Origin of the sequence: Actinoplanes octamycinicus, assembly GCF_014205225.1 — a bacterium.
Lineage (GTDB): Bacteria > Actinomycetota > Actinomycetes > Mycobacteriales > Micromonosporaceae > Actinoplanes > Actinoplanes octamycinicus.
Genome location: NZ_JACHNB010000001.1, coordinates 9,380,333 through 10,277,926 on the forward strand (window position 1 = coordinate 9,380,333; position 897,594 = coordinate 10,277,926).

At 72.8% G+C, this 897,594-nt stretch carries 753 protein-coding genes, 3 tRNA genes, 6 rRNA genes, 10 pseudogenes and 1 riboswitch; of the genes and pseudogenes, 334 read left to right on the top strand and 438 right to left on the bottom strand.

All coding sequences use genetic code 11. From position 1 onward, the window contains the following. The first annotated feature begins 213 nt into the window (after positions 1 to 213). Positions 214 to 2,109: a caspase family protein gene (locus BJY16_RS42510; protein WP_185045345.1), complete on the top strand. Its 1,896-nt coding sequence runs from the start codon at positions 214 to 216 to the stop codon at positions 2,107 to 2,109. After that, positions 2,106 to 4,016, top strand: coding sequence for a hypothetical protein (locus tag BJY16_RS42515; RefSeq protein WP_185045347.1), 1,911 nt, complete (start codon positions 2,106 to 2,108; stop codon positions 4,014 to 4,016). Before BJY16_RS42510 ends, BJY16_RS42515 begins: the two co-directional genes overlap by 4 nt. A 23-nt stretch (positions 4,017 to 4,039) precedes the next feature. On the opposite strand, the gene BJY16_RS42520 is transcribed toward BJY16_RS42515, so the two are convergent. Together BJY16_RS42520 and BJY16_RS48845 are read right to left on the bottom strand one after the other, a co-directional pair. After that, the gene (locus BJY16_RS42520) at positions 4,040 to 6,019 is read right to left on the bottom strand and encodes a hypothetical protein (RefSeq protein ID WP_185045348.1); all 1,980 of its coding nucleotides are present in this window, start codon (positions 6,017 to 6,019) and stop codon (positions 4,040 to 4,042) included. A gap of 9 nt (positions 6,020 to 6,028) precedes the next feature. Beyond that, positions 6,029 to 8,671 (bottom strand): CHAT domain-containing protein, encoded by a 2,643-nt coding sequence (locus tag BJY16_RS48845; protein ID WP_185045350.1) that lies wholly within the window; start codon positions 8,669 to 8,671, stop codon positions 6,029 to 6,031. A 126-nt stretch (positions 8,672 to 8,797) separates the two neighbouring features. On the opposite strand from BJY16_RS48845, the gene BJY16_RS42530 reads away from it, so the two are divergent. The 9 genes from BJY16_RS42530 to BJY16_RS42570 all read left to right on the top strand — a co-directional run bounded on the left by BJY16_RS42530 (position 8,798) and on the right by BJY16_RS42570 (position 20,567). Continuing rightward, positions 8,798 to 9,148 (top strand): hypothetical protein, encoded by a 351-nt coding sequence (locus BJY16_RS42530; protein ID WP_185045351.1) that lies wholly within the window; start codon positions 8,798 to 8,800, stop codon positions 9,146 to 9,148. Then, complete coding sequence (locus BJY16_RS42535) at positions 9,145 to 10,536, top strand: protein kinase family protein (RefSeq protein ID WP_185045353.1); 1,392 nt, start codon at positions 9,145 to 9,147, stop codon at positions 10,534 to 10,536. The genes BJY16_RS42530 and BJY16_RS42535 overlap by 4 nt, the downstream gene beginning before the upstream one ends. Positions 10,537 to 10,559: 23 nt before the next feature. Continuing rightward, complete coding sequence (locus BJY16_RS42540; RefSeq protein ID WP_185045355.1) at positions 10,560 to 11,237, top strand: vWA domain-containing protein; 678 nt, start codon at positions 10,560 to 10,562, stop codon at positions 11,235 to 11,237. A gap of 10 nt (positions 11,238 to 11,247) precedes the next feature. Beyond that, a complete protein-coding gene (locus BJY16_RS42545) occupies positions 11,248 to 12,348 on the top strand; it encodes a protein phosphatase 2C domain-containing protein (protein ID WP_185045357.1) in 1,101 nt (366 codons plus the stop codon). Beyond that, on the top strand, positions 12,338 to 13,495 hold the full coding sequence (locus BJY16_RS42550; RefSeq protein WP_185045359.1) for a hypothetical protein: 1,158 nt from the start codon (positions 12,338 to 12,340) through the stop codon (positions 13,493 to 13,495). The genes BJY16_RS42545 and BJY16_RS42550 overlap by 11 nt, the downstream gene beginning before the upstream one ends. Positions 13,496 to 13,577: 82 nt before the next feature. Beyond that, the gene (locus BJY16_RS42555) at positions 13,578 to 14,384 is read left to right on the top strand and encodes an SAM-dependent methyltransferase (RefSeq protein ID WP_185045361.1); all 807 of its coding nucleotides are present in this window, start codon (positions 13,578 to 13,580) and stop codon (positions 14,382 to 14,384) included. Beyond that, positions 14,381 to 16,405 carry a putative bifunctional diguanylate cyclase/phosphodiesterase gene (locus tag BJY16_RS42560; RefSeq protein WP_185045363.1) on the top strand — a complete coding sequence of 675 codons (2,025 nt, stop codon included), beginning with the start codon at positions 14,381 to 14,383 and terminating at the stop codon, positions 16,403 to 16,405. The genes BJY16_RS42555 and BJY16_RS42560 overlap by 4 nt, the downstream gene beginning before the upstream one ends. A gap of 123 nt (positions 16,406 to 16,528) precedes the next feature. Further along, entirely contained in the window at positions 16,529 to 19,984 is a 3,456-nt protein-coding gene (locus BJY16_RS42565; protein ID WP_185045365.1) for an SCO7613 C-terminal domain-containing membrane protein, read from the top strand. Positions 19,985 to 20,129: 145 nt separating this feature from the next. Beyond that, positions 20,130 to 20,567 (top strand): hypothetical protein, encoded by a 438-nt coding sequence (locus tag BJY16_RS42570; protein WP_185045367.1) that lies wholly within the window; start codon positions 20,130 to 20,132, stop codon positions 20,565 to 20,567. Here the strand turns inward: BJY16_RS42570 and BJY16_RS42575 are convergent. The 4 genes from BJY16_RS42575 to BJY16_RS42590 all read right to left on the bottom strand — a co-directional run bounded on the left by BJY16_RS42575 (position 20,561) and on the right by BJY16_RS42590 (position 23,300). Beyond that, complete coding sequence (locus BJY16_RS42575; protein WP_185045368.1) at positions 20,561 to 21,370, bottom strand: nucleotidyltransferase domain-containing protein; 810 nt, start codon at positions 21,368 to 21,370, stop codon at positions 20,561 to 20,563. The genes BJY16_RS42570 and BJY16_RS42575 overlap by 7 nt on opposite strands. Positions 21,371 to 21,373: 3 nt before the next feature. Further along, a complete protein-coding gene (locus BJY16_RS42580; protein WP_185045370.1) occupies positions 21,374 to 21,826 on the bottom strand; it encodes an Asp23/Gls24 family envelope stress response protein in 453 nt (150 codons plus the stop codon). Positions 21,827 to 22,071: 245 nt separating this feature from the next. Beyond that, positions 22,072 to 22,773: a hypothetical protein gene (locus tag BJY16_RS42585; RefSeq protein WP_185045372.1), complete on the bottom strand. Its 702-nt coding sequence runs from the start codon at positions 22,771 to 22,773 to the stop codon at positions 22,072 to 22,074. Continuing rightward, positions 22,770 to 23,300 carry an RNA polymerase sigma factor gene (locus tag BJY16_RS42590; RefSeq protein WP_185045374.1) on the bottom strand — a complete coding sequence of 177 codons (531 nt, stop codon included), beginning with the start codon at positions 23,298 to 23,300 and terminating at the stop codon, positions 22,770 to 22,772. The genes BJY16_RS42585 and BJY16_RS42590 overlap by 4 nt, the downstream gene beginning before the upstream one ends. 176 nt (positions 23,301 to 23,476) lie before the next feature. Between BJY16_RS42590 and BJY16_RS42595 the strand changes: the two genes are divergently transcribed. Beyond that, positions 23,477 to 23,893 carry an SHOCT domain-containing protein gene (locus tag BJY16_RS42595; RefSeq protein WP_185045375.1) on the top strand — a complete coding sequence of 139 codons (417 nt, stop codon included), beginning with the start codon at positions 23,477 to 23,479 and terminating at the stop codon, positions 23,891 to 23,893. A gap of 118 nt (positions 23,894 to 24,011) precedes the next feature. Further along, positions 24,012 to 24,365, top strand: coding sequence for a nucleotide pyrophosphohydrolase (locus BJY16_RS42600; protein WP_185045377.1), 354 nt, complete (start codon positions 24,012 to 24,014; stop codon positions 24,363 to 24,365). Here BJY16_RS42600 and selB read toward each other — a convergent pair. The 3 genes from selB to BJY16_RS42620 form a co-directional block, all read right to left on the bottom strand. After that, the gene (gene selB, locus BJY16_RS48105; protein ID WP_239176691.1) at positions 24,352 to 26,640 is read right to left on the bottom strand and encodes a selenocysteine-specific translation elongation factor; all 2,289 of its coding nucleotides are present in this window, start codon (positions 26,638 to 26,640) and stop codon (positions 24,352 to 24,354) included. The genes BJY16_RS42600 and selB overlap by 14 nt on opposite strands. Before the next feature lie 2 nt (positions 26,641 to 26,642). Further along, positions 26,643 to 27,926, bottom strand: a complete 1,284-nt coding sequence (gene selA / locus BJY16_RS42615; protein ID WP_185045379.1) for an L-seryl-tRNA(Sec) selenium transferase — start codon at positions 27,924 to 27,926, stop codon at positions 26,643 to 26,645. A 37-nt stretch (positions 27,927 to 27,963) separates the two neighbouring features. Then, positions 27,964 to 28,059, bottom strand: a tRNA-Sec gene (locus BJY16_RS42620). Between the two features lie 60 nt (positions 28,060 to 28,119). Here BJY16_RS42620 and selD point away from each other — a divergent pair. Further along, positions 28,120 to 29,133, top strand: coding sequence for a selenide, water dikinase SelD (selD, locus tag BJY16_RS42625; protein WP_185045381.1), 1,014 nt, complete (start codon positions 28,120 to 28,122; stop codon positions 29,131 to 29,133). Positions 29,134 to 29,198: 65 nt separating this feature from the next. Here selD and BJY16_RS42630 read toward each other — a convergent pair whose 3' ends face one another. The 6 genes and pseudogenes from BJY16_RS42630 to BJY16_RS42655 form a co-directional block, all read right to left on the bottom strand. Further along, entirely contained in the window at positions 29,199 to 29,747 is a 549-nt protein-coding gene (locus tag BJY16_RS42630; protein ID WP_185045383.1) for a hypothetical protein, read from the bottom strand. Positions 29,748 to 29,788: 41 nt separating this feature from the next. Beyond that, positions 29,789 to 31,966, bottom strand: a complete 2,178-nt coding sequence (locus tag BJY16_RS42635; RefSeq protein WP_185045384.1) for a tetratricopeptide repeat protein — start codon at positions 31,964 to 31,966, stop codon at positions 29,789 to 29,791. Between the two features lie 255 nt (positions 31,967 to 32,221). Then, entirely contained in the window at positions 32,222 to 33,118 is an 897-nt protein-coding gene (gene nrfD, locus BJY16_RS42640; RefSeq protein WP_203758824.1) for an NrfD/PsrC family molybdoenzyme membrane anchor subunit, read from the bottom strand. Continuing rightward, positions 33,115 to 33,963, bottom strand: coding sequence for a 4Fe-4S dicluster domain-containing protein (locus BJY16_RS42645; protein ID WP_185045385.1), 849 nt, complete (start codon positions 33,961 to 33,963; stop codon positions 33,115 to 33,117). Before BJY16_RS42645 ends, nrfD begins: the two co-directional genes overlap by 4 nt. 12 nt (positions 33,964 to 33,975) lie before the next feature. Then, positions 33,976 to 37,152 (bottom strand): annotated as a pseudogene (gene fdh, locus BJY16_RS42650) (formate dehydrogenase); the annotation flags it as partial. 111 nt (positions 37,153 to 37,263) lie between these two features. Beyond that, positions 37,264 to 38,199 carry a hypothetical protein gene (locus tag BJY16_RS42655; protein ID WP_185045387.1) on the bottom strand — a complete coding sequence of 312 codons (936 nt, stop codon included), beginning with the start codon at positions 38,197 to 38,199 and terminating at the stop codon, positions 37,264 to 37,266. 433 nt (positions 38,200 to 38,632) lie between these two features. Between BJY16_RS42655 and BJY16_RS42660 the strand changes: the two genes are divergently transcribed. The 10 genes from BJY16_RS42660 (at position 38,633) to BJY16_RS42705 (ending at position 49,455) form a co-directional block, all read left to right on the top strand. Beyond that, positions 38,633 to 40,438 (top strand): hypothetical protein, encoded by a 1,806-nt coding sequence (locus BJY16_RS42660; protein WP_185045388.1) that lies wholly within the window; start codon positions 38,633 to 38,635, stop codon positions 40,436 to 40,438. A gap of 331 nt (positions 40,439 to 40,769) precedes the next feature. Next, positions 40,770 to 41,153 carry a YbaB/EbfC family nucleoid-associated protein gene (locus BJY16_RS42665; RefSeq protein ID WP_185045389.1) on the top strand — a complete coding sequence of 128 codons (384 nt, stop codon included), beginning with the start codon at positions 40,770 to 40,772 and terminating at the stop codon, positions 41,151 to 41,153. A 20-nt stretch (positions 41,154 to 41,173) separates the two neighbouring features. Beyond that, complete coding sequence (locus tag BJY16_RS42670; protein ID WP_239176693.1) at positions 41,174 to 41,470, top strand: type VII secretion target; 297 nt, start codon at positions 41,174 to 41,176, stop codon at positions 41,468 to 41,470. Between the two features lie 272 nt (positions 41,471 to 41,742). Beyond that, a complete protein-coding gene (locus BJY16_RS42675) occupies positions 41,743 to 42,369 on the top strand; it encodes a WXG100-like domain-containing protein (protein ID WP_239176695.1) in 627 nt (208 codons plus the stop codon). Between the two features lie 7 nt (positions 42,370 to 42,376). Next, complete coding sequence (locus BJY16_RS42680) at positions 42,377 to 43,009, top strand: CdiA C-terminal domain-containing protein (protein ID WP_185045391.1); 633 nt, start codon at positions 42,377 to 42,379, stop codon at positions 43,007 to 43,009. Between the two features lie 36 nt (positions 43,010 to 43,045). Next, a complete protein-coding gene (locus BJY16_RS42685) occupies positions 43,046 to 43,507 on the top strand; it encodes a SitI3 family protein (RefSeq protein ID WP_185045392.1) in 462 nt (153 codons plus the stop codon). Positions 43,508 to 43,593: 86 nt separating this feature from the next. Next, the gene (locus tag BJY16_RS42690; RefSeq protein ID WP_185045393.1) at positions 43,594 to 45,297 is read left to right on the top strand and encodes a DEAD/DEAH box helicase; all 1,704 of its coding nucleotides are present in this window, start codon (positions 43,594 to 43,596) and stop codon (positions 45,295 to 45,297) included. Between the two features lie 270 nt (positions 45,298 to 45,567). Continuing rightward, on the top strand, positions 45,568 to 46,344 hold the full coding sequence (locus BJY16_RS42695) for an NUDIX hydrolase (RefSeq protein ID WP_185045394.1): 777 nt from the start codon (positions 45,568 to 45,570) through the stop codon (positions 46,342 to 46,344). Then, positions 46,334 to 47,476: a 5'-methylthioadenosine/S-adenosylhomocysteine nucleosidase family protein gene (locus BJY16_RS42700; RefSeq protein ID WP_185045395.1), complete on the top strand. Its 1,143-nt coding sequence runs from the start codon at positions 46,334 to 46,336 to the stop codon at positions 47,474 to 47,476. Before BJY16_RS42695 ends, BJY16_RS42700 begins: the two co-directional genes overlap by 11 nt. Next, positions 47,473 to 49,455 carry a phage holin family protein gene (locus BJY16_RS42705; RefSeq protein WP_185045396.1) on the top strand — a complete coding sequence of 661 codons (1,983 nt, stop codon included), beginning with the start codon at positions 47,473 to 47,475 and terminating at the stop codon, positions 49,453 to 49,455. Before BJY16_RS42700 ends, BJY16_RS42705 begins: the two co-directional genes overlap by 4 nt. A 75-nt stretch (positions 49,456 to 49,530) precedes the next feature. Here the strand turns inward: BJY16_RS42705 and BJY16_RS42710 are convergent, their stop codons facing one another. Then, the gene (locus BJY16_RS42710; protein ID WP_185045397.1) at positions 49,531 to 50,445 is read right to left on the bottom strand and encodes a DUF5995 family protein; all 915 of its coding nucleotides are present in this window, start codon (positions 50,443 to 50,445) and stop codon (positions 49,531 to 49,533) included. Between the two features lie 139 nt (positions 50,446 to 50,584). Here BJY16_RS42710 and BJY16_RS42715 point away from each other — a divergent pair, with 139 nt between their 5' ends. Beyond that, positions 50,585 to 51,418: a hypothetical protein gene (locus BJY16_RS42715; protein ID WP_185045398.1), complete on the top strand. Its 834-nt coding sequence runs from the start codon at positions 50,585 to 50,587 to the stop codon at positions 51,416 to 51,418. A gap of 2 nt (positions 51,419 to 51,420) precedes the next feature. Here the strand turns inward: BJY16_RS42715 and BJY16_RS42720 are convergent, their stop codons facing one another. After that, positions 51,421 to 52,671 carry a sensor histidine kinase gene (locus BJY16_RS42720; protein WP_203758828.1) on the bottom strand — a complete coding sequence of 417 codons (1,251 nt, stop codon included), beginning with the start codon at positions 52,669 to 52,671 and terminating at the stop codon, positions 51,421 to 51,423. 69 nt (positions 52,672 to 52,740) lie between these two features. Between BJY16_RS42720 and BJY16_RS42725 the strand changes: the two genes are divergently transcribed. Next, positions 52,741 to 53,376 (top strand): response regulator transcription factor, encoded by a 636-nt coding sequence (locus BJY16_RS42725; RefSeq protein ID WP_185045400.1) that lies wholly within the window; start codon positions 52,741 to 52,743, stop codon positions 53,374 to 53,376. Between the two features lie 7 nt (positions 53,377 to 53,383). Here BJY16_RS42725 and BJY16_RS42730 read toward each other — a convergent pair whose 3' ends face one another. The 3 genes from BJY16_RS42730 to BJY16_RS42740 form a co-directional block, all read right to left on the bottom strand. Continuing rightward, positions 53,384 to 53,644: a hypothetical protein gene (locus tag BJY16_RS42730; protein ID WP_185045401.1), complete on the bottom strand. Its 261-nt coding sequence runs from the start codon at positions 53,642 to 53,644 to the stop codon at positions 53,384 to 53,386. Between the two features lie 114 nt (positions 53,645 to 53,758). Continuing rightward, entirely contained in the window at positions 53,759 to 56,371 is a 2,613-nt protein-coding gene (locus BJY16_RS42735) for a winged helix-turn-helix domain-containing protein (RefSeq protein WP_185045402.1), read from the bottom strand. Positions 56,372 to 56,517: 146 nt separating this feature from the next. After that, positions 56,518 to 56,874 carry a helix-turn-helix domain-containing protein gene (locus BJY16_RS42740; protein WP_185045403.1) on the bottom strand — a complete coding sequence of 119 codons (357 nt, stop codon included), beginning with the start codon at positions 56,872 to 56,874 and terminating at the stop codon, positions 56,518 to 56,520. Between the two features lie 164 nt (positions 56,875 to 57,038). Between BJY16_RS42740 and BJY16_RS42745 the strand changes: the two genes are divergently transcribed. The 4 genes from BJY16_RS42745 to BJY16_RS42760 are packed head-to-tail and all read left to right on the top strand — an operon-like array spanning position 57,039 to position 59,324. After that, positions 57,039 to 57,755 (top strand): hypothetical protein, encoded by a 717-nt coding sequence (locus tag BJY16_RS42745; protein WP_185045404.1) that lies wholly within the window; start codon positions 57,039 to 57,041, stop codon positions 57,753 to 57,755. Positions 57,756 to 57,773: 18 nt separating this feature from the next. Then, positions 57,774 to 58,091, top strand: a complete 318-nt coding sequence (locus BJY16_RS42750) for a hypothetical protein (RefSeq protein WP_185045405.1) — start codon at positions 57,774 to 57,776, stop codon at positions 58,089 to 58,091. Continuing rightward, on the top strand, positions 58,084 to 58,827 hold the full coding sequence (locus tag BJY16_RS42755; RefSeq protein ID WP_185045406.1) for a WXG100 family type VII secretion target: 744 nt from the start codon (positions 58,084 to 58,086) through the stop codon (positions 58,825 to 58,827). The genes BJY16_RS42750 and BJY16_RS42755 overlap by 8 nt, the downstream gene beginning before the upstream one ends. A gap of 17 nt (positions 58,828 to 58,844) precedes the next feature. Continuing rightward, entirely contained in the window at positions 58,845 to 59,324 is a 480-nt protein-coding gene (locus tag BJY16_RS42760) for a hypothetical protein (protein WP_185045407.1), read from the top strand. A 45-nt stretch (positions 59,325 to 59,369) separates the two neighbouring features. On the opposite strand, the gene BJY16_RS42765 is transcribed toward BJY16_RS42760, so the two are convergent. Both BJY16_RS42765 and BJY16_RS48850 read right to left on the bottom strand, forming a co-directional pair. Further along, positions 59,370 to 60,407, bottom strand: coding sequence for a peptidoglycan-binding protein (locus tag BJY16_RS42765; RefSeq protein WP_185045408.1), 1,038 nt, complete (start codon positions 60,405 to 60,407; stop codon positions 59,370 to 59,372). Between the two features lie 10 nt (positions 60,408 to 60,417). Next, positions 60,418 to 61,203, bottom strand: a complete 786-nt coding sequence (locus BJY16_RS48850) for a peptidoglycan-binding domain-containing protein (RefSeq protein ID WP_185045409.1) — start codon at positions 61,201 to 61,203, stop codon at positions 60,418 to 60,420. A 151-nt stretch (positions 61,204 to 61,354) separates the two neighbouring features. Between BJY16_RS48850 and BJY16_RS42775 the strand changes: the two genes are divergently transcribed. Both BJY16_RS42775 and BJY16_RS42780 read left to right on the top strand, forming a co-directional pair. Next, complete coding sequence (locus tag BJY16_RS42775) at positions 61,355 to 62,014, top strand: SRPBCC family protein (protein ID WP_185045410.1); 660 nt, start codon at positions 61,355 to 61,357, stop codon at positions 62,012 to 62,014. Continuing rightward, complete coding sequence (locus BJY16_RS42780) at positions 62,011 to 62,679, top strand: DUF4166 domain-containing protein (protein WP_185045411.1); 669 nt, start codon at positions 62,011 to 62,013, stop codon at positions 62,677 to 62,679. The genes BJY16_RS42775 and BJY16_RS42780 overlap by 4 nt, the downstream gene beginning before the upstream one ends. A 1,430-nt stretch (positions 62,680 to 64,109) precedes the next feature. On the opposite strand, the gene BJY16_RS42785 is transcribed toward BJY16_RS42780, so the two are convergent. After that, complete coding sequence (locus tag BJY16_RS42785) at positions 64,110 to 64,649, bottom strand: GNAT family N-acetyltransferase (RefSeq protein WP_185045412.1); 540 nt, start codon at positions 64,647 to 64,649, stop codon at positions 64,110 to 64,112. 42 nt (positions 64,650 to 64,691) lie between these two features. Here BJY16_RS42785 and BJY16_RS42790 point away from each other — a divergent pair, with 42 nt between their 5' ends. From BJY16_RS42790 to BJY16_RS42800, 3 genes are all read left to right on the top strand, one after another. Next, entirely contained in the window at positions 64,692 to 65,516 is an 825-nt protein-coding gene (locus BJY16_RS42790; RefSeq protein WP_185045413.1) for a LacI family DNA-binding transcriptional regulator, read from the top strand. 247 nt (positions 65,517 to 65,763) lie between these two features. Further along, the gene (locus BJY16_RS42795; protein WP_185045414.1) at positions 65,764 to 66,327 is read left to right on the top strand and encodes a hemerythrin domain-containing protein; all 564 of its coding nucleotides are present in this window, start codon (positions 65,764 to 65,766) and stop codon (positions 66,325 to 66,327) included. A 44-nt stretch (positions 66,328 to 66,371) separates the two neighbouring features. Continuing rightward, positions 66,372 to 67,961, top strand: a complete 1,590-nt coding sequence (locus tag BJY16_RS42800) for an MFS transporter (RefSeq protein ID WP_185045415.1) — start codon at positions 66,372 to 66,374, stop codon at positions 67,959 to 67,961. Positions 67,962 to 67,964: 3 nt separating this feature from the next. Here BJY16_RS42800 and BJY16_RS42805 read toward each other — a convergent pair whose 3' ends face one another. Together BJY16_RS42805 and BJY16_RS42810 are read right to left on the bottom strand one after the other, a co-directional pair. Then, positions 67,965 to 68,441 (bottom strand): phosphatase domain-containing protein, encoded by a 477-nt coding sequence (locus BJY16_RS42805; RefSeq protein WP_185045416.1) that lies wholly within the window; start codon positions 68,439 to 68,441, stop codon positions 67,965 to 67,967. 28 nt (positions 68,442 to 68,469) lie between these two features. Next, entirely contained in the window at positions 68,470 to 69,927 is a 1,458-nt protein-coding gene (locus BJY16_RS42810) for a peptide MFS transporter (protein WP_185045417.1), read from the bottom strand. A 205-nt stretch (positions 69,928 to 70,132) separates the two neighbouring features. On the opposite strand from BJY16_RS42810, the gene BJY16_RS42815 reads away from it, so the two are divergent. The 8 genes from BJY16_RS42815 (at position 70,133) to BJY16_RS42850 (ending at position 81,429) form a co-directional block, all read left to right on the top strand. Further along, complete coding sequence (locus tag BJY16_RS42815) at positions 70,133 to 70,912, top strand: phytanoyl-CoA dioxygenase (protein WP_203759303.1); 780 nt, start codon at positions 70,133 to 70,135, stop codon at positions 70,910 to 70,912. A gap of 255 nt (positions 70,913 to 71,167) precedes the next feature. Then, positions 71,168 to 72,013, top strand: a complete 846-nt coding sequence (locus BJY16_RS42820) for a macro domain-containing protein (protein WP_239177952.1) — start codon at positions 71,168 to 71,170, stop codon at positions 72,011 to 72,013. Between the two features lie 33 nt (positions 72,014 to 72,046). Next, the gene (locus BJY16_RS42825) at positions 72,047 to 72,784 is read left to right on the top strand and encodes a Crp/Fnr family transcriptional regulator (protein ID WP_239177947.1); all 738 of its coding nucleotides are present in this window, start codon (positions 72,047 to 72,049) and stop codon (positions 72,782 to 72,784) included. Positions 72,785 to 73,066: 282 nt separating this feature from the next. Continuing rightward, on the top strand, positions 73,067 to 75,865 hold the full coding sequence (locus BJY16_RS42830; RefSeq protein WP_185045420.1) for an AAA family ATPase: 2,799 nt from the start codon (positions 73,067 to 73,069) through the stop codon (positions 75,863 to 75,865). A gap of 92 nt (positions 75,866 to 75,957) precedes the next feature. Further along, positions 75,958 to 77,388 (top strand): FAD-dependent monooxygenase, encoded by a 1,431-nt coding sequence (locus BJY16_RS42835; protein WP_185045421.1) that lies wholly within the window; start codon positions 75,958 to 75,960, stop codon positions 77,386 to 77,388. 75 nt (positions 77,389 to 77,463) lie between these two features. Next, positions 77,464 to 78,072: a hypothetical protein gene (locus BJY16_RS42840; RefSeq protein WP_185045422.1), complete on the top strand. Its 609-nt coding sequence runs from the start codon at positions 77,464 to 77,466 to the stop codon at positions 78,070 to 78,072. 1 nt (position 78,073) lies between these two features. Beyond that, complete coding sequence (locus tag BJY16_RS42845; RefSeq protein WP_185045423.1) at positions 78,074 to 80,668, top strand: CHAT domain-containing protein; 2,595 nt, start codon at positions 78,074 to 78,076, stop codon at positions 80,666 to 80,668. Beyond that, positions 80,665 to 81,429, top strand: coding sequence for a hypothetical protein (locus BJY16_RS42850; protein ID WP_185045424.1), 765 nt, complete (start codon positions 80,665 to 80,667; stop codon positions 81,427 to 81,429). The genes BJY16_RS42845 and BJY16_RS42850 overlap by 4 nt, the downstream gene beginning before the upstream one ends. Here the strand turns inward: BJY16_RS42850 and BJY16_RS42855 are convergent. From BJY16_RS42855 to BJY16_RS42875, 5 genes are all read right to left on the bottom strand, one after another. Then, positions 81,417 to 82,520 carry a serine hydrolase domain-containing protein gene (locus tag BJY16_RS42855; protein ID WP_239177946.1) on the bottom strand — a complete coding sequence of 368 codons (1,104 nt, stop codon included), beginning with the start codon at positions 82,518 to 82,520 and terminating at the stop codon, positions 81,417 to 81,419. The two genes, BJY16_RS42850 and BJY16_RS42855, sit on opposite strands and share 13 nt — an antisense overlap. Before the next feature lie 126 nt (positions 82,521 to 82,646). Then, on the bottom strand, positions 82,647 to 83,309 hold the full coding sequence (locus BJY16_RS42860; RefSeq protein ID WP_239177945.1) for a response regulator transcription factor: 663 nt from the start codon (positions 83,307 to 83,309) through the stop codon (positions 82,647 to 82,649). Further along, positions 83,306 to 84,643: a sensor histidine kinase gene (locus tag BJY16_RS42865; RefSeq protein ID WP_239177944.1), complete on the bottom strand. Its 1,338-nt coding sequence runs from the start codon at positions 84,641 to 84,643 to the stop codon at positions 83,306 to 83,308. Before BJY16_RS42865 ends, BJY16_RS42860 begins: the two co-directional genes overlap by 4 nt. A gap of 55 nt (positions 84,644 to 84,698) precedes the next feature. Then, positions 84,699 to 86,864 (bottom strand): CATRA conflict system CASPASE/TPR repeat-associated protein, encoded by a 2,166-nt coding sequence (locus tag BJY16_RS48855; protein WP_185045425.1) that lies wholly within the window; start codon positions 86,862 to 86,864, stop codon positions 84,699 to 84,701. Next, the gene (locus tag BJY16_RS42875) at positions 86,842 to 87,201 is read right to left on the bottom strand and encodes a CATRA system-associated protein (protein WP_185045426.1); all 360 of its coding nucleotides are present in this window, start codon (positions 87,199 to 87,201) and stop codon (positions 86,842 to 86,844) included. The genes BJY16_RS48855 and BJY16_RS42875 overlap by 23 nt, the downstream gene beginning before the upstream one ends. An 87-nt stretch (positions 87,202 to 87,288) precedes the next feature. Here BJY16_RS42875 and BJY16_RS42880 point away from each other — a divergent pair, with 87 nt between their 5' ends. Continuing rightward, the gene (locus BJY16_RS42880) at positions 87,289 to 87,846 is read left to right on the top strand and encodes a TIR domain-containing protein (protein ID WP_185045427.1); all 558 of its coding nucleotides are present in this window, start codon (positions 87,289 to 87,291) and stop codon (positions 87,844 to 87,846) included. Here BJY16_RS42880 and BJY16_RS42885 read toward each other — a convergent pair. From BJY16_RS42885 to BJY16_RS42910, 6 genes are read right to left on the bottom strand one after another with little or no spacing between them, the layout of a single operon-like run. Continuing rightward, the gene (locus BJY16_RS42885; RefSeq protein WP_185045428.1) at positions 87,827 to 90,310 is read right to left on the bottom strand and encodes a CHAT domain-containing protein; all 2,484 of its coding nucleotides are present in this window, start codon (positions 90,308 to 90,310) and stop codon (positions 87,827 to 87,829) included. The two genes, BJY16_RS42880 and BJY16_RS42885, sit on opposite strands and share 20 nt — an antisense overlap. Before the next feature lie 10 nt (positions 90,311 to 90,320). After that, complete coding sequence (locus BJY16_RS42890) at positions 90,321 to 91,298, bottom strand: hypothetical protein (RefSeq protein ID WP_185045429.1); 978 nt, start codon at positions 91,296 to 91,298, stop codon at positions 90,321 to 90,323. After that, positions 91,298 to 92,023 carry a hypothetical protein gene (locus BJY16_RS42895; RefSeq protein WP_185045430.1) on the bottom strand — a complete coding sequence of 242 codons (726 nt, stop codon included), beginning with the start codon at positions 92,021 to 92,023 and terminating at the stop codon, positions 91,298 to 91,300. The genes BJY16_RS42890 and BJY16_RS42895 overlap by 1 nt, the downstream gene beginning before the upstream one ends. A 13-nt stretch (positions 92,024 to 92,036) precedes the next feature. After that, entirely contained in the window at positions 92,037 to 92,729 is a 693-nt protein-coding gene (locus BJY16_RS42900; RefSeq protein ID WP_185045431.1) for a vWA domain-containing protein, read from the bottom strand. 15 nt (positions 92,730 to 92,744) lie between these two features. Next, positions 92,745 to 93,836 (bottom strand): protein kinase domain-containing protein, encoded by a 1,092-nt coding sequence (locus BJY16_RS42905; protein ID WP_185045432.1) that lies wholly within the window; start codon positions 93,834 to 93,836, stop codon positions 92,745 to 92,747. Next, positions 93,833 to 94,885 (bottom strand): PP2C family protein-serine/threonine phosphatase, encoded by a 1,053-nt coding sequence (locus BJY16_RS42910; protein ID WP_185045433.1) that lies wholly within the window; start codon positions 94,883 to 94,885, stop codon positions 93,833 to 93,835. Before BJY16_RS42910 ends, BJY16_RS42905 begins: the two co-directional genes overlap by 4 nt. A gap of 278 nt (positions 94,886 to 95,163) precedes the next feature. On the opposite strand from BJY16_RS42910, the gene BJY16_RS42915 reads away from it, so the two are divergent. Then, positions 95,164 to 96,057: a hypothetical protein gene (locus BJY16_RS42915; protein WP_185045434.1), complete on the top strand. Its 894-nt coding sequence runs from the start codon at positions 95,164 to 95,166 to the stop codon at positions 96,055 to 96,057. A gap of 191 nt (positions 96,058 to 96,248) precedes the next feature. Further along, the gene (locus BJY16_RS42920; RefSeq protein ID WP_185045435.1) at positions 96,249 to 97,766 is read left to right on the top strand and encodes a glycoside hydrolase family 30 protein; all 1,518 of its coding nucleotides are present in this window, start codon (positions 96,249 to 96,251) and stop codon (positions 97,764 to 97,766) included. Here BJY16_RS42920 and BJY16_RS42925 read toward each other — a convergent pair. Beyond that, the gene (locus tag BJY16_RS42925; RefSeq protein WP_185045436.1) at positions 97,763 to 98,455 is read right to left on the bottom strand and encodes a GAP family protein; all 693 of its coding nucleotides are present in this window, start codon (positions 98,453 to 98,455) and stop codon (positions 97,763 to 97,765) included. The genes BJY16_RS42920 and BJY16_RS42925 overlap by 4 nt on opposite strands. Before the next feature lie 115 nt (positions 98,456 to 98,570). Between BJY16_RS42925 and BJY16_RS48860 the strand changes: the two genes are divergently transcribed. Together BJY16_RS48860 and BJY16_RS42935 are read left to right on the top strand one after the other, a co-directional pair. Continuing rightward, a complete protein-coding gene (locus BJY16_RS48860) occupies positions 98,571 to 99,740 on the top strand; it encodes a sensor histidine kinase (protein WP_185045437.1) in 1,170 nt (389 codons plus the stop codon). A 106-nt stretch (positions 99,741 to 99,846) separates the two neighbouring features. Continuing rightward, on the top strand, positions 99,847 to 100,488 hold the full coding sequence (locus tag BJY16_RS42935) for a response regulator (protein WP_185045438.1): 642 nt from the start codon (positions 99,847 to 99,849) through the stop codon (positions 100,486 to 100,488). A 3-nt stretch (positions 100,489 to 100,491) separates the two neighbouring features. On the opposite strand, the gene BJY16_RS42940 is transcribed toward BJY16_RS42935, so the two are convergent. Further along, the gene (locus tag BJY16_RS42940) at positions 100,492 to 101,952 is read right to left on the bottom strand and encodes a S8 family serine peptidase (protein WP_185045439.1); all 1,461 of its coding nucleotides are present in this window, start codon (positions 101,950 to 101,952) and stop codon (positions 100,492 to 100,494) included. A gap of 47 nt (positions 101,953 to 101,999) precedes the next feature. Next, positions 102,000 to 102,893: a DMT family transporter gene (locus BJY16_RS42945; RefSeq protein ID WP_185045440.1), complete on the bottom strand. Its 894-nt coding sequence runs from the start codon at positions 102,891 to 102,893 to the stop codon at positions 102,000 to 102,002. Between the two features lie 52 nt (positions 102,894 to 102,945). Between BJY16_RS42945 and BJY16_RS42950 the strand changes: the two genes are divergently transcribed. After that, positions 102,946 to 103,524 carry a GNAT family N-acetyltransferase gene (locus BJY16_RS42950; RefSeq protein WP_376698059.1) on the top strand — a complete coding sequence of 193 codons (579 nt, stop codon included), beginning with the start codon at positions 102,946 to 102,948 and terminating at the stop codon, positions 103,522 to 103,524. Positions 103,525 to 103,542: 18 nt separating this feature from the next. Here the strand turns inward: BJY16_RS42950 and BJY16_RS42955 are convergent, their stop codons facing one another. Further along, on the bottom strand, positions 103,543 to 104,865 hold the full coding sequence (locus BJY16_RS42955; RefSeq protein ID WP_185045442.1) for a serine hydrolase domain-containing protein: 1,323 nt from the start codon (positions 104,863 to 104,865) through the stop codon (positions 103,543 to 103,545). 74 nt (positions 104,866 to 104,939) lie between these two features. Here BJY16_RS42955 and BJY16_RS42960 point away from each other — a divergent pair, with 74 nt between their 5' ends. Further along, positions 104,940 to 105,593: a TetR/AcrR family transcriptional regulator gene (locus BJY16_RS42960; protein WP_185045443.1), complete on the top strand. Its 654-nt coding sequence runs from the start codon at positions 104,940 to 104,942 to the stop codon at positions 105,591 to 105,593. A gap of 51 nt (positions 105,594 to 105,644) precedes the next feature. Next, the gene (locus BJY16_RS42965) at positions 105,645 to 106,820 is read left to right on the top strand and encodes a glycoside hydrolase family 130 protein (RefSeq protein WP_203759299.1); all 1,176 of its coding nucleotides are present in this window, start codon (positions 105,645 to 105,647) and stop codon (positions 106,818 to 106,820) included. A 51-nt stretch (positions 106,821 to 106,871) separates the two neighbouring features. Here BJY16_RS42965 and BJY16_RS42970 read toward each other — a convergent pair whose 3' ends face one another. The 4 genes from BJY16_RS42970 to BJY16_RS42985 form a co-directional block, all read right to left on the bottom strand. Beyond that, complete coding sequence (locus tag BJY16_RS42970; RefSeq protein ID WP_185045444.1) at positions 106,872 to 108,443, bottom strand: GMC oxidoreductase; 1,572 nt, start codon at positions 108,441 to 108,443, stop codon at positions 106,872 to 106,874. A 1-nt stretch (position 108,444) separates the two neighbouring features. After that, positions 108,445 to 110,046, bottom strand: coding sequence for a 3-oxosteroid 1-dehydrogenase (kstD, locus tag BJY16_RS42975; RefSeq protein WP_239177949.1), 1,602 nt, complete (start codon positions 110,044 to 110,046; stop codon positions 108,445 to 108,447). A 141-nt stretch (positions 110,047 to 110,187) separates the two neighbouring features. Continuing rightward, entirely contained in the window at positions 110,188 to 111,210 is a 1,023-nt protein-coding gene (locus BJY16_RS42980) for an LLM class F420-dependent oxidoreductase (protein ID WP_185045446.1), read from the bottom strand. 1 nt (position 111,211) lies between these two features. Beyond that, entirely contained in the window at positions 111,212 to 112,300 is a 1,089-nt protein-coding gene (locus BJY16_RS42985) for a Zn-dependent alcohol dehydrogenase (RefSeq protein WP_185045447.1), read from the bottom strand. Positions 112,301 to 112,394: 94 nt separating this feature from the next. On the opposite strand from BJY16_RS42985, the gene BJY16_RS42990 reads away from it, so the two are divergent. The 4 genes from BJY16_RS42990 to BJY16_RS43005 are packed head-to-tail and all read left to right on the top strand — an operon-like array spanning position 112,395 to position 115,186. After that, a complete protein-coding gene (locus BJY16_RS42990; RefSeq protein WP_185045448.1) occupies positions 112,395 to 113,000 on the top strand; it encodes a TetR/AcrR family transcriptional regulator in 606 nt (201 codons plus the stop codon). A gap of 38 nt (positions 113,001 to 113,038) precedes the next feature. After that, complete coding sequence (locus BJY16_RS42995; protein ID WP_185045449.1) at positions 113,039 to 113,791, top strand: glucose 1-dehydrogenase; 753 nt, start codon at positions 113,039 to 113,041, stop codon at positions 113,789 to 113,791. Position 113,792: 1 nt separating this feature from the next. Further along, the gene (locus BJY16_RS43000) at positions 113,793 to 114,710 is read left to right on the top strand and encodes an SDR family NAD(P)-dependent oxidoreductase (RefSeq protein ID WP_185045450.1); all 918 of its coding nucleotides are present in this window, start codon (positions 113,793 to 113,795) and stop codon (positions 114,708 to 114,710) included. Further along, positions 114,707 to 115,186 carry a pyridoxamine 5'-phosphate oxidase family protein gene (locus BJY16_RS43005; RefSeq protein ID WP_185045451.1) on the top strand — a complete coding sequence of 160 codons (480 nt, stop codon included), beginning with the start codon at positions 114,707 to 114,709 and terminating at the stop codon, positions 115,184 to 115,186. The genes BJY16_RS43000 and BJY16_RS43005 overlap by 4 nt, the downstream gene beginning before the upstream one ends. A 9-nt stretch (positions 115,187 to 115,195) precedes the next feature. On the opposite strand, the gene BJY16_RS43010 is transcribed toward BJY16_RS43005, so the two are convergent. Beyond that, complete coding sequence (locus BJY16_RS43010) at positions 115,196 to 115,423, bottom strand: hypothetical protein (protein ID WP_185045452.1); 228 nt, start codon at positions 115,421 to 115,423, stop codon at positions 115,196 to 115,198. 94 nt (positions 115,424 to 115,517) lie between these two features. On the opposite strand from BJY16_RS43010, the gene BJY16_RS43015 reads away from it, so the two are divergent. From BJY16_RS43015 to BJY16_RS43025, 3 genes are read left to right on the top strand one after another with little or no spacing between them, the layout of a single operon-like run. Beyond that, positions 115,518 to 116,177, top strand: coding sequence for a type 1 glutamine amidotransferase domain-containing protein (locus BJY16_RS43015; protein WP_185045453.1), 660 nt, complete (start codon positions 115,518 to 115,520; stop codon positions 116,175 to 116,177). Next, positions 116,174 to 116,800 carry a TetR/AcrR family transcriptional regulator gene (locus BJY16_RS43020; RefSeq protein ID WP_185045454.1) on the top strand — a complete coding sequence of 209 codons (627 nt, stop codon included), beginning with the start codon at positions 116,174 to 116,176 and terminating at the stop codon, positions 116,798 to 116,800. The genes BJY16_RS43015 and BJY16_RS43020 overlap by 4 nt, the downstream gene beginning before the upstream one ends. Further along, positions 116,797 to 117,183 (top strand): TfoX/Sxy family protein, encoded by a 387-nt coding sequence (locus BJY16_RS43025; RefSeq protein ID WP_185045455.1) that lies wholly within the window; start codon positions 116,797 to 116,799, stop codon positions 117,181 to 117,183. Before BJY16_RS43020 ends, BJY16_RS43025 begins: the two co-directional genes overlap by 4 nt. Before the next feature lie 65 nt (positions 117,184 to 117,248). On the opposite strand, the gene BJY16_RS43030 is transcribed toward BJY16_RS43025, so the two are convergent. The 3 genes from BJY16_RS43030 to BJY16_RS43040 form a co-directional block, all read right to left on the bottom strand. Next, on the bottom strand, positions 117,249 to 117,614 hold the full coding sequence (locus BJY16_RS43030) for a hypothetical protein (RefSeq protein WP_185045456.1): 366 nt from the start codon (positions 117,612 to 117,614) through the stop codon (positions 117,249 to 117,251). A 41-nt stretch (positions 117,615 to 117,655) separates the two neighbouring features. Beyond that, positions 117,656 to 119,164, bottom strand: a complete 1,509-nt coding sequence (locus BJY16_RS43035; protein WP_185045457.1) for an aldehyde dehydrogenase family protein — start codon at positions 119,162 to 119,164, stop codon at positions 117,656 to 117,658. A 96-nt stretch (positions 119,165 to 119,260) separates the two neighbouring features. Further along, positions 119,261 to 119,968, bottom strand: coding sequence for an SDR family oxidoreductase (locus BJY16_RS43040; RefSeq protein ID WP_185045458.1), 708 nt, complete (start codon positions 119,966 to 119,968; stop codon positions 119,261 to 119,263). 46 nt (positions 119,969 to 120,014) lie between these two features. On the opposite strand from BJY16_RS43040, the gene BJY16_RS43045 reads away from it, so the two are divergent. The 5 genes from BJY16_RS43045 to BJY16_RS43065 all read left to right on the top strand — a co-directional run bounded on the left by BJY16_RS43045 (position 120,015) and on the right by BJY16_RS43065 (position 123,875). Then, a complete protein-coding gene (locus BJY16_RS43045) occupies positions 120,015 to 120,740 on the top strand; it encodes an enoyl-CoA hydratase family protein (protein ID WP_185045459.1) in 726 nt (241 codons plus the stop codon). Next, entirely contained in the window at positions 120,737 to 121,564 is an 828-nt protein-coding gene (locus BJY16_RS43050) for a CoA transferase subunit A (protein ID WP_185045460.1), read from the top strand. The genes BJY16_RS43045 and BJY16_RS43050 overlap by 4 nt, the downstream gene beginning before the upstream one ends. Further along, on the top strand, positions 121,561 to 122,235 hold the full coding sequence (locus tag BJY16_RS43055; protein WP_185045461.1) for a CoA-transferase subunit beta: 675 nt from the start codon (positions 121,561 to 121,563) through the stop codon (positions 122,233 to 122,235). The genes BJY16_RS43050 and BJY16_RS43055 overlap by 4 nt, the downstream gene beginning before the upstream one ends. After that, complete coding sequence (locus BJY16_RS43060; protein ID WP_185045462.1) at positions 122,232 to 123,251, top strand: NAD(P)H-dependent flavin oxidoreductase; 1,020 nt, start codon at positions 122,232 to 122,234, stop codon at positions 123,249 to 123,251. Before BJY16_RS43055 ends, BJY16_RS43060 begins: the two co-directional genes overlap by 4 nt. A gap of 111 nt (positions 123,252 to 123,362) precedes the next feature. Next, positions 123,363 to 123,875 (top strand): hypothetical protein, encoded by a 513-nt coding sequence (locus BJY16_RS43065; protein WP_185045463.1) that lies wholly within the window; start codon positions 123,363 to 123,365, stop codon positions 123,873 to 123,875. A gap of 91 nt (positions 123,876 to 123,966) precedes the next feature. Here BJY16_RS43065 and BJY16_RS43070 read toward each other — a convergent pair whose 3' ends face one another. Then, the gene (locus BJY16_RS43070; protein ID WP_239177943.1) at positions 123,967 to 124,563 is read right to left on the bottom strand and encodes a TetR/AcrR family transcriptional regulator; all 597 of its coding nucleotides are present in this window, start codon (positions 124,561 to 124,563) and stop codon (positions 123,967 to 123,969) included. A gap of 64 nt (positions 124,564 to 124,627) precedes the next feature. On the opposite strand from BJY16_RS43070, the gene BJY16_RS43075 reads away from it, so the two are divergent. Next, positions 124,628 to 125,620, top strand: a complete 993-nt coding sequence (locus BJY16_RS43075; protein ID WP_185045465.1) for an aldo/keto reductase — start codon at positions 124,628 to 124,630, stop codon at positions 125,618 to 125,620. A gap of 76 nt (positions 125,621 to 125,696) precedes the next feature. Here the strand turns inward: BJY16_RS43075 and BJY16_RS43080 are convergent, their stop codons facing one another. Both BJY16_RS43080 and BJY16_RS48865 read right to left on the bottom strand, forming a co-directional pair. Next, positions 125,697 to 126,161 (bottom strand): hypothetical protein, encoded by a 465-nt coding sequence (locus BJY16_RS43080; RefSeq protein WP_185045466.1) that lies wholly within the window; start codon positions 126,159 to 126,161, stop codon positions 125,697 to 125,699. 35 nt (positions 126,162 to 126,196) lie between these two features. Beyond that, a complete protein-coding gene (locus BJY16_RS48865; protein WP_185045467.1) occupies positions 126,197 to 127,066 on the bottom strand; it encodes an AraC family transcriptional regulator in 870 nt (289 codons plus the stop codon). Positions 127,067 to 127,192: 126 nt separating this feature from the next. On the opposite strand from BJY16_RS48865, the gene BJY16_RS43090 reads away from it, so the two are divergent. The 5 genes from BJY16_RS43090 (at position 127,193) to BJY16_RS43110 (ending at position 133,007) form a co-directional block, all read left to right on the top strand. Then, positions 127,193 to 127,738 carry a carboxymuconolactone decarboxylase family protein gene (locus tag BJY16_RS43090; protein ID WP_185045468.1) on the top strand — a complete coding sequence of 182 codons (546 nt, stop codon included), beginning with the start codon at positions 127,193 to 127,195 and terminating at the stop codon, positions 127,736 to 127,738. A gap of 71 nt (positions 127,739 to 127,809) precedes the next feature. Next, positions 127,810 to 128,028 (top strand): hypothetical protein, encoded by a 219-nt coding sequence (locus BJY16_RS43095; protein WP_185045469.1) that lies wholly within the window; start codon positions 127,810 to 127,812, stop codon positions 128,026 to 128,028. A 379-nt stretch (positions 128,029 to 128,407) separates the two neighbouring features. Beyond that, positions 128,408 to 130,051 (top strand): glycosyltransferase family 2 protein, encoded by a 1,644-nt coding sequence (locus BJY16_RS43100; protein ID WP_185045470.1) that lies wholly within the window; start codon positions 128,408 to 128,410, stop codon positions 130,049 to 130,051. A gap of 65 nt (positions 130,052 to 130,116) precedes the next feature. Beyond that, a complete protein-coding gene (locus BJY16_RS43105; RefSeq protein WP_185045471.1) occupies positions 130,117 to 130,893 on the top strand; it encodes a biotin/lipoyl attachment domain-containing protein in 777 nt (258 codons plus the stop codon). Continuing rightward, complete coding sequence (locus BJY16_RS43110) at positions 130,890 to 133,007, top strand: glycosyl hydrolase (protein WP_185045472.1); 2,118 nt, start codon at positions 130,890 to 130,892, stop codon at positions 133,005 to 133,007. The genes BJY16_RS43105 and BJY16_RS43110 overlap by 4 nt, the downstream gene beginning before the upstream one ends. Before the next feature lie 132 nt (positions 133,008 to 133,139). Here the strand turns inward: BJY16_RS43110 and BJY16_RS43115 are convergent, their stop codons facing one another. Beyond that, entirely contained in the window at positions 133,140 to 134,264 is a 1,125-nt protein-coding gene (locus tag BJY16_RS43115) for an acetyl-CoA C-acetyltransferase (RefSeq protein WP_185045473.1), read from the bottom strand. A gap of 67 nt (positions 134,265 to 134,331) precedes the next feature. On the opposite strand from BJY16_RS43115, the gene BJY16_RS43120 reads away from it, so the two are divergent. From BJY16_RS43120 to BJY16_RS43130, 3 genes are read left to right on the top strand one after another with little or no spacing between them, the layout of a single operon-like run. Then, positions 134,332 to 135,492: an acyl-CoA dehydrogenase family protein gene (locus BJY16_RS43120; protein WP_185045474.1), complete on the top strand. Its 1,161-nt coding sequence runs from the start codon at positions 134,332 to 134,334 to the stop codon at positions 135,490 to 135,492. Positions 135,493 to 135,535: 43 nt separating this feature from the next. After that, positions 135,536 to 136,330 carry an acyl-CoA dehydrogenase family protein gene (locus BJY16_RS43125; RefSeq protein WP_185045475.1) on the top strand — a complete coding sequence of 265 codons (795 nt, stop codon included), beginning with the start codon at positions 135,536 to 135,538 and terminating at the stop codon, positions 136,328 to 136,330. Further along, complete coding sequence (locus tag BJY16_RS43130) at positions 136,327 to 137,199, top strand: TIGR03619 family F420-dependent LLM class oxidoreductase (RefSeq protein WP_185045476.1); 873 nt, start codon at positions 136,327 to 136,329, stop codon at positions 137,197 to 137,199. The genes BJY16_RS43125 and BJY16_RS43130 overlap by 4 nt, the downstream gene beginning before the upstream one ends. Here BJY16_RS43130 and BJY16_RS43135 read toward each other — a convergent pair. The 3 genes from BJY16_RS43135 to BJY16_RS43145 are packed head-to-tail and all read right to left on the bottom strand — an operon-like array spanning position 137,183 to position 140,230. After that, on the bottom strand, positions 137,183 to 138,286 hold the full coding sequence (locus BJY16_RS43135) for a sulfotransferase family protein (RefSeq protein ID WP_185045477.1): 1,104 nt from the start codon (positions 138,284 to 138,286) through the stop codon (positions 137,183 to 137,185). The two genes, BJY16_RS43130 and BJY16_RS43135, sit on opposite strands and share 17 nt — an antisense overlap. 9 nt (positions 138,287 to 138,295) lie before the next feature. Next, the gene (locus tag BJY16_RS43140) at positions 138,296 to 139,069 is read right to left on the bottom strand and encodes an SDR family oxidoreductase (protein WP_185045478.1); all 774 of its coding nucleotides are present in this window, start codon (positions 139,067 to 139,069) and stop codon (positions 138,296 to 138,298) included. A gap of 3 nt (positions 139,070 to 139,072) precedes the next feature. Beyond that, complete coding sequence (locus tag BJY16_RS43145; RefSeq protein ID WP_185045479.1) at positions 139,073 to 140,230, bottom strand: hypothetical protein; 1,158 nt, start codon at positions 140,228 to 140,230, stop codon at positions 139,073 to 139,075. 78 nt (positions 140,231 to 140,308) lie between these two features. Here BJY16_RS43145 and BJY16_RS43150 point away from each other — a divergent pair, with 78 nt between their 5' ends. Then, positions 140,309 to 141,274, top strand: coding sequence for an alcohol dehydrogenase catalytic domain-containing protein (locus BJY16_RS43150; RefSeq protein WP_185045480.1), 966 nt, complete (start codon positions 140,309 to 140,311; stop codon positions 141,272 to 141,274). On the opposite strand, the gene BJY16_RS43155 is transcribed toward BJY16_RS43150, so the two are convergent. Then, entirely contained in the window at positions 141,271 to 142,368 is a 1,098-nt protein-coding gene (locus tag BJY16_RS43155; protein WP_185045481.1) for an NAD(P)H-dependent flavin oxidoreductase, read from the bottom strand. The genes BJY16_RS43150 and BJY16_RS43155 overlap by 4 nt on opposite strands. Further along, complete coding sequence (locus tag BJY16_RS43160) at positions 142,358 to 143,968, bottom strand: acyl-CoA synthetase (RefSeq protein ID WP_185045482.1); 1,611 nt, start codon at positions 143,966 to 143,968, stop codon at positions 142,358 to 142,360. Before BJY16_RS43160 ends, BJY16_RS43155 begins: the two co-directional genes overlap by 11 nt. 55 nt (positions 143,969 to 144,023) lie before the next feature. Between BJY16_RS43160 and BJY16_RS43165 the strand changes: the two genes are divergently transcribed. Continuing rightward, the gene (locus BJY16_RS43165; protein ID WP_185045483.1) at positions 144,024 to 144,803 is read left to right on the top strand and encodes a crotonase/enoyl-CoA hydratase family protein; all 780 of its coding nucleotides are present in this window, start codon (positions 144,024 to 144,026) and stop codon (positions 144,801 to 144,803) included. A 23-nt stretch (positions 144,804 to 144,826) separates the two neighbouring features. Here the strand turns inward: BJY16_RS43165 and BJY16_RS43170 are convergent, their stop codons facing one another. After that, the gene (locus BJY16_RS43170; RefSeq protein ID WP_185045484.1) at positions 144,827 to 145,528 is read right to left on the bottom strand and encodes a maleylpyruvate isomerase N-terminal domain-containing protein; all 702 of its coding nucleotides are present in this window, start codon (positions 145,526 to 145,528) and stop codon (positions 144,827 to 144,829) included. A 186-nt stretch (positions 145,529 to 145,714) separates the two neighbouring features. Between BJY16_RS43170 and BJY16_RS43175 the strand changes: the two genes are divergently transcribed. After that, positions 145,715 to 146,398, top strand: coding sequence for a SecDF P1 head subdomain-containing protein (locus tag BJY16_RS43175; protein WP_185045485.1), 684 nt, complete (start codon positions 145,715 to 145,717; stop codon positions 146,396 to 146,398). A gap of 52 nt (positions 146,399 to 146,450) precedes the next feature. Here the strand turns inward: BJY16_RS43175 and BJY16_RS43180 are convergent, their stop codons facing one another. Then, positions 146,451 to 147,122: an FKBP-type peptidyl-prolyl cis-trans isomerase gene (locus BJY16_RS43180; protein ID WP_239177942.1), complete on the bottom strand. Its 672-nt coding sequence runs from the start codon at positions 147,120 to 147,122 to the stop codon at positions 146,451 to 146,453. Positions 147,123 to 147,152: 30 nt separating this feature from the next. Further along, the gene (locus BJY16_RS43185) at positions 147,153 to 148,652 is read right to left on the bottom strand and encodes an acyl-CoA synthetase (RefSeq protein WP_185045487.1); all 1,500 of its coding nucleotides are present in this window, start codon (positions 148,650 to 148,652) and stop codon (positions 147,153 to 147,155) included. 81 nt (positions 148,653 to 148,733) lie between these two features. On the opposite strand from BJY16_RS43185, the gene BJY16_RS43190 reads away from it, so the two are divergent. From BJY16_RS43190 to BJY16_RS43200, 3 genes are read left to right on the top strand one after another with little or no spacing between them, the layout of a single operon-like run. Further along, positions 148,734 to 149,690, top strand: coding sequence for an OB-fold nucleic acid binding domain-containing protein (locus tag BJY16_RS43190; protein WP_185046942.1), 957 nt, complete (start codon positions 148,734 to 148,736; stop codon positions 149,688 to 149,690). Beyond that, positions 149,687 to 150,739, top strand: a complete 1,053-nt coding sequence (locus BJY16_RS43195; RefSeq protein ID WP_185045488.1) for a thiolase family protein — start codon at positions 149,687 to 149,689, stop codon at positions 150,737 to 150,739. Before BJY16_RS43190 ends, BJY16_RS43195 begins: the two co-directional genes overlap by 4 nt. Then, positions 150,736 to 151,884: a thiolase family protein gene (locus tag BJY16_RS43200; protein ID WP_185045489.1), complete on the top strand. Its 1,149-nt coding sequence runs from the start codon at positions 150,736 to 150,738 to the stop codon at positions 151,882 to 151,884. The genes BJY16_RS43195 and BJY16_RS43200 overlap by 4 nt, the downstream gene beginning before the upstream one ends. Before the next feature lie 187 nt (positions 151,885 to 152,071). On the opposite strand, the gene BJY16_RS43205 is transcribed toward BJY16_RS43200, so the two are convergent. Together BJY16_RS43205 and BJY16_RS43210 are read right to left on the bottom strand one after the other, a co-directional pair. Continuing rightward, positions 152,072 to 152,644: a DinB family protein gene (locus BJY16_RS43205; protein ID WP_185045490.1), complete on the bottom strand. Its 573-nt coding sequence runs from the start codon at positions 152,642 to 152,644 to the stop codon at positions 152,072 to 152,074. 13 nt (positions 152,645 to 152,657) lie between these two features. After that, a complete protein-coding gene (locus BJY16_RS43210; protein ID WP_185045491.1) occupies positions 152,658 to 153,866 on the bottom strand; it encodes a cytochrome P450 in 1,209 nt (402 codons plus the stop codon). 82 nt (positions 153,867 to 153,948) lie between these two features. Between BJY16_RS43210 and BJY16_RS43215 the strand changes: the two genes are divergently transcribed. Further along, complete coding sequence (locus BJY16_RS43215) at positions 153,949 to 155,064, top strand: steroid 3-ketoacyl-CoA thiolase (protein WP_185045492.1); 1,116 nt, start codon at positions 153,949 to 153,951, stop codon at positions 155,062 to 155,064. Positions 155,065 to 155,388: 324 nt separating this feature from the next. On the opposite strand, the gene BJY16_RS43220 is transcribed toward BJY16_RS43215, so the two are convergent. Then, entirely contained in the window at positions 155,389 to 155,961 is a 573-nt protein-coding gene (locus BJY16_RS43220; RefSeq protein WP_239177941.1) for a TetR/AcrR family transcriptional regulator, read from the bottom strand. Positions 155,962 to 156,073: 112 nt separating this feature from the next. Between BJY16_RS43220 and BJY16_RS43225 the strand changes: the two genes are divergently transcribed. Genes BJY16_RS43225 through BJY16_RS43235 form a run of 3 tightly spaced genes read left to right on the top strand, consistent with a single transcriptional unit; the run spans position 156,074 to position 158,184 of the window. Continuing rightward, positions 156,074 to 156,601: a hypothetical protein gene (locus tag BJY16_RS43225; protein WP_185045494.1), complete on the top strand. Its 528-nt coding sequence runs from the start codon at positions 156,074 to 156,076 to the stop codon at positions 156,599 to 156,601. 25 nt (positions 156,602 to 156,626) lie between these two features. Next, complete coding sequence (locus tag BJY16_RS43230; RefSeq protein ID WP_185045495.1) at positions 156,627 to 157,229, top strand: DUF6585 family protein; 603 nt, start codon at positions 156,627 to 156,629, stop codon at positions 157,227 to 157,229. A 22-nt stretch (positions 157,230 to 157,251) separates the two neighbouring features. Next, entirely contained in the window at positions 157,252 to 158,184 is a 933-nt protein-coding gene (locus BJY16_RS43235) for a hypothetical protein (protein ID WP_185045496.1), read from the top strand. A gap of 3 nt (positions 158,185 to 158,187) precedes the next feature. Here the strand turns inward: BJY16_RS43235 and BJY16_RS43240 are convergent, their stop codons facing one another. After that, positions 158,188 to 158,961: an SDR family oxidoreductase gene (locus BJY16_RS43240; protein WP_185045497.1), complete on the bottom strand. Its 774-nt coding sequence runs from the start codon at positions 158,959 to 158,961 to the stop codon at positions 158,188 to 158,190. Beyond that, a complete protein-coding gene (locus tag BJY16_RS43245; RefSeq protein WP_185045498.1) occupies positions 158,958 to 160,118 on the bottom strand; it encodes an acyl-CoA dehydrogenase family protein in 1,161 nt (386 codons plus the stop codon). The genes BJY16_RS43240 and BJY16_RS43245 overlap by 4 nt, the downstream gene beginning before the upstream one ends. An 88-nt stretch (positions 160,119 to 160,206) precedes the next feature. On the opposite strand from BJY16_RS43245, the gene BJY16_RS43250 reads away from it, so the two are divergent. The 6 genes from BJY16_RS43250 to BJY16_RS43275 all read left to right on the top strand — a co-directional run bounded on the left by BJY16_RS43250 (position 160,207) and on the right by BJY16_RS43275 (position 165,902). Then, positions 160,207 to 161,703, top strand: coding sequence for a FadD3 family acyl-CoA ligase (locus BJY16_RS43250; protein WP_185045499.1), 1,497 nt, complete (start codon positions 160,207 to 160,209; stop codon positions 161,701 to 161,703). Further along, positions 161,696 to 162,523, top strand: a complete 828-nt coding sequence (locus tag BJY16_RS43255) for an enoyl-CoA hydratase (RefSeq protein WP_185045500.1) — start codon at positions 161,696 to 161,698, stop codon at positions 162,521 to 162,523. The genes BJY16_RS43250 and BJY16_RS43255 overlap by 8 nt, the downstream gene beginning before the upstream one ends. Continuing rightward, a complete protein-coding gene (locus BJY16_RS43260; RefSeq protein ID WP_185045501.1) occupies positions 162,520 to 163,599 on the top strand; it encodes an acyl-CoA dehydrogenase family protein in 1,080 nt (359 codons plus the stop codon). The genes BJY16_RS43255 and BJY16_RS43260 overlap by 4 nt, the downstream gene beginning before the upstream one ends. Further along, positions 163,596 to 164,567: an acyl-CoA dehydrogenase family protein gene (locus tag BJY16_RS43265; protein ID WP_185045502.1), complete on the top strand. Its 972-nt coding sequence runs from the start codon at positions 163,596 to 163,598 to the stop codon at positions 164,565 to 164,567. Before BJY16_RS43260 ends, BJY16_RS43265 begins: the two co-directional genes overlap by 4 nt. Further along, on the top strand, positions 164,564 to 165,544 hold the full coding sequence (locus BJY16_RS43270) for an acyl-CoA dehydrogenase family protein (RefSeq protein ID WP_185046943.1): 981 nt from the start codon (positions 164,564 to 164,566) through the stop codon (positions 165,542 to 165,544). Before BJY16_RS43265 ends, BJY16_RS43270 begins: the two co-directional genes overlap by 4 nt. Positions 165,545 to 165,626: 82 nt before the next feature. Further along, positions 165,627 to 165,902, top strand: a complete 276-nt coding sequence (locus BJY16_RS43275) for a hypothetical protein (RefSeq protein ID WP_185045503.1) — start codon at positions 165,627 to 165,629, stop codon at positions 165,900 to 165,902. Positions 165,903 to 166,280: 378 nt separating this feature from the next. On the opposite strand, the gene BJY16_RS43280 is transcribed toward BJY16_RS43275, so the two are convergent. Then, on the bottom strand, positions 166,281 to 167,471 hold the full coding sequence (locus BJY16_RS43280) for a macrolide family glycosyltransferase (protein ID WP_185045504.1): 1,191 nt from the start codon (positions 167,469 to 167,471) through the stop codon (positions 166,281 to 166,283). A gap of 103 nt (positions 167,472 to 167,574) precedes the next feature. On the opposite strand from BJY16_RS43280, the gene BJY16_RS43285 reads away from it, so the two are divergent. Further along, positions 167,575 to 168,159 (top strand): TetR/AcrR family transcriptional regulator, encoded by a 585-nt coding sequence (locus BJY16_RS43285; RefSeq protein ID WP_185045505.1) that lies wholly within the window; start codon positions 167,575 to 167,577, stop codon positions 168,157 to 168,159. A 170-nt stretch (positions 168,160 to 168,329) separates the two neighbouring features. Here BJY16_RS43285 and BJY16_RS43290 read toward each other — a convergent pair whose 3' ends face one another. From BJY16_RS43290 to hsaA, 5 genes are all read right to left on the bottom strand, one after another. Beyond that, positions 168,330 to 169,931: an IS1182 family transposase gene (locus BJY16_RS43290; RefSeq protein ID WP_185045506.1), complete on the bottom strand. Its 1,602-nt coding sequence runs from the start codon at positions 169,929 to 169,931 to the stop codon at positions 168,330 to 168,332. 158 nt (positions 169,932 to 170,089) lie between these two features. Next, a complete protein-coding gene (gene hsaB / locus BJY16_RS43295; RefSeq protein ID WP_185045507.1) occupies positions 170,090 to 170,641 on the bottom strand; it encodes a 3-hydroxy-9,10-secoandrosta-1,3,5(10)-triene-9,17-dione monooxygenase reductase subunit in 552 nt (183 codons plus the stop codon). Then, on the bottom strand, positions 170,638 to 171,543 hold the full coding sequence (hsaC, locus tag BJY16_RS43300; protein ID WP_185045508.1) for an iron-dependent extradiol dioxygenase HsaC: 906 nt from the start codon (positions 171,541 to 171,543) through the stop codon (positions 170,638 to 170,640). Before hsaC ends, hsaB begins: the two co-directional genes overlap by 4 nt. Beyond that, positions 171,540 to 172,337, bottom strand: a complete 798-nt coding sequence (gene hsaD, locus BJY16_RS43305) for a 4,5:9,10-diseco-3-hydroxy-5,9,17-trioxoandrosta-1(10),2-diene-4-oate hydrolase (RefSeq protein ID WP_185045509.1) — start codon at positions 172,335 to 172,337, stop codon at positions 171,540 to 171,542. The genes hsaC and hsaD overlap by 4 nt, the downstream gene beginning before the upstream one ends. A 7-nt stretch (positions 172,338 to 172,344) precedes the next feature. Further along, complete coding sequence (gene hsaA / locus BJY16_RS43310) at positions 172,345 to 173,517, bottom strand: 3-hydroxy-9,10-secoandrosta-1,3,5(10)-triene-9,17-dione monooxygenase oxygenase subunit (RefSeq protein WP_185045510.1); 1,173 nt, start codon at positions 173,515 to 173,517, stop codon at positions 172,345 to 172,347. A gap of 88 nt (positions 173,518 to 173,605) precedes the next feature. Here hsaA and BJY16_RS43315 point away from each other — a divergent pair, with 88 nt between their 5' ends. Genes BJY16_RS43315 through BJY16_RS43325 form a run of 3 tightly spaced genes read left to right on the top strand, consistent with a single transcriptional unit; the run spans position 173,606 to position 175,928 of the window. Next, the gene (locus tag BJY16_RS43315) at positions 173,606 to 174,724 is read left to right on the top strand and encodes a 3-ketosteroid-9-alpha-monooxygenase, oxygenase component (protein WP_185045511.1); all 1,119 of its coding nucleotides are present in this window, start codon (positions 173,606 to 173,608) and stop codon (positions 174,722 to 174,724) included. Beyond that, positions 174,721 to 174,963 (top strand): hypothetical protein, encoded by a 243-nt coding sequence (locus BJY16_RS43320; protein ID WP_185045512.1) that lies wholly within the window; start codon positions 174,721 to 174,723, stop codon positions 174,961 to 174,963. Before BJY16_RS43315 ends, BJY16_RS43320 begins: the two co-directional genes overlap by 4 nt. Continuing rightward, a complete protein-coding gene (locus BJY16_RS43325; RefSeq protein WP_185045513.1) occupies positions 174,963 to 175,928 on the top strand; it encodes a ferredoxin--NADP reductase in 966 nt (321 codons plus the stop codon). The genes BJY16_RS43320 and BJY16_RS43325 overlap by 1 nt, the downstream gene beginning before the upstream one ends. Here BJY16_RS43325 and dmpG read toward each other — a convergent pair. The 4 genes from dmpG to BJY16_RS43345 are packed head-to-tail and all read right to left on the bottom strand — an operon-like array spanning position 175,915 to position 180,110. Beyond that, a complete protein-coding gene (gene dmpG, locus BJY16_RS43330; protein WP_185045514.1) occupies positions 175,915 to 176,922 on the bottom strand; it encodes a 4-hydroxy-2-oxovalerate aldolase in 1,008 nt (335 codons plus the stop codon). The two genes, BJY16_RS43325 and dmpG, sit on opposite strands and share 14 nt — an antisense overlap. After that, entirely contained in the window at positions 176,919 to 177,770 is an 852-nt protein-coding gene (locus BJY16_RS43335) for an acetaldehyde dehydrogenase (acetylating) (RefSeq protein ID WP_185045515.1), read from the bottom strand. The genes dmpG and BJY16_RS43335 overlap by 4 nt, the downstream gene beginning before the upstream one ends. Then, positions 177,764 to 178,555 carry a 2-keto-4-pentenoate hydratase gene (locus BJY16_RS43340; protein WP_185045516.1) on the bottom strand — a complete coding sequence of 264 codons (792 nt, stop codon included), beginning with the start codon at positions 178,553 to 178,555 and terminating at the stop codon, positions 177,764 to 177,766. The genes BJY16_RS43335 and BJY16_RS43340 overlap by 7 nt, the downstream gene beginning before the upstream one ends. Then, entirely contained in the window at positions 178,539 to 180,110 is a 1,572-nt protein-coding gene (locus BJY16_RS43345; RefSeq protein ID WP_185045517.1) for an FAD-binding protein, read from the bottom strand. Before BJY16_RS43345 ends, BJY16_RS43340 begins: the two co-directional genes overlap by 17 nt. On the opposite strand from BJY16_RS43345, the gene kstD (BJY16_RS43350) reads away from it, so the two are divergent. After that, positions 180,104 to 181,720 carry a 3-oxosteroid 1-dehydrogenase gene (gene kstD, locus BJY16_RS43350; protein WP_185046944.1) on the top strand — a complete coding sequence of 539 codons (1,617 nt, stop codon included), beginning with the start codon at positions 180,104 to 180,106 and terminating at the stop codon, positions 181,718 to 181,720. The two genes, BJY16_RS43345 and kstD (BJY16_RS43350), sit on opposite strands and share 7 nt — an antisense overlap. Here kstD (BJY16_RS43350) and BJY16_RS43355 read toward each other — a convergent pair. Beyond that, positions 181,684 to 182,103, bottom strand: coding sequence for an LIC_13387 family protein (locus tag BJY16_RS43355; RefSeq protein WP_185045518.1), 420 nt, complete (start codon positions 182,101 to 182,103; stop codon positions 181,684 to 181,686). The two genes, kstD (BJY16_RS43350) and BJY16_RS43355, sit on opposite strands and share 37 nt — an antisense overlap. Continuing rightward, the gene (locus BJY16_RS43360; protein WP_185045519.1) at positions 182,100 to 183,257 is read right to left on the bottom strand and encodes an FAD-dependent monooxygenase; all 1,158 of its coding nucleotides are present in this window, start codon (positions 183,255 to 183,257) and stop codon (positions 182,100 to 182,102) included. Before BJY16_RS43360 ends, BJY16_RS43355 begins: the two co-directional genes overlap by 4 nt. Positions 183,258 to 183,318: 61 nt before the next feature. Between BJY16_RS43360 and BJY16_RS43365 the strand changes: the two genes are divergently transcribed. Together BJY16_RS43365 and BJY16_RS43370 are read left to right on the top strand one after the other, a co-directional pair. Beyond that, positions 183,319 to 183,951 carry a TetR/AcrR family transcriptional regulator gene (locus BJY16_RS43365; protein ID WP_185045520.1) on the top strand — a complete coding sequence of 211 codons (633 nt, stop codon included), beginning with the start codon at positions 183,319 to 183,321 and terminating at the stop codon, positions 183,949 to 183,951. Positions 183,952 to 184,143: 192 nt separating this feature from the next. Next, complete coding sequence (locus BJY16_RS43370) at positions 184,144 to 184,995, top strand: LLM class F420-dependent oxidoreductase (RefSeq protein WP_185045521.1); 852 nt, start codon at positions 184,144 to 184,146, stop codon at positions 184,993 to 184,995. On the opposite strand, the gene BJY16_RS43375 is transcribed toward BJY16_RS43370, so the two are convergent. The 6 genes and pseudogenes from BJY16_RS43375 to BJY16_RS43395 form a co-directional block, all read right to left on the bottom strand. After that, complete coding sequence (locus tag BJY16_RS43375) at positions 184,952 to 185,449, bottom strand: hypothetical protein (RefSeq protein WP_185045522.1); 498 nt, start codon at positions 185,447 to 185,449, stop codon at positions 184,952 to 184,954. The genes BJY16_RS43370 and BJY16_RS43375 overlap by 44 nt on opposite strands. A 64-nt stretch (positions 185,450 to 185,513) precedes the next feature. After that, positions 185,514 to 186,641 carry a lipid-transfer protein gene (locus tag BJY16_RS43380; protein ID WP_185045523.1) on the bottom strand — a complete coding sequence of 376 codons (1,128 nt, stop codon included), beginning with the start codon at positions 186,639 to 186,641 and terminating at the stop codon, positions 185,514 to 185,516. Then, entirely contained in the window at positions 186,638 to 186,982 is a 345-nt protein-coding gene (locus tag BJY16_RS48140) for a hotdog family protein (protein ID WP_373873484.1), read from the bottom strand. Before BJY16_RS48140 ends, BJY16_RS43380 begins: the two co-directional genes overlap by 4 nt. Beyond that, positions 186,959 to 187,846: pseudogene (locus BJY16_RS43385) on the bottom strand (bifunctional MaoC family dehydratase N-terminal/OB-fold nucleic acid binding domain-containing protein); the annotation flags it as partial. The pseudogene BJY16_RS43385 and the gene BJY16_RS48140, both read right to left, overlap by 24 nt. Before the next feature lie 8 nt (positions 187,847 to 187,854). Continuing rightward, entirely contained in the window at positions 187,855 to 188,988 is a 1,134-nt protein-coding gene (locus tag BJY16_RS43390; RefSeq protein WP_185045525.1) for an acyl-CoA dehydrogenase family protein, read from the bottom strand. Beyond that, positions 188,969 to 189,964: an acyl-CoA dehydrogenase family protein gene (locus BJY16_RS43395; RefSeq protein WP_185045526.1), complete on the bottom strand. Its 996-nt coding sequence runs from the start codon at positions 189,962 to 189,964 to the stop codon at positions 188,969 to 188,971. The genes BJY16_RS43390 and BJY16_RS43395 overlap by 20 nt, the downstream gene beginning before the upstream one ends. A 100-nt stretch (positions 189,965 to 190,064) precedes the next feature. On the opposite strand from BJY16_RS43395, the gene kstR reads away from it, so the two are divergent. Then, entirely contained in the window at positions 190,065 to 190,685 is a 621-nt protein-coding gene (gene kstR / locus BJY16_RS43400) for a cholesterol catabolism transcriptional regulator KstR (RefSeq protein WP_185045527.1), read from the top strand. A gap of 103 nt (positions 190,686 to 190,788) precedes the next feature. Here the strand turns inward: kstR and BJY16_RS43405 are convergent, their stop codons facing one another. Continuing rightward, entirely contained in the window at positions 190,789 to 191,220 is a 432-nt protein-coding gene (locus BJY16_RS43405; RefSeq protein ID WP_185046945.1) for a type II toxin-antitoxin system Rv0910 family toxin, read from the bottom strand. 94 nt (positions 191,221 to 191,314) lie between these two features. Here BJY16_RS43405 and BJY16_RS43410 point away from each other — a divergent pair, with 94 nt between their 5' ends. Continuing rightward, on the top strand, positions 191,315 to 191,938 hold the full coding sequence (locus BJY16_RS43410) for a PaaI family thioesterase (protein ID WP_239177903.1): 624 nt from the start codon (positions 191,315 to 191,317) through the stop codon (positions 191,936 to 191,938). A gap of 249 nt (positions 191,939 to 192,187) precedes the next feature. On the opposite strand, the gene pdxY is transcribed toward BJY16_RS43410, so the two are convergent. Then, positions 192,188 to 193,039 (bottom strand): pyridoxal kinase PdxY, encoded by an 852-nt coding sequence (gene pdxY / locus BJY16_RS43415; protein ID WP_185045529.1) that lies wholly within the window; start codon positions 193,037 to 193,039, stop codon positions 192,188 to 192,190. 77 nt (positions 193,040 to 193,116) lie between these two features. Between pdxY and BJY16_RS43420 the strand changes: the two genes are divergently transcribed. Continuing rightward, complete coding sequence (locus BJY16_RS43420) at positions 193,117 to 193,623, top strand: MarR family winged helix-turn-helix transcriptional regulator (protein WP_185045530.1); 507 nt, start codon at positions 193,117 to 193,119, stop codon at positions 193,621 to 193,623. A gap of 328 nt (positions 193,624 to 193,951) precedes the next feature. On the opposite strand, the gene BJY16_RS43425 is transcribed toward BJY16_RS43420, so the two are convergent. Further along, on the bottom strand, positions 193,952 to 195,040 hold the full coding sequence (locus BJY16_RS43425; protein ID WP_185045531.1) for a CinY protein: 1,089 nt from the start codon (positions 195,038 to 195,040) through the stop codon (positions 193,952 to 193,954). Positions 195,041 to 195,211: 171 nt separating this feature from the next. On the opposite strand from BJY16_RS43425, the gene BJY16_RS43430 reads away from it, so the two are divergent. Further along, complete coding sequence (locus BJY16_RS43430) at positions 195,212 to 197,404, top strand: pectate lyase-like domain-containing protein (protein ID WP_185045532.1); 2,193 nt, start codon at positions 195,212 to 195,214, stop codon at positions 197,402 to 197,404. 5 nt (positions 197,405 to 197,409) lie between these two features. On the opposite strand, the gene BJY16_RS43435 is transcribed toward BJY16_RS43430, so the two are convergent. Next, positions 197,410 to 200,106, bottom strand: coding sequence for an ATP-binding protein (locus BJY16_RS43435; protein WP_239177902.1), 2,697 nt, complete (start codon positions 200,104 to 200,106; stop codon positions 197,410 to 197,412). Positions 200,107 to 200,195: 89 nt separating this feature from the next. On the opposite strand from BJY16_RS43435, the gene BJY16_RS43440 reads away from it, so the two are divergent. Together BJY16_RS43440 and BJY16_RS43445 are read left to right on the top strand one after the other, a co-directional pair. After that, positions 200,196 to 200,531 (top strand): VOC family protein, encoded by a 336-nt coding sequence (locus tag BJY16_RS43440; protein WP_203759217.1) that lies wholly within the window; start codon positions 200,196 to 200,198, stop codon positions 200,529 to 200,531. Between the two features lie 27 nt (positions 200,532 to 200,558). Then, positions 200,559 to 201,170, top strand: a complete 612-nt coding sequence (locus BJY16_RS43445; RefSeq protein WP_185045535.1) for a VOC family protein — start codon at positions 200,559 to 200,561, stop codon at positions 201,168 to 201,170. Between the two features lie 46 nt (positions 201,171 to 201,216). Here the strand turns inward: BJY16_RS43445 and BJY16_RS49075 are convergent. After that, positions 201,217 to 201,461: pseudogene (locus tag BJY16_RS49075) on the bottom strand (galactosylceramidase); the annotation flags it as partial. Positions 201,462 to 201,466: 5 nt separating this feature from the next. After that, on the bottom strand, positions 201,467 to 201,736 hold the full coding sequence (locus tag BJY16_RS43450) for a hypothetical protein (RefSeq protein WP_185045536.1): 270 nt from the start codon (positions 201,734 to 201,736) through the stop codon (positions 201,467 to 201,469). Between the two features lie 156 nt (positions 201,737 to 201,892). Between BJY16_RS43450 and BJY16_RS43455 the strand changes: the two genes are divergently transcribed. The 7 genes from BJY16_RS43455 (at position 201,893) to BJY16_RS43485 (ending at position 211,118) form a co-directional block, all read left to right on the top strand. After that, positions 201,893 to 202,615: a glycosyltransferase family 2 protein gene (locus BJY16_RS43455; protein ID WP_185045537.1), complete on the top strand. Its 723-nt coding sequence runs from the start codon at positions 201,893 to 201,895 to the stop codon at positions 202,613 to 202,615. 287 nt (positions 202,616 to 202,902) lie between these two features. Continuing rightward, on the top strand, positions 202,903 to 204,138 hold the full coding sequence (locus BJY16_RS43460; protein ID WP_185045538.1) for a glycosyltransferase: 1,236 nt from the start codon (positions 202,903 to 202,905) through the stop codon (positions 204,136 to 204,138). Further along, entirely contained in the window at positions 204,135 to 205,697 is a 1,563-nt protein-coding gene (locus tag BJY16_RS43465) for an ArnT family glycosyltransferase (RefSeq protein ID WP_185045539.1), read from the top strand. The genes BJY16_RS43460 and BJY16_RS43465 overlap by 4 nt, the downstream gene beginning before the upstream one ends. After that, positions 205,697 to 206,875 (top strand): glycosyltransferase, encoded by a 1,179-nt coding sequence (locus BJY16_RS43470; protein ID WP_185045540.1) that lies wholly within the window; start codon positions 205,697 to 205,699, stop codon positions 206,873 to 206,875. The genes BJY16_RS43465 and BJY16_RS43470 overlap by 1 nt, the downstream gene beginning before the upstream one ends. Beyond that, positions 206,872 to 208,932 carry a galactose oxidase early set domain-containing protein gene (locus BJY16_RS48870; protein ID WP_185045541.1) on the top strand — a complete coding sequence of 687 codons (2,061 nt, stop codon included), beginning with the start codon at positions 206,872 to 206,874 and terminating at the stop codon, positions 208,930 to 208,932. Before BJY16_RS43470 ends, BJY16_RS48870 begins: the two co-directional genes overlap by 4 nt. Continuing rightward, positions 208,929 to 209,456: a hypothetical protein gene (locus BJY16_RS43480; protein ID WP_185045542.1), complete on the top strand. Its 528-nt coding sequence runs from the start codon at positions 208,929 to 208,931 to the stop codon at positions 209,454 to 209,456. The genes BJY16_RS48870 and BJY16_RS43480 overlap by 4 nt, the downstream gene beginning before the upstream one ends. Before the next feature lie 168 nt (positions 209,457 to 209,624). Next, on the top strand, positions 209,625 to 211,118 hold the full coding sequence (locus BJY16_RS43485; protein ID WP_185045543.1) for a helix-turn-helix domain-containing protein: 1,494 nt from the start codon (positions 209,625 to 209,627) through the stop codon (positions 211,116 to 211,118). A 10-nt stretch (positions 211,119 to 211,128) separates the two neighbouring features. Here BJY16_RS43485 and BJY16_RS43490 read toward each other — a convergent pair whose 3' ends face one another. Next, positions 211,129 to 211,479 (bottom strand): VOC family protein, encoded by a 351-nt coding sequence (locus BJY16_RS43490; RefSeq protein WP_185045544.1) that lies wholly within the window; start codon positions 211,477 to 211,479, stop codon positions 211,129 to 211,131. Between the two features lie 506 nt (positions 211,480 to 211,985). Here BJY16_RS43490 and cmk point away from each other — a divergent pair. The 3 genes from cmk (at position 211,986) to BJY16_RS43505 (ending at position 214,228) form a co-directional block, all read left to right on the top strand. After that, positions 211,986 to 212,666, top strand: coding sequence for a (d)CMP kinase (gene cmk, locus BJY16_RS43495; protein WP_185045545.1), 681 nt, complete (start codon positions 211,986 to 211,988; stop codon positions 212,664 to 212,666). Then, positions 212,663 to 214,102 (top strand): ribosome biogenesis GTPase Der, encoded by a 1,440-nt coding sequence (der, locus tag BJY16_RS43500; protein WP_185045546.1) that lies wholly within the window; start codon positions 212,663 to 212,665, stop codon positions 214,100 to 214,102. Before cmk ends, der begins: the two co-directional genes overlap by 4 nt. 52 nt (positions 214,103 to 214,154) lie before the next feature. After that, positions 214,155 to 214,228 (top strand) — tRNA-Pro (locus tag BJY16_RS43505). 392 nt (positions 214,229 to 214,620) lie between these two features. On the opposite strand, the gene BJY16_RS43510 is transcribed toward BJY16_RS43505, so the two are convergent. After that, complete coding sequence (locus BJY16_RS43510) at positions 214,621 to 214,866, bottom strand: hypothetical protein (protein WP_185047001.1); 246 nt, start codon at positions 214,864 to 214,866, stop codon at positions 214,621 to 214,623. 384 nt (positions 214,867 to 215,250) lie between these two features. Between BJY16_RS43510 and BJY16_RS43515 the strand changes: the two genes are divergently transcribed. Further along, complete coding sequence (locus BJY16_RS43515; protein ID WP_239177900.1) at positions 215,251 to 216,459, top strand: PP2C family protein-serine/threonine phosphatase; 1,209 nt, start codon at positions 215,251 to 215,253, stop codon at positions 216,457 to 216,459. 450 nt (positions 216,460 to 216,909) lie between these two features. Beyond that, positions 216,910 to 217,872, top strand: coding sequence for an ATP-binding protein (locus BJY16_RS43520; protein WP_185045548.1), 963 nt, complete (start codon positions 216,910 to 216,912; stop codon positions 217,870 to 217,872). A 116-nt stretch (positions 217,873 to 217,988) separates the two neighbouring features. On the opposite strand, the gene BJY16_RS43525 is transcribed toward BJY16_RS43520, so the two are convergent. The 4 genes from BJY16_RS43525 to BJY16_RS43540 all read right to left on the bottom strand — a co-directional run bounded on the left by BJY16_RS43525 (position 217,989) and on the right by BJY16_RS43540 (position 221,264). Then, entirely contained in the window at positions 217,989 to 218,765 is a 777-nt protein-coding gene (locus BJY16_RS43525; protein WP_185045549.1) for an RNA polymerase sigma factor SigF, read from the bottom strand. 654 nt (positions 218,766 to 219,419) lie between these two features. Beyond that, positions 219,420 to 219,632 carry a hypothetical protein gene (locus BJY16_RS43530; protein WP_185045550.1) on the bottom strand — a complete coding sequence of 71 codons (213 nt, stop codon included), beginning with the start codon at positions 219,630 to 219,632 and terminating at the stop codon, positions 219,420 to 219,422. A gap of 236 nt (positions 219,633 to 219,868) precedes the next feature. Then, complete coding sequence (locus BJY16_RS43535; protein ID WP_185045551.1) at positions 219,869 to 220,129, bottom strand: hypothetical protein; 261 nt, start codon at positions 220,127 to 220,129, stop codon at positions 219,869 to 219,871. A gap of 103 nt (positions 220,130 to 220,232) precedes the next feature. After that, positions 220,233 to 221,264: a fatty acid desaturase family protein gene (locus tag BJY16_RS43540; RefSeq protein WP_185046946.1), complete on the bottom strand. Its 1,032-nt coding sequence runs from the start codon at positions 221,262 to 221,264 to the stop codon at positions 220,233 to 220,235. 112 nt (positions 221,265 to 221,376) lie between these two features. On the opposite strand from BJY16_RS43540, the gene BJY16_RS43545 reads away from it, so the two are divergent. From BJY16_RS43545 to BJY16_RS43575, 7 genes are all read left to right on the top strand, one after another. Further along, complete coding sequence (locus tag BJY16_RS43545; protein WP_185045552.1) at positions 221,377 to 222,642, top strand: sensor histidine kinase; 1,266 nt, start codon at positions 221,377 to 221,379, stop codon at positions 222,640 to 222,642. Next, positions 222,630 to 223,265 (top strand): response regulator transcription factor, encoded by a 636-nt coding sequence (locus BJY16_RS43550; RefSeq protein ID WP_185045553.1) that lies wholly within the window; start codon positions 222,630 to 222,632, stop codon positions 223,263 to 223,265. The genes BJY16_RS43545 and BJY16_RS43550 overlap by 13 nt, the downstream gene beginning before the upstream one ends. A gap of 514 nt (positions 223,266 to 223,779) precedes the next feature. Further along, positions 223,780 to 223,974, top strand: a complete 195-nt coding sequence (locus BJY16_RS43555) for a hypothetical protein (RefSeq protein WP_185045554.1) — start codon at positions 223,780 to 223,782, stop codon at positions 223,972 to 223,974. Positions 223,975 to 224,087: 113 nt separating this feature from the next. Beyond that, entirely contained in the window at positions 224,088 to 224,609 is a 522-nt protein-coding gene (locus tag BJY16_RS43560; RefSeq protein ID WP_239177908.1) for a DUF5994 family protein, read from the top strand. Between the two features lie 140 nt (positions 224,610 to 224,749). Continuing rightward, complete coding sequence (locus tag BJY16_RS43565) at positions 224,750 to 225,559, top strand: nitroreductase (RefSeq protein WP_185045556.1); 810 nt, start codon at positions 224,750 to 224,752, stop codon at positions 225,557 to 225,559. Positions 225,560 to 225,842: 283 nt separating this feature from the next. Further along, the gene (locus BJY16_RS43570) at positions 225,843 to 228,149 is read left to right on the top strand and encodes a glycoside hydrolase family 9 protein (protein ID WP_185045557.1); all 2,307 of its coding nucleotides are present in this window, start codon (positions 225,843 to 225,845) and stop codon (positions 228,147 to 228,149) included. 146 nt (positions 228,150 to 228,295) lie between these two features. After that, positions 228,296 to 229,906, top strand: a complete 1,611-nt coding sequence (locus BJY16_RS43575) for a glycosyltransferase family 39 protein (RefSeq protein ID WP_185045558.1) — start codon at positions 228,296 to 228,298, stop codon at positions 229,904 to 229,906. A 3-nt stretch (positions 229,907 to 229,909) separates the two neighbouring features. Here the strand turns inward: BJY16_RS43575 and BJY16_RS43580 are convergent, their stop codons facing one another. Beyond that, positions 229,910 to 230,902 (bottom strand): LacI family DNA-binding transcriptional regulator, encoded by a 993-nt coding sequence (locus BJY16_RS43580; protein ID WP_185045559.1) that lies wholly within the window; start codon positions 230,900 to 230,902, stop codon positions 229,910 to 229,912. Positions 230,903 to 231,042: 140 nt separating this feature from the next. Between BJY16_RS43580 and BJY16_RS49080 the strand changes: the two are divergent. Continuing rightward, a pseudogene (locus BJY16_RS49080) lies at positions 231,043 to 231,156 on the top strand (DUF4259 domain-containing protein); the annotation flags it as partial. Positions 231,157 to 231,194: 38 nt separating this feature from the next. Here BJY16_RS49080 and BJY16_RS43590 read toward each other — a convergent pair. Both BJY16_RS43590 and BJY16_RS43595 read right to left on the bottom strand, forming a co-directional pair. After that, positions 231,195 to 231,635: a ricin-type beta-trefoil lectin domain protein gene (locus BJY16_RS43590; RefSeq protein ID WP_185045560.1), complete on the bottom strand. Its 441-nt coding sequence runs from the start codon at positions 231,633 to 231,635 to the stop codon at positions 231,195 to 231,197. 92 nt (positions 231,636 to 231,727) lie between these two features. Then, entirely contained in the window at positions 231,728 to 232,585 is an 858-nt protein-coding gene (locus BJY16_RS43595) for a hypothetical protein (RefSeq protein ID WP_185045561.1), read from the bottom strand. A 246-nt stretch (positions 232,586 to 232,831) separates the two neighbouring features. Between BJY16_RS43595 and BJY16_RS43600 the strand changes: the two genes are divergently transcribed. Together BJY16_RS43600 and BJY16_RS43605 are read left to right on the top strand one after the other, a co-directional pair. Then, positions 232,832 to 233,488, top strand: coding sequence for a nucleotidyltransferase domain-containing protein (locus BJY16_RS43600; protein ID WP_185045562.1), 657 nt, complete (start codon positions 232,832 to 232,834; stop codon positions 233,486 to 233,488). A 46-nt stretch (positions 233,489 to 233,534) separates the two neighbouring features. Next, positions 233,535 to 234,011 (top strand): P-loop nucleotide/nucleoside kinase family protein, encoded by a 477-nt coding sequence (locus BJY16_RS43605; RefSeq protein ID WP_185045563.1) that lies wholly within the window; start codon positions 233,535 to 233,537, stop codon positions 234,009 to 234,011. A 196-nt stretch (positions 234,012 to 234,207) separates the two neighbouring features. Here the strand turns inward: BJY16_RS43605 and BJY16_RS43610 are convergent, their stop codons facing one another. The 3 genes from BJY16_RS43610 to BJY16_RS43620 form a co-directional block, all read right to left on the bottom strand. Further along, positions 234,208 to 234,357 (bottom strand): hypothetical protein, encoded by a 150-nt coding sequence (locus BJY16_RS43610; protein ID WP_185045564.1) that lies wholly within the window; start codon positions 234,355 to 234,357, stop codon positions 234,208 to 234,210. Between the two features lie 195 nt (positions 234,358 to 234,552). Beyond that, complete coding sequence (locus tag BJY16_RS43615) at positions 234,553 to 235,782, bottom strand: alpha/beta hydrolase family protein (protein ID WP_185045565.1); 1,230 nt, start codon at positions 235,780 to 235,782, stop codon at positions 234,553 to 234,555. Between the two features lie 73 nt (positions 235,783 to 235,855). Continuing rightward, positions 235,856 to 236,758 carry a LysR family transcriptional regulator gene (locus BJY16_RS43620; RefSeq protein WP_239177899.1) on the bottom strand — a complete coding sequence of 301 codons (903 nt, stop codon included), beginning with the start codon at positions 236,756 to 236,758 and terminating at the stop codon, positions 235,856 to 235,858. Positions 236,759 to 236,809: 51 nt separating this feature from the next. On the opposite strand from BJY16_RS43620, the gene BJY16_RS43625 reads away from it, so the two are divergent. Then, entirely contained in the window at positions 236,810 to 238,036 is a 1,227-nt protein-coding gene (locus tag BJY16_RS43625) for an MFS transporter (protein ID WP_239177898.1), read from the top strand. 82 nt (positions 238,037 to 238,118) lie between these two features. Further along, the gene (locus tag BJY16_RS43630) at positions 238,119 to 238,862 is read left to right on the top strand and encodes an SDR family NAD(P)-dependent oxidoreductase (RefSeq protein WP_185045567.1); all 744 of its coding nucleotides are present in this window, start codon (positions 238,119 to 238,121) and stop codon (positions 238,860 to 238,862) included. Here the strand turns inward: BJY16_RS43630 and BJY16_RS43635 are convergent. The 6 genes from BJY16_RS43635 to BJY16_RS43660 form a co-directional block, all read right to left on the bottom strand. Continuing rightward, positions 238,852 to 239,340: a hypothetical protein gene (locus BJY16_RS43635; protein ID WP_185045568.1), complete on the bottom strand. Its 489-nt coding sequence runs from the start codon at positions 239,338 to 239,340 to the stop codon at positions 238,852 to 238,854. The genes BJY16_RS43630 and BJY16_RS43635 overlap by 11 nt on opposite strands. Beyond that, a complete protein-coding gene (locus tag BJY16_RS43640) occupies positions 239,337 to 239,792 on the bottom strand; it encodes a hypothetical protein (RefSeq protein WP_185045569.1) in 456 nt (151 codons plus the stop codon). The genes BJY16_RS43635 and BJY16_RS43640 overlap by 4 nt, the downstream gene beginning before the upstream one ends. A 52-nt stretch (positions 239,793 to 239,844) precedes the next feature. After that, a complete protein-coding gene (locus tag BJY16_RS43645) occupies positions 239,845 to 240,123 on the bottom strand; it encodes a hypothetical protein (protein ID WP_185045570.1) in 279 nt (92 codons plus the stop codon). A 72-nt stretch (positions 240,124 to 240,195) separates the two neighbouring features. Beyond that, positions 240,196 to 241,119 (bottom strand): hypothetical protein, encoded by a 924-nt coding sequence (locus BJY16_RS43650; RefSeq protein ID WP_185045571.1) that lies wholly within the window; start codon positions 241,117 to 241,119, stop codon positions 240,196 to 240,198. Positions 241,120 to 241,320: 201 nt separating this feature from the next. After that, positions 241,321 to 241,920 (bottom strand): peptide chain release factor H, encoded by a 600-nt coding sequence (gene prfH / locus BJY16_RS43655; protein WP_185045572.1) that lies wholly within the window; start codon positions 241,918 to 241,920, stop codon positions 241,321 to 241,323. Further along, positions 241,917 to 243,002, bottom strand: coding sequence for an RNA ligase RtcB family protein (locus tag BJY16_RS43660; RefSeq protein ID WP_185045573.1), 1,086 nt, complete (start codon positions 243,000 to 243,002; stop codon positions 241,917 to 241,919). The genes prfH and BJY16_RS43660 overlap by 4 nt, the downstream gene beginning before the upstream one ends. Before the next feature lie 113 nt (positions 243,003 to 243,115). On the opposite strand from BJY16_RS43660, the gene BJY16_RS43665 reads away from it, so the two are divergent. The 4 genes from BJY16_RS43665 to BJY16_RS48875 all read left to right on the top strand — a co-directional run bounded on the left by BJY16_RS43665 (position 243,116) and on the right by BJY16_RS48875 (position 247,831). Then, positions 243,116 to 244,462 (top strand): AMP-binding protein, encoded by a 1,347-nt coding sequence (locus tag BJY16_RS43665; RefSeq protein ID WP_185045574.1) that lies wholly within the window; start codon positions 243,116 to 243,118, stop codon positions 244,460 to 244,462. Positions 244,463 to 244,472: 10 nt separating this feature from the next. Further along, positions 244,473 to 246,356: a purple acid phosphatase family protein gene (locus tag BJY16_RS43670; protein ID WP_185045575.1), complete on the top strand. Its 1,884-nt coding sequence runs from the start codon at positions 244,473 to 244,475 to the stop codon at positions 246,354 to 246,356. A 58-nt stretch (positions 246,357 to 246,414) separates the two neighbouring features. Next, positions 246,415 to 247,209 (top strand): alpha/beta fold hydrolase, encoded by a 795-nt coding sequence (locus tag BJY16_RS43675; RefSeq protein WP_185045576.1) that lies wholly within the window; start codon positions 246,415 to 246,417, stop codon positions 247,207 to 247,209. 88 nt (positions 247,210 to 247,297) lie between these two features. Then, a complete protein-coding gene (locus tag BJY16_RS48875; protein WP_185045577.1) occupies positions 247,298 to 247,831 on the top strand; it encodes a permease-like cell division protein FtsX in 534 nt (177 codons plus the stop codon). A gap of 42 nt (positions 247,832 to 247,873) precedes the next feature. Here the strand turns inward: BJY16_RS48875 and BJY16_RS43685 are convergent, their stop codons facing one another. The 5 genes from BJY16_RS43685 to BJY16_RS43705 form a co-directional block, all read right to left on the bottom strand. After that, the gene (locus BJY16_RS43685) at positions 247,874 to 248,635 is read right to left on the bottom strand and encodes a pseudouridine synthase (RefSeq protein ID WP_185045578.1); all 762 of its coding nucleotides are present in this window, start codon (positions 248,633 to 248,635) and stop codon (positions 247,874 to 247,876) included. Beyond that, on the bottom strand, positions 248,604 to 249,707 hold the full coding sequence (gene scpB, locus BJY16_RS43690) for an SMC-Scp complex subunit ScpB (protein ID WP_239177897.1): 1,104 nt from the start codon (positions 249,705 to 249,707) through the stop codon (positions 248,604 to 248,606). Before scpB ends, BJY16_RS43685 begins: the two co-directional genes overlap by 32 nt. Then, entirely contained in the window at positions 249,704 to 250,885 is a 1,182-nt protein-coding gene (locus tag BJY16_RS43695) for a segregation and condensation protein A (protein WP_239177896.1), read from the bottom strand. The genes scpB and BJY16_RS43695 overlap by 4 nt, the downstream gene beginning before the upstream one ends. Before the next feature lie 291 nt (positions 250,886 to 251,176). Next, on the bottom strand, positions 251,177 to 252,427 hold the full coding sequence (locus tag BJY16_RS43700; RefSeq protein WP_185045579.1) for a Got1/Sft2-like family vesicle transport protein: 1,251 nt from the start codon (positions 252,425 to 252,427) through the stop codon (positions 251,177 to 251,179). Between the two features lie 29 nt (positions 252,428 to 252,456). Then, a complete protein-coding gene (locus BJY16_RS43705) occupies positions 252,457 to 253,635 on the bottom strand; it encodes a hypothetical protein (protein ID WP_185045580.1) in 1,179 nt (392 codons plus the stop codon). A gap of 114 nt (positions 253,636 to 253,749) precedes the next feature. On the opposite strand from BJY16_RS43705, the gene BJY16_RS43710 reads away from it, so the two are divergent. Genes BJY16_RS43710 through BJY16_RS43725 form a run of 4 tightly spaced genes read left to right on the top strand, consistent with a single transcriptional unit; the run spans position 253,750 to position 257,333 of the window. Next, positions 253,750 to 254,742, top strand: coding sequence for a GlxA family transcriptional regulator (locus BJY16_RS43710; RefSeq protein WP_185045581.1), 993 nt, complete (start codon positions 253,750 to 253,752; stop codon positions 254,740 to 254,742). Between the two features lie 39 nt (positions 254,743 to 254,781). After that, positions 254,782 to 255,483, top strand: coding sequence for a DJ-1/PfpI family protein (locus BJY16_RS43715; protein ID WP_185045582.1), 702 nt, complete (start codon positions 254,782 to 254,784; stop codon positions 255,481 to 255,483). Positions 255,484 to 255,543: 60 nt separating this feature from the next. Beyond that, positions 255,544 to 256,173, top strand: a complete 630-nt coding sequence (locus tag BJY16_RS43720) for an RNA polymerase sigma factor (RefSeq protein ID WP_239177895.1) — start codon at positions 255,544 to 255,546, stop codon at positions 256,171 to 256,173. Next, on the top strand, positions 256,170 to 257,333 hold the full coding sequence (locus BJY16_RS43725) for a CU044_5270 family protein (protein WP_185045583.1): 1,164 nt from the start codon (positions 256,170 to 256,172) through the stop codon (positions 257,331 to 257,333). The genes BJY16_RS43720 and BJY16_RS43725 overlap by 4 nt, the downstream gene beginning before the upstream one ends. Before the next feature lie 268 nt (positions 257,334 to 257,601). Here the strand turns inward: BJY16_RS43725 and BJY16_RS43730 are convergent, their stop codons facing one another. From BJY16_RS43730 to ald, 4 genes are all read right to left on the bottom strand, one after another. After that, on the bottom strand, positions 257,602 to 258,273 hold the full coding sequence (locus tag BJY16_RS43730; protein WP_185045584.1) for a zinc metalloprotease: 672 nt from the start codon (positions 258,271 to 258,273) through the stop codon (positions 257,602 to 257,604). A gap of 12 nt (positions 258,274 to 258,285) precedes the next feature. After that, complete coding sequence (locus BJY16_RS43735) at positions 258,286 to 259,218, bottom strand: ParA family protein (protein WP_185045585.1); 933 nt, start codon at positions 259,216 to 259,218, stop codon at positions 258,286 to 258,288. 100 nt (positions 259,219 to 259,318) lie between these two features. Continuing rightward, complete coding sequence (gene xerD, locus BJY16_RS43740; RefSeq protein ID WP_185046951.1) at positions 259,319 to 260,233, bottom strand: site-specific tyrosine recombinase XerD; 915 nt, start codon at positions 260,231 to 260,233, stop codon at positions 259,319 to 259,321. Continuing rightward, entirely contained in the window at positions 260,230 to 261,345 is a 1,116-nt protein-coding gene (gene ald, locus BJY16_RS43745; protein WP_185045586.1) for an alanine dehydrogenase, read from the bottom strand. The genes xerD and ald overlap by 4 nt, the downstream gene beginning before the upstream one ends. A gap of 75 nt (positions 261,346 to 261,420) precedes the next feature. On the opposite strand from ald, the gene BJY16_RS43750 reads away from it, so the two are divergent. Together BJY16_RS43750 and BJY16_RS43755 are read left to right on the top strand one after the other, a co-directional pair. Next, positions 261,421 to 262,629, top strand: coding sequence for a barstar family protein (locus tag BJY16_RS43750; RefSeq protein WP_185045587.1), 1,209 nt, complete (start codon positions 261,421 to 261,423; stop codon positions 262,627 to 262,629). Positions 262,630 to 262,649: 20 nt separating this feature from the next. Next, positions 262,650 to 263,210 carry a hypothetical protein gene (locus BJY16_RS43755; protein ID WP_185045588.1) on the top strand — a complete coding sequence of 187 codons (561 nt, stop codon included), beginning with the start codon at positions 262,650 to 262,652 and terminating at the stop codon, positions 263,208 to 263,210. 104 nt (positions 263,211 to 263,314) lie between these two features. Here the strand turns inward: BJY16_RS43755 and BJY16_RS43760 are convergent, their stop codons facing one another. Continuing rightward, positions 263,315 to 264,127: an NmrA family NAD(P)-binding protein gene (locus BJY16_RS43760; RefSeq protein WP_185045589.1), complete on the bottom strand. Its 813-nt coding sequence runs from the start codon at positions 264,125 to 264,127 to the stop codon at positions 263,315 to 263,317. 89 nt (positions 264,128 to 264,216) lie between these two features. Here BJY16_RS43760 and BJY16_RS43765 point away from each other — a divergent pair, with 89 nt between their 5' ends. Beyond that, positions 264,217 to 264,597, top strand: a complete 381-nt coding sequence (locus BJY16_RS43765; protein ID WP_185045590.1) for a winged helix-turn-helix transcriptional regulator — start codon at positions 264,217 to 264,219, stop codon at positions 264,595 to 264,597. Here the strand turns inward: BJY16_RS43765 and BJY16_RS43770 are convergent. After that, positions 264,567 to 264,983, bottom strand: a complete 417-nt coding sequence (locus BJY16_RS43770) for a VOC family protein (protein WP_185045591.1) — start codon at positions 264,981 to 264,983, stop codon at positions 264,567 to 264,569. The genes BJY16_RS43765 and BJY16_RS43770 overlap by 31 nt on opposite strands. A gap of 73 nt (positions 264,984 to 265,056) precedes the next feature. Between BJY16_RS43770 and BJY16_RS43775 the strand changes: the two genes are divergently transcribed. Continuing rightward, positions 265,057 to 266,034, top strand: a complete 978-nt coding sequence (locus BJY16_RS43775) for an NAD(P)-dependent alcohol dehydrogenase (RefSeq protein WP_185045592.1) — start codon at positions 265,057 to 265,059, stop codon at positions 266,032 to 266,034. A gap of 962 nt (positions 266,035 to 266,996) precedes the next feature. On the opposite strand, the gene BJY16_RS43780 is transcribed toward BJY16_RS43775, so the two are convergent. Together BJY16_RS43780 and BJY16_RS43785 are read right to left on the bottom strand one after the other, a co-directional pair. Continuing rightward, positions 266,997 to 268,250 carry an MFS transporter gene (locus BJY16_RS43780; protein ID WP_185045593.1) on the bottom strand — a complete coding sequence of 418 codons (1,254 nt, stop codon included), beginning with the start codon at positions 268,248 to 268,250 and terminating at the stop codon, positions 266,997 to 266,999. Between the two features lie 40 nt (positions 268,251 to 268,290). Then, positions 268,291 to 268,788, bottom strand: coding sequence for an ArsR/SmtB family transcription factor (locus BJY16_RS43785; RefSeq protein ID WP_185045594.1), 498 nt, complete (start codon positions 268,786 to 268,788; stop codon positions 268,291 to 268,293). Positions 268,789 to 268,861: 73 nt separating this feature from the next. Here BJY16_RS43785 and BJY16_RS43790 point away from each other — a divergent pair, with 73 nt between their 5' ends. Beyond that, positions 268,862 to 269,824: a HEAT repeat domain-containing protein gene (locus BJY16_RS43790; RefSeq protein ID WP_185045595.1), complete on the top strand. Its 963-nt coding sequence runs from the start codon at positions 268,862 to 268,864 to the stop codon at positions 269,822 to 269,824. A 77-nt stretch (positions 269,825 to 269,901) separates the two neighbouring features. Continuing rightward, positions 269,902 to 271,719, top strand: a complete 1,818-nt coding sequence (locus BJY16_RS43795; RefSeq protein WP_185045596.1) for a hypothetical protein — start codon at positions 269,902 to 269,904, stop codon at positions 271,717 to 271,719. Here BJY16_RS43795 and BJY16_RS43800 read toward each other — a convergent pair. Then, positions 271,716 to 272,075 (bottom strand): hypothetical protein, encoded by a 360-nt coding sequence (locus tag BJY16_RS43800; protein ID WP_185045597.1) that lies wholly within the window; start codon positions 272,073 to 272,075, stop codon positions 271,716 to 271,718. The two genes, BJY16_RS43795 and BJY16_RS43800, sit on opposite strands and share 4 nt — an antisense overlap. 110 nt (positions 272,076 to 272,185) lie before the next feature. Between BJY16_RS43800 and BJY16_RS43805 the strand changes: the two genes are divergently transcribed. Next, positions 272,186 to 273,556, top strand: a complete 1,371-nt coding sequence (locus tag BJY16_RS43805; RefSeq protein ID WP_185045598.1) for an alpha/beta hydrolase — start codon at positions 272,186 to 272,188, stop codon at positions 273,554 to 273,556. A gap of 3 nt (positions 273,557 to 273,559) precedes the next feature. Here BJY16_RS43805 and BJY16_RS43810 read toward each other — a convergent pair whose 3' ends face one another. From BJY16_RS43810 to BJY16_RS48880, 13 genes and pseudogenes are all read right to left on the bottom strand, one after another. Further along, positions 273,560 to 274,108 carry an NUDIX domain-containing protein gene (locus tag BJY16_RS43810; protein WP_185045599.1) on the bottom strand — a complete coding sequence of 183 codons (549 nt, stop codon included), beginning with the start codon at positions 274,106 to 274,108 and terminating at the stop codon, positions 273,560 to 273,562. Then, positions 274,108 to 275,799 (bottom strand): CTP synthase, encoded by a 1,692-nt coding sequence (gene pyrG / locus BJY16_RS43815; protein WP_185045600.1) that lies wholly within the window; start codon positions 275,797 to 275,799, stop codon positions 274,108 to 274,110. Before pyrG ends, BJY16_RS43810 begins: the two co-directional genes overlap by 1 nt. Before the next feature lie 124 nt (positions 275,800 to 275,923). Beyond that, entirely contained in the window at positions 275,924 to 278,164 is a 2,241-nt protein-coding gene (locus BJY16_RS43820) for a hypothetical protein (RefSeq protein ID WP_373873483.1), read from the bottom strand. Next, the gene (locus BJY16_RS43825; RefSeq protein ID WP_185045601.1) at positions 278,161 to 279,267 is read right to left on the bottom strand and encodes a glycosyltransferase family 4 protein; all 1,107 of its coding nucleotides are present in this window, start codon (positions 279,265 to 279,267) and stop codon (positions 278,161 to 278,163) included. Before BJY16_RS43825 ends, BJY16_RS43820 begins: the two co-directional genes overlap by 4 nt. 153 nt (positions 279,268 to 279,420) lie before the next feature. Further along, complete coding sequence (gene murJ, locus BJY16_RS43830; RefSeq protein WP_239177894.1) at positions 279,421 to 280,986, bottom strand: murein biosynthesis integral membrane protein MurJ; 1,566 nt, start codon at positions 280,984 to 280,986, stop codon at positions 279,421 to 279,423. Positions 280,987 to 281,201: 215 nt separating this feature from the next. Next, positions 281,202 to 282,029 carry a hypothetical protein gene (locus BJY16_RS43835; protein ID WP_185045603.1) on the bottom strand — a complete coding sequence of 276 codons (828 nt, stop codon included), beginning with the start codon at positions 282,027 to 282,029 and terminating at the stop codon, positions 281,202 to 281,204. 16 nt (positions 282,030 to 282,045) lie between these two features. Continuing rightward, on the bottom strand, positions 282,046 to 282,975 hold the full coding sequence (locus BJY16_RS43840) for a copper transporter (protein WP_185045604.1): 930 nt from the start codon (positions 282,973 to 282,975) through the stop codon (positions 282,046 to 282,048). Positions 282,976 to 282,982: 7 nt separating this feature from the next. Continuing rightward, on the bottom strand, positions 282,983 to 284,161 hold the full coding sequence (gene steA / locus BJY16_RS43845) for a putative cytokinetic ring protein SteA (protein WP_185045605.1): 1,179 nt from the start codon (positions 284,159 to 284,161) through the stop codon (positions 282,983 to 282,985). 118 nt (positions 284,162 to 284,279) lie between these two features. Further along, positions 284,280 to 286,037, bottom strand: a complete 1,758-nt coding sequence (gene recN, locus BJY16_RS43850) for a DNA repair protein RecN (RefSeq protein ID WP_185045606.1) — start codon at positions 286,035 to 286,037, stop codon at positions 284,280 to 284,282. Between the two features lie 373 nt (positions 286,038 to 286,410). Next, positions 286,411 to 287,298 carry an NAD kinase gene (locus tag BJY16_RS43855; RefSeq protein WP_185045607.1) on the bottom strand — a complete coding sequence of 296 codons (888 nt, stop codon included), beginning with the start codon at positions 287,296 to 287,298 and terminating at the stop codon, positions 286,411 to 286,413. 254 nt (positions 287,299 to 287,552) lie between these two features. Then, positions 287,553 to 288,392, bottom strand: a pseudogene (locus tag BJY16_RS43860) (TlyA family RNA methyltransferase); the annotation flags it as partial. 22 nt (positions 288,393 to 288,414) lie between these two features. After that, positions 288,415 to 288,768, bottom strand: a complete 354-nt coding sequence (locus BJY16_RS43865) for a hypothetical protein (RefSeq protein ID WP_221503491.1) — start codon at positions 288,766 to 288,768, stop codon at positions 288,415 to 288,417. Positions 288,769 to 288,772: 4 nt separating this feature from the next. Further along, positions 288,773 to 290,020 carry a phasin family protein gene (locus tag BJY16_RS48880; protein WP_307836015.1) on the bottom strand — a complete coding sequence of 416 codons (1,248 nt, stop codon included), beginning with the start codon at positions 290,018 to 290,020 and terminating at the stop codon, positions 288,773 to 288,775. 95 nt (positions 290,021 to 290,115) lie between these two features. On the opposite strand from BJY16_RS48880, the gene BJY16_RS43875 reads away from it, so the two are divergent. Further along, on the top strand, positions 290,116 to 290,451 hold the full coding sequence (locus BJY16_RS43875) for an alkyl sulfatase C-terminal domain-containing protein (protein ID WP_185045608.1): 336 nt from the start codon (positions 290,116 to 290,118) through the stop codon (positions 290,449 to 290,451). 173 nt (positions 290,452 to 290,624) lie between these two features. On the opposite strand, the gene BJY16_RS43880 is transcribed toward BJY16_RS43875, so the two are convergent. Continuing rightward, entirely contained in the window at positions 290,625 to 291,905 is a 1,281-nt protein-coding gene (locus BJY16_RS43880) for a methyl-accepting chemotaxis protein (protein WP_185045609.1), read from the bottom strand. Between the two features lie 148 nt (positions 291,906 to 292,053). On the opposite strand from BJY16_RS43880, the gene BJY16_RS43885 reads away from it, so the two are divergent. Next, positions 292,054 to 292,266, top strand: coding sequence for a hypothetical protein (locus BJY16_RS43885; protein ID WP_185045610.1), 213 nt, complete (start codon positions 292,054 to 292,056; stop codon positions 292,264 to 292,266). A gap of 419 nt (positions 292,267 to 292,685) precedes the next feature. Here BJY16_RS43885 and BJY16_RS43890 read toward each other — a convergent pair whose 3' ends face one another. Next, entirely contained in the window at positions 292,686 to 293,684 is a 999-nt protein-coding gene (locus BJY16_RS43890; protein ID WP_185045611.1) for an HAD-IIA family hydrolase, read from the bottom strand. 4 nt (positions 293,685 to 293,688) lie between these two features. Then, the gene (locus BJY16_RS43895; RefSeq protein ID WP_239177905.1) at positions 293,689 to 294,687 is read right to left on the bottom strand and encodes a Replicase polyprotein 1ab; all 999 of its coding nucleotides are present in this window, start codon (positions 294,685 to 294,687) and stop codon (positions 293,689 to 293,691) included. Here BJY16_RS43895 and BJY16_RS43900 point away from each other — a divergent pair. After that, positions 294,646 to 296,607, top strand: coding sequence for a hypothetical protein (locus BJY16_RS43900; RefSeq protein WP_185045612.1), 1,962 nt, complete (start codon positions 294,646 to 294,648; stop codon positions 296,605 to 296,607). The genes BJY16_RS43895 and BJY16_RS43900 overlap by 42 nt on opposite strands. Before the next feature lie 66 nt (positions 296,608 to 296,673). Here the strand turns inward: BJY16_RS43900 and rrf (BJY16_RS43905) are convergent. The 4 genes from rrf (BJY16_RS43905) to tyrS form a co-directional block, all read right to left on the bottom strand. Continuing rightward, positions 296,674 to 296,790: ribosomal RNA gene (gene rrf / locus BJY16_RS43905) — 5S ribosomal RNA — on the bottom strand. Positions 296,791 to 296,942: 152 nt separating this feature from the next. Then, positions 296,943 to 300,018: ribosomal RNA gene (locus BJY16_RS43910) — 23S ribosomal RNA — on the bottom strand. A 377-nt stretch (positions 300,019 to 300,395) separates the two neighbouring features. After that, positions 300,396 to 301,910, bottom strand: a 16S ribosomal RNA gene (locus tag BJY16_RS43915). The 16S, 23S and 5S rRNA genes sit together here, the layout of an rRNA operon. Positions 301,911 to 302,481: 571 nt before the next feature. Then, positions 302,482 to 303,741 (bottom strand): tyrosine--tRNA ligase, encoded by a 1,260-nt coding sequence (gene tyrS, locus BJY16_RS43920; RefSeq protein WP_185045613.1) that lies wholly within the window; start codon positions 303,739 to 303,741, stop codon positions 302,482 to 302,484. Between the two features lie 60 nt (positions 303,742 to 303,801). Here tyrS and BJY16_RS43925 point away from each other — a divergent pair, with 60 nt between their 5' ends. Both BJY16_RS43925 and BJY16_RS43930 read left to right on the top strand, forming a co-directional pair. Beyond that, positions 303,802 to 304,551, top strand: a complete 750-nt coding sequence (locus tag BJY16_RS43925; RefSeq protein WP_185045614.1) for a polyphosphate kinase 2 family protein — start codon at positions 303,802 to 303,804, stop codon at positions 304,549 to 304,551. A 30-nt stretch (positions 304,552 to 304,581) separates the two neighbouring features. Then, a complete protein-coding gene (locus BJY16_RS43930) occupies positions 304,582 to 305,040 on the top strand; it encodes a hypothetical protein (protein WP_185045615.1) in 459 nt (152 codons plus the stop codon). Here the strand turns inward: BJY16_RS43930 and ptsP are convergent. The 9 genes from ptsP to BJY16_RS43970 all read right to left on the bottom strand — a co-directional run bounded on the left by ptsP (position 305,033) and on the right by BJY16_RS43970 (position 312,849). Continuing rightward, a complete protein-coding gene (ptsP, locus tag BJY16_RS43935; RefSeq protein WP_185045616.1) occupies positions 305,033 to 306,652 on the bottom strand; it encodes a phosphoenolpyruvate--protein phosphotransferase in 1,620 nt (539 codons plus the stop codon). The two genes, BJY16_RS43930 and ptsP, sit on opposite strands and share 8 nt — an antisense overlap. After that, positions 306,645 to 306,920 (bottom strand): HPr family phosphocarrier protein, encoded by a 276-nt coding sequence (locus tag BJY16_RS43940; protein WP_185045617.1) that lies wholly within the window; start codon positions 306,918 to 306,920, stop codon positions 306,645 to 306,647. Before BJY16_RS43940 ends, ptsP begins: the two co-directional genes overlap by 8 nt. Positions 306,921 to 306,928: 8 nt before the next feature. Further along, on the bottom strand, positions 306,929 to 307,969 hold the full coding sequence (locus BJY16_RS43945) for a zinc-dependent dehydrogenase (protein WP_185045618.1): 1,041 nt from the start codon (positions 307,967 to 307,969) through the stop codon (positions 306,929 to 306,931). Further along, positions 307,966 to 308,409, bottom strand: coding sequence for a PTS mannitol transporter subunit IIA (locus tag BJY16_RS43950; RefSeq protein ID WP_185045619.1), 444 nt, complete (start codon positions 308,407 to 308,409; stop codon positions 307,966 to 307,968). Before BJY16_RS43950 ends, BJY16_RS43945 begins: the two co-directional genes overlap by 4 nt. After that, complete coding sequence (locus tag BJY16_RS48155) at positions 308,402 to 308,710, bottom strand: PTS sugar transporter subunit IIBC family protein (protein ID WP_239176800.1); 309 nt, start codon at positions 308,708 to 308,710, stop codon at positions 308,402 to 308,404. Before BJY16_RS48155 ends, BJY16_RS43950 begins: the two co-directional genes overlap by 8 nt. Before the next feature lie 24 nt (positions 308,711 to 308,734). Then, positions 308,735 to 309,898 carry a mannitol-specific PTS transporter subunit IIC gene (gene mtlA / locus BJY16_RS43955; protein ID WP_239176802.1) on the bottom strand — a complete coding sequence of 388 codons (1,164 nt, stop codon included), beginning with the start codon at positions 309,896 to 309,898 and terminating at the stop codon, positions 308,735 to 308,737. 156 nt (positions 309,899 to 310,054) lie between these two features. Further along, positions 310,055 to 310,996, bottom strand: coding sequence for a 1-phosphofructokinase (gene pfkB / locus BJY16_RS43960; RefSeq protein WP_185045620.1), 942 nt, complete (start codon positions 310,994 to 310,996; stop codon positions 310,055 to 310,057). Further along, complete coding sequence (locus BJY16_RS43965) at positions 310,993 to 311,754, bottom strand: DeoR/GlpR family DNA-binding transcription regulator (RefSeq protein WP_185045621.1); 762 nt, start codon at positions 311,752 to 311,754, stop codon at positions 310,993 to 310,995. The genes pfkB and BJY16_RS43965 overlap by 4 nt, the downstream gene beginning before the upstream one ends. Positions 311,755 to 311,919: 165 nt before the next feature. Continuing rightward, positions 311,920 to 312,849 carry a LysR family transcriptional regulator gene (locus BJY16_RS43970; RefSeq protein ID WP_185045622.1) on the bottom strand — a complete coding sequence of 310 codons (930 nt, stop codon included), beginning with the start codon at positions 312,847 to 312,849 and terminating at the stop codon, positions 311,920 to 311,922. A gap of 72 nt (positions 312,850 to 312,921) precedes the next feature. On the opposite strand from BJY16_RS43970, the gene BJY16_RS43975 reads away from it, so the two are divergent. Further along, positions 312,922 to 314,304: an MFS transporter gene (locus tag BJY16_RS43975; protein WP_185045623.1), complete on the top strand. Its 1,383-nt coding sequence runs from the start codon at positions 312,922 to 312,924 to the stop codon at positions 314,302 to 314,304. Between the two features lie 550 nt (positions 314,305 to 314,854). On the opposite strand, the gene BJY16_RS43980 is transcribed toward BJY16_RS43975, so the two are convergent. The 3 genes from BJY16_RS43980 to BJY16_RS49085 are packed head-to-tail and all read right to left on the bottom strand — an operon-like array spanning position 314,855 to position 316,777. Further along, positions 314,855 to 315,514 (bottom strand): adenylate kinase family protein, encoded by a 660-nt coding sequence (locus BJY16_RS43980; protein WP_185045624.1) that lies wholly within the window; start codon positions 315,512 to 315,514, stop codon positions 314,855 to 314,857. A 19-nt stretch (positions 315,515 to 315,533) separates the two neighbouring features. Continuing rightward, positions 315,534 to 316,106, bottom strand: coding sequence for a hypothetical protein (locus BJY16_RS43985; RefSeq protein WP_185045625.1), 573 nt, complete (start codon positions 316,104 to 316,106; stop codon positions 315,534 to 315,536). 26 nt (positions 316,107 to 316,132) lie between these two features. Next, positions 316,133 to 316,777 (bottom strand): type II toxin-antitoxin system PemK/MazF family toxin, encoded by a 645-nt coding sequence (locus BJY16_RS49085; protein WP_373873415.1) that lies wholly within the window; start codon positions 316,775 to 316,777, stop codon positions 316,133 to 316,135. A 93-nt stretch (positions 316,778 to 316,870) separates the two neighbouring features. Between BJY16_RS49085 and speB the strand changes: the two genes are divergently transcribed. Further along, positions 316,871 to 317,917, top strand: coding sequence for an agmatinase (speB, locus tag BJY16_RS43995; protein ID WP_185045626.1), 1,047 nt, complete (start codon positions 316,871 to 316,873; stop codon positions 317,915 to 317,917). On the opposite strand, the gene BJY16_RS44000 is transcribed toward speB, so the two are convergent. The 4 genes from BJY16_RS44000 to BJY16_RS44015 form a co-directional block, all read right to left on the bottom strand. Further along, entirely contained in the window at positions 317,914 to 318,468 is a 555-nt protein-coding gene (locus tag BJY16_RS44000; RefSeq protein ID WP_185045627.1) for a TetR/AcrR family transcriptional regulator, read from the bottom strand. The genes speB and BJY16_RS44000 overlap by 4 nt on opposite strands. Positions 318,469 to 318,480: 12 nt before the next feature. Then, positions 318,481 to 319,266, bottom strand: coding sequence for a CAP domain-containing protein (locus tag BJY16_RS44005; RefSeq protein ID WP_185045628.1), 786 nt, complete (start codon positions 319,264 to 319,266; stop codon positions 318,481 to 318,483). 117 nt (positions 319,267 to 319,383) lie between these two features. Then, positions 319,384 to 319,596, bottom strand: a complete 213-nt coding sequence (locus tag BJY16_RS44010; RefSeq protein ID WP_185045629.1) for a DUF397 domain-containing protein — start codon at positions 319,594 to 319,596, stop codon at positions 319,384 to 319,386. Beyond that, positions 319,589 to 320,464: a helix-turn-helix domain-containing protein gene (locus BJY16_RS44015; protein ID WP_185045630.1), complete on the bottom strand. Its 876-nt coding sequence runs from the start codon at positions 320,462 to 320,464 to the stop codon at positions 319,589 to 319,591. Before BJY16_RS44015 ends, BJY16_RS44010 begins: the two co-directional genes overlap by 8 nt. A 285-nt stretch (positions 320,465 to 320,749) precedes the next feature. On the opposite strand from BJY16_RS44015, the gene BJY16_RS44020 reads away from it, so the two are divergent. Next, positions 320,750 to 320,995 (top strand): hypothetical protein, encoded by a 246-nt coding sequence (locus BJY16_RS44020; protein WP_185045631.1) that lies wholly within the window; start codon positions 320,750 to 320,752, stop codon positions 320,993 to 320,995. Here BJY16_RS44020 and BJY16_RS44025 read toward each other — a convergent pair. Continuing rightward, on the bottom strand, positions 320,959 to 321,615 hold the full coding sequence (locus BJY16_RS44025; protein ID WP_185045632.1) for a hypothetical protein: 657 nt from the start codon (positions 321,613 to 321,615) through the stop codon (positions 320,959 to 320,961). The two genes, BJY16_RS44020 and BJY16_RS44025, sit on opposite strands and share 37 nt — an antisense overlap. Positions 321,616 to 322,453: 838 nt before the next feature. Next, positions 322,454 to 322,828 carry a DoxX family protein gene (locus tag BJY16_RS44030; RefSeq protein WP_185045633.1) on the bottom strand — a complete coding sequence of 125 codons (375 nt, stop codon included), beginning with the start codon at positions 322,826 to 322,828 and terminating at the stop codon, positions 322,454 to 322,456. 96 nt (positions 322,829 to 322,924) lie between these two features. On the opposite strand from BJY16_RS44030, the gene BJY16_RS44035 reads away from it, so the two are divergent. Both BJY16_RS44035 and BJY16_RS44040 read left to right on the top strand, forming a co-directional pair. After that, a complete protein-coding gene (locus tag BJY16_RS44035) occupies positions 322,925 to 323,431 on the top strand; it encodes a MarR family winged helix-turn-helix transcriptional regulator (RefSeq protein WP_185045634.1) in 507 nt (168 codons plus the stop codon). A gap of 530 nt (positions 323,432 to 323,961) precedes the next feature. Beyond that, a complete protein-coding gene (locus BJY16_RS44040) occupies positions 323,962 to 324,558 on the top strand; it encodes a DNA-3-methyladenine glycosylase (protein ID WP_239176804.1) in 597 nt (198 codons plus the stop codon). Positions 324,559 to 324,632: 74 nt separating this feature from the next. Here the strand turns inward: BJY16_RS44040 and BJY16_RS44045 are convergent, their stop codons facing one another. Then, the gene (locus BJY16_RS44045; RefSeq protein WP_185045636.1) at positions 324,633 to 325,283 is read right to left on the bottom strand and encodes a pyridoxine/pyridoxamine 5'-phosphate oxidase; all 651 of its coding nucleotides are present in this window, start codon (positions 325,281 to 325,283) and stop codon (positions 324,633 to 324,635) included. Between the two features lie 104 nt (positions 325,284 to 325,387). Between BJY16_RS44045 and BJY16_RS44050 the strand changes: the two genes are divergently transcribed. Further along, a complete protein-coding gene (locus tag BJY16_RS44050; protein WP_185045637.1) occupies positions 325,388 to 326,137 on the top strand; it encodes a RibD family protein in 750 nt (249 codons plus the stop codon). A 376-nt stretch (positions 326,138 to 326,513) separates the two neighbouring features. Here the strand turns inward: BJY16_RS44050 and BJY16_RS44055 are convergent, their stop codons facing one another. After that, positions 326,514 to 329,015, bottom strand: coding sequence for an ATP-binding domain-containing protein (locus BJY16_RS44055; RefSeq protein ID WP_239176806.1), 2,502 nt, complete (start codon positions 329,013 to 329,015; stop codon positions 326,514 to 326,516). A gap of 115 nt (positions 329,016 to 329,130) precedes the next feature. On the opposite strand from BJY16_RS44055, the gene BJY16_RS44060 reads away from it, so the two are divergent. From BJY16_RS44060 to BJY16_RS44070, 3 genes are read left to right on the top strand one after another with little or no spacing between them, the layout of a single operon-like run. After that, on the top strand, positions 329,131 to 329,916 hold the full coding sequence (locus tag BJY16_RS44060) for an MBL fold metallo-hydrolase (protein ID WP_185045638.1): 786 nt from the start codon (positions 329,131 to 329,133) through the stop codon (positions 329,914 to 329,916). A 42-nt stretch (positions 329,917 to 329,958) separates the two neighbouring features. Next, positions 329,959 to 330,471, top strand: coding sequence for a hypothetical protein (locus BJY16_RS44065; protein ID WP_185045639.1), 513 nt, complete (start codon positions 329,959 to 329,961; stop codon positions 330,469 to 330,471). A 45-nt stretch (positions 330,472 to 330,516) separates the two neighbouring features. Further along, positions 330,517 to 332,106, top strand: a complete 1,590-nt coding sequence (locus tag BJY16_RS44070) for a hypothetical protein (protein WP_185045640.1) — start codon at positions 330,517 to 330,519, stop codon at positions 332,104 to 332,106. Between the two features lies 1 nt (position 332,107). On the opposite strand, the gene BJY16_RS44075 is transcribed toward BJY16_RS44070, so the two are convergent. The 3 genes from BJY16_RS44075 to BJY16_RS44085 all read right to left on the bottom strand — a co-directional run bounded on the left by BJY16_RS44075 (position 332,108) and on the right by BJY16_RS44085 (position 334,640). Next, a complete protein-coding gene (locus tag BJY16_RS44075) occupies positions 332,108 to 333,736 on the bottom strand; it encodes an alkaline phosphatase D family protein (RefSeq protein WP_185045641.1) in 1,629 nt (542 codons plus the stop codon). A gap of 99 nt (positions 333,737 to 333,835) precedes the next feature. Then, on the bottom strand, positions 333,836 to 334,045 hold the full coding sequence (locus BJY16_RS44080) for a hypothetical protein (protein WP_185045642.1): 210 nt from the start codon (positions 334,043 to 334,045) through the stop codon (positions 333,836 to 333,838). A gap of 217 nt (positions 334,046 to 334,262) precedes the next feature. Then, on the bottom strand, positions 334,263 to 334,640 hold the full coding sequence (locus BJY16_RS44085; RefSeq protein WP_185045643.1) for an STAS domain-containing protein: 378 nt from the start codon (positions 334,638 to 334,640) through the stop codon (positions 334,263 to 334,265). A 100-nt stretch (positions 334,641 to 334,740) separates the two neighbouring features. On the opposite strand from BJY16_RS44085, the gene BJY16_RS44090 reads away from it, so the two are divergent. Continuing rightward, positions 334,741 to 335,748, top strand: coding sequence for a hypothetical protein (locus tag BJY16_RS44090; protein ID WP_239176808.1), 1,008 nt, complete (start codon positions 334,741 to 334,743; stop codon positions 335,746 to 335,748). On the opposite strand, the gene BJY16_RS44095 is transcribed toward BJY16_RS44090, so the two are convergent. Next, positions 335,735 to 335,932 (bottom strand): hypothetical protein, encoded by a 198-nt coding sequence (locus BJY16_RS44095; RefSeq protein ID WP_185045645.1) that lies wholly within the window; start codon positions 335,930 to 335,932, stop codon positions 335,735 to 335,737. The two genes, BJY16_RS44090 and BJY16_RS44095, sit on opposite strands and share 14 nt — an antisense overlap. Positions 335,933 to 336,302: 370 nt before the next feature. Here BJY16_RS44095 and BJY16_RS44105 point away from each other — a divergent pair, with 370 nt between their 5' ends. Both BJY16_RS44105 and BJY16_RS44110 read left to right on the top strand, forming a co-directional pair. Then, positions 336,303 to 337,190, top strand: coding sequence for a sulfite exporter TauE/SafE family protein (locus tag BJY16_RS44105; RefSeq protein ID WP_185045647.1), 888 nt, complete (start codon positions 336,303 to 336,305; stop codon positions 337,188 to 337,190). A gap of 58 nt (positions 337,191 to 337,248) precedes the next feature. Then, entirely contained in the window at positions 337,249 to 339,663 is a 2,415-nt protein-coding gene (locus tag BJY16_RS44110) for an EAL domain-containing protein (protein WP_185045648.1), read from the top strand. A 136-nt stretch (positions 339,664 to 339,799) separates the two neighbouring features. On the opposite strand, the gene BJY16_RS44115 is transcribed toward BJY16_RS44110, so the two are convergent. Both BJY16_RS44115 and BJY16_RS44120 read right to left on the bottom strand, forming a co-directional pair. Then, complete coding sequence (locus tag BJY16_RS44115) at positions 339,800 to 340,222, bottom strand: DUF6292 family protein (protein WP_185045649.1); 423 nt, start codon at positions 340,220 to 340,222, stop codon at positions 339,800 to 339,802. Between the two features lie 41 nt (positions 340,223 to 340,263). Next, the gene (locus BJY16_RS44120; RefSeq protein ID WP_185045650.1) at positions 340,264 to 341,100 is read right to left on the bottom strand and encodes a GntR family transcriptional regulator; all 837 of its coding nucleotides are present in this window, start codon (positions 341,098 to 341,100) and stop codon (positions 340,264 to 340,266) included. A 208-nt stretch (positions 341,101 to 341,308) separates the two neighbouring features. Between BJY16_RS44120 and BJY16_RS44125 the strand changes: the two genes are divergently transcribed. Continuing rightward, the gene (locus tag BJY16_RS44125) at positions 341,309 to 341,779 is read left to right on the top strand and encodes a hypothetical protein (protein WP_185045651.1); all 471 of its coding nucleotides are present in this window, start codon (positions 341,309 to 341,311) and stop codon (positions 341,777 to 341,779) included. A 129-nt stretch (positions 341,780 to 341,908) separates the two neighbouring features. Further along, positions 341,909 to 342,724 carry a GntR family transcriptional regulator gene (locus tag BJY16_RS44130; RefSeq protein ID WP_185045652.1) on the top strand — a complete coding sequence of 272 codons (816 nt, stop codon included), beginning with the start codon at positions 341,909 to 341,911 and terminating at the stop codon, positions 342,722 to 342,724. Between the two features lie 57 nt (positions 342,725 to 342,781). Here the strand turns inward: BJY16_RS44130 and pulA are convergent, their stop codons facing one another. From pulA to BJY16_RS44155, 5 genes are read right to left on the bottom strand one after another with little or no spacing between them, the layout of a single operon-like run. After that, complete coding sequence (gene pulA / locus BJY16_RS44135; RefSeq protein ID WP_185045653.1) at positions 342,782 to 348,202, bottom strand: pullulanase-type alpha-1,6-glucosidase; 5,421 nt, start codon at positions 348,200 to 348,202, stop codon at positions 342,782 to 342,784. A gap of 26 nt (positions 348,203 to 348,228) precedes the next feature. Further along, positions 348,229 to 350,019 carry a glycoside hydrolase family 13 protein gene (locus BJY16_RS44140; RefSeq protein WP_185045654.1) on the bottom strand — a complete coding sequence of 597 codons (1,791 nt, stop codon included), beginning with the start codon at positions 350,017 to 350,019 and terminating at the stop codon, positions 348,229 to 348,231. After that, a complete protein-coding gene (locus tag BJY16_RS44145) occupies positions 350,016 to 350,849 on the bottom strand; it encodes a sugar ABC transporter permease (RefSeq protein ID WP_185046957.1) in 834 nt (277 codons plus the stop codon). Before BJY16_RS44145 ends, BJY16_RS44140 begins: the two co-directional genes overlap by 4 nt. An 8-nt stretch (positions 350,850 to 350,857) precedes the next feature. Further along, on the bottom strand, positions 350,858 to 352,483 hold the full coding sequence (locus BJY16_RS44150; protein ID WP_185045655.1) for an ABC transporter permease subunit: 1,626 nt from the start codon (positions 352,481 to 352,483) through the stop codon (positions 350,858 to 350,860). Then, the gene (locus BJY16_RS44155; protein WP_185045656.1) at positions 352,483 to 353,742 is read right to left on the bottom strand and encodes a sugar ABC transporter substrate-binding protein; all 1,260 of its coding nucleotides are present in this window, start codon (positions 353,740 to 353,742) and stop codon (positions 352,483 to 352,485) included. The genes BJY16_RS44150 and BJY16_RS44155 overlap by 1 nt, the downstream gene beginning before the upstream one ends. A gap of 187 nt (positions 353,743 to 353,929) precedes the next feature. Between BJY16_RS44155 and BJY16_RS44160 the strand changes: the two genes are divergently transcribed. Beyond that, positions 353,930 to 354,979 (top strand): LacI family DNA-binding transcriptional regulator, encoded by a 1,050-nt coding sequence (locus BJY16_RS44160; protein WP_185045657.1) that lies wholly within the window; start codon positions 353,930 to 353,932, stop codon positions 354,977 to 354,979. A gap of 1,062 nt (positions 354,980 to 356,041) precedes the next feature. On the opposite strand, the gene BJY16_RS44165 is transcribed toward BJY16_RS44160, so the two are convergent. Further along, positions 356,042 to 356,593, bottom strand: coding sequence for a sugar O-acetyltransferase (locus BJY16_RS44165; protein WP_185045658.1), 552 nt, complete (start codon positions 356,591 to 356,593; stop codon positions 356,042 to 356,044). A gap of 37 nt (positions 356,594 to 356,630) precedes the next feature. Between BJY16_RS44165 and BJY16_RS44170 the strand changes: the two genes are divergently transcribed. Further along, positions 356,631 to 357,131, top strand: a complete 501-nt coding sequence (locus tag BJY16_RS44170) for a YciI family protein (protein WP_185045659.1) — start codon at positions 356,631 to 356,633, stop codon at positions 357,129 to 357,131. A gap of 291 nt (positions 357,132 to 357,422) precedes the next feature. Here BJY16_RS44170 and BJY16_RS44175 read toward each other — a convergent pair whose 3' ends face one another. Then, positions 357,423 to 358,364: a TIGR01777 family oxidoreductase gene (locus tag BJY16_RS44175; RefSeq protein ID WP_185045660.1), complete on the bottom strand. Its 942-nt coding sequence runs from the start codon at positions 358,362 to 358,364 to the stop codon at positions 357,423 to 357,425. 198 nt (positions 358,365 to 358,562) lie between these two features. On the opposite strand from BJY16_RS44175, the gene BJY16_RS44180 reads away from it, so the two are divergent. Continuing rightward, positions 358,563 to 359,771: a pectate lyase gene (locus BJY16_RS44180; RefSeq protein ID WP_185045661.1), complete on the top strand. Its 1,209-nt coding sequence runs from the start codon at positions 358,563 to 358,565 to the stop codon at positions 359,769 to 359,771. A gap of 226 nt (positions 359,772 to 359,997) precedes the next feature. Here BJY16_RS44180 and argH read toward each other — a convergent pair whose 3' ends face one another. Further along, positions 359,998 to 361,428 (bottom strand): argininosuccinate lyase, encoded by a 1,431-nt coding sequence (argH, locus tag BJY16_RS44185; protein WP_239176810.1) that lies wholly within the window; start codon positions 361,426 to 361,428, stop codon positions 359,998 to 360,000. 80 nt (positions 361,429 to 361,508) lie between these two features. Between argH and dapE the strand changes: the two genes are divergently transcribed. The 3 genes from dapE to BJY16_RS44200 all read left to right on the top strand — a co-directional run bounded on the left by dapE (position 361,509) and on the right by BJY16_RS44200 (position 364,060). Then, on the top strand, positions 361,509 to 362,567 hold the full coding sequence (dapE, locus tag BJY16_RS44190; protein WP_185045663.1) for a succinyl-diaminopimelate desuccinylase: 1,059 nt from the start codon (positions 361,509 to 361,511) through the stop codon (positions 362,565 to 362,567). Between the two features lie 169 nt (positions 362,568 to 362,736). Further along, complete coding sequence (locus tag BJY16_RS44195; RefSeq protein ID WP_203758858.1) at positions 362,737 to 363,435, top strand: DUF8548 family protein; 699 nt, start codon at positions 362,737 to 362,739, stop codon at positions 363,433 to 363,435. 106 nt (positions 363,436 to 363,541) lie between these two features. Next, positions 363,542 to 364,060, top strand: coding sequence for a helix-turn-helix domain-containing protein (locus BJY16_RS44200; protein WP_185045665.1), 519 nt, complete (start codon positions 363,542 to 363,544; stop codon positions 364,058 to 364,060). Positions 364,061 to 364,126: 66 nt separating this feature from the next. On the opposite strand, the gene argG is transcribed toward BJY16_RS44200, so the two are convergent. The 13 genes from argG to egtA all read right to left on the bottom strand — a co-directional run bounded on the left by argG (position 364,127) and on the right by egtA (position 378,593). Continuing rightward, entirely contained in the window at positions 364,127 to 365,362 is a 1,236-nt protein-coding gene (gene argG / locus BJY16_RS44205; protein ID WP_185045666.1) for an argininosuccinate synthase, read from the bottom strand. After that, a complete protein-coding gene (locus BJY16_RS44210) occupies positions 365,359 to 366,252 on the bottom strand; it encodes a hypothetical protein (protein ID WP_185045667.1) in 894 nt (297 codons plus the stop codon). The genes argG and BJY16_RS44210 overlap by 4 nt, the downstream gene beginning before the upstream one ends. Continuing rightward, the gene (locus BJY16_RS44215; protein ID WP_185045668.1) at positions 366,249 to 366,755 is read right to left on the bottom strand and encodes an arginine repressor; all 507 of its coding nucleotides are present in this window, start codon (positions 366,753 to 366,755) and stop codon (positions 366,249 to 366,251) included. Before BJY16_RS44215 ends, BJY16_RS44210 begins: the two co-directional genes overlap by 4 nt. After that, entirely contained in the window at positions 366,752 to 367,684 is a 933-nt protein-coding gene (gene argF, locus BJY16_RS44220) for an ornithine carbamoyltransferase (RefSeq protein WP_185045669.1), read from the bottom strand. The genes BJY16_RS44215 and argF overlap by 4 nt, the downstream gene beginning before the upstream one ends. Further along, positions 367,681 to 368,835: an acetylornithine transaminase gene (locus tag BJY16_RS44225; RefSeq protein WP_185045670.1), complete on the bottom strand. Its 1,155-nt coding sequence runs from the start codon at positions 368,833 to 368,835 to the stop codon at positions 367,681 to 367,683. Before BJY16_RS44225 ends, argF begins: the two co-directional genes overlap by 4 nt. Then, on the bottom strand, positions 368,832 to 369,698 hold the full coding sequence (gene argB, locus BJY16_RS44230) for an acetylglutamate kinase (RefSeq protein WP_185045671.1): 867 nt from the start codon (positions 369,696 to 369,698) through the stop codon (positions 368,832 to 368,834). Before argB ends, BJY16_RS44225 begins: the two co-directional genes overlap by 4 nt. Then, positions 369,695 to 370,864: a bifunctional glutamate N-acetyltransferase/amino-acid acetyltransferase ArgJ gene (gene argJ / locus BJY16_RS44235; RefSeq protein ID WP_185045672.1), complete on the bottom strand. Its 1,170-nt coding sequence runs from the start codon at positions 370,862 to 370,864 to the stop codon at positions 369,695 to 369,697. Before argJ ends, argB begins: the two co-directional genes overlap by 4 nt. Continuing rightward, positions 370,861 to 371,862: an N-acetyl-gamma-glutamyl-phosphate reductase gene (gene argC / locus BJY16_RS44240; RefSeq protein WP_185045673.1), complete on the bottom strand. Its 1,002-nt coding sequence runs from the start codon at positions 371,860 to 371,862 to the stop codon at positions 370,861 to 370,863. The genes argJ and argC overlap by 4 nt, the downstream gene beginning before the upstream one ends. 418 nt (positions 371,863 to 372,280) lie before the next feature. Further along, the gene (locus tag BJY16_RS44245) at positions 372,281 to 373,303 is read right to left on the bottom strand and encodes a hypothetical protein (protein WP_185045674.1); all 1,023 of its coding nucleotides are present in this window, start codon (positions 373,301 to 373,303) and stop codon (positions 372,281 to 372,283) included. A gap of 1,060 nt (positions 373,304 to 374,363) precedes the next feature. Beyond that, the gene (egtD, locus tag BJY16_RS44250) at positions 374,364 to 375,329 is read right to left on the bottom strand and encodes an L-histidine N(alpha)-methyltransferase (RefSeq protein WP_185045675.1); all 966 of its coding nucleotides are present in this window, start codon (positions 375,327 to 375,329) and stop codon (positions 374,364 to 374,366) included. Further along, positions 375,326 to 376,066, bottom strand: a complete 741-nt coding sequence (gene egtC, locus BJY16_RS44255) for an ergothioneine biosynthesis protein EgtC (RefSeq protein ID WP_185045676.1) — start codon at positions 376,064 to 376,066, stop codon at positions 375,326 to 375,328. The genes egtD and egtC overlap by 4 nt, the downstream gene beginning before the upstream one ends. Further along, positions 376,066 to 377,346 carry an ergothioneine biosynthesis protein EgtB gene (egtB, locus tag BJY16_RS44260; RefSeq protein ID WP_185045677.1) on the bottom strand — a complete coding sequence of 427 codons (1,281 nt, stop codon included), beginning with the start codon at positions 377,344 to 377,346 and terminating at the stop codon, positions 376,066 to 376,068. The genes egtC and egtB overlap by 1 nt, the downstream gene beginning before the upstream one ends. Beyond that, positions 377,343 to 378,593 (bottom strand): ergothioneine biosynthesis glutamate--cysteine ligase EgtA, encoded by a 1,251-nt coding sequence (gene egtA, locus BJY16_RS44265; protein ID WP_185045678.1) that lies wholly within the window; start codon positions 378,591 to 378,593, stop codon positions 377,343 to 377,345. The genes egtB and egtA overlap by 4 nt, the downstream gene beginning before the upstream one ends. 272 nt (positions 378,594 to 378,865) lie before the next feature. On the opposite strand from egtA, the gene BJY16_RS44270 reads away from it, so the two are divergent. Next, positions 378,866 to 381,112, top strand: coding sequence for an exo-beta-d-1,3/1,6-glucosidase (locus tag BJY16_RS44270; RefSeq protein WP_185045679.1), 2,247 nt, complete (start codon positions 378,866 to 378,868; stop codon positions 381,110 to 381,112). A 13-nt stretch (positions 381,113 to 381,125) separates the two neighbouring features. Here BJY16_RS44270 and BJY16_RS44275 read toward each other — a convergent pair whose 3' ends face one another. Continuing rightward, on the bottom strand, positions 381,126 to 381,809 hold the full coding sequence (locus BJY16_RS44275) for a winged helix-turn-helix transcriptional regulator (RefSeq protein ID WP_185045680.1): 684 nt from the start codon (positions 381,807 to 381,809) through the stop codon (positions 381,126 to 381,128). 67 nt (positions 381,810 to 381,876) lie between these two features. On the opposite strand from BJY16_RS44275, the gene BJY16_RS44280 reads away from it, so the two are divergent. Beyond that, a complete protein-coding gene (locus tag BJY16_RS44280) occupies positions 381,877 to 382,677 on the top strand; it encodes a class I SAM-dependent methyltransferase (RefSeq protein ID WP_185045681.1) in 801 nt (266 codons plus the stop codon). Between the two features lie 13 nt (positions 382,678 to 382,690). Here the strand turns inward: BJY16_RS44280 and BJY16_RS44285 are convergent, their stop codons facing one another. Next, on the bottom strand, positions 382,691 to 383,383 hold the full coding sequence (locus tag BJY16_RS44285; protein ID WP_185045682.1) for a GNAT family N-acetyltransferase: 693 nt from the start codon (positions 383,381 to 383,383) through the stop codon (positions 382,691 to 382,693). 324 nt (positions 383,384 to 383,707) lie between these two features. Here BJY16_RS44285 and BJY16_RS44290 point away from each other — a divergent pair, with 324 nt between their 5' ends. Further along, complete coding sequence (locus BJY16_RS44290) at positions 383,708 to 384,394, top strand: SanA/YdcF family protein (protein WP_239176815.1); 687 nt, start codon at positions 383,708 to 383,710, stop codon at positions 384,392 to 384,394. Between the two features lie 2 nt (positions 384,395 to 384,396). Here the strand turns inward: BJY16_RS44290 and BJY16_RS44295 are convergent, their stop codons facing one another. After that, on the bottom strand, positions 384,397 to 385,770 hold the full coding sequence (locus BJY16_RS44295; protein ID WP_185045683.1) for an FAD-dependent monooxygenase: 1,374 nt from the start codon (positions 385,768 to 385,770) through the stop codon (positions 384,397 to 384,399). Positions 385,771 to 385,877: 107 nt separating this feature from the next. On the opposite strand from BJY16_RS44295, the gene BJY16_RS44300 reads away from it, so the two are divergent. The 6 genes from BJY16_RS44300 (at position 385,878) to BJY16_RS44325 (ending at position 390,823) form a co-directional block, all read left to right on the top strand. Further along, positions 385,878 to 386,435, top strand: coding sequence for a TetR/AcrR family transcriptional regulator (locus tag BJY16_RS44300; protein ID WP_185045684.1), 558 nt, complete (start codon positions 385,878 to 385,880; stop codon positions 386,433 to 386,435). 48 nt (positions 386,436 to 386,483) lie between these two features. After that, on the top strand, positions 386,484 to 387,839 hold the full coding sequence (locus tag BJY16_RS44305; RefSeq protein WP_185045685.1) for a M20/M25/M40 family metallo-hydrolase: 1,356 nt from the start codon (positions 386,484 to 386,486) through the stop codon (positions 387,837 to 387,839). A gap of 162 nt (positions 387,840 to 388,001) precedes the next feature. Beyond that, on the top strand, positions 388,002 to 388,748 hold the full coding sequence (locus tag BJY16_RS44310; protein ID WP_185045686.1) for a GNAT family N-acetyltransferase: 747 nt from the start codon (positions 388,002 to 388,004) through the stop codon (positions 388,746 to 388,748). A gap of 115 nt (positions 388,749 to 388,863) precedes the next feature. Next, a complete protein-coding gene (locus BJY16_RS44315; protein ID WP_239176812.1) occupies positions 388,864 to 389,601 on the top strand; it encodes an SDR family oxidoreductase in 738 nt (245 codons plus the stop codon). A gap of 22 nt (positions 389,602 to 389,623) precedes the next feature. Further along, positions 389,624 to 389,956 carry a hypothetical protein gene (locus BJY16_RS44320; RefSeq protein WP_185045687.1) on the top strand — a complete coding sequence of 111 codons (333 nt, stop codon included), beginning with the start codon at positions 389,624 to 389,626 and terminating at the stop codon, positions 389,954 to 389,956. A 60-nt stretch (positions 389,957 to 390,016) separates the two neighbouring features. Then, a complete protein-coding gene (locus BJY16_RS44325) occupies positions 390,017 to 390,823 on the top strand; it encodes a DUF4253 domain-containing protein (RefSeq protein ID WP_185045688.1) in 807 nt (268 codons plus the stop codon). A gap of 9 nt (positions 390,824 to 390,832) precedes the next feature. On the opposite strand, the gene BJY16_RS44330 is transcribed toward BJY16_RS44325, so the two are convergent. From BJY16_RS44330 to BJY16_RS44375, 10 genes are all read right to left on the bottom strand, one after another. Further along, entirely contained in the window at positions 390,833 to 391,048 is a 216-nt protein-coding gene (locus tag BJY16_RS44330; protein ID WP_185045689.1) for a nuclear transport factor 2 family protein, read from the bottom strand. Between the two features lie 415 nt (positions 391,049 to 391,463). After that, positions 391,464 to 393,932 carry a phenylalanine--tRNA ligase subunit beta gene (gene pheT / locus BJY16_RS44335; protein ID WP_185045690.1) on the bottom strand — a complete coding sequence of 823 codons (2,469 nt, stop codon included), beginning with the start codon at positions 393,930 to 393,932 and terminating at the stop codon, positions 391,464 to 391,466. Positions 393,933 to 393,936: 4 nt separating this feature from the next. After that, on the bottom strand, positions 393,937 to 394,998 hold the full coding sequence (gene pheS / locus BJY16_RS44340) for a phenylalanine--tRNA ligase subunit alpha (RefSeq protein WP_185045691.1): 1,062 nt from the start codon (positions 394,996 to 394,998) through the stop codon (positions 393,937 to 393,939). A gap of 317 nt (positions 394,999 to 395,315) precedes the next feature. After that, positions 395,316 to 396,089: a TrmH family RNA methyltransferase gene (locus tag BJY16_RS44345; protein ID WP_185045692.1), complete on the bottom strand. Its 774-nt coding sequence runs from the start codon at positions 396,087 to 396,089 to the stop codon at positions 395,316 to 395,318. A 67-nt stretch (positions 396,090 to 396,156) separates the two neighbouring features. Further along, positions 396,157 to 396,549: a 50S ribosomal protein L20 gene (gene rplT, locus BJY16_RS44350; RefSeq protein WP_014693392.1), complete on the bottom strand. Its 393-nt coding sequence runs from the start codon at positions 396,547 to 396,549 to the stop codon at positions 396,157 to 396,159. A 38-nt stretch (positions 396,550 to 396,587) separates the two neighbouring features. Continuing rightward, the gene (rpmI, locus tag BJY16_RS44355; protein ID WP_185045693.1) at positions 396,588 to 396,782 is read right to left on the bottom strand and encodes a 50S ribosomal protein L35; all 195 of its coding nucleotides are present in this window, start codon (positions 396,780 to 396,782) and stop codon (positions 396,588 to 396,590) included. 58 nt (positions 396,783 to 396,840) lie between these two features. Beyond that, positions 396,841 to 397,446: a translation initiation factor IF-3 gene (gene infC / locus BJY16_RS44360; protein ID WP_185045694.1), complete on the bottom strand. Its 606-nt coding sequence runs from the start codon at positions 397,444 to 397,446 to the stop codon at positions 396,841 to 396,843. A 394-nt stretch (positions 397,447 to 397,840) separates the two neighbouring features. Beyond that, complete coding sequence (locus BJY16_RS44365; protein WP_185045695.1) at positions 397,841 to 398,311, bottom strand: PH domain-containing protein; 471 nt, start codon at positions 398,309 to 398,311, stop codon at positions 397,841 to 397,843. After that, positions 398,311 to 399,153, bottom strand: a complete 843-nt coding sequence (gene hisG, locus BJY16_RS44370) for an ATP phosphoribosyltransferase (protein WP_185045696.1) — start codon at positions 399,151 to 399,153, stop codon at positions 398,311 to 398,313. Before hisG ends, BJY16_RS44365 begins: the two co-directional genes overlap by 1 nt. A gap of 44 nt (positions 399,154 to 399,197) precedes the next feature. Beyond that, on the bottom strand, positions 399,198 to 399,461 hold the full coding sequence (locus BJY16_RS44375; protein WP_185045697.1) for a phosphoribosyl-ATP diphosphatase: 264 nt from the start codon (positions 399,459 to 399,461) through the stop codon (positions 399,198 to 399,200). Between the two features lie 77 nt (positions 399,462 to 399,538). On the opposite strand from BJY16_RS44375, the gene BJY16_RS44380 reads away from it, so the two are divergent. Genes BJY16_RS44380 through BJY16_RS44390 form a run of 3 tightly spaced genes read left to right on the top strand, consistent with a single transcriptional unit; the run spans position 399,539 to position 401,989 of the window. After that, the gene (locus BJY16_RS44380) at positions 399,539 to 400,411 is read left to right on the top strand and encodes an ABC transporter substrate-binding protein (RefSeq protein WP_185045698.1); all 873 of its coding nucleotides are present in this window, start codon (positions 399,539 to 399,541) and stop codon (positions 400,409 to 400,411) included. Next, positions 400,408 to 401,247, top strand: a complete 840-nt coding sequence (locus BJY16_RS44385; protein ID WP_185045699.1) for an amino acid ABC transporter permease — start codon at positions 400,408 to 400,410, stop codon at positions 401,245 to 401,247. Before BJY16_RS44380 ends, BJY16_RS44385 begins: the two co-directional genes overlap by 4 nt. Before the next feature lies 1 nt (position 401,248). Beyond that, complete coding sequence (locus tag BJY16_RS44390; RefSeq protein ID WP_185045700.1) at positions 401,249 to 401,989, top strand: amino acid ABC transporter ATP-binding protein; 741 nt, start codon at positions 401,249 to 401,251, stop codon at positions 401,987 to 401,989. 3 nt (positions 401,990 to 401,992) lie between these two features. Here BJY16_RS44390 and ribH read toward each other — a convergent pair whose 3' ends face one another. The 5 genes from ribH to BJY16_RS44415 all read right to left on the bottom strand — a co-directional run bounded on the left by ribH (position 401,993) and on the right by BJY16_RS44415 (position 406,945). After that, a complete protein-coding gene (gene ribH / locus BJY16_RS44395; protein WP_185045701.1) occupies positions 401,993 to 402,469 on the bottom strand; it encodes a 6,7-dimethyl-8-ribityllumazine synthase in 477 nt (158 codons plus the stop codon). A 46-nt stretch (positions 402,470 to 402,515) separates the two neighbouring features. Then, positions 402,516 to 403,724, bottom strand: coding sequence for a bifunctional 3,4-dihydroxy-2-butanone-4-phosphate synthase/GTP cyclohydrolase II (locus BJY16_RS44400; protein WP_185045702.1), 1,209 nt, complete (start codon positions 403,722 to 403,724; stop codon positions 402,516 to 402,518). Further along, the gene (locus BJY16_RS44405; protein WP_185045703.1) at positions 403,717 to 404,316 is read right to left on the bottom strand and encodes a riboflavin synthase; all 600 of its coding nucleotides are present in this window, start codon (positions 404,314 to 404,316) and stop codon (positions 403,717 to 403,719) included. Before BJY16_RS44405 ends, BJY16_RS44400 begins: the two co-directional genes overlap by 8 nt. Positions 404,317 to 404,320: 4 nt before the next feature. Next, complete coding sequence (gene ribD / locus BJY16_RS44410; RefSeq protein WP_185046960.1) at positions 404,321 to 405,376, bottom strand: bifunctional diaminohydroxyphosphoribosylaminopyrimidine deaminase/5-amino-6-(5-phosphoribosylamino)uracil reductase RibD; 1,056 nt, start codon at positions 405,374 to 405,376, stop codon at positions 404,321 to 404,323. A gap of 137 nt (positions 405,377 to 405,513) precedes the next feature. Further along, positions 405,514 to 405,702: riboswitch (FMN riboswitch) on the bottom strand. Positions 405,703 to 405,763: 61 nt separating this feature from the next. Continuing rightward, positions 405,764 to 406,945: an aminotransferase class V-fold PLP-dependent enzyme gene (locus BJY16_RS44415; protein WP_185045704.1), complete on the bottom strand. Its 1,182-nt coding sequence runs from the start codon at positions 406,943 to 406,945 to the stop codon at positions 405,764 to 405,766. Positions 406,946 to 407,021: 76 nt separating this feature from the next. Here BJY16_RS44415 and BJY16_RS44420 point away from each other — a divergent pair, with 76 nt between their 5' ends. Together BJY16_RS44420 and BJY16_RS44425 are read left to right on the top strand one after the other, a co-directional pair. Further along, positions 407,022 to 407,606, top strand: coding sequence for a TetR/AcrR family transcriptional regulator (locus tag BJY16_RS44420; RefSeq protein ID WP_185045705.1), 585 nt, complete (start codon positions 407,022 to 407,024; stop codon positions 407,604 to 407,606). A 5-nt stretch (positions 407,607 to 407,611) separates the two neighbouring features. Continuing rightward, on the top strand, positions 407,612 to 408,253 hold the full coding sequence (locus BJY16_RS44425) for a lysophospholipid acyltransferase family protein (protein WP_185046961.1): 642 nt from the start codon (positions 407,612 to 407,614) through the stop codon (positions 408,251 to 408,253). On the opposite strand, the gene BJY16_RS44430 is transcribed toward BJY16_RS44425, so the two are convergent. The 19 genes from BJY16_RS44430 to pyrR form a co-directional block, all read right to left on the bottom strand. After that, entirely contained in the window at positions 408,250 to 409,275 is a 1,026-nt protein-coding gene (locus tag BJY16_RS44430) for a GGDEF domain-containing response regulator (protein ID WP_373873416.1), read from the bottom strand. The two genes, BJY16_RS44425 and BJY16_RS44430, sit on opposite strands and share 4 nt — an antisense overlap. Next, positions 409,272 to 409,952, bottom strand: coding sequence for a ribulose-phosphate 3-epimerase (rpe, locus tag BJY16_RS44435; protein WP_185045706.1), 681 nt, complete (start codon positions 409,950 to 409,952; stop codon positions 409,272 to 409,274). The genes BJY16_RS44430 and rpe overlap by 4 nt, the downstream gene beginning before the upstream one ends. 41 nt (positions 409,953 to 409,993) lie before the next feature. Further along, positions 409,994 to 411,463 (bottom strand): RsmB/NOP family class I SAM-dependent RNA methyltransferase, encoded by a 1,470-nt coding sequence (locus BJY16_RS44440; protein ID WP_185045707.1) that lies wholly within the window; start codon positions 411,461 to 411,463, stop codon positions 409,994 to 409,996. Further along, complete coding sequence (gene fmt / locus BJY16_RS44445) at positions 411,460 to 412,386, bottom strand: methionyl-tRNA formyltransferase (RefSeq protein WP_185045708.1); 927 nt, start codon at positions 412,384 to 412,386, stop codon at positions 411,460 to 411,462. The genes BJY16_RS44440 and fmt overlap by 4 nt, the downstream gene beginning before the upstream one ends. A 4-nt stretch (positions 412,387 to 412,390) precedes the next feature. Next, positions 412,391 to 412,948, bottom strand: coding sequence for a peptide deformylase (def, locus tag BJY16_RS44450; protein ID WP_185045709.1), 558 nt, complete (start codon positions 412,946 to 412,948; stop codon positions 412,391 to 412,393). A gap of 48 nt (positions 412,949 to 412,996) precedes the next feature. Then, positions 412,997 to 415,348: a primosomal protein N' gene (locus tag BJY16_RS44455; protein ID WP_185045710.1), complete on the bottom strand. Its 2,352-nt coding sequence runs from the start codon at positions 415,346 to 415,348 to the stop codon at positions 412,997 to 412,999. A 545-nt stretch (positions 415,349 to 415,893) separates the two neighbouring features. Further along, on the bottom strand, positions 415,894 to 417,084 hold the full coding sequence (metK, locus tag BJY16_RS44460) for a methionine adenosyltransferase (protein ID WP_185045711.1): 1,191 nt from the start codon (positions 417,082 to 417,084) through the stop codon (positions 415,894 to 415,896). Positions 417,085 to 417,126: 42 nt separating this feature from the next. Continuing rightward, a complete protein-coding gene (gene coaBC / locus BJY16_RS44465) occupies positions 417,127 to 418,338 on the bottom strand; it encodes a bifunctional phosphopantothenoylcysteine decarboxylase/phosphopantothenate--cysteine ligase CoaBC (protein WP_185045712.1) in 1,212 nt (403 codons plus the stop codon). 74 nt (positions 418,339 to 418,412) lie between these two features. Beyond that, the gene (gene rpoZ, locus BJY16_RS44470; protein ID WP_185045713.1) at positions 418,413 to 418,676 is read right to left on the bottom strand and encodes a DNA-directed RNA polymerase subunit omega; all 264 of its coding nucleotides are present in this window, start codon (positions 418,674 to 418,676) and stop codon (positions 418,413 to 418,415) included. A 12-nt stretch (positions 418,677 to 418,688) separates the two neighbouring features. Next, entirely contained in the window at positions 418,689 to 419,276 is a 588-nt protein-coding gene (gmk, locus tag BJY16_RS44475) for a guanylate kinase (protein ID WP_185046963.1), read from the bottom strand. Between the two features lie 32 nt (positions 419,277 to 419,308). Then, a complete protein-coding gene (mihF, locus tag BJY16_RS44480; protein ID WP_014693418.1) occupies positions 419,309 to 419,626 on the bottom strand; it encodes an integration host factor, actinobacterial type in 318 nt (105 codons plus the stop codon). Between the two features lie 174 nt (positions 419,627 to 419,800). Beyond that, positions 419,801 to 420,631 (bottom strand): orotidine-5'-phosphate decarboxylase, encoded by an 831-nt coding sequence (gene pyrF, locus BJY16_RS44485; RefSeq protein ID WP_185045714.1) that lies wholly within the window; start codon positions 420,629 to 420,631, stop codon positions 419,801 to 419,803. A 21-nt stretch (positions 420,632 to 420,652) separates the two neighbouring features. After that, positions 420,653 to 421,927: an adenosylmethionine--8-amino-7-oxononanoate transaminase gene (locus tag BJY16_RS44490; RefSeq protein WP_185045715.1), complete on the bottom strand. Its 1,275-nt coding sequence runs from the start codon at positions 421,925 to 421,927 to the stop codon at positions 420,653 to 420,655. After that, a complete protein-coding gene (locus BJY16_RS44495) occupies positions 421,924 to 422,952 on the bottom strand; it encodes a quinone-dependent dihydroorotate dehydrogenase (protein ID WP_185045716.1) in 1,029 nt (342 codons plus the stop codon). The genes BJY16_RS44490 and BJY16_RS44495 overlap by 4 nt, the downstream gene beginning before the upstream one ends. Next, complete coding sequence (gene carB, locus BJY16_RS44500; protein ID WP_185045717.1) at positions 422,949 to 426,308, bottom strand: carbamoyl-phosphate synthase large subunit; 3,360 nt, start codon at positions 426,306 to 426,308, stop codon at positions 422,949 to 422,951. Before carB ends, BJY16_RS44495 begins: the two co-directional genes overlap by 4 nt. 5 nt (positions 426,309 to 426,313) lie before the next feature. Then, positions 426,314 to 427,420 (bottom strand): glutamine-hydrolyzing carbamoyl-phosphate synthase small subunit, encoded by a 1,107-nt coding sequence (gene carA / locus BJY16_RS44505; protein WP_185045718.1) that lies wholly within the window; start codon positions 427,418 to 427,420, stop codon positions 426,314 to 426,316. Beyond that, on the bottom strand, positions 427,417 to 428,685 hold the full coding sequence (locus tag BJY16_RS44510) for a dihydroorotase (RefSeq protein ID WP_185045719.1): 1,269 nt from the start codon (positions 428,683 to 428,685) through the stop codon (positions 427,417 to 427,419). Before BJY16_RS44510 ends, carA begins: the two co-directional genes overlap by 4 nt. Further along, on the bottom strand, positions 428,682 to 429,602 hold the full coding sequence (locus tag BJY16_RS44515; RefSeq protein WP_185045720.1) for an aspartate carbamoyltransferase catalytic subunit: 921 nt from the start codon (positions 429,600 to 429,602) through the stop codon (positions 428,682 to 428,684). The genes BJY16_RS44510 and BJY16_RS44515 overlap by 4 nt, the downstream gene beginning before the upstream one ends. After that, positions 429,599 to 430,183 (bottom strand): bifunctional pyr operon transcriptional regulator/uracil phosphoribosyltransferase PyrR, encoded by a 585-nt coding sequence (gene pyrR / locus BJY16_RS44520; RefSeq protein ID WP_373873417.1) that lies wholly within the window; start codon positions 430,181 to 430,183, stop codon positions 429,599 to 429,601. Before pyrR ends, BJY16_RS44515 begins: the two co-directional genes overlap by 4 nt. Positions 430,184 to 430,478: 295 nt before the next feature. Between pyrR and bldD the strand changes: the two genes are divergently transcribed. Next, positions 430,479 to 430,967 carry a transcriptional regulator BldD gene (gene bldD, locus BJY16_RS44525; RefSeq protein WP_014446326.1) on the top strand — a complete coding sequence of 163 codons (489 nt, stop codon included), beginning with the start codon at positions 430,479 to 430,481 and terminating at the stop codon, positions 430,965 to 430,967. 142 nt (positions 430,968 to 431,109) lie between these two features. Here bldD and nusB read toward each other — a convergent pair whose 3' ends face one another. The 6 genes from nusB to aroC all read right to left on the bottom strand — a co-directional run bounded on the left by nusB (position 431,110) and on the right by aroC (position 435,591). Beyond that, positions 431,110 to 431,544, bottom strand: a complete 435-nt coding sequence (gene nusB / locus BJY16_RS44530; protein WP_185045722.1) for a transcription antitermination factor NusB — start codon at positions 431,542 to 431,544, stop codon at positions 431,110 to 431,112. Then, positions 431,544 to 432,101, bottom strand: a complete 558-nt coding sequence (gene efp / locus BJY16_RS44535; RefSeq protein ID WP_185045723.1) for an elongation factor P — start codon at positions 432,099 to 432,101, stop codon at positions 431,544 to 431,546. The genes nusB and efp overlap by 1 nt, the downstream gene beginning before the upstream one ends. A gap of 75 nt (positions 432,102 to 432,176) precedes the next feature. After that, positions 432,177 to 432,596, bottom strand: coding sequence for a type II 3-dehydroquinate dehydratase (aroQ, locus tag BJY16_RS44540; RefSeq protein WP_185045724.1), 420 nt, complete (start codon positions 432,594 to 432,596; stop codon positions 432,177 to 432,179). Next, entirely contained in the window at positions 432,593 to 433,654 is a 1,062-nt protein-coding gene (gene aroB / locus BJY16_RS44545) for a 3-dehydroquinate synthase (RefSeq protein ID WP_373873418.1), read from the bottom strand. Before aroB ends, aroQ begins: the two co-directional genes overlap by 4 nt. A gap of 255 nt (positions 433,655 to 433,909) precedes the next feature. Beyond that, entirely contained in the window at positions 433,910 to 434,413 is a 504-nt protein-coding gene (locus BJY16_RS44550; protein ID WP_185045726.1) for a shikimate kinase, read from the bottom strand. Further along, entirely contained in the window at positions 434,413 to 435,591 is a 1,179-nt protein-coding gene (aroC, locus tag BJY16_RS44555; RefSeq protein ID WP_185045727.1) for a chorismate synthase, read from the bottom strand. The genes BJY16_RS44550 and aroC overlap by 1 nt, the downstream gene beginning before the upstream one ends. Before the next feature lie 190 nt (positions 435,592 to 435,781). Between aroC and BJY16_RS44560 the strand changes: the two genes are divergently transcribed. Both BJY16_RS44560 and BJY16_RS44565 read left to right on the top strand, forming a co-directional pair. After that, complete coding sequence (locus tag BJY16_RS44560; RefSeq protein ID WP_373873419.1) at positions 435,782 to 437,062, top strand: multidrug effflux MFS transporter; 1,281 nt, start codon at positions 435,782 to 435,784, stop codon at positions 437,060 to 437,062. Between the two features lie 525 nt (positions 437,063 to 437,587). Next, a complete protein-coding gene (locus tag BJY16_RS44565; protein ID WP_185038372.1) occupies positions 437,588 to 438,766 on the top strand; it encodes an IS110 family RNA-guided transposase in 1,179 nt (392 codons plus the stop codon). A 71-nt stretch (positions 438,767 to 438,837) separates the two neighbouring features. Here the strand turns inward: BJY16_RS44565 and BJY16_RS44570 are convergent, their stop codons facing one another. The 13 genes from BJY16_RS44570 to BJY16_RS44630 all read right to left on the bottom strand — a co-directional run bounded on the left by BJY16_RS44570 (position 438,838) and on the right by BJY16_RS44630 (position 456,470). Further along, positions 438,838 to 439,701 carry a shikimate dehydrogenase gene (locus BJY16_RS44570; RefSeq protein WP_185045728.1) on the bottom strand — a complete coding sequence of 288 codons (864 nt, stop codon included), beginning with the start codon at positions 439,699 to 439,701 and terminating at the stop codon, positions 438,838 to 438,840. A gap of 103 nt (positions 439,702 to 439,804) precedes the next feature. Continuing rightward, positions 439,805 to 440,995: an endolytic transglycosylase MltG gene (gene mltG / locus BJY16_RS44575; RefSeq protein ID WP_185045729.1), complete on the bottom strand. Its 1,191-nt coding sequence runs from the start codon at positions 440,993 to 440,995 to the stop codon at positions 439,805 to 439,807. A 142-nt stretch (positions 440,996 to 441,137) separates the two neighbouring features. Next, a complete protein-coding gene (gene mltG, locus BJY16_RS44580; RefSeq protein ID WP_185045730.1) occupies positions 441,138 to 442,328 on the bottom strand; it encodes an endolytic transglycosylase MltG in 1,191 nt (396 codons plus the stop codon). Further along, on the bottom strand, positions 442,329 to 442,790 hold the full coding sequence (gene ruvX / locus BJY16_RS44585) for a Holliday junction resolvase RuvX (RefSeq protein ID WP_185045731.1): 462 nt from the start codon (positions 442,788 to 442,790) through the stop codon (positions 442,329 to 442,331). It lies immediately after the preceding gene. 236 nt (positions 442,791 to 443,026) lie between these two features. Next, positions 443,027 to 445,708 (bottom strand): alanine--tRNA ligase, encoded by a 2,682-nt coding sequence (alaS, locus tag BJY16_RS44590; protein WP_185045732.1) that lies wholly within the window; start codon positions 445,706 to 445,708, stop codon positions 443,027 to 443,029. After that, positions 445,705 to 445,995: a hypothetical protein gene (locus BJY16_RS44595; RefSeq protein ID WP_185045733.1), complete on the bottom strand. Its 291-nt coding sequence runs from the start codon at positions 445,993 to 445,995 to the stop codon at positions 445,705 to 445,707. Before BJY16_RS44595 ends, alaS begins: the two co-directional genes overlap by 4 nt. A gap of 13 nt (positions 445,996 to 446,008) precedes the next feature. Then, positions 446,009 to 446,458, bottom strand: a complete 450-nt coding sequence (locus tag BJY16_RS44600; protein WP_185045734.1) for a DUF948 domain-containing protein — start codon at positions 446,456 to 446,458, stop codon at positions 446,009 to 446,011. Between the two features lie 80 nt (positions 446,459 to 446,538). After that, entirely contained in the window at positions 446,539 to 447,687 is a 1,149-nt protein-coding gene (locus BJY16_RS44605) for a hypothetical protein (protein WP_185045735.1), read from the bottom strand. 2,102 nt (positions 447,688 to 449,789) lie between these two features. Next, a complete protein-coding gene (locus tag BJY16_RS49090; RefSeq protein WP_185045736.1) occupies positions 449,790 to 450,227 on the bottom strand; it encodes a hypothetical protein in 438 nt (145 codons plus the stop codon). A 2,286-nt stretch (positions 450,228 to 452,513) separates the two neighbouring features. Further along, complete coding sequence (locus tag BJY16_RS44615) at positions 452,514 to 454,259, bottom strand: replication-associated recombination protein A (protein ID WP_185045737.1); 1,746 nt, start codon at positions 454,257 to 454,259, stop codon at positions 452,514 to 452,516. A 128-nt stretch (positions 454,260 to 454,387) separates the two neighbouring features. Beyond that, positions 454,388 to 454,603, bottom strand: coding sequence for a hypothetical protein (locus tag BJY16_RS44620; RefSeq protein WP_185045738.1), 216 nt, complete (start codon positions 454,601 to 454,603; stop codon positions 454,388 to 454,390). Beyond that, entirely contained in the window at positions 454,603 to 455,877 is a 1,275-nt protein-coding gene (locus tag BJY16_RS44625) for an MFS transporter (protein ID WP_185045739.1), read from the bottom strand. The genes BJY16_RS44620 and BJY16_RS44625 overlap by 1 nt, the downstream gene beginning before the upstream one ends. Positions 455,878 to 455,879: 2 nt before the next feature. After that, a complete protein-coding gene (locus BJY16_RS44630; RefSeq protein WP_185045740.1) occupies positions 455,880 to 456,470 on the bottom strand; it encodes a helix-turn-helix domain-containing protein in 591 nt (196 codons plus the stop codon). 125 nt (positions 456,471 to 456,595) lie between these two features. On the opposite strand from BJY16_RS44630, the gene BJY16_RS44635 reads away from it, so the two are divergent. Then, complete coding sequence (locus tag BJY16_RS44635) at positions 456,596 to 457,702, top strand: questin oxidase family protein (RefSeq protein ID WP_185045741.1); 1,107 nt, start codon at positions 456,596 to 456,598, stop codon at positions 457,700 to 457,702. 51 nt (positions 457,703 to 457,753) lie between these two features. Here the strand turns inward: BJY16_RS44635 and BJY16_RS44640 are convergent, their stop codons facing one another. The 6 genes from BJY16_RS44640 to BJY16_RS44665 all read right to left on the bottom strand — a co-directional run bounded on the left by BJY16_RS44640 (position 457,754) and on the right by BJY16_RS44665 (position 465,013). After that, positions 457,754 to 458,242 carry a GyrI-like domain-containing protein gene (locus BJY16_RS44640; protein WP_185045742.1) on the bottom strand — a complete coding sequence of 163 codons (489 nt, stop codon included), beginning with the start codon at positions 458,240 to 458,242 and terminating at the stop codon, positions 457,754 to 457,756. A 65-nt stretch (positions 458,243 to 458,307) separates the two neighbouring features. Further along, positions 458,308 to 460,110 carry an aspartate--tRNA ligase gene (gene aspS, locus BJY16_RS44645; protein ID WP_185045743.1) on the bottom strand — a complete coding sequence of 601 codons (1,803 nt, stop codon included), beginning with the start codon at positions 460,108 to 460,110 and terminating at the stop codon, positions 458,308 to 458,310. Between the two features lie 158 nt (positions 460,111 to 460,268). Further along, positions 460,269 to 460,778 (bottom strand): hypothetical protein, encoded by a 510-nt coding sequence (locus BJY16_RS44650; protein WP_185045744.1) that lies wholly within the window; start codon positions 460,776 to 460,778, stop codon positions 460,269 to 460,271. A gap of 1,709 nt (positions 460,779 to 462,487) precedes the next feature. Further along, complete coding sequence (locus BJY16_RS44655; protein WP_373873420.1) at positions 462,488 to 463,267, bottom strand: 2-phosphosulfolactate phosphatase; 780 nt, start codon at positions 463,265 to 463,267, stop codon at positions 462,488 to 462,490. A gap of 133 nt (positions 463,268 to 463,400) precedes the next feature. Then, positions 463,401 to 463,745 carry a hypothetical protein gene (locus BJY16_RS44660; protein ID WP_185045745.1) on the bottom strand — a complete coding sequence of 115 codons (345 nt, stop codon included), beginning with the start codon at positions 463,743 to 463,745 and terminating at the stop codon, positions 463,401 to 463,403. A 77-nt stretch (positions 463,746 to 463,822) separates the two neighbouring features. Then, the gene (locus BJY16_RS44665) at positions 463,823 to 465,013 is read right to left on the bottom strand and encodes an alanine racemase (RefSeq protein WP_185045746.1); all 1,191 of its coding nucleotides are present in this window, start codon (positions 465,011 to 465,013) and stop codon (positions 463,823 to 463,825) included. 50 nt (positions 465,014 to 465,063) lie between these two features. Here BJY16_RS44665 and BJY16_RS44670 point away from each other — a divergent pair, with 50 nt between their 5' ends. Next, positions 465,064 to 465,984, top strand: coding sequence for an aminoglycoside phosphotransferase family protein (locus BJY16_RS44670; RefSeq protein ID WP_185045747.1), 921 nt, complete (start codon positions 465,064 to 465,066; stop codon positions 465,982 to 465,984). A 59-nt stretch (positions 465,985 to 466,043) separates the two neighbouring features. Here BJY16_RS44670 and BJY16_RS44675 read toward each other — a convergent pair whose 3' ends face one another. Beyond that, the gene (locus BJY16_RS44675; protein ID WP_185045748.1) at positions 466,044 to 467,672 is read right to left on the bottom strand and encodes a beta-N-acetylhexosaminidase; all 1,629 of its coding nucleotides are present in this window, start codon (positions 467,670 to 467,672) and stop codon (positions 466,044 to 466,046) included. Between the two features lie 74 nt (positions 467,673 to 467,746). Between BJY16_RS44675 and BJY16_RS44680 the strand changes: the two genes are divergently transcribed. From BJY16_RS44680 to BJY16_RS44735, 12 genes are all read left to right on the top strand, one after another. Then, entirely contained in the window at positions 467,747 to 469,156 is a 1,410-nt protein-coding gene (locus BJY16_RS44680; protein WP_185045749.1) for a helix-turn-helix domain-containing protein, read from the top strand. After that, entirely contained in the window at positions 469,153 to 470,514 is a 1,362-nt protein-coding gene (locus tag BJY16_RS44685; protein WP_239176825.1) for an amidohydrolase family protein, read from the top strand. Before BJY16_RS44680 ends, BJY16_RS44685 begins: the two co-directional genes overlap by 4 nt. Next, a complete protein-coding gene (locus BJY16_RS44690; RefSeq protein ID WP_185045750.1) occupies positions 470,514 to 470,894 on the top strand; it encodes a RidA family protein in 381 nt (126 codons plus the stop codon). The genes BJY16_RS44685 and BJY16_RS44690 overlap by 1 nt, the downstream gene beginning before the upstream one ends. Before the next feature lie 434 nt (positions 470,895 to 471,328). After that, positions 471,329 to 473,506, top strand: coding sequence for a serine/threonine-protein kinase (locus BJY16_RS48160; protein ID WP_239176836.1), 2,178 nt, complete (start codon positions 471,329 to 471,331; stop codon positions 473,504 to 473,506). Positions 473,507 to 473,806: 300 nt separating this feature from the next. After that, positions 473,807 to 475,951, top strand: coding sequence for an acyltransferase family protein (locus BJY16_RS44700; protein ID WP_185045751.1), 2,145 nt, complete (start codon positions 473,807 to 473,809; stop codon positions 475,949 to 475,951). A 26-nt stretch (positions 475,952 to 475,977) separates the two neighbouring features. Beyond that, positions 475,978 to 477,273, top strand: a complete 1,296-nt coding sequence (locus BJY16_RS44705; protein WP_185045752.1) for a serine/threonine-protein kinase — start codon at positions 475,978 to 475,980, stop codon at positions 477,271 to 477,273. A gap of 104 nt (positions 477,274 to 477,377) precedes the next feature. Further along, on the top strand, positions 477,378 to 477,680 hold the full coding sequence (locus BJY16_RS44710) for an urease subunit gamma (RefSeq protein WP_185045753.1): 303 nt from the start codon (positions 477,378 to 477,380) through the stop codon (positions 477,678 to 477,680). Beyond that, positions 477,677 to 478,084: an urease subunit beta gene (locus BJY16_RS44715; protein WP_185045754.1), complete on the top strand. Its 408-nt coding sequence runs from the start codon at positions 477,677 to 477,679 to the stop codon at positions 478,082 to 478,084. Before BJY16_RS44710 ends, BJY16_RS44715 begins: the two co-directional genes overlap by 4 nt. Next, complete coding sequence (locus BJY16_RS44720; protein WP_185045755.1) at positions 478,081 to 479,799, top strand: urease subunit alpha; 1,719 nt, start codon at positions 478,081 to 478,083, stop codon at positions 479,797 to 479,799. The genes BJY16_RS44715 and BJY16_RS44720 overlap by 4 nt, the downstream gene beginning before the upstream one ends. Next, positions 479,799 to 480,443, top strand: a complete 645-nt coding sequence (locus BJY16_RS44725) for an urease accessory protein UreF (protein ID WP_185045756.1) — start codon at positions 479,799 to 479,801, stop codon at positions 480,441 to 480,443. Before BJY16_RS44720 ends, BJY16_RS44725 begins: the two co-directional genes overlap by 1 nt. Further along, positions 480,433 to 481,158 (top strand): urease accessory protein UreG, encoded by a 726-nt coding sequence (ureG, locus tag BJY16_RS44730; RefSeq protein WP_185045757.1) that lies wholly within the window; start codon positions 480,433 to 480,435, stop codon positions 481,156 to 481,158. The genes BJY16_RS44725 and ureG overlap by 11 nt, the downstream gene beginning before the upstream one ends. Further along, positions 481,155 to 481,979 (top strand): urease accessory protein UreD, encoded by an 825-nt coding sequence (locus tag BJY16_RS44735; protein ID WP_185045758.1) that lies wholly within the window; start codon positions 481,155 to 481,157, stop codon positions 481,977 to 481,979. The genes ureG and BJY16_RS44735 overlap by 4 nt, the downstream gene beginning before the upstream one ends. Before the next feature lie 163 nt (positions 481,980 to 482,142). Here BJY16_RS44735 and BJY16_RS44740 read toward each other — a convergent pair whose 3' ends face one another. Both BJY16_RS44740 and BJY16_RS44745 read right to left on the bottom strand, forming a co-directional pair. Further along, a complete protein-coding gene (locus tag BJY16_RS44740) occupies positions 482,143 to 483,231 on the bottom strand; it encodes an alcohol dehydrogenase catalytic domain-containing protein (RefSeq protein WP_185045759.1) in 1,089 nt (362 codons plus the stop codon). A gap of 52 nt (positions 483,232 to 483,283) precedes the next feature. Further along, positions 483,284 to 483,958, bottom strand: a complete 675-nt coding sequence (locus BJY16_RS44745) for a TetR/AcrR family transcriptional regulator (protein ID WP_185045760.1) — start codon at positions 483,956 to 483,958, stop codon at positions 483,284 to 483,286. A gap of 83 nt (positions 483,959 to 484,041) precedes the next feature. On the opposite strand from BJY16_RS44745, the gene BJY16_RS44750 reads away from it, so the two are divergent. Further along, complete coding sequence (locus tag BJY16_RS44750) at positions 484,042 to 484,791, top strand: DUF4386 domain-containing protein (protein ID WP_185045761.1); 750 nt, start codon at positions 484,042 to 484,044, stop codon at positions 484,789 to 484,791. A gap of 130 nt (positions 484,792 to 484,921) precedes the next feature. Here BJY16_RS44750 and BJY16_RS44755 read toward each other — a convergent pair whose 3' ends face one another. The 7 genes from BJY16_RS44755 to BJY16_RS44785 form a co-directional block, all read right to left on the bottom strand. Next, positions 484,922 to 485,824, bottom strand: a complete 903-nt coding sequence (locus BJY16_RS44755) for a sigma-70 family RNA polymerase sigma factor (RefSeq protein ID WP_185045762.1) — start codon at positions 485,822 to 485,824, stop codon at positions 484,922 to 484,924. Between the two features lie 202 nt (positions 485,825 to 486,026). Then, positions 486,027 to 486,278, bottom strand: coding sequence for a hypothetical protein (locus tag BJY16_RS44760; protein WP_185045763.1), 252 nt, complete (start codon positions 486,276 to 486,278; stop codon positions 486,027 to 486,029). A gap of 278 nt (positions 486,279 to 486,556) precedes the next feature. Continuing rightward, positions 486,557 to 488,476 (bottom strand): serine/threonine-protein kinase, encoded by a 1,920-nt coding sequence (locus BJY16_RS44765; RefSeq protein ID WP_239176829.1) that lies wholly within the window; start codon positions 488,474 to 488,476, stop codon positions 486,557 to 486,559. A 350-nt stretch (positions 488,477 to 488,826) separates the two neighbouring features. Further along, positions 488,827 to 491,574 (bottom strand): cyanophycin synthetase, encoded by a 2,748-nt coding sequence (gene cphA / locus BJY16_RS44770; protein WP_185045765.1) that lies wholly within the window; start codon positions 491,572 to 491,574, stop codon positions 488,827 to 488,829. Then, positions 491,465 to 492,352, bottom strand: coding sequence for a cyanophycinase (locus BJY16_RS44775; protein WP_185045766.1), 888 nt, complete (start codon positions 492,350 to 492,352; stop codon positions 491,465 to 491,467). The genes cphA and BJY16_RS44775 overlap by 110 nt, the downstream gene beginning before the upstream one ends. A gap of 67 nt (positions 492,353 to 492,419) precedes the next feature. Then, positions 492,420 to 493,982 carry an MFS transporter gene (locus BJY16_RS44780; RefSeq protein WP_185045767.1) on the bottom strand — a complete coding sequence of 521 codons (1,563 nt, stop codon included), beginning with the start codon at positions 493,980 to 493,982 and terminating at the stop codon, positions 492,420 to 492,422. Positions 493,983 to 493,992: 10 nt separating this feature from the next. Next, entirely contained in the window at positions 493,993 to 494,421 is a 429-nt protein-coding gene (locus BJY16_RS44785) for a winged helix-turn-helix transcriptional regulator (protein WP_239176840.1), read from the bottom strand. 199 nt (positions 494,422 to 494,620) lie between these two features. On the opposite strand from BJY16_RS44785, the gene BJY16_RS44790 reads away from it, so the two are divergent. Together BJY16_RS44790 and BJY16_RS44795 are read left to right on the top strand one after the other, a co-directional pair. Continuing rightward, a complete protein-coding gene (locus BJY16_RS44790; protein ID WP_185045769.1) occupies positions 494,621 to 495,142 on the top strand; it encodes a PaaI family thioesterase in 522 nt (173 codons plus the stop codon). A gap of 168 nt (positions 495,143 to 495,310) precedes the next feature. Continuing rightward, positions 495,311 to 495,826, top strand: a complete 516-nt coding sequence (locus tag BJY16_RS44795) for a hypothetical protein (protein ID WP_185045770.1) — start codon at positions 495,311 to 495,313, stop codon at positions 495,824 to 495,826. A gap of 51 nt (positions 495,827 to 495,877) precedes the next feature. On the opposite strand, the gene hisS is transcribed toward BJY16_RS44795, so the two are convergent. Both hisS and BJY16_RS44805 read right to left on the bottom strand, forming a co-directional pair. After that, positions 495,878 to 497,188, bottom strand: a complete 1,311-nt coding sequence (gene hisS / locus BJY16_RS44800) for a histidine--tRNA ligase (protein WP_185045771.1) — start codon at positions 497,186 to 497,188, stop codon at positions 495,878 to 495,880. Positions 497,189 to 497,196: 8 nt separating this feature from the next. Continuing rightward, the gene (locus BJY16_RS44805; RefSeq protein WP_185045772.1) at positions 497,197 to 497,895 is read right to left on the bottom strand and encodes an MBL fold metallo-hydrolase; all 699 of its coding nucleotides are present in this window, start codon (positions 497,893 to 497,895) and stop codon (positions 497,197 to 497,199) included. Between the two features lie 148 nt (positions 497,896 to 498,043). Here BJY16_RS44805 and BJY16_RS44810 point away from each other — a divergent pair, with 148 nt between their 5' ends. Both BJY16_RS44810 and BJY16_RS44815 read left to right on the top strand, forming a co-directional pair. Further along, positions 498,044 to 498,907: a peptidylprolyl isomerase gene (locus tag BJY16_RS44810; protein ID WP_185045773.1), complete on the top strand. Its 864-nt coding sequence runs from the start codon at positions 498,044 to 498,046 to the stop codon at positions 498,905 to 498,907. A gap of 29 nt (positions 498,908 to 498,936) precedes the next feature. Then, positions 498,937 to 499,821 (top strand): peptidylprolyl isomerase, encoded by an 885-nt coding sequence (locus tag BJY16_RS44815; RefSeq protein WP_185046967.1) that lies wholly within the window; start codon positions 498,937 to 498,939, stop codon positions 499,819 to 499,821. A gap of 63 nt (positions 499,822 to 499,884) precedes the next feature. On the opposite strand, the pseudogene BJY16_RS44820 reads toward BJY16_RS44815, so the two are convergent. The 8 genes and pseudogenes from BJY16_RS44820 to ruvC form a co-directional block, all read right to left on the bottom strand. Then, positions 499,885 to 502,378, bottom strand: a pseudogene (locus BJY16_RS44820) (RelA/SpoT family protein). Positions 502,379 to 502,552: 174 nt separating this feature from the next. Beyond that, positions 502,553 to 503,098, bottom strand: coding sequence for an adenine phosphoribosyltransferase (locus BJY16_RS44825; protein WP_185045774.1), 546 nt, complete (start codon positions 503,096 to 503,098; stop codon positions 502,553 to 502,555). Between the two features lie 60 nt (positions 503,099 to 503,158). After that, a complete protein-coding gene (gene secF / locus BJY16_RS44830) occupies positions 503,159 to 504,331 on the bottom strand; it encodes a protein translocase subunit SecF (RefSeq protein ID WP_185045775.1) in 1,173 nt (390 codons plus the stop codon). A 1-nt stretch (position 504,332) separates the two neighbouring features. Beyond that, a complete protein-coding gene (gene secD / locus BJY16_RS44835) occupies positions 504,333 to 506,261 on the bottom strand; it encodes a protein translocase subunit SecD (RefSeq protein ID WP_185046968.1) in 1,929 nt (642 codons plus the stop codon). 165 nt (positions 506,262 to 506,426) lie between these two features. Further along, positions 506,427 to 506,813 carry a preprotein translocase subunit YajC gene (gene yajC / locus BJY16_RS44840; RefSeq protein ID WP_239176831.1) on the bottom strand — a complete coding sequence of 129 codons (387 nt, stop codon included), beginning with the start codon at positions 506,811 to 506,813 and terminating at the stop codon, positions 506,427 to 506,429. A 146-nt stretch (positions 506,814 to 506,959) separates the two neighbouring features. After that, positions 506,960 to 508,000 carry a Holliday junction branch migration DNA helicase RuvB gene (gene ruvB / locus BJY16_RS44845; RefSeq protein ID WP_185045779.1) on the bottom strand — a complete coding sequence of 347 codons (1,041 nt, stop codon included), beginning with the start codon at positions 507,998 to 508,000 and terminating at the stop codon, positions 506,960 to 506,962. After that, positions 507,997 to 508,599, bottom strand: a complete 603-nt coding sequence (gene ruvA / locus BJY16_RS44850; RefSeq protein WP_185045781.1) for a Holliday junction branch migration protein RuvA — start codon at positions 508,597 to 508,599, stop codon at positions 507,997 to 507,999. Before ruvA ends, ruvB begins: the two co-directional genes overlap by 4 nt. Further along, positions 508,596 to 509,123 (bottom strand): crossover junction endodeoxyribonuclease RuvC, encoded by a 528-nt coding sequence (gene ruvC / locus BJY16_RS44855; RefSeq protein WP_185046969.1) that lies wholly within the window; start codon positions 509,121 to 509,123, stop codon positions 508,596 to 508,598. The genes ruvA and ruvC overlap by 4 nt, the downstream gene beginning before the upstream one ends. A 97-nt stretch (positions 509,124 to 509,220) precedes the next feature. Between ruvC and BJY16_RS44860 the strand changes: the two genes are divergently transcribed. Continuing rightward, positions 509,221 to 509,760, top strand: coding sequence for a SigE family RNA polymerase sigma factor (locus tag BJY16_RS44860; RefSeq protein WP_185045782.1), 540 nt, complete (start codon positions 509,221 to 509,223; stop codon positions 509,758 to 509,760). Here the strand turns inward: BJY16_RS44860 and BJY16_RS44865 are convergent. From BJY16_RS44865 to pdxT, 3 genes are read right to left on the bottom strand one after another with little or no spacing between them, the layout of a single operon-like run. Continuing rightward, the gene (locus BJY16_RS44865; protein WP_185045784.1) at positions 509,757 to 510,320 is read right to left on the bottom strand and encodes a Uma2 family endonuclease; all 564 of its coding nucleotides are present in this window, start codon (positions 510,318 to 510,320) and stop codon (positions 509,757 to 509,759) included. The genes BJY16_RS44860 and BJY16_RS44865 overlap by 4 nt on opposite strands. Positions 510,321 to 510,351: 31 nt before the next feature. Continuing rightward, positions 510,352 to 511,104 (bottom strand): YebC/PmpR family DNA-binding transcriptional regulator, encoded by a 753-nt coding sequence (locus BJY16_RS44870; protein WP_185045785.1) that lies wholly within the window; start codon positions 511,102 to 511,104, stop codon positions 510,352 to 510,354. A 15-nt stretch (positions 511,105 to 511,119) separates the two neighbouring features. Continuing rightward, positions 511,120 to 511,725 carry a pyridoxal 5'-phosphate synthase glutaminase subunit PdxT gene (gene pdxT / locus BJY16_RS44875; RefSeq protein WP_185045787.1) on the bottom strand — a complete coding sequence of 202 codons (606 nt, stop codon included), beginning with the start codon at positions 511,723 to 511,725 and terminating at the stop codon, positions 511,120 to 511,122. Positions 511,726 to 511,852: 127 nt separating this feature from the next. Here pdxT and pdxS point away from each other — a divergent pair, with 127 nt between their 5' ends. Then, entirely contained in the window at positions 511,853 to 512,749 is an 897-nt protein-coding gene (gene pdxS / locus BJY16_RS44880; RefSeq protein ID WP_185045789.1) for a pyridoxal 5'-phosphate synthase lyase subunit PdxS, read from the top strand. Between the two features lie 655 nt (positions 512,750 to 513,404). On the opposite strand, the gene BJY16_RS44885 is transcribed toward pdxS, so the two are convergent. Genes BJY16_RS44885 through pgsA form a run of 4 tightly spaced genes read right to left on the bottom strand, consistent with a single transcriptional unit; the run spans position 513,405 to position 516,617 of the window. Next, on the bottom strand, positions 513,405 to 513,944 hold the full coding sequence (locus BJY16_RS44885) for a hypothetical protein (protein WP_185045791.1): 540 nt from the start codon (positions 513,942 to 513,944) through the stop codon (positions 513,405 to 513,407). A gap of 43 nt (positions 513,945 to 513,987) precedes the next feature. Beyond that, positions 513,988 to 515,124, bottom strand: a complete 1,137-nt coding sequence (locus BJY16_RS44890; protein WP_185045793.1) for a glycosyltransferase family 4 protein — start codon at positions 515,122 to 515,124, stop codon at positions 513,988 to 513,990. 9 nt (positions 515,125 to 515,133) lie between these two features. Next, positions 515,134 to 516,000: a phosphatidylinositol mannoside acyltransferase gene (locus tag BJY16_RS44895; RefSeq protein WP_185045794.1), complete on the bottom strand. Its 867-nt coding sequence runs from the start codon at positions 515,998 to 516,000 to the stop codon at positions 515,134 to 515,136. Continuing rightward, entirely contained in the window at positions 515,997 to 516,617 is a 621-nt protein-coding gene (gene pgsA, locus BJY16_RS44900) for a phosphatidylinositol phosphate synthase (RefSeq protein WP_185045796.1), read from the bottom strand. Before pgsA ends, BJY16_RS44895 begins: the two co-directional genes overlap by 4 nt. A gap of 176 nt (positions 516,618 to 516,793) precedes the next feature. Here pgsA and BJY16_RS44905 point away from each other — a divergent pair, with 176 nt between their 5' ends. Further along, positions 516,794 to 518,947 carry an elongation factor G-like protein EF-G2 gene (locus tag BJY16_RS44905; protein WP_185045797.1) on the top strand — a complete coding sequence of 718 codons (2,154 nt, stop codon included), beginning with the start codon at positions 516,794 to 516,796 and terminating at the stop codon, positions 518,945 to 518,947. On the opposite strand, the gene BJY16_RS44910 is transcribed toward BJY16_RS44905, so the two are convergent. The 3 genes from BJY16_RS44910 to BJY16_RS44920 all read right to left on the bottom strand — a co-directional run bounded on the left by BJY16_RS44910 (position 518,940) and on the right by BJY16_RS44920 (position 522,563). Continuing rightward, complete coding sequence (locus BJY16_RS44910) at positions 518,940 to 519,392, bottom strand: HIT family protein (protein ID WP_185046970.1); 453 nt, start codon at positions 519,390 to 519,392, stop codon at positions 518,940 to 518,942. The two genes, BJY16_RS44905 and BJY16_RS44910, sit on opposite strands and share 8 nt — an antisense overlap. Before the next feature lie 205 nt (positions 519,393 to 519,597). Beyond that, the gene (gene thrS / locus BJY16_RS44915; protein ID WP_185045799.1) at positions 519,598 to 521,595 is read right to left on the bottom strand and encodes a threonine--tRNA ligase; all 1,998 of its coding nucleotides are present in this window, start codon (positions 521,593 to 521,595) and stop codon (positions 519,598 to 519,600) included. 53 nt (positions 521,596 to 521,648) lie between these two features. Next, positions 521,649 to 522,563 carry an ADP-ribosylglycohydrolase family protein gene (locus BJY16_RS44920; RefSeq protein ID WP_185045800.1) on the bottom strand — a complete coding sequence of 305 codons (915 nt, stop codon included), beginning with the start codon at positions 522,561 to 522,563 and terminating at the stop codon, positions 521,649 to 521,651. A 96-nt stretch (positions 522,564 to 522,659) separates the two neighbouring features. Between BJY16_RS44920 and BJY16_RS44925 the strand changes: the two genes are divergently transcribed. The 4 genes from BJY16_RS44925 to BJY16_RS44940 all read left to right on the top strand — a co-directional run bounded on the left by BJY16_RS44925 (position 522,660) and on the right by BJY16_RS44940 (position 527,445). Continuing rightward, a complete protein-coding gene (locus BJY16_RS44925) occupies positions 522,660 to 523,349 on the top strand; it encodes a response regulator transcription factor (protein WP_043525920.1) in 690 nt (229 codons plus the stop codon). Between the two features lie 2 nt (positions 523,350 to 523,351). Further along, positions 523,352 to 524,737, top strand: coding sequence for a HAMP domain-containing sensor histidine kinase (locus BJY16_RS44930; protein WP_185045802.1), 1,386 nt, complete (start codon positions 523,352 to 523,354; stop codon positions 524,735 to 524,737). A gap of 330 nt (positions 524,738 to 525,067) precedes the next feature. Further along, positions 525,068 to 527,230: an RICIN domain-containing protein gene (locus BJY16_RS44935; protein ID WP_239176833.1), complete on the top strand. Its 2,163-nt coding sequence runs from the start codon at positions 525,068 to 525,070 to the stop codon at positions 527,228 to 527,230. A gap of 68 nt (positions 527,231 to 527,298) precedes the next feature. Continuing rightward, a complete protein-coding gene (locus BJY16_RS44940; RefSeq protein ID WP_185045804.1) occupies positions 527,299 to 527,445 on the top strand; it encodes a hypothetical protein in 147 nt (48 codons plus the stop codon). 5 nt (positions 527,446 to 527,450) lie between these two features. On the opposite strand, the gene BJY16_RS44945 is transcribed toward BJY16_RS44940, so the two are convergent. Next, positions 527,451 to 528,476 carry an adenosine deaminase gene (locus BJY16_RS44945; protein WP_185045806.1) on the bottom strand — a complete coding sequence of 342 codons (1,026 nt, stop codon included), beginning with the start codon at positions 528,474 to 528,476 and terminating at the stop codon, positions 527,451 to 527,453. A gap of 280 nt (positions 528,477 to 528,756) precedes the next feature. Then, positions 528,757 to 529,602 carry a trans-aconitate 2-methyltransferase gene (locus tag BJY16_RS44950; RefSeq protein WP_185045808.1) on the bottom strand — a complete coding sequence of 282 codons (846 nt, stop codon included), beginning with the start codon at positions 529,600 to 529,602 and terminating at the stop codon, positions 528,757 to 528,759. 91 nt (positions 529,603 to 529,693) lie between these two features. On the opposite strand from BJY16_RS44950, the gene BJY16_RS44955 reads away from it, so the two are divergent. Together BJY16_RS44955 and BJY16_RS44960 are read left to right on the top strand one after the other, a co-directional pair. After that, the gene (locus tag BJY16_RS44955; RefSeq protein WP_185045810.1) at positions 529,694 to 530,671 is read left to right on the top strand and encodes an aldo/keto reductase; all 978 of its coding nucleotides are present in this window, start codon (positions 529,694 to 529,696) and stop codon (positions 530,669 to 530,671) included. Next, a complete protein-coding gene (locus tag BJY16_RS44960; protein WP_185045812.1) occupies positions 530,665 to 530,913 on the top strand; it encodes a hypothetical protein in 249 nt (82 codons plus the stop codon). Before BJY16_RS44955 ends, BJY16_RS44960 begins: the two co-directional genes overlap by 7 nt. Positions 530,914 to 531,117: 204 nt before the next feature. Here the strand turns inward: BJY16_RS44960 and BJY16_RS44965 are convergent, their stop codons facing one another. The 7 genes from BJY16_RS44965 to BJY16_RS44995 all read right to left on the bottom strand — a co-directional run bounded on the left by BJY16_RS44965 (position 531,118) and on the right by BJY16_RS44995 (position 535,356). After that, positions 531,118 to 531,321, bottom strand: a complete 204-nt coding sequence (locus BJY16_RS44965) for a cold-shock protein (protein WP_011905669.1) — start codon at positions 531,319 to 531,321, stop codon at positions 531,118 to 531,120. 345 nt (positions 531,322 to 531,666) lie between these two features. Continuing rightward, the gene (locus tag BJY16_RS44970; protein WP_185045813.1) at positions 531,667 to 531,939 is read right to left on the bottom strand and encodes a DUF4235 domain-containing protein; all 273 of its coding nucleotides are present in this window, start codon (positions 531,937 to 531,939) and stop codon (positions 531,667 to 531,669) included. Then, positions 531,939 to 532,223 (bottom strand): DUF3618 domain-containing protein, encoded by a 285-nt coding sequence (locus tag BJY16_RS44975; protein ID WP_185045815.1) that lies wholly within the window; start codon positions 532,221 to 532,223, stop codon positions 531,939 to 531,941. The genes BJY16_RS44970 and BJY16_RS44975 overlap by 1 nt, the downstream gene beginning before the upstream one ends. Next, complete coding sequence (locus BJY16_RS44980; RefSeq protein ID WP_185045816.1) at positions 532,220 to 532,651, bottom strand: phage holin family protein; 432 nt, start codon at positions 532,649 to 532,651, stop codon at positions 532,220 to 532,222. Before BJY16_RS44980 ends, BJY16_RS44975 begins: the two co-directional genes overlap by 4 nt. A 36-nt stretch (positions 532,652 to 532,687) precedes the next feature. Then, on the bottom strand, positions 532,688 to 533,893 hold the full coding sequence (locus BJY16_RS44985; RefSeq protein ID WP_239176834.1) for a mechanosensitive ion channel family protein: 1,206 nt from the start codon (positions 533,891 to 533,893) through the stop codon (positions 532,688 to 532,690). 254 nt (positions 533,894 to 534,147) lie between these two features. Continuing rightward, on the bottom strand, positions 534,148 to 534,972 hold the full coding sequence (locus BJY16_RS44990; RefSeq protein WP_185045818.1) for a DUF1206 domain-containing protein: 825 nt from the start codon (positions 534,970 to 534,972) through the stop codon (positions 534,148 to 534,150). A gap of 57 nt (positions 534,973 to 535,029) precedes the next feature. Further along, positions 535,030 to 535,356, bottom strand: a complete 327-nt coding sequence (locus BJY16_RS44995) for a hypothetical protein (protein ID WP_185045820.1) — start codon at positions 535,354 to 535,356, stop codon at positions 535,030 to 535,032. Positions 535,357 to 535,419: 63 nt separating this feature from the next. Here BJY16_RS44995 and BJY16_RS45000 point away from each other — a divergent pair, with 63 nt between their 5' ends. Continuing rightward, entirely contained in the window at positions 535,420 to 535,707 is a 288-nt protein-coding gene (locus tag BJY16_RS45000; RefSeq protein ID WP_185045822.1) for a GNAT family N-acetyltransferase, read from the top strand. A 520-nt stretch (positions 535,708 to 536,227) separates the two neighbouring features. Here the strand turns inward: BJY16_RS45000 and BJY16_RS45005 are convergent. After that, entirely contained in the window at positions 536,228 to 537,772 is a 1,545-nt protein-coding gene (locus BJY16_RS45005; protein WP_373873421.1) for a glycoside hydrolase family 3 protein, read from the bottom strand. Positions 537,773 to 537,912: 140 nt separating this feature from the next. Between BJY16_RS45005 and BJY16_RS48165 the strand changes: the two genes are divergently transcribed. Both BJY16_RS48165 and BJY16_RS45010 read left to right on the top strand, forming a co-directional pair. Next, positions 537,913 to 538,041 (top strand): hypothetical protein, encoded by a 129-nt coding sequence (locus BJY16_RS48165; protein WP_260419314.1) that lies wholly within the window; start codon positions 537,913 to 537,915, stop codon positions 538,039 to 538,041. A gap of 18 nt (positions 538,042 to 538,059) precedes the next feature. After that, a complete protein-coding gene (locus BJY16_RS45010) occupies positions 538,060 to 539,697 on the top strand; it encodes a RecQ family ATP-dependent DNA helicase (RefSeq protein WP_185045825.1) in 1,638 nt (545 codons plus the stop codon). A 171-nt stretch (positions 539,698 to 539,868) separates the two neighbouring features. On the opposite strand, the gene BJY16_RS45015 is transcribed toward BJY16_RS45010, so the two are convergent. The 4 genes from BJY16_RS45015 to BJY16_RS45030 form a co-directional block, all read right to left on the bottom strand. Continuing rightward, on the bottom strand, positions 539,869 to 540,279 hold the full coding sequence (locus BJY16_RS45015) for a VOC family protein (protein ID WP_185045827.1): 411 nt from the start codon (positions 540,277 to 540,279) through the stop codon (positions 539,869 to 539,871). Then, positions 540,272 to 541,123 carry a helix-turn-helix transcriptional regulator gene (locus BJY16_RS45020; protein WP_185045829.1) on the bottom strand — a complete coding sequence of 284 codons (852 nt, stop codon included), beginning with the start codon at positions 541,121 to 541,123 and terminating at the stop codon, positions 540,272 to 540,274. The genes BJY16_RS45015 and BJY16_RS45020 overlap by 8 nt, the downstream gene beginning before the upstream one ends. A gap of 64 nt (positions 541,124 to 541,187) precedes the next feature. Beyond that, positions 541,188 to 541,691 carry a hypothetical protein gene (locus tag BJY16_RS45025; RefSeq protein WP_185045830.1) on the bottom strand — a complete coding sequence of 168 codons (504 nt, stop codon included), beginning with the start codon at positions 541,689 to 541,691 and terminating at the stop codon, positions 541,188 to 541,190. A 108-nt stretch (positions 541,692 to 541,799) separates the two neighbouring features. Then, the gene (locus BJY16_RS45030; protein ID WP_185045847.1) at positions 541,800 to 542,849 is read right to left on the bottom strand and encodes a class I SAM-dependent methyltransferase; all 1,050 of its coding nucleotides are present in this window, start codon (positions 542,847 to 542,849) and stop codon (positions 541,800 to 541,802) included. 97 nt (positions 542,850 to 542,946) lie between these two features. Here BJY16_RS45030 and BJY16_RS45035 point away from each other — a divergent pair, with 97 nt between their 5' ends. From BJY16_RS45035 to BJY16_RS45045, 3 genes are all read left to right on the top strand, one after another. Beyond that, the gene (locus BJY16_RS45035; protein ID WP_185045848.1) at positions 542,947 to 545,490 is read left to right on the top strand and encodes an ATP-binding protein; all 2,544 of its coding nucleotides are present in this window, start codon (positions 542,947 to 542,949) and stop codon (positions 545,488 to 545,490) included. A gap of 136 nt (positions 545,491 to 545,626) precedes the next feature. Further along, positions 545,627 to 546,322, top strand: coding sequence for an MBL fold metallo-hydrolase (locus tag BJY16_RS45040; protein WP_185046973.1), 696 nt, complete (start codon positions 545,627 to 545,629; stop codon positions 546,320 to 546,322). 58 nt (positions 546,323 to 546,380) lie between these two features. Then, positions 546,381 to 546,626: a hypothetical protein gene (locus tag BJY16_RS45045; protein ID WP_185045850.1), complete on the top strand. Its 246-nt coding sequence runs from the start codon at positions 546,381 to 546,383 to the stop codon at positions 546,624 to 546,626. Positions 546,627 to 546,837: 211 nt separating this feature from the next. On the opposite strand, the gene BJY16_RS45050 is transcribed toward BJY16_RS45045, so the two are convergent. The 5 genes from BJY16_RS45050 to BJY16_RS45070 all read right to left on the bottom strand — a co-directional run bounded on the left by BJY16_RS45050 (position 546,838) and on the right by BJY16_RS45070 (position 551,686). After that, on the bottom strand, positions 546,838 to 547,470 hold the full coding sequence (locus tag BJY16_RS45050) for a response regulator (protein ID WP_185045852.1): 633 nt from the start codon (positions 547,468 to 547,470) through the stop codon (positions 546,838 to 546,840). Continuing rightward, a complete protein-coding gene (locus BJY16_RS45055; RefSeq protein WP_185045854.1) occupies positions 547,467 to 548,729 on the bottom strand; it encodes a sensor histidine kinase in 1,263 nt (420 codons plus the stop codon). Before BJY16_RS45055 ends, BJY16_RS45050 begins: the two co-directional genes overlap by 4 nt. Before the next feature lie 32 nt (positions 548,730 to 548,761). Beyond that, positions 548,762 to 549,502 carry an ABC transporter permease gene (locus BJY16_RS45060; RefSeq protein ID WP_185045856.1) on the bottom strand — a complete coding sequence of 247 codons (741 nt, stop codon included), beginning with the start codon at positions 549,500 to 549,502 and terminating at the stop codon, positions 548,762 to 548,764. Positions 549,503 to 549,504: 2 nt separating this feature from the next. After that, positions 549,505 to 550,407 carry an ABC transporter ATP-binding protein gene (locus tag BJY16_RS45065; RefSeq protein WP_185045858.1) on the bottom strand — a complete coding sequence of 301 codons (903 nt, stop codon included), beginning with the start codon at positions 550,405 to 550,407 and terminating at the stop codon, positions 549,505 to 549,507. An 82-nt stretch (positions 550,408 to 550,489) separates the two neighbouring features. Beyond that, positions 550,490 to 551,686: a glycosyltransferase gene (locus tag BJY16_RS45070; RefSeq protein WP_185045859.1), complete on the bottom strand. Its 1,197-nt coding sequence runs from the start codon at positions 551,684 to 551,686 to the stop codon at positions 550,490 to 550,492. 141 nt (positions 551,687 to 551,827) lie between these two features. Between BJY16_RS45070 and BJY16_RS45075 the strand changes: the two genes are divergently transcribed. Then, complete coding sequence (locus BJY16_RS45075; RefSeq protein ID WP_307835710.1) at positions 551,828 to 552,256, top strand: SRPBCC family protein; 429 nt, start codon at positions 551,828 to 551,830, stop codon at positions 552,254 to 552,256. Here BJY16_RS45075 and BJY16_RS45080 read toward each other — a convergent pair. After that, positions 552,247 to 553,836: a phytoene desaturase family protein gene (locus BJY16_RS45080; RefSeq protein WP_185045861.1), complete on the bottom strand. Its 1,590-nt coding sequence runs from the start codon at positions 553,834 to 553,836 to the stop codon at positions 552,247 to 552,249. The genes BJY16_RS45075 and BJY16_RS45080 overlap by 10 nt on opposite strands. 52 nt (positions 553,837 to 553,888) lie before the next feature. On the opposite strand from BJY16_RS45080, the gene BJY16_RS45085 reads away from it, so the two are divergent. The 3 genes from BJY16_RS45085 (at position 553,889) to BJY16_RS45095 (ending at position 555,222) form a co-directional block, all read left to right on the top strand. Next, positions 553,889 to 554,287: a DUF2795 domain-containing protein gene (locus BJY16_RS45085; RefSeq protein WP_185045863.1), complete on the top strand. Its 399-nt coding sequence runs from the start codon at positions 553,889 to 553,891 to the stop codon at positions 554,285 to 554,287. Further along, a complete protein-coding gene (locus BJY16_RS45090; RefSeq protein WP_185045865.1) occupies positions 554,284 to 554,748 on the top strand; it encodes an SRPBCC family protein in 465 nt (154 codons plus the stop codon). The genes BJY16_RS45085 and BJY16_RS45090 overlap by 4 nt, the downstream gene beginning before the upstream one ends. Positions 554,749 to 555,042: 294 nt before the next feature. Beyond that, positions 555,043 to 555,222: a hypothetical protein gene (locus tag BJY16_RS45095; RefSeq protein WP_185045867.1), complete on the top strand. Its 180-nt coding sequence runs from the start codon at positions 555,043 to 555,045 to the stop codon at positions 555,220 to 555,222. Positions 555,223 to 555,369: 147 nt separating this feature from the next. On the opposite strand, the gene BJY16_RS45100 is transcribed toward BJY16_RS45095, so the two are convergent. Next, positions 555,370 to 555,948, bottom strand: a complete 579-nt coding sequence (locus tag BJY16_RS45100; RefSeq protein ID WP_239176843.1) for a hypothetical protein — start codon at positions 555,946 to 555,948, stop codon at positions 555,370 to 555,372. Positions 555,949 to 556,306: 358 nt separating this feature from the next. Here BJY16_RS45100 and BJY16_RS45105 point away from each other — a divergent pair, with 358 nt between their 5' ends. Beyond that, positions 556,307 to 556,516: a hypothetical protein gene (locus BJY16_RS45105; protein ID WP_185045870.1), complete on the top strand. Its 210-nt coding sequence runs from the start codon at positions 556,307 to 556,309 to the stop codon at positions 556,514 to 556,516. A 129-nt stretch (positions 556,517 to 556,645) separates the two neighbouring features. Here the strand turns inward: BJY16_RS45105 and BJY16_RS45110 are convergent, their stop codons facing one another. After that, positions 556,646 to 557,035, bottom strand: a complete 390-nt coding sequence (locus BJY16_RS45110; RefSeq protein ID WP_185046974.1) for a hypothetical protein — start codon at positions 557,033 to 557,035, stop codon at positions 556,646 to 556,648. A 346-nt stretch (positions 557,036 to 557,381) separates the two neighbouring features. Between BJY16_RS45110 and BJY16_RS45115 the strand changes: the two genes are divergently transcribed. Further along, positions 557,382 to 557,738 (top strand): DUF6401 family natural product biosynthesis protein, encoded by a 357-nt coding sequence (locus BJY16_RS45115; RefSeq protein ID WP_185045872.1) that lies wholly within the window; start codon positions 557,382 to 557,384, stop codon positions 557,736 to 557,738. A gap of 705 nt (positions 557,739 to 558,443) precedes the next feature. On the opposite strand, the gene BJY16_RS48170 is transcribed toward BJY16_RS45115, so the two are convergent. After that, entirely contained in the window at positions 558,444 to 560,699 is a 2,256-nt protein-coding gene (locus tag BJY16_RS48170) for a mechanosensitive ion channel family protein (RefSeq protein WP_239176845.1), read from the bottom strand. 182 nt (positions 560,700 to 560,881) lie between these two features. After that, positions 560,882 to 561,226 (bottom strand): hypothetical protein, encoded by a 345-nt coding sequence (locus BJY16_RS45125; RefSeq protein WP_185045875.1) that lies wholly within the window; start codon positions 561,224 to 561,226, stop codon positions 560,882 to 560,884. A 656-nt stretch (positions 561,227 to 561,882) separates the two neighbouring features. Between BJY16_RS45125 and BJY16_RS45130 the strand changes: the two genes are divergently transcribed. The 5 genes from BJY16_RS45130 to BJY16_RS45150 all read left to right on the top strand — a co-directional run bounded on the left by BJY16_RS45130 (position 561,883) and on the right by BJY16_RS45150 (position 567,552). Beyond that, positions 561,883 to 564,006, top strand: coding sequence for an ATP-binding SpoIIE family protein phosphatase (locus BJY16_RS45130; RefSeq protein WP_185045877.1), 2,124 nt, complete (start codon positions 561,883 to 561,885; stop codon positions 564,004 to 564,006). Between the two features lie 218 nt (positions 564,007 to 564,224). Further along, the gene (locus tag BJY16_RS45135) at positions 564,225 to 564,989 is read left to right on the top strand and encodes a VOC family protein (RefSeq protein WP_260418380.1); all 765 of its coding nucleotides are present in this window, start codon (positions 564,225 to 564,227) and stop codon (positions 564,987 to 564,989) included. Between the two features lie 405 nt (positions 564,990 to 565,394). Continuing rightward, entirely contained in the window at positions 565,395 to 565,835 is a 441-nt protein-coding gene (locus BJY16_RS45140; protein WP_185045879.1) for a MarR family winged helix-turn-helix transcriptional regulator, read from the top strand. A 196-nt stretch (positions 565,836 to 566,031) separates the two neighbouring features. After that, positions 566,032 to 566,982: a pirin family protein gene (locus BJY16_RS45145; protein WP_185045881.1), complete on the top strand. Its 951-nt coding sequence runs from the start codon at positions 566,032 to 566,034 to the stop codon at positions 566,980 to 566,982. Positions 566,983 to 567,084: 102 nt separating this feature from the next. Beyond that, on the top strand, positions 567,085 to 567,552 hold the full coding sequence (locus BJY16_RS45150; RefSeq protein ID WP_185045883.1) for a GNAT family N-acetyltransferase: 468 nt from the start codon (positions 567,085 to 567,087) through the stop codon (positions 567,550 to 567,552). Between the two features lies 1 nt (position 567,553). Here the strand turns inward: BJY16_RS45150 and BJY16_RS45155 are convergent, their stop codons facing one another. Both BJY16_RS45155 and BJY16_RS45160 read right to left on the bottom strand, forming a co-directional pair. Continuing rightward, positions 567,554 to 568,168, bottom strand: coding sequence for a Clp protease N-terminal domain-containing protein (locus BJY16_RS45155; protein WP_185045885.1), 615 nt, complete (start codon positions 568,166 to 568,168; stop codon positions 567,554 to 567,556). 1 nt (position 568,169) lies between these two features. Beyond that, positions 568,170 to 568,406 (bottom strand): helix-turn-helix domain-containing protein, encoded by a 237-nt coding sequence (locus BJY16_RS45160; protein WP_185045887.1) that lies wholly within the window; start codon positions 568,404 to 568,406, stop codon positions 568,170 to 568,172. 85 nt (positions 568,407 to 568,491) lie between these two features. Between BJY16_RS45160 and BJY16_RS45165 the strand changes: the two genes are divergently transcribed. Continuing rightward, positions 568,492 to 569,688 (top strand): aminopeptidase, encoded by a 1,197-nt coding sequence (locus BJY16_RS45165; protein WP_185045889.1) that lies wholly within the window; start codon positions 568,492 to 568,494, stop codon positions 569,686 to 569,688. Positions 569,689 to 569,706: 18 nt separating this feature from the next. On the opposite strand, the gene BJY16_RS48175 is transcribed toward BJY16_RS45165, so the two are convergent. Further along, positions 569,707 to 569,832 (bottom strand): hypothetical protein, encoded by a 126-nt coding sequence (locus tag BJY16_RS48175; RefSeq protein WP_260418381.1) that lies wholly within the window; start codon positions 569,830 to 569,832, stop codon positions 569,707 to 569,709. 89 nt (positions 569,833 to 569,921) lie between these two features. On the opposite strand from BJY16_RS48175, the gene BJY16_RS45170 reads away from it, so the two are divergent. From BJY16_RS45170 to BJY16_RS45180, 3 genes are all read left to right on the top strand, one after another. Beyond that, positions 569,922 to 571,499: a phospholipase D family protein gene (locus tag BJY16_RS45170; protein ID WP_185045891.1), complete on the top strand. Its 1,578-nt coding sequence runs from the start codon at positions 569,922 to 569,924 to the stop codon at positions 571,497 to 571,499. Between the two features lie 77 nt (positions 571,500 to 571,576). Further along, positions 571,577 to 572,851 (top strand): sensor histidine kinase, encoded by a 1,275-nt coding sequence (locus BJY16_RS45175; protein WP_239176849.1) that lies wholly within the window; start codon positions 571,577 to 571,579, stop codon positions 572,849 to 572,851. Next, complete coding sequence (locus tag BJY16_RS45180) at positions 572,839 to 573,495, top strand: response regulator (RefSeq protein WP_185045892.1); 657 nt, start codon at positions 572,839 to 572,841, stop codon at positions 573,493 to 573,495. The genes BJY16_RS45175 and BJY16_RS45180 overlap by 13 nt, the downstream gene beginning before the upstream one ends. Here the strand turns inward: BJY16_RS45180 and BJY16_RS45185 are convergent. Genes BJY16_RS45185 through allB form a run of 4 tightly spaced genes read right to left on the bottom strand, consistent with a single transcriptional unit; the run spans position 573,474 to position 578,019 of the window. Next, positions 573,474 to 574,577 (bottom strand): protein-L-isoaspartate O-methyltransferase family protein, encoded by a 1,104-nt coding sequence (locus BJY16_RS45185; RefSeq protein ID WP_185045893.1) that lies wholly within the window; start codon positions 574,575 to 574,577, stop codon positions 573,474 to 573,476. The two genes, BJY16_RS45180 and BJY16_RS45185, sit on opposite strands and share 22 nt — an antisense overlap. A gap of 15 nt (positions 574,578 to 574,592) precedes the next feature. Next, positions 574,593 to 575,747 (bottom strand): phosphotransferase family protein, encoded by a 1,155-nt coding sequence (locus BJY16_RS45190; protein ID WP_185045895.1) that lies wholly within the window; start codon positions 575,745 to 575,747, stop codon positions 574,593 to 574,595. After that, the gene (gene alc / locus BJY16_RS45195; protein ID WP_185045897.1) at positions 575,732 to 576,709 is read right to left on the bottom strand and encodes an allantoicase; all 978 of its coding nucleotides are present in this window, start codon (positions 576,707 to 576,709) and stop codon (positions 575,732 to 575,734) included. The genes BJY16_RS45190 and alc overlap by 16 nt, the downstream gene beginning before the upstream one ends. Further along, on the bottom strand, positions 576,706 to 578,019 hold the full coding sequence (allB, locus tag BJY16_RS45200) for an allantoinase AllB (RefSeq protein WP_185045899.1): 1,314 nt from the start codon (positions 578,017 to 578,019) through the stop codon (positions 576,706 to 576,708). The genes alc and allB overlap by 4 nt, the downstream gene beginning before the upstream one ends. Before the next feature lie 95 nt (positions 578,020 to 578,114). Between allB and BJY16_RS45205 the strand changes: the two genes are divergently transcribed. Next, complete coding sequence (locus BJY16_RS45205; RefSeq protein ID WP_185045901.1) at positions 578,115 to 578,525, top strand: glutaredoxin domain-containing protein; 411 nt, start codon at positions 578,115 to 578,117, stop codon at positions 578,523 to 578,525. Positions 578,526 to 578,875: 350 nt separating this feature from the next. On the opposite strand, the gene BJY16_RS45210 is transcribed toward BJY16_RS45205, so the two are convergent. The 7 genes and pseudogenes from BJY16_RS45210 to uraD form a co-directional block, all read right to left on the bottom strand. Then, on the bottom strand, positions 578,876 to 579,280 hold the full coding sequence (locus tag BJY16_RS45210) for a hypothetical protein (RefSeq protein WP_239176851.1): 405 nt from the start codon (positions 579,278 to 579,280) through the stop codon (positions 578,876 to 578,878). A gap of 432 nt (positions 579,281 to 579,712) precedes the next feature. After that, the gene (locus tag BJY16_RS45215; RefSeq protein ID WP_185045903.1) at positions 579,713 to 580,849 is read right to left on the bottom strand and encodes a DUF6986 family protein; all 1,137 of its coding nucleotides are present in this window, start codon (positions 580,847 to 580,849) and stop codon (positions 579,713 to 579,715) included. A gap of 17 nt (positions 580,850 to 580,866) precedes the next feature. Then, positions 580,867 to 582,405: pseudogene (gene aceB / locus BJY16_RS45220) on the bottom strand (malate synthase A); the annotation flags it as partial. A gap of 113 nt (positions 582,406 to 582,518) precedes the next feature. Beyond that, positions 582,519 to 583,871, bottom strand: coding sequence for an 8-oxoguanine deaminase (locus BJY16_RS45225; protein WP_185045907.1), 1,353 nt, complete (start codon positions 583,869 to 583,871; stop codon positions 582,519 to 582,521). Then, positions 583,868 to 584,719: a factor-independent urate hydroxylase gene (pucL, locus tag BJY16_RS45230; protein WP_239176868.1), complete on the bottom strand. Its 852-nt coding sequence runs from the start codon at positions 584,717 to 584,719 to the stop codon at positions 583,868 to 583,870. Before pucL ends, BJY16_RS45225 begins: the two co-directional genes overlap by 4 nt. A gap of 13 nt (positions 584,720 to 584,732) precedes the next feature. Beyond that, a complete protein-coding gene (uraH, locus tag BJY16_RS45235; protein ID WP_185045916.1) occupies positions 584,733 to 585,095 on the bottom strand; it encodes a hydroxyisourate hydrolase in 363 nt (120 codons plus the stop codon). Beyond that, positions 585,085 to 585,591 carry a 2-oxo-4-hydroxy-4-carboxy-5-ureidoimidazoline decarboxylase gene (gene uraD, locus BJY16_RS45240; protein WP_185045917.1) on the bottom strand — a complete coding sequence of 169 codons (507 nt, stop codon included), beginning with the start codon at positions 585,589 to 585,591 and terminating at the stop codon, positions 585,085 to 585,087. Before uraD ends, uraH begins: the two co-directional genes overlap by 11 nt. Before the next feature lie 199 nt (positions 585,592 to 585,790). Here uraD and hrpB point away from each other — a divergent pair, with 199 nt between their 5' ends. After that, entirely contained in the window at positions 585,791 to 588,283 is a 2,493-nt protein-coding gene (hrpB, locus tag BJY16_RS45245) for an ATP-dependent helicase HrpB (RefSeq protein WP_373873422.1), read from the top strand. Positions 588,284 to 588,300: 17 nt separating this feature from the next. Continuing rightward, complete coding sequence (locus BJY16_RS45250) at positions 588,301 to 589,074, top strand: class I SAM-dependent methyltransferase (protein ID WP_185045921.1); 774 nt, start codon at positions 588,301 to 588,303, stop codon at positions 589,072 to 589,074. Between the two features lie 157 nt (positions 589,075 to 589,231). Here the strand turns inward: BJY16_RS45250 and BJY16_RS48890 are convergent, their stop codons facing one another. The 8 genes from BJY16_RS48890 to glgX form a co-directional block, all read right to left on the bottom strand. Further along, a complete protein-coding gene (locus BJY16_RS48890) occupies positions 589,232 to 591,907 on the bottom strand; it encodes a putative bifunctional diguanylate cyclase/phosphodiesterase (protein ID WP_275408052.1) in 2,676 nt (891 codons plus the stop codon). Positions 591,908 to 591,976: 69 nt separating this feature from the next. Next, positions 591,977 to 592,699 carry a PP2C family protein-serine/threonine phosphatase gene (locus BJY16_RS45260; protein ID WP_185045925.1) on the bottom strand — a complete coding sequence of 241 codons (723 nt, stop codon included), beginning with the start codon at positions 592,697 to 592,699 and terminating at the stop codon, positions 591,977 to 591,979. Between the two features lie 81 nt (positions 592,700 to 592,780). Beyond that, positions 592,781 to 593,806, bottom strand: a complete 1,026-nt coding sequence (locus BJY16_RS45265; protein WP_185045926.1) for a hypothetical protein — start codon at positions 593,804 to 593,806, stop codon at positions 592,781 to 592,783. Next, entirely contained in the window at positions 593,803 to 595,143 is a 1,341-nt protein-coding gene (locus BJY16_RS45270) for a transporter substrate-binding domain-containing protein (RefSeq protein ID WP_185045928.1), read from the bottom strand. Before BJY16_RS45270 ends, BJY16_RS45265 begins: the two co-directional genes overlap by 4 nt. A gap of 45 nt (positions 595,144 to 595,188) precedes the next feature. Further along, positions 595,189 to 595,575, bottom strand: a complete 387-nt coding sequence (gene yidD / locus BJY16_RS48895) for a membrane protein insertion efficiency factor YidD (protein WP_239176853.1) — start codon at positions 595,573 to 595,575, stop codon at positions 595,189 to 595,191. A 400-nt stretch (positions 595,576 to 595,975) separates the two neighbouring features. After that, positions 595,976 to 597,709, bottom strand: coding sequence for a malto-oligosyltrehalose trehalohydrolase (treZ, locus tag BJY16_RS45280; RefSeq protein WP_185045930.1), 1,734 nt, complete (start codon positions 597,707 to 597,709; stop codon positions 595,976 to 595,978). A gap of 1 nt (position 597,710) precedes the next feature. Further along, entirely contained in the window at positions 597,711 to 599,978 is a 2,268-nt protein-coding gene (gene treY / locus BJY16_RS45285; protein WP_185045933.1) for a malto-oligosyltrehalose synthase, read from the bottom strand. Continuing rightward, positions 599,978 to 602,089, bottom strand: coding sequence for a glycogen debranching protein GlgX (glgX, locus tag BJY16_RS45290; RefSeq protein WP_185045935.1), 2,112 nt, complete (start codon positions 602,087 to 602,089; stop codon positions 599,978 to 599,980). The genes treY and glgX overlap by 1 nt, the downstream gene beginning before the upstream one ends. Before the next feature lie 202 nt (positions 602,090 to 602,291). Here glgX and BJY16_RS45295 point away from each other — a divergent pair, with 202 nt between their 5' ends. Continuing rightward, a complete protein-coding gene (locus BJY16_RS45295) occupies positions 602,292 to 604,091 on the top strand; it encodes a glycogen debranching enzyme N-terminal domain-containing protein (protein ID WP_239176855.1) in 1,800 nt (599 codons plus the stop codon). Then, entirely contained in the window at positions 604,088 to 605,338 is a 1,251-nt protein-coding gene (locus tag BJY16_RS45300) for a glycosyltransferase family 4 protein (RefSeq protein WP_185047002.1), read from the top strand. Before BJY16_RS45295 ends, BJY16_RS45300 begins: the two co-directional genes overlap by 4 nt. Positions 605,339 to 605,471: 133 nt before the next feature. Here BJY16_RS45300 and BJY16_RS45305 read toward each other — a convergent pair whose 3' ends face one another. Genes BJY16_RS45305 through BJY16_RS45325 form a run of 5 tightly spaced genes read right to left on the bottom strand, consistent with a single transcriptional unit; the run spans position 605,472 to position 609,566 of the window. Beyond that, the gene (locus BJY16_RS45305) at positions 605,472 to 606,386 is read right to left on the bottom strand and encodes a ketopantoate reductase family protein (RefSeq protein ID WP_185045938.1); all 915 of its coding nucleotides are present in this window, start codon (positions 606,384 to 606,386) and stop codon (positions 605,472 to 605,474) included. Next, entirely contained in the window at positions 606,386 to 606,649 is a 264-nt protein-coding gene (locus tag BJY16_RS48190) for a UBP-type zinc finger domain-containing protein (protein ID WP_185045940.1), read from the bottom strand. The genes BJY16_RS45305 and BJY16_RS48190 overlap by 1 nt, the downstream gene beginning before the upstream one ends. Beyond that, positions 606,646 to 608,223 carry a Na+/H+ antiporter gene (locus BJY16_RS45315; RefSeq protein ID WP_185045942.1) on the bottom strand — a complete coding sequence of 526 codons (1,578 nt, stop codon included), beginning with the start codon at positions 608,221 to 608,223 and terminating at the stop codon, positions 606,646 to 606,648. Before BJY16_RS45315 ends, BJY16_RS48190 begins: the two co-directional genes overlap by 4 nt. Positions 608,224 to 608,256: 33 nt before the next feature. Next, positions 608,257 to 608,853, bottom strand: a complete 597-nt coding sequence (locus BJY16_RS45320) for a fibronectin type III domain-containing protein (protein WP_185045944.1) — start codon at positions 608,851 to 608,853, stop codon at positions 608,257 to 608,259. 32 nt (positions 608,854 to 608,885) lie between these two features. Beyond that, positions 608,886 to 609,566 carry an EcsC family protein gene (locus BJY16_RS45325; protein ID WP_239176857.1) on the bottom strand — a complete coding sequence of 227 codons (681 nt, stop codon included), beginning with the start codon at positions 609,564 to 609,566 and terminating at the stop codon, positions 608,886 to 608,888. 239 nt (positions 609,567 to 609,805) lie between these two features. Here BJY16_RS45325 and BJY16_RS45330 point away from each other — a divergent pair, with 239 nt between their 5' ends. After that, entirely contained in the window at positions 609,806 to 610,711 is a 906-nt protein-coding gene (locus tag BJY16_RS45330; protein ID WP_185045946.1) for a proteasome assembly chaperone family protein, read from the top strand. Here BJY16_RS45330 and BJY16_RS45335 read toward each other — a convergent pair. Both BJY16_RS45335 and BJY16_RS45340 read right to left on the bottom strand, forming a co-directional pair. Then, positions 610,708 to 611,454: an alpha/beta hydrolase gene (locus BJY16_RS45335; protein WP_185045948.1), complete on the bottom strand. Its 747-nt coding sequence runs from the start codon at positions 611,452 to 611,454 to the stop codon at positions 610,708 to 610,710. The two genes, BJY16_RS45330 and BJY16_RS45335, sit on opposite strands and share 4 nt — an antisense overlap. A gap of 19 nt (positions 611,455 to 611,473) precedes the next feature. After that, complete coding sequence (locus BJY16_RS45340; RefSeq protein ID WP_185045950.1) at positions 611,474 to 611,866, bottom strand: hypothetical protein; 393 nt, start codon at positions 611,864 to 611,866, stop codon at positions 611,474 to 611,476. Positions 611,867 to 612,056: 190 nt separating this feature from the next. Between BJY16_RS45340 and BJY16_RS45345 the strand changes: the two genes are divergently transcribed. Together BJY16_RS45345 and BJY16_RS45350 are read left to right on the top strand one after the other, a co-directional pair. Then, positions 612,057 to 612,722, top strand: a complete 666-nt coding sequence (locus tag BJY16_RS45345; RefSeq protein WP_185046980.1) for a hypothetical protein — start codon at positions 612,057 to 612,059, stop codon at positions 612,720 to 612,722. 349 nt (positions 612,723 to 613,071) lie between these two features. Continuing rightward, positions 613,072 to 613,995, top strand: coding sequence for a DMT family transporter (locus BJY16_RS45350; protein WP_185045952.1), 924 nt, complete (start codon positions 613,072 to 613,074; stop codon positions 613,993 to 613,995). 371 nt (positions 613,996 to 614,366) lie between these two features. Here the strand turns inward: BJY16_RS45350 and BJY16_RS45355 are convergent, their stop codons facing one another. Together BJY16_RS45355 and BJY16_RS45360 are read right to left on the bottom strand one after the other, a co-directional pair. Continuing rightward, on the bottom strand, positions 614,367 to 615,002 hold the full coding sequence (locus tag BJY16_RS45355) for a hypothetical protein (protein WP_185045953.1): 636 nt from the start codon (positions 615,000 to 615,002) through the stop codon (positions 614,367 to 614,369). Positions 615,003 to 615,068: 66 nt separating this feature from the next. Next, positions 615,069 to 616,472 (bottom strand): selenium-binding protein SBP56-related protein, encoded by a 1,404-nt coding sequence (locus tag BJY16_RS45360; protein WP_185045955.1) that lies wholly within the window; start codon positions 616,470 to 616,472, stop codon positions 615,069 to 615,071. 91 nt (positions 616,473 to 616,563) lie between these two features. Here BJY16_RS45360 and BJY16_RS45365 point away from each other — a divergent pair, with 91 nt between their 5' ends. Next, a complete protein-coding gene (locus tag BJY16_RS45365) occupies positions 616,564 to 617,052 on the top strand; it encodes a hypothetical protein (protein ID WP_185045957.1) in 489 nt (162 codons plus the stop codon). A 6-nt stretch (positions 617,053 to 617,058) separates the two neighbouring features. Here BJY16_RS45365 and BJY16_RS45370 read toward each other — a convergent pair whose 3' ends face one another. Beyond that, a complete protein-coding gene (locus tag BJY16_RS45370) occupies positions 617,059 to 619,164 on the bottom strand; it encodes a sensor histidine kinase (RefSeq protein WP_239176859.1) in 2,106 nt (701 codons plus the stop codon). 649 nt (positions 619,165 to 619,813) lie between these two features. On the opposite strand from BJY16_RS45370, the gene BJY16_RS45375 reads away from it, so the two are divergent. Next, positions 619,814 to 620,104 (top strand): hypothetical protein, encoded by a 291-nt coding sequence (locus tag BJY16_RS45375; RefSeq protein ID WP_185045961.1) that lies wholly within the window; start codon positions 619,814 to 619,816, stop codon positions 620,102 to 620,104. A 57-nt stretch (positions 620,105 to 620,161) separates the two neighbouring features. On the opposite strand, the gene trmB is transcribed toward BJY16_RS45375, so the two are convergent. From trmB to BJY16_RS45395, 4 genes are all read right to left on the bottom strand, one after another. After that, a complete protein-coding gene (gene trmB / locus BJY16_RS45380) occupies positions 620,162 to 620,878 on the bottom strand; it encodes a tRNA (guanosine(46)-N7)-methyltransferase TrmB (RefSeq protein WP_185045963.1) in 717 nt (238 codons plus the stop codon). 18 nt (positions 620,879 to 620,896) lie between these two features. After that, a complete protein-coding gene (locus BJY16_RS45385) occupies positions 620,897 to 621,817 on the bottom strand; it encodes a TolB family protein (protein WP_185045966.1) in 921 nt (306 codons plus the stop codon). Between the two features lie 69 nt (positions 621,818 to 621,886). Continuing rightward, positions 621,887 to 623,659, bottom strand: a complete 1,773-nt coding sequence (gene ggt / locus BJY16_RS45390; protein ID WP_185045967.1) for a gamma-glutamyltransferase — start codon at positions 623,657 to 623,659, stop codon at positions 621,887 to 621,889. Between the two features lie 78 nt (positions 623,660 to 623,737). Then, the gene (locus BJY16_RS45395) at positions 623,738 to 625,207 is read right to left on the bottom strand and encodes an alpha/beta hydrolase (RefSeq protein ID WP_239176860.1); all 1,470 of its coding nucleotides are present in this window, start codon (positions 625,205 to 625,207) and stop codon (positions 623,738 to 623,740) included. A 132-nt stretch (positions 625,208 to 625,339) separates the two neighbouring features. Here BJY16_RS45395 and BJY16_RS45400 point away from each other — a divergent pair, with 132 nt between their 5' ends. Continuing rightward, the gene (locus BJY16_RS45400) at positions 625,340 to 626,440 is read left to right on the top strand and encodes a PQQ-dependent sugar dehydrogenase (protein ID WP_185045970.1); all 1,101 of its coding nucleotides are present in this window, start codon (positions 625,340 to 625,342) and stop codon (positions 626,438 to 626,440) included. On the opposite strand, the gene BJY16_RS45405 is transcribed toward BJY16_RS45400, so the two are convergent. The 4 genes from BJY16_RS45405 to BJY16_RS45420 all read right to left on the bottom strand — a co-directional run bounded on the left by BJY16_RS45405 (position 626,426) and on the right by BJY16_RS45420 (position 629,385). Further along, the gene (locus BJY16_RS45405; protein ID WP_185045972.1) at positions 626,426 to 626,674 is read right to left on the bottom strand and encodes a hypothetical protein; all 249 of its coding nucleotides are present in this window, start codon (positions 626,672 to 626,674) and stop codon (positions 626,426 to 626,428) included. The two genes, BJY16_RS45400 and BJY16_RS45405, sit on opposite strands and share 15 nt — an antisense overlap. Positions 626,675 to 626,763: 89 nt before the next feature. Beyond that, positions 626,764 to 627,030: a hypothetical protein gene (locus tag BJY16_RS45410; protein ID WP_185045974.1), complete on the bottom strand. Its 267-nt coding sequence runs from the start codon at positions 627,028 to 627,030 to the stop codon at positions 626,764 to 626,766. A gap of 7 nt (positions 627,031 to 627,037) precedes the next feature. Further along, positions 627,038 to 628,708 (bottom strand): sodium:solute symporter family protein, encoded by a 1,671-nt coding sequence (locus BJY16_RS45415; RefSeq protein WP_185045975.1) that lies wholly within the window; start codon positions 628,706 to 628,708, stop codon positions 627,038 to 627,040. Between the two features lie 32 nt (positions 628,709 to 628,740). After that, complete coding sequence (locus BJY16_RS45420; RefSeq protein ID WP_185045977.1) at positions 628,741 to 629,385, bottom strand: TetR/AcrR family transcriptional regulator; 645 nt, start codon at positions 629,383 to 629,385, stop codon at positions 628,741 to 628,743. Between the two features lie 80 nt (positions 629,386 to 629,465). Here BJY16_RS45420 and BJY16_RS45425 point away from each other — a divergent pair, with 80 nt between their 5' ends. Continuing rightward, the gene (locus tag BJY16_RS45425) at positions 629,466 to 630,629 is read left to right on the top strand and encodes an FAD-dependent monooxygenase (protein ID WP_185045980.1); all 1,164 of its coding nucleotides are present in this window, start codon (positions 629,466 to 629,468) and stop codon (positions 630,627 to 630,629) included. Positions 630,630 to 630,809: 180 nt separating this feature from the next. Here BJY16_RS45425 and BJY16_RS45430 read toward each other — a convergent pair whose 3' ends face one another. Further along, positions 630,810 to 631,466: an HAD family hydrolase gene (locus BJY16_RS45430; RefSeq protein ID WP_185045982.1), complete on the bottom strand. Its 657-nt coding sequence runs from the start codon at positions 631,464 to 631,466 to the stop codon at positions 630,810 to 630,812. Positions 631,467 to 631,647: 181 nt separating this feature from the next. Between BJY16_RS45430 and BJY16_RS45435 the strand changes: the two genes are divergently transcribed. Then, on the top strand, positions 631,648 to 632,925 hold the full coding sequence (locus BJY16_RS45435; protein WP_185045984.1) for a glycosyltransferase family 2 protein: 1,278 nt from the start codon (positions 631,648 to 631,650) through the stop codon (positions 632,923 to 632,925). An 82-nt stretch (positions 632,926 to 633,007) separates the two neighbouring features. Here the strand turns inward: BJY16_RS45435 and fgd are convergent, their stop codons facing one another. Both fgd and BJY16_RS45445 read right to left on the bottom strand, forming a co-directional pair. Then, positions 633,008 to 634,012, bottom strand: coding sequence for a glucose-6-phosphate dehydrogenase (coenzyme-F420) (gene fgd, locus BJY16_RS45440; RefSeq protein WP_185045986.1), 1,005 nt, complete (start codon positions 634,010 to 634,012; stop codon positions 633,008 to 633,010). Positions 634,013 to 634,022: 10 nt separating this feature from the next. Beyond that, positions 634,023 to 635,834 carry a sigma-70 family RNA polymerase sigma factor gene (locus BJY16_RS45445; protein WP_185045988.1) on the bottom strand — a complete coding sequence of 604 codons (1,812 nt, stop codon included), beginning with the start codon at positions 635,832 to 635,834 and terminating at the stop codon, positions 634,023 to 634,025. Positions 635,835 to 635,974: 140 nt separating this feature from the next. Between BJY16_RS45445 and BJY16_RS45450 the strand changes: the two genes are divergently transcribed. The 4 genes from BJY16_RS45450 to BJY16_RS45465 all read left to right on the top strand — a co-directional run bounded on the left by BJY16_RS45450 (position 635,975) and on the right by BJY16_RS45465 (position 639,023). Further along, positions 635,975 to 636,361 (top strand): ATP-binding protein, encoded by a 387-nt coding sequence (locus BJY16_RS45450; protein ID WP_260419301.1) that lies wholly within the window; start codon positions 635,975 to 635,977, stop codon positions 636,359 to 636,361. An 82-nt stretch (positions 636,362 to 636,443) separates the two neighbouring features. Continuing rightward, on the top strand, positions 636,444 to 637,583 hold the full coding sequence (locus BJY16_RS45455) for a PP2C family protein-serine/threonine phosphatase (protein WP_185045992.1): 1,140 nt from the start codon (positions 636,444 to 636,446) through the stop codon (positions 637,581 to 637,583). A gap of 72 nt (positions 637,584 to 637,655) precedes the next feature. After that, positions 637,656 to 638,114 carry a MarR family transcriptional regulator gene (locus BJY16_RS45460; protein ID WP_185045994.1) on the top strand — a complete coding sequence of 153 codons (459 nt, stop codon included), beginning with the start codon at positions 637,656 to 637,658 and terminating at the stop codon, positions 638,112 to 638,114. A 27-nt stretch (positions 638,115 to 638,141) separates the two neighbouring features. Beyond that, entirely contained in the window at positions 638,142 to 639,023 is an 882-nt protein-coding gene (locus BJY16_RS45465) for an LLM class flavin-dependent oxidoreductase (RefSeq protein WP_185045996.1), read from the top strand. A gap of 22 nt (positions 639,024 to 639,045) precedes the next feature. On the opposite strand, the gene BJY16_RS45470 is transcribed toward BJY16_RS45465, so the two are convergent. Beyond that, a complete protein-coding gene (locus tag BJY16_RS45470) occupies positions 639,046 to 639,393 on the bottom strand; it encodes a histone-like nucleoid-structuring protein Lsr2 (protein WP_185045997.1) in 348 nt (115 codons plus the stop codon). Positions 639,394 to 639,592: 199 nt separating this feature from the next. On the opposite strand from BJY16_RS45470, the gene BJY16_RS45475 reads away from it, so the two are divergent. Further along, positions 639,593 to 640,024, top strand: a complete 432-nt coding sequence (locus tag BJY16_RS45475; protein WP_185045999.1) for a hypothetical protein — start codon at positions 639,593 to 639,595, stop codon at positions 640,022 to 640,024. After that, positions 640,021 to 641,301, top strand: coding sequence for a D-alanyl-D-alanine carboxypeptidase family protein (locus BJY16_RS45480; protein ID WP_239176864.1), 1,281 nt, complete (start codon positions 640,021 to 640,023; stop codon positions 641,299 to 641,301). The genes BJY16_RS45475 and BJY16_RS45480 overlap by 4 nt, the downstream gene beginning before the upstream one ends. A 40-nt stretch (positions 641,302 to 641,341) precedes the next feature. Here the strand turns inward: BJY16_RS45480 and BJY16_RS45485 are convergent, their stop codons facing one another. After that, on the bottom strand, positions 641,342 to 641,842 hold the full coding sequence (locus BJY16_RS45485; protein ID WP_185046001.1) for a DUF456 domain-containing protein: 501 nt from the start codon (positions 641,840 to 641,842) through the stop codon (positions 641,342 to 641,344). 217 nt (positions 641,843 to 642,059) lie between these two features. Here BJY16_RS45485 and BJY16_RS45490 point away from each other — a divergent pair, with 217 nt between their 5' ends. The 3 genes from BJY16_RS45490 to BJY16_RS45500 all read left to right on the top strand — a co-directional run bounded on the left by BJY16_RS45490 (position 642,060) and on the right by BJY16_RS45500 (position 645,133). Beyond that, complete coding sequence (locus BJY16_RS45490) at positions 642,060 to 642,980, top strand: sigma-70 family RNA polymerase sigma factor (RefSeq protein WP_185046003.1); 921 nt, start codon at positions 642,060 to 642,062, stop codon at positions 642,978 to 642,980. 85 nt (positions 642,981 to 643,065) lie between these two features. Beyond that, a complete protein-coding gene (locus BJY16_RS45495; protein WP_185046005.1) occupies positions 643,066 to 643,920 on the top strand; it encodes a GNAT family N-acetyltransferase in 855 nt (284 codons plus the stop codon). Positions 643,921 to 644,095: 175 nt separating this feature from the next. Beyond that, a complete protein-coding gene (locus BJY16_RS45500; RefSeq protein ID WP_185046007.1) occupies positions 644,096 to 645,133 on the top strand; it encodes a class I SAM-dependent methyltransferase in 1,038 nt (345 codons plus the stop codon). A 242-nt stretch (positions 645,134 to 645,375) separates the two neighbouring features. Here BJY16_RS45500 and BJY16_RS45505 read toward each other — a convergent pair whose 3' ends face one another. Further along, on the bottom strand, positions 645,376 to 647,676 hold the full coding sequence (locus tag BJY16_RS45505; RefSeq protein ID WP_185046009.1) for a HelD family protein: 2,301 nt from the start codon (positions 647,674 to 647,676) through the stop codon (positions 645,376 to 645,378). Positions 647,677 to 647,840: 164 nt separating this feature from the next. Here BJY16_RS45505 and BJY16_RS45510 point away from each other — a divergent pair, with 164 nt between their 5' ends. Next, complete coding sequence (locus BJY16_RS45510; protein WP_185046010.1) at positions 647,841 to 648,356, top strand: hypothetical protein; 516 nt, start codon at positions 647,841 to 647,843, stop codon at positions 648,354 to 648,356. A 55-nt stretch (positions 648,357 to 648,411) separates the two neighbouring features. Here the strand turns inward: BJY16_RS45510 and BJY16_RS45515 are convergent, their stop codons facing one another. Then, entirely contained in the window at positions 648,412 to 649,263 is an 852-nt protein-coding gene (locus BJY16_RS45515; RefSeq protein ID WP_185046012.1) for a sigma-70 family RNA polymerase sigma factor, read from the bottom strand. A 109-nt stretch (positions 649,264 to 649,372) separates the two neighbouring features. Between BJY16_RS45515 and BJY16_RS45520 the strand changes: the two genes are divergently transcribed. Beyond that, entirely contained in the window at positions 649,373 to 650,962 is a 1,590-nt protein-coding gene (locus tag BJY16_RS45520) for a DEAD/DEAH box helicase (protein ID WP_239176866.1), read from the top strand. Positions 650,963 to 650,994: 32 nt separating this feature from the next. On the opposite strand, the gene BJY16_RS45525 is transcribed toward BJY16_RS45520, so the two are convergent. The 3 genes from BJY16_RS45525 to BJY16_RS45535 form a co-directional block, all read right to left on the bottom strand. Further along, positions 650,995 to 651,513, bottom strand: coding sequence for a YceI family protein (locus tag BJY16_RS45525; RefSeq protein ID WP_185046016.1), 519 nt, complete (start codon positions 651,511 to 651,513; stop codon positions 650,995 to 650,997). Between the two features lie 34 nt (positions 651,514 to 651,547). Further along, entirely contained in the window at positions 651,548 to 654,796 is a 3,249-nt protein-coding gene (locus BJY16_RS45530) for a helix-turn-helix transcriptional regulator (protein WP_185046018.1), read from the bottom strand. Between the two features lie 548 nt (positions 654,797 to 655,344). Beyond that, positions 655,345 to 655,995, bottom strand: a complete 651-nt coding sequence (locus BJY16_RS45535; RefSeq protein WP_185046021.1) for a hypothetical protein — start codon at positions 655,993 to 655,995, stop codon at positions 655,345 to 655,347. Between the two features lie 17 nt (positions 655,996 to 656,012). Between BJY16_RS45535 and BJY16_RS45540 the strand changes: the two genes are divergently transcribed. After that, entirely contained in the window at positions 656,013 to 656,183 is a 171-nt protein-coding gene (locus BJY16_RS45540; protein WP_185046023.1) for a hypothetical protein, read from the top strand. A 4-nt stretch (positions 656,184 to 656,187) separates the two neighbouring features. On the opposite strand, the gene BJY16_RS45545 is transcribed toward BJY16_RS45540, so the two are convergent. The 3 genes from BJY16_RS45545 to BJY16_RS45555 all read right to left on the bottom strand — a co-directional run bounded on the left by BJY16_RS45545 (position 656,188) and on the right by BJY16_RS45555 (position 658,442). Next, the gene (locus BJY16_RS45545) at positions 656,188 to 657,234 is read right to left on the bottom strand and encodes an App1 family protein phosphatidate phosphatase (protein ID WP_185046025.1); all 1,047 of its coding nucleotides are present in this window, start codon (positions 657,232 to 657,234) and stop codon (positions 656,188 to 656,190) included. A gap of 95 nt (positions 657,235 to 657,329) precedes the next feature. Then, complete coding sequence (locus BJY16_RS45550) at positions 657,330 to 658,025, bottom strand: hypothetical protein (protein ID WP_185046027.1); 696 nt, start codon at positions 658,023 to 658,025, stop codon at positions 657,330 to 657,332. A 93-nt stretch (positions 658,026 to 658,118) separates the two neighbouring features. Continuing rightward, a complete protein-coding gene (locus BJY16_RS45555) occupies positions 658,119 to 658,442 on the bottom strand; it encodes a hypothetical protein (RefSeq protein WP_185046030.1) in 324 nt (107 codons plus the stop codon). Positions 658,443 to 658,538: 96 nt separating this feature from the next. Between BJY16_RS45555 and BJY16_RS45560 the strand changes: the two genes are divergently transcribed. The 11 genes from BJY16_RS45560 (at position 658,539) to BJY16_RS45610 (ending at position 669,959) form a co-directional block, all read left to right on the top strand. Beyond that, positions 658,539 to 659,402 carry an NAD-dependent protein deacetylase gene (locus tag BJY16_RS45560; protein ID WP_185046032.1) on the top strand — a complete coding sequence of 288 codons (864 nt, stop codon included), beginning with the start codon at positions 658,539 to 658,541 and terminating at the stop codon, positions 659,400 to 659,402. Positions 659,403 to 659,557: 155 nt separating this feature from the next. Continuing rightward, positions 659,558 to 660,562: a LacI family DNA-binding transcriptional regulator gene (locus tag BJY16_RS45565; RefSeq protein ID WP_185046033.1), complete on the top strand. Its 1,005-nt coding sequence runs from the start codon at positions 659,558 to 659,560 to the stop codon at positions 660,560 to 660,562. A 150-nt stretch (positions 660,563 to 660,712) separates the two neighbouring features. Next, positions 660,713 to 662,398: an ABC transporter substrate-binding protein gene (locus BJY16_RS45570; protein ID WP_185046034.1), complete on the top strand. Its 1,686-nt coding sequence runs from the start codon at positions 660,713 to 660,715 to the stop codon at positions 662,396 to 662,398. 74 nt (positions 662,399 to 662,472) lie between these two features. Further along, positions 662,473 to 663,528 (top strand): ABC transporter ATP-binding protein, encoded by a 1,056-nt coding sequence (locus BJY16_RS45575; RefSeq protein WP_185046036.1) that lies wholly within the window; start codon positions 662,473 to 662,475, stop codon positions 663,526 to 663,528. Continuing rightward, on the top strand, positions 663,525 to 664,505 hold the full coding sequence (locus BJY16_RS45580) for an ABC transporter permease (RefSeq protein ID WP_185046039.1): 981 nt from the start codon (positions 663,525 to 663,527) through the stop codon (positions 664,503 to 664,505). The genes BJY16_RS45575 and BJY16_RS45580 overlap by 4 nt, the downstream gene beginning before the upstream one ends. A 4-nt stretch (positions 664,506 to 664,509) precedes the next feature. Continuing rightward, positions 664,510 to 665,544, top strand: a complete 1,035-nt coding sequence (locus BJY16_RS45585) for an ABC transporter permease (RefSeq protein WP_185046041.1) — start codon at positions 664,510 to 664,512, stop codon at positions 665,542 to 665,544. Further along, a complete protein-coding gene (locus BJY16_RS45590; RefSeq protein WP_185046044.1) occupies positions 665,544 to 666,521 on the top strand; it encodes an ABC transporter ATP-binding protein in 978 nt (325 codons plus the stop codon). The genes BJY16_RS45585 and BJY16_RS45590 overlap by 1 nt, the downstream gene beginning before the upstream one ends. Beyond that, complete coding sequence (locus BJY16_RS45595) at positions 666,481 to 667,890, top strand: GH1 family beta-glucosidase (protein WP_185046046.1); 1,410 nt, start codon at positions 666,481 to 666,483, stop codon at positions 667,888 to 667,890. Before BJY16_RS45590 ends, BJY16_RS45595 begins: the two co-directional genes overlap by 41 nt. Continuing rightward, positions 667,887 to 668,717, top strand: a complete 831-nt coding sequence (locus tag BJY16_RS45600) for a class I SAM-dependent methyltransferase (RefSeq protein WP_185046048.1) — start codon at positions 667,887 to 667,889, stop codon at positions 668,715 to 668,717. Before BJY16_RS45595 ends, BJY16_RS45600 begins: the two co-directional genes overlap by 4 nt. 46 nt (positions 668,718 to 668,763) lie before the next feature. Then, positions 668,764 to 668,964: a hypothetical protein gene (locus BJY16_RS45605; RefSeq protein WP_185046050.1), complete on the top strand. Its 201-nt coding sequence runs from the start codon at positions 668,764 to 668,766 to the stop codon at positions 668,962 to 668,964. A 41-nt stretch (positions 668,965 to 669,005) separates the two neighbouring features. Further along, complete coding sequence (locus BJY16_RS45610; RefSeq protein WP_185046052.1) at positions 669,006 to 669,959, top strand: aldo/keto reductase; 954 nt, start codon at positions 669,006 to 669,008, stop codon at positions 669,957 to 669,959. 93 nt (positions 669,960 to 670,052) lie between these two features. Here the strand turns inward: BJY16_RS45610 and BJY16_RS45615 are convergent, their stop codons facing one another. Beyond that, a complete protein-coding gene (locus BJY16_RS45615; protein ID WP_185046054.1) occupies positions 670,053 to 670,427 on the bottom strand; it encodes a cupin domain-containing protein in 375 nt (124 codons plus the stop codon). A 75-nt stretch (positions 670,428 to 670,502) separates the two neighbouring features. Here BJY16_RS45615 and BJY16_RS45620 point away from each other — a divergent pair, with 75 nt between their 5' ends. The 3 genes from BJY16_RS45620 (at position 670,503) to BJY16_RS45630 (ending at position 672,171) form a co-directional block, all read left to right on the top strand. Then, positions 670,503 to 670,946, top strand: a complete 444-nt coding sequence (locus BJY16_RS45620) for a MarR family winged helix-turn-helix transcriptional regulator (protein ID WP_239176882.1) — start codon at positions 670,503 to 670,505, stop codon at positions 670,944 to 670,946. Between the two features lie 4 nt (positions 670,947 to 670,950). After that, complete coding sequence (locus BJY16_RS45625; RefSeq protein ID WP_221502121.1) at positions 670,951 to 671,616, top strand: HAD domain-containing protein; 666 nt, start codon at positions 670,951 to 670,953, stop codon at positions 671,614 to 671,616. A 108-nt stretch (positions 671,617 to 671,724) separates the two neighbouring features. Next, positions 671,725 to 672,171 (top strand): hypothetical protein, encoded by a 447-nt coding sequence (locus BJY16_RS45630; protein ID WP_185046055.1) that lies wholly within the window; start codon positions 671,725 to 671,727, stop codon positions 672,169 to 672,171. A gap of 216 nt (positions 672,172 to 672,387) precedes the next feature. Here the strand turns inward: BJY16_RS45630 and BJY16_RS45635 are convergent, their stop codons facing one another. The 3 genes from BJY16_RS45635 to BJY16_RS45645 all read right to left on the bottom strand — a co-directional run bounded on the left by BJY16_RS45635 (position 672,388) and on the right by BJY16_RS45645 (position 677,722). Continuing rightward, entirely contained in the window at positions 672,388 to 674,907 is a 2,520-nt protein-coding gene (locus tag BJY16_RS45635) for a DNA gyrase/topoisomerase IV subunit A (protein ID WP_185046056.1), read from the bottom strand. A 14-nt stretch (positions 674,908 to 674,921) separates the two neighbouring features. Continuing rightward, positions 674,922 to 676,979, bottom strand: a complete 2,058-nt coding sequence (locus BJY16_RS45640; protein WP_185046057.1) for a DNA gyrase/topoisomerase IV subunit B — start codon at positions 676,977 to 676,979, stop codon at positions 674,922 to 674,924. Positions 676,980 to 677,113: 134 nt separating this feature from the next. Then, positions 677,114 to 677,722 carry an adenylate/guanylate cyclase domain-containing protein gene (locus tag BJY16_RS45645; protein ID WP_185046058.1) on the bottom strand — a complete coding sequence of 203 codons (609 nt, stop codon included), beginning with the start codon at positions 677,720 to 677,722 and terminating at the stop codon, positions 677,114 to 677,116. 175 nt (positions 677,723 to 677,897) lie between these two features. On the opposite strand from BJY16_RS45645, the gene BJY16_RS45650 reads away from it, so the two are divergent. Both BJY16_RS45650 and BJY16_RS45655 read left to right on the top strand, forming a co-directional pair. Beyond that, positions 677,898 to 680,705, top strand: coding sequence for an ATP-binding protein (locus BJY16_RS45650; protein WP_185046059.1), 2,808 nt, complete (start codon positions 677,898 to 677,900; stop codon positions 680,703 to 680,705). A 173-nt stretch (positions 680,706 to 680,878) separates the two neighbouring features. After that, entirely contained in the window at positions 680,879 to 681,649 is a 771-nt protein-coding gene (locus tag BJY16_RS45655; protein ID WP_185046060.1) for a DUF5995 family protein, read from the top strand. On the opposite strand, the gene BJY16_RS45660 is transcribed toward BJY16_RS45655, so the two are convergent. The 3 genes from BJY16_RS45660 to BJY16_RS45670 are packed head-to-tail and all read right to left on the bottom strand — an operon-like array spanning position 681,650 to position 684,208. Beyond that, positions 681,650 to 682,132: a hypothetical protein gene (locus tag BJY16_RS45660; RefSeq protein WP_185046061.1), complete on the bottom strand. Its 483-nt coding sequence runs from the start codon at positions 682,130 to 682,132 to the stop codon at positions 681,650 to 681,652. A 35-nt stretch (positions 682,133 to 682,167) separates the two neighbouring features. Then, on the bottom strand, positions 682,168 to 683,523 hold the full coding sequence (locus BJY16_RS45665; protein ID WP_185046062.1) for a sensor histidine kinase: 1,356 nt from the start codon (positions 683,521 to 683,523) through the stop codon (positions 682,168 to 682,170). After that, the gene (locus BJY16_RS45670) at positions 683,516 to 684,208 is read right to left on the bottom strand and encodes a response regulator transcription factor (protein ID WP_185046063.1); all 693 of its coding nucleotides are present in this window, start codon (positions 684,206 to 684,208) and stop codon (positions 683,516 to 683,518) included. Before BJY16_RS45670 ends, BJY16_RS45665 begins: the two co-directional genes overlap by 8 nt. A gap of 418 nt (positions 684,209 to 684,626) precedes the next feature. Between BJY16_RS45670 and BJY16_RS45675 the strand changes: the two genes are divergently transcribed. The 3 genes from BJY16_RS45675 to BJY16_RS45685 all read left to right on the top strand — a co-directional run bounded on the left by BJY16_RS45675 (position 684,627) and on the right by BJY16_RS45685 (position 688,454). Continuing rightward, positions 684,627 to 686,129 carry a hypothetical protein gene (locus tag BJY16_RS45675; RefSeq protein ID WP_185046064.1) on the top strand — a complete coding sequence of 501 codons (1,503 nt, stop codon included), beginning with the start codon at positions 684,627 to 684,629 and terminating at the stop codon, positions 686,127 to 686,129. An 81-nt stretch (positions 686,130 to 686,210) separates the two neighbouring features. After that, a complete protein-coding gene (locus BJY16_RS45680) occupies positions 686,211 to 686,420 on the top strand; it encodes a hypothetical protein (protein ID WP_185046065.1) in 210 nt (69 codons plus the stop codon). Positions 686,421 to 686,480: 60 nt separating this feature from the next. Then, positions 686,481 to 688,454 carry a S8 family serine peptidase gene (locus BJY16_RS45685; protein ID WP_185046066.1) on the top strand — a complete coding sequence of 658 codons (1,974 nt, stop codon included), beginning with the start codon at positions 686,481 to 686,483 and terminating at the stop codon, positions 688,452 to 688,454. Between the two features lie 673 nt (positions 688,455 to 689,127). On the opposite strand, the gene BJY16_RS45690 is transcribed toward BJY16_RS45685, so the two are convergent. Next, positions 689,128 to 690,348, bottom strand: coding sequence for an exonuclease domain-containing protein (locus BJY16_RS45690; RefSeq protein ID WP_185046067.1), 1,221 nt, complete (start codon positions 690,346 to 690,348; stop codon positions 689,128 to 689,130). A 204-nt stretch (positions 690,349 to 690,552) separates the two neighbouring features. On the opposite strand from BJY16_RS45690, the gene BJY16_RS45695 reads away from it, so the two are divergent. Beyond that, complete coding sequence (locus BJY16_RS45695) at positions 690,553 to 691,551, top strand: glutathione S-transferase family protein (RefSeq protein ID WP_185046068.1); 999 nt, start codon at positions 690,553 to 690,555, stop codon at positions 691,549 to 691,551. On the opposite strand, the gene BJY16_RS45700 is transcribed toward BJY16_RS45695, so the two are convergent. Further along, positions 691,552 to 692,121 (bottom strand): YbaB/EbfC family nucleoid-associated protein, encoded by a 570-nt coding sequence (locus BJY16_RS45700; protein WP_185046069.1) that lies wholly within the window; start codon positions 692,119 to 692,121, stop codon positions 691,552 to 691,554. An 89-nt stretch (positions 692,122 to 692,210) separates the two neighbouring features. On the opposite strand from BJY16_RS45700, the gene BJY16_RS45705 reads away from it, so the two are divergent. From BJY16_RS45705 to BJY16_RS45735, 7 genes are all read left to right on the top strand, one after another. Further along, the gene (locus tag BJY16_RS45705) at positions 692,211 to 693,320 is read left to right on the top strand and encodes an NHL repeat-containing protein (RefSeq protein WP_185046070.1); all 1,110 of its coding nucleotides are present in this window, start codon (positions 692,211 to 692,213) and stop codon (positions 693,318 to 693,320) included. A gap of 15 nt (positions 693,321 to 693,335) precedes the next feature. After that, complete coding sequence (locus tag BJY16_RS45710; protein WP_185046071.1) at positions 693,336 to 693,770, top strand: hypothetical protein; 435 nt, start codon at positions 693,336 to 693,338, stop codon at positions 693,768 to 693,770. A 28-nt stretch (positions 693,771 to 693,798) separates the two neighbouring features. Beyond that, positions 693,799 to 694,848: a hypothetical protein gene (locus tag BJY16_RS45715; RefSeq protein ID WP_185046072.1), complete on the top strand. Its 1,050-nt coding sequence runs from the start codon at positions 693,799 to 693,801 to the stop codon at positions 694,846 to 694,848. A 100-nt stretch (positions 694,849 to 694,948) separates the two neighbouring features. Next, a complete protein-coding gene (locus tag BJY16_RS45720; protein WP_221503473.1) occupies positions 694,949 to 697,750 on the top strand; it encodes an SWIM zinc finger family protein in 2,802 nt (933 codons plus the stop codon). A gap of 47 nt (positions 697,751 to 697,797) precedes the next feature. Next, positions 697,798 to 698,859, top strand: coding sequence for an ATP-binding protein (locus tag BJY16_RS45725; protein WP_185046074.1), 1,062 nt, complete (start codon positions 697,798 to 697,800; stop codon positions 698,857 to 698,859). Beyond that, complete coding sequence (locus BJY16_RS45730; protein WP_185046075.1) at positions 698,852 to 701,092, top strand: DUF5682 family protein; 2,241 nt, start codon at positions 698,852 to 698,854, stop codon at positions 701,090 to 701,092. The genes BJY16_RS45725 and BJY16_RS45730 overlap by 8 nt, the downstream gene beginning before the upstream one ends. Before the next feature lie 660 nt (positions 701,093 to 701,752). Beyond that, positions 701,753 to 702,886 carry a VWA domain-containing protein gene (locus BJY16_RS45735; protein ID WP_185046076.1) on the top strand — a complete coding sequence of 378 codons (1,134 nt, stop codon included), beginning with the start codon at positions 701,753 to 701,755 and terminating at the stop codon, positions 702,884 to 702,886. Positions 702,887 to 703,416: 530 nt separating this feature from the next. Here BJY16_RS45735 and BJY16_RS45740 read toward each other — a convergent pair. Together BJY16_RS45740 and BJY16_RS45745 are read right to left on the bottom strand one after the other, a co-directional pair. Then, positions 703,417 to 703,656, bottom strand: a complete 240-nt coding sequence (locus tag BJY16_RS45740) for a TM2 domain-containing protein (protein WP_185046077.1) — start codon at positions 703,654 to 703,656, stop codon at positions 703,417 to 703,419. A gap of 316 nt (positions 703,657 to 703,972) precedes the next feature. Continuing rightward, positions 703,973 to 704,557, bottom strand: coding sequence for an AAA family ATPase (locus BJY16_RS45745; RefSeq protein ID WP_185046078.1), 585 nt, complete (start codon positions 704,555 to 704,557; stop codon positions 703,973 to 703,975). 59 nt (positions 704,558 to 704,616) lie between these two features. On the opposite strand from BJY16_RS45745, the gene BJY16_RS45750 reads away from it, so the two are divergent. Then, positions 704,617 to 705,357, top strand: coding sequence for a class I SAM-dependent methyltransferase (locus tag BJY16_RS45750; protein WP_185046079.1), 741 nt, complete (start codon positions 704,617 to 704,619; stop codon positions 705,355 to 705,357). Between the two features lie 260 nt (positions 705,358 to 705,617). Here the strand turns inward: BJY16_RS45750 and BJY16_RS45755 are convergent, their stop codons facing one another. Beyond that, positions 705,618 to 706,169, bottom strand: coding sequence for a DUF4142 domain-containing protein (locus BJY16_RS45755; RefSeq protein WP_185046080.1), 552 nt, complete (start codon positions 706,167 to 706,169; stop codon positions 705,618 to 705,620). A 110-nt stretch (positions 706,170 to 706,279) separates the two neighbouring features. Then, the gene (locus BJY16_RS45760; protein WP_185046081.1) at positions 706,280 to 706,498 is read right to left on the bottom strand and encodes a hypothetical protein; all 219 of its coding nucleotides are present in this window, start codon (positions 706,496 to 706,498) and stop codon (positions 706,280 to 706,282) included. A 282-nt stretch (positions 706,499 to 706,780) separates the two neighbouring features. Between BJY16_RS45760 and BJY16_RS45765 the strand changes: the two genes are divergently transcribed. Further along, positions 706,781 to 707,464 carry a hypothetical protein gene (locus tag BJY16_RS45765; protein ID WP_185046082.1) on the top strand — a complete coding sequence of 228 codons (684 nt, stop codon included), beginning with the start codon at positions 706,781 to 706,783 and terminating at the stop codon, positions 707,462 to 707,464. 110 nt (positions 707,465 to 707,574) lie between these two features. Continuing rightward, positions 707,575 to 708,318: a hypothetical protein gene (locus BJY16_RS45770; RefSeq protein ID WP_185046083.1), complete on the top strand. Its 744-nt coding sequence runs from the start codon at positions 707,575 to 707,577 to the stop codon at positions 708,316 to 708,318. 70 nt (positions 708,319 to 708,388) lie between these two features. Here BJY16_RS45770 and BJY16_RS45775 read toward each other — a convergent pair whose 3' ends face one another. After that, a complete protein-coding gene (locus tag BJY16_RS45775; RefSeq protein ID WP_185046084.1) occupies positions 708,389 to 710,293 on the bottom strand; it encodes a S8 family peptidase in 1,905 nt (634 codons plus the stop codon). A 201-nt stretch (positions 710,294 to 710,494) separates the two neighbouring features. Between BJY16_RS45775 and BJY16_RS45780 the strand changes: the two genes are divergently transcribed. After that, positions 710,495 to 711,181, top strand: coding sequence for a hypothetical protein (locus BJY16_RS45780; protein ID WP_185046085.1), 687 nt, complete (start codon positions 710,495 to 710,497; stop codon positions 711,179 to 711,181). Positions 711,182 to 711,282: 101 nt separating this feature from the next. On the opposite strand, the gene BJY16_RS45785 is transcribed toward BJY16_RS45780, so the two are convergent. Together BJY16_RS45785 and BJY16_RS45790 are read right to left on the bottom strand one after the other, a co-directional pair. Continuing rightward, the gene (locus BJY16_RS45785; RefSeq protein ID WP_185046086.1) at positions 711,283 to 712,530 is read right to left on the bottom strand and encodes an IPT/TIG domain-containing protein; all 1,248 of its coding nucleotides are present in this window, start codon (positions 712,528 to 712,530) and stop codon (positions 711,283 to 711,285) included. Between the two features lie 246 nt (positions 712,531 to 712,776). Next, on the bottom strand, positions 712,777 to 715,302 hold the full coding sequence (locus tag BJY16_RS45790; RefSeq protein WP_185046087.1) for an IPT/TIG domain-containing protein: 2,526 nt from the start codon (positions 715,300 to 715,302) through the stop codon (positions 712,777 to 712,779). Between the two features lie 371 nt (positions 715,303 to 715,673). Here BJY16_RS45790 and BJY16_RS45795 point away from each other — a divergent pair, with 371 nt between their 5' ends. The 6 genes from BJY16_RS45795 (at position 715,674) to BJY16_RS45820 (ending at position 720,969) form a co-directional block, all read left to right on the top strand. Then, positions 715,674 to 715,961: a DUF1540 domain-containing protein gene (locus tag BJY16_RS45795; RefSeq protein ID WP_185046088.1), complete on the top strand. Its 288-nt coding sequence runs from the start codon at positions 715,674 to 715,676 to the stop codon at positions 715,959 to 715,961. A gap of 153 nt (positions 715,962 to 716,114) precedes the next feature. Continuing rightward, on the top strand, positions 716,115 to 716,867 hold the full coding sequence (locus BJY16_RS45800; protein ID WP_185046089.1) for an NUDIX hydrolase: 753 nt from the start codon (positions 716,115 to 716,117) through the stop codon (positions 716,865 to 716,867). Between the two features lie 56 nt (positions 716,868 to 716,923). After that, positions 716,924 to 717,769 carry a hypothetical protein gene (locus BJY16_RS45805; RefSeq protein WP_239176886.1) on the top strand — a complete coding sequence of 282 codons (846 nt, stop codon included), beginning with the start codon at positions 716,924 to 716,926 and terminating at the stop codon, positions 717,767 to 717,769. Then, positions 717,769 to 718,992 carry an adenylosuccinate synthetase gene (locus tag BJY16_RS45810; RefSeq protein ID WP_185046984.1) on the top strand — a complete coding sequence of 408 codons (1,224 nt, stop codon included), beginning with the start codon at positions 717,769 to 717,771 and terminating at the stop codon, positions 718,990 to 718,992. The genes BJY16_RS45805 and BJY16_RS45810 overlap by 1 nt, the downstream gene beginning before the upstream one ends. Before the next feature lie 70 nt (positions 718,993 to 719,062). After that, entirely contained in the window at positions 719,063 to 719,461 is a 399-nt protein-coding gene (locus BJY16_RS45815) for a hypothetical protein (protein ID WP_239176888.1), read from the top strand. Beyond that, on the top strand, positions 719,461 to 720,969 hold the full coding sequence (locus BJY16_RS45820) for a multicopper oxidase family protein (RefSeq protein ID WP_185046091.1): 1,509 nt from the start codon (positions 719,461 to 719,463) through the stop codon (positions 720,967 to 720,969). Before BJY16_RS45815 ends, BJY16_RS45820 begins: the two co-directional genes overlap by 1 nt. Positions 720,970 to 722,515: 1,546 nt before the next feature. On the opposite strand, the gene BJY16_RS45825 is transcribed toward BJY16_RS45820, so the two are convergent. Together BJY16_RS45825 and BJY16_RS45830 are read right to left on the bottom strand one after the other, a co-directional pair. Further along, positions 722,516 to 723,664, bottom strand: a complete 1,149-nt coding sequence (locus BJY16_RS45825; RefSeq protein ID WP_185046092.1) for a DUF5925 domain-containing protein — start codon at positions 723,662 to 723,664, stop codon at positions 722,516 to 722,518. Positions 723,665 to 723,861: 197 nt separating this feature from the next. After that, positions 723,862 to 724,296 (bottom strand): nitroreductase family deazaflavin-dependent oxidoreductase, encoded by a 435-nt coding sequence (locus tag BJY16_RS45830; RefSeq protein ID WP_185046093.1) that lies wholly within the window; start codon positions 724,294 to 724,296, stop codon positions 723,862 to 723,864. 142 nt (positions 724,297 to 724,438) lie between these two features. Here BJY16_RS45830 and BJY16_RS45835 point away from each other — a divergent pair, with 142 nt between their 5' ends. The 6 genes from BJY16_RS45835 (at position 724,439) to BJY16_RS45860 (ending at position 729,632) form a co-directional block, all read left to right on the top strand. Then, a complete protein-coding gene (locus BJY16_RS45835) occupies positions 724,439 to 726,247 on the top strand; it encodes a S8 family peptidase (RefSeq protein WP_185046094.1) in 1,809 nt (602 codons plus the stop codon). 26 nt (positions 726,248 to 726,273) lie between these two features. Continuing rightward, a complete protein-coding gene (locus BJY16_RS45840) occupies positions 726,274 to 726,873 on the top strand; it encodes a sulfite oxidase-like oxidoreductase (protein ID WP_185046095.1) in 600 nt (199 codons plus the stop codon). Continuing rightward, complete coding sequence (locus tag BJY16_RS45845) at positions 726,843 to 727,595, top strand: ferredoxin reductase (protein ID WP_185046096.1); 753 nt, start codon at positions 726,843 to 726,845, stop codon at positions 727,593 to 727,595. The genes BJY16_RS45840 and BJY16_RS45845 overlap by 31 nt, the downstream gene beginning before the upstream one ends. Then, positions 727,595 to 727,846, top strand: a complete 252-nt coding sequence (locus BJY16_RS45850) for a DUF6510 family protein (RefSeq protein WP_185046097.1) — start codon at positions 727,595 to 727,597, stop codon at positions 727,844 to 727,846. Before BJY16_RS45845 ends, BJY16_RS45850 begins: the two co-directional genes overlap by 1 nt. Before the next feature lie 174 nt (positions 727,847 to 728,020). Continuing rightward, the gene (locus BJY16_RS45855; RefSeq protein WP_185046098.1) at positions 728,021 to 728,479 is read left to right on the top strand and encodes an anthrone oxygenase family protein; all 459 of its coding nucleotides are present in this window, start codon (positions 728,021 to 728,023) and stop codon (positions 728,477 to 728,479) included. A gap of 139 nt (positions 728,480 to 728,618) precedes the next feature. Then, positions 728,619 to 729,632 carry a LacI family DNA-binding transcriptional regulator gene (locus tag BJY16_RS45860; RefSeq protein WP_185046099.1) on the top strand — a complete coding sequence of 338 codons (1,014 nt, stop codon included), beginning with the start codon at positions 728,619 to 728,621 and terminating at the stop codon, positions 729,630 to 729,632. Positions 729,633 to 729,640: 8 nt separating this feature from the next. Here the strand turns inward: BJY16_RS45860 and BJY16_RS45865 are convergent, their stop codons facing one another. Continuing rightward, positions 729,641 to 731,632, bottom strand: coding sequence for a glycosyltransferase family 2 protein (locus tag BJY16_RS45865; RefSeq protein ID WP_185046100.1), 1,992 nt, complete (start codon positions 731,630 to 731,632; stop codon positions 729,641 to 729,643). Positions 731,633 to 731,839: 207 nt separating this feature from the next. On the opposite strand from BJY16_RS45865, the gene BJY16_RS45870 reads away from it, so the two are divergent. Continuing rightward, complete coding sequence (locus tag BJY16_RS45870) at positions 731,840 to 732,907, top strand: glycoside hydrolase family 6 protein (protein WP_185046101.1); 1,068 nt, start codon at positions 731,840 to 731,842, stop codon at positions 732,905 to 732,907. Positions 732,908 to 732,929: 22 nt separating this feature from the next. On the opposite strand, the gene glxA is transcribed toward BJY16_RS45870, so the two are convergent. The 6 genes from glxA to BJY16_RS45900 all read right to left on the bottom strand — a co-directional run bounded on the left by glxA (position 732,930) and on the right by BJY16_RS45900 (position 740,613). Further along, complete coding sequence (gene glxA, locus BJY16_RS45875; RefSeq protein WP_185046102.1) at positions 732,930 to 734,867, bottom strand: radical copper oxidase GlxA; 1,938 nt, start codon at positions 734,865 to 734,867, stop codon at positions 732,930 to 732,932. An 87-nt stretch (positions 734,868 to 734,954) separates the two neighbouring features. Then, positions 734,955 to 735,599: a response regulator transcription factor gene (locus tag BJY16_RS45880; protein WP_185046103.1), complete on the bottom strand. Its 645-nt coding sequence runs from the start codon at positions 735,597 to 735,599 to the stop codon at positions 734,955 to 734,957. Between the two features lie 22 nt (positions 735,600 to 735,621). Further along, positions 735,622 to 736,845 carry a sensor histidine kinase gene (locus tag BJY16_RS45885; RefSeq protein ID WP_185046104.1) on the bottom strand — a complete coding sequence of 408 codons (1,224 nt, stop codon included), beginning with the start codon at positions 736,843 to 736,845 and terminating at the stop codon, positions 735,622 to 735,624. 10 nt (positions 736,846 to 736,855) lie between these two features. Beyond that, on the bottom strand, positions 736,856 to 739,393 hold the full coding sequence (locus BJY16_RS45890) for an ABC transporter permease (protein WP_185046105.1): 2,538 nt from the start codon (positions 739,391 to 739,393) through the stop codon (positions 736,856 to 736,858). Continuing rightward, positions 739,390 to 740,145, bottom strand: a complete 756-nt coding sequence (locus tag BJY16_RS45895) for an ABC transporter ATP-binding protein (RefSeq protein ID WP_185046106.1) — start codon at positions 740,143 to 740,145, stop codon at positions 739,390 to 739,392. Before BJY16_RS45895 ends, BJY16_RS45890 begins: the two co-directional genes overlap by 4 nt. Before the next feature lie 105 nt (positions 740,146 to 740,250). After that, a complete protein-coding gene (locus BJY16_RS45900; protein ID WP_185046107.1) occupies positions 740,251 to 740,613 on the bottom strand; it encodes a hypothetical protein in 363 nt (120 codons plus the stop codon). Positions 740,614 to 740,854: 241 nt separating this feature from the next. On the opposite strand from BJY16_RS45900, the gene BJY16_RS45905 reads away from it, so the two are divergent. Together BJY16_RS45905 and BJY16_RS45910 are read left to right on the top strand one after the other, a co-directional pair. Next, entirely contained in the window at positions 740,855 to 741,637 is a 783-nt protein-coding gene (locus BJY16_RS45905) for an SGNH/GDSL hydrolase family protein (protein WP_185046108.1), read from the top strand. Positions 741,638 to 741,734: 97 nt separating this feature from the next. Further along, entirely contained in the window at positions 741,735 to 742,019 is a 285-nt protein-coding gene (locus tag BJY16_RS45910) for a PLDc N-terminal domain-containing protein (RefSeq protein ID WP_185046109.1), read from the top strand. Positions 742,020 to 742,033: 14 nt separating this feature from the next. On the opposite strand, the gene BJY16_RS45915 is transcribed toward BJY16_RS45910, so the two are convergent. The 4 genes from BJY16_RS45915 to BJY16_RS45930 all read right to left on the bottom strand — a co-directional run bounded on the left by BJY16_RS45915 (position 742,034) and on the right by BJY16_RS45930 (position 748,016). Beyond that, on the bottom strand, positions 742,034 to 742,696 hold the full coding sequence (locus tag BJY16_RS45915; protein WP_185046110.1) for a hypothetical protein: 663 nt from the start codon (positions 742,694 to 742,696) through the stop codon (positions 742,034 to 742,036). Positions 742,697 to 742,743: 47 nt separating this feature from the next. Further along, positions 742,744 to 744,312 carry a serine/threonine-protein kinase gene (locus tag BJY16_RS45920; protein WP_311775358.1) on the bottom strand — a complete coding sequence of 523 codons (1,569 nt, stop codon included), beginning with the start codon at positions 744,310 to 744,312 and terminating at the stop codon, positions 742,744 to 742,746. Between the two features lie 691 nt (positions 744,313 to 745,003). Continuing rightward, a complete protein-coding gene (locus BJY16_RS45925) occupies positions 745,004 to 747,019 on the bottom strand; it encodes a hybrid sensor histidine kinase/response regulator (protein WP_239176890.1) in 2,016 nt (671 codons plus the stop codon). 58 nt (positions 747,020 to 747,077) lie between these two features. Next, positions 747,078 to 748,016: a ribose-phosphate diphosphokinase gene (locus tag BJY16_RS45930; protein WP_185046113.1), complete on the bottom strand. Its 939-nt coding sequence runs from the start codon at positions 748,014 to 748,016 to the stop codon at positions 747,078 to 747,080. A 66-nt stretch (positions 748,017 to 748,082) separates the two neighbouring features. Here BJY16_RS45930 and BJY16_RS45935 point away from each other — a divergent pair, with 66 nt between their 5' ends. Then, positions 748,083 to 748,925 (top strand): ABC transporter ATP-binding protein, encoded by an 843-nt coding sequence (locus BJY16_RS45935; protein WP_185046114.1) that lies wholly within the window; start codon positions 748,083 to 748,085, stop codon positions 748,923 to 748,925. Here BJY16_RS45935 and BJY16_RS45940 read toward each other — a convergent pair. From BJY16_RS45940 to BJY16_RS45970, 7 genes are all read right to left on the bottom strand, one after another. Next, complete coding sequence (locus BJY16_RS45940; protein ID WP_239176892.1) at positions 748,922 to 749,722, bottom strand: DUF4142 domain-containing protein; 801 nt, start codon at positions 749,720 to 749,722, stop codon at positions 748,922 to 748,924. The two genes, BJY16_RS45935 and BJY16_RS45940, sit on opposite strands and share 4 nt — an antisense overlap. Positions 749,723 to 749,845: 123 nt before the next feature. After that, positions 749,846 to 752,776 (bottom strand): FtsX-like permease family protein, encoded by a 2,931-nt coding sequence (locus BJY16_RS48900; RefSeq protein WP_185046115.1) that lies wholly within the window; start codon positions 752,774 to 752,776, stop codon positions 749,846 to 749,848. Beyond that, positions 752,770 to 755,766, bottom strand: a complete 2,997-nt coding sequence (locus tag BJY16_RS45950) for an ABC transporter permease (protein ID WP_185046116.1) — start codon at positions 755,764 to 755,766, stop codon at positions 752,770 to 752,772. The genes BJY16_RS48900 and BJY16_RS45950 overlap by 7 nt, the downstream gene beginning before the upstream one ends. Positions 755,767 to 755,845: 79 nt before the next feature. Continuing rightward, a complete protein-coding gene (locus tag BJY16_RS45955; RefSeq protein WP_185046117.1) occupies positions 755,846 to 756,499 on the bottom strand; it encodes an ABC transporter ATP-binding protein in 654 nt (217 codons plus the stop codon). Continuing rightward, complete coding sequence (locus tag BJY16_RS45960) at positions 756,496 to 759,546, bottom strand: FtsX-like permease family protein (protein WP_185046118.1); 3,051 nt, start codon at positions 759,544 to 759,546, stop codon at positions 756,496 to 756,498. The genes BJY16_RS45955 and BJY16_RS45960 overlap by 4 nt, the downstream gene beginning before the upstream one ends. Continuing rightward, positions 759,543 to 762,536 (bottom strand): FtsX-like permease family protein, encoded by a 2,994-nt coding sequence (locus BJY16_RS45965; protein ID WP_185046119.1) that lies wholly within the window; start codon positions 762,534 to 762,536, stop codon positions 759,543 to 759,545. The genes BJY16_RS45960 and BJY16_RS45965 overlap by 4 nt, the downstream gene beginning before the upstream one ends. A 28-nt stretch (positions 762,537 to 762,564) precedes the next feature. After that, a complete protein-coding gene (locus BJY16_RS45970) occupies positions 762,565 to 763,566 on the bottom strand; it encodes a magnesium transporter CorA family protein (RefSeq protein ID WP_239176899.1) in 1,002 nt (333 codons plus the stop codon). Between the two features lie 59 nt (positions 763,567 to 763,625). Between BJY16_RS45970 and BJY16_RS45975 the strand changes: the two genes are divergently transcribed. Continuing rightward, the gene (locus BJY16_RS45975) at positions 763,626 to 764,321 is read left to right on the top strand and encodes a nicotinamide mononucleotide transporter family protein (RefSeq protein WP_221503482.1); all 696 of its coding nucleotides are present in this window, start codon (positions 763,626 to 763,628) and stop codon (positions 764,319 to 764,321) included. Here BJY16_RS45975 and BJY16_RS45980 read toward each other — a convergent pair. Beyond that, positions 764,202 to 765,419, bottom strand: coding sequence for a benzoate/H(+) symporter BenE family transporter (locus tag BJY16_RS45980; protein ID WP_185046122.1), 1,218 nt, complete (start codon positions 765,417 to 765,419; stop codon positions 764,202 to 764,204). The genes BJY16_RS45975 and BJY16_RS45980 overlap by 120 nt on opposite strands. 44 nt (positions 765,420 to 765,463) lie before the next feature. Continuing rightward, positions 765,464 to 766,891 carry an MFS transporter gene (locus BJY16_RS45985; protein ID WP_185046123.1) on the bottom strand — a complete coding sequence of 476 codons (1,428 nt, stop codon included), beginning with the start codon at positions 766,889 to 766,891 and terminating at the stop codon, positions 765,464 to 765,466. A 94-nt stretch (positions 766,892 to 766,985) separates the two neighbouring features. Here BJY16_RS45985 and BJY16_RS45990 point away from each other — a divergent pair, with 94 nt between their 5' ends. After that, positions 766,986 to 767,651: a TetR/AcrR family transcriptional regulator gene (locus BJY16_RS45990; RefSeq protein ID WP_239176901.1), complete on the top strand. Its 666-nt coding sequence runs from the start codon at positions 766,986 to 766,988 to the stop codon at positions 767,649 to 767,651. Between the two features lie 281 nt (positions 767,652 to 767,932). Here BJY16_RS45990 and BJY16_RS45995 read toward each other — a convergent pair whose 3' ends face one another. Then, positions 767,933 to 769,138, bottom strand: coding sequence for a pyridoxal phosphate-dependent aminotransferase (locus BJY16_RS45995; RefSeq protein ID WP_185046125.1), 1,206 nt, complete (start codon positions 769,136 to 769,138; stop codon positions 767,933 to 767,935). A 371-nt stretch (positions 769,139 to 769,509) separates the two neighbouring features. Between BJY16_RS45995 and BJY16_RS46000 the strand changes: the two genes are divergently transcribed. Then, on the top strand, positions 769,510 to 774,801 hold the full coding sequence (locus BJY16_RS46000; protein WP_185046126.1) for an ATP-binding protein: 5,292 nt from the start codon (positions 769,510 to 769,512) through the stop codon (positions 774,799 to 774,801). 180 nt (positions 774,802 to 774,981) lie between these two features. Here BJY16_RS46000 and BJY16_RS46005 read toward each other — a convergent pair whose 3' ends face one another. From BJY16_RS46005 to BJY16_RS46020, 4 genes are all read right to left on the bottom strand, one after another. Further along, positions 774,982 to 776,244 carry an MFS transporter gene (locus tag BJY16_RS46005; protein ID WP_185046127.1) on the bottom strand — a complete coding sequence of 421 codons (1,263 nt, stop codon included), beginning with the start codon at positions 776,242 to 776,244 and terminating at the stop codon, positions 774,982 to 774,984. A gap of 15 nt (positions 776,245 to 776,259) precedes the next feature. Further along, positions 776,260 to 776,928 (bottom strand): AMP-binding protein, encoded by a 669-nt coding sequence (locus BJY16_RS46010; protein WP_185046128.1) that lies wholly within the window; start codon positions 776,926 to 776,928, stop codon positions 776,260 to 776,262. Between the two features lie 217 nt (positions 776,929 to 777,145). Further along, positions 777,146 to 778,861, bottom strand: a complete 1,716-nt coding sequence (locus BJY16_RS46015; RefSeq protein ID WP_239178050.1) for a 2-isopropylmalate synthase — start codon at positions 778,859 to 778,861, stop codon at positions 777,146 to 777,148. Positions 778,862 to 778,891: 30 nt separating this feature from the next. Next, positions 778,892 to 779,230, bottom strand: a complete 339-nt coding sequence (locus BJY16_RS46020) for a hydroxyisourate hydrolase (protein ID WP_185046129.1) — start codon at positions 779,228 to 779,230, stop codon at positions 778,892 to 778,894. A gap of 289 nt (positions 779,231 to 779,519) precedes the next feature. Between BJY16_RS46020 and BJY16_RS46025 the strand changes: the two genes are divergently transcribed. Continuing rightward, positions 779,520 to 779,720 carry a hypothetical protein gene (locus tag BJY16_RS46025; protein ID WP_185046130.1) on the top strand — a complete coding sequence of 67 codons (201 nt, stop codon included), beginning with the start codon at positions 779,520 to 779,522 and terminating at the stop codon, positions 779,718 to 779,720. A 64-nt stretch (positions 779,721 to 779,784) separates the two neighbouring features. Here BJY16_RS46025 and BJY16_RS46030 read toward each other — a convergent pair whose 3' ends face one another. Continuing rightward, complete coding sequence (locus tag BJY16_RS46030) at positions 779,785 to 782,928, bottom strand: AfsR/SARP family transcriptional regulator (RefSeq protein ID WP_185046131.1); 3,144 nt, start codon at positions 782,926 to 782,928, stop codon at positions 779,785 to 779,787. 423 nt (positions 782,929 to 783,351) lie between these two features. Then, complete coding sequence (locus tag BJY16_RS46035; RefSeq protein ID WP_185046132.1) at positions 783,352 to 784,071, bottom strand: 4'-phosphopantetheinyl transferase family protein; 720 nt, start codon at positions 784,069 to 784,071, stop codon at positions 783,352 to 783,354. Between the two features lie 361 nt (positions 784,072 to 784,432). On the opposite strand from BJY16_RS46035, the gene BJY16_RS46040 reads away from it, so the two are divergent. Further along, positions 784,433 to 785,197 (top strand): thioesterase II family protein, encoded by a 765-nt coding sequence (locus tag BJY16_RS46040; protein ID WP_185046133.1) that lies wholly within the window; start codon positions 784,433 to 784,435, stop codon positions 785,195 to 785,197. A gap of 124 nt (positions 785,198 to 785,321) precedes the next feature. Here the strand turns inward: BJY16_RS46040 and BJY16_RS46045 are convergent, their stop codons facing one another. From BJY16_RS46045 to BJY16_RS46055, 3 genes are all read right to left on the bottom strand, one after another. After that, a complete protein-coding gene (locus tag BJY16_RS46045; protein WP_185046134.1) occupies positions 785,322 to 788,087 on the bottom strand; it encodes an AAA family ATPase in 2,766 nt (921 codons plus the stop codon). 146 nt (positions 788,088 to 788,233) lie between these two features. Further along, a complete protein-coding gene (locus BJY16_RS46050; protein WP_185046135.1) occupies positions 788,234 to 789,427 on the bottom strand; it encodes an FAD-dependent monooxygenase in 1,194 nt (397 codons plus the stop codon). 144 nt (positions 789,428 to 789,571) lie between these two features. Next, positions 789,572 to 791,149, bottom strand: coding sequence for an MFS transporter (locus tag BJY16_RS46055; protein ID WP_185046136.1), 1,578 nt, complete (start codon positions 791,147 to 791,149; stop codon positions 789,572 to 789,574). 243 nt (positions 791,150 to 791,392) lie between these two features. Between BJY16_RS46055 and BJY16_RS46060 the strand changes: the two are divergent. Further along, positions 791,393 to 807,046, top strand: a pseudogene (locus tag BJY16_RS46060) (type I polyketide synthase); the annotation flags it as partial. Between the two features lie 1,242 nt (positions 807,047 to 808,288). Here the strand turns inward: BJY16_RS46060 and BJY16_RS46065 are convergent. The 13 genes and pseudogenes from BJY16_RS46065 to BJY16_RS46125 all read right to left on the bottom strand — a co-directional run bounded on the left by BJY16_RS46065 (position 808,289) and on the right by BJY16_RS46125 (position 850,614). Further along, on the bottom strand, positions 808,289 to 809,038 hold the full coding sequence (locus BJY16_RS46065) for a thioesterase II family protein (RefSeq protein WP_185046138.1): 750 nt from the start codon (positions 809,036 to 809,038) through the stop codon (positions 808,289 to 808,291). Between the two features lie 55 nt (positions 809,039 to 809,093). Then, the gene (locus BJY16_RS46070; RefSeq protein WP_185046139.1) at positions 809,094 to 810,374 is read right to left on the bottom strand and encodes a methylaspartate mutase; all 1,281 of its coding nucleotides are present in this window, start codon (positions 810,372 to 810,374) and stop codon (positions 809,094 to 809,096) included. Next, entirely contained in the window at positions 810,371 to 810,799 is a 429-nt protein-coding gene (locus BJY16_RS46075) for a cobalamin B12-binding domain-containing protein (protein ID WP_239178060.1), read from the bottom strand. Before BJY16_RS46075 ends, BJY16_RS46070 begins: the two co-directional genes overlap by 4 nt. A gap of 44 nt (positions 810,800 to 810,843) precedes the next feature. Next, positions 810,844 to 812,097, bottom strand: coding sequence for a type III PLP-dependent enzyme domain-containing protein (locus BJY16_RS46080; RefSeq protein WP_185046141.1), 1,254 nt, complete (start codon positions 812,095 to 812,097; stop codon positions 810,844 to 810,846). Beyond that, positions 812,094 to 813,587: an AMP-binding protein gene (locus BJY16_RS46085; RefSeq protein ID WP_185046142.1), complete on the bottom strand. Its 1,494-nt coding sequence runs from the start codon at positions 813,585 to 813,587 to the stop codon at positions 812,094 to 812,096. Before BJY16_RS46085 ends, BJY16_RS46080 begins: the two co-directional genes overlap by 4 nt. After that, positions 813,584 to 815,140 (bottom strand): AMP-binding protein, encoded by a 1,557-nt coding sequence (locus BJY16_RS46090; RefSeq protein WP_185046143.1) that lies wholly within the window; start codon positions 815,138 to 815,140, stop codon positions 813,584 to 813,586. Before BJY16_RS46090 ends, BJY16_RS46085 begins: the two co-directional genes overlap by 4 nt. After that, entirely contained in the window at positions 815,137 to 815,385 is a 249-nt protein-coding gene (locus BJY16_RS46095) for an acyl carrier protein (RefSeq protein WP_185046144.1), read from the bottom strand. The genes BJY16_RS46090 and BJY16_RS46095 overlap by 4 nt, the downstream gene beginning before the upstream one ends. 35 nt (positions 815,386 to 815,420) lie before the next feature. Beyond that, on the bottom strand, positions 815,421 to 816,320 hold the full coding sequence (locus tag BJY16_RS46100) for an ACP S-malonyltransferase (RefSeq protein WP_260418382.1): 900 nt from the start codon (positions 816,318 to 816,320) through the stop codon (positions 815,421 to 815,423). 149 nt (positions 816,321 to 816,469) lie between these two features. Further along, positions 816,470 to 827,362: pseudogene (locus tag BJY16_RS46105) on the bottom strand (SDR family NAD(P)-dependent oxidoreductase); the annotation flags it as partial. 14 nt (positions 827,363 to 827,376) lie between these two features. Continuing rightward, entirely contained in the window at positions 827,377 to 832,620 is a 5,244-nt protein-coding gene (locus BJY16_RS46110; RefSeq protein ID WP_203759461.1) for a type I polyketide synthase, read from the bottom strand. A gap of 35 nt (positions 832,621 to 832,655) precedes the next feature. Beyond that, positions 832,656 to 837,383: a type I polyketide synthase gene (locus BJY16_RS46115; protein ID WP_185046147.1), complete on the bottom strand. Its 4,728-nt coding sequence runs from the start codon at positions 837,381 to 837,383 to the stop codon at positions 832,656 to 832,658. Positions 837,384 to 837,470: 87 nt separating this feature from the next. Then, a pseudogene (locus BJY16_RS46120) lies at positions 837,471 to 845,489 on the bottom strand (SDR family NAD(P)-dependent oxidoreductase); the annotation flags it as partial. A 19-nt stretch (positions 845,490 to 845,508) separates the two neighbouring features. Continuing rightward, positions 845,509 to 850,614 carry a type I polyketide synthase gene (locus BJY16_RS46125; RefSeq protein WP_185046148.1) on the bottom strand — a complete coding sequence of 1,702 codons (5,106 nt, stop codon included), beginning with the start codon at positions 850,612 to 850,614 and terminating at the stop codon, positions 845,509 to 845,511. 265 nt (positions 850,615 to 850,879) lie between these two features. Between BJY16_RS46125 and BJY16_RS46130 the strand changes: the two genes are divergently transcribed. The 3 genes from BJY16_RS46130 to BJY16_RS46140 all read left to right on the top strand — a co-directional run bounded on the left by BJY16_RS46130 (position 850,880) and on the right by BJY16_RS46140 (position 854,520). Next, on the top strand, positions 850,880 to 852,457 hold the full coding sequence (locus tag BJY16_RS46130) for an outer membrane protein assembly factor BamB family protein (RefSeq protein WP_185046149.1): 1,578 nt from the start codon (positions 850,880 to 850,882) through the stop codon (positions 852,455 to 852,457). Positions 852,458 to 852,599: 142 nt separating this feature from the next. Beyond that, positions 852,600 to 853,184 carry a TetR/AcrR family transcriptional regulator gene (locus BJY16_RS46135; protein WP_185046150.1) on the top strand — a complete coding sequence of 195 codons (585 nt, stop codon included), beginning with the start codon at positions 852,600 to 852,602 and terminating at the stop codon, positions 853,182 to 853,184. 244 nt (positions 853,185 to 853,428) lie between these two features. Beyond that, positions 853,429 to 854,520, top strand: coding sequence for a hypothetical protein (locus tag BJY16_RS46140; RefSeq protein ID WP_185046151.1), 1,092 nt, complete (start codon positions 853,429 to 853,431; stop codon positions 854,518 to 854,520). On the opposite strand, the gene BJY16_RS46145 is transcribed toward BJY16_RS46140, so the two are convergent. Then, a complete protein-coding gene (locus BJY16_RS46145) occupies positions 854,488 to 855,132 on the bottom strand; it encodes a TetR family transcriptional regulator (protein ID WP_185046152.1) in 645 nt (214 codons plus the stop codon). The genes BJY16_RS46140 and BJY16_RS46145 overlap by 33 nt on opposite strands. A gap of 84 nt (positions 855,133 to 855,216) precedes the next feature. Here BJY16_RS46145 and BJY16_RS46150 point away from each other — a divergent pair, with 84 nt between their 5' ends. The 4 genes from BJY16_RS46150 to BJY16_RS46165 all read left to right on the top strand — a co-directional run bounded on the left by BJY16_RS46150 (position 855,217) and on the right by BJY16_RS46165 (position 857,605). Further along, on the top strand, positions 855,217 to 855,372 hold the full coding sequence (locus tag BJY16_RS46150) for a hypothetical protein (RefSeq protein ID WP_185046153.1): 156 nt from the start codon (positions 855,217 to 855,219) through the stop codon (positions 855,370 to 855,372). Positions 855,373 to 855,389: 17 nt separating this feature from the next. After that, on the top strand, positions 855,390 to 855,656 hold the full coding sequence (locus BJY16_RS46155) for a hypothetical protein (RefSeq protein ID WP_185046154.1): 267 nt from the start codon (positions 855,390 to 855,392) through the stop codon (positions 855,654 to 855,656). An 80-nt stretch (positions 855,657 to 855,736) separates the two neighbouring features. Further along, on the top strand, positions 855,737 to 856,651 hold the full coding sequence (locus BJY16_RS46160; RefSeq protein WP_185046155.1) for a hypothetical protein: 915 nt from the start codon (positions 855,737 to 855,739) through the stop codon (positions 856,649 to 856,651). Between the two features lie 15 nt (positions 856,652 to 856,666). Next, on the top strand, positions 856,667 to 857,605 hold the full coding sequence (locus BJY16_RS46165) for a hypothetical protein (RefSeq protein ID WP_185046156.1): 939 nt from the start codon (positions 856,667 to 856,669) through the stop codon (positions 857,603 to 857,605). Between the two features lie 49 nt (positions 857,606 to 857,654). On the opposite strand, the gene BJY16_RS46170 is transcribed toward BJY16_RS46165, so the two are convergent. Together BJY16_RS46170 and BJY16_RS46175 are read right to left on the bottom strand one after the other, a co-directional pair. Further along, the gene (locus BJY16_RS46170) at positions 857,655 to 859,655 is read right to left on the bottom strand and encodes a hypothetical protein (RefSeq protein ID WP_185046157.1); all 2,001 of its coding nucleotides are present in this window, start codon (positions 859,653 to 859,655) and stop codon (positions 857,655 to 857,657) included. A 157-nt stretch (positions 859,656 to 859,812) separates the two neighbouring features. Beyond that, positions 859,813 to 860,430 (bottom strand): hypothetical protein, encoded by a 618-nt coding sequence (locus BJY16_RS46175; protein ID WP_185047004.1) that lies wholly within the window; start codon positions 860,428 to 860,430, stop codon positions 859,813 to 859,815. 153 nt (positions 860,431 to 860,583) lie between these two features. Here BJY16_RS46175 and BJY16_RS46180 point away from each other — a divergent pair, with 153 nt between their 5' ends. From BJY16_RS46180 to BJY16_RS46195, 4 genes are all read left to right on the top strand, one after another. Then, positions 860,584 to 861,207 carry a DUF7019 family protein gene (locus BJY16_RS46180; RefSeq protein ID WP_185046158.1) on the top strand — a complete coding sequence of 208 codons (624 nt, stop codon included), beginning with the start codon at positions 860,584 to 860,586 and terminating at the stop codon, positions 861,205 to 861,207. A gap of 4 nt (positions 861,208 to 861,211) precedes the next feature. Then, positions 861,212 to 864,697, top strand: coding sequence for a WD40 repeat domain-containing serine/threonine protein kinase (locus BJY16_RS46185; protein ID WP_185046159.1), 3,486 nt, complete (start codon positions 861,212 to 861,214; stop codon positions 864,695 to 864,697). Then, positions 864,690 to 865,538 (top strand): serine/threonine-protein kinase, encoded by an 849-nt coding sequence (locus tag BJY16_RS46190; protein WP_185046160.1) that lies wholly within the window; start codon positions 864,690 to 864,692, stop codon positions 865,536 to 865,538. The genes BJY16_RS46185 and BJY16_RS46190 overlap by 8 nt, the downstream gene beginning before the upstream one ends. Before the next feature lie 181 nt (positions 865,539 to 865,719). Further along, positions 865,720 to 866,274, top strand: coding sequence for a hypothetical protein (locus BJY16_RS46195; protein WP_185046161.1), 555 nt, complete (start codon positions 865,720 to 865,722; stop codon positions 866,272 to 866,274). A 359-nt stretch (positions 866,275 to 866,633) separates the two neighbouring features. Here BJY16_RS46195 and BJY16_RS46200 read toward each other — a convergent pair whose 3' ends face one another. The 3 genes from BJY16_RS46200 to BJY16_RS46210 form a co-directional block, all read right to left on the bottom strand. Then, complete coding sequence (locus BJY16_RS46200; RefSeq protein ID WP_185046162.1) at positions 866,634 to 867,110, bottom strand: hypothetical protein; 477 nt, start codon at positions 867,108 to 867,110, stop codon at positions 866,634 to 866,636. A gap of 569 nt (positions 867,111 to 867,679) precedes the next feature. After that, a tRNA-Val gene (locus BJY16_RS46205) sits at positions 867,680 to 867,751 on the bottom strand. 55 nt (positions 867,752 to 867,806) lie between these two features. Then, positions 867,807 to 868,214 (bottom strand): TIGR02611 family protein, encoded by a 408-nt coding sequence (locus tag BJY16_RS46210; protein ID WP_185046163.1) that lies wholly within the window; start codon positions 868,212 to 868,214, stop codon positions 867,807 to 867,809. A gap of 276 nt (positions 868,215 to 868,490) precedes the next feature. On the opposite strand from BJY16_RS46210, the gene BJY16_RS46215 reads away from it, so the two are divergent. The 4 genes from BJY16_RS46215 to BJY16_RS46230 all read left to right on the top strand — a co-directional run bounded on the left by BJY16_RS46215 (position 868,491) and on the right by BJY16_RS46230 (position 870,814). After that, positions 868,491 to 868,922, top strand: coding sequence for an SsgA family sporulation/cell division regulator (locus BJY16_RS46215; protein ID WP_020514863.1), 432 nt, complete (start codon positions 868,491 to 868,493; stop codon positions 868,920 to 868,922). A 195-nt stretch (positions 868,923 to 869,117) separates the two neighbouring features. After that, positions 869,118 to 870,044, top strand: coding sequence for a helix-turn-helix domain-containing protein (locus tag BJY16_RS46220; protein ID WP_185046164.1), 927 nt, complete (start codon positions 869,118 to 869,120; stop codon positions 870,042 to 870,044). Positions 870,045 to 870,110: 66 nt separating this feature from the next. Further along, positions 870,111 to 870,566 (top strand): RrF2 family transcriptional regulator, encoded by a 456-nt coding sequence (locus tag BJY16_RS46225; protein WP_185046165.1) that lies wholly within the window; start codon positions 870,111 to 870,113, stop codon positions 870,564 to 870,566. Positions 870,567 to 870,634: 68 nt separating this feature from the next. Continuing rightward, complete coding sequence (locus BJY16_RS46230) at positions 870,635 to 870,814, top strand: DUF4236 domain-containing protein (protein ID WP_185046166.1); 180 nt, start codon at positions 870,635 to 870,637, stop codon at positions 870,812 to 870,814. Here BJY16_RS46230 and BJY16_RS46235 read toward each other — a convergent pair. Further along, positions 870,809 to 871,696 carry a hypothetical protein gene (locus tag BJY16_RS46235; RefSeq protein WP_185046167.1) on the bottom strand — a complete coding sequence of 296 codons (888 nt, stop codon included), beginning with the start codon at positions 871,694 to 871,696 and terminating at the stop codon, positions 870,809 to 870,811. The genes BJY16_RS46230 and BJY16_RS46235 overlap by 6 nt on opposite strands. A 78-nt stretch (positions 871,697 to 871,774) precedes the next feature. Between BJY16_RS46235 and BJY16_RS46240 the strand changes: the two genes are divergently transcribed. Both BJY16_RS46240 and BJY16_RS46245 read left to right on the top strand, forming a co-directional pair. Continuing rightward, a complete protein-coding gene (locus BJY16_RS46240) occupies positions 871,775 to 873,217 on the top strand; it encodes a fibronectin type III domain-containing protein (RefSeq protein ID WP_185046168.1) in 1,443 nt (480 codons plus the stop codon). A gap of 91 nt (positions 873,218 to 873,308) precedes the next feature. Beyond that, entirely contained in the window at positions 873,309 to 874,877 is a 1,569-nt protein-coding gene (locus tag BJY16_RS46245; RefSeq protein ID WP_185046169.1) for a GGDEF domain-containing protein, read from the top strand. Positions 874,878 to 874,880: 3 nt separating this feature from the next. On the opposite strand, the gene BJY16_RS46250 is transcribed toward BJY16_RS46245, so the two are convergent. Beyond that, entirely contained in the window at positions 874,881 to 875,390 is a 510-nt protein-coding gene (locus BJY16_RS46250; protein WP_185046170.1) for a DinB family protein, read from the bottom strand. 29 nt (positions 875,391 to 875,419) lie between these two features. On the opposite strand from BJY16_RS46250, the gene BJY16_RS46255 reads away from it, so the two are divergent. Together BJY16_RS46255 and BJY16_RS46260 are read left to right on the top strand one after the other, a co-directional pair. Further along, positions 875,420 to 875,911 carry a GNAT family N-acetyltransferase gene (locus BJY16_RS46255; RefSeq protein WP_185046171.1) on the top strand — a complete coding sequence of 164 codons (492 nt, stop codon included), beginning with the start codon at positions 875,420 to 875,422 and terminating at the stop codon, positions 875,909 to 875,911. Positions 875,912 to 875,977: 66 nt separating this feature from the next. Next, on the top strand, positions 875,978 to 877,267 hold the full coding sequence (locus BJY16_RS46260; protein WP_203759393.1) for an ammonium transporter: 1,290 nt from the start codon (positions 875,978 to 875,980) through the stop codon (positions 877,265 to 877,267). A 376-nt stretch (positions 877,268 to 877,643) separates the two neighbouring features. Here the strand turns inward: BJY16_RS46260 and BJY16_RS46265 are convergent, their stop codons facing one another. Genes BJY16_RS46265 through BJY16_RS46280 form a run of 4 tightly spaced genes read right to left on the bottom strand, consistent with a single transcriptional unit; the run spans position 877,644 to position 881,910 of the window. Beyond that, a complete protein-coding gene (locus BJY16_RS46265; RefSeq protein ID WP_307836118.1) occupies positions 877,644 to 878,420 on the bottom strand; it encodes an endonuclease/exonuclease/phosphatase family protein in 777 nt (258 codons plus the stop codon). 31 nt (positions 878,421 to 878,451) lie between these two features. Continuing rightward, positions 878,452 to 879,918 carry a phosphatase PAP2 family protein gene (locus tag BJY16_RS46270; protein WP_185046988.1) on the bottom strand — a complete coding sequence of 489 codons (1,467 nt, stop codon included), beginning with the start codon at positions 879,916 to 879,918 and terminating at the stop codon, positions 878,452 to 878,454. Positions 879,919 to 879,961: 43 nt separating this feature from the next. Then, a complete protein-coding gene (locus tag BJY16_RS46275; RefSeq protein WP_185046174.1) occupies positions 879,962 to 880,966 on the bottom strand; it encodes a YihY/virulence factor BrkB family protein in 1,005 nt (334 codons plus the stop codon). Next, positions 880,963 to 881,910 (bottom strand): diacylglycerol/lipid kinase family protein, encoded by a 948-nt coding sequence (locus tag BJY16_RS46280; RefSeq protein ID WP_185046175.1) that lies wholly within the window; start codon positions 881,908 to 881,910, stop codon positions 880,963 to 880,965. Before BJY16_RS46280 ends, BJY16_RS46275 begins: the two co-directional genes overlap by 4 nt. 76 nt (positions 881,911 to 881,986) lie before the next feature. On the opposite strand from BJY16_RS46280, the gene BJY16_RS46285 reads away from it, so the two are divergent. Genes BJY16_RS46285 through BJY16_RS46295 form a run of 3 tightly spaced genes read left to right on the top strand, consistent with a single transcriptional unit; the run spans position 881,987 to position 883,826 of the window. After that, positions 881,987 to 882,487: a DUF1990 domain-containing protein gene (locus BJY16_RS46285; protein WP_185046176.1), complete on the top strand. Its 501-nt coding sequence runs from the start codon at positions 881,987 to 881,989 to the stop codon at positions 882,485 to 882,487. Next, positions 882,484 to 883,260 (top strand): MBL fold metallo-hydrolase, encoded by a 777-nt coding sequence (locus tag BJY16_RS46290; RefSeq protein ID WP_185046177.1) that lies wholly within the window; start codon positions 882,484 to 882,486, stop codon positions 883,258 to 883,260. The genes BJY16_RS46285 and BJY16_RS46290 overlap by 4 nt, the downstream gene beginning before the upstream one ends. Then, positions 883,257 to 883,826, top strand: coding sequence for a DedA family protein (locus BJY16_RS46295; RefSeq protein WP_185046178.1), 570 nt, complete (start codon positions 883,257 to 883,259; stop codon positions 883,824 to 883,826). The genes BJY16_RS46290 and BJY16_RS46295 overlap by 4 nt, the downstream gene beginning before the upstream one ends. Here BJY16_RS46295 and BJY16_RS46300 read toward each other — a convergent pair. Then, positions 883,816 to 884,712 (bottom strand): serine hydrolase, encoded by an 897-nt coding sequence (locus BJY16_RS46300; RefSeq protein WP_239178039.1) that lies wholly within the window; start codon positions 884,710 to 884,712, stop codon positions 883,816 to 883,818. The genes BJY16_RS46295 and BJY16_RS46300 overlap by 11 nt on opposite strands. A 144-nt stretch (positions 884,713 to 884,856) precedes the next feature. Between BJY16_RS46300 and BJY16_RS46305 the strand changes: the two genes are divergently transcribed. Further along, positions 884,857 to 885,786, top strand: a complete 930-nt coding sequence (locus BJY16_RS46305; protein WP_185046179.1) for a hypothetical protein — start codon at positions 884,857 to 884,859, stop codon at positions 885,784 to 885,786. 247 nt (positions 885,787 to 886,033) lie between these two features. Here BJY16_RS46305 and BJY16_RS46310 read toward each other — a convergent pair whose 3' ends face one another. Further along, positions 886,034 to 887,074 carry a S1 family peptidase gene (locus tag BJY16_RS46310; RefSeq protein ID WP_185046180.1) on the bottom strand — a complete coding sequence of 347 codons (1,041 nt, stop codon included), beginning with the start codon at positions 887,072 to 887,074 and terminating at the stop codon, positions 886,034 to 886,036. Between the two features lie 184 nt (positions 887,075 to 887,258). Then, positions 887,259 to 887,783: a winged helix-turn-helix domain-containing protein gene (locus BJY16_RS46315; RefSeq protein ID WP_185046181.1), complete on the bottom strand. Its 525-nt coding sequence runs from the start codon at positions 887,781 to 887,783 to the stop codon at positions 887,259 to 887,261. A gap of 308 nt (positions 887,784 to 888,091) precedes the next feature. Between BJY16_RS46315 and BJY16_RS46320 the strand changes: the two genes are divergently transcribed. After that, positions 888,092 to 888,574, top strand: coding sequence for an NADPH-dependent FMN reductase (locus BJY16_RS46320; protein ID WP_185046182.1), 483 nt, complete (start codon positions 888,092 to 888,094; stop codon positions 888,572 to 888,574). A gap of 64 nt (positions 888,575 to 888,638) precedes the next feature. Here the strand turns inward: BJY16_RS46320 and BJY16_RS46325 are convergent, their stop codons facing one another. Next, entirely contained in the window at positions 888,639 to 890,393 is a 1,755-nt protein-coding gene (locus BJY16_RS46325; protein WP_185046183.1) for a S8 family peptidase, read from the bottom strand. Positions 890,394 to 891,168: 775 nt separating this feature from the next. On the opposite strand from BJY16_RS46325, the gene BJY16_RS46330 reads away from it, so the two are divergent. Further along, positions 891,169 to 891,591, top strand: coding sequence for a hypothetical protein (locus tag BJY16_RS46330; protein WP_185046184.1), 423 nt, complete (start codon positions 891,169 to 891,171; stop codon positions 891,589 to 891,591). Between the two features lie 75 nt (positions 891,592 to 891,666). On the opposite strand, the gene BJY16_RS46335 is transcribed toward BJY16_RS46330, so the two are convergent. From BJY16_RS46335 to BJY16_RS46350, 4 genes are all read right to left on the bottom strand, one after another. After that, on the bottom strand, positions 891,667 to 891,927 hold the full coding sequence (locus BJY16_RS46335) for a hypothetical protein (RefSeq protein WP_185046185.1): 261 nt from the start codon (positions 891,925 to 891,927) through the stop codon (positions 891,667 to 891,669). Between the two features lie 246 nt (positions 891,928 to 892,173). Next, positions 892,174 to 892,290 (bottom strand): 5S ribosomal RNA (rrf, locus tag BJY16_RS46340). A 101-nt stretch (positions 892,291 to 892,391) separates the two neighbouring features. After that, a 23S ribosomal RNA gene (locus BJY16_RS46345) occupies positions 892,392 to 895,467 on the bottom strand. 353 nt (positions 895,468 to 895,820) lie between these two features. Next, positions 895,821 to 897,335, bottom strand: a 16S ribosomal RNA gene (locus tag BJY16_RS46350). Between the last annotated feature and the right edge of the window lie 259 nt (positions 897,336 to 897,594).

Consider the following 897,594-nt stretch of genomic DNA (forward strand, 5'->3'; position numbering starts at 1 on the left):
CAGCTGCCGTCCAAGTGGTTTGCAGCTTCCCCGCGCGCACCGGCGCTCCGCGAGGGCCCGGCCCGCCGAGTAACCCGGTTCAGGTACCCGATCAGTACCAACAGCCCCACCGCGGGCGATATCCGGCGGCCCGGGCAACCCTTCCGGTGGATGCCGACCCCGGCTGGTCCGTCAGACATCGGTGTCGTGGTCGCCGCCCCCGGGAGGACGCTCGTGCCCGATCTGTACGCCCTGCTGGTCGGCATCGACCGGTACCGGTCCCCGGACATCCCGCCGCTGCACGGCTGCGCCAACGACGTGCGCGCCGCGGCTGCCCAGCTCACCATCGACGCGGCGCCCGGCTGCCGGGTGCACACCCGGCTGCTGCTCGACGACGACGCGACCCGGGCCGCGGTGATCGCCGCGATCCGCGCGCACCTGGGCCGGGCCGGGCGGGACGACACCGCGCTGCTCTGGTTCGCCGGGCACGGCTCGGCCGCGCCGGTCCCGGACTGGGCCTGGTTCCGCGAGCCGACCGGCCGGCTGCAGACCCTGGTCTGCGCGGACAGCCGCACCCCGGGCGTGCCGGACCTGTGGGACAAGGAGCTGTCGGTGCTGCTCGACGTGGTCGCCGAGCGGGCCCGGCACGTGGCCGTGGTGCTGGACAGCTGCCACGCCGACGGGGCCACCCGGGAGCTGCTCGGGCAGGAGCCGGCGGCCCGGGCCCGGTCGGTGCCGCCGGCCCCGGACCGCGGGCCGGACTCGCTGATCGAGGAACTGCTCCGGCGGGCCGGGCAGCCGGCGCCGGAGCACGTCGCGCTGGCCGCCTGCCGCTCCGACGAGGCGGCCCGGGAACGCACCATCGGCGGGACGGTGCACGGGGTGTTCAGCTGGGCGCTGCTGGACGCGCTGCGCCGGCTCGGGCCGGACGCCACCTACCGGGAGCTGCTGGCCGCCACCCAGACCGCGGTCGAGCTGAGGTCCGGGCAGGTGCCGCAGCTGCGGCCGGCCGCGTCGCCGCTGGCCGACCACGAATTCCTGGACGGGACGGTACGCCGGGCCGGCACCGGGATCCGGATGCGGCACACCCGGGAGGGGTGGGCGATCGACGCCGGGGCGGTGCACGGGCTGCCCGAGGACGGCGGCGTACGGGTCGGGGTGCACGGGACCACGCGGGAGGCGACGGTGACCCGGGTCCGGGCGTTGACCAGCCTGGTCGAGCCGTGCGACGGATGGCAGCCGCGGGACGGCGAGCAGTTCCCGGTGGTGCTGACCGACGTGCCGCTGCCGCGGGCCACCGTGGCGGTCGCCGGCCTCGACCCGGCCGGGCTGGCGGCGTCCCCGCACGTCCGGGTGGTGGACGGCGACACCACCGTGCCGGACCTGCGGATCCGGACGGGCGGGCCGGGACGGGTGACGATCACCGACCATCACGGCGCGGTGCTCACCGAGACGGACACCGGCCGGCTGGTGCCGGCGGTCGAGCACCTCGCCCGGTGGTGGCTGCTGTCCCGGCTGGCCAACCCGGCCTCGTCGCTGGGCCGGCCGGTACGGATCGAGCTGCTCCGGCCGGCGCCCGGGCAGGAGCTGGCGCCGCGCACCGGCGGGGAGCCGCTGAGCACGGTGGCCGGGGTGTACCGGCTGCCGTACCGGTGGTCGAACGCCGGCTGGCAGCCGCCGGAGTTCTTCCTGCGGCTGCACAACACCACCGACCGGAAGCTGTACTGCGTGCTGCTCGACCTGACGCCGCGGTTCAAGGCGCACGCGCTGCTGTTCCCCGGCGACTTCATCGGGCCGGGTGAGCGCGGGGTGGCGCTGGACGGGCAGCGGGTCCGGGCGTTCCTGCCGGACCGGACGGCGCCCCGGCCCGGGGTACGGGTCCGGGACCGGCTCAAGCTGTTCGTGGCCGAGGAACAGTTCAGCCAGCAGCCGTTCCTGATGCCGGAGCTGGGTGAGCCGGTCGGCAGCCGGGGCGGATTCGGGCGGCGAGGGCTGCTGGAACGGCTGGGCGGGCAGGCGATCGGGCGGGACCTCGGGGCGGCGCGGGAGAAGGGTGCGGCGTACGAGTGGACGACCGAGACGGTGAACCTGGAGATCGTGGTGCCGCGGCTCGGGGAGGACCTGGCGTGAGCGGCGCGGATGCGGACGCCGCCGGGCTGCGGGGTGTGGAGGCGACCGCGGAGTGGGCGGCGCTGGAGCGTTATCAGCAGTCCGGTGATCCGGCGGACCTGGACGTGGCGATCGCGGCGGTCGAGCGGGCCGGGCCGCTGGACGGGGCCCGGCTGGGGCGGCTCGGTGAGCTGGTGCTGCAGCGGGCCGAGCGGGGGCCGGACGCCGACGGGGCGCGGCGGGCCGCGGACCTGCTGCGGCGGGCCATGGCGGAGCTGGACCCGGACGAGGACTGGTGGGTGTGGCTGCGGGGCGCGGCGGCGGAGCGGCTGGCCGGATTCCTCAGCGGGGACGTCGGGCTGCTGGAGAGTTCGGCCCGGGTGCTGGACGGGATGCGGGTGCGGGCGCTGCCGGACGAGGTGCTGGTGGCGGTGATGCAGGACCGGCTCCGGACCGAGGTGGGGCTGATCGAGAGCGGACGAAGCGGGACCGGGGTGGGGCCGGCGCCGATCCGCGGGCTGATCGCCGACGGGCATCGGCTGCTGGACCGGGCCGAGGACCCGGAACAGCGGGGGGTGCTGGCCGGGCTGCTCGCCTGCGCCGAGGTGATGGCGGTGAAGGCGGACTTCGGGCCGTTCGACGGGGAGCGGGTGCGGGCCTTGCTGCCGGTGGCGGAGCAGGCTCACGGCGGGCCGGACTGGGCGGCTTCGCTTGATCAGGTGCGGACGTTGCTGGACCAGTACGACGCGCTGATCGGCTCCGGTGCGCCGACCGGGACGGCGCCGGCGCAGCGCGCGGAGCCGGTGCCGACGCCGAGCGGTGGACCGACGGGTGGGGATCTGCTGCTCCGGGCCATGCGGCTGCTCCGGGACGGGGACCTGGCCGGGGCCGGGAAGATGGTGGCGCAGGCGCAGGGGCTGGCCGGTGCGGACGAGCCCTATCTGCGAACCGTGGCCGGGGTGCTCGGGTCGCTGACCGGCGACGGGCCGATGCCAGATGTCTCGGACATCGGCCTGGTGGGCAGCGGGAGCACCAGCAGCCGCGATGGCGGCGGCCGTGGCGGTGCGCAGCCGGCGGTGCTGCGGATCGCGGCGGCCATGCTGGTGGCGGCCGGAACCGCGGCGCAGGCCGGGCGCAACGGCGATCTCGGCGGGCTGCGGGCGGCCCGGGACGAGCTGGAACGGTTGATCGAGCGGGTTCCGGAGGGGAACGAGCCGCTGCGGGGACGGATCGCCGGGCTGGCCGCGAACGTGGACGCGGTGCTGGCCCGGGCGCAGGTCGGTGAGCTGGAGGTGGCGGCGCGGGCGGTTCGGTCGCATCGGCTGGCGCTGCGGCTGGCCGGCGGGGCACGCACGGCGGGCGGCGCCGAGGTGGCGGTCGCGCTGGGCGAGATGTTGCGGCTCAGCGGTACCGGCAACCTGGGCGGGGTGCGGCGGCTCGGACTGGACGCGCTGTGTTCGGCGGCGCCGGGCCGGCAGCCCGAGTGGGCGGCGCAGGTCATCGGCTGGTGCGCGGCCGATCTCGGCGCCGATCCGGACGCGGCGTGGGACCTGGTCGCGGTGCTGGACGCGGCCCGCAACCGGGAGCTGGGCCGGACCGCCGAACCGGTCAGCCTGGGCCGGGTGCGCGCGGCGCTGGCCGAGGTGGAAGCGGATGCCCTGGTGCATCTGCTGCCCGGCCGGGCGGTGCTGGTCACCGCGGACGGTTCGGTGGACGTGCTGCCGGCACCGCTGCTCGGGGTGCCGATCGAGGAGTTGCGCGGGTGGGCCGGGCAGGCGGTGCTGGACGAGTTGCTCGGGCGGCTCCCGGAGGCCGGCCGGCGGATGGTGGTGGTGCCGTTCGGGCAGCTGGCGGCGGTGCCCTGGGACGAGGATTCGCCGGTCCGGTGCGCGCGGTCGGCCGGTCTGCTGAGCGACCTCGGACGCTGACCGCCGCCGGCTGCCAGCGCACGTCAGATGCCGCGCAGGACGAGCGCCGCGGCGTGGGAGTGCGCGGCCGGGCCGGTGAGGGCGGCCGACCAGGCGGGTGGCAGCCCGGGGATCTCCGGGCGGGCCGGGTCGCGCAGCCACTGGTGGGTCAGGTGGACCGCCACGGCCGGCGGCCGGCCCTCGGTGAGCAGGTGGTGGTGCAGGGCGAAGAGCGCCGGGGCGGCGACCTCGGCGGGGACCGGGCGGTGCCAGCCGATCACGCTGGTGAGGCCGGCGGCGAGCAGGGCGTCGGCGCGGTCCGGGAAGCCGGTGCCGCTGGGGTCGGCGAGGATGGCCAGGCCGTGGCGTTCCTCCGGGGTCTGGTGGGCGTCCAGGTGGACGACGAGCCGGTCGGCCGGTGCGGCGTCGCGGTAGAAGGCGTCGTAGAGGGTGGCGGCGTCGCCCGTCGGCTCGCCGAGGAAGACCGGCCGGCGTCCGGGGGTGGGACGAGGCCGCTGGGACAGGTCGATCAGGGTGGCGGCGGTGGGGACGTAGGAGACGATCCCGTCATGACCCCGCAGAGGCCGGCGGCCGAGGGCGATGACCCGGTCCGGCTCGGTGGCGCCCAGCAGGGTGCAGCCGCCGGGTTGCGGGACGGCCAGGGCCTGCGCGCCGACGCGGTGCACCGCTTCCAGGACGGGAGCCAGCCGGTTCGCCAGACCGGTCAGCACCGCGCCGGTCGGGTAGCGCTCGTCGAGGAGTCCGGCCAGGGCGCAGGTGACCGCGACCAGGTCGGCGGGGGCGGCGGGGAGTTGACCGGCGGCGTCGAGCAGATGCCGGCCGGCCATCCGGAGGTCGTCGTCCCACTCCCCCGCGAGCCCCGCGGTGAGACGGCTGCGCTGGTAGCGGGCGAAGGCGGCGAGCACGTGATCACCGGAGCGGGTGCCGCCGCGGTGCAGAACCGCCGCGCTGATCGCGGCGAGGTCGTCCACGACGGCGGCGGACAGGGGCGGCGCGTCCGGCAGCAGCCGGGTGGCGACCGCGGTCCAGAGACCGGCGCCGCGGACCAGCCGGTCGCGAGCCGCCCGGCGCAACGCCTCCACCTCGGCGGCAGCGGTCGCCGCCCGCTGCCGCGGCACGGCCCGCGACGCGGCGGCGGCCGAGGGACTCCCCGACGAAGGGGTGGCCGGTGCCGCGCCCGCCGATGACGGACCGGCCGGTGACGAGGTGGCCGGTGACGGCGCCGATGGCGGGGAGGTGACCACGGCGACCGGGTAGTCGAGGGCGTCGCCGTTCAGCACCGCCTCCACGTCCAGGAACGACGGCATCGGCACAGTCAGCCCACCGCCCGCCGGGCCCGGGGTCTCCTTGAGCCGCTGCATCGCCGAGATCATCTTGTTGAAGTCCAGGCCCTGCCCGCCCCGGCCGAGCGCCTCCACCAGGTCGCGCATCGCCTCGGCCGCGGTCAGCGAGGTCCGCGCCAGCCGGCCGATCTCGGTGCTTTCCGGATGGTTCTCGATCAGGGTCCGGAACAGGCCGGTCGCCCGGTCCACGTCGGCCGTCCCGGGCAGCGGAGTGCGCGTGCGGACCGCGGTGAGCAGCAGCTCCGAGTCGTGCAGCGGGGCGACCGCCCGGCTGATCAGGAGCAGCCCGAGGAACAGCCGGCAGCTGTCGTCGACCGGGCCGTGCACCGCCGGGCTGCCCTGGGACTCCTCCAGGACCTCGATGGCCAGTTCCCGGTCGGTGTCCGGCCCGCCGTAGGCCAGGCTCCGCCCGGCGAGCATGGTGCCGAGCACGGCGGCCAGCCGGTACCGGTGGGTGTCGTCCGGGTCGCTCCAGGTCCGGGCCTCGGTCAGCGCCTCGACGGCGGCGTCCACGTCGGGTTTCGCCGCGGTGGTGCCGATCCCGGTCTGCCAGGCCCGGGCGGCGAGCAGCTGGCCCAGCTCGGCGAGGGGCCGGAACCGGGCCGGGCCGGTACGCCTGGCCAGCAACGCGCGCAGGGCGGTGATGCGGTCGTCGTACATCGGCGGCTCCTACTGTCCCCAGTGGGTGAAGCCGGCCCAGGCGACCAGGTCGGCCGGGTCGGCGTGGTCGAGCCGGTCACGCAGCGGCGCGGGCAGCAGCTCCCGGTCCCGGGCCGGGTCGAGCATCCACAGCTGCGCCTCGCGCAGCGCCTGCCAGGGCGGCAGCCCGCGGGTGACCAGGTGGTGGTGGAAGACGAACATCAGCAGCGCGGTGGCCCCGTCCGGGATCGCCCACTGGGTGGAGAGCACCGAGCGGGCGCCGGCCGCCAGGAACGTGGTGCCCAGGCTGTACGCCTCGTCGTAGCCGTGCACCGACCGCCCGGTGTGGCAGGCGGCGAGCACCACCAGCCCGATGTCCCGGCCGTCGGCCAGGTCCCGCGCGGTCAGCCGGTCGCCGCCGGCGAGCAGCAGATACGCCTCCCCGGCCGCGGTGTCGACCACCCCGTGGCAGGCCAGGTGCAGCAGGTCGCCGGCGCACGGGCCGGCGTCGGTGAGCCAGTCCCGGACCTCGCCGGCGGCACCGGCCCCGGACGGGCTGACCGGGCCGTCCGGCAGCCGGCCGACGTAGCGGGCGCCGCCGTAGAAGGTGCGCTGCACGGCGAACGCCTCGAGCCGGGCGGCCGGCAGGTCGCGGGCCGCGCCGCCGGTGTCCGGGTCGCCGACGACCAGGCCGAGCGGGCTGACCGGGATCGGTGGCCGGGCGGCCGAGTGGCAGAGCATCCGGGCCGAGGCGGCCTGCGAGATGGCGATCCGCTGCACGGCGTACCGGCCGTCGCCGCCGCGCGCGGCGTGCCACGGGATCCGGGCCAGCTCGCCCATCGGCACCAGCACCACCCGGGGCACCCGGCGCGCGGTGGCCGGCGCCACCCGGGGCAGGGCCCGTTCGATGAGCGGGCCGATCGCCGCCCGCCACGCCCAGTCGCACATCCGCTCGACGGCCGCGACCAGGTCGTCGCCGCCGGGCGCCGGCGCCGGGCCCAGGTCGCGGGCCAGGCTGCGCAGGTAGCGTTCCACGTCCACCTCGGCGTCCACCCGCAGGAACGGCAGGATCAGATAGGCCGGTGGGCCGGTGGCCGGGGCGAGCACCGCGAAGCCGGGCTGCACCCCGTCGGCCGGCACCAGGTAGACCAGCGCGTCGGCGTCCAGCCGGGCCAGCGCGGCCTGGATCTCGTCGAGGCCGGGCGGGTCGAGCAGCGCGGTGTCGCCGGTCTCGGCCAGCGCCGACCACACCTCGGCGCGCAGCGCGGCGGGCAGGCTCTCCGGGTCGCCGCCGGCCCGGGCGGCCCGCCAGCGCCGGGCCAGTCCGGTACGCCCGGCCCGGTCCAGCCGCTCCGCCACCCCGGCGGTCTGGGTGGCCGCGTAGAGCGCCAGCCCGCGCCCGGAGTCCAGCGCCCGCAGCACCCCGGCCGGGTCCCCGTCGCTGAGGAACTGCCGGGCCACGTCGATCGCGTCCCGGGCCGCGTCGCGCACCGCCGACCGGGTCGCCGCCGGGCTGGACTGGATCAGCGCCCGCCAGGCGTGCCGGCGCAGGCCGTCCAGCGAGGCCTGCCCGGCGTCGGTGCTGCCGGGCAGCCGCCGGCGGGCCACCGACAGCATCTCGTTGATCATCGCCCACTGCGGGTGCCGCGGCCCGCCGGCCAGCGTCCGGGCCTCCTCCAGCGCCTCGGCGGCCGCGCGCAGGTCGGCGATCCCGCCGCCCAGCTCGTTGCGGCGGAACAGGCCCATGGCGAGCAGCCCGAGCTGGGTGGCGCGGCCCGGGTGACCGGCCGGCAGCACCCGCAGCGCGGCCCGGATCCGGTCGATGCCGGCGTCGACCCGGTCCCGGTCGCTGTCCATGGCGAACTCGGCCAGCCCGGCGCCGCCGAGGAAGAGCGCCCGGTCGTGGTCGCTGATCCCGGGCCGGTCGGCCAGCTCGCCGAGCGCGGCCAGGTCGGCCGGGTCGAGCGGGGTCTCCGGGTCGTCGATCAGCCGGGCGAACGGTTCCGCGACGCGCATCAGGTCGTCCAGCCCGGATCGCGCCGGGTGGTCCGCGGGCAGACCGTCGAACACCGTCTTGAGCTGCCGGAACGCGTCCCCCGGATCCTCCCCGCGCTCGTTGGCGGTCCACGCGCGGTAGGCGGCGTCGAGCAGGTCGGCGTGCCCGTCCGCGCCGGGCAGCCCGGCGGCCTGCTCGCGGATCGCGGCGATCTCCCGGTCCACGCGCAGCAGCGGGGCCTCGTCGCCGTCGGCGCGGGCCTGCTCGCGCAGCACCGCCATCCGGGCCAGCCCGACCAGGGTGCGGGCCGCCGGATCGTCCGGGAAGGCGGCCAGCTCGGCGAGCGCGGCCCGCGGGTCGGTGAGCCGGGACTCGGCGATCGCCAGCAGCATCGAGGCGGCCCGCGCGGCGCACCGCTGGCGGGGCCAGGCCGGGTCGCCCGGCGGGTCCGCGTCGGCGAGCCGCAGCAGCGCGTCGACCTGCTGGACGCGGCGGATGTCGGAACCGTCGGCGGTGTCCCGCAACAGCCGGCCGACGAGGGCGGCGGCGAGCGGGCCGCGTACCGGAAATCCGTCCGGGAACCGCAACAGGTCGGCGACCGCCGCGTCGAGATCTCCCTCGCCGCGGGCGGCGCGGCCGATGGCCGCGCACCGCGCGCCGATCCCCGCCTCGATCATCCGGTCACCTCCAGGTCCGTCTCGCCACCGGGATCTGACGGACCGATTCCGGTACGCCGGGGAGCGCGCGGCCTGTCCGTCAGATGTCGGCGCGAGGAAACACGTACGAGAGGAAGCGCACCGGCGATGGACCAGGAAGTGATGTTCGTCAGCATGGTCTGCAGCTCCCAGCGCCTGCCCACGGTCCTGCGGTTCCGCTGGGACGGGAGCATGTTCGTGGCGGTGGGAGCGTCCAAGCAGCGTCCGGGAAGTGTCATCCCGCCGGGCGACGGCGGCCCGGTGCACGGCGGGTTCGGCACCACGCCGGCCTATCCGGGATGTCCCTATTGCGGCGCGGACGGGTTCGTCCACTGCGGCCGCTGCAAGGAGCTCAGCTGTCACGACGACAGCTGGGAGGTCTTCACCTGTCCGCGGTGCGGCAACTCCGGCCGGATCACCGGGACCATCGACTCGGTCTCCGGACTGGGCACCGCATGAGCCCGGCGCAGACCACCCGCCGGGTCCGCGGGACGCACGGCGATTACACCGTGGTCGGCGAGGCGATCAACGCGGGCGGGGTGGGCAGCATCTTCCGCACCACCGACCCGAAGTGGGTCTACAAGGAGTACCACTCGCCGGACAAGGCGCCGCCGGCCGAGCACCTGCAGCGGCTGGTGGACATCGGCCGGGACGTGCTGATCCGGCAGGGTCAGGAGATCGGGTCGCGGCCGGAGTCGTCGATCAACTGGCCGGTGGACGTGGTCCGGGACGCCGGCGGCCGGATCGTCGGCTGTGTCCTGCCGGCCATCCCGGACCGGTACTTCCACCCGACGCTGAACTGCGTGAACACCATCGAGTTCCTGGTCATGCGACGGTCCGGGCCGCCGGCCGCGACGTACCGGATGGTGGTGCTGCTGCGGATGGCCGAGATCCTCGCCTTCGTGCACAGCAAGCGCCTGGTGCACGGCGACGTGAACGCCAAGAACGTGGCGTGGACGCTGCGGCCGGAGCCGGCGGCGTACCTGATCGACTGTGACGGCATGGTGCCGCAGGACCCGCCGCCGACCAGCGGGGTGCAGGCGAACTACTGGACCGATCCGCGCGTGGTGGACCGGGTGGTGCCGGCCCAGGACCACTACAGCGACTGGTACTGCCTGGCGCTGGCGTTCTACCGCGGGCTGCTGCTGCCGGCCGGCGGGAATCTGCCCAAGGTGAACGGGACCTGGGCGGCGCCCAGCCAGATCCCGGACGACCTGGATCCGCGGATCGCCGGGCTGCTGCGTCGCGGGCTGACCGATCCGCTCGACCCGAGCCGGCGGCCGGAGCCGGCCGAGTGGGTGACCACGCTGATGCAGGTGTACATCGTCGGCGGGAAGTACGACGATGCCGCCCTGGCCAAGCTGGACCGGGCGCTCGGGATGCCGAAGCCGGATCCGGTGACCTTCACCCCACTGCCGCCGACGCCGCCACCGCCGTCGCCGCCACCCGGCGTGCGCCCCGGCACCCGGCCGCCGCCACCGCCGCCACCGCCGTCGCCCGCGCCGGGGATGCGGCCGCCGCCACCGCGGACGCCCCCGTTCGCGCCGCCGCCACCGCGGATGCCCCCGTTCGCCCCGGCGCCGCCGCGCCCGGTGCCGCCGCCGCGCTATTCCGAGCCGCCGGCCGGCCGGCTCGCCCTCTGGGCGATGGACGGCGGGATCCGCTGGTACCTGCCGATCGCCCTGATGACCATCTGCCTCTTCCCGGTGGCCGGGATCCTCGCCCTGATCGTGCTGCTGCAGACCCTCAAGGTCGACCAGCACCGGCCCGGCCGCACCCCGGCCGTGGTCAGCAGCAGCGTGGTCCTGGCGATCTGCGCCGCCGAACTTCTCAGCACCCTCAGGTGACCGTCCCGTTCTAGGAGCACCGCATGACCCAGTCCGAACTCTTCACCGTCTTCCCCGTCTTCCTGCTGGTCGACGTCAGCGCCTCGATGGCCGGCGGCCCGATCGAGGCGGTCAACAAGGCCCTGCCCGACATCCAGAACGAGATGCGGGTCAACCCGATGGTCGGCGAGATCGCCCGGATCGGGCTGACCACGTTCTCCGACGAGGCCCGGGTGGTGATCCCGATGTGCGACCTGGCCGACGCCCACCTGCCGGAGCTGATGGTGGAGGGTGGCACCAACTTCGCGGCCGCGTTCCGCGGGGTCCGCCAGGCGATCGAATCCGGACTGACCTCGCTGCCCAAGGGCACCCCGGTCTACCGGCCGGTGGTCTTCTTCATGAGCGACGGCGCGCACCAGTCGCACGACGACTGGGTGGCGCCGCTGAAGGAGCTGCGGGACTCCGGGTGGAAGTTCGCGCCCGAGGTGGTCACCTTCGGCTTCGGCCAGTCGCAGCGGGAGTCGCTGCAGAAGATCGCCACCCGGTTCGCCTTCGAGGCCAAGGGCGACGACACGGTCAACCAGGTCCGGGAGATCATGAGCGCGATCGTGCGCAGCATCCGCACCACGTCGACCAGCCTGGCCGACCCGTCCAAGGCGCAGGGGCTCTACCTGGACACCCCGACCGAGACGTTCACCCAGCTGCCGACGCTGACGATCTGATCGGGTGGTCATGCAGAGATCTGACCGACGCCGCTTCCCCGACCTGTCCCGGCTGCGCGGGCCGGCCCCGGCGCCGGCCGTCGAGGCGGCCGAGCCGGAGCCGGTGGCGACCGAACCCCCAACCGAGCCCGCAACCGAGCCCGCAACCGGAATCGAGGCCGGGACCGAAGCCGGGACCGAAGCCGGGACCGAGGCCGAGGTCGAGGCCGGGACCGAGGCCGAGGTCGAGGAGACTCCGGCCGGGCCGGTCGACCTGGCCGGCGAGGCGCCCACCATCGGCCGGGCCACCGCGCCGCACCTGGGCCGGCTCAACCCGGGCACCGCGCTGCGCCCGCCGGCCGTCGCGCTGGACGGCACCACCGCCGGGCCGTTCCGGGTGGCCGCCGCTTCCATGATCGGAACCGGTCATCTGGCCTCCGGGCATCCGCGCCAGGACGCCTACAACTTCATGGCCGGCGACTCCGGGCGGCTCTACGTCGCGATCGCCGACGGGCTCGGCTCCCGGCCGATCTCCCAGCTCGGCGCGCACCTGTTCACCGAGTCGGTGCTGCTCGCCGCCGCCGAGGCGGACCCGCTCCCGGACGACCCGGACCCGGCGGCGCTGCTGCGCCGGGCCAGCCTGCGGACCGCCGACCTGGTCGACCGGGTCCACGGACAGGATCCGCGGACCGCCGGGTTCGTCGGGGCGGTCGCGGTGCTCACCGGGACCGGCGGCCGGCTGGCCCGGATCGGTGACGTGTCCGCGTTCACCCTGGCCGGCGGGGAGTTCACCGAGCTGTTCGCGGCCGACGAGGGGCTGGTGAACGTCGTGACCGCGTCGATGCCCGGGGAGCGCGCGGAGGAGATCGAGCTGGTCGCCGTGCCGGCCGCGCCGGTGCTGGTGCTCGGCACCGACGGGCTGGCCAACGACCTGCGCACCTCCGGCACGCTGCGGGAGTGGCTGGGCGAACGGTGGCGGGTGCCGCACCTGCCGTTCGGGATCGGCGACACGCTGCGCTACCGGCGGCAGGGCTCCCACGACGACCGGACCGCCGTGCTGGTCTGGCGCGATGCGGCGCCGGCCGCGGACCCCACCGACGAGGCCGGCGCGGAGCGGGCCGATGAGACGTGAGCTCACCGGCGGCGGGCTGCTCTCGCCGCTGCACTTCCCGCTGCTGTTCCTCCTGCTCTGGGGCGTGCTCAGCCTGCCCTACGGCCCGCTGCTGGCGCTGCCCGGCGCGGCGGTGCTGACCGTGCTGCTCGCGGCCGGGGTGAGCCGGATGGCCGGTTCGGCGTGGTTCCGCGGACTGGACCGGCGGCCGGCCCGGCGCACCCTGGCGCTGTGCCTGACCGTGCTGCCGGCCGCGGTCACCACGATGCTGACCGCGCTGCTCGGGCTGAGCCTGATCTGGGCGGTCCCGCTCGGGCTGGTGCTGCTGACCGGGGCCACCGCGATCCACCTGACCACGCCGCGGCCCCGGCATCCGCGGAGCTGGCCGGCGCCACCGCCACAGCCGCCACCGGCTTCGCTGGCCCCGCCGCCGTTCGTCCCGGCGCCCGGGAGGCCGGGGACTCCCCCGCCGCCGCCCGACCGGCTGGCGCACGCCCGGGAGGTGCTCACGGCTTCCGGGCCCGGCGCGGCGCTGCCCGTACTGCAGATGGCGATCAGCGACCCGGCGGTCGATCCGGTCCCGGCCCTCGCGGTCGCCGACGAGCTGGTCGAGGCGGAGAGCCGGCGGGCCGAGCAGACCCACGACGACCGGCCCTACGCGGCCGCCATCGCCGTGCTGACCGACCTGGTGCAGCGGCATCCGGACGTGCCCGGCGGGCGCAGCCTGGTGCACAGCCACCGGGCCCAGTTCCTGATGTTCCAGGCCGGTCGCCTCACCGAGACCACCGCCGCGGACGACCCGGCCCTGGCCGGCAAGCTGCAGGAGCTGTTCGGCCGCACCGAGACCGAGCTGCGCGCCGCGATCGGCGCCGCGCCGCCCGGCAGCGCCGACTGGGCCCGGGAGAGCGCCGCGCTCGGGCTGCTCTACTGCCATGCCGGCGACCGGATCGACGAGGGCATCTCGCTGATCCGGCGCGGCCTGGACGAACGGCTGCCCCGCGAGCAGCGCGCCCAGGCCGGCCTGGACCTGGCCGAGGCGCTCGGCGTCCGGATCCGGCGGGAGGCGCGGCCCGGCGACCGGGACGAGGTCGACCACCTGCTGCGACAGGTCGCCCGGGCCGGGCCGCCCTACGACGAGCGGGCCGCCGCGCTGCGTGCCGCACTGTGAATCGGTGCTCCCGGACGGTTGCCATTCCGGATCGCGAACGATAGACAGTGATGTCTGTCCGATAGGGATCGTGGAGGGTGCCGTGACGGAGCCGAACGACTGGGTGCCGGCCGGGATCGACGTCAACCAGCCGAGCGCCGCCCGGGTCTACGACTACTTCCTGGGCGGGGCGCACAACTTCGCGGTGGACCGGGCGCTCGCCGAGCAGATCGCCGCGATGACGCCGAACATCGGCGAGACCATGCGGTCCAACCGGGTCTTCCTGCGCCGCGCGGTGCGCTACCTGGCCGGGCAGGGGGTGCGCCAGTTCCTCGACATCGGCTCCGGCATCCCGACCGCCGGCAACGTGCACGAGATCGCCCTGGCGGCGGCGCCGGACGCCCGGGTGGTCTACGTCGACATCGACCCGGTGGCGGTCGAGCACAGCCGGGCGATCCTGGCCGGCGTCGACGGCACCGGGGTGATCCTCGCCGACATGCGCGACGTGGACCGGGTGCTGGCCGAGGCGGAGAAGGCCGGGCTGGACTTCAGCCAGCCGGTCGCCGTGCTGCTCGCCGGGGTGCTGCACTTCGTGCCGGACAGCGACGACCCGGGCGCGCTGGTGGCGGCGCTCGGCGCGGCCGTGGTGCCGGGCAGCTACCTGCTGATCTCGCACGCCACCGCGGACGGGCAGCCGCCCGAGGTGATCGAGGCGCAACGGCTCTCCGGCCGGACCGGGACCGAGATCGTGCTGCGGCCGGCGGCGGTGCTCACCTCGTACTTCAAGGGTTTCGATCTGGTCGACCCGGGCCTGGTCTTCATCCCGCAGTGGCGGCCGGACCCGAGCGACCCGGTCGACGAGCACCCGGAGCGAGTGGGGGCGTACGCCGGCGTCGGCCGCAAGGGATGACCGACTTCGCCCAGCTGTGGCGGCGGCGGGTCGCGCCCGAGGGTTTCGTCCCGCTGGACGGCGCGGCCCTGGAAGCGCTGCTGGACCGGCTCACCCGCCGGCTCCTGGAGGACGATCCGGCCGCCGCCCGGGAGGTCGGCGCGGAACTGGTGCACGCCCACCTGACCGATCCCGGCGTGCTCGCCGCCACCATCACCACGATCGGCGCGGCGCTGCCCAGCGCCCGGCTCGCGGAGATCCAGGCCGCGGTCGCCGAGGGGTACGCGCACGCCCTGCGCGAGGCCACGATGGCCGAGCAGGAACGCCTCGGCCGGGCGGTGCTGGACGCGCACGCCACCGCCGAGCGCGCGCTGCGGGCCAGCGAGTCCCGGCTGCGCGCGATCTTCCACAACGCCGCGGTCGGGATCGGCGTGAGCACCATGGACGGCCGGATCGTGCGGGTCAACCAGGCCTTCGCCGATCTGCTCGGCTACACCCCGGACGAGCTGTGCGCGATGACCGTCCCGCAGCTGGCCCACCCGAGCGATCCGCCCGGGATGTGGCGGCTCTACGACGAGATGATCCGCGGCGAGCGGGACCACGTGCGCCTGGAGAAGGCGTACTTCCGCCGGGACGGCACCGTGGTGTGGACCGACCTGTCCTCGTCGCTGATCCGCGACGACGACGGCAAACCCGAGCTGACCATGGCGATGGTGCACGACATCACCGACCGGCGCCGGCTCAAGGAGAGCCTGGAGCACCAGGCCAGCCACGACCCGCTGACCGGCCTGCCGAACCGGTTGATGATCGCCGCCCACCTGGACAAGGTGTTCGCCACCGCGGGCCGGGTCGGTCTCTGCTACCTCGACCTGGACGGCTTCAAACGGATCAACGACACGCTCGGTCACCAGGTCGGCGACGCGCTGCTGGTGACCGTCGCCGAGCGGATCGCGGCGTGCGCCGACGAGCCGTGCCGGATCGCCGGGCGGATGAGCGGCGACGAGTTCGTCCTCGCGGTCCGCGACCCGTCCGGGCCGGCCGAGATGAGCGCCCTGGCCGAGCGGCTGCTGGCCGAGCTGACCCGGCCCTACCAGATCGGCCGGCACCGGCTGCGGGTGTCGGCCAGCATCGGCGTGGTGGACAGCGACGTGCCGGGCACCACCCCGGACGAGCTGATGAAGGCCGCCGACCTCACCCTGTACGTCGCGAAGTCCGAGGGCAAGGCCCGGTTCGTGATGTACGACGCGGACCGCAACGCCCGGCAGGCCGCCCGGTACACGCTGGCCGCCGCCATCCCGGACGCCCTGGACCGGGCCGAGTTCACCGTGGTCTACCAGCCGCTGGTGGCCTTCGCCGACGAACGGCTGTGCGGCGTCGAGGCGCTGGTCCGCTGGCGGCACCCGGTGCTCGGCACGCTCACCCCGGACACCTTCATCCCGCTCGCCGAGGAGACCGGCGTGATCGTCGCCCTCGGCCGGCACGTGCTGCGCGAGGCGTGCGCCCAGGCCGCGTCCTGGCCGGACGTCTTCGTCAGCGTCAACGTGACGGTCGCCCAGGTCCGCGAGCCGAGCTTCCCGGCCGAGGTGGCCGCGATCCTCGCCGAGACCGGCCTGGACCCGCGCCGCCTGGTCCTGGAGCTGACCGAGAGCGCGGTGATGGACTCCGACGGGGCGCCGCTCGCCGCCCTGGACTGCCTGGCCGGGCGCGGCATCCGGATCGCCATCGACGACTTCGGCACCGGCTACTCGAACCTGGCCTACCTGCGCCGCCTGCCGATCCACATCCTCAAGCTGGCCGGCCCGTTCGTGGACGGGCTGCGCGAGTCGTCGTCGGTCGACGAGCAGATCGTCCGGACCATCGTGACCCTGGCGCACGCGCTGCAGGTGACCGTGACGGCGGAGGCGGTGGAGACCCGCGACCAGGCGGACCGGTTGCGGGAGCTGGGCTGCGACACCGCGCAGGGCTACCTGTTCTCCCGTCCGCTGCCGCCGGAGTCGCTGATCCCGCTGCTGCGGGGCGCCGCCTGCGCCGCCCACCCCTAGTACGGCGTGTCTCGTGATCCCGCCGGGTCACGAGACACGCCCTGGAGCGGGCTTGCGGGGGCGAGCGAGACTGGCGCGATGAGCGCCGCTTTCGATACGTATCCATGCCCGCACTGTTCGGCGGTGGCATCGGTGGCGGACGGGTGCCCGGCCTGCGGGCGGGGCCCGGATGCGGACGCGATCGAGGTGATCCGGCTCAACGTCGAGCTGACGGAGCTGCACGAGCGGTTGCGGGCGGCGCGGACCGAGGTGGCCACGCTGGAGGCGTGGATCGGCGACGTGGCCGGGCGGCGGAACACGGCGGCGGCCCGGGTCCGGGTCGCGGTCCGGGCCGCCGGCCGCCGAGCGGCGGCGCCGGCGGCGGTCCCGGACGCGGCGCCGGCGACGGCCCGCGACGCGGCGCCGGGAACGACGCCGGCCGGACCGCCGGTCGTCTTGGCGGGCGGCGTGGTCGAGGAGCGGCCGCTGACCGCGCTGACCGCGCAGAACGTGCTGTTCGCGCTGGGCGGGCTGCTGCTCGTGGTGGCCGCGGCGGTGTTCACCGCGGTGGCCTGGGCGCAGGTCGGCGTGGCCGGGCGGGCGGCGATCCTGGCGGCGGCGACCGGGGCGGTGCTGGCGGTGCCCCCGTTCGCGGTGCGGCGCGGGCTGACCGGGGCGGCGGAGACCCTGGCCACGGTCGGGCTGCTGATGATCCTGCTGGACGGGTATGCCGCCTGGACGGTCGACTTCCTCGGAGTGCGCGGGCTCGCCTCGACGGCGTATGCGGCGGTGGTCTGCGCGGTCGCCTCGGCGGCGGCGTTCGGCTACGTCCGGCTGCCCGGGCCGCGGATCGCCGCGGTGGTCCTGGCGCAGCCGGTGTTTCCGCTGCTCGCGGTGGCTGCCGACGCCACGGCCACCGGGTGGTCGCTGGCGCTCACCGGGACCGCCGCGAGCAACGTGGCGGTGCTGCGGCGGGTCCGGTTCGCGACGGCCGGGGCGGGGCTGGTGGCGTACGTCTGCGGTGTCGCCGCCGCGGTCTCCTCCGGGGCGGCGGCGGTCAGCGCGCTCGCGATCGCGGGCGGCGCCGGTTCGGCGACCGGCGCCGCGGCGGCCGGCGGCGCGCTGGTGCTGGTCACGGCGGTCGCGACCGGGGCCGCGGGGCTCGCCCGGCACCGGACCGCGCAGACCGTCACGGCCGGGCTGCTCACGGTCGCCATCTGCGTCGCGGTGGGCGAGTGGGCACTGCTGCTGATTCCCGGTACGCCGATCCTGCTCCTCGCCGTGATCGCCCTCGCCGCCGCGGTCGCCGCCGCCCTGCTCCGCAGCCCGGGGCGGACCGGGCCGCAACCACCGGGGGCAGCGGGCCGCCGGGCGTGGACGGCTGCCCTGGCGCGCGTCCGGCTGCCGGAGCCGGTGGCGCAGGGGCCGTGGGCGGCCGCCCTGCTGGTGGCGACCGTCCCGGCGATCGGGGTGCTGGTGGCCGCGGCCCGGGTGGCGGTGAGCAGCGTCGAGACGGCACGCCCGCTGCTCGCCGCGCCGTGGGCGGCGACGGTCGCCGGGCCGGGCGGGGATCTGCCGGTCGCGGCGGTCACGGTCGCTCTGGCGTACGCCCTCCTGCTGCCCGCCGTGCCCCGGGCGGACCTGGCCCTGGGCACCCTCGCCGTGGTGACGCTGCTGGCGCCGGCGGCGCTCCGGTTGCCGTGGTGGGGCGCGGCGGTGCTGGGGATGACGGTGGCCGTGGTGGCGCTCGCGCTGGCCGCGCAGGCGCGCGAGGTCCGGGCGCTGGACGTGCGGCTCGCGGTGGCCGCGGTGCTCGCCGGGCACGCGGTGCTGGTCGCCTTCGGGTCGGCCGGGACGGTGGCCGCGATGTTCGCGACGGTCGCGCTGGCCGGCGTGGGCGCGGCGGTGCTGGTCCGCTCCGGGCCGCGGCGGGCCGACGTGGGGGTCGGCGGGCTCACCACCGGGCTGCTGGCGACCGGGCCCGCGGTGTGGTTCGGGCTGCTGGCCGGGGACGCCTCGGCGACCGTGCGGGTCCGGGCGCTGCTGCTGCTGGCCGTGGCGTTGTGTGTGCTGGCGCGCCGGGCGTCCGGGTACGCGGCGCAGGTCACCGCGGTGGCGCTGCTGGTCACGGCGGGCGCCCCGGTCTGGGCGATGGCGGGCGGCGACGCCGTCTCCCTGTACGCGGCCGCCGGCCTGCTGCTGGTCGCCTCGCTGACGTCGGTGCCGCGGGGACGCGAGCCGAGGTCGGCGGCCGCGGCGGCGGTGCTGGTCGTCGGCCTGGTGGTGGCGACCGGCCCGGACCTGCTGGCGGTGCTGGCCGAGCCCTATCGCGCGCTGGAATCGGTCTGGTCGGGGGTGGTACCGGAGCCGCCGGCCGGCTCCTGGACGACCGTGGCGGCGGTGCTGATCAGCGCGGTCGCGGCGGCCGCGGCGACCCGGTTCCTGACCGGGGCGCGCCCGGCGCTGCCGGCCGTCGCCGCCGGGGCGGCCGCGCCGCTCCTCGCGCTCGCCGTCCCGCTCGCCGCGGCGGCCGCCGGAGCCGCCTGGCCGACCGTCCCGTTGTCCAGCCTGATCGCCGGACTGGCCGGGCTGACCGCGGTCACCCTGCGTCCCCGGCCGGCCCCGTGGCAGGGCCCGCTGTTGGTCGCCTTCGGCCTGCTCGCCCTCCCCGGCCTGGCCGGCTCGACCCCGGCGCGGGGTGCCACGCTGGCCGCGTTCGCCCTGGTGGTGGTCGTGGGCGCGGTGATCGGCGTGGCCGCCCGCGACGAACCGGCCCGGATCGCCGGCTGGACCGCCGGCACGCTGTCCGTGGTCGTGGTGGCCGGCACCGCCGCCGACCTGGCCGCCCTCGCCGCCGGTGGCACGGCACTCGCGCTGCTCGCGGCGGCGGCCGTCGCCGCGGTCCTGGAGTGGTTCCTGGCCGCCCGGCGGCCGCGCGAGGCGCCCGCCGTGGCCGCGGTCGCGCACGCCACCGCCGTGCTCGCCCTGCTCCACGCCGGGACGCCGGGACGGGCCGCGCTGATCGCCACCCTGTGGTCGGCCGTGCTCGCGGTCCGGGCGGTGCGGCCCGGCGAGCACCGGGCCGGCCGGACCCGCTACGCGATCGCCGCGGCCGGGTCCGCGCTGGTCGGCTGGTGGCTGTTCCTGTCGTCGCGGCAGATCGGGATGGTCGAGCTGTACACCGTCCCGGCCGCGCTGCTCGCCCTCGCCGGTGGCTGGCAGGTCCGCCGCAGCCGGGCCGAGCTGCCGTCCTGGACCGCCTACGGGCCGGCGCTGGCGGCCGGCTTCCTGCCCAGCCTGGCGATCATCGCGAACAGCGACCCGAGCGACCCGCAGTACGCCCGGCGGCTGCTGCTCGGCGCCGGTGGGCTGGTGGTGCTGCTGGTCGGGGTGCGGGCCCGGCTCCAGGCGCCGGTGCTGGCCGGGGGCATGGTCGTGGTGCTGATCGCCCTGCACGAGCTGGTGCAGTTCTGGGATCTGGTGCCGCGCTGGGTGCCGCTGGCGGTGAGCGGGCTGCTGCTGGTCGGCATCGCCACCACGATGGAGCAGCGCCGCCGCGACGTGCTGCGCCTGCGCGACGCGGTCCGCCGGATGACCTGACCGCCACCACCCCGCGGCGAACGCCGAGCGGCCGTTGCCGACCCGGCTGTCACGGGCGGGGCCTACCCCGTACCGGACATGGGTCTGACTGTGAGCAATCCGCCTGCCCCGTGCCCGACCCCGCACGCCCGTCGTTGAGCCGGGCATGTCTCGCACGCTTGTCCTCACCGCCGTCGCCGCCCTCGCCGTCACCCTCACCGGATGTTCCAGCGGCTCCGACTCGACGATCGCCCCGGCCGCGCAGAACTCGCCGCCGCCGGCCGCCGGGCAGTCGCAGCCCGACCTGCGGGCCAGCATGGAGGCGCAGCTCGGGTTCCCGCCGAAGCCGGACGCCGCGACCGCGCAGGCCTACCTCGCCGACCTGAAGACCATCGACCCGTCGCTGGTCTCCTCGAAGGACGCCGACACGCTGGTGAACCGCGGCCGCGACCAGTGCCGGGACCTGAAGGTCCGCCCGGAGAAGGACTGGACGGCCACGGCCAACCAGCGGTTCACCACCCCGGACGCGCCGGGCGGCCTGGGCGCAGCCGCCGCCGCGAAGATCATCAAGGTGGTCCGGACCCGTCTCTGCCCGACCTACTGACGATCGCCTCCCGGCCGTCGATCGGGCAGCCGGTGATCGGCCGGCCCGGTCCCATCGGTGAGCAGCCGCGACAGGTCGTCGAAGAGCGCTTCCGGCACCGGATCCACCAGCCGCCGCCAATACGCTGACCCGCAGATCCAGGCCGCGGCGATCGCCCGGTGCACGTCCGGCGAAGCCGTCGCCCCGCGCACCGCCGCGACCACCTCCGGCGGCAGCTCCCGCTCCGCCGCCCGCGACGGCGTCAGCCAGTGCCCGGTCCGCCCCTCCGCCAGCCGCGCCATCCACAGCAGATGACGCTGCACGTGGGCGAGCGCGTCCACCGCCCGGAGCAGCTCCCCGCGCAGCGCCACCTTGTGCGCCAGCACCAGCCAGTTCGCGAACCGGCCGGACAGCTCCGCCGGGTCGGGCAGCTCCGGCGTGGCGGGCAGCGACTCGAGCGCCGCCCGCAGCTCCCCGGTGCGGTCCACCACGATCATCCGGTCGACGTCCGCGCTGCGGGCCGGCCAGGTCGCCACCGAGCCGATGTCGCCGGCCGTCGCGAAGTGGAACTCGCCGCGGACGAGGTCCGGGAAGAACACCACGTGCGCGCCGAACTCGTTGACCACCACGTGCCGGAACGGAGCGATCATTTCCAGCCAGCCGACCGGGTCAGGCAACGGCGTCGCGAAGAACAGCCAGTACTCGACGTCGCTGTGCTCGTCCGCCTCGCCGGCCGGGAACGATCCGTAGGTCAGCGCCGCCACCAGCCGCCGGTCGCGCCGGCACAGCTCGCCGACCCGGGCGATCAGCTCGTGCTGGCGCACCGGTCAGGCCATCAGGATGTCGTCGACCTTGACCGTGCAGTTGCTGACGTGCACGCCGTACTTCTCCACCGCCGCGATCACCCGGGCGCGCACCTCGCTGGTCACCTCGGCGACCACCTCGCCGGCCCGCAGGCAGAGCACCACGGTGATGTCCACGTCGATGCCGTCCACCTTGGCCGTCACCCCGCGGGTCGCGTCGCCGACCTTGTCCAGGCCGACCTTGTCGAGCACCGAGTTGAAGAACCGGGCCACGTCCCCGCCGAGCTCGGCCACCCCGGGCACCGACCGCGCGGCCGCCGCGGCCAGCTTCTCGATCACCTCACGCTCGAAGACGGTGTCCCCGCGGTAGGCCGCCACCTCGACCACCTCGGCCCCACCGTGCTGCGGCGGCACCGGCGTGACCACCGCGGGCAGGAACAACTCCTGGGTGCGGTCCCGGCCGGACTCGTCGCTCATCGAACAATCCCCCCACTAGGCGTGCTGCGAGCCTACAAGAGATCATTTCCCGGTCCCGGGCCGCTCGCGCACCCGCCACAAAGGCCGGAAACCACCATCAAGACCTTCCGGTACGCAGGTCCGCCGGGGTGCGGACCGCATGCTCCCGCGCGGGCCGGGAGCCGGCGCTCTGGCCGCTGCGCGTCCAGAGCGATCACCGGCCCCCGTCATTGCCCGTGGACGGTTCCGGAGATCAGAACCATCCGTCAGGAGCCGAGGTACTTCAGCGGCAAGCGGCTCACCCGGCCCGCCGCGTCGTAGGCGACCAGCTCCGGCGCACCCACCCGGGTGCTCGGATACCAGCCGAAGAACCGGCCCTCGACCAGGATCGTCGGGAGCACCGTCCGGTCTCCGAGATGGACCTCGGCCCGGACGTTGTCACCGGCGGTGGTGTCGAAGGTGTGCGCCCGCGCGTCCCCGTTGATCGCCAGCCCGTCGCCGAAGGCCGCGCTCCGGCCACTCGGCGCGCAGGTCGCCCCGTTCGGATCCGACCGCTGCGGCTGCCCCGGCGTCTCGAAGGCGGTGGCGACACAGGTGATCCCGTTGTCCCCGGTGGCGACCCAGACGGTGAAGACCGTGCCGTCCGGCCCCGGAACGCCGGCCCGCCGTTCCAGTCGCTGCGGATCCACCCCGACGTCGCGCTGCCAGCTGCCGAACGCCCGGGTGAACGACTCCGGCAGCCGCCCGGCCGCCCCGGCGACGCCGATCCCGGCCGCGAAGATCCCGAGGCCGGCCAGCGACACGATCACGGCCCGGCGGCGCAGCCGGCGGCGGGCGGGCGGAGCGTCCGGCTCGGTGGCCAGCACCCGGGCGAGGCAGACGTCGCGGTCCGCCTCCGGCCACTGCCGGTCGAGCGACGCCTCGGCCGGGCGCAGGGCGGTGAGCAGCTCGTAGCGGTCGTGCTTCACGATGTTCCCTCCACGATCTCGGTGATGGGGCGGCCCTCGGGGACGTGCCGGTCGGCCAGCTTCCGCCGGGCGCGGAACAACCGGACGTGGAACGCCGCCCGCCCGCACCCGGCCACCCGGGCCGCGTCCGCCGGCTCCAGCCCGTCCCACGCCACCAGCAGCAACGCCTCCCGTTCCCGCGGGGTCAGCCGGGCCAGCGCGGCCAGCACCTCGGCCCGCTCGACCGCGGCCAGGTCGGCGGCCGGCGCCGGCTCGGCCAGGTGACGCAGCCGCTCCACCTCGGCCCGCAGGCGCGCCCGCCGGTCGTCGGAACGCCGGTGGTTGGCGATCGTCTTGCGGGCCACCACCAGCAGCCAGGGCAGCGGTTCGGCGGGCAGGTCGGCGAAGCGCCGCCAGGCGACCAGGAACGTGTCGGCGACGATGTCCTGCGCGACGTCCCGGTCGACGTGGCGCAGCGCGTACGCCAGCACCCGCGTGGCGTTGTCCCGCCAGACCCGGGTGAACGCCTGCTCTCTTTCTCGGCTCACACCGGGGAAGTGTCCGGCAGCCCCGGCCCGCTTACGGCAACCAGCACGGGTTTTCCGGTACGCCGCCGGCCGCGGGCCGGTTCCGCGCCCGGCGGCGTACCCCGGGCAACGCCCGGAGCAGAAATGGTCCGTTGCGGATGAGGTAGAGGGTGAGGGTCGAGCGGTGCACTGTGTCCATGTTCGATGACAACGGATCGTTCCTGCTGGCAACACTGGAGTTCTTCATCTTCCTGGCCTGGTTCATGTGCCTCTTCTGGATCTTCGGCGACCTGTTCCGGAGCAAGGACCTGGGCGGCTTGGGAAAGACCCTCTGGACCCTCTTCCTGATCTTCCTGCCGGTCATCGCGATGCTGGTCTACCTGATCGCCCGCGGCAACGGCATGACCGAGCGCTCGATGCAGTCCGCGGTGGACGCGCAGAAGCGCCAGGAGGCCTACATCCGCCAGGTGGCCACGCCGGCCCCGGCCCAGCACGCCGGCCCGGCCAGCGAGATCGCGGCCGCCAAGGAGCTGCTCGACGCGGGCACCATCAGCGCCGCCGAGTTCGAGCAGCTGAAGAGCAGCGCCCTGCGCAAGACCCCGGCAACCGCCTGATCCCGGCCACCCGGCGACGGTCCGCCAGCCGTCGCCGCGAGGCCGCTCGCGCTCAGAGCCGCTGACAACGACGTCGCGGCTCTGCTCGGCGGCCGGCCGGCGACTACGATCGTCGGTCGTGTCGAGCGTCGAGGAACTGACCGAGCGGGTGCGCGCCTTCGCCCGTGAGCGGGACTGGGAGCAGTTCCACACCCCGAAGAACCTGGCGATGGCCCTGGCCGGCGAGGTCGGCGAGCTGCTCGCCGAGCTGCAGTGGCTGACCCCGGAGCAGTCCGCGGCGGTGATGGCCGACCCGGAGCTCGGGCCGCGGGTCCGGGCCGAGATCGGCGACGTCACCGTCTACCTGGTGCGGCTGGCCGACGTGCTCGGGATCGACCTGGTCACCGCCGCTCTGGACAAGCTCTCCGAGGCCGGGACCCGCTACACCGTCGAGGCCGCCCGGGGCCGGGCCGACAAGATCAAGGACGCTTGACGGTACGGCGGTCGTCCGGCCCCCGCCGCGTCAGCCCGGTCCGGTCGAGCAGCTCCAGCAGCGGCACCGCGACCCGGCGGCTGGTGTTCAGCGCCTGCCGCGCCTGGCTCAGCGTGAACGGCTGCGGTCCGGCAGCCAGGATCTCGGCGGCCCGGGCCGGGGCGCCGGTGGGCAGCACCACGTTCGGCGCGAGCTGCACGATCAGCCCGAGCCGGACCGCGGCGCCCAGCTGGCGGGCGCCCAGCCCCAGCTCGGCGAGCCGGTAGGTCTCCGGCGCCACGAACGGCTGCTCCGGATCGAACGCCCGCCGCACCGCCTCCACCAGCTCACCGGGCGCCCCGGACCGCCGCGGCCCGACCCGCCCGCCACGCACGGTCAGCGGCTCCCCGGCCGTCCCGCTCCCGGAATCGACCGCCCCACTCCCGGACCCGGCCACACCGGCACCGGACCCGACCGCGGGAGTTCCCGACACGGCCACACCGTTCCCGGACCGGGCCACACCGGCACCGGACCGGACCGCAGCAGTCCCTGACGCGGCCATACCGGCACCCGGCCCGACCGCAGCAGTCTCCGACCCGGCCATACCGGCACCCGGCCCGACCGCAGCAGTCCCCGACCCGGCCACACCGGAACCGGGCCCGACCGCAGCAATCCCTGACGCGGCCACATCGGTCCCGGGCCCGGCCGCCGTCCGGGACTCTCCGGCTCGGGTGACGAGTGCCTCCACCAGGCTCCGCTCCGGCAGCCCCAGTTCTTGCCGCAGCGCCTCCACGGGCATGCCCGCTTCCAACGGATTTTTCGCCATATAGCGGTTCACGATGTCGGCGAGGCGCACACCGAGCGAAGCCCAATGCTCCGGATCCACAAACCAGTCACCCACCACCGGCATCGCCCCAGCCGACGACGGGCCCGCAGCGGGGCCGGCCGCCTCTGGGTGGGCCGCCGCGGGGTGGGCCGCCGAGGGGTGGGCCGCCGCGGGGTCTGCCGCCGCAGGGCCGGTCGCGGGGTCCGCCGCCGCAGGGCCGGTCGCAGGGTCCACCGCCGCAGGGTCCGCCGCAGTAAGGCAGGCCGCCGCAGCAGAGCCGGGCGCCGCAGCAGGACCGGCCGCAGGGTCGGCGAAGCCCATGCGGAGCAGGTCGTCGCGGTGGATCAACCGGCGTCGGCGCAGCTCACCCGCGAGATCGGCGGTGCCGTCCATCCCGGCCAGCTCGATCGCCCGGGCCGCGCCGGCACCCCGCCGCTTCAAGCTGGGCGGCGCGACGTCGAGCACGGTCACCCCACCGGCCACGTGGTGCCGCCCCGGATCCCGCAGCAGCGCCCGGTCACCGATCCGCAGCGGCAGCGCCCGGCCCAGCCGCAGCCGCGCGGTGTCGACGCCCAGCGGCCGCACCCGCACCGGCACCGCCGCCGCCCCGACGTGCAGCATCATCGTCTCCGGCAGCGACGCCACCGGGTCGCCGTGCACCCGGACGTCGACCAGCTCGGTGAGCCGGAACCGCCCCGGCGTCAGCAGCGCCGCCCCGCGCCCGACCAGGTCCTTGTCCACCCCGCGGAGGTTGACCGCGACCCGAGCGACGGCCTCCACCCGGTCGACCGGCTCGCCGAGGCTCTGCAGCCCCCGCACCCGGACACTCCGGCCGGTCCCGGCCAGGTCCAGTTCCTGCCCCGTACGCAAAGATCCCGCCCCGAGCGTCCCGGTGACCACCGTCCCCGCGCCCCGGACGGTGAACGCCCGGTCGATCCAGAGCCGCACCGCCGCGTCCGGATCCGCCGCCGGCAGCCCGGCGACCAGGCGGTCCAGCGCCGCCCGCAGCTCGTCGAGCCCGGCGCCGGTCACCCCGCTGACCGCCACCGCCGGGACCGGCCCGAGCGAGGTCCGCTCGATCTCGGCCAGCGCCGCCGCGGTGGCCGCCGCCGGATCGGCCAGGTCGATCCGGGTCACCACCAGCAGCCCGTGCCGCACGCCGAGCGCGTCCAGCGCGGCCAGGTGCTCGGCGGACTGCGGCTTCCAGCCCTCGTCGGCCGCCACCACGATCATCGCGGCCGGCACCGGTCCCACCCCGGCCAGCATGTTCGGCACGAACCGCTCGTGGCCCGGCACGTCGACGAACGCGACCGTCTCCCCCGAGTCCAGCCGCGTCCAGGCGAACCCGAGGTCGATGGTCATCCCCCGGCGCCGTTCCTCGGCCCACCGGTCCGGCTCCATCCCGGTCAGCAGCCGGACCAGCGTCGACTTCCCGTGGTCGACGTGTCCCGCGGTGGCCAGCACGTGCACGGTCAGCGCCCGGCGGCCAGGATCGCGCGGAGCAGCGGCTCGTCCGCGGACGGTGGCACGCAGCGCAGGTCGAGCAGCAGCCGGCCCTGGTCGACCCGGCCGACGACGGGCGGGTCCGCGTGGCGGAGCGGTTCGGCGTACGTCGAAGGCAGCGACAGTGACCACGACGGGAGCTGGAGTTCCGGGGCGCCCCCGCCGCCGACGACCGCGACCGACGGGATCACCTCGGCCCCGGCGAGGCCGAGGCGCCGGCACAGCCGGGTGGTGCGGTCGCGCAGCTCGTCGAGGTCGTAGCGGAGCGCCTGCCAGGTCGGCGGCACCGGGCCGGCCACGGTGGCCTGCAGCGCCGCGAGGGTGAGCTTGTCGACCCGCAGCGCCCGGGCCAGCGGATGCCGCCGCAGTCGCTCGACCAGGGCTGACGTCCCCAGCAGGAGGCCGGCCTGGGGGCCGCCGAGCAGCTTGTCGCCGCTCGCGATGACCAGGTCGGCCCCGGCGCGCAGGGTCGAGGCCGCGTCCGGCTCGCCGGGCAGCAGCGGGTCCGGCGCCAGCAGGCCGGAGCCGATGTCCGCGACGACCGGCACGCCGAGGCCGGTCAGCTGCGGGATCTCCGCGGCGCTGGTGAAGCCGCGGACCACGAAGTTCGACGGGTGCACCTTGAGGATGAAGCCGGTCGCCGGGCCGACCACCGCCGCGTAGTCGGCGGGCGACGTGCGGTTGGTGGTGCCCACCTCGCGCAGTCGTGCCCCGGTCGATTCCAGCAGGTCGGGCAGCCGGAAGCCGTCGCCGATCTCCACCATCTCGCCGCGGCTGACGATGATCTCGCGGCCGGCGGCGAGCGCGGTGGCGGCCAGCACCAGGGCGGCGGCGCCGTTGTTGACCACGTGCACCGCTTCGGCGCGCGGGACCGCGGCGGCCAGGGCGGCCAGCGCGGTCCGGCCGCGGCGGGCGCGTTTGCCGGTGTCCAGGTCGAGTTCGACGTCGGTGTGCCCGCTCGCGGCCACCATCGCATCGACCGCTGCGGATGAAAGCGCGGCCCGCCCGAGGTTGGTGTGCAGGACGACGCCGGTCGCGTTGAGCACCGGCCGCAGCCCGCCGGCGGTCGCCGGCAGCGCCGCCACGGCCGCGTCCGCGACCTCGGCCGGCGCCAGTTCGCCGGTGCGCACCTGCTGCTGCGCGACACGGACGGCGGCCTTGACCGGGTCGCGCCCGAGCCGCTCGGCGGCCGCCTGCAGCCGGGGATCGGCCAGCACCGCGTCGGTCCGCGGAACCTCCCGCCGCCGATCCACCTCGACCTCCCGTGCCGGCTCGCGCAAGCCACCGTGCTGGCGGAGGCGGACGGGAATCGAACCCGCCTGACCCGGATACCGGGTCACGTCGGTGTTGAAGACCGCGAGGAGCACCAGCCGCCTGAACGCCTCCGTGATCACCGTAACCGATCGTCCGGATTGCGCCACCTGCGACATGTGCGACAGTGCCTGGATGAGCATCCGGTTGACGCAGTACGCGCACGGTGGCGGCTGTGCCTGCAAGATCCCGCCGGGCGAGCTGGAGCAGATCGTCTCCGGACTGACCGGCCCGTCGCCGACCGGCGGCGCCGCACCGCCGGTCGCCAACGCCGAGCTGCTGGTCGGCTTGGACGGCGGGGACGACGCCGCGGTCGTGCGGATCACCGGCGGCACCGCCCTGGTCGCCACCGCCGACTTCTTCACGCCGGTCGTCGACGACGCCTACGACTGGGGCCGGATCGCCGCCGCCAACGCGCTCTCCGACGTGTACGCGATGGGCGGCACCCCGGTCGTCGCGGTGAACCTGCTCGGCTGGCCGCGCGACGTGCTGCCGATGGAGCTGGCCGCCGAGGTGCTGCGCGGCGGCCTGGAGGTGGCCCGCGCGGCCGGCTGTCACGTGGCCGGCGGGCACAGCGTCGACGATCCGGAGCCGAAGTACGGCATGGCGGTCACCGGCGTCGCCGACCCGGCCCGGCTGATGCGCAACGACGCCGGCCGCCCCGGCCTGCCGCTCACCCTGACCAAGCCGCTCGGCATCGGCGTGCTGAACTCCCGGCACAAGCGGACCGGCGAGGTGTTCCCGCAGGCCGTCGCCGCGATGACCGAGCTGAACCGGGACGCCTCGGCCGCCGCGCTGGCGGCCGGCGCGACGTGCGCCACCGACGTGACCGGTTTCGGGCTTCTCGGCCATCTGCACAAGCTGGCCCGGGCCAGCGGCGTGACCGCCCGTGTCGACGCGGCCGCGGTGCCCTACCTGGAGGATGCGCGGAAGGCGCTCGCCGACGGCTTCGTCAGCGGCGGCAGCCGGCGCAACCTGGACTGGGTCCGCCCGCACGCCGACCTCGGCACGCTCCACGAGGACGAGTTGCTGCTGCTCGCCGACGCGCAGACGTCCGGCGGCCTGCTGATCGCCGGCGAGGTCCCGGGCTATCCGATCATCGGCGAGCTGCTCCCGGCACAGGAGGGCCGCACCCTCACGATCCGCTGAGGACCACTTGTCGGTACGGGGTGAGCGCTCACCCCGTACCGAAAACCGGTCTTGATCTGTATCGGTCAGCGATAGGCCGGAACCGGCTCGTCGGGGGTGGTCCGGACGGTGTCGACGCCAGGGGTGGCGAGCACGTCGGCGATCGCCGCCTCGCTGCCGCCGATGCCGGCCCAATGCGGGTCGACGTCGTCAGCGAGGCACCAGGCGCGGTCGGCCGGCCAGACGAACGCCGGGTCGGGCAGCGCGTCATCCCACTGATCGAGGTCGGACAGCGCGCCGCGGAACAGGTAGTAGGCACGGCCCGGCACGACGACCTTGGGGGCGGCCAGCTCGGTGCCCCAGCCGTCCCAGACGCAGACATAGCAGTCGTCCGGGGTGCCGGTGTGCCGGGCCAGCGTGGCCAGCACGGTACGCACCTGATCGATCTCGGGCGGCGTCTCGACGGCGGGCACGTCCGCCTCGTGCTGACCCGGGTAGGCCGGGTCGGGGATGAACCGCAGCCGGGCGTGGGCCGCAAAACCGGCCGGGCCGAGGGTGAGCAGCCGGCCCCACGGCTGGTCGTCGTCGATCAGCCAGCCGGCGGCGGACAGGTCGGTGCAAAGGGAAAGCGCCACCCGGCCATCCTGCCCGGCCGGGTGGCGCTCCCGTCACGCGATTACTTGACGATCAGCTTCTGGAACTCGGCCCGCACGTCGGCCGCCTTCACGTCGACGTCCATGTGGCGCGGCGGCCCGAGGTCGGAGCCGAACGTCGTCTGGTAGCGCACCGTCGACGGGCAGCTGGACCCGCCGAACTGCATGGTCTTGTTGAAGACCACCCGGCCGGTCCGGATCTCGATGCCCTTCACCGCCACCTTGACCTTGTGGAAGGTCACCTTGTAGCTCGGGCCGGACCCGAAGTTGCTGCGGTAGCTGCAGGTCTGCACCGAGGCGCCCTGGGTGTCCGGGCCGATGCAGACCACCAGCGAGGCGTTGGTCGGGTCGGTGCCCGCCCAGCCCTTCGGCAGCGTGTTCGACTGGCCGGAGTTGCCGAAGAACAGCGCCCGGTTGGTGCCCTTGCCGTACGGCTTGGCGGCGCTGTACTTCGCCGGATTTCCGCAGTACGTCGGGAGGCTGCTGCCACTGCCGGTGGCCAGCCGCTCCTTGACCGTCTTCAGCTCGATCTCCAGGTTGGCCTTGGCGATCCCGGCCTCCGCCCGCGCCTTGCCGGCGTCGGTCGGGTACTTGGTGAGCAACCGCTGGTACCGGCCGCGGGCGTCGACCCACTCGCTGGCCGCCATGTAGGAGTCGGCGCAGCCGAGCAGCGCGGTCGGCTCGTGCTGGGCGACCAGGTCGGCGGTGCGGTCCAGGGTGTTGTTCGCCTTGGGCCGCTCGGCCAGCCACTCGGTGATGGCGACCGTGTCGCAGGCGTCCTTGGCCGGCAGCTGGGTCATGAACTTGTCGACGACCGCGTCGGCCATCTTCTCGTGCCCGGGCAGCGTGGCCAGCACCGTGGTGATCTGGCCGAAGCCGTTGTTCAGCTCGGTGACGTCGGCCTCGGTGACGCCGGTGCTGAGTTTCTCGCCGGCCTCGGTGAGCTGCCGGCAGGCCTTCACCGTGTCGTCGCCCTCGGCCGCGAGCGGGGCGTCCGCCATCCGCAGACCGAGCCACACCTTGTCCAGGTTCTCCACGGCGTGCTTGCAGTCGCCGCTGGCCTTGGCGTCGGTGACCGCCTGGCCGATGCCGCCGGCCTGCACCCGCAGCAGGCCGAGGAGCAGCAGCACGACCGCGGCGGCCGCGCCGCCGACGATCCGCTGGCGGAGCTTGACGGCCGGCTCGACCGGGCCCTTGGCCAGGAACCAGCCGTGCACGATCATCGCGATCCACCAGAGCACCGCGACGATCTCGATCAGCACGGTGTGCACCGACGGCACCACGAAGAACAGCAGGATGAAGCTGACCAGCAGGGTGAGCAGGCCCAGGCCGGCGCGGCGCATCATGAAGTAGCCGATGCTGAGGAACGACGCGTTGGCCAGCGCGACCGCGATCCGGTCGGCCTTCTTCGGCTCTCGCGGCGGGGCCGGGGCCACCGGCGCCGGGGCCTGCCAGCCCTGCTGCGGCTGCTGCGGCCACCCGGGCTGCGGCTGCTGCGGCTGCTGGGGCCAGCCCGGCTGGGCCTGCTGGGGCGGCTGCGGCCAGCCCTGCTGCGGCGGCCAGCCCTGCTGCGGCTGCTGGGGCGGTGGCGGCTGCTGGGGCCAGCCCGGCTGTGGCTGCGCGGGCTGCTGCGGCCAGCCCGGCTGGGCCTGCTGCGGCGGCTGCGGCCAGCCCGGCTGCTGCGGGGCGGGCTGTTGCGGGGCGGGCCAGCCCGGCTGCTGCGGAGCCGGCTGCTGCGGGGCCTGCCAGCCCGGCTGGGCCTGCTGGGGCCAGCCCTGCTCCGGGGTGGGCGGCTGCTGGGTCCAGGCCGGCGGGGGCGGGAAGGCGGTGGTCGGCGGCTCGGCGTGCGGGTCCGCGGCCGGAGTCGGCTCGATCTTCTCGCCCGCCGGCATCGGCGTGGTCGGCGGCTCGGCCTTGTCAGCCGGCTCGGCCGTGACGACCGGCTCGGGCTTGACGACCGGCTCGGACTTGACGACCGGCTCGGCCTGCTCAGCCGGCTCGGTCTTGTCAACCGGCTCGGCCCGGCCACCCGCCGGCAACGGGGTGGTCGCCGGCTCGGCCTTGTCGCCGGACGGCATCGGTGTGGTCGGCGGCTCCTGGGCGGATGCCGACTGGGGCTGCGGCTGATGCGGCACCTGAGGCGGCTGCCCGTCACCGGACGGCGGCTGCGGCGGCTGCCATCCCGACTGCGGCTGGGTCATGGTGGTCCCCCGAGCTGAAGGCGTGCGGACAATGTTCTACGGGTTAGAAGATCAACAGGCGCGAATGGTCACATTCAAGACAACATCCACATGTTGAGAATGATCAATGTCGTTCGACGCGACAACATCGATCCGCCACGCCCCTGCCTCCCCGTCGCCGACGGGCAATCCATCGACCAGAACCGCAGCGTACCGAACCGCCGCTAGGGAGTTTCCCGCCGGGTATCCCCGGAGAAATGCAGCTCAGAGCGAGCTTTACGCGATTTTCCCGGAATGGCGGTTAAGCCGCTCCCGCTGCGGGACCACGGTGTATTTCGGGTCGCGCGCCGACGCCACGCCACCCTCGAAGATCCCGAACCGGGTGGCCACCGACGCGGCGAGCAGCGACAGGCCGGACAGCGCGGAGACCACCCGGCTGCGGCGGCCGAGCACCGCCCCGGCCACCCCGGCCGCGGTGAGCGCCCGGCCGGCCCGCAGCAGCCGGCCGGGCCGGCCCTGCGCGTACGGTTCGCTCAACATGCCCTTGCTGGTCTCGACCCGGTGCGCGCCGTAGAGCTCGAGCGCCGCGCCGAGCACCGCCATCCGCCGGGCCGGCCCGGCCTGCGCCACCGGCGCGGCGAGCAGCCCCACCCCGGCGCCGCTGGCCAGCGCGCTGCCCGCGAAGATCACCGGCAGTTCCCGGTACGCCTCGTGCCAGCTCGGCGTGGCGGTGTCGGCGAGCAGCACCGCGGTGTAGGTGGCCAGGGCCGGGGCGAGGGCGGCCGCGCCGTACTGACCGGCCCGGCCGAGCGGCCGCAACCCCGGGATGCGCGGCGCCACCTCGGCGGCGGCGGAGGCGCCGGCGGCCGCGCCGAAGGCGCTGAGGATCCAGGTGCCGACCGACATCGGCGAGGTGGGCTTGGCGACCCGGAGCATGTGGTGGAAACGTTCCGGCCGGCCCAGGTCGTTGATCAGGAAGTACGTGCTGGCGCCGAGCGCGCCGAGGGCGGTCAGCCGGCCGGCGCGCCGCAGCGCCGGGCGGCCGGTGGCGTCGCCGCCCGCGGCCAGCAGCGCCGACCCGGCGGCCAGCCCGCCGGTGAACAGGTAGGCCGCGATGTCGTGCCGCCAGACGGCCGGCCGCACGATCGGCCGCCCGTAATAGGAATCGGTCACGACTTCCCTCCCAGGAACGACACCGCCACGGCGGCGACCATCGCGAGCCCGGCCCAGCCGGCGCGTTTCCACATCTCCGGCAGGTCCCGGGTGGGCACGATCGGGTCCGGCGGCAGGCCGTAGACCTCGGGCTCGTCGAGCAGCAGGAAGAACGCGCCGTCCCCGCCGACCCCGTCCGCCGGGTCGTGCCCGTAGAGGCGGGCTTTCGCGACGCCCTGCTCGTGCAGTGCCGCCACCCGGTGCCCGGCCCGCTCGCGCAGCTCGTCCAGCTCGCCGTACTGGATGGACTGGGTCGGGCAGGCCTTCGCGCAGGCCGGAGTCAGGCCGTCGCCGATCCGGTCGTAGCACATCGTGCACTTCCACGCCCGGCCGTCGTCCTTGCGCTGGTCGATCACGCCGTACGGGCAGGCCGGAATGCAGTAGCCGCAGCCGTTGCAGATGTCCTCCTGGACCACGACGGTGCCGAACTCGGTGCGGAACAGCGACCCGGTCGGGCAGACGTCCAGGCAGCCGGCGTGGGTGCAGTGCTTGCACACGTTCGACGCCATCAGCCAGCGGAAGTCGTCGCCCGCCTCGGCGGTGGCCAGCGCGTCCACCGCGGGCTGCTCGATGAACGCCACGTGCCGCCAGGAGTTCGCGGACAGGCCGCCGGTGTTGTCATAGGAGTGTCCGAGCAGGTCGAACCCGTCGTCCGGGATCGCGTTCCACTCCTTGCAGGCGACCTCGCAGGCTTTGCAGCCGATGCACACGCTGGTGTCGGTGAAGAAACCCATCCGCGGCGGCGCGTCGAGGTACCCGGCGTCCGGCGCCGGGTCGAGCGGACCGTAGAGGCTGTTCTCTCCCACTCAGCGCTCCTTCGCCCGGCGACGGTAACTTTCGACGTACGCCAGCAGGTCCGGCCCCACCGGCCGGCGCCCCGGCTGGATGTCGCAGGTGCCGACCTTGCTCTCCTGGATCAGCACGTTCGGGTCCAGGGTGATCCCGATCAGGTCGTTCGCCGAGTCGCCGGTGACCAGCCCGGAGCTGCCCCAGTGGTAGGGCATCCAGATCTGGTGGATCCGCCGGCCCTCGATCCGCAGCGGCCGGAGCCGGTCGGTGACCAGCACCTTCGCCTCGATCGCGGCGCGCGCGGTGACGATGTGCGCCCAGCCCAGGTGGGTGAGCCCGCGCTCGGCGGCCAGCGCCGGGGACACCTCGACGAACATCTCCGGCTGCAGCTCGGACAAGTACGCCAGCTGCCGGCTCATCCCGCCGGCGGTGTGGTGCTCGGTCAGCCGGCTGGTGCTGAACACGTACGGATACACGTCGGAGATCGGGTTCGCCGGGTTGTCCGGCCGGTCGTAGACCTTGCGGGTCGGGTTGGCCTGCTGACCGTAGAGCGGGTTGCGCGCCGCCGACTCGGCCGGCTCGTAGTGCGTCGGCATCGGGCCATCGACCAGGCCGGCCGGGGCGTAGAGCCAGCCCTTCCCGTCGCCCTGCATGATGAACGCGTCGTCACCGGCGATCGCCGCGACGCCGCTGGCGCCCTCCGGCGGGCGGTAGTCCGGCGCCTTGGTCTTCTCGAAGTCCGGCACGTCGTAACCGGTCCACTCGCCGGCCTCGGCGTCCCACCAGACGTACTTCTTCCGCTCCGACCAGGGCCGGCCCTGCGGGTCGGCGGACGCCCGGTTGTAGAGCGTGCGGCGGTCCGACGGCCACGCCCAGCCCCACTCGGCGGCCACCCAGTTCTGCTCCGAGCCGGGCTTGCGGCGGGCGGCCTGGTTCACCCCGTCCTTGAAGACGCCGGAGTAGATCCAGCATCCGCAAGCGGTCGACCCGTCGGCCTTGAGCGCGGTGAAGTTCGGCAGCGGCTCGCCGGTGGCCACCTGATAGCCGTTGATCTCCTTGAGCACGCTTTCGCCGTCGTCCGGGTCGTAGTCCCACTTCAGCTTGAGCAAGGCCTGGTCGCGGGGCAGCGGGGAATCCGCCAGCCTCTCCCGGATGATCCGGCCGAGGTGGTGGAAGAACCACAGCTCGGAGCGGCAGTCGCCCGGCGGGTCCAGGGCTTTCTCCCGCCACTGCAGCAGCCGCTGGGTCTGGGTGAAGGTGCCCTCCTTCTCGGCGTGCGAGGCGGCCGGCAGGAAGAACACCTCGGTCCGGCACTCCTCCGGGACGATCTCCCCGGTGGCGATCTCCGGGCTGTCCTTCCAGAACGTCGCCGACTCGATCATGAAGAGGTCGCGGACCACCAGCCAGTCCAGGTTCGCCATGCCGAGCCGCTGCGCGCGGCCGTGCGCGGAGCCGACCGCCGGGTTCTGGCCGAGCAGGAAGTACCCCTTGATCTTGCCGTCGATCATGTCGAGCACCTGCTGGTACGTACCGTGATCGCCGGTGAGCCGGGGCAGCCAGCCGAAGCCCCAGTCGTTCTCCGCGGTCGCGGCGTCACCCCAGTAGGCCTTCAACAGACTGACCGCGTACGCCTCGGCCTCGGCCCAGAAGCCCTTCTGCTCCGGGTGCCGGATCGCGTCCACCCACTGCCGGAACGTCTCGTGCTGCCGGTGGTGCGGCATCGGCAGGTAGCCGGGGAGCAGGTTGAACAGGGTCGGGATGTCGGTGGAGCCCTGGATGCTGGCGTGCCCGCGCAGCGCCATCACCCCGCCGCCGGGCCGGCCCATGTTGCCGAGCAGCAGCTGGATGATCGCGCCGGTGCGGATGTACTGCACGCCGACGCTGTGCTGGGTCCAGCCGACCGAGTAGACCAGCGCGGTGGTCCGCTCCCGGCCGGAGTTCGCCGTCCACGCCTCGCACACCTCGAGGAACTTCTCCGGCGGCACGCCGCAGACCCGCTCCACCATCTCCGGGGTGTAGCGGGCGTAGTGCCGCTTGAGGATCTGGTAGACGCAGCGCGGATCCCGCAGCGTGGGGTCACGGGGCACGTCGGCGGGCACCGGCGGGCCGTGCGACTCCTGCTCCAGGCCGGAGGCGGTCTCCCGGTCGACGTGCGACTCGCCGTGGTCCTGGACCGAGTCGTCCTCGCCCTGGCCGCGGTAGGCCCAGCTGCCCTGGTGGTACGACCGGGTCTCCGGGTCGTAGCCGGAGAACAGCCCGTCCAGGTCCTCGGTGTCCTGGAACTCCTCGCTGACGATCATGGACGCGTTGGTGTACGCCACGACGTACTCCCGGAAGTCCTTCTCGTTGCTGAGGATGTAGTTGATCACCCCACCCAGGAAGGCGATGTCGGCGCCGGCCCGCAGCGGCACGAACGAGTGCGCGAGCGCGCTGGTCCGGGTGAACCGCGGGTCGATGTGGATCACCTTGGCGCCGCGGTTCTTCGCCTCCACGACGTACTGGAAACCCACCGGGTGGGCCTCCGCCATGTTGGAGCCCTGGATGATGATGCAGTCGGCGTTAGCCAGATCCTGGAGGAATCCGGTGGCCCCGCCACGGCCGAAGCTGGTCCCCAGACCGGGGACGGTGGCGGAGTGTCAAATGCGCGCCTGGTTCTCGATCTGCAACGCGCCCATCGCGGTGAACAGCTTCTTGATCAGGTAGTTCTCTTCGTTGTCCAGGGTGGCGCCGCCGAGGCTGGAGATGCCCATCGTCCGGTTCAGCGGACGGCCCTCGTCGTCGGTGTCCTCCCAGGTGTCGGCACGCGCCTTGAGCACCCGGTCCGCGATCATGTCCATCGCGGTGTCCAGGTCGAGCTCCTCCCAGTCGGTGCCGTAGGGCCGCCGGTAGAGCACGGTCCGCTGCCGGCGGTCGCTGGTCACCAGGCTCTTGCTGGCCGAGCCTTTCGGGCACAGGCGGCCCTTCGAGATCGGGCTGTCCGGGTCGCCCTCGATCTGGGTGACCTCGCCGTCCTTCACATAGATCCGCTGGCCGCAGCCGACCGCGCAATAGGGGCAGACCGAGCGGGCCATCGAGTCGGCGGTCTCGGTGCGGGCGGTCAGCGCGCGCGAGCGGTCGCTCTGGGCCGCGGCACCGCGACCCAGCGGGTCGGTGCCGGTGAGCTGCCGGTAGACCGGCCAGCCCTCGATCCAGGTGCGGACGCCCATGGGAAGAGACCCTAACCCGGCTCGGGCGACCCCGCACGGCTTGTCGAACGTGCCAGAAAAGTGAATCGCTGGGCGGTTGTCGGTCGTCGTCACTAATATCGTCCCGTCCGGTCACGGAGGGGAGGTTTGGATGGATCCGGAGCGCGACGACGCGGAGCGGGCACGCAGCCCGGGGCCGTGGGACACGCCGCCGCCTCGCAAGGGCGAGCCGGCGCCGTCGTCGGCCGATCCGCCCGAGCCGTCTCCGCAGCCGTCGCCGCCCGCTCCGTCCGGCACCCGGGTGATCCGGTCGTCGGGCAAGCATCGGAAGAGCACCGTGCCGGGCCGCCCGCCGGACCCGCCCCCGCCGGCCGCTCCGCCGCCGTCTGCCGCTCCGCCCTTGTCGTCCGCTCCGCCCGTTCCGCCGCCGTCGTCGGCTTGGCATGCGGCGCCCGCTTCACCCGGTTCGGTGGCGCCGCCCGGCTCGTCCTCGGTGCCCGGCCGGCCCGTTTCTCCGGGGCCGGGGCCCGCTCCTGCTGAGCCCTGGCCCGCTACTGCTGATCCGCCCCGGGGCACGACGTCCCGCCTGGCCAATCCGTGGGCCGCCGGCGCTCCGCCGAGAGCGCCGAAACCCAGCACGCCGCCGCCGCGCAGCCCGGATCCGAGTGCTCCGCCGCCTCGCCGGCCCGAGCCCGTCGCCCCGGCGCCGCGCCGCCCCGAACCGTTGACCCCTCCCCCGCAGGCTCCGGCGCCGATCACGCCGCCGCCGCAGGCTCCGCGGCCGGTGACGCCGCTGGTCACTCCGCCGCCGCGCGATCCGCCGGTGTTCCGCCCGCCGCCCGCCGCCGGGCCCGCCACCTCGCCGCCGGCCGCCGGCCGGCCCATCACCCCGCCGCCTTCCGCCCGGCCACCGGCGGCGACCCAGCCCGTCACGCCGCCGCCTTTCGCCCCGCCACCGGCGGCGACCCAGCCCGTCACCCCGCCGCCTTTCGCCCCGCCGCCGGCTGCGACCCAGCCCGTCACCCCGCCGCCTTTCGCCCCGCCGCCGGCTGCGACCCAGCCCGTCACCCCGCCACCGGCTTCGCCTTCTCCGCCGCGCCGGCCGCCGTTCGCCGGCGCTCCCTTCGAGGCCCCGCCGGCTCACCGGCAGCGACCGACCAGTCCCCCGGAGCCGCCGCCAGTTTCCCGGCAGCGCCAGTCCGGTCCCCCCGAGGCGCCGCCGCTTTCGGGGCAGCCTGCTTTCACTCCCCCGCAGGCGCCGCTCACTTCGGGGCAGCGTGCTTTCACTTCCCCGCAGGCGCCGCCCATTCCCGGGCAGCGTCCGTCCATTCCGCGGCAGCGCTCGGAAACTGTTTCTCCACGGGAGCGCGCGCCCGAGCATCCGCCGGCTCCGGCGCCGCCGCCCGGGGCCTGGGAATCGCCGCCCGGCCCGCCGCCGCCCGTACCGCAGATGGTTGTTCCCGCGCCGGCGCCGGCGTTGCCCGTACCCCAGCCGGAATTTGTGCGGGAAGCGGCGCCGGACGCGCCGCGGCGAGCTTTCCTGTGGATCGGCATCGCGTTGTTGCTGGCCCTGGCCGCTGGCGGCGGCCTGGTCTATCTGCGCACCCGGCCGGCCGGATCGCCGAGCGCGATGGACGCCGCGGCGCAGGCCGCGACCGCTCTGCGCGGCCAGAAGGCGGCGTCGCTCAAGGTGAGTTTCTTCGACCAGACCGGCGTCGACGTCACCGGTGATCTGACGGTCACGGCCGGCGGGACCGCGCACGGCACATTGACCGACGCCGGTGGCGGAAAAGCGGACTATCTCGCCTCCGGCGAGGACACGGCGGTCCGCGGGGACGAGGCTTGGTGGGCGCGTCGCGACGCCGCCCGGGTCGGGGCTCTGAAAGGCCTTTGGGTACGCCCGGAAGCGCTCGCCTTCCCCATCGAAGCAGCCGCGCTGGAACCCGATTCGCTGGCCGGCATGATCGACTGGGTGCGCAACGACGGGGCGTCGGCCCCGGACGTCACCTCGGTCGCCGGGCAGCCGGTGGTCGGCCTGCGCCGGGACGGCTGGACGTTCCTGTTCACCCGCGCGGCGCCGCACCGGTTGCTGTGGTTCGGCGGGGCGACCCAGGAGCGGGCCCCGATCGCGCCGCTGCAGCCGGGAAACGCGTTCACATACCAGTCGTCGGACATGGCGCCGCCGACCCCGCCCTATGTGAGCGTGCTGGTCAATCCGCCGCCGGGCGACGCCAAGGCCACCCCGTTCCCGGGCGACACCGTGGCCGAGGACAAAACAGCGGTGAAACGGCCGAAATTCGACGTGGTGGTGAACGCGAGCACCTGCCGGACAGCGACCTGCACCTGGTCGGTGACGGTGACCAACAAGGGAAACGCGTCCGGTGAGGCGTCGGTGATCGCCTCGGTGTCGCCGGGAATGCCGCAGACCGAGGTGAGATCGCTGGGCATCGTGCAGCCGGGTGCGAGCGCGACCACCGCGACGATGAGCTTCCCGAACCCGGCGCCGACCAACCAGGACGTCTCCGCCGACTATCGCGCCGAGGTCTTCAGCAAGGAACTGCACGGCTCGAACCTGAAAGTGATGCGCCGGCTGCAGGAGGACGGCATCGTCGTCGGCCGGTCCGAGCTGTTGAGCGGGCTGGATCCGAGCCAGATGCCGACGGCGCTGCTGGCCCTGGACGGGATGCGCAAGGCCGCCCGTTTCGACCCGGACAAGGCGGTCCAGGCGATGGAGAACGCGGTGACCTACCGCGCCCTGCCGGAGGTCGGTGAACTGGTCCGGTCCGGCCGCCTGGAGAACCCGGAGATCCTCTACACGAAACTGCCGAACCTGATCTTCGAGTACGACACCGGGGCGCCCGGCACGCCGGTGCACGAGAAACTCGGGTCGCGACGACAGTTGCAGATCGCCGCCGGGATGCTGCGGCAGGATCCGGCGGCGCGGGTGGCGCTCGACGGCGTCGAGGTGCTGGACGGCAAGAAGTACCGGGCCGACGTGCTGGTCCACGCGCCGGGGAAACCGCCGTCTGCCATTCAGGCGAAATCGGTGAGCAGCGATTCGGTGGCGGCCAATGTGCGCAGCGCGCTGGCCGAGTTGCAGAAAAGCGCTCCGCCGAACAGCGCCCGGGTGGTGTGGCTCCACCTGGAGGCGCCGGCGGGCTATCCGCATGCGGCCGGCCGGGACTACTTCGACGCCGTGTTCGATGACGTCGGATCCGACCTGTGCAAGAAGGCGGACGAGGTCGTGGTGGTCAACCAGGCCGGCCTGCAGCGCTGGACCAAGCAGCAGCTTCCCGGCTGCGGCTGAGTTATCCACAGGCACGGATTTTTCCGCTCGGCGGGTTCGCTGATCGCCTAGCGTCGATTCCGGCCGGCCAGCCTGACCCCTTTCGGACCCGCTTCCGCGGTCGCCGCCGTCGTTCGGTGTGCTCGTTCGCGGTCGCCCTCTGCTTTCGGACCCGCCTCAGCGGTCGCCGTCGCCCTCGGAGCCGCCTCGGCGGTCGCCGTCGCTTCCGACCCGCTTCCGCGGTCGCCGTCGCTTCCGACCCGCTTCCGCGGTAGCCGTCGCTTCCGACCCGCTTCCGCGGTCGCCGTCGCCTTCGACGCGCGCCGCGATCGCCGTACTGAAGGAGCCTCGCATGGCCTCGAACGTGGAACCCCTGCTGGAGCCGGGCATGGCGCTCGACCGGATCGCCGTCTGGCAGCGAGACATCGACAGACTCGTCACCCGGACGCGGACGATGAGCGCCCGGCTGGCCACCCTCCGGGTGACCATGAGCGACCCTCGCCGCCTGGTCGAGGTCACCGTGGATGCCCAGGGGGTGCTGCTGGACCTGCGGTTCGGCCCGCGCCTGGCGCTGCACGACCCGGACACGCTGTCGCGGACCGTGATGGCCACGATCAGCGAGGCCCGCCGCCGAGCCTCCGACCGTGCCGTCGCCATCATCGTCGACACGGTCGGCGCCGACTCGGCCGCCATCCGCGCCATGGTGTCCGGCGCCACCGCCCCGGCCCGGCCGTGATCCCGCCGGAGCAGCTCCTGGTGGACGCCACCCAGCTGCGTCGCCACGCCGGCAGGCTGCGCGGTTTCCAGGACCGTTTCGACACTGTCCGAGCCGCCAGCTCCGCCATCACGCGGGACGACGCGGCGTTCGGCATGCTGTGCAGCTGGCTCCCGGCCGTCCTCGCCGCCCGCCACCGCCGCCAGGAGGAGCTCACCGACTACATCGCCGAGAACCTCCAGTTCCTGATCGACGACCTGGAGTCCGCGGCCACCGACTACGAGTCGACCGACCACCGCTCCGCCGCCACCATCCGCACCGCAGGCGGCCGAACATGACGTCCCCGGTCGCCGCTCGGGAGTCACCCGGCTTCGCTACCACTTTCCCTGGAGCCCCGCCGAAGCCGCCGGACTCCGCCGCCACTTCCCTGGCGGCCGCCCCGGGAGCACCCGGGTCCACCAGCACTTCGCTGGCCGCCGCTCCGGAGGCATCCGGGGCCGCCGGTACTTCGCTGGAGGCCGCTCCGGAGGCACCCGAGGCGGCCGGCACTTCGCTGGTGGCCGCTCCGGAGGCACCGGATTCCGCGGTCGGGGCCACGGCGATCGGGGACATGGCGGACCTGGTGGCCACCATCCGCGGCGGCGACTGGGTGGACGGACTCCTGACCGGGGCTGCCACCGGAGCCGGCCTGGCGTCGGTCGCGATCGACCCGTTCGGCTCGTTGCTGGCCAACGGGCTCGGCTGGGCCATGGAGTATTTCGAGCCGCTTCGTCACATGCTCGACGAGCTGACCGGCGCGCCGGAGAAGGTCACCGCCCACGCGGCGACCTGGCAGAACATCGCCACGTCCCTGGACGACGCCGCCTCCGACCTGCGGCACGCGATGACCGGCGACCTGCCGGACTGGCAGGGCACCGCAGCCGCGGCCTATGCGTCGATGATGTCCCACAACGTGGCCGCGCTGGGCATCCTGAGCGGCACCGCCTCCGCGATGGCCGCCGCCACCGAGGCCGCCGGCAACCTGGTCAGGTTCACCAGGGACGTGGTCCGCGACCTGATCACCGACCTGGTCGCCCGAGTGATCGTCTGGTCCCTCGAAGCCATGGCAGTCATCACCATCCCGGCGATCGCCGCCCAGATCGTGGTAGCGGTCGCCAAGTGGGCCGCCCGAATCGCCGGCTACACGACAGCCCTGACCACCAGCCTCACCAACCTCTCCCACCTGGTCGGCAGTTGATCCAACGATGGCGCGCCCGAATAAAACAAGACACAGCGGCTCGTCGGGAAACCGTCCTGGCCCGCGAAGCGTTTCGAAGGGACAGGACGGCGCGGCACATGCCGGTGGGCGCGGACGTTCGCGTGGTAAGAGCGCCCCCTCCCACGCCCGGTATCCGGTTGATCCGACCACGACGCATCCCACAGGTCCGTCAGATGGCGTTCCTACAGGGAAACGGACGATCATCGAGCCGGGACAGGGCGAGGAAGGGCGCCGATCGATCGGCCGAGAGAATGCGATAGCCGACCTTCTCGCCACCAAAGGATATGTGACTCATCAGAACCCCAGCTCGGAAGAGGTAGCCCAAGCTCGCCAAAACCACGACGACCATGGAGACCCAGGAAAAGAACCGGACTATTTAATCGAGGGCCGCGTGTTCGACTGCTATTCACCGAACCCGGCGACAAGCACACGAAATGCATGGAGCTATGTTGAAGACAAAGTTCAAAGAGAACAGACGCAGCGTGTGATTATTGATCTGAAAGAGTGGCGCGGCGACTTGTCATCGATCGCGCCCCAATTTCACAATTGGGACATTCCCGGCCTCAAGGAGGTCAAGATCGTGACGCCGGACGAAGAAATCATTCAGATCCTTCCTTGATCAAATAAGCTGGAGGATGAACTGGAGGATGAAGAAGTGGCGATAGAGTACCGATTCACCATAGCCGGATCGACTCCCGTCGCGGAGATTGCCCAGCGCGCATTCCCTTACCCCGCCGACCGCCCGGTCGAGTACCCAGGAGGGAAACCAGGACTCCTATTCGCGGATCTGCGCGAAACAGCCGGATTCAGCGTTACCATCCGCGCCGGCGAAAATGGATACCTTCAAGCCGAGTCCGACGATGGAATGTGGGAGTGGGAATCAAGCATTTACGTTCGAATGACATTCCGGTTGACGAATGGGGCCGATGTTGACCGAGCACTGAGCGCCATGCTGACAGCAGTGCAGAGAACAGTGAAATCTGGACACGAGGATGTCGTATTGGATCTCAACGGCAACTGGCTGCTCCTAACTCGAATCGACGGTGTCCTCGCCAAACACAAGCTGGCCGATTGGTGGAACCTCCACCAAGTCGCCGGCCTGATCGGTCCAACCTGAGGTTTCGTTCGCGGTCAGAGCGGGACTCCTGCGGCTTCACTCGGGGTGGATGAGGGGGTGGTGGGGTGGATCCGTACCCTGAAGGCATGGACGAAGACCTTGCTACCAGCACCGATGCGGGCTTCGTGGGGCTGGGGCTGCGGCCCGAGCTGTTGCGTGCGCTGACCGACCTCGGTTATGAGGAGCCGACCCCGATCCAGCGGGAGGCGATCGCGCCGCTGGTGGCGGGGCATGACCTGGTGGGGCAGGCGGCTACCGGGACCGGCAAGACGGCCGCGTTCGCGCTGCCGCTGCTGCAGCGGCTGACCGCGGGCGAGTCCGACGGCCCGGTCGCGCTGGTGCTGGTGCCGACCCGGGAGCTGGCCGAGCAGGTGTCCCAGGCGGTGCACCGGTACGGGCGGGACCTGAACGTCCGGGTCCTCCCGGTCTACGGCGGCCAGCCGATCCACCGGCAGCTGCAGGTGCTGCGGCGCGGGGTGGACGTGGTGGTCGGCACGCCGGGCCGGATCCTGGACCACATCGAGCGGGAGACGCTGCAGCTCGACGCGATCCGGACGGTCGTGCTGGACGAGGCCGACGAGATGCTCGACATGGGCTTCGCCGAGGACATCGAGGCGATCCTCGCCGAGACGCCCGAGGAGCGGCAGACCGTGCTCTTCTCGGCGACCATGCCGCCGCGGATCGACGCGATCGCCCGGCGTCACCTGCGCGACCCGCTGCGGATCACGATGCGGCGGGAGACCCCGGCCGCCGACGCGCTGCCTGCCGTGCGGCAGAGCGCCTACCTGGTGACCCGCCCGCACAAGGCGGCCGCGCTGGGCCGGGTGCTCGACGTGGAGGCGCCGACCGCGGCGATCGTCTTCTGCCGCACCCGGGAGGAGGTCGAGGAGGTCACCGAGAGCCTGAACGGCCGCGGCTTCCGCGCCGAGGCGCTGCACGGCGGCCTGAGCCAGGACCAGCGCGACCGGGTGATGAGCAGGCTCCGAGCCGGCACGACGGAGCTGCTGGTCGCCACCGACGTGGCCGCCCGCGGCCTGGACGTGGAGCAGCTCACCCACGTGATCAACTTCAATGTGCCGTCCGCCCCGGAGGCCTACGTCCACCGGATCGGCCGGGTGGGCCGCGCCGGCCGCACCGGTGCCGCCATCACCCTGGCCGAGCCCCGCGAGCAGCGGATGCTGAAGGCCATCGAGCGGCTGACCGGGCAGCGGATCGTACTGGAAAAGCTCCCGACCGTGACCGACCTGCGGGCCCGGCGGCTGGAAGTGGTCCGCACCACCGTCCAGGAAGCCTTGGACGCCGACGACCTGGACCGGTTCCGATCAGTGCTGGCCTCGCTCACCGAGGAGGCCGACCTGGAGCAGGTGGCCCTGGTCGGCCTGAAGCTGCTGCACGAGGCGAACGGCGGCGACGTCGACGAGCCGGAGATCCCGTCGGTCGCTCCGCAGCGCGAGCGCGAGTTCGACAACCGCGCCGCGCGCCGCAGCGGCCCGGGCAACGACCGCTACAACGACCGCGGCCCGGGCCGCGGCCGGGGCCCGGGCGACGCGGTGACCAGGGTCTTCGTCGGTCTCGGCCGGCGCGCGGGCCTGCGGCCGCAGGACCTGGTCGGCGCCATCGCCGGCGAGGCGGGCCTGCCGGCCCGCGACATCGGCGCCATCCAGATCACCGACCGCTTCTCCCTGGTCGAGGTCCCGGAGGCGGACGCCGAGCGGGTGATCCGAGCCCTGAGCCACAGCACCATCCGGGGCCGCCGCCCCACGGTCCGCCGGGACCGCCCGCAGCGCTGACCTCGCCGACCGCCCTCCGGGCTCGCCACCGACGGCACGCCGGTCGGCCGAGAGCAGCTGCCGATGAGTGAAGACACCCCGGTCGACGTCGAGCACGCGCCGGCGTCAGGCTGCACCCGGGCAGCCAGGTGGGCGAGGACTGCCAGTATCTGATCGAACAAGACCCGGCCTGGATGCGGTCTACGAGAGTTGGCCGCAGCTCGGTCCGGTCGGAAGGCTGACACGTCGCGACCCTTCCTGTCACAGTGACAGGAAGCTATGGTGCATTTCATGGATGTCGATTCGTGGACTCCGCCTCCGGTGCTCGTCGCCGTCGATCTGGTGATTTTCACGCTGCGGGCGGGGCGGCTCCAGGTGCTGCTCGTGCAGCGTGGAGTGGAGCCCTTCGCCGGGGCCCGGGCGCTGCCCGGCGGCTTTCTCAGTCATGCGCAGGAGGACCTGGCCGCGGCGGCCGAGCGGGAGCTGGCCGAGGAGGCCGGGCTGGCGGCGGGTGAGCTGCACCTGGAGCAGCTCGGCGTCTACGGCACGCCGGGGCGGGACCCGCGGGGCCGGGTGATCTCAGTGGCCTACCTCGCGATCGCGCCGCGGCTGCCGGAGCCCGTGCCGGGCACCGACGCGGCGGACGCCTGGTGGGTGCCGGTCGAGGTGGCGCTCTCCGAGCAGACCACGCTCGCCTTCGACCACCGGCAGATCATCGCCGACGGAGTCGAACGGGCCCGGTCCAAGCTGGAGTACTCGGCGCTGGCCACCGCATTCTGCGCGCCGATGTTCACGATCGTCGAATTGCAGGAGGTCTACGAGGCGGTGTGGGGCGTGCGGCTCGATCCGCGCAACTTCTACCGCAAGGTGCAGAGCGTGGACGGCTTCATCGTCCCCGCCGGCCCGGTCCGGAAGAACGACAACGGGCGCCCCGCGCGATTGTTTCGAGCCGGACCGCGCCAGGCGCTGTATCCACCGATGACCCGTCCGCCCGCCCCGGCGGACCAGCCCCTGACGACCCGGCTGCACGCGCCGGCGGACAAGGTGAGGAACGAGCATGAGCACTGACGTCGTGATCCTCACGGCCTTGAATGTCGAGTACGAGGCCGTACACGAAAAGCTCGACGATCCGCGGGTGCACTGGCATCCGGCCGGGACCCGCTTCGAGACCGGCCGGCTCGGCCCGGACGGCTGCCGGGTGGTGCTCGGCCTGGTCGGCAAGGGCAACCATCCGGCGGCGGTGCTGGCGGAGCGGGCGATCACCGAGTTCTCCCCGCTCGCGGTGCTGTTCGTCGGGGTGGCGGGCGCGCTGTGGCCGGGCATCGAGCTGGGTGACGTGGTGGTCGCCTCGCAGGTCTACGCCTATCACGGCGGGACGTCCGAGGACGACGGGATGAAGGCGCGGCCGAAGGCGTGGGAGATCTCGCACCAGGCCGGCCAGCTCGCCCAGCACCTGATCCGCAGCGGCGGCTGGGCCCCGGAGCCACGCCCCAAAGTCCACTTCGGGCCGATCGCGGCGGGCGAGGTGGTCCAGGACTCCCGGATCTCCGGGCAGGCACGCTGGGTGCGCGAGCACTACAACGACGCCCTCGCCATCGAGATGGAGGCGGCCGGGGTCGCGCAGGCCGGGCATCTGAACCGGGCGCTGCCGATCGTGGTGATCCGGGGCATCAGCGACCGGGCCGACGGCACCAAGGTGCGGTCCGACGGGGCGAACTGGCAGTCGCGCGCCTCGGCGCACGCGGCGGCCTTCGCCGCCGCGCTGGCGAACGACCTGGTCAAGGAATGCGGTGACAGTCAGCGGCAGACGCGGGAGAGGAACCCCCACATGGGTACGGGCACCAGCTTCACCAACCTGGCCACCGGCAACGCGCGCGTCGGGGCCCAGTACGGCCAGGTCATCGGCAACGTGACGATGGGCGGCGGGGTGTCGTCCGGGCCGGCCGACGTGGCGGCGGAACTCGCGACCTTCCGTGATCTGCTGAAGCGCGCGCACCGGGACGGACGGCTCGACGACGACAGCTACACCGCGGCGTCCGAGGAGCTGGACACCGTGACCGGCCGGCTCGACGACCCGACGCCGGCGGGCCGGGGGCGGCTGCTGGTGACCCTCAAGAAGGTACGCGGCCTGGTCGGCGACAGCGCGGACCTGGCCACCCAGTTGGCGGCGATCATCTCCCTGGTCAAGGACATGTCATGAGCGCGCCGACGTACTCCAACGTCGCCTCGGACGACGCGCACGTCGATCTGCAGGTCGGGGTGCTGCACCTGGACATCGACTACCAGGTGCCGCCGGACGCGTCTCCGGAGGAGCTGTTCCGGATCGGGGTCAGATATCTGGAAGCCCGGATGCCGCGGGAGGCCCGCGAGTTCATCGAGAAGGCCGCCGCACGCGGTCACGATTCCGACGAGGTGCACTTCTACCGCATGCTGGCGCTGCTGACCGGGCGCACACTGACCCAGCTGGACGGCGACGAGTTCACCCGGCTCGGCGCCATCCTGGAGAGCATCGAGCGGCGGGCCGGGCGCGACGACTGGCGGGCGGGGATCCGCGCGATCGTGATGCTCGTCGACGGGGCACGGCGGCAGGACACCGAAGGCGCGGTCAAGGAGATCGAGGAGCTGCCTCCGACGCAGCGGAACCTGATCCTCAAACATCTGGGCGTGCTGCGCGACGGGCCGGTCGAGGACCGGATGTGGCGGCTCTCGGTCGAGCAGGCCCGCGCGGGTCAGACGGCAAACGATCGTGCCGAACGGGTGTGGGCCTTCTTCGAGCCGGTCCCGGCCGGTCCGCGCGCCCGGCATCCGCGGCCTGCCGCGGCGGCGCCGATCGACTGGTTGCGGGCAGTCGGCGGCGGCATCATCTTCGCCTTCGCGGCGTTCCGGATCGGGTCGCTGGCGATGCACGGCGACGCGACCGCGATCCTGGGTGGTGCGGTCGCGGTCGCCGGCCTGCTGGCCTTCCTGGTGAACGGGTCGGACTGGCATTTCCGGTTGCGCCGGGTGCAGGCGAAGGACGCGCAGATCCGCGCCGCTCGCCATGCCGAGGAGCCCGGCGGGGACGGTTTCGCCCGGCGGGTGGGCCGGATGGTCGACGACTGTTTCCGGCGCTACGTGCCCAAGGAGACCGACCGCTCGCTGTGGCTGGACAAGACCGCGGGGATCCGGCAGGCGATGCGCGACGAGCTGGTGGAGATCTACCGCGAACAGCCGGTCAAGCCACATCAGATCGCCTGGCTGGTCCGGCATCTGGTCGGTGACGTCCGGACCCGCTGGGAGAAGCGGACGCTGCTCGCCTATCGGCGGCAGTGGCGCCCGCCCGCACAGGTGAAACTGGCCTGCCTGCTGGGGCTGGCGGTGCTCGGCGCGGCCGGGTTCTGGATCGTGCCGGCGGTGTGGGACCGGGCCCCGATCGCGGGGGCGGCGTGGCTGCTGATCGCCGTCGTCTCGGCCGGCTTCGCCACGCCCAGCGGATTCCGGATCGACGCCGAGCGGCGCCGGGTGAACGCCGATCAGGACGAATACGACCGGCATCTGCGCGCCCGCCAGCAGGCTCACCAGCGGTGGCTGCGCAAGCTGGCGTGCAAGCCGAGCGACGCCGAGATGGCGGAATGGCTGGAGTGCGACCGGCGGATCCTGGTCGACGAGACAATGCGGTACTACCGCTTGCGGCCGGGCCAGGTGATCGCGCACGCCTTCATCGAGGCGCCCGGCAGGTATGCGAAGAAGGCCAGGATCCCGCGCGGGCCATGGCGGTACTCGCGCTACCGGATGCTGCTCTTCCTGCTCACCGGTGAGGGTGTCCGGCAGGTCACCATCGACCTGGACTTCGAGGAGGGCGATTCCCGGCGGACACAGCGGCTCAACTACCGGTTCGACACGGTCGCCGCGGTGCGGGTCGAGGGTGCCGAGGGCCAGCGGCAGACCTTCGAACTGACGTTGTTCAACGGGGAGCCGGTGCGGGTCCCGGTGTCGGTGCCGGCCGACGACGAGATGCCGGCCGACGAGGACGAGGCGAGCGTGTCCCGCCTCGCGCTGGACGCCTCGGGGTTGCCGCAGACCTTCGACGTCCTGGAGGGAATCGCGGCCGAGGGCAAGGAGTGGATCCAGGGCAAGCGCAACCGGACCAGGGACCGCCTCAACGACCTCGCCGCGACGATTCGCGACCTGCTGGAATAGCGGCATGCGCCGCGCGTCCCGGCCGTGACGGCGTGCCGCCCGGGCCGGGATGCGCGGGCGGCGGCCCGGCGGACATCAGGACTTCTTGCCGGCGCCGGTCAGGCGCTTCCACACGCGGGAGGTCCACGCTCGGGCGGTCAGCCACAGCACCTGCAGCAAGCTGGTGCCCTTGAGCAGCGCCTCCCCCGCGCACGCCGACGCGCGGTCCATCACCCGCAAGGCATGCGCGTAATCTTTCGGATCGTCGCGCAGCTCCCACAACGTCTCCGCCTGTTCCCAGGCCATCGCTCGGGTCGTGCGGACCAGGATGCGCTGGCTCCAGTCGTCCAGGTCGCCCACGCAGCGGTCGATCTCCAGCTGCCAGGCGGTGGCGAAGCGGCGGCGCAGCAGCGGGATCTGCTGGTAGAAGATCTTGTTCACCAGCAGGTAGTCCGGGTGCTGCGGGCCCTCGCCCGGGTAGCCGAGGCGGTCCCAGGTGGCGAGCAGGGCGAGTGCCAGGTCGTGGTTGATGTGCGCGTTGACGCCGAGGACCGCGGCGTCCATCACGGTCACCTTGTCGTCGTAGGCGCGCCGGAACAGCACCTCCCAGGCGTCCGCCGGGTTCTTGTCCGGGACGCCCCAGGCGGCCAGGGCGGTGAAGTAGAGCCGGGCGAACTCGACGTCGAGGACCTCGAGCCACTCCGGGTCGACGCAGTCCGGGCTGCGCAGACTGTCGGCGACCTGTTCGGTGATGGTCAGATAGAGGGTGTTGAAGGACGCGACACGGTTCGTGCCCGGGCTCGGCGGCAGAAGATCAAGCACTTTCTGTACGGCCTTGAGCCGCTCGATCACGCCGATGATGTCCTCGGGCGGCTCCGCGACCAGCGCGAGCATCTCGTCCTGGGCCGGTGACCAGTCACGTGCGACGGTGCTGACGGCGCGCGCGATCCGCTCCCGGCCCTCGGCGAGCGCGACGGCGCTGGACTCCACCCGTACTCGATCGAAATTCACGTTCTTCATGGTGGGGGTGTCGTCCCGTACGGAAAACCTCTTCGCACGGTCGGATCCCTGACGTATCAGACGAGCGCTTCGGGAATGTCCGGAATCCGCCGTCCCCCGGCGCGGCGGTGTGGACGCCATCATGGTGCCCATGCGATTGAACATTCCCGATCTGGATCAGGGGTTCCGGCTCAAGACGCAGACCATGCTGGCGATCGCGGTGCCGCTGATGTACGAGCAGTTCACCGAGCACATCGACGTGGCCGCGCTGCGGGCCGCCGGGTACGGGTCGGTGGTCACCTCCGCCGAGTTCAGCCGGGGCCCGCAGCCCCTCGCGGTCGGCGGCGAGCTGGACGCGCGGGTCGAGACCCGGCAGGTGGAGCTGTCCGGAAAGGGGCTCGGGCAGCGGTCCAGCCGGATCGGGTTCGAGTGCCGGTACACGTTCGCGGCGCGGCCCGGGACCGGGGATCCGTCGCGGTACCGGGAGACGGTCGCCGGCACGCCGGTCGTCTGCGGGCAGGCGCGGCTGCTGCTCACCCTGATCCGGCGGGACGGGGCGCCCGGGCGGCGGGTGGTGAACGACGTGCTGCCGGAGACCCGGCACCTGGGCGTACACCAACTCGACGATCCGCACCCGGCAGCCGCCGCGCTGGCGCAGCCACCGGAAGCGACGACGGTCGCCGCAGGCGATCGGGACGGGGTGTTCGGGCTCTCCCACACCGACACCAACCAGGTGGTGTTCACCGGCGAACACCTGTCGTTGCTGGAGGGTCAGCTGGCCTGGCTGCTCGCCGAGGCCGGCCGGGAGGTCGCCGCGTGGAGCGTGGAGCGGGTCGCGATGGTCTTCCGGGAGCCGTTCCGGGCCGGGGACCGGTTCCGCGTGCGCGGCCGGCTCTGGGACGACGGCACTGCGGTGATCGGCGTGCACCCGGACGGCGCCGACCAGCCGGCCGTGGTCGGCCGGCTGACGCTGGCGAAACGCTGACGTCAAGCGACCGCGACCAGGTCGCTGGGCACCTCGACGGCGATGTCGGTGGTGCCGCCGGGCGGGCTGAACACCGTGATGAACCCGTCGAACGGCGACAGCCGCCGCTCGATGCCGGTCAGCCCGCTCCCCCGCGCCGGATCGGCCCCGCCCACCCCGTCGTCGTGCACGGTGACCCGCAGCCGCCCGTCGCGGTAGCGCAGGTCGACGCTCGCCTCGGTGGCGTGCGCGTGCTTGACCACGTTGCCGAGCAGCTCGGAGACGACGAAGTAGACGGCCGACTCGACCGGCGGCGACACCCGGCCGGGCACGTCCGCGGTCACCGTGACGTGCACCGGCAGGGTGAGCGCGAGGGCCCGCACCGCGTCGACCAGGCCGCGGTCGGACAGCACCGGCGGGTGGATGCCGCGGACCAGTTCCCGCAGCTCGCGCAGGGCGCTCGCGGAGCTGTTCTTGGCCTCGGTGACCAGCGCCAGGGCCTGCTCCGGGTCCCGCTTGAGCATCGTCTCGGCGGCGGCCAGGGTCATCCCCATCGAGACCAGCCGGGCCTGGGCGCCGTCGTGCAGGTCGCGCTCGATCCGCTGGATCTCGGCGGCCTGCTGGCTGACCGCGTCGGAGCGGGTGTCGGCCAGGTGCCGGACCCGCTCGGCCAGGTCGGCCCGGCTGCGCCCGTCCAGCATGGCGCCGACCCAGTTGCCGTGCAGCCGCAGCAGCCAGGGGCTCAGGTACAGCCCGGCGTAGATCTGCGCCGCGCCGAGCAGCGCGGCCAGGTAGGCGGTGGTCTGGTCGACCAGCGGGACGAACAGGTACCAGCTGTTCTCCCAGCCCCAGTCGTCGACCATGATCTTCCAGGTGAACGGCAGGGTGAGACCGAACAGCCCGTCGAGCACCATCAGCGCCGGCAACAGGCCGAAGAACGACCCGGCGACCGGGTTGAGCACCAGCCAGCGCAGGTCGCGCCAGGTGGCCGCGTCGTTGATCATCCCCCAGGTGCGCTGGAGGTGGCCGGCGAAGCCGGGCTGGGTCACCGGAGTCGGCAGGTACCGCTCCTCGGCCACCACACCGAACCACTCCCGGGCCAGCCGGCGCTGCCGCCCGGTGCGGGCGCGGGCCCGGTCCAGAGCCTTCGGCAGCAGCGGGATCCCGATGCCGATGGTCACCACGCTGACACACAGGTTGATCCAGATCAGCAGCAGGCAGTCCACAAAGGCCAGTCCGGCGAGGCGCAGCCCGCGCACGAAGGAGATGAACATGCTCGAAGCATGCCAAGCCGAGCCCACCGGGTCAGTGGTACTGGAACCACCATTGGTTAGGGTCATCGCGTGCGGCTGATTCTCGCGGAGGACCAATTCCTGCTCCGGGAGGGGCTGGTCAAACTGCTGGAGGCGCACGGACACCAGGTGGTCACCGCGGTGACCAGCGGCCCGGCGCTGCGCACCGCGCTGGCGACCGAGGAGTTCGACGTCGCGCTGGTCGACATCCGGCTGCCGCCCGGCTTCACCGACGAGGGCCTGCAGGCGGCGCTCGAGGCCCGCCGGGCCCGGCCCGGCCTGCCGGTGCTGCTGCTCTCCCAATACGTGGAGCAGCTCTACGCCACCGAGCTGCTCGCCGACGGCGCGGGTGGGGTCGGCTACCTGCTCAAGGACCGGGTCTTCGACGGCGAGCAGTTCATCACCGCGCTGCGGACGGTGGCCGGCGGCGGCACCGTGATGGACGAGGACGTGGTCTCCGGGATGGTCGGCCGCAGCGACCGGCTGGCCGCCCTGACCGCCCGCGAGCTGGAGACCCTGGCCCTGGTCGCGCAGGGCCGGTCGAACGCGGCGATCGCCGCCCGGATGTTCGTCACCGAGAAGGCGGTGGCCAAGAACATCAACAGCATCCTGGCCAAGCTGCAGCTCCCGCCGTCCACCGACGACAATCGCCGGGTGCTGGCCGTCCTTGCCTATCTGGACGCCTGACCCAGGATCACGACCGGTTTCCGGTACGCCGTGAGCACTCCCCGCAGAGCCGGATCGGCCCCCACTGCTCGTCGAGGAAGTCGTCGTGGAACCCGGTCCGCGGCACCGCCGCCGTGACCTCGGCCCCGCACAGCGCGGTGCGCCCGGCGCCGAGCAGGGCGTGCCCGACGATCTCCTGCTCCGCGCCCGAGGCGTCGGCCCGCACCGCCTCGACCCGGCGCGCGTCGGTGGGCGTCAGCGCCAGGACGACCGGGACCGGCTGCTCCATGGCTGGAGGCTAACCGGGCGACCGGCGGCGGTGCCAGCCCGGCCGTCCGGGCCGCGCCCTCGAACCCGTGGGATGCGCGTCAGGGCTGTTGATCGTGATCGTGATCGTGATCGGTCACAGCAGGCCGCTGTTCTGCGCCAGCGTGACCGCCTCGGTGCGGCGTGAGGCGCCCAGCTTGCGATAGACCGCCCGCATGTGCGCCTTCACCGTGTTGACCGAGACGCCGAGGTCCGCGGCGATCTCCGCGGCGGTGAGCATCGTCGCGAGGTAGCGCAACACCTCGGTCTCCCGCTCGCTGAGGCTCTCCGCGGGTTGTTCGGCGCGGGCCGGGCGCAGCTCGCCGACAAAGTCCGCGACGAGCGGGGCGAGCAGCCGCATCCGCTGCAGCAACCCGTCGAGCCGCGGGTCGGCCGGGATCAGGAACGGTCGCCGGATGCCCTCCTCGGCGGCCCGGGTGACCGCGTCGGCGAGCAGGTCGGCGGCGCGCACCGACTGGCCGCGCGCGTCGGCCAGCAGCGCGGCCAGGATGCCCGCCTCGACCCGGCCGACGGTGTCCCGCTCGGCCACGGTCACCTCGCCGAGCAGGCGCTGGGCCTGCCGGACGTCGCCCTTGAGGTAGGCGGCCCGGGCGGCCAGCAGCGGCTCGGCGTCTCCCGGGTCGGCGCCCGCGGCGAACTCGACGGCCGCCTCGGTCCGCGCCAGCCAGCGCTCCAGAGCCCGCACCCGGAGCCGCGGATGGCGGTCCTGCCGCGCCTCGTCGAGCGCTCTCCGGGCGGCCCCGACGTTGCCGCGGGCGATCGCGAGCCGCGCCTGCACACCCAGCGAGACCAGACGCTGGGACACCTCCGGGTCGCTGTGGTGACCGCGCAGCCCGTCCTGCAGCGCCTGCCGGGCGCCGTCCAGGTCGTGCCGCTCCAGCCGGACCAGGGCCAGCGCGAAGTAGGCCGGCACGGTCTGCAGGGCGTAGCGCCAGCCGCGCTGCTCGGCCAGGTCGACGGCGCCGCCGGCCAGCGCGGCGGCCTCGTGCACCGCTCCGGACATCACCTTGAGCAGGGCCAGATGGCCGGTCGCGTTGACCTCCGGGAGTTCGACGCCGGCCGCCCGGGCCGCGTTCGCGCCGGCCCACAGCTCCCGCTCGGCCTCGCCGGTCCGGCCCGACCAGAGCAGCGCGACGCCGCGGGCGCCCAGCGCGATCGCCCGGTTCTGCGCGACCGCCGGCACCGGCACCGTGCGGGCCTGGGCGACCAGGTCGAGCAGCCGGTTCGCGCCGGCGAGCAGCGCCGGCATGTCGCCGGCCGCCCGGTCGGCGGCAAGTTGCAGGGTGCGCGCCATGATCTCGACCGGTTCCCGGACCGCGTCCGGCCGGCCGTGCAGCAGCTCCCGAGCGGCGAACAGCCGGGCCGGGATGGCGTCGTAGTCACCCGCGTGGAAGAGCAGCAGCGCCGCGCAGATCAGCAGCTCCGGGGTACTGGTCAGCCGCTCGGCCGGCACCCGGCGCAGGATCTTCACCAGTGCCGGGCGGTGAGCGGACACCATCAGCGGCGCGGCCTGGGCGGTGACCAGCCGGCCGACGAAGGCCCAGTCGCGCGCCGACACCGCGTGGGCGAGCGCCTCCAGCACCGAGTTGTTCGCGGCGTGCCAGCGGGCCGCGCGCCGGTGCAGGTCCGGCAGCACCCCCGGGGTCTCCACCCGCAGCCGGTGCCCGAGCACGTCGCGCAGCAGCTGGTGGTAGCGGAACCAGAGCGGTTTCGCGCCGAGCCGGACCACGAAGTCGTTGTCGTGCTCCAGCTCCTCGAGGATCCGCTGCCCGTCGGTCCGCTGGGTGATCGCGTCGGCCAGGCCGGCGCAGACGTTCTCACAGATGCTGGTCTGCAACAGGAAGCGCCGCTGCCGCCGGGTCCGATCGGCCAGCACCTCCTCGGTCAGGTAGTCGTCCACCCCGCGCACGTCCCCGGCGAAGTCGGTGATCGTGCGGGTGCCGCCGTGCCCGGCCAGGAAGGTGGCCGCCAGCTGCAGCCCGGTGGCCCAGCCCTCGGTGCGGGCCACCAGGGCGGACATCTCCTCGGCGGACAGCGCCAGCCCGTGCCGCCCGACGATCTCGGCGGCCTCGTCGTGCCCGAACGCCAGGTGCTCGGCCCGGATCTCGGCGAGCTGCCCGGCGGCCCGCAGCCGGTGCAGGCGCAGCGGCGGCTCGGTCCGCCCGACCAGCAGCAGCCGCAACGGCGGCGGCGGGTGCCGCAGCAGATCGGCCAGCTCGTGCAGCACGTCCGCGTCGTCGATCTCCTGGATGTCGTCGACCACCAGCACGGTGTCCGCGGACAGCCGGGCCAGCCCGGCGGCGAACAGCCGGCCGCGCTCGCGCGGGTCGGCCGGCACCGAGGTCAGGTCGGCCAGCGGGTTCCCGGCCGGCACCGCGCCGGCCACTCGCAGCGCCGCCAGCAGGTAGGCCCAGAAGACCTGCGGGTCGTTGTCGTGCCGGTCGACGCTGAGCCAGGCGACCGGCCGGTCCCGCTCCTGCGCCCAGCCGGACACCCCGGTCGTCTTGCCCCAGCCGGCGCCGGCGCAGACCAGCGTCACCGGGCGGCCGGCCGCCGCGTCCAGCAGCTCGTGCAGGCGCCGGCGGGCGACGCCGGCCCGGATCGTCCGCGGGCGTGACGTCTTCGCCGCGACCAGCGGCTGCAGCACCGCGGGCGCGACCCGGTCGGGTGTTCCCGCGTCCGCGCTCATGCCGCCAGCCCTCCGCCACCATCCCCCGAGTCGCCCTTCGACAATCGCCGCGGCGGTCCGCCAGCGTCAACCGTCTATCGGACGTGCGGGGGATTGTATACGCTCCTACTAGGAGTCAAAAACGGTCAAGTCGTTCGGGAAAACCGCTATCCGGCATTAAGGCTCTGGTCATATTCGGACAGTTCCCGTCTCGATGAGACGTCCAGCTCGGCCCGCACCTCGCGCATGTGCCACTCCACCGTTCCCGGGCTCAGGAACAGCGCCGCGGCGATCTCCGGGCTGGTCCGGCCAGTCATCGCCAGCCGCATGATCGTCGTCTCCTGTGGAGTGAGGTCCACCGGCGCGCCCGGCTGCCGCTTCCGGACCGTCTCCCCGGTCGCGGCCAGCTCCCGACCGGCCCGCTCGAATCGCTCGCCGGACGGCTCGACCAGCGCCCGGATGCCGCGCCCGCACCGGGTCGGGCAGGCCGCCCGGTCCCGCGCCCGCCCGCGCAGCTCGGCCATACTCGCCCCGCCCCCGGACGCGCAGCCTATCGGGGATGGTTGCCCGCGCACCCGGCCCACGAAGGCCCAGCTCGCCAAGATGATCAAGCCAGTCGATGAACCTTTCCGCCCCACCAGGGGTTGTCATCGGAGAACGACGAAACACGCCGACCGGCAGGAGCGTCATGAGCATCGACTTCGAGCCTCTCGCGGCACGCGCCGCGGCCGCCCTGCGCAGCGCCGAGCTGAGCGGGCAGGGCGAGGACCGCACCGGGGCGGTGCTCGTCACGCTGGACCCGGACGGCCGGGTGACCGGCGTGCGGGTGACGCAGCGCTGGCGGGAGCGGCTCACGCCGGCGGCGCTGGGCGACGCGGTCCGGGAGGCGGCGGGGGCCGCCGCGACCGCCCGGTTCACCGCCTGGGGCTCGGCGTTCGCCGACGACAGCCGACCGGCCGGCGGCGACGCCGGGTTCGGTGCGGGCGGTGAGTTCGCGAGGGAGCTGAGCCGGTTGGCCACCCGGCGGATGAGCACGGACGACTGCCGGGTGGCGCTGAGCGAGCTGCTGACCGTCCTGGACGACGTCGAGCAGGGACTCGACCAGGCGCTCGCCCAGGTGGCGGCGGCACGGTCGCGGACCTGGACCGGGCACAGTCCGCACCGGGACGTCACGGTGACCGTCACCGGCGGTGGCGAGGTCGGCGAGGTGCGCTATCACAGCCGGTGGCTGGCCGAGGCGCACGAGACGAACATCGGGCGGCAGACGGTCGCGGCGTTCCGGGCCGCGTACGCGCTGGCCGCCCGGGACAGCGCGGAGGCCGCCATCGCCGAAAGCCGGCTGGGCTCCGCACTGCGGGCCACTCGGGATCCGTTCGAGCTGGCCACGCGGTTGCGGTTGCGGTGAGCGGGGAGGAGCGGGCGGATGACGTTGCGGGTGGCCCTGGACGCCATGCGACACGACGCGGACACCTGGGAACGGGTCTCCCGGACCACGGGAGTGGCCGGGGACCACGCAAGTCACCTCAGCCTCGGCGCGCACGAGGTTTCCGAGATGGTGGCCCGGACCGAATTCCTGACCGTGTACCAGGCGATCCAGGAGAAGACCGCGAACCTGCTCGCTCAGGCCGGGCAGAAGACGCTCGACCTCTGCGTGACGCTGCACCGGGTTGCCGACCTCTACGAACGCGACGACGAGGCAGCCGCCGAACAGCTGAAGGGAGTGTGGGAGGTCCATGAGTGACACCGCGCTGGCCGGCGTGGAGGCCGAACTGATCGGGAAGGTCCTCCAGCTGGTTGACCAGATCGAGGAGAAGACACAGCAACTGCACCGGATGGTGGAGCGCGGGTTGCCGTTCCTACCGCCACCGATGCGGATGCAGGCCACCACCGGCTGGCAGAAGTTCTGCGACAGCATGGCTGACTGGTGGAACTTCTGGCGTGAGGTCGCCGCCGATCCGGGGTCTCCGTCGAAGCTCCATGCCCGGGCGGCGGACTGGACCGTGCAGGTCGGCGGCCCGGTCAGCGGTCAGGTGCAGGCGGTGGACAGCGGCCGGCTGGGCGTCGACGACAACTGGGACGGTGCCGCGGCGAAGGCCTACCGCGACCTGCTGCCCGCGCAGAAGGATGCCCTGACCCAGATCAAGGCCACCCTGACCGACAGCATCGGCGACGCGATCGAGAGTGTCGCCACCAGTCTGGTCGTGTTCTGGACCGCGTTGGTTGTCATGATCGTTCCTCTCGTCGCCGCGATTGCCGGCGCGACGACCAGTTCGGCAACGGTGATCGGCATACCTGTCGGCGTCTTCATCGCGCTCGGGGCCGCCGCGACCGCGGCTGTCGGACTGAATGTCGCCATCATGGTGCTCAAGTCGTCGGTCGACGGGGCGACCGCGAAGTTGCGCCAGAAACTCGGCGACGACACGGCTTTCGGCGGCGGATGGCCGCCGACCGCGACCGGTGGACCGATCCCGCGATGACGAGAGGAAACGGAGACTTGACCGCGATGGCCGGAACATCGGGGGTTCGTCCCTCCCACCCGTGGACTAGCGTCTGCCTCATCGCGCTGCTCTGCTACGACGTCGCCGTCACCGTCGTCGGCATCCTGTTCCTGCACGGTCAACGGGACGGATTCCTGCGAAGCGCGGAGGTCGCGCCGTTCAACCTCTGGGCGGCCAGCTCCGCGGTCGGGGTGCTGACGCTGGGATTGGCGCTGCGGGGAAGCCTCGCCGGGGTGGCCGCCCGAGGTGCCGCCGAACTCGCCTGGGGACTGGCCTGGATCCGACTTCTCAACCTGCCCGTCTTCGTATTCATGATCACCGCTGGCTTCGGCGTCGGCGGTCCGGGCAATGTCGTGGCCATCATGCTGATGCTGGTCGAGTCGGTGGTGACGTTCGCCTGCACCGTGGTGGTCCGCCGCCGGCTACGCCGAGAAGCCGAACGGGCCGCAGGCAGCTGGACGCCTCCGGCCCGTTGACGACCGCCCCAGGGACGGTCCCTGACCGGCCCGGTGGTGCTGGCGTCAGCCGATCAGTGCGAGCAGGTCCGCCTCGCTGCCCCGGAACACGTTGCAGTCGCAGGTGCGCTGCCCGCCGATCACGCTGTCCGAAGTGAACTGCAGGATCGCCGGGGTACGTCCGCTGTACGCCGTCCACCCCGGGTGCCTGCCCTGCTGGGTGTGCTGCCACTCGGTCCGCCAGGGCGCCGGCGGGCCGGACCCACGGTAGTCGGACGCCCAGAGCGGGTCGTTGCCCGGGATGCTGTCGCCGTACGCCCACTTCGGCGCGTAGTGGAACCCGACCGGCTTGCCGGTACGCCGGTTCAGCTCGCTCAGCAGCGCCGCCCCGGTCTTCGGGCTGACCTGGTCGTAGACCTTCCCGTGCGAGTCTCGCCAGATCTCGGTGTCCACCTGCCAGCGGAACCGCTGGTGCCCGATCATCCCGGGCGCCTGCGCGTCCAGCGTGTCGATCGCGAAGTCGGCCTGGTCGGCGACCGGCCGCCCGGACCGGGCCACCACGTAGGCGCCGAACCACACCATGCCGGCGTCGCGGGCCGCCTTGAGCATGTCGCCGCAGCGTTTGTGCACGGTCTTGCCGCCGGCGCCCCACTCGCTGATCTTGTGGGTGAAGAACCGGATCCCCTCGTCGTGCGCGGCCCGCAGATGCCCGGTGCGCATCCCGCGCCCGTAGTCGAAGTCCGAGGCGTCCCACCCGAACACGAAACCGCCGGCCGGCGCCACCGCCGCCGCGGCCTTGAAGAGCCGGGCGAAGTCGTCCGCCCACACCTGGCCGAAGAACTTCGTGCCGGGCATCTCGGCCCGCTGGAAGACTGTCACCGCGTCCGCGGTCAGCTTGCCGAACGACCCGTCCGCCCACCTCGCCCCCGGATCGGTCACCCCGGGCACGTAACCTTTGCGGATCAGCTGGCGCTGGATTTCGCGCACCCACACCCGCTCGTCCGGCGTGTCCCCGCCGTGCGACTCGGCCGGCCCGCTGAGCAGCCCGAAGTAGTGCCCGCGCGGCAGCGGCCAGGTCATCGAGAATTCCGGAAGCTTTGCCATGATCATCCCCTCACAGGCGGAACAGTTCGGCGAAGTCGTCGGCCCACACCTGCCCGAAGAACTTGGTGCCGGGCAGGTGCGCCTTCTGGAACCGGGTCACCGCGTCGGCGGTCGCCTTCTCGAACACGCCGTCCGCCCAGCCGCCGTCCGGGTCCGTCACCCCCGGCACGAACCCGGCGCGGATCAGCTGCTTCTGGATCTCCTTGACCCAGGCCCGCTCGTCAGGGGTGTTCCCACCGTGCGACTCGGCCGGTCCGCTGAGCAGGCCGAAGTAGTGCCCGCGCGGCAGCGGCCAGGTCGTCGAGAACCCGGGTAGCCCTCCGCTGCCACCCGGGGCCGGCGCCGGCGGCTTCTCGCCGAGCGCCCGGAGCATCGCGTGACATTGCGCCTCGGTCATCGCGATGTGGATGTGGGTCAGGTGCGCGCCCGGCTCGTCGTAGAAGCCGGCCGGCACCGGCTTGCCCTCCTTGATGTAGAAGCCGTTGTCGTCGCTGAACCTGGTGGAGTGGATCAGCTCGACCAGGAACCGGCCGTACTTGAGCAGCTCCCGGGCGGCGGCCTGCATGGCCCGCCGGCCCTGCTCGGTTTTCGGGGCGGCCAAGTCCAGCGCGGCGCCCCGACTGCCCTGATAGGACAGGTTCGCGTAGTGCCAGGACCGCTTCCCGTGGTCGCTGTCGGTGCCCGAAATCCAGATCAGCGAGCCGTGCAGGTGGGCGGGAATCACCCGCTCCGCGCACCGGCGGATCAGCCCGCCGATGGAGTCCTCGCGGAACGACGATTTCCGGTTGATCGCCACAGTTGATCACCTCTTGTCATGGTTGCCGGCGATCCCACGACTGTCGGTGTGGTGCGGACAGATCAGCAGGGTTCTGTCCTCGATCCAGCCTCTTGAGCGGTCGCTCAAATCTGCTAGGTTTGAGCAGTCGCTCAAACCGGCGGGAGGTGCCATGGCCAGGATCTATGTCGAGACGACCATCGCCGCGACGGTGGATCGTGTCTGGGACGCGACGCAGGACCACCGGCTGCACCCGCGCTGGGACGCCCGCTTCGGCCGGATCGACCCGGTGCCGGGCAGCTCCCCGGCGGCCTTCACCTATGCGACCGCGGTGCTGCCCGGCGTGGAGATCGCCGGTTACGGCGTGCACAGCGGCGACCGGCGGCCGGCCGGTGGTGGCGCGGTCTCGGCGCTGCGGTTCGGCTCCACCGACTGGCGGTCGCCGATCCGGGAGGGCTCCGGCTACTGGCGCTATCTGCCGGTCCCCGGCGGCGTCCGCTTCCTGACCGGCTACGCCTACCGCACTCGCTGGGGCCGCGCCGGCCGGCTGATCGACCTGGTCTTCGGCCCGGTCTTCGGCTGGGCCACCGCCTGGTCGTTCGACCGGCTCCGGCTCTGGCTGGAGCACGGCGTCACCCCGGAGCGGGCCCGCCGCCACGCCCTGGCCGAGCTGCTGCTGCGCACCGGGCTGGTCGCCGCCGCGCTCACCCTCACCGGCCACCCGCTGGTCGTGCTGCTGACGGCCGCCGTGGCCGCCGGCGTTCCGCCACACCCCCGCACGCCCGCGGCGCGCCGCTGCCTGCGGCGCCCCGGAAAGGACGACCCACGATGACCTCGGTCTTCGAGCACGCTCTCGGCGACGACTTCGGCCGCCTGCACCCGCGGCTGCAACGCCGGTTCGGCGTCGACGGCGGGCGCGACCAGGGATGCGTCGGCACCGGCGTGATGACCCGGGTGTGGCGCGGCCCCGGCTTCACCGCGCCGTTCCTGCACCTCGGCACGCTCCGGCACGTGCTGTTCCCGGAGACCGGCGCGGACATCCCGTTCACCATCGAGAACTACGCGTACCGCGACACCTACGACCGCCCGACGCTCACCTTCGTCCGCACCTTCCAGGTCCGCCCGCACCGCCGCCGCCGCTTCGACGCCACGATGGTCTACCACCCGGACCGCGACGTCATCGTCGACTACCTCGGCACCACCCAGCACATCGCGGTCGACCTCGACGTCACCGTCGACCGCACCGGCGGCCTGCACCTCCGCAGCGGCCCGCAGACCTTCCGCGGCGGCCTCGGCTGTCCGCGTCTGATCACCGGAGACGCCGAAGTCCACGAGTGGTGGGACGAAAAATCCGACCGCTTCCGCATCCAGGTCTCGGTCACCAACCGCCGCTTCGGCCCCCTGTTCGGCTACTACGGCAGCTTCACCGCCGCCTACACCCCAGCCGGCGCCCCGGTCCCCGCCGCCGTCCGCCCCCTCCGCGAAAACGCCACCTGACCCATCCCTCCGCCGCCTCCGCGAAACGCCACCTGACCCATCCCGCCCCTCCACCCCCCTCCGCGAAAACGCCACCTGGCCCATCCCTCCCCTACGCCGCCCGACCGACACCGACCGCGCACGGCCCGCTCCGCGACAAACACCGCCCGACCGCCAGCCCGCCCGAGGTCCGCTTCCGCTTCCGATCGCCATTTTTCGGTACGACTCCGCGTCCCGTGCCAGTCAGCACGCGAGGCCACGACCACTCCGGACCGCAACGCGTGTCGTGCGGGCCCGCTGCTGGTAGCGGCGCAGGCGCGCAGCCAGCCGCAGGGCGCGTCGCCGCAGGCGTCGTGCGGACCCCGTTTGCCACTGCGCGCGTCGTGCCCGCCCGCTGCCGGTGACGGCGCAGGCCCGCAGTCAGCCACAGGACACGTCGCCACACGGGCGTCGTGCGGACCCCGTTTGCCGCCGCGCGCGTCGTGCCCGCCCGCTGCCGATGACGGCGCAGGCCCGCAGCCAGCCACAGGGCACGTCGCCACACAGGCGTCGCGCGGACCCCGTTTGCCACTGCGCGCGTCGTGCCCGCCCGCTGCCGATGACGGCGCAGGCCCGCAGCCAGCCACAGGGCACGTCGCCACACGGGCGTCGCGCGGATCCGCGGCTGGCCTGGGCGGCTGTCGTGTGGCTCCACTGCTGGTCGTCGGGCTGACCGTGACGGGCAGCGGACCCGCACGAGCCGCGCCGCGGCCGCGCGGGGGCCGGGCCTCGCGGGCCGACCGCCACGGGGCTCCGAGTCGTACCGGATAAGACATCCGGACGCCTGCGGACGGCATCGCGGCAGCGGGAATGGTGTTGAGACGGGCCCGCCGCAGCCTACGGACGGCATCGCGGCAGCGGGAATGGTGTTGAGACGGGCCCGCCGCAGCCCACAGACGGCATCGCGGCAGCGGGAATGGTGTTGAGACGGGCCCGCCGCAGCCCACAGACGGCATCGCGGCAGCGGGAATGGTGTTGAGACGGGCCCGCCGCAGCCCACAGACGGCATCGCGGCAGCGGGAATGGTGTTGAGACGGGCCCGCCGCAGCCCACAGACGGCATCGCGGCAGCGGGAATGGTGTTGAGACGGGCCCGCCGCAGCCCACAGACGGCATCGCGGCAGCGGGAATGGTGTTGAGACGGGCCCGCCGCAGCCCACAGACGGCATCGCGGCAGCGGGAATGGTGTTGAGACGGGCCCGCCGCAGCCCACAGACGGCATCGCGGCAGCGGGAATGGTGTTGAGACGGGCCCGCCGCAGCCCACAGACGGCATCGCGGCAGCGGGAATGGTGTTGAGACGGGCCCGCCGCAGCCCACAGACGGCATCGCGGCAGCGGGAATGGTGTTGAGACGGGCCCGCCGTGGGCTGCGGACGGCATCGCGGCAGGGAGCGGCGTTACCCGCTGACCGGTCACCCGGTCGGCAGCCAGAAGCGCCACTTGTCGCCGTGGCGGTCCTGGAGGACTCCGCCGTTGCGCTCGATCACGCGGCGCGAGATGACGTTGTCGACGTCGCAGGTCAGCAGGGCCGAGGTGATGCCCAGGGCGCGGGCGAACGGCAGGGCGTCGTGCAGCATCCGGGTGGCGTGGCCGCGGCGGCGGGCCGACGGGCGGACGTCGTAGCCGATGTGCCCGCCGCCCTCGCGCAGCCGGTCGGTGAGGCGGTGCCGGATCGCCAGGCGGCCGAGGTACTCGTCGCCGTCGGTCAGCCAGAGATTGGTCGACGGGACGTATCCGGCGGGCCGCGGCGCGTCCTCCCGCGCCTGGTCGAGAAGCCACCGCACGTAGACGGCGAACCCCTCCGGCGTCTCCCACGAGTCGCCGAACTCGCGGATCTCCCGGCCGATCTCGAACGGGTCGCCGGGCGTCCCGCGCCCCTCGGCCCGGAACTCCGCCATCGCGGCGAGAAACGACACGTGCACCAGAACCGTCGGAGCACCGAGCTGCGCCATATTGGCAGTGATACCACTCCGGACGCGAACGGGGGGACGGCGGTGACGGACGCGGCCAGGCGGATCGGGCTGGTGCTGGCCCGGGAGGCGTACTACCACGAGTTCATCGACAGCCTGGAGCGCGGGCTCGCCCCCGCCGGGATCGCCGTGCTGGTCCGGGTGGTGCCGGACCGGGCCGCCGAGACCGCGGTCTACCGGCGCTGGGCGGCCGCGCGCCGGGTGGACGGGGTGATCCTGGTCGACATGGCGCCGGGCGACGAGCGGGCCGGGCTGGCCGGTCGGCTGGGGATGCCGGCCGTGCTGGTCGGGGACGTGCCGGACGGTCTCGGGCAGCCCGCGGTCCGGACCGACGACGCCGGGTGCGCCCGGCAGGCGGTGGGCTTCCTGGCCGGGCTCGGGCATCGGCTGATCGGGCACGTCAGCGGTCCGCTGACGGCCGCGCACACCCGGCTGCGCCGGTCCGGGTTCGAGACCGAGACCCGGGCGCGGGGTCTGCGGCTGGTCCAGGTCGAGGGCGATTATTCGTACGATCGGGGCGTCGCCGCCACGGCCACCCTCCTGGTCGAGGATCCGGCGCACCGGCCCACCGCGCTGGTCTTCGGCAACGACGTGATGGCGATCGGCGGCCTGCAGGCGCTCGCCGCCCGCCGTCTGCGGGTGCCGGCCGACGTGTCCGTGGTGGCCTGGGACGACTCGGCGCTGTGCCGGTTGGCGACGCCGCCGCTGACCGCGATGAGCCACCACGCCGGCCGGATCGGCGGGCTGGCCGCGACCGCGATGCTGGACGCGCTGGCCGGCCGCCCGGCCACCGTGCACCCGGCGCCACCCGCGCACATCGTGGTCCGGGACAGCACCGCCGCGCGCTGAGACAAACGCATCGCGACGCGGGACAGCACCGCCGTGCGCTGAGACAAGCGCATCGTGACGCGCGACAGCACCCCCGCGCGCTGAGACAGGCGCATCGCCGGTCCGGGACAGCAGCGGCCACGCAGAGGCGGGCGCGGCGGCGTACCGGGAAGCGGCGATCCGAAGCACCCGCGGACCTCGCGCGTGCCCGCGGCCATTCTGGGTATGCGGAGCGCTGTCCCAGTGCCTGTGACCCCGGGAGGACCCCGTGACCGACGCAACCCGCACCGATGTCTTCGACGTGCTGATCGCCGACCACCGTGACGTGACCGCGCTGATCGGCGAGATCTGGCAGGTCGCCGACCCGATGATCCGCCGGGACCTGACCGACACCGCGATCAGTGAGCTGGTCCGGCACGCGGTGGCCGAGGAGATGTACGTCTACCCGGCGATGAAGAAGTACCTGCCGGACGGCGACAAGGCGGTCGAGCACGACGTCGAGGAGCACAAGGAGCTCGAGCAGACGATGAAGCGGCTCGAGGACGTCGACGTGTCCAGCCCCGAGTTCGACACCGCGCTGCGCAAGCTGGAGGAGGTGCTGGCCGACCACGTGCAGGACGAGGAGACCGACCAGTTCCCCGAGCTGCGCCGGCTGGTGCCCGCCGACGAGCTGGTCGAGCTGGCCGGCAAGGTGGAGACCGCGAAGAAGCTGGCGCCGACCCGGCCGCACCCGGGCGCGCCGAACAACGAGCTGTTCCACAAGCTGGTCGGCCCGGGCGTCGGCCTGGTCGACCGGCTGCGCGACAAGCTGACCGGCCGGGCCACGAAATAATCTCCGGGCGAGTGGGCGGCGGCGGACGCGGGTAGTCGGGGGCGGTGACCACCGAAGCACCCGCGGCCCCGCCGTCGGCCTGGGCGCCGCTGCGGATCGCGGCCTTCCGCGCCCTGTGGCTGGCGCTGCTGGCCAGCAACATCGGCACCTGGATGCAGACCGTCGGCGCACAGTGGCTGCTGGTCGAGCAGTCCGGCACCGACACCCTGGTGGCGGTGGTGCAGACCGCCAGCACCCTGCCGATCGTGCTGCTGGCGCTGCCGTCCGGCGCGCTGGCCGACATCTTCGACCGGCGGCGGCTGCTGATCGCCGTGCAGATCTTCCTGGCCGGGGTCGGCGCGCTGCTGACCGGCCTGACCGTGGCCGGGCACATGCCGCCGAGCCTGCTGCTGACCCTGACCTTCGGGCTCGGCGCGGGTCAGGCGCTGACCGCGCCGGCCTGGCAGGCGCTCATCCCGGAGCTGGTGCCGCGGGCCCAGCTCGCCTCCGCGTCGGCGCTCGGCGCGATCAGCATGAACCTGGCCCGGGCGGTCGGCCCGGCGGTGGCCGGTGTGCTGATCGCGCAGACCGGCACCGGCGTGGTGTTCGGCCTCAACACCCTGTCGTTCCTGGCGTTCGCGCTGGTCCTGTGGCGGTGGCGGCCGGCTGCCGGCGGTTCGGCCGGCCTGCCCGAGCCGTTCGCCGCCGCGATGCGGGCCGGCAGCCGGTACGTCCGGCACTCCCCGGTGGTCCGCCGCATCCTGCTGCGCGCCGGCCTGTTCCTGGTGCCGGGCAGTGCGCTCTGGGCCCTGCTGCCGCTGGTCGCCAGCCGCCGGCTCGGGCTCGGCTCGGGTGGCTACGGGGTGCTGCTGGGCGCGGTCGGCGCCGGTGCGGTCGCCGGCGCGCTGCTGCTCCCGCGGATCCGGGCCCGCTGGTCGCTGAACCGGCTGCTGGTGGTGGCGAGCACCGGCTTCGCGGCGGTCCTGGCCGCGCTCGCGCTGGTCCGTTCCGAGGTGGCCGTGGTGATCACGCTGCTGCCCGCCGGGATCGCCTGGGTGATGGTGCTGTCCAGCGTCAACGCCGCGATGCAGCTGTTCCTGCCCGGCTGGGTGCGCGCCCGCGGCCTGGCCGTCTACCAGATGGTCTTCGCCGGGGCGCAGGCCGCCGGGGCGCTCGCCTGGGGCGCGCTGTCCGACCTGGCCGGGCTGCCCGCCGCGCTGCTGGCGGCGGCCGCGCTGATGCTGGCCGGCGCGGTCACGGTGCGCTGGTGGGCGCTGCGCGACACCAGCGGGCTGAACCGGGAACCGGCGGTCTACTGGCCGGAACCGCACCTGGAGATCGACCCGGGGGACCACGACGGGCCGGTGCTGGTGCTCGCCCGCTACCCGGTCAGCCCGGCGCGCGAGGCGGCCTTCGTCGAGGCGATGGCCGACGTGCGGCGCAGCCGGCTGCGGACCGGCGCGGCCCGCTGGGGACTGTTCCGCGACGGCGAGGACGCCGGCCGGTTCGTCGAGGTCTACCTGGTGCCGAGCTGGGACGAGCACCTGCGGCAGCACACCGGCCGGCTGACCGGCACCGACCAGGTGATCGAGGAGCGGGCCCGGGCGCTCGCCGACGGGCCGCCCGAGGTGAGCCACCTGCTGTCCCGGGACTGAGGCTCAGGTACGGCCGTCCCGCTCCTGTGCCTGGCGCAGCGTCTTCTCGTGCGGCACCCAGTCGGCCAGCCGCACCGGGTAACCGTCCCGTTTCAGCCGCCGCACCACGTCCGGGTCGTCGTCGACGATCACCGTGATGGTCCGGTCGGCGGCCAGCCGGCGCACCCGGGCCGCCTTGTACTCCTGTGCCGGGCGCCGGTCGTGCTCCGGCCGCATCAGCAGCCGGCCGGCGGGCAGCTCGTGCCGGGCGAACCAGTGCTCGGTCACCGCCCGCAGGTGCTCGGGCCGGCCGGTGAGCCAGACCAGGTCGTGGTCGCGGGCGAACTCGTGGACCAGGTCGACGCCGTCGGTCAGCGCCGGGTCCCGGTCGGCGGCGGCGAAGAACGCCGCCCAGTTCTTCGGCCGGTTCGCGATGTGCCGCAGCCGGTGCCGCACGTCGGCGACCACCCCATCCACGTCGAACACGGCCACCGGCTTCATGATCGAAGCTTCGCACAGTGCCGGTGGGTCAGCGGACGCCACCCATCAACCGGGTGATCGGCCGGGCCGCCGCGGCCAGCGCCACCCCGAGCAGGATCGCCACCAGTCCGAGCACCCCGAAGTACGCCGTCTCGTGCTCGGCGCTGTAGAACGTGGCGAGCGTGCCGGACGCGGCGGTGCCCAGCGCGATCGACAGGAAGAACAGCGCCACCATCTGGGTGTGGAAGGCGTGCGGCGCCAGCTTGGTGGCCAGCGACAGCCCGACCGGCGAGAGCAGCAGCTCGGCCACCGTGAACACCAGCAGGATGCCGGCCAGCGCGATCAGCGGGGTGCTGTTCGGCCCGCCGCCGGCGAACGGCAGGAACAGCAGGAACGCCACACCCATCAGCGCGGTCCCGGCGGCGAACTTGATCGGGGTGGACGGCTGCCGGTCGCCGAGTTTGGTCCACAGCGCGGCGAACACCCCGGACAGGACGATGATGAAGACCGGGTTGATCGACTGCACCCAGGAGACCGGCATCTCCCAGCCGGCCACATCGCGATCGAGGCGTTCGTCCGAATAGATCGTGACAACCGTGAATTGCTGCTGATACAGCGACCAGAAGGCGGCGCTGGCCAAGAACATCGGCAGGAACGCCACCACCCGGCGCCGTTCGGTCCGGTCCAGTTTGTGGCTGGTCAGGATCACCGTGAAATACGCGGTGGCGGCCAGCACGCTCAGCACCACCACCACCGTGGACAGCCGGTCCGCGGTCATCCAGGTCAGCGCCGAGACCACGATGGCGGTGACCGCGGCCAGGATCACCACGATGACCACCGGGCGGCGCGACGCGGGCAGCGGGTTCGGCACCTCGCGGCCCGCCGCCGGCAGGTTGCGGCGGCCCAGCGTGTACTGGGTCAGGCCGATCGCCATGCCGACCGCGGCCAGCCCGAATCCCCAGTGGAAGCCGGCGGTCTCCTGCAGCAGGCCGGTGAGCAGCGGCCCGGCCAGCGCGCCCAGGTTGATGCCCAGGTAGAACAGGGAGAACCCGGCGTCGCGCCGCTCGTCGTGCTCGTCGTAGAGGCTGCCGACCATCGAGGTGGCGTTCGCCTTGACGCCACCGCTGCCGACCGCCACCAGCATCAGGCCGACCCCGACGCCGAGCAGGCCGGGGAGCGCGGCCAGCGCGATGTGCCCGCACATCACCAGGATCGCGCTGAGGAACAGCACCCGCTCCGAGCCGAGCAGCCGGTCGGCGACCCAGGCGCCGAGCACCGTGGAGAGGTAGACGGCGCCGCCGTACGCCCCGACGATGCTGGTCGCGGTGTCCTGGTTGATGCCCAGGCCGCCCTCGGCCGCCGAGTAGTACAGGTAGATCAGCAAGATCCCCTGCATGCCGTAGAACGAGAAACGTTCCCACAGCTCCACGCCGAACAGGTTGGCCAGCGCCGGAGGCTGCCCGAAGAACGTCCGGCCGGTGCGCGCCACAGGTGCGGTATCGGTCATGCCGATGACTCCACTCTGACATCGACCTCGGTGAAGCCCATCACGTACCCGCCGGAGACCCGGGACAAAACCGCTTTCCGGTACGAATGGTCGTACCGGAAAGCGGTTTCGCTCTCAGCAGTCGCCGCCGGGCAGGACCTGCGCCGGCTTGAGCGCGCCGCGAAATGCGTCGACACGGTCCGCTGCCGTGGCCAGGATGGGCCGCGTGGATGTGGACGGGTTCGTGCGGGACGGGTGGACTGTGGTCCGCGGGGCGTTCGACGCGGCCACCGCGGCCGCCTGCCGGGAGATCATCTGGGAGCGGCTGGGCGAGCACGGGGTGCGCGCCGACGACCGCGGCACCTGGCAGCCACCGCTGATCAGGATCGGCACCCCGGCCGGTGAGCCGTTCCGGCGGGCGGCGGCCTCCCCGGCGCTCGTCGCGGCCTACGACGAGCTGATCGGTCCCGGCCGCTGGGCCGCGAACCCGGACATCGGCGGCACCGTCCCGGTCCGCTTCCCGTCCGAGGACTTCCCGGGCGAGATCGGCTGGCACATCGAGGGCTCCTGGTGGGGCGGCGACGACTGGTGGGCCGATGTCCACTCCCGAGCGCGCGGCCTGCTCGCCCTCTTCCTCTTCTCCGACGTCGGCCCGGACGACGCGCCCACGAAGCTGATCGTCGGCTCGCACCGCTACGCCGCCGCGGCCCTGGCCACCAAGGGCGAGGCGGGCATGCCCGGCGGCGATGTCGCCGCCCTGCTGCGCCCGTCCACCTTCTGCCGGACGACCGCCGAAGCCACCGGCTCGGCCGGCGACGTCTACCTGTGCCACCCGTTCATCGTGCACACCGCCACCTGGCCACACCGCGGCACCGAGCCCCGCATGATGGCCCAGCCGGCGATCAACGCCGCCGGCTTCACCCTGGACGGCTCCGACCCGTCCCCGGTCGCCCGGGCCATCGTCGAGGGCCTCACCGACACCAGCCAGCTCCGTCCCCTCCCCTGACCAGCGACGCGCATCCTCCCGGTACGGGGTCGTCCGTCACGGCCCCGGGGGCGTTTCGTCCGCGTCCTCCCGGGGCCGTGACGCCACCAGGCGGAGCGAGGCGCCCGGGAAGGGCACCGCCGCCAGGAACTCGACCAGGCCCCCGTCGAAGGTGGGCCAGTCCTCCCGTCGGATGTCACGGTGGTGGACACCTGAGCGGGCGCGGGCGTGGACAGGATCGCCCGGAGCGGTCAGGATCCGGGGGTGCGGTGGGTGATGACGGCGCGGGGGCTGCGGCGGTGGGCGATCCACTCGTTCGCCGCGTTCGGGGTGGCGGCGCTGCTGCTGCAGTCCTATCAGGCGATCTGGGACAGACCGCTGTGGCCCGGGCACGCCGGCCAGGTCGCGGCCGCGGTCGCGATCGCCTCTGTGCTGTACGGGCTGGTCCGCACCCGCCCGGCGAAAGCCGTGGTCCGGGACCTGAGACGGCCCGGGTGCCGGATCGAGGTGGTGCCCGGCGACCTGTTCGAGCAGGACGAGTCGCACCTGGTCATCGGGTTCACCGACACCTTCGACACGGACGTGACCGACGACCGGGTGGTGCAGGCCGGCAGCGTGCAGGGCCAGTTCCTGCGGCGCGTCTACGACGGTGACCAGCGCCGGCTCGACGCCGAGCTGGAGAAGCTGCTGGCGGCCGAGCCGGTGGTCGCCGAGCTGACCCGTGCGACGAAGCCGTACGGAAAACTGCGTCGTCATCTGATCGGGACCGTTCTGGTGCTGGGTGACCCGCGCCGGCATTTCTTCGCCGTCGCCTACAGCCGGATGGGGCCGAACCTGGTCGCCCAGTCGTCGGCGGATCAGCTCTGGCAGAGCCTGAGCCGGCTCTGGGCGGCGGTGCACGAGCACGGCCAGCGGCGGCCGGTCGCGATGCCGGTGGTCGGCGCCACCCTGGCCCGGGTGGACGCGCTGGACCGGGAGGCGCTGCTGCGGCTGATCCTGCTGTCCTTCGTGGCCGCCTCCCGCGACCAGCTGGTCACCACCCGGCTCCGGGTGGTGCTGCGCCCGGACGAGTTCGCCGAGGTGAACCGGGCCGAGCTGCAGGCGTTCCTCGATTCGATCTGAGTCGAAGCAGCCGTTGCCGGTGGGCGAGCGGCCGTGGTTGAGTGGACTCGCCACGACGTCCTGGGGGTAATCGTGACCGCTGCCGCGCCTCGCCGGCCGAACCCCTGGGCCCCCGGCACCTTCCTCGGCAGCCTGCCCACCGAGGTGGCCCTGGCGCTGGTCGCCGACAGCGTGAAACGCCCCTTTCCGGCCGGCCGGGCGCTGCTCCGCGAGGGCGACCGGGACACCCACGTCGTCCTGCTGATCCGTGGCTTCGTCAAGGCGACCACCGCGGTCGACGGGGTGGAGACGCTGCTCGGCATCCGGATCCCCGGCGAGGTGGTCGGCGAGATCGGCGCGCTGACCGGTGAGCCGCGCACCGCGACCGTGACCGCGTGCGGGCCGGTCACCGCCGGGCAGGTCAACCGGGGCGACTTCGAGGCCTTCCTGCGCCGGCGGCAGGACGCGTCCGCGCTGATCGCCGCGGCGATGGCCCGGCAGCTGCGGTGGGCGAACCGGCGGCGGACGGACTTCGCCGCGTTCCCGGCGCACATCCGGCTGGCCCGGCTGCTCGCCGAGATCGCCGACGTGTGCGGGCGGCCCCGGCCGGACGGCGGCGTCGAGATCGCGGTGCCGCTGAGCCAGCCCGACCTGGCCTCGATGATCGCGATCGCCCAGGCCACCGTCCAGAAGGCACTGCACGAGCTGCGCGACGCCGGGCTGATCGCCACCGGATACCGCCGGCTGGTGATCACCGATCTGGAGAAGCTGAGGCTCGCCGCCGAGTTGTGACCCGGGAATTCCGGAGAACCCCTACCAGTAGGAGATCCGGCGTCCCCGGCGAGCCCACCATCGAGCGGTGAGAGTCGCGGCGTCCGTTTCCAAAACCGGACATCCGGCTGATAACCGATGTCATCCCGGCGAGAGTGATGCGCCGGACGACGAGCGGGTAAACCCCTTGAGGCAATTAACTTGATCACTCCAGCGGACCAGAATCGGCAGTCCACCCTCGGACCACGGCGAGCACGCGAGGGAGCACACACTGGACACCCACGGACGCGGCGGGGCACCGTCGTGAGCGGCCCGATCGTCGGCCGCGCCCGCGAGCTCGCGGTGCTGCACCAGGCGCTCGACGACACCAAGGACGGCCGCGGCGGCTGCCACGTGATCTTCGGGCCGCCCGGCATCGGCAAGTCCCGGCTGCTGCTGGCCGCCGGCGACCACGCCGACGAGCGGGACATCGCGGTGGCCGCCCGGGAGGCGTTCCGGCACGACCTGGCCGCGCCGCTGGTCACCCTGGCCGGCGCGCTGCGCGCGTGCAGCCCGCCGACCGGCGACTTCGCCTGGCTGTCCGGCGTGGACGACCACCCGACCGGCAACTATGCCAAGATCCACCGGTTGCGCGACTCGCTGGAGCGGTTCGCGGCCGCGCAGCCGCTGCTCATCGTGATCGACGACGCGCACTGGATGGACGAGCTGAGCGCGCTCGCCGTGCGCGAGCTGGTGCCGGCGCTCGCCTCGTTCCCGGTCCGCTGGCTGCTGGCCAGCCGCACCCAGCCGGCCGACACCCCGGGCGGGCAGACGCTGAGCTGGTTGTCGCAGCGCGGCACCCCGATCCACCTGGACGTGCTCGACGACGAGGCGACCGAGCGGCTGTGCGTCGAGCGGATCGGCGCCCGGGTGGACAACACCGTGCTGGCCCTGGTGGCCGGGTGCGGCGGTTTCCCGCTGCGGATCGAGCAGCTGCTGGACGCGCTGCTGGCCACCCGGCAGATCATGGTGGCCGACGGGATCGCCACGGTGGTCGGCGAGGACCTGCCGTCCAGCTTCGTCGCCACGGTCCGGGAGATCGTCGGCAGCCTGTCCGCGGACGCCCAGCGGCTGCTGCGCTCGGTGTCGGTGCTGGACCGGCCGTTCGACATCGAGAGCGGGGCCCGGCTGATGGGCAGCCAGGACCCGGCCGAGCTGTTCGGGCTGATCGACGAGGTGACCACCTCCGGGCTGCTGGTCGAGGACCAGGACGGGCTGGTCTTCCGGCACGCGCTGGTGCACCAGGCCGTACAGAACAGCCTCGGCAACTCCCAGGCGCAGCTGCTGCACGGCAAGGCGGCGGTGCTCGCCCGGGAGCGCGGCCGGCCGACCGCGGAGATCGCGGGTCATCTGCTGCGCAGCGGGCGGGTGGGGGCCGGCGCGGCGGTCGAGATGCTGCGCGGCACGGCCGCCGGGGTCGCGGCAACGGCCCCGGCGACCGCCGCCGACCTGATGCTGCAGGCGCTGCAGGCGATCGGCGAGCACGACCCGGCCCGGCCGGCGATCATCGCGGACACGGTCGGCCTGCTCGCCTCGGCCGGCCGGGTGTCCAAGGCGCACGAGCTGGGCATCGAAGCGCTGCGCGCGGAGCTGGACCCGGCCACCCGGGCGACCATCCAGCTCGGCCTGGCCGAGGCGTTCAAGCACGCCGGGCAGAACGCCAAGGCCGCCGAGTTCGCCGAGGACGGGCTGAACCAGCCGAAGATCGCCGAGGACGTCCGGGCCCGGCTGCACGCGGTCCGCGCACACGCCACGTTCTACCTGGACGATCTGACCGCCGCGGACGCGGCCGGCGCCGAGGCGGCCCGGATCGGCCGCGAGCACGAGCCGGGCGCGGCGGTGTTCGGCCTGACCGCGCGCAGCCTGGTGGCCGGGGCGGAGGGCCGGCTGGACGAGGCGCTCGGGCACGCCAGCCGGGCCACCGAGCTGGCCGACACGGTGCGCGGGCCGGCGCTGCACCGGCACCCGCGGATCTGGCTGGCGAACGCGCTGATCGCGCTGGACCGGTTCGACGAGGCGGAGCAGGCGCTGCGCCGCGGCCGGCAGGAGTCGGACGCGCTGGGCACCGCCTGGGCCCAGCCGCTCTGGCACTACCACTGGGCGGCGCTGCTGACCGCCCGCGGCCGGCTCGACGACGCGGTGGCCGAGGCCGACGCCGGGGTGACCACGGCGGAGCAGCTGACCGCGTACCAGCTGGCCGTCCCGCTGCTCGGCACGCTGGTCAAACTGGCCGTGCTGCGCGGCGACCCGGATCAGGGCCGCGGGCTGCTGGAGCGGATGCGCGAGCTGCTCGGCACCGGGATCACCGCGGCGCCGGAGGACGTGATCTGGCCGGAGGCCACCCTGCTGCTCGCCGAGGGCGCCACCCGGGAGGCGTTCGCCCTGCTGCCCGGCCTCTACGACACGGCGGTCGAGCGGCCCACCCTGATCGTGCAGCACCCCGGGATCGCGGCCACCCTGGTCCGGCTGGCCACGGCGGTCGGCGACCCGGGGCGGGCCGAGGCGATCGCCGCGAGCGCGGCCGGGCTGGCCCGGCGCAACCCGCAGTCGCACGCCGCGGCCGGGGCGGCCGAGCACGCCATGGGGGTGCTCGGCCGCGACCCGCGGCGGCTGCAGGCGGCCGTGCAGCGGTTCCGGCTCAGCCGGCGGCCGCTGGCGCTGGCCGCCGCGCTGGCCGACGCGGCCGAGCTGGCCCGTGCGACCGGCACGGCCGGTGACCGGGCCGGGGTCCGCGGCTGGTACGACGAGGCCCTCGGCCTGTGCGCCTCGGCCGGCGCGCACGGGCTGCGCCAGCGGCTGGAGTCCGGCCTCGGCGCCTGGCTGGGCGCCGTGCTGCCGGAGCCGCCGCCGGACCAGCGGGAGACCTGCCTGCCCTCGCTCTCCCCGGCCGAGCGGCCGGTGGCGCTGCTGGTCGCCCAGGGGATGACCAACATCGTGGTGGCCCGGCAGCTGAACCTGTCCCCGCACACCGTGGACAGCCACCTCCGCAAGATCTTCATGAAGCTGGACATCCGCAGCCGCGTCGAGCTGGCCGCCCTGGTGGCCCGGGAATGTCACGGCTGATCCCGTGGACGCGTGATGTGCCGGGCGACCGTTCCGGCCCACGATGACGGTAGGTGCCCGCGATGTGCCGGGAAGGACCGGAATTGAGTGACATGCCCGCATCCCGTACGCCGGTGCTCGTGGTCGGCGCCGGCCCGACCGGCGCCGTGCTCGCCCTGGAACTCGCCCGGCACGGCGTGCCCAGCCTGGTCGTCGAACGGGCCTCCCGCCCACCCCGGCACCCGGAGCTGAACGTGGTCGGCGGCCACACCCTCGACCTGCTGCGGCGGCTCGGCGTGGCCGAGCGGATCACCGCGGCCGGCCTGGACCCGGACGGTCACGACACCACGGTGTGGAGCCGGTCGATCGGCCGCCGCCCGGTGGCCACCGCGCCGCTGCCGGCGCCCGACCGGCCGCGCCCGGACGAGTCGCGGGTGCTGCTCACCGGCACCGACCTGGTGGTCCGGCTGCGCGACGCGGCCCGCGCCCACCCGCTGGTCGACCTGCGCGAGGGCTGGATCTTCACCGATCTGTGGCCGGTCGCCGGCGGTGCCATGGCGACTCTGCTCGACGGGCACACCGGCACCCGGCACCGGGTCCGGGCCGAGCACCTGGCCGGCTGCGACGGCGCGCAGAGCACGGTGCGCCGCTGCCTGGGCGTGCCGATGGACGAGGCGCTGACCACCGCGTCGTACTACACGATCCACTTCCGCAGCGACCACCTGGCGCGCCGGTTCCCGGAGCCGGCCACGCTGATCGCCGACGGGATCGCGCTGACCCGCTGCTCCGGGCCCGGCATGTGGCTCGGCCACCTGCCGCTGGACCGGCCGGACGCGGAGAGCGCCGACCCGATCGCGCTGCTGCACAGCAAGCTCCCGGCCGCCCTGGCCGCCTCGCAGATCCTCGAGGTGTCGCAGTGGCCGGACCCGCTCGGTGTGGCGCACACCTACCGGCGCGGCGCGGTGTACCTGGCCGGGCAGGCCGCGCACACCCTGCACCCGCCGAGCACCACGGTGGACACCTGCCTGGGCGACGCCGTCGACCTGGGCTGGAAGCTCGCCGCGGCGGTGCACCGGTGGGCCGGGCCGGCGCTGCTGGACAGCTACGAGCAGGACCGCCGGCCGCTCGCCGTCCGGGATCGCCGGCTGCTCTCCCGGGAGCTGGCCACCCGCCGGCGGTTCGGCCGGCTGGCCGCGGCCGGCGCGTCCCGGGAACGGCTCGCCGGGGTGCTGCTGCGCGACCAGCTCCGGCACGCCGGGAGCGGGACGCCGCCGCGGCTGCCGACCGACCGGCTCGGCCCGCAGTTCACCCTGGTGGACCTGACCGACGCCGGCAGCGGGCGATCACTTGTGGACCGGGCCCGCGATCGCGGGATCCCGATGACCCGTCTCGTGGTGGCCGACCCGGCCGTGCGGGACCGCTGGCCGGGCAGGTTGTTGCTGGTCCGGCCGGATCAATTGGTGGCGTGGCAGTCGGCCGGGGAGGTGTCCGACTGGGACGGCGTCCTCGATCGGGTGACCGGCTGTCCGTCCAGGATCACGTGAACACGTGATGCGTCTCCGGGGCCGTCCCGGACACGCTGATCGGGCGACCACGCCTTGGCGAAAAGGACTGGGGACATGACGACGGCAATCGCGGATCTGAACAACACCGTCGTGGGCGGGTGGGTACGGCGGCTCGCCGGCAACGCCTCGCCGCGCCGGAACCACTGGAACACCCGGACCACGTACTACCGGGCGGCGGTGACGGTCCTGAACGCCGCGCCGCGGACCGCGGTGACCTGGAAGTCGGTCGTCGCGGCGGCCCAGCCGCACGGGTGCCGCAGCACGTTCTACGAGGTGGCCGGCGCGCACGCGCGGCACCGGATGATCGACGACCTGATCGGCGACGGGCGCACCGACTCGCTGCAGATCGCGCTGCGCTACCTGCGGGCGGACGCCGTCGACCAGCTGATCGACGAGGCGAAGGTCTGGTCGTTCTGGCTGCACCGGCAGCAGCTGACCCGCCGGCTGACCACCCGGATGACCACCGACCAGCTGGAGAACGAGCTGCTCGCCGAGGTCACCGCGTGGGCGCGGCGGCGGCCGGCGCTGGCCCGGGCGATCGACAACGCCCCGCCGGCCTGCGCCGTGGAGGACCTGACCGTGCTGCACGGGCGCCGGTTGTCCGGGACGCAGGCGGCCCATCAGCTGACCGAGGTGGTCCGGACCGCGACGGCCGGTCACTGACTTGCCGAGGGGACCGTCCGGGCCGCTGGTGCGCCTGGTCGGCCGCCAGGTCGAGGCGGCCGAGCGGGACCGGGCGGCGGGAGATCAGCTGGCCGCCCGGGACCGGTACGCCCGGGTGCTCGACCGGCTCCGGCGTGGACCGTCCTGGTGGCACTCGCCGCTGACCCGGCTGCTCTGGGCGCAGGCCACCGCGGACGCGCTGACCGTGCTCGGCGAGATCGACATGGCGCGCGGCCGGCCCGACCTGGCCCGCCCGTCCTTCGAGGCGGCCCGCAGCCGGTACCGGGAGATCGTCCACGAGACCTCCGAGGACTTCGCGACCGTGCTGAACAACCTCGGCGTGGTCTACGAGCAGCTGGGCCTGCTGGCCGAGTCCGAGGAGGCGCTGCGCCAGGCCGTCCGGTTCAGCCGGGACCCGCGGGCCGCGCTCAACAACCTGGCGCTCACCCTGCAGGCCGCCGGCTACCCGGACGCGGCGTTCGACGCCCTGGACCGGGCGGCCGCGCTGACCGGGCCGGACGACTCGCTCGGCTGGATGCTCGACGGCGAACGCGCCTTCCACCTGATGTACCGCGGCGACTTCGCGACGGCGCTGGTCCGGCTGGCCGGCCGCTACGAGCAGGCGCGCGATCCGGTCGACGCGGCCTACGCCGCCGGGAACCTGGCTCAGGCGTACGCCGCGCTGCACGACCCGCCGCGGGCCCTGGACTGGCAGCGCCGCGCCGTCGACCTGCGCCGCCGGTGGCAGCCGGACTCGCTGCCGCTGGCGATCAGCCTCTACAACCTGGCTGACACGCTCGCCGGCGACGGGCAGCACGCGGCCGCCGAGGAGCCGCTGACCGAGGCCGTCCGGCTGGCCGAGGCGATCGCCCCGCACGGCCCGGAACTGGCCGGGATGCGCGCCGCCCGGGTCTGGCAGCTGCTCGAACGAGGCGAGCCGGCCGCCGCCGCCCGGCTCGGCGAGGAGGCGCTCGCCGCGCTCCCGTCGGTCACCCGAAAGGCGATCGGCCTGCTGCTCGCGCTCGGCGTCGCGGAGGACGACCAGGGCCGGCCCGGGCGCGCCCGGGAGCACTTCGACCGAGCGAGAGCCATCGGTACGGCCATCTCCCCGCTGCTGCCCGAACTGCTCTGGATCGAGACCGCCCTCGGCCGGCACCTGCTCGACGGCGGCGCCCCCGCCGAGGCGGCCGGCTGTTTCGACCGGGCGATCGCGGTGGCCGAGAGCCTGCGCCCCGGGTCGGCCGCCGAACCCGGCCTGGAACGCCTCTTCGGCTCGGCCCGGTCCGCCTACCACGGGCGGATCGAGGCCGCCTGGCGCGACGGCGGCCCGGCCGAGGCCGCGATCGCCTTCCACGCCGCCGAGAGCTTCCGTGCCCGCACCCTGGCCGAGCTGCTCGGCGGCGCCGGGCAGCGGCTGACCGGCGAGGCCGCCCGGATCGTCGGTGAGCTGGACCGGACCCGGTCCGAGCTCGGTGCGATCTACCGGGGCGCCGGCGGTGACCCGGGGCCGCTGGAGGAGCGGGCCGAACGGCTGCGGCTGCGGCTGCGGGCCCTCGACCCGCGGACCGCCGACCGGGAGGCGCCCCGGGCGTGCACGCTCGCCGAGGTGCGGGACGCCCTGGCCGACGGCGTCACGGTGGCGGTCTACGAGGTGACCGACGACGGGGTGTTCCTGTTCGGGGTGAGCCGCGACCGGTTCACCTTCACCCGGCTGGAACCCGGCGCCGACCAGCTCGGCACGCTGGTCGAGGCGGTCGCGGCGGCCTGCGCCGACCCGGACAGCGCGGTGCCGGCGGCCGAGCTGCGCCAGCTGGGCGAGTGGCTGCTGCGCCCGATCGCCGACCGGCTCGGCAGGCTGGCGGTCTGTCCCGGCGGGGTGCTGGCGCGGCTGCCGTTCGAGGCGCTGGAACTGGACGGGGTCGCGCTGCTGGAGCGCTCGGTGGTCTGGTCGGTGCCGTCGGCGACCGTGCTGACCCGGTTCGCCGCCGCCCCGCGGCGGGCGCCCGGACGGCCGTTCGCCGGCTTCGCGATGGCCGCGACCCCCGGGATGGACGCGCTGCCCGGGGCGGCCCGGGAGGTGCGCGCCGCCGCCGAGATCCTCGGCACCCCGGACGCCGTCGACCTGGCGCCGACCGCCGCGTCGATCCGGGCCGGGGCGGCCGGCGCCCGGTACGTGCACCTGGCCATGCACGGCTCGACCAGCGACACCCAGCCGCTGTACTCCGGCTTCCCGCTGACCGGCGACGAGTTCCTGTACGCGTACCAGATAGCCGATTTTGATCTTGCTGCCGAGCTGGTGGTGCTCTCCGCGTGCGAGACCGCCACCGGCGCGTCGCGGGCCGGCGAGGGCGTGGTCGGGCTGGCCTACGCGCTGTTCACCGCGGGGGCCCGGGGGGTGCTAGTGAGCCGCTGGCCGATCGCCGACCCGATCGCCGCCCGGCAGATGAAGGTCCTCTACCGCGACCTGGCCGACGGGCAGCCGGCGGCCGTCGCGGCCCGGGCGGCGGCGCTGCGGATCCGGCGCACCCGGCCGCACCCGCGGCACTGGGCCGCCTTCCACCTGATCGACCTCAGCACCGGAGGGACCTCCGCATGATCACCGTGGATCGGCCGACCGAGCGTCGCACCGCCTGGCTGCAGTACCTCGTGGTGGTGCTCACCTTCACCGGGCTGCTCTGGTTCACCGTCGGCAGCCTCCGCCTGGTCCTGCTGCTGTTGCCGCCGCTGCTGCTGATCGCCGGATACCGGTCCTGGCTGGTGGAGCGCCTGTCCCCCCGGCTCGCGCAATACTACGGGCACGCGGTGGTGGCCGGCGCGGCCGACCGGATCGTCCGCCAGTTCGCCACCAACGACCACCTGTTCGAGCAGTGGACCGCCGCCGGGGCGCCGGCCTCCCGGCTGGTGGCGGCGCACCCCGACCAGATCACGGCCGGCATGACCAGGCTGCGGGCGGCCGGTCCACCGGCGCGCCGGATGCGCCCCGCCGCCCGCGCCGCCAACCGCACCACGGCCGCGGCGCTCGGCCTGACGCTGGGCGCGGTCCTCGGCCAGGCGCCGATCGGGACGCCGACCCTGCCGATCGTGCTGGCCCTGGTCGTCGTCTTCCGCGTGGTGGTGAGCGTCCGCAACCGCGGCCAGCTGGCCCGGGTCGCCGGCGCCATGCGCACCAACACCCGGGCCGAGCTGACCGCGCTGCTGAACCCGCCGTGGACCGACCGCCGGATCGCGGTGGTCGAGGAGCTGCGCCGCCTCCTCGACCCGGCGCCGCACCCGGCACGCCTGCCCGAACTCCGGCTGATCGAACTCCTGCTGATCGGCGGCGCCCTCATCGGGGCGGTGGTCAGCTACCTGCTCTGACAGATCAGGTCGTCGAGCAGGGTCAGCTGCCGCTGGACGACCGCCCGGTCCCGGTCCGGGTCGGCCAGCTCGGTGGCCAGGTAGAGCACCGTCGAGCGGCGCCCGCCCGGACCCGCCGCGGCGAGCGTGCTCATCCCGGGCATCGAGCCGAGGTGCGCCCACGCGCCGCCGCACCGGTTCGGGATCCACATCACGCCGAGCCCGTAACGGATGCCGGGCCGCAGCGCCTGGAAGTCGTCGGCCGGCACGGTCCGGTGCAGCTCGGCCAGCTGTCCCGGCGGCAGCAGCCGGCCCCGCTCCAGCGCCTGCCAGAAGCCGGCCAGATCGGCCGGGGTGCTGACCAGGCCGCCGGCCGCGCCGGTCACCGTCGGGTTGAACTCGGTCGTGCCGACCAGCGGCCCGCCCGGCGCGAACTGCTTGCTCGCCTCGGCGTGCGGCCGCGGCAGGCTCACCCGGTCGCCGGGGTAGAACGTGTGGGTCAGCCGCAGCGGCGCGAGGATCCGGGACCGCACCGCGGCCTGCCACGGGCGCCCGGTGACCCGCTCCAGCAGCATCCCGGCGACCAGGTAGTTGGTGTTCGAATAGCTCCACCGGGTGCCAGCCGGGAACAGTGGCGCGTGCCGCATCGCGGTCGCCACCAGGTCCTTCTCGGCGTAGTGGTCGAAGCGGTGCGCCGCGAACCCGTCGGCCGACTGCCAGACGGTCAGGTCGAAAGTGGGGTCGTAGAGACCGCTGGTCTGCTGCAGCAGGTGCCGCACGGTGACCCGCCGGCCGTCGTTGCCGTTGCCGTCCACCACCCCGGGCAGCCAGCGGTCGACCGGATCGTCCAGGCCGATCCGGCCCTCCCCGGCGAGCTGCAGCAACGCCACCGCCACGAAGGTCTTCGTCACGCTGCCGATCCGGAAATACCCGTCGACCGGCGCCGCGCCGCTGCTGGCCGCGACCGCCCGGCCGCCGTCCCGGACCAGCCCCTGCACCCCGGTGATGCCGAGGCCGTGCAGGTCGTCCACCCCGTGCCGCAACACCGCGGCGGTCCCCGGGTGAGCCACCGCGGGCGCCGGCACCAGCACCCCGGCCATCACGATCGCCACACCCCTGCGAATGACAGCGGAAATCCTCACATCGATGCCCCATTTCCGTTCGAAGGATTGCCCTCAAACCGTATGAAAAGCATCGATCCCCCGGCCAGCCGGTCACCCCGAGTTCCGCGCTGGGGGTTATCCCCCGTCGTCCGAGCCCAGGTGGCGCAGGACCGCGAGGACGCGGCGGTTGTCGGCTTCGGCCTGAGGGAGGCCGAGTTTGTCGAAGATGGCGGCCACGTGCTTCTCCACCGTGCCGCCGGTGACCACCAGGGCAGCCGCGATGCCGGCGTTCGAGCGGCCCTCGGCCATCAGGGCGAGCACGTGCCGCTCGCGGGCGGTGAGCGCGGCCAGGCCCTCCGCGCGGCGGCCGGCGCGCAGCAACTGGCCGACGACCTCGGGGTCGAGCGCGGTGCCGCCCGCGGCGACCCGCTCCAGCGCCTCGGCGAACTCGGCGACGTCGGCCACCCGTTCCTTCAGCAGGTAGCCGGCGCCGGCCGCGTTGCCCCGCAGCAGCCGGGCCGTGTAGCGCGTCTCGATGTACTGGGAGAGCACCAGCACCCCGGTGCCCGGGTGCCGGCCGCGGATCTCCAGCGCGGCGCGCAAACCCTCGTCGGTGTGGGTCGGCGGCATCCGGATGTCGACCACCACGACGTCGGGCTGGTGCTCGGCGACCGCGGCGAGCAGCGCCGCCCCGTCGCCCACGGCGGCGCACACCCGGTGGCCGTGGTCCTCGATCAGCCGGGTCAGGCCGGCCCGGAACAGGACCGCGTCCTCGGCGATCACCACCCGGGCGCTCACGCGTGCATCGGCAGTTCGACGGTGGCGGTGGTCGGGCCGCCGGGCGGGCTGGCGATGGTGAACCGGCCGTCCACCACCGCGACCCGCTGGGTGAGCCCGGACAGGCCGGTGCCCCGCGCCGGGTCGGCGCCGCCGGCGCCGTCGTCGGCGACGCTGAGCCGCAGCACGTCGCGGGCGCCCGAGGCGCGGACCACGATCCGGCTCGCCGAGCTGTGCTTGACCGCGTTGGCCAGCAGCTCGGCGGCGCAGAAGTAGGCGATGGTCTCGATCGCCGGGGTGGGCCGGACCGGGACGCCGACCCGCAGCTCGACCGGGATCGCGCTGTCCGCGGCCAGCGAGGCGAGCGCGTCGCCCAGCCCGGAGTCGAGCACCGGCGGGTGCAGGCCGCGGGCCAGGCCGCGCAGCTCGGCGAGCACCTCCTTGGCACCACGCAGCGCCGCGTCGACCAGTTCGCGGGCCGCGGCCGGGTCCGGGACGTCGCCGTGGTCGCCGAGCTTGCGGCGGGCCATCCCGAGGTTCATCGCGAGGGTGGCCAGCCGGATCTGCGCGCCGTCGTGCAGATCCCGTTCCAGGCGCCGCAGCAGGGCGGCGGAGTCGTCGACGGCCAGCGCCCGGCTGTGCTCCAGGGCGTGCACCCGCTGGGCCAGCCGGCCGGGCCCGAGCAGACCGCGGATCAGCCGGGCGTCGGCCCGGGTGACCGCCCGGGTCACCCACGGCGCGGCGAGCAGCATGGCCGCGCCGGCCGCCGCCGCGGTGAAAGTCCCGGGCAGCGTGGTGACCTGGAACGTGCCCTCGCCGAACAGCCCGAACGGCGTGTAGACCGGCAGCGGGTCCAGCCGGGCGCCGGGCGGGTGGTTGCGGAAGGCGCCCCACAGCAGCGGATAGCCGAGGTTGACCAGGCCGCCGATCCAGAAGTAGGCGGCGTACAGCTCGAGCAGGCCGATCGGCAGCTTGACGCACTGGTAGGCGACGATCCGCCAGGCGGCCCCGTCACCGGCGTGGTGCCGGGCCGGCGGGGGCGCCGTCACCCGGGTCCCGAGCAGCCGGGCCGCCAGCCGGCGCTGCGGCGCGCCGAGGCGGTGCGCCGCGCCGGTCGACACGAGCAGCACGACCGCCAGTCCGGTGCCGGCGGCCGCGACGGCCAGGACCGCCGGGGACGGGTTGCCGCCGCGGCCGCCCTCGGCAGCCCACCACGTGAGATCCACCGCGACGACCAGGAACACCACCGGGTTGAGCACCGCGAACGGCGACGCCGCCAGGCAGAACAGCAGCTCACGGGCGTACCGGAAGGGTTGTCGGACCGGACCACAGCGGACCGGAGACGGAATGCTCACGGAGGGAGACGGTAATCGCGCCGGGGTCCGGGCAGAACCCGGCAGGCCGCCGTCCTCAGGTGGGGGATTTCCCCCAGAGGCCGGCGAAGCGGGCCGGGTCGAGCCAGTCGGCGCCGGAGGTGTCGATCGGGAACCCGGCGATCCGCAGCCGCTGCGCCACCCGCTGCACGAAGACCTCCCGGTCCGCGCGGGAGTCGCCGTCCAGCCGGACGATCTCCCGTCCGTCCAGCTCGGTGACCCGCCCGGCCGCGCCGATCTGCACCACGATCGTCTGGTCCGGGTACAACGCCAGCGCCCGCCCGGCCCGGATCAGCGTGTCCGGATGGGTGCCGTTGACGTCGTCCGGGGTGAGCAGCACCAGCGACGCCGGGCCGATCGCGAAGCCGGCCCGGACCACTTCCTCCCGGTACGGCGTCGGCTTCCCGGTCCGGCCGACCACCTCCTCCCAGTCCAGCGGACGCAGGTCGAGCGAGCGCAGCAGCCCGAAGACGGCCGCGCTGGCCGGGGTGTCCCGCCCGTGCACCACGAAGATCTCCCGCCGGACCGGTTCCGGCTCGGCCACCACGGCCGGAGCCGCCGGGCGACCGGCGCCGCCGGTCCACAGCCAGGCCTTCCGGTCGAACGTCTTGACCCGCACGTCGACGCTGCGGAACTCGTCCTCGGTCAGCCCGTCGTAGCCCTCCCCCACCACGTCCTCGTGGGTCCGGTCGGTGACCAGCGCGACCACGTCGGCGTCCGGGTGCGCGGCGACCGCCTCGCGCAGCGCCGAGCTGTCCAGCAGCCGGCCGATGCTGATGATGGTGTTGTCGCTGAAGCCGATCGCGGCGACCGCGAACGGCCCGGAGCCGACCGACAGCCGCAGCCGGATCCGGTCGGCCGGGTGCGCCGCGTTGTCCGCGCGCATCGCCGCCCGCCAGCCGTGCAGCAGTTTCGGCAGCGCGAGGTGGGCCGGCACGCTCGCCGGAAGCACCACCATCATGCCGTCGCCGGCGTCCTGCCGGTCGGTGTCGTGCAGAGGCAGGCCGAGGCCGGTGATCACCTGCTCGACCAGGCCGGCGACGCGCCGCTGCACCTCGCGGCGGCGCGGCGCGGACCGGGAGCTGTAGTCCACCACGTCGATGCCGAAGCCGACCCGGTACTCGACGTCGGGCTTGGCCGCGGTGTCCGGCGCCCACTGCGCCGGCACCAGCTTCTCCACCCGTTCCGCCTCCTCCCGGGTGGCGTCCAGGTATTCGACGTCGTCGTCGATCCGGCCGGTCAGCCACTCGGCGACCTCGGCGTCGGCCGGCAACGGCACGGGCAGCGACCGGTCCATGTTGGCCCGGGCGATCCGCACGCTCTGCCGCATCCGGCGCAGGCCGCCCAGCGCGGCGGCCAGCTCCGCCTCGTCGGCGGCGAACGCGGCGAGGTCGACCGGCTCGCCCGGTCCCCCGGCGCGCAACCGGTCGCGGATCTCGGCGACCCGGCCGGTCAGCCGGGACCGCAGCTGCCGAAGCTGCCCGGCGTCCAGCACCCGGGCCTGGTAGCGCAGCTTGGTGGCGTGCATCAGGTAGCGGCCCAGCGGCGGCAGCGCGGTGCCGCCGTCGCTCCAGGCGAACCGGCTCAGCGGCTCGTCCTGGTCCATCGCGCCGATCAGCACCAGCCGCCGGTCCGGACGGCTGCCGGCCGGCGTGGTCTCCCAGGCGGCGAAGTCGTCCAGCGCGCCCCGCCGCGACCACCAGCCGGCGCCGTCGTCCGGCCGGCTCGGCACCGCCGCGCGCACCTCGGCGGCCGCCGGGTCGGCGGCCTTGGCCAGGTAGACCAGCGCGCCGCCGAGCAGCCCGGACGGCTCGGCGCCGCCGAGCTTGTCCCACCATCGGGTGTACTCGTGCCAGCCGGGCGGGACGGCGGCGCCGATCCGGGGCCGGTCACGCACCACCGCCGCCGGGGAGGCGATCGCGAAGGAGAGGTTCAGGACGTCGTGCTCGCGGCGGGCGATCACCTGGAAGCGCACCGCGGGATCCTGCAGGCCGGCCAGGGCGCCCTCCGGCTCGGCCGCCGGGTCGGCGGGCAGTCCGGCGGCCAGGTCCGCGCCGAGGATCGGGTCGGTCATGCCCAGTTGGGTACGGCACCGCTCCCAGAACCGGCCGATCCAGCGCAGCGCGGTGGCGGCGTCCGGCCCGTCCAGCGGCGCGTAGAGGTGCGCGACGAGCTCCTGCTCAACGAGCTCGCTGGTCGTCACGACCCACCTCCGGCTCGGTGCGGGACACCGAGGCCGGCGTCGGCTCGCCGGTCAGCCGGTGCACCAGCTCGTTGCGCCGCTCCAGCACCCGCGGCGGGATGCCGACCTTGTCGGTGCTGCCGATCCGGAGGATCCGCTCCGGCCCGTAGATCTCCAGGTCCGCCGTCGCGTCCCGCAACTCGTCCAGATCGCCGGTGTCGAGCGCGGTACCGACCCGCCGGAGGACCTCGGACACCCGCTCCCAGCGTTCCGGCACCAGGGTGTAGAGGACCAGGTCGGACAGCAGGTCGACGGCTTCGGCCACGGACTCGGCGTCCCAGTGCTTCGGGAGGTCCATGATGGGCACTGTAGCCAGCGCCGGGCCGCCCGCGCCTCCACCGACCAAACGACCCGTTCCGAGACTGTCCTGATTAGCATCGGTCACATGCCGGACCCCCGCGAAGTCTTCGTCATCCACGGCCGCGACGAGCAGGCCCGCCTCGCCCTGTGGCGGTTCCTGCAGGCCATCGACCTGCACCCGCTGGACTGGGAGGAGGTCGTCGAGCGCACCGGCCGGGGCATCCCGCACATGACCGAGGTGCTGGCCAAGGCGTTCGAGGAGAACCAGGCGGCGATCGTGCTGTGCACCCCGGACGACGGGGCGGTGCTGCACGAGGAGCTGCGCGGGCGGCGGGAACAGCCGTACGAGACCGAGCTGACCGGCCAGGTCCGGCCGAACGTGCTCCTCGAGATGGGCATGGCGCTGGCCCTGCAGCCGGAGCGCACGGTCATCGTGGAGATCGGCGACCTGCGACCAGTTTCGGACATCGCCGGGATCAACGTGATCCGGTTCAACGGCACCGCGGAGAGCCTCAACAAGATCGCCGGCCGGCTGGAGCTGGTCGGCTGCGCGGTCAACCGGAAGGGCACCGACTGGCTGGACACCAAGCCGTTCGAGGACCTGTCGGCGTACCAGCGCCGGTTCACGCCCCGGTCAGCGTGAACGCCGCCCAGAAGTACGGGCTGCCGAGCCGGGGCAGATGGCCGGCCGCCAGCTCCGGATAGGCCGCCCGCAGCTCGGGCCGGGCCGTCCCGCGCAGCCAGCGCTGCGCCTCGGCGAGCGCCCGGGCCGGACTGGCCGCCCCGGCCGCGAGCAGATCGTGGAACCGGGCCATCAGCAGCGCCGTCACCCGGTCGTTGACCCCCCAGTGCGCGGCCACCACCCCGGCCAGGCCGAGCTGGAGCAGGCCACCGGGCAGGCCGATCATCTCGTCCGGCAGCTCGTGGCCGATCCGGTGGCTCTCGCACGACGACAGCACCGCCAGCCGGCCCCGGCCGGGCGGCAGGCGCAGCAGGTCACGCAGGGTCACCGGGCCGTCGGCGAGCAGCAGCCGGCTGTCCAGGATCCGGTCCGGCGCCGCCTGCCCGTGACAGGCGAAGTGCCACACCGAGTGCCGGGGCAGCTGGTCCAGCACCGCGTCGCCGGTGGCCCGCGGCAGCACGGTCACCGCGGCGGCGCGATCCCGCCACAGCCGGGCCACCACGTCCACCTCCGGGCCGACGTTGACCAGCTCACTCGTGGCGGCGGCGACCGCGAGCACGGCCGGGCGCGCCGAGGCGAGCCCGGCGGCCCGCGCCTGGGCGATCCGCAGGACGCGGGCGCTGGGCGCGTAACGGAAGTCGTTGCGATCGGTCAGAGCCCGCCATCCGTACGCGGTCAGCGGGTCCTCGATCGCCGCGGCGTGCACCGGCAGCAGGCCGAGCAGCCCGACCGCCACGATCGTCACCAGCTCACCGTCGCCCAGGTGGCCGTCGAGCTCCCGCATCCCGTGCCGCCAGAGCCACCGGGCGAGCCGTTCGACGCGGCGCGGGTCGTCGTCGTCCTCCAGCAGGCCGGCCTGGTGCCGGACCGCGTCCGCGGTCAGCTCGGGCAGGTCGACCGGCACCGGCTCGCCGTCGTCGTCGCGGACGATCAGCGCGTACCCGCCGGCCCGTGCGGCGGCCAGGTAGACCAGCGGTCCCTCGGCGGCGGCCGGCCGGATCCGGGCCAGGTCGCCGGCATCGGTCAGGCCGAGCCCGTCGACCTCGCGGCGGACCGCGTCGAAGGCCGCGGCGGCGCGGTGCAGCCCCGAGGTGAACTCGTCGCCGTGCGCCCAGCCGCGTTCGGCCCGGGCCAGTTGCCGGGCCGCCGCACGGTACCGGCCGGCGAGATCGTCGTGGCCGGCGGCGCGCAGCGCCGACTCCACCGCCGGGTCGTCCCGGCCGGTGATCTCGCGGAGCGCGACCGCCCGGCCGAGTTCCAGGGCGACCACCGCGCCGGCCGGGTCACCGGCCCGCAACAGCCACCAGCCGGCCTCGGCGGCGCGGTCCCGGACCCGGGCGAGCAGCCGGTCCCGGGTCCGGCTCTGGTACTGCGGGCCGGTGGCCAGCGGGACGGCGGCCATCATCGCCCGGTGGGCCGGCGCGCCGAACCGGACCTCGCCGGTCGACTCGGCCCAGGTCACCCACTCGTCGCTGACCTGCAGGAGCCGGTCCGAGGTGCCGGCCCGGTTGGCCCGCCAGGCGCGCTCCCAGGCGGCCGCGATCCGGTGCGCGGGCCGGGGCCGGGCGCCGGACAGGTCGGCCGCGGTGATCGCCCGGGCCAGGCCGGTGAGCGCGTCGAGCCGGGTCTTCGGCCCGCCGTGCCGGGCCGCCCTGCGGAACAGCCGGACCGCCCAGCGCACCTCGAACTGCCGGGTGGCGGCGGCCAGCAGCACCGACGCCTGGGAGACCTGGACCGGCGCCCGGCGGGCCGGGCGCCACCCGGCCACCCGCAGTCCGGCGCGGCACAGGTCCACCGCCTCCCGCGCGGTCAGCTGCCCGGCGTGGAAGGCCAGCTCGGCCCGGGTCCCGTGGACGTTGCCCAGCTCGCGCAGCAGGGCCGGGCCGGCCAGGTACAGCACGTGGTCCAGTTGCCAGAGCGCGTCCCGGATCAGCGCCTCCGCGGCCGGCTCGTCCGCCGTCGAGAGCTGGGCCAGCAGGTACTCGGCGCTGGCGTGGGCGGTCATGGCGTGCGCCTCGGTGTCCCCGGGCAGCCGGGCGACCGCCGTCTGCAGGGTGTCCAGGGCCGCGGTGTAGCCGGCCAGGTCGTCGCTCCGGGCGTACTTCGCCTGCATCAGGGTGACCAGGTCGAACGCGACACCGAACAGGCGCACCAGGTCGTCCGCGGGCAGCTCGCCGGCCGCCGCCCGGAGCAGGTCGGTGGCCTCGACCAGGTCGTCCGGCCGGTCCAGGAAGCTGGACCGGTGGACCAGCACCCGGGCCAGGGCGAGCTTGTCGCCCCGCTCGCGGGCCTCGGCGACGGTCGCGTCCAGGTCGGCGCCGGCGGCCGCGCGGTGCGGCTCGCGGAGCCGGTCGCGGGCGTTGCGGCGCCGGAGACGGCGGTGCGCGGCGATGCTCGCCGGCCGGTAGTGCCGCAGCAACGGCATCCCCTACTCCTCAGCAAGCCTCGTGCTGCGCGTCGACGTCGCGGATCCGCAGCCCGGCGCCGCTGTCGGCGAGGGTGTAGACCATGGTCCAGCGGGTGCAGGTCTGGTCCGGGTCGTCGGCCGGGCCGTAACCGGCGGCCTGCCGGCTGCGGAAACTCAGCTCGGCGGTGACCGTGCCGCCGTTGTCGGTGACCGCGCCGAGCTCGATCTCGTCGTCCCGGGTGGTCCTGATGTCGGCGCCGAACTTGGCGACCACGGCGGGGTCGGCCGGGTTCATCCGGCCTTTCGGCTCGACCACGCTCAGGGCCGCGTCCGGGTCCTTCGCGTTGATGCCGGCGAAGTAGGTCTCGAACATGGTGGCGACCCGGTCGGCCAGGTCGCCCGGCTGGTCGATGGCGACCAGCCCGGCCGGGCCGGCGGTCGCGGCCGTGGTGGTCTCCGCGGTGGTGCTCTCGGTCGCCGGGTCGCTGGTCGCCGGGGTGTCGTACGTCGTGCCGGTCGCGCCCGGGCTCTCCTCGGCGTCCCCGTCGCGGGTGGTCACCACGATCGTCCCGACCACCGCGGCCAGCAGGACCGCGACCAGCGCGAAGGTCGGGCCCTGGGAGCTCCGGCGCGGTGCGGTGACGACCGGCGGCGGCGTGATGCCGATGCGGGGCGGCGCACTCGGTGGTGTGGCCCGCGGCGGTGCGGCCCGCGGTCGTGTGGCCCGCGGCGGTGCGGCCCGCGGCGGTGCGGCCCGCGGCGGTGCGGCCCGCGGCGGTGTGGCCCGCGGCGGTGCGGCCCGCGGCGGTGCGGCCCGCGGCGGTGTGGCCCGCGGCGGTGTGGTCCTGGCCGGGCGCGGGGCCGCCGGCGGGTGCACCGGCGGGACCGGGACGAAGCGCCGGGTCGGCGTGTCCGGCCCGGCCCGCTCGCTGCCGCCGCAGACCAGGCAGGCGTGGCTGGCCGGGTCGTTGTGGGTGCCGCAGGCCACGCAGGTCCAGGCGGACATCACGGTCCGCCCGGCGGTCTGAGCAGCTCTCCCCTCGACAGCGCCACGGTGTCGGACAGGGGCCAGAGGAGGAGCCAGTCGTCGTGGTGCACGACCGGCGAGAGGTCCGGTCCCTTGACCGGCGGGGGCGGCTCGACCGGGGGCACCGCCGGGGGCGGCTCGACCGGTTTCGCCGGCGGGGCCGGCTCCGTCTCCTCGACCGGGTCCGGCTCGGAGACCTTCACCCGGCTCGCGGCCGGCGGCTCCGGCTCCGGCTGCTCGGCGTGCTCCCCGGGCCGGCCGGCCCAGGCGCCGTGGATCACCGGCTCCGGCGGCGGCTCGCTGCGGACCCGGCTCACCGGCTCCGGCAGCGCCTCGGCCCGCATCCGGCCCACCGGCTCGGGCAACGGCTCGGCGCGCACCCGGCTCACCGGCTCCGGCGGCGCCTCGGCCCGCGTCCGACCCGCCGGCTCCGGCCCGGCGGCTCCGGCGGCGGCCATCCGCTCCACGTCACTGAGCAGGGCCTCCCAGGAGACGCCGGAGAGACGCACCCCGACCACGTCCAGCCAGGCGCTGCCCGGCTCGACCGCCTCGCGCAGCCGGGGCAGCAGGTCACGCACCCGGTCCAGGGACACCTGCAACACGAACTCACTGGGCCCGACGATCCGGAGCACGCCGTCGGTCACCCGGTACTCGAACGCCGCCCCCTCCGCCGCGTGCCTCGGCCCGCCACCGTCCCGGCTCACCGCTGCGTCCCGCTCAGATGCTGTTGCCGATGGCGTCGATGATCTCGGTGAACTCGAACTCGTTGAGTCCCTCACCGGCCCGCGACGGCACGTAGATGGTGTTGTTCCAGTCCGCGGCGATCTCGTTCCACGGGGTGGTGTCCGGCGCGAACAGCAGCAGCCGCTTGGCCGCGTTCTCCATCACCGCGGACTGGCTGCCGCCGTACCCCCAGACCTCCATCAGGTCGTCGATGCTGGCCGGGGCGACCTGCGGATAGGTTCCGGCCGAGCTGCCCACGCCGAGCGGGTGCGCGGAGGCGTCGGTGAACAGCGCGACGATGTGCCGGCGCCGGTCCTGCCCGCGCTCCCAGTCCGAGTTCAGCGCGACGGCGAGCGCCTCCAGGCCGGACTCCGGCTCGTCGCCGCCACCGCCGGCGCGCAGCCCGCGGACGAACGACTCGAACTCGCCGACCTGCTCCGGGATGGTGAAGAACGGCGACTGCTCCAGCGCGTCCGAGGCGTTGTCCCGGAAGTCCCGGTAGGCCACCACCCGCAGCCGCAGCTTGCTGATCGCCTTGTCCTTGTGCGACATCGACTCCTCGAGGCGCTTGTGGAAGGTGAGCGCGCCCTCCTTCACCTGGTCGAGAACCGGGTACATGCTGCCGGTGACGTCGATGCAGAACACGATGTCCACCGCGTACTTGAGGCTTGTGCTGTTCGCGTCCATGACGATCCCCTCGGTCTATTTCTTGGTGTCGAAGTTGATGCGCACCCGGGACGGCGGCGCGTCCGCGGGCCGGGCCGGCGCCGGAACGGCGGGCTTCGGCTCGGACTTCATGTTGATCTTGACGCGGCCACCCGCCGGACCGGCTCCGGATCCGGCTCCCCCGCCGACCGGCGCGGGGGCCGGCGCCGGGATCGGCGGCACGGTGTGCCCGCCGATCTTGACCACCTTCTCGTCCTGGAAGACCGTGATGATCTCCTCGATCGACGGCCGGGCGGCATGGTCGGCGGAGACCATCCGGGCGATCAGGTCCCGGGTCTTCGGGTGCAGCTGGCCGGAGAGCACCAGCGGCTCACCCGCCCAGACCGCCTGGGACGGCGCGCCGAACCGGCCGCGGTCGTAACCGGGCATCTCGCCGACTAGGTAGACGTGGGTCATCAGGCCGAGCGCGAAGATGTCCGAGGCCAGCGTCAGGTGCTCGGCGGCGATCTCCGGGTCCTCCTTGACGTACCGCAGCCACTCGGGCGCCCCGTAGAGCTGGTCGCCGACGATCTGGTCGGGCGGCGGCGGGTCACCGGACAGGTACGAGTCGTCGAAGTCGATCATCTTGGCGGTGAACAGATCGGCGCCGCTGGACCGCTGCAGCAGCACGTTGGCCGGCTTCAGGTCGCCGTGCACGATCCCGGCCCGGTGCAGCAGCTTCATGCTCTGGAACAGGGTGCGCAGCACCACCAGGGTCTGCCGGTCGCTGAGCTCGGTGAGATCCTTGGCCGCCTCGGCCGCCACCCGGTCGGTCACCTTGTAGTACGTGGTGCCCTCGCGGAAGAACGCGGTCGCGGTGACCAGGTTGCCGCCGCCGGCCACCTTGCCGCTGATCCGGCGGTTGACCTCCTTGTGCCGTTTCTCGAACTCCAGGCAGACCGCGCGCCGGCGGGCCTTGCTGGCCGGGCTGCCCATCGACTCGTCGGTCGGCCACTTCGGGTCGAGGAACTGCTTGATGAAGTAGTCGCGGCCACCGCGCTCGGCGAACGACCACACACAGCGGCCACCGCCGCTGTTGGTCGGCTCCGCCACGACGGTGAAGCCGCCGATGTTCTCGCCCAGCTTCACAAGGCCCTCCCGGCCATCCGCTCCAGGTACATTCCGCAGTAGGTCTTCCAGGACAGGAGCCGGAACTCCTCGAGCCGGCGCTGACGCTCGCCGTCGTCCAGCGGGGCGTGCTGAAGCTCCCGCAGCGGCTGCGCGTGCTCGCGCTCGAGGTGGCTGTAACGATGCTGGAAGCCCGACCACAAGCCGCGAAAACTGCCGAACCCGATCGCGACGAGCGCGAGGGTGGCGTCGTCGCCCGCCGTCCGGCACCGCCAGTCCGCCAGCCGCCGGCCCCACTCCGCCAGGCTGGTGGCCCGGCCGAGGTTGTCCAGCAGCTCGAACTCGAACATCGCCGGGCTCGGCACGTACCCGAAGAAGCCGTCCGTGGCGCAGAGCAGCACGCACGGCTCGGGCAGCGGATACACCAGCTGCTGCCGGAGCCGGAACGGGAGACCGGCGGCCACCTGGTTGGTCAGCGGCTGATCGGCCATCAAGGTTTCCAGCGGATCGTCCACGATCGAGTCGTCCCGGCTGATCTGCTGCAGCCCGCGGTCCGGGGTGAGCAGGTAGCACCGCGAATCGCCGGCCCACCGGGCCAGCGCCCGCAGCGGCTCGGCCGGGTCCGGCCGCCAGAAGTCGATCAGCGCGAGCGTGGTCGGCAGCTGCTTGGTGATGGTGCCGCGCAGTTTCCTGGCGCTGGGCGGACGGGCCGCGTCGAAGACCTCGCGCAGCCGGTCCTCCAGCGGCTGCCCACCGGTGTGCCCGCCGGCGAACCACTCCTGCACGGTGAGGTGGGCCAGCCGGGACGCGGCGAACGCGTGGCTGACCGGCCGTCCGTCCACGGTGTGCCCGAGCAGCCGGGCGCCGGCGCCGCCCAGCCCGTCGTAGACGCCGACCACGCCGGCGTTGCCACTCTGCCGCAGCAGCAGCGTCGGCTCGGCATCCTCACCCAGGCCGGGACGCTTCTCGGTCCAGACGCCCAGGCACTGCACGTCGGCCCGGCCGGTCCGGCCGGCCCAGACCGCCTGCCGGCCGCCGCCGCCCGGCTCCTCACCACGATCGAGACGCAAGATTCGGCTCCCTTCCCGGCACCACCGTGCACGGGAGAAAGTCATTCGTACATTGCCCGTATGGACGACGCATTCCGTGGTGATCGGGAGCGGAATTTCACCGAGCAGGTTCGATTCCACCGAACGGGCTAACCGTTCCGGCTAGTTCCGCGGGACAGCAGATTATTGACATTGCCGCAGCCCGGTCCGCGTGTGAATCTGCCGGGTGAAGAACGGAGGGCCGAATGTGGCAGTGCGCCGATTGCGATACACAGAACGGCCCTGAGTCCACCACCTGCATGGTCTGCTCGGCGCCACGGCGCGCCACCCCGGCCCGGCCGGCCGGCCCGGCAGCCGGGCACCCGGCCACCGCGGCCTGGCCGTCGGTGCGTGCCGTGCCACCCGCGCGCCGGCCACCCAAGGGCCGGTCCACCGGCCCCACCTCGACGCCGGCCAAGCGTCCCGGCCGCCCGACGCCCCCGGCCCGCCCGACGCCCCCGGCCACGCCCACGGCACGGCCCGCGCCGGTCGGCCGGCCGAAGCCCGCCACCCGGCCCACCCCGCCGGCGCGGCCGGTGCGCCCCGTGCCGCCCCGCCCGGCCGCCCGGATCCCGGCGCGCCGCCGTGGCGGCATCCGGATCGGCTGGTTGATCATCGCGGTGCTGGCCGGGGTGCCGATGGTCAACGCCTTCCTCTCCCGGATGGACCCGGGCGGCCCGGCCGGCTCGTCGGCCACCGCGGCCACCCCGCGCGACCAGGCCCGCGCGGTGGTCGCCCTGATCCAGGACTCCAGCCGCAGCCGGACCGCGGTGAAGGACGCGGTGAGCGCCACCAAGGCGTGCCGTTCGCTGCGGGCCAACGCCAGGACCTTCACCGGCGCCGGCGACGCCCGCCGCGCCCAGCGGGAGCGGGCCGCCGCGCTCGACGTCTCCGACCTGCCGTCCGGGGCCGCGCTGACCGCCACCCTGCTGAGCGCCCTGGACCATTCGCAGCGCGCCGATCGCGCCTTCGCCGCGTGGGCCACCGAACTGGCGGACGGATCCTGCGTGACCGGCGACACCGGCACCGCGAATTTCAGGAAAGCGGATCGCGAATCCACCGCGGCCACCGCTGACAAGAAGAAATTCGTCGCCCTCTGGAATCCGATCGCGAAGACCTACGGCCTCACTGCATTCGCCTATTCCGACGTCTGACCGGCACCCTCGACGGCCTCCGGCGCCGCCCCGGTCCGGTCACCCGGCCGGCCCGGCGGGTCATGAAACAGCTGAAACAGATTGACACTCGCCTATCGCCATGTTTCGCTGCGATGACGCGGTGTTTCGCTTTGTTTCATTTGTTTCATCCCTCGACCGGGTGACGACCACACGACGGGTGGCGACGAACGATGAGAAGAATCAGCTATCGGCTCGGGGCGGCGGTCCTGGCCACCGCCCTCGGCCTGACCGGCGCCACCAGCGCCTCCGCCCAGCACCCCGGCCGCGCGCCGAGGGCGCAGGTCTGGGTCACCACCGTCGACCGGTCCGAGCTGCTGCACCAGCGGGCCCCGGTCGCCTTCGGCCGGCGGAGTTCCGGCCTGCCGACCATCGTGGTCGACCCGGCCCGCGCCTACCAGCGGATCGACGGCTTCGGCGCGTCGATCACCGACTCCTCGGCCGCGGTGCTGTCCGGGTTGGCTCCGGCGGTGCGCCGGCAGACCATGCGCGAGCTGTTCGACCCGCGGCACGGCATCGGGGTGAGCTTCCTGCGTCAGCCGATCGGCTCGTCGGACTTCACCGCCGCCGCCCAGCACTGGACCTACGACGACGTGCCGGCCGGGCAGACCGACTTCGCGCTGCGGCACTTCAGCATCCGCCACGACCAGGAGCGGATCCTGCCGCTGCTGCGCGAGGCGCGCCGGCTCAACCCGCGGCTCACCGTGCTGGCCACCCCGTGGAGCCCGCCGGCCTGGATGAAGACCACCGGTTCGCTGGTCGGCGGCCGGCTCAAGGACGACCCGGCGATCTACGACGCGTACGCCCGCTACCTGGTCAGGTTCGTCACCGCGTACGCCGCCGCCGGCGTGCCGATCGACTACCTGACCGTGCAGAACGAGCCACAGAACCGCACCCCGTCCGGCTATCCCGGCACCGACCTGCCGGTCCGCCAGGCGGCCGAGGTGATCGAGCGGCTCGGCCCGCTGCTGCGCGCCACCAGCCCGCGCACCCGGATCCTCGGCTACGACCACAACTGGACCACCCACCCGGGCGACGTGGCCGGCACGCCGCCGGGCGAGGACCCGGAGACCGACTACCCGTACCGGTTGCTGTCCGGGCCGGCCGCCCGCTGGATCGCCGGCACCGCCTACCACTGCTACTCCGGCGACCCGAGCGCGCAGACCGCCCTGCACGACGCGTTCCCGGACAAGGGGATCTGGTTCACCGAGTGCTCCGGCTCGCACGGCGCGGCCGACCCGCCGGCCAAGTTCTTCCGGGACACCCTGGTCTGGCACGCCCGCATGATCGCCATCGGCACCACCCGCAACTGGGCGAAGTCGGTGGTGAACTGGAACATCGCGCTGGACAGCACCGGCGGGCCGCACCTGGGCGGCTGTGACACCTGCACCGGCCTGGTCACCGCCCAGCCGGACGGCACCGTCACCACCAACGCCGAGTACTACACGATCGGGCACCTGTCGAAGTTCGTCCGGCCCGGCGCGGTCCGGGTGGCCAGCACCTCGTTCGGCACCACCGAGTGGAACGGGGAGATCATGGATGTCGCGTTCCGCAACCCGGACGGCTCGACCGCGCTGGTCGTGCACAACCAGAACGACGAGCCGCGCGGCTTCGCCGTGACGGTCAGCGGCCGCACGTTCGAGTACACCTTGCCCGGCGGCGCCCTGGCGACGTTCGTCTGGCCCCGTTAGAGCTGGAGCAGGCCGAGACGATTGGCGGCATCCCTGGCGAGCAGGAAGCCGACGATGCCGACGATCCAGGCGAGGGTGTTGCTGCTCGACATCCAGTCGCTGAACCTGGTCAGCGGCTTGGTGATCCGGTCCCCGGCGGCCAGCCGGAGCACCAGCAGCACCAGCGCCGGGACGATCATCAGCAGACAGTAGCCGGCCATCACCAGGGCGATCTGCGCGCCGGGCAGGTCCGAGGTGGTCACCAGGCCGATCGCGGCCAGGTAGGGCAGCATCGTGGTCAGTTCGGCGGCGGCCGCGGCCAGGGCCAGCGCGGCCAGCCCGGCAGCGCCCCGGTCGTCGCCGAGCGCCCGCTCCCGCCAGCGGACCAGCCGGCCGCCGCCGGACGGCTTCCGGTGGTCCAGCCGGAAACTCCAGAAGAACAACGCCACCCCGGCCACCAGCTGCACCCACATCGCGGCCCGGGTGTCCAGCACCCGGGTGATCTGCGGCAGGAACGCGCCCGCGCCGAGCGCCACGGCCACGCCGACCGCGTAGTAGAAGGCGGCGACCGTACCCAAGAAGACCAGGATGCGGCCCGGCCGCAGCGACCCGGGATGCAGCAGCAGCCAGATCGGGATCAGCAGCGTGCCGAAGCTGGTCGCATCGATCAGCGCGAGCACCGCGAGCGAACCGAGAAGCGCGACGTCCATGCCGGAAGCGTGCCGCCCGGCGCGGCACGGCGCGTCCGTCGAAGGATGTCCGCGACGCGGACGCATACACCTTTCGAGGTACGCCGAAAGCCCCGCCACGTGATGGGATGGGCCGGTGCGGATCCGGGAGCGTTGGCGCGACAGCACCCGCTTCCAGGACGTCGGCACCGCCGTCGCGACGTTCCTGGCGGGCCTGGCGTTCAATCTGGTCGGGCTGACCGGGGTCTGGACCCTGTCGCCGGTCCAGGAGGCGCCGTCCTGGTGGCACACCGTGCTGCTGGCGATCGGCTGTCTCGGCATGCTGGGCAAACGCCGCCACCCGCTGCTCGCGCTCGCCGTCGGGGTGGCGGTGACGGCCGTGGACGGCCTGATCGGCGGCAGCGTCGCGCTGATCCTGGTGCTGTTCGACGTGATCTTCTCGGTCGGGCTGTTCGCCTCCGCGCGGGCCCGGACCGCGGTGACCACCGCGGTCTTCGTGGTGATCGGCACGGCGAGCGTGGTGGGCGGGCTGGCCGCCGGCGAGTTCCGGGTCGCCGCCTTCATCGGCCTGAACCTGACCACCCTGCTGTTCGTGCCGCTGTGGTGGTCGGCGAACCTGCGCCAGCAGCGGCAGCTGGGCCTGCTCGACGCGGAGCGCAGCGCCCGCGAGGCGGTCCTGGCCGAGCGCGCGGCGATGGCCCGCGACCTGCACGACGTGATCGCCGCGCACCTGTCCACCACGGCGATCCACTCCGGTGCGGCGCTGGCCCGCCCGGCCGACAGTGACCGGGACCGGGCGACCCTGCGGGCGGTCCGGACCAGCAGCCTCGCCGCCCTGGAGGAGATGCGTTCGATGATCATGTTGTTGCGGGCCGACGACCCGGCCGCCGCCGACCCGACCCTGCCCGGCGGCCTGGACCGGCTGCCCGACCTGGTGACCGCGGCCCGCGCCGGTGGCCTGCGGATCGAGACCGAGCTGCGCGAGGTGCCCGGGCTGCCGGCGATCGCCGGGCACACCGTCTACCGGATCGTCCGGGAGGCGCTGACCAACGCCGCCAAGCACGCCCCCGGCTCGGACGTGCGGCTCGACGTGCGCCCGGCCGGCGACCTGGTCACCGTCACCGTCACGAACACGCTGACCGGTGGCGCCGCGCTCGACCACCGGGCGCTCAGCTCGGGCACCGGCCTGACCTCGCTCCGCGAGCGAGCCGCGCTGCTCGGCGGCGAGCTGACCGCGGGCCACGACGGCGAGACCTTCACGGTACGAGCGACGCTGCCCCGCCACCCGTCCGCGAGCGGCTCATGATCCGGCGCGCCACTCCCCGGGAGCAGCTCACGACCCGGGGTGCCGCTCGCGCGGTCGCGGGCCAGGAGCGGCTCCTGACCCGCGTGCCGGTGGCCGGGAGCGGCTCGTGATCCGGGTGCTGCTCGCCGACGACCACGCCGCGATCCGGGCCGGGATGCGGCTGATGCTGGAGCAGGCGGACGACATCGCGGTGGTCGGCGAGGCCGCCGACGGCGCGGTGGCGATCCGGCAGGCGGCGGCGCTGCGGCCGGACGTCGTGCTGATGGACATCCGGATGCCCGGGACCGACGGGATCACCGCGACCCGGGAGATCACCGCGGCCGGGGCGGCCGACGTGCTGATCCTGACCACGTTCGACTTCGACGACTACCTGTTCGGGGCGCTGCGGGCCGGGGCGGCCGGGTTCCTGCTGAAGTCGGTCGAGCCGGACGCGCTGATCGACGCGGTGCGCCGGGTGGCGGCCGGGGACGGGTTCCTGGCGCCGGAGGTGACCCGGCGGCTGCTCACCGCGTTCGTCGAGGCCACCCCGCCGCCCCCGGCCCCGGTGCCGGCGCTGACCGGGCTGACCGACCGGGAGCGGGACGTGCTCGCCGCGCTCGGCCGCGGTCTGTCCAACGCGGACCTGGCCGCCGAGCTGGCGATCAGTGAGGCGACCGCGAAGACGCACGTGTCGCGGGTGCTCGGCAAGCTCGGCTGCAGTTCCCGGGTGCAGGCCGCGATCCTGGCCAAGGAGGCCGGCCTGGCTTGACCCTCAACGCCGATCCGGCGGCGGCCAGCCGGGCGGCGTCTCCCGGTCCGGCGGCGGCCAGCCGGGCCGGGTTTGCGGAGGCGGCGGATATCCCGGCGGCGGATAGTAGCCGGGCGGGGCCTGCTGAGCCGGCGGATATCCCGCCGGCGGGTAGTGGCCCGGCGGGGCCTGCTGAGCCGGCGGGTGGTAACCGGGCGGCGGCTGATAGCCGGGTGGTGCGACCGGATAGCCGGGTGGTGCGACCGGATGACCGGGCGGCACCGGATATCCCGGCGGTCCCACCTGCTGCGGGATGGTCGGATAGCCACCCACCGGCACCCGCCGCCGGCGCGCGCTGAGCACCGCCAGCCCGACCCCGGCCACCACCACCGCGAGGCAGAGGCCGCCCTGCCACCACGTCACCTCCGAGTCCCCGCCCGGGAAGGTGACCGCCGGCTCGCCCTCGCCCGGGGCGGCCGCCGCCGCGCCGGCCGCCGGGCCGGGCGCGATCAGCGGGTTCGCCGACACCGGCGGCACCTTCGCGGTCAGCGCCGCCACCGGGTTGACCGCGCCGAACCCGTACTCCGGGTCGCGCCCTTTCGGCCCGCGGTCGTCCGCGGTGCGGATCAGCCGGTTCACCACGTCGGCCGCGCTGAGCTTCGGATACTTGGCGCGGACCAGCGCGGCCACCCCGGAGACGATCGCGCTGGCGTCGCTGGTGCCCTTGCTCAGTCCGTACCCGTTGTCGGTGACCCCGGGCGGCGCCGGACTGATGATCTTGTCGACCGGGGCGGCGAGCACGGCCTCCGGGCCGTGCGTGGCGCCGCTCCAGGCCTTGCCGGACTTCACCGTGCCGGTCACCGCGATCACCCCGGGGATGCTGGCCGGGGTGTCGATCCGGGTGATGCCCTGCTCGATGTTGCCGCTGCCGGCCACCACGACGACGTCCTTGGACATCGCGTACTCGATGGCCGCGCGCTCGACGTCGTTGCGGTCGGTGGCGACCAGCGACAGGTTGATCACGTCGGCGCCGTGGTCGGCGGCCCAGCGGACCCCGTCGGCGACGTCGCGGTAGGTGAACTCCGGGCCGGTGGCGACCGGCAGGATCTTGGCCCGCGGCGCGATGCCGAGCACGTGCGTCTTGCCGCCGCCGCGGGCCGCGATGATCCCGGCCATCGCGGTGCCGTGGCCCACCTCGGTGTCCGGGTCGGTCCGGCCGTCCTTCGGACTGTCCGGATTGGTGCCGTGCCCGGGCAGCACCTGGCCGCGCAGGTCGGGGTGGGCCGCGTGGACGCCGGAGTCGACCACCGCGACCACCACTCCGGCGCCCTTGCTGATCCGGTGTGCCTGCTTGATCCGCAGCGCGGTGAGGTACCACCGCTGGTAGTCCGCGACGGTCTCGGCGCGGGCCACGCCCGGGCAGCCGAGCACCGCCGCGGCCGTCATGGCCAGCGTGGCCGCCGCGCACCGTCGTCCCCGTCGCATCGCGTCAGGCTATCGGCTCGGCGCCCGCCGGGACATCGACCGACGCCTCAGCGTCGCCGGGCCAGCGCCACCCCGCCGAGCGCGATCGCCCCGCCGGCCAGCGCCAGCACCTGGGGAGTTTCGGACAGGATCGGCCAGGCCAGCAGGATGGTCAGCGGCGGCACCAGGTAGGTCGTCACGCCTAGCCGGCCGGCGGTCATCCGGGACAGCGCGTAGGCCCAGGTGCCGAACGCGAGCGCGGTCGGCACCAGCCCCAGATAGAGCACCCCGAGGATCGACCCGGTGCTCGCCGAGCGCACGTCGTGCACCAGGCCACCGGCGAACGGCAGTGTCGTGATCATGCCGACCACGCAGGCCATCTGGGTGACCTGCAGGGCCGGCAGCCGGCGCAGCGCCGGTTTCTGCAGCGTCACGCCGATCGCCCAGGCCGCCGCGGAGAGCAGGCAGAGCGCCACCCCGACCGGGTCGGCCGCGCTCTCCCCGCGCCCGGCCAGCCCGATCAGCAGCACCCCGCAGAACGCCACCCCCGCACCGAGCAGCAGGCTGCGCGGGAAGCCCTCGCCGAGGAACGCGCCCGCCAGCAACGCGATCAGAATCGGTCCGACGTTGACCAGCATCGCCGAGGTGCCGGCGTCCAGGCGTTGCTCGGCGGCGTTCAGCGCCACGTTGTAGACGCCGAACCAGACCACCCCGCAGCCGACCACCAGCGCCCACTCCCGGGCGGTCGGCCGGACCCAGGTCCGGGTGGCGGCCAGGGCGATGGTCAGCGCGACCGCGCCGGCGGCCAGCCGGCCGAGGGCGAGCGGGCCGGCGGCGAAGTGGGCGTGCACGGCGCGGATCGCGACGAACGCGGACGCCCAGGCGGTGACGGTGACCACGACCGCGGCCACGACCGGCAGGGCCGGGCGGACGCGGTCGTCGGGGACAGCGGAGACGGACATGAGGGTCACCGTAGAGGGGCGACTGTTCGGCCGCCGCCGCACCACCGTGGCGATGCCCGGAAACCGGACCACTTCCTGGGATCATGCGGCGATGACTGTTGTGCGCACGATCGCCAGCGCGGACCTGACCGCGGGCGACCGCACCCGGGTCCGGGACCTGCTGGACGAGGCCTTCGACGGCGATTTCGACGACCACGACTGGGAGCACGCGCTCGGCGGCCAGCACATCCTGATCACCGTGGACGCCACGGTGATCGCGCACGGCTCGGTGGTGCAGCGGCGGATCCTGCACCAGGGCAGGTCGTACCGGTGCGGTTATGTCGAGGCGGTCGCCGTGCACCCGGCGCACCAGCGGCGCGGGTTCGCCTCGGCGCTGATGGCCGAGGCCGAGCGGATCATCGACCACGGGTACGCGCTGGGCGCCCTGTCCGCCTCGGGCGCCGGGCTCACCCTCTATCTGGGCCGGGGCTGGCGGCGCTGGCCGGGCGGGACCGCGGTGCTGGCGCCGGCCGGGGTGATGCGCACCGAGGAGGACGACGACAGCACCCTGGTCCGCCCGGTGGCCGGTGGCGCCGAGCTGAACGAGGCGGCCCTGCTGATCTGCGACTGGCGCGACGGCGACGTCTGGTGATCCGGCCGGGCGCCGGGCTCAGCGCACCCGGCGGAACAGCCGGCCGGCCAGGTCCGCGCCGATCACCGTGCCGTCGGCGTCCCGGGTGAGGTACCCGCGCTGCCCGGCCAGCCCGCCCTCGGTGATCACGTACTCGTCGTCGGGGAGCAGGCCGAGCGCCGCCGCGGCGTAGTCCGGGGGCATGTCCGCCTCGGACGCCGCCCGCATCGCCGGTTTGATCCCCACGGCCAGGGTGAGCCCGGCGCCGTCGGTGGCGATCTCCAGGTCCATCGCGTCCAGCTCGTAGCGCCCGGCGATCTCCCGGGCGCGCTCGTCGTCGTACGCAAGTGGTTGGATCTCCTGCTCGCGCACGCCGAGCCAGTCGGCGAGAGCCCAGCCGATCACCTCCTGGTTCGCCGGATAGCCGGCCGGGCCGGCGTTGGCCAGGCTGACCACCGCGAAGTCGCGGCTGGGCACGATCAGCAGCTCGGCGAACTGGCCGTTGCCGGAGCCGCCGTGCCCGACGGCGCGGACGCCGCCGACGTCGCGCAGGAACCAGGCGATGCCGAACGCGTCGCCGAGGCTGCTGGCGCGCAGCGGCACGGTCGGCTCGGTCATCGCGTGCAGGTCGGCCGAGTCGAGGTGGTGCCGGGCCCAGCGCAGCAGGTCGCTGACGCTGGACGCGATACCGCCGCCGGGGTGGTTGCCGCGCGCCCCGGCCGGCCACGACGACCAGGGTGTGGCCGGACGCAGGCGGCCGTCGCCGTCCGGGTTGTGCCCGACCGCGAACCGGTGCCGGACGACCTCGTCGAGACCGAAGACGGTCCGCTCCAGGCCCGCCGGGCGCAGGGCGAGATCGGCGACCACCTTTTCGTACGGAAGTCCGGTCACCCGCTCGATCACCAGCCCGGCCAGGTTGTAGCCGGCCTGACTGTAGGACGCGCGCTCCCCCGGCCGGCCGATGATCGGCAGCCGCGCCAGCTCGCCGGCGAACCCCTCCAGGGTGGCCTGCTCGCCGTCGATCAGGTTCCACTCCAGGCCCGCGGTGTGGTTGAGCAGCTGGTGCACGGTGATCTCGGCGGTGCTGGCCGGGTCGGCGAGCCGCAGCTCCGGCACGAAGTCGCGGACCGGCGCGGCCAGGTCGAGCCGGCCGGCCGCGGCGAGCCGGACCAGCGCGGTCGCGGTGAACGTCTTGGTGACCGAGGCCAGGTGGAACAGGGTGTGCTCGTCGACCGGCTGCGGGTTGTCCAGATTGGTGACGCCGTGCGCCGCGTGGACGATCCGGTCGCCGCTCAGGACGCCGGCGGCCATCCCCGGGACGTCGTGCCGACGGGCGATCTCGGTGAGCTTCTGCTGGAGCATGGAGTCCTCCGCTTCGACTTGAACTAAGTTCAAGTTAGCCCCGCCTTGAACAAAGTTCAAGTACGATTCCGCGCATGCCCCGCACCACCCTGACGCCCGACCAGATCGTCCGGGCCGCCATCGACCTGCTCGACGAGCAGGGCCTGGACGGCCTCAACATGCGCAGCCTGGGCCAGCGCCTCGACTCGGCGGCCACCGCCATCTACTGGCACATCAAGACCAAGGACGACCTGGTCCGGCTGGCCGCCGACGCGGTGTGGACCGAGATCCCGCTGCCCGGGATGCCGATCGCGGACTGGCGGCCGGCCGCGGAGCTGCTGGCCACCGGCATGCACGAGATGTGCGGCCGGCATCCGTGGCTGGGCCAGGCGATCGGCAGCCACCTGGTCTACGGCCCCGGCAAGACCCGGTTCGACGACCGCACCCTCGCCGTCTACGAGGCGGCCGGTTTCGCCCCCGCCGACGCCGACCGCGCCGCCGCGACCGTCTTCGTCTTCGTGCTGGGCAGCGCGCTGGGCCCGGCCGCCCAGGTCTCGCTGACCCGCCGGCTCTCCCCGGAAGCGCTCACCGAGGCGGTCGCCCAGGCCCGGATCATCGGCGCCGATTTCCGGTACGTGCGGTCCCGCCTCGACACCACCGCCGGCACCGGATATGCCGCCGCCCCGGACGAGACCTTCGCCTTCGGCCTGCGGTCCATCCTCGACGGCTTCGCCGGCCGGCTGCGTTGATCGACCCGACGCCACCCGTGAATATCCCCGCAATTGGGGTATACCGCCGCCATGGACAGCGAATCACAGGCTGCGGGACCGGCCTATCGGCTGCGTCGTACCGCGACGATCATGTCGCCGGATCAGGATGATCCGCTGGAGTTCTGGGGCGCCTTCAACCCCACCGTGGGCCGCACCCCGGACGGCCGCTGGCATCTGCTGACCCGGGTCACCGCCGAGGGCAACGTCTCCCGGCTCCGGCTCGCCGAGCTCACCCTGGACGGCTCGACCCCGGTCGGGGTGCGGCGGCGCGACGTCGCCCTCGCGCCCGACGAGGCCTGGGAACGCGGCGGCGGCCGCGGCGGGGTGGAGGACCCGCGGGCCACCTGGGTCGAGCAGCTCGGCGTCCACGTGCTCACCTACACCGCGCAGGGGCCCTACGGCGCCCGGCCGGCGATCGCGGTCTCCGAGGACTTCGTGCACTGGACCCGGCTCGGCCCGCTGCACTTCGCCTACGACCCGGAGCTGGCCCACGACCTCAACATGTTCCCGAACAAGGACGTGGTGATGTTCCCGGAGCCGGTCCGCGCGCCGGACGGCCGGACCGCCTTCGGCTTCCTGCACCGGCCGATGTGGGACCCGGCGCTCGGCCTGCCCACCGGCGTGGACGATCCGCGGCACGGCATCTGGGCGTCGTTCGTGCCGGTCGACCGGGTCACCAAGGATCTGCGCGCGCTGGTGTACTTCGATCAGCATCGGCCGGTCGCGCTGCCCAAGTACCCGTTCGAGAACCTCAAGATCGGGGCCGGTCCACCGCCGGTCCGGGTCCCGCAGGGCTGGCTGCTCGTCCATCATGGGGTCAGCGAGCACCAGACCGGGGATCCGATGCCGCGGCTCGACTACGCCGCGGGCGGCATGATCCTGGACGCCGACGACATCACCCGGGTGCTGCACCGCACCGCCCACCCGCTGCTCGCCCCGGAGACCACCGAGGAACAGGCCGGGATCGACCGGCACATCGTCTTCCCCACCGGCCTGGCGCGGATCGACGGCGTGCACCACCTGTTCTACGGCGTCTCCGACCGGCACGTCGGCGTGGCGGAGCTGCTCGACAACCACGCCGGCGCGCCGGTCGAGTCCCCGTGGCGCCCGGCGCACGAGCAACCGGAGAGCACGCCGGCGGCCGACCCGCAGCGGGACGACCCGGCCAGGGCGCCGGTGCCGGTCGCCGCGTCGGCCGGGCGATAGCGCCTGGTCCGGAGCCCGGCCGGGCTGCGGCCGGACTCCGGAGCAGGCGCTCTAGGCCAGATCGGTGGCGATGATCCGCTCGATGTTGCGCTCGGCCAGGGCGGTGATCGTGACGAACGGGTTGACCCCGGTGCTGCCCGGGATCAGCGAGCCGTCGATCACGTACAGCCCGGGGTGCCCGGGCAGCCGGCCGTAGTCGTCGGTGGCCCGGCCGAGCACGCAGCCGCCGAGCGGGTGGTAGGTGAGGTCGTCGCCCCACACCTTGTTCACCCCGAACAGGTCGCTGCGATAGACGGTGACCTGGGCCTTGTTGATCGTGTCGAAGACCCGCTTGGCCGCTGCCACGGCCGGCTGGTTCTGCGCGGTCCGCCAGGTCAGCCCGACTGTGCCGGTCGCGGAGTCGTACGCGAACTGGGCTCTGTTGGGGTTCTTGGTGATGGCCAGGTAGAGACTGATCCACAGCTCGGTGCCGGCCGGGAACGGCGCGATCTCGGCGAAGACCGGGCCGGCCGGGTCGGCCCAGTTGTCGATGCCGACGGCCGGCATGCCGGACTGCAGGGCGCCGGTGGTGTTCCACAGGTGCTGGGCACGGGCCACCATGACGTTGCCGTTGTTGCCCCAGCCCTGCCCGACCGCGGCCGGCAGGTCCGGCAGCCGGCCCTGCGCGCGCATCGCGACCAGCAACTTGCTGGTGCCGACGCTGCCCGCCGCGAAGAACACCCGGTCGGCCCGGACGGTCTTGGTGGCGACCGTGCCGCCCGTGGTGGCCAGCTGGTTCATCGTCACCGCCCAGCCGCCGGCCGGCGCCGGGGCGACCGCGGTGACCACGTGCTGCGCGGTGATCGTCAGGCGCCCGGTGGCGGCCGCCGCGGCCAGGTAGGTCTTGTCCAGCGACCGCTTGCCGTGGTTGTTGCCGTAGATCACCTCGCTGGCCAGCGCCGACCGGGGCACCGTGCCGGCCTGCTCCTGCCGCATGTAGCCGAAGTCGTACACGTTGGGCAGGAAGGTGGTGGCGTAGCCGGACGCCCGGGCCTGGTCGCGGCTGACCCGGGCGTACCGGTAGCAGTCGGCGGTCTCGAACCAGGCCGGGTCGACGGCGTTGACGCCGAGGGCGGCGGTGGCGCGCGGGAAGTAGGTGGCGTACATCGCGGCGGCGTCGACCGACGGCAGGATCTCGGCGAGGTAGTCCCGCCGGGGCACCACCGCCATGCCGCCGTTGACCAGCGAGCCGCCGCCGACGCCACGGCCCTGGTAGACCCGGATCCCGGCGAACCTCTCGGAGTCGAGCACCCCGGTGTACCGCTCGATCGACCTGTTGGCGTCGATCCCGAGGAAGTAGCCGACCGGCTGGTCGGTGCGGGTCCGCAGCCAGTACGACCGACGGTCGGGATCGAGCATGTCGCAGAAGATCTTGCCGTCCGGTCCGGCGGTGTTCCAGGCCATGCCCATCTCGACCACGGCGGTGGCGATGCCGGCCCGGGTCAGCCGCAGCGCGGCCACCGAACCGCCGTAACCGCTGCCGATCACCAGGGCGGGCACGTGGTCGCCGTCGTCCAGGGGCAGCAGGGCGGCGGCCGGGACGCCGAACAGGGCGGCGCGCAGCAGGGTGCGACGACTGGTCATCTCACACCCCGGCGAGGTCGTCGGCGGCCAGGTACCCGAAGGTCATGGCCGGTCCGATGGTCGAGCCGGCGCCCGCGTAGCTGTGGCCCATCACCGCGGCGCTGGAGTTGCCGGCCGCGTACAGGCCGGGGATGACCGAGCCGTCGGCGCGCACCACCCGGGCGCGCGGATCGGTGCGCAAGCCGCCCTTGGTGCCGAGGTCGCCCGGCACGATCTTGCAGGCGTGGAACGGTGGCAGCCAGAGCGGCGCGAGGCAGGAGTTCGGGACCACCGCCGGGTCGGTGTAGTAGTGGTCGTAGGCGCTGTCGCCGCGGTGGAAGTCGGCGTCCGTCCCGGTCCGGGCGAACCCGTTGAACCGGGCCACGGTGGCGATCAGCGCCGCGGCCGGCACCCCGATCCGGCGCGCCAGCCCGCCGAGGGTGAAGTCCCTGACCACCGCCCCGGAGGAGTACCACGAGTCGGGGAACGGCAGGCCCGGCGCGACGTCGCGGAACAGGTACCGGTTGCGGTAGTTCTGGTCGAAGATCAGCCAGGACGGGATGTCCGGGGTGACGCCGTTCCGGTCGTACATGACGTGCACGACGTCGCTGTACGGCGCGGCCTCGTTGACGAACCGTTTCCCGGCGCTGTTCACCAGGATGCTGCCCGGCAGCGTCCGCTCGGCCAGGCAGAAGTACGGCTCGCCGGGCAGCGGGATGGCCGGCCCCCACCAGGCGTCGTCGAGGAAGTCGGTGGCCGCGCCGGCGCTGAGCCCGGCCCGGATCCCGTCGCCGGTGTTCTCCCGGGCGCCCACCGTCCAGTCGACGCCGATCGGCTGCCGCTGGTAGGCCAGGCGCATCGCCAGGTTGTGCTCGAAGCCGCCGGCCGCGACCAGCACGCCGCGGGTCGCGGTGACGCCGGTGGGGACGCCGTCGCGGGCGACCACCACCCCGGTGACCCGCCCGCCGGCGTCGATCCGCAGGTCGGTGAGCGGGGTGTTCAGCCAGACCGGCACCCCGGCCGCGGCCAGCCCGGCCCGCAGCGCGCCGGCCAGGGCCTGCCCCATGGTCAGCGGGATCCGCCCGGCCAGCACGGCGGCGGTGTAGCGGGCCACGCACTCGGCCGCGACCGCGGTCCCCTTGGCGTTGACCAGCGCCAGGTTGAGCCACTTGTAGTCGGCGCTGAACACGGTCACGCCGTCCGGGGTGGGCAGGTAGGGCGGGTTGAGGTGGGCCAGTTCGGCGCCGAGCAGCCTGCCGTCGAACAGGTCCGGCTCGATCGAGCGGCCGCGCGCGATGCCGCCGGGCAGCTCCGGGTAGTAGTCCGAGTAGCCGTCCATGTGGCGGAAGCGCAGCGGGCTGTTCGCCATGACGAAGGAGATCATCGCCGGGCCGGCGGCCAGGAACGCCCGCTGCTTGGCGGTCGGCACGTCACCGCCGACGACCGCGGCCAGGTAGGCGGCCGCCAGGGCCGGGGTGTCCGGCACCCCGGCGGCCAGGATGACCTGGTTGTTCGGGATCCAGATGCCGGCGCCGGAGCGGGCCGCCGAGCCGCCGAAGGTGGGCGCCTTCTCCACCACCAGGACACTCAGGCCGTGCTTCGCGGCGCGCAGGGCCGCGGTCATCCCGGCGGCCCCGCAGCCGACGACCACGACGTCGTAGGCGGGCTCGGCGGCCCGCGCCGGACCACCGAGCGCGGCCGATCCGGCGACCAGGCCGGCGGCCAGCAGTTGACGCCGATTGAGGTGACCGGACATCGGAACTCCTCACCCGAGAACACGTTTCAGTTGGGCGACATCCGCGACCCGGTCGGCCCGGGTCGCCGCGAGCGGCGAGACCAGCAGCGTCGTCACCCCGGCGGTGGCCAGCGCGGCCACCCGATCCCGCAGTTCGTCCAGCGGCGCGACCAGGGCGGTCGCCTGCAGAAGCTTTTCCGGTACGACCGCCGCCGCCTCGGCCCGCCGCCCGCTCAGGAACAGCTCCTGGATCGCCTCGGCCTCCCGGTCGTAGCCGTAGCGGCGGACCAGGTCGTTGGAGAAGTTCCGGCCGCGGGCGCCCATCCCGCCGATGTAGAGGGCGAGCTGCGCGCGGTGCCGGGCCAGCAGCTCCGCGGTCGGCTCGGCCACCGCGAACGGCATCGGCACCATGATGTCCAGTGGCCCGAGCGCCGGATCGCGGCGGGCGCGCCCCTCGGCCAGTGCCGGGCCGAACACCTCCGGCAGCGCCGCCGGGTCGAGGAAGAGCGCCTGCCAGCCGTCGGCGATCTCGGCGGCCAGGGCGACGTTGCGCGGTCCCATCGCGGCCAGCAGGATCGGGATCCGGTCGCGGACCGGCCGGTTGATCAGCTTCAGCGGCCGGCCGGCCAGCGGGATGCGGTAGTGCTCCCCCGCGTGCACCAGCGTCTCCCGGCGCCACACCGTCCGGCAGATCTGCACGATCTCCCGGGTGCGGGCCAGCGGCGCGTCGTAGGCGACCCCGTGGAAGCCCTCGACGACCTGCGGGCCGGAGGCGCCCAGGCCGAGCGAGAACCGCCCGCCGGAGACATAGTCCAGGCCGGCCGCGGTCATCGCGGTCAGCGTCGGCGTGCGGGTGTAGAGCTGCATCACCCCGGACGCCAGCCGCATCGTGCGGGTCCGGGCGGCCAGGTAGCCGAGCTGGCTGACCGCGTCGAAGCTGTACGCCTCCGGCACCACCACCAGGTCGGCGCCGGCCGCCTCGAACTCGGCGACCTCGTCCACCGCCTGCGCGAAGCCCTCCCCGCTGTAGCCGAGCTGGATGCCCAGCCGCATCTCAGGCGTCCAGGTCCGGGACGATCACCTGCCGGATCACGTCGCCGCGGCCGAGCGCGCCGAGCGCCTCGTCGACCTGCTCCAGGCGCAGCCGGTGCGAGATCATGCCGGTCAGGTCCAGCCGGCCGGCCCGCCACAGCGCGATCAGCTTCGGGAAGTCCCGCGGCGGGTGAGCCGAGCCGTACAGCGAGGGGATGATCCGCTTGCCCTCGAAGAGCAACTCGAACGGATTGAACTCGACCTGGTGCTCGGCCCGGCCGGCGCCGACCACGACCACCGTGCCGCCGCGGCGGGCCGCGGTCCAGGCGGTCCGCAGGGTCTTCGGCAGGGCGACCACGTCGAACGCGTAGTCGAAGCCCTCACCGCCGGTGACCTCGGTGACCAGCTCGCTGAGCCGGTCCGGGGTGACCGCGTGGGTGGCGCCGAAGCGGCGGGCCACGTCGAGCTTGGCCGGGACGGTGTCGACGGCGGCGATGAGCGCGGCGCCGGCCACCCGGGCGCCCTGGATCGCCGAGATGCCGACCCCGCCACAGCCGATGATCACCACGCGGTCGCCGGGCCGGACCCGGGCGGTGTTCACCACGGCACCCACCCCGGTCATCACCCCGCAGCCGACCAGCGCGGCCACCTCGTAGGGCACGTCGGCGTCGATCGGCACCGCGCCGATCCGCGGCACCACCATCTCCTCGGCGAACGCGCCGCACCCGGCCATCCCGAAGATCGGCAGGTCACCGGCGAGGAAGCGGGGCATCGCGTAGCCGGTCAGCACGTGGGTCATGCAGAGGAACGGCTCGCCGCGCCGGCACTCGGCGCAGTCGCCACAGGACGGCAGCCAGTTGACGATCACCCGGTCGCCGGCGGCGAGGTCGTCCACCCCGTCGCCGACCTCGAGGACGTCGCCGGCCGCCTCGTGGCCGAGCACCGCGGGCATCGGCTGGGGCAGGCCGCCGTCGCGGGCGGACTGGTCGGAGTGGCAGACGCCGGCCGCGCGGACGCGGATCCGGATCTCGCCCGGGCCCGGCCCGAGCACGGTCACATCGTCGCGGATGTCGAGTTTCTCGCCCAGATCGTGGAGTACCGCGGCCCGCACCTCGCCACCTCCTCAGAAAATAGAACGCGTTCTAGGTTAGGGGTGGTCCGGCACCCGAGCAAGCGTTTGGCCGGGACTCGGCGATAATCAGCAGGTGACGACCACCAAGAAGGCAGCGCCGCCGTCGGAGCGCCGGGCCCACCTGGTCCGGCTGGCCGCCGACCTGTTCGCCGAGAAGGGCTTCCGGGCCACCACGGTCCGGCAGATCGCGGACGCGGCCGGCATCCTCTCCGGCAGCCTCTACCACCACTTCGACTCCAAGGAGTCGATCGGCGACGAGATCCTGCGCGGCTTCCTCGACGACGTGCTCGGCGGCTACCGGGAGGCGGTGGCCGGGGTGGACGATCCGCGCGCCGCGATCGAGCGGATGGTGCGGTTCAGCACGGCGGCGCTGAGCCGGCACCGGGCCGCGCTGACCATGCTGCAGAACGACTGGGCCTACTTCAGCGACCAGAAACGCTTCGCCTATCTGCGCACCGCGATGAAGGAGATCGAGCAGACCTGGCTCGACCAGCTGGAGCGGGGCAAGCAGGCCGGGCAGTTCCGCGCCGACCTGGACGCCCGGCTGGTCTACCGGCTGCTGCGCGACATCCTCTGGATCCCGACCTCGTGGAAGCAGGCCCAGGGCCGGTCGTGGACCACCGACGAGATCGTCGACGGCCTGCTGCGGCTGCTCTTCGACGGCATCATCGCCCGCTGACGGTGCTACATTCCCAAGCAAGCGCTTGGGAGGTAGCCATGGGCCGGTTGGACGGCAAGGTCGCTCTCATCACCGGCGGCGCCCGCGGCATGGGCAAGTCGCACGCCCGGCACTTCGCCGCCGAGGGCGCCCGGGTGGTGGTCGGCGACGTGCTGGACGCGAAGGGCGCGGCGGTCGCCGGCGAGGTCGGCGGGGTCTACGTGCACCAGGACGTCACCAGCGAGGCGGACTGGACGGCGGCGGTCGGGGCGACGCTCGACGCGTACGGGAAGATCGATGTCCTGATCAACAACGCCGGGATCCTGCGGCACGGGCGGATCGCCGAGATGGACCCGGCCGAGTTCCGCCGGGTGCTCGACGTGAACCTGGTGGGATGCTGGCTCGGCGTGCACTTCGTGGCGCCGGCGATGATCGCGGCCGGCGGCGGCTCGATCGTGAACGTGTCGTCGATCGAGGGCTTCGCCGGCGCGGCCGGGCTGTCCGCCTACAGCGCCAGCAAGTTCGGCATCCGCGGGATCACCCGCTCGGCGGCGCAGGAGCTGGGGCCGTCCGGGATCCGGGTCAACTCGGTGCACCCGGGCGGGGTGATGACCTCGATGGCGATCGCGGCGGCCGGGCAGCTGACCGACGTCGACCCGGGCGCTTTCCTCAAGGCGCTGCCGATCGCCCGGTTCGCCGAGCCGATCGAGATCTCCCGGCTGGTCGCCTTCCTCGCCTCGGACGAGTCGTCCTACACCACCGGCGCCGAGTTCCTCGCCGACGGCGGGCTGCTCGCCGGGCCGGGATACTGAGATGGGCACGCTCGACGGCCGGATCGCCGTGGTCACCGGCGCCGGGCAGGGGCTCGGCGCGGCCGAGGCCCGCGCGCTGGCTGCCGAAGGCGCCCGGGTCGTGCTCAACGATCTGCCCGGCCCGGGGCTCGACGAGGTGGCCGCGCAGATCCCGGGGGCCGCGGTCCGTCCCGGTGACATCGCCGAGTGGTCCACCGGGGAGGCGCTGCTGGCCGCCTTCGGCGGCGTCGACATCCTGGTGAACAACGCCGGGGTGCTGCGCGACCGGATGATCTTCTCGATGTCCGAGTCCGAATGGGACACCGTGATCCGGGTGCACCTGCGCGGGCACTTCGTCACCACGCGGCTGGCCACGGCGTACTGGCGGGAACGGAGCAAGGCGACCGGCGGGCCGGTCCACGCCCGGATCGTCAACACCGCCTCCGAGGCGTTCCTGCTCGGCTCCGCCGGGCAGCCCAACTATGCCGCCGCGAAGGCCGGGATCGTCGGGCTCACCCTGGCCACGGCCCGTGGCTGCGGGCGGTACGGGGTGCGGGCCAACGCGATCTGCCCGCGCGCCCGGACCGCGATGACCGGCGACCTGATGGGCCCGCCCCCGGACGGTCCCGACCCGCTCGACCCGGCCCGGGTCGCCCCGCTCGTCACCTACCTGGCCGGGCCGGCCGGGGAGCGGATCACCGGCGAGGTGTTCGTGGCGCACGGGGACGTGGTGGCGGTGCTCGGGCCGCCCACGGTGCGCGCGGCCTTCCACGCCGCGGGTGGTCGGTGGACGCTCGACGAGCTGGACGCCACGCTCGGCAAGGTGTTCACCGCCGACCCGCCCCGGCCGGGCTTCGTCTGCGAGGAGACGCTGCCCCTGGCCGCCGCCACCCCCGGCTTCGCACAGCGGCCGGATCCCCCGGGGCGGCCGAGTCGATGAAGCAGCGCGACACCGTGTCGATGCCCGCTTCGGAGGTGGCTTCGCTGCTGGCGGCCGGCCGCAAGCTGCAGCTCGCGACGATCAACCCGGACGGCACCCCGCACCTGGTCAGCATGTTCTACGCGATGGTGGACGAGCGGATCGCCTTCTGGACCTACCGCGCGTCGCAGAAGGCCCGCAACCTGGCCCGCGATCCGCGGGTGACCTGCCTGGTCGAGGACGGCGACGACTACTTCGAGCTGCGCGGCGTGCAGGTGACCGGCGTGGTGACGGTGATCGACGACCTGGCCGGGGTGACGTCGGTCGGCCGCCTGATCGCGGCGAGCATGCCCGGCCCGGCGGTCGGCGGCCTGCCGCCCGACCAGGTCGCCGCCGCCCTGGACGGTTACGTCGCCCACGCCGCGACCAAACGGGTCGCCTACCTGGTCGAGCCGCGCCGGGTGATCAGCTGGGACCACCGCCGCCTGATCGCCTGACCGGGCGGTTCACCGGTGACGAGATCGTTTGACGGCGATCGCGATGAGGGTCAGTCCGGCGAGCGCGGGTACGCCGATCAGGGCGGCGCTGTCTTTCAGCAGCTCGACCTTGGGGCCGAGGTGATCCTCCTCGAGAACGAGCGTGTAGAGGAGGAAGACGCCACAGGCGAGGAGGGCCAGACCGGCCAGCGCGAGGACGGGTGAGGTCCTGCGGGCCGGGCTCGAGGTGTCCGCCATGCGGCACACCGTACCAGCGGCCGGCATCTCGGCGACCTCCCCATAGCCGACACAGAAACTTGTGCAAACTAAAGATTTTGTGCAAGCTGTAGGCATGACGCGATCGGTTCTCATGGTTCTCACCTCCCACGGCCAGTTCGGCGCCACCGGCCGGGCCACCGGCTTCTGGCGGGAGGAGCTGGTGACCCCCCTGCACGCCTTCCGAGAGGCCGGACTGGCAGTCGAGCTCACCTCGGTGCGCGGCGGGCAGCCGCCGGTGGATCCGGCCAGCACCGCCGGCGCCGCCGCCGACCCCGATCTGGACGCCCTGCTCACCGGCGTCGAGCCGCTGGCCTCGGTCGATCCGGCCGGCTACGACGCGGTCTTCCTGGTCGGCGGGCACGGCACCATGTGGGACTTCCCCGGCAACGAGTCGCTGGCCCGGCTCGTCAGCACCATCGGCCGCACCGGCGTCGTCGCCGCCGTCTGCCACGGCGTCGCCGGGCTGCTCGACGCGACCACCCCGACCGGCGACCCGCTCGTGGCGGGACGGACCGTGACCGGGTTCAGCGACGCCGAGGAGGCGCTGGCCGGCGCGACCGGCGCCTTGCCCTTCTCGCTGGAGCAGCGGCTCAAGGACCTCGGCGCCGATGTCGAGACCGGTGACCCGTTCACTCCGACGGTGCGCCGCGACGGCCGCCTGCTCACCGGGCAGAACCCGGCGTCCTCGGCAAGCCTCGCCGCCGCTGTCATCGACGCCCTCGGGTCGCGATGACCACCGCCGCCGACCGGTTCGCGGCCCTGCCGCTGCGCGAGCGCAAGCGGGCCCGGCTCCGCGTGGAAGTGTGGCGGGCCCTGCGCGAGCGCGTCGAACGCACGCCGTTCGCCGACATCCCGGTGCGGGAGCTGGCGGCGACGGCCGAGGTGTCCGAGCCGACCTTCTTCGCACACTTCGGGTCGAAGACCGAACTGCTCGCCTACCACATCTGCATGTGGCGCATCGGCACCGTCCTCGCCGTCGACAGCACGGCGGAGGGCGTCGACTTCATCCGGCAGTTCTTCGACGAGACAGCCCGGTCCATCATCGCCGGGCCCCGCATGTGGTTCGAGATCACCGCCGAGGTGGCCCGCGGCGGCGGGGTCTGCGCGGTGCTGGACATCAGTGCCGCCGAGCGGCTGCTCGTCTTCGACGACCCGCGCGCCCTGGACGTCGCGCTGACCCCGCAGGGCGACCTGTTCCGCCGTCATCTGGCCTCGTCGCCCGACCCGGAGGCGGCGGTGACCGGCCTGCTCGCCGGCTTCTACGGGGTGCCGCTCGCCCTCGGCGCGGACCGGCTCGGGGAGCTGCGTGACGCCTACCGCGCCCACGTCGACCGGTTCGCGGTGGCCGTCCGGTGACCGGTTCCCGCGCCGTCGCCGACCACGTCCTCGACCTCCTCGGGCCGTCCGCCGCGGTGGTCCTCGCCCCGTTCTTCGGCGGCTGGTCCCTGCGGCGCGGCGGCGAGCAGATCGGCATCGTGATGGACTCCGCCTACGCCCGGGTCGATCCGGCACACCGGGACGCCTGGGACGCCGCCGGCTCGACCCCGTTCCGGTACGCCGCCCGCGGCCGGACGATCACCGTCGAGGCGTACTGGAGCCTGCCGGCCGACGCGCTCGACGATCCGGACCGGCTCCGCGAGCTACTCCTCGGGACCGACCCCGATCGGCTCCTCGCCCACCCGGGTCGCGCCGGCGACGCCCGACCAGCGGACTCCAGCCGCGACGCCGGGACCACCTGACCACCGCGGGCGAAGGCGCTCCCGATACCGGCCGGTCGCGGGGCCCGGCGGCGGATCGGCGTCGGTCATTCCACGTCGTCGTCGGTGTCCGGGATCTCCGGGCAACCCTCGCCGCGCAGGTAGAGGGCCTTGCCGGCGACCACCGCGGCGCGGCTGTCGGCCACCAGGTCGTCGTCGACGTAGACGTCGATGTCGGCGCCGACCGGGATGCGGGCGTGGAACACGGTGCCGACCGGCAGGGAACCGCCGGCGACCGGCTCGCCGGCGCGGCGGAACTCGATGCGCACCTGCTTGCCGGCCGGGCGCTCGGCGGTCGGCGCGAGGCACACGGCGAGGCGGCCGCGCGGATCGGGCTCCGCGCCGCCGCAGCCGGCCGGCCCGGCCAGGAGGCCGGTGGCCAGCAACGCGCTGACCAGATGACGTATCCGCACGGCGGCTACTCCATCACCCGCCGATCATGATGTCCAGTCGTTCACATCATCTCGTCGCCGGTCGGGATCAGCACCGTCTTGACCTCGGTGTACGCCTCGATCGAGGTGCGCCCGCCCTCGCGCCCCAGCCCGGACTGCCCGAACCCGCCGAACGCCACGTGCGGCTCCAGCTGGTAGCCGTTGACGCCGACCGTGCCGGCCCGGACCGCCCGCGCCATCCGGATCGCCCGCTTCACGTCCGCGGTGTAGACGGTGGCGGCGAGCCCGTACGACGTGTCGTTGGCCAGCCGGACCGCCTCCTCCTCGTCGGTGAACGGCACCACCGCCAGCACCGGCCCGAAGATCTCCTCCTGGGCGATGGTGGCGCTGTTGGCGACGTCGGCGAAGACGGCCGGTTCGACGAAGTTGCCGGCCGACAGCTCGCCGTCCGGCCGGCCGCCGCCGCACACCAGCCGGGCCCCCTCGGCCTGCCCGCGCTCGATGTAGCCGAGCACCCGGTCCCGCTGCCGCTCGTTGATCAGCGGCGCGGCGGTGACCTCCGGGTCGAACGGGTCGCCGTAGGTGACCAGCGTGGTCATGCCCTGCGCGATGGCCAGGAACTCGTCGTAGACGTCCCGGTGCACCAGGGCGCGGGAGTGTGCCACGCACGCCTGGCCGGAGAGCCCGAGCGTCACGGTGCCCATGGTGAGCGTGGCGGCCGCGTAGACCTCGGCGTCCGGGAAGACGATCGACGGGCTCTTGCCGCCGAGCTCCAGGCTGACCCGTTTCATCCCCTCGGACGCGGCGGCCAGGACCCGCTTGCCGACCGCCCGGCTGCCGGTGAAGGTGATCTTGTCGACCATCGGGTGGGTGATCAGCGCCTGACCGGTCGGGTCGCCGGGCCCGGTCACCACGTTGAGCACGCCCGGCGGCAGCCCGGCCTCCTCGAAGAGCCTGGCCAGGCGGAGCGCCGCGAAGGTGGCGAACTCCGACGGCTTGAGCACCACGGTGCAGCCGGCCGCCAGCGCCGGCGCGACCTTCTGCGCGGCGAGCAGCAGCGGGCCGTTCCACGGCACCACCGCGGCCACCACGCCGACCGGCTCGCGCAGGGTCATCACCAGGTGGTCGCCGCCCTGGTAGCCGGGGAGCGTCTCGCCGGCCAGCTTGTCCACCCAGCCGGCGTGGTGGTCGAAGACGTCGGCGACGCACTCGATGGACATCGCGTACTCGTCGCCGAAGGTCAGCGGCACGCCGTTGTCCAGCGCCTGCAGGGTCCGCAGCTCGTCGGTGTGCGAGCGGATCAGCTCGGCCATCCGGCGCAGCACGGTGATCCGCTGCTTGGCCCGGGACCGCGGCCAGGAGCCCTCGTCGAACGCCTGGCGCGCGGCCCGCACCGCGGCGTCCACATCGGCCGGACTCGCCACCGCGAAGTCGCCGACCTGCTCCCCGGTGGCCGGATGCCGGTGGGTCCAGGTCCGCCCGTCCGCCGCGGCCCGCCAGGCGCCGCCGATCAGCAGCTCCCCGGTCGCCAGCCCGACCGCGTCCCGCCTCGTCTTGATCGAGAGAACCATCCCGGCACCTCCGGCGTAGAAATTGAAACACGTTCTACTCAGCCGCAGGGTAACACCGGCGCCGCCGAACTCCTATCCGGCCGGGAAGGTCACCGCTCACCGCAGCGGGGGCAGGTAGCCCGGCCACTCGCCGCCGCCGTGGACCGTGACCGTCGCGCCGGTCACGTACGACGCGAGCGGCGACGCCAGCATCAGGCAGACGCCGGCCACGTCCTCCGGGGTGGCCGGGCGGCCCATCGGCACCGTGCGGGCCACCGCCTCCGGGTCGAGCAGGCCGGCGACCGGGCCGGGCACGACGCTGTTGACCCGGACCGCCGGGGCCCACTCGGCGGCCAGGCTGGTCGCCAGGTGGTGCAGGCCGGCCTTGGCCGCGCCGTAGGCGGCGCCGCCGGGGGACGGCCGGGTGCCGCTGACGCTGCCCACCATCAGGATCACGCCGCCGCCGGGCTGGGCCCGCATGACCGCGTTCGCCGCCTGGGCGACGTGCAACGGGGCGATCAGGTTCAGCTCGATGATCTTCGCGTGCAGGCGGGGCGAGGCGGTCGCGGCCGGGATCGGGGGTGCCCCGCCCGCGTTGTTCACCAGCACGTCGAGGGGACCGTCCAGCGCGGCCACCAGCGCGGCGGCCTGCTCCGGGTCGCGGACGTCGGCGCGGTGGAAGCCGGCCGGCCCGTCGTAGGAGCCGCGGCCGCAGACCAGCACCCGCGCGCCGGCGGCCAGGAACGCCGACGCGATCGCGGCGCCGATCCCCCGGGTCCCGCCGGTGACGACCACACCGCGGCCGGTGAAGTCGAGAGGGTCCATGGCGCGAGGCTAGCTCACCAAGCAAGCGCTAGGTTAGCCTGCCTCCATGGGCGAACCTCCGATCGCCGAGATAGTGCTCGACTTCCCGCCGGTCAACGCGGTGCCGGCGGCCGGCTGGCAGTCCCTCGCCGACCTGATCACCGCGGCCGGCGCGGACCCGGCGACCCGGGTGGTGCTGCTGTCCGCCCGGGGCCGGGGCTTCTGCGCCGGGGTGGACATCAAGGAGATGCAGCGCGACCCGGGCCACGAGGTGCTGCTGGCCGCCAACCGGGGCTGCGCCGCCGCGTTCGCCGCCGTCTACGACTGCCCGGTCCCGGTGATCGCCGCGGTGCACGGTTTCTGCCTGGGCGGCGGCATCGGCCTGGCCGGCAACGCCGACCTGATCGTGGCCGCCGACGACGCCACCTTCGGCCTGCCCGAGGTGGACCGGGGCGCGCTCGGCGCGGCCACCCACCTGGCCCGGCTGGTGCCCCCGCACCTGATGCGGGCGATGGTCTACACCTGCCGTCCGGTCACCGCCGCCGACCTGCACCGGCTCGGCAGCGTCCACCAGGTGGTGCCGGCCGCCGAGCTGCCGGCCGCGGCCCGGGCGGTGGCCGAGGTGATCGCGGCCAAGGACCCGGTGGTGATCCGGCGGGCCAAGGAGGCGCTGAACGGGATCGACCCGGTCGACGTGCGGCGGTCGTACCGGTTCGAGCAGGGCTTCACCTTCGAGCTGACCCTCGACGGCGCCGGCGACCGGGCCCGGCGGAGCTTCGGGGAGCGGCGATGACCGTGCTGAGCGTCGACGACGTGGTCGCCGAGCTGCGCGACGGGATGACCGTCGGGATCGGCGGCTGGGGGTCGCGGCGCAAGCCGATGGCGCTGGTCCGGGCGGTCTGCCGGGCCGGGCTGCGGGACCTGACCGTGGTCTCCTACGGCGGGCCGGACGTCGGGCTGCTGGTCGCGGCCGGCTGCGTGCGGCGGGTGGTCACCGGGTTCGTGTCGCTGGACAGCATCCCGCTGGAGCCGCACTTCCGGCGGGCCCGCGAGGCCGGCACGGTCGAGCTGACCGAGTACGACGAGGGCATGCTCCACTGGGGCCTGCTCGCGGCGGCGCACCGGCTCCCCTTCCTGCCGATCCGGGCCGGGCTCGGGTCCGACGTGATGACGGTCAACCCCGGTCTGCGGACGGTGCGGTCGCCGTACCCGGACCGCTCGGACCTGGTGGCGATGCCCGCCGTGACCCTGGACGCGGCCCTGGTCCACCTGAATCGCGCCGACCGGCGCGGCAACGCGCGCTACCTGGGGCCGGACCCGTATTTCGACGACCTGTTCTGCCTGGCCGCCCGCCGCCGCTTCGTCTCCTGCGAGCGGCTGGTGAGCACCGCGGACCTGATCGATCAGGGGCCGCCGCAGGGCCTGCTGCTCAACCGGATGATGGTCGACGGCGTGGTGGAGACCCCGCACGGGGCGCATTTCACCAGCTGCGTGCCCGATTACGACCGCGACGAGGCGTTCCAGCGGGAGTACGCGACCGCCGACTGGGCGACGTTCCGGGCCACCTACCTGGACGGCGACGAGGACGACTACCAGAAGGCGGTGGCCGCGCGATGAGCCGCGCCGACGTCTGCGTGGTGGCGTGCGCCGAGGCGTGGCGCGGCGACGGCCCGGTGCTGGCCTCGCCGACCGGCCTGATCCCCCGGCTCGGCGCCCGGCTCGCCCAGCTCACCTTCGCCCCCGAGCTGCTGCTCACCGACGGCGAGGCCACCCTGCTGCACGGCGACGAGCCGGAGGGCTGGCTGCCCTTCCGCGCGGTGTTCGGCGTGGTCGCGGCCGGCACCCGGCACGTGATGATGGGCGCCAGCCAGCTCGACCGGTTCGGCAACCAGAACATCTCCTGCGTCGGCGACTGGCACCGGCCCACCCGGCAGCTGCTCGGCGTGCGCGGCGCGCCGGGCAACACGGTCAACCACACCACCAGCTACTGGGTGCCGCGCCACCAGCCGCGGGTCTTCGTCGACCGCGTCGACATGGTGTCCGGGATCGGTCACGACCGGGGCGCCGTCGAGATCCGCGTGGTGGTGACCGACCTGGCGGTGCTGGACTTCGCCACCCCGGACCGCTCGATGCGGCTGCGCTCGGTGCATCCCGGGGTGACCGTGGCCGACGTCCTGGCCGCGACCGGTTTCCCGCTGACCGTGCCGTCCGAGGTGCCGGTCACCAGGGAGCCGACCGGCACCGAACTGGCGATCATCGAGCGGCTCGACCCGGACGGCCGGCGATGAGGACCCGGCTCACCGAGCTGCTCGGCTGTCCGCATCCGATCGTGCAGACCGGCATGGGTTACGTGGCCGGGGCCGGTCTGGTGGCGGCCACGTCGGCGGCCGGCGGCTTCGGCATCGTCGCCTCCGCCACGATGAGCCTGGACCAGCTCCGGGACACCGTGCACAAGATCCGCGCCCGCACCGGCGCCCCGTTCGGCGTCAACCTGCGCGCCGACGCCCCGGATGCCACCGACAAGATCGATCTTTTGGTACGCGAGGAGGTGCGCCTGGCCTCGTTCGCCCTGGCCCCGACCCGTGACCTGCTCCGCCGCTGTGCCGACGGCGGCGTGCTCACCATGCCGTCGGTGGGCGCCCGCCGGCACGCCGAGAAGGTGGCCGCCTGGGGCGCCGACCTGGTCCTGGTGCAGGGCGGCGAGGGCGGCGGGCACACCGGCCCGGTCCCGACCACGCTGCTGCTGCCGCAGGTGGTGGACGCGGTCGGGATCCCGGTGGTGGCGGCCGGCGGCTTCTTCGACGGCCGGGGCCTGGTCGCGGCGCTCGCCTACGGCGCGTCCGGCATCGCGATGGGCACCCGTTTCCTGCTCACCTCGGACAGCCCGGTCGCCCTCGACGTGAAGCGCCGCTACCTGGCCGCCGACCTGACCGGGACGGTGGTCACCACCCGGATCGACGGGGTGCCGCACCGGGTGCTGCGCACGCCGTTCGTCGACTCCCTGGAGCGGGCCGGCCGGCTGGCCACGCTGGCCCGGTCGCTGCGCAGCGCCGCGGCGTTCCGCCGGGAGTCGGGCATGTCCTGGCGGGAGCTGGCGCGGGCCGGGCGTACCCGGAACGTGATGGCGGCGAACACGCCGGCGCTGCTGCGCGCCTCGATGGTGGAGGGCCGGGTCTCCGCCGGGGTGATGTCGGCCGGCCAGGTCACCGGCCTGATCGACGACCTGCCGTCCTGCGCGGAGCTGATCGACCGGATCATGGCCGAGGCGGACGCCCGGCTGGCCGCCCTCACCCACCCGCGGTGACCCGTGGTGAGCCGATCGGGCTCCGCAGACTGACCGACGGGAGGGTGCGGCGCCGATCCATTTCGATCTAGAGTGTCCCGTCTTGCTCACTTAGTTACAGGGATCCACCTCATGCGACGCATCATCCTGGCCGTTACCACGGGCGCCCTGCTGCTGACCGGCACCGCCTGCGGTTCGAAGTCCGACGACACCGCCGCCCCGGCGGCGCCCGCGGCGACCACCGCCACCACGTCGGCTGCCCCGGCCGCGGATTACACCGCCGACACCAAGAAGACCTGCGGCGACCTCACCAAGCTGCTCTCCGGCCAGTCGATGGTGAAGTTCGGCGAGGAGCTGGGCAAGATGATCGGCTACAAGCAGGCGAAGGCCACCGCCCAGGCGAAGCAGGCCCGCACCGACGCCGGCAAGAAGCTCAAGGAGCTGGCGGCCGAGGTCACCAAGTCCACCGGCGCGGCCCAGGACCCGGAGCTCAAGGCGGCCGGCGAGAAGGTCGCGCAGAGCATCACCACCAGCGCCGGCGACGACGCGTTCTTCGCGAAGTTCAAGACCGAGAAGGACGTCGACAAGGCCCTCGAGACCGAGATGACCGCCTGGTTCACGCCGCTGGACACCTTCTGCTCCTGAGCACCACCCGCATTCCCTGAGCACCACTCGCTGATGGGCCCGCCTCACCACGAGGCGGGTCCATCGGCGTCGTTGCCCCCGGCCCCGCGGGTCAGTCGTAGAGCGCCGACACCCACAGGTGAGTCAGCGTGTCCACCAGCACCGCGCGGTCGTCGAAGGGCGGGACCCCGCACGCGGCCAGGTAGTAGAGCCGCTCCCCGGCCCAGGTCAGCGACGCGGCGAGGGCACGCACGTCGACCCCGTCCAGCCGGGCCGGATCGGCCTCGATGCGGGCCACCGCGGCCTCGGTGAACGTCGCCATCTGGGCCAGCCACAGCTCCCGCAGCTGCGGGTCGGAGGCCCAGCTCTCCACGATGGCGCGCAGCACCGGCGCGTGCGACAGCCACAGATCCGCGCCCGCCTCGACCCCGGCCCGCAGCGCCTCGCGCGGGTCCGCGCTCCCCCGCACCCACGGCTGCGCGGCCTGGTGGCCGGCGCCGACCGCGCGACGCACCACCTCGGCCAGCACCGCCTGCTTCCCGGCGAAGTAGAAGTAGAAGCTCGCCCGGGAGACGCCCGCGGCGGTGATGATCTCCGCCACGCTGAGCGAGTCGAAGGTGCGCTCGCGCAGCAGCTCGTGGAATCCGTCGAGGATGCGTTCGCGCAGGCCGGTGCTCTCCGGCGGGGCTTCGTCGCGGCGGGGTGTCACACTTCGCAGCGTACCGGACACTGGTTCTGGACGGGTTGACCAGACAGCGTGTATGGTCGGTCGCATGAGGTATACGACGTTCGGGCGGACCGGCCTGCGGGTGTCCGAGTTGGTGCTCGGCGCGATGACCTTCGGCGAGCAGGGCGGCGTCGGCGCGCCGATCGAGGAGTGCCGGCGCATCCTGGACGCCTACGCCGAGGCGGGCGGCAATGTCGTCGACACCGCCGTCAACTACCGCGGTGGCGCCAGCGAGGAGATCCTCGGCGAGCTGCTGGCCGGGCGGCGTGACCGGTTCGTCGTGGCCACCAAGTACACGGTGACCCGGGACCCGGCCGATCCGAACGGCGGCGGCAACCATCGCAAGAACCTCCGGCTCTCGCTGGAGACCAGCCTGCGCCGGCTGCGCACCGACCACCTCGACGTCTACTGGGTGCACATCTGGGACCGGCACACGCCGATCGAGGAGACCATGCGGGCGCTCGACGACGCGGTCACCGCCGGCAAGGTGCTCTACGTCGGGGTGTCGGACACCCCGGCCTGGGTGGTCTCCCGGGCGAACACGCTGGCCGAGTGGCGCGGCTGGACGCCGTTCGCCGGCCTCCAGGTGCCGTTCAGCCTGATCAACCGCGACGCCGAGCGGGAGCTGCTGCCGATGGCCGAGGCGCTGGGCCTCTCCGTGACGGCGTGGAGCCCGCTCGGCGGCGGCGTGCTGTCCGGCAAGTACAGCAGCGCCCCGGCCGGGCCGGCCCGGCTGGACCGGGACGCGATCAGCGACCGGGACCTCGCCGTGGCCGGGGCCGTCCAGGCGGTCGCCGCCGAGCTGGGCGCCACCCCGGCCCAGGTCGCCCTGGCCTGGACCCGCCGCCGCGCCGGCGTGCTGCCGATCATCGGCGCCCGGACCGTCGACCAGCTGCGCGACAACCTGGGCTGCACGGCGCTCACCCTGCCGCCGGAGCTGGCCACCCGCCTGGAGGCGGCGACCGATTTCAGTCTCGGCTTCCCGTCCGACTTCATCACCCAGACCACCCCGTGGGTGCTGGGCGCGGCCGCTCTCTGACCTACCGCCCCGGAGATCGTCCCCGCGATCCATCCGGAGCACCGCCACCCACCGGGCCTGCCGTCGATGTGATCGCTCAACCCGGCACGGCTCGGTGTGAGGTCCAGCCGGGTTGATCATCAGATCGAGGGGTCACACTTCCTCGACCGACGTCGCCGGACGTCGTGGCCAGGGCCGCCCACTCGGCCAGGTAACGGTCGAGCGGCACGCGGAACCACGTACTGAAGGTGTTGTCGGCGCCCACCATGATCCCGACCGTTCCGGCATGCCGCCAGATCAGAATTCGCCAACCCTGCTCCTCATCGTCGAACGGTTCGTCGACGTCACCGACGGGCGCACCTGCTGGGCTCTGGATCACCTGCTCGACGTCATGACGACTCCACCACGGGAACCCGACACACAGGGACAACCGCTCATCCACCAGCTCCAACCTGTCGTCGGCCCAGCGCACCGAGAACTGGGCGGCGCACGGGAACCGATCCAGGTCCAGCCTGGAGATGTCCCGGTAGTCCTCCAGAAAGATCGGCTCCTGATCCGGCACGTTGCTGATTCCTCTCTCGGCCGCCGGACTCGGGCTCAGGCCGAGAGCGGTGACTGTGGTGGCGTGGCGAGCCACTTCCTCGGCGCGGTGCCGAGGTGCTGGGCGAAGACGCGGGAGAACGAGGACGCGTTGGCGTAGCCGAGCTCGGTCGCGACCGTGGCCACGGCGGCGCCGGTGCGCAGCCGCTCCTGGGCGATGGTGAGCCGCCAGTGGGTCAGGTATTGCCCCGGGGTCGCGCCGATGACCTCTTTGAAGTGGGCCGCGAAGGCGCTGCGGGACATCCGCGCCGCGGAGGCCATGCTGTCCAGCGTCCAGTCCGCTTCCGGCGACTCGTGCAGTGCGATGAGTGACGGGGCCAGGCGCGGGTCGGCGAGACCGGTCAGGATGCCCGACGGGATGCCCAGGTCGCCGACGTGGTCGAGGATCCAGCGCAGCAGGTGGATGAGGACGACCTCGAACAGCCGGTCGGCGACGAGCCGTTGACCGCAGCGGACGTTGTCGACCTCGGCGAACAGCAACTGCAGTAACGGCTCGACTCCCCCGATGTCGTCGAGCGGGACGATGAGCACCGGGGGCAGTGCCCGCATGAGCGGATGTGTCGCCCCGCCCTCGACGTCGAGCGACGCGCAGGTGAAGTCGGAGCCGTCGCTCGGCGGGTTGTGGAAGGCGTGGTCGAGGGGCTGCGGGTAGAACAGCAGGGTCGGCCGGTCGATCTCGATCCGCCGCACCGCGCCGCCGGGCTCCCGATGGGTGACCGCCATTTCTCCGCGCCGCAGGATGTGCAGGAATCCGCGGCCGGGCTGGGCCGCGAACGTCGTCACACCGCAGAGCGGGCCGGCGTGGAACAGCGTGGTGGTGACCCGGAACCGTTGCAGCAGCGGGGTGAGCCGATCGGAAGCTTCCACGCCGCCATCTTATGGACGATCCGCTAAGAATCAAAGACTTTCCGATACGTATCGTCCGAGCGGGCCGGGCAGGCTTAGGGGCACGAACCCCCGCCCGTGGGTGTTCACCGAAGATGGGAATCAGTCATGGCGAACGTGCCCCTGATCGACCGCGACGCCGCCTCCGGCGAGGTGAAGGAGCAACTGGACCAGATCCACGCCGCCTTCGGTGCCGTGCCGGCGATGTTCAAGGCGGTCGCGAACTCGCCCGCCGCGCTGAGGAGCATGTGGGGCTCGTTCGGCGCGTTCTCCGGCGGCACCCTCGGCGCCGCCCTGGGCGAGCAGATCGCCGTGGCGGTCGCGAATCGCAACTCGTGCGAATACTGCCTGGCTGCGCACACCGTGCTCGGCAGGAAGGCTGGCCTGAGCCGTGACGAACTCACGGCCGCGCAGGTCGGCGAGTCCGGCGACGCCCGTACCGCCGCCTTGCTCGGCTTCGCCCTGAAGCTGGTCGAGGAGCATGGTCAGGTCACCGCCGAGGACGTCGAGGCGGTCCGCGAGCAGGGCTGGAGCGACGAGCAGATCGTCGAGACGATCGCCCAGGTCGCCCTCAACCTGTTCACCAACTACGTCAACATCGCCCTCGGGGTGCCGGTCGACTTCCCGGCCGTGACGCTGCGCCGGGCGAGCTGACCCGTCCGCACCGGCCACGTCGCCACGCGTGCTGACGTGGCCGGTGCGCACCATCCGTCTACCTTGACGGGATGACATGGACGGACCGGGTGGCGGAGCGCTACCGAGAGCTCATGCGGCGACGCGCCACCCATCCCTTCTCCGGCGTGTGCGCCGAGTGTCGCCACGATTGGCGGGAGCACCTCCCCGACCAGGGCTGCAGCGAGTGCCGGTACGAGATCGACCACGGCGAGCCGGACGCCCCCAGCACGGTGTGCGCCGCTCAGGCGCCCGGCCACACCTTCCCGTGATCGCCCCGTGCTCGGCCGGACCGACCGCGGGGCATCGCATGTTTCACGATCGGCGCCGTCTGATTCCCGGGAGGTTTCGGGGCTGACATTTCCGTTCCCGGCGGGCTGTAACGTCGCTCACTGATCAACTTATTGACGCATCGGGCGGTTTCCGAGAGGACATTTATTCTTAACCGGATCGGGAGTGTAGCCACAGCTCAGAGCGATGGGTGAACCGATCGATTAATTCTGGCAGCAAGGCCGCAATGACAATTGCACAGCTCGGAAACATCGCCTCCGGATCAATCGACGGCAGCGCTCGCAAATCTTCGACTTTTGCTGTTCTCTAGGGAACGGCACCGAATCCACGGTGCTGAATGCCGAAGATCTGGGAGCATTCATGACGGCACCGCCCGTACCTTCGGCCAGGCCGGGCACCCGCCTGGCCTGGCGGAAGCTGCAGCGCTCGACCCGCGTCGCGATCATCGCGGCGCTCGCCGCGACCGTCTTCTACCAGCTGTTCCTGCTCAACCCGGCGTACCGCGGACCCACCTGGCTGTGGGTCGCCATGCTGGCTGCCGAGGGCCTGACCGCCCTGCACCTGATCGGCACCTGGTGGACCATCCTGGCTCACGACGACCAGCCCGAACCGGTGGATGTCGTGGTCTGGCGCAACCGGCTGCGGGCCGGCGCCGACGTGCCGTCCATCGACGTGTTCGTCACCGCCTACGGCGAGGATCCCGCGCTGGTGCGGGACACCGTCCTCGCGGCCCGCGACATGGACCTGCCGCATCGCACCTTCCTGCTCGACGACGGCGACAGCGACGCGTTGCAGCAGGTCGCACGGGAGGCCGGGATCGGCTATCTGCGGCGGCCGGGCGGGGCGCACGCCAAGGCCGGGAACGTCAACGCCGGGCTGGCCCGCACCGACGGCGAGTTCGTCGTCATCTTCGACGCCGACCACGTGCCCGAGCGCACCTTCCTGCTCAGCATCCTGCCGCATTTCCAGGACCCGGATGTGGCGTTCGTGCAGTCCCCGCAGTCGTACACCAACAACGTCAACCTGGTCGCCACCGGATCGGGCGAGGCCCAGCGCATCTTCTATGAGCTGGTCTGCCCGGGCAAGAACCACTTCAACGCCGCGTTCTGCGTCGGTACGAACGTCATGTTCCGGCGGGCGGCGCTGGACGGGATCGGCGGCATCTGGACGGGCAGCAATTCCGAGGACATCTGGACCTCGATCGAGCTGCACAAGGACGGCTGGAAGTCGATCTACGTACCGCAGGTGCTGGCCCGCGGGCTCGCCCCGGAGGACGTCCCGTCCTACCTCAAGCAGCAGATGCGGTGGGCCAGTGGCGGCTTCGAGGTGCTGCTGCGCGGCCGGCTGCTCAAACGCGGCAGCGGCCTCACCATCGACCAGCGTCTGCAGTACCTCTTCTGCGGCACGCACTACCTGCTGTCCCTGGCGATGCTGACCTTCATGCTCTTCCCGTCGCTCTACCTGCTCTTCGCGCTGAGTCCGATCCGCGCCGACGGCTTCGCGTGGGCCACCCACTATCTGCCGTTCCAGGCCGCCGTGCTCCTGGTCACCTGGCTGCAGTCCGGCGGGTTCAAGCTGTCCGCGATCGTGGCCAGCATCGGCGCGACCCCGGTGCATCTGCGAGCGCTGGTCGGCGTGCTGCTCGGCCGGCCGGCGAAATGGAAGGCCACCAACGCCGGCGGCGACGACGCGCGGTCGCTGTGGGCCGTCATGCCGCTGGTCGCTCTGTTGCTGCTGAACGCCACCGCCATCGTCGTCGGTGTCCTGGTGATGGCCGACCCGGCGCCGACCTGGCTCTCCGTCGGCTGGGCCAGCATGATCGTGCTCATCCTCGGCCGGATGATCATCGAATCGGTCACCGGTGGCCGGATCCGCCGCCGGTTCACGACGCCCGCCGTGTCCGAGGTGGGAACGCGCCGGCCGGTGACCCGGGAGCTGCCCGCGCCGCCGCGTATCGCCCTGGAGTCCGGCTCGGAGCCGCAGCCGGTTCCGGCCACCGCCTGATCCCGCTCCTGGCACCGGCGCCGGCCCGGGATGACATGACGACTTCCTCCGAGAGAGGCGTGACCATGAGCACCACCATCGAGAAGACCAGCATCGAACCCGATTCCGCACCGAGTGCGGCCGACCAGCCCGGACCGGCGCCGGCCCCGCCGAGGAAACAGCGCTGGCGGGCGGTGTTGCGCTTCCTGCGTACGCTGATCGTGGTTTTGATCTTGCTTGCGGCGGCTGTCGCGGGCGGCACCTACCTCGTCCGGCAACGACTCGCCGAGCGGACCATGGTGGACGCCGGCACGGCGGTGCTGGCCGCCCAGCCGATCACCGTGGGTTCGCCGGACGCCTCGGTCGTCAACCGGGTGGTGATCGCCGAGCGGGACAGCGTGACCGCCGGCGCGCCCCTCGCCACGATCACCCGCACCGCCGACGGCGGCGGGCCGCGGGTGCAGCAGCTGAAGGCGCCGGCCGCCGGCATCGTCACCGAGATCAACGTCGCACCGGGGCAGATCGCCCGGGCCGGCGAGCCGATCATCACCCTCTACGACCCGTCCCAGCTCACCTTCCGCGTCGACGTGCCACTCGAGACGCTGCGTGAGCTCCGGCTGCAGATGACCGCCTACGTCTCGGGGCCCGGTCTGCCCGGCCGGATCGCCACCACCCTCGAAGAGGTCGAGGCCAAGGTCGGCGGTGGCGGCGCGGCGGCGCCCTCGGATCTGCTCACCGTCGTGTTGCGGCCCGACCCGGCCGCCCTGTCCACCGTGCGCACGCTCGTGCCGGGACTGCGGTTCCGCGCCGTGGTGGACACCACCACGGCCGCCGGCGGCACCCCGGCGGTGAACAGCGCATGAGCCCTCGTCTACAGGCTGCGGCCGCGGTGATGGCTCTGGTCACGGTGGCCGCCTGCTCCGCCGAGCCGGCCGGTGAGGCGGCGGCGCCGGACGCCGGCCCGGTCATGGAGGACGCCTCGGCGTCTGCGATCACCGTGCCCCGGGTGGCCGGCAGCGGCAGCGTCGCCGATACCCTGCCGGCCGGAGCGCGGCCGACGAAGAACCCCGATCAGGCCGGTGATCTCGCCGGCCAGGCGGTGCCGACCAACCAGTGGTGGAGCTCCGCGCTGACCGGGCCGCGGACCCAGCCGATCTGGACGCATCCGCTGGCGGTGCGCGCCGCTGACGCGGGCGTGCAGATCAGCGGCGCACCGGTCACCGCCTCCGCCAACGCCATCACCACGCCGTTCCTGCCGGCGCTGACCGTCAGCGCCGCGACCGGGGCGGTGCGGGTGGCCGGCTACGGCGCGTTCCACGTCGTGCTGCGCGTGGACCTGGCCGGTGGCGGGTCGGTCGACGTCACCCTGGTGCAGGGCAGCCCGGTGCTCTGGCTCCGGTTCCGGGGCGCGACGCCCAGCCTGACCGGCGCTTTCCGCGACGTGGGGAGCACGGCCGCACGTGCCCGGCTCGACGTCGCGGGCGGCCGGTGGGACGTCATCGGCGACGGCCTGGCACTCAACGGCTCCACGGTCACCGGGTCCGGTGAGCAGCTGGCCGTCGCCCGCGTGCCGGACGGCGGCGACCAGGCGGGCTGGGAACGGGCCAGCACCGCCGACCCGGTCGTGCGGACCACGGCCGCGATGGCCTACGACGCCGCGACGGGAACGGTCACCCAGACGCTCACCGCCCGGCGAGCCGGAGGTGGCGCCGGGGTGTGGGCGCTGCTGCCGCACCAGCAGACCGGGCTGCTGCCCGGACCGGCCGCCGTGGCCGGTTCCTACCCGGACGCCCGCGGGACGATGTCGCTGGTCTCCGCCGACACGGTGCGGGTACGGGTGCCGATGCCGGGCCTGCTGACCGCCGTGCCGCAGGTGCCGCTGACCGCGGCGGCGAGCCGCGCGGTCCGCGACGACCTGGCCCGGGACCTGGCCGACCCGGCAGGCGCGGGCGGCAGCTACTTCGGGCTCAAGGAGCTCGGCCGGCTCGCCACCATCGCCGAGGTGGCTGCCGCGGTGGGTGCGAAGGAGGAACGTACGGCGGCCCTCGCCCGCCTGCGGCCGCTACTGATCGACTGGCTGACCTACTCCGGGCCGTCCGACGGACGCTACTTCGGCTACGACGGGACGTGGGGCGGGCTGATCGCCGTGCCGGCCGAGTTCGGCGCCCAGGACTACAACGACCATCATTTCCAGTACGGCTACCTGGTCCGCGCCGCGGCTGTGCTGGCGTCGGCCGACCCGCAGTTCGCCCGCGACTACGGCGACGTGGTCGACCTGATCGTCCGCGACTACGCCGGGTCGCTCGCGATCGGGCCGGCGTCCGGGCTGCCCCCGTTCCGGGCCTTCAACGCCTATCTCGGCAGCTCGGCCGCTTCCGGCTTCGCGCCGTTCGCCGACGGCAACAACCAGGAGTCGTCGAGCGAGGCGGTCGCGGCCTGGGAGGCGGTCACCCGCTGGGGACTGGTCCGCGGCGACAAGGCGATGACCGGGTACGGCGTGGCCCACTACGCGATGGAGGCGGCGACGGCCCGGATGTACTGGCTCGGCGCCGGGCTGACCCGGCCGGCGGGCTACGCGCACACCACCGCCGGGATCGTCTGGGATGCCAAAGTCGACTACGCCACCTGGTTCGACCCGAAACCGGAGTCGATCCTGGGCATCCAGCTGCTCCCGCTGACCGCCGGCTCGTTCTACCGCGGCCCGTCCGAGACCCGGGAACGGGAGCTGGGTCCCCGCCCGCGGGTCTGGGGCGACCTGTTCGCCGCCGACCTGGCGCTGTCCGACCCGGCGGCCGCGCGCGGCCGGCTCGACGCGGGAGTCAGCCGTGAGGACAGCACCAGCCGGGCGATGGTCCGCTACTGGGTCGAGGCGCTGGCGGTGCTGGGCCCACCGCAGTCCGGTGTCCCGGCACCGCTGGGATCGCTGGCGTTCGGCTCGGCCGGCAATCCCCGGCTGGTCCGGTCACCGGCCGGATAGGCGCTGCCACCGGGGTGCGCGGCAGGAGCGCGCACCCCGGGTCGGGCCCCGGCCTGGCGGGCGCTCACACCCGCCGGTCGGGCAGCCGGGGCGAGACCGGCGCCGTGGATCCGCGGACAGCCACGCGGCGCGTCAGAGGCGTTCGACGATGGTGACGTTCGCCTGGCCGCCGCCCTCGCACATGGTCAGCAGGCCGTACCGCCCGCCGCACCGCTCCAGCTCGTGCAGCAGCCCGGTGAGCAGCCGGGCGCCGGTCGCGCCGAGCGGATGGCCGAGCGCGATCGCGCCGCCGTTCACGTTGACCCGGGCCGGGTCGGCGCCGGTCTCCCGCAGCCAGGCCAGCACCACGCTGGCGAACGCCTCGTTGACCTCGAACCGGTCGATGTCGGCGATGCCCAGCCCGGCCCGGCGCAGGGCGTACCCGGTCGCCTCGATCGGCGCGGTCAGCATCAGCACCGGGTCGCCGCCGCGAGCCGACAGGTGCCGGACGGCGGCCCGCGGCCGCAGGCCGTACCGGCGCACGGCCGCACCGGACGCGACCAGCAGGGCCGCGGCCCCGTCGGCGAGCTGGCTGGCGGTCGCCGCCGTGGTGACGCCGCCGGGCCGGAGCGGGGCCAGCGCCGCCATCCGCTCGGCGCTGGTGTCCCGGCGCGGCCCCTCGTCGGCCCCGCCCGTCCCGATCTCCGCCCGGAACCGCCCCTCGTCGATCGCCCGGATCGCCCGCCGGTGGCTGGTCAGCGCCCAGTCCTCCAGCTCGGCGCGGGACAGCGCCCACTTCGCGGCGATGGCGTCGGCGCTGCGGAACTGGTCGACCTCCCGGTCGCCGTAGCGGGCCGCCCAGCCGGCCGATCCGGCGTAGGGCCCGGCGGGCGCCATCGCGCTGCCGATCGGCACCCGGCTCATGCTCTGCACCCCGCCGGCCACGACGAGGCCGGCCGTGCCGCTCAGCACCGCCTGCGCCGCGAAGTGCACGGCCTGCTGCCCCGACCCGCACTGCCGGTCGACGGTCACGCCCGGCACGTGCTCCGGGAGCCCGGCCGCGAGCCAGGCGGTCCGGGCGATGTCGCCGGACTGCGGCCCGACCGTGTCGACGCAGCCCAGGACCACGTCGTCGACCTCGGCCGGGTCGACGCCGGCCCGGTCGAGCAGCGCCGCGATGACCTGCCCGGCCAGGTCGGCCGGGTGCACCCCGGACAGCGCGCCGCCGCGGCGGCCGACCGGCGAGCGGGCCGCCGCCACCAGATACGCCGATTCCACGGTTGACGCCCCCTCACCGAGAGACCAAGCTAGAACTCGTTCTAATCTATGACCTCGGGCGGCCGCCATGCACGTGGGATACACCCCGGAGCAGGAGAAGCTCCGGCAGGAGCTGCGGGCCTACTTCGCCGGCCTGATGACGCCGGAGCTGCGCGCCGCGCTCACCGACGACGACGGGGAGTACGGCGACGGCGACGCCTACCGCGCGGTGGTCCGCCGGCTGGGCCGGGACGGCTGGCTGGCGCTGGGCTGGCCGGTCGAGCACGGCGGCGGCGGGCGGTCCCGGATGGACCAGCTGATCTTCGCGGACGAGGCGGCGATGGCCGGCGTGCCGGTGCCGTTCCTGACCATCTACACGGTCGGGCCGACCATCGCCCGGCACGGCTCCGCCGAGCAGCGGGCCGAGCTGCTGCCCCGGATCGCCGCGGGTGAGGCGCACTTCTCGATCGGTTACTCGGAGCCGGAGGCCGGCACCGATCTGGCGGCGCTGCGCACCCGCGCGGTCCGCGACGGCGACCAGTACGTGATCAACGGGCAGAAGATGTGGACCAGCCTGATCCGGTACGCCGACTACGTCTGGCTGGCCTGCCGCACCGACCCGGAGGCGCCCCGGCACCGGGGCCTGTCGATCCTGGTGGTGCCGACCGGCGCGCCCGGTTTCTCCTGGACGCCGGTGCGCACCGTGGCCGGCCCGACCACCAGCGCCACCTACTACGCCGACGTCCGGGTGCCGGTCGCCGCCCGGGTCGGCGCCGAGAACGACGGCTGGCGGCTGATCACCGACCAGCTCAACCACGAGCGGGTCGCGCTCACCTCGGCCGCCCCGCTGCGCCGCGCGCTCGACGAGGTCACCGCGTGGGCGATCGAGACCCGGGCGATCGAGCGGGAGTGGGTCCGGCTGCACCTGGCCCGGGTGCACGCCAAGACCGAGGTGCTCAAGCTGCTCAACTGGCGGGTGGCGAGCGGTGGCGGCGGCGCGCCGACGGCGGTCCGCGCCTCGGCCGGCAAGGTCTACGGCACCGAGCTGGCCGTCGAGGCGTACCGGTTGCTGATGGAGGTGCTCGGCCCGGCCGCCACGGTGCGGGCCGGCGCGCCCGGTGCGCTGCTGCACGGCCGGATCGAGCGGATGCACCGGGCCTCGCTGATCCTCACCTTCGGCGGCGGCGCCAACGAGGTGCAGCGCGACATCATCGCGGCCGGCGCGCTCGGCCTGCCGATCAAGAGATAGAAACCCGCTTTCCGGTACGACCGGAGCACGGCCAGGAGGGTCGATGGACTTCTCGCTCAGCGACGAGGCACGTGACCTCGCCGCGCTCACCCGTGACCTGGCGGCGTCCGGCCGCCCGCTGTGGCCGGCCCTGGCCGAGGCCGGCGTGCTGGCCGCCGCGCTGCCCGAGCGGGCCGGCGGCGAAGGCTACGGCCTGATCGAGCAGTGCGCGATCCTGATCGAGCTGGGCCGCGCCGCCGCCGACGTGCCGTACCTCCCGTCGATCGTCGGGGCGGCGTCGGCCATCGCCCGGTTCGGCACCGACGAGCACGTCGCACAGCTGGCCGTCCCGGCCGGGCAGGGCACGGTGGTGCTGACCGCGGAGCACGTCCCGGAGGGCCCGGAGGTCGCCGCCTGGCTCGCCGCGCACACCGCGGTCGGCACCTGCGCGGCCCAGCTCGGCGTGGTGGAGCAGGCCCTGGAGATGACCGCCGGGCACGCCCGGTCCCGGGTCCAGTTCGGCCGCCCGATCGGCTCCTTCCAGGCCGTCTCGCAGCGGCTCGCGGACGCCTACATCGACGTGGAGGCGCTGCGCCTGGCTCTCTGGCAGGCCGCCTGTTCGCCGGGCCGGGCCGAGGTCGCCACCGCCGGTTTCTGGGCCGCCGAGGCCGGCCACCGGGTGCTGCACACCGCGGTCCACGTGCACGGCGGCGTCGGCCTGGACCTGGACTATCCGTTGCACCGCTACTTCCTGGCCGCGAAGCGCCACGAGTTCCAGCTGGGCGGCGCCACCCGGCAGCTCCTCGACCTGGCCGACACCTTCCCGGAAGAATTAGAACACGTTACAGTTCAGGGATGAAGTTCAGCCTCGGGATCGCGCTCAGCCCGCTCGACCAGCTCATCGACCTGGCGCGCACCGCCGAGGAGTGCGGCTTCGCGTCGGTCGCGCTGCCCGACTCGCTGTTCTACTCCGAGGAGGTCAGCGCGAAATACCCGTACACGCCGGACGGCAGCCGCTTCTGGACCGCCGAGACGCCCTGGTCGGACCCGCTCGTCACGGCCGCCGCGCTGGGCGCCGCCACCACCCGGATCCGGTTCTACACGCAGGTGCTCAAGCTCGGCCCGCGCAACCCGGTGCTGCTGGCCCGCCAGGTCGGTTCGGTGGCCCACCTGACCGGCAACCGGTTCGGCCTCGGCGTCGGGCTCGGCTGGTCGCCGGAGGAGTCGCTGTGGTGCGGCGCGCCGTTCGCCGACCGGGGCGCCCGCGGCGACGAGGCGATCGAGGTGCTGCGGCTGATCCTGGGCGGCGGCATGGTGGAGTTCCACGGCAAGCACTTCGACTTCGGCCGCCTGCAGATGAGCCCGGCCCCGACCGCGCCGGTCCCGATCTACGTCGGCGGCCACGCGGACGTGGCGCTGCGCCGCGCCGCCCGGCTCGGCGACGGCTGGTCGTCGGCGATGATGCGCTTCGACGAGCTGCGCCGGGTGATCGACCGGCTGACCGAGCTGCGCACCGAGTACGGCCGAGCCGACCGGCCCTTCGAGATCCAGGCGGTCTGCGTCGACCGCTTCGGCCTGGACGGTTTCCGCCAGCAGGCCGACGCCGGCGTCACCGACGCCATCGTCGTCCCGTGGCGCTTCTACGGCACCCCCTTCGACGCCGGCCTCCCCGCCAAACGCGACGGCCTGCGCCGCTTCGCCGACGAGGTGATCAGCCACTTCGGCTGAAGGCCGCGTCCACGTCCGCCGCGGTGAGGCCGAAGTCGGCCAGGTCGTACCGGTGGGCCGGGCCGCTCGGCGGTGGCATCGACACCCGGCCCGGCGGCGTGCCCAGCCGGTCGTGGATCAGGTCGAGCGTCGCCTGCGGGTCGGCCACGAAGTCGTCGTAGTCGACGTCGATGAAGTGTGCCGGGTCGTGCCGGGCCCGGTCGGCGGCGAACTTGCGCAGCCCTCGGGACCAGAGGTCGAGCTGCGCCCGCCCGAGCACCGCGCCGCGGAACAGCGGCGACCAGCCGGCGCTGGCCCGCGCGTTCAGGCTGCACACCGACGCGATCACGGTGCGCGGCGCGCGGTGCGTCTGGATCACCACGGCGTCCGGGTAGGCGGTCAGCAGCGCGTCGAGCGCGAACAGGTGGCTGGGATTCTTCAGCACCCATCGGCGGCCCCGATCGGGCAGGCCGATCAGCTGCAGGTTGCGCCGGTGCCGGCGGTAGGCGACGGTCCAGTCCTGCCCGGCCAGCCACGCCGAGTAGCCCGGCAGGTGGGCCAGGCACTCGAAGGACACCGACATCATCGACTGACGCAGCAGCCGCCAGCACTCCTCCACCTGGTCGGCCGCGATGTGGTGGGCGCCGAGCAACGCCGGATCGGCCCGCTCGTAGCCGGCGCGCAGCATCGCGTACACCGGATGCTCGTCCCACGTCTCGCGCGGCGGCCGCGGCTGCGGCGCCTCGGTCAGCCACAGCTCCAGCCCCTGATGGGCCGGGTCGGCGGCGAGCAGCCGATGCAGCGCGGTGGTCCCGCTCCGCGGCAGCCCGGTAACGAACACCGGCCGCCGCACCGGAACCTCCGCGTGCTCCGGGAACTGCCGCCACGCCGCCTCGCTGAGCAGCCGGGACACCAGCGCGGCGCGCAGGAACCCCCGGCTCACCTTGCTGCCCTGCGGGGTCAGGGCCGCCTCTTCCCGGTACGACCGGAGCAGCTCCACCAGCCCGTCGCGATAGTCGTCCGCCCCGAAGTCGTCCAGCCCGGTCAGCCGGGTCGCCGAGGCGTGCAGGTCGTCCACCGTGCCGACGTCGGTCCGCGCGCTCCGCATCCCGGCCCCTCAGTGGTGGAACTCGCCGCAGTTGACGTCCAGGCACTGCCCGGTGATCCCGCGGGCCAGCCCGGAGAGCAGGAACAGCACCGCGTCGGCCACCTCGTCCGGCTCGGGCAGCCGGCGCAGGTCGGTGCCGGCGGCGATCTCGTCGTAGATCTGCCGGGTCGGCACGCCGCGCTGGTTCGCCTGATAGTCGAACCACATCCGCAGGCTGTCCGCCCAGATCCAGCCGGGCGCCACCGAGTTCACCCGGACGCCGAGCGGGCCCAGCTCGCTGGCCAGGTTCTGGGCGACCGCGAGCAGTCCGGCCTTGGCCAGCTTGTACGGCCCGAACGGCCGCCGCGAGTGGCGCAGCACCGCCGAGTTGACCATCACGACCGCGCCACCGGACTCGACCAGGGCCGGGGTCAGCAGCCGGGTCAGCCGCAGCGCGGCGAACACGTTGACGTCGAAGCTGGCCCGCAGGTCGTCCAGGTCCACCTTGCCGAGGCTGCGCATCGGCGGCATCGCGAAGGCGTTGTTGACCAGCCCGTCGACCCGGCCGAACCGGTCGAGCGCGGTCCGCACCAGCGCGGCGCTGGAGTCCTCGTCGGTCAGGTCGGCCGGCACGACCAGGGCCCGGCGGCCGGCCGCGGTCACCTTCCCGGCCACCTCGGTCAGGTAGGACTCGGTACGGGCCGCGAGCACCACGTCGGCGCCCTGCTGAGCGGCCCGCACCGCGACCGCCCGGCCCAGGCCGGGACCGACCCCGGCGACCAGCACCACCTTGTCGGCGAGCACGGCTCAGCCCAGCATCCGGGCCGCGGTGGCGGCCTGCCGGGCGGCGATCCGCGCCCGCCACCCGGCCGGGTCGATCGGCTCGTGGTAGGGCAGCTGCTTGGGCAGGTCGTCGACGGCGACCAGGTCGACCCGCGGCCCGTCCGCCTCGGTCAGCGCGCGGGACAGCCGCTGCCAGCGCAGTTGCACGTAACCGCGGTCGTGGCCGGTGCGCTCGATCCAGTTCGCCACGCCGGGGTCGCGCTCGCTGATCACGTAGCGGATCATGCCGTCCGGATCGACCTTCGCCTGCGGGACGGTGAGGCTGGTCTGGTGGTTGACGTAGTCCAGCGAGACGTACCACATGCTGCCGAGCTGCAGGCCCTGGTAGGGCGCGCCGGCGACCGGGACGGTGACCACCATGGCATGGTCGTCGTCGAGCGCGTAGTGACCGGCCGACGAGTACTGCGTGGCCAGGCCGCCGGGGGTGAGCCGGGGCGGGGTGAGCGTGTTGACCGGCAGGTTCAGGTAGAAGCGTTCGGCGAAGGCCAGGAAGGTGCGGATCCGGCCGACGAGCATCTTGCCGGCCACGGCGTACCGTCGGGTCAGGGTCTCCTCGGTGAGTGGCGCGGGCCCGCAGCCGAACCGGTCGGCCCGATGGATGCGCAGCGTCCCGGGCTCCTCGCGGGCCCAGTCGCTGAACACCTCGCGCACCACCAGCATCGCCGAGCCGGGCGCGAGCGGGAACGCGTTGCGGCCGGTCAGGCCGGGCCCGAAGCGGATCGCGAAGCTGCCGTCGGCGTCGAGCTCGACCTCGCGGTCGTCGAAGGCGGCGAGGCTGCCCGGGACGCCGACCGGCGAGTAGGAGCCGTCCAGGATCTGGAAGCTCAGGTCGGCGGTGCTGCCCCGGCGGCCGGTCACCACGTATTCGGCGTCGTCGCGCAGCCAGGCGTGGAAGTAGAGGGTGTCCGGGTTGTCGAGACCCATTTTCGTGTACGGGCCGGTGGAGCGCACGAAGTAGGGGAAGTCGCGGTCGTAGGCCCAGGCCATCTGGATCGAGGCGCGGATGCCGCCGGCCAGATAGTCGTAGCCCTCGATCAGGTCCCGCTCGCCGCGGACGTGCGGCGCCTCGGTGATGGCGCGCTCGGCTCGCGCGATGGCGTCAGCGAACGACTCAGTGACCACGACCCATGCTAGAACGTGTTCTAAATCATCGTCAACGCTCGCTTGCCAGTCGGTAGAACTCGTTTCAGTCTTGAGGGTATGCGCGCCTATCGGATGACCGCCTGGGGAGCCGCTCCGGAGCCCTGCGACGTGGCCGAGCCGGTGCCCGGGCCCGGCCAGGTGCTGGTCCGGGTGGCCGGGTGCGGGCTGTGCCGCTCCGACCTGACCATGCGGCGGATGCCACCGGAGGCCGGCGAGCGGCTCGGCTGGCGGATGCCGTTCACGCTCGGCCACGAGACGGCCGGCTGGCTGCCCGACGGGACGCCGGTGGCGCTGGTCTCGCCCGCGTCGTGCGGCAGCTGCCGGCTCTGCGTGCGCGGCCGGGACAACGCCTGCCCGGGCGGGCGCACCGGGCGCGGCTACGGCCGGGACGGCGGGCTGGCCGAGTACGTGGTCGCCGACCGGCGCAGCGTGCTGCCGCTGGGCGGGCTGGACCCGCGGCACGCCGGGCCGCTCACCGACGCGGGCGCCACCGCCTACCACGCGGTCCGCCGGGCCCGGCCGCACCTGGCGCCGGGCGGCACCGCGGTGGTGCTCGGCGCCGGCGGGCTGGGCGCGTTCGCGGTGCAGTTCCTCCGGATCCTGACCGCGGCCCGGGTGGTGGCGGTCGACGTGTCCGCCGAGCGCCGGGCCTACGCGGCGTCGGTCGGCGCGCACGAGACGGCGGAGGCGCCGGCCGGGAGGGCCGACGCGGTGCTCGACTTCGTCGGCACCGACGAGACCATCGCGGCCGGGATCGCGGCGGTCCGGCCCGGCGGGGCCTACGGGCTGATCGGCTCGGCCGGCGGGCGGCTGGCCCGGCCCTGGTTCGGGACGCTGCCCGCCGACGGCGAGGTGTTCACCTTCCAGGGGTCGTCGATCGCCGACGCCCAGGAGGTGCTCGCGCTGGCCGCGGCCGGGCTGCTCGTCAACCAGGTGCAGGAGTTCGCCTTCGCGGAGGTGACGGAGGCGTACCGGAAACTGGCGGCCGGAACCCTCAGCGGCCGCGCCGTGGTCCTCCTCTAGCCGGCCAGCTTGCCGAGGCGGGCCAGGGTCTCGTCGGCCTCGGCGACCAGGTCGGCGACGACCGCGGCGACCGGGCGGACCTCGTTCATCCGGCCGACGATCTGGCCGACCGGCATCGGCACCACGGTCGGGTCGCCGGACTCCATCAGCCGGGTGTGCGCCTCGGCGACCAGCAGGTTCTGCAGCGGCATCGGCAGCGGGCTCGGCGCCTGCTCCTCGTTCCAGGCGTCGGTCCAGCGGTTGCGCAGCAGCCGGGCCGGTTTGCCGGAGTAGATCCGGCTGCGGACGGTGTCCGACGAGCGGGCCTTGAGCAGCGCCTCACGCAGCGCCGCGGTGCTGCGGTACTCCGCGGTGCCGAGCCAGACCGAGCCCATCCAGACGCCGCGCGCGCCGAGCGCCAGCGCCGCCGCGATCTGCCGGCCGCTGCCGATCCCGCCGGCGGCGAGCACCGGCACGCCCTCCCCGACCGCGTCGACCACCTCCGGCACCAGCACCATGCTGGCGATCTCACCGGTGTGGCCGCCCGCCTCGTAGCCCTGGGCCACCACGATGTCGACGCCGCTCGCCACGTGGCTGCGGGCGTGGTCGGCCCGGCCGGCCAGCGCGGCGACCTGCAGGCCGTGCCGGTGGGCCTGGGCGATCACATCCGGCGGCGGCGGGCCGAGCGCGTTGGCGATCAGCCGGACCGGGTGGTTCAGCGCCACCTCGACGTGCGAGCGGGCCACCGAGTGCAGCCAGCCGAGCACGCCGGCCCGCCGCTCCGGGTCGACGCCCAGCGGCGGCACGCCGAGACGCAGCAGGGTCCGCTCGACGAAGTCGCGATGACCCTGCGGGATGAGCCGGTCCAGGTCGGCGGCGGCGCCCTCGGCCGGCTCGCGGCTGGGCATCACCACGTCGACGCCGTACCGGAAACCCCGGGTCTGCTCGTCGAGCCAGGACAGGACCGCGTCGAGCTCGTCCGCGTCGTTGAACCGCACGCAGCCGAGCACGCCCAGCCCGCCGGCCCGGCTGATCGCCGCGACCACCTGCTCGGACGGGCTGAAGCCGACCACCGGGTGCTCGATGCCGAGGCGTTCACACAGCTCAGTCCGCATGGCTGATCTCCTCGGCCGGGTGCTCGGCGGCGTGCCGGTGCGCCCAGCGGTAGTCCGCCTTGCCGCTGATCGTGCGGTGGATCTCGTCGACCACCCAGACCGCGCGGGGCACCTTGTAGCCGGCGATCCGCTCGCGCAGGTGCTCCTCGACGCCGGCCAGGTCCAGTTCCGCGCCGGGCCGGGTCTGCACGAGCGCCGCCACCCGCTGCCCGAGCCGGTCGTCCGGGATGCCGATGACCAGCGCGTCGAAGACGTCCGGGCAGGTCTTCAGGGCGCCCTCGACCTCCTCCGGGAAGACCTTCTCGCCGCCGGTGTTCACGCAGGTGCTGCCCCGGCCGAGCAGCGTGATGGTGCCGTCCTCCTCCAGCCGGGCCAGGTCGCCGGGGAACGCGTAGCGCACCCCGTCGACCTCGGTGAGCAGGGCGGCGGTCTTCTCCGGGTCGTTGTAGTAGCCGAGCGGGAGATAGCCGCTCTTGGCGAGCCGGCCGACCCCGCCGGGTGGCACCGGCCGGTTGTCGGCGTCCAGCACGACGGTGTGCGGGCCGGGCATGACGCGCGGGTCCTGGACCGCGCCGCCGGGCACGTCGGCGACCACGCCGAGCCCGGTGAAGCCGGTCTCCGAGGCGCCGATCGCGTCGGTGACCAGCACGTTCGGCAGCAGGTCCAGATACTGCCGCTTGACCACCGGGGAGAACAGCGCGCCGCTGGAGGAGACCGCGACCACCGACGAGCCGTCGTAGCCGCCGGACGCGTACGCCTCGATGATCGGGCGGGCCATCGCGTCGCCGATCAGCACCACCACGGTGACCCGGCGCCGGTCGATGACGCGCCAGACCTCGTCCGGGTCGAAGTGCGGCAGCATCACCACGGTGTCGCCGGCGAACAGCGCCATCAGCGCGGCCCACTGCGCGTTGCCGTGGATCAGCGGGGCCAGGCAGAGCCGGACCATGCCGTCCCCGGCGGCGCCGCGCTGGGACTGCTGCCACTCGTCGTCCAGCGGGATGCCGGTCATGAAGTCGACGCCGCCGCCGAGGGTGCGCCAGACGTCCTCGTGCCGCCACAGCACGCCCTTCGGGTAACCGGTGGTGCCGCCGGTGTAGAGCAGGTAGATGTCGTCGGCGGATCGCTCGCCGAAGTCCCGTTCCGCGCGGCCTGCGGCCAGGGCTTCCCGGTACGGCGTCCCGTCCGCCGCGCCGTCCGTGCCGTCGGGCAGCACCACCACGGTGTGCAGGCCGGAGATCCGGGGCAGGACGGCGGCGACCCGGGGCGCGAAGCGGCGGTCGTGGACCAGCGCCGACAGCCCCGCGTCCGCGAAGAGAAACTGCAACTCGTTCTCGACGTACCGGTAGTTGACGTTGACGACCGCGGCGCGCAGCTTGTAGACGGCGAGCATGGCCACCACGGCCTCGACCGAGTTGCCCGCGTACAGCCCGACGTGGTCACCCGCGGCCACCCCGCGATCATGCAGGAAGTGCGCCAGACGGTTGGCGCGCTCCTCCAGCTCGGCGTAGCTGACCTCCTGCTCGCCGAAGCACACCGCGATCCGGTCGCCGAAGGCGTCGACCGCGTGCTCGAACAGGTCCGCAATATTTGCCGCCATCGCTAAAAACTAGAACCTGTTATCGTACGAGGCAAGCTCTGCCGGAGGTGACACTGTGGAACCGCACGCCGTCGTCGAGCAGCGTGGACCGATCCTGATCGTGACGATGAACCGGCCCCGGGTCCGCAACGCGCTCTCCGCCGAGATGATGGCGATCATGCGCGAGGCCTGGGACCGGGTGGACGCCGACCCGGCGATCCGGGTGGCCGTGCTGACCGGGGCTGGCGGCGCGTTCTGCGCCGGCGCCGACCTGCGGGCGATGACCGAGTCCCATCCCGGCGACACCTTCGACGGCGCCGACCTGTCCCGGATCGACGCGCTGCTCAAGGGCCGGCGGCTGAGCAAGCCGCTGGTCGCCGCGGTGGAAGGTCCGGCGGTCGCCGGCGGCACCGAGATCCTGCAGGCCACCGACGTGCGGGTGGCCGGGGAGAGCGCGCGGTTCGCGGTCTCCGAGGCCCGCTGGGGACTCTTCCCGCTCGGCGGCTCGGCCGTCCGGCTGGTGCGCCAGCTGCCCTACACGGTGGCGGCCGAGATGCTGCTCACCGGCCGCCAGCTGAGCGCCGCCGAGGCCCGCGACGCCGGCCTGATCGGCCACGTGGTCCCGGACGGCCAGGCCCTCGGCAAGGCCCTCGAGCTGGCCGGCGCGATCGCCGCGAACGGCCCGCTCGCCGTCCAGGCCATCCTGCGCACGATCCGGGAGACCGAGGGCCTGGCCGAGAACGACGCCTTCGCCGTCGAGTCGAAGATCGGCACGGCGGTCTTCCGCAGCGAGGACGCCAAGGAGGGGCCGCGCGCCTTCATCGAGAAGCGGACGCCGGACTTCCGGGGTCGCTGACCGTCCGGTCGGCCGGACCGGCCTCAGCCGAGCACGGGGAGCTTGCCGGTCAGCGCCGGGGCCTCGGCCCGCTGGCCCGCGTCGGGTCGCAGGCGGCCGGTGCCGAGCAGGACGACCGTCTCGCCGGTCCAGGAGGAGGGTGCCGCCTCACCGGCCAGCGCCTCCACCGTCGAGCGGGCCAGGCGCAGCGCGGCCGGCGCCGGTGGCGGCAGCCTCAGCTCCCGGCCCAGGTCCAGGTGGTGGACGGCCAGCTCGACCGCCCAGGTGGCGAGGAAATCGCCGGTGGTCAGCACGTGCCCCTGGAACGGCACGGCGCCGGGCGGCAGCCGGGTCGCCGCGGTGCGGATGCCGGCCACGGTCGGCAGCAGATGCCGGACCGCGCCGGACGGTCGCCGGTAGGCCGCGCCGAGCAGCCGGACGAACCGCATGCCGGCCAGCTGGTCGTCGGCGTCGTCAGCGGCCGGCGGGCTCGACCGCCAGTAGCCGGCAGCATCGGCGTCCGCAACCACGGCGCTGCCGCCCGCGCCCTCCGCCGTGGCGCTGACCAGACCGAGGAGCATCTCCTGCAGTCCGAGATGGACGTGCACGACCACGTCGCCGGTGGTCCAGCCGGCGCACCGGCTGGCCGCCATCAGATCGGCGTCGCTCAGCTCCTCGGCCACGGCCACGAACGCGTCGAGCCCGGCGAGGAACGCCGCTCGCGCCTCCTCATGTCCGACCTTCATCACGGCCTACGCCCGCAGCCAGTCATGGTTCCGAACGTACCGCGCCGCGGGCGCGACGATGGCAGCCTCGTTCTACGATTCGTGCGGTTCGATCCGGTGACGGGTCGGTGACGGAGCGGAGACGGCATGGCGCGGTCCGGAAATGGCAGTGTCCCGGTGTGGCGGCTACTCGTGATCATCGGAGCGGTGGGGACCGCGGCGGGTCTGATCGGCAAGATCCCGTGGCTCGGACTGGTGGCCGGTCCGCTGGCCGTCATCGGCGTGATCGGACTGCTGATCGCCCAGCGGGCCGCGCCCCGGCCCGGGAACGGGACCGCCGGCGACCGACCGCCCGCCACGACGGCGCCGGCCCGGCGGTGGCTGTGGGGCGGCGCCGCTGTCTTGGTGGTGGCCGCCGTGGTGGTCTGGCTGCTGGTCGACCCCGGGCCGGATGACCGGCCGGTCAAGCCGGGGGCGGCACGGGCGCCGCTGGGCTTGTACATGGTGCAGGCCGTCGCGCCGGGCGCCTGCGCGCCGACCGCCGCCGACCGGGAGTACACCGACGGCGGCGAATGCCTGACGGTGTCCGCCGACGGCGGGTTCACCGTGCAGCAGCTGGACCGGGTGCAGGTGCGCGACGAGTCGGATCAGGGGAACGGCTGGGTGGTGGCGGTGACCTTCGCCGACCCGGACGCCGCCCGGTTCACCGAGCTGACCGGGCAGGTGAGCGCCCGGCCGGAGCCGGGCAACCAGCTCGCCATCGTCTTGGACAAGCGGTTGCTGAGCCACCCGGTCGTGCTGGAGAAGCTGACCGGCGGCACGGCGGTGGTGGCGACCCGGCTGACCGAGGCCGACGCTCGCGCCTTGGCCGGCGAGCTGGGCGTGGGCTGAGGGCGTGGGCTGAGTCGTGTTCGCCTCCGGCCGGATGCGAACACGACCGGGCTCAGGAGGCGGACAGGACGTCGACGACGAAGCGGAGCGCGCCGGCCGGCTGCCCGGTGCCCGGATTGTCGCCGTAGGCCATCTCGGCCGGGATGTCGAGCTGCACCCGGCTGCCCACCGGCACCCCGATCAGCCCCTGGTCCCAGCCCGGAATGACCCGCCCGGCCCCGATCGGGAAGCTGAACGGCTCGGACCGCTTCCAGGACGAGTCGAACTCCTTGCCGTCGGCGTAGGTCACGCCGACGTAGTTCACGGCGAGCGTCTGACCGGACCGCACCGCCGGCCCGGTCCCCTTGATCAGGGTCGTCGTCCTGAGCTTGGTGACCGCGCCCTTGCCCGCGGTGGTGACCGGCTTCTTGCTCAGCGCCGCCGGGACCGAGGGAGCCGGGGCAGCGGTGGCGGCGGCCGGCTCCGGGGTGGACGCCGACGGAGCCGAGGACGGCGACGAGGCAGTCGAGGAGGACGGCGACGAGGAGGTGCCGATCCAGACGACCAGCCCGACGACCAGGGCCAGCACGACCACCGCGGCGCCGGCCACGGTCAGCGTCTCGCGGCGCTTCTGCCGCGCCCGGGCCCGCGCCTTGGCGGCCTTGGCCTCGGCCCGTTTCTCGGCCTTGGTCTTCAGGGGCGGGCCGGCGGCGGCACGTTTGCGGCTCACTACGGAATCGGGCACCGTCCGACGATACGACACCCGGCCGGAGAATCAGATGGCGCGCTCACGTCCGGCCCAGTAGGGATCGCGCAGCAGCCGCTTGTAGAGCTTGCCGTTCGGGTCGCGGGGCAGCTCGTCGACGTAGTCCACGGTGCGCGGCAGCTTGAACCGGGCCAGCCGGTCGGCGAGGAAGGCCAGCAGGTCGCCGGTCAGCTCCGGGCCGGCGGTCACCTCGGGCACCGGCTGCACCACCGCCTTGATCTCCTCGCCCCACTCGTCGTGCGGCACCCCGAAGACCGCGACGTCGGCGACCGCAGGATGGGTGGCCAGCTCGTTCTCGATCTCGGCCGGGTAGACGTTCACCCCGCCGGTGATGATCACGTCGCTCTTGCGGTCGCACAGGTAGAGGTAGCCGTCGTCGTCGAGGTAACCGATGTCCCCGACGGTGAACATCTTCCCGTTCCGGGACCGCCGGGTCTTCTCCGCGTCGCCGAGGTATTCGAAGGTGGCGTCGCCCATCTGCAGGTAGACCGTGCCGGGCCGGCCGGCCGGCGCGTCCGCGCCGTCCTCGTCGAGCACCCGCACCCGCGAGCCGGGCCACGCCTGCCCGACCGAGCCGGGCCGTTTCCGCCAGTCGGCCGCGGTGATCAGGGTGCCGCCGCCCTCGCTGGCCGCGTAGTACTCGACCACCACCGGACCCCACCAGTCCAGCATCCGGCGTTTCACCTCGTGCGGGCAGGGCGCGGCACCGTGGATCATCACGCGCATCGAGCTGAGGTCGTACCGTAGCCGGGTCTTCTCGGGCAGGGCGAGCAGGCGGCGGAACTGGGTGGGGACCATGTGGCTGTGCGTGACCCGGTGCCGCTCGACGAGCCGGAGCATCTCCTCCGGGTCCCACCGGTCCATCACCACGACCGGGTGCCCGACCTGCAGCGAGATCGTCGCGAAGTTCATCACCGCCGTGTGGTAGAGCGGTGAGCAGCACAGATGCACGTGCCCGTCGAAGGGCGCGAGACCGAAAAGACCGAAGAACCACAGGGACACCTGGGGTACGACGTCAGGGTCCGCCCCGGTCAACGGCCGGCGCACCCCCTTGGGCCGCCCGGAGGTGCCGGACGTGTAGACCATCAGCGCCCCGGTCGTCCGCGGCTCCGGCCGCCCCGGCCCACCGTCCAGCTCCGCCACGCTCACCGGGGACAGCGCCCCCGCGGCGGCCGCGGTCGCCGCGAACCGCTCGTCGGCGACGAACACCTTCGCCCCGCTGTCGCGCACGATGTAGCCGATCTCGGCGGCGGTCAGGTGCCAGTTCAGCGGCACCGAGTAGAGCCCGGTCTGCAGCGTCGCGAACTCGACGGCGAGCAGGTCGGCGCCGTTGGGCAGCAGCATCGCGACGGTGTCACCGGGGACCAGGCCGCGCTGCTGGAGGCCGCGCCCGATCCGGTCGGCCCGGGCGGCCAGCTCGCCGTAGGTGACGGTGCGCCCGTCCGGGTCGACGACCGCGACCCGGTCCGGGTCCCGGCCCGCGATGGTCCACAGCCCGATGTCGTCCACGGCCGCCACTCTATAACGCGTTCCAGTCCCGGAACAGACGTCACGGGGCGGCCTTGAATCGCAAACTTAGAACGTGTTTCACTGAATGGCGTGGATGCGCCACCGCTCTCCGCCCCGCTGACCATCAGCTTCGACTACACGCGCTCGCTCGGCCCGGTGCTGAGCCGGTTCATGACCGGCCTGCGCGAGCGGCGGGTGCTCGGCAGCCGCACCGCGGACGGCCGGGTGCACGTGCCGCCGCTGGAATACGACCCGGCCACCCACGCCCCGCTGACCGACCTGGTCGAGGTGGCCGCCACCGGCACCGTGACCGGCTGGACCTGGACCGACCGGCCGCTCGACGGGCAGCCGCTGGACCGCCCGTTCGGCTGGGCGCTGATCCGGCTCGACGGGGCGGACACCGCCCTGCTGCACGCGGTGGACGCGGGCCGGCCGGAGCGGATGCGTACCGGGATGCGGGTCCGGATCCGCTGGGCCGCCGAGCGGACCGGGCACATCCGCGACATCGCGTGCTTCGAGCCCGGCGAGGGCTCCGCCGATCCGCTCCGGCTCGCCGACGAGCCGGTCACCGTCATGACCACGCCGATCCGGCTGTCGTACACCCACACCACCTCCGCCGACGAGAGCCGCTACCTGCGCGCCCTCGCCGAGGGCCGGCTGCTCGGGCAGCGCTGCCCGGTCTGCCGCAAGGTCTACGTGCCGCCCCGGGTCTGCCCCGCGGACGGCGTGCCGACCGAGACCGAGGTGGCCGTCCGCGACCGGGGAACGGTCACCACGTTCTGCGTGGTCAACGTGCCGTTCGCCGGGCAACGCCTGGAGCCGCCCTACGTGGTCGCGCAGATCCTGCTGGACGGCGCCGACATCCCGGTCCCGCACCTGATCCTCGGGCTGCCCGCCGACCAGGTGCGGATGGGCATGCGGGTGGCCGCGGTCTGGCGCGACCGGGCGAGCTGGACGACCACGCCGGAGAACATCGCGCACTTCCGCCCGACCGGCGAGCCGGACGCGCCCTACGAGTCGTTCCAGGACCACCTATGAGCACCGAGGTCGCCGTCATCGGTTTCGCCCAGGCGCCGTGCCTGCCGTCGGCCGGCACCACCAGCGGCGTGGAGACGCTGGTCCCGGTCCTGGGGCGAGCCCTCGCCGAGGCCCGGCTGGACCGGCGCGAGGTGGACTTCTGGTGCTCCGGCTCGTCGGACTACCTGGCCGGGCGGGCGTTCTCGTTCGTCAACGCGGTCGACGCGATCGGGGCGTACCCGCCGATCTGCGAGTCGCACGTGGAGATGGACGCGGCGTGGGCGTGCTACGAGGCGTACGTGCAGATCCTGGCCGGGGAGGCGGAGACCGCGCTGGTCTACGGCTTCGGGAAGTCGTCGGCCGGGCAGCTGCGCCGGGTGCTGGCGCTGCAGCTGGACCCCTACACGGTGGCGCCGCTGTGGCCGGACTCGGTGAGCGTGGCCGCGGTGCAGGCCCGGTGCGCGGTCGACGCCGGGGTGGTCAGCGAGCGGGCGATGGCCGAGGTCGCGGTGCGCAGCCGGGCGGACGCGCGCGCCAATCCGTACAGTCAGGTCTCCGGTGTCTTTGATCTTGATGATCTTCTCGCCGGGCCCTACCTGGCGGACCCGCTGCGGGGACACGACTGCGCACCGGTCTCGGACGGTGCGGCGGCGCTGGTGCTGGCGGCCGGCGAGCGTGCCCGGCGGGCTCCGCGACGGGCCTGGATCAGCGGGATGGCGCACCGGATCGACCCGCAGGGCCTCGGCGAACGCGATCTGACCGAGGTGCCGTCGGCGAGCGCCGCGGCCCAGGCGGCCTGCCTGCCCGGCGACCTCGACGTGGCCGAGCTGCACGCCCCGTTCACCCATCAGGAGCTGCTGCTGCGGGCCGCGCTCGGGCTCGGCGACCGGGTCAGGATCAACCCGTCCGGCGGCGCGCTCTGCGGCAACCCGATGTTCTCGGCCGGACTGGCCCGGATCGGCGCGGCGGCCGGAGAAGTCATGTCCGGCCGGGCGCGGACCGCTGCCGGGCACGCCACCAGCGGACCGGCCCTGCAACAGAACCTCGTCTGCGTCCTGGAGGCATCGTGAGGCGTGCGGCCGTGCTCGGCACCGGGCAGACCCACCATCGGACCCGGCGCACCGACGTGTCGATGGCCGGGCTGTGCCGGGAGGCGATCGACCGGGCCCTGCTCGACGCCGGGGTGGACTGGCCGCAGATCGACGCGGTGGTGCTGGGCAAGGCGCCGGACCTGTTCGAGGGCGTGATGATGCCCGAGCTGTTCCTGGCCGAGGCGCTCGGCGCGGCCGGTCGGCCGCTGCTGCGGGTGCACACCGCCGGCTCGGTCGGCGGCGCCACCGCGAACGTGGCGACCACCCTGGTCCGCGCCGGCGTGCACCGCCGGGTGCTGGCCGTCGCCTTCGAGAAGCAGTCCGAGTCCAACGCGATGTGGGCGCTGTCGATCCAGCCGCCGTTCACCGCGCCGATCGGGGCCGGGGCGGGCGGCTACTTCGCGCCGCACCTGCGCGCCTACATCCGGCGCTCGCACGCGCCCGGGCACATCGGCGCGCTGGTCGCGGTCAAGGACCGGCGCAACGGCGCGCTCAACGAGTACGCCCACCTGCGGCAGCCGGACATCACCGTGGAGTCGGTGCAGGCCTCGCCGATGCTCTGGGACCCGGTCCGGTACGACGAGACCTGCCCCTCCTCCGACGGCGCGTGCGCCGTGGTGATCGGCGACCAGGTCGCCGCCGAAGCCTGCGCGCACCAGGTCGCGTGGATCCGGGCCACCGCGATGCGCACCGAGCCGACCTTCTTCGCCGGCAAGGACCACGTGAACCCGCGCGCCGGTGCCGAGGCGGCGCGGGCGCTCTGGCAGGCGGCCGGCATCACCGACCCGCTGGAGCAGGTCGACGTCGCCGAGATCTACGTGCCGTTCTCCTGGTTCGAGCCGATGTGGCTGGAGAACCTCGGCTTCGCCGAACCCGGGCACGGTTGGAAACTCGTCGAGGCGGGCGAGACCCGGATCGGCGGCCGGCTGCCGGTCAACCCGTCCGGCGGGGTGCTCTGCTCCAACCCGATCGGCGCCTCCGGCATGCTCCGCTTCGCCGAGGCCGCCATGCAGGTGATGGGCCGGGCCGGCGACCACCAGGTGCCCCACGCCCGGACCGCGCTGGGCCACGCGTACGGCGGCGGCTCCCAGTTCTTCTCGATGTGGGTGGTCAGCAGTTCCTAGCACTCCCGACTCGTGGAGGCAACGGGGCGGCGCCAGCAAGGAGCGCGCAGCCGATCGCGCAGTCGATCGTGGACCCGGTCCCCGATGCCGTCGGCGCTCCAGCACCGGAACCACCGGTAGGCCACGTCCCACGGCGCCAGGACTCGCGGGACGTGCCGCCATGCCGTGCCGGTACGCGAACGCCCTCTCAGGCGAACTTGCGGGCCGTCTCCTCCAAGCGGTCGCGGTAGGCGGACCAGTCGTCGAGGTCGGCGAGGTTGTCGCCCGGGCGGCGCCAGCCGGCTTCGCCGTCGATCAGTTCGCGGACGATGTCGGCGTGGCCGGCGTGGCGGTTCAGCTCGGCCAGCATGTGCGTGAGGATCAGGTGCAGCGCCACCGGCTCGCCGCCCCACCAGCGGACCGCGCCGGGCGCGTCGACCGGCAGCGCGTCGATGGTCGCGTCGGCGTGCGCCCACGCCCGGTGCCACAGGCCGGTGATGTCGTCGCGGGACTCGTCGGCGGCGGCCCACATGTCGGCGTTCGGCTCGGCGTCCGGGTCCAGGCCGGAGAGCGGCTCGGGGAACGGCCGGTCGAACACCTCGCCGAAGTAGCCCGCGGCCATCATCGCCACGTGTTTGACCAGTCCGAGCAGGTTCGTGCCGGTGGGCACGAGCGGGCGGCGCACGTCGTACTCGGAGAGACCGTCCAGTTTGCCGAGCAGCGCCTCGCGGGCCTCCCGCAGGTATCGGTGCAGGTTCGCCTTGGCGTCGAGTTCCGTCATGCCGCCCAGGATCTCATCGATACCGCACCGGCAGGTGCTTGATGCTGTTCAGCCAGCCGGAGCGCAGCCGCTCGGCCGGGCCGGCCAGGCTGATCCCGGGCATCCGGTCGGCGATCGCGTTGAAGATCAGGTCGATCTCCAGGCGGGCCAGGTTGGCGCCGAGGCAGAAGTGCGCGCCGCTGCCGCCGAAGCCGAGGTGCGGGTTCGGGCTGCGGGTGATGTCGAACCGCTCCGGGTGGTCGAAGACCGCCTCGTCGAAGTTCGCCGACCCGTAGAAGAGCGCGACCCGGTCCCCCTTCGCGATCCGCTGCCCGCCCAGCTCGGTGTCCCGGGTCGCGGTCCGCTGGAACACGTTCACCGGGGTGCCCCAGCGGACGATCTCGTCGACCGCGGTCCGCGGCCGGGTCTGCTGGAAGGCCGCCCACTGCTCGGGGTGTTCGAGCAGCGCCAGCATGCCGTGCGAGATCGCGTTGCGGGTGGTCTCGTTGCCGGCCACGGCGAGCATCAGCACGAAGAAGCCGAACTCGTCGGCGGACAGGTGCTCGCCGTCGATCTCGGCCTGGACCAGCGTGGAGACGATGTCGTCGCGCGGGCAGGCCTGCCGCTCCTCGGCCATCTTCATCGCGTACGCGAGCAGCTCCATCGCCGGTTCCATCGGGTCGGCGGCGCCGCGGTACTCCGGGTCGTCGTAGCCGATCATCGCGTTCGACCAGTCGAAGACGTTGCGCCGGTCCTCCTGCGGCACGCCGAGCAGCTCGGCGATCGCCTGCAGGGGCAGCTCGCAGGCGATCTCGGTGACGAAGTCGCCCTCCGCCGCCTCGCCGGCCTCGCGGACGATCCGCTCGGCACGGGTGGCCAGGGCCGTACGCAGACTGGTGATCGCTCGCGGGGTGAAGCCGCGCGACACGATCGCGCGCTGCTGGGTGTGCTGGGGTGGGTCCATGTTGAGCAGCACGGCCCGCTGCATCTCGATCCGGTCCCGCGGCATGTCCGCCTGGAACCGCACGATCGCCGTGTTCTCCCAGCTGGAGAAGGTCTCGCTGTCCCGGGACACGGTCATCACGTCGGCGTGCCGGGTCACCGCCCAGTAACCCTCGTCGTCGAAACCGGCGCTGCCGCGGGCCTGCGGGATCCACCGCACCGGGGTGCTGCGGCGCAGCTCGGCGAACTCCGCGTGCGGGATGCCGTGGACGTAGATCTCCGGGTCGGTGAGGTCGATCACGGCTCCTCCTCGGTAACAGGTTCTACCGATTCAAACTCCTGTGCTTCGATATAGCAACACGTTCTAGTTTTCGGGAGGTGCCATGGGCGTACCGGTGATCGTCGAAGCGGTCCGCACCCCGATCGGCCGCCGCGGCGGCGTGCTCGCCGACCGGCACCCCGCCGAGCTGCTCGGCACCGTCCAGCGCGCGCTGCTCGACCGCGCCGCGCTCGACCCGGCCCGCGTCGAGCAGGCCGTCGGCGGCTGCGTCACCCAGGGCGGCGAGCAGTCGAACAACATCACCCGGACCGCCTGGCTGCACGCCGGCCTGCCGCACGCCACCGGCTGCGCCACCGTCGACGCCCAGTGCGGCTCCGCCCAGCACGCCGCGCACCTGATCGCCGGGCTGATCGCCGCCGACGCGATCGGGACCGGCGTGGCCTGCGGCGTCGAGTCGATGAGCCGGGTCCCGCTGCGGGCCAACCTCGGCGACGCCGGCCTGCCCCGCCCCGACTCCTGGACCCTCGACCTGCCGAACCAGTACGTCGCCGCCGAGCGGATCGCCGACCGGCGCGGGCTGACCCGGGAGGACCTGGACCGGTTCGGCGTGCGCTCGCAGGCCAACGCGGCCCGGGCCTGGCGGGAGGGGCGCTTCGACCGCGAGGTGACGCCGGTCGGCGGCGTCGACCGGGACCAGGGCTTGCGCGACACCACGCCGGCCGGCCTGGCCGGGCTGCGCCCGGTGCTGCCCGACGGCCGGCACACCGCGGGCACCTCCTCGCAGATCTCCGACGGCGCCGCGGCGATCCTGCTGATGGACGCCGGCCTGGCCCGGGATCTCGGCGTGCGGCCACGGGCCCGGATCCGGGCGCAGTGCCTGATCGGCGCGGAACCCTACTACCACCTGGACGGGCCGATCGCCGCCACCGACCGGGTCCTGGCCCGCACCGGCATGAAGATCGAGGACCTGGACGTGATCGAGGTGAACGAGGCCTTCGCCGCCGTGGTGCTCTCCTGGCTGACCGTGCACCAGGCCGACCCGGACCGGGTCAACGTGAACGGCGGCGCGATCGCCCTCGGCCACCCGGTCGGCAGCACCGGCGCCCGCCTGCTCACCACGGCCCTGCACGAGCTGGAACGCTCCGGCGGCAGCACCGCCCTGATCACCATGTGCGCCGGCGGCGCCATGGCCACCGCCACCATCATCGAACGCCTCTGACCGGTCCCGTCGCCGCCGGGCCGCTGTGCCCCTGACCCGCTGCCGCGACGCCGCTCGCCCCCGCACGGATTTTTTATCCGGTACGACTGGTGGTCCCGTGCCGGCCGGCTCGCGATGCCCGCCCCGCGCACGACCGCGGCGCGTGTCGTGCGGGTCCGCGGGCACCCCGCGACGCCCGGCCCCCGCACGGCCGCGGCGCGACCCGCGGCGTCCTCCGCGGTCAGCGACCCGCCATCACGGCGTCCAGCAGCCGGATCCCGCGGACGGGCGGCGCGACCGCCCGCACCGGAGGACGACGCGGCCGTCCGTACCGAAAGGGATCGATCATCGCGATCGGCGGGCGCCGTGCGCGTCGAGGAGGTTGTCGACGCCGCGCAGGAAGGTCTCGCCGATGGCCGCCGGGTCGAAGAGGCAGCCGGCCGCCATCGCGCCGTCGCGCAGCATGACGAAGTGCCGGCCGGCCGGCTCCGCGCCGGCCTCGTCGATCCGGGCGAGCAGCGCCGTGATCGTGTCGAGGAACCACTGCCGGTGCGCGAGCACGGCCTGATGCACCGGGTGATCCGGCTGCGGATACTCCGCGACCGCGTTCAGGAAGGCGCACCCGCGGAAGCCGGGTGACCGGATGCCGGCGACGATTGAGGCGGCCACCGCGCGGACCGCGCCGGCCGGCGGCAGCCCGGCGGCGGCTTCGTCGAGCTGCCCGCGGATGCCCGCGTCGGCCTCCCGCAGATACGCCACGACCAGGTCTTCCTTGCCGGGGAAGTGCCGGTAGAAGGTGGCCCGCGTCCCGTTCGCCTCGGCCAGGATCCGGTCGACGCCGACCGCGTGGATGCCCTCCGCGTAGAAGATCCGGGACGCCGTGGTGAGCAGCCGCTGCCGCGCCTCGCTGGGAGCCATGCCCCCCATCGTAGCGACAGAACGTTCTTTCTTGACAGCCACCGGGGAGGCTTGTCATGGTGTGCCGAGACAGAACGTTCGTTCTTGCTCTACGCCTGCGAAAGGGACCGTCATGCCCGCCACCCTGCGCCGCCTGTACTTCGCCCGCTTCGGGTTCGCCCTCGCCTGGGCCCTGGTGATGTTCCCGACCGCCGGCCACCTCGGCCCGCTCGCCGCCACCCTGCTGGTGCTCTACCCGGTCTTCGACGTCGCGGCCGCCGTGGCCGACGCCCGCGCCTCCCGGTCCCGGCTCCTCCACGTCAATATCGCGGTCAGCTCGCTGGCGGCGATCGGCCTGGCCGTCGCGGTCACCTCCGGCATCCCGGCGGTGCTGCGGGTCTGGGGCGCCTGGGCGGTCGTGGCCGGGCTCGTCCAGCTGGTCGTGGCGGTCACCCGGCGCGGGATGGCCGGCCAGTGGCCGATGATCCTCAGTGGCGGGATCTCGGTGCTGGCCGGCGCGTCGTTCCTCGCCGGGGCGTCGGCGGACGACCCGACGCTGACCGGTGTGATCGGCTACGCGATCCCGGGCGCGATCTTCTTCCTGATCTCCGCGATCCGGCTGGGCCGCGTGGTCCCGGCCACCACGGGACAGCGCGTCTGATCGACCGTGGCTACTATCTCCGCCGATGACTCAACCAGCTCACACCCCCGATCCCCACCCGTCCGCCGCACCGGCCCCGCCGCCGGACGAGGTGCTCCAGGCGGCCGCGAGCCGCCAGTTCGGCCGGCTGGTCGCCGGGCAGCGCGGCAGCAACCCGTTCGGCAACCTGGCCTTCGGGCTCGGCGGCGGCATCGCGCTGATCGCCGGCGGCATCCTGCTCGCCTGGCTCGGCTCGCTGATCGACTTCCGGCCGCTGGCGCTGCTCGGCTGCCCGCTGATGGTGGTCGGCGTGGTCGTCCTGGGCTACGCGCTGGCCGCCCTGTTCGCCGGGTTCACCGCGACCTACCTGTTCGAGCAGGGTCTGGTGCACACCAAGAACAAGAAGCTGGACGCGGTGGCCTGGTCCGAGGTGGACCAGCTCTGGCTGTGGAAGGCGGGCGGCAACAACGCGCTCACCGGCAAGCTGCTCTGCTACTACGTGGTCACCTTCGACGGCCGCAAGGTGCCGGTCGAGGTGGCCGTGGCCAAGGGCGAGCAGCCGCTGGGCCCGCAGCTGGAGCAGATCGTCGCGCAGCTCGGCCGGCCGGTGGTGGACAGCGGTCCGCTCGTCGGCAAGATGCGCCCGTGACCGGCGGAGAGGCGGACAAGACATGTCTCGTTTGATCATTCTGGTGCTGCTCGGCGCCACCCTGGCGGTGGGCGCCCTGCTGGTGAAGCTCGGCTTGCCGGTGCCGGCCGCGCTGGCGCTGGCCCTGACCGCGGTCGGCGCGGCGACGCTGGCCGTCGAGCGCAAGGCGGAGCGGGACTCCCCGGTCTTCGGCATCACCTTCATGTCGATGGGCGCGCTCGCCGGGGTGGCCGGCATGGTGAAGGCCGTGCCGCAGGTGAACGGCTGGGTGGTCGGCATCGGCACGCTGATCGCCGAGATCGCGCTGCTGATCGGCGTGCTCAAGGGTTACCGGAAACTGGCCGGCCAGGCCGGGAGCATGCTCCGCCGGCGGCTGGCCGAGCGCAAGGGCTGGACCTACGCGGCCGAGGCCGCCGTCCCGGTCCCCGGCCCGCGCAGCGTGTCCCGGCTGCTGGCGGTGCCGAACGACGCCACGTCGACCACCGGCCAGGAGGTGGTCCACGGCACCGCGAACGGGATGAACTTCATGGTCTTCGACCGGCGCCGGCCGAACGACAGCAACAGCGAGCCGCAGACCGTCTGGATCGTGCAGCTGCCGGTCGCGCTGCCCTGGCTGCTCGCCTCCTATCTGGACTACCTGAAGCAGGAGGAGGGCGCCGCGGATCCGTCCGCCAACCTGCGTGCCCAGCTGATGGGGCTGCCCGAGGTGCGGCCCGGTCAGCCGCAGGACCACACCGACCAGCCGGAGTTCGGCCGGGTGCTGTTCACCCCGGAGGTGCGCCGGATCGTCGCCACGCCGGACTTTCCGCGCCGCTGGTGGATCGAGGGCAACTGCCTCTGCTCCACCTGGGACGGCGCGGTGGCCGGTCCGAAGGACGTGGAGCAGCAGGTGGACCTGCTGACCGGGCTGGCCGCCCGGTTCCCCTGGCCGGCGCTGACCGGCACGCCGAGCTGAGCGTCACGGATGCTGGCTGCTCACTGAGATCACCTCGCCGGTGAGGTAGGCGGCGTAGTCGCTGGCCAGGAACGCCACGACGGTCGCCACCTCCCACGGCTGAGCGGCCCGGCCGAACGCCTCGCGCCGGGCCAGCTCGGCCAGCTCCGGCTCACCGATCACCCGGCTCAGGTGCGGGTGGGTGGCCAGGCTGGGCGCCACCGCGTTCACCCGGATGCCGTGCGCCGCCACGTCCAGCGCGGCACACCGGGTGAACGCCATCACCCCCGCCTTCGCCGCCGCGTAGTGCGCCTGCCCGGCCTGCGCCCGCCAGCCGAGCACCGACGCGTTGTTGACCACCGCTCCCCCGCCGCCCTGCGCGATCATCTGCCGCAGCGCCGCCCGGGTGCACCGGAAGGTCCCGGTCAGCGTGACGTCGAGAACCAGCCCCCACTCGTCGTCGGTCATCTCGGTGACCGCGCGCTCACCACCCAGCCCGGCGTTGTTGATCATCACGTCGAGCCGCCCGAACCCGGCCGCCGCGCCGCTCACCAGAGCCCGCACGGCGCTCTCCTCGGTGACGTCACAGACCCAGGTCAAGACCCGTTTCCCGTACGCCTCCGTCAACCGCTCACCGGTCTCGGCGAGACGCCGCTCGTGGCGATCGCTGAGGACCACCCGGGCCCCCTCGGCGAGACAGCGCTCGGCGACGGCCGCCCCGATCCCGGTCCCGGCCGCCGCGGTCACCACCACGACCTTGCCGTCCAGCAGCGCGCGCCCGGCGGGCGGGCCGGTCACCGGCGGTCCTGCCGGGGCAGCCCCAGCACCCGCTCGGCCAGGATGCCGCGCTGGATCTCGGTGGAGCCGCCGTAGATCGTGTCCGCCCGGCTGAACAGGAACAGCCGCCGCCAGCGGTCCACCTCCCCGTCCCGGTCGCCGGCGCACGCCACCCCGGCCGGCCCGAGCACGGTCATCGCCAGCTCGCCGAGCCCCTGCCGCCACCGCGACCAGAGCAGCTTGATCACGGAGGCGCTGCCCACCGACGGCGGCCCGGACAGCAGCCGCAGGGTGTGCGCCCGCAGCACGGTCAGGTCGAGCCAGGCCCGGGTCAGCCGCTCGCGCACGACCGGGTCGGCGGCCGCGCCGGTGCGCCGGGCCAGGGCCACCAGGTCGTCCAGGTCACGCTGGAAGCCGACCTGCTGGCCGACGGTGGCCGCGCCGCGCTCGAAGCCGAGCGTCGCCATCGCCACCCGCCAGCCCTGGCCGGGCTCGCCGACGACCAGGTCCCGCTCGGTGCGGGCGCCGTCGAAGAACACCTCGTTGAACTCGCTGTCCCCGGTGAGCTGCCGGATCGGGCGGACCGTGACACCGCTCTGCCGCATCGGCACCAGCAGGTAGGACAGGCCGGCGTGCCGGGCGGCGCCGGCCGGGACCGGCGCGGTGCGGGCCAGCACGAAACACCAGTCGGCCACGTGCGCCAGCGACGTCCACACCTTCTGCCCGGTGAGCACCCAGTGGTCACCGTCAAGCTCGGCGCGGGTGGTGACGGCGGCCAGGTCGGAGCCGGCGCCGGGCTCCGAATAGCCCTGGCACCACAGCTCGGTGGCCGCGGCGATGCCGGGCAGGAACCGCGCCCGCTGCCGCTCGGTGCCGAGCTGGATCAGGGTCGGGCCGACCATGGTGACGCCGATGTGGTCGACCCGGCCGGGGGCGCCGGCCCTCGCATACTCCTCGTGGAAGATCACCTGGCGGCGCAGCGACGCCCCGCGGCCGCCGTGCTCGACCGGCCAGGCCAGCGTGCTCCACCCGGCTGCGGCCAGCCTGCGGGTGAACTCCAGACGGCTGGCGAAGGCCTCGCTCTCCCGGCCGGCGCCACCGGCGCCGCGCAACTCGTCGGTGACATTCGCGGCGAGCCAGTCGCGGATCTCCCGCCGGAACTCCCGGTCGTCCTCCACTGGTCTGCCTCCCGCTCCACGCGTAGGCTCACCCTACCAAGCACTTGCTTGGTTGACCACGGTCGTCGGCGGCGCGCGGGGAGGTGGGATGACCTCGACGATCCCGGCGGCCCTGCGCCGCGCGGCGGACTCCTTCGGCTCGGCGCCGGCCCTCGGCCCGCTGAGCTGGCGGGCGTTGCGTGACGAGGTGCGGCGGGTGGCTCGCGCGCTGATCGCCGGCGGGCTGCGGCCCGGCGACCGGCTCGCGCTGTGGGCGCCGAACTCGGTGGAGTGGGTGCTCACCGCGCTCGGCGTGAGCTGGGCGGGCGGCACGCTGGTCCCGGTCAACACCCGGTTCACCGCCGTCGAGGCCCGCGACGTGATCGACCGGAGCGGCGCCCGCGCCCTGGTCGTGGTCGGCCCGTTCCTCGGCACGGACCGCCTGGCCGCCCTGCGCGCGGCCACCGGCGCGCTGCCCGATCTGGTGGTGTCCGTCCCGGACGGCTGGGCCGGCTTCGTCGCGTCCGGTGACGCGGTGCCGGCGAGCGAGGCCGACGCCCGGGCCGCGGCGGTCCGCCCGGACGACGTCGCCGACATCCTGTTCACCTCGGGCACGACCGGGCGCAGCAAGGGCGTGATGAGCGCGCACCGGCAGTCCCTGGCCGTCGCCGAGGCCTGGGCCGGGATCGCCGGGCTCGGCCCGGACGACCGCTATCTGGTGGTCAACCCGTTCTTCCACAGCTTCGGCCTCAAAGCGGGCATCCTGGCCTGCCTGGTCAGCGGCGCCACCATCGTGCCGCAGGCGGTCTTCGACGTGGCCCGGGTGCTGGAGGTGATCGGCACCGAGCGGATCACCGTGCTGCCCGGGCCGCCGACCCTCTACACCAGCCTGCTGGATCATCCGGCGGCCGGCCGGTACGACCTGTCCAGCCTGCGCCTCGCGGTGACCGGGGCGGCGACGGTGCCGCCGGCGCTGGTCGAGCGGATGCGCGAGGAGCTGGGCGCCGAGGTGCTCACCGCGTACGGACTGACCGAAGCGGTCGTGGCCACCATGTGCCGTCCCGGAGACGACGCCCGGACCGTGGCCGGGACCTGCGGCCGCGCCGCGGCCGGCTTCGAGATCCGGATCGCCGAGCCGGACGGCCAGGTGCTGCTGCGCGGGCCGAACACGATGCTCGGGTACCTCGACGACCCGGCGGCCACCGCCGAGGCGATCGACGCCGACGGGTGGCTGCACACCGGGGACGTCGGGCGGCTCGACGAGCACGGTTACCTGACCATCACCGACCGGCTCAAGGACATGTTCATCTGCGGCGGCTTCAACGTCTACCCGGCCGAGGTGGAGCGGGTGCTGGCCCAGCTGCCGCAGGTCGCCGAGTCGGCGGTGATCGGGGTGCCCGACCGGCGGCTCGGCGAGGTGGGCAGGGCGTTCGTGGTGTGCCGCCCGGGGCGGGCGGTCACCGGGCCCGAGGTGATCGAGTTCTGCCGGGGCCGGCTGGCCGGCTACAAGATCCCGCGCAGCGTCGAGCTGCGCGACGAGCTGCCGCACAACGCCTCCGGCAAGGTCCGCAAGTACCTGCTGCGCGCGGAGGCGGCCGATGGCTGACGAGGTGCTCTACGAACGCCGGGACGGGCTCGCGTTCGTCACGATGAACCGGCCCCGCTACCGCAACGCACAGAACTCGGCGATGACCTACGCGCTGGACGCCGCCTTCGCCCGGGCCGTCGACGACCCCGAGGTGCGGGTGATCGTGCTGGGCGGGGCCGGGGAGCACTTCTCCGCGGGGCACGACATCGGCAGCCCGGAGCGGGACGCGGACACGTCGTTCCCGCGGCGCGCCACGATCTGGTGGGACCACACCGAGCGGACCGGCGCCGACCGTCGCTGGGCCCGCGAGACCGAGGTCTACCTGGGCATGTGCCGGCGATGGCGGGAGCTGCCGAAACCGATGATCGCCAGGGTGCAGGGCGGGTGCATCGCCGGCGGTCTGATGCTGGCCTGGGTGTGCGACCTGGTGGTCGCCGCGGAGGACGCGTTCTTCGCCGATCCGGTGCTGCGGATGGGCATTCCCGGGGTGGAGTACTTCGCGCACCCCTGGGTGCTCGGGCCGCGTTTCGCGCGGGAGGTGCTGTTCACCGGGGACCGGTTCGGCGCGCGCCGGGCGTACGAAACCGGCATGGTCCATCGGGTCGTGCCCCGCGCGGACCTGGAACCGGCGGTGATCGCGCTCGCCGAGCGGGTCGCGGCGATGCCGCCCTTCGGGCTGGCGCTGGCCAAGCGGGCGCTGAACCAGTGCGAGGACCTGATGGGCCTGCGTGCCGGGATGGACGCGGTCTTCGGCCTGCACCACCTCGCGCACGCGCACAACGCCGAGGTCACCGGCGATCCGCTGGCCGGCCTGGATCCGAAGGCGATGCGGGAGTGAACCTCGACCTTCCCGCCGACGCGCGGGCGTTCCGCGACGAGGTGCGCGCCTGGCTCGCCGCGAACGTTCCGGCCGAGCCGCTGCCCGCCATGGAGACACCGGCCGGGAACGCGGCGCACCGGGCCTGGGAGCGCCGGCTCGCCGACGCCCGGCTGGCGGTCGTCTCGTGGCCCGCCGAGTACGGCGGCCGGGCGGCGCCGCCGCTGCACGCGCTGCTGTTCGAGGAGGAGTACCACGCCGCCGGGGCGCCCGCGCGGATCGGGCAGAACGGCCTGTTCCTGCTGGCCCCGACGCTGTTCGCGGACGGGACGGCGGAGCAGCGGGACCGGGTGCTGCCGGCGATGGCCCGCGGCGAGCAGGTGTGGGCGCAGGCCTGGTCGGAGCCGGAGGCGGGCAGCGACCTGGCCGCGATCCGGTCCCGGGCGACCCGCGCCGACGGCGGCTGGCTGCTGTCCGGGCAGAAGACGTGGAGTTCGCGGGCGGTGCTGGCGGACCGGGCGTTCGGGCTGTTCCGCACCGGTCCGGCCGCGCTGACCTACGTGCTGTTCGACCTGCGCGCGCCGGGCGTCACCGTGCGACCTATCCGGCAGCTGGACGGCCGTCCCGGCTTCGCGGAGATCTTCCTGGAGGACGTGTTCGTGCCGGACGCGGACGTGGTCGGCGCGCCCGGCGACGGGTGGCGGATCGCGATGGGCACGGCCGGGCACGAGCGCGGGGTGGGGCTGCGCAGCCCGGGCCGGTTCACGGCGGCGGCGCGCCGGCTGGTGACGCTGTGGCAGGAGTCCGGTGACCCGGGTCTGCGGGACCGGGTGGCGGACGCGTGGATCGGGGCGCAGGCGTACCGGCTGCACGCGCTCGGCGGCTCGTCCTGCTCACCCAGCATGACCAAACTGTGCTGGTCGGACCTGGACGTGGCCCTGCACGAGACCGCCCTGGAGCTGCTCGGCCCGCACGCCGAGATCGACCGCTCGTGGACCGGCGGCTACCTGTTCGCGCTGGCCGGGCCGATCTACGCGGGCACCAACGAGATCCAGCGCGACATCGTCGCCACCCGGGCGCTGGGCCTGCCCCGATGAACCTGACCCCGTCGGCGGAGCAGGCGGCGTTCGCCGCCGGGCTGCACAACCTGCTGCGCGCGTCCGGGGTGCCGGCGGCCGCGGACGCCTGGGCCGCCGGCGACCACGGTCCCGGCCGGCGGCTCTGGTCGTCGCTGGCCGAGGCCGGGGTGACCGGGCTCGCCGTGCCGGCGCGCTGGGGCGGTCAGGGCGCCGAGCCGGCCGACCTGGTGGTCGCCGCCGAGCAACTGGGCCGCCACGCGGTCCCCGGCCCGGCCGCCGAGAGCCTGGCCGCCGTGCCCACTCTCCTGGCCGCCCTCGACGAGCCCGGCCGGTGGCTGCCCGCGCTGGCCGACGGCAGCCTGCTGGGCACCCTCGCCGCGCCGCCGTGGCTGCCGTACGCCCTCGACGCGGACGCCGCCGACGTGGTGCTGCTCGCCGGCCGCGGCCTGGCCGGCCTGGCCCGGGCCGGCGCCGGTCACCGCTCGCTGGACCGCACCCGGCGGCTGTTCGAGGTGGCCCCGGCCGGAACGCCCCAGCCCTGTCCCGCGATCGACCGGGCCCTGAACCTGGGCGCGCTGGTCTGCGCGGCCCAGCTGCTCGGCGCCGGCCGGGCGCTGCTGGACGCGGCCACCGAGCACGCCCGCACCCGGACCCAGTTCGGCGGCCCGATCGGGCGCTTCCAGGCGGTCCGGCACCGCCTCGCCGACGTCGCGGTCGACCTGGAGTTCGCCCGGCCGCTGCTCCACGCGGCCGCGGTGACCGTCAGCGCCCGGGACGTCTCGGCGGCGAAGGTCGCCTGCGCCGGCGCCGCGAACCGGGCCGCCCGCGTGGCCCTGCAGGTGCACGGCGCGATCGGCTACACGCAGGAGCTCGGTCTGGGCCGCTGGCTGACCAAGGTGAAGGCGCTCAGCCTGTCCTGGGGCACCCCGGCCGACCACCGGGCCCGGGTGCTGGCGGAGCTGGCCAAGGGGGACGCATGGACCTGACCGACGACCACAAGGCGCTGCGCGACGCCGTCCGGGGCCTGGTGGCCGACCGCCCGGACCCGCTGTGGCCACGACTGTGCAAGGAGATCGGCGTCGCCGGGCTGGCGGTCCCCTCGTCGTGCGGCGGGGCGGACGCCACCCTCCTGGAGTCGCACGTCGTGCTGGCCGAGCTGGCCCGGCAGCTCACCCCGTCGCCGATGCTGGGCAGCGCGGTGCTGGCCACCCAGGCCCTGCTGCGGGTCGGCGCCACCGGCCCGCTGCCGTCCCTGTGCGCCGGCGACCTGATCGCCACCCTGCTGTTCCTCCCGGACGGGGACGTCGCGGGACCGGACCGGTTGACCGGCGAGGCGACCCAGGTCCTCGACGCCTCGGCGGCCGGCCTCCTGCTGGCCGTCACCGGGGACACGCTCTGGGAGGTGGCGGCCGGCGACGTCGCCGTGCAGTCCTGCGACGTGCTCGACCGCACCCGCCCGCTGGCCGTGGCCCGCCTGGCCGGCGCGCCCGCCCACCGGCTCGGCAGCGCCCCCGGCCTGCGGTCCTGGCTGCGCGACCTGGCCTGCGTGGCGTTGAGCGCCGAGCAGGTCGGTGCCGCCTCCCGGGCGTTCGAGCTGACCCTCGCCCACGTCCGGCAGCGCGTCCAGTTCGGCCGCCCGATCGGCTCGTTCCAGGTGATCCAGCACCGCCTGGCCGAGGCCCACCTGAGCCTGGAAGCCGCCACCACCGCCTCCTGGACCGCCGCCGAAGCCGTGGCCGCCGGCTCGCCCGACGCTCCCACGCTGGCCGCGATGGCCAAGGTCCACTGCTCGGAGACCCAGCAGTCGATCGCCGCCGAGATGGTCCAGCTGCACGGCGGCATCGCCATCACCTGGGACCACGACGCCCACCGCTACCTGCGCCGCGCCCACGCCGACGCCCAGCTCTTCGACCCCCCGGCCACCCACCTCACCCGCCTCGCCGAGACGCTGCTGCCGGGCTGATTACGATCACTCGATGAGCGTCAATCCGGAACCTCCGCCCAGGGCACTCCGGCCGCGGTCCGGCCAGGAGCACCGACGGCGGATGACGGCCTACGGCTTCGGCTTCGCCCTGCTGCTTCTCCCGGCCGGTGGCGTCGCGCTCTTCTCCCTCGTCGTCCTCGCCTTCGAGGTGGCGAGTCGGGTGCTCACCCTGCTGGCGCTCGGCGCCGCGGCGGCCGGGGCGGTGTGCGGCGCGATGGCGCTGTCGGCCGCTTCCGAGGGCCGGACCGACCGCGCGCGGAAGCTGATGCGCGCCGGTTTCCTGCTCACCGCCGTCGCTGTCATCGGGACGCTGGCCATCCCGAAGCACGGCGAATAGCCACGGCGTTGCCGCCCCAGGAACGGAACCGATCCCAGAATCTCGCGTCCTCCGCCGCCTTCGCCGCCTGCCGCGCGGCCGCTTCGGCGCGGAACGGTCGAGCGCCTCGGCGACGTGGCCCTGCTGGATCAGCAGTTCCGCCAGCGGCACGGCGGTCCCGCGCGCGGCCTCCGGCTCGTCCCGCGCGGCCGGCGCGTGCGCCAGCGCCCGCGCGCGCAGTGCCAGTCACCGCTCTCGGCCTGCCGCCGCGCCTGCGCCAGGTGGCCGTGGCCGACCAGCGCCGCGGCCACCTCGGACGGGAGCCAGCCGTCAGCAGCGGACCGGCGGTAGTCCGGCGACGGGTGGCTCACGGCGGCAGACGATACCCGCGCGCCTGAGCTATGCCGTGCGCACGCCGGTGGCCAGGGTGGCTTCGACGAGGTCGGCGGCGTGGGTGGCGCCGCCGGTGGCGCGGGTCTGGGCCTTCAGGGTCGCGCAGCGGTCGGCCACGGCCGGGTCGGTGGTGAGGGCCAGCAGGGCCTCGCGGAGTTCGGCGGCGGTGACCGTGGCCGGGTCCACGACCCGGGCCACGCCGAGGGCGGCCAGCTGGTCGGCGTTGGCGAACTGGTCGGCGGCCTGCGGCGCGGCGATCATCGGCACGCCGCAGTGCAGGCCCTCGCTGCTGCCGCCCATGCCGGCGTGCGTGACGAACGCGTCGGCCTGCTCCAGGACGGCGAGCTGCGGCACCCACGGGTGCACCTCGACGCCGGCCGGGACCGGACCGATCTCGGCGGCCGGGACGTGCCGGCCGATCTGCAGCACGACGTGCCAGCCGGGCAGGTCGCCGAAGGCGGCGACGCAACGGCGGTAGAACTCCGGCTGCCGGGTGAACTCCGAGCCGAGCGAGACCAGGAGCACCTTCTCCGCGCCGGCCGGGCGCACCCAGTCGCCCTGGATCGACCGGTCGCCGAGGACCGGGCCGACGAAGGTGTAGACCGCCGGGTCCACCCGGTCGGCGTGCGGCTGCAGCGCCTTGGGGATCAGCACCAGGCTGCGGGCCGGCCGCCCCTGGAAGGCGATGCTGTCGGTCACCGCGGAACCGTTGCCGGCCAGCCACCGCTCGAAGCGCCGGTAGTAGTCGGCGCCGCGCGGGTCGGCCCGGATCGCCTCGACCATCGGGGCGGTCTCCCGCTCGTAGCCGTCCCAGGCCACGAACGTCGGGGACAGCTGCACCGCCGGGATGCCCCACTGCTCGCCGAGCAGCCGGGCCGGGGCGCCGGCGATGTCGTAGAGGAACAGGTCCGGCCGGTCGTCGTCGTAGAGCGCGCGCAGCTGGGGCAGCATCGCGATCGCGTCGTCCAGGAAGAGGGTGAGCTGGTCGATCGGATCGTCGGTCCAGGCGTCGCCGGCGCCGGGCAGCGTCGACTCGTAGGGTCTCAGCCGCGCGCCGGTGCTCTCGATGACCTCGCGGAACGCCTCCGTGTTCGCATAGGTGACCCGGTGGCCGCGGCCGGCCAGGGTGCGGACGATCTCCAGGCTCGGGTTGACGTGCCCGTAGGCCGGAATGCTGACGACGGCGATGTGAGCCACGACGGTTCTCCCTTACGTTACGAGACGTTTCGTCTCACCAAGACTGGCACGACCCGGCGGGCCTGTCAACACGAGACGTAACGTCTCGGGTAGGGTCCGTCGGGTGAGCCCGCAACCCGCCCGCCGCAACGAGCGCTCCCGCCGCGCGATCCTGGCCGCCGCGCTGGAGCTGCTCGCCGAGTCCGGCTACGCCGATCTGACGATCGAGGCGATCGCGAGCCGGGCCGGGGTCGGCAAGCCGACCATCTACCGGTGGTGGCGCGGCAAGGGCGCGATCATCCTGGACGCGGTGGTGGAGACCTTCCCCGACGTGGTGGAGCTGCCCGACACCGGCGACCTGCGGGCCGACCTGCGGGCGGTGATCCGGGCGACGGTCGCCGAGTTCGCCGACCCGACGCTGTCGGCGACCACCCGGGCGCTGACCATCGAGACGCTGGCCGACGACGACCTCGCCGGTCAGGTCCGCGATCGGCTGCTGCGCCCGCAGCTGGACGCGGTCCGCGCCCGTCTGGAGTCGGCGCGGGCGGCCGGGCGGGTCCGGCCCGACGCGCCGTTGGAGCAGGTCGTCGAGTTGCTGTTCGGCCCGATCTACCACCGGTGGCTGCTGCGCACCGGCCCGCTCACCGAGCCCTACGCCGACGCCCTGGTCGACCTGGTGATGGCCGCGATCGAGCCGGCCGGCGGCTGACACGCCCGCGGCGCTCGGGCAGCGGCGAGGAGGAGCGCTAGGTGACTGGTGTTAAACGCGGGTTGATCAGAGTCTTGATCGGCCCGCGTTGTTGTTGAGCGGTGGTTGTGGGTCGGGGTTTGTCCTGTTGGCGGGTTGGAGAGTTGCTGGTGAACGGTGGGTTCCGACTGTCAGGTGAGGGCCCAGCCTTGGAGTTGGTGGGTGAGGCCGAGGGCGGCGAGGCGGGCGAGGTTGGTGGCGGCTGCTAGGAGGGTGAAGTCGGCGGCGACGCGGTGGAGTCCGCGCATGCGGGCGTGGCGTCCGCCGTGGCGGCGGCGCATCAGGTGGGCGATCTTGCGTTCGACTTTGGGTCGGGTGGCTTGGTAGTCGGCTTTCCAGGCGGGGTCGGTCTGTCGGGTGCGGGCGGCGGCCAGGTGGGTTTCCCAGCGGCTGATGGTGATGTGCCGGCCGGTTTTCGCTGTGGTGCATTGCGGGCGTAGCGGGCAGTCGGTGCAGGCAGCGCCGAAGTCGGCTTGGCCGGCGTGCCGGTCATGGCCGGTGATCGGGCGGATCGTGGTGGTGACCTGGTTCGGGCAGGTCACCGTGGCGTTGTCGAGGTTGACGGTGAACTGGTCCTTGGTGAATTTGCCGCCGGGGGCGACCGGGGCTTGGACCTTGGTTTTGATGTCGATCTCGGCGTGGTGCAGCAGTGCGAGGACTTCGCCGGCGCCGTAGGCGCTGTCGCCGTAGACCGCTGGGTCACCGGCCGGTGTGGTGTCGCAGTCGTCGGCGGGTGCGCTGGTGAGGTCGGTGATCAGGTTCGGGGCGGCTGCGGCGTCGCCGGTGTTGCCCGCGGTGACCTGGGTGGCGGTGATGATCTCGCTGTCCGGGTCGATGGCGAGGTGGGCTTTGTAGCCGTCGAAGCCGTGGTGCTGGGTTTTGTGGCCGTGCCGGGCCTGCGGGTCGACGGTGGAGATCACCCGGTCGGCGGCGACTTTGCGGGCGATCCGCAGCCTGCCGTCGTCGCCGGTTTCCAGATCCTGACCCAGCACGGTGGCCAGCAACGTCATCGCCTCAGCGACTGGTGCCGGAAGTTCTTCACGGCCGTCAAGAGCGGCGAGTAGGGCATAGCCGTCCCGGGCCCGGGAGTCGATCACCGCTTCCCGGGCGGTCTTGTCGTCCCAGTCCACCACGGGTTTCGCGGTGCTGGTGTAGTCGTCGCCGCTGGTCAGCAGGCTGCGTAGCTCAGCGGCCAGGTCACGGCCGGCGGCGGTGAGCAGGCCGCGGATCGCCGAGCGGAGCAGCGTGATCGTGTCCATCGTGGCAACTGCGTCATACAACGGTGTCGAGTCCAGGACCCGGCGCCGGCCCAACAGCCCCGCCTGGCGGGCCGCGGCGAGCGCCACCTCGAAGATCCGGTCCGGACGCGGCGAGCGGCGTAGCCGTTCGCGCATGTCGACCAGCACCGTGTGCACGAACCCGACCCGGCCGGTGTCCCAGTCACCGACCCCGGCCGCGTACCGCCAGCGGGCATCGAAGGTGAACCGGTCGACCGCTTCCCGATCCGACAACCCTTCCAGACGCTGCAGCACCATCACCGTCGCGACCACCGACGGCGGCACCGACCGCCGCCCGACCTGCGCAAACAGGTCAGCGAACAGGCCATCCGGGAACAGCCGGTCCCGATGCTCGTGCAGGAACACGAAGATCGAGTTAGGGGCGAGAACGTCCCCGCAGAACCGGCTGATCGGGTCGGCAAGGCCTGACTGCTGCGACGCCCTACCCAACGTCATCCCAGCAAACTATCTAAAATAGAAGCAAAGCTATATCCATCACGCGAGTGACAAACCAGCGTTTAACACCAGTCACCTAGCGCCTGTTTCGGAGGCCGACCGGGGCTGCGGCGTGGCCAGGAGCGCGCCTCGCACTCGGCCGGCCTCCGAAACAGGCGCTAGATCCAGTCGGTGTGGCGCGGCCAGGCCAGCAGCGTGTCCACCACCTCGGTGCCGGCCGACGGCGCCGGCGGGGCGGCGGACCGGTACCGGCCCTTGAAGAAGAGCAGCGGACCGCCGTCGCGGCACTCGCCGAGGGTCCGCACCCGGCCCACCACGATCAGGTGGTCGCCGCCCGGGTGGACCGCCTCGACCTCGCACTCCGCCCAGGTCAGCGCCGCGTGCAGGATCGGCGCGCCGGACGGCGAGGGACTCCAGGCGACCCCGTCGAACCGGTCCGTCCCGGGGACGCCGAACGCGCGGGACAGCTCGTGGTCGTCCTCGGCCAGCACGTTGACGCCGAACAGCCCGGCCTGCCGGATCCGCCGCCAGGTCCGCGAGCCGGCCCGCACGCAGAACAGCACCAGCGGCGGGTCCAGCGACAGCGGCGCGAAGGCCTGGCACGCGAAGCCGGCCGGCCCCACCGTGGTGATCACCGTGACGCCGGTGCAGAAGTGGCCGAACACCCGGCGGAACTCGCGGGCGTCCACCTCCGCCGGGACGACGGTCACCCGTGCCCCGCCCCGGAGAACCGGTGCCCCCACACGCTGTGCGCGGTGGTCTGCCGGGCCACCCAGGTGGCGTCGTCGACGGTCAGCCCGGCGGTGCCGTACTCGATGTCGAAGCCGCTGGGCGTCCGTACGTAGAACGAGATCATGTTGTCGTTGGCGTGCCGGCCAAGCGTGGAGATCATCGGTGCCTTGTTCCGGGCGCAGCGGTCGATCGCGCGGCCCACGTCGTCGATCGACGCGGTCTCGGTCATCAGGTGGATCAGGCCGGTGGGCGCCGGGATCGGGGCGAGGGCGACGCTGTGGTGCCGCGGCCCGCAGCCCAGGAAGCGCATCCACAACGGCTGGTCGCTGGGCGGCCGGCCGATCATCGCCGGGTCGAGCCGCATCGAGTCGCGCAGCCGGAAACCGAGGATCTCGGTCCAGAAGCGCAGCGCCGCCTCGTCGTCGAAGGCGGGCAGCACCACGTGCCCCATCCCCTGCTCGCCGGTGACGAACCTGGTGCCGTACGGGCTGATCGCCGGCCGGGTGTCCAGGGCCGCCCCGCAGAAGAACTCCAGCCGGTTGCCGGACGGGTCGTCGACGCTGATCATCCCGGCCACCCGCCGGGCGGCGAGCTCGTCGGCGCCGGCCTGCTTGACCCCGACCCCGGCCGACTCCAGGACGCCGACGAGCTGCCCGAGCGCCGCGGGAGAGGCCAGCTCCCAGCCGCTGGCGGCGAGCCGGTCACGGTCGCCGGGCACCACCACGATCCGCGCCGGCAGGTCGTCCATCCGCAGGTACGCGGCGTCCGGCTCGGGGCCGCGGCCCTCCACCATGCCGAGCACCTTGACCCCGAACTGCCGCCACGCGGGCACGTCGGTGGCCTCGACCCGCAGGTAGCCGAGCGATCGGATCAGGCTCACGACCGGTCCCCTTCCAGGAAGTCGAACGCCAGGCGGTTGAACTCGTCGAACCTCTCCAGGTGCGCCCAGTGGCCGCAGCCGCCGAAGACGTGCAGCCGGCAGCGGCGGATCAGCTTGAGCGGGACCAGCGCGCCGTCGAGCGGGTTGACCCGGTCCTCCCGGCCCCAGACCAGCAGCACCTCGTTGCGCAGCCGGTGCGCCTCGCGCCAGAGCAGGCCCTCCTCGAAGGCCGGGCCGGTGAAGGAGGCCCCCATGGCGCGCATGCTCACCGCGTTGAAGGCGGCCAGCCGCTCGTCGATCAGCTCGTCGGTGATCAGCGCCGGGTCGAAGACCAGCGTGCGCAGGAACGCGGCCATCCGCTCCCGGCTCGGCGCCGCCCCGACCGCGCCGAGCCGCCTGACCCCCTCGGTGGGGTCGGCGGCGAACACGTTGAGGCCGAGCCCGCCGGGACCCATCAGCAGCAGCTTCCCGGCCCGGGCCGGGTGGTTCAGCGCGAACCGCACCGCGGTGCCGCCGCCCAGCGAGTTGCCGATCAGGTCGACCCGGTCCAGGCCGAGCTCGTCGAGCAGCGCCGCGAGCGCGTCGGCGGCGTGCGTGAAGTACTGCCCGGTCAGCTCGCCCAGCTCGGAGTCGCCGTAACCGGGCTGGTCGACGGCGAGCGTGTCGAAGGTCTTGGCGAAGACCGGCAGGGTGCGGGCGAAGTTGCCCATCGCCGAGGCGCCCGGTCCGCCGCCGTGCAGCAGGACGACGGGACGCGCGCCGGTCGGCCCGGCCCGGTGGAAGGAGAGTGTCATGGCGGCCTCAGATCATCGCGTCGGCGACGGACAGGCCGAACTCGCCGCGCCCGTACATGGACAGCGCCCGCTCGGGGTCGTTGATCGCGTGCACCCGGCCGGCGTGCGCGTCCCGCCAGTAGCGCTGCATCGGGTGGCTGGTGTAGATCGCCCGGCCGCCGGAGTTCTCGAACAGCCGGTCGACCGCGGTGATCGCCAGCTCGGTGCCGCGCACCTGGTCCCGGCGCACCCGCAGGCGCAGCCGCATCGGCAGTTTCGCCCCCGCGGCGGCCAGCGCCATCAGCTCGGTCATGTCGGCGGTCAGGGCCAGCCAGGCGGCGTCCACGTCGGCGGCCGCCCGGGCGACCCGCACCTGGGAGTAGGGGTCCTCGGCGGCGCGCACCCCGGCGTAGGCGGCGCGCACCCGCTCGCGCATGTAGGTGACGTGCGCGTCGTACGCCCCGGTGGCCATGCCGATGATCGGGGTGGTGATCGTGTACGGGAAGATCGACCCGTACGGGATCCGGTAGAGCGGCGCCGTATTCAGCTCCTGACCGGGGCAGACGCAGCGGGCCGTGTCGGCGAAGCTGAGCGACCGGTGCGCCGGGACGAACGCGCCGGCCACCACGATGTCGTTGCTGCCGGTGCCGCGCAGCCCGATGGTGTGCCAGACGTCCTCGATCGTGTAGTCGGCGGCCGGCAGCAGGAAGGTGCGGAAGTCGGCCGGGGTGTCGCCCGCGCCGGGCACGATGCCGCCGAGCAGCACCCAGCTCGCGTGGTCGCTGCCGGAGGAGAAGCTCCACCGGCCGGACACCCGGTATCCCCCGTCGACCGCCTCGATCCGGCCGGTCGGGGCGTAGGACGAGGACATCAGCGTGCCCGGATCGTCGCCCCAGACGTCCTGCTGGGCCCGATCGGGGAAGAGCGCCATCTGCCAGTTGTGCACGCCGATCACCGAGGCGACCCAGCCGGTGGACCCGCAGGCCGCGGCGAGGTCGCGCACGCAGCCGAAGAAGGTGACCGGGTCGGCCTGGTGGCCGCCGAACCGGGCCGGCTGCAGCAACCGGAAGAAGCCGGTGGCGGCCAGCGACTTGATCGTCTCGGCGGAGATCGTCCGGCGGTCCTCCGTCTCCTGTGCCCGGTCACGGAGAACAGGTAACAACTCCCGCACCCCGGACGCGACCGCTGTGGCGCCCTCCATGAGATCACCTCGCATCGGCTTGGCCGGCTCACCGCAGGACACCTATACTAGAACACGTTCTACTTAATGAGCTAGCTAAGGAATCGGCATGGTCGGTGACACAGCACGCACGATCGACACCGGGGTCCCGCCGACCAGGTTCGCCCGGGGCTGGCACTGCCTCGGGCTGGCCGAGCCGTTCCGGGACGGGCAGCCGCACGCGATCGAGGCGTTCGGCACCAAGCTGGTGGTCTTCGCCGACTCGGCGGGCGCGCTGCACGTGCTGGACGGGTACTGCCGGCACATGGGCGGCGACCTGACGATGGGCACGGTCAAGGGCGACGAGATCGCCTGCCCGTTCCACGACTGGCGGTGGCGCGGCGACGGCCGGTGCGCCGCGGTGCCGTACGCGCATCGCGTCCCGCCCCGCGCCCGCACCCGCTCCTGGCCGGTCATGGAGGAGAACCGGCAGCTGTTCGTCTGGAACGATCCGCAGGGCGCCCCGCCCCCGCCGGAGGTGACCATCCCGCGGATCGAGGGCGCCTTCTCCGACGAGTGGAGCACCTGGACCTGGGACTCGATCCGGATCGACGGCGCCAACTGCCGCGAGGTGATCGACAACGTGGTCGACATGGCGCACTTCTTCTACATCCACTTCGCCTTCCCGACGTTCTTCAAGAACGTGCTGGAGGGGCAGGTGGCGGCACAGTTCCTGGAGACCCGGCCACGGCCGGACGTGCCGTTCACGGCGAAGCAGGCCGGGGACGCGACGCTGCGCTCCGAGGCGGCGTACCACGGTCCGTCGTACATGATCGATTACTTGGTCAACAACTATCGCGGCGTCGACGTCGAGTCGGTGCTGATCAACTGCCACTACCCGGTGACGCCGGACTCGTTCGTGCTGCAGTGGGGTGTGATCGTCAAGCGGCTGCCCGGCCTGACCGGCGAGCAGGCGGCGAAGGCGGCGCTGAAGTTCTCCAAGAGCATCGGGATCGGCTTCGAGCAGGACGTGGAGATCTGGAAGCACAAGACCCGGATCGACAACCCGCTGCTCTGCGCCGAGGACGGGCCGGTCTACCAGCTCCGCCGGTGGTACGAGCAGTTCTATGTGGACGTCGAGGACGTCACCGAGGACATGGTGGCCCGCTACGAGTTCGAGGTGGACACCACCCGGGCCGTCCAGACCTGGACCGCCGAGGTGCGGGCCAACCTCGAGAAGCAGCCATGACCGGGGCGCTCACCGAGCGGCAGGAGTTCCTGGAGGGCGGCCTGACCGAGCTGGTCTGCGAGCGCTGCGCCGCCGTGGTCCGGGTCCGCAAGTCCAGCCCGCAGCAGACCAGCGTGCAGTGGAGCACCGCGGCCGTCCGGCAGTGCGCCACCGACCTGGGCGCGCTCGTGCCGACCTGCCCCGGGCTGCGCGCCAGCATCGATCGGGCGGTGCGCGCCGGACGCCTGGACGTGCCCTGATGTACCACCGGCTGCGGGTCACCGAGGTGATCGCGGAGACCGCCGACGCGTGCTCGCTGGTGCTCGCCGTGCCGCCGGAGCTGGCCGCGGCCTTCGCCTACCGGCCGGGGCAGTATGTGACGGTGCTGGTCGAGGGCGTCGCCCGGTGCTATTCGCTGGCCAGCTCACCGGACACCGGCGAGGACCTGAAGATCACCATCAAGCGGGTCCGGGACGGGCTGGCGTCCAACTGGATCTGTGACCACGTCCGCGCCGGCCAGACCGTCGAGCTGCTGCCGCCGGCCGGGGACTTCGTGCCGGAGTCGCTCGACGACGACCTGCTGCTGCTGGCCGGGGGCAGCGGGATCACGCCGGTGATGGCCATCGTCAAGTCGGTGCTCGCGCGCGGGCGCGGGCGGCTCACCCTGGTCTACGCGAACCGGGATCCGGACTCGGTCATTTTCGCCGCCGAGCTGGCCGGCCTCGCGGAACGCCACGGCGACCGGCTGAGCGTCACGCACTGGCTGGACAGCGAGCGCGGCGCTCCCACGCCGGCCGGGCTCGCCGCGCTGATCACGGAGAGCGGGCTGCCGGCGTACGTCTGCGGTCCTGATCCGTTCGTGATGATCGCCCGCGACGCGCTGCAGCGAGCCGGAGTCCCGCATGATCGCGTGCGGGTCGAGCGCTTCGCGCTGGAGCGGGTGCTCACCGGCGACGCCACCCTCGAGGTGGAGCTGGACGGGCAGACCCACCAGCTGCCCTGGCCGGCCGGCAAGCGGATGCTCGACGTGGTGATCGAGGCCGGCCTCAACCCGCCGTTCTCCTGCCGCCAGGGCCACTGCGGCGCGTGCGCGTGCCGGCTGCTCACCGGCAAGGTCGAGATGATCACCAACGAGATCCTCGAGGAGGAGGACTTCGCCGAGGGTTACGTGCTGGCCTGCCAGTCGGTCGCCCGCAGCGACCACGTCTCGGTCACCTACTACTGAGCTCGACCGCGATGTCGATCAGCTGGTCCTCCTGGCCGCCGACCAGGCGGCGCCGGCCGGCCCGGACCAGGATCTCGGCGGCGGAGACCCGGTAGCGCTCGGCCAGCGTGAAGGCGTGCGTCAGGAAGCTGGAGTAGACCCCGGCGTAGCCCATGATCAGGGCGAGCCGGTCCAATGTGCACTCGTCCGGCATGACCGGGCGGACCACGTCCTCGGCGGCGTCGACGATGGCGAAGAAGTCCACGCCGGTACGGATGCCGAGCTTGTCGCAGACCCCGACGAACGCCTCGACCGGCGTGTTCCCGGCACCGGCGCCGAACCGGCGGGTGCTGCCGTCGATCTGCCGGGCGCCGGCCCGCACCGCGAGGACCGAGTTGGCCACGCCCAGGCCCAGGTTCTCGTGGCCGTGGAAGCCGACCTGGGCGTCGTCGCCGAGCTCGGCCACCAGCGCGGCGACCCGGTCGCCGACCTGGTCGAGCACCAGCGCGCCGGCCGAGTCGACGACGTAGACGCACTGGCAGCCGGCATCGGCCATGATCCGGGCCTGGGCGGCGAGCGCCTCGGGCGGCTGCGAGTGGGCCATCATCAGGAACCCGACGGTCTCCAGGCCCAGCTCGCGGGCGAGCCCGAAGTGCTGCACGGTGAGGTCGGCCTCGGTGCAGTGGCTGGCGATCCGGCAGACCGTGGCGCCGTTGCCGGCCGCCGCGCGGATGTCGTCGAAGAGTCCGATCCCGGGCAGCATCAGGAACGCGATCCGGGCGCGGGTGGCGGTCGCGACGGCCGCCTTGATCAGCTCCTGCTCCGGGGTCCGCGACAGCCCGTAGGTGAACGACGACCCACCCAGCCCGTCGCCGTGGGTCACCTCGATCACCGGCACGCCGGCCGCGTCGAGGGCCGCCACCACCGAGGTCACCTCGTCGACGGTGAACTGGTGCCGCTTGGCGTGCGAGCCGTCCCGCAGCGAGGAGTCCGTGATCCGGATGTCGGTGCTCACCTCGCCACCTCCTCGCCCACCCGGGCCGCGGCCGCCGTCATGATGTCCAGGTTGCCGGCGAAGACCGGCAGGAAGTCCCCGGCACCGGAGATCTCGAGGAGGATCGCCACCCGCCCGTCCGTGAACTGCGGCTCGGTGAGCAGCCGGTAGCCGGGCACGTAACGGGCCACCTCGGCGGCCATCGTCACGATCGAGGCGCGGATCGCGGACCGGTCGGCGTCCGGACCGATCGCGCAGAACACGGTGTCCCGCATGACCAGCGGTGGATCGGCCGGATTGAGCACGACGATCGCCTTGCCCCGGGCCGCGCCACCGACCTCGGCCAGCGCCCGCCCGGTCGTCCGGGTGAACTCGTCGATGTTGGCCCGGGTCCCCGGCCCGGCCGACCGCGACGCCACGGTCGCGACGATCTCGGCGTACGCCACCGGGGTCACCCGGGAGACCGCGTGGACCATCGGAACGGTCGCCTGCCCGCCGCAGGTGATCAGGTTGAGGTTCGGCGCGTCCCGGTGCTCCCGCAGGTTCACCGACGGCACCACGAGCGGCCCGACCGCCGCCGGGGTCAGGTCGATCGCGCGGATCCCGGCCTCGGCATAGCGCGGCGCCCAGGCCCGGTGCACGGCCGCCGAGGTGGCCTCGAAGACCAGGTCGGGCAGCGGATCCTGGGCGAGCAGCCACGCGGCGCCCTGGGCGCTGACCGCGAGCCCGAGGCCGGCCGCCCGGCGCAGCCCCGGGCTGTCCGGGTCGATCCCGGTCATCCAGCGCGGCTCGATCGCCGTCGAGCGGAGCAGCTTGTGGAGCAGGTCGGTGCCGATGTTGCCGGACCCGACGATGGCCGCCGTCAGCATCCGGCACCTCCGGCGAAGGACAGCCGCACGTCACCGAGGCCGGTGAACTCCGCGCGGAAGACCGATCCCGGGTGCGCGTCGACCGCCCGGGCGCACGCCCCCGGCAGCACCAGATGACCGGCGCGCAGCCGCACCCCGAACCGGGCGACCGTCCGGGCCAGCCAGGCCACCGCGGTCACCGGGTTGCCGAGCACCGCGTCCGACCGGCCGCGCGCCACCGGCTCGCCGTCCCGGTGGAGCACCGCGTCGATCCCCCGGATGTCGATCTCACCGGGCCGGACCCGGCCGGCGCCGACCACGAACCCGGCCGACGAGGCGTTGTCGGCGATCGTGTCGGCCAGGCTGATCGCCCAGTCCTCGATCCGGCTGTCGATCAGCTCGATCGACGGCGCGAAGAACTCGGTCGCCGCCAGCACGTCGCGCTCGGTGCAGTCCGCGCCGGGCAGGTCCGCGCCGAGCAGGAAGGCCACCTCGATCTCGACCCGCGGGTAGCAGTAGCGCGCCGGATCGGCCGGCTCGGTCTCGGACAGCCGCATGTCGGCCATCAGGTGCCCGTAGTCCGGCTCTTCGACGCCCATCATCTGCTGCATCGCCCTCGACGAGAGCCCGACCTTGTGCCCGACCACGGCGCCGGCCCGGCGGCGGATGTTGACCAGCTGGATCGCGTAGGCGTCGGCGGCGGTCAGGTCCGGCCGCTCCCGCACCAGCGGCGGGATCGGCTTGCGGTCCCGCTCGGCGGCGCGCAGCCGGTCGGCGAGCGCGAGCCGGTCAGCGTCGGTCAGCATGCCGGCCTCCCCGGTCCGGGACGGCGGCGGCGCTGCGTCCGGCCCGGCGCCCGGCGAAGACGCAGTCGGCCAGCGACAGCCCGCTCACGTAGCTGCGCGAACAGATGCCCACCGCGGTGCGCCCGGCGGCGTAGAGGCCGGGCACGCCCAGCACCTGCCCGGTCTCCTCGTCGACCCGCAGACCCCCGAGGGTGAGCATCGGCGCCGGGAAGGCGGTCCGGTTCCGGACCGAGACATCGATCAGGACGTACGGCGGGGGCCCCGTGGCCGGCCCGGCGGTGGCGATCAGCCCGGCCGGGTCGACGCCGGCCCGCCGGGCGACCGCCGCCAGCGTCCGGCCGGTGACGTGCCCGAAGGTGAGCAGCCACAACGCCTGCCAGCGCTGGAACCACAGCGTCTGCGACCACACCTGGCGGCGGCAGCGGGCCAGCGTGGCGGCGTCCAGCAGCAGCCAGGCCTGGCCGCCCGGCGAGCGCAGGATCGCCTCGCCGACCGCCGCGCCGTAGCGGGCCGGGTCGCCGACCCGCCTGCCGTCCCGGTCGACCAGCAGCCCGTCGAGCATGGCCGAGGGCGGGCTGAGGAACCGCCAGACGCTCACCCGGTCGAGGTGCGCGGTGGCGCCACCGGCCGCCACACCGAGCCGGATCCCGGAGCCGTCGTCGCCGCGCGTGCCGAGCCGCAAACCACCCCGGTAGTCCGGGGCGTGCTCACGCATCATCTCGCGGTCGAACACGAACCCGCCGGCGCACAGGATCACGCTGCCCGCCGAGATCCGCAGCGGGCGCCCGTGGCGTCTCTCCAGCCAGGCCACCGGCCGGTGCAGCGCGCGGCCCAGCCCGGGCAGGTAGAGGCCCGGCTTCACCGACCAGCGGTGCAGCACCCGGTGCCCGAGCCGCGCCCACCCGGTCAGGGTCCGGCACTCCACCCCGGTCACCCGCCCGTCCGCGTCGGTGACCAGGCGCTCGGCCCGGGTCTGGGTGCGCACCACCACGCCCCGGTCGCGGACCGCGGCGGCGAGCCGGCGGTGGAGCAGCCGGCCGGAGGTGCCGCGGGCCAGCACCCGGTGCCCCCGGGCCGCCGACTGGCCGAAGGCCGTCTCGCTCCCGGAGAGGTACAGGTAGTGCCGGTTGGTCGGGTACGACGTCTTGTACGGACACAACCGCGCGTCGAACGGCACCCCGAGCCCGGCCAGCCAGTCGAGCATCCCGGCGCTCTGCTCGCAGAACCGCCGCAGGGTGCCGGCCGCGACCGTGTCCCCGACCTCCTCGCGCAGGTAGTCGGCCATCTCCCCGGGGGTGTCGCGCACCCCGGCGGCCCGTTGCTGCCGGGTGCCGCCACCGGCGTAGACCACCCCGCCGGAGATCGCGGTGGCCCCGCCCCCGCCGAACCGGTCGAGCACCAGCACCCGGGCGCCCGCGTCGGCGGCCTCGATGGCGGCGCACGCCCCGGCCGCGCCGAAGCCGACCACCAGGACGTCAGCTGTCTCGGTCACCGCGCCTCCGATCAGTGGTGCTCGATGCCGAATAACTATAACCTGTTCTAGTGGCGATGACATTCGACCTGGTGGTGATCGGTAGCGGCGGCGCCGGTCTGGTGGCGGCGCTGACCGCGGCACACCACGGGCTGAGCGCGGTCGTGCTGGAGAAGGCCGCGACGTACGGCGGCTCGACCGCCCGGTCCGGCGGCGGCCTGTGGGTGCCGGGCAACGAGGTGCTGCGCCGGGCCGGTGTGACCGACAGCCCCGAGGACGCCCGGACCTACCTGGCGCACGTCGCCGGGCCGGAGGTGCCGGCGGCACGACGGGACGCCTTCCTGGCCGCCGGGCCGGAGATGCTGGCGTTCGTCCGGGCGCACACCCCGCTCGACTTCGCCTGGGTGCCCGGCTATCCGGACTACTACCCCGAGGCGCCGGGCGGGCGCGCGGGCGGGCGCAGCATCGAGCCCCGGCCGCTGGATGTCCGGCGGGTCGGGGCGGACCTGGGGACGCTGGCTCCGCCGTACCAGAAAGCGCCTGATGGTTTCGTGGTCACCCAGGTCGACTATCGCTGGCTGGCGCTGGGCACCCGGCACCCGCGGGCGGTCCGCACCGCGGCCGGACTGGCCGCGCGGGGCCTGCTGGCGCGGCTGTCCCGGCGGCGGAAGCTGACCATGGGACAGGCGCTCGCCGCCGGGCTGCGGGCCGGGCTGCGCGCCGCCGGTGTCGAGGTGCTGCTCGGCACGCCGATGACCGACCTGCTGATCGAGGACGGCCGGGTGGCCGGGGTGGTGTCCGGCCGGCAGAGCTTCCGCGCCCGGCGGGGGGTGCTGCTGGCCAGCGGCGGATTCGAGCACAACGAGCCGATGCGCCGCAAGTATCAGGACGTCGGGACGGAGTGGACGGTCGGGGCGAGCGGCAACACCGGTGACGGCATCGAGGCCGGTGAGCGGGCCGGCGCCGCGCTCGACCTGATGGACGAGGCCTGGTGGGGGCCGTCGATCCCGCTCACCGGCGGGCCCTACTTCTGCCTCGCCGAGCGCAACGAGCCCGGCTGCCTGATGGTCGACAGCACCGGCCGGCGCTTCGTCAACGAGGCCGCGCCCTACGTCGACGCCGTGCACGCCATGCTCGGCCCGGGCGTGCGGCTGCCGGCCTGGCTGATCGCCGACCAGACCTACCGCGACCGCTACCTGTTCGCCGGGCGCGGGCCGCGCGCCGCGCTGCCGCGCCGGTGGTTCGCGGCCGGGATCGCGCACCGGGTGGACACGCTGGACGAGCTGGCCTGGCGGATCGACGTGCCGGCCGAGGCGCTGCGCGGCACGGTCCGGCGGTTCAACGAGTTCGCGGCGCGCGGCCACGACGACGACTTCGGGCGCGGCGACTCCGCCTACGACCGCTACTACGGCGACCCGCGGCAGCGCCCCAACCCGTGCCTGGGCCCGCTGACCCACCCGCCGTTCTACGCGTTCCGGATGGTGCCCGGCGACCTGGGCACCAAGGGCGGGCTGCGCACCGACGAGCGCGCCCGGGTGCTGCGCCCGGACGGCACCGCCATCCCCGGCCTCTACGCGGCCGGCAACGCGAGCGCCGCGCTGATGGGCCGCAGCTACGCCGGGGCCGGCGCGACGCTCGGACCGGCCCTGACCTTCGGCTACCTCGCCGCGCTCGACCTGGCGACCAGCGCGTAGCCGAAGGCCACGCCACCGACCCCGAGCAGCACGATCGGCGGCGGCGGGAAGAACAGGACGGACAGCGCGAGCGCCGGCACCACGATGCCGAGGTTGAGCACGATCACGGCCCGGCCGTCGAGGAACAGCTCCGGCGCCCGGCGCAGCACCAGCAGGTTCAGCGCTCCCAGGCCCACGATGAACAGGGCCATCGCCAGGCTGAACCCGGTGAAGAGCTGCCACAGGGAGCGATCCAGGCCGGCGATGACCAGATGCGTGTCGGCCAGCCGCTCGACCGGGGAATCAGTTTCGCCGGCGCCCGCCGCCACCGCGGCGGCATGGACGACGCCGGTGACGACCAGCGACCAGGCGCCGATGGCGCAGGCACGTCGGCGCGGGCTCACGGCCGCCACCCCGCGGCGTCGTCGAACCCGCGCACCGCGAAGCGGTCCGGGATCAGCCCGGCGACACCGTCACGCAGCGCGCCGACGACGGCGGAGGGGCTCTGCGTGAGCCGGCCCAGCAGGCGCGACTGCCGGGCGAGCCGGGCGACGCGGGCGACCCGGGCCCGGTCGTAACCGGCGAGCCCGTCGGCCGTCGAGGAGCCGTCGGCCAGCGCGCGGGCCAGCACCACGGCGTCCTCGATGGCCAGGCCGGCGCCCTGGCCGAGGTTGGGCTCCATGCCGTGGGCGGCGTCGCCGAGCAGTGCCACCCGGCCGTGGTGCAGCCGCCGCAGCGCCGGATGGACCGCCACGATGTCGTGCTGCAGCAGGTCGCCGGGCGCGAGCACGTCGAGCAGCGCCGGGATCGGCTCGTGCCACTGCCCGAACCGGGCGCGCAGCTCGGACAGCTCGTCGCCGAGCGGCCGGCCGGCGGCGGTGTTCGCGGTGGCGTACAGATAGACCAGGCCCCGGCCCATCGGGACGACGCCGAACCGCTCGGCCCGGCCCCAGGTCTCGCTGGCCGCCTCGACGGTGATCGCCGGGGCGTGCACCAAGGCCCGCCAGCCGACATAGCCGCGGTACTCGGCCGGCGGCTGATCCGGCAGGAGCAGCCGTCGCAGCCGGGAGTTGACGCCGTCGGCCGCGACCACCAGATCGGCGGAGACGCGCTGGTCACCGCACGCGACGACGGCTTGCCGGTCCGGGCCGCCGGGGTCGGCGGAGGTGACCGTCGAGCCCAGCCGCAGGCAGCCGGACGGCAGCGCGGAGGTGAGCATCTCCACCAGGTCGGCCCGCGTGATCGCCAGCTGGGAGCACCCGTGCCGGGCGATCACTTCAGCACTTCTGGTACGCGACAGCCAGCGCCCGTCGGGCCGCCGCACCCCCGAACCGGGCAGCGCCACCGCCCGGGCCCGCAGCGCCTCGTCGAGGCCCAGGGCGTGCAGGGCCCGGACCGCGTTCGGCCACAGGATCAGTCCCGCGCCGATCGGCTTCCCGGTCGCGGACCGCTCGTGGACCGTCACCGTCCATCCCGCCCGGGTCAGGGCGACGGCGGTGGCGAGCCCGCCGATCCCGCCGCCGGCCACCACGGCGGTTCGCTGTTCCTCTACATCCATAGAGCAGACACTACAGATGTAGAGGGTGAACCGACAAGCTCTACACCGGTAGAGTGTGGCCATGATCTCCGCGCGGCACCGCCTCGTCGCCGACGCCGCCCTCGGCGTACTGGCCCAGCACGGCTCACGCGGCCTGACCCACCGGGCGGTGGACACCGCCGCCGGTCTGCCGCCCGGCTCGACGTCGTACTACTACCGGTCCCGCGCCGCGCTGCTCAGCGCCTGCGTCCAGCGCCTGGTGGAGGAGGACCACGCCGAGCTGGACGGGCTGGCGCCGAGGCTCGCCGCGGCGGACCCGGCCACGCTGGCCCGGCTGCTCGCCGAGATCCTGCACCGCTGGCTGACCGCCGGCCGGCAGCGGCAGCTGGCCCGCTACGAGCTGACCCTGGAGTCGGTGCGCCGGCCGGAGGTCGCCGCCGACCTGCACCGCTCCGGGGCCGGCCTGCGCGACCGGATCGCCGAGTTGCTCACCGGCCTCGGCGCCGCCGACCCGCCGCGCCAGGCCCGCTGGCTGGTCGCCTGCGTCGACGGCCTGCTGTTCGACAACATCGCCGGCGCCAACGCCACCAGCCGGGCCGACCCCGCCGAGCTCGCGGCCGCCGCACGCGACCTGGTCGACGCCGTCCTGCCCGGCCGCGACACTCCTTCCCCGACCGCCACCTCGCCGACCTCTGCCTCCCTGTCCGGCCAGTGACCGGCAGCAGGCCGCCCGGAGCTGGCATGCCAATGAACCGCGATGGCGCCGGGTAGCGTGCCGGGCCATGGACGGCGGCATCCGGTTCCCCGGCGACCGAGCAGCGTCCTCGCTCGCCGGCGGTGCGGTCGTGGCAGCGGGGTCGTAGTGTCCTGATCGGACGGAAACGGCGACGCGGAGGTGGCTGATCGGATGAAGTTCGGGCTGTACGGGCTGCACCGTGACCGCAACGTCGACCCCGCGGTCCTCGCGCGGCGGGCCAGGCTGGCCGAGGAGGCGGGTTTCGAGTCGCTCTGGGTGGGCGATCACCTCGCGCTCCCGGCCGGCGAGGGGAACCCGCCCCGGCTGGAGGCCATGGTCGCGCTGACCTATCTGGCGGCGGTGACCACCCGGGTCCGGCTCGGGGTCGGCCTGATCGTGCTCCCGCAGCGCCAGCCGGTGCTGCTCGCCAAGCAGCTCACCTCGCTCGACGTGCTCTCCGGCGGCCGGCTGACCGTCGCGGTCGGGGCCGGCTACGTCGAGCCGGAGCTGAACGCGATGGGCGTGACGCTCGCCGAGCGCGGCGCCCGGACCTACGAATACCTGGCCGCGATGCGCGCGCTGTGGGAGCAGGCGCCGTCGTTCGAGGGGCGGTTCGTGTCGTTCTCCGGTGTCGTGCAGCATCCGTCGCCGGTCCAGCGGCCGCATCCGCCGATCGTGGTCGGCGGGCACTCCGCCGCCGCGTACCGCCGGGCGGTCCGGCACGGGACCGGCTGGTACGGCTGGGGCCTGGACGTCGAGCAGATCGTGCAGGCGCGGCAGGCGCTGGCCGAGGCCGCCCGCCGGGAGCAGCGGCCGGACGGCCTGGGCGAGCTGGAGATCACCCTGACCCCGCCGGAGCCGCCCGACCTGGACACCGCCCGGCGCTATGCCGATGCGGGGGTGGACCGGCTGATCGTCGAGCTGGAAGGCATCGACGACGACAAGGTGGACGGCGTGATCGCCGCCGTCGGCGAGACGATCAGCAGTACCGCTGGGCCCGCTTCTCGAACTCCTGCTGGGTGACCACGGCGTCCACCCGTTCGCCGCGCACCACCTCCTGGATCAGCACCATGCCGGGCGACAGCCGCTCCCGATCCGTCAGCTCGAAGTCGACCTCTCTCGTCGAGTGGCTGTTGTCGTCCGTCCGGCCGTACAGGCTGTACTCGACATCGGGCCGGAGCCGGGATGGCTCCGGGCGTGCCACCCATCCGTTGTCCGGAGCGTCCAACCGGAAGCTCATGGTCCGGCCGACGTCGGCCGGCGGAACATACTCCACCGGCACGGGCCCGGTCGTCGCCCGCGAGCCGGACAGGTAGACGGAGTCGGGCGGATCATCGGAACACACCGCGACCAGACCCAGCGGGTTGCCCTCCGCGTCGACGGACAGCCCGGTGTGCCCGTTCTCCGGCACCGAGCACGCCGCCAGCCCCACCGAGCTGCCCACCAGGATCACCAGGCCCACCGCTGTACGTCGCATGCCGGACAACTATCCGGGCCGATCGGCATGTCCCGGCATCGATCCCGTCACACCTGGATACCGATCACGCCGGGCTCAGGACCAGGCCGCTGGTCGGCACCCCGGTGCCGGCCGTGACCAGCACCGGCCCGTCCCCCGGCACCTGGTTCACCGCCGTCCCGCGAACCTGCCGCACCGCCTCGGCGATCCCGTTCATCCCGTGGATGTAGGCCTCCCCCAGCTGTCCCCCGTGCGGGTTGATCGGCAGCCGCTCCTCGGCGATCACGTGCCGCGCCTCTCCCCGTCCGCAGAAGCCGAGTTCTTCCAACTGCATCAGGACGTACGGCGTGAAGTGGTCGTAGAGCACCGCCGCCCGGACGTCCGCCGGCGTGTATCCGGACTGCGCCCACAGCTGCCGCGCCACCACCCCCATCTCCGGCAGCGCGGCCAGGTCGTCCCGGTAGTAGCTGGTCATCACGAACTGGTCGGCCGCACTTCCCTGGGCGGCCGCGCACACCAGCGCCGCCGGCCGGCGCAGGTCCCGGGCCCGCTCGGCGGAGGTCACCACCAGCGCCACCGCCCCGTCGCTCTCCTGGCAGCAGTCGAGCAGCCGCAGCGGCTCGGCGATCCACCGCGAGGCGCGATGGTCGTCGAGCGTGATCGGCCGACCGAAGAACCAGGCGGCCGGGTTGGTGGCCGCGTTCCGCCGGGCCGCCACGGTGACGCTGCCGAAGTCGTCGGTGGTCACCCCGTAGTCGTGCATGTAGCGCCGGGCCACCATCGCGACCTGGGCGGCCGGCGTGGCCAGCCCCATCGGGTGATGCCAGCCCGCGTCGATCCCGGGCGGCACGGTCGCCTGGCCGAACCGGCGGCCGGACCGCTCGTTCAGCGCGCGGTAGCAGACCACCGTCTGGGCGATGCCGGCGGTCACGGCGAGCACGGCCTGTTGCACGACCGCGCAGGCGGCGCCTCCGCCGTACCCGATCCGGCTCAGGAAGGTCAGCGGACCCGCACCGATCTCGCGGGCCACCGCGATCTCCGCGGTGTCGTCCATGGCGAAGGTGGTCAGCCCGTCCACGTCGGACGGCCGCAGCCCGGCGTCGTCGAGCGCGGCCCGCACCGCCTCCACCGCGAGTCGCAGCTCGCTGCGCCCGGAGTCCTTGGAGAACTCGGTCGCCCCGATCCCGGCGATCGCCGCCGTCCCGCTGATCACGACGCCACCCGGACGATCCCGGCGACATGCTCCCCGGCCGCCGTGCGCCCGGCCACCGCCACCTCGGCGCCTCGCGACTGGCCGGTGAAGGTGAGCGTGTCGTACGCGAAACAGGGTGTCCCGAGGCGGATATCGATCCCGCGCAGCACCACCTCGGGCCCGGCCCAGTCGGTCACATACCGCTGCACCAGCCCGGTGGTGGTCAGGATGTTGAGGAAGATGTCCCGGCTGCCGCGCCGCACCGCCGCGTCCCGGTCGTGGTGCACGTCCTGGAAGTCCCGGGTGGCCAGCGCGCTGCTGATGATCACGGTCGGGGTCACCACCAGCTCCCAGGACGGCAGGTCCACACCGACCGGCCGCCACACCGGCAGCCCGCCGGCGAACCCGGCCTGGACCCGCGCCCCGATGCTCGGCCGCATCCCGCGCAGCTCGGCCACCATCCGCACCCCCTCGTCCAGGTCGACCAGCGCCACGGTGACCGGCGAGCGCCGCCCGGGCAGCGGCGGATGGTGGTGCACGACGTAGCTGTGGATGGTCCCGGTGCCGGCCGCCACCACGTACGAGGGCTTGAGCGCGCCGCAGGCCGGGCAGGCCGGGCCGGGCGGGTGGCGCAGCGCCCCGCACTCCAGGCAGCTCTGGATCCGCAGCTCACCGGCCTCGATCCCGGCCCAGAAGAACGCCGTGTCCGGACCGGCCGCCGGCCGGAGCGGCTCGGCCCGCGGCGCCGCGGCCGGGGTGCCGGGCCGGTATTTCAGCACCCGGAACGTCATCTCGGCCACCGGCTCCCCGGCCACCTCCCAGACGCTCGCCGTGGTGACGAACCAGCCCTCGCCGAGCGCGGTCCGCTTCGGCCCGGTCACCCCGGTGAGCCGGCTGCGGACCGAGAGCATCTCCCCGTCGCGCAGGTAGCGGTGGTAGGTCTGGGCGCAGTCGGTCGCCACCACCGACGGGTAGCCGGCCTCGTCCAGCACTGCCGACATGACGCCCAGCGGGTCCTTCTGCCGGGGTCCGAGGCCGGGCATCGTCCACACCTGCACCATCGCGGGTGGCGCGACCCGGTCCCGCTCGTAGACCGGCGACCCGTCCCCGATCGCGGCCAGCCAGTCCCGGATCGCGGGCCGGTTCACCGGGTCCCGCGCGAGCCGCGCCGGGGACCATCCGGACGCGGCGAGGCTCTGCGCGGCCGCCTCGATCGTCGCCGTCATCCCGCCTCCTACCTGGGCACCCGGGGCAGGCCGAGGCCCGCCGACGCGATCAGTTCCCGCTGGATCTCGTTGACCCCGCCGCCGAAGGTCAGCACCAGGTTGCGCCGGGCCTGCACGTCCAGCCAGGTGAGCAGCTCGGCGGTGGCCGGGTCGGCCGGATCGCCGTGCCGCCAGACCACCTCTTCCAGCTCCTGCCCGATCCGCAGCAGCCGTTCGGAGGCGAAGACCTTGGTGGCGGAGGCGTCGGCCGGGTTCGGCTCGCCGCCGGTCACCTGCCAGTTGAGCAGCTCGTTCACCCGGCGGCAGGCCTCGGCGCGGGCCAGGGCGCGCCGCACGTCCGGCGCGTCGTGGCCGGCGGCCCAGCCGCGGACCCGGTCGAGGAACGCGCCGAACCGCCCGGCCGGTCCGAGCATCACCCGCTCGTGGTTCAGTTGCGCGGTCAGCAGCCGCCAGCCGCCGTTCTCCACGCCCACCAGGCGGTTCGCCGGCACCCGCACGTCGCTGAGATAGACCGTGTTGACGTGGTGCGCGCCGTCCCAGGTGATGATCGGCGTCCACGAGTAACCTGGATCGCGGGTGTCGACGATCAGGATCGACAGTCCTCGGTGCCGCGGCGCGTCCGGGTCGGTGCGGCAGGCCAGCCACAGGTAGTCGGCGTCGTGCGCGCCGGTGGTGAACATCTTCTGCCCGTTCACCACGTACTCGTCGCCGTCCCGCACCGCCCGCGTCCTCAGCGCGGCGAGGTCGGTGCCGGCCTCCGGCTCGGTGTACCCGATCGCGAAGTGGATCTCCCCGGCCAGAATCCGCGGCAGGAAGAACTCCTGCTGCTCCCGGGTGCCGTGGGCGAGCAGCGTCGGGGCCACCGTCTGCAGCGTCACCGCGGGCAGCGGCACGTCGGCGCGCGCCGCCTCGGTCACGAAGATCTGCTGCTCGACCGGCCCGAGCCCGCCACCGCCGAACCGCCGCGGAAAGCCGAGCCCGAGCCACCCGTCCCGCCCCAGCCGGCGCACCAGCGCGCGGAAGACCACGCCGTGCCGCTGTCGCAGCATCGCTGCCCGGTCCGCTTCGTCGACAACCCCGTGGAGGTACGAACGGAGCCGCGCCCGCAACGCCAGTTGTTCCTCAGTCAGCTCGATGAACATCGTCGGCTCCCAGCCGGTCGAGGCAGTGCTCCGCGCCGCCGAGGTGCCGGACCAGGTCGCGGACCAGGGCGGTGTGCCGGTGCAACGGGTAGTCGGCGGCCAGCCCGAGCCCGCCGTGCAGGTGGTGGCAGGTGCGCAGGGCGGGCAGCGCCTCGCTGCACAGCCAGTAGGCGGCGGTCCACAGGTCAGCGTCGTCACCGTCGTCCTTCGCCGCGCTCCAGCTCGCGGCGAGCGCGGCGAGGTGCATCGTGCGGGCGGCGATGTAGACGTCGGCGATCTGCTGGGCGACCGCCTGGAAGGTGGCGAGCGGCCGGCCGAACTGGTGCCGGTCCCGGACGTGGCCGGCGGTCATCCGCAGCGCCCCGGCCAGCGCGCCGTCGCCGAGCGCACAGGCGCCGGCCACCGCGTACCGGTGGAGATCGCCCTTGCCGTCGCCCAGCGGCTCCGCGGCGACGTCCCGCAGGCGCAGCGCGAACCCACCCGGCGTGGGCCGGATCGTGACGCCGGGGGCGGCCGGGTCCACCAGCGCGACCGTCTCGCCCGCCTGCACCAGGACGCGGTACGCCTGATCGGCGTCCGGGACGTCCCGGCACGTCCCGGTCAGCCGGCCGCCCCGGCCGGCGGTGATCTGCCCGGCGAGGGCGGCGGTCAGCACCCGGCCGTCTAGCACCGCCGGAAGCAGGTCGCGCTGCTGGCCGGGGCTGCCCCAGCGGACCACCGGCAGCACCCCGAGCGACAACGTGGACCAGGCCGGCACCCCCGCGGCGTGCCGGCCGATCTCGGTCAGCAGCAGACCGGTCGCCACCGCGCCGAGCCCGGCCCCGCCGCACTCGACCGGCACCGCGAGGCCGAGCAGCCCGGCCTGCCCCAGCGACTTCCACAGCCCCCGCGGTGAGCCGTCGTGATCGCCGAGCACCTCCCCGGCGAGGCGGACGATCGCCTCCTGGGTGTCGTCGAGCGCGAAGTCCGGGCCCATGCCTCCATTAGAACACGTTTCACTTACGGGGGAACATTGATCGTCGCGACAGCGCCCGTTGCTAGGCTGGTAGGACGACCAGGGACACGAGGGGTTAGCGATGGCAGCACCGAGAACGAATACCAGTATTGGCGCGGTTCGCAGCACGCTCGACGCCGAGCAGGGCTCCGCCGCGCAGCGCGACCGGCGCCGCCGGATCCTCGAGGCCACCCTGCAACTGGCATCCAAGGGCGGCTATGACGCGGTGCAGATGCGCACCGTCGCGGAGCGCGCCGAGGTCGCCCTCGGGACGCTCTACCGCTACTTCCCGTCGAAGATCCACTTGCTGGTCTCGGCGCTGGCCGCCGAGCTGGAGAAGACCCGGGAGAAGTTGGAGCGCAAGCCGATCCCCGGCGACACCCCGCACGAGCGGATGCAGTTCGTGCTCAGCCGGGTGACCCGGGCGATGCAGCGCGAACCGCAGCTGACCGAGGCGATGACCCGGGCCTTCATGTTCGCCGATCCGTCCGCGAGCGCCGAGGTCAACGCGGTCGCGCGACTGATGGAGGACATGTTCACCCGGGCCATGCACGACGGCGAGCCGACCGCCGACGACCGGGCCATCGCGCGGGTGATCGGCGACGTGTGGCTGTCCAACCTGGTCGCCTGGGTGACCCGCCGCGCCTCGGCGAACGACGTGATCAACCACCTGGAGCTGGCGAGCCGCCTGCTGCTGCGCTGATCACCCGGCACTTCTGCTCGCGCTGGTCACTCGGCGCGTCTGCTCGCGCTGGCCACCCGGCGTTTCTCTCGCGCTGGTCACCTGGCGCTTCTGCTCGCGCTGGTCACTCGGCCAGGGCGACCAGTTTCGCCAGGGCCTGCTGACCGGCGGCGCCGGCCTGCTTCTCCAGCATGCCGGCCATCGGCCCCTTCAGCGCCGGGCCGACGAACTCCATCTCGTAGGTGATGTGCGAGCCGCCCTCGGCCGGCACGATCACGAAGAGGTTCTTCGCCTTGACCCCCATCGGGCCGTCGCCGTCCTGCTCCAGCCGGCCGGGCGGCGTCGCCGTGGTCACCCGCCAGGCCATCTCGGCGGGCATGCCCATCAGCTTCACCTTCTGCCGGTACTCGGTGCCCTGGCCGAGAGTCGCCGGCACGTCGCCGGTGAATCCCTCGTGCATCGTGTTCCATTCCGCGACCCGCGACAGGTCCGACACGACATCCCAGACTCGCTGCGGATCCGCCTTGGCATCGGCCTCGACGGTCACCTTGGCCATCGCGCTCCCCCTCCAGTCGAGCAACTAGAACAGGTTATAGCAGTGTGACTTGATTCACTAGCTCCGATGGCTTTCGGCGGCGATGCTGATTGTCATGGAGGGACACCGCCGTGAGGCCATCACCGAGCTCGGCGACGCGCTGCGGGCACTGATCGAGAGCGCCACCACCACCGAGGTCCCGGCCGGCGATCTGCTCCGGGCGGCCGCCGGGATCCGCGACGTGACCGAGCTGCTCGGCGGGCGCGTGCGCGGTCACGCCACCCTGCCCCGCGCCGACGACTTGCGCGGCGGCGTGCGGATGTACAACCCGGTGACCGGCCCCGGCAGCGCCCTCGCGCCGCCGCTGCACGTCGAGGTGGCCGGCGGGGCCGCGACCGGCCGGTGCACGCTCGGCATGGCCTACGAGGGGCCGCCGCTGTTCGCGCACGGCGGGGTCAGCGCGATGCTGCTCGACCAGATCCTCGGGCACGCCGTGGGCGCCTCCGGCCGTCCCGGGATGACCGTGCGCCTGGACACCAGCTACCACGCGCCGGTCCCACTGCTCACCCCGCTGCGGCTGACCGCCGAGGTCCGCGACGTGGCGGGGCGCCGGGTGACCGCCACCGGTGCCATCACCACCGCGGCCGACCCGGGAGCGCCGCTGGTCACCGCCACCGGCACGTTCGTCGGCCTGCGCGCCGACCAGACCCGCCGCCTGTTCGGCGCGGTCCTGCCCTGAGCCGCGCCTCGCGACCCGGCCGGACGCAATCGAGACCGGGGCCGCAACCGAGGCCCGGACCGCAACCGAGGCCCGGGACCGAGATCCAGGGCGTAACCGAGAGCCGGGGCCGCAACCGACGGCCGGGGCCGGGAGCCGGGGCCGCAGCCGAGGCCCGGACCGCAACCGGCGCCCGAGGCCGGGACTGAGGGCCGGGCCGCGACCGAGGCCGGAGGCCGCGACCGCGCCCGCCCGGACTCAGCGCACTGCTCAGCGCACCTGCTTGGCGCTGAACTGCATCCGCGGCGCGGCGTAGAACTCCTGCGCCTGGATCAGCCGCAGCTCCCGCTCCCCGGACCGGTGCGTGGTCTCCAGCAGGTCGAAGACGCTGGACGCGGTCCGCTCCAGCGCCAGCGCCGCGTCCTTGGTCGCGACGTAGTGCGCGGTGAACAGCGCGGCCGTCACGTCCCCGGACCCGTTGGCCTTGAACGGCAGGTAGGGCGTGGTCACGATCCAGGCGGCGGCGTCGTCCACCACCAGCATCTCGATCGTGCCCTCCTCCCGGTCCGGCCGCTCCACGCTGGTGACCAGCACGGTCGACGGTCCCATGGCACGGGCCAGGTCGGCCGACTCCAGGGTCGACTCCAGGCCGGCCGGCTCGGTCCCGGTCAGGAAGCCCAGCTCGAACTGGTTCGGCGTGATGATGTCGGCCACCGGCACCACCCGGTCGCGCAGCAGGATCGGGATCTCCGGCGCGACGAAGCAGCCGGACTTGGCGTTGCCCATCACCGGGTCGCAGGCGTAGACCGCCGCGGGGTTGGCCGCCTTCACCCGGCGCACCGCGTCGATGATCACGTCGGCGATGCCCGCCCCACCCTGATAGCCGGAGAGCACCGCGTCGACCTGCGGGAACACCCCGCGCTCCTCGACCCCGAGGAGGATCTCGGCGACGTCCGACGGCGGGATCAGCGGTCCGCGCCAGGCGCCGTACCCGGTGTGGTTGGAGAAGTTGACCGTGTACACCGGGACGACTTCGACGCCGATCCGCTGCAGCGGGAACACGGCCGCGGAGTTCCCGACGTGCCCGTGCGCCACCGCCGACTGGATGGAAAGAACCTTCATGCCCCCAGCCTAAAGACTCGCTCAGGGCCGCTGACGCCACCGGCTCACTTCGGATTCGAAGCACGTACGATCGTCCGGTGACTGACCCGGCGCCCGGCCTGAACGCGGAGCAACTCGGTGCGTACTTCGCGCTGATCGAGGTCAGCAGCCTCCTGCAGTACGCGGTGGACGAGCATCTGCGCGCCGACGGCGATCTCAGCTTCGTGCAGTTCCAGATCCTGGCCCGGCTGGTCGACGCCCCGGACGGCCGGCTGCGGATGACCGACCTGGCCGACGGCCTGGTCTACAGCCGCAGCGGCCTCACCTACCAGGTGGGCCTGCTGGACAAGCGCGGCCTGATCGCCCGGTCCGCGTCGCCGGACGACGAGCGCAGCGTCATGGTGACCGTCACCGCCGCCGGCCGGGACCTGGTCGCGCACGTGCTGCCCGGGCACGTCGACCGGGTCCGGCAGCTGCTGTTCGAGCCGATGACCGGCACCGACCTGGCCACCCTCGGCGAGCTGCTCGGCCGGGTCCGCGACCACATGCGCGCCACCCCGCCCCGCTCGGCCAAGCCCCGCGCCCGCCGCGACCGCACCGCCTGACCGCCGCGGCGCGCCGGACCCGTCGCGTGCCGCCGAGCCGGGGAGTCGTCCCGCCGGGACGCGAACCGGGCGACCACCGACGCCGTAGCGCCGGATCCCCGCCAACGGGTGACCGTGTCACTCCCGCTCGCCGGCTGTGCCACAGAGGTCCCTCAAGGGCCGTGAAGCACCCGTGAGGACCAGCCGAAGCCGCGAGCTGGCGATGACCGGCGCCGGCGCGGCCCGCGGAGTTCGTGGTGGCGCCGGCCGGCATCCTCGCCCCGGCGCCGGCCAAGGTGCCGCTGACCGACGCCGCGGCGCTGCCGGTCGCCGGCCTCACCGCGTACCGTCATCGCCGCCTGAGCCCCCAGCCCAGGCCCAGGCCGGCGACGACAACACCGGCGAAGAACACCACGAGCACGGTACGACCGGAGCCGCCCGCCCGCGCCCGGCACTCGGTCGCCGGGGTGTCATGGGTGAGCGCACACGCGATCCGCGCGCCCCGCTCCGCGCCGTAGGACTCCTCCAGGGCGCCCTGGAAGTCCTGCCACTGGTGCCGGGTCTCGACGACCGCGCCGGTGACCGCCTTGGCGAAGTTGGTCCGCACCAGGCCACGCGGGGTGGTCGGTTCGGTGGCGTCGCCGGTGCCCGGGTCGACCAGGCCGTTGTCCTTGTTGAGGGCGGCATGGGTGACGCGCCCGGCGCACACCCCCGTACCGGGAATCGTGTCCTTCAGGACGAAGCAGCCGGTGGACAGCTCGCGCGGCACGGCCGGGACGCCGGTGCCCCGCAGGTCGAGGACCGGGCTGGGGGCGGGGAGGTTCAGGCCGGGCGGGTTGCCGGGGCCGCTGGACCGGCCCGGGTCGGCCTCGTCGGCCCAGTTGCTGCGCGAGTGGAAGTCCTGGACCCCGTGCAGCGCGCGGCCGAACGCCTCGATGGCCTCGCACTTGGCGCGCGGCTCGTCCTTCGGCGCCAGTTCACAATCGGGGTCCACGCTAACCTCGGCGTCGATGATCCGGCCGTCGGCGTCGAGCACCCCGCCCGAGCTGCGGACCGCCTCGCCGAAGCGGCGGCGCAGGTGGTCGACGCAGTTCCGGAGCGCCGCGGTGGCCTGCTCGCGGGTGCGCGGGTAGCCGCCGCCGTCCAGGAAGTCGGCGTCGTCGCAGTGTGCCGCCGGGTCGGCGACCTCGGTGCTGTCCGGGGAGCCGACCGCGCCGAACGTCCGGGCGTGGCCGGCCAGCTGGTCCATCGACTTCGGCTCGAAGCAGTCGGCGCCGGGCTCGACCGCGGTCCGGCAGGCGAGGGCGGCCCGGGTGATCCGCTCGTGCTCCCGATGCTGGCCGCCGCCCTCGATGGTGCCGAACGCGGCGGCCGACGCCGGTGTGAGGGCGAGCGCGCTCGCGAGGACGGCGGCGGCGAGCGCTCGGGTGCGAGCCATCCGCCCAGGCTCCCCGAGCGGCGGCGGGCGCGGACCACCCGGGCCGGATGAACGGTCGTACCTTGACATCCGTTCTCGTCGATGAAACATTGAGGAAACATTTCTGAGAGCGCTCTCACCGCCGCATCCCCCGCCTCGCGCGGGCAGACAAACAAGGAAGCAGGACGGCTCATGAGAGTTGTCTCTCGTGCCTCGGTCGCGGCATTGGTGCTGGTGGTGCTCGCCGCCCTGGGCGTCGGCACCCCGGCGCTCGCGGCCGCCGTGGCCGGCAACCCGATCGCCGGCCCCGGCGGCAAGTGCGTCGACGTCAGCGGCGACGACACCGGCGTGAACGGCACCGCGGTCCAGCTCTGGGACTGCCAGGCGAACGCCGCCGACCAGCACTGGACCTGGACCGGCACCGCGCTGACCACCATCGGCCGCTGCCTGGACGTCGCCGGCGGCGGCACCGCCAACGGCACCAAGCTGCAGCTCTGGGACTGCAACGGCACCGGCGCGCAGCAGTGGACCCAGCAGGGCGACGGCAGCCTGCGCAACCCGCAGTCGGGCCGCTGCATGGACTCGCCCAGCGGCGCCACCGCGAACGGCACCCGCCTGCAGATCTGGGACTGCAACGGGACCGGCGCACAGAAGTTCACCGTCACCACCACGCCGACCAACCCGGGCACCTGCCCGGCCTACTCCGACACCCCGGACTTCGGGCCGAACGTGCACATCTACGACCACTCGATGTCGGACGCGGCCATCCAGTCCTCACTGGACAGCGTGTTCAACGCACAGAAGGACACCCAGTCGGCGCAGTTCGGCACCCGGCGGGACGCGCTGGTGTTCAAGCCGAGCACGACGCCGTACGCGGTGGGCGCGAACATCGGCTTCAACACCTCGATCCTCGGCCTCGGCCAGAACCCGGACGACGTGCGGATCAACGGCGCGGTCACGGTCGACGCGTTCAACGCCAGTGACGCCGGGAACGCCACCCAGAACTTCTGGCGCTCGGCCGAGAACCTGTCGGTCAACACGCTCGGCGGCACCAACCGGTGGGCGGTCGCGCAGGCCGCGCCGTACCGTCGCATGCATGTGCTGGGCGGGCTGAACCTCTTCCCGGCCAGTTACGGCTGGGCCAGCGGCGGCTACATCTCCGACTCGAAGATCGACGGGAACGCCGAGTCCGCCTCCCAGCAGCAGTGGTACACCAAGGACAGCACGCTCGGCTCGTGGAGCGGCTCCAACTGGAACATGGTCTTCTCCGGCACCAACGGCGCCCCGGCCACCAACTTCACCACCAACCCGGCCGCCGGCCCGCGCTACACCACCCTGAACACCACGCCGATCTCGCGCGACGTGCCCTACCTCTACCTGGACCCGGCCGGCAAGTACCGGGTCTTCCTGCCCGCGCTGCGCACCAACGCCAGCGGGCCCAGCTGGGCGGGTGGCAGCACCCCGGGCAGCTCGCTGCCGATGAGCACGTTCTTCGTCGCGAAGCCGAGCGACTCGGCGGCGACGATCAACACGGCGCTGGCCAACGGGTGCAACGTCTTCTTCACGCCGGGCATCTACCACGTGAACCAGACCCTGCACGTGACCAAGGCCAACACCGTGGTGCTCGGCATCGGCTACCCGACGATCATCCCGGACAACGGCGTCAACGCGATGGACGTCGCCGACGTCGACGGGGTCCGGCTCAAGGGCCTGCTCTTCGACGCCGGCACCACGAACAGCGACACGCTGCTCAAGGTCGGCCCGGCCAAGTCCGGCGTCTCGCACGCGGCCAACCCGACCACCGTGCAGGACGTGTTCTTCCGGATCGGCGGCATGGTGGCCGGCAAGGCGACCAACAGCCTGGTGGTGAACACCAACAACACGATCATCGACCACACCTGGGCCTGGCGCGCCGACCACGGCGCCGGGATCGGCTGGACGGTGAACACCGCCGACAACGGGCTCACCGTCAACGGCGACAACGTGCTGGCCACCGGCCTGTTCGTCGAGCACTACCAGAAGAACGAGGTGGTCTGGAACGGCGCCGGCGGCCGGATCGTCTTCTTCCAGAACGAGATGCCGTACGACCCGCCGAACCAGGCCGCGTGGATGAACGGCTCGCAGAACGGCTACCCGGCGATCAAGGTGGCCTCCGGGGTCACCTCGTTCGAGGCGTGGGGCCTGGGCAGCTACTGCTTCTTCAACGTCAACAACTCGGTGGCGTCGGCCCGCGCCTTCGAGGTCCCGGCCGTCGCCGGGGTGAAGTTCCACAACATGGCGGCCGTCTCGCTGGGCGGGGTGGGCACCATCTCGCACATCATCAACGACACCGGCGCGGCGGCGAACTCCAGCTACACCAACTCCTACCTGCTCAACTTCCCGTAACCCGGTCAGCTGCCGCCTGCCAGCAGGAGCGTCCGCTCCTGCTGGTAGGGGCAGCCGGCGGCGGCGAACGCCGCGGCGGTGGCACGGATGCCGTCGCGGTCGCCGGCGAGCAGCGCGGCGGCCCGGTCGAGGAGCGCGCCGGCGATCGGATTGCCGGCCACCGCCGGGCGGGTCTCGGCCAGCAGATCGGCGGCTTCCGGATCGCCGGCCAGCACGGCGGCCTCCACCCGGAGGGCGACGTGCCAGTGCATCAGGATCCCGGTGCGCCAGGCGCCCGGAGCCGCCAGCCGGTCCCGAGCGAGCGCCGGCTCCCCGTGGTGCAGCAGCGCGATCGCCGCGAAGGCCGGGCCGTACCCGGCCCGCTCCTCGGTGGTGACGCCCATCCGGTCGAGGACGGCCAGCCACTCGTCCCGGGCCGCCCGGTCACCCCGCAGGTCGTGCACCATCGCGACGGCGGCGGCCGCCGGGCCGAAGTTGCGGGCCGCCGGCCGGCCCGCCGCCGTCCAGCCGTCGAGGAACCGGCCGCTCGCCGCGATCACGTCGTCGCTGTGGCCGGCCAGGGCGTCGGCCATCAGGATCCGGGACGTCGCGACGTGCCCGGCCTCGGCCAGCAGCGGCAGGTCGCGCAGCCGCCGGCCCCAGCGCCGGGCAGCCACCAGATCGCCGGTGCCGATGCTGGTCGCGGTGGCGATCAGCAGCGCGTCGATCAGCTCGTCGGCGACGGCCGGGGTCAGCTCCACCGGGTCCAGCAGCTCCACCCGGCGACCGGCGGTGGCCGCGGCGGCGACCTCGTCACCGGCCTGGCGTTGCGCCCCGGTCAGCGCGAACAGGGCGGCCCCCTCGGCGAGCGGATCGCCGAGGGCGCGGGCCAGGTCCACCGCGCGCCCGGCGAGCCCGGTCATCCAGGACGCGGCGTCCGCGGACCGTTCGGCGAAGAACGCGTAGCCCGCGGCGGCGCAGTCGGCGAGCGCGATCGCGGCGTGCGCGGCGGGATCGTCGCCGGCCAGCTCGCGCGCCCGGGTGAGCAGCGCCGCCGGCTCGTCGCGCGGCGGACGGTGAGCGAACGCCCCGGCCTTGCGGAACCAGGTGGTGGCCGCGGTCGCGAGATCCCGGGCCGCGGCGGGCGTGTCCCCGGCCGCCTCCGCGGCGGCCCGCCAGAGCCGGTACGCGTCGTCGCCCCGCATCCGGCACGCCGCCACGCTCGCCGCCTGCCGCAGCGCACCGGGATCGCCGGTCAGGGCGGCCGCCTGCTCGTACCGGGACTGGGACTCGCCGATCAGGTTCCGGTCGAAGGCCAGCCGCCCGAGCAGCAGGGCCAGCCGGTGCGCGTCGGCCCGCCGGTCCGGCCGACCGGCCGCCCAGCTCAGGGCCGCCCGCAGGTCGTCGGCCACCGCGTCGAACCGGACCCGCCAGCCCTCCCCCATCGCGCCGGCGAGCTCCTCGGCCGCCGCCCGGCACCAGTCCAGATGCCGGCCCGGCGCGACCTCCTCCTCCTCGGCGGCGGTGAGCTGCTCGAACCCGTACTGCCGGATGGTCTCCGGCATCCGGTAGCGGGTCCCGCCGGCCGACGCGGTCACGCCGAGCAGGCTCTGGTCGGCGAGCCGGGCCAGCCCGTCGACGACGTGCCCGGGCCTCAGCGGGCCGAACCCGGCCACCGCGGCGGCCGCCGGAGCGGTGAACGGCGCGACGAACACCGCGACCCGCCGCAGCAGGGCCAGGTCGTCGCCGCTGAGCAGCGCCTGGCTCCAGTCCAGCATCGCGCGCACCGAGCGGTGCCGGTCGTCCGCCCGGTATCCGCCGACCAGCAGCCGCAGATGGTCGTCGAGGCCGGCGACCAGCCCGTCCAGCCCGAGCGCCGGCAGCCGCGCGGCGGCCAGCTCGATCGCCAGCGCCACCCCGTCCAGCTTCCGGCACAGGTCGGCGACCTGCTCGGCCTGCGCGTCCTCGACCGTCCAGCCGACCGCCGCGGCCCGGTCCCGGAACAGCGCGACCGCGTCCGACTCGCCGTCCAGGGACAGCGGCGGCACCGGGTAGACCCACTCGAACGGCACCATCAGCCGGGCCCGGCTGGTGGCCAGCACGCTCACCCGCGGGCAGCGCGCCAGCAGCCGCTCGACGAACGGCGCCACCCCGTCGGCCAGGTGCTCGCAGTTGTCCAGCACCAACAGCGCCCGCCGGTCGGCGAGGGCGGCCGGCACCGCGTCGTCCAGGCCGCGGCCCTGCTGCTCGCCGACGCCGAGCGCGGCCGCGACCGCCGCCACCACCATCGCCGGGTCGGTGACCGGCACCAGGTCGACGAACCACACCCCGTCGGGGAACGCCCCGGCCAGGTCGGCGGCCACCGCCAGCACCAGCCGTGTCTTGCCCACACCGCCGGGCCCGACCGCGGTGACCTGGCGGTGCCCGGTGACCGCCGCGCGCAACGCCGCGCGCTCCCCGGCCCGGCCGACGAACGGGCTCAGCGGCACCGGCAGCACGGCCGGTGCCTGCGCCGGCCGGGCGAGCCGGGCGGCGAGGTCGGCGAGCCCGCGCCGGTCGGCCGCCCCGAGCTTGCGCAGCAGCGACGACACGTGCGTCTCCACCGTGCGCACCGAGATGAACAGCCGCGCCCCGATCTCGGCGTTGGTCCGGTGCTCCCCGACCAGGGCGAGGATCTCGGACTCACGCGGCGAGACCCCCGCCGTGGCTGGCTGCTTCGACACGCGTGCCATCCTCCCGTACCGCGTCTCCGGGGTGCTCTCCGTGGTCAGCACGGATGCCGGACCCACCCGACCGGCGGCAGGCTCTCCCCATGTCCATCAAGACCATCATCATTCCGGTACGCGATCTGCCCGCCGCGAGGACGCTGTACCGCACCGTGCTGGGCGTGGAGCCGTACGCCGACGAGCCGTACTACGTCGGCTTCCGGGTCGGCGACCAGGAGATCGGGCTGGACCCGAACGGCCACGCCCACGGCATGACCGGCCCGGTCAACTACTGCCACGTCGACGACGTCCGGGCCAGCCTGCACGCCGCCGTGCGGGCCGGCTGGCAGACCCGGCAGACCGCCAAGGACGTCGGGGCCGGCCGGCTCGCCGCCGTCGTCGAGGACCCCAGCGGCAACGTCCTCGGCCTCCTCCAGCGCTGACCCGCACCGTTCGAAGGGAAACCCGTCATGACCAGCATCGAGCACCTCATCCTCGAAGTCGCCGACCCCGCCGCCGCCGAGACCTTCTACGCCGACGTGCTGGGGCTGGACGACCGGGTCCGGGTCCGGCGCTCGGACGCGCCGACCACCGGCTTCCGCGGCTTCACCCTGTCGCTGATCGTCGCCCAGCCGGCGAACGCCGACGCGCTGATCGACGCGGCCGTCGCCGCCGGCGCCACCGTCCTGAAGCCGGCCGAGAGGTCCCTGTTCGGCTACGGCGGCGTGGTCCAGGCCCCGGACGGCACGATCGTGACGGTCGCGTCCTCGTCGAAGAAGGACACCGCGCCGGCCGCGAAGCGGATCGACGACGTGGTGATCCAGCTGGGCGTGGCGGACGTGGCCGCCACCAAGCGCCACTACGTGGCGAGCGGCTTCACGGTGGGCCGGAGCTTCGGGAGCAAGTACGTCGAGTTCGAGGCGCCCGGCCGTACCGTCACGATGTCGCTCTTGAAGCGGAAGGCGCTGGCCAAGGCCGCCGGGGTGGCCGCCGACGGCACCGGATCGCACCGGCTCGTGCTCGGCGGCGCGGCCCCGGCCACCGACCCGGACGGCTTCGTGTGGGAGGCGGCGTCCGCCTGAGCCGGCCACCGCCTCCCTCGGTTCAGCTGCTCACCGTCCAGCGCTGGTTCGCGCGCCGGACGAAATGGTCCGCCGGATTGCTCGACCGGACATTCGTCGACAGACGTGCACCGTTCCGGTCGACAGCCCGCCGGCGACGGTGAATTGCAGATCCTGCGCCGCACCGGCGTCCATCGTCTCGATGATCGTGCTGTAGTCCCGGTTGTTCGGCGATTTCAGCGAAACATAACTGCCGTTGCCGCGATTGCCGCCGAGATGACCGCTGGAACTGTCCAGATACCGCCAGTTTTCCGGCGTCAGCCGCGCGGGGTGTCGGCCGGCCGCAGTCCCTCGGCGGCGCGGTGCAGCCAGACCAGCGCCCGGACGCTCTCGAACGTCCCGGCCTTCAGCTGCGCCGCCGCCTCGGCCGCGGTCCGGTAGATCCGGGCGGCGTCCGGGCTGCCCTGGCAGGCGACGGCGAGCTGCGCGAGCGCCTCGACGCTTTCCCAGGTGCCGGGTTTCAGGGTGGCGGCGGCGTCCAGCGCCCGCTGCAACGGCGGCCGGTCGTCCTGGGATCGTCCGAACATCTGCGCTCCTCGGCATCGGCGGGCTGACCTGCCCTGCGCGCATTGTGCATCACCGCCGCACCCGGCCCGGGCCGGCCGCCGTGGAGTGACCGCGGTTATGCGACCGGTGTGGACTGGGTATAGCCCGGGCCACGTAGTCGTTTGCGAGGAGGCTCGGTGCGCTCGTTTTCCCAGATCGCTGTCCTGTTGCCCGTGCACCAGCCGGGCCCGCACCTGACCGAACTGGTCGTCGACCTGGTGGCCCAGGTCCCGGCGGCCTCGCGCATCGTCGTCGTGGACGACGGCAGCGACCCGGGCAGCCGGCACACGGTGGACAGTGTGCAGGCGCTGGGCTGCACCGTGCTGCGGCATCCGGTCAACCGGGGCAAGGGCGCCGCCCTGAAGACCGGACTGACCCACCTCCGCTCGGCCCACCCCGGCCTGGACGTGGTGTGCGCGGATGCCGACGGGCAGCACCACGCCGACGACATCCGCCAGGTCGCCGACCGGATCCGCCCCGGACGGATCGTGCTCGGGGTACGCGAGGTCGAGCAGATGCCGGCGCGCAGCCGCTGGGGCAACACGCTGACCCGCGTGCTGTTCCGCGGCGCCACCGGATATCGCGTGCCGGACACCCAGACCGGCCTGCGGGGCTTCCCGGCGGACCTGCTCGACCGCCTGTGCGAGGTCCCCGGCGACGGTTTCGAGTACGAGATGAACGTCCTCCTGGACGCCGCCGCCACCCGGCTGCCGCTGGACACGGTGAGCATCCCGGTGCGCTATCTCAACGACAACAAGGGATCGCATTTCGGCAGCGTGACCGACTCGGTGCGGGTCTACAGCCCGCTGCTCCGCTACGCGCTCGCCGGCCTGATCGGCGGCAACCGAAACCCGCGATGAATACAGAACAGCAATCGGAGTCACCGCACCGAAACATTTCCGAAATAGGCGCCGCAGCGTAGCCAGAAGTGGCCGTTCACCAGGCCATCCGCACCGCCATTTCCGGCATGTCGGAGTTGGTATTGCGGTCTCGTTTCCGTTTCGAAAAGACTTCCTAGCACCCTGCAAAATAGGCGACAGCGGGCTTGAAAAGCATCGACGTCCGGCAGTTAGTGTCTTTCCCGAACGGCGGCCGTGGGGACCGCCGATTTCGGGGAAGAGGGCACAACACAGTGGCTGCCGCCGTCATGGTTCTCGTCTCGGTGGTTCTCTCGGCATTCGCAGCGGTCACGCTGTGGTGGACGATGCACGCGTGGCGCACGCCGGAGACCCTGGCCGCCACGCGCTTCGCCCCGCCGGACGGGGAACAACACCTGACCTTCTCACTTCTGGTCCCGGCCCGGCACGAGCAGGCCGTCCTGGAACACACCGTGGAGCGGCTGCTCCGGTCCACCCACGAGGCCTTCGAGATCATCATCATCGTCGGGCACGACGATCCGGAGACCGCCGCGGTGGCAGCCCGGGTGGCCCGCACCGCGCCCGGGCGGATCCTGGTCGTCACCGACCACAACGAGGTGAAGAACAAGCCGCGGGCGTTGAACACCGCGCTTCCGTACGCCCGCGGTGACGTGGTCGGCGTGTTCGACGCCGAGGACCAGGTGCACCCGGATCTGCTGGAGCACGTGGACCACGCGTTCCGCGCGACCGGCGCCGACGTGGTGCAGGGCGGCGTCCAGCTGATCAACTTCCATTCCAGCTGGTACAGCCTGCACAACTGCCTGGAGTACTTCTTCTGGTTCCGCAGCCGGTTGCACCTGCACGCCCAGAAGGGCTTCATCCCGCTCGGCGGCAACACCGTCTTCGTCCGCACCGACGTGCTGCGCGCGGCGAACGGCTGGGACGGCACCTGCCTGGCCGAGGACTGCGACCTCGGGGTACGCCTGTCCAGCCGGGGGTCCAAGGTGGTCGTCGCCTACGACTCGACGATCGTCACCCGGGAGGAGACGCCGCACTCCCTGCACGGCCTGCTCAAGCAGCGCACCCGCTGGCACCAGGGCTTCCTCCAGGTGCTGCGCAAGGGTGAGTGGCGGCGGCTGCCCGCCCTGCGTCAGCGCCTGCTGGCCCGCTACACCCTGGCCGGCCCGTTCGTGCAGGCGTTCTCCGGCGTGGTGATCCCGGTCGGCGTGGCGATCGCGATCGCGGCGGACCTACCGGTGTTCGTCGCCCTGATCACCTTCCTGCCGGTGCTGCCGATGATCGCCACCCTGATGTTCCAGGTGATCGGCCTGCGGGACTTCGGCAAGGAATACGCCCTGACCATCAAGTGGCATCACTACGCCCGTCTGATCATCGGCGCTTTCCCGTACGCCGTGGTGCTGGCGTCGGCGGCGCTGCGAGCCGTCTGGCGTGAGTACACCGGCCGCCGCAACTGGGAGCTGACCTCGCACGTGGGGGCGCACCTGGGTGAGACGGCGGCGGCATGACCACGACCCCGCTCGCCGAGCCACGTCCCGTCGTCCCGGCCGCGACTGACGGCGTACCGGAGAAGAACCGTGCGGGACGGGCCGACCTGGCCCTCGCCGCGGGCCTGACCGCGGTGATCGTCACGCTGCTGGCCTGGAACATCACCGGTTTCCCGTCGGCCAGCGACGACGAGGGCACCTACCTGGCGCAGGCCTGGGCCGTGCAGCACGGTCGCGGTCTGGCGCACTACACCTACTGGTACGACCATCCGCCGCTGGCCTGGATCCAGTTGGCCGGGCTCTCCTGGATCCCGGAGTGGCTCGCTCCCGGGCTGACCGCGGTGGCCGCCGGACGGATCGCGATGCTGCCGGTCCAGGCGGCCGGCCTGCTGCTGGTCTACCTGGTGGGCCGGCGGATCGGGCTGCCGCGCTGGGCGGCCTCGCTCGCCCTGCTCACCTACGGGCTGTCGCCGCTCTACCTGACCATGGGCCGGCAGATCTATCTCGACTCGTTCGCGGTCGTCTGGATCCTCGGGGCGCTCGCCCTGGCGCTGTCGCCGCGCCGGCACCTGTGGCACTTCGCGGCGGCCGGCGGCGCGGCCGCGGTGGCGATCCTGTCCAAGGAGACGATCGCCGTCGTCCTTCCGGCCGTGCTGCTGGCCCTGTGGCAGAGCACGGCGCGCAGCTCGACCCGCCCGTGGGCGATCGGGGCCTTCGTCAGCGGCCTGGTGCTGGTCGGATGCTTCTACCCGCTCTACGCGGTGCTGCGCGGTGAGCTGTTCCCCGGACCGGGGCACGTCTCGCTGATCGGCGCCTGGCAGTTCCAGCTCGGCTCCCGCTCCGGGTCGGGCAGCGTCTTCTCGGCCGGGTCGGGCGCGTCGTCGCTGCTGCAGTCGTGGCTCTACTACGACGCGGTGATCCTGGTCGCCGGCGCGGTGGCGAGCGTCGCCGGTCTCGCGTTGCGCCGGGTGCGGCCGGTTGCCCTGGCCGGCGTGATCCTGATCGTGGTCGCGCTCCGTCCCGGCGGCTACCTCCCGGCCATGTACGTCGTCCAGGTGCTGCCGTTCTTCGCGATCGCGATCGCCGGCGTGCTCGCCTCGGTCGTCGCCGCCCTGCCCCCGGCGCACGTCCGCTGGCGGTGGGCGGTGCTCGGCGTGGCGGTCGCGATGTCGGTCGCGGTGGTCGCTCCGCGCTGGTACGTGGGTGACCGCCGGGCGCTGAGCACCGACGACAACGCTCCGTACGCGCAGGCCGCCGGCTACCTCCAGGACCGGCTGCCCGGCCGGGCGGGCGGGACCGTCGTGGTCGACGACGTCCTCTGGCTGGACTGCGTGGACGCCGGCTACCCACCCGACAAGGTGATCTGGTTCTACAAGCTCGACCTCGACTCGGCGGTCGCGAAGCGGCTGCCCGGCGGCTGGCGCGACGTCGACTACGTCGTCTCGACGCCGGCCATGCGCCAGGACCCGAACAGCCTTCCGACGGTGCGGGCCCTGCTGGCGAACTCGACCGTGATCGCCTCGTTCGGCCCACCGGACGGCCTGATCGAGATCCGCCGTGTGGACAAGGAGCTGAGCTGATGACCGTCACCCTTCCCGGCAAGGTCCGCGCCCGGATGCGCGGGACCATCGGAGAACTGCCGGTGCGGACCGCCTTGACCCAGACCATCGTGGTGCCGACCTTCAACGAGCGGGACAACATCACCACCCTGCTCGATCGGCTCGCCGCCGCGTTGCCGGCCGACCGGACCGAGATCGTGTTCGTGGACGACAGCACCGACGACACCCCCGAGGTGATCCGGGCGGCGGCCCGGCACTGTCCCATCCCGGTCACCGTGCACCACCGCGAGGACGGCATCGGTGGCCTCGGCGGCGCGGTCGTCGAGGGGATGCGGCTGGCCCGCGGCGAGTGGGTCGTGGTGATGGACGCCGACCTGCAGCACCCGCCGGAGGTGGTGCCGGACCTGATCCGGGCGGGTGCCCGGGACGGCGCGGACCTGGTCGTCGGCAGCCGGTACGCGGGCGGTGGCACCCGGGACGGACTGGCCGGCGGATACCGGCGGCTGGTCTCCGGCGGCTCGACGGCGGTCACCAAGCTGATCTTCCGGAACTCGCTGTCCCGCGTGAGCGACCCGATGAGCGGCCTGTTCGCGATCCGCACCAGCTCGCTCGAGGTCGACGAGCTGCGCCCGCTCGGCTACAAGATCCTGCTGGAGCTGGTGGTCCGCAACCGGCCCGGACGGATCGTCGAGGTGCCGTACGCGTTCCAGCCGCGGCACGCCGGCGAGTCCAAGTCGTCGCTGGCCGAGGGGATCCGCTTCGTCAAGCACCTGGGGCTGCTGCGCTTCGGCGCGCAGCGGTCCCGGATGCTGCTCTTCGGGCTGATCGGCCTCTCCGGGCTGCTGCCCAACCAGGCCGCCCTCTGGGCGCTGCACGAGCTGGCCGGCGTGCACTACCTGCCGGCGGCGGTGCTCGCGAACATGCTGGCGGTCGGCTGGAACTTCGCCCTCACCGACACCCTGCTCTACCGCTCCCGCCGGTCGCACCGCAGCTTCTGGGGACGGTTCAGCCGGTTCTTCCTGCTCGGCAACGCCGATCTGCTGCTGCGCATCCCGCTGCTGGCGCTGCTGGTCGGCGGCCTGCACCTCGGCGTGCTCGGGGCCAACCTGGTCACGCTGGTGATCTCGTTCGTGGCCCGGTTCCTGATCTCCGACAAGGTGATCTACCGGACCCGGGCTCTGCGGACGGTGCCGGCGTGACGACGTACCCACCAAGGCCCTGGGTGAGCGGCGCGGACCGCAAGCGGATCGCCCAGGCGCTGATCCTCGCGCTGCTCGCGGCCTTGGCCGCGGCCGTGCCGACCGCGGCGCAGGCCAGCGCCAACCTGATCGCCAACCCGGGCCTGGAGAGGCTCGACGGGAGCCAGTTCCCGGTGTGCTGGGAGAAGAGCGGCTGGGGTGAGCAGAGCTTCACCTTCGGGCTGACCAGTCCCGGTCACACCGGCGCCACCGCGATGCGGATCACCCTGGCCACCGCGCCGAACGGCGACCGCAAGGCGATGATGCTGGAGAACCCGTCCTGCGCGCCGAACGTCACCCCGGGCCACCAGTACGACCTCTCGGCCTGGTACCAGACGACCACGGCGAACACGGTGATGACCGTGTTCCGGCACGACGCCGCGCAGGGCTGGGTGTACTGGACCGACCTGGCCACACTGCCGGTGACCTCGGGCTGGACGCAGAAGACCGTCCGCACGCCGCAGGTGCCGGCCGGCACCGACCAGATCGTCTGGGGCATCACGATCTACGGCGTCGGCACCCTGCAGACCGACGACTACGTCATGAACGACGTCACCGCCCCGGCCGCCGGCACCTCGTGCAGCGCCGGCGACGCCTGCGCCAAGGGCGTCTGGCAGGTGATGCCGTTCGAGTCGCCGGTCCGCGGCATCCACGCGGTCGTGCTGCGCAACGGCGACGTGCTGCTGGTGGCCGGATCGGGCAACAACCCGGACGACTTCGCCGCCAAGACCTTCAAGACCGCGGTCTACCACCCGGGCAGTGGCACGTTCACCACGGTGGCCACGCCCGCCGACCTGTTCTGCGCCGGGCACGTGCAGTTGCCGGACGGGCGGGTGCTGGTGATGGGCGGCAACAAGGACTATCCGGCCGCGGACGGCAGCCACGGGTACGAAGGGCTCAAGGATTCGTACGTCTTCGATCCGGCCACCAACACGTATTCCCGGGTGAACGACATGAGCGCGGGGTCGTGGTACCCGTCGGCGACAGTCCTGGGCAACGGCGACGTGCTCTCGCTCGGCGGGCTCGGTGAGGACTCCAGCGGCACGGTCGCCACCCAGTACTTCTCGACCGCTCAGCAGCGCTGGCTGGGCTTGGGCGAGGCGCACCAGACCTGGAATTTCTGGGGGCTGTATCCGTCGATGATCCTGATGCAGGACGGGCGGCTGTTCTACACCGGCAGCCACGTGTTCGGCAACGGGCTGCCCGGCACCGGCGCGTCGATCTACGACTACGGTTCCGGGGCGATCACGCCGGTCGGCGGCCTGCAGAACAAGGACGAGCGGGACCAGTCGATGAGCGTGCTGCTGCCGCCCGCGCAGGACCAGAAGGTGATCACGATGGGCGGCGGGAACATCGACAGCAATCCGGACGCCAACCGGCTCACCGACGTGATCGATCTGAAGCAGGCCAACCCGGCGTACGCGGCCGGCCCGCCGCTGCCGGCCGGAAAGATGTACGTCTCGGCGGTGCTGCTGCCCGACGGCAAGGTCTTCGAGACCGGGGGCGCCCTGCACAACCGGGCCGATCCGGTTTACGAGGCGTCGATGTACGACCCGGCCACCAACACGTTCACCGCCGGGATGGCCACCGATCCGGTGCCGCGGACCTACCACTCGTCCGCGTTCCTGCTGCCGGACGGGCGGGTGATGGCGGTCGGGGACAATCCGGGGAACGGGTCGTTCGACATGCGGCTGTCGGTGTACTCGCCGCCGTACCTGTTCCAGGGGGCACGGCCGCAGATCCTCGGGCTGTCGTCGAAGGAGTGGGCATACGGGTCCACCCACACCGTCACGGTCGACGGGCCGATCCTCAAGGCCGAGCTGATCCGGCCGGAGGCGGTGACCCATTCCAGCGACCCGAATCAGCGGTTCGTCGACCTGCCGATGTCGGTGGACGGCGACACGATCGGCCTCAACCTGACGTCGAACCCGAACATCGCGCCGCCCGGGTGGTACATGCTCTTCGTGGTCGGGACCAACGGGGTCCCGTCGGTGGCGCAGTGGGTCCACGTCGGATGACGGTCCGCCGGGCGACCCTCGTGGCCGCGGTGGTCGTGCTGGTGACGGCCACCGCGGGGTTCCTGCTGATCCTCGCTCGAGCGGGCCTCGGCACGCCGTCACCGGTGGCGGCCGTCGCCGACCCCTCCCCCACACCAGTGGTCGCCGACGCCTCGCCGACAGCAGTCGTCGCCGACCCCTCGCCCACCCACTCCCTCCCCACCTTCACCTCCCTCCCGCCGCCCGCGCCCTCGCGGGTCGTGCCGGCCCCGTTCGTCCAGCGCTTCGCCGCGGAGCCCACCGCGACTCCGCTGCCGCCGCGGCAGTCCCCGACGGCGCCGCTGACGGTCTCCGCCTTCGTCGACGGCTGCGACCACAACTACGGGACACCGACCCAGTGCGTCCCGCTGACCTTCCCGGCCGGCGTCACCGGCACCGGGGGCAAATGCGCCTGGCTCGCGGCGCACGGCTTCACCGGCTTGATCGTGGCCGGCCGTGACGCGCAAGACCTCGACGCCGACGGCGACGGCATCGCCTGCGAGTAGACCACGGTCGATTTGCTCTGTGACCAATCGTTCGCACATCTGGTCCGACGCCGCCGCCGGCGGATCGCGGAAACTGAGAGCTTCTCGATTTGCGGCGCCACCGGCGCGGAACGCGGATCCGGACGACAGAGCGGGGTGGCGATGGTCCCCAGGAGCGGCGCGGCAGGCATGTCGCCCGAGTCGGTCGACGCCGCACCCCACGGCGCCGGCCCCACCGATGACCGGCCGACCACCCGGGCCGAGGCCGCGACCTGGTGGGAGCTGCGCGATGAGCTGAGCGAGCAGATCCTGGGCCTGCGCCGCGACACCGGCGAAGCCGAGCTGGGCTTCGACGACTACGTGCTGCGGGCGCCGGAGCAGACCGACTCGGACCCGGGACCCGCCGGCCCCGCCGGCGCCGCTCGCCACGAGTCACCGCGCACCGCGCCGCCCGACCGGCACCTGGCCGCACCGGACGACATCGACCACCTGCAGCCGCCGGGCGCCCGGGTCGCGTTGTGGCGCGGCCGGCGCGGCCTGTCCCAGATGACCGTCGCCCACCGGCTGAACCGGGCTCTCGCCTGGGTCATCGCCGTGGAGCAGGACCTCGACCGGCTGGACACGATCGAGGCCGCCCGGGACGTCGCCGACGTGCTGCGGATGGACCTCCCGCTGCTGATGGGCCGCGACCCGCACGGCCCGCCGGATCCCGGCTTCATCGACGAGGACACCGTCGAACAGCTCCACGCGGCGCTGGAGGTCTCCAGCGATCCGCTGCGCCTCTTCCCCACCGGGACCCGGCCGCTCGCGCTGGTCGAGATGGCCGTGACGCTGCGCGCCACCTGGCAGGCCCTGCAACGCGCGGAGTACGCCCGGGTGATGCGGGCCCTGCCCCGGCTCCTGCGGGACGCCGCCATCTCGGACGGCGCGCGCGCCGCGGGCCACGACGGCGCTGAGGCAGCGCGGCTGCTCAGCCAGACCTACCAGATCGCGTCCGCGGTGCTGGTCAAGGCCGGCCTGTACGAGCTGGCCCGGCTGGCCGCTGACCGGGCGTTCGAGGCCGCCGGCCGAGGCGAGGACCCCTTGCTTCTGGGTACGTCCGCCGGGTGCGGCGCCGCGGTGCTGATGGCGCTGGGCCGCCCCGCCCCGGCGCTGGAGCTGAGCGTGCTGGCCGCCGACAGCATCCGCCGGTCGCACCAGGCGGGAGTCAGCTCGCTGTCGGTGCGTGGCCTGCTGCTGGCGCAGGGCGCCCTGGCAGCGGCCCGGACCGGCGACGAAGCGCGGGCGGAGGACCTCCTGACCACCGCCGACACGTTGGCCGGCATGGTCTGCCCCGACGCCAACTACTACTGGACCGCCTACAACCGCGCCGCCGTCCACCTGCGGCGCCTGGCGATAGCCGTCGAGCTGGGCCGGGAGCCTCCGGCCGCCGACCCGTCCCGGCTGGCCACCGCGACGCCCGAACAACGCGCGACCTACCACGTGACGCTGGCCCGGGCCCACCTGCAGACCGGCCACCTGGACCGCGCCGCGGACGCCCTCCTGGCCAGCACCGGGCCGGCCCCGGACGAACTCCTGACCCCGCTGAGCCAGACCATCCTGACCGACGTCCTACGCCAGTCGCACCGCGCCGGCACCCCGGTGCCACCTCGCCTCGAACGGCTGCTGGCCCCCGGCCGATAGCCGGCCCCGGTCAGCCGTCGGTCTCGACGTACAGGCAGAACGGGTGGCCGTCCGGGTCGAGGCAGACGCGGACGTCGTCCTGCGGCTGGAACTCCGCGACGGTCGCGCCCAGTTCCACCGCCCGGGTGACGGCGGCCGGCAGATCGTCGACCTGGATGTCCAGGTGCATCTGCATCTGGGGGTGGCCGGGCCGCGCGGGCCACGCCGGCGGCGCGTAGTCCGGCTCGGCGTGGAAGGAGAGGCCGGGCAGCTCCACCCAGCCCTCCGACTGCTCGGTGATCGGGAGGCCGAGCAGCCGCGCATAGAAGTCGGCCAGCCGTCGCGGGTCCGGGGAACTGATCGTCGTCGCCACCAGCTTCATCGCCTCACCGTAACCGGCTGGAACGTGCGGAAACCGGGGCTCGGGGCGTACCGGAAGCAGCTCGTATCGATCGGGACCTGAGCAGCATGCCGCGTGAGGGGACGACCTCCCACGATCGCTCAGTCACGCGCGGACGGCACGCGGATCAGCCGGTCCGTCTCCTCGGCTTCGTCACCGTCGGTGAGCAGATGTTTTCGCAGGTCGTCGTCGAGCGGCGCGCACAGCAGGCCCTGACGGATCGACGTGGATGCCCGCGTAGGCGGGCGAACGGGCAGGTCAACACGGGTGTTCGCCCGATCGGCCCGGGGGCTGCGGGTTGGGTAGGCTGGAGTCGGACGATGTTCTGCGAGGCGAGCGCGCTCCGGGCGTACGTCAAGAAGATCTTCTTCAAGATTTTTCGGTACGGCCGCAGCGCCCGCAGGTCGCGTGGGTGCCCCAGGTTCGCCGGTCGGGGCGGCGGTGGGCACAATGGGAGGGTTGTTGGCCCGGGGACATCAGGAGGAACGGTGGCGCTAGAAGTACGGCCCACGAAGTGCGTCGTGGCGGTCGACGGCCCATCGGGCTCCGGCAAATCCACTGTTTCCCGGCGTCTGGCGACCGCGGTCGACGGCGTCTACCTGGACACCGGCGCGATGTACCGCGCGGTGACCTGGGCCGTGTTGCAGGCCGGCGTGGACCTGGCCGACCAGGACGCGATCGCGAAGATCGTGCTGGAGACCGAGCTGTCCATCGGCACCGACCCGGCCGCGCCGCACTTCGCCGCGAACGGGACGAATGTCGACGCGCCGATCCGCGGCCAGGAGGTGACCGGCGCCGTGTCCGCCGTCGCCGCCGTGCCCGCGGTCCGCAAGCACCTGGTCGCCCTGCAGCAGGCGATCATCTCGTCGCACCCGCGGATCATCGTCGAGGGCCGCGACATCGCCTCGGTGGTCGCCCCGGACGCCGACCTCAAGGTCTACCTGACCGCCTCGGCCGCCGCCCGCGCCGCGCGACGCAGCGCCGAGGACGCCACCGAGGTGGCCGCCACCGAAGCGGACCTGGCACGCCGCGACAAGCTGGACAGCACCCGCGCCACCGACCCGCTGCGCCAGGCCTCCGACGCCATCGAGGTGGACACCACCGGGATGGGCATCGACGAGGTCGTGCAGCACCTCCTAAGTCTGCTCGACAGCAAGGTAAGTAAGTGACTGAGCTTCCCGCCGGCCTCGATCTCAACGACTTCGAGGGCGGGTTCGATTTCTCCGCTTCTTCCGAGGACCCGTCCTCGGAGGACTCCTTCTCTGGCCCGGTGCCGGTTGTCGCCGTCGTCGGGCGGCCCAACGTCGGCAAGTCGACGCTGGTCAACCGCATCATCGGGCGCCGCCAGGCGGTCGTCGAGGACGTCGCCGGGGTGACCCGGGACCGGGTTCCCTACGACGCGCAGTGGAACGGGCGGCGGTTCACCGTCGTCGACACCGGCGGCTGGGAGCCGGACGCCAAGGACCGGGCGGCGGCGATCGCGGCGCAGGCCGAGATCGCGGTGCAGACCGCCGACGTGGTGATCTTCGTCGTGGACGTCACGGTGGGCGCCACCGACGTCGACGAGGCCGCGGTCAAGATGCTGCGGCGCAGCAAGAAACCGGTCATCCTGATCGCCAACAAGGCCGACAACCAGAACCTCGAGCTGGAGGCCGTGTCGCTGTGGTCGCTGGGGCTCGGTGAGCCGCACCCGATCTCGGCGCTGCACGGGCGAGGCTCCGGCGACCTGCTCGACCTGATCCTCGACTCGCTGCCGCCGACGCCGCCGGTGATGGAGGGCGGCCCGCGCGGTCCGCGCCGGATCGCCCTGGTCGGCCGGCCCAACGTCGGCAAGTCCAGCCTGCTCAACCGGCTCGCCAACGAGGAACGCGCCGTCGTCGACTCGGTGGCCGGCACCACCGTCGACCCGGTCGACAGCCTGGTCCAGATGGACGGCGAGATCTGGCAGCTGGTCGACACCGCGGGTCTGCGCAAGCGGGTCCACCAGGCGTCCGGCACCGAGTACTACGCGTCGCTGCGCACCGCCGGCGCCGTCGAGGCGGCCGAGGTGGCCGTCGTGCTGCTCGACTCCGGCGAGGTGATCAGCGAGCAGGACCAGCGGGTGATCACCCAAGTGATCGAGGCCGGCCGGGCGCTGGTGATCGCCTTCAACAAGTGGGACCTGGTCGACGAGGAGCGCCGGTTCTACCTGGACAAGGAGATCGACCGGGACCTCAAACGGGTGACCTGGGCGGTCCGGGTCAACATCTCGGCCAAGACCGGGCGGGCGGTGGACAAGATCGCTCCGGCGGTCCGCCGGGCGCTGGCGTCCTGGGAGCAGCGGATCCCGACCGGCGCGCTCAACCAGTGGATCACTGCATTGACGCAGGCTACGCCGCACCCGGTGCGTGGCGGGCGGGCCCCGCGGGTGTTGTTCGTGACGCAGGCCGGGGTGGCGCCGCCGCGCTTCGTGCTGTTCACGACCGGGCCGTTCGACGCCGGGTACCTGCGGTTCATCGAGCGGAAGCTGCGCGAGGAGTTCGGCTTCGAGGGCACGCCGATCGAGGTGTCGGTGAAGCCGCGGAAGAAGACCGGGCCGGGGGGTCGCGGGAAAGCTCACGGGTGAGGGTTGGTAGTCTGTAGGAGATGTCGCGCCGGGCTGGGGTTCGGGGCGGGATCGGGCTGTAGCGCAGCTTGGTAGCGCACTTGACTGGGGGTCAAGGGGTCGCAGGTTCAAATCCTGTCAGCCCGACGCAGTTAACAGGGACTTTCCCGCTTTACGCGGAGCAAGTCCCTGTTTTGCGTTTGGGGGCAACTTGGGAGCCAAGAATCAGACGGCGCTCTTCACCCGGCCGGATAGGACCCCAGCTGAACACCGGCTGCCCCCACGCTCGGGAAGGCCGTAGGGCCGGTTACCCAGTTGAGATCGTCCGGACCCAGCTGCCCGTAGGTCGGCACGAACCCGTCCGGTCCGGAACCCTTCCGTGTGCCCAACGCGCCGTGGGGTTCCTCAACGGTTGGTAGACGTTGGGCGGGGTGGCGTATGGCGTACAGGTGGGTGGTTACCGTGATCGAGCTGACTCGCTGTGCTTGCGGGTGGCTCCGGTCGGCGCGAGGGTGCCTGCCTGCTACCGGCCGTGGGCGTCATGCGGACGGGTCGTCCGTCAACGTCGCCGGGTCGAGGCGGAGCATGGCGAGCAAGCCTCCGTGCCGGTTCAGGTCGATGCGGTCCGGTAGCTCCCGGTCGACGAAATCGGCGCGGTTGTGCTGACCTCGTTCTCGTAGAGCGGCAAGCACAGCCGCTTTCGCAATGATCATTTCTGCTCCCGGATCACTGGTCGCCATGGGCGAGGCCACCCATTCCGGACCGCCGACCAGACGGTCGGCCACCCGAACTGGCTGCCCGCCCAGGCCCGGCGAAAGACCATATCGAAGGTCTTTCCTGGGTACGAGGGACGCGTTCCGCCCTCGCTGGTGCTGCGGCACCTCACCCCACGAAGCCAGCGGCCAATGCCGGCGCCCTCAGCGGATGCCGGCCTCGTCGGAGCGTGCGACGATCAGTTCTTGAAGGCGTCCCCGGCATGCCCCCGTCCGGCGATACGAAACACTTGGCCGGCCTTCGATCGCCCGGCCCGATTGTGCCCTCGTCGCATCGGCGACGTGCGGCCACCCGTGGGAGAATCGGTGGGTGAAGCAACCGATGTGTCAGGCAGCTGATCAGGCCGGCGCCTAGTGCGGCCACCGCCTCGCCGGGCACGTCGCGAGCACCCGCCTGTGAACCGCCTGGTGCGGGTCTCGTTCCCGGCCCCACTGGATGACGACCTCGGCGACCTCTATGACCACGCGCCATGTGGATTCGTCTCCACCCTGCCGGACGGCACTATCGTCAAGGTCAACGCCACTCTGCTCACCTGGCTGGGATACGACGGCATCGATCTGGTCGGCCGGCGGCGTTTCGCCGACCTGCTCACTCCCGGCAGTCGTCTCTACCACGAGACGCACTGTGTGCCACTGCTGCTGCTTCGCAACGAGGTCAAGGGCATCGCGGCGGAGATGCGTGCCGGTGACGGCACCGTGTTCCCGGTCCTGGTCACCTCCGTCGTCAAGACCGGCCGCGACGGCGTACCCCTGCTGATCCGTACCACCGTTTTCGACGCCCGCGAGCGTCGTGCGTACGAGAACGAGTTGCTCGAAGCCCGGCGGACCGCCGACCGGGAACGCGATCGGCTTCGCCTGCTCGTCGCCGGCCTCCAGCGCAGTCTTCTGCCCGCGTCGCTGGCGGTTCCGCCGGGCATGACCACGGCGTCGCTGTATCACATGGCCTCTCCCGACGAGGTCGGCGGCGACTTCTACGACCTCTTCCCACTCTCCGGAGGCCGATGGGGATTCTTCCTCGGTGACGTCCGCGGAAAGGGGATCGCCGCTGCGGCGGTGACCGCAACCGCCCGGTACACGTTGCGGGCCGCGGCCGTCTACGACAGCGATCCCGTCGCCGTGCTGCGCAACCTCAACACCGTCGTCTACCAGGACTACGCTGCGCCGGAGCACCGGCACTGCACCGTCATCTTCGGTGTCCTGGAGCGGCGGGGGAACGGCTACACCGCCACCGTCGCCTCGGGAGGCCACCCGCCGGCCCTGGTGGTCCGCGCCGACGGCTCCGCCGCCTACCACACCACTGACGGCGGCACGCTGATCGGCATCCTGGCCGCTCCACGCTTGGTGGCGCGGACCATATCGCTGGAGGTGGGCGACACCATGATTCTTTACAGTGACGGACTGACCGAGGCCCGGACCCGGGACGGCGGTCGTTATGGCGATCAGGCGCTGCTGGAGTTCGTGCGCGATCTGCGCCCGGCCGGCGCCGCGGCGGCCGTCGACGCTCTGGCCGGCCTGCTCACCACGTTCGCCGAGGTGGACGATGACGTCGCGGTCATCGCCCTGACCGCCGCCGAGGGAACGCCGCGAGTGGTGTGTATGCGGTGACGCCGGTCTCAGCCCACGGCGGCCTGCGGCTTCACTTCCTGCCATTCCTGGTTCGAGGCGCGCCACGCGCCGGCGACGATCAGCGCCGATCCGAGTCGCTCGTCGCTCGCGACCTCTACAGCGACACCATCGAACGGCCCCGCCCGCCTCCGGCACGGAAATGCCGGAGTCTGACAACCGGACACCACTCGGCACCACCCACGCAACGGGCGCGGTGCGGTGGTCGTCGGCGGATCAGAGTAGTCATCAGCCGCTGGGGTACCCGTACGGCAGTATCCGTCAGATGATCGCACTTCGCCGGAGCGCGACAGCAGCGGTGGCGAGGCGCACCTGATCATCTCGCCTTCAGAGCAGAAGGTTGCCGACCATGACCATTCTCGCCCCTACCGCAGCGTCGACGGCCCGGGAATGACCGTGGCCCACGGAACCGGGCCGCTCGCGGCGCGGTTCGTGCACGCGGCCCTGATCATCGAGACTGACCGTGACCTGGACATGCTGGCGGCCGAGCTGAACCGGTCGGCGAAGCGTTACGACGAGGTTCTGGTGGTGGTCGGTGAACGTACCCGCGCGGTGCTGGCCGGCCTCGCCGGAGACCTTCCCGATGCGGTCTGCTGGGGTGCCCAGGACGGGTTCTACCAGCGACTCGGATTCGCCTACGAGCGGTTCCGCCGCTACCTCGCCGCCGCGCATCGGGCGGGACGCCGCGCGCATGTGATCGCTGAACCCGATCTGACCCACGGCGTGGACGCCGGTCTGCGGGCCGATCGGGTCGCCGCCTACCTGGAGTACGAGGCGATCTGCAACCGCACCTACGCGCTGGACGCCGCCACCGTCACTTGCGTCTGGGACTGCCGCGACCACCCGGCCACAGTGCTCGACCGTGTCCGGGCCACACACCCCCACCTGGTCACGTCGGTAGGCCGGATGCCGTCGCCGGACTATCTCCAGCCGGAGCGTTACCTGACGGAACGTCGCCACCTGCCGATGGGGAGTCCACCGGCAGACGTCGATCACGATGTCAGTGTCGGCGGGGTCGCCGGGCTCAGCGGATTGCGGTCGGCCCTGGGGCGCTGGGCGGCAGACCATCGGTTCGACGGCGAGGCGATGGAGGATCTCGTGACGGCGGTGGTCGAGGTCGCGACCAACGGGCTGCGTCACGGAGACCCACCGGTCCGGGTTCGTGCCTGGCATCACGGTGACACGCTGGTCGTGCAGTGCGACGATGCCGGTTCCCGTCCGCTCCCCGCGGAGGCGGGGTTCCTCCGGCCCGATCCGGTCGCCGCGGTGGCGGGTGGACGGGGGTTGTGGCTGGCCCGGCAGTTGGCCGACATGGTCATGGTGTCGTCCGAGCCGGGCCGGACGTCGGTCCGGTTGCACTTTCCACGGGAGATCATGCTGGCCGCATCGTCGTGACGCCCGCGCAGGACGCGGAACGACGAGCCTCGCCCTCCGGGAGAGCCCGGAACGGCGAGGCGTCGGTTGTTGTCGGGGAGCGCGCCGCCAGGAACCGGCCGTGGTCGGCTGGGCTGTCAGCCGCCGTCGGCGCCGAGCTGCTGCCGCAGCTTGGTGAGAGCCCTGGCAAGCAGGCGTGACACGTGCATCTGGGAGACACCGATCTGCTCGGCGATCTGCTGTTGGGTGAGGTTGCCGTAGAAACGCAGGCTGATGATCTTCTGCTCCCGCTCGGCGAGGCCGGCCATCGCTGGACCCAGCGCCATGCGCAGATCGGCGAGCTCGTATCCGGCGTCCTCACCGCCGAGGGTGTCCCCGAGTTCGGTCCCGCCCTCGCCGAGCGGCACGGACAGGCTCGTCGAGTTGTATGCGCGGGCGCCCTCCAGGCCATCGATGACCTCATCCTCGCTGATGCCCAGACAGGCGGCGATGTCGGCGATCCTGGGGGAACGGCCCAGGGTGTGCGTCAGCGTGCTGTTGGCGCCGGTGATGGCGAGCCGAAGTTCCTGCAGCCGGCGAGGCACGCGTACCGACCAGGTCTTGTCCCGGAAGTGCCGCTTGAGCTCCCCGACGATCGTCGGGATCGCGAACCCGGCGAAGTCGACGCCGCGCTCGGGGTCGAACCGATCGACCGCCTTGATCAATCCCAGGACGGCGACCTGGTAGAGGTCGTCGCGCGGCTCGCCCCGGTTGGCGTAACGGCCGGACAGGTGGCGGGCCAACGGCAGCCACGCCTCGATCACCCGATCGCGCAGGCGGGGCCGAGCGGGGTGGCCGGCCGGCAGGGCCGCCATCGACGTGGTCAACTCGCCGGCTCGATGGGTCCTGGTCGCGGTGTCAGCGATGACGGTCATCCGGTGCTCCTCGCAGTCGGTCGATGAACCGGCAGAACAGCGACGAGCACTCCGATGACCGTTGCTTAACCTGTCGTCCCTCCTGCTTCCCCCCGAAAGCATGAGTTCAAAACCAGTTCTTCGTGCGGCACCCCATATTCAGCGAGGTTGCGGATATTCATGAACTGTGCAGGCATCGGATAGGTGCGGCGGCGAGGGTTATCGTGGGCTGCAGCCGGTGATCTTTGCAGAGGCCACTGTTCAGGTGGGTCGTTGTCGGTGGCGCGGACATCGAGGAGCTGCTCCAGAAAGCGGGCCACCTTGACCGTCTCCGATCAGCATCGTTTCATGGCCCCGGAGGTCATGATTACTCCTGGCCCTCAAGGCGAACGCAGAGGTGCAGTGGGAGAAAGAAAAAGTGTGGCACCGTCTGACGCTGACACGGCTGGAACGTCCTTCAGGTGCCAGCTGCGGCGAACAGAATGACGCGTATTCCGCTCGGGTCAGACCCGTGCGATGCGGGGTAGTGTGAGCGGTGAGCAAGCCGCCAGGCGGGGTGACCCGGTCGGTGACGCGCCAACCCGTTCGAGGTGGCGCCACGGCGAACACGGCGGGTCAGCGCAGGCACGAGGCGCAAGTCTTCGGTGCGGCGCGGTCCCTGGGTGACCTGGCGGCTCACTGCCGGCCGGGCTGACCGGCGTCCGCATCGGTGGCAACGGAGATTCGGATTCCCGTGCCTGTCTCCTCAATGGCGAAGCCTTCGCCTCGTCGGTCGCCGGGTAGCATCGCGGCATAAAGATCGGCGTTGGAAATGTCCACCGCTCCACCTTCGCGGGCCACCAGAATACTTAGAACGGCACGCAAGTTGACGTCGCTGAGATAGCGCATGGCGGACTCATTCCTATGAGGGCGGCAATCACGGTTTCCGCGGCTCCCGGAAACTCAGCCTACTCCGGTGCACTGGAATCGCCAGGGGTGCCGCTGCCGGCCTCACGCGCCGCCGGGCCGCGCTGAGAGTCGTGCCGGACGCCGTGACGGCGCCGGCGTCCGACCTCGGAGAGGCCGGCTCGCGGAAATGGCCGGCACGCCGATCACCTCCGCGAGCCGGCCGCCGGATCGCGTCACTACAGGTATTGGCCACTCGTTGCGCTGTCCCGGCGTGCCACCCGTACTGATACGACGTTGGCCAGGTTGATCAGTACGGCGTTCTCGTCGGTCTCCCGGTTGTACCTGGCGCGGGTGAGAATCAGGCTACGACGCTCGTCCAGCGCCCGGGCGACCGCCTCCACCGCCTCGTCCGGCCCGGGAAAATCGCTGGTCAGCACGGCCACGTCCTCGCCGCCCACCGGGTGGAACCTGATGATCATTTCCGTGTTGTCAGACATGGCCGTCTCCTCACGACGTCACCCGCATACCCGTTGCCGCCGCCGAAATGCCGGAGCAGCCCCATCTGCCGATGCCTCATCCCGGCGAGGCCCCGACGGCCTGTCACCGGCCTGCGCGTGCCGCGCGCTCGGCACGGGCTGGTGCACCGACCTCGTGCAGGTATCGCAGTGCCTGCCGGTAGGACACGACGAGGCTGGTCTGCTCGTACGGCACGCCGATCTGTGCGCAGTAGGCCTGCACGATGGGCTGGGCCTTGCGGAGGTTGGGTGCCGGCATGCCGGGGAACAGGTGGTGCTCGATCTGGTAGTTCAGCCCGCCCAGCGCCGCGTCGGTGAACCGGCCACCTCGAACGTTGCGGGAGGTCAGCACCTGCTTGCGCAGGAAGTCCTCGTCACCGGCCGGGTGCGGCATGCCCTTGTGGTTGGGTGCGAACGTCATACCGAGATAGAGGCCGAACAACGCCTGGTGCAGCAGGAGAAAGCCGAGGGCCGGCAAAGGCGGCAGGACGATCAGCAGTACGCAGAGGTAGCCGACAGCATGCAGGAGCAGCAGGGTCCCCTCCAGCCGCTTGCGTTTCACGACCCCGCTGCGCATGGCCTTGATGCTGGAGATCTTCAGATCGACGGCGAGCAGGGTGAGCAGTGGGAAGAACAGCGCGGCCTGGTGCCGGGTGATGAAGCCTTTGAGCCCGCGCCGTCCCAGTGCTGATTCGGTGGCCCAGATGAGCACCTCGGGAGCCACATCGGGGTCGAGGTCGTCGTGATTGGGGTTGTTGTGGTGCCGGGTGTGTTTCTCCATCCACCAGCCGTAGCTCATCCCGATGCCGACGTTGCCGGCGATCCGGCCGGCGATCTCGCCCGGTCGCTTCGTGCGGAACACCTGCCGGTGAGCGAGGTCGTGGGCCAACAGCCCCACCTGGGTGAACGTGATGGCCAGGAACGCCGCCGTCACGATCTGCCACCAGGACGAGCCGATCAGGAAGAACGCGGTCCACCCGCCGAGGAACATGAGCGCGACGACGCTGATCCGGGCAACGTAATAGGCGGCCCTGCGCTCCATCAGGCCTTCCGCGTTGATGCGGCGAGCCAGGACGGCGAAGTCACTGCCGGTCGGTGCCGATGTCAGAGTTGTCATGTGTCCATCCAACCGCTCGTGATGCGCATCGTCAGGAGCGCTAGGACCCTCGTCCCGGTGGTGCTACCACCACCGCAGCCGGCACCGACGGGAGGTCGTGGAGTTCGTGAGAATGCGCGTTGACGCCGCGGGCCTGGGCCGTGGTGCCCGGCGGGGCGTGCGCGGCGTGCTGGACGCCGTGGCGGCGATCGGCTTGGCGCTGACCAATATTCCGCTGCTGGCCGTCGCGGTCGTGGCGTTGGTGCTGACGCCGGTGCCGTACCTCGGGCTGGCCCTGGTCCCGTGGACCATGACGCTGGTCCGCAAGCGCACCGACCTGGAGCGCCGCCGTGCGTCGCAGACCGGTGTGCTGATCACTCGTCCCTATCATCCGCTGCCGGAACGTGGCGTCGCCGATGGTTGGGAACGGTTCCGCTGGACGGTGACGGATCCGGCCACGTGGCGTGACCTGGCCTGGCTGGCGCCGGGAGCCGCCGTCGGGCTGATCCTCGGAGCGGTCGGTGTGCTGGTGCCGTTGTACGGGCTGCTGGGCCTGACGCTGACGCCGTCGTGGATCTGGCTGGGCACCGGCTGGTACGGCTACGGCGCGGTCTGGTCCATCGACACGTTCCTCGCCGGTCTGCTGTCCGTGCCGCAGGGCGTCCTCATCCTCGCCGCCGGGCTGTGGCTGGCGCCGTGGCTGCGCCGCGTCGACGCGCTGTTCGCCCGGCTGCTGCTCGCTCCCACCCGGGCGGCCGAGCTTCGGCTGCGCGTCACCCAGCTGACCGCCACGCGCGCCGGGACGGTGGACGCCCAGGCGGCGGAGTTGCGCCGCATCGAACGAGACCTGCACGACGGCGCCCGGGCCCGTCTCGCCTCGCTGAGCATGACGATCGGCCTGGCCGACAACCTCATCGACCGTGACCCGGCCGAAGCCCACAAACTGCTCGCCGAGGCTCGGGCGTCCAGCCGCACCGCACTGGCCGAGCTGCGGGACCTCGTCCGCGGCATCCACCCGCCAGTGCTCGCCGAACGCGGGCTCGCCGGCGCGGTCCGGGCGCTGGCGCTCAGCCTGCCGATCCCGATCACCGTCGACGTCGACCTGCCGGGACGGCCCGACCTGCCGCTGGAATCCGCCGCCTACTTCGCTGTCGCCGAGGCGCTGACCAACATCATCCGGCACAGCCGCGCTCATCACGGGTCGGTGTTCTCCCGCTACGCTGCCGGTCTGCTGACGATGGTCGTCACCGATGACGGCAGAGGCGGCGCCGACCCGGCTGCCGGCACCGGACTGCGCGGTATCGAACGCCGCCTCGCCGCCTTCGACGGCACGATCATGCTGTCGAGCCCACCCGGAGGCCCGACCGTCATCACCATGGAGTTGCCGTGCGCGTTGTGATCGCCGAGGACCACGCCCTGCTCCGGGACGGCCTGACCCGGCTGCTGGTCGCCTTCGACTTCGACGTCGTCGCGGTTGTCGACAACGGCCCCGCGCTGCTGCCCACCCTGCTCGAACATCGGCCCGACGTGGCCGTCCTGGACGTACGCCTCCCGCCCACCTTCACCGACGAAGGTCTGCAAGCAGCCATCGCCGCCCGGACCCGGCTGCCGGGCCTGCCGGTTCTCATGCTGTCCCAGCACGTGGAGCCGCTCTATGCCCGGGAGCTGCTCAGCACCCCGCACGGCGGCATCGGATACCTGCTCAAAGACCGAGTCGCCGACGTCAGCGACTTCGTCGACGCCGTCCACCGGGTGGCCGGCGGCGGCACCGCCATGGACCCCGAGGTGATCTCACGGCTGCTCGCCCGGCGAGAGCCACTGGCAGTGCTCACCGCCCGCGAACGTGAAGTGCTCGGGGAGATGGCACAGGGCCGATCCAACGCCGCGATCGCGACCCAGCTCGGTGTCACGGAGAAGGCCGTGAGCAAGCACATCAACAACATGTTGACCAAACTCGACCTGCCTCCCTCCGACGACGACAACCGCCGGGTACTGGCCGTGCTGGCCTACCTGAACGCGTGACGGCGTGCCACCGGCGTGAACGGCTACCCGAAGCGGACAACGGCGACTGCCGGGCGGAACCGTCCAGGGAAGGCCTGCCTCCTGGAGATGGCCGCAATCCGAGCGCGCGTCCACCGCGCTCCCTGGCGGTAGCCGGCGACCGGCTGCCGGACCTGGTCGCCCGCCCGGAAATGGCGCGAGGGGCGCACAGGAATGGGGTCATGGGACCCCGGGGCCCAGCGGGGCGGCGCGTCGTTTCGTGTCGGTCAGCTTAAGTCGGCACCCTGAGAGTCGTCTTCGCCGAACTGAACAGGCGTAGGGTGGGGTCATCCCGGAATCGACGACATCCCACCTTCGAGGTGCCCGCCACACCGGCTCTCCCCCGAGGGGGATGTCGTGTCCAGTAATCGCCACCGTCTGCGAACCGTTCCGGCACCAGACGGCATCCCTGGCTCGCCGCCTCGGCGACCGATGACCGGGTACCTCATACCCGCACCGGCACCGCAGGATTCGCCGTCCGCTGCGCCGCGTTGCCGTGCGTGGTGCTGATCGACTTCATGGGGCAGAACACCGCAGCGTCGAAGTCAACTTCCTGTGGACGGACACCAACCTGCCCCTCGCCCTGGCACTGCTGAGCGCGGCCGTCAGCGCGACGATCCTGGCCGTAGTGATCGGCACCGCCCGCATCGCCCCACCGCGCCACCTGTACCGCCCGGGCCACGGCAACTGACCGGCCCGATCGAACCCAGCGCACGCTCAACTCCTGGCCAGCCGCCGGACTGTACTCGTGACACCGGCGACGGGCGGAAAGGCCCTGCCATGACGGCCACGGCACCCCGCGACATGCCACTCGCCTCCCTGTCGCCGCCACTGCCCCCACGACTGCGCCTGGAACCCACCTGCTCCACTCATACCCTGCTGGACGGCGGCTGGTGGCCGCGTTCGACCGATCCCGTGACCGAACTGCCCGGCCTCGTGCTGGCCATTGACACCCTCCGCGGACCCGTGACCCGGCTGATCCTCAGCGCCGACGGCTGGAACACCCACCCTCAGCGTCTGGGCGTGGCCGGACGCGTCCTGCGGCTGGGCTACTTCACCAGCCAGGTTCCCAGTCTGCTCACCGCGATCTGCGCCAACCGCTCGCGCGTTGACCTGCTGGTCGTCCCCCCGCACACCACGGCCGCCGCAGCGGGCGCCGCGATGATCCTCGCTGCCACCGCCTCCAACCTCATTCACGCCCAGCACATCCCCCTGACACCCAGCGCACCACCACCAGTCGCCGCGGCCGAGGACGCCTGGGAGGACGAGGGCGGCCACTTGGCCGGCAGCAGTCCGGCGCCGCCGCGCCGACAGGCGATCCGATGACCCCATACACGCGACACCCGACACGTCCGGTGAGCCCGAGAGTCCTGACCCAGGCTCTGTACCGCGCCGCCGTCGCAGCAGGGCGCGCGCCGTCGGCCGACAACACACAGCCCTGGCGATGGCGCCTGACCGGTAACGCCATGGACCTGTATCTGGATCCCGATCGCATGAACGGCGGCCGCGGCCGCATCGGGCACCTCGACATGATCAGTTGTGGGGCAGCCCTGCACCACGCCCGTCTCGCCCTGGCCGCCCAGGGCTGGCGGGCGACCGTCCACCGACGCCCCCGCCCGGGCAGCACCCACCACGTGGCGCATCTGCGCATCGACGGACCCGCCCCGGTGAGCGCCGGCACCGCCGGACTGGCCCGGGCCATCCGGCAGCGGCACACCGACCTGCGCCCCGTCACCGGCAGCCCGCTCGGGGCACTCGATCTGCGGACCCTCAGCCGAGCATTCACCTCACCCGACATCAGCGTGCACATCCTGCGCCCCGATGAAATCCTCACGCTCACGCTAGCGGCCGCCCACGCGCGGCACGTCGAGGCAACCGAGGCGCAATGGCACGAACAACTGACGCTGTGGACCGGCGCCGACCGCATCCTGGGCACCGTCGACCGCCTGCGCCTGCCCACCCGGCCCGGAGACCACGACCGGGCGGCGACCTTCGCCGTTCTGCACGGTCGAGGCGATCAAGACATCGAGTGGCTGCACGCCGGCGAGACACTCTCCACCGGCTGGCTGGTCGCCACCCAACTGGCCGTGTCGGTACTACCGTTCAGCGCACCGATCGAGAACACCCAGGCCCGCGAAGCCCTGAGCCGTGCCGTGCCGGACCTCAACCATCCGTACCTGATGATGCGACTGGGCAGGCACACGTCCGCAGCCAGCGCCTCACCCTCCGTGCGGCTCGATGCCGCCGAGATCTTTGGAGCACCACACCCCCTGTGAGGCTGGGTCCGCTCCCTCTGCCGGTGGCCTTGTGCTGCGGAGCGTGACCGACGCTGTGACCAGCGGGATGGTGTGAGTGACCTGCTGCTCCAAGTGGAGAAGTCCGCTCCGGTCGAGACTGTCGGCATCGACGTCGGCGCGTGGTGGGTGGCGCTTCTCCTCGCGGCCGGTGAGCTGAGGACCGTCTCTCCAGAAGCCATCTTTACAAGAAGGGCATCAATGTATTAACTCGACGTAACGCAGTGGGAGCGCTCCCACTCACCAGTCCGAAGGGAGCGGGTCGATGCCACGGGCGTATCGGAACGCCATACTCGCGCTGCTGCTCATGGTGGGTGTCACCGTCATGGCGCGGCCCTCCCAGGCCGCCGAGCCGGCCTACAACTACGGCGAGGCGCTGCAGAAGTCGCTGCTGTTCTACGAGGCCCAGATCGCCGGCAAGAAGCCCGACTGGAGCCGGGTCTCCTGGCGCGGCGACGCGGCGATGACCGACGGCGCCGACGCCGGCCTGGACCTCACCGGCGGCTGGTTCGACGCCGGTGACCACGTCAAGTTCGGGCTGCCGATGGCGTTCAGCACCACCATGCTGGCCTGGGGCGCGGTGCAGAACCGGGCCGCCTACGCCGCCTCCGGCCAGCTCACCCACCTGCTGAACAACCTGCGCGTACCGAACGACTACTTCATCAAGGCGCACCCGTCGGCCACCGTCCTGTACGGCCAGGTGGGCAACGGCGACGCGGACCACAAGTGGTGGGGACCGGCCGAGGTGCTGCCGATGGCGCGTCCGGCGTACAAGATAGACGCCACCTGTGGTGGCAGCGACCTGGCCGGGGAGACGGCCGCCGCGATGGCCGCCAGCTCGATGGTCTTCCGCCCGACCGATCCGGCCTACGCCGACACGCTGCTCACCCACGCCAAGCAGCTGTACACCTTCGCGGACACGGTGCGGCGCGCCTACTCGGAGTGCATCACCGACGCGGCTGCCTTCTACAAGTCGTGGAGTGGTTACGCCGACGAGCTGGTGTGGGGCGCGATCTGGCTCTACCGGGCGACCGGCGACACGTCGTATCTGGCGAAGGCCGAGGCCGGCTACGACGCGCAGGGCAACGAGCCGCAGAGCACCACCAAGTCCTACAAGTGGACGATCGCCTGGGACAACAAGCAGTTCGGCAACTATGTGCTGCTCGCCCAGCTGACCGGCAAGCAGAAGTATCTCGACGACGCGAACCGCTGGCTGGACTGGTTCACCGTCGGGGTGAACGGTGACAAGGTGCGCACCTCCCCCGGCGGCCAGGTCTTCGTGGACAGCTGGGGATCGCTGCGCTACGCGGCCAACACCGCCTTCGCCGCGCTGGTCTACAGCGGCGTGACGACCGATCAGACCCGCAAGGCGCGCTACCACGACTTCGCGGTCCGGCAGATCAACTACGCGCTCGGCGACAACCCGCGCAAGGCCAGCTACGTGATCGGCTTCGGCGCGAACCCGCCGAAGAACCCGCACCACCGCACCGCGCACGGCTCCTGGTGGGACAGCCAGCAGGTGCCCGAGCAGACCCGGCACACCCTGTACGGCGCGCTGGTCGGCGGCCCGTCCGCGCCGGACGACAAGTACGCCGACAACCGCGGCGATTACGTGATGAACGAGGTGGCCACCGACTACAACGCCGGTTTCACCTCGGCGCTGGCCGCGCTGCAGGGTGAGTTCGGTGGCGCTCCGCTGGCGAACTTCCCGCAGGCCGAGAAGCCGGACATCGCCGAGATGTCGGTGGAGACCACGGTGATGCAGAACGAGACGCGCAGCACCGGGATCAAGGCGATCGTCTACAACAAGTCGGCGTTCCCGGCGCGGGCGCTGACCCACGCGCGGTTCCGCTACTACTTCACCCGCGACGACGACTCGGCGCTGGCCGTGTCGTCGCCCTACACCCAGGGCTGCCCCGGCCCGACCGCGGCCAGGCAGGCGTCCGGTTCGCTCTGGTACGTCGAGGTGGACTGCACCGGCTGGACGATCGCCCCGGCCGGCCAGTCCGCGCACCGGATGGAGGTCCAGCTCAAGATCGGGGTGGTCGAGGGCGGCCGGTGGGATCCGTCCAACGACCCGTCGTACCAGGCCACGGCCGGTCCGAACGCGACCGTGCCGCTCTACGAGGGCAGCACGCTGGTCTGGGGCGCCGAGCCGGGCGGACCGACCACGAGTCCCAGCCCGAGCCCCAGCGTCAGCGACAGCCCGAGTCCGAGCCCGAGTCCGAGCGCCAGCGCCAGCCCGGCCCCGACCGGCCCGTGCCGCGTCGGCTACAGCACCAACGACTGGGGTTCCGGCTTCACCGCCACCGTCACGGTCACCAACACCAGCCAGACCACGATCAACACCTGGAAACTGCTCTTCGCGTACGACGCGGGCCAGCGCGCCGGGCAGGCGTGGTCGGCGACCGTCACCCAGTCCGGCACCCAGGTGACCGCTACGAACCTCACCTACAACGGCACCCTGGCGCCCGGAGCGTCCACCAGCTTCGGTTTCAACGGCACCACCACCGGTACGAACCCGCGCCCGACAGCCTTCACCCTGAACGGCGCCACCTGCACCATCGCCTGATCCAAAGGGGCCGGGGCGCCGAAGGAGGCGCCCCGGCCATTCTCCGGTGAACGCGTGATGACCACTGATCGAATGGTCGCTCGCGACGAATCCGCCACCCCCGCCGCTCCGCTAGATTGCGGTGCGGAATGCGGCACGGGGGATAAATGGACACCACTACCACCATCCTGGACCGGGTGTCCCCCGCGGACACCGGCCGGTCCGGATCGAGCACGGAACGCCGGCCATGGCTCGCGCTGACGCTGATCCTGGTGATCGCGGCGGCCGTCCGGCTCTACCGGTTCCCGGGGGTGCCGCACGGGCTGAACCAGGATGAGGTGTCGGCCGGTTACGAGACGCTGTCGCTGCTCAGCGCCGGCACCGACCGGTGGGGCACCCGCTGGCCCGCCTACTTCACCGCTTTCGGCAGCGGGCAGAACGTGCTGCTGTCGTACCTCAACATGCCCTTCGTCGCGGTCCTCGGTCCGACGCCGCTGGCCGTGCGGCTGCTGCCGGCCCTGCTCGGCGTGCTGACCGTCGCGGTCACCTACGCGCTCACCACCCGGCTCGCCGGGCGCCGGGCCGGGATCCTCGCGGCGCTGCTGCTGGTGGCCTGTCCGTGGCACGTGATGATGTCGCGCTGGTCGCTGGAGTCGAACCTGCTGCCACCGGTGATGCTGATCGCGGTCTGGCTGCTGGTGGTGGCCCACCAGTCGGAGCGGCGCTGGCTGCTGCCGGTATCGCTGATGCCGATGGCGCTGGTCTTCTACGCCTACGCGGCGGCGACCCTGGTGGTCGTGCTGTTCGTGGCCGGTTTCCTGGCGGTCCGGTTCGGCACGGTACGCCGCCGCCCGCTCGCCACCACGGCCAGCGTCGCCCTGTTCGGCCTGGTGGCGCTGCCGTACGGAATGTTCCTGCTGGTCAACCAGATCCTGCACCGGGCGCCGGGCTGGGTGTCCGCGCTGCCGTTCGGGGTGCCACTGCTGCCCGGCAGCCGGGTCTCGGAGATCAACACGGACAGCCTGGTCGCCGACAACGTGCGCTTCGCCGTGCGGGGCTTCGACGACGGCCTGCCGTGGAACGTGATGTCGCCCTACCTGCCGTTCGGCCTGGTGATCATCCCGCTCGCCGCGGTCGGCGGCTACTTCGCCCTCCGGCGCCGGACCGACGTCCCGCTGCTCTGGCTGGGCGCCACCCTGCCGATGTTCTTCCTGGTCCAGCTCAACGTCAACCGGATCAACGCGCTCTTCCTCCCGCTGATCATCCTGGCCGCGCTGGGCCTGGACGGGATCGCCCGGTCGATCGCCGAGGCCCGCGCCGGCCGCGCGGTGATCGCCGCCGTCCTGTCGGTGGCGCTGCTCTACCACGCCGCCTTCGTCCAGGACTACTTCACCGGCTACAACGACCTGGTCCGCACCCGGTTCGCCGCCGGCCTGGACCGGGCGCTGACCGTCGCCGAACGCCACACCGCGCCCGGCCAGCCGGTCTACCTCTCCGACGGCATCCCGCTCAACTACCTCTACCTGCTGTTCTACCGCGACGTCGACCCGCGCGAGTTCCGCGCCCACGCGCAGATCGAGCTGCGCGGCAGTGTCTACTTCGTCCGCAACTACCGGTCGTTCTACTTCCACCAGGACGATCCGGCGCTGATCGCCTCCCCGGAATACCTCGGGATCTACCGAGTCGACGAGCCGAAGAAGTGCGCCGGGACGACCCCGGTCACCAGGCGCAAGGTGGCCTCGGTCGGCGCCTTCTGGGTCGTCCGGTGCAGCCGCTGACGCTCAGCGCCGGCTGCTCTCCCGCACCTTCAGCTCGGTGAGCAGGGTGACTGTCGACTGTGGCCGGTCCGGCTCGGCGATCCGCTCGGCCAGCAGCGTCGCCGCGGTCCGGCCCAGCTCGTAGGTCGGCTGCGCGATCGTGGTCAGCGACGGCCGGAACAGCCGCGCCCCGGGGATCTCGTCGAACCCGACCACGCCCATCCCGGCCGGGATGGTGACGCCCCGGTCGACCAGGCACTCGACCGCGCCGACGGTCATCAGGTTGTTGGCGGCGAACAGCGCGTCCGGCGGGTCGCCCGCGTCCAGCAGCGACGCCATCGCGGTGTACCCGCCGTCCTCCCGGAAGTCGGCGTGCCGGACCAGCTCGGCCGGGGCCGCCAGCCCGCGCGCGGTCAACGCCCGCTGGTAGCCGCGCAGCCGCTGCACCGCCGTCGACAGCTGGCTCGGCCCGGTGATGCAGGCGATCCGCCGGTAGCCGTGGTCGATCAGGTGCGTGGTGGCCAACTCGGCGCCGTGCTCGTTGTCGACCAGGACGCTGTCCACCCGGGCGCCGCTGATCTGCCGGTCGATCGCCACGACCGGAGTGCCCGCCTCGATCAGCCGGTTGACGTTCGCCGATTCCCCGGCGCTGGAGATGATCACGCCGGCCATCTGGTCCTCCAGGGCGGCGGTGACGTACCTCGCCTCCTTACCCGGGTCCTCGTCGCTGTTGCACAGCACCACCGAGTAGCCGGCCCGCTGGGCGACGTCCTCGACGCCGCGGACCAGCGCGGTGAAGAACGGGTTCGCCACGTCGGAGATGATCACCGCCCACAGCGTGGTGCGGCTGCGGCGCAGGTTGCGGGCCACGCTGTTCGGTCGGTAGTTGAGATCGCGGACCGCGCTCTGCACCCGGGCGGCCAGATCCGGGTCGACGGTGGCCTGACCGTTGAGCACCCGGGAGACGGTGGCCGGGGAGACCTGCGCTCGCTGCGCGACGTCATAGATGGTCGCCATGATCCCCATCATTATCGACCGGGCCAACGGCTCGCACGCCGCCCGCCCGCGAGCGCCGTTCCGGCACGGTCCACCCCGGCCGGACGAGGCAGTCGAACCCACCCCACCGCCCGGCTCCGGCCGAAGCTCGGTCGGGCAGGATGGCTGCCGTGGGGACCTGGGGTGTGGAGCCGTTCGAGAACGATGAGGCGGGCGACTTCGCCATCACGCTGGACGCCGCCTCACCGGCCGAGCGGGTCGAGCTGGTCGGGCGGGCGCTGGACGAGCGATCGGACATCCCGGCGGTGGCCGGTCAGGAGCCGGAGCGCCACTTCTGGTCGCGGCGCCAGGTGCAGTCGCGCAGGCGGACCGTTCCGGTGCCGGCCCGGTCGACGGTCTCCTCGGTGAGGCACCGGCCGTGGCGGCCGCTGCGGATCACCTTGACGAACCACCAGTCCTGCGCCGGATCGGCGCCGTCGCAGGGCGCGACCCGGACCACGGTGCCTTCCGCGCGAACGCAGTTCTCGCCGTTGTAGAACGCGCCGGTGCTCGCCTGGAACCACTGCTGGCCCACCGCCCCGTTCGAGCACGGCCGGGTGCTCAGGACGCTGCCGACCGCCCCGCCGGTCAGGCACCGGGTGCTGTCCGACCAGGTCACGATCGAGCCCTGATGCAGTGGCGGCGGCGCCGGAAGGGGCGCGGCGGCCGCGAATCCGGCGGTGAGCGCGGCCAGCGCCCGGGTGCTTCGCTGCATGAGTTGAACTGTAGGAATTCCCGGTGCGAGACCGCAGGAAAACGGGCGGGGTGGGCACCGAAGGCCCACCCCGTTTCCGTACGCTCAGCGCGTCACTTCTTGGCAGCCGGAGCCTTGCCGGCCGCTCCGGCGTCGTTTGCCGCGCCCGCCTCCTCGGCCGCGCCCTGGTCCTCAGCGCCGGCACCCTGCTCGCCGGCACCCTGGTCCTCAGCACCCGCACCCTGCTCGCCGGCACCCTGGTCCTCAGCACCGGCGCCCTGGTCCTCGGCGCCCGCGCCGGCCGCCCCGGCCACCGCCTTGGCGTCGGCCAGCGCGAGGCAAGCCTGCAGCAGAGTCGCCTGAGCCGAGGTCACCGCCTGGGCAGCCGCGCCCTGGTCCCCGGCCGCACCCTGGTCGCCGGCGTTCTGGTCGTCTGCGGCACCCTGCTCGCCGGCCGCGCCCTGCTCAGCGGCGCCCTTGCCCTTGCCGTTGCCCTTGTCGGCGCCCTTCTCCGCGCCCTTGCCGGCCGCCTTCTTCAGCGCCTTCAGGTACTTCTTGGCCAGCTTCTTGTTCGCGGCCTTGTTCTCCGCCGCGCTCTGCTCCGCCGCCTGCCCGGCCTGCTCCCCGGTCGCCGCCGCGGCGTCCGCCGCGAACTGGTCGCACGCCGCTTCCAGGGCCTGCGCCGAGGCGATCGCCGCGGCGCCCGCGTCCTGGGCCGCGACCGGCTGCAGTTCCTCGCCGTCGCAGACCACGCTGCCGGCGTTCACCTGCAGCTCCTTGCATTGAGAGATGTCGAACTGCTGACCGTCCACGCTCACCAGATCGGCCGCCTTGGGCTGGGTGCTCGCGTTCGCCAGCTGGACCCCGGCCACGCCGGTGGCGACCAGAACTCCGGCGACCACCGCCGCGCCGATCGCCTTCCGGCGGTTGCCCTGAATCCCCTGGTTGCGTCGGTACGCGCGCGACCTCATGAAGCACTCCTCGTCGTGGGACGTCGATGTTCACCGGTTGGGGGGCCATACGGGGGCAGTCGGCCGGGCGGTTCAACGCCGGTCCTCCGCCCGGGGCCTCCGGAGCCCCGGAAAGACCCGGAAAACCGCAGGTCAGAGCGGTGTTCCAAAAACCTCGAAAAAGTTTGCCGGATTCGCACCAACGGGTGATCATCGATCGAACGTTCCGCCCAGCGTGACCGGAAACGGTCAGAGAGGGAGCTATCCGTGGATCCGGTGGATGTCGCCCGCGAACTGGTCCTCGATCGTTTCCCGGCGGCCGAGTGGGCGATGCTCACCGGCAGCGTGGTCGGCCCGCGCCGCACGGCCGGCTCCGACCTGGACATCGTGGTGCTCGACGAGACCGACCCGGGCCATCGGGAGAGCCTGCGGCACCGGGGCTGGCCGGTGGAGTTCTTCGTGCACACCAGCGACCGGCTCGCCGGCTTCCTGGCGAGCGAGCTGGCCCAGCGCAAGCCGAGCACGCATCGCATGCTGGCGGACGGCGTCGTCCTCTGCGGCGACCCGGGAGAGCTCCCGGCGCGGTGCGGCGAGATCCTCGCCGCCGGGCCCGGCCCGCTCACCACCGCCGAGCAGGACTGGCTCCGGTACGGCCTGACCGACGGCCTCGACGACCTGCGTCACGCCACCGACCCCGGTGAACGCACAGTGATCGCCGCGACGCTGTGGACCGGCACCGCCGAGGCGTTCCTCTCGCTGGCCGGCCGCTGGTTGAGCACCGGCAAGTGGCTCCTGCGCGACCTGCGTGAACACGACCCGGCGTTCGCCGAGCGCTGGCTGGCGTCGCGCGACGACCCGGCCGCGCTCGCCACCGAGGTGCTGGACAGCGCCGGCGGCCCCCTGTTCGAGGGCTACCGTGCGTAGCCGGGACCTGCTGCCCGCTTGACGGCGGCACGGGACGATGGCGTACGTGAACAGTGAATCGCCGCGCGGGCTCCTCGTCATCGTCTGCGGGCTCCCGGGGAGCGGAAAGACCACCACGGCCAAGGAGATCGCCACGCGGCGGCGGGGTGTCCGGCTCGGTCCCGACGAATGGATGGCCGCGCTCGGCGTCACCCTGTGGGACGCCGAGATGCGCGACCGCATAGAAGCCCTGCAGTGGTCGCTCGCCCGGGAACTCCTGAGCGTCGGCACCACCGTGATCATCGAGTGGGGGACGTGGGCCCGCTCCGAACGTGATGCCCTCCGGCTCCAGGCGCGGCAGCTCGGCGCCGCGGTCCAGCTCGTACACCTCGACGTCCCGAACGACGAACTCTGGCGCCGCATCCAGGCGCGCGCCATGGAGGACCCGCCCATCCAGCGGTCCGACCTCGACCGATGGCGCCGCCAGTTCGAGCCCCCGGACGAGCGGGAGTTCGCGCTTTATGACCCGCGGCCCGCAGAGTGACCAGCAGCGGGCAATGCCGCAGATCCTTGCCGTGCACCGGCGGTGGGTGGCCTCTCTGCACGGGTTCTACAGGCCGGGGGCGCCCTGTGAGTGCTGCCGGAGTCACGGTCGCCCGAGGGGCTCACCGCCGATCTGGTGGCGATCCTCGCTGGAGCCAGCTGCCCGGACCCGGACATTCCGGCAGCCCGGCCGGTGGTCAGTGGCAGCTGTGGTGGGGCGGGCAGTGCGGTGGCGGGCCGGTGACCAGGTCGTGGACGCCGCCGAGGACGGCGGTGGTGACCAGGAAGAGGGCGAAGGCGGCGCGGCGGCGGACGGCGGCCGGGTGGGACGGGTGACGACGGTGCATGGCTGTCCTCAAGAAGATCGGATTTCGCCTCTCACGCTAGGACTGTCGGTATTAGTACTGCTAGAGAACATCATCCCTTTTGCCGGACCAGCGGGCCGGACGATCCGATGATCGTTCCGGCCCGCCGATCCGGACTAATCCCCGCGCGGGACCCCCGTCCGCCCGGCCAGCAGCGCCGGCCCAGCCGCCGGCCCGTCAGTGGGACCCGGCCAGGGCGCTGAACCACTCCGCGATCCGCGGCACGGCCAGCAGCTCGGCGCCCTCGTGGACCATCCCGCTGAAGGAGCGGTCCACGCCCACGTCGACCGCCGGGACCCGGGCGCCGCGAGCGGCGAACGACGACCGGCACGCCGTGGCGTTCCCGGTGACCGCCTGCTCGTCGCCGGGGCTGACGTAAAGCCGCACCGGCACCGCCGGCTGCCACTCGCAGACGCTGTCCGCCTCGCGCAGCGCCGCGGCGAACCGGGCGTTCGGGTGCAGCAGCAGCTCCCGCCCGCGCGGGGTGAGCAGCTCGCCGACCGAGTCCGGCACACCGGCGATCACCTCCGGGCCGGGGTGGCTGGCGTCGAACAGCTCGCCCATGCCGGTGTAGCCCGCGGCGAACACGTCGCGCGGGTCGCGGTAGATGTCGTGCAGCCGGTCGTAGGACGACAGCAGGTACGCCATGTACGCCGCCCCCAGCTTCGGCGTCACCTCGGGCGTGAACACCGCCGGGATCTCCACCCGCCGCATCGCGTAGGCCCCGCTGATCGGGGCGACCGCGGCCGGCCGGAACCACGGGTCCGCCCCGCCCTGCAGGGCCCGGGCCAGCCCGAGCGCGGCCGACGCCCCCTGCGAGAAGCCGGCCGCGTACACCTCCCGGTCCAGGGTGCGGCCCTGCCGGGCGACGAACGTGCGGGCCGCCCGGAGCAGGTCGAGCGAGGCGCTGGTCTCGGTCGGCACGTCCATCCACGGGTGCGGGCCGGCGCCGGCGCCCAGTCCCAGGTAGTCCGGGGCGACCGCGGCGAACCCGGTGGACGCGAAGGTGATCGCCGGGCCGGACAGGAACATGTCGTCCGGGGCGACCGACGGGGCGTCGCCGCGGTAGACCGAGGTGCCATGGCCGAACGACACCGTCCGCAGGTGGCGGTCGCCGGTGCGGGGCAGGACCAGCAGACCGCTGGCCGCGGTGGGACGGCCGTGGGCGTCGACCGTGCGGTAGACGAGTTGGTGCAGGCTCACGCCGTACCGGGAACTCGGGGTGTGGAAACCCGCGGCGGTGAGCGCCGAGCCGACCTCGGCCCCGGACTCGTAGGTGGTCAGCGGGTGCTGCGCCAGCAGCGCACCGCGGTCGATGGCCGGTGACGCGGCGGCGGGCGTGTTCACCGCCCCCACGGCGACCGCCGTGAGCAGGAATGCCGCGATGATCCGTCGATGTTTTCGCATGGTCCTGACGCTAGGCAGCGCGCCGGTCGGGTTCGATCCTGCTGACCGCAGTCCCGGGGTAGGGAAAAGTCCCCTACGACACCAGGTCGATCAGCGCGCGGGTGGCGGCGCCCGGCGTGCGGTCGGCGGGCATCGCCAGCGACAACGGCCAGCGCAGGTCCGCGCCGGTCACCGGCAGCACCGCCACTCCGGTGATCCCGTCCAGCAGGAACCGGGGCAGCAGGGTGATCCCGAGCCCGTGCCGCACGTAGTCGGCGCCGGTGCCGATGTCGCTGATCTCGATGGTGACCCGGCGGCGGACCCCGGCCGCGGCGAACGCCCGGTCGGCCACCGCCCGGTTGCCGTAACCGGCCGGCGAGTCGATGAAGTCCAGGCCGGCCAGCTCGGTGATCGGCACCGACTCCCGGCCGGCGAGCGGGTGGCCGGGCGGCACCACCAGGTCGAGCTGCGCGGACGCCAGGGGGAGCAGCCGGATGCCGGGTGGCGGCGGGCCGGGCAGCGAGACGAAGGCCAGGTCGAGACGGTGCTCGGTGAGTGCGGTGACCAGGCCGGCCGAGCCGGACGGGGCGGCGCTGGTCTGCAGCAGCACGCCGGGGTGGCGGCGATGGTACTCACCGAGCAGGGCGGGCAGGTCGAGCAGCCGGATCGAGGTGAGCACGCCGAGCCGCAGCGTGCCGCGCAGGCCGCCGCGCACCTCGTCGACCGCGTCCCGGGCGTCGCGGGCCGCGTCCAGGGCGGTCCGGGCGCGCGGCAGCAGGGCCGCGCCGGCGTCGGTGAGCAGCACCCGCTTGGCGTTGCGGTCGAACAGCGGGACGCCGAGCTCGCGCTCCAGCGTCTTGATCGCGGCGGACACCGCGGACTGGACCACGTGCAGCCGCTCGGCGGCCCGGGAGAAGTGCTGCTCCTCGGCGACCGCGACGAAGTACTCCAGCTGGCGCAGCTCCACGCCGCAAGTATCGCAGATCTTGATGGTCACCTTCGAAATGATTCGTTGGACGTGATGCTCGCTGGTGCGGAAGCTGTCGGCATGACTCTTCTGGCTCCCGCTCCGGTCACCACCCGGCACGGCGCCGGGTTCTGGATGATCGCCGGCGCGTTCCTGATCGCGATGGCGTTCTCCACCGTCCCGACCCCGCTCTACCCGCTCTATTCGGCGCGGGACGGTTTCTCCACCCTCACCGGCACCATCGTGTTCGCGGTCTACGCGGTCGGCGTGGTGATCAGCCTGCTGCTCGCCGGGCACATCTCCGACTGGACCGGCCGCAAGCGGATCCTCATCCCGGCGCTCGGCCTGGAGCTGGCCGCGGCGGTGCTCTTCCTGGCCGGCACGGCGCTGCCGGTGCTGCTGGCCGCCCGGTTCCTGACCGGCCTGGGCGTCGGCTTGATCACCGCGACGGCCACCGCGTACTTGCACGACCTGCACACCGCGCACCGCCCCGGCGCCTCGAAGCAGCGCTTCGAGATCGTCTCCACGGCGGCCAACACCGGTGGGCTCGGGTTCGGATCGCTGCTGGCCGGCGGGATCGCCGCGTTCACCCAGACCCCTTTGCGGACGCCGTACGTCGTCTTCGCCGTCCTGCTGCTGGTCGCCGTCGCCGCCGTCGCGCTGACCCCGGAGACCGTGCTGGAGCGCCCGGCCGAGCCGGTCTACCGCCCGCAGCGGTTCACCGCCGACCGGGCCGTGGCCGGCTACCTGGCCGCCGGGTTCGCCGCGTTCGCGGTGTTCGGCCTGTTCACCTCGGTCGCCCCGGGCTTCGTCGCCGGCACCCTGCACCACCCGTCCCGGCTGCTCGCCGGCGCCGTGGTCTTCGCGGTCTTCGGCGCCGCCGCGGCCGCGCAGGCGCTGACCGGCCGGCTCACCGCGACCGCCAAGCTCGCCCTCGGCCTCGCCGCCCAGGCCGCCGGCGTGGTGCTGCTGCTCGCCGGGATGTCGCTGGCCAGCCTGCCGCTCTTCGTGCTCGGCGGGATGATCGCCGGGGTCGGCGCCGGCACCCTGTTCAAGACCGCGGTCGCCATGGTCAGCGCTCTGGCCGCGCCGGAGCGCCGCGGCGAGTCGCTCGCCGGTCTGTTCCTGGCCGGTTACCTCGGGCTGACCGCCCCGGTGATCGGTCTCGGACTCGCCACCCAGGCGTTCACCGCGCTCACCGCGATGACCGGATTCGCCGTCCTGATCCTGGCGCTGCTCGGCACGGTCGCGGCACTGACCATGCGGCGCCTCGTCATTCATCCGGCGATGCCGCCGACGCCGCGCTGACCATTCACCGGTGACCGGTCGCCGGAATGCGACGTCCGATCCCCGCCAGACCGGGACACCATTCTTCGGCAGGCTCGCCGGCATGGGAAACACGATGCAGAACAGGGTGGCCCTGGTGACCGGCGGCAGCCGGGGAATCGGGGCCGCCGTCGCCCTGCGGCTCGCCGCGGACGGCCATGATGTGGCGATCACCTTTCAGCGGAACACGTCGCGGGCCGACGAGATCGTCGAGCGGATCCGGCAGTCCGGCCGCCGGGCCGTCGCATTCCAGGCCGACAGCGCCGACCCGGACGCGGTGGTCGCCGCGGTGAACGGCGCCGCCGCCGCATTCGGGCGGCTGGACATTCTGGTGAACAATGCCGCGCTGTTCCTGGCCGGCCCGATCGACCAGGTCGGCCCGGACGATCTCGACCGGACCGTCGCGGTCAACATCCGCGCCCCGTTCGTCGCCGCGCAGGCCGCGGTGCGGCACCTGACCGCCGGCGGCCGCATCATCAACATCGGCAGCAACGTGGCGGTCCGGGCGGCGTTCCCCGGCTTCGCGCTCTACTCGATGAGCAAGACCGCCCTGGTCGGCCTGACCAAGGCACTCGGCCGGGAGCTGGGCCCGCGGGCCATCACGGTCAACCTGGTGCACCCCGGCGCGACCGACACCGAGATGAACCCGGCCGACGGCCCGATGGCCGGAACGATCAACGAGGTCACCGCTCTGGGCCACTACGCGGACCCGGCGGACATCGCGGCGGTGGTCGCTTTCCTGGCCTCCCCGGACGCCTGTTATGTGACCGGCGCCGCCATCAACGCCGACGGCGGATTCACCGCCTGAGATTCTCCTCGGTCCGCTCCCGCAGAAACGTCAGAAAAGCCGGCAGATCCGCGGCGAAAAACTCTATGCGGTCAGCGTCATGGACGCCGCCGACCACGGCGCCGCCGTTGAGGAGGAGAACCGGCCCGTCGGCGTCCCGCGGCAGGGCGAACATTCCACCACCGCCGTCACTGCCGAAAACCACGATTCGCCGGCCGTCGCTGAGCGCATGCGGGAAATCGCCCTCCAGCGACGGCCGGTGAATCCAATATCCGACGTGCACATCGGGAAGGCGCACTTCCCCGACGACCCGATGGAACACCAGAAGGCTTTCCGGTACGCCGACGAGCCCGGCCAGTTCCCTCCCGGTCGCCGCGTCGCCGATCTCGTGCTCGTCCGGCGGGTACCCGAAGTGGTCCTGGAACCCGACCGGCACCCGCTCGGCCAGCCCGACCATCGCGTCCCGCCACCGCCGCACCCACGCCTCGTCCACCGTCACCGCCCTCCGCCGGCCACGAACGGGGCGCCCGCGGCCCCCACCGCGGCGATCAGCATGATCGGGAACTCACGGTCCGCCTGGCCGACCGCGAGTCCGGCCCAGCGTCCCGCCGGGCGCCGCCAGAGGAGCAGCTGGCCGCTGAGCCCGCAGAGCTGCCGCAGCGGTTCCGGGGCCGGCTCCTCGCTAGGCAGGTAGCGGCCGAGGTCGATCGGCTCGGGCTTGCCCCAGCGTGCGGTCAGGGCGGACACCGCGGACTCGAAGGCGTCGTCGATCTCCCGCTCGGCCGCTTCGACGACGTCATCGTCCGGGTCGTCCCAGAAGTCCTGGCTGGCCTGGAGGACGACGACGTGGTGGCCGGGGCCGCTGGAGGCGAACCCGTCCGTCGTCTCGTGCGCCGGGAACGGGCGGCCGAGCAGCTCGTCGATCACCCGGAACCGATCTTCTGCGGTCACGGTACGAGGCTAGTCGGCGGCGGCCCGGCGGCGGGGCGCGTGATCAGCGGCGTCAGAACGGGGCGGGGCCGGTGCCGGTGATGGACATCAGGATCTGGGTGGCCAGGAGCCTGCGGACGCCGGTGACCGCGACCGTGCCGATCTGGTCGTAGGGCAGCTCCAGGGAGAGCCCGTCGGCCGCCTCGCGGACGGCGGGGCTGATCTGGTCGGGGCGGAACGTGCCGCCCCAGCCGTTGATGCCGCCGCGCTGATGGGTGCTCAGCGAGGCCATGCCGGACACGAGCGTGCCGTCGGCGAGAGTCAGCCTCGCGGGACCGGAGTAGGTCGTCATGATGGCCAACCGTAACCGGCACCCGCCGTCGCGGCCCAATCAGCATGCGTTCCGGACCCTTCCCGGTCACCGTCAGGCGCGGTCGGGGGCCGGGCCGGCGGCGGTGAGGACCATCAGGCTCGTCGACGGGTCGACGGTGACCAGGCCGAAGAGACCGAGCAGCGCGGCCCGCTGGTCGGGGAGGCCGTCCGCGTACCCCAAGAGGTTTTCTCCGGTGGTGCCGGCGGCGAAAGCGACCAGGTCGCCCAGGAAACCGGCCAGTGCGGCGGGGTCGTCCGGGGCGCCCGAGACCAGCTCCACATACTGGTGGGCCAGCTCCTGGTCGTCGGCGAGCAGGGCGCCGGCCGGCAGGATCGTACGCTCCACGACGAAGCGGGAGTCGAGGCGGGTCAGCGCGTCGTCGCCGAGCATCACCATCTCGGCCTGGTGGGTCGAGGTGGCGCAGGCCGCGGCGGCGCGCTTGTCGACCTGGTCGGCCAGGGCGGCGCGCAGGACCCGGACCACGCCGGAGTTGTCCTGGCCGAGTTTGGCCCAGCCGAGGATCTGCCGGACCCGGTCGGAGCGCAGCGGGTCGTCCGCGGCCAGCTCGGCCCGGCGCAGGTGCACGTGGTCGGCCGCGGTGAGCGGGCAGTCGTCGCCGGCCGTGGTCGAGTCGGGGGCGTGCACGGTGTGCGGCGGGAACATCAGGCCGAGCCCGTACGCCTGGAGGTGCCGCGGGAGCGGGCCGGCGGTGGCGTGCACGACGGTGTGGTACTCCGGGCGGATCGTGCCGGCGCTGGAGTGCCGCAGCGGGTAGGAGCGCAGCGGCCGGGCCTCCACCTCGAAGCCCCAGCGCTCCAGGTCGTCCTGCCGCAGCGGCTGGGGCAGCCCGAAGAGCCGCAGCTCGGCCGCCGGATCCGGCGCCGGCGCCGGATCGGCCCCGCCCGTGACGGCGTCCGGTGGGTAGGTGCCCTTGACGCTGTCGGGTGGATAGATCAGGAGCTCGATCGAGGACATGGACGCTTCCTCCCGAGGCGCGGCGAACTGATCGGCCGGCGTCGCCCGTGACGCCTCCGGTCCCTCTTCCGGTCGAGGGAACATGACCAACGGACACCCCCAGGCTCCGCGAACCTCATCGAGCCTGACAGATCGGCGGCGGCACCGACAGAGGCGGCGCGCTGCCAGTTGGCCGGACTTTGATCAGCCGCACGGGCAGCCTCAGAGCCGCTCGACCCGGGCCGGGTCGCCGCGGACCAGGTCGTCGTGAATCCGCCAGCGGGCGGTGACCACGTCCTGGCCTGCGGCGACATCGGACTGTGCGAGGCGGTCGCGGAGCAGCCGCAGGGCGATCCGGCGGTTCAGGGTGAACTGCCGCTCGGTGTCGACGACCACCACCGTGCCGGTCGGGCGGTGGGTGGCCCGGACCGCGGTGCTGGCCTTGTTGCGGTGCTGGCCGCCCGGCCCGCCGGTCCGGATCGCCACCACGTCCACCTCGGACTCGTCGAAGGCGGTGCGCGGGACGCCGACCTGGCAGGGCTGGGCGGTGACGTACCAGTTCTTGCGGCCGGGCCCGGTCCGGTACGGGCTGGGCGCCTGCCAGCACAGCGTCCCGGTCCAGGACGCCGCGAACCGGTCGTCGGAGATCCGCAGCAGCACCGAGCGGTAGGTGCCGGGCCGCTCCCCCGCGACCGTCTCCACCCGTTCGACCACGACGGACAGTGACCGGGCGTCGGCCTCCAGGCGCCGCAGCAGCTGGGCGAGGGCCCACGAGCACTCCTGCGGCCCCCGGCCCGCCGACATCAGCAGGTGCACGCTCATCGGCGCCGGTCCGCGGTCTTGTAGGTGACCACCGGCACGGTGCTCACCACTCTGCTGGCCAGCTTGTGCTCGACCAGGTCGCCGACCACCTGCTCGATCCGCTTGTACGCGGTCGGCGCCTCCTCGAACAGCAGCTGCCGGTCACCGCACACGACCAGCGAGCCGACCGGCGTACGCCGAAGCTCCTCGACCGTGTGCTTGACCTTGCCGCGCCGCAGGGCGTCGGCCCGGGACATCTTGCGTCCCGCGCCGTGCGCGACCGACCAGCCGGCGTCCTCGCCGGCGTGCCCGGCCACCAGGAACGACGGCGTGCCGCGGGTGCCGGCGATCAGCACGTCCCGCCGGTCGCCGTCAGCCGCGCCCTTGCGGTGCAGGTAGAGACCGTCGCGGAGCTCCACCGAGTTGTGGCACTCGTCGACGATCGGCTCCTGGTAGGCGGCGCCGAGCGCGTCGGCGACCCGGGCCGCCATCACCCGCCGGTTGAGCGAGCCCCAGCGGACCGCGTCGTCGTGCGCGGCCAGGTAGGCCGCCGGGTCGGCGGCCGGCCCGGCGCCGTGCACCTCGGTGTGCGCGCGCAGGATCCGCTCGCCGAGCCCGCGCGAGCCGCTGTGCACGATCAGCACGGTGTCGCCGGCGGCCAGGCCGAGCCGGGTGGCGTGGTCAGAATCGAAAACGGTGCCGACTCGGGCCAATTCGACGAAGTGGTTGCCGCGGCCGACGGTGCCCAGGCTCTCGGTCCAGCCGCCGGGCACGTCGGCCACGTCGAAAAAAGCGTGGTCGGCCTCGTCGAGGTCGGGGAACCGGGCGGCGAGCTTCTCCGGCACCACCCGCTTGAGCTTGATCGGGAAGACCGCGATGCCGCAGCCGATGTCCGAGCCGACCAGGAACGGGTAGAGCACCGAGGAGCTCATCGCGGCGCCGATCGGGGCGCCCTTGCCGGGGTGCAGGTCGGGCATGCCGGCGACGTGTTTCATGCCGGGCAGCGCGGCGACCTGGTGGCACTGGTCGAGGGCGGTGGACTCGATCCAGCTGGAAGCGGACGCGAAAATAGCAACGCTAGCAGACAAAACAGACACAACCATTCCAGGGAAGGGTGAGCGAAGGACCCGGGGTGGAGGCGTCAGTAAGTCATGGGCGACAGCCTTGCCGACCCGGCCGGGCCGGGCAACCGAATAACGTCGGGCATGATCACTGCATGCCTCTGCTCGATGCGCTGCTGCAGGACGCCGACGTCGCCGACTTCGTGGTCACCCCGGATCAGCGGGTCAGCCGCCACGAGCTGCTGGGCTGGGCCGCGGCGCTCGCCGAGGAGCTGAGCGGCAAGCGGATCGTCGCGGTGAACGCGACGCCGGACCTCTCGACGGTGGTCGCGGTGACGGCCGCCCTGCTGGCCGGGGTGCCGATCGTGCCGATTCCGCCGGATGCCGGGGACCTGGAACGCGCGCACATCCTCAACGACTCCGGCGCCGAGTTGATCGAAGCCGGACCGAGACGATCCGGCAGCGTGCCGCCGGAGCCCGACCCCGGCCTGCCCGGCCTGGTGCTGTACACCAGCGGCACGACCGGCGCGCCGAAAGGCGTGGTGATCTCCCGCGCCGCGCTCGCCGCCGACCTGGACGCCCTGGCCGCCGCGTGGCAGTGGACCGCCGACGACACGCTCGTGCACGGCCTGCCGCTCTACCACGTGCACGGGCTGGTGCTGGGCGTGCTCGGCCCGCTGCGGATCGGTTCCCGGCTGCGGCACACGACAAAGCCCACCCCTTCCGCGTACGCCGAAGCACCCGGCTCGATGTACTTCGGCGTCCCCACCGTGTGGTCGCGGGTCGCCGCCGACCCGGCCGCCGCCCGCGCGTTGCGCCGGGCCCGGCTGCTGGTCTCCGGCAGCGCCCCGCTGCCGGTCCCGGTCTTCGACGCGCTCGCCGAGCTGACCGGCCAGGCCCCGGTCGAGCGGTACGGGATGACCGAGACCCTGATCACGGTCAGCGCCCGAGCCGACGGCGAACGCCGGGCCGGCCACGTCGGCCTGCCGCTGGCCGGGATACACACCCGGCTGGTCGACGAGGTCGGCAACCCGCTGCCGGACGACGGGGTGAGCATCGGCAACCTGCAGGTCTGCGGCCCCACCCTGCTCGACGGCTACCTGCGCGGCGACGGCGTGCGCCCGGCCGAGCTGATCGACGGCTGGTTCCCGACCGGGGACGTGGCCACCATCGGCCCGGACGGCTGGCACCGGATCGTCGGCCGGGCCTCCACCGACCTGATCAAGAGCGGCGGGTACCGGATCGGCGCCGGCGAGGTGGAGGACGCGCTGCTGCTGCACCCGGCGGTGCACGAGGCGGCCGTGGTCGGCACCCCGCACCTGGACCTGGGTGAGCAGGTGACCGCGTTCGTGGTGGCCGACCCGGTCGCCCCGGACGAGCTGATCGCCTTCGTGGCCGAGCGCCTGGCCGCCCACAAACGGCCGCGGATCGTCCACCTGGTGCCCAGGTTGCCGCGGAACGCAATGGGAAAGGTCCAGAAAAAGCAGCTCATGACCGGTTAGCGTTCGGTATGTGACTTTCACGGTCGACGAGTTCAGCGAATGGAACCAGCAACTTCTCTCCCGGCAGCCGGTGACCCGCCGGTCGCTGCTGCTGGCCGCGACCGCGGCCGGCCTGACCGGCCAGTTCGGCCTGGCCCAGCGCGCCTTCGCGGTGGCCGGCGGGACGGCGGGCAGCGCCGGGGTGGTGGTCTCCGGCAGACACCTGTCCTTCGTGCCGGGCGCGGGTGACCTGCCCCGCGACGCGATGGCGGTGACCGCCCAGCTGGTCAGCAGGACCGGGTCGCTGCCGGCCAAGCTGCGCGCCTTCGTCGACGTCGGCGACGCGCCCGGCACGTACGGCACCCGGGTCGAGGCCGCGATCAAGCACCTGGTCGGGCAGTACGCCATCCCCGGCGGCCCGATCGGCAGCCAGTTCTACGCCAAGGCGTCCCTCAAAGGGCTGAAGCCGAACACGGTCTACCACTACCGGGTGCGGCTCTCCGACGGCACGGTCACCGGCGACGCGCACTTCACCACCGCACCCGAGGCGGCCACCCCGTTCACCTTCACCGCGTTCGCCGACGTCGGCACCAACACCGCGCCCAAGGACCCGGCGTACGCCTGGAAGAAGCCGCACGCCGGCTGGCCGAAGGGGATCTTCGACGACAACGCGTACGGGGCGGCCGACCCGATCGCCGGCAAGTACGCCACCGACAAGACGCCGGCCGCCACGATCACCAAGCTGATGGGCACCCAGCGGCCCGCGTTCACCCTGCTGGCCGGCGACATCTGCTACGCCAACCCGTCCGGGACCGGGCTGCCGGCCGACGACACCACCGCGCTGACCGGCAAGGCCCCGGCCGGGAAGAACCTGTTCAACCCGTACGTCTGGGATGTCTTCCTGAACCAGATCGAGCCGCAGGCGGCGTTCACGCCGTGGATGTTCGCCACCGGCAACCACGACATGGAGCCGCTCTACGGCAACACCACCTACCTGGGCGGCAGCCCCACCCACGGGTACGGCGGGCACGTGCAGCGCCTCGACTTCCCGGCCACCGGCCCGAAGGGCTGCCCGTCGGTCTACCGGTTCCGGTACGGCAACGTCGGGGTGATCTCGCTGGACGCCAACGAGCTGTCCTGGGAGCTGCAGTCGAACACCGGTTACTCCGGCGGCGCGCAGGTCACCTGGCTGACCTCGACGCTCAAGGCGTGGCGGGCCGCCGGGTCCGGGGTCGACTTCATCGTGGCGTTCTTCCACCACTGCGCCTTCTCCACCGCGCACAACCACGCCTCGGACGGCGGGGTGCGCGCCGCGGTCGACCCGCTGTTCACCAAGTACCAGGTGGACCTGGCCGTGCAGGGGCACAACCACCTGTTCGAGCGGACCGACCCGATCCGGCACGGCAAGCGGACCAAGGCCGCCCCGGACGGCGCGACCGTGCTGCCGGCGCAGGACGGGGTCACCTACGTCTGCGTCGGCTCCGGCGGGCGGCCCCGCTACCCGTTCCGCCCGGCGCCCGGCCCGGACGCGCCGCCCCCGGCCGGGGTCACCCCGAAGGGCGAGCGGAAACTGCCCGAGGGGCAGCGCTACCGCGGCCACAAGCCGAGCGGCAAGGAGAACACCTCCTCGACCGTGGACAACAGCTACTTCTGGACCAAGGACAAGGGCAAGCCGAAGAAGGGCAAGGGCGCGCCGACCGGCGGCCGGGTGCCCGAGTCGGTGGACTGGTCGCAGGTCCGCTACGACGGCTACGCCTTCATCGCGGTCGACGTGGCGCCGCCCGTGGCGACCGGCGGCAGCACCACGATGACCGTGCGCACCCTGGCGGACGCGCTGCCCGGCAGCGGGAAGCCGTACAGCGAGATCGATCGGATCGTGCTCAAGCGGACCTCGGGGCTGACCATCGCCGGGTGAGCCAGGCTCGCGACATTGGATCTTTCCGATGCCGGGCCCGGGTTCCTACCGTGTGGCCATGACGCGCACGGCAGAGGTCAACGGGATCACGGTCAGCTTCGACGACGCCGGCATCGGCCCGGCCTTCGTCCTGGTCCACGGGCACCCGTTCGACCGCTCGATGTGGCGGCCGCAGGTGGCCTCGCTGACCGCCGCCGGCTACCGGGTGGTCACCGCCGACCTGCGCGGCTACGGCCGCTCCACGGTCGTGCCCGGGCTGACCACGCTGGAGACCTTCGCCCGGGACACCTTCGCCCTCGCCGACCACCTCGGCCTCGACGAGGTGGTGCTGGCCGGGCTGTCGATGGGCGGCCAGATCGCGATGGAGTGCTACCGGCTCTTCCCGGAGCGGATCGCCGGCCTGGTGCTGGCCGACACCTTCGCGCAGGGCGAGACCCCGGAGGGCCACGCCCACCGCAACCGGGTCGCCGACCAGCTGCTGGCCGAGGGGATGGCCGGCTACGTCGCGGAGAACCTGTCGAAGATGCTGGCCGCCTACAACGTCGAGGCGATGCCGGACGTCGCCGACCACGTCCGCACCATGATGCTCAACGCCCCGCCGGCCGGCGCCGCGGCGGCCCTGCGCGGTCGCGCCGAACGCCAGGACTACCAGGAGCTGCTCACCAACGTCACGGTCCCGTCCCTGATCGTCGTCGGCCGCGACGACGAGTTCACCCCGGTCGCCGACGCCGAGCTGATGCACCGCCTGATCCCCGGCTCCACCCTGGCGGTCATCGACAACGCCGGCCACCTCCCCAACCTGGAACAGCCGGCCACCTTCAACGCCGCCCTGCACGCCTTCCTGGAGCAATGAGCCGGGCCGGCTCCGGCGGGGCGGCCGAAGGAGCAATGCTGCCGGCAGCCTCCCGCGGAACCCGCCGGGGCGGTAAGGTTCCGCGATCGTGAGTGATGTTTCCGTGCCGCCGGGTGAGCCGGCCGAGAAGCCGGCGCCGAAGACCCCGTCCGGGCGTTTCCTGGCGCCCGAGCCCGCCCCGCAGCCGAGCCGCGGGTGGGTGCTGCCGGCCCTGCTCGCGCTGGTCGTCGGGGCCGGCGCGACCTTCGGCGGGCTGTGGCTGGCCGGCTGGCGGCAGGCCCCCGAGCACCAGTACAACCTGCTGGTGGTGCTGAAACTGGACGCCACCCCGCAGCAGAAGGACGCCGCCAAGGCGACCCTGACCGACCTGCCCGGCCGCAGCAGCGACGTCGTGCTGGTCAGCAAGGCCGAGTCGTACGCGAACGCGCAGAAGACCTACGCCGGCACCGAGGAGCTCAAGAAGCTCACCGAGGCGACCACGCCGGAGTCGTTCAAGGTGAGCAGCGTCGGGACGACCTTCAGCTGCTCCCCGCTGCTGCCGCTGGCCGACCAGGGCGTCTCCAGCCTGAGCATCGTCCAGCTGGAGACCGCGGACGAGCCGGGCGCGAAGATCACCTGCTGAGCCACCGGCCGGCGGTCGCCCGCCGGCCGGCGACCCACCGGGTCACACCTCGTCGCCGACCGCCTTGAACAGGGCGGCGACCTCCGCGTTCGACAGGTGGCGGAAACCGCCCGGGCGCAGGTCACCGAGCCGGATCGGGCCGACCGCGGTCCGGATCAGGCGGGTCACCGGGTGCCCCACCTCGTCCATCATCCGCCGCACGATGTGCTTGCGGCCCTCGTGCAGGGTGATCTCCACCTGCGCGGTCTTGCCGATCGCGTCGACCAGGCGGAACGAGTCGACCTTGGCCGGGCCGTCCTCCAGCTCGACACCGGCCTGCAGCCGCCGGCCGACGGTCCGCGGCAGCGGCCCGAGCACCTCGGCCAGGTAGGTCTTGGAGACCTCGTAGGACGGGTGCATCAGCTTGTGGGCGAGCGCGCCGTCGTTGGTGAGCAGCAGCAGGCCCTCCGAGTCGGCGTCCAGCCGGCCGACGTGGAACAGCCGCTGCTCGAAGTTGCCCTGCAGGAAGTCGGCGAGTTCGGTGCGGCCCTTCTCGTCGTCCAGGCTGGCGACCACGCCGCGGGGCTTGTTCAGCGCGACGTAGACCAGCTTGGTGTTGGTGATCACCCGGGCGCCGTCCACGTAGATCTCGGCGGAGGCGGGGTCGACCTTGTCGCCGAGCTTGGCAACCCGGCCGTTGACCGTGACGCGCCGCCGGAAGATCAGGTCTTCGCAGGCGCGGCGGGATCCAACACCGGCCGCGGCCAGGACTTTCTGGAGGCGTTCGGCGGTGTCAGCCTGAGGCATCGAGTACTTCTTCCACATCGTCGGGCAGGAACGGAGCGAGCGGCGGCAGCTGATCGACCGAGTTCAGGCCGAGCTTCTCCAGGAACAGAGCGGTCGTCCGGTACAGGTATGCCCCGGTTTCCGGCTCGGTGCCGCACTCCTCGATCAGGCCACGAGTGACCAGCGTACGCATCACGCCGTCACAGTTCACACCGCGGATGGCCGAGATGCGCGACCTGGTCACCGGCTGCTTGTAGGCGACCACGGCGAGTGTCTCCAGCGCCGCCTGGGTCAGCCGCACCGACTGCCCGTCGAGCACGAACCGCTCCACGTACTCCGCGTACTCCGGACGGGTGTAGAGCCGCCAGCCACCGGCCGCGCGCCGCAGGTCGAACCCGTGCCCGGCGGCGGTGTACCGCGCGGAGATGTCGTCCAGCGTCCGGGCCACCCGCTCGACCGGCTGCTCCAGCACCTCGGCCAGCTTCAGCTCGCTGGTCGGCTCGTCGACGACGAGCAGGATCGCCTCCAGGGCCGCGGTCAGCTCGGCGTCATCCAGGACCTTTGCGGTACGGCCGTCGGCCTCCCGCGGCCCGGTCGCCTGCGCCGGCACCATGGGCGGCGCGGGCGTGACGTCCGTGACATCCGCGGCCAGCGCGGCCGTCGCGTCGTGGCGCCCGGCCAGATAGCCGGCCGCGGACGCCTCGTCGAACTCCGGCCGGGCCGGCGCGTCGACCGGCACGCTCTCCGGCTCGTCGTCCGCCTCCGGGGCCTCCTCGGCTTCCTCGATCGGCTCGGGCAGCGGCAGCTCCGGCCCCACCTCGACCTCGGTCGGCTCCGGCTCCTCGCCGTCGTCCTCCGGGAGCAGCTGCGGCGCGTCGACCGCCTCCGGGCCTCGGACCGGCTCCTCGGAGTCGGCTTCCCGGCTCCGGACCGGCTCCTCGGACTCAGCCTCCGGGCCCCGGACCGGCTCCTCGGACTCGGCGTCCCGGCTCCGGACCGGCTCCTCCGACTCAGCCTGGAACCCGCGGTCCGGCTCGTCTTGCCTGCGCTCCCACGGTGGCACCCACGCGCCCATCTGCGCGGCCAGGGAGTCGGGACGCTCGTCGCTCACTGCTGTTTCTCCTCCAGGGCCGCCTCGTCGCCCTCGCCAAGATCGCTAGCCGGGGCGGCGACGTCAAGCTCGCTCGCGGGCGAATCGTCCGAACCAGCCGGGGAATCCTCCGAACCGGTGTCGGCCTCTCCGCCATCATCAGCCCCGGAACCCGCCGATTGGTCCGGTTTGTCGCCGATCTTCTCCGGACTGCCCTCGTAGTCATCGACGGTCAGCTCAGCCGCCTCCTGATCGCCGCCGATCCAGCGCACGGTCAGCTCGTCCAGCGACACCGGCTGCTCGAAGTCGATCAGATTCTGCCGGTACAGCTCCAGCAGGGCCAGGAAGCGGGCGACCACCTCCAGCGTGTTCGCACAGTCGGCGACCAGCAGGCTGAAGGTGGCCACCCCGGCCCGGCGCAACCGGTCGCGCAGCAGCTCGGCGTGCTCGCGGACGCTGACCCGGACCTGGTGGATGTGCGCGATCGACACCTGCGGCGGCCCCGGTTTCGGGGTGAACTGCTTGAGCGCCAGCTTGAACAGCCGCTGCGCGCCGATGCCGAGCACCAGCTCGGGCAGCGCCTCCGCGTAACGTGGCTCCAGGGTGACCAGCCGCGGCCACCGCTTGGCACCGGCCGTCTCCAGCTCGGCCAGGTGGGCGGCGGCCTCCTTGTAGGCCTTGTACTGCAGCAGCCGGGCGAAGAGCAGGTCGCGCGCCTCCAGCAGGGCCAGGTCCTCCTCGTCCTCGACCTCGGCGGCGGGCAGCAGCCGGGCCGCCTTCAGATCGAGCAGGGTCGCGGCGATCAGCAGGAACTCGCTCGCCTCGCCGAGATCCCAGTCGTCGCCCATGGCCCGGATGTAGGCGATGAACTCGTCGGTCACCTGGTGCAGCGCGACCTCGGTGACGTCCAGCTTGTGCTTGCCGATCAGCTGGAGCAGCAGGTCGAAGGGCCCCTCGAAGTTGGCCAGCTTGACCTTGAACTTCCCGTCGTCGGCCTCGGCCCCCGGCGCTCCCGGCTCGGCCCCCAGCGCTCCCGGCTCGGCCGCCTCCGCGATCGGCGGTCCCGGCTCCACCGCGCCGGCCGACTTCTCGGGATCGGCCTCCGTGGCCACGGCGATCGCCGCATCATCGGATGCGGTGGGCTCCAGGTCCGGCTGGAGGGCGTCGCCGGACACCGGCTGGGCAGGCTCTTCAAGCACGTGCCGACCGTAGACCATGCCTGTGACAACGTGCTCCGGGCTCACGCCGGTACCAACGCCCCCAACCGGTGCCCGGTTGCTGCCCGAGCGATCTACATGATCACCGACCCGGCGGAAGACCACTCCCCCGCACGGCTGTCCGACATCCAAGACCCATTTCCGGTACGCAGCCAATCCGTCATCAACCCCGGCGCACCATATTCAGCCCTGCAACGCCGGGTCTTGAGCATCCTAGGAGGATAGGAACATCGCCCCTTCTCCGTGGCGGCTGCAGCGCAGGCGGTCCGGAGACTATTCGGACTTGTCCGGCTTGGCGGGCGCTGGTGTATCCGGCGTGCCTTCTGGACCGGAGCTGGACGCGGCGGGCGGTGCTGCCCAAGCGGGTTCGCCCGAGCTGGGATCGGCCGGAGCCGCGGGAGCCCGCGCACCGGAGAACGGCGCAGTCGGGGCTTCGGCGGCGGGCGCGTCGCCGGTGGGTGCGTCGGCACTGGGTGCGTCGGCAGTGGGCGCGGGCGGGGCCGGCGCGGTGGCAGTGGGCGCGGGCGGGGCCGGCGCGGTGGCAGTGGGCGCGGGCGGGGCCGGCGCGGTGGCAGCGGGTGCGGTCGGGGCGAACGGTGCGGTGCTGGTGGGGATGGCTGCGGACGGGGTGGTGGGCGGCGGGGCGAAGGAGTCCGGGGCGTACCCGGACGGCATCGGGGTGGGGGGTGGGGTGCCGTAGCCCGGCGGCGGGCCGTAAGCGGGTGGCGCGGCCTGAGCTCGCAGGTCCTGGATCGGCACCTCGGCTCCGAACGTCGGAGCGAGCGGCACGACCAGGCCCTGGCTCGCCACCTCGGCGCCCTCCCGGACCGCGGCGTGGACGGCCTCGCGGAGGGCGCGGACCCGTTCGGTGCGGAGCATCGGGGTGATCGGGGTGGCGCGGCCGGCCATGCCGCCGGCCAGGTCCTTGAGGAAGTGGCCGATCAGGGTCGCGCCGCGGCGGCTGCGCCCCATCGTCCAGCCCAGGTAGAGGCTGCTGCCGTAGGGGAAGACCGAGACGTGCAGCTGGTAGCCGCGGTCGGTGATCCGCAGGCGGTTGTTCACCACCTCCGGGGAGAGCAGGTCGCTGCGGACCCGGACCGCGGTCGCCTCGACCGGGATGGCGCGCCGGCGCAGCGTGCCGTAGATCGCCGCGTACGCCGAGTCGGCGCTCTGCCAGCGGTCCTCCAGCAGCGTCTGCCACGCGGCGATCGGCTCGTCGACCCGGGCGGCCAGCAGCACCACCCCGAAGATGATGATGCTGAGCAGCGACCCGACGGTGAACAGCCCGGCCCCCGGCGTCTCGGAGCGGAACGGGCTGGGCTCGGCGGCGAGGAAGACCAGCAGGGCCAGGAACGCGAAGGCGGCCCCGACGAGGAACGCCGGCACCGCCGCCCGGAGCCAGAGCCGGATCAGCGTCCGGGCCGGCACCGGCTCGTCCAGTTCCAGCTCCGCCGGGGTGTGCCGCAGCCCCTGCATCCGGTACGCGACGTCACCGTTGCCCGGGCCGAGAGCGGGCATGCTCATATGTCCTCCATGGGTCACGAGTTCACGGGTCAGGTGAGGGAGACCTGGATGCCGTTCGGGGTCGCCTGCGCGCTGCCGTAGATCCGGAAGGCGCTGTCGCCGCTCTGCGCCTTCGCGGCGCCGGTGTAGTCGGTGTAGCGGGCGCTCCAGTGCACCCGCCCGGTCCCGTCGTCGGCCAGCTGCACCGCCGACGAGGTGAACCAGAAGGAGCTGTCGCTGCGCACGCTGACCACCGGGTACGCGGTGATCGTCCACCGCACGGTCGCGCCCGTCCCCGGGATGTTCAGCCCGAACGGGCACCCGGCCGGCTGTGCCTCGGTACTGGTCGCGCACCGGTCGAGCGCGGTCAGGGCCTGGCCCCGGATGTTCTCCTGGGCGCCGCCGGCGAGCTGCGGCACGTCGAACCGGGCCGGCGCCAGGTAGACCGTCTGCCCGGTCACCGGGACCTCGGCGCGCTGCGCGACCGTGGTCAGCCGGCTCTCGGCCAGCAGCGTGTTGCCGGCCGCGACCACCTCGTAGGCGCCCGGGAAGGCGTAGGCGTTGCGGCTCCGGCCGAGCGCCACCCCGTTCACCGTGACCGCCCGGCCGCGCTCGCCGTCGACGCCGAGCAGGACCAGCGGGGCCTGCAGCCGGTACCCGCCGCCGGAGTCGATCACCAGCACGTTCTGGTCGACGGTCCGGTCGGCGGCCCGGTAGCTGACCGGGACCCGCCAGCCCCGGCCACCGATCCCCGCGGCGGTCTCGGTGGCGTCGCCGACTCGCGGGTCCCGGGGCCGGTAGCGCTCCTCGGCCAGCGCGGCACCGGTGAGCAGCGGATAGCGCGCGGTGTCCCGGAACATGTCAGCGGCCGCCATCAGGCCCAGCGCGGCGGTCACGTCACCGTGGGCGAGGGCGTCGAAGTAGTCCTCGGCGACCGCCTCCGGGCTGTTCCCGGCGTAGCGGGCCGCGCCGAGCGCCAGCACGCCGGCCACCAGGGCCAGGACGGCCACGGCGGCGATGATCGGGGCGGTGCGCTTCGGGCGTACCGAAAAAGGACCGGAAGCGAAGGTCAGCGAAGGACCCGGGAGCGGCGCGGCGGGCGCCGCAGGCGACGTGGGGACGGGCGGAATCGGCGCGGGGACGGTGACGACCGGCGCGGCGCAGCAGCCGCACCACTGCTGGTCCGCCGGCACGTCGCCGCCGCAGCGGAAGCAGAGGACGCTCTCCATGTCCGCACTCCTCGGACAGTCACCGCAAGTCACCGGAACGCTACACGAACCACCGTGTACCGGATACCTGGTTGGAGATCGGTCAGCCTGGCGGGACTTCCTAGACTGGCCGGCATGCCGGAGCGTCTGTTCGTGGTGGTCGCCTACGACGGCGCCGAGCTGCTCGACATCGCCTGCGTCACCTCGGCGCTGGACATCGCGAACCGGATCGGTGCCGACCCGCCCTACCGGACCGTGCTGGCCACCCTGGGCCGCCATCCGATCGCCTGCGACTCGGGCCTGCGCCTGGACGCCGGTGCCGAGCTGGAACGGATCAACGAGCCGCTCGACACGGTGCTGGTCACCGGCGGCAACGGGCACGAGCGGGCGGCGGCCAGCCCGGTCCTGGTCGGGCACGTGCGCCGGCTGGCCGCGCTGTCCCGCCGGGTCGCCTCGGTCTGCACCGGCTCGACCGTGCTGGCCGAGGCCGGCCTGCTCGACGGCCGCCGCGCCACCACCCACTGGCGGTACGCCGCGACGCTGGCCGGCCGCTATCCGGAGGTGCTGGTGGACGCCGAGCCGGTGTGGATCCGGGACGGGCAGGTGGCCACCTCGGGCGGGGTGACCAGCGCGCTCGACCTGGCGCTCGCCTTCATCGAGGAGGACCACGGGCCGGCGATCGCCCGCGGGGTGGCCCTGGGCACGGTCGCCTACCTGCAGCGGCCCGGCGGGCAGGCGCAGATCAGCATGTTCCTGGCCCGGCGCGGCACCGACGACTACCTGGTACGGCGGGCCACCGACCACATCGCCGGGCACCTCACCGACGACCTGAGCAGCGGCGCCCTGGCCCACCGGTTCGGGGTGAGCGAACGTCACCTGGCCCGCCTCTTCCAGTCCTACGTGCAGCTGACCCCGGCCCAGTACGTCCGCCGGGCCCGCACCGAGGCGGCCGCGCACCTGCTCACCGCCACCGTGCTGCCGCTCGCCGCGGTGGCCCGGCGCTGCGGTTTCGGCTCCACCGAGTCGCTGCGGCAGGCCTTCACCGACCGGTACGGCATGCCGCCCTCGCGCTACCGGTCGCAGAGATCCGGCCCGGGTGCCCACGGATCCGGACCGGTCCCCGGCTGAGCCTGCGCCCCGGGCGGCCTCGCCCGTCAGCATCGACGCATGCAGATCGCCATCGTGCTCTACCCCGGGATGACCGCCCTGGACGCCATCGGCCCCTACGAGATCCTGCGCTTCCTGCCGGACGCCGACCTGCGCCTGGTCGGCGCCGAACCGGGCCCGCTGATGACCGACAGCAACGTGCTCGCCCTCGGCGTCACGCACAGCTTCGCCGAGACGCCGCGCCCGGACCTGGTGCTGGTCCCCGGCTCCGGCCCGGCCACCGCCACCGCGATGGCCGACAAGGAGCTCACCGGCTGGCTGCGCCAGGTCCACGAGACCACCACGTGGACCACCTCGGTCTGCTCCGGCGCCCTGGTCCTGGCGGCCGCCGGCCTGCTCGACGGCCACCCGGCCACCACCCACTGGATCGCCCAGAGCGCCCTGAAACGCTTCGGCGCCGAGGCCCGCCCCACCGAGCGCCTGGTCCGCTCCGGCAAGCTCGTCACCGCCGCCGGCGTCTCGGCCGGCCTGGACCTGGCCCTCTGGCTCACCGGCGAGATCGCCGGCCGCGACCACGCCGAGATGGTGCAGCTCTTCATCGAGTACGACCCCCAGCCGCCGTACGACGCCGGCCACCCGAGCAAGGCCCGCACGGAGATCTTCGACCGCGCCAACACCATGGGCCGCCGGATCGCCGCGACCCCGGGCGAGTTCAAGGCGGTCGCGACCGTAGCCTGGCGCCGGGTCCTCCAGAGATTCTGATCACGCCGGCCGCGATCGGGCCCGCGTGAACGGGATCGGCGGGTTCTGGCAATACCTGGCATGACCTTACGAATGGCCGGGGCGGACGGCGCGGAGGTGTCCGCTGTGGGTGGCGAGGATCCACCGGACGGGCCGGGACCGGGCGAGGCCGGGCCGCAGCTGACCGGGGCGCGGGCGGCGGAGCGGTTCGCGGCGCTCTTCGACGAGCACGCGCCGGGGCTGTGGCGGTTCCTGGCCCGGCAGGTGGGCGCGGATCAGGCTGAGGACGTGGTGGCCGAGACGTTCCTGGCGGCCTGGTCGGGGCGGGGCGACTACCGGCCGGAGCGGGGCAGTGCGCGGGCCTGGCTGTTCGGCATCGCGGTGAACCTGCTGCGCCGGCACCACCGCGTCCAGGCCCAGCAGCAGCGGATGTCGCAGCGGCTGTCGGCGCACGTGGTGGCCGCCGACGGGGCCGAGGAGGGGGTGGCCGAGCGGGTCGACGCGCGGACCCACGTGGCCGGGCTGGCGGCGGCGATCGCGGCGCTGCCCGACGGTGACCGGGACGTGCTGCTGCTGAGCAGCCTCGCCGGGCTGAGCACCCGGGAGATCGCCACCGCGCTCGGGATCCCGGAGGGCACCGTCCGGTCCCGGCTGCACCGCGTCCGCCAAGGCCTGCAGGCCGTCGCCCGTCCGCTGAAAGGCGAATCATGATCGACGAACTCGATGCCGCTCTGCACGAGCTCTACCCGGCTCCGGCGGACGACCCGGAAGCCCTTCTTCGGGTACGCCGGCGGGTGCTGGAGACCGCCGAACGCAGTCCGGGCGTCCACCGCCGCGGCTGGTTGTCCCGCGTGTCCACGGCTGCCCGGCGTGACCGAGCGCCGCGCGGGTCGGCATCTGGCCGGCGGGCAGGGGCGCCGCTCGGGCCGGCGGCCGGCCGGCCCGACGGGGTGCCGCTCGGGCCGGCGGCTCGCCGGCGCGGGTGGCTGCCCCGCGTGTCGCTCGCGGCGGCCGCCGCCGTGCTGGCCGTGGCGGTGATCGCCGTCACGGTGCGGAGCCGGACCCCGGACGGCGCGATGGTGCTGGTGGCGCAGACGCTGAACACCGCCGCCGACGCACCGGCCCAGGCGGTGGACGAGCCGGTTCCGGCCGGGGCGTACCGGTACATCGCGGTGCACACGATGACCACCGTCTCGGAGAACGAGCTGACCGTGCTGGCCGGCATCAAGTCGGAGCTGTGGGTGCCGGCGGACCCGGCCGGCGAGTGGTTCCGGCTGGAGTCGGACACCGGCGAGTGGGTGCCCCTGGTCGGCACCGAGGAGCAGCTCAAGGCCGCCCGGCTGGGCCCGGAGAAGTCGCCGCCGACCCGGGAGAGCGGCCCGTGCGGGGCGTTCACCCCGGGACTCAGCGACATGTGCACGGCGCCGGGCACCTGGCAGGTGCCGACCGCCGCGTTCCTCGCCGGGCTCCCCCGGGACCCGGAGCGGCTGTTCGACCGGCTGCGCGACGACACCGACGGGCACGGGCGGGACCCGGACCAGGAGGTGCTGGTGTACGCGGCCGACGCGCTGCGCAGTGGCCTGGTGCCCGCCGATCTCCGGTCGGCGCTCTACCGGGCGCTCGCCCACCTGCCCACGCTGCGGATCACCGAGCGGTTCGCCACGCTGGACGGGCGGACCGGCACCGCGCTCGGCATCGACGCGGCCGGCGAGCAGCAGGAGATCGTCATCGACCCGGCGACGGGCGCCTTCATCGGCGAACGCACCCGCCGCACCGAGGCCACCGGCAGCCTGCCGGCCGGCACGGTGATCCATTCGAGTTCGGTCACCTACGGCATCGCCAAGCAGCCCTGGTCCCCACCGACGACATAGCCCACACCACCGCCGACCCAGCCAGCCGCACCGACGGCGGGCAAACGGGGCGGCGGGGAAGGCAAGGCGGCACCGATGGCCGCGGCGGGAGCGGGCCCGGGGGTTCGGTGACCACCCGCGGACAGTGCAGGGGGCGGCGATCGCTCTGGACGCGCCAGCGGCCAGAGCGCCGCCCCCGGCTCGCGCGGGAGCATGCGATCCGCACCACAGCGGACGCGCGCAAAGGAAGATCTTGAACTTGATCTTGGCGGAGGCTCGGACGAAGAACCTATCCCCAGACGCGGAGGAAGAGGTTGCCGAGGAGGTTCAGGATGTGCAGGACCAGCGGATAACCGCCGGGGAAGAGGCTGAAGACGAGCAGCAGCAGCACCCCGATGTTCTTGTCCTCGAACCACAGGCGCATCCACTGCATCCCGTGCCCGGGCCGGGGCAGCGCGCAGTACAGGATGCCGAAACCGTCCAGCGGCGGGATCGGGATCAGCGCCAGCAGGCCGAACGCGAGCAGGCCACCGCCCAGCGAGAGCAGCACCTGCTGCATCCAGGTGTCGCCGAAACCGTGCAGCACATCGGCGACGCTGAGGTAGCGCAGGACGCTCGCGTCCGGGACGGACAGGGCGAAAGCGGCCAGCAGCAGCTCACCGGCCAGGATGCAGGCGACCGGGCCGGCGGCGAAGACCGCGGCGGCCCGGCCCCGGCCGCGCCAGCGGGGCACGTCGTCGACGGTGAGCTGCTTGCCCCAGCCCATCCCGCCGAGGGCGGCGCCGACCGCGCCGAACGGGTCGATGTCGTGGCGCAGACTCGGGGCCATCCGGTCGCCGCGCTCGGCCAGGCCGACGGTCCGCGCGGTGAACCGGATGGCGACCGCGCGCAGCATCAACCCACAGAGAAAAGAGACGACCAGCGCTACGAACGCGACCGGCGTCCCGAGCGCGAAGAGCACGGAGCCGAGAACCTACCCTCGTTCGACCTTGGCGGCGATGACCTCGCGAGCCAGCTGACGGTAGTTGCGGGCGCCCGAGGACGCCGGGTCCAGCGTAGTGATCGGCGCGCCGGCCACGGTCGACTCCGGGAATTTCACCGTCTTGGTGATCACCGTCTGGTACACCTTGTCGCCGAACGCCTCGACCACCCGCTGCAGCACCTGGCGGCAGTGCGTGGTGCGGGAGTCGTACATGGTGGCGAGGATGCCCTCGAGCTCCAGGTCGAAGTTGAGCCGCTCGCGCACCTTGTCGATGGTGTCGAGCAGCAGGGCGACACCGCGCAGCGAGAAGAACTCGCACTCCAGCGGGATGAGCACGCCGTGCGCGATGGTCAGCGCGTTGATCGCCAGCAGGCCCAGCGAGGGCTGGCAGTCGATCAGGATGAAGTCGTACTCCTTGCGGACCGAGCGCAGCGCCCGGGCCAGGGCCATCTCCCGGGCCACCTCGTTGACCAGCTGGATCTCGGCCGCGGAGAGGTCGATGTTGGCCGGCAGCAGGTGCAGCCCGGCGACATCGGTCTTGATGATGACGTCCTCGGTGGTGACGTCGTCCTGCATGAGCAGGTTGTAGATGCTCAGGTCGAGGTTGTGCGGGTTGACCCCGAGACCGACCGAGCAGGCGCCCTGCGGGTCGAAGTCGACCAGCAGCACCTTGCGCCCGTACTCCGCGAGGGCGGCGCCCAGGTTGATGGTGGTGGTCGTCTTTCCGACTCCACCCTTCTGGTTCGCCAGCGCGATGATCCGGGCCGGACCGTGCCGGTCGGTGGGCATCGGCTCCGGGATCGGACGGCGCATCGTGTACGCCGTCGGGTCGGCAGGACCGAGGTCAGCGCCCAGATCCAGGGAATTCTGCTGATCGCGGAGCGCGGTGGTCCAGGCCTCCGCACGCTCGCCGTTCCCTGACATCGCCCTCGCCCCCTCCCGACTCGATGCCCGACTGTACGCCACGCGAGCCGCCCCATCGGGGTCAGCCGTTCGGCGTGTCGCACCTATGGGTGCGTAGCTTCTAACGAGCGCGAGGGTGAGAGGTCGCGTAGACCTCCCGCAAGCGTTCGACGGTCACCAGCGTATACACCTGCGTCGTGGTGACCGAGGCGTGTCCCAGCAGTTCTTGAACCACGCGCACATCGGCCCCGCCGTCGAGCAGATGCGTGGCGTAGGAGTGACGCAGCGTGTGCGGGCTGACCGCGTACGGGCCGTCCACCGGGAGGCCGGCCGCGGTGGCGCAGCGGTGCAGCACGGTCCACGCGCTCTGCCGGGAGAGCCGGCCGCCGCGGGCGTTCAGGAAGACGGCCGGGGTGCCGCGCCCGGCGTCGGCCAGCGTGGGACGGGCCCGCACCAGGTAGGCCTGCAGTGCCGTCTTCGCGTAGCCGCCGATCGGGACCAGCCGGGCGCGGCCGCCCTTGCCGCGCAGGGTGGCCGCGTCCTCGCCGGTCAGGTCGAGGTCGTCGATGTCGGCGCCGACCGCCTCGGAGATCCGCGCCCCGGTGCCGTAGAGGAACTCCAGCAGCGCCCGGTCGCGCAGGCCCAGCGGGGTGTCCGCGGCCGGCACCGCGAGCAGCCGGTTCACCTGGTCCACGTCGAGCGCCTTGGGCAGGCGCTTCGGCGGGGCCGGCGGGTGCACGTCGGCGGCCACGTCGTGGGCGACCAGGCGCTCCCGGACGGCGAACCGGTGCAGGCCGCGGACCGCGCTGATCGCCCGGGCCGCCGAGGACGAGGCCAGCCCGCCCTCCCGCAGCGTGGCCAGGTGGCCGGTGACGTCGGCCGGGCGGACCTGGGACAACTCCTCGATGCCGGCGGCGGTCAGCTGCTCGGCGTACCGGTCCAGGTCGCGGCGGTAGGAGGCGAGGGTGTTGCGGGACAGGCCGCGCTCCACGCCGAGATGGTCGAGATATGCCTGGATCGCCCGGTCGAGTGTCAGCTCAGCACCTCCGTGAGCGGCAGGGTCGCCATGCCGTGCGCCTCGGCCACCGGGCCGTAGACCACGTGACCGTCGTGCGTGTTCAGACCGGCCGCCAGCGCCGGGTCGCGCCGCAGGGCGTCCCGCCAGCCGCGGTTGGCCAGTTCCAGAGCGTACGGGAGAGTCACGTTGGTGAGCGCGTAGGTGCTGGTGTGCGGCACCGCCCCGGGCATGTTCGCCACGCAGTAGAACATCGACCCGTGCACCCGGTAGGTCGGGTCGTCGTGGGTGGTCGGCCGGGACGCCTCGAAACAGCCGCCCTGGTCGATCGAGATGTCGACCAGCACGCTGCCCGGCTTCATCCGCTCCACCAGGTCGTTGGAGATCAGCGTCGGCGCCTTCGCGCCGGGCACCAGGACCGCGCCGACGACCAGGTCCGCGTCCAGGACGGCGCGTTCGATCTCGTACGCGTTGGAGGCGATCGTCTGCAGATGCCCCCGGTAGTCGGCGTCGGCCGCGCGCAACCGGGCGATGTTGCGGTCCAGCAGCATCACCTCGGCCTGCATCCCGAGTGCGATCGCGGCCGCGTTCATCCCGGACACGCCGGCCCCGATCACCACCACCTTGGCCGCGTAGACGCCGGGCACCCCGCCCATCAGCACGCCGCGCCCGCCGCCCTGCCGCATCAGGTGGTACGCGCCGACCTGCGGGGCGAGCCGGCCGGCCACCTCGGACATCGGGGCCAGCAGCGGCAGCGACCGGTCCGGCAGCTCCACCGTCTCGTACGCGATCCCGGTCACCTTCCGGTCGATCAGCGCGTCGGTGCACTCCTTGGACGCCGCCAGGTGCAGGTAGGTGAAGAGCACCTGGCCCGGCCGCATCCGGTGGTACTCACTGGCCACCGGCTCCTTGACCTTGAGGATCAGGTCGCCCTCGGCCCACACCGCGTCGGCGTCCGGCAGGATGGTCGCGCCGGCGTCGCGGTAGTCGGCGTCGGTGATCGACGAGCCGAGCCCGGCGGCGCTCTGCACGAACACCTGGTGCCCGGAGCGGCTGAACTCGAAGACCCCGGCCGGGGTGATCGCCACCCGGAACTCGTTGTTCTTGACCTCGCTGGGAATACCTACCTTCACTGTGATTACCCCCTCTATCCGGCACGCTACCCACTCGCTATCCCCCCAGAAGAGACTTACCGGTACGGTCGCCCGATGAGTGGCGGCTTCCCCTGGCTTCTCGTCGACCAGAACATCGACGACGGCGACGCGGTCGTGGCGGCGTGCGCCGACATCGACGGCCTGTTCGCCGACCCCGGGGAGCCACCCGTCGAGCGGTACACGGTGCTGGGCTGCGCCCCGGCCGGCCGGCTGCGCGCCGCCTGCGACGGCTACGGCCCGGCCTGGCTGGGCAATATCGGACTGGAGACGATCCACCGGCCGGAGTCGAAGCATCCCCGGGAGTGCTGGGAGTGCACCGAGGAACTGCTCGACCTGACCGTGGTGTCGGCCCGCCCGGCCGGCTACGGGGTGTTCGACGTGGTCCTCGAGGGCCGGCTGCGGATCGACCCGGAGCACCGCAAGCGGCGGCGCGGGCCGGACCGGGCGCCGGAGGCCGACGGCTACGTGCTGACCGGGATCACCGGCGAGGGCGAGGAGATGTTCGGCACCTGCCAGGATGTGTCCGGAGTGTTCCGGCCGCGGCCGGAGCCGTTGCCCAAGCCGGCGACCCTGATCGGCTGCCGGCCCGAGCCGCGGCTGCGCCGGGCCATCGACGCGCAGCAGCGGGGCGCCGCCCGGCACCGCCGGATGATCATCGCGTCGATCTACAGCGTGGCTGACGACGGCACCGCCACGCACATGCTGGACAGTGGGCTGGGCGCCGAGGTGGCCGGGGTGCGGCCGTCGGTGCTCGGTGACGGACTGCTCGATGTGACGTTCGAGAGCTCGTACGGGGATGCGATCAAAGGCGGACGTCCGACCGGGGCCCGGGAGATCTGGGAGCTGTGGCGGCGGGGCCGGCCGGAGAAACCCGGGCTGTGGGCCGACTTCCCGCCGGCGCTGCGCCACGAGTGGGCCGGGGCGGCGCTCGCCCACCACCGGCCGGGGCCGGACCGGCGGTCCGGGCGGACGTACCACCTGGACGGGCGGTACATCACCGACGAGGACGGGTTCTACTGCGCGATCGGCGAGGCGATCAACGGCCCGGGCGGGTATTTCGGGTGGAACGCCGGCGCGCTGCACGACTGCCTGCTCGGCGACTGGGGCGCGGCGCCCGGCTTCCGGTTGATCTGGCACGACTCGGAGGTGGCCCGGCGGCACCTGGTGCCCGGCTACGACCGGCGCGACTGGTGCCCGGCGGTGACCATGGACCACCTGCTGGCCTGGCTGGCCGAGGACGGGGTCGAGGTGGAGCTGCGCTGAGCAGCCGGTAACCTGCCGCGGTGATCGACGCAGTCTGGGATCCGCCACCGCGGCGGCCCCGCCGTTACCTGTCCTACCTCGGCCTGCTCATCATGGTCGCGGTCCTCGCCACACTCGCGGTGGTCTTCTGGACCGGACTGCAGCATCCGTACGCGAAGGCGCCGGCACCCTGCGACAGACTCGGCCTCAGCGCAGTCACCACCGCCCTCGGCTCCCAGCCGCCCACCGCCCAGCCGACCGGCTCCGACACCGTCTGCCAGTTCGGCATCACCGCGGCGGACGGATCACCGCTGGCGTTCGCCCAGGTCAGCCTGACCTACACCGAGGACGTCTTCCGGGCCTGGCTCCACGACCGGCTCCACCCCGCCGAAGGCGACGAGGTCGACGGCGCCCGGCTGACCGTGAGCACCTCGCCCACGGCCCCCACCTGCGACCTCCGGGTGCTGGTGGCCGATGGCAACCTGCGGGCCGGCCTGTCGCTGGCCTTCCTGGCCGACCAGGCGGCGAAGCCGTGTGACCGGCTCGACGCGTGGGGCACGACCGCGGTGCGGATCACCCGGGACTTCGTGGCCCAGCTGTAGAGGAACCGGTCGCGGGGGTGCCGTCTCCCCCGCGACCGGTCGTCTTCTCCCCCGGCGCATGGGAGCGCTCCCATTGTGTCGATCGGCACCGTTGCTGTAAAGGCCTACCGGAACGCGTCCACGTGCCGCCCCAGCCAGTCCGCGAAGGTGCGCGCCGGCCGGTCCAGCACCCGCGGCACGTCCGGGCTGATCCGCAGCTCGGCCGCCGTCGGCGCGCCGATGATCTGCAGGGTGCCGTCGGCCACCGGCTCCGGCATGAAGGCCAGCATCTGCTCACGGGCCTGCTCCCGGGTCTGCTCGGTGAACCGCACCGGCTCGCCCAGCACCCGGGCCAGCTCCGCGGCGCGCTGCCGGGGCGTGCTCAGCTCCGGGCCGGTCAGCTCGTAGACCCGCCCGGCGTGCCCGGGATCGCGCAGCGCCGCCGCGGCCACCTCGGCGATGTCCGCCGGATCGACCAGCGGCAGCCCGACATCGCCGAACGGGGCGGCCACCGCCCGGTGCGCCCGGACCGGCTCGGCCCAGGCGAACGTATTGGACATGAACCCGCCCGGCCGCAGCACCACCCAGTCCAACCCGGACTCCCGCACGGTCCGCTCCAGCTCGCGCAGCGGCGCGTGCGACGCCGCCTCCGGCCGGGTCCCGGCGGCCTGCGAGGACAGCAGGACAATTCTCGGTACGCCGCCGGCCTTCACCACATCCACGATCGCCGGTCCGTCCAGGTGCGCGCCGGCGCCCGAGACCAGCAGGAAGAACGCCTCGGCGCCGGCCACCACCGGGCGCAGGCTCTCCGGGTCGGCCAGGTCGGCAGGCCATCGCGGGGCGCTCCGGGACACCGCCCGCACCTGCTCGCCGGCCGCCTCCAGGGCCGCCACCAGCGGTCGTCCGACGTTGCCGGTCGCTCCGGTCACCACGTACATCCTGACTCCCTCCGGGTCCGTTGTGGACCACTCGGGACGTACGCTAATTTCCTGATGACAGTAGGTACCTAGAGGAAAGTAATGGGTTTGTGAGGGACGCCACGAGAAGCACGCCGGAGCTGGCCTGCCCGATCGCGCCGGTGGTCGACATCGTGTTCAGCCGGTGGACCACGCCGATCCTGTGGGCGCTGCACGAGTTCGGCCGGCAGCGGTTCGTCGAGCTGGAGCGCCGGCTGCCCAGCATCACGCCGAAGGTGCTCACCCAGCGGCTGCGCCAGCTGGAGCGGGACGGCCTGCTCACCCGGACGTACCACGCGGAGGTCCCGCCCCGGGTGGAGTATGAGATCAGCGACCTGGGCCGCAGCCTCTCCCCGGTCTTCGCCCAGCTGGCCACCTGGGCCGGCGACCACCTGGGCGACGTCGAGACGGCCCGGGAGAGCTACGACGCGACGAAGATGCAGAAGGTGTGACCGGCGGGGTCGGCGTAAACCCGCAGCGGCTCCTCCGGGTCGTCACTGCGGTCGAACCGCAGGGTGGCGCCCAGGCTCAGCGCCCGCTCGTGCTGCCGGTCCAGCTCCGCCACCGACGACACCGAGGTGTCCAGGTGGAGCTGCTGCGGGATCTGCTGGTCCGGCCAGGTGGTCGGCTTCAGCTCCGGCTCCTGCTGGAAGGCGAGCCGCACCCCGCCGTCGCCGACCAGCACCAGCCAGTCCCGGCCCTTCTCGTCGTCCTCGCCCGGCGCCGGCGGCTCGTCCCCGGGCCGGTAGGTGAAACCGAGCAGATGCCGATAGAACTCGGCGAGCCCGCGCGCATCCGGGGTGTCCAGCACGATCGATTGCAGTCTCGGGAAGCTCATGACTCCCGTTACTACCCGGCCGCGACCGCCTGACGCGAACATCCGGTTGCGGCGTGTCCATACCGTCTTCGGCATGAGAGCTGTCGTCCAGGACGTCTATGGCGATGCCGGGGTGCTCCAGCTCCGCGACGTCGCCCGCCCGGCGGCCGGGCCCGGTCAGGTCCTGGTCCGGGTCGTCGCCGCCGGGGTCGACCCCGGCGTCTGGCACATGATGACCGGCCGGCCCTGGGCGATGCGCCCGGTCACCGGCCTGCGCACCCCGAAGATCCAGACCCGCGGCCGCGACCTGGCCGGCGTGGTCGAGGCGGTCGGCGCGGGAGTGACCGGGTTCGCGCCCGGCGACGAGGTCTACGGCACCACGCCGACCGGGTCGTTCGCCGAGTTCGCCGTCGCGCCCGCGGACCGGCTCGCCGGCAAGCCGGCCAACCTGTCGTTCGAGCAGGCCGCGGTGGTCCCGGTCTCCGGCACCACGGCGCTGCAGGCGGTCCGCGACGTCGCCCAGGTCCGGGCCGGCCAGCGGGTCCTGGTGATCGGCGCGGGCGGCGGCATCGGCTCGTTCGCGGTCCAGCTCGCCTTCGCGGCCGGCGCCGACGTCACCGGCGTCTGCAGCGCCGGCAAGGCCGACCTGGTCCGCTCGCTCGGCGCGGCCGACGTGCTCGACTACCGCACCGAGGAGGTGGACGCCCGCGGCCCGGTCTTCGACGCCGTCATCGACATCGCCGGCAGCCGCCCGCTCAGCGTCCTGCGCCGCGCCCTCACCCCACGCGGCACCCTGGTCCTGGTCGGCGGCGAGGCCCGCGGCACCGCCCTGCTCGGCGGCATGAGCCGCGCCTGGCTCGCCGCCCCGCTCGCGTCCCTGGTCAGCGGCCAGCACCTGAAGGGCATGCTGGCCCGCGAGAACGCCGCCGACCTGGAGGCCCTGGCCGAACTCCTGGAGAGCGGCACACTGCGGGTGGCGGTCGAGCGAGCCTTTCCGCTCGCCCACGCGGCGGACGCGATCCGGCTGATCGGTTCCGGCCACAGCCGCGGCAAGCTGGTCATCACGATCTGACCGCCCGCCTTCCGGCCGCTCTGTCTTCAGGTCCACTCCGTCTTCCGGTCCGCTCCGGCTCCCGGTCCGCTCCGGCTTACCGGTCCACGGTCCGCTCCGGCTTACCGGTCCACTCCGGCTCACGGTCCGCTCCGGCTTACCGGTCCACTCCGGCTCACGGTCCGCTCCGGCTTACCGGTCCACTCCGGCTCACGGTCCGCTCCGGCTTACCGGTCCACTCCGGCTCACGGTCCGCTCCGAGTTCCAGCCCGGGTTCCAGCCCGCTCCGGCTTGCGGTCCACTCCGGCTTGCGGTCAGCTCCGGCTTGCGACCGTCGCTTTGCGGTACGGCTGGAGCGCTCGCCCCGCCTTTCGGAGCGGCCGGAGCATCCGCCTACCGCCAACAGCCCCGATCGCGGGCGCGCCGTCACCGTCCCGCCCGCTGGCGTCGGCTGGGCCCGAGGGGTGTGTGCTGGCCGTGAGAGATCTCTGACGCTGATGGCCAATCAAGCGTGGTCGCCGCCGACGCGGCAGCGCGTTCCACACCAGCGGGTTTATCCACACCAGCGCGCTATCCACAGCCCGCCCCCTTTCGGCGCATTTCCGCGCGACACTGTCTTCGGGGCGGCCCCCTGGGTGGGCGGGGACTGGGAAGTGGCCGGACAATTCCGTCTCCGCGGCGGACCGTAGGCCGCGGCTGCGACAGTGACCCGCCGGCATCTGGCGCAACCGTGGAATGGGCTGCCCCAGTCGTACCGGAAATGGGGTTGATGCGGACCTGGCGTGACCGCGGGCCGTGAGCGAGACCCGGGCTGAGACAGACCCGAAGCCGCCGCGAGCAGACAGCGAGACCCGGGTCGAAACCGACTTGGAGCGGCCACCTACAGCAAGCCAGGGCCCGGCGAGACGGGCCTGGAGCGGCCGCGGACAGCGAGCCAGGGTCCGGGGCGAGACCGGCCTGGAGCGGCCGTGGACGGTGAGGGGTCAGTGGGTGGGCGCTGGGGTGGTTTCGCGGGTGGTGGAGGCGACCCAGTTCAGGACCGGGCGGACGGTGAGGGCGCAGGTGGCGAAAAGGGCGGCGATGATCCACCAGCCCCAGCCGCCGGTCTGGATGGCCAGGAAGGTGAGGCCGGCCGGGCCGAGCATGCGGCCCAGGCCCTGGACGGACTTGTCGAGGCCGATGTAGACGCCACGCTGGGCGGGCGGTGGGATCTCGGTCTGGACGAACCACTGGGCGGCGGAGACCCACAGTTCGGCGCCGGTGAAGAGGGCGACGATGAGGGTGAGCAGGGCGATGGTGAGCCAGCCGTGGGTGCGGCCGGTGAGGGCGGCGAGTGGGCTGCCGATGGCGGCGGCCCAGGCGGCCCAGCGGGCCAGGCGGGTGACGCCGGGCAGGGTGTCGGCGCCGCGGGTGGCGCGGACCTGGAGAGTGACGGCCAGGACGGTGTTCAGCGCGACCAGGCCGCCGAGGACCGGCTTGGGCACGTCGGTGAAGGTGATCGCCCAGAGCGGCAGGACCTCGGCCCAGACCAGGCTGTGCAGCCAGAGGACGCCGAAGATCAGCGAGGTGACGGCGTAGGGGCGGTCGCGCAGGACGCGCCACGGGCTCGGACGCTCGGCGCCGGCGGCGGCCGGCTCGGCCGGAGGCGCGGGCGGCATCCGCAGCACGGCCACGCCGTTGAGGCCGATGCAGGCGGCCGCGGTGTAGACCAGGACGAGCAGGCCGGCGCGGGAGTCGAGGGCGAGGGCGGCGGCGCCCAGGCCGGCGCCGACGGTCCAGCCGACGTTCAGGTAGGCGCGGCTGAAGGCCATCGCGCGGACCCGGGACTCGGCCGGCAGGGCGGCGGCCATGTAGACCACCCGGCCCGCGGTGGCCAGCGTGTCGGCGGTTGTCTGCACCGCGATGACCAGCAGGAACAGCCAGAAGTTGCGGGCCAGCGGGTAGGCCGCGAAGGCGACCGCCTGGATCAGCGCGCCGGCCGCCCAGGCGCGCTGGCCGCCGATCCGGTCGGCGAGGTGGCCGAACGGCATCGAGCCGAGCACCGCGAGCAGGCCCCCGATGGACAGGCCGACGCCGATCTGCACCGGCGTCAGGCCGACGTAGAGGGTGAAGAAGACGACGCTGCCGGTCAGGAAGGTGCCGATGCCGAGGCCCCACAGGGCGTTCTGCAGGGACATCTTCCGGGGCAGGCCGGGCGGCGGGAGGATCTTCTGCAGCGGAGCCGGTAAATCGATCATCGGAGGACACCCGATCATTTACCGGTCGGAAACCACAAGGTCATATCGTCGCGGTGATGATCACCAGCAGCGGGACGACGCGGTCACCCGGGACGGTGTATTGGCCCCGGCCCAGCGAGCGCAGCCAACCGGCCGCGACCAGCTGGCGCAGGTGGTGGTAGAGCTGGCCGGTGGTGCCCAGCTCGGGGTCCTCGCCCAGCTCGGCGGCCCCGCGGGTGCCGCCGAGGATCTTGCGGAGCAGGCGCAGCCGGACCGGGTGGCCGAGGGCGGCCAGGGCCGGGGCGTGCTCCGGCCAGTCGGCGTCGAGCAGGTCGTCCAGGAGCCGGGCGTACTGCCAGTCGTAGTGCTCGCCGGTGGGCAGGTCGACCGCGCCGGTGTAGAGCACCGCGCCGGTGGTTTCGGCGACCCGGTCGCGCAGGCCGTGCAGCGCCCAGAAGGTCTCGGCGGACGGCTCCGTGTCAGCTCTTTCGGTCCGGCCCACCAGGTCGGCGACCACGCGCTCCAGGGCGGACAAGCGTTCGTGCAGGTCATCAGCCATGTGTCAACTATTACGTAACTACGTAATCGCGTTCAACGTCGTTTCGTCATATGCGCCTTGTAGCTTCTTTCCTGTGTTGGACGATCTTGCAACGGTGGACTGGGCGGCGCTGACCCATCGGCACGGCCCGGCCGCGGACGTGCCCGAGCTGCTGCGGTCGGTCGCCGAGGGTGACTCCGACGCGCTCGACACCCTGGAGGAGCGGCTGGTCCGCGTCGCCGGCGGCGTCTATCCAGCGACCAGCCCGGCGGTGCCGTTCCTGGTCCGGATCCTGGACATGCCGGCCGCCCGGACCGAGGCGGTGCTCGGGTCGCTGGCCCGGCTGCTGGACGGCGACGAGCACGACCACCCGCACGATCCGGGCGCCGCCGAGGCGACCCGGGCCGCGGTCGTCGCCGGCCTGCCCAGCTACCTGCGGCTGCTCGCGGCGCACCCGGACGAGGGCGTGCGCAGCGCCGCTGCGCACCTGATCGGCGTCCTCGGACCGGAGGTGGCCGGTGGCGCGTCGGCGGCGCTGCGCCAGGCCTCCGTGGTGGACCGCTCCGAGCTGGTCCGGACCGCGGCCGTGCGGGCGCTCGGCAGCCGCGGTGACACCGCCGACGACCGGCTCGCCGACCCGTCCCCGATGGTTCGGCTGGTCGCCGCGATCGCGCTGTCCGACGCCGACCCGGCCGCGCCGCTGCCCGGCCCGGTGGTGCAGATCCTGGAGCGGGACGCGGTCGCCGCGCTCGACGTGATCGAGCGCACGCAGTACGCCGACCGGCCGCTCACCTGGGTGCTGGAGGAGCTGGCGCCCCGCTACGAGCTGCAGGTCCGGCTGGTCACCGGCTGGCTGCGGCACCCGTCGGCGGCGATCCGCAGGGCGGCCGCGCAGGCGGTGTCCACGCCGCTGCGGACCTGGCCACCGGCCGCGGCGATGCTGGTCGGACCGCTCGCCGAGGCGGTCGACGACCCGGACGAGCGGGTCCGCGGGGAGGTCGCGGAGCGGCTGGCGTCGGCCGGCTCGGCGGCCGCGGCGGTCGTCCGGCCGAGCTGACCCGACTCGCGGCCGAGCGGGGCGGGCCGCCTGCGCCGCCGCGCTGGAGCGGAATCGCCACGCTGTAGGTTGCCTCCATGCTCGATGATCTTGCGGCGGTGGACTGGGCCGGGCTGGACCACGCGCGCGGGTCGGCGGAGGACGTGCCGGCTCTGCTCCGTGCCCTCGCCGCCGGTGACGCCGAGGCCCTCACCGAGCTCTACGACACCATCTGGCACGAGGACCGGCTGTTCCCGGCGACGGTGGCCGCCGTGCCGTTCCTGATCCGGATCCTCGACGCGCCCGCCGCGGACACCGCCGGCGTGCTGGAGTTGCTGGCCGACCTCGCCGAGCACCGGCCGGCCGGTCCGAGCCGCGCCGAACAGGTCGCCGCCCTGGTGGGTGGCGTGGCCGTGACGGGGACGACAGCGAGCGGCGAGGTGGCCGACATCGCCGCCGGCCTGCCCACCTACCGGCGGCTTCTCACCGACCATCCGGAAGCCGGGGTGCGGGCGGCTGCCGCCCACCTGATCGGCGCGCTCGGCGACCTCGCCGCGCTCCGGCGGGCCGCTGCCGGGGACGACGCCGAGTCGGTCCGGGCTGCCGCCGTGCTCGCCCTCGCGGCCCAGGGTGCGGACACCCGCGACCGGCTCGCCGATCCGGCGCCACTGGTCCGCCTGGTCGCCGCGATGAGCACCGGCGAGGCGGACCCGGCGGTCGTCCGGATCCTGGAGCGGGACGCGCCGGACGCGCTGCCGCTGATCGAGCAGCTGCCCGGGCACGTCGGCGATCCGCTGTCCTGGGTGCTGGACCGGCTTCGGCAGCGCGGGGATCTTCAGGTCCGGCTGGTCACCGGCTGGCTGCGGCATCCGGTCGCCGCGGTCCGCGAGGGTGCCGCGGGCGCCGCCCGGAAGCCGCTGACCTCCTGGCCGCCGGCCGCCGCCCTGCTGGCCGGCCCGCTCGCCGAAGCCGTCGCGGATCCGGTCGACCGGGTCCGGCACGCGGCCGGCGAACGGCTGGCCACCACCGGATCGGTGGTCGCCGGATTCGCCGACCGGTTGTGGGAGGTGGTGCGGCACAGCGGCGACTCCTGGGCCCTGCTCGCCCTCGGCCGGCTGCGGGACCGGCGCGTGGACACGTACCTGGCGGAACGCTTCGCGACCGGGCAGTTGGGCGAGGCCCGGAGGGTCTTGAAGGAGCTCGGACCCTGGGCCACAGCCTGCCGCGACCTGCTCGCCGGGCTGATCGAGACCGCGCCGGAGTACCACGAGCGGATCAGCCTGATCGAGGCGGCCGTCCGGGCCGGGACCTCACCCGCGCTGCTGGTCCCGGTGCTGCGACGCCAGCTCCCGGGTCAGCCGGTTCTGGTCATCCGGTCCCTCGGCGAGCTGGGTCCGGCCGCCGCGGACGCGGTGCCCGAGTTGACCGCGCTGGACCCCGGAGCGAACTTCTGGGTACGGGTCAGCACCGCGCGGGCGCTCTGGCGGATCACCGGCGACCCGGCCCGGGCGTTGGAGCTGCTGCGGGCCGGCGGACGGGCATGGCAGGAGGTGGAGCTGATGGGCGAGCTGGGGCCGGTCGCCGCCGAGTTCACCGCCGAGTTGCCGCCGCTGTTCGGCTCGGACGACCGGTGGCAGGCCCTGCAGGCGGCTGTCGCGTACTGGCGGATCACCGGCGACGCCGCTCCGGTCGTACCGGTCCTGGTCGCCGATCTGAGTTGTTCCCCGCGCGGCCTGGTCGCGCTCGCCTGCCTGACCGAGATCGGTCCGGCGGCCGCGGCGGCCGGGCCACGGCTGCGTGCCGCGGTCGACGCGCCGCGGCGCCAGTGGACCTTCGGGGTCGACGGCGACGAGGTGTGGCAGGACGAGGAGTGGCGGGCCGCCTGCGCCGCCGCTGTGCAGCGGATCGCCGGTTAGCGGAGCAGGGGTACGACCGGGAGCGCGGTGACGATGCCGTGCAAGACCTCCTCGAGCACGCCGGCGGTGAGGAAGGTCAGCACCATGCTGACCGCGATCGCGGCCGGGTCCAGACCGGCATATCCAGAGATGTCCCGGATGTCGTCGCCCCACGGTCCGTAGTAGAGGATCCACGTCCAGACGGCGATCGCCGGGACTGGGCCGAGCCAGTACCAGAGGGGCGGGATCCGTTCGCGGTGCGCCCGTGCCGGGTCCGGGCCGGAAAGCCGCGCAGCACCAGCCAGCCGCCGAGCAGCAGAATCAGCAGCTTGCCGGCCGTCCGGCGATGGTCCGCACCCTGGTCCGCATCGCTCCATGGTGGTCAGCGCCGCCCCTAGGGGATCGAATGGGTCCGATTCCCGATATGGCGGTGGACCGACCGGCGAAACGATGGATCGGTTCCGGTCACTCGAGTCAAGGAGTCGCCATGCGCCTGGTCGCGCTGGTCACCGCCGTCCTGGTCGCCGTGACGCCGGCGGTCGCGTACGCCGCGCCCGCCCGTCCGGCCCTGGACTGGGGCGAGTGCACCGAGGTGATCCCGGAGGTCACCCCGGACCCGCAGGTGACCTGCGGCTGGCTGACCCTGCCGGTGGATTGGGCCGATCCGGGCGGCGAGACGTTCCGGATGGCGCTGGCGAAGCGGGCCGCACCGCACCCGGAGCGCCGGGTCGGGACGCTGGTCTTCGGGCCGGGCGGGCCGGGTGACTCGGGCGTCTACCGGGTCCGGAAGGGCACCCGGTTCAGCGCGGAGCTGCGGGACCGGTTCGACATCGTGAGCTTCGACCCGCGTACCGTCGCTCGCTCGGCCGCGCCCCTGTGCGCGCCGGAAGCGAACCGCCCACCGGTGATCCTCGGCAGTCAGGCCGAGTTCGACCGGGCGATCGTGACCAACCGCGCCTACTGGGCGCGGTGCCGGGAGAGCAGCCCGGCCTTCGGCAACGCGGACTCGACCACGATCGCGCGGGATCTGGACGCACTGCGCCGGGCCCTGGGCGAGCCGCGGCTGACCTTCCACGGCAGCTCCTACGGCACGCTGCTCGGCCAGATGTACGCCGAGCGGTACCCGGCCCGGGTGCGCGCCATGGTGCTGGAGAGCGCCTTCGACCACCATCTGTCGCTGAACGAGTTCGTCCGGTCCGAGGCGGCCGCCTCGCAGGACGTCTTCGACGAGTTCGTGGCCTGGTGCGACCGGGTCAGCGTGGCCGAGTGCGTGCTGCACGGCACCGACGTGCGGGCCACCTGGCGATCGGTCCTGGATCAAGCCGAGGACGTCTTCCAGGTCGCCGCGCTGCCGATGGTGCTCACCCCGCAGTGGCCCGTGCTGGCCACGAAGATCAAGGAGATCAGCGAGGGAGCGCCGCCGCCGGAGGCGAAGCTGGACGCGGCGTCCGGGGTGTTCTGCGCGGACTTCCCGGCGGACGTGCGGGACTTCCGGGCGTACCGGAAACTGATCGAGATCGCGGCGAAGGCCGCGCCGGACGTGCCCTACGGCGCCGGGATGGCCGCGGTCCGGACCTGTCTGGGCTGGCCGCAGCCGGTCGCGAACCCGCCGCACCGGCTGCGGGTGCACACCCGGACGCCGCTGCTGGTGTTCAACGCCGTGCACGACCCGCGAACGCCCTACGACTGGGCCCGGCACGTGACCGCCGAGCTGGGCGGCAGCGGGCGGCTGGTGACCTATCTGGGCGCCGGGCACGGCCAGTACCAGGCGACCGACTGCACGACCGCGGTCATCGACCGCTACCTGATCGATCTGACGGTGCCGCCGCCGGGCACCACGTGCCCGGCGGCGGCATAGCGATCAGCGCGACTGAGCGGCAGCGAGCAGCCCGGCCACCGCGGCCGCGTTGGTGATCTCGCCGCGGAACACCATGGCGACCGCCTCGTCGAGGCCGACCCGGACGACCTCCAGGTCGGCCTCCTCGGCGGTGCGCTCGTGCCGCTCCGCGTCGGGCACCGGGGCAAGCTCCCGGGCCAGGTAGATCAGCACGTGCTCGGTGCTGAACCCGGGCGACGTGTGCAGCTCGATCAGCCGGTCCATCCGGCCGGCCGTCAGGTCGACCTCCTCGGCCAGCTCGCGGGCCGCGGTCAGCGCCGGGTCCTCGCCGTCGACGTCGCGCAGCCCGGCCGGCAACTCCCAGATGCGGGCGCCGAGCGCGTGCCGGTACTGCTTGATCAGCACCACCCGGTCCTGCTCGTCGAGCGCGACCACGACGACCGCGCCCTTGTTGCGCACCACGTCACGCTCGGCGGTGCCGCCGTCGGACATGGTCACCTCGTCGGTGACCACGTCGAAGATCGCTCCGCGGTAGCGCTCGGTGCTCTTCACGACTTCGTGCTCGAAGCCCATCAACTGGCCTCGACCGGGAGCTCGACCGGGAGCTCGTCCGCCGCCGCGTACTCGATGGCGGCCTTGACCAGGCCGTCGAACAGCGGGTGCGGCCGGGTCGGCCGGCTCTTCAGCTCCGGGTGCGCCTGGGTGGCCACGAAGTACGGGTGCACCTCGCGGTCCAGCTCGATGAACTCGACCAGCCGGCCGTCCGGGGAGGTGCCGGAGAAGACCAGGCCGGCCTGGGACAGCTTGTCCCGGTAGTCGTTGTTCACCTCGTAGCGGTGCCGGTGCCGCTCGGAGATCTCCGTCGAGCCATACACCTCGGCGACGATCGAACCGGGCTTCAGCGCGGCCGGGTAGGCGCCCAGGCGCATGGTGCCGCCCATGTCGCCCTTGCCGGCGACGATGTCCTCCTGGTCGGCCATCGTGGAGATCACCGGGTAGGTGGCGGTCTCGTCGAACTCCAGCGAGTTCGCCCCGGCCAGGCCGGCCAGGTTGCGCGCCGCGTCGATCGTCATGCACTGCAGGCCGAGGCAGAGGCCGAGGATCGGGATGCCGTTCTCGCGGGCGTACTTCGAGGTGTTGACCTTGCCCTCGATGCCGCGCACGCCGAAGCCGCCGGGGATGCAGATGCCGTCGACGCCCTTGAGCGCGGTCGCCGCGCCGGCCGGGGTCTCGCAGCTGTCGCTCGGCACCCAGCGGATCTGGATCTTCACGGTGTTGCCGAAGCCGGCCGCGCGGATCGCCTCGGTGACCGACAGGTAGGCGTCCGGCAGGTCGACGTACTTGCCGACCAGCGCGATGGTGATCGTGCGCTTCGGGTGGTGCACCCGCTCCAGCAGGTCGTTCCACTGCTGCCAGTTGACGTCCCGGAAGGACAGACCCAGACGGCGTACGACGTACGCGTCCAGCCCCTCGTCGTGCAGCACCTTCGGGATGTCGTAGATGCTCGGCGCGTCCGGGCAGGCGATGACCGCCTCGGCGTCGACGTCGCAGTAGAGCGCCAGCTTGTGCTTCATCTTCTCGGGGATCTCCCGGTCACTGCGGCAGATCAGGGCATCCGGCTGGATACCGATGTTGCGCAGCGCCGCCACCGAGTGCTGGGTCGGCTTGGTCTTCAGCTCGCCGGACGGGGCCAGGTAGGGCACCAGCGACACGTGCAGGTAGAACACGTGGTCGCGGCCCACCTCGTGGCGGACCTGGCGGATCGCCTCGAGGAACGGCAGCGACTCCATGTCGCCGACGGTGCCGCCGACCTCGGTGATCACCACGTCCGGGACCAGGCCGTTCTCGTCCGGGTCGGCCATCGCGAAGATCCGGCTCTTGATCTCGTTGGTGATGTGCGGGATGACCTGGACGGTGTCCCCCAGGTACTCACCGCGCCGCTCCCGGGCGATCACCGCCGAGTAGACCTGCCCGGTGGTGACGTTCGCCTTGCCGGAGAGGTCCCGGTCGAGGAACCGCTCGTAGTGGCCGACGTCCAGGTCGGTCTCCGCGCCGTCCTCGGTGACGAAGACCTCACCGTGCTGGAACGGGTTCATCGTGCCCGGGTCGACGTTCAGATAAGGGTCGAGCTTCTGCATCACGACGCGCAGGCCGCGGGCGGTGAGCAGATTGCCGAGGCTGGAGGCGGTGAGGCCCTTGCCCAGCGAGGAGGCGACGCCCCCGGTGACGAAGATGTGCCGAGTGTCGCGCACTGTTGAGGCCAAGGCCCGCTCCCGTGGTCGCCTGTCTTCCAGATCGTGCAGACGCGGGCTTCTTCGCCCCATCCACGGGAGTCCACCGTAACACTGATTGCCGGGCCTGCCACGTTCGGGCTGGTGGGCGTGCGTGTCAGCTCGCTGTCTCGGTCACTGAGAGTTGACCGTCGTCGGCTTTGCGCAACAACGGGCCGCCCGGACCGTCGGTCGCACCGGGCGGCGGGGTGCGGTCCGCGGCGTGCAGCAGCACCCGCAACGCGGTCAGGATCGCGATCGGCACCGCGGTCGCGGCCGCCGCGCCGGCCACCCCGAGCGCGGTCCCGCCCAGGATCCCGGCCGTGATCGTCGCCACCACGGTCCCGGCGATCGCGCCGCGCACCGCCGGATGCAGCCCGTAGACCCGGTTCAGCCCGCCCCACGGGGAGAACTGGCAGAACGCCAGCATCAGCGCGCCGGCCAGGGCCAGCAGGCTGAGCGGGCTGTCCAGCAGCGCCTGCCCGTTCGCCGCGGCGGCGCGCTGCATCGCCGGGCCGGCCGTGCCGCTGCCCAGCGCGCTCAGGAACCGGCCCAGGGTGCCCTGCTCCAGCGGTGCCCGGTGCAGGTCGAAGGCGGCGAACCCGACGGTCACCGCGATCGCGCCCAGGCTCGCCCAGGCCACCCGGGGGAAGGTCAGCCAGCCGCCGGAGCTGAGCGCCGCGGCCACGCACACCCCGGCGGTCAGCGCGATCCCGCCGACCGGGTCGGCGCCCAGGTAGGGGCTGCCCACCATGACCACGCCGAGCCCGCCGAACAGCACGATCACCACCGGCCGCCAGGTGCGGCCCACCCACTGCGCGGAACAACCGGCGGCCAGCAGCAGCCCGGCGACGAACACGCCCAGGCCGACGCTGCCCAGCCCGGCGTACCGGACGCCGTGCGTGGCCGAGTAGCCGGCCACGCCGTTGAGCTGCAGCCGGGCGCCGGTGAGCAGGTCGACCACGACCACGATGGCGCTCAGCACGGCGGCCGCGCCCATCGGCCACAGGGTCATCCGGTAACGCGGGGACAGGCGCACCGCGAGCGTACCGGCGGCCATCAGGACCAGCGTGGCGCCGCCGAACATCCAGGCCGGATGGGCGCTCGACCACCACGGCGCCACGTCAGCGACCAGCCCCGCCGGAATCGCCAGCGAGGCTGCGACCAGCGCCGCCTCCAGCACCGCCACCAGCCGCGGCGGGGGCAGCGGCGGAGCGACCGGGCCGGCGTGCCGCCGGGCCCGGATCAGCACCGGCACCACCGCGACGAACAGCGCCAGCTGCAGCGCGGCGAGCACGGCGAAGAAGATCGACGCCACCCCGCGCTGGGCGATCGCCCGCTGGTCGGCGTCGTTGTGCCCCTGCATGGCCACCGCCGGGTCGCCGGGGCGGCCGGTGGAGACGGTCGCGGCGTACCCGGCGAACAGCTTCTCCGGCGCCGGGCGGCCCAGCGCGGCCAGCACCGTCGGGGCCAGGTCGATCAGCTGCAGGTAGCCGTCCCGGCCGGTGCCGGCCGAGGTGAGCCAGCCGCCCTGCCAGCCCTCGCCCTCGGCGATCGCCACGTGCAGCCGGGAGGTGGCGTCGGTGTCGGCGACCCCGGCGATCAGCATCAGCGACCGCTCCGGGCGGGCGGCCAGCAGCCGGGCCAGAGTGGTGTCGGCGGCGGCGACCGCAGCCCGGCGCTCGGCGCCGGTCCCGGTGATGGTGCCCAGGTCGACGATGCTCAGCACGCAGTCGGAGAGCAGCTTGGCGGGGTTGCTGGGCAGCGTGGCGGCGTACTGGTCGACCCGGCCGAACGGGCGGGCCGCGGCGACCGCGGCGTTCGGCCCGACCGCCACCGTGCAGCGCACCGACTCGGCGAGCGCGCCGGGGGTGGTGCCGTAGGGCATCCGGTCCTGGTTGTTGCGGACCACGGTGTTCTGCGCGGTCACGCTCGCGCCGATGGCGTCCGGCCGGTTCAGCTCCGGCGCGGTCACCGGGCACTTGCCGCGGACCGCCCGGGTGGTGTCCCAGGCCGCGTAGTTGCCGGCGCCCAGGGTCAGCCAGCCGTCCGCCGGGCAGGTGCTCTGCCGGGCCGAGCGGACCGACAGCCAGCCGGTCGAGCCCTTGCTGGCCTCCTGCCACAGGGCCGGGGTGCGCTGCGGGTCCAGGTCGTCCCAGCGCAGGCCGGCCGCGGCGGCGACCACCACGTAGTCGGCCGCGCCGCGCCGCGCCTCACCGGCCGGCCGGATGGTCAGGCCGACCAGACTGGCCACCGCGATCAGCGTGACCAGCAGGTAGGGCACCCAGGCCGCGGCCCGCCGGCCGCGCGGGGTGCCCGGCGGACGGACCCGGCGGATGCGGTCCAGGCGGCCGGTCACGCGGCGCTCACCTCGGCATAGCCGGCCCGGACCGCGTCCACCACGGCTTTCTCGTCGGGCCAGGTCGCGGCCTGCACCGGACCGCGGGCGGCCAGGTCCGCGCGCTGCTCCGGATCGTTCAGGAGGTCGCGTACGGCCCGGTCCAGCGCGTCCAGGTCCCCCGGGGGGATCAGCACGGCCGCGTCCCCGACCAGGCCGGGCAGCCCGCCCACCGCCGTGGTGACCAGCGGCACCCCGGCCCGCAGCGCCTCCTGGGCGAACAGCTGCCGCGCCTCCCAGTCGCTGGTGACCACCGCGAGGTCGGCGCCGAGCAGCAGGTCCGGCACGTCGCCGCGGTGCCCGAGCAGGTGGAACGGGGCGTGCTCGCGGGACGCCCGCTGGGCCAGCGGCATGTAGCTGGGCCCGGAGCCGGCCACCACGACCACCGGGGCCGGGTCCAGGTCACGCCACCGGGCGGACGCGTCGACCAGCAGGTCGTAGTGCTTCTGCGGGTGCAGCCGGCCGACCGACAGGATCAGCGGGGTGTCGCCCTTGATCCCGAACTCGGCGCGGACCGCCTTGCGGGTGCGTTTCGGGGCGCGCATCTCCGGGGCGGCGACCGGGCCGAGCCGGGCCTTTCTCGCCCCCAGCGCGACGGCGCGGTCGACCAGGTCCTCGGAGGCGCCCAGGGTGAGCGCGGCGTTGCGGGCCACGATCCGCTCGACCAGCGCGCCGGCCTGACCGCGCAGGCCCTTGGCCAGCACCGCGTTGTGCCAGGTCACCACCAGCGGCACACCGGTCCGGGCGAGCGACGCCACGAACCCGGCCCGCAGCCCGTGCGCGTGCACCACCTGCGCCTCGTGGCCGAGGACGGCCCGGCGCAGCGCCCGGACCGCGCCGGTGTCCTGCGGGCCCGGGTCGGCCGGGATCTCCACCGGCACGTAGTCGACGCCGGCGGCGGTGAACCCGTAGTGCTCGTCGTTGGCCGCCGGGCCGCAGACCAGCACCCGGCAGCCGGCCGCGACCAGGCCGCGGGCCAGCGAGAGGACGTGCCCGCCGGTGCCGCCGGTGGCCGAGCCGAGCACCAGCACGACCGAACCGTGCCACCCGTCGTCGCTGCTCACAAGCGGTCTACCCCTCTCCGGACGCACCCGCGCCACATTCTCCACCGGCAGCCGCGAGCCCGGTGGCTTGGACACATGTTGTCATCGCCCGCCCAGCCGGGCCGCAACGCCCTCGCCGGCAGTGACCCCGCCGGACCCCGGCGACGTCGGCCGTCAGCGGCGCAGCTTGCGCCCCAGGGTCGCCGCGAGCGGGCTCAGATCCCGCCGGTCCAGCAGGAACGCCACCGCCCCGAACACCACCAGCACCATGATCCCCCCGAGCAGGCCCTCGACCAGGCTGCCGAGGAATCCCGGAGCCGGCCAGAACGCCGTCGTCAGCCCGGCCACCACGCCCCAGCCGGCGGCGCCGGCGACAGCGGCCGCCACCACCCCGGCGACGCTCGCCCGGGCCAGCCCGGCCAGCGCGCCCACCCCGGCATGCCGGCGCACCGCGAGCACCAGCAGCACCCCGGTCACCGTCATGCCGAGCGCGGTGGCCAGGCCCAGACCGGCCAGTTCCACCCCGCCGGAACCGGTCACCGCCACCAGCACCACCGCGATCCCGGCGCACAGCCAGCCGACACCGGACGCGACCGCGGCGGCGACCGTCGCACCCCGGGCGTAGAGCGCGCGGGACAGCAGCGCGAACAGCGCGTAGCCGAACAGGCCCGGCGCGAACCCGAGGATCGCCGGCACCGCCTCCACCCGCATCAGGCGCGCGGCCGGCTCGGCCAGCGCCACCAGCGCGGCCACGCCGAGACCGGCCATCAGCATGACCGACCGGGCGGTCCCGGACAGCGACTCGGCGTACCGGCGTTCGTCGCCGCGCACCACGGCGTCGGCCAGGCGTGGGTAGACCGCGGTCGCCAGCGGCACCGCGAGGATCGCCCAGGGCAGCAGGAACAGGGTCTGCGCGCCGGTGTACCGGGCCAGTTGCAACGTGCCGAGAGTGACCACCAGCGCCGCCACCACCTGCTGTGCGCCGACGGTGACCGCACCGGCCCAGCCCAGCCGGACCGCCTGCCGCCCCTCGCCGCCGGGGAACCGGAAGCCGGGCCGCAGCCGCAGCCGCAACCGGCGCAGCGGGATCAGCAGGCAGAGGGTCAGCACGACGACGCCGAGCGTGGTGCCGACCGACAGGGTCAGCTCCCCAGCGGTGGTCAGCCCGGCGAAGTCGGTGCGGGCGCCGTCGATCCCGGCGTAGGTCAGGTAGGCGGCCATCACCGTGACGCTGGAGAGCAGCGGCGCGATCACCGGCCAGGCGAACCGGTGGTGTGCCTGCAGCACCCCGGTCAGCACGATGCCGATCCCGTAGAGCGGCAACTGCGGCGCGAAGATCCGCAGCATCCGGGCGGCGATCTCCTGATGCTCCGGGGTCACCCCGTCGAGCAGGCCGGTGATCGGGCCGGCCGCCAGGGCGACCACCGCGGCGAGCGGCACGGTCAGCGCCAGCATCCAGGTGAGCAGCGCCGAACTGATCTGCCCGACCCGGCGCCGGTCACCGGCCGCGACCGCGCCGGCCAGCAGCGGCACCACCAGGCTGGCCAGCGCGCCACCGGCGACCAGCTCGAAAATGATGTTCGGCACCGTGTTGGCGGCGAAGTACAGGTCCGGCAGATTGCCGTTCCCGCCGTCACCGACGGTGTAGTAGAAGACCGCGGTCCGCCCGAAGCCGACGATCCGCGCCAGCACGGTCAGCACGGTGATCAGCGCGGCGGCCCCGGCCAGCTTGGCCGCCACGCCGCCGGGCGACGGGTCCGCTCGGCGGTCGCGCTCCGCTTCCCCGGCACCCCCGTTTCCGGTACGACCGGTGGCGCCGCTCCCCGGCGTACGCGAATCGGATGAACCGGAAGCCCCCGGCGCCCCGCCGTCGCCCTGCCCAGCGGAACCAGCGGCGGCGGTCGCGTCCGGGTCGGCCGGCGTCGCGGACGCGGCGCCGGTGTCGTTCGCCGAGGTCACGCCGGTCGGCGGCCGAGCTCGTCGAGGTGCCGCAGCCACGGCGTGTCCTGGATGACCTTGGTGAAGCTGACCTTCTCGCTGGCCGCGGTGAGCGACGCGAGCGCGGCCAGCGCGGCGAGCCGGCCCAGCGTGCCGGTGCGGGCGGTGAACGCCACGCCGAGCAGCGCGCCGAGCGCGTTGGCCCCGGAGTCGCCGAGCATGATCTCTTCGTTCAGGTCGGCCGGCAGCAGGGCGGCGCTCGCGCCGAGCGTGCCCGCGGTCATCGACGCGTTGCGGCCGACGGCGAGCGGCGCGCCGACGATCAGACCGGCCTTGATCGCGCGGCCGGGGCGCAGGTCGAGCAGGTTCAGCAGGTTCGCGCTGCCGGCGATCACGCCGGCGCCGAGCAGCACGTCGACGCCGCGGCCGAACCGGCCGGCGCGGCGGCTGCCGATCAGCGCCGAGGCGACCAGGCCGGCCGCGCCCACCCCACCGATCTTGACGAGGCCGCTGGTGACCCGGCCCTCGCGGAGCGCGCCGAGGTGGCCGGCGAAGCCTTTCGCGGTCTTCTGCTCCGGGCGGTTGCCGACGATGTCGTCGTAGAGGCCGACCGCGCCGCTGACCGCGCCGGCGGTGACCACGGCGGCCGCGAGCCGTCCGGTCGGCGCCCCGGCAGCCGCGCCGACGGTCGTGCCGGCCGCCAGCGCCGGACCGCCGGCCAGGGTCACCGTGCGGCCGTGGAAGTTGGTGCGGCGCAGGTCGCCCGCGTGCGGGTCGCGGCGCACCCAGCCGAGCACAGCCCGGGCGACCAGCGCGCCGGTCCCGAGAGAGCGGAGGAAGGCCATGGCTGGAGAGTCTGCCTTACGGCGCGGCCGACGGCACCAGCGAGGTGGCGCCGGCGGCCAGGCCGTACTGCCCGACCTTGCCCTGCACCAGCCGCTCGTAGGTGGCCATCGCGGTGGCCACCTGGCCCTGCACGGTGCTCACGTTGTCCACCGTGGAGATCTCCTTGACCAGGGTGGGGTCGCCGCGCAGGCCGGAGACCAGGTTGTTGTCGCCGGCGCTGTCGCCGCCGACCACCAGCGGCCGGTTCTTGTGGAACTGGAACGCCATGGTGACCTTGTTCCGCGCCTTCGGACCGGCGTCCTTGTCGGTGGCCGGCGCGCCGGCGACCAGCACGATCGCCTCGGCGCCGCCGCTGGCCTTCTCGGCGACCGAGATGTAGCCGGGCTTGGCCAGCGCGGTCAGCACCGCGGTGACGTCGTCCGGGCTGGGCACCGTGGCGCCCTGCAGCAGGGTGAGGGCGAGCAGCGCGCTGGCGGTCTCCACGCCGTCGCTGTTCGACGGGAGTCCGGCCGCCGAGATGGTCGGCTGCGAGGACTGGTCGGCCAGGTCGAGAAGCTGGTTGGTGAAGTTCGGGTCGAAGAACTTGTCCTCGATCGTGACGTGCGCGGTGATCGACGCGCCGGCCACGTTCAGCATCTTGATCACGCCGTCGGCGGAGTCCTTGCCGCCGGGCAGCGCCACCACGGCGATCTTGCGGGTGGCCAGCTTGCCGGCCAGCACGTAGGGCGCGGTCTCGGTGGCGAAGTCCTGGTTGCGGGTCAGCTCCTCCTTGTACTGGTTGATCTGGTCCCGCTTGACGTTGTTGTCCTTGTTGAGGTTGGCCAGCTGCTCCTTGAGGTTCTCCGACACCGGGCCGTTGAGCGCGGCGGTGCCGACCACCAGGCCGATCGCCAGCGCGAGGAAGACCGCGGTGAGCGACACCACGTGGTACCTGAAGTTGATCACGACACCCTCAGAAAAGATTGCCCAGCTGGAAGACGAGATTGTCCCACCACTCGGACACCACGGTCAGATAGGCCTTGCCCACCGTGGAGACCGCGACCGCGGCGGCCATCGCGGCGAGCGCCGAGAAGACCAGCAGCAGCAGCGCCGAGCCGGAGATGTTCTGCCGGTAGAGCCGGCTGACGCCCTTGGCGTCGACCAGCTTGCCGCCGACCTTGAGCCGGGTGAGGAACGTCGAGGCCATCCCGCCCCGGCCCTTGTCCAGGAACTCCACCAGGTTGGCGTGCGTGCCGACCGCCACGATCAGCGACGCGCCCTTCTCGTCGGCGAGCAGCATCGCCAGGTCCTCGCTGGTGGCCGCGGCCGGGAAGGTGAGCGCGTCGACGCCCAGGTTGCTGACCCGCTCCAGGCCGGGGGCCCGGCCGTCCGGATAGGCGTGCACCACCACCTCGGCGCCGCAGCGCAGCACGTCGTCGGTGACCGAGTCCATGTCGCCGATGATCATGTCGGGGGTGTAGCCGTTCTCCACCAGGGCGTCGGCGCCGCCGTCGACCCCGATCAGCACCGGTTTGTACTCCCGGATGTAGGGGCGGAGGACGTCGAGGTCCTCCTTGTAGTCGTAACCCCGGACCACGATCAGCACGTGCCGGCCGGCGATCCGGGTCTGCACGTCCGGCACGCCGACGCCGTCGAGCAGCAGGTCGCGCTCCTGCTTCAGGTAATCCATGGTGTTCGCGGCGAACGCCTCGAGCTGCACCGACAGGCCCTCCCGGGCGTCGGCCATGGATTTCGCCACGCTCTCCGCGTCCTGCCGGGTGCCGGTGGCCACCGGCGTCCCGTCGAGCAGCACCTGGTCGCCCTCGATGCTGACGGTCTGCCCCTCGCGCAGGCCGGAGAAGACCTCCTCGCCCAGGTTGTCGAGCAGCACCACGCCGCCCTGGATCAGCACCTCGGGACCCAGGTTCGGATAGCGGCCGGAGATCGACGGCTTGGCGTTGAGCACCGCGGTGACGCCGGAGGCGACCAGCGAATCGGCCGCCACCCGGTCCAGGTCGACGTGGTCGATCACGGCGATCTCGCCGGGCCGCAGCCGGCCGGTCAGCCGCTTGGTGCGCCGGTCGAGCCGGGCGACCCCGGAAACCGGGCCCGGCTCGGTGGTGCGCACACGGCGCAAGGTGGGAAGTCGCATCCCGGCCATCCTGACACGCCGCTTCACGCGGCCCCCGTTAGACATGCTCTAGCTCATTGACAAAGCGGACTTTTCGTACGCTTGTTTCGCGTCCCGCCCGCCGTCGGCCCGGCTTCTCTCATCCGCGCTTCTCCCGGCCGGCGACCGCCAGCAACTCCTCCGCGTGGGCGATGCCCAGGTCCGAATCCGGCAGGCCGGCCAGCATCCGGGACAGCTCCCGGGCCCGCTCGGTCTCCTCCACGATCCGCACCCCGCTCGTGGTGATCGCGCCACCGGTGTCCTTCGCCACCACCAGGTGACGGTCGGCGAACGCGGCCACCTGCGGCAGGTGCGTGACGACCAGCACCTGGTGGGTGCGGGCCAGCCGGGCCAGCCGGCGGCCGATCTCCACCGCCGCGGTGCCACCCACCCCGGAATCCACCTCGTCGAAGACCAGGGTCGGCGGACCACCCGCCCCGGCGAAGACCACCTCGATGGCGAGCATCACCCGGGACAGCTCACCGCCGGACGCGCCCTTCTGCAGCGGCAGCGACGGGGCGCCCGGGTGGGCCAGCAGCCGCAGCTCCACCTCGTCCGCGCCGTCCGGGCCGGCGCCCAGCTCGACGCCGTCGACGCTCACCGCGGGCTCGTCCTTGGCCGGGGCGTGGGTCAGCACCGCCACCTCGACCCGGGAATGCGGCATCGCCAGCCCGGCCAGCTCCACGCTGACCGCCTCGGAGAACCGGGTCGCCGCCTCCCGCCGGGCCGTGGTCAGCCGGCCGGCCAGCTCGCCGACCGTGGCGGCCAGCCGCTGCCGCTCCCGGTCCAGCTCGTCCAGCAGCTCGTCGGAGGAGTCCAGCTCGCCGAGGCGGGATTTCGCGTTCTCCGCCCAGGCGATCACGCCGTCGATGTCGTCGGCGTACTTCCGGGTGAGGGCGCGCAGGGCGGCCCGCCGCTCGTAGATCGCCTCCAGCCGGGCCGGGTCGGCGTCCAGCTCGCTCAGGTAGGCGGACAGCTCCGAGGAGACGTCGCCGACCAGGGTGGCCGCCTCCTCGATGCGCAGGGCCAGATCGCCCAGCTTGGCGTCGACGCCGGCCTGGCCCTCCAGGGTGCGCCGGGCGGTGCCGAGCAGGGTGGTCGCGTCCGGCGCGTCGTCGCTCGCCTCCACGCCGCCGGCCAGCGCCTGGGCCGCGATGGCCGCGGCCACCCGCAGACCCTCGGCGTGCTCCAGCCGCTGCACCTCGGCGCGCAGCTCCTCGTCCTCGTTCGGCTGGGGGTCGACCCGGGTGATCTCGTCGAGACCGAGCTTGAGCAGGTCGGCCTCCTGCGAGCGCTGCCGCGCGTTGCGCCGGCGGTCGGCCAGGTCGTCGACCACCTTGCGCCAGCGGGTGAACGCCTCGCGATAGCTGTCCAGCAGCTTCTCGTGCTCGGGGCCGGCGAACCGGTCCAGCGCGGACCGCTGCTCGCTGGGCCGCAGCAGGCGCAGCTGGTCGGACTGGCCGTGCACGGCGAGCACCTGCTCACCCAGCTCGCTGAGCGTGGAGACCGGCATGCTGCGGCCGCCGACGTGCGCCCGGGACCGGCCCTCGGCGGTCACCGTGCGGCTCAGCAGCACCGAGCCGTCCTCGTCGATCTCGCCGCCGGCGTCGGTGATCCGGGTGCGGACCGCGTCGCCGAGGGTGCCCTTCAGCCGCAGCCGGCCCTCGACCACCGCCCGGCCCGGATCAGCACGAACCCGGCCGGCGTCGGCCCGCCCACCGAAGAGGAGTCCGAGACCGGTCACGACCATCGTCTTCCCGGCGCCGGTCTCACCGGTGATCACGTTCATGCCCACCGAGAGCCGCAGCGTCGTGTCGTCGATCACGCCGAGCCCGGTGATGCGCAGTTCCTCCAGCACACGGCAGAGGGTAGTGGGACCCTCCGACAAATGCCCAGCGCGGGTGTTTCTGATCAGCATCAATCGCCGCCGCTTTCGCCCGGCTCCGCGACCCCTGTACCGGCCCGCCCGGCCCCACCGCGCGCCACCGCCCGCCCGGCGGAGTCCCACTTCACGCCGCCTCCCGGCCGGCCCGATCTCACCCCGCGCCACCGCTCCGCCGACCCGGTTCCACCCCGGCGGCACCGCACGGCCCGATCTCACCCCGCGGCACCGCTCCACCGGCCCGCTTGCACCCCGGCGGCACGCACGGCCCGATCTCACCCCGCGGCACCGATCCACCGGCCCGGTTCCACCCCGGCGGCAGCCCCGGGCCGCCCGGATGACCGCCGGGTCAGCGCCGGTTGCCGCGCCAGCCCACCACCGGAAGCTCGAACTTCGCCACCAGGGTGTCGGTGAACGGCCGCGGCGCCAGCCGGACCAGCCGAACCGGCAGCTGTCCCCGCTCGACGGTCACCTTCGAGCCCGGCGGCAGGTCCCAGGTGCGGCGTCCGTCACAGCAGAGCACCGCGAAGGAGGTATACGGATCCACCGTCAGCACGAAGGTCGACGTCGGCGCGGTCACCAGCGGCTTGCTGAACAGCGCGTGCGCGCTGATCGGCACCAGCAGCAGCGCCTCCACCTCGGGCCAGACCACCGGCCCGCCGGCCGAGAAGGCATACGCCGTCGACCCGGTCGGTGTGGCGCACACCACACCGTCGCAGCCGTAGCGGGACAGCGGCCGCCCGTCCACGTCGACGAGCAGCTCGAGCATCTGCGCCCGCTGCCCCTTCTCCACGGTGACCTCGTTGAGCGCCCAGGACTCGGCGATCAGGCGGCCGTCGTACTCCGCCCGCACGTCCAGGGTGAGCCGCTCGTCCACGGCGTAGTCGCCGGCCACGATCTCGGCCACCGCCTGGTCGATGTGCTCGATCTCGGCCTCCGCCAGGAAGCCGACCTTGCCCAGGTTGATGCCGAGCAGCGGCGCTTTCACCGGCCGGGCCAGCTCGGCGGCGCGCAGGAAGGTCCCGTCACCGCCGAGCGCCAGCACGATCTCCGCGCCCTCGGCCGCCTCCAGCCCGTCGACCGCCCGCACCTCGGCGGGCAGGTCCAGGTCGGCCACCTCGTCGGCGATCACCCGGACCTCGAAGCCCGCGGCCACCAGGTCGAGCGCGACCGTGCGGGCATGCTGCGTACTCTGCCGGCGCCCGGTGTGTGTCACCAGCAAAGCCGAGCGAGTCATGTGTCCTCCAGGTTGGCCACCGGCTGATCCCCCGGCGCCACCGCGGGCGCCGGTCCTTCCCGATCCCACCCGCCGGCGGACTCTCCCGCCGCGGGCTCCGCCCCCGTCACCGGCCCACCGGCCGACGCCTCCTGCGCGACTCCGCCAGGCTCCGTAGCCGCCACCGGCCCACCGGCCGACGATTCCGGCGTGACCGCGGCGGGCTCCGCCTCGACGAACCCGCCGGCCGGCGAGCCCGTCCCGTCCCCGGCGGCCGCCGGCTCCTCCGCGACCCCGGGTGGCACCTCACCGGACGGGCCGGCCTCGACCACGGCCTCCACCCGCTCCCGGTCCGCGGCCGGCGCGCCGCGCCGGAACCAGACGAAGAACTCCACGTTCCCGCTCGGCCCGGGCAGCGGGCTCGCGGTCACGTCCACCACACCCAGGCCCAGCTCGGCCGCGGCGGCCGCGACGTCCAGCACCGCCTCGGCGCGCAACCGCCAGTCGCGCACCACCCCGCCCGAGCCGACCCGCTCCTTGCCCACCTCGAACTGCGGTTTCACCATCAGCGCCAGGTCGCCGTCGGGCGCGGTGCAGGCGGCCAGCGCGGGCAGCACCAGGCGCAGCGAGATGAACGACAGGTCGGCCACCACCAGGTCGACCGGGCCACCGATCAGCTCCGGGGTGAGCGTCCGCACATTGGTCCGCTCGTGCACGTCGACCCGCTCGTCGTTGCGGATCGGCCAGGCGAGCTGCCCGTAACCGACGTCGACCGCGACCACCCGGCCCGCCCCGGCGCGCAGCAGCACGTCGGTGAACCCGCCGGTGGACGCGCCCGCGTCCAGGCAGCGCCGCCCCTCGACGGTCAGCCCCTTGCGGCCGAACGCGGCGAGCGCCCCGGCCAGCTTGTGGCCGCCCCGCGACACGTACTCGATCTGCGGGTCCTCGCCGGTGACCAGCACCGGGTCGGCCAGGTCGACCATGGCCGCCACCTTGTGGGCCACGATCCCCCGGACCTGGACCCGGCCGGCCTCCACCAGCTCGGCGGCCTGTTTCCGGGAACGAGCGAGCTTGCGGCGGACGAGCTCGGCGTCGAGACGCGCACGGCGGGCCATCAGGTTCCTTTTTTACGTTCGGTCAGCGATCGATGCCGGCCAGGGTTTCCTGGAGCACCTGGTGCGCGGCCTCGTACTCGGCGATCTGCTCGGCCGGGGCCAGCCGCGCGGCGTTGGCGAGCGAACTTAGCACCGCGTCCACCGCCGGATGACCGGTCTCCGCCACCATCCCGTCCTCGCCGATACGGTATTGCGCCCCGGACGGCGCCACCTCGCCCGCCGGCGGTCCCGGCCGCTGCCCACCGGGCGGCGGCCCGGGCCGGAACCCACCGGGCGGCGGTCCCGGCCGCTGCCCACCCGGCGGCGGTCCCGGCCGGAACCCACCGGGCACCGGGCCGGGCCGCGGACCACCCTGTGCGGGGTTCGGGAACGTCACGGGATCACGCCTCCGGCTTCTCGGGGCTGCCGGTGCTCTCCGGCACCGGCTGCGACTTCGTGGACCGCGCCTGGCTCGGCACCTGCGCCGCCTTCTTCGCCGCCCGCTTGGCCGGCGCACTCTTGCTCGCCCGCTTGGCCGGCGCACGCTTGCTCGGCGCGCTCGCCGCACCCGGCGGCACCTCAGCCACCGCACCGGCCGCCTCTCCGCCCGGCGTCGCGGGCGACGACTCAGCCGACGCCGTGGGCGACGACTCAGCCGACGCCGTGGGCGGCAGCTCGGTCGCGGCCGCCGCCTCCTTCACCGCGCTGACCGGCGACGCCACCGTGCCGGCCGGGGTCCCGACCGCCGGACTGATCTCGGCGCCGGACTCGGCGCCCGGCGCCGCCTTCCGCGGCGCCCGCTTGGCGGGTGCCTTCTTGGCGGGAGCCTTCGTGGCCGGCGCCTTCTTGGCGGGAGCTTTGGTGGCCGGAGCCCGCTTGGCCGGAGCCTTCTTCGCCGCTCCGTCGGGAGCCGCCGGAGTCGTGACCCCGGCCGCCGTCGAAGCCGCCGCCGGAGCCGTCACCTCGGCCGCTTCCGCCGCCGCCACCGCATCCGCCGCTGCCGCCGCGATCGCATCAGCCGCCAGCTCCGCCGGCGCCGTCCCGTTCACACCGGCCGATGTGGACTTCCGTGCCGCCTTCTTCGCCACCGGCGCCTTCGTGGCGGCCGGCACCGTGGTCGTCGGCGCGTTGCCGGGCGGCGAGGCCGGAACCGTGCCCGCCGAAGGCATCGCGTTCGGCGTGGCCTTCTTCACCGCCTTCTTGGCGAGGGCCTTCTTCGCCACCGCTTTCTTCGCCACTCCGGAGGCCACCGGCCGGGAAGCCACCGGCCCGGACGTCTCCGGCGTGGAAGCCGGGGGCGCGGAGGCCACCGGCGCCGGCGTGCCGCCCTCGGCCGCGTCCGCCCTGGCCTGCGCCTCCCGCAGCCTTTTCTCCAAGTCGTGCACCCGGGTGGTGAGCTCGGACACCTCGTCCGCGGTCGCCAGCCCGACCCGGCCGAGCGCCCGGTCCACCTCGTAACGAACGATGTTGGTCAGCGCCTCACGGTTGGCGATGCCCGCCGAGAGCAGGTCCTCGACCAGCCCCTGCACCTGCGCCGCCGTCGCACCGCCCCGGTTGAGCAACTCACCCGCGACCTTCTGCGCCCTCTTCCGGGGCGCCTCGGTCAGGCCGAGCGCCAAATCCAGATAAGCCCGCCATGCATCCGGCATGATCCCTCCTCCTCTCGTCGCGTCGGGTGCCACGCTACCGGGAGCCCCCGACAACTTCCTGAGGTACGGTGCTGGTGTCGCGAGGGGGGACGCCGATGGCCACCGTGGACGAGTGCCGCACAGCCCTGCACGATCTGGCCGCGAAACTCGCGGCGAACGCGGAGGCCCGCGGCCGGCTTGACCTGGACCGCACACTCGCCTGCCGGATCACCGACCTGGAGACCGCCTTCCACGCGCGGATCACCGGCGGCCTGCTCACCGGCATCACCGACGGCGACGACCCGAAGGCGAAGATCGCCCTGATCACCACCAGCGACAACCTGATCGAGCTGATCAACGGCCGGCTGGACATCACCCGCGCGCTCGCGTCCCGCCAGATCGCCATCAAGGCGAACCCGTTCGACCTGCTCAAGCTCCGCAAACTCCTCTGATCACGCCCGGTGGTACGCCCCGGTCGCCGCAATCGTTCAAGCGAACCCGGCAGCCGGTGGACGAAATCGGTCACCCGTTCCGGTGACGCGGAAAGGCGACTGCCCACCGGCGGGTCGCCCGCCGGCCGCTGCGCCCACGAGCCCGCGCTGAGCCTGCGTCGACCGCCGACCGGCTAGCCCGCCTTGGCGGCCAGCGCCTGCAGCCCGGCCAGCACCTGATCGGCGGACGCCGTCGCGGTGGACAGCTGCTTGGTCACCTCGGCCAGCACCGCCGCCTGCTCCTCCACCGACGACGCGATGTTCAGCTGCAGCTCGTGGATCCCGTCCACCGCCCCGGTCGTCTCGGCGAACGTCTGTGCCACGTCGTCGGTCTCCGCCACGATCGCGTTGATCACCGCGTTCACCCGTTCCACCGACGTGGCGGTCTCCCGGGCCAGGTCCTTCACCTCGCTGGCCACCACGGCGAACCCCTTGCCGATCTCGCCGGCCCGGGCCGCCTCGATGGTGGCGTTGAGCGCGAGCAGGTTCGTCTGGTCGGCCAGCGACGCGATGATCGCGTTCACGTCGGCGATCTCGCCGACCGAGCGCTCCAGTGCCCGTACCTTATCCCCGGCGGACGCGGCGGCGTCCTTGCCGCCCGCGGCCGTGCTCGCGGCCGCCGTCGACCGGGACGCGATGTCCTGCACCGACGCGGTCAGCGCGGCCAACTCCCGGTCCACCGCGGCGACCGCGGAGATCGCCGCGTGCGCCTCGGTACTGATCGCCGCCACGTCCGCGGTGATCTGCCGGGCCCGCTCGGCGGTCTGCTCGGACCGTACCCGCAGGTCCTCGGCGGCCCGCTCGCGCGCCTCCTGCTCGGCCCGCTCGGTGTCCCGCCGGGCACGCTCGGCCTCCTCCGCGAGCAGTTCGCTCTCCCGTTCCGCCTGCTCCGCGAAGTGCCAGAAGATCACGATGCCGACCACCTCCAGCACGGCCAGCCCGGCGTGCACCGCGACCTGCTCGAGCGCCCCGGCGACCGCCATGTGGTGCATCCCGAACACCCGCTCCGGCGCGACCAGGCCGACCACGCCGTGATGCACCACCACGACCAGCACCGCGGAGATCAGCGGCGCCCACATCTGGTAGAGCGCCACGTAGATCAAAATCGCGTACAGGTGGATGTGCGCGGTCATCGCGCCACCGGACAGCTCGATCGCCACGAACGTGCAGGCGATCAGGCCGACGCTGGTGTGCGACGCGCGCGCCTTGGTGCTCGGCAGCACCGGGATCAGCGCCGCCCAGCCGGCCACCGCCGCGGTGAGCAGCACGACCTCCCAGCGCGGCCGCGGCCCGAGCATGCCCAGCACCAGGAACGCCGGCACGTGCAACCAGAGCAGCCGGCTGACGATCCGGTGCCGGGAGCGCCAGGACGCGTCGGAGAGCCGGGCGCCGCGCGGCAACGTAAGCGAAGTCACACTCTTCCGATCGTCCGCTACCCCGTCGGCTTGAACTCAATCGCGCCAAAAGGCATTTCGCCGACCACCCCCACCGCCCCGGTGGGACGATGGACGCGAAGCGAGCGACCGCCGGACGACGGCCGCCCCGGGAAACTGGGAGGCGATCATGATCCACGTCCGCCCCGACGTTCCGTGCATCGACGGCACCTGCACCGCCGACAATGTGCACGAGCGCGCCGAAAAGGTCGCGGTGCCCGATTTCGATTACATGAGCTCACCGATGGTCGCCATGGTCGACGGCATCTTCCACATCGACCCGGAGGCACCTCCGCTCCCCCGCCGCCGGCACCGCCCCCGCCCGGAGCAGTACCACCACTGACTCCACCCGCCGGGCTGACCGCCGCCACCCCAGGTCCGCCGCCCGGTCCCACTCAGATCAACCCCGGTTCCCGGTACGACCTGAGCCCCCGGCCGACGCCCAGTCACAGCCAGCCCACCCCGCAGCCCCAAGCCGCGCAGCCCAAGCCGCGCAGCCCCGAGCCGCGCAGCCCCGAGCCGCGCAGCTCCAAGCCCCGCAGCCCCAAGGCCCGCAGCCCCGAGCCCACCCACTTCCCAGTCCCCGCCCACCCAGGGGGAGCCGCCCGAAGACAGTGTGGCGCGGAAGTGGGGTCTCGCGGGATCGGGCTGTGGACAACGCGCTGGTGTGGATGACGGGTCGGTCGGAGTTGGAACCGGGAAACGACGATGGGGGCAGCCGAAGTGTTCGGCTGCCCCCATCGTCGGTGCTCGTGTTTCGGGTCAGAGGCCCCAGCTGTGCAGGAGCTCGGTGGCTTCTGGCGAGCCGGGCTCGAGGTTCGCGGGCGGGAGTCCGTCCCACGTGGCGCCGCAGAGCAGGCGCAGGGCGTCCACCGGGTCGCCGGCGCCGGACAGCGTGGCCCGGTCGCCGTCGCGGGTCAGCTGCCAGCCCTGCACCTCGGTGGCCGGGATCCGGGCCTGGTCCGCGGAGCGGAACAGGGCGGACAGGTCCGCGGCGACGAAGGTCGGGCGGCGCTCGGCCGGGGCGGACAGCAGATCCGTCGGGCCGCTCACCCCGGTGAGGACCAGCAGGCTGTCCATCCCGGCGGTCACCGCGCCCTGGATGTCGGTGTCCAGGCGGTCGCCGATGGCCAGCGGGTGGTCCGCCTTCGCCAGCGACGCCGCGGTGGTGAACAGGGCCGGCTGCGGCTTGCCGACCACCACGTCCGGGTCGCGGTCCAGCGCGGTACGGATCACCGCGACCAGTGAGCCGTTGCCCGGCAGCGGGCCGCGCGGGCTGGGCAGGGTGCGGTCGGTGTTGGTCGCGTACCAGGTGGCGCCGGCCCGGATCGCCAGCGCCGCCTCGGACAGGATCTTCCAGCCGACCTCCGGGCCGTAGCCCTGGACCACCGCGACCGGCTCGTCCTCGGCCGAGTCGACCGGGACCAGCCCGGCGTCCCGCACCTCGGCGCGCAGCGCCTCGGCGCCCACCACCAGCACCGGTGAACCGGCCGGCACCTGCTCGGCGATCAGCGCGGCGGCCGCGCCGGCCGAGGTGAGCACCTCGGCCGGTGCGGCGCTGACGCCCATGCCGGTGAGCAGCGCGGCCACCTCGCCGGCGCGGCGGGAGGCGTTGTTCGTCGCGTAGGCGACCGCCGTCCCGTCCGCGCGCAACCGCTCGACCGCCTCGGCCGCGCCCGGAATCGGCTTGTCGATCAGGAAGACGACGCCGTCCAGGTCGAAGACGGCCAGGTCGTAGCCGGCGGCGAGGTGGTCGCTCACGCGCTTACTGCCGGTCGTCCGCGCGGCCGGTGAACTCGTCGCCGGCCTTCTCGTCCTTCTCGGCCTTCGCCGCCGGCTCCGCGGCCTTCGCCTCGGTCGCCCCGGCCTCGTCCTCGTCGTCCTCGTCCGCGTCGGCGTCGAACTTGGCGGCGTCGACCTTCTCGACGGTCAGGGCGTCGGTGTTGACGTCGGTGTCGGCCACCGGGGCCGCCGTCTCGTCCGCGTCCTCGTCGTCGTCGAGGTCCTCGTCGTCCTCGTCGTCGAAGTCGTCCTCGTCGTAGTCCGCCTCGGGCCGGTCGTCCGCGGCCTCGTCGTCCTCGTCGCGGTCGGCCTCGCCGTCCTCGGCGTGCCCGGCCCGCGCCTCGTCGTCGAGGTCCTCGTCCTCCTCGTCGTCACCCTCGATGGTGACGCCGTCGAGCTCGAGGATCCGCTCCGCCGCGTCGGTGACCTGGTCCTCGTCGACCGAGGCGGTCCGGACGAACCACTCCCGCGCCTCCTCGCGACGGCCGGCCGCCAGCAGGGCGTCCGCGTACGCGTAGCGCAGGCGCGCCGCCCACTCCGCGGTCTCCTCGCCGGTCAGCTCCTTGACCTGGAGCATCGCCACAGCCGCGTCGTGCTGGCCGAGGTCGCCGCGAGCGCCGGCCGCCACGATCAGCAGCTCGATCGCCCCGGACTTCTCCAGGTTCGCGATGTCGGCGCCGCGGTACAGGTCGATGGCCCGCTCCGGCCGGCCCAGGGCCCGCTCGCAGTCGGCCAGCTCGGCCAGGTGGGTCTGCTTGCCGGTCATCCGGTGGTAGGTGCGCAGCTCGGCGATCGCCGTGGTCCAGTCCCCGGCCGCGTACGCCGCCAGGCCGACCGCCTCGCGCACCACCGCGATCCGGGAGGCCAGCCGCCGCGCCGCGATCGCGTGCTGCAGGGCCAGCTCGGAGTCCTCGTCGATGACCGTGCCAGCCGCCACCAGGTGCCGGGCGACCTTCTCGGCGATCTCCCGGGCCAGGCTCACCAGCTCCGAGCGGACCTCCTGGTCCAGGTCGGCCGCGGTGATCTCCTCGGGGATCTCCGGGGCCTGGAAGACAGCCTGGCCGTCCTCGGTGGTCTCCGGCTGGTCGCCGCGGAAGCCGCCCCGATCCCGGTCGCCACCGCGGAACCCGCCGCGGTCGCCGTCCCGGTCGCCGCGGAAGCCACCCCGGTCCCGGTCACCGCCACGGAAGCCACCACGGTCGCCGTCCCGGTCACCCCGGAACCCGCCACGGTCGCCACCGCCCTGGTAGCCGCCCCGGTCGCGGTCGCCGCCACGGAACCCACCACGGTCGCCGCCACCCTGGTAACCACCACGGTCACGGTCGCCGCCACGGAACCCGCCACGGTCGCCGCCACCCTGGTAGCCGCCTCGGTCACGGTCGCCGCCACGGAACCCGCCACGGTCGCCGCCACCCTGGTAAGCACCACGGTCACGATCGCCGCCACGGAACCCGCCGCCCTGCGGCCGGTCACCCTGCGGCCGGTCGCCGCGGAATCCGCCGCCGCCCTGGAAGCTCTCCCGGGTGCCACCGGTCCGGTCACGGTCGCCACCACGGAACCCGCCACGGTCGCCACCACCCTGGTAACCAGCACGGTCACGGTCGCCACCACGGAAGCCCCCGCGGTCGCCACCGCCTTGGTAGCCGCCCCGGTCGCGGTCGCCGCCACGGAACCCGCCACGGTCGCCGCCACCCTGGTAACCACCACGGTCACGGTCGCCACCACGGAACCCACCGCGGTCGCCACCACCCTGGTAGCCGCCCCGGTCACGGTCACCGCCACGGAAGCCGCCCTGCGAGCCGCCCCGGTCGTCACGGTTGAAGGGCCGCCGCTCCCCGCCACCCTGGAACCCACCCCGGTCACGGTCGCCACCACGGAACCCGCCGCGGTCACCGCCACCCTGGTAGCCCGGACGGTCGCCGCCACGGTCGCGATCGCCACCACGGAACCCGCCACGGTCGCCACCACCCTGGTAGCCCGGACGGTCGCCGCCACGGAACCCGCCGCGGTCGCCACCGGTGCGCTCACGGTCGCCACCACGGAAGCCGCCCTGCGAGCCGCCCCGGTCGTCACGGTTGAAGGGCCGGCGCTCGCCGCCACCCTGGAACCCACCACGGTCACGGTCGCCGCCACGGAACCCGCCGCGGTCACCGCCACCCTGGTAGCCCGGACGGTCGCCGCCCCGGTCGCGGTCGCCGCCACGGAACCCGCCGCGGTCGCCACCGCCCTGGTAACCACCACGGTCGCGGTCGCCACCACGGAAGCCGCCGCTCTGCGGCCGGTCGCCGCGGAACCCGCCGGAGCTGCCGCCCCGATCGTCACGATTGAAGGGCCGGCGCTCGCCGCCGCCGACGGCACGGTCGCCGCCGCGGAAGCCGCCGCGGTCACCCTGGTAACCACCGCGGTCGCCACCGCCCTGGTAGCCCGGACGGTCGCCACCACGGAACCCGCCGCGGTCGCCGCCACCCTGGTAGCCACCACGGTCGCGGTCACCGCCGCGGAACCCGCCACGGTCGCCACCGCGGTCGCGGTCGCCGCCGCGGAAGCCGCCCCGGTCGCCACCGCCCTGATAGCCACCCCGGTCGCGGTCGCCACCACGGAACCCACCGCGGTCGCCACCACCCTGGTAACCACCACGGTCACGGTCACCGCCGCGGAACCCGCCACGGTCACGGTCGCCGCCACGGAAGCCGCCGCGGTCACCGCCACCGGACCGGTTGCCCTGGTATCCGCCTCCATCGCCGCGGCGAGCGTCGCCGCCATCGCGACCGCGGCCCTCCCGGGCCTCGTCACGGTTGCTGGAGCCGCCGTCCTGCGGTCCTGTAGTCACGGATCAGTCCTTCCAAGTACGGCGGCGGGCCCTCGGTGCGGGGCGGCCTGGCGTCAAACACAAAGTTACTAGGGAACGAAGTCATAAACGCAGTCGAGGGCCGACCCCAGGTGGGGCGGCCCTCGACCGTTACGTTAAGTCCGGCGGCGTCCTACTCTCCCACACCCTCCCGAGTGCAGTACCATCGGCGCTGGAGGGCTTAGCTACCGGGTTCGGAATGTAACCGGGCGTTTCCCCTCCGCTATGACCACCGAAACATCTGTCAGCGCGGAACCAACCAGCAACCCGATCCCCCGGCATCCCGGCCGGCCCCGAAAAGATCGGAAGCCAACCAGAACTCCTGAGGATCTCAGGGTGGTTGTTCGTTTGCTGTGAATCACACAGTGGACGCAAGCAGAAAATTTAGGGTGGTTAAGCCCTCGGCCTATTAGTACCGGTCAACTCAACACGTTACCGTGCTTACATCTCCGGCCTATCAACCCAATAGTCTCTTGGGGGCCTTACCCACTCAAGGTGGTGGGATACCTCATCTCGAAGCGAGCTTCCCGCTTAGATGCTTTCAGCGGTTATCCCTTCCGAACGTAGCCAACCAGCCGTGCCCTTGGCAGAACAACTGGCACACCAGAGGTTCGTCCGTCCCGGTCCTCTCGTACTAGGGACAGCCCTTCTCAAGTATCCAACGCGCACGGCGGATAGGGACCGAACTGTCTCACGACGTTCTAAACCCAGCTCGCGTACCGCTTTAATGGGCGAACAGCCCAACCCTTGGGACCTGCTACAGCCCCAGGATGCGACGAGCCGACATCGAGGTGCCAAACCATCCCGTCGATATGGACTCTTGGGGAAGATCAGCCTGTTATCCCCGGGGTACCTTTTATCCGTTGAGCGACACCGCTTCCACACGCAAGTGCCGGATCACTAGTCCCGACTTTCGTCCCTGCTCGACCCGTCAGTCTCACAGTCAAGCTCCCTTGTGCACTTACACTCAACACCTGATTGCCAACCAGGCTGAGGGAACCTTTGGGCGCCTCCGTTACCCTTTAGGAGGCAACCGCCCCAGTTAAACTACCCACCAGACACTGTCCCTCGACCCGATCAGGGCCGCAAGTTAGATACCCAAACCCAACAGAGTGGTATTTCAACAACGCCTCCACCCGAACTGGCGTCCGAGCTTCACCGGCTCCCACCTATCCTACACAATCGAATTCAGATACCAATGTCAAGCTATAGTAAAGGTCCCGGGGTCTTTCCGTCCTGCCGCGCGTAACGAGCATCTTTACTCGTACTGCAATTTCGCCGGGCCTGTGGTTGAGACAGTGGGGAAGTCGTTACGCCATTCGTGCAGGTCGGAACTTACCCGACAAGGAATTTCGCTACCTTAGGATGGTTATAGTTACCACCGCCGTTTACTGGCGCTTAAGTTCTCCGCTTCGCCCCGAAGAGCTAACAGGTCCCCTTAACGTTCCAGCACCGGGCAGGCGTCAGTCCATATACATCGTCTTACGACTTGGCATGGACCTGTGTTTTTAGTAAACAGTCGCTTCCCCCTGCTCTCTGCGGCCATACCACGCTCCACCAGCAAGTGGCTTCACGCGTCCGGCCCCCCTTCTCCCTAAGTTACGGGGGCAATTTGCCGAGTTCCTTAACCACAGTTCACCCGTCGCCTCGGTATTCTCTACCTGACCACCTGTGTCGGTTTAGGGTACGGGCCGCTCGAAACATCGCTAGAGGCTTTTCTCGGCAGCATAGGATCAATGACTTCACCAGAACGGCTCGGCATCACGTCTCAGCCTCAATGGTGTGCGGATTTGCCTACACACCGGCCTACACGCTTACCCCGGCACAACCACCGGCCGGGATCATCTACCTTCCTGCGTCACCCCATCACTAAACTACTACCCGTGAAGGTCCTGGCCGCCGCCGGCTCAGACCGAAGTCCTCACCAGTTTTGGGCAGTTAGTACCACGAGGTTCGTCTTGGGCGTTTCTTTGCGGGTACGGGAATATCAACCCGTTATCCATCGACTACGCCTCTCGGCCTCGCCTTAGGCCCCGACTCACCCAGGGCGGATTAGCCTGGCCCTGGAACCCTTGGTCATCCGGCGGAAGGGGTTCTCACCCTTCATTCGCTACTCATGCCTGCATTCTCACTCGTACAGCGTCCACGGCTGGATCACTCCGCCGCTTCACCCGCTGCACGACGCTCCCCTACCCATCCACACACAAGGTGTGAATGCCACAGCTTCGGCGGTGTGCTTGAGCCCCGCTACATTGTCGGCGCGGAACCACTTGACCAGTGAGCTATTACGCACTCTTTAAAGGGTGGCTGCTTCTAAGCCAACCTCCTGGTTGTCCATGCGATCCCACATCCTTTTCCACTTAGCACACGCTTAGGGGCCTTAGCTGGCGATCTGGGCTGTTTCCCTCTCGACTACGAAGCTTATCCCCCGCAGTCTCACTGCCGCGCTCTCACTTACCGGCATTCGGAGTTTGGCTGATTTCAGTAAGCTTGTGGGCCCCCTAGACCATCCAGTGCTCTACCTCCGGCAAGAAACACGCGACGCTGCACCTAAATGCATTTCGGGGAGAACCAGCTATCACGGAGTTTGATTGGCCTTTCACCCCTAACCACAGGTCATCCCCCAACTTTTCAACGTTGGTGGGTTCGGTCCTCCACGCAGTCTTACCCACGCTTCAACCTGCCCATGGCTAGATCACCCCGCTTCGGGTCTAGAACATGCGACTAAAAACGCCCTATTCAGACTCGCTTTCGCTACGGCTACCCCACACGGGTTAACCTCGCCACATGCCACTAACTCGCAGGCTCATTCTTCAAAAGGCACGCCATCACCCCGAAAGGCTCTGACGGATTGTAGGCGAACGGTTTCAGGTACTATTTCACTCCCCTCCCGGGGTACTTTTCACCATTCCCTCACGGTACTTGTCCGCTATCGGTCACCAGGAAGTATTCAGCCTTACCAGGTGGTCCTGGCAAATTCACAGCAGATTCTAGGAGTCCGCTGCTACTCGGGAACACTGCAAAGAGGCTTGGAATTTTCGTCTACCGGGCTCTCACCGTCTACGGCTGGCTTTCCCACACCATTCGACTAACAACAAGCTTTGTAACTCTTCGAGGCCATGTCAGTAACCTCAAGCAGGTCCCACGACCCCTCACGTGCAACGCCTGACAGCTATCACACACGCAAGGTTTAGGCTAGATCCGCTTTCGCTCGCCACTACTCACGGAATCACGGTTGTTTTCTCTTCCTACGGGTACTGAGATGTTTCACTTCCCCGCGTTCCCCTCACATGCCCTATGAATTCAGGCATGGATGACACGACATGACTCGTGCCAGGTTTCCCCATTCGGACACCCTGGGATCACAGCTAGGTTGACAGCTCCCCCAGGCCTATCGCGGCCTCCCACGTCCTTCATCGGCTCCTGGTGCCAAGGCATCCACCGTTCGCCCTTGACAACTTAACCACAGAAAACAAGATGCTCGCGTCCACTGTGTAATTCTCAACCAACGACCAACCCACAACCCTCAAGGCGTCCCACCAGCCTCGACTCGCAAGCCGAATGGTATGGGTCGCCAGGCCGTGCCTGGCATTGAAAAACAACCCCGAGCCTCAGCTCGGCCACCGACCTCAGCCGGCGATGGTTGTTCCTTCAGATACCCAACAGGGTGCTTATCACCGGATTCCAGCCGCACCAGCTCTGTTCCACGCTGCCGAAGCAGCTGTACTAGGAGGCCGGCCGTTGCCAGACCCGATTAGCCAGTGTCTCCGCCTATGAGCACCCCGGTTCGTCATTCGCGAACCGCGGGCCACTGTCACCTTTCGGTGAGAGTTGCTCCTTAGAAAGGAGGTGATCCAGCCGCACCTTCCGGTACGGCTACCTTGTTACGACTTCGTCCCAATCGCCAGCCCCACCTTCGACGGCTCCCTCCCACAAGGGGTTAGGCCACCGGCTTCGGGTGTTGCCGACTTTCGTGACGTGACGGGCGGTGTGTACAAGGCCCGGGAACGTATTCACCGCAGCGTTGCTGATCTGCGATTACTAGCGACTCCGACTTCACGGGGTCGAGTTGCAGACCCCGATCCGAACTGAGACCGGCTTTTTGGGATTCGCTCCACCTTACGATTTCGCAGCCCTTTGTACCGGCCATTGTAGCATGCGTGAAGCCCTGGACATAAGGGGCATGATGACTTGACGTCATCCCCACCTTCCTCCGAGTTGACCCCGGCAGTCTCCCATGAGTCCCCAACTGAATGCTGGCAACATGGGACGAGGGTTGCGCTCGTTGCGGGACTTAACCCAACATCTCACGACACGAGCTGACGACAGCCATGCACCACCTGTGAACGGCCCCGAAGGACCCTACATCTCTGCAGGATTTCCGTACATGTCAAACCCAGGTAAGGTTCTTCGCGTTGCATCGAATTAATCCGCATGCTCCGCCGCTTGTGCGGGCCCCCGTCAATTCCTTTGAGTTTTAGCCTTGCGGCCGTACTCCCCAGGCGGGGCGCTTAATGCGTTAGCTGCGGCGCAGAGAACCGGAGAGGTCCCCCACACCTAGCGCCCAACGTTTACAGCGTGGACTACCAGGGTATCTAATCCTGTTCGCTCCCCACGCTTTCGCTCCTCAGCGTCAGTATCGGCCCAGAGACCCGCCTTCGCCACCGGTGTTCCTCCTGATATCTGCGCATTTCACCGCTACACCAGGAATTCCAGTCTCCCCTACCGAACTCTAGCCTGCCCGTATCGAATGCAAGCCCGAAGTTGAGCCTCGGGTTTTCACATTCGACGTGACAAGCCGCCTACGAGCTCTTTACGCCCAATAAATCCGGACAACGCTCGCGCCCTACGTCTTACCGCGGCTGCTGGCACGTAGTTGGCCGGCGCTTCTTCTGCAGGTACCGTCACTTGCGCTTCGTCCCTGCTGAAAGAGGTTTACAACCCGAAGGCCGTCATCCCTCACGCGGCGTCGCTGCATCAGGCTTCCGCCCATTGTGCAATATTCCCCACTGCTGCCTCCCGTAGGAGTCTGGGCCGTGTCTCAGTCCCAGTGTGGCCGGTCGCCCTCTCAGGCCGGCTACCCGTCGTCGCCTTGGTAGGCCATTACCCCACCAACAAGCTGATAGGCCGCGAGTCCATCCCAAACCGAAAAACTTTCCACCCAGCACCATGCGGTGCCAGGTCATATTCGGTATTAGCCCCCGTTTCCGAGGGTTATCCCAAAGTCTGGGGCAGGTTACTCACGTGTTACTCACCCGTTCGCCGCTCGAGTACCCCGAAGGGCCTTTCCGCTCGACTTGCATGTGTTAAGCACGCCGCCAGCGTTCGTCCTGAGCCAGGATCAAACTCTCCAACAAAATCTGTTGAAAAACATGAGTCCCGGCAACAAAATGTTGCCAAAGGAATCTCCCACCCATCCCGAAGGACAGGCCGGGGTATTGCCATAATTGGCACTGGCTTTTCAAGCACCCTGTTGAGTTCTCAAAGAACAACCGCACACCATCAAACGCTCCGCTTTCGCGGCCCGCCCTCCGGGGCACTCGCTCTACTTTACCCGCCATTCCCAGATCGTCAAATCCGCGTTTCGCAACCCGAATTCAACCGACACCGAGAATCCGCACGACCGTAGATCGCGCGATCTTGATGGTAGGTTTTCCGTCAGGACGGCCGCTCCGGGCCCCTCGCGGGTCCCGTCTCGCTCGCCCGTCTCCCTGGCGGCTCGGACAACATTACTCGTCGCCCCGAGCAACACCAAATCGGGGCCGCGCGACCGTCGTCACACCGTTCGGAAACGACAAAAGCTCAGGTCAACGCCCTGCCAGCCGATCATCGGCGCCCCTGCCAAAGGCTCATTCCGGGCAGATCGCCGCGTGCCAACCTGGGAAGTGGCGAACCCCGGCCCCCAAAAGGGGGACCGGGGTCCGGGGATCAGGCCGTCAGCTCCACGCCGGCGAAGGTCCGCTTCCCCCGACGCAGCACCAGGAACCTGCCGTGCAGCAGGGCGGACGCCGGAACGACCGCCTCACCGTCGGTGATCCGCTCGTTGTTCAGGTAAGCCCCGCCCTCGCCGATCGTGCGCCGGGCCTCGTTCGCGCTGGACACCAGACCGGCCTCTTTCAGCAGAACTCCCACGGACGGGAGCTCCCCCCGTACCGAAAGAAGTCCTGCCTCGGAGAGAGCGGCGCGCAACGTGTCAGCGGACAGCTCCTCCAGCGAACCTCGCCCGAAGAGGGCCTGGCTGGCAGCGATCGCCTGCCGGGCCTCCTCCTCGCCGTGCACCAGCGCGGTGATCTCCTCGGCCAGCGCGCGCTGCGCCAGCCGGGCCTGCGGGCGCTCGGCGGTCGCTTTCTCCAGCTCCTCCAGCTCCTCGCGGGTCTTGAAGCTGAAGTACTTCAGGTAGGTCACCACGTCGCGGTCGTCCGCGTTGATCCAGAACTGGTAGAAGGCGTAGGGCGACGTCATCTCGGGGTTGAGCCAGACGGTGCCGCTCTCGCTCTTGCCGAACTTGGTGCCGTCCGCCTTGAGAACCAGCGGGGTGGTGAAGGCGTGCACCGGCCCCCGCTCGCGACGACGCACGAAGTCGACGCCGGCGGTGATGTTGCCCCACTGGTCGGAGCCGCCGAACTGGAGCCGGCAGTCGTGGTTGACGTGCAGCTGGTAGAAGTCGTTGGCCTGGAGGAGCTGGTAGCTGAACTCGGTGTAGCTGATGCCGCTCTCCAGCCGGTTGCGGACCACGTCGCGGGCCAGCATCTTGTTCACCGGGAAGTGCTTGCCGACGTCCCGGAGGAAGTCGATCACCGACAGCGGGCCGGTCCAGTCAAGGTTGTTGACCACCTCGGCGGCGTTCTCGCCCTCGTAGGTCACGAACGGCGCGACCTGCGAGCGGATCTGCGCGGCCCAGCCGGCGGTCACCTCCTGCGGATTCAGCGTGCGCTCCGAGGACTTCCCGCCGGGGTCACCGATCTGCCCGGTGGCGCCACCGACGAGCAGCAGCGGCTTGTGCCCACCGAGCTGCAGGCGCCGGGCCATGACGAGCTGCATGAGGTTACCCACGTGCAACGAGGCGGCGGTCGGATCGAACCCGATATAGAACGTGATCGAGGAGTCGTCGAGTGCTTTGCGCAGCTCGTCGGGGTCGGTCGAGTCCTGGATCAGTCCACGCCACATCAGGTCGTCTACGAGAGTCACGCACGGATTCTCCCGCACCGCCGAGTGTGCGACACACCGGGTTTCGGGGATGCTGATCGGATGGGTCACCTGGGTAGCGCGAAACCACCGCACGAGATCAGCAAGAAGAAGGCCGAGGCCCGGCTCAAGGAGGCGCAGGAGCGGCTCCTGCGGTTGCGGTTGATGCTGGGCGGCCAGATCGGGGACAAGCAGATCGGGCCGCCGCTCTGCGTGCTCTTCGAGGGCTGGGACGCGTCCGGCAAGGGCGGGGCGATCAAGCGGCTGGTGGCGCCGCTGGATCCGCGGCACGTGCGGGTGGCGCAGTTCGCCGCGCCGACCTACGACGAGAAGCGGCACCACTTCCTGCAGCGGTTCTGGAACGTGCTGCCCGGCTTCGGCGGGATGACCGTGTTCGATCGCTCCTGGTACGGCCGGGTGCTGGTCGAGCGGGTCGAGGGGTTCGCCACCGACGAGCAGTGGAAGCGCGCCTACGACGAGATCAACGAGTTCGAGCGGACGCTGACCGCCGAGGGCATGATCCTGATCAAGTTCTGGATGCACGTCTCCGACGAGGAGCAGCTACGGCGCTTCGAGGACCGGCGGGACGACCCGTTGCGGGCCTGGAAGCTGACCGACGAGGACTGGCGGAACCGGGAGAAGCGGGACGCCTACGCCGCGGCGATCGAGGAGATGCTGGACCGGACCGATCAGCCGAAGGCGCGCTGGCACGTGATCCCCGGCGACGACAAGGGGTACGCCCGGCTCGCCGTGGTGGAGCAGGTCTGCCACGTGGTGGAGAAGCGGCTCGCCAAGCTCGGGACGTTGGCCTGATTCGCCGCATATGCCCGATATGGTGAGGGCATGCGTAAGTTGATGCTGAGTCTCACCGCGGTACTGGCCGGTGTCGCCGGGACGGCGGGGGCGGCGCTGGCCACCGAGCCCGCGCCGCAGCCCGCCCCCGCCTCGGCCAAGCCCGCACTCAAGAAGGCGATCGCGGTCGTCATCGTGCGCACCCGCGGCGGCCGGCCCGGCCAGTCGGTGTACACCCTGGTCGGCGCCTCGACCCGGCAGGACGCCGAGGTGCTGCGGCTGGCGTCCAGCCCGGCGTTCCAGGCGCTCCGGCCGCGCTACGCGTCCGGCTCCGCCAAGAACCGGTACACCTACCGGATCGAGGCGGGTTACCGGGACGACAGCAAGAAGCGGGTGACCGTGCTGGAGGGCACGCCGGGCACCCCGAAGGTGGCGCTCGACGTGATCCGCCTGATGACCGACGAGACCGACATGCAGTCGCCGTTCCCGCCGGGCTTCCCGTTCAACTGAGCACGATCTTGCGAGCTGTGGCCGCGTCCGGCGCGGCCACAGCCAGCTCGGCGAGACGGCGACATTCCGCGTACGAATACCGCGCCAGCGAAGCCCGCACCCCGGACAGCGCCCGCGGCGACATGGACAGGCTGCTCACCCCGAGCCCGGCCAGCACCGGTGCCAGCGCCGGATCGGCCGCCGCCTCCCCGCACACCCCCACCGGCTTCCCGGTGGCCCGGCCCGCCTCCCCGCAGATCCCGATCAGCTGCAGCAGCGCCGGCTGCCAGAAGTCGAGCAGCTCGGCCAGCTCGCCGCACATCCGGTCGGCGGCGAACGTGTACTGACTCAGGTCGTTGGTCCCGATGCTCAGGAAGTCGACCACCCCGAGCAGGTCAGCGGCGCGCAGCGCGGCGGCCGGCACCTCGATCATCACCCCGGCCCGGGGCAGCCCGGCCTCGTGCACCGCGTCCGCGAACGAGGTCGCCTCGGCCAGCGTGGACACCATCGGCGCCATCACCCAGACGTCGGCGCCGCTGTCGGCGGCCGCCTCGGCGATCGCCGCCAGCTGGGTGGTCAGGACCTCCGGGCGCTGCCGGGCGACGCGCAGCCCGCGCACCCCGAGGGCCGGGTTCGGCTCGCCGTCCTGGTGCAGGAAGGGCAGCGGTTTGTCGGCGCCGGCGTCCAGCGTGCGGATCACCACCCGGCGCCCGGCCATCGCCTGGAAGACCTCCCGGTACGCGACGACCTGCTCGTCCCGGGAAGGTTCCGTGGTGCGGTCGAGGAAGAGCAGCTCGGTGCGGAACAGGCCGATCCCCTCGGCGTGGGCCTGGTCGGCGGCCGGCACGTTCTTCACCGAGCCGACGTTGGCCAGCAGCTTGACCGGGTGCCCGTCGTCCGTGCGCCCCGGATGCGAGAGTTCCGGCTCGTCCACACCTTTCGCGGAGAAGACGGAGGAGGCGCCGAGGGTGACCTCACCGGTGCCACCATCCACCTGCACCAGAGTCCGCTCCGGCACGTCGAGGATGCCACGACACGCCACCACGGCCGGCAACCCGAGCGCCCGGGCCAGGATCGCCGTGTGACTGGTCGGCCCGCCCACCTCGGTGACCAGCGCCAGCACCACCGCCGGGTCGAGGTCCGCGGTGTCCGCCGGCGCCAGGTCCCGGGCCACCAGCACGTAGGGATGGCCGGGCTGCGGCACCCCCGGCATCGGCAGCCCGAGCAGGACGGCGACCGCCCGGTCCCGCAGGTCGTCCAGGTCCGCCACGCGCTCGGCGAGATACCCACCGGCCTCGGTGAACATCTCGCGGAACGTACCGAAGGCGGCGTCGATCGCGTGCGGCGCGTCGGCGCCCTCCTCGATCCGCTCCCGGACCGCGTCGCGCAGCTCCTCGTCGTCCGCCATCAGCGCCTCGGCCCGCAGCACCTCGGCCACCGTCGCCTCGGTCGCCCGGTCGGCGCGCCGTTCCAGGTCGGCGACGACCTCGGCGAGCGCGGCGAAGGCCCGCTCCACCTCCGCCCCGGCGTCGGTGACCGGCGCCGGGGCGGGCAGCGCGGGCGCCGCCGCGATCCGCAGCAGCGGACCGGCGGCGACACCCGGGCACACCCCGATCCCGGACAGATCAGGCATCGTCGGCGTCCAAGTCCTTGGCGAGCAGCGCGGCCAGCCCGTCCAGGGTCTCGTCCGCGCCGTCCCCGTCGGCCTCCAGGACGACCTCGGTGCCCTGCTTGGCGCCGAGCGCGAGCACGGACAGCATGCTCTTGGCCGGCACCGGCTTCTTCTCGCCGACCCGGATGGTGACCTTCACCGGGGCCTTCGCCGCCGCCTCGACGAAGATCTTCGCGGGCCGGGCGTGCAGCCCGCTGGCGGAACCGACGGCGACCGTACGCGTGGGCATAACGCCTCCTAGGGCTCGATGGTGACCTTGATGGCTTCGCCGCGCTCGACGATCCCGAACGCGTCGATCGCGCCGTCCAGCGGCAGCCGGTGGGTGATCAGGTCGGCGACCGGGACGGCGCCGGTGGCGACCAGTTCGAGGGCCTGCTTGTTGTGCTCCGGGCTGGACCCGTTGGCGCCGACGATGGTCAGCTCCCGGTAGTGCACCAGGTTGGAGTCGCAGGTGATGGTCGGCTTGTCCTTGGGCAGGCCGCCGAAGAAGCTGATCCGGCCCTGCCGGGCGGCCATCTGGATGCCCTGCTCCTGCGCCTTGCCGGAGGCGGCCGCCGTGATGATCACGTCGGCGCCGCGGCCGTCGGTGAGCTTGCGGATCTCCTCGACCGGGTCGACCTCGGCGGCGCAGATCGCGGCGTCCGGCTTGACCAGGTTCGCCGCCATCTCCAGGCGCTGCCGGCTGAGCTCGACCAGGAACACCCGGGCGGCGCCGCGGGCCCGGGCGAGCCGGACGTGCAGGCAGCCGATCGGGCCGGAGCCGATCACCACCACGTCGTCGCCGTCGCCGACCCGGGCCAGGTTCTGCGCGTTCAGCGCGCAGGCCAGCGGCTCGGCGACCGACGCCTCGGCGAACGAGACGCCCTCCGGGATCCGATTCAGACCATCAACCTTGAGGACCTCTTTCGGTACGACCATGTACTGCGCGAACCCGCCCTCGAAGTGATAGCCCATCGAGACCTGGTTCGGGCAGATGGTCATCCGGCCGCGCCGGCACTCGGCACACTCGCCGCACGGGATGGCCGCGATCACCTGCACCCGGTCGCCGGGCGCCCAGCCCTCGACGCCGTCGCCGACCGTGACGATCTCACCGGCGATCTCGTGGCCCATCACCCGCGGCGGGTGGATGTGGTGGTGCCCGAACTTGGAGATCTTCACGTCGGTGCCGCAGGTGGAGCAGTTCCGGACCCGGATCTTCACCTCGCCCGGACCGGCCTCGGGCTCCGGCACGTCCTCGAAGCGGACATCGCCGGGAGCGTGGAATCGCACGACCTTCACTCGGAATCCTCCTTGATCGACCCGAGCAACCGGATCACCGTTGATGGGTCAGTGGCCTCGCGCAGTTCGCGGGCCTGGTCCTCGTCGAGCAGGATCTCGGCGAGGGCGGCGAGCAGCTCGACGTGCCCGTCCCCCTTGGCGGCGATGCCGACGCACAGGGTCACCGGCTCGCCGTCCCAGTCCACGGTCTCCGGGAAGCGCAGCACCGACAGCGCGTCCCGGTGGACCAGTTCCTTGCCGCCGAGGGTGCCGTGCGGGATGGCGACCCCCTCACCGACGTACGTGGAGATCGACCGCTCGCGGGCGAGCATGGTGTCGACGTATCCGGCGTCCACCGCGCCGATCTCCACGAGTGCCTGTCCGGTGCGGCGGATCGCGTCGTCGCGGTCCGCCGCCGTCTCGGCCAGTCTGATCGCCCGGCGGTCCAGCAGCTCAGACATTGAGGTCGGTGCCCTGCTGGATGGCCTTGACCACCTTGGTGACCGCCGGGTCGCCGAGGAAGATCTGGAACGGCACGATCGGCTTGCCCGGCGCCACCGAGCGGGCCCGGGCGGCCAGGCCGCTGTGGCAGACGACCAGGTCGGCGTCGGCGGGGATGGAGTTCACCGGGGTGTGCTCCACGGTGACGCCGGTCTTGCCGAGCTGCTTCTTCAGCGTGCTGGCGAGCATCACGCTGCTGCCCATCCCGGCGTCGCAGGCGACGACGAGCTTGTGGATGTCCTTGCCGTTGATGGTGGCCATGACGGGCTCTCCGTTCTCCAGTGGTCAGGCGGTTTCCTTGGCCGGCGCGGCGGCCGGGTGCTGGGTGCCGGCCGTCTCGGCGGCCAGGATCTCCTCGTCGGCGACGGTCTCCTCGGCGACCTCGTCCGGGTCCTGGTCGGACTTCAGCTTGCCGAAGCCGAGCAGCGCGGAGGCGACGCCGAAGGTGACCGCGGCCGAGATGATCACGCCGAGGATCATGCCGACGTACCCGTCCTTCGCGGTCACCGCGAAGTAGGCGAAGATGCTGCCCGGCGCCGGGGTGGCGACCGTGCCGGTCCCGGTGATCATGAAGGTGGCCACACCGGACATGCCACCGGCGATCATCGCGAGGATCAGGCGCGGCTTCATCAGCACGTACGGGAAGTAGATCTCGTGGATGCCACCGAGGAACTGGATGATGATCGCGGCCGGCACGGTCGGGCGCAGCACCCGCGGGCCGAAGAACATGAACGCCAGGAGCAGGCCGAGGCCCGGGCCGGGGTTCGACTCGATCATGAACAGGATCGACTTGCCGTGCTCCTGCACCTGCTGCACGCCGAGCGGGCCGAAGACGCCGTGGTTGATCGCGTTGTTCAGGAACAGCACCTTGGCCGGCTCGACCAGGATCGACGCGAGCGGCATCAGGCTGTGGTCGAGCAGCCAGTCGACGGCGTTGCCGGCCGCCTTGGTCAGCCCGTCGACGACCGGGCCGATGGTGAGCTTGCCGAGGATCGCGAAGGCGGCGCCGATGATGCCGGCCGAGAAGTTGTCGATCAGCATCTCGAAGCCCGGCTTGACCTTGCCGTCGATCGCGTTGTCGAACATCTTCAGCACCCACGCGGTGAGCGGGGCGATGATCATCGCGCCGAGGAACATCGGCACCTCGGCGCCGACCACCACGCCGAAGGTGGCGATCGCGCCGACCACCGCGCCGCGCTGGCCGTGCACGATCCGGCCGCCGGTGTAACCGATCAGTACCGGCAGCAGGTACTTGATCATCGGGTCGACGAGCTGGGCCAGGTTCTCGTTCGGTATCCAGCCGACCGGGATGAACATGGCGGTGATCAGGCCCCAGGCGATCAGCGCGCCGATGTTGGGCATCACCATGCCGGCCAGATGACCACCGAGCTTCTGCACGCGGGCCCGGAAACTCGTCCCGGTGACCTCGGGGGTGTACGAAGAGGCCATGAGATCTCCATTTCATTGACTGGGGTCGTGACAGGCCCCCGTAGTGAAAGTCAGCTTCATACCACTTAGTAGGGATAAATCCGGATCGCTGCGGGTAGCGGTCCTCCGCGACCTTGCGGCCGCTTCCACCAGCGCTCGCCGATGTGGGGTACGGCCTCAGTCGCGGCCGAGCGGACGGGACGGGTCGGGGCGGGACTCGACGCGGACGGTCGTACGGTCGAGGTCGTGGGGTCCGGGCATCCGGCTGCCCGGCAGGCTCACCGCGGCCGCGCCCCAGGCGAGTCCCTCGATGAGCGCGGCCTCGCCGCGCGCCCCCGCCGCGAGGAAGCCGGCCAGCAGCGCGTCGCCGGCCCCGACGGTGCTGCGCGGCACGGTCACCGGCGACCGCCCGATCAGCACGCCGGACTCCTCGACCAGGACCGCGCCGTCCGCGCCGAGGCTGGCCAGCACCGTCCCGGCGCCGGCCTTGCGCAACCGGGCGCAGGCGTCCAGGACGTCGCCGAGCGTGCACAGCTCGGCGCCGGCCGCCTCGGCCAGCTCCTCCCGGTTCGGCTTGACCAGGGCGGCGCCGGCGCTGACCCCGGCGAGCAGGGCCGGTCCGCTGGAGTCGACGGCGAGCCGGGCGCCGGCCGCGACCAGCCGCTCGCAGAGCGCGGCGAAGGCCGGGACGGACGGGCCGGGTGGCAGGCTGCCGCAGATCACCACCCAGTCGGCGGACGACGCGGCGGCCAGCACCGCGTCGCTGACCTCGGCGAACTCGGCAGGCGAGAGCACCGGGCCGGCTTCGTTGATCTTAGTGACCGTGCCGTCCGGCTCGGCCAGGGTGATGTTGGACCGGGTCCGCCCGACGATCGGGACGGCCACCATGTCGACCCCCTCCCCCTTGAGGAGATCGACCAGTTGCTCGCCCTCGGCGCCGCCGGCCGGCACCACCGCGGTCGACCTGACCCCGTTGGCGAGCAGCGCGCGGGAGACGTTGACGCCCTTGCCCCCCGGATCGATGTGCGAGTCGCCGGCGCGCAGCACCTCGCCGCGGACCAGCGCGTCGACCTCCAGGGCCCGGTCGACGCTGGGATTGAGGGTGACGGTGAGGATCATGCCTGGACCATCCGGACCCCGGTGGCCTCGACCTCGGCGGCCAGCTCGTGGTCCAGCCCGTTGTCGGTGATCAGCAGGTCCAGCTCGGTCAGGCCGCCGAACCTGGCCAGGTAGTCGTTGCCGATCTTGGTGTGGTCGGCGAGCAGCACCACCCGGCGGGCGGCGGCGATCATCGCCCGCTTGACCGCGGCCTCGGCCGGGTCCGGCGTGGTCATGCCGCGCTCGACGGTGCAGCCGTTGGTGCCCATGAAGGCCACGTCGACATACATCTCGGACAGTGGCCGCAGCGCCCAGTCGTCCACCGTGGCCAGGGTCTTGCCGCGGACCCGGCCACCGAGCAGCAGCACCGACAGGTTCGGCTTGATCCCCAGCATCGCGGCCAGCACCGGAGAGTTGACCACCACGGTGAGCTCGCGGTCGGCGGGCAGCAGCTGGGCCAGCCGGGCGGTGGTCGTCCCGGCGTCCAGGATGATCGCGCCGTCCTCCGGGACCTCGGCCAGCGCGGCCTTGGCGATCCGCTCCTTCTCGCTGATCAGCACGGCGTCCCGGGTGGCCAGGGCGGGCTCGAAGCCGAGCCGCTCGACCGGGATCGCTCCACCGTGCACCCGGCGCAGCACGCCGGCCCGCTCCAGCACCGAGAGGTCGCGCCGGATCGTCTCGGCGGTGACCGCGAAGCTGTCCGCCAGGGTGACCACGTCGACGCGGCCCTCAGCGCGGGCACGCCGCACGATCTCCTGCTGCCGTTCCTCCGCGTACATCCGCTCACCGCCCAGCCGTCGATTTTGCTTTGTCTTTGTTTACGCCCGCTTCTGTCCGAGCGCAATATGTCAAAGAGATTTCGGTCTCCTTGCTTCGGAATCTCGTGGGCACCAATGTGGCCAATCGGGCTATAACCCTCGGACCCGGCGTAGTGGACGAGCCGTTCAGGAATGCCCGGTTGTGTTGGTTTTACCGTCGTTCAGCTCCGCTACCGTCTCCCGGACGCGGTCCCGCAGCCACCGGTGCGCGCCGTCCGCGTCGTAGCGCTGATGCCAGGCCATCGCGATCTCCTTGGCCGGCAGCGGCACCGGCGGCTCCAGCGCGACCAGCCCCAGCGCCTCGACCGCCCGGCTGCCCAGCCGCGCCGGCATCAGGCCCACCAGGTCGGTCCGGGCCACCACCACCAGCGCCGCTCCGAAGGTCGGCACCGCGAGCGCGACCTCCCGGGTCAGACCCCGCTCGGCCAGCGCGTCGTCGATCGGGCCGGTGAGCTTGCCCCGGCGGGACGCGCTGACGTGAGCGGCCGCCGCGTAGCGCTCCGGGGTCAGCTCCCCGGTGGCGAGCGGGTGCCCGGCCCGGACCACCGCGGCCATCCGGTCGGTGAACAGCGGTTCCACCACGATCTCCGGCGGCGCGTCCGGCACCACGCCGATGTCCAGGTCGGCCTGTCCGTCCCGGAGCTGCCGCGAGCCGTCCGCCGCCGGGTCCTCGCCGAGGAAGCGCAGCGTGACCCCGGGCGCACCGGCCCGCACCCGGGCCAGCAGCTCCGGACCGAGCGCGATCGCCACGTCGTCGGCCAGCACCGTGAAGACCCGCCGCAGGGTGGCCGGATCCGGCGGGCCGGGCGGGGTGAAGACCGCGCGGGCCCGCTCGACCAGCGCGTGCACCTCGGTGCGCAGCTCCTGGGCGCGCGGCGTGAGCACCATCCGCCGGCCGGAACGGACCAGCACCGGGTCGCCGATCACCGCCCGGATCCGGCCCAGCGCGCGGCTGGTCGCCGGCTCGGACAGGTGCAGCCGGCGGGCCGCGCCGCCGACGCTCCCCTCCTCCAGCAAGGCGTCCAGCGCGAACAGCAGGTTCAGGTCCAGATTCATTGCGTCGGACGCAACCTTCCCTTGTCAAGCATGCATTTGACGTTAGATATGGCCGATCCTAGCGTCGGCCACATGAGACGCGAGAACTCCACGCTGGCCCTGATGTGCCTGACCGTGCTGGCCCTGCAGGCCCTGGTCGCGGGGATCAACCTGGCCATCCCCCGGCTCGCCGCGAGCGACCTGCACCCCGGCCCGAGCGACCTGGTCTGGATCGTCGACGCCTACGTGCTCGCCTTCGCCGGGCTGCTCATCCCGGCCGGCGCGCTCGGCGACCGGATCGGCCGCAAGGGCGTGCTGCTGGCCGGCCTGGCCCTGTTCGGCGCGGCGAACCTGATCAGCGCGCTGGCCCCGACCGTCGCCGCGCTGCAGGTCGGCCGGGCACTCGGCGGGGTCGCCGCGGCGCTCGCCCAGCCGGCCACCCTGGCCCTGCTGCTGCACGCCACCCGCCCGGAGCGCCGCCCGCACGCGATCGCCCTGTGGACCGCCTGCATGGGCCTCGGCGGCATGGCCGGCAACCTGGTGGCCGGGACGGTGCTGCAGTGGTTCGACTGGCCCGCCCTGTTCCTCGTCTTCGTCCCGGTCGCCGCGCTGCTGGTGGCCGGCGTCGCGCTCGCCGTCCCGCGGGCGCCCCGGCACGACACTCCGGTCGACCCGCTCGGCACGCTGCTGCTCACCGGCGGCCTCTTCGCCTTGCTGCACGGGATCATCGAAGGCCCGGAGCGAGGCTGGACCGACCCCGTGGTGCTGGCCTCGTTCGCCGCCGGGCTGCTGGCCCTGGCCGCTTTCGCCGGGCACTCGCTGCGCTCCGGCAACCCGCTGCTGGACATCAGGATCTTCACGATTGCTTCGGTACGGGCAGGCGCGCTCGGTGTCGGCGCCACGTTCCTCGCCCTGTTCGGGCTCTTCTACGTCAACGCCCAGTACCTGCAGACCGTCAAGGGCTACTCGACGCTGCTCACCGGCCTGGCGATCGGCCCGCTCGCGCTCGGAATGGCAGTGTTCTCACGGCGGGCGGTGCCGCTCACCCAGCGCTACGGCCCCCGCCCGGTCATCGCGACCGGACTCGCCGCGATCGTGGCCGGGCTGCTCCTGCTGTCGACCGCGGACGCCGGGACGCCGTACCCGCTCTACGCCGCCTATCTGCTGCTGATGGCGGCCGGCATGGGCCTGTGCGCCCCGGCTCTGACCGGCGGCATCCTGGCCGGGCTGCCGGCCGGCAGCGCCGGACTCGGCTCCGGCCTGAACTCGGCGGCCCGCGAGGTGGGCGCGGCCCTCGGCGTCGCCCTGATCGGCACGGTCCTCGCCGAACACCACGCGTTGCGCTCCCCCGCCGACCTTCTGGCGGGCCTGGCCGTGGGGTACCGGGTGCTGGCGGCGGTCCTTGCGGTCGCGGCGGTCGTGGTGGTGGGCGGTTGGCCGGCTCGGGATCGCGAGCGGGAACCGGTGGCGGTCTGAAAGGCCGTGTCGGGCGCTGCTGGCCGGGCTGGACGCCGACGAGCGGATCGCCGGGTCCGGGTCTGGGCAGCCGGACCGCTCAGCTCAGAGGTGGCCCGGCTCAGAGGCGGCCCAGCTCAAGACCGGCCCAGCCCAGAACCGGCCCAGCCCAGAACCGGCCCAGCCCAGAACCGGCCCAGCCCAGAACCGGCCCAGCCCAGAACCGGCCCAGCCCAGAACCGGCCCAGCCCAGAACCGGCCCAGCCCAGAACCCGCCCACCCAGGGGGAGGAGGCCCCCGCTTGTGCAGTGTGGCGGGCGGGGCGCGGTTCGCGCGGAAAGGCTGTGGACGGCACGGAAATGTGGACGATCGCTCAACGCTCAGCGAGACGTGCTACGGGCGCGGGTGGAAGAAGCGCCCACGGACGGGCACGGCCGGACCGAGCATCCACCGACAGGCACGGCCGGAAGCAGCACCCACCGACAGGCACGGCCGGACCGAGCACCCACCGACAGGCACGACCGAGAGGAGCACCCACGAACGCGCGCTCCGGGCGTACCGAAAACCGGTTCTAATGATCTTCGGTGGGGAGGTAGGCCGGGAGGCCGAGGGTTTTGCGGATGGCGTTCTGGACCTCGTCGACCGGGGGGCGGCCGTCGACGTCGTGGACGACCTCCTTGCGCTGGAAGAGTTCCAGGACCGGGCGGGTCTTCTCGTGGTAGTCGCGGAGCCGGGCCTCCAGCGCCTCCGGGGTGTCGTCGGCCCGGGTGACCAGCTCGTGGCCGCAGATGTCGCAGCGGCCCTCCTGCTCCGGGCGGTCGGCGATCAGGTTGTAGTCCATGCCGCAGTTCGGGCACAGGCGGCGGCTGAGCACCCGGCGGCGCACCTCGTCGTCGGGGAGTTCCAGGTGGATGACCGCGTCCAGGTCGTAGGACTCCATGAAGAACTCGGCCTGGCGGCCGTTGCGCGGGAACCCGTCGATGATGAAGCCGAAGTTCCAGTCGTGCTGGTCGAGGCGGTCCCGGACGACCGACTCGACCAGGTCGTCGTCGACCAGGTCGCCGGCCGCCATGATCCGGCGGACCTGGGCGCCCATCTTGGTGTGGTTCCGCACGTTCCACCGGAAGATGTCGCCGACGCTGATGTGCACCAGGTCCAGGTCCCGGGCCAGCAACTGGCCCTGGGTGCCCTTGCCGCTGCCCTGGACTCCCATGATCACGTATTTCCGCATGTCGGCGGCCTCCTCGGGGTCAGTCCGCCGCGCCGGCGCGCAGCGGGCCGGGCGCCGGACCGGTCAGCGTCGTAGGGTCGATGCTCCAGGCGCCGGCCACCCGGAACACGTCGCGCTCGGCCACCAGCACAGTGGACTCGTCGTCCAGTGTGCCGGGCAGGCCGGCCTCCCGCTCGGCCGGGCCGGGCTCCCCGAACCACGAGGTGACCTCGCCGGTCTGGCCGACGTACCCGAAGGCGCGCACGAGATCACCTTTCACCGCGCGCTGCCACCGGTGCAGCTCGGTGACCCGGTGGGTCGCGAAGTACTGCACCTCGGTGTCGAGCGCGGTGGAGAGCGCCACCACGTCCGGGCCCGGGGCGATCAGCCAGTGCCCGGCAGCCAGCACCCACGCGGTGTCCCGGGCGCCGGGCAGCGGCGGGGTGACCACCACCCGGTCGCCGGTCAGGTGGGCCAGGTCGAGACCGTCGCGCCAGCGGACCGGGCCGAGATCGCGCAGCCCGAGGGCGGCCAGCACCGCGTCCTGGTCCCGGCCGGCCACCGCGAGCCAGGCCTGCTTGCCGCCGAAACCGGCCATCACGTCCATTTCCATGTCCGCAACGCTATCCGGTTGTCCGATTATGACCAGCCGTAATCCCGCTGGAGCTTGGCCGCCACCTGACTGAACCGGGGCCGGTCCAGGATGGCGCCCTCCCGGCGGATGCCGTCCTCCTCGACTTCGAGGACCCGGTCCAGGCGCACCCAGCTGGGGCGCTCGGTGCGGTCCCACTCGCCGGCGCCGAGGGCGAGCCAGTTGCGCTGGCCGTCCCGCTCGTTCTGGCTGGACAGCATCAGGCCGAGCAGCGTGGCACCCTCCCGGCCGACGACCAGGACCGGGCGGTCCTTCCCCTGATCGGGGTCGTCCTCGTAGGGCACCCAGGTCCAGACGATCTCGCCCGGGTCGGCGTCGCCGTCGAGGTTCGGGGAGTACGCGATGGTGCGGGTGCTGTGCTGCTCGGTGGGGACGTGGCGCGGAGGCCGCCGCCGGTGCGCCAGGACGGGCGGCTTCGGCGACGCGTCCGAGCGCGGGGACGGGGCGGGTTTCGGGGCGGCCGGCTTCGGCGCGGCGGGGGCGGCCGGCTTCGGCGTGACGGGGGCGGGCGATTGGCGCGCGGGGGGCGTGGCCGGCCGGGTGCGACCGGTCTGCTTCGGCGCCGGCGGGGCTGGCTGCTGGGCCGGCTCGCCCAGGATCCGGCGCAGGAGGGATTTCAGCAATTCGAGCACCGCTGAACTTTAACGGTCCACCCGGAACTGTACGGCCGTACAGTATGGCGATACAGTCCCCGGCGACACCGCGAGCCGGGAAGGATGCAGAACATGACGCGCTATGGACCGATGTTCGGGCCGGACTACACGTTCCTCGGAGTGCCCGCCTGCGACTGGCGGGAGCCGGAGTCGTACGCCGACGCGGACGTGGTGATCATCGGCGCCCCGTTCGACGGCGGCACCTCGCACCGGCCCGGCGCCCGGTTCGGCCCGCAGGTCATCCGCGGCACCGACTACCTGGCGCACGACAGCACCCGCCCGCACCTGGCGATGCGGGTCGACGCGCTCGGCACCGACCTGACCGTCAAGGACGCCGGCGACCTGGAGGTGTTCAGCGGCGAGATCGAGCGCAGCTGCCGGACCATCGAGGAGGGCGTCGGCTTCCTCGCCCGCCACGGCGCGATCCCGCTGATCCTGGGCGGCGACCACACGGTGACCTGGCCGGACGTGACCGGGGTGGCCAGCGCGCACGCCCCGGGCCGGATCTCGGTGATCCACTTCGACGCGCACGCGGACACCGGCGACATCGAGTTCGGCTCGCTCTACGGCCACGGCCAGCCGATGCGCCGGCTGATCGAGTCCGGCGCGGTCCGCGGCGACCGGTTCCTGCAGCTCGGGCTGCGCGGCTACTGGCCGGGCCCGGACGTCCTGGACTGGATGGCCGATCAGCGGATGAACTCGTTCCACATGAGCGAGATCGTCGAGCGTGGGCTGGACGCGGTGCTGGACAGCGCGTTCGAGATCGCCATGGACGGCTGCGACGGGGTCTTCCTCTCGGTCGACATCGACGTCTGCGACCCCGGCCACGCGCCGGGCACCGGCACCCCGGAGCCCGGCGGCCTCACCGCCCGGCAGCTGCTCGACAGCGTCTCCCGGATCTGCCACGAGCTGCCGGTGGTCGGGATGGACATCGTCGAGGTGTCACCGCCGTTCGACCACGCGGAGATCACCGCGATGCTCGGCAACCGGGTGGTCCTGGAGGCGCTGTCCGGGATGGCCCGGCGGCGCAAGGACGGCGACGGGCCGCGGTGGAAGCGGTCCACCCCGCTGCTGGAGGGCCGGGGTACGGGTTCCGCGCCGGAGAGCCGCGGGAGCTAACCGGCCGGGGTACGACCGAGCAGCCGGGCCAGCGCGTCCTCCAGCAGCTCCCGTGCGGCGGCCCGGTCGATCGCCGGGTCGCCGAGCACCACCGGCAGGGCCAGCCCGTCGATCAGCGCGAGCACCTGCTGGGCGACCCGCATCGGGTCGTCGGCGGTGATGTTCGCGGCGATCAGCTCACGCCAGCGGCGGTAGTCGTCGAGCACGTCGGCCCGCACCTCGGCGTCCCGCGACGCCCACCGCCAGCTCTCCACCCAGAGCCGCCAGGTGGTGTCGTTGCCCAGGTGGCCGGCGATCGCCAGGAGCCGCTCCCACGGGTCGGTCAGCGGCCGCAGCAGCTCGCCGACCAGCTCCAGCTCACGCTCGGCGGCGTGCCGGAAGACCGCGATCAGCATGTCCTCGCGGGTACCGAAGTAGTACTGCAGGGTGGAGACGCCGACCCCGGTCGCCGCGGTCACGTCGCTGAACCGGGTGGCGTCCGCGCCGCGCGCCGCGACCACCTCACCGGCAGCCGCCAGGACCGCCACCCGCTTAGTCGCCGACCGCCTCACCGGGCATGTCTATCACCCGACGAAGTCCTGGGTCATCCAGGTGATGCCCTTGCTGTCCCGGACCACGCTCAGCCCGATCCGGGTGAAGCTCTTGCTGAGCAGGTTCCGGCGGTGACCGTCGTTCGGCGGCACCTCGGCGAGCATCGAGTCGGTCAGGCCGTTGGCCGCCTTCACCTTGTCGGCGGCGCTGCTGCCGCTGGAGCCGTACCCGATGTTCTCGCCGGCGCTGCTCCAGGACACCCCCTGGGCGCTGAACCGGGTGCCGATGCCGCCCTCACCGGAGCACTGGTGGGACAGGCCGCAGCCGTCGATCATCAGCTGGTTGTGGATCGCCGCCGCCTTGGAGAGTTTGGTGTCCAGGGTGAGCGCGGGCAGGCCCTCGTCGGCGCGGGCCGCGTTGATGTGGGCCAGTACCTGGTCGAGGATGGTGTCCTCGGTGGCCGGCACGTCGGGCACCGCCTGGGTGGTCTTCTTCGTCGAGGTCCGCCTGGTCGGCGGGGTGGTGACGGTCTTCTTGCTGGCCGTGGCGCGCGGGGTCGGCGAGGCCTTCGAGGTGGCCGACGGCGACGGGGTGCCGGCCGGGGCGGACGACGGCGGCAGCGCGTCGTCGGCGGGCAGCAGGCCGGTGCCGCCGCTGGGCGCGGCCACCGCGGCGAGCGGGACGTCCGCCGACTGCGGGACCGGCTCGTCCGAGGGCCGCTGCATGATGCCGGCGGAGATGAACCCCGCACCGATGACCACGGCTGTCGAGCCCGCCACCAGGGTGTATCGGAGACGGGCGGCAGCGGAGAGCGACACGGATATTCACCTCGGTGAGTCGGGCAGGGGACGACGCCCCACGACTATGCGCGACCGGCCGGGTGAGTTCCGCAGACGAAAGGATTCCTTAAGGTACGGCTCACAGACTCATAAAGATCACCGGACTTCAAGATCAAATTCGCCGGAGCGTACGCCGTCCAGGAAGGCGCTCCACTCGGCACGGGTGAAGACCAGCGCGGCGCCGCCCGGGTCCTTGGTGTCCCGCAGCGCCACGATGCCCGGCAGGTTGGTGGCCACCTCGACGCAGTCGCCCCCGTTGCCACCGCTCCGGCTGCTCTTGTGCCAGACGGCACCGGTCAGGTCAGCCATCGCTCTCCTTGATGATCTTGCCGATGAGGTCATCGGAATCGGACTGGCTCAGCGCGGCCGCGTCCAGGGCGGCCCAGATCGTCTCGTAGGTCTCGACTTCGGCGAGTTTATCCAGGTAGAGCGCGCCGGTGAGATTCTCGCAGTAGATCGTGGTGGGCTCCGGTGACGCCGTCCCGACCGCCGGGAACTCCAGGATGGTGAACTGCCCCGAGCTGGCGGCCTGGTGCGGGCCGACGCCGAACGGGATCACCCGGACGCTGATGTCCGGCCGGGTGGAGACGTTCACCAGGTGGGCCAGCTGCTTCTGCATGCCCAGAGTGTCGGCGATCGAGCGGCGCAGCACCCCCTCGTCGATGATCACCTCCAGCCGGGGCGGCCGGGGCCGGGCCCGGCGCAGCAGGGACTGCCGCTCCAGCCGGACGGCCACCGCGTTCTCCACCGCGGCCGGGTCGTCGCCGTGCCACCGGCTGAAGACGAACTCCGCGTACTCCCGGATCTGCAGCAGGCCGGGGATCACGCTGGGGGCGAACTGGCGCAGCCGGGACGCGGCCTGCTCCATCCCGACGTAGAGCTCGAACCAGCCGGGGACGACATCGCCGTAGGCGTGCCACCAGCCCTTGGCCTTGGACTCTTGGGCCAGGCCGATCAGCACCTCGGTCATGTGGCCGGGCGCGCCGTACACCCCGCACATGGCGATCACGTCGTGCTTGCGGACCGGCACCTCGCCGTTCTCGATCCGGTACATCCGGGCGCGGGAGAACTCCAGCTCCTGCGCCGCGGCCATCAACGAGATCCCGGCCTGCTCACGCAACTGCCGCAGCAGCCGGCCGACCTGCCGTCTCGGTACCGTCGACCCCGTCTCGGACATGCCGGCGACCTCCTCCCCGCTGCACGGCGCCCCGCCTGGCGCCGTGTCTGATCGCCTCGCCGCCCCGCCGGTGTCGGCGTCCGGGTACCTCGACGTCCCGGTGTCCCGATGTCCCGGTGCCTCGTGCCCCGGTGTCCCGGTGTCTCGAACGAGACGATCCGAACGCCTGCATCGAGACGGCGAGAATCCATTTGCGAGATTCTCGCCATGGCGGCTTGAGTCCGAGCCTAAGGCACGCCAGGCTCCATTGTGTAGTCGCCAGATCGCAGAAGGTAAGGGATACGCATGCTCGTGCCGCGGACCGAACACGTCGGTGAGCGCCCCATGTGGGACTGCCGGGTCTGCGGCCGGCCGTGGCCGTGCGCCACCGCCAAGGTCGAGCTCGCCGAGCAGTACCAGAAGTTCCCGCACGGCCTCGCCGTCTACCTCGGCTCGTGCCTGATCGAGGCGATCGACGACTGGGCGGCTGGCACCAGCGGGCCGCCCGCCGACCTCTACGAGCGCTTCTTGGGCTGGGCCGACGCGTCCTGAGCCACCTTCGGCCGCAGCACGCGGTAGAGCTGGGTGTCGTCGAGCGTGGTGTAAAGGGTCTGATCGGCTCCGGTCATCACCACCCACGGGCAGGCCTTGTCGGCACCGTCCAGGGTGGCTTCGGCGATCTTGCGGCGGGTGGCCACCTCGTACAGGCTCAGCCGGTAGCGGCCGACCTTCAGCGGGAGCTTGGCCTTGCCGTCGCCGGGGCAGTCCTTGACCTTCGCGCCGCCGCCGATCAGATCCAGACACGCGACCAGCTGGGCCTTGGCCGGGGCGGGCGCCCAGGTGCGCTGCGCGAGCTTCGAGCCGTAGGCGTACCGGTTCAGCGTCCGGGTGGACCGCTGGTCCAGGTCGAGCCGGTCCCGGGCGCTGATCACGATCGGGTGCGGGGCCTTGCCGCGGTACTTCGGGGCAGCCGGGAAGTAGGTGTTCCCGCACACCTGGTCCAGGTCGGTGGCGCCGCGGACCGGGCGGGCGGCGGCCTGCGGGACGACGCTCCCGGTCGGGGACGCCGAGGTGGCCGGGACGACCGGCGCCACCACGCCGCCGGTCCCGCTGCCCGCGAGCGGCGCCGAGCCGCCGTCGCCGCCGATCACCGCCCACACCCCCAGAAGCACCAGGACCGCTGCGACACCTCCGGCAGCCAGTGCGGCACGGCCCGTCACCAAGTTTTTCGTACGCCCGGAGCGCGCACCGCCGTCGGCCTGCGCAGCCGCGACCTCCTCGGCCGCCTCGGGCCGTTCGGGTTCGGCTGGTCGCGGCTGAGCCTGCTTCTCCCCCACCGGGGCAACCTTGTTCCGCATGGCGTTGACGGCCGCCACGGGAAGAATCCTGGTGACCGAGTTGTCGCCGGGCGCACTCTCCGGCGCGGCCGGGCGATCCCGCTTCGCGGTGGCGGAGCGGAGAAGCGCGATCATTTCCGGACCGAGCGGCTCGGTCTCGGCCGGCTCTACCGGTGCTTCCGGCGCTTCCTCTACCGGCGCTCCCGGCGCTTTCGGTGCTTCCGGCGCTTTCGATGCCTCCGGCGCTTTCGGTGCTTCCGGCGCTTCTGTTGCTTCGGGCGCTTCTGCTTCCGGCGCCGACTCGGCTTTGATCTGCACCGCCTGGTCAGTCACAGCCGGGGTCGGCTCGGCGTCATTCGGTGCGACCGGGTCCGGGTCGGATCGGGTCGGGGCGGCCTGATCGGCTGCGGGCTCGGGCGCCGGGTCCGGCGCCGGGGTGCCGGGTTCGGGTGTTGCGGTGCCCGCGGTTTGCGGCATCGGCTTGTTCGCCGGTGCCGGAGCCGGCTGTTCCGCCGTCACCGGTGTGGTCGCGGTGCCCTCCTCGGTGCCCCGCGGCTCCCCTGCCTGCGCCATCGTTCGCTCCCCAGCCCCATCCGAGGCGGCGAACTATACCGACCGGTAACCCTTACGTCACCGGGTGCGCGCCGCCGGTGACGCGGCCGTCCGGTAACGATCAGAACGCGTAGGGACCGAACCGGCCCCAGGCCACCACCGCGGCCAGCACCAGCAGCACCAGGCTGGGCAGCAGCGCCTGGCTCTCCCCGCGCCGCGCGTGCACCACCACCGCGCCGATCATGGTGAGCACCAGCCCGAGCGCGGCGAGCGGCACCAGCACCGGAACGATGTCCAGCGCTGCCGGGAGGATCAGGCCGATCGCGGCGAGCACCTCCAGCACGCCGATCAGCTTGACCTGGCCGGCGCTGAAGTCCGCGGCCCAGCCCATCCCGGACGCGACCAGCTTCTCCTTGGGCTGCGACACCTTCATCGCCCCGGCGGCCAGGAAAGCGGCGGCGAGCAGGCCCGCGATGATCCACAGAACAACGTTCATGATCCCTCTTTCACTTCAACAGTTGAGCGAAAGCTAGCCTCATTCACTTAAACATGCAAGCGATGTGCGGTTAAACGCTTGAGCTATGCTCGGGGGATGGAGACATCCGAGCCACGGTGGCTGAGCAGCGAGGAACGCGAAACGTGGCTGGTCCTGATGAGCCTCTTCATGCGGCTCCCGTCGGCGCTCGACACGCAGTTGCAGCGCGACGCCGGCCTGAGCCATTTTGAGTACGGGATTCTGGCCGGCCTCTCCGAGTCCCCCGGCCGGACCCTGCGGATGAGCACCCTCGCGGTCCTCGCCGAGGGCTCCCTCGCCCGGCTGTCGCAGGCCGTCGGCCGCCTGGAGAAAAGGGGCTGGGTCCGCCGGACGCCCGACCCGGAGGACGGGCGCTACACGCTGGCGGTGCTCACCGACGACGGCTGGGACAAGGTGGTGGCGACCGCGCCGGGGCACGTGGCGGAGGTCCGTTCGCTGGTCTTCGACCAACTGACCAAGGCGCAGACCCGCCAGCTCCGCGACATCGGCCGCCGCATCATGCGCGCCGTCGACCCGGACGACCCGTGCGGCGCCACCCGGCCCGCCCCAGCAACCACCGACTGACCCCGTCCGCGACGCTCCGCCCGCCGGGTCCTCGCTGCCGCCGCGGCGCTCCGCCCGCCGGGTCCCTCGCTGCCGCCGCAGCGCTCCGCCCGCCGGGTCCCTCGCTGCCGCCGTAGCGCTCGATGCCGCCGGGGCACGCGCTGCCGGCCCGGTGACAGCTCCACCCCGGGCACTGGCCGCGTCACTCGTCCGGCGGGAGCAGGGCACCGCCCGGTTTCGACCGCTCGTCGGCCGGTTGGTTCGGCGAGGGCGGCTTGATTCTGCTGCGTTCTCACGGTGGGCGCGGGCGTGGAAGCGCCGGCCGCGGCGGGGCTACGGCGTACCGGGAAGCGCCGGCCACGGCGGGGCTACGGCGTACCGGGAAGCGCCGGCCACGGCGGGGCCTACGGCGTACCGGGAAGCGGTCTGGCCTTGAACCGAGCGGGCCTGTGGCGGGCGGCGGCCCTGGCCGGGGACGACCTTGTCCCCTGGTCCCCCGGCGGGCCCTCGGCGGGCCGCTGTGGTTGGGTGGAATGGTGACATTCGGGTGGATGGAGCTGCCGGCGGAAGCGGTCGACGTGGCGGCGAAGGAGCTGCTCGGGTGGCGGCTCAGCGCCAACGGGGTGACCGTGCGGCTGACCGAGGTGGAGGCTTACAGCGGGCTCGGGGCGGATCCGGCCAGCCATGCGCATCGCGGGGTGACGCATCGGAACGCGGTGATGTTCGGGCCGGCCGGGCGGCTCTACGTCTATCAGATCTACGGGATGCATTTCTGCGCCAACATCGTCTGCGGCGAGCAAGGGCGGGCGGCGGCGGTCCTGCTCCGGGCCGGGGAAGTGGTGGACGGGCTGGAGATCGCCCGGTCCCGCCGGACCGCGGCTCGCAAGGACGTCGATCTGGCGGCCGGGCCGGCCAAGCTGATGCAGGTCCTCGACCTGAACCGGAGCGCCAACGACACGTCGGTGGTGGACGGGAGCGGGCCGGCGACGCTGACGCCGCCGGAGAGCGCGGTCGGCATGATCGAGGCGGGGCCCCGGGTCGGGGTGACCGCGGCCCATGACGTGCCCTGGCGGTTCTGGTTGGCCGGCGATCCGACGGTGAGCGCCTATCGGCGGCACACGCCGCGGAAGCGCGCCGCGCGGGCCTGACAGCGACCGGGGCGCGCCTTTCCTGACGGTGACACCAAGGTGTGGACCGTGGTCCGGGGAGCGGCCTGCCGGGGTCAGGGCCAGAGCAGCTCCCTTTGCCAGGCGTCGGCGGATCGGCGGTATCGGAGCCGCACGTGCCGGCGACCGGCGTCGCCCTGCCAGAATTCGATGCTGGCCGGCACCAGCGAATACACCGTGTGGCCGGGATCGATCGTGTCCGGGTCGGCTTGCACGGCCCGCTCCGCAGCGGCGAGCGCGTGCTCCAGGTCCGCGGGATCCGCCAGCACCTCGCTCTGCTTGCTGGCCAGGCTCGCCGCCCGGGAGGCGGTGGTCCGGGCGCGGAAATCACGGGCGGACGCCTCCCGATCCAGGGGCAGGACCTTGCCGCGTACGCGGATCTGGCGGCCCTGTTCCCGCCAGTAGAAGCCGAGGGCGGCGGCCGGATGGCGCGCCAGCTGCCGGCCCTTGGCGCTGCCCGAGTCGGTGGCGAACTGCCAGCCCTGCGCGTCGACCTCGCGCAGGAGCAGGATCCGGGTGTCCGGGAGGCCGTCGGCGTCCACGGTGCTGAGCGTCATCGCGTGTGGCTCCAGCACTCCGGCCGTTACGGCGTCGGCGAGCCAGGAAGCGAACAGCTCGTGCGGATCGTCCGGCGCCTCGCCCGCCGCGAACCCGGGAAGAGGCCGGGCGAACACCGGCACGCCGCGCAGCAGATCACGAATGCTCACCCTCCGATCCTGCCGCACGGCACGAATCCTCACTCCGATCACTGCCGCACGGCGCTGGGCGGCCGATCCGAGAAATGTCGGACGGTCCTGGTAGGACAACGGGCATGGAACGGCCTCGGGTGGTGGTGTCGGTTTCGGCTTCGGTCGACGGGCGGGTGGCGCTGCGCCGTGACCAGCTGCTGGTGCGGGAGGACGCGGCCGCGGTCTGGCAGTCGCTGCGGCCGCCGGGGGTGCAGGCGGTCGAGGAGGACGACCGGCGACGGTTCGGGGCGCAGGTGATCCTGGAGGGCAGCGGGTCGCTGGTGCCGGAGACCGCCGGTCCGGTCGATGGGCTGCCCGAGCCGGCCGAGCCCGTCGAGGTCCTGCGCGGCGATCATGTGCCGGATCGGCACGACCGGTGGTTCGCCGTGGTGGACGGGCGGGGGCGGGTGCGCTGGACGATGACCAGCGACGGCGAGTCGCATCTGCTCGTGCTGGTGTGCCGGGCCACGCCGCCGGCCTATCTGGCGCAGCTGCGCCGCCAGCGGATCGCCTATCTGGTCGCCGGCGACGAGCGGGTCGATCTCGGCGCGGCGCTGGGCCGGATGCGGGAGCGGCTCGGCGTCACCCGGGTGATGTCCCAGGGCGGCGGCGGGATCAACGGGGCGCTGCTGCGGGCCGGCCTGGTCGACGAGTTGTGGCTGACCGTCCTTCCGGTGGCGATCGGCGGGCGGGGCACACCGTCGGTCTTCGACGGTGTGCCCCTCGCCGACGGGGCGGAGCCGGACCGGCTGCGCCTGCTCAGCACGCACGCGGCAGCCGACGGCACGCTCCGGTTGCACTATGCGGTGGAGGTGCCGGTCACCGTGGACTGAGGGAGCCAGGGCGGACGGCGCGGTCGGCCACACATCACCCCTCGGCGGCGGCGCCGGCCGCTGAGGGGGTGGGAGAGGCTGCCCCGATGGCGCGTGTCATGAGGTCGGCGGCCGCGTCACTCCCCCGTGAAGGGCGAAGAGGTCAGCGGCCGCGTCACTCCCGGTGAACAGGCGAAGAGATCGGCGGCCGCGTCACTCCCGGTGAACAGGCGAAGAGATCGGCGGCCGCGTCACTCCCGGTGAACAGGCGAAGAGATCGGCGGCCGCGTCACTCCCGGTGAAGGGCGAAGAGGTTGGCGACCGCGTCACTTCGGGTGGGTGAAGCGGGCGGTGGCCACGTCACCCTCGGGTGAGGATGAAGCGGGCGGTGGCCGCGTCACTCGCGGGTGAGGGTGAAGACGCCGAGGCGCTGGGTGGGGCGGGTCAGGGCTACGTAGAGGTCGTTGGCGCCGCGGGGTGAGCCGGTCAGGATGTCGTCCGGGTCGACCACCACGACGGTGTCGAACTCCAGGCCCTTGGCCTGCGGGACGGTGAGGAGGACGGCGTGGTCCTCCAGGTCCGGGGACGGGCCGCTGGTGAGCGCGGGCAAGGCGGCGGCGAGGGTCTCCTGGAGATCCGGCGGGGCGATCACGGCCAGGCGACCGGCACCGGTCGCGCCGGCCTCGTCCGCTGCCCGGGTCAGCAGGTCGATCTCGTTCGCGACCCGGGCCACCAGGTCGGGCAGGGAGCCGGTCGCCTGCCAGGGCGGGACGCCGGTGGAGCGGACCGGCCGGGGCGGGACGATCGCCGGGTCGGCGGTGGCCAGGCGGTCCCGGGTGTAGTCCATGATCTCGGCCGGGGTGCGGTAGCTGACCGTGAGCTCGGCCAGCCGCCAGCGGTCGGCCACGTAGGGCGCGAGCACCTCGGACCAGGCGGCCGGCGCGCCGAGGCTGCCGGTCTGCGCCAGGTCGCCGACCACCGTCATGGAACGGCTCGGGCAGCGGCGCATCAGCAGGCGCCAGGCCATCGGGGAGAGTTCCTGCGCCTCGTCGACGATCACGTGGCCGAAGACCCAGTTCCGGTCGGCGGCGGCGCGTTCGGCGGCGGTGCGGTGTTCCCGCTCGGCGAGGCGGTCGGCGAGCATGTCGGCCTGCATGATGTCGGCGATGTTCGGGATCGCCGCCTCGTCGTCGTCCTCCAGCTCGTAGGACTTGGAGCCGGCCGTGATGTCCAGGACGCCCTGCGCGTAGGCGAGCCGGATCGCCAGCTCCCGGTCGGCGGCGGCGCGGGCCGCGCGGTCGTCCTCGCCGAGCAGTTCGGCGGCTTCGTCGAGGAGCGGGACGTCGGCCGGTGACCAGCCGCCGCCGGGCTCCCGCCGGAGCAGCTCACACTCGGCGCGGGTGAGCAACGGAGCGCCGGCGGAGGCGGGTGCGTCCGCGAGCGGGGACAAGGAGGCGGGTGCGTCAGCGAGCGGGGACAAGGAGGCGCCGGCAGAGGCGGGAGTGTCCGCGGGCCGGGACAAGGGGCTGAGAGCGCTGGCGGAGGTGGAGGCGGGCGGGGGCGTGGCGGCGGAGGCGGAGGCGGGCGGGGACGTCGCGGCAGGGGTGGAGGCGGGCGGGGGCGTGGCGGCGGAGACGAGGGCGTCGACGGAGGCGTACAGGGAAGTCAGGAGATCGGCGGGCGTGAGCACCGGCCACAGTGCGTCGACAGCGGCCCGGACCAGCGGGTTTGTCGCCAGGTCGGCGCGGATGTCGGCGCGGTCCGCCTCGTCGAGGAGGTTCGGTGAGGTGAGGGCGTCGTCGGCGCCGAGCGGATCGTCCCAGAACGGGTCGTCGCCGATCCGGTCGGCGACCTGGGCGGCGAGCACGTCCAGCACGCCGGTCTCGAAGATCGGGCGGGCCAGGTTGTGGCGCAGGCCGGAGGCGCGGGCGCGCTGCCGGGCCGGTTCGCAGTCGGCCGCGGTCAGGCGCAGCACCTGCCCGTCGACCTCGATCTCGATCGGCTCGGCGGGCACCCGCTGCCGGTCCCGGACCGCGCCGGCGAGCACCTCGACCATCGCGGCCCGGCCTTTCACCTCGGCGGTGGCCGGCGGTTCCGGGCGGTGCGCGGCGAGCCCCGGGTGCAGGTCGCCCATCGTGGCCAGCAGCACGCCGGTCTCCGCGAGGGACGGCAGGACCTGGGAGATGTAGTGCAGGAAGGTGGCGTTCGGTCCGACGATCAGGACGCCGCGGGCGGCGAGCTGCTCACGGTAGGTGTAGAGCAGGTAGGCGGCCCGGTGCAGCGCGACCGCGGTCTTGCCGGTGCCCGGGCCGCCCTGGACGACCAGCACGCCGCCCGGTTCGGCGCGGATCACCCGGTCCTGCTCGGCCTGGATGGTCTCCACGATGTCGCGCATCCGCCCGGTCCGCCGGGCGTCCAGGGCGGCGATCAGCGCGGCCTCGCCGACCACGCTGCGGTCCCCGGCCGCGTCCAGGTCGAGGATCTCGTCGTTCAGCTCGACGACGGTCCGGTCCCGGGTGCGGATGTGCCGGCGCAATGTCACGTCGTACGAGGTGATCGCGGTGGCCACGTAGAACGGGCGGGCGGCCGGCGCGCGCCAGTCGACCAGCAGCGGGTGGTCGGCGTCGTGGATGCCGATCCGGCCGATGTGCAGCCGGTCGCCGTCGCGCAGGTCGAGGCGGCCGAAGCAGAGGCCGTGCTCGACGGCGTCGTACTGGGCGAGGCGCTCGGCGTACCCGTAGGCCACGGTGTCCCGCATCGAGCGGGCCTCGGTGGTGCCGCCACCGTTGCGCTGGGACTCGGCGAGCCGGTCCCGGGCCTGCGCCCGCAACTCGTCGAGGCGGCCGTAGATCACGCTGAGGTGGGATTGTTCCTCGGCGAGGCTTGACAGACTTGACACCGTGGGCCTCCGAACGTATTCTGATAGTGGTTCTCCCGGCTCGCCGCACGAAAAGTCGCGGCAATCCGCCAGGCTAGCAGAGTTTCGCGCCCCCGTCCGCGGGTAGCCGCGCGGAATGACATCGCAGGCCACCGTCACCTTCATCGGCAACGCCACCACTCTGCTCCGGCTCGGCGAGTTCACGCTGCTCACCGACCCCGCGTTCGGGCACGCCGGCAGCCGCGTGCATCTCGGGTACGGGATGTGGACCCGCCGGCTCACCGACCCGGCCATGACGTACGCCGACCTGCCCACCCCGGACGCGGTCCTCCTCTCCCACCTGCACGGCGACCACTTCGACCGGGCCGCCCGCCGGACCGTCCCGCGCGACCTGCCGATCCTCACCACCCCGCAGGCCGGACGGCGGCTGCGCCGGAACTGGCCGGGCGTGCGAGGACTGCCGGTCTGGGACGCCCACGAGTGGCGGCGGGGCGGGCAGACGCTGCGGGTCACCGCGCTCCCCGGCCGGCACGGCCCGGGCCTGTTCGACCGGCTGCTGCCGGACGTGATGGGCTCGCTGATCGAGTGGGAGCAGGACGGCGAGCCGCTGACCCGGCTCTACATCACCGGCGACACCCTGTACCGGCCGTTCCTCGGCGAGATCCGGGAGCGCTGCGGCGAGATCGACGCCATGCTGCTGCACCTGGGCGGCACCCGGATCCTCGGGCTGCTGGTCACCATGGACGGCCGGCAGGGCGCCGCGCTGACCCGGCTGATCCAGCCGCGGGTGGCGCTGCCGATCCACTACGACGACTACCGGGTGATGAAGTCGCCGCTCAGCGACTATCTGGTGCGCTGCCGGGAGGGGGTGCACCCGCTGGTCCGGGGCGAGACCTACGACGTGCCGCTCCGGGTGCGCTGAAACCACCCCCGGGCGGCCGGGCGGGCACTAGCGTCACCGGTGATGATGTCGCGTCGAGGGCTGCTCTGGTACAGCGTGCTGTGCGGGGCCGGGGTGCTGTGGTCGGGCGGGCTGTGCGTCGCGCTCGCGCTCGGGCAGCGCCCGGTGCACTCGGTGGTCGCGGTCGGGATGGCGGCGCTGCTGACCGTGCCCGGGTTCGCGGCCGGCATCCTGGCGAACCGGCGCGCCTACCGCACCCAGCAGCCCTGGCGGCTGTGGAGCCTGTCGTCCTGGGTGCCGCCACACGTGCCGGTCTGGGCGGCGATCACGGCCGGGCTGGTCTTCTTCGCGTTCTGGCTGGGGATCGTGCTGGCCTTCGTCCAGCTGGACGGCAACCCGGAACGCCGCGACGGGCAGTATGTGCTGAACGACCACGACAAGATCACCGTCGTCTCCGAGGCGACCTACCGCCGGCAGCTCGACCACGAGCAGCAGATCTCGCTGTCCGTGCTGGGCGCCTTCGCGGTCGGCGGCGCCTTCCTGTGCGCGGCCCGGGCCACCGACCACGAGAGCTGAGCGCTGTTAGCATCCCGTTTCATTTGTTCATCGAACGGGACGACTTTGCGACGACTTCCCCTCCTGGCAGCGACGATCGCCGTGCTGCTGCCGGTGACCCTGGTGAGCACCACCGGGTCGGCCTCGGCCGCCTCGGGCAAGCTCACCGTCAAGACATACGACCGGGCCGGCAAGGTGTTCCGCGCCTCCGTGCAGATCATCGACCTGGCCACCAACCAGAGCTGGACCGTGCCCAGCTTCAAGGCGAAGACCCTGCGGAAGGGCACCTACGCCGTCATCACCGACATGTGGAACCCGCACGACGGCACCGACGCGCTCGGCACCGACACCCTGGGCGCCACGATCGTGAAGGTCGGCACCAAGGCGGTCAGCACCACCATCGACGCCCGCCGGGGCAGGCCGGTCCAGGTGCGACTGGACCGGGCGCCCGGCGCCCCGTTCGAGCAGACCGTCCGCGCGGCGATCTGCGCCGGGGACAGCGCGCCGATCAACGTCGCGGCGTGGAACCACCCGGGCAGACTCTTCGTCATCCCGAACGGCTCCAAGAAACTGCGATTCGCCTACGCGTCGGCGTGGCAGGACGGCTTCTCCAGCGATCTGTGGATGGTGTCCGCCCCGGCCCGGCGCACCGTCCCGGCCGGGGTCAGCCGCACCTTCGCCGCGTCCTCGCTGGCCACCGTCGCCGCCTGGGCGCGGCGGGGACCGGCCGGCGGCGACCGGGTGCGCGTCGAGATCCAGGAGAAGACCGAGTGCCACCCGGGGTACGGCGTCTCGACCCAGCTGGAGACGACGCCGGGTGTGGTCCGGCTCCACGCGACGTCCGGCAAGTGGACGCTGACCGCCGACTGGTCCGGGGTCACCCGCACCGGTGAGTCGCCCACGGTCGGCTTCGACACCCGGACGTTGTCACTGGCCGCGGGCCGGTCGTACAGCCGGTGGTTCTTCAATGCCGGCTGGGGGCCCGGGGTCCAGCTGCCGGAGATGACCGCGTCCCGGTTCCGGTTCACCGCGGATCACATGTTCACCGAGCCGGCCAACCCGGGCGCGTTCGAGGCCAGCCAGAAGTCGCTGGTCACGCTGTACGACAGCAAGCACCGGGTGGTCAAGAAGCAGACCCGGCTGACCTGGGGCGACCACGACCCGAGCTTCTCCGCGAAGATCAAGAGCAAGGGGTGGTACACCCTGCGGGTGGACGCCCAGCGCTATCGGCCCGGCCTGGTCTACCCGGCCGACCTGCTCTCCCCCACCACCCAGGCGGTCTTCCGGATGAAACTGGATCCGAAGGCGAAGCCGCGGGTCGCCGACGTGATCCTGCCCCGGCTGGTGCCGACCGGCCTGAGCGTGCGCAACCAGGGCCGGCCCGGCGGGACCACGGTCGTCCAGATCCGCCCGGACCGGCAGACCTACGACCCGGACCTGGCGCTCGGCAAGGTGACCGCGAAGAGTGTCGTCCTGCAGGCGTCCTACGACGGTGGCCGGACGTGGCGGTCGATGCCGGTCAACCGGACCGGCGGCACCTGGCAGGCCACCGTCAGCAACCCGGCGAGCGGGGCGGTCACCCTGCGCAGCCGGATCACCACCACCAAGGGGGCGTACGCGCAGGTGACGATCACCCGCGCGTACACCGTCGGCTAGGTCAGGCCGGCGCGCTCTCCTTGCGGATCTTCGACGAGCCGCGGCCGACCGACCAGCCCTGGACCCACTTGACCGTGGTGTCCTTCCTGGTGCGGTCGGCCAGGTGGTACCAGTCCATCCGGCAGCGTGACCGGGTCACCTCGAGCACGCCGTAGCCGTGCCCGTCGGTCTCCACCCACCGCACGTGCGGGTTGGTGGCCCGGATCAGGCTGGCGGCCAGCAGGCTGAGCGGGCCGCCGGCCGCGGTGCCCAGATAGTCGTTGATGTTGTCGCTGGTCACCGACGGGACGACGAACTCGGCCGCGGCCGGGTTGGCGGGTCCGGTGTCCTTGGTGGTCAGCTCGTTGGCCCAGCTGGTGTGGATGTCGCCGGTGAGGAAGACGACGTCCTTGGTCCGGTGCGCGCGCAGCGTGTCGACCAGGCGCTCGCGGTCGGCGTTGTAGCCGTCCCACTGGTCGGCGTTGATCACCACGCCGTTCTGCGGGACGCCGATCAGCTCGCCGAGCGGGCCGAGCAGCCAGGCCGGCAGGGTCAGCACGTCGAGCCGGGAGATCATCACCGGGTTGCCGACCAGCTTCCAGATCGCGGTCGAGCCGACCAGCCCGTCGGTGAGCCAGGACAGCTGGCCGGCGCCGGCGATGGTCCGGTCCGGGTCGTCCACGTCGGCGCCGTCCGCCTGCTCCGATCGGTACGTCCGCAGGTCCAGCATGGACAGCTCGAACAGGTCGCCGTACCGCAGCCGGCGGTAGATGTGCCCGTCGGCGGCCAGCCGCACCGGCATCCACTCGGCGTAGGCCTGCCGGGCGGCCGCGACCCGCGCGGCGAAGTCACCCTCGGCGCCCGGCGTGTGGTTCTCCGCGCCGCCGCTCCACATGTCGTTGGCCACCTCGTGGTCGTCCCACGTGATGATCCACGGAACCGAGGCGTGCAGCGCCTTCAGGTCCGGGTCGGTCTTGTAGAGCGCGTGCCGGGTCCGGTAGTCGGCCAGGGTCAGCGTCTCGTGCTCCGGGGCGGTCCGGCGGACCACCTTGCCCCCGGCGTCGAACTCCCCGGTGCCGTACTCGTAGAGGTAGTCGCCCAGGTGGATGACCAGGTTCAGGTCGCCGCGCTCGGCCAGGTGCCGGTAGGCCGAGAACCAGCCGGCCTCCCAGTTCGCGCAGCTGACCACGCCGGCCCGGAGCCGGGCGACGGCGTCGGCGGCGGCCGGGGCGGTCATCGTGCGGCCGGTCGGCGACCAGGTGCCGGCCAGGCCGAAGCGGTACCAGTAGGTGGTGGCCGGGCTCAGCCCGTCAACGTCGATCTTGACCGTGTGGTCCCGGTCCGGTCCGGTGGTGACCGTGCCGGAGCGCACCACGGCGCCGAAGCCGGCGTCGGTGGCGACCTGCCAGGTCACCTCGACCTGCGGGCCGAGGCCGGAGGCCGGCGTCGACTCCGGGGTCGGGGTGACCCGGGTCCACAGCAGGATGCCGCCGGGCAGCGGGTCGCCGGAGGCGATCCCGTGCTGGAAGACGGCGTCGGCCGCCGCGGCGGCCGAGGGCAGTGCGGCGGCGGCGACCGCGCCGGCGCCGGCGGACAGACCGGCGAGCAGGACGGTACGGCGGTCGACCGCAGCGTTGGGGAGGACAGTCATGCGGTTCTCTCTAGCAGAGCCAGAGACCGACATGAATCCGATCAGTCGGATGTTCGACGCGCCTTCACCGGACGAGCCGTAAGTTAACTCGCCGGTAGCTCAGGCGGCCCGGTCGAGCACCACCGCGGGCGCCGGCGGCGAGTCCTCCGCGGCGAGGGCGCGGGCGGCGGAGGCCGCGAACGTCTCCGCGGCGTTGATGGCCTGGGCCGCGACCGCCCGGCGCTCACCGAACTGGACCCGCCGGGCAGCGGCCAGCTCCGCGCGCAGCCGCAGCATCGTGCTGAGACAGTCGTCCATCAGTGTCAGCATCTGATCGTGCATGGAGAGCCTCCGAATCCCACGCACCGCGTTGGTAACCCGAAGTCGACTGTACGTTTACTTTTTGTTTTCTCGGTTAGGACGATGTGAAATCCCGAGTCCCGGGACCCGGGACACCCGCAAAGATCATCCGCCGCGGTGGATGACAGCGCCGGGAGCGCACCCACCGCCGCAGGCAGCGGGGCGGATGTGCCAAAAACCGCCGGGCTCAGCCCACCTCGGCCAGCGCCGCCTCGATCGCGTCGCCGGCGGCCGGCGCGTAGAGGTGCTCGTCGCTGCGCGGGCACAGACCGGTGGCCTCGAGCGCCTGCCGGACGTGCCCCTCGGCGTTGACCACCTGATAACCGTGACCGCTGCGCAGCGCCCGGGTGTACCCGACCAGCAGGACCTCGATGCACTCGCTGCCGATCAGGTCCACGTCGGCCATGTCGACGATGATCCGGGCGCCGCGCGCCCGGTCGAAGGCCTGTCGCAGCTCCCGGCGCAGCTCGGTGCCGGACCTCCGGTCGAAACAGCCCCGCAGGTGCAGGAAGACGGTCGACTCGGCCTTGCCGGAACGGTGGATCACACAGCGCACTTCGCCCATGCCGTCCGGTCTACCGGGGAGATGTGTACGGGCGGCCAACGGGACGATAAGACGACCACCACGGGCCTGAGGTGTGGGTCACGGCGTCTACCGTGTGGCGGTGGAGATCGAACTCTGGTCGGTGGTCGCCGAGCCGGAGGCGCTCGCCCTGGCCGGACCGGGGGCGACGCTGCTGACCGGTACGGACGCGGCCTTCGCGGTCGGCGCCGACACCCTGGTGGTGATCGGCCGGTCGGACAGCGACGCGGCGATGGTGCTCTCCGAGCCGTTCCCGGAGCTGGTCGAGCAACGGCTGGCCGGGATGCTGCGGCCGGCCGTGCACGCGTTCGCCCGGCTGCCCGGGGGCTGCCTGGCGCTCGGCATCGCACGGGACACCGAGCTGAGCTACCGGCGCGGGGCGCTGCACGACATCCGGCTCCGCTTCGAGACGCCGATCCCACCCGACCTGCTCGGCCAGGCCACCCCCGGACTCGACTGGCTGGACCTGGCCGGGCACGACCCGGTCGGCGCGATGGAGCGGTTCATCGCCGGCTGGTACGCCGGAATCGAGCCGGCCGGGGAGCTGCCGGCGGTCACCGGCCCGGCCCCGCTGCGCGCCTTCCACCGGGCCGCCGCCGGCCGCCCCGAGGTCTACGGCCGGTCCTGCCGGATCTTCGCCGAGCCGCTGCCCGGACATCCGGACGGCCTGCTCACTTTCGGCCAGGAGGGTGACGGGGTCTTCACCCTGCTGATGGAGTCGCAGGGCGCTGACCCGCGGGTCTTCTACGACGGGCTCAGCGACCGGCTGCTCCCGGAGCGCGAGCGGCTCGCCGGCTACCTGCTGCAGGCCACGCTGGCCCGGGCCGCGATGGATGGCCCGCTCGGCGGGATGGCGTTCGTCGACCGGCCGCAGGCCCGCCGGGTGATCGCCCCGCTGCGCCGGGTGCCGCTGCGGCCGATGCGCTGGCCGTCGCTGTTCACCCGGTGCTACGCCGGGCCGGGCATGGTGGTGGTGATCGGCGAGGACGACGCCGACTGGTACGAGATGTACGTCGGCGTCCGCCAGCCCGGCCTGCTCCGCCGGCTGCGCAAGCTCGGCCTGGACTGGGAGTCGTTCACGGACGGCTGACCAGCTCGTCCCGGGCCGCGGTGAGCTCGGCGATCGCGGCGCTCAGCGAGTCGCCGCCGGGGCCGTCGCCGGCCAGCTCCCGGGCCGCGCCGAGCAGCCGCAGCGTGTCGGTCATGGTGGCGGCGACCGAGCTCACCCGGTGGGTCAGGTCGTCGCGCAGCATCTGGAGCAGAGGTTCGTCCACGGACCACCCCATCGGTCGGCGCGGCGGTGACTGAAGCAACCCGGCTTTCCGTTCATCGCGCCGCGGATTCATGGACAAGTCGTTCGTCGACGAGGTGACCGTGGCGAGCCCGCAGGCGGTGATCGTGGACGGGCTGATCGGGATCACCCGGGGGCTGCGGATCACCCGGTCGCCGACGGTGTGGAGACGGCTGACCAGGCCGAACGTCTGCACCAGGCGGGCTACCGGTTCGCCCAGGGATATCACTTCGCGCGCCCGTTGACCGAAAGCGACGTGCTGCTCCTGCTCGGCCGTCCCAGCACGCGAGAAACTCGACAATCTCAACTGATTTAGTAGACAAGGTGGGCGATCGTCGAGCAGACTTCCGCCCATGGATCTGACCATGGCTCTCGCCGGACTGGGCGTCGGCATCATCGTCGGCCTCACCGGCATGGGTGGCGGCGCGCTGATGACGCCGATCCTGGTGCTGTTCTTCGGCATCAACCCGGTCGCCGCGATCGGCAGCGACCTGGTCGCCAGCGCGATCATGAAGCCGTTCGGCGGCGCGGTGCACGCCCGCCGCGGCACGGTGAACTGGACGCTGGTGGCCTGGCTCTGCGCCGGCAGCGTGCCCAGCGCCTTCCTCGGCGTGCTGCTGCTGCGCGCCTTCGGCGACGACGAGTCGCTCCAGCACGGCGTCAAGATCGCCCTGGGCGTGGCGCTGCTGCTGGCCGTCGGCGGCATGCTGCTCAAGGCCTGGATCAGCCGCCGGGACGGCGACGGCCCGGCCGCCCCGATCACCGTCCGCCCGGTCCCGACCCTGCTGGTCGGCATCATGGGCGGCCTGGTCGTCGGGCTCACCTCGGTCGGCTCCGGCTCGCTGATCATCGTGGCGCTGCTCGCGCTCTACCCGATGCTGCGCGCCAACGACCTGGTCGGCACCGACCTGGTCCAGGCCATCCCGCTGGTCACCGCGGCCGCCCTGGGCCACATGCTGTTCGGCGACATGAGCTGGGGCATCGCCGGCGCGGTGGTGCTCGGCTCGATCCCCGGCGTGCTGATCGGCTCGCGGATCTCCTCGCGGGCCCCCGGCGGGCTGGTCCGGTCCGCGCTGATCATCGTGCTGCTGGCCAGCTCGCTCAAGCTGTTCGACCTGTCCACCCAGGTGGTCGGCGTGGTGACCGGCGTCGCGCTGGTGGCGGCGATCGTGCTCGGCGTGACCAAGCCGTTCCGCAAGGCGCCCGCCGAGCAGCCGGAGCGGGAGACCGTCCCGGTCTGACACTCATCTCGCCCCCACCCCCGCCGATCTTTAACAGGGGCGGTGGAAGGAGGGCCGGATGAGCGTCCGCCGGAAACTTCTGGCGGGTTACCTGGTGGTGGCCTGCCTGGTCGCCGCGACCGCGGCCACCGCCTGGTACACCGACATGTCGTCGGCGCGCCGGACCGCCGCCAAGGAGGCCGCGCAGCTGGCCCGCGGCATCGGCAAGGACATCGCCCTCGGGCTGTCGGTGGACAATCCGGGCGAGGTGATCAACCCGCTCTTCTACAGCCCCGAGGCGCTGGCCAACTACATCGAACGGCTGCACGAGACCCAGCACCGGGACGTCGTCGCGGTGGACATCGGCAAGTACATCCTCGGCGACGCGGTGCCGGAGAACGTCGGCTCGGTCTTCGACCACGACATCGGCAACCAGGTCGGCAAGACCATCGCCGACGGCAGATCCCGGACCTTCGTCGAGGTCAGCGCGGACTACCCGGACGGCATCAAGCAGGTCGTGGTGCCGATGCGGGGCAGCGGCAACCAGACCCTGGGCGCGGTGATCCTGGAGTACACCCCGCTCTACGACGAGATGATGGCATCCGCCCGGCGGGCACAGACCGTCATCCTCAGCGCCGCCGCGGCAGCGTTCCTGCTGGTCCTGCTGCTCGGCTGGGTGCTGGCCGGCTCGCTGACCCGGCGGATCACCTCGCTGACCACCGCGGTCGGCGTGATCCGCACCGGCGACTACACGCACCGGGTCCCGGTCGAGGGCCAGACCGACGAGATCGGCCGGCTGGGCCGCGCCGTCAACGCGATGGCCCAGCAACTCGACGAGTCGGCCCGGGAGATCCTGGCCAAGGAGTACACCGACAGCATCCTGGCCAACGCCGGTGAGGGCATCTGCGGGCTGGACCCGGAGGGCCGGATCAGCTTCGCCAACGAGGCCGCCGGGCGGATCACCGGGCTCGGCGTGGCCGGGCTGCTGCACCGGGAGGTGGCGGCGCTGCTGCCGGAGTCCGGCGACGGGCTCAGCCCGGGTACCCGCGAGGTGTCCCTGCAACGGCCGGACGGCACCAGCGTCCGGGTCGAGTACACCGCCAGCCGGATCCGGAAGGCCGGCCGTACCCTGGGCGCGGTCATCGTGCTGCGCGACGTCAGCCGGCAGCGCGCCCTCGAACACGACCTGCGGCACCAGGCCCTGCACGACGGGCTGACCAACCTGCCGAACCGCAAGCTGCTGCTCGACCGGCTGGAGCACGCGCTCACCCGGTCCCGGGCCACCGGTGAACCGCTCGCCGTGCTCTACCTGGACCTGGACGGGTTCAAGCGGGTCAACGACAGCCTCGGGCACAACGCCGGCGACATGCTGCTGCGCACCGCCGCCGAGCGGCTGACCGGCGCGCTGCGCCCGCTGGACACCGTGGCCCGGCTCGGCGGCGACGAGTTCGCCGTGCTGCTCGAGGACGCCGACCAGGCAGTCGTCGACCGGCTGGCCCGGGCCTGCCTGGAGACCCTGTCCCGGCCGTTCCTGATCCACAACCGGGAGGCGCTGGTCTCGGTGAGCATCGGCGTGGTGCCCGACGCGGCGCACTACGCCGACGCCGACGAGGTGCTGCGCAACGCCGACGTGGCCATGTACGCGGCCAAGGACCAGGGCAAGAACCGCTACCTGACCTTCGAGACGCAGATGCACGAGCAGCTGCTCGACCGCCTCGACCAGGAGGCCCGGCTGCGCGACGCGGTGCACCGCGGCGAGCTGCGGCTGCACCTGCAGCCGGTGGTCGGCGTGGCCGCCGGGCAGATGGCCGGCGCCGAGGCGCTGGTCCGCTGGCAGGACCCGGAGCAGGGGCTGCGGATGCCCGGCTCGTTCATCCCGCTCGCCGAGGAGACCGGCGCGATCGTGGAGATCGACCGGTGGGTGCTGCTGGAGGCCTGCCGGGCGGTCAAACGCTGGCAGGACGAGGATCCGGCGACCGCGCCGGCCTGGGTCAGCGTCAACCTGTCCGCCGCGCACCTGGAGGTGCCGGACCTGACCGACCAGGTGGCCCACGCGCTGTCCAGCACCGGGCTCTCGGCGCACTGCCTGGTGCTGGAGCTGACCGAGACGGTGCTGATGCGCGACCTCGCGGTGACCGCGGCCCGCCTCGACGAGCTGCGCGAACTCGGCGTCAAGATCGCCATCGACGACTTCGGGACCGGTTACTCGTCGCTCGGCTACCTGCGCGACATCCCGGTCGACGTACTGAAGATCGACCGCTCGTTCATCGACGGCCTGGTCGGCAACGGCCGCCAGCAGGAACTGGTCAACGCGGTGATCCAACTCGGTCACACGCTCGGCCTGCGGGTGGTCGCGGAGGGCGTCGAGGAGGCCTCCCAGCTGACCCTGCTGACCGTGATGGGCTGCAAGTTCGCCCAGGGCTACCACCTGGGCCGCCCGGAGCCGGCCGCCGACCTCTACAGCCGCCTGGCCACCCCGGCCCTGCACGGCTGAGGCCGCTTCCACCCCTTTCCGGTACGCCCGGAGCACTCCCGGGCACCGATGACGCCGCGGTCCCGGCACGTCCGGCGCACCCACCGGCGACGTGCCGTTCCCGGCGCCGTCAGGGTGACGGCGCCGGGCAGGTGGATCAGGCCACGGGAATCCCCGCGACCCCGGCGGCCCGGAGACGTTCCTCGTAGCCGTCGTCCAGATCGGTGTGCCGGCGGAACATCACCGGCGTGGTGAAATCCCCCTCGACCAGGCACCGCACCACCTCGGCGGGCTTCGGAAGCAGTCCCCCGTTCAGGGTGCGGGCGGCGCCGAGGACGGTTCGCACGCCCTGCTTCCCGCTGACGAAATCGCCGAACCGCCAGCCGGTCTCCTCGTCGTAGACCAGCGCCTGCAAGCCGTCTCCGCGGCGGAGCACGATGGTCGTGTCACGCGGATCGAACGGGTCCAGCCAGCTGGCGGACACCGCGAAGCCGTGCCGGACGAGCTCCTCGACCACCAGCGAGACATAGGGACGCAGCGCATCGAGAAACGGATCCCGATGCGGCTGCGGTAGAACCATGTCGCTCATTTTCCATCCCATTCGATCATTATTCCTGAATTTCACGGAGGGACCTCGATGTCCCGGTGGCGAGGCGGAAAAGCTCGGACCTCGTCCGGCACCTTTCCGGAGACGACCTCGAACTGGGTACCCGGCTGGTACACCGTGACGGTGAGCCGGAATGGTCGCTGCGCCTGGTCGTAGGATCGGCGCCGCTGCTCGAGAACGGATCGCGGGGCGTCGTCACGCAGGTGGAAGAATGCCTCCTCCGCCTCGGTCGCCTGCCGCAACTCGAATCGATCGATCCAGCCGACCTGTTTGATTCCCAAGGTCCGGCTGAGGTAGGCGAGCATGCCGTCCGGAAGATCCTCGCCCTCCAACTCCTCGGCCCCCTGTTTGCGCAGGTCCGGATAATAGGTGGTCTGCAAATGCGATGGCGAGCCGTCGACGAACAATTCTTGGGAACGCTTGATGACCCGGACTTTCCTGGCGTCGGCGGTCTGCGGAACCTCCAGTCCCAGCGCCTCCGCGACCTCAGGTGACGGCTGAACGATCTGCACGTCGACCTCGGACATCGACGGGACCCGCCCCCGCGACTCGACCTCGGCCATCCAGGACCGGCCCTCGCCGCCACCGAAGCCGGTGTTCGGGTCCTCGCTGATCGTATGGACCCACGGACTCACCGGCTCCAGCACGAAAGTGCCACTTCCCGGCGTTTTCTTCACCAGGTGCCGGGTGACGAGAAGCTTGATGGCCTCCCGGATCGTGTTTCGCGAAGCGCCATAAGCCTGACACAAATCGGTCTCGGTCGGCAGCTTCGCCCCCGCCGGAAGGTCGCCAGAATTGATCTTTCGACGGAGATCGTCGGCGATCTCTCGATACCTCGATCCACTGACCACGACGCCTCCCTGCATCGTCGGCCGGATTTGGCACATCCGCTGAGAACCATCCTATAGGCGCCTGCGGATAGTATGAAGCCAAACGTAGGTACCTTTGGCCTGATCCACATGAGCATCATCATTGATCATGACGGCTCACACCATCGCCGCCTGGAGATCAAATCGAGCACCACCGCGGATGAGGTCAGCAAACGCGAGGCTGGGTGCGATGACCAAGAGCGAGCGACGCTATCGCCAGCGACGAGAACCGTCCCCTTTCCGACGCCAGATCGGCCCGATCGCAGCCACCCTGGGGTTGACCGGCGCCTTCGCGACGGTCGCCGCCGGTGTGATCGACTACTGGCAGACCCTGTGGCTCAACATCGCCGCCGATCTGGCCGGCGCCGCGATCATCCTGGCCCTCTTCCCCCTGGTCGACTGGGCTCAACGCATGATGTTCGGCAGCCGGGAGACGCTGCTGGGGCCGGGGTGCTACGTCGTCGCCGAGAACGATCACGGCACGGTGGAGGAGTTGCTCTCCGCCCGCCCGGCACTCACCGCGAGCCCGGACGCCGGTCCGCTCCTGACGACACACTTCCGGCGGCGCCGGCGGTCCCGGCGCCGCCACCAGGCCGCCTACGCCTGGCGCCGCCGGCACACCATCCACATCTGCGGCACCACGCCGGCCCGGGACAGCTGAGCCGTTTCCCACCAGGCGCGGTCTGCCCGGCGCCGACGGTGCGGCCAGTCCGGTCGCATCGACGACAGGTGTGGCCGGCGGCCTCCCCGCGGACCACCATGGGGTCAGAACCGATCCGGGAGGGTTCCTGTGGCCGAGCCGATGTACAAGCAGATCGCCGAGGAGCTCCGGCGCCGGATCGAGCAGGGCGAACTCGAACCGGGCGCCAAGCTGCCCGCCGAGCTGGAGCTGCGCGAGACGTTCGGCAACGCCTCGCGCAACACGATCCGGGACGCCATCCGTTCGCTCACCGCCCGGGGCCTGGTGATCACCCGTCCCGGCCAGGGCACCTTCGTGGCCGACCGGATCGACCCCTTCCAGATCACCCTCTCCACCGACACCCAGTCCTGCCTGGGCGACGCCGAGGGCATCGCGTTCCGGTCGGCCGCGCCGGCCCAGCAGCGCAAACCGGAAGCCGGCACGCCGCGGGTGGAGATCCAGGCGGCCACCGGGACGGCCGGTCGTGAGTTGCAGCTCCCGGCCGACGCCCAGGTGATCTGCCGGCACCAGGTCCTGACCATCGACAAGAAGCCGTGGTCGATGCAGACCTCGTTCTATCCGATCGCGTTCGTGCCGAAGGCGCCCCTGCTGATCCAGGCGGTCGCCATCGAGCAGGGCACGGTTCGGTACCTCGCCGAGACGCTCGGCGTCGAGCAGGCCGGTTACCGCGATCAGGTGAGCGCCCGCCCGCCGAACGAGGGCGAGATCGCCTTCTTCAAACTGCCGGAGGTCGGCGTCTCGGTGATCGAGACGATCCGGACGGCGTACGAACGGTCCGGCGCGCCGATCCGGTGCACCGTCACGGTCTGGCCGGCCGACCGCAACCGTCTCGTCTACAACATCGGCGACGTGCCGAAGGAGATCACCTCCCCGGCACCCCCGGGCGAGCCCGGCGACACCGCATGAACCGGCCCCGCCCTCCCGGGCTGATCGGGTGAGCGGGGCCGGCGTTCTGTGGTTGCGCTAGCTCTGGACGAACACCGAGACGGTGCGGGCCGGGACCGAGAACGTGCCGGTCGCCGGGGCGAACGACGCGGTGCGGACCAGCGGGTCGGCGGACGCCTGCTGCACCGGGTGCAGCGTGACCCGGGCGCCGGCCAGCGCCGGCACCTTCGGGGTGGCGGTCGACGCGGTGGAGTTGAAGACCACCGTGATCGACTTCCACTTGCCGTCCAGGCCGCGGGCGTCCAGCGTCATCGTGATCACGCCGGGCGTCTCGTCCTTGCCGGAGAGCGGGAACGCCACCCGGTCCTGGACCTGTTTGCCGGTGGCCAGCCCGAAGACCGGCGAGGACTTCCGGATCCTGAGCAGCTCCTGGTAGCGGGCGTCGGCCAGGGTGATCGCCGCGCAGTCCGCCTTGAGGGCCGGGTCGGCGAGCAGCGGCTTGGCGTACGGCCACTTGGACTGGTTGTCCGCGGCCGGCGGCAAGCCGCGACCGAACCCGTTGCCGCGCGTGCAGTCCCACTCGATCTGGTTGAACCAGTCCCCCGAGTTGAACGAGTTGCGGTCCAGGGACTTGGAGCGCAGCCGCTCGCTGCCGGCGGTCACGAACCCGATGCCCTGGCCGAGCACCGTGGTGGCGAGCGCCACCGACTGGGCGCGGGCCCGGTCGGTCGCCGAGGTGGCCTGCGGCAGCTTGAACGCGAACGAGTCGTAGAGGATCTCGTTGTCGTGCGCGTCGACGTAGGTGATCGCCTCGGACGGCGCCGCGGTGTAACCGGCCGGGGCGCCGTTGTAGTCGACCTGCGACCCGGTCACCGTGGCCCCGCTGGAGTCGACGAACCGGTAGTCCGCGAGGTTCCCGGTCAGACCGACCTTGATCAGGTCCTGGTAGTGCAGCAGCCGCGCCTTCCGCTCGGCGGCGGTCCCGTTGACCGGGTCGCCGTTGGGCTGGTCGGCGAGACCCGAGGCGAAGCCCTGGATCCGCGGGTTGTCGTCGAACGGGCCGCCGCCGCGGACCGCGTCCCGGAGCCGGTCGTTGAACGTGCCGATCCCGGTGCCGGCCAGGTTCGCCTGGGTGGCCTGCACGAAGCGGGCGTTGTTCGCCACCTCGCCGAAGTTCCAGCCCTCGCCGTAGACGTAGATGTTCTTCCCGTCCACGCCGTCGCGCTTCAGGGTGAGCTTGTCCAGCGCCTTGCGGACGGCCAGGATGTTCGCCTTCGGGTGGTGGCCCATCAGGTCGAACCGGAACCCGTCGACCTTGTACTGCTTGGCCCAGGTGACCACCGAGTCGACGACCAGCTTGCCCATCATCGCGTTCTCCGGCGCGGTGTTCGAGCAGCAGGTCGAGTTGGCCACCGTGCCGTCGGCGAGCAGCCGCTGGTAGTAGCCGGGCACGATCTGGTCGAGCACCGACTTGCTGTCGGTGCCGGACGCCGAGGTGTGGTTGTAGACGACGTCCATCACCACGCGCAGGCCGGCGTTGTTGATGCCGGCGACCATCGAGCGGAACTCGGTGGTGCGCTGGGCCGGGTCGACGGCGTAGCCGCCCTCCGGGACGGTGTAGTGCAGCGGGTCGTAGCCCCAGTTGTAGCCGTCGGAGTCGGCCACCTTGGCGACGCAGGCCTGCTGCTGGTCCGAGTCGGCCGGCAGGGCGGCCAGGTCACAGTCCGGCTGGGCCTGGTCGGCACGGTTCTCCGGGATCGTCGCGAAGTCGAACACCGGCAGCAGGTGCAGGTGCGTCACGCCGGACTTGCCGAGCTCGGCCAGGTGCTTCATGCCGCTCGACGCCGGCGACGTGAAGGCCTGGTAGGTGCCCCGCGAGGCAGCCGGCACGGACGTGTCCGCGATGCTGAAGTCGCGTACCGAAAGCTCCTGGATCTGGATCTTCGCGGGTGCGGTGGCGGCCGGTTTCCGGAGCGAACCCCAGCCGGCCGGGGCCAGCTTCGGGTCGTTCAGGTCGACGAACTGGCTGAGCTTGGAGTCGGTCGACAGGGCCACCGAGTAGGGGTCGGTCACCGAGGCGGTGACGATCTTCTGCGCGGCCGGCTGCCACGCGGTGACCCGGAACTTGTAGAACTTCCCGTACAGGGCTTTCTGGAGAGCGGAAGACCAGATTCCGGTACGGTCGTCGCGCCGCATCGTGACGACGGTCGCCGACGCCGATGCCGCCGTGTCGTAGATCTCCAGCTCGACGCTGCGGGCGGTCGGCGCCCAGACCGAGACCTTGCCGTGGGCGTAGCCGAGTTCGGCGTCGACCGCCGACGAGTAGACGTCGTCGAGGGCGCCGGCGGTCTGCACCCCGGTGGCCGCGAGCAGCTTCCCGGCGGCGTCCCGCTCGGTGATCACGATCTGGCCGCGCAGGATCTCGGCGACATCGGTCTTCGGCAGCTTGAAGGCGCCGTACTGCCACAGGTGCGGGAAGTCCGCGCGCTGCTTCTCGGTCAGGCCGGTGCGCCGCGAGCTGAGCCGGACGGTCTGGAACGCGCCGGTGAGTTCACCGTCGGTCACCGCGATCCCGCCGGTCGGCGACCAGACCAGGTCGTAGACCTTGCCGTCGGTCCCGGCGCCGACCTCCTGCAGCGTGGTGCCGGTGCCGGTCTGCCAGGCGATCGTCGAGCGGTCCAGCCAGACCGCCGACTCCTTGGTCAGGTCGGTCGAGCCGCCGCCACCGGCGGTCTTGACCAGCGGCAGCAGCCGCTTCTCCTGGCCGGCGAGCAGCCAGACCTCGTGGGTCGAGTCCGCGAAGGTCAGCCGCTGGTCGGTGGGCAGGTCCTTGGCGTCGCCGTTGTGGATGATGTAGCTCAGCCCGGCCGCCCCGTCGGCGAGCGGCACCTCGAAGACCGCGCCGAAGGAGTCGATCTTCGTGGGCTTGAGCGGGCTGCCCCAGTCGGTGCCGGTCGCGGCGCCGTCCCAGACGTGCAGGCCCCAGCCGTCGTAGTTCCCGTCGGCCTTGCGCCAGTGGATGACCGCTTTCGACTGGTCCTGCTGGGTCGCCGGCGGGGTGGTGTGGACGGTGCTGTCGCCCTGCTTGAGCCAGACCTCGGGGGTCTTGTTCGGGTCGAGCGTCCGGTCGGCGTCGGTGTCCTTCACGCCGTCCTTGTTGACCACGACGAAGCCCATGCTCTTCGCGTTCGGCGCGAGCTTGACGTAGGCGAACCGGCCGTAGGCGTCCTCGCCGACGAACGGCTGCCCGGCGGGCCAGGTGGTGGACATCGACGGGTCGACGTCACCCCAGGTGTAGAGACCCCAGTCGTCGTAGCCGCCGGCCGGACGCTGGTAGTGCACGATCGCGTAGTCGACGGTCGACGCCGCGGCCGGGGTGCCGACCGTGATGCCCGTCGAGGACGACGCGAGCCGCCCCTTGCTGTCCCGCACCACCGCTTTGTACTTCACCGGAGTGCCGCCGGCCAACCTGTCCAGGTCGTGGTAGATCCGGTAGGGCGCCTTGTCGGCGGTGCCGAGCAGCTGCCACCGGCCGGTGCCGACCTGCGCCGCGAAGGTGACCGTGGCGAGCGGGTCACCGGTGGTCTCGGCGACCAGCTCGGTGCGGGTGGCGACCGAGGCCCCCGCCTTCGGCGTGGTCAGGCTGACGGTGGGCGCGGCGGTCGGCTGCGGCAGGGTTCCACCCGATTTCAGTACGACGGTGGACAGCGCCGGAACGGTGACAGTGATCTTGCCGTCGGTCCCCGCGGTCACCGCCGACGCCCCGCCGTAGAGGCCGGCGAAGGTGCTGCCCGGCGACGAGGTGGCGAAGGTGACCGTCTGGGTGGTGGTGGCGCTGTTCGCCGCGACCACGTACTCGGTCCGCTTGGCCCGGTCGATCCGGGACACCGCGAAGACGCCCTGCCCGGGCGCCGCGTACCGGGTCTGCTGCACGCCGCTGACCAGGGCCGGGTTGGCCTTGCGCAGCTTGGCCAGCGCGGCGATGCTCTGGTAGAGCGGGTGCGCGGTGTTGTAGTTGTCCACCGCGTGCGTCCGGTCGGTGCCGATCAGGTCGTCGTCCAGGTAGTCCGCCGTCTTGCTGGCGAACAGGTCCTGGCGGGCGTCCTTGTCCCCGCCCGGGCCGGTGAAGCCCTGCTCGTCGCCGGAGTAGACGACCGGCTGGCCGCGGGTCAGGAACATCAGCTCGTGCGCCAACTGGTCACGCTTGAGCTGGGTGTCGGCGGTCGCGGCGGAGGCGATGAACGAGCCGATCCGGCCCATGTCGTGGTTGCCGAGGAAGGTCGGCAGCCGGTCGGCGCCGGTGCTCGCGGTGGTGTAGAGGTCGTCCTTGGCGTAGAGGTCGGCGAGCGCGGTGGCGTTGCCGGCGCCGGTGACGAACGCCCGGGCCGCCTCCTGGAAGGAGAAGTCCAGGGTGGCCGGGAGCCCGCCCTTGCGGACGTAGGTCGACTCGACCTCCTGGTCGGCGCTGTACACCTCGCCGAACATGAAGAAGTCCTTCTTGCCCGCCTTGCTGGCGGCCTTCTCGATGCCCTGCGCGAACTGCGGCCAGAAGTCCAGGTCGGTGTGCTTGACCGTGTCCAGGCGGTAGCCGTCGATGCCGGTGCTGCCGATCCAGTCGGCGTAGATCTTCGTCATCCCGCGGACCACCTCGGGACGCTCGGTCCACAGGTCGTCGAGGCCGTAGAAGTCGCCGTACTCGCTGTTCTCGCCGGAGAACGTCGAGTCACCGCGGTTGTGGTACATGGTCACGTCGTTCAGCCAGGCCGGCGTCTTGGCCTTCGCGTCGGCCCGGTTCGCGTAGACCGGCGTGTAGGGGAAGGACGTGCTGTCCACCGACGGGAATCCGTTCCGGCCGGTGGCGTAGTTCCGGTCCTCGAACGGCTGGCCCTCGGTGTCGGTGTACGGCGACGTGGACTTGTCGACGTACGAATACTTGTTCTCCCGGTATTTGATGACGTCGGCGGTGTGGTTGACGATGATGTCCAGGAAGATCTTCAGGCCGCGCTGGTGCGCGAGCTTGACCAGCTTCTTCAGGTCCGCGTTGGTGCCGAAGTGCGGGTCCACCTGGGTGAAGTCGGTGATCCAGTACCCGTGGTAGCCGGCCGAGATGTCGGTGCCGCTGCCCTGCACCGGACGGTTCTTGAAGACCGGGGCGAGCCAGATCGCGGTGGTGCCGAGCCCCTGGATGTAGTCCAGCTTGTCGATCACGCCCTGAAGGTCGCCGCCGTGGTAGAAGCCCTTGTCGGCGGGGTCGTACCCGGTCGACAGCCGGTCGCCCCGCAGGCCGCCCCGGTTGTTGGACTTGTCGCCGTCGGCGAACCGGTCCGGCAGGACGAAGTAGTACTGCTCGCTGGTCGCCGGCCGGTCGGAACCCCAGTTGGCGATGACCGCGGCGCTCGGCTCGGCCGGCGCGGCCGCCGCCTCGGATGCCGGGACCGCGAGCAGTGGGAGGAGAAGGCTGAGCAGCGCGGTCCCCCACCGCGATTTACTCGATGCCACTATGCACCCTTCCGATTGGTGGAGAGTCACTGGTGCTGGCGCACGGACCACACCTGGAAGGTAGGCCCGTCTCCATTGATTTCAATACATCCATCGGTACCGACCTTGAGCCGGTCGGCGCCGCCGTAGAGGTTCTCGCCGTCGATCCCGGCCGGCAGGCCGGCCAGCCGCAGCGGCTCGCCGGCCGCCCGGCGGGCCACCACCAGCACCGCGTCGTCCCGCGTCTCGCGCAGGAAGGCGAGCGTGTCGCCGGCCGCGTGCGCCCAGCGCAGCCCACCGTGGCGCAGCGCGGGCTGCGCCCGGCGCAGCGCGATCAGATCGCGGTACTCGCCGAGGGTGCGCCGGTCCCAGGTCTCCGGCCGCGACCACGGCATCGGGGTACGGGAGTGCTCGCCGTTCACGCCGGTCAGCCCCAGCTCGTCGCCCGCGAAGATCATCGGGGTGCCGGGCAGGGTGCAGAGCAGGCCGGTGGCGATCTCGTGCCGGGCCGCGTCGCCGACCACCGAGCGGATCCGCGGGGTGTCGTGCGAGCTGAGGATCTGCCACGAGGCGGTCCACGACCGCCAGGACATCTGCGCCGAGAACGCGCTCATCGTGGCGACCAGCGCGCCCGCGTCCCGGTCCGGGATCTCCCCCGGCACGCCGAGGAAGTCGTCGAACGGCAGCACCGCGGCGCGCAGCCAGCTCCACACCGGGCGGGTGAACCCGGCGTAGTTCATCGTGCCCTGCCAGCCGTTGCGGTCCAGGTCGCCGGTGGCGTCGTGGGCGTGCTCGCCGATCAGCAGCGCGTCCGGCCGGACCTGCTGCACGGCCCGGCGCAGCAGCACGGCGGCCTCCCGGGACCAGTCCTCGGCGCCGCGGCGGCCGGTCATGTTGGCCACGTCGATCCGCCAGCCGTCCAGGGCGTACGGAGGGGTCAGCCAGTGCTGGGCGATCCGGGCGAACCGGCGGCGCAGCTCGTGGCTGCCCCAGTTGAGCTTGGGCAGGCTGGGCACGCCGAGCCAGGACTCGTACCCGCCGTCGTCGCCGAAGTAGTAGAGGTCCGGCTCGTCCGGGAACCACGGGTGGGCGGCGCCGGTGTGGTTGGTGGTGAGGTCACCGATCAGCCGCATGCCCCGGCCGTGCGCCGCCTCGCTCAGCCGGATCAGCGCCTGGTCGCCGCCGAGCAGCGGGTCCACCCGGTCGAAGCTCGCGCTGTCGTAGCGGTGGTTCGACCGGGACGGGAAGAACGGGGTCAGGTACAGGGTGTTGGCGCCGAGGCCGGCGATGTGGTCCAGGCGCTGGGCGATGCCGTCCAGGTCGCCGCCGTACACCTGGGTGGCGGCCAGCGGCGGGTGGGCCGCGACCGGGTCGTCCCAGTCGCAGGGCACCGCCCAGTCCGGCGCCGGGCGCCGCGCGGAGCTGGCGAACCGGTCCGGGAAGATCTGGTAGACCACGGCGTCCCGCGCCCAGGCGGGCGCGGGAGCGTAGGCGACCAGGCGGAAGTCGGTCGAGTCCGGGACGTCGTGCTGGGTCACCCCGCAGCCGGTCAGCCACCGCACCGCGCCACCCGCGGTACGCAGCAGGAACCGGTACGGCGTGACCGGGTTGCGGACCTCGATCTCGGCCCGCCACCACTCGCCGCCGTCGTCGCGCCGGTCCACCACCGCCGAGGTGAAGACCGGCTCGCCGTCGCGGACCCAGCGCATGTGCACCCGCGACACCCGGGTCCCGGCCGGCACCCGGACGAAGACGCTGACCGTCTCGCCGAGGGCCGGGGCCGGGTGGGAGACGTACCCGTCCGAGCCGTCGTGGTGTGGCAGGAGCAGCCGGCTCATCCCTTGACCGCGCCCGCGCTCAGGCCCTCCACGATGTACCGCTGCAGGTACATGAAGACGCCCACGGTCGGGATCGCGGTGAGCAGGGTGCCCGCGCAGAACATCCCGAAGTTGGTGTCCCGGGAGCCGGCGATCAGCCCGTACAGGCCCACCGCCAGGGTCTTCGAGGTGCCCTCGGTGAGGAACACGTTGGCGATCAGGAACTCGTTGATCGTGCCGATGAAGGCGAGCAGGCCGGTCACCGCGAGGATCGGGGCGATCAGCGGCAGCAGGATCTTGAAGAAGATCTGCGAGTGCGTGGCGCCGTCGACGTACGCGGACTCGTCGAGCTCCTTCGGGATGGTGTCGTAGAAGCCCTTCATCAGCCAGGTGTTCACGCCCAGCGCGCCACCCAGGTACAGGAAGATCATTCCCCACCAGGTGTTGAAGCCGAACGCCGGCCACAGGTCGGTGATCGTGGAGAACATCAGGAAGATCGCCACGACCGCCAGGAACTGCGGGAACATCTGGATCAGCAGCAGCGACATCAGCCCGACCCGGCGGCCGGCGAACCGGCGCCGGCTGAACGCGTAGGCGGCCAGCGCGGAGAGGAAGACCGACGCCGAGGCCGCCACCCCGGCGATCACCACCGAGTTGACGAACCAGTACGGGAAGCCGGTGCTGCCGAACAACTTGCTGAAGTTCTCGGTGGACGCTCCGGTCGGCAGCAGCTCGGTCGACGAGAGCGTGCCGAGCGGGTTCAGCGCCGCGGAGAGCACGAACAGCAGCGGGATGATCGCGAACACCACGCCGAGGACGGCGACCAGATGGCGCCAGCCGACCTGTGTCATCCAGCGGGTCACGAGTACACCTCCTCCTGGTGCCGGGTACGCCGGAAGCTGATCGTGGAGACCACCGCGACGATCAGGAAGATGAAGATCGAGATCGCGGCGGCAAAGCCGTACTGGGCACCGGAGGCGCCGAACGCCAGCCGGTACGTGTACGTGATCAGCAGATCGGTGGCGCCGTTGGTGAGGTTGTCGGCCGGGAACGGCGCGCCCTCGGTGGTCAGCCAGATCGCGTTGAAGTTGTTGAAGTTGAACGCGAACGACGAGATCAGCAGCGGGGTCAGGGCAATCATCAGGAGCGGCAGGGTGACCGCCCGGAAGCCCTTCCAGGGGCTGGCACCGTCCACCTTGGTGGCGTCCACCAGCTCACCCGGGATCGCCTGCAACGCACCCGTGCAGACCAGGAACATGTACGGGTAGCCCAGCCAGAGCTGGACCAGGATCACCGCGATCCGGGCGGTCATCGCGCCGCCGAACCAGTTGGTGTGAATGCCCAGCAGGTTGTTGATCAGCCCGAAGTCGGTGTTGAACATGTCCCGCCAGACCAGCAGCATCGCGAACGACGGCATGGCGTACGGCAGTACGAGCAGGATCCGGTACAGGTTGCGGAACCGGACCCGGCTGGAGTGCAGCGCCACCGCGATGAACATGCCGAGCAGGAACGTGAAGCCGGTGGAGCAGATCGCGAACACGAAGTTCCACACCAAGGTGCCCAGGAACGGGCCGGAGATGCTGTCGTCGGTGAGCGCCCGGGTGAAGTTCGCGAAGCCGACGTTGACCTTCCAGCCCTGGGCCAGCTTCTCGCCGTCGCTCGCCACGAACGCGCCGAGGCTCTCGTCGGCCTTCCACACCTTGCCGCTGGTGGTGTCCCGGATGCTGTCGGTGGCCGCGTCGTAGACCCGGCCGGCCTTGCCCTCGTAGGCGCGGGACAGACCGGTGGAGCGGATCGCGCCACCCGCGGTCGGCACCACGAACTCGGTGATCTCCTTGCTCCGGGCGCTGGCCTGGCCCACGTTCAGCACGGTGTAGCCGCGCGCCGCGGTCACCTTGCCGGACGAGGTGACCGTGACGTCGCCGGCCGGCAGTTCCTTGAGCCCGAAGCCGTCACCGACCGACACCTTCTTGCTGGCCGGGTCGGTGATCAGGAAGACGATCGGTCCGGTGGCCGGGTCGCCGGTGGTGGCGATGGACAGCGCGTACTCGGTGGAACCGGGCACCTGGGTGACCGACGCGGTCTGGATGGCGACGACCGCGTCCTGTTTGCTGCCCCGGTGGCCGTCCCCGAAGTTGGTGAACGCCGTGCTGGCCGTGTAGAGCACCGGGAACAACTGGAAGATCACCAGGAACACGGTGCCGGGCAGCAGGTACTTCGCCGGGATGTGCCGCGGCGTCAGGTAGGCGTAGAGCAGCAGCGCGGTGGCCGCGACCAGGATGCCCAGGCCGACCCAGTGCTCGCCGGCGATCAGCGGGAACGCGGCCCACACCGAGAACGACACGAGCAGGCCGAGCAGCACGATCTTGACGGCCAGCCCGAACGCGCTGACGCTGCGCTCTTTCCGGTGCGCCGGCTCGGAGCCGCGACCGGGATCGGTGGCGGGGAGGGCCCGCGACGCGGACCCTCCGAGCTGCGTCGTCATTACTTGATCTGCGAGGAGATCGTCTTGCCGGCGGCGGTGATGGTCTTCTCCGGGTCGGCGCCACCGATCACGGCGGACTCGGCCTTGCCGAACGGGTCCCAGATGGCGGCCATGGCCGGGATGGCGGGCAGCGGCACGGCGTTCTTGCCGGCGGCGACCCACTTCTCCAGGTCCGCGTCGGCGCCCTTGACCTGGTCCAGGGCGGCGGTCAGCGCCGGCGGCCGGGGCTCGGCGTTGTAGAGCGCGACGGCCAGGTCCGGGGTGGTCACGTAGTTGGTGACGAACTCCTGGGCCAGCGCCTTGTTCTTGCCCTTCGCGGCGACGTAGAAGGTCTGCACGCCGAGGAACGGGGTGGCCGGCTTGCCACCGGCGAAGCCCGGGACGGCGGTGATGTCGTACTTGATGTTCGCCTTCTTCACGTCGGTGACGGCCCACGGGCCGGAGACGAGGTAGGCGCACTTCTTGCCGGTGAAGGTGGCGATCGAGTTCTGGTCGCTGATCGAGCGCTTCAGCGCGCCGTCGCCCTTCTCGCCCAGCGCGGCCAGCTTCTTGAACGCCGCCACCGACTCCGGCTTGCCGACGCCCAGGTCCTTCGGGTCGTAGTCGCCGTTCGCGGTGGTGCCGAAGAGGTAGCCGCCGGCCGAGGTGTAGAGCGGGTACGAGTGGTAGGCGTCGCCGTTCTGGCCGACCTGCAGGCAGAGGATCTCCGAGACCTTCTTCTCCGCCTTGAGCTTCTTGCCCGCGGTGACCAGGTCCTCGATGGTGGCCGGGGCGGCCGGGGCCAGGTCGGTGTTGCGGATCAGGCCGAGGTTCTCGGTCGCGTACGGGACGCCGTAGGTCTGCCCGTTGAAGGTGACCGCCTTGATCGCGTTCTCCGCGATGCCGCTCTTCTGCTCGGCGGTCAGCTGCACCGGGTCGATGGCGCCGTTCTGCACCAGGTTGCCGATCCAGTCGTGCGCGCCGACCATCACGTCCGGGCCGCTGCCCTGCTGCGAGGCGGTCAGGAAGGTGGTCTGCTGGTCCTTGGAGATGGCCTGGACCTTGACGGTCACGCCGTTCTCCTTGCCGAACTTCTCGGCGAACGGCTTGAGGGCGGCGGAGCGCTTGTCGTCCGCCCAGATCACCAGCTCACCGCCGGCGGCCGCGGCCGACGGGGCGCTGCCACCCTTGGTGTCGTTGTCCTTGCTGTCGCCACAGGCGGCCACGCCGGCCAGGCACAGCATGCTGGCGGCGATCACACCGGCAGTACGGATGCGCATGGAAATGCTCCCGTTCATGTACGGATTTAGCGCGAGAAAAAGGGGTGTCCTGAGCGCGGCCCATGGCCCGGCGCCCACAAGATCGGTAAGGTGTCGTCCTTGTTGCCGGGACGTTAGCAAGCTCTTGCAGTCAATGGAAGGGCTTGCAGGGCGATGGCCGGTAACAGCTCGGCACTACAGTGACAACATGCGTGCACGGATGGCGGACATCGCCCGTCAAGCCCAGGTCAGCGAGGCGACGGTCTCTCGCGTCATCAACGACCGCCCCGGCGTCTCCCCCGAGACTAGGCAGGCGGTGCTGACCGCCCTCGACGTGCTCGGCTACGAGCGCCCCGAGCGGCTGCGCAAGCGCAGCGCCGGCCTGGTCGGCCTGGTCGTGCCCGAGCTGGACAACCCGATCTTCCCGGCGTTCGCGCAGGTCATCGAGTCGACACTGGCCCAGAGCGGCTACACGCCGGTGCTCTGCACCCAGTCGCCCGGTGGCGTCACCGAGGACGAGTACGTGGAGATGCTGCTGGACCGCCAGGTCTCCGGCATCGTCTTCGTCTCCGGCCTGCACGCGGACACCACCGCCGACGTCGAGCGCTACCTGCGGCTGCTCGCCCGGCCGCTGCCGATCGTGCTGGTCAACGGGCACACCGACGGCATCGACGCGCCGTTCGTGTCGTGCGACGAGCAGCTGTCCGGCGATCTGGCGGTCGGGCACCTGGCGTCGCTCGGGCACCGCCGGATCGGGATGATCTCCGGCCCGCACCGGTTCAGCCCGGTGCAGCGCAAGCTCGCCGGTTACCGGGCCGCCATCCAGCGCGAGCTCGGCGTTCCGGCGTCCGAGGTGGACGATCTCGTGGAGCTGACGCTGTTCGGTGTGGAGGGCGGCGAGGTGGCCGCCGAGCGCCTGCTGAACAAGGGCGTCACCGGCATCATCTGCGGGTCCGACATGATGGCGCTGGGCGCGATCCGGGCCGCCCGGCGCCGCGGCATGAACGTGCCGGGCGACGTGTCGATCATCGGTTTCGACGACTCGCCGCTGATGGCCTTCACCGATCCGCCGCTGACCACGCTGCGCCAGCCGGTCGCGGCGATGGCGGTGGCCGCCGTCCGATCCCTGGTCGACGACATCAACGGGCATGGTTCGCCCAGGTCGGAGTACCTTTTCCGGCCGGAGCTGGTGGTCCGCAACTCGACCGCGATGGCACCGGCCCGCCGCAAGCTGACGGCCGACATCTCCGCCGCCTGACCGAGCCCGCCTCATCGCGGCCCGTCCGACCGGGCCGCCGCACCGCACCGCGGACCGCCCGGCCGAGTTGCCTCTCCGCACCTCACCGCAGCCCGCCTGACCGGGCCGCCGCACCGCACCGCAACCCGCCCGGCCGAACTGCTTCACGGCACCGCACCGCAGCCCGCCCGGCCGAGCCGCCTCACCTCACCGCAGCCCGCCGACCCGGGCCGCTTCACCGCACCGCAGCCCGCCCGGCCGAGCCGCCTCACCGCACCGCAGCCCGCCGCCCCGGCCGCTTCACCGCAACCGCAACCCGCCTGACGGGGCCGCCTCACCGCACCGCAGGGCGCCTGACCGGGCCGCCTCACCGCACCGCAGCCCGCCCGAGCGGGGGCGCCTCATCGCAGCCCGCCCGGCCGGGCCTCAGCCACACGCCGGCCCGAGCCGATCCAGTCGGCACCGGCTGGCATCCCGTCACCGTTTCCGGCCTCGCCAACGGGCCCGCGTGACGAAACCTGCTGCAATTTCTTGCATGATCCGCCGAGGAAACTCGCGCAAATGCTCAAGAGAGCGTGTTCTCCGACTCGTTCGTGCAGCGGGCTTCCGTGCAGGTGACGCTGCTGCGGTGGCGTGGGGTCACGGTTTCGCTGTCCGGCGCGGTCAGAGCCGGCAAGAAACGGCAGGTCGGATCGGACCGAATCTGCACGCATAGCAGTCGCCTGAACACTGTCAGCATGCAAAACCGCCATTCTTGCTGTCGTCACCGACTCAGTGATACACATCACATTTTTCTTAACCGGTTCACTCGTCGGTGAGCGATTCGCAACATTTATATGCACTCACGGCGCCCAGCGCGCCGGTCTAGAACGCCTTTGCGACGGCAGGTGTCGGTTCCTTGCAAGGTATGACGGGGCCGGTCAGTGTGCGTTTCAGGCGCGGCTGGGACTCGAGCTGCCATTGTCGGCCGCTGGTCGCCGAACCGGTCCAGTCCGGTGGCGCCGGCTCGGGCTCGGGCTCGGGCTCGGGCTCGGGCTCGGGCTCGGCTTGGCTTGGCGGGACTGTGCGGTGGGCGTACGGAAATCAGAAGGGTTTCAAGGTCTTTCGCTGGACGATGCTGGTGGCGGTCACGACGCTCAGCGGGGGCACGTCCCTGGCGACGACGGCGCCCGCTCCGACGACGGAGCCGCGGCCGATGGTGACTCCCGGGGTGACGGTGACCGCGGCGCCGATCCAGACGTCGTCCTCGATCACGATCGGAGCGTGGGTGATGAAGTCGAAGCGCTCGGCGGGCTCGACCGGGTGCCCGGCGGTGCTCAGGGTGACCCGCGGGCCGATCATGACGCGGTCGCCGACGGTGATGCCGCCGTAGTCGAGGAAGAAGCAGCCCTGGTTGATGAAGACCCGCTCGCCGAAGCTCGCGCCCAGCCCGTAGTCACAGTGGAACGGCGGCAGGATCGACAGCGAATCCGGGACCGGGCCGCCGAAGATCTCGGTGAGCAGCGCCCGGCGCCCGTCGAGATCGTCGAACGGCAGCGCGTTGAGGCGTGCGGACAGGCTCATGGCAAGCTGGACGCGCTGCGCGAAGGCTCGTGACTCGGGCGTACGCGTGGGGAGACGTTGCTCGTTGCGCATCGGCCGATCGTGGCACGGCGCGGTGGAGGGGGAGGCCGTGGGCCCGTCGGAGAGTCTCCCGCAGTTCCTGATCCTGATCTACGAGCGGCAGCCGCCGGAGAGCGCGCGGGCCGCCCCGCCCACCGTGCTGGAAGCGCACCTGCACCTGCCCCGGCAGATCGCCGAGACCGGCGCCCGGATCATCGCCGGCAACGCGCTGGGCCCGGCGTCGCACGCCGTGTCGATCCGGGACAACGTGCCGGTCGGCGGTTCGCTGGCCAGCGGCTCGCCGGTCGGCGATGCGGCAGTCGGGGATGCGCCGCTCGGCGGTTCGGTGGCCAGCGGCTCGCCGGTCGGCGATGCGGCGGTCGGGGATGCGCCGGGCGGCGATGCGGCGGTCGGGGATGCGCCGCTCGGCGGTTCGGTGGCCGGCAGCGGGCCGACGCTGGCGGGCTACTTCCTGGTGGAGGCGTCGGACCTGGACCACGCGGTCTGGGTCGGCCGGATGGTCCCGGTCATTGACGGATGGGTCGAGGTGCGCCCGGTCCTCACGTCCTGATACCGGCGGGCCCGGGCGCTGACGCCGGTGGACCGGATCCGCGGACTGGCGGGCCGGATCCGCGGGCGGGTAGCCGGGCCAAGAAACCGGCGCGCCGGATCCGCAGGCTGGCGGACCGGACCCTGAAACCGGCGCGCCGGATCCGCAAGCTGGCGGACCAGACCCTGAAACCGGCGCGCCGGATCCGCAAGCTGGCGGACCGGACCCTGAAACCGGCGCGCCGGATCCGCAGGCTGGCGAGCCGGACCCTGAAACCGGCGGGCCGGACCCGCGGCCGGCGGCCGGACCGCTTCAGAGAGCTCGGCGCCGCCGGGCCAGGTCCACGGCCGCGGGCTGCCACTGCGGATAGTGGAACGAGAAGCCCGCGTCGGTGAGCCGCTCCGGGACGACTCGGCGGCTCTTCAGCAGCAGCTCGGTGTCCGTGCGCAGGGCCAGCGCGCCGATCTCGGCCATCCAGCCGGTCGCCGGCAGGCCGACCGGCATCCGCCAGGCCGACCGCAGCGCCCGCATCAGGTCCCGCTGCGGCAGCGGGCCGGGCGCGGCCAGATTCACCGCGCCGGCCAGGTCGTCCCGCTCGATCAGGAACCGCACGGCCCGGACGAAGTCGTGGTCGTGGATCCACGACACATACTGCCGGCCGCCGGCGACCGGCCCGCCGAGACCGATTCGGGTCAGCCAGCTCAGGACGTCGAAGACGCCGCCGCGGTCCGGGCTCATCACCATGGCCGAGCGCAGCGCGACCTTGCGGGTGGCGGGGGTCGCGGCCTGCGCCTGCGCGGCCTCCCAACTCCGGGCGATGCGGACGCTGAACTCCCAGTAGCCGGGGACGCCCGCCTCGTCGCCGCCGATCAGGCCGGTGTGCTCGTCGTTGGCCGCGTCGAAGCGGTGCGCGTAGATCGTCGCGGTGCTCATCTGCAGCCACACCGCCGGCGGCCGGGCCGCCTTGGCGATCGCCTCGCCGACCACCCGCGCCGAGTCCACCCGGGAGTTCATCATGGCGGCCAGGTTCTCCGGCGTGTACCGGCAGCTCACGCTCCGGCCGGCCAGGTTGATCACGGCGTCGCTGCCGTCGATCTCGCGGACCCAGTCGCCCAGGGTCGCGCCGTCCCAGTGGACCTGGCGCTCGCCGCGCGGGTGGCGGGTGAGCACCACGACGTCGTACCCCTGCGCGGTCAGCGCCCGCTCCAGGATCGTGCCGACCTGCCCGGTCCCGCCCGGAATGACGATCTTCATCGAGCCCTCCCCCGTTTTGAGCAATCGCTCAAAACGGAGCCTAGACTCTTTTGAGCAATCGCTCAACTGATGGTCGCTGACCGAAAAGGACAGCGCCTTGCCATTCCCATCGACCGCTCTCTATCCTCCGGAGGAAAGCGCTTTCCCCATGCTCGATCCCCCCATGAAGCGCACCGTCCCCAGGAAGTGAGATCCCCGATGAGACGACCAGTCGCCCTCCGGTGGCTAGCGGCCGGAGCCACCGCGGCGGTGAGCGCCACGATCGCGCTGACGCTGCCGACGACCTCCGCGTTCGCCGCCGACAACCTGAGCCTGAGCGCCGGCGCGGACGGCTCCAGCAAGGCGAGCGGCACGAGTTACGGCAACGTCCGGGACGGCAACACCGGCACCTACTGGTCGCCGGCCGGCTCGACCGGGTACGTCTCGGTCAAGTGGGGCAGCGCCACCACGGTGTCGTCGGCCGTCATCAGGCAGGCCTCCGGCGGCGGCACGATCACCGCGTGGCGGCTGCTCAACGCGGACAGCGGCGCCGTGCTGACCAGCGGCAGCGGCAGCCCGAGCAGCATCTCGTTCGCCTCGACCACGCTCAAGAAGCTGACCTTCGAGATCACCGGCGCATCCAGCGCGCCGCGGATCGCCGAGTTCGAGACGTACGCCTCCGGCGGCACCGCCCCGACCACCAGCCCCACCGCCAGTCCGAGCCCGACCGGCGGGGGTGGCGGCACCGGCACGCCGACCGGGACCTGGCCCACGTCGGCCGGCTCGGTGAGCGTCTCCGGCACGATCACCGTCTCCGGAACCTTCGACGGCGGGATGAAGACCTATTGCTGCATCGGCGACGGCTCGCAGAGCGAGTCGCAGGACCCGATGTTCGAGATCGCCAACGGCGGCACCCTGCAGAACGTCATCATCGGGTCCCCGGCCGGTGACGGCGTGCACTGCAAGGGCACCTGCACCATCAAGAACGTCTGGTGGAATGACATCGGCGAGGACGCCGCGACCTTCCAGGGCACCGGCGGCGGAACCAGCTACGTGATCGGCGGCGGCGCGCGGTCCGGCAGCGACAAGACGTTCCAGCACAACGGCAACGGCACGGTCAGCATCTCCGGCTTCTTCCTGAGCGGCTCCGGCAAGCTGTACCGCGCGTGCGGCAACTGTTCCAGCTCCTACCAGCGCAACGTCAAGATCGACAACGTGCTGCTGAACGACATCGACATGGTCGCCGGGATCAACACCAACTGGGGCGACACCGCCACCATCACCCGGGTCACGCTCACCAACAGCTCCAGCGCGGTGGTCTGCGGCCAGTACCAGGGTGTCGCCAAGGGCAGCGAGCCGAGCTACCTCGGCGAGGGCTGGAACAACGCGAACTGCAAGGTCAACAAGAGCGACATCACCTACAAGTAGGCGGGCCGGTGCTCATGGCCCTGTCCCGGCCCGGGCAGGGCCATGAGCGCCTCGCGTGAACAAGCGAGGGTCCGAGCGGACCTCGGCCATCCGCCACACCCGTGAGGTCGCCGGGCGGCCGTGAGCGCGGCGGACCTGGCGCTGCTCGGCAGAGCTCTGCCCAGGTCGTACCAAAAGGGGGTGGGAAAGCGGCCCGGACCACGCCGGACCGCTCATCCGAGGATCGTCAGCGAGGAACGACCTGCTCGACCGCCCACTGGCGCCACGTGTCGAGCTTGTGCTGGACGGTCGCGAGCTGCTCGCGGACCGGGCCGGGGCCGGTCGAACCGGGCGTGGTGCGGGCCGCGAGCGCCGAGGAGACCGAGAGGACCTCGCGCACCGACGGGTCCAGGTGCTCGCTCACCGTCTTCAGGTCGTCGTCGGTGAGGTCCTCCAGCTCGCACTCGCGGGCCGAGCAGAGCGCCACCAGCTTGCCGGTGATCTCGTGCGCGTCGCGGAACGGCACCCCGCGCCGGACCAGCCAGTCGGCCACCTCGGTGGCCAGCGAGAAACCGACCGGGGCGGCGGCCGCGAGGCGGTCCACCCGGACGGTCATCGTGGAGATCATCCCGGCCAGCGCGGGCAGCAGCAGCTCCAGGGTGTCGACCGCGTCGAAGGCCGGCTCCTTGTCCTCCTGCATGTCCCGGTCATAGGTCAGCGGCAGGCCCTTGAGCATGGTCAGCACCGCGACCAGGCCGCCGATCAGCCGGCCGCTCTTGCCCCGGGCCAGCTCGGCGATGTCCGCGTTCTTCTTCTGCGGCATGATCGACGACCCGGTGGCGAACGCGTCGTCCAGCTCCACCCAGCCGAACTCGGTGGAGGTCCAGAGCACCACCTCCTCGCCGAGCCGGGACAGGTGCACGCCGATCAGGCCGGTGACGAAGAGGAACTCGGCGACGAAGTCACGGTCGGCGACGGCATCCATCGAGTTCGCCGCGGGGGCGGTGAAGCCCAGCTGCTTGGCGACCGCGGCCGGGTCGAGCGGCAGCGACGAGCCGGCCAGCGCGCCGGAGCCGAGCGGGCTGATCGCGGTGCGCCCGTCCCAGTCGCGCAGCCGCTCCAGGTCGCGCAGCAGCGGCTGGACGTGGGCGAGCAGCCAGTGACCGAAACTGACCGGCTGCGCGTGCTGCACGTGGGTCATCCCGGGCGCCGGGGTGTCGACGTTGCGCGCCGCCTGCTCGGTCAGCGCGTCGGCCAGCTCGATCAGCGCGACGGCCACCCCGCGGGCGTGGTCACGCAGGTAGAGCCGCAGGTCGGTGGCTACCTGATCATTACGCGAGCGGCCGGCCCGGAGCTTGCCGCCGAGCGCGCCGAGCCGCTCCAGCAGGCCGCGCTCCAGGGCGGTGTGCACGTCCTCGTCCTCGACCGTGGGGCGGAACTCGCCGGCGGCGCAGGCCGACTCCAGGTCGTCCAGCGCGGCCAGCATCCGGCCCAGCTCGTCGGCGTCGAGCAGTCCCGCGTTCGCCAGCACGCGGGCGTGCGCGCGGGAGGCGAGCAAGTCATAGGGCGCCAGCCGCCAGTCGAACTGGACGCTGACGCTCAACCGGGCCAGGGCCTCCGCCGGGCCACCGGCGAATCGCGCACCCCAGAGCCGGGTTGGCTCGTCACTCTCCGGCACACCTACTCCTTGATCGTCTGAAACTTCCACCTGACTTTAACGCGTGCATAATAATACCCCACGTCTGATAAAGTTGCATCATGGCTGATCTCGATCTCACCGGCGACGTCGTCGCCCTCACCCGCGTCCTCTGCGACATCCCCTCGGTCAGCGGCGAGGAGAAGGAGCTCGCCGACGCCGTCGAGGCAGCGCTGCGGAAACTTCCGCATCTGGAGGTCCTGCGCGACGGCGACGCCGTGGTCGCCCGGACCAACCTGGGCCGCGCCACCCGGGTGGTGCTCGCCGGCCACCTCGACACCGTCCCGATCGCCGGCAACCTGCCGGTTGTCGAGGACGGCGACGTGCTGCGCGGCCGCGGCACCGTCGACATGAAGGCCGGGGTCGCCACCACGCTGCACCTCGCCGCGGTGCTGACCGAGCCGCGCTACGACGTCACCTATGTCTACTACGACCACGAGGAGGTCGCCGCCAAGCTGAACGGGCTCGGCCGCCTGGTCCGCAACCACCCGGACTGGCTGGCCGGCGACTTCGCCATCCTCGGCGAGCCGAGCGACGGCACGGTCGAGGGCGGCTGCCAGGGCACCATGCGCGTGAAGATCACCGTGCCCGGGGTGGCCGCGCACGCCGCCCGCTCCTGGATCGGCAGCAACGCCATCCACAGCGCCGGCGGGGTGCTCGACGTGCTGCGTGCCTACCAGCCGCGCCGGCCGGTCGTCGAGGGCCTGCAGTACCGGGAGGGCCTCAACGCCGTGAAGATCGAGGGCGGCATCGCCGGCAACGTCATCCCCGACCTGTGCACCGTCTTCGTCAACTACCGCTTCGCCCCGGACCGCTCGGTCGAGGAGGCCGAGGCGCACCTGCGCGAGGTCTTCGCCGGCTTCGACCTGGAGGTCACCGACCGCGCCCCGGGCGCCCGCCCCGGCCTCGACCAGCCGGCCGCCAAGGAGTTCGTCGAGCTGGTCGGCCGCGAGCCGCAGGCCAAACTCGGCTGGACCGACGTGTCCCGCTTCGCCGGCCTCGGCATCCCCGCGGTCAATTACGGCCCCGGCGACCCGCTGCAGGCCCACACCGACGGCGAGCACGTGCCGATCGCCGAGATCCGCACCGCCCTGCACAACCTGACCACCTGGTTGAGCTGACGCTTTCCGGCCGGCGGCCCGGCCCGCTCCATTTTTCGGTACGACCTGGCCGAGGTCCCGCCGAGCCGCCGCGCGGAGATCCCCCTCAAGACCGCCCGGCGCGCCACGGATGTGGCAGGTGGTCACGGTTCGCCAGCTCGGCGGACGCCACGGGATGATGGTGCCCGTGATGGTGGACCGGAAGATCGTGGATGCCCTGGTGGAGCTCAACCCGCAACCGCGCGGAGCACGCTGGGCCAGCCTCACCTACTGCATCCTCGACGCGGTCTGGTCGATCGGCGCCCGCTACGACACGGTGGTGGTCCCGCTGGTCCGGCGCGTCGCCTCCCGGGCCGGCGACGAGAACCCGCTGGCGCCGGGCGGCCCCGACCCGCTGCCGGTGCCGACCTTCCGCACGGCCTATCCCGAGGTGGCCGATCTGGAAGCGGTCACCAACAAGCAGCGCACCTCACCCACCGGCGGCATCCTCAAGGCCGACGCGGTCCTGCGCCACGCCCGCGTCTTCGCCGATCACGGGGTGTACGAACTCGCCACGGCCGCCACCCTGGCGGTCGACGACCCAGCAACCTGGTCGCGCCTGGACGCGGCGCTGGCCGCGGTGCCCGGCGACGGGCAGTCCCGGATACGCCGCGGCTACCTGTGGATGCTGACCGGCGACGACCACGTGGTGAAGCCCGACCGGATGGTCCTGCGTTGGCTGGCCCGCCACGGCGCGGACGTCTCCGCCGACGAGGCCCGCGTGCTGCTGGCCGAGCTCGCCCGGATCGTCGCCGAGATCCTGGGCCGCCCGGTGACCCCCTGGATGATCGACCACGCCATCTGGCTCGACGAGCGGAACCGCCCGGGCGAGCCCGGCGCGGGCCTCTAACCGCCGACGCGGGTAGCGGTCTGCCCGCTGTCCGGGGCGGTCCCGGCCGGTCGCGGTCGCTACCGGCGCGGTGCGCCGATAGCGGGCGCCGAGTAGCTTGGCGGGCGTGACCGAGCCAGACGCGAGTTGGGCGGACCGCATCGTCGCGGAGTTCGGCGACGGCCATCCGGTGGAGATGATCGCCGCGCGGTACGGGCTCACCGTGCCGCAGGTGTATGCCGTGGTGGAGGGTGAAGTCGGCGCGGCCGGCCAGGTCCAGCCGGGCCACCATCCGCCGCCGGCGTCCTACTATCCGCCGCCGGGTCATGCCCCGCCGGCCTACTATCCGCCTCCGGGATATCCGGCGCCGCCACCCGGGCAGGCCTACTACCCGCCGCCGGGCCATCCCGGGCAGGCCTACTATCCGCCGCCCGCCTATCCGCAACAACCGGCGCCTCCGCCGGCTACGGCCCCTTACCCGGCGCCGCCGGCCTTCCCGCACGAGGACGCGATCGTGGCCGAATACGCCGACGGCCACGACGTGACCGCGATCGCCTACCGCTACGGCCTCACCGCGGACCAGGTCTACGCGGTGGTCCAGCGAGCCCTGCAGGAGGACCCGCCGCCCACTGCCACCGCCGGATGAACGGCGTCACGCGCTCACCGTGAACGGTGAGCGCGTGACGAGTCAGCTGGCCGGAGCGCGGTGGCCCTACTCGGCCGGGGTTGCCGCGAGGCGGGCGATGCTGCCCGGCATCGCGTACATGTGGGCGAAGGCCCGGGCCTGCTCGCCGGTCCAGGCCGAGGAGCCGTGGCCGTAGACGATGCCCGCGCGGGTGGCGGCGTCCAGCAGGCTGTGCGGGCTGGACGAGCCGAGCAGGACGATGTTGCCCTTGTGCAGCTTGACCCGGACGGTGCCGGTGACCCGGGTCTGGCTGGAGTCCAGGAAGGCGCGGAAGTCGTCCATGATCGGGTCGAAGTAGACGGCCTCGTGGAGCAGGTCGCCGTACGTGTTGCCGAGCTGCGCCTTGGTGGCCTGCTGGCGGTTGGAGAGGACCAGTTTCTCCAGTTCGCGGTGGGCGGCGATGAGGATCAGCATGCCGGGCGCCTCGAAGCCGACCCGGGCCAGGTTGCCGACCATGGTGGAGCCCATGTGGATGCCGCGGCCGACGCCGTGCTCGCCGCCGAGCACGTTGAGCTCGGACAGGATCGCGTAGTTCGGCGCGTCGGCGGCGACCAGCGGCTCGCCGTCGACGACCGCGGAGGTCACCACGCCCTTGTCGAAGGTGAGGTGCAGCTCGACACCCTCGGCCGGGGCGTCGGCGATCGACTTGGTGTAGGTCCAGGCGTCCTCCGGCAGGTACTCCCAGCTGCCGTAGGTCTCCTCGCCGCCGATCGAGGTGCCGATCAGACCCTCGTTGATCGAGTACTTCTTGACCTTCTCGCTGACCGCGAAGCCGCGGCTGCGCAGGAACTCGGCCTCCTCCTCGCGGACCAGCCGCTCGTCCCGGACCGGGGTGATGATCTCCAGGTGCGGGGCCAGGGCCCGGATCACCGCGTCGTACCGGACGTGGTCGGCGCCGGCCCCGGTGGAGCCGTGCGCGACGGCGTCCGCGCCGACCCGCAGCGCCACCTCGACGACCTTCTCCGCCTGGATCAGCCGCTCCGCGCCGACGCACGACGGGTAGGCGCCGTTGCGCAGGTAGTTCGCCTTGATCGCGTAGGTGACCACCCGGTCGTAGAGCTCGGCGCGCGCGTCGACCACGTGGTGCTCGACGGCGCCCAGCTCCTCGGCGCGGGCCTTGACCGCCTCCGCCTCACCGCTGTGCAGGCCGCCGGTGTCGATGTTCGCGGTCACCACGTCCCAGCCCTTCTCGCGGAAGTCCACGAGGGCGTACGAGGTGTCCAGCCCACCGGAGAAGGCGAGAACGATCTTGCGCTTGGTCATCGGGACAGTTCCTTCTCGAGAATCGGCACGTACGTCTTACCGTCTTGCCGGACGTGCCCGGGCGGCAGGACATAGAACTCGCTCCGGCCGGACTCGATCGCCTTCTGCATCGTCTGCTGGCGCTCGTAGTCGAACGGGTCGAGCAGGAACGACGGCTCCGCGTCGACGGCGCTGGCCGGCAGGGTCAGGTCGGACTGGTAGACGAACGAGCCCGGCGAGGTGTGGAACGGCACGGTGGCGACCAGCACCTTCAGCGCGCCGAACTCGGTGTGCACCTTGAGCGCGCTGTTGTCGTACTGGGTCACCCCGTCCAGTTTCTGCGCCCGGTACGCGGAGAGTGCCAGCGCCTTGGCCGCCTTGCCCAGCCCGACGGCCGGCATCAGCGACCAGAGCGACCAGCCCACCCAGCGGCCCGGCTCGGCCGACGGCGCGGCGCAGTAGCCGCCGACCGGGACCGGCCCGGTGTACCCGCTGGCCCGCATGTCCTCCTGCACCTTGCGGAGCAGCTGTTTCACGTCGGTGTCGAAGCGGAACGTGCTGCGCTCGACCATCGCCGCGAACTCGTCCTGCGGCAGGCTGGCGATCAGCGCGGCGGCCGGCATCAGGATCAGGTCGACCATCACCCACTGCGGCATCGGGATGCCCCGGTCACCGAAGGCGATGCCGTTGATCACGTTGAACAGGTTCAGGAAGTCGCGCACCGACCAGTCCCGCTCGGACGTGTCGGTGAAGTCCAGCCAGTTCAGCTTGTAGCCGTACGGCAGCTCGTTGAGCTGCGGCCGGACCGTCTCGTTGGAAGCCAGGAAGAACTCCACGCCGAGCGCGGCGAGCTTCCCGGTGTGGTCGGCGAAGTCGGGGAAACGCGTCTCCACCGCGGACGAGAAGATCATGGGTGCTCCTCACGAGGGTCGGCGTCCGACCTGCTCCAGTTGCCGAGTTTCTCGGCCAGGGCGGCGCCCGAGGTGGGCCCGCCGTCCCGGGCCACGACCAGGATGGTGTCGTCGCCGGCGATGGTGCCGACCACGTCCGCGAGGCCGGACCGGTCCAGCGCGCTGGCCAGGAACTGGGCGGCGCCCGGCGGGGTGCGCAGGACCGCGATGTTGCCGCTCGAGTCGACCCCGGTGAGCAGCTCCTTGAGCAGCCGGATCAGCCGGGCCGGGCCCTGCCCGGTGGTCTCCCGCAGCGGCCGCTTGCCGTCCTCCGGGATCAGGTAGGCGCCGCTGACCTTGACCGCGTTCAGCTCCTCCAGGTCACGGGAGAGCGTGGCCTGGGTGACCTGCACGCCCTCGGCGGCGAGCAGGTCGGCCAGTTCGGTCTGGGAGCGCACCGTACGGCTCCGGATCAGCTCGACGATCCGGGCGTGCCGCCCCGCCCTGGTGATCGGCCCGCTCATTTCCCGTTGACCGCCAGCAGCCAGGTGAGCAGGGCCTTCTGCGCGTGCAGCCGGTTCTCGGCCTCGTCGAAGACCACGCTCTGCGGGCCGTCCATCACCTCGTCGGTGATCTCCTCGCCGCGGTGCGCCGGCAGGCAGTGCAGCACGATCGCCTCGGGCGCGGCCTTGGCCAGCAGCGTGCTGTTGATCTGGTACGGCCGGAACGGGGTGAGCCGATCCTTGCCGTCTTCCTCCTGCCCCATCGAGGTCCAGGTGTCGGTGGCCACCACGTGCGCGCCGTCCACCGCCTCGCGCGGGTCGCGCAGCACCTCGACCGAGCCGCCGGTCCAGGCGGCGATCTCCGAGGCGCGCCCGACCACGGCGGGCGCCGGGTCGAACCCGGACGGGCCGGCCACCCGCACGTGCATCCCGGCGGTGGCGCCGGCCAGCAGGTAGGAGTGCGCCATGTTGTTGGCGGCGTCCCCCACGTACGCCAGCACCTTGCCCTGGGTGCTGCCCAGCTTCTCCCGGATGGTCAGCAGGTCGGCCAGCAGCTGGCAGGGGTGGTAGCCGTCGGAGAGCGCGTTGATCACCGGGACGTCGACGCCGGAGGCCAGCTCGGCGAGCCGCTCGTCGCCGTGCGTCCGGTAGACCATGGCGGCCACGTAGCGCGAGACGACCCGGCCCGCGTCGGCCAGGCTCTCGCCCCGGCCGAAGTGGGTGTTCTGGGTGTCCACGATGATCGGCTGACCGCCCAGCTCGGCGATCCCCGCCTCGAACGAGAGCCGGGTGCGCAGGCTGGCCTTGTCGAAGAAGACCGCGACCGAGCGGGGACCGGCCAGCGGGCTGTGCCCGAACCGGTTCGCCTTCATCTCGGCGGCCAGGTCGAGCACGTCGGACTGCTCCTGCGGGGTCAGGTCGTCGTCGCGGAGGAAGTGGCGGGTGGTCACCGGATACCGTCCAGGGCAGCGATCAGGGCGTCCGCCTGATCGGAGGAGATGATCAGGGGTGGCGCGAGCCGGATCACGTCCGGCTTCGCCGGGTTGACCAGGAAACCCGCTTCGCGCAGCTGCGCTGCGACGTCGGCGGAGACCGGCCGGTTCAGGACGATGCCGAGGAGCAGGCCCGCGCCGCGGACATTCTTGACGTACGGGTGGTTCAGTGCCTCGATGCCCCGCCGCAGCTGCTCCCCGACCCGCTTGACGTGATCGAGCAGCCCCTCGCCGGCGATCGTCCGGACCACGGCGAGTCCCGCCGCGCAGGCGATCGGGTTGCCGCCGAACGTGGTGCCGTGCGAGCCCGGGGTGAGCAGGTCGGCGGTGGCGCCGAAGGCCAGGCAGGCGCCCAGCGGCAGGCCGCCGCCGAGCCCCTTGGCCAGGGTGACCAGGTCCGGCTCGACGCCCTCGCCCTGGTGGTGGAACCAGTGCCCGGTCCGCCCGATGCCGGTCTGCACCTCGTCGAGGGCGAGCAGCGCGCCGTTCCGGGTGCAGATCTCCCGGGCCGCGGCCAGGTAACCGGCCGGCGGGACGACCACGCCGTTCTCCCCCTGGATCGGCTCCAGGATGACCATGGCGGTCTGGTCGGTCACGGCGGCTTCGAGCGCGGCGACATCCCCGTACGCGACATGGGTGACCTCGCCCGGCAGCGGCCGGAAGGGATCCTGTTTCGCCGGCTGGCCGGTCAGCGCCAAGGCGCCCATCGTGCGACCGTGGAACGCGCCCTCGGTGGCGACGATCCGGGTCCGGCCGGTCAGCCGGGAGATCTTGAAGGCGGCCTCGTTGGCCTCGGCGCCCGAGTTGCAGAACAGCACCCGCCCGGTCCGGCCGGCCAGGGCCAGCAACAGCTCGGCGAGGGCGACCGGGGGCTCGGCGATGAACAGGTTCGAGACGTGCCCGATCTGCCGCATCTGGGTGGTGACCGCGTCGATCACGGCGGGGTGGGCGTGACCCAGCGCGTTCACCGCGATGCCGCCGAGGAAGTCGACGTACTGCTTGCCGTCCTCGCCGGTCAGCACCGCGCCCTCGCCCTTGACCAGGGCGAGCGTCGGGGTGCCGTAGTTGTTCATCATGGCTTGCGACCAGCGCTCGGCGAGCGTGCTCATGAGGGGACCACCATGGTTCCGAATCCTTCTTCCGTGAAGACTTCGAGCAACGTCGAGTGGGCGACCCGGCCGTCGACGACGTGCGCCGACGGGACCCCGCCGCGCACCGCGCGCAGGCAGGCCTCCATCTTGGGCACCATCCCGGACTCCAGGGAGGGCAGCAGCTTCTCCAGCGCGTCCGCGTCGATCTCGCTGGTCAGCGACGAGGTGTCCGGCCAGTTCGTGTAGAGGCCGGGCACGTCGGTGAGCACCACCAGCTTGCGGGCGCCGAGCGCGACCGCGAGCGCCGAGGCGGCGGTGTCCGCGTTCACGTTGTGCAGCAGGCCGTCGGCGTCCGGGGCGACCGTGGCGATCACCGGGATCCGGCCGGCCGCGATCAGGTCGTCCACCGCCGAGGTGTTCACCCGGTCGACGTCGCCGACCTGGCCGATGTCGACCTCTTCGCCGTCGATCGTCGCGCCGCGGCGGACCGCGGTGAACAGCCCCGCGTCCTCCCCGGAGAGGCCCACCGCGAAGGGGCCGTGCTGGTTGATCAGGCCGACCAGTTCCCGGCCGACCTGGCCGGTCAGCACCATCCGGACGATCTCCATGGTCTCCGGGGTGGTGACCCGCAGGCCGCCGCGGAACTCCGACTCGATGCCGACCCGCTGGAGCATCCGGTTGATCTGCGGCCCGCCGCCGTGCACCACGACCGGCTTGATCCCGACGTGCCGCAGGAACACCATGTCGGCGGCGAAGGCCTGCTGCAGCTCCGGGTCGATCATGGCGTTGCCGCCGTACTTGATCACGACGGTGGCGCCGTGGAAGCGCTCCAGCCACGGGAGCGCTTCGATCAGGATCGCCGCCTTCTCCTGCGCCTTCACGAGGAGTACGCCGAGTTCTCGTGCACGTAGGCGTGCGACAGGTCGGTGGTCCAGATCGTCGCGTTCATCTCGCCCTCGTGCAGGTTGATCGTCACCCGCACGTCCCGCTTCGACAGGTCGACCTTGGCCCGGTCCTCGGCGGCGGCGCCGTTCTTGCACACCCAGACGCCGTTGATCGCCACGTCGATCCGGTCCGGCTCGAAGGCGGCGCTGGTGGTGCCGACCGCGGCCAGGATCCGGCCCCAGTTCGGGTCGTTGCCGAAGAACGCGGTCTTGACCAGGTTGTTGCCGGCCACGGTCCGGCCCACCTGGACGGCGTCGGCCTCGCTGGCCGCCCCGGCCACCTCGATCGCGATGTGCTTGGTGGCGCCCTCGGCGTCGGCGATCAGCTGCTGGGCCAGGTCGTGGCAGACCTCGGTGACCGCGGCGGTCAGCTCGGCGAGCGTCGGCTGCCGGTCCGAGGCGCCGCTGGCCAGCAGCAGCACGGTGTCGTTGGTGGACATGCAGCCGTCCGCGTCGATCCGGTCGAAAGTGACCCGGGTGGCCGCGCGCAGCGCCGCGTCCAGCGTCTCGTTGTCCGCCGAGGCGTCCGTGGTGATCACCACGAGCATGGTGGCCAGGGCCGGCGCCAGCATGCCGGCGCCCTTCGCGATGCCGCCGACCGACCAGCCGTCGCGCTGCGCCACCGCGTTCTTCGCCACCGTGTCGGTGGTCATGATGGCCTCGGCGGCGCGCTCCCCGCCGTCCGCGGCGAGCGCCTTGACCGCGGCGTTCACCCCCGGCAGCAGCTTGTCCATCGGGAGCAGCTCGCCGATCAGGCCGGTCGAGCAGACCGCGATGTCACCGGGGCCGATCATCAGCTTCTTGGTGGTGCGCAGCACCGCGGCGGTGTGCTCGGCGGTGCTGTGCGTGTCGCGGAAGCCCTGCGAGCCGGTGCACGCGTTGGCGCCGCCCGAGTTGAGCACGACCGCGCGGATCACGCCGCCCTTGAGCACCTGCTGGCTCCAGAGCACCGGCGCGGCCTTCACCCGGTTGCCGGTGAAGACGCCGGCCGCGGTGTAGTCCGGCCCCTCGTTGATGACGAGGGCGACGTCGGGGTTTCCGCTGGCCTTGAGCCCGGCGGCGACGCCGGCGGCCTTGAAGCCCTTGGGGTGGGTGACGGTCACGGTGCGACTCCGTAGACGCTGAGGCCGGTCGTCTCCGGCAGGCCGAACATGAGGTTGGCGTTCTGCACCGCCTGGCCGGCGGCGCCCTTGCCGAGGTTGTCGAGCGCGCTGACCACGATGATCCGGCCGGAGTCGACATCGACGGTGGCCTGCAGGTGGCACGAGTTGGAACCGGCGGTGGCCGCGGTGTGCGGCCAGGCGCCCTCCGGCAGGACGTGTACGAACGGCTCGTCGGCGTAGGCCGCCTGGAGCGCCTCGCGCGGGTCGCCGCCGTTGCGCCGCTTCGTGGTGATCGTCGCCAGGATGCCGCGCGGCATCGGCGCCAGGATCGGGGTCATCGACAGCGACGCCGCGCCGGTGGCCTGCTTGATCTCGGCGACGTGCTGGTGCGCGCCCACCTTGTAGGGCGAGAGGTCACCCATGATCTCGCTGGCCAGCAGGTGCGCCTTGGCGTTGCGGCCAGCGCCCGAGGTGCCGGAGCTGGCGACCACCACCACGTCCTCCGGGTCGGCGACGCCGGCGGCGATCAGCGGGGCCAGGGCGAGGATGATGGTGGCCGCATAACAACCCGTGTTGGCCACCCGGTCGGCGGCGCGGATCGCGGCCCGGGCGCCGGGCAGCTCGGGCAGCCCGTAGGTCCAGGTGCCGGCGTGGCCGCCGCCGTAGTAACGGGTCCACTGCTCGGCGCTCTCCAGCCGGAAGTCGGCGCCCAGGTCGACCACCTTCGCCGTCGGGCTCAGCTGCGCCGCGACGGCCGCCGACTGCCCGTGCGGCAGGGCGAGAAAGACCAGGTCAGCGTCGCTGAGCGTGGCCGCGTCGGTGGTGCCGAGGGTGAGGTCGAGACCGGTCAGCTGCGGGTGCACGGACGTCACGTGCTGCCCGGCCTGGCTGTGCGCGGTCGCCGCGATCAGGTCGAACTCGGGGTGCCCGGCCAGCAGGCGCAGCAACTCTCCGCCGGCGTAACCACTTGCCCCGGCCACCGCGACCCGGATTCCCATACCCACCTCCGCATGACTATGCAAAGAACCGTATCAACTCACATTCCTCACGGCAACCGCGCCGTGCCCGGAGTCACCTTCGCGCGCGAAGCCGACCGCCCGGCGACAAATACCGATTTATCGGTCACGAGTTGAAACGCGGCCGCGGCGGCAGACAGGGTGGCGCACAGCGGGCGCGCGGGGCGGGGGCAGCGAGCGGGGGGTGCGGCGCGCGGCGAACCGGGGCGGCGCGGCGGGCGCGCGGGGCGCGGGGCGGGCGCGCGCATGACGCGGCAGGTCAAGCGGGGCCCGGTGGCAGGACGTGCCGGCAACGCGGCAGGTCAGGCGGGGCCCGTGGCCGGTCGTGCGGGGTGACCCGGCAGGCAGGGCGGGCGCACGGTCGCGCGGCGCGGGCTGGGCAGGTGCCAGGCGGGTGGGGTCAGGGGCGCCGGGACCAGGTGTGCCAGGCGTAGAGCCAGAGCGCCTCGGACTGCAGAATGCCGTCGAAGTCGGCCGGCCCGGGTGGTGGCCGCCGGGCCTCCTGGCGGGAACGCCACGCCTCCTGCGCCGGGCGGCTCGGCACGGCGGTGGACAGGCCGGTGACGTAGAGCAGTGTCTCGTTGATCGCGCGCTCCCGCAGCGCGGCGTCCGCCCGGAACCACGGCGCGTCCCGGGACAGCGTGGTGAGCTGCGACAACAGGTCGGTGACCGCGGCGTCGGCAACGTCCTCCGGCTGACCGGACAGATCGGCCTGGCGACGCACCGCGGCCGCCCACAGCTCACTCCAGGACGACGGCAGTCGCGGCACCGGACCGCCCTCCGCCTGCCACACCTCCGACTCGCGTGCCTCTTGCAGCACCACGTCGACCAGCACCCGGTGCGGCTCCCCGGGCGGCACCGGCGACTCCGGCACCGGCTCGGCCTCCGGCCATCGCTCCAGGTCCGGCAGCGGCGCGTCGAGCATCTCGTCGATCTCGGCGCCGGGCAGGATGCCCAGGCGAGATGCGAACCCTTTCCGGTACGCGGTGAGCCCCACCTCCACCTCGCCGAACAAACCGGCCTCCAGGACGATCCGGGCCGCCCACCAGTCGGCCCCGGCGTGCAGCACCACCGCGGTCAGGTCCCGCCCGTCGATACTGACCGCCCGCTCCGACGTGGCCCAGCTGACCTCGGCGAACCTGATCCCGGCCATCCGCAGCTGCTCCTCCAGCACCTCCCGCAGCCCGGACGACGACCCGCTCGTCCCGGACCACCGGGCGGTCTCCACGGTCAGCCACGACTCCGCGCCCCCATAGCGAACGACCACGCTGGTCAGCACGTCGTCACTGCTGCCCCAGCCGTCGATCCGCCCGCCCTCCGCGCCGGGCACCCCGATCATCGGAAGCCGCCCGGCCGCCAGCCCACGCCGCAGCTCAGCCCGGTGATCCCGCCACCCCGGCAGATCTCCCGCCGCGAATCTCATGTCCCCACCCTCCCCCGAGAGTTCCATCACCGCACGCCCGGTCAAGCCTCACCCGACCTCGGGCTCCCGAAACACCCCCCAACCCCCCGTCCCGAGTCGGCCCGTCGCCCGCTCCCGCCCCAGCCCCGGCCTCGGTCCCGGCCCCCCGGCCTCGACCCGGTCCCGGCCTCGACCCCAGTCCCGGCCTCGACCCCAGTCCCGGTCCCGGCCTCAGCCTCGACCCCTGTCCCGGTCCCGGCCCCGGCTCCGGCCCCGGTCCCGGCCCCGGTCCCGGTCCCGGCCCGCAGGATGCCCAACCTGAACACCCCCACCAGAGCCACGCCGCTCCCAGCCCGGTCAGCCCTTGCCTGCGCCTCAAGACACCTGAACAACCCAGCCCGAGCCAGAAGGGACCGCCGCCCGCTCCCCTCCCCGAGTAGCCCTCACGGGTGCCTCAACACACCTGGCACAGGACCAACCCCAGCCAGAACCGAACCGCCACCCCGCACCGACCCCCGGGTGGCTTCCCGAGGTGCCCAACACATCGGACACGCGCCTAACCCAGTCAGAACCGAACCGCCACCTCGCACCGCCCCTCGGGTGGCTTCCCGAGGTGCCCAACACATCGGACACGCGCCTAACCCAGCCGGAACCGAACCACCGCCCGTTCTCCCGTTCCCGGCTGACCCGCAGGGGTCTCTCGGCCGTGCTGAGGGACCCCTGACTCTGCTGGCCACTTGCGCGGTGGCCAGCGCCGACGCGGTGGCGAGTTATCCACACCAGCGCGCCCTCCACAGCCCAGCCTCGTGCGCCCGCCCGTCCGCGCCACACTGGCTTTGGGCAGGCCCCCCTGGGCGGGCGGGGACTGGGAAGTGGCGGGATTGCTTCGCATGGGCTGCCGGGCTCGGATCGAGATGTAACGGGATCGCTTCGCACGAACTGCCGGGCTCCGGTCGAGAAGTGGCGGGATCGCTTCGCATGGACTGCCTCCTCCGGCCGGGAGGCGCGGGGCGGTCCGCGCCCGGCGCTGCCGCGCGCGGGCCGCCCACAGGACCGTGCCCACCACGTACCGGAAAGCGGGTCAGACGGCCTGGGCCAGCGCGACGCCGAACCAGTCCCGCGGGTCGGTCCACCAGTGGCGGAGGGCGAAGCCCGACGCGGCGAGCTCGGCGGTGAGGCCGGCGCGGCGGAACTTGGCGGAGATCTCGGTGCGCAGCTCCTCGCCGGTGGTGAACGGGACGGTGAGGTTCAGGTCGCGGATGTGCACCTGCTGGTCGCGGGTGGAGCGGAGGCGCATCTCGATCCACTCGTGGTCCGGGTCCCAGCGGGCCACGTGGGCGAAGGCGAGGGGATCGAAATCGGCCCGGAGTTCGCGGTTGATGACGTGCAGGACGTTCCGGTTGAACTCGGCCGTGATGCCGGCCGCGTCGTCGTAGGCGGGCACCAGCACGCCCGGGTCCTTGACCTGGTCGGCGCCGAGCAGCAGCCACTCCCCCGGGTGCAGCGCGGCGCGCAGGTCGCCGAGGAAGGCGGCCCGCTCGTCCGGGACCAGGTTGCCGATCGTGCCGCCGAGGAAGGCCACCACCCGGTTGTCGCCGTCCGGGAGATGGCGCAGGTGGCGGGTCAGGTCGCCGACCACGCCGGTGATGCTCAGGCCCGGGTAGGCGTCGGTCAGCGAGGCGACCGCGGAGAGCAGGGCGGATTCGGACACGTCAAGCGGGACGAAGGCGCCGAGCGTGCCCCGCCGGAGCATCGCGTCGAGCAGCAGCCGGGTCTTCTCGGAGGAGCCGGAGCCGAGTTCGACCAGGGTTTTCGCGTCGGTGATCCCGGCGATCCGGTCGGCGTTCGCCTCCAGGATGGCCCGCTCGGTGCGGGTCGGGTAGTACTCCGGCAGCCGGGTGATGTCCTCGAAGAGCAGGCTGCCGCGGGCGTCGTAGAACCACTTCGGCGGCAGGCGCTTCGGGGTGCCGGTGAGGCCCTCGCGCACGTCGGCGCGCAGCGATCGGGCCAGGTCACGCTCGTCGAGATGCTTCTCCAGCGCAGTCATACCTCTCCCAGGGTCACGTCGGTGGGCGTGGCGATCAGCAGGTGGTTGTCGGGGACCGGCCGCCAGGCCGGGTGGTCGTCGAGCGGCTCGGAGGCGACCAGCACGGCATCCCCGGTGGCCCGGACCGAGAGGGCGTGGCCGGCGGTGGTGGCGAGGATCCGGTCGCCGTCGGTGAGCAGCAGGTTGAGCCGGGAACCGGGGGCGGCTTTCCGCACCTCGGTGAGAAGCGTGGTGAGCACCTCGTCAGCGGGCTTGCCGGCGCGCAGCCAATGTCCGATGTACACGGAGACGGCGGCGGAATCTGTCGGCGCCTCCAGGGTGAGCAACTCCTCCACCGGCACCTCGGACGCGAGCCCGGCGAAACTGCCCGGGAAGCCTCGGACCACGCCGTTGTGGCTGATCAGCCACCGGTCGTCGAGGAACGGCGCCGCCGCGGTCTCCACCACCGGCATCCCGACCGTGGCCGAGCGGACCGCCGCCAGGACCGCTCCGGACGTGGTGGCCGCGGCGAGGGCCGGCAGCGCCGCGTCCGACCAGATCGGCATCGCGCTGCGGTAGCGGATCGGCTCGTCCGCTCCGAGCGGGAACCAGCCGACCCCGAAACCGTCCGCGTTGATCGTCCCGCCGCCGCGCATGTCCCGGGGCGCCCAGGCCTGGTGCGCCAGCGCGTGCGGCGGGTCGAGGAGCAGCGCGGACAGCGGCACGGGTGGCCCGAGATAGGCCAGGTGACGACACATCAGCGCAGGTCCCGGGCACACCGGAAGCCGCTGAAGATCTGCCGCCGGATCGGGTGGTCCCAGTTGCGGAAGGTGCCGCGGCAGGCCGCCGGATCGGTACCGAACGACCCGCCGCGCAGCACCTTGTAGTCGCCGCCGAAGAAGACCTCGGAATACTCCGCGTACGGAAAGACCCGGAAGCCGGGGTGCCCGTGGAAGCCGGACGACGTCCACTCCCAGACGTCGCCGATCAGCTGGTGCACGCCGAGCGGCGACGCGCCGGCCGGGTAGGCGCCGACCGGGGCCGGGGCGAGGTGCCGCTGCCCGAGGTTGGCGTGCTCCGGGCCGGGCGGGTCGTCACCCCAGGGGAAGCGTCGGGAGCGGCCGGTCTCCGGGTCCCAGCGGGCCGCTTTCTCCCACTCGGCCTCGGTGGGCAGGCGCTTGCCCGCCCACTTGGCGTAGGCCTCGGCCTCGTGGAAGCAGACGTGGACCACCGGCGCGCTCGGGTCCAGCGGCACGATCCGTCCGAACTGCCGGACGAAACCGTCCGGGAGCCAGTGCATCGGCGCGGTGAGACCGGCCTCCTGCCGATGCGCCCAGCCGCGCGGACTCCACCAGTCCGGGTTGTCGTAGCCCCCGGCGTCGATGAACTCCCGGTAGGCCGCGTTGGTCACCGGCGCCGCGTCGATCAGGAACGCCGGGACGTCCACCACGTGCGCGGGCCGCTCGTTGTCCAGCGCCCACGGGTCGGTGTCGGTGCCCATGGTGAACGGCCCGCCCGGGATCAGCACCTCGCCGCGCACCCGCCGGTTGCCGGCCGGCGGTGGCGGCGCGGAGAGAACCGGACCACCGGCCCGCAACTGGTGCGTGGCCAGCATGGTCTCGTCGTGCTGCTGCTCGTGCTGCACGATCATCCCGAACGCGAACCCGCCGGTGACCAGCGGCCGCTCGTCCAGCCGCACCCGGTCCAGCACGTCGAGGGCCTTGTCGCGGACCTGCGCGACGTACTTGCGCGCCTCGGCCGGGTCGAGCAGCGGCAGCGCCGGCCGGTCCCGGCGGGCGTGCTGGAACGCGTCGTAGAGGTGGTCGATGTCCTGCCGGAGCGGGTCCCGCCCGCCGACGTCCCGGACCAGCCACAGCTCCTCCTGGTTGCCGACGTGCGCCAGGTCCCAGACCAGCGGCGACATCAGCGGGGAGTGCTGCTGGACGAGATCGTCGTCGTCGACCGCGTCGGTGAGCAGGGCGGTGCGTGCCCGGGCCCGCTCCAGCTCGGTCGCGATCTGGTTCTTGTCCGTGGTCAACGTGTACTCCCTCGCACTTCCCGATGTGATCCGAGGCGTCGCCGGAGGACGCCGGAGACCTCTTCCCGCACAGCGGCCGGCAGTCCCGTGCGATCCAGATGCCGGCAAGCCAGCTGGGCCAGGCCGGCCGCCGCACTGCGGACTGCCGGATCGCGCAGGCCCTCCCGCGCGGCAGCCCGCCACAGGCCGGCGGCGGGCGCGGCGGCCTCCCGGGCCCGCGTGGTGATCGCCGGGTCGGCCAGCAGGGTGGTGACGACCGCGGCCGGGGCGATCCACTCGTCCCCGGGCTGGCTGTCGAGGTAGCGGACCTCGAGATAGCCGCGCGGCCGGACCGGTGGGAAGAGGGTGTTCAGGTGGTAGTCCAGATCGGCCACGGTGGGCGGTCGGCCGACCCGGGGCCGGGGCGCGCCGACGCGTCGGGCACCGAGCCGGCCGGGCCGGTGCTCCTCGATCCAGTCCGCGAAAGTCATCCCGGGTGGGGCGTCCCACCGGTCGCCGTCCTGGCGCACGCAGAGCAGCGGGGCGGTCAGCGCGTATCGGATCCACGCCCGCACCGGGTCGCGCCCCGGTACCGGGGCGGTGCGGCGGGGGTCGATGCCGTACCAGGCGGCCATCCGGCCGGACACCCAGCCGGTGTCCCGCCCGGCGTGCACCCGGGAGTTGGCGAAGAGGGCCAGCAGCGGCGGCCCGAACTCGTGCAGTGCCGCCCACCGGTCGGCGGCCTGGCCGGCCTCGCCCGCGTCGAGGCAGATCTGCAGTCCGGCGGTGCCGGTCATCATGGTGCGCCCGGCCCGGTCGAAGGACCGCTCCATGGCCGCGTAGCGCGGCGTGTCCAGGATCCGGCGGGGCTCCCGGTGCTCGTCGAGGCCGCGGTCGCCGAGGACCAGGCCGGCGCGGGCGAGCAGGGCGGTCAGGGCCGCGCGGTCGGTGCCGACGGCGGCGTGCAGGGCGGTCAGCGAGTCCGCCGGGGCCGAGGAGATCTCGACCTGGCCGCCCGGTTCGACGGTGACCGTGCCGCCGGCGGGCAGCGGTCGTGGTTCCGGGTTGCCGAGGGTGGCCGGCGTGTGCACCCCCAGCGCGGCGCGCAGCTCATCCGGCCCCACCGGGGCGGCCGGGTCGCCGGCGCGATGCGTGGTCCATTCCAGCTCGACGCCGATCCGCCGGGGCGGACCGGTCTTGAAACAGATGCCCGAGATGTGTTCGATCGCTTCCGCGGTGCTCCGCAGCACCAGATCGACCGAGCTCATGCTCCCCCTCGACGCAGTCCGGACGATCACGTAGAGTGATCGAAAAGCTCCGATCCGTTCGACCCTCATCGGACCCTACCCGGATCTCCGCGAAACCGCCGCTCCCGTTCCCCTGGTTTCCGGATGTTTCCCCCATCGTCAGCAACCCGTCCGGCGGGATCTAAAAGTTCCGGAACCGACCCGGGGTGCCGGAACCGGTTCCGGACTGGAAGACTCCGTGTCGTTCGTGTTTGGCAGACCGTGCTTCGCGGTCGTGACGACCGGAGGCCCGCGTGCCCGCAGACTTCCCCTACCTGGATCCGTCCCTCACCGTCGAGGCACGGGTGGACGACCTGCTCAGCCGCATGACCCTGCCCGAAAAAGTGGGTCAGATGCTGCAGCTGGACGCGCGCCAGGACCTAGCCGAGATCATCCAGGAGAAACTGGCCGGGTCGATCCTGCACACCTCGCCGGCCAAGTTGATCGAGGCCAGCGAGCTGCTGTCCCGGACCCGGCTGAAAATTCCGCTCCTCACCGCGGAAGACTGCATCCACGGCCACTCGTTCTGGCCGGGCGCGACGATCTTCCCGACCCAGCTCGGGATGGCCGCCTCCTGGGACCCGGAGCTGGTCGAGCGGGTCGCCCGGGTGACCGCGATCGAGGTCTCCGCGACCGGCATCCACCAGACCTTCTCGCCGGTCCTGTGCATCTCCCGGGACCTGCGCTGGGGCCGCACCGACGAGACGTTCGGCGAGGACCCGCTGCTGATCAGCGAGCTGGGCGCCGCGATGATCCGCGGCTACCAGGGCGACGGCCTGGCCGACCCGACCGGCATCCTGGCCACCGCCAAGCACTTCGCCGGCTACTCGGAGACGCAGGGCGGCCGGGACGCCAGCGAGGCCGACATCAGCCGCCGCAAGCTGCGGTCCTGGTTCCTGCCGCCGTTCGAGCGGGCCGCCAAGGAGGGCTGCCGGGCGTTCATGCTCGGCTACCAGTCGATGGACGGCGTGCCGATCACCGCCAACAAGTGGCTGCTCGACGACGTGCTCAAGGGCGAGTGGGGCTTCACCGGCACGCTCGTCACCGACTGGGACAACGTCGGCCGGATGGTCTGGGAACAGAAGGTCTGCGCCGACTACGCGGAGGCCGCCGCGGTCGCCGTCAAGGCCGGCAACGACCTGGTGATGACCACCCCGGGCTTCTTCGAGGGCGCCCAGGAGGCGATCGAGCGCGGTCTGCTGACCGAGGCCGACATCGACTCCGCGGTCCGCCGGATCCTCAGCCTGAAGTTCGAGCTGGGCCTGTTCGAGAACCCGCGGACCGGCGACGCCGAGCGCCAGCGCGAGGTGATCGGCAGCGCCGCGCACACCGAGCTCAACCTCGAGGTGGCCCGCCGCTCGCTGGTCCTGCTGCGCAACGACGGCACGCTGCCGATCGACCCGGCCGGGCCGGCCCGCCGGATCGCGGTGCTCGGGCCGAACGCCGACGACGTCACCTCCCAGCTCGGCGACTGGGCCGGCAACTCCGGCCAGGTCGGCTGGATGCCGGACGGCCACCCGCGGGAGATGACCGCGACCGTGCTGGACGGGATCCGGGCCACCGTGCCAGCCGGCTGGGAGGTCGTCCACGAGCGGGGCGCCGAGATCGAGCGCCTGGTGCCGGACCCGGAGGGCGAGACCTTCCCGGACGGCCAGCCGCGCCCGCCGATCGCCGAGTCCGCCCCGGTCGACCCGGCGCAGCTGGACGCGGCGGTCCGGCTGGCGGCCGGCGCGGACTACGCGGTCGTGGTGGTCGGCGACACCGTGAACCTGACCGGCGAGGGCTGCTCGACCGCCACCCTGGAGCTGCTCGGCGGGCAGATCGCGCTGCTCGACGCGGTCGCCGCGACCGGCACCCCGATGATCGTCGTGCTGGTCAACTCGAAGCCGCTGGCGCTGCCCGAGTCGGCGCTGAACGCGGCGGCGATCGTGCAGGCGTTCAACCCGGGCATGCGCGGCGGCCAGGCCGTCGCCGAGCTGCTGCTCGGCCTGATCGAGCCGAGCGGCCGGATGCCGATCTCGGCCGCCCGGCACGTCGGCCAGCAGCCGGTCTACTACAACCAGCTGCGCGGCCAGCACGGCACCCGGTACGCCGACCTCACCCAGGACCCGCTGTTCGCCTTCGGCGAGGGCCTGAGCTACACCACGATCGTCTACGACGGGCTGGCCATCGGCGAGCCGGACGTGCCGGTCGACGGGGTGGTCCGGGCCACCGTCCGGCTGTCGAACACCGGCAGCCGCCCGGCCCTGGAGACCGTCCAGGCCTACGTCAGCGACCTGGTCACCAGCGTGACCTGGGCGCACCGGGAGCTGAAGACCTGGCGGCAGGTCGTCGTGCCGGCCGGCGAGAGCGTCACCGTGGAGATCGAGATCCCGGCCGCCGACTGCACGCTGGTCACCGCGGACGGCGTGCGGGTGGTCGAGCCGGGCGACTTCGAGCTGCTGGTCGGGCCGAACTCGCGGCTGTCCGCCCTGCACTCCGCCAAATTCCGGATCAGCTGACCGCGGCGAGGGGTCAGCTGACCCCGGGCCGCGGCACCGCGGCGAACGACATCAACTGGAACCAGGCCGGGACGGCGCGTCGCAGCGCCTCCCGGCCGTCCAGCCGCACCTCCCCGGAGCGCAGCGCCGACTCCCACGAGCGGGCGCCGCGCCACACGTCGGTCAGGCACCGCAGATCCGCGGTGACCAGCACGTCCACCTCATGCCCGGGATCGGCGTCGCAGACGTCCGCCTCGTCCGGCGTGATCACCAGCCACCAGTCCCGGACCGGCCGGGCCGCCTCCGGGAACGAGAACCGCAGCACCGTCCGCCGCTCCGGCACCGTCCGGTGGTCCACCCGCCGGTGCATGTCCCAGAGCAGCAGTTTCGGATCCAGGTCCGGGTCGCCGATCTCCGGGATCCACCGGGTGCCCCACACGCCCAGCGCCCGCACGATCGGCTCCAGCTCCTTGCCGGCCGGGGTCAGCGCGTACTCCACCTCGGCGCCGGTCGGCGTCCGTTCGACCAGCCCGGCCGCGGCCAGCTGCTGCAACCGCCGGGAGAGCAGCGTCGGGGACATCCGCGGCAGCCCGCGGCGCAGGTCGTTGAACCGCCGGCTGCCGGCGATCAGCTCCCGGATCACCAGCAGCGTCCAGCGCTCGTCGAGCAACTCCATCGCCTTCGCCACCGGGCAGAACTGGCCGTAGGACGCTCCCATGGGTGACCACCTCCCGGTACAGATCGTGTACTAGAGCGGGCCGGGCGCGAACCCTACCGTCGGTGACATGACTGATACCGAACTCAAGCACAAGCACCGCGCGATGTGGGCCTCCGGCGACTATCCGGCGGTGGCCGGCGACCTGGTCGCCCCACTCGGCCCGGTCCTGGTCGAGGCGGCCGGGATCGGACCCGGCCAGCGGGTGCTGGACGTCGGCGCCGGCACCGGCAACGCGGCCGTCCCGGCTGCCCGCACCGGCGCCGAGGTGACCGCCAGTGATCTCACCCCGGAGCTGCTCCGGACCGGCGAGCAGCGCAGCGACGTCAAGCTGATCTGGACCGAGGCGGACGCCGAGGCGCTGCCGTTCCAGGACGCCGAATTCGACACGGTGATGTCCTGCATCGGCGTGATGTTCGCGCCGCACCACGAGCGCGCGGCCGCCGAGCTGCTCCGGGTCTGCCGCCCGGGCGGCACGCTCGCTCTGCTCAGCTGGACCCCGGAGGGCTTCATCGGCCAGATGTTCGCCGCGATGAAACCGTTCGCCGCTCCCCCGCCGCCCGGCGCCACCCCGCCGCCGCGCTGGGGCGATCCGGCCCACCTGGCCGAACTCTTCGGCGACCGGGCCGTCCCGCTGCACACCGAACGCCGCGACCTGCGGGTCGGCCACTTCCGCACGGCCGAGGCGTTCGTCGACTACTTCAAGCGGAACTACGGCCCCACCATCGCGGTCTACAAGAACATCGCCGCGGACCCGGACCGGGTGGCCGCCCTGGACGCCGCGCTGACCGATCTGGCCCACCGCTTCGACATCGGCGGCGGCGCCATGAACTGGCAATACCTGCTCTGGACCGCCCGCCGCGCCGGGTGACCATCCGGCAGTCTCACCGCTGCCGGGCCGCGGCCACCCTGCGCATGCCGAAACCCAGTTTCTGGTACGTCCGGAGCGCCGCCACGTTCGAGTAGTCCGCCAGCAACGCCACCCGCTCCCTCCCCACCAACAGTTCGTCGGCGGCGAACCGGCACAGGTCCGCCGCCAGTCCCCGCCCCCGCGCGTCCGGCCGGGTGGTCACCCCGGCCAGAAACCCGATCGCCTCGGTCGACCAGGCGTCCGCCGCCACCGCGACCAGCCGCCCGTCCGCGCCCCGGATCCCGGCCCACCGCCGCACACCCGGCTCACCGGGCCGGGCATAGGAGTCCGGGAACGACGCCGCCAGCAGCGCCGCCACCTCACCCCACTCGTCCTCGGCGAGCCAGCCGCACTCCGCCCGGTCCGCGGGCACGCCGCCGATCGGTTCGGTGATCTCCATCCAGGCGAAGTGAGCACTGACCTCCAGCTCAGGCGCCCGCTCCACCACCGCCGCGACCAGCTCCTCCGGGCCGAACGGCCGGAACGTCGGTCCCACCTCGGGCAGCAGTTCCCGGACCAGCCCGGCCAGCGCGTCCGGATCACCGCTCATCACCAGCCGGTCCCAGTGCGCCAGCGCGGCACAGGCCACCACGGTCGCCCCGGGCAGCCGCCAGACCCGCGCGCCGTCCGCGGCGGCGGCCCATCGTACGAAAAGATCGTCACCCACAGGCCCATGCTGCCGGGCGCCGGAGTTGTCCACAGCGCGGGGTTGTCCACAGGGGGTCGGCCCGGGGCGCGCCTTTTCCGCCAGACTGACCGTGGGGGCGCCCCCTAGGGAGGGCGGGCTGGCGGAAGGCAGGCTGGCGGAATGCGGGCTGGCGGAAGGGCTGGCTGGCGGAAGGGCTGGCTGGCGGAAGGGCGGCGGCAGGGACGATACAAAGTCCTCGATGGGCCCGCCGGAAACAGCCGGGAGCGCCGCGGGCCGGGCAGTCTGGCACGGATGCGGTAGGTGGGCGTTGTCCGGAACTGACAGAGTGAGCCGGTGCCTGAGATCTCCCTCGGCCGGATTCGCCGGTCTCGCTGGTTCCGCCGCCTGGTCGTCGCGGGCGGGCTGGGCACCGCGCTCGCGATCGTGATCGTGGCGTCGTCGAACCTCTGGCTTCGCACCAGCGCCGCCGGGCACGTCTACTCGGCGGCGGAGGTGCCGGAGGCTCCGGTGGCGCTGGTGCTCGGGGCTCAGGTGGATCCGCCCGCGGAGCCGTCGGCGTTCCTGGCGGCGCGGCTGGACATCGCGCGGGAGCTCTACGACGCGGGCAAGGTGAAGGCGATCCTGGTGTCCGGGGATCACGCGGAGTGGTCCTATGACGAGCCCGGGGCCATGCAGGTCTATCTGATCGCCCGGGGTGTGCCGGCCGAGAAGATCGTGCTGGACCACGCCGGGTTCGACACCTACGACTCGTGTGCGCGGGCGAAGCAGGTCTTCGGGGTGAGCCGGGCGATCGTGGTCAGTCAGTCGTTCCACGTGCCGCGGGCGGTGGCGGTGTGCCGGTCGCTCGGGGTGGAGGCGGACGGGGTCGGTGACGACACGGCTCGGGCCTACAAGCCGCTGTGGTTGCGCGGTGAGGTCCGGGAGTGGGGCGCCGCGGTGAAGGCCGCGTGGGACGTGGTGATCCGGCGGGACCCGGTCTTCCTCGGGCCGCACGAGACCGGCGTGGAGTCCGCTGTCGCCCAGGGCTGAGCCTAGGCGGGGCCGAGGTGCCGGCGAAGGGCGGCTTCGGTCTGCGCCACCGGGCCGTGCCAGGCGGTGTAGCCGTCCGGGCGGACCAGGGTCGCCTCGCGGCGGGAGGGCGTCTGAGGGGTGGCGACGAGCAGGCGGTGGTCGTACCCGAAGCGGGTCTGCTCCTCGGTGAGCAGGACGAACCGGCCGGCGCGCAGCGACTCGTAGAGGCGGCCTCCGTCGCGGAGCGGGGTGTCGGGGGTGCGCGGCGCGTCCGGATAGCCGATGCCGACGCCGGAGAGGATGCCGGCGGCGCGGTGCATCACCGGGGGCAGTGACATCAGGGCGGAGCCGACCGCGTTGCGGGTGTGCCGGCCGGTCGCCGACTCGATCATGGCGAGCCGGATCAGCGTGCCGGAGCTGCGCAGCACCAGCCTGCCGACCGGGTGGCGCTCGGACTGGTAGGTGTCGAGCAGGCCGGCCGCGGCCCAGCCCTGGACGGTGGCGGCGAGTTTCCAGGACAGGTTCGCGGCGTCCTGCAGGCCGGTGTTCATGCCCTGGCCGCCGGCCGGGGAGTGGACGTGCGCGGCGTCGCCGGCCAGGAAGACGTTGCCGGCGCGGTAGCTCGGAGCCTGCCGCTCGTCGCTGTGGAAACGGGACATCCAGCGGGCCTCGGTGATGCCGAAGTCGGTGCCGAGGGCCCGCCGGGTGACCTCGCGGATCTCGTCGAGGGTGACCGGCTCGCGGTCGCTGACCTGCTTGCGGCGGTCCCAGGCGAAGATCCGGAACCAGCCGTCGCCGAACGGGGCGACGAACGCGAACGCGTCGCCGACCGCGTTGACCGCGAGCACGTCGGCGGGCGGGCGGGCCAGCCGGACGTCGGCCAGCATGATCGAGGTGAGCACCGAACGGCCGGGGAACGGCAGGCCGACCGCCTCCCGGACGCTGCTGTGCACGCCGTCCGCGCCGACGATCCAGTCGGCGGTCACGGTCTCGGTCCCGAAGCGCAGCGTGCCCTGATCCAGACCGGTCAGCTCGGCGCCGCGGACCATCCGCGCGCCCGCCTTGACCGCGCGCTCCTCGAGCAGGCGCTCGACGTGGAACTGCGGGGTGATCAGCAGGAACGGGAACCGGGACGGGAGCTGCGACAGGTCGACCTTGATCCGGTCGAAGAGGCGCAGCCTGTCGACCCGGGCGCCGGTGGTGACCAGCTCGTCGGCCAGCCCGCGGGCGTCCAGGATCTCCAGCGTGCGGGCGTGCACGCCGAACGCCCGGGTCAGGTTGGACGTGCCGGACCGCCGCTCGAAGACGGTCACGTCGACCCCGGCCCCGGCCAGGTCGCCGGCCAGCAGCAGGCCGGTCGGGCCGGCTCCGATGATCGCCACGGTGGTGTGCATGACTCCTCCTGAGGGTGCGATTGCCAACGCTTGTTGACAACGATAGGAGTCACTTCCCGCAGGAGTCAACACTTGTTGGCCAACGGTTGTTGACATAGATTGTGACCATGACAGCTGCACGGCGCTCCGACGCCACCCGGGCCGCGATCCTGACCGCCGCGCGGGAGCGGTTCGCCGCCGACGGGTTCGAGCGGGCCACCATCCGGGCCATCGCCGCCGACGCGCGGATCGACCCGTCCCTGGTGATGCGCTACTACGGCAACAAGGAGAAGCTGTTCGCCGCCGCCGCCGAGTTCGACCTGCGGCTCCCCTCGCTCGCCGAGGTGCCGCCCGAGCAGCACGGGACCGCGCTGGTCGAGCACTTCCTCGACCGCTGGGAGGGCGACGAGACGCTGCTCGCGCTGCTCCGCGCCGCGGTCACCCAGGAGACCGCCGCGCTGCGCATGCAGCAGATCTTCGCCGCCCAGCTCGGTCCGGCCGCCGCCCGGCTGGCCCCGGACCCGGCGTCGGCGCCCACCCGGGCCGGGCTGATCGCCACCCAGATGCTGGGCTTCGCGCTGTGCCGGTTCGTGCTGCGCCTGCCGCCGGTGGTCGATCTCGGTCACGACGAGGCGGTCGCCTGGCTCGGCCCGACCGTCCAGCGGTACCTGCATGGCACCATCTGACATTGATGGTCATGGACACGTTGTCCGGAGTGGACCAGAGTGGCAGGCATGACGAAACGGCGTGTTCTGCTGACCGCCGCGGCGGCAGTGCCCCTGGCCGCGCCGGCTCAGGCCGGGCAGGCGGCCGGCCCGGACCGGCGGCCGCCGGACCCCGAGCTGCGCGGGATCCTCCGGGAGATCGACCCGCGCCGGGTCGAGGCCACGGTGCGGCGGCTGGCCGCGTTCGGCACCCGGCACACCCTGTCGTCGCAGACCGATCCGGTCCGCGGCATCGGCGCCGCCCGGGACTGGATCCACGCCCGTCTGCGGGAGTACGCCGCCGGTACCCGGATGACCGTCGAGCTGCAGTCCTTCGTGCAGCCGGTGTCTCCCCGGGTGCCCACCCCCACGGTGATCACCAACGTGATCGCCACGCTGCCCGGCACCGCCACGCCGGAGCGGATCTACGTGGTCACCGGGCACTACGACTCGCGGGCCACCGACGTGCTCGACTTCACCAGCGACGCGCCCGGCGCGGACGACGACGCCTCCGGGGTCGCGGTGGTCCTGGAGCTGGCCCGGGTCCTGGCCCGGCGGGCTCCCCAGGCGACCCTGGTCTTCGCCGCGGTGGCCGGCGAGGAGCAGGGGCTCTACGGCTCGGACCACCTGGCCCAGGCCTACAAAGACAGGAACGCTGACATCCAAGGCATGTTCAGCAACGACATCGTCGGCACCGGGGACGCGCACGACGGCACCCGGCCGGACAACCGCACGGTGCGGCTGTTCGTCGAGGGCGTGCCGACCGCGGAGACGGCCGCCGAGGCGAACGTCCGCAAGAGCGTCGGCGGCGAGAACGACGGCCCGTCCCGCCAACTGGGCCGGTTCGTCAAGGTGGTCGAGCCGGCCGGCACGAACGTGCGGGTGATCTGGCGCCGGGACCGCTACCTGCGCGGCAGCGACCACATCTCGTTCCTGCTGCGCGGCTATCCGGCGGCCCGGTTCACCGAGCCACGGGAGAACTTCGCGCACGAGCACCAGGACGTCCGGGTGGTCGACGGCGTGCAGTACGGCGACCTGGTCGAGTTCTGCGACTTCGACTACATCGCCCGGGTCGCCCGGGTGAACGCGGCCACCCTGTGGTCGCTGGCCATCGCGCCCGGCACCCCCAAGGACGTGGTCGTCGACACCACTCAGCTGACCAACCGGACGACCCTGCGCTGGACCGTCGGCACCGAGCCGGACCTGGCCGGATACGAGATCGTCTGGCGGGAGACGACGGCCGCCGACTGGACCGGCGTGCTGCCGGTCGGCAAGGTCGGCACCGCCACCGTGGACCTGTCCAAGGACAACGTGTTCTTCGGGGTGCGCGCGGTGAACGCGGCCGGCCACCGCAGCCCGGCGGCTGCGCCGCGGCCGTCGAGCTGATAGATTCACGTCGCGATCGCGCAGACGGCGTGATCCCGAGTGCTCGAAAGAGTGAAGCCTGTGATCCCCGCGGTGCTCAGCGGCCCCTGCCGCTAGACGACTCTGCCCTCACATCCTGCTTCCTTTCTTTCTTCTTCGAGCCCTCGAAAGGGTCACCTCACCATGGATCTGCGCATCCAGCGCGCCGTCGTCACCACCCTGCACCACCGTCCGAACGCCGTCGAGTGCGGACCGTTCGTGATCGGGTTCGACGACAGTTCCGACAGCCCGTTCATCAACTACGCCACGCCGGTTCCCGGCGCGGAGATCACCGCGGCCGATGTCGCCGCTTTGGTCGCCGCCTTCGGTGCCCGCAAACCCCGTTTGGAGTACGTGGTCAGCTGCGCTCCCACGCTGGAGAAACTGCTGGTCGAAGCCGGATTCGCGGTTGAGGTCCGGCACGAGTACCTGGTCTGCACGCCGGCCACCTTCGCCGAGCCGCCCGCCCCGGACGGCTTCGACCTGATCGAGCCGATCAGCGACGACGAGCTGAACGGCATGATCGCGGTGCAGAGCGCGGCGTTCGGCGACATCTACACCCCGAACCCGGCGGAGGTCGGCCGCCAGCGCCGCAACCAGAAGCGCGGTGGCGTGCTGGTCGCCGCCCGGACCACCGACGGCCGGTACGCCGGCGGCGGCGTCGCGTCGGTACCGGCCGACGGCCTCAGCGAGGTCGCCGGGATCGCGGTCGGCGAGCCGTTCCGCCGGCGGGGCCTGGGTGCCGCGATCACCGCCGCGGTGACCCGCCGGCTCTTCGACGCGGGCGTGGAGATCGCCTGGCTGGAGGCCTCCGGCGAGGACTCCTGGCGGGTCTACGAGCGGGTCGGCTTCCGCCCGGCGGGGCAGCGCCTCTACATCTCCAAGAGCTGAGACAGCGGCCTCGCCGGTGTCCAGGGCTCCTGGGCGCCGGCGGGTCCGTCGCCAGCTGGTGGGAACGCTCCCGGGGTGGCTCGCCGGGGGCGGAGCGGGATCCTAAGGTGGCCCCGTGACGATCAAGGGAGCAGCTCTGGTGACCGGGGCCTCGCGCGGGCTCGGCGCGCACATCGCCCGGCGGCTCGCGGCGGACGGGTGGGCGGTGGCGGTCAACTACCGGTCGGATCGGGACGGGGCGGAGCGCGTGGTCGCGGACATCGTCGCGGCCGGCGGGCGGGCGGTCGCGATCGCGGGGGACGTGACGGACGAGGACGCCGTACCGGAAATGGTGTCCCTGGCCACGGACAGCCTCGGGCCGATCCGGGTCGTGGTGGCGAATGCCACCGGGCCGCAGCCGACCGGGCCGGCCGAGGAGGTGAGCTGGCGGGATCATCTGGACCAGCTGGAATTCTTCGTGAAGAGCCCGACGCTGCTGATGCAGGCGACGCTGCCGGGGATGCGGGAGCTGGGCGGCGGGCGGTTCATCCACATCGGGTCGGACGCGTTCGAGCGGGCGCTGCCCGGGATGTCCGCCTACAACGCGGCCAAGGGCGCACAGCTCGGGCTGGCCCGGACCTGGGCTCGGGAGCTGGGACGATACGGCGTCACGGTGAACGTGGTGGCGCCCGGCTGGATCCCGGTGGAGCGGCACGGCGACGCGGACACCGCCGGATATGTCGCCGATGTGCCGCTCGGCCGGATGGGCACGCCGCAGGACATCGCGGACGTGGTGGCGTTCGTGGCGTCCGACGCGTCCCGGTTCATCACCGGGGAGCGGATCACGGTGAACGGCGGCCACACCATCGACTGACGCGCGGGCTACCGTGGCGGGCATGCGGCAGGTCTACGCGCACCACGCCACGGTCGTCCTCGACGCCGGGGTCGATCCGGCGTTGCCGGGCGCCCTGATCACCGACACGCTGTGCGGATCCCATGAGCACGACGGGCCGTGCCCGCTGGCGCCGCACCACACCGCCCGGTCGCCGGAGGACGATCGGCTGCGGTTGCGGGTGCTGTTCGCGACCGAGCCGCACCGGGTCGACGAGGTGCGGGCGATGATCGACGCGGCCCTGGCGGCCGGCCCGTGGCGGGTGGTGGCGTCGGGGTGCGCGCGGCTCGATCCGGAGGAGCGCCCGCACGCCCGCCGGCTCCTGAAGACCCGGTAGCCGGACGCCGCCGCACCGGTCCCCGGCGGAATTGTCAGACCTGGCCGGTAGGTTCGGCGCATGGTCATGGGAGAGCGCCCGGAGCTGGAGAACGACCCGGTGGGCGGCGACTGGCGGCCGGTGCAGGGACTGCTCTGGGCCAGCCGGTCGAGCGTCGAGCCGGGCTGGTGGAGCACGGTGCACCGGCAGTTCGCGCGGACCGGGTGGTGGCCGCTGTTCCTGAAGGGGCTCTATGACGACCCGCCGCTCCGCCCCTGGGAGACCGACGAGCTGAACCCACGCCTGATCAGGAGCAGACCGGGGGATCACGATCCGGCGGTCCTGCTCCGGGAGTGGTTCGACGCCCAGGTGCCCGACGAGGACGAGGACGATCCGGACTTCGCCTCGGTCCTGCGGGAGTGGCCCGGGCTGGCACCGGCCACACTCGGCCGCGCTCCTGCGGGAGCACACGCGGCCGGCGGCGCCGGCGGCATCGACCCGGAGGCGCACGCCGCCGAGGTGGCTGAGCTGCTGGTTGACGCCGGTCAGGTGAGCCGGGCTCGGCTCGGGGTGGTGCGGTGCGAGCGGAGTGCCGACATCCCGGCGTTGATCGGCTGGACCGGGCCGGTCAACCACGAGAACGACACGGCGAAGATCTGTGCGGTGCTGCGCAGCTGGGAGACGCGGTTCGGGGTGCGGCTGCTGTCGCTGGGCTTCGACACGATGATCCTGAGCGTGGCCGCTCCGCCGGCCGATCTGGCGGCGGCCCGGCTGCTCAGCGCCGAGCATCTCGCCTTCTGCGCGGACAGCGTCGGCGGGATCACCGAGCTGGAGGAGTATGCCGCCGAGCTGGTCGGCTCCACGCAGTGGGACTTCTGGTGGGACTGAGCGGAGGGCTCACGGCGCGGTCCAGCGGTAGATCTGCCCGTCCCGCAACTCATAGGAGGCGGCCGGCTCGGGTGGCGGGCCGGCGGCCAGGCGGGCGAAGACGTTGGTGCGGCCGCGCAGTGTGCGACCGCCCTCGGTCCAGTGCAGATAGGGATGCAGGAGCTGGATCAGGGCCGGCCGGTCATCCCGGCCCGCCGCCGCCAGCACTTCGGTGACGATGTCCACGTCCGCACGCTAACCGGCGGGTCTGACAGATCCGCCGCGCCCGGACCGGGGCGAGGCAGAGCCACGGCGCCCGGCGGGGCGAAGCAGCGGGCTCGGCACAGGGCGAGCTGAGGCAGCGGGCGCGGCACAGGGAGCTGAGGCACCCGGCGCGGCACAAGGGACTGAAGCACCCGGCGCGGCACAAGGGCTGAGGCAGCGGACGCGGCACAAAGGCTGAGGCAGCGGGCGCGGCACAAGGCGAGGTCAGGCAGAAGGCCAGCCGGGCGAAGCACCGGGCACGCGGGCGGCGACAAGACGGCGCGGGGCGGGGCGGCTCGCGTGTGGGTCGCGGGGGCTGTGGGCGTACCGGAAAAGGGTGAGGGACCCTCGGCGGGCCGGGGGTCCCTCAGCGGTCGTGCGTGGGCTGGGCGCCGGGTCAGGCGCCGCGCAGGGTGGCGCCGAAGCGGGACGCGGTCAGGGCCACCGCCGCGTCCCGGGCCGCGATGGTCTCCTCCGAGGTGAGGGTGCGGTCCGGGGCGCGGAAGGTGAGCTTGTAGGCCAGCGACCGCTTGCCCTCGCCGAGCTGCTCCGACTCGTAGACGTCGAAGAGCGCCACCGTCTCCAGCAGCTGCCCCGCGCCCTCGGCCAGGGTGGCCTGCACCTCGCCGGCCGGGACCGTGCGGTCCAGGACCAGCGCCACGTCGATCAGCGCCGGCGGGAAGGTGGAGATCTTCGGGGCGTCGACGACCGGGGCGTCCGGCAGGGCGTCCAGGTCGATCTCCATGGCGCTGGTGCGCTTGGGCAGGTCGAGCGCGGCGACCACGGCCGGGTGCAGCTCCCCCGCGTAGCCGACGACGTCGTCGCCGACCAGGATCGCGGCGCAGCGGCCCGGGTGCCACGGGGCGTGCTCGGCCGCGCGGACCGAGACCAGCGACGCCGGGACGCCGGCGGCGCTCAGCGCGATCCGGGCCGCCTCGATCGCGTCGGCCCAGCTCGCCGCCTGGCCCGGACCCCACCAGCCGGCCGGCGCGATGTCGCCGGCGAGCACCGCGGCCAGGTGCCACGGCTGCGCCGGGACGATCGCGTTGGCCTGCGCCCACTCGTCGGCGGTGGGCCGGCGGTCGACGCCGAGCACCGGCGGGGCGGTCGCGGTCAGGTGCGGCAGGAACACCGAGCCGGTCTCGAAGAGCGCCAGGTCCCGGTGCCCGCGGCCCAGGTTCCGCTTGAGCGTGCCGAGCAGCGGGCCGAGCAGGTTGGTCCGCAGCAGCGGCTCCTCCTCGGAGAGCGGGTTGGTCAGCCGGACCGCGCTGCGCCGCGGGTCGTCGGCGGGCAGTCCGAGCTGGTCCGCGGCGCCGGGCGCGACGAACGGGTAGGACAGCACCTCGACGTACCCGTTCTCGGCCAGCGCGCGGCCGACCGAGCGGTGCCGGCGCTGCGCCGGGGTGAGGCCCTTGCTGGCCCCGGCCGGCGGCAGCACGCTGGGGATGTCGTTGTAGCCGCCGAGCCGCGCCACCTCCTCGACCAGGTCGATCGGCGCCTGCAGGTCGGGCCGCCAGCTCGGCGGCACGACGTCGCTGCCGGCCACCGTGCAGCCGACCGAGGTCAGCAGCTCGGCGATCCGGTCCGCCGAGTAGGGCAGGCCGATGATCCGGGACGGCAGGTCGGCCGGCAGGGTGATCGCGGTGCGCGGCGCGACGTGGTCGATGTCCAGCACCCGCTCGTCGACGGTCCCACCGGCGTGCTCGGTGAGGATCGCCACCGCTTTCTCCAGCGCGGCCAGCGTGAGCTGCGGGTCGACGCCCCGCTCCCAGCGCTTGGCGGCCTCGCTGAACAGCTTGTGCCGGCGGGCGGTGCGCCCGACCATGACCGGGTCCCAGTGCGCCGCCTCGAGGAGCACGTCGACCGTGCCCTGCTGCCACTCGCTGGTCTCGCCGCCCATCACCGCGGCCAGCGAGATCGGCCCGGCCTCGTCGCAGATCACCATGTCCTCGGCGTCCAGCACGCGGGCGACGCCGTCCAGGGTGGTCAGTTTCTCGCCCGGGTGGGCGCGCCGCACGGTGAGGCCGCCGCGCAGCCGCTGCAGGTCGAAGACGTGCATCGGCTGACCGAATTCGAGCATCAGGTAGTTGGTGATGTCGACCGGCAGCGAGATGGCCCGGATGCCGGCCGCGATCAGGCGGCGCTGCATCCACTCGGGCGACTTGGCCGCCGGGTCGATGCCGCGCACCACGCGCGCCGAGAACCGGTCACAGCCGACGGTGTCCTCGACGGTGACCGGGTACGGCGGCTCCTCGGTCCGGGTGGAGAACACCACGCGGGCCGGGTCCTGGTACGCCACGCCGAAGTGCGTCGCCAGCTCCCGGGCGATGCCCCGGACGCTCATCTCGTACCCACGGTCCGGGGTGATCTCCACCTCGACCAGCACGTCGTCCAGGCCGACCACCGGGCGCGCGTCGACGCCGGGCGTGGCCGCGCCGGCCGGCAGCACGATGATGCCCTCGTGCTCGTCGGAGACGCCCAGCTCGCGCGCCGAGCAGATCATGCCGTGCGAGTTGCGGCCGTACGTCTTCCGCGCCCCGATCGTGAAGCCCCCCGGCAGCTCACCGCCGGGCAGGATCACCACGACCAGGTCGCCCTCGGCGAAGTTCCGGGCGCCGCAGACGATCTCCTGCGGCACGGCCCGGCCGACGTCCACGGTGCAGAACCGGATCGGCTTCTTGAAGCCGGTCAGCTCCTCGATGGTCAGCACCCGGCCGACGACCAGGTCGCCCTTGATCGTGGCGGCCTGGTCGACGATCGACTCGACCTCCATGCCGAGGTTGGTCAGCGCCAGGTCGAGCCGCTCGGCGGTGAGGTCCGCGGGCAGCTCGACGTACTCGCGCAGCCACGACAGTGACGTCTTCATCGCGTCAGGACTCCATTCCGAAGTTCGTGGTGAACCGCACGTCGCCCTCGACCATGTCGTGCATGTCGCTGACGCCGTTGCGGAACATCAGGGTCCGCTCGACACCCATGCCGAAGGCGAACCCGGAGTACTTGTCCGGGTCGATGCCGCAGGCGGTCAGCACCTTCGGGTTGACCATGCCGCAGCCGCCCCACTCGACCCAGCGCGGGCCGTCGCGGTGCTGGGCGAACCAGACGTCGAACTCGGCGGACGGCTCGGTGAACGGGAAGTAGTGCGGCCGCCAGCGGGTCCGCGCGTCCGGGCCGAACATCGCCTTGGCGAAGTGGTCGAGCGTGCCGCGCAGGTGCGCCATCGTGATGCCCTCGTCGATGACCAGGCCCTCGACCTGGTGGAAGACCGGGGTGTGGGTGGCGTCCAGCTCGTCGGTCCGGTACGCCCGGCCGGGGCTCACGATGCGGATCGGCGGCGTCCGGCTGAGCATGGTGCGTACCTGGCCGGGCGACGTGTGGGTCCGCATCACCAGCCCCGGCACGTCCACGAAGAACGTGTCGGAGGCGCCGCGGACCGGGTTGTCCGGGCCGATGTTGAGCGCGTCGAAGTTGGCCCACTCCAGCTCCAGCTGGGGACCGTCGACGATGTCGTAGCCCATCCCGAGGAAGACGTCGCCGATGTGCTCCATCAGCGTGGTCAGCGGGTGCCGGGAGCCGCGCGGGCGGCGGTTCCAGGGCAGGGTGACATCGACCCGCTCCTCGACCAGCACGCGGGCGGCGCGGTCCGCCTCCAGCTCGGCCTGCCGGGCGTCGTATGCGGCCTGGACGGCCTGGCGGGCGACGTTGACCCGCTTGCCGGCGTCGGATTTCGCGGCCGGGGGCAGCGAGCCGATCTCCCGGCGCGCCAGCGACACCGGCGAGCGGTCGCCGAGGTGCGCGGGTTTCAGCGCGGCGAGCGCGTCGAGGTCGGCAGCCTGCGCGAAGGCCTTCTCGGCCTCGGACACAGCGGCTTCGAGAGCCTCGGGCGCGAGCAGGGCGGCCTGCTTAGGATCGTACGGATCGTTGCGGTAAGACATGGTCGGGCGAACTCCCTCACACCGGATGAGCCATCGGGCAGTGTAGTGAGGCACGGCTGGGCCGCAGCCCGCCGGTCAGCGAAGTTCGCGCAGGAGAGTCAGATCCGGCGCCCGCGACCAGCGGGCCGGATAAACAGTGACCTCGGACCTGACATGGGGCCCAGCATAGCGGCAGGCTGCCGGGCCCCACGCGCCTATATCCGCGGACCGGTACGAACTTCCCGTCGTACGAGCCGCTGTGCAGGGTGAACTGGAGAACGCCGTAGGTGTCGTTGCACCGCGCGTGGACGACCAGGCGGCCTGGCGCGGAGTCGCCGTCAGCGCTGGGCGCGAGCTGAGGCGTACAGGCAGACCGCGGCCGCGGCGGCCAGGTTGAGGCTCTCCGCGCCGCCGTAGATCGGCACCCGGACCCGGCGGTCGGCCGCCGTCAGCAGCTCGCCGGGCAGGCCGTGCGCCTCGGAGCCGAACAGCCAGGCGGTCGGCGCGCTCAGCAGCCCGCCGTCGAGCAGCGCGTCCAGATCGTCCGAGCCGGTGCCGCTGGTCGCCAGCACCTGCAGGCCGGAGTCCTGGAGCAGGTCCAGCACGTCCAGCGGGGCACGCACCACGTCGACGTGGAACAGCGAGCCGGCCGACGACCGGACGCACTTGCCGTTGTAGGGGTCGACCGCGTCGCCCGCGAAGATCACCGCCTCGGCGCCGGCCGCGTCCGCGGTACGCAGGATCGTCCCGGCGTTGCCCGGGTCGCGGATCTCGGCGAGCACCGCCACCAGCTTGGGCCGCTTGCCGAGCGCCTCGGCGATCGGCACGTCGACCTGCTCGCAGAGCGCGACGAGGCCCTGCGGGTGCACGGTCTCGGCGAGCGCCGCGAGCGCCTCCTCGGTGACCGGGGAGACCTCCGGCGCCTGGACGGTCAGCTCGGCGTGCTTGTCCAGCCCGGCCGGGGTGCCGAACAGCTCCAGCACCACGCCGGCCGCGAGCGCCTCGCGCACGGCCTGCGGCCCCTCGGCGAGGAAGCGGCGGGCCTGGTCACGGTCCCGGCGCCGCTGCAGGCGGCGAGCGGCGACGATTCTCGGGGTACGCGGTGTGAACATGTCTCCGTCTCGGGAAAGGGAAACGCCCCCCGATCGCTCGGGGGGCGTTCTGCGAAACTGCGCGAACTCAGGCAGCCTGCGCGGCGGCGCCGCCGGTGCCCTCGGCCGCGACGGCCGCGCGGGCGACCTCGACGATGGCCGCGAACGCGGTCGCGTCGTTGACCGCCAGGTCAGCCAGGATCTTGCGGTCGACCTCGACCTCGGCCAGCTTCAGACCCTGGATGAGGCGGTTGTAGGTCATCCCGTTGGCCCGGGCCGCCGCGTTGATACGCGTGATCCACAGCTGGCGGAAGTCGCCCTTGCGGTCACGACGGTCGCGGTACGAGTACTGCATCGAGTGCAGCACCTGCTCCTTGGCCTTGCGGTACAGCCGCGAGCGCTGACCGCGGTAGCCGCTCGCGGTCTCGAGCAGAGTGCGGCGCTTCTTCTGGGCGTTTACCGCCCGCTTGACGCGTGCCATTTCCAGAACTCCTTACAGGGGTACGTGTCAGGCGCGCGTCAGCGGCCCAGAAGCTTCTTCACTCGCGCGGTGTCGGCCTTGGCCACCACCACAGTGCCGGTCATCCGGCGGGTAACGTGGGAGGACTTGTGCTCCAGCAGGTGGCGCTTGCCGGTCTGCTCGCGCACGATCTTGCCCTTGCCGGTGACCTTCACCCGCTTACCCATGCCGGTGTGGCTCTTCATCTTCGGCACTTTAGAACGCCTCTTTCATGATCTTTCCGTACGACCGGGGGTCGTGCGGAAAAGCTGTCTACTCGGTGGTGTCGGCAGGGTTGGCCGGCGGCACCTCGGTACCGTCGCCCTCACGCGGCTCACGAGCGGGCTTGCCGCCGGCCGCCGTGGCGGCGACCGCAGCGGCCTTCGTGGCCCGGTGCGGCGCCAGCACCATGATCATGTTCCGACCGTCCTGCTTCGGGCTGGCCTCCACGAAGCCCAGCTCGGAGATCTCCTCGCTGAGCCGGCGGAGAAGCCGGAAGCCCAGCTCGGGGCGGCTCTGCTCACGGCCGCGGAACATGATCGTCACCTTGACCTTGTCGCCCGCCTTGAGGAACCGCACCACGTGACCCTTTTTGGTCTCGTAGTCGTGCGGGTCGATCTTCGGCCGCAGCTTCATTTCCTTGATGACGGTCTGCTGCTGGTTGCGCCGCGCTTCGCGGGCCTTCAGTGCGCTCTCGTACTTGAACTTGCCGAAGTCCATGAGCTTGCACACCGGCGGCCGGGCCATCGGAGCAACCTCGACCAGGTCCAGGTCCACGTCCGCGGCCAGTTGGAGCGCGCGCTCGAGCGGCACGATGCCGACCTGCTCACCCTCCGGACCGACCAGACGGACCTCACGAGCCCGGATCTGTTCGTTCACGCGTGGTTCGACGCTGATGGGGCCTCCTCAGAACGTACCTACTTCTGCCAATGTCGGTCGGCCCCGAGTCACCGTCCCGCTGGACCACGGGACGGCCGGGAAAGCAGAAGACCTCGGCAACACGTCTGGCGTGCATGCCGAGGCCCGCTCGACCGGTCATCGGCGTCCCAAGGGAGGACGCACTCCGAACAGGGAATATTCCCCCGGACGGATGACCGGACCCGGCCACAGTGAGTGACTCGGGTGGGAACCAGCGGGCTCCTCTTTCGCGCCCAGCTCAGAGCTGGGCGTGGTCGACTGCCCGCAAGCTTACCAGGCCCCGCATCAACCCTGATGCGGGGCCGCATCAGGGTTGATGCGCAGCCGGAGGTCCGGGTTGATGCGCAGCCGGAGGTCAGGCCTCTTGCGAGGCCGAATGCAAAGCCCGGAGCTTGCGTACGCCATCCACCGCGTAGTCCTTGTCGACCGCCTGCAGCGCGTGGATCGACACCTGCTCGTCGTCGAGCAGCTCCAGATGCGCCCAGGCCGAGTTCCGGTCGAAGCGCACCGCGCGCACCACGGTCCACGGCAGGTCGTAGCCGCCCACCACGTTGCGCACGTGCACGCCCTGCTCGTCGGCGCGGACCCGGGGCCGGCAGAAGGTCAGGATGCCCAGCCCGATCAGGATGCCCAGCCCGATCATGGCGGCCTGGTCACCCCGCTGGAAGCTGCCCGAGCCGACCTGGCCGGCGTTCTCGAAGCCGGCCTGGCCGTGCAGCCCGAAGCTGAGCACGGTGAAGAAGATCGCGACCGCGGCCGCCACCGGGGCGGCCACCAGGCGGATCTTCTTGGGGCGGAACACGACGTCGGTCGTCATGACTGTCATCACAACCTGCAGTTGGCGATATCGGTTACCAGGATCGCACGCGCGCCGAGCTCGTACAGCTCGTCCATCACCCGGTGCACCTGACTGCGCTGGACCATCGCCTGCACGGCGACCCAGCCCTCCCGGTGCAGCGGGGAGACGGTCGGCGACTCGATCCCCGGGGTCAGCCCGGTGGCCTGCTCCAGCAGGTCGGCCCGGACGTCGTAGGCGAGCATCACGAAGTTGCGGGCGACCAGCACGCCGTTGAGCCGGCGCAGCAGCTGGGTGGCGGCGGCCGGCGGCTCGGCCTCCCGGCCGATCAGGACGGCCGACGAGCGCATCAGCGGCTCGCCGAGCGTGACCAGGCCGGCCTGGCGCAGCGTGGCGCCGGTCTCCACCACGTCGGCGATCAGGTCGGCGACGCCGAGCCGGACCGCGTTCTCCACCGCGCCGTCCAGGCGGACCACGTCCGCCTTCAGCTCGTGCTCGGTCAGGTAACTGCCGACCAGGCCGGGGAAGGCGGTGGCGATCCGCTTCCCGGCGATCTGGTCGACCGAGGTCAGCGTGCCGGCCGGGGCGGCCCAGCGGAACGTGGCCCCGCCGAAGTTCAGGTCGAGCAGCTCGGAGGCCGGCGCCCCGGAGTCGACCAGCAGGTCGCGGCCGGTGATGCCGAGATCCAGGTCACCCGAGGCGACGTACGTCGCGATGTCGCGCGGCCGCAGGTAGAAGAACTCGACGTTGTTGGCTTCGTCACGGCAGGCCAGGTCTTTGGGATCGGTGCGCTGACGGTAGCCGGCGTCCTTCAGCATCTGGGTGGCCGGCGCGGACAGGGTGCCCTTGTTCGGGATGGCGATGCGCAGCATTGACGTGCTCCTTCACTCTTCGACGGACGGACCGGGGCCGCACGTCAGAGATGTCGGTACACGTCCTTGAGCTCGAGTCCGGTGGCGATCATCAGGACCTGTGCCTGGTAGAACAGCTGGGAGATCTCCTCGGCGGCGCGTTCCGGACCCTCGTGCTCGGCGGCCATCCAGGACTCGGCCGCCTCTTCGACGACCTTCTTCCCGATGAAGTGGACACCTCGTTGAAGGGCGTCGACCGTGCCCGAACCGGGGGTCTGTTCCGCCGCCTTGCGCTGCAACTCGGCAAACAGTTCTTCGAACGTCTTCACGGGAGACGATTGTTGCAGCTCATTACGGTCTGACGACGAACGCCCCCAGCCCGTGGGACGTCTTTTAAGCTCCCCGCATGGTCAGCCGTCTCACCCCCCTCCTCGTGGGTGGCGCCGCACTGGCGCTCGCCACTGTCACGGCCTGTTCCCCGGTCGAGGACGACAGCACCTCCGGCGCATCCCCCTCCTCCTCCGCGGCGGACGCCTGTCCGTCCGGCTCCCTCGGCACCGTCGCCGCGGGCAAACTCACCATCGGCACCGACGACCCGGCGTACGAGCCCTGGTTCTCCGACAGCAAGCCGGCCAACGGGAAGGGCTTCGAGTCCGCGGTGGCCTACCAGGTCGCCGAGCGGCTCGGGTACTCGAAGGACAACGTGGTCTGGACGGCGGTGACGTTCAACAACGCGATCGCCCCCGGGCCCAAGGCGTTCGACTTCGACATCAACCAGTTCTCCATCACCGACGAGCGCAAGCAGGCGGTGGACTTCTCCTCGCCGTACTACCTGGTCCGGCAGACGGTGATCACGACGAAGAAGTCGAAGATCGCCGGCGCCAAGTCGCTGGCCGACCTGACCGGGGCGAAACTCGGCGCCCAGGTCGGCACCACCAGCTACCAGGCGATCACCGACATCATCAAGCCGACCACCAAGCCGTCGGTGTTCAACAACAACGACGACGCCAAGAAGGCGCTGGAGAACGGCACCGTCGACGGCATCGTGGTGGACCTGCCGACCGCGTTCTACATGACCGGCGCCGAGCTGAAGGACGGCGTGATCGTCGGCCAGCTGCCGCAGGTCGGCGTGCCCGAGCAGTTCGGCCTGGTGCTGGACAAGGGCTCGAAGCTGACCGGCTGCGTCAGCCAGGCGGTCGACCAGCTGCGTCAGGACGGCACCCTCGCGGTGCTGGAGAAGACCTGGCTGTCCGACTCCGGGGCGCCCGAGCTCAAGTGACCCACGCACCAAGTCAGCGGCAGCGCGAGCGGATCGCCTACCGTCGCCGGCAGGCGATCCGCTCGGTCCTGCTCGCCGCGCTGTCCACCGCGGTCGCCGGCACGCTGCTCGCGGTCGGCGTGACCGGGGCGCCCGGCTGGCCGCGGGTCAAGGAGTCGTTCTTCAACGGGGACGTCGCCGTGGCGTACTTCCCGTCCGTGCTGGACGGGTTCTGGCTCAACGTCCGGCTGTTCCTGGTGTGCGCGCCGGTGGCGCTCGCGCTCGGGCTGCTGATCGCGGTGCTGCGCACGCTGCGCGGGCCGGTCACCTTCCCGGTCCGGGCGCTGACCGCCGGGTACACCTACTCGTTCCGCGGGCTGCCGCTGATCATCGCGATCTACCTGTTCGCCTTCGGCATCCCCGGGCTGCGGCTGCAGGGCACCCCGGACGTGGTGGTGCTGGGCGGGGCGGCCATCGTGATCACCTACGGGGCGTACCTGGCCGAGGTGTTCCGGGCCGGGATCGAGTCGGTGCATCCCAGCCAGGTCGCGGCGGCCCGGTCGCTGGGCCTGAGCCACCGGCAGGCGATGCGCCATGTGGTGCTCCCGCAGGCGGTCCGCCGGGTCACCCCGCCGCTGCTCAACGACATCGTGGCGCTGCAGAAGGACGTCGGGCTGATCTCCCTGGCCGGGCCGGTCGACGCGATCCGGGCGGCCCAGATCGGGGTGGCCAAGAGCGGCAACTTCACCCCGTACGTGGTGGCCGCGGTGCTCTTCATCCTGCTCGCCCTGCCGCTGATCGCGATCACCGACCGGGTGACGCTGCGCGCGGCCCGAGCCCAGAACGCGGGGGCCTGACGTGGTGCTCTCCTGCCGGAACGTCCGGAAGGTCTTCGGCGACCAGGTGGTGCTCGACGACCTCAGCCTGGACGTCGGTGAGCACGAGGTGGTGGCGCTGATCGGCGCCTCCGGCTCGGGCAAGTCGACGCTGCTGCGCTGCGTGAACCTGCTCACCGAGATCGACGACGGGACCATCCACCTGGACGGCGACGAGATCACCGACCCCCGGGCGGACGCCGACCGGGTACGGCAGCGGATCGGGCTGGTCTTCCAGTCCTACAACCTGTTCCCGCACATGACGGTGCTGGACAACATCACGCTGGCGCCCACCCGCGTCCACAAGAAGTCTTCGGCGGACGCGCGGGACGAAGCGGTCCGGTGGCTGGAGCGGGTCGGTCTGGCGGACAAGGCGAAGGCCTATCCGGACCGGCTCTCCGGCGGCCAGCAGCAGCGGGTCGCGATCGTCCGGGCGCTGGTCAACAGTCCACGGCTGCTGCTGCTCGACGAGGTCACCTCGGCGCTCGACCCGGAGCTGGTCGGCGAGGTGCTCACCATGATCCGCGACCTCAAGGGCGAGGGGATGACCATGGTGCTGGCCACCCACGAGATGGGTTTCGCCAAGCAGGTCGCCGACCGGGTGGCTTTCCTGGACGGCGGCCGGGTCCTCGAGCAGGGGCCGCCCGAGCAGGTGCTGGGCGACCCCGTCGAAGCGCGGACCAGGCAGTTCCTGGCCCGGATCATCGAAGCCGGACGGCTCTGAGAGCTAGTCCTTCTCGATCTCGCGGATGGCGAGCACGGCGTCGAGCACGGCGACCGTGCTCTGCCAGCCCTTGTCCTCGATCGAGTCCTCCAGGCCGGCCCGGTCCCGGGCCTGGCCGAGGCTCTGCACGGTGAGCACGCCGTGCGCGACCGGGGTCCGCTCGTCCAGCGCGACCCGGGTCAGGCCGGCCGTGACCGCGTCGCAGACGTACTCGAAGTGCTGGGTCTCGCCCTTGATCACCACGCCGAGGGCAACCACCGCGTCACAGCGTCTCGCCAGCGCCTGAGCGACCACCGGCAGCTCGACCGAGCCGGCCACGCGCGCGACGACGACGTCCGTGACGCCGCACGCCTCGGCGGCCGCCCGGGCCCGCTCCACCATGTGGTCGACCAGGTCGTTGTGCCAGCGTGAGCCGACGATGCCGAGCCGCAGCCCGGCCGCGTCGACGGGCTGTGTGTGCGGATCACCGAAGCCGGCCATCTGAACCCCCCTTTTCCGTCATCTTCGCCCCTGGGTGAAGCGCTGGTCAGCCCAACGCCTCGAACAGGTGCCCCATCCGGTCCCGCTTGGTCCGCAGGTACCGGACATTCTCCGGGTGCAGGCGGACCGGCAGCTCCTCGCGGCCGGTGACCCGCAGGCCGTACCCCTCCAGGCCGGCCCGCTTGGCCGGGTTGTTGGTGAGCAGCCGCATCGAGCGCACGCCCAGGTCGTAGAGGATCTGCGCGCCGGTGCCGTAGTCCCGGGCGTCGGCCGGCAGGCCCAGCTCCAGGTTCGCGTCGACCGTGTCGAAGCCGCGGTCCTGCAGCTGGTACGCCTGGAGTTTGTGCAGCAGGCCGATGCCGCGCCCCTCGTGCCCGCGCATGTAGAGCACCACGCCCCGCCCGGCGGCGGCCACCCGCTCCAGGGCGGCGTCCAGCTGCGGGCCGCAGTCGCAGCGGCGGGAGCCGAAGACGTCCCCGGTCAGGCACTCGGAGTGCACCCGGACCAGCACGTCCTCGCCGTCGGCCAGGTCGCCGTAGACCAGCGCGACGTGCTCGCCGTTGTCCGCCGAGGTGCGGTAGCCGACCGCGGTGAAGACGCCGTGCTCGGTGGGGAGCACGGTCTCGACCACCCGGTCGATCTGCTTCTCCGAGCGCTCCCGCAGGTAGGCCACCAGGTCGGCGATGGTGACCAGGACCAGGTTGTGCTCGACCGCGAATTTCTCCAGGTCGGGGAGGCGCTGCATGGTGCCGTCGTCGTTGACCATCTCGCAGAGCGCGCCGGCCGGGCTGCAGCCGGCCAGCACCGCCAGGTCGATCGAGGCCTCGGTGTGGCCCGGGCGGCGCAGCACGCCACCGGCCTTGGCCCGCAGCGGCACCACGTGCCCCGGGCGGGACAGGTCGGACGGCTCGGTGGCGGCCGAGCCGAGCAGGCTGATCGTGCGCGCCCGGTCGGCGGCCGAGATGCCGGTGCTCACGCCGTGCCGGGCGTCGACGGCGACCGCGTACGCGGTGCCTTTCTTGTCCTGGTTGGTGTGGTACATCGGGGGCAGCTCCAGCCGGTCGGCCTCCGACTCGGTGATCGCCACGCAGATGTACCCCGACGTGTAGCGGACCATGAACGCGACCAGCTCCGGGGTGGCGTGCTCGGCCGCGAAGATGAGGTCGCCCTCGTTCTCCCGGTCCTCGTCGTCCACCACGATCACCGGCCGGCCGGCCTTGATCTCGGCGATCGCGCGCTCGATGCTCTCAGACATTGCGGCTCCCCAGCATCTTCTCGACGTACTTGGCGATCACGTCGACCTCGAGGTTGACCGGCTCGCCGATGGCCTTGCTGCCCAGCACGGTGTGCTTGGAGGTGGCCGGGATCATCCCGACCGAGAACGTGTCGTCGGTGACCGCCATGACGGTCAGCGAGACGCCGTCGACCGTGATCGAGCCCTTCTCGACCACGTATTTCGCCAGCTCGGCGGGGAGCGAGAAGGTGACGATCTCCCACTGGTCGGCCGGCTCCCGGCTGACCACCCGGGCCACCCCGTCGACGTGGCCCTGCACCAGGTGGCCGCCGAGGCGGCTGCCCAGCGCGGCGGCCCGCTCCAGGTTCACGTTGCTGCCGACCCGCAGCGCGCCCAGCGACGAACGCCGCAGCGTCTCGCCCATCACGTCGGCGGTGAACACCCCGTCCACGTTGTCGATGACGGTGAGACAGACGCCGTTGACGGAGATCGAATCGCCGTCGCGGGCGTCCGAGGTGACCAGGGGACCCTTGACCGCGATCACGGCGGAGTCCGCACTGCCCTCGGTGAGCCGGACGATCTCACCCAACTCTTCGACGATGCCGGTGAACATAGGCTCAGTTCTCCTTTTGGCGGAGCGTGGCGGTGAAGCGCAGGTCGCCCCCGATCTGCGCGATGTCGGTGAAGTCGAGCTCCAGGGCCTCGGCGATGGTGCCGACCCCGGCGTCGACCAGGGCGGACCGTCCGGCGCCGAGCAGTTTCGGCGCGACGTAGCCGATCACCCGGTCGACCAGGCCGGCCGCGAGGAACGCGCCGGCCAGCGTCGGGCCGCCCTCCAGAAGAACGTTGCGGATGCCCCGGTCGTACAGCTCGGTGAGCATCGCGTGCAGATCGACCCGGCCGTCCGGCCCCTGACCGGTCTCGGCGGTGGTGACGATCCAGGTCGGCGCGGCCGCGTCGCGGACCCGGGCGCCGGCCGGGGTCCGCCCGTGCGAGTCGACCACCACGCGCAGCGGCTGCTTGATCGCCAGCGAGCCGTCCCGCAGGTCGCGGACGGTCAGCTGCGGGTCGTCGGCGACCACCGTGCCGACCCCGGCCACGATCGCGTCGACCGTGCTGCGCAGCACGTGCACGTCGAAGCGCGACTCGCTGGAGCTGACCCACTGGCTGGTCCCGTCCGCGGCGGCCGAGCGGCCGTCCAGGGTGGCGGCGAATTTCCAGGTCACGAACGGGCGGCCGCGGCGCACGGCGGTCAGCCAGGCGATGTTGCCCAGCTCGGCCTCGGCGCGGCGGACGCCGGTCTCCACTTGCAGGCCGGCCGCGCGCAGGGTGGCGGCGCCGCCGGAGGCCACCGGGTTCGGGTCGTCGACGGCGATCACCACGCGGCGCAGCCCGGCCTGGATCAGCGCCTCCGAGCACGGGCCGGTCCGGCCGGTGTGGTTGCACGGCTCCAGGGTGACCACGCAGGTGCCGCCGCGGGCCCGCTCGCCGGCCTGGGCGAGCGCGACGATCTCGGCGTGCGGGCCACCCGCGTACGCGTGGAAGCCCTCGCCGACCACCGAGCCGTCCGGGCCCAGCAGCAGGCAGCCGACCACCGGGTTGGGGCTGGTCGTGCCGAGGCCCCGGGCGGCCAGCGCGATCGCGCGGCGCATCGCCTCGTCCTCGGTCACCATCGCTGCGACGTCCCTCTCACGCGGTCGGATCACGCGCGACAGGCAACGGGAGAAACGCCAAGAATCGGACACCGAGGGTACGCTTCGCGCACCCCGGCCGGATGCGGCCCTCACTGAGGGCACACCCGTCCGATTCCGCGCGCTGTCTCCCATCCGGACTGTCTGACCAGGCATGTCGCCTGATCAACCGTCGGCCCCGGAGTCTCACCAGGTCCACCGGCCGTCGTGGTACGGACGTCCGGGTCGCGGGCTTACCGCCGCGCTGGCCAGGGGCCAGGCAACGGATCACCGCCGGTTCGGAATTTCACCGAGTCCCGCCAGCGCGTGGTGGGTTACCCCCGAGTCTTGCACGCGCCGGCGGATTTGCCACCCCGGGCGCGAGGGATCTCACAAACGCTTGCCGACCATGGCTCCGACCAGGGCGGCTGCGTGCTCCAGCTCGTCCTCGGTGTTGTAGTAGTGCGCCGAGAACCGGACCAGCGGCGGCAGGTTCCGCTCCTCGGTGTCGAACTGCTGGTGGGCCGGCTCGGTGCTGGTCACGTTAACCCCGGACTCGGCCAGCCGGGCCACCACCAGCTCCGCCTCCACCCCGTCGACCTGGGCGGTGACGATCGCGCACCGCTCCCGGCCCAGGTCGTGCACGGTCACCCCCGGGGTGTCCTCGAGCAGGCCGCGCATCCGGTCGCCGAGCTCGGCGTTCCGCTTGCCGATCTCGTCCAGTCCCAGGTTGAGCGCCTGGTCGACGGCCGCGCCCAGGCCGAGCACCGCCGCGTAGTTCAGCTCCCAGGTGGCGAACCGCTGTGCGCCGGGCACCCAGTCGAAGCCGCGCGCCCCGTCCCACTCCGCCGACTGGATCTCCGCGACGTGCGGGTCGAGCTGCTCCAGCACGCCGCTGCGGACCCAGAGGAACCCGGTCCCCCGCGGGCCACGCAGGAACTTGCGCCCGGTCCCGCAGAGGAAGTCGCAGCCGATCTCGTCGACGTCGACCGGGAACTGCCCCACCGACTGGGTCGCGTCCAGCAGGTAGGGGACGCCGGCGGCGCGGGCGATCCGGCCCACCTCGGCGGCCGGGTTGACCAGGCCGCCCGCGGTCGGCACGTGGGTCACGCCGATCAGCCTGGTGCGCCCGTCGATCAGGCCGGCCAGCGCGGCGGTGTCGAGCTGGCCGTCCGCGTCGTTCGGCACCACGACCACCTCGGCGCCCACCCGCCGGGCCGCCTGCAGGTAGGCGAGAACGTTGCTGCCGTACTCGTTGCGGCCGGTCAGCACCCGGTCGCCGGGCCGCAGCGGCACCGAGTAGAACGCCGCCTGCCAGGCGTGCGTCGCGTTGTCGAAGAGCGCGATCTCGTCGGTCCGGCCGCCCAGCAGCTCGGCGAGCCCGGCATAGACGGCCGCGACCCGGTCGGCGGCCGCGTCGGCCGCCTCGTAGCCACCGATCCGCGCCTCGAGCCCGAGGTGCCCGACGATGGCGTCCAGGGTCTGCTGCGACATCAGGGCCGCGCCGGCGTTGTTCAGATGGATCCGATTGCGGCAGCCGGGCGTCCCGGCCCGAAGCACGTCCACGTCCATGTCCGCAGCCTCGCAGATCCGGGGCGCGGACGCATCTGGCGTAGACAGTGTCTATCGGCTCTGGTAGACACTGTCTATGCCCGCTGACGACGCCTTACGTGATCGGCTCGTCCGGGTCGGCGCCGAGTTGCTGCGCACCGAAAGTCCCGGCGCGCTCTCACTGCGTGAGATCGCCCGGCGGGCCGGCGTCTCGCACGGCGCGCCGCGCCGCTACTTCCCGACCCACAAGTCGCTGCTCTCGGCCATCGCCCGGTCCGGGTTCGCCGAGCTCCGGGCGCAGATCGAGGCGGCCCTGCGGTCCGCTCCGGACGACCCGCGGTCGCAGATCACCAGCTTGGCCCAGATCTACGTACGATTCGCCGCCGCCAACCGGAGCATGTTCGAGCTGATGTTCCGGCACGACCTGCTGGAGACCGGCGGTGAGCTGGGGCTCCGGGACGCGTCACTGCCCCTCTTCCGGCTCCTGGTCGACCTGGTCGCCGCGGCCCGGCCGGCCGCGCAGCCACCCGCCCAGGTCACCGCCGCCGCCATCTGGGCCGCCCTGCACGGCACCGCCCAGCTCTGGATCTGGGGCTCGCTGACGCTGGCCACCGGAGCCACCGACCCAGGCCCGTTCATCGACGCCACCCTCGCCGCCCACCTGGGAAAGGACTCCCGATGACCCGGATGCCACCGCTGTACGCCGTCGCGCACCGCACCCTGGGCGCCGTGCTGCGCGGCCTCTGGCCGACCACGGTCACCGGCCTGGAGCACCTGCCGGCCGGCTCCGGCGCGATCCTGGCGGCCAACCACCACGCCATCGCCGACCAGTTGTTCCTCGGCGTCAACACCCCGCGACACATCGCCTTCTGGGCCAAGGCGGAGTACTTCCGCGGCTCCGGGCTCACCCGCCGGGTGGTCACCGGGATGGGCGCCATCCCGGTCGAGCGGGCCGGTGGCCGGGCGGTGCTCAGCGCCTTCGACGCGGCGGTGCCGATCCTGCGGGCCGGCGGCCTGGTCGCGGTCTTCGTCGAGGGAACCCGCTCGCCGGACGGGCGGCTCTACCGGGGGCGGACCGGGGCGGCCCGGCTCGCCGCGCAGGCCGGGGTGCCGATCGTCCCGGTCGGGATCCGGGGCACCGATCAGGTCCGGCCGGCCGGGCGCCGGTTCCCGCGGCGGCACCCGATCCGGCTCGACTTCGGCCCGGCGATCCCGGTGAAGGTGGAATCCGCCCAGGACGCCCGGCGCGCCACCGACGAGGTGGTCGCCGCCATCCAGGGGATGACCGGCCAGGAATACGCCGGAAAGTACGCTCCCCCACGTACCTAAATGGGGGTTTGATCCTCATCTTTCGCTTCGTTGCGGCGGCGGTCGATCGCGACGTAGGAGCCCGGCTGGGACTTGGCGACCTTCTTCATCTCCGAGGCGACCGCGATCACCATCCGCGGATCGGTGAACTGCCGGCCGTCCGCGGTCGCCTGGGCCACCCCGATCGACAGCGTGACCAGGGCGGCGCGCTGCTTGTTGCCGCGGCGGTCGGGCACCTCGATGTAGCCGCGCTGCGCGTCCTTCGCGTCGTAGAGCCGGTCGGCGGCCGACTCGAAGTCGGTGACCATGCTCTTGGTCAGCGGCAGCACCTGGTCCGGGTGGCAGATGAAGACGAAGTCGTCGCCGCCGATGTGGCCCAGGAAGATCGACGGCTTGCCGGTGGACGCGCTGGCCCGCTGCAGGCTGCGCGCCATCGCGGTGATGAACTCGTCGCCCCGGTCGAAACCGTAGACGTCGTTGACGCTCTTGAACCGGTCGATGTCGATGTAGCCCACCGAGTAGTCGCCGCCGGACCGGATCCGGTCGATGATCTCCCGGCGCACCCGGGCGTTGCCGGGCAGGCCGGTCAGCGGCGAGACCTCGCGGAACTCCTTGTTGCGCCGCAGTGTGGTGGAGACCCGGGCGATCAGCTCGGCGGTGTCGAACGGCTTGGTCAGATAGTCGTCGGCGCCGGTGGTCAGCCCGACCACCTTGTCCACCGTCATGCTCCGGGCGGTCAGCATGATCACCGGGAGCGCGGAGGTCAGCGGGTCGGCCCGCAGATTGCGGATCAGCTCGACCCCGTCCATCCGGGGCATCATCCAGTCGACCAGCGCCAGGTCCGGCCGGTGCTCCTCCATCAGGTCGAGCGCCTCCTGCCCGTCCCGGGCCCGGATCACCTCGAAGCCGTGCACCTTGAGGTTGAACTCGACGAAGCTCGCGATGTCCTGGTCGTCGTCGACGACCAGGATGAGGTCCGGTCGTTGCTCCTCGGCGTCGAGCCCGAGGTCCTCGACCACGGGCCCCGGCTCGGAAGTACTCACATCGAGTTCCCCATCCGATTGGCGGCCAGTGCCCGAAGCTTACGCACCGCCTCGGCCGGGTCGGCCATGCCATAGACCGCGGTGCCCGCCACGAACGCGTCCGCGCCCGCCTCGGCGGCCTGCTCGATGGTGTCCGCGGCGATCCCGCCGTCCACCTCGATGCGCACGTCCAGGTGACCCACCGCGACACGGCGGCGCACGTCACGCACCTTGTCCAGCATCTCCGGCAGGAACTTCTGCCCGCCGAACCCGGCCTTGATCGTCATGATCAGGACGGTGTCCAGATAGGGCAACAACTCCAGGTACGGCTCCACCGGGGTGTCCCGGTCGATCGCCAGGCCGGCCTTGGCCCCGGCCGCGCGCAGCGTCTTGGCCAGCGCCACCGGGTCGTCGCAGGCCTCCGCGTGGAACGTCACGTTGTACGCCCCCGCCTCGGCGTAGCCCGGCGCCCACCGCTGCGGGTCGGTGATCATCAGGTGCACGTCGAACGGGATCGTGGTCGCCTTCCGCAGGCTCTGCACGATCGGCAGGCCGAGCGTCAGGTTGGGCACGAAGTGGTTGTCCATGACATCCACGTGCACCCAGTCGGCGGCCCCCTCGATGGCGTGCACTTCCTCGGCCAGGCGGGAGAAGTCGGAGGCGAGGATGCTCGGCGCGATGATCGGCGAAGGTGTCACCGAAGCAGTGTATGACTCGCGCCGAGCACGTCCCGCACTAGTCAGCTGGTCCTTCGCAGGACGGCGAGGAACATCGCGTCGGTGCCGTGCCGGTGCGGCCACAGCTGGACCGTCGGGCCCGGGCCGAGCCCCGGCATCCCCGGCGGCAGCAGCGGCCGGGCGTCCACGAAGTCGACCTCGACCCCGCTGCGCCGGGCACCCTCGCTGACCGTGACCTGGGTCTCCACCATGTGAGGGGAACACGTCACGTACGCCACCACGCCGCCCGGGCGGACCGCGCGCAGCGCCGCCACCAGCAACTCGCGCTGCAGCTTGGTCAGCGGCGGCAGGTCGGCCGGCTGCCGGCGCCAGCGCGACTCCGGCCGCCGGCGCAGCGAGCCCAGCCCGGTGCACGGCGCGTCGACCAGCACCCGGTCGAACGCCTCCTCCGGCAGGTCCGGGTCGCGGCCCACCGAGCGGCCGTCCATCGGCAGGACGGTCACCGGCATGCCCTCGGTGGCCTGCTCGACCAGGCGGGCCCGATGCTCGGCCACCTCGACCGCGGTCACCTCGGCGCCCCGGCCGGCGGCGATCGCGCCGATCAGGCCGGTCTTGCCGCCCGGCCCGGCGCACAGGTCCAGCCAGCGGGTGTCCCGGCCCTCCAGCGGGGCGGCCAGCAGCGCCGCCGCGACCAGCTGGGAACCCTCGTCCTGGACGTGCGCCCGGCCCTCCCGGATGGCGGCCAGCTCGCGCGGGGCGCCGCCGTTCAGATACACCGCGTACGGCGAGAAGGCACCGGGGACACCGTTGACCTCGTCGGCCAGCTCGACCGCGTCGGCCCGGCCCGGACGGGCGCACAGGTGCACCACCGGCGCCTGGTTGTCCTCGATCAGCAGCCGGGCGGTGTCCTCCAGGTCGCCGCCGAGCGCCTCGGCGAACGACCGCACGATCCACTCCGGATGGTGGTGGTGCACCGCGAGGTTGCCGACCGGGTCCTCGTCGTGGGACGGGGCCAGTTTCGCCAGCCAGTCGTCGAGCGAGGTCTCCGAGATGGTGCGCATCACCGCGTTGGCGAACCCGGCCGCGCCCGGCGCCACCGAGCGGACCAGGTCGACCGTCTGGTTCACCGCGGCGTGCGACGGCACCCGGGTGTAGAGCAGCTGGTAGGCGCCGAGCCGGAGAGCGTCCCGGGCCGGCGGGTCGATCTGCGACAGCTCCCGCCCGGAGGCGTCCGCGATGATCAGGTCGAGGGTGCCGAGCGCGCGGAGCGTGCCGTAGGTCAGCTCGGTGGCGAACGCGGCGTCCCGCCCGTGCAGGCCCATCCCGCCGAGGATCTCGCCCAGCACCAGGTTGGCGTAGGCGTCGTCGCGGTGCACGGCGGCAACCGCCTCGTAGGCGGCCTGGCGCGCCGGGTCCGACGGCGGCCGGCCGGCCCGCGGCGCGCGACCGCTGCGCTGGTCGCGCGGATGTCCCGGCCCGGACGGCCGGCGAGGGCCGGCGCCGTGCGGCCGTGGAGCCCGATGTTCCGTCACGCGAATTTTTCCCCTGCCTCGATACGCATACCGCGCGCCCAATCGGTCGCGGCCATCGGTTTCTTGCCCGCCGCCCGGACCTCGCCGAGCTGCACGGGCGTGGTGGCGGTGCCGGCGAGCACCTGGGTGCGCTCCACCCGCAGCTCGCCCGGCTCCAGACGCGGCGCGTTGGCGACCGGCCGGACCGGTCCCAGTTTGAGCCGGTCGTCGCGGAGCGTGGTCCAGGCGCCCGGCGCCGGCGTGCACGCCCGGATCCGCCGGTCGACCGCGAACGCCGGATCGGTCCACCGGACCCGGGCGTCGTCGGCGGTCAGTTTCGGCGCCAGGCTGACCCCGTCGTGCGGCTGCGGGTGCGCCCGGGCGGTCCCCGCGCCGATCGCGTCGAGCACCGCGACGAGCAGGCCGGCGCCCTCGTGGGCGAGCCGCTCCAGCAGGTCGCCGGAGGTGTCGTTGAACCGGATCTGGTCGGTGACCGTGCCGTAGACCGGGCCGGTGTCCAGCCCCGCCTCCAGCTCGAAGACGCTGGCCCCGGTCACCTCGTCGCCGTGCAGCACGGCGTGCTGCACCGGCGCCGCGCCGCGCCAGGCGGGCAGCAGCGAGAAGTGCAGGTTCACCCAGCCGTGCCGGGGGATCTCCAGGGCCGACGGCGGGACCAGGGCGCCGTAGGCCACCACCGGCACACAGTCCGGCGCCAGGGCGCGCAGGCGCTCCTGGAAGTCCGGGTCGCGCGGTCTGTCCGGGGTCAGCACCTCGATGCCGCGCTCGTCGGCCCAGGCGCCGACCGGGGAACGGACCAGGCGGCGGCCGCGGCCGGCCGGGGCGTCCGGGCGGGTCACCACGGCGAGCAGCTCGTGCCCGGACGCGGCGATCGCGTCCAGGCTGGGCAGCGCCACCTCCGGGGTGCCGGCGAAGACCAGGCGCATCAGCTCACCGCCCCACGCCGAAGATGCCCCGGCCGTGCGGGCTCTCCTTGACCGTCGGGGGCTTGGCCGCGTCGTACCACTCGGCGGCGCGGATCTGCTTCATCGCGTCCTTGCGGCCGGCCGTGTCCAGCCGGTCCAGGAACAGCACGCCGTCCAGGTGGTCGGTCTCGTGCTGCACGCAGCGGGCCATCAGGCCGGTGCCGACCAGCTGGACCGGCTCGCCGTGCTCGGAGAAACCGTTCGCCACCACGTTCTGCCGGCGCTTGGTGTCGACGTAGATGCCCGGGATGGAGAGGCAACCCTCCGGTCCGTCCTGCTCCTCGTCGTCCGGGAACGACAGCACCGGGTTGACGATGTGCCCGACCACGTCGTCCACGTCGAAGGTGAACACCCGCAGGCCGACACCCAGCTGCGGGGCGGCCAGGCCGGCGCCGCCCTCGTCCAGCATCGTGTCGGTCAGATCCTTGACCAGCTTGCGCAGTTCCTTGTCGAAGTCGACGACCGGATCGGCCGCAGTGCGCAGCACCGGATCGCCGAAGAGACGGATGGGCTGGACGGTCACGCGGCGGAACTCCTCAGTCTAAGAAAACGGCTAACACAGTCTACGGACCTAGAAGAGGTCGGCCGGGTCCACCTGGATGCGGACCGGGACCGCCGCCTTGCGGGCGCTGCGCACCCCGGCGGCCACGTGCAGCGCGTGCGCCAGGTCGGCGGCCCGGGACCGGGACACCCGCAACAGCATCCGCTCCTGCTCGTCGCCGGCCGGAACCGGGCCCAGCTGCTCGGTGCCGTCCGGCAGGTCGGCGATGCCGAGCAACTCGGCGACAGCCGGCGCCGGGCCGGTGACACTGGCCATCCGAGCCGCCGGCGGGAAACCCAACTCGCGGCGTTCGGCCAGCTCACGGGCTGCGAACCAGCCCGGGTCCCAGCGCAGCAGGGCCTGCACCGGGGCCAGCGAGCCGTCCGCCACCACGATCACCTTGCCGCCCTCCGAGCCGGGACGGGCCAGCGCCGACGCGTTCAGCCAGCGGCGCATGGTCTCCTCGGCGGCCCGCAGATCGGCCCGGCTGAGCAGCGCCCAGGTGTCCAGCAGCAGCACCGTGCCGTAGCCCCCGGCGGCCACCGGCTCGGCGCCCGGGGTGGCCACGACCATGGCCGGCCCGCCCGGGACCGTGTCCAAGATCTCGTCCCGGCCGGAGGTGCGCACCGGCACACCCGGGAACGCCCGGCCCAGCTCCTCGGCGGTCCGCCGGGCGCCGATGATCGACGCGCGCAGCCGCCGCTCGCCGCAGACCGGGCACTGGTAGGCCGGGAAGTTCCGTCCGCACCACAGGCAGACCGGCACGTCCCGGGCGCTGTGCAGGGCCAGTGGACCGGAGCATTTCGGGCAACGGGCCGGATTTCGGCACTCCACGCAGGCCACCGCCGGCAGGTAACCCCGCCGCGGCACCTGGACCAGCACCGGCGCGCCGGCCTGCAACGCGCCCCGAGCCGCCTGCCAGGCCACGCTCGGCAGCCGTGCGGTCACCGCGCCCGGATCCCGGGCCAGCTGCGGATCGTCGCCGGTCGGCGAGATCATCGGCTGCCGGCGGCGGAGCACGCCCCGGTCCGCGACGATCTCCCGGGCCCAGCCGGTCTCCAGCAGCAGCTGCCCCTCGCCGGTCCGGGCGAAACCGCCGACCAGGGCGGCGCAGTCGGCCAGCCGGGCGCGGGTGAGCAGCACGTCGCGGGCGTGCGGATAGGGCGAGCGGGGCTCGGCGTGCAGGTCGTCGCCGTCGTCCCAGATCACCACCAGGCCCAGGTCGGCGACCGGGGCCCACATCGCGGCCCGGGTGCCGGCCACCACCGGCACCTGATGCCGGCTGGCGGCGAGGAACCGCCGGTAGCGCTCGGCCGGGCCGAGCGCCGCGTTCAGCGCGACGTGCCGGCCGGCGCCGAGCACCTCGGTCAGCGCGCGGTCGACGCGGTCCAGGTCACGCGCGTCGGCGACCACGATGACCACGCCCCGGCCGCCGCGCACGGTGGCCGCGGCCGCCTCCGCGATCCGGAGCGGCCAGTCCTCGCCCGGCAGCGCCGACCAGACCGCCCGGGGGGCGCGGCCGTCCTCCAGGGCCCGCAGATAGGCCGGGCCGGCCGCATAAGCGTCCCAGCCACCCGCGGCGGGCGGGCGGAAAGCGGGCGGGCCCTCGGCAGCCGGGTCACCCTCACCGGACGCCGGCACCGCTGACTGCTGCCGCCCGCCGGGGCCCTCACCGGCTCCCGTCGCGAGCGCCTCGGGCTCGGCCACTGCGGCCACCCCGGGCTGCCCCGCCGCGACCGCCTCCAGTTGACCCGCCGGGACCGCTGCGGGCTGCCCCGCTGCGACCGCCGCCGGCTGGTCCGCCACGCCCGCTCCGGGCTGCCCCGCCACGCCCACTCCGGGCTGCCCCGCCACGGCCGCCTCTGGCCGCTCCGCCACGGCCGCCTCTGGCCGCTCCGCCGCGGCCGCCTCCGGCCGGTCCGCCGCGATGCCGTCCCCCGCCACGCCGCTCGTGGCCGCGCCGGCCGCGGGATCGTGCCGCGACCTGGGCGGGGCCGCCTGCGACTCCACCCGTGCGTGCCGGGGTGGCACCGCGAGCCGCAGCACGTCCGCCAGGCTCCCCGCATAGCGGTCCGCGACGGCCCGGGCGGCCCGGACCACCTCCGGGTCGAGCACCCGCTCCGGGGAGACGACCTTCTCCAGGAAGGCCAGCCGGCCCTGATGCTCCGAGGCCTCGGCCCGGGCCAGCAGGAACCCGCCGACCAGCTGGCCGGCGAACCGCACCTTCACCCGCACGCCGGGCTGCGCCGCCTCGTCGTCGGCGCTGGAGACCAGATAATCGAACGGCCGGTCCAGGTGCGGCAACGGCACGTCGACACACACCCGGGCCACCGGCAGACGCTCCGCCGGCTCCCGCTCCGCACGCACACTCTTGGTCCCCATCGCCGAACATTCTGCCCGCCCCCTCCGACAATTCCGGTCGCAGGCGAGGGCACGGCGGCAGCCGGCCGGGATCAGTGGGCCAGGCAGGTCACCGTCAGGCGCCGCCGCTGGCACTCACGGTCGCGGCCGCCATCCACTGCCCGCCGCTCGTCACCGCTGGCAGCCAGACACCACCGCCGGCACTCACAGTCGCGGCCGCCACCCACTGCCCGCCGCTGGTCACCGCCGGCAGCCAGACGCCGCCGCTGGCACTCACGGTCGCGGCCGCCACCCACTGCCCGCCCGCTGGTCACCGCTGGCGCCAGACACCACCGCCGGCACTCACGGTCGCGGCCGCCACCCATTGCCCGCCGCTGGTCACCGTGGTCGCAGCATCACCGCTGTTCCTCACGGTTGCTGTGCCGTCCGGGTTGCGGTGCTCGCGGTTGGCCGGTTTCGGTACGGCCGGAGCACCCCCCAGCCGCGCAGTGCCTCGTGGCGGGCTACCCGGTCGGGAACGGACGAAGCCGGCGCCCCTGGGGGCACCGGCTTCGCGAAAGGCAGCGTCAGGACGCGGCGTTCTTCAGGTCCTGGGCGCGGTCGGTGCTCTCCCACTTGAGGTCCGGCAGCTCCCGGCCGAAGTGGCCGTAGGCGGCGGTCTGCTGGTAGATCGGGCGGAGCAGGTCCAGGTCGCGGATGATCGCGGCCGGGCGGAGGTCGAAGACCTCGGTGATGGCCTTCTCGATCCGCTCGACCGGCACGTTCTCGGTGCCGAAGGTCTCCACGAACAGGCTGACCGGGTGGGCCTTGCCGATCGCGTAGGCGACCTGGGTCTCGCAGCGCTCGGCCAGGCCGGCGGCGACCACGTTCTTGGCGACCCAGCGCATCGCGTACGCCGCGGAGCGGTCGACCTTGGACGGGTCCTTGCCGGAGAAGGCGCCGCCGCCGTGCCGGGCGTAGCCGCCGTAGGTGTCCACGATGATCTTGCGGCCGGTGAGGCCGGCGTCGCCCATCGGGCCGCCGATCTCGAAGCGGCCGGTCGGGTTGACCAGCAGACGGTAGCCCTCGGTCTCCAGGCCGAGGCCCTCCAGCTCGGGGCCGATCACGTGCTCGCGCACGTCCGGGGTGAGCAGCGACTCCAGCGAGATGTCCGCGGCGTGCTGCGAGGAGACCACGACGGTGTCCAGGCGGACCGGGCGCAGGCCGTCGTACTCGATGGTGACCTGGGTCTTGCCGTCCGGGCGAAGGTACGGAATGGTGCCGTCCTTGCGCGCCGCGGACAGCCGGCGGGCCAGCCGGTGTGCGAGCGCGATCGGCAGCGGCATCAGCTCGGGGGTCTCCGAGCAGGCGAAGCCGAACATCATGCCCTGGTCGCCGGCGCCCTGCTGGTCCAGGATGTGCTCGGAGTCGCCCTCGCGCAGCTCGATCGCGCTGTCCACGCCCTGGGCGATGTCCGGCGACTGCGAGCCGATGGAGACGCTGACGCCGCAGCTGGCGCCGTCGAAGCCCTTCTTCGACGAGTCGTAACCGATCGCCAGGATGGTGTCGCGCACGATCTTGGGGATGTCGGCGTAGGCCTGGGTGGTGACCTCGCCCGCTACGTGCACCTGGCCGGTGGTGATCAGGGTCTCGACCGCGACACGGCTCCGCGGGTCCTGCGCGAGCAGGGCGTCGAGAATCCCGTCGCTGATCTGGTCAGCGATCTTGTCCGGGTGGCCTTCCGTGACCGACTCGGAAGTGAACAGGCGGCGTGCCACGGTGCTCCTCAGTTGTCGAATACAGGTAACGCGGAAGTCTAATCAGACCGGCCGACCGTCACCGACCTGGGCATCGAGCCTGCCCACGACGTGGTCCAAGATCCTATCGGATACATCGTCTTTGGATAATTCCTCGAGCGCCTCGGTGTAGCCGTCCGCGCCCAGCACAGTAACGGTGTTCCGATCCTGGCCGAAGACCCGATCGACGCCCACCTCATTCACCACGATGAGATCCGCACGCTTCTTCCGCATTTTCGCCCGGGCGTGTTCCAGCGCGTCGTGGGTCTCCGCGGCGAACGCCACCAGGATCTGCCCGGGCAGCTTGGCCGCGCCCAGCTCGGCGGCGATGTCCGGGTTCGTGACCAGGGTGATCGGGGCGGGCAGGCCGTCCTCGGTCTTCTTGATCTTCTGCTCGGCGACGGTGGCCGGGCGGAAGTCGGCGGGCGCGGCGGCCATCACCACGACGTCCGCCGACGCGGCCGCCTCGACGGTGGCCTTGCGCAGCTCCTCGGTGGTGCCCACCCGGATCAGGTCGGCGCCGGCCGGGTCGGGCAGCGACACGTTCGCCGCGATCAGCGTCACCCGCGCGCCGCGGGCCAGGGCGGCCCGGGCCAGGGCGTAACCCTGCTTGCCGGACGAGCGGTTGCCGAGGAAGCGAACCGGGTCGAGGGGCTCGCGGGTGCCGCCGGCGGTCACCACGACGTGCCGGCCGGCCAGATCCGGCGCGGCGGCCAGGGCGCGGAGGGCGTACGAGAAAATCGCCGAAGGCTCAGGCAAGCGGCCCTTGCCGGTGTCCTTGCCGGTGAGGCGGCCGACGGCCGGCTCGATCACCAGGGCGCCGCGGGAGCGCAGGGTCGCCACGTTGGCCCGGGTGGCCGGGTTCTCCCACATCTCGGTGTGCATGGCCGGCGCGTAGACGACCGGGCAGGTGGCCGTGAGCAGGGTGTTGGTGAGCAGGTCGTCGGCGATCCCGTGGGCCGCCTTGGCCAGGATGTCGGCGGTGGCCGGGGCGACCACGACCAGCTCGGCGGCGCGGCCGATCCGCACGTGCGGCACCTCGTGGGCGTCGTCCCACACCTGCGTCGCGACCGGGCGGCCGGAGAGGGCGGCCCAGGTCGGCTCGCCGACGAACTTGAGCGCCGAGGCGGTCGGCACCACCCGGACGCCGTGGCCGGACTCGGTGAACAGTCGCAGCAGCTCGCACGCCTTGTAGGCGGCGATGCCCCCACAAACCCCCAGAACGACCTCAGTCACCGATTCTCACCTCGGATAGCAGTCGATCCCGCGCCCAGGAGCTGGACACGGGATCGGACGAACGCGCGGACCCTTTACGGGTGGTCGGTCGACTCGGCGGTCAGCAGACCAGCGTTGATCTCCCGCATCGCGATGGAGAGCGGCTTCTCCTGCGGGGTGGTCTCGACCAGGGGCCCCACATACTCGAGCAGACCCTCGCCGAGCTGGCTGTAGTAGGCGTTGACCTGGCGGGCGCGCTTGGCCGCGAAGATCACCAGCGAGTACTTCGACGAGGTCTTGTCGAGCAGCTCGTCGATCGGCGGGTTGGTGATGCCCTCGGGGTTGGCGACAGTTCCCACTGTGGTGAATCCTTAATGCTCGTGGGCTAGGTATAACGAACCGAGCAAGCCTACCAGCTCGTCAGCGGCCCGCTCGACGAAGTCGTTCACCACGGTGACGTCGAACTCGGACTCGGCGGCCAGCTCCTCGTCCGCGTGGGCGAGCCGGCGCTTGATCGTCTCCGGGTCGTCGGTGCCCCGGCCGATCAGCCGGCGCTGCAGCTCCTCGACGCTGGGCGGGGCCAGGAAGACCAGCTGGGCCTCCGGCATGGCGGCCCGCACCTGGCGGGCGCCCTGCAGGTCGATCTTCAACAGAACGGGCCGGCCCTCCATGAGCCAGCCCTCGACCTGCGCGCGAGGCGTGCCGTACAGGTTGCCGGCGAATTCCGCCCACTCCAGTAGCTGACCGCCGTCGATCAGGCGCTGGAACTCGGCGCGAGTTGCGAAGTGATAGTGCTCGCCGTCGGTCTCGTAGTCGCGTTTCTTGCGTGTCGTGACCGACACCGACAACCGGATCCAAGGCGAGCGCGCCCGGATCAGCTCGATCACACTGTCCTTGCCGACCCCGGAGGGGCCGGACAGGACGGTGAGGCGGGCTGCCGGGCGCGCGTCGTCATCCATGCTCACGGCTCATTCCTACACGAGCCGATGAGTCAGTTCGCAGCGAACTCCCCCAGGAGGGCCTTGCGCTGCTGGTCGCCGAGACCCCGGAGCCGGCGGCTCTCGGCGATCTTCAGCTTCTCCATGATCTGGGTCGCGCGGATCTTGCCGATGCCCGGCAGCGCCTGAAGCACGGCCGAGACCTTCAGCTTGCCGACGACCTCATCGGCCTCCGCGCGGTCCAGCACGGCGGCGAGGGTGGTCTTGCCGGACTTGAGCTGTTCCTTCAGCTCAGCCCGAGCCTTGCGAACTTCCGCAGCCTTCTCCAGCGCGGCAGCGCGCTGCTCGGGGCTCAGTGACGGGAGCGGCACCAGTTCTCCTCAGGTCCCTATCGCGGCGGTAGTTCAATACCGGCGCTTCTGTGAAACGTGGTGTGCCAGGGAACCAAAGGGGCATGTGGTTCCCGGCGCCGGGAAAACTAGCGGTCATCGGCGCGTTCGGCAACGTCGGGGTACCCCGGCCCGCACCCGGATACGCAGCGGGTTTCACCCGAGCGCGGTGCGCACCTCGCCCAGAACACGGTCCGCCGCGGCCCGGAGATCACCGATTTCCGGGCCCGCCGCGAGGACTTCCCGTGAGTACGACGGCAACACGTTGTGCAGGCTTTCGCCGAAGACCGCGCGCAGGTCATCGGGTGTTCCGCCCTGCGCTCCGAGGCCCGGCGCGAGCAGCGGACCGTTCACCGAGGAAAGCTCGTGACCGGTCTTTCCGATCGTTGCGCCGACCACCAGCCCGAAACTTCCGAGAGTGCTCACACCCGCGTTGAGCTGGGAAATCTCGTCGATCACGGTCTGCGCGACGGTCTTCCCACCAGGGCTGACGGCATGCTGGACGGAAGCGCCTTCCGGGTTTGACGTCAGTGCCAGGACGAAAATTCCGGCGCCGGTTTCGGTCGCGAGATCGAATGCCGGCCGCAGCGAGCCGACTCCGAGATAAGGACTCACAGTAATCGCGTCGGCGCGCAGAGTACTCGCCGGATCGAGGTAGGCGGACGCGTACGCGGCCATCGTCGAACCGATGTCGCCCCGCTTCACATCGAGAAGAACAAGCGCTCCGGCTTCTCGGGACTGTCGGATAGTTGACTCAAGAATCGCGACGCCACGTGACCCAAATCTCTCAAAAAACGCCGACTGCGGCTTCAGCACGGCCACCCGATCGGCCAGCGCCTCGACCACCGTACGGGCGAAGCGTTCCAGGCCGGCGACATCGTCGGAGAGGCCCCAGCGGGCCAGCAGAGCGGCATGAGGATCGATGCCCACGCACAGCGGACCCCGTTGATCCATAGCGGTACGGAGCCGTTCGCCGAAGGTTTCCATGGAGCAATTACCTCTCTCGTGTCAGCTAGCCGCTACGGCCGCGGCGATTCCTCGGGTAATGCGCGCCACGTCGTCGTCGTCCGCGACATAGGGCGGCATCGTGTAGATCAGGTCCCGGAACGGCCGCAGCCACACGCCCTCGGCCACGGCGGCCGCGGTCGCCCGCCGCATGTCCACCGGGTGGTCCAGCTGGACCACCCCGATCGCGCCGAGGACCCGCACGTCGGCGACCCCGGGCGCGCCGCGGAGCGGTTCCAGGCCGCTCGTCAAAGAGCTTTCGATCTCCGGTACGCGCCGAGCCCACCCGCCGTCGCGGAGCAGCCCGAGCGAGGCGTTCGCCACCGCGCAGGCCAGCGGATTGCCCATGAAGGTCGGCCCGTGCATCAGCCCGCCGCCCTCCCCCGCCGAGATCGCCCGCGCCACCTCCGGGGTGCAGAGCGTCGCGGCCAGCGTCAGGTAGCCGCCGGTCAGCGCCTTGCCCAGGCACATGATGTCCGGGCTGACCCCGGCGTGCCCGGCGGCGAAGAACCGCCCGGTCCGGCCGAAGCCGGTGGCGATCTCGTCGAAGATCAGGAAGATGCCGTGCTCGGCGGTGATCTCGCGAAGGACGGTGAGGTACTCCGGGTCGTGGAAGCGCATCCCGCCGGCGCCCTGGACGACCGGCTCGATGATCACCGCCGCGATCTCGTCCTGGTTCTTCGCGACGATCTCCCGCAGCGCGTCCGCGTACTCCGGGAGGTACTCCGCCGGCGGCGCGTCGGCGAACACCTGGGCCGGCAGCACCCCGGTCCAGAGCGAGTGCATCCCGCCCTCCGGGTCACACACGCTCATCGGGTGGAAGGTGTCCCCGTGATAGCCGCCGCGCCAGGTGGCCAGCTTGCGCCGCCCCGGCCGGCCGAGCGCCCGCTGCGCCTGGAGCGCCATCTTGATCGCCACCTCGACCCCGATCGAGCCGGAGTCGCAGAGGAAGACGTGCTCCAGGCCGGGCGGGGTCAGCTCGACCAGCGTGCTGGCCAGCTCGATGGCCGGCGCGTGGGTGAGCCCGCCGAACATCACGTGGCTCATCCGGCCGGCCTGCTCGGCGAGCGCCGCGTCCAGCACCGGGTGCCGGTACCCGTGCACGGCGGCCCACCAGGAGGACATGCCGTCAACCAGCTCCCGGCCGTCGGCCAGCCGCAGCCGGACCCCGGCAGCGCTCTCCACCAGGTAGGGGTCGCCGGTGCCCGGCATCGGCCCGTACGGGTGCCAGACGTGCGCCCGGTCGAGCGCAAGCAGGTCGCGCTCGGCCGGGCTCATCGCGCGGTCGTGGCGCGGGACGGGCGGGCGCCCTGGGCGACCGCCTTGACCAGGTCCGGGCCCTTGTAGATGAACCCGGAGTAGAGCTGCACCAGGCTGGCGCCGGCGTCCAGGATCCGCGAGGCGTCGTCGGCCGACATGATCCCGCCGACCCCGATGATTGGCAGCCGGCCGCCGGTCTCGCCGTGCACGAACGCCACCACCTCGCGGGCCCGCTCGGTGAGCGGCTTGCCGGAGAGCCCGCCGGACTCGGCGGCCAGGTGCTGGTCGCCCGGGGCGAGCCCGTCTCGGGCCAGGGTGGTGTTGGTGGCGATCAGCCCGGCCGCGCCGTGCTCCAGGCAGACCTCGAGCAGCTCGGCGATGGCCGGCTCGGTCAGGTCCGGGGCGATCTTCACGAGCACCGGGACGTCGCCGCTGAGCGCCTTCAGGATCTCCGTCATCGAGTCCCGATCCTGGAGACTGCGCAGACCGGGCGTGTTCGGCGAGGAGACGTTGACCGCGATGTAGTCGGCGTAGGGGCGCAGCAGCCGATAGGACTCCGCGTAGTCCTCGACCGCCTGGTCCAGCGGGGTGACCTTGGACTTGCCCAGCGAGATGCCGAGCGGCACCCCGATCGGGCCGAGCTCCGCCAGGCGCGCGGCCAGGGCGGCCGCGCCGGCGTTGTTGAAGCCCATCCGGTTGATGATCGCCTCGCTGTCCCGGAGCCGGAACAGGCGCGGCTTGTCGTTGCCCGGCTGCGCCTTGGCGGTCACCGTGCCGACCTCGACGAAGCCGAACCCCAGCGCCGGCCAGGCGGGCAGCGCCAGGCCGTTCTTGTCCATCCCGGCGGCCAGGCCGACCCGGTTCGGGAAGCGCACGCCGAACGCGTCGACCGGGGCGGAGAACGCGTAGCGGCGGCGCATCACCTCACGGGCGGCCGGCGGCATCGAGGCGAGCCGGTGCAGCGTCCACTCGTGCGCGGACTCGGCGTCGCCGCCGCCCAGCCGGAAGAGCACCGGCCGGACGGCGTTGCGGAAGAGGTTCATGCCAGGTCGCTCCGAAGCACCTTGTGCAGGTCCTGCAGCGGCCGCACGCTCATGTCGCCGTGCATCAGCGCCTCGATGCCCATCACCGCGGCGGCCGCGCCGGGGACCGTGGTGATGCACGGGGTGTCGGCGGTGACCGCGGCGCTGCGGATCTCGTACCCGTCCTGGCGGGCGCTGGCGCCGGAGCCCTGCGGGGTGTTGATGATCAGGGCGATCTCGCCGGCCAGGATCAGCTCGACCGCGTTCCGCTCGGCGCCCTCGTAGTGCTTGGAGACGATCTCGCAGTCGATGCCGTAGCGGGACAGCACCTCGCCGGTGCCGGCCGTGGTGACGATGGTGAAGCCCAGGTCGGCGAGCCGCTTGACCGGGAAGATCATCGACCGCTTGTCCCGGTTCGCCACCGAGACGAAGATCTTGCCGCTGGTGGGCAGCGATCCGTACGCCGCGGCCTGCGACTTGGCGAACGCCTGGCCGAAGCCGGCGTCGATGCCCATCACCTCACCGGTCGACTTCATCTCCGGGCTGAGCAGGCTGTCCACGTTGTTGCCGGCCAGCGTGCGGAACCGCTTGAACGGCAGCACCGCTTCCTTGATCGCGATCGGGGCGTGCGCCGGGACCGACCCGCCGTCCCGGTCGGCCACCAGCATGCCCTCGGCCCGCAGCTCGGCGATGGTGGCGCCGAGCATGATCCGGGCCGCCGCCTTGGCCAGCTGCACGCCGGTCGCCTTGGAGACGAACGGCACGGTCCGCGACGCCCGCGGGTTGGCCTCCAGGACGTAGAGCTGCTCGTCCTTGAGGGCGTACTGCACGTTCATCAGGCCACGCACGCCGATGCCGCGGGCCAGCGCCTCGGTGTAGCGGCGCACCTCGGCCATGTGCGAGCCGGCCAGGGTGATCGGCGGCAGCGAGCAGGCCGAGTCGCCGGAGTGGATGCCGGCCTCCTCGATGTGCTCCATCACGCCACCCAGGTAGACCTCGCCGGTGGCGTCGCAGAGCGCGTCCACGTCGATCTCCACGGCGTCGTCCAGGAACCGGTCGACCAGCACCGGGTGGTCCGGGGAGATCTCGGTGGCCCGCTCGATGTAGCCCTTCAGGGTGGGCTCGTCGTAGACGATCTCCATGCCCCGGCCGCCCAGCACGTACGACGGGCGGACCAGCACCGGGTAGCCGATCGCGTCGGCGATCGCCTTGGCCTCCTCGAACGAGGTGGCGGTGCCGTGCTCCGGCGAGCGCAGCCCGTTCTCGGCCAGCAGCGCGCCGAACAGGCCACGGTCCTCGGCCAGGTCGATCGACTCCGGCGAGGTGCCGACGATCGGCACGCCGGCCGCCTTGAGCCGGTTCGCCAGGCCGAGCGGGGTCTGGCCGCCGAGCTGCACGATCACGCCGATCACGCCGGGGCCGCCGGCCGCCTTGCCGGAGCTGTCCTCGGCGTGGAACACCTCGAGGACGTCCTCGAAGGTGAGCGGCTCGAAGTAGAGCCGGTCGGCGGTGTCGTAGTCGGTGGAGACCGTCTCCGGGTTGCAGTTGACCATCACGGTCTCGAAGGCTGTGCTTTCCTTGCCGGCTGCGCCGGAGAACCCGGAAGGAGAAGCGGAGCGCAGCGCCTGGACGGCGTGCACGCACGAGTAGTCGAACTCGATGCCCTGCCCGATCCGGTTCGGCCCGGAGCCCAGGATCAGCACCTTGGGCCGGTCGCTCGGGGCGACCTCGGTCTCCTCGTCGTAGGACGAGTAGTGGTACGGCGTGTTCGCGGCGAACTCGGCCGCGCAGGTGTCCACGGTCTTGTAGACCGGCCGCAGGCCCAGCCGGTGGCGCAGCGCGCGAACGCCGTCCTCGCCGGCCAGCTCCGGCCGCAGCGCGGCGAGCTGCTTGTCGGAGAGCCCGGACCGCTTGGCCTTGCGCAGCAGCTCCTCGTCCAGCACCGGCGCGGCCAGGATCTCGGCGCGCAGGTCGACCAGGGCCTTGATCTCGTCCAGGAACCACGGGTCGATCCGGCCGCTGGCGGCGTGCACCTGCTCGACCGTCGCGCCCATCCGCAGCGCCCGCTCGACGGTGTAGAGCCGGCCGTCGTGCGGCACCTTCAGCGCGGCGAGGACGTCGTCCAGCGACTCCTCCGGGTCGGCGGTGGTCCAGAATCCGCCGGCCTTGGTCTCCATCGAGCGCATCGCCTTGTTCAGCGCCTCGGCGAAGTTGCGGCCCAGGCTCATCGCCTCGCCGACCGACTTCATCGTGGTGGTGAGCTCCTTGTCCGCGCCCGGGAACTTCTCGAACGCGAAGCGCGGGATCTTCACGACCACGTAGTCGAGGGCCGGCTCGAAGGCGGCCGGCGTCTGCAGCGTGATGTCGTTCGGGATCTCGTCCAGGGTGTAGCCGATGGCCAGCTTCGCGGCGATCTTGGCGATCGGGAAGCCGGTGGCCTTGGAGGCGAGCGCCGACGAGCGGGACACCCGGGGGTTCATCTCGATCACGATGAGCCGGCCGTTGTCCGGGTTGATCGCGAACTGGATGTTGCAGCCGCCGGTGTCCACGCCGACCTCGCGGAGCACCGCGATGCCCAGGTCCCGCAGCTTCTGGTACTCCCGGTCGGTGAGCGTCATGGCCGGGGCCACGGTGACGCTGTCGCCGGTGTGCACGCCCATCGGGTCGACGTTCTCGATCGAGCAGACGACCACGACGTTGTCGTGCTTGTCGCGCATCAGCTCGAGCTCGTACTCCTTCCAGCCGAGCACGCTCTCCTCGATCAGCACCTCGTGCACCGGGGAGGCGGCCAGGCCGGCGCCGGCGATCCGCTCCAGGTCCTCGTCGCTGTGCGCCATGCCGGAACCGAGGCCGCCCATGGTGAACGACGGCCGGATGACCACCGGCAGGCCGATCTCGGCGACCGTCTCGCGGACCTCGTCCATCGAGTGGCAGACCCGGGAGCGCGGGGTCTCGCCGCCGGCCTTGGCGACGATCTCCTTGAACAGCTGCCGGTCCTCGCCCTTGCGGATGGCGTCGACCTTGGCGCCGATCAGCTCGACGCCGTACTTCTCCAGGACGCCGCTCTCGTGCAGGGCGATCGCGGTGTTCAGCGCGGTCTGGCCGCCCAGGGTGGGCAGGATCGCGTCCGGGCGCTCCTTGGCGATGACCAGCTCGACGAACTCCGGGGTGATCGGCTCGACGTAGGTGGCGTCGGCGAACTCCGGGTCGGTCATGATCGTGGCCGGGTTGGAGTTGACCAGCGAGACGCGGATGCCCTCCTCGCGCAGCACCCGGCACGCCTGGGTGCCGGAGTAGTCGAACTCGCAGGCCTGGCCGATGACGATCGGGCCGGAGCCGATCACCATCACATGCTTGAGATCTTCACGCTTCGGCACTGAACTCAGCCCTTCTTCTCGACGAGTTCCACGAAGCGGTCGAACAGGTAGTCCGCGTCGTGCGGGCCGGCGGCGGCCTCGGGGTGGTACTGGACGGTGAACGCGGGCACCTCGATGCCGCGCAGCCCTTCGACCACGTTGTCGTTGAGGCAGACGTGGGAGACCTCGACGCCGCCGAAGTCGGTGTCGATCACCTGGTTCAGCGGGGCGTCGACGGCGAACCCGTGGTTGTGGCTGGTCACCTCGACCTTGCCGGTGGTCTTGTCGAGCACCGGCTGGTTGATGCCGCGGTGGCCGTACCCGAGCTTGTAGGTCCCGAAGCCGAGCGCCCGGCCGAGGATCTGGCTGCCGAAGCAGATGCCGAACAGCGGCACCTGGCGGCGCATCACCTCCTGGGCGAGCGCGACCGGGCCGTCGGCGGTGGCCGGGTCACCCGGGCCGGGCGAGAAGAACACCGCGTCCGGGCTGACCTTCAGCAGGTCCTCGATCGACGAGGAGGCCGGGAAGATGTGCGTGGTCACGCCGCGGGCGGCCAGCCGGCGGGCGACGTTGCGCTTGATCCCCAGGTCCAGCGCGGCGACCGTGTAGCGGTGCTCGCCCTCGGCCTCGACGGTGTACTTCGACCCGGTGGTGACCTGCGCGGAGAGGTCGGCGCCGAGCATCTGCGGCTGGTCGAGCACCTTTGTCAGGAGCGACTGCGGGTCCAGATCGACGCTTGACACACCGACCCGCATGGCGCCGCGCTCGCGCAGGTGCCGGGTCAGGGCCCGGGTGTCGATGCCGCTGATCCCGACCACGCCCTCGGCGGCCAGGCGCTCGCCCAGGTCGCCCTTCGAGCGCCAGTTGGACGGGCGGCGGGCCGGGTCGCGGACCACGTAGCCGGAGACCCAGATCCGGTCCGACTCGTCGTCCTCGTCGTTGACGCCGGTGTTGCCGATCTGCGGCGCGGTCTGCACCACGACCTGCTTGTGGAACGACGGGTCGGTCAGCACTTCCTGGTAACCGGTCATGCCGGTGGTGAAGACCGCCTCGCCGAAGGTCTCCCCCACGGCGCCGTAAGCCGTGCCGGAGAAGGAACGCCCATCCTCCAGCACCAGAATCGCCTTGGTCACTTGACCGCCTTCCCGTCCAGCACAGTTGCTTCTCCCCGCAGGAAGGTCGCCACGATGCGACCGGGCAGGGTCATACCCGCGTACGGCGTGTTCCTGCTGCGGCTCGCCAGCCCGGCCGGGTCTACGACCTGGCGCGCCGTCGGGTCCACCAGCGTGAGGTTGGCCGGGGTGCCGGCCGTGGTCAGGTCGCCGCCGTGCCCGGCCAGCCCGGCGATCCGGGCCGGCGCGATCGACATCCGGTCGGCGATCAGGTCCCACTTCTCGCCGAAGACGCTCAGCACGATCGGCAGCGCCGTCTCCAGCCCCAGCATGCCCGGCCGGGCGTACGACCACTCGCATTCCTTGTCCTGCACCGCGTGCGGGGCGTGGTCGGTGGCGACCACGTCGATCACCCCGTCCAGCAGCGCCTGGCGCAGCGCGGCGACGTCGGCGGCCGTACGCAACGGGGGGTTGACCTTGAAGACCGGGTCGTAACCGGCGGCCAGCTCGTCGGTCAGCAGCAGGTGGTGCGGGGTGACCTCGGCGGTGACCCGGACGCCGCGGGCCTTGGCCTGGCGCAGCACCTCGACCGAACCGGCCGTGGAGACGTGGCAGACGTGCAGGCGGCTGCCGACGTGCTCGGCGAGCAGCACGTCCCGGGCGATGATCGCCTCCTCGGCGACCGCCGGCCAGCCGGTCAGGCCGAGCCGGGTGCTGACCTCGCCCTCGTGCATCTGCGCGCCCTCGGTGAGCCGGGGCTCCTCGGCGTGCTGGGCGATCACGCCGTCGAACGCCTTCACGTATTCGAGCGCGCGGCGCATCAGCTTCGGGTCGGCGACGCAGAAGCCGTCGTCGGAGAAGATCCGGACGTTGGCCGCCGAGGTGGCCATCGCGCCCAGCTCGGCCATCTGCTTGCCGGCCAGCCCGACGGTGACCGCGCCGATCGGCTGCACATCGACCAGGCCGGCCTCCCGGCCCAGCCGCCAGACCTGCTCGACCACGCCGGCGGTGTCGGCGACCGGCGAGGTGTTCGCCATCGCGCAGACGGCGGTGTAACCGCCCAGGGCGGCGGCGCGCGAGCCGGTCTCGACCGTCTCGGCGTCCTCCCGTCCGGGCTCGCGAAGGTGGGTGTGCACGTCGACCAGACCGGGCAGGGCCACCAGGCCGGTCGCGTCGATCACCTCGGCGCCCTTCTCCGCTTTGTCGGAGATGACGCCATCTGCGATATGCAGATCCGTCGGCGTTCCACCGAGAATCGAGACGCCCTTGAGCAGGTACGCCATCACTTGCCTCCCAGGAGCAGGTAGAGGACGGCCATCCGGACGCTGACGCCGTTGGCGACCTGTTCGACGATCGTGGAGCGGGGTGAGTCGGCCACCTCGGGCGCGATCTCCATCCCGCGGTTCATCGGGCCGGGGTGCATGACGATCGCGTGCTCCGGCAGCCTCTTGAGCCGCGGCACGTCGAGCCCGTAGCGGCGGCTGTACTCGCGCGCGGACGGGAAGTAGGAGTCCTGCATCCGCTCGGTCTGCACGCGGAGCATCATCACCACGTCGCTGTCCGGCAGGACCTCGTCGAGGTCGTAGGAGACCTGGAGCTTGTCGGACAGCGCCGCGGCCACGTCCACCGGGATCAGCGTCGGCGGGCCGACCACGGTGACCTGCGCGCCGAGGGTGGTGAGCAGCAGGACGTTGGACCGGGCCACCCGGCTGTGCAGCACGTCGCCGACGATGGCCACCCGCAGGCCGTCCAGGCGGCCCAGGCGGGAGCGCATCGTGTACGCGTCCAGCAGCGCCTGGGTCGGGTGCTCGTGGGTGCCGTCGCCGGCGTTCACCACCGAGCCGTCCACCCAGCCGGCCAGCCGGTGCGGGGCGCCGCTCGCCGAGTGCCGGATGACCACCGCGTCGGCGCCCATCGCCTGCAGGGTCAGCGCGGTGTCCTTCAGGCTCTCGCCCTTGGAGACGCTGGACCCCTTCGCCGAAAAGTTGATCACGTCGGCGGAGAGCCGCTTGGCGGCCGCCTCGAAGGAGATCCGGGTCCGGGTGGAGTCCTCGTAGAAGAGGTTCACCACGGTCCGGCCGCGCAGCGCGGGCAGTTTCTTCACCTCGCGCCCGGAGAGCGCGGCCATCTCGCCGGCGGTGTCCAGGATCAGCGTGGCGGTCTCGGCGTCCAGGTCGGCGGCGGAGCGCAGGTGCTTGATCACTGAAGGCCTCCGATCAGTCGGACCTCGTCGGCGCCGTCGGTCTCGGTGAGCGCGACCTTGACGCTCTCGCTGAGCGCGGTCGGAATGTTCTTGCCGACGTAGTCGGCGCGGATCGGCAACTGCCGGTGACCGCGGTCGACCAGCACCGCGAGCTGCACCGAGCTGGGCCGGCCGAGGTCCTGCAGGGCGTCCAGGGCGGCCCGCACCGAGCGGCCGGAGAAGAGCACGTCGTCGACCAGGATCACCCGCAGGCCGTCGATGCCGCCGGCCGGCAGCTCGGTCTTGCCGAGCGCGCGGGTTTTCTGCAGGCGCAGGTCGTCGCGGTAGAGCGTGATGTCCAGGGAGCCGACCGGGACCTCGACGCCCTCGAAGGCGTGGATCCGGGCGGCCAGGCGGTGCGCCAGCGGGACGCCGCGGGTCGGGATGCCGAGAAGCACCGTGCCGGTCGCGCCGGACGTCTTCTCCAGGATCTGGTGGGCGATCCGGTCGACGACCCGGGACAGGTCGGACCCGGCCAAAATGATCTTGCTGGGCGCGTCTGCGCGTGGCTGCGCCACGGCGGACCTCCTTCCCCGCCTCACGGGACGGGTCGTTAAAGGACGTCGGGATCGGGCCGATTTCCGGAGAGATCCGGCCCGATGGCTGACGCTACGTTACCAGTGGACGGGGCGTTGACCAGGGTGACCTGCCTGACCCGCAGACAAAGCGGACAAATTCTGCAACTAGGGATACAGCCGGTAACTTTGGTGCGGCCCGCACGACTCATCGGTAACCAACACTTGACCGGCGGTCGCAAACTCCGTACCGTCACGCAGCGTAGCGATCCGTGAGGAAGAACCCTCCGGGAAGGCACAGCACAGTACTGGGAGTGTCCGAATGCCGTCTGAGTACGCGAAGTCGCTGGGCGCTCGCCTGCGCTCCATTCGCCAACAGCAGGGCCTGTCCCTGCAGGGAGTCGAAGAGAAGTCCAACGGCCGGTGGAAGGCCGTCGTCGTCGGCTCGTACGAGCGTGGCGACCGTGCGGTGACCGTCTCGCGCCTGGCCGAACTGGCCGACTTCTACCGTGTGCCGGTTTCCGAGCTGCTGCCCGACGGCAGTGGCATCCGCCTCGAGGCGACCAACAAGATCGTGCTGGACCTCGAGAAGCTCTACGACACCACCGGTGAGGACCTCGCCTACGTGGCGCGGTACGCCCGGGCCATCCAGCAGCAGCGTGGCGACTACAACGGCCGGGTGCTGTCGATCCGCGCCGACGACCTGCGCGCCCTCGCCATCGTCTACGACATCTCGCCGTCCGGCCTGATCGAGCGCCTGACCGAGCAGGGTGTCCTGGTCGCTGACCCGCGGGCGTTCTTCGCCAGCTGAGCCGGTTGCGGCCCACGAACCACCGAGCCCGCGCCGGCCCCCCCAGATCGGCGCGGGCTTTCTTCGTACCGGAAGCCTGTCTGCTCTCCAGAAATGACAAACGGCCCGGACCGCCAGCGGTCCAGGCCGTTTTGCGCTTTTCTTACCTTGTTGCGAAAGCGGCGATCCGGTCGAGCAAGCCGTTGAGGAAGCGCGGGCTGTCGTCGGTCGACATCTCCTTCGCCAGCTCCACCGCCTCGGTGATCGCCACCGGGTCGTCCACGTCCGGCTCGTAGAGCAGCTCGTAGACGGCGATCCGGGCCAGGTTGCGGTCGACGACCGGCATCCGGTCGATCGTCCAGCCCTCGGCGTAACTCGCGATCAGCTCGTCGATCCGGTCCAGGTGCTTCGCGACGCCCTCGATCAGGGTCGTCGCGTAGCCCAGGTGCTCCGGGTGCGGCTTGGCGATCCGGTCGAGGTAGGTGACCAGCACCTGACCCGGCGGCAGATCGCGCATGTCGGCCTCGAAGAGGACGTCCAGCGCCCGCTTGCGCGCCTTGCGGCGCGCAAGTCGCTCCTTCTTGGGACCTTCCGCCATCAGCTGCGGCCGAGGTAGCGGCCGTCGCGGGTGTCGACCTTGATCTTCTCACCGGTGGTGATGAAGAGGGGAACCTGAACCGTGGCGCCGGTCTCGATCGTCGCCGGCTTGGTGCCACCGGTCGAGCGGTCGCCCTGCAGGCCCGGCTCGGTGTAGGTGACCTCGACGAAGATGCTGGTCGGCAGCTCGATGTAGAGCGGGACGCCCTCGTGCAGCGCCACCGTGGCCTCGGCCTCGGGCAGCAGGTAGTTGGCGTTGTCACCGACCGTGGCGCCGGAGACGTGGATCTGGTCGTAGGTGTCCAGGTCCATGAAGACGTAGTCGTCGCCGTCCTGGTACAGATACTGCATCGTGCGCTTGTCCACGGTCGCGGTTTCGACCTTGGTGCCCGCGTTGAAGGTCTTGTCGACGACCTTGCCGGACAGCACGTGCTTCAGCGTGGTCCGCACGAAGGCCGGACCCTTACCGGGCTTGACGTGCTGGAACTCAACGACGGACCACAGCTCCTTGTCGAGGTTGAGAACCAGGCCGTTCTTCAGGTCGTTGGTGGAAGCCATGTCCTGCCTTGATCTTGACGCGAATCGTTGACCGAACCACTTTACCGGCGAGGACCTGGTGAGGGCGAATCGGGTCTACCGGCAGATGTGCTCCAAAGCGAGCCGGTAACCGTCGATACCGAGCCCGGCGATCACCCCGGTGGCCACCGCCGAGATGACCGAATGGTGCCGGAACTCCTCCCGCTGGTGCACGTTCGAGATGTGCACCTCGATCAGCTTGCCCCGCAGCATCGCGCAGGCGTCCCGGATCGCGATGTTGTAATGCGTCCAGGCGCCCGGGTTGAGCACCACGTCGGCGCCCTCGTCGGCGGCCGCGTGCAGCCACTCGAGCATCTCGTGCTCGGCGTTGGTCTGCCTGATCGTGACGGACGCGCCGAGGTCGTCGGCGACGGTCTGGCACATGTCGACCAGGTCCTGATATGTGGTCTTGCCGTAGATGTCCGGCTCCCGGGTGCCGAGCCGGTTGAGGTTCGGCCCGTTCAGCACATAGATCATCGCGCCACCGCCTTGTAGGCCTCCCGCAGCAGGTCGTCGGCCGGACCGGCGAGAATGCCCGGTCGCGCCAAGCCGTCCAGGACCACGAACCGCAAGGTCGCGGCCCGCGTCTTCTTGTCCACGCGCATCCCGGCCGCCAGCTCGGTCCAGGCGCTTTCAGCGTACGTCGTGGGCAGGTCCAGGGTTTCCAAGATCTTTTTATGGCGGGCCGCCGTGGCGTCGTCCAGCCGCCCGGACAACCGGCCCAGCTCCGCCGCGAACACCATGCCGACCGCCACCGCGTGCCCGTGCTTCCAGGAGTACTTCTCCCGGCGCTCGATCGCGTGACCCAGCGTGTGCCCGTAGTTGAGGATCTCCCGCAGCCCGGACTCCTTGAGATCCACCCCGACCACGTCGGCCTTCACCCGGATCTTCCGCTCGATCAGCTCGCGCAGCACGTCACTGTGCGGATCGAGGGCCGCCGCCGGGTGCTCCTCGACCAGCTCCAGGATCCGCGGATCGGCGATGAACCCGCCCTTGACCACCTCGGCCAGGCCGGCCGCGATGTCCTCCCGCGGGAGGGTGTCCAGCGCGTCCAGGTCGCAGAGCACGCCGGCCGGCGGGTGGAAGGCGCCGACCAGGTTCTTGCCGGCCGCGATGTTGACCGCGGTCTTGCCGCCGACCGCCGCGTCCACCATGCCGGCCACCGACGTGGACACCGGGATCCAGCGGACGCCGCGCAGCCAGGCCGCGGCGACGTAGCCGGCCAGGTCGGTGGTGGCGCCGCCGCCGACCCCGACGACGACGTCGGTCCGGGTGAACCCGGCCGCGCCCAGCTCGTCCCAGCACCGCGCGGCGACCTCGACCGTCTTGCCCGCCTCGGCGTCCGGCACCTCGATCAGCACGGTCTGCCGGCCGGTCACCGCGGCGACCGCCTCGGCCCGCTCCCGCAGCGTCGGCGGATGGATGACCGCCACCCGCGCCGCGCCGTCGATCAGTCCCGGCAGCTCGCCGTTCAACTCCCGCCCGACGATCACGTCATACGGACGGTCACCCTGCACCGGAATTCGCGTCACCACGCGCGTCACCCTATCCGCGCGGTGCTTCCACTCTCGCCCCGCACGCCCAGGTTCCGCCAGGTGGGCACCGTGCCCCGGTCCCGGCTGGGCGTCAGGGGTCCCTCAGAGCCGCCGAGACACCCCGGAGAACCAGCCCGGGCCGGCAGCCTCGCACCGCCCGGACCCGGCTGGGTGTCAGGGGTCTCTCCAAGCCGCCGAGACACCCCTCACCACCAGCCGAGGCTCGGCACCACGGCGCCGCCCGAACCCGGCTGATCAGGCCCGCAGCAGCGCGGCGACCTCGGGGGCGATCTCCGCCGGCTCCCGGCCGTCCGTGCTCACCGTGTGAGTGGCGACCTCGGTGTAGAGCGGCCGCCGCTGCTCCAGCAGGAACTTCATCGTCGCGCGCGGGTTCATCGCCAGCAGCGGACGGCCGGCGCCCAGGCCGACCCGCTTGATCGCGTCGGCGAGCTCGACCGACAGGAACACCACGGTCTGCTCCCTCAGCAGTTTCCGGGTGGACTCGTCCATGATCGCGCCGCCGCCGAGGGCGAGCACCCCGTCGAAGGCGGCCAGCGACTCGGCCACCACCGTGCGCTCCAGGGCGCGGAAGGCCGGCTCGCCGTCCTCGACGAAGATGTCCGGGATCGGTTTGCCCGCCCGCTGCTCGATGATCGTGTCCGTGTCGGCGAAGCCGACGCCCAGGGCGGCCGCGACCGCCTCGCCGACCGTCGTCTTGCCGGCGCCGGGCGGGCCGACCAGGACCGCGACCGGCGCCATCAGCGGATCACCAGGGCGTCGAGGTAGGACGCCAGGTTGCGGCGGATCTCGGCGACCGAGTCGCCGCCGAACTTCTCGGTCGCCGCCTCGGCCAGCACCAGGGCCACCATCGCCTCGGCGACCACCGCGCCGGCCGGCACGGCGCAGACGTCGGAGCGCTGGTTGATCGCGGTGGCCGGCTCGCCGGTGGTGATGTCGATGGTCTGCAGCGCCCGGTTCAGCGAGGAGATCGGCTTGAGCGCGGCGCGCACCCGCAGCGGCTCGCCGTTGGTGATGCCCCCCTCCAGGCCGCCGGCCCGGTCGGTGACCCGCTTGACCCCGTCCGCGGTCGGCACGATCTCGTCGTGTGCGACCGAGCCGCGCGAACGGGCCTGGGTGAAGCCGTCACCGATCTCCACACCCTTGACCGACTGGATCGACATCAGCGCGGTGGCCAGCCGGGCGTCCAGCTTGCGGTCCCACTGGACGTGCGAGCCCAGGCCGGGCGGGATCTGGTAGGCCAGCACCTCGACGATGCCGCCGAGCGTGTCGGCGTCCTTCTTCGCGGCGTCGACCTCGGCGACCATCCGGGCGCTGGCCTCCGGGTCGAGGCAGCGCAGCGGGTCGGCGTCGATCCGGTCGAAGTCGTCCGGCGTCGGGATCAGCCCGGACTTGGCGGCGACCGAGCCCAGCTCGATCACGTGCGAGACGATCTCGATGCCCAGCGCCTGCTTGATCAGCTGCTTGGCGACCACGCCGACGGCGACCCGGGCGGCGGTCTCCCGGGCGCTGGCGCGCTCCAGGATCGGCCGGGCGTCGGTGTGCCCGTACTTCTGCATGCCGGCCAGGTCGGCGTGCCCGGGGCGGGGGCGGGTCAGCGGCGCGTTGCGGGACTGCTGGGCCAGCACGTCCGGGTCGACCGGGTCGGCCGACATGACCGTCTCCCACTTGGGCCACTCGGTGTTGCCCACCCGGATCGCGACCGGGCTGCCCAGGGTGAGCCCGTGCCGGACGCCGCCGATGAACTCGACCTCGTCCTGCTCGAACTTCATCCGGGCGCCGCGCCCGTAACCCAGGCGGCGGCGGACGAGGTCACGGGTGATGTCCGCGCTCGTCACCTCGATCCCGGCGGGGACACCCTCGAGCAGCGCGACGAGCGCCGGTCCGTGCGATTCACCTGCAGTAAGCCAGCGCAGCATGGCTGAAGTCTAGAGACGCGGCGGGCACGGCCTCACGGGAGGCACGCGGATCCCGCTCTCCGGACGCCCCTTCAAGATCAAGACCAGCCTCGCGTACGGCCGGAGCACCCGTCCCACCGCGGAGTGTGACGGCGGTTACCAATCCTGACCGGCTGGAAGATCCGGCGTGGCCGGCGACTTGTCACCGGATGTGGCCGAGACTCGAAATCTGACCCTGTCCGACGCCGGCCTCACTCCCGGTGAGCTGCTGCCGATGGGCCGCCGCTTCCGGATCGTGCTGGTGCTGGGCTTCCTCACCGCGCTCGGCCCGCTCACCATCGACATGTACCTGCCCTCGCTGCCCGCGATCACCACCGACCTGCACGCCGGTGCCGCCGCGGTGCAGCTCACCCTGACCGGCACGCTGCTCGGCCTGGCGTTCGGCCAACTGCTGGTCGGCCCGCTCTCCGACGCGATGGGACGGCGCGTCCCGCTGCTCGCCGGCATCGCGGTGCATGTGCTCGCCTCGGTGTTGTGCGTGCTCGCGCCGAACCTGGCCGTGCTCGGCACGCTCCGGGTGATCCAGGGCCTGGGCGCGGCGGCCGCCGCGGTGGTCGCGATGGCGATGGTCCGTGACCTGTTCGACGGGATGGCCGCGGCGCGGCTCTTCTCCCGGCTGATGCTGGTGGTCGGGGTGGCGCCGATCCTGGCGCCGACGATCGGCGGCCTGGTGCTGAACTGGGCGTCCTGGCGCGGGGTCTTCGTGGTGCTCGCCGTCGCCGGGCTGGCGATCATGGGGGCGGCCGCGCTGGTGCTGCCGGAGACGCTGCCCCGCGAGCGGCGCCGCGACGGCGGGGTGCTGGGCACCGTCCGGGACTACGGCCGCCTGTTCACCGACCGGGTCTACGTCGGCCTGATCCTGGTGGCCGGGCTCGCGATGGCGGCGCTGATCGCGTACGTGAGCGGCTCGTCCTTCGTCTTCCAGGACGAATATCAGCTGAGCGAGCAGCAGTTCGCCCTGATCTTCGCGAGCGGCGCGATCGGCCTGATCGGCGCCACCCAGTGCAACGTGCTGCTGCTGCGCCGCTGGACCGCCCAGCGGATCCTGGCCGGGTCGCTGCTCGCCGGCCTCGGCTTCGGCCTGCTCCTGCTGCTCACCGCGGCGACCGGTCTGGGCGGCCTGCTCGGCGTGCTGGTCCCGCTCTGGCTGGTGCTGGCCACGGTCGGCCTGATCATGCCGAACGCGCCGGCGCTCGCCCTGTCCCGGCACGGCGAGGCAGCCGGCACCGCGGCGGCCCTGCTCGGCGCCGTGCAGTTCGGCGTCGGCGCCCTCGCCGCCCCACTGGTCGGCGTGCTCGGCGTCGGCGCGGTCGCGATGGCGATCGTGGTCGTTGCCGGCATGCTCGCCGCCACCGCGGTCGGCTTCCTGGTCGTCCGCCCCCACCGCCTGCCCGCCGACCACACCTCACCACCGGTCACCGTCGTCCACTGACGTCTCCGACCGCGGGTACGCACCGCCGTCCGGCTGGCTGTCAGAGGTCTCTCACAGCACGTGAGGCACCCCTGACAGCCAGCCGGACGGCCGCGATACGCGCTGCGGACCGGACCGCGGCGTGCCTCGCGGCAGTGCCCACGGATCAGCGCGCTCACGCACCCTGGCAACCGGCGCGCTCCGCACCGCGGCCTGACCCGCTGGTGTTGATCTCCGGAACCACCCGCGGACAGTGCAGGAGGCAGCGATCGCCCTGGACGCGCCAGCGGCCAGATCGCTGCCTCCGGCCCGCGCTACTTAAAGAGAATTGATGTACGACCGCGGCCCGGCCAGGCTTGGTCGAGGTGATCGGTAGGGATTCTCAGGCCCGCGCTGCCCACTCAGATGGCGGGGTGTGGCTTTCTCCCGGCTTGAACCCTGCCGGTCACCGTGGCGCGGAGTGGCTTGAGAGGGGTTTGCCCAGCTGTAAGTAGCGATGCCCTCCCGCCGGCGTTGTGTGCTGCGACGACGGGAAGGTTACCGACGATGGGTCAGCTGATCATTGGGGTCGATCCGCACAAGCGGTCCGCGACGATCGAGATCATCAACGAGCGTGAACAGGTACTGGCCCGCGGTAGGTACGGCACCGACACCGGCGGCTACCAGCAGCTGCTCGCTGCCGGCCGCCGTCACGCCGGCCGGGTGTGGGCGGTCGAGGGCTGTAACGGCATCGGCCGGCACCTGGCCCAGCGGCTGGTCGCCGACGGCGAAACCGTGCTGGACGTCCCGGCGAAACTCGCCGCGAAAGCCCGCAACTTCGACACCGGCCACGGCCGCAAAACCGACGGTCACGACGCCCACCACATCGCCGTGACAGCGCTACGCACCCCGGGCCTGCACCAGGTTCGTGCCGACGGCGCCACCGTCGCGCTGCGGCTGCTGGCCGACCGCCGCGACCAGCTCGGCGCCACCCGCACCGAGACCATCAACCGGCTGCACCAGCTACTGCTCGAACTGATCCCCGGCGGCGCGAAGAAGAACCTGACCACCGACCAGGCCCGCACCCTGCTCGAACGCGTCAGCGTCCCGGCCGGCGACATCGTCACCGCCACCCGCTATCAGCTGGCCGGCGACCTGGTCGACGAGCTCACCACCCTGGACACCAAGATCAAAGCAGCCAACCGGCAGCTGACGACCGTGCTGGCCGCCACCGGCACCCAGCTGACCAGCCTCAACGGCATCGGCCCCTCCGGCGCCGCCCGCCTGCTCGGCGACATCGGCGACATCCACCGCTTCCCGACCCGCGGACACTTCGCCACCTGGAACGGCACCGCCCCCATCGACGTGTCCTCCGGCGACCATCACCATCACCGGCTCAACCGGGCCGGGAACCGGCGCATCAACCGGGTCCTGCACATCATGGTCATCACCCAGCTCCGCTACGACACCCCCGCACGCGCCTATTACCAGCACAAACGCGCCGAAGGCAAAACCGCGATGGAAGCCATGCGAGCGTTGAAACGACGCCTGTCCGACACCGTCTACCGACAAATGATCAAAGACGCGGCAGCCGCAACAACCCCGGCGACGGATCCGGGAGGACACACGGGGGCGACTCGAAACTCCAGCGCGGCCGACCCAAACCCCAAGATCGACACTTCGGAAAAGTCACAACCCGGACCCGCCAACCACCACCCTAAAACATCCCCCACACCAACCCCTTGACAGAGGGGTGCCGGGAGCATGCGATCCGCACCCCGCTGGGCCCGCGTATATGAAGATCTTGAAGGTGATCCTCAGCGATTCCGGGCGGCCTCGTCGAGGGCGGTGCGCATCGCGTCCTCCGGCGCCTGCGTGCCGGTGAACTGCTCGAACTGGCTGAGTGCCTGGGCCAGCAGCAGGTCCAGGCCGGAGACCACGGCCAGGCCGGCGGCGGTCGCCGAGGCGGCCAGCGGGGTCGGCCACGGGTCGTAGAGCGCGTCGAACAGGACCGTCCCGGGGTGCCAGGTGACGTCGGCGGCCAGGTGGTCGGCGGCGCCCTTGGGCACCGTGGAGATCACCGCCTGGGCGTCGAAGGCGGCCGGGGCATCCGCCCAGTCGGCGCCCTCCAGTTTGAGCCCGAGCGCGCCGGCGACCGGCTCCAGCTCGGCCCGCGCCTCCGGGCGGCGGGTGACCACGGTGACCACCTCGGCGCCCAGCTCGGCCGCGGCGGCCAGTGCGGCCCGCGCGGTGCCGCCCCCGCCGAGCACGGTGACCCGGGGCGGCGCCTCCTTGACCGCGTGCCGGCCGGTGCTCACGCCGAGCCCGGCCTCCCGCAGCACCCGGACCATGCCGGGGATGTCGGTGTTGTCGGCGTGCCAGCCGCCGTCCGGCTGCCGCACCAGCGTGTTCGCCACGCCGGCGGCGATCGCGGCCGGGGTGGCCGAGGTGGCCAGCTTGAGCGCGGCCTCCTTGAGCGGCATGGTCAGCGACAGCCCGGCCCACTCCGGGCCGAACCCGGCGACCAGGTCGGGCAGCTCCGACTCGGCGCACTCGATCGCCTCGTAGCTCCAGCCGGTGAGCCCGGCGGCGGCGAACCCGGCCCGGTGGATCACCGGGGAGAGCGAGTGGGCGATCGGCTTGCCGAGGACTGCCGCTCGGCGCGAGCTGGTGGTCTGCACAGCGGTCCGTCCTTGTCCTCGTCGAAGGGTCGCCGCCGATTTTACGGAACCGGCCGGCCGGCACGACGCTGCCCGCGCCGCGCCGGATGTGCCACCTGCCGGCTCAGCAGAGCGGGATGCCGTTCTTGCAGGCGAGCTGGGTGTTCCGGACGTGGTCCTCGCCGGTCTTGCCGTAGGCCATCGTGCCCTTGGTGTCGATGCTGATGAAGTAGTAGTACGGGAAGTTGTTGGTCGGGTTCATCGCGCCCTTGAGCGCCACCTCGCCCGGGTTGCCGATCGGCCCCGGCGGCAGGCCCGACTTGTCGTGCGTGTTGTACGGGTTGTTCGGGTTGTGCAGGTCGGCCTGGGTCAGCTTCTCGGACGGCTTGACCTTCTTGCCGGTGATCCGCAGCCAGTAGTTGACCGTGCTGTCCAGCCCGAGGCACTTGCAGTCGAAGTCCCCGTACGCCCGGTTGTAGATCACCCGGGACACCTTGGCCATGTCGACGTCCTTGAGCGCCTCGGCCTGCGCGATCGACGCCACGATCAGCGCCTGGTAGGGCGAGATCCCGCCGCGGGTCTTCTGCACCGTGGCGACGAACTCCAGCCGCTCCATCTCGGCGTTGAAGTTCGCGATGATCGCCTTGAGCACCCCGGTGGCGTCCGCTCGCGGCGACAGCTCGTAGGTCGCCGGGTAGAGGAAGCCCTCGATGTCGGTCTTGTCGACCTTCTTGCCGTCGGTCCGGGTGAACCAGGACTCGTCGACGCCGAGCCCGATGGGGTTCTTCGCCGCCTTCTCGAACTCGGCGACCGGGATCTTGGTGGCTTCCGACAGCTTCTGGAAGGTCTGCTGGTAGGACAGCCCCTCCGGCAGGGTGACCTTGGTGACCCAGCGGCTCTTCGGGTCGAGCAGCGCGGCGAGGGCGTCGCTCGCCTTCATCTCGACCCGCAGCTTGTACCACCCGGCCTGGATGTTCTTGCTGCGGTTGTTGTCCTTGGCGGCGCCGGTGAACGCGTCGACCGAGGCGACCACCTTCTGCTGCACCAGCGTGGTGCCGATGTCGGTGGCCGACTGCCCGGACTTGATCTCGACGATCGCCTCGGCGCCGCCCGGTCCCGGGTAGTCGTCGTCGACGAAGAAACCCTTCACCTTGCTGTACGCGTACCACCCGCCGCCGGCCAGCAGGCCGAGCAGGACCAGGCTCATGAAGAACGCGACCGCCGAGCGCCCGCCCCGGCCCCGGGCACGGCGCCGTGTCTCGGCCGGTCTCGCCTGTTCCTCTTCCTCCAGCACCGCATCGAGATCGTCAAGCATTTCTGCCTCCGCTGCGCGTCCAGCATCCAGGCCCCCGGCTGGAACTACGACGCGAAGGGTGCCACGGATCGACCTCCGGCGCTACCTCAGCACAACGGCCGGCCGGGATTCCCCGGCCGGCCGTCGATGCCGTGTCAACCCGTCACCCGCAGATCGGAATACCGTTCTTGCAGGCGATTTGCTTGTTCTTCTCATGGTCGTCGTTGGTCTTGCCGTACGCCATGGTGCCCTTTTTATCAATCGTCACGAAGAAGAAGTTCTGGCTCTTCGGAGCGGTGATCGCACCCTTCAGGGCCACCTCGCCGGGATTGCTGATCGGGCCGACCGCCATCCCCTTGACGTCATAGCTGTACGGATTCTTCGGGTCGTGCAGCTCGGAGGCGAGCAGCTTCTCCGAGGCCTTCGCGTCCTTCCCGCTGATCCGCAGCCAGTAGTTCACCGTGCTGTCCAGCTGCAGGCAGCCACACGGGAAGGTGCCGAGGTAGGCGCGGTTGTAGAGCACCCGCGCCACCGGCCCCATGTCCTCCGGCAGCAGCGCCTCCACCTGCGCGATCGAGCCGGCGACCAGCGCCTCGTACGGCGAGATGTGCAGCTTGCTGGTCGCCTGGTTGGCGAAGTCCAGCTCCTTCATCTCCGCGTTGAAGTGCGCGACCATCGTCTGCAGGATCTTGGTGGCGTCGGCGTCCTTCGGGAACTCGTAGGTCGCCGGGTACAGGAAGCCCTCGATGTTGGTCTTGTCGACCTTCTTGCCGTCCTGCCGCTTGAACCACAGCGCCGGCACACCCAGCTTCTGCGGGTCCTTCGACACCTTCTTGAACTCGGCCACCGGGATCTTCGTCGCCTGCGAGAGCTTGTCGAAGATCTGCAGCGAGATCAGGCCCTCCGGGATGGTGACCTTGGTGACGTTCTTGTTCTTCAGATCGAGCAGCGCGGTCAGCGCGTCGGCGGCCTTCATCTCCTTGCGGAGCAGGTACGATCCGACCTGAATGTCCTTGCTTTTCGGGTTCTCCTTGGCGGCGTCGACGAACGCCGCGGCGCTCTTCACCACACCCAGGGTGTAAAGGGTGTTGGCGATCGCCGTCGCGCTGTCGCCGGACTTCACCTCGACGACCACCGAACCGGTCCCCGGACCGGGGTAATCCTCGGCCGAGAAGAAGCCCTTCACCTTGCTGATCCCGAAGTAGGCCCCGCCGCCGAGCGCGCCGAGCAGCACGATGACCAGGGTCAGCGTGAGCAGGGTGCGACCGCGGCCACCGCCTTTCCGCTTGCGGTGCCGCCATCGGCCCGGGTCCTCGCCGGCCCCTTCGAACGCGTTATCCAACTCGTCGATCAATTAAGTCTGCCTCCGCTGCGCGTCCAGCCAGCCCTGCAGGATTTCCACGGCGGCCGCCTGATCGACGACCGCACGCTGCCGACGCCCACGGACGCCCCGCTCGCTCAGCCTACGGCTGGCGACCACGGTCGACATCCGCTCGTCGGAGAGCACGACCGGCCGCGGCGCGAGCACCCCGGCGAGCCGTTCCGCGTACGCCCGGACGTGGCCGGCCGCCACGCCCTCCCGCCCGTTCAGCGCGACCGGGAGCCCGACGACGATCTCGATCGCCTCGTGCTCGTCGGCCAGCCGGGCCAGCTCCGCCAGGTCGGTGGGGAGCTTGTCCTCGCCGGCCTGCTGGTCCCGGGCCACGGTCGCCACCGGACTGGCCAGGATCCCGTCCGGATCGCACTTGGCGACCCCGACGCGCACCTGTCCGACGTCCACCCCGAGGCGCACCCCCCGGGTGAAGCCGTGCGTCACGCTCTCTCCCTGCACACCAGCAACCCGCGTCTCCTTGTCCCCGGCCAAGTCATTCGAAAGGCGCGGGAGCCGTTAATCAACGAAAGTCCATGAATGGCTCCCGATCGCGGGCAAAGCTTAACCGCTTCGCCCGCCGATACGCGGGCCCCCTCTGCCGCCGCTGAGAATTCTCAAGAAAAAGGAAAGGATCCGTCGCACTGTGCGACGGATCCTTTACCGGAACACACTCAGCCGATTCAGTTCGCCTCGGCCAGCGCCTTCTCGATCGAGGCGAGCAGGTTCGGCGCCTCGGCCGCCGGCACGCCGCCGCCCTGCGCCAGGTCGGCGTTGCCGCCACCCCGGCCGGACAGCGCGCCCTTGACCAGGTCACCCGCCGACAGCCCGCGGCTCTTCGCGGCCGCGTTGATCGCCACGATCAGCGTCGCCTTGCCCCCCGAGCGCGCGGTCACCGCGACCACCGCCGGACGGGCCGGGTCGAACTTGCCGCGGATGTCCTGGGCCAGCGTGCGCACGTCGTTGCCGCCCGCGCCCTCCGGCGCCTCGGTGCCGACGAACGCCACGCCGCGCAGGTCCTTCGCCTGGTCGACCAGCGCGCCCGCGCCGGCCAGCACCATCTGCGCCCGCAGCTTCTCCAGCTCCTTCTCCGCGTCGCGCAGCGCCGTGACGGTCTGCTCGACCCGGTCGGCGACCTGGTCGCCGGGCACCCGGAACAGGTCGGCCAGCCGGGACACCAGCAGGTGCTCCTTGGCCAGGAAGCCGAACGCGTCGATGCCGACCAGCGCCTCGACCCGGCGCACCCCGGAGCCGATCGACGACTCGGTGAGGATCTTCACCAGGCCGAGCTGGCCGGACCGGGACACGTGGGTGCCACCGCACAGCTCGCGGGCGTAGTCGCCGACCTCGACGACCCGGACCTCGTCGCCGTACTTCTCGCCGAACAGCGCCATCGCGCCCAGCCGGCGCGCCTCCTCCTGCGAGGTGATGAACGCGTGCACCTCGAGGTCCCGCAGCAGCACCTCGTTGATCTGCTGCTCGACGTCGAAGAGCACCGACGGGTTGACCGCGCCCGGAGTGTGGAAGTCGAACCGCAGCCGGCCCGGCGCGTTCAGCGAACCCGCCTGGGTGGCCGACTCGCCGAGGAAGTTGCGCATGGTCTGGTGGACCAGGTGGGTCGCGGTGTGCGACCGGGAGATCGCCTTCCGGCGGGTCACGTCGATCTCGGCGAGCCCGCTCTCACCGGCGCGCACCTCGCCCTGGACGACCCGCGCCTTGTGCACGATCAGGCCGGGGATCGGCTGCTGGACGTCGAAGACCTCGAGCCGGCCGCCGCCCACCTTGATCAGACCGGTGTCCGGCTGCTGGCCGCCGCCCTCCGCGTAGAACGGGGTGGTGTCCAGCACCAGCTCGATGGTCTCGCCCTCACCGGCGACCTCGACCCGGCCCTTGGTGCCGATCAGCGCCCGGACCCGGGACTCGCGGGTGATCTCCTGGTAGCCGGTGAACTCGACCGCGCCACCGGCGTCCAGCGCCGACCGGTACGCCGACAGGTCCGCGTGGCCGGTCTTGCGCGCCGCCGCGTCCGCCTTCGCCGCCTTCCGCTGCTCGGTCATGAGCCGGCGGAAGCCCTCCTGGTCGACCTCCAGGCCCTGCTCCTGCGCGATCTCCAGGGTCAGATCGATCGGGAAACCGTACGTGTCGTGCAGCTTGAACGCCTGGTCGCCGGAGAGCTGCGTCTTGTTGGCGGCGCGCGTCTCGGTGATCGCGGTGTCCAGGATCGTGGTGCCCGCCTTCAGGGTGGCGAGGAACGCGTCCTCCTCCGCGTACGCGTACGTGGAGATCCGCCCGAACTCCTCGGCCAGCTCCGGGTACGACGGCGACATGCAGTCCCGCGCGATCGGCAGCAGCTCGGGCAGCGCCGCGCCCTGCCAGCCGAGCAGGCGGATCGACCGGATCGCCCGGCGCATGATCCGGCGCAGCACGTAGCCGCGGCCCTCGTTGGACGGGACGATGCCGTCGCCGATCAGCATCAGCGCGGTGCGCACGTGGTCGGCGATCACCCGCAGGCGTACGTCGTCGGGGTGGCTCTGGTTCGCCGCGTGCCCGGAGTGCGCGCCGTACTTCTTGCCGGTCATCTCGGCCGCGCGGGCCAGGATCGGGCGCACCTCGTCGATCTCGTACAGGTTGTCGACGCCCTGCAGGATCGAGGCGATCCGCTCCAGGCCCATGCCGGTGTCGATGTTCTGCTTCGGCAGGTCACCGACGATCGTGAACTCCTCCTTGGATTTCACGTCGGTGATCTCGTGCTGCATGAAGACCAGGTTCCAGAACTCCAGGTACCGGTCCTCGTCGACCTCCGGGCCGCCCTCCTTGCCGTACTCCGGGCCGCGGTCGTAGTACAGCTCCGAGCACGGGCCGGCCGGGCCGGGGATGCCCATCGACCAGAAGTTGTCCTTCTTGCCGCGGCGCACGATCCGCTCCGCGGGCAGGCCGGTCTGCTTCCAGATCTCGATGGCCTCGTCGTCGTCCAGGTAGACGGTCGCCCAGATCTTCTCCGGGTCGAGGCCGAAACCACCCTGCTCGACCGGCTTGGTGGACAGCTCCCAGGCCAGCGGGATGGCGCCCGCCTTGAAGTAGTCGCCGAACGAGAAGTTGCCGTTCATCTGGAAGAACGTGCCGTGCCGGCTGGTCTTGCCGACCTCGTCGATGTCCGGGGTCCGGATGCACTTCTGCACGCTCGCCGCCCGCTGGTACGGCGGGGTGCGCTGGCCCAGGAAGAACGGCACGAACTGCACCATGCCGGCGTTGATGAACAGCAGGTTCGGGTCGTCGATGGCCGGCAGCGGGGCACTCGGGACCACCGTGTGCCCGTTCGCCTCGAAATGCGCCAGAAAGCGCCGCTTGACTTCCGCCGTCTTCATCGGTACCCCTCCTGCGAACCGGGCTGCGCGTCATCCCGCAGCTCGGCGAATTTGTCCTCGTACAGCTCCCCCGCGGCGAACGCCTCGTGGATCTGCTGTTCCCGCTCGGCCATGCCGTCGCGGACGTCCTCCACGAAGTTACGCATCGACTCGACGAGCCCGCCAGCGGATTGCGAGAGCGACGTGGCGATCCCCGTCGGGGTGAATTCCTCGGCCTTCTGCGTGAGCTTGCGCACGATGAGGGCGCCGACGGCCAGACCGACACCGAGCCAGAGCAGGCGTTTCATAGCGGCGATCCTCTCAGCGACCGGCGCGGCGGCGCCGCTTGATCTCGGTGCGGACCTCGCGGTCCTCCTCGGCGGCCCGGCGGGCGGCGGTGGCCTTGCGCAGGCCGTACCCGAACGAGGCCACCTTGACCAGCGGGTTCGCGGCGGCGGCGGAGACCACGGTGGTCAGGTTCGCGATGTTCGCGGTGACGTTCTGCGCGTGCTCGGTCATCGTGTCGACCTTGGCCAGCTGCAGGTTCACGCCGTCCAAAGAGACCTGAACCTGGCCGAGCGCGGTGTTCACATTCTCCACCGTGGTGTTCACGTTGCCGAGCAGCGGCCCGGTGCGGTCGGTCACCTCATTGATCGCCCGGGTGGCGGCATCGACGGTGCGGCCCAGCTTCAGGATCGGGAAGGCCAGCACGACGACGAGCATCAGGAAGGCGCCCGCCGCGATCAGACCAGCGATTTCTCCGGCGTCCATGTAGCGCGTCTCCTCTTCGGGTGGTCACGGTAACGGCGGGGACAACGTGCAGACCCTACCGTCCGTGACCACCGCCCGCCTCACGACGCCTGGGGTGTCGGCTCCAAGAGTGGATCGGCGTCGTCCAGCGTCGGTTCCGGCGTCACGCCGACCGGCCCCGGGTTCTTGTCGACCTTGCCGCGCTCGTCACCGATCTCGTACTGCACCTTGATGCTGACCGTCGATCCCTCGCACTTGCCCGCGCCGGTCTCCCCGGCCTCGGCCGCGTCGCTGCCGGCCGGCGGGACCGCCTCCTGAGCCACCTGGTCCACCGCGCAGCCCGGCAGGCTGACCAGCATGTCCAGGTTGTACTCGTCGCGTTTCCAGCAGGAGTAGACGCCGTTCTCCGGGTCGACCCGCACCTCCGGGCAGCCCTTGACCTTCCACCGCTGCCACCCGGCCTCCTCCAGCGCCTTGGTGTAAGCCTGCGCGGTCTCCTGGAACGGGTGCTCGGAGTCGGCCAGCCGTTCCCGCAGCCGGCACTCGAAGAAGCACCAGCGGCTGCCGGTGGCCACGTCCTGCGGGTTCTTGTCCGCCCAGGCCGGCACGTTCAGCGCGTCCAGTGAGGCGAAGACCGGGTCGCTGGCGACCGCGCGCAGCCCGAAGAAGGCCGGCAGCACCAGCAGCACCACGGCCGCCAGGGTGGAGAGCGTGATCAGCCGCAGGCGCCGCTGGGTGCGCAGCTTCTGGCGAAGCTCACCGCGCAGGCCACCCTCCGGTTCGCCGCCGGGTCCGCTGCCGCTCCCGGCCTTTTCCGGTACGGCCGCAGCGGCTTTCGCCACACCCTTCTCCGGTACGCCGGCGGCCCCGCCCACGCGAGCCACAGCGATCGTCCCGGTCCCGTTCGCGAACCGGTCCCCCGGGCCGTCCCCGTCACCGGGTCCCTCCCCGAAACCGTCACCGAAGCCGTCGGCCGATCCGTCGCCGAAGCCGTCGGGTCCCGCTCCGAATCCGTCGGGTCCCTCGCCGAAACCGTCGCCGTCGCCGGGTCCCTCGCCGAAGCCATGGCCAGGGCCGAAGCCGTCCTCGGGGGCCTTGCCCGGTGCCGGCACCGCCGCCGAGGCCGCGCCACGGGGGACGACCGCTGCTGAGGCCGCGCCGCCGGGCACCGCGGCGGCGCCGCGTCCCGGGCCGCTGCCGGGCACACGGGCGGCGCCCCGCCCGGGACCGCCCGGGTTGCTCCCGGGCACGCTCGCGGCACCACGGCCCGGGCCAGCCGGACCGTTGCCGGGCACGCCGGCCGCACCACGACCCGGACCCGCCGGACCGTTGCCGGGCACGCCGGCAGCGCCACGACCCGGACCGTTGCCGGGGACTCCGGCGTTGCCGCGGCTGGGACCGCCGTTCGGGTCGGCTCCGGGCGCGCCGGCCGCACCCCGGCCGGGAGCGCTTCCCGGCACCGAGGCGGCGCCGCGTCCCGGACCGGACGGACCGTTGCCGGGCACGGCGACGGACGCCGCGCCGCGCGGCACGGCACCCGGGTCACCGGTCTCCGGGCTGCCCGGACCGCTGGCCGCTCCGGCACCGCGCGGCGAACCGCTCGGGCCGCCGGCCTCCGGACCACCGGGTCCACCCTGGCCGGGCACGGCTACCGAGGCTGCCCCGCGTCCCGGACCGCCCGGACCGCCCGGACCGCCCGGACCGTTACCGGGCCCACCCGCGGGTCCATTGCCGGGCACCCGGGCGGAACCGTTGCCCCGTCCGCTACCACCCCGGCCTCGGGCCGGACCGGTTCCCGACCCGGTACCGGACGCACCGGCCGGACCACCGCCGGCCATCCCCGCAGGTCCGTTCGGGCCGCCTCCGGGCATGCCCGCCGGACCGTTCGGGCCGCCTCCGGGGATACCTGCCGGACCGCTCGGGCCGCCTCCGGGCATACCTGCCGGACCGCCGGGGCCGTTGCCGGGCATGCCGCCGGGGCCGTTGCCGGGCGTGCCGGTGGGGCCGTTGCCCGGAACTCGTGCCGCGCCGCTGCCCGGACCACCCCGGCCGCGAACGGCGGCCGCGCCCGCGGCGCCGGCCCGTGCGCCGCCGGCCGCGGATCGGCCACCGCGCCTTCCGGGCGCCGGGGACACCGGACCGCTGCTGGCCATGCCCTGCTCCGGCGCGCCGGTTCCGGCCGCGAAGCCCTGGCTCTGCTCCGGGCCCATGCCATGACGACCCGCCGGCCCCTCAGGACCGCCGGGCGCGAAGCCCTGACTCTGGTCCGGACCGACCGGGCCACGACCCCGGCCCTGCCCCTGGTTCTGCTCAGGGACCGCCCGGCGACGCCGGCCGCGCGAGGTCGGCTGTTCCGGCCCAGCCGGGAAGCCCTGGCTCGCCTCGGGCCCACCGGCACCGGGCGGGAAGCCCTGACTCTGGTCCGGGCCGCCCCTGCCCGCCGGGAAACCCTGGCTCTGCTCGGGCCCGCCGCGACCGGCCGGGAAACCCTGGCCCTGTTCAGGCACACCGCGGCCGGCGGGAAAACCTTGACTCCGGCCCGGGTCACCCGTGCCGGCCGGGAAGCCCTGGCTCCGGCCTGGGTCACCCATGCCAGCCGGGAAACCCTGGCTGCGGCTCGGATCCCCGGTGCCGGCCGGGAAACCCTGGCTGCGGCCCGGATCCCCGGTGCCGGCCGGGAAACCCTGGCTGCGGCCCGGATCGCCCGTGCCAGCCGGAAAACCCTGGCTCTGGCTCGGATCGCCCATGCCGGCGGGGAAAGCCTGGCTCTGGCTCGGGCTGCCCATGCCGGCCGGGAAGCCCTGGCTCTGGTCGGCAGCGCCGCGGCCGGCCGGGAAGCCGGGCTCGGCCTGTGCGCCGACCAGGTCGGCGAAGGGGGAGTCGGCCGGGATCCGGCTGCCCGCTGTGTCGCCGCGACCGCGCCGGCCCGGACCCGGCTGGCCGGGTACCGGGACACCGCCACCGGGGCCCGGGTTCGCGCCCTGCCGGCCCGCGGTCTGCTGACCCGCTTCGAGCGAACGCCGGTCCGTGGTGAAGCCGTCCTCGTCCGGCTGGAGCTGACCGTTGCCGCCGCGCGGACCGGGACGCTGGATGACACCCGAGGTGCTCTCCGCCATCGCGCCCGCGCGCCCGGGCACGGCCGGGGCACGCTTGCCCTGCCGTCCCGGCACCACCGGCGGCACCACGGCAGCAGCTCGGATCGGCCGCCCGTCACCGGGCCCGGCCCGCCGGGGACCGGGCACGCTGCCCGTGCCCGCTCCGCCCGGCTGCTCCGGACCCTGCGGCCCTTCACCGGGCCGACCCGGCCTCCCACCCGGTCCACCGGGACCGCGCTGACCAGCACCGGGACCATTCAGGCCACCAGGACCGCCCGGGCCACCAGGACCGCCGGGATTCGGACCGCCAGGACCGTTGGGACCGCTAGGACCGTTGGGGCCACCAGGACCGCCCGGACCGCCGGGACCGTTGGGGCCGCCAGGATTACGGTCGCCAACACCCGGACCGCCGGGACCACGCTGGCCGGCGCCCGGACCGCCGGGACCACGCTGACCAGTGCCCGGACCGCTGGGCATGCCGGGGCCGCCGGGCCCGGCGGGAACGCCACGACCTCCGGGGCCGCGCTGCGGCGCGCCCGGACCACCTGCGACGCCAGCCTGACCGGCCGCGCCCCGCGGACCGGAACCCGGGCCGCCGACTCCGGCGGGACCGCGCTGACCAGCGCCGGGAACGTTCTGCGGGCCGCTGTCCGGTTCGGCGGCACGACGGCCGCCCCGCCCACGCGGAGCGTCACCGGGACGGACGAACCCGTGCGCACCGGTGTCGGCGCCTACCTCGCGGCCGCCATCCGGCGCTTCGTGCCGTCCGGTGCCCTGCTCCGGGACAGCCGCATGACCTGCCCGGTGCCCGGCCGGACCCTCCGGCTGCGCGTGCGCGCCCGAGACCGGCCGCGCCGAGCCACCACGCATCCCAGCGGGACCACCCACGGGTCCGTCCGGCTGTGCGTGCGCGCCCGAAACCGGCCGCGCCGAACCACCACGCACCCCACCGGCAAACCCGTCCGGCTGCGCGTGCGCGCCGGAAACGGGCCGGGCCGAACCACCACGCGTCCCCCCGGCAAACTCGTCCGGCTGCGCGTGCGCGCCGGAGACCGGGCGGGCCGAACCACCGCGGACCCCGCCCGGACCAGCTGCCGTTCCGTCCGGGGCAGCGTGCGAGGGAGCGGCGTGCGAGGTCGGCGCACCGGAGACCGGGCGCGGCGCGCGGCCGCCGTAACCGCCGTCCGGGTCGCCGAAGCCACCGGGCTGCGCACCGCCAGGAACGCCCGCGCCATAACCACCGGGCTGCGCGCCGCCGGGCTGTGCACCGCCGGGTGCGGCCGCGCCGTAACCACCGGACTGCGCGCTGCCGGGTGCGGCCGTGCCGTAGGCACCGGGCTGGGCGCCACCGGGCGCGCCGGACACCGGGCCCGGGGCGGTGGCGCCGTAGACGCCGGGCTGGCCGGCCGCCTCGGCGCGGGCACGACGGTTGCGTCCGCGGCTGGTCCGCTCGGCGGGATCGCCCGGGGCACCGGCTCGGCCCCGGCCGTCGTCAGCGCCCGGGATCGGGCCGGTCTGGTAGACGCTCGGCGGGACCGGGTCAGCCTGGTAGACACTCGGCGGCACGGGGTCGCCGGGGAAGCCGCCACCGGCCGGCGGGATCGGCCCGGTCTGGTAGACGGCGGGCGGGATCGGGCCGGACTGCTGGGCGTCGCTACGGAACCGGTCACGGGCCGGGCCGGCCGGGGAGGTCGGGCGGATGCCGGGAGAGACCGGGCGTACGCCGGAAGTCATCGCACGGGGCTCACCCGGCGTCGCGCCGCGCGGATCGACCGGCGCGGCGCCTCGCGGATCCGGCGCGGGACGCGCGCCGGGGATCTCCGGAGCGTTCCCGGAGCGCGGCACCACCGGCGGCGCGGCGGGATCCGGATAGCCCGGAGCGCCACCCGGCTGACCGGCCTCGGGCGGCATACCGGCCCGGCCGGGCGACACCGGCGCGCCGGGCATGCCCCGGCGGGCGGCCGGAGGCATCTGACCGGGCGGCATCTGACCGGGCGACACCGGCTTCGGCGGGAGCTGACCGCCGCCACCGCGCTGACCGGGCGGCACCTGGCCAGGCATCGGACCCTGCTGGCCGGGCCGTCCCGGCGCTCCACCGGGCGGCATCGCTCCGGGAATCGCGCCGGACATGTGACCGGGCGCTTGTCCCTGGGGCCGGCCGGGAGCCTGCCCCTGGGGCTGACCGGGCCTCTGCGGCTGGCCGGGCATCTGCCCCTGCTGTCCGCCGGGGATCGGGGCGCCCCGCTGGCCGGACGGCACCGCGCCGGGCGGCATCTGCCCCTGCGGACCCATTTGCCCTTGAGGACCCATTTGCCCCGGCACTCCGGGACGACCGGGCGACACCTGCCCCGGTCCTCCAGGACCGCCTAGCTGCGCCGCCGGCATCTGACCGGAAGGCATCTGACCGGGAGCGGGCTGCCCCGGATTCACCGGCGCGGCGGCGCCCTGAGCGCCAGGACCCATCCGCCGGACCGGCGGCGCCTGCCCGCCAGCGACCGCGCCGGAACCGGCAGCACCGGCGGGACCACCGGAAACCGGCCCGGGACGCGACCCGGGCGCGGGAGAACGCTGCGCCGGGCCGGAGTACTCCCCCGACCCCGCCTGCCAGCCGGGCGCGGGCGGGCGCTGCACCGGGCCGGAGAACTCACCGGAACCGGCCTGCCAGCCGGGCGCCGGACCACCCGCGGCCGGCTCGTCCGGCTCGAAGCCGCCGCCGAAGACCGGGCCGTCGTCCTCCGGGCGATCGTCCGGGCCGGGCGCCATCCGGCCCGACTTGCTGGTCCGGGCCTCACCGGGCGCAGCACCGGGGCCGATCGCACCGCCCTGCTCCTTGGCCGACCACAGGTCGTCGAGCCAGCCGGTCTCCTCGCGCGGGATCTCGACCGGCTCGGCCGGCTGCTCGGCGCGGCCACGCCCGAAGCGGCGGCCCTTCTTGCCGCCGCCCTGCCCGGCGTCGTCGGGCCGTTCGGCTCCGCGCGGAGTCACGGCTGTTCCTTCCCGGCGGCGTCGCCGCTCTCGTCTGACCGCACTTCGTCACCCTCGGCATCCGGTCCGGCCGCTGCCGCACCCGATCCCGTCACCGCCTCCGGCCCGTCGGCCACGACCGACGCCTCCGCATCGGCCACGGCATCCCCGGCTGGAGCGGAACCGCCCGGAGCACCGGCCACCGACGACCCCGCCGGAGCGGGAGCGCTAGGAGCACCAGCAACCGACGACCCCGCCGGAGCGGAATCCACCGGATCACCGGCCACCGGACCCGCCGAGGCGGATGCCGGCGAACCGGAGGCCACCGGCGACTGTGACGCATCCGGGCCCGGAGCACCACCCGCCGCGCGGTTCGCCCTGCCCGCCGAAGCGGCACGGGGAGCCAGCCCCCGCACGATCCGGCGCAGGCGAGGCACCCGCTCACCGACGGCGCGCTCGGCCCCGTGGTCGGTCGGCCGATAGTAGTCGGTGCCGACGAGATCATCGGGGACGTACTGCTGGCGGACGACGCCTCGCGGGTCGTCGTGCGGGTAGCGGTAGCCGCGACCGTGACCAAGACCACGTGCGCCGGAGTAGTGCGCGTCGCGCAGGTGGGTCGGCACCGGCCCGCCCCGGCCGGCCCGCACGTCGGTCATCGCCGCGCCGATCGCCGTGGTGACACTGTTCGACTTGGGGGCGGTGGCCATGTGCACGACCGCCTGGGCCAGGTTGAGCTGGGCCTCGGGCATGCCGATCAGCTGCACCGCCTGGGCCGCCGCGGTCGCCACCAACAGCGCCTGCGGGTCGGCCATCCCGACGTCCTCGCTCGCGAAGATCACGATGCGCCGGGCGATGAACCGCGGGTCCTCGCCGGCCACGATCATCCGGGCCAGGTAGTGCAGCGCGGCGTCCGGGTCGCTGCCCCGCATGCTCTTGATGAACGCGCTGGTCACGTCGTAGTGCGCGTCGCCGTCCCGGTCATAGCGCACGGCCGCCACGTCGACCGCGCGCTCCGCGGTGGCCAGGTCGATCTCGGCGGCGCCCTGGGCGAGCGCGGTGCTCGCGGCGGCCTCCACGGCGGTCAGCGCCTTGCGCACGTCGCCCGCGGCCAGCCGTACGAAATGGTCCTCCGCCTCGGAGGAGACCGTGACCGCCCCGCCCAGCCCGCGCGGATCGGTGATCGCGCGCCGGATCAGCCGGCGCACGTCATCCTCCTGCAGGGCTTGCAGGGTCAGCAGGACGCAGCGGGAGAGCAGCGGCGAGATCACCGAGAAGTACGGGTTCTCGGTGGTGGCGGCGAGCAGCGTGACGGTCCGGTCCTCGACCGCGGCGAGCAGCGAGTCCTGCTGGGTCTTGCTGAAGCGGTGCACCTCGTCGATGAACAGGACGGTCGGCGGGCCGCCGCGCCGGCGCTCGGTGCGCGCCGTGTCGATCACCGCGCGCACGTCCTTCACCCCGGCGGTGAGCGCGGACATCGCCACGAACTTGCGGTCGGTGGCGTGCGCGACCAGGTGCGCGATCGTGGTCTTGCCGGTGCCGGGCGGCCCCCAGAGGATCACCGACATCGGGCTCGACCCGGTCACCAGCTGGCGCAGCGGCGCGCCGGGGGCGAGCAGGTGCTGCTGCCCGACGAGCTCGTCGATGCTGGCCGGGCGCATCCGGACGGGGAGGGGGGCATCCGCCGCGGGTGCGCCGAAACCGGCGGCCGGAACCGCTGTCGACGAGTCCGGCTGCGCGAGTGAGAAGAGCCCGTCCATGTCCATCGCAACCGACAGTACCGGCCCTCACGGGCCGATCCGAAATGCGACCTGGCCACCTGTGGACACGCTCCCGGCCCGCTAACGCACCGCTACTGAGCGTGTGCGCGCGGGCCGGAGAAGAGCGGGTCGGGTCAGCCGCGTCCGGGGCGGCGGCCGTAGAAGCGGCGGCCGGAACCGGAGCCGGTGGCCGGGCCGCTGCCGACGCCCGCGAGGTAGAGCGCGAGCAGCAGCAGGCCGAGCGAGGCCATGGTGGAGAAGTTGAACAGATCGGGGGCGCCGAAGTTGGTGTTCAGCAGGTCGGCGAGCAGGTAGACGCCGAAGACGACGGCGGCGGCGATAGCGAGCATCAGGTTCCTCCGGGGGTGAGAGCCGATGTGGGGCTGGTACCCGTATCGATGGGTTCCCGAAACTTGGGTTTCACCAGATAGAGCGGCGCCGCGGCGGCGAGCACCAGGCCGCCGACGACGATCGCCGCGCTGACGCTCACGCTCTGTGCGAGCGCGGTCAGCAGGATCGCGCCGATCGCGAAGCCGGGCTGGCCGACCATCGAGTTGAGCGAGAGCAGGCTGGTCCGGAACTCCCCCTCGGCCTGCCGGTGCAGCAGGCCGGCGTGCACCGGGTTGGCCGCGCCGTGCACCGCGTAGGTGAGCAGGAAACCGGTGATCACCCCGGCCGGCCCGGCCAGCAGCCCCATCCCGACGATGGTCAGCCCCTGCAGGATGCGCAGCGCGAATCCGGTCCACGGCGCGCCGATCCGCCGGATCAGCAGCGGGATCAGCGCCGCGCCGGCCGCCGAGGCGCCCCACGCGACCGAGCTGACCGGGCCCATCAGGGCGGCCGCCGCCTCCTCGCCCGACGTCACCTCGGCGAGCCGGATCGGCATGAGTTTCTCGAAGGTGACCATCCCGAAGCTCCACAGCAGCTCCACCGCCATCAGCGCCAGCACCACCCGGGAGCGGCGGGCCAGGCCGAGTGCGGAGCCGATCGCCACCGGCACGCCACGGATCGAGGCGACCCAGGCGGCCGCACCGCGGGCGGGGCGGTCCTCGACCATCAGCAGGATCAGCGACAGCGTGCTCACCGCGCTCAGCCCGAGGGCGGCCACCACCGGCACGGTCAGCGCGCTGACCGGCCCGATCGGGCCGAGCCAGACCAGGCCGCCGCTGATCAAAGCGCCGCCGGCGACGGCGAGGCTGAGCGCGACCTCGCCATGGCTCAGACCGGTCTCGATATCGGCGTCCCGGTCCACGGCCAGGGACTCGTCGACGAACCAGGAGTCGAGCGGCCCGCTGTCCAGCGCCCGGAAGATGCCCTGCAGGAACCAGGCCGCGGCGAACAGGGTGACCGAGTCGGCGACACACATGACGGAGAGCGAGACCAGGTTGACCGCTCCGGCGATCAACAGCACCGGACGGCGGCCGAGCGCATCGGCCAGACCACCGGTGGGCAGCTCCAGGACCAGAACGGTCAGGCCCTGGACCGCGGCGACCAGCCCGGCCTGGGCGATCGTCAGCCCACGGTCGAGTGGGAGCAGGGTCAGCATCGGGATGGTGAGGCCGACCGGGAGCCACCGCACCACGATCAAGAACAGGAACCTCAACCGGATCTGACGTACGTCCATGGTCACGCCCCGGCCTCCGGCTCCTGGATGTGCGGCAGGCCGGCCACGTAGACGGCGACCGGGCGCGCGTCCGGACCGGGCTCGTCCTCACCGAGCCGCCGATATCGGTCGATCACCTCCTCCAGCTCCCGGAACAGCGCTTCGGTCTGCGCCGAGCCGAGGTGCAGCATGTAGTCGGAGATGCCGGCCACCTCCTGCCAGGCCTCGGGCTCGTCGGGCAGCGCGCGCCGCCAGTGCCGAGCCAGCTCGGCGAAGCGGTTGACCTGCTCCGCCTCCAGCCACTCGGCGGCCGCGGTGGCCTCCGGGTCGCCTTCGTAGTAGCTGCGCCGGAAGTTGGACATGTCGTGCGCGGCGCGCCACCAGCGCTGCCGGCCGGATCCGGGGCGCTCCTCCTCGACCACCAGCCCGACCTCGGCGAGCTGGCGCAGGTGGTAGCTGGTCGCGCCGGTGTTGGTCCGCAACACGGCGGCGAGCCCGGTGGCCGTGGCCGGGCCGGCCCAGCGCAGCTGGCCGAGCAGCCGCAACCGCAACGGCTGGGCGAGTGCGCGGATCTGCGGTCCGCTGAGCTGTACCTCACTGAGTTCCTCCGCCATGCATCCACAATAACTATGCACAGATATTGTGCAAAGCCTTTGTGCACGATCGGCATGGATGCGTCCTGACCTGCAACATTGATGAGCTTGCGCTCAACCTCGGTTTAAGTAGCAAGCTCAGGAGCATGGAAAACGGGACACTCGACGAAGCGCTGCAGCGACTGCACCGGACCGGTCCGGAATTCGACGGCTGGCTCTCCAACCACGCGCCGATGGCCGCCGAGGCGCTGATCCGGCACGGGCATGCCGGCGACGTGCACCAGTGGATCGACGACTACCTGGACCACCTGGAGGAGGTGCCGCGCGGGATCTCGCCGATCGCCGCGGACGGGTGGCGCGACCCGCTCGGCGACTCCTCGCGTACCGGAGACTGGTTGGTGTTCTTCGAGCGGGAGGTGCGGGCGCAGCCGTGGCGGGACGTGCTCGCCGCCTGGTGGCCGCGACTGCTGCCGGGGATCGCGGCCGGCGCCACGCACGGGGTGATCAGGGTCGGTCATGCGGTGCGGGCGCTGCTCGACGAGGAGACGCCGGTCCGGGTGGCCGAGCTGGGACAGGGGCTGGCCTACTGGGCGGCGCGCTGGCAGCCGCTCGCGCCGGCCGGGCAGGGACCCTATCGCGCCGGTGATCCGCGGGCCGCGCTGGACGCGGTGCCGCGGGTGCCGGACCAGCGGTTCGGGATCCGCAGCCGGCTCGCCCAGCTCGCCGACCTGCCCGCCTGGCCGCGAGCGGCCGGCGCGGTGCCCGGGGAGGGAGAGGTGGCGGATCGGCTCCGGGCGATCGTCACGGCCGCCGTTCAACGACATCTGCGGTACGGGTACGGCAGCCCCGTGATGATGGTGCACGCCGCCACCGCCCCGGCCGCGGTGCTGCGCGCCCTGCCCGCGTTGCCGCCGGAGCTGGGTCTGCCCAGTCTCGAAGCGGCCTGGGCGGCGTCGGCGGCGGTGACCGCGGCCTACTCCCCCGCCGAGCCCGACCCCGCCGTCGCCGCGACCTCCCCCGGCGAACCGGAACCCGCTGTCGCCGCGACCTCCTCCTCCCGGGAGCCGGGCCCCGCCCTGATGCAGGACGGCTCGCCGGATCCGGACGAGGTCTTCGACCGGGCGGTGGCCTCCGGGGACGCGCACGCGATCAAGTTCGCCGACGCGGCCGTCGAGATGTGGCGGGCACGGCCGGACCCGGTGCTGCTGCACGCCGCCAGGCATGGCACCGAGCTGATCGGGCCGGCCGCCTGACCACGGCGGGTGCTTACCGCGTACCGGAAGGGACGAAGCGGACCGCGACCGTCAATCGGCCAGTTTGAAGAGCAGGACCGTCTCCCATTTGTGCATGTCGGGCTGCTCGGCCGGGTTGGTCATCAGGATCTCCAGCCGGGCGCTCCACCGCTCGCCGGTCGGCGTCGGCGTCATGTCCCAGGCCAGCCCCTTGCGCTGGGCCCAGTCGAGCAGGCGCGCGGTCACCGCCATCAGCCCGTCCGGGTGACCGACGTGGGTGACCGTGGCATAGCGGCCGGCCGGCAGCTTGTCGACGAAGAGCGGCGGCTCGACCTGGACCGGGCCGGCGACCGGGATGCCGGCCTCGACGACCATCTCGGCCGCCATGTCGATCATGCGGTAGCGGAAGAACGGGGCGCCGGTGACGTGCACGCCGCGCTGCGCCAGGCCGGAGAACATGGTGGGCAGATGGTCGGCGACACGGGCGAACTCGATCATCGTGATCGACTCGCGGCGTCCGACATAGGGCTGCTCGGCACACTGCACGATGGTCGGCTCCACGCCGACAGTCTCACAAAACAGGTGCGGCCCCGCATCTCGATGCGGGGCCGCCACCAACAGCGTCGTCAGTTGGACCGCTCCACCGGGACGGCCTGGCCGTCGGTGCCGGGCGTGCCGGCCGTCGCCTTCGGCTTGGCGTCGACGCCGGCCTCCAGGCGCTGCTGCGCGGTGATCGGGGTGGGCGCGCCGGTCAGCGGGTCGAAGCCGCCGCGGCTCTTCGGGAACGAGATGACCTCGCGGATCGAGTCGAACCCGCCGAGCAGCATGCAGGTCCGGTCCCAGCCCAGCGCGATGCCGGCGTGCGGCGGCGGGCCGTACTTGAACGCCTCGAGCAGGAAGCCGAACTTGTCCTGCGCCTCCTCCGGGGTGATGCCGAGCAGGTCGAAGACCCGGCTCTGCACGTCTCCGCGGTGGATACGGACGCTGCCGCCGCCGATCTCGTTGCCGTTCACCACGATGTCGTAGGCGTAGGCCAGGGCCTTGTCCGGAGCGGACTCGAAGGTGTCCAGCCACTCGTCGTTCGGCGAGGTGAACGGGTGGTGGACGGCGGTCCAGCCGCCCTCGTCGGTCTTCTCGAACATCGGGGCGTCGACCACCCAGCAGAACGCCCAGGCGCTCGGGTCGATCAGGTTCGCCCGCTTGGCGATCTCGATGCGGGCCGCGCCGAGCAGCTCCTGCGCCTCGCGGCGCTCGGTGCTCGCCGCGAAGAAGACAGCGTCGCCCGGCTTGGCGCCGACCGCGTCGGCCAGGCCGGCCAGGTGCGCCTCGGACAGGTTCTTCGCGACCGGGCCGCGGGCCGCGCCGGTCTCCGCGTCGAGCACCACATAGGCCAGACCGCGGGCGCCGCGGGCTTTCGCCCAGTCCTGCCAGCCGTCCAGCTCCTTGCGGGTCTGCGAGGCGCCGCCCGGCATCACCACGGCGCCGACGTAGCCACCGGCGTCGATCGCGCCGGCGAACACCCGGAACTCGGTGCCGCGCAGGTACTCGGTGAGCTCGACCAGCTCGACGCCGTACCGCAGGTCGGGCTTGTCGGAGCCGTACCGGTTCATCGCGTCGGTCCAGGTGATCCGCGGGATCGGCAGCTGCACCTGGTAGTCGGCGAGCTCGCTCCACAACCGGGAGACGATCTCCTCGCCGAGCGCGATGATGTCGTCCTGCGTGACGAACGACATCTCGATGTCGAGCTGGGTGAACTCCGGCTGCCGGTCGGCGCGGAAGTCCTCGTCGCGGTAGCAGCGGGCGATCTGGTAGTAGCGCTCCATGCCGGCCACCATCAGCAGCTGCTTGAACAGCTGGGGGGACTGGGGCAACGCGTACCACGAGCCGGGCTGCAGGCGGACCGGGACCAGGAAGTCGCGGGCGCCCTCCGGCGTCGACCGGGTCAGGGTCGGCGTCTCGATCTCGTTGAAGTCGTGCGCGTGCAGGACCTCGCGGGCGATCTGGTTGGCGCGGCTGCGCAGGCGCAGCGCCTTCGCCGGGCCGGACCGGCGCAGGTCCAGGTAGCGGTACTTCAGCCGGATGTCGTCGGAGGCGGTGATCGCGTCGTCGATCGGCAGCGGCAGCGGGGCGGCCTCGGAGAGCACGGTCAGCTCGGTGGCGACCACCTCGACGGCGCCGGTGGCGAGCTCCGGGTTCTCGTTGCCGGCCGGGCGGGCGTTGACCTCGCCGACGACCTTGACACAGAACTCGTTGCGCAGCGCGTGCGCGTCCTCCTCGCGGAAGACCACCTGCACCACACCGGAGCCGTCCCGCAGGTCGACGAAGATGACACCGCCGTGGTCGCGCCGGCGGGCCACCCATCCGGCAAGCGTCACCGTCGTGCCGGCGTCAGTGGCACGCAGACTGCCGGCGTCATGGGTCCTGATCACGGAAACGTCTCCTAACCGAGTTTCGCGGGGCGCACCCGACATTCTGTCAGCACCCCGTCCCCGCCCGCGCCACGGGCCACTTTCCCCCGATTCGCTCCCGCCCCGCCGACACCCCTCCGGCCCGTCACCCGCACGCCACTCGGGGCCGGTCCACAGCCCTATTCCGGCACCAGCCAGGAAGTGGCCCGCAGCCCAGCCGTGCCGATCCCGCCCACCTCAGTGATCTCCACCAGCACCAACTTGGCCGGCTCCGCCGCGGTCAGCACGCACAGCGCCGCACCCTTTCTGACCTGCACCTCAGCCCCCGGCCCGAGCGGCCCGGTGCGAATCGCCCGCAGACACCCCGCCGCGTCGAGATCGCCGTTCGGCACGCTGCTCCCGGCCACCGAACCCACCGCCAAGGTCAGCCGAGCCGGCCCATTCCCGCACCGGCTGTCATAACGCAGATCCGCGACCTGCTCGGAAACCCCGGCGCGAGGTTCGTCGAGATCCAGGTAGACCAGCGCGGCACAGCCGATCCGCACATGCAGAGCCTCTTTCGCGTACGTCACCGCCGGCCCCACCGACGACTGCGCCACCGTGGGAACCGCCTCAGGCGCCGCCACCGGCGTGGCAACCAACCGGTAGACGAGATACCCGCTGGCCCCACTCCCGGCCAGCGCCAGCAAACTGACCAGCAGCGCGACAACCGCCAGCCGCCGTCCACCCTTACCCCCGGGAGCCGGCAGCCGCTCGGTAGCCCCTTGCTCAGTGGGCCACCAAGGCGTCCGCGAAACCCCCACGTCCCCGGAAGTCACCCCCACCGACGGCGGCCCCGGCACCTCCCGCGTCCGCCCCGACGCCGCCTGCACCCCTCCCGGCACCGCCCGCACCCCTCCCGGCGCCGCTTGCACCCGTCCCGACGCCGCTTGCACCCGACCCGGCGCCGCCTGCACCGGCCCCGACGCCGCCTGCACCCGACCCGGCGCCGCCTGCACCCGACCCGGCGCCGCTTGCACCCGCCGCCCCGGCGCCGCCTGCACCCGGCCCGACGCCGCTTGCGCCCGACCCGGCGTCGCCTGCACCGGCCCCGGCGCCGCCTGCACCCGACCCGGCGCCGCCTGCACCCGACCCGGCGCCGCTTGCACCCGCCCCGGCGTCGCCTGCACCCGACCCGACGCCGCTTGCACCCGCCCCGGCGCGGCCTGCACCCGACCCGGCACCGCTTGCGGCCGCCCCGACGCCGAGCCCGCCTCGTCCCGATTTCTCCCGCCGGCCAGCGCACCCGCGTCTGAAGAGGAGCCCTCCGCGAGCCCCTTCCCCGGACCCGCCGGCACACCCACTCCCGGCGACGAAATCTCCGACACCCGCGATGCCGCGGCCCGCGAAGAACCCGCACCCGACGAATTTCCGCCAGACCTCGAACCCGAATCCCCTGGCCGAGCAGCCCGATCCCGACTCGACCGAGGCCCCGGCACCCGCCCAGTCCCCAAGTCCCCCGACCGCTGCGGATATGCCTGCCGAATCAACCCTGGCCGAGCACCCTCCGCCGAACTCCCTGTCCGCCCAGCCGCCGCCACCGAGCGCCCCGCACCCACTTCTGCGCCCGCGCCCATCACAGCCTCTGCCTCAGGACGCTCGGCCGCGCTCGCCACACCTCCCGGCGTCCCGGGACCCTCACCGACACCCGCCGCAGCGCTCGTCTCCGGCCAACCAGCCGGACCGGCCGGGGCATCGGAAGCCAAACGGCCGCCTCTCCTCACCACCCCGGGTGGCGTGGCCGCCCCGACAGCCCGCGTGGCCCTGACAGTGGGGTCCTCCGGAGCGACCCGACTCCCCGACCCCGCTGCCTGACTGACGTAACCGGCCAGCCCCGACTGGTCCCACTCCTCCGGTCCCGCCGGATCGACCCGGCGCTCCCGGCCTTGGGCCCCCTCCTCCGGCCCCGCCGAACCATCCCGGCGCTCCCGGCCTTGGGCCCCCTCCTTCGGCCCCGCCGAATCGTCCCGGCGCTCCCGGTTCAGGGCCCGCTCAGAAGCATTCTGACCAGCATTTTCGGAGTAACTGGCTGCACGAAAAACAGGCAAGAGGAATCCTCCAGCACAGTAGGCGAAACCTCCCAAATAGGCTAAATACTTCCGATCTCCAACAACATCCCCCAGCGAGGCGACCCCACGCCGCCCAGCCCACGCCCCACCCGGCCGCCCACAAACTCAGCACCGCCCAGCCCACACCCCACCCGGCCGCCCACAAACTCAGCACCGCCCAGCCCACACCCCACTCGGCCGTCCGCAAACTCAACGCCGCCCACCCCACGCCCCACCCGGCCGTCCGCAAACTCAGCACCGCCCAGCTTGAACCCCTCTCCGACCCAGCACTCCCGGCACAGCCCTCCGGATCAGCGCTTCTCACCAGTGGGAGCCGCCCGCCGGTACCACCCCTCGTGGAGCACCGGAACGACGTCCGTCGAACCCACCTCCCCGGCGATCACCACGTCGTCGCCGAATCCGATAGCCGCCAGCTCCCGGCCCGACCCCGCCTCAGCGAGAGCCTCCGGAAGGCGGTCAGACACCGACCGATATGCCGCTACCGCCACCTCCGCCTCCGGCGAGCGGTCCCCGAACCCGTCGAGGAACGCCCCCGCACCCCACAGGTCCTCCACCGCCGGCCGCAACGACCCGTCCGGCCACCGCTCCCCCGCCGCGATGACGGCAACCGTCCGCCCCGCGGCTCGCTCCCGAACCCACACCGCGGCCGCCGCCGCGTTCCGCAGACTGACGCCCACCACCGTCACCCCGTCACTCCCGTCGGCACGACCGCCCGCGAGGTGGGCGGAGATCGCCGAACCGTTGGGCGACGGCAGCACCAGCCGCTCGATCGAGCGCTGGGCCGCCACCCGCCGGATCGCCGCCGGCGACAGGCTGATCTCGTCGGGACCGGCCACCGACCGCCCCACCGCCAGCTCTGCGCCGTGCCGGGCAGCCGCCTCCGCCGCGCTGTCGTCCCGCCACGGGTAGGGCAGCACCGCGACCCCGTGCTCCACCGCGACGCTCAACGCCGTGGTGAACGACAACACGTCCACCACCGCCACGAACGCCGCCCCGGCCGCAACCGCCTCCGCCCCGGCAAGCCCCCACTCGAAGCGAGCCCGATAGCGCTCCTGCCCGAACACTCGCACCCCGTCCACCTCTCACCGACCGGCCAGCCCGTTCGACCGATCCCGCCGCGAAGCCACCCTCACCCATCACCACCGCGAGGGCGTCCCACGAACCAACGCCTCGCCAACCAGACGCCTCGCCGTCCAGCGGCCCTCACCGGAATTCCCGGACCACCTCGATCGTCCCGACGATGTGGTCGTTGAACTCCTCGAGCTCCTCCGCCGGAACCCACAGCTCCAAGATCGTGTCCCCACCCGCCTGCCGCACCGGATAGCGAGCCGCGAACGCCGCGTCCACCTCGAACCGGGTCACGAATCCCACTCCGGAGGCGGGCACGTTCCAATCCCGAGCGATCCGCACCGCGTAGTCCTCGTTCAGCACCGGGTAGAAGATCGGCTGGTCGGGCAACCGAGGTGGCCACCGCCGCCATCCCGAGGCCCGCACCAACTCGAGCTCTCTCGGCCCGGTCGGCCGCCAGAGTGTCAAGGTCTCCGTCATGCCGCGCAGTCTTCCAACATCGACTCCTCCTCGTCGCCTTGTTTCCGCCGGCCGCGGGCCCCGGTCGGGGACCACGATCAGAAGTGGGTGTGCAGCACGCCCACCACCCGCCGGTCCTCATCCACCACCGGGATGTCCCGCCACTTGTCGAACGCGGTGCACGGATGCGAGATCCCGAACCTGACCAGGTCACCCGGCACCAGCTCGACGCCGTCGCCCACCTCCAGATAGGTGTGGTGGTCGTTGAGCCGCGTCACCCGCAGCCCTTCGGCAGATGACGCGGCGCCATCACCTCGCCGGATCTCCAGCGGCACCGGCAGCCCCTCGTCGAACGGCGCGTCCCGCTTGCCCATCCCGGCCAGCGCCAGACCGGGCTCGGGCGCCGACAGCACCTGCGCCCAGATCTCCAGAGCCGCCACCAGCGACCCGTCCGCGGGCACCCGGGCGAACGGCGTCCGCTCCCGGTAGAAGCCGTCATCGTGGGTGACCGAGGCCCCGCTGCGCAGAATCAGCCGAGCCCGCCCCGCCAACCCGGCGAGCCGGTCGGTCACCCGGTCGAACCACGCGCTGCCACCAGCCGAGACGATCGGCTGCTCCGGCAGCAGCCCGTCCCGGGTCAACCGCTCGAAACCGGCGACCAGGTCATCGAGGTAGGCGTCCACACCGGCCTGGTCGGCGAGCTGCCCCTCATATCCGGTCACGCCGACCAGCTCCACCCCCGGCTCGCCGACGGCGGCCCGCGCAACCTCGACCAGCTCGTCCAGCGTGCGCACCCCGGTCCGGCCACCCGGATGTCCCAGCTCGACCAGGACACGGGCCCCGCCCGCCGCACCCGCCGCCCGCACCCCGGCGACCGAGTCGACCTGGAAGGAGACCTCCCCACCGGCCGCGCTCTCGGCGGCCAGCCAGCTCAGAGCGGTGTGATCGAGAACCTGGTTCGCGATCAGCACCCGCGGCACGCCGAGCCGCCGCAGCACCAGAGCCTGATTGGCGGTGGCCACGGTCAGCCCCCACGCGCCGGCACGCAGCTGCGCGTCGAACAGGCCGGGCGCCATCGTCGTCTTGGCGTGCGGCGCGAAGTCGAACCCGTGCCGCCGGCAGTAGGCAGCCATCGCGGCGATGTTCGCCTCCACCGCCGCTCGCCGCACCACCAGGAGCGGCCAGGTGAAGCCACCCCCGAAGATACTCGGCCGATCCGCCGCGAGCTGCTCGGCGGTCCGGGCGCCGTGGGGCAGCCAGAAACCCTTGCTCCGCCAGTCGATCGTCACCCTCGGCCTCCCTCGGTCGTGGTCTTGTAGCCGCTTGCCAGACTGCTCGCATGGTCGAGATCACCGTGCCGAGCACATTCGCCCGTCAGGTCGCGGAGTGCTGGGGAGCCGACGGCATCCGGTGGCTGGCCGCTCTGCCGGAGACGGCCAACGAGGTCCTGCGGGACTGGGATCTCCGTCTGGACCGCATGTATCCGCTGAGTCTGAACTGGGTCACCCGGGTGCGCCGCGCCGACGGATCGGCCGCGGTGCTCAAGATGGGCGTGCCGGAGGGCGGACACATCGCGGGCGAAGCCGTCGCACTCGAGTTTTTCGGCGGGCACGGCGCGATCGCGGTGCTCGCCCACGACCGGGCGCGCGGCGCGCTGCTGCTGGAGGAGGCCGCACCGGGGGTGCCGGCGCGGTCGCTGGTGCCGGATCGGGACGAGGCCGCCACCGCCACGCTGATCGAGGTGATCCGCCGCCTGCACCGGCCCGCACCGCCCGGCATCCCGATCCCCGAGCTGGCCGCGCGTCGCGCGTCCTTCGACGGGCACCTGGGGCGTTTCCCGGGCGACGATCCGCTGCCGCGGCATCTGGTCGAGCGCGCGGGACACCTGCTCACCGAGCTGTGCGCGACCGCCACCGAGCGGGTCGTGCTGCACGGCGACCTGCACCATGACAACGTGCTCACCGCCGACCGGGAGCCGTGGCTGGCGATCGATCCGCACGGGGTGGTCGGCGACCCCGGATATGAGATCGGGGCGATGCTCTACAACCCGGACCCGATGGATGACGACGACACCGTGCTCAAGCTGGTGCCGGCCCGCATCGAGCAGCTCGCGGACGGTCTGGGCATGCCGATCGAACGCGTGGTGGCCTGGGGTTTCGTTCAGGCGGTGCTCTCCGAGGTGTGGAATGCCGAGGGGGTGGGCAAGGGCACCGGGCGGCCGCTGCGCCTGGCCCACCTGCTGCTGCCCCGGCTGCCCTGAGCCGGGCCGCGCCAGGCGGCTCCGCTGGGTGACGCCGCCGCTGGGGCGGCCTGCGGCCATCATGCGGGCGCCTGGTCCAGGTCCGCGGTCATCTCGCGCAATTCCGCGAGACGATCCTTGACGGTACGAGGGTGGCCGGGCGCGTCCGGTCGTGCGTCCCACGGGCGGGGTCCGGACAGTGGCCGATAGTTCACCCCGAGGGCATCCAGCCTGGTCAGATGGGTCGCCAGCCGGGTGGAGAACGCGGCGAAGTCACGCTCGGCCGGCCCCCAGACCGTCTCGGCGAACGCGCAGAGTCGCGGAAAAGCCTGGTAGTCGACCCGGCGCGCGGACTCCATGTGCTCGGTCCAGAGGTTGGCCTGGCCGCCCAGGATCCGGCCGGCCTGCTCCGGGGTGAGGCCGGGCGGGACCGGGTCGAAGGCGTGCACGTCGGCGAGGGTGAGCAGGGTGCCCACCGGGGTCGGCTCGGCCGGGTCGTCGGACTGCCGATAGTCCAGGTAGACCGAGGTGTCGGGGCAGGAGACGACGGCATGTCCGGCGCGTGCCGCGTGGGCTGCAGGCCCGACGCCTCGCCACGCGGCGATCACCGCCCCGGGTGGCGCGCCGCCGGCCAGGATCTCGTCCCAGCCGAACAACCGGCGCCCTCGGGCGGCGAGATGCTCGGCCAGCCGAGCGGTGAACCAGGCCTGCAGCCGCTCCGGGCCGACCAGTCCCTCGGACCGGATCCGGGCCTGGGCGATCGGGCTGTCCCGCCACTCCTCGGCCGGGCACTCGTCCCCGCCGATCCCGATCAGCTCGCCGGGGAACAGGTCGCAGAGATGGTCGAGCACCGCGAGGCAGAAGTCGAGGGCCTCCGGCCCCAGGTTGAGCACGTGCGTCGAGATGCCCCACGAGCTGCGGACCGGACCGGCGAAACCGTTGCCGAGCTCCGGGTACGCCGCGATCGCGGCCTGCATGTGCCCGGGCATGTCGACCTCCGGCACCACGGTGATGTGCCGCGCCGCGGCGAACGCGACGATCTCCCGCAGGTCGTCGTCGGAATAGAAGCCGCCGTGCGGACGGGCGTCATAACGCTCGTGCTGCCGGGAGCCCACCATGGTGGCCGGTCGCCAGGCGCCGACCGAGGTGAGACGCGGACGGCCCGGCACCTCGAGACGCCAGCCCTGGTCGTCGGTGAGATGCAGATGCAGCACGTTGAGTTTGTGGAAGGCCAGCAGGTCGATCAGCCGCAGCACGTCGGCGACCGGCATGAAGTGGCGCGCGACGTCGAGCATGACCCCGCGCCAGCCGAAGCGGGGCGCGTCCTCGATCCGGCCGCCGGGCAGCGTCCAGCGACCACCGGCCAGGCGGCCGCGGCGTAGCGTGGCTGGTGGAAGCAGCTGGCGCAGGGTCTGTGCGCCGTAGAAGACACCGGCCGCGGAACCCCCGTGGATGTCGACGCCGGTGGGGCGGATGCCCAGTGCGTAGCCCTCGTCGGGGAGCCCCGGATCGACCCGCAGCCGGATGCCGCCGGAACCGGGTGGCAACGGACAGCCGGTGGCCGGCCCCAGCGAGCCACGCAACCAGATGGCCACCTCGGTCAGGTCCGCAGGGGCGTCGAGAGGGGTGGCCTGGTCGAGCGGAAAGCCGTCACCCGCCCGCTGGATCCGGACAGGGCTCGGAACAATGCTCGTAAGTAGCTCGTTCATCCCGGCTCCTTGACCTGGCGGGCGTTTTCCAGGAGGCTACTACGAGCTACATACGAACCACCAGAGGAGACGCGATGGTCATCGGGATCGTGGTCCACTCCGGTCAGCGTGGCCGCTTCACCGAGGCGGCCCGGACGCTGACCGGCGTCTCCTTCGCCTGGGCGGTCTATGACCAGGAGGACGAGATCCGTGATCGGGTCGGTCACCTGCTGGCCACCGGCACGATCGACGGCCTGCTGCTCGGCCTGGTTCCCTATGCGCGGGCCCGGGACCTGTTGCCCGTCGGCCTGCCGGTCACGGTCACCCGCTCCGCCGCACTCGACCTGGCCCTCGCCTGGGCGCGGGCCCGTGGCAACGGATGGCCGGCCACCCCGGTCAGCATCGACACCTTCTCCGAGGAGACGGTGACCGAGGTGGCCGACGCGCTGGGGCTCGACCGGTCGGCCATCGCCACCCTCCCCTTCCAGCCGGAGCAGCCGGTGGCCGAGGTGGTGGCGTTCCACCGAGAAAGGCTGGACATCACCGGCGCGCCCTATGTGGTCACCGCACGCAGCGGTGTCGCCGCCGCGCTGGACGGCCGGACCGCGGTGCTGCAGGCGGTGGCCACCCCCGGCACCATCCGAGCCGACCTGCACGAGCTGGTCCTCCGGGTGCGTGGCCGTCAGGCGGATGAGCAGCGGTTCGCCGCCGCGGTGTTCCGGGCTCCGGAGTCCGGCGCCCGGGAGGCGCTGCGCCGGTCGCTGTCCGAGCTGCCGGAGCTGGCCGACGCCTGGATCGACGACCACGGACCACGGGCGGTGATCGCCTTCGCTCCGGCCGGTGTCTTCCAGACCATGACTCAGCACTGGGTCCACCTGCCGTTCGGCGAGGCGACCGGTTTCCACGGCCGCTCCTCCGCCACGGATCCGTCACCCGGCGAGGCGATCGGCGACATCCACCGCAGCGCCCCGCCCGGCGACGGCGTGCCGGTCGGCGGCGCGGCGGTCGACGGCGCGGCGGTCAGCGGTGCGGCAGTCAGCGGCGCGGCGGTCGGCTTCGGGATCGGGGCCTCGGCGCGCGGCAGCGTCGCGCTGGCCGAGCAGGCGGCGGACCGGGCCGAGCGGGACGGCACCGCGGCCGGCTACCTGATCACCGACGACGGCGTGATGATCGGCCCGATCGGCGCCGCCGGGCCGCCGCTCACCTATACCTACCGGGAGCACGGCGCCCTGGAGGAGCTGGCCGGCCGGGCCGGGCTGAGTGCCGCCACGATGTCCCGGCTGGCGGCGCTGGAGCGTTCGCTCGGCGGCCGCCCGGTCACCCCGGGCGAGCTGGCGCGGGCGCTGGGGATCACCGACCCGAGCGGGCGCCGTCTGATCCGGAAGCTGGGTGAGGCCGGGCTGGTCGCCGGCGAGGGCAGCGCCCAGCCGCACCACAAGGGCCGCCCCACCCGCCTCTACCGGCTGGCGATCCAGGCGGCCCTGGCCACCGGAGGCGACCGATGACCTACGACCTCCTGCTGACCGGCGGCACGGTCCTGACCGAGGACGTCACACCGACCGACCAGCCTGTGCGGACCGACCAGCCGATGCGGACCAGCGAGCCGGGGCCGGCCGGCGGCGAGACAGTGAGCACGTCGCAGCAGGACAGGGTCCACGACGCGGTGCTGGCCGGGGGCCGCGTGGCGGACGTGGCGGTCCGCGATGGGCGGATCGCCGCGGTGGGGACTGGTCTTCCCCGGGACGCGCGTCAGGTCGTGGACGTGAGCGGGCGACTGGTCACGCCCGGGCTGATCGACCTGCACACCCATGTCGGCCCGGGCTATTGGGGGATCGACCCGGACCCGGTCGCCTGGCATTCCGGGGTGACCACCTGGGTCGACGCCGGGTCCGCCGGGGCATACACGCTGGACGGCCTGCGGCGGGTCGCGGCCGGTGCGACCGTGCGCGTTCCGGCGCTGCTCAACATCTCCGCGATCGGGCTCGCCGGGCGCACCGGCGAGAGCCGCGACCTGGCCAGCTGCGACGTCGCTCTGGCGATCGACACGATCCAGGCGCACCGCGAGCTGGTCCGCGGGATCAAGGTGCGCATCGACCGGGAGACGGTGGGTGACAACGGGGTCGAGCCACTACGCCGTGGCCTGGCGGCGGCCGAGGCCTGCGGCGTCCCGGTCATGGTCCACATCGGGACCGCTCCGCCGGGGCTCGACGAGGTGCTGGACCTGCTGCGCCCCGGCGACATCGTGACCCACTGCGCCAGCGGCATCGCCGCCCCGCTCGGCCCCGCCGTGCACGCCGCGGCGGAGCGCGGGGTGCTGCTCGACCTGGGCCACGGCTCCGGCGGTTTCGCCTTCGACGTGCTGGCCGCGCAGCTCGACGCGGGGTTGCGGCCCGACACGATCTCCACCGACCTGCACGCGCGGTCGCTCTACGGGCCGGTCTTCGACCTGCCCACCACGATGGCCAAAGCTCTCGCGGTCGGCATCCCGCCGTCCGAGGTGATCGCCGCGGTCACCAGCCGACCGGCCCGGGCGCTGGGTCTGCCCGGCGGGACGCTCGTGGTGGGCGCTCCCGCCGACCTGGCCGTCTTCGAGGTGCGTGCCGGGGAGTTCCCGGTCATCGACGCGCACCGGCAGGTCCGGGTCGCACCGATGCGGCTGGTGAATACCGCGACCTACGTGGCCGGACGGCTGCTCACGCCACGGTTGCCGGGGCCGCCGCCACCATGGATCCCGCTCACCGACGGGCAACGCACCGCCCTGGCCGAGCGGGCGAACCACATCCGTGACCTGCTCGCCACGCCCCTGGTGGGCCTGGACGGGCTGGCCGAACAGTTCCCTAGAGATCAACCGAGGAGTTCCTGATGCCCAAGCGCGCTGTGATGACCGACAAGGCGGCACCGGCCGGTGGCCCGTACTCGCATGCGGTCGTGGCCGGCGACACCATCTACCTGGCCGGCGCGGTCCCGGCGCTGCCCGACGGGACCTGGGTGACCGGCAGTTTCGCCGAGCAGGCGCACGCCGCGTTCCGCAACCTGGCGGCGGTCGCGGAGGCGGCCGGCGCGAGCCTGGACGACGCCGTCCGGGTCGGCGTCTACCTGCGGGATTTCGGTGACTTCGCCGAGATGAACGAGATCTACCAGCAGTACATCAAGGGGGAGAACCGCCCGGTCCGCACCACACTGCCGGTGCCGCTGGTCGGCTTCGACATCGAGATCGACGCCATTCTCTACGTCGGCGACTGACAGCCGGCGGAGCAGGCGACGAGGTAAGAGCGAGGAGCAACGCGAGGAGCGAGGCAAGGAGCAACGCGAGGAGCGAGGCAAGGAGCAACGCGAGGAGCAAGGCAAGGGGCCAGGGCGAGGAGCGAGGCAAGGGGCCAGGGCGAGGAGCGAGGCAAGGGGCCAGGGCGAGGAGCGAGGCAAGGGGCCAGGGCGAGAACGAGGAGCGAGGCGAAGGGCGACGGCGAAGGAGTGAGGGCTGGAGACTAGGAGGAGGGCGAGAGGCGGGTGAGGGATGGCGAGGGCAGGCGGGTGAGGGCGAGGCGGTGAGGGGTCCGGGTCGGAGAGTGGGACCGGGATAGGGCGGGACTCTCCTGGGTAGAGGAAGTGCCATGCCTAAACCCGGAGAGTTGCTCGGCGGACGGTACCGGCTGGACGAACGGATCGCGGCTGGTGGCATGGGCGAGGTCTGGGCGGCGACCGATACCGTGCTCGGGCGGCCGGTCGCGGTGAAGACATTGCTCGGTGGGCGCGGGACCGATCCTGGGTTCCTGAGCCGGTTCCGGCATGAGGCCCGGACGATGGCCGCGCTGCGCCATCCGGGTGTGGTGCCGGTGTACGACTTCGGGGACACCGAGGACGGCGCCTTCCTGGTGATGGCGCGCGTTGCCGGGCAGCCGCTGAACCAGATGCTCGCCGAGCGCGGCCAGCTCACCGTCGCCGAGACGATGTCGGTGGTGGCGCAGGCCGGGCGGGCGTTGCAGGCCGCGCACGAGGCCGGGGTGGTGCATCGGGACGTCAAGCCGGGCAACCTGATCATCGAGCCGGACGGGACCGTGGTGCTGGTCGACTTCGGGGTGGCCCGGTCGGCTAACTCGGTCACCCTGACCGGGGCGCGTGAGGTGGTCGGCACGGCGTTGTACATCGCGCCGGAGCAGGTGTCCAAGCGGGCCACCGGGCCGGCGGCGGACATCTACGCGCTCGGCGCGGTGGCATACAACTGCCTGGCCGGGCGGCCGCCGTTCCTCGGTGACAACCCGCTCGCGGTGGCGCTTCAGCACGTCACCGACGAGCCGGCGCCGCTGTCGCGGGACGTGCCGCGGCCGGTTCGCGACCTGGTCGGCATCGCCCTCGCCAAGGACCCGGCCGAGCGCTTCCCGTCGGCCGCGGCCATGGCGTCGGCCGCCGAGTTCGCGGCAGCCGACGCGGCGGCCCGTTCCAACGCCATGGCCACCGGCCTCTCCACGAACACCGAAGCGATCGGACTCGACGCGGCAACCTTCGGAAGCCTGGCGAACAGCGGCGCGTTGGCGGCCGGCGGCGCGATGGCGGCCGGTGCTGCGGTCGCTGGAAGCCCGACTAGCAGCGGAGCGACGGCAACCGGCGGCACGGCAACCAGCGCAGGGGCCGCTGGAAGCCCGACGAGCAGCGGATCGATGGCAACCGGCGGCGCGGCAACCAGCGCAGGGGCCACCGGGAACTCGGCGAGCAGCGGGGCGATGGCGGCCGGCGGCGCGGCGGCCGGCGCGGGGTTCGCGGGGAGTCCGGACAGTGCGGCGCCGGGGATCAGTGACGCGGCGACGGAGGCGGTGCCTGCTGGGGCCGGTTCGGTGTTCGCCGCGCGGGCCATGGTGGGTGGGCCGCGGTATGCCGACATTCTCCCGGTGGGGCCGGCTCGTGACGGCAACACCATGGCGGCCGAGCTGCCCGAGTCCTTCACGCGCGTGGACACGCCGCCGGCCACCGGCGCCGACGGCCCGGCGAAGAGCACCCGACCGGACGGCCCCGCGACCGACGGCAGCGCGGCAGCCCGAGCAGCAGCTGGCATCGCGGCCGCCGGAGCGGCCGGTGGCACCGCGACAGGCGGAGCGGCCGGTGGCACCGCGACAGGCGAAACGGCTGGCGGCATCGCGCGCAGCGGAGCGGCCGGTGCTATCGCGCCCGGCCGAGTGGCTGGCAGCAACGCAGCTCTTCAAGATACGGGCGGCATCGCGACAGGCCACAGAGCGGGCGGCATCGCGACAGGCCACAGAGCGGACGGCGTCGCGGCAGGCCAGAGAGCTGGCGGCCTCGCGACAGGGGGCGCGGGCGGCGCTTCGATCGGGGGCGCGGGCGGTCGCGGGAGGGACCGGGACCTGGCTGACGGGCGGCGGAAGAAGGGGCTGATCGCGGCCATGGTGGGGCTGCTCCTTCTGGCCGGGCTGGGGGCTGTGCTCGCGCTCGCGGATCCGTTCGGCATGTTCGACAAGGAGCCGGCGGGTGGGACGGCGCCCGCCGGCGGGAAACCCTCCGCGGTGGTCAAGACCAGCCCCACCCCGACCTCCACCGGCGACAAGGACGACGACGACAACAGCGGCCCGGACCGGCCGACCACCCGCACCAGCGCCCCGGCCACCGCTCCGACCGGCAAAGGCACCGCCGAACCCACCAAGCCGCAGCCCGCCGACCCGGACCCGACCACCGCCGACCCCACCACCGAACCGGCCGAGCCCACCGAGGAGCCCACGACCGCCGAGCCGACCGAGACCGGAACGGACGGCGGCGACGACTCCGGGACGGGCGGCGGCGACCAGGACAGCGGTGGAAACGGTGGCGGAAACAGCGACAACAGCGGCCCCGGAAACAATAACGAGTAATATTCAATACGCTCCGGAAACCATTACCACCGGTAGTCGCGACAACGACCCACGGTGGATCGACACCCTCATTCGGGGGACCTTTTCGCAATCCGGACAGGCGTTCGTGACCTGCGGAAACGCGCATGCGCGAGACCAATCCGAACCACCCGCGCAGTGCGCGGACCAGCGGATACGACATCTTTCACCCGGCCATTGAACGACCATGAACCGTCTGTGCCCGACCTGCGAATTGCTGGGTAGCATCGCTCGACCATCCCCACCGGTCCCGCGCGACCCCATTCTCCCCGCAGGCAGGTCATGTCGGTCACCCACGACGTCCATATCGAAGCCGGCCGACCGGAGAACTCGGTCAACCGCCCGGCGGCCGGCCCACGGCCGCGCGCCGGGTTCCGCGCGGACATCGAGGGCATGCGCGCCATCGCGGTCACCCTGGTGGTGCTCTCCCACGCCGGGCTCGCCGGGCTGGCCGGCGGCTACGTCGGGGTCGACGTCTTCTTCGTGATCTCCGGCTTCCTGATCACCACGCTGCTGCTCGGCGAGCTGCGGCGCACCGGCACCATCTCGCTGGCCCGGTTCTACGCGCGCCGGGCCATCCGGCTGCTGCCCGCCTCCACGCTGGTCCTGCTGGTCACCCTGGCCGGGGCCTGGCTGTGGCTGCCGGCCACCCGGTTCAAGGCGATCTCCCTGGACACCCTCTCCGCCACCTGCTACGGGATCAACTGGCGGCTCGCCGCGGAGGGCGTCCAGTACCTCAACGCCGACGCCGCCCCGTCCCCGCTGCAGCACTTCTGGTCGCTCGCGGTGGAGGAGCAGTTCTATCTGGTCTGGCCGCTGCTGCTGCTGATCCTGGCGCTCACCGTCCGGACCCGGTACCGCGCCGCGGTGCTGGCCGTGCTCGGCGTCGCGGTCCTGGCCAGCCTCTACATCAGCATCCGGGTGACCGCGTCGTCCGCCCCGTACGCCTATTTCGGCGCGCACACCCGAGCCTGGGAGCTGGGCATCGGCGCCCTGGTGGCGATCGGCGCCACCCGGCTGGCCGCCCTGCGCCGCGGGCCGGCCGCGGTGCTCACCTGGGCCGGCCTGGCCGCGGTCCTGACCAGCGCGGTCATCTACGACGAGGCCACCCCGTTCCCCGGCTCGGCCGCCGTCCTGCCGGTCCTGGGCGCCGCCGCGATCATCGCCGGTGGTTGCGCCGCCCCGCCCGGCGGCGCCGCCCTGCTGCTCCGGCTCCGGCCGTTCCAGCTGGTCGGCAAGTACTCCTACAGCTGGTACCTCTGGCACTGGCCGGTCCTGATGATCGCCCCGTTCTTGCTGGACACCGAGCCGGCCCCGGGGCTCAACCTGACTCTCGCGGCGGCCGCCCTGCTGCTCGCCGCCGGCACGTTCCACCTGGTGGAGAACCCGGGACGGAGCCAGGCGTGGGTGCGGCGCTCCGCCGTACCGGGAATCGGTCTTGGTCTTGCCCTGTCGCTCGCCGCGGCCGGTGTCGCGAAGGTCGGCGGCAACCACCCGCCGCGGCTCGCCAAGGGCGAGCCCGCGGTGCTGACCGCGGAGGCGGTCGCCGCCGCGACCGACCCGCAAGCCGAGCTCCAGCGGATCATCGCGGCCTCCGCCTCGCTGGGTGAGCTGCCGTCGAACATCACGCCCAAGGTCCAGAAGGGTCACCGGGACCTGCCGGAGTACTACGCGACCGACTGCCACCTCGACTACCCGGAGGTGGTGCCGCCGGGTCCGTGCGTCTTCGGCGACCCGGCCGGCCGGGAGACCGTCTACCTGTTCGGCGACTCGCACGCCGCGCACTGGTACCCGGCGTTGCGGACGATCGCCGCGAAGCGCGGGTGGCGGCTGGTGGTCCGCACCAAGAGCGCCTGCCAGGCCCCGGTGGTGCGGACCTACACGAGCACCTTCAAGCGCGCCTACACCGAGTGTGAGCGATGGCGGGCCGCGATGCTGGCCGAGATCAAGCGGGCCGCGCCGACGATGGTGGTCGTCTCGTCGAACGGCACCGACAACGGCGGCCTGCTCGACGCGTCCGGCCGGTTCCTCGACCGGGAGCCGGGGGCGGCCCGGGACGCGATCTGGGTGGCCGGCTGGAAGGCCATGTTCCAGGCCGTCGCCGGGGCGCACACCAGGCTGGTGATGATCGAGGACACCCCGTGGCCGGGCCGGGACACCCCGGAGTGCCTGGCCACCAACGCCGCGCACGCGTCCCGGTGCGCCCGGCCGGCCGACGCCTCGTTCGCCTTCCCGCAGCGGCAGGCGCTGGTCTCGCGGACCGCGCGCGACCTTGGCGTCACGGTCATCCCGACCCGGCAGTGGTTCTGCGCCGCGGTCTGCCCGCAAGTGGTCGGCAACCTCATGGTCTGGCGCGACGGCAGCCACATCACCACGAAGTACTCGCGGATGCTGGCCCCGTTGCTGGAGGCGGAGCTGCCGATCTGAGCGGGCACCGGCATAGGCTGTCACCTATGCCCGACGCCGGTGACGCGCTGAACCAGCGGTACCGGCTGGACGACCGGATCGCGGCGGGCGGCATGGGCGAGGTGTGGCGGGCCACCGACACCCTGCTCGGCCGGCCGGTCGCGGTGAAGATGCTGCTGGTCGAGCACGCCGCGGAGCCGACCTTCCAGCAGCGGTTCGAGCACGAGGCCCGGGCGATGGCCACGCTGCGGCATCCCGGGGTGGCCGCGGTCTACGACTACGGCACCACCAGCGGCGGCGCCTACCTGGTGCTGGCCCGGATCGACGGGCAGCCGCTGGACCGGCGGCTCGCCGAGCGCGGCCGGCTCTCCCCGGCCGAGACGATGGCCCTGGTCGCGCAGGTGGCCGGGGCCCTGCAGGCGGTGCACCGAGCCGGGATCGTGCACCGCGACGTCACCCCCGGCAACCTGATCATCGAGCCGGACGGCAACGTGGTCCTGGTCGACTTCGGGGTGGCCCGCTCGGCGCTGTCGGTGACGCTGACCGGGGCCCGCAACGTGATCGGCACGGCCTGCTACATGGCGCCGGAGCAGGTGGCCAAGGCCACCGTCGGGCCGGCCGCCGACCTGTACGCGCTGGGCGCGGTCGCCTACCACTGCCTGACCGGGCATCCGCCGTTCGAGGGCGGCGACCCGGTCTCGATCGCGCTCCGGCACGTCACCGAGACGCCGGAACCGCTGCCCGGCGAGCTGCCCGAGCCGGTCCGCGCCCTGGTTACCCGGGCGCTCGCCAAGGATCCGGCGGACCGGCACCCGTCCGCCGCCGCGCTCGCCTCGGCCGCCCGGTCCGCGGTGGGCGGCGATCCGGACGCGGCGAGCCCGCTGGCCACCGAGAGCGCCACCGTCGCCCTGCAGGCCGCGCCGCCGGTCCCGTCCCCGGTGATTCTGGACCGGCCGCCGCGGACCCGGTTCCTGCTGCCGATCCTCGCGTTCCTGCTCGTCGCGCTCTCCGGTGCGGCCGCCGTCGCGCTGGTCAGCGACCCGTTCGGCTGGTTCCCGGGCCGTCCCGCCACGACGCCGCCGGCCTCGCCCGCCCCGCCCAGCGGATCACCGATCCCGAGCCCGGCCCCCACCCCGAAAAGGACGGTTTCCGGTACGACCACAGCGGACAACCCACCGCCGGCCCGCCCCCGGACCACCCGTACCCGGACCGGTCCCCGCAGTTCGGCACCCGCCAGCGTCTCCGCGCCGGACAGCCCGGACACCAGCGACGACGGCGCCACGAGCGACGATCCGGGCGGCGGTTCGGAGCCGGCCGGCGACGACCCGTCCGCCGACTCCTGAGGCAGCCGCCCACCCACGGACCGGCCGGCGTGTTTTGATCAGCGAGGGTTACCTGTCGGAAACCTCCGAGTGCAACCATCTCGTGGCGCGATCAGGGAGGTGCTTTGTTCCTCAGCCGACATGAGCAGGAACGTCTGCTCATCCACGTGGCGGCCGACGTCGCCGAGAAACGGCGCGCCCGCGGTCTGCGACTGAACCATCCGGAAGCGACCGCGATCATCACCGCCTTCCTGCTGGAGGGCGCCCGCGACGGCCGCAGCGTGGTCGAGCTGATGGACGCCGGGCGCCGGGTGCTGACCCGCGACGACGTGCTGCCGGGCGTCCCGGAGATGCTCACCGAGGTGCAGGTGGAGGCCACCTTCCCGGACGGCACCAAGCTGGTCACCGTGCACGGGCCGATCTCGTGATCCCCGGCGAGATCCTGTTCGGCGACGGCGACGTCGTCATCAACGCCGGCCGGGCGACGGTCGAGCTGACCGTGCGCAACACCGGCGACCGCCCGGTCCAGGTCGGATCGCACTTCCACTTCGCCGAGGCGAACGCGGCCCTGGAGTTCGACCGGGACGCCGCCTGGGGGCACCGGCTCGGCATCCCGGCCGGCACCTCGGTCCGCTTCGAGCCCGGCATGCCGCGCGACGTCGTGCTGGTCCCGCTGGCCGGCAACCGGATCGTGCCCGGCCTGCGCGGGCTGGCCGGCGGCCCGCTGGACCGGGTCCCGCCACCGGCGGCGCCCGATCCGACCGATATCGAACCCGCCGGCTCGCTCGACGAGGACACCGGCGAGGCCCAGCCGAACGGGAGCCCACGGTGACCTCTCTGGACCGGGCCCGGTACGCGGCCCTCTACGGCCCCACCGCGGGCGACCGGATCCGGCTCGCCGACACCAACCTGCTGATCGAGATCGAGGAGGACCGCAGCGCCGGCCCGCACCCGGGTGACGAGGTGGTCTTCGGCGGCGGCAAGGTGATCCGCGAGTCGATGGGCCAGTCCCGGGCCACCCGCGCCGAGGGCGTGCCGGACACCGTGATCACCGGCGTGGTGGTGCTCGACCACTGGGGCGTCGTCAAGGCCGACGTCGGCATCCGGGACGGCCGGATCGTCGGGATCGGCAAGGCCGGCAACCCGGACACCATGGACGGCGTGCACCCCGAGCTGGTGATCGGCGCGACCACCGAGATCATCGCGGGCAACGGCAAGATCCTGACCGCCGGGGCGATCGACAGCCACGTGCACCTGATCAGCCCGACCATCCTGGACACCGCGCTGGCCGCCGGCATCACCACGATCATCGGCGGTGGCACCGGCCCGGCCGAGGGCACCAAGGCCACCACGGTCACCCCGAGTGCCTGGCACCTGGCCCGGATGCTGGAGGCGCTGGACACCTTCCCGATCAACGTGCTGCTGCTCGGCAAGGGCAACACGATGTCCCAGGAGGCGATGTGGGAGCAGCTGCGCGGCGGGGCCGGCGGCTTCAAGCTGCACGAGGACTGGGGCACCACGCCGGCCGCGATCGATGCCTGCCTGCAGGTGTGTGACGCGTCCGGGGTGCAGGCCGCGATCCACACCGACACGCTGAACGAGGCCGGCTTCGTCGAGGAGACGATCCGGGCGATCGGCGGGCGGTCGATCCACGCCTACCACACCGAGGGCGCCGGGGGCGGGCACGCGCCGGACATCATCACGGTCGCGGCGCACCCCAACGTGCTGCCCTCGTCGACCAATCCGACCCGGCCGTACACGAAGAACACCCTGGCCGAGCACCTCGACATGCTGATGGTCTGCCACCACCTGAACTCGGCGGTGCCGGAGGACCTGGCCTTCGCCGAGAGCCGGATCCGGCCGTCCACCATGGCCGCCGAGGACCTGCTGCACGACCTCGGCGCGATCTCGATGATCGGCTCCGACTCGCAGGCGATGGGCCGGGTCGGCGAGGTCATCCTGCGGACCTGGCAGACCGCGCACGTGATGAAGGCGCGGCGCGGCGCGCTGCCCGGTGACGGGGCCGCGGACAACAACCGGGCCAAGAGGTACGTCGCCAAGTACACGATCTGCCCGGCCGTCGCGCACGGGATGGCCGGGCAGGTCGGCTCGGTCGAGACCGGCAAGCTCGCCGACCTGGTGCTCTGGGACCCGGCGTTCTTCGGGGTACGCCCGGCGCTGGTGCTCAAGGGCGGGATGATCGCGTACGCGCAGATGGGTGACGCGAACGCGTCGATCCCGACCCCGCAGCCGATGCTGCCGCGGCCGATGTTCGGCTCCTACGGGGTGGTCCCATCGCAGACCTCGCTGGCGTTCGTCGCCCCGGCCGCGATCGACGCGCTGCTCAGCGACCGGATCGGGGTGAAACGCGCGCTCGTCCCGGTCGGTGACACCCGGTCGGTCGGCAAGGCGGACATGCCGCTCAACGACGCGATGCCGCGGATCGAGGTGCGGCCGGACACCTTCGAGGTACGCGTCGACGGAGCGGTCGTCGAGCCGGACCCGGTCACCGAGCTGCCGATGGCCCAGCGCTACTTCCTGTTCTGATGAGCCTCGCGACGCTGCTCCTGCTCGCCGACGGGCGGCTGCCCTCCGGCGGGCACGCGCACTCGGCCGGGCTGGAGGCCCAGGTCGCCGCCGGCCGGGTGCGCGACGTCGAGGACCTCGGCGGCTTCCTGCGCGGGAAGCTGGCCACCGGCGGACTGGTCTCGGCGGCGTTCGCGGCCGCCGCCTGCTCCGCTCCGGCGCGGCACGCCGAGCTGGACGCCGGGCTCGACGCGCGCACCCCGTCCCCGGCCCTGCGGAGGGCCTCGCGGGCGCAGGGCCGGGCGCTGCTCCGGGCCGGCCGGGCGATGTGGGCGGTGGCCGGCATCGGCCGGGAGCCGCACCAGCCGGTCGCCCTGGGTGCGCTGGCCGCGGCGGCCGGGCTGACGCCCGCGCAGGCGGCGGTCGCGGCGGCGCACGGCACGCTCACCGGTCCGGCCAGTGCGGCGGTCCGGTTGCTCGGACTTGATCCGTACGCGGTGCACGCGCTCCTCGCGCGGCTCGCACCCGACTGTGACCGGATCGCCGCGTCCGCCGCGGCCCGGTCCGGCGACCCGGTCGACGACCTGCCGGCCGCGGGCGCTCCCCTGCTCGACATCGGTGCCGAACACCACGCCACCTGGGAGGTGCGTCTCTTTGCATCCTGAACCGCAGCATCCTGAACCGCACGATCACGGCCCCGACGAGGTGCCGCACACCCACCCGGATCCCGGAGTCGACCCGCACGCGCCGCTCCCGGCGATCGGCGGACCGCGGGCGCTGCGGATCGGGATCGGTGGCCCGGTCGGCTCCGGCAAGACCGCGCTGGTCGCGGCGCTGTGCCGGGCGCTCGGCGAGGAGCTGCGGCTCGCCGTGGTCACCAACGACATCTACACCACCGAGGACGCCGACTTCCTGCTCCGCAACGGGGTGCTGCCGGCCGAGCGGATCCGCGCGGTGGAGACCGGCTGCTGTCCGCACACCGCGATCCGCGACGACATCTCGGCCAACCTGGACGCCGTCGAGGACCTGGAGGCGTCGCTCGGGCCGCTCGACCTGATCCTGGTGGAGAGCGGTGGCGACAACCTCACCGCCACGTTCAGCAAGGGCCTGATCGACCAGCAGATCTTCGTGGTCGACGTGTCCGGCGGCGACAAGGTCCCCCGCAAGGGCGGTCCCGGCGTCACCACCGCCGACCTGCTGGTGATCAACAAGACCGACCTGGCGCCGCTGGTCGGCGCCGACCTCGCGGTGATGGACCGGGACGCCCGGGCCCGCCGCCACGACCTGCCGACGGTCTTCCTGTCGCTGGCCGAGGACAAGGCGGCGACGCCGGTCGCCGGGTGGATCCGCGGCCTGGTGGCGGCGCGAGCGCCGGCGTGAGGGCCGAGGCCCGGATCGTCGCGGAGGCGGACGGGCGGGGCGGCACCCGGCTCGCCGTCCTCCGCGGCCAGTCGCCGCTGCTGCTCCGGCAGACCGGCTCCCGCCATGCCGCCGCGCCGCCCCACGCCGGCGGTCTGCTCGACACCGGCGGTCTGCTCGACGCCGGCGGGGTTCGCGACACCGGCGGGGTCACCGTCCATCTGGTCGGCGGCGCGGCCGGGCCGCTGCGTGGCGATGACCTGCGCCTGGTGATCGAAGTCGGCCAGGACGCGCGGCTGACCCTGCGCAGTGTGGCGGCTCAGCTAGCCCTGCCGGGGCGGCCCGCGCCGCCCTCCCGGATGACGGTCACCGCGACGGTCGCGGCGGGCGGCACGTTGCGGTGGCTCCCCGAGCCGCTGATCGCCGCCGCCGGCAGCGACCACGTCGCGATCACCCGGGTGGCGGTCGAGGCCGGCGGGTCACTGTGGTGGCGCGACGACCTGGTCTGCGGCCGGCACGCCGAGGAGTCCGGCGACTTCGTCGCGGACACCCTCGTCCGGTACGCCGGAAGCACCCTTCACCGGCACGAGCTCGCGGTCGGCCCGCGCGCGCCAGGCTGGACCGGCCCGGCCGTCCTGGGCACCGGCCGCGCCGTCGGGACGCTGCTCCTGGCCGGCCCCGCCGCCGCGGCCGCCGCCGACCGCGGCGTCACCGGCACGCACGCCGCGATCATGCCGCTGGCCGGCCCGGGCGTCCTGGCCACCGCCGTCGCCCCGGACATCCGAGCCGTCCGGGCCGCCCTGGACCCGCTGTGCCGTCACTCCCCCGCGCCGGTGTCCTAGGGCTGTCCTGCCGATCAAGGCGAGGCTGCGGCGTGGCCAGGCGCGCCTGGCAGCGTCCGCGAGACGCCCACATACACCGGTATGCGGGCGTTTCGCGGCCGTTGCCGGCCACACTCCTGACCTCGCCTCGCACCCGGCCGGGTCACGAGACACGCCCCAGTCGTCAGCGAGACGGGTCGATCATGGTCATGCCGGCCGGGGTGGCCTGATCGAAAGCGGGCAGCAGCGCGGCCGCTTCGGTGAGGCCGACGGTGCGTTCGATCAGTCGTTGCGGCTGGAGCGTGCCCCGCTCGATGAGGGCCATCATGGCCGGGTAGTCGGCCGCCGCCATGCCGTGGCTGCCGAGCAGGTCGAGTTCCCAGCCGATCACCCGGGACATCGGCACCCTCGGGTGGCCGTCGATCGGCGGCAGCAGCCCGATCTGCACGTGCCGGCCCCGGCGGCGCAGGCTGAGGATCGCGTCGGCGCAGGTCTGCTCGCTGCCGACCGCGTCGACGGTGACATGGCTGCCGCCACCGGTCAGCTCGGCAACCGCAGCGGGGACGTCAACGGTGGCACCCGCACCCGTGCCGCTGGCGGCGGTTCCGGTGCCGCTCGCGGCGGCGGACAGCAGGGTGTGTTCCGCGCCCACGGCGGCGGCGACCGCCAACGCCTCCGGGTTCCGGTCGACCGCGATCACCCGCGCGCCCAGTGCCCGCGCGATCATCACCGCGCTCAGGCCGACGCCCCCGGCGCCGACCACGGTCACCCACTCGCCCTCGGTGACCCGCGCCCGGCCGGCCAGCCCGCGGTAGGCGGTGGCGAACCGGCAGCCCAGACTCGCCGCGGTGGCGAAGTCCACCTGTGCCGGGAGGGCCACCAGGTTGGTGTCGGCGGCGTGCAGGACCACGAACTCGGCGAACGAGCCCCCGTGCGTGAACCCGGGCTGCTGCTGGTCCGGGCAGACCTGGGCCTGTCCGGTCCGGCACCACTCGCACCGCCCGCACCCGCAGACGAACGGCACGGTCACCCGGTCGCCGGCCGCCCAGCGGCCGACCCCGGCGCCGGCCTCGGTCACCACCCCGGCCAGCTCGTGCCCGGGCACGTGCGGGAAGACGATGTCGTCGTCGTGCCCGGCCCAGCCGTGCCAGTCACTGCGGCACAGCCCGGTGGCCATCACCCGGACCACCACCCCGCCGGGCGGCGCGCTGGGCCGCGGCACCTCCCGCACCTCGGGCCGGCCCCGGACAACGTCGACAACCACGGCACGCATCGCCCCATCCTCGCCGATCATCCGGCGAAGCCATCAAGAGAGCCCGGCGAAGCTATGAACGGAGTCCGGCGAAGCTGTCCAGCAACCGGCGCAACCCCCACAGGTACTGGTCGGTGCCGATCCAGGTCGCCATCACGTCGGTAGCGGCAGCGGTCCGCGGGAACCGGTCAGCCGGCACCTCGCCCCAGGCCGCGGCCCGCGCCGCGATCCGCTCCGCCTCCGGCGGCAGCACCCCGGCGTGCGGCTGATCGGCCACCTCCAGAGCGATCGCGCCCAGGACGTAAACCATGATCAGGTACGCCCCCCGCGCGCCGGCCGCACGGTCCAGACCGGCCGCCGACAGCCGGTCCAGCAACCGTTCGCCGAGCAGCAGCGCCTGCGGCCCGTTCATCGCGCCGCTCAGGAAGAGCGGCACCGCGCCCGGGTGCGCGACCAGCCGGGCCCGGATCTCCACGGCCAGCAGCTCCAGGTCGGCACGCCAGCCGCCGGTCGCCGGGGCGGCCGCGTTCACCTCGCCGAGCAGACGCTCGACCAGGGCCTGCTCGATGGCCGCCTTGTCGGCGAAGTAGGTGTACACCGCGTTCGGCGTGACGCCCAGCTCGCCGGCGATCCGGCGGATCGAGGCCGCGACCGGGCCGTCGGCGTCCATCAGCCGCAGGGCGGCGTCCAGCACGTCGTCCTGCGTGAGCGCGCGTTTCGGGCCGGGCCGCCGGCGTGCCTCGGTCATGGCTTCCCCCTTGACATATCTCTGCACACCGTACAGCATTCGCGGTGTCAGCAACTCTGCACGGCGTACAGAAATGGATCGAGATGAAACGAGTGACCGGATGGCTCCTGGTGACAGCGGCGGCCGGCTTCGCGGTGGCGTCGAGCGTGCTGTCGGCGACGTTCGGCTGGCCGGACATCCTGCGGGAGCCGGCCCCGGTGGTGCTGGCCGCGTTCCACGACGGCGGCCCGTCGCTGGTCTGGACCTGGTTCGCGGTGGCCTGGACGTACGGGCTGCTCGCCGTACCGGTGCTGCTGCTCGCGGCGGCCCTGGGGCGTCCGGCGGACCCGGTGCTCAAGGCGGCCGGCGCGATCGGCGCGGCCTCCGCGCTGTTGTCGCTGATCGGGTTCCTGCGCTGGGTCTTCGTGGTCCCGGCGCTGGCCACCCGATGGGCCGGGGGCGACCCGGTGACCCGGGCCGCGGTGGAGGCGGCGTGGACGGCGCAGCACCAGTTCGGCGGGGCGCTGCTCGGCGAGCATCTCGGGCAGGTGCTCGCGGTGGCCTGGTCGGTGACGGTCAGCCTGGTGGTGCTGCGGTCCGGCGTGCTGCCCCGGTGGGTCGGGTGGAGCGGCCTGACGGCGTCGGCGTTGTACCTGCTCAATCAGGGCGAGGTGCTCGCGACGGCGGTGCCCGGCTTCCCGGTGTGGGAGCTGGCCGGGCTGCTCGGGAGCACGACGTGGGGGCTGTGGGTGGCCGCCGTCGGCGGGGCACTGCTCGTGCGCCGTCCGCGGCGCGACGCCTCGACCGGCTCGATCCGCGCGGCCCGGCAGGCCGGGATACGCCCGGCCGGCTGACGCACGTCGCCCGGCGACGATTCCGGAGCCGTTCGTCAGGCTCGGGACGGCGATGGTCGTACCGAAAACCGCGCGGACATGGTGGAGGGCGGACCGTGAGCGGTCCGCCCTCCGTCGGTTCGCGCCGCGGTTACGCCGCGACCGCGATCGGGACGCCGTGACTGTCGGTCAGCGCCAGCCGGGTGTGCAGGTTGCCCTGCTGCTGCACCTTCGCGAAGTACTCGCTGCGCCGGCGCTGCAGACAGCCCTTGCGGGTGCGGGGCCCGCCGGCCGCGACGGTCAGCAGTTCCGGCGCGAGTGAGCTGTTCAGGCCCTCCCGCAGCAGGCGCAACGCCTCGGTGCGCAGCTGGGAGATCCGGGACTCGGTCACCCCGAGCCGGGCCGCCACCTCGCTGAGCGGTTGCTCCTGCAGGAACGACTCCTCCACGACCTGGCGCAGCCGCTCGGGCAGCGCCTGGATGGCCTGGTGCAGGTATCCCAGCCGCTCCCGCTTGAGCAGCAGATCCTCCGGCCCCTCGGACAGTTCCGGCACCATCTCCTCGGCTGCCCCGGTGGGGAAGCCCTGCAGGCTCAGCAGCGACGCCTTCTGCACGTCGTCCTCGACGCTGGCCAGCTCGGACACCCCGATGCCGAGCATCTCGGCGACCTCGGCGTCGCTCGGGGTGCGGCCCAGGGCGGCGGTGAGTTCCTGGCGGGCGGTCGCGGCGCGCCGGGCCCGGGCCCGCACCGATCGGCTGGCCCAGTCCTGGCCGCGGAGCTCGTCCAGCAGCGCACCGCGGATCCGGACCGCGGCGAACCGGTGGAACGGGATGCCGCGGGTCACGTCGAAGGATCGGGCCGCTCCGAGCAGGGCCGCGAAACCGGCTGAGGAGAGGTCATCTGAGTGGACGTGGCCGGGCACCCGGTTGAGCAATTCCCGGACCAGGTGGCCAACCATCGGCATGTGTTCGCGGATCAGGTCCTCGATGTCGCGCGCGGACGGCGCGTCGTGGATGACGCCGATGGTGGCGGGGAGATCGGTCGTGGCGGTCACGTAGTCCTCCTCGCTCGTACGAACCGGCTGGTGAAGCCGGCTGACGAGAAGAACAGTGGTCGCCGTTGGGTGCAGCGGGGCCGGAACTCGGTTGCTTTTGTGGAGTTTTTTCACATAAAGCCTCAGGTCGGCCCGGCCGGAGGCAGAAAACGCGACGATCCGCATGGCCGATGGCCAGGCGGATCGTCTCAAGAGGGAAACCCTAGTGGAACACCGGGGCGCGCCAGGCCACGACCTCGGCAAGCTCGTCCTGCACCCAGCGCATCCGGCGGACCGCCACGTCGGGGTGGTCACCGAACTCGGTGGCCACGCCGGCGGCGCATCCGTCGCTGCCGTACAGGAGGATCATGCTGGTGATGGCCTCCTCCAGGGCAGCGCGGTTCGGGTACTCGGATGGCTGCAGGTGTGAGACGAACAGCGCCTCGGCGGCCAGATCCTTCACAGTGCTTAGCATTGTCGAACTCCCCGTTGCGACGACCTGCTTGTCAGTCCGGCGGACAATCCCGCCCATCATCTCCGCGGGAACCGTGCCGGTCGGCAGCCACGCCGTGCGAAGCCCCCCGCAATCCGGGCATCCAGCCCGGGCGGATGGAAGCAGAGCGCCTGTCGTTCTTTCTCACCGTAACTCGGTGGTCACCGGTCTGACTTCTTATTTCCGTCCCCGGCGGCCGCCGCGGCCGGTCTGATCAACTGACCGGCCGAAGGCGTTGTACCCACCACCGGGCCGGGCAATCACGTCGTGGTGTCACCGTCGAGTTCGTCGTCCGGCGGCAGGTCCGGGGTGGTCGGCGTGGTGACCGGGTCGGTCGGGGTGGCCGACGTGGTGGTCGGCGTCGACGGACCCACGGAATCGTGCGGCTCGGGGGCGATCGTGGTGGTCGGGCCACTGGTCGGACCACCGTTGCCGTTGCCGTTACCGCCGCCGATCGGCGCCGACGAGTTGCTCGACCCCGGGACCGGGGTGGTCGTCGTGGTGCCCGGCTTGCCCGGCGCGGCGCTGGTGGTGGTCGGCGTGATGTGCACGATGCCGCCCGGGTCGATCGAGATGCCCGGCTGCGGGGGGCTGTCGGTGGCCGGCGCGCCGAACCGGATGGTGCCGTCGGAGAGCTGCTCCACCGGCCGGGACGGGGCGCCCGGCTCGCTGGACACGAACGCCTCGCAGTTCTTCCCGTTCAGCTGGAAGACCATCGGGGCGGCGTTGCTCTGCGTGTACCGCCCGGTGATCTCCATGGTGGTGCTCTCCTGCGGCTGCAGCGGTCCGGCCGACGTGACCGTGACCGCGCGCAGGTTCTGCTTGAGGTCGACCGCGCCCTTGCCCTTGACCACCTGGTCCCCGTTCATCAGGAACCATAGCCGCCAGTCGTCGACCGGAGCCTCGCCCCGGTTGGCCACCGTCACCTGGGCCTTGAAGCGGTTCTTCTCCTGCGACCAGACCGCGTAGCTGACGATGCAGCCACCGGCCGCGGCCATCACGCTGGGGCCGGCCGGCACCGCGTTGGCACGCTCGTCCGGCTTGCCCGGGGCGGCCAGGCTCCACCCGTACGTCAAGGCGGTGAGCACCGCGATCGTGCCGGCCACCACCAGGATGCGGCGGGTGCGGACCTGTTTCGGGCTGCGCGCCGGTGGTCGCTCGGCCGGGGCCGGCTCGGCCGCGCTGCCGGGGCGCAGCGGCGGCGGCGGTTTCGGCGCCGGGTCGGCGGCGGCCGCGGCCGGGCCCATCCCGGCATAGGGATAGCCGGACGGCAGGATCGTGGTGTTCTCCCCGCTGTCCGCCCAGTCCTCCGGGAAGCCGCTGACCTGGGCCGGCGGGGCGCCCGCCGCGATGCCGGCGAGCAGATGCGCCACCTCGGCGGTCGGCGGCCGGTCGGCCGGGCGTTTCTCCAGGCAGCGGCCGATCAGCGCGTCCACCTCGGCGGGCAGGCCGTCGACCGGGGGCAGCGGCTCCGGCTCGGTGTACTGGTGCGCGCGGAGCAGGGCGGTGGTGGTGCCCACGTCCCACGGCAGCTGGCCGATCAGCATCCGGTAGATCAGCAGGCCGACCGCGTAGACGTCGGTGGCCGGGCTGACCTGGCCGCCCTCCAGCCGCTCCGGCGCCAGGTAGGCCGGGGTGCCGAGCAGGCTGCCGTCCGGGTCGGTGTCGTTCTCCCCGATCAGGGCGGAGATGCCGAAGTCGACCACCTTGGCGCCGGCCGCGGTGAGCATGACGTTGGCCGGGGTGACGTCGCGGTGCACGATGCCCCGGGCGTGCGCGGCGGCCAGCGCGGCCGCCACGTCGGCGCTGATCCGCACCGCGGTGTTCCACGGCAGGGTGCGGGCCCGGGACAGCACGGCGGCCAGCGACTCGCCGTCGACCAGCTCCATCACGACGTACGGCACCGGCTCGCCGTCGACCGTGGTGGCCTCGCCGTAGTCGTACACGTTGGTGATGTGCGGGTGGCTCAGCCGCGCCGCGGCCTGGGCCTCCGCGCGCAGGCGCCGCCGGAACGAGGGGTCGGCGCTGGTGGACGGCGGCAGCACCTTCACCGCGACCTGACGCCCCAGCACCTCGTCGAACCCTCGCCAGACCACTGACATCCCGCCGGCGCCGAGCCGCTCGACCAGCCGGTACCGGCCGGCGAGCAACCCCGAACCGGGCAGGTCCGTCGTGCTCATGTGCCCCCACATGCGCGCTTCGAGAAAACGCCGGACCGCACCGCCATGCCGCCCGACGCCGGGCGAGACGGGCCCCGCTATCGGACCCCGAGCATCCCCCATCGACGGCGAGGATGTTAGTACCTATCGGTCTACAGATCGAGCTGCCCAGGACGCGATCTACCAGGCAATCATTACCGTGCGTGTGACCTGCCGCACGCAGCGGACGATGACGGAAAGCGCTTTCCGTCACGGAGCGCCACGAGATCGGTCGAGGATTGCCCGCTTCGTCGGAACTTGCGGTTTCAACTTTAAGGAGCACTCCCTGGCGGAGATGTCACGAACCGTCAGGAGAGCGATACCGAGCGCGATCATGGATGTCCATGATCTGTCACACTCCCGGCCACTCCGGGGGCGCTGGCGAGCAGGTTCCGGGCCAGCTGCGGGGTGGAACGCACCGCCGGCGAGACCGGCGCGACCGGGCGGTTGCCGGCCGGGACCGCGCCCAGCCCGTCCAGGAAGGCCCGCATCGGCGCCCACTTCTCGTAGATCACCAGCACCACCTCGCCCGGCGCGGCGAGCCCCAGCGCGGCGGTCACCGCCTCCTCGCTGCCGTCCGCGCGGATCGTCCGGATCTGCGGCCGCCGGGCCCGCATCTCCCGCTCGACCAGCCGGGACACCTCCCCCGGGGCGCGCCCGCGCGGATCGCAGTCGTCGTAGAGCACCGCCCGGGTCAGCCCGTCCGCCAGGATCTGCGCCGAGGCGGCCAGCAGGTCGTCGCGGCGGTCGCCGGGCAGGGTCACCGCGGCCACGCACCGGTCGGCTCCCCACAGCCGGTGCAGCGTGCGCAGCGTGGTGGCCAGCGCGGCCGGGTTGTGCCCGTAGTCCAGGAAGATCGAGCGGTCGCCGAGCCGGAACAGGGTGCCGCGGCCCGGGTTGTCCACCACCGGGTCGAACTCGGCGAGCCGGGACGCCACCGTCTCCGGGCGGGCGCCCAGCGCTCGGGCGGCGGCGATCGCGGCCAGCGCGTTGGCCGCGGCGTGCGGGGCGGCGCCGCCGTACGCCCCGGGCACCTCGGCCACCCGCAGCAGCGGGGTCCGCCGCGCCCCGGTGGCCTGGACCAGCCAGCCGTCGTGCAGGACGTACGCGGTCCCGCCCCGCCCCAGGTGCTCGGTCAGCACCGGATTCGCCGGGTCCAGCCCGAACCAGACCAGCCGTTTCCGGTCGGCCCGCACCCGGGGCCGCCCGGCCAGGCTGCGCACCCACGGGTCGTCCACGTTCAGCACCAGCGTGCCGCCGTCCCGGACCCGCTCGGCCACCACCGCCTTGACGTGCGCCAGGTCCTCGATCGAGCCGAGCCCGTCCTGCCCGAGGTGGTCGGCGGTGATGTTGGTGATCACCCCGACGTCCGACCAGTCGTAACCGAGCCCGCGCCGCAGCAGCCCGCCCCGGGCCGTCTCCAGCACCGCCACCTCGACCTGCGGGTCGCCGAGCACCTGCTGGGCGGAGCGCGGCCCGGTGGCGTCGGCCAGGTGCACCGCGCGGCCGTCCACGTAGACCCCGTCGGTGGTCGCCATCCCGACCCGGCGGCCGGCGCTGAGCAGGTGCGCGGTCAGCCGGGTCACCGTGGTCTTGCCGTTCGTCCCGGTCACCGCGACGGCCGGGATCCGGCCGTCGGAGCCGCCCGGGAACATCGCCCGGACGATCGCGTCGCCGACGTCCCGGGACCGGCCGCGCACCGGGGCCAGGTGCATCCGCAGGCCGGGCACCGCGTTCACCTCGATCACCCCGGACGACGGCTCGTCCTCGCCGGTCGGCGGCAGCGGCGCCGCGATGTCCGGCAGCCGCAGGTCGATCCCGGCGATGTCCAGCCCGACCACCGCGGCCACCCGCTGGCACAGCCGGGTCACGTCCGGGTGCACCTGGTCGGTGACGTCCCGGCTGGTCCCGCCGGTGGAGAGGTTGGCGCACTCGCGCAGCCAGACCGTCTCGCCGGCCGGCGGCACCTGGTCCGCGGCGAGGCCGGCGGTGCGCAGCGCCACCTCGTCCAGGGTGATCCGGGTCAGCACCCGGGAGTGCCCGACCCCGCGCCGCGGGTCCGCGTTCACCCGCTCGACCAGCTCGGCCAGGGTGGCCGTGCCGTCGCCGACCACGTGCGCGGCGGTCCGCTCGGCCGCGGCCACCACCTCGCCGGCCACCACCAGCACCCGGTAGTCCCGGCCGGTCAGCTGCCGCTCGACCACCACGTCCGGGCCGGCCTCGGCGAACGCCCGCTCGACCGCGTCCGGCGTGCGCAGCCCGAGCGCCACGTCCCTGCCCTGCCGGCCGTGCCGCGGTTTCACCACGACCGGGCCGCCCAGCTCGTCGAGCAGCCGCACCGCCTCCTCCGGGGTGGCCGCGGTGCCGCCGGCCGCGACCGGGATGCCGGCCTCGCCGAGCAGGGACCGGGTGACGTGCTTGTCGCAGGCGATGTCGATGCCCACCCCGCTGGTCCGGTCGGTCATCGCGGCCCAGGCCATCCGCCGCCGGGTGCCCCAGCCCAGCCGGACCAGGCTCAGGTCGTCGAACCGCTCGACCGGGATGCCGCGGCGGCGGGCGGCCGTGATGATCGCCCGGGTGCTCGGGCCGGTCGCCTCCCGCTCGGCGATCGCGGCCAGGTCGGCGAGCCGGGTGGCCGGCGAGCGGCAGGCCCGCCCGGCGTGGATGGTCAGGACCAGCTCCACCGCGGCCTCCATCAGCTCCCGCGGCACCCGGGAGACCGGCGACTCGTCCACCGGGCACTCGACGATCACGTCGTAGAGCCCGGTCTCGCCGGCCGACACGGTCCGGCCGAAGCTGACGTCCCGGCCGATCAGCTGGGACAGCTCCAGGCAGACGTGCTCGGTGACGTGCCCGAAGTAGGTGCCGCCGCGCAACCGGCTGACGAACCCGCCCGGGGCGCCCGCCGCGCAGTGGTGCTCGGCCAGCCCGGGCAGCGCCCGCAGCAGCCGCTCGGTGAACCCGGTGACGTCACACGTCTCCTGACCGGTCAGTTCCTCCAGCCGGAGCCGGGCCACCACCGCCGGCCGGGACAGATACACGTTCGGGCCCCGCAGGCGGCGCAGGCTCTCGATCCTCATGGGAGTGCTCCCCGATCCCCGGCCGCCGGCCGGTCAGGTGGAAGGTGTGACCGGCCGGCAGCACGTGGACCAGTGCCCCGGCCAGCGCGATCGGCCCGGCCGGTGGGACTTGGATGTCGGTGGCGGCACCGGCGTCGACCACCGTGACCGCGCCGCTGCCGAGCACCTCGAACCGGTCGCCGTCGGTCAGGATCGCGGTGTCCTCGTCGATGCCGAGGCCGAGCTCGTGCGGGTACCGGGCGACCGCGCTGAGCAGCCGGTTCAGCCGCCCGCGCTGGGCGAAGTGCTGGTCGATCAGCACGCCCGGGAGGAATTCCAGGCCGGGCCCGGTCCGGACGCTGGCCGCGGTCACCCCGGGCTGGTCGCCGCCGACGATCATGGTGGCCGACATCATCGCCGCGCCCGCGCTGGTCCCGCCGAGCACCACCGTGCCGTCGACGACCAGTTCCTGCAGCAGCGAGTCGGTCGCCGTCCCGCCCAGCACGCTGGTGATCCGCTCCTGGTCGCCGCCGGTGAAGAAGACGCCGGTGGCGGCGCGCAGCGAACCGGCCACCTCGGGTGCGTTCGCGTCGGCGCGGGTGGCCAGCCGCAGCGCCCGGGCCGAGCCGGCGCCCAGCGAGGTGAACGCGCCGACGTAGAACTCCTCGGCGGCGTCCGGCGCCTCACTGGCCGTAGCGATCACCAGGATCCGGGCCGACGCCGCCCCGGCCAGCTCCACGAACCGGGCGAGCAGCGCCGGTCCGGCGGCGCCTCCCATGATCAGTAGCCGGGCGTCCACCGTGCCTCCTCAGCGAGCCCTACCGGGCCACTGTTGAGGTTAATCGGAACAAAAGCGAAACATCCGGCTAATCGGAATGCTCCGCGGGCAGCAGGTGGCGCACCTCCGGCGGGCCGTCCGCCAGCGCGATCACCCGCTCCTCGATCCGCTCGTCCTCCCCGGTCAGCCGGCCCCGGTGCTGGCGCAGGTGCTCCTCCCAGGTCGCGACCAGGTACACCTCGACGAAACGGGCCGGGTCGGCGCCGTCCCGGAACAGGCCCCACTGGGTGGCGCCGGTGCGCTGCCGGGAAGCGCGCAACTCCTGCATGGCGGCGACGAAGGCGGCCGGGTCGGCGCCGCTCACCCGGTAGGTCGCGGAGACCAGGATCGGGCCGTCGGCCAGGTGCGGCTGCAGCATCAGGTGCGGCTCCGGCCAGAACACCGCCGGGGCGTGGTCCTCGTCCTCGTGGGTGTGCACCGGCCAGCGTCGTACCGTCAAGGTCCCGGCCAGCATCAGACCCGCCGCCATCCCGAAGGTCTGCCGCAGGCCGAAGGCCTCGGCCGCCTGGCCCCAGGCGACCGCGCCGAGCGCCTGCCCGCCGGCGAAGACCAGCTGGTAGATCGCCAGCGCCCGGGCCCGGACCCAGTTCGGCAGGTTGAGCTGCATCGCCGCGTTCATCCGGGAGACCAGCATCATCCAGGCCGCGCCGGCCGCGACCAGCGCCGGGACGACCGCGAGGGCGACCGGGACCAGGGCGACGACCAGCAGCGCGACGCCCTGGACCGCGCCGGTCACGACGATCATCTGGTTGGTGCGCAGCAACCGGCGGGCCCGCGGCATCAGCAGCGCGCCGGCGATCGCGCCGACCCCGAGCGCGGCCAGCAGGATCCCGTAACCGCTCGCGCCCATCCCCAGCTCCTGCCGCGCGACCAGCGGCACCAGGGCCCAGACCACGCTGCCGGGCAGCACGAAGAAGAGCACCCGGCCGAGGATCCGGCGGATCACCGGTGACCAGCGGACGAACCGGCCGCCGGCCCGCAGCGCCGAGGCGAAGTGCTCCGGCCGGCCGGCGGGCCGGTCCGCGGGACGCCGCCAGCGCAGCAGCGCGACCGCGAAGACCGCGAAGGAGAGCGCGTTCAGCCCGAACACCAGCGCCGAGCCGAACTGCGCGACCAGCACCCCGGCCAGCGCCGGACCGACCGAGCGGGCCAGGTTGGTGTTGACCGCGCCGAGCGCCGACGCGGCCGGCAGCTGCTCGTGCGGCACGATCTCCGGGATCACCGCCTGCCAGGTGGGCAGGGTCAGCGCCTGCCCGCACCCGAGCAGGAACGTGAAGACCAGCAGCAGCGCCGGGCCGACCGCGCCCAAGGCGGTCAGCGCGGCCAGGGCCGCCGCGATCAGGAAGAGCGTTCCCTGTACGCCCAGCAGCAGCCGCCGCCGGTCCAGCGCGTCCGCCACCGCGCCGGCCGGCAGCGCGAAGAGCAGCACCGGCAGGGTGGTGACCGCCTGCACCAGGCTGACCCAGGTGGCCGCGTCCGGCTCGCCGACCACCAGCCACTGGGCGCCGACGGTCTGCATCCAGGTGCCGACGTTGCTGGCCAGCACGCCGATCCAGAGTGCCCGGAAGACCGGCCCGCTTTCTCTCCACACGCCGAGGAATCTAGGGGCCGGGGTGGCGCCGCCTGCCGCCCGGGCCCGGACGGGACTGCACGTCCCGGTGCTCGGTGACCGGGTGCCCGGCCGCGCAGTGGATCTCCAGGTGCAGCTCGGCCGCGCAGTCCCGGTGCACGAACTCGATCGGCGGCCCCTCCGGGTCGGCCAGATAGCGGTCGCCCCAGCCGGCCAGCGCGATCAGCACCGGATAGAGGTCGAAGCCCTTGCGGGTCAGCCGGTACTCGTGCCGGACCCGGGCGCCCGGCTCCTGATAGGGCTCGCGGCGCAGCACCCCGTGCTCGACCAGGGCGGCCAGCCGGTTGGCCAGGACCTGCCGCGGGACCCGGGTCCGCACCCGCATGTCGTCGAAGCGCCGGATGCCGGTGAACACCTCGCGCAGCACGACCATCGTCCACTTCTCGCCGAGGATCGCCATCGCCCGGCCGATCGTGCAGTTCTCCACGTCCCAGTCCAGGGCGCCCGGCTTCCCGGCTCGCCCAGCGGCGCCGGCCGCCTCGTCAGCGGCGCTCGCCGCCTCTTCGGCAGCGCCCGCCGCCCGGGGTGTGACCTGACCGACCATCCGACCAGGCTAGGTCTCGTTGACAGATGCAGCAAGGGGATGCCAGCCTGCATCCATGACGCAGACTCAGGATGCCCCGGTCGCCGCCCGGACCCGCACCTTCTCCTGGACCGACCCGTCCGAGCACGTCAAACTGCTCGCCACCCGCAGCGGCCTGGACATCCTCCGGGCGATGGCGACCGGCGACGTCCCGCCCCCGCCGATCTTCCAGCTGATCGGCGGCAGCGGCCTGCACGCCGAGCCGGGCAGCGTCACCATCACGCTCGACCCGCAGGAGTTCCACTACAACCCGATCGGCACCGTGCACGGCGGCATCATCTCCACCCTGCTCGACACCGCCGCCGCCTGCTCGGTCCAGTCCACCCTGCCGGTCGGCGTCGGCTACACCAGCATGGACCTCAACGTGAAGTTCCTCCGCCCGGTGACCGTCGACTCCGGCACCCTGACCTGCACCGGCGGGGTCCTGCAGAGCGGCCGCCGGACCGCCCTGGCCGAGGCCCGCCTCACCGACGGCCGCGGTCGCCTGATCGCGCACGCCACGTCCAGCTGCCTGATCTTCGATCTGCCGAAGCCCTGACCCAGTCCCCGCCCGCCCTGGGGGGCCTGCCCAGCGCCAGCATGACGGGAATCCGCGATCTTGGGCGGCCGGCCTGTGGACGGCCCGCTGATGTGGACAACGCGCCGGCCGCGGCCAGCCACCGGGACCTGCGCTGACCGGATTGCCGCCGATCATTAGGATCGCGCCATGAGGCGCGGGGTCCAGGTCACCATCGGGCTCACCGTGCTGGCACTGATCGCCTGCGGCATCCCGCTGGCGTGGCAGAAACGCAACGTGGCCGGCTGTCAGACCGAGGTCGACGCCGCCCTGGAGCACGTCTACACCGCGCGCCGCTGGACCGAGACCGACCTGCCCGGCATCGGCGACTACCTCGAGGTGCACTACCACCTGACCGAGGCCGGTCTGCCCTGCGAGGAGCGCGGGCCGGAGGAGGGCGACTGGGGCTACCAGGGTGTGCTCCGGCTGCGTCCGGCGGACGGCGCGGCCCTGGCAGCCGCCTACGACTGGGCGCCGCTCCAGGGGCAGGATTTCCGGTACGGCACGCCGGCCCAGATGTGGCCCGGCCTGGCGCCGTTCGTCCCGGCCGACCCGGGCTGGCTGCACAGCGACAAGTACGCGCGGCTCAAGTCGACCGGCGAGAAGCGCGGCGACCTGTTCCTCAGCGCCGACCACTCCACCGCTTACTTCGTGCTGCACACGTGACGGGCGGCCGGTGGCGCCGTGCCCAGGGCAGCGGCGCCACCGGTCGTACCGTCAACTCCCGGTGACCACCGGGTGCAGGTCAGCGGCCGGCGGCGTCCAGGTCGCCGGGTCCGCCTCGACCTGCTCGCCGGAGCGGATGTCCTTGACGGTGTCCGGCGAGCCGGGGAACCAGACGTAGGGGATGCCGCGCCGGTCGGCGAACTGGATCTGCTTGCCGAACTTCGCCGCGGTCGGCGCCACCTCGGTCGGGATCCCCCGCTGGCGCAGCGCGGCCGCGATCCGGTCGCACGTGGCCCGCTGGTCCTCGCTGGGCAGCGCGACCACCACGCAGGTCGGCACCGACCGGCTGGCACCCAGCGCACCCTGCCCGAAGAGCAGGCCGAGCAGCCGGGAGACGCCGATCGAGATGCCCACGCCGGGGAAGCGGGTGTTGCCCACCGAGGCCAGGTTCTCGTAGCGGCCGCCGGAGCAGATCGAGCCGAACCGCTCGTAGCCGAGCAACTGGGTCTCGTAGACCGTGCCGGTGTAGTAGTCGAGGCCCCGGGCGATCTTCAGCTCGGCCCGGATCAGCCCCGGCGCGTGCTCGTTGGCCGCCTCCACCACCTGCGCCAGCTCACCGAGGCCCTCGTCGAGCAGCGGGTCGCTGACGCCGAGCGCCTTCACCGCGTCCACGAAGGACGCGTCGGAGGTCGAGATCGCGGCCAGCCGCAGACAGGCCTGCGCCTGCGCGTCGGTCGCCCCGGCGGTCTCGACCAGCAGGGCGGCCACCTTGTCCGGGCCGATCTTGTCGAGCTTGTCGACGGTGCGCAGCACCTGCGCGGTGTCGTCCAGCCCGAGCCCGCGGTAGAAGCCCTCGCACACCTTGCGGTTGTTGACCAGGATGACGGCCTGCGGGATCGGCAGCGACCGGAAGACGTCGCCGATCACCAGCGGCATCTCGGTGTCGAAGTGGAACGGCAGGGTGTCCCGGTTGACCACGTCGATGTCCGCCTGGAGGAACTCGCGGTAGCGGCCCTCCTGCGGACGCTCGCCGCGCCACACCTTCTGGATCTGGTAGCGCCGGAACGGGAACTGCAGCTTGCCGTGGTTCTCCGTGACGAACCGGGCGAAGGGCACGGTCAGATCGAAGTGCAGGCCGAGCTGGTCCTCGCGGGAGGACCCGGCGTCCTCCTGCAGCCGGCGCAGCAGGTAGACCTCTTTCGAGGTCTCCCCTTTGGAGAGCAAGGTCTCCAGCGGCTCGACCGCCCGGGTCTCCAGCGAGGCGAAACCGTAGAGCTCGAAGGTGGACCGGATCTTGTCCAGCACGTACTGCTCGACGATGCGCTGGGACGGCAGCCACTCAGGGAAGCCGGAAATGGGCACTGGATCTCCTAGAGGAAGCGGCCGGGCGCCGCGATCAGCTCCCGCAGGTACGGGTTCGACGCGCGCTCACGGCCGATGGTGGTGGCCGGTCCGTGGCCGGGCAGCACGACGGTGTCGTCGGCCAGCGGCAGGATCTTGTCCCGCAGGCTGGTCATCATCGTCGGGGTACTGCCGCCCGGCAGGTCGGTGCGTCCGATCGAGCCCGCGAAGAGCACGTCTCCGGAGAGACAGATCTCCTCAGCGTCCCAGGAGGAGGTTGCTCCGGGCAGGCGGAACAGCACCGACCCGCCGGTATGGCCGGGCGCGTGGTCGACGGTGATCTCCAGCCCGGCGATGCTCAGCGTCATCCCGTCGTCGAGCGTGGCGACGTCGTCGGGTTCCGAGTACGGCAGGCGGCCGCCGAACAGCGCGGTGAGGTCGACGCTCAGCCCCTTGGCCGGGTCGGTGAGCATCTCCCGGTCGTCGGGGTGCACGTACGCCGTGATGCCGCGGGCGCCGCAGACCGGCGCCACCGAGAAGGTGTGGTCCAGGTGGCCGTGGGTCAGCAGCACCGCGGCCGGGAAGAGCTTGTGCTGCGCGATCAAGTCGTCCAGCCGGTCCAGCACGCCGATCCCCGGGTCGACGATCAGGCACTGCTCGCCCGGCCCGGCGGCCACCACATAACAGTTGGTGCCGAAGGCCTGCGCCTCACAGCTGGCGACGAGCACGGGCCCAACCCCCTCATCGGAAAACGGGTGCGAATCGTAACGAGCCTAGCTGGGCAGCCGCACACCACTTTCTCAGGAGGTACCCGTACACTCTTGCGGGCGTGTGGCGTGCCGCACCCCTTGACATGCACAGGGAAGGACAGCGTTAGTGGCTCCCAGCAAGGACCGGCAGCGCAAGCTCGCGCGCGCGAAATTCGATCGCCAGATGGCTCGCCGGGCTGTGCGGGAGCGGCGTCGCCGCCGGATCCTGGCCGGGACCGGCATCGGCTTGGCCGTGGTGCTCGTCGCGGTCGGCGCCGCCTGGATCGGCGGGGCGTTCGACAGCGATGAGAAAACCACCACCGAGGCCGCCGACACGTGCCTGTGGTCGCCCCTCATCAAGAGTGACAACCCGGACAAGACGGATGTCGGCACGCCGCCCAGCAAGGACCTGCCGACCACCGGCACCGAGACCATGACGATCAGCACCAACCAGGGTGCCCCGATCACGGTGGGCCTGGACGTGGCGAGCGCTCCCTGTGCCGCCGCCAGTTTCACCCACCTGGCCGGCAAGAAGTTCTTCGACAACACCGACTGCCACGAGATCCTCTCGATCGGCGCGGTGCACTGCGGCGACCCGAGCGGGACCAACAACGGCGGCCCGCTCTACAGCTTCTACGACGAGAACAGCCCGGTCCTGCCGGAGCCCTCGCCGAGCGCCAGCGCCGCCGCGAAACCCGCGGTGCTCTACCCCAAAGGCACCGTGACGCTGGTCGGCAACCCGGTCGGCAGCAACGGCAGCCAGTTCCTCATCTTCTTCAAGGACTACGCACCGACCACCGACGCGCCGTACTCGATCGCCGGCAAGGTGACCGGCGGTCTGGACACGCTGGCGAAAATCGGCAAAATCACCACGGTGGCCGATGACGCGGGCGACAAGGTCAAGCCCTCGCAGAAGATCACCATCAAGACCCTGACCGTCGGCGCGGATGCCGCCGCCACGGCCGCACCCTCGGCGAGCGCGCAGTCGTGAGTTCGGAAGAGACCAGCAGGAGGAACGACGTGTCGTCGATCAAGGACCGGCAGCGCGCGGCGGCGCGGGCCCGGCTGGAGAAGGAGATGGCCGAGCGCGCCGCGGCAGCCAAGAGCCGGCGGCGCAAGCAGGCCATCATCGGCTCGGCCCTGGCCGTGGTGGTGGTCGCCGGCGCAGCCGTGTGGCTCGTCACCGCGCTGAAGAAGGACGACAAGAAGTCGACCGCCAGCGCGGCCGGCACCGTCGCCTGCAGCTGGACCCCGGAGGACTCGACGACCGGCGGCCCGGGCATCAAGGACACCGGCGGCACCCCGCCCACCACCGTGCCGAACGTGGGCAAGGAGACGCTGACCCTCGACACCGGCCTCGGCGTGATCACCGCCGCGGTGGACAAGGCGAAGGCGCCGTGCACCGTCGCCGCGTTCGACTACCTGGCGGCCAAGAAGTTCTGGGACGGCACCAAGTGCCACCGCCTCACCACCGCGGGGATCAAGGTGCTGCAGTGTGGCGACCCGACCGCGAAGGGCAAGGGTTACCGCGAGACCGACGGCCAGGGCGGCCCGAACTTCAAGTATGCCGAGGAGAACCTGCCGCTCGGCAAGGACCCGACATACCCGAAGGCCACCCTGGCGATGGCCCGCACCCAGACGCCGGGCACCACCGGCAGCCAGTTCTTCATCGTGTGGGGCGACGACATCAAGGCTGACTCGCTGCCCGCGGAGTACACCATCCTCGGCACGATCACCAAGGGCATGGACATCGTGGAGAAGGTCGGCAAGGCCGGCAGCGTCACCAAGGGCATGGACATCGTGGAGAAGGTCGGCAAGGCCGGCAGCGACAACGCGAACAACCAGGGCGACGGGACACCCCAAGCTCGAGGTCACATCAAGACCCTGACGATGGCCGCGGCGTAACCCCGCGACGAACGAGAAATCCCCCGCACCCTGCCACGCAGGTGCGGGGGATTTTCGTTGGCGTCAGGCGCCGGAGGTGACCCGGTAGGCGTCGAAGACGCCGTCCACCTTGCGCACCGCGGCGACCAGGTGGCCGAGGTGCTTCGGGTCGGCCATCTCGAAGGTGAACCGGCTCACCGCCACCCGGTCCCGGGTCGTGGTGACCGTGGCGGACAGGATGTTCACCCGCTCCTCGGAGAGCACCCGGGTCACGTCGGCCAGCAGCTTGTGCCGGTCGAGCGCCTCCACCTGGATGGCGACCAGGAAGGTGGACGCGGAGGTCGGTTTCCCAGCTCACCCTCGACCACGCGCTCCTCCTCACCTCGACCACGCGCTCCTCCTGCTCGCGCAGGTCCTGGGCGTTGGCGCAGTCCTCCCGGTGCACGCTGACCCCGCCGGAGCGGGTGACGAAGCCGAACACCGCGTCGCCGGGCACCGGGGTGCAGCAGCGGGCCAGTTTGACCCAGACGTCGGAGACGCCCTTGACCACCACGCCCGGATCCTGCGCGGTGCTGCGGTTGCGCGGCGGCCGGGTCGCGACGGCGGTCTCGGCGATGTCCTCCACCGCGCCCTCCTCGCCGCCGAAGCCGGCGACGAGCTTGGACACCACGGACTGCGCGGAGACGGTGTTCTCCCCCACCGCGGCGTAGAGCGAGGCCACGTCGGGCAGGTGCAGGTCGCGTGCGATGGTGGTGAGGTTTTCGCTGGTCAGCATGCGCTGCAGGGGCAGGCCCTGCTTGCGCATCGCCTTGACGATCGCGTCCTTGCCGAACTCGATCGCTTCCTCGCGGCGCTCCTTGTTGAAGAACTGCCGGATCTTCGTCCGGGCCCGCGGGCTCTTCACGAAGCCGAGCCAGTCCTGCGTCGGGCCGGCCGTGCTGGACTTGGACGTGAAGATCTCGATCACGTCGCCGTTGGAGAGCGTGGACTCCAGCGGGACCAGCTTGCCGTTCACCCGGGCGCCGATGCACTTGTGGCCGACCTCGGTGTGCACCGCGTAGGCGAAGTCGACCGGGGTGGAGCCGGTCGGCAGCGGGATCACGTCGCCCTTCGGCGTGAAGACGTAGACCTCCTGGCTGGAGAGGTCGAACCGGAGCGCGTCCAGGAACTCGGACGGGTCGCTCGCCTCCCGCTGCCAGTCGAGCAGCTGCCGCAGCCAGGTCATCTCGTCGATGTGCGCCGGCGGGCCGACGATCGTCGCGCCCTTCTGCTCCTTGTACTTCCAGTGCGCGGCGATGCCGAACTCGGCGGTGCGGTGCATCGCGAACGTCCGGATCTGCATCTCGACCGGCTTGCCGGTCGGGCCGATCACGGTCGTGTGCAGCGACTGGTACATGTTGAACTTCGGCATCGCGATGTAGTCCTTGAACCGGCCCGGCACCGGCTGCCAGTTCGCGTGGATCACCCCCAGCGCGGCATAGCAGTCGCGAACCGTGTCGACCAGGATGCGGACGCCGACCAGGTCGTAGATGTCGTTGAAGTCGCGGCCCCGGACGATCATCTTCTGATAGATCGAGTAGAGGTGCTTGGGGCGGCCGGTGGTCTCCGCCTTGATCTTCGCCGACTTGAGGTCGAGGCTGACCCTGTTGGTCACCTGGCGCAGCAGCGCCTCGCGCTGCGGCTGGTGCTCCCCGATCAGCCGGTTGATCTCCTCGAACCGCTTGGGGAACAGGGTGCCGAAGGCCAGGTCCTCCAGCTCCCACTTGATCGTGTTCATACCGAGGCGGTGGGCCAGCGGGGCCAGGATCTCCAGCGTCTCCTTGGCCTTCTGCTCCTGCTTGGCGCGCGGCAGGAAGGTCAGGGTCCGCATGTTGTGCAGCCGGTCGGCCAGCTTGATCACCAGGACCCGCGGGTCCTTGGCCATCGCGACCACCATCTTGCGGATCGTCTCCGCCTTGGCCGCGTCGCCGAGCTTGACCCGGTCGAGCTTGGTGACGCCGTCGACCAGCAGCGCCACCTCGGCGCCGAAGTCGTTGCGCATCTGCTCGAGGCCGTAGTCGGTGTCCTCGATCGTGTCGTGCAGCAGGGCGGCCACCAGCGTGGTGGTGTCCATCCCCAGGTTGGCCAGGATGGTGGCGACGGCGAGCGGGTGGGTGATGTAGGGGTCGCCGGACTTGCGGTACTGCCCGGAGTGCCAGCGGGCCGCGACGTCGAACGCTTTCTGCAGCTGGCGCACGTCGCCCTTGGGGTGACTCGCCCGGTGCGTGGCGATCAGCGGCTCGAGCACCTCGCTGACCTGCGTGCTCTGCCACGGCGCGTTGAACCGGGCCAGCCGGGCCCGCACCCGCCGCCCGGTGGGCGCGCTGGCGAAGCCGCCGAACCCGGTCTCGCCGGTCGGTGTGAAGGGCTGGGTGCTCTCCGGATCGGAGCCGTTGGCTCCCTCGGTGTTGGCGCCGTCAACCGGAGCCTTGTCGTCAGCGCTGGCCGTCTCGACGGGCGTCGCGTCGCCCGAGCCGGTCCGCGAATTCTGGGTCGGTTGCACCGTGCCCTCCGCCGGAGGGACGACGTCGCTGGACACCGGCCTCCTCATCACCTTCGCCATGGTCTCCGCCGGTGCGGGACGCCCGGCGAAGTCGAAATCTCCCAGGGGTGGCCCTCTGGAACGACCATCCTACCCGCACCGACCTCGCGAATGGCCCGGCCGAACCAGCGAATCGGGTGGACCGGCCGGGCGAAGAATGGCGAACTCGGATCAAACGGTCAAGAGGGCGTGTACCGTACGCGGGCTCAGCTTCTCCCGGCCGCCCAGGAACCCCAGCTCCAGCAGCACGGAGAAGCCGGCCACCGTCCCGCCGGCCCGCTCCACCAGGTCGATCGCGGCGGCCGCGGTGCCGCCGGTGGCGAGCACGTCGTCGACCACCAGGACGCGCTGTCCGGCGACGAACGCGTCCTCGTGCACCTCCAGGGTGGCCTCGCCGTATTCGAGCTCGTACGACGCGGACAGGGCCTTGCGCGGCAGCTTGCCGGCCTTGCGGACCGGCACCACGCCGGTGCCGGTGGCGTACGCCAGCGCGGCCGCCATCAGGAAACCGCGCGCTTCCACGCCGGCCACCACGTCGAACGAGCCCGCACCGTGGTGGGCCACGATCCCGTCGATCACCTGACGGAACACCTCACCGTCGGCGAACAGCGGCATCAGGTCCTTGAAGACGACCCCGGGCTTGGGGAAATCCGGCACGTCGATGCTCGCGCCGGCCACCAGAGCGGCCAGCTCAGCCGGGGAATTCTCGCTAGTCACGGCGGAAAGACTACGGCCCGCCACCGCGAGTCGCGGTGACGGGCCGTCAGCAGGTCGTCCTCAGCGCTTACCGCCCGGACGATTACCGGCGCCGCCGGGGCGGTTGCCGCCGCGCCGCGCGGACGGGCGGGCGCCCGGACGCGGGGTGGAGCTGCCCGCCATGGCCGGCTGCACGTCCGCCTCGGTGGCGTTCGCCGGGCGGCTGCGCTCGCCACGGGCCACGTCGTCGGAGCGGTTGGCCCGGCGGCTGAGCACCCGGGCGTTGTGCGCCTTGATCTTCGGCTCCTGGTCCTTGAGCGCGCTCAGCACCGGAGCGGCGAACAGGATCGAGGAGATGACCCCGAAGCCCATGCCGACGAAGAGCACCAGGCCCAGGTCCTTCAGGGTGCCGGCGCCGAGCAGGCCGGCGCCGATGAAGAGCAGGCCGCCGACCGGCAGCAGGGCCACCAGACCGGTGTTCAGCGAGCGCATCAGGGTCTGGTTGACCGCCAGGTTGGTCGCCTCGGCGTAGGTGCGGCTGCTGCCCGCGGTGATCCCGCGGGTGTTCTCCTGCACCTTGTCGAAGACCACCACCACGTCGTACAGCGAGTAGCCGAGGATGGTCAGGAAGCCGATCACCGTGGACGGCGTCACCTCGAACCCGACCAGCGAGTAGACGCCGGCGGTGAGCACCAGGTCGAGCAGCAGCGAGGCCAGCGCGGCCACCGCCATCCGCCACTCGAACCGGACCACCAGATAGCCCACCACCAGCACCAGGAAGATGATCAGACCGAGCAGGGCCTTCTGACTGACCTGGCCGCCCCAGGCCGGCGAGACCTGGCTGTCACTGATGTCCTCGGCCTTGACCCCGAGGTCGCCGACCATCGCGGTCTTGGCCGCCTCGGCCTCGCTCGCGGTGAGCGCCGAGGCGCGCACCGTGTAGCTGGCGTCCGCGCCGTCGCCGACCTTCTGCGCGGGGGTGGTGGTCGCCTCCGGGTTGGCCCCGGTGACCGCCTTGTCGACCGCGGTCTGGATCTGATCCTGGGTCAGCGTCTTGCCGTCGACCGAGGCCGGGACGCTGAACGAGGTGCCACCGGCGAACTCGATGCCGAGCTCGAAGCCGCGGATCACGAAGCTGCCGATCGAGATCAGGATCAGCGCGGCCGCGATGGTGAACCACATCTTCCGGCGGCCCACGATGTTGATGTTCGCTTCACCCGCGTAGAGGCGGGACGCGAGACCGGGACGGGCCATGTCAGGCCTCCTTCACACGCGAGGAGACGGACTCCTCGGTCGAGTTGCGGCGCAGGACCCGGCCGAGCCCGCTGACCCGCGGCGACAGGAACGCCTTGGTGTTGGCGAACATGGTCATGATCGGGTGCCGGAACAGGAACACCACGAGCAAGTCAAGCACGGTGGAGAGGCCCATGGCGAAGGCGAAGCCCTGAACCGCGCCGATCGACACGATGTACAGCACCACGGCACACATGATCGTGATGGTGTTCGCCGAGATGATCGTCCGCCGCGCCCGGTGCCACGCCCGCGGCACCGCGCTGCGCGGCGACCGGCCCTCGTGGATCTCGTCCTTGAGCCGCTCGAAGTAGATGACGAAGGAGTCCGCCGCCACACCGAGCGAGACGATGAAGCCGGCGATCCCGGCCAGGGTCAGCGTGTAACCCATGCTGCGGCCCAGGAAGACCAGCGCGCCGAAGGTGAGCAGACCGGAGAGCAGCAGGCTCAGGAAGATCACCGAGCCGAGCAGGCGGTAGTAGAAGAACGCGTACACCGCCACCAGGGCCATGCCGATCGCGGCGGCGATCAGGCCGGCCTCGAGCTGCTGCAGGCCCAGGGTCGCCGAGACGGTCTGCATCGGGCCGGCCGAGAAGGTCACCGGGATCGCGCCGAACTTCAGCTGGTCGGCCAGCTTCTTGGCGGACACCGCGTCGAACTGGCCGGTGATCTGCGAGGAGCCGGTCAGCACGCCCTGGATCTCCGGCGCGGACAGGATCTCCTTGTCCAGCACGACCGCGACGGCGCAGTGCTGCGCGGTCGAGTCGATCGACTGGATCGCGGTGAGGCACGGCTCGCTGGCGGTGGCGTTGTACGCCTGGCGGGTCAGGTCGGCCCACTTCTTCTGACCCTCGCTCTTGAAGTCGAGCGAGACGACCCACTGACCGTTCTGCTGGTCGAGCTGCGGGCTGGCGCTGGAGATGTCGTCACCGACGACCTTGGCCTTGTCCAGCTTGACCTTGGCGACGCCCTGGTAGCAGGCCACCACCTCGGCGTCCTTGTCGTCGATCGAGCCGTTCGGCCGCTTGTTGAGCTGGTCGCAGCTGATCGTCGGGACGTTGAACTGCATCTCCGGGCTGAGCGCGGCCACCTCGGCCGGGGTCAGCGTGGAGAACGGCTTGTAGGGCAGACCGGCCTTCGGGTCGGTGCTCAGGTCGACCGGCGCCTTCAACGCCTCGGCCTGCGCCCAGAGCTTCTCGCCGACCTTCTTCGCGATCGCCGCGCGCTGCGCCTTGACGTCCGCGGTCACCGGGGCGTCCGCGGACGCGGTGGCGGCCGGGGCCGCGGCCGACGCCGACGGAGCGGGCGAGGCCTTGGCCGACGGGGTGCTGCTCGGCACCGCCTCGCCGCCGCCCTGACCACCGGTGCCCGCCGACGGCTTGGAGCTGACCTTGGGGACCGCGCTGCCGCTGACCTTCGGCTTGGCACCGGCCGACGCGGACGGGGCGGCCGACGGCGCGCCGCTGGCCGACGCGGCCGGCGACGGCGACGCCGGGTTCAGCGCGCTCGCGGAGACGTCGCCGGTGGTGGCGGTGAGCAGCCGGAACCGCATGTTCGCGGCCTGCGCGAGGTCCTTGAGCTGGTCGTCCGCCTCACCGGCCAGGGAGACCACGATGGTGTTGTTGCCCTGGATCACCACGTCGGCCTCGGAGACGCCGAGGGCGTTCACCCGCTTCTCGATGATGCTCTGAGCCTGCTCCATCGCCTCCTTGGTCGGCACCCCGCCGGCCTGCGACGCGATGTACGTCGCCTGCGTGCCGCCAACCAGGTCGAGACCGAGTTTCGGCTCCAGGCGGTCGGTGAAGCTGCCCTTGGCGTCACCGGCGAAGAAGACCAGCAGATACAGGACGACGAAGATCAGGCCGAGCACGCCGAGTTGGCGTCCGGGATGCATCTGTCCCTGTGGTGGTCGTGCCACGGCGTTCGGTCTCCCTGTGTTCCGGCCGCGCGGCCGCGCGGCACTGTCGATCGGTGGCCGGCCGTCGGCGTCTCGGACGGCGGCCGGGACGGACCGGACCCGTCGGCGTGGGCGCCGCGGGCCGGTCCGGGGGTGGTGTTGTCAGTCCTGCTTCCGGACGTCGACGACCGGGTTCGGCGGCTCCTCGGCGGTGGCCGGCTCGGCGGCGACCGGCTCGGTCTCGGTCTCGGCGGCCGGCTCGGCGGCGCGGGTGACCACCCGGGCGATCGCCGGGCGGGCGAACCGGACCACCACGTCCGGCGCGATCTCCAGGGTCACCACGTCGTCCTCGGCGGCCACCACGGTGCCGTGCAGCCCACCGATGGTCACGATCTCGTCGCCCGCGCCGAGCTTGTTCTGCATCTCCATCGCCTCCCGGCGCCGCTTCTGCTGCGGCCGGATCATCAGGAAATACATCACGCCGATGATCAGGATGAAGGGCAGGAAAAGCCCCAGTGGGTTGGAGCTCGCGGACTCGGCCACGTACACGGGAAACAGCCTTCCGTAGGCCACCGGGACCTCGCATGAGGCTCGCCGGGGCAGCAAAACATCCGGGTTGAAGCGGGGGCGAGTCTAATCGGTCAACCTGGAGACTACGAATGCGGCACACGTCACGTTCACATCACGAGGTATATTCACGCATCTCGCGCGAACAGGTCCCCCTGGAAGACCCCGGACCTGCCGTCCTGCGGCGGGGTCTTGCCGAGATGCGCCCACCCGGCCTCGGTGGCCACCCGGCCGCGCGGGGTGCGCGCCAGCAGCCCGGCCCGCACCAGGAACGGCTCGCACACCTCCTCCACCGTGTCGGACTGCTCACCGACCGCCACGGCCAGCGTGGAGAGCCCGACCGGGCCACCCTTGAACGACTCGATCAGGGCGCGCAGCACGGCCCGGTCCAGCCGGTCCAGGCCCAGCTCGTCGACGTCGTAAACCTGCAGCGCGGCCCGGGCGATCTCGTCGGTGACCACCCCGTCGCCGCGGACCTCGGCGTAGTCACGGACCCGGCGCAGCAGCCGGTTGGCGATCCGCGGGGTGCCCCGGGACCGGCCGGCGATCTCGGCCGCGCCGGTCGCGGTGATCGGCACGCCGAGGATCCGCGCCGAGCGGTGCAGCAGCGCGTCCAGGTCGGCCGGCGAGTAGAAGTCCAGGTGCGCGACGAAGCCGAACCGGTCGCGCATCGGGCCGGTCAGCAGGCCGGCCCGGGTGGTCGCGCCGACCAGTGTGAAAGGCTCCACATCGAGTGGGATGGCCGTCGCACCCGGGCCCTTGCCGACCACCACGTCGACCCGGAAATCCTCCATCGCGCTGTAGAGCAGCTCCTCGGCCGGCTTGGCGATCCGGTGGATCTCGTCGATGAAGAGCACGTCGCCCGGGCCGAGGCCGGTCAGGATCGCGGCCAGGTCGCCGGAGCGCTCGATCACCGGGCCGCTGGTGGTCCGGATCCCGGTGCCCAGCTCGGCCGCCACGATGTTGGCCAGCGTGGTCTTGCCGAGGCCGGGCGGGCCGGAGAGCAGGATGTGGTCCGGCGGGGTGCCCCGGCCCATCGACGCCTTGAGCAGCAGTTCCAGCTGGTCCCGGACCCGGTGCTGGGCGATGAAGTCGGACAGCCGGCGGGGCCGGACGCTGGCCTCGGCGTCCAGCTCCTCGTCGTGCGCGTCCGGCGACAGGTCGCTCATCGGGTCTTGCCCAGCAGGCGGATCGCCTGACGCAGCAGCACCGGCACCGGCGGCACCTCACCGTCGATCGTCTCGCCGATCGCGGCGACCGCCTGGTCGGCCTGGGCGGCGCTCCAGCCGAGCGCGAGCACACCCTGGCGAACCTGCTCCTGCCAGGCCCCGGCGAGCACGCCGGTGGTGCCGCCGTCGCCGAAGCCGACCGGGCCGATCTTGCCCTTGAGCTCGACGATCATCTTCTCCGCGCCGCGCTTGCCGATCCCCGGCACCTGGGTCAGGGCGGCGATGTCGCCGCCGCTGATCGCCCGGCGCACCGCGTCCGGCTGGTGCACCGCCAGCACCGCCTGGGCGATCCGCGGGCCCACCCCGTTGGCGGTCAGCAGCAGGTCGAACAGCTGCCGCTCGTCGTCGTCGGCGAAGCCGTAGAGGGTGAGCGAGTCCTCCCGGACGATCAGCGTGGTGGCCAGCCGGGCCTCCGCGCCGGTCCGCAGCGAGGCCAGCGTGGTCGGCGTGCAGAAGACCCGCATGCCGACGCCGCCGACCTCGACCACGGCACTGTCCGGGAGGATCGCGGTGACCACACCGCGCACGCTGGCGATCATCGGCTGCTCCTGCGGGCGGCGGCGAGCGCCGCGGCTTGGATCTTCGCGCGGGTGCCCCCGCGCCAGATGTGACAGATGGCGATGGCGATGGCGTCCGCCGCGTCGGCCGGCCGGGGCGGCGCGTCGAGCTTGAGCAGGCGGGTGACCATGGCGGTGATCTGCGCCTTGTCGGCGGTGCCGGAGCCGGTGACGGCGGCCTTCACCTCGCTCGGGGTGTAGGTCTGCACCGGCAGCCCGGCCCGCGAGCCGGCCAGGATGGCGACCGCGCTGGCCTGCGCGGTGCCCATCACGGTCCGCGCGTTGTGCTGCGCGAAGACCCGCTCGACCGCGACGCTCTCCGGCTGGTGCAGCGCGACCAGCTCGGCCAGGCTCCGGTCCAGGTGCAGCAGGCGCATCGAGATGTCCTCGTCCGGCTCGCTGCGGACCACGTGGTAGGCGATCAGCTTGCCGGGCCGGCCGGGCACGCCCTCCACCACACCGACGCCACACCGGGTGAGACCCGGGTCGATGCCGAGCACGCGCACCACGGCCTCCCCTCACGTACGTGTGTTCGACACCCTAATACGCGGTCCTCTTGCGCCCACCGCCGACACGCCTCGACGATGGGGGTGGGAGGCCGGGATGTACCTGATACCGCCGATGCAGGACGATCCACCACCGGAGTTCGTCGATGTCGTCGCGGCCCACGAGGGTGAGCTGCGGCACGAGGCCGTGCGCCTGGTCGGCGGCCATCCGGCCGGTCAGGAGATCTATCAGGACGTGCTGACCGACCTGGCCGGCCACTGGCGCCGCCTGCGCTTCTGGGGCCGTCTCACGCACTCCGACGCGCCCGGCATCTACCTGCGCAAACGCCTCGCGAAACGGACGTCGGCGTGGCGCGAGGACCAGGTCTACGAGGTCGAGGTCCGGGTGCTCCGCACGCCACAACCGGCGCTGGTCACGGTGGGCGGCCACACCGCCAGCCTCGCTTTCCACAAGGCCGCGGTGCTCGACGGTACGCGACGGGCGAACCTGCGCACCCTCGCCGACGCGTCGATCGCCTGGTGCCACGCCTGGCGCCAGTCCGAGCACCGCCGCATCCTGCGCCTGGTGATCGGCGGCGTCCTGCTGGTCGGCGGCATGGTCCAGGGCATGACCTGGCTGACCACCACCGGCTCTTAGGCCCGCTTCGCCGCGTACTCGGCTTCCAGCTCGGAGAGGCGCAGCTTGCGCTCCTCCACGTATCCGGGCTTGCCGGCGTCGTCGGCCAGCCGGTTGATGATGACCGTGGCGTCGTCGTGGGAACGCTCGGCGTCTCGCTCGACGATCCAGTACTCCGGGATGCCCTGCTCGGCATACCAGTCGGCCTTGTGGGTGTACTCACCGTTGGGCGAGTTCTCCGAGACCACCTCAACCACGAGACTGAAGGCGGAACCGGGCAGATTGGAATAGTCGGCGGCGTTCGGCGGCAGAGCGATGACGGCGCCGACATCCGGAAGGCGACAGTCGCGCGGCCGACGCCCCCGCACTCCAGGATCCTGGAACGCGTCGGCACCGGCCGCGTGCAACATCATCATGATCCGTCCCGCCATGGCCTTGTGCCAGAAGGACGTGGGAGTCATGACGACGAGATTTCCGTCGTGCAGTTCGTAGCGATAGCCGCGGGGCAGGTGAACAAGATCCTCGACATCCAGATCCTCGAGGGTGGCCAGGTGCAGCACTGGGTCATTCAACACGAGCACCCCTCCAGCCTACTTGCCCCGCGACTACCTGTCACGCGTCAATGAGTGCCATTACCTCGTCGGAGACATCGAAGTTGGCGTAGATGTTCTGCACGTCGTCGCAGTCCTCCAGGACGTCGATGAGCTTGAACACCTTGCGGGCCGGCTCCTCGTCCAGCGGCACCGTCATGGTCGGGACCAGCGGGGACTCGGCCGAGTCGTACTCGATGCCGGCGTCGCGCAGCGCGTTGCGCACCCCGATCAGGTCGGTCGGCTCGCTGATCACCTCGAACGAGTCGCCCAGGTCGTTGACCTCCTCGGCGCCCGCGTCCAGGACGGCCAGCATGACGTCGTCCTCGCTCAGGCCGGCCTTCGGGATGATCACCTGGCCCTTGCGGTTGAACAGGTACGACACCGAGCCGGCGTCGGCGAAGGTGCCGCCGTTGCGGGTCAGCGCGGTGCGCACCTCGGTGGCCGCCCGGTTCCGGTTGTCGGTGAGGCACTCGATCAGCAGCGCGACACCGTTCGGCCCGTACCCCTCGTACATGATCGTCTGCCAGTCGGCGCCGCCGGCTTCCAGGCCGGAGCCGCGCTTGACCGCGCGGTCGATGTTGTCGTTCGGAACCGACGACTTCTTCGCCTTCTGGATGGCGTCGTAGAGCGTGGGGTTACCGGCCGGGTCGCCGCCACCGGTCCGCGCCGCGACCTCGATGTTCTTGATCAGCTTGGCGAACATCTTGCCGCGCTTGGCGTCGATGACCGCCTTCTTGTGCTTGGTCGTCGCCCACTTGGAGTGGCCGGACATGCGTAACCTCCGTGTCTACCGTGCGGGTGCGGCCTGGCGGACCATCTCGACGAAGTACCGGTGGACGCGAAGGTCGCCGGTCAGCTCCGGGTGGAAAGCCGTGGCGAGCAGGTTCCCCTGCCGAACGGCGACAATCCTACCGGCGGCGGCGCCGGAAGCGACGCGGCCCAGCACCCGCACGTCGGGGCCGACCTGCTCGACCCACGGCGCGCGGATGAAAACCGCGTGGAAGTCGCCGCCCTCGATCCCCTCGATCTCCACGGCCGCCTCGAACGAGTCGACCTGCCGGCCGAACGCGTTGCGCCGGACGGTCATCTCGATCCCCTGGAAGGACTCCTGGTCGGGACGGCCGTCCAGCACCGTGGTGGCCAGCATGATCATGCCGGCGCAGGAACCGTACACCGGCATGCCGTCCGCGATCCGCTTCCGGACCGGGTCGAGCAGGCCGAACGTGATCGCCAGGTTGCTCATCGTCGTGGACTCCCCGCCGGGGATCACCAGCGCGTCGACCTCCGCCAGCTCCTCGGGCCGGCGGACCGGGCGGGCCAGCACGTCCGACTCGGCCAGCGCGGACAGGTGTTCGCGCACGTCGCCCTGCAGGGCCAGCACTCCGATGTTCACGCGTCAACTCTAGGACCTCCCCGGCGACGGGCTAATGCAGGCCACCGGGGGGTCGATTGGCTATCGAGCGGCGCGGCCCGCGCTTCCTACGATCGGCCTACCGAAACCCCGCACGAGGAGTCGTTCCATGTCTGAGAACCAGCCCGCCATCGGCACCGCCCGCGTCAAGCGCGGCATGGCGGAGATGCTCAAGGGCGGCGTGATCATGGACGTCGTCACCCCGGACCAGGCGAAGATCGCCGAGGACGCGGGCGCCGTGGCGGTGATGGCGCTGGAGCGCGTCCCGGCCGACATCCGGGCCCAGGGCGGCGTCTCCCGGATGTCCGACCCCGACATGATCGACGGCATCATCAACGCCGTCTCCATCCCGGTGATGGCCAAGGCCCGGATCGGGCACTTCGTCGAGGCCCAGGTGCTGCAGGCGCTGGGCGTGGACTACATCGACGAGTCCGAGGTGCTCACCCCGGCCGACTTCGCCAACCACATCGACAAGTGGCAGTTCACCGCGCCGTTCGTGTGCGGTGCGACCAACCTGGGCGAGGCGCTGCGCCGGATCACCGAGGGCGCCGCGATGATCCGCTCGAAGGGCGAGGCGGGCACCGGCGACGTCTCCAACGCCACCACCCACATGCGCAAGATCCGCGCCGAGATCCGCCGCCTGCAGACCCTGCCCGAGGACGAGCTCTACGTCGCCGCGAAAGAGCTGCAGGCGCCGTACGAGCTGGTCAAGGAGGTCGCCGAGGCGGGCAAGCTGCCGGTCGTGCTGTTCACCGCGGGCGGCATCGCCACCCCGGCCGACGCCGCGATGATGATGCAGCTCGGCGCCGAGGGCGTCTTCGTCGGCTCGGGCATCTTCAAGTCCGGCAACCCGGCCCAGCGCGCCGCCGCGATCGTCAAGGCCACCACGTTCCACGACGACCCGGACGTGATCGCCAAGGTGTCCCGCGGCCTGGGCGAGGCCATGGTCGGCATCAACGTCGACGAGATCCCGCAGCCGCACCGCCTCGCCGAGCGCGGCTGGTAATCGTCCGCTCGCCATCGTCCGTTCGCGAAGGGCCGTCCTGCCGGGCGGCCCTTCCGCATGCCCGCCGACAACCATCCCCGCTGCCGCGACGCCGCCTGTTCTCTTGCGGATCTTTTTCCGGTACGACTCGCGGCTCCGTGCGAGCCGGCTCGCGAGGCTCCGGCCCACGCACGACCACGACGCGTGTCGTGCGGGTCCGCTCAGTGCGCGGTCAGAGCCGCGACACCCGCCGTTGGTCACTGTCCCGGCCGCGGCCAGCGCCCCCCGGCTGGCCCTCAGGGGTGTCTCGACCGCCTTGAGACACCCCTCAGACCCAGCCCGGACCGTGAGCCGCGGCCGCAACCGTGACCAACGGCGGACATCGCGGCCCCTCACCGCGGGACGGCGGCCCCTCACCGCGGGACGACGCCCCTCACCGCGGGACGACGCCCCTCACCCCGGGACGACGCCCCTCACCGCGGGACGGCGGCCCCTCACCGCGGGACGGCGGCTCTCACCAGGCGACGGCGGCTCTCACCGTGCGCTGGGCGGACCCGCACGACACGCGTCGCGGTCGTGCGTGGGCCGGAGCCTCGCGGGCCGGCTCGCACGGAGCTGCGAGTCGTACCGGAAAAGATCCGCAAGAGAACAAGCGGTGTCGCGGCAGCGGGATGGCTCAGACGGCCTGGGCCGGGAGGGCTTCCGGGGACGGGGCGGGGGCCGGCAGCGGGGGCAGCTCCGGCATCACCGGCTCGACGATGTCGAAGTAGCGCGGGCGCGGGTAACGGCCGGGCAGCCGGAGCACCCGGACCAGTTTGCGGCGGCGGGCGGTGAGCGCGTCGCGGACCAGGTCGGTGTGCACCTGGCGGGCCAGCACCACCCGGCGGCTGCTGGCGATCAGGGTGCGTGCCGCCGGGTCGGCCGGGTCCAGGTCGATCCGCTGCAGCTGGCGGGTCAGGTCGTTCTCCGCGGACTCGCGCTCGTCCGGCTCGGCGTCCAGGGCCAGCCGGGCGGCGGCGTAGAGCTCGACCCCGTCGATCCGCTCGGCGACCACCGCGGCGGCCGCGGCACGGCGCAGCAGGTGGGCGTCGAGGGCGCGCTCCGCGGACTGGGCCCGGGCGTGCACCCGCTCGACCCGCTGGGCGGTCCAGCCGAGGTACGCCGAGAAGATCGTGGCCAGCACGACGACACCCACCACCCACCACATGCGGGGCATCGTAGTGCCGGAATGTGTCGGACCGTCAGCTGCCCTGTGCCGATCAGGTCTCGTCGTCGTCGAAGACGCGCCCGTCGGTGGCCTCGATCGCCGTGGTGTAGACCTCGAGGACCCGGGCGGCCACACTCGGCCAGTCGAACGTACCGACCACCTGGCGGGCGCAGGAGGCCAGCTCAGCGCGTCGCGCCGGGTTGTCGAGCAGCTCGCCGAGCAGGCCGGTGAGGGCGGCCGCGTCGCCGTTCGGGAAGAGGGCGCCGGCCCGGCCACCGTCCAATACCCGACGGAACGCGTCCAGGTCGCTGGCCGCGATCGTGGCGCCGGCCGCCATCGCCTCGGTGAGGATCATGCCGAAGCTCTCGCCGCCGGTGTTCGGCGCCACGTAGACGTCGACGCTGCGCAGCATCCGGGCCTTGTCCGGCTCGCTGACCAGACCCAGGTGCTCGACCCGGGAGTGCAGCTCGGCCGGGATGTCGTCGAACAGCTCGTCCCGGTCACCCGGGCCGGCCACCAGCAGGCGCAGGCCGGGGCGCTCCTTGGCGAGCGTGACGAACGCCGTACGCAACAGGGGGAAGCCCTTGCGAGGCTCGGTGAAACGGCCGAGGAAACCGAGCGTGCCGCCCTCCCCGGGCCAGCCCGGCAGCGGAGCGGCGGTGGCGAATTTCGCCACCGCGACCCCGTTGGGGATCTCCACCGCGCCGCCGCCCAGGTGTTCCACCTGCACCTTGCGGGCCAGCTCGCTGACCGCGATCCGGGCGGTGATCTTCTCCATCACCGGCTGGAGGAAGTTCTGCGCGACGGCGAGCGCCCGGGAGCGGGTCATCGCGGTGTGGAAGGTGGCCACCACCGGGCCGCGCGCGGAGAGCACCGCGAGCAGCGACAGGCTGGGCGTGAGCGGCTCGTGCACGTGCAGCACGTCGAACTCGCCGCGGGCCAGCCAGCGGCGCACCCGGGCGGTGGAGACCGGCCCGAAGGCGATCCGGGCCACCGACCCGTTGTACGGCAGCGGCACCGCCCGCCCGGCCGGCACCAGGTAGGCCGGCAGGTCGGCGTCCTCGTCGGCGGGCGCCAGCACACTCACGTGGTGACCGAGCCCGATCAGCGCCTCGGCCAGGTCCATGATGTGGTTCTGCACGCCGCCGGGGACGTCGAACGAGTAGGGCGAGACGATCCCGATCCGCACGCCGGCCCCCTAGATCCAGAGTTTCTGGAGCATGTGCCAGTCCTGCGGGTGCTCGGCGATGCCGATGGCGAAGGCGTCGGCCATCAGCTGCACGGTCCGCTTGACCCGCTGGTCGAGCGTCCCGTCGGCCGGCGGCATGATCTTGTGGAGCCGGGCCTCGACGCGGTGCTCGGAATACCACAGGTCCGCCACGTAGAGCGGGGTGCCGGTGCGGATGGCGAGGATCGCCGGGCCGGCCGGCATCCGGGTCCGGCCGCCGAAGAACCGCACCTCGACGCCGCCGCGGGACAGGTCCCGGTCGGCCAGCAGCGGCACCACCCAGCCCTGGTTCAGGTGCTCGGTGAGCACGTCCAGCACCGGGCGGTCGCCACCGGTGTGCGGCAGCACCCGCATGCCGAGGCTCTCCCGGTAGTCCAGGAACTTCCGGGCGACCGACTCCGGCTTGAGCCGCTCGGCCACGGTGATCATCTGCCAGTCGTGGGAAACCACCCAGGCGGCGGCCGCGTCCCAGTTCGCCACGTGCGGCAGGGCGAGCACCATGCCCCTGCCCTCGGCCACGACGCTTTTCATCTCGTCGTACGACTCGGCCTCCATGTGGAAGCCGGCCGCGTTCTCCTCGCGGGACCGGGTCGGCAGGCGGAACGCCTCCATCCAGTACCGCGCGTACGACCGCAGGCCGTCCCGGACCAGCGTCTCCGGCATGTCCGGGCCGACCACCTGCTGGTAGTTGCGGCGCAGCCGCTGGGTGCCGGGGCCGTTCGCCTTCCAGGCGCGGTCGGCCACCCGGGTGAACAGCGCGCGGGCCACCGGCAGCGGCAGCGCCCGCACCAGACGCCACCCGGCCGTGTAGCCGAGCGTGATGAGCTGGTCCTTCACTCGACCGCGACCTGAGGCTCGGTGCGCCGGGCGTGCAGCAGGCGCTGGGCCGCGGTGATCACCGAGAGGACGGCCAGCACCCAGAGCGCGGCGGGCAGGCCCCAGGGCAGCCCGGCCGCGCCGAGCAGACCGCCGACGCCCACGATCAGCAGGCGCTCCAGGCGCTCGGCGATGCCCACGTCGGCGTTCAGCCCGAGCGACTGGGCGCGGGCCTTCACGTACGACACGACCTGGCCGAAGACCAGGCTGATCAAGGCGGCGATCATCCCGTTGTACGGGTTGCCCTCGGTGGCCAGGTAGTACGCGACCGCACCGAACACGGCGCCGTCGGCGATCCGGTCCATCGACGAGTCGAGAAGGGCCCCGAACTTGCTCGAACCACCACGAAGCCGGGCCATTGTCCCGTCGAGCACATCGGTGAGAGCGCAGGCGGTTACGATCACGGTGCCCCAGAGAAGCTGACCCTTCGCACCGAAGTACGAACCGATCAGCACCCCGACGGTGCCCGCGACGGTGACGGCGTCGGGTGAGACGCCGATCCGGAGTAGGAACTGTGCGACCGGGTTGACGCCGTACGAGACGACGGCACGGGCCGTTACTTGGACGATCTTTGCCATGGCCGTCCCACCATATCGGCGCGGACCTGGTGACGGTACGGCTCGCCCCCGGGTTCGCCGGATCGTCACCATCCGGCACGATCTGGTGTCTCTCGGTCCTTGCGACCGGGACAGCCCCGGGTGTGGGATTTGTAGAACAGCGGCGTAACAGACCGGAAACGACGGGAGCGCTCGGCATGGCGCAGAAGACTTCGGAGAAGGGGCAAGCCGGCGCAGCCGCGCCGGTGGTGACAGAGCCCGGCAGAGTTCGCAACGTGGTGCTGGTGGGCCACTCCGGCGCCGGGAAGACCACGCTGGTGGAGGCGCTGCTCGCGGCCACCGGCACGATCCCCCGCGCGGGCACCGTGACCGACGGCACCACGGTCACCGATCACGATCCGGCGGCGGTGCGGCAGCAGCGTTCGGTCGCGCTGTCCTGCGCCCCGCTGGTGCACCAGGACGTGAAGATCAACCTGCTGGACACCCCGGGTTTCGCCGACTTCGTCGGTGAGCTGCGGGCCGGGCTGCGCGCGGCGGACGCGGCGCTGTTCGTGGTCTCCGCGGTGGACGGCGTGGACGACGCCACCATCGCGCTCTGGGAGGAGTGCGCCGCGGTCGGCATGCCCCGCGCGGTGGCGATCACCCGGCTGGACCACCCGCGCGCCGACTACGAGCAGGTGCTGCAGGACTGCCAGGAGGCCTTCGGCGAGAACGTGATGCCGGTCTACCAGCCGATGCTGGGCGACGACGGGCAGTCGATCGCCGGCCTGATCGGCCTGGTCACGCTCCGGGTGCTGGACTACTCGGGCGGCTACCCGCCGACCGCCAAGGCGGCCGAGCCGGAGCACCTCAACCCGATCGCCGACGACCGGAACCAGCTCATCGAGGGGATCATCGCGGAGAGCGAGGACGAGACCCTGATGGACCGCTACATCGGCGGCGAGCTGATCGACACCGACGCGCTCATCCCGGACCTGGAGAAAGCCGTCGCCCGGGGCAACTTCTACCCGGTCATCCCGGTCTGCGCGGGCACCGGCGTCGGCCTGGACGCGCTGCTCGACGGCCTGGTCACCAGCTTCCCGTCGCCGCTGGAGCACGACCTGCCGGTGGTCACCGGGGTGGACGGCTCGGCCCGGCCGCCGCTGACCTGCGATCCGGCCGGCCCGGTGGTGGCCGAGGTGGTGCGCACCACGATCGACCGGCACGTCGGCCGGGTCTCGCTGGTCCGGGTCTTCTCCGGCACCCTGCGCCCGGACCAGACGCTGCACGTCTCCGGGCACGGCCTGGCCGAGCGCGGCCACCCGGACCACGACGCCGACGAGCGGGTGGCGCACATCTACACCCCGCTCGGCGCCACCTTGCGCGAGGTCGGCTCGTGCGTGGCCGGCGACATCTGCGCGATCACCAAGTCCGGCTCCGCGGAGACCGGCGACACGCTGTCCAGCAAGGACGACCCGCTGCTGATGGCGCCCTGGTCGATGCCCGAGCCGCTGCTGCCGATCGCGGTGGTGGCCAAGACCCGCTCGGACGAGGACGCGCTGGCGAAGAACCTGGCCCGGCTGGTGGCCGGCGACCCGACGCTGCGCCTGGAGCGCAACGCCGACACCCATCAGCTGGTGCTCTGGACGATGGGCGAGTCACACGCCGACGTGGTGCTGGACCGGCTCCGCGCGGGCGGCGTCGAGCTGGACACCGAGCCGGTGAAGGTGGCGCTGCGCGAGACGTTCGGCGGCCCGGCCAAGGGGCACGGCCGGCACGTGAAGCAGTCCGGCGGCCACGGGCAGTACGCGGTCTGCGACATCGAGGTGGAACCGCTGCCCCGCGGCTCCGGCTTCGAGTTCGTCAACCGGGTGGTCGGCGGCGCCGTGCCGCACAACTACATCCCCTCGGTGGAGAAGGGTGTCCGGGCTCAGCTGGAGAAAGGCATCGTGGCCGGCTACCCGGTCATCGACCTGCGGGTCACCCTCTTCGACGGCAAGGCGCACAGCGTGGACTCCTCGGACGCGGCGTTCCAGACCGCCGGGGCGCTGGCCCTCAAGGAGGCGGCCGCGGCCGGTCAGGTGACGCTGCTCGAGCCGGTCGACGAGATCGTGGTGCGGGTGCCGGACACCTACGTCGGCGCGGTGATGAGCGACCTGTCCGGCCGGCGCGGCCGCCCGCTCGGCACCGAGTCCGAGGCGGACGGCGGGCACAGCCTGGTCCGGGCCGAGGTGCCGGCCACCGAGCTGGTGCGCTACGCGGTCGAGCTGCGCGCGCTCTCCTCCGGCGCCGGCACGTTCTCCCGCACCTACGTCCGGCACGAGCCGATGCCGCCGCACCTGGCCGAGGCGATCAAGAAGTCCGCTAGCTAGGCCAGGCTTTCGCGAGCATCAGACGGGTGTCGGCGAGCAGCTGCGGCAGCACCTTGGTCCGGCCGATCACCGGCATGAAGTTGGCATCGCCGCCCCACCGGGGCACCACGTGCTGGTGCAGGTGGGCGGCGATCCCGGCGCCGGCCACCGCGCCCTGGTTCATGCCCAGGTTGAAGCCGTGCGGCCGGCTCACCGCGCGGATCACCCGCATCGCCGTCCGGGTGAAGGCGGCCACCTCGACCGTCTCCTCCTCGGTCAGGTCGGTGTAGTCGGCGACGTGCCGGTACGGGCAGACCATCAGGTGGCCGGGGTTGTACGGATAGAGGTTGAGCACCGCGTAGACCAGCTCACCACGGGCCACGACCAGGCTCTCCGGCTCGGGCAGCCCGGGCGCCAGGCAGAACGCGCAGCCCTGCGGCGTGTCGATCCCGTCGATGTAGGTCATCCGGTGCGGGGTCCACAGTCGTTCCAGGCCGTCGGGGTCGGTCACGCCCGAACACTACCGTCCAGGTGGACGTGACAGCGCCCGCACCGGCGGCTCGGCCACACCGCGCCGGGTCGGCGTCGCGCAGCACGTCGTCGGGCATGACCCGGCCCGCTCCCGCCGAGCCGGCGCGCGGACACGCCGGCGGCGGGAGCGGGAACTGAGGTCAGACGGCGGACGGCCCGGTGTTGACCCGGGAGCGGACCACCTCGGCCACGTGCGCGACCGCCTCGTCCAGCGAGACGCCGTTGCGCTGCGAGCCGTCCCGGTAACGGAACGACACGGTGCCGGCGTTCACGTCGTCGTCGCCGGCGATCGCCATGAACGGGATCTTCTGCTGCTGCGCGGTCCGGATCTTCTTCTGCATCCGATCGGTGGAGTAGTCCACCTCGGCCCGGATGCCCTCCTTGCGGAGGCGGTCGACGAACGCCGCCAGGTAGTCGGCGTGGTCGTCGCGGATCGGGATGCCGACCACCTGCACCGGCGCCAGCCAGGCCGGGAACGCGCCGGCGTAGTGCTCGACCAGCACGCCGAAGAACCGCTCGATCGAGCCGAACTTCGCCGAGTGGATCATCACCGGCTCCTGCCGGGTGCCGTCCGCCGCCTGGTACTCCAGGCCGAACCGGGCCGGCATGTTGAAGTCGTACTGGATGGTGGACATCTGCCAGGTCCGGCCGATCGCGTCCTTGGCCTGCACGCTGATCTTCGGGCCGTAGAACGCCGCGCCGCCCGGGTCGAGCACCAGCTCGAGGCCGGACTCCTTGGCCACGTCCTCCAGCACCCGGGTGGCGGTCTCCCACTGCTCGTCGGTGCCGATGAACTTGTCGCTCTTCGGGTCCCGGGTCGACAGCTCCAGGTAGTAGTCGTCCAGGCCGAAGTCGTCGAGCAGCGACCGGACGAAGTTCAGCAGGTGCTTGATCTCGGCCGGGGCCTGCTCGGCGGTGACGTAGGAGTGCGAGTCGTCCTGGGTCAGGCCGCGCACCCGGGTCAGGCCGTGCACCACGCCGGACTTCTCGTAGCGGTAGACCGTGCCGAACTCGAACAGCCGCATCGGCAGCTCACGGTAGGACCGCCCGCGCGACCTGAAGATCAGGTTGTGCATCGGGCAGTTCATCGCCTTGAGGTAGTAGTCCGCCCCCTCCAGCTGCATCGGGGGGAACATCGTGTCCTTGTAGTAGGGCAGGTGGCCCGACGTCAGGAAGAGGTTCTCCTTGCTGATGTGCGGGCTGCCGACGTACTGGAAGCCCTCCTCGATGTGCCGGGCCCGGACGTAGTCCTCCATCTCGCGCTTGATCACCCCACCCTTCGGGTGGAAGACCACGAGACCCGACCCGATCTCGTCGGGGAAGGAGAACAGGTCCAGCTCGGTGCCCAGCTTGCGGTGGTCCCGGCGCTCGGCTTCGGCGAGACGATTGAGGTACGCCTTCAGCTCGTCACGTGACGGCCAGGCCGTACCGTAGATCCGCTGCAGTTGGGGGTTCTTCTCCGAACCGCGCCAGTAGGCGGCGGCCGAGCGCATCAGCTTGAACGCCGGGATCAGCCGGGTCGACGGCAGGTGCGGGCCCCGGCACAGGTCGCCCCAGACCCGCTTGCCGTCCTTGTCCAGGTTGTCGTAGTGGGTCAGCTCGCCGGCGCCCACCGCGGCGGCCTCCGCGTCCACGTCGCCCTTGATGTCGACCAGTTCCAGCTTGAACGGCTCGGCGGCCAGCTCCGCCTTGGCCTCGTCGAGCGACGAGTACTCCCGGCGGTGGAAGGTCTGGCCGGCCTTGACGATCTCCTGCATCCGCTTCTCGAGCCTCGTCAGGTCCTCCGGCTGGAACGGCTTCTCCACGTCGAAGTCGTAGTAGAAACCGTCCCGGATCGGCGGGCCGATGCCGAGTTTCGCCTCCGGGAAGACGTCCTGCACGGCCTGCGCGAGCACGTGCGCGGTCGAGTGCCGGAGCACGTCCAGGCCGTCCGGGGTGTCGATCGCGACCGGGGTCACCTCGGTGTCGGCAGCCGGCGACCAGTGCAGGTCACGCAGCCGGCCGTCGGCCTCGCGGACCACGACGACCGCTTTCGGCCCGGTGGCCGGGAGCCCGGCGGCGGCCACCGCGTCGGCCGCCGTAGTCCCGGCCGGGACGACTAGTGGGTCGGCCACAGCGGGTGTACGGGGTGCAGACACGGTGATCTCCATTCGATGAGCGACTAGGCGTCCTGATGCTATCCGCCTGGCGATTACTGTCCGCTCCCGGCGGCCAGCCACGCCGGAAGCGGTTCCCGATTCGCCAGCCAGCCGGCGGGGATGCCGGCGGTCCCGGTGTACGCCGCCACCACTCCCCCGGCGATCGCCGCGGTGGTGTCCACGTCCCCACCGGCGACCACGCACGCCGCCACGGCGGCCGGGAAGTCGTCCAGGTAGCGGTCGGCGGCCCAGAGCGCGAACGGCACGGTGTCCTGCGCGGTCGCCTGGCCCCCGGTGCCGAGCCGGGCCGCGGCCTCCTCGACGCCCTTGATCGTGGCCGCGTCCCGGAGCCCGTCGCGGACCACGCCCGGCGCGGTGTGCATGGCGGTGGCCCGCAGCAGCTGTCCCGGCTCGGGCCGCAGCCCGTCCAGCCGGGCGGCGGTGGCGAACGCGGCGGCCACGGTGACCGCCACCCCACCGGCGATCCCCTCCGGGTGCGCGTGGGTCACCTCGGCGGCGCGGGCGCCCTGGGTGGCCGCGTGCGCCAGCGAGTCGGCGTGCCAGGCCCCGAGCGGCGCGGCCCGCATCGCCGCCCCGTTGCCGCACGAGCCTTGCCCGTGGAAGGCCGCGGCGGCCGCGATCGGCCAGGGCAGCCCCTCCCGGATCTGCCGGAGCATGACGACCGCCCCGGGCCCGTAGCCCCGATAGGGCTCGAAGACCTGGGCGAGGCGGGTGGCGAACGCGTCCCGGTCGAAGTCGCCCTCGTCGAGGGTGGCCACCAGGCAGCAGGCCTGCTCGGTGTCGTCGGTCCAGTCCCAGGGCGGCGCCGGGACGCGGCCGTCGAGCAGGTCGGCGGGCTTGTTGCCGGGCACGAAGTACTGGGCGCCGAGGGCGTCGCCGACGCTCAGGCCGGCCAGGCTGTCCAGGGCCAACGCGAGTCGCGTACTGGGGAAGAGGATGAAGGACATCGGTACTTCGGATCGTATTCCATCACTGAGAGTCATCAAAGCATCTCACTCCATGACCCTTTAGGTTCTGCCCGCCGGAGTCGGTACGGTCTTCGCATGGCCACGGTGTTGCTCGTCGAAGACGATCATGTCGTGCGTGGCGCCATGCTCCGTTCGCTCGCCGACCGGGGGCACGCCGTGCACGCCGTCGGCACCGCGCTGGAGGCTCTCCGGCGGGTCGCCGCGGAGACCCCCGACCTGGTCGTGCTCGACCTCGGGCTGCCCGACCTGGACGGGTCGGACGCGCTGCGGATGCTGCGCGGCATCACCGACGTGCCGATCATCATCGCCACCGCGCGCGACGACGAGCAGACCGTGGTGCGGCTGCTGCGGGCCGGCGCCGACGACTACATGGTCAAGCCGTTCACCGGCGCGCACCTGGACGCCCGGATCGCCACCGTGCTCCGCCGGGTCGGCCGGGCCAGCCGCGCCGCCCAGCCCGCCGTCCACGAGGTCGGTGAGCTGCGGGTTGACGTGGGCGAGCGGAGCGCTACCCTCGGCGACCAGCCGCTGGCGCTGACCCGCAAGGAGTTCGACCTGCTGGCGTACCTCGCCGCCCGCCCGGGCCGAGTGGTTTCCCGTCGTGAGCTGTTGGAGGAGGTATGGCGACAGCCATCGGTCGGCGAGGACCAGACCATCGACGTGCATTTGTACTGGCTCCGCCGGAAACTGGGCGAGTCCGCGGCGAAGCCCCGCTACCTGCGCACCGTGCGGGGGGTCGGATTCCGGTTGGTGGCGCCGGACTGAGGTTGCGGCTGGCCTACACCACGGCCGCCACCACCGCCGTCGCCGCCCTGGTCTTCCTCATCCCGCTGGGCTGGGGGCTGCGCTCCGACCACCGCGACCAGGCGCTCGCCGAGGCCGCCCAGCGGACCTCCACGGTGGCCGGCGCGATCGTCGCCGGCGCCGGGCAGAAAGGCGTGGCCGCCGCGATCACCGAGGCCGGCGGCCCGGTGGTGCACGTGCCCGGCCTGGCGCCCACCGACGGCGGCCGGGCCAGCGCCCGGCAGATCGACCAGGCCGCGACCAGCACCGAGGCCAGCGTGGTGGAGGTGGCCGGCGGCGTGGTCCGGTTGCAGCCGGTCACCGCGGCCGGCAAGTCCTGGGTGGTCGAGGCGTTCGTGCCGGACTCCGAGCTCGGCGCGAACACCGCCCGTGACTGGTGGCTGCTGCTCGGCCTGGCCGTGGTGCTGGTCGGCGGTTCGGTGATAGTGGTCGACCGGCTCGCCCGTGGCGCCGTCAACTCGGCGAACAACCTGGTCGAGGCGGCCCTCGCGGTCGGCGACGGCGACCTGGACGTGCGCATCTCGCCGTCCGGGCCGCGCGAGCTGGCCGAGGCGGGCTACGCGTTCAACCGGATGGCCGACCGCCTGGTCAGCTCGCGCACCGACGAGCGGGAGCTGGTCGCCGACCTGTCGCACCGGCTGCGCACCCCGCTCACCGCGCTGCGGCTGGACGCCGAGGCGCTCGACCCGGACGACACCCAGATCATCGACCTGACCGCGGACGAGGTGGACCGGCGGCGCGGCATCCGGCGCATCCGGCAGGCCATCGCCACCCTCGAGGACGAGGTCAACTCCCTGATCAACACCACCCGGCAGGCGGTCGCCCGCGAGGTGGCCGCCGCCCCCGAGGAGGGCCTGTGCGACGCCAGCGAGGTGGTCCGGGAGCGGATGACGTTCTGGTCCGCGCTGGCCGGCGACCAGAACCGGCAGTACCGGGTGGTCGGCGCGCAGATGCGGATCCCGGTCCCGGTGGCCCGGGCCGAGCTGGCCGCCGCGCTCGACGCGATCCTCGGCAACGTGTTCCGCTACACCCCGCAGGGCACCGCATTCGAGGTGGCGCTCTCCCGCCGGGACGGCTGGGTGGCGCTGCGGGTGGACGACGCCGGCCCGGGCATCCCGGACCCGGAGCGGGCGCTGCGCCGCGGCCAGAGCCAGCAGGGCTCGACCGGCCTGGGCCTGGACATCGCCCGCCGGCTGACCCAGTCCACCGGCGGCTCGGTCAGCCTGGACCGGGCCACCATGGGCGGGGCCAGCGTGGTGATGCTGATCGCCGACGCCGAGGCCGTACCCAAGACACCGAGTCGTTTCGGACTGGTCGGCCGTGGCCGGCTGGGACGACGCCCGAGCTGATCCGCAAGCCCCTTCCCCCGTACGGAACAGAAGTTGCTTAGATCTGTTTTAAGAGTGTTCCCCTGGCTCGCCCGGGCTGGCAGTGTTCCCTCCGATCCCATCCGGCTCCCCGGTTCGCACACCGCACGTCCCCATCGCCGCGGCCGGCGGAGCCCCCGCGTGGTGGGAGGCGGGCACCCCATGGCCCCCTCCCACCGCGTACCAGCTACACCGTTCCGACAAGGAGCTGCTTTGCCCGCGCATCGCCGGTCAGCGTTCCGTGGGTCGCCCCCAGGGCGGCGCCGCGCCGGAGCTGACCGGGAGCAGCCGCCACGCTCCGTCACCACCCGGATGCTTCCGGTGGCTCTCGGCCTGGCCCTGCTCGGGGTCGGCGGCGTGGTCGGCCCGAGCGTGATCGGCAGCTCCGCGCCCGACGACCCGGGCCGGTTCGAACTCACCGCGCTGCCCGCGGACGCGCCCGACCAGGGCCTGATCTACGACGGGCTGAAGCCGGCCGCGAAGAACGCGCTGTGCGCCGGGTCCTACGTGCTCTTCGACGAGACCTGCACGCACGGGCCGGACCGGGTGCCCACCGGCCTGTCCGTCGGCAAGGACGTCGCCCCGGTCACCGCCGCCACCAAGCTGCCCTCGTCGGTCCGCGTGGTCCGGAACGCTCCCGTCCCGGCCGACGCCGAGATCGCCCGCGACCTGGGCGGCAGCGCGCTCACCCCGGAGGCGCCGGCGCTGATCCCGGACCCGGCCCCGGGCAACGCCGACTTCGTGCTCGGCCCGGACGGCGTGGCCTGCGAGGGCGACGGGCAGAGCGGCAAGCGGGTGCAGGTGCTCTACCTCTACGCCGCCGGCGGCACCAGCAAGTACAGCCGGTACGTCAACTCGTTCCGCACCTGGGCCGGCGGCGTCGACGCCATCTACGACGCCAGCGCCGGCGAGACCGGGGGCTCCCGGCACGTCCGCTACGTGACCACGCCGGACTGCACGGTCTCGGTCTCCGAGGTGGAGCTGCCGGCCGGCTCGCTCGGCTCGTTCGCCGCCACGGTCAAGGCACTCGGCGCCCTCGGCTACAACCGCACCGACCGCAAGTACCTGATGTTCGCCGACACCAACGTCTACTGCGGGATCGGCACCTACGTCGACGACCAGCGCCCCGGCCGGACCAACCGGAACAACGCCGGGCCGTCCTACGCCCGGGTCGACGCCGGTTGCTGGAGCTCGGTGATGGCCGCCCACGAGCTGACCCACGTCTTCGGCGCGGTGCTCAACGGCGCCCCGAACGGCACCGGCGCGGGCGGCTGCCTGGACGACTACGACCTGCTCTGCGGCGCCGACCGGGCGAACCGGACGGTCCGCCAGGCCTGCCCCAAGTCGCACGAGGTGCGGCTGGACTGCGGCCACGACGACTACTTCAACACCAACCCGAAGCCGGGCAGTTTCCTGGACACCCACTGGAACGTGGCGCTCAGCGACTTCCTGCTGCGCAGCGACGGCGGCGACGACATCCCGGACGTGCCCGGCGCGGTCACCCCCGACCCGACCGGGACCGCCGAGCTGCCGGCCACCACCGCCCCGGCCAGCCCGGACCCGGCGCCCAGCTCCGCGACGCCGGCCCCGAGCACCAGCGCCCCGGCCGGCGACCCGCCGGCCGGCCCGAGCACCGCACCGAGCGCGTCCGCGCCGGCCGCGCCGCTGCCCGGGGCGAGCGCGCCGCCCGGCGCGCCGGTGGCCGTCGAACCGGCCGCCTTCCAGCCGCCGAAGGCGGAGAACGGCGCGAACGGCTCCGGTGACCAGGACGCCGGCGCGCCCCAGCCGCCGACCGCCGGCGGCGGGGTGCAGGCGGCGCTGGAGATCCGCGACGCGAGCAGCCTCTCCGTCCGGCTGACCTGGAGCGCCGCCTCCGACAACGCGAAATACCAGGTGTCGGTGGACGGCAAGCCGGTGGCCACGACCAAGGCGACCCGGGCCCGGCTGATCGGGCTCAAGCCGGACGCCACCTACAAGGTCGAGGTCACCAGCAAGTCGCAGGGCTACCGGGCCACCGGCACGGCCCGGACCGCGCCCGCCGCCCGGCCGGTGCAGAACTCGTACTTCGTGCTGACCAACGCGCTGACCGGCGGCGCCGCCGACCTCTACGCGGCACGCGCCACCGACGGCACGCCGGCCACGCTCGGCCCGGCCGACGGCGGCAACCAGCAGCAGTGGCAGCTCGTCCCGGCCGCCGACGAGGGCAGCTACACGCTGGTCTCCCGGGCCAGCGGCAAGTGCCTGCTGCCGCTCGGCGGCGCGGCGGTGGCCGGCGCGCCGCTGGTGCAGGGCGGCTGCACGAGCCCCGGCACCCAGTGGCGGCTGCAGGCGTCCGACCACGGCTTCACGCTGCGCAACGGGACCGGCGATCTGGTGGCCGGCGTCGGCAGCCAGCGGTTCGGCTGGCACCGGGTGCTGACCCTGGAGCCGGACACCGCACAGCGCCACCAGAGCTGGACAGCCGTCCCCAGCTGACCGTTTCCAATTCCGTCAAGGCGGGCGTGCCGTGGCCCGCTCGCCGAGGAAGGACCGGAGGGAAAGCGATGCCCGATCTGCTGAGCAGGCCGGAGACCGAGCCGGAGGAGGATCCGGCCCGGTTCTACCGGCGGCGCCTGATCCGCTGGCTGACCATCCTCACCATCGGCACCATCGTCATGGTCGCGTTCTGGCAGGACCCGCTGTCCCCCTGACCGGGTCAGTGCGTGGCGGCGGCTTCGTAGGCGTCGATCTCGGCGGTCAGCTTCGCCTTGCCGTCGAAGGACAGGAAGCTGTGGCGGACGGCGGCGCGAGCCAGGTCGGCGACGCCGTGCTGGTCGAGGCCGAGCAGGGTGGCGGCGACCGCGTACTCCCGCTCCAGGCTGGTGCCGAACATCGGCGGGTCGTCCGAGTTGACGCTGATCGGCACGCCGGCCGCGACCAGCTTGCCGATCGGGTGCTCGGCCAGGTCGGCGACCGCCCGGGTGCGCAGGTTCGACGTCGGGCAGACCTCGAGCGGGATCTGCTGCTCGGCCAGGTAGGACATCAGCCCCTCGTCCTGCGCCGCCGCGATGCCGTGCCCGATCCGCTCGGCGCCCAGCTCCCGGATCGCGTCCCAGATCGTGCCCGGCCCGGTGGTCTCCCCGGCGTGCGGAACGCTGTGCAGCCCGGCCGCCCGCGCCTTGTCGAAATACGGCTTGAACTGCGGCCGCGGCACCCCGATCTCCGGCCCACCCAGACCGAAACTGATCAGCCCGTCCGGCCGCTCCTCCAGCGCGATCCGCAGCGTCTCCTCGGCCGACGGCAGCCCGGCCTCCCCCGGGATGTCGAAGCACCACGCCAGGTCCACCCCGAAGTCCCGGCGGGCCCCCACCCGGGCGTCCTCGATCGCCTCGCAGAACGCCCCGGCCGGAATCCCGCGGCGCACGCTCGAATACGGGGTGACGGTCAACTCCGCATACCGCACCTGCTGCCGGCTCAGCTCCCGCCCGATCTCATAGGTCAGCAGCCGCACGTCCGCCGCGTCCCGGATCAGGTCGACCACGCTCAGGTAGATCTCGATGAAGTGCGCGAAGTCCCGGAACTCGAAATACTCGGCCAGCGCCGCCGGGTCGGCCGGCACCGGTGAACTACCCTCATGCCGCGCCGCCAGCTCCGCCACGATCCGCGGCGACGCCGACCCCACATGGTGCACGTGCAGCTCGGCCTTGGGCAGCCCGGCGATGAACGCGGTCAGGTCGGTCACGTCTTACTCCTCGGTTGGCAGCGATCCTCTCGCAAGAACTTAGCGAGCAGCTGGTCCCGAAGCCTGCCTACCCAGGCGATGTCCGCCGGGGCCGCACTGGTGCTCCACGCCCTGTTGCTCCACAGCCCTGTTGCAGCACAGCCCGCCACGGCACAGGCCGCCACGGCACAGCCCGCCCATCCCAAGGGGGAAGCCCCCGCAGACAGTGTGGCGCGGGGAAGGAAGATCATGCGGGTGGCCTGTGGACAACGCGCGGCTGTGGACAACGACGGCGCGGTGCCTAGGCCGTCCGGGCCACCACGAAGATGCGGCGAAACGGGAAGGGGACCAGGTCGCCGCGGGCCGGGTAGGCGCCGGCGATCTTCTTGGCCAGCTCGGTCCGGAACGTGGGCCAGGTGTCCTCGTCCAGGGCCGCGCGGACCGGGCGCAGGGCGGTGCCCTCGATCCAGCGGAGCACCGGGTGGTCCGGGCCGGCCACCGGCAGCAGGTGCAGGTAGGTGGTCTCCCAGGCGTCCACGGTCGCGCCGGTGGCGGTCAGCCGGGCGGCGTAGTCCGCCGGGTCGTCGACCGGGGATTCGCGCAGCACGTGGGCTACGCCGAAGTCGGTCGCGGTGGCTCGGAGCAGGCGGTGTGACGGCGCGTCGAAGTTGCCTGGCACCTGCATGGCCAGCCACGCGCCGGACGGCAGTTCGGTCGCCCACCGGGTGAGCATCTCCTGGTGGCCGGGCACCCACTGCAGCGCCGCGTTGGTGACCAGCACGTCGGTGTCCGGACCCGGCCGCCAGGAGGCGATGTCGCCGAGCCGGAACGTGACCCGGCCCGCGCCGACGGCCGGGACAGCCGCCGGACCGGTGGCCGGGACAGCAGCCGAGCCAGCCGAGGGACCGGCGGACGGGACGGCGGCTGGGTCAGCTGCGGTTGCCTTGTCGATCATTTCGGGAGACGAGTCGACGCCGGTCACGGTGGCGGACGGCCAGCGGTCGGCGAGGGTACGGGTCAGCTCGCCGGGGCCGCAGCCCAGATCGGCGACGGCTCGCGGGGCGGTGGCGCCGATCCGGGCGACCAGGTCGAAGAACGGACGGGAGCGCTCGTTGCCGAAGCGCCGGTAGACAGCGGGATCCCACATGACACACCTCCGGACGTACCGAAAACGGCTCTTGAATTAAACCGTACGTACGTTCTGTTTGAAGACAACAGCCGGGCGGTAGGGTCACCACGTGGAAAAACGAAGCTTTCGCCGGATGGGCCGGGACGCCTCGGTGATCGGTCTGGGTGCCTGGCAGCTCGGCGCCGACTGGGGCGACGTCAGTGAGGCCGACGCGCACGCCACCCTGCAGGCCGCGGTCGATGCCGGGGTGACGTTCATCGACACCGCGGATGTGTACGGGGACGGGCGCAGCGAGCAGATCGTCGGCTCGTTCGTCAAGGACAAGCCGGGTCTGACGGTGGCCACCAAGATGGGCCGCCGGGTGGCGCAGGAGCCGGGCAACTACACGCTGGACAACTTCCGGGCGTGGACCGACCGGTCCCGGGCCAATCTCGGGGTGGACACCCTGGACCTGGTGCAGCTGCACTGCCCGCCGACGCCGGTGTTCAGCAGCGACGAGGTGTTCGACGCCCTGGACACGCTGGTGCAGGAGAAGCGGATCGCCGCCTACGGCGTGAGCGTGGAGAAGGTCGAGGAGGCGCTCACCGCGATCGCCCGGCCCGGCACGGCCAGTGTGCAGATCATCCTGAACGCGTTCCGGCTCAAGCCGCTGGAGCGGGTGCTGCCGGCCGCCGCCGAGGCCGGGGTGGGCATCATCGCCCGGGTGCCGCTGGCCAGTGGCCTGCTCTCCGGGCGCTATGACGAGCGGACCACGTTCGCCGCCGACGACCACCGCAACTACAACCGGCACGGCGAGGCGTTCGACGTCGGCGAGACGTTCTCCGGGGTCGACTTCGCGACCGGTCTGGAAGCGGTTCGCCGGCTGCAGCCGCTGGTGCCCGAGGGCGTCACGATGGCGCAATTCGCGCTGCGCTGGATCCTCGATCAGCCCGCCGTCACCGTCGTGATCCCGGGTGCGCGCAATCCCGAGCAAGCGCGCGCGAACGCGCACGCCGCCGCTGTTCCGCCGCTTTCGCCGGAAACCCGGGAAAAGATCGCCGCAGTCTACGATGAGCTGATTCGCCCTCAGGTGCACGACAAATGGTGAACAATGAAAGCGACACTCCGGCCGACCCCACGCGCTTGCGTGGCTGGCTGAGCATGTCGCTCGGCCTGCTGGCCATCGTGCTCGGTGCGGTGTGGACCCTGCAGGGGCTCAACATGTTCGAGCACGAGCTGATGAGCGACAAGCCGATCTGGGCAGCGGTCGGCGGCGCGGTCGCCGGGCTCGGCCTGGCGCTGGTGATCATCGGTATGCGCCGCCGGAGCAGCGGCCGCGCGACGGCATGAGCACGGCCCGGTCACTTGGTGGTCCGCCTCTGGGCAGGCGAACACCATGACGACCGGGCCGGGCCAACAATTGTCAATGATGCGGTCGGAACAATAGGTCGTACAAAAGCGGCCCCGCACCCTCCGGCGAGGTTGCGGGGCCACCGGTCAGGCCGGCCTCCGCCAGGCGGCCGGCGTGCCGGCCTCGCGACCGGCGGATTGGTCTCAGAGCGGGCGAACCTGCTCCGCCTGCGGGCCCTTCTGGCCCTGGGCGATCTCGAACTCCACCCGCTGGTTCTCCTCCAGAGTGCGGTAGCCGCTCGTCTGGATGGCCGAGAAGTGGACGAACACGTCAGCACCCCCGCCGTCGACGGTGATGAAGCCGAAGCCCTTGTCTGCGTTGAACCACTTCACGGTTCCTTGCGCCATGCTGAACTCTCCTTCTGAAAATGCCGGCCCGCCCTACGCGGCAGCGGAGCGCGGGGCCGATGACCGTTTTCGAGCAGCGGCGCCGCGAGGCGGCCCTTTCAGAGGACGTCCCCTCCGCTCGGCTTTGCGACACCTCGTGGCCCTCCCGGGAAGGGCCGGTGTCCCGCCGCCTGACGGAAGCAGCGAACCACGTACGCAAAAACTGGCCACACTGTACCCGAAAATCGGGCCGGAAAGCTGCCCCTCGAAGGAATCCAATAAAGCGTGGCAGATATGGAAAAGGCTCCCCACTTCACGGTTACGAAGTGGGGAGCCGTCAAGACACCTGTCTATACGGGTAGTGATCTAGTCAGGCCAGTGACCGGTCAGGCGCTTGGTGCCGGCCGCGCTGCCCCGGTGGACCGCCGCCTTCACCACGGCGAAGATCGCGCCCTGCAGCGCCGCGGCGATGAGCACCTCGCCCCAGCCCCGGCTCTCGTCGCCGGCATCCGGCGCGTCGTCGTCGCCGGATGCCAGTTTCCAGACCTTCTTGAAGACCATGCCGGCCACCGCGCCCGCGGCCACGCCCATCGCCACGTTCACCGGCTTGAGCGCGATCTTCTCCAACTTGCCCGCCATCAGCGCCTCCCCCGCACGATCAGAATGACTCCGGCGACCGCCGCCAGCCCGGCGGCGAGCAGCACCAGCGGTGCCGGGTTCAGCCGCACCGCGGCGGCCTGCTCCCGCACCTGCACGCGGACCCGCTCGCGGGCCTGCACGACCTGCTCCCGGGCCCGGGCCTTGACGTCCGCGCGGGCCGCCAGGGCCTGCACGGTGTCACCCAGCTCGGACCGGGTCTGCTTGATCTCGGCGCGCAGCGCCACCAGATCAGGTTTCGTGGTGGTCCCGTTGCGCTCGCTCATCCCCGGCCTCGCTCCACCGCGTGCTTGACCTCGTCGACATCGGCTTTCAAGCCCTCGATCGCGGCCTGCGGCTCGGCGGGCGTGGCCCGGCGGAACTGGGAGCGGCCGATCAGCGCCAGGACGCCGGCGATCAGGAAGACCGCCACGGTGACCGTCAGACTGGCCAGCCAGAGTGGCCAGACCAGGCTCAGGGCGATGATCGCGGTCGCGATCAGGGCACCCACACCGTATCCGGCGAACACGCCCGCGCCGCCGAACAGACCGGCGCCGATCCCGGCGTGTTTCCCTTTCTCCGCCAGCTCCGCCTTGGCCAGGGTCAGTTCGTCCCGGACCAGTTTGCTGAGCTGTTCACTGGCGCGCTGCACCAGCTCCGCGGTGGACTGCTCGGACAACGGTCGGGCCGCCCTGCCATTGAGCACATCGGCCATCGCTCCCCCTTTCGCTGTGTCGCCTGTATGCCCTGTTCACCGGCCGCTCAATCCTGAAACACCGGCCGCCGTGGAAACCGTGTCGTCGTGCCCGTCGGCGCCGCCGAAGGCAGCGCCGCGCGCCTCGGCGTCGTCGCCACCGCTGAACACCCGCGCGTCCGGAGAGACGTCCGTCCTCCTTGTCCCCAGAGACTGCCGCACCGGCGCCACCCCGTCATCCGTCTCGTCCAGCTGAGTGCGCATCCGGGGCAGCGCGCCGCGCTGGTTCTCCCACATCCAGGCGACCAGCCGCTCCCGGACCAGGCAGCGCAGATCCCACAGGGCGCCCGCGTCGGCCGCGCTGACCAGGGCCCGGAGCCGGATCGTGCCGCCGATCGCCTCGGTCACCTGGAGCACGCAGACCCGCTCGTCCCACAGGTCGGAGCCCTCGCACACTCGGCGCAACTCGGTCCGCAGCGGCTCGATCGGGGTGGACCAGTCGACGTCGATCTCGGCCGTGCCGAGCACCGCCGAACTGGACCGGGTCCAGTTCTGGAACGGTTTGGTGGTGAAGTACGAGGTGGGCAGGATCAGCCGCCGGTCGTCCCAGATCTGCACCGCGACGTACGTCAGGGTGATCTCCTCGATCCGGCCCCACTCCTGCTCCACCACGACCACGTCGTCCACCCGGATCGCGTCGCTGAACGCCAGCTGCAGCCCGGCGAAGACGTTGCCGAGCGTGCTCTGCGCGGCGAGCGCCGCGATCACGCTGACCAGCCCGGCCGAGGCGAGCACGCTGGCGCCCAGCGCCCGGATCCCGGGGAAGGTCATCAGCATCACGCCGAGGGTCAGGATCACGATGGCCGCGACGGTCACCCGGCGCAGCATCACCACCTGGGTCTTGATCCGCCGGCGGCGCAGGTTGTCCGGCACGTCGGTGCGCCACCGGGCCAGCGTGAGGTCCTCCAGGACCAGCAGCAGCGCGGCCACCAGCCAGCCGAGCGAGCCGATGCAGAGCAGCACCAGCAGGTGCAGGACCTCGGCCCGGCCGGGGAACTCCCCGGCGACGACCCGCAGCGCCTGCTGGATCGCGAACAGGGTGACGGTCACCAGGAACGGGCGGTGCATGGTTTTCGCCAGCTCGGCGGCGAGCGCCGAGCGGCGACCAATCCGGATCATGGCCCAGTGCGACGCCTCGACGAGCACGACGGCCGCGACAGCGGCCCCCGTCACGCCGAGCACGGCGGTCAGAACGCTGGACACGAGCTTTCCTCTCCACGGTCGGGTGCTGTGCCAGCGCTCCAACTTGCCCCAGAGGGCAGGCGGCACACACCCGATATGGCGGATGTCGGATACAGCTCACACCCGCCACCCGGGAGTGTCAGTCAGATCTTGCGGCTCTCGGACCGACGGTTCGCTCAGATCTTGCGGCCCTCGGACCCACGGTTCGCTCAGATCTTGCGGCCCTCGGACCCACGGTTCGCTCAGATCTTGCGGCCCTCGGACCCACGGTTCGCTCAGATCTTGCGGTACTTGGCCTGCGCGAAGCAGTAGATCCCGAAGGCCGCGATGCCGAGCGCGATCAGGCCCAGCAGCCACACGCCCCACGGGTGGCCGGCCAGGGTCTTCAGCGCCGCGTCCAGGCCGCGCGCCTTGTCCGGGTCGTAGGTCACCGCGGCGGTCACGAACAGCACGCCGGCGATCGCGTACGCGACGCCCTTGGCCATGTAGCCGGACATGCCCAGCCGGATGATCGGCTGCCGGGTGGTGTGCGGCATCTGCTGGGTGTTCAGGTGCTTGGTGAACTTCCGCTTGAAGCCGTACACGAAGATCCCGATGCCGACCCCGACGACCACCAGCCCGGCCAGGCCGACCAGCCAGCGCCCGCCCTCGGAACCCATCAGGCCGGCCGACTTGCTCTCGTAGTTGTCGCCCATCGAGGCGTTGGCGCCCTGGATCACCTTGATCGCAAGCCAGCCCAGGTACGCGTAGAGCACCGCGCGGACACCGGAGAGCACCCGCTCGGCGATCGCGCTCCGGGTCTGCTCGCCGCTCTCCCCGACGACCGCCTCGAAGAGCTGCCACACGGCCATCGCGAACAGGCCGATCGTGATGATCACCAGCAGGGTCTTCCCGTACGGCTGACGGGCCAGCTCCTGCAGAGCGCCGGACTGGTCGCTCTGCTTGCCGGAGCCGCTGATCGCGACCTGCAGCGCGATCCAGGCGAACAGCAGGTGGATGATGCCGTAGCCGACGAAGCCACCCCGGGCCAGGAACTCCAAGGGCTTGCTGTCCGCGGCGCGTGACGCGTGATATTTGACGTTCGAGGTGGTGGAGGACATGCCCTCAATGTGACCGAACAGGCCCTCCGTCAAACTCCGGGTGCTATTCTCCCCGGCTCACCGGGAGACCTGCACCTGGATCGCGCTCTGCGTCACGCTCGACAGCGAGAGCTGCAGCCCGCCGACGTCGACCGCCTGCTGCCCCTTCGTCAAGGTCACCTGCTGGCCGGCCACCTCCAGGGTGACCGTGTCGTCGTCGGCGCTGACGAACTCGGCCTCCACGCCGAACACGTCGACGCTGGCGTTCGTCTCCCGCTGGATGGTCACGGTGCACTGGTCGACGCCGCAGCTCACGTCGTCACCGCACCCGGTGAGCAGGGCGGCCCCGAGGGCTGCGGAGACCAGGACGGCGGCGACGCGGCGGCGAGAAGAGGAGATCAGCACCCGTTTCACGGTACGGGCTGCGAGCAACCGTAGGCTGGCGATCAACCCCCGAGGAGGCTGCACGTGAGCGACTATCCGGTCCAGGACAACGCCGGGGCGCACCGGTTCGAGCTGCTGGTGGACGGTGCGGTGGCGGCGCTGGCCAGCTACCGGCTGCGCGGCCCGGACGTGGTGACCGTGCTGCACACCGAGACCCACCCGGACATGCGCGGCCGCGGCCTGGCCGGCGAACTGGCCCGCCAGACCCTCGACCTGATCCGCTCCCGCGACCAGCGGATCATCCCGGCTTGCCCGTTCTTCGCCCACTACATCACCGAACACCCGGAATACGCCGATCTGGTCGCCGACTAGTCCGTCCCCGCCCGCCCAGGGGAGGCCATCCCATCGATCAGCGTGGGCGAAAAGACCCCGGTCCCGCCCACGCCCTGTGGACAACCCGCCATTGTGGAGAACCCGCCGGAAGCCGGGCGGTGAGCGGCTCGGGGTGACCGCGACCGCTCGATGCCCCGACTGATCAGGGCCGCGACGCAGCACCCCTGGCACAGACAGCCGCAAGACGGACCTTGCGACACAGTGAGCCACGAAGCAGGGACGCACGGCGGGGAGGCAGGGACGCACGGCGCAGAGGGCTACGACGCACGGCGCAGAGGGCCACGACGCCGGGGCGCGCTGCGCGGAGAGCCACGAAGCAGGGACGCACGGTGCGGAGGGCCACCAAGGCAGGGACGCACGGTGCGGAGGGCCACAACGCACGGACGCAAGGCGCAGAGGGCCACGACGCGCGGCGCAGAGGGCCGTAACACAGGGGCGCGCGGCGCGAAGAGCCACGACCGGCCAGAGCCGCGCCCCTCCCCCGAATCCCCGCCGCCGGTCAGGCGGCGACCGGCTCCGGGACGTCCGCGCCGGCGATCAGCTCCGCGGCGGCCTGGCCGCAGGCCCGGGTGGCGCCGAAGGTGGCCACGTGCACCCCGCCGACCACCTTGATCGGGATGCCCATCTCGACCACGATCGCGTCCGGCCGGGCCTCGATCATCCGGTCCAGCGTGTCGGCGATCCAGCGGTGCCGGTGCACGTCCCGGACCACCAGCACCAGCGGCCGTCCGGCGGCGGCGGCCAGCAGGGTGCCGGCCGGGTCGCTGAGGGCCGCCAGGTCGTCGGCGCCGAAGCGGACCGAGGTGGTGCCGGGGAGCAGGCCGGCCAGCGGCGCGCCGATCCCCCACGGCGTCTCGCTGCCGATCGCGATGTTGCGCTCCGGGGCGAACTCGACGACGTGCGGCACGCCGGCGATCGGCAGGTCCGGCGCGCCCGCGGCCCGGGTGACCCGGACCGCGCGGCGGGCGGCGGCGAAGCCGATGTCCGAGCCGAGCGCGGAGGCCGGCTGCGCGCCGGGCACGACGCCGGCTTCCCGCTGGGTGCGCGTGGTCCAGTCGGCCAGCGCCCGGACCCGGGCGACCGCGTCGCGCAGCCGCTCCTCGGCGAGTTCGCCGGAGCGCACCGCGGCGACGATCGCGTCGCGCAGCCGGATCGCGGTCTCCTCGTCGGCGTGGTCGCCGCCCACGCAGATCGCGTCGACACCGGCCGCCAGGGCGCGCACGGTGGCGCCCTCCAGGCCGAAGCGGCGGCGTACGCCCTGCATCTCGATGCCGTCGGTGACGATCAGGCCGTCGAAGCCGAGCTGCTCACGGAGGAGGCCGGTCAAGATCTTGGGGCTGAGCGTGGCCGGCAGGGCGTCGTCGTAGGCCGGGACGAGCAGGTGCCCGGTCATCACCACCCGGGTGCCGGCGGCGATCGCGGCCTGGAACGGGATCAGCTCGATGGCGGCCAGCTCGGCCAGGCTCTGGGTGATCAGCGGCACGTCGTGGTGCGAGTCGACGGCGGTGTCGCCGTGGCCGGGGAAGTGCTTGGCGCAGGCGGCCACGCCGTACGCCTGGATGCCCCGGGTGAAAGCGGCCGTGTGCCGGGCCACCAGCAGGGGTTCGGCGCCGAAGGCGCGGACCCCGATGACCGGGTTGTCGGGGTTGTTGTTGACGTCCGCGTCCGGCGCGTAGTCCAGCGTGATGCCGGCCGCGGCCAGGTCGCGGCCCAGGTCCCGGGCGACCGCCTCGGTCAGCTCCGGGTCGTCGATCGCGCCGAGCGCCAGGTTGCCCGGGCGGGAGCTGCCCAGCCGGGACTCGAACCGGGTGACGTCCCCGGCCTCCTCGTCGATCGCGACGATCACGTCGGGCCGCTCGGCGCGCAGCTGCGCGGTGAGCGCGGCGACCTGGTCGGGCGATTCGACGTTGCGGGCGAACAGCGCCACGCCACCGAGACCGGCGCCCAGCCAGCGGCGGACCCAGTCCGGCGCGGAGGTGCCGACGAAGCCCGGCTGGAGAACCGCAGCGGCAAGTTCCGGCAATTCGCCGTGCTTGGACATGATCCCCCGTACCTCCGTCTACGTGCGCGAACGCCTATGTGAACGTTCTCCCCCGTTCGGGGACCTATGGTCACACCCGCCACACACATTAGTCAACAAACCTTTCTATTAGCCGGGACCGCGGAGCGCAGTAGAGTGGCGGCGTGCCGCTCACCCCCCTCGCGGAAGCCACCGTCGACTGGTCGCAGGTGCACGCCGTCAAGCTGCTCGGTGTCGCGCTCGGCGCGCTCTTCCTGCTCTGGGCGATCCGCCGCATGTTCCGCGGCAAATAGGGGTACACAGGCCGCCCGATGAAACTTCCGATCTACGGCCCCCGCCTGCGCAAGGTGGCCCGCACCCACTTCGGGTGGCCGTCGCTGCGACCCGGCCAGTTCAAGCCGATGCGCGCCGTGCTGCGCCGCCGGGATGCCCTGGTCGTGCTCCCCACCGGGGCCGGCAAATCGGCGATCTACCAGATCCCGGCGGTGCTGCTGCCCGGCCCGACGGTGGTCGTCTCCCCGCTGCTGGCTCTGCAGCAGGACCAGATCACCGCGCTCAACGAGCGCAACGACCCGAAGATCCGCGCGGTCCGGGTCAGCTCCGCCGAGACGGCCCGCGAGCAGCAGGAGGCGATCGCCGAGCTGCGCGCCGGCCGGGCCGAGTTCCTCTTCATCACCCCGGAGCAGCTGGCCAACCCGGAGCGGCTGGCCGAGGTCAAGTCGCTCAAGCCGGGGCTGGTCGCGATCGACGAGGCGCACTGCATCTCGGCCTGGGGACCGGATTTCCGGCCGGACTTCCTGGCCCTCGGCGAGATGATCGAGCAGCTGGGCCGGCCGCCGGTGCTGGCGCTGACCGCGACCGCGTCGCCGCCGGTCCGCGAGGACATCATCGCCCGGCTCCGGCTGCGCGACCCGGAGATCCACGTCTCCGGGCTGGACCGGCCGAACCTGTTCGTCGAGGTCGCCCACTGCCCGGACGAGGCGTACCGGTGGCGGCGGCTGACCGCGCTGCTGGACGAGGGCGAGCGGCCCGGCATCGTCTACGTGCCGACCCGCCGCGCCGCCGAGGAGCTGGCCGGGAAACTGACCGAGGCGGGGTATTCGGCGGACTACTACCACGGCGGGATGGCCGCCGGGCTGCGCGAGCAACGGCACGAGGACTTCACCGAGGACCGGGTGGAGATCATGGTGGCCACCTCGGCGTTCGGCATGGGCATCGACAAGCCGAACATCCGCTGGGTGGCGCACATGGCGCTGCCCGACTCGCCGGACAGCTACTTCCAGGAGATCGGCCGGGCCGGGCGGGACGGCGAGCCGGGCCGGGTGCTGCTGCTCTGGCGGGCCGAGGACGAGGCGATCCAGCGGTTCTTCAACGGCGGCGGGCCGGACCAGGACGAGCTGCGCGAGCTGGCCAAGACGCTGCACAAGGGCCCGACCACGAAGACCGCGCTGCAGAAGGCGAGCGGGCTCGGCCAGCGCCGCCTCGGGCAGTACCTCGCCCTGCTGGAGCAGGTGGGCGCGGTGCGTACCGGGAAGAACAGCAAGCTGGTCGCCCCACCCGGAGCACCGCTGCCGGCCGCGGCCGCCAAGGCCGCGGTGGCCGAGCACGAACGGCAGCAGGCCGTGATCAAGTCGCGCACCGACATGATGCGCGGCTTCGCGGAGAGCCGGCAGTGCCGCACCGAGACGCTGCTCGCCTACTTCGGCGAGGAGATCCGCCGGATGTGCGGGCACTGCGACAACTGCCTGGACGGCAGCGCCGAGGCGGTCAACGCGGTCGAGGAGGAGGGCCCGTTCCCGATCCACAGCCACGTCCGGCACGGCGAGTGGGGCACCGGCATGGTGATGGGCTACGAGGAGGAGAAGATGACCGTCCTCTTCGACTCGGTCGGCTACAAGACCCTCTCCGTCCCGGTGGTCGTCGAGCAGCAGCTGCTGACCGCCGCCTAGGCACGCTCCGGCCCCCGGTTCGCCCGCGGGGCGCGGCGGGCCGCCGGTTCCGGTCAGGGCGCTTTCCGGTACGGCCGGAGCTCGCGGCGGGCGCTCACGTCGTACCGGAAAGCGGCGGCCGGAAAGCACCGGCGGGCCGCGCACCGGACCGCGGACCGTGACCGGAATCGGTCAGCGGGGCTCGCCGCGATAGGTGCCGAAGGACCACAGGTTGCCCTCCGGGTCGCGGACGGTGAAGTCGCGCGAGCCGTAGTCGGTGTCGAACGGCTCGCGGACGATCGTCGCGCCGGCGGCCCGGGCCCGCGCGAAGAGCTTGTCCGGCTCGTCGGTGACCACATAGGCGCCGAACGTGCCCGGGTCCAGATGCCACGGGTTCTCCGCGTCGTCGCGGACCGAGCCGAGCATGATCCCGCCGCCCGGCGGCCAGCTCAGCTCGGCGTGGTCGACCCGGTCGCCGGCGCCGTGCACCGCGGTCTCCTCGAAGCCGAACGCCTCGACCAGGAACCGGATCAGCGCGCGGGCGTCGGTGGCCCGCAGCGTGGGCCAGACCTGCGGGGGCGGTGGTGTCCTCTGATCAGTCATGCAGCCCATCGTGGTCGCCGCCGGCGGCCACGGCTTGGACGAAACCGAACTCGTCGGCCAGCCAGCGGGACGGCGGGCAGCCGGCGAACGCCTGGAAGTCGCGGACCAGGTGGGACTGGTCGGCGTAGCCGTGCGCGGCGGCCACGTCGGCGAGCCGGACATCCGGGCGCAGGGCGCGGCGGGCCCGATCGAAGCGGGCCATCCGGGCCGCCTCCTTGGGGCGCAGGCCCAGCTCGGCGCGGAACCGGTCGGTGAGGTGCCGGGGCGTCCAGCCGACCTGGCCGGCCAGGTCGGCGATCGAGGCGGGAGCGCCGCGGCGGACCGCCGCCCAGACGTGCGCGACCCGCTCGGTGCCGGGCCGGTCCGGCCGGGAACGGACCAGCGTGCCGAGCGCGGTGTCCAGGACCGCGAACCGGGCCGGCCAGCCGGCGGCCGCGGCCAGCCGCTCCCGGATCTCCGCGACCACCGGCTCGCCCAGCACCGCGGCCGGGTCCACGTCGAGGCCGGCCAGCTCGCCGGCGGGCAGGCCGAGCAGCGCCCGGCAGCCGAGCGGATGCAGCGCCACCTGCACCCCGGACTGCCGGCCGTCGTGCGTGATCGTCGCCGGGCGCAGGTGCAGCCCGCCGAGCAGCGCGTCGTAGACACCCGGGGCCTGCCGCCGGTCCGGGTGCTCGCTGATCACCAGCGGCTCGTCGATCGTGAAGATCAGCGTGAGGTAGGGCGACGGCAGCCCGCGGTGCCGGCCCGGCGGCAGGCCCCGCTGCCGGTATCCGGAGTAGAACGCGACGTGCGCCCGCAGCGGCGGCGCCGGGCGCGCCTGCGCGTATTCGTCGACGGTCGTCACCCGACCAGCATGGCAGGGCCGGGTGCTGCCGGGCCCGGGGCGAGCGTCCCGGACCCGGCGGCTCTCAGGCGGCCAGCGCGCCGGCCAGGTGGTCGCGGAAGCTCCGCTCGTCCTCGGTGACCGTCTCGGCGCCGATGCCGAGCAGCCCGCCGGTCGAGGCGGCGCCGACCACGGCGTCGGTGATCTCCAGCAGCCAGTGCCGGTAGGTCTCCGCGTCGGCCACCGAGGCCTTCGCGGCCAGCAGCGCGGCCGCCTCGGCCGCCCGGCCGAGCACGTCCTTGGCGTAACCGGCGGGGTCGGCCGGCTCGATGACCGGCGGCTCCTCGCCGAGCTCCGGGTCGCCGGCCTCCGCCACCGCGGCCGTGGCGACCGCGGTGACCAGGGTGCTCGCCGAGGCCCGGGCGTCCGAGATGCGGCCCAGTCCGGCCGCGCTCTCGGCCCGGGTCTTGCGGGCGCTGTCGTGGGTGGCGGCGCTCGCCGCGGTGAGCACGGCGTGCGGGAGGCCGACCAGCAGCCCCCACTCGGCGTCGGTGAAGCCCAGCTTGGCGTAGAGCGGTTCGTCCGTCACTCGGGGTTCCTTTCGCTTTCGTCGGCAGCCGACAGCGCATTCTTTCGCACCGCCGAGCCGGCGCCTCCTCACCACCCCTCTACCCGATCTTGCCAATGGGTAAAAACTTCAGGGCCGGGCCTCGTAGACGATGTTGAACGGGGTCTCCGCCGCCCGCCGGAACCGGGTGAACCCGGCGTCCGCGGTGAGCCGCCGGATCGGCTCCTCGCCGGCCTGCGCCCCGAGCGAGTAGCCGCCCTCCTGGGAGAGCGCGTTCGGCACGCACAGGTAGGCGGAGAACGAGTAGTAGACCCGCCCGACCGGGTTCAGGTTGGCCTCGACCGTGTTCCCGGCGGCCGGCTCGACGATCATCCAGGTGCCGTCCGGGGCGAGCTGGGAGCGCACGTGCCGGGCCGCGCCCAGCGGGTCACCCATGTCGTGCAGCGCGTCGAACGTGGTGACCAGGTCGTACGGCCCGCCGGTGAAGTCCTGCGCGCCGGCCGCCTCGAACCGGACCCGGGAGTCCAGCCCGGCGTCGGCGACCCGCTTGCGGGCCTGGTCGATCGAGCCGGCGTGCAGGTCGGAGCCGGTGAACACGGAGGACGGATAGGCGTTCGCCATCAGCACGGTGGACGCGCCGTGCCCGCAGCCGACGTCGGCGACCCGGACACCCCGCTCCAGGCGCGGGACCACCCCGTCGAGCGCGGGCAGCCAGTCGGCGACCAGGTTCGCGCTGTACCCGGGCCGGAAGAACCGCTCGCACCCGGTGAACACGTCGTCGTCGTGCTGGTGCCAGCCCACCCCCTGCCCGGACCGGAACGCCTCCTCGATCCGGGACTGGGCGCGCAGCGCGCCGAGCGCGAGCTGGAACGCACCGGGCGCGAAGATCGGCCCGTCCGGGTCGGTCAGGGCGAATGCCTGTTCCTCGGTGAGCGAGTACCGCCCGCCGGCCGGGTCGTACGTGACGTAGCCGCCGGCCGCCTGGCCGCGCAGCCACTCCTCGACGTAGCGCGGCGCGGTCCCGGTCCGCTCGGCCAGCTCCTCGGGCAGCGCCGGGCCGGCGGTCAGCCCGCGGTACAGGCCGAGCCGGTCGCCGAGCACCACCCCACCGGCGGCGATGGTGGCGCCCAGGTCGCCGACGAACGTGTGCACGAACTCCATCAGTTTGTTCTCATCCATGAATTCGTTTCTACGGAGGCGGTGACCGGGGGAAATCGGTGTCGGCTACCTAGCTCGGCGCCCGGCGCTACCTAATTCGGCACCTAGACTCGCCGGCATGGCGCTGCTGGAGCGCGACCACGAGCTCGCCGAGCTGGCCACCGCCGCCCGGCGGGCGCGCGCCGGGCAGGGCTCGGTGGTGCTGGTCACCGGGGAGGCCGGGATCGGCAAGTCGACCGTGGCGGCGGCGGTCCGCTCGGTGCTGCCCGCCGAGGGGCGGCTGCTCACCGGCTGGTGCGACGACCTGGCCACGCCCCGGGTGCTGGGGCCGCTGCGGGACCTGACCGGCCGGGTCGGCACCGAGCTGACCGAGGCGCTGGCGTCCGGCGACCGGGGCCGGGTCCTGGAGGCGTTCCGGGCCGAGCTGGACTGGCCGGGGCATCCGACGGTGCTGGTCATCGAGGACGTGCACTGGGCCGACGAGGCCACCCTGGACGTGCTGCTCTTCCTGGTCCGGCGGATCGCCACGCTGCCGGTGGTGCTGGTGCTGACCTACCGGGACGACGAGGTGGACGCCGGCCACCAGCTGCACCAAGTGCTGGCCCGGGCCACCCCGGTGCGCCGGCTGCCGCTGCCCCGGCTCTCCGCGGACGCGGTCCGCACCCTGGTCGGCGACCGCGCCCTGGACCCGGAGCGGATCTTCGCGGTCACCTCCGGCAACCCGTTCTTCGTCACCGAGGTGCTCGGCGCCGGCGACGCGGACGCGGTGCCGGCCACCGTGACCGAGGCGGTGCACGCCCGGCTGCAGGGTCTGGACCCGGGATGCCGGGCGGCGCTCGGCACCCTCGCGGTGGTCCCGCACGCGGTGGAGCGGTGGCTGGTCGAGGCGGTGGTGCCGGGCGGGCTGGCCACCCTCGCCGAGGCGGAACGGCGGGGCCTGCTGCGGGTCAGCCCGGGGCGGGTGGCGTTCCGGCACGAGCTGACCCGGCGGGCCGTGGAGACGGCGCTCACCGCGTACCAGAAGATCGTGGCGAACCAGGCGGTGGTCGCCGCCCTCCGCGACCGCGGCGGGGTTGATCTGTCCCGGCTGGTGCATCACGCGGCCGGCGCCGGGGACGACGAGCTGATCATCCGGTGGGCGCCGGCGGCCGCGGCCGAGGCGGCCCGGGCCGGCGCGCACCGCGAGGCGGCCGCGCACTACCGGCAGGCGCTGGACCGGGCGGCGGCCTTCCCGCCGGGTCCGCGGGCGGATCTGCTGGAGGGGTACGCCGAGGAGCTCTACCTGCTGGGCGACGCGTCCCGCGCGGTGACCGAGCAGCGGACCGCCCTGACGCTGCGCCGGCAACTGGCCGACCCGGCCGCGCTCGGGCTGGCCCTGCGCCGGCTGTCCCGGCTGCACTGGTGGGCCGGCGACCGGCCGCAGGCGGAGCGGTGCGCGGTCGAGGCGGTCGCGGTGCTGGCCGCCGCCGGCGATCCGGCCGCGCTCGCCTTCGGCCTGAGCAACCAGGCCCAGCTGCACGTGCTCAACGGCGAGGCGGCCGAGGCGATCGCGACCGGCGACCGGGCGATCGCGCTGGCCCGCTCGTCCGGCGCGGACGGGGTGCTGGCGCACGCGCTGAACAACGTCGGGTTCGCCCGCTGGGAGGCCGGTGAGGCGGCGCGCGGGCAGGCGCTGCTGGACGAGAGCCTGACGGTGGCGCTGGCCGCCGGCGAGGCCGACCACGCGGCCCGCGCCTACACGAACCTCAGCTGGCTGCTCCTCGACAACCTGCGGCTGGACGAGGCCGCCGAGGTGCTGACCGAGGCGATCGACTACGCCGAGCGCAACGAGGTGATCGGCTTCCTGCGCTACCTGCACCTGGGCCGCGGCCGGCTGCACCTGGCCCGCACCGAGTGGGCGGAGGCCGAACGGGAGGCCGGCTGGGCGCTCGACGCGCCGCCCAACATGCGCTGCACCGCGCTGGTCGTCCAGGGGCTGTCCCGGCTGCGCAGCGGCCGTCCGGGCGCCGAGGAGCTGATCGCCGAGGCGTGGACGATGGCGCTCCGGATCGGCGAGGCGCAGCGGGTCGGCCCGGCCGGCGCGGCGATGGCCGAGGCCGCCTGGCTGCGCGGCGACGACACGGCGGCGGCCCGGCTGGCGCCGGCCTATCGGCCGGTCTTCCGCCAGGAGGGCTTCGGCTACTGGTTGCGGCGGCTGGGCACGGCGGTCCCGCTGCCGGCGAGAGCGCATTTCTACGGGTTGCAGACCGAGGGCTCGGTCCGGGCCGCGGCCGAGGGGTGGACCAAGACCGGTTTCCGGTACGAGGCAGCGGTCGCCCTCAGCCACAGCGACGACCCGGCCGACCTGCTCGCCGCGATCGCCGACCTGGACGCGATGGGCGCGGTGCCGCTGGCCCGGCGGCTCCGGCAGCAGTTGCGCGAGCGCGGGGTGACCCGGGTCCCGCGCGGACCCCGCCCGGCCACCCGGGACAACCCGGCCGGGCTGACCGGCCGGCAGCTGGAGGTGCTGCGCCTGCTCGCGGCCGGGCACAGCAACCCGGAGATCGCCGGCGAGCTGGTCCTGTCGGTCCGCACGGTCGACGCGCACGTCGCCGCGGTGCTGGCCAAGCTGGGCGTGCGGGACCGCCGGGAGGCGGTCACCTGGTACCGGCGCCGCGCTTGAGACAATGCCCGGCGTGCGCTCCGAGACCGCCGGCAGGCGGTCCCCCGGCACCCGCGCCGCGCTTGAGACAATGCCGGGCGTGCGCTCCGAGACCGCCGGGAGGCGGTCCCCCGGCATCCGCGCCGCGCTTGACACAATGCCGGGCGTGCGTGAAGTCGTCGACGGAGTCTTCGAGCTCGGCCTCGGAAAAGTCAACGTCCACCTGGTCGTCACCGACGACGGCGTGGTCCTGGTCGACACCGGGCTGCCCCGGCTGGCCCCGGTGATCGAGCACGCGCTGAAAGGCATCGGCCGGTCGCTCGGCGAGATCCGGGCGATCCTGCTCACCCACCACCACGCGGACCACGCGGGCAGCGCCGCCGACCTGCGCGCCCGGACCGGCGCGCCGCTGGTCGCGCACGCCCTCACCGCGTTCCACCTGGCCGGCTCGGAGCAGGCGCCGGAGCCGGAGGGCCGGTTGCGCAGGTTCCTGTTCCGCCGGCTCGGCAAGGTGGAGCCGACCAAGGTGGACCGGATGGCCGGGGACGGCGCCGAGCCGGTGCCCGGGTTCACCGCGGTGCACACGCCCGGGCACACCAAGGGGCACCTGTCGTTCCTGCTGGACCGGGCCGGTGGGGTGCTGTTCGCCGGCGACGCGGCGACCGCTGCGAACGGCCGGGTGGCCGGGCCCCCGCCGGCCACCATGACGGGAGTCCCGCCGGTCACCGACTCGGAGAAGGCGGCGGCGAGCCTGGCCCGGCTCGCCGAGCGGGATTTCGAGCACGCGCTCTTCGGCCACGGCCGGCCGGTCACCGGTGGGGCGGCGGCGCTTTTCCGGGAGGCGGCCGGCTGAGCGGTCCGGCCATCATGGGGTCTATCCTCATGCGTCACGGTCGATCGAAGGGGGCGTGATGGGCTCGCTCGGCAGCGTTTTCCGTGGGGTCGCCACCATTCTGCTGGCCGCCGGCGCGATCGGCTCGGTCGTCTCCGGCCTGGCCCTGCTGATCACCCTGCTGGTGGCGAAAGATCGGGCCGGCCTGGCCGGCACCATCTTCATGATCTCCGGAGCGGTGCTGGCCGTCGCCGCGGTGCTGTTCGGCGTCGCCCGCGCACTGACCAGGAACAGCACCGCCGACCCGGCCGCCGACCAGCCCTGACCACCGTCTCCAGCCCGCCGCACGGTCCCCGGCTGGCTCCCAGGGGTGCCTCGAGCACCCCGAAACACCCCTCACGCCCAGCCACCGACCGCGACCGCCGCGCCACCCCGGACCACAACGCGCCACACGGTCCCCCGGCTGGCTCCCAGGGGTCCCTCGAGCACCCCGAAACACCCCTCACGCCCAGCCACCGACCGGGACCTGAGTCCGGCTACTCGCGGCCGAGCAGGCCTCGTTCGAAGGCGGCGGCGACGGCCGCCGCGCGGTCGCGGACGCCCAGCTTGGCGTAGGCGTGCAGCAGGTGCGTCTTCACCGTCGCCTCGCTGATGAACAGCTTGCCGGCCGTCTCCCGGTTGCTGCAGCCGCGCGCGATCAGTGACAGCACCTCCAGCTCCCGCTGGCTGAGCGGCTCCTTCTCGCCGGCCGGGGCGCGCAGCCGGCCCATCAGCCGGCCGGCCACCGACGGGGACAGCACCGACTCGCCGCGGTGCGCGGCCAGCACGGCGCGGAACAGCTCCTCGCGCGGCGCGTCCTTGAGCAGGTAGCCGGTCGCCCCGGCCTTGATCGCCGGCAGCACGTCGCTGTCGGTGTCGTAGGTGGTCAGCACCAGGACCCGGGCGGTGGAGCCGGCCGCTTTCAGCTCCCGGATGGTGGAGACCCCGTCCAGCACCGGCATCCGCAGGTCCATCAGGATCACGTCCGGGCCGGCCGTGGCCGCGACCGCGAGCGCCTCCCGCCCGTCCCCGGCCTCGCCGAGCACGGTGAACCGGTCGTCGCCGGCGAACATGCCGCGCAGCCCGTCCCGCACCACCGGGTGGTCGTCGACGATCAGCAGTCCGATCACGCGGCGCCGCCCATCGTGATCGCCGGGACGCACGCGGACAGCGCGGTGCCCCCGCCCGGTTCCGACTCGACGGCCAGCGAGCCGGCGATCCGGGCCAGCCGCTCCCGCATCGCGCTCAGCCCGAACCCGCCGCTGTCGGTCACCTCGCGGGGCTGGTCCGGGTCGAAGCCGGCACCGTCGTCGCGGACGTCCAGGGTCACCATGTCCTCCATGTACGAGAGGGTCAGTCCGACCCGGGCGGCGTTCGCGTGCCGGGCGACGTTGGCCAGCGCCTCCTGGGCCGTACGCAAAAGTGTCGTCTCGATCTCCGGGAGCAACCGCCGCGCGGTGCCGGTGGTGATCAGGTCGGCGCGCACGCCGTGCATCCCGGACCAGGTCTCCACCACCTCGCCGAGCGCGTCCGGCAGCCCCGCGTCGTCCAGGTGCTGCGGGCGCAGCGCCTGCACCGACCGGCGGGCTTCGGCCAGGCTCTCCCGGGCGAGCCGTTTCGCCGCGGCCAGGTGCCGGTCCCGCTCGCCGGGGTGCGCCTCGGCCGCCTCCAGCTGGGTGACGATCCCGGTCAGCCCTTGGGCCAGCACGTCGTGGATCTCGCCGGCCATCCGCTGCCGCTCGTCCAGCACGCCCGCCTCGCGGGCCTGGGCGAGCAGCTGGGCGTGCAGGCCGGCGTTCTCCTGGAGCGCGGTCTCCAGCTTCGCGTTCGCCTCGGCCAGCTCGTCGATGATCTCGTTGCGCCGGATCGCCTTGAGTTCCTTCTGGCTCTCCATCCGGGTCATCGCGATCGAGATGCCCGCGTTGCAGAGGAACAGGAAGCCGAACAGGACGATCCCGCCGCCGGTCCCCAGTGTGCGGAAGCCGCCGGACTGGGAGGCCGCGGTGACGAACGCGACGGACGCCGCGCCGAGCAGCCGCCACCAGCCGGGCAGCGTGTAGACGGTGAACAGGTAGCCGGTCCAGACGAAGAAGCCGTAGAGCGGGTGACACCAGACCAGCAGCGCGGACAGGCTCAGGAAGACCAGGAAGAACAGGATCGACACCGCCCGGTTCCGGTCCTCGGACCGCGGGGTGACCCGCCAGACCAGGAGCAGCGCGGCGGTGGCCGCGGCCACCGCGAAGGTGGTCGGCAGCGGCTGCATCGGCAGGTCCATCGGCCGGCCCAGCACCGCCAGCAGGGTCGAGGCGGCCAGCAGACCACCGGCGACGGCGAGCAGGCGGCGCTCGGTCCAGTCGGTGCGCACCGCGACTCCGATCCCGCCGTCCATCGCCCCTCCCCCGCTCGTCCGGCCCCAGTCTGTCAGTTCCAGCGGAACAGGCGCGCGGCGCCGAGTCCGAACAGGACCAGGTAGCCGAGCAGCACCATCGAGGGGAGCGGGTGCGGCCACTGCCCGGCCATCGTCTCGTGCAGGGCCCGCTCGCCGGCGCCCAGCGGCGTGAAGTCACCGATCCGCTGCACCAGGTCCGGCATGAACTCGCGCGGCAGCCACAGGCCGGCGAAGAACATCGACGGGAAGAAGAGCAGGGTGCCGATCGCGTTGCCGGCCTTGCCGGACGGCGCCAGGGCGGCGATCAGCAGGCCGATCGCGAACACGCCGGCCGCGGTGAGCAGGAAGGCGAGCAGGAACCCGGGCAGGTTGGCGGCCAGCGGGACGTCGTAGACCAGGTAGCCGACCGCGACGCACAGCGTGGACGAGGCCAGGGCGATCAGCAACATCGCGGTCAGCTGGGCGCCGAGCAGGGCGATCGGCCGGACCGGGGTGGTGGCGAAGCGGCGCAGCACCCCGCGTTCCCGGTAGGTGGCCAGCACCATTGGCATCCCCTGCAGGGCGACCACGGCCAGGCTCAGGATGATCGCGATGCCGACGTAGACGTCGATGGTGCGCACCCCGCCCAGCTCCGGGGACGGCTCGCGGAAGGCCGGGATGCAGCCCAGGATGACGACCAGGATGGTCGGGAAGAGCAGCGAGAAGAAGACCGCGACCGGCTCGCGCGTCTGCAGTCTGAGTTCGGTACGGGTGAGCTTGGCGAAGACGTTCATGGTCACTCCTGGTTCCCGTGGCCGGTCAGGCGGACGAAGGCGTCGTCGAGGCTGGCCCGTTCGACGCGCAGGTCGCCGGCGACGATCCGGTGGACGGCGAGCACCGAGGTGACCGCGTAGAGCAGGTTGCCGGTGCCGGTCACCTCGACCGAGCCGCCGTGGTGGCGCACCTCGCGTACCTCGGGCAGCGCGGTGAGCAGCGCGTCGTCCAGCGGCGCGGACGGGCGGAACCGGATGATCTGCTCGGTCTCGGCGCGCTGCACCAGGCCGGTCGGGGTGTCCAGGGCGACCACCTCGCCCTTGTCGATCACCGCGAGCCGGTCGCAGAGCCGCTCGGCCTCCGCCATGAAGTGGGTGACCAGCACGACGGTGACGCCGCGGTCGCGGACCGACTCGATCAGGTCCCAGGTGTCCCGGCGGGCCTGCGGGTCGAGACCGGTGGTCAGCTCGTCCAGGATGGCGATCCGCGGATTGCCGATCAGCGCCAGGGCGATCGAGAGGCGCTGCTTCTGACCGCCGGAGAGTTTTCCGTACGCGGTCCGCAGCTTCCCGTCCAGCCCGAGGTCGCCGGCCAGCCCCCGCCAGTCCGCCGGGTCCGGGTAGAACGCGCTGTAGAGCTCGAGCGCCTCGCGTACCGTCAACTTCTCCTGAAGCTGGGACTCCTGGAGCTGGACGCCCACCTCGGCGCGCAGCGAAGGATCGCGCGGAGCGCGGCCGAGCACGGTGATCCGGCCGCCGTCCGGCACCCGCAGGCCGGCCACGCACTCCACGGTGGTGGTCTTACCGGCCCCGTTCGGGCCGAGGATGCCGAAGATCTCGCCGCTCTCGACGGCGAACGACACGTCGCGGACCGCGACCGTGTCCCCGTAACGCTTGCTGAGGTTGCCGACCTCGATGACTGCCATGCACCCAGCGTCACGGATGGACCGGGGTGCCCGAATCGACCGGCGAGCGATCGCCGCCATCCACCAACCGGTGGATGGCGGACTACGCCACCGCTTCCGCCTCGGTCTCCGCGGCGGTCCGGCGCAGGCCGGTGACCGCGGAGTAGACCGAGCCGATCTGCGCGGCGACCCGCTTCCACGAATACGCCTGCCGGGCCCGGTCCAGCGCGGCCGTGGCGTAGGTGAAGCGCCGCACCTTGTCGTTGATCAGGCGGCGGACCGCGCCGCCGAGCGCCCGCGGGTCCCGGGCCGGCACCAGGTCGCCGGTCAGGCCGTCGACCACGGTCTCGGTCAGCCCGCCCACCGCGGTCCCGACGATCGGCACGCCGCAGGCCATCGCCTCCAGCGCGGACCGCTCGAACTGCTCCTGCCAGGGCGCGGCGACCAGCAGGTCGGCGGAGCGGTACCAGCTGGGCATGTCCCGGTGCGGGACGGCGCCGATCAGCCGGAGCCGGTCGGCGACCTGGAACCGTTCGGCCAGCGCGCGCAGCGACTTGGCGCCCGGGTCGGCGGTGAGCTGGTCGGCCGGCGGGCCGCCGACCACCACCACCTCGGCGCCCGGGACGTAGCGCATCGCCTGGATGACGTCGCCGAAGCCCTTGTGCTCGACCAGCTTGCCGACCGAGAGGATGCGCGGACGTTCCGGGTCGCGCGGGGCGATCGGGCCCTCCGGGGTGAACCGCTCGCTGTCCACGCCGGCCGGGACCACGGTCAGCTGGGCCCGCGGCACCCCGATCCGGACCAGGCCGCGCACCTCGTCCTGGGTCTGCGCGACCACCCGGTCGACGGCCCGGCCGAGCGCCCGCTCGTAACCGGTGCGGGACGGGCCGGCCGCGTTCGGGTCGATCACGCCGATCTCGTGGAACGACTGCACGACCGGGATGTTGAGCTGTTTGGCGGCGGTCACCGCGGCCAGGCCGCTGGTCCAGAAGTGGGCGTGCGCCACGTCCGGCACCCAGTCCTCGCGCTGCCAGCGGTCGCTGAGCACCCGGGCGAATTCCGCCATGTGCGGCAGCAGTTCCTCGTCGGGCAGCAGCCGGGCCGGGCCGGCCGGCACGTGCACCACGCGCACCCCGTCGGCGACCGGGACCACCTCGGCCACCTCCGGGTCGGTACGGCGGGTGTAGACCCGCACCTCGTGCCCGAGTTCGGCCAGCGCCGTGGACAGGTCGGCGACGTGGGCGTGCTGGTCGCCCACGCCGAGCGGGCTGGCGTGCTCGGAGATCATCGCAATGCGCACGGGCGGGCTCTCCTCAGCGGCGAAAACAGCGGTCACAACGGCAGATTTCGTTGCCCAACGGCCCCCTCCGTAAACATCGAGCGATCACCGGGCGTCCGGGTTAAGGGACCGGACGCCGGGTAAATCGGCCGTGTGGCAACCGTGACGCGAACCGTGCAGGCCCCGCCCGAGCGGGTCTTCGCCGTCCTGGCCGACGGCTGGTCCTACAGCGACTGGGTGGTCGGCACCTCCCACATCCGGGAGGTCGAACCCGCCTGGCCCGATCCCGGGGCCAAGCTGCACCACAAGGCCGGCCCGTGGCCGTTCTCCCTGCACGACTCGTCGACCGTGCTGGAGTGCGTGCCGGACCGCGAGCTGAAGATCCGGGCCGGCCTGTGGCCGCTCGGCGAGGCGGTGGTCGACATCGTGCTGGAGCCGGCCGCCGACGGCAGCACCCGGGTGGTGATGCACGAGGACTTCGAGTCCGGCCCGCTGCTCTGGGTCCGCAACAAGCTCAACGACCTGGTGCTGCACCAGCGCAACGTGGAGGCGTTGCGCCGGCTCGCGGACATCGCGGAGTCTCACTCGTAGATCTTCCGGTGGGCCGCCTGGACGGCTCCCCGGTACGCCGCCCCGGTCAGTCCGCGGTCGCGGGCCAGCGCGGCCCGCGCCGCGTTCGCCCCGGGCGCGCCGTGCACCCCGCCGCCGGGGTGCGCCGACGAGCTGCCCAGGTACAACCGGTCCACCGGCGTGTCGGCCCGGCCCAGCCCGGGCACCGGCCGCAGGAACAGCTGCTGGAACGCGGCCGACGTGCCGCCGCCGAGCGCCCCGCCGACCAGCGACGGGTCCTCCCGCTCCAGGTCGCCCGGCGCGAACACGTTGCGCCCCACGATCCGGCTGCGGAAGCCGGGGGCCTGCTGCTCCAGCACCGCCTCGATCCGCTCCACGTGCGCCGCGATCTCCTCGGCCGGCCACTGCTGCCGGTGCGGCAGGTGGGTGTACGCCCAGGCGCTCTCCGTCCCGGCCGGCGACCGGCTCGGATCCGCCGTGGTCATCTGCCCGAGCAGCAGGAACGGGTGGTCCGGCACCTGCCCGGTGGCGATCTCCGCGGCGTACCGGGTCAGCCCGTCCAGGTCGGCCCCGAGGTGCACCGTCCCGGCCCGGCCGACCTCGGCGGTGCGCCACGGGATCGGCCCGTCCAGCGCCCAGTCCACCTTCACCGTCGCGCCGTCCCACCGGAAGTGCGCCAGGTCCTCGGCCAGCCGCGGCGGCAGCCACCGGGTGCCGACCAGGTCCAGGTAGAGCGCCGGGGCCGGCACGTCGGCGATCACCGCGCGGCGGGCCTGCCAGTCCCGCCCGTCCGCGGTCCGCACTCCCATCGCCCGCCCGCGGGCCACCAGCACCCGGGTCACCGGCGCCGCGTAGACGATCTCGCCGCCGCGCGCCCGCAGCCGGCGGACCAGCGCCGCGGTGATCTGCCCGGCGCCGCCGACCGGCACCGGCCAGCCGACCTCCTGGCCGAGCATGGCGAGCAGCCAGCCGTACACCCCGCCGCCCGCCTCCTCCGGCGACAGGTCGGTGTGCAGCGCGCAGCCGGCCAGCGCCACCTGGGCGCCCTCCCCGCTGAACAGCTCCGAGCCGAGCTCCCGGGCGGAGAGCACGAGCCGCCGGGCCAGCCGCAGCGACTGGCCCACACCGAGCCGCCGGGCCAGCCCCAGGCCGGCCCGGACCGGCGGGAACGGCCGGGTGATCGCCTCCAGCATGCCCCCGGACACGCCGGCCCAGTCGTCGTACGCGTGCTTCCACCGCTCGCCGTCGCCGGGCGCGAACGCCTCCATCGACGCCATGGTCCGCTCCAGCTCGCGGCTGACCGTCGCGGCCCGCCCGTCGGGCAGCAGGTGGGTGAAGACCTCCGGGGCGTGCGTCCAGGTCACCCCGTGCTGGTCGAGCTCCATCTCGCGCATGACTGGGGAGGCGTACCCGAGCGGATAGAACGCGCTGAAGAGGTCGGACAGATAGCCGGGCGCGGTGATCTCGCCGGACCGCACGGCGCCGCCCGGATGCGCGGTGGCCTCCAGCACCCGTACCGACCACCCCGCGTCGGCCAGCACATTCGCTGCCACCAATCCGTTGTGCCCGGCTCCGACGATGACCGCATCAACGATGTCCACATTCGCACGTTAGCCACGTTTAGCCCCGAACCGCGAGGGCACCCCGTGAATCATGGAACGGGGAAACAGCAAGCACGGCGCGGTGCTCGACGAGCAGATGGCCCAGGAGGTGCGTGGCATCTCCCAGGGTGTCGCCGGTGGCCGCGCCGAGGAATGGCACACACCCGAGCCGTCCGGCGAGGATCAGCCGCCAGTCAGCATCGCCCCGAACGGGGATTTCGGCCGCGGCATCCCGAACGGCGTGGGCAGCGCCCAGGGCGAGGCGCTCAGCCGGTTCGGAAGTTTCCTGGGCCGGAACGCCTTCCCCGGCGACCGGTCGGCGCTGGAGGCCTCCGCGCTGGCCATGGAGGCGCCCGACGACGTGCTGCGGCGGATCCGGACCCTGCCGGAGGGCAGGACGTTCCAGAACACCGCCGAAGCCTGGCACGCAAGTGAAGGAGGAACCGCGTGAGCACGGTCACCGAGTTCGTTGACGTCAACGTCCCGGTTCGTACCTGCTACGACCAGTGGACCCAGTTCGAGGAGTTCCCGCGCTTCATGGAGGGCGTCGAGGAGATCCACCAGCTGGACGACACGCACATGCACTGGAAGACGAAGATCGCCGGGATCGAGCGTGAGTTCGACGCGCAGATCACCGAGCAGCTCCCGGACGAGCGGGTCGCCTGGACCGCCACGGAGGGCGAGAAGCAGGCGGGCGTGGTGACCTTCCACCGCCTCGACGACACGCACACCCGCGTCACCGTGCAGCTCGACTTCGACCCGCAGGGCTTCCTGGAGACCGCCGGCGACAAGCTCGGCATGGTGGACCGCCGGGTCAAGGGCGATCTGCACCGCTTCAAGGAGTTCATCGAGAGCCGCGGCGGCATCACCACCGGCGCCTGGCGCGGCAAGGTGGACCGTCCCGGCATCTGACCGCTTCACCGATCACGGCCGCCCTCCGGGGCGGCCGTTCCCATGCCCTCTTCCTTCCGGCCCGCCCCTCCCCCGGTCCGCCGCTCGCGCGAGGTCCGCCGCTCGCGCGAGGTCCGCCGTTCGCGCGCGGTCCGCTGTTCGCGCGCGGTCCGCTCGCCTTGCGGTTTGCCCCTTTTCGGTACGGTCTCCGCGCCGCCCGCGCGCCGCTGACCTCCGGCTTCCCGTTTTCCGTACGCCGTCCGGGCGCTCGCCGCCGAGCCGTTTCACCGGGCTGCCACCGGGTACGCGACAGTCATGACCGATCAACCCGAAGGCGCCTGGCGCGACGAGGAAAAGCTGCCGTTGAAGGACCTGAAGAACGCCATGGCGACGTGGGACACCGACGGACAGAACGAGCCCAACGACAACGACACCGGGAACCAGCCGGGTGACAATGTGCGGCCGAGCACGGTGGGACCGAGCGGACCGCAGTGACCACCGCCTTCGCCGCCGGGCCGCGTCGCGGCGACGGGCTCGCCACCGGACCGGGCCGCGGCGGCCGCACCACCGGGCCGAGCCACGGCGGCCTCGCCACCGGGCCGGACGGCGGCGACGGGCTCGCCGGGCCGGGTCGCGGCGGTGTCAGCCGCGCCGGCGGCGAGCCGGCCCGTGCCGGCGGACGGTCACACTGCCCAACCCGTCCACCGCGTGGACCGCGTACCGGCCGGCGGCCCGGTGCCACCCGTCCTCCCGGAGGATCGCGCCGGCCGGCGTGCCGTTGCTGGTGAGCCACGGCGTGACCACCGCGCCGGCCCCGCCGTCCAGCACGATCCGGAACGGCGCGGCAGTGCCCGCGGTGACCACCACCGAGCCGGCCCCGCCGGTGAAGGTGACCGGCACCGTGCCGACCGGCTCCGGCAGCCACATCTCGGCCAGCCCGCAGGCCCCGAGGACGATCCGCCGGATCCGCCCGCCGCGCAGGTCCAGCTGCTGCTCCCCGGCCCCGGCCGGCAGCCGGATGTCCCACCGGACGTCCCGGTTCAGCAGGATCCGCACCTCGTCCAGCCCGTCGCCACCGGTGGCCCGCAGCCGCACCAGCACCCGCCCGTCACGGCGCGTCACCACCGGCGCCACCCCGGCGTCCGCCGCCGAACTCACCCGGTAGAGCAGCCCCGGCAGCGCCACCGTCTCCACCCGAACCCGGCTGGCCGCGTCACTCACCGTGAGCCACCCGTCTCCGGCAGCCCCGCCGCCCCCGGCACCGAGCGCACCACCGCCGCGCAACCCACCACCACGGGAACCACCGAGTGATCCGCCACCGCGCGATCCGCCCGGCGCCCCCTGACTGCCCGGATCCGTCAGCGGGCCGGCCTGCACCCACTCGCGGCGGACCGGCGCCGGGGGCGCAACTCGGGCAGATTCCGGGAAAGTTCCCATCAGGCCCGCGATCACCAGCGCAAACGCGGCCAAGACGGCAGCTGTTGAGCGACGTGGACGCAATGCTGAGGGCACCATCGGACAACGTAGAATCGGCCGAACGGGTGACGGCGATCCGGACTTATCGCGCCAGACTTTCCGGGTGCGATCTGCCGGATTCCTGTCTGAACGTCAGCGCCGCTTCGCGTGGCTGGGCTTCCTCCTGGCCGCCTTCCAGGCGCCGCTGGCCGCGAAGCTCATCGATGACGCCTCCTGGTTCTTCGCCGTCGTCGTCGCTCTAGTCGTCGCCACCGTCATCATCGCCGACGACTCCCAGCGCCGCCGCCCCGAGCCGGTCAACTACCCGGAGTAACCCTCCTCCACCACTGGCAGCGGCCCTCCGGGGCCGCCCGCACCCCGCCGCCGACTCTCCAGCGGCCATACCCCCGCGCCAGCTGTCAGGTGCCGGTCCGCATCCGCCGGCAGCCTCCCGCGGAGGTGATCAGCCGGGCTGGGCCTCGTGGCCACGGCGGCCGTGGGTGCGCCGGCGTTCCTTGAGTTCGGCCTCATAGAGGTGGCGTCGCCCGCCCGCGAGCTGGTTCCGGGCGTCCTCTTCCATCTGCCGGAACTCCCGGTAGTACCCGTCGTCATACTCCTCGACGAGCTGGAACGTCCACCGCCCCGGCACCACGTTCCGCCCGATCAGCTCCCGCTCGATCCGTTCCGCGATCGCGGTGTGCCCGCCCTGCATGAGCAGCGAAACCGCCTCGTCGAGCATGAAGTCCGCCGTCCCGGTGAGCTGATGCATCGAGTACAGATGCCCCCGGATCCGCTCCACGGTCTCCAGCGCCTCACTCAGCTTCCCCAGCGCCTCCACCGTGATGTCATCCACCCCGTCCGGCCGCCGATGAGCCGCATCCGGCCCGCCGTCCCGCGCCGCGCCGGTCCCGCCGCCCCGCTGCGCCGCGCCGCTCCCGCTGTCTTTGCCGCTCTGCCGCGCCGCGCCGCTCCCGCCGTTCTCCACCGCGCCGGCGCTGCCGCTTTCCTCGGTCGCGCCCGGTCCACCGGCGTCCCCGGCCCGGCCGCCGTTCGTCACACCCGCCATCGCACCTTCTCCCTGATCGGATTCCGGTTCCGCTCATACCCGCTTCGTCCGCCGCCGAACAACGGCACCTTCAACCGAGCTGCACCGTTAGGGAGAACCGTTGGCTACCCGGCGGTCTCTAACTTTTCTTCTCATGAATGGTCTGTTCAGCAACGCCGCCGCCCGCGCCGCCCTCCGCTCCGCGCACGCCTCGCTCGCCGACCTCACCGCCGCCGTCGGGGTCAGCGGTCTCGCCGCCGCGCAGTCCTCCCCCGGCCTGATGTCCGTGATCGACCAGCACGCCGCCGGTATCCGCGACAGCCTCGACGCGGACACCCGCCCGCTGACCCCGATCCTGCTCGCCGCCTACGCCGAGGGTGTCCGCGACGCCGCCTACCAGCACGGCTGGCTCGCCCCGGAGGGTGAGATCGACTGGTCCGAGAACGACTGGGTCCTCCGCCGCCTGCTCGCCGTCTGCATGCTGGCCCGCACCCTCCCCACCTCGAACTGACCCGGGCCGAACCAACGCGTCCCAGCCAACGCGCCGCGAGCCAACGCACCGCGAGCCAACCGGCTTCGAGCCAACCCGCTTCGAGCCGACGCGTCCCGGACTGACCCACCCGAACTGACCCGGCCTGTCCATCGCCGCACCGGGCCGCTTCAGCAAGACCGTTCACCAGCCCTGCCGACGGCGTACCGAGGCAAGGGCCGGTCCGACCGATCACCCGGCCACAAGCCGACCCGATCAGCCATACCAGCCCAAGCCCTCAGGGCCGGCACCGCCCAGCGGTGCCGGCCCTTCCGCTTCCCCAGCTCCACAGCCAGCCCATCGCGCCGATCCCCAAGCGCGGGCCCGACCGCGCCGGCCCCCACGCACAGGCCAACCACCCTGGTCCCCACAAGCGCATCAATCACGCTGACCTCTCACCCGGGCCGACCACCCTGATCTCCACACGCGCGTCAATCACGCCGACCTCTCACCCGGGCCGACCGCGCTGACCCCCACCTGCAGGCCAACCCCCTGATCCCCACACGCGCGTCAATCACGCTGACCTCTCACCGGGGCCAACCGCACTCACCCCAACCTGCAGGTCAACCGCACTCCCCCCCCGCAGCCCAACCCCAATGACCCCACGCGGGCCGACCGCGCTGCTTCCGTCGCGTGGGGCAACCGTTCGCTGACACGCACGGGCAGTTGATCGCCGCCAGGCCGTTGCTACGTGCCGGTCGGGCGCGACGGGATCGTGGGATCGTCGTCGTCCGGATGGCCGACCGCTGACTGGCGCTGATCCGGGGTAGGCAGCGAAACCACCTGCGTCCGATCCCCCTCCTCGGTGTTGTCAATGATCAACGTCTGGTCCGGCCCCGGCGACGGAATCACGGTCGTCGTCTCATCGCCCGACCCTTGAGTGATCACCGTGGTCCGGTCCGGATCCGCAGCGCCGCCATCTCCGCGACCGGAAGCGCCATCATCGGCGTCGGATTCCGCGTCGACCACCGTCAACTCTTCCTCGCTGCCGGCCGAGGACCCATCCATGCCACCAGCAACCGGCTTCTGCTCGCTACCGTCCGGCGCCCGGTCCGTGCCGCTAGCAGCCGGGGCTTCCGTCTCGTCGTTGTCCCCGGCGTCCTTGCCCTGGGGAGAGCCTTCCCCGCTGCCGGTCTGTGGCGTCGCCACGGTCGTCTCGTCGTCGGCGGCCTCGGGATCCTGACCATCGACGTCGCCCGCGGTCTCCTCGCTGTCGTCAGCGACGGCAGCCTGGGCCCCCGGTCCACCGCCCAGCAGAACAGTGGGCACCGACTTGTCATCGTTCGGCTGGCGGGCGGGCAGACCCGGTCCGCCGTCGGCCAGAAACACCGTGGGCACCGTCTCGGCGCCCGCGTCCGGCGGTGATCCCGCCAGCCGTCCACCGCCGGATCCGGGACCCGCCGCACCACCCGGCGCCTGCCCGAACGAGGCCGCTCCGGACTCATCACCGCCCGGACCTCGACCGGGTGAGGCCGCTTCCGGCTCGCCGCCCGGCGTTCGATCGGACGAGGCGGTCGCGGGGGCGCTGCCACCCGCCGGCGATCCGCCGCCCGGACCGGGTGAGCCCGCCAAGAAGCCGCCGCCCGCCGGCTCCCCGACGCCCGGCTCCGGCGCGACCGCCGGGGCCTCCACGGTCTCCGGGGACTGCGGATTGCCGCTGTTCGCGCTGTGGTAGTCGGACCAGAGCGGGCGAACGCCCGGGGTGATGATGGTCGTCTCGGCGGGTGTGCCGTGTGGGATCGGGTCGGTGGAGTCGGCGTCGTGCGGCGTGGGCGGGAAGCCGGCGAAGCCCGGAATGAAGTGCAGGCCGTCCTCCCCCGGGGTGGGGATCACCTGGGTCTCGTCATCGGGGCGGCCCGGGAAGGCCTGGGCCGCGCGGCGCTCCTCGGCGGCGCGGGCCTCGCGCTGGCGGCGGTCGATCTCCGCGCGGCGCGCCTCCTCGGTGCGCCGGAGCTCCTCCGCCTGCCGGGCCGCCTCGGCGCGGCGGACCTCCTCGGCGCGGCGCTCCTGCTCGGCGCGACGCTCCTCCTCGGCTCGCTGGGCCTCCGCCCGGCGAGCCTGCTCGGCTCGTTCGGCCTCCGCCCGGCGGGCCTCCTCGGCGCGCTTGGCCTCGGCGAGGCGGCGGGCCTCCTCGGCTTTCCGCTCCTCCTCGGCGCGGCGGGCCTCCTCGGCCAGGCGGGCTTCCTCGGCCAGCCGGGCCTCCTCGGCGCGACGCTCCTCCTCGGCGCGGGCGGCGGCCTGGCGGGCGCGCTCCTCGGTGTAGGCCCGGGCCTGCTCCCGGATCGCGGCTGACTCCACGGCCGCCCGGTCCAGCCAGCCCTCCCAGCGCTGCTGCATGGGACGGATCAGGCCGCCGCCGACGCCGACGATGATCACGCCGGCGACGGTGACCAGCACGGTGATCAGCAGGGGGCGGGTGACCGTGGTGGCGATGCCGATCTGGTCCAGGCCGGCGATCACGCCGAGCGTGATGATCACGGCGGCGGCCACCCGGGCCAGCACCCGGGCGTAGCCGAGGTCGCCCAGGGCGTTGCCGATCAGGTCGTGGGCGGCGCCGGCCACGGCGATCGCGGCCACCACGATGACGATCGCCACGAACAGCTGTGGCAGCCAGCCGATCAGCGCGTTGAGCAGGGTGCTCACCTGGTTCGGTCCCCACAGGCCGAAGGCGAGCTGGACGGCGATCAGCAGCACCACCCAGTAGGCCAGGCGGGCGCAGAGGACCACCGGGTCGGTGCCGCGCAGCAGCCGGCCGGCGAGGCCACGCTGGGCGGCCCGGTCCAGGCCGACGCGGCGCAGCGCTTTCCCGGTGATGGCGCGGGCCAGCCGGGCCAGCAGCCAGCCGATCAGCAGCACGGCGACGAACGCCAGCGCCACTGGGAGGTAAAGCACCAGGGACCGCCACATGTCGCTCAGTCCACGGCTCAACCCGTCGCCGGTCATCCGCCCTCCCTAGCTCCGCATGGCACGCCGGTCGGCGCCTTCCACGAAACCCTAGGACTCGGATGTACCACCAGCCCCCGACAAAACCGGGCGGGAATCCGGCCGCCAGAACCGGCCACGGTGCGACGAAGAGCCGAATCGGGGGTCGGACCCGCACCCCACAAAGGCGAGAAAACGCCCGCTCAGTGCGCGGACAGCTCCGACTCCGGCCGTCCGGTCGTCGCGTTCGGCACTCCGCCGGCGCCCGGGTTGCCGTGTCCGGCGGTCACGGCCGGCTTGCCGGTCCGCGCCGTCCGCGAGGGTGCGGCGGGCGTCGACTTGCGCCGCCTGGGCGCGACCGTGGGCGAGGTGGTGGTGGGAACGGCCGCGGCGGGCGTCACGTCGTTGACCGGGTGCTCGTCGGGCACCGGGGTGCCCGCGCTGGCGACCGGGGCCGGCACGGTGGGCCTGGTCGATCCGGCGTCGTCGCCGGCGGTCAGCGCATAACCGGCGCCGGCGGTGAGCAGCGCCGCCAGCGCGACGCCCACCAGTACAACCGGCCGCCGTCCGGGTACAGCCGCCCCACGACGGCCGGCTTCGGAGAGCTGGGCCGCTTCACCCGGAATGCCAGAAGTGCGCCCCGGATCCGAAGAGGCAGATGACGACGAGAAACCGGCCACCCCGGACTCCGACACCACCAGACGCCGCCCGGACTCCGGATAAGCCCGCGGATCGGGGGAAGAAGGACCGCGGGAAAGAGGACCGGAGGGATCGGCGGAGCCAGGACCGGAACGGAATGCGTCGGGGACGGACGGATCGGCGAAGGAGGAATCCGGGAACGAGGGATCCCGCAGCGAGGAACCCAGCGAAGCGGCAGCACCGAGCGAGGAAGCCGGGGAGTCGACCACCGCCGGCATGGTCACCGTCTCCGCCGACTGTGACCACCCTTCCAGCTCCGCCCACCGCCGCTCGGCCAGCACGTCCCGCACCGGAGCATCCGTTCCCCGCCCGGGCACCCGGACCGGCAGCGGCTCGCCTCGTTCGATCACGGGCGCGACTATAAATGATCAACGAATACGCAGGTCAGACCCGGCGACCACGCAGTGTGACGGACTGCGGGAGCAACTCCCGGCACACCGTCAAGAATCGGACGGTCGGCCGGTGCGGCATCGTACAAACGGCCCACTCGGGATAGTCTTTCTGCATGGTCGGCTCGGGAGCGGCACGCCCGCCAGCGGTTTCCACGCTGCCCGTGCAGTCGGCGGGCGCGCGAGGTTGTGCCTCACTGGTGCACGCCCACGACTGGTCCGGCACCTCGCTGGGCCGGATCGACGGGTGGGACCCGGCCGTGCGCGCCGCCGTCGATCTGCTGCTCGAGTCCCCGGTGCCGATGATGCTGGTCTGCGGGGCCGACTGCGTGGTGCTCTACAACGACGCCTACGCGGAGGTGCTCGGCGATCTGCACCCGGCCGCGCTGGGCCGGCCGGCCGCGCGCGCCTTCGGCGAGGCCTGGGACCAGCCCGGCATGGGCGACGTGATCAGCCGGGTGTTCCGGACCGGTCACCCGGTGCTGGAGCCGGAGAGCCAGGTGACGCTGCGGCCGGGCGGCGCGGAGCCGGCCTTCTACACCCGCGGGCACTCGGTGGTGCGCGACTCGCGCGGCGCGGTCGCCGGGGTGCTCACCGTGGCCGCCGAGACCACCCAGGTGATCCACCGGCTGCAGAGCCTCGGTGAGCTGACCGCGCGGCTGGCCGGGGCGCTGACCATCGACGATGTCACGCGGGTCGTCCTGACGTACGCGATGGCGTCCTTCGATCTGGACCACTGCGCGCTCGCGGTCGACGACGGCGCGTCCTACCGCTATGTCCGCCGGATCCGCGGCGAGATGCTGGACGAGGCGGACGAGCGACTGCCCCCGGTGTGGCGCCGGGTGGCCGCGGATCCGGCGGCCCCGCTGGTCGCGGCGGCCGAGTCGGGCCGGGCGACGTTCGTGGCCGACGGCGAGCCGCTGCGCGCGATCGCGCAGGACCGGCACGAGCGGCGGGTCCGTTCGCTGGCCGCGCTGCCGCTCCGCACCGCGTCCGTGCGCGGCGCGCTGACCATGGGTTTCCGCCGGGCGCACGCCTGGCTGCCGGCCGAGCGGGCGCTGTTGCGGGCGGCCGCCGAGCTGGTGGCGCAGGCGGCCGAGCGGGCCCGCCGGTTCGAGGCCCAGCACGGCACCGCCCAGCTGCTGCAGCGCAGCATGCTTCCGGAGCACCTGCCGGAGCTGGACACGTTCCGGATCGCCGCGCGCTATGACGTCGGCGTCGACGGCAACGCCGCGGGTGGCGACTTCTATGACGCGTTCCGGCTCATCGACGGCCGGCTGGCCATGGTGCTCGGCGACGTGGCCGGGCACGACGTGCGGGCCGCCGCGGTGATGGGCCAGGTCCGGGCGGCGCTGCGGGCGCTGGCGCTGACCGATCCGGCGCCGCCGAGCGTGCTGGCCGGGCTGGACCGGCTGGTCGGCTCGCTGGGCGCCGAGTCGCGGAACGAGGAGATCTTCGTGACCGTGGTCTACGGCGTGCTGGACCCGGCGGACGGCTCGGTCACCCTGGCCAGCGCCGGGCATCCGCCGCCGGTGCTGCGCCGGGCCGGCCTGGCCGGTGAGCCGGCCACCGCCGAGCTGGTGAAGGTGCCGCCCGGCGCCCCGCTCGGCCTGGGCGGCCGCTGGCAGACCGGTTCGCTGACGCTGGAGCCGGGCGACACGATTCTGATGTACAGCGACGGCGTGGTGGAGCGCCGCGGCCACCCGCTGAACGCCGGTCTGGACGCGCTGGTCGCGGCGGCCGCCGGCTCGGCCAGCGGCGACCCGCGGAACATGTGCTCGCTGGCCACCGCCGCGGTCGAGGGCACCACCGACGACGACGTGGCGGTGCTCGCGGTGGAGCACGCGCTGGCGATGAGCCGGTCGGCGACCATGCAGGTGGCGGCCGAGCCGACCGGTCCGAGCCGGGTCCGGCAGTGGATGTCCACCCGGCTGCGCGAGTGGCTGGTGCCGGAGCCGGTGATCGGCGCGGCGATCCTGTGCACCAGCGAGCTGACCACCAACGCGCTGCTGCACGCCGGCACCCCGGCGCAGGTGCACATCGACCTGAACGCGGAGCGGCTGCTGGTCTCGGTGGCCGACACCGGCACCCGGGGCAGCGTGATCCGGGCGCGGGCCGACACGCTCGCCAGCCGGGGTCGCGGGCTGGGCCTGATCGAGGAGCTGAGCGACTCGTGGGGCACCGATCCCACGGTCCGTGGTTCCACGGTCTGGTTCGAGATGTTGCTCAACAGAGAGTGACGACGCGCACGCGAAGACGTTTCTCGATCCGGTTACTGTGCGCCCATTACGTGAACGTTCTTCCAGAACCGCTGCCAGCATCACGTGGATCACTTGTCCACTTACGCTAAGTAGTTTAATACTGCTCTAAACCGGACAATGAACCGTGCGGTGGTGACGAAGCGTTATCAGTGCCGTAGAGTGCTCAGCAACTGGGGACGTCCATGATGGAGCGGCACATGCGGATCAGAGGGTATGCACCACTAACACCCTGTTGGGTGGAACTCGCGAGTGCGGATCCTGCGCGAGCGGCGCAGTTCTACGGAGAGTTGTTCGGCTGGGAGTCAGCCGGTGACCGTTTCAAGCTCGGCGGGCGGGCCGTGGCGGGGCTCACGCGCAGCGGCGCGACCCGGCCGGACGGATGGCTCACCCACCTGAGCACGCCCGACCTCGAGGAGACGCTGGAGCAGGTGGCGCTCTCCGGCGGCGTCTGTGTGAGCGACCCCGCCGACGCGCACGGGGGGCGCCGGGCGATCGTGGCCGATCCAGCGGGTGCGGTGATCGGGCTCTGGGAGCCGGACGACTTCGCCGGGGCGCAGGCCGGCGGCGAGCCGGGCACCATGTCCTGGCCGGAACTGATCACTGACGACCCGAGCGCCGCGGCCCTGTTCTACGGTTCCGCGTTCGGCTGGCTGCTGCGGCACGACTTCGGCGTCGGCGAGTGGCTGAACCAGGCGCACGACGCCATCGCCGGCCTGGCCTCGGGTTACCGCGGCGCCTGGTGGCGAGCGGCCTTCCAGGTCGAGGACATCCAGGCCACCGCGGACCTCTGCGAGCGCCTCGGCGGCGCGCTGCTCGCCGAGCCGGCCGAGGCCGGGCTGTCCGAGTTCGCCGAGCTGCGCGACCCGTTCGGCGCCCGGTTCACGGTGGCGGCGCCGCTGCACCGGCCGGTCGAGCTGACCGTCTCGCTCGGTTCGCTCGGCGGCCTGCCCGCCTTCGAGTAGCCGTTCGCTTCGCCTCTGATCTGACGCTTCACCTGCGGAACGGCCGGCCCTCCGGGGCCGGCCTTTCGCATTCCGGCCCGACCACATCAGACCGCTGATTCCTGACCGGTTTCCGGCCCAGCCACATCAGACCACTGTTTTCCGGATGTTTCCGGTCCAGCCACATCAGACCGCCGATTTCCGGTACGCCGTCAGCACCGTGCCGCCGCGTCGGCAGCCACGGCATGCGCTCGTGGCGAGTTCGGTGACTCCGCTGCCGTCCTGGTCGGCGGGCCGTGAGGGGCCGCCTCAGCCCGGCGCGGCCTCGCGGTCGTGCGGGGAAGCGGGCGTCGCGGCCGGCCACGGGACCCGGCACAGCACGTACCGGCAATGAAGTTTCAGATTTGAAGGAGTAATCTTCGGAACATGGCCGAACCGCTCAGCGAGAGTCAGCAGCAGCACTGGCGCACGTTCATCGAGGGCTCATGGGCGCTGCACACGACACTCGAGGACGAGTTGCGGGCGGCGACCGGGCTGAGCATGAACGACTACCACGTCCTGGTCGCGCTCGCCGAGGCGCCGGGGCGGCGGATCCGGATGGGCGAGCTGGCCAACCGGCTGGTGCTGTCGCCGAGCCGGGTCACCTACCAGATCAGCTCCATGATCAAACGCGGACTGGTCGACAAGGAGAGCTGCCCCGACGACAAGCGCGGCTTCGAGGCGGTGCTGACCGAGCGGGGCCTGACGGCGCTGCGCGAGGCGGCGCCGGCCCACCTGGAGACGGTCCGGCGCAGCTTCATCGACCACCTCGACGACGAGGAGTTGGCGGTCATCGGCCGAGCCTTCGCCAAGATCCGGCAGAGCTGAGCGCCGCCACCGCGAGAGCCCCCTTTGGCCGCCGCCCGGAGCTTCCAGCCCGGGCGGCGGCCTTTTGCCGTCGCACACCCCGCCGGCGCGGACGAGGGATGACCCGGCTCACAAGTTGTTCAGATTTGAAGAGAAACCCTGGTCTTTCAGATTTGAAAGAGCTACGCTCGTCTCACTGAAGTCAGGAGGGCTCGAAATGCCTGCGATCACCGTTGATGACGTCCTTGTTCTGCCCCGTCTCCCGCAGCTGGACCCGGTCGTGACGGAGTACCGGCCGGTTCGCCGCCTGACGACCGCGCCGCAGGGTTACGAGGGTGAGGGGTTCCCGGTGCGCCGCGCCTTCGCCGGCGTGCCGCTCACCGAGCTCGACCCCTTCATCCACCTGGACCAGATGGGTGAGGTGGACTACGCGCCGGGCGAGCCGAAGGGCACGCCGTGGCACCCGCACCGCGGATTCGAGACGGTCACCTACATGATCGACGGGATCATGGACCACCAGGACTCGCTGGGCGGCGGTGGCTCGATCACCAACAGCGACACCCAGTGGATGACCGCCGGCTCCGGCATCCTGCACATCGAGGCGCCGCCGGAGCACTTGGTGACCAGCGGCGGCCTCTTCCACGGCCTGCAGCTCTGGGTCAACCTGCCGCGCGCCGCCAAGATGATCGACCCGAAGTACCAGGACATCCGCGGCAAGGCGTCGGCCCTGGTCACCACGCCGGACGGCGGCGCGCTGATCCGGATCATCGCCGGCTCGGTGGCCGGGCACGAGGGTCCGGGCTCCACCTTCACCCCGATCAACCTGGCGCACGTCACGCTCCAGCCGGGCGCGCGGCTCGACCTGCCCTGGCAGCCGGACTACAACGCGCTGGTCTACACGCTCTCCGGCGAGGGCTGGGCCGGGACCGACATGCGACCGATCACTCTCGGTCAGCTGGCCACCTTCGGCGCGGGCGACGCGATCCGGGTCGAGGCGAAGACCGAGCTGGACCTGTTCATCATGGGCGGACGGCCGATCCGCGAGCCGATCGCTCACTACGGCCCGTTCGTGATGAACACCAAGGCCGAGCTCCAGCAGGCTTTCGAGGATTTCCAGAAGGGCCGCCTGGGCACCGTGCCCGCTGCCCGGTTGCCGCACACCGATTGATTCCCCTTCGGTACGAGGTGAGCACCGGGTGTCCGGCTTCCGGCGTACGGAAACGGACAACCCGGTGCCTAGCGGGCCGGACGGAGTCGCTAACCTGCGGTGATGGTGATCCGTCAGGCGCTGCCCGCGGACGCGGAGGAGCTCGTCCGGTTGCGCGCCGTCATGTTGCGCACCTTCGACGCGCCCGGGTGGAACGACGACTGGCGTGAACCGGCCCGGCTGACCCTGGTCGAGCGGCTCGGGCAGGTCGAGCCGACACTCGTCGCGTTCGTGGTGGACCGGCCGGACGGGCGCGGGCTGGCGGCCTGCGCCCTCGGCCAGATCGAGCAGCGGCTGGGCAACCCGTCCAACCCGGACGGCCGGGTCGGCTACGTCTACAACGTGGTGACCGATCCGGACATGCGCCGGCGCGGGTATTCGCGGGGCTGCATGGAGGCGCTGGTGGCCTGGTTCCGCGAGCGCGGCGTGCGGGCCGCCGACCTGAAAGCCTCGGCGGACGGCGAGGCGCTCTACGAGTCGCTCGGTTTCCGGAAGACCCGGGAGCCCGGGATGCGGCTGCGGATCGGCTGAATCAGCCGGCCGTGCGGGCCTCCAGCGAGCGGGTCAGCTCGGCGCGCAGCCGGTCGAGGTCCACCTCGCGCTCGGCGAGGATCAGCATGGCCAGCCCGCCGCCCTCGCGGAGCACGCCGAGCAGGATGTGCTCCGGCGCGATGAACTTCTGCTTCAGCCGGATCGCCTCGCGCAGCGACAGCTCCAGCACCTTCTTGTTCCGCGGGGAGAACGGGATGTGCCCGCTGGTGGTGAAATACTGCTTCCCGAAGATCCCCCGCTTCTTCGGGGCCGGGCGCGGCAGGCGCAGCGAGCCGGCGCCGAAATTCTCCTCGATGGCGGCGCGCACCGCGTCCAGGTCGATGCCGATCGCCTTGAGCGCGGCGGCGTCCTCGGCGTCCCGCTCGGCGGCGGCCGCCGACTCGGTGGTGCGGTCGCCGACGTGCCGGACGACCGCCTCGCGCACCGCCGCCCGGTCGACGCCGGCCTCGCGCAGCACGACCGCCGCGCCACTGTCGCCGGCCAGCATCGCGAGCAACAGATGCTCCGTGCCGATCGTCGAGTGGCCCAGCTCCCGGGCCTGCTCCTGAGCGCCGGTCACGACGGCGCGCGCACTCAGGGTGAATCGCTCGAACATCTCAGCCCTCCCGCGGGTCGTGCATCGGCATCAGGCGTGCGTGCTTCTTGTGGACGCCCTGGCGGGTCACCTCGAGCGCGTCGGCGATCTCCTGCCAGGACCAGCCCTTGCTGCGGGCATTGGCCACCTGCAGGTGCTCCAGGCCCTCCAGCAGGCGGCGCAGCGCCACCACCGCGCGCAGGCCGACCCGGGGGTCGGCGCTGCTCGCGGCGGCGGCGAGGTCGGTTGCCTCGGTCATGCTGTCAACCTACGTTGACGAGGCGCACATGTCAACCTTGGTTGACGGGTGCATTCGGGTCGGCCGCGGGAACTAGGCTTCCGGCATGGATGGGATCGAGCGATTCGCCGACGTCGTGGTCCGCGCCGGGGTCAACGTGCAGCCCGGCCAGGGCGTGGTGCTGAACACCGACACCGCCCACCTGGAGGTCGCCCGCGCGGTGGTCGAGGCCGCCTACCGGGCCGGCGCCGCCTGGGTCGAGCCGATCTGGAGCGACGGTCCGATGACCCGCTCCGCGGTCGACCACGCCGGCCTGGAGCAGTTGCGCGCCAGCCGGCCGTGGGTGCTGCAGCGCACCCGCGAGTGGGCCGAGCAGGGCGCCGCCTGGATCGCGCTGACCGGCGACGCCGACCCGCACGTGATGGACGGCGCCGACCCGGTCAAGGCCGCCGCGAGACGGGCCGAGGAGGCGAACGCCCGGCGCGACGCGGTGCTCGGCAAGCTGCGCTGGACGGTGATCGGCGCGCCCAACCCGGGCTGGGCCACCCAGGTCTTCGGCGAGCCTGACGTGGAGCGGCTGTGGGCCGCGGTCGGCACCGCGATGCGCCTCGACCTGGACGATCCGGTGGGCGCCTGGCAGCGGCGGTCCGCCGAGCTGGCCGAGCGCGGCGCGGCGCTGGACGCGCTGGAGCTGACCGAGGTGCGCTATCACGGCGAGGGCACCGACCTGACCGTCGGGCTGATCCCGGGCTGCCACTGGACCGGTGGCGGCATGGTCGACGACGCCGGCCTGGCCTACATGCCGAACATTCCGACCGAGGAGGTCTTCACCAGCCCGGACCGCCGCCGGGCCGACGGCACGCTGCGGGTCACCAAGCCGCTGGCGCTGCAGGGCCGGCTGGTCGAGGGGCTGCGGCTGACCTTCGCCGGCGGGCGGATCGTGGAGGCCACCGCCGAGCGGGGGCAGGACATCATCGAGGCCCAGCTGGCCACCGACGAGGGCGCGCGCTACCTGGGCGAGGTGTCGCTGGTCGACCGGGACAGCCGGGTCGCCCGGGCCGGCATCGTCTTCCACAACACGCTCTACGACGAGAATGCCGGGTGTCACGTGGCCTGGGGCCAGAGCTTCCCGTTCGCCGTGCCCGGCGGCGTCGCGATGACCGCCGCGCAGCGCGCCGAGCTGGGGCTGAACACCTCCGGCGTGCACACCGACGTGGTGGTCGGCGGCGAGGGCATCACGGTCACCGGCACGGGTCCGAAGGGGACGGTGGACCTGATCCGGGACGACGCCTGGGTGTTGTGAGAGCCTGGTCGTGCTGGATCATGACATGAGCAGGATCGCCGTGGTGCCCAGCAGCACCAGCAGCAACACGGCGACGAGCAGGCCCGTCTCGGCGGATTCGGCGGTTTCGGGCGTGGCGGTGGTGGTGAGGGGTTCACTGCTCATGATGAAGACTCCTCCGCGGGTCGCGGGACATGCGTGCGGCGGCCGGGGGGCTTACGGTGAGGGCGTCATCGACCTCAGAGGGGTTGCCTGTGCCATCGGAGGACTGGCTGCTGACCGCAGACGAGCGCGGCAACCCGCACACTGACATACCCACCTGGTGTACCGGAAACACTGTCGAACCGCTTATTCACGGAAAGACGTACTTCTCCCGATTGATGGCGGAGGTCCAGCAGCTGGAGAAAGGTGACCACCTGCTGTTCACCGACTGGCGGGGCGATCCGGACGAGCTGGTCACCGACGACGGGCCGACCATCGCCGAGCTGTTCGCGGCGGCGGCTCGGCGCGGGGTGCTGGTCAAGGGCCTGCTCTGGCGCTCCCATCTGGACAAGCTGGCGTACAGCGAGGAGGAGAACCGGAACCTCGGCGAGACGATCCGCGAGGCCGGCGGCGAGGTGCTGCTCGACCAGCGGGTCCGGCGCGGCGGCTCGCACCACCAGAAACTCGTGGTGCTGCGACATCCGGACCGGCCGGAGCGGGACGTGGCCTTCGTCGGCGGGATCGACCTGTGCCACAGCCGGCGGGACGACGCCGAGCACCACGGTGACCGGCAGGCGGTGCGGATGGCCGGCGCGTACGGCCCCACCCCGCCCTGGCACGACGTGCAGCTGGAGCTGCGCGGCCCGGTGGTCGGCGCGCTCGACCTGACCTTCCGGGAGCGCTGGTGCGATCCGGCGCCGCTGGACCAGCACGGGCCGATCTCCACCGCGATGGACAAGCTCAAGCACGCCGACCTGCACGCCGACCGGATGCCGCCGCAGCCGCCGGACCCGCCGCCGGCCGGGCCGATGACCGTCCAGGTGCTGCGCACCTATCCGGCGATGCGCCCGCGGTACAGTTTCGCCCCGCTCGGCGAGCAGACCGTGGCGCGCGGTTACACCAAGGCGATCAAGCGCGCCCGCCGGCTGATCTACCTGGAGGATCAGTACCTCTGGTCGACCGAGGTGGCCCAGCTGTTCGCCGAGGCGCTGCAGGCGAACCCGGAGCTGCACCTGATCGCGGTGGTGCCGCGGCACCCGGACGTGGACGGCCGGTTCGCGCTGCCGCCCAACCAGGTCGGCCGGCAGCAGGCGATCGACCTGTGCAAGAGCGCCGCGTCCGACCGGGTGCACGTCTTCGACCTGGAGAACCACGCCGGCACCCCGATCTACGTGCACGCCAAGGTGTGCGTGGTCGACGACGTGTGGTGCAGCGTGGGCAGCGACAACTTCAACCGTCGTTCGTGGACGCACGACAGCGAGCTGTCCTGCGCGGTGCTCGACGACACGGTGGACGAGCGGGAGCCGCGTGATCCGGCCGGGCTGGGCGACCGGGCCCGGCGTTTCCCGCGCGAGTTGCGGCTCGCGCTGATGCGCGAGCACCTCGACGCCGACGACGACAAAGATCTTCTGGACCCGGTCTCTTCGGTACGCAGGATGACCGAGGCCGCCGACGCGCTGCGTGACTGGCGGGACGGGGACCGGCGTGGTCCCCGCCCGCCGGGCCGGTTGATCCCCCACTCGACCGAGCGTCTGCCCTGGCTGCAGCGGGTGTGGGCGACCCCGGCCTACCGGTTGATCTACGACCCGGACGGCCGGCCGTGGCGGGACCGCAGGGCGGGCCGGTGGTGAGGGGTGTATCCAGCCACACCTCCACCCGGGTGGTCAGCGGGATGGGCCGCGCGTGACCGGTTGCCTACGGTGATCTGGTGTCCACCACAACGTTGAGCGCGGCCCTCCGCGACCGTCGCTATCTGATCACTCCCTGGCCCTGGCGGTCGGCGCTGTTCCTGGCGACCACCGCGATCATCGCCGCCCCGATCTCCTTCGGCCTCTGGCTCGGGTTGCTCCCGCTGTTGGTGGCGGCGAACGACGTCGGGCACGGCCGCGGGCCGGACGGCGCGGTCATCTTCCTCGCCCTGGTCGGCGCCGCCGTGCTGGTCGTCGCGGCTCCGCTGGTCGCGCTGCCGGTGGCTGCCCTGGACCGGCGCCGGCTGCGGCTGGTCGACCAGCGCCCGCTGCGCGACGGCCACCACGGGGACCTGATCTCCCGGCTGCGCGACGAGGGCACCTGGCGCGCGGTGCTCTACACGCTGCTGCTCGGCCTGCTCGCCCCGCCGGTCTTCCTCGGCGCGTTCCTGGCGCTGCTCACCGAGGCGCTCCTGCTGCTCAGCCCGTTCAGCATCGGCACCTGGAACTTCGGGACGTACGAGGTGCACGGCGGCCCGCGGAGTGCCCCGCTCTGCCTGCTCGGGATCGTCCTGGCACCGGTCCTGCTCTACCTGGCCGGGGCGCTGGCCGCCGGGCACGCCGCGCTGGCCCGCCGGCTGCTCGGCGCCGGGGATCCGCTGCGGGACCAGCTCAGCGAGGTGCACCAGTCGCGAGCCCGGCTGGCCGACGCGTTCGACGCGGAGCGCCGCCGGATCGAGCGGGACCTGCACGACGGCGCCCAGCACCGGCTCACCAGCCTCACCCTGCAGCTGGGCATGGCCCGGCTGGACCTGCCGGACGGGTCGCCGGCCGCCGAGCCGCTCGGGCTGGCGCACTCCCAGGCGAAGGAGTTGATGGTGGTGCTGCGCGACCTGGTGCACGGGATCCGGCCGCAGGTGCTGACCGACCTCGGACTGCCGGCCGCGCTGCGCGAGCTGGCCGCCAACTCGCCGATCCCGGTGACGGTCGAGGCCGAGCTCACCACCCGGCCGCCGGAGGGGATCGAGACCACGGCGTACTTCGTGGCCGCCGAGTCGCTGACCAACATCGCCAAGCACGCCCGCGCCACCGAGGCCCGGGTCCGGGTGACCGGCGACGGTACCCGGGTCGACCTGGAGATCGAGGACAACGGGCGGGGCGGCGCCGACCCGGCCGCCGGCAGCGGGCTGACCGGGCTGGCCGACCGGGTGGCCGCCGCCGGTGGCCGGCTGCTGCTGGCCAGCCCGGACGGCGGGCCGACCCTGCTGCGAGTGGAGCTGCCATGTCCGCGGTGACCGTGCGCGTCGTGCTGGCCGAGGACGGGGTGCTGCTGCGCGAGGGCCTGATCCAGGTGCTGGGCCGGTTCGGGTTCACCGTGGTGGACGCGGTCGGCGACGCCGAGCACCTGATCACTTCGGTCGGCGTGCACGAGCCGGACCTGGTGGTCACCGACATCAAGATGCCGCCCGGCTTCCACGACGAGGGGCTGCGGGCGGCGGTGCAGCTGCGCCGGATGCGGCCCGGGTTGCCGGTCGTGGTGCTGAGTCAGTACGTGCAGGAGGAGTACGCGTCCGACCTGATCGGCACCGGCGACGGGGTGGGCTACCTGCTCAAGGACCGGGTGGCCGACATCGAGGAGTTCGTGGCGGCGCTGCGCACCGTGCTGGCCGGCGGGACCGTGGTCGACCCGGAGGTAGTCCGGCGGCTGCTGCACCGGCCCCGGGATCCGCTCGCCGGCCTGTCGCCCCGGGAGCGGGAGGTGCTCGGCCTGATCGCCGAGGGCCGGTCGAACTCGTCGATCGCGGGCGCCCTCTTCGTGAGTGAGACCGCCGTCGGCAAGCACGTCGGCAACATCCTGGCCAAGCTGGGCCTGCCACCCACCGACGACACCAACCGGCGGGTCATGGCGGTGCTGACCTACCTCGGCGCCCGAGCCTGAGCCAGGCGCCAGACGTGCGGGGCCCAGATCGGGGCGGACGGGTCGCCGTCGCGGGTGAGGGCGACCCGCCAGGCGCGCATCGGCGGGCGGCCCAGGCGCCACCAGCGGTCGATCAGAGCGGTGGCGACGGCGGTATAACGGTCCGCCTCGGCGCCGCCGGCCAGCACCGAGCCGTCCGGCAGGACCACCGCTCCCCCGGTGCCGGACTCGTCCAGCAGGGCCAGGTGGCCCTGCTCGCGGCCGGGCAGCGCGGCCAGGGTGGCCCGCCGGTGCCAGGCGCCGGCGGCGTACCAGAGATCGCGGAACGTTCCGCTGTCCAACGGGGACGCCCAGCGCGGCGGGGCGGTCTCGGTCAGGCCGGGCAGCACGCCCGCCGACGGCGGGTGGCTGCCGGCGTGCCGGGCGCCGAGCGGACCGGCCGCGCTCATGAAGCCGGACGGGCAGACCACCACGGCGGTCACCGGATCGCCGGGACGGGCGGCCAGCACCGGGTGGTGACCGGCGTGCTCGACCGGGGCCAGCACGAACCCGTCCGGCGTGAGCTGCTCGAACCAGTGCGGCGAGAGCCCGGCGACGCCCACGGTGACGATGACCCGGTCGTACCGGGAATCGGGTGACCCGCGATAACCGTCGCCGGCGACGATCCGCACCCCGGCGATCCCGGCCCGGGCCAGCGCGGAGCGCGCCCGCGCGGCCACGTCCGCCTGGACGTCCACACTGGTCACCTCGGCGCCCAGGGTGGCCATCAGCGCCGCGTTGTAGCCGGTCCCGGCGCCGATCTCGAGCACCCGCAGACCGGGGCGCAGGTCCAGCGCGGCCAGCATCACCGCCATCAGCGACGGCTGGCTGGAGGAGCTGACCGGCACCTCCCCGTGCAGCTTGGTGACCAGCACGTCGTTGCGGTAGACCGCGGCCAGGAACTCCGGGTCGTCCGGCTCGACCCGGCTGCCGTCGCGCCGGTGGAACCCCTCCGGCACGAACAGCTCCCGGGGCACCGTCGCGAAGGCCGCGGCCAGCTCCGTGGTGAGCGGGACGCCGTCCTGCCGGATCTGGTCGAGGAAGAGCCGCCGAGCATCCGCCATCCCGTAACGGTACTTTTAAATGCCCGCCCCGGCGGCGGCCAGGCATTCCGGCACGTCATTGGCGTGGTAAGGCCACTCCGACTGCTCGATGCCGGCCAGGAACCCGGCGTAGGTGGCGGCCGACATCAACCGGGCCACCGGCCGCAGCAGCGCCACCGCCCGCTCCGGGTCGCAACCCGGCACGCCCGCCCGCCAGCGCTCCGCCCACGCCGCGAGCACCGGCTCCGGCGAGTCCAGGCCGTCGATCAGCCGCAGCAGGTCGAAAGCCGGGTTGCCGATCGCCGAGTCACCCCAGTCGACGATCACCAGGGCGCCGTCCGGATCGGTGCGCACGTTGCCCGGGTGCAGGTCGCCGTGCAGCAGCGTGTCCGGCAGGCCGCACGCCGCGACCTCGGCCAGCCGGGCCGGCAGGCCGTCGATCAGCTCGGCCAGCCCGGGGATGTCGCCCAGGTAGGGCGCGGCCACGTTGGCGAACCGGCTCGCCTCCAGCCGCCGGTCCGGCACCCCGGCGGCGAGCAGCTCGCCGGTCCGGCCGGCGAACCGCGTCTGCACCGGGTGGAAGGCCTCGGCGATCCGGCCGCACAGGTCGGCGCCCGCGCCGTAGCGGTCCTCGCCCGGCACGTGCGTGAGCAGCATCCGGCCGGCCTTGCCGGCCGCCATCACATAGGGCACCAGGCCGGGGACGACCGAGCCGACCAGGCCCAGCACGGCCGGCTCGTGCGCGAGGAAATCCGGCACCTGCTTGAGCCAGGCGACCGGGCCGGCCGGGCCGTCCATCCGCCAGATCGCGGACAGGTTCCAGGTCCGCTGCTGCCGCGGGGTCAGCTCACCGAAGCCGAGCCGGTCCAGCACGCCGGCCGCCCAGGCCAGCGTCGCGCCCGGGCCACCGGGCTCGGCCCACGGGGCGCGCCGCGCGTGCGGCACCAGGTCGGCGCCGAGCGGGATCAGCCCGGCCGGCCGGTCCCGGGTCTCGGCGAGATAGGTGACGTGCCCGCCGGGCGGCGCCGCCCGGTCGGCGTGCAGCAGCCGCAGCACCGTGACGTCGACGCCCGCCGCGGCGACCACCTCGGCCACCTCCTGCCACCAGGGGCTCTCGACGGGGAACGGCGGCAACGCGCCGAGCAGCTCGCCGGCCGGGTCGACCAGCACCAGGGTCACGGTTCGGGACACTGCCTCATTCTCGCCCACAGGTGATCCCGATCGGCACGGCCCAGCAGACGCAGCCGGGCCATTCCGCCGTCCGGGAAGATGTCCAGCCGGGCGTGGGTCACCTCCGGCCCGTCGAGCAGCGCGAACCGGTGCGGGGTGTCCGGGCGCAACGCGGTCCGGGGCAGCAGCTCGACCTGGTCGCCCTCGGCGGTCAACCCGGTCAGCGCCGCCCAGCCGGGGGCGTTGCCCTTGAAGTGGCTGGTGTCCAGGTCGGCGAAGCGCAGCCGGGCCGGGGCGGCGAGCTGGACCAGCACCCAGTCGTTGGCGTCGTCCCGGCGGCGGGCGGTCTCCCAGCCGTCGCCCATGTTCAGCGCCAGGCCGGGCATCAGCATCCGCTGCGGGTGGCCGTAGAACATGTTGCTGCAGTCGACGACCCGGCCGCCGTACTCGGCGGCGGCCACGTCGAACACCTCGGGCAGCAGCGCCGGGTCGGGCAGCACCTCGCCGTGCACGCGCAGCCGGGCCACCCCGCCGTCCGGGTAGATCATGAGCCGCACGTGGGTGTACCGCCGCGGATCGCTGATCGGGAACGGGTTGCTGCTGTCGCCCTTCAGCTCGGCGCGGGGCAGCAGCTCGGTCCAGTCGGCCGCGGCCAGCTCGGCCGGCCCGGGATAGCCGGGCAGCGCGGTCGCGTCGACGGAGGCGTACGGCGGAAAGTTGCCGGTGAAGAACGAGGTGTCCACGTCCACGCCGCGGATCACCCCGGGGGCGCCCAGCCGGATCACCGCGAAGTCGTGCCCGGGGCTGCGCCGGCGGCGGGTCTCCCAGCCGTCGTACACCTGGCCCTTGTGGTCGAAGGTCTTCGGCGCGTGCCCGGGCGCGGACGGCAGCACCAGGTGGTCGGCCGCGGCGAAGAACTCGTCGTTGGCGTACACCACGCCGCCGCCGAACGCCCGGGAGGCGAGGTCGGGCAGATCCTTCATCGTTCCCCCCTGAGCAGAAGTCGTCCGCCGGGCTGAGCGCCGGTGACCGGCCGGCCCCGGAGCCACGTCGTGCGGACCACGCCGTGCAGGGCCGCTCCGGCGTACGGCGTCACCGGGTTCTTGTGGTGCAGCGCATGCGGGTCGACCACGAACGTGGCGTCCGGGTCGAACGCCACCAGGTCCGCGTCGGCGCCGACCGCGATCCGGCCCTTGTGCGGCAGGCCGGCCAGGTCGGCCGGGCGGGTCGCCATCCAGCTCACCACCTCGGCGAGCGGATGCCCACGCTCGCGGGCCGCGGTCCAGACCACCGGCAGGCCCAGCTGCACCGACGCGATGCCGCCCCAGGCCGCCGCGAAGTCGCCGGTGTCCCGGCGTTTCAGCTCCGGTGTGCACGGCGAGTGGTCGCTGACCACGCAGGTGATCAGGCCGTCGGCCAGGGCCGCCCAGAGCCGGTCCGCGTTGGCCGCGTCGCGGATCGGCGGGCAGCACTTGAACTCGGTGGCGCCGTCCGGGATCCGGCCGGCGTCCAGGGTGAGGTAGTGCGGGCAGGTCTCCGCGGTGACCCGGACCCCGTCGGCCCGGGCCTGGGCGATCAGCGGCAGCGCGGACGCCGCGGACAGGTGCAGGATGTGCACCCGCCGGCCGGTCTCCCGGGCGACCGCGATCGCGGTGGCCACCGCGGCGTGCTCGGCGTCGGCCGGGCGGGACGCCAGGAAGTCGGCGTAGGCGGCCGAGCCGGCCGCGTCGTGCAGGTGGTCCGGGTCCTCGGCGTGGATCACGAACAGCGCGTCGGCGGCGGCCATCGCGGCGGCCAGCTGGTCCCGGTCGACCGGCGGGAACTCCGGCACACCGGAGTCGGCCAGGAAGGCCTTGAAGCCGAAGACCCCGGCGGCGTGCAACTCGGGCAGGTCGGCGGCGTTGCCCGGGATCGCGCCGCCCCAGAAGCCGACGTCGACGTGGCACTGCCCGGTGGCGGCGGCCCGCTTGGCGCGCAGCGCCGCGGTGTTCACCGTCGGCGGCAGGCTGTTCAGCGGCATGTCGATGATCGTGGTGACGCCGCCGGCCGCGGCCGCCCGGGTCGCGCTGGCGAAACCCTCCCACTCGGTTCGGCCCGGCTCGTTGACGTGCACGTGCGTGTCGACCAGGCCGGGCAGCAGCACGAGGTCGCCCAGGTCGGTCTCGATGTCCGCCACCGGCTCCGCGTCGTAGGGCCGGATCGCGGTGATCCGCCCGTCCGTCACCACGACCGCCGCCGGGCCCTCCCGGTCCGGCAGGATCGTCCGCCGGGACCGCACCACCAGATCCCCCATGATCCGACCCTAGTCGCGATTTGTTTCGGCGCGACCCTTCGCTGATCTCCGAACTCGCGATTTGCTTCGGCGCGGCCCTTCGCTAGTCTCCGAGCATGACGCGACGGTGGCGAATCTCCGCGGTGGCCGCGGTGGCCGGCCTGCTGGTCGCCGGCGGGGAACTGGTCACCGGGTCGCCCGGCAGCGCGGCGCTCCTGCTGGCCGTCTTCCTGCTCCTGGCGGTGGTGACGTCGCCGCTGGTCTTCCCGCGCACGGTCGCCACGGGCGGCGACCGCCCGGTGATCTACTGGCGCCCCGGCTGTCCCTACTGTCTGCGGCTGCGGACCGTGCTCGGCCCGCGGGCGGCCCGGTTCCAGTGGGTCGACATCTGGCAGGACTCGGAGGCCGCGGCGATCGTCCGCGGCATCGCCGACGGCAACGAGACCGTGCCGACGGTGGTCATCGACGGGCAGGGCTTCGTCAATCCGGATCCGCGCTGGGTGAAGGAGAAACTGCAGACCGCTTGACGGTACGGATCCGCCCCGCCCCGATCGTGCCTTGCGCGCCACCTCGCCCCGCCTCGCCTGGGCCTTGCGCGCCGCCCCGCTCCGCCTCAGCCTTTGTTCGCCGCCCCGCCTCGCCTCGGCCTTGCGCGCCGCCCCGCTCCGCCTCAGCCTTTGTTCGCCGCCCCGCTCCGCCTCGGCCTTTGTTCGCCGCCCCGCTCCGCCTCGGCCTTGTGCGCCGCGCCGCTCCGCCTTGTGCGCTACCCCGCTCCGCCTCGGCCTTGTGCGCCGCGCCGCTCCGCCTTGTGCGCCACCCCGCTCCGCCTTGTGCGCCGCCTCGCTTCTGACTTGCGCGCCACCTGCCTCTGTCGGCGTCACGCTGCGAGGCCGGCCAGCTCGTGCGGTCGCTCGCGGTGTGCCGGGCGCACGTGCGTCCAGCGCAGGAAGCGGTCGAACATCTCGTGCGGCGGCCGCCGCGGCAGGTCCACCACGGCCTGCTCCAGGTGCCCGGACATGTAGAGGGCCAGCGATACCCGGTCCGCCTCGGCCGCCAGGATGGCCCGGGCCGGCTCGCACGGCCAGGCCGATCCGCACGACCGGCACTCCCAGGACGGGCGTTCCCAGGTGTGCTCCGGATCGTCGTCCTCGGTGAGGTGCAGACTGCGGGTGACCGACGGCGGCGGGATCGTCGCCGCGTCCGGGCACGGGTACCACTCACACCCGCAGGAACATCGTTTCCTCCAGGGCGCGTACCAGACTCGTACCGGTTCGTGTCGCACCTTCATCGCCTCCCGGCGGTCCCGGCGTCCTGTCGCCGGCTGATGCTGGGTTGTACGTATCCGGCACGCTCCGGTTCGAGGTCATCGACAATTCGACGGCCGCGGATGGTGCACGTTCTGCGGTTTCCGGCGGGTGTGAACGGCCGCTCCCGGGGGCAGCGGGGCGCCTCCACGACTCCTGCAATCGGCCCGCCCGCGCAACCTCACCGCGAACCCGCCCACGCCCCCTCACCGCGACCTGCCCACGCACCTCCTCACCGCGACCGCTCTCGCAACCCCCACCGCGCCCGCGCGACCCGCCCTCGCGACCCTCACCGCGATCTGCCCTCGCGACCCGCCCCCGCGACCCCGACCGCGACTCTCACCACGACCCGCCCCCGGCGACCCCGATCGCAACTCTCACCACGACCCGCCCCCGCGACCCCGACCTCTTCAGACCAGAGTGAGCAGCTGCTCTCGGGGGAAGCCGGCGTCCGTCAGGGCGCCGCAGTCCAGGCCGCGCAGCAGATAGCCCGCCAGGGCACGGGCCGTCGCCGGCTCGTCCAGGATGCCGCTGTCCTGGCGGTCCAGGTAGCGCCGCAGCCGGGTGACCGCCGCGTCCCGCCCGTCGCGGAAGAACGCGTAGGTCGCCGCGAATCGGCTGGGCAGCTGCGCCGGGTGCAGATCCCAGCCCTGGTAGAACCCGCGCTCCAGGGACCGGCGGACCAGCCGGTGGTGCAACCGCCAGGCGGCGTGCACGGCGGCGCGGTCGCCGATCGGCAGGATGTTGGTCGAGCCGTCGCTCAGGCGCACACCGGTCTGCGCCGCGGCGGCCTGCATCACCGCCTTGGCGTAGTCGGCGGCCGGGTGCTCCATCGACTGGTGGGCGGCGGCCACCCCGGCGGCGGCACTGTAGTCGTAGGTGCCGTAGTGCAGCCCGGTGCACCGGCCCTGAGCCGCGGTGATCAGGCGGGCGACGGTGGCCGTGCCATCGGCGGCGAGGACTGCCGAGGGCAGCTCGACCTGGATCTCGAAGGTCAGAGATCCGGGGCGGAGACCGTACCCCAGCTCGAGTCTCTCGCAGACCGCGACCATCGCCGCCACCTGGTCGGGGCCGCTCACCTTGGGCAGCGTGATGGTGAAGGGGTCCGGAAAGGACTCCAGGAACAGGTCGAGGGTGCGCAGCGCGCGGCGCCGGGTGGGCGCCTCCAGCGACTTGATCCGCAGGCCGACGAACGGCGGGCGCGGGCCGGCGCGGAGGATCGCGGCGGCCTCGCGCACCGCGGCGTCCTCCTGGTCGTCGTCGCGAACGCCGTACCCGTCCTCGAAGTCGACGCGCAGGTCCTCGATCGGCTCCCGGCTCAGCTTCTCCCGGACCGCCGGGTCGGGCCACGGAAAATCGTGCTCGTCCATCGCGGCCAGCGCGATCGCGCCCCAATCGCGGAACCCGCTGAGCCGGTCGGCCGGCACGTAGACGGTGTGCACGGGTTGCCGCCCGGCGCGCTCCCCCGGGTATCGGGCCCGGAGGAACGCGTCGTGGGCAGCGAGGCGCCCATCGATCTCGGAGTAATCATGATCGGACAGGCGCATGTGACTCCCCGGATTCGTCAGTCGATCGAGTCGTAGGCCGCGGTGGTGAGGAAGTCGGCGAAGTCGTCGGCGAGGGCCACCCGCTCGAACAGCTTGCGGGCGTCCTCGAAGCGACCACCCTCGCCCGCCGCCTCCTTGATCTTGGCGAGCTCCTCGTCCTCGATCCGGCTCACCAGCTCGGCGGTGATCGGCGTGCCGTCCGGCAGCTTCACCCCGTTGTGGATCCACTGCCAGATCTGCGAGCGGGAGATCTCCGCGGTGGCGGCGTCCTCCATCAGGTTGTGGATCGCCACCGCGCCGTTGCCGCGCAGCCAGGCCTCCAGGTACTGCAGCGCCACGTTCACGTTGTTGCGCAGGCCGGCCTCGGTCACCGGGGCGTCCAGCGCCGCGACGTCGAGCAGGTCGGCGGCGTCGACGGCCACGTCCGGGCGGAGCTTGGACAGCTGGTTCGGCTTGTCGCCGAGCACCCGGTCGAAGATCGCCTGGCAGACCGGGACCAGGTCGGGGTGGGCCACCCAGGAGCCGTCGAAGCCGTCGCCGGCCTCGCGCTCCTTGTCCTCGTTCACCTTGGCCAGCGCGATCTTGTTGACCTCCGGGTCGCGCCGGCTCGGGATGAACGCCGCCATCCCGCCCATCGCGAACGCGCCGCGCCGGTGGCAGGTGGAGACCAGCAGCTCGGAGTAGGCCCGCATGAACGGCGCGGTCATCGTCACGGCGGCCCGGTCCGGCAGGATCATCCGCGGGTTGTCGCGGAAGTACTTGATGATGCTGAACAGGTAGTCCCAGCGGCCGGCGTTCAGCCCGGAGATGTGCGGGCGGAGCGCGTAGAGGATCTCCTCCATCTCGAAGGCGGCCGGGATGGTCTCGATCAGCACGGTGGCGCGGATCGTGCCGACCGGGATGCCGAGCTGCTCCTGGGCGTACGTGAAGACGTCGTTCCAGAGCGCGGCTTCCTTGTGCGACTCCATCTTGGGCAGGTAGAAGTACGGCCCGCTGCCCCGCTCGAGCAGCTCCTTCGCGTTGTGGAAGAAGTAGAGGCCGAAGTCGACCAGGGCGCCGACAGCCGGCTCGCCGTCCACCGGCAGGTGCCGCTCGTCGAGGTGCCAGCCGCGCGGGCGCATCACGATGGTCGGGTACGGCCCGCCGTTCAGCTCGTACGTCTTCTTCTCGGTCTCCAGCGTGATCGTCCGCCGGATCGCGTCGTACAGGTTCTGCTGGCCGTCGACCACGTTGGACCAGTGCGGGGTGTTGGCGTCCTCCAGGTCGGCCAGCCACACCTTGGCGCCCGAGTTGAGCGCGTTGATGGTCATCTTGCGCTCGGTCGGGCCGGTGATCTCGACGCGGCGGTCCTGCAGGTCGGCGGGCGCCGGCGGGGCGGACCACTCGGCGGCCCGGATGTCGGCGGTCTCGGCGAGGAAGCCGAGGCTGGCGCCCGCGGCGATCTCGGCCCGCCGGGCGGCACGCGCCTGGAGGAGCTCATTCCGGCGCGGCCGGAACCGCCGGTTCAGGTCGGCGACGAACGCCACGGCCTCATCGGACAGGATCTCGGTCATCGTTGACGGCTCCTCTCGGTGTGGTTACTCCCGCGTAGCGTAGTGGTGACGCCGCCCCACGTCAGCGGCCGCGAGAGCCAAGAAGATCACACTTGGCATGGGGCGGACATCCACCGTTAACGCTCCGCTGCCAGCAGACGACGGTGCGCTCTCCTCGCCTCTCTCGTCAGCGTCTCCTCGTCCGCGCCGACCAGCTCGCCCCGCTCGACCACCGGGCGACCGCCGACCAGCGCCAGCTCGACCCGGGCCGGCGGACCGAAGACCAGCGCCGCCACCTTGTCGTCGATGCCGTCGTGCCCCAGCCCGTCGAGCCGCCACAGCACCAGGTCGGCCAGCTTGCCCACCTCGATCGACCCGAGGTCGTCCTGCCGGCCCAGGCACCGGGCACCGCCGATGGTGCCGAGCCGCAGCGCCTCCCGGGCGTCCATCGCTTTCGGCCCGCCGCGCTGCCGGGCGGTGTAGAGCGCCTGCCGCAACTCGGCGCCCAGATGGGAGACCTCCTGCGAGGCCGCGCCGTCCACGCCCAGCCCGACCGGGACCCCGTGATCGACCAGCTCACGCACCCGGGCCATGCCGGCGCCGAGGCGCGCGTTGGAACTCGGGCAGTGCGCCACCCCGGTCCCGGTGGCGCCGAGCCTGGCGATCGCCGAGTCGTCCAGGTGCACGCCGTGCGCCAGCCAGACGTCGTCGCCGAGCCAGCCGACCCGCTCCGCGTACTCCACCGGGGTGCAGCCGAACTGCTTGCGGCAGAACTCCTCCTCGTCGTCGGTCTCGGCGAGGTGGGTGTGCAGCCGCACGCCCTTGCGCCGGGCCAGCACCGCGGCCTCCGTCATCAGCCGGGTGGTGACCGAGAACGGCGAGCAGGGGGCGACCGCGATCTGCAGCGTCGCCGCCGGTGACGGGTCGTGCCAGCGGTCGATCGCCGCCTCGGTCGCGGCCAGCGCCTCGTCGGTGTCCTCGACCACGTGGTCCGGCGGGAGCCCGCCGTCCTTGCGGCTCAGGTCCATCGACCCGCGGGTCGGGTGGAAGCGCAGGCCGATCTTCCGCGCCGCCTGGATCTCGGCCTCGAGGACGTCGCCGCCGTCGCGGGGGAACACGTAGTGGTGGTCCATGCTGGTGGTGCAGCCGGAGAGGGCGAGCCAGCCGAGCCCGGCGCCGGCCGCCGCCCCGACGATCTCCGCGTCCAGCCGGCCCCAGATCGGGTAGAGCGTGGTGAGCCAGCCGAAGAGGGTCTCGTCGAGCGCGAGTCCTCTGGTCGCCCACTGGTAGAGGTGATGGTGGGTGTTGACCAGTCCCGGCGTGACCAGGTCGCCGCCAGCATCGATCTTGGTGCATGGATCGGAGATGTCCGGCACGCCCGGGCCGACCGCGGCGATCCGGCCGTCGTCACCGACCACGACATGGCCACCGGTGTACTCGGTGCCGCGCGCGTCGACGGTCGCCACGGTCGCGTTCTCGATGACGATCACAGGTACCACTCCGAAGCCGCCGGAGGCACGTCGTCGCGGGTCACGGTGCCCTCGATCAACCCATACGGCCGGTCCCCCGCGATGAACACCTCGTTCTCGTTCTCCAGGCCGAACGGCGACAGATCCACCAGGTAGTGATGCTTGTTCGGCAGCGCCAGCCGGATCTCCGCGATCTCCGGCCGGGCGGTGAGCGCCATCGTGCCCATCGACAACAGCGTCTGCTGCAGGGACAGGCTGTACGTGTTCACGAACGCACTCGTCATCGCGTCGAGCGCGCCCTGGAACGACTTGCCCCAGTCGGCCTCGTCGCTCAGGTGCCGCCATTTCGCGTCCACCGCGGTGGCCAGGATCCGGTCTCTCGTCTCCGGCAGGGTCGTATAGCGGTCCTTGACGAACCCGTGGAACTCCGACGCGGTGGTGTTCATCAGCACCAGCCCGGTGACGCCGGAGACCACCTGGACGGCCTCCCGGGTCACGGTGACCGCGGTGGTCCGGGTGTGGTCGCCACGTCGCTGGAAGGAGTGCGGGCCGAGCCGGTCCCAGGCGAACGACTCGACGGTCACCCGGGCCGAGTCCAGGTGGCCCTGGGTCCGGACGAAGTGCCGGGCCAGCAGCAGGGCGAACTCCTCCGGCTCGCCGACGCCGTGCTGCTTGGCGAACGCGTACACGGTGTTCTTCATCGTGTCGGTGGGCAGCACGCCGGAGTTGTCGCCGGTCTGGTGGGTGGCGGTCAGATCGCCGGCCAGGGCGACGCTGACATTGAGGTCCACCAGGCCGTGCGTGTCACCGTCGCGGTGCACCCGGACCAGCCGGGTCTCCGCCTTGCCGTAACGATTGGGTCCGAGCACGATCGCCAACGAGTCAGCTCCCTCGATAGGTGGTGTAGCCGTAACGGCTGAGCAGCAGCGGCACGTGGTAGTGCCGCTCCGGGTCGTGGACGTGGAAGGCGACCGTGATCTCCGGGAAGAAGCACTCCGCGCCGAGGTAGGGCTCGACGTAGAAGAACAGCCGGTAGCCACCGGCCTGCCAGTCGCGCATCGGCACCTGGCAGCGCAGCCGGCCGTCGTCGTCGGTGCGGCCCTCGGCCACGGTCTGCCAGCCGTCCGTGTCGCGGCGCTCCAGCCGCACATAGACGTCCCGGGCCGGGTCGCCGGTGACGGTGTCCAGGATGTGGGTGGAGATCCGGGCGTGGAACTCGGCGGTGGTGCCGTCGTCAGAGGGCATCGAGCACCCGCTCCAGCCGCAGCCCGGCGATCTTGCGCAGCTCGTCGGCGACGATCGCCCGCTCGGTCGCCTCGTCGTGGTCCAGCCGCTCGCGCGCGGCGGCCAGGATCTCGGCCTGGCTCCGGCCGCTCGCGAAGATCAGGAACACGTGGCCGAACCGCTCCTCATAAGCTCGGTTGGCCTCAACCAGCGCGGCCTTGGTGGTGTCGTCGGCACTCCGCGCCGCGGCCGACTGCTCGGCGCGGGACCAGGCCGCCTCCCGCGAGGCGCCGGCCGCCCGCTCGCCGATCCGCGGGTGCGCGGACAAGCCCTGCAGGACCTCGTCCCAGGTCAGCGCACGGGCCGCGGCATCGGCCTCGGCCACGATCGCGGCCCGGTCGGGAAACGGCCGCTTGGCGGCGATCGCGGCGCCCCAGGCCGGCGCGGCCAGGCAGGCGAGCAACTGCTCCCGCAGGCGCTGGGCCGGCAGCGCGTTGAACACGTCCACCGCGCTCATCGCCTCACCCCTCTTTCCGTGTCGATCAGTCAAGCAGTCGGCGCCCGCCTCTGGCGCCGGCGGAGCGAAGAATTAACACGGCCACCCTGCCACGAACCTCCGACGGAAACACGGCCGATCGGCGGGCCTGTGGACAACCGCGGTTGTCCACAGGCTCCGAAAAGTTGTCGGTGGGATCGGCAAGACTGGGCGCGTGCTGATCCCCGCCGACACCCTTCCCGATCTCCCGGTCCGCGACCTGCTGCCGGAGGTGACCGCCACGCTGGCCGAGTCCGGCGCGGCGGTGCTGGTCGCGCCGCCGGGCACCGGCAAGACGACGCTGGTCCCGCTGGCCCTGGCCGGCGCGGGCCGGGTCATCGTGGCCGAGCCGCGCCGGGTCGCCGCGCGGGCCGCCGCCCGGCGGATGGCCGCGCTGCTCGGCGAGCCGGTCGGCGAGCGGGTGGGTTATGCGGTGCGCGGCGAGCGCCGCGTCTCCCGCCGCACCGTCGTCGAGGTGGTCACCACCGGGTTGCTGGTCCGCCGCTTGCAGCGAGATCAGGAGCTGTCCGGTACGACGACCGTGGTCCTCGACGAGTGCCACGAGCGACACCTCGACTCCGACCTGGCCCTCGCCTTCCTGGTCGAGGTGCGCGGAGTGCTCCGCCCGGAGCTGCGCCTGCTGGCGACGTCGGCCACCGCGGACGCGGAGCGCCTGGCCGAGGTGCTCGACGGGCCGGTGCTGACGGCGTATGCCCGCACCCACCCGGTCGAGACGGTCTGGACGCCACCACCCGGCCCGGTCGCGCCGCCGCACGGGCTGCGCGTCGATCCGAAACTGCTCGACCACGTGGCCGCCACCACCCGCCGCGCGCTCGCCGAGGGCGACGGTGACGTGCTGGTCTTCCTGCCCGGCGCCCGGGAGATCGAGACCGTCGCCGGCCGGCTGCGCGGGGTGGACGCCGAGGTGCTGACGCTGCACGGCCGCCAGTCCGGGACGACGCAGGACGCCGCGCTGCGCCCCGGGCCGGGCCGCCGGGTGGTGCTGGCCACCGCGATCGCGGAGAGCAGCCTGACCGTGCCCGGGGTGCGCGCGGTGGTCGACTGCGGGCTGAGCCGGGTCCCGCGGATGGATCACGCCCGCGGCCTGGGCGCGCTGGCCACCGTGCCGGTGTCCCGGTCGTCGGCCACCCAGCGCGCCGGGCGGGCCGGCCGTGAGGCGCCCGGGCGCGCCTATCGATGCTGGTCCGAGGCGCAGCACGAGCGGTTGCCGGCTCAGCCGGAGCCGGAGATCGCGGCGGCCGACCTGACCGGGTTCGCGCTCGACCTGGCCCTGTGGGGCGATCCGGAGGGCAGCGGTCTGGCGTTGCCCGACGCCCCTCCGCCGGGTGCGCTGCGGGCCGCGAGCGCGACGCTGCACGACCTCGGCGCGATCGACGCCGCGGGCCGGGTCACCGCTCGCGGGCGGGCCCTGGCCGGCGCGGGCCTGCATCCACGGCTGGCCCGCGCGCTGCTCGACGGCGCGCCGCTGGTCGGCGCCCGCCGCGCCGCCGAGATCATCGCCGTCTTCGACGACCCCCGGTCCGCGGGCGACGACCTGGTCGCGGCAGTCCGCCGGGCCCGGGCCGCGGGTGATCCCGGGTGGCGTGCCGAGGTCCGCCGCCTCACCGCCGCCACCGACCCGTCCCCCGAGCCTCCCGTCGCCTCGTCCTCCGCCCCGCCCGCCGGCGGGAGCCGGATCCCCGACGACCTGGCCGTCGGCCTGGTGGTCGGGCTCGCCTATCCGGAGCGGGTCGCCCTGGCCCGGGAGCCCGGCGGCCGGGCCTACCTGATGGCCGGCGGCACCGCGGCCGATCTGCCGGCCGAGAGTTCGCTGGCCGGGACCCGGTGGCTGGCGGTCGCCGCCGCCGACCGGGCGCCGGGTGCCCGCACCGCGCGGATCCGCAGCGCCGCCCCGCTCGACGAGGAGACCGCCCGCGAGGTGGCCGGCCCGCTGCTCACCGAGGAGACCGAGATCGGCTGGATCGACGGCGACGTGGTGGCCCGCCGGGTGCGTCGCCTCGGCGCGATCACGCTGGCCGGCGTCCGGCTGACCGACCCCGATCCGGCCGCGTTGCGCGAGGCCCTGCTGACCGGCCTGCGCACCGCCGGGCTGGGCCTGCTCACCTGGAGCCGGACGGCCGAGGAGCTGCGGGCCCGGCTGGCGTTCGCCCACGCGGCGCTCGGTGACCCGTGGCCGGACGTCTCGGACGCCGCCCTGCTCGACCACGTCGAGGAGTGGCTGGACCTCGGGTCCGCCCGGCGCCGCGCCGACCTGGCGAGACTCGACGTGGCGTCGGCCCTGCGCCGGCTGCTGCCCTGGTCGGTGGCGGGCCGGCTCGACGAGGTCGCCCCGGAGCGGCTGCCGGTGCCGAGCGGCTCGCAGATCCGGCTGGACTATTCCGACCCGACCGCCCCGGTGCTCGCGGTGAAGGTGCAGGAGGCGTTCGGCTGGCGGGACGCCCCGCGGCTGGCCGACGGCCGGATCCCGGTCCTGCTGCACCTGCTCTCCCCGGCCGGCCGGCCGGTGGCCGTCACCCGCGACCTGGCCTCGTTCTGGCAGCAGGGCTATCCGCAGGTCCGGGCCGAGATGCGCGGCCGCTACCCGCGCCATCCGTGGCCGGAGGACCCGCTGACCGCCGCGCCCACCCGCCGCGCCAACCCCCGCTCCCGCTGATCGGAAGGAGAAACACCATGACCAGCACCTTCACCCCGGGCGAGAAGACCTGGCTGGCTCATCTCGGCACCCTGCGCCAGGTGGTCCGCCAGGAGTTGGTCGCCAGGCAGCTGGCCGAGCGCCTGAGACCGGATCCGCAACGGGTCCTCGACGTCGGCTGCGGGCAGGGCAGTCAGGCGCTCCGGCTGGCCCGGCTCGGCCACGAGGTGACCGCGCTGGACTCCTCCGAGCCGATGCTGGCCGAGCTGACCCGCTCGCTGGAGCGGGAGCCCGCCCAGGTCCGTGACCGGGTGCAGGTGGTCCGGGCGGATGCGAGCCGGCTCGCCGGGACGTTCTCGCCGGGCTGCTTCGACGTGGTGCTCTGCCACGGCGTGCTGATGTACTTCGCGGATCCCGGCCCGCTGCTCACCGACCTGGCCCGGATGCTGGCACCGGGCGGCACGCTGTCGCTGCTGGTTCGCAACGGCGACGGCCTCGCGATGCGCCCCGGACTGCTCGGCGACTGGGCGGCGGCGGGGGAGGCGTTCGACTCCTCGGCGTACCGGAACCGGCTCGGCGTGGCCGCCCGGGCCGACCGCCTGGCCGACCTCACCGCGGCCCTGGCCGGCCGTGGTCTCGAGGTCTTCGCCTGGTACGGCGTCCGCGTCCTCACCGACACCGCCGCCGACGACGCGCCCCTGCCCAGCGCCACGGAGCTGAACCGGATCCTCGACTGCGAGACCCGGGCCGGCGCCACCGATCCGTACCGCGGCGTCGCGGCCCTGACCCATGTCTTCGCCCGCCGTCCGTGACCTCGGCGCGGCCGGCAGAAGGCCGCCCGCCCCTGACCCCGGAACGGCCGACAGAAGGCCGCCCGCCGGCCCCGACCTCAGCGCGGCCGGCAGAAGGTCGCCCGCCGCCCCTGACCTCGGCGCGGCGGAGAGGAGGTCGCACGCTGCCGAGACCGCGCTAGGCGGTCGGCTCGGTCCGGCCGCCGGGCTGGTTCAGGTCGGTCAGGCGGGCCGGGGGCCCGAAAAGGTACCCCTGGCCGAGCGGGCACCCGAGGTCGTTCAGGGCCGCGGCGCGCTCCTCCGTCTCGATGCCCTCGCCGACCACCGTGATGCCCAGGCCGGCGCAGATGGCGAGGACCGAGCCGCACAGCGCGCCGGCACGCTCCGGGGCGGTGTCCACGTCGGTCAGCGTCGAGTCGAGCTTGACCGTGTCCACCGGGAGGCCGTGCAGCTGGGCGAGCGCGTGGTAACCGCTGCCGAAATCGTCCAGGGCGACGCGGACGCCCCGGGCGCGGAGGCGTTCGACCATCGCGGCGGCGCGCGGCAGGTCCGGGATCCGCAGGGTCTCGGTGATCTCGATGACCAGGCGTTCCGGCGGCATCGCGTGCCGGGCCAGGGCGGCGTCGACGGCGTCCTCCAGACCCTGCTGGCCGAGGCGGCCGGCCGAGACGTTGACGTGCACGTCGATCGGCCGGCCGTACCGTTCGGCCAGCGCGTGGGCGTCGGCGCAGGCCTGGTTCAGCACGAAGTCGTCGATCGCGGCGACCAGGCCGGTGCGCTCGGCCATGGTGACGAAGACGTCCGGGTGGACCGGACCGGCGACCGGGTCGGTCCAGCGGGCGAGCGCCTCGACGGCCACCGTGACGCGGTCGCTGAGCCGGACGATCGGCTGGTAATGCACCTGGAAACCGGCCGCGGCCGGGCTGCCGCCGGTGAGCGCGCCGGCCAGCAGCTGCGGGAGGTCGGCGTTCGGGCCGTGGACCGGGCCGGTGTAACGGATCAGGGCGCCCTTGCCGCGGCGCTTGACCGCGTACATCGCGGCGTCGGCGCGGCGCAGCAGCAGGTCGGCGGAGAGCTGGTCGCCCGGCTCGGCGGTGACCAGGCCGATGCTGGCCCCGACGCTGACCGAGCGGCCGTCGATCAGGTACGGCTCGCGGAGGGCGGCCAGCACCCGCTCGCCGACCCCTTCCGCCTCGGCCACCCACTCCCGGTCCGCCTCCGACGTGGGGAAAGCGGCCGCACCCACCGGGGCGGCGGCCGACAAGGCCGGGGCGGAGGAATCCGCGGAAGGCGCGGACACCAGGGAGGCCGACGGCGCGGCGGAGGCGGGCACCCCGTCGAGCGACGAGGCCGGACGCGGCGCGGGCACCGAGCTGACCGGCGCGCCGGACAGCACCGTCCCGGCCGCCAGGAAATCGGTGCGCCGACGCAACTGGGCCGGCGGCCGGGCCCGGTCCCCCGGCCAGCGCCCCGCCCCACCCGGCCGGGCGTCCTCGGACACCCGGATCCCGGCCGCGGACAGCACGTACCGTCGCTGTCTGCCGACCACCCGGCGCAGTGCGGAGACCGCACCCCCGCGCGGTCGCGGCGCCGGCGGTGGAACCGCCGCGTCGCTCTGGTCCAGCACCACCGCGAACTCGTCCCCGCCGAGCCGGGCCACCAGGTCCTGCGGCCGCACCGAGGCCCGCAGCCTCTCGCCGATCGCGTGCAGCACCCGGTCGCCCATCGCGTGCCCGTAGGTGTCGTTGATCAGCTTGAAGTCGTCGAGGTCCGCGAAGATCACCGCGACCGGGGTGCCCCGGTGCTCGTTCGAGTCCAGTGCCAGCACCAGGCGCTCGCGGAACAGGGCACGGTTCGCCAGCCCGGTGAGCGGGTCGTGGTAGGCCTGGTGGTGCAGCCGCCGCTGGGTCTCGGCGACCCGCCCGAGCAGCACCGTGTTGTCCAGGATGGTGATCATCTGCCGGGTCACCACCAGCCCCAGGCCGAGCCAGCCGAGGTATGCCTGGAAGGACGTCAGCGGATGCCCGGTCACCGTCCGGGCCAGCAGCACCACCCCGGCGACCAGCACCGGCACGTAAGGCAGCAGCAGGTGGAACCAGTCCCGGGGCAGCGCGGTCAGGTCCGGCGGGACCGGCGCCGGGCGCGGCGGGCTGAGCGCGGCGAGCGCGATGCAGGCCGGCCCGAGCAGGTGCCCGGTGGCCTCCAGCCAGGAGGGGCCGAGTTCGAAGAGCCGCATGGTGTCGGCCACTCCGAAGGCCAGCAGCCCGGCCCCGATCAGCGCCAGGGGCCGCCGCCCGGCCGGCGAGTCGGGCCGGGTGGTCAGCAGCAGCACCACCATGGTGACCAGCACCAGGTCGGCGATCGGGTAGGCGACCGTCCACCAGGTCAGCGAGTCCCACTCGGTGACCGCGTTCAGGAAGGACGAGGACCAGCCCAGCGCCAGCACCGACCCGGTGATCAGGACGCTGTCGATGAGCAGGGCGATCTGGTCGCGCCGCGGCGAGGTGGGGATCGGCCGGAGGCGGGTCCGGGTCACGCCGAGCAGGCCGACCAGCATGCAGACCGGCAGCACCACGAACCCGATGTCGAAGATGCTCCGGTGCGCCAGCCGGTCCTGCCCGGTCAGCTCCTGGATCACCCACCAGAGCCGGACCGCGGACCAGGCGGCCAGCCCGCCGGCCGCCAGCCACCGCCAGTTGCGCGGGATGCCGGTGCGGCGGCGCGCCGCGACCAGGCAGGCCCAGGCCGCGATCGCGCCCGCGGCGAGTTGCGCGGTGTCGGTGTAGAGCCGGGGCGCGCCCACGAGCTCACCGACCGCGACCACCGCGAGGGCGAGCGCCAGAGTCCCGATCAAGCGCGCCGTCGTGATCACCACCAGTGTCCGGGCCGTGGTCAAGATCCACGGCCGGATGAAAATACCGGGTCAATCCCCGTCGGTCACGTCGGCGATGACAACCGTGACGTTGTCCGGACCCCCGCCGCGCAGCGCGAGATCGACAAGCCTCTCCGCGCACGCCTTGGGGTCGGGGACGATCCGCATCTCTTCCTCGATGGTCGCATCGTTCACCACCCCGGTGAGACCGTCGCTGCAGAGCAGCCACCGATCGCCGCCCTGCGGCTCGACGATCACGTAGGCCGGGCTGACCGGCTCGCCCTGCAGGACCCGGGTGACGACCGCCCGGCGTGGGTGGCCGGCCGCCTCCTCCGGCTTGATCAGCCCCTGGTCGACCAGCATCTGAACGTACGTGTCGTCCTTGGTCAGCTGGTTGAGCCGCCCGTCGCGGAGCAGGTAGGCCCGGGAGTCGCCGACGTGCGCCATCGCGGCCCGCTCGCCGTTGAAGAGCACCGCGGTCAGCGTGGTGCCCATTCCCTGCAGCGAGGGGTCGGCGGCGACCGTCTCGGCGATCCGCCGGTTCGCCAGTTCCAGCGCCTGGTGCAGCGCGTCCATCTGATGTTCGGTGTCGATCGGGGCGTCGAGCGAGACCATGGACTCCACGGTGATCCGGCTGGCCAGATCCCCGGCGGCCATGCCGCCCATGCCGTCCGCGACGACGAGAAGCCGATCACCGGCGTAGTGACAGTCCTCGTTGTTGCTCCGGACGTGTCCTTGGTCGGTGACGGCCGCCCACCGCAGGTGCAAGGTCATGGCGTGCAGCCTGCCAGGTCGATGGCTGGCTGTCTGCACGTGGTGGGCGGCATGTCGCACATGTCGTCGATGAAAATACACTCAGGCCGGGTCATGGGGCCGCCCCAGGCATCTAGGATCGATTTCGGTCACCTTCCGTGTCGGCGCGATCCACTCCAGCGCCGATGTCTCGATCGGCCAGCCGCGGACGTCCACGGCGCTCTCCGGCGGGCGCACCGGCTCCGGGCAGAGCGTCTTCGACCGTACCTCGTCGTTCGGGATGAACGTCACGTCGCCCAGGCTGTCCAGCATGGTCGTCGCGGTGTCGTCGACCGCGATCAGCTGACCGCGCACCACCTCGCGGACCGGGCCGTCCTTGGGTCCCACCTCGACCGCGCTGCTGGGCAGCACCGGCGCGCGCAGGAAGACCACGCCGACCACGATCGGCAGGGTCATCGCGGCGCCGATCGCCGGCCAGTGGGTGACCAGCCGGGCCCAGCGGGCCGGGACCGGGCCGGTGAGCAGCGGGCCGAGCAGCGGCGGCACGGCGAGCAGCAACGCGGTGCCGTACTCCCCCTCGCGCACCGCGGTGACCACGCCCGGCCAGACGAAGATCCAGGTGAGCAGGCCGACCAGCACCGGGACGCCGATCGTGATCCAGAGCATCACCGGGCGCCGGGCCCGGAGCCGTTGCACCGCGGTCAGCCCGAGCACCGCGACGACCAGCATCTCCAGCGTCGGGAGCATCCGCAGCTGCCAGGTGAAGCCGGCGATCAGCACCGCGATCAGCACCACCCAGTCCGGCATCCGCAGCGCGGCCACCGCGACCATCGACCGGCCGGCGTCGCCCGGCTTGCTCACCAGCAGGATCCCGCCGAGCACCCGCAGGGCCAGGATCACCGCCGGCACCGCCCAGGTCAGCGTGATGAAGAGGGCGCTGATCATGCCAAGCGGGTTGATGTACTGGACCAGCAGCAGCATGGTCGGCAGGTCCTGCCGGCTGAGGTACCACAACCGCAGTACCAGCAGCATCAGTGGGAACGCCGGCAGGACGGTGAGCAGCCAGTTCAGCTGCGCGCGCCGCCGGCGCGGGGCGATCACCGGGCCCTTCACGAAGATGTCGGTCACTTCAGCAGGTCCTCCCAGGGGAGCTCCCGCACGTCCGGCCGGATCACCCGGGGCTGCTGGGCGACCGCGATCGGCACCTTCCCGTTGGCCGGCACCTCGGTCTGGAAGTTCGTCTCGAACGCCTTCTCCCAGCGCTCGTCGTTCGGGTCGGCGTAGGAGCGCCACAGGGTGAGGTCGACCAGCTTCTTCAGAGCCGGGTTGTCGCCCACGTTCACCCCCCACCGCTCGGTGCCGTCCAGCCCGAGATCCCAGTGGTCGTACTTGCCCGGATATCGCGCTTTCCACCCCGCGAGGATCGCCGCGTCGGTGCTGACCGCGTCCACCCCCTCCGCCCCGCCCTGGTTGAGCAGCGCGAAGCACTCGCGGACCCGGTTCTTCGAGATCACGATCGCACCGGCCGCCTTGGGCGCGGTGAGGCTGGTCGAGGTGGACAGGGTGCAGACCCTCTTGCCGGCGAAGTCGTCCAGCGAGGCGACCGGCTTGTGTCCCCTCAGCGTCATCACCGACTGCTCGGTGTACAGATAGGACTGCGAGAAGTTGACCTTGTCGGCGACCCGCTTCGGGGTGATGCTGTAGCTCGCGATCACCAGCTGGACCGGCACCCGGTTGCCGTTGACGTCGGTGGCCTGCATCCGCGCCCGGTCCTCGGACTCCATCCCGTAGAACTTGACCTCGCTGCGCCGGAACCCGAGATCCTCGGCGATCATGTAGGCGATGTCGATGTCGAAGCCGGACCAGATCTTGGTCGCCGGGTCGAAGTAGGCCGTCCCGAACTGGTCGTCCTTGACCCCGATGGCCAGCTCGCCCCACGAGTCGACGCCGGACTGCGCGCGCAGCTCATCCACCGACGGCGGCCCGCCGACGAACAGCCGCATCATGGTCAGCGCGACCGCCAGCACCAGCCCGGCACCCAGCCCGGCCAGCCGCAACGCGGCCATGTTGAACCGCTCTGGCGGATCCGGCAGCACCTCCGGCTGCTCCAGCGGCACCGGCTCGGTCTGCGGCGGCAACCGCCCCTCGTCGACCGCCTCCTGCACCGCGATGTCCCGCGCCGCGATGTCCTCCACGGTCCGCCGCTTCAGCGGCCAGACCCGCCTGAGCTGCGGCGGCAGGTCACCGCGCAGGGCGTCGCCGAGCCGGCTGGCGGCATCCCGCTTCGGCGGGCCCGCCGGGCTCCGCGTCGCGTCCCGCTTCGAGGCGTCCCGTCTCGGTTGATCCGCCGAGCCCCGAGGCGCGTCCCGTTTCGACTGATCCGGGACGGTGTGCGGGGCTTCGGAAGTGTCCGAGGCCGGCACCCGCCCACCCAGCGGCGTCCCCTCCGTCGAGCTCTCCCCCATCGGCCCTCCCCACTTCTCCCGGTCGGGCCATCGTGCCCCATCCCGTCAGGGAACGGGGTCCCCGGTACCGAACGGGACCCGCGGACCACACCTGCGAAGCCTGGCCGCCGCCAGCCGCAGCCCTTTGCCCAGCCCATACCGTTCGATCGCGGTCAATGCGTAGGCGCTGCAGGTCGGCTGATAACGACACCGGGTCGGCAGCCGCGGAGACACCTTCCGATATCCGCGGATCGCCCCGGTCACCATCCGCTCCGTCGGCCGCGCGGTCGATCGATGCCCGAGCAGTGCCACGATCGTCAGCAGCGTGCTCAGCCGGAACAGGTCACAGCCGAGAAACCCGAGATCGCAGCATCCGCCATCACAGTCGCATGCGTCGTACCAACGGTCTTTCTTCTGCTCCTCCGGCTGCGGATCATCGGGCACGCTTTCCACCGGCACATCGTGCCCGATGGATTCAACCCCGCCGTCAGCCGAAACGGCATGATTTCAGCCGCGACCCCGAGATCACATCAAAGATCTTCGGATACGCGCGTCCGCTGGGGTACGGATCGCATGCTCCCGCGCGGGGCGGGTGCGGCGATCAGGACGCTGGCGCGTCCCTAACAATCGCCGCACCCTTCACGGTCCGCGGCTGGTCACCGAAACCCGGTTGTCCACACCACCGCGTCATCCACAAGCCCACCCCCGAGCCCCTGGAAAACCCGCCACACTGTCCGAGGACGGCCTCCCCCTTGGGGAGGGCGGGCGGTGAGCGCGTCGGGGAAGACGGGCGGTGAGCGCGTCGGGGAGGGCGGACTGTGAGCGCGTCGGGCAAGGAGACGAGCCGGCCAGGTCAGCGGGAGGTGCGGACCACCACAGCGCTCTCCGGGGGGAGGACGACGCGGTCGCGTTCGAGGACCACGCCCTCGGCGGTGGCCAGCAGGACGGCGGACGGGACGGCTCGGAGGCTGACGGTCTGGGCGGTGTCGGCCAGGTTGGCGGCGACGGCGTGGCGGCCGCGGCGGATCACCACGAACTGGTCGCCGTGCCAGACCTCGACCTCGGAGAGCCAAGGGTCGGTCAGGTCCGGGATCTCCCGGCGCAGCCGGATCAGTTTCCGGTAGAGCGCCAGCATCTCCGCGTGGCCCGGTTTGCCCAGCTCGGACCAGTCCAGCTTGGAGCGCTCGAAGGTCTGCGGGTCCTGCGGGTCGGGCACGTCGGCCTCGTCCCAGCCGTGCCGGGCGAACTCGCGCCGCCGCCCGGTCTGCACCGCGGCCGCCAGGTCCGGCTCCGGGTGGCTGGTGAAGAACTGCCACGGGCTGCTCGCCGCCCACTCCTCTCCCATGAACAGCATCGGGGTGAACGGCGAGGTGAGCAGCAACGTCGCCGCGACCTTGAGCAGGCCCGGGGACAGGGTGGCGGTGAGCCGGTCGCCGACCGCGCGGTTGCCGATCTGGTCATGATTCTGCAGGAAGGCGACGAACCGGTGGCCGGGTGTGCGCTGCCGGTCGACCGGCCGCCCGTGCCGCCGGCCGCGGAACGACGACCAGGTCCCGGCGTGGAAGAACGCGCCCTCGAGCACCGTGCGCAGACAGTCCAGCGAGCCGAAGTCGCCGTAGTAGCCCTGCCGCTCGCCGGTCAGCAGGCTGTGCAGGGCGTGGTGCACGTCGTCGTCCCACTGCGCGTGCAGGCCGTAGCCACCGGCCTCGCGCGGGGTGATCAGTTTCGGATCGTTCAGGTCCGACTCGGCGATCAGCGAGAGCGGCCGGCGCAGCGCGGTGGACAGCGACTCGGCCTCCACCGCGAGCTGCTCCAGCAGGTGCACGGCGCCCTCGTCGTGCAGCGCGTGCACGGCGTCCAGCCGCAACCCGTCGACGTGGTAGTCGCGCAGCCACATCAGCACCGAGTCGGTGATGTAGCGCCGGACCTCGCCGGAGTCCGGGCCGTCCAGGTTCAGCGAGCTGCCCCAGGTGTTCGACGAGGACGACAGGTAGGGCGCGAACATCGGGGCGTAGGCGCCGGACGGGCCGAAGTGGTTGTAGACCACGTCGAGCACCACGCCCAGACCCTTGCGGTGCGCGGCGTCGACGAACCTCTTCAGGCCGTCCGGGCCGCCGTAGGCCTCGTGCGGGGCGAACCAGCAGACGCCGTCGTACCCCCAGTTGTACTCACCGTTGAACGCGTTCACCGGGAGCAGCTCGACCAGGTCGACACCGAGGTCGACCAGGTGGTCGAGGCGCTCGATGGCGGCGTCGAAGGTGCCCTCCGGGGTGAACGTGCCGATGTGCAGCTCGTAGAGCACCGAGCCGGGCACCTGGCGGCCGGTCCACGCCTGGTCGGTCCAGGCGAACGCGTCGTGGTCGTAGACCCGGCTCGGGCCGTGCACGCCGTGCGGCTGCCAGGCCGAGCGCGGGTCGGGCACCGGATTGTCGGCGTCGGGCAGCACGTAGGAGTAGTCGGTGCCGGGGCCGGCCGACGGCACGTCCAGGCGCCACCAGCCACCGTCGCCCGGCTCCATCGGGTGCTCGTCGTCACCCAGGCGCAGCTTGGGCGACTTCTCCGGCGCCCATACCTCGAAGGTCGTCATCTCACTCTTTCACCAGGAGAGCGACGGGATAGGTGTGCAGCAGCTCGGCAACGGCCAGGCGATCTCCACCGTAGCTGGCGTTCGTGAACACTTCCGTCCAACTGTGTCCGTCGAGTGACAGCGTGGTGTCGTGCCATCCGCCGTGGCGTGACAATCCGACCGGCAGCCGGGTGGCGACCACCACCACGCCGCCCCGGTCGAACGCCAGCACGTGCTCGCCGACCCGTCCTTCGGCGAACACCGGCCGGTACGAGGTGAACAGCTCCGGCCGCTGCCGGAGCAGCCGCAGCGTACGGCTGACCACGAGCAGCTTGGCCGCCCCGGTGTCGTCCACCGGCGGCTGCCAGCCGTCGTCGAGCCGGCCGAGCAGCTCGCGGCGGGCGGCGAAGTCGACCGGCCGCCGGTTGTCCGGGTCGACCAGCGAGTAGTCCCAGAGCTCGGTGCCCTGATAGACGTCCGGCACCCCGGGCATGGTCAGCTGCACGAGTTTCTGACCCAGCGAGTTGACCCAGCCGGGCGGCGTGATCGAGGCAGCGAAATCGGTCACCTCGCGGTGCAGCGCCGGGTCGTCGTAGATCTTGTCGACCATCGCCCGCAAGGCCGTCTCGAACGCCTCGTCCGGCTGGTACCACGTGGTGACGACAGCCGACTCACGGGCGGCCTTCACCGCGTACGCGAAGAGCCTGTCCCGGTCGATCGGCCAGGCGCCGACCGCGACCTGCCAGATCAGATGGGCCAGCGACGGATCCGGGAGCGGAGCGACCCGGACCCAGCGGCGAACCACCTCGGTCCAGTCGCCGGGCACCTCGGAGAGCACCGCGAGCCGGGCCCGGACATCCTCGCCGCGCTTGGTGTCATGGGTGCTCAGCGCGGTCATCGTGGCCGGCCAGTCCTGCTGCCGGGACTCGGCGCACTCGTGGAACTCGTCCACCGAGACGCCGAACTTGAGCGGGTCGTTGCCCACCTCGTTGCGGGCCGCGAACCGGGTCCAGCGGTAGAACGCGGTGTCCTCCACACCCTTGGCCATCACCGCGCCGGTGAACTGCTGGAACCGGGCGGCGACCTCCTCGGCGGGGTTGCGGAGCCGGGCGGTGAGCTGGTCCAGCGTGCTGATCAGCTGCGGACGCCGGCGGCCCGCCTCGGCCCGGGCCTGGGCGAGGTAGCGCGCGCCACCCGGCAGGTAGGAGCGGTAGACCGGGAAGCAGGCGGCCAGCTCGGCGAGGCCCTGCGGCGCGGCCTCGATCTCCGGCACGAGCCGGGACAGCCGCCCGAGCTCGGCGGCGAGCAGCTTGGTGGCGACCGTGCGCTTGGTCTCGTGGACGAGGTTCTGGAAGCTGGTCGTGCCGCCGGTCAGGTAGTGGTCGAGCGTGTCGAAGAACGCCTCCGTGCCGGCGTCCACGAACACGCCGTTCACCTCGGCCATCGCGTCGTACCCGGTGGTGCCGTCGATCGGCCACCGGGGCAGCTGCTCGCCCGGCTCGAGGATCTTCTCGATCACCAGCCAGGCCTCCGGCGCGGCGTCCCGCAGCCGCCGCAGGTAGTCCCCCGGGTCGCGCAGCCCGTCCGGATGGTCGACCCGGATGCCGTCGACCAGCCCCTCGCGGACCCAGCGCAGGATCTCGGCGTGGGTGGCCTCGAAGACCTCCGGGTCCTCGACGCGCAGCCCGGCCAGCTCGGTGATCGCGAAGAACCGCCGGTAGTTGATCTCGGAGTCGCCGCGGGTCCAGTTGACCAGCTCGTAGTGCTGCCGGTCGTGCACCTCCCGGGGCGAGCCGCCGCCGGTCCCCTCGGCGATCGGGTACCGCTTGTCGTAGTAGACCAGCTCGTCGCCCTCGACCTGGAGCTGGTCCAGCGCGTCCGGATCGTCGGCCAGCACCGGCAGCAGGATCCGGCCGCGGGACCAGTCGATGTCGTAGAAGCTCGCGAACTTCGACTCCCGCCCGTGCTTGAGGACCTCCCACCAGGTCGGGTTGACCTTGGGGACGGCCACCCCGGCGTGGTTCGGGACGATGTCGACGACCAGGCCGAGCCCGGCGTTCTTCAGCGCCGCGGACAGGGCGCGCAGCCCGTCCGGGCCACCCAGGTCCGGGCTGACCTGGGTGTGGTCGACGACGTCGTAGCCGTGCTGGGAGCCGGGCGCCGCGGTCAGCAGCGGGGCCGAGTAGAGGTGGCTGACGCCGAGGTCGGCCAGGTAGTCGGCCAGCTCGGCGGTGGCCTTGAGCGGGAAGTCGGGGCGGACCTGGACTCGATAAGTGCTGCTGGGGCGCATCACACCGTCCTGTCGAGCACGATGAGGGAACGATCCGGCACCCAGATCTTGTGGCCGGCCTCCACGACCGACGGGCGATCCGGGGACGGCTCGGCGGTTTCGATGACTTTCTCCCACTTCTCCCCGTACTCCGCGGGAGGCGTGGCGAACTCGATGGGCGCGTCGTGCGCGTTGAAGAAGAGCAGGAACGAGCTGTCCACGTGGCGCTGGCCGTACTGGCCACGCTCGCGGATGCCCTCGCCGTTGACGAACAGGGCGACCGCCCGGCCGAAGTCGTTGCCCCAGTCGTCGCCGGCCATCTGCCGGCCGTCCGGGGTGAACCACTCCAGGTCGGGCAGCGGGTCGCCGCCGCCGCGGGCGGTGACCGGCAGTCCGGTGAAGAACCGGCGGCGCTGGAACACCTGGTGCCGGTGCCGGAACGCGGTCAGCTTGCGGGCGAAGTCGAGCAGCTGCTCGTCGGCGTTCTCCCAGTCGATCCAGCTGATCTCGTCGTCCTGGCAGTACGCGTTGTTGTTGCCCTGCTGGGTGCGGCCCAGCTCATCGCCGTGCGAGATCATCGGCACGCCCTGGCTGAGCATCAGCGTGGCCAGGAAGTTGCGGCGCTGCTTGGCGCGCAGCTCGAGCACCTTCTCGTCGCTGGTCGGGCCCTCGATGCCGCAGTTCCAGGACCGGTTGTGGCTCTCGCCGTCCCGGTTCTCCTCGCCGTTCGCCTCGTTGTGCTTGTCGTTGTAGCTGACCAGGTCGTTGAGCGTGAACCCGTCGTGCGCGGTGACGAAGTTGATCGAGTGGAACGGCTTGCGGCCGTCGTCCTGGTAGAGGTCGGCGGAGCCGGTGATCCGGCTGGCGAACTCGGCCAGGGTGGCCGGCTCGCCGCGCCAGAAGTCACGGACCGTGTCCCGGTACTTGCCGTTCCACTCGGTCCAGTTCGGCGGGAAGTTGCCGACCTGGTAACCACCCGGGCCGACATCCCACGGCTCGGCGATCAGCTTCACCTGGCCGACCACCGGGTCCTGCTGGACCACCTCGAAGAAGGTGGAGAGCCGGTCCACGTCGTAGAACTCCCGGGCCAGCGTCGAGGCCAGGTCGAAGCGGAAGCCGTCGACGTGCATCTCGGTGACCCAGTAGCGCAGTGAGTCCATGATCAGCTGCAGGCTCTGCGGGGAGCGGACGTTCAGGCTGTTCCCGGTGCCGGTGTAGTCCATGTAGAACTGCGGCTGGTCGTCGACCAGCCGGTAGTAGGTCCGGTTGTCGATGCCCTTGAGGCTGAGCGTCGGCCCGAGGTGGTTGCCCTCCGCGGTGTGGTTGTAGACCACGTCCAGGATGACCTCCATCCCGGCCGCGTGCAGCGCCTTCACCATCCCCCGGAACTCCTGGGTCTGCTGGCCGAGCGTGCCGGTCCCGGAGTACCCGTGGTACGGCGCGAAGAAGCCCAGCGTGTTGTAGCCCCAGTAGTTGCGCAGGCCCAGGTCGTGCAGCCGGTTGTCGTGGACGAACTGGTGCACCGGCATCAGCTCGACCGCGGTCACGCCGAGGCCCTTCAGGTGCTCGATGATCGCCGGGTGGCCGATCGCCGCGTAGGTCCCGCGCATCTCCCGGGGGATCTCCGGGTGCCGCTGGGTGAGCCCCTTCACGTGCGTCTCGTAGATCACCGAGTGGTGGTACGGGATGTCCGGCCGGCGGTCGTTGCCCCAGTCGAAGTACGGGTTCACCACCACGCCCTTGGGCATGTACGGCGCCGAGTCCAGGTCCGACATCTGGTCCGGGTTGTCGAAGTCGTACGCGTACAGCGACGGGTGCCAGTCGATGTCCGAGTCGACCGCCCGCGCGTACGGGTCCAGCAGCAGCTTGTGCGGGTTGCAGCGCAGCCCGCGGTGCGGCTCGTAGGGACCGTAGACCCGGTAGCCGTACCGCTGCCCCGGCTCCACGCCGGGTAAGTAGGCGTGCCAGACGAACGCGTCCTGCTCGTGCAGGAGCACCTTGCGCTCGTTCCCGGAGGCGTCGAAGAGGCAGAGTTCGACCGCCTCAGCCACCTCGGAGAAGATCGCGAAGTTGGTACCCGTCCCGTCGTAGGTCGCCCCCAACGGATACCGGTGACCAGGCCAGACCTGCATTTCTCGTGGACCCCCCTCGGCCTTCGGTCAGTGCGACCGGCCCGCGGTTCATGCCCGTCCGCGGGGTGGCTCAATCCTGTCCGGCCGCGTCATCGCCCATTCTCGCGGAGAGGACTGATACCGTCGGCCCGACTGTCCGATTAGGCGCTGATTTATCCCCTTACGGGGGTTTAGCGTGTGCCAAAACGAGCATAGAGGCGACGTGCCGCGGATTGATCCTCTGACCTTCGGGCCCCAGGTGTGCGCCGTCCACACGGAGGACGCCGGAGCCGGCCGGGAATGGCTGGTCACCGACGGTCTCGGCGGCTGGGCCAGCGGCACCGTGAGCGGCCTGCGGACCCGTCCGGAGCACGCGCTGCTGACCGTCGCCGGGCCGGGCCGGACGCCGCACGTCGCGCTGGCCGCGCTCGACCTGACCGTGACGCTCCCCACAGGCACGAAAGTGCCGCTGTACACCCATGCCTGGGAATCCGGCGTGCTCGACCCGGCCGGCCACCGCTTCCTGGAGACCTTCACGCTGGCCGCCGGGCTGCCGCGGTGGCGCTGGCGGATCGGCGACGTGGTGATCGAACGCGAGCTGGCGATGCGCCCCGGCCTCGCGGTGGTCCACCGGGTGCTCAGCGCGCCCGGCCCGGTCGGCCTGTCGGTCGCCGCGATGTGCACCTGGCGGGAGGCGGCCGGCAGCCGCCGCGCCGACGGCCCCGGGCTGCGGATCGAGCGGGTCGCCGACGGGGTGCTCGTGGAGAACGCGTACCGGCTGGCCGGCCCCGGCTGGCAGCCCGCCGGGCAGTGGCACATGGGCGCCCGGACCGGCGACCGGGCCGAGGACCTGTGGCTGGCCGGCACCTTCGGCAAGCAGGCCGCAGCCGGGGAGAGCCTGGAGATCTCGGCGTGGGCCGGGAACCTCGCCGACCGCCCGCCGGCGCCGCCGGTGGTGCTGGCCGCGGCGCGCGAGCGGGCTCATCGGCTGGTCACCGCGGCGAAGGCGGAGGGGTACGCCGGGACGCTCGCGCTCGCCGCCGACACGTTCATCGTCCAGGCCGCCGACGGGCCGGTCATGGTCGACGGGTACCCGTGGGGCGGACGGCCGGCGTCGCTCGCCGCGTACGAGGGGCTGTTCCTCGACACCGGGCGGGCCGACGAGGGCCGGGAGCTGCTCCGCGCCCTGGTCGACCGGCCGGCCGACGCGCTGGACTTCCCGCTCTGGCTGGTGCACGCGGTGGACCGGCACGTCACCCGGACCGGGGACAGCGACCTGGCCCGGGCGCTCGGCGTGCCGCTCGGCCGGCTGCTGCGCCAGAGCCTGACCGGCGACGGGCCGCTCGCCGTCGACCCGGCCGACGGCCTGCTCGCGCTCGCCCCCGGCCCGGATCGGCCACGGGTCGGGAAGCTCGTGGAGATCAACGCGCTCTGGGTTAACGCGCTCGCCGCGCTCGGCGACCTGCTGGCCGAGGGCGGGCGGGTCGACACCGAGCCGCGCGACCGGCACGCGCTGGCCTGGGAGTCGTTCCGGCGGCGGTTCCCGGCGCCCGAGGGGTGGCTGCACGATCTGGTCGAGGGGCCCGCGGCGCCCTACCCGCTGGGGGCCGGGACGCAACACGACGATCCGACGCTGCGGCCGTACCAACTGCTCGGCTGGTCGCTGCCGCACGCGCCGATGCGGGGCAGCGCCGGCCGCACGGTCCGGGCCGCCGGGGAGTCGCTGCTCACCCCGGTCGGGCTGCGCACCCTGGCCCCGGACGAGTACGGGTACGACGGCGCCGGCCCCGAGCAAGGCCTGGTCCGGCCGTGGCTGATCGGGCCGTACGCGGACGCCTGCGCGGCCACCGGGCACCCGGTCGACGGGCTGCTCGACGGGCTCGCCGCCCACCTGACCGAATGGGGCGTCGGCTCGGTCGGCGAGGCCGCGCACGGCGACGCCCCGCACCGCGCCGTGGGCCGCCCGTTCGACGCGCTGGCCGTCGCCGAGATGCTACGAGTGGAAACGAGGTACGCGCCGTGAGCCGGATCCTCCTGCTCTCCTGGGAGTACCCGCCGCTGCTGGTCGGCGGGCTGGGGCGGCACGTGCACGCGCTGGCCGGCGCGCTCGCCGCCGCCGGGCACGAGGTCACCGTGGTGACCCGGCAGGCGCCCGGCGCGCCGCCGGTGGAGCACGTCGAAGGCGTCCGGGTGATCCGGGCCGCCGAGGACCCGCCCGCCGTGGACGTCACCGGCGGCAACCTGCTCGGCTGGACGCTCGCCTTCAACCACGCGCTGACCCGGGCCGCCCTGCGCGCGGCGCGCGGTCACCGGTACGACCTGGTGCACGCGCACGACTGGCTGGTCGCGCACACCGCGGTCACCCTGCGCGACCACCTGGACGTGCCGCTGGTCGCGACGATCCACGCCACCGAGTCCGGGCGGCACCAGGGCTGGCTGCCGGCCGCCCACAACCGGACCATCGACGACGTCGAACGCTGGCTGTGCGCCGAGGCGGACCGGGTGATCGTCTGCTCGGAGTACATGCGCGCCGAGGTGATCCGCCTCTTCGGAGTGCCGGCCGAGCGCACCGAGGTGGTGCACAACGGGGTGGACGCGCTGCGCTGGCGGGCCCGGCCGCGGGCGGTCGCGGCGGCCCGGGAACGGTACGCCGGCAGCGACGGTCCCCTGGTCAGCCTGGCCGGCCGGCTGGTCTACGAGAAGGGCGTGCAGCACCTGCTCGCGGCGGAACCGCTGTTGCGCGAACGGTTCCCCGGCCTGCGGATGGTGATCGCGGGCGACGGGCCGTACCGGGCGGAGCTGGAACGTCTCGCCGGGCCGGCCGTGACCTTCGCCGGGTTCCTGACCGGCCACGATCTCACCGCCCTGATGGCGGCCTCGGACTGTTACGTGGTGCCGAGCATCTACGAGCCGTTCGGGATGGTCGCGCTGGAGGCGGCGGCGGCCGGGACGCCGGTGGCGGTGGCGGCGACCGGCGGGCTGGCCGAGATCGTCGAGGACCGGGTGACCGGGGTGAAGTTCCCGCCCGGCGACCCGGAGGCCCTGGCCGGCGCGGTGGCCGGGGTGCTCGCGGACCGGGACCACGCGCGGGCGCTGGCGTGGCGGGCCCGGCAGCGGGTGGTCGACGACTACAACTGGCCGTCGATCGCGGCCCGCACCGCCGCGGTCTACGACAGCACCCGGCCGCCCGGGTCGTCGCTGCTGGCCAACGAGCCGAAGTTCCTGCTCAGCGGCCGTCCCGGGATGCCGATGGCGGTCCCGGTCGGGTAGCTGCCGGCGCGCCTCGCCCCGGACCGCCGCGCGCCTCGCGGTAGTCGGCTGGGCGTGGCGGGTGCCTCGAAGGAGTCGAGACACCCGCAGGGACCAGCCCGACCACCGCGAGGCGCGCCGCGACGCCGGCCGGTCAGTCGGCCTCGCGGGTGGCCTGGTAGATCGACAGGGCGGTCCAGGCGGCGGACAGCAGCGGGACCGGCACATCGTGGCGGCCGGCCTCGGCGACCAGGTCGCCCACGATCGCGTCGGCCTCGACCGGGTGGCCGGCGATCAGGTCGCGGTACATCGACGAGGTGGTCGGCTCGGTGCTGGCCATCGTGTCGCGGAGCATGGTCAGCGCCTGCGGGCGGGGCGGGAACCCGGCCGCGGTGGCGACGGCGACCGTCTCGGCGGTCAGGGCCCGGTTGAACTCCGGGCCGCCGGGCGCCGCGTTGATCGCGCCGATCGAGCCGCGCTGCAGCGTGGTGGCGCCGCCGATGGTGGCCAGCAGCACCCACTTCTCCCACATCTCGGCCCGGATGTGCCGGGACGCCCGGGAGTCGAAGCCGGCGTCGCCGAGCGCCGCGGTGACCTTGTCCAGGCGGTCGTCGGGGCCCTCGCCGAACGGGCCGAAGACCAGGCGGTGCAGGGCGGACATCTGGACGACGTCACCGTGGTCGTCCAGCGTCCCGTGGATCATGCAGAGGCCGCCCCAGACGTGGCCGGGCCCGAACGCGCCGGTCAACGTGTCGACGTGGCGCATCCCGTTGAGCAGCGGGATCACCACGGTACGGTCGCCGACGGCCGGGCCCAGCGCGGCGATCACGGCGTCCAGCGCGTAGCTCTTGACGGCGATCAGGACCAGATCGTACGGACCGTCGACGGTGGTGACGGTCCGCGGCGTCAGCCGGGTCTCGCCGGTCGGCGACGTGATCCGCAGACCGCGCTCGGCCAGCCGGGCCTGCCGCCCCGGCCGGACCAGGAACGTGACGTCCCGCCCGGCCTGGGCGAGCCGGCCGCCGAAGTAGCCACCGGTCGCGCCGGCGCCGGCCACCAGGATCCGCATCAGCCCAGCTGCTCGTCGTCGAAGCACCAGCGCCAGGTCTCGCCCGGCTCGAACGAGCGCATCACCGGGTGGCCGGACTCGGCGTGGTGGGCCGACATGTGCTGGCGCGGCGACGAGTCACAGCACGCGACCACCCCGCAGGTGAGGCAGAGGCGCAGGTGGACCCAGTCGTCGAAGCCGGCGGCCACGCACTGCGGGCAGCCGTCGGCGTAGCGGCTCTGCGGTTCCGGGTCGCCGGATTCCTTGAGATGCTGGCAGATCACTCGTCACTCCGGTGCAGCTGGGACTCTTCCAGGTCGAGCTCGCGCTGGGCGCGGACCAGCACCTCCTCCGGGATCCGGCCCTCGTTCCGGGCGATCTTGAAGACGTGCCGCTCGGCTCTGATCATCTCGCGGCGCAGCCGGCCGTACGCAGCCGAGGGGGTTTCCTGCTGCTGGCTGCCCAAACGCTCCCACGCGTTGTTGGACCGGCTCTCCACCAGCCCGCGCAGCCGGTCGACCACCGAGGCGGGCGCGCCGTCCGCGTGCTCGTCCAGCGCGGCCAGGGCGGCCCGGCCGGCGGCGTGCTGCACCCCGGCCTCGGCGAGCGCGTCCTGCGCGCTGTTGTCCTCGCGCACCCCGAGACGGCGGGCCATGGCCGGCAGCGTGGTGCCCTGGATCAGCAGGGTGAGCACGATGATCGCGAAGGCGATGAAGACGAACAGCTCGCGCGGGTAATAGGGCACGCCGGTCTCGTCGCTGGGCGGCGGCAGGGTCTGCGCGGCGGCCAGGGTGACAACGCCGCGCATCCCGGCCCAGGCCAGCACGGTCACCGCGGCGGCCGGCGGGCGCGCCTCCCGGGCCCGGACCCGCGGGAGCAGCCGGGCCAGATAGGTCGCCGGGTACATCCACAGGAAGCGGACCAGCACCAGGGTGCCGAAGACCGCGGCGGTCACCGTGAGGGTGGTGGCCATGTCGGTCTCGATGCTGCTCACCACCATCCGCAGCTGCAGGCCGACCAGCAGGAACACCACGCCCTCCAGGAGGAACGTGGTGAGCCGCCAGACCGCGTCCATCTGCAGCCGGGAGGTGGCCGAGAGCAGGTAGGGCATCCGGTGGCCGAGATAGAGCCCGGCGATCACCACGGCCACCACGCTGGAGGTGTGCAGCTCCTCGGCGACGATCACCACGACGAACGGGGTGAGCAGCGAGACTGCGTCGTCGAGCAGCGGATCGTCGATCCACCGGTGCAGCTTGGCCGCGCCGACCGCGGCCACCATGCCGATGATCAGGCCACCGCCGGCTTTCAGCGCGACCTCGCCGGCGATCTCCCAGAACCCGACCGCGGCGCCGGCCAGCGCGCCCACCGCCACCCGCACCAGCACCAGTGCGGTCGCGTCGTTGAGCAGGCTCTCGCCCTCCAGGATGGTGACCACCCGGCGGGGCAGGCCGACCCGGCGGGCGATCGCGGTGGCGGAGACCGCGTCCGGCGGGGCGACGATGGCGCCGAGCGCCACGCAGGCGGCCAGCGGCGCCGCCGGGACCAGCCAGTGCACCACGAAGCCGACCGCGAACGCGGTGACCAGCACCAGCCCCACCGCGAGCAGCAGGATCGGGCGCAGCGCGTGCCGGAAGGCGGGCACCGAGGTCTGCAACGCGGCCACGTAGAGCAGCGGCGGCAGGATCCCGATCAGCACCAGCTCCGGCTCCAGGTGCGCCTCCGGGAAGCCGGGAAGGTACGACAGACCGAGCCCGGCGACCAGCAGCACCAGGGGCGCCACGAACCCGAGCCGGCGGGCGAGGGCCGCGCCGACGACTGCGATCGCCACGAACACGACCGTCTCGACGATGCTCTCCATGGCGGGAAGCTTATTGCCCGCCGGATCCCGGCATCAGGTGGTGCTCACCACCCCGGAACGCGCCACGGTCCGGGCCCAGGTGCCCTCCATGCCCTTGCGGGTGCGGACCACGTCGACCGAGAACTCGTACGGCGTGCCGGGCAGCAGCCCGGTGACCGTCGCGGTCATCCAGCCGCAGCCGCCCGGCGGGACGGTCAGCCAGCCCGGCGACTCCGGCTGCGAGCCGGCCTGCAGGTCGTGGCTGACCGCGATGATCCGGTACTCCACCAGGTCGGCGCCGCCCGGGTTGAACCAGGAGACCACCGCGCTGGTGGCGCCCGGCGTGACGTCCATGCCGTTGATCGCGCCGCCCTTGAACCCGGTCGTCCCGCACGGCGCGCTGCGGCTCGGCGCCGGGGTGGCCGGCGGCTTGACGGTCGGCGACAGGGTGGCGGCGGCCGGCCGGGCCCGCGGCCCGAAACTGGTGGTCGGCGACGGCGTGACGCTGCCCGCCGTCATCCACAGCCACGGGCTGGTGCCGGACGGGCTGGGCTGCGCCTGCGCGGTCCCGGAGGAGGCGCAGGCGGCCAGCAGCAACGGCCCGGCGAGCATGGGCAGGACGACGGCGGCAGCTTTCCGAATCCCCAGCACGTCCTCCACGTTCGGGCCGGGGCGCCGGGTCCTTAGCCGTTCCGGTAATGGTCCCCGGCACGCCGGGCCAGATCCTTGGTGGCCGCCGAGTTGACCCAGGTGCCGAGCACCACGCCGGCACCCGGGACCAGCTTGGCGAACACCTTGCGGGCGGCGCGCACCCCGGCCATCCGGGCCAGGTTGACGGTGAGCTTGACCAGCGCGCCGCCGAGCGGGCCGCCCTGCGGGCCGGTGAAGATCCGGCTGGCACGCTCCCGGCCGGCCGCCACGCCGAGCGCGGTACGGGCGGTCTCGGCGACCCGGTGCACCCGCTGCAGGACGAGCAGGTCGGTGGCGCGCTCCGCGGCGACCGGGTCGGCGCCGTGCGCGGCCGCGATGTGCAGCACCATCCGGGCCTGGGTCCAGGCCAGCACGCCGACGTCGAGGACCGCGCCGGGCAGGCCGGCCACGCCGGAGATGGCGCCGGAGAGGCGGGCCAGGGTGGTGAAGTTCCGGACGGCCAGGGCGGCCAGCTCGTCCGGGGTGATCCCGGGACGGTCGGCGCGGACCCGGGCGGCCCACTCGGCGGCCTCCGGGCCGAGGCGGCGGACCGCGTCCAGGGCGAGGTGCTCCGGGGCGTACTGCGGGTCGGCCTTCATCCGGGCCCAGAGGGAGCCGGGTGGGACGGCGGCGTCGCCGGTCGCGGCGGGAAGGGGTAGTGGCTGGTGGCTCAACGATCACTCCCGAGGGGGGCGAGACGGCGATCTACCCCCATAGTGGCGTCCGGGCGCACGCCGGTTGCCCGGGTGCGCCGACTTTTCGTGGTGACTGTCACAGCCGGGTGCTTGCCGTGCCGAGGTCGTACGTCAAGATTTGGAACATGGACCACGGCGGGCCGGAATGTTCCGGGCGGCCTGGCTGTTGTCGGCGGAAAGCCCGCGTCGCCGGGCGATGTCTTGAGGAGGTCCGCAGCGTGCTCGACCCACACGGGCTCTACGAGGTGGCCGGGGAACTGCCGGCCCTGGACGGCCCGGTGCTCATCCAGGCGCTCACCGGGTTCGTCGACGCGGGCAGCGCCATCCAGCTCGCCCGCGAGCACCTGCTGGAGGAGCTGGAGAGCGAGGTCGTCGCGACCTTCGACCTGGACCAGCTCCTCGACTACCGGTCCCGCCGCCCTCCGATGATCTTCGTGGCCGACCACTTCGAGAGCTACGAGGACCCGGTGCTCGCCCTGCACCTGGTGCGCGACCAGCTCGGCACGCCGTTCCTGCTGCTCACCGGCCCGGAGCCGGACCTGCAGTGGGAGCGGTTCATCGCGGCGGTGACCCAGCTCATCGAGCGGCTCGGGGTCAAGGTCACGATCGGGCTGAACGCGATCCCGATGGCGGTGCCGCACACCCGCCCGGTCAGCGTCACCGCGCACGCCACCGACCGCGGCCTGCTCGGCGAGCACGAGTCCTGGCTGCAGCGGGTGCAGGTGCCGGCCAGCGTCGGCAACCTGCTGGAGTTCCGGCTCGGGCAGAACGGGCACGACGCGCTCGGGTACGCCGCGCACGTCCCGCACTACCTGGCCCAGACCGGTTACCCGGCGGCCGCCGAGCTGCTGCTCGACTCGGTCTCCGGCAACACCGGGCTGGCGCTGCCGACCGGCAAGCTGCGCGAGTCGGCCAAGCAGGTCCGCGAGGAGGTGGACAAGCAGATCGCCGAGGACGAGCAGGCGGCCCGGCTGGTCACCTCGCTGGAGGCGCAGTACGACGCGTTCCTCCGCGGCCGGCAGAACAACCTGCTGGTGGACTCGGACAGCCCGCTGCCGACCGCCGAGGAGCTCGGCGCGGAGCTGGAGCGCTTCCTCGCCGAGCAGACCCGCGACGAGGGCTAACGCTTGCGCATCAGGAAGTCGATGACGGCCGGGAGCTGCGCGTCCCAGTAGTCCCAGGCGTGCTCTCCCGGGCCGAAATCGGCGTCCAGCTGCACCCCGGTGGCCTGGCAGGCGGCGACGAACCGCCGGTTCTGCGCCAGCAGATGATCCTCGGTGCCGCAGCGCAGCATCAGCCGGGGCAGCCGGGCCGGGTCGCCGGCCCGCAGCAGGTGCAGCAGATCCTCGTCGCCGCCGGCCACCACCCGGTCGGCGAAGACCCGCTCGACCAGGGCCCGCATGTGCGGCCGCCGGTCGTGCTCCTGGATGTACGCCAGATCGAGCGCCCCGGACAGCGTCGCCGCGGCGGCGAAGCGCTCCGGCTCGCGCAGCGCCCACTTCATCGCGCCGTAGCCACCCATCGACAGGCCGGCCACGAAGGTGTCCTCGCGGCGCTGGGAGACCCGGAAGAACTGCCGCACCGTGGCCGGCAGCTCGGCCGAGAGAAAGTCCCAGAACCGCATGCCGCTCGCCTCGTTGGCGTAGAAGCTGCGGTGCACCTGCGGCATCACCACGGCCAGGCCGTGCGCGGCGGCGTAACGCTCGACCGAGGTGAACCGGCTCCAGGCGGAATGGTCGTCGGTCAGGCCGTGTAGCAGGTAGAGAACCGGGGGCGGGTCGCCGGAGTCGTGGTCGGGGAGAAGCACGGTCATCGAGGTACGCAGCTCGAGCACCTCGGAGTCGAAGTCACATCGGATCAGGGCCACGTGGCCATCCTTCCCGGTCTCAGCCGGCCGGGCACCGTCCGTCCAGGACTGTCACCGAGGGGAAGACCGGCTCGGTGCTCCGCAGCAGCGCGGCGCTGTCCACCACGACGACCAGGCAGGCCGGGCTGCCACCGGACGGGTTGGTCACCTCGAACTGATGGTCGCCGGCGGCCCGCACGCTGATCCGCACCCGGCTGCCCCGGGCGGCCTCGGCGAGCGCCTCCTCGACCTCGAAGGACGAGACGTTGATCCCGCTGACCGGGGCGGCCCGCAGCTGCTCGGCGGCTCGCTCGGCGACCGCGGAGACGGTCTGCGGGCCGGCGTTGCCGCGCTCGTGGAGCACGACCGCGACGAGGCCGATCGCGCCGAGGATGCCAAGACCGGCGACGACCGCGCGGCGGGGGTTCTGCATGCCCCGGAGCGTGCCGATCCGAGGCGTCCGGCGCAAGCCCCGGTCGATGGGTGAGCGGTTGGGAATGTCGTACCCGTCGATTAGAATGTATGTACGAAAGAGGGGCCCTGAGCTGCTGATCTTCGACCGGGTTAGAACGCCTGTTCGAGGCTATGCGGCGAGTGAGGAGACCGACGTGACCACGTCCACCATGTCCACGATCTCGACCACCCCCGTGCCCGTCATCCCGCCCTACGCCACGATGCTCGGCTTCACTCGGTACGTCTCCCGCACCGGCCCCGCGAAGGCCACGTTCGTCGGCGGCCTGCGCAAGCAGCGGGAGCGGCGCAGCGGGTTCAACCCGCACGGCCAGCTGGTCAAGGCACTGAAGGCGGACATCGCGTTCCGCACCGGCGGCAGCTACCTCGGTGGCGTCGTCGATCTGGTGAAAGAGCGGTGGAAGCCGCTCTACGAGTCGCTGCGGGCCGGCGGCCGCACCTATCTGGCGTCGCTCGGCGACCCCGAGCAGATCACCCTGGTCCAGACCCGGGACGCGCTGGCCAGCGTCGGCCCGCTCGCCGTGAAGATCAACCCGCACTTCGGGCTGCGGTTCGGCGACGGGCACCGGGAGGCGGTCCGGCTGCACTTCGACGAGGAGCCGCCCAGCCCGGAGCTGGTCACCGCCATGCTGCACCTGATGGCCCGGCACATGGAGCAGATCCTGCCGGACGCCGACCCGGTCCTGGTCGACCTGCGCCGCGGCGTGACCCACCGGCTGAACCCGGCGACCCGGCCGGCCGACGTGGAGAGCTGGCTGGCCGGGGAGGCGGCGGCCTTCACGGCGATGTGGTCGGCCACCGCCAGCCCGGCGGCCTGATCGCCCGATGCTCCGTCTGACCGGCCCGGCCGCTCCCCCGGCCGGGCCGGTCAGCGGTCCCTCGGCCGCTCACCACCGCGCGGCGCCACCCTCGCGTGGCTCCCACCCCCCACCGCGGTCCCGTTCCCCGGCGCGCTGCCCCGCGTCGGGGAACGGCCCTCCGCTCGGGTCGGGATGGCCGCCGATGGGGTCGGCTAAGGTGGCGGGGTGAGTCCGTTTCCCGGCGTTCTACCGCCGCCGCGCTCCTGAGCGGAGCGTGAGCCGCGCCGTCTGAGCCCCGCTCGGACGGCCCTGTCGCGATGCGTTCCGCAGCCGGTCCGACACCGACTCACCCCTCCGCGGAGCGCGCATGTTCTCGTCCTCACCCTCGGCCGCCGCACGGCTGAGCCTCGTCCACCTGTCCATCGCCGGGGTCCTCTGGGGCACGGCCGGCGTCGTCGTCCAAGTGGTCGCCGGCCGGACCGGGCTCGGCGCCGTCGCGATCGGCTTCTACCGGCTGCTCTTCGCCGCCGGGACCATGCTGATCCTCGGCTTCCCGGCCCGCCGGCGGATCGGGGCGGCGTTCCGCTCGGCACCCGCCGCGATCGTCGCCGCCGGGACCGGGCTCGCCGCCTACCAGGCGCTCTACTTCGTCGCCGTCCGCCTGACCGGCGTCAGCATCGCCACCGTGGTCAGCCTCGGCCTGGCCCCGCTCCTGCTCAGCACCTGGGAGACGATCCGCACCCGCCGCCGCCCGGCCACCGCCGAACTCGGCGCCTCAGCCGCGGCGATCCTCGGCCTGGCACTGATCTCCGGCGTGTCAGCGCACGGCGCGGGCACGCTCGGGCTGCTGGCGGCGATCGCGTCGGGCACCGTCTACGCGGCTTCCACCGCGCTCAGCCGCCGCACCGCCCAGGGTGTGCCCCCGCTGATCCTGACCACGCTGTCCTGCACGATCGGCGCGATCACCCTGGCCCCGATCGCCCTGACGCAGGGCGTCACCTTCGCGCCGGCGCCGGGGTCGATCGGCCTGCTCGCCCACCTGGGCGCGGTGACCACGGCGCTCGCCTACGCCTGCTTCTACACCGGCCTGCGCCACACCACCGGCAGCGTCGCCGTCGTGGTCACCCTGCTGGAACCGCTGACCGCCGCCGTGCTCGCGGTCCTGCTGATCGGCGAACCCCTCCCCCTGACCACCATCATCGGCGGCCTGCTCCTCCTCGGCGCGGTGACCACCCTCTACCTGGACGCCGCGCGACCGAGCAGCACCCCCGAACCGAGCCTGACCACCTGATCCGGCCGGGCAAGGAGGCGACCCCCGAGCGGTTGGATCCGATTTTTGTACGCTTCCGTCCCGCCGCACCCCCTGCCCGCGCGAGGTCGCCGGACCCCACGGCCGCGGCGCGCCGCCGGCCCGGCGACCCGCACGGCCGCTTCCCGCAGCCCGCCACGGAGCCAGCACCAGCCAGGACTCCCCGCCGAGATCGAGACCAGGCCGAGACCGACGCCGTCAGCAGCCGGACGGCCGCACCGAGACCCGGTGAGCACGGCCGGCGCGGCGCGGCGACCGTACCGAAAAACGGCGAAGCCGGAGAAAAGCGAACCGGAGGGAGAAGAAAGGGGAGGGAAAGCGGACCGGGAGGCGACAGCGGATCGTGGGGCGGGTCAGGTGGTGAGGGCGATGGTCAGGGCGCCGGCGGCCACCAGGACACCGGCCCACAGGCGGTCCACGTTGAACCAGGCGCGGCGGAGGATCTTGACGCCGAGGAACTCGTAGACGAGGAGGGCGCAGGCGGCCATCACGGTGAACATCGCGATGGTGTGGACGCCGGCGGCGGCCAGACCGGTCAGGGCTCCGGCCGGGGAGCCGGACATGGCGTGGCCGGCGTGGGTGACCGGGACCGGGGTGGTGGCGAGCACCGGCAGCAGCATCAGGCCGGCGCCGTGGGCCGACGACATGAGGAACGACCAACCGGCCAGCTGGGCCGCGGAGAGCCGCATCCCGGCCCAGCGGAAGTGGCGGTCGGAGAGCAGCCGCCACAGTCCGAAACCGACCAGCAGCACGCCGCCCGCGATCCCGACCACGTTCGCCGCGACCACCGAGCGGGTGGCCGAGATGATCGCGGCGACGATCGCGACCGAGGCGAGATGCCCGGCCGCGATCGGGGGCAGGGAGCGCAGCAGCACCGCGCGGCTGCGCTCCTGCATGCCCCGGGCCACCGCGAACAGCCAGCCCATCGCCGGGTTCAGCCCGTGGAAGGCGCCCAGCGCGACCAGCGCCGCATAAGAGCCCCAGGTCACGGCGCGACCATCGCCGCGCGGGAGGGCCCGGTCACGGCGCGGCCAGGGGTGGGTGGGAGGGCTGGGTCACGACGGGAAGCAGTAGGAGTCGGAGGAGGCGTCGCCGCCCTGCAGCCGGGTCTGGTGGACCCGCCGCCCGCGGAACTCGTCGCCGTGCGGGAAGAAGCGCTCGTCGAGCGTGAACGTGGTGTCCGTGACGTCGACCTTGGCGAGCCAGGCGCCGACGCCGTCCGGGTAGAACTGGTCGTCCCAGGAGCCGTAGAGCGAGTTCGTCACGTAGACCCGCTCGCCGTCCCGGGACACCTCGACCATCTGCGGACCGCCGGCCAGCCGCTCGTCCGGGAAGGCCGGGTGCGGGGTCCGCCGGACGATCCCGCCCAGGTGCACCGAGTCCAGGAAGATCGGGTGGAACGGGTCGCTGACGTCGTACCGGCGCAGCTCGCCGGTGCCCCAGCAGGAGACGTAGAGGTACTTGTCGTCGACGCTCAGGTCGATGTCGGTGACCAGCGGCGGCACCGCGCCGAACGGCTGCAGCGCGGGCGGCAGCAGCGCCGGGTCGGCCGGCTCGGCCGGGATGTCGATGACCTTGCGGACCTCGAAGCCGCCACCGGACCGGTGCCACACCCAGATCGAGGCGGACAGGTCCTCCACCGAGATCACCACGCCGAGGAAGCCGTGCGAGGCGGTCGGGTCGTGGGCCGGGCGCAGCTCCAGCGTCATCTGGTACTGGTCGCCGAGGTCGACCGTCTGCACCAGGGTGCGCTTGGCCAAGTCCCAGAAGTGGATCCGGTGCCCGTACTCGCGCCCGAGCAGCAGCTCCGGCACGATCCCGTCCTCGATCATGTCGGGCGTGCCCCACTCCGAGGTGACCAGTACGTCCTGGGTGAGGTGCCACCAGAAGTCGTACGCCAGGTGCTGGTCGCCGCGGTCGGCCTCCCACTGCCCGCGCACGTCGAAGGTCTGGTGGTCGAGGATCGCGATCCCGCCCGGGCCGTCGCCGCCCTGCCCGGCGCCGAGCGCGGAGACGTAGATCCCGTCCGGGCCGCAGTGGATCGTGTGCGGGCGCGAGTAGTCCGCCTTGGCGGCCAGCTCGGCGGCCGGGATCTCCTTGACGAGCCGCGGGTTGCGCGGGTCGTCCTTGGTGTCCAGCACGTAGATCCGGGACGACCGCAGACCGGGAACGATCAGGTAGCGCCGCTCCACGTGCGGGTGCGGCGCGGTCGGGCAGAGCGCGCTGCTGCACGCGTTCCAGCCGAAGTGATGCAGCTCGTCACCGGTGTGCGGCAGGTCGGTCCAGCCGACCACGGTGCCGTACCCGGCCGACGCCGGATCGGTGTCGATCACCGCGATCGCGTCGGGCTGCTCGGCCGCCCGATCGAAAGCGGCCACATAGGCCAGTTTCTCCGCCGGGGCACCGGCCGCGTCGCTGGGCGAGGGGTAGAACGTCGGATCCGGTGTCCATCGCGTCATGCCGCTCATCGTCACCCGGCCGGGCGGCCACGAGAAGGTTTACATCTGTCAAGTTTGATAACCTCCGGCCCGACACAGGGGGAGATCATCAATGCGTTACGACACCGGCTCCGGCCATACCCACCGGACGGCCGCCTGGAACCGGGCCACCTGGGCCTTGCTCGGCCTGCTCGGCGCCGTTCTGGTCACTGACCTGATCAACGGCGGGCTGCGGCTCTCCGGCGCCGGCTACCCGACTCTGCTCGCGACCGGCCTGCTGTGGGTGGCCGCGGTCGTCGGCACCATCGGCATGGTCTTCGTCTGGAACAACCAGACCCGGCTGCTGGCCGAGGCGCACCACGCGAACCCGAAGAGCTACGTCTGGAGCCTGAGCTGGCACCTGGTCGCCGTGGTCCCGATGCTGACCGCGATCCTCACCCTGGGCCGCGACGCCGACGACCGCGCGACCGTGCTCGGGCTCGCCCTGCGGGCGGTGGTCATCCTGGTGGTGCTCGCCGGCGTACTGGTCAGCCGGGCCAGGGTGCTGCGCCTGGTCCGCGACTCGGCCGGCGTCCAGGGATCAGCACAGACAACCATGTGAAGCCGTTCATCGTACGTCCAACGGCAGCCGCACCAGCACGGTCGTCCCGTCGTCGTCCCCGGTCAGCTCGATGCTGCCGTGGTGACGCTCGACCACCGCCCGGCTCAGCGTCAGCCCGAGCCCGCTCCCGGGCAGCACCCGGTCGTGTCCCCGGCTGGTCCGGTACCGCCCGGTGAACAGCTGCTCCCGCTCGATCCGCGGGACGTCCGTGGCGGCGTCCGAGACGGCCAGCTCGGCCGCCCGCCCGGCCCGGCGCAGGCTGACCTCGACGTGCCCGCCGTCCGGGCTGTACCGGATCGCGCTGCCCAGCAGGTTCTCCACGATCTGCCGCAGCCGGTCCCGGTCACCCGGCACGATCAGCTCGGCCGGCAGGTCGGTGTCGATCACCACCGGCGCCGCGCCGATCGCCACCCGGGTCCGGTCCACCACGTCCCGGACCACGGCGGCCAGGTCCATCGGCGTCCGCCGCACGTCGGCGTGCCCGGCGTCCAGCGCGGACAGCTCCAGCAGCTCGTTGATGATCTCCCGGAGCTGCAGCGCGTTGCGTTCCACCACGGCGATCAGCCGCGGCCCGTCCCGGACCAGCGTCGCCTCGTCCGCCTCGCGCAACAGCTCGGTGTACGCGCTGATCGAGGTCAGCGGCGTGCGCAGCTCGTGCCCGATCAGCGCCAGGTACTCGTTCTTGCTGCGCACCAGCTGCCGCTGCAGGTCGTCGACCCGGCGCCGCTCGACGAACTGGCCCAGGTGCGCGGCGATCCCGGACATCAGCGCGACCAGCTCGTCCTCCGGGTCCTCGACCGCGTCGGCGAAGACGGTCAGCACCCCGATCGTCCCGGTCCCGTCGTGCACCGGGATGGCCAGCGCGGTGTGCAGGCGCTCGGCGGCGGTGTCCGCGGAGATCAGGCTCTGCGGGCGGCCCACGTCCCGGATCCACAGCGGCTTGTCCACCTGCCAGGCCCGGCCGGCCAGCCCCTGCCCGTAGGCCAGGTCGTCGGGCACGGTGATCCCGGTCGGCCAGCCCGGGGTGCTCCACCGCGCCACCGCCCGGATCACCTCGGCCGGCGCGTCGACCAGCCACAACTCGGCGTGCACCCAGTCCAGCGTGGCGACCACCGCCTCCAGCACCCGCGGCCCGGCCGCCTCGATGCTGGGCGTCTCGGCGAGCGCCGTGGTGACCGCCAGCTCGCAGGAGCGGAACCGCTCGGCGCGCCGCTGCCGGGTGACGTCCTGCACCGCCTGGACCGCGCCGACCACCTGGCCGTCCGGGCCGAGGATCGGTTGCGCGTCCATCAGGTAGTGCCGGTTGCGCCGGACCCGGCCGGGCCGGGCGAGCGGCTCGTCGCGGACCCGTTCGCCGCGCAGCGCCCGGAAGAGGCCCTGCTCGGGGGTGCCGTCCGGGTCGTCGGCCCAGAGCCGGCGCATCCGCTCGTTGGCGAAGACCACCTGCCCGTCGGCGTCGCACGCGGTCACCCCGTCGTGCAGGCTGTCCAGCACCGCGTCCAGGAACCGGTGCTGCTGCTCCAGCTCGTGCCGGGCCAGCTGCTCGCCGATCAGCAGGGTGGCCACCTCGGCTGCCTCGGCGACCGCGCTGATCTGCTCCGGCGACCACTCCCGCGGCCGCAGGTCGTAGGCGCAGCACACACCGAGCACCTGCCCGTGCCGGTCGTGCACCGGATAGCCGAGATAGGCGCCGCCGTGCTGGCGGACCACCCCGGGCGGCACCCGGTCGTCGGCGGTCGCGTCGTCGACGATCACCGCCCCGCCGCCGGCCACCACCATGCCGCCGAGCGAGCGGTCCAGCGTGGTGTCGTTGATCGCGTCCCAGTCGGCGGTCACGCCCCAGCTGCCGTAGAGCCGCAGCCGGTCGCCCTCGACGAACTGGATGCAGGCGCTCGGGGTCTGCGCCCCGCGCGCGGTCAGCGCGGCGAGCTGGTCGGCGGTGCCGGTGGCCAGCACCCCGCGATGCCGGGCCGGACCGGCCGCCGCGTCGGCCAGCACGTCGCGGAGCAGACTTGAGCCGGTGGCCGGCGCGGGATGGTCGCCGATGGCGCCCGGGTGGTCGCCCGCGACCGCGGGCCGGCCCGGGCGGTCGGCGGTGGCGGCCGCCGGCAAGCCTGGGTGCTCGTCGACGGCCGTCCCCCCGTGAAGCTCGGCCGGGCGTGCGAGAGCCGCGGCATCCGCCGCCCGTGTCCTTCCGGACCGCCCAGCGCCACTGCCGGGACCTTCTCGCCGCATGGCCGACCTCCACCGTCCAGCCTAGGTGCACGAAAGGGCTGAAAGCGGCAATTCGCCCTACAGATTTCCTGGTGGGCGGCGCGCGCCGGCCGAACAACGGGCGGCCGGACTCCCCGGGCGCATCCGGGGTCGCCGTGCGGCCGCCGGCCGGCAGCGGGGCGCCGCCCCAGCACGATTTCGCTTTCGATGGGAAACGACCACCCGCGCACCGGTCGTGCCACCGAATAACCATTCCGCCCGGGGTCACCGGCCGGGTGGATTGGGCGCCTTTCCTCCTTAATGACTCGGTGGTAGGCACGTTTGGCCTGGCCCAGGGCCCGGACGGAAGCGCAGGCGGACGCCTGAGCGCCCGGTTCGCCCGGGGATGGCGATTAGTTCGGGAACGGCACGGGCATCACCGCTGACCACATAGAAAACAATAGAAGTTTCATTTCGATAACATGAATTCCGTCTATCGAATCGATATCTCTACAGTCGCGTCACGCGCGCCGCCGGCCGCGGAAAAGGCATGGCGAAGGGAACACCCGTGGGTAAGAAGAAGTCCACTCTGGTCGAGGACGTCGCGCCGGTCGAGGAGACCGTCGCGGTGGAGGAGACCGTCGAGGCGGCGCCGGCGGAGCCGAAGAAGTCCAAGAAGGACAAGAAGGCGAAGAAGGCCGCGGCGGCCCCCGCCGAGGAGCCGGCCGCCGAAGAGGCGGCCGCTGCGGAGCCGGCTGAGGAGGCCCCGGCCGAGGAGCCGGCCGCTGAGGAGGCCCCGGCTGAGGAGGCCGTCGCCGAGGAGGCCCCGAAGAAGGCGAAGAAGTCCAAGAAGAAGTGACGCCGCCGGGCCGTCGCGCACCCCGCGCGGCGGCCCGTCCCGTACCGAAAAAGGGTGTTAAAGACGCTCGTAGCGGAGGTCGGCGATCGGGCGGCCGGCAGCCGCGCCGCGGCGCTCGAACTTGGTCTCCGGGCGGGCGTGCGGGGTCGGCGGCAGGCGGCGCAGGCCCGGATCGGCGTCCAGGGTCGCGGCCATCGCCTCGGCATAGTCCGGCCAGTCGGTGGCGCAGTGCAGCACCCCGCCCGGCCGCAGGCGGTCGCGGAGCAGGGCGACGCTCGCCGGCTGGATCAGGCGGCGCTTGTGGTGCCGGGCCTTCGGCCACGGGTCCGGGAAGAAGACGTGCACCGCGGCCAGCGCGCCCGGCGCCAGGCGGTGCACCAGCTGCATGGCGTCGCCCTCGGCCACCCGCACGTTGGTCAGGCCCCGCTCGCCGACCAGGGCCAGCAGGTTGCCGATGCCCGGGGTGTGCACCTCGACGCCCAGGTAGTCGCGGTCCGGGTCGGCGGCGGCCATCGCGGCGGTCGCGTCACCCATCCCGAAGCCGATCTCGAGAACCCTGGGCGCCTCCCGGCCGAACAGCTCTCCCAGGTCGAGCGGGGTGCGGTCGCCGTCGACGACGGTGAACCCGAAGCGGGGCCAGAGGGCGGCGTGCGCGTCGGCGTGCCGGGTGCTCATCCGGCCGCGGCGCGGGTGGAAGGTCCGGATCGGCCGAGCGTCGGGGCTGGCGGTGTCGGTGATGGCGGCGCTGGTCGCGGGCACGGCGGTGTCAGTCATGGCGGCGCCAACGATACGTCAGCGGGGGCGGACCGACGGCTGCGAGCCGGGGCGCAGCGGGGTCCGGGCGCCGGTCGCCAGGTCCACCGAGATGATCCACGAGCCGTTCCGGTACTGGCCGGTGACCAGGGCGTGGGTGGCGTCCCGGTAGCTGGGCTCGCGGTCCAGCGGGGCACCCACGGTGCGCTTCCTGCCGGTCTTGAGGTCCAGCTCGGTGACGTGCAGCGGCTCGTTCTGCGCGGCGGTCTCGCCCTCCTGGTACGCCGTGAAGGCCAGCCGGGTGCCGTCCGGGCGCCAGGCCGGGAGCACCGCGAATCCCCGGTTCTGCAGGCTGCCGCCACCGTAGGCGGCGACCATCCGCTCCGCGCCGGAGCTGATCGTGCCGATGCTCATGCAGGCGTCGTAGACCGCGTCGCACTCGCCGCCCCGGTAGGCGATCTGCTTGCCGTCCGGCGACCAGGCCACCGCGTCGTCGGCCCGCAGCCGCTCGGTGAGCACCCCGGTCGCGGCCTGCGGCTGCTCCGGCTCGGGCAGCTCCTCGCCCCGGCAGTCCCGGGGGAAGAGCACCTCGGGCTGGGCGGCCGCGCCGCTCGCCGGGATCCGGTAGACGCCCGGGCCGCCGGTGCAGGAGAGCGACCCGAAGGCCAGCCACTTGCCGTCCGGTGACCAGGACGGGCCGGCCGCCGCCCGGGTGGTCAGCCGGCGCTGCCCGGTGCCGTCCGCTTTCATGGTCCACAGCTGGCCGCCCTTGAGCACGGCGAGCTGCTTGCCGTCCGGCGACCACCGGGGGCGGGAGTATCCGCCCCCGGTGGTGAGCCGCTTCTCGGCCGGTCCGGTGCTGACGTAGACGTCACCGGCGCGGACGTAGGCCACCGGGTCCGGCGCCGCGGGCGCCGGGGTGAGGGCCAAACCGACCAGTAGTGCCGCCGTCGTGATCATGGCTGACCGCCCCCCGATGGTCCCTGCCTGCGCTTACGTCCTGCACCATCGTCGCAACCGGCCGACAACTTAAGAGGTTGGGTGCACTACCGCCGCCGAACCGCTCCCCCGCCGCACCGGCTCGGCCACGGCGATCTGGCCGCCGTGCCGGGTGAACTCGATCGCGGTGGCCGCCCCGATCTCCGGGGCGTCCGGGCCGAAGACGTGGCCGAGCGCGGTGAGCTGCGGCCCGTACGTCGTGTGGAAGGCCGGCTCGGCCTGGATCCCGGCGGTGTTGCGCTGCGCGGCGCGCGGCGCGGCGAGCGCCTGCGGCAGGGTCAGCCCCAGCTCCAGCCGGCCGTAGATGATCTGCAGCACGGTGGTGATGATCGTCGAGCCGCCGGGCGCGCCGACCGCCAGGAACGGCTTGCCGTCCTTGAGCACGATCGTCGGCGACATCGAGCTGCGCGGCCGCTTGCCCGGACCGGGCAGGTTCGGGTCGTCGAAGGCGCCCTGGGTGCCGGTGAAGTTGAAGTCGGTCAGCTCGTTGTTGAGCATGAAGCCACGGCCGGGGACGACCATCCCGTTGCCGCCGAACTGCTCCAGGGTCAGCGTGTACTCGACGACGTTGCCCCACTTGTCGGCGACGGTCAGGTTGGTGGTGCTCATCCCGTTGTCCGGGGTCGCCGCCGTGGTCGCCGGGGTGCAGCTGGACGGGCCGGGGGCCACCGGCTTCACCAGCGCCTTGTCCGGATCGATCTGACACGCGCGGCCGGCTGCCCACTTGTCGGAGATGAGCTTGCGCAGCGTCGACGGAGGTGTGTAGGCGCCGACGTAACGGCCCCGGTCCGCGAAGGAGAGCGCGGAGGCCTCCAGGTAGTAGTGCAGCTTCTCGACCGTCGACGCCGAGTCGATCGGGGACGCCTCGAGGATGTTCAGCGCCTCCCCGACCGCGGTGCCACCGCTGGACGGGGTCGACATGCCGTAGACGGTCAGTCCCTCGTAGTCCGACCTGGTGGGCGCGGGGTGCCGCACCCGGTACGCGGCAAGGTCCTTGGCGGTCAGCTGACCCGGGCGGATCGGATGGGCCCACGGCGAGGTGGGACTCTCCGAAACCTGCGGATCCCGCACCGTGGCGAGCAGGTCCCGGCCCACCTCGCCGCGGTAGAAGACCCCGGTCCCCCGCTTCGCGATCAGCCGATAGGTGTCGGCCAGGTCCGGGTTCCGGATCGTGGTGCCCACCGCCGGCGGCGCGCCGCCCGGCAGGTACAGCGCCTTCGTCGCGTCGAACTGCCCGAAGGCGGCCGCGTTGTCGGTCACCTGCCGCCGGAACTCGGCGTCCACCGTGTACCCCCGGTCGGCCACCCGGGCGGCGTCGGTCAGCGCGCTGGACAACGACCGCGTCCCCCACTGCCGGGCCGCCGACTCCCAGGTCGCCAGCGTGCCGGGCACCCCGACCGACAGGCCGCTGACCCGGGCCTCGTCGAACCCGTACGGCTGCCCGGTCGCCGGGTTGATGAAGTACGTCGAGGTCATCGTCGCCGGGCCGGTCTCCCGCCCGTCGATGGTGTGGACCTGGCGCCGGCGCGCGTCGTAGTAGACGAAGAACCCGCCGCCGCCGATCCCGGAGGCGAACGGCTCGGTCACGCCGAGGGTGGCGGCGGCCGCGACCGCGGCGTCCACCGCGTTGCCGCCCCGGCGCAGCACCTCGAGCCCGGCCGCGGTGGCGTCGGCGTCCACCGTGGCGATCGCCCCGCCGTACCCCCGCGCGGTCGGCGTCTTCGGCGTGGCGGCCGCCGCGGCCGGGGTGGCGAACCCCAGGGTGGTCAGGGAAAGCGCCGCTAGTGCTGATAGGAACCGCATCGGCCCTCCAGACAGGACAGTGTCGGTTGTCAATCCCTGCCTACCGCTGAAGGCGGCCGGGCACAACCGCTACAACGATCACCCGACACCGAACGGTTCGGGTTCCACCGCCGGGCAGCTGGCGCCGGCCGCCGGCAGGGTCAGGTCGATCAGGTAGCGCTCGACCGCGGTCTTCACACAGGGGCTGTGCGAGTACGCGATGTGCCCCCAGCCCTGGTAGGTCAGCAGGCGCGCGTTCGGCCCGAGCTGCGCCGCCACCTGCCGCGCCCAGGCGTGCCCGGTGGCCGGGTCGTGCAGCGCGTTGACCAGCAGCATCGGCAGCTTCGCCGGGGACAGCACACGCTGCGGGCTGGCCGGCGGCACCGGCCAGCCGACGCAGCCGGCGGCCGCGGACAGGGCCAGCGGCGAGGCCCGGACCTGCGGCGCGAGGGCCGCCAGGACATCAAGACGTCTCCGGTACGCGGTGAAGTCCCCGACCGGCAGCGCCCAGTCCCCGCAGAACACCGCCGGGAAGCTGTTCGGGGTCAGGTCGATCGGCGGCACGTCCCGGCCCCGTCGCCCGGCCGCCGCCGCGGGCTGGGCGGCGTCCTGCAGGTAGTGCGCGAAGGAGAACCACTGCGGGTCGTAGAACGCGCTGAACGCCGCCGAGATCAGCTCCCAGACGCCGAGCTTGGCCGGCGGGTCGTACGGATCCTCCAGGGTCCCGGCCGCGGCCCGGGCCATCAGCGTTCCCCAGAGTCGCGGGATGTCCTGGCCGCGCAGCACGCAGCGGGCATCCCGGGCGCACCACTTGACGAACTCGTTGAACGAGTCCTGCACCGCGGCGGTCTCCTGGGCCAGGAAGGTGTCCACGTCCACGCTGTGGTCCATCACCGAGTCCAGCACCACGGCGCGCAGCGTGCCCGGGTAGGTCTCGCCGTAGAGCTCGCCGATCAGCGAGCCGTAGGACGCGCCCAGGATGCTGATCCGCGGTTCGCCGAGCGCGACCCGCAGCGCCTCCACGTCCCGGACCACGCTGCCGGTGTCGGCGTGCTCGACCACCGGCCCGCTGCGGGCGGTGCAGTCGGCGGCCAGCTTGCGGTTGTACTCGGCCAGCGCGCGGAACGCCGCCTCGTCCGGGACCAGCGGCGACGGCTTCGCGTCGACCAGGGCCTGGGAGCAGAGCACCGGCGCGCTGCGGCCCACCCCGCGCGGGTCGAGCCCGATGATGTCGAACCGGCGGCGCAGCTCCGGGGTGAACAGCTCGCCGTCCAGGGCCATGTTGACCGCCGAGCCGCCGGGGCCGCCCGGGTTCACGATCAGCACGCCGATCCGCCGCGCCGGGTCGGTCGCCTGCCGCCGGGCCATCTGCAGCTCGATGGTCGGCCCGTACGGATCACCCCAGTCCGCCGGCACCCGCATCACGCCGCACTGCACCTGCTCGTCCTCGGGGCAGACCTTCCAGCTGACCGGCCCGGCCGCGGTGGCCGGCCGGACGAACCCGAGAACGGTGGCCAGGGTGAGGATCGCGGCCATGACCGGCCGTCGCAGCGCTCGCAAAACCCACATCTCCGCCCTGCGCGGCGGGACTCGGCCGCGCGGCACCATCTTCGGTCGCACTCAGGCAACGATTCTGGAGAATGCCCGTTATTGCATCGTATGGGGCATTTCTCGGTGAAATCGGCGTGGCAGGGTGGGACCATGCCGACCACACGCCTGGCCATCGCCGCCGTCGGAGCCGTCGGGGCCGTCCTGCTGACCGCCTGCTCGGCCGAGGAGTCCGCCGCCCCGCCGCTAGTCGATCCGGTCCCGTCGGTGTCGGCGCCCGCGCCGTCGACGGAGACGAGGAAGGGCCCGGATCTGACCGCCACCCCGGAGACCGTGGCGACCGGGATCCAGGTGCCCTGGGGGCTGGCGTTCCCCGGCGACGGCAGCGCGCTGGTCGCCGAGCGCCAGACCGGCGACGTCTACCGGATCGAGCCCGGCGCGGCGAAGAAGAAGGTGTTCACCGTGCCCGGCGTGCGGGCGGGCGGCGAGGGTGGCCTGCTCGGCCTGGCCGTGCGGGGCGACTGGGTCTACGCGTACTTCACCGGCGACGACGACAACCGGATCGTCCGCTTCAGGCTCGCCGGCGGCACCCCCGAGGTGATCTTCAAGGGGCTGGACCGCGGGTCGCGGCACAACGGCGGGCGGATCGCCTTCGGCCCGGACGGGATGCTCTACGTGGGCACCGGCGACGCCGGCGACGAGCCGCAGTCGCAGGACCGCGACGACCCGAACGGGAAGATCCTGCGGCTCACCCCGACCGGCCAGGCGGCGCCGGGCAACCCGTTCCCGGGCTCGCCGGTCTGGAGCCTCGGCCACCGGAACGTGCAGGGCCTGGCCTGGGACGCGCAGGGCCGGATGTACGGCATCGAGTTCGGCCAGGACACCTGGGACGAGGTGAACATCATCCAGCCGGGGAAGAACTACGGCTGGCCGGAGGTGGAGGGCAAGGCCGGCGACGCGAAGTACACCGACCCGATCGTGCAGTGGCGCACCGACGAGGCGTCGCCCAGCGGGGCGGCGGTCGCCGGCGACACGCTCTACGTCGCGGCCCTCAAGGGCGAGCGACTGTGGACCGTCCCGCTGACCGGCGGGACCGCGCGGGCCGAGCTGACCGGGAAGTACGGCCGGCTCCGCACGGTCGCCGTGGCCGCCGACGGTTCGCTGTGGCTGACCACCTCGAACACCGACGGCCGCGGCGACCCGCGGGACTCCGACGACCGGGTGCTGCGCTTCCCGCCCCTACCTGGGGGGTAGCTCCGGCAGGGCGGATATCGCTTTGGCGTAAATCGCCATCTGCTTGGCGTTGGGCACCACACCGTAGACCCGCAGCTGGTCCTGGAGGGCTTGTTTGACCTGGTCCTCGGACTGACCGCGGTGGGTCGTGGCGACCCGGTTGACGACGTAGTCGACCCGGAGCTGCGCCTGCCAGCCAGCTGCGCGCTGGCCGCCGGATCTGCCGAGGCTGCTGATTGAGGCGAGGGGTTCCATGCCCCGGTTATCGGTCGCACAGGTAGCTGTCTTGAAGATATGCGGACCCTGTGCACCACGATGGCAACCGGGGCACACCACTGCGGACATCAGGCCGGCGGGGCGTCCGTTCCGCCGGGCTGCTCCTCGGGCTGCTCGGCGACCGGTTTCGGCGGGTTCAGCCGCAGCCAGAGCAGCATCAGCCCGCCCAGGGCGAGCATCGCCAGCCCCATCCACAGGTTGATCCGCACACCCTGCGCCTTGTCGATCTCCTCCGGGCTGTCGAAGAGCCCGATCACCGTGACGATCACTCCGTAGACGACGAACATGCCGCCGATGACCGCGCGTACGTCGAAGAGCCGGGACTTGTCAGGCATGTCAACCTCACCAGAAGGGGACGTAGAGGAGGGCGGCCAGGATCAGCGCGACGGTGCCGAGCACCACCGGGTTGCGCCACCAGACCTTCTCGCCGGTGATCACCACGTCGGCGCCGGTGCTCGGGCCGGCCAGGCCGTAGACCAGGCCGCGCAGCTCGTTCTCCGGCTTGCTCGGGGTGAACGGGGTGACGATCCCGGCCACCACCACGGCCACCACGAACGCGGCGCCGGCACCCCAGAAGCTCTCCTCCAGGTCGGAGTTGAACTTGAGTGTCTCGGTCAGGTGCAGGACGTAGAGCGTGAGCGAGGCGAGGAAGCCGAGCAGCAGCGACCAGAAGCCGGCCCAGGCGGACATCCGCTTCCAGAACATGCCGACGATGAAGGTGGCGAACAGCGGCGCGTTGAACAGCGAGAACAGCGCCTGGATGTAGTTCATGATGTTGTTGAAGTCGGCCGCGATGAACGCGGTGCCGATCCCGATCAGCACGCCGACGATCGTGGCGATCCGGCCGACCCGCAAGTAGTACCCGTCCGGGCGGTCCTTGCGGATGTAGGACTGCCAGATGTCGTAGGTGAAGACGGTGTTGAAGCCGCTCACGTTGGCCGCCATGCCGGCCATGAACGAGGCGACCAGACCGGTCACCGCCACCCCGAGCACGCCGTTCGGCAGCAGGTCGCGCATCAGCAGCGGGATCGCGTAGTCGTACTTCAGGGCACCCTCGTCGGCGCCCAGCCCCTGCACGGTGACCAGGGCGATCAGGCCGGGGATCACGGTGACCACCGGGATCAGCAGCTTCGGAAAGGCGCCGATGATCGGCGTACGCCGGGCCGCGTTCATGTCCTTGGCACTCAGCGCCCGCTGCACCTCGGCGAAGTTGGTGGTCCAGTACCCGAAGGACAGCACGAAGCCGAGACCGAAGACGATGCCGATCCAGCTGGCGCCGAGCGGGTTGTCGGTGCTGCCGGTGTTCGAGAAGGTGTGCAGCGCGGCGTCACCCAGTTCGCTGCTCTGCACCTTGTCCACCAGCCCGTTCCAGCCGCCGACCTTGACCAGGCCGATGATGGTGATCGGGAGCAGCCCGGCGAGGATCACGAAGAACTGCAGCACCTCGTTGTAGATCGCCGAGGAGAGCCCGCCGAGGGTGATGTAGCCGAGCACGATCGCGGCGCCGATCACGATGGAGAGCCAGAGCGGCCAGCCGAGCAGGGCCTGCAGGATCAGTGCCAGGGCGTAGAGGTTGACGCCGGCGATCAGCACCTGGGCCACCGCGAAACTGACCGCGTTGAACAGGTGGGTCGGCCGGTTGAACCGCAGCCGCAGGAACTCCGGGACGCTGCGCACCTTGGAGCCGTAGTAGAAGGGCATCATCACGATGCCGAGGAAGACCATCGCCGGGACCGCGCCGACCCAGTAGTAGTGCAGGGTCATCATGCCGTACTGGGCGCCGTTGGCAGCCATCCCGATGATCTCGAGGGCGCCCAGGTTCGCCGAGATGAAGGCGAGACCGGTCACCCAGGCCGGCATCGACCGGCCGGAGAGGAAGAAGTCGGCGCTGTTGCGGATCGCCCGCCGGGCCGCGAAGCCGACGCCAAGAACAGTGACGAAGTAGATCGCCAGAATCAGATAGTCGACGAAATCCACGTCGAGCCGGAGACCGCTCACGGGCCCACCTCCCATGTCGGCCCGGGACTACCCGAATCGAAGATCTTTCACACTCGCTGGGTGAGCAGCGTCTCCAGTCCGTCGAGGATGCGCTCCAGCCCGAAGGAAAAGGCCTGGTCCTGTCCACCCTGGGCGGCCATGTCGGCGAGCGCCGCGGTGACCGCCGGGAAGCGGGCGGCATGCTCGGTCAGCGCGGTGATCATGCTGGACTCGTCGGGCTGCACGGCGAGCGCCCGAGCCTGCCCGGCGAGGACCGCGACGGTGTCCATCCGCTCGGCTCCGGTCAGCCCGGCCGGCAGCGCGGCCAGGGCCACCTCCATCCAGCCGATCTCGTGGGGGCCGACCGGACGCTTCCCGGTCGACGCCTCCAGCGCCCAGGGGTGAGCGACGAACACCGACAGCAGGCGATCAGCCCAGACGGTCAGCGCGTCGCGCCAGCCCTCCGAGGGCAGCACCGGAGGGGCACCCATCGCCCGCTCCAGCATCACCGCGACCAGTTCCGTTTTGCCGGGTAGATACCGATATAAGGCCATCTTGGTGTATCCGAGATCGGTGGCCACCCGCTGCATCGACACCGCGGCCAGCCCCTCAGCGTCGGCCACCGCGATCGCCGCGTCCGCGATCGCCTCCAAGGTCAGCGCCGGCTTGGGCCCACGCCGGCCACCGGCTCGCTCCTGCCAGAGGAAATCCATCTTGCCCTCCCCTCGAACTGCGTCTACCGTACACAGAAATAACTGAGTCCGATGGACACAGTTTCACGGAGGGAACCACCATGGACGTCCTGATCTCCGGCGCGAGCATCGCCGGCCCCGCCCTCGCCCACTGGCTGGCCCGCGCCGGCCACCGCCCGACGATCGTCGAGGTCGCCCCGCGGCTGCGCACCGGCGGCCAAGCCGTCGACTTCCGCGGCGACCTGCACATGGGCATCCTCGACAAGATGGGCGTGCTACCCGCGCTGCGCGAGGTGCAGACCCACGGCAAGGCGATGCGGTTCGTCGACGAGCACGGCGAGCGGCAGATGGAGTGGCCGGCCGAGATGGCCGGCGGCGACCTGGAGGTGTTCCGCGGCGACCTGGCCCGGATCCTCTGCGACGCGTCCGACAGCACCGAGTACCTGTTCGGCGACCGGATCGCCGCGATGGACGAGACCCCGGACGGCGTCGACGTCACCTTCGCCTCCGGCCGGCAGCGCACCTTCGACCTGGTGGTCGGCGCCGACGGGGTGCACTCCGGGGTGCGCCGGCTGGCCTTCGGGCCGGACGAGCAGTTCGTCAAGCACCTCGGCTACTACGTCGCCACCTGGGCCATCCCGAACGAGTGGGGGCTCACCCCGGACCACCGCTGGCACAGCGCACCCGGCCGGATGATCGGGGTCAGCGGCAACCACCGCGATCCGGGCGCGGCCGACGTGCTGGCGATGTTCGCCTCCCCGCGGCTGCGCTACGACCGCCACGACCCGGAGGCGCAGAAGGCGATCCTGCGCGACCGGCTCGGCGGGATGGGCTGGCTCGCGCCGCGCTTCCTGGCCGAGCTGGACGAGGTCGACGACCTCTATTTCGACCAGATCTGCCGGGTCGACGCCCCAGAGTGGTCCCGCGGCCGGATCGCCCTGCTCGGCGACGCGGCCTGCGGCGCCACCATCGGCGGCCAGGGCACCGGCACCGCGGTGGTCTGCGCCTACGTGCTGGCCGGCGAGCTGGCCGCGGCCGGCGGCGACCACCGCGTCGCCTTCCCGAGCTACGTGCAGCGGATCGCCAAGTTCGCCCGCGGCACCCAGAAGGGCGGCGACACCACGGGCCGGTTCATGGCCCCGAAGACCGACCGGGGCATCCGGATGCGCAACTACCTCAACAACCAGAAGTGGTTTCTCAATCTCACCTTCAAGATCGCCTCGGGCCGCAGCACCAACCTGCGGCTCCCCGACTACCCGGTTTGAGGACAGGACCGCTTTCCGGTACGCCGCAAGGCCCGCCGTGGTCCGGACCGCGGCGCGCGCCCACTCCCGGCTGGGTGTCAGGGGTGTCTCAACGGCGTTGAGACACCCCTGACACCCAGCCCACAACCGCGAGGCGCGTTGCGGTCCGGACCACGGCGCGCCTCGCGGTCTGACGGACTGTCAGCGCAGGGCGGCGACCGCCTCCGGGGTCACCTCGGTGACCGCCTCGACCACCAGCGACGCCTGGGCGAGCGCGTCCGGGGCGGCCGGATAGACACCGTGCGGGACGGCGATCACCGCGAGACCGGCCGCCCCGGCCGCGCGCAGGCCGTTGCTGGAGTCCTCGACCGCGGCGCACACCTGCGGGGTCAGGCCCAGCTTGGCGACCGCGGTCAGGTAGACGTCCGGCGCCGGCTTGCCCCGGGCCACCTCCTCGGTGGAGAGCGTCACCTCGAACTCGCCGGTCAGCCCGGCAGTCGCCAGCACCTGGTCGATCAGGACCCGGGCGGACGAGCTGGCCAGCGCGAGACGGTACCGCTCGCCGAGCGCCCGGACCGTCTCCACCGCGCCCGGGATCAGCGGCAGCGACTCCCGGTACCGCCCGGCCATCCGGGTCAGCACGTCCTCGGCGACCCGCGCCGGCGGCAGCGGGACGCCGACCTCCTCGGCCAGGTGGGTGGACCACTCGACGGTGCTCATCCCCATCATCCGGTCCTGGCTGTCCGGCAGGAACTCGCGGCCGTGCTCGGCCACGTAGGCCCGGCGGACCTCCTCCCACACCTCCTCGGTGTCGATGATCACGCCGTCCAGGTCGAAGACGACCGCCTCGATGCTCACCGTGCCTCCGCCGCGGGGATGTCCGGCCGGCTGATGGTCGAGATGTGGAGCCCCAGGTTCATCACGGGACAAAACACTACCTTCAAACCCTATTTGTACGGACGGTGACGGCCGCTGAGATGATCACGATCCACCGGTCGGGCGAGTTGCCAGTCGGTTGCCGGCCGGTAGCGTGCGGCGCATGCCCGTGCCGCCCCACCGCCCCTCGTCACCGTCCGTGAGCGTCGTGATCCCCGCCGGAACGGCCGCCCTGCCGGTCCTGCTCGCCGCGCTGCCCGCCACGGCCGAGGTGATCGTGGTGGCCGCCCGGGACGACGACACCACCGCGGCCGCGGTGCCGCCCGCCGTCCGGGTGGTCCGGCAGACCCGCGACGGCGTCGGCAACGCGCTGGCCTGCGGTGTCGCCGAGAGCACCGGCGACGTCGTGGTCACCCTGGCCGGCGACGGCTCGTGCGACCCGGCCGAGATCCCCCGGCTCCTGCAGGCGCTGCGCGACGGCGCCGACGTGGCGCAGGGCTCGCGGTTCCGCGACGGCGGGCGCGACCTGTCCGGCGGCCGGTTCGCCCGGATCGGGGCACGCGTGCTGCTCTGGCTGATGGCGGTGCTATTCGGCTGCCGGCGTACCGACCCGGGCTTCGGGTTCCGGGCGTTCTGGCGGGACGTGGCCGGCTCGGTCGGGCTGCCCCGGGTGTCCGGGATCGACCCGGTGCGCGGCGACGGCGCCGAGATCGAGCCGCTGCTGACCGTGCGGGCCGCGGCGAACGGGCTGTTCGTGACCGAGGTGCCGGCGGTGGCGTACCCGCGGACCACGCCGGCGACCCGGCCGGGGGTGCTGCCGGCGGTGTGGGCGCTGGCCGGGGAGCATGTCGACCGGCGGCGGGCGGCGCGCGGAGGCGAGGCGGAGAGCATCGTGGTGCTGACCGGGCGGACGGCTCCCGCGGCTTCGGCGGCTTCGGCGGCTGTGCCCGGGGTGCTCGGACGGACCGGGACCGACACCCGGCTGATCAACGCGGGTGGGCTGGGCGGCGGCGCGGACCGGAGGCCGGCCGGGGACGAGCCCGGGGCCCGGTGGCCGGCGACCAACCCGCGGGGCGGGCGCCTGCCGGAGCCCGGGGTGGACCGGCGGCAGGGTCCGCGGCGGGCCGGCGGCTCCGCCTCCGGGCTGTCGTTCGGCTCGCCGGGTATTTCGGGCGGGCGGGTGGTCGGCTCGGCGGGTGCTTCGGGCGGGTTGTCGTTCGGCTCGGCGGGCGCTTCCAACGGGCAGGCGGGCGGCGACGGTGCCACGGCGCGACGGCCGTGGCGGGACAACGCGGGCGGGGCGGCGGCTCGCGAGGTGGGCGCCGGGCGACGGCGGATGCAGGGGCGGCCCAACCTTCGCGTGATCAATGGCGAGGGGGGCGGGGGCGGTGGGCGTACCGGGAAACTGCGGGCCGTGCCGCGGCCGGACCTGAACGAATAAGCGACGAAGCACCGCCCGGACCGTGCCGGGCGGCGCTTCGCGGAATTCTGCTGGGGTTTTCGGGCCCCCCGGGTTCAGTAGCTTACGCCTGGGCTCGGTTGCGGAGGCGGGGCAGGATCTCGGTCGAGTAGAGGCGCAGGAAGCGTTCCTGGTCCGGGCCCGGGGCGTGGAAGACCAGGTGCTTGAAGCCCATGTCCAGGTACTCGGTGACCTTGGCGGCGTGCTCGTCCGGGTCGGAGGAGACGATCCAGCGGGTGGCGGTCCGCTCGACCGGCAGGGCGTCGGCCAGGCGCTGCATCTCGACCGGGTCCTCGACGCCGGTCTTCTCCTCCGGGGAGAGCGCGAGCGCGCCCCAGTAGTGGGTGTCGTTGCGGGCGCGGTCCAGGTCGTCGTCGAAGGAGACCTTGACCTCGATCATCAGGTCCAGGTCGTCGAGCTTCTTGCCACCTTTCTCGGCGCCCTCCTTGACCGCCGGCAGCAGCGTGTCGGTGTAGAGCCCGTGGCCCTTGCCGCTGGTGGTGATGAAGCCGTCGGCGATCCGGCCGGCCAGCCGGGTCGCGGCCGGGCCGGACGCGCCGATGTAGATCGGCACCGGCTGGTCCGGCTTGTCGTAGATGGTGGCGTTCTCCGTTCGGTAGAACTGCCCCTCGTAGGTCACCCGGTCCTCGGCCCACAGCTTCTGGATCAGCAGGACCGCCTCCTTGAGCCGGGCGAACCGCTCCTTGCCGTCCGGCCACCGGGTGCCGAGCAGCACCTCGTTGAGCGACTCGCCGGAGCCGACGCCGAGGATGGCGCGGCCCGGCGCGAGGCAGCCCAGAGTGGCGAAGGCCTGCGCGACCACGGCCGGGTGGTAGCGGAAGGTCGGGGTCAGCACGCTGGTGCCGACCAGGACCTTCTCGGTACGCGCGGCGAGCGCCCCGAGCCAGGGCAGCGCGGCCGGGGCGTGCCCGCCGTCGTGCCGCCACGGCTGCAGGTGATCGCTGACGAAGACCGAGTCGAAGCCCAGCTCCTCGGCGAGAATGCCGTATCTGAGCAGTTCAGCCGGAGCGAACTGCTCCGCCGACGCCTTGTACCCGAACCGAATCATGAAACCGAGCCTAACCCGCCGCGCGGTACGCCTTGCCCGCCTCGGTCGGGCTGTCGCCGTCCCGGTAGAGCCCGAAGTCGACGCTGTCCCCGACGGCGGGCAGGCCGAACCAGGCGTACCGCTCGACGAACGAGCGTTTCTCCAGGCCGGCGGTGGCGCCCTTGATGAAGGTGACCTTCTGGGCGTCGTTCGGGTACTTCGGCGAGCCGGAGAAGTTCATCAGGCCGAACTCGGTGATCCAGATCGGCTTGCCGTACCGCTGGTGCACCGCGTCGACGTAGCCGAGGAACTGGTCGACGGCGGCGGCGCTGAAGTCCGAGCCGTACCAGTGCAGGGCGATCGCGTCGACCCGCAGCCCCTTCGCCTTCGCCCCGGCCATGAACCGGTCCAGCCAGCCGCCCGCGGTGTCCCCGCCGAACGCGACCGCCGGGCTGACCAGCCGCATCCCGGTCGCCTCCAGCTGCGGCCAGGCCGCGAGGGCGTCCTCGACGCTCATGTTCGCCTGCCCGCCCATGTCCGGCTCGTTGAAGCCGAGCAGCACGTCCCCCTCGGCCTTGGCCTGCTTCAGGGTCGCGCCGGTGACGTTCTGCTTCCCCCAGATCATCGGGACGAACTCGACGCCGGCCGGGCCGGGGATCTCGTCGTTCTGCGCGGCCCAGTCGTAGTACCAGCCGGCTCCGACGTTCTTCAGGGCCGCCTTGGACCCGTCGAACTTCCAGACGCCGACACCCTTCTTGGCCGAGGCCTGCTTGGCCGGCACGGCCGGCTTCGCGGACGGGGATGCCGAGGTACGCGACGGCGCCGGCTTGCTCGTCGGGGCGATCGACGGCGGCAGTGACGGCGGCCGGCTGACCGTGGCCGGCGACGGGGCGACGACGGCCTGCGGGACGGCCGGCTCGGCCGGCTCGTTCAGCGTGTAGGCGGCCGCGGCGCCACCCCCGGCGACGGTCACCGCGAGCGCGGTGGCCAGCAGTTTCTGGGTGGCGCTCAGGCCCGCCTTGACGGCCAGGGCCTTGACCCCGCCGCCGGCGCCGGCACCCAGCCCGCCCGCGCTCAGCCCGGCGGCCAGCGACGGCGCCGGCACCACCAGGGCCATGCCGGCCAACAGCCGTTCCGCGGCGACCAGGTCCTGCCAGGCCGGCGCGCAGTGCCGGCACTCCCGGGTGTGCCGGGCGATCCGCTTGCGCCACAGCGCGTTCGGCCGGCCGTCCCACGGCTCGATCAGCACCGCCAGCTCCGGGCAGAGCGGCTGCCGGTGCAGCGCCCGGACCACCGCGCGGGCGGTCTCCAGCTGCCCCTTCATCCGCTGGATGCGGACCGCGGCGTGCTGCCGGCCCACCCCGGTGCCCTCGACGATCTCGTCGCGGGTCAGCTCGCCGGAGGCCTCCAGCCACCAGAGCGCGAGCAGCTCCCGGTTCTCCTCGTCCAGCCAGCGGGTCGCCTCGGCGGTCTCCCGGCGCTGGCCGGACAGCTCCAGCCGGGTGATCGCCAGGTCGGTGAAGTCGGCGCCCGGGTCGCGCAGGTCCGGGTCGAGCAGGGCGTGCTCGCCGGCCTGCCGGGCGCGGAACCGGTCCCGCACCTGGCGCACCGTGATCGCCACCAGCCAGGAGCGGAACGCCTCCGGCTCGCGCAGCTCGCCGAGGTTCCGCAGGACCCGGATCATCGTCTCCTGCACCACGTCGTCGACGTCCGCGTGCCCCTCCAGGGCCCGGCCCACGATGGTGTAGACCAGCGGAAGGTAACCGGCCACGAGCCGGTCGATCGCGGCCGGGTCGCCGGCGCGCGCGGCCACCACGGTGGCGGTGTCGGGTTGGTTCGCCATCTGCACTGCCCTTTCCTCCGGCGCCGGGGCGCCACAAGGGGAGACGGGCGCGAGGACCATGGATAACACGAATCGGCGACCGGGTCTCGGGCCCGGCACGGTTAACTCTCGGACCGATCGGGCACAGAAACGGCATGCGCATGTCGGTTCGGCTCAGCCTTCCCCGCGAGGTAGACAGTGTTCCCGCCGTGCGCCGGCTCCTGCGTTGCGCGTTGACGACGCTCCGAGTGGACGACCAGGCCGGCGCCGATCTGGAGATCGCCCTCACCGAGGCCTGTGCCAACGTGGTGAAACACGCCTCCGGAGCGGACGGCTACGAGGTCCGCCTGGACGTCGGCCACGATCATTGCTCGATCGACGTGGTCGACGACGGCACCGGGTTCGACCCGGCCGCCGGGACGGCGCCCGCGGCGACCAGCGAGCGCGGCCGCGGCCTGTTCCTGATCCGGGCACTGGCCGAAAACGTACGCATGCAGTCCAGCCCGCGCACCGGCTCGTTGATCCACTTCGAGAAGTCCTTCGCCTGACACGCCCTGACGGGCCGGTGCCCTGCATCCGCAGACCGTTTATTTGTCGTATAACAAATGTCGGTCCTGGAGAGGAGCACTGGTGTCCGACCACCCGGTCCCCATCGGCGCGCTGCTGCGTGCCGCGGCACCCGACCGCCTGCCCGAGGTGATCGCCGAGCATCTGCGCCGGCACTTCGCGGCCGAGCAGGTCGAGGTGCTCGTCGCCGACCTGGCGCTGCGCCAGTTCGCCCCGCTGCTCGGTCCGCCGGGGGCGGACACCGACCCGGCCGCGCTGCGCTGCCTGGGCAGCCAGCAGCCGGCCACCACCACCGGTCCGGCCGGCGCCCGGCTGCACCTGCCGCTGTCCTGCTGGGGCGAGCGGCTCGGGGTGCTGCGCGTCGACCTGCCCGGCCGGCCGGACACGGAGCAGGCCGACCAGCTGCGCCTGGTCGCCGACGAGCTGGCGGTGGCGTTGCGCGCCGCCGACCGGATGACCGACCGGTACCGCAAGGCGCAGTGCCTGCAGCGGCTGACCATGGCCGCCGAGCTGCAGTGGGACCTGCTGCCCGGCCGTTCGCTGGGCGACGAGCGGTTCCTGCTCGCCGGTCAGCTGGAGCCGGCGTACGAGGTGCGCGGCGACCACTTCGACTGGGCGCTGGCCGGCGACCGGCTCACCCTGACCGTGCTCAACGGTGCCGGCGAGGGCATGGACGCGGCGCTGCTGACCGCGACCGCGGTGAACGCGATGCGCAACGCCCGGCGCTGTGGCGCGGACCTGGTCGAGCAGGCCGAGCTCGCCTCGGACGCCCTGCACTCCCGGTACGGCGGCGGCCTGCACGCCGCCACCCTGCTGCTGGAGATCGATCTGGTCGGCGGCTGGGTGGACGCGGTCGACGCCGGGTCGCCGCACTGCATGATCGGCCGGGGCGGCGAGATCAGCCAGGTCCGGCTGGAGCAGCAGCTGCCGCTGGGCATGTTCGGCGAGGCCCGGTACGAGATCGAACGGTTCCGGCTGGAGCCGGGTGACCGGCTGCTCGTGGTCAGCGACGGGGTGCACGCGGCGGCGCCCGGCGGTGGTACCACCTTCGGGGAGTCCGCCCTGTTCACGGCGTTGCGCAGGACTAGGTTGCAACCGGCCACCGAGGCGGTCGGTACGGTGATGCGGGGTCTGCGGGAATTTCACGCCGGCTCCGAGCCGGAGGACGACGCGGTGACGGTCTGCCTGGATTGGCGCCGTTGACCGGTTTACGGCGACCTCGGGCGGGGTACACATCAGGCCTTTGAGGCTCGTGACTTCGCGACGGGAAACGCCATGGAGCACGCCACCGATGTCGCCGCGGCGATCGACACGTCGCTGGAGTCGCTGGTGGCTGTCCTGGAACGGGCCCGTCTCGCGCAGAGCCCGGCGATCCCGCCCGCGCAACTGCGGGTGCTGACCATCGTCGCGGAGAACCGGCACACCAACATGAGCCGCCTCGCCGAGGCGCTCGCCGTGGTGCCCTCCTCGGCCAGCCGGCTCTGCGACCGGCTGGAGGCGACCGGGCTGCTGCGCCGGGTGGCCGACCCGCGGGACCGGCGCGAGGTGCGGCTGCTGCTCACCGCCGCGTCCCGCCGGCTCCTGGCCGACCTGCGGGAACGCCGCCGGGAGGCGCTCGCCGAGGTGCTCGAGCGGATGCCGGTCACCGCCCGGCAGGACCTGGTCCGGGCGCTGCGCGCCTTCGAGGCGGCCGCGGCCGACGCCACCGCCGGCGACGATCTCCGGACCGCCTGATCCGCCCGCACCCCCTAGTCTGGAGCGATGCGTTTCGGCATCGTTATTCTTCCTGACCAGCGCTGGGCGGAGGCGAGCCGGCGGTGGCGGCTCGCCGAGGAGTTCGGCTTCGACCACGCCTGGACCTACGACCACCTGGGCTGGCGTGACCTGATCGACGGCCCGTGGTTCGACGCGGTGCCGACCCTCACCGCGGCCGCCACGGTCACCGAGCGGATCCGGCTGGGCACCTACGTCGCCTCGCCGAACTTCCGGCATCCGGCACACTTCGCCCGCGAGGCGATGGCCCTCGACGACATCTCGGCCGGCCGGCTGATCCTCGGGCTGGGCGCCGGCGGGATCGGCTTCGACTCGGCCGTGCTCGGCCGCCCGGAGCTGAGCCCGCGCGAGCGGGTCGACCGGTTCACCGAGTTCCTGGAGCTGTTCGACACCATCCTGCGGTCGCCGTCGACCACCTGGTCCGGGTCCTGGTTCTCGGCGGTCGACGCGCGCAGCCTCCCGGGCCCGGTGCAGCAGCCCCGGCCGCCGTTCGTGGTGGCCGCCAACGGCCCGCGCGCGCTGCGACTCGCCGCGAAGTACGGCGACGGCTGGGTCACCACCGGCCCGCAGTCCGAGACCCTCGAGGAATGGTGGCGCGCGGTGGCCGAGATCCGGGACCGATTCGAGACCACCCTGGCGGCCGCCGGCCGGGCGCCGGAATCGGTCGACCGATACCTCAATCTGGACTCGTCACCGGTCTTCTCGATGAGCAGTCTGGACGCGTTCCAGGAAGCCACCGGGCGGGCCGCCGAGCTGGGATTCACCGATGTGATCACGCACTGGCCCCGCCAGGCCAGTTGGTATGCCGGCGACGAGAAGACACTCGAAGCCGTGGCCGCGGAACTGCCCCGGCTGCGCCGAATTCTTTGACGCCGTCCGATGTGGAACGAGGTCAGCGGCCGTGCGCGGCCCGATAGGCGTTGCTGACCTCCTGCGGAATGCGGCCCCGCTCGGAGATTTTGTGCCCGTTGCGGATAGCCCACTCGCGGATCAGCCGGTTCTCGTCGCGGGAGCCGGCGGTCCGGGCCGGCGCGGCGCCCCGGGCCGGGATGCGCGCGGCGGAGCGACCCAGCCGCGTTCCCGCGTTGATGTACGGGTCCAGGGCTTTGCGCAGCTTTCCGGCATTGGCCTCGGAAAGGTCGATCGTGTAGCTGACTCCGTCGAGACTGAACTCGACGGTGCGATCCGCCTTCTTGCCGTCCAGATCGTCGATCAGGGTGGTGATTACCTGCCGCGCCATAACGACTCCCGAGAGAATTTAATCGCCCGCGCACAGTCTGGCCCCCGAACGGCATCCCGCGCAACTCCCCGGCGCGATCCGGCAATTCTTTTTTCGCCGATCGGCAGGTCCCTTATCAGAATGGGCTGTGGGTATTCGCACCGAATCCTGAGAAAGCCAGGTTGACCTCCGCCCCGGGTCTCACGTTAGGGTCGGCGCCATGCAGGACGAGCACGCCGCCTGGCTGGCGCAGCACCGGCAGGCCGTGGCCGGCCGCGCCGCCGCGCTGGAGGCCGGGCGCACCGCCGAGGCCCGGCGCGCCGCCGCGCTGCTCGAGGAGTTCGTCCGCCGCGCCGGGGAGCGCGGGCTGGTCCCGCACCCGCTCGCCGCGACCAGTTACGACGGCCGGTGGACCTACAAGACCCGGCTCCGCGGGTGGTACCTGAAGTCGAACCGGACCGTCGCCGTCGGCGAGGACGGGGAGTACTACGTGCTGACCGTCCCGGCCTCGCTCCGCGCCCGGTTCACCGGCGCCGAGCCGTCCCCGAGCATGCCCCGGCTGATCGTCGGGGCCGGCGGCGGCGACGGCGAGCCGATCCCGCTGGAGCACCTCCTGGACCGGCGGCTGGAAGCGGGAGCACGCTGGCCGTGACGGTTACCCGGATCACCGCCGCCCTGGCCTTGGTCGCCGCCCTCGTCACCGTTCCGCAAGCCGCCGCCGCGCCCGCCGCCGCCTCGCGGGCCACCGCCGCCTCGCGGACCGCCGCCGTGGCCGCCGAGATCCCCTGCCCCAAGCCGAAGATCGCCAAGCCGAGCGCGCCGCCGCGCCCGATCCCGCCGGCCGACGACCCGCTCGCCATGAAGGTCGGCGGCGACGCCCTGGCCACCCACGGCCTGATCATCCCGGCCGGCGCGAAGCAGCCGCCGGCGGTCACCGCGACCACCTGGATGGTCTCCGACCTGGACACCGGCGAGGTGCTCGGCGCCTGCGGCCCGCACGTCCACCAGACCCCGGCCAGCGTGCAGAAGACGCTGCTCGCCGCGACCGCGATCGACCGGCTCGACCCGAACCAGAAGATCAAGGTGGTGCCGAGCGACCTGGACATCGAGGTGAACAGCTCGGCGGTCGGGATCGTGGTGGGCGGCACCTACTCGATCTCCACGCTCTGGCTCGGGCTGCTGCTCAACTCCGGCAACGACGCGGCGAACGCGCTGGCCCGGATGGCCGGCGGCGGGGGCGCCGACGGCGTGGCCACCACGGTGGCCGCGATGAACGCCAAGGCCAAGGCGATCGGCGCCTTCCAGACACACGCGGTCACCCCGTCCGGACTGGACGGCAAGGGGCAGTTCACCAGCGCGTACGATCTGGCGCTGATCGCCCGGGTGTGTTTCGCCAACGCCGACTTCCGCAAATACGTGCTCACCAGGAGCGCGCAGATGCCGGCCCAGCCCGCCAAGAAGGTCAAGGGCTTCCAGTTCCAGAACGAGAACAAGCTGATCTACAACTACCCGGGCGCGATGGGCGGCAAGACCGGATTCACCACGGTGGCCCGGCACAGCTACGTCGGCGCGGCACAGCGCAACGGACGGCGGCTGGTGGTCACCCTGCTCGGCGCCGAGGCCCGGCCGATGCGCGGCTGGCAGCAGGGCGCGGCGCTGCTCGACTGGGGGTTCGCCCAGCCGGCCGGCGCCGCCGTCGGGCACCTGGTCACCCCGCAGGAGGTGGCCGCCTCGGCACAGGCGGCCGCGCCCGGCTCGGCCACCGCGGAGAAGGCCACCGCGGGCGCACCCGGGGTCAGCGCGGCGCCGGCCGGCCGGTTCAGCGGGCTGTCCGTGGTGGCGGCCGGGACGGTGGCGGTGGTGCTGACCGCGATGCCGCTCCTGCTGCTGCTCACCCAGCGGCGCCGCCGCCGGATCGGCAAACCCTAGGCCGTCGCCCCCCCCTGCCCCGCCGGGGCGGCCGGACCGGTCAGGCGGCGATCAGCCCGGCCACCCAGACGACCGCGATGCCCAGCGCGGCGGCGAACTCGACCAGCATCGACAGGCCCACCGCGGCGACCGCGCGCCGGGTCGACGGCCAGGCCTGATCCCGGCCCAGCCGGCCGGCCTCGGCCGCCCACACGCCGAGCAGGAACCCGAGCACCAGGCCGACCACCGGGACCACGAAGAAGCCGATCAGGCCGAGCACCCCGCCGGCCAGCAGGCTGGTGGTCGGCACCCCGGCGCCCTTCAGCTTCCGGCCCGGCCAGAGGTACTTGACGACCGTCCCGGTCGCGGCGATCGCCGTGGCCACCGCCAGGACCGGCCACCGCACCGCGGCGGACGCGTCCGAGAGCAGCGCCCAGAGCAACACCCCGGCCCAGCTCAGCAGCAGCCCGGGAAGCACCGGCAGGAACACGCCGAGGGCACCGGCGGCGATCACCAGCCCGGCGATCAGGTTCACCGACGTCGCGCTGTCGCTCAGGTCCATCCCCTCACCGTGCCCCGGCACACCCCCGCGGGAAACCCTCAAGCGGGCCCGCGCGCCGCCGATCGACTCCGGCAACGCGGACAGCCAGCCCGGTTCTCAAGCAACCGGGAGGCAACTGTCCGTGACCTTTTCCCGCACCTTCCGGGCTTCAAAGTTTCTCCCTGTCAGCCGGTGCCCACCCAGCCAACGGGCGCCGACAACAACCGGGGGAAACGACATGACCAGCACCGTGACGACCGCTGCCGACCTCGCCGCCGACACCGCTTCCGCCACGCCGGTGCTCACCGCCCGCGAGCAGGAGGAGCTGATCCGCGCGCACATGCCGCTCGTCGGCCACCTGGTGCGGGACATGCTCAGCCGGATCCCCAACCACATCCACCGCGACGACCTGACCAGCGCCGGCCTGCACGCCCTGGTCACCGCGGCCCGCGGCTGGGACCCGGAGCGCGGCGTGCCGTTCCACCGCTTCGCCGGCACCCGGATCCGCGGCGCCCTGCTCGACGAGCTGCGCTCGCTGGACTGGGCGACCCGCTCGGTGCGGTCCAAGGCCCGCAACACCGACACCACCCGGCAGAACCTGACCACCGCCCTGGGCCGCACGCCGACCCCGGAGGAGCTGGCCCAGGCGCTCGGCACCACCACCAGCGACCTGCACCAGACCGACACCGACGTGCAGCGCGCCACCGTCCTGTCGCTGCAGGGCTTCACCACCAGCAGCGCCGACGACCTGGTCACCGAGCGCGACCCGGGCCCGGAGGAGATGCTGCTGCGCCGCGAGCAGATCGGCTACCTGCACCACGCCATCGACTCGCTGCCGGACCGCCTGCAGACCGTGGTCACCGAGTACTTCCTGCAGGAGCGCCCGATGGCGGAGATCGCCAAGGACCTCGGCGTCACCGAGTCCCGGGTCTCCCAGCTGCGCGCCGAGGCGCTGTCGCTGCTCCGCGACGGTCTCAACACCCACCTCGACCCGGAGCTGGCCCCGAACCCGGAGAACCCGGAGAGCATCACCGCGCGCCGCCGGGCCTCCTACTACGCCACCATCGCGAACAACACCACCATGCAGAGCCGGCTGGCGATGACCAACGCGCACGGCCACACCGCCCTGGGCCGGGGCATGCGTACCGCGGCTGCCTGATTGTGCGAGCACTCCCGGAAGGGCTCGGCGTCTCCGGACGCCGAGCCCTTCCGGCATTACCGCGTTTTTTCATTAAGGTCGCAATATGGGCGAATTCGTGGTGGCACCCGCCAGCATCGACGACATGGGACTGCTCGCGGAATGGGCGACCGCCGAGGGCTGGAATCCGGGCACCGGTGACGAACGGATCTTCTTTCCGGTCGACCCCGGGGCATTTCTCGTCGGCCGCCTCGACGGGCACCCGATCACCTCGATCTCGGTGGTCCGCTATGGCGCCGGGCACGGGTTTCTCGGCTTCTACCTGACCGTTCCGGACCACCGCGGCCGGGGATACGGGCTGCGCACCTGGCAGACCGGGCTGGACCGGCTCGCCGGCCGGGTGATCGGACTCGACGGCGTGGTCGCCCAGCAGGACAACTACCGCAAATCCGGCTTCCAGCCCGCCTGGACCAACCTGCGTTTCCAGGGCGTCCCCCGGCTCGACCCGAACACGTCCGGCGCCACGCTGGTCGACGCGCGCGGCCTCAGCTTCGCCGACCTGGCCGCGTACGAGCGCCGCTTCGTCCCGGCGGACCGGGACACGTTCCTGGCCCTGTGGATCTCCGCGCCGAACCACCACGCGCTGGCCGCCCTGCAGGACGGTGCCCTGGCCGGCCTCGCCGTCCGCCGCCCCGCGGCCGAGGGCGCCCGGATCGGCCCGCTCTACGCCGCCACCCCGGAGATCGCCGCGCAGCTGCTGGACGCCCTCGCCCACGACGAGGACGACGACCGGCTGTCCGAGATCGCCCTCGACGTTCCCACCATCAACCCGGCTGCCGTGGCCCTCGCCGAACGGGCCGGCCTGACCCCGGCCTTCGAGACCGCCCGGATGTACACCACCGCCCGCCCCGACATCGACGTCTCCGGCTACTACGGGGTGGCCTGCCTGGAACTGGGCTGACGCGGTTCTCCACATTCCGGCGCCGTCCACAGGCTCGCCACACGATCAAGCCCCTCCCCGCCACAATGATCAGCGGGGGCGCCCCCAAGGGAAGGGCGGGGTCTGACGATCTTGCGTTTTGGCTGGTAGCGAATATCTGGCGGCGTACGCAGCGGATCGGTCATACATTTTTGGGATGCCTGACGCGCTCTTCGCACATCCTCGGCTGGCACTGGTCTACGACGCGTTCGACGCGGACCGCGGGGATCTTACGGCTTACCTACGGATGGTGGACGAGTTCGGGGCGGGCACCGTTCTCGACGTGGGGTGCGGGACCGGCACGCTGGCCGGGTTGCTGGCCGCGCGCGGCCTCGCCGTGATCGGGGCGGATCCGGCGGCGGCGTCGCTGGGGGTGGCTCGCCGAAAACAGGAGGCGGCCGGGCAGGAACAGGAGACGCCCCGGCACGAACAGGAGACGCCCCGGCAAGAACAGGAGGCGGCCCGGCAGCAACAGCAGGCGGCCCCGCAAGAACAGGCCCGGCAGCAACAGCAGGCACCCCAGCAAGAACAGGCCCGGCAGCAACAGCAGGCACCCCAGCAAGAACAGGCCCGGCAAGAACAGCAGGCACCCCGGCAAGAACAGGCGGCCCGGCAGGAACAGCAGGCGGCCCGGCAGGGACAGGTGACGGCCCGGGGAGAACGGGAACCGGCTCGGGGGAAGGCTGCCGGTTCGCGGGTTGAGTGGCTGCACGCCGGGGCCGGGGAGTTGCCCACGGTCTGGGGTGACCGGATACCCGTCGATCTGGCGCTGATGACCGGGAACGTCGCTCAGGTCTTCGTCACCGAGGACGAGTGGGTGGCCGCGCTCCGGGGAATCCGGGCGGTGCTGCGGAGCGGGGGCCACCTGATCTTCGAGAGCCGGCGGCCGGAGTTCCGGGACTGGGAGCGGTGGCCGGCCGAGAACGTGACGACCACCCTGGACGTTCCCGGGGTGGGGGCGGTGGAGCGGCGGTTCACGCTCGGGGAGGTTCGGCTGCCGCTGGTCTCCTTTCGGTACGAGTACCGGTTCCTCGCGGACGGGGCGGTTCTGACGTCGGACTCGACGTTGTGCTTCCGGTCGCGGGAGGAGATCGAGGAGTCGCTGGCCGGGGCGGGCTTCGACGTGCTCGAGGTGCGGGACGCGCCGGACCGGCCGGGGCGGGAGAACGTCTTCGTCGCCCGGGCGGCGGGCTGAGGCGATTCACCGGTGGCGGAGAGCGGCTCGGCGGTGCTGACGGCGTACGCGAAAGGAGCGGTCGGGCGCACAGCGAGCCGTGAGCGAAGCGCGGGGAGCGCAAGCACAGCGGACCGGGAGCGGACCGCGGGGAGCGCAAGCACAGCGGACCGGGAGCGGACCGCGGGGAGCGGAAGCACAGCGGATCGGGAGCGGACCGCGGGGGAAGGCCGGCCCCGCCGCAACGGCGGGGCCGGGATCGGTCAGGACAGTGCGGCGAGGACCGGCGGGAGCGGCTCGGTGTGCAGGACGCCGAGGCGCTGGGTGGCGCGGGTGACGGCGACGTAGAGGTCGGACAGGCCGCGCGGGCTCTCCGCGATGATCTCGTCGGGGCAGACCACCAGGACCGAGTCGAACTCCAGGCCCTTGGCCTGGCGGACGGTCATCAGGACGACGTGGTTGAGCAGGTCGGGCTGCTCCCCCACGGCGGCGCCGGGGACCGCGTCGACCAGGGCGGCGCCCAGCGACGGCTCCAGGCGGGCCGGGACCAGGACGCCGACCCGGCCGGACTCGACCGCGGCGGCCTCCTTGCGGACGTCGGCGATCAGCTCCTCGGCCAGGGTGCCGGCCGGCACCCGGCGGGCCCACGGGGTGACGCCGGCCGAGCGGACCGAGCGGGGCGGGCGCAGCTGCGGGTCGACGGCGGCCAGCACGTCGGCCGCGACCGCCATCACCTCGGCCGGGGTGCGGTAGTTGACGCTCAGCTCGACCAGCCGCCAGCGCTGTCCGACGTAGGGCTCGAAAACCTGGTCCCAGGTGGTGCTGCCGGACAGCTCGGAGGTCTGCGCGACGTCGCCGACCACGGTCATCGAGCGGCTCGGGCAGCGGCGCATCAGCAGCCGCCAGGCCATCGGCGACAGCTCCTGCGCCTCGTCCACGATCACGTGCCCGAAGACCCAGGTACGGTCGGCGGCGGCCCGCTCGGCCGCGGTTCGGGTGTCGATCACCTCGTGCCGCTCGACGAAGGCGCTCGCGTCGACCACGTCGATCGCCGAGAGGATCTCCTCCTCGACGTCCTCGAAGTCCAGCGAGCGGGAGCCCTCGACGATCTCCAGCACGCCCTCGGCGTACTCGATCGCGGCCTCCCGCTGCCGGGCCGCCTCCCGCTTCTTCAGCGTGTCGTCCACGCCGAGCAGCTCGGCCAGCTCGTCGAGCAGCGGCACGTCGGCCGGCGTCCAGCCGTGCTCCCGGTCGCGCAGGAACGACGCCGGCAGCCCGGCCGACTCCAGCCGGCCGGCGTCGGTGAGCAGGTCGCGCAGCACCTGGCGTGGGGTGAGCACCGGCCAGAACTCGAACAGCGCCTGCTGCACGTCGACGTCCTCGCGCAGCTCCCGGCGGGTCTCCGCCAGGTCGGCCTCGGAGAGCAGGTTGTCGCCGCCCAGCGGGTCGGCGCCGATCCGCTCGGCGATCTGCTGGGACAGCTGGTGGATCGCCTCGGTCACGAAGATCGCCCGGGCCACGTTGTGCGGGCGCTCCGACCTGCGGGCCGCGGCCCGGGCGTCCTCCAGGACGGCGCGGTCGATGCGCAGCGGGTAGCCGTCGTGGTCGACCTCGACGAAGTCGTCCGGCACGGTCTGCCGGTCGGCGACGGCGTTCTCCAGGGCCGGCAGCATCAGGTCGAGATCGCCCTTGAGCGCGGCGATCGCGGCCGGCTCGGCGGCTCGGGCGCGCACCCCGGGGAACATGTCGCCGAGCGTGGCCAGCAGCACGCCGGTCTCGGCGAGCGACGGCAGCACCTGGGAGATGTAGCGCAGGAACGTGGTGTTCGGCCCGAGGATCAGCACGCCGGACCGGGTCAGCTGCTGACGGTAGGTGTAGAGCAGGTAGGCCGCCCGGTGCAGGGCGACCGCGGTCTTGCCGGTGCCCGGCCCGCCCTGCACCACCAGGGCGCCGGCCAGCCCGGAGCGGATCACCTCGTCCTGCTCGGCCTGGATGGTCTCGACGATGTCGCGCATCCGGCCGGTCCGGTTCGCGGTGAGCGCGGAGAGCAGCGCCGCCTCGCCGGTCACGTCCTCCCGGCCGGTGCCGTCGCCGGCGGTGAGGTCGAGCACCTCGTCGTCGACGCCGGTCAGCACCCGGCCCCGGGTACGCAGGTGCCGCCGCCGGGTGACCCCGTCCGGGTTGACCGCGGTGGCCAGGTAGAACGGACGGGCCGCCGGGGCCCGCCAGTCGATCAGCAGCGGGTCCTGGTCGCGGTCCTCGGCGAACAGGCCGATCCGGCCGATGTAGCGCTCCCGCTCGGCGGCGAAGTCGAGCCGGCCGAAACACAGGCCGTTCTCGACGGAATTCATCTGAGCGAGTTGTTCCGCGTAGTGGGCGCGGGTGGCCTCGCGCTGGGTGCGGCCCTGCGGGGTGCCACCACCCTCCAGCAGGATCGCCTTGAGCCGGCTGTCAGCCTGCTCACGCAACTGGTCGAGCCGCTGGTAGAGCGCGGTCAAGTACGCCTGCTCGGAATCGATGTCGGCGTTCGAGCTTGACAAAATCGCCCCTTTTCGTGCTATCATTCCGGCCGCTGGCAACCGCTATTAACGGTTGCCTTTTCTGTTTACGGCAAACGACCAGACTAGCTGAACGTCCGGAGGTTACGGGCGGGGCGGCAAGTGTCAGGAAGTCGTCAACGACACGCCGGGGCCGTTACGCGAGGCGGCGTGCCGGGATTAACCGGGACATGGACAACAACCACCCGTACCGTCTTGCCGTCCTGGCCCTCGCCGCTGTCGCCACCCTCGGCGTGACCGCCGGTTGCTCCGGCGACGATGACACCCCGGCCGGCAACGCCGCCGCCGCGGCCGCCGCCGGCGGACCCGAGCCGAAGACCCTGGACGGGGCGAAGAACGCCGCGCAGACCGTGTTCGACCGGTTCAGCGGCGGCGACTTCGCCGGCGCCTGGGAGATGTACACCAGCTCCGGCAAGCAGGCGATCAGCAAGGACGACTACGTCAAGCTCAACCAGGCGTGCTCCCGCAAGGGCCTGGCGATCACCCTGACCAGCGCCCGGCTGGAGGGCACCGACAAGGCCATCGTGATCGCGAAGCAGCTGGTGGCGGCGCAGTCGTACACCATGGTCTACGAGAAGGACGCCTGGAAGCTGGAGCCGGCCGCCGAGGGGCTGGCGCTCTACAAGCTCGGCGCGGCCAAGGCGATCGCCGCCCAGAAGAAGGCCGGCACCTGCGCCAACGCGTAAGACGGTTTTGGGGCCCGCCGCGAACCGCGACGGGCCCCTGCCACCGGGGAGAGATCTATGCCGCGACCGGGATGCCGTCCGGCCCGGTCAGCGCGAGCCGGGTACGCAGCGTGCCGCGGCTGGCGATCCGGTCGTAGTACGCCGCCCGGCGCCGGGCCACGCAGCCCTCCTTGGGCGGGTTCTCGGCGGCCAGCGCCGGGTCCAGGTGGGTGTTCAGCCCGTCCCGGAGCAGCACCAGCGCCTCGGCGCGCAGCTGCGACACCCGGGACTCGCTGACCCCGAGGTCGGCGGCGATCTCGGCCATCGGCCGCTCCTCGAAGAAGTAGCCCTGGACCACCACCCGCAACCGGTCCGGCAGCGCGTCCACCGCGTGCCGCAGGTAGCCGAGCCGCTCCCGGAGGATCAACATGTCCTCCGGCCCGGGTGTGCGTTCGGTCACCAGGTCGTCGGCGGTCGCGGTGGCGAAGCCCTGCAGGCTGAACACCGTGGCCCGGTGCACGTCGTCGGCGGCGTGCTCGATGTCCTCGACCGTGCAGCCCAGCCGCTCGGCCAGCTCCTGCACGCTCGGGGTGCGGCCCAGCTCGGCGGTCAGCTCCTCGCGCGCCGAGTCGGTCCGGCGGGCCCGCTGGCGGACCGAGCGGCTCGCCCAGTCCAGCCCGCGCAGCTCGTCCAGCAGGGCGCCGCGCACCCGGGCGGCGGCGAACCGGGGGAACGGCACGCCCCGGTCCGGGTCGAAGCCACGGGCCGCGGCGACCAGGGCGGCGTACCCAGCGGACAGCAGGTCATCGCGGTTGACGTGGGCGGGGACCCGGGCCAGCATCTCGCGAACCAGGTGCCCGACGAGCGGCATGTTCGCTCGCACGATGTCCTCGCCACGCCGATCGACGGCAGGTGATTCACCGTTCATCAGGGGTCTCCTCAGTACCGGCCGGGGAGGGGTGTCCGGCGCTGAGGAAAAAGATCTGCGAGGCTGAGTGCGGCACGGTTCGATACCGGGTGCAGAGTGGTTGCCACGGATGACCGGTAGGATTGATCTCCAACTGACCTACGGAGAGTTACCCCTTTTGACATCGTTCATCGAGCTAGGCGTCCCCGCCGTTCTGTCCGGCGCCCTCGCCGAGCTCGGCATCACCACACCGTTCCCGATCCAGGCGGCCACGCTGCCGGACTCGCTCGCCGGGCGTGACCTGCTCGGCCGCGGGCGTACCGGATCCGGGAAGACGTACGCGTTCGTGCTGCCGGTGGTCACCCGCCTGGCCGCGTCGAAGACGCGTCCGAAGGCGGGCCGCCCGCGTGCGCTGATCCTGGCGCCGACCCGGGAGCTGGCCACCCAGATCGAGGCAAGCCTGCGTCCCCTCGCCGCGGCGATGGGGCTGAGCACCCTGACCGTCTTCGGCGGGGTCGGGGCGAACCCGCAGATCGCCGCGCTCCGCCGGGGCGTGGACGTGCTGGTCGCCTGCCCGGGCCGGCTCGACGACCACATCCGCAACGGGCACGCGTCGCTGGACGCGGTCGAGATCACCGTGCTGGACGAGGCCGACCACATGGCCGACCTGGGCTTCCTGCCGGTGGTCCGGCGGCTGCTCGGGCAGACCCCGGCCGGCGGGCAGCGGCTGCTGTTCTCGGCGACCCTGGACAACGGGATCGACGTCCTGGTCAAGCAGTTCCTCCGGAAACCGGTCACGCACCACGTGGACGCGGCCGCGCAGGCGCCCGTCGAGATGGACCACCACGTGCTGCACGTCCAGCCGGACGACCGCTTCCCGGTGCTGGTCGAGCTGCTCGCGGCGCCCGGCCGGTCGGTGGTCTTCACCCGCACCAAGCGGCGGGCCAAGGTGCTGACCCGGCAGCTGATCGCGGCCGGGGTGCCGGCCGTCGAGCTGCACGGCAACCTGGCGCAGAACGCGCGGAACCGCAACCTGTCCGCGTTCGCGGACGGGACCGCGGAGACCCTGGTGGCCACCGACATCGCGGCTCGCGGCATCCACGTCGACGACGTGACGCTGGTGGTGCACGCGGATCCGCCGGTGGAGCACAAGGCGTACCTGCACCGGTCCGGGCGCACCGCCCGCGCCGGGGCGCGCGGCACGGTGATCACCCTGATGACCGACGACCAGCAGGCCGACGTCCGGGACCTGACCCGCAAGGCCGGGATCCGGCCGGTGACCCGGCGGGCGCGTCCCGGCGACGCGCTGCTGGCCGAGCTGGCGCCGGGCGAGCGGAGCTTCGTGGCCCCGGCCCCGGTGCAGCCGGCTCCGCAGTCGCGGCCGGCCTCCCCCGAGTCGGCCGGGTCGGCCGGGTCGACCGGCTCGTCCCGGCGGCGGCGCGGTGGGCGCGGCCGGGCCGGGGGTGGCGCCGCGCCGGAAGGCCGCGCCGCCGCTCCGACCGGTCGCGGGACACCGGAGAAGGCGGCGTCCGGCCGCCGGCGGGGGTCCGCCGGTGGGCAGGCTCCGGCCTCGCCGGCACCGCGGAACGGCGGGAACGCCGGCCGGTCCGGGCAGGCCACCACGAATCGCTCGGGTACGCCGCAGCCTCGCCCCGCCACCGGCGGCGGCGGCGCAGCCGCGTTCTCCGCCCGCGCGGGTGGCCGTCGCTCCGGTCGCTGACCTCGACACGCCCCGTCCCCCGGGACGGGGCGCTAGGCCGGCCGGACCACCACGTCCAGGACGATCTCCACGGTCCGCTGGATCAGCCCCCGGCCGGACCGGACCCCGGCCGCGACCCGGTCCACCACACACCGGGCGGTGAACCGGTACCCGTCCGCCACCGGCTCCCCCGAGTCGACCGCGAGAACCACCTCGCACGAGCCGCCCCGGACGCTGAGCACCCCGGCGACCTGCCACCCGTCCGGCCCGAGCAGGCACCGGGTGGACCGGAAGCCGATCTCCGGGTGCCGTTCGGTGTCCAGGAAACGCGGCCCCCGCACGTCCCGGTCCCGGCGGGGATCGTCGGTGGTGAAACCGGCCGCGTCCAGCTCGGCCGAGGCGATCGACCGGGCCGGGTCGGCAGCCACCGTGACCGTGCCGCCGAGCACCGGCATGGTGCCGTGCACCGGCTTGAGCCCGAAGGCGTGCCGGGCGGTGAACCGGCACCCGGAGCGGGCCGGATCGATCGTGTACGTGCCGCTGCGAAGCTCATTGAGCGTGTTCGTCGTCATGCCCCGAGCCTCCGGCGAGCCGGGCCGCGGCACCTCAGTGCTGGTACTGATCGCCGGCACGTAACCGGGCGGCCAGCTGGGTGCGGTTGGCCGCGCCGAGCTTGGCCAGCGCGTGCCGGACGTGCGTCTCCACGGTCCGCTCCGAGATGAACAGCCGCTCGGCGATCGCCCGGTTCGCCAGGCCCTCGGCGGCCAGCGTGGCGATCTCCCGTTCCCGGGTGGTCAGCTCGTCCCGGGACAGGTCGGCGGCCTCGGCGAGCAGGCCGGCCAGGCCCAGCCGGCGGGCGATCGGGAGGGCTGCCGCGGCGTGCTCGCGGGCGCGGCGGCTGTCGACCGGACGGAGCGCCCGGGCGTACGCGAGATGGGCCTGGGCCAGGAACGGCTCGACGCCGATCCGCCGCTCCATCGCGATCGCCGTCTCGAAATGCCGGGCCGCGGCCGCCCAGTCGCCGAGCGCCGCGGCCATCACTCCGAGAGGCCGGGCGGTCGAGCCGTGACAGGCGGTAGTCGAGTAGAGGTAACGCACCGGCAGCGGCTCGACCAGCGCGTAAGCCTCCGCGGTCAGCTCCCGGTCGCCGAGCCAGGCGCCGATCTCGCCGGCGGTGATCACCACGAAGGTCCGCCGGCTGTCCGGGCGCAGGCCAGGCAGCACGGCCCGCAGCCGGCCGGCGCAGACCCCGGCCACCGCCCGATCACCGCGGTACATCGCCAGCAGCCCGACCTCGGCCATCGCGATCGGCACCGCGGCGAACCGGGCGGCCACCGCCGCCAGGTCGTCCGGCCAGGCCGGCGGCTCGCCGGTGAGCGGCGCCAGCCCGGTCCGGAACGCCGAGTGCAGCATCCGGCCCGGCTCCTCCTCGATCGTGCCGGCCAGCGCGTACGCCTCGTCGGACAGCTCCAGCGCGGCCAGCACCCGGCCGGCCAGCGCCTGCTGGGTGGCCCGGGCACGCAGCAGATGCCAGCGGATCACCGGCCAGCCCAGCCGGTCGGCCAATCCGGCCAGCCGGCCCAGCTCCGCGTCGAACCCGGCCAGGTCGCCGAGCAGCAGCAGGGCGTCCAGCCGCCAGATCCGGCCCCACAGCTCGGCGTCCGGCCGGCTGCCGGCCGCGGCCAGGTCGATGCTGCGGGTGGCCAGGTCGAGCACCTCCTCGGCGGCGGCCACCGGGTCCAGCACCTCGTGCCGGGCGTGCACCGCGGCGGCCAGCGCGTCCGGGTCGCCGGTCCGCTCGGCGAGCGCCATCGCCTCCCGGCTGATCGCCTCGGCGCGCGCCGTCTCGCCGGTCTCCACCAGCAGATACGCCAGCTGCGCGAGCACCTGCGCCCGTCGCGCCGCGCCACCGCCCCCGTCTTCGTCGCCTTCCTTGCGGCCGCCTCCCTTGGGACCGCTTCCCTTGCCGCCGCCTTCCTCGGAGCCGCTTCCTTTGGGGCCGCCTTCCTTGGAGCCGCTTCCCTTGCCGCCGCCTTCCTTGGAGCCGCTTCCTTTGGGGCCGCTTTCCTTGTCGCCGTCGTCCAGCGCGAGGGCCCGCTCGCAGAGCCGGAGCAGGGCGGCGGCGAGCGGCCCGCCGAAACCGCGGACGACCAGCGCGGCCGAGGCCGCCAGATCCGGATCACGCGAGGCCTCGGCCTGGTCGAGGAGGGCGGCGCAGTCACTCAGGGCGACACTCAGATTCCCATTACGGTACGCAGCGACCGCACGCCCCAACCGCAACGCGGAGTCACCGGGGAAGCCGTCCAGGGCGTGGCCGTACCAGGTGACCGCGGCCCCGTGATCGAGCTGCCGGCCGGCCGCCCGCGCCGCCGCCACGCAGGCGTCCCGGGCAGCGGCCCGGGAGCGGTCGTCGACGGCCGCGCGCACCCGGTGCCGGGCGATCTCGTCCGGCCGCGCCCCGGACCCGGCGAGCACCTCGGCGATCCGGGCGTGCGCGGCGACCCGCTCCCCCCGGCTCAACTCGGCGTAGCGAGCCTCGCGGACCAGCTCGTGCGCGAACCGCAGCCGAGCCGGGGCCCACGGGTCCTCCACCAGCACCCCGGTCCGGATGGCGGTCTCCAGCAGCGCCTCCACCTGTGCCGCAGAGTCGGGCGCGAGGTCCGGGCGGGCGTTGTCCACATTCTCTGGTTGTCCACAAGCCGCGCCCGGCTCCCCGGCTCGCCGCGCGACAATGGCAGATGGGACCGCCCCCTTGGGGTGGGCGGGCACTGGTTGAGGACCTTCGGGTTCGGCTTGAGGACCGCCGGGTGCGGCTTGAGGGCCGCCGGGTGCGGCTTGAGGGCCGCCGGGTGCGGCTTGAGGGCCGCCGGGTGCGGGTTGAGGACCGCCGGGTGCGGCTTGAGGACCGCCGGGTGCGACCGGCGCGGCAACGACCGGGTCGCTCCGGATCGCCGCCACCCGGGTCAGCAACGGCACGTCGATCTCCGAGCCGAACGCGGCCGCCAGGCCCAGCAGCTCGCGGCAGTCCGGCCCGAGTTCCGCGAGGCGGCGGCCGACCAGGCGGAGCAGCCCGTCCGGTGGCTGCACGGCGCCGGCCGGACGGCGCAGCCGGTCCGCGTCGGCGAGCAGCCGGATCAGCTCCCGGGTGTAGAGCGGATTGCCGCCACCGAGCCGATGCACCGTCGCCGGCCAGGACGGGTGGACCGGGCCGCCGGCGTGCTGCGCGAGGCAGGCTTCGACGGCCGGGACGTCCCAGGCGGCCAGCGGCAGCACCTCGGCGCCGGGCAGATCGAGGTCGCGAGCGGTGGCCAGGACCAGCAGCGGCAGGTCCCGCACCTCCCGGACCAGCGCGGTGAGCAGGCCGAGCGAGGCCGGGTCGGCCCAGTGCAGGTCCTCCAGCACGAACAGCAGGCCACCCGGCAGCGCGTCAACGGCCGCCACCCGGACCGCGTCCAGCACGGCCCGGTTGATCCGGAAGCGGGTCGCGGCCGGCGGCTCCCCCGCCACCTCGTCGACGGTGAGCAGCCCCGGACCCAAGCCACCCGCCGCCGGCCGGGGACTCCCGCCACCCGGTGACGCCGTCACCGGCAAGCGGGAACGCACGCCGTCCGGCGAGGCCGTTGCCAGCAGGCGCTGCCAGGGCCAGTAGGCCGGGGCGCCCTCGTCCGGGTCGGCGCGGCCGGTGAGCACGGTGGCGCCGGTCGCGACGGCGCGGGCCACCGCCTCCTCGACCACGGTGGTCTTGCCGATCCCGGCCTCGCCGGTGAGCAGCACCACCGCACCGGACCCGGCCACCGCCCGTGCGCGCAGCCGGTCCAGTGCGACCACCTCGGCGACCCGGGCGACCAGACTCATCCCGGCATTGTCCCGCCGCCCGAGCACCGCTCGGACTCGGGCGCGCGGACCCTTTCGGTGCCGGCTGGCGCACAGGGGTGCCTCCACACCCCCGAGACACCCGTAAGACCCAGCCCACCACCGCACCGCTCGGACTCCGGCGCGCAGACCCTCGCGGTGCCGGCTGGCGCACAGAGGTGCCTCCACACCCCCGAGACACCCGTAAGACCCAGCCCCCCACCACACCGCTCGGACTCCGGCACGCAGACCCTCTCGGTGCCAGCTGGCGCACAGAGGTGCCTCCACACCCCCGAGACACCCGTAAGACCCAGCCCACCACCGCACCCGCGAGGGCGGGCCCGGTTGAAGGGGTGCTGTGCGCTTCGGGAGACGCCCGGCTGGGGTGACGGGTGTCTCAGCGGGGCTGAGGGACCAGCCGGGGACCGTGGGGCGCTGCGGTCCGAGGGCGGAGTGGCCTGGCGCGACCGACGGGCACGGGACTGCGCTACCGGCGGGCACGGGACTCGCCGTCGTACCGGGGAATGGCGGTTTGGGGTGGGGACCGCCGGTCAGGCCTCGGGGACCCGGACCGAGATCTCGTCGCCGAGGGTGAAGCCGGCGTTGAGCTCCAGCTCGTCGCCGGACCAGAAGCGGCCCGGGTCGTACCAGTTCGCCTTGCGGGTGCGCGGCAGCAGGCCCATGTCCTCATAGGTCACCGCGACCACCTCGGCGCAGTAGGCCCGCTCCAGGGTCGCCGGGTCGTTGTCCGTAGGTTTCCACGGGGGCCGGATCTGCGGGACGCGGCCGCGGACCCAGCGCCAGGCCAGCTGCGAGGTGGACGGGAACGGGGTGCCGTCGAGGCGGGCCACCGTCTTGAGCGCCTTGTCCTCCATCGCCCGGGTGACACCCGGCTCCAGCTGGCGCAGCCAGCCGCGCTGGCCGTAGCGGCGGGCCCAGACGGTGACCGCGTCGCGCAGGTCGTGCAGCTGGACGCCGCGCTGGAAGGTGCCGGACCACAGGTCGGGCAGGGACTTGCCCAGCTCGGCGTGCCACATCAACGGTGGCATGTCCTCGATCACCAGGGACATCCCGACATGGTTCACCGGGCTGTTGGTGAGGGTCTGGATGGCACGGTCCGGGCCGGAGCGGCCCCGGAAGATCCAGATGTCACCCGTACGCGTCAGGTCGATGGCCTCGTCGAGGCTGATGTCGGCAACCACGTGTCTATTCTCAGCAGATGCGGTGGTGGAAGATAGCGGGACTGGCAGGGCTGGCGGGAGTCGCGGCGACCGGGGCGGTGATCGCCCGGGCCGAGCGCAAGCGCCGGGCGTACTCCCCGGACGAGATCCGCGACCGGCTGCACAAGCGGGTGGCCGAGGCCGCCCAGCCGGCCGAGGCGCCGGAGTGACCGCTCACTGAGTCAGGTCCGTGTCGCGCAGCAGCGACCAGAGGCCGGCGCCGTCCGGGGCGGAGAACCAGGTCTTGCCGCCGGACGGCACCGCCTCGGGCGTCTCGGACGGCCCGGGGATGGCGCCGGCCAGCACCGCCTGGGTGGGTGAGAGCCGGCGGATCGCCACGGCCGCCACGTTGTCCGGGTGCTCGCGGGCGAACTCCGAATAGATCTCCTGGTCGTGCTGGCCGTCGTCGCCGACCAGCAGCCACTTGATGTCCGGGAACTCCTGCGCGAGCCGGCGGAGCGTGGTGCGTTTGTGCTCCTGGCCGCTGCGGAACCAGCGGTCCGGGGTCGGGCCCCAGTCGGTGAGCAGGATCGGACCGGCCGGGTAGAGGTGCCGGCTGAGGAAGCGGGTCAGGGTGGGCGCCACGTTCCACGCGCCGGTGGAGAGGTAGATCACCGGGGTGCCCGAGTTGGCGTTCACCAGACGCTCGTAGAGGACCGCCATGCCGGGCACGGCCATCCGGGCGTGCTCGTCGAGTACGAACGTGTTCCACGCGGCGAGCATCGGCCGCGGCAGCGCGGTGACCATCACGGTGTCGTCGATGTCGGAGATCAGGCCGAACCGGACGGCCGGATCGATCACCCGGATCGGGGCGTCGGCCGGGGCGGCGCCCTCGCAGTGCAGCCGGACGGTGGCCCAGCCCGGCTCGAGGTCGCCCTTGACCCGGCAGTCGACATAGCCGCTGCGGTCGGTGCGGGTCTCGGTGACGCTGCCGCCCACCTCGATGCGCACCACCGCGCCGCTCACCGGGGTGGTGGTGAAGCTGCGCCAGCCGCGCACCTTCTCCCTTTTCCGCCGGACCAGGCGGGGCCGGGAGAGCAGCACCCGGCCCATCACCCGGGCCCAGCCGGGCGCGCCGTAACCGGTGTAGGCCGTGATGTACGGCTTCCAGCCGCGGTTACGCAGACCGCGCTCGATGATCTGGTGCACGGCGTCCTCGACCAGGGCCGCCCGGTGCATCCGAGCCACCTGCGCCGTCTCCGCCGGTGTTACCGCCACCATCTCCTCCTCGCCGTCCCGGTCACGCCGCCCGCCGGGGCAACGTTACCGGGCCGGTGTTACGGGCCGCTTGTGAACAAGGGGCTCCAGGATGGACGTCACGCCGCGGCGGGGAGTTCGGCGGCCGTCCATTGCTCGGCCCACCACTGCTGATCGACCGGTTCCGGGACATCCACCCGCATCGGGGCCTGGATCGCCTCGGCGCGCAGGGCCCGCAGCGTCTCGGCGGCCGCCTCGGCGCCGCGCCAGGCCGACCGTTCCCTCTCCACCGCGGCGTAGTAGTCGGCCAGCCGGTGCGCGCGGACCGCCTGGGCCAGCACCGACTCCTGCACCACCGGGTGCAGCCGGGGATTCCAGCCGCGGTGCGCGAGGACGTCGTTGAGCTGGTCCATCGACAGGTCGTGGGAGCGGCACCGGGCGGTGGCGGCGCGGTGCAGGTAACGCTGCCGGTCGACGTTCTCCCCCGGCTTGCGGCGGCGGCTCAGCAACGGGTAGGCGCCGGCGGCGGCGATCCGCTTGGCGTCCCGATCGGCTTTCTCGTACGCCGACCAGGCCTCGTCGACCGCCGACTGGGCGGCCTCCCACTCGGCACGCCGGCGCGCGGCGGTCCCGGCGGCCCGCCGGGCGGCGGTGGTGACCTCCTCGGCGTACCGCTCGCGCTCGGTGGCGGCCGGGGTCGGTTCGGTGAAGATCCGCGGCACCGAGACGGTGGCCGCGGCGACGGCGAGAAGCAGCACGATGATCAGCCAGATCCCGACGGCTTGCGGGATGGAACTCAGGAATGCGGAATCCACGGAACACCCCCAGAGAAGCGGAACTTGTGACAGGCCGGCTTACACGGTTGATCCAGGGACGGGCCGTAGTGGCTCGCCCGGCGGCGGAGAGTGTCAGCGGACCGGGGGCGCCCGCGGGTTGCCGGCAGCCGGGACGACGCCGGCCAGGTCAGCAGGAGAGAGTGCCGGAAGCTCGGCCGGGCCAGGTTCGTCGCACGGCGGCTCGGCCAGCTCTTGATCTTGAGTTGCGGAAGGCGGGGCAGCCGGCTCCGCGGCAGCGGCCGCGGACACCTGCTGGACCGGTTCAGCGACCGGGGCGGGTGCGGTGGCGGGCAGGCGCAGGGTGACGGCGAGGGCCAGCAGGGCGAGGCCGGTGAGGAACCGCAGCAACCGGCGACCATCCCACGGACGGTTCGCCTCCTGCGCCTCAGCGGTCACAAGATTCAACCTACCGGCGCGCACCGCAACGCGCACGGGTCGTTCCGGTCACGGCCACCGGATGGTGGTCCCCGCCGGTCACCCGGGCGAGGGACCATGGTGGTCATGGACCTCGAGGTGGTGGAGCAGGTGGCCCGTCTGGACGACTGGCTGGCCGAGGGTGGCGTGGTGGTGCTCAGCGGGGCGGGCCTGTCCACCGACTCCGGCATCCCGGACTACCGGGGCCCGTCCGGCTCGGCCCGGCGCAACGCCCCGATGACGTACCAGGCGTTCACCGGCGATCCGCTGGCCCGCCGCCGGTACTGGGCACGCAGCCACCTGGGCTGGCGCACGATCGGGCTGGCCCGGCCGAACGAGGGGCACCGGGCGGTGGCCCGCTGGCAGCGGGCCGGCCTGCTGCACGGCGTGATCACGCAGAACGTGGACGGCCTGCACCAGGCGGCCGGCGCCCGGGACGTGGTGGAGTTGCACGGCAACCTGGCCCGGGTGACCTGCCTGGGCTGCGGCGCGCTGACCCCGCGGGCCGACCTGGAGACCCGGCTGACCGCGGCGAACCCGGCCTTCACCGCGGTCGCCGCGGCGGTGAACGCGGACGGCGACGTGGAACTGGCCGAGGCGGAGCTGGACGGGTTCACCGTGGTCGACTGCGCGGCCTGCGGCGGCCTGCTCAAACCGGACGTGGTGTATTTCGGGGAGACCGTCCCGGCCGACCGGGTCTCCCGGGCGTTCGACCTGGTCGCTGGCGCGCGCACGCTGCTGGTGCTGGGCTCCTCGCTGACCGTGATGTCCGGGCGGCGGTTCGTGCTGCGCGCCGTCAAGCAGGGCGTCCGGGTGGCGATCGTGAACCGCGGCGTCACCCGCGGCGAGCCGTACGCGGATCTGATGATCGACGCGCCGCTGGGCGTGGTCCTCCCCAATCTGGCCGCCGAGACCGATGTGTACCGATTGTTGCCGCAGTAAACGAAACCGGTTCCGCCTGGTTATCGGAACGAAACCTAAATAGATCTCGCGGGCATTGACGTGACCGCCCTCACTGGGGTTGACTGCCGAAACCGGTCCCGAAACCGGTTCCGAACCCCGGCGTCACCGGCCGGACACAATACCTCGGAGGAGCTGTGCCGATCACCATCGCCGACGTGGCGGCTCGGGCCAAGGTCAGCAAGACGACCGTGTCCCGGGTTCTCAACGGCAAGGGTGAGCTGGACGAGTCGACCGCGGCGCGGGTCCGCGCGGTGATCGACGAGCTCGGCTACGTCCCCAGCGCCCGCGCGGTCAACCTGGCCCGTGGCCGCACCCGGGTGGTCGGCATGCTGGTGCCCTCGCTGACCTGGCCCTGGATGGGCGAGGTGCTGCAGGGCGCGGTGGACGTGCTGGAGGCCGAGGAGTACGGCCTGCTGCTGTTCACCTGCAACCGGGGCGACGACTCGATGCGGCAGTTCGCCGCGCAGGTCGCCGCCAAGTCGTTCGACGGCCTGCTGGTGATCGAGCCGGAGGGCACCCTCGACTACATCAAGACCCTGCACCACCGGGGCCTGCCGATGGTCCTGATCGACGACCGGGACCAGCTCTCCGGCGAGCAGATCCCGACCGTCGGCACCACCAACCACAGCGGTGCGGCCGACGCGGCCCGGCACCTGCTGGAGATCGGGCGCCACAAGCCGCTCGTGATCACCGGGCCGTCCCGGTTCGGCTGCACCGTTCAGCGCACCGACGGCTTCGTCTCGGCCTTCGCCGAGGCCGGTCACCCCATTCCGGCCGAGCACGTGCTGCTCGGCGACTTCACCCGCGCCGCCGGCGTCGAGGGCGTCCGGGAGGCGATCGCCGCCGGACGCGACTTCGACGCCGTCTTCTGCCACAACGACCTCTGCGCCTTCGGCGCCGTGCAGGCCATCCTGGACAGCGGCCGGCGGGTGCCGGAGGACGTCGCGGTGGTCGGCTTCGACGACATCCCGATGGCGGCACACCACCAGCCGCCGCTGTCCACGGTGCACCAGCCGATGCGCGAGATGGGCGAGGCCGCGGCCCGCTCGCTGCTCGCGCACTTCGAGGGCACCCCGCTTCCGAACCGGCCGACGGTGATCCCGGCGACCTTCACCGTGCGCGCCTCCACCCAGCCCTAACTCCGAACCGACAGACGACCGTTCGACCGGCCACCGGGCCGGCCGGACACCCTCGCGCACCTCGGGGCCGGCAGTCGCCGGTCACGCGATGCCGCACGCCCTCCGGGCACCCCTCTCACCCGACAATTCGCTATCCGAGGAGATTCTCCGATGCAGAGAAGGAAGCTGTTCGCGGCCGCCCTGGCAGGCGTGCTCGTTACGGGCGGCCTGGCCGCGTGCGGTGACTCGCCGAACGACAACAAGAACAGCGCCAACAGCAAGGGCGCCGACTTCCTCGCGATCGGCATGCCGAACGGCACCGTGACCGAGAGCAACAACCCGTTCCTCGGCACCGCGGCCGCCTCCTCGCTGGGCTACCGCTGGGTCATGTACGAGCCCCTCGGCATGTGGAACAACGTCAAGCCGGCCGAGCCCGCGAAGCCGTGGCTGGCCAAGGAGATCACCTGGGCGACCGACTACAAGGCGCTCGACGTGACCATCCGGGACAACGCCACCTGGTCCGACGGACAGAAGCTGACCGCCGAGGACGTGGCCTACACCTTCAACCTGATCAAGGAGAAGGAGGCGCTGAACATCTTCGCCCTCCCGATCGATCAGGTCACCGTGAACGGCGACAAGGTGAAGATCACCTTTAAGTCGTCCCAGTTCACCGCGTGGCACAAGATCATCAGCCAGATCCCGATCGTGCCGAAGCACGTCTGGGAGAAGATCGCCGACCCGGCGACCGACCCGATCAAGCAGCCGGTCGGCAGCGGGCCGTACACCCTGAAGTCGTTCAGCCAGCAGGGCATCGTGCTCGAGCGCCGGGAGAGCGGTTACTGGCAGGACAAGCCGGCCATCAAGGAACTTCGGTACACCTCGTACGCCGACAACAACGCGCAGACCACCGCGCTGGCCACCGGCGCGTCCGAGTGGAGCTTCGTCTTCATCCCGGACTACCAGCAGGTCTTCGTCTCCAAGGACCCGCAGAACAACAAGGTCTGGGCGCCGGGCGTGCTGGGCATCCACGGCCTCTACATCAACACCACCCGCAAGCCGTTCGACGACCCGAAGCTGCGCCAGGCGATGAACATGGTCATCAACCGGGCGGACATCTTCAACCAGGCCGAGGCCGGCTACTTCCACCCGGAGCTGAAGAGCGTCACGGGTCTGCCGGAGGGCGCGGGTGACGCGTACATCACCGACGCGTACAAGGGCAAGAAGTTCTCGGTCGACGTGCCCGGCGCCAAGGCGCTGCTGCAGGAGGCCGGCTACAAGCTGGACGGCACCACGCTGAAGGACAAGACCGGCAAGCCGGTCACCATCGAGCTGAGCGACCCGGCGCCGTGGTCGGACTACCAGACCACGCTGGAGATCATCAAGAGCAACCTGGCCGAGATCGGCATCGCCGCCACGGTCGCCAAGCCGAACCAGAACGTCTGGGACCAGAACGTCCAGAAGGGCGACTTCGGCGCCGTCATGCGCTGGACCAACGGTGGCTCGACGCCGTTCGACATCTACCAGACGGTGATGGACGGCGACCTCTACAAGCCGCTGGGCACGCTGGCCCAGCAGGGCAACTTCGGCCGCTTCCAGAGCCCCGAGGCGACCGCCGCGCTGAAGGCCTACGCCAACGCGACCGACGACGCCGCCCGCACCACCGCCCTGGCCACGCTGCAGAAGATCTTCGTGGAGCAGGCCCCGATGCTGCCGATCGGCTCGGACAACGTCGGTGGCGCGTACAGCACCAAGAACTGGATCGGCTGGCCCACGGACGCGGACCCGTACGCCCCGATGCAGCCCACCCAGTCCGGCGCGCTCGACGTCATCATGCACCTCAAGCCCGCCGGCTCCTGATCGCCTGACCGCGGGCGCCCCGGACCTCCGGGGCGCCCGCCCCTCCCTGCTCGCTGCTCTAAAAGGACACCGGCATGACGTCGATTCCCGACGCGAAAGCGCCGGCCGGCGAGGTGGTGCTTGAGGCGATCGGCCTGACCAAGCACTTCCCCGTCCGCCGGAAGCTGCGCGACCTGTTCTCGAATCGGAAAGACGCGGTCCACGCCGTCGATGACGTGAACCTCACTCTCCGCCGCGGCAAAGTGGTGGCCCTGGTCGGCGAGTCCGGCTCGGGCAAGTCCACCATCGCCCGGTTGCTCGCCCAGCTCTACCCCCGCACCGGCGGGGACATCCGGCTGCACGGCGAGACGACCAAGGTCAAGGGAGGAGCGGCGTTCCGCCGATACTGCTCCCAGGTTCAGATGATCTTCCAGGACCCGTTCGCGTCGCTGAACCCGACGCACACCATCCGGTACCACCTGACCCGGTCGTTGAAGATCCACGACAACGCCGGCAAGACCGAGCAGGACCTGGAGCGGGCGCTCACCGATCTGCTGGAGCGGGTGCAGCTGACCCCGCCGGAACGGTACCTGGACAAGTTCCCGCACGAGCTCTCCGGTGGCCAGCGTCAGCGCGTGGCGATCGCCCGGGCACTCGGCGCGCAGCCCGAGGCGCTGCTCGCCGACGAGCCGGTGTCCATGCTGGACGTGTCGATCCGGCTCGGGGTGCTGAACCTGCTGCGGGACCTGCGGGACCGGCTGAACCTGGCGATCCTCTACATCACCCATGACATCGCGTCGGCCCGGTACTTCGCCGACGAGACGATGGTCATGTACGCCGGCCGGATGGTCGAGGGTGGCGACAGCGAGACGGTGACACAGTCGCCGGCTCACCCGTACACCAGACTGCTGATCGAATCCGCGCCGGACCCGGACCGGCTCGCCGGGTTGTCCGACGCCGAAGGCAAGGACGCCGGCAACGGCGAACCGCCGAGCCTGATCCGCCCGCCGGCCGGCTGCCGGTTCCACCCGCGCTGCCCGGCCGCGATGGAGCGCTGCCGCACCGACCTGCCGGTCCCCCTGCAGATCGGCGACGCGCCCGGCCACTGGGCCGCCTGCTGGCTGTACGACCGTGACGAGGTGGCCAAGTGAAGTATCTCCTGCAACGCCTGGCGTTCTACCTGTTCACCGCCTGGGCCGCGATCACGCTGAACTTCTTCATCCCGCGCCTGATCCCCGGTGACCCGGTGCAGTCGCTGATCACCAAGTTCCAGGGCCAGATCAGCACCGAGGCGGTCGACTCGCTGTACGTGCTGTTCGGCCTGGACGAGAACAAGAGCCTCTGGCAGGAGTACCTGGACTACTGGAACCAGCTGCTGCACGGTGACCTGGGCCTGTCCTTCACGTTCTTCCCGACCCCGGTCTCGGAGATCATCTCGAAGAGCCTGCCCTGGACGCTGATGCTGGTCGGCATCACCACGATCATCAGCTTCTTCCTCGGCACCGGCCTGGGCATCCTGGCCGGCTGGCGGCGCGGCTCGTGGGCCGACGGGCTGCTGCCGGTGACCACGTTCCTCTCCTCGGTGCCCTACTTCTGGCTCGGCATCATCGCGATCTACCTGCTCACCGGCCCGGACAGCTTCTTCCCGTCGTCCGGCGGCTTCGACAACGGCCTGGTGCCAGCGTTCGACCAGTACTTCATCCCGAGCGCGATCCGGCACAGCCTGCTGCCCGCACTGACCATCCTGATCTCCTCGGTCAGCGGCTGGATCCTGAGCATGCGCAACATGATGGTGACCGTGTCCAGTGAGGACTACATCACCGTGGCGCACGCCAAGGGACTCTCCGACCGGCGGGTGGCGACCAGTTACGCGGCCCGCAACGCGCTGCTGCCGAACGTCTCCGGCTTCGCGCTGTCGCTCGGCTTCATCGTCGGCGGCACGCTGCTGGTGGAGATCGTCTTCTCCTACCCGGGCATCGGCTTCCAGCTCTTCCAGGCGCTGGGCGCGACGGACTACCCGCTGATGCAGGGCATCTTCCTGATCATCACGATCTCGGTGCTGGTGGCGAACCTGCTCGCGGACGTGGCGTACCTGCTCCTCGACCCGCGCACCCGCAAGGAGGGCTGAGACGATGACCATCCCCACCTCCAGCATCGAGCAGGTCATCCCCGGCCAGGGCTCGATGGCGCAGCCGGACACCCCGAAGAAGGCCAAGCGGCAGCGCTTCCGCTTCATCAGCAACCGCAAGGCCGCGCTCGGCCTGATCGTGCTCGGTGTCTACGTGCTGTTCGCGATCATCGGCCCCTGGGTCGCCCCGTACGACCCCAGCGCCCGCAGCAACGACCTGCTCCAGCCGCCCTCCGGCGAGCACTGGCTGGGCACCACCCACCTCGGGCAGGACGTCTTCAGCCAGCTGCTGGAAGGCACCCGCAGCGTGATGTTCGTCGGCTTCTTCGCCGGCACCGTCGCCACCGTGCTCTCGGTGCTGATCGGGGTGACCGCCGGCTACCTGGGCGGCAAGACCGACGAGGGCCTCTCCGCGCTCTCCAACGTCTTCCTGGTCATCCCGGCCCTGCCGCTGATCATCATCATCACGTCCACCCTGCAGAACGCCGAGGACTGGCTGATCGCGCTGGTCATCGGCCTCACCTCGTGGTCGTGGAACGCCCGGGTGCTGCGCGCGCAGACGCTGTCGCTGCGCCGGCGTGACTTCGTCGACGCGTCCCGGGCCACCGGCGAGAAGACCTGGCGGGTGATCGTCTTCGAGCTGATGCCGAACCTGACCGCGGTGATCGCCTCCGGTTTCGTCGGCACGGTCATCTTCGCGGTGCTCTCCGAGATCACCCTGGCGTTCATCGGCGTCGCCTCGGCCAACACCTGGAACTGGGGCACCATCCTGTTCTGGGCGCAGGGCCAGCAGGCGCTCGCCCGCGAGGCGTGGTGGTGGTTCATCCCGGCCGGTCTGGCGATCGCGCTGCTCGGCACCGCCCTGTCGCTGATCAACTTCGGGATCGACGAGTTCGTCAGCCCGCGCCTGCGCAGCGTCGGCAAGACCAAGATCAAGACCGCCTCCGGCACTACCGTACGGATGCGCATCGGGTTCACCCCGGTACTGAGCAGCACCACGGCGACCCCGGTCGTCCGCCCGCAGAAGGAGACGGTCTGATGGCCAAGCCGGTCCTGGAGATCCGCGGTCTGAACGTCGGCTACGGCCTCGGCGACCAGGCGGTCCGCGCGGTCCGTGACGTCGACCTGACCCTGTACCGCGGCGAGGTGCTCGGGCTGGCCGGCGAGAGCGGCTCGGGCAAGTCCACCCTGGCGTACGGGATGACCCGGCTGCTCCCGCCGCCCGGCGTGATCACCGGCGGCGAGGTGATCTACCACCCCGAGGAGGGCGAGCCGTACGACGTGCTCAGCCTCAGCGACCGCGAGCTGCGCGGCTTCCGCTGGGCCGAGACGGCGATCGTCTTCCAGGGCGCGATGAACTCGCTGAACCCGGTGCACAAGATCTCGGTCCAGCTCACCGACGTGCTCCGGGCCCACCGGCCGGAGATGACCGAGGCGGAGCGCACCGCCCGGGCCCGGGAGATGCTCAAGCTGGTCGGGATCGCCGCCGACCGGATGGACGCCTACCCGCACCAGCTCTCCGGCGGCATGCGGCAGCGCGTGATGATCGGCATGGCACTGATCCTGCAGCCGCAGGTGGTGATCATGGACGAGCCGACCACCGCGCTCGACGTGGTGATGCAGCGGCAGATCCTCGGCCAGCTGATCGAGCTGCGCGAGCGGCTCGGCTTCTCGGTCATCTTCATCACCCACGACCTGTCGCTGCTGGTGGAGTTCTCCAACCGGATCGCGATCATGTACGGCGGGCGGATCGTCGAGGAGGCGCCGGCCGCGGCGATCTACAAGGACGCGCTGCACCCGTACTCGAAGGGTCTGCTCGGGTCGTTCCCGGCGCTGCGCGGGCCGCGCCGGGAGCTGACCGGCATCCCGGGCTCGCCGCCCGACCTGAAGGGCATGCCGACCGGCTGCTCGTTCCACCCCCGGTGCCCGAAGGCCTTCGAGCCGTGCCCGGACAAGATTCCCGTGCTGACCCCGCATGGCGGCGACCGGTCGGTCGCCTGCTGGCTGCACGAGTGAGCAGAGGGCCGGTCCCCTGCCGTCGGGACCGGCCCTCACTATTTCCGTTGAGGGGTATCTGGTGAGTTTCACCTGGGGTGTGGCGACGTCGGCCTACCAGATCGAGGGGGCCGCCGCCGAGGACGGCCGGACACCGTCCATCTGGGACACGTTCGCGCACGAGGTGGTCGGCGAGCACGGCGACGTCGCGTGCGACCACTACCACCGGATGCCGTCCGACGTACAGCTGATCAAGAGTCTCGGGGTGGACGCGTACCGGTTCTCGGTGTCCTGGACCCGGGTGCAGCCGGGCGGGCGCGGGCCGGCGAACCAGCCCGGTCTGGACTTCTACGACCGGCTGGTCGACGAGCTGCTGGCCAACGGCATCGAACCGTGGCTGACGCTCTACCACTGGGACCTGCCGCAGGAGCTGGAGGACGCCGGCGGGTGGCCGCACCGGGACACGCCGTACCGGTTCGCGGACTTCTCGCGGCTGGTCTCCGACCGGTTGCGGGACCGGGTGACGAACTGGCAGACGCTGAACGAGCCGTGGTGCGTGGCCTATCTCGGGTACGAGCACGGGGTGCACGCTCCCGGCCGGCGCTCCTTCCCGGACGCGCTGGCCGCCACCCACCATCTGCTGCTCGGACACGGCCTGGCCTACGACGTCGTGAAGAGTGCCGACAACTCGGTCGGCATCGCGCTCAACATCGGCACCGCCACCCCGCACACCGACGACCCGGTGGACATCGCCGCCGGCCGGCGCGCCCACGACAACGTCGCCGGGATCTTCCTGGACCCGCTGGTCCACGGCCACTACCCCGTCTCGGTCCTCGCCGACCACGGCCACCTGCTGCCGATCCGGGACGGCGACCTGGAGATCATCAAGCGGAAGCCGGACGTGCTGGGCGTCAACTTCTACTTCGGACAGGACTTCAGCGGCCGCGACGAGCGGGGCAACACCCACGACGCGACCGGCCGGGCGATCGTCCGGGAGATCAAGCCGGACGCGCCGGAGACCGCGATGGGCTGGCCGGTCACCCCGGACCGGTTCACCACGCTGCTGCTGCGCCTGCACCGGGAGTACGGCCTGCCGCTCGCGGTCACCGAGAACGGGGCGGTCTACGACGACCATCCCGACCCGGACGGCTACGTCGCCGACGAGGAGCGGACGGCGTACCTGAAGGCGCACGTCGAGGCCGCGCTCGCGGCCCGCGACCAGGGCGCCGACGTGCGCGGCTACTTCGCCTGGTCGCTGATGGACAACTTCGAGTGGGCGGAGGGCTACCGCCGCCGGTTCGGCCTGGTCGCGGTCGACTACGCGACGCAGCGACGGACGCCGAAACAGAGTGCGCTGTGGTTCTCCGACCGCATACGCTCCGGCGCGTGAGCGACTACCTGACTGTCAACCGCGCCAACTGGGACGAGCGGGCCGGGGCACACGCCGCCTCGGCCGACTACGGCTTCCGCCGGTTCGCCGAGGACCCGGCACACCTGAGCGACGTGGTCCGCTTCGACCTGCCGCTGCTCGGCGACGTGGCCGGGCGGCGAGCCGTGCACCTGCAGTGCCACATCGGCACCGACACGCTCTCGCTGTCCCGGCTCGGCGCCCGGATGACCGGCCTGGACTTCTCCGGCGAGTCGCTGAAGCAGGCCCGGCGGCTGGCCGAGCTGGCCGGCGCCGACATCGAGTACGTGCAGAGCGACGTCTACGCCGCCCGGGACGTGCTGGACGGCGACTTCGACCTGGTCTTCACCGGGATCGGGGCGCTCGGCTGGCTGCCCGACATCAAGCGCTGGGCGCGCACCGTGGCGTCGCTGCTCGCGCCCGGCGGCCGGCTGTTCCTCCGGGAGGGGCACCCGGTGCTGTGGGCGTGCGACTACGACCGGACGGACGGGGTGATCGCGCTCGGCGAGCCGTACTTCGAGCAGGCCGAGCCGCAGATCTACGACGAGCCGGGCACCTACGTCGACACCGATCACCAGTTCGTCCACACCGTCACGCACGAGTGGAACCACGGGCTGGGCGAGATCGTGACGGCCGTACTGGAAGCGGGTCTGACCTTGACCGGTCTGGTGGAACACCAGAGCGTGCCGTGGAACGCGCTGCCCGGCCGGATGCGGCAGCTGGACAACGGGGAATGGCAGCTGGCCGAGCGCCCGGAGCGGCTGCCGCACACCTACACGCTGCAGGCGGTCCGTTTACCGAGCGCCTGAAACCGGGTACCTGCCGCGCATCCGAAGGATCTGCGGGAGGCTCTCGATGCGCATCGGCAGCGCACTAATCGTCATCTGGCTTCTGATCGGCTTGTTCGCCGCGTTCCAGCGCGGCTACTTCAAGGACACCGGCGACGCGAGCTGCGCCAAGGCCGGCACCGTCATCATCACCACGATCGCCGGGCCGCTCAACTACCTGGGCCTCAACCCGAAGATCAAGTGCGAGGTCCCGCAGCCCAGCAAATAGGTCTTGAGCTGGAGTGCACTCCAGGTCCTAGCGTCGTCCGCATGCAGATGAGGAACTTCGGACGACTCGGCCGGATCAGCGCACTCACCCTGGGCGGCGGCGGCATCGGCGCCGTCTGGGGCTCGACCGACCGGCGTGAGGCGGTCGCCACCGTCCACGCCGCGCTGGACGCCGGCATCACCATGCTGGACCTGGCGCCCTCCTACGGCGACGACTTCGAGTCGGAGCGGGCGGCCGGCGAGGCCCTCCGCTCCCGGCCCGGCGCCGACCTGCTGATCACCTCGAAGGTGCAGCTGGTCGACGACACCGAGCGCGACTTCGCGGCCCGCATCCGGCGCAGCCTGGACGGCAGCCTGAGCCGGATCGGCCGCGACCACCTCGATCTCCTGCTGCTGCACACCCAGATCCGCACCGACGCGCCGCACCCCGGCTCGATCGGGCTGGACGGGTACCGCGAGGCGGTCGAGGAGTTCGAGCGGCTGCGCGACGCCGGCCGGATCCGGGCCTGGGGCATCACCGCGGTCGGCCACCCGGACAGCGTGCTCGCCGCCTTCGCCGGCAGCCCGGCGCCGGACGCCGCGCAGATCGTGGTCAACCCGCTCGACATGAACGGTGACCTGTGGTTCTTCCCCGAGGCACGGCCACGCACCGACGAGCTGATCCGCTCCGCCACCACCCAGGGGGTGCAGGTGGTCGGCATCCGCGCGGTCGCGGCCGGGTCACTGACCGCGAGCCTTGACCGTACGGTGCCGGCCGGCCACCCGGCGGCCGTCGACTTCGCCCGGGCCGAGCCGTTCCGCAAGCTCGCCGCGGAGCTGGGCACCACGCCGGCGGCGCTGGCCCATCGGTACGCGCTCACCGTGCCCGGGGTGTCGACCGTGGTGCTCGGCGTGAAGAACCGCGCCGAGCTGGACGAGTGTCTCGCGGCGGAGGCGGCAGGGCCGCTGCCGGAGTCCGAGATGGACGCGCTCTGGGCCCTGCGCTCCGCTCTTTGACCCTTTCCGGCCCGCGCCGTCTGGTCACCTTTCGGCCCGCGCCGTCTGATCGCCTTTTCGGCGCGGCTTTTTCGGGTCGCGGCCGGTCGGTGGTCAGTTCACCCAGGGTGGGCTGATCACCGAGCCGTCCGGCAGGGTGGCCTTGAGGCCGACGCTGGTGGTCACCCAGACCTCGGCCGGATCCGGCCCCGGGTTGTCCAAGCCGAACTCGGCGCCGACCGGCACCCGCAGCACATCCCCGGCGGCGATCTCCTCGACCACGCCGTCCAGGAACACCCGGACCCGGCCGGCGAGCATCAGGAACACCTCCTCCCGGTCCAGCCGGTGCCGGACTCCCTCGGTCCCGCCGGCGATCTCCAGCCGCCACGCGCAGAGCTGCTCGCTGCCGGCGGACGGAGAAACGTACGAATGGAAGACCGAACCGTGCAGGCGGTGCGTGACCGCCTCGCTCTGGCGATGGATCGCCATGTTTCCTCCCCGATATTTGGTCAAGCTGCTTGACCAAACAGTCAAGCAACTTGACCGCCGTGTCAAACTGTTTCCGTGCGACGTGATCTTCTGGACCTGCCGGTGCTGCTGCTCGGCGCCGCTTCCGCCCTGGTCGACGCGATCGACGCGGGGGTCCGGGCCCGCGGATTCGCCGACCTGCGCCCGGCCCACGGCTTCGCCTTCGTCCGGCTGGCTCCGGACGGCGCGACCGTCGTCGACCTCGCCGAGCACCTCGGCGTCACCAAGCAGGCGGCCAGTCAGATGGCCGACGAGCTGGTCCGCAAGGGGTACGTCGCGCGCCGCCCGCACCCGGTCGACGCCCGCGCCCGGCTGCTCACCCTGACCGAGCGGGGATGGGCCTGCACCCGCGCCGCCGACGCGGCCGCCGAGGAGGCGCTACGCCCGTGGGCCGACGCCATCGGCCCGGAACAGCTCGCCACCATCCGGGCCGCCCTGTCCCGGCTCACCGTCCCCGGCCGCATCCGCCCCACCTGGTAAGCGCATGCCGCCCGCCACTTCCACCACGCCGAGCCCTGAGCCGACCGCCAGCTTCACCACACCGAGCTCTGAGCCGACCGCCACCTTCACCACACCGAGCTCTGAGCCGACCGCCACCTTCACCACGCTGCGCCCGGACCCGGCCGCCGCCTCGCCCTCCGCCACGACGGCACGGATGCGGCCCGTCTGGCTGCTCGACGTCGACGGGGTGCTCAACGCGAACCGGCCCGGCTGGGGCGCCGCACCACGCCGCGCCATGGCCTACGCCGCCGGCACCGGGTTCCTGATGCGCTGGGCGCCGGCCCTGCTCGACCGGATCCGGGCGATCCATCGCTCCGGCGCCGTGGAGATCCGCTGGTGCACCACCTGGTGCCCGCAGTCCGAGCAGTTGGAGCGTCTCTTCGCCCTGCCCCGCCTGGAGCCGTGCTGGACCGACGAGTTGCACCAGCCGGAGGCCGCCGCCGCCAAGCTGGCCGCCGCCCGTCGGGTGCTGGCCGCCGGGCGCCCGCTGATCTGGACCGACGACGCCGACATCCCGCCGGCCGCGCACGAGGAGCTGCCCCGGCTGGGCCGCACGTTGCTGATCACGCCCCGCCCGAACCGCGGCCTGCAACCCGAACACCTCGACGCCGTCGAGCAGTTCCTGGTCACCTCGCGGCCACACCCTTGATTGCCGGCCACCTCCGGACCGGCCTCAGTTCCCGGCCACCTCTCGACCAGACCCTTCAAGATCGGTAGCATCCCCCGCTGACCAGGCAGAACCCCGGCGGGAGATCCGATGAACCTGAAGCTGCAAGCCCGAGCGTTCGAGCTGATCGCGCCGTTCCTGATGCCCGGCGAGCAGCCGGTCACCGGCACCCGCGCGCAGGTCGGCAGCTTCACCTCGGGCCGGTTCGGCGCGATCGCCAAGCAGGCACTGATCGCCGAGGGGGCCGGTTCGCTGGGCGCCGCCCTCTCCTCCAGCAGCAAGCAGTTCGTGGTGCTGACCACCCACCGGATGATCTTCCTGACCCAGACCTGGTTCCTCGGCGGCCCGGGCAAGAAGATCCTCGCCGAGGTGCCGCGTCACCAGCTGGCGCTGGCCGAGGTCAAGTGGGGCGTGGTCAGCCTGGTCCGGATCGCGTTCGGCACCGCCGGCGACGGGGTCGCCCTGACCTTCCCCCGCGTCGACAAGAAGAACGCCGAGGCGCTCGCCGGCGTCCTGCACCAGGCACCGGTCGCCTAGGGTCTGTCCTGCCGGACCCCTGACATCTGGTCTTTCCGAAGGCCCCTCTCCGGGCCCCTGGCATCTGGTCTTTCCGTCGGCCCCATCCGGACCCCTGACATCTGGCCTTTCCTCGGCCCCATCCGGACCCCTGACATCTGGCCTTTCCGCCGGCCGCCTGACGCTGATGCCGGGCGCCAGCCGGGGGACGGCCCGCCTCGCGGCGGGCCGTCTCTGTCAGTCGCGCTCGATGTGGTGGCCGATGAGCTGCGGGCCCATGATCACCGCCGCGCCGGAGCCGTCCCGCCGCGCGTCCGGCTCGGGCAGCTCGACCGGGTCGCCGGTGTTGCTGGCGCCCACCGGCCGCGGCCCGACCCAGGCCACCACCAGCTCCGTCTCGCCCTTGAGGAACCGCTGCACCCGGACCCCGCCGGTGGCCCGGCCTTTCGCCGGGTAGGACGCGAACGGCGACACCTTCACCTGGGTGCCGGTCGAGGTGACCACCATCGGCTCGCCGTGCGTGGTGTCCGACGTGACCACCGCCTGGAACGAGATCACCGTGGCCCCGGGCGCCAGGTTGACCCCGGCCATGCCACCGCCCTTGAGGCCCTGCGGCCGGACCAGCTTGGCCGGGAACCGCAGCAGGTTCGCGTCCGAGGTGATGAAGACCAGCGACTCCGCCCCGTCGGTGAGCCAGGTCGCCTGCAGCAACTCGTCACCCTCCTTGAGGGTGATCACCTCGAACTCGTCGGAGCGCACCGGCCACTCCGGCGCGCACACCTTCACCACGCCCTGCCGGGTGCCCAGCGCGATGCCGGGCGAGTCGCCGGCGGTCAGCGGCGCCAGGCCGACGACCTTCTCGCCTTTCTCCAGCGGAACCAGCTCGGAGGCGGACATGCCGCCGCGCAGCGACACCGTGCCGGACTGCTCGGGCAGCACCGGCAGCGGCAGCACGTCGGTCTTGAACGCCCGGCCCCGGTTGGTGATCAGCAGGATCCGGCCACGGGCGGTGGCGTGGATGATCGCGCGGACCGTGTCGTGCTTGACCCGGCCGCTGCGCTTACGCGCCTCGGTCGACTCCTCGCTCTCCGCGGCCGTCCGGGCGATCAGGCCGGTGGCGGACAGGATGATCTGGCACGGGTCGTCGGCCACCTCGAGCGGCCCGGCCGGCACCGAGGCGGCGAGCACCTCCTTGAGGTCGCCGTCGATCAGCGTGGTGTGCCGCGGCCGGCCGAACTCGGTGGCCACCTCGGCCAGCTCGTCCGAGACGACCTGCTTGAGCACGTCCTCGTTGTCCAGGATCCGGCTCAGCTCGGCGATCTCGGCGCGCAGCCGCTCCTGCTCGGTCTCCAGCTCGATCCGGTCGAACCGGGTGAGCCGGCGCAGCGGGGTGTCCAGGATGTAGGTCGCCTGGATGTCGCTGAGCCCGAACTCGCTCATCAGCGACGCCTTGGCCGCGGCCGCGTCGTCGCTGGCCCGGATGATGGCGACCACCCGGTCGATGTCGATCAGGGCGATCAGCAGGCCGTCGACCAGGTGCAGCCGGTCCTCGCGCTTGGTCCGCCGGTACGTCGTCCGGCGGGTCACCACGTCGTAGCGGTGCTGGACGAACACCTCGAGCAGCGCCTTGAGCCCGAGCGTGCGCGGCTGCCCGTCGACCAGCACGAGGTTGTTGATACCGAACGAGCTCTCCAGCGGGGTGAGCCGGTAGAGGTCGGCGAGCAGCGCCTGCGGGTTGACGCCGACCTTGCACTCGATCACCAGCCGGGTGCCGTGCTCCCGGTCGGTGAGGTCCTTGACGTCGGCGATGCCCTGCAGCCGGGCCGCCTGCCGCTGCCCGCGCCGCGGCCCCGAGGTGATCATCTTGCCCTTCACCTCGTCGGTGATCGCCTCGATGATCTTCTCGGCGCCGATCCCGTAGGGCAGCTCGGTGACCGTGATCGCCTGCCGCCCGCGACCGCCCTCGAGCAGGCCGGTCTGCGCCCGGGCCCGGATCCGGACCACGCCGCGACCGGTCTCGTACGCCCGGCGCACCTCGTCGAGCCCGAGCAGCTGACCGCCGGTGGGCAGGTCGGGGCCGGGCACGAAGCGCATCAGCTGGTCGAGGTCGGCCTCCGGGTGGGTGATCAGGTGCTGGGCGGCCGCCACCACCTCGCCCAGGTTGTGCGGGATCATGTTGGTCGCCATCCCGACCGCGATCCCGGACGTGCCGTTGACCAGCAGGTTCGGGAAGGCCGCCGGGAGCACCTTGGGCTCGGAGTCGGAGCCGTCATAGGTCGGCTTGAAGTCGACGGTGCCCTCGCCGAGCTCGCCGACCAGCAGCATCGCCTCACGCGACATCCGCGCCTCGGTGTACCGCGCGGCGGCCGGGCCGTCGTCCGGTGAGCCGAAGTTGCCGTGGCCGTCGATCAGCGGCGTGTTCAGCGAGAAGTCCTGGGCGAGCCGGACCAGCGCGTCGTAGATCGCCACGTCGCCGTGCGGGTGGTACTTACCCATCACGTCACCGACGACGCGGGCCGACTTCACATACGCCCGATCGGGGCGGTGACCCTGCTCGGACATCGACCAGAGGATCCGCCGGTGCACCGGTTTCAGGCCGTCCCGGGCGTCCGGCAGGGCCCGGGAGTGGATCACCGAGTACGCGTACTCCAGATAGGAGTCCTCGACCTCGGTGGTGAGCGGGTTGTCGATGACCCGGGCGCCGGCCTGATCGAACGCGGACAGGTCGACGCGGTTCTCGGATTTGCGGCGTGCCATGGCTTGCGGACCTCTCAGGCGTCGATCGTCTCTTGGTCGATCCGGCCGGCAGCCTCGATCAACCAGTTCTTCCGGGGTTCGACCCGCTCACCCATCAGCAGCTCCAGGGTGGCCTCGGCCCGCTCGGCGTCCTCGATGGTGATCCGCCGGACGGTGCGGGCGGCCGGGTTCATCGTGGTGTCCCACAGCTCGTCGGCGTCCATCTCGCCGAGGCCCTTGAACCGGGGCACCGGTTTCTGGACCTGCTTGCCGGAGCGCTCCAGCCGGCTGACGGTGCTCTCCATCTCCTGCTGGGTGTATGTGTAGAGGGTCTCCGAGCTGCGGCCCTTGGTGACCACCTTGTGCAGCGGCGGCATCGCGGCGAACAGCCGGCCGTGCTCGATCACCGGGCGCATGTATTTCGCGAACAGGGTGATCAGCAGGGTCCGGATGTGCGAGCCGTCGACGTCGGCGTCCGCCATGATCATGACGCGGCCGTAGCGCATCGCGCCGATCTCGAAGGTGCGGCCCGAGCCGGCCCCGAGCACCTGCACGATCGCCGAGCACTCGGCGTTGTCCAGGACCTGCTGGAGGCTGGCTTTCTGGACGTTGAGGATCTTGCCGCGGATCGGCAGCAGCGCCTGATATTCCGAGGAGCGGGCCATCCGGGCGGTGCCCAGCGCCGAGTCACCCTCGACGATGAACAGCTCGGAGCGGTCGATCCCGATCGCCCGGCAGTCCACCAGCTTGGCCGGCATCGACGCGCCCTCCAGGGCGGTCTTGCGCCGGGCCGCGTCCTTCTGCTGTTTCTGGGTGAGCCGGACGCGGGCCGCGTCGACCACTTTCTGCAGGACCGTGCGGGCCTCGGCCTTGGTGCGCCGGCCGTCGATCCACTCCTTCAGGTACGCCTCGACCAGCGTCTGCATCACCCGGGTGATGCCGGCCGTGGACAGCTCGTCCTTGGTCTGCGAGGTGAACTGCGGCTCCGGCACCCGCACGTGGATGACCGCGGTCATGCCCTCCAGGAAGTCGTCCAGGACGGGCGGCTCCTCCTTGGGCTTGAGCAGACCCCGCGCGTTGCGGATGGCGTCGGTGAGCGCCCGGGTGAGCGCCCGCTCGAAGCCCTTGCGGTGGGTGCCGCCGTGCACGTTGCGGATCGTGTTGGTGAAGCACTCGACGGTGCGCTCGTAACCGGTCCCCCAGCGGAAGGCGACCTCCACCTGGGCCTCGCGGACCACGTTCGACTGCATGACGCCGTTGGCGTCGGCCGCGTTCTCCTTGTAGGTGCCGGCGCCGGTCACCATCAGGATCCCGGAGACCGGCTTGTCGGCGGCCGGGGTGAGGAACTCCACCATGTCGGTGAGCCCGTTGGGGTAGTGGAACGTCTCGGTGGCCGGCTCCTCGGCGGTCGCGTCGAAGAGCGTGAACTGCACCCCGGCGACCAGGAACGCGGTGTTGCGCAGCTTGGACCGGACCGCCTCGACGTCGAGGCGGGCGCCGCTCTCGAAGTACCGCGCGTCGTACCAGTACCGGGTCGAGGTGCCGGTGGGCTCGCCGCGTTTCATCCGGCGGACGACCCGCAGGCCGGGCGCCGGGGTGAACGGCGCGTCCGGCCCGGGGCCGGCGAAGACGCCGGGCACGCCGCGCTGGAACGAGATCTCGTGCACCTTGCCGTCGCGCTTGACGGTGACGTCGTAGCGCAGCGAGAGCGCGTTGACCGCGGAGGCGCCGACGCCGTGCAGGCCGCCGGACGCCTTGTAACCGGAGCCGCCGAACTTGCCGCCGGCGTGCAGCCGGGTGAGCACCAGCTCGACGCCGCTCAGGCCGCTCTTGGCGTGCACATCGGTCGGGATGCCCCGGCCGTCGTCGTCGACCTGGACCGAGCCGTCGCTGTGCAGCGTGACGGCGATCTTGGTGGCGTGGCCACCGACGCCCTCGTCGGTGCAGTTGTCGATGATCTCGTTCGCCAGGTGGTTGATGCCCCGGCTGTCGGTGGACCCGATGTACATCCCTGGGCGTTTCCGGACAGCGTCCAGCCCTTCCAGGTGCGTGAGGTCGTCAGCCCCGTACAAGGTCTCTGGCTGTGCGGTCACGAGGCGGCACTCCCGGTCGGCCAAGGTGGTCAAGGACGGCGCGAGCCTACCCGGAGCCTCCGACACTTCTGCCCCAGGCGAGCCAGGTCTTGACCAGCTAGGCCGAAAATTCGGGAAAAAGGTTACAAAAAACGCTAGCGGACCCCCACCAACCGGGCAGACTGGGGCTGTAGCGCGCGCCACAGGTCCAGCGGGTACGACTTGCCCGGCACCGACACCGGTGGCAGCTCCTGATAGGCGATCAGCGCGTCGGTGACCTCCCGGGTGGCCGAGCAGACCACCACCGTGTCGTGCGGGGCGTAAGCCTGCAGCCGGGCCGCGGTGCTCACCACGCTGCCGCTGATCATCCCGTACCCCCCGTCGAAGGCCATCAGCGGATCGACGATCACCTCGCCGGTGGCCAGCCCCACCCGGGTCCGCACACGGTGCCTGCCGGCCAGGAGACGCCCCCTCAACGTCTCCTGGACCGACAGGCCCGCGCGCACCGCCGAGGCGGCCGCCTCCGGCTCGAAGCCGTCCTCGCCGGCGCCGAACACCGCCATCACCGCGTCCCCCACGTACTTCTCGACGATGCCGCCACAGTCCCGGACCACGTCGGCCACCGCCGAGAAGTAGTCCCGTTGCAGCGCCCGCACCTCCGCGCAGTCCAGCCGGTCCACCAGTGCGGTGAAGCCGACTATGTCGATGAACAGCACGGTCACGGTCTGGCGCCGCTCCTGAACGGCGACGGTGATGGTGGTCATGTCTCACGCTCCCCCAGATCACTGCGTTGACCGGGAGTACGGTGCCAGCCCGGCTCCACATGCGGATCCGCAGAACGACGTATCTGTGACAGCATCAACACTCGTCATTTTTGTGACGCAGAACAGTCCGAACCGACGACAACGTGCTAGTCGCTTTCGCATTAGGCTGCCGGTCATGGCCAGCCAGGGGGACGACGGGCCGCTTGTCGGACGCACCGGCACGCTGGCCGATATCCAGTCCTGCCTGCGCAGTGTCGGTCCTGGTGGGACCGCCGCGGTGTTCCTCACCGGGGAGAGCGGCGTCGGCAAGAGCCGGCTGCTGCGGGAGACCGCCGACGCGCTGCGCGGCGGGGAGTTCGCGGTGCTCGTCGGCACCTGTCTGGACATCGGCGACGCGTCCCCGCTGCACCCGGTGCTGCAGGCGCTGCGCCGGCACGACGGCGGCGGACCGGCCACCGTGGCCGACGACCCCGGTGCGCTGCTCGACCGGGTCTCCCGCGACCTGCGGGCGATCGCCGGCGACCAGCGGCTGCTGCTGGTCCTCGACGATCTGCAGTGGGCCGATCGGAGCACCCGCCAGCTGCTGCTCTACCTGCTCGCCGGTCTGGGCGACGTGCGGGTGTCGGTGCTGGCCGCGATCCGCGCCGAGGCCCTGCACGGCACCCACCCGCTGCGCCGGGTGCTGGCCGAGCTGCGCCGGTTGCGCTCGGTCCGGGTGGTCGACCTGGCCCCGCTGAACCAGGAGCAGACCCAGGAGCTGGTCAGCGCGATCGCCGGGGACGTGGCGGGCGAGGACGCCGACCGGGTCTACAAGCGCAGCGGCGGCAACCCGTTCGTGGTCGAGGAGCTCGCCCGCGACCTGCGCGACGGCCGGGTCGAGCTGTCCGACACGCTGCGCGAGATCTTCCTGGCCCGGGTCGACGAGCTGCCGGTCAACGCGCACGCCGTGGTGCACGCGGTGGCCGCCGGCGTCGAGCCGGTCGAGCACGACGTGCTGGCCCGGGTGGTCCGGCTGCCCGAGGACGAGCTGCTGGAGGCGATCCGCGCCGCGGTCGCCCACCGGTTCGTGGTCGGCGACACCGAGGGCTACCGGTTGCGGCACCGGCTGGTCGCCGAGGTGCTGGAGCAGGAGGTGCTGCCGGCCGAGGCGGCCGCTCTGCACCGGCGCTACGCGGAGGCCCTGGAGACACCGGACGGCGAGGCGGACCATGCCCGCCTGGCCCATCACTGGCAGCGCGCCGGTGTGCCGTCCCGGGCGCTGCCGTCGGTGATCGCCGCGGCCCGCTCGGCCGAGAGCCTGTACGGCTTCGCCGAGGCGCACCGGCACTGGACCATCGCGCTGCGGCTGACCGCCGAGGACGCGCCCGAGCGCACCGAGCTGCTCGGGCACGCCGCCGAGTCGGCCCACCAGTGCGGTGAGCACCTGCTGGCGCTGGCCCGGCTGGAGGAGCTGGCCGGCCGCACGGACGCGCCCGGCGAGTGCGAGCTGCACCTGCGCCGGGCCCGCTACCTGGCCGCCACCGGCCGCTCGGAGACCGCCGAGCGGGAGTACGAGCTGGCCTTGCGGGCCCCGGACTGCACGCCCGCGCAGCGCGCCTCGGCCGCCTCCTTCCTCGCCGAGTTGCTGCTGCACCTGGGGCGTTATGCCGACGCCAACCAGCGCGCCCGGGACGCCCTGGAGCTGGCCGCGGTCAACGGGTCGACCGCGGACCTGGTCCGGGCGAGCGCCGCGCTGGGCTTCAGCGAGGCATTCCGCGAGGACCCGGACAACGGCCTCGCGGTGATCCGGCACGCCGTGGAGATCGCCGAGCGGTCCGGCCACCCGGACGATCTCGGCTGCGCCTACCTGCACCTCGCCGAGCTGCTCACCGGCCCGCTGCACAACATCGAGGAGGGCGTGCTGGTCGCCCGCCGGGGCGCCGAGCAGCTGGCCGCGCGCGGGGTGGGCCGCACCTATCAGACCCGCCTGCTCGCGATCGCCGGCAACGGGCTGTTCCGGATCGGCCAGTGGGCCGAGGCGGACACCATGCTGGAGGCCGCGATGCGGCACCGCCCGTCCGGCGCCGACGCGGTCGAGCTGCTGCTGGCCCGCTGCCGGCTCTGGGTGAACTTCGGCGAGGTGGACAACGCCCGCCGGGACCTGGACGCGGCCGCCACGCTGCTGGCCGGCGGCGGCGCCCGGCACGTGCTGCCGATGCTCACCCTGCGGGCCGGCCTGGCGATCTGGCAGAAGGAGCACGCCACCGCGCGCGCCGCGGTGCAGCGCGCGCTGACCGAGACCCGCTCCGACGACCTGGTCCTGCTCGGCGTCCTGGCCTGGCACGGCCTGCGCGCCGAGGCGGAGGCGCACGCGGACGGCGCCCCGGTCGACCCGGGCGCGCTGCGCCGGCTCAAGACCGTGGTCAGCCGGGTGGAGTCCAGCGCGGCGAACGCCGCACCCGAGGTCCGCAGCGTGCTCGACGGTTACCTGGCGCTGTCCGCCGCCGAGCTGAGCCGGGTCGAGGACCGGCCGGACCCGGAGCTGTGGGCGCGGACGGCGACCATCTGGGACCGCCACCAGCCGTACCCGGCGGCCTACTCCCGCCTGCGGCACGCCGAGGTGGCGCTGCAGCGCAAGGGCCGGCGGGCCGCCGCGATCGCGGGGCTGCGCCAGGCGTACGCGACGGTGATCGCGATGGGCGCTCGCCCCATGGCGAACGAGATCAAGGGGATCGCCCAGCGGTTCCGGGTCTCGCTGACCGACGACGCGGACACCGTGGCGATGGTGCCGCCGGACCCGGATGCCGGCGACGAGCTCGCCGTTCTCACCCAGCGGGAGCGCGAGGTGCTGGCCGCGGTCGCCGAGGGCTTGACGAACAGGGAGATCGGTGAGTTGCTCTTCATCAGCGAGCGCACCGTCGGCGTGCACCTCGGCCACATCTTCGACAAACTCCAGGTACGTACCCGCGTGCAAGCCAGCAGGGTCTATCTAACAGCTGCCTGACCAGGCGATCGTTATCCCGCCGTGACTTACGTACGCGGAATACGTCGTTCTACCGATCCCCCCGTACGCCGCCTTTGAAAGGCTGTGGTCACGGGGGAGCACCGCCCGGTGGTTCACACCACCGGGCGGTGCTGGGGGCCCTCCGCTATTTCGCAAGTCCCGTGGAGGATCCGATGACCCAGCCGATCTGGGGGCCAGTGCAGCTCCAGATGTCCACGATCCTGCAGGAGCACCCGGACGACGTGCCCGCCGTCGTCGACCAGCTCACCAAACTGCAGGACGTTCTCTGTCAGGTGCCACCGTTGCTGAACGGCAACCCGCTGGCCGATTTCAACAAGCTGTACCTCACGATCACCGAGAACGTGCTGGACCGGCTCTACGCGGGCAAGTTCAAGGATCCGGCGTTCCTGTCCCGGCTGGACGTCGAGTTCGCCGCGCGTTACTTCGACGCGCTGCGCTACTGGACCGAGGGCAGCCCGGCCTGTCCCGGCGTCTGGGCCGGCCTGTTCAGCCGGATCCCCGGGCCGGACGCGCGCCCGCTGCCGTCCGCGGTCGCCGGGGTCAACGCGCACATCAACTTCGACCTGCCGTTCGCGCTGGTCACCACGTTCGACCACCTGGGCACCGACCCGATCGACGGCAGCGACCAGCACCACGACTACCTGCAGGTCAACGACATCTTCGCGGAGGAGATCCCGGGTCTGCGCCGCGGCTATCTGGACCGCTGGCAGCTGCTCATCGACACGATGAACGGCGACCTGGACGACTGGTGGCAGGGCGAGATGGTGGAGTACACCCGCAACGTCGCCTGGCGCAACGCGCAGAAGATCTGGGCCATCCGGTACGACCTGGGCGCCCTCGACTCGGAGCGCCGGCGGCTCGACCGAACCGCCACCGGCCTGGGCAAACTCCTGCTCTCGCCGTTCGCCGACTTCCTCCAGTGACTACTTCTTGAGGACGATCAGCCGGGCTGCGGTGTCCACGCCACCGACCGCGACCTCCGCGCCGGTCCGCAGCGCCGCCCGGTCGACCGCCTCGCGCTCCTGCACGATCCGCAGCGGATCGCCGTAGGTCCAGGTCAGCTTGAACCCGTCGGTGGAGACCACGGTCAGGCCCTTGTCGTCCACCGCGGTGATCTTGCCGCGCTGCACCACGATCGTCTTCGTCGCGTCCTTGACCTGCACGGTCACCTCGCCGTGCAGGGCGTTCCTGCGCAGCAGCTTGCGGACCACCCGGGGCCGGACCTGGTCACCCTTGCCGGTCGCGGCCGGCGCCGGGTCGTCCTCGGTGCTGAACCCCACCTCCTGAAGCGCGACCGCTTCGGAAGCCACATCGGTCTCCGTCTGCTCCGGCGCGGCTGCGCCGCATCCGGCCAGGGCGAGGGTCAGGGTCGCGGCGACGATCAGGGCTTTCCCGCTTCGATTCATGGGTACGAGGTTCCGCCCGCCCCGATCGGCCCACGTCAGCCGATTGTTCGGGTTCGGTAAGGCAGCTCCACCGTGAACCGCGCCCCGCCCTCCGCGGCGTGCCCGGCCTCGATCCGCCCGCCCAGCCGCCCGACCAGCCGGGCCGCCAGCGCCAGCCCGAGCCCGCTGCCCACCTTGCGGATCCCCCGGTACCGCCGGTTCAGCGCGCCCCGGTCGAAGGCCACCGCCAGGTCGTCGTCGGTGAAGCCGGGCCCGCCGTCGCGCACCTCGACCACCCCGCCCCGGTCGCCGGCGCGCACCGCCAGCACCAGCGGCGCACCGGACGGGACCACCCGCAGCGCGTTCTCGCACAGCCCGTCGAGCACCTGCCGGATCCGCCCGGGGTCGGTCGCCACCGTGACCGGGCGGTCCGGCAACTCGACCGCGAGCGCGGGGCCGTCCGTCCCGCAGCGCGCCGACCAGGCGACGCCCGCCTCCCGGACCAGCTCCACCAGGTCCACCTCGACCACGTCGAGCGGCAGGTCGGCGGCCTCCAGCCGGGAGAGCACCAGCAGGTCGGAGATCAGCCGGTCGAGCCGGTCGGCCTCGGCGAGCATGGTCGCGCCGGCCTGCGCCACGCCGTCCGCGTCGACCACGCCGTCGGCGAGCGCTTCGGCATAGCCGCGAATCGTGGACAGCGGCGTACGCAACTCGTGGGAGACCGACAACAGGAAGTCGCGCTCCCGGCCCTCACTCGTCTGCAACGCCGCGGCCAGCTGATTCACCGCCTCGGCGAGGCGGTGCGCCTCGGCCGGGCCGTGCCGGGCGATCCGCACCGACCGGTCGCCGGCGGCGAGCCGCCCGGCCGCCGCCGCGGCCAGCTCGATCGGCCGGGTCAGGAAGCGGGCCAGCAGCGCGCCGGCCAGGACCCCGCCGAGCAGGCCGGCCAGCAGCGCCCACCAGACGCCGCCGAGCACCTGCCACGCGACGCCGGAGTCGGCCGGCCGGGTGAGCACCACGCCGGCGTCCACCCCGGGCAGCGGGCTGCCGGCCACGAACGACTCCCGGCCGCCGACCCGGGCCCGCACGTTCACCAGGGCGCCGCCGGTCACCCGGGCGATCACCCGGGGCGGCAGGCCGGGGCGGTCGGCCACGCCGCGCCGGATCACGTAGATCTCGATGTCGTCCTGGCGCAGCCGCTCGGCGATGTTCTCCCGGACCACCGGGCGCCGGTCGGTGAGCAGCTGCACCGCGATCGCCGACTTCTCCACCAGCTCGGCGCGGACCTGGGTGTTCACCGACCGCACCGCGACCGGGACGGCGACCAGCGCGGTGATGATCACGGCGACCACCGCGGTGGCGACGGTGACCAGGACGGCGCGGCCGGTCAGCGTACCGAAGAAGTCACGCATCGGCGGTGTACCCGACGCCGCGCACGGTGCGGATCAGGCTCGCCGCCCCGCCCAGCTTGGCCCGCACCTGCGCCACGTGCACGTCGACGGTGCGGGTGCCGGCGTGCGACGCGTAGCCCCAGACCGCGGCCAGCAGCTCCTCCCGGGTGAACACCCGGCCGGGCCGGCCGAGCAGGTGGGCGAGCAGATCGAATTCGGTCGCGGTCAGGGTGAGCGGCGCGTCGTCCAGCCGCGCGGTCCGGCGGCCCTGGTCGAGCGTCAGGGGGCCGAGTGTGCGCACCCGGTCGGTCTCCGGCGGACCAGCCGCCCGGCGCAGCAGCGCCTTGACCCGGGTGACCAGCTCGCGCGGGCTGAACGGTTTCGTCACGTAGTCGTCGCCGCCCAGCTCGAGGCCGAGGATCCGGTCCACCTCGTCGTCCCGCGCGGTCAGGAAGATGACCGGGGTCCAGTCGCCGTCGGCGCGCATCCGCCGGCAGATCTCGGTGCCGTCCAGGCCGGGCAGCGCGATGTCCAGGATGCAGGCGACCGGGCGCAGCCGGCGGGCCGCGGCCAGGCCGGCCGGGCCGTCGTGCTCGACCTGCACGCCGAAGCCCTCCCGGCTCAGGTAGAGCCGGACCAGGTCGGCGATCGGGCGCTCGTCCTCGACCACGAGGACCAGCCCTTTGGCGGCGTCAGTCACGGACACATCATGCCGCTGCCCGGCCCCAGCGTTTGTTCGGGCAACGTAAGGGACACACGCGATCTTTTCCGAGCAGTCGTTACCTATGATCCTGTTAATCTCCCGGAAATGATCTGAATGCTATTCGATCAGCGCTTTCGTGATCGTTGATTTTGATGCAATCATCCGTACGGACGATACTGACCTCAAATAGATGGTGGAACCCTGAGGTGGACGTCCAGACACTCCTCGTGATCCCGTTTCTGCAGGACGGGATGCACACCGGAAACCGATCAACCAACTATTAGGGGCCTTGCCGATTATCGGCTGACGAGCCGCAGCGACCGCGACATTCCCATTCGGAGTGCCCGCATGATGCGTCGCGCGCAGCGGCCGGTGACGGCTGCCTTTGAAGGGGACGACGGGACTTATGTACGGACAGCAGATGTATCCTCAGGGCGCACAGTTCGCACCGCAGGGAGCGTTCGGCCAGCAGCTGGGCGGCATTCTCGGCGGGATCGGTGGCGGCTACCTCGGACAGCAGGGCCTCGGCCAGCAACTCGGTTCGGCGCTCGGCAACCTCTTACCGTTCCAGGCGGGCCCGCAGCAGCAGCAGTTCGCCCCGCAGGGCGCGATCGGCCAGCAGCTCGGCGGCGTCCTCGGCGGCATCGGCGGCGGCTACCTCGGACAGCAGGGCCTCGGCCAGCAGCTCGGCTCCTACCTCGGCAACCTCCTGCCCTTCCAGGCCGGACCCCAGCAACAGCAGCAGTTCGCCCCGCAGGGCGCGATCGGCCAGCAACTCGGCGGCGTCCTCGGCGGCATCGGCGGCGGCTACCTCGGACAGCAGGGCCTCGGCCAGCAGCTCGGCTCCTACCTCGGCAACCTCCTGCCCTTCCAGGCCGGGCCCCAGCAACAGCAACAGCAGCAGTTCGCCCCGCAGGGGGCCTTCGGCTCGTTCCTCGGCAGCACCCTCGGCGGCATCGGCGGCGACTACCTCGGCCAGAAAGGCCTCGGCCAGCAGATCGGCGCCCGCCTCGGCGACCTCCTGCCCTTCCAGGCCGGCCCGCAGCAGCAGTTCGCCCCGCAGGGCGCGATCGGCCAGCAACTCGGCGGCGTCCTCGGCGGCATCGGCGGCGGCTACCTCGGACAGCAGGGCCTCGGCCAGCAGCTCGGCTCCTACCTCGGCAACCTCCTGCCCTTCCAGGCCGGACCCCAGCAACAGCAACAGCAGCAGTTCGCCCCGCAGGGCGCCCTCGGCTCGTTCCTCGGCAGCACCCTCGGCGGGATCGGCGGCGGCTACCTCGGACAGCAGGGCCTCGGCCAGCAGATCGGCGCCCGCCTCGGCGACCTCCTGCCCTTCCAGGCCGGCCCGCAGCAGTTCGCCCCGCAAGGCGCGATCGGCCAGCAACTCGGCAGCGTCCTCGGCGGCATCGGCGGCGGCTACCTCGGACAGCAGGGCCTCGGCCAGCAACTCGGCTCCTACCTGGGCGACCTCCTGCCGTTCCAGGCCGGACCCCAGCAACAGCAGCAGATGACCCCGCAGAGCATTTTCGGTCCGCGGCTCAGCGACATGATCAGCGACTACCCCGGCTTCGGCTCGCCGAGGATCGGCAGCCCGGGCATCGGCAACCCGATCACCAGCATGCTGCCGTTCCAGGCCGGGCCGCAGCAGCAACAGCAGTTCGCCCCGCAGGGCATCTTCGGCGGCGCACTGGGCACCATCGCCGGCAACGCGCTCGGCGGCTACTTCGGCAACAGCGGCCTGGGCAGCACGATCGGCGGCATCGCCGGTGGCCTGCTGCCGTTCCAGGCCGGCCCGCAGCAGTCCCCGCCGTTCGTCCCGCCCTACTACCCGGGCGTCTACGGCGGCCAGGGCGCTTACGGATACGGCCAGGCACCCACCGGCCAGCAACAGCAGATGCCCCAGATGGCGGGCGCGGTCAACTGACGAGTCCGCGCGGAAACGCCGGATAAGGTCGTGGCGCCGGGGACTCCCCCGGCACCACGGCCCGGCCCCGGGAGAGACTCCATGGACCTCCAGGAATACATCGCCACCGGCACCGAATTCAGTGAACTACTCGCTGCCGTCGATACGCTTCCCGACGTCACCGTCACGAAGAAAGCATCCCGGTACGTCGTATTCCAGGCGTACGAAAATGATGTCGCATCATTGCGGGAACAACTCGGCGACAGATACACGATCGCGCCCAACGCGAATTTGAGACCACTTGACGAATAGCGCTGGTGGCCCTCTCCCGAGGCGCCACCAGCGACGCACGCCTCATGCTGGGAGGAACGGATGCCCGACTCCGAAGGCCGCCGCGGATCGACAGCCCGCAGCCACTCGACCGCCGCGTCCACCACCGCGTCCACCGCAATACCGGAATCTCACGAAATTCCCGTCGGCGTCCAACCGACCGCCCAATACCTGATCGCGCCCCGGTCCCGGGCCAACGCCCACCAGCTGGGGGTGCAGCCGCTGTCGGCCGGCATGCTGAACGCCGCGGTGCAGGGCCTCGACGTGGTCCGCCGGATCCAGCGCCCGCACGCCACCCTCGCCACCCTCGGCGTGGGGCAGGGCGACGCCACCGACATCCTGGTGGCCAACATGGAGCCGGAGCACGCGCAGCTGATCGCGGCCACCGCACCGCAGCTCGTGGTCGGGCACAACAGCGCGCTGACCTACGGCGGCGGCCCCGCCCTGATGCAGGACGCCTCGGTGTTCGGCATGTTCCCGGCGGCCGCCGTGAAACCCAAGGAGATCCGCTTCAAGGTGCTCGGCGAGAACGACCGGCCGCTCGACGGCGCCGTCGTCACCCTGACCGGCGACACCGTGCCCAGCCAGGGCACCACGAACTCCAAGGGCGAGGTCAGCCTGGACCTGTACACGCTGCACGACCGGCCGGCCCGGTCGCTGTTCGTGATGCGCCCGGGCGGTTACTGGGACCTCTACCTGACCGAGCCGGTCGTCTCCGACGCCGCGGTCAACGTGGTGCGGCTGCGCGGCTACGCCGAGACGATCAGCGGGTTCCCGCGCGGCTTCCAGCACGGCTGGGGGCAGCGGCTGATGGGCCTCGACCGGCTCGGGCCGAACCTGCGCGGCGAAGGCGTCAAGGTGGCCATCATCGACTCCGGCGCGGACAACACCCACCCGCTGCTCAGCCACCTGAAGATCGGTCGCGACTTCACCGACGGCAACACCACGGCCTGGAGCAACGACCTGGTCGGGCACGGCTCGCACTGCGCCGGGGTGATCGGCGCCCGGTCCGAGGACCAGCTGCGCGGCTTCGTCCCGGAGGCCGAGATCCACGTGCTGAAGGTGTTCCCGGGCGGCCGGTACGACAGCCTGATCGACGCGCTGGACTACTGCATCGACCACCACATCGACGTGGTCAACATGAGCCTCGGCGGCGACACCGAGATCAACGCGGTGGTCGAGGAGACGCTGACCGCCGCGGTCAACGCCGGGGTGGCCTGCATCGTCGCCGCCGGCAACTCCGGTGACGCGGTCAAATACCCGGCCCGCTCGCCGTACTCGTTCGCCGTCTCCGCGGTCGGCAGCATCGGCGAGGTGCAACCGAACAGCTGGGACCGGTCGAACCTGCGCCCGCAGTTCCTGGCCGCGGACGGGATCTTCTCGCCGGCGTTCACCTGCTTCGGCCCGGAGGTCGCGGTCTGCGCCCCCGGCGTGGCGATCATCTCCACCGTCCCGGGCGGCAACTTCGAGTCCCAGTCCGGCACGTCGATGGCAGCGCCGCACGTCACCGGCCTGGCCGCGCTGCTGCTCGCGCACCACCCGGTCTTCCGCCAGACCTTCGCGGCCCGCGGCCCGGCCCGCGTCGCCGGCCTGTTCAGCATGATCCGCTCGCTGTGCGCGCCGTACGGATTCGGCCCCACCCGGGTCGGCGCCGGCATGCCCACCCTGGCGCCGGTGGCGAACATGCTGATCCCCGCCGGCCAGCAGGACCAGCCGGGCTCGTCCGGCGCCGCGGCCACACCGGGCACGGCGGGCACTTCCGGCGTCGCCGGCGCACCCGGCATCGTCGGCACCCCCGGCCTGCCCGGCTTCGCTCCCGGCCTGACCCCGGTCCCGGCCTCCGCCGTGGGCGGCATCATGGCCCCGCAGGCGGCCGGCCCGATGGCCGCGGGCTTCATGCCGTTCGCGGCCGTCCCCGGCCTGGTCCCGGTCCCGGTCGCCCCCGGCGCCTGGCCGTATCCGCACCAGCAGCCCCCGGTCAACTGGATCCTGGCCCAGGCCGGAATCCACTACTGACCGCCCCACCACTGACCGCCCCACCACTGACCGCTACTCCCTACTGACTGCTTCGCACTCCCGGGCGCGGGCCCTCACGGCCCGCGCCCACCCCTTTCCGGTACGTCCTCCGCCCGCCCTTCGCCACCTCACCGCTCACCGCTTCCCACGCCGCTCGACAACTCACCGCGCGGCGCCCTCGCCGCGGCACCGGCCACATCTCGCCGCACGCGGCCCCTTCCCCAAGCCTCACCGCGCGCGATTTTCTCCCCGGTTGCACCTGACCTGGAGCGGTTGGTATCTCTCGGCTTTCCGTGTCGCTGAGATGGGTGAACCCCGATGGGACGACTTGATCACCCAGCCTTCGCTCAGCTATGGCCCAGTCGGCTGGGAACGCTCCCATTCTGTGCCGGGGATCTCGGAAAGCGCTCTCCGCCGTGCTATAAAGGCGGCGGCCCCAACGCGCGCGGCTCCGGTCCAGCAGCGGGCCCCGGTCGCAGGTCCGCGCGGGCCTTCCGGCCGCGCGGCATTGCCCGGCTCCCAGGCCGGGCGAGGCATCGCACACGGGGGGATGCCTCGCCCACCGAACCGGATCCGATGGCCGCCCGTCTCCGCGGGCGGCCATCACACTCTTCGCGGCTCCGGATGGGCGGATGGGGACGGCTCGGGCCGGTGGCGGCGTCTGGTGGGACCGTCAGTGGCGGACGGCGTTGAGCAGGGCCTCCAGCATCGCCTTGTAGGCGGCCGGGGTGACGATCGGGATGCCGTACTGGCGGGCCAGTTTCGCGGTGCCGGACATCGAGTCGGGGTCGGCGGCGACCAGCAGGCGGGTCTGCTTGGTGACCTTGCGGGCGGTCCGCAGGCCGTGGGTCAGGGCGTCGACCTCCAGGTGCTCGCGGGGCGGGTGCAGGTTGCCGGTGAAGACCACCTGGTCGCCCGGGCTCAGCTGCCACCGGGTGACCTTCCCGGCCGGTCGCTCGGCCGCCTCGGTGAGGGCGCGGTCCACGTCGGCGCTGGTCAGCCCGAGGAGCTCGGCGACACCGTCCAGATCCAGGCGTTCCGCGCGGGTCAGCACCTGGTCGGCCAGCGCCACCACGGCCAGCCCGGAGAGGTACCGGTGGTGCAGCGCCTCGACGTCGGCCCGGGACAGGCCGAGCCGCCCGGCGGCGTCGACCAGCTGGTCCGCCTCGCTGGCGGAGATGTGCCGGTCCAGCAGCACGCCGTCGAGCAGGGCCGAATAGGCGTCCGCCGCCGGGTTCAGCTGGCGGGGCAGCCGATCGACGAGACGGGTGAGGAAATGCGGTTCCCGTTCCGGGGAGCGGCCCCGGGTGACCGGGGCGACGCCGGTCTCCGGCAGGTCCGGCCAGCTCGCCCGCCGGGCCTGGTCGACCAGCTCGGCCCAGGGCGGCGGGTCACCGGCCCGCTCCAGGTAATAGGTGAGCAGCTCGGCGGCGGCCCGGGCGCCGTGCAGCGCGGAGTACTCCCGGTGCGGGGCCAGGCCGGCGGCGGCGCGGCAGGCGGAGAGGCTGCGCGAGGCGGTCGGCAGGAAGTGGCCGGCCAGGCGCATCGTGCACAGGCCACGGTCGTCGCCGACCGGCACGGTCGCGCCCAGCTTGCCGAACTCGGCGGTGAGGAAGCCGGCGTCGAAGAGGAGGTTGTGCGCGACCAGGACCTGGCCGGCCAGCCGGGCGGCGACCTGGCCGGCCAGGTCGGCGAAGAGCGGGGCGCGGCGGGCCTCGGCGCCGCTGATGCCGTGCAGCTCCTGCGGACCGAGGTCGCGGTCCGGGTTGACCAGGGTGCACCACTCGTCCAGCACCTTGCCGGACCGGTCCAGCCGGACGATCGCGATCTCCACGATGCGGTCGTGCCAGGTGGTCTTGGTGCCGGTGGTCTGCAGGTCGACGACGGCGTACATGGGAACGAAAGTAGGCGACCGCTCCGCCGCGCCGCCAGCCGGTCCGGGCGGGAGCCTGCCGGCGCCACGGCCGGGACGTCCCGCCGTGCGGCCCCCGGTGGCACGGGACGGGACCGGTCGGGGCCGGGGCGGGACGGAGGCGTACCGGAAAATGGTCTTGATTTTCGCGGTGAGCGGGCGGCGAATCGTGGGCAGGATGCAGCTATGGCTTCTGGGGAGTTCACGCGCGACCAGCGCTACATCGCGACCCGCATCACGGCGGACGGGCGGGACGGCTATCCGGTCGAGCCGGGGCGATATCGGCTGGTGGTGAGCCGGGCGTGCCCGTGGGCGAACCGGGCGATCATCGTGCGCCGGCTGCTCGGGCTGGAGGACGTGCTGTCGATGGGCGTCGCCGGGCCGACCCACGACGAGCGGAGCTGGACCTTCGATCTGGACCCGGGCGGGCGCGATCCGGTGCTCGGGATCGAGCGGCTGCAGGAGGCGTTCTTCCGGCGGTTCCCCGGCTACCAGCGGGGGATCACGGTGCCGGCGATCGTGGACGTGCCGTCCGGTGCCGTGGTCACCAACGACTTCGCGCAGATCACCATCGATCTGTCGACCGAGTGGACGAGACATCACCGGCCGGGGGCGCCGCGGCTCTACCCGGCGGAGCTGCGGGCCGAGATCGACGAGGTCAACTCGGTGGTCTACGCGGACGTGAACAACGGGGTCTACCGGGCCGGGTTCGCGACCTCGCAGGAAGCCTACGAGAAGGCCTACCACCGGCTGTTCGAGCGGCTGGACTGGCTGTCGGCGCGGCTGGCGGGGCAGCGCTATCTGGTCGGCGAGACGATCACCGAGGCGGACGTGCGGCTGTTCACCACGCTGGCCCGGTTCGACGCGGTCTATCACGGACACTTCAAGTGCAACCGGTCGAAGCTGAGCGAGATGCCGGTGTTGTGGGCCTACGCGCGGGACCTGTTCCAGACGCCGGGCTTCGGGGACACGATCGATTTCGTGCACATCAAGCGGCACTACTACGAGGTGCACCGGATGATCAACCCGACCGGGGTAGTGCCGGCCGGGCCGGATCCGCGGGGCTGGCTGACGCCGCACGGGCGGGAGGCGCTGGGCGGGCGGCCGTTCGGGGACGGCACTCCCCCGCCGCCGCCCAGCCCCGCGGAGACGGTGCTGCCCGGCCACGGAGCGGCCGGGAGCTGATCAGCGGGCCCGAGCGCGCTCCAGCCAGCGGCGCGGGACGCCGATGTCGAAGTGGTCGGCTTTGAGCAGGGACATCTTCATCGCCCGGTCGCGGATCAGGGCGTCGAAGGCGGACACCGTCTCGGCGGTGAACGACCCGGCGGTGTGCCGGCGGAGCGAGCCCTCGGCGATCTCCACCCGCCACCGGGTGACGCCGTCGAGGACGATGTGGACCTTGCCGTCGGTCGAGGCGCCCGCGCAGAGCAGGGACCGGACGCGCTGATCGAACTCCTGGTCGCGGAAGTCACGGAACTCGTCGCGGCCCTGCTCCGCCTCCTCGCGGCTCTGGCCCAGCGACATCCGGAGGATCTCCTGGCGCTGCCGGGTCCAGGCCACCCAGGTGGTGGTGCCCAGCGCGGACAGCTGCTGGGCCAGGCCGTGCTCGTCGTACCACTCGAAGCGGCGCGGCTGGAAGCTCAGGTCCAGCCGGTTCTCCCCGGTGACGGTGGCGCGGACGGCGCCATCGGGTGACGTGCCGGTCACCGTCATGGTGCGCAGCTGCTCGCCCAGATCCGCCTCGCCGTACCACATGATGGGCACCCCGTTCCCGCTGTCCGAAAGGCCGACGCATAGACGCAGGACAACGTACCGTAGCCGGTTGTGGTAGACACTCCGTCGTGATGAAGACGTGCGTCGCCGCCGTCGTGGCCCTGGCGGTGCCGGTGGTCGCGGCGCCGGCGCCGGCGCTCGCGGAGACCGCCGGCGCGGCGCCGGCCCTGGTCGCCGGCCAGGGGGCGCCCGGGTTCGCCGGCGACGGCGGACCGGCCGTGCGGGCGAAGCTGAACAAGCCGATGACCGCGGCCCTCGCCGCCGACGGCACGCTCTACGTGACCGACACGCTGAACCACCGGGTGCGCGCGGTGGCACCGGACGGCACCATCCGCACGGTCGCCGGCAACGGCGGGCAGACCGCCCCGGCGGGCCCGATCCCGGCCGGCACCCGGGGCACCGGCATCGCCCTGGGCTTCCCGGGCGGCGTCGCGACCGGCCCCGGCGGCACCGTCTTCATCAGCGACAGCACGGTCTCCCGGGTCTACGCGCTGGCCGCCGACGGCAGCATCACGGTGCGGGCCGACGCCACCACGCTGGGCGGCCCGATCGCCACCATCAACGCGCTCACGGTGACCGGCGACGGCACGCTCTACCTGGCCGACCGGGAGAACAACCGGGTCGTCGAGCTGCCCGCCGCGGCCGGCAGCCGGCCGGTCTCCACCCCGGTCCCGCTGCCCACCGGTCTGGCCGCGGACGGCGCCGGCGACGTGTGGATCTCCAGTGCCGGGTTCCGGCTGAGCCGGTTGCACGACGGGAAGGTGGCGTCGATCGTCAGCCCGTCCGGCGACACCTGGACCGCCGACGAGGCCCGCCCGGACACCCAGCTGTTCGCGGTCACCACGGTCAGCGCCGGCCAGGACGGCGTCTACGTCGTCGACGACCAGGAGCGCGCGGTGCGCCGGCTGGGCACGGACGGCACGGTGGCCGTGGTGGCCGACCTGCCGGTGGAGCCGTTCGGCGCCCGCGACCCGGTGACCCTGGCGGCCGCGGCGGCCCCGGGCAAGCCGCTCTACCTGGTCGACATGGTGGGCAGCCGGGTCTTCGCCACGCCGGTCACCGTGGCCGGGGCGGACGGCGGGGACGACGCGACCACCAGGTGGCTGCTGGTCTTCGGCGGGGCGGCGCTGGTCGTACTCCTAGGGGTTGTCGTCTGGGTTGTCCGCCGCCGGCGGATCTGAGGAAACGGGGGACCGATGGCAAACGAGGTGACCGGTGGCGACCTGTTCGCGCTGTGGCGGACCTCCGAGGTGAACCTGCCCCGGGTCGCGGACGTCTTCTACGACGCGAACCGGCTGCTCGGCGGCTCGCAGGGCGGCGCCGGCTCGTTCCGGGTGAACGGACCGGCCTATCCCGGCGCCAGCGTGATGGCCAGCGGCATCGGCGGCGCCTGGGAGACCCTGCGCACCGAGCTGCAGTCGATGATGGAGCAGGTCGGCACCGCCGTGCTGGACGCGGCGCAGGGGGTCCGCACCGCGACCCAGGCCTACCTCGACGTGGACGCCGCGAACGCCGCGCTGCTCCAGCAGTACCTGGACGATCCGATCAACCACGACAAGACGGACCCGGCCTCCAACCCGCCGATTCCCGGCTCGAACGAGGATCCCGGCCGGCCCTACCCGGCCGCCTGACCCCGGAACCGGCGAAGAAGGAGGCAAGGTGGCAGAGGTCGACCTGACGACGCCGGCCGACGTGGCCGGCGAGGCCTACGCGACGGCGGTGCGCACCAAGTCGCTGAAACTCAAGCAGGAGCTGATCCGGCAGACGCTGGAGGACTCCGCGTCGTGGACCCGGGCGGTCAACGACAAGTGGGCCAACGACCACCCCGGCGAGTGGGACGGCCTGCCGATTCCGCCGGAGGAGATCCAGCAGTACCGGCAGCGGGTGCAGACCGAGGACTACGAGTGGGTGGTGCCGTCCTTCGAGCGCTACCTGGAGCCGGACCCGGACAAGCTCACCCCGATCATCGACGCGCTGGCCAAGGTCGAGGCGATGCTGCAGGGCCGGGCCGACCAGGAGGGCGGCTGGACCGGCTCGTCACCGGCGCTGCAGCGGATCAACGACGTGCGCGCCGACATGACGCTGTGGGAGGGCGCGTTCAAGGAGAACTTCGTCGACCGGTTCCTCACCCCGCTCGGGAACGTGGTGCCCAACCAGCGTGAGGTCATCGCCCTGTCCCGGGAGCAGCTGGAGGGCGCGAAGATCATCCACATCCGGTTCCGCAAGTCGGTGCTGTCCATGCTGGACAACGGGATCAAGGCGGTCCAGCAGCTCAGCAACAGCGCCTGCAAGGGCTCCGACGTGCTGAAATGGGGCAGCATCGCGCTCTGCGTGGTGGGCACCATCGGCGGCGGGATGACCCTCGGCGTCGGGGCGGCGGCGGCCGCGGTGGCGATCGACGTGCTCGGCACGGTGGCCGGCGGCCTGGTGCCCAGCGACAAGGAGGCCACCAAGCTGGACCTCGCCGCGAACACCGCGACCGAGGTGGCCGGCAAGATCCTGTCGGCGCAGAGCGCGCTGGACAACGACACGTACTCCCAGGAGGAGATCGTGACGACGGCGCTGCGCAGCCTTTACTCGATCGTGTCGACGGAGCGGCAGCCGACGCGGACGTCGAACCGGTCGACGGCTTTCGGCGTGGCGACGCCGGCCCTGGCCGACGCGACGCCGGGGCAGATCACCGGAGGCTCCTTCCGGCCGCGGCATTGATCCTCCACCGCAGGTCCGCGGTGGTCACCACGCGGCGCGGGCCTTGACCCGTCGGGACCGCGGTTTTGTCGTACCTCCGGCCTAGGGTCGTCACGTGCCCATGGAACGCTGGTCCGTCGCCCAGGCCGAGTCGCTCGCCCCCGACCCGGCCGCGCTGAAACGCGCCCGAAGTGTGTCCGGGCAGTTCGCCGCCACCGGCACCGTCGACGACGTCGTCTGGGGCCTGGTCCGCGGCTATCAGGTGGCCGCCGACCTGGCCGGTCCCGCGTTCAAGTGCTCCTGCCCGAGCTTCCGGGCACCCTGCAAACACGCCGTCGGCCTGGTGCTGCGCTGGGCCGAGGCGGGCACCGGCGACGCCCCGCCGCCGGACTGGGTGACCGCCTGGCAGACCGCCCGCGCCGCCCGGGCCAAGGCGCGGAGTTCGCCGCCCGATCCGGTCGCCGCGGCGAAACGCGCCCGGGAGCGCGCCGAGCGGGTCGCCGGCGGTCTCACCGAGCTGCGCCGCTGGCTCGACGACCAGGTCGAGCAGGGCCTGGCCGGGTTGGGCCGGCGCGGTCACCAGGCCTTCGAGCCGATGGCCGCGCGACTGGTCGACGCGCAGGCGCCCGGCGCGGCCGGCGCGGTCCGCCGGCTCGGCGGGATCGCCGGCATCGGCCCGCAGTGGGCCGACCGGCTGCTCGGCGAGCTGGCCATGCTGCACCTGCTGGTCGCCGGCCACGACCGGCTCGGCACGCTCGACCCGGCGACCGCGGCCACCGTCCGCTCCCGGATCGGGTTCCCCACCCCGGCCGAGGAGGTGCTGGCCGGGCCCCGGGTCACCGACCGCTGGCAGGTGCTCGGCCGGTTCGACACCGACGACGGCGCGCTGACCACCCGGCGCACCTGGCTGCACGGGTCCGCGACGGCGCGGTTCGCCCTGGTGCTGTCGTTCGCCGCGCCCGGCCAGTCGCTCGCCGCCGACCTGGTCCCGGGCACCGAGTTCCGCGGCGACCTGTGCTTCTACCCGGGCGCCGCGCCGCTGCGCGCGCTGGTTGCCGACCGCGCGAGCGCGGCCGAGCCGTTCGGCTCGCCGGAGGGCGGCGGGTCGGTGCGCGCCGCTCTCTCCCGCTTCGCCGAGCTGCTGGCCGACGACCCTTTCCGGTACGACGGTCCGGTGCTCCTCGCCGACGTCGTCCCGACCGGCGACGGCTGGCTGGTGGACCCGGCCGGCGACGCGTTGCCGCTGGCCGCCGGGCACCGCGAGCCGTGGTGGCTGCTCGCCGCCGCGGGTGGCCGGCCGGCCGCGGTGGCCGCCGAGTGGTCCCCGGCCGGGCTGCGCCCGCTGGCCGCCTGGGTGGACGGGGCGTTCGTGCCGGCCGGGCCACCGGTCCCCGATCCGGGCGCCCCGCGGGCCACCGAGCTGCCTCCGGAGATGCTGGCCGCCGCCCTGGTCGGCACCGCCCGGCGGCCCTGGCAGGCCGAGTCGGTGCGGGTCGGCACGGCGGTCGCCGAGCTGGGCCCGTCCGCGCTGCTCGACGCGGCCGCGGTCGCCCTGACCACCCGGCGGGCCGGCGCCACCCCGGACGTGACCCGGGTGCCGGTCGAGCCGGCCCCGGCCGAGACCGACCCGCCGCTGCCGGCCGCCGCCGGCGCGCGGCTGGCCCGCATCCTGCGCGGTGGCGCCCCCGGCGGCGCGCACCTGGAGCAGGAGCTGCTGGCCCAGTGGCTGGCCGCCGCGGTGGCCCGGGGCGGCGTGGTGCCGCCCGCGCTGCTCCCGGCGCTGCTCGACGCGGCCCGGCGCACCACCACGGTGCGCTCCGACGTGGCCCGGGTCGCCGGGCGGCGTGGCGCCTGGCTGGCCTGGCAGCGCCCGGACTGGGGCTGGCTGCTCGACGAGGCCACCCCGGTCACCGTCGCCGACTGGACCACCGCCACCGGCACCGAGCGCCTCGGTCACCTGATCACCCTGCGGCGCACCGATCCGGCCCAGGCCCGCCGGCTGGTGGCGAGCACCTGGGGCGCCGACTCCTCGGAGAACCGCGCCCGGTTCCTGGCCACCTTCGCCGACGGCCTCTCCCCGGACGACGAGGAGCTGCTGGAGCACGCGCTGGACGACCGCCGCAAGGAGGTCCGGCAGACCGCCGTCGACCTGCTGCGCCGGCTGCCGGTCTCGGCGCTCGGCGCCCGGATGCGGGAGCGGGCGCACGCCGCCGTCCGGCTGGCGCCCGGCGAGCCGGCCCGGCTGATCGTCCAGCCGCCCGACCGGCTCGACGACGACCTGCGCCGGGACGGCGTCGGCGCCACCCCGGCACACGGCGCCGGGGCCGGCGCCTGGCTGCTGGAGGAGGTGCTGGCCGGCGCCCCGCTGGCCTCGTGGACCGATCTCGAGCCGGCCGGCTACCTGGCGCTGGCCAGGGCGAACGACTGGGCCACCGCGCTGCTGCACGGCTGGGCCAAAGCGGCCGTCGCGCAGAGCGACGCCCGCTGGGCGGCCGCGCTGCTGGCCACCGACGCCGGCGTGCTGCGCGAGGCGGTCCGCTGGGACCTGCACCTGGTGCTGCCCCCGGACACGCTGGCCCGGCTGGCCGCCGAGGCGCTGCGCACCGAGGACGGCTCGGCGCACCGGCTGCTCGGACTGCACCCCGGGCCGTGGCCGGAGCGGCTGAGCGTGACCGTGCTGGAGACGATCGCCACCCGGGCGCGGACCGACCGGCACACCTGGCAGCTCGGCGAGCTGTGCCGGACCGCCGCCCTGGCGATGCCCCCGGAGTACGCGGATCTCACCGGCCGGCTCGCCGCGCAGCTGGAGCCGGAGGTCGACGCCGGCCGGGTCCGCCCGATCGCCGACCTGGCCCGCACCCTGGCCTTCCGAGCCGAGATGCGGGCCGAGCTGGCGCCGGAAAATGTCACACCCAGGCAGTAGCTTGCCTAGACGAGCCACCTTCCGGACTGACGACTCAGGAGTTCCGCGTGACCGTTCTGCGACCGCACGCCGAGGATCAGTACGCCGACGAGCTGGCTCAGCTGGCCGCCGCCGACGAGCGGCCCCGCCCGCCCGGCTGGCGGCTGTCCCCGCAGGCCGTGGTGACCTATCTGCTCGGTGACGGCGCCAAGATCACCCCGAAGTACGTGGGGCCGCGCCGGCTGATCGAGGTGGCCGTCTCCACCCTGGCCACCGACCGCGCGCTGCTGCTGCTCGGGGTGCCCGGCACCGCCAAGACCTGGGTCTCCGAGCACCTGGCCGCGGCCATCTCGGGCGACTCCACGCTGCTGGTGCAGGGCACCGCCGGCACCGCCGAGGAGGCGATCCGGTACGGGTGGAACTATGCCCGCCTGCTCGCCGAGGGCCCGACCGAGGCGGCCCTGGTGCCCAGCCCGATCATGCGGGCCATGCAGGCCGGGTCGATCGCCCGGCTGGAGGAGCTCACCCGGGTCCCGTCCGACGTGCAGGACGCGCTGATCACCATCCTCTCGGAGAAGACGCTGCCCGTCCCCGAGCTGGGCACCGAGGCGCAGGCGCAGCGCGGGTTCAACCTGATCGCCACCGCCAACGACCGCGACCGCGGGGTCAACGAGCTGTCCAGCGCGCTCCGGCGGCGGTTCAACACGGTGGTGCTGCCGGTCCCGGCCAACGCCGACGACGAGGTGGAGATCGTCGCCCGGCGGGTCGCCCAGCTCGGCAAGTCGCTCGACCTGCCCGAGGTGCCGGCCGCGCTGGACGAGATCCGGCGGGTGGTCACCGTCTTCCGCGAGCTGCGCACCGGGCTCACCGAGGACGGGCGGACCAAGCTGAAGTCGCCGACCGGCACGCTCTCCACCGCCGAGGCGATCTCGGTGATCACCAACGGGATGGCGCTGGCCGCGCACTTCGGCGACGGCACGCTGCACCCGGGTGACGTGGCGGCCGGCATCGTCGGCGCGGTGATCAAGGACCCGGTGTCCGACGCGGTCGTCTGGCGGGAGTACCTGGAGACGGTGGTCCGGGAGCGCCCCGACTGGCTCGACTTCTATCGGGCCGCCCGCGATGCCTGAGCGGTTCTACGGGGTCCGGCATCACGGGCCCGGGTCGGCCCGGGCGGTGGTGCGCGAGCTGGCGGCGCAGCAGCCGGAGATCCTGCTGGTGGAGGGGCCACCGGAGGCGGACGAGCTGGTGCGGTGGGTGGCCGACGGCGGGTTGGAGCCGCCGGTCGCGCTGCTGGGTTACGCGGTCGACGATCCGGGGCGGGCGGCGTTCTGGCCGTTCGCGGTCTTCTCGCCGGAGTGGCAGGCGATCCGGTGGGCGGTGGCTCGCGGGGTGCCGGTGCGGTTCTTCGACCTGCCCTATGCGTTCCGGGTGGCGCCGCCCGCGCCGCGCGACCCCGCCGGCCAGCCGGATGCGGAAGTGCTGCCGGACCCGGGCGGTGACCCGGAGGTGCGGGCCGGGCGGCCGGTGGATCCGATCGGGGAGCTGGCGGCGGCGGCCGGCTATGACGATCCGGAGCGCTGGTGGGAGGACGTGGTCGAGCACCGCGGGGCGCCGGTGTTCGAGGCGATCGCGGAGGCGATGACGGCGATCCGGGAGGGCGCGCCGGAGGATCCCGACGATCTGCTGCGGGAGGCCCACATGCGGACCGTGCTGCGGGAGGTGCGCCGCAAGCACGAGAACATCGCGGTGGTCTGCGGCGCCTGGCACGTGCCGGCGCTCACCCGGAGAGTCGCGGTCAAGGACGACGCCGCGCTGCTCAAGGGGCGGCGCAAGGGGAAGGTCGCGTTCACCTGGGTGCCCTGGACCTACGGGCGGCTCGCCTCCTGGTCCGGTTACGGCGCGGGCGTGCGCTCCCCCGGGTGGTACCACCATCTGTTCACCAGCGCCGACTCGGTGGTGCCGCGGTGGCTGGTGGATGCGGCCGGGGTGCTGCGCGCGGAGGGCGTGCCCACCTCGTCGGCGCACCTCATCGAGGCGACCCGGCTGGCCGAGGCGCTCGCCGCGCTGCGCGGCCGGCCGCTCGCCGGGCTGGCCGAGGTGACCGAGGCCGCCGAGGCGGTGCTGTGCGACGGGGAGCCGCTGCGCACCGAGCTGATCGCCCGCAAGCTGGTGGTCGGCGAGCGGCTCGGCGCGGTGCCGGACGAGATGCCCGCCGTGCCGCTCGCCAAGGACCTGGCCGCCCAGCAGCGCACGCTGCGGCTCAAGCCGGAGGCCACCGAGCGCACCCTGGAGCTCGACCTGCGCAAGGACATCGACCTGCGGCGCAGCCGCCTGCTGCACCGGCTGCGCACGCTGGACGTGCCGTGGGGGCAGCCGGCCGCCGGGCGGCGCGGGACCGGGACGTTCCGCGAGGAGTGGACGCTGCGCTGGCAGCCGGAGTTCGCGGTGCGGCTGGTCGAGGGCGGCATGTGGGGCACCACGGTGCTGGCCGCGGCGACCGCCCGGGTGGTCCGGCGGGCCCGGGCGGCGGAGAGCCTCGCCGAGGTGACCGCGCTGCTGGAGACATGCCTGCTGGCCGAGCTCGGGGAGGCGTACCCGGCGGTGCTGGCCGCCCTGGACACCCGGGCCGCGCTGGACGCCGACGTGCACCACCTGATGGCGGCGCTGCCCGCGCTGGCCCGGACCATGCGGTACGGCGACGTCCGGCGCACCGACGTGGCCGGGCTGGCCACGGTCACCGGGAGCCTGCTGAAACGGATCTGCGCCGGGCTGCCGTCGGCGGCCGGGTCGCTCTCCGACGACGCGGCCAAGCAGCTGCGCGACGGGATGGACGGCGTGCACCAGGCGGTCAGTCTGCTCGCCGATCCCGATCTGCGAGAATTGTGGCTGGCCACCGTCGGGTCGCTGGCCCAGCGGCCGGATCTGCACGGGTTGCCGGCCGGGCGGCTGACCCGGCTGCTGCTCGACGCGGGACGGTGGGACGCGGCGGAGGTGCGCCGCCGGCTGCGTCTGCAACTGACCGTGGGGACGCCGCCGGCGCACGCGGCCGCCTGGGTGGAGGGGTTCCTGGCCGGCGGCGGGCTGCTGCTGGTGCACGACGACGCGTTGCTGGGGCTGGTCGACGACTGGCTGGCCGACGTGCCGGCGGAGGCGTTCGACGACGTGTTGCCGCTGTTGCGGCGGACGTTCGGGACCTTCGAGGCCGGGGAGCGCCGGGCCATCGGGGAACGGGTGGCCGGGCCACGCGCGGGAGCCGCGGCGGCCGCGGACACGACGCTTGACGAGAGACGGGCGCTGGCGGTTCTGCCAGTGCTTGGTGCCCTGCTGGGGCATGACATCCGGGTCCGGGAGGACGCATGAACGGGGACGATTCGAAGCTCTTCTCGCACACCGCGGAGGAGCTCGCGACGGGAGAGGCCGGGGCCACGCCGGCGGTGATGCGGTTCTCGCATCCGGCGCCGGAGACGGCGGGCGGGACGGTGGCGCATTCGGCGGCGGCGGTGTTCTCGCATCCGCGGCCGGACGGGGCTGAGGAGCGTGGCGGGGCCTCCGGGCAGGCTCGTGGCGGGGCTTCCGGGCAGTCGCGCGGTGGGGCTTCCGGGGAGGCGCGTGGCGGGGCCTCCGGGCAGGCGCGTGGCGGGGCTTCCGGGGAGGCGCGCGGTGCGGCTTCCGGCCGGTCGCGTGACTCGGGGGCGGCCGGGGGACGGCGCGGTGAGCAGCCGAGAGGAGGACAGGCTGGCCGGGCGGATGTCGATGGTCAAGGGGCGGCTGCTGATGATCGCGGCGGAGCCAGGCGCCGGACGGGCGGGCGCTCAGGGCGGCGCGATGGCTGACGAGGACGTCGGGGGCGGGGCTTCGCGGGAGCAGGAGCCGCAGGCCACGGCCTTGCGGGGCGAGGCTTCGGGGGCCGAGTCCGCGCAGGCCGCGGCCTTGCGGGACGGGGTTTCTCGGGACGGGGCTTCGCGGGGCGAGGCTTCGCGGGACGGGGCTTCGCGGGAGCGGCTTCGGCGGTGGCGGCTTGTGCTCGGTGGGCCCGCCGAGGAGTCGCTGGGCAAGGCTGAGGGGCGGGACGGGCAGATGGACGCGGCGCTGGCCGCGCTCTACGACGCGGGTGGGGACGGGACCGGGACCCCGGCCAAGCGGTCGGCCGGGCTGGGCGGGTCGGCGCCGAAGGTGGCGCGGTGGCTGGGCGACATCCGGGAGTATTTTCCGAGCACGGTCGTGCAGGTCATGCAGGCCGACGCGATCGAGCGGCTGGACCTGACCCGGCTGCTGCTGGAGCCCGAGATGCTGGCCGCGGTCGAGCCGGACGTGCACCTGGTCGGCACGCTGCTCTCACTGAACCGGGTGATGCCGGAGGCCACCAAGGACGCCGCGCGGCAGGTCGTGCGCACGGTGGTCGAGCAGTTGGAGCGCCGGATCGCGCAGCAGACCCGGGCCGCCGTGTCCGGGGCGCTGAACCGGGCCGCCCGGATCAACCGGCCCCGGCAGGCCGACATCGACTGGGACCGGACGATCCGCGCCAACCTCAAGCACTACCAGGCCGAGCACCGCACGGTGATCCCGGAGCGGCTGATCGGGTACGGGCGGCGCACCACCGCGGTGCAGCGCGACGTGATCCTCTGCGTGGACCAGTCCGGCTCGATGGCCGCGTCGGTGGTGTTCTCCGGGGTGTTCGCGGCGGTGCTGGCGTCGATGCGGTCGCTGCGCACGTCGCTGGTCGTCTTCGACACCGCGGTGGTGGACCTGACCGAGCAGCTCAGCGATCCGGTCGAGGTGCTGTTCGGGACGCAGCTCGGCGGCGGGACGGACATCAACCGGGCGATCGGCTACAGCCAGCAGTTGATCACCCGGCCGCGGGACAGCATCTTCGTGCTGATCAGTGACCTCTACGAGGGTGGGGTGCGGGCCGACATGCTGCGCCGGGTCGCCGAGATGACGGCGGCCGGGGTGCAGGTGGTGGTGCTGCTGGCGCTCTCCGACGAGGGGGCTCCGGCGTACGACCACGAGAACGCGGCGGCGCTGGCGGCGCTCGGGGTGCCGGCGTTCGCGTGCACCCCGGACGCGTTCCCGGAGCTGATGGCGGCGGCGATCGAGCGGCGGGATCTGACGGCGTTCGCCGCCCGGTTCGCCGATCAGAAGGCGTCGGGCTGAGGCGGGGGCGGGATCAGCGGGAGCGGTTTCCGCCGGATGACGGGCGCGGGCTGCCCGCTGGGCAGTGCCCGGGGCCATGCGGCGACGTGCCGGGCGGGAGCTGCTCGCTGGGCAGCGCCCGAGACCATGCGGCGACGTGCCGGGCGGGAGCTGCTCGCTGGGCAGCGCCCGAGACCATGCGGCGACGTGCCGGGCGGGAGCTGCTCGCTGGGCAGCGCCCGAGACCATGCGGCGACGTGCCGGGCGGGAGCTGCTCGCTGGGCAGCGCCCGAGACCATGCGGCGACGTGCCGGGCGGGAGCTGCTCGCTGGGCAGCGCCCGAGACCATGCGGCGACGTGCCGGGCGGGAGCTGCTCGCTGGGCAGCGCCCGAGACCATGCGGCGACGTGCCGGGCGGGAACTGCTCGCCGGGCAGTGCCCGAGGCCATGTGGCGGCTTGCCGGGCGGGTTGCCTGGACGGCGGGGTCCGGGCGTACCGAAAATGGGCCGGGCCCGGAATGGTTGTTCCGGGCCCGGTGGGAGCGGCGGCGTCAGGCGACGACGATGCCGTTCTTGGCGTTGACCTCGCGCACCTGGCTGGGCAGGGTGAACAGGTCGATCAGGCAGCCGATGCCGAAGAAGCCGCCGAGGGTGAAGATGTACAGCACGCCGCGGCCGGTCTTGCCGAGGTAGAACTGGTGGACGCCGATGACGCCGAAGAAGAACCAGAGCACGTAGGCGAGGCCCACCTGCTTCGGGGTGGCCGTGACCACCTGCGCGGGCTGGGACATGTATGTCTCCTCAGGAGAAGTCGTTCCGGGGGACGTGTGACCTTTCAAGATCAACACGGCCCCTGAGGATACGGGCTCCGCTGATGCCGCGGTAGATCGATAAAGCGGGCAGTCGATGGACTATCGGTAACCACCACACAACGCGGGCGCGCCTTCTGCCACGATCGCCGGTCGGGCCATGCCGGCAGCCTTCGGCACCGGCCGCGGAGGGCGGCGCCGGGGTGAATCGTCGGTGGCCGGACGGCGCGGCGGGCGGTCACCCGCGGCCGGACGGCACGGCGGGCGGTCACCCGCGGCCGGACGGCACGGCGGGCGGTCATCGGTGGCCGGTGGCGCAGCGGGGGCAGCGGTCCGGGCATGAGGTGCGGGCCGGTGCGGCGGCCAGGCCGCTCGTGCGCAGGATCAGGTCGACGGCGGACTCCAGGTCGGACTGCTCCGGGATGACCTGTTCGCCGGGGACGCCCAGCAGGTCCCAAGGGTGGTACCAGTCGCGCATCTCCTCGGCGGTCACCGGGATCGGCTCGGGGCGGCGCCGGTGGCGGCGGACGGTCTCGTCGAAGGAGACGTCGAGGAAGTAGGCGGCGGACGGCCCCGGATGGCCGGCGATCAGGTCGCGGACGGCGTCGCCGTAGCGGCCGGTCCACAGGATGCCCTCGAGGACCACGTGATATCCGCCGTCCAGCGCGGCGCGGGCCGTCGTGGCGATGAAGCGCGGCGCCACCGGATCCGGGCCGGTGTCGTGTTCGCGCAGGATGATCCGGCGCAGGTGGTCCTGCTCGATCAGGGCGCAGCCGCGGCCGTACCGGCGGCGGACCTCGCGGGCGGTCGTGGTCTTGCCGCTGCCCGAGTTGCCGCGGATCACGACCAGCGTCGGGTAAGGACTCAGCATATCGGCAGACATTACTAAAAACTGGTCGGCAGGTCGTGACAGGCGCGCGGGTGGTAACTAGCGTAGTGCCTATGAATCCTTACTGGCAGGAGTCGTGGGATCGTCAGCAGGAAGCGTTCATGCCGGACCGGGAGCACCGGTTCGACACCATGCTGACCGCCGTCGCGGCGGTCACCGGAGGTGCGCCGCCGCGGCTGCTCGACCTGGCCGGCGGCACCGGGTCGATCAGCCTGCGGACGCTGGCCCGCTTCCCGGGCGCACGGGTCACCGTCCTTGACCAGGACCCGGTGCTGCTGGCCATTGCGGAGGGTTCGCTGAGCGGCCGGGCCACCGTCATCGACGCCGATCTGGGCGATGCGGGCTGGCGGGCCAAGTTGCCGCACGACGGGTTCGACGCGGTGCTGACCGCGACCGCGTTGCACTGGCTGCCCGCCGAGCGGACCAGCGCGCTGTATGCCGAGATCCGGGAGGTGCTGCGGCCGGACGGGATCTTCGTGAACGCCGACTACATGCCGGACGAGGAGCTGCCGGACTTCTCCCGCCGTCTGGCCGACCAGGCGCGGGCCGAGCGGAACGCGCGGTATGCGGCCGGCGCGGCGCTGTCGTGGACGGACTGGTGGGCGCGGGCGGCGGCCGACGAGGCGCTGGCCGGCAAGGTCGCGGAGCGGGAGCGGATCTATCCGGCCGGGCACGCGGCGGAGTGGAATCCGCCGGCGGCCTGGCACCTGGACGCGCTGCGGGCGGCCGGATATCGGGAATGCGGCCTGCTCTGGCGCGGCGGAACCGACGCCGCGGTCCTCGGCGTCCGCTGATCAAGCAGGCCGAGCGGATCGGCTGACCAAGCGAGCCGAGCGGATCCGCTGACCAAGCGAGCCGAGCCGGTCCACTGACCAAACTGGCCAAGCCGGCCCGCTGACCGAACGAGCCGAGCGGGTCCGCTGACCAAGCGAGCCGAGCCGGTCCACTGACCAAACTGGCCGAGCCGGCCCGCTGACCGAACGAGCCGAGCGGCTCCGCTGACCGAGCGAGCGGACCCGGCCGGGATGACGGCCCGGCCGGATCCGCCGCGGCATCAGTGCGTGCGCCCGCCGGCGTCCACATATCCGGCCATGCCCTCGGCCGCCGCGGCGGCCCGCAGCTCCTGCTGGTGCCGAGTGATGACCGGCACGGCTTTCTCGGCGAGGTCCTGCACCGCCTCCACCGACCCGTTCGCCACCTGGTCGGCCGCCATCTCGTGCACCTCGCGGTGACCGGCCAGCTGGGTGGAGATGAAGTACTCGTCGAAGGTGTCCGCCCCGGCGATCTGGTACCGCCGGGCCAGCGCCTGCTGCTCCTCGGTCGGCGCGTCGGGCAGCGAGATCCGCATGCTGCGCGCGATCGCGGTGAGGTCGGCGTCCATGTAGATGTGATCGCGCATCAGGTTCCCGGCGATCTTCTTGACCGCCGGGTCGGTGGTCTTCTGGAAGGCGATCCGCCCGGCGGCGATCTCGGCGAGGTTCGACTGGTGTGCCGCGCGGAGGAACTCGACGTCCTGGTCGGACGGTCCGTCGGCGCGGGCCGCGGTGGCGGGCAGGAGCAGCAGACCGGCAGCACCCAGCGCCGCCGCCATACGACGAATAATCATACTTTTCTCCTCGAATAGGTAATTTGCACCCTAACGAGGACAAGCGGCGGGCATCACCGTTTCCGCACAACTGGGATCACCGGCATCGGCGGGATCAAACCCGCGAGGATTCACTGCGTCCAGCGCAGGAAGCGCTCGAACAGGTCCGAGGCCGGGGTGTGCGGCATGTCGCGGGCCGCCTCCTCGAGGAAGTCCCACATCAGCACGGCCAGCTTCACCTGCCCGTGCTCCCGGGTCAGCCGGGCCCGGGCCGGTTCGCAGGGCCATGGATCACCGCAGGCGCGGCAGTCCCAGGACGGCCGGGCCGGGAGGTGCTCCACCTCGGTCATCGCCGCACCACGCTGTGCCACACATGGCCTCCCTCCGGGCCCCGGGCACGCGGGACGGCCCCCGGATCCGCCCGCCAACGCACCCGTGCACCACACGATCCGCGTACCGATATCCGGGGTCAACCGGCAGCGGGCGACCCTCCCTCTCCGGGTGACGGCAGCGACCGGAAGCCGACAGAACCGAGCCATTCGCGATTCACCCATTTCCACCCTTCATGTCCTGATATTTGCGAGGATGAAGCTTCATATCCGGAGCGGCCCGCAGACACGGAGGACGGTGACATGGCTGGTGAGGACCAGGACGGCCCGGCACCGCAGGGCAGTCTCTACGCCTCCGCCGCAGCCGTCGCCCCGTCCCGCCGCTCCCTGCGCCGCCGCCAGGCGATCGTCGCGCTCGCCGGGGCGGCCGCCATCCTGGCCGGTGGCGCCTTCCTCGGCACGCAGCTGATCGACGGGCGGCAACCGACGCTCCCGCAGCCGGCCGCCCTGGCCCCGCAACCCCCGCCGTCCCCCTCGGCGCCACCCACCGAGGAACCGCCGCCGCAGCTCGGCGCCAAACCGACCCTGGGTGCCGCCCGCGCCAAGCTGAGCCCGGTGCCGAGTCCGACCCTGGACGAGGAGCTGCTCGCCGGCGCCAGCCTGGCCGCGCTGGATCGGCAAGTCACCGAGCGGACCGAGACCACCCGGGACGGCAGCATCCGGATCACCACGGCCCGGTACGACCTGACCGGGCAGGGCCGGCTGGCCCTGGTCGCCGATCAGGGCACGATGGCCGGTTCCGCGCACTGCACCAACCGGGTCCGGCCGGCCGCCGGCGCGACCGCCACCGAGCGCCCGAACCTGCTGCTCTGCTGGCGCACCTCGCCCACCCGCAGCGTGGTGACGCTGGCGGTGAACCGGAGCGGCCGCCCGGCGGCGAGCGGAAGTGTCGCGGTGATCGAGCGCGAGTGGGCCGCACTCGACTGACAATTGGCTGAATATTGCCCGATCTTGCCCCGATATGAACCTTTCTCCGAAACCATAGGTCCGCGACGACGCAAGGAAGACGCGACGACATGACCCGCGAAGGAAACGACATGGCCAACGTTGACGAGAACCAGCCGGCTACGGACGGTCCCCAGCAGCCCCGGCGCCGGCGCGGTCTGATCATCGCCACCGGCGCCGCGGCGCTCGCGGTCGGCGGGCTGGTGGCGCTGCAGATCGCGCCGGACCGGCAGACGGACCTCGCCCAGCCCAACACGCTGAACGGCCTGGTGCCCCCGTCGGTGAGCGCGGCTCCGGCCGAGGCGAGCCCGTCGGCCGGGACCGGCTCGGCGGCACCGGACGCCGGCACCACCGCGCGCGGGAACGCGCTGGGCGTGGAGACCGGGACCGCCACGCCGAAGGCGACCACGAGCATGAGCGTCCAGGAGGAGATCGAGGCCGCCCGGGACGCCGCGGCCAAGGCCGGCTACCCGCTCAAGCGCCCCCTCCAGCCGAAGCCGAAGACGAACGCGAGCGGCCCGGTCGAGGTCACCAACAAGGGGACGCTCAAGGAGGACGGCGCCACCCTGCGGACGGTCTCCGCCCGGTACGACCTGACCGGTCAGCGCGAGCTGCTCTGGACGGCCGGCGAGTCGAAGAAGGTCGGCAAGGCCGAGTGCACCCAGACGTTCCGGTTCGACAACGACAGCAAGCCGAAGGAGCGCTCCACCATGCTGCTCTGCTGGCGCACCTCGGACGCCAAGAGCGTGCTGACCGTGGCGGTCACGATGAAGGGCCGGCCGTCGGCCAAGAAGACGGTCGCCGCCCTGGAGAAGAAGTGGAAGCAGATGGGCTGACCGGGGGAAACGACGAGGTCCGGGGTGGCGGCGCCACCCCGGACCTGGTCTGTCGTTCCGGCGGGAGATGTCAGGCGGCGACGGCCGCGCTGGTCACCCCGAGGATCCCGGTGCTGTCCGGCACCACGACCCGGTACTTGCGGCCGCTCACCGCGCCGCTGACCGTCACCTTCGCGGCGGCCGGGTACGTGATCGCCTGCACCCACTGGTTGTTCACCAGCTGCTCGACCACCACGGTCTGCCCGTTGACCCCGCCGAGCTGGACGCTGAGCGTGCCCTTAGCGGTACGGGTGACCGTCGCCGTGGCCCGCACCGTGTAGCTCGACACCGGCGAGACCGCGACCAGGTTGGTCGCCGAGGCGGCCACCTTGACCTGGACCTGGAAGCCCTTGGTCGCGGACCGGGTGACCGGCACCGTGCCACTGGTCGTGGTCACCACGTCGCCGCACTTCTCGGTGCCGCCGGTCTCGGTCACGCAGACCGACACCGTCTTGCGCGCCCACGCCTTGCCCGCCGCGGTCACCGTGAACGTGGTGGCGGTCGAGGTGCCGTACTTGACCTCGCGCGTCGTCACGTTCGACTTGATGGCCAGGGTGGCCGGCGCCGCGGTGGTGCTGGGCGTCGGGGAGGCCGACTTCGACGGAGACGGGGCGGACGAGGACGGGGCCGGAGCCGGCGACGACGAGGTGGACGACGGGGACGGCGCCACCGACAGCGACGGCGCGGCGGTCGGAGCGGCGGTCGGAGCGGCGGTGGGCGCCGAGGTCGGGGCGGTCACGGCCGCCAAGGCCGCCACGGCGTTCACCCGGCCGTACCCGAAATCGTTGTCCTTGCCGGCGGTCCCGAGGTCGACCGCGGACGTCTCCATCGCCTTCTCGATCTGGTCCGGGGTCAGGCCCGGGTTGACCGACTTGAGCAGCGCGGCCAGGCCCGCCACGTGCGGCGACGCCATCGAGGTGCCGCTCATCGTGCCGTAGCTGTTGCCCAGCGCCGCCGGGTAGGTGCTCAGGATCGCGCTGCCGGGCGCCGCCACGTCCACGTAGCTGCCGGCGTTCGAGTAGTAGGCCACCTTGTCCGCGGAGTCGGTCGCGGCGACCGCGATCACCCCGGTGTCCGCGGCCGGGTAGCTGACCGGGCTGCCCTCCTCGCGCTCGTTGCCGGCCGCCGCGATCACCGTGACGCCCTTGCCGCGGGCGTAGGCGATCGCGTTGCTGACCGCGGTGACCTTGGTGTCCGAGCCGAGCGACATGTTGATCACCTGGGCGCCGTTGTCGGCGGCCCAGACGATGCCCTCGGCGGCGTCCGACATGTAGCCGGAGCCGTCCTTGCCGAGCACCCGCACCGGAAGGATCTTGGCGTCCGGCGCCACCGAGGAGACGCCGACGGTGTTGCCGGTGACCGCGCCGATGGTGCCGGCCACGTGAGTGCCGTGCCCGTTCGGGTCGATGTTGCCGCCGGCCTTGTCGGTGGTGGCGTCCCAGCCGGTCAGCACCTTGCCGCTGAGGTCGACGTTGGTGGCGTCCACCCCGGTGTCGATCACCGCGACGGTCACCCCGGCGCCGGTCGAGGTCTGCCACGCGTCGACCGCGCGCATCGTGCTCAGGTCCCACTGCCGGCTGCGGTAGAGGTCGCTGCCGGTCGGCGCGCCCAGCGCGACCGCCTTGGCGTCGATCTCCACGCCGACCGCGTTCTCCGCGCGCTGCGCCTGCTCGACGAGCTTCTTGGCGGCGGCCTTGTCGGTGGCCTGCTTGACCGTGACGACGGGGCGGCCCTCGGAGTCGAGCGTGGTGCTGACCACCCGGGCCGGCTCCGCCTCCGACACCGTCGCCGGCACCAGCTGCTCCGCGCTCGCGGTCAGGCCGTAGGTCACCGGCTTCCACTCCGTGGTGCCGGTGGGCAGCGCGTACACACCGACGGCGGCCAGGGCGCCCACGGCCACGGCTCCGGCGGCGTACCGGCGCAGCTGAACCTTCATTGACATTCCTCCCGATCGCTTGCGAAGACCACCTTCGGGCGGCCGGGTTGCCGCGCCGGCGGCACGCCGGTAGCGAACGGGTTGCCGGTTCGCAGGGGTTCCGGCGAACTGCCCGAACCCCGCGGCCGGCCGGGAGACGATGGGGAATTCCGGGGCGCATCGCAGCAAAGCGCCCACACAGACTCGCGAAAGGTTGAGGACATGCGCAGCACATCGGCTTCCGCACGCCGCACCCGCCGCTCGCAAGCGATCTTCGGCGCCTCCGCCCTGGCCGCACTCGCTCTCGGCGGCGCGCTCGTCGCCACCCAGCACTCCGGTGATCAGGAGAGCAAGGCAGAGCCGGGGCGGGCCAGGATGCCGGCGGCCACCGGCCAGGCCGGCTCGACGAGAGCCGGCGCGGACAAGGCCGCCCCGAAAGAGGCCGAGGCGAAACAGCAGACTCAGGATGGGGCGGTGGCAAAGCAGCCGCGGACCAAGGAGGAGCGCATCGCCGCGGTACGCGAGGCGGCGGCCAAGCACACCACGAAGATCAACTATCCGCTGCCCCCGCCGCCCAGCGGCCGCATGCTGACCGACGCCGAACTCCACGCCAAGGTGACCCGGGACGGTGGCGAGACGCGCCGGCTCTACTCGGCCCGGACCGACCTCACCGGCCAGAAGGAACTGGCCTGGGTCACCGAGGACCACCAGACGATCGGCGCGGTGAGCTGCACGGACAAGGTCCGCTTCAGCGCCACCACCCCGGCGAAGGCCCGGCCCACCCTGCTGATCTGCTGGCGGATCAGCGACGCCCGGAGCGTCTACACGGTCGCCGTCAACCCGGACGGCAAGCCGTCACTGAAGCGCAGCGTCGCCGCGATCGAGAAGGAATGGTCGCGGATGGCCTGACGGCCACCACACGGAAAAGCGGCCCGGAGCTTGTGGCTCCGGGCCGCTTTCGCTTGCGGTCATTTCATTTCCGGTACGGCGGAAGCACCGCCGCGGGCCGGTCAGTACGGCGCGACGGTGAACGTCGAACCGCTGCTGATGATCGACGGGTTCGCCGTCGCCACGTCGGCCGCCTGGTCGGAAGCGTTCTCCACCACGGTCAGGGTGTAAGTGCCCTCAGCGATGTTGTCCGCCGGATCCGCATCCGTGGCACCGTCAGCGCCGTTGAGGTCGAGGCTGCAGATCAGCTCGGTGTCGTCGATGACGAGGACGCCGGTGCATTCGGCCACCGCCGTGCTGGTCGAACCCACCGCGTAAGGCGCGTCGAGGAGCAGCACCCGGGCCACCTCGGAGTCGTTGTCAGAGTTGGCGTCCGGAAGAATGAAGTCCTGGAAGCCCACCCCACGGACATCGATGTCGACCGAGGTCGTGTTCGGGGAGGTGTTCGGCGTGACGGTGACACCGTTGCTGTAGCTGAACGGGATCGGCGCGTCGTTGGTGGCGTTGCTGTTGTCCTGCGGCAGGTTGTTGTTGTCCGGGTCCAGGCTGCTCACCGTGCCACCGCTGGTGCTGACGATCACCGCAAGAGCGGAGTCCGGTGCGTGCTGAGGCGTGACGGCGGTGAAGCTGGTGCCGGAGCTGTTCATCTTGATGTTGGTCAGCGCCGCCCCGCCGATGGTGGCGGTCGTCGCACCAGCCGTCGTCGCGAAGCCCTCGCCGTTGATCGTGATGGTCTGACCGCCGAGCGACGGGCTGCTGGCCGGAGTGATGCTGGTGATCTTCGGCCGGGCGTTGATGGTGTAGGTGGTGGTGGCCAGCAGCGAGCTGGTGCTGGTGTCGTAGACGCAGACGTTCCACTTCGACGTTGTCTGGCCACTGACCAGAGACAGCCCGGTCGGCACGGTGAAAGCGATCTTCGTGGTGGACACCCGCTTCACGCCGGTGGCGTTCTGGACACCCGCGGTCGTGGTGCCGCCGGACGCGGCCACCGACGCGGCCGGCCTCGGGCTGGCGGTCTGGCTGGCCGCGGCGCCGTAGCAGCTCGTGTTGCTGGTCCCGTAGAACTGGAACTGGACCGCGAGCGTCGACCCGTCCGGGAACGGCGACGGGTTGGCCGTCGTAGGCGTCGCAGTACCGGTCAGCGCGTTGCCGCCGGCGCTCGGCCCGGTGGTGGAGCTCAGGATGAGCGCTACCGGCGCGGCGTACGCCGGCAGGTCAGCGGTCGCGACGGCGACGCCGGCAGCTGCCGTCCCCAGGGCAACGGCACCGTAGAGCCACTTCTGCCGGGTGGCCTTCTTGGACTTGTTCATGCAGATCCTCCTACGGCCTTCGGAGACCGCGTCGGTCGGATTGGGGGGCCCGGAGAGTCGTCGACGGGCCATCTCGCCTCGGAGCGTATCGCCGCAAATGCGCTCAATTCTGGACAGTGACGAAATTGGTGAGATTTACTCCTGTGTGCTGGTGAGACCCGGTCGGACGCCCGATGAGCACGCCAAACGGCCCGGAGTCCGAGGGACTCCGGGCCGCCGACTTGTCGCAGGAGAACTAAGCGTCGATCAGGAGTTGGTCACCGTGAAGGTGGCTCCGGGCGTGACGACGCTCTGGCTGTAGGTCGGGTCGCCGGTGTTGGCAGCGGGAGAACCGTTGGAGACGAAGGTCAGCGTGTACGCACCGGCCGGGACCGGAACGTTGGGAATGACCACCACATCGGCAGTCGACGCGTTCGGGGCAACACCCGACAGCACCGCCGTGTCAGCGGCCTCGTCGACACTCAGGACCTGTCGCGGAGCCGCGTAGTTGGTTCCGGTGATCCACCGGCCGATATCCGCCTTCGTCAGGATGCCGTCGGCGAACGAGACGTTCGCGGTACCATTGCCGACCACGGTCAGGGAGCCCCGGGCGTTCGCGGCACCGATGGTCGCCTGCATGGCCACACCAGCGGTCGCCGCCTTGGAGAGTACCGCGCTGGTGCCGGCAGCCGTGACCTCACGGATGACCGTGCCCGCCGGGATGCCCGCACCGGTGATGACCTTGCCGACGTCACTCTGCAGGAAGGTGGAGGTCGTGATGGTCACGACCTTGCTGCCGGACACCGGCGTCACCTCGCCGGCCCCGGTCTGCCGGGAAGCAACGTTGGCAGGCGGGATGTTGAGCCGCTGCGTCAGGTTCAGGATGCAGGCGGCCTCGTTGTCACTGATGACCAGCACGTCGGTGCATTCCGCGATGGCGGGGTTCACCATGATGCCGCTGGAAGTGGCCACCTCGGTCGGATCGTACTCACCCCGAGCCAGGTAGATGTGCGCCTGGGCCTGCGACCCGTTGAAGGTGGCCGAGGACAGCCCGACACCCCGGATCGCCAGGTTCACCGCGACCGCGGTGTTCGGGGCGGTGTTCGGCGTCGCCTCGATCGCCGGGACGAAGCTGTACGCCGACGGCAGGCTCACGCTGCCGTTCGGAGTGTTGACCGTCAGGATGACGTTCGACTCCTTGGCGTGCATCGGCGTCCGGGCGGTGAACGACGTGGAGTTCACCGGCGTGACGTCGAGCAGCGGAACCCCACCCAGCGTGGCCGTGATCGAGCCCGCGGCGGTCGTCAGGTTGGCGCCCGAGACGGTGATCTCGGTGCCACCCAGCACGGTGCCGGCCGCCGGCGTGACGCCGGACAGCGTGGGCGCGGTCGCCGAGGTGTAGGAAGCGGCGCTCAGCAGCGTGCTCGAACCGGTGTTACCACCGTAGATGCACATCTGGTACTCGGTCGCCGCGGCATTCGTCAGCGGCAGCGCCGGCACCGTGACCGCAGCACGGTAGTTCGACAGCTTGCGCGAAGCCACCGTGGTCGCGACGGTCCCGGTCGTGGTGTAGAAGGCCGGGCACTGGTCCAGCTTGGTGAACACCACGTACGGGGTGGTGACACCACTCAGGAAGGCCGCCGTTGACGTCGCCGTCACACCGTTGCCACCCGCGGCGGTGCCCACCGTGCTGCTGAGCGTGACCGCCGGGACGTTGATGGTGTAGCTGCTCGTGCCGACCAGCGTGTCACCGCTGCTCGATCCGCCGTAGAAGCAGACGCTGTACGGGGTGGAGACGTTGGTCGCGTTCGCACCCGCCGGCAGCACACCGGTCACGGTCGTGGCCGACACCTTGGTCACGCTGGTCACCGCGGCGGTGCCCGGCGTGCCGTAGGTGGCCGGGCATCCCGTCGCCGAGAAGCGGATGCCTGGAGTGGACGCGAACGTCCCGACGTTGGTCGGCACCGTGAAGGTGATCGTGTTGCCCGCGCCGGGCGCGCCGTTCGTCGGGTTCGCCGTGACACTGGGCGTCTGGGTGAAGGCGAGCGGACCGGCCACTGCCGCGCCGCTGGCGTTGGTGTTGTTCTTGTAGACACACAGGTTCATCGCCTGCGGAGCGCCACTGGTCAGCGTCACACCGGTGGGGATGTTGAAGGTCGCGGTGGTGTTGTCGACCTTGTTCGCGCCGGTCGCGGCGTAGGCCACCTTGTCGGTGATCGTGGTGGTGTAGTTCGCCGGACAGGTCGAGTTGTTGGTGTAGATCGCCGCCGGCGTTCCGGTCGCGAACGCGTCGCTGGCAGCGGCCTTCACCGTCACCGTGGTTCCGGTCGGACCACCCGAGGTCGAGAGCGCCGGCTGCACCGTGAAGATGTTGCCGGGGTCGTCGTTGACCAGGGTCGTCGCCGTGGCGCCGTAAACGCACACGCGGTACTGCTTCGCGGCGCCGCCGGCCGGCACGGCCAGACCGGCCGGCACGGTGAACTGCAACGTGTCGTTCGTACCCGCGAGCTTGGCCACGTTCGTCGCGGCGGTCGCGTTGGGACCCAGCGAGGTGTAGTCGGCTGGGCAGCTTGCGAGGGACGACGAGAAGGCCGCCGTCGGCGTTCCGGTGGAGAACGCAGTCGTGGTGGCGACGAAGGTGATCTGGGTGCCGGCGGGGCCGCTGGTCGGGGTGATGCTGGTCGGCGCGACGGCGAGTGCCATCGTCGGCGCGGCTAGTAGGGCGGCCCCCACCACCCCTGTGGACAGCCCGGCGGCGTACGCCAGCCGGGTTTTGTTGCGGGACTTACGCATGCGAGGTCCTCCTACGGGTCCTGCGGACCGCGTCGCTGGATTTTTAGGGCCCTGGCGCTCGGTGAACCGTCGCGGGCCATCTCGCGGAAGCGTAACTATTGCTGCCGGTTCGTCTGGGTAGAGTCGCAAACATCCTCATATGTCAGACAAACTCCTGGTAGGGTCGGTGACCCGCACGGCACCTCGACATATGCCGATGTGACGATCATCGACCGAAGAACAACTAAGGGTCGGCTTCCCTAAATGTCTCAAGAAAGGCTGCCCTAACCATTCTTCTTTTCTCGGAATGTCATCCGGGGAAACGGTTTTGACCTCGAAGCGAGGGTTACATTCGGGGGCGAGAAAACCGGGGACCAGAGGGAGGACGCGCGATGACCCAGATGATGAACATGCCTCGGGTGCAGACCTGCACGGTCACGGACTGTGGCTACAACCACGACGGATGCACCGCGTTCGCGATCACGATCGGTGACCTGAACGCGGAGTGTGACACGTTCATCGGCTCCGGCCTCAGTGGCGGGATGGGTGTGGCCACCGCTCAGGTCGGCGCCTGCAAGCGGGCCGACTGCAAGTACAACAAGGATCTCGAATGTCAGGCCCCGGCGATTACCGTCGGCGCTTCGGCCGACCGCGCCGACTGTCTGACATACGAAAAGTAAGACCACTCCGGCATACGAAAAGTCGGACCACCGCGGAGCCCGCCACCTCCACCCGGAGGCGGCGGGCTTTTCCGTGTCCACCGTTGACATCGGCCGGAGCCGGCGCTAGGTTCATCTCACATCGAGTAAGACTCATAGTGAGAAGGACACGCGATGACCGACGAGGCGAGCTTCCTGGCCGAGTACGACCCCCGGGACTACCCGGCCGTCGCCGTGACCGTCGACGTCGTGGCCCTCACCATCCGGGACGGCAAGCTCTGCGTCCTGCTGGTCGAGCGCGGCGAGCAGCCCTTCGCCGGCCACCGCGCCCTCCCCGGCGGCTTCGTCCGGGACGAGCCGCTCGACGAGGCCGCGCTGCGGGAGCTGGCCGAGGAGACCGGGCTGCACCCCGGCGAGGGCCCCCTGGAGCGGGTCCACCTGGAGCAGCTCCGGACCTATGGGGATCCCGGCCGCGACCCCCGGATGCGCGTCGTCTCGGTCGCCTACCTGGCCTTCGCGCCGCACCTGCCGGAGCCGACCGCCGGCAGCGACGCGGCCCGAGCCTTCTGGATCCCGGTCGAGGACGCCAAGGATCTCGCCTTCGACCACGACCAGATTCTCGCCGAGGGCCTGGACCGGGCCCGGGACAAGCTGGAGTACACCCCGCTCGCGACCGCCTTCGTCGACCGCGAGTTCACCGTCTCCGAGCTGCGCGCCGTCTACACCGCGGTGTGGGGCGAGGAGCTGCACGCCGGCAATTTCCACCGCAAGGTGCTGTCGGTGCCCGGCTTCGTGGAGAGCACCGGCGAGACGGCGGCCCGCGGCGGCGAGCGCGGCGGCCCGCGGGCGAAGCTCTACCGGGCCGGCGACGCCACCCTGCTGCACCCCGCCCTGCTGCGGCCGACCCGGGAGGACCGCATCCGATGAGCCCCGGGGCCACCGACCTGATCACCCCCCAGCACCACCGGATCTAGGAGATCACCATGGGAAGCGGACGCTGGTCCACCGACGTCTACGCCGCCGCCGAGCACTACCGCGCGGCGACCGGCCAGAGCGCCTTCGCCTACAGCGACAGCGGCGCCCGCCGGGTGCACGCCGCCCTCGACCCGCGCGACGTGTTCATGCGGGAGTGCCGGGACAGCGACGAGCACCCGGCGAGCACCCCGATCGTGGTGATGTTCGACGTCACCGGCTCGATGCGGCACGTGCCGCGGGTGCTGCAGGCCGAGCTGCCGCAGCTGCTCGGCCGGCTCACCCAGCAGGGGCGGGTCACCGACCCGCAGATCATGTTCGGCGCGATCGGCGACGCCACCTGCGACCGGGTGCCGCTGCAGGTGGGCCAGTTCGAGTCGGACAACCGGATGGACGAGGACCTGTCCCGGATCGTGCTGGAGGGCGGCGGGGGCGGCGGCAAGCGCGAGTCCTACGAGCTGGCGATGTACTTCCTGGCCCGGCACGTGGTCACCGACTCGATGGTCCAGCGGCAGAAAAAGGGCTTCCTCTTCCTGATCGGCGACGAGATGCCCTATCAGCAGGTCAAGCCGGACGAGGTGGGCGCGGTCATCGGCGACGACCTGCGCCAGCCGATCCCGACGCGAGAGATCCTCGCCGAGTTGCGCCGCAAGTTCGAGGTGTTCTTCATCCTGCCCACCGCGGCCAGCCACGGCGGCGACCGGCAGGTCCTGCGGACCTGGCGTGACCTGCTCGGGCAGAACGTGCTGGAGCTCGACGACCTGGCTGACATCTGCGAGACGATCGCCCGCCAGGTGGCCTCCTCCGACGACGAGCCGCGGCGGCCGCAGCTGTCGCTCACCGCCCGCCGGTGGTGATGGCGGAGCACGTCGCGGTCGTCGACCTCGGCTACGGGGACGCCGGCAAGGGCACCGTGGTGGACGCGCTCTGCGGGCGCGGTCCGGTGCGCGCGGTGCTGCGCTTCAACGGGGGAGCGCAGGCCGCGCACAACGTGGTCACCGACGACGGGCGGCACCACACGTTCAGCCAGTTCGGCTCGGGCACGTTCCGCGGCGTGCCGACCCACCTGACCCGCTTCATGATCGTCGATCCGCTCGCGCTGGCCGCCGAGGCGGCCGCGCTGGGCAACCCGTTCGACCTGCTCACGGTGGACGGGGACGCCCTGCTCGCCACTCCGTGGCATCGCGCGGCGAACCGGCGCAGGGAGCGCTCGGACCGGCACGGTTCCTGCGGGATGGGGGTGGGCGAGACTGTCGCGTACGCCCTGAGCAGCACCGAAGCGCCCCGGGTCGCGGACGTGCGCTCCCCCGCACGGCTGCGGCGGCGGCTGGCGATGGTGCGGGACGCCTACGGGTTCGCCGACCTCCCGCTCGACGACGTGGTGGACGCGTTCACCGCGTTCGGCAAGGCGGTCCGGATCGTCCCGGGCTCCTTCACCGACCGGCTGCTCCGCGAGGGTCCGTGCGTCTTCGAGGGCGCGCAGGGCGTGCTGCTCGACGAGTGGCGCGGCTGGCACCCGCACACCACCTGGTCCACCACCACGTTCGACAACGTGGCGGAGCTGTGCCCGTCGTTCCGCCGGCTCGGGGTGGTCCGCACCTTCACCACCCGGCACGGGGCCGGCCCGTTCGTCACCGCCGACCCGGCGCTGGATCTGCCGGAGGCGCACAACGGTCACGGCGAGTGGCAGGGCGCGTTCCGGGCCGGCCATTTCGACGCGGTCGCCCATCGGTACGCCGTGGAGGTCTGCGGCGGCGTCGACGAGCTGGCCGTCACCCACCTGGACGCGCCCGGCCGGGCACCGGGCCTGCGGATCTGCACGTCCTATCGGGATACCGACCGGATCGTTCCCGGCCCGCCGCGCGATCTGGCGTACCAGGCGACCCTGACCGCCGCCCTGACCCGCGCCACCCCCGCTGAGCTGCACCGACCCGACAATTGGGCGGAAGCGATCGGCGCCCTGCTCAGGGTTCCGGTCACCCTGGAGTCGTACGGCCCGCGCGCCGCCGACAAGCGTTTCGTCCCCGCGGGAGTACACCGTCCGGAGCGGATACCTCCGGTGGCGTATTGCCCGGTCTGACCCCCCGGAGAACGCTGAACGCATCGGTTCTTCAAAGGGGGAAAGCCCGATGCGCTCCGCTTATCGAGCTGTGTCTGGATTGATTCTGCTGGGCGTCGTCGTCCAGCTGGTGGCGGTCGCCGCCGCGTGGTTCCAGGTGCTCAGCGACGTCGACGACGGCGGCGTCTTCGACAACAACACACAGAACTGGGGCCACGCCCTGCACAGCGTGGTCGGCGGCATGGTGATCCCGCTGCTGGCGGTCGTGCTCCTGGTGATCTCCTTCTTCGCCGGCGTCCCGCACGGCGTGCGGTACGCGCTGTTCGTCTTCGGCGCGGTGGTCCTGCAGGTCGTACTGGCCTTCGCCAGTTACAGCGTCCCCGGGCTGGGCGCGCTGCACGGGCTGAACGCGCTCGCCGTCGCCGGCCTCGCCGAGAACGCCATGCGCAAGGCCCGCGTCGCCGACCGGGCGCCCGCCGCGGTCGCCTGATGCGCCGCTCGACCAGGGCCGTCATCGCCGCGGTGGCGGCCCTCGCCGTGCTCGGACCGATCGGCTGGTTCTGGTACGACAGCCTGGTCCCGGGCACCTACGACATGACCGCGATGGGGTACCCGGACAGCGGCGGCGGCCCGGCCGTCGCCCACGACCACGCGGCCGGGATCTCGGTGGCCGACCTCAAGGGCCCGAGCGGGACGCCGGACGTGGCGGTGACGCTGACCGCCCGCAAGGACGGCGCGCGCTACACGCTGAACGGCTCCTCCCCCGGCCCGGAGATCCGGGCGGTCCAGGGCCAGCTGATCCAGGTGACGCTGGTCAACGAGTCGGTGCCGGACGGGGTGACCCTGCACTGGCACGGGGTGGACGTGCCGAACGGGGAGGACGGCGTCGCCGGGGTGACCCAGGACGCGGTGCCCCGTGGGCAGAGCTTCGTCTACCGGTTCGTGGCGAAGGACGCCGGGACCTACTGGTACCACTCGCATCAGGTCTCCCACGAACAGGTGAAGAACGGCCTGTTCGGCCCGCTGGTGATCACCCCGGGCCGGGCCGCGCCGCCGGACCGGGCCGCGCCGCCGGACCAGGTCGCGCCGCCGGACCGGGCCGCGCCGCCAGACCAGGCCGCGCCGCCAGACCAGGCCGCGCCGCCAGACCAGGCAGCTCCGCCAGACCAGGCCGCGCCGCCGGACCAGGTCGCGATGGTGCACACCTATCAGGGCAAGCGCACCATCAACGGGGCGCCGGGCGTCTCGGAGCTGCGGTCCCGCTACGTCCGCCTGATCAACACGGACGCCGGGCCGATCCGGGTCTGGGTGAGCGGCACGTCGTTCCAGGTCGCGGCGATCGACGGCCACGACGTGCACCGGCCCGGCACGGTGCGGGACCGGGCGGTGCTGGTCACCGCCGGCGGCCGGGTCGATCTGCGGCTGACCGGTCCGGGCCGCGTCGACGTCGGCGGCAGCGCGGCGCTCGCGGCCCCCGGCACGGCTGCGGCCGCGCTTCCGGGCGAGACAGTGGACTTCCTCTCGTACGGAGAACCCGCTCCTCTCGGTTTTGATCCTGGCCGGGCGAACCGCCGTTTCCGGTACGACATCGGCCGGCGCTTCGGCTTCCTCGACGGCCGGCCGGGCATGTGGTGGACGGTCAACGGCCACCTCTTCCCGGACATCCCGATGTTCATGGTGACCACCGGCGACGTGGTCCGGATGACCGTGCACAACGGCAGCGGCGAGGTGCACCCGATGCACCTGCACGGCCACCACGTCGTGGTCCTCACCCACAACGGCGTCACCGCCACCGGCAGCCCGTGGTGGACCGACTCCCTCGACGTGCCGGACGGCGACACTTTCGAGCTGGCCTTCATCGCCGACAACCCGGGCATCTGGGCCGACCACTGCCACAACCTGGACCACGTCCCGGAGGGCTTGGTCGCCCACCTCGCCTACGCCGGTGTCCGCACCCCCTTCCAGGTCGGCGGCAAGAACGCCAACACCCCGGAGTGAGCCAGCACCGGCAGGCGGAAAGAACGGCGCCGCCCCGGCACTCCGGAAGCACACCGGCGACCAGTCAACTCTGGGCGGACCAGCACCCCCAGCACGCGCCTCCACCCAGGACAAGAGATCCTGCTCACCAGACCACAGCCCAAAAACAAGCCGCTTCAAAATCGAATATCGCCCGATCTAACCGCACCCACAGCACAGTGACCCTCACCAACCCGGAGTCGACCAACAACTCCGCCTGTCACCGCTACCATCATCCAACGGCAACCAGAAATAATCATCAAGCTCGCTTCGCGCAACGAACCAGAACGAATCCACGGCCGCAATCTTGGAGGTCGATTGCAATTCCGAAAACGGAGGCAAGAACCGGATCCCCCAATGACCGAAAACCGCAAGACCATCAGACCCGAAGAGGACACCGAAGGAGACACCACGGATGGCCTTCGGGCCGAGGCAGAGGCGACGCCTGGAGCTCCGGTGGCAGGTGGAGCTGGCGGCCGTGGCGCCGCTGGGCGTTCCCGGGCCGAGATCGCGACGAGGGCTGGAGCTGCGGTAGTCGGCGGAGCAACGGCGGCTGGCACACCTGCGGTAGTCGGCGGAGCTGCGACTGCTGGTGGAGCTGCCGCCCGTCGAGCTGCGGCGGCGCGTGGAACTGACGCCCCCGAAGGCCTGGAACGCCCCTGAGGAGCGCAGGCTGCTGACGGCGCGGATTGCGGCTTGCCTATTCGGCGTAACTTCTCGGCGTGGCGGCGCCTCAAGCCCCAATAACGGCGAACCTCGTGCTCCCGGCGGAATTCTTCACCGATCGGCGAATAATTTCGAGCTGCGGTCCGGTCGCGCATCGCAGCAGTCTCCGACCGGCTGAAGAACGACAACTGTCCCATGCACAAATTGTCCCAGCGCCCGCTTCACCCGTGTAAGCATTCGATCATGCCAAACACCAGCATCCAGGAGTGACCTGAGGCACTCCGAAAAATCCACCGCGCACCAAATCACCCAGAGACAAAAATGGTATGCGTTATCACAGCCAGGCCGCCAGCACACTTTCGCAATCGGAGCGCTTCCGCCGTACCGAAAAGATCGGACCGCAGGCCCGAGCGAACCAGAACGGCCGGCAGGGACAGTGACCAACGGCCCCCGCGGCATGGCAACCAAGCGCAACACACAACGGACCGCAAGCGCCGGCCGCAACAGCAACCAACAGCTCCCGCGGCATGGCAACCAAGCGCAACACACGACGAACCACAAGCGCCGGCCGCAACAGCGACCAACAGCTCCCGCGGCATGGCAACCAAGCGCAACACACGACGAACCACAAGCGCCGACCGCAACAGCAACCAACAGCTCCCGCGGCATGGCAACCAAGCGCAACACACGACGAACCACAAGCGCCGGCCGCAACAGCAACCAACAGCTCCCGCGGCATGGCAACCAAGCGCAACACACGACGAACCACAAGCGCCGACCGCGACAGCGACCAACAGTTCCTGTGGCGACCGACCGGAACGCACGACGAACCGCAACCGATCGGCGCCGCCACCAGGACGAACTAGAGGTACATCCCCGTCGAAGGGATCTGCTTCGGGACGGTGACCGGCTCGGCCCCCGTCTTCAAGGCATACAGCTCCGCCAGAGTCGCCCCTTCCGGGCTGACCCCCTTCGAGGTCCCCAGCCAGGCGACCGCCTCCGGATAGGGCAACCGCCCCACCTCGATGCTCGCCAGGCACCGCCCCGGCCGGATCACCGCCGGATGCAGAGCCGACAGGTCCTCATTGGTGGTGATCGCGATCATCGCGTTGCGCCCCTGCCCGAGCAGGCCGTCCGTCAGGTTCAGCAGGCGGGACAGCGACTGGCCGGCACTCGCCTTGGCATCCCCGCTGATCAGCTCGTCGCAGTCCTCCAGCATCAGCAGGCGCCATTTCGGCTCGTCCTCGTCGCCGCTGCCCAGCGCCACGCTCATCAGGTAGGCCGGGTCGCCGAACAAGCGCTCCGGGTCGAGCACGCAGTCCACCTGGCACCACGAGCGCCACTGCTGGGCGAGCGCCCGCAACGCGGTCGTCTTGCCGGTGCCGGGCTCGCCGTGCAGCAGCAGGAGACGGCCGGTGACCGACGTGGCGTCGATCGCCATCAGGCGTTCCAGGGTGTCGGCGACCGGACGGGCGTAGTTCGGCCTGATCGTCTCCCACGGGGCGGCGCCGATCTCCCGCTGGGTGCGGCGCGGGCCGTGCGGGCCGTAGTGCCAGAAGCCGACCGGCACGCTGTCGTCGGCCGGGGCCGGCTCCTCGACCGCGTCGGCGATCACCGCGCTGATCACCGTCTCGGCCAGCTCGCTGCTGACCGCGGTGACCGTGACCCGGGCGCGGCGGCTCTGCTTCCACCGCATCACGTGCAGGGTCCAGCCGTCGCCGGTGCTGAGCCGGCCGTGCCCGTCGTCCTCCACCGCGTCCCGCACCACCTGCGCGTCCGGGACGGTCAGCGGCGCGTCGGCCCGCAGGTTTTCCAGCCAGGTGGTGCGGCCGAACGGCTCCTTCCCGGTGACGAACGGGTCGAGGGCGATCAGGTCGACCAGGTCCACCAGCCGGTCGCCGTCGTCGATCGAACCGGCCAGCGGCAGGCTCGGCGACGTCGCCTCCGGGGTGCGGGCGGCCGGGACCGCCGCACCGTTGGCTCGGTCGAGGGGCTGGTGGGGGGTCCGCATGCCTCCATGATCGCGGGCAAGTGACCTGGTGGCATCCTCTTTTTCCGCGCTATTCGCGCCCACCGGGCGGGTTGCGGCCGACCGGTCAGCGTCGTCCACGGCCGCCACCGGGCGAGTCACGGCCGACCGGTCGGCGTCGTCGGCGGCCGCCACCGGGCGGGTTGCGGACGACCGGTCGGGGTCGTCCGCGGCCCCGGTCAACGGCGCTGCAACAGGAACACCGGGATCAACCGCTCGGTCTTGGTCTGGTAGACCGCGTAGTTCGGAAAAGCCTCGACCGCCCTCGCCCACCAGACCTCCCGCTCGGCGCCGGACAGCTCCCGCGCGGTGTAGTCGTGCCGCTCCGCGCCGTCCTGCAGCTCGACATGGGGGTTCTTGCGCAGGTTGTAGACCCACACCGGATTTTTCGGGGCGCCGCCGAGGGAGCCGACCGCCAGATATTCCCCGTCGTGCTCGACCCGCATCAGCGGGGTCTTGCGCAGTTTCCCGGTCTTCGCCCCGACGGACGTGATCAGGATGATCGGTCTGCCCTGGATCGTGTTGGCGTCCGCCCCGTCGCTGGAGTCGAACTTCTCGGCCTGTTCGCGTGCCCAGTCGAGTGTGCTGGGCTCGTATTCACCGGTCAGCGGCATACGCCCGATTCTAGGGCCTGCCCTTCCGGATCACCGCACCTCAATCGCAACCGGCGCCTGACCAGCCCGCACTCCAACGGACGGACCTTTTGGTCAGTGGTTGATCACGGATGGTCACCACCGGACGAGGGAGTAAGACGGGATGCGGGTGTCGCTGCGGTACCAGGTGCTGTCGGGTGTGTTGTCGGTGGCGGCGATCGCCGCGGTGGGCGCGATGACCCTCCCGGCCGGCACGACGGAGTGGCGCCCGGTCTCCCGCCCGGTGGCCGCCCCGGCCCGCCCGGTGGCCGCCCCGGCCCAGCGACTGGCCGCACCCACGAGGCAGGCCGCCGCGCGGAAACGGCTGCCCGCCGAGATCTCCGCCGCCAAGCCGGCCCGCCTGGTCACCACCACCCTCGACCACACCGGCCGCCCGATCGTCACGGTCCGCGAGGTGACTGACAAGACCGAGGCGCAGCAGGCCAGCACCGCCCTCGGCGTCGAGGTCGACGGGATCGTCCGGGCCCTGGAGGCGCCGACCGGCACCGACACCTACCGCAGCAGGCAGTGGGATCTCACCACGATGCGGGTGCCGGCCGCCTGGGAGCGGTCCACCGGCGCCGGGGTGACCGTCGCGGTGATCGACACCGGGGTCGACGCGAGCCACCCGGACCTGGCCGGCCGGGTCCTGACCGGATATGACGCCACCACCGACCAGGTGGGCGGCAGCACCGACCCGCAGGGGCACGGCACCCACGTGGCCGGCACCGTCGCGGCGCTGGCCGGCAACGGGATCGGGGTCGCCGGGGTGGCGCCGGACGTCCGGATCCTGCCGGTGCGGGTGCTGGGCGCGAACGGCGAGGGCTACGACTCGGACACCGCGGAGGGCGTCGTCTGGGCGGCCGACCACGGCGCCGACGTGATCAACATGTCGCTCGGCGGTACGTCGCAGTCGAGTGCGTTGACCAGCGCGGTCGCGTACGCGCGAAGCAAGGGTGTGGTCGTGGTGGCGGCGGCCGGCAACGAGCGGCAGAAGGGCAGCCCGACCAGTTACCCGGGCGCCGACCCGGGGGTGATCGCGGTGGCCGCCACCGACTCCGCCGACCGGGTGGCCTCCTACTCGAACGCCGGCGGCTACGTGGACGTGGCCGCTCCCGGCAGCGCGATCCTGAGCACCTACCCGACCGCGCTGGCGTCGAGCGGGTACGCCTCGATGAGCGGCACCTCGATGGCGTCGCCGCACGTCGCGGCGCTGGCCGCGCTGCTGGTCGCGGCCCGGCCCGGGCTCACCCCGGACGAGGTGGAGTCGGCCCTGGAGGACTCGGCGGTGGATCTCGGCGCCGCCGGGAAGGACAACGATTTCGGGTACGGCCGGGTGGACGCGGTCGCGGCCCTGGACAAGGTGGCCCCGGAAGAAAAGCCGACCACGACCCCGACGCCGACGCCGACCATCACCCCGGTGCCCGCCAAGCCCACCGTCACCACCGACGTCACCGCCCGGACCGTCACCTATGGCACCCGCACCAGCACCACGTTCAAGGTCACCGCGGGCGGTGAGCCCTGGGCCGCGCAGCCGGTCTCCCTCTGTGTCTCGGCCGCCGGCGGCGCCTGGTCCTGCACCGCGGGCAAGACGACCAGCACCGGCACCTACACCGTGGCCCGGACCGCGACCGCCTCCTTCCGGGTCCGGCTCACCGCGTCCACCGCGAGCTCCACCAGCACCTACACCGTGAAGGCCGGGCTGGCGGTGGCCCGCGGCGCCAAGAAGACCCTGACCGTCAAGGTCACCGGCGCCGCCGGCCAGAAGCTCACCGTCCAGCGCTACGTCAACAAGCGCTGGTCCACCGTCAAGAGTTACGCCGCCACCAGCACCCGCACGGTCACCGGCCTGGTCAGCGGCGGCAGCTACCGCGTGGTCCTCTCCTCCACCAGCAAGGTGGCCGGTGTCACCAGCCAGACAGTGAAGGCCTGATCGAACATGCGGTTTACTCATATCCCATGGGCATCATCTCCCGGGGCTTCGGCGGGCGGCGGCGTGACTCCGCCCCCGACCTGCCCCCCGGTCAGTACCTGACACACGACTTCCCGGTCCTCTCGGCCGGCCCGACCCCGCGCGTCCCGCTGGACCGGTGGCGGCTCACCGTCGCCACCGAGTCCGGGCAGAAACACACCTGGGACTGGTCGGAGCTCCTCGCGCTGCCGTCCGAGGAGATCACCAAGGACATCCACTGCGTCACCAAGTGGTCCAAGCTGGGCACCACCTGGCGCGGCGTCTCGCTGGACACCCTCTTCGAGGACGTGGAGACCGCCGCCGACTACGTGATGGCGCACAGCTACGGCGGCTACACCACGAACATCCCGTTCGAGGACCTGCTCGACGGCAAGGCGTGGATCGCCTACGAGTTCGACGGCGAGCCGCTGCACCCGGAGCACGGCGGCCCGGCCCGGTTGCTGATCCCGCACCTGTACTTCTGGAAGTCGGCCAAGTGGGTCAACGGCCTGGAGATGATGCTCGAGGACGAGCCCGGCTTCTGGGAGGCCGCCGGCTACCACATGTATGGGGACCCGTGGTCAGAGCAGCGCTACCAGGGCGACTGAGCTGGCGGGCCGGCACGGTCTCCGCGGTCCGCCAGGAGACCCCGTCGGCACGCACGCTCGTCCTGGAGATCCCGGACTGGCCCGGCCACCTGCCCGGCCAGCACCTCGACCTGCGCCTGACCGCCGAGGACGGCTATTCGGCGCAGCGCAGCTACTCGATCGCGTCCGACTGGTCCGCGGCGAGCGGCCAGGTCGAGATCACCATCCAGCGGCTGGACGACGGCGAGGTCTCGCCCTATCTCACCGACGTCGTCGAGCCGGGCGACCAGATCGAGCTGCGCGGCCCGATCGGCGGCTGGTTCGTCTGGCGCGCCACCCAGCCGGCTCCGGTGCTGCTGGTGGCCGGCGGTTCCGGCATCGTCCCGCTGATGGCGATGATCCGCGACCGCGGCCGGCGCCGGGCCCGGCAGCCGTTCCGGCTGATCTACTCGGTGCGCACCCCGGAGGACGCCTGCTTCGCCGACGAGCTGCGGCGCCGGGTCCGCGACGACCCGGGGCTGGACGTCCACTTCGTCTACACGCGCAAGACCCCGGACGGCTGGCCCACGCCGCCGAAACGGATCGACGTTGCCACGATCAACTCGCATGGCTGGCCGCCGGACTTCGCCCCGGACGTCTTCGTCTGCGGTCCGACCTCGTTCGTGGAGACCGCCGCCGACATCCTGGTCGCGCTCGGCCACGACCCGAAAAAGGTCCGCACCGAGCGCTTCGGGGGCGCGTGATGCCCGAGCTGGACGGCAACGCCCTGGCCGGCGACCTGGCCGAGGTCTTCGCGGTGGAGATGACTGCGGCCCGCTTCACCTGCGGCGGCTGCCGGCACAGCGGCACCGTGGCGACCCTCCGCGTCTGGACCCCGGCTCCGGGCGTGGTGGGCCGCTGCCCGGGTTGCGGCGATGTCCTGCTGCGCCTGGTCCGCACCCCGCGCAGTGTCTTCGTCACGCTCGGGACCACCCGGCTGGAGCTGGACGTCTAGCGCCTGTTTCGGAGGCCGACCGGGGCTGCGGCGTGGCCAGGAGCGCGCCTGGCAGCGTCCCCGGATCACCCACATACAACCCCGGTATGCGGGCGATCCGGGGCCGTTGCCAGCCACACTCCTGACCTCGCCTCGCACTCGGCCGGCCTCCGAAACAGGCGCTAGGCTCCGGCTGTGCCGACCGTCCTGATCGCCGCGACCGTCCTGACCGGACTCGTCACCGGCGTCTTCGCGCTGTACTCGCACACGATCATGCCGGCCTTCCGCCGTACCGACGACCGCACGTTCGTGACCGCCTTCCAGGCCATCGACCGCGCGATCATCAATCCCTGGTTCATGGTCACGTTCCTCGGCGGACCGCCGGCCATCGCGGCGGCCGGCCTCCTCCGGCCGACCGTGCTCGTCTGGACCGCTTTCGGCCTCGCGCTGGCCGTCGTCGTGATCACGGTCGCCGTGCACCTGCCGCTCAACGACGCGCTCAAGGCCGCCGGCGACCCCGCCACGATCGACACCGCGCAGGTCCGGGCCGCTTTCCGGGAGCGCCGCTGGCTGCTCTGGAACCACCTCCGCACGGCCGCTTCCCTCACGGCGTTCCTGCTGCTCACGGTCGCTCTCACCCAGGCTTCCGACTGATTTCGGTACGCCTCGGAGGGTGCTGCTGATCGGCCGCGGGCACTGCGAGCCGCAACGGCGGTTACCGATGTGTGAACGTGCACATACCGGAACCGGGTTGGCAGCGGGTCACTGGCGTCCGCGGCGCTATCGTGATCGCATGCCCCAGTCCCCGAAACGCGCCACGGTGCACGACATCGCGGCCGCCGCGGGCGTGTCCCGGGGCACCGTCAGCCGCGTGCTGAACGGTGGATATGTCTCCGCCGAGGCGCGCGCCGCGATCGAGGCCGCCATCCTCGAGGTCGGCTACGTGCCGAACACGGCGGCCCGCACCCTCAAGATGCGGCGCTCGCAGGCGGTCGGGTTCGTCGCCCTGGAGCCGCACTCGCTCTTCCTCGACGACCCGAACATCGGGGCGATCATGCTGGGCGCCAACGCCGCGCTCTCCCTGGCCGACCACCAGATGGTCAGCCTGGTGGTCGAGTCGGCCCGCGACATGGAGCGGGTCGGGCGCTACCTGAGCGGCGGTTTCGTCGACGGCGCGATCGTCGTCTCGGCCCGCACCCACGACCCGATCATCCGGGTGATCAGCGACCTGCGGCTGCCCGCCGCCTTCGTCGGCCATCCCCCCGACCTGGAGCAGGGCATCCCGTTCGTCGGCATCGACAACGCCGGCTCGGCCCGGGAGATCACCACCCGGCTGGCCGCCACCGGCCGCCGCCGGATCGGCATGATCGCCGCCGCCCTGGACCGGGACTCCGGCATCGACCGGCTGGCCGGCTTCCGCGAGGCGCTCGGCCCGGCCTTCGACCCGGACCTGGTCGCCGAGGTGCCGCACTACGACTACGGCTCCGGTGGCAAAGGCATGCGCCTGCTGCTGGACCGCGACCCGTCGATCGACGGCGTCTTCGCCGCCTCCGACGCGATCGCCGCCGGCGCGCTGGAAGCCCTGCGCGAGGCCGGCCGCAGCGTCCCCGGCGACGTCGGCCTGGTCGGCTTCGACGACAGCACCTGGGCGGTCCGCACCCAGCCGCAACTCTGCACCGTCCGCCAGCCGGCGAAGGAGATCGGAGCGGTCGCCGCCCAGCTGATCCTCCGTCAGTTGCGCGGTGACCAGCCCGAGCCGACCGGCCAGCTGCTACCCACCCCGATCATCTGGCGCGACTCCGCCTGACCGCGCGGTCACCGCTCGGCGCCCTCTCCGCCGGCCGGTCTCGCCGCCGCGCGCACCGGGACCTGCGGGCCGGTCTCGCCGGCCTGGCGCGGCCGGGACGGATGCATGCGTTGCTCCGGGACGGCCGGGTGCCGGACCGCCGTCACCGGGTGCGGGCGCGGCGCCCCGCCGCTGTCCAGATGCTGCTGCAGGAGAGCCTTCGGGATCTCCCGGGTGATGTCACCCGGATGGCGGGGCAGCGCCGGGAGACCGGCCGGCACGGGCGCCTCGACGAGTGCGGCGGCCTCGTTGCGGGCGAGCCACGGCGCGGCGTAGCAGAGGGCGATGGGCAGCAGGCAGACCAGCAGGCTGGTGCACGGCCAGAGCAGCGCAGCGCCGCCGGCGTAGTGCCGGATCACCGAAACGGCGATCGCGGCGACCAGGACGGCGCACCAGCCCAGGTGGTTGCGGAAGGTACGGAGGCCGTCCCGGCTGCTGCTCTCGCCCTTCGGGGTGACCACGAACTTCGCCGGGCGGCGGGCGATCGTGCTGCACAGCTGTCCGGCATAGAGCGGCGCCGCGATGATCGACATGAGCATGCCGGTCAGGCCCCACGAGTCCGGCGGTTCGTACGGGCTGACGTTGTAGCGCCGATGGTGGATGTAGAGCCACAGCGAGAACACCGTGGCGTCGGTGTACAGCGCCAGCCAGGTCTGCGGGGCGATGGTCAGGCCGGTGACGCCCAGGCCCAGGAACAGGATCGCGTTGACGATGCCCAGCAGCCAGCCGATCGCCATCGACGGGTAGAACGTGGTGATCAGCGTGTAGTGCAGCATCGCGGCCGGGGACAGCTTCGCGAAGCGCCGCCAGTACGTACCGGAAAGGATTTCGAAGGTCCCGCGCGACCAGCGGCGTTGCTGGCTGAAATAGTCGCTCCAACTGGTCGGGCCCTCACCGGCGGAGAGCACGTCCGGGGTGTAGACCGACTTCCAGCGGTTCCCGGTCGCCGGGTTGCGGCTGGTGTGCAGGCTCAGGCCGGTGGCCATGTCCTCGGTGATCGAGTCGCTGAGGCCACCGATGCTGCGCAGCGCGTCGATCCGGATGGCGTTGTTGGTGCCGACCAGCATCGGGGTGCCGTACAGGTTGGCGGCGCGCTGGATGACGCTGTGGAACGGGAACTGTTGCGACTCGGCGGCCCGGGTGACGAACTGTTCGCTGTTCTTGTAGCACTGCGGGCCGACGGCGTACGCGACGTCCGGATCCCGGAAGTAGCCGAGGATCCGTTCCGCGAAGTTGGCCAGCGGCACGTGGTCCGGGTCGACCGAGAGCAGCACGTCGTACCGGGCGCCGTGGGCGTCGATCCAGGCGTTGTAGTTGCCGTGCTTGGTCTTGGCCCGGAAGGCGCCGGCCTCCTGGTTGTATCGCTCGACGCCGCGCCGGGTGAAGTGCCGGACGCCGAGCTCGGCGCAGACCGCCTTGACCGCCGGGTCGTCACCCTCGTCGAGCAGCCAGATGTCGAAGACGCCGTCGTGCCGGATCCGGGTGGCCGCCCGCAGCGTGTCGGCCACCACCGCGATGGGTTCCTTGCTGGGCACGATGGTGGTCAGGAAGGCGACCCGGACGCCCGGATCCGGGACGACCGGGATCGGGTCCCGGGCGGCGATCGAGGCCAGCGACAGTGAGATCACGTTGACCAGCCGCAGGAGCTCGACCACGGCGATGAAGACGATGACCGCGAGGTTCGCGATCCGGGCCGCCTCGGCGACCGGTCCGGCGTACGTCGCGCCGATGTGGTCCGGTCGCAGCAGCCAGGCGAAGAAGACGATCTCGAAGCACACGTTGAGCAGCGCGATCAGCAACGCTTTCGCATGTCGCCATCGGCCGTCGAGCTTGCGCTGATTGCGGAACTGCACACGGTACGGCTGGCCGGCCGGCGGGACGGTCAGCGGACCGGCGAGCCGGCTGAAGTGCTCCAGCCGTTCCCACGAGCCGTGCGGCGGTGAGGTGGTCGACGACGACACCGGGTTCCTTTCTCAGCACGCGCGCAACCCACTGTCCGGGGAGCAAGGGAGGGTGCGGGATGTCCGCGGCGCGAGCGTAGGCAGCTCGATCGGATGCCCACATCACCGCCGCGAGGAATTGAAGGCTTATGTCCGCTATGGATCACCCGGTAGGTGTCTCGGATACGCTGTTTGTTCCTCCTTGTCCGTACCGGAAGGGACGTGGTGATGGCTTCCAGGGGCCGGTGGTGGCGGGCGTTCGTGGCGAGCACGGCGACCGTCACTCTCGCCGTGGCCGGGTGCGGCCGGGACGACACGACCGGGCCGAGCCCGGAGCCGGTGGCCTCGGCGCCGGTCGGCGGCACGCCCGCCCGGCCGTCGTCGCCGGACGGCAATCCGCTGGCCGGCCGCGCCCTGTACGTGGACCCGACCGGCGACGCCGCGACCCAGGTCGCGCAGTGGACCGGGCAGGGGCGTACCGAGGATGCCCGGATCCTGGCCCGGATCGCGGACCGGCCGATCGCGACCTGGGTGACCGGCGGTCCGACCCCGGTGCGGGACCGGGTCGACGCGGTGGTCGGCCGGGCCGCGGGCGGCGGGCGTCTGCCGGTGCTGGTGGCCTACAACATCCCGCAACGCGACTGCGGCAGCTTCAGCGCCGGCGGTGCCGCGTCCGCCGCCGAGTACCGGGAGTGGATCCGCGACTTCGCGGCCGGCCTCGCCCACCGGCCGGCGGTGGTGATCGTCGAGCCGGACGCGGTCGCGCATCTGGTCGACGGCTGCGCGGACGACGCCGAGGAGCGGGCCGCGTTGCTGCGGGACGCGGTAGACGTGCTGAAGGCCACCGGCTCCGCGGTGGTCTACCTGGACGCCGGCAACCCCGGCTGGATCACCGACACCGACCGGCTGGCCCGGGCACTGCGGCGGGCCGGCATCGCGGGGGCGGACGGCTTCGCGCTGAACGTGTCCAACTTCGTGTCCACGGCCGACAACGTCGACTTCGGCCGCCGGGTCTCCGACGCGCTCGGCGGTCATCCGCACTTCGTGATCGACACCAGCCGCAACGGGGCCGGTCCGGTGCCCGGCTCGGAGATCGAGGGTGGCCCGCGCTGGTGCAATCCACCGGGACGGGCGCTCGGACCGGCGCCGACCACGGACACCGGGCGGCCCCGGGTGGACGCCTTCCTGTGGATCAAGAATCCGGGCGACTCGGACGGCGCCTGCCGGGCCGGCGAGCCGGCGGCCGGCACCTGGTGGCCGGCTTACGCGCTGGACCTGGCGAGCCGCTCCGGCTGAGCCGGAGCGGCTCGCGCGCCGGTCAGGACACCATCACCCAGTGCGCGACCGAGGGAACGCCGGCCCGGTTGACGGCGAACAGCATGTACGGCCCCGGCGGCAGCAGGGTGCGCTGCCCGGGCACCGTGATCGTGATGCCCCGCGCCTGCCTGGTGAAGTCCACGGCCACCGAGCGCTGATCGACGTTGAGCATGTGGGTGGCCGCGCTCGGACGGATCAGCCGGACCGCGGCGATGTCGGCCGGCGCCGAGGTGCCGAACGTGGCCTGGCGGCCGTAGGAGACGGCGGCCGGACCGCTGGTGATGGCCGGCCGGTCGCCGTGGTACAGGTACGGCGGCGTGTACACCTCGAGGCGCTGCTCGAACGAGCCGCTGATGGTGTTCTTCCTGTCCGCGTACAGCGGATCGGAGCCGGTGGTCAGCACCCGGCCGTCCGGCAGCAGCAGCGCCGAGCTGTGATAGTTGCGGCCCACCGCCGGGTCGGCGGCCGGGGACAGCGTGTTGCTGTCCGGGTGGTAGACCCGGGCGATGTGGTTGTCGGTGGCGCCGCGGCCCCGGTAATCGCGGGCCCCGTTGGTGATCAGCGTGGTGTCGTCCGGCAACGTGACCAGGTTGGGGTATCGCGTGCCCTCCGGCAGGTCCGGGCCGGGCCGGAACCGCGGCCTGCGGCCGGTCAGGTCGACCAGGTCGATCCGGCGGGTGGACTTGGGTGACTCCCCGACGCCACCGCCGCCGACCACCATCACGGTCTGGTTCTGCACCGGCCCGGCCCAGGCCGACATGCTGGTCTCCAACTGATCGGCGTCGCGGATGCCGGGCACCGGCCGGAAGCTGTTGTCGGTCAGGTTCCACAACCCCGGTTCCCGGCCCCGGTCCTCCGGCCCGTAGCCGGAGTTCGAGCCGGTGTAGAACAGCAAGCCCGGCTTGGCGGTCTGCAACAGCGTGGGATAGGTCGGGAAGTAGCGGTCGAGATCCTTGCGCACCGTCCACTTCCTGGTCGCCGGGTCGAAGATCTCGTTCTGCGAGCCGTCGACGACCTGGCCGCTGCCGTCCAGGCCGGAGACCGCGAGGACCGACCCGTCCGGCAGCCCGGTCAGCGTCGGGTACCAGCGCTTCTCGTGCATGTCCGCGACCCGCTGGTACCGCTCGGTGACCGGGTCGAACTCGTAGGTCTCCTTGCGGCCCTGGTAGTCCTGCTTGTCCATGGTGATCTTCTCGGACAGGCCGTAGAGGTTGCGGGCGTCCGCGCCGGTCAGGCCCTCGATCCGGTACTGCCCGCGCACCCCGGTCGCGTACTCCGCCCCGGCCCCCGCGGCGTCGACCCAGACCGTGGTGGCGCTGGCGGTGACGGTCACCTTGCCGGCCCGGGTCACCTTCTTGGTCGCGGCCGGGACGGTGAACTCGTCGCCGGCGAGGTAGCGCCGGCCGCTGGGCGCCACGAACACGGTGCCCTTCGGGAAGGTCCGGGGGCGGTCCGGCGACTCGTTCTTGACCGTCATGCTGCCGCCGGCGTGGGTGACATCCGGCTCCAGCACCTCGTAGCGCAGCGTGCCCCCGGCCACGAGCAACTTCCCGTCCGGCAGGAACGTGTGCCCGCTGCAGAACAGGTCGGTCGGCGTGGGCACCTCGGTGGCCGAGCCGGTCGCCGGATCGAACACCACGGTTCGGAAGGTGCCGGCCTTGAACTGGTCGACCTTGTTGCCCGAGCCGGCGATCAGCAGGATCTTGCCGGACGGCAGCAGCGCCGCGTGGATGGCGTTGACTCGCATGCTGCCGGGCAGTTCCACGGTCTGCCAGAAGCCGTGGCTCTCCTTGTACGGCAGGCTGTTGACCAACCGGTCGTGCCGCCACCGGCTGACCACCGACCAGGCCGGCGGCACGTTGACCGCGGTGACAGCTGTCAGCGCCAGGAACGGCACCAGAGCCTTACGGACGAAACGATTTCCCGCAGCACGCGTCAACGTGTGAACCTTCCGAATCGACGACCCGTAGGACGCTAGAAGCCCACGTGGCAGGTCATCAATCCCTCGAAGGTGGACGAAATAGACTCAAGCCGCGTTCAGGTAGGTCAGGACGGCGCGGACCCGGCGGTGGGCGTCCGCCGCCGGTGGCAGGTCGAGCTTGGCGAAGATGTTGGTGATGTGCTTCTCGACGGAGACCGGGGCCAGCACCAGCGCGTCGCAGATGGCGGAGTTGGACAGTCCCTGGGCCATCAGGCCGAGGACTTCGCGCTCGCGGGCGGTCAGGCCGTCGAGGCCGTGGTCCCGGCTGCGGGCGAAGAGCTGGCGCACCACCTCCGGATCCATCGCGGTGCCGCCGGCGGCGACCCGGTCGACCGCGTCGAGGAAGTCGTCGAGGGCGGTCACCCGGTCCTTGAGCAGGTAGCCCACGCCGCCGCGGCCGTCGGCCAGCAGGTCCGCGGCGTAGGCGCGTTCGACGTACTGCGAGACGATCAGCACCTTCGCGTCCGGGTCGGCGGAGCGGATCCGCAGGGCCGCGCGCAGACCCTCGTCCCGGAAGCCGGGCGGCAGGCGGACGTCGATCACCGACAGGTCCGGGTGGTGCTCGTCGACGGCGTCCAGCAGCTCGGCCGCGGTCCCGACGGCGGCGACCACGTCGTGACCGGTCTCGGTCAGCAGCCGGACCATGCCCTCGCGCAGCAACAGCAGGTCCTCGGCGATCACGATGCGCACGGCAACTCCGCTCCCCGAATGGTCAGGTGCATGGCAGCTCCGCGCACAACGTGGTCGGGCCGCCGGGTGGGCTGGTGACGGTGAGGGTGCCGTCGAGGGCTTCGACGCGGCGGCGGAGGCCGAGCAGGCCGGCGCCGTCCGGGTCGGCGCCGCCGCGGCCGTCGTCGGTGACGGTGATCCGGACCAGGCCGGCGGCGCGGGAGACGGTGATGGTGCCGGTGGTGGCGGCGGCGTGCTTGGCCGCGTTGGTCAGGCCCTCGGCGACCACGAAGTAGGCGGCCGACTCGACCGCGGCCGGATAGCGGGCGTCCGGGTCGCCGTGCAGGCTCACCGGGAACGGGCTGTCCCCGGCCAGCGCGGCCAGCGCGGCGTGCAGCCCACGGTCGGTGAGGATCGGCGGGTGGATGCCGCGCACCAACCGGCGCAACTCGGCGAGCGCGTCGTCGAGCTGCCGCCGCGCCAGCTCCACGTCCGGCCGGGCGTCCACGGTGGCGGTGCGCATCTTCCGGGCGGCCAGGGCCAGGGTCATGCCGGCGGCGACGATCCGGGCCTGGGCGCCGTCGTGCAGGTCACGTTCGATCCGGCGCAGCTCGGCGGCCTGCGCGTCGACCACCCGCCGCCGGGTCTCGGCCAGACGGTCGGCGCGCTCGACCAGGCGGCGGTGTTCGCCGGGGCCGAGCAAGGCCACGGCCAGCCGGGCCAGGGCGGCGGCGATGCTGCGCACCAGCCAGGCCGCGACCGGCAGCAGGGCCAGCCCGGCCGCGGCCAGCACGAAGCGACCCGGGACCGTGGTGAGCAGCGGTTTCATCGGGAACGGCGCGTGCGGGTTGGGCACCGCCCAGGACCAGGCCGGCGCGGCGATCGAGGCCAGGTCGACGACCGCGACGACCAGGCCGGCGACGCCGGTGGCCACCCCGAGCGGCAGCAGGACGATCAGCCAGGCCAGGTCACGCCACGTGGCCGGCTGGCCGGCGACCGCGCCGACCCGGTCCCGCAGCGAGCCGCCCGCCACTGGCAGGTAGGGGGCGGGGATCGGCGCGCCGAGCACCCACCCGGCCCGCCATCGCTCGGCCGCCGCGAGGTGCCGGGTGAGCCAGGCCGCGCTGAGGAACGCCGGGCCGCCGAGCTGGGTGACCGCGAGCAGGGTGACCAGGACGCCGGCGACGACGCTCCACAGGAGACCGGCGATGCCCGCGACCGGCCCGGTCACCAGGTACCCCAGTGCCCGGGCGGTTCGCTTGACCATCGATCGCATCCTAGATGGCCGGTGACCGGCGCCGCAGCACCAGACGGGCGGGAAGTGCCCCGGCGAGCAGGCCCAGCGCGGCCACCCCGCCGGCCATCGCCGCGTAGGTTCCCGGGTCGACGATCACCCGCGGCACCCCGTCCTGGGCGAGGCTGAACGCGCCCACCACGATCCCGCTGACCGCGGCGCCGAGCAGCAGCCCGACCAGCACGGTGAGCAGCGCCTCGGCGCCGGCCAGGCGGTGCACCTGCCCGGCGGTGGCGCCGGCCAGCCGCAGGTCGGCGAACTCCCGGCGCCGCCCGGCGGTGGCGATCGCGAACGTGTTGACCACGGCGATCGCGGTGAAGCCCAGCGAGATCACCACCAGCAGCTCCCAGGCGCCCTGCTGGGTGGCCGCGCCGGAGAGCGTCGCCGGCTGCCCGGCACCGCCGGCGAGCGGCTCGCCGGAGCGCAGGCTGACCGTGCTGACCAGGCCCTTCGGGTCGTGCGCGGCGACCAGGGCGGCCGGCAGGACCAGGTCGCCGAACCCGCGGTCCCGGCTGTAGATCATGGTGAGCGGCAGCGTGGTGCGGTGGCCGTCGGCGAGCCAGAGTTCCACCCGGTCGCCGAGCCGCCAGCCGTACTGACCGGTCAGGTATTCACTCGCGGACAGCCCGTCGGCCGGCGCGCCCGCCGTGACGCCCAGGTCGAGCGGGGCGTCGGCGCCGGTGGTGAACAGGCCCTGCGCCGGGTAGTCCTCCGGCTTGCCGCCCTGCGCGACGATCACCCGGGTGGGCAGCAGCGCCGCCGCGCCGGTCACGCCGGGCTGCCCGGCGATCCGCTCGGCCTCGGCGAGCGGCATCCCGCCCGGGGTGGCCACCCGCGTGGTCGCCGCGGCGAACCGCTCCCGCTGCTGACCGGCCGCGAGTTTCTCCAGCAGGGTGGCGTTGAGCAGCATGGTCGCGTTCAGCGCGAACATCAGCACGAGCGGGACGGCGACCGCGGCGATCCGCCGGTGCTCGGCCCGGCCGATCCGCCCGGCCAGCCCGAACGGGCGGCTGACCAGCGCGGTCAGCGGCCGGACCAGGATCGGGCCGAGGGCCGCGACGGCGCAGAGCAGCAGCGCCGACGACACGAAGCTCATCCCCATCCCGAGCGGGCCGGCCAGCGGCACGAAGATCAGCAGAGCGGCCGCGCCGGCGGCGGCGAGCAGCGCGACGACGATCCGGACCGTCCGGCCGCCGGTGGGCGCGGTCGCGGTCTCGGTGAGCGCCTGGGTCGGCGCGATCCGCACGGCACGCCGCCCGGCGAGCCGCGCCGCGAGGTAGGTGACGATCACGCCGGCGACGATCGCCAGGACCAAGATCACCACATTTCCCCGTACGGCGAACTGCTCCGGAACGGCGCCGAGAGCCTTGAAGCGGGCCGCGACCACGTGGGCGAAGAGCACGCCGAGCGGCGCGGCGGGCAGCCCCGCGAGCACGGCGAGGGCCACCGCCTCGCGGCCCAGCAGCCGGCGCAGCTGACCGGGAGTCGCCCCGGCGGTGCGCAGCAGGGCCAGCTCCCGCAGCCGCTGCCGCACGGACAGGGTGACCGTGCCGGTCAGCACGAAGATCGCGGCGAACGCGGTGATCCCGATGACGAACCCGAAGATCGAGATCGGCCCGATGTAGTCCGGCAACGCCCCGGGAAGATCCGCCCGGACCCGCTCGTCCCCGCTCAGCACCGCGATGCCGTCGGCGCCGCCGGTGGTCCCGGCGGCAGCGGTCCCGGCCCGATCGGCGTCGGCGGTCTCGGTGGACTTGGCGGTCCCGGCCTGCCCGGGCGAGCCCACGCCGATCGCCTCGGTCAGGCGGTCGCGCAGGACGGCCGGCGGCACGCCGGGGGCCGGGCGGACGCCGAGCGCGGCCGGGCCGGACAGGCCGGCGACCGCGGCGACCTCCGTATCGGCCAGGAAGATGGCGCCCTGGGCGGGCAGCGCGTCCCGGCCGGGCGGGGCGGCGATCCCGCTCACCCGGAGGGTGCGCACCCCGGCCCGGGTGGTGACCCGCAACTCGTCGCCCGGCCGGACCCCACCGCGGGCCGCCAGGTCGGCGTCGAGCACCAGCTCACCGGCCGCGGGCGCGGCGCCGGACCGCAGCTCGTAGGGGGTCAGGGCGGCGGACGACCAGCCGTGCCCGATCGGCGCGCCGGGCAGCCGGTCGACCCGGGCCGGGAAGGCGTAGTCGGCGATCACCGCGGCCACCCCGGGCACCGCCCGGACCCGCCCGGCCAGGTCGGCGGGCAGCGGCGGCGCGCCGGTCAGGCGTTCGGTCTTCACCTTGCGCTTGACCTTGGCCTTGCCCTCCTTCTTGGATTTCGTGGTGACCGTCTCCAGGCTGACCTCGCGGGCGCCGGAGACGACCAGCGGGACGGCGGCGAAGCGGTCCGCCGGCGGTTTCGCGGTCAGCACCGAGAAGAGCAGCAACCCGCCCCCGGCCAGCAGGGCGACGGCGAGCAGCGCGGCGAGGAAGGTGCCCAGGTAGGCGCCGCGGTGCCGGCGCAGGGACCGCAGAGCGAGCCGGATCATCGCGCGTCCACCCCCGCGGCGGCCGAGCCGGCGTGGGCGCTGACCGCGGTCATCCGGGCGGCGACCGCCTCGGCGGCCGGCCGGGTCATCTCGGTGACGATCCGGCCGTCGGCGAGGAAGACCACCCGGTCGGCGTGACCGGCCGCGGCCGGGTCGTGGGTGACCATGACGACGGTGGCGCCCAGGTCGTCGACCGCCTCCCGGAGGAGGCCGAGCACCTCCCGGCCGGCGGCCAGGTCCAGGGCCCCGGTCGGCTCGTCCGCGAAGATCACCTCGGGCCGGGCGGCGAGCGCCCGGGCCAGCGCGACCCGCTGCCGCTGCCCGCCGGAGAGCTGGGCCGGGCGGGCGTGCTCCCGGCCGGCCAGGCCGACCCGGGTCAGCACCTCGCGGGCCCAGGCCCGGTCCGGGCGGACCCCGGCGAGGCGCTGCGGGAGCAGCACGTTGTGCCAGACCGAGAGCGAGTCGAGCAGGTTGTAGGACTGGAAGACGAAGCCGGCGACCCGGCGGCGGGCCTCGGTGAGCTTGGGCTCGCGCAGGCCGGCGATGTCCCGCCCGGCGAGCAGCACCCGCCCGGTGTCCGGCCGGTCCAGCCCGGCCGCGCAGTGCAGCAGGGTGGACTTGCCGGAGCCGGAGGGGCCCATCACGGCGGTGAAGGTCCCGGCCGGGAAGACGGCCGAGACGCCGGCGAGGGCGCGCACGCCCGGGTAGCTCCTGGTGACGTCGATCAGCTCGACGGCTGGGGTGTTCGGCATGCTTCGAGCCTGGTCGAGGCCCGGCTCGCGGAGAACACGGTGGACCCTGGACCGGTGGTAGGGCAGGCCCTACCACCGGGCTCACCCCGTACCGGAAAAGGGTCTTCATCCCTTGAAGAGCCGCCGGGCGAGCGAAGGGGGCGGCGGGGTCGGGCGGCGGCCCGGGGTCGGCGTGGAGCGGCCGATCGGGCGGTCGTAGTCGGCGGCCGCGATCGCGGTGATGATCTCGTCGTCGGTGAAGCGCTCCGAGCCGGGGATCGACGGGACGAAGCCGACCAGGACGCCGTCCCGCATGACCTGGGCCTCCAGGCCGGCGGTGCCGTCGTTGTCCCAGATCGCCTCGCGGCCGTCGGGGAGCACGACGCGAATGCCATATTGCGTCAGGCCGGCGTGCGGGAGTTTCAGATGGGCGAAGACGTTGCGCTCGCGGAGTCGCTCGACGACCCGGCGGGCCCGGTTCTCTTCCATGACGGCGACCGTAGCCCGGTTTTCTTAAGACACGCTGAAGGGCGGCTCGGCAGCCGTTGAGCGCCCGTGACGATCTGCTCATGTAACATCACCCGGAGCCATAACTCCAGGTCACATCGATGCATGTTACTACCCTGTAACAGGAAAGTCACTGGATTCCATTTCTCACGACCTTGACTTACTGTGCGGTAACCGAAGCGCTTCGGCCCCATCATCCCCTCGTGGATATCGGAGGCCATCGATGAGTAGGGCTACCGTCCTCGCCTGTCTCGTCTCCTCGTCCGTCCTCGCGCTCACCGTCGCCATCGCCTCCCCCGCCCAGGCGGCCGGCGTCGACTACGTCGCCCTCGGCGACTCCTACTCGTCCGGGGTCGGCGCGCCCGGGCAAAGCGGCAGCTGCCTGCGCAGCAACTACAGCTACGCGGCGCAGTGGGCCGCGCGGAACAGCCCGACCAGCTTCCAGTTCCTGGCGTGCAGCGGCGCGGTCACCGACGACGTCGTGAGCAAGCAGGTGCCGGCCATGGCCAGCGGGGCCGACCTGATCAGCATCACCATCGGCGGCAACGACGCGGGCTTCGCGCCGACCGTGCTGACCTGCCTGACCAGCAGCGACGCCACCTGCATCACGAAGGTGAACGCGGGCAAGAGCTACGTCGCGAACACGCTGCCGGGCAAGCTCGACGCCGCCTACAACGCGATCCGGGCGAAGGCGCCGGGGGCGAAGGTGGTGGTGCTGTCGTACCCGAACATCTTCGACACCGCGTCGGCGTTCTGCGAGATGAGCGCCACCAAGCGGAAGGCGCTGAACAGCGGCGCCCAGGCCCTCGACGACATGATCAAGTCACGCGCGGCGGCGGCCGGCTTCACCTACGCCGACGTGCGGGACAACTTCGCGGGGCACGGCGTCTGCGCCTCGAGGCCGTACCTGAACGGCTTGACCATCATCCCGCCGCAGAACTCCTACCACCCGAACAGCAGCGGCTACACGTACGGCTACCTGCCCGCCCTGACCAGCGCCGCCTGACCGGACACGCCGCGACGGGCCTGCGGGCTCGTCGCGGCAACGTCCGCGCACCCGGCGGCGACCGGAACCGCAGCCCGCGGTGGGCAGGATCGCTGCCATGGCTCGAGTGAACACGCTGCTCTTCCTGGTCACCGTCGCGCTCGTGGTGGTGGCGGCGATCGACTGCCTGGCCACCGAGCCGTCCCGGGTGCGGCACTTCCCGCGCGGCGCCTGGCTGCTGCTGGTGCTCTGCTGCCCGGTGGCCGGGGCCATCGCCTGGTTCCGGGCCGGCCGGGTGACCAACGCGCCGGTGGCCGCGGTGCCGCTGCGCACCGCGCCGCTCGGGCCGGAGGACGACCCGGAATTCATCCGGATGCTGGCCGAGGTGCTCCGGAACCGCTGACGACCAGCGAGCGGTCAGCTGAACAACGGGCGCCACACGTGCCGGCGCCGCCACCTCTCGTCGCCGTTGAGGAACTCGGTCAGCAACCGCTCCGCCTCGGCCCGGTCCGGTGTCTCGGTGCGGAAGTGGCGCTCCGGGCCGCCCTCCCGGTACTCCAGGGCGTACTCGCCGGGCGCGGCCCCGGCCGCCGGGCCGTAACCGACCTGGACGAACCAGCCGTCCGCCCGCTCCAGGATGGCGAAGTGGTTGTCCGGGCCCAGGCCGCCGACCACGCTCCCGATCCGGCCCGGTGACGGGTCCGGGATCTCCGGGCCGGTCGCCGAGGTCAGCGTGAAACCGGCGGCGTGGCCGGGCGCGTTCGGGTTGAGCAGGTGCGACTGCGGCTCGTAGCAGACCAGGCCGTGCTGCCGGGCCAGCGCGACCACCGCCGCGCCCACCTCACCGGCCCGGGACCAGTCGACGGTCAGGTGCAGCACCAGGTCGGACGGGGCCGGGGCGGTGCTCCACGCGCCGGAGCCGGCCGGGAAGAGCTCCAGCAGGTCGGCGTGCATGGCCAGGACCGCGGGGTGCGGCCGCAGAACCCCGGGTTCCTCCTCGTGCCAGCGCCGCAGCTTGTTCTCCGCGATCGCCGGCGTGATCGACTCCGGCTCGTGCCAGACGTACAGGTCGAAACTCATGACGGGTAGCCCCCTCCCGTGGTATCGATGGATCTTAGTGGGCTACGTCACCAGGTGAAGACACGACCCCGGGCGGTGTTGCTGGAACTGGTGCCGTCGCGCTCGTAGCGGTAGGCCATCACCACCGTGTAGCTGCGCCCCCGCCGCGGCGCCGCGTCGGCCGGGCCGCACGCCTTGGTCATCGCGCCCCGGCTGAAGGTGAGGCCGGCACAGGTGGCCGGGCCGGCCACGGTCCGCCCGGTGTCCGCGTCCCGCAGCGTCACCTCGATGTCGGCCCGCCCGCCGGCCGGCGCGGTCAGCGAGGCCTGGAACCGCACGTCCCGGCCGACCGAGTGGCACGGGCGCGGCACCAGCGGGCTGCGGGTGGACAGGTCGATGACGAAGCCCTGGGCGCACTGCCACGGCCCGTACGCCTGCCCCTCCGGCTGCGGCGACCGGGTCCGGTGCGGCCGGCCGGTCCGTTTCGCGCGGACCGTGGCCGATGGCGACGTGGCCTTCTTCCGGGGCCGCGGTCTGCTGACCGCCGCCGGCCGGGGAGCGCTGGACATCGCCGCGACGTGCGGCTGGAGGCGCGGCTCGCCGCCGTCCCGGCTCCACAGCGAGGTGGCGATGCCGGTGGCGAGCAGCACCCCGGCCAGCACCGCGACCACCGCGCTGGACCGCAGGAAACGGTGCACCGGCGCGGCGTTGCGCGGCTTGCGGGCGGACGGCACGGCGTGCCGTCCGGGCCGCGGGAACCGGATCCCGTCACGCAGCTCGGGCGGGTCGACCGCCATGTCGTCCGGGTCGGCCGGCGGCAGCTGGGGCGGCGGGGGCGGCGGCAGCGCCGGCACACCGTCCAGTTTCCGGGTCAGCAGGCGCAGGTCGCGGACCAGCGCCGGGGCGGCCGGCCGCTGCCGGGGCTTGGCGTGCAGGCAGGCGCGGATCAGTTTCCACAGCTCCTCCGGGATGCCCCGGCGGCGGTGCGGGCGGCCCTCGGCGTGCAGGCGCATCAGCTCCGGCACCGAGTCGCTCAGGTAGGGCGGCTGCCCGGAGACCAGCTCGTAGAGCAGCACGCCGAGGGCGTACACGTCGGTGGCCGGGCTCGGCGTGACGCCGTGGAAGGCTTCCGGGGCCATGTAGTGCGGGGTGCCGACCACCGCGTTCGGCGTGGTCATGCTCGGCACGTTGAGGATCCGGGCGATGCCGAAATCGGTCAGCCGGGTCTCCAGCCGGCCGTCCCGCTCCAGCACCAGGATGTTGTCCGGTTTCAGGTCCCGGTGGATGATGCCCAGCTCGTGCGCCTCGGCGAGGGCGTCGGCGACCTGCGCGGCGAGCCGGGTGGCCTCGGCCGGGGGCAGGGTCCGTTCGCGTTCCAGGTGGTCGCGCAGGCTGCCGCCGGCCACCAGGTCCATCACCAGGCCGAGCGTCTCGCCAACGCTGAACAGGTCGCGGACCCGGACCACGTTGCGGTGCCGCAGCATCAGCAGGATGGTGCGTTCCTGCACGAACCGGGTGACCAGCCGGGGCTGGCGCAGCAGGCTCTCGTGCAGCAGCTTGACCGCGACCGGCTCGTCGGTGGCGCTGTCCACACCCTGCCAGACGGTGCCGGTCGCGCCCTGCCCGATCGGTTTCACCAGACGGTACGAATTTCCGACCGAGCGTCCGGCAAGTTCCACGCTGTCCGTGGGATCCTGCATCAGTCCGGGGTTCCTTCCACCTGACGGCAGTGCCCCGGAATACTGCGTTTTGTCCGGATGGCCTGGCAAGCCCCCCGCCGCAGATTCGCACGGTCCGGGAGGACTCCCGCACTCCCCGTCACGGAATCCGCCAGCACTCGTTCCCCCGTGCAAGCCGGTCCGCCGCAGCTTCCGGCCCGCTTCAGCTCCCGACCGCTACTTCCGGCCACCACTCACGGTCCGCTTCGGCTTCCGACCGTCATTTTCCGGTACGACTCGGCGTCCCGTGGCAGCCGGCCCGCGAGGCCCGGCCCCGTCCGGACCGCAGCGCGTCTCATGCGGGCCCGGCTGGGCCTCAGGGGTGTCTCACGCCCTTCGAGACACCCCTGAGGCCCAGCCGAACTGCCGCGAGGCGCGCTAGCTTGCCCGGACCGAAGCGCGTGTCGCGGTCCCGGCTGGGTGTCAGGGGTGTCTCGCGTCCCGCGAGACACCCCTGACACCCAGCTGAGAGGTGGGGCGCGGCAGAGGCGGCATCGCGTGGTTTGACCGTGCGGGGCGGCGGGCCCGCATGAGACGCGTCGCGGTCCGGTGGGGGCCGGGCCTTGCGGGCCGGCCGCCACAGGACCGCGAGTCGTACCGAAAAATGGATCTAATCGTGGGTGGGCTGGGGGCCGCACAGCGAGCGGATCGCGCCCAGCAGCGTGCTCCGGGTGAAGGGCTTCTCCAGGAGCATGCTGTTCTCGTCGAGGTGCAGCTGCGGGCCGAGCGACGCGGCGGTGTAACCGGACATGTAGAGCACCGGCAGGTCCGGCTGGTGGGTGCGGAGCGCGCCGGCCAGTTCCGGGCCGGTCATCGTGGGCATCACCACGTCGGTGATCAGCAGGTCCGGGCGGGCGCCGGAGGCCACCTGGGTGACCGCCATCAGCGCGTCGGTGGCCACCGCGATCTCGTAGCCGGCCGGCGCGATCAGGCGCTGCACCAGCTGGGCCACGTCCGGCTGGTCCTCGACGATCAGCACCCGGCCGATCACCGCGTTCTTCTCCTTGCGTTCCCCGGACGGCTGCGGGCGTTCCTCGGCAGCCGGCAGGTAGATGTGCACCGTGGTCCCCAGCCGGGGCTGCGACTCCAGCTCGATGTGCCCGCCCAGGTTCTGCACGATGCCCGCGGTGGTGGCCAGGCCCAGGCCGGCCGCGGTGGGCCGAGTGGTGAAGAACGGCTCCAGGGCCCGCTTGCGGATCTCCTCTTCCATGCCGGTGCCGGTGTCGGTGACCACCAGGTGCACCAGTTTGCCGGTCGGCGCGCCCTCGGCCAGCTGGCCCGGCTCGACCACCTCGTTGGTGGCGGCGACCCGGACCATGCCGCCGTGCAGCATCGCGTCCCGGGCGTTCGCGGCCAGGTTGACCAGGGCCTGCTCCAGCGGGCCGCGCTCGGCCTTGACCGGCCAGACGTCCGGCCCGAAGGTCAGGTCCAGGCCGATCCGCTCGCCCAGGGTCCGGCTGAACAGCGACTGCACGTCGGTGAGCAGGTCCGGGATCGGGATCACCTCGGGCCGGTTGCCCTCGCTGCGGCCGAACGCGAGCAGCTGGTGGGTGAGCGTCCGGCCGGTCGCCACCGCGTCCAGGATGTCCTTGGCCAGCTGGTGCGTCGACGAATCCTCCTCGGTCTGGGTGAGGATCATGTCGGCCGAGCCGGCCACCACCGTCATCAGGTTGTTGAAGTCGTGCGACAGGCCGCCGATCAGCTGGCCCAGGCTGTCCAGCCGGCGCAGGTGGTCGAGCTGCCGCTTGAGGCCACGGGCGTCGATGTGGTCGGTGGTGTCGGTGATCATGCAGAGCACGCCGCCGAACTCGCCGTTGTCGTCGCGGACCGGCATCATGCTGATCCGCACGCTGCGCCGGGAGCCGTCGGCCCGCATCAGCCGGGTGGCGCCGACCGTGGAGTGGCCCTTGCGGCACTCGTCGATCCGGCGCTGCAGCTCCTTCTGGCCCACGTTGTCGAGGAAGCCGCGGAGCGACACCCCGATCAGCTCGCTGCGCGGCATGCCGAGGACCACGCCGATCGGCTCGTTGGCATAGGTCGCCACGCCGTCCGGGTCGAGCTGCAGCACGCCCTCCGGGATGGTCTCCAGCACCCGGCGGTAGCGCTCCTCGGAGGCCCGCAGCCGCTCCTGGGCGCGGGCGCCGGCCACCGCCAGGGACAGTTCGCCGGCGATGTCCCGGGCCAGCTCGACCTCCGGGGTCGAGTAGAACGCGTCCGGGGTGTGCCGGGTCAGGATCAGATAGCCGGCGTACGTGTTGTCCACGATCACCGGGCTGAGCACCGCGGCCGTGATCTGGTGCTCCGGCGTGGCCAGGGCCGCGGCCGCGTCGCCGGCCAGCACGATCGGGCGGCGGCTGGCGGCCAGCGTGGTCGAGTACTCGTCGTCCGGGGCCTGGCCGGCTCGGTCCAGCACCCGGGCCAGCGGGCCGGAGCGGTCGTCCTCCAGGTGGTGGTAGGCGATCGACTCGTACTCGCCGTCGTCGCGCAGCAGTTGCACGCCCGCGCCGTCGCCGATCATGTCGGCGGCGGCACGGGCGGCGGTGGATCGCACTTCCGCCGCATCCGTTGCGGCTCGGCTGAGCGCGAGGGCAAGGTCGGCGAGCGCGTACCGGAGGGGGTAAGCCATGACACCCATGTGCACATTTTTCGTGTTAAGTGACGGGCGTGCGGGGTGTTCGGCAAACTTAGTGGAAGAGAGCGCTCACCGACTCACCGTTGTGGATCCGGCGCATCGCCTCGGCCAGCGCCGACGCCACCGAGATCACGGTCAGCTTCTCGTGCCGCTTGGCGGCCGGGATCGGCACCGTGTTGGTGCAGACGATCTCCTCGATCTCCTTCTCGGCGGCCAGCCGCTGCACCGCCTCGTTGGTGAACAGGCCGTGCGTGCAGGCCACCCGGACGCTCCGGACGTTCCGCTCGCGCAGCCGGGCGAGCAGCTCGAACACCGTGCTGCCCTTGGCGATCTCGTCGTCCAGCACGATCACGTCCCGGTCGGCGACCTCGCCGATGATCGAGTTGATCACCACCTTGTCGTCGGCGAACCGCTGCTTGGCGCCGGCCGCGACCTCGATGCCGAGCAGCCGGGCGAAGGCCGCCGCCTCCTTGGCGTTGCCCAGGTCCGGGGAGACCACCACGGTGTTGCTCAGGTCGTAACCGCGGAAGTGGTGGGCCAGCTCGCGCAGCGCGTGCAGGTGGTCGACCGGGATGCTGAAGAAGCCGTGCACCTGCGGCGAGTGCAGGGTCATCGCCAGCACCCGGTCGGCGCCGGCGGTGGTCAGCAGGTCGGCGACCAGGCGGCCGCCGATCGAGATCCGCGGGGCGTCCTTCTTGTCGGACCGGGCGTAGGCGTAGTGCGGCAGGACCACGGTGATCCGGCCGGCCGACGCGCCGCGGGCGGCGTCGAGCATGAAGAGCAACTCGGCGAGGTGCTCCTGGGTCGGGGGGACGAGCGGCTGGATCAGGAACACGTCCCGCTCCCGGCAGTTCCCCTGCAGCTGCACCTCGATGCAGTCGTTGGCGAACCGGGAGATCTTGGTGGGCATCAGCGGGACCGCGAGATGCTCGCAGATCTCCGCGGCGAGTTCGGGATGGGCAGATCCGGTGAAGACGGCGATGTCGCGCACGGCCACATGCTAAGCGGCCGGATTACGGGGTCGTCAGGGACGGTTCCACACCGTTAGCGTGCTCCCATGAACGGACTGGCGGTCGCGTGCCGGCGGGTGGTGCACATCTACCGCGCCGAGGCGGGGGACGTGGTGGCCCTGGCCGGAGTTGACCTCTCCATCGCACCCGGCGAGACTCTCGCCCTGGTCGGGCCCTCGGGGTCCGGCAAATCAACCCTGATCGCGCTGCTCGCGGGCCTGATGCGCCCGTCCGCCGGGCGGATCAACGTGGGCACCTACGACATGGGCAAGCTCTCCGACGCGGAGATCTCCCGGCTGCGGGGCACCGAGATCGGCGTGGTGCTGCAGGGGGCGGCGCGCAACCTGCTGCCGTACGCCACGCTGCACCGCAACATCTGGCTGGCCCAGCGGCGCGCCGCGCACACGCGGGGCATCAAGCTCGACGACCCCGACCGGATCCTGGACCTGGTCGGGCTGCCCGGGCAGGGCCGCCGCAAGCTGGCCGACCTCACCCCGGGCGGCCGGCAGCGCGCCGCCCTGGCGGTCGGCATCGCCACCGGGCCCGGACTGCTGCTGGTCGATGAGCCGACCAGCCGGCTGGACACGGCCGGCCGGGACGAGGTGCTGGACGCACTCGAAACGGTGAACCAGGAGCGGGAGACCACGATCGTGGTGGTCACCCACGACAACGAGGTCGGCGCCCGGCTGGGCCGCGCGGTGACCATCCGGGACGGCCGGGTCGGCGCCGAGGGGCGCGACGGGCAGGACTTCGCGGTGGTCGCCGGGGACGGCACGGTGCAGCTGCCGCCGGAGGTGCTCGGCTCCTATCCGCCCGGCACGCTCTTCACCGTCCAGCACGTGGACGGCGAGGTCACCCTGGTGCCGGGCGGCTCGGAGACGGCGGCCTAGTAATAGCGACGGCGTCGCCGCTGGCCGCCCGGCCACATCTTGCGGGTGATCAGGACGGCGGCGCCGAAGCTGGCCAGCACGACCACGATGACCACCGGTGAGCTGAGGCCGCCGCTGCTCGGGGCCGGGCTGATCGCCCGGTTCGTGTCGGCCGCGGCGAGCGCCGGGGCGGCCGCGGCGGTGGTGGCGGCGGCCGGTGGCGGGGCGGTCGGCAGCGCGGCGAAATCGACGATGGTGCTGCTCTCCAGCAGGGTCATGTGGGTCATCACGAACTGGTTGGCCCGCTGCGCCAGCTTCCGGACGCTGTCGTTGCGGGTGCTGGCCCGGATCGTCGCGATGGCCGGGAAGATCTTGCCGTGCGCGGCGCGCAGCCGGTCGATGTAGATCTGGTCGAAGTCGGTGCCCTCCGCGCCGCGCATCTCGCCGAGCCAGCCCTGCTGGTCCGCGTTCGGCACGTTGGGCAGTTTGATGCCGAGCTTCTTCGCGACCGCCCGGTCCATCTTGTCCAGCACCACGTGCTGAGCGGCGATGTCCTTGCCGATCTGCTGGATCCGCGGGTCCTTGGACTTCTCCTGGGCCATCTGACCGGCCGGGATCTCCCAGAGCCCGGCCAGCCGCACCTTGATCACGAAGTCCTTGTCGGCGGCCGAGACGGTGCCCTCGCCGGTGTCGGTGATCAGCTGGTTCGGTGGGTCCGGTACGCCCGGCTCACCCGCCAGCGCCGCCTGGGGCGCCAGCAGCACCAGCCCCAGAACCGCGAAGACGAGCCCGATCCCTCTCCGTTCGGTGGCGGCCACACGAACCTCCTTCACAGCCCTCGCACAGCGTCTTATGCACGAGAACGGATCCGGAGGACCCCTTGGATCAATCGAATCCAGAGTCTTTCGGCCCTGGCGGAAATTTCTCCGGCACGGTAAGCGTCAGCCGACCCGCCGCCGGAGGTCGCGGCCACCGGCGACAGCGGCGAGAAGATAGGGCACCAGGACGGCCACGGTCCACCAGAACAGCACACCCCAGCGCGGCTGGCCAGGCAACGGCAGATCCGGCGGGTTCACCCCGGCCAGCGGCAGCGCCCACCCGGTGAGCCGCCAGCCGGCCAGCCCGACCAGCATGCCGGTCACGACCGCCGCGGTGACCAGCACCGGATAGGTCCAGAAGGTGGCCTGCCCGGCCGGCCCCCGGCGCAAACCCTGGATCCGCATCGCCACCAGGTCCTCGGTCCGCCGGCCGCGGTCCACCGCCACGGTCAGCACCAGGGCGCCCACCCCGAGCAGCGTGGCCAGCCCGGCGGCCAGCAGATAGAACTCCAGGGACAGGGCCGGGCCCTGCTGCTCCAGCCGCTCCCGCACCGCCGCCGTCCCGGTGTCGTCGACCACGGTCAGGCCCTGCGCGGTGAGCCGCTCGACCGCGTCCGGCGGGGCGGCCCGGTTCAGCCACACCTGGGTGGCCTGGGCGCGCTTGGTGCCGGAGGCGAGCAGCCCGACATAGTCCAGGTCCACCAGGTAGGCCTGGCGGCCCAGCTGCGGCACGGCCGGCAGCGCGGCGACCGGGTCGACCCGCAGATTGTCGTCGGCCAGCCCCTTGATCGCGTCGGGGACCACTCCGGCGTACGCGATGGGCAGTGGGTCCGGCACCCCGGCCGGCCGCAACCGGGCCACCTCGCCGTAGGAGGGTGAGACCTCCACCTGGAGCGTGATGCCGTCCGGCCCGGTGGCCAGCGCCCCGCCCTTGGCGAGCAGCCACCTGTCCCCCAGCGAGTGGATCGCCAGCCGGGCCTTGACCTGGGTCGCGCCGCTGCCGCCGATCTGCAGCCCGTTGATCCGGCAGCCGGTCCGGCAGGCCACCGGCCGCAACCGGTACGTCGCCCGGCCGGCCCGCAGCTTGCCGAAGTCGACCACCGACTCGCCGTCCAGCGAGGACACGTTGACGCTGAGCTGGAGACGGTTGCTGCTGCTGGTGATGTCGAGGGCCAGCTCCGGGCCCTTGATCACGGTCGGCTCCACGGCGACCGGCCGGAGCCGCCCGGCGACCGTGCCGGCCGGCGGCGCGTCCCGCGGCCAGGTCGCCACCGCGGCCAGCGCCCGGCTGTCCACCGCGAGCCCGGACACCGGATGGTCGGTGCCGCTGGAGAGCTGGGTGACCGCCATCGCCCAGCGCCCGTCCGGGTCGGTGGCGCGCACCGCGGCGAGCAGCTGCCGCCCGGAGACCGGCTGCACGGTGAGCACCCGTTCGGCGCCCGCGCCGAGCCGGGCCTGGGTGTCCCGCCCCCGCTCCCCGGTGTCCACCGCGCAGGCCGCGTAGCCGGCCACCGCGGCGGCCGCCACCAGCAACGCGAACAGCCGGGACGCGCCGGGACGCCGGGTCAGCTGCAGGCCGGCCAGGGCCGGCCCGAGGCGGCCGCGGCGCAGCGCCCCGGCGGCGAACCGGCCGAGCACCGGCAGCAGCGCCCGGGACAGCAGCAGCGCCAGGGTGAGCAGGAGCAGGGCCGGCGCGAACAGTCCGATGCCGGCCAGCGAGCCGTCCGACAGGACCAGCTGGACGCCGGCCAGCACGGTCAGGACCAGCAGCACCGCCTCGCCGAACGGGACCCGGCCGGTGCCCGGCCCGGGGATCCGGCGGAGCAGCCCGGCCACCGGGCGGGTGAGCTGGCGGCGCTGCGCGGCGACCGCGGCGAGCAGCGCGATCAGGGCGGCGATCGGCGCGTAGCGCAGCGAGGACCAGTCGGCGGCCTGGCCCACGCCGGGGAACCGGACGGCGGTCACCACGTTGATCAGCAGCTGCCCGGCGAGGCACCCCACCAGGGCGCCGGCCAGCACCGCGACCAGGCTCTCCCCGGCGGCCAGCCACCAGCGCGACCACCACCGGGCGCCGCGCAACGCGACCACGGCCAGCTCGCTCTGCCGGCCGTCGGCGCCGTAGCCGACGGTCAGGTAGATGCTGAAGCAGGCGAGCAGCACCAGCGGCACGGCGAGCACCGGGACCAGCAGCCGGGACGCGGCCCGGCCCTCGTCGATCCGGTCCAGCAGTTTCGGGATGTCGGTGTCGATCTGCAGCGTGTCGTCCAGCTCGGCGGCGGACTCGTCGAGGCGCCGCAGCTCGGCGCGCAGCCCGTCGATCCGGTCCACGTCGAGCACACCCGGGGCGGCGACGCCGTCGATCGCCATCTCGGTGCGCGCCCGGTCGGTGGCGGGCAGGGTCATCGAGGTGGTGAAGACCGGCTCCCCGGAGCCGACATCGGCGCCGCCGACGAAGTAGCCGTGCCGTCCCCAGTACGTCTCGGCGGGCTGGGTGGGCAGATAGGTCCCGGCGACGACCAGCGCTTTCGGCCGGCCGGCCGCGACGAACCGCGGAACACCGGCGGAGCCGTCCGGGACGGCGCCGGCCAGCGTGATGTCGTCGCCCGGGGCCAGGCCGAGCCGCTCCGCGGTGCGCTGGCCGAGCAGCACGTCGCTCTCGCCGAACAGGCAGCGGCCGGCCACGATGGTGACGTGCGCGCAGACGTCCTGCCGGAAGACCAGCCGGGTCGGGTACCGGTCGGTCTTCTCCAGGCCGACGGTCGGCGTCTCGGCGGAGTAGAAATACTGGAAGCCGGGCAGCGCGATCAGGGTGCCACCGAGGTCGGCGAAGTCGTTCGACTCGCCGCCGACCGCCGAGTCCTGCACGCCGCGGACGGTCAGGGTCAGCTCGCCGGTGGCGGCGGTGGCCACCTGCCCGGCCGCCACCGCCCGGTCGGCCGCGATCAGGTAGGCCGGGGCGGCCACCGCCGAGGCCACCGCCAGCAGCGACAGCAGGGCGAGGGTGATCGACTGGCCACGCCGGTGCCAGACCATCGCCAGGACCAGCGTCAGCATCGGTGCAACCCCCGGATCAGGGGGCGCAGCGCGAGCCAGCCCACCAGGCCGAACAGGATCAGGGCGGCGAGCGCGGCCAGGGCCAGCACGCCGGGTGTCAGCGGCGACGGCGCGGGCAGCACCCGCCAGCCGTCGGTGAAGTCCGGCACCGGGGTGCCGGTGGACGCCACGCTGAGGATCGCGGCCAGCGCCCCGGTCAGGACGCCGGCCAGGATCAGCGCGGCCGGCCCGGAATAGCCGGCCCCGACCGCGACCTTGGCGGGCAGGCCCTGCCGGCGCAGCGCGATCAGCTGGTCGGCGAGCGAGCGGCGCTCGGCGGCGATGCCGACCGCCAGGGTGGCCGCGGCCAGCAGCATCGCCGCCACCCCGGCGAGCAGCGCGAACCGGACCACCGCGGCCGGGCCCTGGCCGCGCAGCCGCTCGGCGAGCTGGCCGGCCGTGGTGTCGGTGCCGATCGTCAGGCCGGCCGCGGTGAGTGCCGCGACGACCTCGGGCCGGGCGTCGGGGGCCAGCCACACCTGGAACTGCCCGCCCGGGTCGGCCGCCGCGGCCAGCCGCCGGGTGGCGTCCAGGTCGACCAGCACCCCGGACCGCCCGACCACCGGGAGCGCCGGGACGGTCGCGGTCACCTGGACCGGGGCGGGCTCCCCGTACGACTCCAGCAGCGCGTCGGAATACCGCCAGGTCTCCGGGGTGGGGCCGGCCAGCACCACCGGCACCGGCCCGCGGGTCCCGGCCACCCACAGCTCGGCCCCGACGTGCGTCTGGCCGGCCGAGTTCTCGTCGGTGATCAGGCGCAGCGCGCCGTCGGCAGCGGCCACGTCGAGCGCCGAACCGACCGTGCCGGGCCGCCAGCGGGCGATGTCGCCGAGCGTCGTCGCGTCCAGCAGCACCGGCTCGGCGCTGTCCTGGCGCAGCTCGCGCACCGTCACCGCGGCGCCGGAGGGCGGCGGCCCGGTCCGCCCGGACCGGTCCGGCGCCGAGGTCAGCGACCAGTTGACCAGCCGGCAGCCGGGCGCCGCGGCGCACCCGGAGACCGGCGCCCGCACGGTGCGCTCCCCGGCGCCGAGCACCCCGAAGGAGACCGTGACCGGCGCCCCGGTGCCCTGGTGCTGCAGGCTGAGCGTGAGCGTGACCGGCTGCGGGCCGTCCCGCCGGACCCGCAGGGTGAGCCGGTCGCCGGTGACCGGCGGCAGCTCGGACTGGGTGGCCGCGACGGTGGCCAGCGGCAGCGTGGTGATCGATCCGTAGTCCGGGCGCCAGGCGGCGACCGCGGCGAGCCGGGTGGTGTCCACCTCGAGGACCCGCACGCCGTTGTCCCGGCTGAGCACGGCGGCCATCGCCTGCCGGCCACCCGGGTCGGCGCGCCGAACCGCTTCGACGAGCGCGGTGCGGTTGGTGCCGGGCACCGTGAGGACCCGGGCCGCGCCCAGGTCGGTGGTGCTGCGCTCGGTGCGGGCGGCGCCCTCGGCCCACTGGCTCCCGGCCGCCGTGAGGAACAGCGCCACCCCGACCACGACCAGGGCGAACAGCCGCTCCGCGCCGGCCGAGCGGGACAGCTGCAGGGCGCTCAGGCCGAGCCGCAGCCGGCCACCGCGCAGCGCCACCCGGCCGGTGCGGGCGGCCACCCGGCCCAGCAGGCGGGCCGCGAGCAGCCCGACGGCCAGCGCGACCAGGGCCGGCGCGGCCGCGTCCACACCCACCGCCGCGCTGCCGGAACCGGCCTGGAAGAGCGCGGCCCCGGCGACCGCGAGCAGCAGTGCGTCGGTCAGCGCCGACCACCACGGGTTGCCGGCGCCGGTGGCCGGGCGCAGCAGCGCCGCCACCGGCCGGCCCAGCACCGCCGCCTCGATCAGGGCGAGGACGGCCAGCCCGCCGAGGAGCACCGCGCCCGCCGCGACCGCCGACCAGACGAGCGCGGTCGGCCGGTCGGCCGGCCGCGGGACACCGTCGATCAGGACGCGGGCCAGCAGCAGGCCGATCGGGGCGCCGAGCAGCACGCCGAAGCCGAGCGGCACCAGGTGCTGGCCCCAGGCCAGCCGGAGCACCCCGAAGCGGCTCACCCCGCGCAGTTTGAGCAGCGCGGCGTCGGCGCGCCGGGCCCGCGACGTGTACCGCCCGGCCAACCCGATCGCGAACCAGGTCAGCACGATCAGCTGGACGCCGGCGGTGAGCACGCCGCGCAGCACGGTGGACCGGTCCCGGTCGATGGTGCTGAGCAACCGCCGGGTGTTGCTGCTGAGCTGCACCTCGTCGATGCCGAGCCGGCCGTCGGCGGCGGCCAGCTCGGCGGCGAGCCGCCGGTCGTCGCGGATCAGGCTGTCCGGCAGCACCACGTCGTAGACCCCGGTCGCGACCCACAGCGTCCGGGCCCGGAACGCGGCGACCGGGACGAAGACCGGATCGACGCCGTTGCCGGCCCGGAACGACTCGCTCGCCCAATAGGTCCCGTCCGGGTCCTGCCGGGTGTAGAGCGCCACCACCCGGACCGCGACCGTGCCGGAGGCCATCGAGGTCTGCACCCGCAGGGTCCCGCCCCGGCCGACCCCGAGCCGGCGCGCCGCCTCCTCGCTGATCGCGGCCTCGCCCGGCGCCGACGGGCACCGGCCGTCGAGCCGGACCTGGTCGCAGAACCCGTCGCGGAAGGCCAGCCGGATCGGCGTCGTGGACGCGCCCCGCACCAGGTTCACCGAGGCGGAGAGCCCGGTGACCGGCGCACCGACCGGCAGCCGCAGGCCGTCGGTCACCCGGCCGGCGAACGTCTGCAGCGCGGCGGCCGGCTCGCCTCCGGTGGCCAGCTTCTGCTGGGCGGTGAGCACCCGCTCGGCGGCACCGGCCGCGGCCAGGTCGGCGGCGGCGGACCGGTCCGCCGACGCGTAGGCGAACCACGGCCCGGCCACCGCGACGGCGGCCGCGACGGTGGCCAGCACCAGAATCGTCAGCACCTGTGCGGTCCGGGTCCGCACCGCGCCGAGCACGAGCGCGAACAATCGATCCTCCCCGTTTCTCCGGGCAGGTTACGCGCTCAACGCCCGCCGTGGGGACCGTAAGTTCCGGACTGTGGACACGTCACTGCCGGGCCCAGGTGGCGGCGCCGTCGACCAGGTGCAGTTCGCGGTCGCAGAGCGCGGCCGCCTCCGGGTCGTGGGTGGCCAGCACCACCGTCGCGCCCCGGTCCGCCTCGGCGCGGAGCAGCTCCAGCACCTTCTGCCGGTTGGCCGCGTCGAGTTCGCTGGTCACCTCGTCGGCCAGCACCACCTCGCCGTGCAGGGCCAGACCGCGGGCGATCGCGGCACGCTGCTGCTGGCCGCCGGAGAGCTCCTCGATCAGCTGATTCGCCTGCCCGGCCAAGCCGACCGCGGCCAGCGCGTCGGCGGTCCGGCGGCGGGCGTCGGCCGGCGACCCGCCGGTCGCGATCACCGCCACCGAGATGTTCTCGGCCGCGGTCAGGATCGCCGCCAGCCCGTTCTCCTGCGGGATCAGCACCACTCCGCGGCCGACCGCGGCGTCCCGGTCGCCGAGCGGCTCGCCGGCCACCGTCACCGCCCCGGTGCGGGGCGCCAGCAGCCCGGCCATCGCGCTCAGCAAGGTCGTCTTCCCGGCTCCGGAAGTTCCGGTGATCGCGAGCACCTCACCGGGGCGGGCGCTGACCGTCACGTCGCGCAGCACCGGCTCCCCCGTCCCGTAGCCCAGGTCCACCGACGCCAGGTCCACCGAAGTCATCCGTTCCTCCCGTTCACGGTCTTCGATTCGATGCGGTTGCGCAGATCGCGCCCGGTGGCCAGGGCCACCAGGAAGAGCACCGCGGCCACCGTGCCGCAGGCGGCCAGCACGGCGCCGGGGCGCGGCCAGGCGGGCAGCGGCAGGTCCGGCGGGGTGAGCCCGGCCAGCGGCAGGGTCCACCCGGTCAGCGCCCAGACGCCGACCGCCACCACCAGGCCGACCACGGTCGCGGCGAAGACCAGGATCGCGTACGTCCAGAGCGTCGCCCGCCCGGTGGCGCCCCGGCCCAGTCCCTGGACCCGCAGCGCGGTCAGGTCGTCCACCCGCCGCCCCCGGTCCACCGCCGCGGCCAGCACCAGCGCGCCGGCCCCGAGCAGCACGGCCAGCCCGGCCGCCAGCACGTGGAACCAGAGCGCCAGCGCCGGGCCCTGGGCGGCGAGCCGCAGCCGGGTCAGGCCGGCCCGGTGATCACCGGTGACGGTCAGCCCCTGCGCGGACAGCCGGTCCACGATGTCCGGCGGGGCCCGGTCGTTCAGCCACACCTGGGGCAGCTGCGCCAGGGCCGCGTCCACCGCGACCCGGTCGGCGTACTCCAGGTCGACCAGCGTGCCGTGCCGGCCGAGCAGCGGCACCGCGGGCAGCCCGGCGATCGGCACGGCCGGCAGCGGGCCGGCGTCCAGGCCGGTCAGCATCGCGCCGGGCGGCAGCGGGCCGGCGTGCGCGACCGGCAGCGGCCACGGCGTGTCGACCGGCTGCACCCAGGCCGCCGCGGACAGCCCGCCGGCGGCGTCCACGTCGATCCGCAGCCCGGCCGGGTCGGCGGTCAGGCTGCCGTTCGCGGCCATCCGCCACCGGCCCGGGTCGCGCAGCTGCCCGGCCGGCACCGCGGTGGTCACCGGGTTCACCGTGCCCAGCTCGTGCAGCACCACCCGGCCGGTGATGCCGAGCGCGGTGCCGACCGCGGTCAGCCCGATTCCGTTGAGCCGGCAGCGGCCCCGGCACACCGGCACCCGCTGCTGGTAGACCCGCCGGCCCGGCTGGAGCAGGCCGAGCTGCACCTCGGTGTCGCCGCGCCCGTCGAGCGCGGTGAGCGCCACGCTGAGCCGCAGCCGCTTGCCCGCCTCCAGGCCGGTGGTGGTGGCGGTCACGCTGATGTCGGTGCCGTCGAAGACCGGCGGGTCGGCCGCCGCCGGGCGCAGCCGGTCGGCCACGTCCCGCACGGCGGGCGCACCGGCCGGCCAGTCGGCGACCGCGGCCAGCCGGGGGCTGTCCACCGCCAGGCCGGACGGCACGGTCGGGCCGCCGCTGGGCAGCCGGCTGACCGCCATCGCGAACTCGCCGTGCTCGTCGACGGCGCGGACCGCGGCGAGCAGCTGCTGCCGGTAGACCGGGCCGACGTCGAGCACCCGGGCGGCGCCGGTGCCGAGGTCCGCCTCGACGTCCCGGCCGCGGGCCGCGGTGTCCACCCCGCAGGCCGCGTAACCGGCCACCCCGACGGTGGCCACCAGCAGCGCGAACAGGCGTTCGGCGCCGGCCCGGCGGGACAGCTGGAAGCCGGCCAGGGCGGTGCCGGGGCGGCCGCGGCGCAGCGCCCGGGCCGCCCAGCGGGTCACCACCGGCACCAGCAGCCGGGCCGCGACCAGCGCGAACGCCAGGATCAGCAGGGCCGGGGCGAACAGCCCGAGGCCGGTCAACGAGCCGTTCGAGACGGCCAGCTGGATCCCGGCGACCACGGCGAGGACCACCACCACCGCCTCGGTGATCAGCACCCGGCGGCCGCGCCGGACCGGGTTGCGGCGCAACAGCGTGCTGACCGGGCTGAGCAGCTGGCGACGCTGGGCGGCGACGGCGGCGGCCAGCGCGGCGACCGCGGCGAGCGGGGCGTACCGCAGCGAGGACCAGCCGGGGTCGACGCCGACGCCCGGGAACCGATTCGCCGCCACCGCGTTGACCAGCAGCTGGCCGGCCAGGCAGCCGAGCAGGGCGCCGGTCAGCACGGCGACCAGGCTCTCCCCGGTGGCCAGCCACCACCGGGTCCACCAGCGCGAACCGCGCAGCGCGACCACGGCCAGCTCGTCCTGCCGGCCCTCGGCGCCGTAGCCGACCGCCAGGAAGATGCTGAAGCAGGCGAGCAGCACCAGCGGCACGGCGAGCACCGGGACCAGCTGGCGGGCGGCGGCCCGGCCGGCGTCGATCCGGTCCAGCAGGCCGGGCAGGCCGGTGCTGAACTGCACCCCGGAGCCGAGCTTGCCCGCCGTGTCGCCGAGCCGGTCGATCCCGGCGCGCAGGTCGCCGAGCCGGTCCACGTCGAGCACGTCCGGCCCGGCCATGCCGTCGATCGACACGTCGGTGCCCGGGTGGTCCATCGCCGCCACGGTCGCCATCAGGGTGAAGACCGGCTCACCCGGCCCGCGCCCGGGCGTCGCGGTGAAGTAGCCGTGCGTGCCCCAGTACGGCTCGCCCGCGTCCCGGACGGCGTAGGTGCCGACCACGGTCAGCCGTTGCGGGATCGCCGCCGGCACGTACCCCGGGGTCTGCGGGTCGTTGTTGAACCGGGCCCCGGTGAGCGTCACCGGATCACCCGGCCGCAGGCCGAGCCGGGCCGCGGTGCGCTCGCCGAGCAGCAACTCGCCCTCGCCGGCCGGGCAGCGGCCGGCCCGGACCGTCAGGTGCTCGCAGACGCCCTGCCGGAAGACCATCCGGGAGGCGAACTCCAGGCTCGGCTCGATGCCGACGGCCGGGTACTCACTGGCGTAGACGTAGTCGAACCCGGGCAGGTCGACCAGCGCGGCGGCGACCGCGGTGAAGTCCACCGGCGGCGGGGCGGCCGGGTCGGCGCCGGCCTGCGCGCTCAGCGACGCGGAGATGCTCAGGCCCAGCTCGCCGGGGGCCGCGGTGGCGATCTGCCCGGCCGCGACCGCCCGGTCCGCGGCGATCAGGTAGGCCGGCGCGGCCACCGCCGAGGCGACCGCCAGCACCGCGAGCAGGGCCAGAGTGACGGCCTGGCCGCGGCGCCGCCAGACCATGGCCAGGACGAGGCCGGTCACAGCCCGGCCCGCAGTCGCCGGACGAGCGGCTGGACGGCCAGCCAGCCGGTCAGGCCGAGGAGGGCGGAAGCGGTCACCAGGCCGAGGCCCAGGGCCGCGCCGCCGAGCACCGGGGGCAGCGGCAGCACGTCCCAGCCGTCGGTGAACGCGGGCACCCGGGTGCCGGTCAGCGGCCCGGTGAGCAGCGCGGCGACGGTGCCGCCGAGGAGCCCGGCGAGGATCGGGGCGGCGGTTCCGGCGTAGCCGACGGTGACCGCGACCCGGGTGGCCAGACCCTGCACCCGGAGGGCACGCAGCTGGTCCCCGGCGCTCCGCCGGTCCACCGCGGCGGCCACCGCGCAGGTCGCGGCCGCCAGCAGCAGCGCGGCCCCGCCGGCGAGCAGCCCGAACCGGGTCACCGCGGCCGGTCCCTGCTGCCCCAGCCGGGCGAACCGGCCGGCCCGGGTGCTGTCCCCGGTGACCTGCAGCCCGGCCGTGGTGAGCGCGGTGACCAGGCGGTCCGGCGCGCCCGCGGCCAGCCAGACCTGGTAGTCGCCGGGCGGCTCGGCGTCGCCGGTCAGCCGCCGCAGCGCGTCGAGATCGGTGAGCACGCCGGACCGGCCGAGCACCGGCAGCGCCGGCAGCCGGTCCCGGACGCTGATCGGAATCGGACCGTTGCCGAGTTGGAGGACCGGGTCGTCGAGCTGCCAGCCGGTCGGTCCCGGCCCGGCCAGCAGCACCGGCAGCGGCAGCGTGACGTCCGCCGCCCAGGCCTCCGCGCCGGCCACCGGCAGCCGCATCGCGTTCCGGTCCGGGGCCAGCCGCAACGCACCGTCCGCGGTGGAGACGTCCAGCGCGGCGCCGGCCGTGCCGGCCCGCCACCGCAGCACATCACCGAGTTCGGCCGGGCCGAGCAGGTTCGCCGCCGGGTTCGCCTGGGACATGTCGCGGACGACCACCGCGCTCCCGTCCGGCGCCGCCCCGGCCTCCTCGCCCGACGCGCCGGCCCCGGTCACCGTCCAGCGGACGATCCGGCAGCCGGGCGCCGTGGCGCAGCCCTTCACCGGCGCGCTGACCTGCTGCTCCCCCGCCCGCAGCACGCCGAACGGCACCGGCACCGGCACCCCGTTCCGGTCCTGCCGGAGGGTGAGCGTGAGCCGCACCGGAGCCGGGCCGTCCCGCCGCACCCGCACGGTCAGCCGGTCCCCGGTCACCAGCGGCAGCCCCGGGCCGGCGTCCCCGGTTCCGGGCGGCGTCACGTCCAGCGGACCGTGGTCGGCCACCGCGGCGAACCGCGCGCTGTCCACCGACAGCACCCGCGGCTCACTGGTGGTGTCGACCACCACGGCCATCGCGGTGGTGCCACCCGGGTCGGCCGCGCGCACCGCGGTGAGCAGCGCGGTCCGGTTCGCCGCCTGCACCCGCAGCACCCGCGGCGCGCCCTGCTCGGCGACGCTGCGGTCGTCCCGGGCGGCCCGCTCGCCGGCCCACGCGCCGGCCGCCGAGAGGAACACCGCGACCGCCACCACCAGCAGCGCGACCACCCGGTCGGTGCCCGGCTGCCGGGACACCCGCAGCGCGGTGAGCCCGGCCGCCAGCCGGCCGCCGCGCACCCAGGCGGCGCCGCCCCGGTCCGCGGCCCGGGTGAGCAGCCGGGCCAGCAGCAGTGCCACGGCCAGCGCGAGCAGGGCCGGGGCGGCCCGGGCCAGGCCGGCCTCGGCGCCACCGGCCCGGGACTGGTAGACGGCCGCCGCGGCGACCGCCACCAGCAGCAGGTCGACCAGGCCGGAGCGCCAGCCGGAGGTGGCCGCGGCGCCGGCTCCGCGCAGCAGGTCGGGCACCGGCCGGCGGAGCACCAGCGCCTCCAGGACGGCGAGCACCAGCAGGCCGCCGAGCAGCACGGCGGCCACCGCGACGGCGGACAGCAGCAGCGCGGTCCGCTGGTCGTCGGGGCTGGTCACCGGACCGGCCAGGGTCCGGGCCAGCAGGTATCCGGCGGGCGCGCCGAGCAGCGCGCCGGCCAGCAGCGGCACCAGGTGCTGGCCCCAGACCAGGCGCAGCGTGCCGAGCCGGGTGGAGCCGCGCAGTTTCAGCAGGGCGGCGTCGGCGCGCCGGTCCCGGCCGGTGTAGCGGCCGGCCAGCCCGATCGCGAACCAGGTGAGGATCAGCGTCTGCACGGCGGCGGTGGCCACCCCGTCGCGGATCGTCTGCCGGTCCCGGTGCAGGGTGACGAGCAGGCCGGCGCTGGTGGTGACCAGGCGGACCTTGGCGGCAGCCAGCCGGGCGTCGGCCTGCCGCAGCTCGGCGGCCAGGTCGAAGCCGCCGGCGCCGCGGAAGAGCCGGTCCGGGATCTGGCCGTCGAGGGTGAGCGTGGGCGCCTGGAGCACCTCGGCGGCGAACGTCGACAGTGGCGTGAAGGCCGGATCGAGGCCCTGGTCCTTGCGGTAGAGCGAGTCGCTCCAGTAGGGACCGTCCGGCTCGACCGTCGTGTACCGGGCCACCACGGTCAGCACGAGCGGGTCCTGCCCCGGGTTGTTGACCAGGGCCAGCCGGTCGCCGAGGCCGAGTCCGAGGCGTTGCGCGGCGTCCCGGCTGATCGCCGCCTCGCCCGGCCGGCGCGGGCACGGCCCGTCCAGGGTGGCCCGGTCGCAGAACTGCTCGCGGTAGGCGGCGGCGAGCACCGGCGAGGCCGGGGCGCTCCCCACGTTCAGCGGCTTGACCAGGCCGAAGACCGGCTCCTCCAGGGCGAACGGGAGCTTCGGGCGTACCGAGGCCTGGAAGTCCTCCAGGGCCCCGGCGGCGTCGCCATCGGTGATCGCGCCCTGCCGGAGGGACAGCATCCGCTGCGCCGCGGGCGCGGCGGCCAGATCCGCCTCGGCGGCGCGGGCGGTGGCGGCCGCCGCATACCAGGGGCCGGCCGCGGCGACCGCGGTGGCCACGACGGTCAGCGCCAGAATGGTGAGCACCTGCGCGGTCCGGGTCCGCACGGCACCGAGAACGAGCGCAAGCATCCATCACCCCCGATTCACCGGGACGGTACTACAACCAGCCTCGTTTCTTCAGGTAGAAGTAGAGCGCGCCGGCCGAGACGACGATCAGCGTCAGGCTCTGCACGAATCCCCAGAACTTCCCGAAACCGGGGTAGGGCAGGTTCTGTCCGAAATAGCCGGTGAGCGCGGTCGGCACCGCGATGATCGCGGCCCAGGCGGCCAGCTTGCGGGTGACGTCGTTGAGCACGTTGCTCTGCTCGGCGAGGTCGGCGTCGAGCAGCTCGTTGATCCGGGTGAGCGAGTGCTCGATCGACTCGACGGTCCGCTTGGCGTGGTCCTCGACGTCCCGGTAATACGGCTTCAGATGGTCGTTGACCAGCTCGATCTCGGCCTTGTTCACCTCGTTGACCACGTCCGGCATGGGCGCCACCGCCCGGCGCAGCGCGGCCAGCGCGCGGCGTTGCGCGAAACCCCGCCGGCGCACCGGCCGGGGCGCGCCACCCTCGCCGAGCATCACGTCCTCGACCGCGTCCATCGCCTCGTCGATCTGCCGGGCCGCCGCGTACTGCCCGTCGACGACCAGGTCGAGCAGGCCGTAGACCAGGTAGTTGACGCCACCCTGGACGGCCAGGTCCGGTTCGCTGTCCCAGCGCTCGACCAGCCGCCGCACGTCGGAGGGGGCCTTGCGGACCGTGATCAGCACGCGCCGGGTGACGAACGCGCTGATCTCGGCCTTGTGCGCCTGCGGCCCGGCGTCGGCGGGCCGGTACTCGACCGCGTAGACGTTGACGAACAGGTGACCGGGATAGTGGTCCAGCTTGGGCCGTTCGTGCTCGCCGAGCGCGTCCTCGACGGCGAGCGGGTGCAGCTGGAACTCGGCGGCGACGGCCGCCAGATCGGCTTCCTGCGGCTGGTAGAGATCGACCCAGGCGAACGACTCGGGATGCTCGCGCAGGTGGCCGGCGAGCGCGTCGAACGGGAAATCCTGCTCGATCACCCGGCCCCGTTCGTAGAGCCGGGTCTGCACCGGACAGGAGATCACTGTGGTCACCGTCCCACTATGCCCGTAGGGAAACCGGCATACCATGAGCCGTGACTTGGCTCGATCAACTGCTGACCTCGTTCTACACCGCCAAGTGGCAGGTGACCCCGGACCAGGCGATCTACTGGCGGGAGATCGTCGGGAACGCCTTCGGGCTCGGGTCGGCGCTGTTCGGCCTGCGCCGCAACGCGTGGGCCTGGCCGGTCGGGATCGTCGGCAACGTGCTGCTGTTCACCGTCTTCCTCGGCCAGGCGCTCGGCAACGACCAGGGCACCCCGCTCTACGGTCAGGCGGCCCGCCAGGTGTTCTTCCTGATCACCAGCGTCTACGGCTGGTGGCGCTGGCAGCGCAACCGGCGGATCGACCACGGCACCGCGGTGGTCCCGCACTGGGCCGGCCACCGGCAACGCCTGATCTTCATCCCGGCGGCGCTGGCCGCGGTGGTCGGCTGCTTCTTCGTCTTCCGCGCGATCGGCGCCGGTTTCCCGGTCCCGTGGTGGTACTACCTGGCCGACTCGTGGATCTTCGTGGGCTCGATGCTGGCGACCTTCGCGATGGCCCGTGGCTGGGTGGAGTTCTGGCTCTGCTGGATCGCCGTCGACCTGGTCGGCGTCCCCGAGCTGCTGCACTTCGGCTACTACCCGTCAGCGGTGCTCTACGCGGTCTACGCGGGCTTCGTCATCTGGGGTTTCGTCGTCTGGCTGCGGATCTCCCGCCGCTTCGAAGCGGGTCAGGACCAGGTGTACGCCCACGCCGGCGGCTAGCCCCCAGAACGCCGAGCCGACGTGCGCCACGGTCATCCCGGACGCGGTCGCGGCCAGCGTGACCAGCGCGCCCTCCCGGGCCGGTTTGTCCTCCAGCGCGCCGGCCAGGCTGCCCAGCAGCGCGCCCAGCAGGGCCACCCCGCAGACCGCGGCGACCAGCGGTTTCGGCAGCGCGGTGAAGAAGCCGACCAGGCCGGTGCCGAGGAACCCGCAGACCAGGTAGAAGGCGCCGCAGGCCACCCCGGCCCAGTAGCGCTGCCGCGGGTTCGGGTGGGCCTGCTCGCTGGTGCAGATCGCCGCGGTGATCGCGGCCAGGTTGATCCCGTGGCTGCCGAACGGCGCGAACAGCACCGAGGTGAGCCCGGTGCCGGTGAGCAGCAGCCGGTCATCCGGCTGATAACCACTGCTTTTCAGTACGGCCAGACCGGGCGCGTTCTGCGAGGCCATCGTCACGATCAGCAGCGGCAGACCGATGCTGACCAGCGCCGACCAGTTGAGGGTCGGCACGGTCAGGTGCGGCAGGGTGAGGCTCGGACGGATCCCGCCGAGGTGCAGGTCGTGCCCGACGGCGGCGGCCGCGGTGCCGGCCACCAGGGCGAGCAGCACCGCGTAGGTGGGCAGCAGACGCCGGCCCAGGAAGTACCCGGCGAGCACCGCGAGCACGATCGCCGGCGCGCCGGGGAGCTGGCGGAACGCGTCCAGGGCGAACGGCAGCAGGATGCCGGCCAGCATCGCCGAGATGATCCCGGACGGGACCTTGGCGAGGATCCGGCCGAACAGGCCGGAGAAGCCGAGAATCGTCATCCCGATCGCGGCGAACAGGAACGCGCCGACCGCGTCCGAGTACTTGTACGCGCTCAGCGAGCCGACCAGCAGGGCGGCGCCCGGCGTGGACCAGGCGGTGATCACCGGCTGCCGGGCGAGCAGGCTCAGCACCAGGCCGGACAGGCCGCTGCCGATGGCGATCGCCCAGACCCACGAGGTGGTCTGGGCGGTGGTCAGATGCGCGGCCGAGGCGGCGGTGAGCACCACCGCGAACGGGCCGGAGAACGAGACCAGGACCGCGATCAGTCCGGCCACCAGGGCGCTTACCTTCACCGCAGGAGTCGAACACGTCCGGTCCGACTCCTGCGGTCCGGGTCTCAGACCGTCTCAAGCACAGGGACCACCAGGGGCTCCGGGGCGGGCCGGGCCTTGCGCAGCATCCACAGGCTGACCGGGACCCCGACCAGCACCAGCCCCGCGGCGACGACCAGGGAGAACTGGTAGCCGACCAGGTAGCGGTGCAGCTCGGTGCCGGTCGCGGCGCCGGCCCGGTTGCTCAGGATGGCACCGAGCACGGTCACCCCGAGCAGGCCGAACACCTCGCGGGAGACGTTGAGCATGCCGGAGGCGACACCGGCCCGCTCGGCCGGCAGGGCGCCGACCACCACCTGGCTGAGCGGGATGAGCAGGCCGCCGCCGACGCCGTAGAGGGCGAACCAGGGCAGCAGGTCGAGATAGGCGGTGCCCTCGCCGTACTGGGCGATGCCGGCGATCGCGGCGCCCATCACCAGCAGACCGAAAGCGGTCACCCGAGCGACGCCGAAACGGGCCTCGAACCGCGGCGCCAGGATCGCGCCGACCGCGGTGATCAGGGCCAGCGGGACGAAGCCGGCGCCCGCCTCGGTGGGCGAGAATCCGAGCACGTTCTGCAGGTAGATGGCCATGTAGAAGTAGATGCCGAAGACGCCGAAGGCCCACAGCCCCATGGCCAGCAGGCCACCGGTGAACATCCGCAGCCGGAAGAAGGCCAGGTTCACCATCGAGTCGGCGGTGCGGGCCTGCTGCACGACGAACGCGGCGGCGGCCACGGCGGCGACCGCGAACGACCCGAGGATCAGGGTGGAGGTCCAGCCCTCGCTGTCCCCCTCGATCAGGGCGTAGGTCAGGGCGAAGAGCGCGAGCGAGGACGTGGCCAGGCCGATCGGGTCCATCCGCCGCACCAGGTTGGTCCGCTCGGCGGGCCGGCCGGCCGGCATGGTGGCCAGCGAGAGCGCCAGGGTGGCCACGCCGATCGGCAGGTTGATCAGGAAGATCCAGCCCCAGGAGACGTGCTCGGCGAGCACGCCGCCGGTGAGCGGGCCGATGGCCAGGGCGAGCGCGCCGACCGCACCCCAGATGCCGATCGCGGTACTGCGCTCCTTCGGGTCCGGGAACAGCTCCTGAAGCAGCGCGAGGGCGGCCGGCGAGAGCAGCGCGGCGCCGATGCCCTGCGCGGCCCGGGCGCCGATCAGCAGCTCCTGGGTGCCGGCCAGACCGGCGGCGACCGACGCCACGGTGAAGATCCCGAGGCCGGCGAGGAACACCACGCGGTGGCCCAGGACGTCGCCGATCCGGCCGCCGGCCAGCAGCAGGCCGGCGAAGACCAGGATGTACGCGCTGGTGATCCATTCCAGGCCGGAGATGCTCAGGTCGAGCTCCCGCTGGATGCTCGGCAACGCGACGTTGACCACGTTGTTGTCGAGGTAGGTCATGAAGGTGCCGAGCGCGACCGCGACCAGCGCCCACCACCGACGGTTCTTCTCCATCAGTCCATCTCCCCTGTACGTCGTACCTGTACGGCGTCCTTGTACGTTGTACATGTACCTCGTACATGAGACCTGTACGTTGTATGGTTGTCAAGTGACTCCGGCAGAACGACTCAGCAAGGCGGCCGTGGCCGAGCGCGCGCTGCGCCTCGGTGACGAGGAGGGCCTGGACGCCATCACCATCCGCCGCCTGGCCAAAGAGCTGGGCGTGACACCGATGGCGCTGTACTGGCACTTCAAGAACAAGGACGAGTTGCTGCTGGGCGTGGTCGACCACGTGCTCAGCGGGGTCCGGGCGGACCGCAGCGCCGGCGATCCGTGGCAGAAACAGCTGCGCGCGATCGTCGAGACGGTGGTCGACGTGATGCGCGCCCACCCGTGCCTGCCGGACCTGCTGCACGCGGCGGACAAGACCCAGGCGGACAGCTTCACCCGGGCCACCAACGACACGCTGGCGCTGCTGGCCGACGCGGGCTTCGCCGTCGAGGAGTCCTACTGGATCGCGATGTACCTGCTGAACGGGGCGATGGGCCTGGTCGCCGGCCAGCCCGACTGCCCGGCCAGCGTCCCGCCGGAGCAGGCCGAGGAGTGGCGCCGCCAGAAACGCGTCACCCTGGAGTGCCTCCCGGCCGACAAGTTCCCCATGATGATCGAGTTCGCGAAGACCTACCAGCGCCCGCCGGACGTCGAGCGCTACTACACCTTCGGCCTCGACCTGCTGATGTCCGCCGTGGAGTCGATGGCCACCGGGACTCGCTGACATCTCCGGCTTGCGGCCGCCAGAACCATCCCCGCTGCCGCGAGGCCGCCTGCCCGCTTCCGGATCCTTTCCGGGTACGACTCGTAGCCCGGTGTCCGTCGGCGCGCGAGACCGCGGCCCACTCCGGACCGCGGCGCGTGTCGTGCGGGTCCGCTCGGCGCACGCGACGCCGCGGCCCACTCACGGCCGGGACGCGCCCCAGGAGCCGGCTGGGCCTGACGGGTGTCTCCGGGCGCGCGAGACACCCCTCAGGCCCAGCCGCGGAGCGGGAGCGGCGGGGACTACTGCGCGTAGGTGGAGAGGAACGTGCGGATGCGGCCGACGGCGTCGTCCAGGACCTCGGTGGGGGCCAGGAAGACCAGGCGGAAGTGGTCCGGGGTGTCGATGTTGAAGCCGGTGCCGTGGGAGATCAGGAGGTGCTGCTGTTCGAGGAGGTCGATGACCATCCGCTCGTCGTCGTGGATCTTGTGCACCTCGGGGTCGAGGCGGGCGAAGAGGTAGAGGGCGCCGGACGGCTTGACGCAGTCGACGCCCGGGATCGAGACGAGTTCGCGCCAGGCGTGGTCGCGCTGTTCGAGGATGCGGCCGCCGGGGCGGATCAGCTCCTCGATGCTCTGGTAGCCGCCGAGCGCGGTCTGGATGGCGTGCTGGGCCGGCACGTTCGGGCAGAGGCGCATGTTGGCGAGCATCTGCAGGCCGTCCAGATAGTCCGCGTCACCGCCGGGGAAACCGCTGGTGGCGAGCCAGCCGGAGCGGAAGCCGGCGGCGCGGTAGGTTTTCGACAGGCCGCCCATGCTGACCACCGGCACGTCCGGGGCGAGCGCCGCGAGGGTGTGGTGCCGCGCTCCGCCGAACAGGATCTTGTCGTAGATCTCGTCCGCGAAGATCATCAGGTGGTGCCTGCGGGCCAGCTCGATCATGCCGAGCAGGGTCTCCTCGGAGTAGACCGCGCCGGTCGGATTGTTCGGGTTGATCACCACCAGGGCCCGGGTGCGCTCGGTGATCCGGGACGCCAGGTGCTCCAGGTCGGGCTGCCAGCCGGTGCTCTCGTCGCAGCGGTAGTGCACCGCCCGGCCGCTGCACAGGTTCACCGCGCCGGTCCACAGCGGATAGTCCGGGCTCGGCACCAGCACCTCGTCGCCGGTGTCCAGCAGCGCCTGCAAGGACATCACGATCAGCTCGGAGACGCCGTTGCCGAGCATCACGTCGTCCGGCTGCACGCTGGTCACGCCCTGGTTCTGGTAGTACTGCGCGACCGCGACCCGGGCCGAGTAGATGCCCCGCGCGTCGCTGTACCCCTGCGCGTCCACCAGGTTGTGGATCACGTCCGCCATGATCGGCTCGGGGGTGGCCAGGCCCCACGGGGCCGGGTTGCCCAGGTTGAGCTTGAGGATCCGGTGCCCGGCGGCTTCCAGCTCCTGTGCCCGGCGCAGCACCGGGCCCCGGATGTCGTACCGGACACTCTTCAGCCGCTGCGCCTGACGCATCGAAACTCCTCCACCTCGGCATACCCGGAACCACTCGGCATACCCCGGGAACGATGCCAGCCCGAGTCGACTTCCTCCAGCGAACCACCCGACAAAAAGCCGCTGGCCTGGCATTGGACCCGACCCGGACGTCCCGGATGGTGAGCGCGGCGGCCGGCTCCGTCGAGGACGGGGGGGCGAGCGGGCCAGATTCGTACGCCAATCCTGTCTCGATCCGCACCCGCAGCGGGTCTTGATCGGAGGGACCCACCCAGGCCTGGGGTTTTAGGGGTTATTTGGCTTTCTCGCGGCGCGTTAGCGTGCGTCAGGCCCGCACCCGCAGGGGTGGTCCTTGGGCGCATCCAGGCGTGCGGAAGTGGGGAGGCTCAACGGTGTTCGAGCGTGTCGCGATCGTGAACCGTGGGGAGGCCGCGATGCGGCTCATCCACGCCGTGCGGGATCTTTCGGCGCAGACCGGGACCAGGGTCCAGACGGTGGCGCTGTACACCGACGAGGACCGGACGGCGACCTTCGTCCGGGAGGCGGACCTCGCCCATCCGATCGGCCCGGCGGCCGCGCGGCCCTACCTGGACCACGCGGTGCTGGAGCGGGCGCTGCTCGCCACCGGCGCGGACGCGGCCTGGGTGGGCTGGGGTTTCGTCGCCGAGGACCCGGCCTTCGCGGAGCTGTGCGAGCGGATCGGGGTGACCTTCATCGGGCCGAGCCCGGAGGCGATGCGCCAGCTCGGCGACAAGATCGGCTCGAAGCTGATCGCCGAGAAGGTCGGCGTGCCGGTCGCGCCGTGGAGCCGCGGCGAGGTGGCCACGCTGGCCGACGCGCTGCGGGCCGGCGACGAGATCGGTTACCCGCTGATGCTCAAGGCGACCGCGGGCGGCGGCGGGCGCGGGATCCGGATGGTCGCCTCGGCCGACGATCTCACCGAGGCCTACGAGCGGACCAGTCAGGAGGCGCTGCGCGCGTTCGGTTCCGGCGTGGTCTTCCTGGAACGGCTGGTCACCGGCGCCCGGCACGTCGAGGTGCAGGTGATCGCGGACGGTCAGGGCACCGCGTGGGCGCTGGGCGTGCGGGACTGCTCGGTGCAGCGGCGCAACCAGAAGGTGATCGAGGAGTCGGCGTCCCCGGTGATGGCGCCGGAGCAGGCCGCCGAGCTGAAGGCGTCGGCGGTGCGGCTGGCCCTGGAGGTCGGGTACCGCGGCGCCGGCACCGTCGAGTTCCTCTACCACCCCGGCGAGAAGCTGTTCGCCTTCCTCGAGGTGAACACCCGGCTGCAGGTGGAGCACCCGATCACCGAGATCACCACCGGGACCGACCTGGTCCGGCTGCAGCTGCACGTGGCGGCCGGCGGCCGGCTGGAGGGCGCGCCACCGGCGGAGGCCGGGCACGCGGTCGAGGCCCGGCTGAACGCCGAGGACCCGGACCGCGACTTCGCGCCGTCACCCGGGCGGATCGCCCGGCTGGACCTGCCGGCCGGGCCGGGCATCCGGGTGGACACCGGGGTCAGCGAGGGCGACCGCATCCCGGCCGCGTTCGACTCGATGATCGCGAAGATCATCGCGTACGGGCGGGACCGCGAGGAGGCGCTCGGCCGGCTGCGGCGGGCGATGGCCGAGACCACGGTGATCATCGAGGGTGGCGCCACCAACAAGAGTTTCGTGCTCGACCTGCTCGACCAGCCCGAGGTGATCGACGGCAGCGCGGACACCGGCTGGATCGACCGGGTCCGCGCCGACGGCCGCCTGGTCGGGCACCGGCACTCGGCGATCGCGCTGGCCGCGGCGGCCGTCGAGGCGTACCGGGACGAGGAGGAGGTGACCCGGCAGCGGCTGCTCAGCACCGCGCACGGCGGCCGCCCGCAGGCCCGGCACGAGTCCGGCCGCCCGCTCGACCTCAAACTGCGCGGCATCGGTTACCGGGTCTGGGTGGCGCGCGCCGGCGGCGACCGGTTCCGGGTCGGCATCGCGGCGGCCGGCGGCGACGTGCACCACGTCGACGTCCGGGTGGAGCGGTACGACGCGCACACCGGCCGGCTGATCGCGAACGGTCAGCGGTTCCGGGTGGTGTCGGCCACTCACGGCCCGGTGCATACCGTCGAGGTGGACGGGGTCACCCACCGGATCAGCCGGGACGAGGGCGGGGTCGTCCGCGCCCCGGCCCCGGCCCTGGTGGTGGCGACCCCGCTGGCGGTCGGTGACGAGGTGGCCGCGGACGCCCCGGTCCTGGTGCTGGAGAGCATGAAGATGGAGACGGTGCTGCGCGCGCCGTTCCGGGCCCGGGTGCGCGAGTGCCCGGTGGTGGTCGGCAGCCAGGTGGAGACCGGCGCGCCGCTGATGCGGCTGGAGCCGATCGCCGGCGAGGAGACCGGCGCGGCCACCGCCGAACCGGCCGCGAAGATCGAGATCGACCTGCCGGCCGAGCCGTCCCACCTGGCCACCGCCGAGGACGCGGTCGGCGAACTGCGCACCGTGCTGCTCGGTTACGACACCGACGCGGAGCACCGGCGGCGGACGCTGGCCGGTTACCTGGCCGCCCGCGCCGGATCGGACGGCGGCCCGCTCGCCGCCGAACTGGACCTGCTGACCGTCTTCGCCGACCTGCTCGAACTGGGCCGCAACCGGGCCGGCGACCTGTTCCACACCTACCTGCGCAGCCTGGACGTGGAGCGGGCCGGCTCGCCACCGCTGTTCCGCACCCGGCTGACCCGGGTGCTCGGCCACTACGGTGTGACCGGCCTGGACCGGAAGCCGGAGCTGGAGGACGCGATCTTCCGGATCTTCCTGGCCCAGCAGCGGGCGTCCGACGACGCCGCGGTCGCCGCCGAGGTGCTGCGGCAGTGGCTGGCCGATCCCCCGCCGGCCGGCGCGGAAGCGGCCGGGCGCGTCCTGGAGCACCTGATCGAGGCGACCCAGGTGCGCTTCCCGGCGGTCGCCGACCTGGCCCGCGGGGTGGTGTTCCGCTGGTTCGCCCAGCCGCTGCTGCGCCGCGGCCGGGCCGAGGTCTACGCGGCGATCCGCGCCGACCTGCGGCACCTGGACCAGCACCCGGACGCCCCGGACCGGGCGGAGCGGATCGACCGGATGGTGGCCGGCGCGGCACCCCTGGTCCGGCTCTTCGGGCAGCGGATCGGACGGCCCGGACGGGATCACTCGGCGCTGCTGGAGGCGCAGGCCCGCCGCTACTACGGCGACGCCACCGTCTTCTCGGCGGCGGTCCCGGTCTCCGAGTTGGATCAGGTCCTGGACCGGCTGCCGGCCGGGATCGCCGAGGCGGACATCTACCTGGCCTGGCCCGGCCAACCGGACGCCGCCACGATGGCCACCCGGTTGGGCGCGCTGATCGCGGACCACGCGGTGCCGGCCGCCGTCCACCGGATCACCGTCGTGGTGGCCGCCGCCCGCGGGACCGTGCACCACCACTTCACCTTCCGCCGGGGCGCCTCCGGTTTCACCGAGGACCCGCTGATCCGGGACCTGCACCCGCGGCTCGCCGAGCGGCTGCGGCTGCCCGCGCTGCGCGCGTTCGACCTGACCCGGCTGCCCTCGGCGGACGAGGAGATCTACCTGTTCCAGGCGGCGGCCAAGAGCAACCCGGCCGACGAGCGGCTGATCGCGATGAACCAGATCCGCGACCTGACGCCGCTGCGCGACGCGGACGGGACCCTGGTGGCCCTGCCGACCGCGGAGGCGGCGCTGGCGTCCAGCCTGGACGCGATCCGCGCGGTGCAGGCGCGCCGCCCGGCACACCAGCGGTTCGACACCAACCGGATCGTGATGTACGTCTGGCCGGTCGCCGATCTGGACCGGGCCGATCTGGACGGGCTGATCCGGCGGATCCTGCCGACCACCGCCGGGGCCGGACTCGAGGAGATCCTGATCATCGGGCGGCAGCCGGACGAGGTGGCGGTGCGGATCGTCTTCGCGCCGGGGCAGGAGCCCCGGGTCGAGGTGGGCGCGCCGCCGGACGAGCCGGTGCGGCCGGTGGACGGCTACCGGCAGAAGGTGCTGCGGGCGGCTCGGCGGGGGACGGTCTACCCGTACGAGCTGGTCGAGCACCTCGGCACGTTCGAGGAGTACGACCTGGACGAGCGGCATATGCTGACGCCGGTGTCGCGGCCGAAGGGCGGCAATGCGGCCGCGCTGGTCGCCGGCGTGGTCCGGACGGTCACGTCGCGGCATCCGGAGGGCATCACCCGGGTGGTGCTGCTGGGTGACCCGACCAAGTCGCTGGGCGCGTTGTCCGAGCCGGAGTGCCGCCGGGTGATCGCGGCTCTCGACCTGGCCGAGTCGCTGCGGGTGCCGCTGGAGTGGTACGCGCTGTCCTCCGGGGCGCGGATCTCGATGAGCTCCGGCACCGAGAACATGGACTGGGTGGCCGCCGCGCTCAAGCGGATCGTCGAGTTCACCCAGGCCGGCGGCGAGATCAACATCGTGGTCGCGGGGATCAACGTGGGCGCCCAGCCGTACTGGAACGCCGAAGCCACCATGCTCATGCACACCAAGGGCATCCTGGTGATGACCCCGGACTCGGCGATGGTGCTGACCGGCAAACAGTCCCTGGACTTCTCCGGCGGCGTCTCGGCCGAGGACAACTTCGGCATCGGCGGCTACGACCGGGTCATGGGCCCCAACGGCCAGGCCCAGTACTGGGCGCCGAACCTGATGGCCGCCCGCGACGTGCTCATGTCGCACTACGACCACACCTATGTGGTGCCGGGCGAGACCGGCCCGCGGCCGGTCGAGAGCACCGACCCGGTCGACCGGGACATCTCCGACTTCCCGCACGTGGTCGACGGCAGCGACTTCACCACGGTCGGCGAGATCTTCTCGGCCGCCTCCAACCCGGACCGCAAGAAGCCGTTCGACATCCGTACGGTCATGCGCGCCCTGGCCGACCAGGACCACCCGGTGCTGGAACGCTGGGCCGGGATGGCCGACGCGGAAACCGCCGTCGTGCAGGACGCCCACCTCGGCGGCATGCCGGTCTGCCTGCTCGGCATCGAGTCCCGCTCGGTCCCGCGCCGCGGGTTCCCGCCCACCGACGGCCCGGACACCTACACCGCCGGCACCCTGTTCCCCCGCTCCTCGAAGAAAGCAGCCCGGGCGATCAACGCCGCCAGCGGCAACCGCCCCCTCGTGGTACTGGCGAACCTGTCCGGCTTCGACGGCTCCCCCGAATCGATGCGCAAACTCCAGCTCGAATACGGCGCCGAGATCGGCCGGGCCATCGTCAACTTCCAAGGCCCGATCGTGTTCACCGTGATCTCCCGCTACCACGGCGGCGCGTTCGTCGTCTTCTCCAAGGCACTCAACCCGAACATGACCGTCCTCGCCCTGGAAGGCTCGTTCGCCTCGGTCCTCGGTGGCGCACCGGCCGCGGCCGTGGTGTTCACCGGCGACGTCAACAAGCGCACCGCCAACGACCCGCGGATCGTCGAGCTGCAGGACGAGGTCGGCGCGGCGACCGGGGCCGAGCGGGCCACCCGGAACGCGCAGCTCGCCGAGCTGCGCTCGTCGGTCCGGGCGGAGAAGCTGGGTGAGGTGGCGGCCGAGTTCGACCGGGTGCACAGCATCCAGCGGGCCGTCGAGGTCGGCTCGGTGGACGCGGTGATCAAGGCGGGCGAGTTGCGGCCGCGGATCATCGAGGCGATCAGCGGCGGCCGGCGGTGACGACCTCCGGCAGCGGGCCGGCTGGGGCTGAGGCCGCCTGCGGGTCACGGTCCCCGGCTGGCCCTCAGGGGTCCTTCAACGCTCTCGAGACACCCCTGAGGCCCAGCCGACACCGGCCACCGCTGGCCGGGGCTGGGACCGCCTTCGGGTCACGGTCCCCGGCTGGGCCTCAGGGGTCCTTCAACGCTCTCGAGACACCCCTGAGGCCCAGCCGACACCGGCCACCGCCGGCTGGGGTTGGGCGGGCTGGGGCTGGGGGCGGGGCGGGTGCGGCGGCCGGGGCGGGGTGCGGCGCTCGTGCCGCAGCACTCGGGCGGCCAGGACCGCGGCCAGCAGGAAGAGGGCGGCGACGGTGAGCCAGGCGGGGCCGTACCCGAAGGTGTCGGCGATCGCGCCGAGCGGGATCGGCCCGGCCACGAAACCGGCGAAGAAGCCGAGCGACAGCAGCGCGGACGACGGGCCGAGCGGGCCGCAGCGCCGGTCCCGCACGATCAGCACCATGGTGACCGCGTTGGCGCCGACCGCGGTGGCGCCGACCCCGATCGTGCCGGCCCAGAGCGCGACCGGCCCGAGCCCGGCGGCCGCCCAGATCAGCGCCGCCGACCCGGCCGCGCCCGCGGCCAGCCGCCGCAGCAGCGGGCTGAGCAGCACCAGCGTGGCGGCATGACGGGACCAGAGCAGCCGGGACGCCACCCCGGCCAGGCCGAGCGCCGCGATCAGCGCGGCCGAGGTGCCCGGCGGCTGGTGCAGCCGTTCCTGGCCGTAGAGGGTGGCGAAGGTGGCCACCGCGGACACCCCGCAGCCGAGCACCGCCAGGAAGACCATGAGCAGGGCCAGGAACCGGTTGGGGCGGGCCGGGCGCCAGCTGAAGGCCGGCGGCGGGGCCGGCCGGGCCGGGATCCGGAGCACCGTGCCGGCCAGCGCGGCCAGCGCCAGCGGTGCGCCGGCCAGCAGCACCGCGCGCCAGCCGGCCAGCCCGGTCAGCAGCGGCGCGGCCAGCCCGACCACCAGGGCGGAGAGCTGCACGCCGGCCTGTTTCCGGCCGACCGCGCCGGCCCGCTCGGCCGGCGCCAGGTTCTCGGTGATCGCCAGGTTGGTGGCCGGGTTGGAGAGCGCCTGCCCGACCCCGCTGAGGACCATCGCGGCGATCAGCCCGGGATAGCCGGTGGCCGAGCCCATCAGCAGGAACGCGGCGGTGGCCACCCCGAAGAGGCCGAGCAGCGCGGCCCGCGCGCCGATCCGGTCGACCAGGCCGCCCGACCAGAGCGACAGCACCGCGGCGGTGCCGAAGACCGCGGCCGGCAGCGCGCCCAGCGCGGCCCGGGACAGCCCGAACGTCGCGGTGATCTGCGCGCCCACCGCGCCGACCGAGTAGAGCACCGAGGTCGGCAACGCCATCGCCAGCACCAGGACCGGGCCGAGCAGGCGGCCCCGCGGGCGCACGGTAGCGATCATGCTTCAGGGCCGTCCGGGGGCCAGCTTCAGCCGGTCGCCCAGCACCAGCGGCAGGAAGAACTCCAGCACCACCGGGCCGGCGGTCAGCCGCGGGTCGGTGGCGCACCGGTCCAGCAGGATGGCCAGGTCGTCGTGGCTGAGCCGGAGCGTCACCGGCCGCCCGGAGGTGCCGAACACCCAGCTCAGGAACGCCACCGCGGCGCCGTCCGGGATCGCCGCCCAGGGCGGCTCGGTGGGCGCCGCGACCACCTCGACGAGCGGCACGGCGGGCAGCCCGTCCGGGACCGGGAAGCCGGGTCCGACCAGGGCGGCCCGTACCTCGTCCGGGTCCGGCACCGAGTGATCCAGGTGGGCCGGGCCGACCGGCAGGCAGGCCGCGCCGGCCAGCCAGACCCCGACGATCGCGGCGACCAGGGCGGTGCCGCGGCCGGCGGCGATCGCCACCACGTCGCCCGGCTCGACGCCGGCCTCGACCAGGTCCCGGCGGGTCCGGGCAGCGGCGTGCCAGAGCTCGGCGTACGTGGCCAGGTAGCCGCCGTCGTCGACCGCCACCCGGTCCGGGGTCTCGGCGGCGCGCCGGGCCAGCACCCGCAGCACCGGCTCCGGCCGGGGGCGGGGTGACGCGGACGTCGGTAGCGGCGCCGTCGGCGCCGGAAGCAGGGCAGCAGTCATCGAAGTCACCTTGTCCCTCGGGCGGAGCGCGGCACGACCACCAGCGCTGATGTCGGAAGACGGTGCCCGGTGCAGGTGCCGGATCGGCGCACCATCGGATGACATCGACGGTAATCAGGCTCCGGCCGGGCGGTAACCCCTGACTTCCCGGTACCAGGTGACCCCTAACGACGGATGGCCCGCGCCGGGCCGGCGCGGGCTGTCACGTCGTCGCTGCTCAGCTGGCGCGGTCCCAGCGTCGCGGCATCGGCTGCTGCCGGGGCGCCCCGGTCTGCAGCGCGCGGGTGATGGCGGCGCGCACCGCGGCGCGGGCCGCCTCGTCCAGGTCGCCGGCCGCGCCGACGCCCCAGACCCGGCGCTGCCCGATCAGGCACTCGGCGTAGACCACCACGTCGTCCCGGCGCGAGTCGGCGGCGCTCACCCCGATCCGGTGCACCTCGTGCACCTGCATGCCCCAGGAGGCCAGCTGGTCCTCCAGGTCGCCGAGCGCGTCGGCCCGGCTCGCCCCGACGGCGAAGGCGTCACCCTGCACGTGCAGGGTGGTCGGCACCGGGCGGCGGAACGCGACCGGCACGGTGACGAACCGGGGCGAGGCGTACTCGTCCAGGAACATCCGGCCGACCTCGTCCGGCTCGATCTCGCAGCCCCGCTCGTCGGCCGCCGCCTGCACCGTGCCGGCGAACTCGATCCGCAGGTCACGGGGCAGTTCCAGGCCCTGGCGGGTGCTCAGCACGTAGGCCACCCCGCCCTTGCCGGACTGGCTGTTGATCCGGACCACCGACTCGTAGGTGCGGCCCACGTCGTGCGGGTCGAGCGGCAGGTAGGGGATGTCCCAGCGGAGCCGCTCCGGGTCGGCGCCGAGCGCGAGCGCCCGCGCCCGTACGTCGAAGCCTTTCTTGATCGCGTCCTGGTGCGAACCGGAGAACGCGGTGTAGACCATGTCGCCGCCATACGGGTGCCGCGGGTGCACCGGCATCTCGTTGCACCACTCCACGGTCCGCCGGATCCGGTTCAGGTCACCGAGGTCCAGTCCCGGGTCGACGCCGTGGGTGAGCAGGTTGAGCGCCAGGGTGACCAGGCAGACGTTGCCGGCCCGCTCGCCGTTGCCGAACAGGCAGCCCTCGATCCGCTGGGCGCCGGCCAGCACCGCCAGCTCGGCGGAGGCGACCCCGGTGCCGCGGTCGTTGTGCGGGTGCACGGAGAGGCAGACGTGCTCGCGGCGGGACAGGTTACGGTCCAGCCACTCGATCTGGTCGGCGAAGACGTTCGGCGTGTTCCGCTCCACGGTGGTCGGGAAGTTCAGCGTGATCGGCCGGTCCGGGCCGGGCTGCCAGACGTCCATCACCGCCTCGCAGACCTCCAGGGAGAAGTCCAGCTCGGTGTCGGCGAACATCTCCGGCGAGTACTGGAAGCCCAGGTCACAGTCGGCCAGGGTGCGGTCGGCGTACTTCAGGAAGAGCCGGGTGCCCTGCACCGCGAGGTCCTTGCACTCCGAGCGGGACAGCCCGAAGACCATCCGGCGGAATTGCGGCGACGTCGCGTTGTAGAGGTGCACGGTGGCCTTGCGGGCGCCGGCCAGGCTCTCCACGGTCTGCCGGATCAGCTCGTCGCGGGCCTGCACCAGCACCGAGATCCGGACGTCGTCCGGGATCAGGTCCTCCTCGATCAGCATCCGCAGGAAGTCGTGGTCGTCCTGGCTGGCCACCGGGAAACCGACCTCGATCTCGGTGAACCCCATCTCCACCAGCAGGTGGAACATGGCCAGCTTGCGGTCCGGGGTCATCGGCGTGACCAGCGACTGGTTGCCGTCGCGCAGGTCGGTGCTCAGCCATCGGGGCGCCGTGCCGATGGTGCGGGCCGGCCAGGTGCGGTCGGGAAGGTCCACGGTCGCCGGCATCGCGTAGCGCCGCGGAACAGACGGGTTGCTCCTCACTGGCCTTTCCTCTCTGAGCCTAGGGCCTTCTCACGCGAGATTGCCGAAGTAGAGCGAGTACGAGTACGGCGTCATCAGGACCTGCACCTGGCACGTGTGCGGCTCGCCGGTCACCCGGAAGACCACGGTGATCTCCGGGTAGGCCGCGTGCACGCCGAGCCCGGCGAAGTAGTGGTCGCTGTCGAAGACGATCCGGTACGGGCCGCGGGCGAGCCGGCCGTCGACGAAGGCCCCGATCGTGCCGGTCTCATCGGTCTCCGCGGCGGCCACGGTCTGCCAGCGACCGTCGACCCCCTGGTCGAGACGCGCGCGGACCCCCGCTGCCGGTTTGCCGTAGACGCCGTCGAGAGCCTGCGCCGAGACGCTCATGCCGATCACCTGCCTGTCGCCACCGCACGGGCGACAGGTCTGTCGCGTCCGCACCGAGTCCGGTCCGTCCGGCCTCCGGTCCCGATGGTGATCGCGGTCGTTATCGCCGCACCTTCGCCGCGTTATCCGCTGCCTTATCGCCGCCCCTATCGACCCGGATCCCGGGGCGATGCCGACAGCCATGGCGCAGCGATAACGGGGCGATGAGGGACGTCCATAGCGTTCTTCTCAGCAAGGCGGAGAGCACGACGCCCCGCCCGATCCCAGACATGAAAGAGCAGGTAGAACCATGCGCAAGAACGCCCGCATCGCGTCGGTCAAGGTTGCTTTCGCCCTCGTTCTGGCGGCCGCCCCGGTTGCCGCGGTCTTCGCCGCCGCCACCACCGCCGACGCGGCTCCGGCGAGCACGGTCAGCGTCCAGTCGGAGGGCACCCCCGGGCTCCCCACCCCGACCCCGACCTACACCACCGACGACACCCAGTGGGGCTGAACGAGCACTGAGCGCCTGATGGCGGACTGTGACGCCCGGACCGGCCGGCCGGGACCGTCACGAGTCAGCTGCTGAACACCGCCGGTTTTCCCGGCGGCTCTAAGCTCAGCGACCCGGGGTCGCGGCCCACCGGATTGTCCGCGGCCGTGTACGCGTCACTGAGCAGCCCCAGCACCCGTGCCTCCAGTTGCGGCACGGAGATCGCCCGGAACAGTCCCAGCGAGCGATGCAGGTGGACGACCGCCTGCGGCGGATTGCCGACGGCCATCGCCAGCTCCCCGAGGACCATCGAGACCCGGGCCTCGATCATGCGTTCCGCCGACGCTACGGCGAGCTCCATCGCCTCACGCAGCACGTCGGCGGCCTTCTCGTGGGCGCCGGCCCGCAGGTACGCCGCGCCCAGTCCCTGCAGCGCGTACGCCTGCCCGACCGGATCGCCCAGCTCGCGGACCACGTCGAGGGCCTGCCGGAGCACCTCGATGGCCGGCTTCACCTCGTCCGCCTGCAAGTGCGTCTCGCCGAGCCGGTGCAGTGCCTGCGCCTCGACCCGGCGGCTGCCCGAGCGCCGGGCGTACTCCAGCGCCTCCGGCAGCAGGGTCCGGGCCGCGTCCAGGTCGCCCTGCTCCAGCTTGATCTGCGCGATGCTGTGCAGCACGTAGGCCACGGCGACCAGATCGCCGCCGGCCCGGAACGTCTCCAGCGCCCGCGTGTAGTTCTCCGCCGCTTCCGCGTACCGGCCGGTCATCCGGTCGATGAAGCCGACATAGCGGCTGACCATCGCGCGGCCCTGCTGGTCACCGGCCCGCAGGAACAGCTCGTCGGCGGCGGCCAGCAGGCGCAGCGCCTCCGGATAGCGCTGCTCGCCGATGTGCAGCGAGCCGAGCGAGTACAGGATCGCGGCCTGCCCGCGCTCGTCGCCGGCCTGCCGCGCCGCCTCCAGCGCGATCTGGTGCGTCTCCCGCCAGTCGCTCAGATAGATCCGCGACTCGAAGAGGGTGACCGCGGTCATCGCCAGGCTCCAGCTGTGCGCGGCCAGCCCGGCCTGCGCGGCCTGCCGGACCGCGGCCACGATGGTGAGCCGCTCCCGCTCGAACCACGGCAGCGGCGGGTCGACCAGCTGGCGGACCTGGCGCGCGGGCAGTGGGTGCAGCGGGGCCTCGGCGGGCACCCGCAGGAAGTTGCCGTACAGCCCGCGGCGGGCCTCCTCGGCGAGGAACAACAGCGCGCCGAGCGCCCGCTCCAGCGCCCGGTCGCGCTCCTCCACCGGGTCGTCGGCGGCCAGCCGCTCCCGGGCGAACACCCGGATCAGGTCGTGGAAGCGGTACTGCGCGTGCACGCCCCGGCCGTCCCGGCTGGTCTCGATCAGCTGCGCGTCGGCCAGGTCGTCGAGCAGGTCCTGTGCCTCGGCGAAACCGATGTCCAGCAGGGCGGCCGCGACCCAGCCGGAGAAGTGCGGGAAGTCCAGGACGGTGAGCAGCCGGAACAGCCGCCGCGCGTCCTCCTCCAGGTGGTCGTAGGTGAGCGAGATGCTGGCCCGGATGCCCATCCCGCTGTGCTTCAGCTCGTCGAGCCGGCGGGCCTCATTCTCCAGGCGCTCGACCAGGTGGTCGACGCTCCAGTGCGGGCGCGCGGCCAGCCGGGCCCCGGCGATCCGCAGCGCCAGCGGCAGGTGCCCGCAGAGCTCGGCCAGCTCGGCGGCGGAGTCCGGCTCGGCCTCGATCCGCTCCGCGCCGGCGATCCGGGAGAGCAGCTCGGTCGACTGCTCGGGGTTGAACACGTCGACGTCGATGTGCACCGCGCCGGGCAGGCCGGCCAGCCGGCTGCGGCTGGTTATCAGCACCGCGGACTGCGAGGTGCCCGGGACCAGCGGGCGGACCTGGCGCTCGTCGCCGGCGTTGTCCAGCACCACCAGCATCCGGCGGTCGGCGAGCAGGGTGCGGTAGAGCTCGGCGCGCTCCTCGATCAGCTCCGGCACGTCGGTGCCGGGCACGCCGAGCGCGCGCAGGAACCGCTCCAGCACCCGCATCGGGCCGACCTGCTCGGCGTGCCGGCCGTGCAGGTCGGCGAAGAGCTGCCCGTCCGGATAGCGGGCGGCGAGGCGGTGCGCGGCGTGCACGGCCAGGGTGGTCTTGCCGATGCCCGGCTTGCCGGCCATCACCACGACCGGGACGGCGAACTGCGAGGCGTCGTCGGCGGCCAGGCCGAACTGCGCCTGGATCGCCTCGATCTGCTGGTTGCGGCCGGTGAAGTCGGCGATGTCGGTGGGCAGCAGGCAGGGCACCGGGGAGATGCCGGGCGCCGACACCGGGGCGGCCGAGATCGGCGGCGCGACCGGCACCGGCGGCACCGGGACGGCGGCCGGCGCCCGGATCTCCTCGACGATCGGGTTGGTGATCACCGGGGGGATCGGCGGCGGCACCGGCTCCACCGGCGGCGGGGCCACCGTGAGGCTCTCCGGGAGGGCCAGCCTGGGGTCGCCGGTGAGGATCGCGTGCTCCAGCTGGCGCAGCTCCTCCCCCGGCTCCAGGCCCAGCTCGTCGATGAAGAGCCGGCGGGCGACCCGGTAGGTGTCCAGCGCCTCGGGCTGCCGGCCGGACCGGTACAGGGCGAGCATCAGGTGCTCGCGCAGCCGGGCGCGCAGCGGGTTCTCGTCGACCAGGGCGTTCAGCTCGTCGATCACCTCGCGGTGGCGGCCGAGCTTGAGCTCCAGCTCGATGCACTCCTCGGTGGTGGTCAGCCGGCGCTCGGCGAGCCGCTCGGCGGCGCCCTGCACCACCCGGCTCTCGACGCCGTCCAGGGCCGGGCCGCGCCACAGCGCCAGGGCCTGCCGGTACTGCCCGGCCGACTCCTCCAGCCGGCGGAACTCGCGCAGCTGGCGGGCCTGGGTCAGGGCCTCCTCGTACCGGTGCAGGTCGAGGGCGCCGTCCGGGATCTGCAGCGAGTAACCCTGGGTGCGGGTGACGATGGCGTCCGGATGGCCGTGCGCCGCGAACAGCCGGCGCAGCGCCGAGATGCAGATCTGCACCTGCACCCGGGAGGTGGAGGGCAGGTCGTCACCGTACAGAGCCTCCATCAGACGGGTCACCCGGATCACCTTGTTGGCCTCCAGGGCCAGGGTCGCCAGAATGATCTGCTGACGTTGCCCGCCGAGCTCCACCTGGGTCTCGCCGAACAGCACCTCGAGAATCCCGAGGATGAGAATCTGCACGTGCGCCTCCTCGTCAGGGGTCGCGCGCAATGGTGATGTGACACATCGGATGGTGCGCGTGCGGAAGCTTCGCACCGCGGCGGAGCAGCCGGAATACCCCCGTATTCATAGGGAGGCTATGCAATGCGGGGGCTGCGGCGCCACCCACTGTGGATGATGGAAGTCCGACCTTCGCGCAGTAAGAATTGGCCGGTCTACCGCTTGCGGTACCGACAGGTAACTGACGCTATGCCATCCGGCGCATGACCATCACCCGGACTTGCAACATTCTTCACCTTGCGGCCGGGCGCACGCCAGCCGTTGTCCGCCGGAATGCCGCCTGGCCGAACGGATGAGGCCGGCGCGCCACGGGCGAGCACGGAAACGGCCGGACAACCGCCGGGAAAACACCGAATCCATCGACGATCGCCATTGCAGCAACGGCTATCGAACGCCGGCCGCCGCGTGCGGCCGGACCGGGCGGGCGGGCACCGCCACCGGCACCACGATCGCGGTCAGGATCAGACCCTGCTCGACCAGCCAGCGGCCGGTGAAGCCGGTGAGCCGGCGGCCACCGACCCGCGGGCCGACCACCAGCAGCCGGGCGTCGAAGACCCCGGTGGCGGCGCCGGCCGACCCGGGCCGCATGGTGACCACCGCGTCCTCGAAGTCCAGCCAGCGCTGGGCCAGCGGGAACCAGGACTTGTAGACCGCCTCCTTGGCGCAGAACAGCATCCGGTCCCAGCGCACCTCGGGCCGGGCCTGGAGCAGCTCGGCCACGTGCACCCGCTCGTCGGGCAGCGCCACCGACTCCAGCACGCCGGCGGTCAGCGGCTCGTTCGGCTCCGCGTCGATGCCCACCGTGGTGATCCTCGTGTCGGCCGCCACCACCACGCCCCGATAGCCGGGGCAGTGCGTGATGGTGCCGACCACGCCGGCCGGCCACAGTGGCTCGTTGAGCCGGCCGGCCAGGATCGGCGACGGCGGCAGGCCGAGGCGGACCAGCGCCGCGCGGGCGCAGTGCCGGGCGGTGGTGAACTCGCGGCGCCGTTTCTCGATCGCCTTGGCGACGATGCTCTCCTCCTCGGCCAGCAGCGTCGCGTCCGGCGGGTCGTCGAACGTGTCGACTGCCACCACGTCGGCGGGAAGGATTCTCTCGATCATGATGTCCCCGCAGTGGCTCGGTGGGTCCTCGGGCATCGGCATCGATGCCGATGCTCCGCCATCGTGCCTGCGCTCCATCGTAGGGAGACCGGGACGGCCGGCGATATCGCGGCGAGGGCTTTCACGGGCCGGTGCCGGCCGGGGTAAGGGAGACACCCGCGGATCTAAGGGGCTTCCGGGTCGCGTCACGCAGCGTAGTCAGCGGCGACGGCCCGTACCACCCCTGCTCACCGGGTCGGAGCAGGGCAGGGGTGGCCGGTCGGGGTGGGTGAGCGGCGCCACTGGGGTGTACGCCCCGTGGTTGTCCAGCCTAGCTTCGTTGGTAGCGGTTGACCTGCCCGAAGGCCCTGGAGGCATCCCGATGACCATGTCCGCTGTCGACACCAGCCTGTGGCTGCGCACCTACCACCCCACCGACGTGGCGCCGATCCGGCTGGTCTGCCTGCCGCACGCGGGCGGCTCCGCCGGCTACTACTTCCCCGTCTCCCGGGCCCTGTCGCCGCGCGTCGAGGTGATCGCCGTGCAGTACCCCGGACGGCAGGACCGCCGGGCGGAACCCGGGATCGGCTCTCTCCGCGAACTGGCCCGGGACGTCCACGAGCAACTCCGCCGGCAGCCGGACGACCGGCCGCTGGCACTCTTCGGGCACAGCATGGGCGCCACCGTGGCGTACGAGGTGGCCCGGCTGCTGGAGGACGACGGAATCGTGCCGGCGCACCTGTTCGTCTCCGGCCGGCGGGCACCCTCGCGACACCGCGACGAGCGGGTCCACCTGCAGAACGACGCCGGGCTGGTGGCCGAGATGCGCCGGCTGGACGGCACCGCGGGCGGCCTGCTGGACGACCCGGACGTGCTGCGCATGGTGCTCGGCGTGATCCGCGACGACTACCGGGCGGCGGAGACCTACCGCTGGGAGCCGGGACCGGCGCTGCACTGCCCGGTCACCGCGCTGACCGGCGACCACGATCCGAAGGTCACCCCGGCCGAGGCGGACGCCTGGCGCGACCACACCAACGCCGCCTTCACGCTGCGCGTCTTCGACGGCGGCCACTTCTACCTCAACTCGCACCAGGCCGATGTGCTGGACACGATCCGGACGGCCCTGACCCCGGTCCCGCACCGCTAGGACCACCAGCCAGCAACGCGGCGGGCCGGCCCACAAGGCCATGGCACGTCGAACGGCCCGGACTCCACAGAGTCCGGGCCGTCCGCGTGCCGGGCGCCGGTTCCGGCGGCCGGTGCGGGAAATCTCAGGCGGTGGCGAGCGTCGCGTCCAGGTTCGCCGGCAGGTCGCTGCGGCGGGTGACGTTCAATTTCCGGTACGTCCTGGTCAGGTGCTGTTCCACGGTGCTGGTGGTGATGTAGAGCTTGTCGGCGATCTCCCGGTTGGTGTAGCCGACCGCGGCCAGCGCCGCGACCCGGCGCTCCGCGTCACTGAGCATCGCCGCCCCACCGGACGCCGTCGCCGGCACGGCCGGCTCGGCCGCGTCCCAGTCGGCGTCCTGCGACAGCGCCCGCCGCAGCGGGACCGCCGCGCAGCCCTCGGCCAGCGCCCGGGCCCGGTGCCCGATCATCCCGGCCCGGCGGGACTCGCCGAGCGCGTTGTAGGCCTGCGCCAGGTCGGTCAGGGTGCGGGCCAGCTCGTACAGGTCGCCGCTGTTCTGCAGCAGGTCGGCGGCCTGGCGCAGCAGCATCGGCCGGTGCCGGGGCTGCTCGGTGGCGGCCAGCAGCCGCAGGCCGACCCCGCGCGCCCGGGGCATCTTGTCGGTGCACCGGTTGAGCTGCTCCTCGGTCAGCTTGCGGGCCTGCAACGGCCGGCCCATCCGCAGGTACGCCTCGGCGGCGTCGGACCGCCAGGCGACCAGGCCGGGCGCGTCCACCCCCCAGGCGCTCATCAGGTCACCGGCCCGCTGGAAGTCGCGCAGCGCCAGCCCCGGGTGGTCGGTGGCCAGGCTGTACCGCCCGCGGGCCTGCAGGTAGTGCAGGCCGTAGCGGGTCTGGAACATCGCCTCCGGGACCGGCTGGTCGAGCTGCTCGCGCACGTCGTCGAAGTCGCCCATCGCCACCGACGCGATGATCAGCAGCGACAGCGGGTGCCCGACCGCGACACCCCAGCTGGCCGGCGGCATGATCTCCAGCGCGGTGCGGGCGTAGCCGGCGGCGCCGGCCAGGTTGCCCATCCGCACCGCGACCTCGGCGCGGACCACGGCGAGCCGGGCCTGCCGGCTCGGCGCCCGCCGGGTGTACGCCTCCTCGACGAACATGTCGCACCAGCCGGCCGCCTTGTCGGCGTGCCCGGCATAGGTCAGCGCCAGCAGCGCGCTCTCCACCGTGTCCAGGGACATCTCGTCGAGCCGCGAGCCGCGCAGGATCCGCTCGCACGTGTCGCCCAGGTCGGGACCCGGGTTGGAGCTGATCACCGAGGAGAGCGCCCGGGCCGCGGCCAGCCGCCGGCTCGCCGAGACGGTGGCCGCGGTGGCCGTGGTCTTCGGCAGGTGGGCGACGAACGGCGCGTACGTGCAGCGCAGCCAGGGGCGGGTGGCGGCCAGCTCGGCCGCGGTGTCCGGGTCCAGCTCGCCGCCCTGGGCGGCCAGCCGGTCCAGCACGTGCTCGGCGTCGCGGAACTGGCCGTGCCAGAGCAGCGCCTTGGCCAGCACGATCGCGTCGCTGCCGCGGAGCACACCCTTCTCCAGCGCGCCGGTCAGCTCGGGCAGATAGCCGGCCGAGGTGCTCGGGTTGATCCGCCACTCGGCGCGGACCAGCGTGGTCATGATGCGCACCCGGTGCCGGTCGTCGGTGCACGCCCGCCAGGCGAGCTTCAGGTAGCGGACCGCGGCCTCCACCCGGCCCTCGCGCAGCGCCTGCCGGGCGGCGTCCTCCAGCACCGTGACGCCCCAGCTCTCCCGCACGTCGCTGGCGTTGACCAGGTGCTCGGCCACCACCCGGGTGGAGGCGCCCCGGTCGTAGGTCAGCACCGCGGCCCGGCGGTGCAGCTCGGCGCGCTGCTCCTGGCGCACATCGGCGAGCACCGCGGCGCGGGCCGCCGGGTGCCGGAACGAGCCCATGCCGAGCAGCCCCGCCACGGTGAGCGCCCGGACGGTCTGGGCCACCTGCTGCGAGCCGAGCCCGATCAGCCGGTCCAGGCTCTCCGGGTCGTCCAGCACCGCGACGCCGCGGGCCACCTCGAGCAGCCGCTCGTCGGCGCGGTGCAGGCAGGAGGTCACCGCCGCGGCGTAGCCGTCGCCGGCGACCGCGTCGTCCGGCTCGGCGCCGGTCTCCGCCACCGTCTGCCGGTGGTCCGCGATCAGGCCCTCGACCAGCAGCGGGTTGCCGCCGCTGAGCTGGTGCCAGCGGTCCGCCAGCCGCTCGGCCGCCTCCGCGCCGGCCCGCTGCTCGGCGAACTGCCGGACGCCCTCGCCGGTCAGCGGCTCCAGGTGGATCCGGCTGCCCGAGCCGGGTCGCAGCAGATCGGTCTGCCAGGCCGGCTCGGCGGTGTCGCCGAACGTGCTGCGGCTGAACACCAGCAGCAGCTTGGCCAGCCGGGCGCGACGCGACAGATAGGTCAGGCAGACCAGCGACGCCCGGTCGGCGTGCTGGACGTCGTCGACGAGCAGGGCCAGCGGGAACCGCTCGGCCTGCTCCAGCAGGATCGTGCACAGGCCGTGGATGACCTGCGCGTCCAGGTGGCCGCCGGCGTCGTCGCCGGCGGCCAGCACGGCCTTGGTGCCCTCGAGGAGCAGGCTCATGGCCCGGTCCCGGTCGCCGGTGGGCAGTGGCGCGTCGTGGAAGAGCTGGCCCAGCAGCGCGAGCGGCATGTCCCGCTCCTCCGCCGAGCCGGTCGCGGTGACCGCCAGCGCGCCGCGCTCGATCGACCGGTCGGCGAGCACGCTCAGCAGCTCGCTCTTGCCGGTCGCCACGGTGCCGGTGACCAGGGCCGTCCGGCCGCGCCCGGCGACCGCGTCGGCCAGGAGCTCGTCGAGGCAGGCCAGGGCCTCATCGCGCTCGATCAGTCCCATGATGGACCTCCTGTCGGATCCCCGAATCCCGGCGGGCAACCCCTCGCCTGCCGGGTGGCAACCGGACAGCCCGGCGCCTGAGACCACTGTCCGGCCGACCGTTATCGGGCCGCCTTCGCGCCCTTATCGACCGGCCGAACCGCAGGTCAGGGGTGCTGCGACCGGGTCGCGTAGTCGGGGATCTCGATGGCGTTGGCGGCCTTGTGCAGCGGCGCCATCATGGCGGCCATCATCCGGTCGCGGCCGGGCAGCCGGGACATCACGCCCAGCATCACCATCGACATCCGCACCTGGCCGGAGCTGCTCAGCACCATCCGCTTGACGTTCGCCGGGCCGAGCTTCTGGTTGCGCTCGGCGAACGGGCGCATCCGGGCCTCGTAGGCGGCGAAGGCGGTCTCGTGGTCGCCGCCGGCCGCGGCCAGCTCGCCGGCCAGCAGGTAACCCCCGACCAGCCCCAGGCTGGTGCCCTGGCCGGAGGCCGGCGAGGCGCAGTACGCGGCGTCGCCGAGCAGCGCGACCGGGCCGGCCGACCAGCGGTCCATCCGCACCTGGGCGAGCCGGTCGTAGTAGAAGTCGGGGGCGTCGGCCACCGCCTCGAGCAGCCGGGGCACCTCCCAGCCCTGCCCCGCGTAGGCCTCGCGGAGCGCCCGGCGCGGGTCGCTCTCGTCGATCCCGGCCGGCTCGGTGAACAGGAACATCGCCTTCGCGGTGGTCTGGCCGGCGGTGCTGTAGACCAGGGTGGTGCGGCCGGGGCTGACATAGGTCAGCTCCTCGCGGTCCAGCCCCAGGTGGTTGGGCACGGTGCAGATGGCGACCCGGTAACCCATGTCGTGGACGAAGCCGGACTCCGGGCCGAAGGCCAGCTCCCGGGTCCGCGAGTGCACCCCGTCGGCGCCGACGATCAGGTCGAACGTCTCGGTGCGCCCGCTGGAGAAGGTGACCGACGTGCCGTCCAGCGCGGCGATCGCGTCGCCGAAGCGATAGTCCACCTCGTCGCGGGTGGTCTCGAAGAGCAGCCGGGTCAGGTCGCCGCGGAGGATCTCCGCGTCGTGCTCCTCGCGGCCGCCGAAACTGTCCCCGTTCATGCTGGCGACCCGCTTGCCGGAGCGGTCGACGACGGCGCCGGCGCGGACGTCGGTGCGCCGCTCGCGGACCTGCTCCAGGATGCCGGTGCGGCGGACCACCTCGACGGCGGCGCCGCGGATGTCCACCTTGTAACCACCGTCGCGCAGGGCCGGGGCCCGCTCGACCACGGTGGGCGTGAAGCCGTGGCGACGCAGCCAGTGCGCCAGCGTGAGGCCGGCAACGCCGGCTCCGGAGATCAGGACCGTCTTCGTCATGCCGACAACGATACACATGTGTGAGACGTTTGTGCAAGACGCTCGTTCCAGCACTCTGGACGGTGGCTCGGAGGCACGCGAACGGCCGGCCCGGATCGGGGGGAATCGATCCGAGCCGGCCGTGGTCCGTACGCCGGTGGCATGTCAGTTGCCCGCGATGGCGTAGTCCTCCTTCCCCGGGACCGGCTCGGCGGTCTCCGCCTCCGGCTCGGCCGGCGGCTTCGGGGCGTCCTTGACGTGCCGCAGCGCGACCACCGCGAGGACCGCGCCGAGCACCATCAGCAGGGTGGCGAACAGGGCGGCCACGTGCATCTCCTGGACGAAGGCCAGGTGCGCCTTCGCGGTCAGTTCGGCGGCCGCCTCGGCGGGCAGCTTCGCGGCGGCGGCCATGGCGCCACCGAGGGTCTCCCGGGCCGACTCCGGCACCACGCCCTCCATCTGGCTGCTGTAGATCGCGCCGCCGATGCTGCCGAGCACCGCGACGCCGATCGCGCCACCGAACTCCTGGCCGGTCTGCAGCACCGCCGAGGCGGCGCCGGCCTTCTCCGGCGGAGCGGTGGCCACCACCATCTCGGTGATCATGGTCATCACCACGGCGAGGCCGGCGGAGAGCGCGATCAGGCCGGGGAGCAGGACCGGGATGCCGTCCTCCACCGGGGTGAAGGTGACCGTGAAGAAGCCGGCCGCGGCCAGGACGAAACCGCCGGCCACCACGTACGCCGGGCGGACGAGTCGGACGACGGCCGTGGCGATCGGCACCGCAACGCCGACCGCGAGCGTGCCCGGGATGGTCCAGAGCGCCGCCCGGAACGGGCTCAGGCCCAGCACGGTCTGCAGGTACTGGGTGCTGAACAGGGAGAACCCGACCATGCCGAAGAGCGCCACCAGGTTGATCGCGATCGAGGCGCCGTAGGCCCGCTGGCGGAACAGCTTCAGGTCGATCATCGGGTTGGCGATCACCTGCTGCCGCCGGACGAAGAGCGCCGCCAGCAGCAGGCCGCACGCGGCCGCGGCGACCGGGACGGCACCGAAGCCGTAGATCGCGATCCGCTTCAGGCCGTAGATCACCGGCAGCACCGCGCCCAGCGACAGGGCCGCGCTGATCAGGTCGAAGCGCGGCGCGCCGGGCACCTTGAACTCGGGCAGCAGCACCGGGCCGAGCACGACCAGCAGCACCATCACCGGGACGTTGATGATGAAGACCGAGCCCCACCAGAAGTTGTCCAGCAGCAGCCCGCTGATGATCGGGCCGAGCGCGGCGCCCGCCGCCATGCCGCCGGACCAGGCCGCCACCGCGGTGCGGCGCTGGGTCTGGTCGTGGAAGAGGTTGCGGATGAGCGCGAGGGTGGAGGGCATCAGGGTGGCGCCGGCCACGCCCATCGCGGCGCGGGCGGCGATGAACTCGCCGGCCGACGTGGCGTAGGCGGCGACCAGCGAGCCGACGCCGAAGGCCAGCGCACCGGCCAGCAGCAGCCGGCGACGGCCGATCTTGTCACCCAGGGTGCCCATGGTCAGCAGGAGACCGGCCAGCACAAACGCGTAGATGTCGACCATCCACAGTTGCTGGGCGCCGGTCGGCCCCAGTTCCGCGCTCATGGCCGGCAGTGCGTAGTAGAGCACCGTCAGGTCCATCGAGACCAGCAGAACCGGAAGCAGCAGTACGCCGAGGGCAAACCATTCCTTACGGCCTGCCTTCGCCTGAAGTGCTTCAGTTTCGGTCATGCCACAACGGTAGGAAAATCGTCACAGGGGCGTCCAGCGCGACGATTCCAGGCAGGGGGACGAACTATTTGTTCAGGGGTCCCGGACTGCAGATAGGGGTTGCCCTGCCCCCGTCAATGGGCTGGTCCGCCGGATAGGGGTATGGCCGGTGCGGCCCCGCCAATAGCGTCGGCTGCGGGCCGGTGTGGCCGTTTCCTTTTTCTCTCGCGACGATTTCGCCGACCAAATGTGGGGTGTCTTCGAATGGACGAGTCCTTCGCCGCCGGGACCGGTGCGTTTGCCGGCCGGCTGTCACCGCTGTCCGGGCCCGAGCGGCACCGCCTGGCCCTCGACCTGGTGTGTACGGCGGCCGCCGCGGTGCTCGCGCAGATCATGCCGGACGAGGCCCCGGCCGTCGAGCCGGGCCGTCCGTTCCGGGACCTGGGGCTGGACTCGATGGGCCTGGTCGCCCTGCAGTCCCGGCTGAGCGCGGCCACCGGCCTGCCGCTGCCGCCCACCGTCGGCTTCGACTTCCCCACCCCGGAGCTGCTGGCCGGCCATCTGGTCGCGCTGGCCACCGGGGCCGGCGAGGACGACGCCGAGTGGGCGGCCGGTCCGGCCGCGGCGGACGAGCCGATCGTCATCGTCGGGGTGGGCTGCCGCTACCCGGGCGGGGTGCACTCCCCCGAGCAGCTCGGCGACCTGGTCGCCGACGGGCGGCACGTGCTCGGCGACTTCCCCGCCGACCGCGGCTGGGACCTGGACCGGCTCTACCACCCGGACCCGGACCGGCCCGGCTCGATGTACGTGCGGCACGGCGGCTTCCTGCCGGACGCCGCCGACTTCGACGCCGGGTTCTTCGGGATCAGCCCGCGCGAGGCCCAGGCCATGGATCCGCAGCAGCGGCTGGTGCTGGAGACCGTGTGGGAGGCGATCGAGCGGGCCGGGATCGAGGCGGACACGCTGCGCGGCAGCCGCAGCGGCGTGTTCATCGGCGCCGAGGCGCAGGAGTACGGCATGCGCCTGCACGAGGCACCGGACGGCCTGGACGGCTACCTGATGACCGGCAACGCGCCGAGCGTGATCTCCGGCCGGGTGGCCTACACGATGGGCCTGCGCGGACCGGCGCTGACCATCGACACCGCGTGCTCCAGCTCGCTGGTCGCGCTGCACCTGGCGGTCCAGTCGCTGCGCCGCGGGGAGAGCGACCTGGCGATCGCCGGTGGCGCCGCGGTGATGGCCGGGCCCGGCACGTTCACCTCGTTCAGCCGGCAGCGCGGCCTGGCCCCGGACGGCCGGTGCAAGCCGTTCGCCGCGGCCGCCGACGGCACCGGGTTCGCCGAGGGCGTCGGCGTGCTGGTGCTGGAGCGGCTCTCCGACGCCCGCCGGCTCGGGCACCCGGTGCTCGCCGTGGTCCGCGGCAGCGCGGTCAACCAGGACGGCGCCAGCAACGGCCTGACCGCGCCGAACGGCCCGGCCCAGCGCCAGGTGATCCGGCAGGCGCTGACCGACGCCGGGCTGGCCGCCGGGGACGTCGACGTGGTCGAGGCGCACGGCACCGGCACCACGCTCGGCGACCCGATCGAGGCGCAGGCGGTGATCGCCACCTACGGCCCCGGGCACTCGCCGGAGCAGCCGCTGCTGCTCGGCTCGATCAAGTCGAACCTCGGGCACACGCAGGCCGCCGCGGGGGCGGCCGGCATCATCAAGCTGATCGAGGCGATGCGCCGCGAGGTGCTGCCGCCCACCCTGCACGTGGACCAGCCGACCCCGCACGTGGACTGGTCGGCCGGCACCGTCCGGCTGGCCGTCGACGCGGTGCCGTGGCCGGCCGGCGACCGCCCGCGCCGCGCGGCCGTCTCGTCGTTCGGGGTCAGCGGCACCAACGCGCACGTGATCATCGAGGAGCCGCCGGCCGCGCCGGCCGCCGAGGTGGTCACCCCGGGCTTCCGGCCGGCCGGCACCCCGGTCCCGCTGGTGGTCACGGCCCGCGACGAGACCGCGCTGCGGGCCCAGGCCGAGCGCCTGCTGACCGCCCTGGACGAGCCGGTCGCCCTGGACGACCTCGGCTTCTCGCTCGGCACGACCAGGACCAAGCTGGACGTACGGGCGGTCGTGCTGGCCACCGATCCGGACGCCGCCCGGCAGGGTCTGCGGGCCGTGGCCGACGGCACCGAGCTGCCCTCCGTGCTGCGCGGCACGCTGCCCGCCGGCCGCCTCGCGGTGCTCTTCACCGGGCAGGGCAGCCAGCGCCTGGACATGGGCCGGGAACTGGCCGAGACCTACCCGGTCTTCCGGGACGCGCTGGCCGACGCGATCGCCGCCCTCGACGTGCATCTGGACGTCTCGCTGTGGGACGTGCTGTTCGCCGCGGCCGGATCCGAGGCGGCCGCGCTGCTGGACCGCACCGAGTACACCCAGGCCGCCCTGTTCGCGGTGGAGACCGCGCTCTACCGCCTGGTCACCGCGTGGGGCGTGCGGCCGGACTACCTGGCCGGCCACTCGGTCGGCGAGCTGGTCGCCGCGCACGTGGCCGGGGTGCTCGACCTGGACGACGCGGCCATGCTGGTCGCCGCGCGCGGCCGGCTGATGGGCGCGCTGCCGGCCGGCGGCGTGATGGTCGCCGTGGCCGCCCCGGAAGCGACCGTCCGCCCGCTGCTCACCGACGGCGTGGACATCGCCGCGGTGAACGGGCCCGGCTCGGTCGTGCTGTCCGGCACCGAAGAAGCGGTCCTCGCGCTCGCCGGGAGGATGAACGTGCGGACCACCCGGCTGAACACCTCGCACGCGTTCCACTCGCACCTGATGGAGCCGATGCTCGCCGAGTTCGCCGAGATCGCCGAGGTGCTCGACTACCGGGCGCCGCAGCTCGCGGTGATCTCCAACGTGACCGGGCAGCCGGCCACCGCCGAGCAGCTGTGCGACCCGGCGTACTGGGTCGGGCACGTGCGGGCCTGCGTGCGGTTCGCCGACGGGATCGCCACCCTGGCCGAGGCGGGCGTCACCACGTTCCTGGAGCTGGGCCCGGATGCGGTGCTCAGCGGCATGGGCGCGCGCTGCGTGGACGGCGAGGCCCGGTTCGTGCCGGCGCTGCGCCGCGGCCGCCCGGAGGCCGCCGAGCTGGTCGCCGCGATCGGCGCGGTGCACGCGCACGGCACGCCGGTGGACTGGGCGGCGTTCTTCGCCGGGCGCGGCGCCCGGCGAATCACCCTGCCCACCTACGCCTTCCAGCGCCGCTCGTACTGGCTGCACGCCCCGGCGGCCACCGACACCGCGGAGCTCGGCCAGGCCGACGCGAACCACCCGCTGCTCGGCGCGGTCGTGCACCTGGCCGGCGGCGGCGTGGTGCTGACCGGCCGGCTCAGCACCCGCACCCAGCCGTGGCTGGCCGACCACGTGGTCGGCGGCGCCGTCCTGGTGCCCGGAACCGCCCTGGTCGAGCTGGCCGTGCGGGCCGGCGACGAGGTCGGCTGCGCCCGGCTGGAGGAGCTCACCCTGCAGCGGCCGCTGGTCCTGCCGGCCGCCGGCGCGGCGATCGACGTGCAGGTCGTGGTGGGCGAGGAGGACACCGGCGGGGCTCGTACCGTGGAGATCCACGCCCGGCCCGCCGCGACCGGGACCGAGACCTGGATCCTGCACGCGGCCGGCACGCTGGCGCCGGCCGGCGCCGCGCCGGAGACGGCGGGCGACGCCTGGCCGCCGGCCGGCGCCGACCCGATCCCGGTCGGCGACCTGTACGCCGAGCTGACCGCCGCCGGCTACGGCTACGGCCCGGCCTTCCAGGGCCTGCGCGCCGCGTGGCGGCGGGACCGCACGGTCTTCGCCGAGGTCGCGCTCCCCGAGGCGGTCGCCGGCGCGGACGCGTTCGGGCTGCACCCGGCACTGCTCGACGCGGTGCTGCACGCCACCGACTTCGCCACCGGCGCCACCCTGGACGGCGCCACCCGGCTGCCGTTCGCCTGGACCGACGTCACCCTGCACCGGTCCGGCGCGGCCGCGGTGCGCGCCACGATCACCGCCACCGGGGACGACGCGGTCGCCATCGAGCTGGCCGACCCGGCCGGCCGGCCGGTCGCCGGCATCGGCTCGTTCGTCGCCCGGGCGGTCGGCGCGGACCGGCTCGGCCCGGCCACCGCCGGCGCCCTCTACCGGGTGGACCGGCAGCCGGTGGCGGTGCCCGCGGACACCCCGGCCGGCCGCACCTACCGGGGCTTCGACACGCTGCGGGCGGCGCTTTCGGCCGGCGACCGGTTCCCCGGCTGGGTGGCCGTCACGGCCCCGCCGGCCACCGGCGACGTCCTCGCCGACCTGCACGAACAGACCGGCGCGCTGCTCGGCCTGCTGACCGCCTGGCTGACCGGCGACGCGGTGGCCGACACCCGGCTGGTGGTGGTGACCGACGGCACCGCGGACTTGGTGGAGGGCGCGCTGACCGGCCTGGTGCGCACCGCGCAGGCGGAGAACCCGGGCCGGTTCCAGCTCGTCGCCCTGCCCGGCGGGGACCCGGCGCTGCTGGCGGCCGCGGTCGCCACCGGCGAGCCGGAGGTGGCCGTGCGCGACGGCCGGGTGCTGGCCGCCCGGCTGGCCGCCGTCGAGCCGGCCGAGCCGGCCACCGACCCGTGGGGCGGCGGCACCGTGCTGATCACCGGCGGCACCGGCGGGCTGGGCGCGCTGGTCGCCGAGCACCTGGCCCGGGCGCACGGCGTACCGGACCTGGTGTTGACCTCCCGTCGCGGAGCGGCCGCGCCGGGCGCGGAAGCCCTGCGCGACCGCCTCGCCGGCCTCGGCGTCAGCGTGCGGATCGTCGCCTGTGACGTCGCGGACCGGACCGCCGTCGCGCGGCTGATCGGCGAGATCGGCGACCGGCTGACCGGTGTCGTGCACACCGCCGGGGTGGTCGCCGACGGGCTGCTCGGCTCGCTGACCCGGGAGTCGCTGGACACCGTGCTGGCCGCCAAGACGGATGGCGCGTGGCATCTGCACGAGCTGACCGCCGGGCTGCCGCTGAGCGCGTTCGTGCTGTTCTCCTCGGCGGCCGGCACCCTGGACGGGGCCGGGCAGGGCAACTACGCGGCGGCGAACGCCGCGCTGGACGCGCTGGCCGGGCTGCGGCACGCCGCCGGGCTGCCGGCCACCGCGCTGGCCTGGGGGCTGTGGACCGGCGACGCCGGGATGGGCAGCCAGCTCACCGCGGCCGACCTGCAGCGCGTCGAGCGTTCCGGGCTGGCCCCGCTGTCCCCCGAGGAGAACCTGGCGCTGCTCGACCTCGCGGTGGCCGGCCGGGTCACCGCCGCGCTGCCGCTGCGGCTGGACCACGCCGCGCTGCGCGAGCGCGGCGACGAGCTGCCGGCGATGCTGCGGGGACTGATCCGTACGCCGGTCCGTCGCGCCACGGCGACCGGCGCGAACGCCGCCCCGCAGCAGGGCGAGCTGGCCCGCCGGCTGGCCCAGCTGCCCCCGGCGGACCGGCCGGCCGCCCTGCTCGACCTGGTCCGCACGCACGTCGCCGCGGTGCTCGGCTTCGACGACCCGGCCGCGGTCGACCCGCGGCGGGCGTTCCAGCAGATCGGTTTCGACTCGCTCGCCTCGGTGGAGCTGCGCAACCGGCTCTCCGCGGCCACCGGGCTGCGGCTGCCGGCCACGCTGACCTTCGACTACCCGTCCGCCCGGGCGCTCGCCGAGCACCTGCGCGAGCGGGTCCTGCCGTCCGCCGAGCCGGCCGCGGTGGCGGCCGCCGCCTCGTCCGCCGGGAGCACCGTCGCGGACGCCGGCGAGCCGATCGCGATCGTGGGCATGGCCTGCCGGTTCCCGGGCGGGGTGGAAACTCCGGAGGACCTGTGGCGGCTGGTCGCCGACGGGGCCGACGGGATCACCCGGTTCCCGGAGAACCGCGGCTGGGACACCGAGGGGATCTTCGACCCGGAGCCCGGGAAGCCCGGCAAGACGTACAGCAACGAGGGCGGCTTCCTGCACGACGCGGCCGAGTTCGACCCGGCCCTCTTCGGCATCTCGCCGCGCGAGGCACAGGCCATGGACCCGCAGCAGCGACTGCTGCTGGAGGTCGCCTGGGAGGCGGTGGAACGCGCCGGGATCGACCCGCAGGCGTTGCGCGGCAGCCGGACCGGGGTGTTCGCCGGGGTGATGTACCACGACTGGGCGACCCGGCTCGGCGAGGTGCCCGAGGAACTGGCCGGCTACCTGGGCAACGGCAGCCTGGCCAGCGTGGTCTCCGGCCGGGTGGCGTACGTGCTGGGCCTGGAGGGACCGGCCGTCACGGTCGACACCGCCTGCTCGTCGTCGCTGGTCGCGCTGCACTGGGCGATCCAGGCGGTCCGGCAGGGCGACTGCTCGCTCGCGCTGGCCGGCGGGGTGACCGTGATGGCCACCCCGGACACCTTCACCGACTTCAGCCGACAGCGCGGGCTGGCCGCCGACGGCCGGTGCAAGTCGTTCGCCGACGCGGCCGACGGCACCGGCTGGGGTGAGGGCGCCGGCATGCTGCTGGTCGAGCGGCTCTCCGACGCGGTCGCCGCGGGACACCCGGTGCTCGCGGTGATCCGCGGCTCGGCGGTCAACCAGGACGGCGCCAGCAACGGGCTGACCGCGCCGAACGGGCCGTCCCAGCAGCGGGTGATCCGGGCCGCGCTGGCCGGCGCCCGGCTGGACCCGGCCGACGTCGACGTGGTCGAGGCGCACGGCACCGGCACCACGCTCGGCGACCCGATCGAGGCGCAGGCGCTGCTCGCGACCTACGGCCAGGACCGGCCGGCGGACCGGCCGCTGCTGCTCGGCTCGATCAAATCGAACATCGGGCACACCCAGGCCGCGGCCGGCGTCGCCGGGATCATCAAGATGGTCCAGGCCATCCGGCACGGCGTGGTCCCGAAGACACTGCACGTCGACGAGCCGTCCACCAAGGTGGACTGGGCCGACGGGGACGTCCGGCTGCTCACCGAGGCGGTCGGCTGGCCGGCCGTCGAGCGGCCGCGCCGGGCCGGGGTGTCGTCGTTCGGGATCAGCGGGACCAACGCGCACGTGATCATCGAGCAGGCGCCCGCGGTGGACGTGCCCGCGCCGGCGCCGCTCGACGGGCCGGTGCCGTGGCTGCTCTCCGGGCACACCCCGGCGGCGGTGCGCGGGCAGGCCGACCGGCTGCTGGCGCACCTGGCGGCGCACGGCGAGGTGGACCTGGCCGCCGCCGCCCGGACCCTGGCGACCGGCCGCGCCGCGCTGGAGCACCGGGCCGCGGTGGTGGCGTCGACCGAGGTGGAGTTCGCCGACGGGCTGGCGGCGATCACCACCGGTGAGGTGGCGCCCGGGAAGCTGGCGATCCTGTTCACCGGGCAGGGATCGCAGCGCCTCGGGATGGGCCAGGACCTGTACGAGCGCTACCCGGTCTTCGCCGCGGCCTTCGACGCCGCGGGCGCGGCGGTGAAGGACGTCGTCTGGGGTTCCGACGCGGAACTGCTGGCGCAGACCGCCAACACGCAGCCGGCGATCTTCGCTTTCGAGGTGGCTCTCTACCGGCTCCTCGAATCGTGGGGCGTGCGTCCGGACTACCTCGCGGGGCACTCGATCGGTGAGATCGCCGCAGCTCACGTGGCCGGTGTGCTCTCCCTCCAGGATGCCGCCCGCCTGGTCACGACCCGCGGCCGGTTGATGCAGGCGCTGCCGGCCGGCGGCGTGATGGTCGCGGTGGCCGCGCCGGAAAGCGCGATCGAGCTGATCCCCGGTGTGGACATCGCGGCGGTCAACGGCCCGCGATCCGTCGTCCTGTCCGGGCTGCCCGACGCGGTGGAGGCCGTGGTCGCGAAGCTCGGCGTGAAGGCGACGAAACTGAACACCTCGCACGCTTTCCACTCCCCTCTCATGGAGCCGATGCTCGACGAGTTCGAGGCGTTCACCCGGACTCTCGACTACTCGGAACCGACGATCCCGGTGGTGGTCGTCGGTGACGTGACCGACCCCGGCTACTGGGCGGACCACGTCCGCGACGCCGTCCGCTTCGCCGACGTCGTCGAGGACCTGGTCGAGCGGGGCGTGACCACGTTCCTGGAGGTCGGCCCGGACTCCACGCTCACCGGGCTGGGCCGCCAGATCACCGACGACGCGACCTTCCTCGGCCTGCAGCACCGCACCCGCCCGGCCCAGCTGCTCACCGGCCTGGCCGCCGCCTGGATCCGCGGCGCCGAGGTCGACTGGGCCGCCGTGCTCGGCGACGGACCCCGCGCCGACCTGCCGACCTACGCGTTCCAGCGGGAGACCTTCTGGCTGGACGCGGCCGCACCGGCCGGCGGCGACGTGCGCCAGGCCGGCCTGGGCGCCACCGACCATCCGATGCTCAGCGCGGTCGTGGTGGCCGCCGACGGGGGCGGCGTCACGCTCACCGGCCGGCTGGCGCTCGGCGCCCAGCGGTGGACCGGCGACCACGTGGTGCTCGGGTCGGTGCTGCTGCCCGGCACCGGCTTCGTCGAACTCGCCCTGCGCGCCGCCGACGAGGTCGGTTGCGGCCTGCTGGAAGAACTCACCCTGGAGGCGCCGCTGATCCTGCCCGCCCGCGGCGGGGTCGCGGTGCAGGTGACCGCCGGGGCGCCGGACACCGCCGGACGGCGGCCGTTCGCCGCCTGGACCCGGCCGGAGGACACCCCGGACGCCCCGTGGACCCGGCACGCCGTCGGCTTCCTCGCGCCCGGCACGCCGACCTCGGCCGACTCGCTGACCGAGTGGCCGCCGCCCGGCGCGACCGCGCTGCCGGTCGACGGCGCCTACCAGCGGCTGGCCGGACGGGGTTACGGCTACGGGCCGACCTTCCAGGGCCTGCGGGCCGCCTGGCGCCGCGGCGAGGAACTGTTCGCTGAGGTGGCGCTGCCGCCCGAGGCGCACGCCGACGCGGCCCGGTTCGGGCTGCACCCGGCGCTGCTGGACACCGCGATGCACGCCGACCTGCTGCAGGAGGACGCCGACGACACCGGCGACACGCTGCTGCCGTTCGCCTGGACCGGGGTCACCCTGCACGCCGCCGGGGCCACCGCGCTGCGCGTCCGGGTCCGCCGGATCCGCGGCGCCGAGGTCTCCTCGATGCTGGTCGCCGACGGCACCGGCGCGCCGGTGATGAGCGTGGAACGGCTGGTGTCCCGGCCGGTCAGCGCCGACCGGCTGGCCGCCCCGGCGCCCGGCGCGGACGGCCTGTTCGCGGTCGAGTGGCGGCCGGCCCCGGACGTCTCCGGGACCGCGGTCCCGGAGACCGTGGTGCTCCGCTCGCCGGACGGCCCCGACCTGCCCGCCCGCACCCGGGCCGCGGTCACCGAGGCCCTGGGCGTGCTCCAGGACCGGCTGGCCGGCGACCGGACCGCGCCCCTGGTGGTGGTGACCCGGTCCGCGGTGTCGGCCGGCGACGAGGACCCGGACGTGGTCAGCGCCCCGGTCTGGGGCCTGGTCCGGGCCGCGCAGGCGGAGAACCCGGGCCGGTTCGTGCTGCTCGACACCGACCGCGACGTGCCGGACGAGCTGCTCGCCCGGGCGCTCGCCACCGGCGAGCCGGAACTCGCCGTCCGGGACGGAGACCTGCTGGTTCCCCGGCTGGCCCCGGCCCCGGCCGCCGAGCCGGTCACCTGGACCGCCGACGACACCGTGCTGATCACCGGCGGCACCGGCGGGATCGGCGCGCTGCTCGCCGAGCACCTGGTCCGCCAGGGCGCCGGCCGGCTGGTGCTGACCAGCCGGCGCGGTCCGGACGCGCCGGGCGCGGCCGAGCTGGCCGGCCGCCTCACCGCGCTCGGGGCCACCGTGCACGTGGTCGCCTGCGACGCGACCGACCGGGCCGCGCTGGCCGCCTGCCTGGAGACCTACGGCGACACGCTGACCGCGGTGGTGCACGCCGCCGGGATCTCCGACAACGCGCTCACCGCCGACCTCACCGCGAACCGGGTGCACGCCGTGCTGGCACCGAAGGTGGACGCCGGCTGGCACCTGCACGAGCTGACCGCGCGGCTGCCGCTCAAGGCGTTCGTGCTGTTCTCCTCGGCCGGCGGCCTGGTGCTCGCCGCCGGGCAGGGCAACTACGCGGCGGCCAACGTCTTCCTGGACGCGCTCGCCCAGCACCGCCGGGCCCGGCACCTGCCGGCCACCGCCGTCGCCTACGGGCTGTGGGCGGAGCAGACCGGGCTGGGCGGGGCGATCACCGCCGCCGACCTGGACCGGATGCGGCGGCTGGGCACCCCGGCGATCGGGACCGCGGACGCACTCGCGCTGTTCGACCGGGCGCTGGGCAGCGGACTGCCGCTCGCGGTGGCGCTGCCGGTCGACCGGGCCGCGCTGGCCGCCCGGGGCGCCGACCTGCCGGCCCTGCTGCGCGGCCTGGTCCGCACGCCGGCCCGCCGGGTCGCGGCGGCCGCGGGCGAGACCACCGGCAACCCGCTGGAGCAGCGACTCGCCGGGCTGGACGAGGCGGCCCGCGAGAAGGTGGTGCTCGACCTGGTGCGCGGGCACGTGGCCACGGTCCTCGGGCACGCCTCGGCGGACGCGGTGGCGGCCGACAAGGCGTTCAAGGAACTGGGCTTCGACTCGCTGGCCGCGGTGGAACTGCGCAACGCGCTGAACACCGCCACCGGCCTGCGGCTCCCGGCCACGCTGGTGTTCGACCACCCGACGTCGCGGGCGGTCGCGGAGGTCGTACGGGAAAGTCTCGGTGGGCGGAAGACCACCGCGAGCCCGCAGACCACCGCGCCGACCGCGGCCCGGACCGGCGATCCGATCGCCATCGTGGGCATGACCTGCCGCTATCCGGGCGGGGTCAGCTCACCGGAGGACCTCTGGCGGCTGGTCGCCGACGGGGTCGACGCGGTCGGCGCGTTCCCCGGCGACCGTGGCTGGGACGTCGGCAAGGTCTACGACCCGGAGCCGGGTCTGCCCGGCAAGACCTACTCCCGGGACGGTGCGTTCCTCTACGACGCGGCCGACTTCGACGCGGCCTTCTTCGGGATCTCGCCGCGCGAGGCGCAGGCCATGGACCCCCAGCAGCGGCTGCTGCTGGAGACCGCCTGGGAGACCTTCGAGCGGGCCGGCATCGACCCGGTCGCCATGCACGGCACCCAGACCGGCGTCTACGTCGGGGTGATGTACCACGACTACGGCAGCTGGCTGCGCGAGGTGCCGGACGACATGGCCGGTTACGTGGGCAACGGCAACGCGGGCAGCATCCTGTCCGGCCGGGTCGCCTACGCGCTCGGCCTGGAAGGGCCGGCCGTCAGCGTCGACACCGCCTGCTCGTCGTCGCTGGTCGCGCTGCACATGGCCACCCAGGCGCTGGCCTCCGGCGAGGTGTCGATGGCGCTGGCCGGCGGCGTGACGGTGATGTCCACGCCGGAGATCTTCATCGAGTTCAGCCAGCAGCGCGGGCTCTCCCCGGACGGGCGGTGCAAGTCGTTCGCCGGCGCGGCCGACGGCACCGGCTGGGGTGAGGGCGTCGGGCTGCTGCTCCTGGAACGGCTCTCCGACGCCGAACGCCACGGGCACGAGGTGCTCGCGGTGATCCGCGGCTCGGCGATCAACCAGGACGGCGCCAGCAACGGCCTCACCGCCCCCAACGGGCCGTCCCAGCAGCGGGTGATCCGAACCGGTCTGGAGCGGGCCGGGCTGACCACCGCGGACGTGGACGTGGTGGAGGCGCACGGCACCGGCACCCGGCTCGGCGACCCGATCGAGGCACAGGCGCTGCTCGCCACCTACGGGCAGGATCGCCCCGCGGACCGGCCGCTGCTGCTCGGCTCGATCAAGTCGAACATCGGGCACACGCAGGCCGCGGCGGGCGTCGCCGGGGTGATCAAAATGGTCCAGGCGATGCGACACGGGATGGTCCCGAAGACGCTGCACGTGGACCAGCCGTCGCCGGTCGTCGACTGGTCGGCCGGCCACGTCCGGCTGATCACCGAGGCGGTCGCGTGGCCCGCGGTCGACCGGCCGCGCCGGGCGGCGGTGTCGTCGTTCGGGCTCAGCGGCACGAACGCGCACGTCATCGTGGAACAGGCCGCGGAAAAACCGATCACACCCCAGATTTCCGGTACGCCGGAAGGACCGTTCCCGATCGCGGTCTCGGCCCGCACCGTGGCGGCCCTGGACGCTCAGACCGACCGGATGGCCTCGGCCCTCGGAGCCCCGCTCGACGTGGCGTTCTCCTCGTTCACCACCCGCGCCGCTCTGGACCACCGCCGGATCCTGCTCGGCGACAAGCGGATCACCGGAACCGTCACGCCGGGCTCGACCGCCGTCCTGTTCACCGGCCAGGGCTCGCAACGCCTCGGCATGGGCCGCGACCTCTACGAGCGGTACCCGGTCTTCGCGGCGGCCTTCGACGCGGCCGGTTCCGCGGTCAAGGACATCGTCTGGGGCTCCTCCTTCGACGAGCTCGCCAAGACGGTCAACACTCAGCCGGCGATCTTCGCCTTCGAGGTCGCCCTCTACCGGCTGCTCGAATCGTGGGGTGTTCGTCCCGACTACCTGGCCGGGCACTCGATCGGGGAGATCGCGGCGGCGCACGTGGCCGGGGTGTTGACCCTTGCGGACGCGGCTCGCCTCGTCGCGGCCCGAGGCCGGTTGATGCAGGCGCTGCCGGCCGGCGGGGTGATGGTCGCGGTGGCCGCGTCCGCCGAGTCGATCGAGTTGATCCCGGGTGTGGACATCGCCGCGGTCAACGGGCCGAACTCGGTGGTTCTGTCGGGTGTGGAATCGGCCGTTCTCTCCCTGGTCGATCGGCTGGGCGTCAAGTCCACCCGGCTGAACACCTCGCACGCGTTCCACTCGCACCTGATGGAGCCGATGCTCGCCGAGTTCGGCCAGGTCGCGCGCGGTCTCACCTACAGCGAGCCGGTCATCCCGGTGGTCACCGTCGGCGACGTCACCGACCCCGCCTACTGGGTCGATCACGTCCGCACCACGGTCCGCTTCCACGACATCGTGACCGACCTGGTCGGCCGGGGCGTGACCACGCTCCTGGAGTGCGGCCCGGACTCCACGCTGACCGGCCTGGGCCGGCAGATCACCGACGACGCCGCCTTCATCGGCCTGCAGCACCGCACCCGCGAGGACGAGCTGCTCACCGGCCTGGCCACGGCCTGGACCCGCGGCGTCGAGGTGGACTGGAAACCGCTGCTGGCCGGCGGCCGCACGGTCGACCTGCCGACCTACGCCTTCGAGCGGCAGCGTTACTGGCTCGACGGCGGCGGCGCCGACCACACCGACCCGGCCAGCATGGGCCTGACCCGGCCCGGCCACCCGCTGCTCAGCGCGGTCGTCACGGTGCCCGGCGCGGACACCACGGTGTTCACCGGGCGGCTCACCCTGGGCGCCGAGGGCTGGCTGGCCGACCACGCCGTGCACGGCAGCACGATCCTGCCCGGCACCGCGTTCGTCGAGCTGGCGCTGCACGCCGGCCTGCACACCGGGGCACCGGTGCTGGCCGAACTGGTCCAGGAGGCGCCGCTGCCGATCCCGGACCACGGCGGCCGGACGCTGCGGGTGGTGGTCGGCCCGGCCGACGACGGCGGGCAGCGCGCGGTCGGCATCCACACCCGGCCGGACGACGCCGCCGAGGACGACCCGTGGACCCGGCACGCCGCCGGCTTCCTGGCCCCCGCCTCGGCGGTTGCCGCCGCCGACCCGCTGACCGTGTGGCCACCGGCCGGCGCCGAACCGGTCGACGTCTCCGGGCTCTACGACGAGCTGGCCGCGGCGGGATACGGCTACGGGCCGGTCTTCCGCGGGCTGCGGGCCGCCTGGCGGCAGGGCGATTCGGTGTACGCCGAGGTGGCGCTCCCCGACGGCAGCCACGCCGAGGCGGCCCGGTTCGGGATCCACCCGGCCCTGCTGGACGCGACGATGCACGCGCTGAGCTACGGCGGGACCGGGGCCGGGGCGGAGCAGGGGGCGACCATGCTGCCGTTCTCCTGGGACGGGGTGACGTTGCTGGCCGGCGGGGCGGACGCGGTCCGGGTGCGGCTGTCGCCGGCCGGGCCGGGCGCGGTCCGGCTCACCGTCGCCGACACCTTCGGGGCGCCGGTGGCGACGGTCGACTCGCTGACGCTGCGGCCGGTGACGGCGGCGCAGCTCAGCTCCGGGTCGAACGGCTCGTTGTTCACCGTCGAGTGGTCGCCGGCACCGGCGGCGGGTGGGACGGGGGCACGGTTCGTCCGGGTGCTCGGGGCCGCCGACCTCGACGGGATCGACGGCGTCGACGTGATCGTCGCGGCTTCCGGGCCGGCAACCGGGCCGGCATCCGTGCCGGACCGGGCCCGCGCGGCGGCTGCCGAGGCGCTCACGCTGGTCCAGGCATTCCTCGGCAAGGCCGAGCTGAACGGGACACGGCTGATCGTGCTCACCCGGAACGCCGCGACGGTGCCCGGGCACGACACCGACCCGGCGGCGGCCGTCGTCTGGGGGCTGCTGCGGTCGGCGCAGGCGGAGCACCCCGGACGGCTGATCCTGCTGGACAGCGACGCCGAGGTCGGGGACGAGGTGCTGGCCCGGGCGGCCGGCGCGGCGGAACCCGAACTCGCCGTCCGCGACGGGCAGCTGCTCGCGCCGCGGCTCGTCCCGGCGGCGGCGGACACCCCGGTGGAGTGGACCCCGGACGACGTGGTGCTGATCACCGGCGGGACCGGGGGGCTCGGGGCGTTGCTGGCCGAGCATCTGGTGCGGGCTCACGGCGTACGGAAACTGGTTCTGACGAGTCGTCGTGGCCCGGACGCGCCGGGCGCACCCGAACTCGTCGCCCGCCTCGCGGATCTCGGCGGCCAAGCCGAAGCGGTCGCCTGCGACGTGACCGACCGGGCCGCGCTGGCCCGGCTCCTCGATGGGGTGACCGGCATCGTGCACGCGGCCGGCGTCGCCGACAACGCGCTGGTCACCGACCTGACGCCGGAGCAGCTGAACCGGGTGCTGGCGCCCAAGGTGGACGCCGGCTGGCACCTGCACGAACTGACCGCGGACCGGCCGCTGAAAGCGTTCGTGGTGCTCTCCTCGGCCGGCGGCCTGGTGCTCGCCGCCGGGCAGGGCAACTACGCGGCGGCCAACGTCTTCCTGGACGCGCTGGCCCAGCACCGCCGGCACCACGGGCTCACCGGCACCTCGCTGGCCTACGGGCTGTGGGAGGTGAGCACCGGGCTCGGCGGCGACCTCACCGACGCCGACCTGGACCGGATGCGCCGGCTCGGCACACCGGCGCTGGCCGTCGCGGACGGGCTCGCCCTCTTCGACGCCGGGCTGGCCAGCGGACGGGCGAACCTCGTCCCGATGCACGTCGACCCGGTCGCCCTGGGCAGCCGGGCGGACGACGTACCGGTACTGCTCCGCAACCTCGCCCGGCGGCCCCGCCCGGCCCTCCGCGCGGTCGCCGGCGGCCGCCCCGGTGGGGTGCCGCTCGCCGACCGGCTCGCCGGGCTGCCCGCCGAAGAACAGGAGAACCTGGTCCTCCGGCTGGTCCGCACGCACGTCGCCACGGTCCTCGGCCACGCCGGGGCGGACACGGTCGAAGTGGACCGGCCGTTCAAGGACCTGGGCTTCGACTCGCTGACCGCGATCGAACTCCGCAACGGCCTGAACAACGCGACCGGGCTGCGGCTGCCGGCCACCCTGATCTTCGACCACCCGACTCCGCGAGCAGTGATGGCCCAGCTGCTCGCGGACCTGGCGCCCTCCGCGGCGCCGGAGGTCACGGTGCTCGACGACCTGGCCCGCTTGGAGGCGGTCCTGACGGACCGGCCGCCGGCGCCGGAGGAGCAGGCCCGGATCGCGGCTCGCTTGCGGACCCTGGCCGCGCGTCTCGGGGCGGGTCCGGAGCCGGAGGAGGACGCCGGGCTTTCGGCCGTGAGCGCGGCCGAGCTGTTCGACATCCTCGACGCCGAGCTCGGGGCCGTTCCTCGCTGATCCCTTCCCCTGTGACGGGCCGCCGGCATCGCGCCGGCGGCCCGTCGCCGTCTCGCCCTCCGCTCGTTCGCCTTCCGCCTGTTCGCCTTCGCTTGTTCGCCTTCCGCTTGTTCGCCTTCGCCTGTTCGCCTTCGCTTCTGTCGACCCGGGCGATCGCTGCCGCTGGCCCTCGCTCTCCGCCGCTCCTCCCGGCCCGCCACCGATCACCGTCGCGGCGCTCTCCCGGCCCGCCGTAGCCCCTCCCGGCCGCCGCCGATCACCGTCACGGCGCTCTCCCGGCCCGCCGTTGGTTGCGGTCTGGTCGCCAGGCCAGGGGGCGGTTGGTCACCGTCTCTGCCGCCCCTCCGGCCCAGAACACGAAGCGGTAGCGGCTGTGCCGACAAACCGCAAGCCGCGCCACGGGCCCGGACCCGGACGCGCGTCGCGGTGATCGGGCTGGCCGCCACGGGTGCCTCACCGACCCTGAGACACCCACGGGGCACAGCCGACAAACCCGCCAGCCGCGCCACGGGCCCGGACCCGGACGCGCGTCGCGGTGATCGGCTGGGCGCCACGGGTGCCTCACCGACCCTGAGACACCCATGGAGCACAGCCGACAAACCCGCCAGCCGCGCCACGCGCCCGCACCCCAGCGCGCGCCGCGGTGATTCGGCTGGGCGTCACGGGTGCCTCACCCGGCCGGAGACACCCATGGAGCACAGCCGACAAACCCGCCAGCCGCACCACGCGCCCGCACCCCAGCGCGCGCCGCGGTGATTCGGCTGGGCGCCACGGGTGCCTCACTGGCCCTGAGACACCCACGGGGCACAGCCGACAAACCCGCCAGCCGCGCCACGCGCCCGCACCCCAGCGCGCGCCGCGGTGATTCGGCTGGGCGTCACGGGTGCTTCACCCGGCCGGAGACACCCATGGAGCACAGCCGACAAACCCGCAAGCCGCGCTACGGGCCTGGACCCGGGCGCGCGTCGCGGTGTGATCGGCTGGGCGTCACGGGTGTCTCAGCGGGACGGAGACACCCGTGGAGCACAGCCGGGAAAGCCGGGAGGCGCGCTGCGGGCCTGGAGCCGGGCGTGCCTCGCGGTGAGGGGCTGGGCGTCACGGGTGCCTTGTGAACGGGAGACAGCTCGGGGCGCCGGCTGGGGTGATGACGGCTGGCGGTTCGGGACGGGGCCGACAGAGAGAGCCAGCCGGATGATCCGGCTGGCTCTGAAGGGGCGGGATGGGTTCTGCGGGTGTGGACGGTCAGGGGGCCAGGTGGGTTCGGAGGAGGGTGATGATCTCCGGGGCGTGGTCGTTCAGGTAGAAGTGGCCGCCGGGGAAGGTCCGGAGGGTGAACGGGCCGGTGGTCCGGTCGGCCCAGGGGCGGGCTTCCGGCTCGCTGACCTGGTCGTCCAGGTTGCCGATCAGGGCGGTGATCGGGCAGGTCAGTGGGGGGCCCGGGTGGTAGCGGTAGGTTTCGGCGGCCTGGTAGTCGGCGCGCAGCGCGGGCAGGACGGTGCGGAGGATCTCCTCGTCGGCCAGGACGGCCGGGTCGGTGCCGCTCATCCGGGCCAGGTCGGCGATCAGCCGGTGGTCGTCGGCCAGGTGCATGCCCTCGTTGCGGACCCGGGTGGGTGCGCCGCGGCCGGAGACGAACAGGCCGGTCAGCGTGCCGGGTGGAAGACGGCGGGCTACCTCGTAGGCGAGGCTGGCGCCCAGGCTGTGGCCGAAGAAGGCGACCGGGCGGTCCAGCCACGGTTCGATCTGCGGGACGATCATCTCGGCCAGGGAGATGAGGTCGCTGACGCAGGGTTCGTGGCGGCGGTCCTGGCGGCCGGGATACTGCACGCCGAGCACCTCCACCTGCGGGGACAGCGCTCGGGAGACCGGGAAGAAGTAGGACGCCGAGCCGCCGGCGTGCGGGAAGCAGACCAGGCGGGCGGGGGCGGACGGGGCGGGGTGGAAGCACCGGATCCAGGCGCTGGTGTCCACCACCGGGGGCGAGAGGGTCATCTGGGCTCCCATCGAGACGCCGCGGCGGAAACCGCCGGGCGGAAAGGGCGGGGGGTCAGGTGGGGACGCGGTCGTAGGAGCGGCGGATGTAGGAGAGGTCGCTCAGGAGGCCGGCCGAGGTGAGGGCCCGCGGGCGGCGCCGGGTGGCGCCGGGCAGCGGCATCGAGCCGGTCGCGGCCCAGCGCAGCCGGCCGTAGTCGTCGAGGTAGCTGCGGGTCCGGCCCATGTTGTCCGGGTGCAGGCAGTACGGCACGTCCAGGACGCCGTGCCGGAACGCGGCGAGCAGCGCCCGGCCCAGGTCGGCGTCCAGGTTGAGGACCGCGTGCACCAGGGCGGCGGCTTCCGCGTACGTCTCGGTGTCGATCCCGGGGTCGAGAGGGACCCGGCGGCGGACCGCGCCGGCCCGTTCCAGAGCGGTGATGTTCTCCGCGACCGTGGGGATGCGCCGCGCCTCGGCCTCGGTCTTCACGATGAGGCGTTCCGCGCCGGTCACCGCGGCCAGTTCGGCGGCCCGGTCGAGCAGCCGGTACGCCCCGCCCGCGGTGACCGGGTACATCCCCATGTAGGCGTAGACGACCACGTGCCAGTTCCGGGTGGGCAGCAGCTCGGCGCAGAGCCGGCGCAGCGCGAGCAGCGCCTCGACGTCCTGGTCGTAGCTGGTCTGCTGGGCGTAGCTGACCGACAGGCTGCGGATCCCGTGCTGGTGGAAGAAGAGCGCTTCGAGCACGCTGATCGCGACCAGCTGGCCGGGCGGGCAGAGCTGGCCCATCATGCAGCCGCCGAAGGTCTCCAGGTGCGGTTCGACGCCCTGGTCGCGCAGGGCGGCGAAGACCTCGGTACCGCGCCGCCAGTTGGTGATCGACTCGGCCAGCGGGGTGCGCCCGTACGGCAGGCAGTAGGAGACCGGGCCGCCCTCGGTGGCGTTCAGCCGCAGCCGGGCCAGGGCGGCGAAGATGTCCGCCGGCACCGCGGAGCCGTGCCGGACCTGGATCGGGAAGTCGTCGCCGCGGACCCCGTCGAGCAACGCGCCGGTGACCGCCGGCGGATGGTTGACGATCGGGTAGCCGTTCAGCGGCACGCCGTCGGCCAGCGCCCGTCCGGCGGCGGCCAGCTCGCCGACCCGGGTGTAGCTGTCCAGCGTGATGGTGCCGACCGTGGTGGCCCGGGCGGCCCGGGTGGCGAGCAGGCCGGCCCGCATCCGGGCCGGGTCGCTGAACCCCATCCGGGGCTGGACGACCAGGCTGCCCCGGCCGCCGCGGCGGCGCACGAACTCCCCGAAGTCGATCGGCGGGGAGTCCGTGGCGCCGTCGCGGCTCCGTGTGTCTCCGGGGCTCATACCGGCACCCCGGCCCGCTCCGGCAGGGATTGCAGGAACTGTCCGAAGTCGATCGGCGCGGGGACGCCGTCCTCGAAGACCTCGGTGTATCCGGCCTGCCGCAGTTCCGCCCCGTAGGAGCCCTCGGCGACACCGAGCTTGCCGCCGATCACCACCGGGGTGTCCCGCAGTTCCGGGCAGTCGCGCAGCAGGCTGATCACGCGCCGCCCGTCCTGGTGGCCGTGCCCGTTGACCGAGCTGATCGCGATCAGGTCGGGTCGCAGCTCGCGGCACTCCTTGACCAGCAGGTCGTCGGGCACGCAGGAGCCCAGGTTGGTGACCGAGTAGCCGTGCTCCTCCAGCAGCAGCTGGAGGAAGACGAGGTTCCAGGTGTGTGAGTCGGAAGCCACGGTGGAGACGATCGCCCGGTGGTTGCCGTTGATCACAAAAAACTCCATTCAGGGAGGTCGTGGTAACTCGGGATGCGTTCTCACATCCGCACGCGGGGGCCCTCGCCGACCGACCAGGTGCGCTCGTGCTCGATCCGGGAGACGGAGAGCACCTCCGTGCCGCGGATCACCACCTCGGTCGGGGCCGGCCGGCCCAGGAACATCAGCAGGCTGGCGGTGGGCCCGTAGGCGCCGGCGTTCGGGATCGCCACGGTGTCACCGATCTCCAGGTCGGGCAGGGCGATCTCCCGGCCGAGCACGTCGCCGGGCGTGCACAGCGGCCCGACCAGGCTGGCCCGGTGGGTCGCCTCGGTGTCCGGCTGCACCGCGACCGGCAGCAGCCGGCCCAGGCCGGACATGCCGCCGAAGGTGTTGATCCCGGCGTCGGCGATGACGAAGCCGCGGCCCCGGCTCTCCTTGATGTTGACCACCCGGGTGATCAGCGTCCCGGAGGCGCCGACCAGGTAGCGCCCGGACTCGCAGGCGATCCGCGGGCTGCCCTCGCGCCAGTCCGGGAAGTGCACGTCCAGGGCGGCGGCCAGCTCGGCGCGCAGCTTCGGGTAGGAGGCGCGCGGGCCGGGCACCGCGTACGGCACCGAGAACCCGCCGCCGATGTCCAGGAAGCGCAGCGGCAGGTCGTGCTCGGCGCACAGCTCGGCCGCCACGCTCAGCGTGTGCTGGAACTCGCCGATCAGGCTCTCCTCGTCCCGCGCGTTGCTGAGCGGGAAGAAGTGCAGGCCGGCCAGCTCGGTGCCGGGCACCGCGCGCAGCCGCGGCATCAGCTCGCCGAGGGTCTCGCTGTCGATGCCGAACTGCGACGGGGTGCCGGTCATCCGGATGCTGGTGGTGGCGGACGCGGCGACGTGGTTGATCCGCAGCAGCGCCTGGGCGACCACGCCGTGCCGCTGCGCGGCCGCGCCGATGTGCTCCAGGTCGGTGAGCGACTCGACGGAGAACATCCGCACCCCGGCGGCGATCGCGGTGTCCAGCTCGCCGCGGGTCTTGCCGGGTCCGGTGTAGAGGGTCAGCGCCGGGTCGTGCCCGGCGGCGATCGAGACGGACAGTTCGCCGGTGGAGCTGATCTCGGTACGGCAGCCGTGGCCGGGTGTCCCGCGCAGCGCCCGGAGCAGCTCCACGTGCGAGTTCGCCTTGACCGCGAAGAACAGCTCGAACTCCTCGGGCAGCGCGCCCAGCAGCTCGTCCCGGGCCGCCTCGACCTCGTCCAGGTCGTAGACGAACAGCGGGGTGCCGTATTCCGCGGCGAGCTTGTCGGCGAACTCCTGGGAGAGGCTCATCGGTCGGTCCCTTTCAGCATCTCGACGAGTGCCTGCCGGGCGTTCTTGCCGTGCAGGGTGAGGGGGAAGGTCTCCAGGACCCGGCAGGTGGCGGGCACCTTGGCCGGTTCCAGGCGGGTGGCGAGCTCCTTGACGACCACCTTCGGGGCCAGGTCGGACTCGACGAAGATGGTCAGGTCGTAGCCGTCGCCCGGGGGTACCGCGGCCGCGGCCCGCACCCCGGCGATGTCCATCGCGGCGGCCTCGATCTCGGTGGTGCTCATCCGGATGCCGCGGCGCTTGAACATGTCGTCGCGGCGGCCCTCGAAGTAGAGGTAGCCGTCCGCGTCGACGCTGCCGTAGTCGCCGGTGTGCAGCCGCAGCGCGCCGCTGGCCGTACGCCGGAAGGTCTTCTCGGACAGCTCGGGCAGCCGCCAGTAACCGGGCATCACGTGCGGGCCCTCCACGCAGATCTCGCCGACCTGGCCGGTGGGGACCTCGACGCCGGCCGGGTCGAGGATCCGCACCGTGGTGCCGCCGAACGGCCGGCCGACCGACTCGGGCCGGTCCTGGTCCTCCTCCGGCGGCATCACGGTGATCCGCTTGCACTCGGTCTGGCCGTACTGGCGGACCACCCGGACGCCGGGGAAGGTCTCCCGGAGCGCCTCGATGGTGGCGGCCGGCAGCGCCGCGCCGGTGTTGCTGATCAGCCGGACCGGCGGCATCGGGTCGTCGGACCGTTTGGCCAGCAGCGTGATCATGGTGGCCAGCGACGGGACGATCGGCACCACGGTGGTGCCGGTCTCCCGCATCCGGCGCAGCAGCACCAGGTCCGACTCGTTGTCGGCGAGCACGATCTCGGATCGGCCGAGCGCGCAGAGCAGCACCTTGTAGAGGCCGTAGTCCCAGGACAGCGGGAAGCGGCAGAAGACCACGTCGTCCGGCCGGTAGTCCATCTCCGCCTGGATCGCCCGGGAGGCGAAGGTGACCTGGGCGTGCGGGGCCATCACCGCTTTCGGCCGGGCGGTGCTGCCCGAGGTGTAGATCAGCGCGGCCAGGTCGGTGGGCTGGACCTGGGTGGTCTGCGGGGACCGCGGGCCGCGCGAGATGTAGAGCGTCTCCAGGGCCACGTCGTCGAAGTCGTGGACCGGGGCGACGTCCAGCTCGCGCAGGTTCCCGGCCAGCTCCGGGGTGGCGATGATGATCGTCGGGTCGGCGTCGGCGACCACCTGGGCCAGGTGGAACTGCTTCATCGACTTGTTCAGCGGGACGAACACCGCGCCGGCCCGGGACGCGCCGTAGAACATCGCGACCAGCTCGATCCGGGTCGGCGACTGCACCACGACCCGGTCGCCGGGGCTGACCCCGTGCGCCCGCAGCCAGGTGGCGAAGGCGTGCGCGCGGTTCGCGAGCTGTGCGTACGACCAGCGGGTGGTGGCGTCGCGGACCGCCCAGCGGGTCGGCGAGTCGTATTCCGCGTCGTCGAGGAGTTCGTGGACCAACTGGCTCATGACCGCTCTCCTGTCCGCAACTGGGTGGTCGCCTCGGCGGTCAGCCGCAGGCGGTCGATCTTCTTGTTGGTGTTCAGCGGGAACTCGGTGACGTGCCGGTAGTGCTTGGGGACCAGCTGCCGGGGCACGGTGCGGCCGATGTGCCGGGCCAGCACGGCCGGCGACTGCCGCTCGCCGGTGTAGAAGACGAGCAGCTCGGTGGTGCCGCCGACAGCCGCGCCGACGGTGACCGCGTCCTCCACGCCGGGGCAGGCGCGCACCGCGTGGTCCAGTTCGCCGAGCTCCACCCGCAGGCCGTGCACCTGCACCTGGGAGTCGGCCCGGCCGAGGTAGACCAGCTCGCCGCCGGCCACCTCGCGGACCAGGTCGCCGGTCCGGTAGTAGGTGCGCCCATCGATCTCCAGGTAGCGCCCGGCCTCGTGCCGCGGGTCCAGGTAGCCGGCCGAGACCTGCGGACCGGCGATGTACAACTCGCCCTCGATGATCCGTTGGTGGTGCCCGTCGTGCAGGTGGCCCAGGGGCACCACCCCGTTCACCCCGAGCGCCGTCGAAACCGCCGGTGACCAGGTGTGCCGGTGCGTGGTGATGGTGATCTCGGTGGGGCCGTAGACGTTGACCACCGACGAGTTCGGCGCGGCGGCCTGCCAGTCGGCGGTGTCGGTCCAGCGCAGCGCCTCACCGCCGAAGTAGGTCCAGCGCAGCGTCGGCATCGCGTTCGGGGTGAGCTTGCCGGTCCGCCGGACCAGGCCGATCGTGCTGGGCGCGGAGAACCACACGGTGACGCCGTGCTCGGCGACGAAGCCGGGCAGGTCCCGGTAGTGCGGGCCGAGGACGGCGACCAGCCGGGCCCCGGCGCCCCACGCGCACCACAGGTCGGAGACGGCCGAGTCCCAGTTGAGGTTGGCGGCCTGGGAGAAGACGTCGGCGGCGGTGAAGTCGTACCACCGGTCCATCAGGTCGAAGTAGTGGGTGAGGTTGGCGTGGCTGAGCCGGACGCCCTTCGGCGTGCCGGTCGAGCCGGAGGTGAACAGGATGTAGGCGATGTCCTGCGGATCCACCCGCCACGGGCGGTCCAGCCGGTGCGCCGGGCTGGTCACGATCGGCCGGGTCACCTCGGCGTCCCCCGCGGCCACCAGGGTCGGCAGGTCGACGCCGTGCTCGCGGAGCGCCGGCAGCAGCGCGGCGCCCTCGGCGTCGACGATCAGGGCGCGGACACCTGCCGCGCGGATCATCTCGACCAGGCGGGCCACCGGGAAGTCGGTCAGCATCGGCGCCGCGGTGGCCCCGGCATAGAGACAGGACAGGATGCCGAGGTACGCCTCCGCGCTCCGCCCGGCCAGCACGGCGACCGGCGCCGACCGGGGCAGCACCCGGCGCAGCGAGCCGGCCCACCGCAGGGCCAGCTCGTGCCCCTCGGTGTAACTGACCGTGCGGGGGCCGGCCTGAATGGCCGTACCGTAAGGGTTGATCGACACCCCGCGGGCGAAGCGGGCCTGGAGGCCGGCATCGGCCTGGATCACCGGCCCGGCGGTCACCACGTCGAGCGTCGTCATGAGACCGGCTCGACCATCTTCGACACGCTGTCCCAGAGGGCGCCGGGCGTGGCGAAGGTCTGCATGTTCAACATGTCGTCGAGGAAGCGCACCTGGTACTCGGCCTCCAGGACGGCCATCATCTCGATGATTCCCATCGAGTCCAGGCCCAGGTCACGCAGGCTGGTGTCCGGGTCGAGCGGCTCGTCGGCGTCCAGGAACGGAACGAACCGGCGCAGGATCTCCTCGAAGGTGGCGTCCCACATGTCACTGGCTCCCTTGGTCTTGGCTTGTCGATCGGTCAGGCTGCGACGCGGCGGCGCGCCTGCATGACGGTGCGGGGGCTGGCCCCGACCACGGTGAAGGCGTTGGTGGTGCAGGGCACCCGGGTGAACAGGCTGTCCGCGCCGGCCACCCGGAGCGTGCCGATCCCGCGGCCGCGCAGCGCGGCGACCACGTCCGGCCAGCGCACCGGCCGGACGAAGCCGTCCAGCAGCCACTCGCGGACCTCGGCCGCGGTGCTCCGCAGGCCGCCGTCCAGGTCGGCGACCAGCGGCAGCACCGGGTCGGCGAAGCTGATCCCGGCGACCACCTCGGCCTCGGCCCGGCGGCGCAGCTCCCCGAAGGCGCGGGAGTGCATCGGCGGGCGCAGCGTGTAGAGCGGCAGGCCGCCCACCGACCGCAGTCGCTGGGCCAGCCAGTCGAGGCGGTGCTCGCGCAGCGACAGCATGGTGAAGTCGTCGTCCACGTAGCAGGAGATGTCGTACCACTCGCCGGCCTCGTCCAGCTCGGCGAGGATCTCGGCGAGCCGGTCCGGGGCGGTCCGGGCGAAGCTCTGGGTGACCACGTCGGTGTGGTGGACGGTGAAGTAGTCGGTCATCAGCCGGGCGAACCCGGCGGTCATCCGGATCGCGTCGGCGAAGGAGAGCGAGCCGGCCCAGACGGCGGCGGCCTTGCCGCCGAAGCTCGGGCCGGTCACCGCGGCCGGCGGCACGTCGCTCTGCTCGGCGTGCCAGTCGGCCAGGGCCAGGCAGTTCACCAGGAAGGCGAGCTGCGCGACCTCGCTGTAGTCGCCCGGGGTCGCCCGGTAGCGGCGGACCAGCGAGAAGCCGAGCACCTCGTCCGCCTCGGCGACCCGGCGGCGGGCGAAGGCATTGCCGACCATGAACCGGGAAACCTCGTCGAATGACGTCGGGCCCATTCCGGGGAATACCAATGCCGTGTCGTTGCGGATTTCCTGGGACATGCTCGTGATCCCCATTCCGATCAATCCTTGCATTTATATTTTCCGCTGCTCGGGGGGCTGGATATAAGCCCCTAGCGCCCCTACCGGGGAAGCCATTCATCGACCGCGGAAGCGGTGGTCTCCACGTCGGATTCGACCAGCGTGAAATGGGTGCCCGGCACGGTACGGACGGCGTCCGCCCCGTCCCAGGTGGCCTGCCACGAGGTGTCTCCCGGCGCCTGCTCGACGAACGAGTCGGCGGCCTGCACGAACAGCACCGGGGCGCTGATCGGCTGCTTCTCGAAGCCGGGGAGCAGGTCGACGTACCGGCCGAAGGCGGAGAGCTGGGCGCTGTCGAACGGGCCGAAGGTGACCTCCTTCTCCGGGATGGCCATCGCCATGTGCCCGAAGATGCCGTCGTTCTCGGCCTGCACCGGATAGCTGTCCAGCAGCACCACCCCGGCCACCGGGGCGTCGTGCTCGCGTTCCAGGTGCGCCCCGACCGCGTGCGCGAGCAGCCCGCCGGAGGAGAAGCCGAGCAGGACGAACGGCTCGCCCTCGGCCGCCGCCAGGACGGCCGCGGCCAGCACCCGGACGGCCGCGCCGAACGACTCCGGCACCGGCTCGCCGCGCCCGAAGCCGGGCGTGGGCAGCGCGGTGACGTGCCGCCCGCCGGTCAGCCGGGCCGCGAGCCGGGCGTGCTGGTGCACCCCGCCGGCGATGGTCGGCGTGCTCAGGCAGATCAGCCGGGGCAGCGCGCCGGTCCCGGCGGCCAGCGTCACCGGGGCGGGCAGCGGCGCGTCCTCCGGTCCGTGGAAGGCCGGGCGCAGGTCGGCGACCGCCTTCAGCATGGCCAGCCCGGGCTGCAGCCGGTCGGCCAGGACCGCGTCCAGGAACAGCTGGTAGAGCGTGTCGACCGGCGCCGCCGCCGGGCGGCTGGTGCCGGTGGCCGCGAGGCCCGGCTCGGCCTGGACCACCCGGGCCAGCTCGGCCGGGGTCTTCGCGTCGAACACCGCCATCGCCGGCAGCGACAGGTCGAGCGCCGCGTTGATCCGGTTGCGCAGCTCGACCGCGGTGAGCGAGTCGAAGCCGGCCTCCAGGAAGCCGCGTTCCGGCTCGACGTCCTCCGGGCCGCCGTGCCCGAGGATCTCGGCGGCCCAGACCTGGATCAGCCGGGTCAGCTCGGCGAGCTGCGCCTCCCCGGACAGTCCGCGCACCTCGGACTCGGTGCGGACCGGGGTGGCCCGGCGGCGGGCCGGCGGCACCAGGCCGCGCAGCAGCGCCGGCAGGTCGTCGGCGCGTCGGCGCAGCGCGGCCCGGTCGACCGGCATCGGCACCAGGTGCGCCCGGTCGCTCGCCACCGCCCGGTCGAACAGCGTGAGCGCGTCCGCGGCGGGCAGCGCCGGCAGCCCGAGCCGGGCCATCCGCTGCAGGTGACCGTCGTCCATCAGGCTGGTCAGCCCGGTCTCCGCCTGCCACAGGCCGTAGCTGAGCGCGGTGGCCGGCAGCCCGGCGGCGCGCCGGTGGGCGGCGAGCGCGTCCAGGTAGACGTTCGCGGCCGCGTAGTTGCCCTGCCCGGCGGCGAGCACCAGGCCGCCGGCCGAGGAGAACAGCACGAAAGCGGTCAGCGGCAGGTGCGCGGTGAGCTCGTGCAGGTGCCGGGCGGCGTCCGCCTTCGGCCCCATGACCCGGCGAACCTGCTCGGCGGTGAGGTCAGCGGCCAAACCGTTCGAGGCGACCCCGGCCGCATGAACGATTCCGGTCAGCTCGTCGCCGATCCGGGTCAGCAGCTCGCGCAGCGCCGCCCGGTCCGACACGTCGCAGGCGACCGCTTCGGCCGCACCGCCGAGATCCGCGAGGCGCGCGATCAGTTCCGGTGCGCCCGGCGCGTCCGGACCACGTCGACTTGTCAGGACCAGTTTTCGTACGCCATGAGCCCGCACGAGATGCTCAGCCACGAGCGCCCCGAGTCCGCCGGTCCCGCCGGTGATCAGCACGGTCCCCTCCGGACCCCACACCGGCCGGTCCTGAGCCTCGACCGAAGCCTGCGTCAACCGCGGAACCAGCAGCTCCCCGCCCCGGACCGCCAGCTCCGGCTCGCCACCGGCCAGCACTCGCCCGAGCAGCTCGTCGCCGACCTCGCCGTCGCTGTCCAGCAGCACGAACCGGTCCGGGTTCTCCGCCTGCGCGGCCCGGATCAGGCCCCACGCTGGAGCGACCGCCAGGTCGACGTCCTCGCCCGGCCGGACCGCCACCGCGCCGCGGGTCAGCACGACCAGCTTCCGGCCGCCAGGCGCCCCCTGGATCAGCTCCAGCGCGGCGACCGTGGTGTCTCCCGGCTGCGTGCCGGTCAGCTCGGTCACCACCGTGTCCGCGATCGCCACCGGCTCGACCGCTGCCGCCGGTGTCCAGGTGATCTCGAACAGCGCTTGGTTCGCAGTGCTTTTGTTCAGGTCGGCGGCGACCGGCCGCAACGTCATCGACCGCACCGACGCCACCGGGGCGCCGGCCTGGTCGGCCAGCTCCAGCGAGACCGCGGTGCCGCCGGTCGGGGCCAGCCGCACCCGGACCGCGTCCACCCCGGCGGTGTGCAGCGTGACACCCTCCCAGGAGAACGGCATCAGCGTGCCCGGGTCGCTGTCGCCCTCGCCGAGCGCGCCGAACCCGAGCGCGTGCATGGTGGCGTCCAGCAGCGCCGGGTGCACGCCGAACCGCTGGGCGTCGGCCCGGGCCTGCTCCGGGACGGCCACCTCGGCGTAGACGACGCCGTCGCGCCGCCAGGCCGCGCGCAGCGCGCGGAAGGTGGGGCCGTATCCGTAGCCACGGTCCTGCAGGGTGTCGTACAGGTCGGTGACGTCGACCTCCTCGGCACCCGGCGGCGGCCAGGCGGTCAGGTCGGCGGGCGCCGGGCCGGCCGGCGCGACGGCCAGGAAACCGGCCGCGTGCTGTGCCCACTCGCCGTCCGCGCCGGGCCGGGAGTAGACCGCGACCGGGTGCCGCCCGGCCTCGTCCGGCCCGTCCACCACCACCTGGACGGTGATCACGCCGCGGCCCGGGAAGACCAGCGGCGCTTGCAGGGTCAGCTCGTCGACCAGGTCGCAGCCGACCTCGTCGCCGGCCCGCAGCGCCAGCTCGACGAACGCGGTGCCGGGCAGCAGCACCTCGCCGAGCACCTCGTGGTCGGCCACCCACGGCGTGCCGTCCACCGACAACCGGCCGGTGAGCACCACCCCGCCGGACCGCGGGGCGGCCACCACCGCGCCGAGCAGCGGATGCCCGGCGGCGGTCACGCCGAGCGCGGCCGGGTCGCCGGACGGCTCGTCGTCGAGCAGCCAGAAGTGCTTGCGGTCGAAGGCGTAGGTGGGCAGGTCGGCCGGGCGGGCGCCGGTGCCGTCGAAGAGCCGCGCCCAGGTGACCGGGACGTTGCTGGCTGCCAGGGCGGTGACCAGCTGCTTCTCTTCGGGCTGGGTGCGGTGCTGGAGGCCGAGGAACACCGCGTCGTCGGTGATCTGGCGGCCCAGACCGGTGAGCGTGCTGTCCGGGCCGACCTCCAGGAACGTGGTCACTCCCCGGTCCAGCAGGTCGGTCACGATGTCGTGGAAGCGGACGGTGGTGCGGACGTGATCGACCCAGTAGTTGGGGTCCGTCACGTCGCCGATCGTGATCAGCGGGATGGCCGGGTCCGCAAATTCGAGAGATTGGGCGATCTGCCGGAAGTCGTCGAGCATCGGCTCCATCAGGTGCGAGTGGAACGCGTGCGAGGTGTTCAGCCGCGTCGACTTGACGCCCAGCCGGTCCACCACCGACAGCACGGCCGATTCAGAACCGGACAGCACCACCGAGGTGGGCCCGTTGACCGCGGCGATGTCGACACCCGGGATCAGCTCGATCGCACTCTCCGGGGCGGCCACCGCGACCATCACGCCACCGGCCGGCAGGACCTGCATCAACCGGCCCCGGGCCGCGACGAGGCGAGCCGCGTCCTCAAGGGACAGGACACCGGCGACGTGCGCCGCGGCGATCTCCCCGATCGAGTGGCCCGCGAGGTAGTCGGGGCGAACACCCCAGGATTCGAGGAGCCGGTAGAGAGCGACCTCGAACGCGAAGATCGCCGGCTGGGTGTTGGCCGTCTGCGCCAGCAACTCCGCGTCGGAGCCCCAGGCGATGTCCTTGACCGCCGACCCGGCCGCATCGAACGCCGCCGCGAAGACCGGGAAGCGCTCGTACAGGTCACGGCCCATGCCGAGACGCTGCGAACCCTGCCCGGTGAAGAGCAGCGCCACCGGCCCGGCCGCCCGCGGCGCGGTCACCGACCCGAGCGCCGCGATCAGCTCCGCCCGGTCCCGCCCGGCCACCACCACCCGGTGGTCGAGCGCGGCCCGCGTCGACACCGTCGACCACCCGACGTCGAGCGGCGACAGGTCCGGCCGGGCGATCAGGTGCTCGCGCAGCCGCGCGGCCTGCCGGGCCAGCCCGTCCGCCTTGCGGGCGTGCAGCACCACCGGCGCCACCACGTCGCGCGGCGGCGCGGCGGCGGCCGGGACCGCGAGCGGCGCCTGCTCGATGATCACGTGCGCGTTGGTGCCGCTGATCCCGAACGAGGAGACCGCCGCCCGCCGCGGCCGGTCCACCGCCGGCCAGTCGACCGGCTCGGTGACCAGCCGGACGTGGCCGGCCGACCAGTCCACCATCGGCGACGGCTCGTCCACGTGCAGGGTCTTCGGCACGACCCCGTGCCGCATCGCCTCGACCACCTTGATGATCCCGGCGACGCCGGCGGCGGCCTGGGTGTGCCCGATGTTGGACTTGATCGAGCCGAGCAGCAGCGGCCGGTCCGCCGGCCGGTCCTGCCCGTAGGTGGCGAGCAGCGCCTGCGCCTCGATCGGGTCGCCCAGCGTGGTGCCGGTGCCGTGCGCCTCGACCAGGTCCACGTCGTCGACGGCCAGTCCGGCCCCGGCCAGGGCCTGACGGATCACCCGGCGCTGGGACGGCCCGTTCGGCGCGCTGAACCCGTTGCTGGCGCCGTCCTGGTTGACCGCCGAGCCGCGGATCACCGCGAGCACCTGGTGCCCGTTGCGCTGCGCGTCGGAGAGCCGCTCCAGGAGCAGCAGCCCGGCGCCCTCACCCCAGCCGGTGCCGTCCGCGCCACCGGCGAACGACTTGCACCGGCCGTCCGAGGCCAGCCCGCGCTGCCGGCTGAACTCGACGAACATGGCCGGGGTGGCCATCACCGCGACGCCACCGGCCAGCGCGAGCGAGCACTCGCCGCTGCGCAGCGACTGCATCGCGAAGTGCAGCGCGACCAGCGACGACGAGCAGGCGGTGTCGACGCTGATGGCCGGGCCCTCCAGGCCCAGGGTGTAGGCGATCCGCCCGGAGACCAGCGAGCCGCCGGTGCTGTCCACGCCGTAGTCGTGGTACATCAGGCCGGTGAACACGCCGGTGCTGCTGCCGCGCAGCGCCTGCGGGTCGACCCCGGCCCGTTCCAGGGCCTCCCACGCGGTCTCCAGCAGCAACCGCTGCTGCGGGTCCATCAGCACCGCCTCGTTCGGGCTGATCCCGAAGAAGGCCGGGTCGAACTCGGCGGCGTCGTAGAGGAAACCGCCCTCGTTGGCGTAGGTCTTGCCGGGCTTGCCCGGCTCCGGGTCGTGGACCGCCGGGTCCCAGCCGCGGTCGGCGGGGAACTCGCCGACCGCGTCGACGCCGTCGGCGACCAGCCGCCACAAATCCTCCGGCGAGGCCACCCCGCCCGGGTAGCGGCAGGCCATCCCGACGATCGCGATCGGGTCGTCGTCCCGGGCGGCCGGGGCGGGGCGGGGCGCGGGCAGCGGCTCCTCCGTACCGGAAATGGTCTCCAGGATGTGCCGGGTGACCGCGAGCGCGCTGGGGTGGTCGAAGACCAGCGTCGGCGACAGCCGCAGGCCGGTCGCGGTGTTCAGCACGTTGCGCAGCTCGACCGCGGAGAGCGAGTCGAAGCCGAGGTCCTTGAAGGCCCGGTCGGCGGCGACCGCGTCGGCGGAGGCGTGCCCGAGCACGGTCGCCACGTTGCCGCGGACCACCTCGAGGACGGTCGCCTCGCGCCGCTCCGGGTCCAGCCCGGCCAGCTGCCGGGCGAGCGAGGAGCCGCCGCCGGTCGGGGCGGTGGTCCGCCGGCGGGCCGGGACCAGGCCGCGCAGCAGCGCGGGCAGTTCGTCGGTGCGCTTGCGCAGCGCGGTCCGGTCGACCGGCACGGCCACCACGGCGGGCCGGTCGCCGCCGACCGCCCGGTCCAGCAGCGCGAGAGCGTCGGCGGTGGGCAGCGCGGGCAGGCCGAGCCGGTCCATCCGCTGCAGGTGGCTGTCGTCCATCTGGCTGCTCATGCCGGTCTCGGCCTGCCACAGGCCGTAGGCGACCGCGGTGGCCGGCAGCCCGGCGAGCCGCCGGTGCCCGGCGAGCGCGTCCAGGAAGACGTTCGCGGCCGCGTAGTTGCCCTGCCCGGCGGCGAGCACCAGGCCGCCGGCCGAGGAGAACAGCACGAAGTGGGTCAGCGGCAGGTCGGCGGTCAGCTCGTGCAGCAGCCAGCCGGCCTCGACCTTGGGGGTGAAGACGGTGGCGACCTGCTCGGCGGTCAGGTCCGCCGCCATGCCGTTCGCGGCGACGCCGGCGGCGTGCACGATTCCGGTCAGGCCGTCCCCGATCCGGGCGAGCAGCCCGGCCAGCGCGTCCCGGTCCGACACGTCGCAGGCGACCGCCTCGGCCGCGCCGCCCAGATCCGCGAGGCGGGCGATCAGCTCGGGTGCGCCCGGCGCGTCCGGACCACGACGACTCGTCAGGACCAGCTTGCGTACGCCGTGCGCGCGCACCAGGTGCTCGGCCACGATCGCGCCGAGCCCGCCGGTGCCGCCGGTGATCAGCACGGTCCCGTCCGGGTCCCACGAGCCGGGCGCCGCCGCCGGCAGCGGGGCCAAGCGCGGCACCCGCACCTGGCCGGCGCGCACGGCCAGCTCCGGCTCCGCACCGGCGAGGGCCTGGGCGAGGATCCCGTCGGTGATCTCGCCGTCGGTGTCCAGCAGCACGAACCGGTCCGGGTTCTCCGCCTGCGCGGCCCGGATCAGCCCCCACACCGGCGCGACGGCCAGGTCGATCGGGTCGTCCGGCTGCACCGCGACCGCGTGCCGGGTCTGCACGACCAGCCGGGAGCCGGACAGCCGCGGCTCGGCCAGCCACTCCTGCACCAGCGCGAGCAGCTCGGTGGTCACCGCCAGCGCCCGGGCCGGCACGTCGCCGTCGCCGCCCGCGGTCACCGGGACGATGACCGTCCCGGGTGTCTCGTCCGATTCCAGCAGCGCGCCCAGCCGGGTGGTGTGCTGACTTCCGGGGTGCTCCGCGCCGGGCACCGCCGCGGCCGGGCCGAGCGTCACCCAGGTGGCGTTGCCGGCCACCGCGCCCGGCGCGGGCAGCCAGTCGATGCCGAACAGGGCCTGGTCGGCGCCCGGCTGCGCGGGGGCGAGCTGGGCCGCCGAGACCGGGCGGGAGACCAGCGAGCCGACGGTCAGCACCGGGCGGCCCCGCTCGTCGGCGACGCTGAACGACATGCTGTCGGTGGTCGGCGTGACGATCCGGACCCGGACCGCGGCGGCGCCGGCCGCGTGCAGGGTGACGCCGCTCCACGCGAACGGCAGCAGGGTCTGCTCGTCGGCGCCGGTCGCGCCGCGGTCGCCGAGCATCGCGGCGTGCATCGAGGCGTCCAGCAACGCCGGGTGCACGCCGAACCCGGCGGCCTCGTCGTGGGCCGCGGCGGGCAGCGCGACCTCGGCGAACAGCTCGTCGCCGCGCCGCCAGGCGGCCCGCAGGCCCTGGAACATCGGGCCGTAGGCGTAGCCGATGTCGAGCAGCCGGTCGTACGCCCCCTCGACGGTGACCGGCTCGGCGCCGGCCGGCGGCCAGACGGTCAGATCGGGCGCCGCCACCTCGGCACCGGCCGCGCCGAGGACCCCGGCCGCGTGCTGCACCCAGGGCTGGTCCGGGCCGTCGGCCCGGGAGAAGACGTCGACGGTACGGCGACCGCCCGCGTCCGGCCCGCCGACCACCACCTGCAGCGCCACGCCGCCGTCCGGGGCCAGCACCAGCGGGGCACGCAGGGTCAGCTCCTCCAGGACCGGGCAGCCGGCCTCCTCGCCGGCGCGCAGGGCCAGCTCGACGAAGCCGGTGCCGGGCAGCAGCACGCTGCCGAGCACCTCGTGGTCGGCGACCCAGGCGTGCCGGTCGAGGGTGAGCCGGCCGGTGAGCACCAGACCGCCCGACTGCGGGGCGGCGACCACCGCGCCGAGCAGCGGGTGCTCGAACCGGGTCAGGCCGGCCGCGGTGAGCCGGCGGGCGGCGCCGCCGGTCCAGGCGTCGCTGAAGTCCCACTCCTCGATCCAGAACCACTGCTGGTCGAACGCGTAGGAGGGCAGGTCGACCGGCTCACCGGCGGGCAGCAGCGCGGTCCAGTCGACCGGGACGCCGCGGGTCCACGCGGTGGCCACGCCGGTGAGCAGCTCGCGCTCCTCGGACCGGTTCCGCCGCTGCAGGGCGACCACGGCCAGGCCCTCGTCGTCCAGGGTCTGCCGGGCCATCCCGGTGAGCACCGCGTCCGGGCCGACCTCCAGGAACGTCCGGACGCCGGCGTCGCGCAGGGTGGTCACCGCGTCGGCGAACCGGACCGCCTCGCGGACGTGCCGCACCCAGTAGGCCGGGGTGGCCAGCGCCTCCGGGTCGGCGAGCGCGCCGGTCACGTCCGAGACGATCGGGATGGCCGGCGGGTGGAAGGTGATGCCGCGCAGCGCCTCGGCGAAGTCGGTCAGCATCGGGTCCATCAGCGGCGAGTGGAACGCGTGCGAGACGGTCAGCCGGGTGGACCGGACGTCCAGCGCGGCGACGATCCGGTCGACCGCCTCGGCGGCGCCGGAGATCACCACGGCGTTCGGCGCGTTCACCGCGGCGATGTCCACGGCCGGGCCGAGCAGCGGGCGGACCTGCTCCTCGGTGGCGGCCAGGGCGACCATCACGCCGCCGGCCGGCAGCGCCTGCATCAGCCGGCCGCGCGCCGCGACCAGGGCGGCCGCGTCGTCCAGCGACAGCACGCCGGCCACGTGCGCGGCGGCGATCTCGCCGACCGAGTGCCCGGCCAGGTAGTCCGGCCGGATCCCCCACGACTCGATCAGCCGGTACAGGGCGGTCTCGAAGGCGAAGACGGCCGCCTGGGTGGTCGCGGTCCGCGCCAGATCCTCGGCGGACGAGCCCCAGAGCACGTCGCGCAGCGGCCGGTCCAGGTGCCGGTCCAGGGCGGCGAGGGCGGCGTCGAAGGCGGCGGCGAAGACCGGGAACCGCTCGGACAGCTCGCGGCCCATCCCGGGCCGCTGCGAGCCCTGCCCGGTGAACAGCGCCGCGATCCCGCCGCCGGTCACCGTGCCGGTGATCGCCGGCGCCGCGCCGGTCAGCCCGGCGACCACCTCGTCCCGGCCGGCGCCGAGCACCACGGTCCGGTGGTCGAACAGCGCCCGCCGGGTGACCAGGGCGTGCGCGGTGTCCGGCAGCGGCGCGCCGCCGGCCAGCAGGCCGGCCAGCCGCTCCGCCTGAGCCGGCAGCGCGGCGGCCGACTTGGCGGTGACCGCGACCGGCACCAGGGTGTGCGCGACCGGCGGGACCGGCGCGGCCGGCTCCTCGTCCGGCGCCTGCTCGATGATCACGTGCGCGTTGGTGCCGCTGATCCCGAACGACGAGATGCCGGCCCGGCGCGGCCGGTCCACGGCCGGCCAGTCGACCGCCTCGGTGAGCAGCCGGACGTTGCCCGCGTCCCAGTCGACGACCGGGGTGGGCGTGTCCACGTGCAGGGTCTTCGGCATCACCCCGTGCCGGATCGCCTGGACCAGCTTGATGATCCCGGCGACGCCGGCCGCCGACTGGGTGTGCCCGATGTTGGACTTGATCGACCCGAGCCACAGCGGCCGGTCGTCCGGCCGGTCCTGGCCGTAGGTCGCGAGCAGCGCCTGTGCCTCGATCGGGTCGCCCAGCGTGGTGCCGGTGCCGTGCGCCTCGACCAGGTCCACCTGGTCGGCGGAGAGCTGGGCGCCGGCCAGCGCCGCCTTGATCACCCGGCGCTGGGACGGGCCGTTCGGCGCGCTGAACCCGTTGCTGGCGCCGTCCTGGTTGACCGCCGAGCCGCGGACCACGGCGAGCACCCGGTGCCCGTTGCGGCGGGCGTCGGCGAGCCGCTCGACGACCAGCACCCCGACGCCCTCGCCCCACGAGGTGCCGTCGGCGGCGCCGGCGAACGACTTGCACCGGCCGTCCGGGGCCAGCCCGCGCTGCCGGCTGAACTCGACGAACACCTCCGGGGTGGCCATCACCGCGACGCCGCCGACCAGGCCCAGCTCGCACTCGCCGGAGCGCAGCGCCTGGATCGCCCAGTGCAGCGCGACCAGCGACGACGAGCAGGCGGTGTCGACCGTGACGGCCGGGCCCTCCAGGCCGAGCACGTAGGAGATCCGGCCGGAGGCGTTCGCGCCGGTGCTGTTGTTGGCCGCGTAGTCGTGGTACATCATCCCGGCGAAGACGCCGGTCGAGCTGCCCTTGAGGGTGGCCGGGTCGATGCCGGCGTGCTCGAACGCCTCCCACGAGGTCTCCAGCAGCAGCCGCTGCTGCGGGTCCATCAGCAGCGCCTCGTTCGGGCTGATCCCGAAGAACGCCGGGTCGAACCGGCCGGCGTCGTGCAGGAAGCCGCCGTTCCGGCTGTAGGTGCGGCCGACCACGCCGGGCTCCGGGTCGTACACGCCGTCCACGTCCCAGCCCCGGTTGTCCGGGAACTCGGTGATCGCGTCGACGCCGTCGGCCACCAGCCGCCACAGGTCGTCGGCGGAGGCCACCCCGCCGGGGTAGCGGCAGGCCATGCCGACGATCGCGATCGGCTCGCGGGCCGCCGCGGCCAGCTTGCGGTTCTGCGCCCGCAGCCGCTCGGTCTCCTTGAGCGACGCCCGAAGCGCCTGGACCACCTTGTCCGCTGAGTCAGCCATCAGAAGCTCCCACTTGTCTGCGCGTCGTCCAGGTCGAGGCCGCTGAGGGCCATGCTGATCAGGGCGTCGGTGTCCATCTCGTCGATGGACTCCGGGTCGCCGTCGTCGTCGGGTTCCGGGGCGCCGGCCGGGGCCGCGCCGCCGAGTTCGAGCAGGGTGCCGAGCAGGCCGGCGTCGCGGAGGCGGGCCAGCGGGATGCCGAGCAGGATCCGCCGCACCGCGTCCTCGTCGTCGCCGCCGCCGGCCGGGTCGGCCGGGGCCAGCTCGGCGAGCAGGAACCCGGCCACGTCGGCCGGGGTCGGGTGGTCGAAGACCAGGGTGGCCGGCAGCCGGAGCCCGGTCGCCTGGCCCAGCCCGGTCCGGAACTCGACCGCGGTGAGCGAGTCGAAGCCCAGGTCGTTGAAGGCCCGGCCGGGTTCCACCCCGGTCGTGTCCGGATGGCCGAGGGTGCTCGCGGCCTGCGTGCGGACCAGGTCGACGAGCAGGCCGAGCCGGTCGCCGGCGGGCAGCGCGGCGAGCCGCCGGGCGAAGTCGCCGGCCGTGTCCCCCTCCGGCGCCGGTGCGCCGGCCCGCCGGGCCGGGGTCCGGGTCAGCGCCCGGAACAGGGCGCCGTCGCTGCCGTCCGCCGCGCCCAGCGCCCGCACGTCCAGGTTGATCGGGACCAGCGTGGCCGCGTCCCGGGCGGTGGCCGCGTCCAGCAGGCGCATGCCCTGCTCGGCGCCGATCGGGCTGACCCCGGAGCGGGCCAGCCGGCGCAGATCGGCCGCGGACAGCTCGCCGGACATCCCGCCGCCGACCTGCCACAGGCCCCAGGCCAGCGACTGGGCGGTCCGGCCGGTGGCCCGGCGGCGGGCGGCCAGGGCGTCCAGGTAGGCGTTGGCCGCCGCGTAGTTGGCCTGGCCGGGCGCGCCGAGCACCGCGGACGCCGAGGAGAACAGCACGAACGCGGTCAGCTCCCGGTCCCGGGTCAGCTCGTCCAGGTGCGCCGCGCCGTCCGCCTTGGCCCGCAGCACGGCGGCCAGCCGGTCCGGGGTGAGCGCGGTGAGCGCCCCGTCGTCGACCACGCCGGCGGTGTGCACGACCGCGCTGAGCCGTAGGTTGGCGAGGAGCGCGGCGAGCGCGTCCCGGTCCGCGGTGTCGCAGGCGGCGATCCGGACGGTGGCCCCGGCCGCGGTCAGCCGCTCGCGCAGCTCGCCGGCGCCGGGCGCGTCCTCGCCGCGCCGGCTGACCAGCAGCAGGTCGCGAACCCCACGCTCGGTGACCAGGTGCTCGGCCACCAGGGCGCCGAGCGCGCCGGTGCCGCCGGTGACCAGCACCGTGCCGTCCGGGCCGAAGGTGCTCGCCGGGGTGTCGCCGCTCGCCGCGGCGCGGGTCAGCCGGGCCGCGTAGACCGTCCCGTCCCGGACCACGACCTGCGGTTCCGGCAGGGTCAGCAGGGTGGCCGGGTCGACGCTGCCGTCGGTGTCGGCGAGCAGGATCCGGTCCGGGTGCTCGGCCTGCGCCGACCGGATCAGGCCGCGGACGGCCGCGGCCGCCACGTCCGGCACCGCACCGCCGGTGAGCGCGACCGCGCCCCGGGTCAGGACCACCAGGCGCGTCCCGGCCCGCTCCGGGTCGTCCAGCCATTCCTGTACGCCGGTGAGCGCCGCCCGGGTGGCCGCGTGCACGGCCGCGAGGTCGTCGCCGCCGGTCACCTCCAGCGTGACCGCCTCGGCGGCCGGTCCGGCCGGCTCGGTGACCGCCACCGGCACCCAGCTGACCTGGAACAGCGCGGACTGCCCGCCGGCCGCGTCCAGCTGCTCGGCGGAGATGGCCCGCAGCGCGAGCGAGTCGACGGTCAGCACGGTCCGGCCGGCGGTGTCGGCGACCCGCAGCGCGATCGTGCCGGGGCGCACCGCGGTGAGCCGGATCCGCAGGTCGGCCGAGCCCGGCCGGCCCAGCGTGACCCCGGACCAGGCGAACGGCAGGGTGGCCCGGTCCGCGCCGGCAGCGGAGAAGGTGACGGTGTGCAGCGCCGCGTCGAGCAGAGCCGGATGCAGCCCGTACGCCTCCGGGTGGCCGCCGTTCGGGAGGCGGACCTCGGCGTAGACGTGGTCGCCGGCTCGCCAGGCGGCCCGCAGCCCCTGGAACAGCGGCCCGTAACCGAGGCCGGCCTCGGCGATGCCGGCGTAGAAGCCGGCCAGGTCGATCTCCTCGGCGTCCCGCGGCGGCCAGGCGAGCAGGTCCGCGCCGACCGGCTCAGTCGCCGCCACCGACGTGACCCGGCCGAGGAGACCGGTGGCGTGGCAGGTCCACGGGCCGTCCGGGCCGTCCGCGTCGGACCGCGAGTGCACGGCCACCGGGTGCCGGCCGGCCTCGTCCGGGGCGCCCGCGACGACCTGCACCTTGACGCCGCCGCGGTCCGGCAGGGCCAGCGGCGCGGCGATGGTCAGCTCCTCGATCCGGTCGCAGCCGACCTCCCGGCCGGCTCGCAGCGCCAGCTCGACGAAGCCGGTGCCGGGGAAGAGCGCCACCCCGCCGATCCGGTGGTCGGTGAGCCACGGCTGGTCGCGCAGCGAGAGCCGGCCGGTGAGCGTGACGCCGCCGGTTTCCGGGGCCGGGATCACCGCGCCGAGCAGCGGGTGCCCGGCGGTGTCGGCGCCGGCGGCGGCCAGGTCGGCGGTGGCGCCCGGTGCGGGCTGGATCCAGTAACGCGCGTGCTGGAACGGGTAGGTGGGCAGGTCGATCGCGCGGCCGCCGGCCAGCAGCGGTTTCCAGTCCACCTCGACGCCGCGGGTCCAGGCGGTGGCCAGGCCGGTGAGCAGCTCGTCCTCGCGGGTGCGGTGCTGCAGCGCGACGAACGCCGCGTCGTCGGTGATCTGGCGGCCGAGGTTGGTCAGCGTGGAGTCCGGCCCGCACTCCAGGAACGTGGTGACGCCCCGGCCCAGCAGGTCGGTCACGATGTCGTGGAAGCGGACGGTGGTGCGCACGTGCTCGACCCAGTAATCCGGATCGGTCACGTCGCCGACCGTGATCACCGGGATGACCGGCTCGTTGAAGGTGAGCCCTCGGACGATCTGCCGGAATTCAAGAAGCATCGGCTCCATCAGGTGCGAGTGGAACGCGTGCGAGGTGTTCAGGCGGGTGGACTTCACGCCGAGGGTCTCGACGAGGGAGAGGACGGCGGAGTCAAGACCGGACAGCACCACCGAATTCGGCCCGTTGACCGCCGCGATGTCCACGCCCGGGATCAACTCGATCGCCGACTCAGGCGCGGCGACGGCGACCATCAGGCCACCGGCGGGCAGCGCCTGCATCAACCGGCCGCGAGCGGTGACGAGCTTGGCGGCGTCCTCCAAGGACAGGACACCGGCCACGTGCGCCGCGGCGATCTCACCGATCGAGTGCCCGGCCAGGAAGTCGGGACGAACACCCCACGACTCCAGCAACCGGTAGAGAGCGACCTCGAAGGCGAAGATGGCCGGCTGGGTGTTGCCGGTCTGCGCCAGCAATTCGGCGTCCGAGCCCCAGGCGACGTCCTTGACCGCGGAGCCGGCCGCGTCGAAGGCCGCCGCGAAGACCGGGAAGCGCTCGTAGAGGTCACGGCCCATGCCGAGGCGTTGCGAGCCCTGGCCGGTGAACAGGACGGCGGTCGAGCCCGGCGTGACGGTCCCGGTGATCCGCTTGTCGCCGAGCAGGATCCGGCGGTGGTCCAGGGCGGCGCGGGTGGTGAACGAGGAGAACGCCACGTCGAGCGGGGCTCCGGGGGCCGAGGCCATCCGGTCCGTCTGAGCGTCCAGGGCCGCCACGGTGCGGGCCGAGACCGCGATCGGGAACGGTCCTTCCGGCGTACCGGAAATCGGCTCCTGAAGGGGGTTCTCCGGGGCCTCCTCGACGATGACGTGCACGTTGGTGCCGCTCACCCCGAACGACGAGACGCCGGCGCGGCGCGGCTGCTCGCCGGCCGGCCACGGCACCTCGGAGCTGAGCAGCCGGACGTTGCCGGCCGACCAGTCGACGTGCGAGGACGGCTCGGTGACGTGCAGGGTGCGCGGCATCAGGCCGTGCCGGAGCGCCTGGATCATCTTGATCACGCCGCCGACGCCGGCGGCGGCCTGGGCGTGCCCGATGTTCGACTTGATCGAGCCGAGCCAGAGCGGCCGGTCCGCCGGGCGGCCCTGCCCGTAGGTGGCGAGCACCGCCTGCGCCTCGATCGGGTCGCCCAGCACGGTGCCGGTGCCGTGCCCCTCGACCACGTCGACGTCGCCGGTGGTGAGCCGCGCGTCGGCCAGCGCCTGCCGGATCACCCGCTGCTGGGACGGCCCGTTCGGGGCGGTCAGGCCGTTGCTGGCGCCGTCCTGGTTGATCGCCGAGCCGCGGATCACCGCGAGGATCGGGTGGCCGTTGCGGCGGGCGTCGGCGAGCCGTTCGAGCAGCAGCAGGCCGCCGCCCTCGGACCAGCCGGTGCCGTCGGCGCTCTCCGAGAACGGCTTGCACCGGCCGTCCGGGGCCAGCCCGCGCTGCCGGCTGAACGCCACGAACGGCGCCGGGGTGGCCATCACCATGACCCCGCCGGCGAAGGCCAGCGAGCACTCCCGGCGGCGCAGCGCGGTGGCCGCCAGGTGCAGCGCCACCAGCGACGACGAGCAGGCGGTGTCGATCGTGACGGCCGGGCCCTCCAGGCCGAGGGCGTAGGCCACCCGGCCGGAGATCACCGCCGCCGCGGTGGCCGTGGTCAGGTACGCCTCGGCCGCCTCCGGCGCGGCGGCCAGCAGGTACTCGTAGTCCTGCTGGCCGGAGCCGGCGAACACGCCGACCGGCTTGCCGCGCAGGCTGAGCGGGTCGATCCCGGCCCGCTCGGCGGTCTCCCAGGCCAGCTCCAGCAGGATCCGCTGCTGCGGGTCCATGGTCAGCGCCTCGCGCGGCGAGATGCCGAACAGCGCCGGGTCGAAGCCGGCCGCGTCGTCGAGGAAGCCGCCCTCCCGGACGTAGCTGGTGCCGGCCGTGTCCGGGTCGTCGTCGTGCAGGCCGTCCACGTCCCAGCCGCGGTCGGCGGGGAACTCGCTGATCGCGTCGCCGCCGCCGGCCACCAGCCGCCACAGGTCGTCGGCGGACTGGACGCCGCCCGGGTACCGGCAGCCCATCCCGACCACGACGATCGGGTCCTGCTCCTCGGTCTCGACCTCCTGCAGGCGCTGGCGGGTCTGGTGCAGCTCGGACGTCACCTTCTTCAGGTATCCGAGGAGTTTCTCGTCGTTGCCCATCGGGGTCACCGATCCTTCGCGTCTAGCAGGGCTGGTTACAGGCCGAGCTCTTGGTCGATGAAGGCGAAGACGTCCTCCGCCGTCGCCGCCTCGATCCGGTCGCCGACGGCCTCGCCGCCGTCGCCGAGGACCGAGGTCAGCCGGGCCAGGACCGCCTGCAGCCGGGCGGTCACCCGGTTCCGGTCGATCTCCTCGGCGGTCAGATCGCCGAAGGCCTGCTCCAGCCGGTCCAGGTGGGTCAGGGCGTCGCCGCCGCCGGTGTCGCACAGGGCGCCGTGCAGGTGCTCGGCGAGCGCGGCCGGGGTGGCGTAGTCGAAGATCAGCGTGGTCGGCAGCTTGCGGCCGGTGGCCGCGCCCAGCCGGGTGCGCAGCTCGACCGCGGACACCGAGTCGAAACCGAGGTCGTCGAAGGCCCGGCCGGGTTCGACGGCCGCCCCGGAGGCGTGCCCGAGGATCCCGGCGACACTGTCCCGGACCAGGTCGAGCAGGATCCGCTGCTGCTCGGCGGCGGGCAGCGGGGCCAGCCGGGCGGCCAGCGCGGCGCCGTCGCCGCCGTCCGGTTCGCCGTCGGCGAGCGCGGCCCGGACCGCGGCCAGCTCGTCGAGCAGCGGGCGGCGGCGGGCCATCGTGTACGTCGGGGCGAACCGCGCCCAGTCGATGTCGGCCACCACGATCGACGTGTCGTCCTGGTCGAGGGCCTGCCGGAGCGCGGCCACGGCCAGTTCGGCGGGCATCGCCGGGGCGCCGATCCGATGCATCTGCTCGGCCAGTTCGGCGTCGACCATGCCGGTCCGCCAGGCGCCCCAGGCGATCGCGGTGGCGGTCCGGCCGGCCGCGCGGCGGCGCAGCGCGAGCGCGTCCAGATAGGAGTTCGCGCTGCCGTAGGCGGACTGCCCGCCGCTCCCCCACACCGCCGAACCGGACGAGAAGAGCACGAACGCGTCCAGCTCGTGCCCGGCCAGCAGCTCGTCCAGGTGCTCGGCGCCGGCGATCTTGGCGTGCCCGACCTCGGCGAACTCGTCCAAGGTCAGCTCGTCCAGCCCGGCCAGCCGCTGGGCCAGCCCGGCCGCGTGCACCACGGTGCGCAGCGGCCGGTCGGCCGGGATCGCGGCGAGCAGCGCGGCGACCTGGTCGCGGTCGGCGATGTCGCAGGCGGCCAGGGTCACCTCGGTGCCCAGCGCGGCCAGTTCGGCGGCCAGCTCCGGAGCGCCGGCCGCGTCCCGGCCCCGGCGGCTGGTCAGGATCAGATGCTCGGCGCCCTCGGCGGCCAGCCAGCGGGCCAGGTGCCCGCCGATGCCGCCGGTGCCGCCGGTGACCAGCACGGTGCCGCGCGGCCGCCACTGCCGCTTGCCGGGGGTGGCGCCGGTCGCCGCGGTGACCAGCCGGCGGGCGAACAGGCCGGCCGGGCGGACGAGAAGCTGGTCCTCACCGGTCCTGGCTTCCCCGGTCGCCGCGGTCAGCACCGCGCCGAGCCGGCGCAGGCTCGCGTCGTCGGCGTCCTCGGGCAGGTCCACCATGCCGCCCCACGCGGCCGGCAGGTCCAGCGACAGGCCGGTGGCCAGGCCCCAGAGCCGGGCCTGGGCCGGGTCGACCGGCACCCGGTCGGTGTCCAGGGCCATCGCGCGGACCGTCACGCACCAGAGCGGCGCGCTGACCGCCGCGTCGCGCAGCGCCTGGACCAGGGTGACCGTGGCGGCGACGCCGCGGGTCAGGGTGGCGTGCCGGGGATGCGCCGCGCCGTCCAGGGCGAGCAGCGAGAGCACCCCGGCCGGGGTGGCGCCGAGCTCACCCAGCCGGGCGGCCAGCCCGGCCCGCTCCGGATCGGTGACGTCCAGCTGGACCACCTCGGCACCGCGCCGGGTCAGCTCCTTGACGATCCGCAGCACCCGGTCCTCGGCGGCCAGCGCGGCCGGGACCACGACCAGCCAGGTGCCGGTGCGGGTGGTGTCGGCCGGCTCGGCGATCGGGCTCCAGGCGAGGCGGTAGCGCCAGGAGTCGACGGTGGTCCGCTGCCGGTGCTCGGCGCGCAGGCCGGAGAGGGCCGGCAGGGTGGCGCCGAGCGCGGCCGGGTCGACGGCGAGACGCTCGGACAATGTGGTCCAGTCCTGGCTCTCGACCGACTCCCAGAAGGCGGCGTCCAACGGGTCGGTGGAGGTGGGGGCGGCCGGGGTCTCCTCGGCGGACCAGTAGGTCCTGCGCTGGAAGGCGTAGGTGGGGAGGTCGATCCGGCGGCCGCCATCCAGGAGCGGTGTCCAGTCCACGTCGACGCCGCGGGTCCAGGCGGTGGCCAGGCCGGTGAGCAGCTCCCTCTGCTCCGGGCGGGTGCGGTGCTGCAGGGCGATGAACGTCGCGTCGTCGGTGATCTGCCGGCCCAGGCCGGTCAGCGTGGCGTCCGGGCCGACCTCCAGGAACGTGGTCACGCCCCGGTCCAGCAGGTCGGTCACGATGTCGTGGAAGCGGACGGTGGTGCGGACGTGATCGACCCAGTAGTCCGGGTCCGTCACGTCGCCGACGGTGACCAGCGGGATGACCGGGTCCGCAAATTCGAGAGATTGGGCGATCTGCCGGAAGTCGTCGAGCATCGGCTCCATCAGGTGCGAGTGGAACGCGTGCGAGGTGTTCAACCGCGTCGACTTGACACCCAGCCGGTCCACCACCGACAGCACGGCCGATTCAGAACCGGACAGCACCACCGAGGTCGGCCCGTTCACCGCGGCGATGTCCACGCCCGGGATCAACTCGATCGACTCGGCGGACGCGGCCACCGCGACCATCACGCCACCGGCCGGCAGCGCCTGCATCAACCGGCCCCGGGCCGCGACGAGGCGAGCCGCGTCCTCAAGGGACAGGACACCGGCCACGTGCGCCGCCGCGATCTCCCCGATCGAGTGCCCGGCCAGGTAGTCGGGACGAACACCCCACGATTCGAGCAGCCGGTAGAGGGCGACCTCGAACGCGAAGATCGCCGGCTGAGTGTTGACCGTCTTGGCGAGCTCGTCGAAGGAGGAGCCCCAGACGACGTCCTTGACCGCCGACCCGGCCGCGTCGAACGCCGCCGCGAAGACCGGGAAGCGCTCGTACAGGTCACGGCCCATGCCGAGACGCTGCGAACCCTGCCCGGTGAAGAGCAGCGCCACCGGCCCCGGCGTCACCGTCCCGCTGATCGCCGGCACGTCCGCGGCCAGCCCGGCCAGCAGCTCGTCCCGCGACCCGGCCAGCACCACGGCGCGGTGGGCCAGGGCGGCGCGGTGCGCGACCGACGAGTACGCCACGTCCAGCACCCCGGCCTCCGGCCGGCCGGCCAGGTGGGCGTGCCAGCGCTGCCGCTGGGCGGTGAGCGCCGCCTCGGTCCGCGCGGAGACCACCACCGGCACCGGCCCGGCGGCCGCGACCGGCGGCGCGGGCGGCTCGGCCGGCGGCGCCTGCTCGATGATCACGTGCGCGTTGGTGCCGCTCAGGCCGAACGACGAGACCCCGGCCCGGCGCGGGTGGCCGTTGTCCGGCCAGGGCAGGCTCTCGGTGAGCAGCCGGACGTTGCCGGCCGACCAGTCCACCACCGACGACGGCGCGTCGATGTGCAGGCTGGGCGGCAGCACCCCGTGCCGGATCGCCTGGACCATCTTGATGATGCCGCTGACCCCGGACGCGGCCTGCGCGTGCCCGATGTTCGACTTGATCGACCCGAGCCAGAGCGGCCGGTCCGCCGGCCGGTTCTGGCCGTACGTCGCGAGCAGCGCCTGCGCCTCGATCGGGTCACCCAGCACGGTGCCGGTGCCGTGGCCCTCGATCGCGTCCACCTCGGCCGCGGTCAGGCCGCCGGAGGCCAGCGCCGCCTCGATCACCCGCTGCTGGGACGGCCCGTTCGGCGCGGTCAGCCCGTTGCTGGCGCCGTCCTGGTTGATCGCCGAGCCGCGGATCACGGCCAGCACCTCATGGCCGTTGCGCCGGGCGTCGGAGAGCTTCTCCAGCAGCAGCAACCCGGCGCCCTCACCCCAGCCGGTGCCGTTCGCCGCGTCCGCGTACGCCTTGCACCGCCCGTCCGGCGCCAGCCCGCGCTGCTGGCTGAAGCCGATGAACGAGGCCGGCGTGGACATCACCGTCACGCCGCCGGCGAGGGCCAGCGAGCACTCCCCGCTGCGCAGCGACTGCATCGCGAAGTGCAGCGCGACCAGCGACGACGAGCAGGCGGTGTCGACCGTGACGGCGGCGCCCTCCAGGCCCAGCGCGTAGGCGACCCGGCCGGAGACCACGCTGGCCAGCCCGCCGGTGCTGCCGCCCACCCCGTAGTCGTGGTAGACCACGCCGGCGAACACGCCGACCCGGTCGCCGCGCAGCGACTGCGGGTCGATACCGGCCCGCTCGAAGGCCTCCCACGAGGTCTCCAGCAGCAGCCGCTGCTGCGGGTCGGTGTCGGCGGCCTCGCGCGGGCTGATCTTGAAGAAGTCCGCGTCGAAGTCGCCGGCGTCGTGCAGGAAGCCACCCTCGGTGGAGTAGGTCTTGCCGGGCGTGGCCGGCTCCGGGTCGTAGAGGTCGGTCGGCCAGCCGCGGTTCACCGGGAACTCGGTGATCCCGTCCCGGCCCTCGGCGACCAGGTCCCACAGCTCCTCGGGACTGCTCACCCCGCCGGGGAACCGGCAGCTCATCGCGATGACGGCGATCGGCTCGCGGGCGCCCGCCTCGATCTCGTGCAGCCGGCGCCGGGTCTGCTGCAGCTCCGCCGTGGCGCGTTTCAGATAGTCACGAAGTTTGTCGTCGTCAGCCATCGCAGATCAACCCATCTCGAATTCGTTGTCCAGAGCGGCGAACAGCTCCTCGTCGCTGGCGTCGTCCAGGACGAGGTCCCGGTCCGGGGACGAGGGAGCGCCGTGCTGCCAGCGACGCAGCAGCGCTTCGAGCCGGGTGGTGACCCGGGACCGGCCACCGCCGGTGTCGGCCGCGGCCAGCAGCTCGTCCAGCCGGTCGACCTCGGCGAGCACGGTCGCGACCGGGTCCGCCGCACGCGGGGTGAGCAGGTCCCGGATCAGCCCGGCGACCGCCTCGGCGGTCGGGTGGTCGAAGACCAGGGTGGCCGGGAGGGTGACCCCGGTCGCCGCGTTGAGCCGGTTGCGCAGTTCGACCGCGGCGTTGGAGTCGAACCCGAGTTCCTTGAACGGCCGGTCCGGCGCCACGTCCTCGATCGACTCGTGGGCCAGCACCGCGGCGACGTGCGTCCGGACCAGGCGCAGCAGCATCCGGTCGCCGTCGCCGGCCGGCAGCCCGGCCAGTTCCCGGCGCAGCTCGTTGGGGTCGGTGGTGTCCTCGTCCACCACGACGGTGGCCGGGGCGGTCCGGGCGCCGGGTTCGTGCGACATCCAGAAGCGGCGGCGGTCGAAGGCGTAGGTGGGCAGGTCGACCGTGCGGCCGCCGGCCAGCAGCGGTTTCCAGTCCACCTCGACGCCGCGGGTCCAGGCGGTGGCCAGGCCGGTGAGCAACTCGTCCTCGCGGGTGCGGTGCTGCAGGGCGATGAAGGCGGCGTCGTCGGTGATCTGCCGGCCCAGCCCGGTCAGCGTGGAGTCCGGGCCGCACTCCAGGAACGTGGTCACGCCCCGGCCGACCAGGTCGGTCACGATGTCGTGAAAGCGGACCGTGTCGCGGACGTGATCGACCCAGTAGGAAGGGTCGGTGACGTCGCCGACGGTGACCAGCGGGATGACCGGCTCGCTGTAGGTGAGACCGCGCGCGACCTGGCCGAACTCGGCGAGCATCGGCTCCATCAGGTGCGAGTGGAACGCGTGCGACGTGTTCAGCCGGGTGGACTTGACGCCGAGCGCAGCGACCACGGCGTCCACCGCGGAGGAGGAACCAGACAACACCACCGAGGCCGGCCCGTTGACTGCCGCGATGTCCACGCCCGGGATCAACTCGATCGCTTCCACCGGCGCGGCCACCGCGACCATCACCCCGCCGGCCGGGAGGTCCTGCATCAACCGGCCGCGGGCCGCGACGAGGCGCGCCGCGTCCGCAAGGGTCAACACCCCGGCCACGTGCGCCGCCGCGATCTCTCCGATCGAGTGCCCGGCCAGGTAGTCGGGGCGGACACCCCAGGATTCGAGGAGCCGGTAGAGAGCGACCTCGAAGGCGAAGATCGCCGGCTGGGTGTTGCCTGTCTGCGCCAGCAGCTCGGCGTCGGAGCCCCAGGCGATGTCCTTGACCGCGGAACCGGCCGCGTCGAAGGCTGCCGCGAAGACCGGGAAGCGTTCGTAGAGGTCGCGGCCCATCCCGAGCCGCTGCGACCCCTGCCCGGTGAACAGCATGGCCGTCGATCCGGACACCACCGATCCGACGATCGCGTCCCGGTCCGTCAGCTTCCGCCGCAGCTCGTCCGCGTCCGACGCGAGGACCACCATCCGGTGCTCCAGCGCCGCCCGGCTGGTGAACGAGGACCAGGCCAGGTCGGCGACCGAGCCGTCCGCCACCGCGGCGAGCTTCACCGCTCCCCCGGCCACGGCGCCCGGCGTACGCCCGGAGATCGCGACCGGAAGTGGACCCGGCGCCGATCCACCGGTCTCAGCGGGAGTGCTCGCGGGAGCTTGTTCGACGATGACGTGCGCGTTGGTGCCGCTCAGCCCGAACGACGACACCGCCGCCCGGCGCGGCCGGTCGACCGCGGGCCACGCCACCGCCTCGGTGACCAGCTGGACGTTGCCGGCCGACCAGTCGACGACCGGCGACGGCTGGTCCACGTGCAGGGTGCGCGGGACGACCCCGTGCCGCATCGCCTCGACCACCTTGATGATCCCGGCGACGCCCGCGGCGGCCTGGGTGTGCCCGATGTTCGATTTGATCGAGCCGAGCAGCAGCGGCCGCTCCGAAGGGCGCTCCTGGCCGTAGGTCGCGAGCAGCGCCTGCGCCTCGATCGGGTCGCCGAGCACGGTCCCGGTGCCGTGCGCCTCCATCACGTCCACCTGGTCGGCGGTGAGCCCGGCGGTGGTCAGCGCGTTCCGGATCACCCGGCGCTGCGCCGGACCGTTCGGGGCGGTCAGCCCGTTGCTGGCGCCGTCCTGGTTGACCGCCGAGCCGCGGATCACCGCGAGCACCTGGTGCCCGTTGCGCTGCGCGTCGGAGAGCCGTTCCAGGAGCAGCAGCCCGGCGCCCTCACCCCAGCCGGTGCCGTCCGCACCGCCGGCGAACGACTTGCACCGGCCGTCCGGGGCCAGCCCGCGCTGCTCGCTGAAGTAGCAGAGCATCTCCGGGGTGGACATCACGGTGACCCCGCCGGCCAGCGCCAGCGAGCACTCGCCGCTGCGCAGCGCCTGCATCGCGAAGTGCAGCGCGACCAGCGACGACGAGCAGGCGGTGTCGACGCTGACCGACGGGCCCTCCAGTCCGAGCGCGTAGGAGACCCGGCCGGAGACGATGCTGCCGGCCGCGCCGCCCGCGTAGTCGTGGTACATCACGCCGGTGAACACCCCGGTGTCGCTGCCGCGCAGCGTGGCCGGGTCGATGCCGGCCCGCTCCACGGTCTCCCAGGCGACCTCGAGCAGCAGCCGTTGCTGCGGGTCCATCCCGGCTGCCTCGCGCGGCGAGATCTCGAAGAGCGCCGGGTCGAAGTCGGCCGCGTCGTAGAGGAACGCGCCGTGCCGGGTGTAGCTGCGCCCCGGCTTGCCCGGCTCGGGGTCGTAGATGCCGTCCAGGTCCCAGCCCCGGTCGGCGGGGAACTCGCCGACCGCGTCGACGCCGTCGGCGACCAGCCGCCACAGGTCCTCCGGCGAGGCCACCCCGCCCGGGTAGCGGCAGGCCATCGCGACGATCGCGATCGGGTCGTCGTCGCGCGCGGCCACCGGCGCGGCGACCGGGGCCGCCGCCGGCTCGCCGAGCAGTTCGTCGCGCAGCAGCCGGGCGGTGGCCGCCGCGGTCGGATGGTCGAAGACCAGCGTGGCCGGCAGCCGCAGGCCGGTCGCGGTGCTCAGCGCGTTGCGCAGCTCGACCGCGGTGAGCGAGTCGAAGCCCAGGTCACTGAACGGCCGCTCGGGGGCGATCAGCTCGGCCGACGCGTGCCCGAGCACCGCGGCGACCTGCTCCCGGACCAGGTGCAGCAGCTGCCGGTCGCGGTCCGCCTCGGGCCGGCCGGCCAGGCGCTGCCGCAGCGTGCCGGCGCCACCCGCGGCCGCGGTCCGGGTGCGCGGACGCTGTCCGGCGGCCAGGCCGCGCAGCAGCGCCGGTGGTTCGTCGGTCCGGGCCCGCAGCGCCGCCCGGTCCACCGGCAGCGGCACCAGGTGCGCGGCCTCGCTGGCGACCGCCCGGTCGAACAGCTCCAGCGCCTCCGGCGTGGTCAGCGCGGGCAACCCGAGCCGCCGCATCCGGTCCCGATCAGCATCGGTCAGCTCGGCCGCCAGTCCGGAGCCGGCGTCCCACAGTCCGTAGGCCAGCGCGGTGGCCGGCAGGCCGTGGCGGCGACGGTGCGCGGCGAGCGCGTCGAGGAACGTGTTGGCCGCCGCGTAGTTGCCCTGCCCGGCCGCGAGAACCAGCCCGCCCGCCGAGGAGAGCAGCACGAACGCCCGGATCGGCAGGTCCGCGGTCAGCTCGTGCAGATGCCAGGCGGCGTCCGCCTTGGGGGCGAACACGGCGCCGATCCGGTCCGCGTCGAGGTGGTCCAGCAGGGCGTTGTCACCGACCCCGGCGGCGTGCACGATTCCGGTCAGCCGGTCGCCGATCTCGCCGATCAGCGCGGCCACCGCGGCCCGGTCGGCCACGTCGCACGCGACGATCCGCACGCTGACCCCCAGGCCGGCGAGGCGGTCGCGCAAGGTCTCCGCGCCCGGCGCGGCCATCCCACGACGGGAGGTCAACACCATCTCCCGTACGCCGTGAGCGCTCGCCAGGTGCCCGGCCAGCAGCGCCCCGAGCCCACCGGTGCCCCCGGTGATCAGCACGACGCCTTCGGCCCACGGCGCGGTGCCGCCGGTGACTCCGGCGACCGCGAGCCGGGGCACGAACAGCTCGCCGCCCCGGATCGCCAGCTCCGGCTCGCCGGTGGCGATCGCCCGGGCCAGCAGCGGCCCGCCGAGCTCCCGGTCCGGCCCGGTGTCGGTGTCCAGCAGCACGATCCGGTCCGGGTGCTCGGCCTGCGCGGCCCGCACCAGCCCCCAGACCGGGGCGGCCGTGACGTCCACGTCGTCGTCCGCGCCGACCGGCACGGCCCGGTGGGTGACCAGCACCAGCCGCGAGTCGCCCAGGTCCGGGCGGCCCAGCCAGCGCTGCACCAGCCGCAGCCCGGCCACCGTGGCCGCCCGGCTGCGGGCCGGCACGTCGCCGCCGGTGGCCGGGGTGATCGAGGCGACCACGGCCGGCCGGTCGCCGTCGGCGCCGAGCAGCTCCAGGTCGTCGGCGCCGTAGATGAAGACGATCTCCGGGCCGGCCGCGGCGCCGGGCGCCGGCGCGGGCGACCAGGTCACGCCGAGCAGCGCGTCCGCCGGGTCGGCCGGGGCCAGCCGGTCCGCGGTCATCGGGCGGGAGACCAGCGAGTCGACGGTGAGCACCGGCCGGCCGGTGGGGTCCGCGACGAGCAGGCTGATCCGGTCCGGCGCGGGGTGGCTGATCCGGACCCGGACCGAGGTGGCGCCGCCGGCGTGCAGGGTGACCCCGGTCCAGGCGAACGGCAGCTGGGTGCCGTCCCCGTCGCCGGTGTCCCGGAGCAGCTCGGCGTGCATGGCGGCGTCCAGCAGGGCCGGGTGCAGGCCGGCCGCCGCGGCGTCGTCGTGCGCCGAGTCCGGCAGGTCGACCTCGGCGTACAGGTCGTCGCCGCGCTGCCAGGCGGCGCGCAGGCCCTGGAAGACCGGGCCGTAGCCGTAACCGCTGTGGTGCAGCCGGTCGTAGGCGCCGGTGAGGTCCAGCGGGGACGCGCCGGGCGGCGGCCAGGCGGTCAGGTCCCCGGCCGGGGCCGGCGCGCCGTCGACCAGTTCGCCGCTCGCGTGCCGCAGCCAGCCGGCGTCCTCGGCGGCCTGCTCCGGGCGGGACCAGATCCGCACCGGCCGGGTGCCGGCGGCGGTCCGCTCGCCGACCACCACCTGCAGCCGGACGCCGCCCTGGTCGGGCAGCACCAGCGGCGCCTCCTGGACCAGGTCGGACAGCACCGGGCAGCCGGCCTCGTCACCGGCGCGCAGGGCCAGGTCGACGTAGGCGGTGCCGGGCAGCAGCACCGAGCCGAGCACCACGTGGTCGGCCAGCCAGGGGTGGGTGTCCAGGGCGAGCCGGCCGGTGAGCACCACGCCGCCGGTCTCCGGGGCCGGGACCACCGCGCCGAGCAGCGGGTGGCCGGTGCGGCTGAGGCCGATGACGGCCGGGTCCGCGGAGGTCGTGGTGGTGTCCGGCCAGAAGCGGCGGCGGTCGAACGGGTAGGTGGGCAGGTCGATCCGGTGGCCGCCGGCCAGCAGCGCGGTCCAGTCCGCGTCGACGCCGCGGGTCCAGGCGGTGGCCAGGCCGGTGAGCAGTTCCCTCTGCTCCGGGCGGGTGCGGTGCTGGAGGGCGATGAACGTCGCGTCGTCGGTGATCTGGCGGCCCAGGCCGGTGAGCGTGGCGTCCGGGCCGACCTCCAGGAACGTGGTCACGCCCCGGTCCAGCAGGTCGGTCACGATGTCGTGGAAGCGGACCGTGGTGCGGACGTGATCGACCCAGTAGTCCGGGTCGGTCACGTCGCCGGCGGTGACCAGCGGGATGGCCGGCTCGCTGTAGGTGAGACCGCGGGCGACCTGGCCGAACTCGGCGAGCATCGGCTCCATCAGGTGCGAGTGGAACGCGTGCGAGGTGTTCAGCCGGGTGGACTTGACGCCCAGCCGGTCCACCACCGACAGCACGGCCGATTCAGAACCGGACAGCACCACCGAGGTCGGCCCGTTCACCGCGGCGATGTCGACACCCGGGATCAGCTCGATCGCACTCTCCGGGGCGGCCACCGCGACCATCACGCCACCGGCCGGCAGGGCCTGCATCAACCGGCCCCGGGCCGCGACGAGGCGAGCCGCGTCCTCAAGGGACAGGACACCGGCGACGTGCGCCGCGGCGATCTCCCCGATCGAGTGCCCGGCCAGGTAGTCGGGACGAACACCCCAGGATTCGAGGAGCCGGTAGAGAGCGACCTCGAACGCGAAGATCGCCGGCTGGGTGTTGGCCGTCTGCGCCAGCAGCTCCGCGTCGGAGCCCCAGGCGATGTCCTTGACCGCCGACCCGGCCGCGTCGAACGCCGCCGCGAAGACCGGGAAGCGCTCGTACAGGTCACGGCCCATCCCGAGACGCTGCGAACCCTGCCCGGTGAACAGGAGCGCGGTCGCGCCGTCGGTCACCTCCCCGGTGATCACCGGTGCGCCGTCGACGATCGCGGCCCGGTACGGCAGCTGGGCCCGGGCGGTCAGCAGCGTGTGGGCGACGTCGATGGGCGTACCAGGGAAGTCTTTGATCTGGGTGATCTGCGCGTCCCGCGCGGCCGGCGTGCGGGCCGAGACCAGCAGCGGAACCGGGTCCGGCGAAGCGGTGGACGGCTCCCGGGAGACGGCCGGCGCCTGCTCGATGATCACGTGCGCGTTGGTGCCGCTCAGCCCGAACGAGGAGACCGCGGCCCGGCGCGGCCGGTCCGGCGAGGGCCACGCGACGGCCTCGGTGAGCAGCCGGACCTCGCCGGCCGCCCAGTCCACCATCGGCGACGGCTGATCCACGTGCAGCGTCCGGGGCAGCATCCCGTGCCGCATCGCCTGGACCATCTTGATGATCCCGGCGACCCCGGCGGCGGCCTGGGTGTGGCCGATGTTCGACTTGATCGAGCCGAGCCAGAGCGGCCGGTCCGCCGGGCGCCCCTTGCCGTAGGTGGCGAGCAGCGCCTGCGCCTCGATCGGGTCGCCGAGCGTGGTGCCGGTCCCGTGCGCCTCCACCGCGTCGACCTCGGTCGCGGCCAGTCCGGCCCCGCTCAGCGCGGCCCGGATCACCCGCTGCTGGGCCGGCCCGTTCGGTACGGTCAGCCCGCTGCTCGCCCCGTCCTGGTTGATCGCCGAGCCGCGGACCACGGCCAGCACGTCGTGCCCGAGCCGCCGCGCGTCGGCGAGCCGCTCGACCACCAGCACGCCGACGCCCTCGCCCCACCCGGTGCCGTCGGCGCCCCCGGCGAACGGCTTGCACCGCCCGTCCGGCGCCAGCCCGCGCTGCTCGCTGAACTCGATGAACGTGGTCGGCGTGGACATCACCGTGACGCCGCCGGCCAGCGCCAGCGAGCACTCGCCGGTGCGCAGCGACTGGATCGCCAGGTGCAGCGCGACCAGTGAGGACGAGCAGGCGGTGTCGACCGTGACGGCCGGCCCCTCCAGCCCGAGCACGTAGGAGACCCGGCCGGAGACGATGCTGCCGGCCGCGCCCGCCGGGTAGTCGTGGTACATGACGCCGGCGAACATGCCGGTGCTGCTGCCGCGCAGCGAGGTCGGATCGATGCCGGTCCGCTCCAGGGCCTCCCACGAGGTCTCCAGGAGCAGCCGCTGCTGCGGGTCCATCTCGAGCGCCTCGCGCGGCGAGATGCCGAACAGCTCCGGGTCGAAGTCGGCGGCGTCGTAGAGGAAACCGCCGTGCCGGGTGACGCAGTGGCCGGGCTTGCCGGGCTCCGGGTCGTAGATCGCCTCGACGTCCCAGCCGCGGTCGGCCGGCCACTCGCCGACCCCGTCCCGGCCGGCCAGGACGGCCTCCCAGAGCGCCTCCGGCGAGGTCATCCCGCCGGGGAACCGGCAGGCCATCCCGACGATCGCGATCGGCTCGGCGCCGGCCGCGGCGAGTTGGTCGTTCTCGGCGCGCAGCCGCTCGTTGTCCCGCATCGACCGGCGAAGGGCCTCGACGATCTGGTCCACAGACGTGTTCACGGCAGCTGCCGCCTTCCGGTCAGTTCGGGCCGCCGACGGCGAGCGCCGCGGCGACCAGGTCGTCAATGGCCATGTCCTGGATGGCGGCCTCGGCGGTCCGCGCAGCGGGCGCCTCCGGCTCGGCCGGGGCCAGCGCCAGCAGCGCGTCGAGCAGCCCGGCCCGGCGCAGCGTGTCGACCGGGATGGCCCCGATCAGCCGGCGCGCGGTGGCGTCGTCGACCGGGACCGGCGGCGCCGCCGGGGCCAGCTCGGCCAGCAGGAAGCGGGCCAGCAGCCACGGGTTGGGGTGGTCGAACATCAAGGTGGCCGGCAGCCGCAGGCCGGTCGCGGCGGCCAGCCGGTTGCGCAGTTCCAGCGCGCCCAGCGAGTCCAGGCCGAGGTCGGAGAAACCCTTCCCGGCGCTGATCGCGCGCGGGTTGTCGTGCCCGAGCACCGCGGCGGCGTGCCCGCTGACCAGGTCCAGCAGGAACGACTCCCGCTGCTCCGGGTCCAGGCCGGCGAGGTGCCCGGTCAGGTCGTCGCCGGTCGCCGCGGTGCCGGCCGGCCGGGGCGGCGCCAGGGCACGCAACGCGGGCGGGACGTCGGCGCGGCGGCGCAGCGCCGCCAGGTCCAGGTGTAGCGCCACCGGCACCGGATCGGTCCCGGCCAGCGCCCCGTCGAACAGGGCCAGGCCCTGCTCGGCGGTGAGCGGGCGGACCCCGGAGCGGCCCATCCGCTGCACGTCGGCGGCGGAGAGCCGGTCGTCCAGGCCGCCGGTTCCGGTCCACAGGCCCCAGGCGATCGAGGTGGCCGGCAGCCCGGCCGCCACCCGGTCCCGGGCCAGCCGGTCCAGGTAGGCGTTGGCCGCCGCGTAGGCGCCCTGGCCGGACGCGTCGAGCAGGCCGGACGCCGAGGAGAACAGCACGAAGGCGGCCAGCGGCAGGTCGCGGGTCAGCTCGTGCAGGTGGCCGGCGGCGTCCACCTTGGGCCGCAGCACGGCGGCGAGCCGGTCCGGGGTCAGGCCGGTGAGCACCCCGTCGTCGACGACGGCGGCGGTGTGCACCACGGCGGTGAGCGGGTGGGCGGCGGGCACCGCGGCGATCAGGGCGGCGACCGAGGGTCGGTCGGTCAGGTCGACGGCGTACGCGGTGACGGCCGCACCCCGGCCGGCCAACTCCTCGGTCAGCTCGGCGACGCCGGGTGCGGCAACACCGCGGCGACTCGCCAGGACCAGGTGGCGCACCCCGTACGCGGTGACCAGGTGCCGGGCGATCAGCGCGCCCAGCCCGCCGCCGCCGGTGATCAGCACGGTGCCCGCCGGGTCCAGGGCGACCGGGGAGCCGGCCGGGTCGGCGGTGACCAGCCGCGGCGCGCTGAGCTCGGCGCCGCGGATGACGATCTCGGGTTCCCCGCTGCCGGCGGCCGCGCCGAGCAGCTCGGCCGGCACCTCCGCGCCGCCGGTGTCGGCCAGCACGAACCGGCCCGGGTTCTCCGCCTGCGCGGCCCGGACCAGCCCGGCGGCCGGCGCCTGGGCCAGCTCACCGGTGGTGGTGACCAGCAGCGTCGAGTCGGCGCCCGCCGGGTCGGCAAGCCAGCCCTGGAGGCGCGCCAGGGTCGCCACCGCGATCTCCTCGGCGGTGCCGGTGGCCGGCAGGTCGAACCGGGCGGGAAGGCCGGCCGGTCGAGCCGGGGTGTCGATCCGCACCCGGTCGAGGCGGTAGACCGGCGGCCGCTGTTCTCCGGTCGCGGACAGGTCGGTGGGCGCCGGGCGGGAGACCAGCGAGCCGACCGTCAGCACCGGCGCGCCGGCCGCGTCCGTCACGACCAGCGAGACGCTCTCCGCCGAGGTGCGGACCAGCTTGACCCGGACCGCCGGGCCGGCCGGCGCGTGCCGGGTCACGTCGGTCCAGGCGAACGGCATCATGGCCGGCGTCGCCGGGTCGTCGTCCAGGCCGTCGGCGTGCATCGCGGCGTCGAGCAGGGCCGGGTGCAGCCCGAACCGGCTCACCTCGGCGCGGTGCTCCTCGGGGAGGACGACCTCGGCGTACTTCTCGTCGCCGCGCTGCCAGACCGCGCGCAGCCCCTGGAAGGCCGGCCCGTAGTGGTGCCCGGCCGCGGCCAGCCGGTCGGCCAGCCCGGCCAGGTCACGCGGCTGGGCGCCCGGGGCCGGCCAGACGCTGAGCGGCGCGGGCGGCGCGGCGTCGGCCGGGGCCAGCGTGCCGTGCGCGTTCCGGATCCACGGGGCCTCCTCGCCGGAGGCGTCGGCCTGCTGCGAGTAGATCCCGACGGTGCGGCGGCCGCCGTCCTCCGGGCCGACGACGACCCGGATCGTGGTGCCGCCGTGCCCGGCGATCGGCAGCGGCGCCTCCTGGATCAGCTCGGCGAGGCGAGGCGTGCCGGTTCCGGCCGCGGCATGAAGAGCGAGTTCGACGTACGCCGTGCCGGGCAGCACCGTCGTGCCGTGGACGCCGTGGTCGGCCAGCCAGGGGTGGTCACCGGTGTCGAGGCGTCCGGTGAGGACGGTGGTGCCGGTCCCCGGGACCGTGACGACGGCGCCGAGCAGCGGGTGGTCCGGGCGGGCCAGACCCATGGCGGTCGGGTCGGCGGCGGCGCCGGGGGCGTCGAGCCAGTAGCGCTGGCGCTGGAAGGCGTAGGTCGGGAGGGCGATCCGGCGGCCGCCATCCAGGAGCGGTGTCCAGTCCACGTCGACGCCGCGGGTCCAGGCGGTGGCCAGGCCGGTGAGCAGTTCCTTCTCCTCCGGGCGGGTGCGGTGTTGCAGGGCGATGAACGTCGCGTCGTCGGTGATCTGCCGGCCCAGGCCGGTGAGCGTGGCGTCCGGGCCGCACTCCAGGAACGTGGTCACACCGCGGTCCAGCAGGTCGGTCACGATGTCGTGGAAGCGGACGGTGCTGCGGACGTGATCGACCCAGTAGTCCGGGTCGGTCACGTCGCCGGCGGTGACCAGCGGGATGACCGGCTCGCTGTAGGTGAGACCGCGCGCGACCTGGCCGAACTCGGCGAGCATCGGCTCCATCAGGTGCGAGTGGAACGCGTGCGAGGTGGTCAGCTTCGTGGCCTTCACCCCGAGGGCGTCGACGACCCGCTGGACCGCCGCCTCCGTACCGGAGAGCACGACCGAGGCCGGCCCGTTGACCGCGGCGATGTCCACACCCGGGATCAGCTCGATCGCACTCTCCGGGGCGGCCACCGCGACCATCACGCCACCGGCCGGCAGGGCCTGCATCAACCGGCCCCGGGCCGCGACGAGGCGAGCCGCGTCGTCCAGCGACAGCACCCCGGCCACGTGCGCTGCGGCGATCTCCCCGATCGAGTGCCCGGCCAGATAGTCGGGACGAACACCCCACGACTCCAGCAGCCGGTAGAGGGCCACCTCGAACGCGAAGATCGCCGGCTGGGTGTTGCCCGTCTGCGCCAGCAGCTCCGCGTCGGAGCCCCAGGCGATGTCCTTGACCGCCGAGCCGGCCGCGTCGAACGCCGCCGCGAAGACCGGGAAGCGCTCGTACAGGTCGCGGCCCATGCCGAGACGCTGCGAACCCTGCCCGGTGAAGAGCAGGGCCAGTTTGCCGCCGGTGACGGAACCGGTGATCCGCTCGTCGCCGAGCAGGATCCGGCGATGGTCGAGAGCCGCGCGAGTGGTGAAGGACGAGAAAGCCACGTCGAGCGGGGTGCCGGCGGCCGACGCCATCCGCTCCGTCTGGGCGTCCAGGGCGTCCGCCGTCTGCGCCGACACGGCGATCGGGAGCAGCCGGCCGGTCGTACCGGAAATCGGCTCCTGGATCGGGGTTTCCGGCGCCTGCTCGACGATGACGTGGGCGTTGGTGCCGCTCAGCCCGAAGGACGAGACGGCCGCGCGGCGCGGGCGGCCGGTGACCGGCCAGGCGGACGGCTCGGTGGCCAGCCGCACGTGGCCGGCCGACCAGTCGACCACCGGCGACGGCTCGTCGACGTGCAGTGTCTTCGGGACCACGCCGTGCCGGATGGCCTGGACCATCTTGATGATCCCGGCGACGCCGGCGGCGGCCTGGGTGTGCCCGAGGTTGGACTTGATCGAGCCGAGCAGCAGCGGGCGGTCCGCCGGCCGGTCCTGGCCGTAGGTGGCGAGCAGCGCCTGCGCCTCGATCGGGTCGCCCAGCGTGGTGCCGGTCCCGTGCGCCTCCACCACGTCCACCTGGTCCGCGGTCAGCCGGGCGCCGGCCAGCGCGGCCCGGATCACCCGGCGCTGCGCGGGACCGTTCGGGGCGGTCATCCCGTTGCTGGCGCCGTCCTGGTTGACCGCCGACCCGCGGACCACGCCGAAGATGGTGCGGCCGTGGCGCTGCGCGTCGGAGAGCCGTTCCAGCAGGAGCAGGCCGACGCCCTCACCCCAGCCGGTGCCGTCGGCCGCGCCGGCGAACGCCTTGCAGCGGCCGTCCGGGGCGAGGCCGCGCTGCTCGCTGAAGTAGATCAGCATCTCCGGGGTGCTCATCACGGTGACGCCACCGGCCAGCGCCAGGCTCACCTCGCCGGCCCGGAGCGCCTGGCAGGCCTCGTGGATCGCGACCAGCGAGGAGGAGCAGGCGGTGTCGATGCTCAGCGCCGGGCCGGACAGGCCCAGGGTGTAGGCGACCCGGCCGGAGACCAGGCTGCCGGCGCTGCTGCCCGCGTAGTCGTGGTACATCACGCCGGCGTAGACCCCGGTCGCCGAGCCGAGCAGCGAGCGCGGGTCGATGCCGGCGCTCTCGCAGGTCTCCCAGCTGGTCTCCAGCAGCAGCCGCTGCTGCGGGTCCATGCCGAGCGCCTCACGCGGCGAGATGCCGAAGAAGGCCGGGTCGAAGTCGGCGGCGTCGTGCAGGAACCCGCCGTCCCGGGCGTAGCTCCGGCCGGGCTTGCCGGGCTCGGGGTCGTAGAGACCGACCAGGTCCCAGCCCCGGTCGACCGGGAACGGGGTCACCGCGTCGCCACCCTCGGCGACCAGCCGCCACAACTCGTCCGGCGAGGTCACCCCGCCGGGGAACCGGCACGCCATGCCGACGATGGCGATCGGCTCGGAGCTCCGCGCCTCCAGCTCGCCGACCTGCCGGCGCGCCTCCCGGAGATCGACGGTGGCCCGCTTGAGATAGTCGAGGAGTCGTGCTTCTTCGCTCATCCCTGCCGCCTTGCCTCGAAGCAAATTCACGTGAGCATTTCGAGGCTCAATCTAGGAATGGCGACACGTCGCGCAGTACCCCTGCACCACCCGGCTGACCCTTATCACGGCCGGCCCCGGTCGGGGGTGGAGCCGCTGGTAGAAGGCCCGTTCGATGGCTCTGGGGTGAGCTAGGGGTACCACCACGGTCGATGCGGTGGTTGATTGTGGACCGAGCTTGAAATCGTCTTTTCCCCTCGGCCTTTCTCCTTACTTGAGGAGCATCATGCTGCGCTCTAAGTCAAGGCTGGCCGGCGCGCTCGTCGCCGCGATGCTGGCCATCACGGCAAGCACGTCGCCGGCCGCCGCCAACCCGCTGACCGACTGGACGTCGAACGGCAAGGACCTGCTGAACACGCGGGCCAACCTGCTGGAAACCAAGATCACGTCGAAGAACGTGAGCCGCCTCAAGCCGAAGTGGACGTTCACCACGCACGGCGACGTGTCGGCCACCCCGATCGTCAGCAAGGGCGCGGTCTACTTCCCGGACTGGGGCGGTTACCTGCACAAGCTGGACGCGGCCACCGGCGCCGAGATCTGGTCGCACCAGATCTCCGACTACGACGGGGTGGCCGGCTCGATCTCCCGGACCGCCGTCGCCATCTCCGGCAACACCCTCTTCCTCGGCACCCAGACCGGCGCCCGGCTGCTCGCGGTCGACGCGACCACCGGCGCGCTGAAGTGGAGCACCCAGCTCGACCCGCACATCGCGGCGATCCTCACCATGTCGCCGATCGTCCACAACGGCGTGGTCTACGAGGGCGTGTCGTCCACCGAGGGCGAGATGTCGGCGTTCAACCCGGACTACAAGTGCTGCACGTTCCGCGGCAACTTCAACGCGGTCGACGCGGCCACCGGCAAGGTGCTGTGGAAGCGGTACATGGTGCCGGACAACAATGGCCAGCCGACCGGGTACGCCGGCGGCGCGATGTGGGGCACCCCGGCGATCGACCCGCTGCGCAAGACCATCTTCGTGACCAGCGGCCAGAACTACCGGGTCCCGGACAGCGTCAACGCGTGCCAGGACGCCGGCGGAACCCCGCCGCAGTGCTACTCGCCGGACAACCACATCGACTCGATCCTGGCCCTCGACCTGAAGACCGGCGACATCAAGTGGGCGACCGGCGCCATGCGGTTCGACGCCTGGAACGCCTCCTGCATCCCCGGCCTGCCGCCGAACAACTGCCCGGCCAACGAGGGCTACGACTACGACTTCGGCGACGGCGCGCACCTCTTCGCCTACAAGGACAGCTCCGGGAAGATCCGCGAGGCGGTTGGCGGCGGCGAGAAGAGCGGCGAGTACTGGGCCCTGAACCCGGAGAACGGCGAGGTGCTGTGGAGCGCGGCGCCCGGCCCCGGCGGCCACGTCGGCGGGATCATGTGGGGCACCGCCTGGGACACCAAGCGGATCTACGTGGCCGAGGCGGACTGGAACAAGACGCCGTACCAGATGGCCGACGGCACCACGATCAGCGGCAGCAGCTACGCGGCGCTCGACCCGGCCACCGGCCGGATCGTCTGGCAGGTCGCGGACCCGACCCCCGGGTTCGCCTGGGGCCCGCTGACCGTCGCCGCGGACGTCGTCTACGGCAGCTCGACCAGCGGCCACATGTACGCGATGGAGAGCGCCACCGGCCGGATCCTCTGGGACTTCACCGCGCCGTACTCGTCGAACGCCGGCGCGGCCGTGGTCGACGGCACGGTCTACTGGGGCAACGGGTACCAGAAGTTCGCCCTCGGGGCCGGGACCACCGGGAGCTTCACCACCGGGACGTTCTACGCCTTCTCGGTCGACGGCAAGTGACCCGGAGCTGACCTGATCGTCGCGGGGCCCGGCTGAGCCGGGCCCCGCGGCCGTCCCCGGCACCACCTGCCACTCCCCGACCAGGCGACGGGATTTGTACTTTTGTTTCAGATGGATGTCTCAGACGATTAGGATCGCCGCCATGGGAAATCGTGAGGCTCTGCTCGAGGGCGCGAAACGCTGTCTCTACGAGAAGGGCTACGCCCGCACCACCGCGCGGGACATCGCCACCGCCGCCGGCACCAGCCTGGCCGCGATCGGCTATCACTACCGCTCCACCGAGGCCCTGCTGAACGCCGCCATGCTCCAGGTCATGCAGGAGTGGGGCGACGAGATGGCCAAGGCCCTCGACGCCGACGACCTGGCCGACGCCGGTCCGCTGGAGCGTTTCGAGGCGGTCTGGGTGCGGATCATCGAGTCGTTCCAGGCGCACCCGGAGCTGTGGGCGATGCAGCTCGAGATGGTCACCCAGAGCCAGCACCAACCCGAGGTCCGCGAGCAGCTCGCCGCCGGGCTGCCGGGGGCCCGGCTCGGCCTGGCCGAGCTCTTCGACACCTCACCCACGCCGGCCACCCCGGCCGAGGCGGCCGCGTTCGGCGCTTTCCATCAGGCGCTGCTCACCGGCGTCATCACCCAGTGGCTGATCGACCCGGCCCATGCGCCGTCCGCCGCCGACCTCGCCGGGGCGCTGCGCCGGATGGCCGCGGCGATCGCTCCGGCCGGCTGAACCCTCGCGGCAGTCCGCGTCAGGCCCATCGGGCCCGGCCCGCGGAGCCCCGGCGGCCGGCGGGCAGTGGGCAGGGGCGGGCGGGCAACCGGCGCCGCGGCGCAGTCCTCCGTACCGGAAATGGGGTGTGCGAGCCCGAAGCGGACCGTGACCGATCAGCGAATCACCCGATCCGGATGATCCGCGCCCGCGGCGCAGTGGATGTCATGGAGGCACCCTGGCCGGTGGCGGAGGAGTGGGTCCCATGACGGCGACGACGGTCCTCATCGCGGTGGTCGGCGCGCGTTTCCTGGTCCCGCTGCTGATCCCGCGCTTTCCGCTGCCGGCGATCCTGGCCGCGCTGATCCTGGACGGCGTCGACCAGACCATCTTCCAGTCGTTCGGTGTCGACCCGCCCGGCTACCAGGGTTACGACAAGGCGATGGACGTCTACTACCTGGCGATCGCCTACCTGTCGACGTTGCGGAACTGGACCAGCCGGCCGGCCGTGAGCGTGGCCCGGTTCCTCTACTTCTACCGGCTGATCGGGGTGGTCGCCTTCGAGCTGACCGACTGGCGCCCGCTGTTGATGATCTTCCCGAACACCTTCGAGTACTTCTTCATCGCCTACGAGGTGTACCGGCTGTTCTGGGATCCGGCGCGGGTCGCCCCGCGGTCCTGGGTGATCACCGCCGGGGCGATCTGGATCTTCGTGAAGCTGCCGCAGGAGTGGTGGATCCACGTCGCCCAGCTGGACTTCACCGACACGGTCGCCGAGGTCCCCTGGTTCGGCCCGGCGGTCGTCGCGGCGCTGGTCGTGGCCGGGCTCGCCTACTGGTTCGCGATCCGCCCGCGGCAGCCCGACCCGGACTGGTCGTGGCACGTGGCCGCGGATCCGCTGCCGGAGCGGGCGGTCACCGTGGCGGACCGGAACCGGTGGACCGCCGAGCACGACCGGATCCTCTCGGCCGGCACCCTGGAGAAGGTGACGCTGATCGGCCTGCTCTGGGTGATCTACTCCCAGGTGCTGCCGGGTTACACGGCCTCGCCGCTCCAGCTGTTCCTCGGCACCGCGGTCTTCGTCGTCGCCAACGCCGCGATCAGCCTCGCGGCGGCCCGGGCCGGGCGCGGCAGCGAGGCGATGCTGGTCGGCTTCGGCCTGCGCGTGCTGACGAACGTCGCCCTGGTCGGCCTGACCGGCTTGCTGCTCGGCCGGTTCAATCCGGCGCCCGCGCTCTTCTTCGTCCTGCTGCTCAGCCTGCTCACGCTGCTCGACGACCGGTACCGGCCGATCCACGAGATCCGCTTCCGGGCCGCGCCGGCCTCACTCCGCGACGCCCCACTGCCGGGCGCCTAGCACGATCAGCCGCAACTGGCGCGCGGCGACGTCGATCACCCGCGCCTCGGCGTCGGCCGAGTCCGGCGGCGCGTCCAGCAGCGCGGCCGCCGTCCACACCATGTGATTGACCATCAGGCTGGTGACCATCCGCAGGTCGGCGGCGATCCAGCGGTCGTATCGCGGGCCGCCGAGCAGCTTGTCCGCGGCCAGATCGGTGGCCAGCTCGGCGGCGAACAGGTCGAGCTGCTCGGCGATCGCGGCCCGGACCGCGGGCACCCCGCCGTGCCGCTCCCGGGCCACGAAGCGGAAGTGCGACCGGTGGTCGTGCACCTGCCGGGCGAGGATCTCGATCGATCGGCTGATCACCTCGTCGCTGGAACTGACCCCGTCCCGGACGGTCCGGATGGTGGCCCGCAGGCTGCCCAGGCTCTCGTCGACCAGGGCCACGCCGAGGCTGTCGACGTCCGGGAAGTGGCGATAGAACGCGGTCGGGGTGACACCCACCGCACGGGTCACCTCGCGCAGGCCGATGCTGCTCAGGCTCCGGTGCTCGATCAGCGCCAGCACCGCGTCGAGCAGCGCCTGCCTGGTCCGCGCCTTCTGCTCCGGGCGGGTGATCCGGTTGTTCATGTCACTCAGTAAACACCTGTCCACTGAACCGGCGGGGGCCTATGGTGGTTTCAGTAAACAGTTGTCAACTGAAGGGAGCGGCAGATGGCAGTCCTGATGGCCGCGCTCACGCTGATCGCCCTGCTCGTCGGCCCGACCCTGCTCACCGGCCAGCCGCAGCTGATCCTGGTCGGCGTGGCGCTGGCCGCCGCCGTCCTGCTCGTCGCCCGGCGCGCCCGGCGGGCCGCCGCGCGGCACTGACCCCGGAGAGGACCATCGTGAACTTCGTCAAGCGGATCGCCAGCCTCGACGACCGGGCCGTGGGGTCGCTGGCCCTGGGCGTGGCCGGCCTGTTCTTCTTCAACGTCGTCTTCGGACCGACCGCGATCGTCCTCGGCGCGATCGCCGCCCGCCGGCACGCCGCCGGCTCCCCCAGCCGGAACGCCGGGCTGATCGGCGTCCTGCTCGGCGTGGCCGACCTGGTCGTGCTGGCCACGCTGGTCGCCGCCCAGATCCGGCACGGCAGCCTGGTCTGGCATCTTTAGTCCATCGCCTTCCTCGGTGCGGCACTCGCCGGCTCTTTTGATCTTCCGGAGCGCACCCGCACCACATAGGCTCTGCGGCCGTGTGGTCAACCAAGAAGCGGGGCGGCGATCCCGAGTTCTGTCGCTTCCTCGACGAGGACGCCGAGGAGCTGCGCCGGTCCCTGCGCCGGCAGGATCAGCCGACGGCGCACCGGATCCTCGCGGCACCCGATCCCGAGCACCGCTCCTACTACTTCTCGGTCGCCGCGGCCACGGTCGGCGCCGAGCGGTCGGATTCCCTCCTGCTCCGCGGCGCCGGCCTGCTGACCTCGGCGTGGGAGCTGCGCCGCGACGGCCTCGCCGGCCCGATCAGCGCCGCCGGGGCGGACCTGTGGTCGCGGCTGACCGCGCAGGCCGAGGAGTGCGTCGGCGAGGTGCTGCGGCGCGAGCCCGGCAACGCCGACGCGTGGGCCTGGTCGATCGCCCTGAGCCGCGCCCTGAACCTGCCCGAGGAGGAACGCCGGCGGCGTTTCCAGCGCCTGATCGAGATCGAGCCGGACCACTGGTTCGGCCACGAGCAGATGCTCCTCGCCCTGTCCCCGCGCTGGGGCGGCAGCTCGGAGGCGATGTTCGGGTTCGCCCGCGAGCGCGCCGCCGCCCGCCCCGGCACCCACCTCCCGACGATGATCGTGCTGGCGCACCGCGAGCAGCTCGACCACCTCACCTACCTCGCCGAGCCGGACGACCCGGACCGTGGCCGGGACCTGGCGTACTTCGAGCCGGAGGCGGTGATGGACGAGGTCTGGGACGCCGCGCAGGCGTCGTTCTGGCACGACGACTACCGGATCTCGCTGCTCACCCCGATCGTCTGGAACCACTTCGCCTTCGCGTTCGCCTGGGGCGACTTCCACAAGCCGGCCTGGAGCCTGTTCGAGTCGATCGGCGAGGACTGGATCACCCGGGAGCCGTGGGGCACGCTCAAGCTCTTCACCCGCTCCCGCGACTACACCCGATAGAATCTCTGAGCCGCCATGTGGCCTTTCAAGAAACAGACCGAACCGCAGACCTTCCGGTACGCCCAGAGCACCGAGCTGCTCGCGCACGCGCTCGAGCAGCGGGACTGGCCCACCGCCCGGGACATCCTCACCGCCGCCGATCCGGAGCACCTGATGGTCCTGATGCGGTGGGCGGCGCACACGAAGGGCGTGGAGGAGTGGATCCCGGAGGTGATCCGCGCCGAGCCGGACGCCACCCTGCCGCTGCTGGTCCGCGGCGCTCGCGCCGTCATCTGGGCCTGGGAGGCCCGGGGCGGTGGCACCGCCGACACGGTCGGACAGGACCAGTGGAAGGTCTGGTTCCAGCGGCTCAAGCTGGCCGAGAACTGCCTCGACGACGTGGTCGACCGCGATCCGCGGTGCGCCGAGGCCTGGCACTATCTGATCATCCTGGGCCGGGCCCGGCAGCTGCCGGTCGAAGAGTCCTGGCGCCGCTTCGGCAAGCTGGCCGACATCGACCCGACCCACCTGTACGGCCACGAGCAGATGCTGCAGAACCTGATGCCGAAGTGGAGCGGCAGCACCGAGGAGATGTTCGACTTCGCCCGGACGAGGGCCGCCGCCTGCCCGGGCACCGACGTCCCGGTCCTCATCGCGCAGGCGCACCGGGAACACCGGCGGTCCGCGGGCGGCGCGGCGTATCTGCGGCGCACCGAGGTGGCCGGCGAGATCTACGCGGCCGCGCACAACTCGTTCTGGCACCCGGACTACCAGCGGTCACGGTCCACCGTGGCGGTGTGGAACGAGTTCGCCTACGGCCTGACGATCGGCCGCTACGACCGGGCGGCCTGCGCCGTGTTCGACCTGATCGGCGACAAGTCGGTCACGACGCCGTGGGGTTCCCGCGAACGGTTCGAGGAGCTGCGCGACCGGGCCCGGGACCGGGCCGACGACCTGCCGCCGGACACCGACTGAACGAGAAAGGCCCACCGCGCCGCGGTGGGCCTTTCTCACCTGTGGTCCCTCACTTGGTGAAGGTGAAGTACTTCCAGGATCCGTACGTGGTGTAGTTCGCCTTGTCGCCCGAGGTGCCGTACAGGTACGCGGCCGCCACCCGGTACTTCACGCCGGTGGTGTGCGTCCCGGTCAGGGTGTACGTGTACTTGCCGGCCGAGCTGAGCTTGAAGGAGCCGCTCTTCCACGCCACCCACTTGCCGCCCGAGTACTTCTCGAAGGTCAGCCGCTGGTAGCGGCCCGGGTAGGGGGTCATCGTGGTGGTGAAGGTCGGGTTCTTCGTCTTGCGGACGTAGTAGTACGAGTTCTTCACCGAGTAGTGCTTGGCGACCGTGGTGGAGACGGCGGCCTTGGTGTAGACGGCCGAGGTGACCGTCCGGGCGCCGTACTCGGTGTCGCCGGTGAAGACCGCGCTCACGCTGGTGTTCCGGGTCAGCTGGTAACTGACGCTCAGGTTGCCCGACCCGTCCACGGTCCCCTTCTTGAGCAGGGTGCGCGGCCGGTCCGTGCCGTACGGGTCGGCCCAGATCTCCACGGTCCGGTTCTCGGCGGTGGGACCGAGGTGCGCGGTCATCACGACCGTGGCGCCGTACGCGTTGACGCTCCCGTTCCGGTTCAGCGTGAGCTGCGGGACGGTCTTGGTGGACTGCACCGAGACCGTCGCGGACGACGGCTTGTGCGTGGCGTCCCCGGCGTAGGCGACGGTGTAGGTGACCGTGCCCAGCGCCGTCGGGAAGTCGATGAAGCTGAACCCGCCGCTGCCGTTCACGCCCGCGCTCTGCAGCGCGACACCGGCGGGCGACGCGGCGTCGGTGCGGGTGACCTTGAGCTCCGCCCCCATCGGGACGCCGCCGCTGATCGTGCCCTGCACGTTGATCCCGGAGCCGACGGCCGCGCTGGCCGGGGCGGTCAGCTTGATCGCGGTCGCCGCCTGCGCCGGGGCCGAGGTCGCCGGCGCGTTCGTGGGCTGGTCGAGCACCCACAGGCTCTGGTCGGCGGTGATCGCGAACAGCCGTGCGCTGCCGGCGCCCCACGCGAGGTCGACCAGCTCGGGCGCGTCGCCGGTGAACGGGATGTCGAACTCGCGGGTCGCGACTGTCTCGGCGGCCGGGAAGAGCCGCAGGTCGGTGGCGTCCGCGGTGACCGGCAGGCCGGCCGCGACCCAGTCGTCCGACGCGACCTCCACGTCGGCGGCCTTGGTCATCGCGATGGTGCGGGCCGAGATCGAGGTCAGATCGTTCGCCCAGGTGTAGTAGACGCCGCCGTTGCCGGCCACGTAGATCATCGTGCCGTCGGCGGTGTACTTCAGCGAGCTGTGCGCCGACACCTCGCCCGTGTCGGTCTTGGTGACCGGGGCGGTCAGGTCGCTGTCGGTGTCGTAGAGGAAGAGCGTCTTCCGGGTGCCCGCGTAGGTGAGCGCCAGCTGGCTCGGGTCGGCCGGGTTGACCGCGATCAGCGGCTGCTGCGACGACGCCGAGGCGTCGTTCCCGTCTCCGAGCTGATGCCGGACGACGTCGCCACTGTCCACGTCCAGCGAGGCGAAATAGTTCTTGAAGTAGGTGAACCAGACCTTGCCCCCGCCGAGCGCGAGGTGACCGAGGTCGGGAACCTCGACCGGGTAGCGCCTCACCTCGGCGAGCGTCGCCGCGTCCCAGGAGACGATCAGGCGGGCCGCCGGAAGGGTCGCCCACAGGCGGCCGGAGTCCGCGGAGAGCTGCAGATCGGTGGCGTTCGCCCCGTCCGGCAGCGCCACCCTGGTCAGCACGCCGCCGTCGTAGCCGACCGCGAGGATCTCGTGCGCCACGTCGTCGGCGATCAGCAGCCGCTCGCGCGAGCTGTCGACCACCATCCGGTCGGCGTGGTAACCGGTGATCGCGTGCCGCTGCTGCTCGGTCAGTGTGGTCGGCGCGGTCGCGGCGGACGCCGTCCCGGTCGCCAGGTCGGCGAAGACCGCCGACCCGGCCACCAGCACGCCGGCCGCGAGCATCGCCCTGATGGTGCGCTTACGCATGAACTCTCCCCGTGACACAGATGAAGCCGCCCGACGATACCCGGAAGATCAAGTCCCGGGAACGACGAAACGGTTACGACCCCGCCACCAAACGGCCGACGGGACCCCCACCACGGAGACCGGGGTCCGCCGCCGTGAGGCGGCAGACCCCGGGGGCTCAGGCCTGCGGGGAGCCGTATCCGGCCGGCGGCTGGCCGTACGGGGCCTGCTGACCGTAGGGGGCGGGCTGCCCGTACCCGGCCTGCTGGCTCGCCTGCCACGCCGCGTACTGCTGGGCGGCCTGCGCGTATGCGGCCTGAGCGGCGGCGACGAAGGTCGGGTGCGCCTTCGGGAAGTCGACCGCGGAGCCGTCCCGCGACGCGAAGCCCCACGGCAGCACCCGGTAGGTGCCGCGGCTCAGCAGGACGAAACCGACGATGGACAGCACCAGACACAGCAGGAAGAGCAGCGCGCCCGCGTCGCCGGCCGAGCCGGCGAGCCCGAACCCGATCGGCAGCAGCGCGATCAGCGGGATGCCGATGGCCAGCCGCGTCTTGTGCAGCTTCACGCACTGCTCGCAGAACGGCCAGGCCTGCGCCTGCACCTCCTTGCGGAGCACCAGGGTGACGATCAGGAACGGCAGCGCGCCGAAGAAGATCAGCAGGTAGGACCAGGCCGGCGGCTTCGACCAGAACTTCACCGGCTTGCGCAGCGACGCGGCCTCGCCGTGCCGCGAACAGACGTCGGGAATGCCGGTGCCGTTCTGCACCAGGCTGGCGGGAATCGCAATGCTCATGAGCGCCTCTGAGAAATGAGTGATCTTGCGGGCGCCGGATGCTAACAGGGCGCGCTCACCGCGTACACCAATCGAAGTTGATCCTGATCGGGAAGGCCTTGGCGTACGCGTCAGGGGCCCCGCCGACACGGTGTGGTGCAGTACCGTGACCGTGTGTCGCTGCGCTTCTATCTCTACATCAGTGATGCCAAAGTGGACATGCTGCTTCCGCAGGTCGATCCCGGCTTCGGCGGCAAGCGCGAGTCCGAGGTGGGCATCAGCCTCAAGATCTTCAGCGCCAAGCACAAGGTCGAGACGCCGCAGTCGCAGCGGGTGACGCGGCTCGAGCGCGTGGTGCGCTATCTCGACGACTTCGCCGACGTGGGGACGATCGACGAGCCGGGGCAGTATTTCCGCGGCCGGATGACGATGCGCTGGGGCCAGTTGCACGACGCGACCCACGGCGTCTATTTCGGCGGGCACACCGACCGGACCGTGGTCGGGCTCGGCGGGTCGATCGGCCACGTGATCGGCTCCTCCGCCGCCGCACCGGACGCCTTCTCCCCGTCGCTCACGCCCGGTGTGGTGCGGAGCCTCGGTTCGCTGATCGAGAACGACACCACCGATCCGCTGGCCGCCGTGCACCTGGCCGAACGTCATCTCACCGGGCCGGAGCAGGAGGTCGAGTTCGTGGCCAAGCGGCTGGCGCACGGCCCGAGCCCGTACCCCGAACTGGATCGCGGCCGGACGATGAACGTGCTGCTGGGCAGTCCGATCTTCGTGGCGATGGCCGACTGAGCCGATGGAGTGGTCGCCGGGAGAGATCGTCGACGGGCGGTATCGGGTGATCGAGGCGGTCCACGCCGGCGGGATGGGCGTGGTCCACCGGGTCCGGCACCTCGGCTGGCAGGTGGACCTGGCGGTCAAGACGCCTCGCCCGGAGCTGGTGCGGACCGCCCGAGGCCGGGACAATTTCGTGACCGAGGCCGGCGCCTGGGTCGAGCTGGGCCTGCATCCGCACACGGTCAGCTGTGCCTACGTCCGCACCCTGGACGACGTCCCGCGGGTCTTCACCGAGTGGGTGAGCGGCGGCAGTCTGGCCGAGGGCGTGCGGAGCGGCCGGCTCTACGAGAACGGCGCCGAGGCAGCGCTGGAACGCATCCTCGACATCGCGATCCAGACCGCCTGGGGGCTCGCCCACGCACACGCCACCGGCCTGGTCCACCGGGACGTCAAGCCGGCCAACGTCATGCTGGAGCCGGACGGCACGGCCAAGGTCACCGACTTCGGGCTGGCCCGGGCCACCATCCTGGACGAGCCGAGGCCGGCCAGCCTGCCGCCGACGACCAGCCACGGCGGGCTGACCCCGGCGTACTGCTCGCCGGAGCAGGCCGCGATCGCGTACGGCGACAGCGGCGTCCCGCTCACCACGGCCACCGACATCTGGTCCTGGGGGCTGAGCGTGCTGGAGATGTTCGCCGGCCGCCACCCGACCCGGTACGGGCAGGCCGCCCGCGAGGCCCTGGACGCGCTGCTGGACAGCGACTCCCCGCCGCGCGTCGCCATCCCGCCCGCGGTGCTCACCGAGCTGCGTCGCTGCTTCGCGGACGAGCCCGCCGACCGGCCGGCCGAGCCGGCCGCGGCGTTCACCGAGATCTACGCCGAGTTGGTCGGCCGGCCCTACCCCCGGCCACGCCCGCGGGCCGCCGACCTGATCTCCGACGGGCTCTCCAACCACGCCCTCTCCCTGCTCGACCTGGGCCGCACCGAGGAGGCGGAGGATCTGTGGCGGCGGGCGGTCGGCAGCGACCCGCAACACCTGCCGGCGGTCTACAACTTCGGTCTGCACCGCTGGCGCTCGGGCCGGCAGAGCGGCGAGCAGCTGGTCAGCGAGCTGGAGTCGGCCCGGGCCTCGGGTGCCGACCCCCGCGGCGCGTTCCTGCTCGGCGCCGTGCAACTGGAACGTCACGACGACAGCGCCGGCGACCTGCTGCGCGCGGCGCACGCCGCCGACCCGTCGGACACCGACGCCGCCGAGGCGCTGGCCGCGTGGACGGCCCGCACCCCGGACACAGGCGCGGTCCTGGACCGGGACGGCGAGATCGACGCGATCGCGCTGAGCGGCGGCGGTGACCTGGTGCTGGCCGGCGACCGTCAGGGCGGGCTCGTCCGCTGGGCTCCGGGCGACCGCGAGGTCCGGACGCTGACCCGTCTCGGCCGGCCGGTGTCGGCCGTGGCGCTGGACGACGCCGGGCGGCACAGCGTGGTCCTGCGCCGGGGTGGCCGGATCGAGTTCTGGGAGGTGGCCGCCGGGAAGCCGATGCCGGTCCCCTGGGTGCAGGTGACCGGGATCGGCGCGGTGGCGATCAGCGGCGACGGCCGGCGGTACGCGGCCGGCCACGACAACGGCACGATCCACGTCTGGCAGAGCGACCTGTCGGCCGCCTGCGACCCGCTGCCGGGCCATCGCGGCCGGATCACGTCGCTCTCGCTGAACGCCGACGGGAGCCGTGTGCTCTCCGCTTCCCTCGGCAGAGACGGCGACGGCAGCATCCGCTCGTGGGACGTCGCCACCGGCAGCCTCCGCCACGAGGTGCGACGGCCGGCCGGCGCATTGCCGCTGGACCTCGGAGCCACCGCCCCGGACGCCCGATGGGCGGTCGCCGCCTGGCGGGACGGCCCGCTCGTGCTCTGGGACGCCGACCTCGGCGAGGTGGTGAGTGAGGCGTCGCATCGGCTGCGGCACATCCAGCACATGGCACTCGCCGGGCCGGAACCGGTTCTGCTGACCGCGGGCGACTCGGGGACACCCATCCAGGTGCTGGACCCTCGGTCCGGCCGGGTGCTGCGTGCCCTGGGCCCCGATCTGCCCCGACCGCCACGCCCGACCAGCGCGGCCGCGGTCAGCGGCGACGGCCGGACGCTGGCGCTCGGCCTCGAGACCGGCCGTGGCCGGCTGGTGGTGCGGCCGACGCCGGTGCCCGGCTACCGTGCGCCCTGGTGCTATGCCCGGCCCCGCCCGGCCGCCGACGTCAGCCGGGCCGGCGACGAGTTCACCGAACTGCTCGACCGGGTCGACCGGCACCTCACCGCCGAGCGCTGGGCCGAGGCCGCCGCGTCGTTGCGCTCGGCCCGGCAGATGCCCGGCTACCTCCGGCACCCGCGGGTCCGATCGGCCTGGCGGCGGCTGAGCGGGCACGGGCGCCGGGCAGCGTCGATCGGCGCCTGGCCACTGTGGAGCCTCGACGGCCACGGCGCGTTCACCCAGCCGCCGACCCTGGCGATGCGTGCCGACGGCCGGATCATGGCGACCGGCCGGTGGACCGGTGAGATCGACGTCTGGGATCCCTTCACCGGGGACCGGCTGCACACGTTCGACCGGGGCGAGGGCGGCATGCCGCGGGAGATCGCGTTCGCCCGGGGCGGCACGCAGCTGATCGTCCTCACCAACGCCGGGACCGTCCGGCGGCTCCGGCTCACCGACGGCTGCAAGAAGATCTTCACCAGCGAACTGGGCGAGATCACGGCGTTCGCGCTGGACGCGAGCGGGGAGCGGATCCTGCTCGGCGACGACCGCGGCGGGCTGCGGCTGCGCGACCTGGCCACCGGCGTGATCCTGGCCGAGCGGCACGCCGGTCCGGGATCGATCCGGACCGTGGCCCTGAGCCCGGACGGCCGGACGGCGGCCTGCGTCAGCGCGACGCTGTCCGGCACCGTCGGCTGGGACCCGGGCCGCCTGCTGACGTGGCCGCTCGACGCCGGCCGGCCGTCCTGGACGCAGCACGGGCGCTCCTCCGAGGAGCAGCTCACCTTCGGCCCGGACGGCAACCTCCTGTTCACCGTCGCCGCCAGCATGGTCCTGTGCGCCTGGGAGGTCGCGTCCGGCCAGCGGCGTCACGGGCTGCGGGTCCATCGCGCGGCCGCCTGGTACGAGAGCACCGCCGCCTTCAGCCCCGACGTGCGCTGGGGAGCCTTCCCGGGCGAGGACTCGACGCTGCGGGTGTTCGAGACTACGACGGGCGCCGTGCGGCACACCCTGACCGTCCCCGAGGAGCCGTCCGTGTACGCGCTCGGCCCGGACGGGTCGTTCGCGTTCACCGCGAGCGGAGGCGGACCGGTCCGGCTGTGGGACGTGCCGTCCGGCCGCTGCCTGCGCACGCTGGAGGGACACGACGCGCTGGTGCACCGGATCGCGTGCAGCCGGGACGGCACCCGGGTGGCCACCGTCGATCTCGGTTCCGGCCTGCGGGTCTGGGAACTGGCCTGGGAACACGACATCGATGACTAGCCCGGTCCCCGGTCTGCGGTTCCTGCGCGAGCTGGGGCGTGGCGCCCAGGGCGTGGTGCACCTGGCCCGCGAGGCGGACACCGGCGAACTGGTCGCGGTCAAGGTGCTGACCCCGGTCGCGGACCCGCACGCACGCGAGACGTTCCGCCGCGAGCTGGACTGCACGGCCGCGCTGCGGCATCCGAACATCGTCCGGTTCCGCCGCAGTCACGCCGAGCCGCTGGCCTTCACCGCCGAGTACTGCCCCGGCGGCAGCGTGGCCGACGTCGTGACCCGCGACGGCCCGATGCCGGCGGCGGCCGCCGTGCCGCTGATCCGGCAGGCCCTGGCCGGACTGGCCCACGCCCACACCGCGGAGATCCCGGTACGGCTGGCGGCGGGCGGGACGACCGTGGCCCGCGGCCTCGTGCACCGGGACCTCAAACCGCAGAACCTGCTGCTCGGCGCGGACGGGCGGCTCAAGGTGGCCGACTTCGGGCTGGCCAAGGCGTACGACCTGGCCGGCCTCTCCGGCCGCACCCCGACCGGTGCGATCGGCGGGAGCCTGGCCTTCATGCCACGCCGCCAGCTCGTCGACTACAAGTACGCGCGCCCGGCGGCCGACCTGTGGGCCCTCACCGCCTGCCTGTACTGGCTGGTCACCGGCGCCACCCCACGCGACTTCCGGCGCGGCACCGACCCGGTGGCGGTGGTGCTGCGCGAGCCCGCTGTGCCCGTACACCAGCGCGGTGTTGCTCTCCCACCGCGGCTGGCCGCCCTCATCGACGACGTCCTCTCCGACGCGGACTCCGCGCCGCAGACGGCCACCGACCTGGCCGGCGCGCTCCTGGACCTCGCCTGACGAAGGCGGCCCCCGGTCGGCGCCGGCTCGCGCCGGTGAAATGTCGTCGGCCATTCGCATGCACCTTTCGGAAAGAGCGGCCGCGCATTCCCGGTGGCGATTCCCGAGTCCATCGAATGGATGCTCGGCCGCGTGCCGCCGGCCCATCTGGCAATTTCCGGAGCTGCGGTAGGGTGACGCCATGTCGGTCGATGTGTCAGCAATGAACCGGGACGGCCTCGCCCAAGGCATTCTGATCATGACCGTGTTCGGCCTCTTCTGGTCCGTCATCGGGATCACCGGAGTCGAGGTCCCGGGTGTGGCCACCGTGGCATCGACGGTCGTGGCGACGGTGCTCGCCGGCACGATCTGGCGGGTGGCCGGTCGCCTACGGCCGGTCGCGCCCACCGGGCGGGTCCGGCAGGTCGCGCCGACCAGCCGGCGGGTGTTCGCGGTGGTGAACGTGGCGCAGTGGGTGGCGATCGCGGTGGCCACCGTGGTGCTGATCCGGCTCGGCCATCCCGGTCTGTTGTGGCCGGTGGTCTGCGCGATCGTCGGCGCGCACTTCCTCCCGCTGGCCGGGGCCTTCGACGTCCCGGAGTACCGGCTCAGCGGCGCGCTCCTGATCCTGACGGGTCTGGCCGGCGCCGCGGCCTTCGCCTTCGACGCGGGCAACGGTGTCATCCGGATGATCGTCGGCTTCCCGGCGGCGATCATCCTGTGGTCGACGGTCCTGCTCGTCGCCAAACGCGGCTGACCTGCGGGATTCAAGCCGACCGGAACTGCGGGGTCGGCTGCACTCGCCCCATTCCTGGGTTCAGGTTTTCCAGCACTCCCGACAAATATCACGTCGCGCGTTTCGAATGTCATTCAGCCGTCTCGCGCACATGCAGAGCGGCGCACCGGTAATCCGGCAAGCCACCTGACGTGCCGATCAGGGCTGTTCCGGGCCCGGCTCCCGGCCGGCCCGGATTGTTGAGCAGCTGCCAGCCGCCGGCTCCTGCCAACTCGGCGGATTGCCGGGGCCGCTGCCGAGCAGGAGCTCGCCGACCGACGACTCGCCCGGACAGGTGTCCGAAGCCGTACGCCGGCACCCCTCGTTCTGGCTCGTGGCCGTCACGCCGGCAAGAGATGCGCGAGTGCGTCTCGCGCTATGAACGGCAGCACGGCGGCCAGCGTTTCCATCTCCGGGTCGTGCTCTGATTGCCACTTCTTCCGGTGCAGCGAGATCGACAGGGTGGCGTTGCCGGAGCGCACAGTGATCCAGGGCTCCTGGGGCCAGGCCGTCACCAGGAACGCCGCCTCACCGACACCGCTTACCGGCCGAGCCCCGTGATTCCAGTCCCCGTTGTAGGGCGCGCTCTGCCAGAACTCATCGGCCGCGGACTGGTCAGCCGGCACCGTGATTGCCAGAACCACTTTTGTCGCCGGGCCCTCGCGCGGCTCCCACACGCATCTGAGGTCTTCCGGATAGTCCTGGCTCACCGGGACGGACTTGCCGGTGCCGCTGAGCCCGATCGCGCGCGCTTGCTTGCTGGTCAACGCCGGACATGTGAGACCGTCGCTTTTCCAGTGGTGGGTCACTGGCGGCATCGACACGGTGGTACGCGGGCGAGCCGTTGCGCTCTCACTGGACGGCGGCCGAGCGACATGATCGGGACCTGGCGACTCGGAGGTGCAACCCGCCGCGGCGAGCACGATTCCGGCGGCAACCAGGGGCAGGGTTCTCGTGGCGTTCATCGTGATCGATGAGGCTAGCTCACCCTGCCAAGTGCTTTGCCTGCCAGCTCGGGCACTCGCCGGCGCGGTCGGCCTGACGCCTTCGTCCGACCACGCGCCGCAGGCGCGTAGTGCCAGGTGACCCGGTTGGAAAGCGCGCCCCGGTGGACATCGTGCGCCAAGGATGCGGCACCACGGCGACGGCGGCGGCATCATTCTGTTCCACACGGGAAGAAGTCGGTCTCCTGACCACACCGTCGGCAGGAGCCCCTCGGCCACGCCACCCCGGCATCCGGGGCGTCGCCCCCACCATGGCCGACCGGCTCCTCGCCAACCGACGCGCAGAAGGCCCGAGCAGGTCAGATACCGCAGGCCCGAAGCCGGAACGCCGGAGAGCAAAAAAGCTCCCACCAAAAGGTGGGAGCTCATGAGCAAGGTACTTGTGGGCGATACTGGGATCGAACCAGTGACCTCTCCGGTGTGAACGGAGCGCTCTCCCGCTGAGCTAATCGCCCTCAACGAGATGGAACTCTACCGGACCGCGGCAGCACCACAAAAACGGGGGTCCGGTCAGTGCGCGGCGAGCCAGTCCCGGGTCCACTGGATCAGGTCGACGCCGAGGCTCAGCCGGACCGCCGCCCAGACCACCGCAGCCACGAAGATCATCCCGACGATGCCGATCAGGCCGCGCACCGGCAGGCTCTGCCGGCCGATCCAGTGCGTCCAGCTCCGCACGTGCCGCTTGGTGAACTCCAGGAGGTTTTTCGCCCAGGCGAACTCCAGAGCCAGGATGGCCAGGCCCAGAATGACGATGGCCCACCCGGGGCCGGGGAACGGGATGAGGACGATGCCGAGGGCCACGACCAGCGTGCCGAGCACTCCGACGCCGATCTTGAGAGCCAGCCGCCCGGACGGGTTCGAGCGGATACGGTCGAGCAGACGCACGTCAGAAGCCTTGTCGTCCGGTTTTACACCCATTTCATCCCCCAGTGTCCCGGAGCCCCGTCACTACCCGGGAGGAATGGACGTTACCGGAGTAAGTCAACTGCTGGACCACCCGACGCCGGGCGGAACCGAGTACATGGGCAGAACAGGACAAGATATCTAATTGCGTCCTGGACGGAGGGCTTTTCGGAACCGTCTTCCCACTACTGGGTGAGATCAGCGTATGGCGGAGCGTAACGACAGGGATCACCTGAGTATGGGAAACGCGGGGTTCACCAGCCTCGCAGCGGTGCCGGGGGGAGTTCGTCCATGAGTACCATTCGTCCAACGACCGTCGAGGTCGAGACCTCGCTGCGGCTCGTAGCGCCTGACGCGACGGCACTGCCCGTGCGCGCCAGTCTGCGTTACGACCCAGCGGACCCGTATGCGGTCCATGTGTTGTTCCACGCGGAATCAGCCGGTGGGGAAGCCGTGAGCTGGTCCTTCGCGCGGGAACTGCTGGTCACCGGCCTTGATGAGCCGGCCGGTATCGGCGACGTCCGGGTGTGGCCGTGGGCCACGCCGCGGGGCGATTTCGTCGCGCTCGCGCTGTCGTCACCCGACGGCAACGCGCTGTTCGAGGTGCCACGCAGCGTCCTCGTCCGATTCCTGCGGCGCACCTATGTGGTGGTACCGCGTGGCCGGGAGTCGGAGCATCTGGATGTCGATGCGGCGGTGAACCGGTTGCTTGCCGGCCGGTGAAGCACGGAGCGATAGGACGGCCCGCACAGACACTGCCGATCTGTGCGGGTCGTCCTTTATATGAGGAAAGTCTGGATCTCCGAAAAGGAATCGGAATCGGACGTATAGCGAATACCGAGGCACGAATCAGACAAATGGTCCGGCCGGTGCAGTAAGGGATGCGTTGCCGGTCATCGACGATTACCGTCAGCGGCGATGCCAGTAATCACTCACCGCGCCGAGCGCGCTCCAGCCTGTATACCGCCCGAGTGGGCGGGGGTCGGTGCCTGCGCCCTTCCGGTGGCGGCCGGCGCCGCCACCGGGCTGCTCGAGTGCCACGCACTCGTGCTGGTCACCACGGGGCCACTGCTTGCCGACGTCGATTTCACCTCTCACCTGGCCGGCCCGGGGACCATCCTCTGGGTGCGCCCGGGCCAGGCACTCCACTTCGACCTCCCGGGCCGGGCGGGCGACCACCAGCCGCCCGGCCATCGGGATGACGGCGAGTCGCCTGACGAAGCGGCCACGGTCGTCTTCCGGCCCGGCCTGTTCGCTCCGGACGAGCTGCCCGGCCTGGCCCCGGACGACCCCGACGGCCCCGCCCGTACCCCGCTGGTCCTGCCGGACCCGGCGGTCTTCCGCGCCGCGATGGATCACCTGACGGCCGACGCCGCCGGCCCGCCGGGCCGGGTCGCCGCCGCCCTGCTACGCCACCAGCTGGCCGCGCTGCTGCTGCGGATCCGGCTGCTGGACCGCACCGGCAGCGAGGTGGCCAACGTGGAGGCCCGCACCTTCGAGCGGTTCCGCCGCCGGCTGGAGGACGGTTACCCGCACAGCCGCCGGGTCGAGGACTACGCGGCCGAGCTGACCTGCTCGGTGCGCACCCTCACCCGGGCGAGCCTCGCGGTGACCGGGCGGACCGCCAAGCAGGTGGTGGACGACCGGGTGGCGCTCCAGGCGCGGCGGCTGCTCGCGGCCACCGACCTGTCGGTGGCCGAGGTGGGCCGCGGGCTGGGGTTCGGCGAGCCGACCAACTTCGGGCGGTTCTTCCACCGGGAGACCGGGCTGAGCCCGGGCCAGTTCCGGGCCCGCTTCGCGGACCGTCCCGGGGGCATCCCGGGGCCACGCCAACCCACCGACTGAGGGGGAATTCCCATATCGCCCTGGGGTATGTGCACCGGGGCGACGGCGGCGAGGCAGAATAGTCGGGTGCAGATCTCCGCGCGCGGCGACTACGCGGTCCGGGCAGCGCTCAGTTTGGCGCAGGCCTACCCGTCCCTGATGTCCGCTCAGGCCATTGCCCAAGACCAGGAAATGCCTCGGAAGTTCCTCGAGGCGGTCCTGGCCGACCTGCGCCGCGCCGGGGTGGTGCGGGCTCAGCGGGGCGCCGAGGGTGGATACACGCTGTCCCACCCACCCCGGGACGTGACGGTCGGGCAGATCATCCGGGCGGTCGACGGCCCGCTCGCCGGCGTGCGCGGCCTCCGCCCGGAGGAGACGCAGTACACCGGCGCCGCCGAGAATCTGCCGAACCTCTGGGTCGCGGTCCGGGCCGCGGTCCGCGAGGTGCTCGACGAGGTGAGCCTGGCCGAGCTGATCAGCGGCCGGATGCCGGCGCACGTGCGCAAGCTGACCACCCGGCCGGACGCCTGGCAGCCACGCTGACGTTTGTGGATCGAGGCGATCGGGAACCGTCCGCCCATCAGAGAGCGACATGATGGGAGACGTTTCCGATGGGCCTCGTGTTCCGCAGCCGTAAGAAGTTCGGCCCGCTGATCCTGAACTTCACCGAGAACGGCTTCTCGTCCTGGAGCATCAAGATCGGCCGCTGGTCCTGGAACTCGCGGACCCGCGCGCACCGCGTCGACCTGCCCGGCCCGCTGTCCTGGAAGCAGGACAAGAGCCGGTCATAGGCTGCTGATCAGCACGTCCCCGCCGAGCCGTCCGGCCGCCGGGTCGCGGGTCACCTGGTGCGCGTCGAGCATCAGGTGCAGGACCCGGTTCGCATCCGCGGCGCGATAGACGGTTTCGGTCAGCGTGAAGGTGCGCAGGTCGCTCACCGTCGCCGCGCCCACCTCGGCCAGGTAGGCCAGGATCTCCCGGCGCAGCGGCCCGGGGTGCGGCTGCAGCGAGATGTCGATCAGGTGCCGTTCCGGATCGCCGGGGTCGCGCAGGCGTACCCCGGCGAACTCGTCGACCGCCCAGAGCGCCTCCTTGAAGTGCTCCAGGCTCTTGCCCGACCCGGTCAGGAAGACCACCACCTCCCCGGGCTCCTCGCCGGTGGCCAGCTCGGCCGCGGTGAGCAGCGGGAACCCGGCGTCCCGATAGGCCGCCGCGGAGTGACCGGGCGGCAGCACCAGCAGCGCCTCGGCCGGCCGCCCGGCGGCCAGGGCCGCCACCACCTCCGGTGCGGGCGGTTCGCCCGCCGCTCCGGCATCGAGAAAACCCAGCGACGGTACGCCTTTCGCGCCCGCCGCGCGCAGGGCGACCGGCACCGGCGCGGCGATGCCGAGCACGGTCAGTCCCGCCCCGGCGCCGGCCTGCCGCTGCACCTCGCCCAGCCGGGGAGTGATTGTCGTCATGTCGTCACCCACGGCCACCATGGACAGCTCCCGGCCCCGGGCCAGGTCGGGCAGGTCGGCCAGCACCCGCACCGCCGCCTCGGCCGTGGCGCCGGCCTCCGCGTCGGCGTATCCGTGCAGATAGACGGCTCGGCGGCCGCGGTGCAGCGCGCCCGCGGCCCAGGCCTCCAGGTGGCGGATCAGCAGTTCGCGTTTGACCGTCGTGACAGACATGGCGCTTGTTCTACCCCGTCCACTTGGTACCGGGCATCACACCCCAAGACTTGTACCTAAGGTAGTCGCACGAGCACTATGAGGTACGTGGCTCCCGCACTCGCCGAACTCACCGCCCAGGCACAGACCTTGACGTCGGCCGGGGATCTCGCGGGCGCCCGGTCCGTGCTGGCCGAGGTCCTGCGCTCGGCGGACGCCGACCCGCGCCGTGCCACCGCCGAGCTCGCGGTGGCCGCCGCCCTCTTCGCCCGAGTGCTGATCGCGCTCGGCGACCCGCAGTCGGCCCGGCTCTGGGCCGCCTTCGCGCACGCCGCCGAGGAGCAGCTGCACGGCCCGCGCGACGAGCGCACCATCGCCGCGGCCGCCACCCACGCCGCCGTCCTGCACCGCGTCGGGCAATACGGCCGGGCCGCCCTGGTCTACCACGACCTGGTCGGCGAGCTGGCCCGGATCGACGACCCGGAGGCCCCGCGGGTGCTGGCCGCCGAGGCCGACCTGGCCACCGCGGAGCACGCGGCCGGCCACTGCGCCGCCGCCCGGGCCCGGCTCGTCGGCGCCTGGCGGCGCTACCGGGACCGCTACGGCGAGGACTCCCCGGCCGGCATCAAGATGCTGGCCCGGCTGGGTGCGATGGAGCGCGAGTGCGGCCGGGAGGCGGCTGCCCGCGACCACCTGGCCACCGCCGAGCGCCTCGCCGAGCGGCACCTGCCGGCCGACCACCCGCTGATCCGGCAGGCCGCCCAGCTGGCCGCCGCGGAGCGCTCCGGCCGGCACACCTGCGGCCGGATGAGCCGCCCCGGGCGGGACGACGACACCGAGCTGCGGCCGGGCGGTTTCCGCCCCTTTCCGCGCCGCCCCACCGTCCCGGACCCGGCGACCGCCTTCCCCGCCTCGCCGGACGACACCCTCGACGACGCCACCCAGCCGCGGCCCGACCAGCGGACCACCGATCCGCACGGCACCGTCTACCAGCAGCCGTTCTACCTGAGCGACCTGAGCCTGCCCGGCGCCCCGGCCGGCCGGCACGCCCGCGCCGACACCCCGCCGCCGTTCCCCGGCAGCCGCGCCCTCGAGCACGCCGGGACGGCGACGATCGGCGTGGCCCGGCCGCCTCGCGGCCATCCGGCGCTGCTCGCGATCGCGCTGGCCGGTGGCGTGGCGACCGCGGCCGCCGTGGTGATCATGACGCTGCCGGACGCGGAGGGGACCACCGCGCCCCCGGCCGCGCCGGCCTCGGCCCAACCCGCCGGCCCGCCCGGTTCGCCGCAGAACGTCACGCTTCGCGACAATCACACCGGCGTCTCACTGAGCTGGACGACCCCGGCCGGCGCCACCGGCCCGGTGGTGATCACCGGCGGCCGCACCGGCCAGCCGCCGGCCGAGGTGGAGCGGCTCTCCCCCGGCGCCACCGACTACCAGGTTTACAGCCTCAACGAGCAGGCGAACTACTGCTTCACCGTCGCGGTCCGCGCCGCGGACGGGAGACTGCTCGCGGCCGCACCGGTCTGCACCGTGCGGTGAGCGGCAACCGTTTTGCAACCGGACGAGTCCCGCTCTGCCACCGTGGCACCGGAGTGTTGGTCGTCACGGCGACTACAGGAAGTAGGGATCAGTGACGACGGAGACGGCGAACTGTGTCCCCACCGAGTTCGATGAGCTCGATGCGCTGGAGGCCGCCGTGGCGGAGCTCGAGACCCGGCCGAACTCGCAGTTCCGGACGCTCCGCGAGCCGGCCACCGAGATCCGGCGGCGGGCCGAGGAGCTCGGCGCCGAGGAGCTCCATCACCGCGCTGACCTGCTGCTCGCCTCGGTCGACCTGCGCGAGGGGCGGATCGGGGAGGGCGGCCAGACCGCGCACCGGGTGCAGGCCTGGGCGGAGCGGCACAATTCGCCGTACCTGCTGGCCCGGGCGCACCGCCAGCTGTCGGTCTTCTACCGGTACGTCGGCGACTTCTCCGACGGCCTGAAACACGCCGTGCAGTGCGTCTCGCACCTCACCGAGGACATGCCCGCCACCATCCGCGCCCAGCACCTGATGTCGCTGTCGGTGGCGCTGGAGGAGACCGGCTCGGGGGCCGACGGCGACCGGCGGGCCCGGGAGGCCCTGGCGCTCGCGGTGGCCGCCGGCGACCACGAGATGACCATCCTGGCGCTCAACAACATGGTCTACACCGCGTACGAGAACGACGACGAGCCGGCCGCCCGCGCGCTGGTCGCCCAGATGCACGAGATCCAGGCCCGGACCGGCCACCGGTTCGGCGCCAACGAGCTGGACACGATGGCCCGGGTCGAGCTGATGGGCGGCCACTACGACGAGGTGGAGGCGCTGCTCACCCCGGTGCTGGCCGACCTGGTCGCGGCGAACGAGGGCGACGCGATCGCCGAGTGCCAGGTCACCCTGGCGCTGGCCCGCCGGCTGGCCGGGCGCTACCCGGAGGCGCAGGCCGCGATCGACGCGAACCTGCGGCTGTGCGAGGAGCGCGGGCTGGCCGCGGTCCGCGCCCGGGTCCGCGAGGAGCAGGCCGCGCTCTATGCCGCCACCGGGCGGTTCGCCGAGGCGTACGAGGAGCACCGGGCCTTCCACGCGGAGACCGCCGCGCTGCAGTCGGTGCAGCGTGACGCCCGGGCCCGGGCGCTGCAGGCGGTGTTCGAGGCCAACGAGGCCCGCCGGGCCAGCGAGCACTTCCGCGAGATGGCCCACCGGGACGCGCTGACCGGGCTCTACAACCGGCGCTACATCAACGAGCGGGTGCCGGCGCTGCTGCTCGAGGCGGCCGCCGCCCGCCAGCCGATCTCGCTCGCCATCGTCGACCTGGACCACTTCAAGCGGGTCAACGACACCCTCTCGCACGCCACCGGCGACACCGTGCTGCAGCACGTGGCCGAGCTGCTGGAGGAGGCGATGCCCGGGTCCGGCCTCGCCGCCCGGATGGGCGGCGAGGAGTTCCTCCTGGTCTTCCCCGGGATCGGGCCGGACGAGGCGGCGGACCGCTGCGAGCGGCTGCGGCTGCGGATCCGGGCGCACGCCTGGGGGCCGATCACCGGCACCCTGCCGGTCACCACCAGCATCGGCATCACCACCTCGGTGGACGGCGCCGGCACGCTGTCGTCGCTGCTCGCCCAGGCCGACCGCAACCTCTACACGGCCAAGCACGCCGGCCGCGACCGCGTGGTGTTCTGAGGGCTATTCGCCGACCGCGCCGACCGCCAGCTCGACGACGATGTCCAGGTGCCCGACGTGCCGGGCGTACTCCTGGACCAGGTGGAAGAGGATCCGCTCCAGGGTGGGCGGCTCGGCGCCCTCCCAGCGCGGGCCGGGCTGCCCGACCGCGCTCAGGTCGGTCTTGGCGATCACCCGCGTGGTGTGCTCGCCCTGCGCGCGCAGCGCCTCGGCCAGCTCGGCGAAGCTCTCCTCGGGCGCCACGTACCACCGGTCGACGTTGCGGTCACCCCACGGGTCGTCGAACGGGACGCCCTGGAAACCCCACTCGATCCAGCGCAGTTCGACGTACCGAAGGTGTTTGACCAGCTCGACCGGGGTCCAACCGGAAGGGAGCCGGCTGGTCCGGCGCTCCCCCTCGGGGAGCGCCGACGCCTTGGCGAGCAGCGTCTCACGGAAGTACGACAGGTAACCCGCGAAGACCTCGGCGGTGCTGCCGGCGGGACGGGTCGGCGAGGGGAACTCGATCGTCATGCCGCGAGTATGCGGGTTTGATGGGCCGCATGACTGCTTTGCGGGTACGTGCCGCCGGCCCCGACGACCGGGCGACCGTGGCACGGCTGATCACCGAGTCGTGGCACGCGCCGATCCTGGTGGTGCACGGCGTCACCTACCACGCCGCCGACCTGCCGGCGCTGCTCGCCGAGACCGGCCCGGACGGTGACATCGCCGGCCTGCTCACCTACCACGTCGACGGCGGCGCGCTGGAGATCGTCTCGCTGAACGCGTTCACTTCCGGGGCCGGCGTCGGCAGCGCCTTGCTCGACGCCGCCGCCGGGGTGGCCCGGGAGCGGGGCCTGACCAGGCTCTGGGTGGTCACCACCAACGACAACCTGGACGCGCTGCGTTTCTACCAGCGGCGCGGCCTGCGGCTGGCGGCGCTCGCGCCGGGCGCGGTGGACGCCGCCCGGCTGGTCAAGCCGTCGATCCCGCTGGTCGGCGACCACGGGATCCCGCTGCGCGACGAGCTGACCCTGGAGATGCCTGTCGCGTGACGCTCGTAACACAGCGGAAACGCCGGGGCCGCCGGGCCGAAACCGACCATGGCGAGGCTAGGCCGCGTGACCGCACAACTGAACTCCGGGGACACCGCCTGGCTGCTGGTCAGCGCCGCCCTGGTGCTGCTGATGATCCCGGGCCTGGCGCTGTTCTACGGCGGCATGGTGCGGATCAAGAGCACCCTGAACATGCTGATGATGACCTTCGCCTGCCTGGCCGTGGTCAGCATCATCTGGGTCGTCTACGGCTACTCGCTCGCCTTCGGCCCGGACACCGGCGGCGGCCTGATCGGCAACCTGAGCCTGGCCGGGATGGCCGGGGTCGGCCCGGACTCGCTCACCGGGTCGTCGCCGACGCTGGTCTTCGCGGCCTTCCAGATGATGTTCGCGATCATCACGGCGGCCCTGCTCAGCGGCGCGATCGCGGACCGGGCGAAGTTCAGCACCTGGGTGGTCTTCGTGGCGATCTGGGTGACCCTGGTCTACGCGCCGATCGCGCACTGGGTGTTCACCCCGCACGGCTGGATCGCCGAGCACCTGCGCATCCTGGACCTGGCCGGCGGCACGGTCGTCGAGATCAACTCCGGTGCGTCGGGGCTGGCGCTGGCGATCGTTCTCGGTCAGCGGCTGGGCTTCCGGTCGGAGCCGATGCGCCCGCACAGCCTGCCGCTCGTGGTGCTCGGCGCCGGCCTGCTCTGGTTCGGCTGGTTCGGGTTCAACGCCGGCTCGGCGCTGGCCGCGAACGGCTCGGCCGGCCTGGCGTTCTTCAACACCCAGGTGTCCGGGGCCGCCGGGATCGCCGGCTGGCTGCTGGTCGAACGCCTCCGCGACGGCCACGCCACCACCCTGGGCGCCGCCTCCGGCGCGGTCGCCGGCCTGGTCGCGATCACCCCGGCGTGCGGCTCGGTCAACCCGCTCTGCGCCGTGCTGATCGGCCTGGCCGCCGGTGCCCTGTGCGGCTGGGTGGTCGGCCTCAAGCACCGTCTCGGCCTGGACGACTCGCTCGACGTGGCCGGCGTGCACGGCGTCGGCGGCTTCCTCGGCACCATCCTGATCGGCCTGCTCGCCACCGCCACCGCCACCGGCGGCCCGCGCGGCCTGCTCTTCGGCGGTGGCCTCTCGCTCTTCGGCCGGCAGGCCACCGCGGCGATCACCGTCGCGCTCTTCTCGTTCACCGCGACCTGGCTGATCGCCACCGCCCTGCACCGCACCCTCGGCTTCCGCGTCACCCGGGACCACGAACACGGCGGCCTCGACCTGGCCGTGCACGGCGAGTCCGCCTACGACCTGGGCGTCACCGGCGCCCACAGCAGCCACCCCACCGTGCGCCCGACAACCCCAGCCAACACCTGAAACCGGTTTACGGTACGCCCGCAGCTCCCGCCCGCACCCCTCCGCAAGGTGATCCCGCCTTCCGGCCACCAGGCGGGTCGCGGGCTCGGCTGGGTCTCACGGGTGTCTCCGGGCGGCCGAAGCACCCCTGAGACCCAGCCGGATCCACACGCCGCGAGACCGCCGCAACCCCGAGCCCACCCCGCGCGTCACCGGCTCGGCTGGCCCCCACGGGTGTCTCCGGGCGGCCGAAGCACCCCTGAGACCCAGCCGGGTTCGCGCGCCGCGAGACCGCCGTGAGCCCGAGGCCGCCTCGCGCGTTGCGGGCTCGGCTGGACTTCAGGGGTGTCTCGGGGCGGTGGAGGCACCCCGGAGGGCCAGCCGGGGCGGGACGGTGTCAGAGGTCGAGGTCGACCCGGATCGGGTAGTGGTCGGAGGCGTGCTCGGTGGCCCCGCCCCGGATCACCCGCATGCCGTGCGCCCGCTCCGCCACCGCCGGCGTGGCCAGCGCGTAGTCCAGCCGCATGCCGCCGAACTCATGGCCGCCGCCCTCGGTGGTCGGCACCGTGCGCCCGTCGCCGGAGCCGGCCGTGCCCCACAGGTCGACCAGCCCGGCCGAGCCGAACGCGGCCAGCGCCCGGCTGTCCACGCTCCCGTCCGGGTAGGTGTGCCGTTTGCGGAACATCGGCGACTGGCTGGCCAGCGCCTCGGTGTGGTCGCCGACCGGGTCGAGCCCGTTCAGGTCGCCGGCCAGCAGCACGTGCGAGCCTTTCACGTAGCGGGCGGCCAGCCAGCGGGCCTCGCGCATCCGGCGGTAGGGCCAGAACGGGTCGAGGTGCGCGCTGATCACGGTGAGCGGCGTCCCGCCGGTGGCCACCACGGCGACCGCGGCGGCGTGGTGCAGCCGCCAGGTCACGCTGGCCGTGTGGGTGATCCGCAGCGGATCGCGGACCAGCACCGCGACCGGCATCCCGAATCCGGAGCGGGCCAGGTGCGCGGTCATCCCGACCGCGCCGGCCAGGTCGGCCATCCGGCGGCCGTCGTGCCGCTGGAAGTCGCGCAGCTCCTGGAGGGTGAGCACGTCCGGTTTCTCGGCGCTGATCACCTCGGCGATGGCCGGCAGCCGGAACCGGCGGCCGCGGTCGACGCCGCCGGTCTTGATGTTCCAGCTCATGAAACGCATCGTGACGCCCCCTCGGCCGGCATCAGGCGACGACCAGCTGCCGGCTCTCCAGCGCCGCCTCGGTGGCGGTGACGGCCCGCGCGTTGGGCCGTACCGTCCACCACAGCACAGTCAGCCAGGCCGCGGTGAGCAGCATCGCGCCGAGCACGTCGGTCGGGTGGTGCATCCCGCGGTACATCCGGGACAGCGCGACGCCGAGCGGCATCAGCACGGCCAGCACCGGGAAGATCCACCGCCACGGGGTCCGGACCCGGGCCATCACGATGATCGCGATGGCGGTCCACAGGCAGAGGGTGGCGGCGATGTGCCCGGACGGGAACGACGAGGTGGGCATCTGCCCGTCCAGCTGCTCGACCCCCGGGCGCGGCCGGTCCACCGCGGCGGCGCTGGTCAGGAACAGGGTCAGCTCGCCGATCATGGTGAGCACCAGGAACAGCACCGGCCGCCACTGCCGCCACAGGGCCAGCGCGATCGGGCAGAAGACCAGCGAGACGGCGAGGATCGCGTGGGTGTCCCCGGCCTTGCTCCACCACCAGCTGACGTCGTCCAGGGCCGGGGTACGGAAGGTCTGCAGCCAGCGCGGCACCCCGTCGTCCCAGCCCGGGTTCCACCGGGTCACGCCGTACCCGAGCAGGTAGAGCAGCCCGAAGGTGAGCACCCAGCCGACCAGGATCTCGGCGCCCTTGGCCCACGGGTGCGGCAGCACCGCCCCCTCGGCCGGCGCGAGCCGCAGGTCCCGGGCGGCCTCCGGCTCCAGGCCGTCGTGGATCACGTCGTCGGCCGGGTGCCCGGCCTCCCGGCGCCAGACCCGGAACGCGTACGCCGTGGTGCTGATCCAGGCGATCCCGAGCAGCCACCCGGCGACCACGTCGGAGAGGAAGTGCACGCCGAGCGCGATCCGGCTGAACCCGATCAGCAGCACGATCCCGCCCGCCAGGGCCAGGAACCAGGGCCGCCACCGGGACCGGAACATGGGCAGCAGGACCAGCGCGAGCATCCCGTAGACCACCATCGAGCCGAGCGCGTGCCCGCTCGGGAAGCTGTTGCCCGGCGCGTGCGCGACCGGCGACTCGACCACCGGCCGCAACCGGCCGACCAGCGTCTTCAGCGACGGGTCGAGGATCAGCGCGCCGGCTCCGGTCACCACCAGGTAGAGCGCCAGCCGGGGCCGCCGCCGGATCAGCAGCATCGTCACGACCACGGTGACCAGCCCGATCATGAAGGCCCGGCCGCCGAACGAGGAGATCTGCTCCAGCACCTTCACCCCGGCCGACGAGCCGGCGACCCGATGGTTCAGCCCGTCGGCGACCGCGTGGTCCAGGCTCTGCAGCGGCGACCAGTGGAATCGCACCAGCAGCAGGAGCGCCGCGAACCCGAGGCCGACCGCGATCACCGCGATCAGGCCGAGGACGCTGCGCTCGGCGAAGTGCCGGACCGGCGCCCAGCCGGCCCGCTCGACGACCCGGTTGTCATCCGGGGCGGAAGGCACAGTTGTCACGGGAGGCTCCCAACAGATCGGGGGTGCCGCGTTCTTACCCCGTCGACTCCGTCGGTACACCGGGGGCGCGCTGAGCGGGCACGTCCGGGGCCGGCTCCCACTGGTCGGGCTGGGCCGGCTTGGCACCGACCCGCCGGGCCTCGAGCTGCGCGGCGAAGGCGAGGCCCAGGAAGAACGCGATGCCGGTCAGGTTCGCCCAGAGCAGCAACGCCATGATCGCGGTGAGCGGACCGTAGGTGGCGCCGAAGCTGCCGCTGACCCGGACGTATCCGGCCAGGCCCAGGCTGGCCAGCCACCACAGCACGGTCGCCACCACCGCGCCGAACAGCAGCCAGGACAGCGCCGGCTGCTTGCGTCGCGGCGAGTGCCGGAACAGGGCGCCGACCGCGAACACGATCAGCGCCAGGCTGACCGGCCAGCGCAGCACGTCCCAGGTCACCCGGGCCCAGCCGGGTATCCCGAAATGCTCCTCGGCGGACTCCCCGGCGGCCCGCCCGGCGACCAGCAGCAGGAAGCCGAAGAGCGCGGGCAGCCCGGCGGCGAACGCGAGCACCGCGGCCCGCAGGTACTTCTGCGGCGCCGGCCGGTCCCGCTCCACCCCGTAGATCCGGTTGGCGCCGCGCTCCACCTGGGCCATCGCGGTGGTGAGCGCGAACAGCCCGGTGATCAGACCGAGGGTGAGGGCGACCTCGCCGGCCTCCTCGGTCCGGTCGTCGTCCTCCAGCAGCTGGCGGACCAGTCCCTCGCTGTCGCCCGGGGTGAGCTCGATGACGGTGTCCGCGACCACCTCGCCGCCGGACTCCACGCCCAGGTCGGTGGCCAGGCCGGAGAGGGCGATCAGGAACGGGACGATGGCCAGGCAGAGCTGCAGCGCGAAGGCGCGGGAGTGGCTGAACCCGTCGCCGTAGCGGAACCGGACGAACGCGTCGCGCAGCAGCGGCCAGCGGCCGTAGTGGCGCAGCGCCACGTAGGCGTCGTCGGCGGACAGCTCGTCGCCGGCCATGGTCCGGGTCTCCGGGACCGGTTCGGTGCTGCTCATCGGCGCCTCGCCCGTTTCGCCACGGCCGCGGCGTCGTGGGCCAGGTCCGGGTCGGCGTCGGGCTGCGGCACGCAGAGCAGCAGCGCCTTGTGCCGCAGCGAGATCTTCATCGCCTTGCCGGACGCGATCAGGTCGCCGTCCAGCTGCCGGGGCTGCGCGCGGTTGCTGTAGATCTCCACCCGGGAGGCGGTGAACGTCTCCATTTTCGGCACCCGCTCGCGGCGGCTGGCCACCGCGGCGATCAGCCGGGCCCAGGAGTACAGGTTGTTCGGGCTGATGATCGCCACGTTGAACTTCCCGTCGTCCGGCACCGCGCGTTTCAGCAGGCGGACGCCGCCCTGCAGGCGGCCGACGTTGCCGACGATCACGGTCTGCGCGCGGCGCGGCATCGGCGCGCCGCCGTCCAGCCGGATCCGCACCCGCATCGGCCGGTCGAGCAGGTGCTTGGCCGCCCCGAACAGGTAGGCCGGCCAGCCGATGTGCTTTTTCGCCCGCTCCGAGGTGTCCTGCAGCATCATCGCGTCGAAGCCCATCCCGGCCATCACCACGAAGCACTGGTCGCCGATCGTGCCGACGTCGATCCGGCGGCGGCCGCCCTCCAGCGCGACCTGCACCCCGGCGGCCGGGTCGGTGCCCAGCCCGAGGTTGGCGGCGAGCAGGTTGCCGGTACCGGCCGGCAGCACGGCCAGCGCCACGTCGGTGCCGGTCAGCGCGCTCACCACGGCGGTCACCGTGCCGTCGCCGCCGCACGCGAAGACCAGCTCGGCGCCGTCCGCCACGGCCTTTTTCGCCTGGCCCCGGCCCGGGTCCTCGGGGGTCGTCTCGAACCAGGCGGGCTCCGGCCACCCCGCCCTGGTCAGGGTGGTGCGCAGGGTGCGGCGGAGCTGATCCGGATCGGCCACCTTGGCGGGGTTCACCACAACGGCGGAGCGGGGTCCTGTCACGCGCTCAGTGTGCCGGAGCCATGTCACAGCTGCGACTCAGGAATCATCGCGCCCCGGGAAGGGCACACTTTCTCAGGTGACTCGCCTGACGTACCCCGAAATCGGCCTGACCCGCGGCGGACCGCTCCCGGACGGCTACCGCCATCTGCGCTACCGGCGAAGGATCGGCACCGGTCCGCGCGTCTTCGCGGCCGCCGGCGAGGCGGTCCTCACCTTCCGGATGCACCGCGCCACCGGGGCGGGCGTCCGGGCGAGCGGGCGGCGAGCCGCGCCCGGCGTCCGGCTGATCGTCGGCGTCGGACCGGTCACCGCCCCGTGCGAGGTCGTCTGGGTCGCCCAGGAGGAGCACAAGATCGGTTTTGGGTACGGAACGCTTGCCGGCCATCCGGCGCGGGGCGAGGAGGCGTTCGTGGTCGAGCGGGACGAGCAGGACCGGGTGTGGTTCACGGTCACCGCGTTCAGCCGCCCGGCCGGCCCGCTGATGCGACTGGCCGGCCCGGTGGCGGTGTTGTTCCAGCAGCTCTACGCCCGCCGGTGCGGTCAGGTCCTGCGCCGGCTGGGTACCGTGAGCCGGTGAGCACGACATCGGTCACCTGGTGGGGACACAGCACGATCTGGCTCGCCGACTCGGGCGTCACGCTGCTCACCGATCCGGTGCTCACCGACCGGCTGGCCCACCTGCAGCGGCTGGCCGGACCACCGCCCCGGCTGCCCGGCGCGCCGGACGCGGTGCTGCTGTCCCACCTGCACGCCGACCACTTCCACGTGGCCTCGCTGAAGTCGGTGCCGGGCGAGCCGCTGCTGATCGTGCCGCGCGGCGCGGCCGCCTTCACCGTCAAGGCGCTGGGTGCCGGGGTGGCCGGGCGCTGCGTCGAGCTGGCCCCGGGTGACGAGGTGGCGGTCGGCCCGGTCCGGGTCCGGGCGGTGCCGGCCCGGCACGACGGCGGGCGCGGTCCGTGGTCCCGGGAGCGCGCCGAGGCCATCGGTTTCGTGGTCGAGGGCGAGTCCCGCACCTGGTACGCCGGCGACACCGGCCTGTTCGAGCAGATGACCGAGCTGGGCCCGCTGGATCTGGCACTGATCCCGGTCGGCGGCTGGGGGCCGACCCTGGGCGCGCACGGCCACCTGGACGCGCGGGACGCGGCCGAGGCGCTGCACCGGGTGAAGGCGTCCTGGGCGGTGCCGGTGCACTACGGCACGCTGTGGCCGATCGGGATGGCCCGGTTCCGCCGGCACATGTTCGACGGGCCGGGCCTGCGGTTCGCCGAGCACGCGGCGCGGACCTCGCCGGACACCCGGGTCCGGGTGCTGGCGCACGGCGGGACGCTGACCCTCGGACCGGCCGCGTGACCGCCACGCTGGGCACCCTGGCCTGGCTGTTCGCGGTGGTGTGCTTCGGGGCGATCATCCCGATCGTGCCGACCGGCGCGGCGGTCAGCGGGGCCACCGCGCTCGCCTTCCACGAGGGCCGGCCGGTGACCATGGTCCTCGTGGTGGCGGCCGGCGCGGCCGGCGCCTACGCCGGCGACCTGGTGATGTACGCGATGTGCCGGTTCGGCGGCGAGCAGCTGGCCCGCCGGCTGCGCTGGCTGCGCGACGAGGAGCACCTGGCCGCGGTGAAGGACCGGCTCAAGGCCAAGCAGGTCCCGGTGCTGCTGGTCTCCCGGCTGATCCCGGGCGGCCGGGTGCCGGTGCTGCTGGCGGCCGCCTTCGCCGGGGTCTCCTGGGAGACCTTCGTGGTGGCCAACCTGCCGGCCTGCGCCCTGTGGTCGGTGGTCTACGCCGCGATCGGCCTGGCCGGCGGCTCGATCTTCCCGCAGCCCTGGCAGGGCGTGCTCGCCGCGGTCGCCGTCATCCTGGTCGTGAACCAGGCGGTGACCTGGTGGAACAAGCGCCGGGAGAGCTCTAGTACTTGAGGTGGGCCCGGGTCAGCTTGACCGCTTTCTCGATCACTTTCTCGCCGGCCTCCTGGGTCTGGTGGCCGTGCGAGAGCACCGCGATCGAGACGTCCACACCGGGGCCGGTGATCCGGCCGACCGAGTTCACGATCCACAGGTCGCTGGTGCCGGGGCGGGCCAGCCAGCCGTTCTTGACGGTGAACTCCTCGCCGGCCCGGGCCACGGCCGGGACGCCCCACCGCTGCCCGGCGCTGACCGTGCTCATCAGGGTGTGCGCGTAGGCACGGCCCCTCGCCGCGATCGGGCTGTCCGCGGCGACCAGCTGGGACAGCAGCTTCACCTGGTCCTCGACGGTCGTCTGGGTGAGGCCCCAGGCGCTGTTCACCACCGTGCCGGTCAGGCCGAGCCGCTCGTCGCAGCGCTGGATCGCGGACTCCCTGCCGAGGCTCTTGAACAGCGCGGTGGTGGCGTCGTTGTCACTGTTGCGGATCATGAGTTTCGCCTTGGCGTCCTCGTCCGCGGTCAGCTTGCGGCCGGCGTCCTGCCGGGTCAGCAGCAGGCAGGCGAGCACCTGCACCTTGACCACGCTGGCGGTCCGGAACTTCCGGTCGCCGCGGAACGAGTAGAGGTCACCGGTTTTCTTGTCGAGCACCGCGACGGCGAACCCGGGGACCGTGGCGGCGTACTTCTTCAGCGCCGCGTCCAGCGCCACCACCCGCTTGGCCCGCTCCACCCGAGCCAGCTCCTCGGGGCTGGGCCCGGCCGGGGAGGCGCTGGTCGCGCTGCCGGTGAGGAAGGTGGCGGCCGCGCCCTCGCCGCCGATCAGCCCCTTGGCCACCAGGGCCGCACCTCCCAGCACGACCACGACGGCCATGATCACAATCCAGTTCGGGGTACGTCGCACCCCGCCATACTGCCGTGCCGGAGCCACCGATGCCCGCCCCGACTCCGGGGGATCGGCCACGAATATCCGGTTTTCCGTCGTGAACCCCGGCACGGCGGCCTTCCGTCACCGGCGGGACGTGACGTCGAAGCGCAGAATGAGGGGATGGCGTCCCTGTTGTCCCGAGCCGTACAGATCTCCCGTGTCGCGCTGGCCGTCCCGGCCGTCGCCGCCGACCTGACCCGCGCCGCGATCGGCCAGGTGATCGAGACCGCGGGCGCCGTGGCGGCCGTCCCGGTGCGCGCGGCCAGCCTGCTCGGCCAGACCGAGCTGCTGGTCAACCGGGCCGGGCTGGCGATCGGCCAGGCCGAGGAGCTGATCGCCCGGGTGACCGCGGTGACCACCGCCGCCGAGTCCGCGGTGACCGAGATCCAGGTGGTCAGCGCCACCGCGGAGCGGGCGATCACCGAGGTGCAGACGATCAGCGCGGCGGCCGAGGCGGCGATCGGCGAGGTCCGCGCGATCACCACGGCGGCGGCGCTGACCATCGAGGAGGCGAGCGCGATCTCCAGTGCCGCCGGTGACGTGATCCGCCGGGCGGCCGGGACCGCCGACGCGGCCGGCACCCTGGTGATCGAGGCGGGTTCGCTGACCACCGCGGCGGCCGAGGTGGTGGCCGAGGTGGGCGCGGTCAGCGGCACGGCGCGCGGGCTGGTCGGCGACGCGGCCGCGGTGGCGGCCCGGGCGTCGGCGGTGGTGACCCGCGCCGACCAGGCGGCCGGGGTGGCCACCGAGCTGCTCGACGGTTACGCGCCGACGCTGCGCAAGGCGTCGCCGCTGGCCGCCCGGTTCGTCGACGAGCTGACCCCGGAGGAGGTGACCGCGGCGATCCGGATGGTGGACGAGCTGCCGGCGCTGCGCGACCACATGGTCAACGACGTGATGCCGCTGCTGAACAAGCTCGACCAGGTCGGTCCGGACCTGCACAAGCTGCTCGAGGTGACCGAGGACCTGCACCTGGCGATCGCCGGGCTGCCCGGGCTGCGGCTGCTCCGCCGCCGGGGCGAGGAGCGGACCGCAGAGGAACACTCCTGATCGCACCCGGCGGGCCTACGAGCCGGCCGCGGCGGAGCACTCCTGATCGCAGCGGCGGGGCGAGGAGCCGGCCGCGGCCGGGCGCTCCTGATCACGACTGCGGTGGGCGGGTGCTTCGGCCGTACCGTAAACGGGTTTGCGGCGGGATCGCGACCGCGACCCCGCCGCACCTTCCTCGCACCGCGCCGGCCTTGCGTCGGAGAGTCTGACTTCAGTTCGTCATATTCCTGCCGGGCGGTGCCGGGACTCAGAAGACCGAGACGCCGTAGACGCTCAGCGGCTCGACGACCGGCTGGAAGTAGGTGACGCCGCCGGACGAGCAGTTCCCGCTGCCGCCCGAGGTGAGACCGAGCGCGGTGGTGCCGGAGTAGAGCGGGCCGCCGCTGTCACCGGGCTCGGCGCAGACGGTGGTCCGGATCAGGCCGGAGACCGAGCCCTGGGAGTAGTTGACCGTGCTGTTCAGGGCGGTGACCCGGCCGGAGTGCGTGCCGGTGGTGGAGCCGCGGCGGTAGACCGTGGCGCCGACGGCCGGGGTGCCGGCCGAGGTGATGTCCTGGGAGCCGACCGCGCCGCTCTTGGTGATCGTCGTGTTGGTGTAGCGGACGATGCCGTAGTCGTTGCCCGGGAAGCTGGTGCCGGCCCGGGTGCCCAGCGTGGTCGAGCCGTTGGACCAGGTGGAGCCGGCGTTGGTGCAGTGCCCGGCGGTCAGGAAGTAGTTGGTGCCGGCGCTGTTGCGCACGTTGAAGCCGAGCGAGCAGCGGGAGCCGCCGGTGTAGATGGCGTCGCCGCCGGAGATCGTGGTGCTGATCTTGCCGGGGATGGATTCGATCCGGGCGGTGCCGCCGAGCTTGGCGACGGTCGCCTTGACCGCGGCCAGCTTGGCGCCGGTGACGCTCTCGTCCACGCTGACCACGACCTGGTTGCTGACCGGGTCGACGGCGAACGCGGTGCCCGGGGTCTTCAAGTTCACCTTCAGGCTGGCGTCGGCCGCGGCCAGCGTGGCGCCACTGCGGGCCACGTAGCGCGGGGTGGCGCCGGCCTTGGTGACCTCGGCCGCGGTGGTGGCGTCGGTGACGTTCACCACCAGCTTGCCGGAGCTGTCCAGGTAGGACCCGGCGTCACGGGAGCCGAGCTGGTCGTCCAGCCTGCTGGCCAGGGCGGACGGTGCGAAGGACGCGTCGCCCACGGCCGGGGCCGCCGAGGCGGGTGACGTCGCGACGAAGGCGCTGCCCACGAGCATGCCGACTGCCAGGCCGACGATCGGTCGGCGAAGCTTCGGGTTGAGCACGGTTTCCTCCCAGGGGGATTGGGTAGGTGGCATACCGGTCCGGTAGGCCAGTGCTCGCAAGTATTCAAATGAATCAATTGTTGCCGCAAGAGAGCGGTCAATCCGGACTAATCTAGATCAAGTAACCGCTGAGCTGCGGAAACATACCTCCCATAGTGCGGGGGTATGACCATTTCGGGATGAATCAGCGCTCCCGCACGCTGATCGGGGCGTCGTCGGCCAGCCGGTACCCCAGGCCGTAGACCGTGGTGATCAACTCCGGGTCGTCCAGCTTGGTGCGCAGGCGGCTGACGTGCACGTCCACCGTGCGGTTGGTGGTGTGCCGGTGACCCCAGACGTGGGTGAGCAGCTGGGTGCGGCTGAACACCTGGCGGGGGTGCTGGGCCAGAAAGAGGAGCAGGTCGTACTCCAGGCGGCTGAGGTCGAGCCGCTGGCCGCCGCGCAGCGCGGTGCGGGCCCGCGGGTCCAGCACGATCTCCCCCTCGGCCGCGGCCGGCGGGGCCGGCGGGTCCAGCTCGATGGCAGCGCCCGGACCCGCGGCGTCGACCAGCTCGCGCAGCGCGGCCAGCACCCGGTCCCGGCCGCCGACCCCGCCGGCGATGCTGATCGTGACGGTGACCGGCGACTCGCCCTCCGGCAGGCTCGGCACCGGGCGCAGGTCGGGGCGGGTATGGGCGGGACGGGGGTGGGCGATGGCGAGCGCGGACATGGGCTGCTCCTTCGACGATCCGTGCCCCCGGATCCGGCGGCACCCTGCAAGGATATAATTCCTATCTGTTAGATAGGCATACCGCATAGTAGTCACACACACCACATCCCACAAACCCCACGTTCTTACTAGGATTTGGGATCGCTGTTGACGCGGGACTTCCCGGGATCGATGGTGGAGAAGTTCCCACGCAGTGGACCATGTGGACTTTCGAGTCTGCCGCGTGTGGCGTACCGGACATATCCCGAGATAGCGCAGATAATCGTGGAGAGGAGGCGCGGCGGACCGCCTCGGTCGCCGCGAAACGGATGACTGGAATTGTGGTGGTGTCCGGTAACCCGCGCGCCGGGTCCCGGACCTCGACCCTGGCCGTCGCGGTCGGGGAGGCGTTCGCGGACCGGCTCGGCTCGCCCGCGCCCACCGTCATCGAGGTGGGTGAGCTGGGCGCCGGGCTGCTGACCAAGGGCGATCCGGCGACGGCGGCCGCGGTGGAGGCGCTCACCGCGGCGAACCTGCTGGTGGTGGCGACCCCGACGTACAAGGGCAGCTACACCGGGGTGCTCAAGGTGCTGCTCGACCAGCTGCCGAACCAGGCACTGGCCGGGAAGCTCGCGGTGCCGGTGGTGACCGCCGGGATCGCGCCGCAGGCGGCGGCCGCCGAGGCGGTGCTGCGGCAGTTGCTGGTCGAGCTGGGGGCGATCGTGGCCCGGCCCGGCTTGCCGGTGGTCGAGGCGGACCTCCCGGAGTCGGCGGAGATCGCCAAGAAGTACGCGGCGGCGCTGGACTGGTGAGGGTGGGGCCAAGCCCCGGCGGGGTCGCCGGGGCTCACCCCCGTGGTTCCGCCTTTTCTGCTTTTCAGACCGCGGCCGGAGTCACCAGCAGCGTGCACTCCCTGGTCGCGGTGGTGCCCCACCCATCGGTGAAGCGGACCGTGAAGGTCGCCGTCCCGCCCTCGGCCGCCGGCACCCCGCTGATCAGACCGGTCGCGTCCAGGCTCAGCCCGGCCGGGAGCGCGCCACCGGCCAGATTCCACACGCCGCTCCGGTGATCCACCGTCGCCAGCCGGCTCTGATAGGCCACGCCGGCCTGGGCGACCGGCAGCTCACCGTCGATCACCGGGACACCGGCCGCCACCGGGATCACGATCCGGCGGGTGACCGCCTGCGGCACATAGTCGGTGAACCGCACCGTCACCGTGTACTCCCCCGGGCTGGTCGGGGTCCCGGTGATCGCGCCGTTGCGCGCCAGCGACAGACCGGGCGGCATGCTGCCACCGGCCAGCTGCCACGTCCCGGTCCGGCTCGACTTCAGGTTCACCCTGCTGGCGTACGACGAACCGACCGTTGCCGTGGCCACCCTCGAAGTGGCGATCACCGGCGCGGCGGGTGGCGCTTTGACGAACAGCAGCCGGTTCGGTGATCCGGCCCGGTCGGTCACCCTGCCGGTGGTGGCGTTGGTCACCAGCTCGGCGCGGACCTGCGACGGGGTCAGGGCCGGGCTCGCGTCCAGGATCAGCGCGGCCGCCCCGGCCACGTGCGGCGCGGCCATCGACGTCCCGCTGTAGACCGCGGTCGCGGTGTTGCTGCCGGAAACCGACGACTTGATGTTCACCCCGGGCGCGAACAGGTCGACCACGCTGCCGTAGTTGGAGAACACCGCCCGCCGGTCCCGGCTGTCGGTGGCCGCCACGGTGATCGCCGTGGGCACCGCGGCCGGGCTGCTCCACGACGCGTCCACGTCCTCGTTGCCGGCCGCCACCACGTAGGTCACCCCGGAAGCGATCGACTGCCGCACCGCGAAGTCCAGCGTCGGGCTGGCCGAGCCGCCCATGCTCATGTTCGCCACGGCCGGCTTGACCGCGTGCTCGGTCACCCAGTCGACCCCGTCGATCACATCGGACAGCTCACCCTCGCCGTAGCAGTCCAGCACCCGCACCGCCACCAGCTGCACCTTCTTGGCCACGCCGTAATGGGTGCCGCCGATCGTGCCGGCCACGTGCGTCCCGTGCCCGTTGCAGTCCGCCGCGTTCCCGTCCCGGTCGGCGAAGTCGTACCCGTACGACGCCCGCCCCCCGAACTCGGCATGCGTGATCCGGATCCCGGTGTCGATCACATACGCGTGCACCGCCGACCCGTCATCCGTCGGCGTGTACGACTTGGATCCGCTCACCCCGCGCTGATCGATCCGGTCCAGCCCCCACGCCGGACTCTTCTGCACCCCCGCCGCCACCGCACCACCCCGCCGCCCCGCTCCTGGGACTCCGACCGCGACCTGCCGGTCCGCCGCGGTGGTGGCGACCCGGATCCGCCGGTCCTGCTCCACCGAGCGCACCGCCGGGTCAGCCGCCAGCCGACGGGCCTGGAACGCGCTCATCTCCGCCGCGAACCCGGCGAACCCCCGGAAACTACGGACCACCGTCCCGGTGCCGAGGCTACGCACGCTGGGCCCCGCCGTGCGGTTCTTCAACGTGACGATGTACCGCCCGGGCAGCGCACCGGGCGCATCCGCCCCGATCACCGTCCCGGTCGCGAACGCCGGAGCCGGACCGGCCAGGGCAGCCGAAGCCGCAACCGCCGAGGTGAGCAACGCACCGAGGGACCACTTACGCATGCCCGCGTGATCGGCCACCCCCGCTCCCAGTTGAGCCCCGGCCCGCACCGAACCAACCTGCCACCAACCCGTCCAGCCCTTGCACCACCTGAAGACCGACACCCCGCCCAAGCGCGGTGCTCGCCTGCCGGAACCCGGATCGCGGCAGGCCGCAACCTCCCCCAGCCCGGACGCCCAGCACGCCGCCGGACGCTCCCGGGCCGCCACACGGCCTCCCTGGCCGTCCGCCCTCCTGGACGTCCGCCCTCCCGAACGTCCGCCCTCGCTGGTCGCCCGCTCTCCCGAACGTCCGCCCTCCCTGGTCGCCCGCTCTCCCCGACGTGCGCCCTCCTGGACGTCCGCCTCTCCCGGACGTGCGCCCTCCTGGACGTCCGCTTCTCCTGGAGGTCCGCCCTCCCTGGACGTCGTTATGAGTCCGTTACCTGGCGAGGAGAACTGGTGGTGATACGGCAGCATCGCAACCTATGAAAGGCAGCAGAGACGACGGGGGACTGCAATGCGAAAGACATGTTGGGGAGTCGGGGTGGCCCTCGGTGTAACGGTGCTGGCCGGCTGCGCCGCTACGCCGGAGCACCTGGAGGGCCAGGCCGTACCGGCCGGGGCGACGGTGGCCGCATCCGCGCCTGCTCGACCGGCGTCCGCGGGTTCCGGCCCGTCCGAATCCAGTTCCGGACCCGGTCCCGCCAGCTCTAAGGCGAAATCCACCTCACCAGCCGGTACGTCGGGTGCCGGAGCATCATCAAGTTCAGCGCACTCGTCAGGCACTTCCTCGGAGGTGATCGGCCCCACCGGCCTCGGCACCCTGAAGATCGGAATGACCGTGTCGCAGGCAAAGGCCACCGGCTTGATCACCAGCTACGAGGCCTACGACGGCCCGGAAGGCTGCGGTTACTCCAAGCTCAAAGGCGCCGGCGGCTCTGCCGGCGCAGTAACCCACTCCCCCCAACTGGGCGTGGTAGCCATCCAGGGATACGGCAAGATGCACACCCCGGAGGGCATCGGCCTCGGAGACACCTTGGACGAGGTCAAGCAGACCTACCCAGACTTCGAAGCCAGCGACGTCGACGAAACCGAACGAACCGGCGACGGCCGAGCCTGGGCCCACGCCGCCGGCAAAGTCAACTACCGCTTCACCTTCGACAACGACAAACTCACCGAACTAGGCCTGGAACACCAAAACCAGGACTGCTACGAGTAACCACACCCACAAGCACATCAACCAATCGAGAGCCAGCCGGCACGGTGCTGCCAACCCTCAAACAAAGATCCAACATCACCCAGCACCCGCCCAGAAAGCCACCCGCCGCAAATAGCCAGCCAGGTGGGGGAGCCAGCCGACACGGGGCCGCTGGCTCCCCACCAACAGCGCAAAGCAGCCGAGCAACGCGAAGCAGCCGAGCGACGCAGAGAACCCGAGCGGCGCAGAACGGATCAGCGGCGCTGAACCGAACAGCGGCGCAGAACCGAACAGCGGCGCAGAACCGATCAGCGGCGCAGAACCGATCAGCGGCGCGGAAGCATAAATGGCGCGCAAGGATCAGCGGCGCGGATCGTTGAGCGGTGCGGAAGGGGCGCAGAGCTGGCGCCTTGAGCCGCGGCAGTCCCGGTGAGTAGGCAAGGTTCGGGCGGGGAGGGCCATTCGGAGGTATCAAGCCTGACGGCCTTCGAATGGCCCTCCCCGCCCGAACCGTCCCCCCACGCGAACAACCGCACCCACAGTTTTTGGGTAGCAAAAAGAAACGCCCACCCGGAAGCCCGGGTGGGCGTTTCTCGACGTTAAGTCCGGCGGCGTCCTACTCTCCCACACCCTCCCGAGTGCAGTACCATCGGCGCTGGAGGGCTTAGCTACCGGGTTCGGAATGTAACCGGGCGTTTCCCCTCCGCTATGACCACCGAAACAGCCATCAGCAGAACCAACCAGCAACCCAAGCCTTCCGGCCATGGGGTGGTTGTTCGTTTGCTGTGAATCACACAGTGGACGCAAGCAGAAAATTTAGGGTGGTTAAGCCCTCGGCCTATTAGTACCGGTCAACTCAACACGTTACCGTGCTTACATCTCCGGCCTATCAACCCAATAGTCTCTTGGGGGCCTTACCCACTCAAGGTGGTGGGATACCTCATCTCGAAGCGAGCTTCCCGCTTAGATGCTTTCAGCGGTTATCCCTTCCGAACGTAGCCAACCAGCCGTGCCCTTGGCAGAACAACTGGCACACCAGAGGTTCGTCCGTCCCGGTCCTCTCGTACTAGGGACAGCCCTTCTCAAGTATCCAACGCGCACGGCGGATAGGGACCGAACTGTCTCACGACGTTCTAAACCCAGCTCGCGTACCGCTTTAATGGGCGAACAGCCCAACCCTTGGGACCTGCTACAGCCCCAGGATGCGACGAGCCGACATCGAGGTGCCAAACCATCCCGTCGATATGGACTCTTGGGGAAGATCAGCCTGTTATCCCCGGGGTACCTTTTATCCGTTGAGCGACACCGCTTCCACACGCAAGTGCCGGATCACTAGTCCCGACTTTCGTCCCTGCTCGACCCGTCAGTCTCACAGTCAAGCTCCCTTGTGCACTTACACTCAACACCTGATTGCCAACCAGGCTGAGGGAACCTTTGGGCGCCTCCGTTACCCTTTAGGAGGCAACCGCCCCAGTTAAACTACCCACCAGACACTGTCCCTCGACCCGATCAGGGCCGCAAGTTAGATACCCAAACCCAACAGAGTGGTATTTCAACAACGCCTCCACCCGAACTGGCGTCCGAGCTTCACCGGCTCCCACCTATCCTACACAATCGAATTCAGATACCAATGTCAAGCTATAGTAAAGGTCCCGGGGTCTTTCCGTCCTGCCGCGCGTAACGAGCATCTTTACTCGTACTGCAATTTCGCCGGGCCTGTGGTTGAGACAGTGGGGAAGTCGTTACGCCATTCGTGCAGGTCGGAACTTACCCGACAAGGAATTTCGCTACCTTAGGATGGTTATAGTTACCACCGCCGTTTACTGGCGCTTAAGTTCTCCGCTTCGCCCCGAAGAGCTAACAGGTCCCCTTAACGTTCCAGCACCGGGCAGGCGTCAGTCCATATACATCGTCTTACGACTTGGCATGGACCTGTGTTTTTAGTAAACAGTCGCTTCCCCCTGCTCTCTGCGGCCATACCACGCTCCACCAGCAAGTGGCTTCACGCGTCCGGCCCCCCTTCTCCCTAAGTTACGGGGGCAATTTGCCGAGTTCCTTAACCACAGTTCACCCGTCGCCTCGGTATTCTCTACCTGACCACCTGTGTCGGTTTAGGGTACGGGCCGCTCGAAACATCGCTAGAGGCTTTTCTCGGCAGCATAGGATCAATGACTTCACCAGAACGGCTCGGCATCACGTCTCAGCCTCAATGGTGTGCGGATTTGCCTACACACCGGCCTACACGCTTACCCCGGCACAACCACCGGCCGGGATCATCTACCTTCCTGCGTCACCCCATCACTAAACTACTACCCGTGAAGGTCCTGGCCGCCGCCGGCTCAGACCGAAGTCCTCACCAGTTTTGGGCAGTTAGTACCACGAGGTTCGTCTTGGGCGTTTCTTTGCGGGTACGGGAATATCAACCCGTTATCCATCGACTACGCCTCTCGGCCTCGCCTTAGGCCCCGACTCACCCAGGGCGGATTAGCCTGGCCCTGGAACCCTTGGTCATCCGGCGGAAGGGGTTCTCACCCTTCATTCGCTACTCATGCCTGCATTCTCACTCGTACAGCGTCCACGGCTGGATCACTCCGCCGCTTCACCCGCTGCACGACGCTCCCCTACCCATCCACACACAAGGTGTGAATGCCACAGCTTCGGCGGTGTGCTTGAGCCCCGCTACATTGTCGGCGCGGAACCACTTGACCAGTGAGCTATTACGCACTCTTTAAAGGGTGGCTGCTTCTAAGCCAACCTCCTGGTTGTCCATGCGATCCCACATCCTTTTCCACTTAGCACACGCTTAGGGGCCTTAGCTGGCGATCTGGGCTGTTTCCCTCTCGACTACGAAGCTTATCCCCCGCAGTCTCACTGCCGCGCTCTCACTTACCGGCATTCGGAGTTTGGCTGATTTCAGTAAGCTTGTGGGCCCCCTAGACCATCCAGTGCTCTACCTCCGGCAAGAAACACGCGACGCTGCACCTAAATGCATTTCGGGGAGAACCAGCTATCACGGAGTTTGATTGGCCTTTCACCCCTAACCACAGGTCATCCCCCAACTTTTCAACGTTGGTGGGTTCGGTCCTCCACGCAGTCTTACCCACGCTTCAACCTGCCCATGGCTAGATCACCCCGCTTCGGGTCTAGAACATGCGACTAAAAACGCCCTATTCAGACTCGCTTTCGCTACGGCTACCCCACACGGGTTAACCTCGCCACATGCCACTAACTCGCAGGCTCATTCTTCAAAAGGCACGCCATCACCCCGAAAGGCTCTGACGGATTGTAGGCGAACGGTTTCAGGTACTATTTCACTCCCCTCCCGGGGTACTTTTCACCATTCCCTCACGGTACTTGTCCGCTATCGGTCACCAGGAAGTATTCAGCCTTACCAGGTGGTCCTGGCAAATTCACAGCAGATTCTAGGAGTCCGCTGCTACTCGGGAACACTGCAAAGAGGCTTGGAATTTTCGTCTACCGGGCTCTCACCGTCTACGGCTGGCTTTCCCACACCATTCGACTAACAACAAGCTTTGTAACTCTTCACCATGATGTCAGTCATGATAAGCAGGTCCCACGACCCCTCACGTGCAACGCCTGACAGCTATCACACACGCAAGGTTTAGGCTAGATCCGCTTTCGCTCGCCACTACTCACGGAATCACGGTTGTTTTCTCTTCCTACGGGTACTGAGATGTTTCACTTCCCCGCGTTCCCCTCACATGCCCTATGAATTCAGGCATGGATGACACGACATGACTCGTGCCAGGTTTCCCCATTCGGACACCCTGGGATCACAGCTAGGTTGACAGCTCCCCCAGGCCTATCGCGGCCTCCCACGTCCTTCATCGGCTCCTGGTGCCAAGGCATCCACCGTTCGCCCTTGACAACTTAACCACAGAAAACAAGATGCTCGCGTCCACTGTGTAATTCTCAACCAACGACCAACCCACAACCCTCAAGGCGTCCCACCAGCCTCGACTCGCAAGCCGAACGGTATGGGTCGCCAGGCCGTGCCTGGCATTGAAGACCAACCACAAGGGTTGTTCTTTCAGATACCCAACAGGGTGCTTATCGCCTTCTGCCAGCCGCACCGCACGTCGTTCCGCCGCGGAAAACCGCGTGTACTAGATCGATACGGCCGTTGCCGGCAGCATGACTAACCAGTGTCTCCGCCTGTGAGCTCCTCACCAACACGTTCGGCTGGTGCAGGATTTCTGTCCAACTTTCGCTGGAAGAATGCTCCTTAGAAAGGAGGTGATCCAGCCGCACCTTCCGGTACGGCTACCTTGTTACGACTTCGTCCCAATCGCCAGCCCCACCTTCGACGGCTCCCTCCCACAAGGGGTTAGGCCACCGGCTTCGGGTGTTGCCGACTTTCGTGACGTGACGGGCGGTGTGTACAAGGCCCGGGAACGTATTCACCGCAGCGTTGCTGATCTGCGATTACTAGCGACTCCGACTTCACGGGGTCGAGTTGCAGACCCCGATCCGAACTGAGACCGGCTTTTTGGGATTCGCTCCACCTTACGATTTCGCAGCCCTTTGTACCGGCCATTGTAGCATGCGTGAAGCCCTGGACATAAGGGGCATGATGACTTGACGTCATCCCCACCTTCCTCCGAGTTGACCCCGGCAGTCTCCCATGAGTCCCCAACTGAATGCTGGCAACATGGGACGAGGGTTGCGCTCGTTGCGGGACTTAACCCAACATCTCACGACACGAGCTGACGACAGCCATGCACCACCTGTGAACGGCCCCGAAGGACCCTACATCTCTGCAGGATTTCCGTACATGTCAAACCCAGGTAAGGTTCTTCGCGTTGCATCGAATTAATCCGCATGCTCCGCCGCTTGTGCGGGCCCCCGTCAATTCCTTTGAGTTTTAGCCTTGCGGCCGTACTCCCCAGGCGGGGCGCTTAATGCGTTAGCTGCGGCGCAGAGAACCGGAGAGGTCCCCCACACCTAGCGCCCAACGTTTACAGCGTGGACTACCAGGGTATCTAATCCTGTTCGCTCCCCACGCTTTCGCTCCTCAGCGTCAGTATCGGCCCAGAGACCCGCCTTCGCCACCGGTGTTCCTCCTGATATCTGCGCATTTCACCGCTACACCAGGAATTCCAGTCTCCCCTACCGAACTCTAGCCTGCCCGTATCGAATGCAAGCCCGAAGTTGAGCCTCGGGTTTTCACATTCGACGCGACAAGCCGCCTACGAGCTCTTTACGCCCAATAAATCCGGACAACGCTCGCGCCCTACGTCTTACCGCGGCTGCTGGCACGTAGTTGGCCGGCGCTTCTTCTGCAGGTACCGTCACTTGCGCTTCGTCCCTGCTGAAAGAGGTTTACAACCCGAAGGCCGTCATCCCTCACGCGGCGTCGCTGCATCAGGCTTCCGCCCATTGTGCAATATTCCCCACTGCTGCCTCCCGTAGGAGTCTGGGCCGTGTCTCAGTCCCAGTGTGGCCGGTCGCCCTCTCAGGCCGGCTACCCGTCGTCGCCTTGGTAGGCCATTACCCCACCAACAAGCTGATAGGCCGCGAGTCCATCCCAAACCGAAAAACTTTCCACCCAACACCATGCGGTGCCAGGTCATATTCGGTATTAGCCCCCGTTTCCGAGGGTTATCCCAAAGTCTGGGGCAGGTTACTCACGTGTTACTCACCCGTTCGCCGCTCGAGTACCCCGAAGGGCCTTTCCGCTCGACTTGCATGTGTTAAGCACGCCGCCAGCGTTCGTCCTGAGCCAGGATCAAACTCTCCAACAAAATCTGTTGAAAAACATGAGTCCCGGCAACAAAATGTTGCCAAAGGAATCTCCCACCCATCCCGAAGGACAGGCCGGGGTATTGCCATAATTGGCACTGGCTTTTCAAGCACCCTGTTGAGTTCTCAAAGAACAACCGCACACCATCAATCGCTTTCCTCACACGCGGTGGCTCTCGTTTTTTTTTTGATCCCCGCCCGCGGGGGAGGGGTAGGGGGGGGGCCCCCCGCCTCCCTGGGGGCACTCGCTCGTACTTCTGT

Bases quoted from the DNA above. Each gene is read 5' to 3' on its own strand.
- BJY16_RS42520 (WP_185045348.1), bottom strand. From the start codon at position 6,019: ATGTACGACGACCGCATCACCGCCCTGCGCGCGTTGCTGGCCAGGCGT.
- BJY16_RS48845 (WP_185045350.1), bottom strand. From the start codon at position 8,671: ATGATCGAGGCGGGGATCGGCGCGCGGTGCGCGGCCATCGGCCGCGCC.
- BJY16_RS42530 (WP_185045351.1), top strand. From the start codon at position 8,798: ATGGACCAGGAAGTGATGTTCGTCAGCATGGTCTGCAGCTCCCAGCGC.
- BJY16_RS42535 (WP_185045353.1), top strand. From the start codon at position 9,145: ATGAGCCCGGCGCAGACCACCCGCCGGGTCCGCGGGACGCACGGCGAT.
- BJY16_RS42540 (WP_185045355.1), top strand. From the start codon at position 10,560: ATGACCCAGTCCGAACTCTTCACCGTCTTCCCCGTCTTCCTGCTGGTC.
- BJY16_RS42545 (WP_185045357.1), top strand. From the start codon at position 11,248: ATGCAGAGATCTGACCGACGCCGCTTCCCCGACCTGTCCCGGCTGCGC.
- BJY16_RS42550 (WP_185045359.1), top strand. From the start codon at position 12,338: ATGAGACGTGAGCTCACCGGCGGCGGGCTGCTCTCGCCGCTGCACTTC.
- BJY16_RS42560 (WP_185045363.1), top strand. From the start codon at position 14,381: ATGACCGACTTCGCCCAGCTGTGGCGGCGGCGGGTCGCGCCCGAGGGT.
- BJY16_RS42570 (WP_185045367.1), top strand. From the start codon at position 20,130: ATGTCTCGCACGCTTGTCCTCACCGCCGTCGCCGCCCTCGCCGTCACC.
- BJY16_RS42580 (WP_185045370.1), bottom strand. From the start codon at position 21,826: ATGAGCGACGAGTCCGGCCGGGACCGCACCCAGGAGTTGTTCCTGCCC.
- BJY16_RS42595 (WP_185045375.1), top strand. From the start codon at position 23,477: ATGTTCGATGACAACGGATCGTTCCTGCTGGCAACACTGGAGTTCTTC.
- selD (WP_185045381.1), top strand. From the start codon at position 28,120: ATGAGCATCCGGTTGACGCAGTACGCGCACGGTGGCGGCTGTGCCTGC.
- BJY16_RS42635 (WP_185045384.1), bottom strand. From the start codon at position 31,966: ATGACCCAGCCGCAGTCGGGATGGCAGCCGCCGCAGCCGCCGTCCGGT.
- BJY16_RS42665 (WP_185045389.1), top strand. From the start codon at position 40,770: ATGGCCTCGAACGTGGAACCCCTGCTGGAGCCGGGCATGGCGCTCGAC.
- BJY16_RS42675 (WP_239176695.1), top strand. From the start codon at position 41,743: ATGGCGGACCTGGTGGCCACCATCCGCGGCGGCGACTGGGTGGACGGA.
- BJY16_RS42680 (WP_185045391.1), top strand. From the start codon at position 42,377: ATGGCGCGCCCGAATAAAACAAGACACAGCGGCTCGTCGGGAAACCGT.
- BJY16_RS42690 (WP_185045393.1), top strand. From the start codon at position 43,594: ATGGACGAAGACCTTGCTACCAGCACCGATGCGGGCTTCGTGGGGCTG.
- BJY16_RS42695 (WP_185045394.1), top strand. From the start codon at position 45,568: ATGGATGTCGATTCGTGGACTCCGCCTCCGGTGCTCGTCGCCGTCGAT.
- BJY16_RS42700 (WP_185045395.1), top strand. From the start codon at position 46,334: ATGAGCACTGACGTCGTGATCCTCACGGCCTTGAATGTCGAGTACGAG.
- BJY16_RS42705 (WP_185045396.1), top strand. From the start codon at position 47,473: ATGAGCGCGCCGACGTACTCCAACGTCGCCTCGGACGACGCGCACGTC.
- BJY16_RS42715 (WP_185045398.1), top strand. From the start codon at position 50,585: ATGCGATTGAACATTCCCGATCTGGATCAGGGGTTCCGGCTCAAGACG.
- BJY16_RS42720 (WP_203758828.1), bottom strand. From the start codon at position 52,671: ATGTTCATCTCCTTCGTGCGCGGGCTGCGCCTCGCCGGACTGGCCTTT.
- BJY16_RS42730 (WP_185045401.1), bottom strand. From the start codon at position 53,644: ATGGAGCAGCCGGTCCCGGTCGTCCTGGCGCTGACGCCCACCGACGCG.
- BJY16_RS42735 (WP_185045402.1), bottom strand. From the start codon at position 56,371: ATGAGCGCGGACGCGGGAACACCCGACCGGGTCGCGCCCGCGGTGCTG.
- BJY16_RS42740 (WP_185045403.1), bottom strand. From the start codon at position 56,874: ATGGCCGAGCTGCGCGGGCGGGCGCGGGACCGGGCGGCCTGCCCGACC.
- BJY16_RS42745 (WP_185045404.1), top strand. From the start codon at position 57,039: ATGAGCATCGACTTCGAGCCTCTCGCGGCACGCGCCGCGGCCGCCCTG.
- BJY16_RS42750 (WP_185045405.1), top strand. From the start codon at position 57,774: ATGACGTTGCGGGTGGCCCTGGACGCCATGCGACACGACGCGGACACC.
- BJY16_RS42755 (WP_185045406.1), top strand. From the start codon at position 58,084: ATGAGTGACACCGCGCTGGCCGGCGTGGAGGCCGAACTGATCGGGAAG.
- BJY16_RS42765 (WP_185045408.1), bottom strand. From the start codon at position 60,407: ATGGCAAAGCTTCCGGAATTCTCGATGACCTGGCCGCTGCCGCGCGGG.
- BJY16_RS42775 (WP_185045410.1), top strand. From the start codon at position 61,355: ATGGCCAGGATCTATGTCGAGACGACCATCGCCGCGACGGTGGATCGT.
- BJY16_RS42780 (WP_185045411.1), top strand. From the start codon at position 62,011: ATGACCTCGGTCTTCGAGCACGCTCTCGGCGACGACTTCGGCCGCCTG.
- BJY16_RS42785 (WP_185045412.1), bottom strand. From the start codon at position 64,649: ATGGCGCAGCTCGGTGCTCCGACGGTTCTGGTGCACGTGTCGTTTCTC.
- BJY16_RS42805 (WP_185045416.1), bottom strand. From the start codon at position 68,441: ATGAAGCCGGTGGCCGTGTTCGACGTGGATGGGGTGGTCGCCGACGTG.
- BJY16_RS42810 (WP_185045417.1), bottom strand. From the start codon at position 69,927: ATGACCGATACCGCACCTGTGGCGCGCACCGGCCGGACGTTCTTCGGG.
- BJY16_RS42820 (WP_239177952.1), top strand. From the start codon at position 71,168: ATGACGGCGCGGGGGCTGCGGCGGTGGGCGATCCACTCGTTCGCCGCG.
- BJY16_RS42835 (WP_185045421.1), top strand. From the start codon at position 75,958: ATGCCCGCATCCCGTACGCCGGTGCTCGTGGTCGGCGCCGGCCCGACC.
- BJY16_RS42840 (WP_185045422.1), top strand. From the start codon at position 77,464: ATGACGACGGCAATCGCGGATCTGAACAACACCGTCGTGGGCGGGTGG.
- BJY16_RS42850 (WP_185045424.1), top strand. From the start codon at position 80,665: ATGATCACCGTGGATCGGCCGACCGAGCGTCGCACCGCCTGGCTGCAG.
- BJY16_RS42875 (WP_185045426.1), bottom strand. From the start codon at position 87,201: ATGGACCTCCCGAAGCACTGGGACGCCGAGTCCGTGGCCGAAGCCGTC.
- BJY16_RS42880 (WP_185045427.1), top strand. From the start codon at position 87,289: ATGCCGGACCCCCGCGAAGTCTTCGTCATCCACGGCCGCGACGAGCAG.
- BJY16_RS42885 (WP_185045428.1), bottom strand. From the start codon at position 90,310: ATGCCGTTGCTGCGGCACTACCGGCCGGCGAGCATCGCCGCGCACCGC.
- BJY16_RS42890 (WP_185045429.1), bottom strand. From the start codon at position 91,298: ATGTCCGCCTGGACCTGCGTGGCCTGCGGCACCCACAACGACCCGGCC.
- BJY16_RS42900 (WP_185045431.1), bottom strand. From the start codon at position 92,729: ATGGACGCGAACAGCACAAGCCTCAAGTACGCGGTGGACATCGTGTTC.
- BJY16_RS42915 (WP_185045434.1), top strand. From the start codon at position 95,164: ATGGTCTGCTCGGCGCCACGGCGCGCCACCCCGGCCCGGCCGGCCGGC.
- BJY16_RS42920 (WP_185045435.1), top strand. From the start codon at position 96,249: ATGAGAAGAATCAGCTATCGGCTCGGGGCGGCGGTCCTGGCCACCGCC.
- BJY16_RS42925 (WP_185045436.1), bottom strand. From the start codon at position 98,455: ATGGACGTCGCGCTTCTCGGTTCGCTCGCGGTGCTCGCGCTGATCGAT.
- BJY16_RS42940 (WP_185045439.1), bottom strand. From the start codon at position 101,952: ATGCGACGGGGACGACGGTGCGCGGCGGCCACGCTGGCCATGACGGCC.
- BJY16_RS42945 (WP_185045440.1), bottom strand. From the start codon at position 102,893: ATGTCCGTCTCCGCTGTCCCCGACGACCGCGTCCGCCCGGCCCTGCCG.
- BJY16_RS42950 (WP_376698059.1), top strand. From the start codon at position 102,946: ATGCCCGGAAACCGGACCACTTCCTGGGATCATGCGGCGATGACTGTT.
- BJY16_RS42955 (WP_185045442.1), bottom strand. From the start codon at position 104,865: ATGCTCCAGCAGAAGCTCACCGAGATCGCCCGTCGGCACGACGTCCCG.
- BJY16_RS42960 (WP_185045443.1), top strand. From the start codon at position 104,940: ATGCCCCGCACCACCCTGACGCCCGACCAGATCGTCCGGGCCGCCATC.
- BJY16_RS42965 (WP_203759299.1), top strand. From the start codon at position 105,645: ATGGACAGCGAATCACAGGCTGCGGGACCGGCCTATCGGCTGCGTCGT.
- BJY16_RS42970 (WP_185045444.1), bottom strand. From the start codon at position 108,443: ATGACCAGTCGTCGCACCCTGCTGCGCGCCGCCCTGTTCGGCGTCCCG.
- kstD (WP_239177949.1), bottom strand. From the start codon at position 110,046: ATGACCGCGGCCCTGCGCGCCGCGAAGCACGGCCTGAGTGTCCTGGTG.
- BJY16_RS42980 (WP_185045446.1), bottom strand. From the start codon at position 111,210: ATGCGGCTGGGCATCCAGCTCGGCTACAGCGGGGAGGGCTTCGCGCAG.
- BJY16_RS42995 (WP_185045449.1), top strand. From the start codon at position 113,039: ATGGGCCGGTTGGACGGCAAGGTCGCTCTCATCACCGGCGGCGCCCGC.
- BJY16_RS43000 (WP_185045450.1), top strand. From the start codon at position 113,793: ATGGGCACGCTCGACGGCCGGATCGCCGTGGTCACCGGCGCCGGGCAG.
- BJY16_RS43005 (WP_185045451.1), top strand. From the start codon at position 114,707: ATGAAGCAGCGCGACACCGTGTCGATGCCCGCTTCGGAGGTGGCTTCG.
- BJY16_RS43010 (WP_185045452.1), bottom strand. From the start codon at position 115,423: ATGGCGGACACCTCGAGCCCGGCCCGCAGGACCTCACCCGTCCTCGCG.
- BJY16_RS43015 (WP_185045453.1), top strand. From the start codon at position 115,518: ATGACGCGATCGGTTCTCATGGTTCTCACCTCCCACGGCCAGTTCGGC.
- BJY16_RS43020 (WP_185045454.1), top strand. From the start codon at position 116,174: ATGACCACCGCCGCCGACCGGTTCGCGGCCCTGCCGCTGCGCGAGCGC.
- BJY16_RS43035 (WP_185045457.1), bottom strand. From the start codon at position 119,164: ATGGTTCTCTCGATCAAGACGAGGCGGGACGCGGTCGGGCTGGCGACC.
- BJY16_RS43040 (WP_185045458.1), bottom strand. From the start codon at position 119,968: ATGGACCCTCTCGACTTCACCGGCCGCGGTGTGGTCGTCACCGGCGGG.
- BJY16_RS43045 (WP_185045459.1), top strand. From the start codon at position 120,015: ATGGGCGAACCTCCGATCGCCGAGATAGTGCTCGACTTCCCGCCGGTC.
- BJY16_RS43050 (WP_185045460.1), top strand. From the start codon at position 120,737: ATGACCGTGCTGAGCGTCGACGACGTGGTCGCCGAGCTGCGCGACGGG.
- BJY16_RS43055 (WP_185045461.1), top strand. From the start codon at position 121,561: ATGAGCCGCGCCGACGTCTGCGTGGTGGCGTGCGCCGAGGCGTGGCGC.
- BJY16_RS43060 (WP_185045462.1), top strand. From the start codon at position 122,232: ATGAGGACCCGGCTCACCGAGCTGCTCGGCTGTCCGCATCCGATCGTG.
- BJY16_RS43065 (WP_185045463.1), top strand. From the start codon at position 123,363: ATGCGACGCATCATCCTGGCCGTTACCACGGGCGCCCTGCTGCTGACC.
- BJY16_RS43075 (WP_185045465.1), top strand. From the start codon at position 124,628: ATGAGGTATACGACGTTCGGGCGGACCGGCCTGCGGGTGTCCGAGTTG.
- BJY16_RS43090 (WP_185045468.1), top strand. From the start codon at position 127,193: ATGGCGAACGTGCCCCTGATCGACCGCGACGCCGCCTCCGGCGAGGTG.
- BJY16_RS43095 (WP_185045469.1), top strand. From the start codon at position 127,810: ATGACATGGACGGACCGGGTGGCGGAGCGCTACCGAGAGCTCATGCGG.
- BJY16_RS43100 (WP_185045470.1), top strand. From the start codon at position 128,408: ATGACGGCACCGCCCGTACCTTCGGCCAGGCCGGGCACCCGCCTGGCC.
- BJY16_RS43105 (WP_185045471.1), top strand. From the start codon at position 130,117: ATGAGCACCACCATCGAGAAGACCAGCATCGAACCCGATTCCGCACCG.
- BJY16_RS43110 (WP_185045472.1), top strand. From the start codon at position 130,890: ATGAGCCCTCGTCTACAGGCTGCGGCCGCGGTGATGGCTCTGGTCACG.
- BJY16_RS43120 (WP_185045474.1), top strand. From the start codon at position 134,332: ATGCACGTGGGATACACCCCGGAGCAGGAGAAGCTCCGGCAGGAGCTG.
- BJY16_RS43125 (WP_185045475.1), top strand. From the start codon at position 135,536: ATGGACTTCTCGCTCAGCGACGAGGCACGTGACCTCGCCGCGCTCACC.
- BJY16_RS43130 (WP_185045476.1), top strand. From the start codon at position 136,327: ATGAAGTTCAGCCTCGGGATCGCGCTCAGCCCGCTCGACCAGCTCATC.
- BJY16_RS43135 (WP_185045477.1), bottom strand. From the start codon at position 138,286: ATGCGGAGCGCGCGGACCGACGTCGGCACGGTGGACGACCTGCACGCC.
- BJY16_RS43150 (WP_185045480.1), top strand. From the start codon at position 140,309: ATGCGCGCCTATCGGATGACCGCCTGGGGAGCCGCTCCGGAGCCCTGC.
- BJY16_RS43155 (WP_185045481.1), bottom strand. From the start codon at position 142,368: ATGCGGACTGAGCTGTGTGAACGCCTCGGCATCGAGCACCCGGTGGTC.
- BJY16_RS43160 (WP_185045482.1), bottom strand. From the start codon at position 143,968: ATGGCGGCAAATATTGCGGACCTGTTCGAGCACGCGGTCGACGCCTTC.
- BJY16_RS43170 (WP_185045484.1), bottom strand. From the start codon at position 145,528: ATGAAGGTCGGACATGAGGAGGCGCGAGCGGCGTTCCTCGCCGGGCTC.
- BJY16_RS43195 (WP_185045488.1), top strand. From the start codon at position 149,687: ATGAGCACCGAGGTCGCCGTCATCGGTTTCGCCCAGGCGCCGTGCCTG.
- BJY16_RS43205 (WP_185045490.1), bottom strand. From the start codon at position 152,644: ATGACGGAACTCGACGCCAAGGCGAACCTGCACCGATACCTGCGGGAG.
- BJY16_RS43215 (WP_185045492.1), top strand. From the start codon at position 153,949: ATGGGCGTACCGGTGATCGTCGAAGCGGTCCGCACCCCGATCGGCCGC.
- BJY16_RS43220 (WP_239177941.1), bottom strand. From the start codon at position 155,961: ATGGCTCCCAGCGAGGCGCGGCAGCGGCTGCTCACCACGGCGTCCCGG.
- BJY16_RS43225 (WP_185045494.1), top strand. From the start codon at position 156,074: ATGCCCGCCACCCTGCGCCGCCTGTACTTCGCCCGCTTCGGGTTCGCC.
- BJY16_RS43230 (WP_185045495.1), top strand. From the start codon at position 156,627: ATGACTCAACCAGCTCACACCCCCGATCCCCACCCGTCCGCCGCACCG.
- BJY16_RS43235 (WP_185045496.1), top strand. From the start codon at position 157,252: ATGTCTCGTTTGATCATTCTGGTGCTGCTCGGCGCCACCCTGGCGGTG.
- BJY16_RS43250 (WP_185045499.1), top strand. From the start codon at position 160,207: ATGACCTCGACGATCCCGGCGGCCCTGCGCCGCGCGGCGGACTCCTTC.
- BJY16_RS43255 (WP_185045500.1), top strand. From the start codon at position 161,696: ATGGCTGACGAGGTGCTCTACGAACGCCGGGACGGGCTCGCGTTCGTC.
- BJY16_RS43265 (WP_185045502.1), top strand. From the start codon at position 163,596: ATGAACCTGACCCCGTCGGCGGAGCAGGCGGCGTTCGCCGCCGGGCTG.
- BJY16_RS43275 (WP_185045503.1), top strand. From the start codon at position 165,627: ATGACGGCCTACGGCTTCGGCTTCGCCCTGCTGCTTCTCCCGGCCGGT.
- BJY16_RS43290 (WP_185045506.1), bottom strand. From the start codon at position 169,931: ATGACGTTGGGTAGGGCGTCGCAGCAGTCAGGCCTTGCCGACCCGATC.
- hsaD (WP_185045509.1), bottom strand. From the start codon at position 172,337: ATGACACTCTCCTTCCACCGGGCCGGGCCGACCGGCGCGCGTCCCGTC.
- hsaA (WP_185045510.1), bottom strand. From the start codon at position 173,517: ATGGAGGGCGCCACAGCGGTCGCGTCCGGGGTGCGGGAGTTGTTACCT.
- BJY16_RS43315 (WP_185045511.1), top strand. From the start codon at position 173,606: ATGGTCGGTGACACAGCACGCACGATCGACACCGGGGTCCCGCCGACC.
- BJY16_RS43320 (WP_185045512.1), top strand. From the start codon at position 174,721: ATGACCGGGGCGCTCACCGAGCGGCAGGAGTTCCTGGAGGGCGGCCTG.
- BJY16_RS43325 (WP_185045513.1), top strand. From the start codon at position 174,963: ATGTACCACCGGCTGCGGGTCACCGAGGTGATCGCGGAGACCGCCGAC.
- BJY16_RS43335 (WP_185045515.1), bottom strand. From the start codon at position 177,770: ATGCTGACGGCGGCCATCGTCGGGTCCGGCAACATCGGCACCGACCTG.
- BJY16_RS43340 (WP_185045516.1), bottom strand. From the start codon at position 178,555: ATGCTGACCGACGCTGACCGGCTCGCGCTCGCCGACCGGCTGCGCGCC.
- kstD (WP_185046944.1), top strand. From the start codon at position 180,104: ATGACATTCGACCTGGTGGTGATCGGTAGCGGCGGCGCCGGTCTGGTG.
- BJY16_RS43345 (WP_185045517.1), bottom strand. From the start codon at position 180,110: ATGTCATCGCCACTAGAACAGGTTATAGTTATTCGGCATCGAGCACCA.
- BJY16_RS43360 (WP_185045519.1), bottom strand. From the start codon at position 183,257: ATGGATGTAGAGGAACAGCGAACCGCCGTGGTGGCCGGCGGCGGGATC.
- BJY16_RS43365 (WP_185045520.1), top strand. From the start codon at position 183,319: ATGATCTCCGCGCGGCACCGCCTCGTCGCCGACGCCGCCCTCGGCGTA.
- BJY16_RS43370 (WP_185045521.1), top strand. From the start codon at position 184,144: ATGAAGTTCGGGCTGTACGGGCTGCACCGTGACCGCAACGTCGACCCC.
- BJY16_RS43375 (WP_185045522.1), bottom strand. From the start codon at position 185,449: ATGCGACGTACAGCGGTGGGCCTGGTGATCCTGGTGGGCAGCTCGGTG.
- BJY16_RS43390 (WP_185045525.1), bottom strand. From the start codon at position 188,988: ATGTTCATCGAGCTGACTGAGGAACAACTGGCGTTGCGGGCGCGGCTC.
- BJY16_RS43395 (WP_185045526.1), bottom strand. From the start codon at position 189,964: ATGGGCCCGGACTTCGCGCTCGACGACACCCAGGAGGCGATCGTCCGC.
- kstR (WP_185045527.1), top strand. From the start codon at position 190,065: ATGGCAGCACCGAGAACGAATACCAGTATTGGCGCGGTTCGCAGCACG.
- BJY16_RS43405 (WP_185046945.1), bottom strand. From the start codon at position 191,220: ATGGCCAAGGTGACCGTCGAGGCCGATGCCAAGGCGGATCCGCAGCGA.
- BJY16_RS43410 (WP_239177903.1), top strand. From the start codon at position 191,315: ATGGAGGGACACCGCCGTGAGGCCATCACCGAGCTCGGCGACGCGCTG.
- pdxY (WP_185045529.1), bottom strand. From the start codon at position 193,039: ATGAAGGTTCTTTCCATCCAGTCGGCGGTGGCGCACGGGCACGTCGGG.
- BJY16_RS43425 (WP_185045531.1), bottom strand. From the start codon at position 195,040: ATGGCTCGCACCCGAGCGCTCGCCGCCGCCGTCCTCGCGAGCGCGCTC.
- BJY16_RS43430 (WP_185045532.1), top strand. From the start codon at position 195,212: ATGAGAGTTGTCTCTCGTGCCTCGGTCGCGGCATTGGTGCTGGTGGTG.
- BJY16_RS43440 (WP_203759217.1), top strand. From the start codon at position 200,196: ATGTCCATCAAGACCATCATCATTCCGGTACGCGATCTGCCCGCCGCG.
- BJY16_RS43445 (WP_185045535.1), top strand. From the start codon at position 200,559: ATGACCAGCATCGAGCACCTCATCCTCGAAGTCGCCGACCCCGCCGCC.
- BJY16_RS43450 (WP_185045536.1), bottom strand. From the start codon at position 201,736: ATGTTCGGACGATCCCAGGACGACCGGCCGCCGTTGCAGCGGGCGCTG.
- BJY16_RS43460 (WP_185045538.1), top strand. From the start codon at position 202,903: ATGGTTCTCGTCTCGGTGGTTCTCTCGGCATTCGCAGCGGTCACGCTG.
- BJY16_RS43465 (WP_185045539.1), top strand. From the start codon at position 204,135: ATGACCACGACCCCGCTCGCCGAGCCACGTCCCGTCGTCCCGGCCGCG.
- BJY16_RS43470 (WP_185045540.1), top strand. From the start codon at position 205,697: ATGACCGTCACCCTTCCCGGCAAGGTCCGCGCCCGGATGCGCGGGACC.
- BJY16_RS43480 (WP_185045542.1), top strand. From the start codon at position 208,929: ATGACGGTCCGCCGGGCGACCCTCGTGGCCGCGGTGGTCGTGCTGGTG.
- BJY16_RS43485 (WP_185045543.1), top strand. From the start codon at position 209,625: ATGTCGCCCGAGTCGGTCGACGCCGCACCCCACGGCGCCGGCCCCACC.
- BJY16_RS43490 (WP_185045544.1), bottom strand. From the start codon at position 211,479: ATGAAGCTGGTGGCGACGACGATCAGTTCCCCGGACCCGCGACGGCTG.
- BJY16_RS43525 (WP_185045549.1), bottom strand. From the start codon at position 218,765: ATGACCGTCATCGCTGACACCGCGACCAGGACCCATCGAGCCGGCGAG.
- BJY16_RS43530 (WP_185045550.1), bottom strand. From the start codon at position 219,632: ATGCGCTATCTCAGCGACGTCAACTTGCGTGCCGTTCTAAGTATTCTG.
- BJY16_RS43535 (WP_185045551.1), bottom strand. From the start codon at position 220,129: ATGTCTGACAACACGGAAATGATCATCAGGTTCCACCCGGTGGGCGGC.
- BJY16_RS43540 (WP_185046946.1), bottom strand. From the start codon at position 221,264: ATGACAACTCTGACATCGGCACCGACCGGCAGTGACTTCGCCGTCCTG.
- BJY16_RS43545 (WP_185045552.1), top strand. From the start codon at position 221,377: ATGCGCGTTGACGCCGCGGGCCTGGGCCGTGGTGCCCGGCGGGGCGTG.
- BJY16_RS43560 (WP_239177908.1), top strand. From the start codon at position 224,088: ATGCCACTCGCCTCCCTGTCGCCGCCACTGCCCCCACGACTGCGCCTG.
- BJY16_RS43565 (WP_185045556.1), top strand. From the start codon at position 224,750: ATGGACCTGTATCTGGATCCCGATCGCATGAACGGCGGCCGCGGCCGC.
- BJY16_RS43570 (WP_185045557.1), top strand. From the start codon at position 225,843: ATGCCACGGGCGTATCGGAACGCCATACTCGCGCTGCTGCTCATGGTG.
- BJY16_RS43575 (WP_185045558.1), top strand. From the start codon at position 228,296: ATGGACACCACTACCACCATCCTGGACCGGGTGTCCCCCGCGGACACC.
- BJY16_RS43580 (WP_185045559.1), bottom strand. From the start codon at position 230,902: ATGGCGACCATCTATGACGTCGCGCAGCGAGCGCAGGTCTCCCCGGCC.
- BJY16_RS43590 (WP_185045560.1), bottom strand. From the start codon at position 231,635: ATGCAGCGAAGCACCCGGGCGCTGGCCGCGCTCACCGCCGGATTCGCG.
- BJY16_RS43595 (WP_185045561.1), bottom strand. From the start codon at position 232,585: ATGAGGTCGCGCGCGTACCGACGCAACCAGGGGATTCAGGGCAACCGC.
- BJY16_RS43610 (WP_185045564.1), bottom strand. From the start codon at position 234,357: ATGCACCGTCGTCACCCGTCCCACCCGGCCGCCGTCCGCCGCCGCGCC.
- BJY16_RS43615 (WP_185045565.1), bottom strand. From the start codon at position 235,782: ATGCGAAAACATCGACGGATCATCGCGGCATTCCTGCTCACGGCGGTC.
- BJY16_RS43625 (WP_239177898.1), top strand. From the start codon at position 236,810: ATGACTCTTCTGGCTCCCGCTCCGGTCACCACCCGGCACGGCGCCGGG.
- BJY16_RS43630 (WP_185045567.1), top strand. From the start codon at position 238,119: ATGGGAAACACGATGCAGAACAGGGTGGCCCTGGTGACCGGCGGCAGC.
- BJY16_RS43645 (WP_185045570.1), bottom strand. From the start codon at position 240,123: ATGACGACCTACTCCGGTCCCGCGAGGCTGACTCTCGCCGACGGCACG.
- BJY16_RS43650 (WP_185045571.1), bottom strand. From the start codon at position 241,119: ATGTCCTCGATCGAGCTCCTGATCTATCCACCCGACAGCGTCAAGGGC.
- prfH (WP_185045572.1), bottom strand. From the start codon at position 241,920: ATGAGCGTGCACCTGCTGATGTCGGCGGGCCGGGGGCCGCAGGAGTGC.
- BJY16_RS43660 (WP_185045573.1), bottom strand. From the start codon at position 243,002: ATGGTTGTGTCTGTTTTGTCTGCTAGCGTTGCTATTTTCGCGTCCGCT.
- BJY16_RS43665 (WP_185045574.1), top strand. From the start codon at position 243,116: ATGCCTCTGCTCGATGCGCTGCTGCAGGACGCCGACGTCGCCGACTTC.
- BJY16_RS43675 (WP_185045576.1), top strand. From the start codon at position 246,415: ATGACGCGCACGGCAGAGGTCAACGGGATCACGGTCAGCTTCGACGAC.
- BJY16_RS43685 (WP_185045578.1), bottom strand. From the start codon at position 248,635: ATGTGGAAGAAGTACTCGATGCCTCAGGCTGACACCGCCGAACGCCTC.
- BJY16_RS43700 (WP_185045579.1), bottom strand. From the start codon at position 252,427: ATGAGCATGCCCGCTCTCGGCCCGGGCAACGGTGACGTCGCGTACCGG.
- BJY16_RS43705 (WP_185045580.1), bottom strand. From the start codon at position 253,635: ATGGAGAGCGTCCTCTGCTTCCGCTGCGGCGGCGACGTGCCGGCGGAC.
- BJY16_RS43710 (WP_185045581.1), top strand. From the start codon at position 253,750: ATGCCGGAGCGTCTGTTCGTGGTGGTCGCCTACGACGGCGCCGAGCTG.
- BJY16_RS43715 (WP_185045582.1), top strand. From the start codon at position 254,782: ATGCAGATCGCCATCGTGCTCTACCCCGGGATGACCGCCCTGGACGCC.
- BJY16_RS43720 (WP_239177895.1), top strand. From the start codon at position 255,544: ATGACCTTACGAATGGCCGGGGCGGACGGCGCGGAGGTGTCCGCTGTG.
- BJY16_RS43725 (WP_185045583.1), top strand. From the start codon at position 256,170: ATGATCGACGAACTCGATGCCGCTCTGCACGAGCTCTACCCGGCTCCG.
- BJY16_RS43735 (WP_185045585.1), bottom strand. From the start codon at position 259,218: ATGTCAGGGAACGGCGAGCGTGCGGAGGCCTGGACCACCGCGCTCCGC.
- BJY16_RS43750 (WP_185045587.1), top strand. From the start codon at position 261,421: ATGAGTGGCGGCTTCCCCTGGCTTCTCGTCGACCAGAACATCGACGAC.
- BJY16_RS43760 (WP_185045589.1), bottom strand. From the start codon at position 264,127: ATGTACGTGGTGACCGGAGCGACCGGCAACGTCGGACGACCGCTGGTG.
- BJY16_RS43770 (WP_185045591.1), bottom strand. From the start codon at position 264,983: ATGAGCTTCCCGAGACTGCAATCGATCGTGCTGGACACCCCGGATGCG.
- BJY16_RS43775 (WP_185045592.1), top strand. From the start codon at position 265,057: ATGAGAGCTGTCGTCCAGGACGTCTATGGCGATGCCGGGGTGCTCCAG.
- BJY16_RS43780 (WP_185045593.1), bottom strand. From the start codon at position 268,250: ATGATCGATTTACCGGCTCCGCTGCAGAAGATCCTCCCGCCGCCCGGC.
- BJY16_RS43785 (WP_185045594.1), bottom strand. From the start codon at position 268,788: ATGGCTGATGACCTGCACGAACGCTTGTCCGCCCTGGAGCGCGTGGTC.
- BJY16_RS43795 (WP_185045596.1), top strand. From the start codon at position 269,902: ATGCTCGATGATCTTGCGGCGGTGGACTGGGCCGGGCTGGACCACGCG.
- BJY16_RS43800 (WP_185045597.1), bottom strand. From the start codon at position 272,075: ATGGAGCGATGCGGACCAGGGTGCGGACCATCGCCGGACGGCCGGCAA.
- BJY16_RS43805 (WP_185045598.1), top strand. From the start codon at position 272,186: ATGCGCCTGGTCGCGCTGGTCACCGCCGTCCTGGTCGCCGTGACGCCG.
- BJY16_RS43810 (WP_185045599.1), bottom strand. From the start codon at position 274,108: ATGGGCTTCGAGCACGAAGTCGTGAAGAGCACCGAGCGCTACCGCGGA.
- BJY16_RS43835 (WP_185045603.1), bottom strand. From the start codon at position 282,029: ATGGCCTTCCTCCGCTCTCTCGGGACCGGCGCGCTGGTCGCCCGGGCT.
- steA (WP_185045605.1), bottom strand. From the start codon at position 284,161: ATGCGACTTCCCACCTTGCGCCGTGTGCGCACCACCGAGCCGGGCCCG.
- BJY16_RS43855 (WP_185045607.1), bottom strand. From the start codon at position 287,298: ATGACTCGCTCGGCTTTGCTGGTGACACACACCGGGCGCCGGCAGAGT.
- BJY16_RS48880 (WP_307836015.1), bottom strand. From the start codon at position 290,020: ATGCCGGATGCATGGCGGGCTTATCTGGATTTGGCGCTCGGCCTGACC.
- BJY16_RS43875 (WP_185045608.1), top strand. From the start codon at position 290,116: ATGGCCACCGTGGACGAGTGCCGCACAGCCCTGCACGATCTGGCCGCG.
- BJY16_RS43885 (WP_185045610.1), top strand. From the start codon at position 292,054: ATGATCCACGTCCGCCCCGACGTTCCGTGCATCGACGGCACCTGCACC.
- BJY16_RS43925 (WP_185045614.1), top strand. From the start codon at position 303,802: ATGGGTCACCTGGGTAGCGCGAAACCACCGCACGAGATCAGCAAGAAG.
- BJY16_RS43930 (WP_185045615.1), top strand. From the start codon at position 304,582: ATGCGTAAGTTGATGCTGAGTCTCACCGCGGTACTGGCCGGTGTCGCC.
- ptsP (WP_185045616.1), bottom strand. From the start codon at position 306,652: ATGCCTGATCTGTCCGGGATCGGGGTGTGCCCGGGTGTCGCCGCCGGT.
- BJY16_RS43940 (WP_185045617.1), bottom strand. From the start codon at position 306,920: ATGCCCACGCGTACGGTCGCCGTCGGTTCCGCCAGCGGGCTGCACGCC.
- BJY16_RS43950 (WP_185045619.1), bottom strand. From the start codon at position 308,409: ATGTCTGAGCTGCTGGACCGCCGGGCGATCAGACTGGCCGAGACGGCG.
- BJY16_RS48155 (WP_239176800.1), bottom strand. From the start codon at position 308,710: ATGGCCACCATCAACGGCAAGGACATCCACAAGCTCGTCGTCGCCTGC.
- mtlA (WP_239176802.1), bottom strand. From the start codon at position 309,898: ATGGCCTCTTCGTACACCCCCGAGGTCACCGGGACGAGTTTCCGGGCC.
- pfkB (WP_185045620.1), bottom strand. From the start codon at position 310,996: ATGATCCTCACCGTCACCCTCAATCCCAGCGTCGACCGGGCCCTGGAG.
- BJY16_RS43965 (WP_185045621.1), bottom strand. From the start codon at position 311,754: ATGTACGCGGAGGAACGGCAGCAGGAGATCGTGCGGCGTGCCCGCGCT.
- BJY16_RS43970 (WP_185045622.1), bottom strand. From the start codon at position 312,849: ATGAATCTGGACCTGAACCTGCTGTTCGCGCTGGACGCCTTGCTGGAG.
- BJY16_RS43975 (WP_185045623.1), top strand. From the start codon at position 312,922: ATGAGACGCGAGAACTCCACGCTGGCCCTGATGTGCCTGACCGTGCTG.
- BJY16_RS43980 (WP_185045624.1), bottom strand. From the start codon at position 315,514: ATGCGGAAATACGTGATCATGGGAGTCCAGGGCAGCGGCAAGGGCACC.
- BJY16_RS43985 (WP_185045625.1), bottom strand. From the start codon at position 316,106: ATGGAAATGGACGTGATGGCCGGTTTCGGCGGCAAGCAGGCCTGGCTC.
- speB (WP_185045626.1), top strand. From the start codon at position 316,871: ATGACGCGCTATGGACCGATGTTCGGGCCGGACTACACGTTCCTCGGA.
- BJY16_RS44010 (WP_185045629.1), bottom strand. From the start codon at position 319,596: ATGGCTGACCTGACCGGTGCCGTCTGGCACAAGAGCAGCCGGAGCGGT.
- BJY16_RS44015 (WP_185045630.1), bottom strand. From the start codon at position 320,464: ATGTCCGAGACGGGGTCGACGGTACCGAGACGGCAGGTCGGCCGGCTG.
- BJY16_RS44020 (WP_185045631.1), top strand. From the start codon at position 320,750: ATGCTCGTGCCGCGGACCGAACACGTCGGTGAGCGCCCCATGTGGGAC.
- BJY16_RS44030 (WP_185045633.1), bottom strand. From the start codon at position 322,828: ATGAACGTTGTTCTGTGGATCATCGCGGGCCTGCTCGCCGCCGCTTTC.
- BJY16_RS44035 (WP_185045634.1), top strand. From the start codon at position 322,925: ATGGAGACATCCGAGCCACGGTGGCTGAGCAGCGAGGAACGCGAAACG.
- BJY16_RS44040 (WP_239176804.1), top strand. From the start codon at position 323,962: ATGGAGCTGCCGGCGGAAGCGGTCGACGTGGCGGCGAAGGAGCTGCTC.
- BJY16_RS44050 (WP_185045637.1), top strand. From the start codon at position 325,388: ATGGAACGGCCTCGGGTGGTGGTGTCGGTTTCGGCTTCGGTCGACGGG.
- BJY16_RS44060 (WP_185045638.1), top strand. From the start codon at position 329,131: ATGACATCGCAGGCCACCGTCACCTTCATCGGCAACGCCACCACTCTG.
- BJY16_RS44065 (WP_185045639.1), top strand. From the start codon at position 329,959: ATGATGTCGCGTCGAGGGCTGCTCTGGTACAGCGTGCTGTGCGGGGCC.
- BJY16_RS44075 (WP_185045641.1), bottom strand. From the start codon at position 333,736: ATGACTGTCCTCCCCAACGCTGCGGTCGACCGCCGTACCGTCCTGCTC.
- BJY16_RS44080 (WP_185045642.1), bottom strand. From the start codon at position 334,045: ATGCTGACACTGATGGACGACTGTCTCAGCACGATGCTGCGGCTGCGC.
- BJY16_RS44085 (WP_185045643.1), bottom strand. From the start codon at position 334,640: ATGGGCGAAGTGCGCTGTGTGATCCACCGTTCCGGCAAGGCCGAGTCG.
- BJY16_RS44105 (WP_185045647.1), top strand. From the start codon at position 336,303: ATGGATCTGACCATGGCTCTCGCCGGACTGGGCGTCGGCATCATCGTC.
- BJY16_RS44110 (WP_185045648.1), top strand. From the start codon at position 337,249: ATGAGCGTCCGCCGGAAACTTCTGGCGGGTTACCTGGTGGTGGCCTGC.
- BJY16_RS44115 (WP_185045649.1), bottom strand. From the start codon at position 340,222: ATGGTTCTACCGCAGCCGCATCGGGATCCGTTTCTCGATGCGCTGCGT.
- BJY16_RS44125 (WP_185045651.1), top strand. From the start codon at position 341,309: ATGACCAAGAGCGAGCGACGCTATCGCCAGCGACGAGAACCGTCCCCT.
- BJY16_RS44140 (WP_185045654.1), bottom strand. From the start codon at position 350,019: ATGAGCCGGCTGCTCCTGCCACACCACGACGGCTCGGACGGGTACGTC.
- BJY16_RS44145 (WP_185046957.1), bottom strand. From the start codon at position 350,849: ATGACACAGGTCGGCTGGCGCCATCTGGTCGCCGTCCTCGGCGTGGTG.
- BJY16_RS44150 (WP_185045655.1), bottom strand. From the start codon at position 352,483: ATGACGACGCAGCTCGGAGGGTCCGCGTCGCGGGCCCTCCCCGCCACC.
- BJY16_RS44155 (WP_185045656.1), bottom strand. From the start codon at position 353,742: ATGCGCATCCGTACTGCCGGTGTGATCGCCGCCAGCATGCTGTGCCTG.
- BJY16_RS44160 (WP_185045657.1), top strand. From the start codon at position 353,930: ATGCGTGCACGGATGGCGGACATCGCCCGTCAAGCCCAGGTCAGCGAG.
- BJY16_RS44165 (WP_185045658.1), bottom strand. From the start codon at position 356,593: ATGCGCAACGAGCAACGTCTCCCCACGCGTACGCCCGAGTCACGAGCC.
- BJY16_RS44175 (WP_185045660.1), bottom strand. From the start codon at position 358,364: ATGAAGATCGTCATTCCGGGCGGGACCGGGCAGGTCGGCACGATCCTG.
- BJY16_RS44180 (WP_185045661.1), top strand. From the start codon at position 358,563: ATGAGACGACCAGTCGCCCTCCGGTGGCTAGCGGCCGGAGCCACCGCG.
- dapE (WP_185045663.1), top strand. From the start codon at position 361,509: ATGGCTGATCTCGATCTCACCGGCGACGTCGTCGCCCTCACCCGCGTC.
- BJY16_RS44195 (WP_203758858.1), top strand. From the start codon at position 362,737: ATGGTGGACCGGAAGATCGTGGATGCCCTGGTGGAGCTCAACCCGCAA.
- argG (WP_185045666.1), bottom strand. From the start codon at position 365,362: ATGACCAAGCGCAAGATCGTTCTCGCCTTCTCCGGTGGGCTGGACACC.
- BJY16_RS44210 (WP_185045667.1), bottom strand. From the start codon at position 366,252: ATGATCTTCTCGTCCGCGGTGGAGACGCGTTTCCCCGACTTCGCCGAC.
- BJY16_RS44215 (WP_185045668.1), bottom strand. From the start codon at position 366,755: ATGAGCGGGCCGATCACCAGGGCGGGGCGGCACGCCCGGATCGTCGAG.
- BJY16_RS44225 (WP_185045670.1), bottom strand. From the start codon at position 368,835: ATGAGCACGCTCGCCGAGCGCTGGTCGCAAGCCATGATGAACAACTAC.
- argC (WP_185045673.1), bottom strand. From the start codon at position 371,862: ATGGGAATCCGGGTCGCGGTGGCCGGGGCAAGTGGTTACGCCGGCGGA.
- BJY16_RS44245 (WP_185045674.1), bottom strand. From the start codon at position 373,303: ATGAGATTCGCGGCGGGAGATCTGCCGGGGTGGCGGGATCACCGGGCT.
- egtD (WP_185045675.1), bottom strand. From the start codon at position 375,329: ATGACTGCGCTGGAGAAGCATCTCGACGAGCGTGACCTGGCCCGATCG.
- egtC (WP_185045676.1), bottom strand. From the start codon at position 376,066: ATGTGTCGTCACCTGGCCTATCTCGGGCCACCCGTGCCGCTGTCCGCG.
- egtA (WP_185045678.1), bottom strand. From the start codon at position 378,593: ATGAGCTCGGTCGATCTGGTGCTGCGGAGCACCGCGGAAGCGATCGAA.
- BJY16_RS44275 (WP_185045680.1), bottom strand. From the start codon at position 381,809: ATGGGAGCGTCCTACGGCCAGTTCTGCCCGGTGGCGAAGGCGATGGAG.
- BJY16_RS44280 (WP_185045681.1), top strand. From the start codon at position 381,877: ATGACTGATACCGAACTCAAGCACAAGCACCGCGCGATGTGGGCCTCC.
- BJY16_RS44295 (WP_185045683.1), bottom strand. From the start codon at position 385,770: ATGCACACCACCGTGGCGATCATCGGAGCCGGCCCGACCGGCCTGCTG.
- BJY16_RS44300 (WP_185045684.1), top strand. From the start codon at position 385,878: ATGACAGCTGCACGGCGCTCCGACGCCACCCGGGCCGCGATCCTGACC.
- BJY16_RS44305 (WP_185045685.1), top strand. From the start codon at position 386,484: ATGACGAAACGGCGTGTTCTGCTGACCGCCGCGGCGGCAGTGCCCCTG.
- BJY16_RS44310 (WP_185045686.1), top strand. From the start codon at position 388,002: ATGGATCTGCGCATCCAGCGCGCCGTCGTCACCACCCTGCACCACCGT.
- BJY16_RS44320 (WP_185045687.1), top strand. From the start codon at position 389,624: ATGCGGCAGGTCTACGCGCACCACGCCACGGTCGTCCTCGACGCCGGG.
- BJY16_RS44325 (WP_185045688.1), top strand. From the start codon at position 390,017: ATGGTCATGGGAGAGCGCCCGGAGCTGGAGAACGACCCGGTGGGCGGC.
- pheT (WP_185045690.1), bottom strand. From the start codon at position 393,932: ATGAAGACGTCACTGTCGTGGCTGCGCGAGTACGTCGAGCTGCCCGCG.
- pheS (WP_185045691.1), bottom strand. From the start codon at position 394,998: ATGTCTTACCGCAACGATCCGTACGATCCTAAGCAGGCCGCCCTGCTC.
- BJY16_RS44345 (WP_185045692.1), bottom strand. From the start codon at position 396,089: ATGTTCACACCGCGTACCCCGAGAATCGTCGCCGCTCGCCGCCTGCAG.
- rplT (WP_014693392.1), bottom strand. From the start codon at position 396,549: ATGGCACGCGTCAAGCGGGCGGTAAACGCCCAGAAGAAGCGCCGCACT.
- BJY16_RS44365 (WP_185045695.1), bottom strand. From the start codon at position 398,311: ATGACAGTCATGACGACCGACGTCGTGTTCCGCCCCAAGAAGATCCGC.
- hisG (WP_185045696.1), bottom strand. From the start codon at position 399,153: ATGCTGCGCATCGCCATCCCGAACAAGGGCACCCTGTCCGCGCCGGCC.
- BJY16_RS44380 (WP_185045698.1), top strand. From the start codon at position 399,539: ATGGTCAGCCGTCTCACCCCCCTCCTCGTGGGTGGCGCCGCACTGGCG.
- ribH (WP_185045701.1), bottom strand. From the start codon at position 402,469: ATGGCCGGCTTCGGTGATCCGCACACACAGCCCGTCGACGCGGCCGGG.
- BJY16_RS44400 (WP_185045702.1), bottom strand. From the start codon at position 403,724: ATGTCTGAGAGCATCGAGCGCGCGATCGCCGAGATCAAGGCCGGCCGG.
- BJY16_RS44405 (WP_185045703.1), bottom strand. From the start codon at position 404,316: ATGTTCACCGGCATCGTCGAAGAGTTGGGTGAGATCGTCCGGCTCACC.
- ribD (WP_185046960.1), bottom strand. From the start codon at position 405,376: ATGGTGACCGAGGACGAGGCGATGCGCCGCGCGATCGCGCTGGCCGCC.
- BJY16_RS44415 (WP_185045704.1), bottom strand. From the start codon at position 406,945: ATGGACGTGGACGTGCTTCGGGCCGGGACGCCCGGCTGCCGCAATCGG.
- BJY16_RS44420 (WP_185045705.1), top strand. From the start codon at position 407,022: ATGCCCGCTGACGACGCCTTACGTGATCGGCTCGTCCGGGTCGGCGCC.
- BJY16_RS44425 (WP_185046961.1), top strand. From the start codon at position 407,612: ATGCCACCGCTGTACGCCGTCGCGCACCGCACCCTGGGCGCCGTGCTG.
- fmt (WP_185045708.1), bottom strand. From the start codon at position 412,386: ATGCGCCTGGTCTTCGCCGGCACCCCGGAGGTGGCGCTGCCCAGCCTG.
- BJY16_RS44455 (WP_185045710.1), bottom strand. From the start codon at position 415,348: ATGGGGACCAAGAGTGTGCGTGCGGAGCGGGAGCCGGCGGAGCGTCTG.
- gmk (WP_185046963.1), bottom strand. From the start codon at position 419,276: ATGGATGACGACGCGCGCCCGGCAGCCCGCCTCACCGTCCTGTCCGGC.
- pyrF (WP_185045714.1), bottom strand. From the start codon at position 420,631: ATGGAAACCTTCGGCGAACGGCTCCGTACCGCTATGGATCAACGGGGT.
- BJY16_RS44490 (WP_185045715.1), bottom strand. From the start codon at position 421,927: ATGAGCCCGGCCGAGCGCGACCTGCTTGCGCTCGACCGGGCGCACGTC.
- BJY16_RS44495 (WP_185045716.1), bottom strand. From the start codon at position 422,952: ATGAACCTCTTCCGCAACGCCGTCCGGCCGGTGCTCTTCCGGCTGGGC.
- bldD (WP_014446326.1), top strand. From the start codon at position 430,479: ATGCCGTCTGAGTACGCGAAGTCGCTGGGCGCTCGCCTGCGCTCCATT.
- nusB (WP_185045722.1), bottom strand. From the start codon at position 431,544: ATGGCGGAAGGTCCCAAGAAGGAGCGACTTGCGCGCCGCAAGGCGCGC.
- efp (WP_185045723.1), bottom strand. From the start codon at position 432,101: ATGGCTTCCACCAACGACCTGAAGAACGGCCTGGTTCTCAACCTCGAC.
- aroQ (WP_185045724.1), bottom strand. From the start codon at position 432,596: ATGATCTATGTGCTGAACGGGCCGAACCTCAACCGGCTCGGCACCCGG.
- BJY16_RS44550 (WP_185045726.1), bottom strand. From the start codon at position 434,413: ATGGCGCCGGTCGCGGTCCTGGTCGGCCCGCCCGGCGCCGGCAAGACG.
- aroC (WP_185045727.1), bottom strand. From the start codon at position 435,591: ATGCTGCGCTGGCTTACTGCAGGTGAATCGCACGGACCGGCGCTCGTC.
- BJY16_RS44565 (WP_185038372.1), top strand. From the start codon at position 437,588: ATGGGTCAGCTGATCATTGGGGTCGATCCGCACAAGCGGTCCGCGACG.
- mltG (WP_185045729.1), bottom strand. From the start codon at position 440,995: ATGCTTGACGATCTCGATGCGGTGCTGGAGGAAGAGGAACAGGCGAGA.
- alaS (WP_185045732.1), bottom strand. From the start codon at position 445,708: ATGAAGACGGCGGAAGTCAAGCGGCGCTTTCTGGCGCATTTCGAGGCG.
- BJY16_RS44595 (WP_185045733.1), bottom strand. From the start codon at position 445,995: ATGAAACGCCTGCTCTGGCTCGGTGTCGGTCTGGCCGTCGGCGCCCTC.
- BJY16_RS44600 (WP_185045734.1), bottom strand. From the start codon at position 446,458: ATGGACGCCGGAGAAATCGCTGGTCTGATCGCGGCGGGCGCCTTCCTG.
- BJY16_RS44615 (WP_185045737.1), bottom strand. From the start codon at position 454,259: ATGGACATGGACGGGCTCTTCTCACTCGCGCAGCCGGACTCGTCGACA.
- BJY16_RS44620 (WP_185045738.1), bottom strand. From the start codon at position 454,603: ATGCTCGCTATCGCCGCCGCCGTCGTCTTCGGCGTCTACCTGCTCGCC.
- BJY16_RS44625 (WP_185045739.1), bottom strand. From the start codon at position 455,877: ATGGACGTACGTCAGATCCGGTTGAGGTTCCTGTTCTTGATCGTGGTG.
- BJY16_RS44630 (WP_185045740.1), bottom strand. From the start codon at position 456,470: ATGGCGGAGGAACTCAGTGAGGTACAGCTCAGCGGACCGCAGATCCGC.
- BJY16_RS44635 (WP_185045741.1), top strand. From the start codon at position 456,596: ATGGAAAACGGGACACTCGACGAAGCGCTGCAGCGACTGCACCGGACC.
- BJY16_RS44660 (WP_185045745.1), bottom strand. From the start codon at position 463,745: ATGACGGAGACCTTGACACTCTGGCGGCCGACCGGGCCGAGAGAGCTC.
- BJY16_RS44670 (WP_185045747.1), top strand. From the start codon at position 465,064: ATGGTCGAGATCACCGTGCCGAGCACATTCGCCCGTCAGGTCGCGGAG.
- BJY16_RS44675 (WP_185045748.1), bottom strand. From the start codon at position 467,672: ATGAACGAGCTACTTACGAGCATTGTTCCGAGCCCTGTCCGGATCCAG.
- BJY16_RS44680 (WP_185045749.1), top strand. From the start codon at position 467,747: ATGGTCATCGGGATCGTGGTCCACTCCGGTCAGCGTGGCCGCTTCACC.
- BJY16_RS44685 (WP_239176825.1), top strand. From the start codon at position 469,153: ATGACCTACGACCTCCTGCTGACCGGCGGCACGGTCCTGACCGAGGAC.
- BJY16_RS44690 (WP_185045750.1), top strand. From the start codon at position 470,514: ATGCCCAAGCGCGCTGTGATGACCGACAAGGCGGCACCGGCCGGTGGC.
- BJY16_RS48160 (WP_239176836.1), top strand. From the start codon at position 471,329: ATGGGCGAGGTCTGGGCGGCGACCGATACCGTGCTCGGGCGGCCGGTC.
- BJY16_RS44700 (WP_185045751.1), top strand. From the start codon at position 473,807: ATGTCGGTCACCCACGACGTCCATATCGAAGCCGGCCGACCGGAGAAC.
- BJY16_RS44705 (WP_185045752.1), top strand. From the start codon at position 475,978: ATGCCCGACGCCGGTGACGCGCTGAACCAGCGGTACCGGCTGGACGAC.
- BJY16_RS44725 (WP_185045756.1), top strand. From the start codon at position 479,799: ATGAGCCTCGCGACGCTGCTCCTGCTCGCCGACGGGCGGCTGCCCTCC.
- BJY16_RS44740 (WP_185045759.1), bottom strand. From the start codon at position 483,231: ATGCGTGCCGTGGTTGTCGACGTTGTCCGGGGCCGGCCCGAGGTGCGG.
- BJY16_RS44745 (WP_185045760.1), bottom strand. From the start codon at position 483,958: ATGACCGAGGCACGCCGGCGGCCCGGCCCGAAACGCGCGCTCACGCAG.
- BJY16_RS44750 (WP_185045761.1), top strand. From the start codon at position 484,042: ATGAAACGAGTGACCGGATGGCTCCTGGTGACAGCGGCGGCCGGCTTC.
- BJY16_RS44760 (WP_185045763.1), bottom strand. From the start codon at position 486,278: ATGCTAAGCACTGTGAAGGATCTGGCCGCCGAGGCGCTGTTCGTCTCA.
- BJY16_RS44765 (WP_239176829.1), bottom strand. From the start codon at position 488,476: ATGAGCACGACGGACCTGCCCGGTTCGGGGTTGCTCGCCGGCCGGTAC.
- cphA (WP_185045765.1), bottom strand. From the start codon at position 491,574: ATGAGGATCGAGAGCCTGCGCCGCCTGCGGGGCCCGAACGTGTATCTG.
- BJY16_RS44785 (WP_239176840.1), bottom strand. From the start codon at position 494,421: ATGGCGATCCTCGGCGAGAAGTGGACGATGGTCGTGCTGCGCGAGGTG.
- BJY16_RS44790 (WP_185045769.1), top strand. From the start codon at position 494,621: ATGACGCAGACTCAGGATGCCCCGGTCGCCGCCCGGACCCGCACCTTC.
- BJY16_RS44795 (WP_185045770.1), top strand. From the start codon at position 495,311: ATGAGGCGCGGGGTCCAGGTCACCATCGGGCTCACCGTGCTGGCACTG.
- secF (WP_185045775.1), bottom strand. From the start codon at position 504,331: ATGGCCCGTCCCGGTCTCGCGTCCCGCCTCTACGCGGGTGAAGCGAAC.
- secD (WP_185046968.1), bottom strand. From the start codon at position 506,261: ATGCATCCCGGACGCCAACTCGGCGTGCTCGGCCTGATCTTCGTCGTC.
- ruvB (WP_185045779.1), bottom strand. From the start codon at position 508,000: ATGAGCGACCTGTCGCCGGACGCGCACGACGAGGAGCTGGACGCCGAG.
- ruvA (WP_185045781.1), bottom strand. From the start codon at position 508,599: ATGATCGCCAGCGTGCGCGGTGTGGTCACCGCGATCCTCCCGGACAGT.
- BJY16_RS44860 (WP_185045782.1), top strand. From the start codon at position 509,221: ATGTACCTGATACCGCCGATGCAGGACGATCCACCACCGGAGTTCGTC.
- BJY16_RS44870 (WP_185045785.1), bottom strand. From the start codon at position 511,104: ATGTCCGGCCACTCCAAGTGGGCGACGACCAAGCACAAGAAGGCGGTC.
- pdxS (WP_185045789.1), top strand. From the start codon at position 511,853: ATGTCTGAGAACCAGCCCGCCATCGGCACCGCCCGCGTCAAGCGCGGC.
- BJY16_RS44885 (WP_185045791.1), bottom strand. From the start codon at position 513,944: ATGCCCCGCATGTGGTGGGTGGTGGGTGTCGTCGTGCTGGCCACGATC.
- pgsA (WP_185045796.1), bottom strand. From the start codon at position 516,617: ATGGCAAAGATCGTCCAAGTAACGGCCCGTGCCGTCGTCTCGTACGGC.
- BJY16_RS44905 (WP_185045797.1), top strand. From the start codon at position 516,794: ATGGCGCAGAAGACTTCGGAGAAGGGGCAAGCCGGCGCAGCCGCGCCG.
- BJY16_RS44910 (WP_185046970.1), bottom strand. From the start codon at position 519,392: ATGACCTACATCGACGGGATCGACACGCCGCAGGGCTGCGCGTTCTGC.
- BJY16_RS44920 (WP_185045800.1), bottom strand. From the start codon at position 522,563: ATGTCCTTCATCCTCTTCCCCAGTACGCGACTCGCGTTGGCCCTGGAC.
- BJY16_RS44925 (WP_043525920.1), top strand. From the start codon at position 522,660: ATGGCCACGGTGTTGCTCGTCGAAGACGATCATGTCGTGCGTGGCGCC.
- BJY16_RS44935 (WP_239176833.1), top strand. From the start codon at position 525,068: ATGCTTCCGGTGGCTCTCGGCCTGGCCCTGCTCGGGGTCGGCGGCGTG.
- BJY16_RS44940 (WP_185045804.1), top strand. From the start codon at position 527,299: ATGCCCGATCTGCTGAGCAGGCCGGAGACCGAGCCGGAGGAGGATCCG.
- BJY16_RS44950 (WP_185045808.1), bottom strand. From the start codon at position 529,602: ATGTGGGATCCCGCTGTCTACCGGCGCTTCGGCAACGAGCGCTCCCGT.
- BJY16_RS44960 (WP_185045812.1), top strand. From the start codon at position 530,665: ATGGTGAACAATGAAAGCGACACTCCGGCCGACCCCACGCGCTTGCGT.
- BJY16_RS44965 (WP_011905669.1), bottom strand. From the start codon at position 531,321: ATGGCGCAAGGAACCGTGAAGTGGTTCAACGCAGACAAGGGCTTCGGC.
- BJY16_RS44970 (WP_185045813.1), bottom strand. From the start codon at position 531,939: ATGGCGGGCAAGTTGGAGAAGATCGCGCTCAAGCCGGTGAACGTGGCG.
- BJY16_RS44975 (WP_185045815.1), bottom strand. From the start codon at position 532,223: ATGAGCGAGCGCAACGGGACCACCACGAAACCTGATCTGGTGGCGCTG.
- BJY16_RS44980 (WP_185045816.1), bottom strand. From the start codon at position 532,651: ATGGCCGATGTGCTCAATGGCAGGGCGGCCCGACCGTTGTCCGAGCAG.
- BJY16_RS44990 (WP_185045818.1), bottom strand. From the start codon at position 534,972: ATGTCCTCCACCACCTCGAACGTCAAATATCACGCGTCACGCGCCGCG.
- BJY16_RS45010 (WP_185045825.1), top strand. From the start codon at position 538,060: ATGAAACTTCCGATCTACGGCCCCCGCCTGCGCAAGGTGGCCCGCACC.
- BJY16_RS45015 (WP_185045827.1), bottom strand. From the start codon at position 540,279: ATGACTGATCAGAGGACACCACCGCCCCCGCAGGTCTGGCCCACGCTG.
- BJY16_RS45030 (WP_185045847.1), bottom strand. From the start codon at position 542,849: ATGGATGAGAACAAACTGATGGAGTTCGTGCACACGTTCGTCGGCGAC.
- BJY16_RS45035 (WP_185045848.1), top strand. From the start codon at position 542,947: ATGGCGCTGCTGGAGCGCGACCACGAGCTCGCCGAGCTGGCCACCGCC.
- BJY16_RS45040 (WP_185046973.1), top strand. From the start codon at position 545,627: ATGCCGGGCGTGCGTGAAGTCGTCGACGGAGTCTTCGAGCTCGGCCTC.
- BJY16_RS45045 (WP_185045850.1), top strand. From the start codon at position 546,381: ATGGGCTCGCTCGGCAGCGTTTTCCGTGGGGTCGCCACCATTCTGCTG.
- BJY16_RS45055 (WP_185045854.1), bottom strand. From the start codon at position 548,729: ATGGACGGCGGGATCGGAGTCGCGGTGCGCACCGACTGGACCGAGCGC.
- BJY16_RS45060 (WP_185045856.1), bottom strand. From the start codon at position 549,502: ATGAACGTCTTCGCCAAGCTCACCCGTACCGAACTCAGACTGCAGACG.
- BJY16_RS45065 (WP_185045858.1), bottom strand. From the start codon at position 550,407: ATGGCAGTCATCGAGGTCGGCAACCTCAGCAAGCGTTACGGGGACACG.
- BJY16_RS45085 (WP_185045863.1), top strand. From the start codon at position 553,889: ATGGAACGGGGAAACAGCAAGCACGGCGCGGTGCTCGACGAGCAGATG.
- BJY16_RS45095 (WP_185045867.1), top strand. From the start codon at position 555,043: ATGACCGATCAACCCGAAGGCGCCTGGCGCGACGAGGAAAAGCTGCCG.
- BJY16_RS45115 (WP_185045872.1), top strand. From the start codon at position 557,382: ATGAATGGTCTGTTCAGCAACGCCGCCGCCCGCGCCGCCCTCCGCTCC.
- BJY16_RS48170 (WP_239176845.1), bottom strand. From the start codon at position 560,699: ATGACCGGCGACGGGTTGAGCCGTGGACTGAGCGACATGTGGCGGTCC.
- BJY16_RS45130 (WP_185045877.1), top strand. From the start codon at position 561,883: ATGGTCGGCTCGGGAGCGGCACGCCCGCCAGCGGTTTCCACGCTGCCC.
- BJY16_RS45135 (WP_260418380.1), top strand. From the start codon at position 564,225: ATGCGGATCAGAGGGTATGCACCACTAACACCCTGTTGGGTGGAACTC.
- BJY16_RS45140 (WP_185045879.1), top strand. From the start codon at position 565,395: ATGGCCGAACCGCTCAGCGAGAGTCAGCAGCAGCACTGGCGCACGTTC.
- BJY16_RS45145 (WP_185045881.1), top strand. From the start codon at position 566,032: ATGCCTGCGATCACCGTTGATGACGTCCTTGTTCTGCCCCGTCTCCCG.
- BJY16_RS45150 (WP_185045883.1), top strand. From the start codon at position 567,085: ATGGTGATCCGTCAGGCGCTGCCCGCGGACGCGGAGGAGCTCGTCCGG.
- BJY16_RS45155 (WP_185045885.1), bottom strand. From the start codon at position 568,168: ATGTTCGAGCGATTCACCCTGAGTGCGCGCGCCGTCGTGACCGGCGCT.
- BJY16_RS45160 (WP_185045887.1), bottom strand. From the start codon at position 568,406: ATGACCGAGGCAACCGACCTCGCCGCCGCCGCGAGCAGCGCCGACCCC.
- BJY16_RS45165 (WP_185045889.1), top strand. From the start codon at position 568,492: ATGGATGGGATCGAGCGATTCGCCGACGTCGTGGTCCGCGCCGGGGTC.
- BJY16_RS48175 (WP_260418381.1), bottom strand. From the start codon at position 569,832: ATGAGCAGTGAACCCCTCACCACCACCGCCACGCCCGAAACCGCCGAA.
- BJY16_RS45180 (WP_185045892.1), top strand. From the start codon at position 572,839: ATGTCCGCGGTGACCGTGCGCGTCGTGCTGGCCGAGGACGGGGTGCTG.
- BJY16_RS45185 (WP_185045893.1), bottom strand. From the start codon at position 574,577: ATGGCGGATGCTCGGCGGCTCTTCCTCGACCAGATCCGGCAGGACGGC.
- alc (WP_185045897.1), bottom strand. From the start codon at position 576,709: ATGAAGGATCTGCCCGACCTCGCCTCCCGGGCGTTCGGCGGCGGCGTG.
- allB (WP_185045899.1), bottom strand. From the start codon at position 578,019: ATGGGGGATCTGGTGGTGCGGTCCCGGCGGACGATCCTGCCGGACCGG.
- BJY16_RS45205 (WP_185045901.1), top strand. From the start codon at position 578,115: ATGACGCGACGGTGGCGAATCTCCGCGGTGGCCGCGGTGGCCGGCCTG.
- BJY16_RS45215 (WP_185045903.1), bottom strand. From the start codon at position 580,849: ATGCGCCTGTCCGATCATGATTACTCCGAGATCGATGGGCGCCTCGCT.
- uraH (WP_185045916.1), bottom strand. From the start codon at position 585,095: ATGCCCTCTGACGACGGCACCACCGCCGAGTTCCACGCCCGGATCTCC.
- uraD (WP_185045917.1), bottom strand. From the start codon at position 585,591: ATGAGCGCGGTGGACGTGTTCAACGCGCTGCCGGCCCAGCGCCTGCGG.
- BJY16_RS45250 (WP_185045921.1), top strand. From the start codon at position 588,301: ATGACCAGCACCTTCACCCCGGGCGAGAAGACCTGGCTGGCTCATCTC.
- BJY16_RS45260 (WP_185045925.1), bottom strand. From the start codon at position 592,699: ATGACCTTGCACCTGCGGTGGGCGGCCGTCACCGACCAAGGACACGTC.
- BJY16_RS45270 (WP_185045928.1), bottom strand. From the start codon at position 595,143: ATGGGGGAGAGCTCGACGGAGGGGACGCCGCTGGGTGGGCGGGTGCCG.
- treZ (WP_185045930.1), bottom strand. From the start codon at position 597,709: ATGACGACCTTCGAGGTATGGGCGCCGGAGAAGTCGCCCAAGCTGCGC.
- treY (WP_185045933.1), bottom strand. From the start codon at position 599,978: ATGCGCCCCAGCAGCACTTATCGAGTCCAGGTCCGCCCCGACTTCCCG.
- glgX (WP_185045935.1), bottom strand. From the start codon at position 602,089: ATGCAGGTCTGGCCTGGTCACCGGTATCCGTTGGGGGCGACCTACGAC.
- BJY16_RS45305 (WP_185045938.1), bottom strand. From the start codon at position 606,386: ATGCGGATCCTGGTGGCCGGCGCCGGCGCGACCGGTGGCTACTTCGGC.
- BJY16_RS45315 (WP_185045942.1), bottom strand. From the start codon at position 608,223: ATGGAGAGCATCGTCGAGACGGTCGTGTTCGTGGCGATCGCAGTCGTC.
- BJY16_RS45340 (WP_185045950.1), bottom strand. From the start codon at position 611,866: ATGCAGAACCCCCGCCGCGCGGTCGTCGCCGGTCTTGGCATCCTCGGC.
- BJY16_RS45345 (WP_185046980.1), top strand. From the start codon at position 612,057: ATGTCCACGATCTCGACCACCCCCGTGCCCGTCATCCCGCCCTACGCC.
- BJY16_RS45350 (WP_185045952.1), top strand. From the start codon at position 613,072: ATGTTCTCGTCCTCACCCTCGGCCGCCGCACGGCTGAGCCTCGTCCAC.
- BJY16_RS45360 (WP_185045955.1), bottom strand. From the start codon at position 616,472: ATGACGCGATGGACACCGGATCCGACGTTCTACCCCTCGCCCAGCGAC.
- BJY16_RS45365 (WP_185045957.1), top strand. From the start codon at position 616,564: ATGCGTTACGACACCGGCTCCGGCCATACCCACCGGACGGCCGCCTGG.
- trmB (WP_185045963.1), bottom strand. From the start codon at position 620,878: ATGACTGACACCGCCGTGCCCGCGACCAGCGCCGCCATCACCGACACC.
- BJY16_RS45385 (WP_185045966.1), bottom strand. From the start codon at position 621,817: ATGATCACGACGGCGGCACTACTGGTCGGTTTGGCCCTCACCCCGGCG.
- ggt (WP_185045967.1), bottom strand. From the start codon at position 623,659: ATGCGGTTCCTATCAGCACTAGCGGCGCTTTCCCTGACCACCCTGGGG.
- BJY16_RS45395 (WP_239176860.1), bottom strand. From the start codon at position 625,207: ATGTGGGTTTTGCGAGCGCTGCGACGGCCGGTCATGGCCGCGATCCTC.
- BJY16_RS45400 (WP_185045970.1), top strand. From the start codon at position 625,340: ATGCCGACCACACGCCTGGCCATCGCCGCCGTCGGAGCCGTCGGGGCC.
- BJY16_RS45405 (WP_185045972.1), bottom strand. From the start codon at position 626,674: ATGGAACCCCTCGCCTCAATCAGCAGCCTCGGCAGATCCGGCGGCCAG.
- BJY16_RS45410 (WP_185045974.1), bottom strand. From the start codon at position 627,030: ATGCCTGACAAGTCCCGGCTCTTCGACGTACGCGCGGTCATCGGCGGC.
- BJY16_RS45415 (WP_185045975.1), bottom strand. From the start codon at position 628,708: ATGGGAGGTGGGCCCGTGAGCGGTCTCCGGCTCGACGTGGATTTCGTC.
- BJY16_RS45420 (WP_185045977.1), bottom strand. From the start codon at position 629,385: ATGGATTTCCTCTGGCAGGAGCGAGCCGGTGGCCGGCGTGGGCCCAAG.
- BJY16_RS45425 (WP_185045980.1), top strand. From the start codon at position 629,466: ATGGACGTCCTGATCTCCGGCGCGAGCATCGCCGGCCCCGCCCTCGCC.
- BJY16_RS45435 (WP_185045984.1), top strand. From the start codon at position 631,648: ATGCCCGTGCCGCCCCACCGCCCCTCGTCACCGTCCGTGAGCGTCGTG.
- fgd (WP_185045986.1), bottom strand. From the start codon at position 634,012: ATGATTCGGTTCGGGTACAAGGCGTCGGCGGAGCAGTTCGCTCCGGCT.
- BJY16_RS45445 (WP_185045988.1), bottom strand. From the start codon at position 635,834: ATGGCGAACCAACCCGACACCGCCACCGTGGTGGCCGCGCGCGCCGGC.
- BJY16_RS45450 (WP_260419301.1), top strand. From the start codon at position 635,975: ATGTCGGTTCGGCTCAGCCTTCCCCGCGAGGTAGACAGTGTTCCCGCC.
- BJY16_RS45460 (WP_185045994.1), top strand. From the start codon at position 637,656: ATGGAGCACGCCACCGATGTCGCCGCGGCGATCGACACGTCGCTGGAG.
- BJY16_RS45465 (WP_185045996.1), top strand. From the start codon at position 638,142: ATGCGTTTCGGCATCGTTATTCTTCCTGACCAGCGCTGGGCGGAGGCG.
- BJY16_RS45470 (WP_185045997.1), bottom strand. From the start codon at position 639,393: ATGGCGCGGCAGGTAATCACCACCCTGATCGACGATCTGGACGGCAAG.
- BJY16_RS45475 (WP_185045999.1), top strand. From the start codon at position 639,593: ATGCAGGACGAGCACGCCGCCTGGCTGGCGCAGCACCGGCAGGCCGTG.
- BJY16_RS45485 (WP_185046001.1), bottom strand. From the start codon at position 641,842: ATGGACCTGAGCGACAGCGCGACGTCGGTGAACCTGATCGCCGGGCTG.
- BJY16_RS45490 (WP_185046003.1), top strand. From the start codon at position 642,060: ATGACCAGCACCGTGACGACCGCTGCCGACCTCGCCGCCGACACCGCT.
- BJY16_RS45495 (WP_185046005.1), top strand. From the start codon at position 643,066: ATGGGCGAATTCGTGGTGGCACCCGCCAGCATCGACGACATGGGACTG.
- BJY16_RS45500 (WP_185046007.1), top strand. From the start codon at position 644,096: ATGCCTGACGCGCTCTTCGCACATCCTCGGCTGGCACTGGTCTACGAC.
- BJY16_RS45505 (WP_185046009.1), bottom strand. From the start codon at position 647,676: ATGATAGCACGAAAAGGGGCGATTTTGTCAAGCTCGAACGCCGACATC.
- BJY16_RS45510 (WP_185046010.1), top strand. From the start codon at position 647,841: ATGGACAACAACCACCCGTACCGTCTTGCCGTCCTGGCCCTCGCCGCT.
- BJY16_RS45515 (WP_185046012.1), bottom strand. From the start codon at position 649,263: ATGAACGGTGAATCACCTGCCGTCGATCGGCGTGGCGAGGACATCGTG.
- BJY16_RS45520 (WP_239176866.1), top strand. From the start codon at position 649,373: ATGACCGGTAGGATTGATCTCCAACTGACCTACGGAGAGTTACCCCTT.
- BJY16_RS45525 (WP_185046016.1), bottom strand. From the start codon at position 651,513: ATGACGACGAACACGCTCAATGAGCTTCGCAGCGGCACGTACACGATC.
- BJY16_RS45530 (WP_185046018.1), bottom strand. From the start codon at position 654,796: ATGAGTCTGGTCGCCCGGGTCGCCGAGGTGGTCGCACTGGACCGGCTG.
- BJY16_RS45540 (WP_185046023.1), top strand. From the start codon at position 656,013: ATGCGGTGGTGGAAGATAGCGGGACTGGCAGGGCTGGCGGGAGTCGCG.
- BJY16_RS45545 (WP_185046025.1), bottom strand. From the start codon at position 657,234: ATGGTGGCGGTAACACCGGCGGAGACGGCGCAGGTGGCTCGGATGCAC.
- BJY16_RS45560 (WP_185046032.1), top strand. From the start codon at position 658,539: ATGGTGGTCATGGACCTCGAGGTGGTGGAGCAGGTGGCCCGTCTGGAC.
- BJY16_RS45570 (WP_185046034.1), top strand. From the start codon at position 660,713: ATGCAGAGAAGGAAGCTGTTCGCGGCCGCCCTGGCAGGCGTGCTCGTT.
- BJY16_RS45575 (WP_185046036.1), top strand. From the start codon at position 662,473: ATGACGTCGATTCCCGACGCGAAAGCGCCGGCCGGCGAGGTGGTGCTT.
- BJY16_RS45585 (WP_185046041.1), top strand. From the start codon at position 664,510: ATGACCATCCCCACCTCCAGCATCGAGCAGGTCATCCCCGGCCAGGGC.
- BJY16_RS45590 (WP_185046044.1), top strand. From the start codon at position 665,544: ATGGCCAAGCCGGTCCTGGAGATCCGCGGTCTGAACGTCGGCTACGGC.
- BJY16_RS45595 (WP_185046046.1), top strand. From the start codon at position 666,481: ATGGCGGCGACCGGTCGGTCGCCTGCTGGCTGCACGAGTGAGCAGAGG.
- BJY16_RS45605 (WP_185046050.1), top strand. From the start codon at position 668,764: ATGCGCATCGGCAGCGCACTAATCGTCATCTGGCTTCTGATCGGCTTG.
- BJY16_RS45610 (WP_185046052.1), top strand. From the start codon at position 669,006: ATGCAGATGAGGAACTTCGGACGACTCGGCCGGATCAGCGCACTCACC.
- BJY16_RS45615 (WP_185046054.1), bottom strand. From the start codon at position 670,427: ATGGCGATCCATCGCCAGAGCGAGGCGGTCACGCACCGCCTGCACGGT.
- BJY16_RS45625 (WP_221502121.1), top strand. From the start codon at position 670,951: ATGCCGCCCGCCACTTCCACCACGCCGAGCCCTGAGCCGACCGCCAGC.
- BJY16_RS45630 (WP_185046055.1), top strand. From the start codon at position 671,725: ATGAACCTGAAGCTGCAAGCCCGAGCGTTCGAGCTGATCGCGCCGTTC.
- BJY16_RS45635 (WP_185046056.1), bottom strand. From the start codon at position 674,907: ATGGCACGCCGCAAATCCGAGAACCGCGTCGACCTGTCCGCGTTCGAT.
- BJY16_RS45645 (WP_185046058.1), bottom strand. From the start codon at position 677,722: ATGACCACCATCACCGTCGCCGTTCAGGAGCGGCGCCAGACCGTGACC.
- BJY16_RS45650 (WP_185046059.1), top strand. From the start codon at position 677,898: ATGGCCAGCCAGGGGGACGACGGGCCGCTTGTCGGACGCACCGGCACG.
- BJY16_RS45655 (WP_185046060.1), top strand. From the start codon at position 680,879: ATGACCCAGCCGATCTGGGGGCCAGTGCAGCTCCAGATGTCCACGATC.
- BJY16_RS45660 (WP_185046061.1), bottom strand. From the start codon at position 682,132: ATGAATCGAAGCGGGAAAGCCCTGATCGTCGCCGCGACCCTGACCCTC.
- BJY16_RS45665 (WP_185046062.1), bottom strand. From the start codon at position 683,523: ATGCGTGACTTCTTCGGTACGCTGACCGGCCGCGCCGTCCTGGTCACC.
- BJY16_RS45675 (WP_185046064.1), top strand. From the start codon at position 684,627: ATGTATCCTCAGGGCGCACAGTTCGCACCGCAGGGAGCGTTCGGCCAG.
- BJY16_RS45680 (WP_185046065.1), top strand. From the start codon at position 686,211: ATGGACCTCCAGGAATACATCGCCACCGGCACCGAATTCAGTGAACTA.
- BJY16_RS45685 (WP_185046066.1), top strand. From the start codon at position 686,481: ATGCCCGACTCCGAAGGCCGCCGCGGATCGACAGCCCGCAGCCACTCG.
- BJY16_RS45690 (WP_185046067.1), bottom strand. From the start codon at position 690,348: ATGTACGCCGTCGTCGACCTGCAGACCACCGGCACCAAGACCACCTGG.
- BJY16_RS45695 (WP_185046068.1), top strand. From the start codon at position 690,553: ATGGCTTCTGGGGAGTTCACGCGCGACCAGCGCTACATCGCGACCCGC.
- BJY16_RS45700 (WP_185046069.1), bottom strand. From the start codon at position 692,121: ATGTGGTACGGCGAGGCGGATCTGGGCGAGCAGCTGCGCACCATGACG.
- BJY16_RS45705 (WP_185046070.1), top strand. From the start codon at position 692,211: ATGAAGACGTGCGTCGCCGCCGTCGTGGCCCTGGCGGTGCCGGTGGTC.
- BJY16_RS45710 (WP_185046071.1), top strand. From the start codon at position 693,336: ATGGCAAACGAGGTGACCGGTGGCGACCTGTTCGCGCTGTGGCGGACC.
- BJY16_RS45720 (WP_221503473.1), top strand. From the start codon at position 694,949: ATGGAACGCTGGTCCGTCGCCCAGGCCGAGTCGCTCGCCCCCGACCCG.
- BJY16_RS45730 (WP_185046075.1), top strand. From the start codon at position 698,852: ATGCCTGAGCGGTTCTACGGGGTCCGGCATCACGGGCCCGGGTCGGCC.
- BJY16_RS45740 (WP_185046077.1), bottom strand. From the start codon at position 703,656: ATGTCCCAGCCCGCGCAGGTGGTCACGGCCACCCCGAAGCAGGTGGGC.
- BJY16_RS45745 (WP_185046078.1), bottom strand. From the start codon at position 704,557: ATGTCTGCCGATATGCTGAGTCCTTACCCGACGCTGGTCGTGATCCGC.
- BJY16_RS45750 (WP_185046079.1), top strand. From the start codon at position 704,617: ATGAATCCTTACTGGCAGGAGTCGTGGGATCGTCAGCAGGAAGCGTTC.
- BJY16_RS45755 (WP_185046080.1), bottom strand. From the start codon at position 706,169: ATGATTATTCGTCGTATGGCGGCGGCGCTGGGTGCTGCCGGTCTGCTG.
- BJY16_RS45760 (WP_185046081.1), bottom strand. From the start codon at position 706,498: ATGACCGAGGTGGAGCACCTCCCGGCCCGGCCGTCCTGGGACTGCCGC.
- BJY16_RS45765 (WP_185046082.1), top strand. From the start codon at position 706,781: ATGGCTGGTGAGGACCAGGACGGCCCGGCACCGCAGGGCAGTCTCTAC.
- BJY16_RS45770 (WP_185046083.1), top strand. From the start codon at position 707,575: ATGGCCAACGTTGACGAGAACCAGCCGGCTACGGACGGTCCCCAGCAG.
- BJY16_RS45775 (WP_185046084.1), bottom strand. From the start codon at position 710,293: ATGAAGGTTCAGCTGCGCCGGTACGCCGCCGGAGCCGTGGCCGTGGGC.
- BJY16_RS45780 (WP_185046085.1), top strand. From the start codon at position 710,495: ATGCGCAGCACATCGGCTTCCGCACGCCGCACCCGCCGCTCGCAAGCG.
- BJY16_RS45785 (WP_185046086.1), bottom strand. From the start codon at position 712,530: ATGAACAAGTCCAAGAAGGCCACCCGGCAGAAGTGGCTCTACGGTGCC.
- BJY16_RS45790 (WP_185046087.1), bottom strand. From the start codon at position 715,302: ATGCGTAAGTCCCGCAACAAAACCCGGCTGGCGTACGCCGCCGGGCTG.
- BJY16_RS45795 (WP_185046088.1), top strand. From the start codon at position 715,674: ATGACCCAGATGATGAACATGCCTCGGGTGCAGACCTGCACGGTCACG.
- BJY16_RS45800 (WP_185046089.1), top strand. From the start codon at position 716,115: ATGACCGACGAGGCGAGCTTCCTGGCCGAGTACGACCCCCGGGACTAC.
- BJY16_RS45805 (WP_239176886.1), top strand. From the start codon at position 716,924: ATGGGAAGCGGACGCTGGTCCACCGACGTCTACGCCGCCGCCGAGCAC.
- BJY16_RS45810 (WP_185046984.1), top strand. From the start codon at position 717,769: ATGGCGGAGCACGTCGCGGTCGTCGACCTCGGCTACGGGGACGCCGGC.
- BJY16_RS45820 (WP_185046091.1), top strand. From the start codon at position 719,461: ATGCGCCGCTCGACCAGGGCCGTCATCGCCGCGGTGGCGGCCCTCGCC.
- BJY16_RS45825 (WP_185046092.1), bottom strand. From the start codon at position 723,664: ATGCGGACCCCCCACCAGCCCCTCGACCGAGCCAACGGTGCGGCGGTC.
- BJY16_RS45830 (WP_185046093.1), bottom strand. From the start codon at position 724,296: ATGCCGCTGACCGGTGAATACGAGCCCAGCACACTCGACTGGGCACGC.
- BJY16_RS45835 (WP_185046094.1), top strand. From the start codon at position 724,439: ATGCGGGTGTCGCTGCGGTACCAGGTGCTGTCGGGTGTGTTGTCGGTG.
- BJY16_RS45840 (WP_185046095.1), top strand. From the start codon at position 726,274: ATGGGCATCATCTCCCGGGGCTTCGGCGGGCGGCGGCGTGACTCCGCC.
- BJY16_RS45850 (WP_185046097.1), top strand. From the start codon at position 727,595: ATGCCCGAGCTGGACGGCAACGCCCTGGCCGGCGACCTGGCCGAGGTC.
- BJY16_RS45860 (WP_185046099.1), top strand. From the start codon at position 728,619: ATGCCCCAGTCCCCGAAACGCGCCACGGTGCACGACATCGCGGCCGCC.
- BJY16_RS45870 (WP_185046101.1), top strand. From the start codon at position 731,840: ATGGCTTCCAGGGGCCGGTGGTGGCGGGCGTTCGTGGCGAGCACGGCG.
- BJY16_RS45885 (WP_185046104.1), bottom strand. From the start codon at position 736,845: ATGGTCAAGCGAACCGCCCGGGCACTGGGGTACCTGGTGACCGGGCCG.
- BJY16_RS45890 (WP_185046105.1), bottom strand. From the start codon at position 739,393: ATGATCCGGCTCGCTCTGCGGTCCCTGCGCCGGCACCGCGGCGCCTAC.
- BJY16_RS45895 (WP_185046106.1), bottom strand. From the start codon at position 740,145: ATGCCGAACACCCCAGCCGTCGAGCTGATCGACGTCACCAGGAGCTAC.
- BJY16_RS45900 (WP_185046107.1), bottom strand. From the start codon at position 740,613: ATGGAAGAGAACCGGGCCCGCCGGGTCGTCGAGCGACTCCGCGAGCGC.
- BJY16_RS45905 (WP_185046108.1), top strand. From the start codon at position 740,855: ATGAGTAGGGCTACCGTCCTCGCCTGTCTCGTCTCCTCGTCCGTCCTC.
- BJY16_RS45910 (WP_185046109.1), top strand. From the start codon at position 741,735: ATGGCTCGAGTGAACACGCTGCTCTTCCTGGTCACCGTCGCGCTCGTG.
- BJY16_RS45915 (WP_185046110.1), bottom strand. From the start codon at position 742,696: ATGAGTTTCGACCTGTACGTCTGGCACGAGCCGGAGTCGATCACGCCG.
- BJY16_RS45925 (WP_239176890.1), bottom strand. From the start codon at position 747,019: ATGGCTTACCCCCTCCGGTACGCGCTCGCCGACCTTGCCCTCGCGCTC.
- BJY16_RS45935 (WP_185046114.1), top strand. From the start codon at position 748,083: ATGAACGGACTGGCGGTCGCGTGCCGGCGGGTGGTGCACATCTACCGC.
- BJY16_RS48900 (WP_185046115.1), bottom strand. From the start codon at position 752,776: ATGCTGACGCTGGTCCTGGCGATGGTCTGGCACCGGCGTGGCCAGTCG.
- BJY16_RS45955 (WP_185046117.1), bottom strand. From the start codon at position 756,499: ATGACTTCGGTGGACCTGGCGTCGGTGGACCTGGGCTACGGGACGGGG.
- BJY16_RS45965 (WP_185046119.1), bottom strand. From the start codon at position 762,536: ATGCTTGCGCTCGTTCTCGGTGCCGTGCGGACCCGGACCGCGCAGGTG.
- BJY16_RS45985 (WP_185046123.1), bottom strand. From the start codon at position 766,891: ATGGAGAAGAACCGTCGGTGGTGGGCGCTGGTCGCGGTCGCGCTCGGC.
- BJY16_RS45995 (WP_185046125.1), bottom strand. From the start codon at position 769,138: ATGCGTCAGGCGCAGCGGCTGAAGAGTGTCCGGTACGACATCCGGGGC.
- BJY16_RS46010 (WP_185046128.1), bottom strand. From the start codon at position 776,928: ATGACTGCTGCCCTGCTTCCGGCGCCGACGGCGCCGCTACCGACGTCC.
- BJY16_RS46020 (WP_185046129.1), bottom strand. From the start codon at position 779,230: ATGAGCGTCTCGGCGCAGGCTCTCGACGGCGTCTACGGCAAACCGGCA.
- BJY16_RS46025 (WP_185046130.1), top strand. From the start codon at position 779,520: ATGCGCAAGAACGCCCGCATCGCGTCGGTCAAGGTTGCTTTCGCCCTC.
- BJY16_RS46035 (WP_185046132.1), bottom strand. From the start codon at position 784,071: ATGATCGAGAGAATCCTTCCCGCCGACGTGGTGGCAGTCGACACGTTC.
- BJY16_RS46040 (WP_185046133.1), top strand. From the start codon at position 784,433: ATGACCATGTCCGCTGTCGACACCAGCCTGTGGCTGCGCACCTACCAC.
- BJY16_RS46045 (WP_185046134.1), bottom strand. From the start codon at position 788,087: ATGGGACTGATCGAGCGCGATGAGGCCCTGGCCTGCCTCGACGAGCTC.
- BJY16_RS46050 (WP_185046135.1), bottom strand. From the start codon at position 789,427: ATGACGAAGACGGTCCTGATCTCCGGAGCCGGCGTTGCCGGCCTCACG.
- BJY16_RS46055 (WP_185046136.1), bottom strand. From the start codon at position 791,149: ATGACCGAAACTGAAGCACTTCAGGCGAAGGCAGGCCGTAAGGAATGG.
- BJY16_RS46065 (WP_185046138.1), bottom strand. From the start codon at position 809,038: ATGACCCTCTCGCCCCCGGTGGTGGACACCAGCGCCTGGATCCGGTGC.
- BJY16_RS46070 (WP_185046139.1), bottom strand. From the start codon at position 810,374: ATGAGCCCCGGAGACACACGGAGCCGCGACGGCGCCACGGACTCCCCG.
- BJY16_RS46080 (WP_185046141.1), bottom strand. From the start codon at position 812,097: ATGAGCCTCTCCCAGGAGTTCGCCGACAAGCTCGCCGCGGAATACGGC.
- BJY16_RS46085 (WP_185046142.1), bottom strand. From the start codon at position 813,587: ATGAGCCAGTTGGTCCACGAACTCCTCGACGACGCGGAATACGACTCG.
- BJY16_RS46090 (WP_185046143.1), bottom strand. From the start codon at position 815,140: ATGACGACGCTCGACGTGGTGACCGCCGGGCCGGTGATCCAGGCCGAT.
- BJY16_RS46095 (WP_185046144.1), bottom strand. From the start codon at position 815,385: ATGTGGGACGCCACCTTCGAGGAGATCCTGCGCCGGTTCGTTCCGTTC.
- BJY16_RS46100 (WP_260418382.1), bottom strand. From the start codon at position 816,320: ATGGGCCCGACGTCATTCGACGAGGTTTCCCGGTTCATGGTCGGCAAT.
- BJY16_RS46110 (WP_203759461.1), bottom strand. From the start codon at position 832,620: ATGGGCAACGACGAGAAACTCCTCGGATACCTGAAGAAGGTGACGTCC.
- BJY16_RS46115 (WP_185046147.1), bottom strand. From the start codon at position 837,383: ATGGCTGACGACGACAAACTTCGTGACTATCTGAAACGCGCCACGGCG.
- BJY16_RS46125 (WP_185046148.1), bottom strand. From the start codon at position 850,614: ATGAGCGAAGAAGCACGACTCCTCGACTATCTCAAGCGGGCCACCGTC.
- BJY16_RS46130 (WP_185046149.1), top strand. From the start codon at position 850,880: ATGCTGCGCTCTAAGTCAAGGCTGGCCGGCGCGCTCGTCGCCGCGATG.
- BJY16_RS46135 (WP_185046150.1), top strand. From the start codon at position 852,600: ATGGGAAATCGTGAGGCTCTGCTCGAGGGCGCGAAACGCTGTCTCTAC.
- BJY16_RS46140 (WP_185046151.1), top strand. From the start codon at position 853,429: ATGACGGCGACGACGGTCCTCATCGCGGTGGTCGGCGCGCGTTTCCTG.
- BJY16_RS46145 (WP_185046152.1), bottom strand. From the start codon at position 855,132: ATGAACAACCGGATCACCCGCCCGGAGCAGAAGGCGCGGACCAGGCAG.
- BJY16_RS46150 (WP_185046153.1), top strand. From the start codon at position 855,217: ATGGCAGTCCTGATGGCCGCGCTCACGCTGATCGCCCTGCTCGTCGGC.
- BJY16_RS46165 (WP_185046156.1), top strand. From the start codon at position 856,667: ATGTGGCCTTTCAAGAAACAGACCGAACCGCAGACCTTCCGGTACGCC.
- BJY16_RS46170 (WP_185046157.1), bottom strand. From the start codon at position 859,655: ATGCGTAAGCGCACCATCAGGGCGATGCTCGCGGCCGGCGTGCTGGTG.
- BJY16_RS46175 (WP_185047004.1), bottom strand. From the start codon at position 860,430: ATGAGCATTGCGATTCCCGCCAGCCTGGTGCAGAACGGCACCGGCATT.
- BJY16_RS46185 (WP_185046159.1), top strand. From the start codon at position 861,212: ATGGAGTGGTCGCCGGGAGAGATCGTCGACGGGCGGTATCGGGTGATC.
- BJY16_RS46190 (WP_185046160.1), top strand. From the start codon at position 864,690: ATGACTAGCCCGGTCCCCGGTCTGCGGTTCCTGCGCGAGCTGGGGCGT.
- BJY16_RS46195 (WP_185046161.1), top strand. From the start codon at position 865,720: ATGTCGGTCGATGTGTCAGCAATGAACCGGGACGGCCTCGCCCAAGGC.
- BJY16_RS46200 (WP_185046162.1), bottom strand. From the start codon at position 867,110: ATGCCGCCAGTGACCCACCACTGGAAAAGCGACGGTCTCACATGTCCG.
- BJY16_RS46210 (WP_185046163.1), bottom strand. From the start codon at position 868,214: ATGGGTGTAAAACCGGACGACAAGGCTTCTGACGTGCGTCTGCTCGAC.
- BJY16_RS46215 (WP_020514863.1), top strand. From the start codon at position 868,491: ATGAGTACCATTCGTCCAACGACCGTCGAGGTCGAGACCTCGCTGCGG.
- BJY16_RS46220 (WP_185046164.1), top strand. From the start codon at position 869,118: ATGCCAGTAATCACTCACCGCGCCGAGCGCGCTCCAGCCTGTATACCG.
- BJY16_RS46230 (WP_185046166.1), top strand. From the start codon at position 870,635: ATGGGCCTCGTGTTCCGCAGCCGTAAGAAGTTCGGCCCGCTGATCCTG.
- BJY16_RS46235 (WP_185046167.1), bottom strand. From the start codon at position 871,696: ATGTCTGTCACGACGGTCAAACGCGAACTGCTGATCCGCCACCTGGAG.
- BJY16_RS46240 (WP_185046168.1), top strand. From the start codon at position 871,775: ATGAGGTACGTGGCTCCCGCACTCGCCGAACTCACCGCCCAGGCACAG.
- BJY16_RS46250 (WP_185046170.1), bottom strand. From the start codon at position 875,390: ATGACGATCGAGTTCCCCTCGCCGACCCGTCCCGCCGGCAGCACCGCC.
- BJY16_RS46255 (WP_185046171.1), top strand. From the start codon at position 875,420: ATGACTGCTTTGCGGGTACGTGCCGCCGGCCCCGACGACCGGGCGACC.
- BJY16_RS46265 (WP_307836118.1), bottom strand. From the start codon at position 878,420: ATGAGCTGGAACATCAAGACCGGCGGCGTCGACCGCGGCCGCCGGTTC.
- BJY16_RS46275 (WP_185046174.1), bottom strand. From the start codon at position 880,966: ATGAGCAGCACCGAACCGGTCCCGGAGACCCGGACCATGGCCGGCGAC.
- BJY16_RS46305 (WP_185046179.1), top strand. From the start codon at position 884,857: ATGGCGTCCCTGTTGTCCCGAGCCGTACAGATCTCCCGTGTCGCGCTG.
- BJY16_RS46315 (WP_185046181.1), bottom strand. From the start codon at position 887,783: ATGTCCGCGCTCGCCATCGCCCACCCCCGTCCCGCCCATACCCGCCCC.
- BJY16_RS46320 (WP_185046182.1), top strand. From the start codon at position 888,092: ATGACTGGAATTGTGGTGGTGTCCGGTAACCCGCGCGCCGGGTCCCGG.
- BJY16_RS46325 (WP_185046183.1), bottom strand. From the start codon at position 890,393: ATGCGTAAGTGGTCCCTCGGTGCGTTGCTCACCTCGGCGGTTGCGGCT.